This window comes from Ignatzschineria larvae DSM 13226 (assembly GCF_038500265.1).
Taxonomy (GTDB): Bacteria; Pseudomonadota; Gammaproteobacteria; order Cardiobacteriales; family Wohlfahrtiimonadaceae; genus Ignatzschineria; species Ignatzschineria larvae.
This window is the reverse complement of sequence record NZ_CP150637.1, coordinates 397,501-1,320,246: the sequence shown is the minus strand read 5'-3', so window position 1 is coordinate 1,320,246 and position 922,746 is coordinate 397,501. Positions and strand designations below refer to the sequence as shown.

721 protein-coding genes, 16 tRNA genes, 2 rRNA genes, 1 other RNA gene, 9 pseudogenes, 1 CRISPR repeat array and 2 riboswitches (2 of these 752 cut by a window edge) are annotated in these 922,746 nt (G+C 40.2%); of the genes and pseudogenes, 311 read left to right on the top strand and 438 right to left on the bottom strand.

Annotation, left to right across the window (positions count from 1 at the left end; translation table 11 throughout):
- From WMO13_RS05475 to WMO13_RS05460, 4 genes are all read left to right on the top strand, one after another.
- Positions 1–63, top strand: the 3' end of a protein-coding gene (locus tag WMO13_RS05475) for an MtnX-like HAD-IB family phosphatase (RefSeq protein WP_051396322.1). Its footprint begins 579 nt before the window's first position; the window shows 63 of its 642 coding nt (coding positions 580–642); the start codon falls outside the window, past its left edge; it ends in the stop codon at positions 61–63.
- Between the two features lie 167 nt (positions 64–230).
- Entirely contained in the window at positions 231–1,094 is an 864-nt protein-coding gene (locus WMO13_RS05470; RefSeq protein ID WP_026879483.1) for an alpha/beta hydrolase, read from the top strand.
- Entirely contained in the window at positions 1,091–1,450 is a 360-nt protein-coding gene (locus tag WMO13_RS05465) for an EamA family transporter (protein ID WP_026879484.1), read from the top strand. Before WMO13_RS05470 ends, WMO13_RS05465 begins: the two co-directional genes overlap by 4 nt.
- Positions 1,450–1,866 (top strand): EamA family transporter, encoded by a 417-nt coding sequence (locus WMO13_RS05460; protein WP_026879485.1) that lies wholly within the window; start codon positions 1,450–1,452, stop codon positions 1,864–1,866. Before WMO13_RS05465 ends, WMO13_RS05460 begins: the two co-directional genes overlap by 1 nt.
- Positions 1,867–1,990: 124 nt before the next feature.
- Here the strand turns inward: WMO13_RS05460 and WMO13_RS05455 are convergent, their stop codons facing one another.
- The 6 genes from WMO13_RS05455 to WMO13_RS05430 all read right to left on the bottom strand — a co-directional run bounded on the left by WMO13_RS05455 (position 1,991) and on the right by WMO13_RS05430 (position 7,665).
- Complete coding sequence (locus WMO13_RS05455) at positions 1,991–2,398, bottom strand: type II toxin-antitoxin system HicB family antitoxin (RefSeq protein ID WP_026879486.1); 408 nt, start codon at positions 2,396–2,398, stop codon at positions 1,991–1,993.
- A gap of 42 nt (positions 2,399–2,440) precedes the next feature.
- The gene (locus WMO13_RS05450) at positions 2,441–2,632 is read right to left on the bottom strand and encodes a type II toxin-antitoxin system HicA family toxin (RefSeq protein WP_026879487.1); all 192 of its coding nucleotides are present in this window, start codon (positions 2,630–2,632) and stop codon (positions 2,441–2,443) included.
- Between the two features lie 179 nt (positions 2,633–2,811).
- A complete protein-coding gene (locus tag WMO13_RS05445; RefSeq protein WP_026879488.1) occupies positions 2,812–3,717 on the bottom strand; it encodes an arginase family protein in 906 nt (301 codons plus the stop codon).
- Positions 3,718–3,768: 51 nt separating this feature from the next.
- Positions 3,769–4,845, bottom strand: a complete 1,077-nt coding sequence (locus WMO13_RS05440) for a GNAT family N-acetyltransferase (RefSeq protein WP_026879489.1) — start codon at positions 4,843–4,845, stop codon at positions 3,769–3,771.
- Positions 4,846–5,205: 360 nt separating this feature from the next.
- Positions 5,206–6,591, bottom strand: coding sequence for an aspartate aminotransferase family protein (locus WMO13_RS05435; protein WP_026879490.1), 1,386 nt, complete (start codon positions 6,589–6,591; stop codon positions 5,206–5,208).
- 330 nt (positions 6,592–6,921) lie between these two features.
- Positions 6,922–7,665, bottom strand: a complete 744-nt coding sequence (locus tag WMO13_RS05430) for a MipA/OmpV family protein (protein WP_051396323.1) — start codon at positions 7,663–7,665, stop codon at positions 6,922–6,924.
- A 674-nt stretch (positions 7,666–8,339) separates the two neighbouring features.
- Between WMO13_RS05430 and WMO13_RS05425 the strand changes: the two genes are divergently transcribed.
- Positions 8,340–9,872 carry an AbgT family transporter gene (locus tag WMO13_RS05425; RefSeq protein WP_026879492.1) on the top strand — a complete coding sequence of 511 codons (1,533 nt, stop codon included), beginning with the start codon at positions 8,340–8,342 and terminating at the stop codon, positions 9,870–9,872.
- Positions 9,873–10,101: 229 nt separating this feature from the next.
- A complete protein-coding gene (locus WMO13_RS05420; RefSeq protein ID WP_026879493.1) occupies positions 10,102–11,289 on the top strand; it encodes a M20 metallopeptidase family protein in 1,188 nt (395 codons plus the stop codon).
- Positions 11,290–11,394: 105 nt separating this feature from the next.
- On the opposite strand, the gene WMO13_RS05415 is transcribed toward WMO13_RS05420, so the two are convergent.
- From WMO13_RS05415 to WMO13_RS05405, 3 genes are all read right to left on the bottom strand, one after another.
- Positions 11,395–12,009, bottom strand: a complete 615-nt coding sequence (locus WMO13_RS05415) for a DUF805 domain-containing protein (RefSeq protein WP_026879494.1) — start codon at positions 12,007–12,009, stop codon at positions 11,395–11,397.
- A 198-nt stretch (positions 12,010–12,207) separates the two neighbouring features.
- The gene (locus WMO13_RS05410; protein ID WP_026879495.1) at positions 12,208–12,585 is read right to left on the bottom strand and encodes a hypothetical protein; all 378 of its coding nucleotides are present in this window, start codon (positions 12,583–12,585) and stop codon (positions 12,208–12,210) included.
- A gap of 31 nt (positions 12,586–12,616) precedes the next feature.
- Positions 12,617–13,303 carry a DsbA family oxidoreductase gene (locus tag WMO13_RS05405; RefSeq protein ID WP_051396324.1) on the bottom strand — a complete coding sequence of 229 codons (687 nt, stop codon included), beginning with the start codon at positions 13,301–13,303 and terminating at the stop codon, positions 12,617–12,619.
- A 269-nt stretch (positions 13,304–13,572) separates the two neighbouring features.
- Here WMO13_RS05405 and WMO13_RS05400 point away from each other — a divergent pair, with 269 nt between their 5' ends.
- Positions 13,573–14,004, top strand: a complete 432-nt coding sequence (locus tag WMO13_RS05400; RefSeq protein ID WP_245601179.1) for a PaaI family thioesterase — start codon at positions 13,573–13,575, stop codon at positions 14,002–14,004.
- Positions 14,005–14,616: 612 nt separating this feature from the next.
- Here WMO13_RS05400 and rpsU read toward each other — a convergent pair.
- The 4 genes from rpsU to WMO13_RS05380 all read right to left on the bottom strand — a co-directional run bounded on the left by rpsU (position 14,617) and on the right by WMO13_RS05380 (position 17,545).
- Positions 14,617–14,832 carry a 30S ribosomal protein S21 gene (rpsU, locus tag WMO13_RS05395; RefSeq protein WP_084331539.1) on the bottom strand — a complete coding sequence of 72 codons (216 nt, stop codon included), beginning with the start codon at positions 14,830–14,832 and terminating at the stop codon, positions 14,617–14,619.
- 158 nt (positions 14,833–14,990) lie between these two features.
- Complete coding sequence (tig, locus tag WMO13_RS05390) at positions 14,991–16,289, bottom strand: trigger factor (RefSeq protein ID WP_026879497.1); 1,299 nt, start codon at positions 16,287–16,289, stop codon at positions 14,991–14,993.
- A 243-nt stretch (positions 16,290–16,532) separates the two neighbouring features.
- Positions 16,533–16,616 (bottom strand) — tRNA-Leu (locus WMO13_RS05385).
- Between the two features lie 209 nt (positions 16,617–16,825).
- The gene (locus WMO13_RS05380) at positions 16,826–17,545 is read right to left on the bottom strand and encodes an SDR family NAD(P)-dependent oxidoreductase (RefSeq protein WP_026879498.1); all 720 of its coding nucleotides are present in this window, start codon (positions 17,543–17,545) and stop codon (positions 16,826–16,828) included.
- A gap of 253 nt (positions 17,546–17,798) precedes the next feature.
- On the opposite strand from WMO13_RS05380, the gene WMO13_RS05375 reads away from it, so the two are divergent.
- The 3 genes from WMO13_RS05375 to WMO13_RS05365 all read left to right on the top strand — a co-directional run bounded on the left by WMO13_RS05375 (position 17,799) and on the right by WMO13_RS05365 (position 20,643).
- The gene (locus tag WMO13_RS05375) at positions 17,799–18,503 is read left to right on the top strand and encodes a TIGR04211 family SH3 domain-containing protein (protein ID WP_026879499.1); all 705 of its coding nucleotides are present in this window, start codon (positions 17,799–17,801) and stop codon (positions 18,501–18,503) included.
- A 316-nt stretch (positions 18,504–18,819) separates the two neighbouring features.
- Positions 18,820–19,689: a MetQ/NlpA family ABC transporter substrate-binding protein gene (locus WMO13_RS05370; protein ID WP_026879500.1), complete on the top strand. Its 870-nt coding sequence runs from the start codon at positions 18,820–18,822 to the stop codon at positions 19,687–19,689.
- A gap of 123 nt (positions 19,690–19,812) precedes the next feature.
- Positions 19,813–20,643 carry a MetQ/NlpA family ABC transporter substrate-binding protein gene (locus tag WMO13_RS05365; RefSeq protein ID WP_026879501.1) on the top strand — a complete coding sequence of 277 codons (831 nt, stop codon included), beginning with the start codon at positions 19,813–19,815 and terminating at the stop codon, positions 20,641–20,643.
- Between the two features lie 198 nt (positions 20,644–20,841).
- On the opposite strand, the gene WMO13_RS05360 is transcribed toward WMO13_RS05365, so the two are convergent.
- The gene (locus WMO13_RS05360) at positions 20,842–21,501 is read right to left on the bottom strand and encodes a DUF421 domain-containing protein (protein ID WP_026879502.1); all 660 of its coding nucleotides are present in this window, start codon (positions 21,499–21,501) and stop codon (positions 20,842–20,844) included.
- A gap of 346 nt (positions 21,502–21,847) precedes the next feature.
- Between WMO13_RS05360 and WMO13_RS05355 the strand changes: the two genes are divergently transcribed.
- The 11 genes from WMO13_RS05355 to WMO13_RS05305 all read left to right on the top strand — a co-directional run bounded on the left by WMO13_RS05355 (position 21,848) and on the right by WMO13_RS05305 (position 41,433).
- Complete coding sequence (locus WMO13_RS05355) at positions 21,848–22,666, top strand: MetQ/NlpA family ABC transporter substrate-binding protein (RefSeq protein WP_051396325.1); 819 nt, start codon at positions 21,848–21,850, stop codon at positions 22,664–22,666.
- Positions 22,667–23,033: 367 nt separating this feature from the next.
- Complete coding sequence (locus tag WMO13_RS05350) at positions 23,034–24,452, top strand: NAD(P)/FAD-dependent oxidoreductase (protein ID WP_026879504.1); 1,419 nt, start codon at positions 23,034–23,036, stop codon at positions 24,450–24,452.
- 129 nt (positions 24,453–24,581) lie between these two features.
- A complete protein-coding gene (locus WMO13_RS05345; RefSeq protein WP_026879505.1) occupies positions 24,582–25,067 on the top strand; it encodes a RidA family protein in 486 nt (161 codons plus the stop codon).
- A gap of 430 nt (positions 25,068–25,497) precedes the next feature.
- On the top strand, positions 25,498–25,965 hold the full coding sequence (locus tag WMO13_RS05340; RefSeq protein WP_342386813.1) for a DIP1984 family protein: 468 nt from the start codon (positions 25,498–25,500) through the stop codon (positions 25,963–25,965).
- Between the two features lie 309 nt (positions 25,966–26,274).
- Complete coding sequence (gene cas1f / locus WMO13_RS05335; RefSeq protein WP_026879507.1) at positions 26,275–27,261, top strand: type I-F CRISPR-associated endonuclease Cas1f; 987 nt, start codon at positions 26,275–26,277, stop codon at positions 27,259–27,261.
- A gap of 2 nt (positions 27,262–27,263) precedes the next feature.
- Positions 27,264–30,575 carry a type I-F CRISPR-associated helicase Cas3f gene (gene cas3f, locus WMO13_RS05330; RefSeq protein WP_026879508.1) on the top strand — a complete coding sequence of 1,104 codons (3,312 nt, stop codon included), beginning with the start codon at positions 27,264–27,266 and terminating at the stop codon, positions 30,573–30,575.
- A gap of 106 nt (positions 30,576–30,681) precedes the next feature.
- Complete coding sequence (gene csy1 / locus WMO13_RS05325; protein ID WP_026879509.1) at positions 30,682–32,064, top strand: type I-F CRISPR-associated protein Csy1; 1,383 nt, start codon at positions 30,682–30,684, stop codon at positions 32,062–32,064.
- Between the two features lie 2 nt (positions 32,065–32,066).
- Positions 32,067–33,335 carry a type I-F CRISPR-associated protein Csy2 gene (gene csy2 / locus WMO13_RS05320; protein ID WP_026879510.1) on the top strand — a complete coding sequence of 423 codons (1,269 nt, stop codon included), beginning with the start codon at positions 32,067–32,069 and terminating at the stop codon, positions 33,333–33,335.
- A gap of 24 nt (positions 33,336–33,359) precedes the next feature.
- The gene (gene csy3, locus WMO13_RS05315; protein ID WP_026879511.1) at positions 33,360–34,364 is read left to right on the top strand and encodes a type I-F CRISPR-associated protein Csy3; all 1,005 of its coding nucleotides are present in this window, start codon (positions 33,360–33,362) and stop codon (positions 34,362–34,364) included.
- A gap of 9 nt (positions 34,365–34,373) precedes the next feature.
- On the top strand, positions 34,374–34,988 hold the full coding sequence (gene cas6f, locus WMO13_RS05310; protein WP_026879512.1) for a type I-F CRISPR-associated endoribonuclease Cas6/Csy4: 615 nt from the start codon (positions 34,374–34,376) through the stop codon (positions 34,986–34,988).
- 130 nt (positions 34,989–35,118) lie between these two features.
- A CRISPR array of direct repeats spans positions 35,119–41,206; the repeat unit is 28 nt; unit sequence GTTCACTGCCACATAGGCAGCTTAGAAA.
- A 62-nt stretch (positions 41,207–41,268) separates the two neighbouring features.
- Complete coding sequence (locus tag WMO13_RS05305; protein WP_156923304.1) at positions 41,269–41,433, top strand: hypothetical protein; 165 nt, start codon at positions 41,269–41,271, stop codon at positions 41,431–41,433.
- A 295-nt stretch (positions 41,434–41,728) separates the two neighbouring features.
- Here the strand turns inward: WMO13_RS05305 and WMO13_RS05300 are convergent, their stop codons facing one another.
- On the bottom strand, positions 41,729–43,009 hold the full coding sequence (locus WMO13_RS05300; protein WP_026879442.1) for an NAD(P)/FAD-dependent oxidoreductase: 1,281 nt from the start codon (positions 43,007–43,009) through the stop codon (positions 41,729–41,731).
- A gap of 522 nt (positions 43,010–43,531) precedes the next feature.
- Here WMO13_RS05300 and WMO13_RS05295 point away from each other — a divergent pair.
- Together WMO13_RS05295 and WMO13_RS05290 are read left to right on the top strand one after the other, a co-directional pair.
- Complete coding sequence (locus WMO13_RS05295) at positions 43,532–44,215, top strand: response regulator transcription factor (RefSeq protein WP_026879443.1); 684 nt, start codon at positions 43,532–43,534, stop codon at positions 44,213–44,215.
- A 136-nt stretch (positions 44,216–44,351) separates the two neighbouring features.
- Positions 44,352–45,557, top strand: a complete 1,206-nt coding sequence (locus WMO13_RS05290) for a sensor histidine kinase (protein ID WP_169727779.1) — start codon at positions 44,352–44,354, stop codon at positions 45,555–45,557.
- Between the two features lie 72 nt (positions 45,558–45,629).
- Here WMO13_RS05290 and WMO13_RS05285 read toward each other — a convergent pair whose 3' ends face one another.
- The 5 genes from WMO13_RS05285 to WMO13_RS05265 all read right to left on the bottom strand — a co-directional run bounded on the left by WMO13_RS05285 (position 45,630) and on the right by WMO13_RS05265 (position 52,582).
- Positions 45,630–47,567: a MacB family efflux pump subunit gene (locus WMO13_RS05285; RefSeq protein WP_026879445.1), complete on the bottom strand. Its 1,938-nt coding sequence runs from the start codon at positions 47,565–47,567 to the stop codon at positions 45,630–45,632.
- Between the two features lie 73 nt (positions 47,568–47,640).
- Positions 47,641–48,801 (bottom strand): efflux RND transporter periplasmic adaptor subunit, encoded by a 1,161-nt coding sequence (locus WMO13_RS05280; protein WP_026879446.1) that lies wholly within the window; start codon positions 48,799–48,801, stop codon positions 47,641–47,643.
- A 331-nt stretch (positions 48,802–49,132) separates the two neighbouring features.
- On the bottom strand, positions 49,133–50,314 hold the full coding sequence (locus tag WMO13_RS05275; protein WP_026879447.1) for a M20 family metallopeptidase: 1,182 nt from the start codon (positions 50,312–50,314) through the stop codon (positions 49,133–49,135).
- 111 nt (positions 50,315–50,425) lie between these two features.
- On the bottom strand, positions 50,426–51,721 hold the full coding sequence (locus WMO13_RS05270; RefSeq protein WP_270049132.1) for a hypothetical protein: 1,296 nt from the start codon (positions 51,719–51,721) through the stop codon (positions 50,426–50,428).
- A 657-nt stretch (positions 51,722–52,378) separates the two neighbouring features.
- Positions 52,379–52,582 (bottom strand): YqaE/Pmp3 family membrane protein, encoded by a 204-nt coding sequence (locus WMO13_RS05265; protein ID WP_026879449.1) that lies wholly within the window; start codon positions 52,580–52,582, stop codon positions 52,379–52,381.
- A 481-nt stretch (positions 52,583–53,063) separates the two neighbouring features.
- On the opposite strand from WMO13_RS05265, the gene purD reads away from it, so the two are divergent.
- Positions 53,064–54,338 (top strand): phosphoribosylamine--glycine ligase, encoded by a 1,275-nt coding sequence (purD, locus tag WMO13_RS05260; protein WP_026879450.1) that lies wholly within the window; start codon positions 53,064–53,066, stop codon positions 54,336–54,338.
- A gap of 521 nt (positions 54,339–54,859) precedes the next feature.
- Positions 54,860–57,001: a BCCT family transporter gene (locus WMO13_RS05255; RefSeq protein ID WP_156923306.1), complete on the top strand. Its 2,142-nt coding sequence runs from the start codon at positions 54,860–54,862 to the stop codon at positions 56,999–57,001.
- A 349-nt stretch (positions 57,002–57,350) separates the two neighbouring features.
- On the opposite strand, the gene WMO13_RS05250 is transcribed toward WMO13_RS05255, so the two are convergent.
- Positions 57,351–58,352, bottom strand: coding sequence for an FUSC family protein (locus tag WMO13_RS05250; protein ID WP_051396313.1), 1,002 nt, complete (start codon positions 58,350–58,352; stop codon positions 57,351–57,353).
- A gap of 255 nt (positions 58,353–58,607) precedes the next feature.
- Positions 58,608–59,522, bottom strand: coding sequence for an NAD-dependent epimerase/dehydratase family protein (locus WMO13_RS05245; RefSeq protein WP_169727780.1), 915 nt, complete (start codon positions 59,520–59,522; stop codon positions 58,608–58,610).
- Positions 59,523–59,784: 262 nt separating this feature from the next.
- On the opposite strand from WMO13_RS05245, the gene WMO13_RS05240 reads away from it, so the two are divergent.
- Positions 59,785–60,003 (top strand): heavy-metal-associated domain-containing protein, encoded by a 219-nt coding sequence (locus WMO13_RS05240; protein ID WP_026879452.1) that lies wholly within the window; start codon positions 59,785–59,787, stop codon positions 60,001–60,003.
- A gap of 308 nt (positions 60,004–60,311) precedes the next feature.
- Here WMO13_RS05240 and WMO13_RS05235 read toward each other — a convergent pair whose 3' ends face one another.
- On the bottom strand, positions 60,312–61,160 hold the full coding sequence (locus tag WMO13_RS05235; protein ID WP_026879453.1) for an endonuclease: 849 nt from the start codon (positions 61,158–61,160) through the stop codon (positions 60,312–60,314).
- Positions 61,161–61,719: 559 nt separating this feature from the next.
- Here WMO13_RS05235 and WMO13_RS05230 point away from each other — a divergent pair.
- Both WMO13_RS05230 and WMO13_RS05225 read left to right on the top strand, forming a co-directional pair.
- Positions 61,720–62,430, top strand: a complete 711-nt coding sequence (locus WMO13_RS05230) for an NYN domain-containing protein (RefSeq protein ID WP_245601177.1) — start codon at positions 61,720–61,722, stop codon at positions 62,428–62,430.
- 77 nt (positions 62,431–62,507) lie between these two features.
- Entirely contained in the window at positions 62,508–63,557 is a 1,050-nt protein-coding gene (locus tag WMO13_RS05225) for an NAD(P)-dependent alcohol dehydrogenase (protein ID WP_026879454.1), read from the top strand.
- Between the two features lie 87 nt (positions 63,558–63,644).
- On the opposite strand, the gene WMO13_RS05220 is transcribed toward WMO13_RS05225, so the two are convergent.
- Together WMO13_RS05220 and WMO13_RS05215 are read right to left on the bottom strand one after the other, a co-directional pair.
- Complete coding sequence (locus WMO13_RS05220; RefSeq protein ID WP_026879455.1) at positions 63,645–64,016, bottom strand: hypothetical protein; 372 nt, start codon at positions 64,014–64,016, stop codon at positions 63,645–63,647.
- Between the two features lie 36 nt (positions 64,017–64,052).
- On the bottom strand, positions 64,053–65,333 hold the full coding sequence (locus WMO13_RS05215; protein ID WP_051396315.1) for a hypothetical protein: 1,281 nt from the start codon (positions 65,331–65,333) through the stop codon (positions 64,053–64,055).
- A gap of 318 nt (positions 65,334–65,651) precedes the next feature.
- Between WMO13_RS05215 and WMO13_RS05210 the strand changes: the two genes are divergently transcribed.
- Positions 65,652–66,098, top strand: coding sequence for a GNAT family N-acetyltransferase (locus WMO13_RS05210; protein ID WP_026879456.1), 447 nt, complete (start codon positions 65,652–65,654; stop codon positions 66,096–66,098).
- A 328-nt stretch (positions 66,099–66,426) separates the two neighbouring features.
- Here WMO13_RS05210 and WMO13_RS05205 read toward each other — a convergent pair whose 3' ends face one another.
- On the bottom strand, positions 66,427–67,029 hold the full coding sequence (locus tag WMO13_RS05205; RefSeq protein ID WP_026879457.1) for a hypothetical protein: 603 nt from the start codon (positions 67,027–67,029) through the stop codon (positions 66,427–66,429).
- Positions 67,030–67,186: 157 nt separating this feature from the next.
- On the opposite strand from WMO13_RS05205, the gene WMO13_RS05200 reads away from it, so the two are divergent.
- The 3 genes from WMO13_RS05200 to WMO13_RS05190 all read left to right on the top strand — a co-directional run bounded on the left by WMO13_RS05200 (position 67,187) and on the right by WMO13_RS05190 (position 75,780).
- Positions 67,187–68,221, top strand: coding sequence for a lipoate--protein ligase (locus WMO13_RS05200; protein WP_026879458.1), 1,035 nt, complete (start codon positions 67,187–67,189; stop codon positions 68,219–68,221).
- Between the two features lie 241 nt (positions 68,222–68,462).
- Positions 68,463–70,373 (top strand): molecular chaperone HtpG, encoded by a 1,911-nt coding sequence (gene htpG, locus WMO13_RS05195; protein ID WP_026879459.1) that lies wholly within the window; start codon positions 68,463–68,465, stop codon positions 70,371–70,373.
- Between the two features lie 682 nt (positions 70,374–71,055).
- Entirely contained in the window at positions 71,056–75,780 is a 4,725-nt protein-coding gene (locus tag WMO13_RS05190; RefSeq protein WP_342386920.1) for an autotransporter outer membrane beta-barrel domain-containing protein, read from the top strand.
- 191 nt (positions 75,781–75,971) lie between these two features.
- Here WMO13_RS05190 and WMO13_RS05185 read toward each other — a convergent pair whose 3' ends face one another.
- From WMO13_RS05185 to WMO13_RS05145, 9 genes are all read right to left on the bottom strand, one after another.
- Positions 75,972–77,495: a SulP family inorganic anion transporter gene (locus WMO13_RS05185; RefSeq protein WP_051396316.1), complete on the bottom strand. Its 1,524-nt coding sequence runs from the start codon at positions 77,493–77,495 to the stop codon at positions 75,972–75,974.
- 235 nt (positions 77,496–77,730) lie between these two features.
- Positions 77,731–78,108, bottom strand: a complete 378-nt coding sequence (locus tag WMO13_RS05180) for a glutathione S-transferase N-terminal domain-containing protein (protein ID WP_026879460.1) — start codon at positions 78,106–78,108, stop codon at positions 77,731–77,733.
- 211 nt (positions 78,109–78,319) lie between these two features.
- Positions 78,320–78,775, bottom strand: coding sequence for a YaiI/YqxD family protein (locus WMO13_RS05175; RefSeq protein ID WP_026879461.1), 456 nt, complete (start codon positions 78,773–78,775; stop codon positions 78,320–78,322).
- 142 nt (positions 78,776–78,917) lie between these two features.
- Positions 78,918–79,352, bottom strand: a complete 435-nt coding sequence (locus tag WMO13_RS05170; RefSeq protein ID WP_026879462.1) for a universal stress protein — start codon at positions 79,350–79,352, stop codon at positions 78,918–78,920.
- A gap of 301 nt (positions 79,353–79,653) precedes the next feature.
- On the bottom strand, positions 79,654–80,649 hold the full coding sequence (gene gap, locus WMO13_RS05165) for a type I glyceraldehyde-3-phosphate dehydrogenase (protein WP_026879463.1): 996 nt from the start codon (positions 80,647–80,649) through the stop codon (positions 79,654–79,656).
- 132 nt (positions 80,650–80,781) lie between these two features.
- Positions 80,782–82,275 (bottom strand): leucyl aminopeptidase, encoded by a 1,494-nt coding sequence (locus tag WMO13_RS05160; RefSeq protein ID WP_051396317.1) that lies wholly within the window; start codon positions 82,273–82,275, stop codon positions 80,782–80,784.
- A 399-nt stretch (positions 82,276–82,674) separates the two neighbouring features.
- Entirely contained in the window at positions 82,675–84,018 is a 1,344-nt protein-coding gene (gene miaB, locus WMO13_RS05155; protein ID WP_034856162.1) for a tRNA (N6-isopentenyl adenosine(37)-C2)-methylthiotransferase MiaB, read from the bottom strand.
- Positions 84,019–84,158: 140 nt separating this feature from the next.
- Positions 84,159–85,070, bottom strand: a complete 912-nt coding sequence (pgeF, locus tag WMO13_RS05150) for a peptidoglycan editing factor PgeF (RefSeq protein WP_051396318.1) — start codon at positions 85,068–85,070, stop codon at positions 84,159–84,161.
- The gene (locus tag WMO13_RS05145; protein WP_034856164.1) at positions 85,054–86,046 is read right to left on the bottom strand and encodes an RluA family pseudouridine synthase; all 993 of its coding nucleotides are present in this window, start codon (positions 86,044–86,046) and stop codon (positions 85,054–85,056) included. Before WMO13_RS05145 ends, pgeF begins: the two co-directional genes overlap by 17 nt.
- 57 nt (positions 86,047–86,103) lie before the next feature.
- Between WMO13_RS05145 and WMO13_RS05140 the strand changes: the two genes are divergently transcribed.
- The 3 genes from WMO13_RS05140 (at position 86,104) to WMO13_RS05130 (ending at position 91,017) form a co-directional block, all read left to right on the top strand.
- Positions 86,104–86,940 carry an outer membrane protein assembly factor BamD gene (locus WMO13_RS05140; protein WP_245601178.1) on the top strand — a complete coding sequence of 279 codons (837 nt, stop codon included), beginning with the start codon at positions 86,104–86,106 and terminating at the stop codon, positions 86,938–86,940.
- A gap of 255 nt (positions 86,941–87,195) precedes the next feature.
- Positions 87,196–88,497, top strand: a complete 1,302-nt coding sequence (locus WMO13_RS05135; RefSeq protein WP_051396319.1) for a 3-deoxy-D-manno-octulosonic acid transferase — start codon at positions 87,196–87,198, stop codon at positions 88,495–88,497.
- Positions 88,498–88,794: 297 nt separating this feature from the next.
- Positions 88,795–91,017, top strand: a complete 2,223-nt coding sequence (locus tag WMO13_RS05130; protein WP_156923310.1) for an NADP-dependent isocitrate dehydrogenase — start codon at positions 88,795–88,797, stop codon at positions 91,015–91,017.
- A gap of 157 nt (positions 91,018–91,174) precedes the next feature.
- Here WMO13_RS05130 and WMO13_RS05125 read toward each other — a convergent pair whose 3' ends face one another.
- From WMO13_RS05125 to WMO13_RS05115, 3 genes are all read right to left on the bottom strand, one after another.
- Positions 91,175–92,275, bottom strand: coding sequence for a DUF481 domain-containing protein (locus WMO13_RS05125; RefSeq protein WP_342386919.1), 1,101 nt, complete (start codon positions 92,273–92,275; stop codon positions 91,175–91,177).
- Between the two features lie 201 nt (positions 92,276–92,476).
- Entirely contained in the window at positions 92,477–93,298 is an 822-nt protein-coding gene (locus WMO13_RS05120; protein WP_084331537.1) for a methyltransferase domain-containing protein, read from the bottom strand.
- A gap of 39 nt (positions 93,299–93,337) precedes the next feature.
- The gene (locus WMO13_RS05115) at positions 93,338–93,859 is read right to left on the bottom strand and encodes a LemA family protein (RefSeq protein WP_026879471.1); all 522 of its coding nucleotides are present in this window, start codon (positions 93,857–93,859) and stop codon (positions 93,338–93,340) included.
- A 591-nt stretch (positions 93,860–94,450) separates the two neighbouring features.
- Here WMO13_RS05115 and purE point away from each other — a divergent pair.
- The 8 genes from purE to purH all read left to right on the top strand — a co-directional run bounded on the left by purE (position 94,451) and on the right by purH (position 105,480).
- Positions 94,451–94,945, top strand: coding sequence for a 5-(carboxyamino)imidazole ribonucleotide mutase (gene purE / locus WMO13_RS05110; RefSeq protein WP_026878002.1), 495 nt, complete (start codon positions 94,451–94,453; stop codon positions 94,943–94,945).
- A 5-nt stretch (positions 94,946–94,950) separates the two neighbouring features.
- Entirely contained in the window at positions 94,951–96,063 is a 1,113-nt protein-coding gene (purK, locus tag WMO13_RS05105) for a 5-(carboxyamino)imidazole ribonucleotide synthase (protein ID WP_034855031.1), read from the top strand.
- Between the two features lie 108 nt (positions 96,064–96,171).
- Complete coding sequence (locus tag WMO13_RS05100; protein ID WP_026878003.1) at positions 96,172–99,930, top strand: phosphoribosylformylglycinamidine synthase; 3,759 nt, start codon at positions 96,172–96,174, stop codon at positions 99,928–99,930.
- Positions 99,931–99,957: 27 nt separating this feature from the next.
- Positions 99,958–100,665, top strand: coding sequence for a phosphoribosylaminoimidazolesuccinocarboxamide synthase (gene purC, locus WMO13_RS05095; RefSeq protein WP_034855033.1), 708 nt, complete (start codon positions 99,958–99,960; stop codon positions 100,663–100,665).
- A complete protein-coding gene (gene purF / locus WMO13_RS05090) occupies positions 100,665–102,065 on the top strand; it encodes an amidophosphoribosyltransferase (protein WP_026878005.1) in 1,401 nt (466 codons plus the stop codon). The genes purC and purF overlap by 1 nt, the downstream gene beginning before the upstream one ends.
- Complete coding sequence (purM, locus tag WMO13_RS05085; RefSeq protein WP_026878006.1) at positions 102,066–103,076, top strand: phosphoribosylformylglycinamidine cyclo-ligase; 1,011 nt, start codon at positions 102,066–102,068, stop codon at positions 103,074–103,076.
- Entirely contained in the window at positions 103,076–103,642 is a 567-nt protein-coding gene (gene purN / locus WMO13_RS05080) for a phosphoribosylglycinamide formyltransferase (protein ID WP_026878007.1), read from the top strand. Before purM ends, purN begins: the two co-directional genes overlap by 1 nt.
- 296 nt (positions 103,643–103,938) lie before the next feature.
- Positions 103,939–105,480, top strand: a complete 1,542-nt coding sequence (purH, locus tag WMO13_RS05075; protein ID WP_026878008.1) for a bifunctional phosphoribosylaminoimidazolecarboxamide formyltransferase/IMP cyclohydrolase — start codon at positions 103,939–103,941, stop codon at positions 105,478–105,480.
- Positions 105,481–105,886: 406 nt separating this feature from the next.
- Here the strand turns inward: purH and WMO13_RS05070 are convergent, their stop codons facing one another.
- Together WMO13_RS05070 and bioA are read right to left on the bottom strand one after the other, a co-directional pair.
- Positions 105,887–106,798: an alpha/beta fold hydrolase gene (locus WMO13_RS05070; RefSeq protein ID WP_026878009.1), complete on the bottom strand. Its 912-nt coding sequence runs from the start codon at positions 106,796–106,798 to the stop codon at positions 105,887–105,889.
- A gap of 115 nt (positions 106,799–106,913) precedes the next feature.
- The gene (gene bioA, locus WMO13_RS05065; protein WP_026878010.1) at positions 106,914–108,215 is read right to left on the bottom strand and encodes an adenosylmethionine--8-amino-7-oxononanoate transaminase; all 1,302 of its coding nucleotides are present in this window, start codon (positions 108,213–108,215) and stop codon (positions 106,914–106,916) included.
- A 262-nt stretch (positions 108,216–108,477) separates the two neighbouring features.
- Here bioA and WMO13_RS05060 point away from each other — a divergent pair, with 262 nt between their 5' ends.
- From WMO13_RS05060 to bioD, 3 genes are all read left to right on the top strand, one after another.
- Positions 108,478–109,695 (top strand): aminotransferase class I/II-fold pyridoxal phosphate-dependent enzyme, encoded by a 1,218-nt coding sequence (locus tag WMO13_RS05060; protein WP_026878011.1) that lies wholly within the window; start codon positions 108,478–108,480, stop codon positions 109,693–109,695.
- An 18-nt stretch (positions 109,696–109,713) separates the two neighbouring features.
- Positions 109,714–110,688: a methyltransferase domain-containing protein gene (locus WMO13_RS05055; RefSeq protein ID WP_051395992.1), complete on the top strand. Its 975-nt coding sequence runs from the start codon at positions 109,714–109,716 to the stop codon at positions 110,686–110,688.
- 63 nt (positions 110,689–110,751) lie between these two features.
- On the top strand, positions 110,752–111,435 hold the full coding sequence (gene bioD / locus WMO13_RS05050; protein ID WP_026878012.1) for a dethiobiotin synthase: 684 nt from the start codon (positions 110,752–110,754) through the stop codon (positions 111,433–111,435).
- 34 nt (positions 111,436–111,469) lie between these two features.
- Here bioD and WMO13_RS05045 read toward each other — a convergent pair whose 3' ends face one another.
- Positions 111,470–113,056, bottom strand: coding sequence for a hypothetical protein (locus WMO13_RS05045; RefSeq protein WP_026878013.1), 1,587 nt, complete (start codon positions 113,054–113,056; stop codon positions 111,470–111,472).
- 427 nt (positions 113,057–113,483) lie between these two features.
- Between WMO13_RS05045 and WMO13_RS05040 the strand changes: the two genes are divergently transcribed.
- On the top strand, positions 113,484–114,740 hold the full coding sequence (locus WMO13_RS05040) for a PLP-dependent transferase (protein ID WP_026878014.1): 1,257 nt from the start codon (positions 113,484–113,486) through the stop codon (positions 114,738–114,740).
- Between the two features lie 326 nt (positions 114,741–115,066).
- On the opposite strand, the gene WMO13_RS05035 is transcribed toward WMO13_RS05040, so the two are convergent.
- Entirely contained in the window at positions 115,067–115,705 is a 639-nt protein-coding gene (locus tag WMO13_RS05035; RefSeq protein ID WP_051395993.1) for a response regulator transcription factor, read from the bottom strand.
- Between the two features lie 372 nt (positions 115,706–116,077).
- On the opposite strand from WMO13_RS05035, the gene WMO13_RS05030 reads away from it, so the two are divergent.
- The 10 genes from WMO13_RS05030 to WMO13_RS04985 all read left to right on the top strand — a co-directional run bounded on the left by WMO13_RS05030 (position 116,078) and on the right by WMO13_RS04985 (position 126,403).
- On the top strand, positions 116,078–116,515 hold the full coding sequence (locus WMO13_RS05030; RefSeq protein ID WP_026878015.1) for a TOBE domain-containing protein: 438 nt from the start codon (positions 116,078–116,080) through the stop codon (positions 116,513–116,515).
- Positions 116,516–116,649: 134 nt separating this feature from the next.
- Positions 116,650–117,108 carry an META domain-containing protein gene (locus WMO13_RS05025; RefSeq protein WP_026878016.1) on the top strand — a complete coding sequence of 153 codons (459 nt, stop codon included), beginning with the start codon at positions 116,650–116,652 and terminating at the stop codon, positions 117,106–117,108.
- 138 nt (positions 117,109–117,246) lie between these two features.
- The gene (locus tag WMO13_RS05020; RefSeq protein WP_026878017.1) at positions 117,247–117,861 is read left to right on the top strand and encodes a class I SAM-dependent methyltransferase; all 615 of its coding nucleotides are present in this window, start codon (positions 117,247–117,249) and stop codon (positions 117,859–117,861) included.
- A gap of 287 nt (positions 117,862–118,148) precedes the next feature.
- Positions 118,149–118,688, top strand: coding sequence for an HdeD family acid-resistance protein (locus tag WMO13_RS05015; RefSeq protein WP_026878018.1), 540 nt, complete (start codon positions 118,149–118,151; stop codon positions 118,686–118,688).
- 220 nt (positions 118,689–118,908) lie between these two features.
- Positions 118,909–119,054, top strand: a riboswitch (FMN riboswitch).
- A 233-nt stretch (positions 119,055–119,287) separates the two neighbouring features.
- Positions 119,288–120,442, top strand: coding sequence for a bifunctional diaminohydroxyphosphoribosylaminopyrimidine deaminase/5-amino-6-(5-phosphoribosylamino)uracil reductase RibD (gene ribD / locus WMO13_RS05010; protein WP_245601122.1), 1,155 nt, complete (start codon positions 119,288–119,290; stop codon positions 120,440–120,442).
- A gap of 2 nt (positions 120,443–120,444) precedes the next feature.
- Positions 120,445–121,077, top strand: coding sequence for a riboflavin synthase (locus WMO13_RS05005; RefSeq protein ID WP_026878019.1), 633 nt, complete (start codon positions 120,445–120,447; stop codon positions 121,075–121,077).
- 154 nt (positions 121,078–121,231) lie between these two features.
- The gene (ribB, locus tag WMO13_RS05000; protein WP_270049077.1) at positions 121,232–122,452 is read left to right on the top strand and encodes a 3,4-dihydroxy-2-butanone-4-phosphate synthase; all 1,221 of its coding nucleotides are present in this window, start codon (positions 121,232–121,234) and stop codon (positions 122,450–122,452) included.
- Positions 122,453–122,650: 198 nt separating this feature from the next.
- On the top strand, positions 122,651–123,115 hold the full coding sequence (gene ribH / locus WMO13_RS04995) for a 6,7-dimethyl-8-ribityllumazine synthase (protein WP_026878021.1): 465 nt from the start codon (positions 122,651–122,653) through the stop codon (positions 123,113–123,115).
- A 173-nt stretch (positions 123,116–123,288) separates the two neighbouring features.
- Positions 123,289–125,964 (top strand): aconitate hydratase AcnA, encoded by a 2,676-nt coding sequence (acnA, locus tag WMO13_RS04990; protein WP_026878022.1) that lies wholly within the window; start codon positions 123,289–123,291, stop codon positions 125,962–125,964.
- Positions 125,965–126,184: 220 nt separating this feature from the next.
- On the top strand, positions 126,185–126,403 hold the full coding sequence (locus tag WMO13_RS04985) for a glycine zipper domain-containing protein (RefSeq protein ID WP_026878023.1): 219 nt from the start codon (positions 126,185–126,187) through the stop codon (positions 126,401–126,403).
- Positions 126,404–126,792: 389 nt separating this feature from the next.
- Here the strand turns inward: WMO13_RS04985 and nhaA are convergent, their stop codons facing one another.
- Positions 126,793–127,944: a Na+/H+ antiporter NhaA gene (gene nhaA / locus WMO13_RS04980; RefSeq protein ID WP_026878024.1), complete on the bottom strand. Its 1,152-nt coding sequence runs from the start codon at positions 127,942–127,944 to the stop codon at positions 126,793–126,795.
- 527 nt (positions 127,945–128,471) lie between these two features.
- On the opposite strand from nhaA, the gene WMO13_RS04975 reads away from it, so the two are divergent.
- On the top strand, positions 128,472–129,818 hold the full coding sequence (locus WMO13_RS04975) for a YjiH family protein (protein ID WP_084331391.1): 1,347 nt from the start codon (positions 128,472–128,474) through the stop codon (positions 129,816–129,818).
- Positions 129,819–130,125: 307 nt separating this feature from the next.
- Here the strand turns inward: WMO13_RS04975 and WMO13_RS04970 are convergent, their stop codons facing one another.
- Positions 130,126–130,704 (bottom strand): lipocalin family protein, encoded by a 579-nt coding sequence (locus WMO13_RS04970; RefSeq protein WP_084331376.1) that lies wholly within the window; start codon positions 130,702–130,704, stop codon positions 130,126–130,128.
- Between the two features lie 451 nt (positions 130,705–131,155).
- On the opposite strand from WMO13_RS04970, the gene hydA reads away from it, so the two are divergent.
- Together hydA and WMO13_RS04960 are read left to right on the top strand one after the other, a co-directional pair.
- Positions 131,156–132,562 carry a dihydropyrimidinase gene (gene hydA, locus WMO13_RS04965; RefSeq protein WP_026878026.1) on the top strand — a complete coding sequence of 469 codons (1,407 nt, stop codon included), beginning with the start codon at positions 131,156–131,158 and terminating at the stop codon, positions 132,560–132,562.
- Positions 132,563–132,564: 2 nt separating this feature from the next.
- Positions 132,565–133,449: an Abi family protein gene (locus WMO13_RS04960; protein WP_026878027.1), complete on the top strand. Its 885-nt coding sequence runs from the start codon at positions 132,565–132,567 to the stop codon at positions 133,447–133,449.
- A 133-nt stretch (positions 133,450–133,582) separates the two neighbouring features.
- On the opposite strand, the gene narI is transcribed toward WMO13_RS04960, so the two are convergent.
- From narI to WMO13_RS04915, 9 genes and pseudogenes are all read right to left on the bottom strand, one after another.
- Complete coding sequence (narI, locus tag WMO13_RS04955; RefSeq protein WP_026878028.1) at positions 133,583–134,275, bottom strand: respiratory nitrate reductase subunit gamma; 693 nt, start codon at positions 134,273–134,275, stop codon at positions 133,583–133,585.
- A 10-nt stretch (positions 134,276–134,285) separates the two neighbouring features.
- The gene (gene narJ, locus WMO13_RS04950; RefSeq protein WP_051395994.1) at positions 134,286–134,963 is read right to left on the bottom strand and encodes a nitrate reductase molybdenum cofactor assembly chaperone; all 678 of its coding nucleotides are present in this window, start codon (positions 134,961–134,963) and stop codon (positions 134,286–134,288) included.
- A 9-nt stretch (positions 134,964–134,972) separates the two neighbouring features.
- The gene (narH, locus tag WMO13_RS04945) at positions 134,973–136,523 is read right to left on the bottom strand and encodes a nitrate reductase subunit beta (RefSeq protein ID WP_026878029.1); all 1,551 of its coding nucleotides are present in this window, start codon (positions 136,521–136,523) and stop codon (positions 134,973–134,975) included.
- A 178-nt stretch (positions 136,524–136,701) separates the two neighbouring features.
- Positions 136,702–137,127: a molybdopterin dinucleotide binding domain-containing protein gene (locus WMO13_RS04940; protein ID WP_084331377.1), complete on the bottom strand. Its 426-nt coding sequence runs from the start codon at positions 137,125–137,127 to the stop codon at positions 136,702–136,704.
- Positions 137,078–138,589: pseudogene (locus WMO13_RS04935) on the bottom strand (molybdopterin-dependent oxidoreductase); the annotation flags it as partial. The gene WMO13_RS04940 and the pseudogene WMO13_RS04935, both read right to left, overlap by 50 nt.
- Positions 138,590–138,887: 298 nt before the next feature.
- Entirely contained in the window at positions 138,888–140,258 is a 1,371-nt protein-coding gene (locus WMO13_RS04930; RefSeq protein WP_211240381.1) for an MFS transporter, read from the bottom strand.
- A 73-nt stretch (positions 140,259–140,331) separates the two neighbouring features.
- The gene (locus WMO13_RS04925; RefSeq protein WP_026878031.1) at positions 140,332–141,552 is read right to left on the bottom strand and encodes an MFS transporter; all 1,221 of its coding nucleotides are present in this window, start codon (positions 141,550–141,552) and stop codon (positions 140,332–140,334) included.
- A gap of 247 nt (positions 141,553–141,799) precedes the next feature.
- On the bottom strand, positions 141,800–142,477 hold the full coding sequence (locus tag WMO13_RS04920) for a response regulator (protein WP_026878032.1): 678 nt from the start codon (positions 142,475–142,477) through the stop codon (positions 141,800–141,802).
- A 106-nt stretch (positions 142,478–142,583) separates the two neighbouring features.
- Entirely contained in the window at positions 142,584–144,500 is a 1,917-nt protein-coding gene (locus tag WMO13_RS04915; protein ID WP_084331379.1) for a histidine kinase, read from the bottom strand.
- Between the two features lie 365 nt (positions 144,501–144,865).
- Here WMO13_RS04915 and WMO13_RS04910 point away from each other — a divergent pair, with 365 nt between their 5' ends.
- The 5 genes from WMO13_RS04910 (at position 144,866) to hrpA (ending at position 153,430) form a co-directional block, all read left to right on the top strand.
- Positions 144,866–145,579 (top strand): DUF542 domain-containing protein, encoded by a 714-nt coding sequence (locus WMO13_RS04910; RefSeq protein WP_026878034.1) that lies wholly within the window; start codon positions 144,866–144,868, stop codon positions 145,577–145,579.
- 361 nt (positions 145,580–145,940) lie between these two features.
- Positions 145,941–146,348 carry a hypothetical protein gene (locus WMO13_RS04905; RefSeq protein ID WP_026878035.1) on the top strand — a complete coding sequence of 136 codons (408 nt, stop codon included), beginning with the start codon at positions 145,941–145,943 and terminating at the stop codon, positions 146,346–146,348.
- A gap of 109 nt (positions 146,349–146,457) precedes the next feature.
- Positions 146,458–146,895, top strand: a complete 438-nt coding sequence (locus WMO13_RS04900; RefSeq protein ID WP_156923227.1) for a hypothetical protein — start codon at positions 146,458–146,460, stop codon at positions 146,893–146,895.
- 275 nt (positions 146,896–147,170) lie between these two features.
- Entirely contained in the window at positions 147,171–148,898 is a 1,728-nt protein-coding gene (locus tag WMO13_RS04895; protein ID WP_245601123.1) for a multicopper oxidase family protein, read from the top strand.
- Between the two features lie 431 nt (positions 148,899–149,329).
- The gene (gene hrpA, locus WMO13_RS04890; protein ID WP_034855040.1) at positions 149,330–153,430 is read left to right on the top strand and encodes an ATP-dependent RNA helicase HrpA; all 4,101 of its coding nucleotides are present in this window, start codon (positions 149,330–149,332) and stop codon (positions 153,428–153,430) included.
- 102 nt (positions 153,431–153,532) lie between these two features.
- Here the strand turns inward: hrpA and gltP are convergent, their stop codons facing one another.
- Positions 153,533–154,861: a glutamate/aspartate:proton symporter GltP gene (gltP, locus tag WMO13_RS04885; RefSeq protein WP_051395996.1), complete on the bottom strand. Its 1,329-nt coding sequence runs from the start codon at positions 154,859–154,861 to the stop codon at positions 153,533–153,535.
- Between the two features lie 297 nt (positions 154,862–155,158).
- On the opposite strand from gltP, the gene WMO13_RS04880 reads away from it, so the two are divergent.
- A tRNA-Gly gene (locus WMO13_RS04880) sits at positions 155,159–155,234 on the top strand.
- A gap of 290 nt (positions 155,235–155,524) precedes the next feature.
- Here WMO13_RS04880 and WMO13_RS04875 read toward each other — a convergent pair.
- Together WMO13_RS04875 and WMO13_RS04870 are read right to left on the bottom strand one after the other, a co-directional pair.
- Positions 155,525–156,397, bottom strand: coding sequence for a class II glutamine amidotransferase (locus tag WMO13_RS04875; protein ID WP_026878039.1), 873 nt, complete (start codon positions 156,395–156,397; stop codon positions 155,525–155,527).
- A 163-nt stretch (positions 156,398–156,560) separates the two neighbouring features.
- Positions 156,561–158,255 carry a formate--tetrahydrofolate ligase gene (locus WMO13_RS04870; protein ID WP_416224367.1) on the bottom strand — a complete coding sequence of 565 codons (1,695 nt, stop codon included), beginning with the start codon at positions 158,253–158,255 and terminating at the stop codon, positions 156,561–156,563.
- Positions 158,256–158,580: 325 nt separating this feature from the next.
- Here WMO13_RS04870 and WMO13_RS04865 point away from each other — a divergent pair.
- From WMO13_RS04865 to WMO13_RS04820, 10 genes are all read left to right on the top strand, one after another.
- Positions 158,581–158,656: transfer RNA gene (locus WMO13_RS04865), tRNA-Gly, on the top strand.
- Between the two features lie 78 nt (positions 158,657–158,734).
- Entirely contained in the window at positions 158,735–158,977 is a 243-nt protein-coding gene (locus WMO13_RS04860) for a SlyX family protein (protein ID WP_051395998.1), read from the top strand.
- Positions 158,978–159,222: 245 nt separating this feature from the next.
- The gene (locus tag WMO13_RS04855) at positions 159,223–164,304 is read left to right on the top strand and encodes a DUF4011 domain-containing protein (protein WP_026878042.1); all 5,082 of its coding nucleotides are present in this window, start codon (positions 159,223–159,225) and stop codon (positions 164,302–164,304) included.
- A 140-nt stretch (positions 164,305–164,444) separates the two neighbouring features.
- A complete protein-coding gene (locus tag WMO13_RS04850; RefSeq protein ID WP_026878043.1) occupies positions 164,445–165,410 on the top strand; it encodes an Abi family protein in 966 nt (321 codons plus the stop codon).
- 382 nt (positions 165,411–165,792) lie between these two features.
- Positions 165,793–167,481 carry a type I restriction-modification system subunit M gene (locus WMO13_RS04845; RefSeq protein WP_034855044.1) on the top strand — a complete coding sequence of 563 codons (1,689 nt, stop codon included), beginning with the start codon at positions 165,793–165,795 and terminating at the stop codon, positions 167,479–167,481.
- Positions 167,471–168,835: a restriction endonuclease subunit S gene (locus WMO13_RS04840; RefSeq protein WP_026878045.1), complete on the top strand. Its 1,365-nt coding sequence runs from the start codon at positions 167,471–167,473 to the stop codon at positions 168,833–168,835. The genes WMO13_RS04845 and WMO13_RS04840 overlap by 11 nt, the downstream gene beginning before the upstream one ends.
- A 238-nt stretch (positions 168,836–169,073) precedes the next feature.
- Positions 169,074–172,238: a type I restriction endonuclease subunit R gene (locus tag WMO13_RS04835; RefSeq protein ID WP_416224368.1), complete on the top strand. Its 3,165-nt coding sequence runs from the start codon at positions 169,074–169,076 to the stop codon at positions 172,236–172,238.
- A gap of 100 nt (positions 172,239–172,338) precedes the next feature.
- Positions 172,339–172,689, top strand: coding sequence for a hypothetical protein (locus WMO13_RS04830; protein WP_026878047.1), 351 nt, complete (start codon positions 172,339–172,341; stop codon positions 172,687–172,689).
- A 556-nt stretch (positions 172,690–173,245) separates the two neighbouring features.
- Positions 173,246–175,675 carry a dynamin family protein gene (locus tag WMO13_RS04825; protein ID WP_026878048.1) on the top strand — a complete coding sequence of 810 codons (2,430 nt, stop codon included), beginning with the start codon at positions 173,246–173,248 and terminating at the stop codon, positions 175,673–175,675.
- A 32-nt stretch (positions 175,676–175,707) separates the two neighbouring features.
- Entirely contained in the window at positions 175,708–176,025 is a 318-nt protein-coding gene (locus WMO13_RS04820; protein ID WP_026878049.1) for a YkgJ family cysteine cluster protein, read from the top strand.
- 230 nt (positions 176,026–176,255) lie between these two features.
- Here the strand turns inward: WMO13_RS04820 and WMO13_RS04815 are convergent, their stop codons facing one another.
- The 15 genes from WMO13_RS04815 to serC all read right to left on the bottom strand — a co-directional run bounded on the left by WMO13_RS04815 (position 176,256) and on the right by serC (position 195,362).
- Complete coding sequence (locus WMO13_RS04815; RefSeq protein ID WP_026878050.1) at positions 176,256–177,260, bottom strand: MsnO8 family LLM class oxidoreductase; 1,005 nt, start codon at positions 177,258–177,260, stop codon at positions 176,256–176,258.
- Between the two features lie 52 nt (positions 177,261–177,312).
- The gene (locus tag WMO13_RS04810) at positions 177,313–177,795 is read right to left on the bottom strand and encodes a GNAT family N-acetyltransferase (RefSeq protein ID WP_084331380.1); all 483 of its coding nucleotides are present in this window, start codon (positions 177,793–177,795) and stop codon (positions 177,313–177,315) included.
- Positions 177,795–178,430, bottom strand: coding sequence for an NAD(P)H-dependent oxidoreductase (locus tag WMO13_RS04805; RefSeq protein ID WP_084331381.1), 636 nt, complete (start codon positions 178,428–178,430; stop codon positions 177,795–177,797). The genes WMO13_RS04810 and WMO13_RS04805 overlap by 1 nt, the downstream gene beginning before the upstream one ends.
- Positions 178,423–179,790 (bottom strand): LLM class flavin-dependent oxidoreductase, encoded by a 1,368-nt coding sequence (locus WMO13_RS04800; protein ID WP_051396000.1) that lies wholly within the window; start codon positions 179,788–179,790, stop codon positions 178,423–178,425. The genes WMO13_RS04805 and WMO13_RS04800 overlap by 8 nt, the downstream gene beginning before the upstream one ends.
- 39 nt (positions 179,791–179,829) lie before the next feature.
- Positions 179,830–180,768: an ABC transporter substrate-binding protein gene (locus tag WMO13_RS04795; RefSeq protein WP_156923228.1), complete on the bottom strand. Its 939-nt coding sequence runs from the start codon at positions 180,766–180,768 to the stop codon at positions 179,830–179,832.
- 118 nt (positions 180,769–180,886) lie between these two features.
- On the bottom strand, positions 180,887–181,822 hold the full coding sequence (locus WMO13_RS04790; protein WP_416224369.1) for an ABC transporter substrate-binding protein: 936 nt from the start codon (positions 181,820–181,822) through the stop codon (positions 180,887–180,889).
- A gap of 155 nt (positions 181,823–181,977) precedes the next feature.
- Positions 181,978–183,795: an amino acid ABC transporter permease/ATP-binding protein gene (locus WMO13_RS04785; protein ID WP_084331382.1), complete on the bottom strand. Its 1,818-nt coding sequence runs from the start codon at positions 183,793–183,795 to the stop codon at positions 181,978–181,980.
- A 510-nt stretch (positions 183,796–184,305) separates the two neighbouring features.
- Entirely contained in the window at positions 184,306–185,253 is a 948-nt protein-coding gene (locus WMO13_RS04780) for a magnesium transporter CorA family protein (protein ID WP_051396001.1), read from the bottom strand.
- 12 nt (positions 185,254–185,265) lie between these two features.
- Positions 185,266–186,222: a magnesium transporter CorA family protein gene (locus tag WMO13_RS04775; RefSeq protein WP_026878054.1), complete on the bottom strand. Its 957-nt coding sequence runs from the start codon at positions 186,220–186,222 to the stop codon at positions 185,266–185,268.
- 177 nt (positions 186,223–186,399) lie between these two features.
- Positions 186,400–187,332 (bottom strand): magnesium transporter CorA family protein, encoded by a 933-nt coding sequence (locus WMO13_RS04770; RefSeq protein WP_026878055.1) that lies wholly within the window; start codon positions 187,330–187,332, stop codon positions 186,400–186,402.
- Positions 187,333–187,684: 352 nt separating this feature from the next.
- Positions 187,685–187,900, bottom strand: a riboswitch (M-box (ykoK) riboswitch).
- 133 nt (positions 187,901–188,033) lie between these two features.
- Positions 188,034–189,890: an ABC transporter ATP-binding protein gene (locus WMO13_RS04765; protein ID WP_051396002.1), complete on the bottom strand. Its 1,857-nt coding sequence runs from the start codon at positions 189,888–189,890 to the stop codon at positions 188,034–188,036.
- A gap of 116 nt (positions 189,891–190,006) precedes the next feature.
- Positions 190,007–190,270 (bottom strand): hypothetical protein, encoded by a 264-nt coding sequence (locus tag WMO13_RS04760; RefSeq protein ID WP_026878057.1) that lies wholly within the window; start codon positions 190,268–190,270, stop codon positions 190,007–190,009.
- 154 nt (positions 190,271–190,424) lie between these two features.
- Complete coding sequence (mnmA, locus tag WMO13_RS04755; protein WP_026878058.1) at positions 190,425–191,537, bottom strand: tRNA 2-thiouridine(34) synthase MnmA; 1,113 nt, start codon at positions 191,535–191,537, stop codon at positions 190,425–190,427.
- Between the two features lie 236 nt (positions 191,538–191,773).
- A complete protein-coding gene (locus WMO13_RS04750; protein ID WP_084331383.1) occupies positions 191,774–193,963 on the bottom strand; it encodes a carboxy terminal-processing peptidase in 2,190 nt (729 codons plus the stop codon).
- 298 nt (positions 193,964–194,261) lie between these two features.
- Complete coding sequence (gene serC, locus WMO13_RS04745; protein ID WP_026878059.1) at positions 194,262–195,362, bottom strand: 3-phosphoserine/phosphohydroxythreonine transaminase; 1,101 nt, start codon at positions 195,360–195,362, stop codon at positions 194,262–194,264.
- A 340-nt stretch (positions 195,363–195,702) separates the two neighbouring features.
- Between serC and clpP the strand changes: the two genes are divergently transcribed.
- The 14 genes from clpP to sstT all read left to right on the top strand — a co-directional run bounded on the left by clpP (position 195,703) and on the right by sstT (position 213,063).
- Positions 195,703–196,323, top strand: a complete 621-nt coding sequence (clpP, locus tag WMO13_RS04740) for an ATP-dependent Clp endopeptidase proteolytic subunit ClpP (RefSeq protein WP_026878060.1) — start codon at positions 195,703–195,705, stop codon at positions 196,321–196,323.
- 204 nt (positions 196,324–196,527) lie between these two features.
- A complete protein-coding gene (clpX, locus tag WMO13_RS04735) occupies positions 196,528–197,769 on the top strand; it encodes an ATP-dependent Clp protease ATP-binding subunit ClpX (RefSeq protein WP_051396003.1) in 1,242 nt (413 codons plus the stop codon).
- A 258-nt stretch (positions 197,770–198,027) separates the two neighbouring features.
- On the top strand, positions 198,028–198,699 hold the full coding sequence (gene rnt / locus WMO13_RS04730) for a ribonuclease T (RefSeq protein ID WP_051396004.1): 672 nt from the start codon (positions 198,028–198,030) through the stop codon (positions 198,697–198,699).
- Positions 198,700–198,880: 181 nt separating this feature from the next.
- A complete protein-coding gene (gshA, locus tag WMO13_RS04725) occupies positions 198,881–200,443 on the top strand; it encodes a glutamate--cysteine ligase (RefSeq protein ID WP_051396005.1) in 1,563 nt (520 codons plus the stop codon).
- Positions 200,444–200,480: 37 nt separating this feature from the next.
- Positions 200,481–201,482, top strand: coding sequence for a TerC family protein (locus WMO13_RS04720; protein ID WP_026878061.1), 1,002 nt, complete (start codon positions 200,481–200,483; stop codon positions 201,480–201,482).
- 72 nt (positions 201,483–201,554) lie between these two features.
- Complete coding sequence (locus WMO13_RS04715; protein ID WP_026878062.1) at positions 201,555–202,871, top strand: NCS2 family permease; 1,317 nt, start codon at positions 201,555–201,557, stop codon at positions 202,869–202,871.
- Positions 202,872–203,368: 497 nt separating this feature from the next.
- On the top strand, positions 203,369–205,432 hold the full coding sequence (locus WMO13_RS04710) for an FUSC family protein (RefSeq protein WP_026878063.1): 2,064 nt from the start codon (positions 203,369–203,371) through the stop codon (positions 205,430–205,432).
- 211 nt (positions 205,433–205,643) lie between these two features.
- Positions 205,644–206,147: a division/cell wall cluster transcriptional repressor MraZ gene (mraZ, locus tag WMO13_RS04705; RefSeq protein WP_026878064.1), complete on the top strand. Its 504-nt coding sequence runs from the start codon at positions 205,644–205,646 to the stop codon at positions 206,145–206,147.
- Positions 206,148–206,177: 30 nt separating this feature from the next.
- Positions 206,178–207,059, top strand: coding sequence for a glutamate racemase (gene murI, locus WMO13_RS04700; protein WP_051396006.1), 882 nt, complete (start codon positions 206,178–206,180; stop codon positions 207,057–207,059).
- Positions 207,060–207,254: 195 nt separating this feature from the next.
- Entirely contained in the window at positions 207,255–207,797 is a 543-nt protein-coding gene (locus tag WMO13_RS04695; RefSeq protein WP_026878065.1) for a hypothetical protein, read from the top strand.
- Positions 207,798–208,134: 337 nt separating this feature from the next.
- Positions 208,135–210,696: an aminopeptidase N gene (gene pepN / locus WMO13_RS04690; RefSeq protein ID WP_026878066.1), complete on the top strand. Its 2,562-nt coding sequence runs from the start codon at positions 208,135–208,137 to the stop codon at positions 210,694–210,696.
- On the top strand, positions 210,693–211,244 hold the full coding sequence (locus WMO13_RS04685) for a nitroreductase family protein (RefSeq protein WP_051396007.1): 552 nt from the start codon (positions 210,693–210,695) through the stop codon (positions 211,242–211,244). Before pepN ends, WMO13_RS04685 begins: the two co-directional genes overlap by 4 nt.
- The gene (ruvX, locus tag WMO13_RS04680) at positions 211,241–211,762 is read left to right on the top strand and encodes a Holliday junction resolvase RuvX (RefSeq protein ID WP_084331384.1); all 522 of its coding nucleotides are present in this window, start codon (positions 211,241–211,243) and stop codon (positions 211,760–211,762) included. The genes WMO13_RS04685 and ruvX overlap by 4 nt, the downstream gene beginning before the upstream one ends.
- A 71-nt stretch (positions 211,763–211,833) precedes the next feature.
- Positions 211,834–213,063 carry a serine/threonine transporter SstT gene (gene sstT / locus WMO13_RS04675; RefSeq protein WP_026878069.1) on the top strand — a complete coding sequence of 410 codons (1,230 nt, stop codon included), beginning with the start codon at positions 211,834–211,836 and terminating at the stop codon, positions 213,061–213,063.
- A gap of 160 nt (positions 213,064–213,223) precedes the next feature.
- Here sstT and WMO13_RS04670 read toward each other — a convergent pair whose 3' ends face one another.
- The 3 genes from WMO13_RS04670 to WMO13_RS04660 all read right to left on the bottom strand — a co-directional run bounded on the left by WMO13_RS04670 (position 213,224) and on the right by WMO13_RS04660 (position 216,724).
- Positions 213,224–214,120 carry a LysR family transcriptional regulator gene (locus tag WMO13_RS04670; protein WP_026878070.1) on the bottom strand — a complete coding sequence of 299 codons (897 nt, stop codon included), beginning with the start codon at positions 214,118–214,120 and terminating at the stop codon, positions 213,224–213,226.
- A 540-nt stretch (positions 214,121–214,660) separates the two neighbouring features.
- Positions 214,661–216,223, bottom strand: coding sequence for a DEAD/DEAH box helicase (locus WMO13_RS04665; protein WP_084331385.1), 1,563 nt, complete (start codon positions 216,221–216,223; stop codon positions 214,661–214,663).
- 425 nt (positions 216,224–216,648) lie between these two features.
- Positions 216,649–216,724, bottom strand: a tRNA-Gly gene (locus WMO13_RS04660).
- 348 nt (positions 216,725–217,072) lie between these two features.
- On the opposite strand from WMO13_RS04660, the gene dsbD reads away from it, so the two are divergent.
- Both dsbD and WMO13_RS04650 read left to right on the top strand, forming a co-directional pair.
- Entirely contained in the window at positions 217,073–218,902 is a 1,830-nt protein-coding gene (dsbD, locus tag WMO13_RS04655) for a protein-disulfide reductase DsbD (protein ID WP_051396008.1), read from the top strand.
- A gap of 285 nt (positions 218,903–219,187) precedes the next feature.
- Entirely contained in the window at positions 219,188–220,510 is a 1,323-nt protein-coding gene (locus WMO13_RS04650; protein ID WP_026878071.1) for an anaerobic C4-dicarboxylate transporter, read from the top strand.
- Positions 220,511–220,784: 274 nt separating this feature from the next.
- Here the strand turns inward: WMO13_RS04650 and murA are convergent, their stop codons facing one another.
- Together murA and WMO13_RS04640 are read right to left on the bottom strand one after the other, a co-directional pair.
- Positions 220,785–222,062: a UDP-N-acetylglucosamine 1-carboxyvinyltransferase gene (murA, locus tag WMO13_RS04645; RefSeq protein ID WP_034855049.1), complete on the bottom strand. Its 1,278-nt coding sequence runs from the start codon at positions 222,060–222,062 to the stop codon at positions 220,785–220,787.
- Entirely contained in the window at positions 222,062–222,301 is a 240-nt protein-coding gene (locus WMO13_RS04640) for a BolA family protein (protein WP_026878073.1), read from the bottom strand. The genes murA and WMO13_RS04640 overlap by 1 nt, the downstream gene beginning before the upstream one ends.
- 527 nt (positions 222,302–222,828) lie before the next feature.
- Here WMO13_RS04640 and WMO13_RS04635 point away from each other — a divergent pair.
- Positions 222,829–224,538: a hypothetical protein gene (locus tag WMO13_RS04635; protein WP_026878074.1), complete on the top strand. Its 1,710-nt coding sequence runs from the start codon at positions 222,829–222,831 to the stop codon at positions 224,536–224,538.
- A 551-nt stretch (positions 224,539–225,089) separates the two neighbouring features.
- Here WMO13_RS04635 and WMO13_RS04630 read toward each other — a convergent pair.
- The 6 genes from WMO13_RS04630 to WMO13_RS04605 all read right to left on the bottom strand — a co-directional run bounded on the left by WMO13_RS04630 (position 225,090) and on the right by WMO13_RS04605 (position 232,057).
- Entirely contained in the window at positions 225,090–225,866 is a 777-nt protein-coding gene (locus WMO13_RS04630) for a succinate dehydrogenase iron-sulfur subunit (protein ID WP_026878075.1), read from the bottom strand.
- A 79-nt stretch (positions 225,867–225,945) separates the two neighbouring features.
- Positions 225,946–227,748: a succinate dehydrogenase flavoprotein subunit gene (gene sdhA, locus WMO13_RS04625; RefSeq protein WP_026878076.1), complete on the bottom strand. Its 1,803-nt coding sequence runs from the start codon at positions 227,746–227,748 to the stop codon at positions 225,946–225,948.
- Positions 227,749–227,910: 162 nt separating this feature from the next.
- On the bottom strand, positions 227,911–228,312 hold the full coding sequence (gene sdhD, locus WMO13_RS04620; RefSeq protein WP_026878077.1) for a succinate dehydrogenase, hydrophobic membrane anchor protein: 402 nt from the start codon (positions 228,310–228,312) through the stop codon (positions 227,911–227,913).
- A 12-nt stretch (positions 228,313–228,324) separates the two neighbouring features.
- Positions 228,325–228,714 carry a succinate dehydrogenase, cytochrome b556 subunit gene (sdhC, locus tag WMO13_RS04615; protein ID WP_026878078.1) on the bottom strand — a complete coding sequence of 130 codons (390 nt, stop codon included), beginning with the start codon at positions 228,712–228,714 and terminating at the stop codon, positions 228,325–228,327.
- Positions 228,715–228,861: 147 nt separating this feature from the next.
- Positions 228,862–230,820, bottom strand: coding sequence for a MacB family efflux pump subunit (locus tag WMO13_RS04610; RefSeq protein WP_245601124.1), 1,959 nt, complete (start codon positions 230,818–230,820; stop codon positions 228,862–228,864).
- A 31-nt stretch (positions 230,821–230,851) separates the two neighbouring features.
- Positions 230,852–232,057: an efflux RND transporter periplasmic adaptor subunit gene (locus WMO13_RS04605; protein ID WP_026878080.1), complete on the bottom strand. Its 1,206-nt coding sequence runs from the start codon at positions 232,055–232,057 to the stop codon at positions 230,852–230,854.
- A gap of 618 nt (positions 232,058–232,675) precedes the next feature.
- Here WMO13_RS04605 and WMO13_RS04600 point away from each other — a divergent pair.
- On the top strand, positions 232,676–233,578 hold the full coding sequence (locus tag WMO13_RS04600; protein ID WP_026878081.1) for a hypothetical protein: 903 nt from the start codon (positions 232,676–232,678) through the stop codon (positions 233,576–233,578).
- 152 nt (positions 233,579–233,730) lie between these two features.
- Here the strand turns inward: WMO13_RS04600 and secA are convergent, their stop codons facing one another.
- Together secA and proB are read right to left on the bottom strand one after the other, a co-directional pair.
- Entirely contained in the window at positions 233,731–236,601 is a 2,871-nt protein-coding gene (gene secA, locus WMO13_RS04595; RefSeq protein ID WP_026878082.1) for a preprotein translocase subunit SecA, read from the bottom strand.
- A 150-nt stretch (positions 236,602–236,751) separates the two neighbouring features.
- On the bottom strand, positions 236,752–237,867 hold the full coding sequence (proB, locus tag WMO13_RS04590) for a glutamate 5-kinase (protein WP_026878083.1): 1,116 nt from the start codon (positions 237,865–237,867) through the stop codon (positions 236,752–236,754).
- Between the two features lie 543 nt (positions 237,868–238,410).
- On the opposite strand from proB, the gene leuC reads away from it, so the two are divergent.
- Complete coding sequence (gene leuC / locus WMO13_RS04585) at positions 238,411–239,823, top strand: 3-isopropylmalate dehydratase large subunit (protein ID WP_026878084.1); 1,413 nt, start codon at positions 238,411–238,413, stop codon at positions 239,821–239,823.
- 18 nt (positions 239,824–239,841) lie between these two features.
- Positions 239,842–240,498 (top strand): 3-isopropylmalate dehydratase small subunit, encoded by a 657-nt coding sequence (leuD, locus tag WMO13_RS04580; protein WP_026878085.1) that lies wholly within the window; start codon positions 239,842–239,844, stop codon positions 240,496–240,498.
- Positions 240,499–240,639: 141 nt separating this feature from the next.
- Here leuD and WMO13_RS04575 read toward each other — a convergent pair whose 3' ends face one another.
- Positions 240,640–241,281 (bottom strand): carbonic anhydrase family protein, encoded by a 642-nt coding sequence (locus WMO13_RS04575; protein ID WP_026878086.1) that lies wholly within the window; start codon positions 241,279–241,281, stop codon positions 240,640–240,642.
- 328 nt (positions 241,282–241,609) lie between these two features.
- Here WMO13_RS04575 and alaS point away from each other — a divergent pair, with 328 nt between their 5' ends.
- The 4 genes from alaS (at position 241,610) to WMO13_RS04555 (ending at position 250,187) form a co-directional block, all read left to right on the top strand.
- Positions 241,610–244,216, top strand: coding sequence for an alanine--tRNA ligase (gene alaS / locus WMO13_RS04570; protein ID WP_026878087.1), 2,607 nt, complete (start codon positions 241,610–241,612; stop codon positions 244,214–244,216).
- Positions 244,217–245,070: 854 nt separating this feature from the next.
- Positions 245,071–246,186 (top strand): HlyD family secretion protein, encoded by a 1,116-nt coding sequence (locus WMO13_RS04565; RefSeq protein WP_026878088.1) that lies wholly within the window; start codon positions 245,071–245,073, stop codon positions 246,184–246,186.
- A gap of 115 nt (positions 246,187–246,301) precedes the next feature.
- On the top strand, positions 246,302–249,055 hold the full coding sequence (gene rbbA / locus WMO13_RS04560; RefSeq protein ID WP_026878089.1) for a ribosome-associated ATPase/putative transporter RbbA: 2,754 nt from the start codon (positions 246,302–246,304) through the stop codon (positions 249,053–249,055).
- 1 nt (position 249,056) lies between these two features.
- Positions 249,057–250,187 carry an ABC transporter permease gene (locus WMO13_RS04555; RefSeq protein ID WP_026878090.1) on the top strand — a complete coding sequence of 377 codons (1,131 nt, stop codon included), beginning with the start codon at positions 249,057–249,059 and terminating at the stop codon, positions 250,185–250,187.
- A gap of 168 nt (positions 250,188–250,355) precedes the next feature.
- On the opposite strand, the pseudogene WMO13_RS04550 reads toward WMO13_RS04555, so the two are convergent.
- Positions 250,356–251,105: pseudogene (locus WMO13_RS04550) on the bottom strand (SDR family NAD(P)-dependent oxidoreductase).
- Positions 251,106–251,224: 119 nt separating this feature from the next.
- Entirely contained in the window at positions 251,225–251,779 is a 555-nt protein-coding gene (locus WMO13_RS04545) for a class I SAM-dependent methyltransferase (RefSeq protein WP_026878091.1), read from the bottom strand.
- A gap of 543 nt (positions 251,780–252,322) precedes the next feature.
- Here WMO13_RS04545 and fumC point away from each other — a divergent pair.
- The 4 genes from fumC to WMO13_RS04525 all read left to right on the top strand — a co-directional run bounded on the left by fumC (position 252,323) and on the right by WMO13_RS04525 (position 261,659).
- Complete coding sequence (gene fumC, locus WMO13_RS04540) at positions 252,323–253,732, top strand: class II fumarate hydratase (protein WP_026878092.1); 1,410 nt, start codon at positions 252,323–252,325, stop codon at positions 253,730–253,732.
- A 497-nt stretch (positions 253,733–254,229) separates the two neighbouring features.
- A complete protein-coding gene (gene putA, locus WMO13_RS04535) occupies positions 254,230–257,394 on the top strand; it encodes a bifunctional proline dehydrogenase/L-glutamate gamma-semialdehyde dehydrogenase PutA (RefSeq protein ID WP_026878093.1) in 3,165 nt (1,054 codons plus the stop codon).
- 300 nt (positions 257,395–257,694) lie between these two features.
- A complete protein-coding gene (gene putP, locus WMO13_RS04530) occupies positions 257,695–259,296 on the top strand; it encodes a sodium/proline symporter PutP (RefSeq protein WP_026878094.1) in 1,602 nt (533 codons plus the stop codon).
- 269 nt (positions 259,297–259,565) lie between these two features.
- The gene (locus WMO13_RS04525; protein ID WP_026878095.1) at positions 259,566–261,659 is read left to right on the top strand and encodes a pentapeptide repeat-containing protein; all 2,094 of its coding nucleotides are present in this window, start codon (positions 259,566–259,568) and stop codon (positions 261,657–261,659) included.
- A gap of 192 nt (positions 261,660–261,851) precedes the next feature.
- On the opposite strand, the gene WMO13_RS04520 is transcribed toward WMO13_RS04525, so the two are convergent.
- Positions 261,852–262,727 (bottom strand): TrmH family RNA methyltransferase, encoded by an 876-nt coding sequence (locus WMO13_RS04520; RefSeq protein ID WP_051396009.1) that lies wholly within the window; start codon positions 262,725–262,727, stop codon positions 261,852–261,854.
- 88 nt (positions 262,728–262,815) lie between these two features.
- Positions 262,816–266,262, bottom strand: a complete 3,447-nt coding sequence (locus WMO13_RS04515; RefSeq protein ID WP_051396010.1) for an AAA family ATPase — start codon at positions 266,260–266,262, stop codon at positions 262,816–262,818.
- Between the two features lie 401 nt (positions 266,263–266,663).
- On the opposite strand from WMO13_RS04515, the gene WMO13_RS04510 reads away from it, so the two are divergent.
- Both WMO13_RS04510 and WMO13_RS04505 read left to right on the top strand, forming a co-directional pair.
- Complete coding sequence (locus tag WMO13_RS04510; protein ID WP_051396011.1) at positions 266,664–268,130, top strand: cation:dicarboxylate symporter family transporter; 1,467 nt, start codon at positions 266,664–266,666, stop codon at positions 268,128–268,130.
- Between the two features lie 958 nt (positions 268,131–269,088).
- Entirely contained in the window at positions 269,089–269,799 is a 711-nt protein-coding gene (locus tag WMO13_RS04505) for a hypothetical protein (protein ID WP_026878098.1), read from the top strand.
- Positions 269,800–269,898: 99 nt separating this feature from the next.
- On the opposite strand, the gene WMO13_RS04500 is transcribed toward WMO13_RS04505, so the two are convergent.
- Positions 269,899–270,411, bottom strand: a complete 513-nt coding sequence (locus WMO13_RS04500; protein WP_026878099.1) for a hypothetical protein — start codon at positions 270,409–270,411, stop codon at positions 269,899–269,901.
- 161 nt (positions 270,412–270,572) lie between these two features.
- Between WMO13_RS04500 and serS the strand changes: the two genes are divergently transcribed.
- The 6 genes from serS (at position 270,573) to rsgA (ending at position 276,603) form a co-directional block, all read left to right on the top strand.
- Complete coding sequence (gene serS, locus WMO13_RS04495; protein ID WP_026878100.1) at positions 270,573–271,841, top strand: serine--tRNA ligase; 1,269 nt, start codon at positions 270,573–270,575, stop codon at positions 271,839–271,841.
- A 117-nt stretch (positions 271,842–271,958) separates the two neighbouring features.
- Positions 271,959–272,210 carry a YfhL family 4Fe-4S dicluster ferredoxin gene (locus WMO13_RS04490; protein WP_026878101.1) on the top strand — a complete coding sequence of 84 codons (252 nt, stop codon included), beginning with the start codon at positions 271,959–271,961 and terminating at the stop codon, positions 272,208–272,210.
- Between the two features lie 269 nt (positions 272,211–272,479).
- A complete protein-coding gene (locus tag WMO13_RS04485; protein ID WP_051396012.1) occupies positions 272,480–273,811 on the top strand; it encodes a L,D-transpeptidase family protein in 1,332 nt (443 codons plus the stop codon).
- 144 nt (positions 273,812–273,955) lie between these two features.
- On the top strand, positions 273,956–275,158 hold the full coding sequence (gene tyrS, locus WMO13_RS04480; RefSeq protein ID WP_026878102.1) for a tyrosine--tRNA ligase: 1,203 nt from the start codon (positions 273,956–273,958) through the stop codon (positions 275,156–275,158).
- A 128-nt stretch (positions 275,159–275,286) separates the two neighbouring features.
- Positions 275,287–275,610: a ferredoxin FdxA gene (fdxA, locus tag WMO13_RS04475; protein ID WP_026878103.1), complete on the top strand. Its 324-nt coding sequence runs from the start codon at positions 275,287–275,289 to the stop codon at positions 275,608–275,610.
- A gap of 3 nt (positions 275,611–275,613) precedes the next feature.
- Complete coding sequence (rsgA, locus tag WMO13_RS04470; RefSeq protein WP_026878104.1) at positions 275,614–276,603, top strand: ribosome small subunit-dependent GTPase A; 990 nt, start codon at positions 275,614–275,616, stop codon at positions 276,601–276,603.
- Positions 276,604–276,613: 10 nt separating this feature from the next.
- On the opposite strand, the gene WMO13_RS04465 is transcribed toward rsgA, so the two are convergent.
- The 5 genes from WMO13_RS04465 to WMO13_RS04445 all read right to left on the bottom strand — a co-directional run bounded on the left by WMO13_RS04465 (position 276,614) and on the right by WMO13_RS04445 (position 281,747).
- Positions 276,614–278,035 (bottom strand): MFS transporter, encoded by a 1,422-nt coding sequence (locus WMO13_RS04465; RefSeq protein WP_026878105.1) that lies wholly within the window; start codon positions 278,033–278,035, stop codon positions 276,614–276,616.
- A 132-nt stretch (positions 278,036–278,167) separates the two neighbouring features.
- Positions 278,168–278,959 carry a bifunctional hydroxymethylpyrimidine kinase/phosphomethylpyrimidine kinase gene (gene thiD, locus WMO13_RS04460; protein WP_026878106.1) on the bottom strand — a complete coding sequence of 264 codons (792 nt, stop codon included), beginning with the start codon at positions 278,957–278,959 and terminating at the stop codon, positions 278,168–278,170.
- 62 nt (positions 278,960–279,021) lie between these two features.
- The gene (gene thiE, locus WMO13_RS04455; protein WP_051396013.1) at positions 279,022–279,693 is read right to left on the bottom strand and encodes a thiamine phosphate synthase; all 672 of its coding nucleotides are present in this window, start codon (positions 279,691–279,693) and stop codon (positions 279,022–279,024) included.
- A gap of 245 nt (positions 279,694–279,938) precedes the next feature.
- Positions 279,939–280,766: a hydroxyethylthiazole kinase gene (gene thiM, locus WMO13_RS04450; protein WP_051396014.1), complete on the bottom strand. Its 828-nt coding sequence runs from the start codon at positions 280,764–280,766 to the stop codon at positions 279,939–279,941.
- A gap of 138 nt (positions 280,767–280,904) precedes the next feature.
- Entirely contained in the window at positions 280,905–281,747 is an 843-nt protein-coding gene (locus WMO13_RS04445; RefSeq protein WP_026878108.1) for a 23S rRNA (adenine(2030)-N(6))-methyltransferase RlmJ, read from the bottom strand.
- A gap of 320 nt (positions 281,748–282,067) precedes the next feature.
- On the opposite strand from WMO13_RS04445, the gene WMO13_RS04440 reads away from it, so the two are divergent.
- Positions 282,068–282,973, top strand: coding sequence for a ribonuclease D (locus tag WMO13_RS04440; protein WP_051396015.1), 906 nt, complete (start codon positions 282,068–282,070; stop codon positions 282,971–282,973).
- 174 nt (positions 282,974–283,147) lie between these two features.
- Here the strand turns inward: WMO13_RS04440 and WMO13_RS04435 are convergent, their stop codons facing one another.
- The 7 genes from WMO13_RS04435 to WMO13_RS04405 form a co-directional block, all read right to left on the bottom strand.
- Positions 283,148–284,497, bottom strand: coding sequence for a dicarboxylate/amino acid:cation symporter (locus WMO13_RS04435; protein WP_034855053.1), 1,350 nt, complete (start codon positions 284,495–284,497; stop codon positions 283,148–283,150).
- 584 nt (positions 284,498–285,081) lie between these two features.
- A complete protein-coding gene (locus WMO13_RS04430; RefSeq protein WP_051396016.1) occupies positions 285,082–285,591 on the bottom strand; it encodes a YgiW/YdeI family stress tolerance OB fold protein in 510 nt (169 codons plus the stop codon).
- A 143-nt stretch (positions 285,592–285,734) separates the two neighbouring features.
- Entirely contained in the window at positions 285,735–287,210 is a 1,476-nt protein-coding gene (locus tag WMO13_RS04425) for an N-6 DNA methylase (RefSeq protein WP_026878110.1), read from the bottom strand.
- The gene (locus WMO13_RS04420) at positions 287,200–287,814 is read right to left on the bottom strand and encodes a restriction endonuclease subunit S (RefSeq protein ID WP_026878111.1); all 615 of its coding nucleotides are present in this window, start codon (positions 287,812–287,814) and stop codon (positions 287,200–287,202) included. The genes WMO13_RS04425 and WMO13_RS04420 overlap by 11 nt, the downstream gene beginning before the upstream one ends.
- A gap of 89 nt (positions 287,815–287,903) precedes the next feature.
- Positions 287,904–288,167, bottom strand: a complete 264-nt coding sequence (locus tag WMO13_RS04415) for a DUF4258 domain-containing protein (RefSeq protein WP_245601126.1) — start codon at positions 288,165–288,167, stop codon at positions 287,904–287,906.
- Between the two features lie 866 nt (positions 288,168–289,033).
- Complete coding sequence (locus WMO13_RS04410; protein ID WP_026878113.1) at positions 289,034–289,777, bottom strand: phosphoribosyltransferase; 744 nt, start codon at positions 289,775–289,777, stop codon at positions 289,034–289,036.
- A gap of 718 nt (positions 289,778–290,495) precedes the next feature.
- The gene (locus WMO13_RS04405) at positions 290,496–292,871 is read right to left on the bottom strand and encodes a UvrD-helicase domain-containing protein (RefSeq protein ID WP_026878114.1); all 2,376 of its coding nucleotides are present in this window, start codon (positions 292,869–292,871) and stop codon (positions 290,496–290,498) included.
- 213 nt (positions 292,872–293,084) lie between these two features.
- Between WMO13_RS04405 and WMO13_RS04400 the strand changes: the two genes are divergently transcribed.
- The 4 genes from WMO13_RS04400 (at position 293,085) to WMO13_RS04385 (ending at position 297,928) form a co-directional block, all read left to right on the top strand.
- Complete coding sequence (locus tag WMO13_RS04400) at positions 293,085–293,576, top strand: acyl-CoA thioesterase (protein WP_051396017.1); 492 nt, start codon at positions 293,085–293,087, stop codon at positions 293,574–293,576.
- Positions 293,577–294,828: 1,252 nt separating this feature from the next.
- On the top strand, positions 294,829–296,052 hold the full coding sequence (locus WMO13_RS04395; protein ID WP_026878115.1) for a quaternary amine ABC transporter ATP-binding protein: 1,224 nt from the start codon (positions 294,829–294,831) through the stop codon (positions 296,050–296,052).
- Positions 296,052–296,933, top strand: a complete 882-nt coding sequence (locus tag WMO13_RS04390) for an ABC transporter permease (RefSeq protein WP_026878116.1) — start codon at positions 296,052–296,054, stop codon at positions 296,931–296,933. The genes WMO13_RS04395 and WMO13_RS04390 overlap by 1 nt, the downstream gene beginning before the upstream one ends.
- A 149-nt stretch (positions 296,934–297,082) precedes the next feature.
- Positions 297,083–297,928, top strand: a complete 846-nt coding sequence (locus WMO13_RS04385; RefSeq protein ID WP_026878117.1) for a glycine betaine ABC transporter substrate-binding protein — start codon at positions 297,083–297,085, stop codon at positions 297,926–297,928.
- Between the two features lie 107 nt (positions 297,929–298,035).
- On the opposite strand, the gene WMO13_RS04380 is transcribed toward WMO13_RS04385, so the two are convergent.
- Positions 298,036–298,467, bottom strand: coding sequence for a DUF4411 family protein (locus tag WMO13_RS04380; RefSeq protein ID WP_084331389.1), 432 nt, complete (start codon positions 298,465–298,467; stop codon positions 298,036–298,038).
- An 81-nt stretch (positions 298,468–298,548) separates the two neighbouring features.
- Positions 298,549–299,700, bottom strand: coding sequence for an ImmA/IrrE family metallo-endopeptidase (locus WMO13_RS04375; protein ID WP_026878118.1), 1,152 nt, complete (start codon positions 299,698–299,700; stop codon positions 298,549–298,551).
- A 231-nt stretch (positions 299,701–299,931) separates the two neighbouring features.
- Between WMO13_RS04375 and WMO13_RS04370 the strand changes: the two genes are divergently transcribed.
- From WMO13_RS04370 to WMO13_RS04360, 3 genes are read left to right on the top strand one after another with little or no spacing between them, the layout of a single operon-like run.
- On the top strand, positions 299,932–300,528 hold the full coding sequence (locus tag WMO13_RS04370; protein WP_051396019.1) for a restriction endonuclease subunit S: 597 nt from the start codon (positions 299,932–299,934) through the stop codon (positions 300,526–300,528).
- Positions 300,528–302,060 carry a type I restriction-modification system subunit M gene (locus WMO13_RS04365; RefSeq protein WP_026878120.1) on the top strand — a complete coding sequence of 511 codons (1,533 nt, stop codon included), beginning with the start codon at positions 300,528–300,530 and terminating at the stop codon, positions 302,058–302,060. The genes WMO13_RS04370 and WMO13_RS04365 overlap by 1 nt, the downstream gene beginning before the upstream one ends.
- 10 nt (positions 302,061–302,070) lie before the next feature.
- Entirely contained in the window at positions 302,071–303,327 is a 1,257-nt protein-coding gene (locus tag WMO13_RS04360) for a restriction endonuclease subunit S (RefSeq protein ID WP_051396020.1), read from the top strand.
- A 155-nt stretch (positions 303,328–303,482) separates the two neighbouring features.
- Here WMO13_RS04360 and WMO13_RS04355 read toward each other — a convergent pair whose 3' ends face one another.
- A complete protein-coding gene (locus tag WMO13_RS04355; protein ID WP_026878122.1) occupies positions 303,483–303,890 on the bottom strand; it encodes a hypothetical protein in 408 nt (135 codons plus the stop codon).
- A 5-nt stretch (positions 303,891–303,895) separates the two neighbouring features.
- Positions 303,896–304,087: a hypothetical protein gene (locus WMO13_RS04350; RefSeq protein WP_026878123.1), complete on the bottom strand. Its 192-nt coding sequence runs from the start codon at positions 304,085–304,087 to the stop codon at positions 303,896–303,898.
- A gap of 295 nt (positions 304,088–304,382) precedes the next feature.
- Here WMO13_RS04350 and WMO13_RS04345 point away from each other — a divergent pair, with 295 nt between their 5' ends.
- The 10 genes from WMO13_RS04345 to WMO13_RS04300 all read left to right on the top strand — a co-directional run bounded on the left by WMO13_RS04345 (position 304,383) and on the right by WMO13_RS04300 (position 319,359).
- Positions 304,383–307,670, top strand: a complete 3,288-nt coding sequence (locus tag WMO13_RS04345; protein ID WP_026878124.1) for a type I restriction endonuclease subunit R — start codon at positions 304,383–304,385, stop codon at positions 307,668–307,670.
- 322 nt (positions 307,671–307,992) lie between these two features.
- Positions 307,993–308,967 (top strand): M48 family metallopeptidase, encoded by a 975-nt coding sequence (locus WMO13_RS04340; protein ID WP_051396021.1) that lies wholly within the window; start codon positions 307,993–307,995, stop codon positions 308,965–308,967.
- Positions 308,968–309,203: 236 nt separating this feature from the next.
- The gene (locus tag WMO13_RS04335; RefSeq protein ID WP_342386815.1) at positions 309,204–309,959 is read left to right on the top strand and encodes an IS5 family transposase; all 756 of its coding nucleotides are present in this window, start codon (positions 309,204–309,206) and stop codon (positions 309,957–309,959) included.
- 282 nt (positions 309,960–310,241) lie between these two features.
- The gene (locus WMO13_RS04330; protein WP_084331529.1) at positions 310,242–310,415 is read left to right on the top strand and encodes a hypothetical protein; all 174 of its coding nucleotides are present in this window, start codon (positions 310,242–310,244) and stop codon (positions 310,413–310,415) included.
- A 228-nt stretch (positions 310,416–310,643) separates the two neighbouring features.
- Positions 310,644–311,834, top strand: a complete 1,191-nt coding sequence (torC, locus tag WMO13_RS04325) for a pentaheme c-type cytochrome TorC (RefSeq protein WP_026879389.1) — start codon at positions 310,644–310,646, stop codon at positions 311,832–311,834.
- 46 nt (positions 311,835–311,880) lie between these two features.
- A complete protein-coding gene (gene torA / locus WMO13_RS04320) occupies positions 311,881–314,400 on the top strand; it encodes a trimethylamine-N-oxide reductase TorA (protein WP_026879390.1) in 2,520 nt (839 codons plus the stop codon).
- Between the two features lie 88 nt (positions 314,401–314,488).
- Entirely contained in the window at positions 314,489–314,656 is a 168-nt protein-coding gene (locus WMO13_RS04315) for a hypothetical protein (RefSeq protein ID WP_156923293.1), read from the top strand.
- Positions 314,657–314,744: 88 nt separating this feature from the next.
- Positions 314,745–315,428 carry a molecular chaperone TorD gene (torD, locus tag WMO13_RS04310; RefSeq protein ID WP_051396302.1) on the top strand — a complete coding sequence of 228 codons (684 nt, stop codon included), beginning with the start codon at positions 314,745–314,747 and terminating at the stop codon, positions 315,426–315,428.
- Positions 315,429–315,675: 247 nt separating this feature from the next.
- Positions 315,676–317,400 (top strand): amidohydrolase, encoded by a 1,725-nt coding sequence (locus WMO13_RS04305; protein WP_026879392.1) that lies wholly within the window; start codon positions 315,676–315,678, stop codon positions 317,398–317,400.
- A 573-nt stretch (positions 317,401–317,973) separates the two neighbouring features.
- Positions 317,974–319,359 (top strand): APC family permease, encoded by a 1,386-nt coding sequence (locus WMO13_RS04300; protein WP_026879393.1) that lies wholly within the window; start codon positions 317,974–317,976, stop codon positions 319,357–319,359.
- A 70-nt stretch (positions 319,360–319,429) separates the two neighbouring features.
- Here WMO13_RS04300 and WMO13_RS04295 read toward each other — a convergent pair whose 3' ends face one another.
- Entirely contained in the window at positions 319,430–319,726 is a 297-nt protein-coding gene (locus tag WMO13_RS04295; RefSeq protein WP_026879394.1) for a hypothetical protein, read from the bottom strand.
- Positions 319,727–319,796: 70 nt separating this feature from the next.
- Complete coding sequence (locus WMO13_RS04290; protein ID WP_026879395.1) at positions 319,797–320,684, bottom strand: LysR family transcriptional regulator; 888 nt, start codon at positions 320,682–320,684, stop codon at positions 319,797–319,799.
- A 498-nt stretch (positions 320,685–321,182) separates the two neighbouring features.
- Between WMO13_RS04290 and WMO13_RS04285 the strand changes: the two genes are divergently transcribed.
- The 3 genes from WMO13_RS04285 to WMO13_RS04275 all read left to right on the top strand — a co-directional run bounded on the left by WMO13_RS04285 (position 321,183) and on the right by WMO13_RS04275 (position 324,332).
- Positions 321,183–322,217 (top strand): DMT family transporter, encoded by a 1,035-nt coding sequence (locus tag WMO13_RS04285; protein WP_051396303.1) that lies wholly within the window; start codon positions 321,183–321,185, stop codon positions 322,215–322,217.
- A gap of 460 nt (positions 322,218–322,677) precedes the next feature.
- A complete protein-coding gene (locus WMO13_RS04280) occupies positions 322,678–323,430 on the top strand; it encodes an ankyrin repeat domain-containing protein (RefSeq protein WP_034856045.1) in 753 nt (250 codons plus the stop codon).
- Between the two features lie 389 nt (positions 323,431–323,819).
- Positions 323,820–324,332, top strand: coding sequence for a class I SAM-dependent methyltransferase (locus tag WMO13_RS04275; RefSeq protein ID WP_051396304.1), 513 nt, complete (start codon positions 323,820–323,822; stop codon positions 324,330–324,332).
- Here WMO13_RS04275 and WMO13_RS04270 read toward each other — a convergent pair.
- Together WMO13_RS04270 and WMO13_RS04265 are read right to left on the bottom strand one after the other, a co-directional pair.
- A protein-coding gene (locus WMO13_RS04270) for an IS3 family transposase (RefSeq protein ID WP_342386822.1) occupies positions 324,329–325,401 on the bottom strand; the annotation gives its coding sequence in 2 pieces (ribosomal slippage) (positions 324,329–325,140 and positions 325,140–325,401; 1,074 coding nt in all). The two genes, WMO13_RS04275 and WMO13_RS04270, sit on opposite strands and share 4 nt — an antisense overlap.
- 238 nt (positions 325,402–325,639) lie before the next feature.
- Positions 325,640–325,984, bottom strand: a complete 345-nt coding sequence (locus WMO13_RS04265; protein WP_051396310.1) for a Spx/MgsR family RNA polymerase-binding regulatory protein — start codon at positions 325,982–325,984, stop codon at positions 325,640–325,642.
- 612 nt (positions 325,985–326,596) lie between these two features.
- Here WMO13_RS04265 and WMO13_RS04260 point away from each other — a divergent pair.
- Positions 326,597–327,481: a sulfurtransferase gene (locus tag WMO13_RS04260; protein WP_026879437.1), complete on the top strand. Its 885-nt coding sequence runs from the start codon at positions 326,597–326,599 to the stop codon at positions 327,479–327,481.
- Positions 327,482–327,627: 146 nt separating this feature from the next.
- Here the strand turns inward: WMO13_RS04260 and WMO13_RS04255 are convergent, their stop codons facing one another.
- From WMO13_RS04255 to WMO13_RS04055, 42 genes and pseudogenes are all read right to left on the bottom strand, one after another.
- Positions 327,628–327,996, bottom strand: a complete 369-nt coding sequence (locus tag WMO13_RS04255; RefSeq protein WP_342386918.1) for a type VI secretion system Vgr family protein — start codon at positions 327,994–327,996, stop codon at positions 327,628–327,630.
- 19 nt (positions 327,997–328,015) lie between these two features.
- Positions 328,016–329,227, bottom strand: a complete 1,212-nt coding sequence (locus tag WMO13_RS04250) for a hypothetical protein (RefSeq protein WP_342386917.1) — start codon at positions 329,225–329,227, stop codon at positions 328,016–328,018.
- 60 nt (positions 329,228–329,287) lie between these two features.
- Entirely contained in the window at positions 329,288–330,394 is a 1,107-nt protein-coding gene (locus tag WMO13_RS04245) for a DUF2931 family protein (protein ID WP_342386913.1), read from the bottom strand.
- 81 nt (positions 330,395–330,475) lie between these two features.
- Complete coding sequence (locus WMO13_RS04240) at positions 330,476–330,841, bottom strand: hypothetical protein (protein ID WP_026879441.1); 366 nt, start codon at positions 330,839–330,841, stop codon at positions 330,476–330,478.
- A 176-nt stretch (positions 330,842–331,017) separates the two neighbouring features.
- Positions 331,018–331,536, bottom strand: a complete 519-nt coding sequence (locus WMO13_RS04235) for a DUF2345 domain-containing protein (protein WP_342386916.1) — start codon at positions 331,534–331,536, stop codon at positions 331,018–331,020.
- A 39-nt stretch (positions 331,537–331,575) separates the two neighbouring features.
- Positions 331,576–331,716: pseudogene (locus WMO13_RS10665) on the bottom strand (type VI secretion system Vgr family protein); the annotation flags it as partial.
- A gap of 27 nt (positions 331,717–331,743) precedes the next feature.
- Positions 331,744–332,526 (bottom strand): hypothetical protein, encoded by a 783-nt coding sequence (locus tag WMO13_RS04230; protein WP_026879440.1) that lies wholly within the window; start codon positions 332,524–332,526, stop codon positions 331,744–331,746.
- 110 nt (positions 332,527–332,636) lie between these two features.
- The gene (locus tag WMO13_RS10660; protein ID WP_416224373.1) at positions 332,637–333,158 is read right to left on the bottom strand and encodes a DUF2515 family protein; all 522 of its coding nucleotides are present in this window, start codon (positions 333,156–333,158) and stop codon (positions 332,637–332,639) included.
- A 14-nt stretch (positions 333,159–333,172) separates the two neighbouring features.
- A complete protein-coding gene (locus WMO13_RS04220; RefSeq protein ID WP_342386846.1) occupies positions 333,173–334,180 on the bottom strand; it encodes an IS30 family transposase in 1,008 nt (335 codons plus the stop codon).
- Between the two features lie 16 nt (positions 334,181–334,196).
- Positions 334,197–334,874 (bottom strand): DUF2515 family protein, encoded by a 678-nt coding sequence (locus WMO13_RS04215; protein WP_051396312.1) that lies wholly within the window; start codon positions 334,872–334,874, stop codon positions 334,197–334,199.
- Positions 334,871–336,196: a DUF2345 domain-containing protein gene (locus WMO13_RS04210; RefSeq protein ID WP_342386915.1), complete on the bottom strand. Its 1,326-nt coding sequence runs from the start codon at positions 336,194–336,196 to the stop codon at positions 334,871–334,873. Before WMO13_RS04210 ends, WMO13_RS04215 begins: the two co-directional genes overlap by 4 nt.
- Positions 336,197–336,215: 19 nt before the next feature.
- Positions 336,216–337,427, bottom strand: a complete 1,212-nt coding sequence (locus tag WMO13_RS04205; protein ID WP_342386914.1) for a hypothetical protein — start codon at positions 337,425–337,427, stop codon at positions 336,216–336,218.
- 60 nt (positions 337,428–337,487) lie between these two features.
- On the bottom strand, positions 337,488–338,594 hold the full coding sequence (locus WMO13_RS04200) for a DUF2931 family protein (RefSeq protein WP_342386913.1): 1,107 nt from the start codon (positions 338,592–338,594) through the stop codon (positions 337,488–337,490).
- Positions 338,595–338,675: 81 nt separating this feature from the next.
- Positions 338,676–339,041 carry a hypothetical protein gene (locus WMO13_RS04195; protein WP_026879441.1) on the bottom strand — a complete coding sequence of 122 codons (366 nt, stop codon included), beginning with the start codon at positions 339,039–339,041 and terminating at the stop codon, positions 338,676–338,678.
- Positions 339,042–339,217: 176 nt separating this feature from the next.
- A complete protein-coding gene (vgrG, locus tag WMO13_RS04190; protein ID WP_342386912.1) occupies positions 339,218–340,423 on the bottom strand; it encodes a type VI secretion system tip protein VgrG in 1,206 nt (401 codons plus the stop codon).
- A gap of 19 nt (positions 340,424–340,442) precedes the next feature.
- Positions 340,443–341,660 (bottom strand): hypothetical protein, encoded by a 1,218-nt coding sequence (locus WMO13_RS04185; protein ID WP_342386911.1) that lies wholly within the window; start codon positions 341,658–341,660, stop codon positions 340,443–340,445.
- Positions 341,661–341,667: 7 nt separating this feature from the next.
- Positions 341,668–343,647 (bottom strand): phospholipase effector Tle1 domain-containing protein, encoded by a 1,980-nt coding sequence (locus tag WMO13_RS04180; RefSeq protein ID WP_034856128.1) that lies wholly within the window; start codon positions 343,645–343,647, stop codon positions 341,668–341,670.
- Between the two features lie 3 nt (positions 343,648–343,650).
- Positions 343,651–346,161 carry a type VI secretion system Vgr family protein gene (locus WMO13_RS04175; RefSeq protein ID WP_342386910.1) on the bottom strand — a complete coding sequence of 837 codons (2,511 nt, stop codon included), beginning with the start codon at positions 346,159–346,161 and terminating at the stop codon, positions 343,651–343,653.
- Entirely contained in the window at positions 346,148–346,561 is a 414-nt protein-coding gene (locus WMO13_RS04170) for a hypothetical protein (protein ID WP_026878741.1), read from the bottom strand. The genes WMO13_RS04175 and WMO13_RS04170 overlap by 14 nt, the downstream gene beginning before the upstream one ends.
- Positions 346,562–346,586: 25 nt before the next feature.
- The gene (locus tag WMO13_RS04165) at positions 346,587–347,735 is read right to left on the bottom strand and encodes a sel1 repeat family protein (protein ID WP_026878740.1); all 1,149 of its coding nucleotides are present in this window, start codon (positions 347,733–347,735) and stop codon (positions 346,587–346,589) included.
- Between the two features lie 22 nt (positions 347,736–347,757).
- Positions 347,758–351,363 (bottom strand): type VI secretion system membrane subunit TssM, encoded by a 3,606-nt coding sequence (gene tssM, locus WMO13_RS04160; protein WP_051396176.1) that lies wholly within the window; start codon positions 351,361–351,363, stop codon positions 347,758–347,760.
- A 15-nt stretch (positions 351,364–351,378) separates the two neighbouring features.
- Positions 351,379–352,875: a type VI secretion system protein TssA gene (tssA, locus tag WMO13_RS04155; RefSeq protein WP_026878738.1), complete on the bottom strand. Its 1,497-nt coding sequence runs from the start codon at positions 352,873–352,875 to the stop codon at positions 351,379–351,381.
- A 2-nt stretch (positions 352,876–352,877) separates the two neighbouring features.
- The gene (locus tag WMO13_RS04150; protein WP_026878737.1) at positions 352,878–353,540 is read right to left on the bottom strand and encodes a type VI secretion system-associated protein TagO; all 663 of its coding nucleotides are present in this window, start codon (positions 353,538–353,540) and stop codon (positions 352,878–352,880) included.
- A complete protein-coding gene (gene icmH / locus WMO13_RS04145) occupies positions 353,537–354,439 on the bottom strand; it encodes a type IVB secretion system protein IcmH/DotU (RefSeq protein WP_051396175.1) in 903 nt (300 codons plus the stop codon). Before icmH ends, WMO13_RS04150 begins: the two co-directional genes overlap by 4 nt.
- 52 nt (positions 354,440–354,491) lie before the next feature.
- Positions 354,492–355,826 (bottom strand): type VI secretion system baseplate subunit TssK, encoded by a 1,335-nt coding sequence (tssK, locus tag WMO13_RS04140; protein ID WP_026878735.1) that lies wholly within the window; start codon positions 355,824–355,826, stop codon positions 354,492–354,494.
- Between the two features lie 4 nt (positions 355,827–355,830).
- The gene (tssJ, locus tag WMO13_RS04135; protein ID WP_026878734.1) at positions 355,831–356,358 is read right to left on the bottom strand and encodes a type VI secretion system lipoprotein TssJ; all 528 of its coding nucleotides are present in this window, start codon (positions 356,356–356,358) and stop codon (positions 355,831–355,833) included.
- 24 nt (positions 356,359–356,382) lie between these two features.
- On the bottom strand, positions 356,383–357,567 hold the full coding sequence (gene tagH, locus WMO13_RS04130; protein ID WP_169727764.1) for a type VI secretion system-associated FHA domain protein TagH: 1,185 nt from the start codon (positions 357,565–357,567) through the stop codon (positions 356,383–356,385).
- A 97-nt stretch (positions 357,568–357,664) separates the two neighbouring features.
- Complete coding sequence (tssG, locus tag WMO13_RS04125; RefSeq protein WP_034855524.1) at positions 357,665–358,624, bottom strand: type VI secretion system baseplate subunit TssG; 960 nt, start codon at positions 358,622–358,624, stop codon at positions 357,665–357,667.
- The gene (tssF, locus tag WMO13_RS04120) at positions 358,621–360,429 is read right to left on the bottom strand and encodes a type VI secretion system baseplate subunit TssF (RefSeq protein WP_026878731.1); all 1,809 of its coding nucleotides are present in this window, start codon (positions 360,427–360,429) and stop codon (positions 358,621–358,623) included. The genes tssG and tssF overlap by 4 nt, the downstream gene beginning before the upstream one ends.
- A gap of 14 nt (positions 360,430–360,443) precedes the next feature.
- Complete coding sequence (gene tssE, locus WMO13_RS04115) at positions 360,444–360,890, bottom strand: type VI secretion system baseplate subunit TssE (RefSeq protein WP_051396174.1); 447 nt, start codon at positions 360,888–360,890, stop codon at positions 360,444–360,446.
- An 83-nt stretch (positions 360,891–360,973) separates the two neighbouring features.
- Entirely contained in the window at positions 360,974–362,437 is a 1,464-nt protein-coding gene (tssC, locus tag WMO13_RS04110) for a type VI secretion system contractile sheath large subunit (protein WP_416224371.1), read from the bottom strand.
- Between the two features lie 40 nt (positions 362,438–362,477).
- Positions 362,478–362,984, bottom strand: coding sequence for a type VI secretion system contractile sheath small subunit (gene tssB / locus WMO13_RS04105; protein ID WP_026878729.1), 507 nt, complete (start codon positions 362,982–362,984; stop codon positions 362,478–362,480).
- 20 nt (positions 362,985–363,004) lie between these two features.
- Positions 363,005–364,531, bottom strand: coding sequence for a sigma 54-interacting transcriptional regulator (locus WMO13_RS04100; RefSeq protein WP_026878728.1), 1,527 nt, complete (start codon positions 364,529–364,531; stop codon positions 363,005–363,007).
- Positions 364,532–364,535: 4 nt separating this feature from the next.
- On the bottom strand, positions 364,536–367,136 hold the full coding sequence (gene tssH, locus WMO13_RS04095) for a type VI secretion system ATPase TssH (RefSeq protein WP_026878727.1): 2,601 nt from the start codon (positions 367,134–367,136) through the stop codon (positions 364,536–364,538).
- Between the two features lie 333 nt (positions 367,137–367,469).
- The gene (locus WMO13_RS04090) at positions 367,470–368,507 is read right to left on the bottom strand and encodes a hypothetical protein (RefSeq protein WP_026878726.1); all 1,038 of its coding nucleotides are present in this window, start codon (positions 368,505–368,507) and stop codon (positions 367,470–367,472) included.
- 29 nt (positions 368,508–368,536) lie between these two features.
- Positions 368,537–371,206, bottom strand: a complete 2,670-nt coding sequence (locus tag WMO13_RS04085; RefSeq protein WP_026878725.1) for a hypothetical protein — start codon at positions 371,204–371,206, stop codon at positions 368,537–368,539.
- Entirely contained in the window at positions 371,206–372,219 is a 1,014-nt protein-coding gene (locus tag WMO13_RS04080; protein ID WP_026878724.1) for a DUF4123 domain-containing protein, read from the bottom strand. Before WMO13_RS04080 ends, WMO13_RS04085 begins: the two co-directional genes overlap by 1 nt.
- 21 nt (positions 372,220–372,240) lie before the next feature.
- Entirely contained in the window at positions 372,241–374,616 is a 2,376-nt protein-coding gene (locus WMO13_RS04075; protein ID WP_051396173.1) for a type VI secretion system Vgr family protein, read from the bottom strand.
- 233 nt (positions 374,617–374,849) lie between these two features.
- A complete protein-coding gene (locus WMO13_RS04070; protein ID WP_026878723.1) occupies positions 374,850–375,368 on the bottom strand; it encodes an Hcp family type VI secretion system effector in 519 nt (172 codons plus the stop codon).
- Between the two features lie 331 nt (positions 375,369–375,699).
- Entirely contained in the window at positions 375,700–375,969 is a 270-nt protein-coding gene (locus tag WMO13_RS04065) for a PAAR domain-containing protein (RefSeq protein ID WP_026878722.1), read from the bottom strand.
- Between the two features lie 28 nt (positions 375,970–375,997).
- Complete coding sequence (locus tag WMO13_RS04060; RefSeq protein WP_245601151.1) at positions 375,998–376,951, bottom strand: hypothetical protein; 954 nt, start codon at positions 376,949–376,951, stop codon at positions 375,998–376,000.
- A 52-nt stretch (positions 376,952–377,003) separates the two neighbouring features.
- A complete protein-coding gene (locus WMO13_RS04055) occupies positions 377,004–377,579 on the bottom strand; it encodes a hypothetical protein (RefSeq protein WP_156923260.1) in 576 nt (191 codons plus the stop codon).
- A gap of 164 nt (positions 377,580–377,743) precedes the next feature.
- Between WMO13_RS04055 and deoC the strand changes: the two genes are divergently transcribed.
- Positions 377,744–378,526: a deoxyribose-phosphate aldolase gene (gene deoC / locus WMO13_RS04050; RefSeq protein WP_026878720.1), complete on the top strand. Its 783-nt coding sequence runs from the start codon at positions 377,744–377,746 to the stop codon at positions 378,524–378,526.
- A gap of 32 nt (positions 378,527–378,558) precedes the next feature.
- The gene (deoB, locus tag WMO13_RS04045; RefSeq protein WP_026878719.1) at positions 378,559–379,785 is read left to right on the top strand and encodes a phosphopentomutase; all 1,227 of its coding nucleotides are present in this window, start codon (positions 378,559–378,561) and stop codon (positions 379,783–379,785) included.
- Positions 379,786–380,007: 222 nt separating this feature from the next.
- Here the strand turns inward: deoB and WMO13_RS04040 are convergent, their stop codons facing one another.
- The 16 genes from WMO13_RS04040 to panB form a co-directional block, all read right to left on the bottom strand.
- Positions 380,008–380,982: an EamA family transporter gene (locus WMO13_RS04040; RefSeq protein ID WP_026878718.1), complete on the bottom strand. Its 975-nt coding sequence runs from the start codon at positions 380,980–380,982 to the stop codon at positions 380,008–380,010.
- 427 nt (positions 380,983–381,409) lie between these two features.
- The gene (locus WMO13_RS04035) at positions 381,410–382,654 is read right to left on the bottom strand and encodes a nucleoside permease (RefSeq protein ID WP_026878717.1); all 1,245 of its coding nucleotides are present in this window, start codon (positions 382,652–382,654) and stop codon (positions 381,410–381,412) included.
- Between the two features lie 30 nt (positions 382,655–382,684).
- A complete protein-coding gene (locus WMO13_RS04030) occupies positions 382,685–383,503 on the bottom strand; it encodes a purine-nucleoside phosphorylase (protein WP_026878716.1) in 819 nt (272 codons plus the stop codon).
- Positions 383,504–383,759: 256 nt separating this feature from the next.
- On the bottom strand, positions 383,760–384,230 hold the full coding sequence (locus WMO13_RS04025) for a hypothetical protein (RefSeq protein ID WP_026878715.1): 471 nt from the start codon (positions 384,228–384,230) through the stop codon (positions 383,760–383,762).
- Positions 384,231–384,307: 77 nt separating this feature from the next.
- Positions 384,308–384,808 carry a DUF2335 domain-containing protein gene (locus WMO13_RS04020; protein ID WP_026878714.1) on the bottom strand — a complete coding sequence of 167 codons (501 nt, stop codon included), beginning with the start codon at positions 384,806–384,808 and terminating at the stop codon, positions 384,308–384,310.
- 24 nt (positions 384,809–384,832) lie between these two features.
- The gene (locus tag WMO13_RS04015; protein WP_026878713.1) at positions 384,833–385,045 is read right to left on the bottom strand and encodes a hypothetical protein; all 213 of its coding nucleotides are present in this window, start codon (positions 385,043–385,045) and stop codon (positions 384,833–384,835) included.
- Between the two features lie 135 nt (positions 385,046–385,180).
- The gene (locus WMO13_RS04010; protein ID WP_034855523.1) at positions 385,181–385,615 is read right to left on the bottom strand and encodes a hypothetical protein; all 435 of its coding nucleotides are present in this window, start codon (positions 385,613–385,615) and stop codon (positions 385,181–385,183) included.
- Positions 385,616–386,127: 512 nt separating this feature from the next.
- Positions 386,128–386,727, bottom strand: coding sequence for a bifunctional phosphoribosyl-AMP cyclohydrolase/phosphoribosyl-ATP diphosphatase HisIE (gene hisIE, locus WMO13_RS04005; protein ID WP_026878712.1), 600 nt, complete (start codon positions 386,725–386,727; stop codon positions 386,128–386,130).
- 199 nt (positions 386,728–386,926) lie between these two features.
- Positions 386,927–387,703: an imidazole glycerol phosphate synthase subunit HisF gene (gene hisF / locus WMO13_RS04000; RefSeq protein ID WP_026878711.1), complete on the bottom strand. Its 777-nt coding sequence runs from the start codon at positions 387,701–387,703 to the stop codon at positions 386,927–386,929.
- Positions 387,685–388,419 carry a 1-(5-phosphoribosyl)-5-[(5-phosphoribosylamino)methylideneamino]imidazole-4-carboxamide isomerase gene (gene hisA / locus WMO13_RS03995; RefSeq protein ID WP_026878710.1) on the bottom strand — a complete coding sequence of 245 codons (735 nt, stop codon included), beginning with the start codon at positions 388,417–388,419 and terminating at the stop codon, positions 387,685–387,687. The genes hisF and hisA overlap by 19 nt, the downstream gene beginning before the upstream one ends.
- Positions 388,420–389,508 carry a bifunctional histidinol-phosphatase/imidazoleglycerol-phosphate dehydratase HisB gene (gene hisB / locus WMO13_RS03990; RefSeq protein ID WP_026878709.1) on the bottom strand — a complete coding sequence of 363 codons (1,089 nt, stop codon included), beginning with the start codon at positions 389,506–389,508 and terminating at the stop codon, positions 388,420–388,422.
- A 159-nt stretch (positions 389,509–389,667) separates the two neighbouring features.
- On the bottom strand, positions 389,668–390,798 hold the full coding sequence (gene hisC / locus WMO13_RS03985) for a histidinol-phosphate transaminase (RefSeq protein ID WP_084331464.1): 1,131 nt from the start codon (positions 390,796–390,798) through the stop codon (positions 389,668–389,670).
- A 137-nt stretch (positions 390,799–390,935) separates the two neighbouring features.
- Entirely contained in the window at positions 390,936–392,246 is a 1,311-nt protein-coding gene (gene hisD, locus WMO13_RS03980; protein WP_026878707.1) for a histidinol dehydrogenase, read from the bottom strand.
- A gap of 124 nt (positions 392,247–392,370) precedes the next feature.
- Positions 392,371–393,264 (bottom strand): ATP phosphoribosyltransferase, encoded by an 894-nt coding sequence (gene hisG / locus WMO13_RS03975; protein WP_026878706.1) that lies wholly within the window; start codon positions 393,262–393,264, stop codon positions 392,371–392,373.
- Positions 393,265–393,819: 555 nt separating this feature from the next.
- Complete coding sequence (gene panC / locus WMO13_RS03970) at positions 393,820–394,674, bottom strand: pantoate--beta-alanine ligase (protein WP_026878705.1); 855 nt, start codon at positions 394,672–394,674, stop codon at positions 393,820–393,822.
- 149 nt (positions 394,675–394,823) lie between these two features.
- Entirely contained in the window at positions 394,824–395,636 is an 813-nt protein-coding gene (gene panB, locus WMO13_RS03965) for a 3-methyl-2-oxobutanoate hydroxymethyltransferase (protein ID WP_026878704.1), read from the bottom strand.
- 166 nt (positions 395,637–395,802) lie between these two features.
- On the opposite strand from panB, the gene WMO13_RS03960 reads away from it, so the two are divergent.
- A complete protein-coding gene (locus tag WMO13_RS03960; RefSeq protein WP_051396172.1) occupies positions 395,803–396,399 on the top strand; it encodes a class I SAM-dependent methyltransferase in 597 nt (198 codons plus the stop codon).
- 93 nt (positions 396,400–396,492) lie between these two features.
- On the top strand, positions 396,493–397,695 hold the full coding sequence (locus WMO13_RS03955; protein ID WP_051396171.1) for a hypothetical protein: 1,203 nt from the start codon (positions 396,493–396,495) through the stop codon (positions 397,693–397,695).
- A gap of 814 nt (positions 397,696–398,509) precedes the next feature.
- On the opposite strand, the gene lysS is transcribed toward WMO13_RS03955, so the two are convergent.
- Together lysS and guaB are read right to left on the bottom strand one after the other, a co-directional pair.
- Entirely contained in the window at positions 398,510–400,033 is a 1,524-nt protein-coding gene (gene lysS / locus WMO13_RS03950; protein ID WP_026878702.1) for a lysine--tRNA ligase, read from the bottom strand.
- 940 nt (positions 400,034–400,973) lie between these two features.
- Positions 400,974–402,434, bottom strand: coding sequence for an IMP dehydrogenase (gene guaB, locus WMO13_RS03945; protein ID WP_026878701.1), 1,461 nt, complete (start codon positions 402,432–402,434; stop codon positions 400,974–400,976).
- A 151-nt stretch (positions 402,435–402,585) separates the two neighbouring features.
- Between guaB and pgsA the strand changes: the two genes are divergently transcribed.
- Complete coding sequence (gene pgsA / locus WMO13_RS03940) at positions 402,586–403,149, top strand: CDP-diacylglycerol--glycerol-3-phosphate 3-phosphatidyltransferase (protein WP_026878700.1); 564 nt, start codon at positions 402,586–402,588, stop codon at positions 403,147–403,149.
- A gap of 459 nt (positions 403,150–403,608) precedes the next feature.
- Here pgsA and dctM read toward each other — a convergent pair whose 3' ends face one another.
- The 4 genes and pseudogenes from dctM to WMO13_RS03920 form a co-directional block, all read right to left on the bottom strand.
- A complete protein-coding gene (dctM, locus tag WMO13_RS03935) occupies positions 403,609–404,892 on the bottom strand; it encodes a C4-dicarboxylate TRAP transporter large permease protein DctM (RefSeq protein ID WP_026878699.1) in 1,284 nt (427 codons plus the stop codon).
- 159 nt (positions 404,893–405,051) lie between these two features.
- Positions 405,052–405,726, bottom strand: a complete 675-nt coding sequence (locus WMO13_RS03930; RefSeq protein WP_026878698.1) for a TRAP transporter small permease — start codon at positions 405,724–405,726, stop codon at positions 405,052–405,054.
- 174 nt (positions 405,727–405,900) lie between these two features.
- Positions 405,901–406,833, bottom strand: a pseudogene (locus WMO13_RS03925) (TRAP transporter substrate-binding protein); the annotation flags it as partial.
- A gap of 753 nt (positions 406,834–407,586) precedes the next feature.
- Entirely contained in the window at positions 407,587–408,981 is a 1,395-nt protein-coding gene (locus tag WMO13_RS03920) for an amino acid permease (RefSeq protein WP_026878696.1), read from the bottom strand.
- Positions 408,982–409,359: 378 nt separating this feature from the next.
- Here WMO13_RS03920 and WMO13_RS03915 point away from each other — a divergent pair, with 378 nt between their 5' ends.
- Positions 409,360–410,073, top strand: coding sequence for a 5'-methylthioadenosine/adenosylhomocysteine nucleosidase (locus WMO13_RS03915; RefSeq protein ID WP_034855520.1), 714 nt, complete (start codon positions 409,360–409,362; stop codon positions 410,071–410,073).
- Between the two features lie 243 nt (positions 410,074–410,316).
- The gene (locus WMO13_RS03910; protein WP_026878694.1) at positions 410,317–411,708 is read left to right on the top strand and encodes an NAD-dependent succinate-semialdehyde dehydrogenase; all 1,392 of its coding nucleotides are present in this window, start codon (positions 410,317–410,319) and stop codon (positions 411,706–411,708) included.
- A gap of 124 nt (positions 411,709–411,832) precedes the next feature.
- On the opposite strand, the gene WMO13_RS03905 is transcribed toward WMO13_RS03910, so the two are convergent.
- The 4 genes and pseudogenes from WMO13_RS03905 to WMO13_RS03890 form a co-directional block, all read right to left on the bottom strand.
- The gene (locus WMO13_RS03905; RefSeq protein ID WP_084331463.1) at positions 411,833–412,675 is read right to left on the bottom strand and encodes a DUF3037 domain-containing protein; all 843 of its coding nucleotides are present in this window, start codon (positions 412,673–412,675) and stop codon (positions 411,833–411,835) included.
- Complete coding sequence (locus tag WMO13_RS03900) at positions 412,660–413,391, bottom strand: HipA family kinase (RefSeq protein ID WP_051396170.1); 732 nt, start codon at positions 413,389–413,391, stop codon at positions 412,660–412,662. The genes WMO13_RS03905 and WMO13_RS03900 overlap by 16 nt, the downstream gene beginning before the upstream one ends.
- Before the next feature lie 128 nt (positions 413,392–413,519).
- A pseudogene (locus WMO13_RS03895) lies at positions 413,520–414,351 on the bottom strand (undecaprenyl-diphosphate phosphatase).
- 184 nt (positions 414,352–414,535) lie between these two features.
- Positions 414,536–415,021: an aminoacyl-tRNA deacylase gene (locus WMO13_RS03890; RefSeq protein WP_026878691.1), complete on the bottom strand. Its 486-nt coding sequence runs from the start codon at positions 415,019–415,021 to the stop codon at positions 414,536–414,538.
- Positions 415,022–415,227: 206 nt separating this feature from the next.
- Here WMO13_RS03890 and WMO13_RS03885 point away from each other — a divergent pair, with 206 nt between their 5' ends.
- Complete coding sequence (locus WMO13_RS03885; RefSeq protein WP_034855519.1) at positions 415,228–415,413, top strand: hypothetical protein; 186 nt, start codon at positions 415,228–415,230, stop codon at positions 415,411–415,413.
- 116 nt (positions 415,414–415,529) lie between these two features.
- On the opposite strand, the gene pdxS is transcribed toward WMO13_RS03885, so the two are convergent.
- The gene (gene pdxS / locus WMO13_RS03880; protein WP_026878690.1) at positions 415,530–416,396 is read right to left on the bottom strand and encodes a pyridoxal 5'-phosphate synthase lyase subunit PdxS; all 867 of its coding nucleotides are present in this window, start codon (positions 416,394–416,396) and stop codon (positions 415,530–415,532) included.
- A gap of 286 nt (positions 416,397–416,682) precedes the next feature.
- Here pdxS and WMO13_RS03875 point away from each other — a divergent pair, with 286 nt between their 5' ends.
- Positions 416,683–418,050, top strand: coding sequence for a PLP-dependent aminotransferase family protein (locus tag WMO13_RS03875; RefSeq protein ID WP_026878689.1), 1,368 nt, complete (start codon positions 416,683–416,685; stop codon positions 418,048–418,050).
- Here the strand turns inward: WMO13_RS03875 and WMO13_RS03870 are convergent.
- The 3 genes from WMO13_RS03870 to WMO13_RS03860 form a co-directional block, all read right to left on the bottom strand.
- Complete coding sequence (locus WMO13_RS03870) at positions 417,991–419,412, bottom strand: sodium:solute symporter family transporter (protein ID WP_051396169.1); 1,422 nt, start codon at positions 419,410–419,412, stop codon at positions 417,991–417,993. The two genes, WMO13_RS03875 and WMO13_RS03870, sit on opposite strands and share 60 nt — an antisense overlap.
- A gap of 101 nt (positions 419,413–419,513) precedes the next feature.
- Positions 419,514–419,738, bottom strand: coding sequence for a hypothetical protein (locus WMO13_RS03865; protein WP_026878688.1), 225 nt, complete (start codon positions 419,736–419,738; stop codon positions 419,514–419,516).
- An 84-nt stretch (positions 419,739–419,822) separates the two neighbouring features.
- The gene (locus WMO13_RS03860; protein ID WP_026878687.1) at positions 419,823–420,299 is read right to left on the bottom strand and encodes a nucleoside deaminase; all 477 of its coding nucleotides are present in this window, start codon (positions 420,297–420,299) and stop codon (positions 419,823–419,825) included.
- 593 nt (positions 420,300–420,892) lie between these two features.
- On the opposite strand from WMO13_RS03860, the gene WMO13_RS03855 reads away from it, so the two are divergent.
- Both WMO13_RS03855 and WMO13_RS03850 read left to right on the top strand, forming a co-directional pair.
- A complete protein-coding gene (locus WMO13_RS03855) occupies positions 420,893–421,537 on the top strand; it encodes a LexA family protein (protein ID WP_051396167.1) in 645 nt (214 codons plus the stop codon).
- Positions 421,538–421,858: 321 nt separating this feature from the next.
- Complete coding sequence (locus WMO13_RS03850; RefSeq protein ID WP_026878686.1) at positions 421,859–422,122, top strand: hypothetical protein; 264 nt, start codon at positions 421,859–421,861, stop codon at positions 422,120–422,122.
- A gap of 418 nt (positions 422,123–422,540) precedes the next feature.
- On the opposite strand, the gene WMO13_RS03845 is transcribed toward WMO13_RS03850, so the two are convergent.
- From WMO13_RS03845 to WMO13_RS03815, 7 genes are all read right to left on the bottom strand, one after another.
- A complete protein-coding gene (locus WMO13_RS03845; protein ID WP_026878685.1) occupies positions 422,541–424,025 on the bottom strand; it encodes a hypothetical protein in 1,485 nt (494 codons plus the stop codon).
- A gap of 232 nt (positions 424,026–424,257) precedes the next feature.
- Positions 424,258–425,055 (bottom strand): NAD(+) synthase, encoded by a 798-nt coding sequence (gene nadE, locus WMO13_RS03840; protein ID WP_051396166.1) that lies wholly within the window; start codon positions 425,053–425,055, stop codon positions 424,258–424,260.
- A gap of 36 nt (positions 425,056–425,091) precedes the next feature.
- A complete protein-coding gene (locus WMO13_RS03835; protein WP_026878683.1) occupies positions 425,092–426,201 on the bottom strand; it encodes a nicotinate phosphoribosyltransferase in 1,110 nt (369 codons plus the stop codon).
- Positions 426,202–426,622: 421 nt separating this feature from the next.
- Positions 426,623–426,699 (bottom strand) — tRNA-Asn (locus tag WMO13_RS03830).
- A 246-nt stretch (positions 426,700–426,945) separates the two neighbouring features.
- Positions 426,946–427,022 (bottom strand) — tRNA-Asn (locus WMO13_RS03825).
- Positions 427,023–427,285: 263 nt separating this feature from the next.
- A complete protein-coding gene (gene ilvD / locus WMO13_RS03820; RefSeq protein WP_034855517.1) occupies positions 427,286–429,139 on the bottom strand; it encodes a dihydroxy-acid dehydratase in 1,854 nt (617 codons plus the stop codon).
- 244 nt (positions 429,140–429,383) lie between these two features.
- A complete protein-coding gene (locus WMO13_RS03815; RefSeq protein WP_051396165.1) occupies positions 429,384–429,845 on the bottom strand; it encodes a YchJ family protein in 462 nt (153 codons plus the stop codon).
- A 249-nt stretch (positions 429,846–430,094) separates the two neighbouring features.
- Between WMO13_RS03815 and WMO13_RS03810 the strand changes: the two genes are divergently transcribed.
- Positions 430,095–432,665: a ComEC/Rec2 family competence protein gene (locus WMO13_RS03810; RefSeq protein ID WP_342386908.1), complete on the top strand. Its 2,571-nt coding sequence runs from the start codon at positions 430,095–430,097 to the stop codon at positions 432,663–432,665.
- 29 nt (positions 432,666–432,694) lie between these two features.
- Here WMO13_RS03810 and WMO13_RS03805 read toward each other — a convergent pair whose 3' ends face one another.
- The 16 genes from WMO13_RS03805 to WMO13_RS03730 all read right to left on the bottom strand — a co-directional run bounded on the left by WMO13_RS03805 (position 432,695) and on the right by WMO13_RS03730 (position 450,743).
- Entirely contained in the window at positions 432,695–433,456 is a 762-nt protein-coding gene (locus WMO13_RS03805; RefSeq protein ID WP_026878678.1) for a DeoR/GlpR family DNA-binding transcription regulator, read from the bottom strand.
- A 636-nt stretch (positions 433,457–434,092) separates the two neighbouring features.
- Positions 434,093–435,517 carry an Asp-tRNA(Asn)/Glu-tRNA(Gln) amidotransferase subunit GatB gene (gatB, locus tag WMO13_RS03800; RefSeq protein ID WP_026879148.1) on the bottom strand — a complete coding sequence of 475 codons (1,425 nt, stop codon included), beginning with the start codon at positions 435,515–435,517 and terminating at the stop codon, positions 434,093–434,095.
- A 149-nt stretch (positions 435,518–435,666) separates the two neighbouring features.
- Positions 435,667–437,118, bottom strand: coding sequence for an Asp-tRNA(Asn)/Glu-tRNA(Gln) amidotransferase subunit GatA (gene gatA / locus WMO13_RS03795; RefSeq protein WP_026879149.1), 1,452 nt, complete (start codon positions 437,116–437,118; stop codon positions 435,667–435,669).
- Between the two features lie 213 nt (positions 437,119–437,331).
- On the bottom strand, positions 437,332–437,619 hold the full coding sequence (gene gatC, locus WMO13_RS03790) for an Asp-tRNA(Asn)/Glu-tRNA(Gln) amidotransferase subunit GatC (protein WP_026879150.1): 288 nt from the start codon (positions 437,617–437,619) through the stop codon (positions 437,332–437,334).
- 24 nt (positions 437,620–437,643) lie between these two features.
- Positions 437,644–437,937 (bottom strand): cbb3-type cytochrome oxidase assembly protein CcoS, encoded by a 294-nt coding sequence (ccoS, locus tag WMO13_RS03785; RefSeq protein WP_034855890.1) that lies wholly within the window; start codon positions 437,935–437,937, stop codon positions 437,644–437,646.
- Positions 437,934–440,411, bottom strand: a complete 2,478-nt coding sequence (locus tag WMO13_RS03780; RefSeq protein ID WP_026879151.1) for a heavy metal translocating P-type ATPase — start codon at positions 440,409–440,411, stop codon at positions 437,934–437,936. Before WMO13_RS03780 ends, ccoS begins: the two co-directional genes overlap by 4 nt.
- Positions 440,412–440,640: 229 nt before the next feature.
- Positions 440,641–441,474 (bottom strand): FixH family protein, encoded by an 834-nt coding sequence (locus WMO13_RS03775; protein WP_051396263.1) that lies wholly within the window; start codon positions 441,472–441,474, stop codon positions 440,641–440,643.
- A 392-nt stretch (positions 441,475–441,866) separates the two neighbouring features.
- Positions 441,867–443,297 (bottom strand): cytochrome c oxidase accessory protein CcoG, encoded by a 1,431-nt coding sequence (gene ccoG / locus WMO13_RS03770; RefSeq protein WP_051396264.1) that lies wholly within the window; start codon positions 443,295–443,297, stop codon positions 441,867–441,869.
- A gap of 388 nt (positions 443,298–443,685) precedes the next feature.
- On the bottom strand, positions 443,686–444,726 hold the full coding sequence (locus WMO13_RS03765) for a cbb3-type cytochrome c oxidase N-terminal domain-containing protein (protein ID WP_026879153.1): 1,041 nt from the start codon (positions 444,724–444,726) through the stop codon (positions 443,686–443,688).
- Between the two features lie 43 nt (positions 444,727–444,769).
- On the bottom strand, positions 444,770–444,997 hold the full coding sequence (locus WMO13_RS03760) for a cbb3-type cytochrome oxidase subunit 3 (RefSeq protein ID WP_026879154.1): 228 nt from the start codon (positions 444,995–444,997) through the stop codon (positions 444,770–444,772).
- Positions 444,998–445,056: 59 nt separating this feature from the next.
- Complete coding sequence (ccoO, locus tag WMO13_RS03755; protein ID WP_026879155.1) at positions 445,057–445,881, bottom strand: cytochrome-c oxidase, cbb3-type subunit II; 825 nt, start codon at positions 445,879–445,881, stop codon at positions 445,057–445,059.
- 19 nt (positions 445,882–445,900) lie between these two features.
- Positions 445,901–447,358: a cytochrome-c oxidase, cbb3-type subunit I gene (gene ccoN / locus WMO13_RS03750; protein ID WP_026879156.1), complete on the bottom strand. Its 1,458-nt coding sequence runs from the start codon at positions 447,356–447,358 to the stop codon at positions 445,901–445,903.
- Positions 447,359–447,545: 187 nt separating this feature from the next.
- Positions 447,546–448,907 (bottom strand): deoxyguanosinetriphosphate triphosphohydrolase, encoded by a 1,362-nt coding sequence (locus tag WMO13_RS03745; protein ID WP_034855892.1) that lies wholly within the window; start codon positions 448,905–448,907, stop codon positions 447,546–447,548.
- Positions 448,908–448,949: 42 nt separating this feature from the next.
- A complete protein-coding gene (gene tsaD, locus WMO13_RS03740; RefSeq protein WP_026879158.1) occupies positions 448,950–449,963 on the bottom strand; it encodes a tRNA (adenosine(37)-N6)-threonylcarbamoyltransferase complex transferase subunit TsaD in 1,014 nt (337 codons plus the stop codon).
- A 121-nt stretch (positions 449,964–450,084) separates the two neighbouring features.
- Positions 450,085–450,450, bottom strand: a complete 366-nt coding sequence (locus WMO13_RS03735) for a diacylglycerol kinase (RefSeq protein WP_026879159.1) — start codon at positions 450,448–450,450, stop codon at positions 450,085–450,087.
- 146 nt (positions 450,451–450,596) lie between these two features.
- The gene (locus WMO13_RS03730) at positions 450,597–450,743 is read right to left on the bottom strand and encodes a hypothetical protein (protein WP_156923277.1); all 147 of its coding nucleotides are present in this window, start codon (positions 450,741–450,743) and stop codon (positions 450,597–450,599) included.
- Positions 450,744–450,929: 186 nt separating this feature from the next.
- Here WMO13_RS03730 and WMO13_RS03725 point away from each other — a divergent pair, with 186 nt between their 5' ends.
- The 5 genes from WMO13_RS03725 (at position 450,930) to dnaJ (ending at position 459,836) form a co-directional block, all read left to right on the top strand.
- Positions 450,930–453,449 carry a DNA topoisomerase I gene (locus WMO13_RS03725; protein ID WP_034855894.1) on the top strand — a complete coding sequence of 840 codons (2,520 nt, stop codon included), beginning with the start codon at positions 450,930–450,932 and terminating at the stop codon, positions 453,447–453,449.
- 202 nt (positions 453,450–453,651) lie between these two features.
- A complete protein-coding gene (locus WMO13_RS03720) occupies positions 453,652–455,031 on the top strand; it encodes a sigma-54-dependent transcriptional regulator (RefSeq protein ID WP_026879160.1) in 1,380 nt (459 codons plus the stop codon).
- A gap of 75 nt (positions 455,032–455,106) precedes the next feature.
- Positions 455,107–455,874: a YggS family pyridoxal phosphate-dependent enzyme gene (locus tag WMO13_RS03715; RefSeq protein ID WP_026879161.1), complete on the top strand. Its 768-nt coding sequence runs from the start codon at positions 455,107–455,109 to the stop codon at positions 455,872–455,874.
- Between the two features lie 558 nt (positions 455,875–456,432).
- The gene (gene dnaK / locus WMO13_RS03710; protein WP_026879162.1) at positions 456,433–458,349 is read left to right on the top strand and encodes a molecular chaperone DnaK; all 1,917 of its coding nucleotides are present in this window, start codon (positions 456,433–456,435) and stop codon (positions 458,347–458,349) included.
- A gap of 326 nt (positions 458,350–458,675) precedes the next feature.
- Complete coding sequence (dnaJ, locus tag WMO13_RS03705) at positions 458,676–459,836, top strand: molecular chaperone DnaJ (protein ID WP_026879163.1); 1,161 nt, start codon at positions 458,676–458,678, stop codon at positions 459,834–459,836.
- 336 nt (positions 459,837–460,172) lie between these two features.
- On the opposite strand, the gene WMO13_RS03700 is transcribed toward dnaJ, so the two are convergent.
- Positions 460,173–461,429 (bottom strand): multidrug effflux MFS transporter, encoded by a 1,257-nt coding sequence (locus WMO13_RS03700; RefSeq protein WP_026879164.1) that lies wholly within the window; start codon positions 461,427–461,429, stop codon positions 460,173–460,175.
- Between the two features lie 540 nt (positions 461,430–461,969).
- Between WMO13_RS03700 and cysS the strand changes: the two genes are divergently transcribed.
- From cysS to WMO13_RS03665, 7 genes are all read left to right on the top strand, one after another.
- Entirely contained in the window at positions 461,970–463,334 is a 1,365-nt protein-coding gene (gene cysS / locus WMO13_RS03695) for a cysteine--tRNA ligase (RefSeq protein WP_026879165.1), read from the top strand.
- A complete protein-coding gene (locus WMO13_RS03690) occupies positions 463,331–463,606 on the top strand; it encodes an HP0495 family protein (protein WP_026879166.1) in 276 nt (91 codons plus the stop codon). Before cysS ends, WMO13_RS03690 begins: the two co-directional genes overlap by 4 nt.
- 202 nt (positions 463,607–463,808) lie before the next feature.
- Entirely contained in the window at positions 463,809–464,879 is a 1,071-nt protein-coding gene (gene aroC / locus WMO13_RS03685) for a chorismate synthase (RefSeq protein ID WP_026879167.1), read from the top strand.
- Positions 464,880–464,956: 77 nt separating this feature from the next.
- Positions 464,957–466,633: a hypothetical protein gene (locus WMO13_RS03680; RefSeq protein WP_026879168.1), complete on the top strand. Its 1,677-nt coding sequence runs from the start codon at positions 464,957–464,959 to the stop codon at positions 466,631–466,633.
- Positions 466,634–467,132: 499 nt separating this feature from the next.
- Positions 467,133–468,518: a flavin-containing monooxygenase gene (locus tag WMO13_RS03675; RefSeq protein ID WP_026879169.1), complete on the top strand. Its 1,386-nt coding sequence runs from the start codon at positions 467,133–467,135 to the stop codon at positions 468,516–468,518.
- A gap of 184 nt (positions 468,519–468,702) precedes the next feature.
- Positions 468,703–469,203, top strand: coding sequence for an L-2-amino-thiazoline-4-carboxylic acid hydrolase (locus WMO13_RS03670; protein ID WP_026879170.1), 501 nt, complete (start codon positions 468,703–468,705; stop codon positions 469,201–469,203).
- Between the two features lie 421 nt (positions 469,204–469,624).
- Positions 469,625–471,052, top strand: a complete 1,428-nt coding sequence (locus WMO13_RS03665; protein WP_026879171.1) for an APC family permease — start codon at positions 469,625–469,627, stop codon at positions 471,050–471,052.
- A 290-nt stretch (positions 471,053–471,342) separates the two neighbouring features.
- Here WMO13_RS03665 and WMO13_RS03660 read toward each other — a convergent pair whose 3' ends face one another.
- From WMO13_RS03660 to WMO13_RS03650, 3 genes are all read right to left on the bottom strand, one after another.
- Positions 471,343–471,492, bottom strand: coding sequence for a hypothetical protein (locus WMO13_RS03660; RefSeq protein ID WP_156923278.1), 150 nt, complete (start codon positions 471,490–471,492; stop codon positions 471,343–471,345).
- 106 nt (positions 471,493–471,598) lie between these two features.
- Entirely contained in the window at positions 471,599–473,431 is a 1,833-nt protein-coding gene (locus WMO13_RS03655) for an SLC13 family permease (RefSeq protein ID WP_026879172.1), read from the bottom strand.
- Positions 473,432–473,873: 442 nt separating this feature from the next.
- Positions 473,874–474,455, bottom strand: a complete 582-nt coding sequence (locus tag WMO13_RS03650; protein ID WP_051396265.1) for an isochorismatase family protein — start codon at positions 474,453–474,455, stop codon at positions 473,874–473,876.
- Between the two features lie 107 nt (positions 474,456–474,562).
- Here WMO13_RS03650 and WMO13_RS03645 point away from each other — a divergent pair.
- Positions 474,563–475,635 (top strand): IS3 family transposase gene (locus tag WMO13_RS03645; protein WP_342386822.1). Its coding sequence is split into 2 segments (ribosomal slippage): positions 474,563–474,824 and positions 474,824–475,635, totalling 1,074 coding nucleotides; the frame shifts between segments, so codons are not numbered across the junction.
- Positions 475,636–475,787: 152 nt separating this feature from the next.
- On the opposite strand, the gene WMO13_RS03640 is transcribed toward WMO13_RS03645, so the two are convergent.
- The 8 genes from WMO13_RS03640 to WMO13_RS03605 form a co-directional block, all read right to left on the bottom strand.
- Complete coding sequence (locus WMO13_RS03640) at positions 475,788–478,418, bottom strand: DEAD/DEAH box helicase family protein (RefSeq protein ID WP_026879089.1); 2,631 nt, start codon at positions 478,416–478,418, stop codon at positions 475,788–475,790.
- A gap of 2 nt (positions 478,419–478,420) precedes the next feature.
- On the bottom strand, positions 478,421–480,370 hold the full coding sequence (locus WMO13_RS03635) for a DNA methyltransferase (RefSeq protein WP_026879090.1): 1,950 nt from the start codon (positions 480,368–480,370) through the stop codon (positions 478,421–478,423).
- Positions 480,371–480,600: 230 nt separating this feature from the next.
- Positions 480,601–480,837, bottom strand: a complete 237-nt coding sequence (locus WMO13_RS03630) for a hypothetical protein (protein ID WP_026879091.1) — start codon at positions 480,835–480,837, stop codon at positions 480,601–480,603.
- Between the two features lie 236 nt (positions 480,838–481,073).
- Positions 481,074–481,901: a tryptophan synthase subunit alpha gene (trpA, locus tag WMO13_RS03625; RefSeq protein WP_026879092.1), complete on the bottom strand. Its 828-nt coding sequence runs from the start codon at positions 481,899–481,901 to the stop codon at positions 481,074–481,076.
- A gap of 1 nt (position 481,902) precedes the next feature.
- Entirely contained in the window at positions 481,903–483,087 is a 1,185-nt protein-coding gene (gene trpB / locus WMO13_RS03620) for a tryptophan synthase subunit beta (RefSeq protein ID WP_026879093.1), read from the bottom strand.
- A gap of 106 nt (positions 483,088–483,193) precedes the next feature.
- Complete coding sequence (gene trpCF / locus WMO13_RS03615; RefSeq protein WP_026879094.1) at positions 483,194–484,588, bottom strand: bifunctional indole-3-glycerol-phosphate synthase TrpC/phosphoribosylanthranilate isomerase TrpF; 1,395 nt, start codon at positions 484,586–484,588, stop codon at positions 483,194–483,196.
- Positions 484,589–484,676: 88 nt separating this feature from the next.
- On the bottom strand, positions 484,677–485,708 hold the full coding sequence (gene trpD, locus WMO13_RS03610; protein ID WP_156923274.1) for an anthranilate phosphoribosyltransferase: 1,032 nt from the start codon (positions 485,706–485,708) through the stop codon (positions 484,677–484,679).
- Between the two features lie 663 nt (positions 485,709–486,371).
- A complete protein-coding gene (locus tag WMO13_RS03605; protein ID WP_026879095.1) occupies positions 486,372–487,532 on the bottom strand; it encodes a metallophosphoesterase in 1,161 nt (386 codons plus the stop codon).
- A gap of 394 nt (positions 487,533–487,926) precedes the next feature.
- Here WMO13_RS03605 and WMO13_RS03600 point away from each other — a divergent pair, with 394 nt between their 5' ends.
- The 5 genes from WMO13_RS03600 to WMO13_RS03580 all read left to right on the top strand — a co-directional run bounded on the left by WMO13_RS03600 (position 487,927) and on the right by WMO13_RS03580 (position 491,749).
- Positions 487,927–488,991 carry a FecCD family ABC transporter permease gene (locus WMO13_RS03600; protein WP_026879096.1) on the top strand — a complete coding sequence of 355 codons (1,065 nt, stop codon included), beginning with the start codon at positions 487,927–487,929 and terminating at the stop codon, positions 488,989–488,991.
- Positions 488,991–489,593, top strand: coding sequence for an ABC transporter ATP-binding protein (locus WMO13_RS03595; RefSeq protein WP_342386907.1), 603 nt, complete (start codon positions 488,991–488,993; stop codon positions 489,591–489,593). Before WMO13_RS03600 ends, WMO13_RS03595 begins: the two co-directional genes overlap by 1 nt.
- Positions 489,594–489,671: 78 nt before the next feature.
- Positions 489,672–490,427, top strand: coding sequence for an IS5 family transposase (locus WMO13_RS03590; protein ID WP_342386815.1), 756 nt, complete (start codon positions 489,672–489,674; stop codon positions 490,425–490,427).
- Positions 490,428–490,592 carry a hypothetical protein gene (locus tag WMO13_RS03585; RefSeq protein ID WP_342386906.1) on the top strand — a complete coding sequence of 55 codons (165 nt, stop codon included), beginning with the start codon at positions 490,428–490,430 and terminating at the stop codon, positions 490,590–490,592.
- 137 nt (positions 490,593–490,729) lie between these two features.
- Positions 490,730–491,749, top strand: a complete 1,020-nt coding sequence (locus WMO13_RS03580) for an ABC transporter substrate-binding protein (protein WP_084331495.1) — start codon at positions 490,730–490,732, stop codon at positions 491,747–491,749.
- 492 nt (positions 491,750–492,241) lie between these two features.
- Here WMO13_RS03580 and WMO13_RS03575 read toward each other — a convergent pair whose 3' ends face one another.
- The 5 genes and pseudogenes from WMO13_RS03575 to WMO13_RS03555 all read right to left on the bottom strand — a co-directional run bounded on the left by WMO13_RS03575 (position 492,242) and on the right by WMO13_RS03555 (position 496,947).
- Positions 492,242–493,228, bottom strand: a complete 987-nt coding sequence (locus WMO13_RS03575) for a hypothetical protein (RefSeq protein WP_156923272.1) — start codon at positions 493,226–493,228, stop codon at positions 492,242–492,244.
- A 10-nt stretch (positions 493,229–493,238) separates the two neighbouring features.
- Positions 493,239–495,101 (bottom strand): hypothetical protein, encoded by a 1,863-nt coding sequence (locus WMO13_RS03570; RefSeq protein WP_026879098.1) that lies wholly within the window; start codon positions 495,099–495,101, stop codon positions 493,239–493,241.
- 15 nt (positions 495,102–495,116) lie between these two features.
- Positions 495,117–495,869, bottom strand: a complete 753-nt coding sequence (locus tag WMO13_RS03565; protein WP_342386922.1) for a DUF4123 domain-containing protein — start codon at positions 495,867–495,869, stop codon at positions 495,117–495,119.
- A gap of 12 nt (positions 495,870–495,881) precedes the next feature.
- Positions 495,882–496,070: a hypothetical protein gene (locus WMO13_RS03560; RefSeq protein WP_026879100.1), complete on the bottom strand. Its 189-nt coding sequence runs from the start codon at positions 496,068–496,070 to the stop codon at positions 495,882–495,884.
- Between the two features lie 142 nt (positions 496,071–496,212).
- Positions 496,213–496,947 (bottom strand): annotated as a pseudogene (locus tag WMO13_RS03555) (IS5 family transposase).
- A 17-nt stretch (positions 496,948–496,964) separates the two neighbouring features.
- Here WMO13_RS03555 and WMO13_RS03550 point away from each other — a divergent pair.
- Positions 496,965–497,327 carry a transposase gene (locus WMO13_RS03550; protein WP_084331496.1) on the top strand — a complete coding sequence of 121 codons (363 nt, stop codon included), beginning with the start codon at positions 496,965–496,967 and terminating at the stop codon, positions 497,325–497,327.
- Positions 497,328–497,472: 145 nt separating this feature from the next.
- Here the strand turns inward: WMO13_RS03550 and WMO13_RS03545 are convergent, their stop codons facing one another.
- The 11 genes and pseudogenes from WMO13_RS03545 to WMO13_RS03500 form a co-directional block, all read right to left on the bottom strand.
- Positions 497,473–498,726 (bottom strand): SLC13 family permease, encoded by a 1,254-nt coding sequence (locus WMO13_RS03545; protein WP_034855829.1) that lies wholly within the window; start codon positions 498,724–498,726, stop codon positions 497,473–497,475.
- Between the two features lie 137 nt (positions 498,727–498,863).
- On the bottom strand, positions 498,864–500,039 hold the full coding sequence (locus WMO13_RS03540) for an ion channel (RefSeq protein WP_026879103.1): 1,176 nt from the start codon (positions 500,037–500,039) through the stop codon (positions 498,864–498,866).
- A gap of 50 nt (positions 500,040–500,089) precedes the next feature.
- Complete coding sequence (yut, locus tag WMO13_RS03535; RefSeq protein ID WP_026879104.1) at positions 500,090–501,085, bottom strand: urea transporter; 996 nt, start codon at positions 501,083–501,085, stop codon at positions 500,090–500,092.
- A 214-nt stretch (positions 501,086–501,299) separates the two neighbouring features.
- Positions 501,300–501,635, bottom strand: a pseudogene (locus WMO13_RS10655) (urease accessory protein UreD); the annotation flags it as partial.
- A gap of 180 nt (positions 501,636–501,815) precedes the next feature.
- Positions 501,816–502,118: pseudogene (locus WMO13_RS10650) on the bottom strand (urease accessory protein UreD); the annotation flags it as partial.
- A gap of 402 nt (positions 502,119–502,520) precedes the next feature.
- Positions 502,521–503,153 carry an urease accessory protein UreG gene (ureG, locus tag WMO13_RS03525; RefSeq protein WP_026879106.1) on the bottom strand — a complete coding sequence of 211 codons (633 nt, stop codon included), beginning with the start codon at positions 503,151–503,153 and terminating at the stop codon, positions 502,521–502,523.
- Between the two features lie 114 nt (positions 503,154–503,267).
- Positions 503,268–504,014: an urease accessory protein UreF gene (locus tag WMO13_RS03520; protein WP_026879107.1), complete on the bottom strand. Its 747-nt coding sequence runs from the start codon at positions 504,012–504,014 to the stop codon at positions 503,268–503,270.
- A 112-nt stretch (positions 504,015–504,126) separates the two neighbouring features.
- Entirely contained in the window at positions 504,127–504,849 is a 723-nt protein-coding gene (gene ureE / locus WMO13_RS03515) for an urease accessory protein UreE (protein WP_026879108.1), read from the bottom strand.
- Between the two features lie 166 nt (positions 504,850–505,015).
- Positions 505,016–506,734 (bottom strand): urease subunit alpha, encoded by a 1,719-nt coding sequence (locus tag WMO13_RS03510; protein ID WP_026879109.1) that lies wholly within the window; start codon positions 506,732–506,734, stop codon positions 505,016–505,018.
- A gap of 116 nt (positions 506,735–506,850) precedes the next feature.
- Positions 506,851–507,420, bottom strand: a complete 570-nt coding sequence (locus WMO13_RS03505; protein WP_084331497.1) for an urease subunit beta — start codon at positions 507,418–507,420, stop codon at positions 506,851–506,853.
- 97 nt (positions 507,421–507,517) lie between these two features.
- The gene (locus WMO13_RS03500) at positions 507,518–507,820 is read right to left on the bottom strand and encodes an urease subunit gamma (RefSeq protein WP_026879111.1); all 303 of its coding nucleotides are present in this window, start codon (positions 507,818–507,820) and stop codon (positions 507,518–507,520) included.
- 480 nt (positions 507,821–508,300) lie between these two features.
- Here WMO13_RS03500 and WMO13_RS03495 point away from each other — a divergent pair, with 480 nt between their 5' ends.
- From WMO13_RS03495 to WMO13_RS03465, 7 genes and pseudogenes are all read left to right on the top strand, one after another.
- Positions 508,301–509,317: a LacI family DNA-binding transcriptional regulator gene (locus WMO13_RS03495; protein WP_026879112.1), complete on the top strand. Its 1,017-nt coding sequence runs from the start codon at positions 508,301–508,303 to the stop codon at positions 509,315–509,317.
- A 267-nt stretch (positions 509,318–509,584) separates the two neighbouring features.
- Complete coding sequence (locus WMO13_RS03490) at positions 509,585–511,054, top strand: hypothetical protein (protein WP_084331498.1); 1,470 nt, start codon at positions 509,585–509,587, stop codon at positions 511,052–511,054.
- Positions 511,055–511,296: 242 nt separating this feature from the next.
- Entirely contained in the window at positions 511,297–512,457 is a 1,161-nt protein-coding gene (locus WMO13_RS03485; protein ID WP_034855832.1) for an iron-containing alcohol dehydrogenase, read from the top strand.
- Between the two features lie 533 nt (positions 512,458–512,990).
- Positions 512,991–513,863 carry a metal ABC transporter substrate-binding protein gene (locus WMO13_RS03480; protein WP_245601161.1) on the top strand — a complete coding sequence of 291 codons (873 nt, stop codon included), beginning with the start codon at positions 512,991–512,993 and terminating at the stop codon, positions 513,861–513,863.
- A pseudogene (locus WMO13_RS03475) lies at positions 513,860–514,783 on the top strand (manganese/iron ABC transporter ATP-binding protein); the annotation flags it as partial. The gene WMO13_RS03480 and the pseudogene WMO13_RS03475, both read left to right, overlap by 4 nt.
- Positions 514,784–514,848: 65 nt before the next feature.
- A complete protein-coding gene (locus WMO13_RS03470) occupies positions 514,849–515,730 on the top strand; it encodes a metal ABC transporter permease (protein ID WP_026879115.1) in 882 nt (293 codons plus the stop codon).
- Positions 515,724–516,575 carry a metal ABC transporter permease gene (locus WMO13_RS03465; RefSeq protein ID WP_026879116.1) on the top strand — a complete coding sequence of 284 codons (852 nt, stop codon included), beginning with the start codon at positions 515,724–515,726 and terminating at the stop codon, positions 516,573–516,575. Before WMO13_RS03470 ends, WMO13_RS03465 begins: the two co-directional genes overlap by 7 nt.
- Positions 516,576–516,892: 317 nt before the next feature.
- Here the strand turns inward: WMO13_RS03465 and WMO13_RS03460 are convergent, their stop codons facing one another.
- A complete protein-coding gene (locus WMO13_RS03460) occupies positions 516,893–518,506 on the bottom strand; it encodes an N-acetylmuramoyl-L-alanine amidase (RefSeq protein WP_051396251.1) in 1,614 nt (537 codons plus the stop codon).
- 22 nt (positions 518,507–518,528) lie between these two features.
- Positions 518,529–520,412 carry a tetratricopeptide repeat protein gene (locus WMO13_RS03455; protein WP_026879117.1) on the bottom strand — a complete coding sequence of 628 codons (1,884 nt, stop codon included), beginning with the start codon at positions 520,410–520,412 and terminating at the stop codon, positions 518,529–518,531.
- 599 nt (positions 520,413–521,011) lie between these two features.
- On the opposite strand from WMO13_RS03455, the gene elbB reads away from it, so the two are divergent.
- The 11 genes from elbB to WMO13_RS03400 all read left to right on the top strand — a co-directional run bounded on the left by elbB (position 521,012) and on the right by WMO13_RS03400 (position 534,631).
- Positions 521,012–521,695, top strand: a complete 684-nt coding sequence (gene elbB / locus WMO13_RS03450; protein WP_245601159.1) for an isoprenoid biosynthesis glyoxalase ElbB — start codon at positions 521,012–521,014, stop codon at positions 521,693–521,695.
- Between the two features lie 454 nt (positions 521,696–522,149).
- On the top strand, positions 522,150–523,433 hold the full coding sequence (locus tag WMO13_RS03445; RefSeq protein WP_342386905.1) for a homoserine dehydrogenase: 1,284 nt from the start codon (positions 522,150–522,152) through the stop codon (positions 523,431–523,433).
- Positions 523,434–523,663: 230 nt separating this feature from the next.
- On the top strand, positions 523,664–525,406 hold the full coding sequence (ilvB, locus tag WMO13_RS03440) for a biosynthetic-type acetolactate synthase large subunit (RefSeq protein ID WP_026878327.1): 1,743 nt from the start codon (positions 523,664–523,666) through the stop codon (positions 525,404–525,406).
- 11 nt (positions 525,407–525,417) lie between these two features.
- The gene (gene ilvN, locus WMO13_RS03435; RefSeq protein ID WP_026878326.1) at positions 525,418–525,930 is read left to right on the top strand and encodes an acetolactate synthase small subunit; all 513 of its coding nucleotides are present in this window, start codon (positions 525,418–525,420) and stop codon (positions 525,928–525,930) included.
- A gap of 349 nt (positions 525,931–526,279) precedes the next feature.
- Positions 526,280–527,296 carry a ketol-acid reductoisomerase gene (gene ilvC / locus WMO13_RS03430; protein WP_026878325.1) on the top strand — a complete coding sequence of 339 codons (1,017 nt, stop codon included), beginning with the start codon at positions 526,280–526,282 and terminating at the stop codon, positions 527,294–527,296.
- A 338-nt stretch (positions 527,297–527,634) separates the two neighbouring features.
- Complete coding sequence (locus WMO13_RS03425) at positions 527,635–528,999, top strand: class II 3-deoxy-7-phosphoheptulonate synthase (RefSeq protein WP_026878324.1); 1,365 nt, start codon at positions 527,635–527,637, stop codon at positions 528,997–528,999.
- Between the two features lie 80 nt (positions 529,000–529,079).
- Complete coding sequence (accA, locus tag WMO13_RS03420; protein ID WP_026878323.1) at positions 529,080–530,039, top strand: acetyl-CoA carboxylase carboxyl transferase subunit alpha; 960 nt, start codon at positions 529,080–529,082, stop codon at positions 530,037–530,039.
- Positions 530,040–530,224: 185 nt separating this feature from the next.
- Positions 530,225–531,103, top strand: coding sequence for an ATP-binding protein (locus WMO13_RS03415; RefSeq protein WP_026878322.1), 879 nt, complete (start codon positions 530,225–530,227; stop codon positions 531,101–531,103).
- A gap of 144 nt (positions 531,104–531,247) precedes the next feature.
- Positions 531,248–532,267: an SIS domain-containing protein gene (locus tag WMO13_RS03410; protein ID WP_026878321.1), complete on the top strand. Its 1,020-nt coding sequence runs from the start codon at positions 531,248–531,250 to the stop codon at positions 532,265–532,267.
- 279 nt (positions 532,268–532,546) lie between these two features.
- Positions 532,547–533,704: an N-acetylglucosamine-6-phosphate deacetylase gene (gene nagA, locus WMO13_RS03405; RefSeq protein WP_051396078.1), complete on the top strand. Its 1,158-nt coding sequence runs from the start codon at positions 532,547–532,549 to the stop codon at positions 533,702–533,704.
- A gap of 24 nt (positions 533,705–533,728) precedes the next feature.
- Entirely contained in the window at positions 533,729–534,631 is a 903-nt protein-coding gene (locus WMO13_RS03400; RefSeq protein WP_026878319.1) for an AEC family transporter, read from the top strand.
- A gap of 57 nt (positions 534,632–534,688) precedes the next feature.
- Here the strand turns inward: WMO13_RS03400 and ttcA (WMO13_RS03395) are convergent, their stop codons facing one another.
- The 4 genes from ttcA (WMO13_RS03395) to WMO13_RS03380 all read right to left on the bottom strand — a co-directional run bounded on the left by ttcA (WMO13_RS03395) (position 534,689) and on the right by WMO13_RS03380 (position 539,198).
- Positions 534,689–535,618 carry a tRNA 2-thiocytidine(32) synthetase TtcA gene (gene ttcA / locus WMO13_RS03395; protein WP_084331411.1) on the bottom strand — a complete coding sequence of 310 codons (930 nt, stop codon included), beginning with the start codon at positions 535,616–535,618 and terminating at the stop codon, positions 534,689–534,691.
- 155 nt (positions 535,619–535,773) lie between these two features.
- Entirely contained in the window at positions 535,774–537,654 is a 1,881-nt protein-coding gene (gene ftsH / locus WMO13_RS03390) for an ATP-dependent zinc metalloprotease FtsH (RefSeq protein ID WP_034855206.1), read from the bottom strand.
- A gap of 405 nt (positions 537,655–538,059) precedes the next feature.
- Positions 538,060–538,686: a 23S rRNA (uridine(2552)-2'-O)-methyltransferase RlmE gene (rlmE, locus tag WMO13_RS03385; protein ID WP_026878316.1), complete on the bottom strand. Its 627-nt coding sequence runs from the start codon at positions 538,684–538,686 to the stop codon at positions 538,060–538,062.
- A 227-nt stretch (positions 538,687–538,913) separates the two neighbouring features.
- Complete coding sequence (locus WMO13_RS03380) at positions 538,914–539,198, bottom strand: hypothetical protein (RefSeq protein ID WP_156923240.1); 285 nt, start codon at positions 539,196–539,198, stop codon at positions 538,914–538,916.
- Between the two features lie 49 nt (positions 539,199–539,247).
- On the opposite strand from WMO13_RS03380, the gene yhbY reads away from it, so the two are divergent.
- On the top strand, positions 539,248–539,556 hold the full coding sequence (gene yhbY, locus WMO13_RS03375; RefSeq protein WP_026878314.1) for a ribosome assembly RNA-binding protein YhbY: 309 nt from the start codon (positions 539,248–539,250) through the stop codon (positions 539,554–539,556).
- A gap of 245 nt (positions 539,557–539,801) precedes the next feature.
- Here the strand turns inward: yhbY and WMO13_RS03370 are convergent, their stop codons facing one another.
- Together WMO13_RS03370 and xerD are read right to left on the bottom strand one after the other, a co-directional pair.
- Positions 539,802–540,530, bottom strand: a complete 729-nt coding sequence (locus WMO13_RS03370; protein WP_026878313.1) for a thioredoxin fold domain-containing protein — start codon at positions 540,528–540,530, stop codon at positions 539,802–539,804.
- A gap of 229 nt (positions 540,531–540,759) precedes the next feature.
- Positions 540,760–541,668 carry a site-specific tyrosine recombinase XerD gene (gene xerD / locus WMO13_RS03365; protein WP_026878312.1) on the bottom strand — a complete coding sequence of 303 codons (909 nt, stop codon included), beginning with the start codon at positions 541,666–541,668 and terminating at the stop codon, positions 540,760–540,762.
- 479 nt (positions 541,669–542,147) lie between these two features.
- Here xerD and WMO13_RS03360 point away from each other — a divergent pair, with 479 nt between their 5' ends.
- Positions 542,148–544,013, top strand: a complete 1,866-nt coding sequence (locus WMO13_RS03360) for a Na/Pi cotransporter family protein (protein WP_026878311.1) — start codon at positions 542,148–542,150, stop codon at positions 544,011–544,013.
- 88 nt (positions 544,014–544,101) lie between these two features.
- On the opposite strand, the gene WMO13_RS03355 is transcribed toward WMO13_RS03360, so the two are convergent.
- The 3 genes from WMO13_RS03355 to WMO13_RS03345 form a co-directional block, all read right to left on the bottom strand.
- Positions 544,102–544,536, bottom strand: a complete 435-nt coding sequence (locus WMO13_RS03355) for an ExbD/TolR family protein (RefSeq protein WP_026878310.1) — start codon at positions 544,534–544,536, stop codon at positions 544,102–544,104.
- 8 nt (positions 544,537–544,544) lie between these two features.
- On the bottom strand, positions 544,545–545,273 hold the full coding sequence (locus WMO13_RS03350; RefSeq protein ID WP_051396076.1) for a MotA/TolQ/ExbB proton channel family protein: 729 nt from the start codon (positions 545,271–545,273) through the stop codon (positions 544,545–544,547).
- A 177-nt stretch (positions 545,274–545,450) separates the two neighbouring features.
- Positions 545,451–546,329, bottom strand: a complete 879-nt coding sequence (locus WMO13_RS03345) for an energy transducer TonB (protein ID WP_034855204.1) — start codon at positions 546,327–546,329, stop codon at positions 545,451–545,453.
- Between the two features lie 564 nt (positions 546,330–546,893).
- Here WMO13_RS03345 and WMO13_RS03340 point away from each other — a divergent pair.
- On the top strand, positions 546,894–548,318 hold the full coding sequence (locus WMO13_RS03340) for an MFS transporter (RefSeq protein ID WP_051396075.1): 1,425 nt from the start codon (positions 546,894–546,896) through the stop codon (positions 548,316–548,318).
- Positions 548,319–548,416: 98 nt separating this feature from the next.
- Here the strand turns inward: WMO13_RS03340 and WMO13_RS03335 are convergent, their stop codons facing one another.
- From WMO13_RS03335 to WMO13_RS03225, 23 genes are all read right to left on the bottom strand, one after another.
- Entirely contained in the window at positions 548,417–549,310 is an 894-nt protein-coding gene (locus tag WMO13_RS03335) for a prephenate dehydrogenase (RefSeq protein ID WP_034855203.1), read from the bottom strand.
- A 360-nt stretch (positions 549,311–549,670) separates the two neighbouring features.
- Entirely contained in the window at positions 549,671–550,756 is a 1,086-nt protein-coding gene (gene tal / locus WMO13_RS03330) for a transaldolase (RefSeq protein ID WP_026878308.1), read from the bottom strand.
- 232 nt (positions 550,757–550,988) lie between these two features.
- Complete coding sequence (locus WMO13_RS03325) at positions 550,989–552,035, bottom strand: lytic transglycosylase domain-containing protein (protein WP_245601135.1); 1,047 nt, start codon at positions 552,033–552,035, stop codon at positions 550,989–550,991.
- Between the two features lie 421 nt (positions 552,036–552,456).
- Positions 552,457–553,839, bottom strand: coding sequence for an argininosuccinate lyase (argH, locus tag WMO13_RS03320; protein WP_026878307.1), 1,383 nt, complete (start codon positions 553,837–553,839; stop codon positions 552,457–552,459).
- A complete protein-coding gene (locus WMO13_RS03315; protein WP_051396073.1) occupies positions 553,820–556,027 on the bottom strand; it encodes a sensor histidine kinase in 2,208 nt (735 codons plus the stop codon). Before WMO13_RS03315 ends, argH begins: the two co-directional genes overlap by 20 nt.
- A gap of 2 nt (positions 556,028–556,029) precedes the next feature.
- Complete coding sequence (locus WMO13_RS03310; RefSeq protein ID WP_026878306.1) at positions 556,030–556,782, bottom strand: DUF4390 domain-containing protein; 753 nt, start codon at positions 556,780–556,782, stop codon at positions 556,030–556,032.
- A 212-nt stretch (positions 556,783–556,994) separates the two neighbouring features.
- Positions 556,995–558,332 carry a 16S rRNA (cytosine(967)-C(5))-methyltransferase RsmB gene (rsmB, locus tag WMO13_RS03305; RefSeq protein ID WP_051396072.1) on the bottom strand — a complete coding sequence of 446 codons (1,338 nt, stop codon included), beginning with the start codon at positions 558,330–558,332 and terminating at the stop codon, positions 556,995–556,997.
- Positions 558,333–559,259 (bottom strand): methionyl-tRNA formyltransferase, encoded by a 927-nt coding sequence (gene fmt, locus WMO13_RS03300; RefSeq protein WP_026878304.1) that lies wholly within the window; start codon positions 559,257–559,259, stop codon positions 558,333–558,335.
- Positions 559,260–559,328: 69 nt separating this feature from the next.
- Complete coding sequence (gene def, locus WMO13_RS03295; protein WP_026878303.1) at positions 559,329–559,847, bottom strand: peptide deformylase; 519 nt, start codon at positions 559,845–559,847, stop codon at positions 559,329–559,331.
- A gap of 249 nt (positions 559,848–560,096) precedes the next feature.
- Positions 560,097–561,320: an SGNH/GDSL hydrolase family protein gene (locus WMO13_RS03290; protein WP_051396071.1), complete on the bottom strand. Its 1,224-nt coding sequence runs from the start codon at positions 561,318–561,320 to the stop codon at positions 560,097–560,099.
- A gap of 76 nt (positions 561,321–561,396) precedes the next feature.
- Positions 561,397–562,881 carry an SGNH/GDSL hydrolase family protein gene (locus WMO13_RS03285; protein WP_051396070.1) on the bottom strand — a complete coding sequence of 495 codons (1,485 nt, stop codon included), beginning with the start codon at positions 562,879–562,881 and terminating at the stop codon, positions 561,397–561,399.
- Positions 562,882–562,890: 9 nt separating this feature from the next.
- A complete protein-coding gene (locus WMO13_RS03280) occupies positions 562,891–564,351 on the bottom strand; it encodes an MBOAT family O-acyltransferase (RefSeq protein ID WP_026878301.1) in 1,461 nt (486 codons plus the stop codon).
- A gap of 518 nt (positions 564,352–564,869) precedes the next feature.
- Entirely contained in the window at positions 564,870–565,520 is a 651-nt protein-coding gene (locus WMO13_RS03275; protein WP_026878300.1) for a HEPN domain-containing protein, read from the bottom strand.
- Positions 565,521–565,701: 181 nt separating this feature from the next.
- Positions 565,702–566,658, bottom strand: a complete 957-nt coding sequence (gene hemH / locus WMO13_RS03270) for a ferrochelatase (RefSeq protein WP_084331410.1) — start codon at positions 566,656–566,658, stop codon at positions 565,702–565,704.
- Positions 566,659–566,889: 231 nt separating this feature from the next.
- Complete coding sequence (locus tag WMO13_RS03265) at positions 566,890–567,870, bottom strand: malate dehydrogenase (protein ID WP_026878298.1); 981 nt, start codon at positions 567,868–567,870, stop codon at positions 566,890–566,892.
- A 159-nt stretch (positions 567,871–568,029) separates the two neighbouring features.
- Positions 568,030–569,112, bottom strand: coding sequence for a phospho-N-acetylmuramoyl-pentapeptide-transferase (gene mraY, locus WMO13_RS03260; RefSeq protein ID WP_026878297.1), 1,083 nt, complete (start codon positions 569,110–569,112; stop codon positions 568,030–568,032).
- A 100-nt stretch (positions 569,113–569,212) separates the two neighbouring features.
- On the bottom strand, positions 569,213–570,583 hold the full coding sequence (locus WMO13_RS03255; protein WP_034855197.1) for a UDP-N-acetylmuramoyl-tripeptide--D-alanyl-D-alanine ligase: 1,371 nt from the start codon (positions 570,581–570,583) through the stop codon (positions 569,213–569,215).
- 4 nt (positions 570,584–570,587) lie between these two features.
- Positions 570,588–572,135, bottom strand: a complete 1,548-nt coding sequence (locus tag WMO13_RS03250) for a UDP-N-acetylmuramoyl-L-alanyl-D-glutamate--2,6-diaminopimelate ligase (protein WP_084331409.1) — start codon at positions 572,133–572,135, stop codon at positions 570,588–570,590.
- Positions 572,136–572,328: 193 nt separating this feature from the next.
- Positions 572,329–574,062: a peptidoglycan D,D-transpeptidase FtsI family protein gene (locus WMO13_RS03245; RefSeq protein ID WP_051396069.1), complete on the bottom strand. Its 1,734-nt coding sequence runs from the start codon at positions 574,060–574,062 to the stop codon at positions 572,329–572,331.
- A 94-nt stretch (positions 574,063–574,156) separates the two neighbouring features.
- On the bottom strand, positions 574,157–574,474 hold the full coding sequence (ftsL, locus tag WMO13_RS03240) for a cell division protein FtsL (RefSeq protein ID WP_026878294.1): 318 nt from the start codon (positions 574,472–574,474) through the stop codon (positions 574,157–574,159).
- A complete protein-coding gene (rsmH, locus tag WMO13_RS03235; protein WP_026878293.1) occupies positions 574,471–575,406 on the bottom strand; it encodes a 16S rRNA (cytosine(1402)-N(4))-methyltransferase RsmH in 936 nt (311 codons plus the stop codon). The genes ftsL and rsmH overlap by 4 nt, the downstream gene beginning before the upstream one ends.
- A gap of 251 nt (positions 575,407–575,657) precedes the next feature.
- A complete protein-coding gene (locus WMO13_RS03230) occupies positions 575,658–576,077 on the bottom strand; it encodes a hypothetical protein (protein ID WP_026878292.1) in 420 nt (139 codons plus the stop codon).
- A gap of 226 nt (positions 576,078–576,303) precedes the next feature.
- On the bottom strand, positions 576,304–576,900 hold the full coding sequence (locus WMO13_RS03225) for a pilin (protein ID WP_051396068.1): 597 nt from the start codon (positions 576,898–576,900) through the stop codon (positions 576,304–576,306).
- A 272-nt stretch (positions 576,901–577,172) separates the two neighbouring features.
- Here WMO13_RS03225 and WMO13_RS03220 point away from each other — a divergent pair, with 272 nt between their 5' ends.
- Complete coding sequence (locus WMO13_RS03220) at positions 577,173–577,967, top strand: M48 family metallopeptidase (protein WP_026878291.1); 795 nt, start codon at positions 577,173–577,175, stop codon at positions 577,965–577,967.
- 40 nt (positions 577,968–578,007) lie between these two features.
- On the opposite strand, the gene WMO13_RS03215 is transcribed toward WMO13_RS03220, so the two are convergent.
- The 14 genes from WMO13_RS03215 to tpiA form a co-directional block, all read right to left on the bottom strand.
- The gene (locus WMO13_RS03215) at positions 578,008–578,976 is read right to left on the bottom strand and encodes a DNA polymerase III subunit delta' (RefSeq protein ID WP_051396067.1); all 969 of its coding nucleotides are present in this window, start codon (positions 578,974–578,976) and stop codon (positions 578,008–578,010) included.
- Positions 578,973–579,620 (bottom strand): dTMP kinase, encoded by a 648-nt coding sequence (gene tmk, locus WMO13_RS03210; protein WP_034855194.1) that lies wholly within the window; start codon positions 579,618–579,620, stop codon positions 578,973–578,975. Before tmk ends, WMO13_RS03215 begins: the two co-directional genes overlap by 4 nt.
- A gap of 61 nt (positions 579,621–579,681) precedes the next feature.
- Entirely contained in the window at positions 579,682–580,749 is a 1,068-nt protein-coding gene (mltG, locus tag WMO13_RS03205; protein WP_051396066.1) for an endolytic transglycosylase MltG, read from the bottom strand.
- On the bottom strand, positions 580,749–581,993 hold the full coding sequence (fabF, locus tag WMO13_RS03200; protein WP_026878289.1) for a beta-ketoacyl-ACP synthase II: 1,245 nt from the start codon (positions 581,991–581,993) through the stop codon (positions 580,749–580,751). Before fabF ends, mltG begins: the two co-directional genes overlap by 1 nt.
- 150 nt (positions 581,994–582,143) lie before the next feature.
- The gene (gene acpP, locus WMO13_RS03195) at positions 582,144–582,377 is read right to left on the bottom strand and encodes an acyl carrier protein (protein ID WP_026878288.1); all 234 of its coding nucleotides are present in this window, start codon (positions 582,375–582,377) and stop codon (positions 582,144–582,146) included.
- Between the two features lie 122 nt (positions 582,378–582,499).
- Positions 582,500–583,234 (bottom strand): 3-oxoacyl-ACP reductase FabG, encoded by a 735-nt coding sequence (gene fabG, locus WMO13_RS03190; RefSeq protein WP_026878287.1) that lies wholly within the window; start codon positions 583,232–583,234, stop codon positions 582,500–582,502.
- Between the two features lie 276 nt (positions 583,235–583,510).
- The gene (gene zapD / locus WMO13_RS03185) at positions 583,511–584,227 is read right to left on the bottom strand and encodes a cell division protein ZapD (protein ID WP_026878286.1); all 717 of its coding nucleotides are present in this window, start codon (positions 584,225–584,227) and stop codon (positions 583,511–583,513) included.
- Between the two features lie 40 nt (positions 584,228–584,267).
- The gene (coaE, locus tag WMO13_RS03180) at positions 584,268–584,885 is read right to left on the bottom strand and encodes a dephospho-CoA kinase (RefSeq protein ID WP_026878285.1); all 618 of its coding nucleotides are present in this window, start codon (positions 584,883–584,885) and stop codon (positions 584,268–584,270) included.
- Positions 584,886–584,912: 27 nt separating this feature from the next.
- Complete coding sequence (locus WMO13_RS03175; protein ID WP_026878284.1) at positions 584,913–585,689, bottom strand: prepilin peptidase; 777 nt, start codon at positions 585,687–585,689, stop codon at positions 584,913–584,915.
- 5 nt (positions 585,690–585,694) lie between these two features.
- Positions 585,695–586,738, bottom strand: a complete 1,044-nt coding sequence (locus tag WMO13_RS03170) for a type II secretion system F family protein (protein WP_026878283.1) — start codon at positions 586,736–586,738, stop codon at positions 585,695–585,697.
- A 218-nt stretch (positions 586,739–586,956) separates the two neighbouring features.
- Positions 586,957–587,041, bottom strand: a tRNA-Leu gene (locus tag WMO13_RS03165).
- Positions 587,042–587,475: 434 nt separating this feature from the next.
- A tRNA-Leu gene (locus WMO13_RS03160) sits at positions 587,476–587,560 on the bottom strand.
- Positions 587,561–587,576: 16 nt separating this feature from the next.
- Positions 587,577–587,900 (bottom strand): preprotein translocase subunit SecG, encoded by a 324-nt coding sequence (gene secG / locus WMO13_RS03155; RefSeq protein ID WP_026878282.1) that lies wholly within the window; start codon positions 587,898–587,900, stop codon positions 587,577–587,579.
- A gap of 21 nt (positions 587,901–587,921) precedes the next feature.
- On the bottom strand, positions 587,922–588,671 hold the full coding sequence (gene tpiA / locus WMO13_RS03150) for a triose-phosphate isomerase (protein WP_026878281.1): 750 nt from the start codon (positions 588,669–588,671) through the stop codon (positions 587,922–587,924).
- A gap of 194 nt (positions 588,672–588,865) precedes the next feature.
- On the opposite strand from tpiA, the gene WMO13_RS03145 reads away from it, so the two are divergent.
- From WMO13_RS03145 to pckA, 9 genes are all read left to right on the top strand, one after another.
- Positions 588,866–589,915, top strand: a complete 1,050-nt coding sequence (locus WMO13_RS03145; RefSeq protein WP_026878280.1) for a rod shape-determining protein — start codon at positions 588,866–588,868, stop codon at positions 589,913–589,915.
- A 160-nt stretch (positions 589,916–590,075) separates the two neighbouring features.
- Positions 590,076–590,933: a rod shape-determining protein MreC gene (gene mreC, locus WMO13_RS03140; protein ID WP_051396065.1), complete on the top strand. Its 858-nt coding sequence runs from the start codon at positions 590,076–590,078 to the stop codon at positions 590,931–590,933.
- Complete coding sequence (mreD, locus tag WMO13_RS03135; RefSeq protein ID WP_026878278.1) at positions 590,923–591,411, top strand: rod shape-determining protein MreD; 489 nt, start codon at positions 590,923–590,925, stop codon at positions 591,409–591,411. The genes mreC and mreD overlap by 11 nt, the downstream gene beginning before the upstream one ends.
- A 6-nt stretch (positions 591,412–591,417) precedes the next feature.
- Positions 591,418–593,559 carry a penicillin-binding protein 2 gene (mrdA, locus tag WMO13_RS03130; protein WP_051396064.1) on the top strand — a complete coding sequence of 714 codons (2,142 nt, stop codon included), beginning with the start codon at positions 591,418–591,420 and terminating at the stop codon, positions 593,557–593,559.
- A complete protein-coding gene (gene rodA, locus WMO13_RS03125) occupies positions 593,549–594,685 on the top strand; it encodes a rod shape-determining protein RodA (RefSeq protein ID WP_051396063.1) in 1,137 nt (378 codons plus the stop codon). Before mrdA ends, rodA begins: the two co-directional genes overlap by 11 nt.
- A complete protein-coding gene (gene mltB / locus WMO13_RS03120; RefSeq protein WP_026878276.1) occupies positions 594,682–595,779 on the top strand; it encodes a lytic murein transglycosylase B in 1,098 nt (365 codons plus the stop codon). Before rodA ends, mltB begins: the two co-directional genes overlap by 4 nt.
- A gap of 2 nt (positions 595,780–595,781) precedes the next feature.
- On the top strand, positions 595,782–596,930 hold the full coding sequence (locus WMO13_RS03115; protein ID WP_051396061.1) for a septal ring lytic transglycosylase RlpA family protein: 1,149 nt from the start codon (positions 595,782–595,784) through the stop codon (positions 596,928–596,930).
- Positions 596,931–596,944: 14 nt separating this feature from the next.
- A complete protein-coding gene (locus WMO13_RS03110; protein ID WP_034855190.1) occupies positions 596,945–598,117 on the top strand; it encodes a D-alanyl-D-alanine carboxypeptidase family protein in 1,173 nt (390 codons plus the stop codon).
- A 105-nt stretch (positions 598,118–598,222) separates the two neighbouring features.
- Positions 598,223–599,833 (top strand): phosphoenolpyruvate carboxykinase (ATP), encoded by a 1,611-nt coding sequence (pckA, locus tag WMO13_RS03105; RefSeq protein ID WP_026878274.1) that lies wholly within the window; start codon positions 598,223–598,225, stop codon positions 599,831–599,833.
- A 166-nt stretch (positions 599,834–599,999) separates the two neighbouring features.
- Here pckA and WMO13_RS03100 read toward each other — a convergent pair whose 3' ends face one another.
- From WMO13_RS03100 to WMO13_RS03090, 3 genes are read right to left on the bottom strand one after another with little or no spacing between them, the layout of a single operon-like run.
- Positions 600,000–601,037: a methyltransferase gene (locus WMO13_RS03100; RefSeq protein ID WP_026878273.1), complete on the bottom strand. Its 1,038-nt coding sequence runs from the start codon at positions 601,035–601,037 to the stop codon at positions 600,000–600,002.
- On the bottom strand, positions 601,021–601,749 hold the full coding sequence (locus tag WMO13_RS03095; RefSeq protein ID WP_026878272.1) for a pseudouridine synthase: 729 nt from the start codon (positions 601,747–601,749) through the stop codon (positions 601,021–601,023). Before WMO13_RS03095 ends, WMO13_RS03100 begins: the two co-directional genes overlap by 17 nt.
- Positions 601,742–603,970, bottom strand: coding sequence for a GspE/PulE family protein (locus WMO13_RS03090; RefSeq protein ID WP_051396059.1), 2,229 nt, complete (start codon positions 603,968–603,970; stop codon positions 601,742–601,744). The genes WMO13_RS03095 and WMO13_RS03090 overlap by 8 nt, the downstream gene beginning before the upstream one ends.
- 245 nt (positions 603,971–604,215) lie before the next feature.
- On the opposite strand from WMO13_RS03090, the gene WMO13_RS03085 reads away from it, so the two are divergent.
- The 3 genes from WMO13_RS03085 to WMO13_RS03075 all read left to right on the top strand — a co-directional run bounded on the left by WMO13_RS03085 (position 604,216) and on the right by WMO13_RS03075 (position 606,662).
- Complete coding sequence (locus tag WMO13_RS03085) at positions 604,216–605,223, top strand: PhoH family protein (protein WP_034855188.1); 1,008 nt, start codon at positions 604,216–604,218, stop codon at positions 605,221–605,223.
- A 347-nt stretch (positions 605,224–605,570) separates the two neighbouring features.
- The gene (ybeY, locus tag WMO13_RS03080; RefSeq protein WP_084331405.1) at positions 605,571–606,056 is read left to right on the top strand and encodes an rRNA maturation RNase YbeY; all 486 of its coding nucleotides are present in this window, start codon (positions 605,571–605,573) and stop codon (positions 606,054–606,056) included.
- A gap of 96 nt (positions 606,057–606,152) precedes the next feature.
- Positions 606,153–606,662, top strand: coding sequence for a hypothetical protein (locus tag WMO13_RS03075; protein WP_026878270.1), 510 nt, complete (start codon positions 606,153–606,155; stop codon positions 606,660–606,662).
- Between the two features lie 111 nt (positions 606,663–606,773).
- Here the strand turns inward: WMO13_RS03075 and cmoB are convergent, their stop codons facing one another.
- The 4 genes from cmoB to tatA form a co-directional block, all read right to left on the bottom strand.
- Positions 606,774–607,709 (bottom strand): tRNA 5-methoxyuridine(34)/uridine 5-oxyacetic acid(34) synthase CmoB, encoded by a 936-nt coding sequence (gene cmoB, locus WMO13_RS03070; RefSeq protein WP_211240384.1) that lies wholly within the window; start codon positions 607,707–607,709, stop codon positions 606,774–606,776.
- Between the two features lie 154 nt (positions 607,710–607,863).
- Positions 607,864–608,595 carry a carboxy-S-adenosyl-L-methionine synthase CmoA gene (cmoA, locus tag WMO13_RS03065; RefSeq protein ID WP_034855219.1) on the bottom strand — a complete coding sequence of 244 codons (732 nt, stop codon included), beginning with the start codon at positions 608,593–608,595 and terminating at the stop codon, positions 607,864–607,866.
- Positions 608,596–608,912: 317 nt separating this feature from the next.
- The gene (gene tatB, locus WMO13_RS03060) at positions 608,913–609,782 is read right to left on the bottom strand and encodes a Sec-independent protein translocase protein TatB (RefSeq protein ID WP_051396058.1); all 870 of its coding nucleotides are present in this window, start codon (positions 609,780–609,782) and stop codon (positions 608,913–608,915) included.
- Between the two features lie 236 nt (positions 609,783–610,018).
- Positions 610,019–610,276: a Sec-independent protein translocase subunit TatA gene (tatA, locus tag WMO13_RS03055; protein ID WP_026878267.1), complete on the bottom strand. Its 258-nt coding sequence runs from the start codon at positions 610,274–610,276 to the stop codon at positions 610,019–610,021.
- Positions 610,277–610,650: 374 nt separating this feature from the next.
- Here tatA and gpmI point away from each other — a divergent pair, with 374 nt between their 5' ends.
- The 7 genes from gpmI (at position 610,651) to WMO13_RS03020 (ending at position 621,814) form a co-directional block, all read left to right on the top strand.
- Positions 610,651–612,180 carry a 2,3-bisphosphoglycerate-independent phosphoglycerate mutase gene (gene gpmI, locus WMO13_RS03050; RefSeq protein WP_026878266.1) on the top strand — a complete coding sequence of 510 codons (1,530 nt, stop codon included), beginning with the start codon at positions 610,651–610,653 and terminating at the stop codon, positions 612,178–612,180.
- Between the two features lie 389 nt (positions 612,181–612,569).
- Positions 612,570–613,925: a S41 family peptidase gene (locus WMO13_RS03045; protein ID WP_051396057.1), complete on the top strand. Its 1,356-nt coding sequence runs from the start codon at positions 612,570–612,572 to the stop codon at positions 613,923–613,925.
- 193 nt (positions 613,926–614,118) lie between these two features.
- Complete coding sequence (gene uvrA, locus WMO13_RS03040) at positions 614,119–616,950, top strand: excinuclease ABC subunit UvrA (RefSeq protein ID WP_026878265.1); 2,832 nt, start codon at positions 614,119–614,121, stop codon at positions 616,948–616,950.
- A 650-nt stretch (positions 616,951–617,600) separates the two neighbouring features.
- A complete protein-coding gene (locus WMO13_RS03035) occupies positions 617,601–618,791 on the top strand; it encodes an acetate kinase (protein ID WP_026878264.1) in 1,191 nt (396 codons plus the stop codon).
- A gap of 392 nt (positions 618,792–619,183) precedes the next feature.
- Positions 619,184–620,857, top strand: coding sequence for a phosphate acetyltransferase (pta, locus tag WMO13_RS03030; RefSeq protein ID WP_026878263.1), 1,674 nt, complete (start codon positions 619,184–619,186; stop codon positions 620,855–620,857).
- Between the two features lie 194 nt (positions 620,858–621,051).
- Positions 621,052–621,495 carry a type II toxin-antitoxin system RatA family toxin gene (locus WMO13_RS03025; protein WP_026878262.1) on the top strand — a complete coding sequence of 148 codons (444 nt, stop codon included), beginning with the start codon at positions 621,052–621,054 and terminating at the stop codon, positions 621,493–621,495.
- The gene (locus tag WMO13_RS03020; RefSeq protein ID WP_051396056.1) at positions 621,476–621,814 is read left to right on the top strand and encodes an RnfH family protein; all 339 of its coding nucleotides are present in this window, start codon (positions 621,476–621,478) and stop codon (positions 621,812–621,814) included. Before WMO13_RS03025 ends, WMO13_RS03020 begins: the two co-directional genes overlap by 20 nt.
- A gap of 147 nt (positions 621,815–621,961) precedes the next feature.
- On the opposite strand, the gene WMO13_RS03015 is transcribed toward WMO13_RS03020, so the two are convergent.
- Positions 621,962–622,432: a tRNA (cytidine(34)-2'-O)-methyltransferase gene (locus WMO13_RS03015; protein ID WP_034855184.1), complete on the bottom strand. Its 471-nt coding sequence runs from the start codon at positions 622,430–622,432 to the stop codon at positions 621,962–621,964.
- A 115-nt stretch (positions 622,433–622,547) separates the two neighbouring features.
- On the bottom strand, positions 622,548–624,158 hold the full coding sequence (locus tag WMO13_RS03010) for a CTP synthase (protein WP_026878260.1): 1,611 nt from the start codon (positions 624,156–624,158) through the stop codon (positions 622,548–622,550).
- Positions 624,159–624,509: 351 nt separating this feature from the next.
- Between WMO13_RS03010 and tkt the strand changes: the two genes are divergently transcribed.
- The 7 genes from tkt to WMO13_RS02975 all read left to right on the top strand — a co-directional run bounded on the left by tkt (position 624,510) and on the right by WMO13_RS02975 (position 638,863).
- On the top strand, positions 624,510–626,477 hold the full coding sequence (tkt, locus tag WMO13_RS03005) for a transketolase (RefSeq protein ID WP_026878259.1): 1,968 nt from the start codon (positions 624,510–624,512) through the stop codon (positions 626,475–626,477).
- A 453-nt stretch (positions 626,478–626,930) separates the two neighbouring features.
- Positions 626,931–627,311 carry a preprotein translocase subunit YajC gene (yajC, locus tag WMO13_RS03000; protein WP_245601134.1) on the top strand — a complete coding sequence of 127 codons (381 nt, stop codon included), beginning with the start codon at positions 626,931–626,933 and terminating at the stop codon, positions 627,309–627,311.
- Positions 627,312–627,436: 125 nt separating this feature from the next.
- Positions 627,437–630,277, top strand: a complete 2,841-nt coding sequence (locus tag WMO13_RS02995) for a protein translocase subunit SecDF (RefSeq protein ID WP_026878257.1) — start codon at positions 627,437–627,439, stop codon at positions 630,275–630,277.
- Positions 630,278–630,591: 314 nt separating this feature from the next.
- Positions 630,592–633,858, top strand: coding sequence for a DNA translocase FtsK (locus WMO13_RS02990; RefSeq protein WP_051396054.1), 3,267 nt, complete (start codon positions 630,592–630,594; stop codon positions 633,856–633,858).
- Between the two features lie 60 nt (positions 633,859–633,918).
- Positions 633,919–635,304, top strand: coding sequence for a leucyl aminopeptidase family protein (locus WMO13_RS02985; protein WP_034855182.1), 1,386 nt, complete (start codon positions 633,919–633,921; stop codon positions 635,302–635,304).
- 290 nt (positions 635,305–635,594) lie between these two features.
- Positions 635,595–636,905, top strand: a complete 1,311-nt coding sequence (locus WMO13_RS02980; protein ID WP_051396053.1) for a D-alanyl-D-alanine carboxypeptidase — start codon at positions 635,595–635,597, stop codon at positions 636,903–636,905.
- A gap of 488 nt (positions 636,906–637,393) precedes the next feature.
- Entirely contained in the window at positions 637,394–638,863 is a 1,470-nt protein-coding gene (locus WMO13_RS02975) for a DASS family sodium-coupled anion symporter (RefSeq protein WP_026878255.1), read from the top strand.
- 216 nt (positions 638,864–639,079) lie between these two features.
- Here WMO13_RS02975 and ung read toward each other — a convergent pair whose 3' ends face one another.
- Positions 639,080–639,760, bottom strand: coding sequence for a uracil-DNA glycosylase (gene ung / locus WMO13_RS02970; protein ID WP_270049092.1), 681 nt, complete (start codon positions 639,758–639,760; stop codon positions 639,080–639,082).
- 69 nt (positions 639,761–639,829) lie between these two features.
- On the opposite strand from ung, the gene WMO13_RS02965 reads away from it, so the two are divergent.
- Positions 639,830–640,213, top strand: a complete 384-nt coding sequence (locus tag WMO13_RS02965; RefSeq protein ID WP_034855180.1) for a fluoride efflux transporter FluC — start codon at positions 639,830–639,832, stop codon at positions 640,211–640,213.
- A 240-nt stretch (positions 640,214–640,453) separates the two neighbouring features.
- Here WMO13_RS02965 and ychF read toward each other — a convergent pair whose 3' ends face one another.
- From ychF to WMO13_RS02940, 5 genes are all read right to left on the bottom strand, one after another.
- Positions 640,454–641,548, bottom strand: coding sequence for a redox-regulated ATPase YchF (gene ychF / locus WMO13_RS02960; protein WP_026878252.1), 1,095 nt, complete (start codon positions 641,546–641,548; stop codon positions 640,454–640,456).
- 18 nt (positions 641,549–641,566) lie between these two features.
- On the bottom strand, positions 641,567–642,127 hold the full coding sequence (gene pth / locus WMO13_RS02955; protein WP_034855178.1) for an aminoacyl-tRNA hydrolase: 561 nt from the start codon (positions 642,125–642,127) through the stop codon (positions 641,567–641,569).
- Between the two features lie 87 nt (positions 642,128–642,214).
- Positions 642,215–642,874: a 50S ribosomal protein L25/general stress protein Ctc gene (locus tag WMO13_RS02950; protein ID WP_026878250.1), complete on the bottom strand. Its 660-nt coding sequence runs from the start codon at positions 642,872–642,874 to the stop codon at positions 642,215–642,217.
- A gap of 81 nt (positions 642,875–642,955) precedes the next feature.
- Positions 642,956–645,199 (bottom strand): DNA topoisomerase IV subunit A, encoded by a 2,244-nt coding sequence (gene parC / locus WMO13_RS02945; RefSeq protein ID WP_026878249.1) that lies wholly within the window; start codon positions 645,197–645,199, stop codon positions 642,956–642,958.
- A 180-nt stretch (positions 645,200–645,379) separates the two neighbouring features.
- Positions 645,380–646,045, bottom strand: a complete 666-nt coding sequence (locus WMO13_RS02940) for a protein-L-isoaspartate O-methyltransferase family protein (RefSeq protein ID WP_026878248.1) — start codon at positions 646,043–646,045, stop codon at positions 645,380–645,382.
- 224 nt (positions 646,046–646,269) lie between these two features.
- Here WMO13_RS02940 and glyA point away from each other — a divergent pair, with 224 nt between their 5' ends.
- Positions 646,270–647,529, top strand: a complete 1,260-nt coding sequence (gene glyA, locus WMO13_RS02935; RefSeq protein WP_026878247.1) for a serine hydroxymethyltransferase — start codon at positions 646,270–646,272, stop codon at positions 647,527–647,529.
- Between the two features lie 216 nt (positions 647,530–647,745).
- On the top strand, positions 647,746–648,387 hold the full coding sequence (locus WMO13_RS02930; protein WP_026878246.1) for a YdcF family protein: 642 nt from the start codon (positions 647,746–647,748) through the stop codon (positions 648,385–648,387).
- 312 nt (positions 648,388–648,699) lie between these two features.
- Here WMO13_RS02930 and dbpA read toward each other — a convergent pair whose 3' ends face one another.
- The 8 genes from dbpA to WMO13_RS02890 all read right to left on the bottom strand — a co-directional run bounded on the left by dbpA (position 648,700) and on the right by WMO13_RS02890 (position 658,806).
- Entirely contained in the window at positions 648,700–650,079 is a 1,380-nt protein-coding gene (gene dbpA, locus WMO13_RS02925) for an ATP-dependent RNA helicase DbpA (protein WP_026878245.1), read from the bottom strand.
- A gap of 196 nt (positions 650,080–650,275) precedes the next feature.
- Entirely contained in the window at positions 650,276–651,208 is a 933-nt protein-coding gene (locus WMO13_RS02920) for a MetQ/NlpA family ABC transporter substrate-binding protein (protein ID WP_245601133.1), read from the bottom strand.
- 53 nt (positions 651,209–651,261) lie between these two features.
- Positions 651,262–652,422 (bottom strand): acyl-CoA dehydrogenase family protein, encoded by a 1,161-nt coding sequence (locus tag WMO13_RS02915; RefSeq protein WP_026878243.1) that lies wholly within the window; start codon positions 652,420–652,422, stop codon positions 651,262–651,264.
- Positions 652,423–652,724: 302 nt separating this feature from the next.
- Positions 652,725–653,399 carry a methionine ABC transporter permease gene (locus WMO13_RS02910; RefSeq protein WP_026878242.1) on the bottom strand — a complete coding sequence of 225 codons (675 nt, stop codon included), beginning with the start codon at positions 653,397–653,399 and terminating at the stop codon, positions 652,725–652,727.
- 3 nt (positions 653,400–653,402) lie between these two features.
- Positions 653,403–654,485 carry a methionine ABC transporter ATP-binding protein gene (locus WMO13_RS02905; RefSeq protein ID WP_051396052.1) on the bottom strand — a complete coding sequence of 361 codons (1,083 nt, stop codon included), beginning with the start codon at positions 654,483–654,485 and terminating at the stop codon, positions 653,403–653,405.
- A 426-nt stretch (positions 654,486–654,911) separates the two neighbouring features.
- Positions 654,912–655,268 (bottom strand): hypothetical protein, encoded by a 357-nt coding sequence (locus tag WMO13_RS02900; protein ID WP_342386904.1) that lies wholly within the window; start codon positions 655,266–655,268, stop codon positions 654,912–654,914.
- Between the two features lie 434 nt (positions 655,269–655,702).
- Positions 655,703–657,778 carry a bifunctional (p)ppGpp synthetase/guanosine-3',5'-bis(diphosphate) 3'-pyrophosphohydrolase gene (locus WMO13_RS02895; RefSeq protein ID WP_026878241.1) on the bottom strand — a complete coding sequence of 692 codons (2,076 nt, stop codon included), beginning with the start codon at positions 657,776–657,778 and terminating at the stop codon, positions 655,703–655,705.
- A 464-nt stretch (positions 657,779–658,242) separates the two neighbouring features.
- Complete coding sequence (locus WMO13_RS02890; RefSeq protein ID WP_026878240.1) at positions 658,243–658,806, bottom strand: YagU family protein; 564 nt, start codon at positions 658,804–658,806, stop codon at positions 658,243–658,245.
- A gap of 650 nt (positions 658,807–659,456) precedes the next feature.
- Here WMO13_RS02890 and WMO13_RS02885 point away from each other — a divergent pair.
- Positions 659,457–659,804 (top strand): DsrE family protein, encoded by a 348-nt coding sequence (locus WMO13_RS02885; protein ID WP_026878239.1) that lies wholly within the window; start codon positions 659,457–659,459, stop codon positions 659,802–659,804.
- A 4-nt stretch (positions 659,805–659,808) separates the two neighbouring features.
- Here the strand turns inward: WMO13_RS02885 and tsaA are convergent, their stop codons facing one another.
- From tsaA to WMO13_RS02860, 5 genes are all read right to left on the bottom strand, one after another.
- Positions 659,809–660,729 carry a tRNA (N6-threonylcarbamoyladenosine(37)-N6)-methyltransferase TrmO gene (gene tsaA / locus WMO13_RS02880; protein WP_156923236.1) on the bottom strand — a complete coding sequence of 307 codons (921 nt, stop codon included), beginning with the start codon at positions 660,727–660,729 and terminating at the stop codon, positions 659,809–659,811.
- 1 nt (position 660,730) lies between these two features.
- The gene (ligA, locus tag WMO13_RS02875; protein ID WP_026878238.1) at positions 660,731–662,788 is read right to left on the bottom strand and encodes an NAD-dependent DNA ligase LigA; all 2,058 of its coding nucleotides are present in this window, start codon (positions 662,786–662,788) and stop codon (positions 660,731–660,733) included.
- A 207-nt stretch (positions 662,789–662,995) separates the two neighbouring features.
- Positions 662,996–664,048, bottom strand: coding sequence for a cell division protein ZipA C-terminal FtsZ-binding domain-containing protein (locus WMO13_RS02870; RefSeq protein ID WP_026878237.1), 1,053 nt, complete (start codon positions 664,046–664,048; stop codon positions 662,996–662,998).
- Positions 664,049–664,204: 156 nt separating this feature from the next.
- Positions 664,205–665,332 carry an RDD family protein gene (locus tag WMO13_RS02865; protein WP_026878236.1) on the bottom strand — a complete coding sequence of 376 codons (1,128 nt, stop codon included), beginning with the start codon at positions 665,330–665,332 and terminating at the stop codon, positions 664,205–664,207.
- Positions 665,333–665,479: 147 nt separating this feature from the next.
- The gene (locus tag WMO13_RS02860) at positions 665,480–666,136 is read right to left on the bottom strand and encodes a UbiX family flavin prenyltransferase (RefSeq protein ID WP_211240383.1); all 657 of its coding nucleotides are present in this window, start codon (positions 666,134–666,136) and stop codon (positions 665,480–665,482) included.
- A 226-nt stretch (positions 666,137–666,362) separates the two neighbouring features.
- Here WMO13_RS02860 and WMO13_RS02855 point away from each other — a divergent pair, with 226 nt between their 5' ends.
- Positions 666,363–667,118, top strand: coding sequence for an IS5 family transposase (locus WMO13_RS02855; RefSeq protein WP_342386815.1), 756 nt, complete (start codon positions 666,363–666,365; stop codon positions 667,116–667,118).
- Between the two features lie 89 nt (positions 667,119–667,207).
- On the opposite strand, the gene WMO13_RS02850 is transcribed toward WMO13_RS02855, so the two are convergent.
- Both WMO13_RS02850 and WMO13_RS02845 read right to left on the bottom strand, forming a co-directional pair.
- Positions 667,208–668,104: an Hsp33 family molecular chaperone HslO gene (locus WMO13_RS02850; RefSeq protein ID WP_026878540.1), complete on the bottom strand. Its 897-nt coding sequence runs from the start codon at positions 668,102–668,104 to the stop codon at positions 667,208–667,210.
- Positions 668,097–669,686 (bottom strand): TerC family protein, encoded by a 1,590-nt coding sequence (locus WMO13_RS02845; RefSeq protein ID WP_026878541.1) that lies wholly within the window; start codon positions 669,684–669,686, stop codon positions 668,097–668,099. Before WMO13_RS02845 ends, WMO13_RS02850 begins: the two co-directional genes overlap by 8 nt.
- Before the next feature lie 97 nt (positions 669,687–669,783).
- Between WMO13_RS02845 and mutS the strand changes: the two genes are divergently transcribed.
- The 3 genes from mutS (at position 669,784) to WMO13_RS02830 (ending at position 673,508) form a co-directional block, all read left to right on the top strand.
- Positions 669,784–672,435: a DNA mismatch repair protein MutS gene (gene mutS / locus WMO13_RS02840; RefSeq protein WP_026878542.1), complete on the top strand. Its 2,652-nt coding sequence runs from the start codon at positions 669,784–669,786 to the stop codon at positions 672,433–672,435.
- A 108-nt stretch (positions 672,436–672,543) separates the two neighbouring features.
- Positions 672,544–673,335, top strand: coding sequence for an alpha/beta fold hydrolase (locus WMO13_RS02835; RefSeq protein ID WP_026878543.1), 792 nt, complete (start codon positions 672,544–672,546; stop codon positions 673,333–673,335).
- An 88-nt stretch (positions 673,336–673,423) separates the two neighbouring features.
- Positions 673,424–673,508 (top strand) — tRNA-Leu (locus WMO13_RS02830).
- 132 nt (positions 673,509–673,640) lie between these two features.
- Here WMO13_RS02830 and WMO13_RS02825 read toward each other — a convergent pair.
- Together WMO13_RS02825 and WMO13_RS02820 are read right to left on the bottom strand one after the other, a co-directional pair.
- Complete coding sequence (locus tag WMO13_RS02825) at positions 673,641–673,904, bottom strand: Txe/YoeB family addiction module toxin (RefSeq protein ID WP_026878544.1); 264 nt, start codon at positions 673,902–673,904, stop codon at positions 673,641–673,643.
- The gene (locus WMO13_RS02820; RefSeq protein WP_026878545.1) at positions 673,894–674,154 is read right to left on the bottom strand and encodes a type II toxin-antitoxin system Phd/YefM family antitoxin; all 261 of its coding nucleotides are present in this window, start codon (positions 674,152–674,154) and stop codon (positions 673,894–673,896) included. The genes WMO13_RS02825 and WMO13_RS02820 overlap by 11 nt, the downstream gene beginning before the upstream one ends.
- A gap of 219 nt (positions 674,155–674,373) precedes the next feature.
- Between WMO13_RS02820 and WMO13_RS02815 the strand changes: the two genes are divergently transcribed.
- Positions 674,374–675,078 (top strand): YoaK family protein, encoded by a 705-nt coding sequence (locus WMO13_RS02815; protein ID WP_026878546.1) that lies wholly within the window; start codon positions 674,374–674,376, stop codon positions 675,076–675,078.
- A 303-nt stretch (positions 675,079–675,381) separates the two neighbouring features.
- On the opposite strand, the gene WMO13_RS02810 is transcribed toward WMO13_RS02815, so the two are convergent.
- Positions 675,382–675,771 (bottom strand): iron-sulfur cluster assembly protein, encoded by a 390-nt coding sequence (locus WMO13_RS02810; protein WP_026878547.1) that lies wholly within the window; start codon positions 675,769–675,771, stop codon positions 675,382–675,384.
- 59 nt (positions 675,772–675,830) lie between these two features.
- Complete coding sequence (gene sufU / locus WMO13_RS02805) at positions 675,831–676,277, bottom strand: Fe-S cluster assembly sulfur transfer protein SufU (protein WP_026878548.1); 447 nt, start codon at positions 676,275–676,277, stop codon at positions 675,831–675,833.
- Positions 676,278–676,735: 458 nt separating this feature from the next.
- Between sufU and accD the strand changes: the two genes are divergently transcribed.
- The 23 genes from accD (at position 676,736) to WMO13_RS02690 (ending at position 702,652) form a co-directional block, all read left to right on the top strand.
- Positions 676,736–677,605 carry an acetyl-CoA carboxylase, carboxyltransferase subunit beta gene (gene accD / locus WMO13_RS02800; RefSeq protein ID WP_026878549.1) on the top strand — a complete coding sequence of 290 codons (870 nt, stop codon included), beginning with the start codon at positions 676,736–676,738 and terminating at the stop codon, positions 677,603–677,605.
- Positions 677,606–677,867: 262 nt separating this feature from the next.
- Positions 677,868–679,202, top strand: a complete 1,335-nt coding sequence (gene folC / locus WMO13_RS02795) for a bifunctional tetrahydrofolate synthase/dihydrofolate synthase (RefSeq protein WP_034855412.1) — start codon at positions 677,868–677,870, stop codon at positions 679,200–679,202.
- The gene (locus WMO13_RS02790; RefSeq protein WP_026878551.1) at positions 679,195–680,049 is read left to right on the top strand and encodes an SPOR domain-containing protein; all 855 of its coding nucleotides are present in this window, start codon (positions 679,195–679,197) and stop codon (positions 680,047–680,049) included. The genes folC and WMO13_RS02790 overlap by 8 nt, the downstream gene beginning before the upstream one ends.
- A gap of 40 nt (positions 680,050–680,089) precedes the next feature.
- A complete protein-coding gene (locus tag WMO13_RS02785; protein ID WP_051396136.1) occupies positions 680,090–680,692 on the top strand; it encodes a CvpA family protein in 603 nt (200 codons plus the stop codon).
- A gap of 179 nt (positions 680,693–680,871) precedes the next feature.
- The gene (gene ubiG, locus WMO13_RS02780) at positions 680,872–681,561 is read left to right on the top strand and encodes a bifunctional 2-polyprenyl-6-hydroxyphenol methylase/3-demethylubiquinol 3-O-methyltransferase UbiG (protein WP_026878552.1); all 690 of its coding nucleotides are present in this window, start codon (positions 680,872–680,874) and stop codon (positions 681,559–681,561) included.
- A 364-nt stretch (positions 681,562–681,925) separates the two neighbouring features.
- Positions 681,926–682,651 (top strand): SDR family NAD(P)-dependent oxidoreductase, encoded by a 726-nt coding sequence (locus WMO13_RS02775; protein ID WP_026878553.1) that lies wholly within the window; start codon positions 681,926–681,928, stop codon positions 682,649–682,651.
- Positions 682,652–682,705: 54 nt separating this feature from the next.
- The gene (locus WMO13_RS02770; protein ID WP_051396137.1) at positions 682,706–684,400 is read left to right on the top strand and encodes a M16 family metallopeptidase; all 1,695 of its coding nucleotides are present in this window, start codon (positions 682,706–682,708) and stop codon (positions 684,398–684,400) included.
- Positions 684,393–685,817 carry a M16 family metallopeptidase gene (locus tag WMO13_RS02765; protein ID WP_051396138.1) on the top strand — a complete coding sequence of 475 codons (1,425 nt, stop codon included), beginning with the start codon at positions 684,393–684,395 and terminating at the stop codon, positions 685,815–685,817. The genes WMO13_RS02770 and WMO13_RS02765 overlap by 8 nt, the downstream gene beginning before the upstream one ends.
- Positions 685,818–686,528: 711 nt before the next feature.
- Positions 686,529–688,478 (top strand): ATP-dependent DNA helicase, encoded by a 1,950-nt coding sequence (locus WMO13_RS02760; protein ID WP_026878554.1) that lies wholly within the window; start codon positions 686,529–686,531, stop codon positions 688,476–688,478.
- 20 nt (positions 688,479–688,498) lie between these two features.
- Entirely contained in the window at positions 688,499–689,101 is a 603-nt protein-coding gene (gene plsY, locus WMO13_RS02755) for a glycerol-3-phosphate 1-O-acyltransferase PlsY (RefSeq protein ID WP_034855415.1), read from the top strand.
- A gap of 252 nt (positions 689,102–689,353) precedes the next feature.
- Entirely contained in the window at positions 689,354–690,952 is a 1,599-nt protein-coding gene (rluB, locus tag WMO13_RS02750; protein ID WP_342386903.1) for a 23S rRNA pseudouridine(2605) synthase RluB, read from the top strand.
- A gap of 200 nt (positions 690,953–691,152) precedes the next feature.
- Complete coding sequence (locus tag WMO13_RS02745) at positions 691,153–692,112, top strand: ABC transporter ATP-binding protein (protein ID WP_034855417.1); 960 nt, start codon at positions 691,153–691,155, stop codon at positions 692,110–692,112.
- Positions 692,105–692,878, top strand: a complete 774-nt coding sequence (locus WMO13_RS02740) for an ABC transporter permease (RefSeq protein ID WP_026878557.1) — start codon at positions 692,105–692,107, stop codon at positions 692,876–692,878. Before WMO13_RS02745 ends, WMO13_RS02740 begins: the two co-directional genes overlap by 8 nt.
- A 177-nt stretch (positions 692,879–693,055) precedes the next feature.
- Positions 693,056–693,847: an MlaA family lipoprotein gene (locus WMO13_RS02735; protein WP_051396139.1), complete on the top strand. Its 792-nt coding sequence runs from the start codon at positions 693,056–693,058 to the stop codon at positions 693,845–693,847.
- A 120-nt stretch (positions 693,848–693,967) separates the two neighbouring features.
- Positions 693,968–694,774, top strand: coding sequence for a 16S rRNA (uracil(1498)-N(3))-methyltransferase (locus tag WMO13_RS02730; RefSeq protein WP_026878558.1), 807 nt, complete (start codon positions 693,968–693,970; stop codon positions 694,772–694,774).
- A 65-nt stretch (positions 694,775–694,839) separates the two neighbouring features.
- Complete coding sequence (gshB, locus tag WMO13_RS02725) at positions 694,840–695,838, top strand: glutathione synthase (RefSeq protein WP_034855420.1); 999 nt, start codon at positions 694,840–694,842, stop codon at positions 695,836–695,838.
- Positions 695,839–695,911: 73 nt separating this feature from the next.
- Positions 695,912–696,973 (top strand): M42 family metallopeptidase, encoded by a 1,062-nt coding sequence (locus WMO13_RS02720; protein WP_026878560.1) that lies wholly within the window; start codon positions 695,912–695,914, stop codon positions 696,971–696,973.
- 100 nt (positions 696,974–697,073) lie between these two features.
- Positions 697,074–697,940, top strand: a complete 867-nt coding sequence (locus WMO13_RS02715; protein WP_026878561.1) for a YicC/YloC family endoribonuclease — start codon at positions 697,074–697,076, stop codon at positions 697,938–697,940.
- Positions 697,941–698,018: 78 nt separating this feature from the next.
- Positions 698,019–698,095, top strand: a tRNA-Arg gene (locus WMO13_RS02710).
- Positions 698,096–698,225: 130 nt separating this feature from the next.
- Complete coding sequence (locus tag WMO13_RS02705) at positions 698,226–699,383, top strand: metal ABC transporter substrate-binding protein (protein WP_342386902.1); 1,158 nt, start codon at positions 698,226–698,228, stop codon at positions 699,381–699,383.
- Between the two features lie 232 nt (positions 699,384–699,615).
- Positions 699,616–701,262, top strand: a complete 1,647-nt coding sequence (locus tag WMO13_RS02700) for a glutamine--tRNA ligase/YqeY domain fusion protein (protein ID WP_026878563.1) — start codon at positions 699,616–699,618, stop codon at positions 701,260–701,262.
- Between the two features lie 2 nt (positions 701,263–701,264).
- Positions 701,265–701,963, top strand: coding sequence for an ABC transporter permease (locus tag WMO13_RS02695; protein WP_270049103.1), 699 nt, complete (start codon positions 701,265–701,267; stop codon positions 701,961–701,963).
- Positions 701,963–702,652 carry an ABC transporter permease gene (locus WMO13_RS02690; RefSeq protein ID WP_034855441.1) on the top strand — a complete coding sequence of 230 codons (690 nt, stop codon included), beginning with the start codon at positions 701,963–701,965 and terminating at the stop codon, positions 702,650–702,652. The genes WMO13_RS02695 and WMO13_RS02690 overlap by 1 nt, the downstream gene beginning before the upstream one ends.
- Positions 702,653–703,208: 556 nt before the next feature.
- On the opposite strand, the gene dnaG is transcribed toward WMO13_RS02690, so the two are convergent.
- The 11 genes from dnaG to WMO13_RS02635 all read right to left on the bottom strand — a co-directional run bounded on the left by dnaG (position 703,209) and on the right by WMO13_RS02635 (position 717,492).
- The gene (dnaG, locus tag WMO13_RS02685; RefSeq protein WP_026878566.1) at positions 703,209–704,945 is read right to left on the bottom strand and encodes a DNA primase; all 1,737 of its coding nucleotides are present in this window, start codon (positions 704,943–704,945) and stop codon (positions 703,209–703,211) included.
- A 270-nt stretch (positions 704,946–705,215) separates the two neighbouring features.
- Positions 705,216–705,659, bottom strand: coding sequence for a GatB/YqeY domain-containing protein (locus tag WMO13_RS02680; protein WP_026878567.1), 444 nt, complete (start codon positions 705,657–705,659; stop codon positions 705,216–705,218).
- 175 nt (positions 705,660–705,834) lie between these two features.
- The gene (locus WMO13_RS02675; RefSeq protein WP_026878568.1) at positions 705,835–707,313 is read right to left on the bottom strand and encodes a hypothetical protein; all 1,479 of its coding nucleotides are present in this window, start codon (positions 707,311–707,313) and stop codon (positions 705,835–705,837) included.
- Between the two features lie 151 nt (positions 707,314–707,464).
- Complete coding sequence (gene dusA / locus WMO13_RS02670) at positions 707,465–708,454, bottom strand: tRNA dihydrouridine(20/20a) synthase DusA (RefSeq protein ID WP_034855443.1); 990 nt, start codon at positions 708,452–708,454, stop codon at positions 707,465–707,467.
- A 228-nt stretch (positions 708,455–708,682) separates the two neighbouring features.
- Positions 708,683–710,521, bottom strand: coding sequence for an RNA polymerase sigma factor RpoD (gene rpoD, locus WMO13_RS02665; protein WP_026878570.1), 1,839 nt, complete (start codon positions 710,519–710,521; stop codon positions 708,683–708,685).
- 218 nt (positions 710,522–710,739) lie between these two features.
- Positions 710,740–711,819: a sigma-70 family RNA polymerase sigma factor gene (locus WMO13_RS02660; RefSeq protein WP_051396140.1), complete on the bottom strand. Its 1,080-nt coding sequence runs from the start codon at positions 711,817–711,819 to the stop codon at positions 710,740–710,742.
- 411 nt (positions 711,820–712,230) lie between these two features.
- The gene (gene otnI, locus WMO13_RS02655; protein ID WP_026878571.1) at positions 712,231–713,007 is read right to left on the bottom strand and encodes a 2-oxo-tetronate isomerase; all 777 of its coding nucleotides are present in this window, start codon (positions 713,005–713,007) and stop codon (positions 712,231–712,233) included.
- 4 nt (positions 713,008–713,011) lie between these two features.
- Positions 713,012–713,704: an aldolase gene (locus tag WMO13_RS02650; RefSeq protein ID WP_084331439.1), complete on the bottom strand. Its 693-nt coding sequence runs from the start codon at positions 713,702–713,704 to the stop codon at positions 713,012–713,014.
- Complete coding sequence (otnK, locus tag WMO13_RS02645) at positions 713,701–714,969, bottom strand: 3-oxo-tetronate kinase (RefSeq protein ID WP_084331440.1); 1,269 nt, start codon at positions 714,967–714,969, stop codon at positions 713,701–713,703. Before otnK ends, WMO13_RS02650 begins: the two co-directional genes overlap by 4 nt.
- Before the next feature lie 57 nt (positions 714,970–715,026).
- Positions 715,027–715,926 (bottom strand): L-threonate dehydrogenase, encoded by a 900-nt coding sequence (ltnD, locus tag WMO13_RS02640; protein WP_026878574.1) that lies wholly within the window; start codon positions 715,924–715,926, stop codon positions 715,027–715,029.
- A 210-nt stretch (positions 715,927–716,136) separates the two neighbouring features.
- On the bottom strand, positions 716,137–717,492 hold the full coding sequence (locus tag WMO13_RS02635; protein ID WP_026878575.1) for a GntP family transporter: 1,356 nt from the start codon (positions 717,490–717,492) through the stop codon (positions 716,137–716,139).
- Between the two features lie 197 nt (positions 717,493–717,689).
- On the opposite strand from WMO13_RS02635, the gene WMO13_RS02630 reads away from it, so the two are divergent.
- The 3 genes from WMO13_RS02630 (at position 717,690) to WMO13_RS02620 (ending at position 721,513) form a co-directional block, all read left to right on the top strand.
- Positions 717,690–718,448, top strand: coding sequence for a DeoR/GlpR family DNA-binding transcription regulator (locus tag WMO13_RS02630; protein WP_026878576.1), 759 nt, complete (start codon positions 717,690–717,692; stop codon positions 718,446–718,448).
- 470 nt (positions 718,449–718,918) lie between these two features.
- On the top strand, positions 718,919–720,052 hold the full coding sequence (locus tag WMO13_RS02625; protein ID WP_026878577.1) for a toxic anion resistance protein: 1,134 nt from the start codon (positions 718,919–718,921) through the stop codon (positions 720,050–720,052).
- Positions 720,053–720,220: 168 nt separating this feature from the next.
- Positions 720,221–721,513 carry a hypothetical protein gene (locus WMO13_RS02620; RefSeq protein WP_026878578.1) on the top strand — a complete coding sequence of 431 codons (1,293 nt, stop codon included), beginning with the start codon at positions 720,221–720,223 and terminating at the stop codon, positions 721,511–721,513.
- Between the two features lie 288 nt (positions 721,514–721,801).
- On the opposite strand, the gene pflA is transcribed toward WMO13_RS02620, so the two are convergent.
- From pflA to WMO13_RS02570, 10 genes are all read right to left on the bottom strand, one after another.
- Entirely contained in the window at positions 721,802–722,542 is a 741-nt protein-coding gene (gene pflA, locus WMO13_RS02615; protein ID WP_026878579.1) for a pyruvate formate lyase 1-activating protein, read from the bottom strand.
- 251 nt (positions 722,543–722,793) lie between these two features.
- Positions 722,794–725,076, bottom strand: coding sequence for a formate C-acetyltransferase (gene pflB, locus WMO13_RS02610; RefSeq protein WP_026878580.1), 2,283 nt, complete (start codon positions 725,074–725,076; stop codon positions 722,794–722,796).
- Positions 725,077–725,470: 394 nt separating this feature from the next.
- Positions 725,471–726,340: a tRNA 2-thiocytidine(32) synthetase TtcA gene (ttcA, locus tag WMO13_RS02605; RefSeq protein WP_156923254.1), complete on the bottom strand. Its 870-nt coding sequence runs from the start codon at positions 726,338–726,340 to the stop codon at positions 725,471–725,473.
- Positions 726,341–726,571: 231 nt separating this feature from the next.
- Positions 726,572–727,207, bottom strand: a complete 636-nt coding sequence (locus tag WMO13_RS02600) for a SprT family zinc-dependent metalloprotease (RefSeq protein ID WP_245601148.1) — start codon at positions 727,205–727,207, stop codon at positions 726,572–726,574.
- A gap of 213 nt (positions 727,208–727,420) precedes the next feature.
- Positions 727,421–728,176: an ABC transporter ATP-binding protein gene (locus WMO13_RS02595; protein ID WP_034855423.1), complete on the bottom strand. Its 756-nt coding sequence runs from the start codon at positions 728,174–728,176 to the stop codon at positions 727,421–727,423.
- On the bottom strand, positions 728,170–729,015 hold the full coding sequence (locus WMO13_RS02590) for an ABC transporter permease (protein ID WP_026878582.1): 846 nt from the start codon (positions 729,013–729,015) through the stop codon (positions 728,170–728,172). Before WMO13_RS02590 ends, WMO13_RS02595 begins: the two co-directional genes overlap by 7 nt.
- Before the next feature lie 55 nt (positions 729,016–729,070).
- A complete protein-coding gene (locus WMO13_RS02585; protein ID WP_026878583.1) occupies positions 729,071–730,066 on the bottom strand; it encodes an ABC transporter substrate-binding protein in 996 nt (331 codons plus the stop codon).
- Between the two features lie 323 nt (positions 730,067–730,389).
- Complete coding sequence (locus WMO13_RS02580) at positions 730,390–730,722, bottom strand: YerC/YecD family TrpR-related protein (RefSeq protein ID WP_051396141.1); 333 nt, start codon at positions 730,720–730,722, stop codon at positions 730,390–730,392.
- 175 nt (positions 730,723–730,897) lie between these two features.
- A complete protein-coding gene (locus tag WMO13_RS02575; protein WP_051396142.1) occupies positions 730,898–732,763 on the bottom strand; it encodes a glycerol-3-phosphate dehydrogenase/oxidase in 1,866 nt (621 codons plus the stop codon).
- A 158-nt stretch (positions 732,764–732,921) separates the two neighbouring features.
- Complete coding sequence (locus WMO13_RS02570; protein ID WP_051396143.1) at positions 732,922–733,443, bottom strand: YiiD C-terminal domain-containing protein; 522 nt, start codon at positions 733,441–733,443, stop codon at positions 732,922–732,924.
- 470 nt (positions 733,444–733,913) lie between these two features.
- Between WMO13_RS02570 and WMO13_RS02565 the strand changes: the two genes are divergently transcribed.
- Complete coding sequence (locus WMO13_RS02565; protein ID WP_026878585.1) at positions 733,914–734,441, top strand: carboxymuconolactone decarboxylase family protein; 528 nt, start codon at positions 733,914–733,916, stop codon at positions 734,439–734,441.
- Between the two features lie 607 nt (positions 734,442–735,048).
- Here the strand turns inward: WMO13_RS02565 and WMO13_RS02560 are convergent.
- The 5 genes from WMO13_RS02560 to hutU form a co-directional block, all read right to left on the bottom strand.
- On the bottom strand, positions 735,049–736,458 hold the full coding sequence (locus WMO13_RS02560) for an amino acid permease (RefSeq protein WP_051396144.1): 1,410 nt from the start codon (positions 736,456–736,458) through the stop codon (positions 735,049–735,051).
- Between the two features lie 278 nt (positions 736,459–736,736).
- The gene (gene hutH, locus WMO13_RS02555; RefSeq protein ID WP_026878586.1) at positions 736,737–738,275 is read right to left on the bottom strand and encodes a histidine ammonia-lyase; all 1,539 of its coding nucleotides are present in this window, start codon (positions 738,273–738,275) and stop codon (positions 736,737–736,739) included.
- Between the two features lie 344 nt (positions 738,276–738,619).
- On the bottom strand, positions 738,620–739,579 hold the full coding sequence (gene hutG / locus WMO13_RS02550; RefSeq protein WP_026878587.1) for a formimidoylglutamase: 960 nt from the start codon (positions 739,577–739,579) through the stop codon (positions 738,620–738,622).
- A 225-nt stretch (positions 739,580–739,804) separates the two neighbouring features.
- Positions 739,805–741,055, bottom strand: a complete 1,251-nt coding sequence (gene hutI, locus WMO13_RS02545) for an imidazolonepropionase (protein WP_026878588.1) — start codon at positions 741,053–741,055, stop codon at positions 739,805–739,807.
- Positions 741,056–741,403: 348 nt separating this feature from the next.
- Positions 741,404–743,071 carry a urocanate hydratase gene (hutU, locus tag WMO13_RS02540; protein WP_026878589.1) on the bottom strand — a complete coding sequence of 556 codons (1,668 nt, stop codon included), beginning with the start codon at positions 743,069–743,071 and terminating at the stop codon, positions 741,404–741,406.
- Between the two features lie 616 nt (positions 743,072–743,687).
- Here hutU and WMO13_RS02535 point away from each other — a divergent pair.
- Positions 743,688–744,392, top strand: coding sequence for a UTRA domain-containing protein (locus WMO13_RS02535; RefSeq protein WP_026878590.1), 705 nt, complete (start codon positions 743,688–743,690; stop codon positions 744,390–744,392).
- Between the two features lie 185 nt (positions 744,393–744,577).
- Here WMO13_RS02535 and WMO13_RS02530 read toward each other — a convergent pair whose 3' ends face one another.
- The gene (locus WMO13_RS02530) at positions 744,578–745,726 is read right to left on the bottom strand and encodes a mechanosensitive ion channel family protein (RefSeq protein WP_084331443.1); all 1,149 of its coding nucleotides are present in this window, start codon (positions 745,724–745,726) and stop codon (positions 744,578–744,580) included.
- Positions 745,727–745,942: 216 nt separating this feature from the next.
- Between WMO13_RS02530 and WMO13_RS02525 the strand changes: the two genes are divergently transcribed.
- From WMO13_RS02525 to WMO13_RS02505, 5 genes are all read left to right on the top strand, one after another.
- Positions 745,943–748,738: a xanthine dehydrogenase family protein molybdopterin-binding subunit gene (locus tag WMO13_RS02525; protein ID WP_026878591.1), complete on the top strand. Its 2,796-nt coding sequence runs from the start codon at positions 745,943–745,945 to the stop codon at positions 748,736–748,738.
- On the top strand, positions 748,735–749,292 hold the full coding sequence (locus WMO13_RS02520; RefSeq protein ID WP_026878592.1) for a (2Fe-2S)-binding protein: 558 nt from the start codon (positions 748,735–748,737) through the stop codon (positions 749,290–749,292). Before WMO13_RS02525 ends, WMO13_RS02520 begins: the two co-directional genes overlap by 4 nt.
- Before the next feature lie 5 nt (positions 749,293–749,297).
- Positions 749,298–750,545: a c-type cytochrome gene (locus WMO13_RS02515; protein WP_034855426.1), complete on the top strand. Its 1,248-nt coding sequence runs from the start codon at positions 749,298–749,300 to the stop codon at positions 750,543–750,545.
- Positions 750,546–750,754: 209 nt separating this feature from the next.
- The gene (locus tag WMO13_RS02510) at positions 750,755–751,360 is read left to right on the top strand and encodes a nucleotidyltransferase family protein (RefSeq protein WP_051396145.1); all 606 of its coding nucleotides are present in this window, start codon (positions 750,755–750,757) and stop codon (positions 751,358–751,360) included.
- Between the two features lie 71 nt (positions 751,361–751,431).
- The gene (locus WMO13_RS02505) at positions 751,432–752,406 is read left to right on the top strand and encodes an XdhC family protein (RefSeq protein WP_026878594.1); all 975 of its coding nucleotides are present in this window, start codon (positions 751,432–751,434) and stop codon (positions 752,404–752,406) included.
- Positions 752,407–752,738: 332 nt separating this feature from the next.
- Here WMO13_RS02505 and WMO13_RS02500 read toward each other — a convergent pair whose 3' ends face one another.
- Entirely contained in the window at positions 752,739–753,641 is a 903-nt protein-coding gene (locus tag WMO13_RS02500; protein ID WP_051396146.1) for a transglycosylase SLT domain-containing protein, read from the bottom strand.
- A 211-nt stretch (positions 753,642–753,852) separates the two neighbouring features.
- On the opposite strand from WMO13_RS02500, the gene aroQ reads away from it, so the two are divergent.
- The 3 genes from aroQ to accC all read left to right on the top strand — a co-directional run bounded on the left by aroQ (position 753,853) and on the right by accC (position 756,214).
- Positions 753,853–754,311, top strand: a complete 459-nt coding sequence (aroQ, locus tag WMO13_RS02495) for a type II 3-dehydroquinate dehydratase (protein WP_034855461.1) — start codon at positions 753,853–753,855, stop codon at positions 754,309–754,311.
- 63 nt (positions 754,312–754,374) lie between these two features.
- A complete protein-coding gene (accB, locus tag WMO13_RS02490; protein WP_026878596.1) occupies positions 754,375–754,845 on the top strand; it encodes an acetyl-CoA carboxylase biotin carboxyl carrier protein in 471 nt (156 codons plus the stop codon).
- A gap of 13 nt (positions 754,846–754,858) precedes the next feature.
- Positions 754,859–756,214: an acetyl-CoA carboxylase biotin carboxylase subunit gene (gene accC / locus WMO13_RS02485; protein ID WP_026878597.1), complete on the top strand. Its 1,356-nt coding sequence runs from the start codon at positions 754,859–754,861 to the stop codon at positions 756,212–756,214.
- Between the two features lie 179 nt (positions 756,215–756,393).
- Here accC and WMO13_RS02480 read toward each other — a convergent pair whose 3' ends face one another.
- Both WMO13_RS02480 and WMO13_RS02475 read right to left on the bottom strand, forming a co-directional pair.
- Positions 756,394–757,575 (bottom strand): MalY/PatB family protein, encoded by a 1,182-nt coding sequence (locus WMO13_RS02480; RefSeq protein ID WP_026878598.1) that lies wholly within the window; start codon positions 757,573–757,575, stop codon positions 756,394–756,396.
- Between the two features lie 367 nt (positions 757,576–757,942).
- A complete protein-coding gene (locus tag WMO13_RS02475; protein ID WP_026878599.1) occupies positions 757,943–759,382 on the bottom strand; it encodes an aminoacyl-histidine dipeptidase in 1,440 nt (479 codons plus the stop codon).
- Between the two features lie 423 nt (positions 759,383–759,805).
- Here WMO13_RS02475 and modA point away from each other — a divergent pair, with 423 nt between their 5' ends.
- The 4 genes from modA to WMO13_RS02455 all read left to right on the top strand — a co-directional run bounded on the left by modA (position 759,806) and on the right by WMO13_RS02455 (position 763,053).
- Entirely contained in the window at positions 759,806–760,579 is a 774-nt protein-coding gene (gene modA, locus WMO13_RS02470; RefSeq protein ID WP_026878600.1) for a molybdate ABC transporter substrate-binding protein, read from the top strand.
- 431 nt (positions 760,580–761,010) lie between these two features.
- Positions 761,011–761,706, top strand: coding sequence for a molybdate ABC transporter permease subunit (modB, locus tag WMO13_RS02465; protein WP_156923253.1), 696 nt, complete (start codon positions 761,011–761,013; stop codon positions 761,704–761,706).
- An 83-nt stretch (positions 761,707–761,789) separates the two neighbouring features.
- Entirely contained in the window at positions 761,790–762,464 is a 675-nt protein-coding gene (locus tag WMO13_RS02460) for a molybdenum ABC transporter ATP-binding protein (RefSeq protein ID WP_026878602.1), read from the top strand.
- A gap of 112 nt (positions 762,465–762,576) precedes the next feature.
- Positions 762,577–763,053, top strand: a complete 477-nt coding sequence (locus WMO13_RS02455) for a hypothetical protein (protein WP_026878603.1) — start codon at positions 762,577–762,579, stop codon at positions 763,051–763,053.
- Between the two features lie 384 nt (positions 763,054–763,437).
- Here WMO13_RS02455 and WMO13_RS02450 read toward each other — a convergent pair whose 3' ends face one another.
- From WMO13_RS02450 to tehB, 6 genes are all read right to left on the bottom strand, one after another.
- Positions 763,438–763,959, bottom strand: a complete 522-nt coding sequence (locus WMO13_RS02450; protein ID WP_026878604.1) for a hypothetical protein — start codon at positions 763,957–763,959, stop codon at positions 763,438–763,440.
- A 368-nt stretch (positions 763,960–764,327) separates the two neighbouring features.
- Positions 764,328–765,746, bottom strand: a complete 1,419-nt coding sequence (locus WMO13_RS02445) for an MATE family efflux transporter (protein WP_026878605.1) — start codon at positions 765,744–765,746, stop codon at positions 764,328–764,330.
- A gap of 530 nt (positions 765,747–766,276) precedes the next feature.
- Positions 766,277–768,472 (bottom strand): exodeoxyribonuclease V subunit alpha, encoded by a 2,196-nt coding sequence (gene recD, locus WMO13_RS02440; protein ID WP_026878606.1) that lies wholly within the window; start codon positions 768,470–768,472, stop codon positions 766,277–766,279.
- Between the two features lie 120 nt (positions 768,473–768,592).
- Positions 768,593–772,405, bottom strand: coding sequence for an exodeoxyribonuclease V subunit beta (gene recB / locus WMO13_RS02435; protein ID WP_026878607.1), 3,813 nt, complete (start codon positions 772,403–772,405; stop codon positions 768,593–768,595).
- 326 nt (positions 772,406–772,731) lie between these two features.
- On the bottom strand, positions 772,732–773,283 hold the full coding sequence (locus tag WMO13_RS02430; protein WP_026878608.1) for a Smr/MutS family protein: 552 nt from the start codon (positions 773,281–773,283) through the stop codon (positions 772,732–772,734).
- Positions 773,284–773,324: 41 nt separating this feature from the next.
- Positions 773,325–773,951, bottom strand: coding sequence for a tellurite resistance methyltransferase TehB (gene tehB / locus WMO13_RS02425; protein ID WP_026878609.1), 627 nt, complete (start codon positions 773,949–773,951; stop codon positions 773,325–773,327).
- A 460-nt stretch (positions 773,952–774,411) separates the two neighbouring features.
- Between tehB and WMO13_RS02420 the strand changes: the two genes are divergently transcribed.
- Together WMO13_RS02420 and WMO13_RS02415 are read left to right on the top strand one after the other, a co-directional pair.
- Positions 774,412–775,416 (top strand): NAD(P)-dependent oxidoreductase, encoded by a 1,005-nt coding sequence (locus WMO13_RS02420; RefSeq protein WP_051396147.1) that lies wholly within the window; start codon positions 774,412–774,414, stop codon positions 775,414–775,416.
- Between the two features lie 163 nt (positions 775,417–775,579).
- Complete coding sequence (locus WMO13_RS02415; RefSeq protein WP_026878611.1) at positions 775,580–775,837, top strand: hypothetical protein; 258 nt, start codon at positions 775,580–775,582, stop codon at positions 775,835–775,837.
- Between the two features lie 333 nt (positions 775,838–776,170).
- Here WMO13_RS02415 and rlmB read toward each other — a convergent pair whose 3' ends face one another.
- Positions 776,171–776,920, bottom strand: a complete 750-nt coding sequence (gene rlmB / locus WMO13_RS02410; protein ID WP_026878612.1) for a 23S rRNA (guanosine(2251)-2'-O)-methyltransferase RlmB — start codon at positions 776,918–776,920, stop codon at positions 776,171–776,173.
- 388 nt (positions 776,921–777,308) lie between these two features.
- Between rlmB and WMO13_RS02405 the strand changes: the two genes are divergently transcribed.
- Both WMO13_RS02405 and WMO13_RS02400 read left to right on the top strand, forming a co-directional pair.
- Positions 777,309–778,637 (top strand): cytochrome ubiquinol oxidase subunit I, encoded by a 1,329-nt coding sequence (locus tag WMO13_RS02405; protein ID WP_026878613.1) that lies wholly within the window; start codon positions 777,309–777,311, stop codon positions 778,635–778,637.
- A 3-nt stretch (positions 778,638–778,640) separates the two neighbouring features.
- Entirely contained in the window at positions 778,641–779,651 is a 1,011-nt protein-coding gene (locus WMO13_RS02400) for a cytochrome d ubiquinol oxidase subunit II (protein ID WP_026878614.1), read from the top strand.
- Between the two features lie 1,149 nt (positions 779,652–780,800).
- Here the strand turns inward: WMO13_RS02400 and fbaA are convergent.
- Together fbaA and WMO13_RS02390 are read right to left on the bottom strand one after the other, a co-directional pair.
- Positions 780,801–781,886 (bottom strand): class II fructose-bisphosphate aldolase, encoded by a 1,086-nt coding sequence (gene fbaA / locus WMO13_RS02395; RefSeq protein WP_026879425.1) that lies wholly within the window; start codon positions 781,884–781,886, stop codon positions 780,801–780,803.
- Positions 781,887–782,222: 336 nt separating this feature from the next.
- The gene (locus tag WMO13_RS02390; RefSeq protein ID WP_034856103.1) at positions 782,223–783,422 is read right to left on the bottom strand and encodes an aminotransferase class I/II-fold pyridoxal phosphate-dependent enzyme; all 1,200 of its coding nucleotides are present in this window, start codon (positions 783,420–783,422) and stop codon (positions 782,223–782,225) included.
- A 638-nt stretch (positions 783,423–784,060) separates the two neighbouring features.
- Here WMO13_RS02390 and typA point away from each other — a divergent pair.
- Entirely contained in the window at positions 784,061–785,884 is a 1,824-nt protein-coding gene (gene typA, locus WMO13_RS02385) for a translational GTPase TypA (RefSeq protein ID WP_026879424.1), read from the top strand.
- 468 nt (positions 785,885–786,352) lie between these two features.
- Here the strand turns inward: typA and WMO13_RS02380 are convergent, their stop codons facing one another.
- From WMO13_RS02380 to lptE, 6 genes are all read right to left on the bottom strand, one after another.
- On the bottom strand, positions 786,353–786,640 hold the full coding sequence (locus WMO13_RS02380) for a hypothetical protein (protein WP_342386901.1): 288 nt from the start codon (positions 786,638–786,640) through the stop codon (positions 786,353–786,355).
- Between the two features lie 194 nt (positions 786,641–786,834).
- Positions 786,835–787,773, bottom strand: a complete 939-nt coding sequence (gene nagZ / locus WMO13_RS02375; RefSeq protein ID WP_342386900.1) for a beta-N-acetylhexosaminidase — start codon at positions 787,771–787,773, stop codon at positions 786,835–786,837.
- Between the two features lie 42 nt (positions 787,774–787,815).
- Positions 787,816–788,622 (bottom strand): ferritin-like domain-containing protein, encoded by an 807-nt coding sequence (locus WMO13_RS02370; protein ID WP_342386899.1) that lies wholly within the window; start codon positions 788,620–788,622, stop codon positions 787,816–787,818.
- A gap of 55 nt (positions 788,623–788,677) precedes the next feature.
- The gene (ruvB, locus tag WMO13_RS02365; protein WP_342386898.1) at positions 788,678–789,736 is read right to left on the bottom strand and encodes a Holliday junction branch migration DNA helicase RuvB; all 1,059 of its coding nucleotides are present in this window, start codon (positions 789,734–789,736) and stop codon (positions 788,678–788,680) included.
- 225 nt (positions 789,737–789,961) lie between these two features.
- Positions 789,962–790,774, bottom strand: coding sequence for a GTP cyclohydrolase FolE2 (folE2, locus tag WMO13_RS02360; RefSeq protein WP_342386897.1), 813 nt, complete (start codon positions 790,772–790,774; stop codon positions 789,962–789,964).
- Positions 790,775–791,027: 253 nt separating this feature from the next.
- Positions 791,028–791,549, bottom strand: coding sequence for an LPS assembly lipoprotein LptE (gene lptE / locus WMO13_RS02355; protein ID WP_342386896.1), 522 nt, complete (start codon positions 791,547–791,549; stop codon positions 791,028–791,030).
- Between the two features lie 467 nt (positions 791,550–792,016).
- Here lptE and lpxL point away from each other — a divergent pair, with 467 nt between their 5' ends.
- The 3 genes from lpxL to fabB all read left to right on the top strand — a co-directional run bounded on the left by lpxL (position 792,017) and on the right by fabB (position 794,846).
- Positions 792,017–792,928 carry an LpxL/LpxP family Kdo(2)-lipid IV(A) lauroyl/palmitoleoyl acyltransferase gene (gene lpxL, locus WMO13_RS02350; RefSeq protein ID WP_342386895.1) on the top strand — a complete coding sequence of 304 codons (912 nt, stop codon included), beginning with the start codon at positions 792,017–792,019 and terminating at the stop codon, positions 792,926–792,928.
- A gap of 161 nt (positions 792,929–793,089) precedes the next feature.
- Positions 793,090–793,605: a 3-hydroxyacyl-[acyl-carrier-protein] dehydratase FabA gene (gene fabA, locus WMO13_RS02345; RefSeq protein WP_342386921.1), complete on the top strand. Its 516-nt coding sequence runs from the start codon at positions 793,090–793,092 to the stop codon at positions 793,603–793,605.
- Positions 793,606–793,625: 20 nt separating this feature from the next.
- A complete protein-coding gene (gene fabB, locus WMO13_RS02340; protein WP_342386894.1) occupies positions 793,626–794,846 on the top strand; it encodes a beta-ketoacyl-ACP synthase I in 1,221 nt (406 codons plus the stop codon).
- Positions 794,847–795,273: 427 nt separating this feature from the next.
- On the opposite strand, the gene WMO13_RS02335 is transcribed toward fabB, so the two are convergent.
- From WMO13_RS02335 to rsfS, 7 genes are all read right to left on the bottom strand, one after another.
- Positions 795,274–796,971, bottom strand: a complete 1,698-nt coding sequence (locus WMO13_RS02335) for a glycerol-3-phosphate dehydrogenase/oxidase (protein ID WP_342386893.1) — start codon at positions 796,969–796,971, stop codon at positions 795,274–795,276.
- A 112-nt stretch (positions 796,972–797,083) separates the two neighbouring features.
- Complete coding sequence (gene glpK, locus WMO13_RS02330) at positions 797,084–798,592, bottom strand: glycerol kinase GlpK (protein WP_342386892.1); 1,509 nt, start codon at positions 798,590–798,592, stop codon at positions 797,084–797,086.
- Positions 798,593–798,847: 255 nt separating this feature from the next.
- Positions 798,848–799,696: an MIP/aquaporin family protein gene (locus tag WMO13_RS02325; RefSeq protein ID WP_342386891.1), complete on the bottom strand. Its 849-nt coding sequence runs from the start codon at positions 799,694–799,696 to the stop codon at positions 798,848–798,850.
- Between the two features lie 475 nt (positions 799,697–800,171).
- Entirely contained in the window at positions 800,172–801,023 is an 852-nt protein-coding gene (locus WMO13_RS02320; protein ID WP_245601188.1) for a c-type cytochrome, read from the bottom strand.
- 194 nt (positions 801,024–801,217) lie between these two features.
- Positions 801,218–801,871 (bottom strand): c-type cytochrome, encoded by a 654-nt coding sequence (locus WMO13_RS02315; protein ID WP_026879701.1) that lies wholly within the window; start codon positions 801,869–801,871, stop codon positions 801,218–801,220.
- Between the two features lie 346 nt (positions 801,872–802,217).
- Positions 802,218–802,688, bottom strand: coding sequence for a 23S rRNA (pseudouridine(1915)-N(3))-methyltransferase RlmH (gene rlmH / locus WMO13_RS02310; protein WP_026879700.1), 471 nt, complete (start codon positions 802,686–802,688; stop codon positions 802,218–802,220).
- Positions 802,689–802,785: 97 nt separating this feature from the next.
- Complete coding sequence (gene rsfS / locus WMO13_RS02305) at positions 802,786–803,115, bottom strand: ribosome silencing factor (RefSeq protein WP_026879699.1); 330 nt, start codon at positions 803,113–803,115, stop codon at positions 802,786–802,788.
- Between the two features lie 166 nt (positions 803,116–803,281).
- On the opposite strand from rsfS, the gene hemL reads away from it, so the two are divergent.
- From hemL to WMO13_RS02270, 7 genes are all read left to right on the top strand, one after another.
- Positions 803,282–804,562 carry a glutamate-1-semialdehyde 2,1-aminomutase gene (gene hemL / locus WMO13_RS02300; RefSeq protein WP_026879698.1) on the top strand — a complete coding sequence of 427 codons (1,281 nt, stop codon included), beginning with the start codon at positions 803,282–803,284 and terminating at the stop codon, positions 804,560–804,562.
- 12 nt (positions 804,563–804,574) lie between these two features.
- The gene (gene rpe / locus WMO13_RS02295; RefSeq protein WP_026879697.1) at positions 804,575–805,255 is read left to right on the top strand and encodes a ribulose-phosphate 3-epimerase; all 681 of its coding nucleotides are present in this window, start codon (positions 804,575–804,577) and stop codon (positions 805,253–805,255) included.
- Positions 805,256–805,783: 528 nt separating this feature from the next.
- Complete coding sequence (locus WMO13_RS02290) at positions 805,784–806,887, top strand: type IV pilus twitching motility protein PilT (RefSeq protein ID WP_051396360.1); 1,104 nt, start codon at positions 805,784–805,786, stop codon at positions 806,885–806,887.
- A gap of 123 nt (positions 806,888–807,010) precedes the next feature.
- Positions 807,011–807,247: a 50S ribosomal protein L28 gene (gene rpmB, locus WMO13_RS02285; RefSeq protein WP_026879696.1), complete on the top strand. Its 237-nt coding sequence runs from the start codon at positions 807,011–807,013 to the stop codon at positions 807,245–807,247.
- Between the two features lie 10 nt (positions 807,248–807,257).
- Positions 807,258–807,413, top strand: coding sequence for a 50S ribosomal protein L33 (gene rpmG / locus WMO13_RS02280; protein WP_026879695.1), 156 nt, complete (start codon positions 807,258–807,260; stop codon positions 807,411–807,413).
- Between the two features lie 862 nt (positions 807,414–808,275).
- Complete coding sequence (locus tag WMO13_RS02275) at positions 808,276–811,032, top strand: valine--tRNA ligase (protein WP_026879694.1); 2,757 nt, start codon at positions 808,276–808,278, stop codon at positions 811,030–811,032.
- Positions 811,033–811,707: 675 nt separating this feature from the next.
- Complete coding sequence (locus WMO13_RS02270) at positions 811,708–813,141, top strand: alanine/glycine:cation symporter family protein (RefSeq protein WP_051396359.1); 1,434 nt, start codon at positions 811,708–811,710, stop codon at positions 813,139–813,141.
- Positions 813,142–813,188: 47 nt separating this feature from the next.
- On the opposite strand, the gene WMO13_RS02265 is transcribed toward WMO13_RS02270, so the two are convergent.
- From WMO13_RS02265 to WMO13_RS02245, 5 genes are all read right to left on the bottom strand, one after another.
- Positions 813,189–813,353 carry a hypothetical protein gene (locus WMO13_RS02265; protein ID WP_156923331.1) on the bottom strand — a complete coding sequence of 55 codons (165 nt, stop codon included), beginning with the start codon at positions 813,351–813,353 and terminating at the stop codon, positions 813,189–813,191.
- A 98-nt stretch (positions 813,354–813,451) separates the two neighbouring features.
- Positions 813,452–813,643 (bottom strand): hypothetical protein, encoded by a 192-nt coding sequence (locus WMO13_RS02260; RefSeq protein ID WP_026879693.1) that lies wholly within the window; start codon positions 813,641–813,643, stop codon positions 813,452–813,454.
- A 52-nt stretch (positions 813,644–813,695) separates the two neighbouring features.
- Entirely contained in the window at positions 813,696–813,899 is a 204-nt protein-coding gene (locus WMO13_RS02255; RefSeq protein ID WP_026879692.1) for a tautomerase family protein, read from the bottom strand.
- Positions 813,900–814,486: 587 nt separating this feature from the next.
- On the bottom strand, positions 814,487–817,318 hold the full coding sequence (locus tag WMO13_RS02250) for an autotransporter outer membrane beta-barrel domain-containing protein (protein ID WP_342386890.1): 2,832 nt from the start codon (positions 817,316–817,318) through the stop codon (positions 814,487–814,489).
- 377 nt (positions 817,319–817,695) lie between these two features.
- Positions 817,696–818,859: a linear amide C-N hydrolase gene (locus WMO13_RS02245; protein ID WP_425324273.1), complete on the bottom strand. Its 1,164-nt coding sequence runs from the start codon at positions 818,857–818,859 to the stop codon at positions 817,696–817,698.
- A gap of 276 nt (positions 818,860–819,135) precedes the next feature.
- Between WMO13_RS02245 and WMO13_RS02240 the strand changes: the two genes are divergently transcribed.
- From WMO13_RS02240 to WMO13_RS02230, 3 genes are all read left to right on the top strand, one after another.
- Positions 819,136–819,783: a CDP-alcohol phosphatidyltransferase family protein gene (locus tag WMO13_RS02240; RefSeq protein ID WP_342386888.1), complete on the top strand. Its 648-nt coding sequence runs from the start codon at positions 819,136–819,138 to the stop codon at positions 819,781–819,783.
- A 135-nt stretch (positions 819,784–819,918) separates the two neighbouring features.
- Positions 819,919–820,851 (top strand): phosphatidate cytidylyltransferase, encoded by a 933-nt coding sequence (locus tag WMO13_RS02235; protein WP_342386887.1) that lies wholly within the window; start codon positions 819,919–819,921, stop codon positions 820,849–820,851.
- A 39-nt stretch (positions 820,852–820,890) separates the two neighbouring features.
- Positions 820,891–821,556 (top strand): lysophospholipid acyltransferase family protein, encoded by a 666-nt coding sequence (locus tag WMO13_RS02230; RefSeq protein WP_342386886.1) that lies wholly within the window; start codon positions 820,891–820,893, stop codon positions 821,554–821,556.
- 168 nt (positions 821,557–821,724) lie between these two features.
- Here the strand turns inward: WMO13_RS02230 and WMO13_RS02225 are convergent, their stop codons facing one another.
- The 3 genes from WMO13_RS02225 to WMO13_RS02215 all read right to left on the bottom strand — a co-directional run bounded on the left by WMO13_RS02225 (position 821,725) and on the right by WMO13_RS02215 (position 825,431).
- The gene (locus WMO13_RS02225; RefSeq protein ID WP_342386885.1) at positions 821,725–823,683 is read right to left on the bottom strand and encodes a PhoX family phosphatase; all 1,959 of its coding nucleotides are present in this window, start codon (positions 823,681–823,683) and stop codon (positions 821,725–821,727) included.
- A 285-nt stretch (positions 823,684–823,968) separates the two neighbouring features.
- Positions 823,969–824,301, bottom strand: coding sequence for a hypothetical protein (locus WMO13_RS02220; RefSeq protein ID WP_342386884.1), 333 nt, complete (start codon positions 824,299–824,301; stop codon positions 823,969–823,971).
- 344 nt (positions 824,302–824,645) lie between these two features.
- Positions 824,646–825,431: a HesA/MoeB/ThiF family protein gene (locus tag WMO13_RS02215; RefSeq protein ID WP_425324272.1), complete on the bottom strand. Its 786-nt coding sequence runs from the start codon at positions 825,429–825,431 to the stop codon at positions 824,646–824,648.
- 147 nt (positions 825,432–825,578) lie between these two features.
- On the opposite strand from WMO13_RS02215, the gene hslV reads away from it, so the two are divergent.
- Together hslV and hslU are read left to right on the top strand one after the other, a co-directional pair.
- The gene (hslV, locus tag WMO13_RS02210; RefSeq protein ID WP_342386882.1) at positions 825,579–826,118 is read left to right on the top strand and encodes an ATP-dependent protease subunit HslV; all 540 of its coding nucleotides are present in this window, start codon (positions 825,579–825,581) and stop codon (positions 826,116–826,118) included.
- Between the two features lie 170 nt (positions 826,119–826,288).
- Positions 826,289–827,629 (top strand): ATP-dependent protease ATPase subunit HslU, encoded by a 1,341-nt coding sequence (gene hslU, locus WMO13_RS02205; protein ID WP_342386881.1) that lies wholly within the window; start codon positions 826,289–826,291, stop codon positions 827,627–827,629.
- 119 nt (positions 827,630–827,748) lie between these two features.
- Here hslU and WMO13_RS02200 read toward each other — a convergent pair whose 3' ends face one another.
- The 3 genes from WMO13_RS02200 to WMO13_RS02190 form a co-directional block, all read right to left on the bottom strand.
- Positions 827,749–828,888 carry a hypothetical protein gene (locus tag WMO13_RS02200; RefSeq protein ID WP_026879691.1) on the bottom strand — a complete coding sequence of 380 codons (1,140 nt, stop codon included), beginning with the start codon at positions 828,886–828,888 and terminating at the stop codon, positions 827,749–827,751.
- A 146-nt stretch (positions 828,889–829,034) separates the two neighbouring features.
- Positions 829,035–830,693 carry a hypothetical protein gene (locus WMO13_RS02195; protein ID WP_026879690.1) on the bottom strand — a complete coding sequence of 553 codons (1,659 nt, stop codon included), beginning with the start codon at positions 830,691–830,693 and terminating at the stop codon, positions 829,035–829,037.
- A 149-nt stretch (positions 830,694–830,842) separates the two neighbouring features.
- Entirely contained in the window at positions 830,843–831,202 is a 360-nt protein-coding gene (locus WMO13_RS02190; protein WP_026879689.1) for a YajD family HNH nuclease, read from the bottom strand.
- A 265-nt stretch (positions 831,203–831,467) separates the two neighbouring features.
- Between WMO13_RS02190 and WMO13_RS02185 the strand changes: the two genes are divergently transcribed.
- From WMO13_RS02185 to WMO13_RS02160, 6 genes are all read left to right on the top strand, one after another.
- A complete protein-coding gene (locus WMO13_RS02185; RefSeq protein WP_026879688.1) occupies positions 831,468–832,712 on the top strand; it encodes a multifunctional CCA addition/repair protein in 1,245 nt (414 codons plus the stop codon).
- Positions 832,713–832,782: 70 nt separating this feature from the next.
- A tRNA-Pro gene (locus tag WMO13_RS02180) sits at positions 832,783–832,859 on the top strand.
- A gap of 37 nt (positions 832,860–832,896) precedes the next feature.
- A tRNA-Arg gene (locus tag WMO13_RS02175) sits at positions 832,897–832,973 on the top strand.
- 65 nt (positions 832,974–833,038) lie between these two features.
- Positions 833,039–833,114 (top strand) — tRNA-His (locus WMO13_RS02170).
- Positions 833,115–833,184: 70 nt separating this feature from the next.
- Positions 833,185–833,261 (top strand) — tRNA-Pro (locus WMO13_RS02165).
- A gap of 352 nt (positions 833,262–833,613) precedes the next feature.
- Entirely contained in the window at positions 833,614–834,063 is a 450-nt protein-coding gene (locus tag WMO13_RS02160) for a hypothetical protein (RefSeq protein WP_026879687.1), read from the top strand.
- A 108-nt stretch (positions 834,064–834,171) separates the two neighbouring features.
- Here WMO13_RS02160 and WMO13_RS02155 read toward each other — a convergent pair whose 3' ends face one another.
- On the bottom strand, positions 834,172–835,587 hold the full coding sequence (locus tag WMO13_RS02155; RefSeq protein ID WP_034856281.1) for an MFS transporter: 1,416 nt from the start codon (positions 835,585–835,587) through the stop codon (positions 834,172–834,174).
- A gap of 748 nt (positions 835,588–836,335) precedes the next feature.
- Here WMO13_RS02155 and rnpB point away from each other — a divergent pair.
- The 3 genes from rnpB to WMO13_RS02140 all read left to right on the top strand — a co-directional run bounded on the left by rnpB (position 836,336) and on the right by WMO13_RS02140 (position 838,491).
- Positions 836,336–836,688: RNase P RNA component class A (gene rnpB / locus WMO13_RS02150), an RNA gene on the top strand.
- 20 nt (positions 836,689–836,708) lie between these two features.
- Positions 836,709–837,569, top strand: a complete 861-nt coding sequence (prmC, locus tag WMO13_RS02145; protein WP_051396358.1) for a peptide chain release factor N(5)-glutamine methyltransferase — start codon at positions 836,709–836,711, stop codon at positions 837,567–837,569.
- A gap of 115 nt (positions 837,570–837,684) precedes the next feature.
- The gene (locus WMO13_RS02140; protein ID WP_051396357.1) at positions 837,685–838,491 is read left to right on the top strand and encodes an IclR family transcriptional regulator domain-containing protein; all 807 of its coding nucleotides are present in this window, start codon (positions 837,685–837,687) and stop codon (positions 838,489–838,491) included.
- A gap of 348 nt (positions 838,492–838,839) precedes the next feature.
- Here the strand turns inward: WMO13_RS02140 and htpX are convergent, their stop codons facing one another.
- The 6 genes from htpX to WMO13_RS02110 form a co-directional block, all read right to left on the bottom strand.
- Entirely contained in the window at positions 838,840–839,721 is an 882-nt protein-coding gene (gene htpX, locus WMO13_RS02135; RefSeq protein ID WP_026879684.1) for a protease HtpX, read from the bottom strand.
- 493 nt (positions 839,722–840,214) lie between these two features.
- The gene (gene rplS / locus WMO13_RS02130) at positions 840,215–840,586 is read right to left on the bottom strand and encodes a 50S ribosomal protein L19 (RefSeq protein WP_026879683.1); all 372 of its coding nucleotides are present in this window, start codon (positions 840,584–840,586) and stop codon (positions 840,215–840,217) included.
- An 89-nt stretch (positions 840,587–840,675) separates the two neighbouring features.
- Positions 840,676–841,296 (bottom strand): L-threonylcarbamoyladenylate synthase, encoded by a 621-nt coding sequence (locus WMO13_RS02125; protein ID WP_026879682.1) that lies wholly within the window; start codon positions 841,294–841,296, stop codon positions 840,676–840,678.
- A 120-nt stretch (positions 841,297–841,416) separates the two neighbouring features.
- The gene (locus tag WMO13_RS02120; protein WP_051396356.1) at positions 841,417–841,812 is read right to left on the bottom strand and encodes an NUDIX domain-containing protein; all 396 of its coding nucleotides are present in this window, start codon (positions 841,810–841,812) and stop codon (positions 841,417–841,419) included.
- Entirely contained in the window at positions 841,790–842,065 is a 276-nt protein-coding gene (locus WMO13_RS02115) for a hypothetical protein (protein WP_051396355.1), read from the bottom strand. Before WMO13_RS02115 ends, WMO13_RS02120 begins: the two co-directional genes overlap by 23 nt.
- Before the next feature lie 99 nt (positions 842,066–842,164).
- The gene (locus WMO13_RS02110; protein ID WP_051396354.1) at positions 842,165–842,788 is read right to left on the bottom strand and encodes a YcbK family protein; all 624 of its coding nucleotides are present in this window, start codon (positions 842,786–842,788) and stop codon (positions 842,165–842,167) included.
- A 324-nt stretch (positions 842,789–843,112) separates the two neighbouring features.
- On the opposite strand from WMO13_RS02110, the gene dnaB reads away from it, so the two are divergent.
- On the top strand, positions 843,113–844,504 hold the full coding sequence (gene dnaB, locus WMO13_RS02105) for a replicative DNA helicase (protein ID WP_026879680.1): 1,392 nt from the start codon (positions 843,113–843,115) through the stop codon (positions 844,502–844,504).
- A gap of 425 nt (positions 844,505–844,929) precedes the next feature.
- On the opposite strand, the gene recO is transcribed toward dnaB, so the two are convergent.
- The 16 genes from recO to WMO13_RS02025 form a co-directional block, all read right to left on the bottom strand.
- Positions 844,930–845,658 carry a DNA repair protein RecO gene (gene recO, locus WMO13_RS02100; RefSeq protein ID WP_026879679.1) on the bottom strand — a complete coding sequence of 243 codons (729 nt, stop codon included), beginning with the start codon at positions 845,656–845,658 and terminating at the stop codon, positions 844,930–844,932.
- Positions 845,659–845,719: 61 nt separating this feature from the next.
- Complete coding sequence (gene mlaD / locus WMO13_RS02095) at positions 845,720–846,253, bottom strand: outer membrane lipid asymmetry maintenance protein MlaD (protein WP_084331556.1); 534 nt, start codon at positions 846,251–846,253, stop codon at positions 845,720–845,722.
- A 103-nt stretch (positions 846,254–846,356) separates the two neighbouring features.
- Positions 846,357–846,962, bottom strand: coding sequence for a ribonuclease HII (gene rnhB, locus WMO13_RS02090; protein WP_034856308.1), 606 nt, complete (start codon positions 846,960–846,962; stop codon positions 846,357–846,359).
- Positions 846,963–847,252: 290 nt separating this feature from the next.
- Positions 847,253–848,470 carry a lipid-A-disaccharide synthase gene (gene lpxB, locus WMO13_RS02085; RefSeq protein ID WP_084331554.1) on the bottom strand — a complete coding sequence of 406 codons (1,218 nt, stop codon included), beginning with the start codon at positions 848,468–848,470 and terminating at the stop codon, positions 847,253–847,255.
- 444 nt (positions 848,471–848,914) lie between these two features.
- Entirely contained in the window at positions 848,915–849,703 is a 789-nt protein-coding gene (gene lpxA / locus WMO13_RS02080) for an acyl-ACP--UDP-N-acetylglucosamine O-acyltransferase (protein ID WP_026879676.1), read from the bottom strand.
- Positions 849,703–850,164 carry a 3-hydroxyacyl-ACP dehydratase FabZ gene (gene fabZ / locus WMO13_RS02075; protein ID WP_026879675.1) on the bottom strand — a complete coding sequence of 154 codons (462 nt, stop codon included), beginning with the start codon at positions 850,162–850,164 and terminating at the stop codon, positions 849,703–849,705. The genes lpxA and fabZ overlap by 1 nt, the downstream gene beginning before the upstream one ends.
- A gap of 194 nt (positions 850,165–850,358) precedes the next feature.
- A complete protein-coding gene (lpxD, locus tag WMO13_RS02070; RefSeq protein WP_245601186.1) occupies positions 850,359–851,444 on the bottom strand; it encodes a UDP-3-O-(3-hydroxymyristoyl)glucosamine N-acyltransferase in 1,086 nt (361 codons plus the stop codon).
- On the bottom strand, positions 851,431–851,970 hold the full coding sequence (locus WMO13_RS02065; RefSeq protein WP_051396353.1) for an OmpH family outer membrane protein: 540 nt from the start codon (positions 851,968–851,970) through the stop codon (positions 851,431–851,433). Before WMO13_RS02065 ends, lpxD begins: the two co-directional genes overlap by 14 nt.
- A gap of 20 nt (positions 851,971–851,990) precedes the next feature.
- The gene (gene bamA / locus WMO13_RS02060) at positions 851,991–854,525 is read right to left on the bottom strand and encodes an outer membrane protein assembly factor BamA (protein ID WP_026879672.1); all 2,535 of its coding nucleotides are present in this window, start codon (positions 854,523–854,525) and stop codon (positions 851,991–851,993) included.
- A 90-nt stretch (positions 854,526–854,615) separates the two neighbouring features.
- Positions 854,616–855,989 (bottom strand): RIP metalloprotease RseP, encoded by a 1,374-nt coding sequence (gene rseP / locus WMO13_RS02055; protein WP_026879671.1) that lies wholly within the window; start codon positions 855,987–855,989, stop codon positions 854,616–854,618.
- Positions 855,990–856,020: 31 nt separating this feature from the next.
- Positions 856,021–857,208, bottom strand: a complete 1,188-nt coding sequence (gene dxr / locus WMO13_RS02050; RefSeq protein ID WP_026879670.1) for a 1-deoxy-D-xylulose-5-phosphate reductoisomerase — start codon at positions 857,206–857,208, stop codon at positions 856,021–856,023.
- A 64-nt stretch (positions 857,209–857,272) separates the two neighbouring features.
- Positions 857,273–858,148 carry a phosphatidate cytidylyltransferase gene (locus tag WMO13_RS02045; protein ID WP_051396352.1) on the bottom strand — a complete coding sequence of 292 codons (876 nt, stop codon included), beginning with the start codon at positions 858,146–858,148 and terminating at the stop codon, positions 857,273–857,275.
- A gap of 6 nt (positions 858,149–858,154) precedes the next feature.
- On the bottom strand, positions 858,155–858,868 hold the full coding sequence (gene uppS / locus WMO13_RS02040) for a polyprenyl diphosphate synthase (protein WP_026879668.1): 714 nt from the start codon (positions 858,866–858,868) through the stop codon (positions 858,155–858,157).
- 15 nt (positions 858,869–858,883) lie between these two features.
- The gene (frr, locus tag WMO13_RS02035; RefSeq protein ID WP_026879667.1) at positions 858,884–859,441 is read right to left on the bottom strand and encodes a ribosome recycling factor; all 558 of its coding nucleotides are present in this window, start codon (positions 859,439–859,441) and stop codon (positions 858,884–858,886) included.
- A gap of 301 nt (positions 859,442–859,742) precedes the next feature.
- Positions 859,743–860,471 carry a UMP kinase gene (gene pyrH / locus WMO13_RS02030; protein WP_026879666.1) on the bottom strand — a complete coding sequence of 243 codons (729 nt, stop codon included), beginning with the start codon at positions 860,469–860,471 and terminating at the stop codon, positions 859,743–859,745.
- 319 nt (positions 860,472–860,790) lie between these two features.
- Positions 860,791–861,255 (bottom strand): accessory factor UbiK family protein, encoded by a 465-nt coding sequence (locus tag WMO13_RS02025; RefSeq protein ID WP_084331551.1) that lies wholly within the window; start codon positions 861,253–861,255, stop codon positions 860,791–860,793.
- A 276-nt stretch (positions 861,256–861,531) separates the two neighbouring features.
- Between WMO13_RS02025 and WMO13_RS02020 the strand changes: the two genes are divergently transcribed.
- Together WMO13_RS02020 and epsC are read left to right on the top strand one after the other, a co-directional pair.
- Positions 861,532–862,341: an RNA methyltransferase gene (locus WMO13_RS02020; RefSeq protein WP_245601185.1), complete on the top strand. Its 810-nt coding sequence runs from the start codon at positions 861,532–861,534 to the stop codon at positions 862,339–862,341.
- 181 nt (positions 862,342–862,522) lie between these two features.
- Positions 862,523–863,371 carry a serine O-acetyltransferase EpsC gene (epsC, locus tag WMO13_RS02015; RefSeq protein ID WP_084331550.1) on the top strand — a complete coding sequence of 283 codons (849 nt, stop codon included), beginning with the start codon at positions 862,523–862,525 and terminating at the stop codon, positions 863,369–863,371.
- Positions 863,372–863,575: 204 nt separating this feature from the next.
- Here epsC and csrA read toward each other — a convergent pair whose 3' ends face one another.
- From csrA to mutM, 15 genes are all read right to left on the bottom strand, one after another.
- Positions 863,576–863,764 (bottom strand): carbon storage regulator CsrA, encoded by a 189-nt coding sequence (gene csrA, locus WMO13_RS02010; protein WP_026879664.1) that lies wholly within the window; start codon positions 863,762–863,764, stop codon positions 863,576–863,578.
- 142 nt (positions 863,765–863,906) lie between these two features.
- Positions 863,907–864,596 (bottom strand): tRNA (guanosine(37)-N1)-methyltransferase TrmD, encoded by a 690-nt coding sequence (trmD, locus tag WMO13_RS02005; RefSeq protein WP_245601187.1) that lies wholly within the window; start codon positions 864,594–864,596, stop codon positions 863,907–863,909.
- A gap of 9 nt (positions 864,597–864,605) precedes the next feature.
- A complete protein-coding gene (gene rimM / locus WMO13_RS02000) occupies positions 864,606–865,109 on the bottom strand; it encodes a ribosome maturation factor RimM (RefSeq protein ID WP_034856278.1) in 504 nt (167 codons plus the stop codon).
- Between the two features lie 77 nt (positions 865,110–865,186).
- Positions 865,187–865,456 carry a 30S ribosomal protein S16 gene (gene rpsP, locus WMO13_RS01995; RefSeq protein ID WP_026879662.1) on the bottom strand — a complete coding sequence of 90 codons (270 nt, stop codon included), beginning with the start codon at positions 865,454–865,456 and terminating at the stop codon, positions 865,187–865,189.
- A gap of 133 nt (positions 865,457–865,589) precedes the next feature.
- On the bottom strand, positions 865,590–866,504 hold the full coding sequence (gene lpxC, locus WMO13_RS01990; protein ID WP_026879661.1) for a UDP-3-O-acyl-N-acetylglucosamine deacetylase: 915 nt from the start codon (positions 866,502–866,504) through the stop codon (positions 865,590–865,592).
- A 29-nt stretch (positions 866,505–866,533) separates the two neighbouring features.
- A complete protein-coding gene (ftsZ, locus tag WMO13_RS01985; RefSeq protein WP_026879660.1) occupies positions 866,534–867,646 on the bottom strand; it encodes a cell division protein FtsZ in 1,113 nt (370 codons plus the stop codon).
- 61 nt (positions 867,647–867,707) lie between these two features.
- Complete coding sequence (gene ftsA, locus WMO13_RS01980; RefSeq protein WP_026879659.1) at positions 867,708–868,958, bottom strand: cell division protein FtsA; 1,251 nt, start codon at positions 868,956–868,958, stop codon at positions 867,708–867,710.
- Between the two features lie 71 nt (positions 868,959–869,029).
- Positions 869,030–869,833: a cell division protein FtsQ/DivIB gene (locus WMO13_RS01975; RefSeq protein WP_156923327.1), complete on the bottom strand. Its 804-nt coding sequence runs from the start codon at positions 869,831–869,833 to the stop codon at positions 869,030–869,032.
- A 115-nt stretch (positions 869,834–869,948) separates the two neighbouring features.
- Positions 869,949–870,908 (bottom strand): D-alanine--D-alanine ligase, encoded by a 960-nt coding sequence (locus WMO13_RS01970; RefSeq protein ID WP_051396350.1) that lies wholly within the window; start codon positions 870,906–870,908, stop codon positions 869,949–869,951.
- 11 nt (positions 870,909–870,919) lie between these two features.
- Positions 870,920–872,338, bottom strand: coding sequence for a UDP-N-acetylmuramate--L-alanine ligase (gene murC, locus WMO13_RS01965; RefSeq protein ID WP_026879656.1), 1,419 nt, complete (start codon positions 872,336–872,338; stop codon positions 870,920–870,922).
- Entirely contained in the window at positions 872,335–873,435 is a 1,101-nt protein-coding gene (murG, locus tag WMO13_RS01960; protein WP_051396349.1) for an undecaprenyldiphospho-muramoylpentapeptide beta-N-acetylglucosaminyltransferase, read from the bottom strand. The genes murC and murG overlap by 4 nt, the downstream gene beginning before the upstream one ends.
- Complete coding sequence (ftsW, locus tag WMO13_RS01955; protein WP_026879654.1) at positions 873,432–874,637, bottom strand: putative lipid II flippase FtsW; 1,206 nt, start codon at positions 874,635–874,637, stop codon at positions 873,432–873,434. The genes murG and ftsW overlap by 4 nt, the downstream gene beginning before the upstream one ends.
- A 155-nt stretch (positions 874,638–874,792) precedes the next feature.
- Positions 874,793–876,199 carry a UDP-N-acetylmuramoyl-L-alanine--D-glutamate ligase gene (gene murD, locus WMO13_RS01950; protein ID WP_026879653.1) on the bottom strand — a complete coding sequence of 469 codons (1,407 nt, stop codon included), beginning with the start codon at positions 876,197–876,199 and terminating at the stop codon, positions 874,793–874,795.
- A gap of 156 nt (positions 876,200–876,355) precedes the next feature.
- Positions 876,356–876,691, bottom strand: a complete 336-nt coding sequence (gene hpf / locus WMO13_RS01945) for a ribosome hibernation-promoting factor, HPF/YfiA family (protein ID WP_026879652.1) — start codon at positions 876,689–876,691, stop codon at positions 876,356–876,358.
- Positions 876,692–876,980: 289 nt separating this feature from the next.
- Positions 876,981–877,796: a bifunctional DNA-formamidopyrimidine glycosylase/DNA-(apurinic or apyrimidinic site) lyase gene (gene mutM / locus WMO13_RS01940; RefSeq protein WP_026879651.1), complete on the bottom strand. Its 816-nt coding sequence runs from the start codon at positions 877,794–877,796 to the stop codon at positions 876,981–876,983.
- A 115-nt stretch (positions 877,797–877,911) separates the two neighbouring features.
- Here mutM and WMO13_RS01935 point away from each other — a divergent pair, with 115 nt between their 5' ends.
- Positions 877,912–878,265, top strand: a complete 354-nt coding sequence (locus WMO13_RS01935) for a DUF2069 domain-containing protein (RefSeq protein WP_026879650.1) — start codon at positions 877,912–877,914, stop codon at positions 878,263–878,265.
- Positions 878,266–878,388: 123 nt separating this feature from the next.
- Here WMO13_RS01935 and lnt read toward each other — a convergent pair whose 3' ends face one another.
- Entirely contained in the window at positions 878,389–880,047 is a 1,659-nt protein-coding gene (lnt, locus tag WMO13_RS01930; RefSeq protein ID WP_084331548.1) for an apolipoprotein N-acyltransferase, read from the bottom strand.
- Complete coding sequence (locus WMO13_RS01925; RefSeq protein WP_051396347.1) at positions 880,044–881,231, bottom strand: serine hydrolase; 1,188 nt, start codon at positions 881,229–881,231, stop codon at positions 880,044–880,046. Before WMO13_RS01925 ends, lnt begins: the two co-directional genes overlap by 4 nt.
- Positions 881,232–881,367: 136 nt before the next feature.
- On the opposite strand from WMO13_RS01925, the gene WMO13_RS01920 reads away from it, so the two are divergent.
- The 3 genes from WMO13_RS01920 to WMO13_RS01910 all read left to right on the top strand — a co-directional run bounded on the left by WMO13_RS01920 (position 881,368) and on the right by WMO13_RS01910 (position 882,228).
- Positions 881,368–881,443, top strand: a tRNA-Phe gene (locus tag WMO13_RS01920).
- 258 nt (positions 881,444–881,701) lie between these two features.
- Positions 881,702–881,777: transfer RNA gene (locus tag WMO13_RS01915), tRNA-Phe, on the top strand.
- A gap of 307 nt (positions 881,778–882,084) precedes the next feature.
- Positions 882,085–882,228: a hypothetical protein gene (locus WMO13_RS01910; protein ID WP_156923325.1), complete on the top strand. Its 144-nt coding sequence runs from the start codon at positions 882,085–882,087 to the stop codon at positions 882,226–882,228.
- 327 nt (positions 882,229–882,555) lie between these two features.
- Here WMO13_RS01910 and WMO13_RS01905 read toward each other — a convergent pair whose 3' ends face one another.
- The 3 genes from WMO13_RS01905 to thrC form a co-directional block, all read right to left on the bottom strand.
- The gene (locus tag WMO13_RS01905) at positions 882,556–883,155 is read right to left on the bottom strand and encodes a DUF2058 family protein (RefSeq protein WP_026879648.1); all 600 of its coding nucleotides are present in this window, start codon (positions 883,153–883,155) and stop codon (positions 882,556–882,558) included.
- A 184-nt stretch (positions 883,156–883,339) separates the two neighbouring features.
- Entirely contained in the window at positions 883,340–884,575 is a 1,236-nt protein-coding gene (gene serA, locus WMO13_RS01900; RefSeq protein WP_026879647.1) for a phosphoglycerate dehydrogenase, read from the bottom strand.
- A gap of 15 nt (positions 884,576–884,590) precedes the next feature.
- Positions 884,591–885,994 carry a threonine synthase gene (gene thrC, locus WMO13_RS01895; protein ID WP_026879646.1) on the bottom strand — a complete coding sequence of 468 codons (1,404 nt, stop codon included), beginning with the start codon at positions 885,992–885,994 and terminating at the stop codon, positions 884,591–884,593.
- Between the two features lie 437 nt (positions 885,995–886,431).
- Between thrC and WMO13_RS01890 the strand changes: the two genes are divergently transcribed.
- Positions 886,432–888,243: an aminopeptidase P family protein gene (locus tag WMO13_RS01890; RefSeq protein WP_026879645.1), complete on the top strand. Its 1,812-nt coding sequence runs from the start codon at positions 886,432–886,434 to the stop codon at positions 888,241–888,243.
- Positions 888,244–888,508: 265 nt separating this feature from the next.
- On the opposite strand, the gene WMO13_RS01885 is transcribed toward WMO13_RS01890, so the two are convergent.
- The 3 genes from WMO13_RS01885 to kdsA form a co-directional block, all read right to left on the bottom strand.
- Positions 888,509–889,144 carry a hypothetical protein gene (locus WMO13_RS01885; protein ID WP_026879644.1) on the bottom strand — a complete coding sequence of 212 codons (636 nt, stop codon included), beginning with the start codon at positions 889,142–889,144 and terminating at the stop codon, positions 888,509–888,511.
- A 58-nt stretch (positions 889,145–889,202) separates the two neighbouring features.
- Positions 889,203–889,877, bottom strand: coding sequence for a hypothetical protein (locus tag WMO13_RS01880; protein WP_026879643.1), 675 nt, complete (start codon positions 889,875–889,877; stop codon positions 889,203–889,205).
- A gap of 274 nt (positions 889,878–890,151) precedes the next feature.
- Positions 890,152–891,003 (bottom strand): 3-deoxy-8-phosphooctulonate synthase, encoded by an 852-nt coding sequence (gene kdsA, locus WMO13_RS01875; RefSeq protein WP_034856275.1) that lies wholly within the window; start codon positions 891,001–891,003, stop codon positions 890,152–890,154.
- Between the two features lie 402 nt (positions 891,004–891,405).
- Between kdsA and rarD the strand changes: the two genes are divergently transcribed.
- Positions 891,406–892,329 (top strand): EamA family transporter RarD, encoded by a 924-nt coding sequence (rarD, locus tag WMO13_RS01870; RefSeq protein ID WP_034856293.1) that lies wholly within the window; start codon positions 891,406–891,408, stop codon positions 892,327–892,329.
- 51 nt (positions 892,330–892,380) lie between these two features.
- On the opposite strand, the gene murJ is transcribed toward rarD, so the two are convergent.
- The 9 genes from murJ to purL form a co-directional block, all read right to left on the bottom strand.
- A complete protein-coding gene (gene murJ, locus WMO13_RS01865; protein WP_034856272.1) occupies positions 892,381–893,940 on the bottom strand; it encodes a murein biosynthesis integral membrane protein MurJ in 1,560 nt (519 codons plus the stop codon).
- Between the two features lie 509 nt (positions 893,941–894,449).
- A complete protein-coding gene (locus WMO13_RS01860; protein ID WP_157954911.1) occupies positions 894,450–894,794 on the bottom strand; it encodes an integration host factor subunit alpha in 345 nt (114 codons plus the stop codon).
- A gap of 4 nt (positions 894,795–894,798) precedes the next feature.
- Positions 894,799–897,183, bottom strand: coding sequence for a phenylalanine--tRNA ligase subunit beta (gene pheT / locus WMO13_RS01855; protein ID WP_026879640.1), 2,385 nt, complete (start codon positions 897,181–897,183; stop codon positions 894,799–894,801).
- Between the two features lie 18 nt (positions 897,184–897,201).
- Complete coding sequence (pheS, locus tag WMO13_RS01850) at positions 897,202–898,215, bottom strand: phenylalanine--tRNA ligase subunit alpha (protein WP_026879639.1); 1,014 nt, start codon at positions 898,213–898,215, stop codon at positions 897,202–897,204.
- Between the two features lie 105 nt (positions 898,216–898,320).
- Positions 898,321–898,677: a 50S ribosomal protein L20 gene (gene rplT, locus WMO13_RS01845; RefSeq protein WP_026879638.1), complete on the bottom strand. Its 357-nt coding sequence runs from the start codon at positions 898,675–898,677 to the stop codon at positions 898,321–898,323.
- Between the two features lie 24 nt (positions 898,678–898,701).
- Positions 898,702–898,899 carry a 50S ribosomal protein L35 gene (gene rpmI / locus WMO13_RS01840; RefSeq protein ID WP_026879637.1) on the bottom strand — a complete coding sequence of 66 codons (198 nt, stop codon included), beginning with the start codon at positions 898,897–898,899 and terminating at the stop codon, positions 898,702–898,704.
- Between the two features lie 39 nt (positions 898,900–898,938).
- Positions 898,939–899,472 carry a translation initiation factor IF-3 gene (infC, locus tag WMO13_RS01835; protein ID WP_026879636.1) on the bottom strand — a complete coding sequence of 178 codons (534 nt, stop codon included), beginning with the start codon at positions 899,470–899,472 and terminating at the stop codon, positions 898,939–898,941.
- A gap of 203 nt (positions 899,473–899,675) precedes the next feature.
- Complete coding sequence (gene thrS / locus WMO13_RS01830; RefSeq protein ID WP_026879635.1) at positions 899,676–901,595, bottom strand: threonine--tRNA ligase; 1,920 nt, start codon at positions 901,593–901,595, stop codon at positions 899,676–899,678.
- A 334-nt stretch (positions 901,596–901,929) separates the two neighbouring features.
- Positions 901,930–905,823: a phosphoribosylformylglycinamidine synthase gene (gene purL / locus WMO13_RS01825; RefSeq protein ID WP_026879634.1), complete on the bottom strand. Its 3,894-nt coding sequence runs from the start codon at positions 905,821–905,823 to the stop codon at positions 901,930–901,932.
- A 508-nt stretch (positions 905,824–906,331) separates the two neighbouring features.
- Between purL and WMO13_RS01820 the strand changes: the two genes are divergently transcribed.
- The 7 genes from WMO13_RS01820 to rimO all read left to right on the top strand — a co-directional run bounded on the left by WMO13_RS01820 (position 906,332) and on the right by rimO (position 912,488).
- On the top strand, positions 906,332–906,973 hold the full coding sequence (locus WMO13_RS01820) for a c-type cytochrome (RefSeq protein ID WP_026879633.1): 642 nt from the start codon (positions 906,332–906,334) through the stop codon (positions 906,971–906,973).
- 195 nt (positions 906,974–907,168) lie between these two features.
- Positions 907,169–907,903, top strand: coding sequence for a thiol:disulfide interchange protein DsbA/DsbL (locus WMO13_RS01815; RefSeq protein ID WP_051396346.1), 735 nt, complete (start codon positions 907,169–907,171; stop codon positions 907,901–907,903).
- Positions 907,904–908,063: 160 nt separating this feature from the next.
- Positions 908,064–908,885, top strand: coding sequence for a prolipoprotein diacylglyceryl transferase (gene lgt / locus WMO13_RS01810; RefSeq protein WP_026879632.1), 822 nt, complete (start codon positions 908,064–908,066; stop codon positions 908,883–908,885).
- Positions 908,882–909,676, top strand: coding sequence for a thymidylate synthase (locus WMO13_RS01805; protein WP_026879631.1), 795 nt, complete (start codon positions 908,882–908,884; stop codon positions 909,674–909,676). The genes lgt and WMO13_RS01805 overlap by 4 nt, the downstream gene beginning before the upstream one ends.
- A gap of 68 nt (positions 909,677–909,744) precedes the next feature.
- On the top strand, positions 909,745–910,239 hold the full coding sequence (rnhA, locus tag WMO13_RS01800; RefSeq protein ID WP_051396345.1) for a ribonuclease HI: 495 nt from the start codon (positions 909,745–909,747) through the stop codon (positions 910,237–910,239).
- Positions 910,240–910,272: 33 nt separating this feature from the next.
- On the top strand, positions 910,273–910,962 hold the full coding sequence (dnaQ, locus tag WMO13_RS01795; protein WP_026879630.1) for a DNA polymerase III subunit epsilon: 690 nt from the start codon (positions 910,273–910,275) through the stop codon (positions 910,960–910,962).
- A 206-nt stretch (positions 910,963–911,168) separates the two neighbouring features.
- Positions 911,169–912,488: a 30S ribosomal protein S12 methylthiotransferase RimO gene (rimO, locus tag WMO13_RS01790; RefSeq protein WP_034856268.1), complete on the top strand. Its 1,320-nt coding sequence runs from the start codon at positions 911,169–911,171 to the stop codon at positions 912,486–912,488.
- 295 nt (positions 912,489–912,783) lie between these two features.
- Here rimO and WMO13_RS01785 read toward each other — a convergent pair whose 3' ends face one another.
- Both WMO13_RS01785 and WMO13_RS01780 read right to left on the bottom strand, forming a co-directional pair.
- On the bottom strand, positions 912,784–914,334 hold the full coding sequence (locus WMO13_RS01785) for a phospholipase D family protein (RefSeq protein WP_026879628.1): 1,551 nt from the start codon (positions 914,332–914,334) through the stop codon (positions 912,784–912,786).
- Positions 914,335–914,567: 233 nt separating this feature from the next.
- Positions 914,568–915,158 (bottom strand): glutathione binding-like protein, encoded by a 591-nt coding sequence (locus tag WMO13_RS01780; protein WP_026879627.1) that lies wholly within the window; start codon positions 915,156–915,158, stop codon positions 914,568–914,570.
- 244 nt (positions 915,159–915,402) lie between these two features.
- On the opposite strand from WMO13_RS01780, the gene nfsB reads away from it, so the two are divergent.
- From nfsB to WMO13_RS01760, 4 genes are all read left to right on the top strand, one after another.
- Positions 915,403–916,050, top strand: a complete 648-nt coding sequence (gene nfsB / locus WMO13_RS01775; protein WP_026879626.1) for an oxygen-insensitive NAD(P)H nitroreductase — start codon at positions 915,403–915,405, stop codon at positions 916,048–916,050.
- Positions 916,051–916,450: 400 nt separating this feature from the next.
- On the top strand, positions 916,451–917,590 hold the full coding sequence (locus tag WMO13_RS01770; protein ID WP_026879625.1) for an ABC transporter ATP-binding protein: 1,140 nt from the start codon (positions 916,451–916,453) through the stop codon (positions 917,588–917,590).
- 30 nt (positions 917,591–917,620) lie between these two features.
- Positions 917,621–918,640 (top strand): ABC transporter permease subunit, encoded by a 1,020-nt coding sequence (locus tag WMO13_RS01765; RefSeq protein WP_026879624.1) that lies wholly within the window; start codon positions 917,621–917,623, stop codon positions 918,638–918,640.
- A 9-nt stretch (positions 918,641–918,649) separates the two neighbouring features.
- The gene (locus WMO13_RS01760; RefSeq protein ID WP_026879623.1) at positions 918,650–919,474 is read left to right on the top strand and encodes an ABC transporter permease; all 825 of its coding nucleotides are present in this window, start codon (positions 918,650–918,652) and stop codon (positions 919,472–919,474) included.
- Positions 919,475–919,794: 320 nt separating this feature from the next.
- Here WMO13_RS01760 and WMO13_RS01755 read toward each other — a convergent pair whose 3' ends face one another.
- From WMO13_RS01755 to WMO13_RS01745, 3 genes are all read right to left on the bottom strand, one after another.
- Complete coding sequence (locus tag WMO13_RS01755) at positions 919,795–920,421, bottom strand: cysteine hydrolase family protein (RefSeq protein ID WP_270049137.1); 627 nt, start codon at positions 920,419–920,421, stop codon at positions 919,795–919,797.
- Positions 920,422–920,614: 193 nt separating this feature from the next.
- A 5S ribosomal RNA gene (gene rrf, locus WMO13_RS01750) occupies positions 920,615–920,729 on the bottom strand.
- Between the two features lie 148 nt (positions 920,730–920,877).
- Positions 920,878–922,746 (bottom strand): 23S ribosomal RNA (locus WMO13_RS01745) (it continues 1,043 nt past the right edge of the window).

Here is a 922,746-nt window from a genome sequence, read left to right as displayed (position 1 = left end):
GGCATTCCCCATCAAGCGATTATGAATTTTGCCGATATTGTGACGCATTTAGATGGAAAATGAGTTCAATAGGGATATTGATCATAGCTATTGATAAGGGGCATTGATGAGAGCTGTGGAGAAGAATGAGTAGTTGAGTAAGCTAAAAAATAAGTTAAAAAATAAATTAAAGAATTATTAAAAGAAGTATTAAAAGAATAAGTAAAAAACAGAAAATAGGTAGTGAATGAATGATTAAAGATGTCAGCTTTATGTTGCAAGGGGATCGAAATATTGGTGTATTATTGATCCATGGTTTAACCGGTACCCCTAATGAAATGCGGATCTTAGCAAAAGGGCTGAATAAAGCAGGTTTTACCGTCTATGCGATGCAGATTGCCGGCCATTGCGGAACAGAAGCGGATCTTTGTAAAACAACTTGGCAAGATTGGTATCAGAGTGTTGAAACTGCGGCTGAGAAATTACAGCAGGAAGTAGAGCATCTTTTTGTCGCAGGTCTTTCAATGGGGGCGGTATTAGCTTTGAAACTTGCCGAAGAGCGGCAAGATATTGTGAACGGGGTTATGACCTATGCAACCACTTTTCGATATGATGGGTGGAGCATTCCCTTTTATGCGAAGCATCTCTTTTTTCTACTGAAATGGTTTAAGAAATGGGGGATATTTCAAGATCGAGCTTTTGCTGAAGAGCCTCCTTATGGCCTTAAAGATGAGAAAATTCGTAAAGTTGTCTCTGATAGTATGTTAGGCGGTGATGCTGCATCTGCGGGGCTTGCGAGAAATCCATATCCGTCATTAGCAGAGATGCTCTATCTATCGGAAGAGGTAGAGCGCAACCTTGGTAAAGTGACGGCCCCTTGTTTGATTATGCATTCAAGTCACGATGATATTGCTGATATTGAGACGAATGCGCGTGTGATTGAGCAGAATGTGTCAGGTCCTGCGACCTTAATCCCATTACACGATAGTTATCATCTTATTACGATTGATCGGGAACGCAAAGCGGTGATCGATGCTTCAGTCAATTTTATTGAAGAAGTCGTTCAAGAAATGGCAAAAGACTCTGTTGAGGAAGCCGGCAAAGGAGTTGTATGACAGGGTTAATTTTAATTCTATGGATTGCCAATGTGGCTTTCGATACGCTTGGGCAGATCGCGTTTAAATATGCGGCGAACAATGAAACTGATAACGAGACTATGTGGCGCTATTGGCAGGGGATTCTTCGACAAAAGTGGCTCTGGGTCGGTATTTTTGCCTATATTGCCGAGTTTTTTCTTTGGCTTGCCTTTCTGACCTTAGTGCCCTTGTCAAAAGGGGTGTTACTTGCCGCAATGAATATTATTACTATCATGCTGGCAGGACGCTTCCTTTTTAATGAGAAGCTGATTCCTTTGCGCGTAATCGGGATTGCCTTTATTACTGCCGGTGTGGCGATTGTGGGGATCTTCTAATGAAAAAGTTTTATTTAATTGGTTTTGGTGTATTACTGCTTTTCGATACATTAGGACAGACTAGCTTTAAGTTAGCGGCAATGGAAGCAGAACCTTTAGAGATGAGTCTTGAATGGATCATCCGGGTTTTTACTAATGTTTGGATTTATGTGGCCATTTTTGGTTATATCATCACATTTCTTGCTTGGATGACGCTACTGCGGCATGCGCCTGTAGGGCCGGCATTTGCGGCTGCTCATATGGAAGTTGTGACCGTTATGATCGTATCCGTTTGGCTCTTTAATGATGAAATTACCCTTGGACGACTCACTGGTGCCTTGTTTATTATTATTGGTATTATCTTTTTAGCCTTTGCCGAGAAGAGAGCCATGGCACTTGAAGAGGCGGAGAAAGCTCAAGAAGAGGTCAATCAGTAAAAATAGCGAGTAGGGAAGTGAGAATAGAGATAGTATCTTTAGGTTAGAAAACGAGTGATTCAAGAGAGAGTCACTCGTTTTTTGTATCAGCAATGAGTTGAAACCCATTTATAGATTAGGTTACTTAGGACGAATGATTTTCGATATAACTTTTAGCGGCTTTAGCTAAAAAACTTGAACGGTTATCATGATTTTTAGCAGTATATTCATCAACTTGCTTAATAAGGTATTTAGGCCAGCTCACATTAAATCTTTCGGGTTTTAGTGTATAAGCAGATACATCAATATCAATAGTCACGTAATGTGCATTTTGGTAATCTGGATTACTGAAGATTTCATCTAGTGTAAAAGGAATTACATTTGGCTGGATACCATCTTCTAATAACCCTTCAAGTTGAAAAATAAGGGCATCTTTGGCATTAATCACTGCTTTCTCTAACGATTCCCCTGAACTGAATGTGCCAGGTAATGATGGGATTGTAACACCATAACAACTATTAGAATCTTTATGAATCACTAAATGGAATAACATAATATCGACCTCTATATTACCATTGAAAACCAATCATACTTATTATGCGGAGAATTGTAATCCGGCTTGTTTAAGAATGCTTTTGACTGTACCGATAGGTAAATCTTTTTTAGGATGAGGAATAGTCACTCGTCCTTTTTTGTACGGATGTTTATATTGATAATGTGATCCTTTGCTTGCAACAAAATACCATCCATCATTCTGAAGTAATTGAATTAACGCTTTACTGTTCATAAACACTATATTTGTGTGTATTATTACACACAAATACTCCTTTTACTAGAAAAATGATATATCCTTCTTGAAAAAATGACTAAGATTTCAATTAGCATTTTCGATGAAGTAAGTTTTTATATTTCTATAAAAATAGGACAGATTTATGAAATTAGGGAACAATAAATTAGATCAATTCCTTATTCCTTCAATCGCTCAATAATTCTTGTATTAAAGGCATTTTGTTGTTCTTGCCAAATGGTGAGAGATTCCTGTGGAATTGGGGCTTGTTGATCGAGTTTGCTTAAGAAGCGTTTCCAAGGGGTTTGATAATGATATTCGGATACTTCACCGGTAATATCTGCGGCGATAATACGGGGTTTGAGTTGATCGATCACTTGCCATAAATGATCTTCTTCTAAGATTCCTTGATCCCAATTGGTCTGAATGACATCTGTACTAAAGGCATCTTTATCGATGGAGAGATAGAGATTATGGGTCTCATTTTTCATAGTTTGTAAGAAGCAGTCGATTAATTGATCCGGTGAAGCAAAACTTTTAAAGGCTTTTTTTAAGCCGATATAGTGTGCCCACTGTGTATTGACCTGCATTGACCAATAGGTGAGTTTGTTGCGATAGAGCGGGCGGAAGTGATTTTCAATTGCATGGGCAAAGCCAATATCATTTGAGGTAATTCCTATAACATGAATATGCCGAATGTGTGGCAGTTTCGCGGCATGAAATACCCACGAGCCACAATGAATGCCGAAAGGGAAGCGCATATTATCAGGGTGATTATCAAACACAATAAGATCAATGGGTTGCTGATCTGTAGAAGTGCCTATAAGGCTATTGCTCTGCTTTGCTAGAAGTCGTTCTAATAATAGAAGCGTAATATGATGATAATCACCACTGCCCACAAATACCGGACCATATTGGTCTGGCATTTGGTGATTGAGCGCTTGACGTAAGATATCAAAATTTTTCATACTTGAACCAAACCGAATGCTCTCTTGCCACGCTGTGAGTTCGATGGTTTGAGCTGATGCTAAATGCACACTCTGATCAAAATTGAGGATAAGGGGGGGCGCTGTTATTTCATTCATTGTAATAGTCATTTTCTTATGAGTCTGCTGTTAATCTGTTGGCCGATTTTATCAATCTTTTTGATTCAGTTTTTCTAAGGTGTTTTGATCGCTTTCAAAATGATGGCTCAATCGCTTTAAGATAGCTCTTAAAATAGGGTTACGAATATAGATCGCATGTTCAGTTAGGGTAAAAGAGGCACCTAAATAAGCTTTAATTTCAGGATCAGTCCAACCGGCAATGTAACGCGTTAAGCCATGGGTGGCAGCATAATCTAAATTATAGAACCAACTTAAGTAATAGAGATTATGGGTTCTAGCATCAGGATAGATAAAACCGACATATTTATCAATCAAGCTGTCACCTACGATATAACAGATATTATAGCCGATCAGTTTCCCTTGATAGGAATAGGTAAATACTAGGCCATGACTGCTGCTATCTTGCAAAATAGCGTTGAAAAAGTCTCGGCTTAATTGATCAAAATGAATCTCACTCTGATTAAAAACATTGAGGTATAACTCGTAATAGTCGGTTAATAATTCCGTATCAAAGAAACATTCATCACCGGTTTGAAGAATCTGAATCTCGATATCCGCCATACTTTTGAGTTTACGCCGCATATCTTTACGCCGGGATTTAGAGAGCCTTGCGATATATTCTTCTGAATTAGCAAAATCAATGGGAACCCAAGCGAGGGCTTGCCCAGAGAGAATCAGGAAGTTTTCAGCAGTGAGTGCTTCTTTAAAAGTAGCGGCTGCTTGATTAGCCTCATCTGTTAATAGGGGCGAGTTTTGGGGGATATCTTTCACAATAGTCAGGGCAAAATCGCGAGTATATTGTGAGCGAATCTGTCCGGCAAGATTCGCTAATTCAGACTTATCAGTGACTTGAGGTAATAGGCAATATTCAGACACAGTGGTACCCACAAAGCAGCTATTCCACGTTAAAAGCCGTGTTAAGAAGCGATGTAACGGGATTTTAGAGAACTTTTGAACAAAATCATGATCGGCGGTTGTCAAAAGATTAAAAGGCGCACTAAATGCCGGGAGCTCAGGGATTCGATTTTGAATGATAAAATCATAAGGTGGGTGCGCGTTGAATTGATGGATAAGAGAAGTTGGTTCCAGTTGTGTAAGATATTGCACAATAATTCCCTTAAAAAAATGTTAAATAGCTGAGATGAGAAGCGATTTGAGGAGTATGTAGAGTAAATTTGGTTTAAGAAAAATGGCTTTTAAACAGCTATTATGGGGTAATATAAAACCGTACTAAACAACACTTGCACGATGCCGGATAGAACGGCTTCCTTACCTCGATCAGCTGATGCGCCGGCATTTTAAGAAGCTTATTTTGAACCGATCTCACTATACAAAATGTCATATTTAGAAAAGAATTTTTAAAAAAAGAGGGTCAATTTAGTCCAATCTATGATCTTTCTAAATTAACCCATCTCTCTATTTGATACTTTTAGTGTTATCTTTCAATATCGTGTTTAACACTATGATTTAGCTCTTTTTAGCACGCGTTAAAAGTTGATCTAATAAGGCTAATCCTTGATCAATCTCTTCAGTAGAGATATGAAGTGAAGGGGCAAGGGTAATGACATTTTTGTAGTAACCACCGACATCAAGTACTAAGCCCATTTTTTTGCCATTCCATTCAAGATCACCGGCTAGACCAATATCTACCATCTTATCTAGTAATGGTTTATTAGGAGTAAAGCCGTCTTCAGTACAGATCTCGGCACGAAGTGCTAAGCCTAAGCCATCGACATCGCCGATCTCTTTATGGCGTTTTTGTAGATCACGTAGGCCTTCTAAGAAGTGTTCCCCTTTTTTCATGACCATCGTTTCATAATCCATCTCTTGCGTCATCTTCATCACTTCTAAGCCTAGTGCCGTTCCTAAGGGGTTTGAGGCAAAGGTTGAATGTGTGGATCCCGGTGGGAAGACTTCAGGGTTGATCAGTTCTTCGCGCGCCCATAATCCACCAAGTGGATTAAGACCATTAGTGAGTGCTTTTGCGAATACTAATACATCAGGTGTTACATCAAAGTGCTCAATTGACCAGAGTTTACCAGTACGATAGAAGCCCATTTGGATCTCATCGACCACTAATAAAATGCCATACTGATCTAAAACTTTTTTCAAACCTTTAAAGAAGTTACGGGGTGGAATAACATAACCGCCGGTGCCTTGAATTGCTTCAATATAGAATGCAGCATACTCAGCTTCATTCACTTTAGGATCCCAAACACCGTTATATTCTGTTTCAAAGAGGCGAGCAAACTCATTGACACAATGTTCACCGTACTCTTCAGCAGTCATTCCTTTAGGACGACGGAAAGGGTAAGGGAAAGGAATAAAGTGTGCGCGCTCACCAAAGTGACCATAGCGACGGCGATAACGGTAGCTTGAAGTAATTGAGGAAGCGCCTAAAGTACGGCCATGATATCCACCTTCAAAAGCGAACATCAAGCTTTTACCATTGGTTGCATTACGCACTAATTTTAAGGAGTCTTCGATACATTGTGATCCGCCGACATTGAAGTGAACCCGTCCCTCTTTACCAAACTTACGTTCCATATCGGTGGCGATTGCTTTCGCTAATTCGATTTTAGTAGGGTGAAGATATTGGCTTGCCATTTGTGGCAATGTGTCGATCTGCTGCTTGAGTACATTATCGAGGCGCTCATTTTTATAACCGAAGTTGACTGCTGAATACCACATCTGTAAGTCAAGATATTGAATATCGTTGGCATCATAGAGATAACTACCTTCACAATTTGTGAAAATTTTAGGCGGATCTACATAGTGAACAGTGTCCCCAAAAGAGCAATATTTTGCTTCATCTTTTAATAATTGCTGTTCATCGATAGTGTGATTTTTCATCTGTCAAGCTCCGTGTTGTCAATGAATTAAACGTGATATGTGATATCGCGTTAGATATTCTCAGAAGCGCCAAAAAGCCTTTAAATTCTATTAAGTAAGGATTTAACTTAAAGTTAGAGTTTATCTGACCTGCAAAAATATTTCATCTAACATCAATATCTATCAATAAATATATAATCGTGCGCATTATCTATTACATCACTCTGCTTGTGTATTAGCTTTCTGTGTACTTTTTGTAACAATCAAGCGTTTTAATTCTTAACTTATTGAATATGATGATGTAACGAGGGTTTCATTTAGCACTCAAATGAATATTAGCTCTGATTACTCTTAGAATTGATAAGCAAATCCAAGTTGCAGAGAATAGAGATTATTGCGATTGACCATCGGGCTTCGACGGATCTGCTTATTGAGATGATCATAGCGTGCGGTTCCCATAATTTGCCATTTAGGGGTTGCTTGATAGCTTAAATTAAGCTCGATATAGGGATTGATCCCTTGCTTACTTTTATATTGTGCTAAGCCAGAGCGTTTTGATTCTGCGGCTGTAATACCATAGTAATAGTTATTGTAACGGCGATCTTGCCAAGTTAAGCCGACAGAGGGCATTACGGTGAGCTTATCAAAAGTTTGTGCAATACCATAATTAATGGCAAAGGTCGTCCCTTTACTGCGGCCTAAAATATCGTGATTTAAGGTTGCTCCAAAAGCACCGAATGAAGTAATGACTGTATAATCCAAGGTGGCCATTGCGCTATATTTCCGGCGATCTAGTTGCTTCATCTGCCAATTATGACTGTGTTTAGGTTTAAACCCCGTCTCATCATAGAGGATACCGAGTGTCAATTGTTGCATTACCGATTGATGTAGATAAAATCCCGCTTCTAAGCCATCGATATAGAAGTAAGGGGATTCGTAATTAATATAGGGCTTCACGCTATTATCATGATCAACGCCGACATAAGGCGATTGGTCGATCTCACCTATTAATCCAAGGCTCAGAGAATCTGCTTGAGCTATTGTTGTGAGGCTGGCAAAACTCAGTGCTAATATAAGTTTAGAAGATAATTTCATATATCAATGATCCTATTCTAATGGAGTATTTTTATAGATAACTTTTATAGATATATTGCTGAATAATTTATTCAAAAGGTAAGTTATTGTACGCTAATATTGTCAATTTTTATAAATCAATGTCAATGATTCAAAGGGGTATTATTTATTGGATTGGTATCCATTTGTTTAGAAGTAGCGAAAGAGAAAATGGTATTTGAAAGGTATAAATGTCTACTTTTTATGGTCAGTGCAGAAGATAGCGAATCAGACTTATTAGGATTTTTGGGGTCATGTTTGTTTAATTACTGCGCAATATTGCTTGAAATCGATGGGAATTCATCGAAATGAAGAATTGAAAAGCCTATTATGTCAAGTCATAAAAGTATTAGAAAAGAGCAATTTATATCGATTTTTATCATTTTTGCGCGATTTAAATCGATAAAGTGACCTTATAAATATTGATTTTCAATATTTTAAATCTTTTATGTTTCATTTTGTTAGATGGAATTCTAAATGTATAGACATATAGTTGAGTGTAATAAATCTACAATAAATTTAATTTTTCATAAAAGATCTGCTATACCTAAGACAGAGTACAAAAAAGTAATCAATATAGAAGTGGACTCATACATAAGATAATAATCTTACATGACAATAATAAAGTAAGAAATGACAATACCAAAGGAGCAACTATGACGACAGAAGCGATGAAGCCGAGTCTCTTTATGCGGTTTTTAAACCGAATTGAATATTGGGGGAATAAACTCCCTGATCCGGTGATGATCTTTATCGGATTATCAGTTTTAACGATTATTGCTTCGGCAATTTTGCATATGATGAATGTTTCCGCATTCAATCCCGTAACTAAGCAAACAGTAGAGGTAGTCAATTTATTAACTATCGATGGATTAACACAAATTATCAATAAAGCAACCTCTAACTTCACAGAGTTTCCGGCATTAGGTGTTGTACTTGTGGTGATGTTCGGGATTGGTGTTGCAGAGCATAGCGGGTACTTCAAAGCATTGATGATCTCAACGGTAGAAAAAGCACCGACAAAACTCATTATGCCGGTAATTATTCTAGTGGCGATGATCGGCACCGTTGCCGGCGACGCTTCACAGATTGTAGTTCCACCATTGGCTGCGATGATCTTCTTACGCTTAGGGTATCATCCTATTGCAGGATTAGTGATGGCTTATGCCGCGGCATTAGGCGCATTTGCGGCAAATGTGGTTATCGGCATGGCTGATGCTTTGGCTCTGTCGTTTACAGAGGCCGGGCTTAAAACCATTAATGTGGATGTGCCAGTGAATATTGCAATGAACTGGTATTTTATGACTGCATCGATGTTTCTACTACTTTTTGTGATTCTCTTTATTACGCATAAAGTGATTATTCCTCGGTTGGGAACTTATGAAGCAGTGGGCAGCGTTCATGAGATTGATGATTTGACTGATCTAGAGAAGAGAGGGCTAAAATGGGCCAATTACGCTCTAATGACAATATTGGTGTTGATCACGCTATTAGCTATTCCTGAGTCTAGCTTTTTACGTAGCCCGGAATCTGGCAGTTTAATTGATGGTCCTCTCATCAAAGGGGTTGCGGTTGTGATCGCTGTCATCTTCTTTGTGCCGGGACTGATTTATGCGGTGATTACCAAAAAAGCGAAAAGCTCTAAAGATATCGTGGAGATGATGAATCGCTCAATGGCGGGAATGAGTACATTTATTGTGATTGTGTTCTTCTCGGCGCAGATGATTGCTATTTTTGCCTGGAGTAATTTAGGACTCATTATCGCTATAAAAGGTGCTTCACTCCTTGAACATCAAAGTGGATTTGTGCTGATTATTGGCTTTATTTTTATCACAAGTCTCATCAATATCTTTATCGGGAGTGCTTCTGCTAAATGGGCACTATTAGCGCCGATCTTTGTGCCGATGTTCCTCTTCTTAGGCTATCACCCGGCCTTTACTCAGATTCTCTATCGTATCGGCGATTCTATTACTAATCCCATTACGCCGATGATGGCTTATTTACCGCTACTTCTCACTTTTGCGAAGAAGTATGATAAGAATATGGGATTAGGAACCTTAATCTCAAATCTCTTCCCCTATACATTGGCATTAGGCTTGATTTGGACGATCTTTGTCTTAATTTGGTACTGGACAGGTTTGCCGGTAGGTCCAGGCGGTCCGATTCATCTTGAGCAACAATATTTTTAGATAGATAGGAGATCATCAGAACTTGATTATTTGATGATCCTCAAATAAACCTAATGGGAATGAAGCTAACGATGACTAACAGCAAGCGTTAGCTATATAGCAATAAATTACTGAGTGAATTACTGGGGAAACATTCACCCAATATCTAACCAAATGAATTAAGAATTACGATTAATAAAGATTACGATTAATAAAATAAATCGATTATTGAATTACTAGAAGGAATATTATGAAACTCGTTACACAAGCAGAATTACAGCCTTATGAAGCAAAACTTATTGAAAATCGTCGTCATCTTCATGCTCATCCTGAGCTCTCTTTTCAGGAATATGAAACGGCGAAATACATTATCAGGGAAATGGAGCAATTGAAACATGCTGAGATTATTCGGCCCGTTGGCACGAGTGTATTAGTGAAATTTGTGACCGGAAAGCCAGGACCAAAGATTGGACTTCGTGCAGATATTGATGCCTTAGCGATTAAAGAAGAGCGGACAGAGTTACCATTTTGCTCTCAAAACGATGGTGTAATGCACGCTTGCGGTCACGATATTCATACTTCAATGTTGCTCGCTGCTTGTCGTTATTTTGATGACCATTTTGAAGAGTTGACAGGGGAAGTATGGGCTATTTTCCAACATGCAGAGGAGTTACTGCCTGGCGGTGCGCAAGAGATGGTCAAAACTGGGCTATTTGATGAGTTGGACTTTATCTATGGCCAACATATCTGGTCAGGAATGCCGGTGGGGATTATTGATATTAAAGAGGGGCCGGCGAGCTCAAATTCGGATACCTATGAGATCCATATTCAAGGTAAGGGCGGACATGCGTCACAACCTGATATGGCCATTGATCCTATTATTATTGGTTCAATGATTGTCCAGAAGTTGCAGACAATTGTCTCCCGTATGGTTTCGCCACAAGAGCCGGCAGTCATTAGCAATACGGTATTTCAAGCGGGAAGAACAGAGGCTTTAAACGTGATCCCTGATACTTGTCGTTTAGGTGGAAGTGTTCGTTCTTCGAGTGACGAAGTGCGTGAGATCCTTAAAAGTAATATTATCAAGATGGCAGAATCGACCTGTGAAGAATATGGTGCAACGTGTACGATCGACTATATGGTGGGTTATGGCGTGACCTATAATAATCCTGAAAAAACAGCCTTCATGCGGCAAGTGGCTGAAAATATTGAAGGCGCTACGATTATTACAGAAAAATGTATGCTCGGTGGTGAGGATTTTAGTGCATTCTCAAAAATCGTACCTTCTACCTTTCTTTTTGTGGGGGGCGGCAATGAAGAGATGGCATTTAATTATCCGCATCATCACCCTAAATTTGGGATTGATGAAGATGGAATGCGTTTAGGGTTACAATTACTAGTAAATGCAGTAGTACAGTATCCGCATTATTTTAAATAGGTTCAAATTTGCTAAAACGGGATGGGTGCAATAACACATTCATCCCATTGTTGTATTCATTATCTTATATTTCTCTATATGAAGTTATCAGGCATAAACTAGAGACTATAGGTTATAGAGAAATGCGATAGAGAGGCTCTGTAAGGTAATATAACGATAGAGGAAATAGCAACCTACAACAGATACGATGATTAATATAATGATTCCTAAAGGTGTACCAGTACGAGATGGCGGACCATATTGATTAAGCTGTTTATTGCCGGGCATCATAAAAGGAAAGAGTCTGATTGCAAGGCTTACAGTAAAGAGCATAAAAAAGTAAGTATAAAAAGCCTCCCGAGACAGTGTCATCGGTAACATAATGACCGCTAGATCGAGTAGATAGGGACAGAGAAAGAGCAGACAAGACCACCAACCTGAGAGTGAGATATCATGCAAACGCATAATAATCATTCGTAAATAGAGCACTATGATTGCACCCACATAGCCGCTATAGAAAATAAGACGAATCAGATTTTTTGTCATATCAATGGATTTATCATTTTCACTAAATAATGAAAAGATCCCTTTTTCTGCGACATAGAAGTAGAGCAGATAGATTAGGGTAAAAAGTACCAAGTAGGTGACAAAACGATTGGCAAATTCTAATCGACCAATTCTCCCTGTAAAGCTTAAAGAGAAGTAAGGAGGGGTATTGATTCGCTCGTGTTGTTTGCTCATGAAACTCCTTATGCAGGTGATATTGCATGATGATTAAGGACGTATTATAGATTGTTCTCTAAAACCGCTCAAGATGGGCTATTTCATTTAAATAGGTTCATATAAAAATCCCCATTTTTAAATGGGGATTTTATTAATGAGTTACTGTAGCTCTCTAGTCATTCATTACGAATAAAAAAGTGAAAAGAAGTATACTGCTTATTTACGTTCTTTAGCTTCTGCTTTTTCTTCTCGTTCTTTAAGCTCTTCAGGTGTTTCAAAGTTCAGTGGTTTACCTGTTAAAACACGCCAGATCACTTTTTTGAAAGCCCAAATATTAACAATACCGAGCACGATTAGCGCTACAATGACGAAATAAGCAAAGTAGAATTCAGACATTAATTTTGGATCTGCTAAAAATCCTGAAGTATCAAAACGAATCACAATGAGTGATACGAGCATAATCACAAAAGCAATGAGTAATAAACTCATCCACAATTTTTTGACTCCCTCTTTTGATAAAAAGAAGAGCGAAGCAATATAACCGATGACTGCAATAGCAAAAAAACCTACGACAATCAGTAATTCCATAGACATAGTAAACTCCTATCAATAATAAAAGAAAAAATTATGCATCCTGCGTAGGGGGATTTTCATGACCTTGTTTATTTTGCTCTTTGAGGTATTCCACTAAAAATTGATGAAAGTCTTCCACTTTTTGAGCGCCTTGTATCGCGACTTCATTATCAATGACAAAGAAGGGAACGCTTTGAATATTAATTCGATGTGCAATGGCCTCATCATCACGAACCGCATTGACGTAAACCTCATCATCTAACGCTTTTTTAACATCGGTCAGGTCGAGTTTAAGTTTATCGGCAATTTCAATCAGTGCGACGATATCACTTAAATTAATGCCATCTTGGAAGTAGCCTTTAAAGAGTAGATCGGCACAAGCTTTAATCTTGCCCGGCGCTTTGCTAGCAACATAATGTAATAGTTGGTGGGCTAAGAAAGTATTTGTAGGAATGATTTTATCATTATTAATGGTTAGGCCTACAGTCGCTGCCATACCTGCGGAGTTCACCGTTAGTTCTTTCGCTTTTTCCACCGTGGTTTGGTAACGTTCAGCTAATACTTCTGCTAGTGTTTGATCCGTAAAGCGCGGTGCATCAGGTGCTAATTCAAAACTACGGTATTGAATTTTGATCTGTGCCATTTCATCTTCGGAGAGAAGCATGATTGCTTGTTCTAAATTATGCTTGCCAATATAACAGAAAGGGCAAGAGAAATCAGACCAAATTTGAATATTCATAGTGATTCTTTCCTTTTTTGAGGATAAATGAGATGATTCTTGTCATTGTAGCGTAAAACTGTATCAGAAGGCACTATCATCGTCACTATTTATTAGTTTTTGCCGATATTTTGCAAAATAAAGTCAATCTTCTTAATAAAATAGAGAGTCGATGAAGGTAAATGCTGTATGGTTAATATTATATCTGATTTTATGAGTTGATGAATTTGTGGATTGATTCATAGTCTTACTAGTTTGAATTGATAATTATAATTAATGAAGGGGATTTTATGAAAGGTGAGAGAACGGTTGCGGCAATTAATCGCTATCAAGGGATGAATCTTTTAAAGACCTTAGAGATTGAAATTCTACAATTAGAGGCAGATTATGCGGAAGCTATTATGCCGGTGACAGAAAAACATCAACAGACGATGGGATATTTGCATGGTGGTGCAACAATAGCCTTAGCTGAAACGATCGGAGGTATTGGATCATATGCGATTTTACCGGTTGAGCTTGGTTGTGTAGGCATGCAAATTAGTGCAAGCCATATCTCATCGGCGAGAGTAGGGGATCGAGTAATTGCTAAAGCGACATTGCAACATCGTGGTAAACGAACCCACGTTTGGGATGTGAACGTCTACTCAGGGACAACCGGTAAGTTGATTTCAACCATCAAGGTGACCAATGCAGTGATTACGCTACCCACTGATAGCAGTTAGCATGGGGTTTTAAAAAGCGCATAAAACCTGACTAACCAACGCTTGCAAGATGCCGGATAGAACAGCTCCCTTACTTCTTACAGCCGATGTGCCGGCATTTAAATAAGCTTATTTTGAACCGATCTTACTATAATATCGGTTTAGTGTGTCGATGTAGTGTGTAGTTAGTTACCAAGATTATAGCCAAAACTGAGGCGACCATAGACTTGATTAGAGTAGTCATTGCGATAATGCATACTTGGACTACTAGAAGCGCAGCCGGCGATGACTAAGGCTAGCAAGGTGATTATTGTGGGAGTTAAAATCTTTTTCTTCATGATTAAACCTCTTATATATATGATTAACATTCTATCATATTACTAATGTCGAGTTTATTTTGCCAAAGTGAGATATAGATAATGCTCGGTAAATAGACTAAGTAAACAGTAGTCAGTAAACAGTAGAGAAGTAGGCAGGTAAGACCTTAAATAATGCTTATTTTGAACCGATATTACTATATAAATAGTAAATCCCAAAATGATAAAAAACCCTAGATCGAAATCTAGGGCTTTTAATGTTACTCACATTGAGTAGCTTATTAATGTACTAAATACTTAGTAAACTAAACAACGATTAGTAGTAACGGATTCTACGGTTCGATTCGCGCATTATACGTTTATAATGGCGCTTTTGAGCCGCAGCCTTCTTACGCTTTCTTTCAGTTGTCGGTTTTTCATAGTACTCACGTGCACGCACCTCAGATACGATACCTGCTTTCTCGCAAGACCGTCTAAAACGACGCATAGCAACGTCAAATGGTTCATTCTCACGAATTTTGACGGAAGGCATTGAACATCACCCCAATTTAATAAAGTTTAAATAAAAATTGCTCTTGTTAAAGTATGATAATCAGGCTTTAAGAAGAGCACCAATCACTAGTGTAGCCTAAATCATTTGAAATTTCAATGAAGAATCAAGGATAGAGGCTACTTCATGAATACTTTTGACTATCTTTGCGCTTGGTTCATAAGCTCATCGAAAGTTTTCTTTTCAGTAACAACTGCCGCTTTTTCAGCTAAAAGATCAACTACTTGATCTTCAAGTGCGATGTTGCGGATATTTTGCATACTGTTTTTATCTTTTTTGAAGTGTTCGATCACTTCAGCTGGATCTTCATAAGTTGAAGCGATGAGTTCTAAACGTTTATCAACATATGATTCATCAGGTTTCATTTGGCTATCTTCGATAAATTGGCTTACAAGAAGACTTAAACGTACTTTTTGTTCAGCTTGTTTTGCGAAGATTTGTTGGATTAATTCCATTAATTGATCAGCTTCTTCACGCGTTTTGGGCTGTGGGAAGTTAGATTGTTGCGCCATTGATTGTGCTTCTGCGATCACTAATGCTTCTGGCACTTCTACTTCATGATTCTTTTCGAGAGATTCAAGAATAGATGCTTTAAAGCGATTATGGATTACGTTATTTAATTCACGCTCCATATTTTTGCGAAGCTCTGAACGAAGTTTTTCAACATCGCCATTTTCAATGCCGAAACGTTCTGCAAATGCAGCATCAATTTCAGGTAATTGACCTTCTTCTACTTTATTGACTTCAATATCGAATTCAGCTTCTTTACCGGCTAACTCTTCTGATTGATAGTCCATAGGGAAGGTGACTTTAATCGTTTTGATATCACCTTTTTTCATGCCCACGATTTGATCTTCAAAACCAGGGATCATGGTGTTAGAACCAAGGAGAAGCGGAGTATCATTTGCAGAACCTCCTTCAAATACTTCACCATCGACGCGACCTACAAAGTTAATAGTTACGCGATCTTCAAGTTTAGAAGCTTGATCGGTTTCTTTCCAAGTTTGGCTCTGTTTTTGAAGTGTTTTAAGCATGTTTTCAAGGTCAGCATCCGTAACTTCTGCTTCAAATTTAACGGCTTCTAACTTGTCAAGATGATCAAGTTTCACTTCTGGCATCACTTCAAATTCTGCAGTGAACGAAAATTTGTTCTCTGGATTTGGCATATCTACAACAGGTTGGCCTGCTGGAGAGAGCTTGTTTTCAGCGATGATTGCTTGGTATTTTTTGCCAATAGCTTCGCCAATGACTTCGTTCTCAACTTCTGCACCATGCATGCTGCGAACGACTTTAACTGGTACTTTCCCAGGGCGGAATCCATCAACACGGACGCGGCGAGCAAGATTCTTGAGGCGATTCTCAATATCTTTGTTGATCTCTTGCTCATCAAGTTCAATCACTACACGGCGTTTGAGGCCTTCTAATGTTTCTACTGACATATCTTATACCTGACTGTTAAGTTGAATCTGAAAATTAAATCAATAAATCAAATCTAAACGAAAAATTTGAATTTAACCTGATGTAAACATTGGTTATTTTAACTAAATTTAAACGCTTTGATTAAACTATTTTGCTATATAACTAGAGCTATCTAGAACTACTAAAAATTTAAATATAAAAAAAGGTGCTATGTAAGCACCTTTTAAATCTTATTAAGGTGATCTAATCACCATAACTAAATATGGTGCGAGCGGAGAGACTCGAACTCTCACGGATGAACCACTAGATCCTAAGTCTAGCGCGTATACCAATTTCGCCACGCTCGCATTTGAGATGTAGATTATACAGTGCTATCAAATCTTGTCAAGAAATTATTGAGTGTTACTGCTTTATTTCAGTTTGAAAAGATCGTTGCTGACAGACCGTTGCTACAGGGAAAGATGATAATCTATTTTGGTAAAATTACAACCCTTTTTCTTACTCAAAATTGTAGAAATAATAGGCGATATTAAGAGTTTCCCTTAGAAATAGGGAGTTACATCTCTCTGATATCTGTAATAGGATCATCCGACAGTATATTAGGGCGTTGTATATAGGCAATGATTTTTTCAGCGCATTCGTGCGGTGTGAGTAGAGCGCCACTCTCTTTCATCTCAATAAAACGTGTAACATTTGGAAATGCCGATTGCTCACTTCCTCGGATCTCTTTTTGCATATCGGTATCAATGACGCCGGGCGCTAAAGCCGTGATGGCAATAGGGTATTTCATGGATTGTTGTTCAAGGTAGAGCGCTCGACTGAAATGATCGATAGCTGCTTTCGTTGTGCAATAAATTGACCAACCTTCGTAAACATGGCGACCGGCACCGGAGGAGATATTGATAATACGTTTTGTGATAGGAAGTGATTGTGTCAATGCCACAAAAGCATTGCTCAGTTCAATCGGTGCCGTCACGTTGATGGCAATCGCTCTATGAATGGCATTCGTATTTAATGCCCCGATTTTTTGAATGGGTTCGATAACGCCGGCATTGTTAATGAGCGTCACTTCAGTCGCTAATGGTAAGAGCGGCGTTAGCCATTCCATAATGCGTAATGTGGCTTCCGGTGCTGTAATATCCATTGTCATCAGATTAGAAAAACCTGCAGGATTAGTTCGAGCAACTCGTAAAACTTTATGTCCTTCCGCTTCTAATATTGAAGCTAAACTATTACCAATGCCACGAGATGCGCCTGTGATGATATATACTTTCATGTTTTACTCCTAGATGGAAAATCGTTGTAAATATTCACCTCTAATTCCAAAATCCTAATCAGTATTATGAATACTATTGATAGTGCTCATTCTATCATTATTTATCCACCTTAAGGGTAAAGGTTTATAGAAGTAGCACAAATGAGGCGAGTAATGAAAAGGGCGATTAAATGGTAAAAGGATTCTAAAGTAATCACAATTTTCAGGTATAATGCCTCTTCCTAAAATAGTTATGAAATAGGGTTCGCATTGTATGAAAGCTTCTAAATATCTACTAACCATGGCACTTGTCTCGAGTTTCTCTTTTGCTTTTTCTGAACAGCTCTATATTAGTGATAAGCTGCAAGCGCCTGTGCGAGCGGGTTCAGGGGATAACTATCGGATTACTAAAATGATTAATGCTGGTGAGCCTGTAGAGAAACTAGCAACCCGAAATGGCTATGTGCAAATTCGCTATGACGGCAATCGTACCGGATGGATTCATAGTCAATTTCTGATGGATGAACCCAGTGCCCGTAACTATATTGAAGAAGCGAAAGCCCGTTATGAGCCACTTCTTAAGGAAAATGAGTCATTAGAAGCGGAAATTGAACGCTTAAAGCAGCAAGAAGAGGATAATATACAAAAGCTCAATGACGAAAGACAGGCTATGGCTTCAGAAGTTGAAATTTTGACAGCCGAAAATGAGGCACTGAAATTAGAGATTGTAGAGCTCAAAAAACTCTATTCTCATGAAATGGAATTGGCTCAAAAGAATGATGAGCTTAATAAACAAGATCATGTACAAAAGGTCGAAATCACCCGTTTAAAACAGGAAAATAGCCGACTACAGGATGCAAATCGTAGTAGTGAATGGACAGCAGGTGCATTGATTCTATTGGGGGGGATCATTCTTGGTTCTGCCATTCTACCGCGGCTGTTTGCGAAAACACGACGTAAGCGTAGTTGGGACTTCTAATAAGAGTCTATTCGTGTATTAACATGAGCCTATAAATGAGAATGGAGCGTTATAAATTGTTGGATGCTTGAGAGAAAAATTTGACACTTCTCATAATAAGCGCTTAAATAGATCTTGCCGATTTGATACAGCTTGCGGGCACAACAGCTAAAGCGTGATATAGAGAGTAGAGTTATTAGACTATCTCTTCTATCCGAATAGATGACCCGTAACAGATGTTGCGGGTTTTTTTGTGTCTTTTTGATAATGAATTATTTAGGTCTATCTATGATTTCAGATGGTAAACCAATATTTAAGACAAAGAGGAGTGATTTTAATGAAACAATACTTTCAACGATTTTATCAACAGATATGGGGCAAACTGATCACTGTGATCGCACTTTCAGCTTTAGTACTTGTAGGTTGTAATGAGACACAGAAAAGTACAGAAACAGCTCCAGCAAGCGAGAAAAAAGAGATCGTCATCGGTGTTACAATCGGTGTCAATGGGCAGATAGTGCGAGATGTTGTTGGGCCATTGCTTGAGAAGCAAGGTTATAGTTATAAACTCATTGAGTTTGCCGATTATATCCGTCCTAATCTAGCACTAGCCGATGGCGACTTAGATATCAATATCTTCCAACATAAACCCTATTTAGATGCTTTTAAGGCGCAACATCATTTAGCCATTGAAGAGGTTTTTCAAATTCCAACGGCACCTTACGGGCTGTATGCCGGTAAAACCAAGCGTTTAGAAGATGCGTATCAAGGAATGAAAGTCTCTGCACCGAATGATCCCTCTAACTATGCACGTGTGCTTGTGATTCTCGATTATTTAGGCTGGATTAAGTTGAAAGAGAATACGAATTATCTGACAGCTTCTCGGGAAGATATCGCTGAAAACCCACTTAATATTGAAATTATTACATTAGATGCCGGACAACTGCCACGCTCACTACAAGATGTAGATTTCTCAGCGATCAATGGAAATTTTGCGATTAGTGCCGGCTTAGATCCTAAAAATGCCATCTTTACAGAGCCAACTTTTACCTTTGTTAACTGGTCAGCTGCACGTATCGAAGATCGTGATGCACCTTGGTTAAAGGCAATTACTGATGCATTTAATTCAGAGGAACTCAAAGCCTATACTGCCGAACATTTTGAAGGTTATCAATTGCCGGAAGCTTGGGCGCAAGATAGTCATTGACCGATTCAAGGGTATAAAGTTAAGAATATGAATTCAAGAATATATCCAAATACATATCGATAGTTACATACCAATATTGAATATCGACTTCATAATGAATGAAGATCGTCTTAAGGAGATAATATGAAACAATTTGTGAAAAAGGGGCTTTTAGTTGCATTAATAGGGGCAACTACTATTTTAGCGGCTTGTAATTCTGAGGATAAAACAGCGGATTCTCACGATTTGAAAAAAATCCGTATCGGCACAACGGTTGGGGATTTTGCAGATATGGTGACCGATTCTGTGAAACCGCAATTAGAGAAAAAAGGCTATGAAGTAGAACTTGTTGTTTTTACCGATTACGTTTTACCGAATAGAGCATTAGCGGATGGTTCACTAGAGATCAATACCTTCCAGCATCTTCCATATCTAAATTCTTTCAAAACATTGAATAATTTGGATCTAACCGAGGTGTTTCAAATACCGACAGGGCCATTAGGAATCTATAGTGGTAAGAAAAATAGCTTAGAGAATTTACCAAAGGGTAGTAAATTTGCTGTTGCTAATGATCCTAGTAACTTTTCTCGTACTTTGATGCTACTTCAAGATGCCGGCTTAATTACACTGAAAACCGGCATTGATCCACTGAAAGCAACGAAAGCAGATATTGCCGAGAATCCTTATGCCATTGAGTTAGTACAATTAGAAGCACCCCAATTACCGCGTGTGCGTGAAGATGTGGATTTTGTGGTGATTCCCGGTAATTACGCTGCAAGTTCAAAAATTCCTTTCTCTGAAGCACTCTTTACTGATCCTGGTTTTATCTTTATTAACTGGGCTGCGGTGAAAACTCAAGATGTCGATGCGCCTTGGTTAAAAGATGTCACAGAAGCTTATAATTCGGATGAATTTAAAGCTTATGCCAAAGAGCGCTTTGCTGGTTATAAATATCCTGATGCTTGGGGAAAGTAGCAATCGATGAGTTGTATAGAGTGGTATTAAGTAATATATGCGTAATAAACACAAATAAGCGTATAGAAGCAATAAGACATAAGATAAGGATTAAGCCATTATGCTGACCAATTCTTAAAGAGAATGAATCGGAATAATGGCTTTTCTCATCTCTATCTCATCGCTATCTCATTGCTATCTCATTGCTATCTCATTGTTTTAATGCGCCGGCACCATTGAACCATCTTGTAGGATGGCGTGAATTTTTCCATCCCAAAATTCTACTAAAAAGAGATCCTCTAATTGATGGAGATTCAATTGGGCAAGCTCTCTCTTTAACCAGGTTTCATCTCGGCCAATTTTTTCTAATTCATCCTTATAAACCTCTCCTTCTTTTAGTAACACTATTGAGGGCATTTGCGCACGATCACAGATAATGGTGAGTTGGCCATTCGGTTCAATTTGCGCAAAATAGACCTCTTGAAAAGAGTGAATACCTTGAGCGTGCATTTGGGAGAGAATGTTGAGAATATCTATTTTATTCTGTTTCTCTTTCAATATTTCCATCTGAAATTGACCATCTTTGATAATCGTAATGGGATTACCGATAGTTACATTACGTACCAATCGAATATGCTTGCTAATCCAATGAATGAGGCTAATCATCGATACGCCAATGAGTAGCACGACAACATATTGTGTTAAAGGAATGGCATCGCTATAAATCACGCCACCAATAATGCCCCCGAGTACGAAATTTCCAATAAAATCTACCGGCGTAAGTTGCGATAGTTGTGTTCGACCGGTGAGATTCATATGGGTCAAAATAATGGTAAAGCCAATCATAAATTTGATCATTGCTAATAGATAGTAGGGCATAATGTCGCTCTTTTATGTCGTTGATAATAAATCCGTTAAAAGCGGCTTTGGAAGGTCGTTGGAATAACAAAATGTTATAACAAAAAGGAGATCGCAAGATAAATGTTCTCTTATTCTTCTATTTTAAATAGATTTAAAAATATTGATATTCTATTTAAGCGTTATCGCTTCTATGATGACGTTATTTGTCGATAAAGGATTCTCTTTTGCCAAAATCAATGATTTAATAGGAGGAATATACTATAAAAAAGTTTAACTTATATGTTAAGTATGCTTTAATGATTGCTTGAATCGTATAACAAAATCATATCATGAGAAAGTAGCGAAATTGAGAAGGAGATTGCAGATGAAGGGATATGTGAAGTGGTTAGGCGTTGCGCTAATAGGGTTAGTCATCGCTGCCTGTGGTAATAGCGAACAAGATGATGCTAATAAAAAGGTGTTGCGTGTAGGAATGCCTCCCAGTGCGCATAATATATTAGTGGAAAAAGTAGTCAAACCACAGTTAGAAGCGGATGGGTATAAAGTTGAATTTCTTAATTTTAGTACACTTCGAGATGCCAATACGGCATTAGTCGAGGGCGGAATTGATTTTCATACAGCCCAACATCAAGCCTATTTAGATGTTTACAATCGTGAAACAGGGCAAGATTTAGTCTCGATTGTACATACACCTTCTATTCCTGCTTTTATCTACTCGGTCAAACAGAACTCTTTAGATAATGTTAAACAGAATGATACTGTTTTAATTCCAAATGATCCCTCTAATATGGCGCGTTCTTATGCACTTTTAGCTAAAATTGGTTGGATTAAAGTTAATCCGAATGCTGATATTGCAACTTTAACTCAGAAAGATATTATCGAAAATCCGCTAAATTTACAGTTCAAAGAAGTTGATTCAGCATTGATCCCCCGTCTATTAGATGAGATTGATTATGGGGTTATGCCGGGCGGTGTGGCTCTTCTTGCAGGGATTGGTTCAGAGCATGCATTAGCGCATGAGACGTTTCTTCCTAGCCTTGAATTAATGGTGACGGTAAAAGCAAAAGATGCCAATACACAGTGGGCCAAAGATGTGAAAAAAGCATTCCAATCTGACGAGATGCGTCAATTTATCGAGAATGATCCTGAAAGCAAAGGTTGGTTCATCTGGCCTGAGGGTTAGTAATGATTTGATAATATAGAATATTTTAAATTCAGAATATTTTAAGTTTTAAACAGATAAAAGCAAGTTAAACTCGGTCAAAAACCGTTTCTTTTGAGAGAAAGAAACGGTTTTTTTGTGCAAAAAAAAAGCAATTTAAAATATAAATAAGGAGGTTTTCCCTTACCTAACATGAATCGTTGTTAATGATAACTATTTAATAATAGGGATATATCTTCGATAAAACGATTTTCCATCTCTAATTTTGATATAGATCTTAGCCAAATTTACCAAAAATTGATCGTGATCAATAAAAAAGAGGCGTGATATGATACGCGCTTCGTAAATTTATTTGATTTTTTATAAACAATTGGTAAAGGTAGTTAAGATGAAAATTTCACGACGAAAATTCCTTATCGGAGCTGGTGCAGTGGGTGCATTAGGTGCAGGAGCTGTAGTTACCCCTATGATGCGTAGAGAAGGAACGTTGATTCAAACTCAATCTCGGGCGCAACATGTTGTGGGGACTGAAGGCCCTTTGCCGAAGCAATCTGACGTTGTGATTATCGGTGCTGGTATTCAAGGAATTATGACTGCGATTAATCTTAGAGAGCGCGGTTTAAGCGTCACCATCTGTGAGAAAGGTGAAGTCGGTGGTGAGCAATCAGGTCGTGCTTATAGCCAAATTATCAGCTATAAAACCTCCCCTGAAATTTTCCCTCTACATCATTATGGCAAAAAATTGTGGCGTGAAATGAATGCGCGTGTCAATGATGATACAAGCTATCGTACACAAGGTCGAGTGGAAGCCATTGCAACAGATAAAGAACTTGCAACAGTGAGAGAATGGATTGCGTTGAATAGCGAAGATCCAGGCTTTGATACACCCCTTAAAACACGTATTATTCATGGTGAAGAGCTAGCAGCTCGTCTTCCGGATGCACAAACCAATTGGGAGATTGCTGGGTTTGAAGAAGATGCAGGTTCTGTTGATCCTGAAACCGGTACGCCTGTGTTAGCGCGTTATGCCCAAAGAATCGGTGTAAAAATCTTTACTAATTGTGCAGTGCGAGGCATTGAAACTGAAGGTGGCAAAATTGCTGATGTGGTCACTGAAAGGGGCAATATCAAGACTTCATCAGTGGTGTTAGCCGGCGGTATTTGGTCACGTCTTTTCATGGGGAACTTAGGCGTTGATCTTCCAACACTCAATGTTTACCTTTCACAACAACGTGTTTCAGGCGTTCCTGGCGCACCAAAAGGCAATGTTCATTTGCCAAATGGCATCCATTTCCGCGAACAAGCTGATGGTACTTATGCTGTTGCTCCTCGTATTTTCACAAGCTCAATCGTGAAAGATAGCATTCTCTTAGGGCCTAAATTTATGCATCTTTTAGGGGGCGGTGAATTACCGCTTGAGTTCAAAATTGGCCCCGATTTCTTAAGTTCATTCCAAATTCCAACCTCTTGGAATTTAGATGAAGTCACGCCATTTGAGAAAAATCGTATTGTAACGGCAACACAAAATAATGAACATTTAGATGCGGTATTTAATCGGATGAAACGTGAATTCCCACAATTTGAAGCCTCAGAGGTGGTTGAGCGTTGGGGTGCAATCGTGGCACCGACTTACGATGAATTACCGATTATCTCTAAAGTGCCACAATATCCAGGTTTAGTGATTAATACTGCAACAGTTTGGGGTATGACAGAAAGCCCTGCAGCAGGTGAATTAACGGCTGATTTAGTAATGGACAGAAAACCTGTGATTAATCCAACACCATTTGATGTAACACGTTTTAGCTAATATCGCAGTCATGAGATTGAAGATCTTGAGTATTTTAGACTTAGATCTTCTTTTATCGAGGTAGATTATCTGCCGAAATAGTGAGATCCGGTAATGGGTTTCAAAAATTGTTAAATAGGAGTATATATTATGCGTTTAAAGAGTCTTTTATTAGCCCTTCCATTCGTGGTAGGTGTTGCAAGTGCTGATGATGCAGTGGTTTACCATAAATTGGAAGGTATGCCTATTTCTCAATCAGTTGAGATTCCTGCGGGCAAAAATCTCGTATTTTTAAGCGGTAAAGTCCCTACTGTGAGCAATCCTGATGCACCGGCTAATTCACTCGAAGCATACGGTGATACAGAAGCGCAAACTGTGAATATCTTAAAACAAGTAGAAGCGAATCTTGCAGAGCTTGGTTTGACTATGGAAGATGTTGTTAAAATGCAAGTCTTCTTAGTAGGTGGCGAAGAGACTGATGGTACAATGGACTTTAAAGGTTTTATGAATGGTTATTCACAATTCTTTAACCCAGAAAAAACGAACAAGTTACCAGCGCGTTCAGCATTTCAGGTAGCAAAATTAGCGCATCCCGCGTGGCGCGTTGAGATCGAAGTCACTGCCATTCGTCCATAGTGTTTACTGTTACTTATCGATCTCGGTGATCTCAATAATTACCGTTGTAAGTGATAAAGTGATTAATCAATAATAAGGGCCTTCATATTCTATTGAGAGTATGAAGGTTTTCTTTTGAGATCCTCAATACTCGTAAAAATGGTATAATATTTCTCATATAAAGTAGCATTTATGGAAGATTATCAGCTATTAGAGACACATAAACTTTCATCTTAGACGATTTATCTTAGAATTTAAGTAGCATAGATGCATAGATGCATAGACAGTACAAGTATAGTAATATCGGTTCAAAATAAGCTTGTTTAAATGCCGGCGCATCGGCTGTAATAAGTAAGGAAGCCGTTCTATCCGGCATCTTGCAAGTGGTGTTTAAAACCATTTTTCTTAAACCAAATTTACTATAATGTAGATAACACATAGGTAAGGAGATATGATGACCTTAGGAGAAGCGCTCAACATACGCGCAGATTTACAAAAAAGAATTGCTCAACTCAATGAGCGTTTATTAGAGAATGTCAAAGTTCAAGAAGGCGATACGCCCGCTTTAGATCCTATAGAGGTACGTAAAGAGCTCTTTATTGCCATTGATCAATTAGGGCATTTAGTCGGAAGAATTAATCAGACTAATAATGAAACCCCTTTTTCTGAAACAATGAGTCTTGCGGATGCCCTGATCGAGCGGGAGAATCTGATGAAAAAGCGCGATACTCTGAATCAGATGATCAATCGAGCATCCGAAAATACTAATCGTTACAGTATGTCCGAGATTAAATTCCTAAGCATTGTTGATGTCGCAGAGCTTTCTAAAGAATATGATGCACTTGCCAAAAAGTGGCGGGAATTAGATACCCAAATCCAAGCGACTAATTGGCGTACAGCGCTTGTAGAGCCAAAGTAATGGGTTATAATGTTTAATGGCAAAGTAGAAAAGGCGAGTGCTAAAACCAACTCTTAACTAATGAGCGCTAACAACGCAACCCTTATCATCATTTACGTTAAGAATCATTTACAGGCTCACTGTAAAATAACACTATTTACTACCACAGCACTGATTTTCTACTAGGGTGGGATCGGGGAAAGGCCTCAGTATCGAAAGATGCTGAGGTTTTTTGTTGTTAGGGTAAAATTTATTTTGATTAAATGGTTATATGAATAATTAATCTAATATGATAATCTTATTTAAAATTTAACTTTTGAGATTATCATTATGGAATATCTGCATGGATCTGATCTAAAAGCAATTCTTCACTCAAAACGCGCGAATATCTATTACTTGGAATATTGCCGGGTGATGCAGAAAGATGGACGTGTTCTCTATCTTACAGAGGCGAAGCGGGAGAATCATTACTACAATATTCCGATTGCTAATACGACTGTAATTCTACTTGGTACCGGAACGTCTATCACACAAGCCGCAGTTAGAATGCTTGCGTCAGCCGGTGTCTTAATCGGTTTTTGTGGTGGCGGGGGAACACCTCTTTTTATGGGGACAGAGATTGAATGGATGACACCACAGAGTGAGTATCGACCAACGGAATATCTTCAAGGTTGGTTAGGATTTTGGTTTGATGAACAGAAAAGGTTAGTGATTGCAAAATCCTTTCAAGAGTCACGTATCAATTTTCTTCGCCATGTCTGGGCGAAAGATCGAGATCTACATCAAGAGGGATTGACACTCGATCTTCCTGATTTAGCTGCTGCTTTATCCGTATTTGAATCAAAGATTCCTACAATAAATAGGGTTGGAGATCTTCTTCTTGCAGAAGCTCTCCTAACAAAGCAACTCTATAAAATTGTAGGAAAGCAGACAGGTCTGCATGACTTTAGCCGTAATCATGAAGGAAATGATGATGCAAATGATTTCCTCAATCATGGTAATTATCTTGCTTATGGGCTAGCTGCTTGTACGCTTTGGGTATTAGGAATTCCTCATGGTTTTGCAGTGATGCATGGAAAGACAAGAAGAGGCGCATTAGTCTTTGATGTAGCTGATCTCATTAAGGATTCGATAGTACTCCCATGGGCTTTTATCTGTGCTAAAGAGCGAGCCACAGAGCAAGAATTTAGGCAACAGATATTGCAGAAATTTACACAACATAAGTGCCTCGATTTTATGTTTGAGGAAGTTAAAAAGGGTGCGCTTCGTTCGTGGGAAGACGTTGATCGATCGGAAGAAGCGGAACGAGGTGAGTAGTTATGATGGTAACCTTTATTAGTCAATGTGAAAAGAAGGCATTAAATCGTACTCGACGTGTATTAGATGCCTACGCGAATCGCATTGGTGATAATGTTTGGCAAACGATTATTACAGAAGAAGGCTTACTAATGGTCAAGAAACTTCTGCGTCGCACCGCCTCTAAAAATACAGCTGTCAGTTGTCACTGGATACGCTCTCGTTCAAGAAGTGATCTCTTATGGGTTGTAGGAAATCGTAACCGCTTTAATGAGATGGGATATGTGCCGGTGAATTATACAGAAGCAAATATTGAGCAATTTATGGATCATGAACAGTGGCAAAGCTTGGAGGTCATGAAGAGCGCGGTTGCTATTGCCGGATTATTTCATGATATTGGTAAAGCGAATACGTTATTCCAAGCAAAGCTACGTGGTGAAAGTAAAAATCGTTATGAGCCTGTGAGGCATGAATGGGTCTCTCTCCGGATATTTCAAGCTTTTGTTGGGGATTGCACCGATGAAGAGTGGCTCTTGAAGCTTACAGAAATAGAGAAAAATCACCAAGATCAGTTTTTCAAAGATGGTATTAGTCAAGGTAGGCAACATCCTCTGAAAGATCTCCCTCCTTTTGCACAATTAGTAGGATGGCTCATTGTAAGTCATCATAAATTGCCGGTTGTTCCAAGTTGGAAGAAGACGCTTGTGCAGGAAACTAGACCTAAAAAGCCATATGAAAATAGCGAAGAGAAAAAGAGTCTATTAGAGACTTGGTTTGATATTGAGTTAAGTATCCATTGGAATTCTTACAATTTTAAGGATGAAGATTCTCCTGAATTATATGAGGATAACTGGAAAATTCATGCGAAAGGTTTACCTTATAAAAGTTATAAATGGCGATTAAAAGCAATAAAATTTGCAGATCAAGCGTTACAAGCCCTCAGAAAGGTAAGAGATAAGCAACAAAATCTATTGCATGATGAGTTATTTACAACGCATATCAGTCGAATGGTATTAATGTTAGCGGATCATTTCTATTCGGCCGCTCCTGAAGTTACAAACGAATGGAGAGCGAGTGATTACGAGGTTTATGCTAACACAGACCGAGATACGGGAGAGTTAAAGCAACAGTTAGATGAGCATCTCATTGGTGTTGCCCATAATGCCTTAGAAATAATGAAGGCTTTACCACGTTTAAAAAGAGAATTAAATACCATAGAGGATAATGATTTTTTAAAGAGTCACCGGACTGTTTCCCCTAAATATGCTTGGCAAATTAAAGCACAAAAAGTAGCTCAAACACTCAGTGAAAGTAGTGTAAAACAAGGTTTTTTCGGTATTAATATGGCTTCTACCGGGAAAGGTAAGACTTTGGCAAATGCCAAGATTATGTACGCTTTAGCGGATAAGGAGCAAAATTGTCGTTTCACCGTAGCTTTAGGTCTAAGGACATTAACGCTACAAACAGGTAAAGAGTATCGGAAATTATTAGGCTTAACGGATGCAGAGTTAGCAATTGCTGTGGGTGGTGTAGCTACAAAGGCATTATTTGAAAATAGTGAACGGAAGAAAAAGGCGGAAGAAGAATTTTCTAGTGGTAGTGAGTCAGCTGAAGACTTTCTAGATCCAAATCTCTTTTTAGATTATGAGGTGGCTGAAGTAGAACATTCCCTGCATTTGTGGACGAAGAATAATAAGCGTATTGAAAAGCTAATACAAGCACCCGCTTTAGTTTGTACCATTGATCATTTAATGCCTGCAACAGAAGGGACACAAGGCGGAAAACAGATAGGACCAATGCTCCGGCTTTTAACCTCTGATTTAGTGATTGATGAGCCAGATGATTTTGATTTAAAAGATCTACCCGCACTGTGTCGTTTAGTTTATTGGGCGGGGATGTTGGGCAGTCGAGTTTTACTTTCAACAGCCACTATTTCTCCAGATTTAGCATATGCCACATTTTTAGCTTATCAAAAGGGTTGGACGGAATATGCCAAAACCAATGTAGATAATTGGAATGAGATTGTTAATTGTGCATTTTTTGATGAACGTGATAATGGCGCTGTCTCTTGTGAAGTTAAAGATTTTAATACTTTTCGAACAAATTACGATAGCTATGTCAATAAACGGGTGCAATATCTTCTTGAAAACTTACTTGTTAAACATAAAGGAAAAATATTAGAGAATTTAACAGAAACAGGGAGTATTTATCACGATTTTGCTCAAACAATTTTACAAGGGGTTTTACAGTTACATCAAGATAATCATACAGAGCTCAAAGGAAAAACAATCTCTATTGGATTGGTTCGTATGGCCAATATTGATCCATTAGTTGCAGTAGCAAAATATCTAATACAAGAGCAATTGCCAGCAGATACCCATATTCATCTTGCTGTTTATCATAGTCGCTATTCGCTTGCGGTGCGATCTTATTTAGAAGAAAAGTTAGATAGTGCATTGAATAGAAAAGATGATTGGCCGACCAAAGAGATGATGGAGCTTATTGAGCAGACAGATGCATCTCGGCAAATATTTCTTGTTCTAGCTTCGCCAGTAGCAGAGGTAGGGCGCGACCATGATTATGATTGGGCTGTTATTGAGCCCAGTTCTATGCGTTCTATTATCCAAATAGCAGGACGGATTCTTCGGCATCGAGATATTCTTCCTCAGCGAGAAAATATTCTTTTGATTAATCAAAATATCAAATCATTAAAAGGTAGTGTTCGTTGTTTTAATCGTCCAGGATTTGAGGTTGAACATCTAGAGTTAAAGTTAAATAGTCATCATCTTTTAGATATATTAGAAGAGAGTCAATATCAAAACATTAATGCGATAGAGCGGGTAGAGAAACAAACAAGACCGGATGATAATTTAGGAGAACTTGAACATAAAGCGCTTTTTATGCAGCTCTTTAAGTCTGATTTATCAGCGAGTCTGTGGTGGAAGGAGCAAGCGCATTGGTCAGCTGTTTTACAAAAAAGACAGCCCTTTAGGGAATCTGTAAAAGATGAAGCGCTTTATCTCTTAGCAGATGGTCATAAGCTCTATTGGCAGTGGTTAGATGAATCAGTTTATCCTCCCAAAATGGGGGCTATTTCAGGTGCAGGCATTGAAATAGTCGAAGAGGAAGAGCCACCGTTATCAATAGGATTTAGCTTTTGGTTTGACTTAAATCCGTTCAATATCTATCAGCAGTTAGCGCAGGATTTTAATGTAAGCCTTGAGGAGATATCTCGACGTTTTGGAGAGATTCGCTTAGTAAGTTATAAGAAGAATGATATTAATCAATATCGTTATATGAAGAATTTTGGCATTTATCGAGAGGTAAGAGGATGAGTACAATGGATAGTGAAAATACGTGGCAAGATCTGATCAACGCCTTCTTGCTAGAGAAATTTGAAACAGACTTTGTGAAATATTTAAAGGAAGTATTTTTAAAAGTGTGGAGGTAGCTTATCAAAAAGAAGAATTGACCGCAGACGAGGAGATAGCTTTTATTTTTAATGCAAGGAAAAACAAGCGAGAAGAAGATGAATTAGAATCTCAGTTTATTTTGGCGCAACTAGATAAGTTAGCTGAAATGGACATTAAGCCTCAGTCTTTAAATTTTGAATCTCAAAAAATGGAGATTAATGTTAAGAAACAGGAGCTTAAGCAAAAATATCATCCAGAAATCTGGTTGACGTGGGCGGCGAAAAATGCTCAAAACGTTGTTTTTGCGACACATGTTCCGAAATTAACGCATTCAATTATTGATAGTAGTGCTTTTTTTGATAATACAACTGCGGATAAAGATAGCTACCTGACTACTGCTAAATTAAAATCAATCGCGATAGATGGTGCCGTAAGAGGAAATCAATATGCACCAGTCTATCAATTTTTAGAACTTGAACGAAATGGAAAAAAATTAGCTAGTGTCTTTGAAGATTTAGAGACAAATATTTTAGAAGATTTTGCAAGAGATAAAATGCAGAGTTTAGAGTGGAATAAAGGATTTTCTGCAGCATTAAGCACTGGACGACCAACTGCTCATTCGCTCTTAAAGCAAGTTTACTTTCCTATTGCTAAGGATGGGTATCATCTACTTTGTAATGTTGTTTCTTCATCCCAAGCTCAAGCAATATTTGAGTTTATGCGTCGGAATACAAATATAGACTATAAATTAAAAAGCAATCGAAAATATTCTCCTAATGAATTTTTCAACTTTTTAAATCGCGCAAATATTTCTATTACTGCCAGTAATCATGGCAATGCCTCTCAGCTTAATGGGAAAAGAGGGGGGCGTTTAAATTTAGTTTCAAGTCAGCCACCAATATGGCAAAGCCAATTAAAGCCACCCATTTATAAAAGTAGTTTTTTTTATGAATTATCTCGAAGCTTTGAAGTAAGAGAAATTATTCAATATTTAGCAGATTTTTTGAGTCGATTTGAAAATTTACAGTTGAGTATTAAAAACCCTAAACGAATGAAGTGGTTGGAACATTGGTTGGAAAACCTCAGTGATGAGGTGTTAGTTTATGTTAAAACTATTCAAACATTACCTGCAGGTTGGTCAAAAACAGCAAATATTAAACTTAAACTCGCCCATCAATTATTATTAGATTGTAATCGAGATGATGAATTTTTTATTCATGAGAGAAATAGTTTTGATTGGGGGGAAGTTATTATTCAAGATTTTGCTCATTGGCTTAATTATAGATTACGTAGAGCGAATGAGAAGTTTACGCCACAAGATGCGCATACAAAACTTTGGATGAAATTATTCAAAACCAATTTTAGAGATGTTTTAAATATTAAGTATCTTGCAAGCGAGGAGGGCCAATAAAGATGGGACAGTATCTACTGATTGAGAGAGTTAAAGTACAAAATGCGAATGCAGTATCAGGGTTTACTTGGGGTTTTCCTGCTATAACTCATTTTTTAGGATTTACTCATAATCTTAATCGCAAATTATATAAAGAAACTAATTTTCAAGAAATCTCTCTTCAGGGGTGTGTAGTGATTGCTCATGAGCAACAAGTACACACATATCAAGAAGGGAGATCAATGGCGTTTACTCAGTATAAAACCGCTCAATATTTAGGCCTGAAATTTGAAAAGGGTATTTTAAAGGACCCTGCCATTGTCGAAGAAGCTAAAATGAATATGACGGTTTCCCTCCTTATTCCTCTATCAGGTTATATAGGTGGTGTTTATGAGCAAGAGGAATTCATTGGTTTCCTAAAGAGAATTTGTCTTATTCAACGACTAGCAGGCGGGACTATTTTAGAGATTAAAAATATCGAACTAGTAGAGTTATCAGAACCTGATAACTTGAAGACTATTAGAAATAGACTGTTACCAGGTTTTGTATTACAGGACAGATCTACTTATTTAGAAGAGCATTACTTAAATCTTCAAAAAAATAATCCTAATAGCGACTTGTTAGATGCTTGGTTTGATTTTATTGCATTAAAACAGGTAGCAAGACCGGTTTGCGACTTAATAGATAGTCACTTTTTAGATGAAATAAGAGTATTAGAAAAGTTGCGTGAAAAAAGTCAAGAAGAGAGAGAGAAACTTAAAGTCCTTTTGGCACTCAATGATCTATGGTTGGCTCATAAAGAGAAACCTTACCGGAAGGGAGAGGTACCTCAAGAGTTGATTGAGTATTTCTCGACAGAGGAAAGCATTGCAATGACTGAAAAGGATATTCAAGACCAACTTTCCAAGCAATTTAATAAAAAACTATACGAGCAGTGGCAAAATTACTTAATGCCTACCGAGAAAACAGATGCTCAATGGGAATATGTTAGAAAACCTAATCCAGGATTTTTAGTTCCTATTATGGTGGGCTATAAGGCGATTACTGAGCTTTTCCCCGCAGGTGAAGTTGACGGAGCTAGAGATATAGAAACAGATTTATGTTTTGTTGAATCAGTTCACTCGATTGGAGAGTGGCAAAGTGTCCATCGTTTGAAAGAATTAGCAGATTGGCAGAGAAGCGTATGGACTTATTATCATGACCTAAAGTGGTATTTATGTAGACAATCATCGAGCATTGAGATGACAGCAGAAACAGAAGATCTCTTAGATGATGATGCTTATTACTATTAATATTTAGATATAAAAGGATATAACATGGCTATTAAATTACCTAGCATGCTCTCTTTTGAGCGTAAACTTGAAATTTCAGATGCATTAATGTTTTCAGGCGATTGGAGTACTATTTCTAATCTTCAAGATGAAAAAGAGGCTGAAAGTGCTAAAAATTGGCAAAAAATTCCAATCACTAAACGTCAAAATCGGTCTACACAAAGTGCTGAGGGGACTCCAGATGATAAGAAAAAGCAGCCGAATCCGGCTTCATCTGATAGTGATGATGCTAATTTGCCATTAGAACACGATACACTAAAGGTAAGTTTTAGTATGCGAATTATTGGTAATTTAGGTATACCTTTTGGTTGTAATTCACCAGAATTTAGTGAGGCTATACAAGATAGAGTGACAGAATTTAAAGCCGGAGAAGGAGTTGATATTCTTGGGCATCGTTATGCCTATAATATTGCAAATGGACGGTTCTTATGGCGTAATCGCGTTGGAGCAGAAGAGATTCTTATTAAAGTTAAAGTAGCAGAAGAGCAGTTTGAGTTTATGGCTTATGATTTTTCATTAACTGATTTTGATAAAAATAAAGAAAATCAAGAACTGCAAAAGTTGGGCGCTATTATCTCAGATGCGCTAAAGAGCGATCATCAAAATTTTGCACTGATAGAAGTCGAAGCATTTGTAAAATTAGGGAAATTACAGCATGTTTTCCCCTCTCAAGAGATGAACATGGGAGAAAAAGGGAAGACCCTATTTCAATTAGGAGGCGGTGCAGCAATGCATAATGTTAAAATAGGAAATGCTATACGTACGATAGATACTTGGTATCCTCGTTATGACGATATGAAAATACCTATTGCTATAGAGCCCTTTGGAGCTGTAACACAAATTGGGGATGCTTTCCGTAAAAATAGAAAGGAAGGAGACCTATATTCCTTAATGGTAGATTGGATTAATGGTAAAGATCTAACAATAGAAGAGCAAGCTTATGTTGTTGGTAATCTTATCCGTGGTGGGGTATTTAGTAGTTCAAAATAAGGGGAGTTTATGAAGTATTATCAAGAGATTACTTTAATTGATCATGTAGAGATATCTCCCTATTTCATTTTGTCTCGTGTTTTTGGACAACTGCATTTAGCATTTGTTGAACAAAAAGGAAAAGATAATAGAGTCCGTTATGGACTCTCTTTTCCGGAATATTATCATGAAGATAAAAAGTCTGGGTTAGGGAAAAAAATTCGCATTTTTGCAGAGACCAAAGAGGAACTGTTTCTTCTTGTGCTTCCAAAGTGGTTAGAGCGATTGTCGGATTATGTTCATATTCAATCAATTAAGGAAGTACCTAATAAAATTGAGGGGTATGCGAAATATCAGCGCTATCACTCTAAAGGGGATGTTCGGTTAGAGAAGGAGAGAAGGGGATATGCCGAACATTACGCTCAACAAAACTCTGTCTCTATCGAAGAAGCGTTAAGTAGATATTCGCACTGGGAAAGAAGAGAAGTCAATCTTCCTTATATCCAAATAAAGAGTTTACGATCTGATCAAAATTTTAAGCTTTTTATTAAAAAAGAAATTGTTAGTGTGGATTCAGATAATAGTTTTAATCAACTCTTTACAACCTATGGTTTATCTGCTGGGGGAATTGTCCCCGAGTTTTAACCATTATTTTTCGCTCTTTAAAAAATTGGATATAATTCAATAGGTTATAAAAAGGGAAAAATCATTGGTATTTTAAGGTAAAATAGCCCTTGAGCCAGATTTTTCCTTTCTTTTTGGATTTTAATCTATTGTTCACTGCCACATAGGCAGCTTAGAAAATAAAAAAGTGATTAAAGGAAAAGAATTACCAGTTCACTGCCACATAGGCAGCTTAGAAATACTTAGAAGAAGGTAAAAAGATAGGGCAAGAGTTCACTGCCACATAGGCAGCTTAGAAATTTTTCTTCAGTAAATGTGTCCAAATAAATAAGTTCACTGCCACATAGGCAGCTTAGAAATAGCAAAAAAACCATCATCATTAATGGTACTCGTTCACTGCCACATAGGCAGCTTAGAAAATGAGCAATTTTAAAAAATTTGTTCTTGAGTCGTTCACTGCCACATAGGCAGCTTAGAAATTAATGAGAAGAGGATTGTTTATTTGCCTGAAGTTCACTGCCACATAGGCAGCTTAGAAATAATGCATACTATGCAACGTTATTACATGAAGGTTCACTGCCACATAGGCAGCTTAGAAACTTTGTTTTCATTGAGAGCAAGAGATACTCATGTTCACTGCCACATAGGCAGCTTAGAAAATTAATTTAAAGATAAGCAATAAAAAAGATCTGTTCACTGCCACATAGGCAGCTTAGAAAAGAAACTGGTTAGAGTTTGCAAGTGACGTGAGGTTCACTGCCACATAGGCAGCTTAGAAACCCAAGCAATATAGATCTTAGTAAGGTGAAATGTTCACTGCCACATAGGCAGCTTAGAAACATTTCTCCGCTAGTTTGTTAAGCGTGATACGGTTCACTGCCACATAGGCAGCTTAGAAACTTTTGATTCGCGCATACCCACAAGCGTCATCGTTCACTGCCACATAGGCAGCTTAGAAAACTCTACGCCCTTTGTTGTAAAATATGGAGCGGTTCACTGCCACATAGGCAGCTTAGAAAGACAATCGTGGGAATTATGTTAATGACTCCGAGTTCACTGCCACATAGGCAGCTTAGAAATGCTCGTTTGTGATCAGATAATCTGTTGTTATGTTCACTGCCACATAGGCAGCTTAGAAATGCAATAGTAGTTTTATATCTTTTCATAGTATGTTCACTGCCACATAGGCAGCTTAGAAAGACATTTCCTGATCCATCAGTTCTTTTCTACGGTTCACTGCCACATAGGCAGCTTAGAAATATAAACGCCTTACTTTTAATTGCTTGAGCGAGTTCACTGCCACATAGGCAGCTTAGAAAATTTGCGTTTAAATCTCCGTATAGAGATGATTGTTCACTGCCACATAGGCAGCTTAGAAAATAGTATTTCTGTATGCTTAGGTTTTAGCCTTGTTCACTGCCACATAGGCAGCTTAGAAACAACACATAATTTTAGTGGTGTAGAGATCCAAGTTCACTGCCACATAGGCAGCTTAGAAAAAATACATACATCTCAATAGTTTTTTGTGATGGTTCACTGCCACATAGGCAGCTTAGAAAAGCCATTGCAGCTGTTTCTTCTAATGGTATATGTTCACTGCCACATAGGCAGCTTAGAAATTCTACAATCCAGACTTCCTTACGTTCCTTATGTTCACTGCCACATAGGCAGCTTAGAAAATGTCTAGTGGTGGATTTATATTATTTGCTGAGTTCACTGCCACATAGGCAGCTTAGAAACTGTGGGTTTTGAGAGTTCAATGGAAGTGAAGGTTCACTGCCACATAGGCAGCTTAGAAATGTAGCCATTGCGTATGGTATTTACCGAGAAGGTTCACTGCCACATAGGCAGCTTAGAAAAAAGCATTTTTCATACTCACTGCAATTTTAGAGTTCACTGCCACATAGGCAGCTTAGAAAAAGTATGTTGATAAAACAGGGATTGTAGATCTGTTCACTGCCACATAGGCAGCTTAGAAATATATCAGCAGTTTTTTCAGTAAATACAGATAGTTCACTGCCACATAGGCAGCTTAGAAATTGATTGATGCACTTGTATTATGATTACCAGCGTTCACTGCCACATAGGCAGCTTAGAAATGCTCGTTTGTGATCAGATAATCTGTTGTTATGTTCACTGCCACATAGGCAGCTTAGAAATTGCAATTTCCTGAAATTGCGCTTCTATTACTGTTCACTGCCACATAGGCAGCTTAGAAATTTAGGGCAGGATGTTGCTGTAGGTTGGATTCGTTCACTGCCACATAGGCAGCTTAGAAACTGCTTTATTACTATCGAGAGCAATAACGATGGTTCACTGCCACATAGGCAGCTTAGAAAAATAGCATCTTGCGGATATCAGCCAAAACATGGTTCACTGCCACATAGGCAGCTTAGAAAGGATCTCATCGCGACCAATCAGTGTATAAAGCGTTCACTGCCACATAGGCAGCTTAGAAATTTGTTCTTCATGATAGGTTCAAGGGCATAGCGTTCACTGCCACATAGGCAGCTTAGAAAGTAAGACGTTTTGAGCGCTTCCATTGCATTTTGTTCACTGCCACATAGGCAGCTTAGAAATTAATTAAATTTTCTTTTAACTCATCAGTCATGTTCACTGCCACATAGGCAGCTTAGAAAAGTCAATAAACATAAGCAACCACTCTCATAATGTTCACTGCCACATAGGCAGCTTAGAAAAATCTAATAAAATAATTTCACCAGGAAGCAAGGTTCACTGCCACATAGGCAGCTTAGAAACACAAAAAATAGTTTAATTTTTTAAATAAAACGTTCACTGCCACATAGGCAGCTTAGAAATTTAACATTTATATAAAACATTTTTAAGCAGAGTTCACTGCCACATAGGCAGCTTAGAAAACAAGGCGAAAAGAAGAATTTAGTGAACACGTGTTCACTGCCACATAGGCAGCTTAGAAAGATGTTTAAATCTGAAAAGATGGATGGCGAAAGTTCACTGCCACATAGGCAGCTTAGAAATCAGACATCAGCGGGCAATGTGTTCGGCAGTGGTTCACTGCCACATAGGCAGCTTAGAAAGATCATCTTGAACATACACGATGAGTGGGCAAGTTCACTGCCACATAGGCAGCTTAGAAAAATATTTTCGCATATAGGTTTCATAGCTACATGTTCACTGCCACATAGGCAGCTTAGAAAATCATCTATAACAAAACACCCCTCGAGCGTTTGTTCACTGCCACATAGGCAGCTTAGAAATTATAATATCGCACGAGATAATAATTTTAAGAGTTCACTGCCACATAGGCAGCTTAGAAAAGAGTGATTTACGATTTGGGAGGCTGGGTTAAGTTCACTGCCACATAGGCAGCTTAGAAATAATTAATATTCTGTTGATCCAAAACCACCATGTTCACTGCCACATAGGCAGCTTAGAAAACTAAAAACTCTATGAGCTTCGCCGGTGTTTGGTTCACTGCCACATAGGCAGCTTAGAAAGTATAACGGCTTAGAGGTCCAAGTGAGCTTCGGTTCACTGCCACATAGGCAGCTTAGAAAAGTTATTTTCTATAGCGTGATATCTGCGAACTGTTCACTGCCACATAGGCAGCTTAGAAAAATCTAATAAAATAATTTCACCAGGAAGCAAGGTTCACTGCCACATAGGCAGCTTAGAAACACAAAAAATAGTTTAATTTTTTAAATAAAACGTTCACTGCCACATAGGCAGCTTAGAAATTTAACATTTATATAAAACATTTTTAAGCAGAGTTCACTGCCACATAGGCAGCTTAGAAAACAAGGCGAAAAGAAGAATTTAGTGAACACGTGTTCACTGCCACATAGGCAGCTTAGAAAGATGTTTAAATCTGAAAAGATGGATGGCGAAAGTTCACTGCCACATAGGCAGCTTAGAAATCAGACATCAGCGGGCAATGTGTTCGGCAGTGGTTCACTGCCACATAGGCAGCTTAGAAAGATCATCTTGAACATACACGATGAGTGGGCAAGTTCACTGCCACATAGGCAGCTTAGAAAAATATTTTCGCATATAGGTTTCATAGCTACATGTTCACTGCCACATAGGCAGCTTAGAAAAACCGGCGTAGAACCTAATAATCGAGATGTAGGTTCACTGCCACATAGGCAGCTTAGAAATCAACACTGTAACCGTTCTTTATTCTAGCTAGGTTCACTGCCACATAGGCAGCTTAGAAAAGAACTATTGGAGAAATAAAATGAAAAAATTAGTTCACTGCCACATAGGCAGCTTAGAAAAAACTCTGATGCTCTTGTTGAAGGTTTCTTCTGTTCACTGCCACATAGGCAGCTTAGAAATGATTGATGAGTGTGGCGCAATTCGTGAAATTGTTCACTGCCACATAGGCAGCTTAGAAAATTGTCAATCTTTTAATGCGATTTCGTTATTTGTTCACTGCCACATAGGCAGCTTAGAAAATCTCTTACCGTACTTAATACATTAATAATACGTTCACTGCCACATAGGCAGCTTAGAAATGTCTTAGATGATCGTTATATCGTGTGGGATCGTTCACTGCCACATAGGCAGCTTAGAAAATATCATATTGTAATCTAATATATTCTTTAGCGTTCACTGCCACATAGGCAGCTTAGAAACGATTCTGAACTCTCTAATTACTTTCATCGTTGTTCACTGCCACATAGGCAGCTTAGAAAAAGCTGTTGTCATATGAAAGTAATCCATTTTAGTTCACTGCCACATAGGCAGCTTAGAAAGCCTTATAGCCATTAACATCTAAAATAAATCGGTTCACTGCCACATAGGCAGCTTAGAAAAATTATACTGATTATCGCCGGGATTATAGCGGGTTCACTGCCACATAGGCAGCTTAGAAAAACTTCATCAGGCTTACTGCAAATATTTGATGGTTCACTGCCACATAGGCAGCTTAGAAATAGCAAAATGGGCAACACAACAGATGACACAAGTTCACTGCCACATAGGCAGCTTAGAAAAGTGAAAGCACCGCTAAAGTTAATTAAACTTGGTTCACTGCCACATAGGCAGCTTAGAAATTGAAGAAATTGTTCCTAGACGTTGGTGATGTGTTCACTGCCACATAGGCAGCTTAGAAAATTGATCGTACTCATCTTCCAAGATTGCGTTGGTTCACTGCCACATAGGCAGCTTAGAAAGCTCATTGTCGACAAAATCGCCTGTGCTGTTTGTTCACTGCCACATAGGCAGCTTAGAAAGACCATAGTAATGAATAGCGCTTCTGCAATACGTTCACTGCCACATAGGCAGCTTAGAAATTGTAGGCGCTTCTACTCGATGCGATTCACTCGTTCACTGCCACATAGGCAGCTTAGAAAAAATAAGGCGCAGGGATTCTGATTCCATCTATGTTCACTGCCACATAGGCAGCTTAGAAAATCACGGTTTGCGGGAACTTTAGACTGAGAAAGTTCACTGCCACATAGGCAGCTTAGAAATGTTAAACGAGTTACTGCTTGCGGGAATAATAGTTCACTGCCACATAGGCAGCTTAGAAATCTCGCAAAAGCCGTAAATCTCGCTTTAGAGCTTTCACTGCCACATAGGTAGCTTAGAAACTCAACAAACTCATGATCTAAACTAGGCGGTGGTTCACTGCCACATAGGCAGCTTAGAAAATAATCGACTTTTCAATATTGACGTTCGCTGTGTTCACTGCCACATAGGCAGCTTAGAAATTCAACATATCGACCCATATCTAAGCCGAGTGGTTCACTGCCACATAGGCAGCTTAGAAATCAAGGTCAAATCGTTGCAAGCGTTAGCGCAGGTTCACTGCCACATAGGCAGCTTAGAAAACCATAAATCTTCTGATTCATGATTTGTAGATGTTCACTGCCACATAGGCAGCTTAGAAATTTATTTTTGATTGCTTAGTGATCCGCGCGATGTTCACTGCCACATAGGCAGCTTAGAAAACTGTAATTTAAGATCAATTTCGCTACCGGTAGTTCACTGCCACATAGGCAGCTTAGAAAGAAGACTTCGTTTGTTTTTTTGTTTGTGTAATGTTCACTGCCACATAGGCAGCTTAGAAATAATATTTCAAAGAAGGCTGAATTAGTATCGAGTTCACTGCCACATAGGCAGCTTAGAAAGGAACTAAACGGCGACCAACCGACATTTATGTGTTCACTGCCACATAGGCAGCTTAGAAATCTTTCAGCTTTGCCACCGCCTTCCGGACAACGTTCACCGCCGAACAGGCGGCTTAGAAAAGATTTAATTTTTACTTATGGAATAACATAAAAAATTTTTATGATTATAAAGGAGTTGAAATATGAAACTGAAATACACACTCATTACTAGTACAAATCCAGCAGATCTGGGCATTCCGTTTGTTGCAGTTGAAGCGGATGATCTATCGCTTGTGTTTGTAGAAGATGCGATGAGTCCAGAGGATGCAATTGCAAGTATGATTGATGAGATGGAAGAGCCGGAATAATCTTGTTTTGATCACTATCATTTAATGATAAATCTAGCAATTTTAATAAGTGCAATTTTATTAGAAATTAATTACTATGAAGAGGCTTTAGAAGAAACACGGTTAATCTCCCTGCCGTAGGCTTAAATAGTTAAGTTTCACTATTTATGACCGCGTGTAGATGTGTGGGAGCTCTACCTTCTAAAGCATCACTATTGAGTAATAAAATTCCCAATAAAAAAGATCCCGCCGATTGGCGGGATCTTTTTTATATTCTATTTGGAATATGAGAAATCCTGGTTAACAGTGAAGTGTATTAAACTTTTTCTGCCATAATTTCAGCCACATCATTCCCCCAAACAGGAACTTTACCGTCGGTTTCAAAGAAGAGGGTTTTATATTGCATTTTGAGCATATAAGGAACACGACCCATCTTGAGAACCTGTGTATCGCCACCAAACCAAGAATTTGAGCGAATATAGAAGCCTTTGCCGCTTCCAATATCACCAATACAAAATACCCAAGGTTTGAGGGGCTCATTGGCTTTTTCTGCATCCATTTTGCCAAGATCAAGAGCCACTTGTCGGCCGATGATTTCACATTGTTGATGGCCGATTGCCCCTAGTTTGGGCATTGTAACTGCTGCACAATCACCGGCAGCGAAGATATTTTTGTATTTAGGATTACGCATTAAAAGGTCAGTGATAATAAAGCCTTGATTATCGCTAATCTCTAAACCTTTTAGGAAATCATGTGCTTCCCAGTCAGGGAAAACGATCTTCAATTCTGCAGGTAGTTCTGTACCATTTGCAAACACAATAGAATCCTTCGTTAATTTAACGATGTCTTTGGTGTTATTGACATACTTGAAGCCCATTTTACCGGCAACTTCTAGCAATTGTGGCACAACCTTATCGCCGGCATCTTCGGCGATCATCTCACCGGGTGTTGTGATCGTGATCTTAGACGCATCGCCCATTTTATGACGTACAAGCCAATCCGCTAAACCCAGGCTGATCTCAACAGGTGGGCCTTCACAAGCAGCCATTGCATCTGGAATCTGCCCGCCAGGATACGGCTCAAGTCCTTTCGCACCATCACCTTGGTGGAATCTTGCAGAACCCACAACAATAGGACCACCTTTATAAGTCCCATCGTGTAGTTTTTTGCGTAGTTTATTACCATGATAGAAGTCAGAAACAGTATCACCGTACTCGGCAAAACCTTCTATTTTGTCGTAAGCGAGTTTTGCACCTAATGCAATGACGAGATAATCATAGGCAATCGTATGTGGTTCAGCACCAGGACGCTCATTTGGAATAATGGACACAGTCTGTGCTTTTGGGTCAATCTTCGTCACTTCGGCATGGATAAAATCGATTTTATCTTTTTTCAAAGTAGTAGGAATATCCATTTTGAGTGAGTACTCGGGATTACGATTTTCTAATACCTCAGCTGGAATATTCGGGACATAAAGTAGATATGATTTGCGGTCAATAACCGTAATATCTACCTCATCTTTGGCATATTCACGAATTTTTTGTGCAGCGCCTAAGCCTGCGAAGTTACCCCCTAAAACAATGACTTTTTTCTTCATCATAAATGATCCTTTTATAGTCTTAACACAGAGATAAAAAATAACCACTTATCTTGATTGTTTGTTTTACTCTATCGAGTATTACACAAACAGCACTTCTATAAGAGGCTATCATTACTAACAAAACACTATAAAATCCTTTTAATAGTTAACTAAGATTTAATTAACATATTCATTTTGAATGATAAATCTTAGATAGCTAACATTATACACAAATATATATTTTTGTATAATATTATAAATTATTATTGTATTATTATCATAAATAATATTTCTTGTTTCTGATTTTGTGAATAGCATCAATTTTTACAATAAAAGAATCAATCTCATAAAACTATGAGCATTAAAACTCATTTTGTGATAGGTAGGTGAGGGGTTGTTGTGTATAGAGTCCTGCATTTTACATAGGTGTTGATTCAGTATCAGTTAGATAAATTAGAAATTTTACGGCTCTTGACTTTTTTCCGCTCAATTTTGCGTAAAATTTATGAGATAACATGGTATGGCTATAGAGAGAATTTGATGCGATTACTAATTGTAGAAGATGAGCCTAATATCTTGGATATTTTGGCAAAGAGATTGACAGCTGAAGGTTATAGTATTGATACAGCAAGCAATGGGCAATCAGCGCTAGGATTTATTGGCATGAATATTTATGATTGCATCATATTAGATGTAATGTTGCCCATCAGAGATGGATTTTCTGTTTTGAAAGAGATCCGGGGTCAGGGTAATCAAATACCGGTTTTATTGCTTACTGCTAAAGATAGTGTTCTCGATAAAGTGAATGGGTTAGATGCAGGAGCAGATGATTATTTGGTAAAACCATTTATTTATGATGAGTTGTCTGCTCGAGTTCGGGCATTAGTACGTAGAAATACGGAACAAAAAACAACTTGTTTACATTTTGCAGATCTCTCGTTAGATTTAGTGACTCGGCAGGTCAAAAGAGGTGAAAAACAGCTCGATCTATCAGCTAAAGGGTTTAGAATTTTAGCTTATATGATGCATAATCCGAATCGAGTTTTGACACGAGATCAGATTATTGCGCATGTATGGAACTTTGATTATGACAATGATTCTAATGTAATAGATGTATATATAGGATACCTACGTCGTAAAATAGATGCAGGTTACGATAATAAATTACTTCACACGGTCCGTGGGGTTGGGTATGTGTTGAGAGAATCCAATGAACAAAATTAGTATTCGTACTCGCATCACTTTATGGTATAGCACTATCTTATTATTATTTCTCTATCTTGGGGTTCTCGGTTCTTATAATGCAATGTCAGATATATTGACCCAACAATATCTGATTGAGATGGAGAAAGGTTCTAAGATGTTGATGCAGCATATTGAAGAGTCTACAGCAGAAGAATCTTTAGCTATGTTTGATAAGGAGAATATACCAGAAGATCTAAGTCTCATTTTTTGGGGCGTAAATAATGGAGTTTTGGTAGGAAAGTATCAAAACTGGATGTTAGATCCTCCTAAATTACTTAATAGAATTCAGCAAATTAACCGCGGTGAAGAAACCTGGTTTTTATATGATAATGAAGTCTATAAAGAGGCTGAATTAGTAGGTTGGACTCGTTCAGTGATTAATATGACGCATATCATGAATCTACTTGATTTAATGAAAGAGCGAGGTATTTTGTTTATTTTTCCAAATTTGTTTCTTTCTGCTTTAGGTGGTTTTTTGGTGACACGTTGGGCACTGAAACCTATTAAAAAAATTGCTAAGGCAGCAAGGGAGATTGGTAGTGGAGATCTAAATCAGCGGATTGAGTTAAATACGGCGAATGATGAAATTGGGGAGTTGGTACAAGAATTTAATCAGATGGCCGAGCAACTTTTTAAACTAATTGAAAGAGAGAAACAGTTCAGTGCAGATGTTTCACATGAGATACGTACTCCGATAGCGGTTATTATTACGCAGGCAGAGTATTCATTAGAGAACCATCATCTTTCGAAGGAGAGTGAAAAGGCTTTGACCTTAATTGTGGAAAAGGGGCAGCAGATTCAAAAGATGTTATCGCAGTTGATGTTCTTATCGAGAGAGCGAGAACAGTCAGCGATAATGGAGTTAGAGCGAATTAATCTAACGGATGTCGTAGCAGATATTGCCGATCAATATCTGTTTAAAGAGAATCCTCGACACATCACTCTTGACTTAGAAATGATGCCGGATACTTATGTTCAAGGCGATTTAATGTTGCTTTCTAGGATGATTAATAATCTCATTGATAATGGTTTTCGATATGGTAAGGAATATGGGCATCTATTTATTTCAGTTAAAAGAGATGAGGAAACTAAAGTAGTTACTCTTTTGGTAGTTGATGATGGAATTGGAATTACGCGTAATAATTTACCTCTAATATTTGATCGTTTTTTTAGAGGCGATCAATCGAGAACGGCAGGGGGTTCGGGGTTAGGGCTCTCTTTTGTAAAATTAATTGTAGAGTTACATCATGGAAGAATCTCTGTGGATAGTCATGTCGGAAAGGGGACAGCCTTTAAGATTGAAATTCCTGCGGTTGTTTAAGCTTTATTTTGTGTACGAAATGGGTAGTGCCTTGTCAATGAATTGAATGATAAGACACTACATACTCATATTTTACTCTTGGGTCAAAGCTTCTATGGGTTGGAGTTTAGATGCATTTTTAGCTGGCATAAAACCAAAAATAATACCGATACAACTAGAGAAGAAGAGGGAGAAGAGTAAAACAGTGGTCGAGTAGATTAAAGTCAGATTTCCTAACAATAGTGGTAATATTAAGCCGATTAATCCAGATAATATCAATCCTAATATTCCGCCAATTGTGCAGATTAAAATAGCTTCTATGAGAAATTGTTGCAAAATATTACGATTTTGAGCGCCAATGGCCATTCGTAATCCGATCTCTTTAATTCTTTCCTTAACAGAAACTAGCATGATATTCATGACACCAATTCCGCCTACCAAAAGGGAGATGAAGGCTATTCCTGAGATTAAAAGGGTCATTGTAGAAGTGGTACTTTCAATGGTCTGTTTGATACTATCGCTATTGATCATAAAGAAATCTTGCCGGTTATGGCGGGTAATCAGTATCTGCGTGATATTCTCTTGGGCAATTTGAGAATTGACCTGATCTGCGATTTTTACCGTAATAGAATTAATTGTATTTCCACCCGTGATTTTATACATGACGGTTGTATACGGAGCCCAAAGATTTAAATTTTCTGAATTCATCCCCATGTTATTTGTTTCTTGTGTTATTCCAATGATTTTAAATGGTTTTTTGTTGAAAAATAGTGTCTTTCCGAGAGGATCTTCATTAGCAAATAACCGCTTTTGTGTATTTTGATCGATAATAATTACACTGTTTTGGTCATTAATATCATCTTCATTGAAGAATCTACCAGATACTAGTTTAATTCCTTTTACATCAAAGTATTGCATACCTACGCCATTTAATTGTCCATTGACTGATTGATTACTGAAGGAGATTAAACCTTGTGAGCTGCTATTGGGAGTAGTACTTGCAATATAGCTCTGTTTCTCTAGGAAATTGGCATCTTGTACAGTGAGCGTTTTAATTTTATTAGAATGCATATCCCCAAAATCTTTACCTGGTAATATTTCAATGGTATTAGTCCCCATCGCATTTATATTCGCCATGATATTTTGAGTAGAGCCCTCTCCTAGGGCAATAACTGTGACGACAGAGGCGATACCGATAATAATCCCTAACATTGTCAATAATGAACGCATTTTATGACTTAAAATAGCTTGGATGGCCATTTTGAATGATTCTATTAGCATATATTGGTATTCAATAAAGCGATTTTTACGTGGTGAGGCGCGATATGTTAACCCTGTATTAATGTTACTATTTTGTCTAATATCTTGAATAATTTCACCGTCTTTAATTTCGATGACACGGCTGGCATATTCAGCAATTTTCGGATCATGTGTGACTAAAATAATGGTATGACCTTTTTGATGTAAATCTATTAATATCTCCATGACTTTTTTACCACTTTTAGAATCAAGTGCGCCCGTTGGCTCATCTGCCAAAATAATTTCTCCACCATTCATCAGTGCTCGGGCAATACTAACACGTTGTTGTTGTCCTCCGGATAGGGTATTTGGCATATTGTGTATGCGCTCTTCTAGCCCAAGATCAGTAAGAAGTTGTCGCGCTCTTGATTCTCGCTCTTGTGTTGCTACACCATTATAAATAGCTGGAAGCGCTACATTTTCTAGCGCTGTAAGATTAGCAAGTAGATTGTAGCGCTGAAAGATAAAGCCAAAGGTTTTAGAACGTAAATGTGCTTGCTGATCTACACTCATCTCCTTCACTTCTTGATCGTGAATTTTATAAGATCCTTGAGAGAGTGTATCTAAGCAACCGATAATATTCATTAAAGTTGATTTTCCAGAACCGGATTGTCCGATGATGGCAACAAAATCACCTTTTTGAATATGAAGATTAATATCTTTGAGAATCTCTATCTTCTGGTGTTCAGTACCAAATTGTTTGTAAAGGTGGTTAATTTTAATAATGTCCATGGGGTTATTGTCCATAAAGTCGGTAAAAATGAAAACGGTAAAAGTAATAGATCTATTTTGTAAGTTATTCGCTTTACATCATTCTTGGTGGACCTTGACTGAGAGGAGTAGAGGTGTTACTTAATTCTTCTAAAATTAGCTGTTCTCCTTCCGTCACTCCATTTTTTATCTCGATATTAAGTTCATCTGCTAATCCTGTTTCAACCTCTTTTTCAACAACTTTTTGGGTATCGGTTAATATGCGTATGAATTTTTTATGATCGCGATTTTTGATTGCAGAAATGGGTACGATTAATACATTATCAGCCTCAGCAATTTGTATATTATTTTCAGTAGTCATTCCGATACGTAATTTAGAATCATGATTGGGGACTTCAAGGCGACCATAATAGTAGATGGCCGAATCTGAGCTCGCTCCTTTCTCATAATTTCCATTACTTAAAGTAGTTAATCCGGGATCTATGGATTTTAAAATTGTTGTATATTGTTCGTTGGGCATCGATAAAATAGAGTAGGTAACCGGCATACCTGATTGAAGATTATTAATATCCCCTTCGGAAATTTCCATCAGGATAGTCATTTTAGTTAGATCAGCAATTTGCACAATTGTGGGAGTAGACATAGAAGCATTGACTGTTTGTCCCTCTTCAACAGGAATAGAGACAATGGTTCCTTCAAGGGGAGAGAGTATCTTTGTATAGCTTAGATTAACTTTAGCGGTATTTAGAGAGATTTCTGTTTGTCGAATGAAGGATTTTATTTCGGTAATATTGGCTTTAGCTGCAGAATAAGCCTGCTCAGCATCTTCTAAATTTGATTGAGCTCTTGCCTGAAGTGATGTCAAAGATTGTTCTCGTTCATATTGTGTTTGGCTAATTTTCAAGGCGACTTCTGCAGAAGCTAATTGAGCTAGATAACTCTCAAGCCTTGCTTGCTCTGTATCATAGAGATTCTGTTGCGTTGTTGCATCTATTTGAGCAATCAAGTCCCCTTTTTTGACAGATTGCCCTAATTCAACATAGATTTTTTCTATTTGACCGGAGGCTTGAGCACCAACTGTGACTAATTGGGTGGCTGTAACTTCCCCTGTTGTTGCAACAGATTTTATAATGTTGCCGCGAGTTACAGGCATGGTCAAAAAATTAGATTTTGCTGTATTTTTGATGTGATAGATATAGCCTGCGATAGAAGTAATGATTATCAGTAAAATAATATATTTAAGTAAACGCTTCATAGTTCTTCCTTTGCTTAAAGCGAAAGCGATGGAGAGAACACTATATAAAATGAAAATGAAATTAAGATGAAGGAAAGATGAAGAAAATTTCATCTTGAAAAAATTATATAGTAAATTTGGTTTAAGAAAAATGGTTCTAAACACCACTTGCAAGATGCTAGATAGAACGGCTTCCTTACTTATTACAGCCGATGCGCCGGCATTTAAACAAGCTTATCTTGAACCGATATTACTATAAAATCCAATAATAAGAGATGATCCCCAAGGATATACAATATTGAAGCATAACCTTTGGGGATCCCCTCTTATATGATTTTAATTAATGAGGGAATTAAAACTCATTTTGCGATAGATAGGCGAGGGCATATTGTGCATAGAGTTCTGCACCTTGTTTAAGGGTTGATTCATCTACATTAAAGCGCCCATGATGATGAGCCCATTCGCTATCGGCTTCAGGATTTGCAGTGCCTAAGAAGACAAAACAGCCCGGCGCTTTTTCAGTGTAAAAGCTAAAGTCTTCTCCACCAGTTGTAGGGCGATCTGTGATGAGTGTATCAAAACCAAACTGTTTTGTGACGACTTCTGTTGCAAGGGCTGAGCTCTTCTCATCGTTGATAACAGGCAATGTCCCATAATGATAATCAATTGAGGCTGTTGCGCCATACATGGCCGCTGTATGCTCTGCAAAACGATGAATGGCATCACGAATGCGATCCCGATTTTCAAGTGAGAACGTCCGTACAGTACCTTCTAGGTAAGCATTTTCAGCAATCACATTAAATCGTGTACCGACTTCCATTTTGCCAATGGAGATCACAGCAGCATCTAAGGGGTGTGTTTCTCTTGAAACTGCAGCTTGTACATTCATCACAAAAGAGGATGCAACCATTGCGGCATCTACACATTGATTAGGCAGAGAGCCATGACCACCTTTGCCTTTAAAATGGATCTTCACAATATCGGCAGATGCCATACGAGGGCCAGCCTCACAAGAGATTCTACCTGCCGGCATTACGGTCCAGATATGCATGCCAAAAACATTATCGACATTCTCCATAGCCCCTTGTGCGACCATCTCTTTTGCACCTGCAGCAATCTCCTCGGCGGGTTGGAAAATAAAGCGTACGTTGCCAGGAATTTCATCTTTCACTTCATTTAAGACTCTTGCCGCAGTCAAGAGCATTGCTGTATGTGTATCATGACCACAAGCATGCATTTTCCCTTCATTTTGAGATTTATAAGGAATATCGCTCAACTCTAAAATGGGTAATGCATCGATATCCCCACGCAAGGCGACTGTTTTACCTGGTTTCCCCCCTTTAATCTCGGCAATTACACCGGTTGGGTTAGTAAGGCGATATTCAATCCCGAGTTTATCGAGCTCACGTGCAATTCGTTTTGTCGTTTCAAATTCTTCCCAAGGTAATTCGGGATGCGCGTGCAATTCTCGGCGAAAAGCGATTAAATCGGGTTCTGCATTTTGAACAAGTTCTTTGATTCTATTTTGTAACATTTTTTTATCCTTTAATGTGTGAATATTGATTGATTGAAAGCGGATCTATCAGAGAATATGAGTTATCATCTGATAATAACGTTATAACAATGTTGATTTGTAAATCATGATTTAAGGCGCTATTAATAATCCTTTCATGTAGCCGGCTAAAATCACTGAAACAATGGTAACAGAGATGAAGCCACCTATTAGCATTGGGGGAAGCATATGATCCATCAGCACTTTACGTTCAGCTTCATTCTCGGTGAGATGATCGACCACTTCTTTAGTGATGATGTAATCCGCAGGAAATCCATAAAGTGCGGTAAGTGCCACGGAAAAGGCCATCATAGGTTGGATTTTTAAGCACCAAGCAACAATAAAAGAGGCAATTAGCATCCCTATGACAGCAAGGGCAATGAGTACTATCAATGGGGCAAAAAGGCGCATTAACATCTCAGGACTTGCGCTATTTAAACCATTGAAGACAAAAGCCATTAGACCAAGCATTGCAAGCCCCATTGAGTTAGATTTTTGGAGCGGTTGTCGTTCTAAAAAACCGACAGCAACCGCAACAACCCCTAAAAAGAGCGCTAGAACAAATTGATCAACAACAATTCCCACTTGTTCCCGTAATATTTTAGAGATCGTAAAAGCGATTAAACCCACTAATGCAATGCGGAACAACTTAAAATAATCTGTATTATATTTATCGTGCATGCGTGAAAATAGTTTAGGTTTATCTGATTCGCTCTCTTTTGCCAGTTTTTTGAGATCCTCTAATGCCAGAGTTTCATCAACTTTTTTCCACTCTCCTTGACGATGTAGTGTTAAGACTCGTCGACCTTCCCGTTTAAGCGCAAGAGAGGTGAGGGAATAACCGGCAAATCCTTGCATCACATAGATTAAGAGTGCAAAAACTGCAACATCCTCTAAACCAAGCGCTAAGGCTGCATCATGCATAATAATAGAGGAGACAACCCCGCCAATAAGTGGTGGAATACCGGCAATGATAAGATTTGGGTCAAAAAAGAGGGAGCCAATGGCATAGCTTAAAATAATTACCCCAATAATGCTGACTAATGAAACAACGATAGTTTTCCACTGTGTTGCCATCTCTCGCCAAGAGAGTAGGGTTCCCATATTTACGATTAGGAAAAATATGAGCATGATCGCTGTTACACTTGGAATACCAGCGCGCGCCACGAGATCTCTTGGAAAGAAGCTCCAATAACCTAAAAGAAAAAGAATTGCACAGATAAAGACAGAAGGAATAAAGGCTTTTGTCTTAATCGAGATATAATCACCAAAATAGAGGATACCTGCGATGAGCACTAGTGCTAGCATCTGTGGCATCTCAGGGGATGGAGTTAAAAAAAGTGTACCTAGTTGCGATATAAAGCTATCGCTCTGACTGATCTCTTCCATTGACTGAATCCTCCTTTAGGATCAATACAGGGGTATTAAATATATTTAAAGGATATTTAAAGGTGAGATTGCGCATTTTTGAAGCGTAAAATCTCAAAGATAAATGAGCGCTGATTATTGGTTATAGTAGGTTCTCATTGATCTTATTTGTTGTGTGGGTGACACATTTTTAAGAAAGCTTTTGGCTAAAGAATTTATGTCGACAATATTTTGTGATCTCCTATTGTTACCATTCAATCAATTTAAAATACAAGAGTATGATTAATAATCCTACAAAAAAGAATGAAAATTGTTTATGTCAGCTGATTTATGACATCAGATTGTAAGATATTGATGCAGATTGTATCTAAAATTATGATTTTGAATCAACAGGATATGTTGTGTTAAATCCATCTTAATAAGCGTTGTGCAGGTTATATGGGAATATTCCCAGGCCTTCATTTTTATTCCCGCTCGCCTTGCTTAAAAGTTGCGTGAGGGGATTTAAATATATTGTATAAGAGCAGGTGCAAACGTGGAGAACATAAAAGATGAAAAATAGGTGTAAAAACAGGATCAACTCTATTAAAGTGATCCTGTCTTAAATGATTAAACTCACTATTTTGTGAGTGGATTTTTAAGATCATCTATCAAGATGCCTTAAAGCTAATCTCTCAATTATAGATGTGTGCCATTACGGCGATTGAAATCTTCAAGCTTTTTATCGGTATTGTATTGAGATAATTCATATACAGCCCAGATTGCCGCAGGAACCCAACCGATCAGGGTGATTTGCAAAATAAGGCAAATAAGTCCTGAAATAGGGCGGCCAATAGTGAAGAAGAGTAACCATGGGAGGAAAATAGCAATTATTAAACGCATATTAAAAATCTCTTATGAGTGAATAGGTAAAATTATAAAAGTAGCTCAGTAGCGAATATTCATTCTACATTCTAAATCGATCATTATCAGGTTGGTTGAATTGAATGTATAGTGATACTGAATAAGGTATAGAGTATCATTATGATAAATAATAATAAATTATAAATTACTGAATACGTAATGAATACATAATAGATATACTCATACTCAATGGATAATTTAAGAGCTATTTCTTTATAGTAAGGGCTTCATTCCTTTTTTCAACTATTGTGTTATCAAAATAGACTATTGATCTTATGTTTGTCACTTTTTGGAGATTGAGAATGAAAAGTAGGGAAAGGCTGACAGCCGCATAATAATATTGCTATACTTTCAAAGCGAGAAAAAATGCTTACTATTTTGCACAGTTGAGCGCTATTTTCGTGTAACAAAGCACCACACCTCATTTTTTATAATCAATCAATCGGGATGGAATGATCGGATGAAAGTTTTAATTGTCGGAAAAGGGGGCAGGGAACATGCCCTTGCTTGGAAAAGTGCCCAAAGTTCATTAGTATCAGAGGTCTTTGTTGCGCCGGGAAATGCCGGAATGGTGCAGGATGCAACGCTAGTGGATATTTCTGAAACAGATGCGGTGGCACTCGCCGATTGGGCGGAAGCCAATGATATTGATGTGACGATTATTGGCCCTGAGGCGAGTTTAGTTGCCGGTGTTGCTGATGAGTTTAATCGCCGGAATCTGCTAGTTTGGGGGCCAAGTGCTAAAGCTGCACAGATTGAGAGTAGTAAAGATTTCTCAAAACAGATGATGGTTAAATATGGTGCGCCAACCGCGCATTCTCAAAGTTTTACCAATAGCCAAATGGCTAAAGCCTATGTGGGTGAAATTGGCCTACCGATTGTGATTAAAGCCGATGGCTTAGCCGCTGGGAAAGGCGTTGTGATTCCTGAAACACTCGTAGAAGCTTTTGCGACGATTGAGGATATGCTTGAGGGAAATCGTTTTGGAGAGGCCGGCGCGTGTATCTTAATCGAAGAGATGTTAGTCGGAGAAGAGTTCTCATTGATGTGTTTTGTCCATAATGGTCAAGTGATTCCTATGGTCATGGCTCAAGATCATAAACGGGCTTATGATAATGATGAAGGTCCCAATACTGGTGGCATGGGTGCTTATGCACCGACCTTTAAGGCAGATAGTAATGAAGTTGCAACGGCAGTGAAGACGATTATGCAGCCAATTGTTGATGGTTTAGCACAAGAAGGGATGCCTTACACTGGATTTCTCTATGGTGGTCTATTCTTAACAGCGGAAGGCTTCAAAGTTATTGAGTTTAATGCGCGTTTTGGCGATCCTGAAGCGCAGATTATTTTGCCTCTTCTCAAGACTGACTTTATCGAGATTATTCATGGATTATTAACCGGTAAAGCAGTACCGACAATCGAATGGCATGATCAATATGCTATAGGTGTTGTTTTAGCTGCTGAAGGTTATCCTGATGCGCCACAATTGGGTTATCCGCTTAATACACCGCTGATGAATGGTGTTGATGAATTAGTCTTCTATGCTGGCGTTAAAGCGAAGAAGAGCGGAGATAATGAAGTGCTCTTAAGTAATGGTGGACGAATTTTGTTAAATGTCGCTATTGCCAATGACTTTAAATCCGCTTATGACAAGGTTTATCGTACTATGGTGGCTTTAAAAGTACCCCATACATTCTATCGTAGCGATATTGGTCACAAGCAATTTAAGCGTTAATGAATAACAGGGATATATTGCGATTATTGATAGCGATTATAGTAACGACGATTTTAGCTACAATTGAGTAGACTGTTAGAAGCCCTTATCAATGATAGGGCTTTTTTATATAGAATTGTGTCAAGCAATTGTATAATTTTTGCCTATTTTTTATAGGGAACGTTTATCTGTAAGTAGTAACCGTAAAATATTAGTAAAATTTAGTAATAATCCCTATTTCTTCTTTCTATTGTCACCTCTAACTATAAGATTTTTAGTATTAAAAGATGATAGCGGTAATAAAATGCCCAGTGTTCTCTAGGCGAACATTTTGCCAATGAAGGGTTGATAATGACGATTGAAATTAATAAAAAATAATGAAAATTTACTAATATTGTAAAGGGTAAACATGAGAACTAATTGATATTGTGCTATTATTTTGCAGTATTTTCTGATCTAGTTAGATCGAGAATAGAGGAAGGCATGGGGCCTTCATCTTAAAATTTATCTCACTAACAACAGTTGAGAAAGGATTATTAACTATGGTGGCAACAAATATTAAAGGGAATTTGCCAGAGAATGAGTCGGAGAAAAAAGCTGAAGGTGGCTTATTCTCTTCCTTGCATCTTCCCGTTTTTATTAGTGCAAATGTTATTATTTTTGCAATTATCGCAATTGCAATATTCCATCCTGATGCGCCGGATTTCTTTTCTGGACTTTTAGCTTGGATTACTGAAAATCTTGGTTGGTACTATCTACTAGCAGTGGGGATCATTCTGATCTCTTTTATCTATGTAGCATTAAGCCGATTTGGAACGATTAAACTTGGCCCAGATCATTCGGAACCAGCTTATAGTGATAAGAGTTGGTTTGCGATGCTCTTCTCCACGGGGATGGGGATCGGAATCATGTTCTTCGGCGTGGCAGAACCTTTACTTCATTACTTACTTCCACCGATAGGTCAGGGTGAGACGATTGAAGCTGCGAAATCTGCAATGAATATTACCTTTTTCCATTGGGGATTACATGCTTGGGCGATATACGGTATCGTGGGTTTAATTCTTGCTTACTTTAGCTTCCGTATGAATCTTCCGCTTGCGCTCAGATCAGCACTCTATCCGATGATTGGGGATCGTATCTATGGCCGCTGGGGCGATGCGATCGATACTTTTGCGGTTATTGGTACCGTATTCGGGGTGGCAACGACGCTCGGTTTTGGGGTGATGCAGATTAATACCGGTCTGAATGTTCTTTTCCCTTCGATTCCGGTCGCTTCTACTACGCAGGTGATTCTCATTATTGTCACGACTGCTTGTGCGACGCTTTCGGTCAGTATGGGGCTTGATAAAGGGATTAAATTTCTATCAGAACTCAATTTGATCTTAGCTTTCGCATTAGTGCTTTTTGTCTTCCTTTTTGGCGGAAAAGTACTCTTCTTGCTTGAAGTATTAATGCAAAATATTGGTAACTATTTCTCAAGTATCTTCAATAGTACCTTTAATATGTATAGCTATGAGGCAGCTTCTTCTCCTGAATTAAAGCAGAGTATTGATAGTTGGTTAGGTGGTTGGACGATCTCATATTGGGGTTGGTGGATTGCTTGGTCACCGTTTGTAGGGATGTTTATTGCTAAGATCTCTCGTGGTCGTACCATTCGTAACTTCGTTGGTGGCGTCCTCTTAATTCCTGCCGGCTTTACTTTCTTCTGGATGACTGTCTTTGGAAACTCAGCGATTGATATGATTGAAACAGATAATATCTTGTCGCTTAAAGAGACGCTTCTAGGACCAGATGGTAGTTCTAAGGCTCTTTTCGCATTTATAAGCCATTTCCCAGTAGCGGAAACAGTACAGAACTTTATTCCTGCTGAATGGATTCGCGGTGCAATCTCCTTCATATCAGTGGTGATGGTTGCAGTCTTCTTTGTGACAAGTGCGGACTCTGGTGCGCTTGTGATGGATATGCTTTCAAGTAAGAAAGATGTGGAAGTCACACCACTTTGGCAACGGATCTTCTGGGGTTCGATTACCGGTGTGATTGCGATTGTATTACTGTTAAATGGTGGCCTTGGCTCATTACAGGCAGTCTCTACAACAACGGCATTTCCTTTTAGTATCGTAATCTTAATCTCAATCTACGGGCTTATTAAAGCGCTTAGAATGGATATTGGTAAGATCGATATTCGGAGTAAAGCAAATATGTATGTGCAGCCAAGTACGGTTGATTCTGGCGGTTGGCAGAAACGTCTTCGTAATGTGATGGTTTATCCTCGTCGTGGCAATGTAATCAAATTTATGGAAGCGGTAGTGGTTCCGGCATTTGAGGAAGTAAAAGCGGAATTTGTCAAACAGGGCTTAACCGTCAACATTAATACTGAGCAAGATGATGATATTATCTTTGAAGTAGATCATGGTGAGAATGCAAACTTTATCTATCGTGTTAAAGCGAAGCATTATCTCAAACCAAGCTTCACATTGATGGATGAAGAGACAGATCAGGAAGATCAAAAATACTTCCGTGCAGAGGTCTATCTCGATGATGGTAGTAAAGGTTATGACATTATGGGATATACCAAAGATAATGTGATGAATGATATTGTGGATCAATACACAAGTCACCATTACTTCATCCAAAACTTTGAAATGCGTTCTGATTATGAGGTCGGTTCTAATCCGAATGAGTAATCAATTGACGTAATAGTCATTAAAGTATTGAGATAAAGAAAAGCCAAGGTCTAACAAGGATCTTGGCTTTTTGTTATTCTTAGAGAATCATCTTATCTATGTCAGGCCCTTAAATTATAGTAAAGTTGGTTTAAGAAAAATGGTTTTTAAGCAGCTAGTATTTGATTTTACAAGAAGATAAAACCTTACTCAACAACACTTGCAAGGTGCCGGATAGAACAGCTTCCTTGTTTTGTACAACCGATGCGCCGGCATTTAAATAAGCTTATTTTGAACTGATCTGTTCATTGATTCATGCATGTTGAAGTCGTATGTTCAATCTAAGTTGATTCATTCACACCTTCATTCGTTAATCCTGTTGACGCATAATCTTTAGAATCCAGCTAGTAATAATCGCGATAATCCCGCCAAGAGCCGTTTCTACAATACGATCAGTTAATAGCGCTAAAACAGGGTGATTCCAATACATTCCTAGTTCTACCATCACTAAACTATAACAGGTGACCCAGAACGTTACTGTCGTGAATCCCTTTGTAAAGCTCAAGGGCAAGATAAAAGAGAAAATAAAGAGCAGCCCAATCATATAGTAAGTCTCATTCATCTGCGGTAGATATTGTGGAACTTGGAATAATAGAAAGAGTGCAAGTACTGCCACAATACTTCCTAAGAAACGAAGGAGAGAGTTATGGAAAACGGTTGAGGCTTTCGGTGGCATCACCATGACAAAGGTAATGGTTGCCCAATAATTTTTCTCAATGCCGAGATAATGAGGAATAAGTAGAGTTAGGAACATTCCAAGGCTATAAATAAGGGCGCGTGGAATCAGATGGGTTTGTAGCCGAAAGAGATCTTGACTAAAAACCCCTTGTTTAAAGGCTTCAAGATCCATATTTTTGCGCAATAAAATGTGGCAAACAATGAGCGCCGAGATTGTACCAATTGCCGAGCCTATCGGTAAGCCATCGGTAATTTTAGGTAATGCGGTTCCTATGGTTGATAGAATAATGGCGAAGCGCATCGCACGGTCAAAAACAGGATCTCGTCCAAAGAGATAGTAGTAGAAATAGCTTAAAATAAAGAGATAGAGATAAAACCACCAAGTCAAATGGAGCATCTGCCCAACATAAGCACTTCCAAGCACTAATGCCATCCAGAGAATAAGATAGAGGTAATTCGAGCGATCGGGCTTAGCGTTATAGAGCGAATAAGTACAAAGCACAGAGAAAGAGGTCCAAACAATCGCGCCTCGCAATCCCATAAATTGGGCGGCAATCAACGCACTGAGAATCATACTTCCTAAGAAAACAAAGCTATCTTTAAAGTAGCCGCGTTGAATATGAAATAAGTTCATAATCGTGAGTTAATCCTTTTTGATTATAGGGAATAGTATCGTGAGCTTTCTGTAAATACCTCACAATAGTCAATTAATGATGAGCTCAAATAACTAGCTTCAATAACTAGCTTAAATAATTATAAGGATATTTCAAATACGATATGCCTAATTATTAATAATCATCAATAAATATCGATAATAAACATCTAATAAATAGATAGTTTATATGAAATAACCTATTTAAATTGAACGAGATAAAAATAAGTAGATGCTCTATAAAGGCGCATTGACTAAATCTAATTGCTGATAACTAAAATCACCATTTTCAGTAATACGGCTACCATCAATGATCTTTTTAAGTTCCGGCATCGCATCTGCAAATTGTGGCAATGGAAGTTGCAAGCGCCGTGCGACGGCTTCATAGTAGCAAATACGAGTAGGCTGGCAGGGTGAAACGATGTTGTATATCTCATTTTGTTCAGGAGTGGTTCGAGTAATCAACATCGAGATTGCGGTAATGACATCTGTTTGATGTACTAAATTAATCAGTTGGTAAGGGCTTACGATATTGCTTCTGCCGCTCAGATGATAGACCGGATGGCGATTAGGGCCAATAAGCCCGGCAAGACGAAGAATAGTTGCCGGAATTGGGCTTGCAATAAAGGCAGTTTCTAACAATCGGCAAATCTGTGCAGATTCCGTTTGGGGGATTGCCGGCAATGCTTCATTAATAATACCGCTACTATTGCCATATACAGATGTTGAACTTGTATAGAATAATTTTTTTACGCCAAATTTTAAGGCGATTGAGAGAAATGATTGAATGGTATTTTCTATCTCTTTAAACTGTTCCTGTGTTAATTTCTTTGATGTTAGTCGATTTTCTTGAGGGGCAGATTTTGCTTTTTGTTGCTGAAATGCACTCGGTGGCAGTGTAAAAATCACCGTTCGATCGTTAAACAACTCAGCAAAATAGGCTTTTTGCTCAAGGCTTAAATTCTCTAGATTAAGATTAGCCATATCTTGTATTTGAAATGGGTAATAGCGAATTTGACTATTGGCAATGATCATTTGATGATCGATCATTGGTCGTTTGGTCGCAATTACATCTACACCCGCTTCTGCTAAGCTAAGCGCTAGAGCGGAGCCCAACCAACCAGCACCGATGATGGTGATTTTGCTGTTCATTAGGGAAACTAAGTTTTGCGGAGAATGATTAGATGATTGGGGCATAATTAGCTCACAATAGTAGAGAATCAAGGTGGGTGCAATGAATTAGGGGAGGTACATTGCATTATGTATTGCCGGCAAATGGGGCAAACGTCTTCGGTTAAAGTTTGATAGACTAGATATGGTACCAGGTATAACATCATTGTGCTTTCGATTCGTATAGCGATCTGAAAGCCTCAAGAGAATGATTAATATCATAAACTCAAATAGGAGTATTTCCATGAAAAAAGTCGTATTAAGTATCCCTGAAATTAGTTGTGGTCATTGCACCTCTAGCATTGATGGCGCGTTAAATGAGTTAGATGGCGTGATTAGCGCGACTTCTAGTGTTGATAAGAAAGAGACAGAAGTTGAATTTGAAGAGAAGATCATCTCGATCGGCGCTATTATCGAGGTCATTGATGATATTGGTTTTGCCGCAACGGTTGTTGGAGAATAACCGAATTGACAAGTAGAGGAATGGAATCTATTCCTCATCAAAAGGAAAGGCCATCCTGTCACGACGATGGCCTCTCGATGATCTGCTATTTGCTATTGAATGATTATTCGAGGAAGTGAATTGATGTAGAGTAAGATCAGTTCATAATAAGCATTATTTAAATGCCGGCGCATCGGCTGATCGAGGCAAGGAAACTATTCTATCCGGCATCTTGCAAGCGTTGTTGTGTAAGGTTTTATCTTTTTTTAAAACCACTTATTCTCTGCTCAAAACCATTTTTTACACCAAATTTACCATAACTAATTGAATTAAAGTCCTCGTGCTTGGCATTGCTGAGTAATAAAGGGATTATCATTGCCTTGTACCGATTCAATAATCCGATTACGCTCACATTCCCATCTTTGTACGGGATAACTCTTATTCCAAGCGCTCATTAGACGTTTTTCATTCTTGGAGAGATTTAATCCATAGCGATCAGCCATATAGAGGTAAGTTCTAGCAATCATCCCTTTAATCTCATTACGGGGTTGTACCTGACGATTTTTAAAATCGGTTGCAAATTGACATTGGCCATATTGATTAAAAGTTTTCGTGAACTCATTAAAACCAAAATTAGAACGATCCGCATTGACCTCCCCTACAGCGGGCTGGAGATTATGCATATCGCCTTCCATTGTATTAAATTTTACACTATAGTGAGGTTCCGACTGACAAGCCTTTCGCCCTCCATTTTGCCAGCATTGAAGTTGATTACCAAAAGCATGGGCTGGCATCACATGTTCCCATTCAATTCGGTTGGCGCGTACCTCATTTTTACGAACTTTATAACCACAGCTTTTCAGATCAACAATCCCCTTACGACCTTCCCAAGAGAAATCACAACCACAATAGAACTCTTTCTGTTCAGGATGCGCTTTGTAGATTTTGATAAGTTCAGTTTTAGCCTTATTAAAATTCTGTTCAGAGATAACCCGTTGCCGAGCTTCTTGATCTTTGGGGAATTCAAATTGGCGAATATCAAAGTCGGTAAAATAAGCCCCCACCATGAGCACGATAATGCCTAAAAGCCAATAAATGGGATTCTTCTTCTGAAAGAATTTGTTTGCAATATTAGCAACTTGTTTCTGATTTTTATTGGTACGTCTTTTTTTAGCCATAATATTTTATAATATCGAATAATAATGAAAGGCATCATTGTACTGTAAAAAAGTAGGTTATTATGGGTGAAAAGCGGGCATTTATCAGTAAAGAGAGCCAGTGTCATGAACAACCTTATGGATTTCAGATACTTATGCTTGATAATACACTTTGTTTTGATTTTTAATTAATAATTAAAAAAATTAATATTGCTATAATAATATACTATATTTTTATATAGGGTGTTTTGTATCGAAACCCTATTTTTTTGCTCTTTAAAAATTTGCATAAATTCAATGAGTTGAATCTGACTGAAAAATAAAGGTAAGAGAACACAAAATCTTGAAATTTAAGATGATAGTTAGATTTACAGTAAATTCCTTCTAGGTAACCACGAACGGGCAGCATAAGCTTATAAATATTTTGACAATATTTATGTAGATAAGTAACATATAAATCATTATATGCCCGGTTGCAGTAAGCCTACCACTCTATTTAAGGTAGTGCCGAACCACCGGGCTTTTGTTTTTTTTGAGGTAATATTAAATGCCAACAGCCATATGAATTGATGGTGCTTTTTTGATAAAAAGATCTCGTTATTTAAGCAACAAATATCCTAAAGGATTATCCCAACAAGAAGTAGATGATATTTGTTATGATTCTAAAAAAGTAGCAACTTTTATTTTTGAATATGCTTTGTCTCATTTGAATGCGAAAGGAAATAGCAGAAAGAGAGATCTCTATAGAATTTTCTTTTATGATTGCCCTCCTGCTCAATATAAAGGACATAACCCAATTTCTAAAGTTGCTTATGATTCAACCAAGACTAAAGAATATCTATTTAGAACAGCATTACATATTGAGCTTAAAAAATTGAGAAAAGTAGCTTTACGATTTGGAAAAATTACGAATACTAGTTGGACCTACAAAAATAGAGTTATTCAAGATCTCTTAAAAGGAAGAAAAAAACTAGAAGATATTACTGAAAATGACGTAGAGCCATCTTTTAGACAAAAAGGTGTCGATATGAAAATTGGAATCGATATATCATCATTAACCTTGAAAAAGCTTGTTAAACAAATAATTTTGATTGCAGGCGATGCAGATTTTGTACCTGCTGCAAAATTAGCTAGAAGGGAAGGGATTGACTTTATATTAGATCCGATGGGTATTGATATTAATCCAGAGTTATTTGAACATATCGATGGACTCCAAAGTCCCAAAAAGGATCTTATATGGATTCCTAAAGAAAATAGGCAAAATAAATCTAAGAGTAATGATAGCAAGTAATAACAGGTCAATTTGAAAATGCTACAATAAATACTCCTATTTAGGAATTATTGTCACTATTCACAAGGAGTTTTGTTATGGCTAGAACGGTCAATGGTTTTGCAGCGTATGAGGCGAAAGATGCACTGAGACCTTACACTTTTGAGCGTCGGGATCCTCGGCCGGATGATGTGGTGTTTGATGTACTCTATTGCGGTGTCTGCCATTCTGATCTGCATCAAGTAGAAAACGATTGGGGCGATTCGACTTATCCTATCGTACCGGGACACGAGGTTGTCGGGCGAGTGACGGAAGTGGGTAGTGAGGTTACAAAATTTCAAGTAGGAGATCTTGTCGCTGTCGGCTGTATGGTGGATTCTTGCCGGACTTGTAATCCTTGCCAAGCAGGATTAGAGCAATATTGTGAAGAGGGCAATGTTAGCACCTATAGCGATGTCGATCGGCATGATCATCGACCAACCTATGGTGGTTACTCAAAAGTGATGATCTGTACAGAAGATTTTGTATTAAAAGTGCCGGAGAATCTCGATCTTAAAAGTACGCCACCGATTGTCTGCGCCGGGATTACCACTTGGTCACCGCTTCGTCATTGGAATGTCGGTAAAGGTAGTAAGGTGGCTGTTGTAGGATTAGGTGGGCTTGGGCATATGGCGCTTAAATTAGCGAATGCATTAGGGGCGGATGTGACACTTTTTACGCGTTCTTTAAATAAAGTGGAAGATGCAAAGCGATTAGGTGCGCACCATATTGTCTTGTCAACAGACGAAAAGGCAATGGAAGCTGTTGCTAATCAGTTTGATCTCATTATCGACACTGTACCTAACAACCATGATCTTTCGCCGTATATCCCTACGTTAACATTGAATGGAACATTGGTATTGGTGGGCTATTTAGGGAATCTTGATGAAGTCAATACAGTGCCATTGATTCTCGGAAGACGCACTATTGCCGGCTCTGTGATTGGTGGTATTCAAGAGACCCAAGAACTATTAGATTTCTGCGGTCAGCATAATATCACTGCAGATGTGGAAGTGATTAAAATGGAAGAGATCAATGAAGCTTATGAGAGGATGCAAAAAAGCGATGTGAAATATCGTTTTGTGATTGATGTGGCTGATTTTAAATAATGAATTAGCTCTAACTCGCAATTAAAAATTGTAATGAATCATAGATACCTGAGTGCAGATTAAAATCTACTCAGGTTTTTTTATGCTTTATGGAGTCATTAAGCGTAGGAAATGAGGATTGCTCAATTTAATTTGTAATTGATCATTATATTGTTCAATAACGCCTAGAGCACAAAATCGGCGATTAAGATATTGGTCGAGTTTACCCAATTTCTCTTCAAATTGAGGATAGTGATTATCCCATATTAATAAAGTTAGCGTCTGTTTGGGGAAAGGTGCATCGAGATTAAGATAATGGCGATTCTTGAAATGTTTAATTTCTGCTAACTTTCCGCAAGCCAATACCGATTGATTAAGATAAAACGGCGCTTTGAAAGCCTCAATTTTGGTCTCATTAGCGCTTGCAATGGCGCTTAAGCAGAGCAGACTAAAAACAATACAAATGATTTTTTTACACATAGATAATCGCCTATAAGGAACCTGTTATTAATAGGATTAATGAATTTGTTCTAAAGAGCGTAAGTTAATGCGAGGTTTATTCTTGTAAGATTCTATTTTCCCTTCAATACAAAGCCATCTTTTCTCAGTGGCTTTTGCTTGTAATTGCGCACTATCACTATTTTTATTATCCCAAAGTACAATCGTTAATGGTGTATTAGGATAAGGGCGGTCAAAATTGAGGAATATCCCTTTTGCAAAAGTCTTTTCTTCGACGATATTACCGCAGACTAATTTTGATTGGCCGATATATTGAGATGCTTCTTGCGCCGTAATATAGCTAGGAGAAGTTGTTGCGTCGTTGGATGAAATGGCCACATTTTGTTTATGAGGCGCTATCTCATTATGTGATAAGGCTTGTTTGTTAGAGATAGAATCATTACTAGGCGGATCCGCTTTTTGCAGGTTGCCCTGGTTATTGATCGTTTCAGAAGATTGAAGCATTGCTGAAGGCTCATTGATCGGAGAATTAGCCGCTGCTATCTCTATATTGTTAGCAGCAGAGTTACTCTGATTAGATTTATCAGTGCTAAAAAATAGAAATCCAATGATAAGTAAAATAGCAATGACTGCGATGCCGATATAGAGCGTCTTTTTTATTTCCGTTGTCACAGAACCAAGCTCTGAGTTTTGCCAATTTTTAAGGTTAGAGAGCGCTTGTTGCATGCTTTCAAGCTCATGCAGATGATTCTGTTTAAAGAGAGATAAGCTTTGTTTGACGAGAGCGATCTCTTGTTGCTGTTCTTTAAGATGTTCTGAAGATTCCTGATCGTTGTTATTTACTTCAGCGGTTTGTTGCGATTCATATTGGGCAATTTTAGCTTCATACTCATCAATTAATGCTTGGATTTGAGTCTGTTTAAGTTGCTCGGTAACTTGTCGATTAGCTTGTAATCGAAGGGCATTTCGAATCTCTTTTCTGACTTCGTCTTGATGTCTGAAGGCTTTTTTATTGGTATAGCGTAGCACGATACCAAATTGTTGAATGAGATCATTTTGCCGTTCTAAGAAATCATTGAAGACGCGATACTCTTTATTATTAATCTTCGAGTAGCCGTCAAGCTCAATAGGAAGTTGATAGCCCTTTTCCCGGTTGAAGATCATAAAATCGATATATCGGTTATGACCTCTATGATCTTTAAAGGGAAATTGCGCAAAGAGATCTGATGGAGTGATCTCTGGGATTTTACTTAAAATTTCATCAACAAACTTCTCTTCATATCCAACGATATGTTTGATTTTCTCTCGATTTTTTAATTTCCAATCTTGCCAATCCACAATATTGATCCTTCTGTTTTATCCCTCATTAGTCGAGGTTATTAAATCTATGCCTCTTGTATTGTTTGATCTCTTGATGGAGATGTTCAAACTTTGGGATCTTTTCCCTAAATTGATAATCATAGGCTAATAGTATAAATAAAACCGTAAATATCCGTAAAAATTTGCCTGTATAATAGACAACAGCGGGTACTCAATACAAGACTTTCAGGGGGCGTGTTATGATAATGAGATGGTTCGCTCAAATTATTGCCCCCGATTATGATTGTTCAAGCATTATTGAATAATCTTTATTACAGAGAAGAGAAAGAGATCCCTATGACCCACTCAGCCATTCTTATTCGCCCTTTAAGTCGACCTGAAGATTTTCAGGATATTATTAATATCTGGTTAGAGGCTTCTATTGAGGCGCATGATTTTATTCCTGCTAGCTTTTGGGAATCGAAAGTAGCGGATATGTGTAATATCTATCTGCCTTCATCGGATCTCTATTTAGCGGTGCGAGATCAGAAAGTATGTGGCTTTTATGCTTTAAATGGGGCGCAGTTATCGGCACTTTTTGTAAAGCCGGAAGTGCAAGGAGAGGGGATAGGTTCAGCGCTACTAGAGTATGCAATGAAGCATCAAAATCCATTAACTCTAACTGTATATAGCGAAAATCAGCGGAGTATTCATTTTTATGAGAAACATGGGTTTCAGAAAATTTCTGAGCAAGTGGATTCTGAAACCGGGGCGGATGAATGGGTGATGCGTTGGGAACAATAATGCTCTTCGAGCTCTCTTCTATCTTGTCGGATGGTAAACTGAGTAACACAGAAAGTTAAAACTGATCAATATATAGTAATATCGGTTCGAAATAAGCTTGTTTAAATGCCGGCACATCGGTTGTAATAAGTAAGGAAGCCGTTCTATCCGGCATCTTGCAAGTGTTGTTTAAAACCATTTTTCTTAAACCAAATTGACTATAAAATTGATAGGGCAAATGAGAAACATAAAAAAGCGCAAGTCTTGAGGGCTTGCGCTTCTGTTTTTGATATATAACTGCTAGATATTTCTAGTCGCTGCGTATTATGAGTCGTGATCGATCGTAAGATTATGGCTTACAAGTTAATACGGCTTTATATTCCTCTTTTACTTCAGGCGTTAATACCGTTAACGTGCCTGATTGTAGGGCAACAAAATTATCTTTATAAACCTCATCCACATCGAGCGTCATAATAACTACTTCATCAGGATTACTCCAAATGTGAAGATGATCAGGATCGTAGTGAGTACGTTTGACGACCACTGGTTTATTTTGCAATTTGATCACCATAGAATCTTCTTTTTGACCTACGCCAAGCGCAAGTTCAATTTTTTTCTGCTGAGTTTCAACGGCAAAAGGCTGAGAAAGGGAGATATCACAACGGTAAACAAGATCTTTCTTCTTCACAATAGGACGTGGTTTTTCATTTGATGCGGTACTATTTTTATCATCTGTTTTATTCGCATCAGTTTTAACCTTTGAGTCAGATTCCTTCTTATCCTCTGTTTTAGTATCACTATCAGCTGCGACTTCTGGCTGAAGTTCAAATCCAAGTGCTTGCGCGTACTCTTGATCATTCATATTAGGCGTTGTAATAACGGGGGTTTTAGCGAAAGCATGATTAATGACTAATACGCTACTTAATGCTAAGAAGAGGACAACTTTTTTCATGAAACACTCCATATTCTTATTAGATTTAGAGAGTAATATTACCACGAATAGGTGAATAATAGGCGAATAATAGGGGAAAATCCCATAGAATGATAGTTTGCCGATTGAGGGTAGAATATGATTAGATAGAGTGTAATTGAACTAATAGGAGTGTTTCGTGGCAATAAGATTATTGATTTCAGAGAGTCATAATCCGCATTTTAATCTAGCGGTAGAAGAGGCTATTTTTAAAAGTATGGATCCTGCCCATAAAGTGCTCTTTCTTTGGCGTAACGATAATACGGTGGTTATTGGCCGTGGACAAAATCCTTGGAAAGAGTGCAATACTAAGAAGATGGCGGATGATGGCATCATTTTAGCTCGCAGAAGTAGTGGGGGCGGTGCAGTATTTCATGATTTAGGAAATAGTAATTTTACCTATATGGCCGGTAAACCTGACTATGATAAATCTGTATCTACCGCTATTATTCTCTCGGCATTACAATCCTTAGGCATTGATGCGAAAGCCTCAGGGCGCAATGATCTAATTGTCTTGCAAAACGGCGAGCAACGTAAAATTTCAGGATCGGCATATCGGGAAACTGCAGATCGTGGATTTCATCATGGAACGTTACTAATTGATGTGGACTTTACGAAACTTAGTAATTACCTCAATCCTGATCCCAAAAAATTAGCGGCGAAAGGGATTACTTCTGTGCGCTCTCGCGTAGCAAATCTGAAAGAGTTTGTGCCAAGTTTAACCCATGAAGTGCTGTGTGATGCGATAGAGAAAGCCTTTTTTCAACAGTTTGCAGATGAAGTTGCCGAGGGTGAAACGGTTATTCCGGAGTTTATTTCAGAAGCGAATCCCCCAAAAATCCCTGAATTTGCAGAGCGTTATGAAAAGCAGAAGAGTTGGGAGTGGAATTTTGGACAAGCCTTGCAATTTAGCCATGAGCTCTCAGAGCGCTTTCCTTGGGGGGGCATTGAAATTCATCTAGATGTGGTGCGAGGCGGTATTATTGAAGATGCCAAGATCTTTACGGATAGCTTATTTGTCGAGCCATTTGAACAGCTTACAGAAATGTTGTTAGGTCAACGTTATCATGTAAATGATATTCAAACATCAGTGACCGCTTTAGAAGTTCAATTCCCGCAATATGCATCTGAGCTCTCACAGTTTTCTAAGTGGTTTATTAATGCATTAGCATAGCATTGTGGTCAAGAGCGTGATTAATGTAGTAGTTGTTAAAATTGAGGATGAATGGAGTTGATTATTTTTAATTCAGCGAATCTCTCTGACTTGAAATTTGGAAAATGAGCACTATTAATTAAGACAATTAGAAGAAGTCGATGGAGTTTGTTCCACAGTGAGCGACTTACATCAAAATTCAATATTTATAATTTATTCATAATAGTGCAGAAACAGATTGAAAATTAGGAGTTAGGAGATTATGACAGATCAAACACGTGCAGAGACTATGCAGTTTCAGACAGAAGTAAATCAGCTTTTAAACCTGATGATTCATTCCCTCTATTCGAATAGAGAGATATTTCTTCGGGAGTTGATTTCAAATGCGTCAGATGCATTGGATAAGCGCCGTTTTGCTGGATTGACTGATCCTCTATTAATTGAAGGACAGGGTAATCCTGAAATTGAGATTGCCTTTGATCCGGAAGCGAAAACCTTAACGATCACTGATAATGGGATCGGGATGACTCGGGAAGATGTGATCGAAAATATCGGTACAATCGCAAAATCGGGCACTAAAGCATTCTTAGAGAAATTAGAAGCGGATCAGAAAAATGCTTCTCAATTAATCGGACAATTTGGGGTGGGTTTCTATTCCGCCTTTATCGTTGCCAAAGAGATTGAATTAACCACGCGCCGGGCAGGAGAGCCTGCAGATAGCGCTACTTATTGGCGTTCTGAAGGGCAAGGGGAGTTTACCATTGCGCCAACCAATCGGGAAAAAGCGGGGACAACGGTAACACTTCATATGCGAGATGAGGATGTCGATCTCTTAAATGAATGGTCGATTAAGGATATTGTGAAGAAATATTCCGATCATATCGCTTATCCCATTATGATGGCTGTTGAAAAGCCGATTATGCCTAAAGAGGGTGAAGAGGAGAGCGAACTCAAAACTGAGCGGGTTATTGAGCAGATCAACTCAGCAGAATCTCTCTGGCAACGGGAACGTTCAGAGGTGAGCGATGAGGAGTATATTGCCTTCTATAAGGAATTAACGAATGATTATACTGACCCACTGACGTGGAGCCATAATCGTGTAGAGGGTAATACCTCTTATACCTCATTACTCTATGTGCCGGCGGTCGCGCCGAGAGGATTGTGGGATCAAGAAGTGAAATATGGTATTGATCTCTATGTTCAGCGTGTCTTTATTATGGAAGGCTCTGACAAATTGATTCCTCGCTATTTACGCTTTATGCAAGGGGTTGTGGATACGCAAGATTTACCGCTCAATATCTCGCGGGAAATTTTACAAAGCTCCAAAACCATCGATACAATTCGACAAGGTCTCACTCGCCGTTCATTGACAATGCTTGAGTCATTGACCCAAGATGAAACTAAATATCAGACATTCTGGAAGCAATTTGGTCGAGTGATTAAAGAGGGATTAGGGGAAGATTTCAGTAATCGTGAAAAAATTGCTTCGCTCTTACGTTTCGCCTCTACAGTAACAGATGAAGAAGTCGTATCGCTCAAAGCTTATAAAGAGCGGATGCAGGAGGGGCAAGATAAGATCTACTACATTACTGCTGATTCCCTCAATACGGCGAAGAATAGTCCTCATCTTGAAATCTTCAAATCGAAAGGGATTGAAGTGCTCTTAATGACCGATGTGATTGATGATTGGATGACCGGATTCTTACACGAATTTGACGGCACAGAGATGGTCAATGTTGCCAAAGGGGATGTAAAACTCGACGGTGAAACTGCAGAAGAGAAAGATCAAAAAGAAGATCTCTCGGAAGCAGATCAAAAATTGGTGGATCGGGTGAAAGAGGTGTTAGGTGATCGTGTTGAGAGCGTTAAAATTTCCAAACGTCTAACGGACTCAGCTTCGGTACTTGTACGCAATGAACACGCATTAAGTGGGCACTTTGAGAAGATGTTACGGGAAGCTGGGCACGATGTTCCCACAATGAAACCTTGGCTTGAGATCAATCCCAAACATCCGCTCTTAAAAGCATTAGCAGCTGATAAAAATAGTAGTGAAGCGGAAGATATTGCAATGTTAATCTATGAAGAAGCACTGTTGCTTGAAGGTGCGCAATTAGATAATCCATCAGAATTTGTAGCGCGTCTCAATCGATTAATGAAAGAGAAGATTGCTTAATAGTCATATCTGAGAACGTCGCATCTGAGAAGATGGGATCTTTGTAGGAGAAATTCTTAAAGCATTCATCAACTTGTCAATGATCAAGTTGTAGATTCTTAACATTAGTGACCTAAAGCAGGGAAGCACTCTATGAACAGTTGTTCGTAGAGTGTTTTTTTATGTCTCAAAAAAGTAAAGTGAATCGTTTGTAGGAACTCATTTTAAAAATAACTTTATGAAAAAGTTGAAGAAAAGTAGAGCGGAAAATGGGATTCCCCCCTCAAAATTGATTATAAAATAGGCAAAAATAGTATAAAAAATGATCATTTTATTGAATTCTATATTAAAAATTAAGGAAATAATGTGCTTTTATGTAATTAAAAGCTAAACAATTATTGCTCATCTAAAAAGTCATTCTATCTTATTGATTTAGGGTGAAAGCCTCATTCAATTTGCTTGTAAGCTCGATATAATCAGTAAAATTCACATATTTTGTCAAATGAATTTTATTATCAAATTTACATAAATTTATCAAAATACTTACAATATTTGGATCGTAATCTATTGCTTATGAGCTAAAATTTAATAAAAAACTTTATAAAAGATCTTTTACTATTTTTAATTGTCAATAGTTGTAAATTGATCTAGGTCAATATATACTCGCCGTTGTTATTTTTTGTTAGATAAAAATGGTTAAGAAATGAATAAGATTTATAAGGTTGTGTGGAATGGAATCCTCGGTCATTGGGTCGTAACATCGGAGCTTGCGTGCAGAAGTGGTAAGGTAAAAAATTGCCAGCAAACTGCGAATGCAGTGGATGAGTTGACAGTAGCGCCTAATACCAACGGAGCCAAATATAAATTATTAGCATTAGCGACCTTTTTAGGTTTGAGTGGCAGCAGTATTAATATTGCAATGGCGCAAAATCCTAACTTTGTGATTCGCCATCAAAATGCTGCAATAGGTCAGGATCAAACCCAAGAGAATGATGTTTTTTCAGGTAGTGTTTGGGTAAAAGATGGGATTAATGGGAGTACTTTTGACTCATCGTTGACAGGGCAACAGGATGTGATCTTTGAAGCGCCGAATGCCAAATTGAACAGTACTCGAGTGCGTTCCGCAATTCAGGTTGGATTGTATGATGTGCCTGAAAGCATCAGATATAGCCTCGATAGTTTAGGTTTAAAAATCAATGACTATGGTGATGGAATCTTATTCAATACCGGACAAGATGACCGATATGGCCGGAAAATCTTCCTCAAAGGCCAAGATGCCAATGATTATGTCGGTACGACTTATGTTAAAAACAGCGCCTATCTCTATGTTGGGCAAGATGCCGAGAAAGATCACTCTCTCTTAGGTCATAATAATGATCTGACGATTAGTGATTTCTCTGTTGTTGGTATTTATAGCCAAGAAGTGGTCAATCAATTACGCTTTATCGCCGGCGATAGTGCAAGATTATCCCGTGATAGGCAAGATCCTGACCGCTATTTCTTTGCTGAAATTGAGCAAACAGGTGCAGAAGAGGGAGTTCGTTTTTACCATATTCCCAATACACCACAAGGTGGAGTCGTTCATTTGACGCCTAAATCAAGTTTAGTGGTCAATGGTGAAACAACCTTTGCCGGAAATAATGCGTTCAATGTTGCCATTAGTGCTTATGATGCGAAGCTTGATCTTAAACAAGAGGCAATATTTGATCGCGGTAATATCTATCTGAATAACAATAGCCAAGGTGTTGCCGAGAAAAATGTACAATTCTCAGGGCATAACTCAGGGCTTTCATTAACGAATCATTCTAAATTAGAAGTAAAAGGCACATTAGAGAAGGGCAATAGTCTCGAGAATAATGGTTATGGCTATTTTACAGTGAAAACCGGTTCTGAATTAGAACTGCATCAAGAAGCGATTATTGAACGAGGAGAACTCAACATTAATGATGGTAATGAATTCCGCCATAATAGCGGGTTCCCTGATCATCAACGTCAACCGAATCAACCTGTCGATGGTTTACAATCATACTTTAGCAAAATGTCGGCAATGGTGAGCTCAAAGCACAATATTATCTTCAAAGGTAGTGATAATCGGCTCAATGTAACCGGTAGTCAATTACTGGTTAGTGAAAATCTGCTTGCTAATGATGGTTTAAAAGTCAATGCATTATCCGGTAATATCAATGTCAAAGGCGATCAAGGATTTGTATTAGGGGCGAAAAGTGATGCCGTCTTATTAGCGACTAAAATGGGCTTATCTGAGTGGACTATCGGTGATGAAAGCCTTGTATTCTCTGGAAGCAATCAGATTCTCGTAGATCGCAATATGACGCTAGGCGAAAAGAGTGCCTGGTTAGATGCAACTTATGCGGATGGGGAAACACTGTTACTCCCTAATGGTGATGAGAAAGTGGCTCGGTTACATTTTGCCAACGATTATGCGCATCACGGCTTAACGTATGATGAATATCTTAACGTGATGAAAGGTCGCAATTCTAATGAGTCATCAGATGCAGACTTATCAGAAGAAAGTACACCGCTATTCTACGATATTGTTAAAGCAGGGAGCTTGACTATTTTCGGGGATCTCACGCTCAAAGAAGAAGCGCTTTATGACGCAGTGGGCACTGTTGAAGTAGAGGGTGGGCTTTTTGTTGCACCGATGGCAGAATTTGTGATTAATCGTAAAAATTCTGCAGGACTTGTTGAGGGAGAGATGGCGCTTTTAGGGCATTTAGATCTCTCTAAAGGTGGGAAATTTACAGTTAATGATGGGGATGTCATTATCCAAAAGGGCAGTAATATTGCCGGTGAAATGAGTATTGATGCCGGTCAGAAATTGATCTTTAGAGGCGGTAATACGGTTATTACTCAAGATCAATCTTATATTGCTGGTACGATTTTCTTACAAAATGCCGGTACAACTTTAGCGCTCAATGACAGGGATTTAGGGGTAGCCAATCTGAATGTTGGGCAAGGTACAAGCTTGCTAGCCTCTGGCAATAATCATCTGCAAGATCTGCATAACGCCGGTGATATCTTTATTGGTAGTGCAACCGATCTCAGTCAAAACCGCAATGGAATGTTAGTGGTTAATGGCGATTATACCGGTGAAAAAGGGAGTACGCTGCATTTTGGTAATATTGCTGTGACAGAGGAAGATCCCAAAAATCCACTAGTGGCCGGTCATAAAGATCTGCTCTGGGTTAAAGGTCAGGCAAGTGGTGAGAGTTATGTTGCTATTAATGGCAAGATTAAAGATCTAGGTCAATTGACGAAAAAGGGCATTTTACTTGCGCATATTGAAGGAGAATCTGATCTCATTTTATCCTTTCTACCCGGGCAACGTGTCACAGATGGTGGAACAGAATACCTACTTGTAGGTCGTGCTGAATTCAATGATCCTGATTTAGTGGAAGGTCAAAATAACTGGTATCTCAGCAATGTGAAGGAAGTTCCTACTGAGAACCCAGTTGAAACTCCAGCTGAGCCACCAGTAGAAATCCTTGCTGAAAGTCCAGTTGAAACTCCAGCTGAGCCACCAGTAGAAATCCCTGCTGAAAGTCCAGTTGAAACACCAGCTGAGCCACCAGTAGAAATCCCTGCTGAGAATCCAGCTGAACCTCCAGTAGAAATCCCTGCTGAAAATCCAGTTGAAACACCAGCTGAGCCACCAGCAGAAATCCCTACTGAAAATCCAGTTGAAACTCCAGCTGAGCCACCAGTAGAAATCCTTGCTGAAAGTCCAGTTGAAACTCCAGCTGAGCCACCAGTAGAAATCCCTGCTGAAAGTCCAGTTGAAACACCAGCTGAGCCACCAGTAGAAATCCCTGCTGAGAATCCAGTTGAAACACCAGTAGATGAAGATTTAGATCAAAATGATCAAACAGAGCAACCCATTGTTGAGATCCCTGGGGATCATCAGGATGTTGGATCTGATTTATCCATCAAAGAGCCTGATGTGGATAGTCCTGCCATAGACTCGGAAGATTTGAGTGGAGACAATCAACCGATTGAGCAGATCCCCGGGGATCAGGAAGATGATGATGTGGAATATGACATTCCAGAAGATGATTTTTCTTCAATTGGAGATGTTTTTCTAAAAGAAGATGAGATTGAAGACGAAACGCCAGCAAATGATGAAGTCATTGTTGAAGACGAAATGCCTGCAGAAGATGAGGCTCAAGTAGAAGTTGAAGTTCAAGTAGAAGACGAAGTTCAAGCAGAAGATCAAGTTCAAGCAGAAGATCAAGTTCAAGCAGAAGATCAAGTTCAAGCAGAAGATCAAGTTCAAGCAGAAGATCAAGTTCAAGCAGAAGATCAAGTTCAAGCAGAAGATCAAGTTCAAGCAGAAGATCAAGTTCAAGCAGAAGATCAAGTTCAAGCAGAAGATCAAGTTCAAGCAGAGAACGAAGCTCAAGAAGAAGACGAAGTTCAAGCAGAAGATCAAGAACAAGCAGAGAACGAAGCTCAAGAAGAAGAGGAACAACAGGTATCTGATAATAAGGATCTTGCACCTGAGAATCCTAAATCGATTATCTTAGCTCCTGAATCTGCAAGTTATTTGACAAATCTGATCTTGAGTAATGAGATGTTCTCGTTTAAATATCACGATCGTCAATATGTAGATGGATATGAAGATATTTGGATGAGCGCTAAAGCCACGTTTGGTTCTTATAAAACGGCGGAAGATCGTAGCCTGAAATCTGATTTCAAAAGCTTTACGCTTCATATCGGCAAGGATATTTGGCAACAAGATCAATTTATCGCCGGTGTAATGGCCGCCTACGGTTATAGTAACGGTAGCAGTCAAAATCATTATACAGGTAAAAAAGCAGATCATCGTTCCACAGGTTTTGCCTTAGGTGCTTATGGTCATTATCAATTTGATGGGCATAATCAACGTTATATCGATTTGTGGGCACAATATGTGACGACTCATAATCGTGTGACGGGTCAAGATCAATCAACAGATAGTTATCGTGCTCGGGGTTGGATTGCCTCTATTGAAGCGGGTTATGAGCTCAATCTGAGTGAGAAAGTGACACTGCAACCACAAGGACAATTGACTTGGTTTAATGTCAAAGATCGTAATCACACGATGATGGATGGCACTAAAGTATCGAGTGAAAGTGGCAATTTGCAAACTCGTTTTGGTGCTCGTTTAACTTATCAAGGCATCCGTTTCCAACCATTTGCAGAAGTGAACTATACTCACAACAGCAAGCCTTATCGTATTAAGCTACAAGGAGAGTTGAATCAAACTCGCGTTGAAGCTGCTGGAAGCCGCAATCTCTATCAAGTAGAGTTAGGGATACAGATGAAGCAAAATCGCCATTGGGCAACCTCTGGATCAGTTTCGATGACGAAAGGGAAAGATAGCTATAAAAATGGTCGTATAAAAATGGATTTCCGTTACGATTTCTAATTTTGATTAAAGTTGAAAATTATTAAAAATTTTTAAGCTATTAGTGAGCAAAAAGGCGTTGTGATTATTCACAGCGCCTTTTGTTTATCGATTAGTGGATCAGCCGATGCGCCGGCATTTTAACAAGCTTCTTTTGAACCGATCTTACTATAAATAAGCTTATTTTGAACTGATATTACTATATTAAATCATTATTCGATAGTGAGAGAAGAGGATGCTTTATTCTCTATCGAGGGTGCAAAAATAGTGGTTTTATGGATACTATATTGCTGCATCATTTTCGCTGTTTGTGCATTGAGTCCGCTCACATCTATGTCCATTCCCTCACGAATATATTTAAGAATGATTTTATCAATGGTACTAACGGCTGTGAGATCCCAAATGGTAGCTTTGCTAAGATCTAAGGTAATGCGTTTTACTCGTTCTTTAAAATCGAACGCATTATTGAGTTTATGCGCCGAGCTAAAGAAGAGCTGACCATTAACATAGTAAGTTCGATGATTATTCTCAAGCGTAGAATGGGCTTCAATCTCAAGATATTGCTCTACCTTATAGGCAAAGAAAGCCATTGAAAGCAACACGCCGGTAATAACACCAAAAGCGAGGTTATGGGTGTAAACCACAACGGCAACAGTGACGAGCATTACGATATTGGTATAAATAGGCATCTTATGGAAATGACGAATTGATCCCCAATCAAAGGTTCCTATGGAGACCATAATCATCACTGCTACAAGCGCAGCCATAGGAATAATCCGAATCAGATCCGACATAAAGACTACTAAAATGAGTAGGAAAATCCCTGCACAGAATGTAGAAAGTCGAGTACGTCCTCCTGATTTGACGTTAATGACTGATTGACCAATCATCGCACAGCCCGCCATTCCGCCTAAAAAACCGGTCACAATATTCGCTAATCCTTGGCCTTTACATTCCCGGTTTTTATCACTTGTAGTTTCTGTGAAATCATCCACAATCGCAGCAGTCATCATCGATTCCAAGAGACCTACGATCATAAGCGCAATGGAATAGGGGAAAATAATCGAGAGCGTTTCGAGGTTAAAAGGAATATTAGGGATTAAAAAGGTAGGAAGTGTATCAGGGAGTTCTCCCATATCGCCTACAGTCCGAATATCAATGCCGGTGATAAAGACAAATAAGGTCAAAATAACAATACAGATTAATGGCGAAGGGAGCATCTTACCAATGACCGGAATGTAAGGAAAGAGGTAGATAATCGCAAGTCCGGCAAGCACTAACGGATAAACGGCCCAATGGACATTTGTCAGTTCCGGTAATTGTGCCATAAAGATCAAAATAGCGAGCGCATTAACGAATCCTATCACAACAGAGTTAGGGACAAAGCGCATTAACGCACCGAGTTTGATATATCCCGCAATTACTTGCAAAACCCCGGTGAGAATAGTGGCAGCAAGGAGATATTCAAGCCCGTGATTTTTAACGAGGGAAACCATTAAGAGCGCCATAGCCCCGGTAGCTGCTGAAATCATCGCAGGTCGTCCCCCGGCAAAAGCAATCACAACCGCCATTGAGAAAGAAGCATAGAGCCCGATTTTAGGATCAACGCCGGCAATAATAGAGAAAGCAATAGCTTCAGGAATAAGCGCAAGGGCAACAATCAGCCCTGAAATAAGATCTTTAGGGACGTTAGAGAACCATTCTTGACGAATAGTGGAGATAAACTGTTTAGACATAACTTTACTTTTGAAAATAACCCGGAGAAGTAACATAAAGAGGATAGTTTTATCATAGGTTAAGTATCAAAATGTAAATACGACTAAAAATAGACAAAGCAGTTGAGTATCTTTTATTGAAAGAAACTGACGCTTATAGCGCTAAGTACAAGATAGTACTAGCTAGTCAAGGATGGAAATAATGCGCAATTGATATCGCGCATTAATCAATAGAGACTATTATGAATAGAACTTATTATTCAGCGGTTTGTGCTTCGTGAACTAATTTTTCAAGATATTGATTGATAAGATCAGATTCATACATCCAATTCACAGAGCCATCGCTATTGATGATTTTAAGGCAGGGTACTTGTTTCTTACCCCCCTCTTTCTCTAATTCACTGCCATAGGGTTCTTCTTTTGCATCTCTTAACTCAATGTTGAGGTTTAACCGTTTGATAGTACGGCGTACTTTAACGCAAAAAGGGCACATATGATATTGATAGAGCGCTAATTTTTTAGTCTTTTCATTGATAACGGCTTGTGCTTCCGGCGTACGTTTAGTCGGTGTAGGGGCAAATTTTTCATCAAAAAAGATAATAGCCTTGCCGAGAATATTACGAATGAGTTTCATATAGTAACCTTTAGTTGCAAAATAAATGGACGCTCAGGTGATAGAATCAACTGATTGTCAATTTAATGAAATGAATATTAAATGGATATTAAACGAATTTTAAATAAAATTGTTCATAAAAATATATTGAAGTAATGTCTACCATTGTACCTTAAATGGCAATAAAACGATATGTTCTAGCAATTTCCTACTAATATCAAACTGGTTTCATTTAAAGCCGATGATAATCCCGTAACCAAAGATCGAGGTTATTTGTGAAGAGTTGTCGATCCCGTTGTGTCAATGGTGAAGGGCCTTTAGTTTGAATCCCGCTACCGCGTAGGGCATCATTAAAATCCCGCATCGTCAATTTGGCATCAATGGTGCCTTGATCGTAAAAATATCCACGAGGGTTGAGTGCTTTACCTGCTTTATTGAGGATATCTTTCGCAAGGGGGATATCTGCTGTAATAATCAGATCATTTTTTTCTGTTAAATCGACAATACGCTGATCCGCAACATCAAACCCTGAGAGAACTTGAATCGATTGAATAAAAGGCGAGCGGGGAAGTTGAATACGCTGATTGGCAATAAAAGTCACTTTGATCTTCTCTCGAACCGCAACGCGGCAGAGAATCTCTTTAAGGAGATTGGGAATCGCATCAGCATCGACTAAAATTTTGGGCATAGATTTGATTTCTCTACAAAAGGATAAAAGCCTGCAAAATAACAGGCTTTATTGATATTAACAGTGATTGTTGAGTTGTTTATCAATTACTTACAAACTAAATGAGATAAATTAATTCAAGTTGTAGCTTGTAAGCATTGAATTAACGAACAATCATGATATCACAATGAGAATGACGAACGGTGCTTTCTGATACGGAACCTACGAACATTCTTTCAACCATTCCATAGCCCGTTGCACCCATGACGATCAAATCAGCATTTACTTCAGGAGCAATCTTCTTAGCAATGACAGAACGAGGTGATCCCTCTTTTTTGACGGTTGCTATATCAGTTAAGCCTGCTTCTTTGGCTCTATTTTCTGCATCCGTTAGGATTTTCTTCGCATTATCTTCCGCATATTGCTCAAGCGGTTCACGATAAGCAATCGCTAGTGAGTAAGAACGAACATCGATGACGTGGGCGATAATTAACTTACTACTATAAAATTTAGTTAACTCAATCGCTCTATCAAGTGCTTTAATGGAGGCTTCAGAGCCATCAACAGGTACTAGAATTATTTTATATGGAAGACTCATAGATTTTCTCCTTTGAAAATAGTATCGGGATTATATATTCATCTGTGCAGTGGAATATTTACACTTTTCAACCCTCGCTATCACCTTTCAGGTTTAACTTTTACATTTATTGATATTACTCTATATATTGATAACACAATCAACGGAATTAAACTAGGAGGAAAATATCGAACTTACTTAGCATAAACCCCAATAAGTAGAATTTATTGGGGTCTATTTTTATCATTGACTCTTTTCATTAGAGAATCAATGAGTTATGAGATGTTAAGTTGTACTTTATTTTCTCAAGTTATTTCTCAATTTACTTAGAGATATGCGCCACTAAATCAAGTACTTTGTTAGAGTAGCCGATTTCATTATCATACCAAGCAACAACTTTAACGAATGTATCAGTTAACGCAATGCCTGCTTTCGCATCAAAGACTGAAGTACATACTTCACCGAGGAAGTCTGTAGATACAACGGCATCTTCAGTATAGCCTAAAACGCCTTTCAGTTCGCCTTCGGCCATCTCTTTCATTTTTGCGCAGATTGCATCATAAGTTGCAGGTTTTGAGAGGTTCACTGTTAAGTCAACCACTGATACATTTGGTGTTGGTACACGGAATGACATACCTGTTAATTTGCCATTTAACTCAGGAATCACAACGCCTACTGCTTTTGCAGCACCTGTTGATGATGGAATGATGTTTTGTGATGCACCGCGTCCACCACGCCAATCTTTCGCTGATGGACCATCTACTGTTTTTTGAGTTGCAGTAGTTGCATGAACAGTAGTCATTAAACCTGATTCAATGCCCCAGTTATCATTTAACACTTTCGCAATAGGTGCTAAGCAGTTAGTTGTACATGATGCATTTGAAACGATGTCTTCACCTTTATAAGATTTTTCATTGACACCCATTACAAACATTGGTGTTTTATCTTTTGATGGACCCGTCATAACTACTTTTTTAGCACCTGCTTTAATGTGCTTGCGTGCAGTTTCATCTGTTAAGAATAGACCTGTACCTTCAACAACCACATCAGTATTGATCTCATCCCATTTAAGGTTTTCAGGATCCCGCTCAGAGGTAACACGAATTTTTTTACCATTAACGACTAAATGACCATTTTCAACCTTAACATCACCTTTAAAACGGCCATGTGTTGAATCATATTTAAGCATGTAAGCCATGTAATCTACATCGATGAGGTCATTGATACCAACAATTTCGATATCACTACGTTCACAAGCTGCACGGAATACAAAACGACCGATACGACCAAAACCATTAATACCTACACGAATTGCCATATAAATATATCTCCTTTTTCAGAGTGGGTTCTTACAGAGGCAAAATCTGCTTGTAAGAGATGAAATGTAAAAATGCCATAAGTTACAATTGCGGTTATAAATCGCGTTACAAAATTACATTACGCTGTAACATTATGAATGAAAACTATTAATAAAATCAAGTAGAAGAGGGACAGGGCGAGCTGTCGAGCCTTTCTCTTTACCCGATGTCCAAGCGGTACCTGCGACATCTAAATGCGCCCATGGATACTCCTCTACGAAACGTTCAAGGAAGCAGGCCGCAGTAATCGAACCAGCGCCACGACCGGCGCTAATATTACCCATATCGGCAAAATTAGAATCGAGCATTGGTTGGTAAATATCTTTCCAAATAGGGAACTGCCAAACGTGATCGCGAGTCTTTTCGCTAGATGCTTTGAGTTTTGCGGTTAAATCTTCATTATTACTAAATAATCCTGAAACTTCATGACCTAGCGCAATAATGATGGCGCCTGTTAATGTAGCAATATCTACAATTGCTTTTGGCTTAAAGTGGGTGGCATAAGTCAGTGCATCACAGAGAATAAGGCGACCCTCTGCATCAGTATTGAGCACTTCAATGGTTTGACCGGACATAGATGTAATTACATCTCCAGGTTTTACCGCTTCGCCGGAAGGCATATTTTCAGTGGCAGGAATAAGACCAATAACGTGTGTCTCAAGATTTAATTCTGCCAATGCTCTGAATGTTCCGAGGACAGAAGCAGCGCCGCCCATATCATATTTCATCTCATCCATCGCCGCACCAGGTTTAAGAGAAATACCGCCGGTATCAAAGGTTACACCTTTACCGACTAGTGCAATCGGGGCTTCATCTTTAGCTTTGTCATGACGATATTCTAAAACGATAAAGCGTGGTTTTTCTGCCGAACCTTGTGCAACGGCTAAAAATGCACCCATGCCAAGTTTTTTAATCTCTGTTTTGCCAAGTACTGTCGCTTTGACGTTAGGGAATTTCTTCGCAAGCGCAAGTGCTGCATCTCCTAAATCACTTGGTGTCATTATATTTGCCGGCATATTCGCCAAATCTTTGGTGAAGGCCATACCATTGACCAAGGCTTGGCCATACGCAACAGCTTTAGTCACTTCACTATTGCCTTTTTCATCGACAATACGAATTTGTGTTAACTGCTGCGCTTTAACCGCTTCTTTGCGAGGCGCATTAAATTGATAAAGTACATCAGCGACTGCTTGAATCAATATTGGAATTGATTTCCCTTTATTTTTGCACTGTTCAAGAAGCGCAAACGAGAGTGATTTGGCAGGTGATGATTTGGCAACTCTAGTGGCACTCATAACGGCTTTACGAAGGTGGTCAACGGAGAATTCATCCTCTTTTCCTAAGCCAACGATCAGCAGGCGTTTGCTACCAATCCCTTCAGTTATCACTAATGGTAATACATCACCCACTTTGCCAGTAATATCTCCACTTTTTACTAAATCGGAGAGCAACCCCTTCAGTGCCTGATCAACTTTTTCACTGCTAACGGTTAGTTTTCCCTCGAAAGCACCGATGACAAGACAATCACTTTGATGTTGATGTAATTGCTCTTTTGCAAGATCAAAATGGATTTGATTGAGTTTCATTTTGTTTCCTTTAATTGCGTGATTTATTTAGCGTGTTATTACTTAAATTACTTAAATTACTTAAATTACTTAAATTAATTCATTCTGCAAAGCTTATTCATAAAGTGACCACATTGCCATAGTGATCATTAAAATGAGTAATATGAGTCATAATCCTTTATAACAACTTAGATCCATTTCATTGAAATTCAAGGAATGGGCGCTATTTAAAGTAGGGATTAGATCTAGAACCTGATTTATATCAGTTATCATTACCTTAATCACTCTATTAGCTACTATTGTTATCGGGAGACTTACAGAATTAATGACACTACTACTCTACTACAAAAATCTTTACTTTTGGGAACTGATAGTAAAAAAGATCAACAAATGTCGATCTTTTTTGAGCTATTTTTTGTTTTACTGTTCTACGGCTAAACGGCCTCTTAACGAGTTTGGTAGGGCTTCTGTAATGACGACATCACAGAAGTGACCGATGAGCGAGGAAGGCGCTTCAAAGTTAACTACTCGATTGTTCTCGGTCCGACCGGCAAGCTCTTTAGGATTATGCCGAGAAGGGCGATCCACTAAAATGCGTTGCGTTGTCCCCACCATACTTTGTGAAATTGCATTAGCTTGTTCTGTTAATTTAGCTTGCAATCTTGCAAGACGCTCTTTCTTCTCTTCCATAGGCACATTATCCGGTAAGTTTGCAGCAGGCGTTCCTGGGCGAGCAGAGTAGATGAAGCTAAATGAAAAGTCGTAATGAATATCTTCGACCAGTTTCATCGTCGCCTCAAAGTCCTCAGCACTTTCTCCAGGGAAGCCCACGATAATATCCGTTGAAATGGAAATATCAGGACGAATTTCCCGCAATTTCTTAATCTTCGCTTTATACTCTAGAACGGTATGGTTACGTTTCATCATCATCAGGATGTGGTCAGAACCTGACTGCACCGGTAAATGAAGGTGTGAGACGAGTTTTGGTACACGCGCATAAGCTTCGATTAAGCGATCTGAGAAAGCGATAGGGTGAGATGTGGTATAACGAATCCGTTCAATACCTTCAATCTCTGCGACATACTCAATGAGAAGTGCGAGATCCCCAATTTGACCATCTGGCATTTCGCCTTGGTAATCATTCACATTTTGCCCAAGAAGTGTCACTTCCCGAACCCCTTGTTCAGCGAGTTCGGCAATTTCACCAATCACATCAATAAAAGGGCGAGAAATCTCTTCACCCCGAGTGTAAGGCACGATACAGAATGAACAATACTTATTGCAGCCTTCCATAATTGAGACAAATGCTGTGACGCCTTCTGCTCTCGGTTTTGGTAAGTGGTCAAATTTTTCAATTTCAGGGAAAGAGACATCCACCTGTGTGCCACTTCCTTGCCAAACATCGTGTAACATTTTAGGAAGACGATGAAGCGTTTGTGGGCCAAAGATAATATCGACAAAAGGCGCGCGCTTTTTAATCGCTTCCCCTTCTTGTGAGGCAACACATCCACCGACCGCAATAACGATATGAGGATTTTCTTCTTTAAACTTTCGCCAACGTCCTAATTCTGAGAAGACTTTTTCTTGCGCTTTTTCCCGAATAGAGCAGGTATTCAGGATAAAAACATCCGCCTCTTCAAGGTTTTCAGTTCGCTCTAAGTTACAAAATGCTTTGAGTGAATCTGCCATTTTTTTCGAGTCATACTCGTTCATTTGACAGCCTTGCGTCTGGATATAGAAGTTCTTATATTGTGCTGTTGCCATATTAATTATAGATATCTCACAGGTTAAAATTGACTAAAAAATTGTAGCTATTCTACCGCATTTTTGGATCGCTTTCAGGTTACTTTATGTATCTTTCTAATGCACAGAATCTTAGTTATTAAGTCTAGCTATTCTAATTATTAACTATTAATCCAGATACAACTCGCCATTCTGCCAGATTTAGCGCCATCTCGGCGATAAGAGTAGAAATATTCCGGCATACTATAAGTGCAGAGATCACCCCCATAAATTTGAGTGGTCGGAATCCCGAGGTTATAGAGACGTAATTTAGCGAGTTGATAGATATCCGCATAATATCTTCCCTCATTACTAGATGGGATAAAAAGAGGATTTTCATCATTTGCAACAGTCTTGTCTTTAATCGGATTACCAGAAGTATCGATAAGGATATTCTCGAGTAGCGTATTACGATAGAGAAAGGCTTGTCGCACTTCATTACCGACTTCAAAGGCTTTTTGCGAAATAGCAGGCCCAAGCCAGACAAATAGATCTTCCGGTTTTTCACCAAGCGCAGTGAGATTGCGAATACTATTTTCAATAATATCCATCAAAAGCGAGCGCCAACCTGCATGAATTGCTATAACCCGATTTTCCGCCCTATTTGCAATTAAGATGGGTAAGCAATCCGCCGTTAAAATCATTGCCGGTAGATTCGCTTGATCGGTATAGCAGGCATCAGCCCCAATTCCCGCCCATTTTTCATCAACAGGCACGCAAAGGTTTGAATGAATCTGAGTCAGATGAAAGTCTGAGGCCGGAATAGTCAGTACTTCCTGTAGCAATTGACGGTTTGCCATTACACTACGCGGATCATCGGCAGTACTCAATCCCATATTCAGTCCCCTAAAATCGCCTTCGCTTACGCCCCCTTTACGGGTCGTTGTGAAAGCCGTAATACGCGATGAAATCGGCCAATGAGGTGTGACGATCTCGATCGAATTGTTTGATTGATTTTCTAAGGGGGCGTTTAATGGTTTTTTGAATGGGTCTTTGAATGAATCTTTCGGCGTAATCTTAATGATTCTGCTCATATTGTTGGCTCTCCTCTCGAATAGCATCGATGAGTTGGGTCATATCATTGGGGTAGGCTTGTTCAAAATAGAGTTCTTCGCCTGTTCTTGGATGGTTAAATCGAATAGAGAAAGCGTGAAGCGCTTGGCGTTTAAAGCCCCGAAGAACATTTTCTGCATGTTGACCAAATTTTTTGGGGAGTTTTAGGCGAGCACCATAATCACTATCCCCTACGATCGGGTAATTAATATGTTGCATATGGACACGAATTTGATGAGTACGACCTGTTTCAATATTCGCTTCCACTAACGTATGGGCGCGAAAACGTTCTTTAACACGAATATGGGTAATCGCATCTTTACCATCCACATTGCCATCTTCATCGGGTTCTGGTACCCACATATGCTTCCGGCGATAAGGGTTGCGACCAATGGGTGCATCAATGGTGCGCCCTGAAATGAGTTCTCCAATGACTAAAGCGTGATAAATTTTGGTCGGTGTACGCTCTTTAAACTGATTGATTAGGTTCTCTTCAGCTTCCATTGTTTTCGCAATTAAAAGCAGTCCTGAGGTCTCTTTATCAAGACGATGGACAATACCGGCGCGGGATAACTCTGCAAGCTTCGGCGCATGATGAAGTAGGGCATTAGCTAATGTACCTTGATTATTACCTGCACCGGGATGGACGACCATACCGGCAGGTTTATTAATGACCATTAAGTCATCATCTTCATAAAGGATATCAAGCGCAATTTTTTCAGGAATTAATTTATCTTCTTCTGGCGAATGCTCTATGGTAATAGTAATGGTATCGCCGACAGAAACAGGATCTTTCGGTTTTGGGACTTCACCATTTAACAATACCTGACCACTTTTTATCAGTTTTTGCACTTGGCTACGGGAAAGATTTTCCTGTAGGATAGGGAGAGTTGCATCAATGCGTTGGTTATCTAGATGATTTGGAATGGAAATGGTAAAAGTTTCTGAATATTTCATAATTTGTCTGTATAATCTCGAGGAATTAATTCAATTTGTTGGATCTATAGTAATAAAATGAAAGCGAAAAGACTAAAAATTTTTATGGTGCTAGCAGTTGCAGGGGTGCTCACTGCCTGTGGTTCTTCATCTGCAACAAAAGATGATAAGTACTATGGTATGACAGGGCAGCAACTTCTCGATGAAGGGAATAAAAACCTTGAAGGTGCGAGTTATGAAATTGCGGTTCAACATTATGAAGCGATTGAAGCGCGTTTTCCCCATACAAGGTTAGCACAACAGGCTAAATTAAATAAGATTTATGCTAATTATCATGACCGACAATTTGATCAAGCGCTTAAGGGAATTGATGAGTTTATTCGCCTCTACCCAAACCATGAGAATATAGATTATCTCTACTATATTCAAGGTTTAATTAATTTCGATCGGGCACGATCTATCTTAGATAAAATCCTGCCGCCAGACCGTTCAAAAGTAGATCAAAAGCAGATGCGGGATTCCTTAGCTTCCTTTTTGGTAATCGTGGAAAAATACCCCGATGGTGAATATGCAGAAGATGCAGCGAAGAGAATTATCTATCTACGCAATCTGTTAGCGGAAGCAGAAATCCACAAAGCAAATTTCTATCTTGATCGTCATGCTTATGTCGGTGCCATTAATCGTGCACAATATGTGCTTGATCATTATGATGCAACGACTTCTGTTTCTACCGCGCTCTATATTCAGGGTAAAGCTTACCAAGCTTTAGGCTTACCGGAGCTCGCACAAAAAAGTATTGATGTCTTGCGTTATAACTTCCCATATGATGCACGGTTAAAAGAGTTTGGTTACAAGAATACGCCAGAGATTCCTGCGGATTCTGAAGTTGTAGAAGTTGTAGAATACGAACAATAATTTTTTGTTATAAGAGCGTAAAAGGCATTCTAAGAGAATGCCTTTTTTATTATTACCTTGACCCATTTTAGATATTACTCAATCTAAATAAAATTCAAGCTCGACACCTCAAAGTTCATAAAGGTAAATAGGAAAAGATGGAAGATCAATTATTTGGTTATGAAGATGTGATCTGTCTCTTATGACAAATAAATCTCTTTCGCGTTATAATAAACACCTTACCGACATTGGTGTAACGAAGAGCGATGCGTATAAATGATAATCTTAAGACTCTATCAGCTATTATGGTGGTTACTTCTCCCTATTATTGTGGTACTACGCTTGTGGCGTGATTGGCGTTCACCGTTTGGTCTTCAAAATTTCCAAGATCGTTTTGGTTTTCAATTACTTCCGAAGGTGGATCTTATTATACATGCTGTATCCCTTGGAGAAGTGCGGGCAGTCACGCCTTTGGTAAAACGATTATTAGATGAAAAGCCATCATTACGCATTCTATTTACAGCGACAACTTTAACGGGCAGTGATCAGATTCAAAGAACTTTTAAACGCGCATTAACAGAAGATCGATTATTTCATACTTATCTTCCTTTTGATTTTGGTCCATCAATTGCCTCATTTTTAAAGAGAACATCCCCAAAAGCGATTCTCATTATGGAGACGGAAATTTGGCCTAATCTCTTTTATCAAGCAGAGAAACGCAATATAGAAGTAATTATGATTAGTGCGTGCCTTTCTGACCGCTCTTTCTACCGTTATCAGAAAATCCGGCAAACGATTCGGAACCTACTTAAGCCTGTTACTGTATTGACCCAGACAGATGAAGATTCATTACGATTTGAGTTATTGGGTGCAGAGAAGACAAAGCGGATGGGTAATATCAAATATGATTTGGAAGTCGATCCTTCTGTGTTTGAACAACGGGATCAATTGAGAGCCTTAAAATTACCTGATTCGCTCTATTGGATGGGTGCAAGCACACATGAAGAGGAAGAAGAGATTATTATTGAAGCTTTTATTGAAGCGCGGAAAAAATCTCCTCATTTGAAGTTAATTATTGCGCCACGACATCCTGAGCGCTTTCCGGAAGTAAAGAGTTTACTTGAAGAATATGTAGATGCCCACAATTTTGTGCTCTCTATTCGAAGTAATGGATCACTCGAAGCATTAAATTCTAGAGCTGATATTTGGCTAATTGATACATTAGGAGAATTACTACTTTTCTATGCTTTTGCAGATATCGCCTTAGTCGGTGGCAGTTTTGTTCCTATTGGGGGACATAATATTTTAGAACCTGCTTATTTTGCAAAACCGATTATTGTTGGGCCTTATATGAATGAAAATCGGGAAACTTTAGTGCAGTTTTTAGAAAATAAGGCGATTTTACAGGTTGATAGCGAAGCCTTGGAGTCAACGGTTATCGCTCTATCTCAAGATAAGGCTCTGCGGGAAATTTATGGAAATGCAGCGCATCAAACAATGATCGAGAATCAAGGGGCGATTGATATTGTTATAGAGCAAGTCAATAATCACTTTCCTGACACGGAAAAAGTGGCATAGTTTGTAGTATGTATCCGTTTTTTCTTATTGAGCAATAGGGGATTATCTTACTTCCCTCATTTGCTTCTGTTCGTGTAACTCTTATATACTGCTAGGTAATTGGATATTAAATATTGATGACTGAAACATTTATCGACTTTGAATGCCATACTTCAGTTCATAATTAATAAGTTGCATAGAATTCAATGAACAACTAAAGAACAACTGAAAGATCGATTTACAGAATTATTTTATTATCAATTCCATTATATTCTTTTACTATTCTTTACTATTTATAATTACTATAAGGAGATATTTATCGTGGCAAATTCGAAAATTTTTTATACGAAGACAGATGAAGCACCAGCATTGGCGACTTACTCATTTCTACCGATTGTTGAGGCTTTTACGAAGCCGGCAATGATTGATATTGAAGTGAAAGATATCTCACTAAGTAGCCGTATTTTAGCACTTTTTGCCGATATTTTGCCAAAAGAGCAACAAGTAGAAGATGCGCTTTCTGAACTTGGGCGTTTAACGCAAGATTCAGCAACCAATATTATTAAACTTCCTAATATTTCTGCTTCTATTCCGCAGCTAAAACGCGCTATTGCCGAGTTACAAGCACAAGGTTATGCGATTCCTGATTATCCTGAAGAGCCACAAACAGAAGCCGAAAAGGCATTGCAAAAGCGTTATGCTAAAGTGCTCGGATCAGCGGTAAACCCTGTATTGCGGGAAGGGAACTCTGATCGTCGTGCCCCGATGGCGGTCAAAGAGTTTGCGCGTCATAATCCTCACAAAATGGGTGAATGGAAGCAAGATTCAAAGACAACGGTTGCAACAATGCAAGAAGGCGATTTCTATGGCTCGGAGCAATCGGTCACATTGCCGGAAGCGACAGAGTATCAAATCCTTTTTAAACCCGTTTCTGGTGATGCGGTTGTTCTCAAAGATTATGCACCGCTACAAAAAGGCGAGATTATTGATACTTCTGTCATGAGTTTACAGAAGCTCAAAGCTTTCGTTGCTGATGCGATTGAAGAGGCAAAAGCGCGTGGTGTGCTTCTCTCAGCGCATCTAAAAGCAACGATGATGAAAGTCTCTGATCCTATTATGTTCGGCGCTATCGTAGAGGTCTATTTCAAAGATCTATTTGCACAATATGGCGACCTATTCAAATCCTTAGGTGTTGATACCCGAAATGGCTTAGGGGATATCTATGCCAAAATTAAAGGCCACCCTCAAGAAGCAGAGGTGATTGCGGCGATTGATGCGGCGATTGAAAAGGGCCCTCGTTTGGCAATGGTAGATTCAGATAAGGGGATTACTAATCTTCATGTTCCCTCGGATGTAATTGTCGATGCGTCAATGCCGGCGATGATTCGAGCGGGCGGTAAGATGTGGAACAAAGATAATCAAACAGAAGATACTGTTGCGATGATTCCTGATCGTTGTTATTCCGGTGTTTTTGCGGCGACCATTGAAGATTGTATTGAACATGGCGCACTTGATCCCCGTACGATGGGAAGTGTTCCCAATGTTGGTCTGATGGCACAAAAAGCAGAAGAGTATGGTTCGCACGATAAGACGTTTCAGGCGGTAGATGCGGGTGTGATTGAGGTTGTTACCAAAGAGGGACAGGTATTAATGGCGCAACCCGTTGAGAAAGGGGATATTTTTAGAATGTGCCAGGCTAAAGATGCGCCAATTCAAGATTGGGTGAAATTAGCAGTCACTCGTGCTCGTCTCTCTGAAACGCCCGCGATTTTCTGGTTAGATCCGAATCGTGCTCATGATCGTGAAATGATCAAAAAGGTAGAGCAATATCTCAAAGATCACGATACTAAAGGGTTAGACATTCAAATTATGTCGCCGGTAGAAGCTGCTAAAGTTAGCCTTAAACGCATTCGTGAAGGGAAGGATACGATTTCAGTTACCGGGAATGTGTTACGGGATTATCTGACAGATCTCTTCCCGATTTTAGAATTAGGAACTTCAGCTAAGATGCTCTCGATTGTGCCTTTGATGCAAGGTGGCGGATTATTTGAAACAGGTGCCGGTGGTTCAGCCCCTAAACATGTAGAACAATTCTTAACGGAAGGTTATTTACGTTGGGATTCGTTAGGGGAGTTTTTAGCATTAGCCGAATCTCTTAAGCATCTCGGCCGCACGCAGAATAACCCCAAAGCACTGCTACTTGGAGAGATGCTCGATTTAGCGAATACTAAATTCTTGGCAGAGGACCGATCACCTGCGCGTAAATTAGGTTCGATTGATAATCGTGGCTCTCATTTCTATTTGGCGCTCTATTGGGCAGAAGCATTGGCTAATCAGACGAAAGATCAGGAATTACAAGCGATTTTTGCAAAACTGTACCAAGATCTAAAAGCCTCTGAGGAGAAGATCAATGAGGAGTTAATTGCTGCGCAAGGTAAAACACAAGAGTTAGGTGGATATTATCATCCTAATATTGACAAAGTAGCGGAAGCGATGCGCCCAAGTACGCTCTTTAATACTATTTTACAATCTTTGAATTAGTAATTGAATTAGTAAGATCAGTTGAAAAAATGAAAAGAAGCTGAAAAGGATGATATCCAATAAGGTTATATATAGTATCAATATTATAACCTTATAACCTTTTCATCCTATAGTGCCTATGTTGAGCTTATGAAGCGGATCAACATAGGCATTCTTTTTACCAATCGACACCAATACCAAGGAAGATATTACTATTTTTGGAGTTACCTCTCTTCGCTTTAGTGCGGTCAAAGTGATAGCCTGTATTGATAGAGAGATGGTCTGTCAATTTATATTGAATCGCCGTATCAAAATTGAGATCAAGCGTCACATGATTATTAAAACTACGCCCGACAGAACCTTGAGTCGTAAATTTAATCGGAAGATTAGCAAAGAGATTCTTCTGATAATCCCACTTAAAGGTCATGAGTGGGTGGCGATCTTTGTGATCATCTCGATACTCTAACTGTTGATAGTTTAGAAGGGTCATCAACGCTAGTTGTGAGTTATCATCATTCCAAACCTGCCAACCAGGGCCTGTTCCAAGTAGCCAATTTCCCTTAATATTCTCGACCCAATCGTGTTGGTAATGGCTCGTTGTCTGCCAGAAGAAGTAAGGGTTGAAGAAATGATCGAGCGAATAATTGAGATTGTAACGATAAGTAGATGTTTGGCCATTATCGGTTTTTCGCTCAACATCCCCTTTAATTTGGTGGCGCCAAATATTATGGGTGAGTTCATAACCCCCTTTCAGATGAAAATTACGCGTTTTAGAACTATTATTTTTAAAATTAAGATCTAGTTTCACATTGCCTGAATGCTCATAAGTAACCGGATTATGATTCACTAAGGCTAACTCTGCGGCATTTTCATCAATCGTTAATTGTTCATCAAAGGCAAGGGCATATCGCTCTGCATGATTGATGGCAAAGATTGCATTAGAATTACCATCTGTATCGTAGACAAGCTTCTCTGCCCGCATCGGTGTTGTTTCCCCATTGGCACGTTCCGGGTTTAAGATCATAGCGCGTTCACTATGGAAACTGCGAATAGCCTGTTGAGGAATGGTAATAGTGCCGGAATAATCGGTCGCAATATGAAGCGTATTTTGGGCAATTTTTTCAATGGTACCACTAATACGATCCCCATTTTTCAGATAAACCGTGTCGGCCCATGAGATGCCCTGAATTGTTGCATATAGTATGCCAATAGTCATAAGAGATCTGTAATGAAAAATGGGGAGGGCAATAAACTGTTGAGTAGGTTGATTTAGTGTCACAATAAAAAATCCATTTAAAAGTCTGTTTTGTTTTGTTAAAAGGCTGTGTTAAAAATACAAATAATCACAAATGTGTTTAGCATAGGGGGAATTATTTTCAAAATCAATGATTATAATGACTAATAAATGAAGAGACTTGTTACTGTTCAATCTCTATTTCCAAAATATCTCTTTTCGATATTTTTCTGAATAATTCGCCACTTAGAATTGTAGTAACCAGTGATGGTAGCGAGCATGTGGTAGATAATTAGGATTTTCAGAGTAGAGCAGTTCCATTTTTAAGTGATCTGCCTCAGAGATGCGCTTACGGGCTTCAGGTTGCATAAAATCGTAATATGTACGGATTCCACTCTTTTTGAGAATCTGAATCTTGTGATCATTTAAATACTGTTCAAGTTCATGGTAATCAATCGGGGAGATCGGTGTTAATCCCCCTTGTTCACCAGCAAAATTTCCACGCTCAATATAGCGAAAATTACCACGAATTAAATTATGGTAGATCAAACCCTCTCGATTGTAGAAGAGCAGTGAGAGAATACCCTTCGGTTTAATATGGGATTTGATGAGTTGAAAGAGCTGATAAGGATCTTCTAACCATTCAATCATCGCATGACAGGTGATGAGATTATATTGCGGTAGGGAAAGTAGCGGAAGAGCCTCAACACTTGCTTGAAGAAAAGTCGCCGTCAACTGCGCATCTAGGAAGCGAGATTCTGCAAGCTCTAACATCTCTTTGGACGGTTCTAGTAAAGTGAGTTGATGACCTTGACTTGCAAGCTGTAGTGCAAACTGACCTTGTCCGGCACCGATATCAAGGATATTGAGTGATGATTGATGTAGCCCGAGTGCCGTAAAGTCTCGTTCTAAAATAGCTAAACGCAATCGACCTTTGAATGTGTCATAGATATTACGGGTGAAGCGGGGACTCAATTGATTAAATCGCCTGCCTTGAGATTCAGAAAGTGGAGGATTCTTTGAAGCGGTATCGTGTGTATCTGCCGTATTGATAATCGTATTGGTCATATCAGCCTATTAATTTCTATGAAACCCTATGAGATTCTGTTATATCCTCTGATACTTAGGATATTGCAAAATATCTGCTAACATCGAAACAGGAAATTGACTCGTCAATTCTCGGTAATCATGCACTGCATCATTATAAAAAGAGGCTGATTCATCAATGTTGCGATTGGTAATATCGACTTTTACCCAAAGTTCAGCAAGATCTTCTCGGTTTTTAAGTTCTGCATGCGTTTGGCTTTCATGTTTTAGTGTATTGAGATGATTGCGAAGAAGTAAGACATGATGAATACGTTCAGATTGCGCACGCTTACTTTCGGATTGCTCTTTAATTTCCCGCCATTCTTTGAATAATTTATCATGATTCCGGAGAACTTTTTGGGTAATAACAATGATCGGATCGGTACGTTCAATGAGCTGTGCTTGGAGACGTTGGACATCTACGAGCGCGCTGTCACAGACTCGGCGATATTTCCGCAATTTGCGGTAATGGTGAATGAAGAGATAGAGAATGAACGCCGAGAGCGCAACGGTAAGGATAATAGTAAATAACGTCTTAGTCATGATTGGCAGGCTGTCAAGAGGTTAATATGACGATGTTGATTGGGATATTCGTTAATATAGGGTGCTTACCCTTTAATTGCAATGGAAAATATTAGGAATAATTACACGATCATCTTATTATCGTCAAATCGGTTCAAAATAAGCTTATCTAAATCTAGGCGAATCGATTATAAGTAACAAAGAAGCTGGTTCTATCTGGTATCTTGCAGGCATTGTTTAGTAAGGTTATTATTTTATAATAAAGTTGTAAAATAATGAATAATTGATTACATGGATAATTGATTACATGGATAATTGATTACATGGATAATTGATTACATGGATAATTGATTACATGGATAATTGATTACATGGATAATTGATTAGGTGAATAATTGTTTATATTGAATAAATTATGATAACCGGATAGTTAATGTTTTTTGTATTTCATGCAAAATGGGTTAATCATTATTGATAATAGTTGTGATAAAAAATAAGCGCTATTTCGTATTGACTTGTATCAATTCTGTAGTTAGAATCAATAGCTCAAAAGATCGATAAGTATTCACTTATCGGTTCACAATCATCTAATATATGGATTGAATTTTCTCAATGAAAAAACAGAAAGTCGCCATCATCATGGGAAGCAAAAGCGATCTGCCAACAATGCAGAATGCTGCAGACATTCTCAACCAATTTTCCATTGCTTACGATATTAAAGTTGTCTCTGCTCATCGCACGCCAGAGTATATGGTCTCTTTTGCGCTTAATGCCAAAGATGCCGGATATGATCTGATTATTGCGGGAGCAGGGGGCGCTGCGCATCTTCCCGGCATGGTCGCTTCCTTAACACCTCTTCCTGTCATTGGCGTGCCGATTAAGAGTAGCACGATGAATGGATTAGATTCTCTCTATTCCATTGTGCAGATGCCAGGTGGTATTCCTGTGGCGACAATGGCAATAGGTGATGCAGGTGCCAAAAATGCCGGTCTCTTTGCAGCTCAAATATTAGCGCTGAGCAATGAGACATTATATGAAAAGCTCAAGACATTCCGTAAGTGCCAAACTGAGAATGTTCTAGCAGATAGCACTATAGAGGAGAAGTAGTCATCATGCACATTTTACCTGGCAAAACAATTGGAATTATTGGTGGTGGACAACTAGGTAAAATGTTAGCAGAAGCGGCAAATAGGATGGGCTACTATGTGATTACGCTTGATCCTGCATCAGATGCACCAGCCGTATCCGCCTCGCATGGACACATTGTATCTAGCTTTTCCAATGAAGAGGGCTATGAAACGCTAATCTCTCGCTCTGACGTGGTCACTTACGAATTTGAAAATATCGATGCTTCTCTTGTCAAAAGACTTAATAGTGAGTATCACAATATTCCGCAAGGCGAATTACCGCTCTATTTAGCGCAAAATAGGCGGCGTGAGAAAATTGCGCTTACCGAAGCGGGCTTGCCTGTTGCGCCTTATATGATTTTAGAAGATCCAGAACAGACACTCAATGAAGCGGTTCAAAAGCTAGGATTTCCTTTTGTCGTGAAAACCCAAGAAGGGGGTTACGATGGCAAGGGACAAGTTGTCGTGCGCTCAGATGCGGATCTTGCAAAAGTTGCAACACTCTATGGTATTCCTTGTGTCGCTGAGCAATTTATCCCTTATGATTGGGAGTGTTCGATTATAGGAACCCGTTCAACGACAGGTGAATATCGTCATTTTCCCATTGCTGAGAATTTGCATATTAATAATATTCTCTTTAAAACTACGGCCGGTAGTGAGAAAGTTACGCCAGAATTAGAGGCAAAGCTCAATCAGATGCTACAGACATTTATGGAAACCCATAATATTGTCGGGACATTAGCAATGGAAGCCTTTATTGTGAATGATGATGTATATATTAATGAATTAGCACCAAGACCGCATAACTCCGGGCATTTTACTATAGAGGGTTGCCCAACAAGTCAGTTTGAACAACATATTCGAGCTATTTGTGGTTTACCGCTTGGCAATACAAAATTACTACAAAAGACGGTGATGTTTAATATTTTAGGGCAAGATCGGGAAAAATTATTGAGTTATATTCCCAAAATATCACAAGATGCACATCTTCATCTATATGGGAAAAAAGAATTTAAAAATAACCGTAAAATGGGACATATCACCTTTACGGGATCAGAAGGATTGCGCTCTTTTGAAGAGATGATCTTAGCAGAGTAAAAGGAATTTTTGCAGAATAGACCATCATGATTGATTGGGTCTCTCTGTCGTTGCTATCTTGCTGCTTCTAAAGCGACTCTTTTATAATTACGATAAGTAAGGATTCTAATGAAAAGAAGGTTTTATATTGAAAGTACGCCACTCTATTCCTCTGAGGCAAAAGCCTTATTGAATGAGTTGAAAATAGCATTGACTGTTCCTACACTCACCTCTGTACGATTAATTCAAGTCTATGATTTCTTTTCATTGTCTGAAAAAGATCTTCCTCAAATTCAAAAAATCATTCAACAAGCGGGCAAAGATCAGGAAATTCGTTCTGATATTATGCAAGCGGAATTGAATAAATATCCCCATTTTGCCATTGAGGGCTTGCCAGGACAATATGATCAGCGCGCTTATAGCATCTCATTAGCCCTTAAGACAGCAGGAATCTGGGGGAAAACAGCGGTAACTACTGCACAGCTTTATCTCTTTAATGCAGAATTATCAGCTGAAGATCTCGCTAAAATTGAGCAATATCTCTTTAATCCCATTAATAGTTACCTCAAAGATCTATCCTTAGCACCCAATGAAGAGGTTTTGAATTTACATCATCATCCTAAGCAAGTGGAGAAGGTGAAAGACTTTATTCATATGACCCCCTCAAAGCTCGTAGAGTTAAAGCTCTTAATGGGGCTTGCGATGGAATTTGAAGATCTTGCTTTCATTCAAAAATATTTTAAATCAGAAGAGAAACGCAATCCGACTGAAACAGAGTTACTTGTGTTAGATACTTATTGGTCTGATCATTGCCGGCATACCACATTTGAGACAATGCTTAAAAGTATTGATTTCTCAGCAAGTCAATTTGAAGCGCAGCTACAAGCCGCATATGAATCTTATCTACAATTACGAGAAGTCACTGGAATTACAGATCGGCCTGAAACGTTGATGGATATGGCGACGATTGTGGGGCGCTATCAACGACAAACAGGTGAACTAGCTGATATGGAACTATCAGATGAGGTGAATGCTTGTTCTGTACGAGTTCAAGTAGATGTGGATGGTGAACCGCAATCTTGGCTATTGATGTTTAAGAATGAAACCCATAATCACCCAACGGAAATTGAGCCTTATGGTGGTGCAAATACCTGTGTAGGGGGCGCTATTCGAGATCCATTATCAGGACGTGCCTATGTCTATCAAGCGATGCGAATCACAGGTGCCGGTAATATTTTAGAACCTGTTGAGAAGACGCTTGCGACCAAAATTCCACAACGTCGCATTAGTCGTGTTGCAGCCCAAGGTAATAGTGATTACGCTAATCAAATTGGGGGAACTACGGCATTTGCTCGAGAATATATTCATCCGGGATTTATCGCTAAGCGCATGGAGCTAGGGGCTGTCGTAGGCGTGGTGAAAGAAGATCATGTCGTGCGAGCTATGCCTATGCCGGGGGATTTAGTGCTTTTAGTGGGCGCTAAGACTGGGAGAGATGGAGTGGGAGCGGCTACTGGATCATCGCAAGTACAGACAGAAGAGACGCTTGAGAAGGCTGGCACAGATGTACAGAAAGGCTGTGCAACAGAAGAGCGCAAAATTCTTCGCTTATTTCGCCGAAAAGAGGCATCTACACTCATTAAAAAGTCCAATGATTTTGGGGCTGGAGGTGTCTCGGTTGCTATTGGGGAATTGGCCGATGGTGTTTGGGTCAATTTAGATCAAGTACCCACAAAATATTCAGGTCTAAATGGGACAGATTTAGCGATTTCAGAATCACAAGAGCGAATGGCAGTCGTGGTAAGCGCAAAAGATGCAAAGCGATTTATCGAATTAGCGCAAGAAGAATCTGTAGAGGCAGTGATTGTTGCAGAAATTACCGAAAATCCTCGCTTAGTCATTAGTTGGAGAGGGGAGAAGGTTGTTGATATTGCCCGATCTTTCTTAGACACCAATGGTATTCGTAAAACGGCCGCTGTTAAGGTTATCGATAGCAACTTACCTTCGCCATTATTGCAAGTACCGAATACGGATGATTTAGAATTAGCGTGGCGAACCTTATTGGCTGACAAGAATATTGCAAGTCAAAAAGGACTGAATCAAAAATTTGATGCTACGCTCGGACGCTCAACGGTTTTACTCCCTTTTGGTGGAAAATGTCAGGCAACGCCCGCCGAGGTTTCGCTTCAAAAGATTCAAGTAGAGTCTGGAGAGACAAAAACAGCGACTATCTTAGCCCATGGTTATCATCCTTATTTGGGTGAATGGTCGCCTTTTCATGGAGCAGCTTATGCGGTCATTGAATCGCTTGCACGTATTGTCGCAACCGGAGGCAACCCGCAGAAAGCAAGACTCTCTTTCCAAGAATATTTTGAGCGATTAGATGGTATTCCAGAAAAATTTGGTAAGCCTGTCGCCGCTTTGTTAGGGGCTTTGGCAGCGCAAAAAGCATTTAATGTACCAAGTATTGGCGGAAAAGATAGTATGAGTGGGTCTTTTGATGAAATCAATGTGCCTCCAACTTTAGTCTCTTTTGCCGTAACGACTATTCAAACAGATGCTGTTATCTCGTCAGAATTTAAAGAGAGTGGCGATTATATCTACGTATTGCCGGTTAAAGAAGAGGTTACGGGGCAGGTACCTTTTGCAGCTATAGCCCATAATTTTACACAATTTCAAGCCATTAATGAGCGATATCAGATTAACGCTGCGATGTCAGTACGACAAGGAGGCATTGCTGAAGCGCTAGCTTATATGAGTTTTGGTAATCGGATCGGCGCTAATATTGAGAATATATCCACTCGTGATCTCTTTAGACCACAATATGGTGCCTTTGTATTTACCACTCGTCGAGCATTACCCGCATCAGAGGATTATATTGCTATTGGTACAACCTTAAGTGAGTATCGCTTTGATTATGGACACACCACTATTTTAGGTTCAACCTTACAAGCAGCTGCGGAAGATCGTTATGAGAAGATCTATCCTATTTACGCTAAAAGTGAAGGATTGATTCCTAAAGTGGATAAAATGCCACTTAAAGGTATTATTAATCGCTTAGAAGCTGTAAAGCCTACGGTTGTGATTCCTGTATTTGAAGGCACACATAGTGAGTTTGATATGGCGCGGGCTTTTGAGAAAGCGGGAGCCGCAGTGTTGATGCAGCCCATTCGACTCTTAACGGAAGCAGATTATCTCGGTTCTGTGCGGCAGTTAATAGCGCATTTAGAGAATGCTGAAATTTTAGCGCTTGCATCAGGTTTTGCAAGCACTGAAGAGCCGGCGGGAACCGGTTCGACAATGGCGCTTTTCTTACAACGGGCGGATATTCGTCAAGCCGTTGAATCCTTTATTGCCAAAGGGGGATTAATCCTAGGGATTAATGCCGGTTTTCATGCATTAGTAAAAACAGGGTTATTACCGTACGGAGAGTATCGGGATCAAGAGAGTCAGCAAAGTGAGGAAAAACTCTATCTGATGACCAACCATTGCGGTGAATTTAAATCGCAAATGGTGACTACTGAGATTGTTAATAATGCAGCACCTTGGTTTAGCTCGCTAAATTGTGGTGATCAACATGTTCTGCCATTTGCTGCGCTTGAAGGGCGTGTTATGCTTTCTGAAGAACTTTTCCAGACATTACAAGCCAATGGGCAGATCGCTGCACAATATGTAGATCACAAATCGCGGGCAACATTAGATCAGACTTTTAATCCTGCCGTGTCGCAGTACGCCATTGAAGCGATCACAAGCCCCAATGGGCAAATTCTTGGAAAAATTGCGCATAGTGAGCGTTATGAAGAGGGACTGTTCCTCAATATTCCAGGACGGAAACATCAAACAATTTTTGAAAATGCGGTTTCGCATATTACCAGCAAGCACCTTTAATCTATCTTTAAATTGAGGAGTTACACAATGTCTACACTACTTTATGAAGGCAAAGCAAAACAGATCTATAGTACAGATAATCCGAATGAGGTTCTGATTCACTATAAAGATGATGCAACTGCAGGTAATGGCGCGAAAAAAGCCCAATTTGAAGATAAGGGTGTCTTAAATGCCGCGATTTCTACCATGATTTTTGATTATCTCACCGCCAATGGGATCAAAACACATCTCATTAAACAAGTGAATGAACGTGATGTGTTATGTGAAAAAATCGATATCGTCTTACTTGAAGTGATTATGCGTAATGTGGCAACAGGTTCATTAACAAGCCGTTTAGGCATCAAAGAGGGAACTGAGCTTAATCCCCCGATTTTAGAATTTTGTTACAAAAAAGATGAATTGAATGATCCACTCATTAATGCCGACCATGCCTTAGCATTAGGATTAGCGACAGAAGCTGAAATCGCAACAATCTCAAGCGAAGCACGTAAAATTAACACGTTACTTAAACAATTATTTGACGAGATTGGCATTACGCTTGTGGATTTTAAAGTAGAGTTTGGACGTAATCCACAGGGTGAGATCGTGCTTGCGGATGAGATCAGCCCTGATACTTGTCGTCTCTGGGATAAAGAGACTCATAGTAAATTGGACAAAGATCGTTTCCGTCAAGATTTAGGTAATGTGATTGAAGCGTATCGGGAAATTCATCGTCGTTTGAAGGATCGTGTGTAATGGGGTTTAAACAGTTAAATGAAGAGTGTGGTGTATTTGCCGTTTCCGGTAATAGTGAAGCAGCAACCCTCACTTATTACGGTCTACATGCGCTACAGCATCGAGGCCAAGAGAGCGCCGGGATTGCCACTTTAACAGAGGATGAGCGCATTATCTGTGTAAAAGGAGAAGGCTTATTAACAGAAGTCTTTGCTGATCCCAAAAAATTACAGAGTTTAGAAGGAAGTGTGGCCATTGGCCATGTACGTTATCCGACAAATAGCTCTCGGGGCGTTGTGAATGCCCATCCTATCGTATTAAGTACGACAGATGAAACGATTGCGATCGCTTTTAATGGGGCTTTAACCAATTCAGATGAATTAAAGGTACGTTTAGAGCGAGAAGGAAGTGTATTTCACTCATCGGGTGAAACAGAGTTATTAGGGCATCTTCTACGCCGTTGCCAAGGAAGCTTCCTTGAGCGATTAAAGACGAGTTTATTGCAGATTGAAGGCGCTTATAGCTACACTGTCTTGCACAATAGTGGCCTCTATATTGCCAGAGATCCTCATGGAATTCGCCCACTATCAATGGGTAAAATGCCTAATGGTGGTTATGTCTTTGCCTCAGAAACGTGTGCTTTTGATATTGTGGGTGCTGAATTTGTACGCGATGTGGAACCCGGTGAAGTGATTACGATTCAGAATAATGAAGTGATCTCAAGCTTTTTAGAGACAAAGAGAACTCATGCGCTCTGTATGATGGAATATGTCTACTTCTCCCGCCCTGATAGTGATTTAGAAGGGAAGAATGTTCATGCGGTTCGTAAAAGAAGCGGTGTTGAGCTCTTTAAAGAAGCCCATATTGATGCAGATATTGTTATCGGAGTTCCTGATTCAAGTATTTCGGCAGCAGTGGGTTATTCTGAGGCTTCAGGGTTGCCAAATGAGATGGGTTTGATTAAGAATCGCTATATTGGTCGTACCTTCATTCAACCGACACAAGAACTTCGGGAACGGGGTGTACGAATGAAGATCTCGGCCATTAGTAGTATTGTGAAGAATAAGCGCGTGATTCTCATTGATGACTCGATTGTGCGAGGTACTACGAGTAAGCGTATTGCAGCATTACTTCGTACTGCAGGGGCAAAAGAGATCCATATGCGTGTATCATCGCCTGTTTTTAAATACCCTTGCTACTATGGTGTGGATGCCACTAATCCTCGGGAACTACTGGCACAACATTATCAAACGGTAGAAGAGATGCGACAATTTATCGATGTGGATTCCCTTGCATTTTTAAGTCCAGAAGGACTCATCCGCGCAACCGGTCATTCAGAGAGTCGAGGCGTGAATTGTGGTCTTTGCTTGGGCTGTTTTACCAACCATTACCCAACTAATATTCAGTTTAATGAGGCATAAATGAGTCAATTATATAAAGAAGCCGGCGTGAATTTAGAGGCTGGCTATGAATCAGTAGCACGTATTAAAAAGCATGTTGCGAGCACAATGCGTTTAGGTGCAATGGATATTTTCGGGGACTTTGGGGGGTCTTTTGATCTCTCTGAACTCAACTACCAAAAACCGGTGCTTGTTTCTGGCACTGATGGTGTGGGGACTAAGCTCAAGTTAGCCTTTGATATGGATATCCACGATACGATAGGGATCGATGCCGTTGCGATGTGTGTGAATGATATCTTAACGCAAGGGGCTGAGCCGCTCTTCTTCCTCGACTATATTGCCTGTGGTAAAAATGATCCTGCACAAATCGAAGCGATTGTAAAAGGGGTTGCTGAAGGTTCTAAATTATCAGGTGCTGCACTGTTAGGTGGAGAAACAGCAGAAATGCCGGGCTTCTATCAAGATGGTGAATATGATATTGCGGGATTTGCAGTGGGTGTTGTTGAAAAAGATGCGCGCGTGAATAAAGCTAATGTTAAAGTTGGAGATCAGATTATCGGACTTCCCTCAAGTGGTGTTCATAGTAATGGGTTCTCACTTGTACGGCATATCATCAAGGAGCAAGGTTTAGATCTTCATACACAATATGAAGGTTTTGATAAACCACTTGGTGAAGTGTTATTAACCCCTACAGAGATCTATGTTGCGCCGGTACTTCACTTACTTCAATCAGTGAAAGTCAATGCGATGGCACATATTACCGGCGGTGGTTTCTACGAGAATGTGCCACGAATGTTGCCGGAAGGCATGGGTGCAAAATTTAAGGCATCTACTTGGACACCACCGGCAATCTTCCCATTCCTACAAGAGAAAGCGGGTATTTCTGATAAAGAGATGTTCACTGTTTTTAATATGGGTATTGGTTATATGATTGTCGTTAATCCTGATGATGTAGCTGCGACACTCGCACTATTACCGAATGCTTCACTCGTGGGTGAAATCACTGAAACCGGCCAAATTGAGATTCAATAATGAAGAAAATTGCGATTTTTGCCTCTGGCACCGGTTCTAATTTTGATGCATTAGCACAAGCCATTGATGATGGCCGATTAAAGGCCGAAATTCAATTGCTAGTGTGTGATCAAAAGCACGCGAAAGTCATTGAGAAGGCAGAGAAGAGAGGAATTTCAACCTTCGTTTTTACGGCTAAAGAGTTTGCTTCTAAGGCAGATTATGAATCGATGATTGTATCAAAACTCAAACAAGCGAATGTTGAGTGGGTGATTCTTGCCGGATATATGCGGTTATTGGGTTCAACGCTTTTAGAGGCGTATCCAATGCATATTATTAATATTCATCCCTCATTATTGCCGGCTTATAAAGGGAAAGATGCGGTTGAGCAGGCGATTGAGGCCGGTGAGCGACAAGTGGGTGTCTCTATTCATTATGTGGATGAAGGGATGGATACCGGACAACTCATTGCACAAGAAGCGATTCAATTGACCGGTAGAGAGCAACTAGATGAAGTATTACAGATGGTTCATCATGTAGAACATCGGCTCTACCCGCAGACATTGGCACTCTTATTTGCAGATTAATCCTGAAGAATTCATCGCAAATTAAGAGATTGATCAAAAAGGTATCTCTCGAAGTAGCTTTTAGAGACTAGGAGAGTATAGAGAGATATCTATCATTTAAAAGGGTCTTAAATAGATCTGAGTTAGGTAAAACACTCTTTAAAAGAGTACCTCTTTGAGAGAGTGAAAATAGAGAGTAGCACTTTAGGATATAGTGAGATTGTCTTGATGAGGTATTCACTTCATCGGATCAGTATAACTATGTCGTTGTTATTGCGATTATTGAACATTGTTAATGAAAAAGGACAGAGTAGATCATGACGAAACGACGCGCGCTTTTAAGTGTGAGTGATAAAGCAGGGATTACCGAATTTGCAGCCGAATTAGTAGCAATTGGCTTTGAACTTATCTCAACGGGTGGTACTAAAAAAGCCATTAGTGATGCAGGGATTGCCGTCAAAGATATTTCAGATATCACAGGCTTTCCTGAAATTATGGATGGCCGAGTGAAAACATTGCATCCAATGGTGCATGGTGGATTACTCTCTGTACGAGGGAATGATGTTCATACCAAAGCGATGACTGATAATGGTATTGAATATATCGATATGGTGGTTGTGAATCTCTATCCGTTCAAAGAGACCATCTCAAAACCTGGGGTGCGCTATGATGAAGCCATTGAAAATATCGATATTGGTGGCCCATCAATGTTACGAAGTGCGGCTAAAAATCATGAGTCGGTTACAGTGATCACCGATCCTAATGATTACGCTATTGTGCTTGCTGAGCTTAAAGCGAATGGTGATACTACTTTTGCAACACGTCAGCGTTTAGCCTTGAAAGTGTATCAAACCACTGCGGCTTATGATGCGCTCATTGCGCAATATTTTGCGAATGAAATTGGCGATCAATTTCCTGAGAAATTAACGCTCACTTATGAGAAACAACAAGGTTTGCGTTATGGTGAAAATCCTCATCAGGAAGCGGCCTTTTATAGAACCCCACTTGCGCAAAATAACTCGCTTGCACACGCAACACAAATCCATGGTAAAGAACTCTCATATAATAATATTCAAGATGCTAATGCAGCAATCAATATTATGTTGGAATTCCAAGAACCCGTTGTAGTGGCGGTCAAACATATGAATCCTTGCGGCGTGGGTTTAGGGGCAACTTTATTAGAAGCATGGAATCGCGCGTATGAAGCAGATCCCACTTCTATCTTTGGTGGCATCATTGCAACGAACCAGACGGTTGATGCGGCAACCGCTGAAAAGATGAGTGAGATTTTCCTAGAGATTATTATTGCACCTAGCTTCACAGAAGAAGCGAAAGCGATCCTCATGGCGAAGAAAAATATTCGTCTATTAGAAAATAATCCTCAAGAAGAGCGTATGGCAGAGAAGGTCACGACAACCGCAGTGAATGGTGGTTTATTAGTCCAAACTTTAGATCGCGCTGTGATTGATCCAGAGAGTTTCACTGTAGTAACTGATCGTCAGCCAACAGCTGAAGAGATGGACGCTCTACTCTTTGCTTGGAAAATTGTGAAGCATGTGAAATCAAACGCGATTGTTGTGGCAAAAGAGGGACAAACGCTGGGTGTAGGTGCAGGGCAGATGAATCGCGTGGGCGCTGCACAGATTGCCCTTGATCAAGCAGGTGAGGCGGCTAAAGGTAATGTTTTAGCATCAGATGCATTTTTCCCAATGCCAGATACGTTAGAAAATGCGGCAAAAGCAGGGATTAAAGCAGTGATTCAACCAGGCGGTTCTATTAAAGACCAAGAATCAATAGATGTTGCTAATCAATATGGCATTGCAATGGTCTTCACCGGCGTACGTCATTTCAAACACTAAATAAATACTACATTATTAGTGTAGCCAAATATTCAATAATCGAAAACGATTTTGGAGGAACCCTTAATTCATCATCACGTCATTGAGATGTTGCTTTATAGTGTGGTGCTTTAGTAAGCTCTAATGACAACGAATGAATTAAGGTCAACAAAAACCGGAGAGGAATGGCTCTCCGGTTTTTTATCGGTTCAAAATAAGGATTATTGAAATGCCGGCGCATCAGCTGATCGAGGCAAGGGCGATGTTCTATCCGGCATCCTGCAAGTGTTGTTTAGTACGGTTTTACCTTCTTTTAAACCCCCATAGTAGCTGTTTAAAAAACATCTTTATTAAACCAAATTTACTATAAAATCCCATACTAGCGACTTATAATGATTTCTCTTAGACCAATTTATTATAAAAGTATTTATTCGAGAATAGAGTGTTTAACAACCTCACTAAACCTCACTGCATCTTCTTCCGGTAATAGATGATCGGCATTGGGGATTTCGCCCCCGATTTGTTCGATGGCTTTAGCGGCTGTTTTGGAGCTTAGTTGAAAAATGGCTCGGGAGTTTTCGCCCCAGAGAATGGTGATCGGAACTTGTTGGTGAAGTGTTTTTAAGGATTCTGCACTTATCTCTGGTGGTTCATTCTGATTGAGTAATTTAGCAAGGGTATAATCATTTTCTTGCTTGATGATTTGTAAGGCTTCAGATTGATCCATAAGGCCATAACTCGGTTCTTTAGTATCTGTTTCCGGTAGATTCTTACAAGCGGCAATAAAATAATCAATAGCTAATGCACTCTTTTTCCGGCGAGTCGCGCGAATGATCGGGCTCATCATTTTGGTGAGATCTTGAGTAAATTCAGTGTGTATCGCTTGATCCATTCCATAGCTTGGAATGATGAGCTCATAAAGAATTAATTGTTGAAAAAGTGTCGGAGCTTCCAACGCTGCTAGGAGTGCGACATGACAAGCATAAGACCAGGCTACGATAATAAACGGGCGATGAGGCGTATTTTCTTGTTCATTCAGTGCATGACAAAAGGCGCGTAATGTCTCGGCACTCTCTCGAGTATCGAGGGATTGATCTCGTTCTCCCCCTTTGCCAAATCCCCATTGTGTTAAGGCGATCATTTCATGTTCTGGGAAATATTGCGGATAATCTTGCCAAGTTCTCCGATCGCCTAAGATGCCATGCAGAAAAAGAAGACGCGGACGTTCTCTATCTCTTGGTGATGACGTTGGTAGCGTATGATCATAGGTGAGCGTGACTTCTTCACCTCGATGCAAAATCGATAATTGCTGCGTTTTTGTTGTGCTTTGAGTGGGCATAAGTTGAAATCTTTTTAAATATTCTTAATCAAGGCTGAGTGAACGTTACCAAGATTAATTGGAATGTGGCTGCCTTGATTGAATTTATGAGATTGCTTTAGGTCAGCTGTTGATTTTATTCAGGCTTAATAAAATCGGTAAAATCATCTCGATTGAGCAATTGTACTAAGGAATCAGTTAATTGTGCGAGGGCGTCATCACTGATTACAAAAGGTGGCATGATATAGACTAGTCGATTAAAGGGGCGAATCCATACACCTTTTTCTACAAAATATTGCTGAATTTTAGCCTGGTTTACAGGGTGATGTAGCTCAATCACACCAATTGCACCTAAGACTCGAACATCTCGAATATGAGGATTGTTTTTAAGCGGATAGAGCGCGGTTTTTAGTTCAGATTCGATATGGAAAACTTGGGTCTGCCAATCGTTGTCTGCTAATAATGTTAGGCTGGCATTTGCCGCAGCGCAAGCTAGAGGATTACCCATAAAGGTTGGGCCATGCATAAAACATTTTGCATCCCCATTGCTAATGGTATCGGCGATATGGCGCGTTGTCAGTACAGCTGAAAGTGTTAAATAGCCGCCGGTGAGTGCTTTTCCAAGACAGAGGATATCGGGTACAATTCCGGCATGTTCACAAGCAAAAAATCGCCCTGTTCGGCCAAAGCCTGTTGCGATCTCATCGGCAATAAGGGGAATTTCATATTGATCACAAAGCGCTCGTAGTAGCTTGAGATAATTAGGGTGATAAAAACGCATTCCGCCGGCACCTTGAACAATAGGCTCAATAATAACGGCAAAGAGTTCTTGATGATGCACTTTAAAGAGAGATTTTAAGTGATCACCTGCGGATTCTTGCCATTGATCTTCAAAGCCTACGGTAAAAGGCTCGGCAAAAAGGTGATTGGGCAGATAATCTCCATAAAGCGAATGCATTGAGTTAGTAGGATCACAAACTGCCATCGCACCAAAAGTATCACCATGATAGGCATGAGAGAGGGAGAGCACACGATGGCGCTTTTCACCGCGGGCATGCCAATATTGAAAAGCCATTTTTAAGGCCACTTCTACAGCGACTGAGCCGGAATCTGCTAAAAAAACACACTCGAGCGCTTCCGGCGTTAAATCAACTAATTTTTTAACAAGATCAATTGCCGGCTGATGAGTAATACCGCCAAACATGACATGGGATACTTGGTGTAATTGTGCTTCTATGGCCGCATTAATGACAGGATGATTATAACCATGTAATACCGCCCACCAGGAAGACATTCCATCAACTAAGCTTCTTCCATCTTCCAGGAATAGAGATGTTCCTTCTGCAGAAACAACAGGATAGCAGGGAAGCGGTTCACTCATCGAAGTATAGGGGTGCCAAATATGGCGTTGGTCAAAGTTCAGGTCAATGGATTGCATGGTGATAAAACTCTTGTTTTTTATTGTTGAATGAAGGTTTCAGAATAGTTCAATAATAGCGATATAACCCTCTGTCCTAAGGGGAAAAATATCCATATTGCTATGATACTTCCTAGGATTACAGCACGATAATCTACTCGTTCAATGAGGGATTATGGTACTATAATTTCGGATAAGTGGCCTGCGAAAAGCGCCACTTTTTGTTTTTATCACCGGTTATAACAAGACAATTCATTGCAATATTAGAGGATAGAGTAAAATAATGAATGGGTGGAAAGCGCGTATTGATCAAGCATTACAACAAGCGCTATCGCAGAATCAGAAGCGTCAGCGGGTGGTTTGTGAAATAAAGCCACAGAGTGAAATGATGGTGGCAGGTCGATCGTATCTTAACTTCTCTTCTAACGATTATCTCGGTTTAAGTCAGCATCCTGATTTGCTACAAACAGCGATGGAGGCGATGAGAGAGCATGGCATTGGCAGTGGAGGTTCTGGGCATGTCACTGGCTATAGTGCGCCTTTAGCGGCATTAGAACAAGATTTAGCCACTTGGTTGGGCTATGAGCGTGCAATTGTTTATCCTTCAGGTTTTACTGCTAATCAAGCAATTATCAAGCTTCTTATTGCAAAAGGAGATCGTATTTTAGCAGATAAACTGTCCCATGCTTCTATCATGGAAGCGGCAATGTTATCACCGGGAGAGTTACGCCGTTTTAAACATAATGATCCTACCAGCTTACAGAAGTTATTGTCCCAATCTTTATTATCGGAAGATACCGAACAAATAGTGATTACAGAGGGTGTTTTTAGTATGGATGGAGATATGGCACCGCTCGATGCGCTTGTAGATGTGATACAGGACCAAGCACTTTTTGTGGTAGATGATGCCCATGGTATCGGTATTTTAGGTCATCAAGGTCGGGGGACTTGTGATCAGTTGGGCATTCATCCAGATATATTAGTGGTTACATTTGGTAAAGCAGTGGGTTGCAGCGGTGCGGCGATTCTATTATCGGCGCAATTGGCGGAGTATTTTATTCAATATTCGCGTCCTTTAATTTATAGTACGGCAATTCCTCCTATGCAAGCGGCTATTTTACGAGCTTCTTTTACATTGATTCGTGGTCAAATCGGCGATGCTTTACGACAAAAATTGAGAGAAAATATTCACTATTTTCAAGATAGAATGAAAGATTTACTCTCAGAAATCCCTGAATCTCATCGACTTAAATCCTCTTTACAATTACTACCTTCAGATACGCCCATTCAACCGCTGATTATCGGTGAATCGGATGATACTTTAAAAGTGGCGGATAGTTTGAAGCAGAAAGGGATTTGGCTCTCGGCGATTCGCCCACCTACAGTCCCGCCGAAGAGTGCTCGACTTCGAATTACGATTACCGCAACGCATACGGTAGCGATGATTGATCAATTAGTAGCGGCCTTGTATCAGGTGTTATTCGATGCTGAGTATTTATAAAGGATTATGAATTAACTTATGAAGATCAATGCGATAAAATCATTGGTATCTGAAACTTTGATTTCGGAATCCTTCTCTTCAGAATCACTCACTTCAGAATCCTCCATTTCAAAATTATCTAACTTAAAGATGCTGAACAAAGAGAATGTTGCCACACAATTTGGAAAAAAAGCTGCTCAATATGGGCAATATGCGGTGATACAGCGTCGGATTGCAGATCAACTGATCACGCAATTTTGTTCCGTTTTAGCACAGATTAAACAGATGAATACCTTGATGCAAGCGGAGAATAGTTCGTTGAGCAAGAATTTAAACGAGGTCTTCAAAGATCCAATTCGATTATCCATTTTAGATGCCGGTGCCGGGACGGGATATATCGGAGAACGATTAGCGGAATATGGAACTGCTTTCGGTACAGATTTGAATTTAACGGCGCTCGATATCTCTACGGAGATGCTACAGGTTGCAAAAGATCAAGATTTTTATCATAGTTATGTGCAAGCGGATATTGAATCATTACCATTTGAAAGCCGGCAATATGACTTTGTCATCAGTAGTCTAGCGGTACAATGGTGCCAAGATTTAAAACGCGCATTGACAGAATTACAGCGTGTAGCAACAGTCGCACCTTGGGGCGCACCTTCCATCTTTATTACCACGTTAGCAGCCGGAACCTTACAAGAGTTACGGGAAGCTTTCAAACAGATTGATAATGCTGAGCATATTTTACCGTTTGTATCAGAGGCGATGATTCAAGATGAAGTAAGCGCTTTGAAGGGTAAAGTGAGTGTTGTTGATGAGATTATTGAATTCCCAACATTGAGAGCTTTGCTGGCAAGTATCCGTTATATCGGCGCAAATAGCTTACCTAATCAAATTCGCCCTTGGCTAGGGAAATCAGCTTATCAGCAGTTAGAGGCTTATTTTCAGAGTCTAGGGTCTTATCGATTAACCTATCGCGTTGCCTATATTACCTTACCGGGTAAGGTATAAGATCAAACAGGGAACAAGATTCAGTTAAGAGATATAAGAATGATTAGAAATAAAGGAGAGGGAATGACACAGATAAAAGGAAAAAGCTGGTTTATCACAGGAACGGATACTGAAATCGGTAAAACTTATGTTTCAAGAGCGTTATTACAAGCCTTGAATCAAGCAGGATTGCCGGCAAATGGCTATAAACCGGTCGCTTCTGGTGCCGCAATAACGCCGATAGGTCTTAAAAATCCGGATGCTTATGCCCATTTAACTGCTTCTTTCGATGATTTGAGTTACGAAATGGTGAATCCCTATTTTTTTGAAGAGGAGGAAGCACCTCATATTCTTGCTGAAAAATTAGGGCAACCCATTGATTCAAATAAAATAACATCGGGGTTACATCAATTAGAATCACTGAATCGCATCACTCTTGTAGAGGGCGCAGGCGGTTGGTACACTCCGTTAAGTTTTACCGAAAGCTATAGTGATTGGGTGATTGCGAATCAATTACCAGTGATAGTTGTTGTGGGGCTCAAATTAGGTGTGATTAATCATGCGCGTTTGACTTTTGAGGCCATTGAGCGAGCAGGTCTACAAGTGACAGGCTGGATTGCTAATCACTTGTCAGATTCAGAGAGCTTGAATTACTATATTGCCGGCATTCAAGCATTTACAAAGATCCCTATGATTGGTGAAGTTTTCTACCAAGGCGCAGAAACTGAACAGAAAGAGAGCCGATTTGATTTATGTTATTTTGGGTGAGATCGACAAGCACATTCAATGTTTATGGTAAAGACTAGTTTGCTCTAGGTTTCACCAATTTCCCATATCGATCTGTAATTCCTTCTTTAAACTGATATTGCCCTTTAGGGCTCAGTGGTTGATCGATCTCTGCTTCTTGATCAACGCTGTAACGGCCAATGTTAGGGATCATCTCAACCGAAATCGCCGGCAATTGGGATAGATCTAGCAGTGAAAGTAGTTTACCAAATAGCACTTTTTCGGCAGTGTGTCCTTGATAGGGCGGGGAGAATATCTCAAGAGTAATGCCGGGTTGTAATTCTTTAAAGTAGCTTAATCCGGAGGCAATATTAGGATTACTGTTATAAATATAGATAGGATCAGCCCAAATAGCTGTAGCATTTATAACATTGGAAGGTGTTGATAGGTGATTTATAACGGCATCTAATGATTGGGGATGAATCTTAACCTGTAATTCTGGGAAGTGGTAATCGAGGCGATTATAGGGGAGTTCAAAGTAACCGTTAGTAATATTAGGACCTTCCCCTATAAAGAGAGCCGCACTGGTTAGGTGTGCTTTTATGGCATTTTGGTAGTGATTTAAAATAGGCGTAAGAGCAAACATATCTTCAAGAGTAAGCCCATATCGCGTCTCTAATTCAGCAAGTGGTAAAGTGATATCTTGCAGTGTAATAACTTCGGATAAGAGAGTCGTAGGATCTGTCGAGATATTCTGTAGAGCCTGAAAATGGGATATCACAGGTTCAAGAGTGATTCCTTCAGTTAACGCAATTACAATTTGCCCGATCTCAGGAAAATAGTGGTAATTAATAGCATAAAACCCTCCTTGGTCACTAGCGATATAGCCATTCTCTAAGGAAAAAATGCGAGTATTTTGTGGATCAAATGCCTCTAAATTGAATATTGGAGCATGAAGCGTTGGGACGATAAAAAGATAAGAAATAGTATCAATCCCATTTCTTTCTTGACTTGGGGCAGCATCATCATAAAAAGAGAGCACTTCTATCTCGGGATTAGCAGGATCAATAGGGATATTTCCAAGTGTAAATGGTGGAATTATTGTAGTAGTTGGAGCACTATAGCTTAAGCCATTACTCTGGATTGGAGTTAATTTTAGAAAGAGATGATCACTAATTGCATGAATAATACCGATATAAGGGGAGGTGATCATTTCAGCAATTTCTTGCGCATTCTTAGAAAAATCAATCTTCGCATTTTCATTGCTTGAATTCTCAAGATGCTTTGCTTGTAGCGTTTGTAAAAGTGGATCACTGCTAGGGATATATTTTAAGGTCAATTCAATTGTACAGCCAGAAAGAGGGCAATATTCATGATCTAAACTCTTTAATTGGAGCGTTGTATCACTTTTAGGAACGATCTCAAATGTTGCAATGGTTGTTAGCGCTAGTCGCTCTGGGGTAATAATACCACTGATCTCTTGCTGATCTTTGACATAGTAAATTTGGTTACCATTTATCTGAAAGTAGCTATCTGCGAGTTTATTTTCAATAGATAATCGTAATGGCTCATACTGAGGGGTATCGGGTGTAATATTAAAGTCCGACTGTGGAAATTGAATGGATATTTTTTGTGGTAAATAGTAACCCGAGTGAATATCCATTGGCGCCGTATCCGGCGTGCAAGCGACAAAGATTAGTGAGCTTAGGAGAAGTATTCTTTTTAAGATAGACTCTGTTCGATATATTCTATGCATTAAAGAGAAGCATTGAAAGGGTAATAGAATAGCTGATTGAAAATGATTCATTACGCGTTGATACATAAAAAGACCTCTACTTAAATACTTCACGATAATGAAGAAAACTCTCTATTATAAGTGTAATCGTTACAGATGGTTGCATACTTTTCACTTTAATATTGATCTTATCTCTGTTTTATTTTACTTTAGTTAGATCAAATATTATAACTTTTTCACGATAAAGCGGATATCATGCTAATGCATAGATTTTGTGAGATATTTTGGGAGAGATTTGTTGAGGGGTCTTCAACAATCTATTTTGCAGCTTTATCAAATAGATAGGATAGAAACAATGGCACGCAAGTTAGGAAATGAAGTATTAGGGTTTACGAGTCAAATTTTGAGTACAGAGAAAAATCACCCTGATATCCATGGTGCAATGAATACTCCTATATACCGATCAGCGGCTTTTGAATTTCCTAATTCTGTCGCAATCGCAAAAGCTTTTCAAAATCAAGAGGAGGTTGCTTCTCATACCTATTCACGTATTACTAACCCGACGGTTGAGGCGCTTGAAAATAAGATTAAAGCGATCTCGCAAGGTGAGAGTGTAATGCTCTTTAGTAGTGGAATGGCGGCGATTTCTAATACATTTATGGCAATCTGTTATGCCGGTTGTAATATTGTGACATCACCCCATCTCTTTGGAAATACCTTTGCACTGTTCCAATTTACGCTGGCTTCTTTTGGGGTTGAAGTTCGGTTTGTGAATACAGATCATCTTGATGAAATTGAAGCAGCGATTGATGAGAATACCGTGGCTTTTTTCTGTGAAGTGATGACAAATCCTCATCTTGAAATTGCAGATTTAACGCAAATTAAGCCAATGCTTGCACGTCATAATATCCCGCTCATTGTCGATACGACAGTGATTCCTTGGGGCGCATTTGAGGCATTTCGTTGGGGGATTGATATTGAAGTGGTTTCCACAACGAAATATGTCTCGGGAGGGGCAACCTCATTAGGTGGTGCGATTGTAGATTATGGGACATTTGATTGGTCGCACAATAAGCGCTTAGCACAAGTGGCTAATACAGGCCAATTCTCGCCTTTTATGTTTAAGATTAAACGAGAAATTGCCCGTAACTTTGGTGCTTGTATGGATCCTGATAGTGCTTATGCACAAATTTTAGGATTAGAAACATTACAATTACGTTATGAACGCATGAGTGCGAGTGCTTATGAGTTAGCGCAATTCCTTGAGTCATTACCTGAGGTAGTAAAAGCGACTTATCCAAAGCTCGAGAGTTTCCCTTATAAAACCTTAAGTGATCAATTTTTTAACGGCAATCCCGGTGCGATGTTAACATTCTCACTCAAATCAAGAGAGGCTTGTTTTGCATTCATGGATCGCTTGCAGCTGATCCGTAGAGCAACAAACCTTTTTGACAATCGTACACTGATTATCCATCCTGAATCAACGATCTACGGCACTTTTACCGAAGAGATGAAACAAGTCATGGGGATCGATCCAACATTGATTCGTCTCTCTGTCGGGCTAGAAGAGGTTGCGGATCTGAAAGCAGATATTGCACAAGCCTTAAAGTAGACTTGCAATACTATAGAAATATCAGTTCAAAATAAGCATTATTTAAATGCCGGCGCATCAACTGTAAAAAGCAAGGAAGCTGTTCTATCCGGCATCTTGCAAGTCTTGTTGAGTACGATTTTTTGTTTTTTAAAAATCCCGAAATAGCTGTCTAAAAAACATTTTTCTTAAATCAAATTGACTATAATACCGATATTTTGAAATATTTAAATAAACCATAAACTAAAGCCACTCAACGATGAGTGGCTTTGTGTTTTGATGACGCTGTAGTTATTCTCGATTGTAATAAGACGGTGATTGAGTCGTGATAATCATTGTTGTAAATCTTAAGCAGATAATTGGTGGCGAATGGCATAAACTGCTGCTTCAACCCGACTGGTAACATTAAACTTCTTAAGAATATTTTGCACATGAACTTTAACCGTACTTTCGGAAATATCTAAAATTCGGGCAATTTCTTTGTTACTACTACCTTTCACAAGCCAATTTAAGATCTCTTCTTCTCGGGGCGTGAGTAACTGCATGGGGTTATCGTGTTTACTCTGTTGAACACTTGCTTTAATAATCCGATCGATACGTTGTAAGAATAAGGTCGTCTCAATTTGTTTCTTGATGCTCTCTTTAATCGCTTGGTGATTGAAGTTTGACAATAAATGATCATTCTCATTTTCAGTAAATAACACAATTTTTAATTGGGGATGTTGCTTTAGCCATTGGCGTATTGCGACTTTATGATGATCATTTTCAAATAGACGCGCTTCAATAAGTAGTAGGTTAGGGGCGTGCGAAGAATTCTTTCTCTCTTCTCTCTGTGCTTGTAGTAAACTCTGAATGGAGTCATAACTAGCGGTGATATTGCAAGGATTACGCGTTTCTTGTGAGAGCAGAAAGGCGATTTTTTGACGAAATAGACGATTTTGATCCACGATAATAACGTTAGGTCGGAATGTTTGTATGCCTTTCATAATTGATGGAAATCCTCTATCTTTATTTGATCTGTTGTAACATTTGTTCTCAGGGATAATGGTTGCTCTGAGTCGGCTGATTAATGTATAGAAACTTATAGAATAGACAACTGAATGTTGCTTTCATACTGCATTATAATTCAAGATTTGCATAGTGAATATTGGATAATATGATTAGATCTTGTGATTATGGGGACTTATTATAACGATTTGGCTCACAAAGATACATTGTAAACATATATTTCAAATTAAAAAAAATGTAAATATTCTATAAATTATTATTTTATATTATACTAAATAACTATTTATTTAATTTCATCAATGTGATCTTGTTATGAAGGTCGTATTGACCAGATCCTAAAGGGGTTTTAAATGCAAAAAGTATCAGCACGTAATCAATTAGTCGGTAAAGTGAGTGCTATTTTTGAAGGTAGTGTTAATAATGAAGTAATTGTTACCTTAGATAATGGTGATGAGTTAGTGACCGTTATTACCAAGCAGAGTTGTAGTACCCTTGATATTACTATTGGCACAAAAGTAATGGCTATTGTTAAAGCACCGTGGGTGATATTAGCTTCACCTGATTGTCAATGGCAGTTCTCAGCACGTAACCAATTTGAGGGTAAGATTACTTCTGTGATCGAAGGGGCAGTGAATAGCACGATCCATTTCACAACAAGTAAAGGCTTAACACTCTGTGCAGTCGTGACGAATGAAAGCGTTGAAGGGATGGCGCTTGCAGAAGGAAAGCCTATTTTGGGGTTAGTGAAAGCATCTAGTATTATTCTTGCAACAGAAAAAGTGGGCTAGGCAAGATTGATTCTAGAGTATATCAGCGATTAATAAGGGAAATGGCGCTTAATTTTATTGCTATTTAAGGGGACATAATTATAGAATAGGGCGGATTAATATCTAATTTATTGGAAATAAAAGGAACTTATAAAATGAAGAAAGTATTATTCACGTTGTTATCTGTAGCGGTTCTAGCCGCTTGTGCAAGCAAAGGAAGTCCTATGAGCCAATTAGATACCAAAATCCCGACTGTTCAAGAGTTAGAGCATCACCATTATCAGTTAATCTCTGTCAATGGTAAGGCTTTTAAACCTGAGAAAGATAGTGGCACTCCTACTATTGCATTTGGGCAGGATATGTTTGTCAGTGGTCAAATGTGTAACCGCTATTCAGGAAAAGTTGACTTAACAGATCATGGCATGTTGCGTGCGAAAGCAGGAATTGCAATGACACGTATGCTCTGTACAGATCCTATTTTGAATCGTTTAGATGTCGATATTACAGAGCTTTTAGGAAATGGTGCGGAGATTGTCATTTCTAAAAATGGGCAATATCTGCGCTTAACAAATACTTCAACGGTATTAGAGTTCAAATTAGCGGATAAAATGTAAACAAGTAATTGTAGTACAGTATGTTGTACCTTATGCGTTATATATAGTAGATATGGCTTACAATTCGGGGTCTTCGGATTCATGGTTGTAGGCCTTTCTTTTTGCATTTTCATAAGAACTATCAGAAAAGGAGAGGTCATGAAATCAGATTGGAATGCACGTTTTGCACGGGCGGAATATCTGTATGGGAAAGAAGCGAATACCTTTGTTAAAGAAATTGTACCTGTGATAAAACCTAAAGGACGATTGCTAGCGATTGCTGAAGGTGAAGGGCGTAATGCTCTCTTTGTGGCAGAGGATGCACTACAAGCGGGTCGTAAAATTGAGATTGACCTTTGGGATTATTCTGATGTGGCGCTTCAAAAAGTCAATGCACGTAAAGGATTACTACCCATCTATACCAAAGAAGTTGATCTAACGAATATTAGCTGGCCGACTGATCTATATGATTATGCGATGTGTGTTTATGGGCATTTTGCAAAAGAGATGCAACGACAAGTCTTTCAAGGGATTCGACAAGCCTTGAAGCCGGGTGGCTATTTCTTTGGGGAAGTTTATTCAGAAGCACAATTGCCTTATCGTAGCGGTGGCCCTCGAAATATCGATTATCTCTACGATCCGGCACTTTTTTTAGAGGTTTTCAAGGCAGATCATTTCCAACACCTCTTTATGGGGGAGGTAGAGCGTGCAGAAGGAGATCTACATCAAGGTCGGTGCCATGTGATTCAATTTGCTATCAAAATTGTAAAATAACGTTAACCTTATAGATAAGTGATTATTTAATTGATGGTAGAAGTTACTGAGATGATTAAAGTGGCTTTGATTTTTGAATGATTATTTGATAAGAAGTGAGCAGCAGAGAATATTCCTGCATAACTCACTAATTTATTGATATAATTCAATTAACAAGTAGATAGTTAAAAAAGTTATTATAAGGAATAATAAGTAAGCAAATAGTAACTAAACTATTGTTGTTGATGATATTTTACAAATAAGTCGTAACTGAAAGATGTTTTAACTATAAAGAGGTAATCAGTATTATGGATCGTGCAATTAAAAATTGGTGGATATGGGTCTTAATCGGCGTACTATATGTTGTATTAAGCGGTTTTCTATTTTTTAAACCTTTTGTGAGTTTTGTTGTATTAGCGCAATTCATGGTGGCTTTCTTCTTTGTCACCGGTTTCTTTGAAATCTTCTATGCATTAACGAACCGCAATGTTCATGGTTGGGGCTTTAACCTCGCAATGGGGATTCTACAGGTCTTTATCGGTGGTTATATCATTAAAAATGCTAATGAAGGCTTGCCTGAAATGATGTTAATTTTCCTCATTATGTTCTGGTTAATTTTCTATGGAATTTCAGCGATCTCTTTCTCATTTAGCCTCAAAAAACTTGGCGTACCTTCATGGTGGCTAACGCTGATTATTGGCATTTTAGGCTTAATCGTTGGTTTAGCAATTCCTTACTCACCTATCGGTGGAATTATCTTTATCACAACGCTATTAGGAATTTCTGCGTTGATTGTTGGTCTCTACAGCCTCTACTTTGGCTTTGCAATTCGTCGTTTTAGAGCTTAGTTTTGATATTATTGTGTGAGCGACGATTAGGAAAGATCGTAACAAGATCATAGGAATATGGGGGATAGGAATATCCCCCTTTTTTTTTGTAGCGAGAAAGCGTATAGTAATACCATTGTTTAGAATAGTTTTGATTCAATCTAATAAATTGAAGTTGAAATTATCTCTAAACTAAAAGTTTTTAAGAAAGCTTTTCAGTTTCATTATTTTACAAATTAATGTTTATCTTTGGGGCAGGGTGCGTTGTTGCTGTGAATCCTATTCATAGTAATCATAATTCCCGACCGGCGGTGATAGTCCGCGAGCGCAAGCTGACTTGGTGTAATTCCAAGACCGACAGTATAGTCTGGATGGTAAAAGATAAATCGGCAGTAGTTTTCAATGGATTGATGGGATAAATAGACTGTTTATGCAGACTATAACTCACAGTTCATTCACTGAAAATAGAGAAAAGATTGAGTTTGGTTGCTAATAGTAGCCTCTGTGTTTTGCATACAATTTAGTGAACAGAACCCTGATCTTTACAGCAGACGATTTATAACGAACATCAACCCCCATCGATAAAGTGCGATGGGGGTTTTTCATTGTTGAAAGAAAAATTGTCTAAAGAACAAGATCAAGATTATCTGCAAATGGCTTTTGAGCTTGCTCAACAAGGATACGGTGCTGTATCACCTAATCCGTATGTGGGCGCTATACTTGTAAAAGAGGGCGAAATCATTGGCCGAGGTTATCATCAGCGTGCGGGAGAAGCGCACGCAGAGGTGAATGCCGTTAAGGATGCAAAAGCACAAGGATACGACGTTTCTGGTGCAACGCTCTATGTGACCCTAGAACCTTGCTGTTTTACCGGAAAAACGCCCGCCTGTACTGATCTTATTCTACGAAGTGGTATTGCGCGCGTTGTGACGGCAATGGAAGATCCGAATCCCAAAGTCGCCGGTCAAGGTCATCAGATTTTACGAAATGCCGGGATTGAGGTCGAAACTAATCTTGCAGTGGATCAGGGGCAGGCGCTTCTGAAAATCTTTATCTGTAATCAATTACAAAAACGGACATTTGTCACATTGAAAGCGGCGCTCAGTTTAGATGGTAAATTGGCAACACAAACCGGAGATTCACAATGGATTACCGGTAGTGAAGCCCGTAAAAAAGCGCATTATTATCGAGGATTACACGATGCCATTTTAATAGGAAAAGGGACTTTAATCGCTGATAATCCCTCATTAACCGTACGTTATGGTTTTGAGACAAAAGCGCCGATACGCATTCTGTTATTGAATAATTTTGCAGGGATCACTTCCGAGATGATCCGAACCTATTCATTTTTCGATACTAATCTTGCGCCTAGTTGGATCTGCTTTGATCAACATTATCCGCTAGAAAGCGAATTGCAAACCTTATTGCTGGCGCAAGGCATTAAGCTTATTCCGTTGGCTGATACCCAACCACAAACACTGCTTGCCGCGCTCTATGCTCAAGGTGTGATGAGCCTCTTTATCGAAGGGGGGGCGCAAATTTATGATGCTTTTATTTCAGCTGATCTAGTGGATGAATATCTACTATTTTATGGACCTCGCTTAATTGGGAATCCAAATGCGCTTGAGTTATGGCGAAATAGTCCCGTTACAGTATTAGAGAAAGCACCAAGATTAGAGATTACGGAAACCTGCCATTGTGGTGAGTCCGTTTTAATGATTGCAAAAAATCATGGCACAAATAATTGTGCCAATATAGTTACAAAGGAGTCATAAAGATGTTTACCGGAATTATTGAAGAACGGGGCGAAATTACCCAAATCAATCATCAGCAACATCGCTCTTACCTGACTTTTAAAGCGAGTAAAGTGCTTGAAGATGTCAAACTCGGTGATAGCATTGCGGTAAATGGTGTTTGTTTAACAGTGACACAATTTGATCATCACTCATTTCAAGCGGATTTAATGCCGGAGACCATTAAACGGACAGGGTTTCATCGTTATAAACGAGGCACGAAAGTCAATTTAGAACGAGCACTTCGAGTAGGGGATCGTTTAGGTGGCCATATGGTAAGTGGTCATATTGATGGTGAAGCGAAATTAAGCCGAATCGACGATTTAGGAGATATTCACGAATTAACCTTTGTTCTGCAAAATCCTCATGAAGGCCTACTGATTCCAAAAGGCTCTATTGCTATTGATGGGATTAGCTTAACATTGATTAGTGTTGCCGAGCGAGAATTTAAAGTGGGCATTATCCCTCATACCTTTGCTGAAACTAATCTGGCAGAGTTGAAAATAGGGGGCTATGTCAATATCGAGTTTGATCTTGTGGGGAAATATATTAAAGCGCAGCATCAAGCGGAGCGTAGTCAGCTCAATTATCAGACCCTATCCCATTGGGGCTATTAGCCGTTATTGCTAAGAATTGGAAGATTTAGATTTAGCTAGAATTAAACGATATAGCCGATATAGCTATCCCAAAACATAAACAAACCTATAAAAACATATTAAAAAACATATTAAAAAACATATTAAAAATCACATAGAATATTACAAGGAACAGATGATGGATAAGCAAATCCCAGAATATGGTTCAGTTGAGAAAGTCCGCCGAGCGCTCGCTTTTATGCAACAAGGCGGCATGATTATTGTCACTGATGATGCTTCTCGGGAGAATGAGGGGGATCTCATTATGCCGGCCGAGTTAGCGACACCGCAAGATATTAACTTTATGATTCATAAAGCTGGTGGTTTAGTCTGTGCGCCAATCTCGAAAGCGTATGCCGATCGGTTAGGATTAGCCCCTATGATTGTGGATAATAAAGATCCCTTTAAAACAGCTTTTACAGTCTCTGTCGATTTAGCGACAACGCATACCGGCATTTCCGCTTTTGAACGGGCAGAAACCTTAAATGCTTTAGCCGATGAATCGAAAAAACCAGAAGATTTTAATCGTCCGGGACATATTTTCCCGTTAATCGCTAAAGATGGCGGTGTACTGGTACGTCGAGGCCATACAGAAGCGGCGATCGATTTAGTGACATTAGCAGGGTTTAAGCCTGCCGCTGTGATTTGTGAAATTTTGAAAGAGAATGGAGAGATGGCGCGGGAGAGTGATCTGATTCCTTATGCTAAAGTGCATCAATTACCCCTTATTACCATTCAAGATTTGGTCAACTATCGGCAGATGCAAGAGCAGATGGAGGCTTTATTGCCACTTAGCCAATCAACGTTACCTACAGAATTTGGAGATTTCCTGATTTATGCATTTCCTAATAAAAATGGTGGGGAGCCGCATATTGCCCTCTTGAATAAAGGCAGAGATAGTAAAGCACCGGCAACGGTTCGTATTCATTCAGAATGCTTAACCGGCGATGTTTTTTCTTCTGTGAAATGTGATTGTCACGCGCAATTGCAGTATGGGCTACAAGAAACCGCTAAAGCTAAGAATGGTATTTTGCTCTATCTCCGTCAAGAAGGGCGTGGCATTGGTATTGTTGAGAAGTTAAAAGCTTATCAGTTGCAGGATGAAGGCTATAATACGATTGAAGCGAATAAGATGCTCGGCCATGGGGCCGATGAGCGAACATACGACGAAGCTGCACAAATTTTGAAATTCTTTGATGTGAATAAGGTTGAATTATTAACCAATAATCCTGATAAAATTGCGGCGATGCGCGTTGCCGGGATTGAAGTGATTGAACAAGGAACGCCACGCTTTGAGACTGAGGCTAACCGTGATTATCTCAACATTAAGCGAGATCAAATGGGGCATCAGTTATAGCAACTGTAAGGGGTGATGGGTTAGTGCGATTATTGAATATGTGTACTAATCATGAAAATCTTAGCAAAATTATTTAAATAAGCTTAAAGCTAGGCAAAAGAATCAAGAATCAAGAATCAAAGCTAAAATTATAAGCCTATTTTATAAACATGTTTTATCAACATATCATTCAATTTATTGATAAGTAAGGAGTAGAAAATGAAAGTATTAGAAGGTCAATTATCAGTTAAAGGTAAAAAAATCGCATTAGTAGCAGGTCGTTTTAATAGCTTGATTACCAAGCAATTAATCGATGGTGCTAAAGACGGATTACTACGTAGCGGCATTAAAGAAGAAGATATTATTCTTGCATGGGTACCGGGTGCGTATGAGATTCCGCTTATTGCTAAGAAATTTGCAGAAAAAGCAGATATTGATGCCGTAATCTGTTTAGGTGCTGTGATTCGTGGGGCAACTGCGCACTTTGATTTTGTGGCAGGGGAAGCCGCAAAGGGGATTAGTAAAATTGGTCTTGAAACAGGAAAGCCTGTGATGTTCGGTGTTTTAACGGTAGATACTATTGAGCAAGCGTTAGAGCGGGCCGGCACGAAAGCAGGTAATAATGGCTTTTCTGCGGCGCTTGGTGTCGTTGAGATGTTGAGCTTGATTGATGAGATTAATTAACTGCTCAAGGTAGTGTAATGTTTTTTACAATTTCATTTATAGTGGTTTCTTGCTATTATGAGCAAGATATAATGTTGTAGCTGTCAATATAAGAATAAAAGATAAAAATAAAGCTACATAAACACTATAAAGAATTTACAAGCAGACTATTTTTTAACTTTGGAGGTTTAATTATGAGTAAAGTAAACTCATTAAACACGCTCTCTACCTTAAATGTAGGTGGTAAAGAGTATCATTATCATTCAATCAAAAAGGCAGAAGAGAAGCTCGGCGATCTCTCTAGATTACCTAAATCTATGAAAGTTCTGCTCGAGAACTTACTCCGTTTTGAAGACAATGTGACCGTTAATGCCGATGATATTGCTGCAATCGGTGAGTGGGCTAAAAACCGTTCATCTAAACGGGAAATTCAATATCGCCCAGCGCGTGTATTGATGCAAGATTTCACCGGTGTTCCTGCAGTAGTCGATTTAGCGGCAATGCGTGACGCAATGGTCAAAGCCGGTGGTGATGCTAAGCATATTAATCCATTAGCGCCTGTTGATCTTGTCATTGACCATTCGGTTATGATCGATAAGTTCGGGACAGATTCAGCATTTGAAGAGAATGTGAAATTAGAGATGTCTCGTAATGGCGAGCGTTATGAATTCCTGAAATGGGGTCAGATTGCCTTTGATAATTTCCGCGTAGTTCCGCCAGGAACAGGGATCTGTCATCAGGTAAATCTTGAGTATCTTTCACAAGTGGCTTGGGTGAATGAGAAAGATGGTAAAACTTGGATTATGCCGGATACTTGTGTGGGTACAGACTCACATACACCTATGGTGAATGGCCTTTCAGTATTAGCATGGGGCGTAGGCGGTATCGAAGCGGAAGCTGCGATCTTAGGGCAACCTATTTCAATGGTGATTCCTGAAGTTGTCGGTTTCAAATTAACCGGTAAACTCAAAGAAGGCGTGACCGCAACAGACTTAGTCTTAACAATTGTTGAGATGCTTCGTAAGAAAGGCGTTGTTGGTAAATTCGTAGAATATTACGGTGATGGTTTACAAGAGTTACCACTAGCAGATAGAGCAACAATTTCCAATATGGCACCGGAATATGGGGCAACTGTTGGTTTCTTCCCTGTGGATGAGATCACATTGAACTATATGCGTTTGACGGGTCGTGATGAAGAAGTGATCGCACGTACAGAAGCGTATGCAAAAGAGCAAGGTTTCTGGGGTAATGCTGGTGATGAACCTGTATTTACAGATACATTAGAGCTCGATTTAAGCACAGTAGTACCAAGTATGGCCGGTCCAAAACGTCCTCAAGATCGTGTGACGCTTCCTAACTTGAAAAATGCATTTGAGAAATTTGTAGCTGATAATAATGATGATATTAATAAAGCTGCCGATATCTATATTGATGGTAAAGATGTCACGATCAACCAAGGAGATGTCGTATTTGCTGCAATTACTTCTTGTACGAATACTTCAAATCCAAGCGTGATGATGGCCGCAGGTTTAGTCGCAGAGAAAGCGGCGAAATTAGGACTTACCCGCAAACCTTGGGTTAAAACCTCACTAGCACCTGGATCAAAAGTAGTCAGTGAGTACCTCGATAAAGCAGGGTTAACGAAATATCTTGATGAAGTAGGCTTTAACTTAACAGGTTATGGTTGTACTGCCTGTATCGGTAACTCAGGTCCATTAATTACAGAAGTGGGCGAAGCGATCGATAATAACGATTTTACTATGGCTGCTGTAATCTCTGGTAACCGCAACTTCGAAGGTCGTATTCATCCACAAATCAAAACCAACTGGATTGCGTCTCCTCCATTAGTTGTGGCATTTGCAATCGCAGGTACTACTCGTATCGATATTGCGAAAGATCCTATCGCGAAAGATAAAAATGGTAATGATGTCTTCTTGAAAGATATCTGGCCGAGTAATCACGAAATTGCAGAAGCGGTTGCCAAAGTCGATGGTACGATGTTCCGTAAAGGTTATGATGGCGTATTTGATGGTGATGCACATTGGCAGGCACTTGATGTCACGAAGAGCGAAACATTCAAATGGAATAGCGATTCTACCTATGTGCAACATCCGCCATATTTCGAGAAGATCGATCAGCCAATTGAATCTGTAAAATCTATCGAGAATGCGAATGTTTTAGCATACTTTGGTGATTCAATCACAACTGACCATATTTCGCCAGCGGGTGTGATTATGGCAGGTTCTCCTGCGGGTCTTTATCTACAAGCAAAAGGGGTTGAGCCAAAAGACTTTAACTCTTATGGTTCTCGTCGTGGTAATCATGAGGTGATGATTCGTGGTACATTTGCGAATATCCGTATCCGTAACAAAATGTTACAAGATGTGGAAGGCGGTTATACGAAACATATCCCGACAGGTGAAACATTACCTATTTATGATGCGGCAATGCGTTATGCGGAAGAGAATACACCGTTAATCGTATTAGCAGGTAAAGAGTATGGTAGTGGTTCAAGCCGTGACTGGGCTGCTAAAGGACCTAATCTCTTAGGTGTGAAAGCCGTAATTGCAGAGAGCTATGAGCGTATTCATCGTTCAAATTTGATCGGCATGGGGATTTTAGCACTTCAATATAAAAATGGTGAGAATGCTGAAAGTTTAGGTTTAACAGGGGAAGAATCATTCTCTATTAAGCTTGATAATAATATTAAGCCTGGACAAGATATTGAGGTTATTGCGAAGAAAGCAGACGGAAGTGAAGTGAAATTCACGGTACTTTGCCGAATCGATACTTTGAATGAAGTCGATTACTACAAATCTGGCGGTATTTTACATTATGTATTACGCCAAATGATCGCGGAACATAAGTAATAGGTGATTGATATTAGTACACTAGCATGCGTAAGGTTTATTAAATACTGACCAAATACTAGGGCAATATTAATTATTAATAATAAGAAGAAGAGGTGCAAAAGCATCTCTTTTTTTGTGCAAAATTTTTGGATAGTGCTATATTGTTAAGTAGATGTTTATGTTATGTAATCTTATAGATTCATGTAACAGATATTAATAAGGTCAGAAGGAGTCAAAAATGAAATCAATGATGAAAGGTTTAATGGTTGTTTCTGTAATTGCAATGTTAGCAGGCTGTTCTACTTGGGATGGCATGAGTAAGAGTCAAAAAGGGATGGTTGTGGGAACTGGCGTAGGTGCTGTAGCAGGTGAAGCCGTTACGGATACTATTTTAGGTACTGCGGGTGGTGCAGCTGTCGGAGCATTTGTCGGTAGTGAAATTGGCAAAAATTTATAATAACAGGAATATGCCATCATATTTATTGTGTAATGAATACTAACCAATAAAGGTGTATATTATTTAAATATTTATAGAAGTGATATTAATCATATAATTATAGTGAGATCGGTTCAAAATAAGCTTATTAAAATGCCGGGCATCGGTTGATCGAGGTAAGGAAACCGTCCTATCCTGCATCATGCAAGCGTTGTTTAAAAGCCATTTTTCTTAAACCAAATTTACTATATAAATCGTTTGATATTCAACAATTTCAAAATTGACCTGTATTCACTACATAAAAAAGCCTGTGATCTATTCACAGGCTTTTGTTTTATTTGAGATAATTTAAGTTTAATTCAATATCAAGCTCATTCTTATGATTTCTATATTGAAGCATTGATCATTCATTATTGAGCATTTTTATGGCCATTCATATAAAGAACGATATAGCCTAAAACACCTGAAAGAATAGAACCAATAAAGACACCGATTTTACTCAAATCTTGTAGTTCTGGGCTTACAAAAGCTAACATACTGATGAAAAGGCTCATGGTAAAACCGATCCCGCAAAGTAGGGCGATCCCATAAACTTGAATCCAAGTAGCACCGCTAGGACGTTTAAATACGCCCAGTTTTTCGCCTAAGTAGACCATACCGAATACCCCAATCTGTTTACCAAAGAAGAGACCGAGTGCAACACCTAATACAATAGGGTGCGTTAGCATAGAGAGTTCAAGTCCAGCAAATGAGACACCAGCATTAGCAAGGCCAAAGAGTGGAATAATTAGGAAACTAACCCAATCACTTAAACCATGTTCCCAAGCGAGTAGAGGTGTTTCCCCTTTTTTATTTGCTTTCACACCATTAAGCGGAATAGTCATAGCGAGTACAACGCCGGCAAGCGTTGCATGAATTCCTGATTTTAAGACAAAGAACCAGAGGATAATGCCGGGAATGATATAGAAGATTGCACGAGTCTCTTTACGGCGATTAAGTACAATCAACAAAATAAGCACCACTAATGCACCGAGTAGATAGATCAGATTTAGATTATTACTATAAAAGAGCGCGATAATTAGGATGGCAGCTAAATCATCGATAATCGCAAGCGCCGTTAAGAAGATTTTAAGAGAAACAGGGACTCGACTACCAAGTAGTGCGACGATTCCAAGCGCAAAGGCAATATCTGTTGCAGTAGGAATTGCCCAACCGCCAATCGCTTCGCTATCGCCTATATTCAATACGAAATAGATAACAGCGGGGACAGCAAGCCCTGCAAAAGCGGCTAGACCTGGCAAAATACGTTGAGCATTAGTTGCAAGTTCTCCGCTAATAAATTCTCGTTTTAACTCTAATCCTACATAGAGAAAGAAGATGGCCATTAAAGCATCATTGATCCAATGTAAGACTGATAGTCCACCGATATAGCTTCCCAATGTTGAGAAATAGATGTTGGAGAGGGGACTATTGGCGATAATTAAACCGAGAACGGCTGAGAGCATCAAAATAATGCCGCCGGCAGTTGGAAGGGTAAAAAAGTATTTAATCTTCTGGTACATCTAGGCTCCTAATAATATGAGTCAGGTGTGAAAAAATAAGGTATTAATGTTAAATGTGGCTTTTTGTTTCGTTTAATAGATAAGTCACAAATCACCACTGTTTATAAAAAAAGCAACGGTGCATTCAATATCTGAATTTCACATTCCAAAAAAGCACCGCTGCTGGTTCTTCTTTTAGTATAAACATAAGCGGCTCTAGGTTATAGTTTTAAAGTACCTTAGTGCTTAAAAAATAATCAATTATGAAATATAAGTATCATATATTCAACTGCTTATATCTATTTATTAAATGAGTTTAGCGATATGTATTCAGAGGAGATTTGTGCTACTGTCACATTATAAAGGCACAATGTATTGACAAAGGAGGGAGCTTGTATATACATTGAAGAGAGTCGAGTCGTCAATAAAGATATAAAAACGTAAAAATAAACGTGTAATACTAAATTAGTAATAAAAAATATAACAAGAACATAAAACTCGACGATATGACCATATAACATAACCATAGGAGGAATGTAATGAAAGAGATGACATTACAAGGGGGAGAACAGGTCAAATCTTTGCCCCCTAAAGTTGCACAATCAGATAATTGGATTTTAATTAAATTATTTCTATATAGTTTGATTGGAATTGTCTTTTTCTTTGTATCTATTGATATTGGCGGAAAAGAAACAATTTTACTCGATCATATTGCCGGATTTGTAACGCAACAACTGAGACCAATAGCGATTACGTCGATTTTATTAATTATGGCATTTGGTGCTTTTTATCCCTATATTACCGGTACTTTTCGTAACTCACTGAGTGCACAGATCTTCTCGGTTTTTAAAGTCATTGGTTTGATTCTTGCAATACTCTATCTTACAGAAACCGCGCCGGCTTGGGCGATGAAACCCGATATGTTACCTTTTCTATTTGAAAAGCTTGCACTATCGGTGGGGTTACTCATTCCTGTTGGGGCAATTGCGCTGACATTTCTAATCGGTTTTGGGTTATTAGAGTTTATCTCGGTATTTATGGAGAAGTTAATGCGGCCTCTCTTTAGAACGCCGGGATCTTCTGCCATTGATGCCGTTGCCTCATTTGTTGGAAGCTACTCTATTGGATTATTGATTACCGATCGGGTATTTCGGCAAGGGCAATATTCTCATCGTGAAGCGGTTGTGATTGCAACAGGTTTTTCTACGGTATCTGCGACCTTTATGATTATTGTGGCGAAGACGCTCGGATTAATGGGCTCTTGGAACTTCTTTTTCTGGAGTACTTTTATTATTACTTTTGTTGTAACGACGATTACCTTCTATTTACCGCCGATTTCACTATTAGATAATACTGCGAAGAATCCACTACCAGAAACACCTAAAAATGAGAAATGGCGACATGCAACAAGATTAGGGGTGAGTCAATATCGTAATAGCCCGAATGTTTTTAAGATGATGTGGTTAAACTTTCGAGATGGTTTAAGAATGTCGTCGATTGTTGCTCCTTCTATTTTGGCCATCGGATTTACAGGTCTGATCCTTTCGAAATATACCCCACTTTTTGATTGGATTGGTGTGGTATTAAAACCTTTTCTTTGGATGACGGGCTTTGATGAAGCGATAACACACAGCGGTGCAATTGCCTCAGGCTTAGCCGAGATGTTCTTGCCGGCTATTTTATTAACGGATGCGGAGTTGCCAATTCGTTATATTGCGGCAGTCACTTCGATTAGTAGTATCCTTTTCTTTTCAGGATCTATCCCTTGTATTTTAGCGACGAAAATCCCGCTTAAGATCTGGCAAATTGTCTTAATCTGGTTTATTCGTACCGTTTTGACGATTCTTTTGGCGAGTATTGCTTTCCGCTTAGGGATTGCAATGGGATGGATATAGTGCTATTGGAAGCGTATTTTTATAGTAAATTTGGTTTAAGAAAAATGGTTTTTAAGTAGTTAGTATGGGATTTTAACAATAAGATAAAATCTGACTAAAAACGCTTGCCAGATGCCGGATAGAACAGATTCCTTGCATCTTGCAATTGATGCGCCGGCATTTAAATAAGCGTATTTTGAATCGATCTTACTATAAAAACCTCTGAAAAATTTGACCTAATATTGAAAAGAGCCCTTTAAGATTTTAATCGATCTTAAAGGGCTTCATATATTGATCTAATCAGCTAGGTAATATAGTAGATCGTAGATTATTGTGAAGATTGAGCCTCTGTCGATGCTTGTGCTTCATTTTTCACAAAGATCACCTGATCAATATTGTCGTAACCGGCATTTTGTGCAGTTTGTAGATAATCCTGAATGACCGCTTCTGGTAAGTTTGGCGTACGGGCTAAAAGCCAGAGATATTCACCACTTGGTTCACCCACTAAAGAGATCTGATAATCATTATCTAGGCGAATAACCCAATAGTCACCATCGGTAAAAGGGAGCCAACGAAGCCAAGCAGGGAGGAAATTGACAGAAAGTTGACTGCCACTTCTATTTTGAAAGGCCGCTACACCTTCTGCTTCATGTTCCGTGCCATCCGCTAGCTCACAACGATTGAGCACCTGGATTTGATTGTCAATCAAAGTATATTCGGCAGAGATATTGCGTTGGCATTTTTCTTCAAAAGGATTCGGAAGGCGCGCGATTTCATACCAAGTCCCAAGATATCGCTCTTTGTCAAAAGGCTCTACTGGTGTCATAGAGAGAGAAGCCGCCGTAGCCGAGGTTAAAATAGTGCCTAGGGTTAAAAAGGCCAAATATTTGAGACGATTTTTGTTCATTGTAATGTCCTTAAATGGATGTTGCTAATGGATGTTTGCTCATTAATAAATAGGTATTAGACGTATCTATTAAGGAGGTTGATGATAGATCTAATGGATGCATTAATAATGTTAATTGAAATATAAATAAACATATTGAATAATATAAAATTAAGTATTTAATTTTTAGTATTAAATGTAGTGTAATATTAAAGTCAATGTAATATTAAGATTAATAAGATATTAAGGTTAATAAGATATTTAATGCTTTATTGATGATGTCTATAGTATCGATAGTTTTTTGAAGGAATGGTAAGTATCCATTATGAATATGAATGATTAAGCCAAGCTTAAGATCCAAAGTCCCTAAGATTTGAAACTCACAAGACTTAAAGTGTAATCATCATAAATCATTGCAGAAGTAAGATTAAGTAAAAAAATTAGTAAAGAAAGAATAAGGAGTAACACAAATATGGCAACGCTTTTAATTAAAAATGGCACTATTGTAGATATTGATCATGAATATCAAGGCAATATTTTGATTGAGGGGGAGAAAATTGTTGCGATTACACAGACAGAATTACCTGCAGATCAAGTCATCGATGCAAAGGGAAAGTATATTCTTCCGGGAGGTATTGATGAGCATACCCACTTAGGCTCTTTTGGGGGATTAGGATTTGAAACAACCCATGCAGCACTTGTTGGCGGGACAACGACAGTCATTGATTTTGCGCCGATGCATGAGGGAGAAACTTTTAGTGAAGCGATTGAAGCCCATGATCAAACAGCTGCCGGGATTGCTAGCTGTGATTATGCTTTTCACTCAATGGTCATGGGAGGCGGCCATCAAGGATTATTTAACGATGTGAAAAATCTGCCCAAGCATGGTGTTTCAACGATTAAGCTCTTAATGGGTTATAAGGGGAGTGAATATTACTCTAATGATGAAACGATTATGCACTGTATGCGAGAGGCGCGTAAATATGGCATTACCACAATGCTTCATTGTGAAAATTCCGATATGATCTCCTATCTCACAGAGATTTTAGAGAAGGAACACCCTGAGCAGACAATTGACCATTACTATTCTCGTCTTCCGATTACTGAAGTGGAAGCTACGCACCGAGGTATCGATATGGCGATTTTAACGCGCGCACCGCTCTTTATTGTGCACGTGACACTTAAAGATTCGATGTTAGCGATACGAGATGCCTATAACCGTGGATATCCTATTTATGGGGAAACCTGTACCCATTATCTTTTACTTGATAAATCCTATTTAGGTTTACCGAATTTCGAAGGGGCAAAATATGTCTGTGCACCACCTATTCGAGATAAAGCTAATCAAGAACCACTTTGGGAAGCGCTTCGTAAAGGGTGGTTAACATCTGCAAGCTCTGATCACTGTGCATTAATTGGAGGATTTGAGAAGAAAAAGACCGGCTATGGTGATTTTGCTAAAATTCCTAACGGTGTTCCGGGTATGCAAGAGCGAATGATGATGCTTTGGACTTATGGTGTTGAAACGGGGCGTATTAGCCGACAAAAGTTTGTTGAGATTACTGCAACTAATCCTGCAAAATTGATCAATCTACCGCATAAAGGACGCATTGCCGTTGGTTGTGATGCGGATATTGTGATTTGGGATGATCAATATGAAGGGGAGATCTCTAATAGAGAGAGTTATCAAGGGATTGATTACTCAGCCTTTGAAGGCTTTAAAGTCAAAGGACGACCTGATCAAGTATTCTTGCGGGGTGTTTTAATGGCAGAAAAAGGACAATTTGTCGGAGACAAAGGGCAAGGCAGACGACAATACGCTAAGCCTTATGGCCGCTGTTTCGATTACTTGAAGCATTCGCCTGAGGTATTGGGGTAAAAATGAAATTACTAAAGCAATGGAAAAGTTTTGATGAGCAACTCTCTTTATTAAAAGAGAGAGGGCTTATCATTAGTAATAAAAAAAGAGCTAGAACATATTTAGAGCGTGTGGGGTACTACCGACTAAGTGGATATTGGTATCTATTTAAACAGCTTCATAATAAACAGCCTATTAATCGATTTTTACCAGATAGTCATTTTGATGATGTGATTTCCTTATATATTTTTGATAAAAGATTGAGGCTATTAGCATTAGATGCTTTAGAACGAATTGAAATAGCCATTAGGGTTGATATTTCTTATCTGTTAGGTAAAAAAGAACCTTTAGCCCATTTGACAGTCAAAAATTTCTCAAAAGAGCGTTATAATCAAGCTATTAGGGATTCTAAAGATTCATTTATACAGCATCATATTGAATATTATGGAGGGAATATCCCTATTTGGGTTGCTTGTGAAATTTTTAGCTTTGGTACCTTATCTAAATTATTTAAACATATGGACATCAGAGATAAAGATAAAATTGCTCGAAAATATCGGTTATCTTCAGGAAGTCAATTAGAAACCCATTTACACGCTTTTAATGTGATACGAAATATTTCTGCACATCACGGAAGATTATGGAACAGACATATAATTGGGAGAGCTAAGATAAGAGGTATGAAAGACCCAATGTTTCATAAGCTTCCTAATAACCAAGTGTTTTTTTATTTTTGTTTAATGCAAAGAATGCTAAAGGTTATCTGTCCAAATTCTTCTTGGGGATATCGGTTTTGGGAATTATTAAAGACATTTCCAACATCAAAGAATGGGGTAATTGATATACAGCTACTCGGATTAAAACCTGATTTGGAATTAGAAAATTGGTTCTTATGGAAAAATAAATAGATAAAAATAGCCCCCAATTCTGTAGTTCCTAGATTAACTATTTATAAAAATAGTAACTAGGCAGAAGTTGGGGGGATTGTTGTAATCAATTATATAAAATTATATCTATAGGATCAAGCTTCATAGTGAGTTATTACTCATAACGACGACTTCTCACTAATTGAGGTCTTCTACCTAAATATGCAACGGTACCGATACCGCTCCAGATATGGACTAAGCGTGTAAAGGGGAAGATCACAAAGAGTGTAATGCCCATAAAGATATGTGCTTTGAAGATCGGGCTTACGCCGGCAAGTAGATCAACAGCACCGCCGCGGAAGGTGACAATATATTGCGCCCAATGCATCAGTTTGAGCATCTCTTCGCCATCGGTATGATGCGAGGAGACAATAATAGTACTAAGACCTAATAGTAGCGTTACTAAAATCCAGATTAAGACCAGTTTATCGCGCCATGTTGATGTTGCCATAAGACGCGCCGAGCTAAAACGACGATAGATCAGGATCAGAAGACCAATGAGCGCCATTGTGCCCATAATACCACCGGCAGTCATTGCTAGAATCTGCTTACTACTATGACTCACGCCTAGGAAATCCCATACCTGAACCGGCGTTAAAAGCCCCACAAAGTGTCCGAAAAAGAGACCAATGATCCCTAAGTGAAAGAGAATATTTCCAAGACCGAGATATTGAGGTTGCAGTAACTGACTAGAATCAGATTTCCAGCTATATTGCTCTCTATCAAATCGCACAAGGCTACCTAAAAGGAAGATCGAGAGGGCGATGTAGGGATAGATCCCAAAGAGAAATGTATTAAGATAATTCATAATGCCTCCCTTATTGGCATTTGTGACAAGCGGAGAGTGAAGCTGATTCACATCCTTGTGAATGACTTCCTAGATTGAAAGAATGGGATAAGAGTGGTTCAATACCCTCAGCATTTGGCCCAAATTGTTCCATTGCCTCTTCCATATTACGAATAGGTGCGACTTTTAACGGTTCAGCTTCAACGGGGGAATATCGGTCAATCACCTCAAAGATCGCCGCATAGGGGGAGCCATTTTTAGCTAAGTTTTCCCCAATATAATGAATCACATGAATGGCATCTCCTAAGAGTGGTAGCGCTTCTTCCTTGGGAATAGACGCTAAGAACTCTAAGAAAAGAGGCAAGTAATCTGGTAATTCATTAGCAGTAGGTTCAAAACCTTTCGCACGATAGGTTTCTAAAAGATCCACCATCGCTTGACCACGTAACCGATCTTCACCATGAAGATGCTCAAAAAGGTGCAGCGAATGAGTCGGTGTGCGGTCAAAAGTCGCCACATACTCTGTTTGTAATGTGATCTCATCATCCTGCAGTTGCTCAAAGAGTGATTGTAAGGTTTGATACGATTGCGGGTCTGTTTCTGTGCTATAGCTCTCTATTTCAGGTAATTCCGTTAGCCAAGTCCGTGTTGGATATTGCAGTAAGATTGAAAGCACTTTAAAAATAGATAGATGGGTAGATGTTGACATAATCTTCTCCTATAGCTGTTTGATTTTCGCGCGATTGCGAAGATCATTGAGGTTAATCGGTACAGCTTTACTATTACCAAAGAGGCTCTCTTTACTGACGCCGCCTGAGCATCCGTTTCCAAAGGAGAAGCCACAACTACCTTTTTCTGCAAAGGTGTCTTCCACGAGCTCTTTATGTGTCGTTGGAATCACGAAACGATCTTCATAATTGGCAATTGCCATAATTTGATACATCTCTTCGATCTGTTTGGCACTTAAATGCGCATTCAATAGCGTTTCATCTGCGCGTTCTTGCGAATAGAGTGTCTTATTACGCATATATTTACGCATTGTAATCATGGTCGAGAGCGCTTTAAGAATAGGATTGGTATCGCCGGCAGTTAAGAGATTTGCTAAATATTGCAATGGGATACGGAGTTCATTGACATCAGGAATGAGGCCATTTTCACCAATCACACCAGATTCTATAGCTGATTGAATTGGGGAAAGTGGTGGAATGTACCAGACCATTGGAAGCGTACGATATTCAGGATGTAATGGGAATGCCACTTTCCACTCAACAGCCATTTTATAGACCGGAGATGTTTTTGCAGCATCAATCCACTCTTGGGGGATTCCTTGTTTAAGCGCTTCCGCCGCAACAGCAGGATCATTGGGATCTAAGAAGAGATCTAATTGTGATTCATAGAGATCTTCAGGATTCTCGGTACTTGCCGCATCACTAATCTTGTCGGCATCATAGAGTAATACGCCAAGATAGCGAATACGACCGACACAGGTTTCTGAACAGATTGTTGGTTGACCTGACTCGATACGAGGGAAACAGAAGATACATTTTTCCGATTTACCTGTTTTCCAGTTGTAGTAGATTTTTTTGTATGGGCACCCGGAAACACACATTCTCCAACCACGACATTTGTCTTGGTCAATAAGAACGATCCCATCTTCTTCACGTTTATAGATTGATCCTGCAGGACAGCTTGCCACACAAGCAGGATTCAAACAGTGCTCGCAAAGACGGGGAAGATACATCATAAAGGTGTTTTCAAAGGCACCATAAATATCTTTCTGAATTCCTTCAAATAATTGATCTTTGGCGCGTTTTTTAAATTCGCCACCTAAGTCATCTTCCCAGTTTGGCCCCCACTCAATCTTCTCCATTTTCTCGCCGGTAATCGCAGAGATCGGACGCGCAGTAGGAGGGGTACTCATTCTCGGCGCTTTTTGTAGATGTTCATAATCGTAAGTGAAAGGCTCATAGTAATCATCAATACTAAGCATATTCGGGTTAGCAAAGATATTACCGAGCACTTTAAACTTTGTGCCTTGCTTGAGTTGTAATTTCCCTTTCTTATTACGAACCCAGCCCCCTTTATGGATCTCCTGATCTTCCCAATTTTTAGGATAACCAATGCCAGGTTTAGTTTCGACGTTATTGAACCAAGCATATTCAACACCATCTCGGCTGGTCCAGACATTTTTACAAGTAACTGAACAGGTATGGCAACCGATACATTTATCAAGGTTTAGAACCATTCCAATTTGTGCTCTAATTTTCATAATTTATTCCTTATTGCGAAATCTGTGGGATGTCGATAGTTGTTTGATGAAGTAGGGGTGAGCTATTGACCGACAGGCCTATTTAATGGATTGTTGATTGTCACTGACCGGCTACTTCATCGCACTAGATTGACTCTTGTTGAAGCTTGTTGACTATTGCGCTCATTAGTGAGCGGTATCAAGCATTATCATCGAGTAATAGACTTTCAGTGGATTGCACTTCTTTATCTAACCAGTCAACTTTCGACATTTTTCTCACAACCACTAATTCATCTCGATTGGTACCCACTGTTCCGTAGTAGTTAAAGCCCCAAGAGAGTTGCGCATATCCCCCAATCATATGGGTAGGTTTCATTACAATTTTGGTCACAGAGTTATGAATACCACCCCGTTTTCCAGAAATCTCCGCGCCGGGAACATTAATGATTTTTTCCTGTGCGTGGTACATCAAGATCATTCCCTCAGGAATCCGTTGGCTAACGATTGTGCGTGCAGCGAGCGTTCCATTGACATTGAAGACTTCGACCCAATCATTATCGGCAATACCGATCTTCGCCGGTATGTTTTTCTTGCCAAGCCGGCGTATTAGGGCAATCTTCATCATAAGTTTTGGCAACACCCTCGCCACCAAATCCACGATCAATACCGTAGTTGGCACAGAGCAGATCAAAAACAGTAGCAACATAGAGTGTTTCTCCTCCGTCAGTGGTCAATTTCTTCACTGGTACATTTTTGACCAGCGTGGATTTAGCATCCTTGCCACCGAAGTAATCGAAGGTTACTCCCACAATCTCATCGGCATTCTCTTTTAAGGTGAGTTGCGCTTTAATTTCCGTATTATCACGCGTTTCTTGTTGTAGATTCCAACGACCTTTTTCGCCCCATCTAAAACCGATAGAGCCTTTAGGTGCGCGAATCTCTCCTGATAATTCATCTAATACTAATGTTTTCCATTCAGGATTATTCTCTTCTTGTAATTGGCGATTAATGTGGCTTGCTCTGAGGTAATAACTTGGAAGTAGTGCGCCATTTTCCTCTTTGAGTGTCACTAATACCGGCATATCGGTTAATCGGCGGCAATAATCAGTAAAATATTCTGAAGGATTCTCTAAATGGAACTCTTTTAAGATCACGTGCCCCATGGCCATTGCAAGTGCGGCATCGGTTCCCTGTTTAGGGGCTAACCAGATATCCCCGAATTTAACCATTTCACCATAGTCAGAAGAGACGGCAACGGTTTTAGTACCTTTATAACGTACTTCTGTATAGAAGTGGGCATCCGGTGTACGGGTCATCGGGACATTTGAACCCCATACCATTAAATAAGTGGAGTTATACCAATCGGCAGATTCCGCCACATCGGTCTGTTCTCCCCAAATTTGTGGGCTTGAAGGGGGAAGGTCACAATACCAATCGTAGAATGAGAGCGGTACACCCCCTAAAAGACTTAGGTAACGGGTCCCTGCTGCATAGCTGACCATAGACATTGCAGGAATGGGAGAGAAGCCAAAGATGCGATCAGGTCCATACTCCTTGATCGTGTGGGTATTAGCCGCTGCAATAATCTCATAAACTTCATCCCAAGAAGCACGAACGAATCCCCCTAAGCCACGAACGGCTTTATACTGTTTGCTTAATTTAGGATCGCTCGTAATATTGCGCCATGCTTCTACGGCATTATTATTAGTGCGTTCTTTTCTCCACAGACGCATTAACTCTGCACGTACCATTGGGTATTTTACCCGTTGTGCTGAATAGACATACCAACTATAAGAAGCCCCACGAGGACAGCCGCGAGGTTCATGATTAGGAAGATCAGGGCGTGTACGAGGGTAATCGGTCTGCTGCATCTCCCAAGTGATTAGACCACTTTTGACGAAGATTCTCCAACTACAAGAACCGGTACAGTTAACGCCGTGTGTGGAACGTACCACTTTATCATGTTGCCAGCGTTGACGATAACCATCTTCCCAACCACGATCTTCGGCAACGACTGCACCATGATTGTGGGAAAAGGTCTCTTTGGTTTGTCTGAAAAAATTTAAACGATCAAGAAAGTGACTCATAACAACTCCAAGGGCTAGGTGAAAGAAAGCCTGTTTAGCTGACTTTATAGTACCGTTTTGCCCTTGAAATCCTATTGTCATGAAGTAGCAACTTATTGCAGAAGAAGGATTACTCGCATCTAATACTTTTGGCTAGTATGATTAATCCTTTTTACAGTTTGGGCTAAGCAATAAAAAAGAGGATCATTCTCTTTCTTGCCTTATTGCTATTGGGGGATAGCGGTAAAACTCGATAGAGTAATGATCCTTAAAGAGGGACTTGAAGAATAATTCTAAAAATTCTAAAAACTGAAGTCTATTAGCAACTAACAGGTGAACTTTTACGTATATAGAAGTAATAATTAATCAGGATACAGCTGAAATAGAAGATAATGAATCCGATAAGTGCCGCTTCAACGCTACCGGTGATCTCAATAGAGCTCCCGAAGCTTTTGGGAATTAAAAATCCACCGTAAGCCCCAATTGCGCCCATAAAACCGACGACCGTTGCAGACTCTTTCGTGGCCTGAATAGTCGCTTGATCTCCGCTCTCTTTCAGTACTTTTTGATGAAAGAGGGCAAATACACGAGGTGCTTGGGCAAATGTAGAACCATTACCAATGCCACTAAAGAAGAAGATCAACATAAAGCTCCAGAAGAAGAGAGGGAAGCTACCGGCACCGCTCTCATTCGGTAAGGCTAAAATAATACCAGCGCTACCAACGATCATCAAAAGGAAGCTTATACCGGTAATAAGAGCCGGTGAGATCTTATCAGATAGCCAACCACCGATTACACGAGTAATAGCGCCTACGAGTGGGCCTAAGAAAGCATATTTCATAGGGTCAATAGTGGGAAAAGCATGGCTAGTGAGAAGCGGGAAAGCGGCAGAAAAGCCAATAAAAGAGCCAAATACACCAATGTAGAGCCAGCAGAGTAACCAATTATGGGTGCGTTTAAAAATAATAGATTGTTCTTTGAAAGAAGCATTGATATTCCCAATATCATTCATTCCAAAGTAAGCTAATAAGGTTGAGAGGAGAATAAAAGGTACCCAAATAAATCCGGCATTTTGTAGCCACAAGTAGCTAGTTCCATTCTCTGATTGAACAACCTGTGGATCTCCTGTGATGAAAGCAAACATTCCGGTTGTGATCACAAGCGGTACGACAAATTGCACGACCGAAACCCCTAAGTTACCCAGGCCGGCATTCAAACCCATTGCGCCCCCTTTCTCTGATTTAGGAAAGAAGAAGCTGATATTAGACATCGAAGAGCTAAAGTTTGCGCCCCCAAAACCACAAAGTAGGGCTAGGATAAACATCCAACTATAGGAGGTATTGGGATCTTGTACGGCAAAGCCTAGCCCAATAGCCGGAATAAGTAGACTTGCTGTTGAGAGCGCTGTCCAACGTCTTCCTCCAAAGATAGGGACGACAAATGAGTAGAAGATACGAAGTGTTGCCCCAGAAAGTGCCGGCAGTGAAGCAAGCCAGAAGAGCTCATTAGCACTATAGGTAAAGCCTACGCTAGGTAATTTGATCACAGTAACACTCCATACTTGCCAAATAGCAAAGGCGAGTAAGAGAGCGGGAATAGAGATCCAGAGATTTCGTTTGGCAATTTTTCGCCCCTCTTTCTCCCAAAATTGGGGATCTTCCGGTTGCCAGTTCGTTAATAGTTTACTCATTATTATTACTCCTATGAGAGATTAAAAGAGATCAGATGAATCGAAGTCAAAAAGTGAATTGATTATTACGAGTTTATTTTTGGTCTTTTTTGAAACTAAAATGCATCCAGATCAGGCTGATAGAGACTGTGCCATACATCAACATAAAAGAGCTTGAACGAATGCCGGTAATATCGACTAATGCGCCAAAGAGGATAGGAAGCAAGAACCCACCCAAACCACCTGCTAAGCCAACAATACCGGACACAGTACCAATCTCATCGGGGAAATCATCGGCGATGAATTTAAAGACAGAGGCTTTACCAATAGCTAGCGCAATTCCGACAATAAAAATTAAGATCGTGAAGAAAAAGGCATTGATACCGATATTAAGCGATAAAGGACCGTTGACTGTTTCGATGATCATGGCTGTTTGAGGATAGGACATAATAAAGAATGCGACCCAGCAGACCCACATAACAGCCCAAGTCACTTGATGAGCGCCATATTTATCCGAGAGCCAGCCACCAAATGCACGTAATACACCCCCGGGAAGCGAGAAGCAAGCTGCTAGCAGTGCAGCGCTTGTTAAGGAAAAGTGATACTCCGTAACATAGTAATTGACCATCCAGAGCGAGAGCCCTACGTATCCACCGAAAACTACAGAGTAGTATTGACTATACTTCAATACATCGCGATTCTTCATCAACTGTAATTGTGCTTTGAGAGAGATCACACGTTTCTGTGAGGTCTCTGGTGTCGGATAACTAAAGATCCAAAAGAGAATGGCTGTAATAAGCAGAATAATAGCATAGCTATTAGGAACAAATGCCCAACCAAAGAGACCAATTAAAGTGGGAGCAATGAGTTTATTGAGCGCAGCACCGGCGTTTCCAGCACCGAAAATCCCCATTGCCAAACCTTGTCGCTCTTTTGGAAACCACCGAGCTACATAAGGCGTGCCTACAGAGAAAGATCCCCCAATTAAACCTAACCATAAACTGATGAGTAAAAATTGGTAATACTGGGTGGCATAGGGCATTAACAGAAGTGGCGGAATACAGATCAGCATTAAGATAGCAAATACTGCACGAGCACTATAACGATCCGTCATCATTCCAAGCGGAATACGGCAGAGCGAACCTGATAAGACCGGCATTGCAGTGAGTAGACCAAATTGGGTTGCATTAAGCCCCAAACTCTCTTTAATCGGTAATCCTAATACCGAGAAGATCATCCAGATCATAAAGCAGACGGTAAATGCAGCGGTACTACTAGTTAAGACCACGTAAGATTTTACTTTGTGAGTTGCCATAACAGAAATCCTTCTTTTAGATATACCAACTAGATATGACGAGCACCTCTAGCATAAGATTTCTGCATAAAAAAACTATTCACATAAATGGGAATAGTTCTTGCGCATAAGAGTAAGTACATTTAGTACTAAAGTAGTAGGATCGTATTTAAAAAGTCGTCGATGAGTGATGAAATTTGTATATAACTATTGCGTTCCTACGGAATGAATCATTAAATCTACTCTTTATTACTACTCTTTATTCAATCTATTCTTCAACTTCAAGCTGATTTTCAACCGCAAAGAGCGCCGCTTGTACTCGGCTTTGAAGATTGAGCTTTCTTAAGACATTTTGTACGTGGACTTTGATAGTGCTTTCAGTGACATCCATTTTGCGAGCAATCTCTTTATTGCTGATGCCTTTTGTCAGCCATTTAAGCACTTCAAGCTCCCTTGATGTGAGAGAATCCAGCGCTGAAGATTGTAGCTGTGTTTCTGAATTTCCACGCAGTTGAGCGATCAATTTATTGGTCATTTCAGGGGAGAGGACATTATCCCCCTCAACTGCTTTCTCAATGGCATTTAAGAGAAAGTCGCTATCGATACTTTTAAGGAGATAGCCTTTAGCACCATATTTCATCGCCATTGCGAGATCATTACTATCATCGGAAACAGTTAACATAATAACCGCTAATTGCGGATGATCATTGAGCATTAAAGAGAGCGCTTCAACACCATTCATAGAGGGCATATCTACATCGAGTAAAACTACATCCGGCATGAGAGTATCTACTAACTTAACGCCCTCAAGGCCATCGGTTGCTTCGCCAATCACAAGATAGCGTGGATCAGATTCAATAATAAAACGTAACCCCTTACGAAATAGCGGATGATCATCCACAAGAATGATTTTAATTTTATCGTGAGTCTCTTTATTCTGAGTCATAGAATGCATATCCAGCCTTTTGATTGCTTATCATTTTAAATTATTGTTTGAATAGTGTTTGATTCTGCGATTAATCAAGTAATAGCGTATTAAATATAGTAGGGTATCAAATAGATTGTTGAATTGTCACATCTACGATCGTTCCTTGCGGATCATTTCGCTTAAAGTGTAATTCGCCACCTACTTTTTGAATACGCTCTCGCATAATCTTCGTGCCAAGATGGCCTTGCTTCTCAAACTCATTCAATTGGCCGAGATCAAAGCCTACGCCATTATCTTTGATGACCATCTGAAACGAGTTATCATTTTGGGTGATAGTGATAGAAACCTCCGTGGCCTGTGCATGTTTTCGTATATTTGAGAGTGCTTCCTGCAGAATAAAGATCACTTGTAATTGTGCTTCAGGGGAGAGATCAATCATGGGGGAAATATGTTGTTTGACTGTAAGATGATATTGATGCTCAAAACGTGCAACTACCGATTGAATGGTGTTGCCGAATGATCCTTGCGCAATACGAACCCTGAAATTAGAGAGGAGTTCGCGAATATCTAAATAGCACTCTTCAATGCCTTCTTTAATAAAAGAGAGGGTCTGTTGTTGTAATGTATGATTCTCTTCTTTTAAGGCGCGTTCTAAAAGGGGAATTTGCATTTTGATAAAGGCTAATGATTGGGCAATACTATCGTGTAAACCTTGCGCTAAATGATTACGTTCTTCTAAAATAGCGAGCTGTTTATCTAAAGCAGCTAAACGTATTTTAACTAATGCCATTGCAAATTGGGCTGTGACTGTTTCAAGAATAAATGCCTCATTATCAGAGAGTGTCGTAGCTTGAGTAAAGTAGAGTGTAATGACCCCTAATTTCTCATCAATATGATGAATTGGAATTGTGACAAGATAATCGGAGATATAATATTGACACAGTAAGCGTGTCTCTTGAGATTGATCTTCTTGATTTTGCGCTCGATTATGAATGACAAAATGATCAGCATATACACCTTTGCCACAGTAACAGTGATTAAGAATATTACAGTAACTCGATTCTTTAACAATCTCAGGAAGATTCTCTTCAGCTAAGATCTCTAAGCGATGACGGTTTTTATTAATTAAGCGAATAGAACCAGATTCAGCATGACTATAAGCAACCACTTTTTGTAGAAATTGTGTCATTAACACCTGATTATCGGTCGCTTCTTGAATTAAAGTAGAAGTCTCATAAAGGAAGAGTAATTCATGATTCCGTTGACTCAAAGCTTGGGTCTTATCCGCAACTTTCTCTTCAAGATTTTCATAGAGTTCTCTAAGACGATTCTGCATCTCGTTGAATCCATCAGCGACAGTTGCAAACTCATTGTTGATCTGTACTGACACGGGGGCATTAAATTTTCTTGTAGTGAGACGCTGAATACCTAGGTAGAGTTCATTTAAAGGCTGAATCACTAATTTACGCAGTAAATAAGAAGAGGCAAATGCTGAAAGCACCGCCATTAGAATCAACAATATTTGTAAAATCCTCAGTCGTTCAATACTCTCAGTGTTATCTTTTTCAATAATACTCACAACACCACTAATCCGATTAGTGAGATGCTCCGCCACCTGACGATATTCAGTCGTTGAAATGACCAGATTTGACCGTTGTTTTTGTAAAAACGCCTCAAGTTCATGCTCAATTTGTAATATCTCTTGTTGCAATATTTGATGTCGCTCTCCATCAAAAAAGTTCTGTGCGGGGATATTTCGAAGTTGATCTGCCACTGTCTTAAAATTATCTACTTCATATGCGATATCTGCCGAAGGTTCCCCATTGCTTGTGAGCATCATAATGTGAAACACGCGTTTGCGTAGGCTTCCAGAATTATTAATCGCAACTCCCATCTCTTCTAAACGCCAAGAGATATTGAGAGAGAAACCAACGATCACAATCGCACCAATTAACCAAAGGCCAATGAGTGCCATTAGTACAGTAGAGAGTTTATGGGGTCTTTTCAGTAAGCCGCTAGGTTGTATCTGGGAGTATGCCATAGTGATTATTTAAAGACCTTCAAGAGATAAAATGTATTTGAATTATTCTTCACCGCTACTATTTGCCACTATTATTTACCACTACTATTCGATCTAGCATTTAATTTATAGATCTATCAGCCGGTAGCTCATGCGTGGTAATTTATTATAACGTTTTTGATTAAGACCTTTCGATGAATTAAATAGTTGATTAGACAATAGTATAAGCATAGCAATTTATCACATTGATATCACTAAATAGAAAGAGTTACCCTCTCTACTCCTTACGTACAACCTAGTAGGCAAGAGATTCAATCTATGTTTCAATATTATTGTTACGTTATTAGTATCTATAATTTCAATATATTAGCTTACAGGAGAGACAGATGGATTGGATAAAACAGAAAGTAGGGCAGATTGTCGTCAACTATCCGTCGGCAGTAGAATTATTTCGTAGGAGCAATATAGATTTTTATTGTCAGGGAGGAGAGACTTTAGCAGGAGCGCTCACTGCACAAAGCATTGATCGAGATTCTTTTATATTAGCTTTAGAAGCGGAGATCTTACGCCCTGCAGCAATGCCTGACTTTCAGAAGTGGAGCTTAGAATTGCAGGTGGATTATGTCATAAAATACCATCATCATAATATCCGGCACAAAGGCCCCCAATTGCTGGCATTAGTTGAGAGTGTTACGCAAAAAGAAGCTGCAAAAAACCCCTCATTACGTGCGGTATATGAGTTATTCCGAGAGTCCTTAGACGATTTGTTGCAACATTTACACAAAGAGGATCAGATACTCTATCCGGCAATCTACCGTCTCGCGCGTCGAGAGCAGACTGAAATGGAGAGTTGCTTTCCATCAATTGCAATGCCCATTAAAGTGATGATGCAAGAGCATGAGATAGAAGCGGAAATTTTTAAGCAGATTACTCAATTGACCGACCATTACCAAGCACCTCAAGAGGCCGATAGCGATTATCAGATGATGCTGCAATCACTTGCATCTTTTGAACGTGATTTACAAGAACATATTCATCTCGAGAATAATCTTATCTTTCCAAAAGCTATCGAAGTTGAAAAGTCATTTCCTCTTTTGTAAGCGTAATCTTTATCAAAGATAATCAAGACGCTACTGTGATCTCACTTTTACGCGCAACTTTAGATTTAGTTTATAGTAAATTTGGTTTAAGAAAAATAGTCTTTCAACAGCTATTGTGGGGTTTTAAAAGAAGATAAAACCGTACTAAACAACACTTGCAAGATGCCGGATAGAACAGCTTCCTTACTTCTTACAACTGATGCGCCGGCATTTGAATAAGCTTATTTTGAACGGACGTTATTATAAATCTAATTTAGATCTAATTTAAAAATGACTACAAACGTGGGTTTGATATTGAGAAGCCCCATCACCCAGAACAGCTGAATATATTCTCAACAATAGACATTTAACAGGAAATTCTATGAAACGTGATTCCCGCTTAATTCCTTTTTCTAAAGAACATCACCAAACTTTAAAGTTAGGAAATGATTTACGCCGATTAACAGAGATTGAAGCGAATCCTGCGATTACTTTAAAACAGATTCAAGCACTATTAGAGTCTGCAAGTAAGGCAGTGCATGCAGAAAAAGCGCTACTGCTGGGGCATTTTGCAGAAGAAGAGCGGGAGTTACAATCCATTATTGATCAATTACCCAATCAAGATTTAAAGTGGCAATTTCAAGCAGAACATCGGCAATTACGACAAATCCTTTCACAAAATGAATGGTCACTCAATGAGTTAATTGCCTTGGGAACATTACTGATAGCGCATACCCGTTTTGAAGAACGATCTCTCTTCCCGGCGATAGAAGATTATTGGAATCAATAATTTCGTTACGTATCATCTTGAACCAAAATTACGCACCAATTTACCATTGGATTATATTGAATCCCACAATGAATTACCATAATTTCTCATGTTTTGGTAAAATAGTGTGATGAAACCTCAAAACTCAAGAATATTATTGGCAACACTCTATATGCTTATCGGGATCTATCTTTTTACCCCGATAGTGGCTATTGCCCATGAATATTCTAAATTAATGAATCCCATTTCAGCGCTACAAATCACGCAATTAATGGAATTACCTGAGCCTGCCGACCATATTGTACTCAATAATGAAGGTCATCATTTTTTAGATTCAAATCTGAGAGATAAAGATAAAAACCATCATCAGGCTCATCAGGACAATAGCATGACAGATGATTGTTGTGCCTCTATGAATCATGGTATGCATAATTGCTGTGCTATATTTCAACATCTTACATTGTTGACCTCTTCTCCTTATGAAATCCCACCTTTTAAATTACTTACGCCGTGGGATTCCTATATCATGTTACTAGATAATCCACCCCCTCAATTAACGCACTCTTGAGTTACTCTTACATTGTGAAAACCGAGGCAATTCAGATAATTGCTCAAATGGAGTCCAGTGAAGGGTAATGATCAATATCAGTTAACGATTAGAGCTTCTGATATTTAACGTCAGGATTCACTGCGTATGCGATAAGCATCTATTTGCTGAATCAGATGATATCTCTATCAAAGAAGTTTTTCGTTAATGTGACAAAAAATTCATGAATGATGTGTTAAATAATAGCTAGTAGCAGGATTACTAGTTAAAGAATTACTAGTTAAAGGATTATAAATATGATAAACAAAATGGATGACAATAGCGCCTTACACACGACTGAAGCGACATCGATATCTCAAGAGCGTCATGTGATAGAGGGGTTTCATCAAAATAAAACACAAGTAACTCCTCGGAGAAAATTCTTGTGCCAAAGTTTAGGCTCTGTGACGGCTTTAGCATTACCGATTCTATTTGCAAAAACCGCTATGGGTGACGGAATGAGTCATGAAAAAGCGATGAATACGCACGAAGATACAACGATACATAATGGCCATAATATGAATATGAATATGATGGATCATAATGCACATAATATGATGATAAAACCAGGATATGAGCTAGGGCACTTTCGGTTGACGGCAGAAGATATTGCAAGGATGGAAAAAGCTGATCAACGACTCTTATCCTCAACGAAGATGCCTAAAGGACAGACTTTACGTGCGCTCCCTTTATTAGAAAATGAGGCGAAAGAAGCGAATAAGTTCCGGGGAACACTACGCGTAAAGCAAAATCGCGTAGAATTGATTCCAGGCGTAGAGACAGAGTTTTATGGGTACAACGGTATGCTCCCAGGACCCCAGATTGTCGTTTATGAAGGCGATAAAGTAGAGATAGAGGTCATTAACGAGTTAAATGAGGCAACGACGGTGCATTGGCATGGCCTATTAGTTCCGGCTGATCAGGATGGTAATCCTCAAGATCCTATTTTGCCTGGGGAGCATCATCTCTATCAATTCACTATTCCTGAGGGCTCTGCCGGCACTTATTGGTATCACCCTCATGGACATAATACCGTTGCTGAGCAGGTTTATCGTGGACTTGCCGGAACATTTGTTGTCAAAACTCGAAATGACCCTTTTAAGGCCTTACCTGAGCAACATCTACTTATTTCAGATCTGAAACTTCATGAAGATGGAACGATTGCTGAAAATAGTTTTAATGATTGGATGAATGGTAGAGAAGGGCAATTTACCTTAATTAATGGTCAGTATCAGCCAGAAATTAAGCTTGATGGAGCCACTCGTTTACGACTCTGGAATGCCTGTTCTGCACGTTATTTGAATCTTGATCTGCAATTTGCTGAGTGTTACCTCATTGCTACAGATGGCGGGTTTATAGAAAAACCATTATCTTTGACCGAGATTCTGTTATCTCCCGGGGAACGTATTGAGATCATTGCAATTCCTCGCAGAAATGGCCGTACACCATTGACGAATCTGAGTTATAACCGCCATAAAATGGGAGATACGTCAGTAACGCCAAGCCAAACTATTGCGACTTTTGAATTAATAAAAGAATCGAAAGAGTTCAAATTACCGGCGACAATTCGTAAGATTATACCTCTATCTAGCTCCACGCCTGTTCGAGTTATTGAATATAGTGAAGAGATGTCAAAAGACGGCCTCTATTTTTTAATCAATGGCAAAATGCATTCTATGGATCGTGTCGATTTTTCTATGATCGCAGGGGAAGTGGAGACATGGGAAATCTTTAATAATTCACATATGGATCACAATTTCCATATTCATGGTACACAATTTCAAGTGGTAGCTAGAGAGTTTGATGGCCAACGACATTTAGCAGATTATCGAGTATTGAAGGATACGATCAATTTAAAACCGTATGAACGCATCACGATCGTTATGCAACAACAATATACCGGTTTAAGAATGTATCATTGCCATATTTTAGAGCATGAAACGCTTGGAATGATGGGGCAATTAAAAGTGATTTCGGCTACATAATTGTCCGCATAACTTCCCAATAGTGTTTTTAGCTATTTTTAGTGATCTAAGCTAATCATTTTTATTATCGTAGGGAAGTCCTTTGGGGCTTCCTTGCTTCTTACAATCAACGCATCGGCATTTAAATAACGCTTATTTTGAATCAATCTTACTATATTAACCGATAGTAAACGCTAGGATGTAATCTCTATTTAATAATGACTACAAATGTGGGTTTAAAGTCTCTATTTTAACAACCCCATAATCTCTCTAAATCTGAAAAATATAATTATAAAAAGAGAGGGAACACAAACGGAAAAGTAGATATTTTTAAGTAGATATTCTTAAAATCTTTGAATTTTATCTCTTATAGGAATACTGATAGAATGAGAGGTTTGTAACAGATTGCCTAACCTTGAAAATAGCATTTTTGCGTATTAATAAGAGATAGAATGGATATTAGAAAAGAGATTGCCCAATTAGAAGCTTTACTACCTTTTGCCCAAACGCGAGATAGTTATTCATTGCGTCGAGCATTGCGGGATTTAAAGCGTCAAGATCAGATTGAAGGGCAGGATATTACGGCATTAAAAGCGCGGATTGTTGACTCTGTGAGTAAAACAGATCAGATTAAGGCTTCATTTCCGGCGCTTAATTATCAGACAGAATTGCCAATCTATCAAGCACGGCCGCAGATTATCGCGGCGCTTCAATCTCATCAAGTGGTCATTGTTTGCGGGGAAACAGGTTCGGGTAAAACGACCCAATTAGCCAAATTCTGCTTAGAGATGGGACTTGGTGCACGAGGACTCATTGGCCATACTCAGCCCCGCCGTCTAGCTGCGCACTCGGTAGCAGAGAGAATTGCCGAGGAGTTGCAGCGTCCTTTGGGGGATTTTGTCGGTTATAAAATGCGATTTAATGATAAGACCGATGATAAAACCGTCTTAAAGTTAATGACAGACGGAATTTTACTCACAGAGCTGACGCACGATCGTTTTCTAAATCAGTATGAAGTGATCATTATCGATGAAGCGCACGAGCGAAGCCTTAATATCGATTTTCTCTTAGGTATTTTAAAAAATATTTTGCCGCGCCGACCTGATCTCAAGCTCATTATCACTTCGGCAACTATCGATCCTGAACGATTTTCTCACTATTTTGGTGGGGCTGAAAAAGCGCCTATTATCGAAGTCTCAGGGAGAACATTCCCGGTGGAGATTCGTTATCGAGATCTTCATTTTGGCGAAGAAGATGATAATGATCCCATTGAGATAGAAGAGGGGATTGTTCAAGCGGTTCAAGAATTACAAGCTGAAAAGCCCGGCGATATTTTAGTCTTTCTACCAGGAGAGCGGGAGATTTTAGAAACCGCAGATCTGCTACGTAAAGCCTTTCACGATTATGATGTTTTACCGCTCTTTTCCCGTTTAAGTCAGGCAGAGCAACAGAAGATTTTCTCGCCAAGTGGACGAAAACGCATTGTTTTAGCCACTAATGTGGCTGAAACTTCGATTACTGTGCCGCGTATCCGCTATGTTATTGATAGTGGCGTTGCAAGGGTCAGCCGCTATAATCCTCGTACTCGATTACAGAGTTTATTGGTAGAGCCCATTTCACAAGCCTCGGCCAATCAACGTTCAGGTCGTTGTGGTCGTGTTGCCGAGGGGATTGCGATTCGCCTCTATAGTGAGGAGGATTTTGCGAGTCGGCCAGAATTCTTAGATCCTGAAATTTTGCGGACACATCTAGCCTCGGTGATTTTGCAGATGGGGCATCTTCGTTTGGGAAATCCGGAAGCGTTTCCCTTTATTGAGATGCCTGATTCCCGACAAATTAAAGAAGGGTTTCAGACGCTTAAAGAGTTGAAAGCGGTTCGAGATAATGGCTCACTCACACCGCTTGGAAAAACATTAGCAAAAATTCCAATTGATCCTAAATTTGGCGCGATGCTGATTCAAGGGGGAAATGAAGGTGTAGGGCACGAATTATTAGTATTAGTTGCCGGCCTTTCGATTCAAGATCCTAGGGAGCGCCCGCTTGAGTTCCAGCAACAATCAGATGAGAAACATCGTCTCTTTAAAGCGCCTCATTCTGATTATATTTCGCTGCTCAATTTATGGGCTTGGTATCAGACAAAGGCGAAAAAAGAGAGTCAAAATCAGATGCGCAAAGTGTGCCGAGCACATTTTCTTAATTTTATGCGGATGCGGGAATGGTACGATCTCTATCAGCAACTCAAGAGCGTGATGAAAAAGATCCAATTTCATCTCAATCCATTCCCAGAAAATGATCCGAATAATCAACCAAGTGGCGTAAAAGAGGGAGAATATTGTTTTCCGAAATTTAATGAAGAGAAGATTCATCAAGCCATATTAGTTGGGATTTTAGATCAAATTGGGGAGCTTGGGGAAGATAAACTATATAGCGGGGCTAATGGTCGGAAATATCGTATTTTCCCGGGATCTGCACTCTTTAAAAAGCCACCAAAATGGTTGATGTCCCTTGAAATTGTCGAAACAAGTCAAATTTATGCTCGTGTTAATGCATTGATTCAGCCAGAATGGATTGAGCGATTAGGCGCACATCTACTTAAAAAAGAGTATACCGAGCCTCATTGGAGCAAACAACAAGGGCAAGCAGCGGCACACGAAACGGTTCGCCTCTTTAATCTTGCGATTATCAAAAATCGTGTGGTCTCATTCGGTAAGATTAAACCGGAAATTTCCCGAGAGCTTCTTATTCGAGAAGGATTAGTGGAGGGTGAGATCAATACTCGAGCGCACTTCTATCGAATGAATCAAAAGACGATTGAAAAAGTCGCTGAAATGGAGGAGAAGACACGTCGCCGGGATATTTTGATCGAAGAGTGGAAGCTCTTTGAGTGGTATAACAATCGGATTCCTCAAGATATCTACTCTGTGGCGTCCCTCGAAAAATGGTGTAAAAATCGGAAGAATAACGATTCCTTAATCTTTACGGAAGCCGATATTTTAGAAAATGATGAGCGGCTCAATCTAGAAGATTTCCCGGCAGTGATTCATTTTGGTCAATTGAAATTAAATGCAATCTATCTCTTTGATCCTGCTTCTGAACACGACGGAATGACATTACTTGTGCCTTTAGCAGCGCTCAATCTACTCAATAAAACACGATTAGATTGGCTTGTGCCGGGATTATTAAAAGAGAAAGTGACAGAGATTATCCGTACTTTACCAAGATCACTTCGTAAACATTTTGTGCCATTGCCGGATGTTGTGGCGGCGATGTTACAGACATTTGAATTTGGAGAAGGGAATCTCTATTTTCAAATTGCCGAATATCTGACTCGTCGTTCCGGCATTCAAATTGAACCCCATTTTTTTGATGAAACGGCGCTTGATCGCCATCTTCGAATGAATATTCGGGTGATTGATACCGGTGGAAAAACCATTGCCGAAGGGCGTGATCTCCCGCTTTTAACTGAAAAATTACGAGGAAAAGCGGAAAATGCCTTTAAAAAATTGGCAGATGCTTGGGAGAAAGGGGAAGCACAAGGCAAGCGGAAGAGAGGGGGAAATAGCCGTCAAGGTGAGATTGACAACATTCAAAACCCTAATCGTGCTGCGGCTCTACACGGCGAGCAAGATAGAGGCGCGAAAAAGAATTCAACTCAGTCGGTACAGACAACATTAACACTAGAAAATTGGCAGTTACCGAGAGAGGAACGTTTTGTCCGAAATGGCATTGAATTAACCGGATATCCTGCGCTTCGAGTGATTGATGGGCAACCGATCCGATTAGAGAAACAGCTTTTTGATCGCCCATTTGTTGCAGAAACGAAGCATTTGGAAGCATTAACACAATTGGTGCTCAAAGCGCTTCACGAACAGGTGAAATATCTACGAAAGCAGTGGCCACAATTTGGAAAATTAGTGTTGATGTTCCGACAAGTAGGGAATGAGACGTTGCTACAAGAAGATCTCATGCGAGCGATTATTCGAGATTCCCTCTCATCGCAAACATTACCGAGAGATGCCGCACACTTTGAAGCCATTGTGACCACAATGCGCAAAGAGATTGTGGCGGATGCCACTCAATTGAGTGCACTCATTGTCACTATTTTTGAAAAAGTAAAAGCAGTACGAGATCAACTCAATCAGCTACATCCCATGAATCGAGCGCTCATTGAAAAAGAGGTACAAAAAGCGCTTGATCGCCTTATTTATGCCAATTTCATTAGTGAAACCCCGAAAGTATGGCGTAACGAGATTCCTCGTTTCTTAGAGGCTTTAGTATTACGTATTGAGCGATTTCCACAAAATATGACAAGGGATCAAGCACAATCGAAGATCATCCAGCGCCATTTAGCGCAATATGAAGCAGCAAAAGCCTTTTTTGCGAAGCGAGAAGAGCTCCCTGCAATATTAGAAGAGTATCGTTGGATGATTGAAGAGCAAGCCGTTTCTTTCTTTGCTCAGCCTATGAAGACGATTATAACAGTCTCAGAAAAACGCTTGGATAAAACGTGGGAAGAGATCGATCTGATGATGAAAAATAGTAGTTATCACTAAACTAAAAAGCGTCAATACCGTTATATGTATTGACGCTTTATCGACTTTCTTAATGATGAATTTAGAAGCTTTTTAGAACTTTTTAAAGCTTGTGAATGATCATTAGATATTTTTGTAATTATCGAAGTAGCTTTGCGCTTTCATCTGATCGAAACAGCCTTCCCATTTTGCAATCACAAGTGCCGCAAGGGCATTGCCGACCACATTGAGGGCTGTTCTTGCCATATCTAAAATACGGTCAATTCCGATAATATAAGCCACACTCTCAAGTGGAATACCTACTGTACCAATAGTTGCAAGCAGTACCACAATGGAAACACCCGGTACGCCGGCAATCCCTTTTGAAGTAAGCATCAAGGTTACGACTAAGATAATCTGATCCATAATCGAGAGATCAACGCCGGTAATTTGGGCGAGGAAGATCGCTGCGATACTCTGATAGAGTGTTGAACCATCTAAGTTAAATGAGTAACCGATAGGAATCACAAATCCGGTGACCTTAGCCGGTGCGCCATAAAGCTCCATCTTTTCCATGATTCTAGGAAGCACCGTTTCAGAGCTTGCAGTTGTATAGGCAAGGATCAACTCATCTTTCAATATACGTAGTAACGTGAAGATATTAATGCCACAAATGTAAGCCACAAACCCGAGTACTACAATTGCAAAGAAGATAATCGTGCCGTAGACCAGTAATACTAATTTAAGAAGCGGGTAAAGCGATTCAAAACCAAAGTTGGCAACGGTGGTTGCAATTAAGGCAAATACACCGATGGGCGCATAACGCATAATCATATTGGTCACTTTAAACATCGCGCCTGAAACACCTTTCAAAACTTGAATCACGGGTGTTTTCTGCTCTGTTGGTAATGATCCTAATCCTAAACCAAAAAGAACCGAGAAGAAGATAATCGAAAGCATACTATGATTATCTGCCATCGCGGCAAAGATATTACTTGGGAAAATCGAGAGTAGGGTAGTTACAAATGGGCTACTGCTACTATGGGTAATCTCATTGATTGTCTCATTATAACTACTGATATCCGTATGCGCTAAACTACTGATATTAACACCTACACCAGGCTGGAAAATATTAGCGGCTAAAATTCCCACAAGAATCGCGATTGTGGTAATAATTTCGAAATAGACAATTGTCTTAAGTCCCATCTTACCAAGTTCTTTACTACTCTCTCCCCCTGCGATACCGACAGTTAAAGTCGATACCACAATCGGAACCACAATCATTTTGATCATGATAATGAGAATCTGCCCGGCGGGATTGAAGATATTGGCAATCACCCATTCCTTAGATTCATGATCATGAAGAATTGCTCCAGCAATAATGCCTAAAGCTAAAGCAATTAAGATTTGAATCCCAAGATTAGGGAATCTCCATTTACGGCGCTGCGTCGGTGCTGCTTCGCTATGTGACACAATAAACCTCCTTTTATTAATTGTAGGATTATTTTTCAAACAATGGATAATACTTCCAACAGATTGATTCTGTTAGAATCTATGATGCCCATCAATGAATTGAAAAGAGAAAATTATAGCGACTGAGTTGTAAATCCGCATAAAAACTGTCTATTTTTTATACTGAAGATGGAGATAATAAATTTAAATCCTAATCTTATCAAGAGATTATGATTTATTGTTTGATGATTATTCTAAAGTTGGTGAATAGGTATTGACAGATACATAAATATCTTTATAATAGCTCATCTGAATTAAGCGGGAATAGCTCAGTTGGTAGAGCACGACCTTGCCAAGGTCGGGGTCGCGAGTTCGAGTCTCGTTTCCCGCTCCAAGTTTGAAGGGCTGATCACAGGATGTGATCGGCTCTTTTTATATTTGAATATATGAAAACGAAACGTATTACAGTAAATTTGGTTTAAGAAAATGATTTTTAAACAGTTGTTTTTAAGCAGTTTTTTTTAAGCAGCTAATATAGGATTTTAAAAAGAATATAAAACCTTACTAAATAGCACTTGCAAGATGCCGGATAGAACAGCTTTCTTGCCTCGATCAACTGATGTGCCGGTATTTAAATAGGGCTTATTTTGAACTGAAATGACGATATGGACCATTACGTCATTATTATACAACGCTCTCCGGCGCAGCGCCGACAGCCGCAGCTAGGGCTAAAGCATCTTTAATACTCATAACATCGGTTTCATCAGGGCAATTACGGGCGACAATCATCCCCTCTTCAAACATCAATAACTCATTTCGAGCGAGCTGCTTCCAACATTCATTGGCGGTGAGTGGTAGTGTTGCAATGACTGCCACACGATCTTTCGGTGTGGTGACTGCCGCAAAGTCAATCGTTATATCATCATCAATTAAACGCGCCTCACCAAAGGGTGCTTGCCGGATAATATAGTGAAGTAGGGTTGTTGCATGGGCAATCATCCATTCCCCATTACTTAAAATATAATTAAAGATGCCATATTCACTAATGTGAGCAGTTAGTTTCTGAATTGTGGCAAATAGACACTCTTTACTTGGCTTTTCGGGGAATTGTTGTCGAAGCTGTTCGAGAATATAGCAAAATACCTGCTCTGAATCGGTATTGCCTACCGGACGATAATAACTATAAGTGAATGTAGGTTTAGTCAATAGCTGATCTAAATGAGTAAGGTGGCCATTATGCGCAAAGAGCCAATATTCTCCCCATAATTCCCGCATAAAAGGGTGAGTATTGGCTAAACTAATTTGGCCACTAGAGGCTTTACGAATATGAGCGATCACATTTTTTGATTTAATGCCGTAAGACTGAATCATCTCAGCTACAGGAGAAGAGGCACAAGGTGTATCATCTTGATAAATTCGCACCCCTTTCCCTTCAAAAAAAGCAATGCCAAAACCGTCAATATGGTGATCGGTCACACCGCCACGCCGGCGAAACCCTTCAAATGAGAAGGTAATATCCGTTGGCGTATTACAATTCATTCCTAGTAATTGGCACATACTTCTCCTTGTAGCTTATCGGTTGTTATCAATTGGTCATATTCTCGTAGCCGATTATCGCTCATCCATTGAATAATCGGCCATATACCGATACTCTACCTTAAAACATATAACTTGTATATGTTTAGTTTTAATAGAGTGCATTTATCTATGAGATGGAGCGCTATAATCCGATAATATTCCCCGCTGCATCAATATCAATATTTCGATAAGCAGGGCGCAGACCTAATCCCGGCATTGTCATAATATCGCCGAGTAATACTTTGATAAATCCCGCACCTTTCACCAGTTGTACCCCTTCAACAGGTAGCGTAAAAGGGGCTGGTACATTCTTGACTTTAGGATCATGGCTAATAGATTGCGGTGTTTTAGCGATGCAGATCGGGAAGCGATGATAACCATCTTTGGTCAACTGTCGAAGTGTTGCTTCCGCTTCGGGGGAGTAGGTAATCTCGATCGCACCATAAGTGGCGGCAACTTTGGCAATCTTCTCTTTGAGCGATAACCCATCATCATAAAGTAATTGCGCTTTCTCCTGTTTTTCACAGGCTTTAACAACTTTTTCGGCAAGTAAACTCGCACCTTTTCCGCCTTCAGCAAACGCGCGGCTTACTTCGCAATCATCAGCCCCTTGAGCGAGTGCATATTCACGAATCACTGCCATTTCTGCTTCGCTATCATCAGGAAATTGATTAATCGCGACGACTACCGGTAATTGATAGCGCTTTGCATTTTGAATATGCCAACCTAAATTGGCTAAACCCGATTGTAATTTCTCAAGTTCAGGTGCATCTGGCGCTGTTAAAGCATTGGCTTTAATGCTCTTCACTGTACTCACAACCACAATACATTTCGGTAAAATACCGCTGGTTCTTGCTTTGATATTGAAGAATTTCTCCATTCCCATATCAGAGGCAAAGCCCGCTTCAGTCACGACATAATTGGCATGGGTGAGGGCGATTCGGTCGGCAATAATAGAAGAATTACCATGGGCAATATTGGCAAATGGGCCTGCGTGGATCAAAACCGGTGTATTTTCTACCGTTTGCATTAAGGTCGGTTCAATCGCTTTTTGTAAAATCGCTGTCATTGCGCCGGCAACTTCTAAATCTTCTGCGGTAATCTCTTTCCCATTTGTATCATACGCTAATACGACTTTACCGATTCTCAGGCGTAGATCGTGAAGATCGTGGCTTAATGCCAAAATCGCCATCAATTCAGAAGCCGCTGTGATTTCAAAGTGATTTTCGTGAATATAAGCGGTCTGTTTCCCCATTTTACCAACCGTAATTTCTCGGAGCGCACGATCGTTATGATCGACTACTCGTGTCCAGACAATGCGCTCAGGGTCAATATTCAAGCGTGGTAAGCCACTCTTTTCGGTATAGAGATCTCCTAAACGTGTTTCATGATAGAGCCTTGCATCAAGCGCGGCAGCAGCAAGGTTATGTGCCGCACTTAAGGCATGAATATCGCCGGTAAGATGGAGATTAAGCTGCTCCATCGGCACCACTTCCGCCTGACCACCGCCGGCCGCCCCTCCTTTCTGCCCAAAGATCGGGCCGAGGCTCGGTTGACGAATACAAGCAATCGCAAGATGTCCATTGTAGTTCAGCGCTTCACTCAGTCCAATCGTCGTCACTGTTTTACCCTCGCCTTGGGGGGTCGGTGTTGTACTGGTGACAAGGATTAAATCACCTTGTTGCAATTGATCAGAGGATTCTAGGCATTGAAGGCTCACTTTTGCTGCATATTGGCCATAGTGAGTGAGGAATTTGGGGGAGATATTGATTCTCTGTGCGATGGTGTCGATAGCTTGCAATGTCATAATATTAGAGTACTCTACTGATTTGATTATGAGGCGGCTCAAACCGCTAAGATAAAGAAACAGCTGAATAGGGAAGTGAACAGATAATATTCTTAATCAATATTCTTATTCCACTATTCATCTCTACTATCATAACGAGCCGACTGTAAAAATAAATCTAAAATATCAAAAAGTGATGAATTTTAAAGAAATTCAATTATCTATTCAGAGAATCATTCAATGAATCAGGAGTAAGTGATCTTTTATTAGAGAGTCGCGCTGATGGTGATGGGAATGACTATAAAATATACAATATAATTTAATAGAAATAATTGACACTTTGGAAAACTTTTATATAATAACACTCCTTACTTAAGCGGGAATAGCTCAGTTGGTAGAGCACGACCTTGCCAAGGTCGGGGTCGCGAGTTCGAGTCTCGTTTCCCGCTCCAAATTTTAAAGCCGGACTTTCAAAGTTCGGCTTTTTTATTATCTTGATTTTCCCTCTTAACAGAGAATAGGAGAACACTATGAATCATGATGAATTAATCGCAAGCCTCAAGCAGCTCACCGATCGAGTGACAGAGCTAGAGAGCCGAGAAGCCTTTCATGAATATACCGTTGAAGTTTTAAATGAAACCGTTATCGCCCAACAAGAGACCATCGACCGATTAGTGCGCATCTCTCAACAACTCATTAATAAGATGAAAGAGCTCCCAAGCAATGACGAAAAACCTTGGAGCATCGAAGAGGAAGTCCCGCCGCATTATTAAGGCGAATTTTTATTTTCATCACAAAGATGAGTTTATTCTATTATTTATATTTTTGGTATTATTATAATAATTGGTAGTAGATTTAATTGATAGTAGATTAACCTTGAGATTTTAAAGTGCTACATAACTAAATACCAATCTTGTGATAGCATGCTATATCATCGTAAAGATAGAAATAAGATAATCAAATAATAAAATAAGTGTTACCGGTAGCAGCATAAGGATAAATCGTAGGTAAAGGCAAGATGATTAATATGGACACGGATAAACAGATGACAGATTCCCATAATTCCACATTCTCTTATAACTCTTTAGAATCTATCAGGACTAAGTTATTAGATCTTTCTAAAATCAATAGCCTTATCAATTTTAAGTTTCGAAAAACAAGCTCGTTACGATTTATTGAAGCCGATTTTAACCGAGTTTTTTCTGAGTTCTTAGCAAATAGTCAATTTATAATTTCAGGTATTAAAATACCTACAGACAAGGAGTTGATTCAAGCGGGATATCCTGCTGAAGACGTTGCTGAAAATAGAATTAAATTGAGTGCAGAAGAGTGGGCAAGTAAGTTAGGCTATAGCACTGACTACGATCTTGCAAGCATTCATATAGATTCTGAAGGTCGCTTTTCTAAAAGTTTACAAACACTCTTATTTCAAGATGATCTAGCCACCATTATTAAAAAATTTCGCCAATCAAATCAAACATCTTTAGAAGAGAGTGGGATTCATATCCTCTACCTGGTGTTTGGATTTGTCGAATGGTATGAAAGTCGAGATTCTAGTAATTGCTGCTTATCACCGTTGATTACACTCCCCGTAGAATTAGATACATCAGGTAATCAAGCCCGCCTTTCCCTCAAAGATGATGGTTCAGACCTTCTCAATCAGACGTTTAGAGAAAAATTACAACATGACTTTGGATTTGATCTCCCCGAATTTGATGATCAAACACAATCCATTGATCAATATATTGAGACGGTCGAAGCCTGCTTTCTTGAACAAGATTACCCTAAATGGCGAGTACGTAAAAATCTTACCCTAACAACGGGGATTAACTTTTCTAAGCAGGTGATGTATCAAGATTTAGATCCTTCTGTTTGGCCATCAGAGATGCAAATCGAAAATCATCCCATTATTCAGCAAATTTTTGCAAAAACAGGGCAGAGAAATGATGATCATGTTATCAATATGCCCAAAGAGTATCACCTTGATGAGATTGAAGATATAGAAGAATTATTTCCGATTATCTATGATGCGGATAGTTCTCAACATAGTGCTTTAATTGATGCGATTAAGGGAAAGAACTTGGTGATTGAAGGCCCGCCTGGAACCGGGAAATCACAGACAATCACGAATTTGATTGCAGCCTGTATTCAACAAGGACTAACGGTACTTTTTGTCGCCGAGAAAATGGCCGCTCTTAATGTTGTTAAGAGTCGTTTAGATCAAGCAGGGTTAGGCCAATTCTGTTTAGAGCTTCATAGTCATAAGGCGAACAAAACAGCGGTATTAGAAGACTTAAATGCAGCTTTAAATCGAAGCACTACCAATTCAGTTAGCCAAATAGATCAAGAGATCGCAGTATTACATCGATATCGGGAAGCGCTCAATCATTATGTTATGACAATGAACGAGCCATGGCAGAATACGGATTTAACACCATCGCAAATTTTAGCTAAGGCAACCGCATTAAAATTTTCCCTCAGTAGCGAGCGTGCACCACTGACCATAGAAGGTGTTGCAGGTCAAAATTATACGCCCATGAAAGATCGAGAGCTGAATGACAGAGTCAAAACCCTCTCTGAAATTATGCAAAAAATTGCCGATCAATCAGGTAGCAATATTGCGGATCATCCTTGGTGGGGATTAGTTGATCAAAATGGCGATAGTCATAGTATTGATCGAATTAAATCAGAAATAAGTGATTATCAAGCCTTAATCAATGAGTTATTAAAAGAAGGGCAAGAATTAAGCGCAATTTTAAAATGTGATCTAAGTGCATTAGATACACCCTTTGAAGAGATGGAAGCTCTTTATAAAAGATTAGAGAATCTACCTGTTATTGAAAAAAATGTTGATTTCTCATTACTTAAAACATTATTAGAGTCAGAAGAAGCGACTGAATTAACCCAAAAATATGTTCAGACAACGCAAATAGTGGTAGCGTTAACAGAGAAGATAACCCCGAATGCATTATTCGACCATGATTTGATAGATAAGAACCGACAGTTATTACAGACGGTTGTTGATTTAGGTTATGATCCACAGAAAACAGTAGCCGAACTGAAGCAAGAATCTGAAGAGATTCAAGCTATATTCAATGTGAGTGGGACTATTGCAAACAAATTAGAGTCATTGAAAGCATTACTGCCCGGGAATATGCACTGTTTAACCAATGGGGGTCTTCAAAATTTGGCTAGCTTAGCACAATTTATTACAAAAATTGATCTATTACCTGCCAAATTATGGGCTTTAAGAGATAAGAATTTTCTTCGAAATAGTTTGACAACTAAGTTGAATGAATTAATCCCCTCACTCAGAGGCCTCCAAGAGAAAGGCTCGATCTTAAATGTGCATTTTGACTTGAATCATTTGCCGGCGAAGAATGCTTTAGAAGCCCATTTCCAGATCATTAATGAAGGGGGATTTTTTAGCTTCCTCTCTTCAGAATGGAGAGGTTCAAAAGCCTTTTTTAATCAATTCTCTTATAGTAAAAAATTAAATGCTAAGAGAATTAAGACATTAGCACCTCATCTCCTTGATTTTCATGATTTTAATGCAGCTATTGATGCTGCTTCGGAGAATAATCTTTTAGTTCAAAAATTATATAGAGGCTTAGAGACCGATGTTGATGGCATTGAACAGCTCATCGCTTGGTATGCAGATATTCAGGAGAGTTACGGGAATATCACGAATAAACCGGTTGAATTTGATGAAATTCTCTATGAAGCAGAGTATGAAACTTTATCTGCGATAAGTGAATTTTGGCACGATAAGATTGAATTAAACTATGAAGAATTTTTAAGATTACATCTTATTTTTCAAGAAAAATTTCCTAACAGTGATTTATTATCAAGCGTTTCTCTGAACATTAATGATGATTCTCAAGGATATTTTGCGCTACAACAATGTTTAGAAAAGGTGATTACGAGTTTTACAGCTCACCTTGCAACATTAAATATCTCTTTGAGTGATTTTGAAGTAGCCTTAAATGAAAGCGCCCAATTACAATCCCACTTAATAACATTAGAAGCGGCACAAAAAATTCCGGCACTGCAATCATATTTCAATAACCCGATTGTCATTACAGATTTTCAGCCGGAAATTTCAGCGAGATTCCACGAACTGCTCTCCAAAGTGGTAGAGCTAAAGATGTTACCAGAGCCGATTCTCACTGCTTTAATCAATCATTGCCATTATGATTATTATCAAGCCTGGCAATCTCAAAAAGTTTATCTCCCTTTGATAAAATTACATCAATTAGTGGCAGATAAGTTAGTGCAATTAGAAGAGGATGGCATCATTGACATTCAACAGTGGAGTGATCCTTCTCGGGCGAGCTATCGTGCGATGGTTGATAAAAATAGTGCAGCTCTTAATCATCCACAATCAATTTATACTATCCAAGAGTTTTTACATATCTATGAAAAAGAACGTTCAGGGGCGTTGAAAGACTTATTAGAAGTGATACTGCATAATAATATTGCCCCATCTGAGCTTCTCCCATTTTGGCAATATTCAATTTACCACCAACTAGGTCAAGAGATTTTGACTCAATCTGAAGTTGCGAAAGATTTTAGTCGTTTTGAACATGAAGGTCTACGCCAGCGCTTTATTGATGCAGATAAACGACTTTTAGAATTGCAGCGGGAGAGAATTATTGCAAAAGAGAGTCAGAAGCAGACTCCCGCAGGTATTAGTACGGGTGCGGTGCGACAATTGACAGAAACAGCGCTTATTAGACATGAGGCAAGCAAAAAAACACGTCATATCCCGATTCGTAGTCTTTTGAATCGTGCGCAAGAATCTATTCAAATTCTCAAACCCTGTTTTATGATGAGTCCAATGTCTGTCTCGCAATATTTAGAGCCTGGTAAATATCATTTCGATATTATGATTATGGATGAAGCTTCCCAGATTCGTCCTGAAGATGCAATTGCGGCAATAGCACGGGCAGATAGTGCCGTCATCGTTGGAGATCCTAAACAGTTACCCCCTACTAGCTTCTTCCAAAAGAGTAGTGATGTAGATGAATATGATGAAGATACAGTCATAGCTGAAACGACCGAAAGTATTCTCGATACGGTAATTCCTATCTTTACCAATCGCCGGCTACGTTGGCATTATCGCTCACGTCATGAAAAATTGATCGAATTCTCCAATTACCATTTCTATGATAATGATCTTGTGGTATTTCCATCGCCGGATAATAGTGATCAACTTGGTATTGATTATCGCCGCATTGATGGGACATTTGTCGGTAGCCAAAATCGGGAAGAGGCACAAGCGATTATTGAAGAAGTCGTGACACTCTTAAAAAGCGGGACAGAAATGAGTATTGGACTTGTCGCTATGAATGCCAAACAGAGTCAATTGCTTGAAGATCTTCTGGAAGCTAAGACACAAGAAGATCCTATTTTCCGGGAGATTTACCAACAAGATCAGAAAAAAGATGAACCGATCTTTATTAAAAATCTCGAGAATGTCCAAGGGGATGAGCGAGATATTATTATTATCTCTATGACCTATGGCCCACAAACTATGGGCGGGAAAGTACCACAACGCTTTGGTCCTATTAATCGTGATGCGGGTTGGCGCCGGTTAAACGTACTTTTTACCCGGGCAAAATATCGTATGATTATCTTCTCCTCGATGAGTTCCTCGGATGTCGTTGCTACCGAAGGGAAACGTAAAGGGGTGGTTGCCCTCAAAAACTTCTTACGCTACTGTGAAAGCAAACAGATTGCTGGTCATATCACAGTTCATGAAGGAAAAGGTTATGATAGTGATTTTGAGGAAGCGGTGGCAAAAGCACTCCGGGCTAGAGGATTTGAATCAGAGCCACAACTTGGTATAGCCGGTTACTATCTTGATCTAGCGGTTGTTAATCCACAAAATCCCGGTGAATATCTACTAGGGATTGAGTGCGATGGAGCAACCTACCATTCAGCTAAATCAGCTCGAGATCGGGATCGATTGCGGCAGCAAGTGCTCGAAGGCTTAGGTTGGCAGATCGAACGAATCTGGTCAACCGATTGGTTTAAACACCCTGAAAGAGAGATTGACCGAATTGTCGGAATTTTAAAGCAGAAAATCGGCCAATAACCGCTCTTCCATTTATAGAGTAAAAAAGAGTGAAACCCAGGATTCAATTGAATTCTGGGTTTATTAATTTCTTTAACAATAAAACCGATAACAATTTATAATATTTAACTTCAAAAATTAATTATAAAAATATAAATATTATGAACAATCAAAAACCATGGAAATCTTTTGATGATCAATTATCGTTATTAGAAGAGAGAGGATTAGTATTTGATAATCGATCAACGGCTCGCAATTACCTATCGAGAATTGGTTATTATCGCTTAAGTGGATATTGGTACCCATTTCGTCAACCAAATCCCAATAATCATCGACAAAAACTCAATCAATTTATCGCCGGTAGTCGCTTTGAAGATGCTGTTCAATTATATGTTTTTGATAAGAAATTACGGTTGTTAGCATTTGATGCTATTGAACGAATTGAACTTGCCTTACGTGTAGATATCAGTCATCTATTGGGGAAACGAGAAGTGTGTGCGCAATATAATCCGACACTATTTCATGGTAAATTCTCTAAACATCGTGATCCTAGAACTGGGAAAACAGGGCTTGAAAGATGGTTGGAAGATTTAAATAAGCAGATCAAACGTGCTCACCGAGAACCTTTTATTATCCATTATCAACAGAAGTATCAAGGGAAATTACCTATTTGGGTCTCTTGTGAATTATGGGACTTTGGAATGTTATCCCATCTATTTTCTGGTTTGAAATTAGAAGATCAACAAATTATTGCAGAGAAATATGGCGCAATCGCCACTCGAAAAGTAAGCAATCATCGAGTACAGCTCGCCCAATGGCTACGAAGTCTAAACTTCATCCGTAATGTTTCAGCGCATCATAGTCGCTTATGGAATATTAATATCATAGATCGTTCTAACTTTATTGATGCAGATATAGGTTGGAAAGATTTGAATAATGCTAAGGTTTTTCTCTACTTTTGTATTTTGCAGCAGATGTTAAAAGTTATCTGTCCTAATTCCTCTTGGGGTAAGAGATTTAAAGAGTTAGTAAATACTTTCCCTTATCCCGAAAATAGTGCGATCAGTTTTCACGATATGGGGCTAAACAGCATTAACCTTTTAAAGGATTGGGATTTATGGCAATAAAATTTGGGCAAAAGAAAGCCGGGACGTACATTTAGAAATGCAGAGGTACCCGGGCGTATTGCCTATTATACTACTAATAAGTAATTCTTTTGTCAATAAGCGATGACAAGGGAAAGATTATTAACAAACGTAAAATAGGAGACCCGGGACGTACATTCGGAAATGCAGAGGTGCCCGAGCATATTGCCTATTATAATAACCATATCCATTTTCTTTATCAATATTATTGAGACATGTTGTAAGAAACTCCTTAGCAATCAATAGGCATTAGCTTCATAAATAAGCAGTTTATAATTGCTATTCGTTTGCCAATACCGTTATCATATCTAGATATATAAATAATATCTTAATAAGTAATAATTCTAGTAAATGGATATCGATAATGGGAAAACAGAATTTAGAGCAAGCGTTTTTAGCGGATCTTGATAAGCGTCTTTGGTCATCGGCAGATAAATTGCGTAGTAGCTTAGATGCGGCGAATTATAAGCATATTGTATTGGGGTTGATCTTTTTGAAATATATCTCTGATAGCTTTAATCATCGCCGGGAGATCTTACTTGAGGAGTTTAAAAATCCTGATTCTGTCTATTATCTTGAAGATGCCACCGAAGCTGAATTGCTCGATGAATTAGAAGAGCGTGATTATTACACCGAGAAAAATATCTTCTGGGTGCCTCGTCATGCTCGTTGGGATTTCTTGCAAAAGCAATCTGCTTTGCCATTTCCACAAAAATTGGTAAATGATGCCGGTAAAGAGCGCACCATTACCTCGGTAAATCGCTTGGTGGATAATGCGTTTGATGAGATCGAAGAGGCGAATCAGAAGCTCAAAGGGATCTTAAATCGTATCTCGGGTTATCAATTAAGTGATGACAAACTAGCGGAATTAATTACAGCTTTCTCTCTCACCGATTTTAATCATCCCGAATATAAAGGGGAGAAGCTCAATCTCTCTAGCCACGATATTCTTGGCCATGTGTATGAATATTTCCTCGGTGAATTCGCTTTAGCGGAGGGTAAACAGGGCGGGCAATATTATACGCCTAAATCCATCGTGACATTAATCATTGAAATGCTCGAACCATTCGAAGGTCGTGTGTACGATCCGGCGATGGGTTCTGGCGGGTTCTTTGTGAGTAATATGCGTTTTATTCAAGAGCACGCCGATAAGATGGCGAATGGGCAGAAGATTCGTAAAGAGAATATCTCTATCTATGGACAGGAGAGCAATCCAACGACTTGGAAATTAGCCGCGATGAACCTTGCGATTCGCGGGATTGATTTTAACTTTGGTAAGCAAAATGCCGATACCTTCACTAATGATCAGCATCCTGATCTAAAAGCCGATTATATTATGGCAAATCCCCCTTTTAATCTTAAAGAGTGGCGGCACGAATCGTTACAAAATGATCGCCGCTGGCAATTTGGCACACCGCCGGAGGGCAATGCGAACTTTGCTTGGTTGCAACACATGATCTATCATCTTGCGCCGAAAGGTTCGATGGCGCTCTTATTAGCCAATGGCTCAATGAGTTCGATGACCGGTGGCGAGGGCGATATTCGACAAAAATTGGTAGAAGCGGATCTCGTAGAATGTATGGTGGCATTGCCGGGGCAACTCTTTACCAATACGCAAATTCCGGCGTGTATCTGGTTCTTAACCCGAGATAAAGGGGAGCAGCTCACGCGCAATCGCAAAGATCGCCGAGGAAAAACGCTCTTTATTGATGCTCGCAATATCGGTTATATGAAAGATCGTGTTCAGCGGGATTTTAGCGCCGAAGATATCACCCACATCGCCGATACTTTCCACGCTTGGCAAGCGCAGAGCGAAACGTATGAAGATATTCCCGGCTTCTGTTATTCCGCCGATCTTACCGAGATTGCGAAGAATGATTTCGTCCTTACACCAGGGCGCTATGTGGGAGCGGAAGCAATAGAAGACGATGGTGAACCCTTCGCCGAGAAAATGGCTCGCTTAACTGAAACCCTCAAAACACAATTTGCTGAAAGTTCCGAATTAGAAGCCGCAATTCGTAAGAATTTAAAGGGGATTGGGTATGAGTTTTGATATTAATGAAATAATTGAGTTTAATCCGACAAGAAAATTAGAAAAAAATTCAGTAGCCCCCTTTATTAGCATGGCTGCAATACAAGAAAACAATAAATTTGTAAAAGAGGTTGAGCTAAAAACATTTTCTGGTGGTGCTAAATTTAAAAATGGGGATACTTTATTTGCACGTATAACTCCATGCTTAGAAAATGGTAAAACTGCAATGGTTACTATATTAGAAGAGTCACAAATAGGGCATGGATCAACTGAATTTATTGTCTTGTCACCAATCAATGAATCGGATGCAGAATACGTATATTATTTGTCTAGACTTCCTGAGTTTAGACAATATGCAAAATCTAGAATGGAAGGGACATCAGGTCGGCAAAGAGTATCTTGGCAGTCGCTATCAGAGTTTAATTACACTTTCCCAGCTCAAAAAATTAGGGAAAGAGTAGGGAGTTTTCTAAGTCTATTTGATTCTAAAATAGAACTCAACAACCAAATCAATGAAACCCTAGAAGCGATGGCTCAGGCGATTTTCAAGAGTTGGTTTATTGATTTTGAGCCGGTGAAAGCGAAGATTGAGGCGAAAGAAGCCGGCCAAGATGCCGAGGGGATTCTCCTTGCGGCAATGAGTGCAATCTCCGGCAAAGATTCTGAAGCCCTGCAAGCCTTACAAACCACCGCGCCGGAAGAATACGCCGAGCTAAAAGCCATCGCAGAACAATTCCCCGATAGCTTAGAAGAATCAGAGCTAGGATTGATCCCGAAAGGGTGGGAGGTTAAGCCTTTAGATGAAATAGCGGAATATCATAATGGTTTAGCATTACAAAAATTCCGGCCAGATGATCCTAATGATTATTTGCCTATTGTCAAAATTGCTGAATTGCGATCCGGGAAAGCAAATCACGAAGAAAAGGCTTCGCCTGATATTAGAGAAAATAGCATTATTAATGATGGTGACGTTATTTTTTCTTGGTCTGGAACTCTATTAGTTGATATTTGGTGTGGTGGTAAAGCAGCTCTTAATCAACATTTGTTCAAAGTAGTTTCTGAAAATTATCCTAAATGGTTTTTTTATTTTTATACAAAATACCATTTAAGTAATTTTCAAAAAATAGCTAATGATAAGGCTGTAACAATGGGGCATATTAAAAGATCCCATTTAAAAGAAACTCTTTGTCTTATTCCGACAAGTAAGTTTTTGATGATAGATATTATCGATAATTTGTTAAAACATAAAGTGGATAATACATTATCTAACAAAACCCTCACCGAACTCCGAGACACACTCCTTCCGAAACTCCTCTCCGGCAAGATTGATGTGAGTAATGTGGAGATTGATGAATTGTTGGAGAATGAGGATTGAGAAATTATCTCAACAATTCCTTATTAACAATCTAACCTAGAGATAGTGCAGGATTGATTGAAGTGGGAATAATCGGGAAATATTTTGCTACTTTTTAGCAAGAATAATGCTAATAGATTGTTTAATCAGTAACTTTAGTACAAAAAATTTTAAAAAAGGAAGCCGTAACGATCAAGGATGATTATCTTTAATTTAGATCATGACCGCTAGGGATTGAATAGAGAGAGAAACCGACATGATGGATGAGAAACAATTAGAAATTACTGCATTAGAATGGTTCAAAGAGATAGGCTGGGAATATCAATTTGGCCCAGATATTGCGGTGAGTGGCGACAATCCACTGCGGGAATCCGATAGTGATCCATTCTTAATGCCCCATATTGAAGAGGCTTTCTATCGCATTAATGATTGGCTTCCGCCGGCACAACAGGCGGGGGTTTTTGAGGAACTGCGCTCTCTGCTTCGTAATCGATTACCGGATCTCATTGCTAATAACCGGCAGATGACGGAATATCTACAAAATGGCTTTCCTATCTCCTATCAAGATGAAGAGGGCAACCGGCAACATGAGCGAGTCTTTCTGATCGACTTTCAAACGCCGGGGAATAATCACTTTCTTGTTACAAATCAAGTAGCGATTGCCGGCAGTAAAGGCGTGCGCCGACCTGATATCATCGCTTATATTAATGGTTTACCCATTGTGGTCATTGAGCTTAAAAATCCGGGTAAAGGTAAAGATTCCTTAGCGGTGAATCGAGAAGCGTATCATCAATTACAAACGTATAAAGAGGAGATTACAGATCTCTTTATCATGAATGGTGCCTTGATTATTAGCGATGGCTTGATGGCTCGCATTGGCTCATTATCGGCAGGATTTGATCGCTTTATGCCTTGGAGAACGGTAGAAAAAGAGAGCGATACACCCAAATTAAGTTTTGAGTTACAGACATTGATCTATGGCTTTTTCGAGCCAAAACGGCTACTTGATTATCTGCAAAATTTCGTACTGTTCAAAGAGGATGGAAAATCAGTCTTTAAAATCATTGCCGGCTATCATCAATATCACGCAGTACAAAATGCCATTGAAGCGACTATTGTGGCTAGTCATCCGAAACTGGGAGATGGGAAAATTGGCGTTGTTTGGCATACACAAGGATCCGGTAAATCGCTCTCTATGTGCTTCTATGCCGGCAAGCTTCTCAAAACACCCGCGATGCATAACCCTACAATTGTGGTGGTGACAGATCGTAATGATTTAGATGATCAACTCTTTGCGACCTTTGCGGGCGCAGAATCTCTATTTCCAAATTCAAAACCAGTGCAAGCGGAAAATCGTGGGCAATTAAGACAACTCCTTGCAGAGCGAGAAGCGGGCGGGATTATTTTCACAACGGTACAGAAATTTGCACCGGAAGAGACGGGCGGAGAGCATCCCATTCTCAATGATCGCAGTAATATTGTGGTGATCTCTGATGAGGCGCACCGTACACAATATGGCCTAAATGCCACTTTAAATGAGCAAGGGCTTTATACTTATGGTTACGCTAAGCATATGCGAGATGCATTGCCAAAAGCCTCTTTTATTGGTTTTACCGGCACTCCGATTGCTGTTGATGATCGAGATACGCGCCAAGTCTTCGGACCGGATATCTCCGTTTATGATATTGAAGCGGCAGTGAAAGATGGGGCGACTGTGCCGATCTATTATGAGCCCCGTTTAGCACGCCTTAATATTGATGATGCGGAACTTGAGCGCCAAGAGGAAGAACTTGAGGACATTTTAGAGGGCGCAGAATTAGAAGAGAAAGAGAAACAGAAAGCCACATGGAGCCGGCTAGAGAAGATTGTCGGCGCACCAAGTCGCGTGGCGATGGTAGCTGAAGATATCGTAACGCATTTTGAGAAACGTAATCAGGAGAGCGACATTCCCGGTAAAGCGATGATTGTTGGGATGAGTCGAGCGATTTGCGTGGAGCTGTATGCGGCGATTATTCAACTCCGCCCCGATTGGCATCATGATGATCCTGCACAAGGTGAGATCAAAATTATGATGACCGGCAGTGCCTCTGATCCGCAATCATTCCAAGAACATCTCTATAATAAAAAGGAGCGTAAAGATCTCGAATCCCGCTTTAGAGATCCGGAAGATCCCTTTAAATTAGTGATCGTCTGCGATATGTGGCTCACTGGTTTTGATGCGCCATCTTGTCATACACTCTACATTGATAAACCGATGCGTGGACACAACTTAATGCAAGCAATTGCAAGAGTCAATCGAGTCTTTAAGAGTAAATCCGGCGGATTAGTGGTGGATTATATTGGAATCGGCAAAGAGCTTGAAGCTGCTTTAAAAGTCTATACGAACGCCAAAGGGAAGGGGAAACCGACCATTGATGTCGAAGAAGCACTCCAACAATTTGAACGCTATTTGGAGATTATCCATGGTCTATTTGCCAAAACACCGGATCAGCCGGGATTTGACTTAAAAGGATTTGATAGTGACCAAGCACCGTTCTTACTCATGAATGCGGCAAACTATATTTTAGGATTGCCCAAACATGAGAATGCCGGCGATGGTAAGGAACGATTTTTAAATGCTTTATTGGGCGCAAACAAAGCTTTTTCACTCTGTTCGACAATGGCTGAAGCAGAACCTTATCAGAAAGAGATCGCTTTTTATAATCGCTTAGGGAAACTGATTCGCAAAGCCACTTCCGACGCGGCCAATCAGCGTCAACAACATAGTGATCCTATCTTTGAACGGATTATTCGCAATGCCATTAGTGCAGATGGCATTATTGACCTCTATGACTATTGTGGGGAAGAGAATCCGAGAATTGATATTTTAGATGATCATTTTTTCGATACAATGCGGGAGAGCAAGAATCAAAATCTCTCTTTAGCAATGCTCAAGCAATTGATTAACAATCAAGTGAAAGCGAATTTTAAAAATAATGTTGTACAGGAATCTAAATTCCTAGATCGCTTACAAAAGACGATGGCTCGCTATAATAATCGCACCATAGAATCAGCCGAAGCAATGGAAGAACTCATTGCTATGGCAAAAGATCTTGCCAAAGCAGTAGAAGATGGGGAAAAGCTAGGGTTATCTAGCGATGAATTAGCATTCTATCAAGCGCTTGCAAACAATCATTCCGCTGTAGAAGAGATGGGCGATGATCTACTTAAAGAGATCGCCATTGAAATCACCAACCTCCTACGCAAATCAGTCACTGTCGATTGGCAGAAACGAGAAAGTATCCGCGCCCGCCTCAGAATCCTAGTCCGTAGAACCCTACAACGCTACGGCTACCCACCCGATGGCCAAAAAGAAGCGATTAATCTCATCCTAGAAAACACTGAAAAGATCTCCGACCAATGGACGCAGGAGAAGTTGTTTTAGGGGATAAATATAAAATAACTCAGATTCATCCTTGTATGACATTATCCTAGCAACCTACAATAACCTTTAAAGAATCATTTAAAGTTAAAAGAGGAAACAGATGAAAAGTTTTGTTGAGATGAAGCTTCTCAGAGAGCGGGAATGGCGAGCGTGGAAGCAGGAATATTTGCGGGAGAAGATCCACTTTCTAGAGTTTACCTGGGCTTTAGATGAAGATTCCATTGCGCAATTACAGATGCGCCTAGCGCTTGCCAAAGATCAAGAGATCTACCGAACACCCATAGTCGATTCCGCCGGCAAGGTACACAATGATGTGCGCACACGAGAATTAGAAGCGCTCTACAATTTCTTAATTTCAGAACGAAACCTACGAGAGAGAAGAGCACAAGGCAAATGGATGCTCATCCAATCGGCGAGAAATATCGCGGAATTGCCGGTGATTCGGGAGTGAGTTAGCGGTTATTATTAGATTAGAAGTGCGATTAAAAGGGAGGCAATGGTTGTCTCTCTTTTTTATGCATACATAATAAAATAAGTCTATGAATAACAGAATAAATTTTAATATATGACATAACCTGTCATATTTCTATGTTAAGATATCACTTAATACTAAATTTAAGTGTAAATATCAATTTACAATTATTTTAAATTTTAATGTCTGTTTTCATAGATTGTTAATATAATAACAGTTATTATTTAATAGAGTTCAATAAAATTCGGTATTAAATGCTGTGTTAATGAGATCAGTGAGGAAATTCATTCTCCTCTTATCTATAGGCATATCAAATTTTATAATAGGAATGTTCAGATTGACAAAGCGATATAGGAAAAAGTGGAAATATGAGATAAGTATTAAGATTTTAATGCAGGTATAAAATCTCATCACCAGATAAATAATTATTGGTGAAATTTACCAAAACAGTTAGTAAGGATACTTAAAAATAAACTAATTTTAGTTCAATTAAATATCCAATAATTAATAATTTTTATATGAAGGCATTTAATAGATGACAGTAATAAATAAATTTGATGTTGAAAAAAACGCTATAATCAAAAACATTGACTATAATAATAGTGTATTACGTAAATTAATCAATAGCAATGATCGTATTAATTTATTAAATCAAGATCAATTAAAAGAACTTCAACATATTGAAAAAAACAATGAAAAATTTAAATATAAATTAGAGAGTAATGAATTCGAAATTGCAATAGTAGGTTTAGAAAAAGCGGGTAAGTCGACTTTTGCAAATGCATTAATAAAAAATAATATTCTACCATCTGCTCCAGAAAGATGTACATTTACTTCAACTAGACTTGTTAGCGGAACTGATAGAGCAAGCGTCAAATTTTATACTGAACAAGAATTTAATAATATTTTTGTCACCTTAGTGGATGAAATCGGATATCAGCCTCATGGAGGTAGTCCAATATCATTTAGAGATATCAATCTTGAAGATTTTGAAAATTACTTTAGTAAGCTAGAGGATAGTGACCCTGCTTTATATAAAAGTCATATAGGCAAAACAGACGAAGAAATAAAAGATATTATTAAATGTCGTGATAAGTTAATTTTAACAGGTGAAGTAAAAGAGTTTTCAGGTGATCAATTAAAAGAGAATGATTTTCAAGAGTATATCAAAGGACAGGATAAAGGGAGAGATACATCAAAGCCTCGTAGTGTGAGTCATATTGAGATAGAATCATCGGAATTAAAACAACTAGAAAATGCCATTATTTATGATGTTCCAGGTTTTGACTCTCCTACCAAGATTCATCTTCGTCAAACGGAGGAGCGCTTAAAGGCTGCTGATGCAATTATTTTAGTAACAAATGTTGGGGTTAATCCAAGTTTACAGGGGACAACTCTGAGCATTATTACTAAAAATACAGATGAGGATGGAATAGCACTTAAGGATAAGTTATTTGTTTTTGGAAATCAGTTGGATCGTGTAAATAACGAAGAAGACTTAATTAGTAATCCCAAGATCCTAATACAAGATGTTCAGAAGTATAATATTGGCGAGGAACATAGAGTATTTGTGGGCTCTGCATATAAGTATCTTGCAAATGAAAATATTATTGGTGATGTCAAATTAAATTATGATATTCACAACACAGGTATAGATGATATTAGGATTGCATTAATACAGTACTATGAAACTGAACGATTTGAAATTTTAAAACGTAAAATAGACACCAATAATAAATTAATGGAGTCAATATTTGATGGAATTTTAAAAGATTCAGATTTTGATGAAAATTTTTCGGAACAATCTGAACAGGCAAAAATTACCAAAGAATCATATCGCCTTATAGAGGAGAATTTAAAATCCAATTTGAATAAATTAAGAGATGAATTAAAAAAAGAAATTATAGGGAACTCTTATTTCAGCAATAAGTTTAAATATGAACTTTCTAATGATCGATATTTTAATGAAATTACAGAAGATCAGTTTGAAACCTATAGAATTAATAATTCAGATAGCATTAGGTTAGATACACCTATTAATAAAATTAATCAAAAAATTCGTGAGGATTTGCATAAGAAATATCTAGAGGACTTTTCTTATTTGATTAAATCTATGACAGATAACAAAGCAAAAGAGATAGAAATTAACTTTATCAGAGAATTCACTGAGTCTATTTGCTTGGGAAGTAGTGAAAAAATAACAGAAGTTGAACCGTTATGCAAAAATTATATTAATAAACTAACTCGAGATATATCTCATAAAGAGAGTAGTTTTATATATTTAATTGAACGTTTTTCACGAGATATATTTGATGCATTATTATCGGCTCCTATTCTTAGCCATGATAGAGTCAATCGTTATTTATCGAGTAAAAATGAATTTATATATTTGGATAGTTATTATTCCAATGGAAAAGGAAAATTAGTAAATTTAATTTTAATTCAAAAAGATGGTACCCTGTTCGATTTAGAAAAATTAGATCAGATACCTACTCTTACGACCCGATTAATATCTTTAAGTAGTGGAATTAGTGGAGGAGCTGACATCATCAATAAATTGACTACTCTGCTAGGTTTGCTTAAATATGCGAAAACAAATTATTCTATAGATGACATAATTGGTGTACAAAATATTTTAAGAGATGGGCATTCTAGCGAAAATAAAGAAGAGGTTTTAAAAGAAATTAATAATGATATTCTAAATTTAAAGAAAATATTAGAAAAAGCAATTATCCCTGCTAGTAACTTAGAGTTGGCATTTCTAAACAGTATAGATAAACAAATAAAACGAACTATTTCAGCATTTCGGGATCATGATAGTCAATTTTCTAATCATTGGGATGATTTTATTTCTAAAATAGTTCCTATTGTGAAAAGTGATGAATTTCAAAATATTGAAGAGAAAATCGAAAATCATAAATTACATAAGCAATTGTTAGATGATATTAGAAGTATTCTTCATTAAAATACCATTAAAATTATTTAAAAGGGTTTTTAATGATATTCCCATGCACAGGTTGTGGTCTCTGTTGTCAGCGTATCAGTGGTGTTGAAGCATTACGAGATTACGACCTTGGCAATGGCACCTGCAAATATTTCTCTCAAGCAGAAAATAACTGCACCATCTACGATAGTCGTCCCCTTGAATGCCGAGTGGATGAAATGTATGAAAAAGTTTATTCCGCACAATATAGTCGTATTGAATTTTATAAAATGAATGCACAGATTTGTAATGCAATGCAGGAAGAAGCAAAAGTAGATGAAGAATATCGAGTTTTAATTACGGCTACAAATAGGGATAATGATTTTAAGTAAAGCTTTCATCAAAGGTAATATCTTCTTAGAATCTTCTTAGAGTTCAGTTCTTAAAGTTTACAATGAGCATGCTTGAAATTTAATTCCATTATATGTTGTATGGCAGATTCGAGCATATATAAAACAGATATCTTATTTAACATAATATATAGAATTAGACATAATATATAAATCGATAGGAGGTGTGACCCTCCACGGAGGGCCCATATCGTAATTAATGATAGTAAATCTTATCCTGCATATTTCTGTTGATAATAAGCTAATGATTCAATTGCAGTGATTCTTTCGTTTAAGGTTGTTTCCGGAAATTCGAGCATAAATTCTTGAATGCCATATTTATGTTGTAGTTCAAAGAGTGTTTGACTGACAGTTTTGGCTGTTCCAGAAATAATCTGAAGTGGCTCCTTCTTAATTTGATAATCTGTCCGGCCTAATTCGGCGGCGAAGTCTTCTGCAATGGTATAAGAAGGCAAAGAGAATACTTTACCATCTGAAAAATGAATTTTATAGATTGCGATATTAGCAGCACGGGCATTAGCCTCTTCGATGCTAGGCGCTACTATTGCAGCTAATGCTGCTTGAGGAACATCTCCTTTGGTAACAGATTTATATGCCGCAAAAGTTTCATATAATTTTTGTTCACTACCATTGAGGTGCCCGGCATAACTCATTTTCCAGCCCAATTTTGCGGCTAGTTTAGCACTTTCAATACTCGCGCCTAATAGAAATCCTTGCACTTTCTGAACAGGAACGGGCGTCGCTGTAACCCGTTTAATACGACTATTTTCCAGAGCATAACCTTCTAAGAATTGACTTAAATATAAAGCTTTATCTTCAAATGATAACCGTGTATCTGCAGACATCTCTAATTGCAATGCTTGAGTTGAAGAGGGTAATCCTCCTGGCGCTTTACCAATACCGATATCTACCCTTCCCGGTGCTAATGATGCCAGTACATTGAAAACTTCAGCAATTTTGTAAGGACTGTAATGCTGTAACATCACTCCACCAGTTCCAATTCGAATACTTTGAGTTGCAGCAAGTAGATAAGATACTAATATTTCCGGAGCACTTGAGGCATGCGTGAGTGAATTATGATGTTCTGCTACCCAAAATCGAGTGAATCCGGCTACCTCGGCTGCTTGTACCGTTTCTACGGCATTTAAAAGCGCTTGATGTGCCGTAATCCCTCCATGGAGTGGGCACTTGTCTAACATACTTAGTTGATAAACCATTAAAAACTCCTTGTATATGTTCCTTGCACATTATCTATTTTCATCCGCAATACTAAATTAACTTCTCAAAAGGAAGTTTTTTCAATGCTTCTAAATTCTCTTTTAAATCAAAAAGGTTAAGATATCCATTCTTTAAATAGAGCCCAACCGCTTCAGGTTGCCGACATCCTGTCGTTAAATAGATGCGTTTATACCCTTGCCTTGCCGCTTGTACTTCTAGTTCTTGTAAGATCTTTTCAGCTAATCCCTGTCGACGGTAATCTTCATCTACCCAGACTCTTTTAATTTCAGCCGTTTTAGAATCATAAAATTTAAACCCGCCACCGCCAATTACTGTTTGATTGCGCATTAACAGTATGAAATTTCCCAGAGGAGGCGCAAAATCCGTGGTAGGATATCGCTCCATTTCAGCAATAGCACCTCGGGGATCAAAAAAAGTACCATATCGGCTATCATATTCATTGAGCAATGCCTTAGTAAGCACCTCCGCTCTAGGATCATCTGCTGATATGTAGAGGAAATAATCAGTATCCATTATCTCTCCCCTGATAAATCATTCGTCCATGGCAATATTAATTTAAATTGTAATAATCGCTCATAAAATAGATGATTCTTACTCGATGATTTTTCATCCATTTTATCTACTTGGATAAAAGGCTGAAACTCTCTTACACCCTGTTCTATTCTCGATATAATGCTCTGATTTATAAGTTTATTTTCTTTGGAATAATCTTGCGAGGAGGCATATATTGCAGTAGGCAAACTATGTGCCATAAAGAAGCCAAATAGTGGTCTTAGTTGATGTTCAACCATTAAAGCATGCCTCGTTCCCCCACCTGTAGCCGCTAAAATAATAGGTTTTCCATAAAGTAGATTCACATCTAATAAGTCTATAAAATGTTTGAATAATCCGGGATAACTTCCTTTATAAACGGGTGTGACAATAATCAAAGCATCCGCCTCAGCAATTGCTGTAATAACCGATTTTGCTTCTATATCTAAGTCATCAATACTTTTAGCTAATCCCAAGGATGGCCCTAAATCCGTCATATCATACTGCTGTAATCTAAATCTATATTGATCCACAGCTTTTTGTGCAATCATATCTCGTAAAACGGATGTTTTTGAAGACGTCCCTTCACTGCCTGAAAAAGCTACTAATTTAATCATTATGAGCCTCCTTTAAAAAAGGATTTGATACCCTATAACAATTCTGGCGTATTGGAAGCCCTAGATTAGCTCGTAGAGTGCTATGAGCCAAAGTTGAATTAAAATATCCTCGTTGCTCAAGCCTAGGTAAGACTTCCGATTTAAAATCACTAAACCCCTGAGAACTAACTAAGAATGTGAGAATAAAACCATCTGCTGCCCCAGCTTCAACCCACTCAATCATTTTTTCGGTAATTTGATCTGCAGTGCCAATAAAATCACTCCGTTGAGTCGTTTCATTTAATGCAACTTCTCGAAGTGTTAACCCCCCGATAGCCGCTTCACGTTTAATACGATCTGTAGTTGATCGAAAACTATTTTGACCAATATCTCCAAGCTCCGGGAATGGCGCATCTAATGGGTATTGACTAAAATCATGGTGATCAAAATAACGACCTAAATAAGCAAGTGCATCATCAATCTTTACAAGATTGCGAATTGCCTGATACTTCTCTTCTGCCTCTGCTTCTGTTTTACCGATGATAGGCCCAATTCCGGGAAATATTTTAATTTCATCCTCAGATCTTCCTTTTGCGACAGCTTGCGCTTTTACTTTTTGATAATAGTGCTTAGCATCATCGAGACGTTGAATATGGGTAAATACAGCTTCTGCATATTGTGCAGCAAAATCAATTCCTGACTCAGAGGCACCTGCTTGAAATATCACAGGTTCACCTTGAGGAGATCTTTGGATATTAAGAGGACCTTCAACAGAAAAAAATTGACCACTATAATTAACTCGATGCATTTTATCAGTATTGACAAAATGGCCACTATCCCTATCACGAATGAATGCATCTTCTTCCCAAGATGACCAGAGTCCTTGTACAACATCAATATATTCTTTCGCTATTTCATAACGAAGCTTATGCTCAGGATGTGGTCGACCATAATTTTTAGCCGTTCCTTCTAATGGTGTTGTAACTAGATTCCAAGCAGCTCGACCATTACTAATCAGATCTAAAGAGGCAAACTGTCTAGCGATTGTATAAGGATCACTATATGAAGTAGAAACCGTCCCGCCTAAACCAATCTTCGATGTATGAGCTGCAATCGCAGATAATAGAGTCAAAGGTTCAAAACGATTTAAAAAATGGGGGATAGACTTCTCATTAATATATAATCCATCGGCTACAAAAATAAAAGAGAGGCCTGAGTCTTCTGCTTCTTTTGCTAAGTCGATATTGTAACTGAGATTAACGCTTGCATCTAATGTAGAAGAAGGATGTCTCCATGAATGCATATGCCCTCCTGCGCCATGAAGCATTAAGCCTATCTCTATTTTTTGGCCTTTTTGTCTATCTTTTTTTTGATTATTCATATCTTCCTCCTAAAGTATTATTTATAAATTGCTGATCAATTATTGTAATGGCAAGCCTTGAGGGTTCGTTTCAGAGACCTCTAATGCTTCATCCCCTAAATACCACTTATCTAATATTTTTTGATAATGGCCATTTTCAATTAGACTATTAAGGGCGATTGTAATCGGTTCTGCAAGGCCTCTATCTTTGCGTGTTACAACAGCCACATCCGAACGATCAGGCCATCCTGCGCTTAAAGTTCCGACCCCTCTGATATTGCCATCTCTTTCAGCAATATAAACTAACTGAGCATTAGGTTGAACAATCACATCGGCTCGTTCCGATTGGATTGCTAATAAGCTCACGGCACCATCATCATAGTATTGCAGTTGTAGTGGAGGATCATTTTCAGCTAATAGAGTCTCATTCCATCGCAATAAAATTCTCTCTTGATTGGTTCCGGCACCCACAATAATACGTAAACCTGAAAGATCTTTGGGCTCTGTCACTTCAGTAATTTCACTCTCTTTCTTCACATAGAATCCATGTAATCCTAAGCGATAAGTAGAAAAATCAAATTTCTTCTTACGATCTTCTGTCACACCAACATTTGCCAATACAGCATCATATTTTCCGCTTGATAATCCCAATGACCAATCGATCCAGGTAATAGGAATAAGGGATAATTCTAACCCTAAACTCTCAGCAAGCGCTGAAGCAAAATCAGGATCAACTCCAATAGGTGTCTTCGCATCTGTTGCATAGAATGCAGTTGGAGGGTCGCTTGGCGCAACGGCAATCGTTAATTTACCAGGCGATACAAATTTAAAATCACCGGGAATTGCATCTATCGCTTGCGTGCTTTTTTCTACATGTACTCTTCCTAATTGAGCGGCTGTAATATCAAAGGACGACTGTGCTTTGATAACTAACCCTATATTAAATAGGACAAATAGAAGTAATAATTGAGATAGAATCTCTTTTTTTGAGATTGTCATAGTGTAATCCTTTTAAATCTAGGTAATTAAATTACAATTTAGGTTGCTATTTGAAATCTCTCTATCTTCTCTATATTTATCTAAACAGATCTCTTTAACACATTGTAATGATGAAAATTCAAGGAAGACCTTGAGGATTGACTAGCGACTGTTCAATAGCCTCACTCTCTAGAGCCCATCTTGTTAAAATTTGATGATAGATACCATTGTTAATTAGCTCATTGATAATATCTGCTGTCGGCTCAACTAAATCAGAACCTTTAGGAAAGGCTACTGCAATTTCTGCTGTTAAAGGCCAACCGCCATTCACGGTGCCTACATGTTTCGTTTTTCCGCTAATAGCAGCCGCATAAGCTTGCATTGGATTGACACTAAAAATCGCATCTGCCCTACCACTCTCTACGGCAAGTGTTTGTAAAGCACGATCATCATAATAAGAGATCTTCACAGGAGCTAATCCTGCCCTAATATTATGTTGATCCCATTCAAGTAATATCTTTTCTTGGTTGGTTCCTGAATCTGTAATAATTCTTAATCCTGCAATATCGGAAGGTTTATTAATACTTTCAATCGAACTATCATGTTTAACATAGATGCCAACATTATCTTTTCGATAAGTTGCAAAATCATATTTTTTCTTTCGTTCTTCTGTCACTGTGATATTAGAAATGATTGCGTCAAATTTACCACTTGAAAGACCTAGAGGCCAATCAGCCCAGGCGACACTCACAATATTTAACTCTTTCCCCATAGAATCTGCTATGGCTAGTGCTAAATCTACATCAAAACCGATAATTGTCATGGCGTCAGAAGCATAGTCATGTAATGGTAAGGAGGAGGATGTGCTCAATCCAACAGTAAAATAATCCGGCTTTACAAAGGATGCGCTACTGACATGCCTTATATAAGTGCTATTTTCTGCGACTCTTGGTCGATCTAATTGTTCAATACTTAAATCAATCTCACCCCTACCAGCTAATGCAAGCATTGATATAAGTACTATAAGGCTTAGAAAACCCTGAAACAAAAGAGGATAACATTTCATAAATGTCAGTTGTTTTCTTAATTTAATTCGTTTGATTATTTTCATAAAAAAGACCTCGAGCCATTCAATACTGAAATGACTGGTAATGCTATAATGCACAGTTTCCTACAATTTTCTGATATTAGTTCAAATCTAAATTTCAATTGTGAGGTACTATGAAGTAGTTAAATGATTTTATTGAGAAATGCTTTAGTCCTTGGGTGTTGGGTATGATTGAATACGTTATCAACACTACCTTGTTCGATAACATTACCCTCTTCCATAAAGATGATTGTATCGGCAACCTCATAAGCAAAATTCATTTCATGGGTCACAACCACTAATGTTGTACCTGAATGAGCAAGATTTTTAATAATATCAAGCACTTCACCTACGAGCTCAGGATCAAGAGCGGATGTGGGCTCATCAAATAAGATCACTTTAGGGTTGAGAGCGAGCGCTCTTGCAATTGCAATTCTTTGTTGTTGTCCCCCTGATAATTGTCGAGGGTAACTGTCAGCTTTATCTAACAAGCCTACTCGTAAAAGTAGATCAAAAGCAATATCCACAGCTTCTTCATATTTCATATCTTTAACCTGAATAGGTGCCTCAATAATATTTTCTAGTACTGTCATGTGGGGAAAAAGATTGAAGTTTTGAAAAACCATTGCAATATCTGCACGTTGTTTTAATATATCTTTCTCTTTTAATTCGTAGAGCTTATTATCTTTCTGTAAATATCCTATTAATTCACCGTCGACGGTGATAAATCCTTCATCTACGCTTTCCAGGTGATTAATTGTTCGAAGAAGCGTGGATTTGCCAGAGCCTGATGGACCTAAAATTGCCGTTACACTACCCGCTGGAAAAAATAGACTGATATCGTTTAGCACTCTATTTTTACCAAAGCTTTTAGAAACATTATCAATTTGTATCGCTGCACCTTCAGTTTGTTTAGACTCTAATATAATAGGATCGACAGAAGTGGAAGTCTGTATTGCTATTTTACGACTGAACTTTAAATCTAATGAAACTCTAGAGGGCTGGCCTAATAAGAAAGATTTAATATTACCGATCTGTTTTTGAAAAGGGATCATAACGGGATTCCGAACGGCTCCTCGTGCATAATATCGTTCTACATAATGTTGAATAATAGATAAGACCGTCATAATGACTAGATACCACATTGTTGCAACCATCAGCAATGGAATTACTTCAAGATTTCGGCGATAGATGACCTGTACAGTATAAAAAAGTTCCGGTAATGCTAAAACGTAAAGCATTGAAGTGCCTTTAGCAAGCCCGATAATTTCGTTGAATCCTGTCGGTAAAATTGTTCTCATCGCTTGAGGCAAAACTATACGTAAAGATTGTCTTTTTTTGGAAATACCTAATGCCGAGGCTGCTTCATGCTGACCATTATCAACTGATAAAATCCCTCCTCGAATGATTTCAGCAAAGAAAGCCGATTGGTTTAATGTCAAGCCAATAACAGCAGCAGTAAAGGGAGTAATAAGTGTAACAATAGGATATTCAAGCAAGGCCTCTCCTGTGAATGGATTAGAAACCTTGATACTCTCATATAAATATCCAATATTATTTAATAACAGCAAAATAACAATTAAAGGAATAGATCTTAAAAACCAAATATAGGTCCATGAAGCACCCGATAATAATGGCGATTTAGAAACTCGCGCCAGTGCTAATAACATTCCGAGCAAAGAGCCTAGTATTGTTCCAATTATTGTTAACAAAATAGTACGACTTAAACCTACCATTACAGGTTCAGAAAAAAGCCATTCTCCAAATATATCCCATCCCCAACGTGGATTAGTCAATATCGAATACAGCACTAGGGTAATGATAAATGCGGCAATAATACTTCCTACATTTCTCATAGGATAACGTGCAGGAATCACCTTATAATTTTTATAATTGTGGTCTACCTTATACTGTTCCTTTACTAAAGGGATTCTTTCATCTATTTCTTTTACCGCAGCCATTATATCTCCCTATCCTTCATTATTACATACATAACATATATGTTATGTAAATTTATTATAGGTTTAATTTATAGCCATTTATTTGAAAAGTAAAGACTTATATCTCATTAGAATGAAAATAAAAATACTTGACAGTAAGTAAGCTACCGAAAAAATGAAAGAGGTCTTCTGTTGCTATGTTTTAAAATTAATGAGTTTGAACTTAATGATTTGATAGATTGAATTTATTCCTTCGCAGATTCAAATAGAAGCGCATTTCCACGACCGCTTCTTACTTTTTTAAGAAGTATCAAAAATAAAACTCTTGATCCTTTTTGGATCAAGAGTTTTAACATATAGTAGAATCGGTTTTAAATTATTGATTGAAAATTTGTGCAAGGTTGTATAGATCTTTATCTTGCAATGATTGTTAATTTTCTTAAATCGAACTAACTATAAATAGCGCTTACTGTTAGTCTGTTAGGAATCAGAGTAGTCGTGAATAATCAGTTATCTTTCCTCATTAAAGCTTTAGAAATACTTCTTCTTATAGAAGATTCCTGCAACGACACCTGTAAGAATAACCATGATAACGATTAGAATCGCAAATGCGTGTTCGCTCTCCTGAAATGGTAATGGTACATTCATACCGTAGATTGTGGCGATCACTGTTGGAATTGACAATACAATGGTGAGCGCTGTTAATAGCTTAACGACATGGCTCACATTATTTTGAATAATATTACCGTAAGCATCCATGACGTTATTGGCATTTAATTGGTTGATTTCAGCAACAGAATAGGCTTGTTCTAATTCAATAATGGTGTCTTCAAAGCGCTCTTCTGCATTTGGAAAGAGATCTAAAAGGCGCTCTTTATTGATTTTACGCATAAGATGTAACATCTGTTTCAAAGAGATTGTCATATCTAGCAAACCATCATTGATATAAAGTAATGTATAAAGCTCAGAGTTCCGATAAGAGCGGGATAATTCATCTTCTGCTTCGGCAATCTCATATTCAATGGTATGCATTAATTTAAGATAACGCTCTGAAGTGATATGGAACAGATCCAAAAGATTTTGTATCTGTTTTTCTCGACCTAAGCCATTGCAGCATTTCATAAATGCTTCGAAAAAGCTCGTCATATCAACATTGCAGATCGTCACAATATGCGTTCCGACTAGTGCAATCCCTAAGGGAATTGTTTGATAACGAATCCCCTCAGAATTAGCCTTAAATTCAGGGTTTACATAAGGTAGATGAATGATAAAAAGCATCATATCACCTTCGCTCATAATCGTTGGGCGAGTATTGATATCAATGGCCTCTTTCATGAAATCCATGGGGATATTGAGCGTGCGATGCAACGTATTGAGATCCATCTGATCGGGGTTTATCACACGAATCCAGTTGTTATCGGTGATTTGCGTTTCATGCTCATAGGTGTTTTTAACTAAGTTTTTGTAGATTGTGATCATGATAAGCTCCCATTAATCAAAACGAATATATTTTTTGCAGTAGAAGAAAAAGAGTAAAATAACGCTCACTAACACCATAATACTGGCGACAACGACGGTAGATATTGGATCTTCTTCGCTTGGCAGTGCCACATTCATGGAGAAAATAGAACCAATCATCGAGGGAATAATCAGAATGATCGCTAAGGCTGTTAATGTTTTGAGAACCGTATTAAGATTATTATGAACAATCGCCGCATAAGCATCCATCAAGTTACTCAAGCTTTCACGGCTCATCTCTGCGACTTCTGCAGATTGTTCGATATCGACTAAAATATCTGATAGCAAGCCCTTCTCTTCAGGATAAATTTTAACGGCATAACCATTAATCACTTGCCGATATAAGATCGTGAGAGCTGATAGTGCAACAGAAAATTGTAGTAAACTTTTATTCTGATTGATTAAGCTAAAGAGCTCGCGATTTTGGTAAGATTGGCGTAGTTTCTGTTGTAATACTCGCGTCTCATCTTTCACAAAACCTAAATGATCATCGTAAGATTTAGCCACTGCTTTAAAGAGCAAAATTGTCATTCGGGTTTTCATATGGGTTTCAAAGAGCCCGAATTGGCCATTTAAAAATTGATCAATAAGTGGTTGATGTGCCTTTTTAGTGACTAAAAAGAGGTTATTTTCCGCATGAATAATGCCAAATGGAAGCGTAATATAAGGTGCCTCATTCTCTTTACCTGCATTAGGATTGGTAACGGGAATATTGAGAACAATCAATAAACCATTACTATCCCGCTCTAAACGAGGATGCTCCTGGGGATCGAGGGAATCAGTAAAGAATTTCTCTGGCAACTTGAATTGCGAGGCAACTTGCTTGATTTTCTCTGAATCTGGGTCAGTTAAGACAATTAATGTATTGCTTTTAAAACGTGCTTCTTCTTGAAGTTCCCCTAATGCGAGGCTTTTATATACTTTTAACATAGGACAATCCTTTCTAACTTAACTGAATTTTGCTCTTTATCATGCGCAAACAAGGTCTTTACAGTGCTATGTGTTATCACTGCAACATAGACAAAATTCATTATGAAATTTATAAAATTTATGGAATATTTTATGGATAGCGTTTTATTGGTATGGCTCTGATTACACTGAATCCCTTTAAATCATCTTCTTCGATCTGAAGAATGCTAAAGCCCCCACGATAATAATGCCGGCAATCACCGCTAATCCTGTTAACGCATACGGTGATTCTTGCCAAGGCAATGGAATATTCATTCCATAAATGCCACCAATAGCCATCGGTACCGTTGCAACCGTTACCAAGATTGTTAAATATTGCACTGAGAGACTGAGATTATTCTCGATCAATGCAGAATAAGCATCCATTAAGTTCCGTAAGTTTGCTTGATGAATCGTTGCAACACTCTCAGCTTGTTCTGTTTTAGTGATCAAATCTTGAAGCGCTAAATCCTGTTCATAGTCCGCTTTTAATATACTCTTCTGAGCTAGAGATTTGAGAAGCTTAATGTTTCTATTCAGTGCTTTTGCAAAGTAGAGTAGACTTTTATTGTTATCAATTAGTTTATAGACCGATTTATTATTAAATTCCCGTTTGAGATTAGTCTCTAATACGTTAATTTCCTGAATTAAATTTTCAGTTAAATTGATAAACATTGTTGTTGTCATATCTAAGATTCGATAGACAAAATCAGTCGGATCTTTCTCTGCCCAAGTCACTAAATGCTCGTGTTCTAAGTAGGTAAAGAGAAATGAGTCTTGGTCTGCGATCGTAATAACCGTATCCTCTTTCACTAAAAGCGTTAGATGTGATATTTGATATGGCACTTTAGAGCGAGGTAAATTTTTCCGAGGAATATCAATTTTTAATAAAATAGTATCATCTTCTAATTGATTCAAATGACCTCGAGCCCGCTGCAGTGTATCTTCCGGCAAATGGTATTTTTTAAGAACACGACTCAATTCAGCCACAGAGGGAGAAATAAGATTAATCCATTCTGTAGCCGATGTTTGGGGGCCCGCTTTTATGGCAGATTCTTTTGAGAGAATGATTTTATCTTGTACGATGCTCATATTGCTCTCCTTGGCAAAGTGAATTGAAAAATTGAAACAAACAAAAAGCGCACCCTTCTTATGAAAAAGGTGCGCTCTTGAAATCCAATCAATTCACTAGAGTGCATAACAAATCAATATCACACTTAATAATCCTGTGGTAGCGTATAGACTATACGCCAGAAGTAGGCTCATAGATTAATGACTATGTGCCCTGCTCGCTTCTTAAAATCATTCCCCATTCTAATCTATTACGCTCAAAATCTGCTTTTACAGTTTCTATTAATACCATTTGAATGGATAATCATTTTGAAACTACCACAAGAACATCTTGGCTATTTGCCAAAATATCGATGATTATCAGTGAAATTACTGATTTCCTCTTTCATTGAGCTTTAGCACTGTACGGCATAAGGAAATAGTTACATGAATATTCCATTATGGATAATATATTCAATGATTTCTCTAGTCGCTAGCTACGTTATAGATCACCTTAATTCGATGATCTCTGTTAAACCCGTTGGCGTCTTTGGACGTTTCTGGGCAGTAGCCTATCTCCGTACAGGAGCCTCACCTAACGAGGTACCTGCAATTTGTGCATGGATAATACACCTAAAGGATTTTAGAAGTCAAATAATTATTTTCTTTTAGCGATAATTGATATTCCTTTTATCTCTTTATTAGACTCTATTATTCGAGAAATTTTCAAAGAGACATAAATGCTATTTATCCAATTTTTTATCTTTATCACTCATCGGATTAGAAGCTTGTTGTCGCCAAAATTGTGCATACAGGCCATCAGCACTAATTAATGCTTCGTGTGTTCCCATTTCGACAATTTCCCCTTGATCCATCACGATTAATCGATCCATTTTGGCAATGGTAGAAAGACGATGTGCGATCGCTATCACCGTTTTCCCGGCCATTAAAAGCTCAAGATTCTCTTGAATGACCGCTTCTGATTCTGAATCGAGGGCTGAGGTAGCTTCATCTAAAATTAAGATTGGTGCATTTTTGAGTAAAACTCGGGCAATGGCAATGCGTTGACGTTGTCCGCCGGAGAGTTTCACCCCGCTTTCCCCCACTAAAGCATCTAATCCTCGATGACCATATTGATCCACCAATTCTCTCACAAATTGATCGGCTTTTGTCTGCTTTAAGGCCTCAAAGAGCATCTCATCTGTCGCATCAACATTTCCATAAAGTAGATTATCGCGGATTGAACGATGAAAAAGCGTGGGTTCTTGAGTAACCACTCCGATTTGCGCTCGTAAACTATCTTGCGTCAGGGTACGAATATTCACGCCATCAATCAGAATTTCCCCCTGTTGAATATCATACAAGCGAAGCAAAATCTGCGTTAAAGTCGTCTTTCCGGCTCCTGAAGGTCCTACTAAACCGATCTTTTCCCCGGCACGAATATGAAGATTGAAATCTGTATAAATGGGTTTCGCAGGATGATAACTGAAATTCACTGACTTAAATTCAATCTCCCCCTCTACCGTATCAATAGTGCCGGCATTCGGTTGATCCATCACTTCTCTTGATTGTGCAATCACTCTGATTCCATCTTGAACACTCCCAATATCTTCAAAGATGTGGCTTACGACTCGCATTACCCAAGTGGACATCGTATTGATTCTCACCACCAAACTTATGGTAAATGCAATGGCACCGGCTGAAATTAAGGAAGCACCCCAAAGATAGAGTGATAGAACTACGGTTGCTACAATTAAGAGGGTATTAATCATCGTGAGCGAGAAATCCATTCCCGTTGATAATTTTGTAGAATAGAGCGCCGCATCCGTCTGTTCACGCATCATTTTCCGAGCATCTTCTTCATTTTTATCACTATGGGAAAAGAGCTTTAGCGTGACAATATTGCTATAACTATCAACAATATGACCCATTAATTTTGAACGAGTTTTGGCGGATTGATGTGAGCGATAGCGAGTTCTCGGCAAGAAGTAGATCATCAATAGAATATACGCCACAATCCAAAGTAGAATCGGCACTGTAAGCCAGATATTAACTTCAAAAAAGAGTACCACAGTCGTGACTGCATAGATAATCACTCGCCACATCGAATCTGTGGTCATAATGACTGAATTTCGAATCGCCTGCCCCGTATTCATAATACGATTGGCAATACCGCCAGATAGACTATTATGGAAAAAGCCGACACTCTGTTTTAACACATAGCGATGCTGTTGCCAGCGAATCATTGAGGTAAAGTTGGTCGTGAGCGCTTGATTCAGAAAGAGATTATGAATCAGAGAGGCAATTGGCCTAAGAAGCATAATCACAATCAGCATCCAAATGAATTTGTCGCTATAAGTCTCCCAAAGCGCACCTAGAGAATCTACTGATTCCACCATATCTACAACTTGCCCAATATAACTAAAGAGCGCAATCTCTAAGATTGATACAAAAAAACCAACGAATAATAATCCGGCAAAAACCCACTTTACTTGTTTGACATAGTGCCAATAAAAAGCGAATAAGGTTTTAGGGGGCGCTTCATCAGGATGTTTTTTAAAAGGATTAATAAACGATTCAAAAAGCGCGAGTAATTTCATGCTCATTTTCTATTATGTTGAGGTATAGTTAGTTTACTTTAATTGAGAGTTATTATCAATTTAGGAGCTTCTATAAACTATTACTTAAATGAATAATTATCTTATTTGATAATTTTTTAAGATTTTATCAGCATTTTATACCCAAAAATAATCGCTGAAATCAGCGCTGAAGGCAATATAATGAGAGGGCTTACTTGTAAAATCGCAATAGCCAGATAGCCATTTTGGATCAGAGACTCTGACGTTACTATAAGAAATAGTAATACCCCATCAATAGTTGCAGCAATTAAGAAATAGAATACCCCAAATATTGTTGCCATTAATTTTGAATCTGTTTGTTGCTGTTCTTTAATTTTTAAAGCAATTAAAAGTCCTATCATAGTTTTCCTCTAGCAAACAGTTCATCGCTATTGATAATAAAAGGCATTTCTTTATATTCTACTAACATCATTATAAGGCATTGATTGTAAATATTTTACGAATAAACATTTTAAGAAGGTAAAAGTCATCAAACTAGTGCGAATGAAGGGTTAATTATAGCTTTTTTGATTCAATAAAAGCGCCCCCTAAGCAGATCTCACCATCGTAGAATACGATTGATTGCCCCGGCGTAATGGCTCGCTGCGGCTCATCAAAATTCACTTGAATTCGATCAACTTGACCAGGAATGCTCTCTAATAGAGTAACTTGGCACTTAACATCTTGTTGGCGATAACGAATCTTAGCAGTTAAACGAGGGTTCACTTCTGCCCAATCAATAGGATTAATTTGATGTAGATCCCTAGCAATCAACCCTTTTCCATAAAGCTCTTTCTGATCGCCCTGCACTACAATTAAACGATTATTCGCAAGATCTTTATCTGCCACAAACCAAGGCTCACCATTAGAATCCTTACGACCCCCAATCCCTAAACCTTGCCGCTGACCAATGGTATAAAATGCTAAGCCTTTATGCTCTGCAACCACTTCACCATTGGGTAATACCATATCGCCGGGGGCTGTAGGCAGATATTGCATAATAAAATCCGTGAAATCTCGCTCACCAATAAAACAGATCCCTGTGGAATCTTTCTTATCAAAGGTAATAAGTTTATTGTCTAGAGCGATTTGACGTACTTCGGTCTTCTCATAATCGCCGATCGGAAATAGAGTATTGATCAATTGCTGCTGATTGAGCAGATAGAGAAAATAACTCTGATCTTTGTTATTATCAATCCCTTTGAGTAGGTAGGCTTTACCCTCTTTACGCTCTACCCGAGCATAATGACCGGTTGCTAAATAATCAGCGCCAAGCTCTTCGGCATATTGTAGAAAAGCTTTAAATTTAATCTCTTTATTACAGAGCACATCAGGATTCGGTGTTAAACCATCTTTTAAGGTTTCTAGGAAATAATCAAAAACACGCTCTTTGTAGTTTTTAGCGAAATTAACCTTATGAAGCGGGATTCCTAACGTTTCGCAGACAGATTCTGCATCCCGCAGATCATCTTCGGCGGTACAATATCCTTGGTCGAACTCCTCTTCCCAATTCTTCATAAAAACGCCGTGAACATCGGCTCCGCGTTCTTTTAATAAATAAGCGGCAACGGATGAATCAACGCCACCACTCATCCCGACAACTACGCGTTTCCCTCTGATATCTTCCATTCAATCTCTGACCCTTAATTATGAAATTCTTACTTTTTTAAGATAATTTTGAATACGCTATTATACCACTTTCTAAAAGTGGATCTTACTGAACTTTATGCGCTGAATATCTCCCATCTGAATATCATCAATATTCGGACAATAAAAAAGCCACTTGAGAACAAGTAGCTTCGATATAGACCCTAATATATGATTTTAATATGAGAGTATAATTAGAGTATCAGTCAATCTTGATGCTACGGCATTACGATCTCTTCAGCCTTATTTTCATCGGTCATATCTAATGTTTTTTCAACATCAATAAGATCAATGTAATCTCGAAGAATCAGTAATCCCTCTTCAAGTAGAAGATCAGTTTGCGTATCTTTTAAGAGTTTTGTGTAGGTACCATCTTCATTACGGAATTGCTCTAACGTTAATGGCTCATATCCATAAAGCACTCGCATTCTATTTTGTAGTTCAAGATTCTCAGCTTCTTCTGTTTTGAGTTTCTCTTTGCGAGTATCAAGATTGAGGCTTAACTCATTCACTTTCCAGAGCTCAAGTGTTTTATCTGCTTGACGTTTATAGATTTGATGTTTCTCATCCTCTTTAAAACGTTGCGCACTTTTTTGTTGTAGCTTTGTCGCTACATCATCTGAAATGACTACTGATGGATCATAATCTGGTGCGGCATCGATTGTATCCCAAGACATCACATACATCTCTTTAGACTCACCAATTTCAGTAGGATCATAAGTGCTTGGCAAGTGCACATCAGGCTCAACCCCTTTCTCCTGTGTTGATTCCCCATTTGCACGGTAGAATTTTGCAATGGTGACTTTCGATTGACCTGGTTTAGTGGATTTTGCCAAGATTCGACTCAAGTCGATCATCGTTTGTACAGTCCCCTTCCCAAAACTCGTAGATCCGGCGATGATTGCACGTCCTTGATCTTGCATACTGCCGGCAAAGATCTCACTAGCTGAAGCGCTAAGGCGATCAATTAAGACGACCATAGGACCCGTATAGATCAAATCTTCATTCGGGCTTGATTGTGCATCTGTATTACCATCAAAGCCACGAGTCTGTACGATTGATTTATCACTTCCTACAAAGAGCGCAGATAGATCAATCACTTCGGTTAATGAGCCGCCGCCATTACCGCGAAGATCGATCACTAGACCATTGATATGTTCTTTATTGACCAACTCTAAAAGTAATTTTTTGACATCTCGTGTAGTACTCTTGAAGTCTTGAACACCCTGTTTATTCCCTTCAAAATCACTATAGAATGCCGGTAAGGTGATGACGCCTAATTTATATTCTGCTTCCTCTACATCAGAAGGCATTGTATAAACTTTTGATTTTGCTTCCTGCTCTTCAAGCTTGACGGTATCACGAACGATTTTGACAATCTTCTCACCGCCTTTACCTTTATTACCGATCATTTGCAAGCGAACGACGGTTCCTTTTTCACCCCGAACCATCTCAACCACTTTATCAAGGCGCATTCCCACAATATCCACAAATTCGCCATCTTCGCCCTGTGCAACACCGATAATCTCATCACCGATCTGTACTTGACCAGTTAAATCCGCAGGGCCTCCGGGGACAATTTCAACAATTGAGACAGAATCATCATTTTGGCGTAATACCGTACCGATCCCTTGCAGTGAAAGGCTCATACTGATATTAAATTGCTCCATCTGTTTCGCTGAATAGTAACCAGAATGGGGGTCAAAACTAAGCGACACAACATTCATTACGAGGCTAAATAATTCACCCTCTTCCATATCATGAATACGTTTTTGACGTGTATTATATCGCTTTTGCAACTTCGCTTTTGCTTCATCAAGGGTTAATTTATCATCCGTAATCATGAGATTGATTAACTCATTTTGTAGACGATCTTTCCAAAGCGCACGCATCTCTTTTTTCGTTTTAGGGAAATCCGCATCTTTACGTTGAATCACGATAGAACGATCGATATTAAAGTCATAGTCTTCTTTTAAAAGCTCTTCGACTAGATCATATTGTTCATCCATTCTCTGAATCAGAAGATCGTACATTTGATAGGGTACTTCTAACCGCGATTGACGTACAAAGTCATCAAATTGATATTTGTAACGTTCAAAATTATCGATATCAGATTGTAAAAAGAAGACCTTTTGAGGGTCTAATGCTTTAAGATAGAGGGTATAGATACGCTCTGAAAGCTGATCATCAATGGGTAAACGCTCGTAATGATATTGCGCTAAAATAGCTGAATGCGCAGCATTAATCAGTTGTTCATTATAAGTTGGAGCAGCGATAACTGTTTTAAGAGGCTCTTTTTTGATCTCACTCGCAACAAGATGATTGCCAATAAGCAGAGAAGATGCTAGGAATAGTGCAGAAGCAACTCTCCAAAACTCTTTTTTTATTAATTTTTTCTGATTAAACATCACTTTTTATCCATTCATTGGGGGGTTAATTTAAAACGAAACTTAACCCATTATTGATTGACCTTTTTCAAAATTCATAATCATTCTACGTCATTAACTACTTGATTAAACAGAGCATTACAAGCCTAATATAACTCAATATTATTACATTTTTAATTACGAACCCTTAAGATTTGATTAAATCTGTTTATTTTTTGGCTTTTCATTGAATCAATTGAATTACTCTTTTAGACATCAGACCATAATGATGATTCATATAAAAAATATCAAGCTCTTAACGTTGAATGTTCTTGAAATTTTACCCATAGTGTCTAGCCTCAAAATCTTTCATAAAATTAGTAAGCGCAATGACACCTTCAATGGGCATTGCATTATAGATACTTGCACGCATACCGCCAACACTTCGATGTCCTTTAAGATTGATCAAGTGATGTTGCTCCGCCTCTTTTAAGAAGAGCGCATCAAGCGTTGGATCGGCTAAGGTAAAAGGAATAGTCATATTAGAACGAGCATCAATATGCACAGGATTACGATAGAGGCGACTATTATCAATCGTGCTATAGAGTAAAAATGCTTTTTTATGATTGAGTTTCTCCATCTCTTCAAGTCCACCCTTCTCTTTTAACTCTTTGAGCACTAAACTCATCAGATAGATCGCAAAAGTTGGCGGTGTATTGAGCATAGAATCATGTTCAGCTTGCAACGTATAATTCAGCGCATCGGGTACATAAGGCGAGGCTTTACCTAATAGATCTTCCCGAACAATCACTAAAGTTAATCCTGCAGGGCCAATGTTTTTCTGAGCGCCAGCGTAGATGACGCCGTACTGATTGACATCAATGCGCTTTGACAGAATATTAGAACTCATATCCGCAACAACAGGTATTGGGCAATTTTTAATATCGTAATGAAATTCAACGCCGTTAATCGTCTCGTTAGAACAAAGATGTAGATAGGCACTATCAGGATTCACATTAATCTTATTTTGATGCGGTACATCTACGTAACCATCTGCTTTGCCGCTATATAATGTACTTACGCCGGCATAGCGAGCACCTTCGAGCATTGCTTTTTTGGACCAAATTCCGGTTTCTAAGTAATCAACTGTCGTTTTACCATCGCCAATTTGTGTACCTAAGAGATTCAGTGGCACTAAACCAAATTGTGCAAGGCCACCGCCTTGTAAGAAAAGAACTTTGTAATTCGCCGGAATATCAAGAAGCTCCCGTAGATCCGATTCGCACTCTTTCGCAAGCGCCACAAATGCTTTACCTCGATGGGAAACTTCCATTACCGAAGCCCCCTCTTTATGCCAATCTAGCAACTCCTCTTGTGCTTTCTTTAACACGTTATAGGGCATTGTCGCAGGTCCCGCACAAAAATTGAAAGTCTCTCTCACAACTTTATCCTTTACTCAAAAATAGATTGAAATAACTAAAAATGACAAGTCTAACTATCTTACTACGATGAATGATAGATTTCATTATTTCCTCGCCTATCTCTCGAATATTGTTAAAAACAAGGACAAATCCCATTCTGCATATCCGATTTAAATTTCAATCAAAGTTGCAGTATATTCAGAATTGCATTGAGAATAATTTTTCTAATCGTACTTATAATTGTATTTAAACTGCTCGACTTTCCCATTTCTTGAATTAATTCATTCTGAAAATGGTTATTTCTGCTAAAATAATGCGTTTGAAATGAATCATTATTGGATATCAAAGGAATCATCAATTATGTCTTCTATTTTTAATACAGAGATGTTTAATGCCGAATCACGTTTAGTACCTATGGTTGTTGAGCAAACCGGTCGTGGTGAACGTTCATACGATATTTACTCTCGCTTACTCAAAGAACGTATTATCTTTATGGTAGGACAAGTAGAAGATCATATGGCGAATTTAATTGTCGCCCAGTTACTCTTTTTAGAAGCGGAAGATCCCAATAAAGATATTCATCTCTATATCAATTCTCCAGGTGGATCAGTAACTGCTGGAATGTCAATCTACGACACAATGCAATTTGTAAAGCCAGATGTATCAACAATGTGCTTGGGTCAAGCATGTAGTATGGGGGCATTTTTATTAGCAGCGGGCGCTCCGGGTAAACGTTTTGCCCTACCAAATGCGCGTGTAATGATCCATCAACCTTTAGGCGGCTATCAAGGCCAAGCATCAGATATTGAGATCCATACAAGAGAGATGCTCAAAATTAAGAAACAATTAAATACCCTACTTGCGCACCATACGGGTAAGACATTAAAGCAGATCGAAAAAGATACCGATCGTGATAACTTTATGGGTGCTGAAGAAGCGGCGAAGTATGGCTTAATCGACAAGGTTGTCACTAAGCGTTAATACTAAATACTAATAATTGCATCTAATCTAAAATAATGTGCAATAAACACGAACAAAAGAATATTTTAAGTATTCAAATCTACAAGTTAAAAAATTACAAGAAATGTGCTGATTGATATTGCCTCAGTTATGTAATGGTTTTTCCTCATTACCTATTCGCAATTAATGATAATAGTATCAATCAACACAAGTTTCGGGAGCAATATGAGTAATACAACTGATAAGACAAATAGTGGCGTAAAGTGCTCTTTCTGTGGCAAGGATCAAGAAGAGGTGGAACGCCTAATTTCGGGCGATGGCGTATATATCTGTAAAGACTGTATCGAGCTATGTAATGATCTCGTTACTAAAGACCTTAAAGAAGAGATCGCAGCAGAAGCCGCAACACTGCCTACACCTAAAGAGATCTATGAAGATCTCGATCAATATGTCATTGGTCAATCACAAGCAAAGCGTACATTAAGTGTTGCCGTCTATAATCACTATAAACGCCTAGAAAATGAGCGCTTAAATGATAATAAAGAGATCGAATTGAGTAAGAGTAATATTCTACTGATCGGTCCTACAGGTTCTGGTAAAACACTACTTGCCGAAACATTGGCGCGTAGCCTAAATGTGCCTTTTGCCATTGCCGATGCCACCACCCTAACGGAAGCTGGTTACGTAGGTGAAGATGTAGAAAATATCGTGCTTCGCCTACTTCAAAATTGTGACTTTGATGTTGAAGCGGCAGAATCAGGGATTATCTATGTAGATGAAATTGATAAGATTTCTCGTCGTAGCGAAAATCCATCGATTACTCGTGATGTCTCTGGTGAGGGAGTGCAGCAGGCGCTTCTTAAAATCATCGAGGGAACAACCGCTTCAATCTCTCCGACAGGTGGGCGAAAACACCCTAATGCCGAATTAATTGACGTCAATACTCGCAATATTCTCTTTATTTGTGGGGGCGCATTCTCTGGTTTAGAGAAGATCGTGCAACAGCGTCAATCGAAAGGCGGAATTGGTTTTGGTGCTGAAGTCAAAGGGGACGATGAGAAGAAAGATCTCTCAACGCTATTTGCAGAAGTAGAAGCGGAAGATTTAACAAAATATGGGTTAATTCCTGAATTTATTGGTCGTTTGCCGGTTATCACCACACTTGAAGAGTTAGATGAAGCGGCATTAGTGAATATTCTTACCGAGCCGAAAAATGCGATCGTGAAACAATTCTCCTATCTTTTTGAAATGGAAGGAGTTGAACTGAAATTTACAGACGAGGCGCTCAAAGCCATTGCCCAACAAGCGCTTAAACGTAAAACCGGTGCAAGAGGATTACGGAGTATTATTGAACATCTCCTATTAGATACGATGTTCGATCTTCCCTCTCTAGATAATGTTAAAGAGGTGATTGTCCACGAAAACTGTGTAACAGAAAAAGTTGCACCTGAACTGGTTTATCACTAAATTGTAATGATTTCTAAGATGATTCATACAGTATTAATGACCCAATAAAGGTATTTACCCAATAAAGGCATTTAATTACTGTATGAATCAGATAGAATAGCAATGGTTCCGATGTATCAAATACTACACTCCAATAGCGACCCTCTTCTTTTCAAAATAACTTATAGTAATTTCTTTGGTGAATAGATGCTATCGGTTGTTTTATAGATTACTTATTTAAATCATCACTCAAAAAGGCGAGATAAATCTCTCATAATTATGGCTGATCACTTACAATCCCCTCCCCCTATTTCGATGCGTTTTCGCGGTTTTCTTCCTGTTGTTGTGGATGTGGAAACGGGGGGCGTCAATCCAAGAACAGATGCCCTCCTTGAGATTGCCGCAGTCATTGTCGATATGAATGAACAAGGTATCTTAACACCGGTGAAATCTGCAGTTGCCCATATTGAGCCAGAGAAAGGATTACTACTCAATCCTGAATCAATGAAGATTAATGGTATTAAACTCGACAACCCCTTTCGTTTTGCAGTTTCTGAAAAAGAGGGATTAAAAAAAATCTTTCAACTCGTACGAGAAACGTTGAAAGAGAAAGGTTGTACAAGAGCTATTTTGGTTGGGCACAATGCACATTTTGATCTAGGATTTCTCAATGCAGCAATTGAAAGGACAGGCATCAAAAACTCCCCGTTCCATCCATTTTCAGTGATCGATACAGTGAGCCTTGCGGGACTAGCCTATGGCCAAACAGTATTAGCAAGAGCGATTGCCGCTGCCGGCATTGATTGGGATCATAGTCAAGCTCATTCAGCGCTTTATGATACCGAAAAAACAGCAGAGCTCTTCTGTAATATTGTGAATATATGGCAAGAAAAAGTAGGATTTAATTTAGCCCTTTTTCAACCTCAGAATGATAATCTAGATGAGCGTTAATGACGTCAATCACGTTAGTTCACTGATAGATTATCTAAAACCACTCATTGACTGCAATGTTATGATTGTTGCTCAATCAATGATCATTACTGATTAATGGAAGTTATTGATAATTATTAATAATGACATATTATTGATGGCATATTATTGAATATGGTAGATCACCGTTAAAGGATATATTATGAGTTCTCTACATCATCGTTTACAAAATCGTTTAAGTGCGCAATTAGACCTTCTTGCTGAAGATAAGACCTTGTTAAAAGAGGTAAATATTGGGCTTGAACGGGAAACTTTACGTGTAGATGCAAAGCAAGGACGCATTAGTGATCAATCTCATCCCAAAGCATTAGGATCAGCACTGACCAATAGTCATATTACTACTGACTTTGCCGAGCCGCTTTTAGAGTTTGTGACAAACCCAGGCTCAACACCTGAAAAAGCCTTAGCTGAATTAAGTGAAATCCAACGTTTTACCTTATCTCAACTCGATAATGAGCTTTTTTGGCCAAACTCAATGCCGCCCATTATTGAATCAGAAGATGAGATTACGATTGCGCACTACGGAACTTCTAACGATGCGAAGATGAAGTCACTTTATCGTAAAGGATTGAGTCTACGCTATGGCAAGATGATGCAGGTGATCTCCGGTATTCACTATAATTTCTCGTTTAAAGATACAGTATTTGAAGCGTGGAAAGAGGCGGCACAATTTAATGGCTCGCTTCAAGACTTTAAAACAGCGCGTTATCTACATGCTTGTCGTAATGTGTCCCGTTATGGCTACATTATTCCCTTCTTCCTAGGCGCTTCTCCGGTGATGGATAAGAGCTTTTTAGCGGATAAAGAGAATCCTTTTGAATCGCTTAATGAAACCGATAGTTATCTATCTAAAGGAGAATCATTACGACTCTCTGATATCGGCTATGGCAACAATAAATGCCATTTTGATGTCTCTTTTAATAGTATTGATACTTTTGTCGAAAATATTCATTACGCTGTCACAACACCTTGTAGTATTTTCTCGCAAATTCCGGTCATTGAGAATGGAGAATATAATCAGATCAATAATCATATTCTTCAAATTGAGAATGAATATTATGCGAGCATCCGCCCTAAACAGATTGTTAAAAAAGGGGAAAACTTCCTGACTGCTCTCAAAAAACGGGGGATTGAGTATATTGAGCTTCGCTCTATTGATATTAATCCCTTGATCGCCGAGGGAATTGATCTAGAATCAATGCGTTTTATTCAGCTCTTTTTAACAGCTTCAGTATTGACAGATGCGCCAGAGCTCTCACAAAAAGAGTATGAACATAATCAGAAAAATCTTAAACAAGTGGCAAAACAAGGCCTTTCTTTAACCGATGTAATCGTTATCGAATATGAAAGTATGCCCCTTCAGGTGGCTTTAGAGGCCACTTTAGATTGGCTCTCTCCAATTGCCACAGTACTCGGTACTGAGTATCAAGAAGCGCTTGAACGTATGCGAGCTAAATTACAAAATCCAGCGCTGCTTCCCTCTCAAATTGTCTTAAATAGATTGCAAAAGAGTGGTGAGCGTTATCAGGATTTCTTTTTAAATCAATCGCAAATGCTATATCAACAAAATAATACTTCATTAGATCCGAAGACAACGGAAAGATATCAGCAGATCGCTCAAGAATCTTTAGAGAAACTTGCCCAATTAGAAGCTGAGCCTCAAATATCTTTTGCTGAATATCTAGCGAATTACTTTAAATTTTGATACTTTACCTTTTTAATAGCTCAAGGAATAGCGCGCTGTGACACATCATGTCTCTATTGGTTCTCCTCTACTCTACACAATATTTGGAGTAGTTGTTACGATCATGATTTTGATAGATATGTTCGCCCTTAAAACAAGTGGCGACCATAAAGTTAGCATAAAGGAAGCCCTGATCTGGACGATTATCTGGATTACGGTAGCGCTTCTCTTTGATTTGGGGCTCTGGTGGTATTTAGCCAATATCTTACCGGCAGATACTATACCAGAAGTCGTAGGCTCACAGAGTGATTTTGCACTCAGTAAAGCCCTTGAATTCTTAACCGGCTATGTGGTTGAGAAATCGCTCTCGATTGATAATATCTTTATCTTCTTATTAATTTTTGGGTATTTCAAGGTTCCCAATATCTATCAACGGCGGGTACTTGTCTATGGTGTATTAGGCGCTGTTTTCCTCCGCATAGTCATGGTTTTAATTGGCAGTTACTTAATTTCCAAATTTGAATGGATTCTCTATCTATTTGGCGCATTCCTGCTCTTTACTGGAATTAAGATGTGTTTTGGGCACGATGAAGAAGCCGATTTAAGTCAGAATAAAATTATTAAGGTTACAAAACGTATCTTTAGAACAACCGATCAATACCATCATGAGCACTTTTTCGTAGTGGAACAAGGGATTCGTTATGCAACACCGCTTTTCCTTGTACTGGTCATGATTACTATTTCAGATGTTATTTTTGCAGTGGATTCAGTGCCGGCTGTATTCTCTGTCACCACTGACCCCTTTATTGTGATGACATCGAATGTTTTTGCAATTCTAGGTTTACGTGCAATGTACTTTTTATTAGCGGATATGGCTGAACGCTTCCACCTATTACAATATGGTTTAGCGATTATTCTTATCTTTATCGGTATTAAGATGTTGGTACTCTATTTCGATTATCACCTGCCTATTGCACTCTCTTTAAGTGTTATTTTGGTGACACTGATCGGCTCAATTGTACTATCACTGCTCATTCCCCCTAAAGGTAAAAGCCAGTAACATACCTTAATTTATTAATAAGTCTCGAATACCACGAGGCTTTTTTTTATTCTTCTTGTCAAAGGACAGACCATGTTAGAGAAACTCTTTAAACTCAAGGCCCACGGAACCACTTTCCGTACAGAGATATTTGCTGGGCTTACCACCTTTTTAACGATGTCATATATTATTTTCGTCAATCCTAAAATCCTCAGCGCAAGTGGTATGGATATGGATGCAATCTTTATGGCAACCTGTTTAGCAGCAGCGATTGGTACCGTTGTAATGGCATTAGTTGCAAACTATCCTGTCGGCCTTGCACCTGGAATGGGCTTAAACGCATTCTTCGCTTTCACGATTACCGCACCTATCGCAACAGGTGGATTTGGTTATACTTGGCAAGAAGCACTTGGCGCGGTATTTGTCTCCGGGGTGATCTTCTTTATTCTAACCGCAACAGGACTTCGTTCTTGGATCATTAAAGGGATTCCTCGCTCACTACGAGCTTCTATCGGTGCTGGTATTGGGCTTTTTCTTGCTTTTATTGGCCTATCAAATCCTGAAGTTGGTATTATCAAAGCGAATTCTGTAACTATTGTCAGTCTCGGTGATCTCTCAACACCTGGCGCACTTTATGCAATCTTAGGATTCTTTCTCATCGTTGTTCTCGATAACTTTAAAGTGAAAGGGGCTATCTTAATCAGTATCTTAATAGTCTCTGTTTTAAGTGCTTTCACCGGTCACAACCAATTTGTCGGCGTTATTTCAACGCCTCCGTCATTGGCTCCCACATTCTTTGAACTCAGTTTTGCAAAAGTATTGAGTGGCAGCTTCGTTCAGATCTTAATTGCCCTTGTACTTGTTGAGCTCTTCGATGCAACCGGTGTTTTAATGAGTGTTGCTAAGCGTAGTGGTCTACTCAATGAGAATGTTCCTGATTCTGAAAAACGCTTTAATCGTGCACTTTTTGCCGATAGTACGGCAATTTTATCCGGAAGTCTTTTAGGAACAAGTTCAGTAACAGCATATGTTGAGAGTACTTCCGGCGTTCAAGCAGGGGGGCGCACTGGTCTAACTGCGATCACTATTGCGCTCTGTTTCGTACTTGCAATCTTCTTCTCGCCACTAGCTGCTTCTATCCCTGCTTATGCAACAGCGCCGGCGCTTGTCTATATTGCAGGCTTAATGCTTCGTGAGCTCACTGAAGTCGATTGGGATTCACCGACAGACTCTATTCCTGCGGCACTTTTAGTATTAGGGATTCCTTTTACCTATTCGATCGCCGAAGGCTTTGCCTTTGGATTCATTAGCTTTGTGGCATTAAAATTAGGAACAGGGAAATATCGCGATATTCACCCTGCGACCTATATTATTGCTCTCCTCTTTTTGCTAAAATTTGCTTTCTTTTAATTGAATATTTGGATTCATTAAAAGAGCAAATACAATAGATGATAGATTGACGTTTTTAATCTTTAGTTTGTAATTCTAATTTGTATAGTAATATCGGTTCAAAATAAGCTTATTGAAATGCCGGCGCATCGGCTGATCGAGGCAAGGAAGCCGTTCTATCCGGCATCTTGCAAGTGTTGGTGAATCAGGTTTTATCTTCTTTTAAAATCCCGCAATAGCTGTTTAAAAACCATTTTTCTTAAACCAAATTTACTATAATATAAAACGTCTCTATCATCGAAAAATCTTGGTGTTATAAAATTTTGGAGATTCATTGCACATCATTTTTATAACACCTTCTTTATATCTACAGACTTTTCTTGACCTATCAATCGCAGATTGATGAGGAATACTGTTTATCTCCATAATATGCTCTAACAGATTTAGAAAGCACAAAAATGATACAATTCATCGAATATAAATAGTCATTACACAATTAACTAGGGATTAATTTCATTATGCAGCACTTCATCACAGCAACCCATCGTTTCTTTTTTAGTAGCGATTTTGCTATGGGTGTCAAAATGGCACTGGGGATCTTTATTCCTGTAATTTTTCTCTATCTCTTTGATATTCCCCTACAGATTCTGATGATTGCTGGTTATGGCAGTTTGACCATGTCGATTGCCGATCAGATGGGCACTTTGAAGCATAAACGTAATGAAATGCTTGTGACCTTTATTGCGATCGTCGTAATTACACTAGCATTCATCTTTCAACCAGAGGGGCTGCACCTTCTGAAGATTACCTCCCTTGCCGGCGTCTCCTTTGTCGTCGCTTTTATCTATGCATTTCGGGTTAAATTTATTGCACTCGGCTTTATTGTAAGCTTTACTGCGCTCCTTGCTGCTTCAAACTACGCTGCCCCGCCTCTTGTCTATATTGCCTACTTCTGTTTCGGTGCGCTCTTCTACTTTGCTTTTAGTATGATTATTAGCAAAGTTTTTCAAGTCTATATTATTCGTCAACATCTATCAGGCATCTATTTTCAACTCTCTCGTTATCTGCAAGCGCTCTCAAAGTGCTATCGGCAAAATGTCGATATTGAGAAAGAGTTTAAAAACTTCATTAACTCACAAACCGAGTTATTAGAAGAGTTACAAGTAATGCGTGATGTCCTCTTTCGCTTAGATTATGAGAAAGATCATCGCCTCAATCAGATGGTGAATGAATTACTGCTATTGATTGAAACAAGAGAAATTGCCACAATTCCACTGCAAGATTTTGTCATTATCCGTGATCGCTATCCCAATAGTGATCTTCAGATCTTCTTCCGGGATAGCTTTGCAAAAGCGGGGCGTAACCTCGAAGAGATGGGGATGTACTCTCTTCGTGCCGGCGATATGCTCAAGCGTCTAGGCTTTAAAGCTGAATTGCGTGCCTTAGAGTATGAGTTAGAATTATTACGCCGTAAAGAGCTAGCCGGCGACGATCTCGACGCTTATCAAATCGTGGCGAACCATTTTCGTAAAGTCTGGTCACTCTCTCGTAATCTTGAACGCATTCGTACATTTCTTGTGGATGATGAAGAGTTCGATACGGTTATCCCCCGTCATAAGTTAAAGAAATTTCTTTCTCATTCATATTGGTCGAATGACTATATTATTCAAAATCTGACGCTTCGTTCGCCGGTACTTCGTTTTGCCATTCGCTCATCGCTCGCGATGTTCTTTGCACTGTTATTAGTCAGTCTGACGAATTTCTTAACCCATGGTTTCTGGATTGCCTTTACCCTATTGAGCTTAATGCGTCCTGGATTTAGTCTCACAAAAGAGCGCAGTCGAAACCGAATTATCGGGACTATTATTGGCTGTCTTATCGGTGGGGTGTTAATTTCTATCGAGCTTTCAACAATGACGCTCTTAAGCATTCTCTTCATCTCCGTTATACTCAACAATGGACTGATACGCATTCATAATCCATTAAGTGTTACATTTACAACGGTCTATGTCTTAATTCTACTCAATATCAGCAAAGACTTAACAATGATGCAAGGTGTCAGCCTTTCAATCGAAAGAATTATAGATACGCTTATAGGTGCAGCTATCGCCCTTAGTTTCAGTCATGTTTTACCAAGCTGGGAGAAGATCAATCTGCCTAAACTGCTCTCTACAGCGAGAGAGAGTCTTTATAATGTGATGGTCGAAATTGAGAAATGGAAGCTGCTTAAAGAGAATGACGATGATGCAGATCTCAAACTTGCCCTACGAACTGCTCAAGCCTCTATTGTTGCTCTCTCAAACTCTTTAGAGCGAATGAAAGATGAGCCTGTCAAAAAACGAGAACATGATATTACCGCCATTAATGATGAGCTGATTGAGATGCAATCCATTCTCTCCCAACTCTCTTATCTTACAGGATTATTAGAACGCGTGGATACGCTGCAAGTTCAAGAGTTTAAAGAGATTTTCCAGCTCCTCAAACGACGAATGGATCCTAATCTTCACAAGAACTTTCCAAAGGCACCTAAGTTCACAATGCGAGAATTAAAACCACTCATTTGGCTTGTTGAGCCGGAATAAATCAATAAGATGATAAAAAATATTGGCTATTGAATCATAACTTATCGTATCATAGTCGGTAAATGTGACTATTTACATGGGTTCCACTATATCTGTAGGTAATATAATATACCAATGTATATCGGTGGGGCTGAAGGGTTTCAATCATCTTTGAATGAATTTAGCAAGCAGTAGTGCGATAGTAAATGTGAATGGGTATAGCAGATAAATAATGGTAAACTATCAATTTCTTGGGGAATATGAGGTCAAGGTCGATACGAAAAATCGTATTGCGTTGCCCGCTGCCCTAAGAAAACAGCTCGATGGTATTGAGCAATTTGTGATTAGCCGCGCTTTAGATCACTGTCTCAATTTCTATCCCATAGATGCTTGGCGCGATGTGGAAGCTGAACTCAATAAACTCAATCCCTTTATCAAAAAAGAGCGCGATTTTGCCCGCTTTGTTCGTGGGGGAGCTACGGAAGTAAGCCTTGATGGTCAAGGCCGTATTCTCTTACCTAAACGCCTTATGAATTATGCCGAGATTAGTGGGGAAATGATTATTCTTGGGAATGGTACCCTCTTTGAGATGTGGGATTTAGCGATCTATGAAGAATCTCTCTCTATTGATCCTGAAGATTTCTCAGCACTTGCTGAAGAGGTGATGCGGAGCGAACCTGAGAAAGAGGTTGTACCCATTGATCCTGCAATCGTTGTGCCGATGGTGCGCCGTTAAAATTGATGATATAAGAGAACAGATAGATAAATGCAGCAAAATTCTTCCCATAGCCTAAAGATCGGCTTAATTGACTCTGGTGTCGGCGGCTTCTCTATCCTCAATAGTTTTCTCTGTCGCTCATTATCAATGGATGTTGATTATTACTATATAGCAGATTCTGGTCACCTTCCTTATGGACTTAAATCTGAACGATATATTCATCAACGGATGTTGGCGCTCACAGAATATCTACTATCCCTTAAAATTGATGCTTTGGTCATTGCTTGCAATACTGCGACAGCAGTCAGTGCTGACCTGCTGCGTGTGCAATACCCTGAACTCCCTATTATTGGTGTAGAACCAGCTATTAAACCTGCGACAGAATTAACGCAAACAATGCATATTGCCGTAGCCGCTACAGAATCAACATTGAAAAGCCAGCGCTTATCAAATCTGGTAAAGCGCTATGCGAATCATTGCACATTACATCCCATTATCGGCACAAAATGGGTTGAATTAGTTGAATCTGGTAATTATTTAAATTCCACTCTTGCAGATTCAATCCTTGCAGAGAGCTTGCAAGTGACTTGGACTTATCCAGTCGATCAGCTGATTTTAGGATGTACCCATTTTCCTTTTTTGACAGAAGCTATTATTCGCCATATTCCTAAGCGAGTTTCACTCCTTAATCCAGCTCGCTCTATTGTAGCGCAATGCGACCAACGTCTTTTTGAGATTGGTAAGCTACCTCCAACTACTACCCACACCATACTAATGGACACTTCAACAAATAAAACAGTAATTATCGGGCAGCCACAGATAAATCTTATTTTAATAACGACTGGTAATATCGATAATTTCACACAACAAGTGGATACATTGGTATCATCTCGTTATCATCAGTTGCGACTACAAAGAATAGATTGTTAACGAAAATAGGGATTTGTGGTAATATCAATCATTCATTTTATTCAATATTAAGTTCGATATTCAGTCTAGTATCTAATTCAATACCTAGCAGCAAAATGGCTTGTTATAGAATAATTTTGCTATAAATATAAACTAGGGTCGGTTCGTTAATTGTATTATTACGCTACATATTGTAGAAATCAGGAATATTATAGTATGAAAAAAATATTGCCCATTACCATTACAGCATTGAGTGCAATGTTCATTTTGGCATCTTGTGGTGAATCTGTGAAAACAGTTTCTCCTACAGACGGAAATTTTACAATTGAATTAAATACCGATTACCAAGATGTGAGCGATCAAAAAGAGTTCGTTATTAATGAACGACTTCCTGGAACAGATCCTAACAATCTCATTTTGCTACAAGCAAGAAAAGGTAATATTGCCGATGATCTACTTTATTCTGTCAGGTTACAGCTGCCTGAGGGAATTGTGGTCACTAAAGATGAGTATGAAGATGTAATGAATGAGCAGATGGAAAATATCCCTGAAATTAAAAGTTTTAAAGCATTGCCGGTTAAAAATACAGCCAGTGAAGTGGCCTATGCGGCAGAAACGACGACTCGAGATGGAAGACCATATTATGAATATTGCCTAATCTCTCTAGAAGATGCGATTACCTCTGTCTGCTTAGGTACCAGCCGGGATCCTAAAGCCGCAGAAAAAGCTATTAGTAGCGTGCAATTTTTTCATCGATAATGTTTCATTATTCATTCAAATGCTGATCGAAAAATAATAGCTTCACGCAGTCATTCAATATTTGAATATTATAAAAAGATAGAAGATCGAAAGGTCGAAAATGAAAAGAGCGTTTTGAATGCTCTTTTTCGCCATTTCATATATCTAATCCCTTCTGATAATATTCTATGCTTTATATTCCTCACCATTGCATTTTTCATTGTGAGCGACTTGTCAATCATTCTTAAATAGTTAAGATAATAAAATAATAAAAGTATTTTAAATAATTAATGAGATTATTTTTTGGATATCGCTATAATTGTCAGAACTTATAATTTAGGGAAGCTCAAGGAAACCTATGCCTTTTACTTATACTAATGATCATCAAATTTATCGTTTAGATTATACTGCCCCCAATTTCACTGTTGAACAGCTTGCGCTTGAGATTGATCTAGATCCAGTGTCAACAAAAGTGACCACCCGATTTGTGATCGATGCGATAGATCAGAATATAGATGAGTATGAGGTTCGCTTACACGGTTCTAATGAACTGCTGTTAGCAACCATTGCCATTGATGGTCAGCAACTTGATTCTTCTGAATTTATATTTGATGAGAATGATCTGCTCATCATTTTTACTCAAGGACAACATACTGTTGAGATCATTAATACCATTAATCCGAGTACTAACACAGAATTAAGTGGGATTTATATCTCTAATGGAATGTTTTGTAGCGATTGTGAGCCACAAGGCTTTCGTAATATCACCTATTTTCCTGATCGGCCTGATGTGATGACGCGATACCGCGTAACACTCCGAGCTGATCAAGCTTACCCTGTTCTCCTCTCTAATGGTAACTTAATTGAAGAAGGGCTTTTAGAGAATAATCGTCATTATGCCATTTGGGAAGATCCTTTCCCGAAACCCACGTATCTATTTGCCATTGTGGCCGGCAATTTAGCCTATATTGAAGATCAACATATTCGTCCTAATGGATCTCCTGTACAGCTTCGTGTCTATGCCGATCAGAAAGATATTGATCGTTGTGATTTTGCGATGAAATCACTTAAAAAAGCGATGAAATGGGATGAGGAGCGCTTTGGGCTTATCTGTGACCTTGATTTCTACAATATCGTGGCAGTAGATGACTTTAATGGCGGGGCAATGGAAAATAAAGGGTTAAATCTTTTTAATACTAGTTGTATTTTAGCCTCTCCTGAAACGGCAAATGATGATGATTTTACTTTTGTGGAAGCTGTTGTGGGTCATGAATATTTCCACAATTGGACCGGTAATCGTATTACTCTCCGGGATTGGTTCAATCTCTCCTTAAAAGAGAGTCTTACGGTATTCCGGGAACAGGAATTTATCGGCACCGAAGAACACCCCGGCGTTCGTAGAGTACAAGATGTTAACTATCTTCGCACACATCAATTCCCTGATGATCAAGGACCTCTTTCTCACGCCGTTCGCCCTGATACACTCGGTTCTATCGAAAATATCTATACAACGACCACCTATGAAAAGGGGGCGGAAATTATTCGCCTTTATCAGACGATTTTAGGAAAAGAGGGTTTTGATCGTGGTTTTGCACGCTATATTAAGGAATTTGATGGGCAAGCAGTAACTGTTGATGATTTCTATCAAGCGATGAAAGCGGAAAATCCCCGTCTTTTTGATAACTTTATGCTTTGGTATAGTCAACGGGGTACGCCGATTGTAAAAGCCTCAACAGAATATCATCCCGATAAAAAAGAGTTACGTCTCTCACTAAAACAATATCTATTTGACCCTGTGACAAAAGAATCAAAACAACCGATGCCCATTCCAGTGAGTTATGCTCTCTTTTCACAAGATGGTGAATTGTTACTTGAAGAGACATTTACGCTCACAACACATCAGCAGTGCTTAGTCTTTCATAATATTGATGCAGAGCCTATTATCTCGCTTTTACGGGGATTCTCAGCACCTGTTATGCTCGATTATGATTACTCATTTAGAGAGCTACAAACATTAATTGCTTATGAAACAGATTATTTCTCAAAATGGGAAGCATTACAAAATCTCATTTTGAAAGTCATCTTTGCCCGGGATATGACGCTAGATCAGATGTCGGAAATTATCGGCAATGCCGTTGAGCCACTCTTTGATTATGCCTATGAAGACCCTGCATTTTGCGCTCAACTGCTCACGATCCCCGATGAAGGTTACTATCTAGGATTAATGGAAGTAGAAGATATTTTCTATCTACGCAATATTCGCCAAACAATTGTGCGCTATGTCGCTTCCCGATTCCAAGATCGTTGGCTTAAACTCTACCAGGACTTCCAAAAGGATGATGCAGAGTCACGTGCAATCAAAAATATTGCCCTGAAATTTATTACCTCTTTAGAAGAGTATCAATATCTTCTACCAGAACAATATTATCAATCTAGCAATATGACTGATATTGGTTCTGCACTGAAGTGTGCTGTATGGCAAGATATTCCTGAGAAGCAGGCAATGTTAGATGATTTTTATGAACGCTACCAACATTATTCAACGCTTATCGATCGTTGGTTTAGCGTACAAGAGAGCGATCCTAATTTAACACTTGATATGCTCGATAAAATCGTAGAGCACCCTGCCTTTACCCGCAATAATCCTAATCGTGTAAGAGCAATTGTGGGAGCAGTTGGTAAAAATCGCTATGCCTTAGCTAAAGTCGGTAGCCCACTTTATCAATGGATTGCGAATGAAATTTTAGAAATTGACCGAATTAACTCTATTACGGCAGCAAAACTCGTGACACCCTTTACAAAAGTTGCTAGATTACAAGAACCATTACAGAGTGAAGTCATCGAGATTATTCATACAATGCTCAAAGCACCGAATATCTCCAATAACCTATTTGATCAGTTAAAAAGGATAGTACAATGACCATTTCATTGACTGATATTATTAAAGACCGCCGTACGATTCATCATTTTGAATCAACGCCGGTCCCTCAAGCGATTGTGCAAGAAGCCCTTTCACTTGCAGTTTATGCACCTAATCATCATCATACTCATCCTTGCCACTTCTATTGGTTCGGTGAGGAAACAAAACAAGAATTCTTGCGTTATGCAGAGAAGGCTTTCTCTCATCGCGATCTTGAAAGTGCTCAGAAAAAACTGGCTAAATGGAAAACTATCCCTGGTTGGATTTTAATGACTCGTAAATTGAGTGATGATGCAAAGAGTGCGCATGAAGATTATGCTACACTAAGCATTTCGCTCTATATTATGATGCAATACCTGACTTCTCATGGCATTGGCACAAAATGGTCTACAGGTTCTCTTCTCTTTGAAGAGGAAGTCTACCGTATTTGCAATATTGACCCTAAGAAAGAAGTCATTGAAGGGATGTTTTGGTACGGATATCCTGAGAAAGTCCCTCATCCATTTCCAAAACCTGAATATTCTCAATTTGTTACTGATCTTCCATGAGTGATTTAAAGGCATTAGAACACCATCTACTAGATATAGAGCCTGATTTGCAGTCAGATTCAACATCTCAAGAACCCTATATTGGCAATTTAAAACCAAGCCAATCCATTGAAATAATACTCGGATTTGATTATGGTACTAAGAATCTTGGGGTTGCTGTGGGTAATACAACAACGAATACGGCTCAGCCTGTCACGATTTTACCAGTGAAAAATAATCAGCCTCAATGGGAAATGATTGAACAATTAATCGCAAATTGGCAGCCAGATATCTTTGTCGTCGGAATACCGTACACACAAGATGGAACAGAAACGGAACACTTAAAAATCATTCGCAAATTTATCCAAAGATTGCATGGACGCTTTGGTTTACCAGTATTTGTCGTTGATGAATCGAATAGTTCTCTTGAGAGTTTACAATATGTGAAACCCTCTAAAAAGAGAGAAAAAGGTCAATTAGATGCTATTGCGGCAGCAATCATTATTGAGCGTTGGCTAAATAAAACTATTTACAGTTGATATAAAATTGCTATTCTTAAGCTCTGACGTTTAAAAATATCTTTACATATCAATATAGGATTGCTTTATTTATGAAGCCAGTATTTCACTTTATTAATCGCTTTAGTCTCGTTCAACAAATTATCGTCGGTCTTATCCTCGGCGTGATTGTTGGCTTTTTCTTTCCGCTTCATGTTGTGCAATCAATTGGCATTATCGGAGAATTTTTTATTGGTGCATTAAAAGCCATTGCTCCTCTTTTGATTTTTGTGCTTATTATTGCGGCAATCTCTAACTATCAAAAACAAGAGAGTGGCGGTGCTATGCAAAAAGTTGTGCTTCTCTATGTATTGGGCACTTTCTTAGCAGCGCTGGTAGCAGTGACCGTGAGCTTCCTCTTCCCTATTATTGTGCCTCTTGAAGTGACCTCTATGGAAGCCCGAGGACCTGCCGATATTACCGAAGTGCTTCGTACTCTCTTTATGAATATGGTTGATAATCCTGTGAATGCGCTTGTAAGTGCGAACTATATTGGTCTCATCTCTTGGGGAATGCTCTTTGGCTTTGCACTTCGCTCAACCAATCAATCAACTCGCAATCTTTTCCAAGACTTAGCACAACTAGTCACTAGTGTCATTAAAAAAGTTATCTTAATTGCGCCATTAGGTGTTTTTGGGCTTGTGGCTGTAACAATAGCCGAAACCGGATTTGAGGGAATTAAATCTTATATTCAATTAGTATTAGTGCTTCTATTGGCAATGGGATTAGTGGCTTTTGTGGTTAATCCATTATTAGTCTATCTATTAATGCGTAAAAATCCCTATCCCTTAGTCTTTAGATGTATCAGAGAAAGTGGCATGACCGCATTCTTTACTAGAAGCTCGGCAGCCAATATTCCTGTTAATATTGAGCTAAGTCGTAAACTCGGTGTGCGGGAAGAAACCTACTCTGTTTCTATACCTCTTGGCGCAACCATCAATATGGCTGGCGCAGCAGTGACTATTACCATCTTTACACTTGCGGCAGTGCATACTTTAGGCATTGAAGTAGACTTTTTATCGGCACTACTTTTAAGTATCTTTGCAACAGTGGGGGCTTGTGGTGCTTCAGGGGTTGCCGGTGGATCTCTCTTACTAATTCCACTTGCTTGTGCATTGTTCCAAATTGACAATAGTATCGCAATGCAACTCGTTGTCATCGGTTATGTAGTGGGTGTCATTCAAGATTCTACAGAAACAGCACTGAACTCTTCGACAGATGTGCTCTTTACCGCTGCCGCAGATTTTGCTGCAACGGGAGAAGAACCTAATTTGAAAGATTAAGTTGAAGGAATTAAGTTAGACAATAAAAGAAAATGAACTTAACATCCTTCTTCTATCAAACTCAGTGAGAGTATAAGTCAGTGAGAGTATAAGTGATATATAACAAAAATGCCCGGTGTTATGACTGTAACCGGGCATTTTATTGAGATAAAAGCTGATTTTATAAATCTTGCTCAATTGCAGATTTAATTAACCATTCATAGAAAAGCTTTAATTTTGGATTATCTAACTTATTCGGAAGATAGAGTAAATTTAAAGGTTGCTGCGCAATAGGATATTGCTCAAGAATTGTCTCTAATCGCCCTTCTTGGATATAAGGCTCAGCAAGATAACGAGCTAAAACCGCTATCCCTTTTCCGGCAACAGTATATGCTAAACAGGTATCTACGTCATTGACTGCAATATCATGTTTCATATGCACTTGTTTAATCTCTTTTTGATCAATGAAGGGCCATGAGAATGTACGCCCTGTGGATGTTGAGAAATAATTAACTGCTTTATGAAAATCTAGATCTGCTAAACTTTGAGGTCTTCCATAAGACTCTAGATAGCTAGGTGCAGCACAACAGACAAACTTAATCTCTGCTAAAGGTTGTACGATAATGCTTTGATCATTGGTTGATCCTAATTGAATCGCAAAATCAATCGCTGATTCTTCAAAGTTGATATTGGATTCATTTGTTCCCAACAAAATTTCGATACTAGGATAATGTTGTTGAAATGAGAGAATATGCGGTAGTAGAAAATATTTAGCAATAGCGGCAGAGGCTTCAATTCTAATTCTCCCGGCAGGCCCTTTAAAAGGCATTTTTAACTGCTCTTCCATAACCTCCATTCGTTCTAGAATATCAACAACATGATGATAATAAAGTTCCCCTTCTGTCGTAAGCGTTACTTTTCTTGTTGTTCTATTAAATAACTTAACTTGAAGTTGTTCTTCTAATTGGGTAATAGCCTGACTCACTGCGGGTCTTGTGATATCAAGTTCTTCAGAAGCCCGACTAAAACTTTTGTGTTCAGCGACCGATCTAAAAATTTTCATTAATCGTAAAGTCATATGATTCTCCTTAAATACTACAAATTTTGTCTTACTCTATTATAACAAGATTTAATAGAATTAAGAGGATATATAAACTATTTTTAGTTTAATTAAATAATCAAACTAGTAAATACATAAATAACAATTACAAATACTATAAATTATATAAAGTTATCTATGCTAAATACATCTATGCTAAATAGATATTAATATTAATTACGAATTTTATATATTATTCCGCACGTTATGTTTAATATTGAATATTTTTATTTTATTATCACAAATAATATTACATAAATAACATTACATATCACGACTTATTACTACTTGAGTTCCAATTTCTAACGCAACATCAGATTCTATAGCCAAAAATAGACTTTAAAATTATGAAAATGTTATGAACCTACAAGTTACCCGTTGCACATTAAAATACCTCAATAGAAAAAATCTCAACCTACCCATGGTAGGTTGAGATCTCTATTCTAACTCAAATATTGTTATTTTTTAATAATTTATTCAATTATTTACTACCTATCAGAGATAGATAGGAGTTTATTTCTATCGATATGCTGTTCTACGTGATGGACGCTTTTCACCGACATTACTAGGAGCCGCATTACGATTTCTTGCAGGACGAGGACTACCTTGTGAAGCTCCCCCTTCTCTACGTTCGTTGCGATTTTCACGACGGCCTTCTGAAGAATGCGAACGACCTTCAGATGATTGTGAACGGCCACCACCTGTGCGAGCCGCATAACCTTCCGTATTACGGCCACGACGCTCAGATGAACCGCCCTCGCGGCGTCCTTCAGAACGACGAGTACCTTGTCTTGAACCGCCACCACTATTGCCACGTCCACGACCATTGCCACCTCGTCCACGACCTTTTGGTGCACTTCGTACCGGCTCTCTCTTCGGCTCAAGTCCATCGATTACACTAGGTTTAATTTCTAATTGAATAAAATCTTCAACCGCATCTAATAGACGTTTATCTTTAAAGTGAACAAATGTTACAGCAATACCTTCACGACCTGCACGACCTGTACGACCAATGCGATGTACGTAATCCTCTGCTTGTCGAGGAACACCAAAGTTAAAAACATGAGTAATTGTTTCAACATCAATACCACGAGCAGCAACATCAGTTGCCACTAATATTTTAATTTTACCTTTTCGCAAACTATCCAAACAACGATTACGAACTCGCTGTTGCATTCCCCCATGAAGATAATCTACTGATAAACCTAACTCTCGTAACTCTCCTGCAATCTCTTCAGTATCAATTTGTGTTGGTACGAATACAACTGTCTGATCTATATCGGCATTCTCCAACCAATGAAATAGCATTTTTTTCTGATGTTCACGTCCATCAGCCCAATGTAAAATTTGCGTAATATTTTTATTAATCGTATCTTTAGGTGAAATTTCAATACGCATAGGATGATGCATCATACTCTCTGCTAATTTCATCACTTTAGGTGGAAATGTGGCTGAGAACATTAATGTTTGCATATTGTTGATACAACTTCTATGGAGGATCTCAAGATCTTCAGAGAATCCCATATCGAGCATACGATCCGCTTCATCGGCAATAAAGTAATGAACTTTATCGAAACTGATCTCTTTTTGCTTATAGAGATCAATTAAACGACCGGGTGTTGCCACTAATAATGTCACATTTTGCAATTCACGAATTTGGCGACCATAAGGCATGCCGCCTACAACAGTTGCCACACGGAAATCACGATGGGAACCTTTTAGATGAATTGCTTCTTGTGCAACTTGCTGTGCTAACTCACGAGTTGGGCACATAATAATTGCTTGAGGCTCAGGCATTTGATAACGTTGATTGCGACCGCCACGACGCCCCTTTTTACCCTCTTCTCCACTGTTATTACTATTAACACTCTCAAGTGCTTTCTCAGCCATGATCTGATGAAGAATAGGTAATAAGAATGCGGCTGTTTTACCACTACCTGTTTGACTTGATACCATTACATCTTGGCAGCCCATTGCTACAGGGATTACACGCATTTGAACATCTGTTGGTGTATCATAACCCATTTTTTCAACTGCGGCTAAAAGAATAGGATTTAAATTTAAATCAGAAAATTGAGACATAGACATATATTACTTCACTGAAAAGTGAAATTTCCTTTATAATTAAATGTAGGGAATGCGCTTGAACATTCAGCCAAAAAAGACATCGACCGAATCTCAGATAAGTGTCAAGTACACTTATGTCATAATCTCAATTATGAACCAACAGGGCGATGGGAAGCGATAATGATACTCTTTTTTTGATAAAAATCAACTATTTTAAACTGTTTGCAATTGCATAATATTAACTCAACTGCTCTGTTCACAAAAAATCCAAGAAATGTCAATATAATTACATATATTTAGAATAAGGTAATACTAATATTTGCCTGATGTAGCTAGGTCTAATCATGATTATTTCATCATGAATTTATAAGAGATTACCTGTAATCGAGAAGGATACCTTAAGTAAAAAGCCGACCACTTATGTGATCGGCTTTAAAATTTGGAGCGGGAAACGAGACTCGAACTCGCGACCCCGACCTTGGCAAGGTCGTGCTCTACCAACTGAGCTATTCCCGCTTGAGAATGGATGTATTATAGATTTTTTCTGAAATCTGTCAATTGATTGTAAGCATAAAAAATAGACACTATTTATTTCTCACACAATCTCGAAACATAATCTGCTTGAATCACTCTATTTACCACCTCCCGGCACATGAAAATCTATTTCAAATTCTAATCGATCACTATTATTTTATGAGTTATTGACAAATTTCTAAGGTGTTTTTCGTTATACTTACTGCTTTAATGATATTCTGCAAAATCATATAATAATGAATCATTAACAAATAATAAGATGAATTCAATGTTCATAGCCCTTCGAATCTTCAATCCAAATTAGTGAACATCATGGGAATGGAATTTACTATGCAAAAAAATAGCGCAATCTCTCGGTGGTTTACCTTTCTACTTCTAGGAATTGTATTACTCGTAACTTCACAGGTTGAAGCACAATCTCTTTTTAATCGCTCGCAAGGAATCAGTGCAAGTGCAAATACTGTATCGCCACCTAAAATAGGTTTAGATACCAATAGTTTACTTCGTCCCACAGAAGCCTTTGCACCGGCTATTCATCGCAAAGGGGATCAAGAATTTGTATTACTCTGGGATATTCATCCTGATTATTATCTCTATAAAGACAAGATCGAGATTGAGCTTAAAAATAGTAATGGTGAACTCATTCCCGTTACGCTTCCCTCAGGCAAAGCCCATGAGGATGAATTTTTTGGCAAGCAAGAGATCTATGATAGCTCGATTATTATCCCTTTAACACTGGCTAAGAATGCCGGCATGAATACAGCTTACTTTGAACTTGAAGCGCAAGGGTGTGCAAAAAGTGGTTACTGCTTTGCCCCGCAGCAATATTCACTAGAAGTAGAAATGGATCCTACACAAGATCCCGCGCTCGATCTCGTTACAACAGTAACAGAGAATCCTGATGTACTTCCTCCTGAATTAGAAGCAGAACATGATCGCCTATCGCAATATCTCAAAGATAATCAATATCTTGCTCTACCGCTATTCTTCCTACTAGGATTATTGCTCACTTTTACGCCTTGCGTACTGCCGATGTTACCGATCCTCTCTGGAATCTTAACAAGAAGTGGGAATTTATCGCCGAAGAAAGGTTTTACCATTTCGCTGGTCTATGTACTAGCGATGGCCTTTGTCTATATACTATTAGGATTATTAGCCGCTTATTTCGGAAAAGGATTAGCCGCTTACCTACAAAATAGTTATGTACTTATTGGATTTGGACTCATCTTCGTCTTTCTCTCTTTTTCTATGTTTGGGCTTTATCAAATTCAGATGCCCGCTTCTATTCAATCGGCATTAAGTCGTGTGAGCAATCAGCAATCCTCGAAAAATAGCTATATCGGTACCGCCATTATGGGAATGCTCTCGGCACTGATTGTGGGGCCTTGTGTGACTGCCCCGCTCATTGGCATTATTGGGCTTGTTGTGGAATCACAAAATTATCTACTCGGTGGATCGGCGCTCTTTGCAATGAGTATGGGGATGGGCATCCCACTTCTAATCCTCGGCGCCTCTTCTGGCCACCTCTTGCCGAAAGCAGGGGCTTGGATGGATAGAGTCAAAGTGCTCTTTGGCTTTATGCTCTTAGGATTAGCGGCTTACTTTATTGGTAGAACATTGCCGCACTATTGGGAGCAGATGCTCTACGCCATTCTTTCACTCACCACTTTTATCTGGTTGATGGTAACGGTCATTGAAAGCCAATTCAAAGGTCGCCTCTTCTTTGGTCTATTAGCAGTCGGAACCCTCACATTCGGTATTATGTCGATTCAAGAATCTAATCGCACCATTGAAACGGCACAATTTACTCAAATTAAAGGAATTAGTGGTCTGAACCAAGCACTAGCAGAAAATGATCATCGGATTACGATGTTAGAATTTAATGCCGATTGGTGTGTTGCTTGTAAAGAGATGGAGAAATATGTCTTTAGTGATCCCGAAGTGAAAGCGAAAATGGCAGAGTTACAACTATTGGCCGCAGATGTCACTAAAAATGATGCTCAAGATCAAAAATTAGAGATGCATTTTGATATCTTCGGGCCGCCAGCTATGCTCTTTTTTGATAGAAATGGGAAAGAGATTCCACAGTTACGCGTTATGGGAAGTGTTCCTAAAGAAGATTTTTTACGGCATCTTGATTATATTTTAGAACACTATTGATCTCGATTAGGGTAATGATCCTTATTTAGCGCTATCCTAAGGGCTAAAGGTCATAGCTATTGAGTGTAAAAATTGTTCTATTATGTGAGAGATCTATATATAATTGTAGCGTTGTGCATCTCTTATAAAGACATTAGGTATGCGCCTTAACAGGTTTGCATACCTTTTTTATTGGATGTTTTAATTGCTTATTCATTGTGTATTGCTGAGCCTATCATCTGTTATTAATTTGGGATTCTATTCTGTTATTTATAATCTATTCACCATAATCAAGGAGTTGATAATATGATTGCCGTAGAATTTATTATTGTTCTGCTGGCCATTTTTCTAGGCGCACGCTTAGGGGGGCTTGGAATTGGGTTTGCCGGCGGACTCGGTGTCTTAGTACTCGCGGCTATTGATGTTAAGCCTGGTACGATTCCTTTCGATGTGATCTCGATTATTATGGCTGTTATAGCGGCGATCTCAGCAATGCAAATTGCCGGCGGGCTCGATTATCTTGTCGATCAAACCGAAAAACTACTTCGTAAAAATCCCAAATATATTACAATCTTAGCCCCGATTGTGACCTATTTCCTTACACTTTTTGCCGGTACGGGTAATATCTCATTAGCAACATTGCCGGTCATTGCCGAAGTGGCTAAAGAGCAAGGTATTAAGCCTTGTCGTCCGCTCTCAACGGCGGTCGTTGCTGCGCAAATCGGAATTACGGCATCGCCTATCTCCGCAGCGGTTGTCTATATGGCTTCAGTAATGGAGAATGCCTCAATGGTCGGTGCGGGTCATACAGTAAGCTATTTGACTCTCTTAGTGATTCTATTGCCGGCAACTTTCCTAGCGATTGTTATTATGTCTTTGATTATTGCATGGCTCTTTAATTCAAAGCTTTCAGATGATCCTGTTTATCAAGCGAGATTAGCGGAAGGATTAATTGAATTACGAGGCAGTCAAGTTAAAACAATTAAGTCGGGTGCTAAATTATCAGTATTTCTATTCTTACTAGGCGTGATAAGTGTAGTTATTTACGCCATTATCAATAGTCAAAGTTTAGGACTTGTTGAAACGCCGCTTATGAATACCACCAGTGCTATTTTAATCATCATGCTCAGTGTGGCGACCTTTATTACCTTATTCTGCCGAGTACAGACAGATGCTATTTTAAACTCAAGCACTTTTAAGGCAGGGATGAGCGCTTGTATCTGTATCTTAGGGGTTGCTTGGCTTGGGGATACTTTTGTACAACATAATCTTGAATGGATTAAAGCCACTGCCGGCGATCTAATTCATGAACATTCTTGGATGCTTGCAGTAATTTTCTTCTTCTGCTCAGCACTCCTCTATTCGCAAGCCGCCACCGCAAAAGCCTTAATGCCAATGGCTCTCGCCCTTCATGTAACCCCTTTAACTGCGATTGCCTCTTTTTCGGCTGTCAGCGGGCTTTTTATCCTCCCGACCTATCCAACATTAGTGGCAGCTGTACAGATGGATGATACCGGTACCACTCGTATTGGGCGCTTTGTTTTTAATCATCCCTTCTTTATTCCGGGAACGATTGCCGTTATCTTAGCGGTACTCTTTGGTTTCCTCTTTGGAGGAATGATTCTCTAATCATTGCATATCTATTATTATAGTAATATCGACTCAAAATAAGCTTATCCAAATGCCGGCGCATCGGCTGATCGAGGCAAGGAAGACGTTCTATCCGGCATCTTGCAAGTGATGTTTAAACCATTTTTCTTAAACCAAATTGACTATAAATACGATATCAATAAAAATCCCACTGCTTTTAAACAGTGGGATTTTTGTATAGTCATTATCCGTTATACTCGTCAGACACTAACTTTCATTGAGCACTTATCAGCCTATTTTCATCTGCTAACAATTAAGAGGCTAATGTAATGCGCTCAATCTTCGCACCAAGATTCGTCAATTTTGCTTCGATAGAATCATAACCACGATCAAGATGATGTAATGCTCCAATTGTCGTAGTACCTTCAGCCACTAAACCTGCCAAAATCAGAGCTGCTGACGCACGAAGATCCGTTGCCGTAACAGTCGCACCAGACAGCTTCTCTACCCCTTCAATCAATGCTAAACGATTATCAATCTTGATATTAGCCCCCATACGTACCAATTCATTGGCATGCATGAAACGGTTTTCAAAGATTGTTTCAATAATCGATGAAGTCCCTTCCGATACTGCCGCCATTGCCATAAATTGTGCTTGCATATCGGTGGCAAAGAGTGGGTAAGGTGCTGTTTTAATACGAATTGCTTTCAAACGAGAGATGAGAGGATAAATTCGGATACTAGAATCCGTTGTCTCCACACCGCAACCTGCTTGACGTAGTGCAAAAGTAACAGCTTCTACATGCTCAGGAATGCAAGATTCAATGGTAATATCGCCAAACGTCATTGCACCAGCCACCATATAAGTACCAATTTCAATACGATCAGGCATGACGGTATATTCACCGCCGGAGAGCTTTTCAACGCCGGTAATGGTCAAACGATCTGTACCGATACCTTCAATTTTGGCACCGAGCTGTACTAACATATTTGCAAGATCGCTCACTTCTGGTTCTTTCGCACAGTTTTCTAAAACCGTAACACCATTGGCTAATACTGCTGCCATTAAGACATTCTCAACACCGGTTACAGTCACAACATCAAAAGCATGATGATTCGCTTTTAATCGTCCACCATTGACCGAAGCATGAACATAACCATTCTCTATCTTAATCTTCGCACCTAATGCTTCCATGCCTAATAGATGCTGATCAACCGGCCGACTGCCGATTGCACAACCACCCGGTAATGATACTTCCGCTTCCCCAAATTTTGCTAAAATCGGGCCTAAAACAAGAATCGATGCGCGCATTTGGCTCACAAGATCATGATTAGCGCGAGTCTTATTGATATCACGAGGATCAACGATTAATTGATTATTGCTAAAGCTAACTTTTGCGCCAAGATCTTCTAAAATCTTGCTCAGTACAAATACATCTTGTAGAGCCGGCACATTATTTAATGTAACAGGTTCGCTGGCTAAAATTGTTGCTGCTAGAATTGGGAGAACTGCATTTTTAGCGCCACTTGCTTCTACTACCCCTCGAAGAGGCCCATTACTATTTACTAATAATCGCTCTTGATCTTTCATTATTGATTCCACTGAGAGGGTTTGTAGGTTTTAAGTGCTAATGCATGAATCTCTTCCGTTTGTAGACGGTCGCCTAAGGCCGCATAGATTAATTTATGTTGCTTTAACATTGAAAGATTCTCAAATTCAGGACTGACAATAATAGCTTCAAAATGGACGCCATCATCTCCTTTTACTTCAATATAATCACACTGTACGCTTGCTTCGATGAGCGCTTTCAATTTATCTTTAGTCATCATTCTTCTGTTCCTTCTTGTTAACACAATATCAATCATATCTCATATTGTGGCTACGATAAATTGTATTATCCTAGCATATTTTTACTGAATCTGATCGTTTGTCATCCTATTATTCATCTCTATGAGCGATCTCATTTCAGAATAAGATAGGAAGATGAGGTATTCATCTACTTTACGATATATCAAAGCTAGCAAAAGGATCTATATCTAGAAAAATCACCAAAACATGAAAAATTTCGTAATTTTTTGTAACGAGCGAATCGAAGTAGTTATCTTAATTAGCAAAATATCCAATGAGATTTTTCATAGGCTATATAATTCAAATAGCCGATAAAAACTTATATCTCCGAGAGTAACTCCTATGAGATGTTGCTGAAAAAAGTCATTTGATAGCTATTTGAATATGAGAATTTTTATAGTGATTTGATTGATTATCTAACGGTTAGAATGAATTTATAATTTTGATTTGTTACCATAACGCTTCGTAAATACGAACAATTCAATGCAAACAGAACGAATGTGAGATTATGATCAAAACAAAATATTTTTCAAAACCGCTACTCGCGCTCCTGTTATTACTCTCCTTTGGAATGAGTTCATTTGTGCTTGCGAATAATAAGCCTGAACCCGTTACAAAAGTTGAGTGTTGTGAGATCTTAGAATCCACCGAACAGAGCATTCTTGATCTACAAAACAATATCAACGATCTTCGTGCACAATTACCTGAGGCTGAAAGTGAAGAAGCCAAAGCTGCATTAGAGAGCAGAATTACCCAACTACAAACACGTTTAGATCAATCCCGTAATGACTTTGTCAAGTATGCGCTCGGTGGAGTAGATGTTAATTTCTTGACTAAAAGCGATGATGAAGCAGATCTTAATTACGATTGGCAAGCAGAATTATTGCAAATCGTACAACCTGTCTTCTCTGAGATTCAAAAATTGACGCAAGCCACTCGGGAACGAGAAGACCTCAATAGAGAGCTGACTTTAACAAATGAGAAGATTGCAAAATTAGAACAAGGTCTTGCTTATCTAAAGGCGATTCCTAAAGATAATTTAGATGAAAAGCTTGTGACTAGACTTGCGACAATTGATGATAATTGGACTAATTTCCTCGATAATCTCAAACGAGATCAAGCGCATTATCAAACAGTGCTTGAGAGCTTAACCACCGATAAAACATTTCTTCAATCGTTGAAAGATGGGGTTATTGATTTTGTTAAAGGTCGAGGATTGGTTCTTTTTGTCTCTATCTTAACGTTTGCTATTACGCTTTATGTCTTAACGAAAATCATGGATTTCTTTGTTCAACGCCGTAATAAAAATCTACGGGGTCAGCAAAAAGTGAATATGCGTGGTAGACTACTGCTTCTACTCTATCGTGCATTTTCAGGAATCCTCGCCCTATTCGCTTCATTAGTCGTCTTACATGCTATGGGTGATATGGTACTCTTTGGCTTAGCAATATTAATCCTCATTGCATTAATTTTCGCATTCCGAAATTATGTCCCTAAGTACTTCTCTGAAATTCGTCAGTTCTTAAATCTAGGATCTGCTCGCCAAGGAGAACGTGTTATTTATCGAGGTATTCCTTGGATTATTGAGCGCATTACACTCTACTCAGCAACACTTTATAATCCTGCGCTTGATAATGGTCGTATTCGTCTTATGCTACCAGAATTAAAAACCTTAACTTCTCGCCCATTTGAAACAGACGAAATTTGGTTCCCTTCAAAAGTTGGTGAATCTTTCCTTCTTCCAAATGGCACCTATGTAGAAGTCAAACGTCAAACACCGGAATCGCTCTACTTAGATTCATTCAATAGCATGATTATCTATCCCACAGCGGATTTTATTGCCAATGCACCGACCAATCTTTCTCGCGGATACTATACAGTCGTAGACTTTGGCCTCTCTTACGACCATTTTGCAACCCCCGTTGATGAAGTATTTACCAAACTTCGCGAATATGTCATTGATTTTCTTTCAAAAACAGATCTTCATGACCAATATAATTCATTGAGCGTTGAGTTCCGTAAAATTAATGAGGGATTATCGCTCGTTTATACGATTATCGTGGCAATGAAAGGCTCCTCTGCCCCTTACTATTATCAATCAGGTCGTAAGATTCAAGAAGCCTGCTTACGCTGTGCACAGAAAGAGGGATGGAATATGCCATTTACAACGATTGAGATGCGCGATCATCAAAATCGAGCGATTAACAGCGGTCAATAAAATAATCACCAATCATAGTTGATCGAATCTCGCTATTCGATGAACTAGAAAATCAGAAAGAGTTAGCACAATAGCTAACTCTTTTTTTATGTAACGATCTCACCCTATTCTTACCTCATTCAGTAACGGTGACTAGGTTTTATCGAGGGTGGATAAGACTTCTATTAATAATATAGATCTTTCAGATTAGGATATTCTTGGTTATTAAATTTCCCATAGTAAACCCACGCTTGTAGTCATTTTAAGATAAACCCTCAACGACTTCAGTTAATGAAAATAATAGGATCTAGATAAATAATGGGAATAGAGTAAGGTCGGTTCAAAATAAGCTTATTCAAATGCCGGCGCATCGGTTGTAAAAAGAAAGGTAGCCATTCTATCCGGCATCGTGCAAGTGTTCGTGCAAGTGTTGTTTAGTACGGTTTTATCTTCTTTTAAAACCCCACAATAGCTGTTTAAAAGCCACTTTTCTTAAACCATAAAAAAAGAGCGCTGTGAACTACACAACGCTCTTCTCTAATGCAATTATTATCTATTTCAGATACTTTTTATTAGTGTCTTGCAACCATCAACTTCTTAATTTCTGCAATTGCTTTTGCAGGATTCAAGCCTTTCGGACAGGTGTTGGTACAGTTCATGATTGTATGACAACGATAGAGTTTAAATGGATCTTCTAGTTCATCTAAACGCTCACCAGTATGTTCATCACGGCTATCAGAGATAAAACGATAAGCCTGTAATAATACCGCAGGACCTAAGTATTTATCAGAGTTCCACCAGTAACTTGGGCAAGATGTTGAACATGAAGCACATAAAATACACTCATAGTAACCATCTAATTTCCGGCGCTCTTCAATAGATTGCAAACGCTCACGCGGTGGCGTTGCTGTATCGGTTTGTAACCACGGTTTGATTGATGCATATTGTGCATAGAAGTGCGTTAAATCTGGCACTAGATCTTTGACAACATGCATATGTGGTAATGGATTGATCTTGATTTCACCTTCAGGTACAGAGCTAATCGCTTTAGTACATGCCAATGTATTAGTTCCATCAATATTCATCGCACATGAACCGCACACTCCTTCACGGCACGAGCGGCGAAGTGTTAATGTTGGGTCGATGGTATTTTTGATAAGAAGTAATGCATCGAGGATCATAGGACCACAAGCATCAAGATCTACTTCATAGCGGTCATAACGTGGATTTTCCCCGGTATCTGGATTCCAACGATAGATTTTAAAGACTCTTTTATTTTTTGCTTCTTCGTTCTTAAAGAATTTACCTTCTTTAACAACCGAATTTGCAGGTAATTTAAATTCAGCCATAATACTTTTCCTTTTATTTAACCTGTCTTATTCATTGTGTCGTAATATTTAGTGCCGATTGAGATCTGACATTACAACATTAATAAGTACGCTCTTTTGGCTCAATATATTGAACTTCATCTGTTAAGGTATAAGCATGAACAGGACGATAATCAATGGTAACATTACCATTTTCATCTACCCACGCTAGTGTGTGTTTCATCCAATTCACATCATCACGCGTTGGATAATCTTCACGAGCATGCGCACCACGAGACTCTGTACGATTAACGGCTGATTTCACAGTAATTAAGGCACAGGTTAAAAGGTTCGATAATTCTAAAGTCTCAACGAGATCTGAGTTCCAGATTAAGCTACGATCGTGAACTTTAATATCATTAAATTGTTGATAGGCTTCTTCTACACGTTTTGCACCATCTTCAAGCGTCTCTTGCATACGGAATACAGATACATCTTCCTGCATCGCCCGTTGCATCTTGTCACGAAGTGCTGCAGTTGAGATTGAACCATCTGCATAACGGATCTTGTCAAAACGATCTAAAATATCGATGATTTTTTGGTTATCAAGAGGCTTATGTGGACCATTTGGCGTTAAGATCTCAGCTGCACGATTTGCGGCAGCACGACCAAAGACAACAAGATCCAGTAATGAGTTAGAACCTAAACGGTTTGCACCATGTACAGATACACAAGCAGCTTCACCAATCGCCATCAATCCTGGGACGATTGTATCTGGATTACCATCTTTCAATGTGACAACTTCAGCATGGTAATTCGTTGGGATACCACCCATGTTGTAGTGAACTGTTGGGATTACAGGGATCGGCTCTTTACGAACATCAACGTCAGCAAAGATACGAGCACTTTCTGCAATACTTGGAAGACGCTCTTCAATCACTTCAGGTCCTAAATGCTCAAGATGAAGATAGATATGATCTTTCTTAGGCCCCACACCGCGACCTTCACGGATTTCAATAAGCATTGAACGTGAAACAACATCACGAGAAGCAAGGTCTTTCGCATTTGGTGCATAACGCTCCATGAAGCGCTCGCCATTTGAGTTGGTTAAATACCCCCCCTCACCACGAACACCTTCAGTAATTAAGCAACCAGCGCCATAGATACCTGTAGGATGGAACTGAACAAATTCCATGTCTTGAAGTGGTAAACCCGCGCGAGCTACCATACCGTTACCATCACCCGTACAAGTATGCGCAGAGGTTGCTGAAAAGTAAGCACGACCGTAACCACCTGTTGCGAGCACAACCATTTGTGAACGGAATACATGCATTGTACCTTCTGCTAAATCCCAAGCGACAACACCACGGCATTCACCTTCATCCATCAAAAGATCGATAGCAAAATATTCGATATAGAATTCAGCATTGTGTTTGAGTGATTGTTGATAGAGCGTATGAAGCATCGCGTGCCCTGTTCTATCCGCTGCCGCACAAGTTCTTTGCGCTTGCCCTTCACCAAAGTTAGTAGTCATACCACCGAAAGGACGTTGGTAGATTTTACCCTCTTCTGTACGAGAGAATGGTAAGCCATAATGCTCTAATTCTAAGATCGCAGGGATTGCTTCACGACACATATATTCGATTGCATCTTGATCACCTAACCAGTCAGAACCTTTTACTGTGTCATACATATGCCAGCGCCAGTCATCTTCACCCATATTACCAAGGGCTGCAGACACACCACCTTGCGCCGCTACAGTATGAGAACGTGTCGGGAATACTTTAGTTACACAAGCTGTTTTAAGGCCCTTTTCTGCCATACCAAGCGTTGCACGAAGACCCGCGCCCCCGGCACCGACAACAACAACGTCATAGACGTGTTCTTGAATTTTATAATCTTTATACTCTTTTAAGTTACTCATCGATTAAAACCTCGAGATTTTTATTCTATTAAAATGAAACTATTGTATCTCTGAATATTCTCAGGCGTAATTTGCAGAATTACAAACCTTATGAAGAAGCATCATCCTGTTACTTCTTAGCCAATATCAATTAAGATATTAGGGAATATTAAGAGATAGTAATTAGTGGATCATCATTGTGCTGACAACTAATCCTACACGAATAATTGCCCATACAATTGCAAGGCCAATAATCGATAAGATCACACGCATTGCGTTGATCAGGATAGTACGTTGGCATGCTTTATGCACATAATCTTCAATCACAACTTGAAGGCCTAAAATCGCATGATAGATCGCTGTTACAATCAAGGTGACGAGTAATACCGTATTAAATGGCGTGCCAACCCAAACCATGACTTCGAGATACTCTTTCCCGTAGAGGCTTGCGAATGAAAAAGCAAACCATAAAAAAAGAACCGCTAAAACAGCAGCTGTAACGCGTTGTGCTAACCAATGACTAGAGCCTGCGTGTGCAGAACCAAGGCCTTTTACTCGACCTAGTGGAGTTTGATAACGTTTCATATTCAATAGCTCCTACGCAACTAAACCAACAAGAATAAGAAGAACTGCTAATACAGGCGCTGCAATTTTTACAATCTTAGCGCTCTTTTTCGCAGATTCAATATCAACCCCTTTCCCCGCATCCCAGAAAAGATGACGAATACCATTACAGAAATGGTAACAGGCTGCAAATGTACCAACCATCACGAGTAATGCCATTAAAGGATTTGTGATCACCGCGGTCATAGTTGCAAAGGCTTTAGGCCCTGCTGCAAGAGAGATAAACCACGCACCGAGTACTAGTAAAACTAATACTAATGCGGCACCGGATGCACGATGTAAAAAACTCATCACCGAAGTGACTTGCAATTTATAGTCGCTACCGAGCATAAAAGGCGACAAAGGCCGCTTATTTTGACTCATAGATAAACTCCAATAATAAAAAATAGATATTACAAATTAAACCTAAGTTAGATCAGTTTGCCAATTTATGATAGCTTTTTCAATCAGAACGTCATAAATAGTCTATATATTTTGCATATTATTATATAAATTATTGAATTATTAAATCTACGAACGCTCAAGCGCCTCAATCGGTGCAAGTTCCGCTGCTTTTTTCGCAGGAAAATAACCAAATAAAATGCCTATTAAAAATGCAGCTAAAAAAGAGAAGATAATTGAAGGGACAGAGAAGCTTAATGGAATCACGCTTCCTGCCTGTTGTACTAAAAAGCCCACCATCAATGCTAACGATAGTCCAATAATACCGCCTAATAAGCAGACAAGTACCGATTCAATCAGAAATTGCTGAGAAATATCACTCTTGCGAGCTCCCACAGCCATTCTCATCCCAATCTCTTTGGTGCGTTCGGCAACAGATACCAACATAATATTCATCACTCCGATACCGCCCACTAATAGTGAAATTAAGGCAATGGAAGTAATGAGTACCCGCATAATAAGCGTCGTTGATTCCACCATCTCTTTAATGGCATCGGCGTTGTAGATAAAGAAATCCTTTTTACCATGTAGATCCATTAATACATCGGTAATACTCTTATCCGCTAGGCTCATATCAACACCATCATCTACTCGTACAGTGATATTACGCAGCGAGGTTCCTCCGGTCATTCTATGCATTGCACTCGAATAAGGAATCCAGATTGTCATATTTTCACTACTAAACATCCCTTGAGATTTAGAAGTCGCTACGCCAATAATCTGAACCGGTAATGATCCAAGAATAATCACCTTTCCAAGCGGACTCTCACCATTGGGGAACAATGTCTTAACGGTATTTTTATCGACCACAGCTTCAAGTGCTAAGTTCTTCTCACTCTCTTCATCAAAGGCAATACCCTCTGTAATCTCATAACCTTGCACATCAAAAAACTGTGAACCAACGCCTTGAACTTGTGTATTAACGGCTGAAATATTGCCATATCGTGCTTCCACAGAATTCGCCACTAGGGGTGTTACACTATGCACAAAAGGAAGCTGTTTTAATGCTTCTACATCGCGCGGCTGCAGAGAATCAATACTTTGAGAGCGCCGATCACCAAATCCTGTACCAGGGTAAACGGTCAGCGTATTCGTCCCCATCTGCCGAATATCTGCAATAATTTGATCAGTAGAACCTCTTCCTAAAGCGATCACTAACACTACCGCAGCAATACCGATAATAATGCCGAGCATCGTTAAAAAAGTCCGCAATCGTTGCATCATCATTGACACAATAGCCATCTTAAAGGCATTCGATAAGCGAAGCCACATATGGGAAACTCCTGAGGCTCTTTTCCAAGCAAGAGGCTCTATATCAACAGCTTCACTTCTCTGTTCAGATTGAAGTTGATCAGAGATAATTTCCCCATCTTTAATTTCAATAATTCGTTTTGCATGCGCCGCGACTTCAGGATCATGTGTAACCATTATAATGGTATGACCTGCTTCATTGAGTTCTTTCAAAATCTCAAGCACTGCTTTTCCACTCTCACTATCAAGTGCGCCTGTGGGTTCATCTGCAAGGATAATCTCACCGCCGTTCATTAATGCACGAGCGATACTAACCCGCTGTTGCTGTCCACCGGATAATTGGGTGGGATAGTAATGAACACGCTCCTCTAATCCTAATCGGCTTAAAAGCGCCACTGCCCGTTTATGCCGTAATTGTCCCGGCATTCCCGAATAGATTGCTGGCATCTCTACATTACCTTCGGCTGTTAGGCTATTAAGAAGATGGTAACGTTGAAAGATAAAACCAAAATGCTCGCGGCGAAGTTCTGCTAATTCATCTTCATCATAGTGGGTAATCTCTTTACCATTAAAGCGATAGCTACCCTCTAAAAGATAATCAAGCCCGCCGATAATGTTCATAAGGGTTGATTTACCTGAACCTGAAGCGCCCATAATCGCGATAAATTCGCCTTTCTCTACCGAAAGGTTAATCCCTTTCAAAACTTCCACTTCAGTATCACCAGAGCGAAAACGACGGCGCAGATCTGTGAGCTCAATCATAGGAATGTTGTTCATTATATTGCCTCTATTTTTTATCACAGATGATCTATCGTCTTCGACCCATTGGGCCACCGCTTGTAACGGGGATAGTTCCTGTTGATTCCGCGGTAATCACCGCCTCCCCTTCTTTTAAGCCCTCAATTACTTCTACAGCAATATTATTGGAAATCCCGGTTTTAATCGCTCTAGGTACAATTTTCCCTTGAGTTTGATCTTCTAACACCCAAACCCAGCGCATTCCTTCTGGTGCTTTTCCCGTCATAGCACCTTGAGTGGGATTAAAGCGAAGTGCGGATACAGGAATCTTCAAGACATTCTCTGCATCTTCTAACACTATGTAGACTTGCGTTGACATACCGATATAAAACTTATGATCAGGATTCTCTACATCAAAAAGACCGTTGTAATAGACCGCTTCTGTGAAGTTTGTCACCGCATTACCTGTTGTCGTTTGAAACGTTTCCGTTGCCGGCTCAATTTGCCGTAATACAGCTTCATAGCGTTGATCTGGCTCCCCCAAAATCGTAAAGTAAGCCTTCATGCCGGGATAGAGTTTGGTGACATCCGCTTCAGATATTTGCGCTTTAATCGTCATAACCGAAAGATCCGCCACTTTAACAATTGTCGGTGCTGTTTGGGTTGAGTTCACCGTCTGTCCCTCTTTCACAACCGTTGCAACGACAACGCCATCCATCGGCGATGTAATTTTAGTATAACCAAGATCAATTTCAGCGGTATCGAGTGCAATCTGTGCTTGGGCAATTTGCGCCACAAGAGCCTCGACTTCTGCTTCATAAACCTTTAAATTCGCCTCCGCTAGATCATATTCAGATTGCGTTGTCGCCCCATTTTTAATGAGATTTTTCTGACGCTCGAGATTAATACGAGCATTGATCAGTTGTGCTTCTTTAGCTACTTTTGAAGCAATCATATTCTTCAACCGTGCTTCACTATCTCGAAGCGCATTTTGTTGAGGAAGATCATCGATCTCGACAAGCAGCTCCCCCTTCTTCACAGATTCGCCAAGGGTAACATACATCTTTTGGATCTGCCCTGAAACCTGCGCCCCCACATCCACCTGTTGCGATGCTTCCATCTTACCGTAAGCTAAGATACTTACCTCAAGATCCCCTTTTTCTACCGGTGCGGTTAAATAATTAATACGATCTTCAGGTTTCAAATAGACATAACCTATAACCCCCACAATAGCAATAATAACCAAGCTTACAATCCATTTACGATATTTTTTCATAGTTTTAATCTGTTAATTAAGTTAGCAATTGATGATTTTTTGTTCTTGTTTTTACGTCTCTTCTTGTTTCACTATTTTTTACTATTGAAGGATAGCGTCCATTTAATTTATTATTCTCATCTTAAATGTGCTTAAGCCCTATTTTTTCACTCTATTATTATGCTTCTCTATTCCTATTTTATAGTCAATGAAACTTAAGCTGATCTTAATATGATGAATTATTTGAGAAAATTTCTCACTCAATAAATAACACAATATACTATTTAATATACTATTGTTAATATACTATAAATAAGAAATATCGATGACGGACAAATAACAACTAATCCATATTTAATCCTTCAAAAGTATAGCGGAACTTCCTTAAAATTTAAACGATAAAAAAATACATTTGATACCAATTCTTATTTAATTAATTGATTGATAATTTCAACTACTTAAAATAACGACTTTGACTGACATAGAAAGCATTAAAAGCAATTTGCTGTTCTCTAGCAGAAAGACGTACAATGCTACATTCAACATTTTTACAGACAATGGATATAGGCCTAAACAGATACCTATATCTATTTTATCTACTATTTTTGTCGGCAATATTCCGATTTAATAAGGATACTCATGGAGAACAGACTTCGAACGATCGACCTAGCTGTCGTTATCGAACATCAGCCCAAACCTGATGAAAAAGCACATTACCTTGATAAAGAACAAGCAACCGAATTACTGCATACAATTGGCCAGAATATCGCACAATATTTCCCCCAAATTAGAGAGTATGGATTAATTGGTATCGGCTCTATCTATCATCTTCACCAAATTATTCGCCCCAATTTTCCGATCTATACCCAGCTTTTTGAAATCTCTAAAATTCGATTTCGCGCCAATAACTTTAAACCATTAGTCATTGGAATTGGAACGAGTTCTGATCAATTTGAGATTCCGATTTTTAATAAAGAACTCAACCAATTTGCTGATCCGTTAGAGGTGCTTCCCTTCACTGTTGTAATGCCTGACGATGCTGAAGCAGAAGCTTTTATTGCACAGTTAGAGAATGAGCTTATTACTAAAGCCCATCTTAACCAAGAGTCTGTGGATCAATTTGAAACAGCTTTCAATCAGAATATTAATAATATTTCAATAGTGACCCTGGCAGATCTCAATGGCCTATTTGCATCACAACTGATTCAAATCGGCCTAGAAGAGCTTTGGGAAGTGATTCAAGCGGTCATTTTCGATCAAACTGAAACGCTTCGCACATTAGGCAGTGGCCACACACTCTATTGGAAACTCGATGAAGTTGCGCTTTATGTGGCCCATCCTTCCATCTATGATGTTGCGATGAAAGATTATCTGCAAGATTACCAAACCTATGCGCTTACAACGCAGCGCTTAGAACATCTCTTTAAAATGCATCAAATTCCGTATGCCAAAATTGAAGTCATGGATCCAAAATTCTTTGAAGGAAACATTGATATTGAACGGGCTCGAGGACAATTAAATCAACATATTAAAGCGTTATAAAATTCAGCCAAATCAAATAAAACCGCTAATAATCTGACGACTATTAGCGGTTTCTTTTATCTCTTCTTTGTCTCTCTGTAACTATTCGGTTCAATCACTTTCATCGAACAGGCTACAGATTATAAGATCTAATCACTCTAAATTTGAGCCTATTAACGAATCTTACCATGACAGTTTTTATACTTAGCACCTGAACCACAAGGACATGGATCATTACGACCGATATGGAAGAGATCATGTTCCTTTTCATTTAGCTCAATCGCACCATGACATTGGGAATAAGGCTTACCTGAACCACAAGGACAAGGCTCATTACCCCCCTTTTTCTCATCTAGTGCGCCAGATTGAATATCTGCTAAAATTGCTTTTTCAGTATCGGCAATCCCTTCCTCCTGAATATTACCAATTTCATCTGCTAAACGATCAATATCTTCAGCATTGGTGATAGAGCCTTGAATCACTTTACTTTCAGCTTCTACCGGTGCTTGCAATGTCTCTTGCACCTCTTCAGGTTTCTCTACCCGAATCACGATATTGCTTAAGAAGCGAATTGTTTTGTAGTGAATTTGATGCAGCATCTCTTCAAAGAGAATAAAGGATTCTCGTTTATATTCTTGCTCAGGACGACGTTGGCCATAGGCGCGAAGTTGAATCCCTTGACGCAAATAATCCATCGCTGCAAGATGCTCTTTCCATTGTGAATCTTGTACTTCAAGTAGAACAGATTTTTCAAAACGACGGAATTGCGTTGGATCAACATCCGCATTCGCCTGTTTTTTCTTCTCTTCGTAAATACGCTCACTTTCCGCAATAATCGTATTATAGATCTCTTCTTCCGTTAAATTAGGGTTATCGGCAAGCATCTTAGTGAAATTAAGATCAATACGGAATTCTTTATTGAGAATATCTGTAAGACCTTCTAAATCCCACTGCTCGGCATAACTTTGTGCAGGGACATATTTCTCTACAATCTCCGCAAATACTTGCTCCCGCATCATCTTAATGGCATTGCTAATATCTTCTGCTTTTAAGATATCATCACGTTGTTGATAGATAATTTTACGTTGATCATTAGCAATATCATCATATTGAAGAAGATTTTTACGGATATCGAAGTTATGGCCTTCCACTTTACGCTGGGCATTTTCAATAGAGCGAGTAATCATACGATGCTCAAGCGCTTCGCCATTACCCATTCCTAAACTTGCCATCAAGCTGCGCATCTTAGGATTCATAAAGATTCGCATTAAATGATCATCAAGTGATAGATAGAAACGTGAAGAACCCACATCCCCTTGACGGCCGGCACGACCACGAAGCTGGTTATCGATACGACGAGATTCATGGCGCTCTGTCCCGATAATATGTAAACCGCCAAGCTCGAGCACCTCTTTCTGGCGCTCTTTCGCTTTTTCGCGAAGTGCTTTCAACTCTTCTTCTGTAGCGTTAGGGTTTTCAGCGAGATAGAGCTCTTCCTCAAGCTTCACATTACCACCTAACACGATATCGGTACCACGACCCGCCATATTAGTAGCAATTGTCACAGCTCCCGGAATACCAGCACGCCCAACAATGTACGCTTCCCGTTCATGTTGTTTAGCATTTAAGACTTCATGGGGGATATTTTCAGCTTTTAGAAGATCAGAGATTAATTCTGAAACTTCAACAGAAGCGGTTCCCACTAATACAGGTTGTTTGCGCTCATAACAATCTTGAATATCTTTGATGATCGCTTCATATTTCTCTTGTTGAGTGAGATAGATGAGATCTCCATAATCTTTACGCTGAATGGGGCGGTTTGTCGGAATGACCACCACTTCTAGTCCATAAATTTCTAAAAATTCCGGTGCTTCTGTGTCTGCTGTACCGGTCATACCCGCTAATTTTTCATAGATACGGAAGTAGTTTTGGAATGTAATAGAAGCCAATGTTTGATTCTCAGGTTTAACTTCTACCCCTTCTTTCACTTCAATGGCTTGATGTAAACCATCAGACCAACGACGGCCGGCGAGTGTTCGACCAGTATGCTCATCAACGATAACAATTTCGCCTTTTTCGACGATATAATCGACATCTTTGTGGAAAATATAGTGTGCACGTAAGCAGTTATCGACGTGATGATAGAGTTTTAAGTTTTGACTATCATAAAGACTCTCACCCTCTTTCAATAACTCTGCTTCCATTAGAAGTGATTCGAGATGTTGATGTCCCTCTTCTGTGAGATTGACCTGTTTATCTTTCTCATTGATCTCAAAATCGATAGGCCCATCAGCCGTTGGCTTTTTAAGATGTGGAATGAGTTTATTAACAGCATGATAGAGTTCTGCACTACCTTCAACAGGCCCTGAAATGATTAACGGCGTTCTCGCTTCATCGATTAAGATTGAGTCTACCTCATCGATGACGGCAAAATAGAGCGGACGTTGTACCTTTTGGCTCATATCAAAAACCATGTTATCCCGTAGATAATCAAAGCCTAACTCGTTATTAGTCGCATAGGATATATCCGCTTGATAAGCCGCTTTTTTCTCTTCTAATGATTGATTCGAAACAATCACACCGACGGTTAAATCTAAGAAGTTATATACTTGCCCCATCCACTCAGCATCACGGCGAGCAAGATAGTCATTCACCGTCACAACATGAACCCCTTTGCCGGCGATCGCATTCAGATAAACCGCAAGCGTTGCGACCAGTGTTTTACCTTCACCGGTACGCATCTCAGCGATACGCCCTTTATGTAGCATATAACCACCGATCAACTGCACATCATAGTGACGCATTCCTAATACTCGGAATGACGCTTCCCGCATGACCGCAAAGGCTTCAGGAAGTAGATCATCTAAGGTCTCACCTTTGGTTAGGCGCTCTTTAAAGAGATTGGTCTGCCCTTTAAGCTCCTCGTCCGACATAGCGCGCATTTTCTCTTCTAGCGCATTCACTTGCATCACGTAACGCTTTGCTTCTTTAATCATACGATCATTACGTGTACCAAAGATTTTTCGGATTAATTTATTAATCATTTGAGACCTTTTACCAATTCAATGTTTGTTGTTATTTTAATAGCTAGTTATCTAACTTCTAATTTTTATGACATAGCTAACAAATTTAGCCCCTTATCATACCTGATTTTACAGTTAAATTTAATTGCTAATTATCAATATGGGGTGAAATTATTGTGTTTCAACCCAATTGTTCCGATGAATCAACTCATCAGTAATGATATACCCGAGTTTATCAACGATTTCAGAGGATGGCGTTTGCAAAATATTCTCAATTTCCAATGCATGATAATTACTCAAACCTCGACCGATTTCCCGACCTTTTTGATCAATACAGACAACAACATCACCCCGATCAAAATTACCATCTACGGCAATCACTCCGATAGGTAACAAGCTCTTACCATCTTCTAACATCGCTTTTACCGCACCATCATCAATGACCAAATGCCCTTTAATCTGCTTTTGTGCCAGCATCCAACGCTTTTTCGCCGCAATCACAGAGCCATCAGCCTTCAACTTTGTGCCCACTTTGGCAGAATTTGCAATATCTAATAAGGCATTTGGACGATCCCCTTTCACAATATAGGTATTCGTACCAGATGTTGCCGCAATATGCGAGGCGGTGATCTTAGTGTACATACCACCTGTTCCAAATTTTCCACCTTCACTCGTTACCATGCCTAATAATCGTTCATCATGGGCGTCAGCTTCATGAATCATCTTTGCCTCAGGATTTTTACGTGGATCCGCTTCATAAACGCCCTCTTGATCCGTCAGGATAATATAGTTATCCGCTTCAATGAGATTCGCAACAAGCGCCCCTAAGGTATCATTATCGCCAAACTTAATCTCTGAAAAAGAGATTGTGTCGTTCTCATTAATAACGGGTACAGCATCGTATTGTAATAGCGTATTAATTGTATTTTTAATATTGAGATAGCGTTGACGATCTGCGGCATCTTCATGGGTCAATAGAATCTGCCCTACATTCAGATTAAATGGCATAAATCCTCGACTCCAAGCACGAATAAGGGAAGATTGCCCAACAGAAGCCGCCGCTTGTAACTCGCTTAAGAATTGCGGACGTTCATGCCAGTTCAAAAGCTTCATTCCTTCTGCAACAGCCCCTGATGAAACCAGCACCACTTGAATCCCTTTTTCATGCAATTTAGCTACTTGCTCACACCAATGATGAATTCGTGCTTCATCAACGCCACGACCATCATTGGTAATCATAGCGCTTCCAATTTTCACAACCCAAACTTGTTTCTCAACGCCTTTCATTAGCGATCTCCCTACTATATATAGTGCAGTTATTAGCCTAAATATTCTGAATAATCTAAATAAATTGTACCGTAAGTTGTTTGTATCTTTTTCTCTGTTTTACAGCTTTTCATTCATCTACTTGTTTTTGTTAAAAGATGAGTGCTATCCTAATCATTACGCCTGACAACTTATTACCCGATTTATAGTGTTCTATTTTACAAAAAATCAAAAACAGGGTATTAGAATATAAGAGCCCTCAAAAAAATCATAGCGTGGTCAGATAAACTTCCATCGCTATTACATAATCAAATGAGAATCACAAGGGCGAATGAGCAGCGATCAACTTTATAGCACAGATCAGGACAAAATCTTATGATCATGTGAACAACGGTAATCTTTATCACATTAAAGATCTACCCAAGCCTTCCCTATCCGACATTAGGCTTATCAATAAGTTGCTTATGATTTTCTTATTAGTAATAGTTTTTATCCCTAATAGGAAAATAGATCTATAGGAATCAACGCATCAACGCATTCATAAAAAAGATAGTGGATATAAAAATGACAGCAAAAACACTTTACGAAAAGATTTGGGATGATCATGTTGTTCGCACTGAAGCAGATGGTACAGCCCTTCTCTATATCGATCGACATATTATTCATGAAGTTACAAGCGCTCAGGCTTTTGAAGGCCTCGAGAAAGCAGGACGTTCGCTCTGGCGTAAAAATGCAATTGTCGCAATGGCAGATCACAATACGCCGACAACAAGTGATATCGCGAATATCACAGATCCTATTGCTAAACTGCAAGTCGATACGCTGCATCAAAATGCCACAAAACATGCCCTCAATTACTTCCCTATCGGTGATCAACGCCGAGGCATTGTACACGTTGCAGGTCCTGAACAAGGAGCGACACTTCCGGGGATGACAATTGTTTGCGGCGATTCACATACGGCAACACATGGTGCTTTCGGTGCGATTGCTTTTGGAATTGGTACTAGTGAAGTTGAACATGTTATGGCAACAAGTTGCCTAGTGCAAAAACCGTCTAAAACGATGAAGATCGAAGTCATGGGTCAATTACAACCTAATGTGACTGCTAAAGATCTGATTCTTGCCATTATCGGCCATATTGGTACTGCTGGCGGTACCGGCTATGCCATTGAGTTTGCTGGCGATGCTGTCGCTAATCTGTCAATGGAAGGTCGAATGACCATGTGTAATATGGCGATAGAAGCTGGTGCTCGCGTCGGATTAGTGGCCGTTGATAATACCACGATAGAGTATGTTAAAAATCGTCCATTTGCTCCTAAGGGTGAAGATTGGGATAAAGCGGTGAGCTATTGGCAAACATTGCATTCTGATCCAAATGCGCATTTTGATAAAGTGATCACGCTCGATGCAGCAATGATCGCGCCACAGGTAAGTTATGGTACCAGTCCTGAAATGGTGATTGGTATCGATCAAGTTGTCCCCGATCCTGAAAAAGCGGCTAATGCTGTACAGCGAGACAGCATCGCTAAAGCACTTAAATATATGGGATTGAAAGCGGGTGAATCCCCAGAAGAGATGATGATTGATAAGGTCTTTATCGGCTCTTGCACCAACTCTCGATTAGAAGATATTCGCGATGCAGCGCGATTCGTGAAAGGGAAAAAAATTGCTCCTAATATCAAATTAGCGATGGTTGTTCCCGGCTCAGGGATTGTCAAAGCGGCTGCAGAAGCAGAAGGATTAGATCAAATCTTTATTGATGCTGGCTTTGAATGGCGTGAGCCAGGTTGCTCAATGTGTCTTGCGATGAATCCTGATAGACTTGAGCCTTATGAACGTTGCGCTTCCACTTCTAATCGGAACTTTGAGGGCCGTCAAGGTGCTGCAGGCCGTACTCACTTAGTGAGCCCTGCGATGGCGGCCGCTGCTGCAATTGCTGGGCATTTTGTGGATATTCGTACTATTAATGAAGCTTAATCAAGAAGGAGATTATCTATGCAACCATTTGTAACTCATACCGGCATCGTTGTTCCTCTCGATCGAGCCAATATTGATACCGATGCCATTATTCCTAAACAATTTTTAACGAGTATTTATAAAACAGGATTTGGTCCTAATCTCTTTGATGAGTGGCGTTATTTAGATCTCGGTGCTCCAGGAATGGATAACAGCAAGCGTCCTCTTAATATGGAATTTTCACTCAATCAGCCACAATATAAAGAAGCCACCATTCTACTCGCCCGAGAAAATTTTGGCTGTGGCTCTTCCCGGGAACATGCTGTTTGGGCATTAACCGATTATGGATTTCGGGCAGTGATTAGCTCTAGCTATTCAGATATTTTCTATAATAACTGCTTCAAAAATGGTTTTCTTCCCATTCGTTTAACACCAGAACAGATCGAAACTTTATTCCAACTGACTGCACAATATGATGATCTTGAGATTGCAATTGATCTACCTAATCAAAGTGTGACCGCAGTACGCAAGGGTGAAGTATTAACAGATTCATTTATCTTCGAAATTGATGAATTCCGTAAACATTGCCTTATTCAAGGATTTGACGATATCAGCTTAACCTTAGAACACGCTGATGAAATCCGTGCTTATGAAGCCAAACGAGCAGAAAGAGCACCTTGGATATTTAAGGATTAAAATAATTCAATCATAACAGTGAAGAATTACAACAGAATCTGTCTAGTACTCTGTTTAGGAATCAATTTAACACTCTATTGAATTGGAATAATCGATACAATCAATACAGTAATGCCGGCAAGAATCATCTGCTGGCATTTTCTATTTCTCCACAAATAGCTCTTGAATAAAATCGACTTCTCCGGTTTCAACTTTGTAGAAAGCCCCGACAATTCCGATATCTCCCGCTTCATACATCTCTTTGAGAACAGCACTTTTCTCTAATGTATGAGAAATGGTATGTTCAACATTATGAAAGGCCACTTGATCGACAGCTTCTTTCGAACGAATATCGAGATGTTGATGATGTTTCTGTACATATTCAATAGACGGTTTAACCTTAGCTAGAAGATTCGTTAAATGTCCAAGCTCCGTACCATGACAAGCGCCGGTAATCGCACCGCAATGGCTATGCCCTAATACCACGATTAATTTTGAACCTGCGAGCTTACAAGCAAATTCCATTGAGCCGATAATATCTTCATTCAACACATTGCCGGCAATTCGAGCACTAAAGATATCCCCTAAACCTTGATCGAAGATCAATTCAGCAGAAGTACGACTATCGATGCAACTTAAAATAATCGCAAATGGAAATTGCCCTGCTTTTGTCTCATTCACTTGCTCAAGTAGATTACTATGCGCTTTGAGGTTAGCGACAAAGCGTTGATTTCCCTCTTTAAGAAAAGTAAGCGCTAATTTCGGGGTTAAGGATTTCTGATCTTCTATATTATGGAGTCTCATAAGGGGATTTTGTACTTCCTTCTATCTTCTATTCATAAATTATCAATAACAACTAAAAATATCACACGGTAGAACGAAATAAAACGAAATAAAATAAATGTGCCGATAAAATATATCAGAAACAGATTGTATCTCCTCCCATCAATATCGATGATTGCTAAAATTGTGGTTTTAAATTTCAAAATTATGCGGCAAACAATTAAAATTGGTAGAATTGAACAGTAAAATTTTTTATAACAGAATCTTTTAACCATTAGAGAGTAGTTGCTCTCCCCATTGTGATGACAATGATTTGCACTATTCTCCTGATCATAAAGTATAAAATTCCATGAAGACTAACGAAATACGCCGTAAATTTATCGACTTCTTTGTCAGTAAAGGACATCGAGAAGTTGCTTCTAGTTCTCTACTCCCTGCGAATGATCCGACGCTCCTCTTTACCAATGCCGGTATGAATCAATTTAAAGATTGTTTCCTCGGTTTAGAGAAACGGGATTATAAGACCGCAACCACTGCACAAAAATGTGTCCGTGCAGGCGGTAAGCATAATGACCTCGAAAATGTAGGTTTTACCGCACGTCATCATACTTTTTTTGAGATGCTTGGAAACTTCAGCTTTGGGGATTACTTCAAAGAGAAAGCGATCACTTATGCTTGGGAATTGTTAACAACGGTTTACAATCTACCCGCAGAAAAGCTCCTCGTAACGGTTTATCATACCGATGATGAAGCTTTTGATATTTGGAATAAAGTGATTGGCGTTCCGGCAGAGAAGATTATCCGCATTGGCGATAAAGCCGATGGCGGATCTGATAACTTCTGGCAAATGGGCGATACAGGGCCTTGTGGACCTTGCTCTGAAATTTTCTACGATCATGGCGATCATATCTGGGGCGGCCCTCCGGGATCTGCAGAAGAAGATGGCGATCGCTTTATTGAGATCTGGAATCTTGTCTTCATGCAATTTAATCGAGATGAAGAAGGTACCTTGCATCCATTACCGAATCCATCAATCGATACAGGAATGGGATTAGAGCGTATTTCAGCGATTCTTCAAAAAGTGCATAGTAATTATGAGATCGATCTCTTTGTGAACTTAATTCAAGCCTCTGCTGATGCAGTAGGTATCAAAGATTTAAATAATAATTCACTAAAGGTTTTGAGCGATCATATTCGTTCGGTCTCTTTCTTAATTGCCGATGGCATTTTACCCTCTAATGAGGGTCGAGGCTATGTGCTCCGCCGTATTATTCGCCGAGCGATTCGTCATGGTTATAAGTTAGGCCAAAAAGATCTTTTCTTCTACAAAATTGTACCGGCACTTGTGAAAGAGATGGGGGAAGCCTATCCACAATTAGTCGAGAAACAAGATTTCATTATCGAAACCATCAAAGAAGAAGAGAAACGCTTCTCTACTACACTTGAAAATGGTCTTAAATTATTAGAAGCAGATATTGCGAACCTCAAATCTAAAGAGATTCAAGGCGAAACCATTTTCAAACTCTATGATACTTACGGTTTCCCTGTCGATTTGACCAATGATATTGCACGAGAGCAAGATTTAACGCTCGACATGGCAGGCTTTGAACGCTGTATGGAAGAACAGAGAGAGCGTGCTCGTGCGGCAAGTAACTTTGGTGCAGAAAAACTCCTTAAAATCGATCATCTTACCCAAACAGCATTTAAAGGCTATGAACAAGCAGATAGCGATGCTGAGATTCATGCCATTTTAGTGGGTGGTGAAGAAGTGGATCAGATTCATAATGGTGATGAAGCGATGATTGTCTTAACTGAAACCCCATTTTATGGTGAATCTGGGGGACAAGTGGGCGATACCGGGACTATTAAAGGCGATGGCTTCACGTTCTTAGTGAAAGATACAAAAAAACAGCAAGATATCTTCCTTCATATCGGTGTTGTTACCGAAGGATCAATCTCAAAATCTGCCAAAGTAACGGCAGAAATTGATAATAGTCGCCGTAATTTGATTCGTAAAAATCACTCGGCAACGCATTTATTACATAAAGCATTACAAACATTGCTCGGTAGCCATATTGAACAGAAAGGTTCGTTAGTGACGGATGAGCGTCTACGTTTTGACTTCTCTCACAATAAACCTGTAAGCTTTGCTGAACTGCAAAATGTTGAGCGGATGGTGAATGAAGCAATTCGTCAAAATGACCCTATTCTGATTGAAGAGATGGCGATTGATGATGCAAAAGCGAAAGGCGCGATGGCACTTTTCGGTGAAAAATATGGCGCTCAAGTTCGTGTGGTTGAAATGGGTGGATCGATTGAGCTTTGTGGCGGGACTCATGTGGCAGCAACCGGTGACATCGGCCTCTTCAAAATTACCCAAGAAACCGGGATCGCGGCAGGTGTTCGCCGTATTGAAGCAGTGACTGGCGGGCAAGCAGTGGAAATTATGCTTGAAGAGAGCGCAACACTTCATCATTTAGGTGCGACACTTAAAACAGATAGTGCCCATATTACAAGCCGCGTTGAACAAGCACTTGATGAGAGTAAATCACTTCGTAAAGAGCTTGCACAATTGCAATCGAAACTCGTATTTGCAAATCGTGGGCCGATTTTAGGAAAAGCGGAGGTGATTAATGATGTCAAAGTGATCCTTGCAAAAGTCGATGGCGCTGATAGTCGTTCACTGCGTGAGCTTTGTGACAATCTTCAAGCAGAAACACAAGGCATTACTCTACTCATGAGTGAAGTCGATGGACGTGTTGCGATTGTTGCCGGCGTTGATAAAGCTTTAACCGGTACAATCAAAGCAGGCGAATTACTCAATATTGCAGCGACTATTGTTGGCGGTAAAGGCGGCGGTCGCCCAGATTCAGCGACAGGTGCCGGCAGTAATCCACAAGAAATTCCGCAAGCCTTTAAAGCTGCGGATAGCTGGATTAAAGAGAAACTCGCTTAATCCCCTGATCTGCTAATAATAAGAAGAATAGAAATAAAAACTCAACTACTTATTTCTAGAAGATATAACGAAAGACCCATATTGGACCCATATTACAATATGGGTTCTTTTTTATTGAGTGCCTCCTCTTATTTATAAATAAATATCAGTATCATTAGTAATCTGTATTGCACAAATACTCTTGAAGATTAGCTATCATACTGAGGTTATCTAACCAAATAATCAACCTTACGTTCACTATAGTAATATCGGTTCAAAATAAGCTTATTTAAATGCCTGTGCATCGGTTGTAAGAAGTGAGGAAACTGTTCTATCCGGTATCTTGCAACTGTTGTTTAGTGCGCAGTTTTATGTTCTTTTAAAATCCCACACTGGTTGCTTAAAACTATTTTTCTTAAACCCAATTTACTATACTTCCCCCCGCTTCATTCAAATAAACTTTCCAGATATTCTGTAACTTTTCATACCTTTTGTCTCAATTGAAGTACTTATCATGACTCTCAACACTTCAGTACTTTCAATTCATCAATCGGGAAAATCAATAGATATCGCAACATGAAATAATTAATATTTACTAACCAATTATTTTCATTATCTCTACATGGTAAATAAACTATTTTTTTCGTCATTTTTTGTTATTGCTTTACTGTTATTCTTAATTATTTAATATAGAATGAGGTTAAGAACAAGGTACTACTTCAATAAGACATTAATCCACGCTTGTAGTCGTTTTTATTTTCAATATCCCACAATATAAATCATAACAACACGATTACATTACTAGTGCCATCTATTGGTCTCGTCTAGTGCTAGTGGGTTTACTATATTGATTAACACATTTAGAAGGGGTTCATATGCAAAAGAGTAAACGTAACAAGTACATTATTATTGGCATTATCATTGTTGCATTAATTATTATCGCTAACTTTCTTCTTAATCGCGATCCTGTAGAAGGATTTATCAAAGCCAATGGCCGTATTGAAGTTACACCGCTTGATATTGCCACAAAACTTCCTGGTCGTGTAGATCAGATTCTTGTAGATGAAGGAGATTACGTTGAAGAGGGCCAACTATTAGCAATCATGCAACTTGATTCCTTAGAAGCCCAACTTGCAGAAGCAGAAGCTTATTATGAACAAGCACAACATCAAGCGAATTCTGCTAAAGCGGTCGTTACCGCTCGTGAAAGTGATAAAGTTGCTGCTGAATCAGCTGTTTCTGCTGCAGAAAGTAAACTCTATGCTGCTGAACGTAAACTTAAAAGAATTCAAACGCTCGTGAAAAAAGGGGCCTCTACCGAACAAGAGTTTGATGATCAAGAAGCACTCACCCGAGTTTCCCGTTCTGATGTTGCCACAGCTGAATCTCAAGTTGCCGCCGCCCAAGCTGCGATCGATGCAGCTAAGGCACAATATGTCGCAGCACAGTCACAAGTATCCGCAGCACAGGCGACGATTAATCGTGTAAAAGCGGATATCAAAGATAGCGCCCTCACAGCGCCCGTTACAGGTCGCATTCAATATCGCATCTCCGAACCTTCAGAAGTATTAGGGGCCGGCGGTAAAGTGCTCAATCTTCTTGATCTCTCTAAAGTCTACATGACCTTCTTCGTGCCCACAGAATACACCGGGATGTTAGTAGAAGGTGAAAAAGATGGCACCGAAGTTCGTATCGTGTTAGATGTTGCGCCTGACATGCCGATTCCTGCACGTGTTACCTTTGTATCTCCTGAAGCACAATTTACGCCTAAAACAGTGGAGACTCAAAATGAACGTCAAAAATTGATGTATCGAGTGAAAGCCAAAATTCCACATGAATTACTCGATCGTTATCAAAAATATATTAAGACAGGTGTCACGGGAGAGGCGTATATTCAAACGAACCCAGATAAAAAATGGCCAGCTTTCTTAGAAGGCCCACTTATTGAAGAAGCAGCAGAGCTTACTGCGCCAACGACATCAAATAAATAATAGATCCCTTGTATCTATAATAGGTCTTTAAGTATATGAAAAATTTTGGATTCCAAAATAGGCGCAACTTACCCTACGTTTGTAGTCATTTAAAAAAGGATATTCAACGATGCAGATGAATCAATCCGTAGTTTCTGTACAAGATCTCTCTTTCTATTATGGAGAAAATCAGGCATTAGATAACCTCTCTATTGAGATTCCCCACGGCATTATTACCGGTATGATCGGTCCTGATGGTGTTGGAAAATCTACCCTACTCTCACTCATTGCTGGTGCGCGTAAAATTCAGACGGGCGAAGTGATTGTCCTCGGGGGCGATATGCGTGAAAAATCAGTACGCGATCGTATCTGTCCACGTATCGCCTATATGCCTCAAGGACTTGGGAAAAACCTCTACCCTACACTGTCGGTGGAGGAAAATCTCCAATTCTTCGGACGACTCTTTGGTCATAATGATCAAGAACGCCGACGCAGAATTGATGATCTCACGAAAAGCACTGGTCTCTATAAATTCTTAGATCGCCCTGCAGGGAAACTCTCCGGCGGTATGAAACAGAAACTCGGTCTCTGCTGTGCGCTCATTCATGATCCTGATCTACTGATTCTCGATGAACCGACAACCGGCGTTGACCCCTTAGCCCGTTCACAATTTTGGGATCTGATTAATCGTATTCGTAAAGAGCGCCCTTCAATGAGCGTGATGGTCGCGACAGCCTATATGGATGAAGCCGAGCGTTTCAATTGGTTAGTAGCGATGGATGATGGCAAGATACTCGCTACCGGAACGCCTAAAGAGTTATTAGAGCAAACTAATACAGATAATTTGGAAGCAGCCTTTATTGATCTTCTCCCTGATGAGAAAAAAGAAGGTTACGAGCCCATTATCGTTCCACCGCTTGAACTGACAGAAGATACACCTACCGCAATTAAAGCTGAAGGATTGACCAAGAAATTTGGGGATTTTACCGCTGTTAATCATGTGAGTTTTGAGATTAAAAAAGGGGAAATCTTCGGTTTCTTGGGCTCCAATGGTTGTGGTAAATCCACTACAATGAAGATGTTGACAGGTCTCCTCCCGGTGAGCGAGGGGCAAGCTTGGCTCTTTGGGCAAGAGATCGATTCTGAAGATATTAATACGCGCAAACGTGTTGGCTATATGTCGCAAGCGTTCTCACTCTATAGTGAATTAACGGTGCTTCAAAATTTAGTGCTCCATGCCAAACTCTTTCATGTACCTGCAGATCAAATCGATCATCGTGTTGCAGAAATGGTGCAGCGCTTTGACCTTCAATCGGTATTAGAGAAACTTCCGGATGATATTCCACTTGGAATGCGTCAAAGACTTTCGCTTGCCGTTGCGATGGTACATAAACCTGAATTACTGATTCTAGATGAGCCTACATCGGGCGTTGACCCTATTGCGCGGGATAATTTCTGGCGTTTACTCATCGAGCTTTCTCGTAAAGATGGCGTAACAATCTTCATCTCAACCCACTTTATGAATGAAGCATTGCGCTGTGATCGTATGTCAATGATGCATGCCGGTGAAGTGCTCGATAGTGATACACCTGAAAATCTGATCATTAAACAAGGCACCGATACTTTAGAAGAAGCTTTTATTAAATATCTATTAGATGCTGGTGCCGGTGATGATATCCCTTCTGATGAAGAAGCGAAAGAGACGCGCATTACAGGGGAAATTGATCCTGAAAAAGCCGATCAGGAAGCCGAAGCGAAGCCAAAGCGTTTTAGTATTCAACGGTTACTCAGCTACACTTGGCGAGAAGCGTTAGAGTTACGCCGAGATCCGGTTCGTGCCACATTAGCCCTATTAGGTTCCTTGATCCTGATGGCCACCATTGGCTACGGAATTACCATGGACGTAGAGGATCTACCCTACGCGATTTTAGACCGAGATCAAACTACACTGAGTACAAGCTATGTGAATAATATTGCAGGCTCCCGTTACTTTGTTGAGCAAGATCCTATTTACGATTATGACCAACTTGATGAAAGGATGCGTAGCGCAGAGATCGCATTAGCTATTGAAATTCCTCCTAACTTTGCCCGTGATGTGGCACGAGGCGCACCCGTTGAAATTGGCGTTTGGATTGATGGTGCGATGCCGCAACGCGCCGAGACCATTCGTGGTTATGTACAAGGTATGCATTTAGATTGGCTCAAGAAAGAAGCTAAATATAGTTATGGCATTGAGCTTCCTGAAAATTTCAATATTGAAGTACGTTACCGTTATAATCCTGATGTGAAAAGTTTAGTGGCCATTGTCCCGGCGGTTATTCCGATTATGTTACTTCTTATTCCCGCGATGTTAGCAGCGCTTTCAGTCGTTCGAGAAAAAGAGCTTGGTTCTATTCTTAACCTCTATGTAACGCCGGTCACAAAGCTTGAGTTCTTACTAGGAAAACAGATCCCCTATATCATTGTGGCGATGTTTAACTTTGTTTTGATGATCTTCTTAGCCTTGACGCTTTTTGGCGTGCCGGTTAAAGGGGGATTATTAACGTTAACGCTTGCAGTACTCTTCTTTACAATCTTCTCTACCGGTTTTGGTCTCTTCGCTTCGAGCTTTACAAAGAGTCAAATTGGCGCTATGTTCTTCACGATTATTGGCACTTTGATTCCTTCCATTCAATTTGCCGGGATGCTCAATCCTGTAAGTTCGCTTGAAGGGATGGGACGCATTATTGGAGAACTCTATCCCGCATCACATATGTTAACGATTTCTCGGGGAATCTTTAATAAAGCGCTCTACTTCCAAGATCTACATAGCGAGATCTTTATTCTAATGATAGGTGGACCGCTGATTATTCTCTTCAGTGTTCTTTTACTCAAAAAACAGGATTCTTAAGATGAATAAAACTTATGCACAAAACATCTACAATCTTGGCATTAAAGAGCTATGGAGCTTAATTCGGGATCCTTTCCTCTTAGTGCTCATCGCCTTTACCTTTACGGTATCTGTATATACTGCGGCAACGGCAGTGCCTGATGGTTTACAAAATGCGAGTATCGCTGTGGTTGATGAGGATCGATCAACGCTATCAGAACGAATACAGAGCGCTTTCTATCCGCCTCAATTTACGTTACCTGATAATATTACGCTTGATGAGATGGATATCGGTATGGATAAGGGACAATATACTTTCGTGCTCAATATTCCCCCTTCATTTCAGCAAGATCTCTTAGGAGATCGTACGCCGACGATGCAACTCAATATTGATGCGACCCGTATGACACAAGGCTTTACCGGTAATGTGATTATCACTCAGATTATCAATGGAGAGGTCGGTGAATATATAGCAAGAGAACGGCAAAAACAGAGTCTTCCTGTTAACATCACTGAACGGATGCGTTTTAATCCCAATCTAACTGCGGCTTGGTTTGGTGCGCTTAATGAAGTCATAAACCTGATTACAATGCTCTCAATTATTCTCACAGGGGCAGCAGTCATCCGAGAGCGAGAACGAGGAACCATTGAGCATCTCTTAGTAATGCCTTTAACGCCTTTTGAGATTATGCTCTCAAAAGTTTGGTCTATGGGCCTTGTGGTACTGATTGCAGCCTCCTTATCATTAGTCTTTGTTGTACAAGGTTGGCTTAAGGTTCCGGTGGAAGGCTCAGTAGGACTCTTCGTCTTTGGTGCAGCACTTAATCTCTTTGCCACCACATCTATCGGGATCTATCTAGCAACCCTAGCACGTAATATGCCACAATTTGGGATGTTGCTACTCTTGGTACTCGTCCCGCTTCAAATGTTATCGGGGGGTATGACGGCAAGAGAGAGTATGCCGGAACTTATTCAAAATATTATGCTCATAGCGCCAACGACACACTTTATCGAACTTGGTAAAGCGATTCTCTTTAGAGGTGCGGGAATTTCGATTGTTTGGCCACAGATGCTCTATCTGCTCATTATCGGAAGCGCCTTCTTCTATTTTGCACATCGTCGATTTAGAGCGACCATTGGGCAGATGGCATAGGCAATATGAACAACTATATTTAAAAAGAGGAAGACTCATATGAATTGAGCTTCCTCTTTATTCTTTTTTGGTAGCCATATAAAATCAATTCATAAACAGTGAATTACTATACAACTACACCTTATAAAAGTATTGACAAATTCTATATCTTATTTTAGCGCTGAGCTTTTAGCGCGCTACATATCCACCATCTACCAACAAAGAAATGCCATTAATAAAACTAGCTCTATTACTTGCTAAAAATAGCACCGCATCTGCCACCTCTTCGGCACGCCCTAATCGACCAATAGGATGTAGTTTTACTAATTCTTCTTTTGCTTCAATAGGAAGATCTTTTAAAAGCGGTGTATCGATATATCCAGGAGAAACTGCATTCACACGAATTCCCTTACTTGCATAATCAATAGCTAATTATTGTGTCAGTAATTTAACAGCTCCTTTTGTAGTCGCATACCCAGTAATTCGTTCCTTCCCGACCCAACTATGAATTGAACCACAATTCACAATAATTCCAGATTGATCTTGTTGAATCCAATATTCGATCGCGAGTTTATCTAGCGTAAAGACAGCATTAAGATTAATATCAATACAACGATCCCAATCGGCAAAGGGTAATTCACCAGCGGGACGATTATGATCTGTTGCAATACCAGCATTAGCAAAGATAATATCCAGACCTCCAAATTTTTTCACTGTAAAATCAATCAACGTTTGATTTTGTAGACGATCCGTCACATCAATTTTAAAAAATAGAGATTGATACCCTTGCTGATTCAACGTATTACTCAATGTTTGCCCTGTATCACTCAAGTCGGCAATGATAACCTTCGCACCTTCTTGACAAAATGCCTTAACAGTTGCCTCTCCAATACCACTTGCACCACCTGTAACGATAACAATTTTATCTTTAAATTCCATATAAGCTCCCTCAAATATCAATAGTTGATATCTTCATAGTAACAGCTTTATATTAAGTTATTGATTTTATTTATATAATAAAAACATAAAAACAACTTTAACAATAAAATTTTTTAGGACTATATGCTTTTAACTCGGCAATGATAGACATAAGCAGGAGGAAAATTTTTCAAGACATATGCCCGTTCCCAATTAAAGTAACGAGAGAGTACTTTCTCCATCTTCTGTGTATATTGAAATAGAATAAAACTTCCACCCGTTTCCTCTAGTACGCGCATGACAGATCGTAAGATGCGTAACGAAAGGCGCAGGGGAAGAGAGAGAAAAGGCAGACAAGAGAAGATCACATTAAAAGGTTGATTGAGATTTTCCGCTGAAACCTTACAAATTTCTAGCCGAGTATCCTTTAAATTATCAAGACATGAAAAAAAATGAGGGTTGATCTCATAGGCAAAAAGCTTTGAATCGATCGGCATTGCTCTGAGAATATGTTTAGTTAGCACCCCATCGCCAGCACCGAGTTCTGCTATTTTCAGATCTTGTTGATGCCAATTGATTTGCGCAACCATTGCCTTACAGAGCGCGGGAGATGAGGGGATAAGGGTTCCTACACTACGAGGAGAGCTGATAAAGCTATTGAGATATGTTAAATGTTTTTTATAATCAAGTGCCATTGCACATTTCCTTCCATGATTAGTGTGCAGATTATAACAAATTTCTACATCTTTCTCTTAGTAATTCAGAAGTAATTCAAAAATTTAAATTTTATTGCAATTGCAACTTCCAATCTACAAGCCTCCTGTTCAGACCATCAATAGATCATTGATGATATTTCAACAATATGACCAAAGAATCTAGAATATCTCAGAGCTTCCACTATAAATAGTTCTTTTTATGCAATAAAGAGAAATGATAAAAAAACAATAATAAACTGTATTTTCAATAGATTAGGTGGAAATTAGATAGAAATACTCACAAAGCGCTAAAACAAGCGCACTTATATCCCTTGATTATGGTAGATAAAGCCTTATGTAGTTAAGACGTAGTTTCTATTTTGAATTTATGGCATGATAGTGCCATCATACCAATTCAAGATTCAAATTAGATTTAAGACTAAAATTAATACTAACTAATTAACTAATTAACTAATTAACTAATTTAGTGATACATATACATAATTAATATTCCACAATGATTCATACAAAGGAGTTTATTCCATGACAGAAGCATTTCGTATTGAAAAAGACACTATGGGCGAGATGAAGGTTCCGAGCAATCAACTATGGGGCGCACAAACCCAACGTTCATTGCAAAATTTCCGTATCTCTAATGAGAAGATGCCTAAAGCCTTAATTGAAGCCCTTGCCATCGTCAAGCGTTCAGCGGCAAAAGTGAATATGGATCTTGGTAATCTTGATCCTAAAAAAGCAGAAGCGATTATTGCAGCTGCAGATGAAGTATTAGCCGGCAGACATGATACCGAATTCCCGCTCTCTCTTTGGCAGACGGGCTCTGGCACTCAGACCAATATGAATATGAATGAAGTATTAGCTAATCGTGCTAGTGAGATCTTAGGGGGCGTTCGTGGTGAAGAGCGTTTGGTGCATCCTAATGATGATGTTAATAAAGCACAAAGCTCTAATGATACCTTCCCAACAGCGATGCATATCGCTGCAGTATTAGAAATTAAACGTCTTCTTATCCCTATGTTAACGCGCCTACAAACAACCCTCGGCGAAAAAGCGATTGCATTTAGAGAAATTGTCAAAATTGGTCGTACCCATTTGCAAGATGCAACACCGCTCACACTCGGTCAAGAGATCTCTGGTTGGGAATCAATGCTTGCCCATAGCTTAAAACATATCGATCGTTCACTCTTCCATCTCTATGAATTAGCACTCGGCGGTACTGCGGTAGGTACAGGTCTCAATACGCATCCTGAATATGCTGTACGCGTTGCTAAAGAGATTGCCGATTATACCAAAGAGCCTTTCGTGACCGCACCAAACAAATTTGAAGCATTAGCCACCACTGATGCGATTGTTCAAGCGCATGGCGCACTGAAAGGTTTAGCTGCTTCTCTGAACAAAATCGCCAATGATGTTCGTTGGTTAGCGTCAGGCCCTCGTTCAGGCATTGGTGAAATCACGATCCCTGAAAATGAGCCAGGAAGCTCTATTATGCCAGGAAAAGTCAACCCTACTCAATCAGAAGCATTAACAATGGCATGTGCGCAAGTTTTTGGTAATGATGTCGCTATTAATATCGGCGGCGCTTCCGGTAACTTTGAGCTCAATGTCTTCCGCCCAATGATTATCAATAATTTCCTACAATCTGTCCGTATTTTAGGCGGCGGTATGGAGAGCTTTAACGATCATTGTGCTGTGGGTATTGAGCCTAATCAAGCGCGTATCACTGAGCTTGTGAATAATTCGCTGATGCTTGTCACTGCTTTAAATACTCATATCGGCTACGATAAAGCCGCAAAAATCGCCAAAAATGCCCATGCAAAAGGTATTACGCTCAAAGAATCAGCACTTGAGTTAGGTTTCTTGACTGCTGAAGAATTTGACCAATGGGTTGTTCCTTCTGAAATGGTTGGATCATTACATATTGCGACAAAATAGAACTCGATTAAAACTCACTTTAAATCGAGTCTCATCATAAGCGCTTAATCATTAAAGCTATCCATTAAAGCTATCGAATTTGCTATTCGGTAGCTTTTTTATAGCTAGACCTTCCTATAATGAACATTGACGATTCATCACATAACTTAAAGGCTTGTCATTGTTCTACCGAAGTGATATATCTCTCTAAAGTTATCTTTATTTTCTCGATAACGATTAAAATTGCGGATTCAAATTACGACAATATCGTCATCGTTGAATAAAAACTGAATAGAGACTAAATAAAAATCCTAACAATAATTAAAAGTGTAACCATAACCACCGATTTATCCGAGCAATTGATTATTATCTAAATATTGTAAATATTGAAAACCATCAAAACTCAATTCCCATAGACAAGGCTCTGTGCGGTTTCTTTCTGTTTCCAATTTTTTAGATATTGATAATCGCTCAATAGGCTTCTAGCCTGTTAAATAATAGTTATAAAGGAGTAATTCATGCTTGACCCCATTTTAACAACACAACAACTACCGAATGTTTCATCTTCTACATTTTTTCCAATCATCGGACAAACCTATTTAGAAGATGAAGCTGTTGTGTTACAGCGTTTACAATCATCACTTTCTTTAAGTGCTGATGAGACACAGAAGATTTATGATCGCACCTTTAAAACCATTGAAAAAATTCGTAATCAGCCAGATATTGAGAGCTCTCTCGATGCCTTATTGCGAGAATATAATCTCTCTACGCAAGAGGGACTAGTGCTGATGTGTTTAGCTGAAGCCTATCTCCGTATTCCCGATAAGGCCTCAGCAGATGCCTTTATCAAAGATAAAATCGCCGGGATTAATTGGGAAAAGCATCGCGGAAAAAGTGATAAATCTTTAGTGAACTTTGCTACTTGGGGCTTAATTCTGACGGGTAATATTATCGATACCGATGAAAGTAGCGGTATTTTAAAGAAGATGACAAATAAGTTTAGCGAACCCTTTATTCGTAAAGCTGTTTATCAGGCAATGAAAGTCATGGGGAAACAGTTCGTGCTTGGTGAAACGATTGAATCAGCCCTTAAAAATGGCCGTAAACTACGGGAATCAGGTTATACCTACACCTTTGATATGCTCGGTGAAGCGGCGTTAACTGAAGCCGATGCAGCACGTTACTTTGAAGATTATCGGGCCGCCCTTCTTGCGGTAGGTGGTGAAAAAGCACTTCCGAATAGCCCTAAACCCTCGCTCTCCATTAAACTCTCCGCCCTACATTCTCGCTACAATGTGGCCAATCAAGATCTCGTGATGACAGAGCTCTATGAGCGCGTAAAATCATTAGCCCTCTTAGGCGTTGAAAAAGAGGTACAGATCAGTATTGATGCGGAAGAAGCAGATCGTTTAGAACTCTCACTGCAACTCTTTGCTAAATTATTAGAAGTGGACGCAATCCGCAATTGGGGCGGATTAGGATTAGTGATTCAAGGTTATGCTAAACATGCACTCCCTACGCTGATTTGGATTACCCTATTCGCTAAAGAGATAAATGCAACAATTCCGGTTCGACTGGTAAAAGGCGCTTATTGGGATACGGAGATCAAAGATTCTCAAGTGCGTGGGCTCAATAACTTCCCTGTCTTTACGCGCAAAGAGAATACCGATATCTCCTATTTAGCCTGTGCACAATATCTCCTATCTCCGCTTGCTCAAGGTGCAATCAAGCCACAATTTGCCACGCACAATGCCCAAACGGTCAATGCAATTTTAACGCTCTCTGAACATTTTCAAAATAAAGATTTCGAATTCCAACGACTTCATGGCATGGGGGAAGCTCTCTACAATGAAATTATTGCCCAATCAGGACAAGTCGTGAGAATCTATGCCCCCGTCGGTAAACATCATGACCTTCTCCCTTATCTTGTTAGACGCTTATTAGAGAATGGTGCTAACTCCTCATTTGTGAATCAACTTGTTGACCCAGAAGTGCCCATTGAACTGCTTGCTACCAATCCGATTACGCAAGTAGCACAATATGAGAGTATTAAAAACCCGGTAGTGATCTACTCCGACAATCTCTATGGCCAGAGAAAGAATTCTCGAGGACTCAATAGTAATATCTCCTCTACGTGGGAGCCTTTTGCCAAAGATTATGATCATTGGCTTGAAAAGAGTTGGACTGCAGCACCCATTATTAATGGTATTACCCTCAAAAATGAAACGGGAAAAAATGATACAACCACGCATTCAACAATCATTTCTCAACTCTCTCCTACGGACCTTAAACGTATTGTCGGTGAAGTGCGATTTGCCAATGAAACGGAAGTGAAAAATGCCATTGAGCAGCTTGATGAAGCCTGGTTTGAGTGGAATCAACAGGGCTTCGATAAGCGCGCCACCATTTTAGAGAAAATGGCAGATCTCTTAGAGGAGAATCGTGCAGAACTGATTGCCCTTTGTAGCTTAGAAGCTGGAAAAACGATCCAAGATGGAGTTGATGAAGTGCGAGAGGCAGCCGATTTTTGCCGATACTATGCAATGGAGGCCCGTAAATATGCCGATGAAGTGATCTTTAAAAGTGCCACAGGTGAACGCAATAGCTTCCTCTATAGCGGTAAAGGTGTTATCGCCTGTATTAGTCCTTGGAACTTCCCACTCGCAATCTTTTTAGGGCAAATTAGTGCAGCGCTTGTGACCGGTAATACCGTATTAGCAAAGCCAGCAGAGACGACTTCACTGATTGCTTATCGTGCCATTGAACTATTCTTTGAAGCAGGATTACCGAAAAATGTAATCGCACTAATCCCCGGTGAGGGCAAAGTATTAGGAGATCTTATTACCCAAGATCCACGGGTTGTGGGCGTCTGTTTTACGGGTTCCACGGCAACAGCAAAACGAATTAATCTCAATCTTGCAGAAAGAGAGGGGGCGATTCCTATGCTCATTGCCGAAACAGGCGGACAAAATGTGATGCTTGTGGACTCAACCGCACTTCCTGAACAAGTGGTCAAGGATACCTTACAATCTGCTTTTGTCAGTGCAGGTCAACGATGCTCTGCGCTTCGAGTCCTCTATTTACAAGAAGAGATTGCGGATCGAATTATTGAGCTACTCAAAGGTGCTCTTGCCGATTATGTAGTAGGTCTACCCTTTGATCGTAAAACAGATGTAAGCTGTGTCATTGATCAGGCGGCACAAAAACGACTCTTGAATCATATTGAGACATTAAAATCAGCGGGGAAATTGATTACTCAAGCTCCCCTTAATCCAGAATTAACCGGCTATTTTGTACCCCCTACGGTATTTGAAATCGAAGCAATTAGTGACCTTACCCAAGAACATTTTGGCCCTATTCTTCACATTATCCGCTATAATCGTGCGGATTTGCCACAAATCATCACAGAAGTGAATCGAAGTGGCTATGGTTTAACGATGGGGATCCATACCCGTAACGATACTTTAGTGGAAGAGATTATTACTTATGCAAGGGTGGGCAACTTTTATGTCAATCGTAATCAGGTAGGAGCTGTTGTCGGCGTACAACCGTTTGGAGGTTTAGGCTTATCAGGAACAGGTCCGAATTATCTGCACCGTTTTATGAATGAGCATTCAATCTCAGTCAATACTGCTGCCATTGGGGGCGATGCCACATTGATGAGCCAATCTAGTCAACAATAATAATTGATCGCAAGTTGCTTGACTCATCAATTGATAATAAAGCATCACGTAATCAATCAAATTCCTCTAAGTGCATAAGAGAACGCTATCAATCTTTGCACTTAGAGGATTCAATTATCTTTTACTCAAGCATCACTACTACAAAACTGTTACTCAATGATCAATGAGATTCTGAATGCAGACTCTAAATATAGACCTTGAATACAAGTATGGGAATATTCTGTAATCTACGAATTTCGATGATCTATTGTCAAAAGCAGTCATAAGAATGGAATAACCATCTCTCAAAAAGGAGTCTTTATGGGTTTTTTACAACCAATACATATTACATTTTTTATCTATATTCTCGCGATGCTCGGCATCGGTTTCTACGCTTACCATTCCACTAAAAACCTCTCAGACTATATTCTCGGAGGGCGAAGTTTAGGCAGTGTTGTTACTGCCCTTTCAGCCGGCGCATCGGATATGAGTGGTTGGTTACTAATGGGATTACCGGGTGCCATCTTTATCGCCGGTATTTCAGAATCGTGGATTGCGATCGGCTTACTCTTAGGGGCTTATCTTAACTGGTTATTTGTTGCCGGCAGATTGCGTCTCTTTACAGAAAAGGCGAATGATGCTCTAACACTCCCCGATTATTTCCATGGCCGATTTGAAGATAAGCAGAAGCTTCTGAAAATCTTCTCTGCCCTAATTATCCTTTTCTTCTTCATCATCTACTGTGCTTCAGGGGTTGTTGCTAGTGCGCGTCTTTTTGAATCGACTTTTAATATGGATTACGATATCGCACTCTGGGTCGGTGCCTTTGCAACAATTGCCTATGTTTTTATTGGTGGATTCTTAGCAGTGAGCTGGACTGATACTGTACAAGCGACTTTGATGATTTTTGCACTGCTGTTAGTCCCTACGATCGTGATTCTTAAAATGGGCGATTATGGTTCATTAGATGTCATGAACACCATTGAAGTGATTCATAATGCCAGCCCTGATCACTTAAACTTCACCCATGGTTTAACCTGGATTGCCATTGTTTCGCTACTTGCTTGGGGATTAGGTTACTGTGGTCAACCCCATATTCTGGTCCGTTTTATGGCCGCTGATTCCATCAAAACGATTCCAAGTGCGCGGCGTATCTCTATTACGTGGATGGCGCTTTGCCTCTTAGGGGCGGTATTAGTGGGCTTCTTTGGATATGGCTATTTCCTTGAACATCCTGAGCAAGGCATCAATGTAATTGGTGGTATGACTAGCACTGGTGAAGTCATCAAAGGCAATCCTGAATCTGTCTTTATGGAGCTTGCAAAAGTGTTACTCAATCCTTGGATTGCAGGAATCGTATTATCTGGTGTCTTAGCGGCTGTTATGAGTACTTTAAGCTGTCAATTACTTGTCTCCTCGAGCGCATTAACTGAAGACCTCTATAAAGGCTTTTTCCGTCCTAAAGCTTCTGATAAAGAGCTTGTATGGATTGGTCGTTTGATGGTTTTCATCGTAGCAATTATCTCAATTTGGATTGCGTATGATCCGGATAGTAAAGTCTTAAGCCTTGTTTCTTACGCTTGGGCGGGCTTTGGTGCGGCATTTGGGCCTGTGGTTGTCTTCTCAATCTTCTGGAAGCGCACCTCTCGCAATGGCGCACTATTAGGCATGATTACCGGCGCACTCACCGTCATTATCTTCCCGAAAATTAAAGTCTGGTTAGCCGCTTCTCAAGGTGTAGATGTTTCAGTGATTGCAGAGCAATATCCGCTCTTAACTCTCTATGAAATTTTACCAGGCTTCTTATTAGCCTCTATGGTGCTTGTGATTGTGAGCCTTTTCAGTAAAGCATCCTCTTCAATGGAGAAGAACTTTACAGATGCGCATTCTGAATACAAGTCATTGATGAAAGCAAAGTCATAAAATAAATCTAATATGAATCTAATATGAATCTAATGATATTCTGAACCTAATCATAAAGATAGATTCTCAAAACGATACAATGCGCTTTTGCGAACTATGGCAGAAGCGCATTTTTGTTGCTGTCATCTCTATTTCTATTCCAACTTTTTACATGATCCCATTGATTTTATGAAAATAGTGCCTATTCTTTAAGGTTATATTTGATTCGTTATATTCGATTCATTAAATCTATTCATTAAATCTTTACTATCATCTTTTATAGGAGAACTATGCCTCGTATTCCCTTAATGAGCCAAATAAAAACCAAATTACAAAACCTAGGTATGAAAATGCTTAGAAACCGTTCATCACGCCGGAAAAGTGGGCAATTGCTTGCGCTGATTCCGGTAACACTTTGGTTGACTATTCACTCGCCCATTATCGGACAGGTCTCTTTCCTTAGCCTACTCCTCACGATTCCTATCGCTTTTATCTTACTGAGTATGCTCTTTAATGCCTTTTTAATGTCACTTAAACGAACATTAATACAGGTACAGAAAGATGAAGCCTCCCCAATTCTCAAAAAGCTCGTTACGCGCCCAAGCCTCTTCATATTAGTGATTATCACGAGCCCAATGGTATTGATCTTATCGTTACTTTTTATCGATCTGATCTCTTTTATCGCCCAAGTACCGCCGGCAAAACTCTATGCAGGGGAATATACCTTCCTAACCTCGCTCTACTTTGGTACTTTCGCAGTGTTAGGATTTAGTGTCTCTGCTTATGTCGCTTCTGTCCGTCATCGCTCTCTACGTCAATCAGAAAAGCATCTTGAATATACACAGCAAAAAGATCGTGAAAGCGAAGTTGACCGCCGGATGTTAGAGGGGATTAAACTATTAGGCGATAAAAATGAGTCAGTACGATTAGGCGGAATCTATATTCTTTGGGAGATTGTCAAAGATGCGGCAAAAGCGCTGCCTTATCTCAATCCTCGTAACCATTATGTCTATTACTATCGCTATAAAGATTACCCGATTATCCCTTATCGCACCGATAAACCACTGCCGGCTTCAGAGCTCAAAGGACAACGCCGGTTAAAGGAACACTATCTACGCCGAAATCCTGCAGATCAATCGCAGATTAAAGCCTATCTCAAAGCTTTTTCCCTCTATGAACAGGTACTTAGTATTCTCTGTGGTCATATTCGTACGCTCACTAATAGCGAAGAGTATCTCTTAACCTACTATCCTTCGATTGCGAAATTGCGTTTTCCCCGGGCGTATGCCGAGCGCTATGATGATGATTCTCGGATTATTCGCAAAAAAGAAGAAGAGCCCGGCAATGAGATTGCGATTCTCTTTCGCCTCTTGAGTAAAAAAGAGTATTCTCACGATAAACCCCTTGTACGCGCCTTGAACTTTAAGATGAATTTAGCAAGTTCCATTCTCAAAGGGATTTATAGTGATCATGCAGATCTCTCTTATGCGAATCTTCGTAATGTCAATTTTACCCACGCGCGCTTAAACTATGTCACCTTTGATTATAGTAGTTGTATTCATGCGAATTTTAATTCTGCCATTCTTAACATCTCCAGTTTTACCATGGCGGATTGTAACTCTGCATCCTTTATCAATGCCCAAATTACCAATACGACCTTTAAATATGCTAACTGTATTCGGGCAAACTTTACCCATATTTTCCATAAAGCCTATTTCTACGGCACGACCATGCTTCATACTCGCTTTAGCTATGATGATTTTATTAAAGGTCGTATTGAATTTCTCGGCATTAATGGGCTTCCCGGCTTTGCTAATTGCACAAGCCTTGAGCGAGAAGCGGTGATTGAGCTGATTAAAGAGGATCGAAAAACTCAAGAGATTCAGAAACGGATCTACCTTAATCCCAATAATACCGAGAGTTTGCAATCCATTCCGGAGCTTTATGAGCAATATCAAACTCAACTTCTCCAGCCTGCGTGGCGGATTCCGATTGCAGAGGCCAAACAAGCCCATGAGACCTTGATGCGAAGTGGATCGAGTCAACAACCCGGCGAAACCTATAGCGGTCATCGAAGCTTAGAGCAGATCAAAACGCGGGATAATCTCGCTGTCTTCTATCGGATGTTTAAAGAGAAAAATCGGAACTATCAAGCCTTTTACGAATCCTTAAACCCTAAAGAGAAATGTTTAGTCGTGCGAATGTTCTCAGACTTTGATCAATCGAAAAAACGAGATGATCAAATGCAAAAGAGTCAACAGATTGTGAAAACTGCCTGCGGTGAAGAGACATTGGAAATGGTACAAAATTCCTATCGCAACTGTATCAGCAATAATGTTACCAACAACAATAAACCCGTAAATAGTGAGAACGACAAAGAATAATACAGAATCACTAAGAATAGTTATCGCATCGCCGGAACGAATGATCCCGTTCTTACCACTATCGTGCGCCGGCAAATAAGGCATTTTCAACCTAGAAATTAATGATTACTCAACTGCGGGCGCGGGATTGCTCTGGACTTGCAAACATTCCCTCCCGCCGGGAATCAGCTTTTCTGTAGAATCCTCAATCAACTATCTTACAAATTGATAAGTCAAAATTGCGGCGGCAATGGCGACATTGAGAGATTCTGCTTCGCCAAGCATTGGGATTTTAACGCGCTCTGAGGCCATTGCTTGTAACTGGAGATCAACCCCATTCCCCTCATTTCCCATCACTATGGCGACTTTTGAGGGTTGAGTGAGCTCCGAGTAAAAACTTGCTTCCTCTAACGTGGTCACCCAAGAACAATATCCAATTTGATGCAGCTTTGGTAATAACTCAGGTAAAGAAGCCGTTAAAATCGGCAATTGAAAGAGCGCCCCTTGTGTGGCTCGAATCGTCTTGTCATTGTAGAGATCAGCGGTGCCTTCCCCAAGAATCACGCCGGCAAAACCCGCAGCTTCAGCCGTACGAATCATTGTTCCCACATTGCCGGGATCTTGTACTTGATCAAGCAGTAAGAGATGCGGCAATGCGCGCGTTTTAGCAGATGATGCTGAAGATGAGAGCTGATGTAGAAAATCCGCCATCAATAACGGTGCCTTTGCTATCACCGCCATAATTCCTTGAGGCGTCATCGTTTGTGAGAGCGATTGCAAAATACTCGGTGTTACCTCTAAAAGCTCCAAAGTGGATTCCAGCTCATCTGTTTCTGCACTGACCTCGATTGCTGTGACCATCGCCTCTAAGCTTGCTCGGTTCTCCGTGGAAAGATCGGTGGCGTAGATAATGGTTGTAATCATCGCACGATGTTTAATCGCCTCTTCCACAAGATGAAAACCTTCAATCAGGAATAACCCACTTTGATCCCGATAACGTTTCTGTCCTAATTTTTTCAGGTGCTTCATTCGGTCATTCGTTACCGAGGAAATCTCTCGCTTAATGATCTTTTGTCCCATTTTTTTCATCTCTTCTCTTTTAATCTGATCTATCACGATTCAATATCGTCTCAGTAAAGTTTCCCAATCAAAATGCAAAACCCAAAATTCCTCAGCGTTACTCATCCACCATCTCCATCGCATCTTTAAGGCTCACCGAGACTAATCGAGAAACACCTGGTTCAGCCATCGTCACACCGATCAGAGAATCTGAGATCGTCATTGTCGCTTTATTATGGGTAATAAAGATAAATTGCACCTTCTCACTCATTTCATCAATGAGCTCCCCTAGCCTGCGAACATTCGCCTCATCAAGGGGTGCATCGACTTCATCAAGCATACAGAAAGGCGCAGGATTTAAGTTAAAGATCGCAAAAACTAATGCCATTGCCGTCAGTGCTTTTTCACCGCCTGAAAGTAAGTGAATCGTCCCGGGCTTTTTCCCCGGCGGATGAGCGATAATATTCACGCCACTTGTCAGCGCATCCTCTTCCGTTAAGGCAAGATACGCTTTACCGCCACCAAACAGACGAGGAAATAGCCTTGAGAAATCATCATTGACCGCATTAAAGGTCTCCATAAAGCGATTACGGGTTTCATCGTCAATCTCTTTAATGGCTTTCTCTAACATCGCTAATGCCGCTTCGAGATCCTCATTTTGCGTATCAAGATAGGATTTACGCTCCCGCAACTCTTCACATTCGGTAATCGCCACTAGATTGACAGCTCCAATTTTCTGAATCGCATTTTGTGTTCGCTCTAACGCCGCTTTCAATTCAGCCGTTGCAAGCTCCCCATATTGCTCGGTAGCTTCTGTCATCTCTTCTGCACTCATCTCAAGCTGCAACTGCTGCCACTGCTCCATAATGATACTAAGTTTGGTATTGAGCTCTGCTTCTCGAATGGAGAATTGATTCAGCGCCTCTTTTTGCGCACTTAACCGCTCCTCTTCAATGACTTTCTTCGCTTCTAACGCACGAATTGCTTCTTTTGCTGCTTCAAAATTGTGATGTAGATCCGTTAAAGTGGCCTCAAATTGCAATAGATGATCTTCGGCAATCATCAAAGATTCCTCAATCTCGGCCACTTGCGCACTATAATCATTCTGTGATTGTTGAGATTCTAATCGTGCTCTTAGATGATTTAACTCATTTTCTGCCCGGGTTTTCCGCTCTTGATGTAGCGTTATTTGTAGCTGTAATTGTTCACCTTGTCGTTTCTGCTCTAAATGCTGCGATTTACGTTGTTCAAAGGCTTTACGACGCGCCTCATAGTGCCGTTTCTCTTCATCATATTTTGTTGAAAGCGCTTGCCAACGCTGCTCTAATTCTGCATAAGCCTTTTCACCGGCTTCAATTTCTGTCTCTAAAGCACTTAAAGATTCCTGATTCAATGCCTGCTCTTTAGTCAATACCGCTAAACGGCTCTCAATACGATGACGCTCTTTTGCTTGATGATCTTTGGCCTGTAGTACAAGGCTGAGCTTCTTCTCAAGATCAAAAATATCTCGAGAGAGTTTCTGTAACTGTTTTTGCTTTTCTGTTAAATCCTGCTGCAAAGCTTCCCGGCGCTCCTCTTTCTCATAGAGCGCTTCATCGGATACCTCAAGCTGTGCATCGACTTCTTCGATTTCAACCTTCGCCTTATCTAACGACCGTTGACGGGCTAAAATCCCAAAATTCGCCTCTTCCGTACTATAAATCGCCCAATCCGGCCCAAAGAGTAAGCCTGATTTAGTGGCAATCATTTCGTGTAACGCTAAACGCTCACGCAAGGCAATAAAATGAGGATCTTTCTCCAATGAGAGTAGATCAAGTGTTGTATCATCAAATGCATAGATATGAGAAAGCAGTGAACCAAGCGCCAAATCACTCTCGACATAATAGCCTAAGTGTTGTTCACTATATTGATAAGGCGTTTCCCCGGCAACATAGCTTTCCCCTCGTTGTCGGCGCGTACTGAGTAATAATTGATGACGAAGTGCTGTATCTACGGCGCCATTCCAACCATCTGAGACTTTCAAATGTTCAAAAAGAGGGGATTGCGCTTCTTTATCATCAGAGAGATTCATCTTCTCTAACATACTCACTTCGCCGGCAAGCTGATTACGACTTGCTAAAAGCGTGCGCTGCTCCTTTTCTAGATGGGTAATCCCTTGGCTTAGAGTATTGATCTCCGTCTGTATCGCTTCAATACCTGCCTCTAATTGCGCTTGATTCTCCTGTTGAATAATCAGCGTCTCTTCCATAATGAATGCTTCATCAGAAGCGGGATCTTCTGCCGGCAACTCACTCTTGGCTAAAGTGTTGCGCTCCTCTTCTATCGCTTTGGCGCGTTCTAATTGATACTGCTTCGTATGGCGATTGAGCTCTAATTTCTGCTTAATCTCACTAATTTGATCTCGAATCGCAATATATTCTGCCTGTAGCGCTTCTACCGATTGTTCTAGCGCTGAGAGCGCTTCCTCTTCTCCCCAAAGTTGCTCGCTTTCACTCTCGGCAATAAATTGTGCTTCTTCTAACTTCTGCTGTAGATCTGCTAAAAGTTCACGACTACTTGCCACTTCCGTTTCAAGTCGAACACCATTTTCTTGCCATTCGGCTTGCGATTCTAATTCCTGCGCCTCTAACGCGCGAATCCGCACAATTTCGTGCTTTAGATGATCGACTTTCTGCTTATAAGGATAGAGTTCGCTATTTTTCTGTGCAACCTCTTTTTCAAGGGCTTCAAACTGCTGCTTTTGGCTAGATAGCTCTGTTGTCACCTGATTAAATTGCGCAACCGTGAGTTGAAAAGTTTCATATTCAGAGGCTGAGCTCTCTAAGAGATGCGCTATTTCTGTTTCAATATCACTTTTTTGTGACGAGACCTCTACATACCCTAACGCGCGCTCTTCCTGCTTTAGCGCTTGATACTTCATCGCCGTAGCGGCTTGCCGCTCTAATTTAGCTAACTGCTTACCAAGCTCACCTCGAATATCGGTTAAGCGCTCAAGGTTATCTCGAGTATGTTCAATGCGTAATTCTGTCTCGTGCCGGCGCTCTTTATATTTAGAGATATTCGCGGCTTCTTCAAAAAAGCTACGTAGATCATCCGCTTTCGATTCTACGATACGAGAGATCATTCCTTGCTCAATAATGGCATAAGAGCGAGGGCCAAGGCCGGTTCCTAAGAAGATATCGGTAATATCTCTACGCCGGCAACGAGTCCCATTTAAGAAATATTGACTCTTCCCCTCCCGATCTAAAGTCCGGCGAACACTAATCTCCCGATACTCCGCCCACTTCCCGCCAAGTCGACCATCTTCATTTTCAAAAATCAATTCAATAGAGGCAAGCCCTGCCGGTTTACGGCGTTCTGAGCCATTAAAAATCACATCACTCATCGACTCACCACGAAGCTGTTTCGCCGATGATTCCCCCATTACCCAACGCACCGCATCGATAATATTCGATTTACCGCAACCATTTGGCCCCACAATACCATTGAGTTTCCCCGTCAATACAAAAGTTGTGGGATCTACAAAAGATTTAAAGCCCGATAGTTTTACTTTACTTAATCGCATATTCTCTGCCGCTTGCTGTAAATAGAAAAATAGAAGAAATTTTACTCAAAATGAGTCGAAAACAAACGTTATAAAATACCATAATTTGCGTTTCGCTTCCTGCTAATCATTTGCCTTAGCGCAATGAATTATCATTTTGTCACATCTATTTATCCTATATTGATTACGGCACATCTATCCATTGATCCATCGTCCATTATGATCATTAATCGTTGATCCTTGATAGACAGCTCCAAAGATATAACGGACACTCAATAAACTAAAAGCACTCAGCAGATCATTGAAAAAATAGTTGCAATTTTGTTACTTTAGCGGATAATTCAAAAATACATACTTAACCTGTAAATCAGGTATGAATTGAAATTGATAATCAGATTGATAACCCCATAAGGATTAACATTATGCCAACGACTATTCCAGAGCCAGTCAATGATTCGCTCTTGAGCGGGCCATTTTTCCAACAATTTCTAGCGATTACCCAATATCAAACGATTATTGCGATTGTTGTGTTATTGGTCTCTTTTTATCTTGTCTATCAGATGCAAAAGCGTAAGATCAGCTTCTTTATGCGAATGTTAGTTGGCTTGATTTTGGGGGCTGTTATCGGACTTGGTGCACAATTCTTAGCGGGATTCCCCGATCAAACGACAACTGCACTCAAAGAGAGTAGTATTTGGTACGGGCTCTTTGGGAAAACTTTCATTGCCTTCATTCGGATGATTGTAATTCCGCTTGTCTTCGTCTCTATTGTCAAGGTAGTCTTAGACTTTGGGGCTGATAAAGCGCTTCCTAAAATTACCCGCCGAGGGATCTTTTGGCTACTCTTTACCACAGGGATTGCGGCGATATTAGGTATGGTGATTGCTGCAGTAATGGGGTTAGGAAAAGGCGATGAGATTATTGTCACTGCCGCAAAACAGCGTGAAGTCTCGAACCTCGTAGATACCTTTGTCAATCTTGTTCCAAGTAATATCATCTCGGCGATGAATAGTAACAATATTATCGGCCTTGTGATCTTCTCTGCACTCTTAGGGATTGCCGCAAATCGTATGGCCCCGAAAGCACCCCAAGTGATCGGTGTCTTTAAACAGCTCATCGATGCGCTTCATAAAATTGTGATGAGTATGACAATGACCATCATCAAATATATGCCTTATGCAGTCATTGCGCTCCTTGCTGGCACTATTATGAATCACGGCTTACCGGCGGTTCAAAAAGTATTGGGCTTTGTCGTTGCGATCTATGTTGCCTCATTTATTATGGTAGTGATTCATCTGATGATTATCGGGGCTCACGGACTCTCGCCAATGATGTTCCTTAAGAAATCTCGGGATACATTAGTAATGGCATTCTCAAGCCGCTCATCAGTGGGCACATTACCAATGACCATCTCTACACTGACAGAGCGCTTAGGGGTTTCCGGCGGCACCGCCAATCTGGTTCCCTCATTAGGCACGACAATGGGGATGAATGGTTGCGCCGGCTTCTTCCCCGCGCTACTGGTGATGATGGTAGCGAATATGGTGGGCATTGAGATGAATCTACAATTCTACATTATGCTTCTCATTGTCATTGTTATCGGTTCTATCGGTATCGCCGGCGTTCCGGGAACTGCAACGATTGCGGCAACTGTGGCGCTCTCGGGTATGGGAATGGGCGAATACTTCCCCTTAATCGGAATGGTGTTAGCCATTGATCCACTTATTGATATGGCACGCACGATGACTAATATTTCAGGGGCAATGACTTCCGCTGTTGCCACTGATAAAGAGCTTGGATTACTCAATGTAGATCGTTATAAAGATCCTGAAGCAGTATTAAGCGCCGATGGTAGCGATAATGTGGATGGCAATGCAAATAGCATTTAATAACCATCGATAGTAATCCATTAATAGTCAGCCATCGTTAAACAACACATTCTCTTTCGACGTGAATCCCTTATTCTATTATTACAAATGGAAGCTGATTCCCGGCGGGAGGGAATGTTTGCATATCTAGAACAATCCCGCGCCCGCAAGTGAGCAATCATTAATTTCTCGGTATTAAAATGCCACAGCTGCCGGCGCACGATTGCGATAAGAACGGGGTATTTCTCCCGGCGATAAGACGGGTATTCTTAATTAATCTAAACAAAAGCTGATTCACGGCGGGAGGGAATGTTTGCATATCTAGAACAATCCCGCGCCCGCAAGTGAGTAATCATTAATTTCTCGGTATTAAAATGCCACAGCTGCCGGCACTCGATTGCGATAAGAACGGGATATTTCTCCCCGGCGCTGTGACTGATCTTCTTAATTACTCCAAACAAAAGCTGATTCCCGGCGGGAGGGAATGTTTGCATATCTAGAACAATCCCGCGCCCGCAAGTGAGTAATCATTAATTTCTCGGTATTAAAATGCCACAGCTGCCGGCACTCGATTGCGATAAGAACGGGGTATTTCTCCCCGGCGATATGACTGATCTTCTTAATTACTCCAAACAAAAGCTGATTCCCGGCGGGAGGGAATGTTTGCATATCTAGAACAATCCCGCGCCCGCAAGTGGGCAATCATTAATTTCTCGGTACTAAAAATGCCACAGCTGCCGGCGCACGATTAGGATAAAAACTGGATCGTTCTCTCCGGCTTAGATATTGAACATCTGCCACATTTCCAGCATATCAGCTCAAGCAGTGAAATTGCTTAATTTGCCGGCGCACGATTGTGAGAAGAACGAGCTATTTCTCCCCGGCGATGCGATAAATTTTGCTATAATCATTTGCCATTATTAATGATAAAAATAATTAAATATTGACTACATAATCATCAGTAGAGGATTCTCATACAATGCGCAATTCGCCTAAGAAACAACGTCGTGAATTTAGTTGGATGTTTGCCGTTACTATTGCTTTTATTATGATGACGTGGCTCATTGCGATCTATCTTACGCTGCAGAGCCCTGATAATGAGAGTATCTTCTTCGATGCTATCGTAGCGCTCTTTACCGGCGTGGCATTTACCGGTGTAATGTATTCCCTGCATCTACAGCGGGAGGATCTACAACTCAATCGTGAAGAGCTTAAAATTAATCGAGAGGAGATGGTTCGTACACGTACAGAGCTTGAGCGGCAACTCTTTATGCAACATTTCCAATTTATGTTAGAGATTTTTGCCGAAAAGATTAATGCACTGTCCCAAGATTATGGCACAGAAGAATATTTGCAAGATTTAAAGCTCAGCGCCCACGCAAAACCGATTTATCTGACGGAACAAGAGTTTATTGCCAAATTCACCCCCGAAAGATTAAATGTCATTAAGACTTTTCATGACCTCATTCTCTACTACGATACCCATTATCCCTTTACAGATAAGCAAGAATCCTCGGCACTCTATCTACTACAGCTCGAAATCTCAGCACAGCTTGCATCTCTACTTCGAGTCATTCATCATCTTGATCTTGAGCACGAGCACTTTGATTATCTTCAACCACTTCTTAAAACTGCAATGCAAAATGCAATTACACTCGCCCAAAAATACCGATTGATTGAAACAGCCTAATAACTTGTAATACAACTATGAGTAACGATAATTATTGATATTTCGATCATTTTCAAGGCTTTCAATGATTTTCAAGCATTTTCAAATCATCTTCTGCAATCAATCACGGTAATTCCGTACTAAATCCTGTGAGAAGTAACAGACCGGCAATACATCGTAATAATCACTTTCACAAATCAAAGCACGACTCTTATTAATCGGTTGATAACCTTTACTGACCATACAGAGCTCAACGGTGGCACGTGCGTGAATAATTTGAATCGGATCTTTACCGCCGACATTGCTACTAATGCCCTCTTCTACGGATTTAGCACCCGTCAAACATCCCAAAAATGCTTTCTCAATTTCCCCTTCTGTGGCCGTTTTCCCATCCGCTCTCTGCCATAATGCCGGGTTATACCAGATTTGATCTAAAAAGATCTCTTCTCGGGTCACTTCATCCCAACCTTGCTCTTGTGCTATAACCGCACGATATTGATCCATCGCTTGATATTGTGCATTCTCAATATGACTACAAGCTGTAAGCAACATTGCTGTAAGAATGATCATCTGCTTCGATAATAGGTTTCGCAGTTGAGGGCCTTTTTTAAAATATTCCTTAGGATGTTTCATAGCACTTTCCACTAGATAAAATATTTGATGAGAGGATATAGATTATACAGACCCACCTCAAGAGTACACCTTTTTTCAGATATGCCATTTACTTTGGAAGAAAGATGCTTTTTCGTATATAATACAAGGTCAATTTTCAGACTTCATGAAGGACATTAACTGTGATTGATCCACGCTTATTAAGACAGAATTTAGAAGATGTTGTTGCCGCGCTCACAAAACGTGGCTATCAATTTGATGTTGCGCGTTTTAACGAACTAGAAGAACAACGTCGCCATCTCCAAACATCACTCCAAGAACTCCAGAACGAGCGCAATACTACTTCTAAACAGATTGGTATTGCTAAATCGAAAGGTGAAGATGTCTCTGAAATTATGGCCTCTGTTGCACAGTTAGGGGACAAATTAGCGGAAGTGGAACAATCACTGACTCAAGTGACAACTGCACTTGATGCGATGCTACTTGATATGCCGAATATGCCGCATGATGATGTTCCTTTAGGTAAAAATGAAGATGATAACGTTGAAGTCAAACGTTGGGGAACGCCTAAAGAGTTTGATTTTGAACCGAAAGATCATGTCTCAATTGGCGAAAAACTCGGCATGGATTTTGAAGCAGCTGCTAAAATCAGTGGTTCTCGTTTTGTGATCCTCAAATCAAGTATGGCGCGCTTACACCGAGCGCTTGCGCAATTTATGTTGGATACTCATACGCAAGAACATGGCTACATGGAAGTCAATGTCCCTGTGATTGTCAATCAAAAGAGTCTCTATGGGACAGCGCAACTTCCGAAGTTTTCTGAAGACCTCTTTAAATTAGAAGATGAACGTAATTTCTATCTCATTCCAACGGCAGAAGTATCTCTCACTAATCTTGCCCAAGATGAGATTTTAGAAGAAGCAAGTCTGCCGCTACAAGTCACCGCACATAGTAACTGTTTCCGCTCAGAAGCGGGAAGCTACGGACGGGATACACGTGGTATGATTCGCCAGCATCAATTTGAAAAAGTGGAGCTTGTGCATTTCACTAAGCCTGAAGATTCTTATAATGCCCTTGAGCGCTTAGTGGGACATGCTGAAACCATCCTTGAGAAACTCGAACTGCCTTACCGCCGCGTTGTACTCTGTACCGGCGATATGGGCTTCTCGGCAGCGAAGACTTACGATTTAGAAGTTTGGTTACCAGGACAACAAAAGTATCGTGAAATCTCTTCTTGCTCTAACTGTGAAGATTTCCAAGCACGTCGCCTTAAAGCCCGTTTTAGAAATAGTGAAACTGGTAAACCAGAATTAGTACATACGCTTAACGGCTCAGGACTCGCAGTCGGCCGGACACTCGTTGCAGTGTTAGAGAACTACCAAGAAGCCGATGGCCGCGTTAGAATCCCTGAAGTATTAAAACCATATATGGGCGGTGCAGAATACCTCTAAGTATAAATAGCGCATATAACTAATTTATTCTTAGTGAGATGTGATCATTCAAAGTATCACTAGCATCAAGTTAACAACAAGATTCAATGAGTTAAATTTCATAGTAGGAGAATAAAAATGGCATTAATGATTACTGATGAGTGCATCAACTGCGATGTATGTGAACCTGAGTGCCCTAATGAGGCGATCTCAATGGGCCCTGAAATCTATATGATTGACCCTGACAAATGCACAGAATGTGTAGGTCACTTTGATACGCCACAATGCGTTGAAGTCTGCCCTGTTGAGTGTATTCCTAAAAACCCTGATCGTGTCGAAACTCAAGAAGAACTGCTAGAAAAGTTTCATCACTTGCAAGAACAAAGTTAATATCCTATTGAGGTAAGTTGTAAATGAATTGATTAAATCTTAATAGATTGATTTAATGATTAACTAACTACTTAATCATCCAATTAAATTCACTAAATATAACGGCTAAACCTTGAATATTGATAATAGACATTGGGATCAACGCATCGTTTAGCAGAATCGTGTTCAAAACTTTTACAATATTTGCGAATATTTGTATTTACGAATATTTAAAAGTGACAATTTATTTATGGCTTATAGCCTTCAATTGACCTATTAGAGACATTGTTATGAAGATAAAACAAATTTTGCTCTCAGCAAGCTTACTCATTTCAGCAGTTTATGCACAAAAAAATATTGAGTATAAAATGCCCGCTCCCGGCAATGATGTCATTGGTGAGATTCGTTATGTTACCCCTAACAAACATGAATCTCTCGCAGACTTGACTATTCGTTATGAGATGGGTTATGAGGAACTTAAATGGGCTAATCCCGGGATTAATCCTTGGCTTCTCAATGAGCAGCGCCCTATTTTATTGCCTCTACAATTTATTCTTCCTGAGGGAAAACGCTCTGGCATTGTCTCTAATATTCCTGAAATGCGGACTTATTACTTCCTAAAAGATTCAGATACTGTATATGTCTATCCCGTCGGCGTTGGGCGTATGGATTGGAAAACGCCTTTAGGCTCTTGGTCGATTACTCGTAAGCAAGAGAATCCTGCATGGTATCCCCCTGCTAGTATTCGTCGTGAACATGAAGAGATGGGGCGTGGCACCCTACCCGGTGTTGTACCTGCAGGCCCTGATAATCCACTTGGAACACGTGTATTACGTCTCTCACTTCCAAGTTATCTCCTTCACGGCACTAATGAGCAAACCGGTATCGGTATGCGTGTAACCCATGGCTGTATGCGCTTCTACCCACAACATATCGAGCAACTTTACGATATCGTACCCACTAATACCCTTGTAACTTTCCTCAATGAGCCGGTGAAATTCGGTTTCTTAGACAACGATCTACTCATCGAGGTTCACCCGCCACTTGATGAAGATAATCTTTCTGTTGCAGATCTGAAAGCTAAGGCTCTATCACAACTTGAACGCTACCTCAATGATCACCCAAATACATCAGTCAATTATGATTTGGTAAACCTTGCAGTAGAACAACAGAGTGGTGTTCCTATTATTATTGGGCAAAAAATCTCTAAAAACACCTCTACACAAACCAATAAACCCCTTCCACAATCAGCGCCTACAACACCGGCGCTTGAGCTCTTCTCTACACCTGAATCTATTGATGTCATGGCCTCTGAATCAAGCAGAAAAGCCCCTTTTGCAAGACAAGTAGCTCCAGAAACATCTCTAAATGAGTCACAACCTCTCAAACAATCCTCAAAGGCAACTACTCGTAATAACAACAATAGTCGAATAGAACCCTATAATTTAGACCATACTCCTAAGCCACTAAAAATGCCGCCAGGATACCAGAGAGCCCCAGCTGATATTCAAATCATCAAAAAAGAGTATCGCTTAACCCCCGATCCTACCTATATCTCGGTACCCGAAAGTGTTCCCGATCAAGAGGTTGTGTTTCCTGAGCCCTCTTATCCTGACCGCTAAATTACTTTACTATTGAGTGCTAAGTATCAGAGATTTTACGATATTAGATTTTATTCTAACCTCTCCTTCAATCAACACTCTTGAGTGAGAGGTCCCCCTTTTATGAGTGTTCTTTATTTAAAATAAGTTAGGACAATACAAGACATGGCAACCATTGAAGAGAGTCTAGAGATTATCAAACGTGGTACCGATGAGATTATCTCAATCGAAGATTTAACAGCAAAATTGAAAGAAAATCGTCAATTACAAATTAAGGTAGGCTTTGATCCTACAGCACCCGATCTTCATCTTGGGCATACCGTTGTAATTAATAAAATGCGTCACTTCCAAGATCTTGGTCACCAAGTAAACTTCCTGATCGGTGATTTTACTGGTATGATCGGCGATCCTTCAGGTAAAGATGCAACGCGTAAGCCGCTCACTCGTGAACAAGTTCTAGCGAATGCCAAAACCTATGAAGAGCAGATCTTTAAAGTACTTGATCCGGCACTTACAAAGGTCGTATTTAACTCACATTGGCTCAATGAGTTAGGGACGAGTGGTATGATTCAATTGGCATCAAAACATACCGTCGCAAGAATGCTTGAGCGGGATGATTTTGAGAAACGTTATAAATCACAGCAGCCAATTGCGATCCATGAATTTATCTATCCCCTACTTCAAGGTTATGACTCAGTTCATCTTAAAACAGATGTAGAACTCGGTGGTACAGATCAGAAATTTAACCTCTTAATGGGGCGTGATCTACAGCGGGCTTATGGTATTACTAAGCCACAGTGTGCGATCACTATGCCACTGCTTGTAGGTTTAGATGGCGTAAACAAGATGTCAAAATCACTCGGTAACTATATCGGTGTTGATGATACACCGGATGATATGTTTGGTAAGTTGATGTCGATCTCTGATGATTTAATGTGGCGTTATTTTGAATTACTGAGCTTCCGTTCTAATGCGGATATCGCACAATTACAGAAAGAAGCGAAAGAGGGTCGCAATCCTCGTGATATCAAATTTGAACTCTGTGCAGAGCTGATTACTCGTTATCACAATGCGCTAGCCGCAGAAGAAGCGCAACGTAACTTTATTGAGCGCTTCCAAAAAGGCAATCTTCCTGAGAATATCGAAGAGAAAACCGTTCAATCAGAAAATGGGGAAATCGGGATTGCTCAAGCGATGAAAGAAGCCGGCTTAGTAGGTTCTAACTCTGAAGGCTTCCGCATGATCAATGAAGGCGCTGTTCGCATTAACCAAGAGCGTGTTGAAGATCGATCTGTCACCTTAAAAACAGGTGATGAGGTGATTATTCAAGTGGGTAAACGCCGTATTGCTAAGGTTATTGTGCAATAACTTACCCAATAAGTGCTTGCGTAATAAGCTTTTAAATGTGTAAATAGACAGAGGCTATTAAACGCTCTGCTATTTACACATTGCCTCTCTTCCTATCTCTCACAAATAGCTATTTCAAGGATTCGATTATGACTTTTGTAGTAACTGATAACTGTATTTTATGTAAATATACAGACTGTGTTGAAGTCTGCCCAGTAGATTGCTTCCATGAAGGGCCTAATTTCTTAGTGATTGACCCCGATGAGTGTATCGACTGCACTCTCTGTGAGCCTGAATGCCCTGCGGGTGCAATTCTTTCAGATGCGGACTTAAGTGATGAACAGATGATTTTTCTTGATCTCAATGCTGAGCTCTCTCGTCAATGGCCAGTGATTACCGAGCAGAAAGCGCCATTACCTGAAGCGGAAAAGTGGGATGGTGTGTCTAATAAACTTCCCCATTTAGAGCGATAATGTATGGCCCGTAGACTCACGAACCAACAAAAAAGATTACTCGAAACTAGACGAGAACAGCTTCTCTCTGCCGATGAGCTCGATCATGCATTTTCAGGGCGGGTCATCGCTCAGCATGGTCAACATGTGACGCTTGAAGATGAAGCGCTGAATCTTTATAAAGCCTCTGTCCGTCAAAGTTTAGGAACTATTGTTTGTGGTGACTTTGTCTACTATATGCTTGAACAGAATGAACCTGTAGTGATTGCAAGGCTACCTCGAGAAAACCACTTTTCTCGCCTTGCATTTGGCGGTGCTGAGAAAATTTTAGCAGCCAATATTGATCAGCTCTTTATTGTCATTGCTCCACAACCCGAACCAAGTCCTTCTCTGATGGATCGGTATATTATTGCGGCTCACTATTTTGATATTGATGTCGCTTTTATTCTCAATAAATGCGATACCATCGATGATGCAGAGAGCTTGAAGTTCTTAGAAGATTATCAAAAAATTGGAATTCCTATTTATCAAACCTCAATCTATCAACCTGAAACGATCGCCGAACTACAAACTGTTCTGAATGAGCGCACCTCGATTTTTGTCGGTCAATCGGGTGTCGGGAAATCCTCCCTCACGAATCAATTGATTCCATCACTGGCACTGCAAACACAGAAGATCAATGCCTCAACCGGTCTTGGTAATCATACAACTTCAAGCACGACACTTTATCATCTCCCTATGAATGAGAGTTATCTAATTGACTCTCCTGGCGTACGTAGCTTTAATATTGAGCATCTGCCGCTAAGCGCTATTGATCAAGGTTTCCCTGAACTCACGGCTCTTCCTCCTTGTAAATTCAGTAATTGTCATCATCAAAATGATCCTGGTTGTGCGTATCGGGAAGCAGTTAGCACAGGCAAAATATCTGAAAGACGGCTAGAGAGCTACCTGCAAATTCGTCAAAGTATCGAAGCGAGCCAAGCCCGGCAAGTGAAAGGGGGACGGAAGCGGTAAATCACCGTTACTATCGATACCACCAAGCTTTGATAAGAAGTGCGATGACCGCAATCAATGCCGGTATCGCAAGAAAATAGAAGATTCCGACAATCGTCAATCCTTTTGCGACTAATAACGCCACTAAGAATGACCCGACTATTCCGCCAAAACGGCCTAACCCCAACATCATAGAAACACCTGTGGTTCGCCCTGCTGTGGGATAAAATTGTGCTGCTAATGCCGGCAGTGAAGATTGCGCACTATTCATCACAATGCCGGCAAAGAGTGTCACGATAATCAGTAATACAATCGGTAGATCAATCATCAACCCCATCAGCGCTACTGAAATGGCGGTTAAGAAATAGAGGCCTGCGATGAGCTTAGTCCCATTGAATCGATCCATTAAGTAACCATTCATAATCGCACCTAACCCACCTAGTGCAAAGAGCCCTGTCACGGTTGATGCCGTTCCACCTGCAACACCGCTCTCTTGAAAGAGTGTCGGCATCCAATTCATCACGCCATAAAAAATCACAAGCCCCATAAAATAGGCGATCCATAGCATCAATGATCCTAAAAGATAAGGCGGCGTTAATACCAGCAATAAACCTTTACGCGCAGAATGCTGAGATTTTAATTCTAACCCCGACTCTGATTCTGATCCCAATTCTGATTCTGATCCCAATTCTGATTCTGATTCTGATTCTTGATTATTCTGGGGATCATCAGTAGATACGGTAGATTTCACCTCCGATAAGATCAAGCGATCAACCTTTAAAACTTCAGGGTTAATACGCGCCAAGATCGCTCTCACCTTAGGACTATCGCCCTCTTTTTGATAGAGAAAACGGATCGACTCCGGCAAACTAAAGAGCATCATAAATGTTAATAGTAGTGGAATTAAGCCCCCTACAATCAGCATCGAATGCCAACCTAATTGGGGAATTAAGAAACTAGCAATAAAGCCCCCACTAGCAGCACCTAAAGGAAAACCACAAAACATCGTATTGACAATAAAAGCGCGGCGTTCTTTCGGGCAATACTCTGATAACAGAGTCACCGCATTTGGCATCGCAGCACCGAGACCAATCCCCGTAATAAAACGTAAAATCTCTAATGTTCGAAGATCATTTGCCCAGCCTGAACTCAATGTCCCGACAGAGAAAAGTAATACTGAGAGTAACAGTACCCATTTTCGACCAATCTTATCCGCCACCGGCCCAAAGGCAATCGCCCCAAAGGCAAGCCCAAAGAGTGCAGCACTAAGTACCGGTGCAAGATCGGCTTTTGCAATCCCCCATTCCCCCATTAAACTCGGCGCAATATAACCAATCACCGCCGTATCATAACCGTCAAAGAATGCGATCGCAAAAGTAAAAAGAAAGATCCGCCACTGAAATCGTGAAAAACCGGCACGATCTAATAGATCTTGGATATTCATTGTCTGCATTAATATCAATTCCTAACTCTAATTCTATTGAAATGGCTCAAATGGCGACTATAGCTAAAATAGCGATGATAGATCTTTTTATAGATAACGCTTTTAGATAACGCTTTTAGAGAACGCTTTTAAATAACTCTTTTACCACCAACGATAAAAATGGTGTGTAGGCCCAATACCTTGACCTACTTGTAAGCTATCGGCTTTAGCAATGGCCCCATCAATATACGCTTTCGCCAATCGAACCCCATTCACTAAGCCATGACTAGGATAGAGCGCGGCAATTGCGGCTGACAATGTACAACCCGTTCCATGGGTATTTTGAGTGGCAATACGAGGACTGACCAAGCGCTCTATTCCTGATTGAGTCACCAGAAGATCGGGGCTAATCTCGGCTTCTAAATGCCCACCCTTAATCAACACAGCTTTAGGCCCTAAAGCTAATAAGGCTTCCCCTTGTGCCTGCATCTGTGCTTCTGTAGTGGCTTCATCAGTGTCGAGTAATGCTGCGGCTTCGGGAATATTAGGGGTAATAATATCCGCTAATGGTAACAGATGCGTGCGAATAGCGCTCACTGCATCATTGGCTAATAATGGGTGTCCGCCTTTTGCGATCATCACCGTATCTAATACCACAAATGGAATCGGATAACGGGTTAAGAGGCCTGCCACACATTCAATAATATCACTATTCACCAAAGCGCCCATCTTGACTGCATCTGCAATGATATCGTCATAGAGCACACAATATTGTTTCTCGATAAATTCGGTAGGAACCGGTAAAACGCCATCTACCCCTTGCGTTGACTGTGCAGTTAAGGCTGATAAAATTGCCATTCCATAAGTGCCTAAAGCAGAAAATGCTTTTAAATCTGCTTGAATCCCCGCCCCTCCGCTTGGATCTGAACCGGCAATGGTTAAAATCTTATTCATTCTACCTTCTCCTACCTATCAACTCTTTTCTATTGTTTTCAGTTGTCTTCAGTGACTTTCTACTATTCTTGTTCTGTCGTCACGATTGTCGCGAGCAGAGTCGTTGCATCAGCCACATCCTCTTGCCCACAAATAGCCGAAACCACTGCAATCCCATCAACACCGGTACTCATCACCGATTCTGCATTAGAGGCATTAATACCACCAATCGCCACCTTCTTACAAGCGTGTGCTTTGACAATCGCGCTCAAACCATCAAGCCCAAGTGCCGGACGGGCATCTTTCTTCGTTGTTGTGGCAAAAACGGGGCCAACGCCCACATAATCCACCACAGTAAAATTCACCGCCTTTAATTCTTCAACCGATCCGACAGAGAGGCCAATAATCTTCTCTTCCCCTAATAATTTACGGACAACGGTCGCCGGTAGATCTTTCTGCCCAATATGAACACCATCGGCATCCACCGCTAAAGCGACGTCGACATGATCATTAATGACAAAAGGAATATTATGGGCTTTTAAGATCGGCTTGAGTGCCACCGCCGCTTTATACCATAAGCCTTTATCAATCTCCGCTTCTGAACGTAATTGCACAAATGTGACACCATTCGTCACAGCCTCTTTGACGGTTTCAACCATCTTATCGAGACCTCCACACATTTGAGGATCTAATACTAAATAGAGCGATAGATCAAATATCGCCCGGCGATCTAACCATTGATGAAATCCTGCCATAATGAAACTCCTTTGAGATATTGATTTGAGATATTGATTTGAGATATTGATTTATTATTTATTATGAATTTTTGAGGACTGCTTATGAATGCCATTATTTTTAACGGCATACTAGTGTTAAAACAGAGTTACCCTAAAAGGTCAACTTATTTGAAGTTATTTCAGATTTAAAAATAGGTTATTCTGATTATCTTCAATAGAATCAAATCACTCCACAATCACCAACAGATCCTATCTCTTCAGACTTATAGCGCTTCTGCTTTCTCCTCTTCCGCTTGCGCTAATGCAAAAAGCGAATCAGCGTTGATTAAAGAGAGTTCATCCAAATAGCTAACAGCAAAAGAACCCATTCCCTCGCTTTTTTCTGCGGCACGCACTCCTGCTAACGAGACCACATAACAAGCCGTTGCCGCAGCTTCCACCACATCTTGTGACGCACCAATTAATCCTGCCACTAAGGCAGATAGTGAACAGCCCGTGCCTGTTACTTTCGTTAACTGTTCTGTACCAATACTCACTTCATACGTTTTCTGACCATCGGTAATAATATCGTGACGGCCTGTCATCGCCACGACAGTATTCAATTCTCGTGCCACCTGCTCGGCATAGATTACAGCCTCACTAAAATCCTCTTGAGAATCAACCCCTTTCGATTGTGCCGCTTCTCCGGCAAGGGTTTTGATCTCAGCAACGTTACCGCGAATAACGGTCGGCTTATATTGCAATAATTGCGCAACAATCTCCGTACGATAATAGAGTGCCGGTCCAATAGCCACAGGATCGAGCACCCAAGGAGTACCGGTTTCATACGCCACTTTTGCAGATGCTAACATCGCTTCGGCTGTGGCCGCTGTAATCGTCCCAACATTAATTAGTAATGCACTTGCAATCGTAGTAAAATCCCCACACTCCTCAATACTCGGCACCATCGCAGGACTACCGCCGGTGGCTAGTAATACGTTCGCTGTAAAATTTTGCACCACGTGATTGGTCATACAATGCACAAGTGGCGATTTCTCCTGATACATTAACCAATAAGGAACGGCATTCATCGCTGAAAACGGGATTAACATTCAAACTCCTTTGATTCTTTCATTCGGCTTTCAATCGGCTTTTATTTCAACCTTCCGTTCAATTTGTCGTTCGGTCTTTCATCCAAGCCTTAAAATTTTACTTCCAATCTGTGCTAACGCTTCACCAAAGAGATCACACTACTCCGGGGTAATCCATTCGATCAATGTATGTCCTTGATTATCGGGGACGAGCGTTTGATAGAGCCAAGGCATAATAGCTTGTATTTGCGCTTCTAACTTCCAAGGCGGATTGATCACTATCATCCCTGAAGCAGTCATTCCCCGCTCTTCACTATCGGGTTGGACCCCTAATTCAATCTGTAGAATTTTACGAATCCCCGTTTCTCGCAGCGCTTCTACCATATTATTGATCTGCGTACGAGAGACAACAGGATACCAAATCGCATAAATCCCTGTTGCAAAGCGTTTATAACCTTCAACAATGCCCGATACCACCGCTTCATAATCTGTTTTTAACTCATAAGGGGGATCGATTAATACAAATCCTCGGCGACTTGTCGGCGGTAATTTAGATTTGAGTTGTTGAAATCCGTCTTCTTTCAAGACTTCTGCTCGGCGATCTCGGGCGAACTCTTCAACTAATCGAGGATAATCACTCGGATGAAGCTCTGTCATAATCAATTGATCTTGGGATCTCAATAACGCTTTTGCCAATAATGGTGAACCTGGATAATATCGCAATTCACCATCAGAATTTAGCTTCTTCACGACATCTAGATACGGTGCTAAAATTTCTGGGCGTTCTGAAGTAGCCCATATTCTGGCAATCCCTTCGAGGTACTCCCCGGTTTTCTCCGATTCAGCACTCGTTAATTGATAGCGCCCTGCACCAGAATGAGTATCTAAATAGAGAAATGCTTTCTCTTTCTCTGTTAATGATTCAATAATCAAACTCTGAACGGTATGTTTTAAAACATCCGCATGATTGCCGGCGTGAAAGCTGTGACGATAACTTAACATGTAATATCAATTTCCTGGTCAGTGGTGAAAACCACATAACAATGATTATTTATAATAACTCTGCAAATAGATCTTAAAATAGATCACAAAATATTGAGTCATTATATCGAAATTAGAGCGGGATTGTTGTCAGATTCTTAATGGTGCATTTTAAAAGTTTCTAAAAGTGAATGTTTCCCTCATATCTTAACGACCCTTTTTCGACCCTTTTTCGACCCTCTATTCTCTTTTGCCTAATTTCTCTTCGATTTCCCCGTTATGATTTGAGAAAAAACGTATAATAAAACATTGTTAAAATGACGCAGGATAGTAGAAGATTTATGAAAGATCATTATATAGATACACAAGAAGTGCTCGATCAGTGGTGTAATACTCAATTAGAAGAGATTACACTCTTAGCGCTCGATACAGAATTTCTACGTGTGAAAACCTACTTCCCTAAACTCTGTCTGATTCAGCTTGCCACCGATCAGGAAGCCGTTTGTATTGATCCTTTAGCTATCAAGGATTTTACGGCGCTCAATGCACTCTTAACTGCCCCTCACATTACTAAAATTATCCATTCTGCAAGCCAAGATCTCGAAGCGATCATTCATGCCCTCGGCATTTTAGTAACGCCCGTCTTTGATACTCAAACAGCGGCGCAAATTACATTTAATAAAAAGGTCGGCATCAGCTATCACGATCTTGTGCTGCACTATTGCGATGTCGATCTCACTCGAGATCAGACGCGCACACAGTGGGATCTGCGACCTCTCTCGAGTGAACAGCTTAAATATGCCTATGATGACGTGCATTACCTTATTCCCGCTTATCATAAATTAGTGGCAGAAATTGAGGCAACAGGACAACAAGAGACGCTTAAAAATCATCTTCTTCCACTTACTGACCAAGCTCGTTATGAGCCAAATCCAGAGATGGCTTGGAAAAAGGTCAAAGGTTCACAGCGATTACGTGGTTCTAAAAAGCAGCTTCTTAAATCGCTGGCCAAAATGCGGGAATTAGTGGCGATTCAGCAAGATATTCCAAAACGTTGGGTGATTAAAGATGAGATCTTGATCCATCTTGCCGAAAGCTACTCACAGAAAAACTATAAGCTCTATGATGATTATGCGGTGACTTCCTACTCTGAAGTTATACAGAATCAAATCATTCGCACCATTGAAAATTTCTGGAAACAGCAACCTTCATTACTCGATGATGAAGAGAGTGAGGATGAGGAATAGAGCGCTTATTCATTATTAATCGATCAACGTAAAGATCCTCTACAACCAAAAACCGTATTAGTGCCGATTTAATTCGATCCTAATACGGTTTTCTTTTCCCTCAGTATCTCTAGCCTAAATTTCAGTACTTATAGATGAGGGTTAAATCTATCTATTATTACTTACACGATCCGACTAAAGCACGGTTTTCAATGCTTCCTCTTCAGTTACTTTACCATCTAAAGCTCTTTGTAACTGCTCTGCATCTAAGGCATTATCCCAGCGCGCAACCACGATTGTAGCACAAGCATTACCGGCAAGGTTAGTCAAGGCACGACACTCAGACATAAAGCGGTCGATTCCTAAAATAAGCGCCATCCCTTCAATCGGTACTGACGGTACTACGGAGAGCGTTGCGGCTAAGGTAATAAAGCCTGCACCTGTTACACCCGCTGCCCCTTTTGAACTTAACATCGCCACAAGAAGTAGCAATATCTGCTCGCCAAAGCTCAAATGAATACCACAAGCCTGGGCAATAAAGAGTGCTGCCATCGTCATATAGATATTGGTGCCATCAAGGTTAAAAGAGTAACCCGTTGGAATCACAAGCCCGACAACAGATTTATCACAACCTGCTTTCTCCATCTTCTGCATTAATGTGGGGAGCGCAGCTTCTGAAGAGCTTGTACCTAATACTAATAGTAATTCTTCTTTGATATAACGCATTAATTTCAGAATTGAGAATTTGTTATAACGTGCCACTAATCCTAATACCACTACGACAAATAGGATCGATGTCACATAGAAAGTAATCACTAACATCGCAAGATTCGATATTGATTCAATCCCGTAACGACCAATGGTAAATGCCATTGCCCCAAATGCGCCAATCGGTGCAAATTTCATCAACATCGACACGATTTTGAAGATAGGCTCAGCGAGTTGATTGAGGAATGTCACAATCGGCTCACCCTTCTCACCGATACTTGCAAGCGCAATCCCGAATAAAACGGCGACAAAGAGCACTTGTAGAATATTTCCTCCTACTAATGGGCTCACCAACGTTGTCGGTAAAATATTCATCAAGAAGCCGACTAACGAGCTATCATGGGCTTTCTCAACATAACCGGCGACAGCATCAGCATTACTAGACAATGTCGCGGGATCAATATTCATCCCGGCACCAGGTTGTACGACATTAGCAATCAGCATTCCCACAAAAAGCGCAATGGTTGAGAAAGTAAGGAAATAGATCATCGCCTTACCCGTTACACGCCCAACGGTTTTCATATTATTCATGCCGCCAATACCTGTAGCGACAGTAATAAAGATTACCGGTGCAATAATCATCTTCACGAGCTTAATAAAAGCATCGCCCAATGGCTGCATCTTTTGACCAATATCCGGCGCAAAATGACCTAGCAAAATCCCGATAATAATCGCAAAAATAACCTGTACATAGAGAATTTGATAGAACTTAGGCTTTTTTGCCTTCGGCATATCCTTATTCATATTATTTGATGTTTCTACCGATATAGCACTCATAAAACTTAAACTCCTCAATAAGCAATCGATATCTCTCTCTCACAACTCCTCTATAAGGAGAGATTCTTAATCATTATTTACTTCAAAAAAGGGGAATATTATCCAAGAAAAAGGCGAAATATCTACTAAAATATTTCGTCTTATAAAGAGCGGATCTATTTCCCTCTAAAGCTTTTATTTTTTATCTTGCCGTTTTTTATGTAAATAAATTTAAAGCATGAAGAGAATTACAATTACACTACAATTTTTTATTGTTGATCATTAGAGCAAAGATCAATAGGTTATATCAGTAGTTATCCTTATAAAATAGTTGATTTTGCTTATCATCCATCACTAACTTCGATTCTCTGATCTTCGATTACAACCCGTTACTTTACCTATTAATTGCCCAAAAAAAATGCGCTAAAAGCGCATTTAATCATCATTTAAATACATTTAGAAATCACTATCATAAAGCGTTTCTTTCCCCTTTCTCCACAATACCTATAACTTTTGATTATACCCTATTATCAAAAAAGAATAGCTAATGTAGCCTAAACTACAAAAAAACGACAATCAGATCATGATAAATCAGACACCTGAAACTATTCTAATTTGAGTAGAAAATCTACATCTAAGACCACAGGTTGAAAATGGGATCGTTCAATCTCTCCCTGTAGCAATATGGTATCTTCAGGCGTCACTTCAATGCCATACCACTCATCGTGTTCAATCTCTATCTCCATCTCGCCGGAAGGATCTTGAAACAGATAACGTTCTTTTGAAAGCTGTTTCACGATAGATCCCTGTAACGTTACACGCATATCATCATCAAGCAAACGCGCCTCTTTTACTAATGTGGCCCCATTATTGCGCCGAATATCGATATCAACATTGATCGCAAGCTCCTCTTCGGGATTACTATCCGTAGGAAGATCATGCCCTTCTATTGCCCAGACAGGCTCTGAAATCACATTCAGCACTAAGCTTAAGATCACGCCGGCAATCACTGTAAAAAAGGTTTTAAGCCCCATTTTTAACCGTTGATTCCCTAGGGTAATTTCCATTGTGCTATCAGCATTCCCTTGCATTTGCCAATCTCTCTGCCGCTCCATTTGCATATCCTCCTGACAACCTCGATACCTATTTGATAATCCTATTAGAGCAATTGAATCTTAAGATGTGCTTAATAAAGCGAAATTATCAAATAGTTGATCTATAAGCTCATTAAGATACCCCCACTCAAAATCTCCAAAACCTACCCAATCTCCTCTACGAGCGCCTGAAACTCCGCCTGCAATTTTTGACACTGCTCGCTTAATTGCAAGAGTTTCCGCTGCTCCTCGGCAATGCTCGTAAGCTCAAGTCGCTCTATTTTTGAGAAATAGAGTGTGGCACTGAGATCATAATTCTTTTTCCGAATTTCACTTAGAGGGATATCGAGCGCGAAATCGCTATTCGTATCGGATGCTTGCACCTCGGATAAATCCGATGCTTGAAGTCGCGTTGTAATCTGCTTAATATCCGCTTCTGAGAAGATTCGATAGCGTTTTTTCGAGCTTATAAACCCAAGGGATCGTCCATCAATTAAACGGATCGTATTGACCTTTTTAGCGCGATTAAGAATTAGAATATTACTCTCAATGCCAGTATAACTCATCATACTCCCCGGCAGATAGATCAGCGCTTCAACCCAATTGCGTTCCAATAACTCTTTACGAAGTGCCAAATCATAACCTGCCCGATAGCTCCAGCCCGGCGCAATATGCAAAATCACCCGTCCGCGCGCGTGAGTTTGATAGAGCGCTTCTTGAATCCAAAGGCTATCACTCGCCCGCGAAGAGATCGGATCATCCATTAAGAGATAAGGCGATTTTGCTAATGTCGTCAATAGTTTTGAATCAATCTGAATCCCTAAAGGCGGTTGAGAAATCACCATATCTACGCCAAGCGGTTCTGTGATCGCTTCCCTTGCCGGCGCTGATGTTTGTATCGATTCCGGTGCTGATTCCTCCGGTACTTCTTGTTCTGCTTCTTGTTCTACTTCTTGTTGTGAGGCCTTCTCTATCGATTGATCAATTGCTTGATTTGCACTATCTGCACCCATCAAGGTATCACCCACAAGGAAGCATCCTTTACGGGTCAACATCTCAAAGAGTAATTGCGTTAACGCCACATTAATCGGCACGATATCCCGCGCAATAAAAGTGGGGGGATTGAGCAGATAGAGCAAGCGCCCAAAGCCACAAGCGCCATCATAGACCTTTTGATAAGGATAGAGGCGCGCGATATTGCGCATCAAATAGGGAATAGAGCTACTATCTAAATCACCAGAATGCCGGCGATTCTCAATCGTCACGCCGGTATAGATCCCTTCCGCCACAAAGTGAGCGAAGTTCAAACGATTAGCATCACATTGCTGATAGATCTGCCGATAGCTTTCGATCAATCCACTGCAAGAAATTTGCCGGTAATACTCGGATTTGAGTGGTAATTGACGCGCTTCACACAATGCTTGGCACGCTTCAAAGAGATAATGTTGTAACCTCTTCTCCCCTGACTCAAGCGCTTCAATGGCTTGATCGGGATCTTGCCAGAAGAGATAAGCGGAACTCATAATAATCTCTGTCGCATCTTCGATCGGCACAGTGCCTCGAAATTCTGAAATTAGCCCGAAGAGGATCGCCTCTGATTTGAGCGCATCCGATTGCGCAGTTTCCATCTTACGACTCATCGACCTTCTCCCCCATCATATTATTCACCACCGATTGAAAAGTAGCATTTTGCTGACGATAAAGCGCCGACATCGCCTCAAGCACTTCAATATTTTTATAGAACAGGCGCTGTAACTGCTTCTGCTCCTCAAGGCTTGGAAGCGTCAACTCTAAAGAGCGCAATTTCCCTACCGGTACATTCCGAATCGCCGTCCCCACCGCAAGCCCTTCTAACTTCGCTTGTCCCACAGGGCTATTGAGGAACGATACCACCACTTCCGGTAAAATCTTCATATTATTCGCCTTAATCACAGTAAAATTAGGGGACGGAATCAAATTCAATTCCGCATCGTGCGCCTGTACAATCGTCGCCCGAAAGCTTGCACCTCGGGACATAAAGATCACATCACCCGCCTCTAAACGCTTCGCCTCAAAAATCGCCGGCTCCACATACACCTTACGCAAATTGGCATTCTCCCCATCTTTAATCAATGAGAGATACCCAAGCTCAAGCAAATTCGATCCACTTAGCAAAATCGCCTCCTGCGTCAAAGGCGCTACCTGAATCTCCTCATACTTAATCACCCCTGCGGATGATACCTCTGCAACCTCTTTTAGTTTCATTACTACCTCAAAATCGTTATTTGATAATGATTGAATTCAATCATCATAACATCATTGATACGCGATTATGAATAATCGATGAGTATGAATTAATACCGATCTCTACTATCATAATCGTATGTTGTGACCAGTGTGTTATCTTCTGCAACTACCACAATTCCGCCTTTATCTCGCAATTTACGAGCGGTGCGCAGCTGTTTCTCAAGTGATTCGATCATCGTCTCAACGCCTTTACGATTGAGTACCCAGCGATCGTTATCGATCTCACCATATTCTAAGGTGAGCTCAACCATCTCTTTCGTAATGCCCCGCTGGTTCATTCGCTGATCAATATGTCGTGATAATTGCATCATCTCTTCCCCCTTATCATTTAAAATGTTTTCTTCTATTCAAAAATAGTTATCAGATAACTATTAAATACTTTCGACAAAAAGGATATTAAACCATTCACAAGTAAATTGCAAATGGTTATTCAATAACTATTTGCAATTTACTTTGAAATGATATTTAAGGAAAAGAGAGGATAGAAGATCGCCACCCACATCGGCAAAAGATGAATGAACAATCTATTTTTATTCAACAACCGATTCTCTGTAGTAGCCAAAAGGCACATTTTTATAGCTCAAAAGGATTGAAGAGCAGCTTATGATGATTATTTATGTAGTAAATATGTAGAATCTTGTTCTATATCAAGATGAAGAGATAGAAGCCTGCTAGACTAAGCTCATTCCCTAGCAACAAGCTTTTAAACATTATAGTAATTCCATTCCCTCTGTAATTTTATAAAAGCTTGTAGTTTTCACTGATTTCAGCACTTGTTGAAATCAGTTTTTTTATGGAAGAAAGAAAAGTTTGGGATTTCTAATATAAGTTATCCCATCGCCGGGGTGAATGATTTTGTTCTTATTGCAATCGTGCGCCGGCAATTGTGGCGTTTCTCAATGCCAAAAGCCCTTATTCTTTCTCTTTTAGCGACTTAATTTTTTAATTAAATTAGCGATTACAACTCATAAAAATAAAGCCCAGCGAAGATATCACCGGGCTTTTAATATAAATGTTAGCTGATGCCTAACAGGATAATACTTAGCACTTACTGCTTGACCTTATCCAGGTGCCGCTCAGTTCCCTCATATTTAAAGACCAAGAGAAATATAATGGTCTTTATGCGTCATAAGCTTAACATACAAATAATCTTTATCGCAACTTGATTTTATCTCGATTACAATGCACTAAAAAGACAAAGAAACTGTACTGACAGAATATTTTTTCTTTCTAATAAATTCTTTGCTGCCCATAATGATGTACCTGTAGATAACAAATCATCTATTAATAGAGCTTTCTTACCCTTTAATGTTTGAGTGTCAAAACAAGAAGAGAATTTATATACAAGCAGTCCTTTTCGATATTTGGGTCTAATATTCTTCATTGAAAATGATACATCGGAATACTTTGTTAATTCGTGTAATAAACTTGTATAAAATCTCCGGTCACTACTATCTTTAACTTTAGGTAGAATATTCGTTTCTATTTGTTGAAGAATATCTGCATTTTTAACTTTTTGAAAAACCCCCTTATATATAGAAATATTGGGTTTAACACGAAGAATTCTACTTGCAAGAAAATTAGTTATACCATAATAAGAGGGCGATAGTACAATGCAGTCAAAATCTAAAGCATTTAGGCAAACAGATAAATTATGCTCAAAAAATGGTTTAATTTTTACTATTTCTGAACACTTCATTTGATAACCTTTTTGCTGCTTAAGAGCATAGATAAATGGATTACCATCCCCTCTAGAATTACCACGCTTAGATCTACGCCTTTTAAATATGCTGTATATGATCATTTTTTCTGATTGATATCTTATTTCATCCACCCAAGGTTTTTCGATCTCAGATGTATCCAATAATTTCTGATGATTTTCTGCGAAAAAAATTCTTTTATTAACAACATCTATCCCCATTTTTAACCTATCGAGCTAATTCTTTAATTTTATCCAGATACAATAATAGATTCCTTAAACAATAAATATAGTAGAAAAAGGGGAAGTTGTTTCTTATAAGGATATTAATCCCATCGCCGGGGTGAATGATCACGTTCTTGCCTCAATCGAGCGCCGGCAGTTGTGGTGATTTCATTGTTGAAAAATAAGAATTAACGATCTTGAGAATCAATTGATACTTGATCGAAAGACTTGAAGCCTCTCAACTGCGGGTGCGGGATCTGTCTGCCTTTGCAGGCATTCTCTCCCGCCGGGAATCAGCTTTGATTAGAATGACAAATTTTAGACAACTTTCCCATATAAGAAAAGCAATCCCATCGCCGGGGTGAATGATCCCGTTCTTGCTCCAATCGTGCGCCGGCAGTTGTGGTAATTTCATTGTTGAGAAATAAGAATTAACGATCTTGAGAATCAATTGATACTTGGTCGAAAGGCTTGAAGCCTCTCAACTGCGGGCGCGGGATCTGTCTGGCTTTGCAGACATTCCCTCCCGCCGGGAATCAGCTTTGATTAGAGTGACAAATTTTAGGCAGCATTCCCATATATGAAAAATAGACACTATCTTTGATGATATAAGAAAAGCAATCTCATCGCCGGGGCGAATGATCCCGTTCTTGCCTCAATCGTGCGCCTGCAGATTGGGCGTTTCTCAATGCCGGCGCGGTAATGCTAAAAACTATTAAATCACGGTCAGACGCGCATAGCCTAAAACGAGTACCTTTCGGCCGGCCTCGGCGAATTGGACGATCACTCTTGTACTTGCGCCCACGCCTTCAAAGCCCATAATGACACCTTCTCCAAATTTAGGGTGCGTAACCGATTGCCCTACTTGATAATCCCCCATCTCTGAATCTACAGCAGTGCCGGAACCTGAATTCAATGAATTGGATTGCATTCCAAATGGCTTCATTGAAACCGCAGGACCAATCACATTCAGCAGATTTTCCGGGATATCCCGTAAGAAACGAGAGGTAGACATCTTCATCGTTTTACCATAGAGCATCCGCTGTTCAACACCTAAGAGATAGAGATGCTTCTCTGCACGAGTAATGCCTACATAGGCTAGTCGGCGCTCTTCCTCTAGGCGGGTACTATCCATAATCGCCGGATCACTTGGGAATAATCCATCTTCCATTCCCACCAAAAAGACAATCGGGAACTCTAATCCCTTAGAGGCGTGAAGCGTCATTAATTGCACACTATCCTCATCGGCGCTCGCTTGGGTATCACTCGAATCAAGTGCTGTTTGCCCCATAAAAGCTTCTAACATCTCTTTTGTAGAACGGCTATTCACTTGAGCTTCATCATCTACGACGGTCATCGTGATTGTTTCTTCTTCCGGTGCATTTTCCGTTAATAGATCTAAAGTACCTAACTCTAATGCTTCGGCAACCGCTTCATTCTCTTCAATATCTAAAGGCGCAAGACCTGCACCCTCCATCAATTCGGCATCAAATTGTCGCTCTAAACGCTCCTCAAATGCCAATGCTTGCTGATCTTCCGTCATATAATAACTTGCGGCAGATACCAACTCATTTAAGTTATCAATGCGATCCTCACCTCGATTGAGTGGCTCTTTTTTGTAATGCGCTTTCAGATTGCTGCGCTCAATCACATAATTGAAGAATTGATCTAAAGCCATTACCTCCACTTGCCGCATCAAATCGGTAATCTGCTCATAATAAGCTAGCAGAACATTATGAACGCGCGTGGTAAGTGTTTGACTCTCTAACAGATATTGCAATGAATCCCAAAGCGATAGACGGTGCGCCGTAGCATATTCCCGCAATTGCTCCATTGTCGCCGGCCCAATGCCTTTCGGCGGTGTTGTCATACTCCGCTCAAGTGATACATCATCGTGAGGATTATTCACCATACGAAGATAGGCCATCACATCTTTAATCTCAGCCCGATCAAAGAAGCGTAAGCCACCATAGACACGATAAGGAATCTGCGCTCTTAATAAAAACTCTTCAAATAGGCGAGATTGCGCATTTGAACGATAGAGAATCGCCATATCCGATTTGCGATAGCCCTCTTTAATGCGCTCTTTGATCGTTTCAATGACATAGCGTGCTTCATCGTGCCCATCTAAACCGCGATAAACCGTAATTAATTCGGCAGAATCATTCTCTGTCCAGAGCGCTTTATCAAGGCGTTGGGTATTTTTGGCAATGACTGCATTAGCCGCCGAAAGGATCGCTTTAGTGGAACGATAATTCTGCTCTAGCCGTACCGTTGTCACATCGGGGAAATCGCGATCAAAATGAAGAATATTCTCGATTTTCGCGCCACGCCAACCGTAAATGGACTGATCATCATCCCCCACCACAAAGAGATTGCGATATTGCCCTGATAAGAGCTGAAGCCACGCATATTGCACGCTATTAGTATCTTGAAACTCATCCACAAGAATAAATTTAAAGCGAGATTGATAATGTTTCAGAAGGGGCGCATTAGTCCGCAATAACTCCACAGTACGCAGTAGAATCTCCGCAAAATCCACTAATCCCGATTGATTACAGATATTTTGATACTCTTGATAGAGCATAATGAGGTTTTGCGTCATATAATCGCCATAAGCTTCTAGATGCTCGGCTCGGCGACCTTCCTCTTTATTACCATTAATAAAAGAAGCGAGTAATTTCGGGGGATAGAGCTTCTCATCCATCTCTTTCGCGCGCACAATCCGCCGGCAGAGGCGAAGCTGATCATCGCTATCCATAATTTGGAAATTCTCAATAAGCCCTGCTTCCCGGTAATGGGCACGCAACATTCGATGACAGAGCGAGTGAAAAGTCCCGATCCACATGCCTCGAATCGAGAGTTTTAACGTACTCTCAAGACGAGAGCGCATCTCAAAAGCAGCCTTATTGGTAAAGGTTACCGCTAAAATACCGTGGGGTTCCGCTTGCCCTGTTTCAATCAGCCAAGTAATCCGCGAGATCAATACCCGCGTTTTTCCAGAACCTGCACCGGCTAATACTCGAACAGGACCTAACGGTGCTGTCACCGCTTCATATTGATTTTCATTTAATTGCTCTAAATAACTCATTACGCGCCAGAAATTTTAACCATTTGGGATTAATTGTTTACTACAAAATTACTACTTATTCTCACAATTTTATCAATTATTTTTACTGCTAATTCATAAAGTAAATGGCATTGATAAAAAAAGTATTCGGCTTTACGGTACCATTCTCTATGAAGCCACTATATAATAAGTGTCCGATTATACCTTTTATTGTTGTCAGATGAGATAGAAAAAATGATTGATACCAAAAAACCCACTCGTGAATTAAGTATGACTGTACTGATGACCCCTGATATGGTCAACTTTTCAGGAAATATCCACGGGGGAAATATCCTCAAATTGCTCGATCAAGTGGCTTATGCTTGCGCAAGTCAATATGCAGGAACTTATGTTGTAACGCTCTCAGTGGATAAAGTGGTTTTTAAGCAACCGATTTATGTACAAGAACTTGTGACCTTCCACGCGAATGTAAACTATGTCGGCCGTACCTCTATGGAAATCGGTGTACGCGTAGAAGCGAAAAACATTAAGACTCGTGAAGTCCGTCATACCAATAGCTGTTACTTCACAATGGTCGCAATCAATGACAACGGTAAACCCACGCCGGTGCCAAAACTCGAAATTCGTAATCGAACCGATCAACGTCGTTTCGACAATGCAGTGCTTCGCCTCAACTCGCGCCTAGCTTTTGATAAAGCGCAGATCAAAGAAGACGATGAGGAATAATTCCTCCGTTAGCTATATAAGCTATTTTCAATAGAATCGAATCAGAGAGTAACCGTACGTTACTCTCTTTTTATTTCTGTATTCATCATTGCTAATAAAAATATGGCATAAGAAGATCTACCGCATCGCCGGGGGGAATGATCCTGCTCTTCTCACAATCTCGTGCCGGCAAGTTCAGCATTGCTCATTACCGAGAGATTGCAAATCCCTCAACTGCGGACGTATGATTGCTCTGGTTTCTCGATCTTTCTATCCCGCACTGAATCAGCTCTTATTTATTCATAAGAAGACCTACCGCATCGCCGGGGGGAATGATCCCGTTCTTATCACAATCCTGTGCCGGCAAGTTCAGCATTGCTCATTACCGAGAGATTTCAAATCCCTCAACTGCGGGCGCTTGCTCTCTATAACTTCTCGATTTTTCTATCCCGCACTGAATCAGCTCTTATTTATTCATAAGAAGACCTACCGCATCGCCGGGGGGAATGATCCCGTTCTTATCACAATCCTGTGCCGGCAAGTTCAGCATTGCTCATTACCGAGAGATTGCAAATCACTCAACTGCGGGCGTATGATTGCTCTGGTTTCTCGATCTTTCTATCCCGCACTGAATCAGCTCTTATTGATAATAAGAAGACCTACCGCATCGCCGGGGGGAATGATCTCGCTCTTCTCACGATCCTGCGCCGGCTATTTTGGCGGCTTTTAATGTCGACATCTTTAATTTTTCTCTCAAAATTCCCCTTAAAATTTCAACTTTCTTCAAGGATCAAGTACCCAATATCAGAAATTTTGCATAAATTTTATTCAATTTTTAGCGTTAAAAAACAACAATATTTCACTTTAAATAACCAATTTTAATCTTTGCGTTATCATAGAAATAATAATCGATCTCAAAGAAAATCCATTTTCCAAAAATGCTTGTCAAGTGACAATATTGTGACAATTCAAGCAATTGCAATCAACCCCCCTTTCCGTATAATCAAAATTGTCTAGGGAAAACTCTATTTTCAAACCCTCTTCTTCAAGATCTCTTGAAATATAATGTTCCACACTTGCCTAGACCGCCAAATGGTAGTGATCAATTTGAAAAGATTTAGGTTTTTTAAGTTAATGATTCGTTCATTTTTTCCTAACTTTTCCCCTCGTTAAAACCCTTGAGGTTATCTGCCCGAAAAAAATTTATTACGTAACAACTCTCTTAAAGAGGTCGGGATCTACTCGTCCTTAAGAAAAGGAAAACGAATAATTTATGGCTGTAATTAGTGTCAAAAATCTGTCTCTCATCTATGGGACTAATAAGAAACAAGCGGCTGCATTGCTCAATCAGGGTGCCTCTAAAGAGGAGATCCATGATAAAACAAAAGCTGTAATTGCTGTTAATCGAGCTAATTTTGAGATCCAACAAGGGGAAATCTTTGTTGTCATCGGTCTCTCTGGTAGCGGAAAATCTTCCCTACTTCGTTGTTTGAATATGTTAAATGTGCCAACTGAAGGTTCGGTTAATATTCTCGGCACAGATATTACTAAAATCTCTAAAAAAGAGCTGATTGAAGTACGCCGAGATAAGATCGGAATGGTCTTTCAACATTTTGCGCTCTTACCGCATAAAACCATTATCGATAATGTGGCTTTTGGACTCGAAATCAAAAAGATGCCCGTTGAAGCTCGCCGACAAAAAGCGGCTGAAGTTTTAGAGATGGTCGGTTTAAAAGGCTATGAAGAATCGTACCCTCATCAATTAAGTGGCGGTATGCAACAAAGGGTTGGGATTGCAAGAGCTTTAGCTAATGACTCTGAAATTCTATTAATGGATGAATCATTCAGTGCGCTCGACCCTATTATCCGCTCACAGATGCAAGATGAGCTCATTGAGATTCAAGAGAAGCTCAAAAAGACCATCGTCTTTATTACCCATGATCTTGATGAAGCGCTTAAACTCGGCGATACCATTGCGATTATGAAAGATGGTGTGATCGTGCAGCAAGATAGCGCCGAGAATATCCTCTTAAATCCAGCTGATGATTATGTCCGCTCATTTGTTAATGATGTGGATTCAACCAAAGTGATTACCGCATCGAGCCTCATGAAAGCCTTTACTGAGCGAATTCATATTGAAAAAGATGGGCCTGCTACCGCTGTACGACGGATGGAACGTCATAATCATGATTTCTTGCCTGTCGTGACGCGTAGTAATGTTTTCTTAGGCTATCTACGCCTTAATATGGCGCGGCGCTTAGTTAGAGAAAAGATTGAACTAATCGATCCAAGCCATCTCATTGAGATTCCAACGATTAATCAAGATACACCTGTGCTTGAATCATTACCTTTCTTTGCCGGTCATACTTATCCATTAGCAGTTGTAGATGGGCAAAATCGCCCCTTAGGCTACCTACGTTATACCAAAGTCGTTGAGATGATGGCGGTCGATGAACAGAGCGATCCTCAAACAACAACGGCAATGGAGGCACAATAATGAATAACAACTTAGAAATCGGAAAATATGTCGAACAATTTGTCGATTGGCTCTCAACAGTCGGTCGCCCATTCTTTGCGCAAGTGACGCTGATTATCGGCAATTCAGTCAAAGCGCTCCAATTATTTCTCAATGCCATTCCTCCTTTTGTAATGATCATCCTCATTACCCTCATTGCCTTTATCGCGATGACCGGCATTCGTAACTTCAAAAGTAATATCAAAAATTATAAAAGAAGCTTTGGACTTCCCATTTTTGTCATTATTGGACTACTCTTAATCTATGCAATGGGATTTTGGGATCAGCTCATTGATACCCTTGTCTTAGTATTAGTCTCGACCATTATTATTCTCATTATCGGTATTCCCCTTGGAATTATCTGCGCCAAAAGCCCGAAAACAGATGCGGTTGTGCGCCCTATTCTTGACTTTATGCAGACAATGCCAGCATTCGTCTACTTAATTCCGGCGATTCTCTTCTTCTCCGTGGGGGATGTTCCTGGCGTATTAGCTACCGTGATCTTCTCATTGCCACCCGCGGTTCGTATGACAACCCTCGGAATTCAGAAAGTCCCGGAAGATATTATCGAAGCCTCTTTGGCCTTTGGTTGTACTAATTCACAGATGCTCTACAAAGTGCAGATTCCACTAGCAATGCCCACGATTCTTGCCGGCGTGAATCAGACCATTATGTTAGCGCTCTCAATGGTGGTGATCTGTTCAATGGTCGGTGCCGGCGGTTTAGGGGAAAGTGTCTATGCAAGTATCCAACAGGCAGATATGGCACTTGGTTTTGAAGCAGGCCTTTCGATCGTCATTTTAACGATTATCCTTGACCGTATTACCCAAGCGATTGGTAACACTGATAAAGCATCACAGTAATATCACTATTTACCACGATTCTTCACTTCATCTTTAAGATGAATCCCTATTGACTATCCCGCCGATCTTTTAGATCCATACACTTTACTGAATAAAAAAGGTCGGCGATTTCAAATAAGCAATGCTTAGAGGAACTTATAGGATTTAATATGAATAAATTATTTAAAACAATTGCCATTACCGCATTTTCTATCTTTACGCTCGCGGCGTGTTCACCTGACACGAGTGAGAAGCCTGTCAAAATCCTCTACCCAAGCTGGGCTGAGGGCGTAGCAATGACCAATCTTGCAGAGTATGTCTTAACCGATAAGGGCATTGCAGTAGAAACAACCCTGATCGAACCAGGCCCGCTCTATGCAACATTAGCGAAAGGCGATGCGGATCTCTATCTTGATGCTTGGCTTCCTAATACTCACGCTGATTACTGGAAACGCTTTGGCGATAAATTAGAGACAATTGGCGTGGTCTTCGATGATGCAAGCTCAGGTTTAGCCGTTCCCGCTTATGTCGATATCAACTCTATTGAGGAACTTAATGCGAATCGTGCAATGTTTGATGGCAAAATCTACGGTATCGGCGCAGGCGCAGGTCTGCACGGTAATACCATTAAAGCGATTGAACAATATCCGCTTGATTATACTCAAATCACCTCATCAGAAAGCTCAATGATGGCAGAACTTCGCCGAGCAGTTGTGGCAAATGAACCGATTATTATCACCGCTTGGAAGCCTCACTATATGTGGGATATCTATGATCTTAAACTATTAGAAGATCCTAAAAACCTCTTCCCTAAAGAAGAGATCCGTATTCTTTCACGCCAAAATTTTAAAGCTGATCGTCCTGAAGTTGCAGCCTTTTTCGAGAAGTTCCAACTCAATTCAGATCAGCTCCACGAATTAATGCGCTTAGTGGGCGAAGATGACCGCAACCCACAAGCAGGCGCGAAAAAATTCTATGAGCTCCACAAAGCTGAAATCGATGGTTGGTTTAAATAAATCATCATAAATATAATGGCTAATATCAATATGCAGTAAACGTATCAAAAACCGTTAAACAAAACGCAAAGGTTATGATGGCCTTTGCGTTTTTTGTGGGGTGAATTTCAAAGTGTAAAATTATTCTTAGCATATTTCCTCAAAAAATCGAATAATGTCAATGTGGGAATATTAAATTCAAGTGCAACATCTGGCATTTTAATTTTATTTTTTGCATTACTTGGCTTTTCTGCCGTAATGATTCCATAATCATTTTCTAAGGCATGCGCTAAAATAAAGGCATCTGCAACAGTCCTTGAGGCAAACTCTTTTTTAGCCACTGTGGTATATCTCGCACTTACTGATGCCCATTGCATAATAGTGGCATAAGACTGCAATGAAGCACTGCAATCTTCAAAAAATAGAGGATAGTTAGGCAATAACTCATCATTAATCCAATCAGATAACTCATCCTGGTTAGGGGAAATTTCTTGATAGACCGATTTAGTACTACAAACAATCCCCCGTTTAGCGCACTCTAGCAGCATATCCCAAAACATTTTGCAGTACTAAAATGAGTATTCAAAGTTTTTAGATTGAATGAATATGTTCGCATCAATAATATATTTCATATGTAAGTTTTATTGCTGTCTCAAATATAACTGCATAATCGTATTGGGTTTTACATTTAACATAGATGCCGCATCTCGTAGTAACATCTGCTGTGATAGCGCTTGATTAACTAGGACATTAGTAAAAGTTTTGCTATTTCTATAAGGAAGCGTGGCATAAAAATTACCGCCATTTGAAAGGCGCTTCATTTGATATTTGGCAATAGCCTCAGCCTTAATCTGATTCACTCCATGATCTGTTATTAAATGAAGTTGTTTGGCTTTTACCGCTACAGCAAAGACACTCACCTTAAAATACTCTGCTATACGAGATAAGGAATCATAGGTTAATGCTTCATATTGATCAAACGTCCACTTTTCTAAAAAAAGCTTTGTGGGCATTAAAAACTCTGCTGAAACTTTATTACAAAATCGCTCTACCTCGCTTCCCTCATTCGCATCCGAAACACCACTTTTTCCGAGCCAAATATGGGCAATCTCATGCATTAGAGTAAATAATTGTGCCGACAACGTATCAGAATTATTGATAAATACGGCAGGCACATATTTATCCGCTATCGCAAAGCCTCTAAATTCTGCAATATTCAATTTTCGTCTAGGATTATTCTTAACAACCCCATTGGTAAATACTAAGATGCCTATATTTTCTATTTTAGAAGTTAAGGCCTGATAATAATGACTCTTACTATCCGTTTCAAAAAACTTAGAATCTACGTTTATTGTATGACGGATATCTTCAACTACCCTCTCGACAGATAAATTTTTGTTAAAAGAGAATCTCCCGACGAAAGAATGTGGTTCTAATTCTCCCTCTGTTTCCAGATAGGTTCTATACCACTCCACTTTTTTATAAATATCTTCTAAAGTATCATAAAAATCATTCGATAATGGGTTGCTTTGAGTGATCGTGCGCAAATCCGGAATCGTTAACTTTTCTAACTTAGGTGGCTCTTGTAAAAATAAAAAACCAAAAGGCGTATTCGTCTTTTGAGATATTTTTTCTGCCTGTTTTAAAGTCAGCTTCCCATCATAGGCTGCTTGTAATTTCTCTTCTCGTTTTGTTTTGGCTGTCACAATTTCTTCAGCCAAGCTCTCCCAACTAATATTAATATTATTAGCGGCCCACTCTAAAACTGTTGGAGAAAAATTAAATGTACTCATTGTTGTTAGCCTGAATGAGGGATTTAAAAAATGACATGCAGATATAAAAATTATAAATATTATCCTCTCCATATTAAAGAATTATCCCACTTTCCTCAATTTAAAAAGCAGAAAAACAGCAGTTCAAAATACATTATAATCAATACTGCAAAAAAATAGTTGCAATTCTCCTGATCACCTCTTACAATAATCGCACTAACCAAATACATTATCATGGATACTGTGAAAAATATGAAGAGAAAAATACAATTATCAACTATCGCCGAGATTAATCTTGGCGTTGCGTTGCGTGGGAGAATGGAGGAGGATCTATCGGGTGTGCCGATGATCCAGCCGAAAGATATCTCTGCAACGGAGGGGATTCTTTATCAGCAGGTGGTATCGACCGATATTGGCAACAAGGTAGACCACTATCTGCTCCAAGATCAGGATATCCTCTTCTCCCTACGGGGGAATTACTCAGCCACTCTTTTCGATGCAAAAGCGGCGGCTCCTTATGGGGAACGCTTTGTAGCTTCTTCGAACTTTTTTGTAATTCGCTTACATACACTAGATGCGATTCCGGCATTTGTAGCTTGGCAGCTTAATCAAGGCCCTTGTCAGCAATATTTTGAACGACAAGCAGAAGGCTCACTCGTCAAAACGCTACGCCGAGGATTACTAGAAGCCACGCCAATTACCCTACCCGATCTCTCTTATCAAGAGAAGATCATTGCCCTTGATCAGATTCATCGTCAAGAACAGCACATTCTCACAGAACTGATCGAGAAAAACCGACAAATCATGTATAGTCTTGCTCAACAACTGACCGTAAAGGATTCATTATAATGGATAATAACAAAGAAAAAGTACAACAAACTGAAATCAACAATGCGCTCTTCTCCGCTTGCGATACGTTTCGCGGCACGATCAGCGCCGATACTTATAAAGATTATATTCTCACGATGCTCTTCTTAAAGTACATCTCCGATGTTTGGCAAGATCACTATGATCGTTACCAAAAGGAATATGGCGATGAGCCGGAACTGATTGAAGAGATGATGAAAAATGAGCGTTTTGTTCTCCCTAAATCAGCAAGTTTTTACACGCTTTATGAGCAACGTAATGAGCCCGGCAATGGGCAACGAATCGACCAAGCACTTCACGCCATTGAAGAAGCGAATGGTACCAAACTTCGCGATGCCGGCAAAAGTGTCTTCCAAGATATCTCTTTCAATAGCGATAAACTCGGTGAAGAGGCTCAAAAAAATACGATTTTGCGCCTACTATTAGAAGATTTCCATGTAGATGCGCTCAATCTCAAACCAAGTCGCGTGGGTAATCTCGATGTCATCGGGAATGCGTTTGAGTTTATGATTAAACATTTCGCCGCAAGTGGCGGTCAGAAAGCCGGTGAATTCTATACGCCGCCGGAAGTTTCTGAGCTGATGGCACAACTGATGGCCCCCGTTCCCGGCGATATGATCTGTGACCCAACCTGCGGTTCTGGCTCGCTCTTAATGAAATGTGGTCAAGAAATTCAGAAAAATTATCAGAGCAAGAATTACGCGCTCTTTGGGCAAGAAGCCATCGGTTCTACTTGGTCTCTTGCCAAAATGAATATGTTCCTCCATGGTGAAGATAATCACAAAATTGAATGGGGCGATACAATTCGTAATCCAAAGCTCCTTGATCAAAATGGCAACCTACTCCACTTTGATGTTATCGTGGCTAATCCTCCATTTTCACTCGACAAATGGGGGGAAGAAGTCGCGGAAAATGATCCCTTTAATCGTTTCAAACGAGGCGTTCCGCCGAAATCTCGTGGCGATTTTGCCTTTGTGATTCACATGATTGAAACGCTCAAAAAAGATAGCGGTAGAATGGCAGTTGTGGTTCCTCATGGCGTACTCTTCCGCGCATCATCCGAGGGGAAAATTCGACAACAGTTAATCGAAGAAAACCTGCTCGATGCGGTGATTGGGCTACCTGAAAAACTTTTCTACGGCACCGGCATTCCGGCGGCGTTATTGATTTTCAAAACCAATAAACAGGATAATAATATTCTCTTTATCGATGCCAGCCGAGAGTTTAAAGCCGGCAAGAATCAGAATAATCTCTCAAAAGCGAATATCGAGAAGATCCTCACGACATACCAAGCGCGGGAAAGTGTCGATAAATATGCCTACTTAGCTAGCTTTGAAGAAGTCGCCGAGAACGATTTCAACCTCAACATCCCCCGCTACGTGGATACCTTTGAAGAAGAGGAAGTAATCGACCTTGAAGCCGTTCGCCAAGAACGACTAGCCCTTAAAAAAGAGTTCGCCGAACTAGAAGCGAAAATGGATCAGTATTTAGAAGAATTGGGATATAACGAATAAAAGGAAAACAATGAGTAAAATAACTCAAAATCAATGGAGAAACGGCTCCTGCTCAGATCTAGTTTCTCTATTTAATGGATTTGCTTTTAAAAGTAAAGATCAACAAGAGAATGGAATACGATGGTTAAAAATTGCAAATGTTGGTATAGGAAAAATAAAATGGAATGAAGAAAGCTTTCTCCCAATAAATTATAGACAGGAATACGAACGCTATCTTTTAAAAGAAAATGACATAGTCGTGGCAATGACTCGTCCAACGTTAAATAATAAACTAAAAATCGCAAAAATTAACTCAAATGATACCTCTTTATTAAATCAGCGAGTTGCAAGAATAGATATCAAAAATGACAATGTTAAAGAATTCATCTACCAGTTATTTAGATCTGATTATATCGCAAGAAAAATTAATGAGGCTCTAAAGGGAACAGATCCACCTAATTTAAGCGTTACCGTTTTAGATGATATTTATATTAATATTCCTCCCCTTGCCGAGCAGGAGAAAATCGCCGAGATTCTCTCCACTTGGGATCAAGCGATTGACTCCACTGAAAAGCTCATTGCCAATGCGGAATTGCAGAAAAAAGCCTTAATGCAACAACTCCTCACCGGCAAAAAACGCCTCCTCGATGAGAATGGCGAGCGATTTAGTGGGAAGTGGGAGAAGGTGAAGTTAGGGGATGTGGCACAAACTATCAATGGGCTATCAGGAAAAACTAAAGCAGATTTTGGATCAGGATCTCCCTTTATTACTTACATGAATGTTTATTCTCAGTCCGGAATAAAGCAATTAGATAGATGTGATTACGTTAATATTGATACAAATGAAAAGCAAACTACTTTAAAAAAAGGAGATGTATTTTTTACAACATCATCAGAAACCCCTGATGAAGTAGGCTTATCTTCTGTTTTGCTTATTGAACCAAAAATAAATACATATTTAAATTCTTTTTGTTTCGGTATACGTTTTAAAAATAAAAACCAAATAGTTCCTGAATTTGCTCAATATTTATTTAGAGGAGCTATGGCACGTAAAAAAATATCTATATTAGCCCAGGGATCAACCAGGTTTAATCTATCAAAAAATAATTTTATGCAATTAATATTTCAGATACCAAATTTATCAGAACAACAAAAAATCGCCGAAGTGCTTTCCACTGCCGATCGGGAGATCGAACTTCTCACCGAGAAACTCGAATATCTCAAAGCAGAAAAGAAAGCCCTAATGCAACAACTCCTCACCGGCAAACGCCGAGTGAAAGTGGCGTAAAATACACAATCCCCAATGCTGCTGAAAACTGGTGGCTTGGGGATTGTAGTAATTATCATAAATTCAAATAACTAAAAACCCTCCTATAAAATATTGGAGGGTTTCAATTCCACTAATGGCAAAAATAGATCTATTTGGTTAAATTTTTAAAATTATTATTGAGAATCTTGATCTTGGTTTGCTTTATATCTTGTGAATCCCGCTCCTGATAAAGCCCCCACAATAAATGTTAATACCATTTTAATAATTTCATCCTTCCCAAAATAAGCAAGAACCAATAGGAATATCATAAAAATAATTCCAAAAAAAATCCCTTGCCACAATAGTTTAGACTTATATTTCCTCTGATCTTTTAAATCATCCGCTAATAAGTCTAAATTCTTATGCGCTAACTGCTTTTGGTTTTCCAAATCACAACTTTTCAAATCAAGCTCTTGCTTTTTAAGATCAAATTCTCTTTGTTGATTTAAAAGTGATTGTTCTTGTAAACTCAAGAACTTGTGTAATAACTCTTTATCTACACGTGGATTCTTGGAGGAGTTGTCATTATTGTGCTGATTCATTCTATTTAATAAGCATCACTTAATTTAGAAAATTTATACTCTACTTCAAATTTGCCTGACAAATTAGAACTACCTAATTTAGGCATCACAAATCGACTACGTTTAATATTTTCTTTATCTTCTTTAAGAATAGTAAGAAATTCTTTAGAACTTACAATTTCCTTATTGATTGGTCTTAGCACTTTTTTATTAGCCATATTGAACCTCTCTTCTTATAATAAAAAAGCTTAGGGGTAAATGCTTCAATAATTTTTATGAACAAGCCCTAAACTTCTAAACAAATGATATACCAACCCAATACACCAGTCAAAACTTTCAAAAGGTCTTATATCTTTGTATTGCAGGTATCACTAATTTAAACTAATTTAATATTTTGAATATACCTAAGAAATAACTACGCATAATATTATTTTTGATAACGTTGTAAAATCCTAATAATAACTTAATCCATAAATTGATCTTTAATTAAGAGAAGAACAACACGAGGAAACCATGACCTACCCTATTCCTAAATTTCAAGAAGAGTATAGTGCGAAGATTCCGGCGTTAGCTTTATTGTGTCACTTGGGCTGGGAGTTGATCTCGCCGAAAGAGGCGCTTGAGCTGCGGGATAATCGGTTAGATCAGGCGATCTTGAATCATACTTTGCGAGCGGTATTGCAGACGCGCACCTTTCAATATGCCGGCAAATGCTACCCTCTTTCGGAAAATTCCATCGATTATCTGATTGCACAAATGAGCCAGCCGGCGTTGAATGAGGGGCTGTTGACGGCTAATGAAAAGATCTATAATCACCTGCTCTATGGGATCTCGGTGACGGAATTTGTGGATGGAAAGAAGATTAACCCCACGATTGCCATTATCGATTGGGAAGAGATCAACAATAATTGCTTTCAGGTAACAGAAGAATTCTCTGTGACACGTATAGGAGCCGATTCTCGCCGGCCGGACATTGTCTGCTTTGTCAATGGTATTCCGCTCAGTGTAATTGAAGCAAAGCGCCCCGATGCGCAAGGCAATAAAGGGCCGACCATTGATGAGGGGATCTCTCAAATGATTCGCAATCAGCGTCATGGAGAGATTCCTCAGCTCTTTGCTTATAGTCAATTGCTGCTCTCTATTAATGGCCATGATGGTCGCTATGCCACTTGTGGCACGCCGAAGAAATTTTGGGCAAGCTGGCGTGAAGAGGATATCTCACAAACAACAATACGAGAGATCAAAAATCGTAAGCTCTCAGAAGCAGCATTCACAACACTCTTTCAAGATCGAAAACACGCAGATAAAACTTGGTTTCAGAGCTGGACGAGTGAAATGCTCGATGTGACAGCACAAGATATCTTATTGATAAGCCTTCTCTCCCCGGAGCGATTATTGGAATTGACCCGCTTCTTTATGATCTTTGATGATCGTTCGGGTAAAATTGCGGCCCGTTACCAGCAGTTTTTTAGTATTCGCCGCTTATTAGAGCGGATTAGTACTAAACGGGCTGATGGCAGCCGCGAAGGCGGTGTGGTTTGGCATACCACAGGTTCTGGCAAATCCTTTACCATGGTGTTCTTGAGCAAAGCATTAATTTTAAATGATGCATTGAAACAGTGTCGCATTGTGGTGGTGACAGATCGGGTAGATCTGGAGAAACAGCTCAGTAAAACGTTCCGCGCAAGTGGTGCATTGGCGCATAAGAAAGATGCAATAGCCGCAATGGCAACTTCCGGCCGGCGTTTAGCGGAACAGATCGGCAAAGGTAATGAGCGTATTATCTTCTCTCTTATTCAAAAATTTAATACGGCAACTAAATACCCAGAGTGCTTCAATGATAGCTCGGATATTATTGTATTAATTGATGAAGGACATCGAAGCCAAGGAGGAGAGAATCATATTCGGATGCGTCAAGCATTACCGAAAGCAGCTTTTATCGCCTTTACCGGCACGCCACTTTTGAAGAAAGATAAAACAGCGAATAAATTTGGTCCGATTATTCATGCTTATACCATGCAACGGGCGGTAGAGGATCAGACGGTTACACCATTACTCTATGAGGAGCGTATTCCTGAATTAGAGGTAAATGAACGTGCCATTGATAGCTGGTTTGATCGGATTACAGCAACTTTAACCGAAGCGCAGAAAGCGGATCTCAAGCGGAAATACTCCCGCAAAGGAGCGATCTATAGCGCCGAAGATCGTATTCAATTGATTGCTCTCGATATTGCCAATCACTTTGATCAAAATATTGATGAGGGATTGAAGGGACAGTTAGCTTGTGATAGTAAAATCTCCGCTATTAAGTATAAAGAGTTTCTCGATGAAGTGGGGCTTTTTGAATCGGCGATTGTGATGAGTCCACCGGATACGCGCGAGGGGAATGAGAGCTTAAACGAAGAGGATATTCCGCTGGTCACAAAATGGTGGCAAGAGAATGTGGGCTCACAGGATGAGAGCCAATATACTGAAGAGATTATTCAGCGCTTTGCTGATCCTTATGATCCGCTTAAGTTACTCATTGTCGTGGATAAGCTTTTGACGGGCTTCGATGAACCGAAAAATGCAGTACTCTATATTGATAAACCCCTTAAAGAGCATAATTTAATGCAGGCTATTGCGCGGGTCAATCGTTTACATGATCAAAAAGAATTTGGACTATTGATCGATTATCGTGGCATTTTAAAAGAGCTTGATATTACGATTGCTCAATATCAAGACCTAGCAGCAAAAACGCAAAGTGGCTATGATATCAAGGATCTACAAGGGCTATATCATCAAATGGGCTATGAATATAAGAAGCTCCCTGCCCTTTATCAAAAACTCTGGTCGATCTTTGATGGCGTAAAAAATAAGCAAGATATTGAGCAGCTGAAAAATGTTCTGATTCCTAAAATGGAATTAATAGATGGCATGATGGTTGATCTTAATGAGAAGCGCCGGGAGGACTTCTATGAAGCGCTCTCAGAATTTGCTAGCTGTCTGAAGATTGCACTGCAATCGATGGCCTTTTTCAAGGATACCAGTTTTACAGAAGCAGAACGCCGGCACTATAAAGAGACGGTCAAGCAACTCTCTAGTTTACGGCAATTAGTGCAGCAGAGTACCGGCGAGAAGATTGATTATGACGAGTACTCTGGCAAGATCAAAAAGCTGCTTGATAAACATGTCGTGGGGCTTGATATCACCACTCATAATGGTAATTATGAGGTTGTGAATTTAGGGAAATCGGATTCGCCGGAAGATTGGGATGAGACGAAGCGAAAAAATGAGATCGGTATTCTTAAAAATCGGATTGTTCGGATGATTGAACAAGATCTAGCGGATGATCCTTACGCGCAAGCGGCTTTTTCAGAGCTGCTCAAAGAGACGATCGAAAAGACAAAAGAGTTATTCGATCACTCTTTGAAACAATATTTGATCTTTCAAGAATTAGAAGAGAAGATTTCCACACGAGAGTTAGAAGAGATCCCCACCGAGATATTTGCCGGCAATCGGCAGGCTCAGGCTTATTTTGGTATTTTTAAGCAACAACTACCCACGATTTTTGAAGTGAATGATTCCCAAGTCATCGAATATTGGGCTAAGCTTGCTTTGACAGTAGATGAAGTGGTCGATCAAGCGATTGCAGAGCACTCTATCAATCCTGAGAATATCGAAGCCGATATTCAGAAAAAGCTCTTACCAATTCTCTATAAAGAGTGTAAGAATAGTGGCTTTGGAATGGTACAGACAAAAGAGATTCTAAAACAGATTATTCAAATTGTTCGTGTAGGCTTACATTCTCATGGAAGATAGTAGTCGCGTATAATTCGCGGTCTATACGTAGCCTATATTCGGTGACATATCCGTTAGTGGTCTATCAATTAGTGATATATCATTAAGCTCATCTGTTATCAAAATCACCAATACCAAAGGATCATGAAATGGATTTCATCATAAAAGAGATAGAGCGCATCAGCTATTTGCAGAGTGGCTCTCAGCTATTGTCATGATTACAATGAATAGGATAACGATAAAATTAAGAATGCTCGAGGTTCAGTACTTAACAAAACTGCGAGATATTCTTTTCGTTATGATAGATAGCTTACAGCTGAACCACTTTGATAGGTAGAATCTTATGAACTTGTTAGATCCACTGCAAGAAGTGGAACTCTCTTTCTATTATGGTGAAGAGAAGATCTCTTTTCTCCGGCAGGATCAATCTCAATCAGAACGGATTACCATCGAGATCGATCGGAATCATCAGGTAATTGCTCGCGCACCCCGCAATGCAAGTGATGCTACCGTTATTCACGCGGTTAAAAAACGAGCCCGTTGGATTTCTGAACAGTTAAAAGACTTAAAACAGCAAGATGCCCATATTATCCCTAGACGCTATATTAGTGGTGAGAGCCATTTCTATCTCGGCCGGCGCTATCAATTGAAGATCTTCCCGCTTGAAACGGACGATAATCAGCATACAGAGCCATCTCTGCTACTCAAAAAACAAGCGGTGAATAGAGAGAGCGATCAAAATAGCATGAGAGATCTCTTTGAGGCTACCCATGAGCCTGTAACCGACCTTTTCGATCCGACACATATTGCCATGGTGGATCATCTAAAGACAATAAAAGCGGCAATGCAAACGATCCATCCTCAACAAAATCATCCATCCCAAAATAGTAGCGCGCAGGAATATGTACGACATCATCACGACCTTTTAGAAATCTATACTCTCAATAAAGCCCAATCTCATATTGCAGCATTATTAAATGACTGGTATCGCACTCAGGCAGAAGCCTATTTTCAAGCGCGCCTCCTTGCACTTGCCCCCAAAATTCTGAGTCATCATCATTGCCCCCGATTAGCATTATCCTGGATGACGCAGCAATGGAGCGAATATCACGCTGAACGTAATACGCTTGTATTTAATATCCATCTTATTAAAGCAGATCAAGAGATTATTGATTACGTGATACTCTGTGAATTACTGCAACTACCGATGCGAAATACCGATAGAGATCACTATTCACAATTATTGGCACAGCACTGCCCTAAATGGCGCACAATAAGTACCCGATTAGAGAGAATGGCAGGATATTATTTGCAGTAAATTCTACAAATAATCTCTTTTCTTGCGTTGATATTGTGTCGATAAATCAAGAGTAACTCACTTCGTAAGCTTATAGCTCTCTTGCACAAATTGAGATATTGTCACTTGTTTTCTCTGAATTTTTTACAATTAGTAATAAAATTAAACATTATAACTAGGGGCTGTTGAACATTGCAGTTCAAAATAAAAAAAGCGAGCGGTAGAATATTATCGTCAAAAAAAACCTACCTCTCGCTATGTCTCGAACCATGCTTACAGATAAACTATGGCTGAAACTGAAGCCTATTCTCCTAGATTTGAATATCTATGACAAACCAAATTTAAGAAATATCGTTGAGGGTATTCTATTTAGAATGAGAACAGGTGTTCCTTGGAGGGATATTCCTGAGCAATTTGGGCGACCTAATACTATTTTTAAAACTTTTAGTCGTTGGTCTAAAAATAACAAGCTCTTGAAATTATTTAAAAAACTATCACAAGATGTTGACTATGAATGGCTGTTTATAGATGCAACTCACATTAGAGCTCACCAGCATAGCACAGGAGCAACCGCAGATAATCCTCAAGCAATATCTAAAAGTGTTGGTGGAAATAGTTCAAAAATTCATATGATCGTAGATGCTTGCGGTAATCCCTGTGAATTTATCGTAACAGATGGAACGACCCACGATATCAAGGTCGCTCCAGAGCTACTTAGCAGGGTTCATTTAAATACGACAGATTACGTTAGTGCAGATAAAGGTTATGATTCTGAGAGTTTTAGAGAAGATATTATAAATCAAGGAGCTAAAGCTATTATTCCTAAAAAGAGGAATACTCTTACGAATAATAATCATATGGACTGGCATATTTATAAAACTCGGCATTTAGTGGAGAATGCATTTGCAAGGCTGAAACATTTTAGAAGTATAGCAACAAGATATGACAAGCTAAAACAACATTATGAAAACAACGTTGCTTTAGCTTGTGCCTATATTTGGCTGAAGTTATGAATGTTCAACAGCCCCTAATAGTAATTATTAATTATTTACCAAAAAATACTTTCAAAGTTGTATTTTTCCCAATATCGCTTCTAAGGAATCTCCATAGCTTATTGATATTAAAAATATTTCAAATAAATGAGAAATATTCTTATATAAAATCATACAAAAATTGGCATATATCAATTTTTATAATTAAATAGTATTATCTATAACTATCTTTTTTAGCTATGATTATCGTAGTCATTTAGACTGATATTTAAATATCATAACCATCTTTTCTAGGGACATACAATGAAAAAAAGTTATACAGAAGATAGTAAAAAGATCTCTCCAAAACTTGAAGAATGGCGCAGCTTTCTACTATTGGCAATTATTATCCTGCCTATTTTGGCAGTCTGTGCAATTGGTGCTTATGGCTTCTTTATCTGGTTTATGCAGCTTCTCTTCTGGGGACCACCTGCTTAATCATCAATAATTAATTGATTATTCATAATCGGAAAATATTTAACAATCAACAGTTAAATTTATTATTTTGCCTATTTCTATTTGCTTTTTATCTTTCAGATTTCTTTTCAGATTTATTCAGAATTAGCGTTCTCTTCGTCATTAAATGATTAATCAACGATGAATATTCAAGCTATTTTCCATAAGATCTTTTTAAAGTTATATCACTGTTTTTAAAGGAGTCGTTAAATGGAAACATTTAAACGCATTAAACAAGCGCTCTATAATCTCTTCCTTCGCCCTAGTATGCGAATTGGATTAGGCGTGTTAGTTACTGGTGGTTTTATTGCCGGTATTCTATTCTGGAATGCTTTTGATACGGGGCTTAAATATACTAACTCCGAAGCATTCTGTATCAGCTGTCACACTATGGGGGACAATGTCTACCCAGAATTACAAGAGACTGTCCACTTCAAAAATAGAACGGGTGTGAGAGCTTACTGCGCGGACTGCCACGTTCCTCACAACTTTACCGATAAAATTGCGCGTAAAATGCAAGCAAGCCGTGAAGTTTGGTCACATATTACCGGCGATATCGGCACACGAGAAAAATTCCTCGATAAACGCTTAGTATTAGCACAAAGAGAGTGGGATCGTATGAATGCCAACGGCTCTAAAGAGTGCCGCTCTTGTCATGATTACAAACATATGGATTTCGACAAGATGGATATCATGGCACAGATGGAAATGAAGAGCGCAGCTGAACGGAATATTAGCTGTATCGAATGCCATAAAGGGATTGCCCATCAATTACCAAAAGTTGAACGCCTTCGTGACCCAGCGCTAGATGACATTATGGCAACGGCTCATAAGACCAAAACAAGTGCAAATCATGAATACTACAATGTATTACCACAACCACTCTATCTTGATGAGAAATTACAAGAGCCGATTGGTTCGATTGAAACAGCAACTGCGGTTAAAGTCCTCGACAAAAAAGGGGATGCTGAGTTAATCGAGTTTGAGTTATGGCGCAAAAATAAAGGTTATGGCCGCGTTTGGTATGAGGATTTCGGTCTTAATATCATGAGTGTCATTCTTGATAAAACGATTGCTCAAAATAATGAGTATGTCGAAGTTTTAGAGAGTAAAGAGGATCCACTTACCGGTCTTGAGTGGCAGAAAGTGAAAGCATCCGCATGGATCAAAAATGGCGGTTTAATTGAAGATGCAACCCCGCTCTGGACTTTTGCTGATACAAGCTATAATGCAAGCTGTAGTGTTTGCCATCAACAACCATTAGTGGATCAATTTGATACCAACACATGGCCTGGTATTTTCAATGGAATGGTCGGATTTACTAACTTAGATAATGATAGTGCTTCACTTATCTTGAAATATCTACAGCTACATTCAACAAGAAGTAATCAAGCTGAGTAACCGATCTGCAAGATCTTATTGATCTATCCATTTTAAGGAGTCAAAAATGAAAAATCATTCACGCCGAGGTTTTCTAAAAGCAATCTCTGCAATCTCTGCCGGTACTTTAGTTGCACCTATAGTTCTGGCTAATACAAATAGCGTTGTCACCCAAAATGCTGAGAATATTGAACATTCTATTCTCGATAATTGGAAATTCTCCGGCTCACACTGGGGGGCATTCCGGGCTAAAGTAGTCGGTAATAAAGTCACGGAAGTGGTACCTTTTGAGTTCGACAAATTCCCATCTGATCTGATCTACAATATCCCCGGCATTATCTATAACTCATCTCGGGTTCGTTACCCAATGGTGCGCTTAGATTGGTTCAAAAATGGCCATTATAGTGATCGCCGTCAACGTGGCGATAACCGTTTCGTACGGGTAAGCTGGGATCAGGCGTTAGATTTAATGTATAACGAGATGGAGCGTATCCAGCAAACTTATGGACCAAGCGGTTTGATGCGTGGTCATGTGGGCTGGCGCTCTGTCGGTCAAGTCCATAGCTGTGGTAACCATATGCATCGCGGTATCAAAATGCATGGGAATAGTGTGGGCACGATGCAGGATTACTCCACAGGTGCGGGTCAAACCATTATGCCTTATGTGATGGGAACCACTGAAGTGTATATCCAAGGAACTTCTTGGGAATATATTGTTGATAATACAGAGCTTCTCGTGATGTGGGCGATGGATCCGATCAAAAACTTGCAGATTGGTTGGAATACTGAGACTCATGAATCCTTTATCTACCTTGAGCAGATCAAAGATAAAGTGGCCAAAGGTGAAATGCAAGTCATCTCAATTGACCCAATTGTTACCAAAACGCAAAAATACCTTAAATCAGAGCATCAGTATCTCAATCCATTAACGGATGTGGCATTCCAGTTAGCGATTGCCCATACTTTATGGAAAGAAGATCTTTACGATAAAGACTTTATTGATACTTATACGGTGGGTTTTGAACTCTTCCTCCCTTACCTTAAAGGCGAGACGGAAGATATGGTTGAGAAAACCCCTGAGTGGGCGGAACCTATTTGTGGTGTACCGGCTGATCGTATTCGTGAGCTTGCCCGCTTAATGGCCTCAAAACGCACACAAATTATGGTGGGCTGGGGTATTCAGCGTAATCAACATGGGGAACAGCCTTTCTGGATGGCGGCGATTATCGCTTCTATGTTGGGTCAAATTGGTCTTCCTGGTGGTGGTATTAGCTACTCGCACAACTATAGTGGCGCAGGTGTGACAGCAACAGGTGCATCAATGCCAGGTTCATTCCCTCTCAATCTCGACTTCGGTCGTAAACCAAAATATGAGAGCGAAGATTATAAGGGTGCGGTTTCAGTGATCCCATTAACACGGGCAATTGATGCGATTGATGGCCGAGAAATTGATTTTAATGGTCAACGTATTAAATTGCCGGCGTATAAAATGGCAGTATTCTCAGGCTCAAACCATTGGGCCCGTCATCAAGATAAGAATCGTATGAAACGTAAATATCTTGAGCTAGAAACCATTGTATCCATCGATTATAACTGGACAGCCACCTGCCGATTTGCAGATATCGTTTTACCTGCATGTACCACTTATGAGCGCAATGACCTTGATATGTATGGTACTTACTGTAATCGCGGTATTATTGCAATGCATAAACTTGTAGATCCCCTCTATCAATCTCGTTCTGATTTTGATATTTGGTATGACTTTGCGAAGCGCTTAGGTCGTGAAGAGGAGTATTGCCAAGGCATGAATGAGATGCAATGGATTGAGAAACTCTATAATGATTGCTATGCCGAGAATCTTCAAAAAGGCTTCTATATGCCATCCTTTGAAGAGTTCTGGGAAAAAGGCTATGTGCTCTTCCCTGATGGTAAACCATTTGTTCAACACGCGGCCTTTAGAGAAGATCCTGAGGTTAATGCTCTGGGGACACCTTCTGGCTTTATCGAGATTTATAGCCGTAAGATCGCCTCATTTGGTTACGATGACTGTAAAGGTCATCCGATCTGGATGGAAAAATCTGAGCGTTCACATGGCGGCCCTAAATCTGATAAGTTCCCATTCTGGTTACAGTCAATTCACCCCGATAAACGTCTACACTCACAGATGTGTGAAGTCGATAGTGCCCGTGATCGCTATACCGTTCAAGATCGTGAACCGATCTACATCAACCCGATTGATGCAATGCGTAAAGGGATTGAGGAAGGAGATCTCGTTCGGGTCTTTAACGATCGTGGTCAATTATTGGCCGGTGCGCGTTTATCAAATGATTACCCACAAGGAATTGTACGTATCCACGAAGGGGGCTGGTATGGACCTGTTGATGAGCGTATCGGTTCACTTGATACTTACGGTGATGCGAATGTTTTAACACAAGATATCGGTAGCTCAAAACTCGCGCAAGCGGTGAGCGCAAATACTTGTGTGGTAGACTTTGAGAAATTTGAAGGTATTCCACCAAGAGTTACTGCCTTTGGTGGTCCTACAATGGTGGATCCTGATGGCAATATCGTCAAAGAATTATCATAATTCCGAGATGTCACAATAACTTTAAAAGACAATGCTACCCGGCATTGTCTTTCTAGTTATTTAGGGATCCCATTATCTTTGATGATCAATGTCTCTACAGGAACACCTCAAAAATACTCACTATAGTAATATCGGTTCAAAAGAAGCTCATTTAAATGCCGGCGCATCGGTTGTAAGAGACAAGGATGCTGTTCTATCCGGCATCTTGCAAGTGTTGGTAAGTCAGATTTTATCTTCTTTTAAACCCCCACAATAGCTGTTTAAAAGCCATTTTTCTTAAACCAAATTTACTATATAAAATGCACAATCAGCCCTCAACTCATTCACCTCAATAAAGGATCGATATGACAGATATAAACACGCTTTGGCCAACCTTAACCGCAAGACGCGCAGAGATTTATCAATGGTTTGCTTCCCTCTTTGCATTAGAACTCACTGAAGCACAAATCGAAGCTTATCAAAATGAAGCCATTACCCCGCTCTTAGCCTTTTTCAATGAAAGTGGTTTTGAGACTGAAACCATCGCACTGCAAGCAGCGATTGAAGATTGGAAAAATCTTGGTACTGAGCAGAAAGAGATTCAATTAGAATTAGCCGCCGATTTTGCGGCACTCTTCCTGTTAGATGCTAAACGTGCGGCACTTCCTTATGCTTCTCACTATTTAGAGAAAGATGGTAACCTTTTTGGGCATATTGAAACAGCCATGCAAAAATTACTGGCCGATAATCAATTAGCAGTGGATCAACAATTCAATGAGCCTGCCGATCATCTTGCCGTCATTCTCACAGTGCTTGCCAAGTGGAATAGTAAACCGCAATCGCAAGATCCGGCAATGATGCAGGAGATCGCCACTACTCAGATTCAATTTATCGATGATGCCCTTTTAAGTTGGTTACCGCAATTTGTGGCAAAAGGGAAAAATGTCCCCGTAAAAAGCCGATTCTATCCTGCCATAATGGCGCTATTACTTGCCTATGTTAAAGAAGATCGGCAATTACTAGTAATGTGTCAGAATGAAGAAGCATAGATTATCTAGCCCTAAAAGGGTATGATAGCCCATACCTAAATGCATATCCTGCATATCTTGCAGATTTGTCGTAGGTAATTAAATGTATCTAGGACGCTCCCATTGGAGCGTTTTTACTTTGTCTATGAGTAGATCTACTCATAAATCTACTCATAGACGCGTAAATCAATGATTATCAGCATTTTAGCAATCAACTTATAATCAGAAAATAATTACTCTGTTTCATTACTTTAAAGGAGTTTTGGCGATGCAATCGACTGCAGCACGAATTTATTACAACGGCCCCATCTTTACGGCAGATATAAAACAGCCACTTGCAGAGGCAATAGCTATTATAGAGGGTAAAATCGCCGCAGTAGGAACACTTGAAGCCGTCAAATCAGCAATGTCAAAAACATTAGAATTTCAAAATGTAGAGATGATCGACCTTGCTGGTAAAATGTTGATGCCGGGCATTATTGATGCCCATCTCCATCCATTTTGGGGCGGATTACAACTATCAGGGTGTAACCTCGATTATGCGAGTCTTACCGTTGCGGATACGCTGAAATTTGTCCAAGATTATCTCGATCAAGATCCTAAAAAAGGGGAAAATGATTGGTTACAAGTACGCGCATTTTTACGCCAAGCCGTTCTCCCGCTCGGCACTGATATCACACGCAGAGATTTAGATAGCCTCGATACCAAGCGCCCGGTGATTCTCTTTGCCAATGATTGTCATACCTTAGTGGCCAATAGCCGCGCGCTTGAGCTCTTCAATATTGATGAGAATACGCCAACACCTGTTGATGGTACAATCCGTCGTTATCCTGATGGTACGCTCAATGGTATTATGGAAGATGCGCCGGCAATGCGCGCTTTTGATAGTATTCCTGTATTAGATCCAGAGAGTGCTGTCATTGTCGCCGAAGAAGTACAGCAGCTACTCAATAGTCAAGGTGTGACTACAGTAATGGATGCCCGCGCGCTTCCCTTACAATTTGATGCTTTTACCACATTAAAAGATGAGAAAAAGCTCACTATTCGCCTCTTTGGTGCAAGAGAAATCACCCCCGATAAAGCACCAACTATCAATGATATTCCGCAAGCAGTGGCAGAGATGAAACGCTTTGCTGCACGTTATACCGATCCACAATGGCAAGTAGAACCTGGCATCTTTATACATCACGCCAAGTTCTTCGTTGACGGCGTAATGCAATCACCGATCAATACCGCCTCCGTTCTTGCCCCTTATCGCAAAAATGTGGGCACGAAAGACGCGCCGAATTGGCAACCATCTGATAACAAAGGTTATCTCTACTACCCTAATGAGATTCTGACCGGTCTTATTACCGAAGTGAGCCGAGAAGGCTTCCATCCTCATATGCATACGGTTGCCGATGGTGCGATTGAAGTCACACTCGATGCGATTGAATCAATGCGTAATGCATTACCTGGCAAAGATATTCGCCCTGCATTAGCGCATAATGAGCTCACAGCACCCCATCAATATGATCGCTTTAAAACCTTAGAAGCGATCCCTTGCCTCTCATATCAATGGGCAGGTTATACGCAGGAATTTGCCGATGAGATGCGGGATATTCTCGGCGAAGAGCGATTTGAACATTTAGAAACCGCCGGTAAATTTATCGATGCCGGCGTGAGAGTCGCCTTTGGTAGTGACTGGCCTATCGATCCGTTAGATGAGTGGCACGACTTCAAAGTGGCCGTCACTCGTAAAGGTGCAGCACCGAATAATCCTCGCTTAGATACCGATCGTGATCTTACCATTACCGAAGTATTACGCACTGCAACGATTGAAGCGGCCTATATGTTAGGGGCAGAACAATATGTGGGTTCTCTAGAAGCAGGAAAACTCGCAGATTACATCATTCTTGATCGCAATCCTCTCGATAATGCACCGGAAGATATTGAGAATGTCAAAATTCTCAAAACCGTCATTGGCGGAAAAACGGTCTATCAAGCCTCATAGAACCTACAGTTAGGTCAATAGAATAGAATAGAAACCACTAAAGATATTCAAAATAGGTAGGCGAATAGATCATCTCATTTTGTGATTGTTAGTGGTTCTTTTTGATAACCCTTTGACCTATTTTTGAATCCCTCTTTTATCGTAAGATCCATTCAAAATCAGCTTAGGGAAATGCTGGACATCAGTTATAAGAAGCAAATGAACTGTTCTACTCGGCATCTTGCAAGTATTGTTTAATATGGTTTTATGTTTTTTAAAATTTAATACTCACTGCTTAAAACAATTTCTCTTAAACCCAATTGCCCATACAAAATTGACCATAATTATTCTTTTAACGATCTTCTTAGCAAAAGCAGATCGATAAGCAGCTAAAATGGGATTTTCCGGTTATCTGTTCATAAAAAATTATCTATTCACTCAATTGCATAAAAAAATTAAATCTTATTTTGGCATAAATAGGTCGCCCTAGAATGAGAGTTGCTCTACTATTGAGGCGACTTTTTCACCCCTCAAAATATTGAGGTTTTAATTAATAGAGGTCTCTTGAGAGACTTCTGGAAGGAGATGATAGCGATGTCCCAGCCGGCAATGAACCGAGTCTTAACAACCCCCATTTTAATCCTCTTTGGCCTAGCCTATATGGTTCCATTAGGAATATTTACCACTTACGGGCAAGTCACTTACCTCAGTAGTGGCCACCTACCGATTGCCTATATTGTTACGCTGGTAATGATCTTTTTTACCGCACTCAGTTATTGTCGTATGTCAACGCTCCTCCCTCTTTCTGGCTCAGCCTACTCTTACAGTCAACGGACCTTTGGCTCTTTCGTCGGTTTTTCTGTAGGTTGGGTACAAGTACTCGATTATCTCTTTCTTCCCATTGTGAATTATGTCGTACTTGGTCTCTACCTCCACGAAGCATTCCCGGCAATTCCCGCTTGGGGCTTTATTCTTGGATGCTTAATTTCGGTCACGATTTTAAACTATATCGGCGTTAAACTCGTCACGCCAGTGAATCTCTTTCTGATTACACTACAAGTACTCTTTATCGGCCTCTTTATCGTTCTAAGCTTACGAAGTGCTGAGCTTTCACCGACTAATCTATTGGCACCATTAACCCCTCAAGGCGATGAATTAGGGGGATTACTCTCGGGTGCTGCAGTGCTCTGCTTAGCATTCTTAGGGTTTGATGCCATTGCCACGATGGCAGAAGAGACTAAAAATGCCTCTAAAACCTTACCTCGGGCGATTATGCTGACAGTTGTCATTGCCGGCGCGATTTTCTTAGTGATCTCTTATACGGCAAATCTCTCTTACCCTGAATGGCAAGACTTTGCCCTCGAGAGTAAACAAGAGACTGCGAGCCTTGATATTATGAATCGTGTTGGCGAGATGAGTAATTTCAGCGGTAAACTACTCTCAGATCTCTTCTTAGCCACTTATTTAACCGGTGTGTATGCCTCTGCAATGACCTCTCAAACGAGTGTCTCCCGCATTCTCTTTGCAATGGGTCGGGAAGGCGTGTTACCCAGAAAAGTGTTTTACCATCTTCATCCTAAATTCCATACACCCCATTTAGCGCTGATCTGCGTTGCCACATTTTCACTCATTTCCCTCATTATTCCGCTTAATTTAGTGGTTTCAATGATTAGCTTCGGTGCTTTAGTGGCCTTTACCTCGGTCAATGCATGCGTCATCAAAAGCCATCTCTTGACTCAAAATAGAGAGAATCTCCATCTCAAAGGCATCTTCTCCTACGGAATTTTGCCCGCTTGCGGAATGGCGCTTACCATCTGGCTCTGGATCAATCTCGATGGGCATGCAATGACCATTGGTCTTCTTTGGCTTGGCTTAGGCATTGTTTATCTCACGATTTTAACGCGATTCTTCAAAAAACCGATTCCAGAAATTGGCCACGATGAAATTGATGCGATTATTGAAAAACGATTAGAGCAGTAATATCAGCAAGCAGAGACAAATAGCTAAGAAGCGGTGTCAATGGTTCTCGTTTCTTAGCTGTTTTTTAATACTATTTCTTAATAATTTGAATCGCTTGATCTATTACTGTTGATGCTTGAGGGTCTCTGTTTCCTGCCGAGTTAGATGAGTCCATTGATTGGGTGCTCTCGGCATCAATACGTACTCTATTTTGATAGACTTTATAGTAATCATAAACCCAAATTGCGCCGACAATAAAAATAAGAATAAAGACCAATCGAATAAATGTTCGGACAAAGAATGAGACAATTCGGCTTGCAAAGCCAAAGACAAAACGCACTGAGCTCAATGCCACTAACAAGATACAGCCTATAACGACAAGTTCCATAAAATAATGTTGATTCCTCTGCTAACTAAATGATTTCTATAACTTCAGTGATTCTCCAATGACTTGGTCACTAAAAGCGGTAAAAGGGGGAGATTGCATCATCTTTAGTCTCTTTAATCGTCTCCACAAAAGCACTCAACACAGGGCTAATCTCTTCATCTTTACGATAGATAAAGGTCGTTGTAATCGCACTATACGCAGAAGGGAGCTCGTGGCAATAGATTAAGCCTCGTTTCTCATAATGGGCGACCGCAGAATATGGAACAAAAGCAATTCCTAAGCCTGAAATAACACTTCCAAGTGTGGTCTCTAAGGTCCCTAATTCCATATTTTTAGTGGCTTCTAATCCGCTTGCTTTGAGCCATTCATGGAATTTGGCCCGGTAGCCACAACCATCGCTAAAGCTCAATAGCGGTCTTTCAAGTAGCTCGGAGAGATTCTCTACTTTCTCATCAGCAATGAGCACCAACTTCTCTTCAAATACATCTAATTCTTGTAGTTCAGGATGGCTCGTTAATCGGCTTTTCGTAACAAATGCGCCATCAAGCTGATAATTGAGTACTTTATCCCGAAGCTCAGTAGTTACACCGGTCGCCAGCCGCAGATCAACTCCGGCATGATTTTTATTAAATTTAGAGAGGATTAATGGCAGTTTAATCACCGTTTCTACCGAGGCGATCTCTAACTTTCCGACCGGCATTCCCCCTGATTTGGCCACTTGCATCATCTTATCAGAGAGTTCAATAATCTTGTACGCAATGTCTACGAGCACTTTGCCCTCAGGCGTGAGTTGCATTCCTTGCTTACTACGGAAAAAGAGCGTGACATTGAGGTCTTCTTCAAGCTTTTGAATTCTTGAGCTGATATTAGACTGCACATAATTAAGCTCTTTCGCCACATGACTAATCGACCCCAACTCGGCAACCTTGGTAAATATTCTCAAATCTCGATCGTTCATAATGGCACTCTACCTCTTTTCACTGATGGTTATTATCAAAAAACATCCTTCTGATCAGGCAATTATATCTATCACTAAAACTGATATCAACTAATATAATTAATCGTTTTACAAGATATGAAAGAAGCATTAAAGTAGCAGTTTCAAGGACTCGATTTCGTATTATGAGATGGATGAAATCCATGACTTATTGTGGGCTAAAAGGTAATCACCACCCCTCACAATCCTGAACGGAATCATCCTACAACAACAATTAGTTAGTCAACTGATGTTTATTAAAAAATATATTAAATAATAATTTATAACATAAAACCTTTAAAACTTAATCAAGTAACAACTACCCACAATACAACTATTTTCCTAGCCTTTATCGAATAGATTATCCAATAGTGATGAATAAATGATACAAATCAGTGATAAAGGACAGTTATACAATAGCAGTGAGTAGTACAGTATTATTGTATTGAAGGTTTTAATGATAAAGGGGGAATTTTTCAAATGGCAGGTCGTCCAAACGTTTTATATGGCGCATTATTACTCATCATCGCAAGTGCATCTTGGGGCGCAATGTTCCCTGTTGCAGGGGCTATCTTTCAAGTTGTAAATCCTTTTTATTTTACGCTATTACGTTATATTCCCGTTGCGATTATTCTTGCCATTATTCTCTACTTCAAAGAGGGGCCTCGGGCTTTTCGTTCAGAAGGCCATCTATTGATGATTTGGTTCTTTGGTACAATGGGCTTTACTGTCTATAACCTCTTAATGTTTATTGGCCAAGAGCAACTCGGAGATCCCGGCGTATTGATCGCCTCGATTATGGAGGCCTCTGTGCCGATTCTCTCGGCTATTGTGATGTGGGCTTATTATCGGGTACATCCTGGAAATTTTACGCTGGGAACTATTATCATCGCTTTCATTGGTGTCTCTCTTGTTGTGACTAATGGTGATTTTAGTACAATCTTCTCCGGGGGGCGTCTATTACCATTTCTTTTTCTACTCATCGCAGCCTTAGGTTGGGCGCTCTACACAATTGGCGGTTCTCGTCTGCCACAATGGTCAGTATTACGCTACTCAACATTGAGCTTAATATACGGAATGCTCACCACTTTAGTTGTCGTAGGAATGGGCACTGCAATGGGTAAAATTACTGTTCCGACATTGCCTGAAATCTTTTCTGTCAAATATCATTTTCTCTTTATGATTCTCTTCCCGGGATTATTTGCACTTTTAGGGTGGAACAAAGGTGTTCAAAGCTTAGGGCCGCTTAATGCTGTACTTTTCATCAATATTGCCCCTATTACCACCGTTGTGATCCGTCTTGTGCAAGGACACTCCGTTGAACCGCTTGAGCTTCTTGGTGTCGCGATTGTTTGTAGTATGATTATTGCTAATAATATCTATAGTCGTTATCAATATCGCCGGAAGCTCCGAGAGAGCATCCACGACTCAATGCCTCATTATAAAGATGAATCAGAAGAGGCTGAGACGCCTACTGAAACAGTGGAAGAGATTACGCCTATTGATCGGGCTTAATGCGCAATATAATGTATAGGCTAACATCTCCCCGCTGAGAGATTAAATTTTATAATGCAGCCTAAGAAAACAGAGCAGAACGCGGATAATATTGGTTACTCATCTCAACCGCGCTCTGCTCTATCTACTTCTCATGACCTTGTTTTCAACTTTTCCTTTTCATCAATAATTCAAAAGTTTTATTTATGTCTCTATCAAAATTATCTCTATCAAAATTCACCCAATTAAATCAAATTAATCAAATAGCACACCTATAATTACCCTCGCAAATTTTTACAACTTTTTTCAATATATTCATATTTTTATGGGGTTAACATGCTACCCTGCCCCCTCTAGGCAACAAAAACCTACATAGGATTAAAGAACTAGATTAGGATTAAAGAACTAGATGGTTCTGTTTAAATCTACATCGCTTTAATCACCCTTCCCATCGTTTTTAATAAAAATAAGGTGAAAATTTATGATAAAAATTCCATTTAAAACAACGATTATAGCCTCTCTATTTCTATTAACGACTCCCTTTGCTTATAGTGCGATCTTCAATACAGATAATCCCGAAGGCTATCAACAATTTCGCTTAGATTATTCTGAAATGGTGGAAATTGCTAATCCTGATCGTTTAGCATGGCGGATGTTCTATGATAAACCCTCTGAAGGCCCTGATGCCGCTTGGTTTGATGCGGTGAAACAAGGCGATCTTGCTACGGTAAAAATTATGGTTGAGAATGGCCAAGATATTGAAGTAAAAGATGAAGCAAGCCTCGGGCAAACAGCGCTTGGTTGGGCGGCATTTATCGGTTATGAGGATATGGTCGATTATCTACTCTCTCAAAATGCGGATCTCTGGGCAACGGATCGTGGCGATGTCAGTCACGTATTGAAATCTGCGACTCTTGGTAAAAATGTCAAAGTCTTTGAAAAGCTCTATGAGCTACTGAAAGATAAGGTCGATATTAATGATCAAGCGCATGATATGCAAGGTGAAACGATGCTTATTGTTGCGGCAAGTAATGATCGCTATGAAATAGTCGATTATCTCTTAAAACAGGGTGCTGAACCTAATCGCGTAACAACGGAAACAGATGTGAATAGCCCAGCCTTCGATCAAGATGCCCTCACCTTTGCTTGTGAACGAGGCAATAACCAAGTGGTGCAATTACTCATTGAAAATGGGGCGATCAATCATCGTACCGGAAAACCGGCTTGTGATTAAACTTGTATAGTAATATCGGTTCAAAGTAAGCGTATTTAAATGCCGGCACATCGGTTGTAAGAGGTAAGGAAGCTGTTCTATCCGGCATCTTGCAAGTGTTGTTTAATACGGTTTTATCTTCTTTTAAAATCCCGTACTAGCAGCTTAAAAACTATTTGTCTTAAACCCATTTACTATACCTAAATTTACTATAACTAAGCTCGTCATTGATCTTACTCCTATCGAATCAAACGGCAGTGAAATGAGCACAAATAGTTAACAATTAAAGGGATGACGATCGTTGTCCCTTTAATTTTTAGATTTTCCCAATCTGCACTCAGCTATACGAATAGAGGGAATTAGCGTAGAATATGGCGATCTACAGCAGTTAATCATTGAATAAGGTACTTATGCCACATCCATCAGCCGATCTTATCCCTATTCTCTACAAGCGCTATGCGAAAGCGTGGCAAAAGCTTCGCCTTGAGAGCGAATTTGTGGAGCAGACTTGGCTAGATCGTTTTCTTAAACTGATTCCTGAAAATGGTACGATTCTCGATTTAGGCTGTGGCACCGGACAACCGATTGCAGAGTATTGCATTGCACAAGGATTCTCGATCTATGGTATTGATCAGGTTAAGCCCTTCATTAAACGCGCACAAAAGCAATTCCCCAATCAGACTTGGCAACTCGCTGATATCTGTGAGGTTGAGCTATCCACACAATTTGACGCGATTATTGCGTGGGATAGTCTCTTTCATCTACCTCAAGCAAAACAGTTAGTGCTATTTGCTAAACTCTCACAATGGGCGAAACCCAACGCGCCTCTACTCTTCACCAGTGGCCACGAAAATGGCGAGGCCATTGTAATCCTCCCCTTTTTAGGGCTATTTAAAAGTAGAAGGTTTCTCTTGGTTTATTAAAGTTGACACGGTGGCACAGATCCAATGGCTGAATGGGGTCTTTCATTATTATAACTCCATAGCCATTTAGTGGAGTAAATTTGTGCTTCATTGATTGTTCCAAACAGATAATTCGATAGTAACTCCTCTCTTACGGTGCGGTTAAATCGCTCAATATAAGCATTTTGTGTGGGTTTCCCCGGTTGAGTATAGATCAGAGTGATCTTCTTTGAATTAGCCCAATCAATTAATTTCTGGCTAATATATTCAGGGCCATTATCACATCGAATCGCTGCAGGCTTTCCTCTCCATTCAATAATTCTCTCTAAGGAGCGAATCACTTTTTCTGTCGGTAAACTAAAATCAATATCCACGCAAAGACCTTCTCGATTATAATCATCAATCACATTAAAAGTTCGGAAATAACGTCCATTTTGCAAGCTGTCAGACATAAAATCCATCGACCATATTTGATTAATATCTGTCGCTAATCCCAATGCTTCGGGGCAATTTCTGATGATTCGTTTTTTAGGTTTAATTCTGAGATTAAGCTCTAATTCCCGATAAACTCTTAAAACTCGTTTATGATTCCATCGGAACTTTTGAATATTTCTCAAATAATCAAAACATAAACCAAAACCCCAACGCTTATGAGCTTTAGTTAACTTCAGTAACCAAGTTTCAATGAGTCTGTTTTCGGAAGAGGCTTTGGCCTGATAGTGAAAAGCCGTTTTGCTAATCCCAAATATCTCACAAACCAAACGAATGGAGATATCTTGAGTCTTTAAAACAGCTTTAGCCATCTCTTTTCGTTGAGATGGCTTTACCACTTTCCCTCTAAAGCTTCTTGGCGGATACGGGACTTTAAACATTCTTCAGCATACATTTTTTTGAGCCTTGCATTCTCAGCTTCTAGCTCTTTTAAGCGAGTAATCATCGAGGCATCCATACCACCATATTTTGAACGCCACTTATAAAATGTCGCCGAACTAATCCCATGCTCTCGACATAAATCGGTCACTTTCACGCCTGATTCATTCTGCTTTAAGATTGACATGATTTGTGTGTCTGTGAATTTTGATTTTTTCATAGTTAATTTCTCCTAAGTAAATAATACGAGAAAATTCTACTTATAGTCGGTATTATTTTTAGGGAGGATTACACATCGGCGATTTCAATGGTCATCCGCTCTATCACGCGAGCTTATCAGAGAGTGAATATCGGCAAACCTTAATTCAGCAACAATTTGGTCTATTGCAATATCAACTACAAGATCCTAATTGTGGTTACCGTTCAGTATGGTTAGCTAAGCGCCTATAGAGAAACCTCTATAAAAATTGTTGACTAAATGCCTCTTCAGAAAACCCTACATAGGCTTTAGAACCTTCCACAATTAAAGGCCGTTTGATTAAGGTTGGATGCGCTTGTAGTACTGCAATCGCCATCGCCGGATTAAGCACCGCTTCTTTACCACTATCGCTTAATGCGCGCCAACTAGTACTCCGTTTATTCACAAGATCATCAAGATCAATCAGCTTTAAGATCCCCTGAAGCGTTTCAGTACTTAAGCCCGGATTACGATAATCAACAAACTCGTAGGTAATATGATGTTTATCTAACCAAGTAAAGGCCTTTTTCATCGTATTACAATTTTTAATTCCGTAAACAATCATTATGCAATCTCTTCTATTTATGGGTTATATTGGTTTGTATTCATTTATATGGGTTTCTAATTGCTTATTCTAGCATAATGCCGACTCACTCAAGATAAGCCTTTCGAACTTCATTCATTTAAAATAGGCAACATTGTTATATTTATCTAACTTATTGTTAACATTTGAATTACTTTTAGTAATCAATGGCAGTATTCTCCCTTATTTTGATTAAAAAATAACATCAAGAACCGATCTAGCTATTGTGAGAAATCGCTAAATCCACTATTCTATTACAAGAATTCATAAGAAAAAGTTATAAAAGATGTTACAGAAGTGGTAACACAAGATGATTTTTAATAAAAATAGATCTCACGATACCTCAAGAAGCTATTGTGCAACCTCGTAAGATGACATGCCTATTGATCGTTATAACGCCTCGTTATCTCACAAGCGATGAACATTCTCGCTATAGATCTATTTTACAATCCTGCTTTTTTAGCACATCACGTGCCTGTCGAATACCTAAATTCAGGACTTAACGGTAATCTCTGTTAAGATTTTAAGGGTGCGTATAGTTCAAGAAAGGCAATATTTTAACGACTTGCTTACATACATAATAAGGAGTTTACAATGCAAGTGTCACCCCTCATTCAAGTTGAGGAACTATCGAGTCACCTTTCAGATGCAAATTGGAAAGTGATCGATGTAAGATATGATTTAGCTGATCCTCAATATGGACAAAATAGTTACCAAACAGCCCGGATTCCCGGCGCACTTTGGCTTGATTTAGAAGAGGATCTCTGCGCAGAGCGCACAGGCTACAATGGCCGTCATCCATTAGCCTCACAAGATGTTCTCATCGAAAAATTACAAAATCTCGGGATTAATAACGATGATCATATCGTTTTCTACGATGATCAAAATAGTATGCTCGCCTGCCACGCGTGGTGGATTTTACGTTATTTAGGCCACGAGTCTGTGCAAGTACTCGATGGTGGCTATAAAGCGTGGGTTGATGCGGGCTTAGCGCTTGAAACAGATAATCCGCAAGCGATTAATGAACAAGGCGATATCGAGCTCAAAGAGAGCGATTTTGAAGTGGTCTTCTTAGCGGAAATCCTTGATCACATTCTAGGCAATCGTCAGGAAGGATTGCAACTTGTCGATGCAAGAAGCGCAGCACGATTTGAAGGGAAAGAGGAACCCCTTGACCCTGTTGCCGGCCATATTCCCACTGCAATCAATTATCCCTTTGCCCAAAACCTCACAGAAAAAGGGACTTTCAAAGATCCTGCAACACTCAAATCAGAGTGGCTTGCTTTCTTAGACGGTATTGAGCCTGCAACAGTCGTGCATCAATGTGGTTCAGGTGTATCTGCTTGCCACAATCTCTTTGCGCTCTATTATGCCGGTTTAGGTATTTCACGCCTCTATCACGGCTCTTGGAGCGAATGGTGTTCAGACCATAATCGTCCGATTGTAACAGGCCCTGAAGGCAATGAAGTGCCTTACTAAGCAATAATAAAGAGTAGTAAAGGTATAAAATGGTTGATTGATCATAGAGATCAACCATTCAATAATAGATATAAAATAATCCCGCTTATTGAGTATAGATGATCAATCTTTCATCTTATTTAAGAGCGGGATCAAAAAAGGGAGGATTACACATCGCCGCGATGATCAGGATGTTTATCAACTCGGTGTTCTGATTTAATATAGCCGAGTGAGAGCTGGGATACGCCGTGTGTAGAATGGAGCATCGCTTTTATCTTCGTATAGGTATCATCTAAGATTAATTCGTTATAACCACTACCTTTAACCTCTTGCCCGACTCGTGGCAATTGCATCGAACCCCATCCTGCACCGGCCCAATCTTGGGAGACTCGAATCCAGCAACTTAAACCAGAATCATTACTCGGCTCAGGTGTGGTATAGCGCTCACCGCTGATATCTTCTTTATAGCACCCGGGATAATCGCAATGAAAATAGATAGAATTTTGATAAATGAAATTACATCCAGTATCCCTCATTAGAGCATTATCCTATCTCTTAATCCACGCTAGGCATCTTATAGTTAGGATCTTCAATAACAGGTTTATATAGTTCGGGAATATCTTCGATATAGAACATCGTACTTTCTATACGGCGGATTTTATCACCATTTTTTAAAAATAAACGATGTCCGGTAAAATCGGCAGATAAATCTAATTGTAGTTGTAATTTCACATCAGGATCTAACGCTGACATTATTTCAAATGACTTCATAATTTCATCGTCATCAAACTTAAAACGAACTCTTTTTACAACTCCCGGGTTTGGCGATAGTTCTGTGCCTTCTAAATAAACCGTCAAATGATTAGGCGGCGCATGACGATCTCGAAAAGTGTTTTTACCATCTTGATAGATGTTATACATCTCCGCATTAGTGTAAACAGAATTAAAAGGACCTTTTATCTTGTAAAAAGAATTGCCGACAAGCTCCCAATCATATCGTTTCATCCGGCGTTCCCACTTCTCGGTACTAAATGAGAGAGTCCCGTCGTGATATGCTTTTTGAAATTCCTCTGTTTGATAAGAGAGTCGGCGATTAAATACCTCATCTCCTGTCTCATTGAGACGTGAGCCTAAAGTTATTTTGTAGCTCTCAAAATTAATATCTGTGGGTTCTGCTTGAAGCTCTCCAAGAAGATAAGTTTCTCCACCCCCTGACATATAAACGTAGGCTAGCCCACTGGGCATGGCATAAATATTGAACGAAAAATTTCCTAAAATATAATCTTGTCCAAAATTACGACGATCAACAATGCAATCATCCGCTCCATCATTAACATTTTTGAAACAATGATACTTGAGTTTTTCCATAAAGATGGGATCGAAGTCAAAACGTATTTTCCAGCCTTGTTTTTCAAACAATGAGTACCATTGCAGATAGATCCCCGTTGGGAATTCAGCCCGATTAGAAACAGACGTTTCAATACCGCCATTTCGCCAAAATCCTCCTTGGAAATCTCCTAAAGTCGGAAAAGAGGTCACTATTCTATCAATTTTCTCCCCAGTTTCTTGATTTTCCTCTGTCAAGTAGAGGTAACTATTATGCCCACCGAACAAGAGATTAAATTCTTGAGGAGCACCCAATGTTACCGTATATCCAAAAATATCTACTTCTTGCTCTTTTTCATCAGGCTCTGGGAAAAATTGGATCGTTATTGTAATGATTACCGCAGCTAGTCCGATTAATAAATACTTTAAGCTTCTTTTCATAAAAAAATATTACCATTACTCATTTTTAAGGATTTAATTAGTGATAAACAGAAATTCACTTTAATCTACGCTAGGCATCTTATAGTTAGGATCTTCAATAACGGGTTTATATAGTTCGGGTATATCTTCAATATAGAACATTGTAGGTTTTAAACGTACAGCTCTATTACCATTAGCTAATATTAATCGATGAGATTTAAAATCAGCTGACATATCAATTTCTAATGTGATTTTATTATTTGGATCAATAGCTTCCATAACCTCAAAGGCTTCCATAATCTCATCATCATCAAACTTAAACCTCACTCGTTCTACTCTACCGGGATTAGGCGATAATTCTGTGCCTTCTAAATAAACCGTCAAATGATTAGGCGGCGCATGACGATCTCGAAAAGTGTTTTTACCATCTTGATAGATGTTATACATCTCCGCATTAGTATAAACAGCATTAAAAGGACCTTTGACTTTATAGAAAGAATTGCCGACAAGCTCCCAATCATATCGTTTCATCCGGCGTTCCCACTTCTCGGTACTAAATGAGAGAGTCCCGTCGTGATATGCTTTTTGAAATTCCTCTGTTTGATAAGAGAGTCGGCGATTAAATACCTCATCTCCTGTCTCATTGAGACGCGAGCCTAAAGTTTTTTTATAGATTTCAAAGTTTATATCTATTGGTTCTGCTTGAATTTCTCCTAAAAAATAGGTCTCACCTGCACCACTAATATAAACATAGGCTAAGCCGCTGGGCATTGCATAAATATCAAATGAAAAAATATTCTTTTTAGCTGTAAGACAATCTTCGTACCCTCTAACCACATTCATAAAGCAATGTTGTTTTATTTGTGACATAAATTCCGGATTAAAATCATAACGACCCGCCCAACCTTGCTTTTCAAATAAGGAATACCATCTTAAAAAAATTCCTGATGGGAATTCAGCTTCATTACCGCCCGATGTTACTTTACTACCTAGACGCCAAAATCCACCTTTAAAATCCCCTAAAGTGGGAAATGTAGTTACTTTACGATCTACCAGGTTTCCAGATTTCTCATTTAATTCTGATAAATATAAATAGCTATTATGTCCTCCAAATAATAAATTATATTCTTTAGGGGCGCTTAATCGCACAACATAACTGTATTCATCTAGTTTTGAGTTGCTATCCATATTTGTATTACATCCTAATAATAAAATTGAGCTGATGCCATAAAATAAAAAGTGATTAAGATAACTAACTATGCTCTTCATTCAGCCACCTTTTACAGTCGGGCGCTTTACTTCTTTGTCCCACCAATGTCTATTTTTACTACTACTCCCTTCATTTTCAATTCCCGTTACTCCAAGATTGATACCGTATTCAACTCCAACCTCTTTTTTAGGATGTATATCATATTCATTTCTAGTTTGTGTCATACTTTCCTTTATTTCGAGTACTTCTTTCGTAGATAAATTTATATTAGATAATCGCCAAATAGGATTTAAGCTATTACAGATATAAGTGGCATATAAATCTTTTTTATCTTGTTCATCATTAAATACACTCGATATATCAAATGCATACTCTCCATGTTCGTGAAGATGTTTCTGTAAAAATTCTTGAACTGCGTCATCCATTTTTTTTAAAATCTCAGCCCTTTTGAGGGTAATTTCCTTTTGGTATTTTCTTGCTTCAGTAGCTTTTACATCCTCACCTGATTTTGCCTTATCAAAAATTGTTTTCCGTTCCGAAATTCGTTCTTGTTCATTATTAAAAATAATTTGTAATCCTCGATTACAAACATCTCATCATTTTACATCGGGTTTTCTGAATCATAATTGGTAAAGTTATAAGGCATGTTATTACTACCGACTACATTAAAACCTGCCGTTTTAATGTCTAAAGGTTGAGGCCCTCCAATTTCTACTTTTCCATCCTTAATCCGAATAAAAGCGCCACCTGAAGTGAGGAATATTTCTTTGTCTGCAGCTATAATTACTCGGTCATCATTCGAGATCACTCTCAGCTCTTGTTTTGATGATAATTCCAACTCATTATTCTGAGCCTGAATCTTCATGCGTCCTTGGTTCGCTATCAAGTTGAGATCTTTTTCTACCGCGAGGATTGAGACATTTGTTTTTGCTGCCACTCTGAAATCCTTAAAGCTACTCATATCAATACTTTGATAGCTGGTCAGCGCAATATTTTGACTGCTCGAAGCTTGAATGCTTTTGGGACTAGTTAGCGCAATGCCTTCCGGAGAGCTTAAGAGCATTCCCGGCGATTTGAGTTCTTGATAGACACCTTTAAACTGAGATTCTTGATTATCCACATCTGTGCGATAGGTTTGAGATGTATCGGCTGCTCTTGCTAGCTCTCTCGCAAGCGCAAGCGCTTGTTCAAGTTGAACAATGGATTCCTCGAGATCAAGTTGCTTTTTCTCCGCCTTCTCTCTGATATCTGTGGAGATATATAAACCTTTGCCGGCACGAATAGCGCCCCACTCATCGATGCGAAGTTCAAAATAATTATTAGCGTGTTATTGTGCATATTGCCAAATATCAGGATAAATATAGTCTTCATTTATACGATAGCCATCATTCTTAGCTTTTATCTCTCTTAGCTCACGACTAGTGTCATACCTTGTTTTCTCGCTATTCAGTACTTCTTTAAATTCACCCTCACTCATTCCTTCCTTTTTATTGCCGTTGTGAGCAAGATATCTAAAAGTAGTAAACTCATAACGAGTCGAATATTGCTCTTTTTCATCATCTTGATAACGTCTTTGAATAGATAGTGATAACGTTATTTCATTATTATATAGCTCAAATCCTACTCCAAAATTTTTATCTAATACATCTCGCCATACTTCATAGCTTAGTATATAAGTAGGATCTATAATTTCTCCCTTCTCCAAAGCATATTTCAAATTATCTTCAGAATGGATTCTAGGAAAAGTAGGCTTAAAATATTGTTGCCAGCCCTTTTCATTAATTTGTTTTACCAATGCAACATATGCTTCATAAGCTTGTTCGGGCGTTGTGTATTCATCATAATGTAAACTACCGCTTACAGTAATATCTTGAATGCCTCTTTTCATGCGCGCATAATCAACTCCACCGGCCCATAAAACATTGGGAATAATAAAATCACTAAACTCTGTAATAATTTTAACAGCGCCTAGTTGTGGTGCCTTCCAATGTATATCTATAAAGTTAAGCCCTACTGGATGTGTCTCGATATTACCATATGCATACTTTAAAAAATCCTCTCGCCCTTCTTCCCAAAAATGTAATTCCAAAGGTTGATAAATTTGTCCCATCTTATTCTCCTTAGTGAGGTTTCTATCTTGAAATAGATAATAAATTATAAAAAATAAAAAAAGGGTGCTTATCAAAAATAGTCCTCGTTTTTTACTCATATTTTTCCATCCTATATTTTCCCATCATTTGATGCTCGATCGATATATTTTAAATCTGTTTGATCAAACTCCCATCCAGCAATAATCTTCAACTCATCGTAAAGAAATGGTTGGCCTTTTTCATCACTCATTAATTTATGGTATCTAGCAGCAGCTACATTAATCCAAGCCATTCGACTATCCTCCTCTTCAGCAATTGTTTCTGGTAAAGGCGGAATATAAACATCGTCTTCGATTTGAGATAATGTATCCTGATGCCTTTCTGAACCCACTTTTGTATACTCCATGGATTCCTTTGTTTCTGGATTTACAATGATATATTTTACTTTTTTTACAGCCTCCACATCATAATCACTAGATAGTACTAAAGTTGTACTCGGTAAAGCTCCTGTCCATCCAAACCATCTTGTTGCCCAAGAACCAAACTTGACGGAGCCATTTTTCCAAACGAGATCTTGTAAAATATTACGTTGTTCTTGATCTCCTATCGCTGATAATTGCTCCCTTAGCTTTTTAGATGCTTGAGTTCCAATTTCTAACGCAACAGTTAATGTTTCGTCATCTGAGTAGCTTCATATTCCTTGTGAAATAGTTCTGTAATAACTTCGATAGGCGATCTAAAATTAAAGCGTTTTCGAGGTCGACTATTGAGTGATAGCGCTATTTCATCAAGCTCTTCCTGACTATGAATAGAAAGATCTGTCCCTTTGGGCAAGTATTGTCGTATCAAACCATTGATATTCTCATTACTCCCTCTTTGCCAGGGGCTATGGGGATCACAAAAGTAGATAGCAACTCCCGTATTTTGCGTGATTTGAGCATGATAAGCCATTTCTTTCCCTCGATCATAGGTCATTGTTCGTGCAAATGTTAAAGGTACTCGATTGAGTGCTGCGCTAAACCCTATAACGGCAGAGGTTGCGGTTGCATCTTCCATTTTGATTAACATAACATAACCACTAGTGCGCTCAACTAATGTGCCGACAGCTGAAGCGTTGCCTTTTCCTTTGATCAAATCACCTTCCCAATGTCCAGGTGTTAAACGATCTTTAACTTCTGGAGGACGTAAGTGAATACTTACTAAATCAGGAATTTGCCCTCTTCTATCCACAGTTCCTTTTCGGGGTTTTCGTGTGGTACGTCCTTGCCTTAAACATTGGAGTAATTCTTTTTTTAATTGGCCAACGGGTAAAGCATACAAGGCATTGTAGATTGTTTCTTGGCAAACATAGTAACTAGAATTAGCCATCTTTTTAAGTACCCCGGATATTTGTTCAGGAGATAATTTAGCACGTAAACACTGTTCCACAAAACCAAATAAGACCGTTCCTGGCGTTAGTTTTTCATCAGGGGCGCATCTCTTTCTAGCTTGTAAATAGGCGTACTGTGCCTTTGTTGCAGCATAGTGATCTTTATCCTCAACTCTTTTTAACTCTCTGGAAATTGTCGAAGGCGATCGGTTTAGCTCTTTAGCAATGGTTCGAATACTTTTATTAAGTTGTATACCAACTTCAATATTGATCCGTTCATTAAGTGATAATCTTGAATAGTTCATGGCAACATTTTACTCCTTAAGTAAGTGTTGCGCTAGGAATTGGATTCCGCCATGCTAATTTATATTTTTCAAAATCATCTGGCTTATTTAAAAAAATGGATTCTATTTCTTTAACTTTTATAAAAGCATTTTCAATTTCTTTTGTTTTATTCATCTTCCTGATGTCTATAGGGACATCGTTAAACCAAGGTAAATTCGTCATAACTTCTTTAAGATGTTCAAAACTCTCGGTATCACGACTTTCAAAACAACTTTCAAATGATTTGGGACAGGCACTCCAGGCATAATGCCAAGGTGCTAAATCCATGAATAACCAAAAATTACCTTTTGCAAATACATTTGCAGCTTCTCGTATTCCCACTTTAAACCCTGTAGCTGTTCCAAAATGACTAAAAACCATTCCCATAGTTTTTGATGCAAAAGCGCCAAACCCCATCCAGTAGTATCGTCCTCTTACTTTTTCATTACCATAAGCTTCAGTTTCTAAAAATATTTTGGCATAAATTGCGGCAATCCTTCTAGCTCTAGCCTCATAACCTAGTTCTATTTTATAAATATTTTTTTCTTCATCCTGTAAATTAGACATTCTCTTAATAGCTTCTTGCTGCCAATATTCCCAAAATGGTGAGCATTCTAACTTAACTGGCTTACAACTTTGCTCTTCTAGATTTGTAAAACTCCAATCAAGACTCATATTTTTTCCTCCCTATTTTGGTTATTTTCGTTTACTTCTTGGAAATTAGGATCTTCCTCCACCTCTTCTAAACTCATCCAAGCAATATTTAATTCCAATTTTTCTTCAGATTCTGTATAAACTTCTCTTGTTTCCCCTTCGGCATTAGATCGTGCTCTGAAAGAGTCCCCTTGAGATTTAACCTCATAATCAATGAAAGGTATTGGTTTGCCCGATGGAAATGCCATCGAAAACCTCTCTTTATAAAGTTGAGGCTTATAAGCTGGAAATCCTTTTGTATCGACCCCTAGAGATTCTGCTCCAACGACATTAAAGCCAGCCGTTTTAATGTCTAAAGGTTGAGGTCCACCAATTTCTACTTTTCCATCTTTAATGAGAATATAAGCTCCACCCGATACAAGTTTGATACCGTTTTGAGCCGCGATCACAATACTATTATCATTCGAGATCACTCTCAGCTCTTGTTTTGATGATAATTCCAACTCATTATTCTGAGCCTGAATCTTCATGCGTCCTTGGTTCGCTATCAAGTTGAGATCTTTTTCTACCGCGAGGATTGAAACGTTTGTTTTTGCTGCCACTCTGAAATCCTTAAAGCTACTCATATCAATACTTTGATAGCTGGTCAGCGCAATATTTTGACTGCTCGAAGCTTGAATGCTTTTGGGACTAGTTAGCGCAATGCCTTCCGGAGAGCTTAAGAGCATTCCCGGCAATTTGAGTTCTTGATAGACTCCTTTAAACTGAGATTCTTGATTATCTACATCTGTGCGATAGGTTTGAGACGTATCTGCTGCTCTTGCTAGCTCTCTCGCAAGCGCAAGCGCTTGTTCAAGTTGAACAATGGATTCCTCGAGATCAAGCTGTTTTTTCTCCGCCTTCTCTCTGATATCTGTGGAGATATATAAACCTTTGCCGGCACGAATAGCGCCCCACTCATCCGTTCTAAGTTCAAAGCCATCGCCACGGTGATCAGGATGTTTATTAACTCGGTGTTCTGATTTAATATAGCCGAGTGAAAGCTGGGATGCGCCGTGTGTCGAATGGAGCATCGCTTTTATCTTCGTATAGGTATCATCTAAGATTAATTCGTTATAACCACTGCCTTTAACCTCTTGCCCGACTCGTGGCAATTGCATCGAACCCCAACCTGCACCGGCCCAATCTTGGGAGACCCGAATCCAGCAACTTAAACCAGAATCATTACTCGGCTCAGGTGTGGTATAGCACTCACCGCTGATATCTTCTTTATAGCACCCGAGACAATCGCAATGAAAATAGATAGAATTTTGATAAATGAAATTACATCCAGTATCCCTCATTAGAGTATTACCCTATCTCTTAATCCACGCTAGGCATCTTATAGTTAGGATCTTCAATAACAGGTTTATATAGTTCGGGAATATCTTCGATATAGAACATCGTACTTTCTATACGGCGGATTTTATCACCATTTTTTAAAAATAAACGATGTCCGGTAAAATCGGCAGATAAATCTAATTGTAGTTGTAATTTCACATCAGGATCTAACGCTGACATTATTTCAAATGACTTCATAATTTCATCGTCATCAAACTTAAAACGAACTCTTTTTACAACTCCCGGGTTTGGCGATAGTTCTGTACCTTCTAAATAAACCGTCAAATGATTAGGCGGCGCATGACGATCTCGAAAAGTGTTTTTACCATCTTGATAGATGTTATACATCTCCGCATTAGTATAAACAGCATTAAAAGGACCTTTGACTTTATAGAAAGAATTGCCGACAAGCTCCCAATCATATCGTTTCATCCGGCGTTCCCACTTCTCGGTACTAAATGAGAGAGTCCCGTCGTGATATGCTTTTTGAAATTCCTCTGTTTGATAAGAGAGTCGGCGATTAAATACCTCATCTCCTGTCTCATTGAGACGTGAGCCTAAAGTTATTTTGTAGCTCTCAAAATTAATATCTGTGGGTTCTGCTTGAAGCTCTCCAAGAAGATAAGTTTCTCCACCCCCTGACATATAAACGTAGGCTAGCCCACTGGGCATGGCGTAGATAGAAAAATTAAAACTTCCTAAAATATAATTCTGACCAAAATTACGCCGATCTATCATACATACTTGAGCACCTCGATTAACATTTCTAAAACAGTGATGTTTGAGCTTCTCCATAAAGATGGGATCGAAGTCAAAACGTATTTTCCAGCCTTGTTTTTCAAACAATGAGTACCATTGCAGATAGATCCCCGTTGGGAATTCAGCTCTATTACTATTAGATGTCTTAGTACCGCCATTTCGCCAAAATCCTCCTTGGAAATCTCCTAAAGTCGGAAAAGAGGTCACTATTCTATCAATTTTCTCCCCAGTTTCTTGATTTTTCTCTGTCAAGTAGAGGTAACTATTATGCCCGCCGAACAAAAGATTAAATTCTTGAGGAGCACCCAATGTTACCGTATATCCAAAAATATCTACTTCTTGCTCTTTTTCATCAGGCTCTGGGAAAAATTGGATCGTTATTGTAATGATTACCGCAGCTAGTCCGATTAATAAATACTTTAAGCTTCTTTTCATAAAAAAATATTACCATTACTCATTTTTAAGGATTTAATTAGTGATAAACAGAAATTCACTTTAATCTACGCTAGGCATCTTATAGTTAGGATCTTCAATAACGGGTTTATATAGTTCGGGTATATCTTCAATATAGAACATTGTAGGTTTTAAACGTACAGCTCTATTACCATTAGCTAATATTAATCGATGAGATTTAAAATCAGCTGACATATCAATTTCTAATGTGATTTTATTATTTGGATCAATAGCTTCCATAACCTCAAAGGCTTCCATAATCTCATCATCATCAAACTTAAACCTCACTCGTTCTACTCTACCGGGATTAGGCGATAATTCTGTGCCTTCTAAATAAACCGTCAAATGATTAGGCGGCGCATGACGATCTCGAAAAGTGTTTTTACCATCTTGATAGATGTTATACATCTCCGCATTAGTATAAACAGCATTAAAAGGACCTTTGACTTTATAGAAAGAATTGCCGACAAGCTCCCAATCATATCGTTTCATCCGGCGTTCCCACTTCTCGGTACTAAATGAGAGAGTCCCGTCGTGATATGCTTTTTGAAATTCCTCTGTTTGATAAGAGAGTCGGCGATTAAATACCTCATCTCCTGTCTCATTGAGACGCGAGCCTAAAGTTTTTTTATAGATTTCAAAGTTTATATCTATTGGTTCTGCTTGAATTTCTCCTAAAAAATAGGTCTCACCTGCACCACTAATATAAACATAGGCTAAGCCGCTGGGCATTGCATAAATATCAAATGAAAAAATATTCTTTTTAGCTGTAAGACAATCTTCGTACCCTCTAACCACATTCATAAAGCAATGTTGTTTTATTTGTGACATAAATTCCGGATTAAAATCATAACGACCCGCCCAACCTTGCTTTTCAAATAAGGAATACCATCTTAAAAAAATTCCTGATGGGAATTCAGCTTCATTACCGCCCGATGTTACTTTACTACCTAGACGCCAAAATCCACCTTTAAAATCCCCTAAAGTGGGAAATGTAGTTACTTTACGATCTACCAGGTTTCCAGATTTCTCATTTAATTCTGATAAATATAAATAGCTATTATGTCCTCCAAATAATAAATTATATTCTTTAGGGGCGCTTAATCGCACAACATAACTGTATTCATCTAGTTTTGAGTTGCTATCCATATTTGTATTACATCCTAATAATAAAATTGAGCTGATGCCATAAAATAAAAAGTGATTAAGATAACTAACTATGCTCTTCATTCAGCCACCTTTTACAGTCGGGCGCTTTACTTCTTTGTCCCACCAATGTCTATTTTTACTACTACTCCCTTCATTTTCAATTCCCGTTACTCCAAGATTGATACCGTATTCAACTCCAACCTCTTTTTTAGGATGTATATCATATTCATTTCTAGTTTGTGTCATACTTTCCTTTATTTCGAGTACTTCTTTCGTAGATAAATTTATATTAGATAATCGCCAAATAGGATTTAAGCTATTACAGATATAAGTGGCATATAAATCTTTTTTATCTTGTTCATCATTAAATACACTCGATATATCAAATGCATACTCTCCATGTTCGTGAAGATGTTTCTGTAAAAATTCTTGAACTGCGTCATCCATTTTTTTTAAAATCTCAGCCCTTTTGAGGGTAATTTCCTTTTGGTATTTTCTTGCTTCAGTAGCTTTTACATCCTCACCTGATTTTGCCTTATCAAAAATTGTTTTCCGTTCCGAAATTCGTTCTTGTTCATTATTAAAAATAATTTGTAATCCTCGATTACAAACATCTCATCATTTTACATCGGGTTTTCTGAATCATAATTGGTAAAGTTATAAGGCATGTTATTACTACCGACTACATTAAAACCTGCCGTTTTAATGTCTAAAGGTTGAGGTCCACCAATTTCTACTTTTCCATCTTTGATGAGAATATAAGCACCGCCCGATACAAGCTTGATACCGTTTTGAGCCGCGATCACAATACTATTATCATTCGAGATCACTCTCAGCTCTTGTTTTGATGATAATTCCAACTCATTATTCTGAGCCTGAATCTTCATGCGTCCTTGGTTCGCTATCAAGTTGAGATCTTTTTCTACCGCGAGGATTGAGACATTTGTTTTTGCTGCCACTCTGAAATCCTTAAAGCTACTCATATCAATACTTTGATAACTGGTCAGCGCAATATTTTGACTGCTCGAAGCTTGAATGCTTTTGGGACTAGTTAGCGCAATGCCTTCCGGAGAGCTTAAGAGCATTCCCGGCAATTTGAGTTCTTGATAGACTCCTTTAAACTGAGATTCTTGATTATCTACATCTGTGCGATAGGTTTGAGACGTATCTGCTGCTCTTGCTAGCTCTCTCGCAAGCGCAAGCGCTTGTTCAAGTTGAACAATGGATTCCTCGAGATCAAGTTGCTTTTTCTCCGCCTTCTCTCTGATATCTGTGGAAATATATAAACCTTTGCCGGCACGAATAGCGCCCCACTCATCCGTTCTAAGTTCAAAGCCATCGCCACGGTGATCAGGATGTTTATCAACTCGGTGTTCTGATTTAATATAGCCGAGTGAAAGCTGGGATGCGCCGTGTGTAGAATGGAGCATCGCTTTTATCTTCGTATAGGTATCATCTAAGATTAATTCGTTATAACCACTACCTTTAACCTCTTTACTCTTAATGGTTGTCACTGTTTTATAACGCGGCATTTTATACGGAGTAGTTTGGAGATTATTATAAACTCGCCCTGTGATGATCGGTTGGTCTGGATCGCCATTTAAAAAAGTGACAATAACCTCTTGCCCGACTCGTGGCAATTGCATCGAACCCCATCCTGCACCGGCCCAATCTTGAGAGACTCGAATCCAGCAACTTAAACCAGAATCATTACTCGGCTCAGGTGTGGTATAGCGCTCACCGCTGATATCTTCTTTATAGCACCCGGGATAATCGCAATGAAAATAGATAGAATTTTGATAAATGAAATTACATCCAGTATCCCTCATTAGAGCATTATCCTATCTCTTAATCCACGCTAGGCATCTTATAGTTAGGATCTTCAATAACAGGTTTATATAGTTCGGGAATATCTTCGATATAGAACATCGTACTTTCTATACGGCGGATTTTATCACCATTTTTTAAAAATAAACGATGTCCGGTAAAATCGGCAGATAAATCTAATTGTAGTTGTAATTTCACATCAGGATCTAACGCTGACATTATTTCAAATGACTTCATAATTTCATCGTCATCAAACTTAAAACGAACTCTTTTTACAACTCCCGGGTTTGGCGATAGTTCTGTACCTTCAAGATAAACAGTCAAATGATTCGGCGGGGCATGACGATCTCGAAAAGTGTTTTTACCGTCTTGATAGATGTTATACATCTCCGCATTAGTGTAAACAGAATTAAAAGGACCTTTTATCTTGTAAAAAGAATTGCCGACAAGCTCCCAATCATATCGTTTCATCCGGCGTTCCCACTTCTCGGTACTAAATGAGAGAGTCCCGTCGTGATATGCTTTTTGAAATTCTTCTGTTTGATAAGAGAGTCGGCGATTAAATACCTCATCTCCTGTCTCATTGAGGCGTGAGCCTAAAGTTATTTTGTAGCTCTCAAAATTAATATCTGTGGGTTCTGCTTGAAGCTCTCCAAGAAGATAAGTTTCTCCACCCCCTGACATATAAACGTAGGCTAGCCCACTGGGCATGGCATAAATATTGAACGAAAAATTTCCTAAAATATAATCTTGTCCAAAATTACGACGATCAACAATGCAATCATCCGCTCCATCATTAACATTTTTGAAACAATGATACTTGAGTTTTTCCATAAAGATGGGATCGAAGTCAAAACGTATTTTCCAGCCTTGTTTTTCAAACAATGAGTACCATTGCAGATAGATCCCCGTTGGGAATTCAGCTCTATTACTATTAGATGTCTTAGTACCGCCATTTCGCCAAAATCCTCCTTGGAAATCTCCTAAAGTCGGAAAAGAGGTCACTATTCTATCAATTTTCTCCCCAGTTTCTTGATTTTCCTCTGTCAAGTAGAGGTAACTATTATGCCCGCCGAACAAAAGATTAAATTCTTGAGGAGCACCCAATGTTACCGTATATCCAAAAATATCTACTTCTTGCTCTCTCTCTCTTTTATTATTCATATTACAACCCATTAAAAAATATACAAAAGCTATACAAAAAATAAATAGCCAATAATTAATTCTTAATTTTTTCATTTTTTTATTACCCACCCTTCACCGTAGGACGTGAAGGTATACCTGTCGCAGATTGATTCCTTCTTGTGGTTCCCTCATTCTCAACACCATGGATTGTCACTGACGGTGTCCTTAGACGTTCAACATATTTTTTTTCTGGTTGAATATCGTACTTTTCATAAGATAATTGCTGTTCGACATTTTCAAATTCGCCTTCAAAAAAGACAGGACTTACCTCATCTTTGTAAGTGGCTGATATTGGTTGAAGACTATTACAAATAAATGTGCCATATAAACATTTTTGGTCTTTGAGATCTGGAAGTTCCTTAGATAACTCAAATTCAAACTTACCATGGTCATTCATATGTTTAATCATTTTTGCTCGAATAGCTGCATCTACATTAGATAAAACCTTGGCTCTTTGATTAGAAATCTCTTTTTGATATTGAATAGCTTCTTGTTTATTCACATCCTGACCTCTTTTAGCCTGCTCAAAAATATACAGTCGTTCTTGCAATCTTTCTTGTTTCTCATTAAATTTCATCGTCCCAAATTTTTCTGCAGCCATTCGCATGGCTCCAAACGTGATATATTGATAATGATTACGAACACCGCGGTTTGCGACAAAATATGCAGAGACCAAACTTGGTACGAGATTAATACTAATACTCTTGTAGAGTTTTTTAGATAACTCTGATTTTAAATAATACCCCTTATTTACCCACCATTTCCAATGAATCGCCCCATCTTTTTCTCCAAAAAATGGGTGTGATACCAAAGATCCTGTTTTACTAATATAGTGATTTTCTTCTTTCCATACATCAGTATAGGCACCACCGAGATTAGAGTGTGCTCCGGGGAAACTTATTTCAAGGGCACTTCCACCTTTTGTAGGTTGGCTTTTTAAGGCTGCAGTAATAGGCGTTAATGGAAAATGATCTCGATATTCGTTTTGGGCAGTAAGGTGGACTATCTTATAAATATCTTGATCATCATTAGTAATCGCTAAAGGGAATTGATCACTATCGAATAGTGCTAGTGGGGACATTGATCTTGTACCTTCAGGATCACTGTAATGCTCTTTTCCATGAGATGAAACAGTATCATAGATACCTAACAATGATATGTTAAAAAGATCGGGAGGTGCATTTAAGTGTTGGTACCGTAGATTATGAGTATGCTCTTCACCTTCATTAGCTGACTCAGCTGCTTTCAACCATGCACAAAAAACACGGGCATAAAATGAACCGCGACTAAAACCAAAGACATTAACGGAATATCTTTGAGCTTTTATTATTTTTGTAATTTCCTGAATTTTTTTAAATGCTTCATTGATACGTACATAAACACCACTTTTTTCACCTGAGGCAAAACCTAAACCCTCAGTATCATCAACTTCATCCTTGGTTGTACCAGCACCCTCAATATAAATATTTTTACTGTTTTTTGAGAACTCATCTGATCCTAGATGAAGTAATGCAACGTTACTAAACTCATTACGATAACTGACGTTAGGCTCCTTTTGATAAGTACGATCTTTATACTTTTTCTTATCAATAAGATGATCCATTTCATTCTCAATATCAGAAATTCTTTTTTTCAGCTGCGCTTGCTCTTTAGCTAATCGCTGCTCCTCTTGGATACGTTCACGAAGATTTGGGCTTCTTTGTGTAATATAAGTTTTACCATTTCGTTCTGTGAGAACATTTATCTTAATATCTTGAGCCATGCTTTCTGCAAGCTCTTTTTTATAAAATTGTCTCTTCTTTTGAAGTGCATCATATTCTTCATCTAATAGTCTAAACTCTGTATTATGAACGTTGTTTCCCGTGCCATCAAAAAAGACATTAATAGTATAATTTTCTAAAACAATCTTTACCGATGAGCCTTCACGTCCATTAGTGCTACCAGGTCCCATTGGCATTTTTGAGCCTTGTCGGACATCTTGGTTTTTACTATAATCACCTTCATATGCCTCATAATTTTGATATCCTTGTTCATTAGACATTACCTACTCCTCCCAATCTCGGAATACTTCTATTTTCAAATTTTGATTGCCCGAACCTATCCTCATCGTTTCACCCTTATGATTTGTTCGACCACGAAAAACTTCGCCATCTTCTCTTTCGATCTTATATTTGAAGCCTGGAATCGGATTTCCTTCATCATCCTCGATTACAAACATCTCATCATTTAACATCGGGTTTTCTGAACCATAACTAGTAAAGTTATAAGGCATGTTATTACTACCGACTACATTAAAACCTGCCGTTTTAATGTCTAAAGGTTGAGGCCCACCAATTTCTACTTTTCCATCTTTGATGAGAATATAAGCTCCACCCGATACAAGTTTGATACCGTTTTGAGCCGCAATCACAATACTATTATCATTCGAGATCACTCTCAGCTCTTGTTTTGATGATAATTCCAACTCATTATTCTGAGCCTGAATCTTCATGCGTCCTTGGTTCGCTATCAAGTTGAGATCTTTTTCTACCGCGAGGATTGAGACATTTGTTTTTGCTGCCACTCTGAAATCCTTAAAGCTACTCATATCAATACTTTGATAACTGGTCAGCGTAATATTTTGACTGCTCGAAGTTTGAATGCTTTTGGGACTAGTTAGCGCAATGCCTTCCGGAGAGCTTAAGAGCATTCCCGGCAATTTGAGTTCTTGATAGACTCCTTTAAACTGAGATTCTTGATTATCTACATCTGTGCGATAGGTTTGAGACGTATCGGCAGCTCTTGCTAGCTCTCTCGCAAGCGCAAGCGCTTGTTCAAGTTGAACAATGGATTCCTCGAGATCAAGCTGTTTTTTCTCCGCCTTCTCTCTGATATCTGTGGAGATATATAAACCTTTGCCGGCACGAATAGCGCCCCACTCATCCGTTCTAAGTTCAAAGCCATCGCCACGGTGATCAGGATGTTTATCAACTCGGTGTTCTGATTTAATATAGCCGAGTGAAAGCTGGGATGCGCCGTGTGTCGAATGGAGCATCGCTTTTATCTTCGTATAGGTATCATCTAAGATTAATTCGTTATAACCACTGCCTTTAACCTCTTTACTCTTAATGGTTGTCACTGTCTTATAACGTGGCATTTTATAGGGAGTCGTTTGGAGATTATTATAAACTCGCCCTGTGATGATCGGTTGGTCTGGATCGCCATTTAAAAAAGTAACAATAACCTCTTGCCCGACTCGTGGCAATTGCATCGAACCCCATCCTGCACCGGCCCAATCTTGGGAGACTCGAATCCAACAACTTAAACCAGAATCATTACTCGGCTCAGGTGTTCTATAAATATCCCAAGGAAACTTTACCCGTACTCGCGCATATTCATCACAATAGATCTCTTCATTATCAGGACCAACAACGACTGCGATTTGCGAGCCATCAATCTGTGGTTTTGAGTTTCCCTCTGAGATCCATTCACTTTTTGCATCTATTAAAGTAGCTTGGTTATGATAGAGAGCAGTACCTTCAATTCCTTCCTCTTCTAAAACTTGATGCTGCGTTCCTTCATGAGTGATTTTAGCAACTAGCCAATCTCGATTTAAAGAATCATCAATATGATCATCTAAAGTTAAACGATACCCTGCTATTAATGACAATACATTACTACTAACTTCTGCTGTATTGAGGGATTTTCTCAGTTTTGCTAATCGTTTACGGGTATAGCGTTCACCGCTGATATCCTCTTTATAACGCCCGGGATAATCGTAGTAGAAATATTGTCTATTCTGACCGTGGCTACTAAGATCTGCTTGCGCATCATTACTGAGCGTGTAAGCTGATTTTTTGAAACAATAATCTGTGAGTTTTACATGTGAAAAACCAATCTCTTCTCGATAATAGAGGCTATAGATCGACTCGGCAGGTGCAGCACCCCCTTGCGGCAAGTGATAGGGAATCTTACGGTCTAACGAGCCTGTCCCCGTATATCGATCATAAACTACGAAAATATGTCGATCTTCTAAATGCTCAAAATAGTAACTCATACCTTCTTCAGCTAGGAGTCTATCGATAAAAGCTAGATCAGTTTCGCGGTATTGCACACAATATTCACGATAATCATATTTAGCTGTTAAACTCCAATTAAAGAAGAAAACACCGGATTCTTTGAGTAAAGTAGTGACGATTTTTTCTACACTTTGTTGCTGAAAGATCCGCACATTTTGACGCAAACCAAGTTTAAAAATACGTGGTTCAAGTGTCAGAGTGTAAAGATAGTAACGATTCTTTCGATCACCTTTGGCGATAGAGGTAATCACACCATGCAGATATCGCTGCACTTCACCATTACGATAGAATGTAAACAATCCGGTATGATCTAGAAATTGACTAAAATCTAAATGGTATGAGGTTGAAGCGACCACTATTGTCGCTTTAAAAGGCTGAGAGATCTCCTCGGAGAGTGAAAAGCTAACTACTCGCAAGTCATGATCATTATTAACTTGCAGAGTATAGAAATATTTTTGCTGGGAATCAAATAGATGAGTGATATTATGAGCTAACATTGAATCCACCCCCGGAAATCATTTCAACGAAAGCATTAGCCTCTGATGAAATCGTTGTAATCTTATTCATCTGTTGAGAATGAATAAGCGCATGTGAGCCAGACTTAAGATATAAAGCGCCTTCAGACAAACTCCCTTTTAAGGTTAATTTTCCATAATTATAGAGTGTCCCCACAATTGAGGCCGAGGCCTCTACATTAAGATAGCCATAATTAGTAATATCTCCTACCACTTTCCCTTTAATAACAAGGCTTCCCGTTTTATCCACCTGAATATCTCCTGTAATAGCAGTTTCGACAATAAGTTTTTTCAGTACGGTTGTATTTCCTGAATGACCACCTTGTTCTGTTGTATCTATAGATATAGTGCCCGGCAATGGTATTTCCTTAGTTAATAACATGGCATTTCCCCTAATTAGATTGAGCTTATAGCTTGCTTTTTACTACCTGTAATGATCTTAATAATTTATTATTTGACATTTGTTTTTGTTCTTCTTTTTTCACCATCTCTGTGAGAGGAGTAATCATGTGTTGATTACGTTGAACAGGTGTTGGATTAAATTCCTGCTCTACCTTCTGAATTGATAATTTTCGTTCATCATCATAAGGAAGATCTCCTTTGCCAAGCTCAGGATGCTCAGGAAGTGGACATGACCAGCGTATACCGGCTAAGGATTGATTGGATTGTAATAAGAATGCTTCGTTAAACCAGTGGAAACACATGGCAAGATCAGGATCTTTATCGTAACCATTTAATCCATCTCTAAATGTTGCACGCAAATATAAGAGGCTTTGAGGCGCGCCTTTCTCTGCAGCTTTTATATGGTTTTGTAATGATTTAGGATAATTTTCCTCAAATATTTCATACGCCTTCGCTAATGCTAGATCTGCACGAATGTTGTTTTGCTTTGCGGCGCATTCATAGACTTCTTTTCCCTTGAAATAATCACCCTCTACATACATATAATGATCGCCAAGCATTAACAGGCCATCGAGATCTCCAAGCATTGCGGCATGATAAGTATAATTGAGCGCTTTTATATCATCTTTATAGAGCAGCTTACCGTCCTTCTTTAGTTTTGCATAAGCACTAAATCCCTCTGGAAGGTTATACTCAATCAACATCTTATGATGAATATTGATAATTTCAGCCATATAGTCTTCATATTCAGAGCCTTCGGCCGCCTCCTTATTACTTGCAGCATATACTTCATACAGTACTAACATTCTACTTAAAGCCTTTGTCTCTCCCGATTCTAAGGCTTTCTCATATAACGCTACCTTTTCTTCGAGAGGGATATTTTGGCTAAAAGATTTTTCTGCTTTTTGAAATGCTTGTCTTGCTTGCCAAGAGACTTTTTTCTGCGTGACTACTTGACAGACAAAAGACTGGGTGATGTCATACCGCTTAATATCATAATCATGAAATAGATATTTCTCATTATCCCCCTTATAAATAGCACACGCTTGGATGACCATAAGCGTACCTATGACCCATAAGTATCGTAGAGAATGTTTAAAGATAATTAACAACATAGCCAAGCTATGCTCCACTTTTCTAAATATCATATGCATTGATGAATAGATCCTTTTTCGCTTATTTATACAAAGAAGGCGATAGATAAAAATTTCGTAATAAAGAGACAGTAAAGGGATTAATATCTCCAAAAGCTGTCAATTCATAACGCATAGGTATGCCGCTTAGATTATAAGTAATCGATAAAGTGTGACTATCAAGACTTGTAATCTGTCCATTATCTAACATTCTAAAAATTGCCCAAGGTCCTTGATAGGTAAGCGTTCTCTGACTCTGTCTGCCGCCGGTCATAGTTAACCTTACGACTGTCTCGTGAGAAGGTGTTGAGATTGTATTTGGCCAAACTAAAGAGTATCCATGTTTAGGCCCATGTGTATAAACAACATATTGTCCCTCGATATTTAAAACGCTTCGTTGCACCTGATGACCCATTGACACAGGGGCAATCATAAATTCAATACCTAATACTCCTTGCTGATTGAAAAAAGCTTGACGGATCTGCTCAGCCATTTCGAGCTGATTGCGTACGCTATCCTTAATCAAAGATTCATTACCATTATCAACCATTAATTGTTCATTTAAGAAAGGTGCTAAATCATTTTGATAAAACTGGGTAATAGTCCCCTCTTTACCAAAGAAATGAATAAATTCATCCAGAGAAACATCTATTTTTGCATCTTTGTTAAATGGATATTTATCAGCAAGTACCGTACTAAACTCATAATAAACCTTCTCATTCCATTTTTTATCTACTTCTGCCAAAGCTGCTTCTAAAATAACATTCCAAGATTCAGTCGCTAATCGACTGACAATATTATTCATTGGCGCCGGCAATTTTGATGCTACTCGACTTAAAGCATAAATAGGATCACTATCGTTTAAATTAATACGATTTTTTGCTGTAATTAATGCAAGCTGTCCGGAATTAGGGGCATCTTGAATTGCTTTTAGCTGTGAGTGAACATTTTGAATATGATCCATCACTTCCGTATTGAAAATGGGCGCGATACCATCTTCCTCGGTACTTGCGACGCTTTTAGTTAACATATTGAGCTTACTAAAATCTCGATTAACTTTTGAAGCAAGGGCATAAGAGTGCGACTTTTCTAACTCAGCACGCGCCTCATTATCTTCCGGCAAGTTTGCAAATAGATGTGTGTTTTCATTGATTGTAGACAACAAGCGCTGAAAAGGCTGACTTCCACCTAAAACGCTATCTAAAACAAGTACGCCATCACTAATATTTTCAAACTTCTTCACATGTAGAGCATTCAATGCTTGACGCCAATTGGCAACATAGTCAGCACCATAGTATTCTCTAATCTTTGTTTTAAACCATTCAAGATCCTCATTAGTATAAGAGACATCATCACGCTGCCCTATAATCCAATCATCCACTAATGCTAGTTCATATACCCTATCTGTTTGTACTGTGTAATATTGATCTAGCCCTTTTTTCGTGAAAATCATTGGTATTTCAGTAGTTCTATTATCTAGGTTAGTATCAAAAATAATATCAAATGCAGGTCCAATCTCTGTACGCAGATCTAGTGGAGTCTCATATCGTGCTAATCCATAATATTTAAAACTGCGATAAATACGCTGTTCCATAGGTATTTTTCTTAAATCAGCTTGTGTACTTTTGATTAAACTATCGTACGGCACCAATACATTTTCTGCCTCTTGTACATTTCGTGCTCTCTCTCCGCCAAGATCTGTATGTTGCAAGGAGTAATCTAAATGGTTCATTAAGCTTATTTGTGTCGTTGCATCTCCGGCATAAAAGCGCTGCCAATAATCAGCAAAGTAATTTTTGACAATGCCCGGCTGCCTCGCTTTTTTTTGCGTTAGCATATGAAAAACACGTAATAATTTTAGTTGCTCATCACTTTCTGGCTCTGCCAGTGTTAAAGCTTGGGCAATACCCGCCATTAAATGACGTAGATAACGATAATTTAATAGACGTAAATACGTTTCTTCAACCGCTTTTCCCACTTTTTTACTCTGATTAAGTCCTAGATCAGAATAAAATGTTTGCGTGTGATAATCCCCAAGCTCTAACGTGGCATCTCTGAGAATATTTAATTCAGGCAGCATCACTTTTCCTGTTGGATCTATCGCATCTGATGCATTTGCAATTTGACTATACTCTTCTACTTTTTTTGTCACTTTGGCTAGCGAACTTTTATTACTAAAATAGAAATAATTCACAAATAATAAGAAAATAGCAGCTATGGAGACGCCGGTCATTAAGCTTCTCTTTAAGATCCGCTGTTTTCTTGCTTGCTCTAAATGATTATCAGTTGCTAATCCCGATTCTTTTAAAATGACACTATGGAATAAATCCTTTATAAAATGGGGTTTAGAATAACGATTATCCTGCGCTCTAATTGCAAAATGATCAAGATTATAACGCTTAACAATTTCCTTAATAAAAATGTTACTTGGCGCGCCTTGTTGGTAGACACTTGTGAAATATACGCCCCGGATTAATGGCTGCATTGTATATTTATCACTGATCAATACTTCTTTCAAAAACTGATGCAGAATCTGCTCAATGCCTGCTAATTGCTGATAAAAGCTATATAGGGAAGCCCTCTCATTTTCATTGAAATTATCAATCATCGCCTTAGGGAGGCTCGCTTTTATACGTGTCATAAATAATTGATATTGAATCTCAAAATCTACTAACCATTGCTTAGAATCCTTTGAGGCTTCTATTGAAAATGTAAAGCCTAAAAGCTTTTCGCGATCCTCTTTTTTGAGATGTTTAAAAAACTCTTTAAAACCTTGTAGCTGATCCATTTTAGAGAACACAATATAGACCGGTAATTGGCTTGAGATCATCGCAATGACTTCTTGTATTCGCGCCCTCAAAGTTCCCGCCTGTGCTCGTCTATTAATAACTGTTGTATTAATAAGATCAGGCAAATCGACAACCATTACAATTCCATTAAGCGGTCTTTGCGGACGAGTATCACCAAGCCACTCAAGAAAATGTAGCCATAGGTGTCGTGCTAGTTGTGGGTCGCTATCAGTCTCTGCTAATTTTTTTAAAGCTCGTTGAGATAATAGTTCGCTATCTGGGTCAATAAATAATGCTTCATCCGTAAACCACCAATTGTAGCTATAAGGATTCTCACTCTTAAAATTAGAGGCATCTAACATTGATGTAAATAGAAACTCTTGCCCAGATGCTTGCAACAAACTTGTTTTTCCAGATTCGCCATAGCCTAAGACAAGATACCAAGGAAGATCATAAAGATGGTTTTCTCTTTGGTAATTTTCCTTAAAATGTACCATTAAGTCATCGAGCTCTTCTTTCTGCTTTCTGAGATATTTAGCTTTAATATCCGTATTTAAGAGCTCTTCTTTCTGTCTATCACGATAATATTGTCTCACTTCTTTTCGTTGTAAAAAGCCGACTACTATTGATACTAATAGTGTAAAAGCAATGGAAAAAAGGACTCGACTTGTAATCGTCGATAATGGCTTTTCCTCTGCTATCACAAAACTCGGCCCTTTCCACCAAACAAAGAGATGTACCGCAATAAAAAGCAGTAATAACAGCGCTGGTACCGCCGATTTTAAATAAGGGGCTATTAATCGCCAAAATTTTAAGATGGGATTTAAAAATTGTAATTCTCGAGAAAAAAATCTCCTCATTTCTACACTTCCTTTCTATTCTAAAATAATTTCTTTAGATGATGTGCCATGTTGCAAGAGCTCAAATATTTGAGGTTCCCATTCTTGTAAATCTATATGAGTAATTTGATATATTACGGCTTGACTATTGCGCTGAGCGAGCTCAGATAATCCTTCTCGATTATAGAGCTGAGAAAGCGCTAACTGCCATAAAACTTCTTCGCGTAAGTTTTCTGCCTTTTGGATTTTTTGTTGCACCCAATGCAGTGTTTGCGTAAAACCTTCCGCCTTATAATATTGATCTGTTTCTTGTAAGTAATTATTCCATAATTTAAGATCATAAAATCCCTGATCATTCACGATATTTTCACTCTCTACAGAGTGATTACTATTAGATAACAGAGTGTTATCTTCTTGAAGCCATTCAAGGGTCTCTTCACTGATATACTTCATACCATTACTAAAGGTGAGTTTTTTTAATGATGGCAAACGATCTAATAGCGTGTTTACACGTTGTTTAATCTCAATTTCATAGACTTTTGAAAATAAACTGCCCGCAACAAATGCGCTAATACGATGAGCATCTAACCAAAACGGGGCTTTCATTAATGAGTTCTCAAGTTGCAGCCACGAATCTAAAGAGAAGGTCTCGCTTGATAAGAGCTGTTGAGAGCGCCCTATCACTTCTTGAGAAGGCGCAGCAAGGGTTGTTTCGCCATTACTCTCATGCAGTGGGACTTCATGAATATCATCCCATAACGCAATTCTCCGCATAATCAATGCCAATAAGAACTCTTCATTCTTTTCAAGCTGACCTATAAGCTTATGAATAAATTTAATATCATTCTCAGCTTTAAAGAACGCAAAAATAGAATCATATATACCCGCGGAATTATGGCTACTGCCATGACTACTACCATGCCTTCCTGCTCTATCATTAACAGTGGATAGATTATTATCATGAGGATGATTGCCCGCTACTTCTAAGCTATCTGTTGCTTCTACTTGCTCGCTAATACGTATGAAATATTCAAGATCATCAATCTCAATCCCTTGTTTTTCAAAAATCAGCGCGATCTTATTCAATGTATTTAGTAATTCGCGCTTTTGTACTGTTGAAACAGTTGTTCGATATTCATCAAATCGCTGAATTGAGCGTTTAAGTAATGGGACTAGAAAACGTGTCCGATTAAGATCGACCCGTTTTCCTTCCTTTTCATAAGGAAAAGCTTGCCAATATCTCTCTAGAAATAGATGTAAAACTGTTATTGATTGTAGATAATACTTAAATTCTGGCTTCTGCTGCAAGGATTGAACCAAGAAAGAGAGGAGCCTATAATCTTTACTCTTCTCGGTTAATAACTTCCAAGATAGCTCCTTAATCTTATCCCACTCGATTGATTCATGCGCAAGTGATCCCACCTTCATTAGCTCTGTATCAAGCCATTCAAATTCGGCTGAATCACTAATATCTTCACCCATTAAGAGCGTCTCGGTAATGGGAAGCTGGATCTTTATTAAATCAATACTCATCCCTACCTCCAATGACACAAAGTTTGTAACGCTTTAATTTGCTGATCGAAACCTTTTAGCGAAAGCGTATATAATCGATCGTTGATAGCAAGACTAAATTGCGACTCCCCCATCAAGTTTCTTATCGTAGCAATCGCTGGAAGACCGTAACCTTCTCTTAAAATATACCCCGTGTTATCTAATAACCATTGATGCTCCTCTCTGTTCTTACCGATAATAGTAATAGGGATGGCACCTCCTTGAAGAGGTTTTTCTAGCATTATTTCCACTTGGCTTATATTATTCACACAACTTAAAACAATGATACCCAAGCCATCGACTGTTTGTGTTAAATGTAGCGTGTCATAAAGTTTCAGGTTTTTCTCTGTACTCCAAAAACCCTCACTCCCTGATGCTCTTTGCTTCTCCATGGTTTGTATTTCTAACCATTTTTGAGGATAGTTAGTTTGAATAGGAATTGAAGAAGTTTGAGGTGAAGAGAGTAGCGGGGTTTCAAAAAGTTCATCAAAACAAAATAAGCGATCTCGATCGCTCGTGATCTCTTTACAAGCTTCTAAAGCTTGATTATGGGGTATTGCGTCTGTCGAAAAGAGAGGCGTTAATAAAACGGCTAGTAATATCAAGAAGACTACTGTTACCATCCGGTTTTTTTTAAGATCGATCATAGCTGCTCCTCATGCGAGAGAATATCACGAAGATCATTGACAACCGCGCTGCTTGAATGACTTAATGCAAATGCGTAAATAAGGTAGATGACAAGTGTAACCCCTAAAATATAAAGCATCACTTTTTTGGGAGAAACGCTACTATCTAGGCTATATTTTTTAGATACAATATTCTCATAAGGGGAAACATAAGCATCTGTATCTACTTTGCGGTGTAATCTCAATTTCTCATATAGATTATGAACTATCTCCTCATGCTTCTTTTGCTCATGGTAAGCCATCACTTTAAATCGACCTTGAAAACCAAGACAAAGACAGAGAAAGACAAACTCTAATAAATTAAAGTATTTCTCAAAATCTTGCTCTAATCTAGTGATAATGAGATAAATTTTCTCTCCACCCCAAGACTCATTATGAAAATGGACTAAAAGAGATTTTGACATCCATGATGAGCTAGCTCCCCACTCTGTGCTCATAATTGCTTCATCTATAAACGTGCATAAGATATATCTGTAGGCAATCACCGTTGCATTCTCATGTCCGGCTTCTAAGAGTTCAAATTCAATATTTTTAATCTCATCAATACATTGTTGATAAAGGTGGCCTAAATCAGTAGGAGAATTTTTTTGCTTCTTCGCTCTAAGAATTAATCCGATTAACGGTGTTGCACAATCGATGAACAGATTATCTTTATTCGAACCTCTTAATTGAAACCAATAATCAGGATCTAAATTGAGTGGATGATCATCTTCTAATAAAACATGCTCGATGAATACGTCCCCATAAGGATCTAATTTAGAAGTATAACTATCCTCAGGATCGATACTCTGCGGTTGATTCGATGGTTGTCCAATAATAGTATTGTCTAATGATTTAGATTTTTCTTGTTGTTTACTCATCACTTAAGACCTCTAACGGAGATATAACTTGCCTTCAATACCATATAATGATCTACCCCCTAATTGCCCAAAATTGCATTTTAAGTTCAGGGAAGTTTTCAGGCGGAACATGGAAAGCAAATCCACTCGACCCTTTAAGCATCTGCCAAGAAGGATGGCCTTTATCAAGTTTGAAATAGAGATAATCCGCATGATAAGGAAGCTGCCTAGGTGTGACTAGTAGTGGAATCAATGGAATTGCTGATAATTGAACAGAAATGATCTCGCGTATATTTTCAATCGTTGCCACTTTAGCTTGCTGTAAGAAATATCGTTTTAGATCTTCCTGACTCATCTGAGCTTTAAGCGCAAGGATAAACTCAGCATCATCAATTAATGTCATATCATCAATCGGAGCAATACTAATGCCATGCTCTCGAGGTTTAATTTGAATCGGAATCGCTCGTAGATCAAACTCATAACTTAATGATTGACGTAATAGATACATTGACTCTTTAATAGCTTGCTCAGGATAAGCATGCTCATAAATTAAAAAGTTAGGTGGAAGACGATTTTCAGAGACAAAGGTTGAGAGCTCAGAACAATATCTCACCATAAACTGATAGAGATTTTCAGGATGTAAGTGATTGGTATTCAAGATACCTTTTAATTTTCCTTGCATTGCATTTAACAGTTGTAACATCATAAAATCAGAAACATCTGCAACACCACTTTGATTAGGGCTACCGACTCTTCTTGCGATATTTTCAGCGCGTGTACGAACTAATCCTTCTAATTCACTTAAATATGTACTGATTACTTGTATTTTTTTTGCATTGAGATGACATGGTATATAATCAGGGTAGAGTTTTATCTCACCAGAATCTGTTTTATTTTGAATCCGAGCTATTGCAATTGCACTGTGTGAGCTTTTATCTTCACTGCCTAGCATCAAATCGAGCTTAACGCGCGAAACATCAATCTCCTCTACCTTGCCTAATTCACTGTGGGTATCTCTAATTAGACTAGTTTCCTTCATGTATCGACCATTAGCATAAATACTCTTACTGATCTCATACTGACTATCATTTCTTTCAGAAACCACTAAATAGACAATCTCATTACCAGCTTGAGTCGATGATACTTCAAGAGAATGCGGTAGTAGATCTTCTACTGGATAATCAAAATAAGTGCCATCAGGCATAATTCCTGAAACGTAATCAAGAGTGATTTTGCCAAACTTTAAATGCTCTTCATTAATTTTCATATCTAATATGCCATAACGATTTGTGATTAAACTCTTCGTTCTAGCTTCGATTAAATATTCAATATTATTTTGCGCTTGTTGAAAGTGCTGGGGCTTTATAAATAGTCCTTCTGACCATATAACACGACTGTTCTTAGACATTTTGTTAATCCTTCATTCTTTCAAATCTAATTTCTCTCTCTTTTGCGAGAATTAATATTTTTGTATCATCACCCTCAGCTTTTATAGGTAATATTTTTTTCCATAACACATTATCTATATCGGAATAATGCGCAATTACGCCTAAAAAACGAGTTCTATCAGGCACTTCAATCTCTGATATATACTCATTTGTTGATGGCTCTATTAAATACTCTTCATGATCAAGATAGGCTTTACCCATCGCATCTTTAATGTCACCCATGGAAATACTGTCGTAATCTATCGCTAAGAATCTGGATTTATCACGTAAGTAGTAGAGATCAATAACAATCGGCGTAGGATCGCCATAGAAATTGCTATTAATAAAATCTTCCCCGACTAGGACAAAATCCACTACTGTTGGCTGCTTATCATTTTCCCCAACTTGTATATCTGGATTAGCAATAACCTTTGCAACTTTCCCAACCGCTGTACACCCATTCAACGAGACTGAAACAAGTAAGAATAGTCCTATGCGGATATAACTCATCATATTCACCACCACCTAACTCAATTGTTATTTCTGAAGCGTTCTAATTTCTTTATCGTAACTTTGCTCAAATATCTCCCAAAAGAGTCTATTAAACCCCGTTTGGCGGCTTGATGTTAGTTCTTGATAATAAGCTTGATACATCTGCCAAGCCCATGATTCTTTATCTTCTGCAGGTAGATTCCGTGCTGAACGGTAATAATTAAAACGCTCAGTCAACCTCTCTGGAGATAGAGCCTCCAGAATTTTTTCAAGTGCTATATTAACTGCTTTCTCAGTTGCTTTTTGATGATTAATAATTAAATCAAGACTCTCTTTTATAGCTGCAGGCGCGGCAAGATGAACAAGACTCGCTTTAGAGTCAAACATCAAATTAACCGTCTCTTCATAAGAAAGCCCCATTTTAAGGGGGTTATCGATTATTGGCTGAAATATGCGCTCTGTAGAGTTGTAGCTAATATTGCTCGCATTTTTATGAAGCTCTAAAATTCCTAAAATAACCTCTCTCAAAGATGCTCCAACTTCTTCTGCGATGTACTGTATCTCATTCGCATCTAAATCCGTATCTAACTTTACGCCTAATCCGTTAATGATAGGCGATAATATGAAATGAGAGTTTGTCTGACCATTAGTATTATTTCGTCCTTCAGAGTGGTAGAAATACTCCCCATTATTAAAATCAGTCGCTTTTGAGCCTATAACAGAATCTAAATGATGAGCTGAATTAGAAGGAGTACTTCTGCTTTGGCGTTGTTGAATATCTAGTGCTGATATGGGATCAACTTCATCACTGGAACCCTCTGGAATAATCTCATCCCCAAGTTCAGCTGCAAATATGCTATTCAGGCTCTGTTTGTGAAATAGGAGCGGATCATTTTCTCGGTTAGAACAGGTTTGGAATTTAATATGATATCCACCAATGGTGACCATATCCTCTTCCCCCAACGCTATTGGTTGATCTATTGTTATAGGCGCGTGGGAATAGTTAACGAAAACTTTACCTGAATGATCAATTAAACAAAATTGTTGGTCAATCATATCGATGGAACAATGTTTCTCTAAAATCTTATCTTTGTCAGAAACTAATTGCCAATCTGCATGCGAACCTGAACCAATAACCCCTCCCTTACTGCTAAAAATATGTTCAGGATTAATTCCAATCTTTAATCCCTGGCTATTAGTAATAATACAATGTAGTTTTTTATCATTCATATTTGTTCCTATCATTTTTTTCCCCTATCTCATATTTAGTTTCATCTCGTTAAGTTATTCCATTAAATCCAATTAGATAAATCTTTTTTTTAGCATGTTAAGACTCCATTTGTATACCTACATTTCTAGGAATATCTGTTTTACCTAAAAAAGTTGTCCACCCTAAAAAACTGCCAGAAGTACGATTTAAATTTAAAGCGTCTATTTCATTCGCTCTTATTTCGAGATTAATGTCATAGGCCATTTGCGTTCGTAGCATGAGTTGAACAACCTTTTTCAAAACTAAATGTTCTTTGCCAAATGGTAAGAAATCCATGAATCTGGCCACATCTAAATCATAGATTGTAATTATAAATTTACTGGAGCGATCTTGAATTTGAGCACCTAATAGCGTTGTTTCTCCCAGCTTACAATTTTGAATCCCTAAACCTGTTTGTTGCTCTTTAGCAATATCTACATATCGTAAGGCCCACTCTTCGATACTTGTATTCACAGAGAAATAATGAGAAACAACTGCGTTCAATACCTCTTGTGAGCGGCTTCTGCCTGTAATTAAACCAATATAGGCAAGCATCTTGCACCAATTGAGCTCACTCTCTTGCCTTAAGGTGTCCGAACCTAATCCAATAAGTGAGAAAAAACAGTGTGAGATCTTATCCTTAGCGCCGGGTAGATAAGCTTCGTGATACCGATATTTTTTCCAACCATCGTAGAGAATCGATAGTGCACGATGATTAAACAATCCTAAAAAATCCTTACTAACTGACCGATCATCATTAATAACAAGTTCATCTAAAAAAAAGTTAGGGAGTGGCGATTGAGAACCTATGAGTCCTAAAAAGGTAGATTCTAATTCTAGATGGTCTTCGTGCACGGTAAAGCCACTAACATCCGTCGCAGCAAATCCCATGCTGGGCGAAGAGGTAAATAATAATTTTTGAGCAGAGATATTGGCTAAATCAGATTGTTCTTTTTGTACTAACTCCACTATCTTAGTAATCTGATAAAAGCTATATGACTGGGCTTTAGCTGCTAAAAATTCAAGTTTTTCACTCATATTAGTGGTTGCTCCCCAATTCTTGCAGGAAATTCATATCGCTCATTATTTGTCACATTTATCACCGTTAAATCATGGAACGAATTTATACTGGCATATAATCCAAAGAAATAACTTAAGACTTTACTAAATAAAAATAAATCGCCCTCACAAGAAAAGGCATCTTGATCTAATTTCATAACAGAATGAATGCCTCTTACCGGCAAGCCTCTATAAACACGATCAATCGTTGCTGTCTCAATAGATAAAACACCTTTATTAATCTTTTTTTGAGTGATTTTTTCAGATTGTCTATCATGAAATGATTTAAAATCATATGCCTTAACAATAGTCTGCAAGCTCTCTTTTGAGAGCAAAGACGTATAGTTAAGAGATAGATTTGATATCAGCATCCACAATAGCTTCTCATCAATAATCGGATGTAATGGCACACTTGGCTCTGTTATGTTTCTGATCTTCACAAATGAAGGATCGGTATCCTTCATCTCTTTTAGATCCCCTTTTCCTAATTCAAGGGGAATAAATCGATTAGTGCAGATCATATCGATGGATACCGTTTCCCCTTTAGATATTTGATTTACCTCATCACTGCGAGAGAAAGAGATATAATGGTCTAATCCCCCATGGTAAATATTCTCTTTAATTCGAGTACGATAATAATAAGCTTTTCCTTTTCGATCTCGCTCTTCCTCATGTTGAAAGGTTTCAAAAGGATAGTAGATGCGATCATAATCTCGTGCTATTTCCACTTTTTTAGCCGCCTGTTGTGTTGCTCCTTTATCATTTTCATTCTCTTTCCAGCCAACGACATTGATAAAACTAAATGCTTCATAATAATCCGGCGTTAATCTTGAGGGGATTGCCAGATATTCCTCTTCAAACCCCGTCAATAAAATAGGCTCTGCAGAGTGACGAAAGAGATTAACCGCCGGTACACAAAAAATTTGTAAGTGCCGATCATTAATACGAATATCTGAGGGAAAAGAGCGTAAGAAATGAAATTTAATCTCAAAACTATCTTCAGGATTATTCACAAAATACTCCTGAAGACCTGATAGTTTCATAGATAATAAGCTTTCAGGATAAACAAGGTATTCGTGTAAAATACGGTATCCTTGGTACACATTTTTGGGATAAGGTAAGATACCCTCCCCTTTAGAAAATCCTTCTGCATTTAACAATTCTTTAGGTAATCGAAAACGCTGCTCACCAACCACAATCTCAATGTAATCTAAGAAATGGTGAAACCATAAATAGAGGGTATTGGATTCATATGAAGATTCCCCTAAAAAAAAGGAGAGTTCACTTAAATCAATTCCCCCTAAGGTATAATTATTTTGTGTTTCAAACTGCAAGTTAACAACTGTTTTATCTCTTGATTGTTCAACATTAATTCCTGTTCTTACAATTGGATAAACCGTTAAACCTCGGCATGTTCTAAACTCACATTCGATCTCTCTTTGAGGCGGGGTCCCGGCAATTTTAACGCCAGACTCTATTATTTGTTGGCTAGAGAGCGCATCACTAATAGGGTAAAACTGGGCGATTGTGGCACTCGGAAATGGCCTGAGATAATTTGGCCACAACATGTTAATCATCGAGTGTGATAATTCTGGAAAGTCATCATCAAGCTTCTCTCGAAGACGACTTGTTAAAAAAGCAAATCCTTCGAGTAATCTCTCGACATCGGGATCTGTATTTTTACCATCTAAAAAGGCAGCTAAATGAGGCTTTATTTCAGAGTATAATCGACCCTCTTCTCTTAAAAAGGTTAGCTCTTCTCTAAAATATCTATCAAAACTCATATTCTTTCCTCTTATTACTCAATGCAATAACGCTTATCACGATCGTAAGTAATATTAATAACAACACCCTTTAGGCTCTCTTGATTTGGATGTAAATTCACTTCAGCAATCACACTAATTTTAAGACTCGCGGGGTCATTTAAATCTGATAAAAGCTTAATGCTTACCCCTACAATCCGAGGCTCATAGGCTAAAATGGTTTTTTGAATCTCTTTCTCTATCTCAGAAAAAACATCTCCATCCGTATTACTGGCATCATTTAAATCCAATAATCCAAGATCTTTCGCACTGAGTGCATGCCCTTGCCGAGCATTTAAAACCCTGTGTAAATTGTTCTTAATGGAGATAATAGCGTGTTTCGGGTTAATTTCCCGATACCTCGTTCTTGTGCTCGGTTCGCCATTAGAAAGTCTATCGAAAAAAGAATACCCTTCAGCGCCAATGTTACGAATGCTCTTCATAAATAACTTTTTCCTTTCATCAATAATAAGAAGTGTTAATTTGCTTAACTAACACTTCTTAAATCATCTTAATATTCGATAAACTATAGATCTTCTTTATCGAGTCGACCTACTAGAGATAACTCAAAGCTTGCTCCCATATATTTAAAATGCGGTCTGACTGCCATCGATACTCTGTACCAACCCGGCTCGCCTTCCACGTCATGCACTGTAATTTTTGCAGCTCTAAGAGGTCTACTACTACGAACGCCTGCAGGTGGATTTTCTTGGTCAGCAATGTATTGTCTAATCCACTCATTTAATTCGCGTTCTAAATCCTGTCTCTCTTTCCACGCGCCAATCTGTTCGCGTTGTAGCACTTTAATATAATGCGCAAGTCTATTGATAATCATCATATAAGGAAGTTGAGTGCCTAACTTGTAGTTAGTTTCAGCTTCTTTACCCTCTTTTGTATTAGGGTAGCGCTTTGGTTTTTGCACAGAGTTTGCAGAAAAGAATGCCGCATTATCACTACCTTTACGCATCGTAAGGCTAATAAAGCCCTCTTCTGCCAATTCATATTCTCTTCGATCTGTAATAAGAATTTCAGTAGGTATCTTCGCTTCTATTTGTCCCAATGACTCATAGAGATGAACCGGTAAATTATCTACTGCTCCGCCACTTTGCGGCCCTATAATATTGGGGCACCAGCGATAATTAGCAAAACTTTCTGTAAAACGCGTCGCTAAAGCAAAGGCCGTATTTCCCCATAGATACTCTTCATGAGATTTCCTAACATTCTCTTTATAAGCAAAGCTTCTTACGGGATTTTCTAACGGATCATAAGGGGTTCTTAACAAGAAACGTGCTGTTGTTAATCCAAGATATCTAGAATCTTCCGACTCTCTTAATGAGCGCCATCTTGTATATCGAGCTCCTTCAAAAATAGATTTAATATCTTTTAAATTAGGAAGATCCTGATAACTTCCGATACCAAAAAACTCAGGACTAACCGATGATAAAAATGGAGCATGAGCCATTGCACCTACAGATGAAACAAATTGTAGAAGCTTTATATCTGGTGCTGCAGGCGTAAAACTATAGTTCCCTACAACAAGACCGATTGGCTCTCCACCAAATTGTGCATATTCACTAGAGTAAACGTGCTTATAGAGTCCTGACTGCGTAATTTCAGGTGCGAATTCAAAATCTTCTAACAATTCTTCTTTTTTAACATTTAAGATCTCAATCTTAATATTTTCTCTAAAGTCTGTATTGTCAACTAAGAATTTAAGATTTCGCCATGAGGATTCCATTTCTTTAAACTCTTGAGAATGAAGAACTTCATCCATTTGAGCCCCAATCTTTCTATCAAGTTCAACAAGCATTCTATCTACGAATGTTTTATTAATTGGATTTTCTGCGCTATCACTGACCAAAATATTTTCTATAAGAGCTGTGATACCTTTTTTTGCAACATCATACCCCTCATCAGTCGGCTTCATTCGAGTCTGTGCCAAGATTTCATCTAGTAAACCTTCTCTTTTCTCTCCTTGAGAGGAAACCATTTTTTGTAATTCTGTCTTCATTACGTCCCCTTTGTCTATTCTAATTATGATCTTTATCAGTGATGATATTGAGCTCCTCCAATAATTTTTCCCGAGCCTCCTCATTAGCTAATAACTCTTGAAGTTTATTTCTAAATGCGGGGATATTACCAAGAGGACCTTTAAGTGCTACTAAAGCTTCTCTGAGTTCTACTAATTTTTTTAATTCTGGAATCTGACGTGCTACAGCATCAGGGGAAAAATCTTGTATTGAGCTAATGCTTAAATTCACTGGAATATTGAGATTATCATCTTCAACCAGATAGTTTTTGACAGATGTTTCAATCCTTAAGTTGCTCTCTTTCAAAACAGATTCAAAATTATTTTTGTTAACAGAGATCCTCTGGCGTTCTTCAATTGACTCTTCTTCATTCAGACCTTTAAAATCTCCTACCACAAGTAATTTTAAAGGTAATTCGACTTCTTCAGAAACATCACTATTTGAAGGTACAAATTTAATATTTATCCTTTCTTTTGGCGCAACTGAGCCTGTTTTATTACTACTCATTTTTCTCTCCTATTTAAGAATTAAAGACCATATTTCTGACATTTATAAGCTAATGTTCTTAAAGGTAACTTTAATTTACCAGCTACTAATTGCCGTTTACCTTCATTTTGTTCAAGTTTCTTTTTTAAAATAGAACTTTCAATTTGAGTTAAAGTATCTTTTAATATTAATTGTTCATCTTCTAAAAGCTCTTGAACAAAACTTTCTATCAATATTTCTCTTTTAAACTGTGGATCATTTCCATAGATGTATTCACAAGTCTTCAGTATTCCGTCATCAGATTGATTAAATTTAGTTTCTAAATGTGTTTGCAATTCATGCAAATTTTCCTCCCAATCAAAACTGAGCGCTTCTTTTAGAAACTGATCGGTATAACCAATAATTTTTTTATGAGAGAGGTTTTTAGCATTAAATTGTTCAATAAATTTATCAACGAAAAATTTAAGATCGTTCTTTCGTTCTTTCAGACTCGGCAATAAAAATGTCATTTGGCTGATCTGAGCAAAAAAATCAGGCCGTAAAAATTTTCTTTTTAAAAGATCAAAATAATGTACTTTGGTTGTGGTTATTACTCGTCCACAGTATTCGTGTCGAATATCTGATTCAAACTCTATATAAAACCCATTCAAAAAAACAGGTACTAACAAGACTTGGATTGTTTCAGGTAAAAAGGAAATATTTTCTAATAACAATGTCCCATTTTTAGATTGCGCCAAGAAACCGTTAGATTTAAAAAAATCCTTTTCGCTATATTCTGATAGTTTTTCACAATCCACAATAACAAAAGCTTCTTTTTTACGAAACGAATGCTCATTTAACATCTGGGCTAAATAAGTTTTTCCGGTACCAGTTCCCCCAGAAAATAAAATAGAAACCTTACTATTAATAATCTGTGCCATCTTACTTACAAGAGATTCCATTACCGGAGTATATGCAATAATAGATTTCTGGAGTTCAAGTTTTTTAATATAATCTAAATAGGTTTTCTCGGATCTAGCAATTGATCTTGTGAGATAAACTCCCTCATTCTCTTTTAAACGAAAATCCTCTATATTTTTTAAATGCTGCGCAGCAATTTTTAAAAAAAAATCCAATAATTTTTTATTAAAATCATTTTTTCGGTAATCTATTAAACTCATTACAATACACCCTCTCACATATTCATTTTCATAAAAAAGAGGTATAATGATAAGCCCATTCCCTAAATTTTCTGTCGTAATGAGTTGTTCAAATTCTTGTGATTGCTTCTGCCACGACCATAAATCTTGCACTTCTATCTCTTTTTCTTTTCTTTCATAAATTACCTGAGAAAAAGGGTGTTTAAAGTTGTCTAAAGCAAACATTATTTTATTAAAAGAAACAGAACCTTGATCAAGGGTAATGTAGCTCAAATACCGATTGTCCGAAGTTGTTGGCAAATAAAATACTGATGGAAAACCAAATGTCTCAGCGATGCAATGCACCATTGACCTAATTACGTTATTTTTGTCTTTGATACTTAAAAAGACTAAGATCTTTTGATAAACCTGTTTTTCAATGGTATCCATTAGACTAGGAAACCTCGCTCGTGAAAGATCCATCGCCTTTCACATTTAATGTAATATTAGAAATCTGTTCCGATCTAGAAAGTTTTTGCAAAATTTTTAACGACAATGATGGTAATAACTTCCCTTCTATAATAGCCTCTATCATTCTCGCACCATTTTTAACACATGTAATTTTCTCTAAAATGGAGGGTACTAACAGATCAGATAACACAACTTGTGCGTTATATCTTTCTCTAAGGGATTCTTTTAACTGGTTTAACTTATAAACGACAATTTCTTTCATTGTAGTATTTGAAAGAGGTAAATATGGCACAATTTCTACGCGAGCTAGTAATGCAGGTTGAAAAAACATCTCAAGCTCTTGGTATAAATAATTATGGAGTTTTTTAGAATCTTTATGATGCTCTACAATAGTTTTGTATCCTAGATTTGAGGTCATAAAAAAGAGAATGTTCTGACAATCAATCAGCCTTCCTTCACCATCAAGAATTTCTCCTTTATCAAATACTTGATAAAAGATATTGAGTATTTCGGGGTGACCTTTTTCAACTTCATCAAGTAAAACAATTGAATAAGGTTTTTGTCGTATTGCTTCAGTTAATACACCACCTTCACCATAGCCAACATAACCAGGAGGAGAACCAATTAAACGAGAAATTGTATGCTTCTCTTGATATTCAGACATATTAATTGTTGTTAAAAACTGTCGCCCACCATAGAGAAGGTTCGCAATTTGTAATGCTGTTTCCGTTTTACCAACTCCACTTGGCCCGACTAGAAGAAATGCCCCTTGCGGACGGCCTTGCTTGTGCAAATCAGCTCTTGCTGTTAATAATCTTTGATGGATTTTGTGAATCCCCGCTGACTGCCCTTTAATACTCTCCTCTAAATAAGAAGGTAGTTCCGTTAGTCTTACTAAATCATTTGCCTTCATTTTACTAATGGGAATACCCGTCCAATCTGAAATAACTGCTGAGATTTGAGTTTCATCAACAACGGAATGCACTAAAATATCCTCAGTATCTAAAGAATTAATCTGTGTATTTTTCGATTCTAAAAGAGCTGCGATCTTGGCTTTCTCAGTATCGTTCTTAGAAAGAATGACTTTTTCTCGCAAGTCCATCAATTCTTTAGCTAATATCTTTTGATCCCTCCAAGAGTTCTTTAAAGTCTCGATTTCGGCAGTGAGCAGATTCTCTTCTTGTAATAATTCCTCATAGCGTTCTTGTTGTTTATTTCCAAAAAGTATTTCTCGTGAAATTAATATTTTTTCCAGATTTAACTGACTTAATTTATTCTTTAATTTCGTCAAAACTAAAGGTGGGACATTAAAATTAATCGCGACTCTTGCACAAGCTGTATCCAAAATATCAATAGCTTTGTCGGGCAATTGTCTACCCGTAAGATATCGATCCGATAAGATGGCAGCTGTCCTCAAAGCCTTGTCAGAAATGATGACATTATGGGACTTCTCATAAGTTGTACGTAATCCTCTTAGGATATTTATTGTATTGTCAACTGAAGGTTCATTTACCATCACCATCTGAAATCGTCTAGAAAGAGCGGGATCTTTTTCAAAATATTTCTTATACTCTCGCCAAGTAGTTGCCCCAATAGTCCTCAATTCTCCTCGTGCTAAGGCTGGTTTTAATAGATTTGCAGCATCCGCTCCTCCCTCATTATTTCCAGCACCTATCAGAGTATGAACCTCATCGACAAATAAAATAATTGGTTTTTCAGAAGTCTGAACTTCATCAATTATTCCTTTTAGTCTCTTCTCAAACTCTCCTTTGATAGAAGCACCTGCTTGTAGTAAGCCCAAATCAAGCATTAATAAACGCACGTCTCGCAGGGTGTCAGGGACATTGCCACAGGCAATTTTTTGAGCAAGTCCCTCTATTAAGGCGCTTTTACCAACACCAGCATCCCCCACGACAATTGGGTTATTTTTTCTTCTTCGCGATAAAATATCGATCATTAAATAGATCTCTTCATCTCTTGCAAAAACTGGATCTAACTTTCCATCTATAGCTTGTTGGGTAAGGTCTATAGTGTACTTATATAGGTTGGATTCAGAGGTAAGGAGTGGAGATTTATTATTTTTATTGGATGAAATAATATTTTTGTCATTTTCCGCACTATTCGCTAATAAAGACGTAAAGTTTTGCCTAAAATTTTCTCTGTTAATATTTGAAAAAATTACTTTAAATTCAATAGGCAGATATCGGTCGATTTGTAGTAAAATTGCTAAAAAAAATGCACCTGATCTCAATTGTGTTTGAGCCAATTCTGTTGTTGATAGTAGCCATGCATCCTGCAGTGCATCAATCAAAAGCGGAGAGAATGTAGGATAAACGTCTCTCTCATCGTCTGTTGTTGGAATATGTCGCGCAATTTTTAATCGAATATTTTCAATATCAAAACCAAGATCTTCCATTAGAACTCGGCAGTCGTTTAAAGGGGACTCTAAAAGAGAATACAGTAGATGTAAAACACCTACTTCACTATTTTGTCTTTCAATACACAAAGTTGATGCGTTTTCTAAAGAAACTTTATGTATATCTCCCAATTTACTAAGAATAATCGATAAATCTACGCGTATCAAAAGTGTATTCCTATTTAATAGTTTTAGCTCATGTGAACTCAGAATAAAAACGTATATTCTACATAAAATACAAAATTATCCATTATAAATCAACTATATTTAATTTAAATCAACTACAAAGATATGGGTAATGAGTAACCCCCAAAGTTGAACACAACTTTGGGGGTTTTTATAGGTCTAAGTATTTTTAAATTACAAGTAATGATATTTATCTAGATAGGATTTTATCTAGATAGGAATGATCACAAATCAAGCTACAAATCATTTTAATATTATGTAATCCTTACAAAAAAACGCCCGAAGGCGGCTTTTTCAACTCAAATAACTACTCAACTAGAACCAAGCCATCCCAATCTCACCATCGATAAAGGTGAATATAGGATTGTAAACTCTCGTAGTCCCTCTCACACTATTTTCCCAACGTAACGGTGAAATCAATGTATATCCTTTTCTATTCAATCTGAACAACTTACCTCCAGCATAAATTTCTAAATCATAATCATCTATTGTTAATGGATTTGCTTCATAAACATCTGGATTCAGATTAAAGTAGTGTGCAAAAGTATCTGCAAAAGAAAACTCAAACTGCCCTTCTGCATTACTATCCCCATAATACTTCGCCATATCAGTGACACCTGGCTCTACCAATTGACGAACTGCTTTCTTATCCTTCTCTGCAACGGCCTTTAAGATCTCTTGGTATTTATCCCAAAGCATTTTTTTATTTTCGGGAGTATTCTCAAAAGGTGTGGAGTCATTGACCCAGCTAAAAGGTTGGTAATTATTCACAACAAATGATCGTGATGCCAAAGTTTTTTGAGCTGGCTCTTTATTCCCATCGTAAATATACGGTAATTGTTTTAACTCTATCTCATTCGAAGATAAACGTTCATCTAAATTAATATTCGACTCGCTCACAGAAAGTAAGTAAGGAAAAATAAGCTTAGAATCCTTCGGTTTATCTTCATATGAATACCGAATATTACTCACTATTTTACTCTCCATATCACCTGTAGTAGGATTTTTTACAGTTGCTAAAATATCAACCTCACAATAACTTTGTTCAATTCTCTTAGAGTTGATGTATTCTGCCAAATTAGTAGCTTCGATTGAAAGCATATTCTGACCTTGATCTAAATATTGGGTAATATCTTGACCAAAACTAATTTGTCCGGGGATCGCATTTCCAGTATCTCGTGTATTATAAACGAATACATCATTGATACGTACAAGACAGGGGATATTGTTTACTCTAAAACGCAGTTGATATTTTACTTGAGGGTTGTTTTTTTCCATTGCTATACTCATTCCTGTCATCATTAATACTAAAAATAGTGAATAGTGTAATGTTTTTATTAAGCCTGCTTTCATACCTTTTATTCCTTATCTATCGTTTCTGGCTAATCTTTTTTGAGCTCATTTTTTAATTCCTTTCTCTCTGCTATCGTTAAACTTCTTGCACCAAAGAGATGAGAAGAAAACAGAGACTCACGATTAATATCATTAATATCTTGAACAGCCTTGATCTCATTCTCTAAACGTTTTGATTCTTGCTGTGCAAATTTGGCACGATCTGACTTTGATTTTAAAAACTCCTCTTTTTTAGCTCGTGTCTCTGGATCATTATCGTTACGAAATAACGCATATTCATTATTGATTCCTTTTAACTTATCATCCCAATTTTGTTTTTGTCGTTGCAAATGCCCAATATATTCTTGCCTTGCGTCATATTCATCAGAAGTACTCCACAAATAATAGTTCCCCGGGGGAAGCTTAATGTCATAATCCACCATTCCTGTTTGTACCTGCATTGTTAAGCGATATTTTTTCTCTAGAATCCTAATTCTCTCATTAGCATCCATTGTGCAAGATAACTCAAAATTAAGACGTTGAATCTCTTCTATAATATGCCGATTTTGATTATAAAAGTTTAATTGCTTATCCAACTGCTCATACTGAGCGTTGCCTGGATATTTTTGATTTGCGGCATATCTAGCTCCCGAACCATCTCCTCTAGCTAATAATGGTCCTTGATCCCATTTCTGTTTTTTCCTCTCATTTTCGATATAGTCTAAATAAGCTTCACGATCCTTTTGAAAAGAATCTCGCTCTTGAGCCGCTTTTTTAGGATCAAAATACTTTTCTTCTTCTCTATTATTGAATTCATTTCTATCTTTATTTTTTATTAGTTCATCGATATCATCTTTATGCTCTGTTTCTACCATGTCATAATCTGTACCTCCATAGACTTCCACCTTCCATGTTGCCGTTAAGCCATTAAAGTATAGAAAATCAATATACTTCTGATATTCTTCACCATTCGCCTTTTTACGTGAGTACCCTTTTAAGCCATAACTCAGTGCCGTACTAATCTCAAATCCCGCATCTAGCCCTCCATAAAAACGGTGAATACGTCCTCTAACTGCAACACCAGCAGAAAACTCAAGACCGATCTCAACCATTTTTATCATATCAGGTGTGTATTTGGTTTCATTTAACTCACTATTCTCAATCTTAATCGCAAGATTAATCGCTGGTTTTATTAAAAACTCGGCATATACAACCAAACTCCCTTCTACTAACGCATTTACTCGTTCTGCTTTATCTGCCGCACTAAACTCATCTCTAAAATTCTTATCGGTCGTAACATCTAACCGGACTTTATCTGTAAATCTATTAACACCATCAGCTAATGCCTTTAATCCAGCATAAGCACCACTCAATATCCCTGTCTTTTGAATAATTAAAGAAGCAAGATTAAATTTCAAAGTCCCTTGTGCAAAAGGATTCGCTGCTAATTTAACGTCTTCCCGTTCAATCTTAGGTTTTCCTTCTTCTAGTTTTAGTGTTGATTTTCCACTCAAACTAATTTTTGGCAATTCTATTTCAAAAGTAACAATGTCATCAAATAACGCTTTATTACTAGCCTCTACCTTATCTGTATCAAGTTTAGGGAAATTCTCTTCAAAAAATGTTGGAGCCCCATCTAGAATATCAACCAAAATTGAAATCATTGCATAGTCTTGGATGAAAACTTGTTTAAATATTTCTATAGGATCTTTAATAACCAAGTTAGCTTTAGCACCATCAACGCCATTAAACCTCTCCTCCATATTTAATGTGAAGTCTATATTTTTTAAGGCTTTTAATAGTTTTTCAACAGTAAAAGATCCCGATATGTCCCCAAAATTAATAGAAAAACTATGTGCCAGTTCATAATTAGGAGCTACATAAGTAGTTGCAACTGCATTATCAAAAAAATTATATGACTGAGGTTTCTCCTTATCTAAAACAGACATATCTCCACATTCACAATTCATCACTGCAACATGAAATGCACTTGCCGGCATGTAATCTAATTTACTTAAGATTCCAAAGCTTAAAGCTCGTCTTAAAAATTTAGTTAAAGCATTCCCTTCTAGAGTATTAATGATTTGGCTTGAAAGTATTATGGGTGTAGCAACAGTTTCCATTGGCAGTGTCGCCTCACCTTTTTGCACAGTAAAAGTAAACTCTTTTAAATAAAGTGGCTCCCCTTTCGTATCAATCTCAAATAGTACCCCTTCATTAGTATCCGAACCTTCATCTTCATCAATTTGTTTAGCCACTAAATAGTGAGGAATCAATTCCTTATCTTTATCTAAATAATCGGCATTAAACTTTAATTGAAGAAGCTCTGTTTGTGATTTTTGCTCAAGCTTCCCCATAACTTGAGGCTCTTCACTAGTATCTTTTTCATAAAAATAGATATTAGTACATCGATCAGGGAAAGGGCCTTTTTTACCAACACACTTAGAATCTTCAACAAGACAATTTAATTCAAAAGGATCATACGAATCACCTTCGCCTTGAAATCCGATAATCTGTAGCTTAGAGTCCTTGGCAAGATCACCACTACCAGCTTTCCATTCATATTTTTTTGAATCCTGTTTATTTTCAAATTCAACATGAACGAGGCACTTCAATGCTTTTTCACATGGCTCACATGTACTTGTTGTATCTTGAGAATCACAATTACTAAAATCAGGCTCCTGACCACGTTTACTCCCCGGTAAATTATTATTGCTCATTACACCAACTCCTCTTCATTTTCTTTTAAAGCTTTTTTCAACATACCTGATAAACGCCTAGCTCGATACTTTCCTATCTCGTCATCCTTCTTATCCCGTAATCTATCTCTCCATTCTTGAGGAATATCTTCAAATTCAAAAATATCGTGTTCCGTAATCAACCAAGCCAGTTCTTTTAAAGAGCGATCATCCTTAATCCCTTCACCTACACAAAACTGATGAAAGTCTTTGGCTAGCTGATAAACCGCCTCTCGCATCTCTTCAATGGTTCTTGGCAGATACTTTCCTGTTTCTGGGTCTCGTTTCTTCTCTGAAAAGACCTTTTCAAGGAGCTTTAGATCTTCAGGATGCGTAATCTCAACGCCTTTCACATCTCGCTGATGTCTTAACATGGCCGCATGCGCTTCTTCGGGATCTTCCCAAACTCTCATTAAGTGATTAGGGTCTACGTAATCCCACATATGATCTGCGAGCTCTTGAATGTACTTATCTTGCTTTTTACCATTAAGCGCAGCTTCTTGTGCAGCTGTTAACGTTAAAAACATTCCCCGCATTTTGGCATTTTTAGGATAATTTCTACGTCTCTCTTCAAAATGATCTTGCTTTAACTCACCATAATGACTTGCTACTATTTCAATAGGCCCGAGCATGGCGTGGAGATTCCAATCATCAATCACTTCCGCAAAATCCCAAAATACTCTCGGATCATAAAACCGAAACAGTACCGGCACTTCTTCACTCGGGATTTTGGCGTAAGTATAACGTCGTAAGTGCTGACGAAGCGCATTAAAAGTTACCTCTTTTTGTGTCAACAGATACAGACCCCACGGCGTTGTTTGTTCTGCAAGCCACGGTTTAAAACTTTCTGTTACTTCCACTAAAAATGGGGCATTGCGAAAAGTGTTAGGGTCTATCGGCTCGTTATAGAGGCAAGATGCCGGCGGATCAAAGGTTGCTAAAGCATCCTGCAATCCTTCGGCAGATCCATTACAGATTACGGCATAAATCTTCATAATATGGTTATCCTTCTCTGATTAAGATCTTGCATGAGGATTAAATTCCGGTGTTGCTAATGATGAAGCTCCGACATTGTTGGATAGCCTCGTATGACTTCCATCGCTATTTTCTCCCAAAATCCCTAAGAGCCCTGCTAAATTTTCAGGATTATCCTTAAGTGTTTTTGCTAAATCGATCATACCTAGAGAATCAGTTAAAACTCGATTAGCTAGGTTTGCGGTATTTGCTAAAGATTTTAATTCGGTAGCACCGGTTAATTGCCCCGCAAGTCCTAATACACTACTCGGATTCTTCGCTAAATTCGCTAAAGAACTAGCCGTATTTGTCGCTCCTCTCAAATTAGCATTGGCTCCGCCCTCCCCATTTTCTATACCCATAGATTCTAAAAGTGCTGCAAAATCAGCACTCTTATTTGCGGTATCTTGTAAAGGACAACTTGCCACAAAAGCACTTCCTTCCCCAACTGCTGTATCCAAGATTGTCGGTACTTGTGGCACTACCGTATCTCCCGGTGTTCCGCCAGAATTTACCGTGACAATTGGACCCTTAATATAAACACCGCTCGAATCAATCACCACAAAGTTTCCGCCAACTTTTAAAGTAAGGCGGCTCTTGGATTCTAATGTAAGATCCCCATCAACTCGCAGACCATGTGTGCCGGCAACTTTCTCAATCAGATCACCTTTAATCTCTAAGCTAGAATCCGCTTCTCTCAGTTCAATATGCGCACCTTTTGTTGTGTAATGCTGCTCACCTTCAACGGTGATCGTACGATCATTAGCGATATCTATTCGTTCATCATTCCCAATACTCACTTGATGATCGAAGTCGATTCGCTCATTTTTGACGTTCTTCACTTTAAGATCGTAATCTTTCTCGGCATGAATGCGTACCAGCTGTTTTTCATTCTCATCATCAAAATAGAGTTCGTTATACCCCTCTCCCCGATGAGTTTTCGTGCGAATGCCGGTGATCGTTTTATGTTTTGGCATCGAATAGGGATGGCGATTATGCGAGTGATACGTTCGTCCTGTAATAATCGGCTGATCAGGATCTCCTTCTAAAAAGCTCACTAATACCTCATCTCCAACCCGTGGAAGTGCAATCATTCCTCTACCGGCACCAGCCCAACCATCTGATACACGGAGCCAGCAAGTACGCTCACTATCATTACTCGGCTCTGGCGTTTGCTTGCGATCCCATTTAAAACGTACCTTTACACGTCCATATTCATCCACATAGATCTCTTCTCCCGGCGGGCCTGTTACTACGGCAACGTGCGGGCCGCCTACTTGAGGTTTAGGATCAGGGGTTGAGCTCCAAGGAATATCTTTTGGCATCACCGAGAAATCATTATAATAAGTAGCCGCTCCCTCAGAGCTACGCTCTTCTAAGGATTGCGGCTGCGTTCCTCTATGGCGAACATGGGTTAAGATCCAAGTTCTGTTATAAGCCTCTAAATATTGCTCTTTTAACTCAAAGTAGAATCCTGGTATAAATTCTGCAATATTGCCCTTACCAAGTGCTGTTATTGCATCTCGGCGTAGATAGTTAATCCGCGCTTTTGTAAACAGACGCCCGATATTATTATCCCCAAAACTATAGCGGCTCGGATAATCATAATGCTCATAATCCCCATTTTGGCTCTCCATCTCATAACCAATCTCTTGGTTTGACAGTGTAAAACGGGGCGATCTAAAGTGATAATCTTGTAAAACGGCCTTTGTTGGTTTAATCTCGTTTTGCAGGAGAAATTGACGAATATAAGGGTGCTCCGGCATCGCGCTAGCACTCGGGTCATAGAGAATCTCTACGCCCACATTATTCGCTCTTGGCGTATAATCATTAAATATAATCGTATGTTTATCTTCGCTATATTCGAAGAAGTAAGAGATCCCTTCCTCTGCTAAAATTCGATGCAAAAAAGCTAAATCCGACTCCCGATATTGGACACAATAATCACGAGGGGCATGTGTATTCATCATTCTTAAGGAGTAGTGGCTAATTCGCATCTCTTTCAACATGACTTCTAAAATATTAACCACAGATTTATGCTGAAAAATACGAGACTCATGCCGCAGAGAAAAGCGAGCAAATGCCGGCACAATCGTTAAGTTATAACGTGTTTCATGCCCTGTATCATCACCTTTTTCAAAGCGTTGAATAATGCCGCTAAAGAGACGTGTTAAGGTTTTATTTTGATAGATTTTTAATGTGCAAGTCTTATTGAGCATATCTTCGGCATGAATAAACCGCTGCTTATTAGATAACTTAAACTCGCCACAAAAAGGGGTTGAGAATCCTTCGTCAATCGTGAAATCAATCACATTAAATTGATGGCCGCCAGCCGTCAATTCAAAACGAACTTCATTAAAAATCTTTGGGCTTCTCATAAATCACCTCTAACTATCACCATTGCGGCATGAGTATTTTTCTGAATAACTTCATGGCTCACCGCAATCGGGAAGGCATCTTTTGCTGTAATAATCTCTGCCATAACACGCTCACTCTTTAAAATTTAGCTAATACTAACTTCATTAATACCCATAGAGGAAAGCCTAAACTAGGCTTTCCAACAAAGGTTTTAATAAGTTAATAACGGTGTAAATATCGTCTATATCTGAGCTTATGCTTGACGTGGATTTCTCCAGTCATCATAACCCTTCGTACCCGCTGATTCGTGATCCCACTCGATTTTACGATAGGCAAATGAGATATCAATTAATTGACGATAAGGCTTATTTTCTGGATTGATCGCATTTGGAAGCACTTGGTTGATCTCAGTCACAATCGCATCGGTTAATGTCGTTGTGAAGAAATGCTCTTGCTGCCCCGTACTAGAAGTACGGTACCATTTCACTTCTATTTTCGGTAATTGCTCTCCTGAGACTAATGCGTTATAAAGTAGTGGAATGGCTTTGTTTAAATCCACCGTAATAATAAATGGACGGTGAACACGTTGACCTGATGGCTGACCTGACTGAGGATCTGTTGGCACTGTTACAACGTGCTTAACTTCTTGCACAAGCATCTGATCTTCGTGACCCTCTACATAGATATCTCCCACTGATTCAGCGGTGAATGCACCAGCGGTAATATTTCCTTGGGTTAAACCTTCGATCGACACATAACATGGTGTGGACATATTTAATTTCCTTTCATTGATTGACAGATAAAATGGAACATTCATAAATAAATTATCAATGTAACCTCTTGTAATATAACCATTTAAAAAATGAAAGAGAAACCTTAATATCACTATTGATCACTTTATTGAAAAATGTCAAAAAGGGGCTGAAATCGCTAGCAATAAGTTGCCAATTAGCAGTTTCTTGCCAGAAATAAATTATTGGAATGACTGAAAATCTCTTTTTCAAAAGAATGGGAACCATTGAACTTTAGAGCTCAAAATAAAAAAGAAAGCATTGATTGCATAATCGCTTGCCTAAGAATGAATTGAGGATATGCACTAGTCGTTACCCCTTAGTTTTTAAGGTATTTTGAGTAGCTATTAAAGTTGCCCCGCACGTGGTTTTCATTCCTTCAAGAGCAGGTTTTCTACCACCTAAAGAGTAATTACTAATACCCTCAGCAATTACATATACTCCCAAGCAGAGAGGGCATGATACTTGATGCCCCTTACAAGCGATCGGCTGTCCTTCAATAACACATTCTTCCAGACCTTCTAACACCACTCCCCCATGAGATGTCTTATCGCCCTTCCTAATAACTGATCTGCTATTCATAGTATTCCTTAATAACTTAATGCTTAAATTAGATCTGAAACTTGTCCCAAGCCTCAATCAGCTCTGGATTATATTTTCTTAAGGCGCCGAGGTAATCATCAAGTAATGGATCTTCTATAGACATATGATCAATTGCGGGACTAGTGATTTGCGCATAGGGGGTTAAGAGTAGAGGATGTGTGAGTTCTGGATTCTGCAACCCTAATCGCTCCCTTAAACGTAAAACGCCTAAAATTTCTGCAGGATATACGGCCTCAAATGGAGAGGCAAACTCATATTCTCCAGAATCATACTCTTTCTGTGTCAGACCGATACGCTCGATATGAACATCGCAAGCTTCATTTAATATCTCAGCAAACAGTTCAACATTCTCTTCACGCCAATGATTAGCATATTTCATCCAGACAGGATCTTTGGGTAATGCTAATTTCTTTAAATCGGGCGGAGGAAGATTTAACCAATCATTAAAAATTGTCATTGCCATAGCTGAATAGCGGAGTGATTCTGTCATAAAATTAGTATGTCCATTAGTAATAATATCCCCTGTACCTAGCTCTTTCATCATAAATCGATAGAATTTTTGGGCTAAATTTGGTAGCCCTGAGGCTAACGCTAAAAATACAACATTATTTACTTCATCTAGATCAATAGCAGCTGATCGTTGATACTTTCTTGCTAATATTAAATCTAAAATTAAATAATTAACATAACGTTTGCTGTTGATTTGCATAAAAATAATAGCTTCTGAAGGATTTCCTTCTTTAGCTAGCAATAAGGACTCACCTACCCCAACAAAAATCACATGGCCTAAGGCAGCTAATGCCGCTGTCGACTTTTCACCAGTATCAATATAATCTCTTAATCCATAACCATCTTCACAATAATCATTTCCCAAAGATATTGAATCTTCCGCCCATTTTTTAACTTGTAACAAAGACTTATCTAACTTATCTAGCTTATCTAATTTTATATTTTTTTTCATATAACATATTTCCTTTTATACAACTGACTGCTAGAAACAATTAAATTTAATACTAAAACCACAAATTCAACTGGAAGCCAGAACCATTACCTACTGAGGTTCTCAGTGCTCCGGATTGCTCTAAAAATATTTGTGAATGAAGATATATTAAACTCCTTCCCGCATTATGGATCATTAGCATTAGACTTTTTTGAGCATCAGACGTCTGAAACTGTCCATTTGCTCTCGCCCCATCTATTTCAAAGCGATGATACCACGTATTTTTATCTAAAGAGGGCCGAGTAATTGCTTTATAAGGCCCTCTAGTAAACTCTATTTGAGGAGAGTAAGTTAATCCTTTTTGGGCAACTTTATTAGCGTTAGCTGCATCTTTGCTAATTTCGTACATCTGCCCAACATCTTTTGACGAAGGAATTACAGACGCCCTTCCCTCAACTCTGGCAAAACGCTTGATCTGCTTCCAACGCCGAGGATTTAAAGAGGCAGGAGAGGCTAAGAGTAGTAGATTCATTGCCATAAAGGCTTGTTGGCCCCGCTCCTCCCCATTACTTGGTTTAGCGTACTTTCCGATTGCTTTAAATAGCATTAAGAAGGGGAGGATTACAATGGCAATACAGCCATTAAACACTGTTTTTTGACCATAACCGATGACTTTAGGCTGTTATTTCGGTAGCATTACCCTTAAGTAAAAATATTATTAAATAGTTCAAGAAGCGTACATCCTCTTTAGGTTATTTTACGATGTCGTAGAAATTACGCTCTATTCTTGAGCTTTAGCATTTGGAGATCAATATGACTAATGTAACGGATGATGCACGTTTAGCACTCTCATTAATGGATTTAACAACGCTTAACCACGATGATACCGATGAGAAAATCATCGCACTCTGCCAACAGGCAAAAAGCCCTGCCGGCAATACCGCGGCGATCTGTATCTATCCTCGCTTTATTCCCCTTGCCCGCAAAACCTTACGAGCGCAAGGAACCCCGGAAATTCGCATTGCTACGGTCACCAACTTCCCTCACGGTAATGATGATCTTGAAATTGCCCTTGCTGAAACCAATGCAGCGCTCGCTTATGGCGCAGATGAAGTGGATGTTGTCTTCCCTTATAGAGCGCTTATGGCCGGCAATGAAACCATTGGATTTGAAATGGTCAAGGCGTGCAAAGAAGCCTGTGCCTCAAAAGGTGCACTATTAAAAGTGATTATCGAAACAGGGGAATTGAAAGAACCTGCGTTAATTCGTAAAGCCTCTGAAATTGCCATCAAAGCTGGTGCTGATTTTATCAAAACCTCAACCGGAAAAGTCCCGGTCAATGCCACACTTGAGAGTGCGAAATTGATGCTTGAAGTGATTCGTGATCTAAATGTCGGTGACAGTGTCGGCTTTAAACCTGCGGGCGGTGTTCGTACTGCGGAAGAGGCCTCTGAATATCTCACTCTAGCGCGTACAATTATGGGCGATCAATGGCTTGATGCCCGTCATTTCCGCTTTGGTGCTTCTAGCCTACTTGGCAATTTATTAGCCACATTAAATGGCCAAAGCGTGACCGCAGATCCGACTGTTTATTAATCGCATCAGCCGATTTTATAGGAGTTTTAATAGTGAAACGAATTTATATTATGGTACTTGATTCCCTTGGGATTGGTGCCGCGCACGATGCGCACAAATTTGGGGATGAAGGCGCGAATACTTTAGGTCATATCGCTAAAGCATTCGCCGAGGGGAAAGCAGATAATGAAACACGCAAAGGCCCCTTAAATATTCCGAATTTATCTAGCCTTGGATTAGGTAAAGCCGCGGAAGAATCTTGTGGTGAATTTCCGGCGGGTTTAGATCCCAATACGCCGATTATTGGTGCTTATGCTTACGCAAGTGAGCTCTCATCCGGTAAAGATACCCCGTCAGGTCATTGGGAAATTGCCGGTGTGCCGGTGCTATTTGATTGGGGCTATTTTAGTGATCTTGAGAATACCTTTCCGCAAGCACTATTAGATAAATTAGTAGAACGCGCGAATCTTCCGGGATACCTCGGCAATTACCACGCTTCAGGAACTGCGATTCTAGAAGAACTCGGCGAAGAGCATATGAAAACAGGCAAACCGATTTTTTATACTTCTGCTGATTCTGTTTTCCAGATTGCTTGCCACGAAGAGACTTTTGGTTTAGATCGCCTCTATGAGCTCTGTGAAATCGCTCGAGATGAGCTCAACAAAGGGGATTACAATATCGGTCGAGTCATTGCCCGCCCTTTTATCGGAACAGATGCAAGTAACTTTACCCGTACCGGTAATCGCCACGATCTTGCAGTGGAACCCCCCGCACCCACCGTATTACAGAAGCTCGTGGAAGAGAAACAAGGGGAAGTGGTGTCGATCGGTAAAATTGCCGATATCTATGCCCACGTAGGCATCACTCAAAAAGTGAAAGCGACCGGCATTAATGAATTATTTGATGCCACCATTGCCGAGATGAAAAAGGCCGGCGATCAGACGATTGTCTTCACCAACTTTGTCGATTTCGATTCTGCCTATGGGCATCGCCGGGATGTGGTGGGTTATGGCGAAGCACTTGAACTGTTTGATCGCCGTCTACCTGAATTAATGGAACTCGTCACAGGTGATGATATCCTTATTATTACAGCGGATCACGGTTGTGATCCAACGTGGGAGGGCACTGATCATACTCGGGAACATATCCCGGTATTGCTCTATGGACCAACAGTGAAACCCGGCTCTCTAGGCCATCGCAAAACCTTTGCCGATATTGGTCAAACGATTGCACGCTACTTCTCACTCACGCCCGGTGAATATGGCGAACCGATGCTATAATCACGGCTATAATCACGCATTCACCGATTAATCATTCGATCGCGTTATGAGACTTCTATAGAGGCTTTCTATAAAGACTTCACAATAAACCCGATAGACCTTCATCTATCGGGTTTCTGCTATTTTATTTTTCAAATTTTGTCTTCAATCTTTTGTTTCAATTTTTGTTTTGATACGTTGCTGATCGTAATCTGATCGCCTTTGCACATCAATCAAAACTGACTAGATCGCCTTTTTCCGCCATCTTAAATTTGCTAACACAATGGCAAAGAGAATCACCAGAACGCCCATCCATTGTAGGAAGCTAATCTGTTCTTCAAGGTAGAAATAAGATGAGAGCATTGCCACCGGTAATTCTACCGCTGATAAAATAGCACTAATAGAGATTCCCACTTTCGGAATGCCCACTGCAAAGAGAAAAGGTGGAATCACTGTCCCCAATAGCGCAAGAATCAAGCCATAGCGATAAAGTGGCTCTTGTAGAACATTAAAGTACTTCGTAAAACTAGGGTTCTGTAGATCAAAATATTGAATGAAACTCGGCAAGAAAATCAATGCCGTAACAATAAAGGCACCGGTAATCATCAACGCACTCTTCTCTAAAGTAGGAAGTGATAACCCTACCCGATTGCTCGTAATAATAAAGAAGCAATAAGAGAACGCGGCCGCTAGCCCGTAGAGATAACCTTTAAGATTAAACGAGATCGATTCATTCAGTACACCTGCTGCCACAATACTACCGGCAATAATGAGAATCACCGCCACAACTTGAATCAAGCTCGGGCGATGTTTAAAGAAAATAAAGTCAATCAATACACTGATCCAGAGATATTGCATTAATAAAATAATCGCAATGGAGGCCGGAATTAATTGCACGCTCTGATAGTAGAGAATCCCCACCAATCCCGGGAAGATCCCTGAAGCAATGACTGTTAGATAATGATCACGTTTTGAACGCTCTGCCTTATTATGTGCCCCTTTATCATTGTGATACGCGTTATGATGAACAGTGCTCATAATAACTTTGGTAATGAGATAGAGAATCCATAAAATCGCCATCCCCAAAAAACTCTGTACCGATGTAATCTGCCCTAAGGTATAACCGGCATCATAAGCTGTCTTTACAATGGAAGAGAGAATCCCAAAGCTCGCTGCGCCAATAAAGACGAGTAAGCCACCTATAAACTTGTCTTTCATTTTTGATAAAATCCTTTTTGATTATTCATTAATGGTCATTTTAGAACTTTCATTGAAAATGATAAGCCGTTAATGATATCGAATAATTAAAAATAATGATAAATATATTCCCTAAAAGAGAGCGATATAATAACCAACTTTGATCTATATCGATCTATGCAGTGACTTCGCTCTTCAGTCATATATAGTAAATTTGGTTTAAGAAAAATGGTTTTTAAACCGCTACTGCGGGATTTTAAAAGAACATAAAACCGCACTAAACAACACTTGCAAGATGCCGGATAGAACAGCTTCCTTGTTTTTCACAGTCGATGCGCCGGCATTTGAATCAATTTATTTTGAACCGATCTGACTATAAAATAACCGCCATCCTCTACAAGATGACGGTTCATAGCGCAACTGATGATTAAGCGACATTGCGATTACTCTATGCGGTCGCCTCTGCGCTTCTATCTTGCTTATAATTAAAGGTAAAATAGAATACAATTGCGAGAATCAACGCATAGCCGGCGAAGACGAGCCAGATTGAATGCCAATCCCGTAGCCCATCGATCGTATAGTAATCGACCACATAGCCACTCAGTTTTGAGCCTAAATATGAGCCAACCCCATTAACCATCATCATAAAGAGCCCTTGCGCACTTGCTCGAATATCGGCATTCACCTCTTTTTCAATAAAGATTGAACCTGAGATATTGAAGAAATCAAAGGCACAACCATAGACAATCATCGAAAGAAGTAGGAACCAGAAGCCAATCGGAGACGGATCACCATAAGCAAAGAGTCCAAAGCGTAATACCCAAGCGAACATACTGATCAGCATTACATTTTTAATCCCAAAGCGTTTCAGTGCAAAAGGAATCGCCAAGATAAAGACCACTTCAGCAATCTGAGAAATTGAGAGTAAGATCGACGGATATTGCACCACAAAGCTATCGGCAAATTCAGGATAGTGGGCAAAGTCCCGTAAGAATGGATTACCGAAGATATTGGTAATTTGTAGCACTGCCCCTAATAGCATCGCAAAAAGGAAAAAGACCGCCATAATTGGTTTTTTAAAGAGCACAAATGCATCTAAGCCCAATATTGCACTTAAAGAGCGATTCATTTTCTGTTTTGCCTTAGGAATGTAGGGTAAGGTCAATGAATAAACAACTAAGATTACGGAAGCAATGCCGGCAATCATTAATTGCCAATGACTCACTTCAAAGCCTGAAAGGCTGATCATCCACATTGCCACAATAAAACCGATTGTCCCAAAGATCCGAAGTTTTGGGAATGTCACCGCCGCATCGAGATTATGCTGTGAAAGACAGTAATAACTGATCGCATTAGAGAGCGACAACGTTGGCATATAAGCAAATAAGCTGATAAACATCATCCAATAGAGTGGATTAAAATCGGTCACAATGGATGCATAAAAGAGTGCGCCAGCACTGACTAAATGACAGAGCATATAGACATATTTTGAGGAGAGATATTTATCAGCAATAATTCCGACAATAACCGGCATAATGAGGGAAGCTAATCCTTTTGAACTGAAGATATCTCCCACTTGTGCGCCATTCATATCAAGCGTATTGATAAGATAGCTTCCCAAAGTAGTCAGCCAACAGCCCCAAATAAAATATTGCAAAAAGAGCATTACCCGCAGGCGATTTTGAATACTCATTACATTCATTGTCTCTATTCCTTTAGATGATTAGAATTGGGCAATCGATTCTGTTACGAGTTTTAAGAAGGTCTCTTTAACCAGCTCCGCAGTTTCGATCACTTCTTCGTGACCTAGCGGTTGATCTAAAATGCCACACGCCATATTGGTTAAACAAGAGATACCGACTGTCTCAATCCCTGAATGACGAGCAATAATCGCCTCCGGCACCGTTGACATCCCCACCGCATCTGCCCCTAATGTGCGAATCATCCGCACTTCTGCCGGCGTTTCATAAGTCGGGCCGGACCACCAAGCGTAAACGCCATTTTGTAATGTAATACCCATCTTCTCGGCAACGCCGGCCACAACGCCCCGCAGTTTTTTACTGTACACTTCGCTGACATCTAAAAAGCGAACACCTAATTCAGCATTATTCGGCCCCATTAATGGATTATTACCAGTTAAATTAATATGATCGGTAATGAGCATTAAATCACCAGGCTTAAAGTTAGTATTTACAGCACCACAAGCATTGGTAATAATCAATTTTTCAATGCCGAGCATCTTCATCACACGCACAGGAAATGTCACTTGATCTAAGGAATAACCCTCATAATAGTGAAACCGCCCCTTCATCGCTACAACGACTTTACCGGCAATCTCCCCTATCACTAATTCATTTGCGTGCCCTACCGCTTCTGATCTTGCAAAATGCGGAATCTCATTATAAGAGATTCGTGTAGCGTTCTCTAATGTATCAGCAAAAGGGCCTAAACCTGAGCCTAAAATAATGCCGATTGTGGGTTTTTGATCACATTTGCTTTGAATAAATGTAACAGCTTCTTGAATCTCAGCAGTAATATGCATAAATTTTTCCTCTATTGAATAAATTGATAGATAGCAATCAACTCATTGAAATGAATGATCAATACAACAGTAAAACAATAAATTGACCTACCAGTTACCACAAATAATAACAAGTAAATGTGATCATTTTTAGCGATTATAGGGGAGATCAAATTTGATGTAAATTGCAATAAACAGCCATTATCCTGATATCCAACAAGATTTGAAACAATATTTGAAATAATATTCGTATATTTCGTTGAGAGATATGAGCCTGTCATTGTTTGAGTTTTAAACGCCCAGCTAATCGTGGAATCTGCGTCAGATCGACCGCATAATGTTTCGGATTTTGAGGATCAATCCATACAGGAATAGAATCCCCCTTGGGAATATAAGGGCTTGGATCGAAAGGAACGGCTTCACTTTTAAAGCGATATACAAGATTGGCAACCGGATCATACCATTGGCTCAAGATAATATAAGGCCGATAATTATTGATCGAATACTCCGCCATTCTCACCTTTAAAAATCGCGCTTTGATAAGCGTCCCTCTCGCTTTTACCCGCTTTTTAATCGCATATTGACGTAGAGGAATCCCGATCATTAAAACCGGTATCACGAGTATACTTAAGCCTATTAAAGTCAGATAAAGCGCCTGATCTCGAATGCCAAAAATCGTGAGTGGCAATCCAAAAATTGCGAATATCACTGCAAAGAAAATTAAGGTAAACCACGCTTGTTTCGGCATTTGAGAACTCTATTTTGTAGATATTTAAATAGTATATTGATATACCTATTAGGAGCATTTTAAATTGGAGAAGAATGCTATTCCGATCTTTTTCTTTTAGAAATCTTACCAAAATAACTACTCACAATCGGAGCAACACCAAATCCCAATATTCCGTATGAAAGTACATCCCATCCCATATACATTCCAAATAATGCTGCACCCACTAATATGATTGATGTATAAAAACCATATTTTTGCGCATTTGAATCAAATTTTGTCCCTCGATCAACAATAATCGATTCCATCTCTCTTCTATGAGCTCCTTGTTTTTCAAACTCCTTAAAAACCGTCTCAGCTGCATTGGGATATAATTTATTGAATCGTTCTAAATGGTCTGGATGAGGAAAAGGGCTATCATAATTCTCTTGTCGATGTTGAATGGCAACTTGAATAGCTCTAATAGCATCGGGATTTTCATTAAGCACTTTGAGCATTTCATCATCTAAAGCACCCTGCTTTTTAAGCTCTTGCATCAAGGATTCTGAAATTTCACTATTTTCACTTGATTGAGAATATTTTTTATTATCTGATTTCATAATAACTATCACACAGTAATATTGTTATTTTTGATATTTATTCATCTCTACATCAATATCATTTTCTGCTATAAAATTTTGTATAGCCCGCTTAAAATCAGAAGAAACTGTCTTCATATCTTCAAAAGAGGCTTCTTTAAATCCTTTTTGCGCAATTTTTTGATAATCATAAGTATTAGATTTTTGGATAAATATACTCGCAACAGCTTGCATAAAGCCTTTTCGTTCATATAGCATCGTCATTTCCTCCGTTAATTCTAAATGGCATTTTTACAATCATTCATCTTTTACTTAGATACCAGTAGTATAGTATATGAATATTGAAAAGTCTGTTTTCAATCTTACTTATCACCTAAAAACCATTCCTTATCTCTATGCCAACTTGGGTAAAAATGAGAGATCAACAAGATAGAGTTTATAATTGCGCCGGCTAATTTTCACCGGGATCGCCCTTTTAAGCAGAAATTCCGTAGGATCATATTCCACATAATCGCTTTTAAAATAGTATTTCACATCTGTTTCAGGATCGGTCCAAACAGTATGCACCACAAAATAGCGACCATCATTACTCTCGACCCGATCTAATCGGCTCTCAATTAAGACAAAATCCCGTAATATCAAACGCTTTTTACGATGCTGTAAAACCTGATAAACAATCAGAGCAATGAGAAGAAGCGCAAAAACCGCACCCATTCCAAAGGCAACCCCAAAGCCCCCTATCTCTCCTTTCTGCCCCAATATGAAAGCTACACTCCATAGCCCAAATATAATGGCTAATAAAATAAGATATCCTACCGCTTGTCTCATCGCTTCTCTTCTTAGATTGTGATCCTTAGAATCTGTTTCTTAGGGTGTTATAGTTCATTGGGTTGAAGAAAAATGGTTTTAACAGCTATTGTTGTGAGGCTTTAACAGAAGATAAAACCTGACTCACCAACAGTTGCAAGATGCCGGATAGAACAGTTTTCTTACCTCGATCAGCTGATGCGCCGGCATTTGAAACAACTTATTTTGAACCGATCTGACTATAATCTTCAATCACGATTATTCAATGAGGCTATCATAAAGGATTATTTGCAAATGAATACAAATAGAGTAGATCTAGTTAAAAAAAGAGTTTGAAGCAGTGAGTATGGAATTTTAAAAAGAGATGCACCGGCATTTCAATAATGCTTATTTTGAGCCACGCTTACGATCACTCTCTGGCAGATTATCGCTTTCAACGGTCAAAAGCGTTAAATGCTAATTACACAAAAAGCACTCGTAATGAGTGCTTTTGATCTGAAATAATGAAGCAATAATCAGAGGATAGCTGTCAATTACTGCTGATGACGCGCTTGTAAAACCTGTAACACATCAGCCCAACTAAGAGATTGATCGCGAAGGAGCACTGTTGCGTGATAGAGGAGATCTGCCATCTCATTTGTCAATTCTTCTCGATCATTAACTGTGCCGGCTAATGCCACTTCAACACCCTCTTCCCCAACTTTTTGCGCAATGCGTTTAGTACCAGAAGCGTAGAGAGAAGCGGTATAAGAGCTTTCCGGATCATCTTGTTTACGAGCTTCAATCAACTGCTCTAAACGGGCGAAAAAGGGCCAAAGCGCTTGTTGTGAAACCGATTCAAAACAGCTGACCGTTCCTAAATGGCAAGTTTCACCCACAGGATTGACCAACAGTAATAAAGTATCCTGATCACAATCCATCGCATAATCCACCAACATTAAGAAATTCCCCGAGCTCTCCCCTTTTGTCCAAAGACGAGATTTGGTTCTAGAGAAAAAAGTCACTTTGCCACTTTTGAATGTTTGCGCCAAAGCTTCTTCATTCATATAGCCGAGCATCAATACTTCAGCACTCTGATAATCCTGAATAATCACCGGCAATAAGTGATCCACTTTATCCCAGTCGATCTTCATTGCTTCAATCATTGTGGTAGGATCAGCTACAGGTTGATATCCATTATTACTTTTCAATTGCACGCCCATTTTATGCTTCCTCTTTATCTCTCATCATTATTTCGTTATTAAATTCTTCTTACAGCTCATCCACAGCGGGATAGAATGGTTGCTAATCCAGACAGATCACGCACCCGCAGTAGGAAAATTCATTGATCGATTAATAACCGGCTACTTCTAATCCTGCTTTGGCAAGATATTCTTTCAGCTCGGCAATATCGACAATGCCTTTGTGGAAAGCTGAGGCGCTCAAAGTACCATCTACTTGGGCTTCTTGATAGGCTTCTAAAAAGTGTGGTAATGCCCCAGCGCCCCCGGAAGCGACTAAAGCACCATCGTAGATCGCTCGGATTTTCTGTAATTGGGGAATATCATAACCATCACGCACTCCATCTTGGTTCATCATATTCACAACAATCTCTTTAACTCCTTTCTCCTTAAGGGCTTTGACCCAATCTAAAGTGCGCCATTTTGTCTCTTGAGTTGTCGCTTCATCACCAGTTAAGGTATAGACGAAATAATCATTCCGCACATCATCAAAGTAAGAATCGATACCTACCACAATTTTATCAGCGCCAAAACGGGCAATTAATTGATCCACTAAATCAGGACTTGCAAGCGCCGGCGAATTGAGGGAAATTTTATCTGCACCACTTGCAAAAAGCTTCTCCGCCGATTCAATCGAAGCAATACCACCGGCGACACAAAGCGGTACATCAATCACCGCTTTAATAGATTGAATCCATTCAGGATCAACAGTCTCTCCTTTAGAAGAGGCGGTAATATCATAAATGACTAACTCATCTGTGCCTGCTTCTGAATAACGTTTCGCTAAAGCAAGCGCATCTCCCATAATTTCGTGCTCCCGAAATTTCGTGCCTTTAACAACGATTTTATCTTTTACATCTAAACAAGCGATTATTTTCGCGCGCATAATATTGCCTCCTTGGCGGTAAATTTTTCTTCTAATAGTGCCCTACCCACAATAATGCCGGCAACGCCTGTTGTTTTGAGCGCTTTAATATCCATCAAAGTACCAATCCCGCCAGAAGCTTGAAATGCAATATTGGGATATTGCTGACAAATCTCCTGATAAAGCGCTACATTTGAACCGGTTAACATCCCATCTCGAGTGATATCTGTCGATAAGACGTGGCACAATCCATACGGTTGGTACTGTTCAATCACAGCTTCTAAAGTTAAATCACTTAACGATTGCCAGCCGTGAATCGCAATTCGTTTTGCACCATTCTCCACTACAAGATCGAGCGCCAATACGATTTTATCTGCGCCAAATCGCTCAAACCAAGCCACCACAATATCGGGATCGGTAACCGCTTTTGACCCCACCACGACACGCTGAATGCCGATATTGAGTAGATTTTCGATATCCGCTTCTGTTCGAATACCACCGCCCACTTGAATCGGTGTACTGACCGATCGAACAATGTCGGCAATAACGGATAATTGCCGGCGTGCCGGATCTTTTGCCCCATCTAAATCCACAAGATGTAGATAAGAAGCCCCCTCACTCTCATAATGTTGTAACTGCGCAATGGGGGAATAATCAAAGGTAGTCTGCCTTGCATAATCTCCTTGAGCAAGGCGCACAACTTGGCCATCAATCAGGTCAATTGCCGGTATAATCTCCATTTATAATACTCCCTTTGAACTCGGTAATTGATCGCCCTCAATCCGGATGGCTTGGCGCAATGTCCGGCCGAAGACTTTAAAGAGCGACTCCACCTTATGGTGAGTATTCTCTCCCTCTGCACTCAAATGAAGCGTACAACCGAGCGCATAGCTGAGTGAGCGGAAGAAGTGGCCGGTCATCTCTGTGCTAAAGGTACCAATCATCTCTCGATTAAAAGTGGCCGAAAAATCTAAATATGGTCTGCCCGAAAGATCAAGCGTACAAAAAGCTCGACACTCATCCATCGGCAGAACAAAGCCAAATCGAGCAATCCCACGCTTATCGCCTAACGCCATTTTAAGCGCTTCTCCCAATGCAAGCCCCGTATCCTCCACGGTATGATGATCATCAATCTCAAGATCTCCTTGGACATCAACCACCATTTTAAATCCCCCGTGGGTAGCGATTTGATCTAACATATGATCAAAAAAGGGAATGCCGGTACTGATCGTACTTGCCCCTGTTTCATCGAGAAAGAGCTCAATAGTAATCTCTGTCTCTTTCGTATTACGAGTCACTAATGCGCTACGCGCCACACGATTATCTGGAATGATCACTTGATTGCTTAACCGTTCAACGATGAGAGGCCAATTGAGCTTCTCCGGATTATAACGAATGCCGGTAATGCCCATATTGTCCGCTAGTTGTAGATCTGTTTCTCGATCGCCAATCACAAAGCTTTGCGCCCGATCGATCCGCCCCGGCGTTAAATATTCATTCACGAGCCCCGTTTGAGGCTTACGGCATTCACACTGATCAGTTGGTAGATGAGGACAGATCAATACATCATCAAATATAATTCCTTGTGAGGCAAATAGTGCCAGCATTTGCTGATGTGGTTTCTCAAAATCAGCCTTAGGGAAACTATCCGTTCCAAGCCCATCCTGATTCGAGACCATAACCAAACGATAACCCGCTTTCTGTAGCTGTAATAGCGCAGGAATCACATTGGGTTCGAACATCAATTTCTCCAAACTATCCACTTGGAAATCTTCCGGCGGTTCGGTAATCAATGTGCCATCTCGGTCAATAAAGAGTATTTTTTGCATTGTCTATTCCATTTCTATCATTCTATTTTTTAATCTGATTCTGATTAATCGATTTTGAGCAATCCGATTCTGATTGAATCAATTCTAGGTCAATCGACTCTAGTAGCCATTCTAATAACCATCCTCGTTAAACTGATTCTAGCGATTGCCGATCAGGCTCTATGACAAGCCGGCTAATACCGCTACTAACGCCTCATTCTCTTCAGGTAACCCCACCGAAATTCGAACACACTGATTCAATTGCGCTGAGGATTGTTGCCGTACAAAGATTCCCTGATCAGTTAAAGCATTGATCGCTTTCGTTACATCTCGTAATTGCACTAAGATAAAGTTAGTATCACTTGGGTAGACTCTGATCACTTCATTACAGGCGGATAATGCTTCGATGAGCACTTTTTTATTCGCTAAAATAGTAGCTCGATCTTGTTGCATTTGCGCAATACCCTCATCGCTGAGAGCCATCTCCGCCATCGCAATGACCGGCACCGGAATCGGATAAGGACTCATTACCCGGCGAAGTAGTGCAATTACAGGCTGATTTGCCACCACAAAACCACAACGAATCCCCGCTAAACCAAAGGCTTTAGAGAGCGTTCTAATGATCGCTAAGTGCGGATAATCTTTCAATTTTGGGGTAAACGATTCTGCTTCACTCAATTCAATATAAGCTTCATCCACCACTACAATCGCGCGATCTCGTGCCTTTTCTAAAATTTGTATCATCTCCTGCGCATTCATCTTATTAGCCGTAGGATTATTAGGGCTACAGAGGAAGAGCATTTTGATTTTCTGATCTGAAAGCGCCGTTAAAATTGCCGGTAAATCCAAAGAAAAATCATCTTGCAAAGGAACAGCTACCGTCTCAACGCCGTAGAGATCACAGGTCACCTGATACATTCCAAAAGTGGGGGGACAGTAGAGCAATCGATCTTGCCCCGGCTCACAAAAAGCTTTAATCAAAAGATCAATCCCGGTATCTCCCCCTAATGTGACCAATATCTCACTCGGATCAACTTGTAAGAATTTTGCATAACGATTGATGAGTGTTGTAGGTTGCGGTTCCGGATAGCGATTAGCCTCTAAGGTTAGAGAGTAACGCCGACCATAAGGATTCTCATTGGCATCTAGATAGATTGCGCCCGACACTCTCGGTGCTGTGATATAAGGTTCACTGTTCAAGATACTGCGCCGAGCAAGTGTGTCAATGTTCGCCTGATTTTGAGCATCTTTGTTATTATCCCTTTTATCAGCTTCTTTCTTCTCATTTTGGTTCTCACTTACCCGCTCCATTACTCCCCCTTCTTAAGACTTTTCAATCTCATATTATTTCTATAATGATTGTTATTCTATAATTCTTGATCTTGCTGATGTGATTGATTTGTTTGGTATGATTTGTTTGGTATGGTTTATCCCATTAGATTAACTATCTAATTGGACGGATTATTCCCGGCATCTGCTAACGCTTGTAGTCGAACTGCCACTGCTAATTTATGGGCATCGAGTTGTTCTCTCTCCGCTAACAGTGCCACCGTAGGTCCGAGCGCTTCAAAACCTTTTTGAGTTAAGGTCTGCACTGTCATTCGCTTGCTAAAATCGGCCAATCCCAAACTTGAGTAGGTCTTAGCATACCCATAAGTGGGTAATACGTGATTCGTGCCCGAGGCATAATCGCCCATCGATTCAGGGGAATACGCGCCTAAAAATACGGAACCTGCGTGACGAATAGCCGGTAATAAGGCTCGTGGATTTGCTGTCTGAATAATCAGATGTTCGGGCGCATAAGCATTACTCACCGTAACCGCTTCGCTTAAATCGGACACAATAATCGCGCGACTTTGCGACAGGGATTTCTGCGCCGTTTCAGCTCTCGAGAGCTGTTGTAATTGGACTTTGATCGCTTCCATTACGCGCGGAATCAAGGCCTCATCCGGCGTAACTAAAATCACTTGTGAATCCGCGCCGTGCTCTGCTTGGGATAGAAGATCTGAGGCGACAAAATCGGGATTAGCTTCTTGATCGGCAATCACTAACACCTCTGACGGACCTGCCGGCATATCAATAGACGCGCCACCGGCCATCATACTCACCTGCTTCTTCGCTTCTGTAACAAAGCTATTTCCCGGCCCAAATATCTTATCGACTTTAGGGATAGACTCCGTACCTAATCCCAAGGCAAAAATTGCCTGCGCACCACCCATCTGATAAATTTTTGTCACGCCACAGCGCTTTGCAGTATAGAGAATCTCATCGGCAATCGGCGGGGGCGATGCAAGTACAATCTCCCGGCAACCGGCAATCTGCGCCGGAATCGCTAACATCATCACGGTTGAGAAAAGCGGTGCTGAACCACCCGGAATATAGAGCCCCACAGAATCGATCGCCCTTGTGGTGACTTCACAGGTAATTCCCGGCATTGTCTCCACCACAATATCATTCACTTGTTGTGCTAGATGAAAGCGCTCAATATTTTGATACGCTTGCTCAATGGCCTCTTTAAAATCGGGACCGAGCCTTGCTTCAGCCTCTGAAATTTGAGCCTCGCTGACTAAGAGTTGGGATAATCGTACACCATCAAATCGCTCAGTGAGCGCCAAAATCGCTTGATCCCCTTTCCCGGCAATCTCCTTGCCAATTTCGGCCACAATTTGTTGAATATTCTCACCGGCTTTCTGTGCCGGACGCTCTAACGCTTCCCGCCGTTCCTCTTCACTTAAATCTTGCCAAATCAGACAATCCATCTCACCTTTCACGATCCTTACCTCATTCTTTGCCGAACTGTTTTATACTTCTATTCCATCACTCTACAAGCGTGTTCCCTATTCCCTGTTCCCTCTTCCCTATACTCTATTCCGGCACTGAATCTCAAGCCATCATCTTCTCAATTGGTAATACGAGAATAGAGCTTGCCCCTTTCCCTTTGAGCGCCTCCATCGTCTCCCAAAAGAGCGTTTCACTACTCACAACGTGAATCGCCACACGAGAGGCATCGGTCGCAAGCGGTAAAATAGTAGGATTTTCAGCGCCCGGTAGTAGTGCGGTAATCTCATCTAACCGATCTTTCGGCGCGTGCAGCATAATATATTTCGACTCTTCGGCTTGAATAACACTCTGAATACGAGGCATTATCTTATTAATGAGAGCTTGTTTCTCTGAGTCTAAAGGTGTAGTTGTTTGAATTAAACACGCTTTTGATTGAAAGATCACTTCCACCTCTTTAAGACCATTGGCCTCTAAAGTTGCGCCCGAAGAGACTAAATCACAGATCGCATCGGCTAATCCTGCCCGAGGTGCTACTTCCACAGAACCGGTCAAAAGTGAGCTTTTAAAACGAATCCCCTGTTCTTTCAAATAGCGGGCTAAAAGATTCGGAAATGAAGTGGCAATCCGCATATCAGTAAAATCGGCAACACCTTGATATTGCCAATTTTGAGGGACTGCTAATGAAAGCCGGCAACCACCAAAGGGTAGAATCTGTAAGACTTTATAGAGCGAATCAATAGAAGTCTTTCGCCCGAGTGCTGTCTCTTCTAGAACATTTTGTCCGACAACGCCTAAATCCACCACACCATCAAAGACTAATCCCGGAATATCGTCATCCCGCACTCGTAGAATATCAATCGGCATATTTTCAACGTGAGCGATTAATTTATCTTTAGTCACATTGATTTTTAACCCACTCTGCGCGAGTAGTGCTAATGATGCATCACTTAAACGCCCTGATTTCTGAATGGCTATTTTCAAGCGCTGATTTTTCATATTCCTCGATCCTTTCCTTGGTCATTATTCTTTTTTGTACTACTGAGATAGTACAGTATTACAAATTAACGATGAACGCAAACAAAAAATCAATTATTTACCCAAAAAATGAAAATCCATAGCAAGAATCAGGGACTGATAATCTATTATTAATTCATTAGGTTACCTTGCTGTAGAAAACTCTATATCGAATATTTCAGAGATATAGTAATGTCGGTTCAAAATAAGCTTATTTAAATGCCGGCGCATCAGTTGTAACAAGTAAGGAAGCTATTCTATCCGGCATCTTGCAAGTGTTGTTTAGTACACTTTTATGTTCTTTTAAAACCCCATAATAGCTGCTTAAAAGCCATTTTTCTTAAACCAAATTTACTATAGTTCATTAGGTTATCTTGCTATAGAAAACTCTATAGCGAATATTTCAGAGATCCATTTTGCAAAGATCGAATCAAAAAGCCACAAAAAACGCCTTATCGATTTTGCTATAAAAATCAATAAGGCACGGATATTATAATCTCCTTGCAGAGTGATATTTCAATTACTGAGAATCATCAATTAAGGCAATGAAACCTCTAGGTTATCCAATAATCTTGGTTTACCCAATTTAGCAGCGGCTAAGATCACTAATTCTCGGTCATTCTCTTGTGCTTCCTCAAGTCGATCTTGAGTGCGAATCGTTAGATAATCCACCTCAAAGCCTGCGCCATTGAGTTTTGCAGACATTCTCTTCTCTAAATCTCGATAGTAGATTCCGCTAATACGATCTGCTTGAGCTGTCTCTTTGATCTCTTGTGCCATCGTTTGTAATGTCTGCGAGAGCTTTACCGCTTCGCGCTTCTCTGCTTCGGTTAGATAGCCATTGCGACTTGATAATGCTAAGCCTGAAGCTTCCCGCTCAATCGCAACGGGAATAATCTGAATATTAAAATTGAGCGCTTTCACCATCGCTTCAATCACTTTTAATTGCTGATAATCCTTGCGACCAAAGCAAGCATAAGTGGGTTCGACAATATTGAAAAACTTACTCACCACTGTCGCTACGCCCTCAAAATGACCCGGACGGCTTTTACCACAAAGATCTTGAATCAATGATTTAGGCGGTACCACTAAGAAAGGCTCATCATCATAGAGCATCGATTCTGTCGGTAAGAAAAGTGCAGAAACCCCCTCTGCTTCCAATTTTGCTTGATCTTCTGCTAATGTACGAGGATAACTCTCTAAATCTTCCCCCGGACCAAATTGTAAGGGATTCACAAAAATCGAAACGATCACATTCTCTGAATGCTTCTTCGCTTCTTGCACAAGTGAAATATGGCCTGCGTGCAGATTCCCCATTGTCGGAACAAAAGCCACTGTGGCTTGCTTTTGTCGCCATTCCCGTACCGCTTCAATACTCCGTAAAATTTCCATAGTGCTTTACTCTCTTTAGATCTTTTTGAGTCTTTTTATTTTTTAATTTTTGAATCTTTTCTGTTCTTTCCTACGCTTCATACAATCGTTAACGAGGTAATATCGTTTGAAGTCGTTGAAAGCAATTTAAAATCGTTTAAACCTATTATTTATGAAAAACTGTGAACTTCATCTGGGAAAGCCCCTGATTTTACTTCACGAATATATTGGCTAAAAGCCCCGTGAATAGAGCCATTACCGGCTTCAATAGCCACGGCTAAGAAGTTTTTGACAAACTTCGGTGTCACTTCGCTACTCAATCCAAGCATATCGTGCATCACTAATACTTGCCCATCGGTCATATTACCGGCACCAATGCCTATCACCGGAATACAGAGCGCTGTTGCTAATGCCTCACCCACTTCAGCCGGCACACATTCTACAACCAATAGTTGCGCTCCCGCATTTTGATGCGCTCTTGCTTCTTCGATAAGCTGTGCGGCCATCTGCAACTCCCGGCCTTGAACCTTATAACCGCCCATAATATTCACCGCTTGCGGTCTTAAACCAATATGCGCACAAACCGGAATCCCTCGCTCTGTCAGAAATGCGGTAATCACTGCAACCTCTACACCGCCCTCGATTTTAACCATTTCCGCACCGGCTTTCATCAATTCAGAGGCAGCGTGAAATGCTTCTCGTTTAGAAGCTTCATAGGTACCAAATGGAAGATCTGCCACGATAAACGCGCGCTCATTAGCACGAACCACATTTTCAGTATGATAAACCATCTCATCTAATGTGACCGGCAATGTCGAAGCGTGTCCCTGTACCACCATTCCTAGCGAATCACCGATTAAAATTGTATCAATCCCTGCTCGATTCATCTCTTTAGTAAAAGTCGCATCGTAACAAGTTAACATCGTAATTTTCTCACCTTGATCTTTCATTTTTTGTAGATCAGTGATTCTTAATTTACGCATCGTTTTTCTCTCCATTTTTAATTTGGAATTTAACAAAATGTGGTTATCATATAAGATCTTCCTAACAAAATCATAGAATGATCTTCATTCAACTCAGGTATTATACTCCCTCAATAAGATTAATTTGATTATTATACCCTTTCTCTCGTTTATTAAAAGGATTTTTATGGCTCGTTATCGCTATCTCAATGCCATTCACCCGATTATTGAGCGTCATTTACACGCATTAATTACGCCTACTTCTCGAGTCATTGATGCAACACTCGGCAATGGTTTTGATACTGAAAAAATTATCGAACGACTAGGCCCTAAAGGTGCTATTTATGCTTTTGATATTCAACAAGAAGCGGTCGAGCGTAGTCGGGATCGTCTGCAACCGATTTTTAACCGCCCACAAGAAGATCGCCCCGAAATAACCCTGATCTGCGATAGCCATACACAATTTGCACGCTATATTACCGAGCCCATTAATTTTATTATCTATAATCTCGGCTATCTGCCCAAAGGGGATAAAACGATTACCACACAAGCTCATACAACCTTAGAGAGCATTAAAGTGGGATTACAATTATTAGCCCCGAATGGCACAATGCTGATTGCTCTCTATCCCGGTCATCCTGCGGGAAAGGTTGAAAAATATCATTTAGAGAAATATCTCTCGCAATTAGATCAACGGCAATTTCACGTCTTACAAGAGCAATTTATCAATCAACAGAATCATCCCCCGCTGATATATCTTATCGAAAAGGCAAAAGTATCGTAAAATAATCACTTTATTGAAATAAAACATTTAGTTACTTTTCACTACATTGCGCTCGACACTTATTCTTCTACATTTCGGTCATCCATCACAACTATGTTTAAAAGCTATCGCCCTTACCTTATTGCACTGCTGCTCGTGTTGCTACTACACGGCGGTATCGGCTATCTGCTCTTAAAAGATGAGAAAACACGTGTCGATACTTATCTCACTGAAGCTGAAACCATTCAAGTGAGCTTTCTCCCGGCACAGTTTGAGGAAACACAAGCAGTGGAAGAGTCGATAGAAGAGCCTATCGATAAGACTTTAGAAATGGACAGTACTCTTCCGGAAGAAGCGAGTGAAGATCAGCCTAGTGATGAAACCGACGAAGAAATGACAGAAGCATCACCTGAGGCAATAGAAGAGGAAGATTCTGAAGAGATAGCAGAAAATGAAGATTCTGATGATCAAGAGGAAGCGGAAGAAACCTCTGAAGAGAGTGGCGAAGAGCCTGCTGAAACAGAAGAAGAATCAGAACCTCAAGCACCGAGTTATCGACAAAATCTGACCGAAAGCGCCAATATGATTCGTGATAATATTCTCCCACCTCGCAAAGAGGGGGAATATCGCCGAACCATTACGACAGAGGAAGATCCTTACCAAAAAATGGTCGAGAATGCCGTAGCGCTGTTAGCCGATACGCCGTTTTTAGATAAAGAGTGGAAAGATGCGCCGGCTGATGAAGAAACGCCCACCTACTACTCTCCTGAGTTTTTTGAGTATTTGCAAAAATATAACCCTGCCGAACCTGAGCAACCAGAAGTTGTCGAAGAAGAGATTGCCGAAGCAGAAGCCTCTCCTGAAGAAGCAATCATCGATAAAGAGGCTCAATTTACCAATGATCAACCTGTCACATTGATCGCAACCTTTATCGATCCTCCTATTGATGAGGCAATCTTAGAGCAAGAAGCGAAACAGAAAGAGGAGACAAAAGCCCGAGCAATGAGCACTAATATTCTCAATGCGGCTACGAATCAACTTCGCCGGCAGGAATATAATATCTCACTTGCTTCTAATGAGTGTTATGAGCGCTATATTAAAGGAAAGAACTTCCCTATTACAGTGGCTGTAATGATCTTTGAATCCCCATTACGAGTGGGCGTTTACCGCAGTAGTGGCAATGATGCACTCGATCAATGTGTCGTCAATATGGTGCAACAAGTCGTTCAAGTCCCCTCTGAAATGGAACGTATCAGAGAATACGCGCCCCGCTTAGGAAAAAGCTATCTCCTCAATGCCTCATTTAATGGCAGATAATGCGCTTGATTACTCTTAATCAAAGCTAATTCCCCGCGGGGGAGAATGCTTGCAAATCCAGATCAATCTCGCGCCCGCGGTTGAGGCTCTCAAAGTGCTTCACAGTTGATAAAACCATATTAATCCCTCGCAATAACAGATGTGTAATAGTAATCTTCCGTCATAGGGAAATGCCACAACTGCCGGCGCACGATTGTGATTAAAGCGGGATCATTCGCCCCGGCGATGCGATACATTGTCTTATTATTCCTAATCAAAGCTGATTCCCGGCGGGAGAGAACGCTTGCAAATCCAGATCAATCTCGCGCCCGCAGTTAAGTTGCTCAAAGTGCTTCCCAGTTGATAAAACTCTATTAATTCCTCGCAATAACAGATGTGTAATAGTAATCTTCTGGTATTGAAGAAACGCTTTAATAGCCGGCGCACGATTATGATTAAAGCGGGATCATTCTCCCCGTCGATGCGATACATTGTCTTATTATTCCTAATCAAAGCTGATTCCCGGCGGGAGAGAACGCTTGCAAATCCAGATCAATCTCGCGCCCGCGGTTGAGGCTCTCAAAGTGCTTCACAGTTGATAAAACTCTATTAATTCCTCGCAATAACAGATATGCAATATTAATCTTCCGTCATAGGGAAATGCCACAACTGCCAGCGCACGATTATGATTAAAACGGGATCATTCCCCCGACGATGCGATACATTGTCTTAGTCACTCACAATAAAAAACTCGAAATACTGTTCCTAGTACTTCGAGTTTATAGTCTATTGTCTCTATAATCTTACTAGCTCTACAAAAAGAGATTATGAGCGCTTAACTATTGCGTACACGCATATGTGGGAATAAGAGTACATCCCGAATTGACGGCGCATTAGTGAAGATCATCACAAGACGATCTATCCCGATACCTTCACCCGCTGTTGGTGGCATACCGAATTCAAGAGCGGTCACGAAGTCTTTATCATAATGCATTGCTTCATCATCGCCGGCATCTTTATCTTCAACTTGTGTCATAAAGCGTTGATGCTGATCTTCAGCATCGTTTAACTCCGAATAACCATTCCCGACTTCTCGACCACCGATGAAGTATTCAAAGCGATCGGTAATTAATGGATTCTCATCATTTTGACGCGCTAATGGCGATACCGCTAAGGGATAACCTGTAATAAAGGTGGGTTGTAAGAGCTTTTCTTCGACTTGATCATCAAAGATCTCCATTAAGATTTTGCCCCAACAATCATTCTCTTTATCATATTTGATATGTAGATGATCTGCGAGCGCAGCAACACCCTCACGAGTATTGAGGTCGTAATCTTTTGCCACATCACAATATTTAAGAATCGATTCTTGTACCGTCATACGCGCCGCAGGAATTGCGAAATCGATCTCATAATCTTGATATTGAACTTTGGTTGAACCCTCATTCACGCGAAGAGCGATCTCTTTCATCATCGCATCGGTCATATCCATCATATCTTGATAATCGGCAAAGGCCCAATACCATTCCATCATCGTAAATTCTGGGTTATGGCGGGTTGAAACCCCTTCATTACGGAAGTTACGGTTAATCTCATATACCCGCTCCATTCCACCTACGATCAGACGTTTGAGGTAGAGCTCTGGCGCAATACGTAAGTAGAACTCCATATCAAGCGCATTATGATGTGTAATAAAAGGTTTTGCATTCGCACCGCCGGGAATTGAATGCATCATCGGTGTTTCCACCTCTTCAAAACCGCGGGCATCCATAAAACTTCGAATTGTACGAACGATGAGATTCCGTTTACGGAAAGTCTCTCTTGATTCCATATTGGTAATCAGATCGAGATAACGTTGACGATAACGCGCTTCTACATCTGTTAAACCGTGGAATTTATCCGGCAACGGGCGAAGTGATTTGGTTAACAGAATCAGTTGGTTCGCGCGAACGGTTAATTCCCCTTTATCAGAGCGAGAAACTTCACCTTCCACACCGATAATATCACCCACATCCCAAGTCGTGAAATCTGCAAAGGCATCTGCGCCAATAAGACCAGTATTCACAAATACTTGGATATCACCGGTTTGATCCCGTAGACTAATAAATCCACCTTTACCAAAAAGACGTTTAGCAACGATACGACCGGCCATCTTGACGATCTTACCCTTCTCTTTCAACGCATCACGATCAAGGCCTTCCATCTCTTTATGAAGCGCTTTAGCGTGTGTATCTTTACGGAAATGATTAGGGAAAGCCACCGACCGCTCTTCACGAATCTTCGCAAGTTTCTCACGGCGCTCTGTAATAAGATGATTTTCAGTTTGATCGTGATCGTTCACTACAGTCTCTTTTGTCATTATAAATTTCTACTTTCAATAATGGTTAAACATTGATTTAGAGTTTAGTGGTGTACCACCCCTCTAACCTTATTTATTCTTACTTTAAAAGCCTATACGAATGCTATTCGTATGTCTTAAATGTTGGTAATGTCTATCTATCTTGGATTTTGACCGATTAATAGCGCAATCTCTCTATAATAATCTGAATCAAACACCATTGCATAAAAAAATATTACCTACGTCATTACAATGTTCGTCAATATATCATAAAAGCCTAACTTAGGCAGGTACATACTCTATCCACTTCAAAGAATAAGTATCTTTTACAATATCTGAGAAACTGCGAGCATATCTCATGCGGGCGCAAGATTGATCTGGACTTGCAAGCGTTCTCTCCCGCCAGGAATTAGCCTTGATTAAAAATCACTAAGACAATTATCCGCATCGCCGGGGCGAATGATCCCGCTTTGATAATAATCCCGCGCCGGCAGTTGGGGCATTTATCAATGCCGGAAGATGAATATTGTTTTACTCAATTAAAGAAACTTTAAGCCTCTCATGCGGGCGCAAGATTAATCTGGACTTGCAAGCGTTCTCTCCCGCCGGGAATTAGCCTTGATTAAAAATCACTAAGACAATTATCCGCATCGCCGGGGCGAATGATCCCGCTTTGATAATAATCCCGCGCCGGCAGTTGGGGCATTTATCAATGCCGGAAGATTAATATTACACCTTTGTTATTCCGAGACATTAATATTGTTTTACTCAATTGAAGAAACTTTGAGCCTCTCACGCGGGCGCGAGATTGATCTGGACTTGCAAGCGTTCTCTCCCGCCGAGAATTAGCTTTTATTTAAAACAGATTTATCTCAAATCAAAAAACAAAAATCTCGAGAGTAGAACTCCCGAGATGTTTAAATGGATTTTTATTACGAAACCTTATATTCAGCTAATGCGATTAACGTGAATAGTTAGGTGCTTCTTTAGTAATAGTCACATCGTGTACGTGTGATTCACTCATACCGGCACTTGTGATCTCTACAAAGCGTGGTTTAGTGTTCATTTCAGCAATTGTGCCACAACCCACATACCCCATTCCTGCGCGGATACCGCCCATTAATTGATGTACGATAGGGGCTACTGAACCTTTATAAGCAACGCGTCCTTCGATTCCTTCTGGTACCAGCTTATCCGCACTTGAACCTTCTTGGAAATAACGATCTGAAGAACCGGCATTCATCGCACCGATAGACCCCATACCGCGGTATGATTTGTAAGCACGACCTTGATAGAATTCAATTTCACCGGGTGATTCATCAGTACCTGCTAAAATTGAACCGACCATAATCGAGTTTGCGCCTGCGGCTAATGCTTTCGCCATATCACCTGAATAACGAATACCCCCATCGGCAATCACAGGAACACCTGTACCACGAAGCGCTTCAGCTACGTTAGCAATAGCACTAATTTGTGGGAAACCAATACCGGCCACAATACGAGTTGTACAGATAGAACCAGGACCAATCCCGACTTTCACACCATCTGTTCCCGCTGCTAATAATGCTTTCGCTGCTTCGCCTGTTGCAATGTTACCGCTGATTACTTGTAGATCAGGATAAGTCTGCTTCACCCAACGAACACGATCAATCACACCTTTTGAATGACCGTGTGCAGTATCCACAATAATCAAATCAACACCTACATCCACTAATTGTTCAATACGTTCTTCTGTTCCGGCACCTGCACCCACAGCCGCTCCACAGATTAGACGATCTTGATCATCAGTCACCGCATTAGGATGCGTATCCGTTAATGAGAGATCTTTAACTGTAATTAAGCCACGTAGTTCATTATTGTCATTCACAACCACTAGACGCTCAAGACGATTAGCACGGAGTTTTTCGATAATCTCTTCTTTGGTCGCGCCCTCGTGGATAGTAATAAGGCGATCACGGTTCGTCATCGCCTCTGTAATATTTAAAGATAGATCCGTTTGGAATCGTAAGTCGCGGGTCGTGATAATGCCGGCAACCTTTTTATCAAGTGTTAAAACCGGCACACTTGAAATATTGCGGTGACGCATAATATTGCGCACCTCTTCTAAAGTGCAATCAGTGGTAACGGTAATCGGATCTGTTAATACACCGCTTTCAAAGTTTTTTACTTTACGTACTTGACGCGCTTGCTCTGCCGGCGTTAAGTTCTTATGGATAATACCAATGCCGCCTAATTGTGCTAAAGCAATCGCCATTTTACTCTCAGTTACAGTATCCATCGCAGCTGAAAGAAGAGGAATGTTTAACGATATTTTCTGAGTCAATTGCGTCTTGAGTGACACATCTCGCGGAAGCACTTCAGAGTAATCAGGGACTAATAATACATCATCAAAAGTTAAACCTTTCTCCATTATTCTAAGCATATATCTCTCTCCAAGAACGCAATTTAAAAGAGCTGTATTTTATCACAATTATTTTCTGAAAGTAGGGATTTTATCAGCCCTTTCAGAGTGTGGAAAATTTTGCTACAATAATCGACGGCGCTTACAAAAACCTTGAGGAGTTGACAAAAGTATGAATCTTCCAAGCCTTATCACTTGGGCACGCGTAGTTGCGATCCCGGTGTTTATTCTCTGTTACTTTTTCCCTACACCTCATAAGCATCTGGTGCTAGCTATTCTCTTTATGGCTGCCGCCGCAACCGATTGGTTAGATGGCTATCTTGCTCGAAAGTGGAATCAAACTTCGAGTTTTGGGGCATTTTTAGACCCCGTTGCCGATAAGCTCCTTGTGGCTGTGGCACTTATCGCCATTGTCGATAATGATCCTCACAAATGGTATTTGACCTTATCGGTAATGATTATTATCAGCCGAGAAATCACCATTTCTGCCCTACGGGAATGGATGGCAAGTATGGGTGAGCGCGGTGTTGTCGCCGTCTCTTGGATTGGTAAATGGAAAACGACCTTTCAAATGGCGGCTATTACCCTTCTACTCTATGGTGAGAAGTTATTGGGTATCCCGCTTTATGAAGTGGGGCTAATCTTTATGCTGATAGCTACCGTTTTAACCCTTTGGTCAATGGTGCAGTATCTCTACTCCACATGGAAAGTATTGAGTGTAAAAGAGAATTTGTAAAACAAGGTAATAAGATATAGTAATATCGGTTCAAAATAAGCTTATTGAAATGCCGGCGCATCGGTTGATCGAAGCAAGACAACTGCTCTATCCGACATATTGCAAGCGTTGTTTAGTAAAATTGATCATCTTTTATAGTAATGTCGGTTCAAAATAAGCTTGTGTAAATGCCGGCGCATCGGTTGTAATAAGTAAGGAAGCCGTTCTATCCGGCATCTTGCAAGTGTTGTTTAAAATCATTTTTCTTAAACCAAATTGACTATATAATAATCGCAATACTTAATCCCCTAATCTAATAAGCCCTTAGACTAAGCTTCAGTCTAAGGACTTTCTCTTGTCACTACATAATCAGGAAAGTCACTCAATCACGATTGCAATTACATTTTGGCTTTTATAGTGACTTTGATAATAGCTTCTATAGTGACTTTCACCATAATAACTCACTTCTCGAGTGCCTGCCTACATCATTCCTAACCAAGTAGGTAATCCTAATGAGATCGCCGGGATATAGGTGATAAGCAATAAGAAGAAGAGCAAAATCATCAACCAAGGTAGCGCCGCTTTAATCGTCTTCGTAATCGGCATTCCTGTTACCGCTGAAGCTACGAAGAGATTAAGCCCTACAGGCGGTGTAATTAAACCAATTTCCATGTTCACCACCATAATAATCCCTAGATGAATCGGATCAATTCCAAGCTCCATCGCAATGGGGAAAAAGATCGGTGCTAAGATCAGAATCACCGCCGATGGCTCCATAAAGCTGCCGGCAATCAGTAAGACAATATTCACTACAATGAGGAACATCCAAGGGGAAAAGCCCATCTCGGTTACCCAACTAGCAATTGTTTGCGGAATCTGCTCCGTCGTTAACACATGGGCAAAAAGCATCGCATTGGCAATGATGAACATCAGCATCACCGTCATCTTTCCTGATTCTAACATTACTTTTGGGTAATCTTTTAAAGGCATATCTCGATAGACAAAGAGGGCTACAAACATTGAATAGACTGCTGCAACTGCGGCAGCCTCTGTAGGCGTATACATTCCTGAATAGATTCCACCCAGGATAATCACCATCAGTAATAATCCCCATAAAGCTTTACGGAAAGTAGTAAACCACTCTTTCACTGTTGCCCTTGGCTGTGCGGGTAACTTTTTAACGCGCGCGACAATGTAAATTGCCACCATTAAAGCAACGCCTAAAAGTGCGCCAGGAACTACGCCCGCCATAAACATCTTTCCCACCGATTGTTCGGTCGCAGCGGCATAGACAACCATAACAATTGATGGGGGAATCAAAATCCCTAAGGTTCCGGCATTACAGATAATTCCTGTACCAAAGGATTGGCTATAACCTGAGCGCACCATGCCGGCAATCGCAATCGAACCAACTGCTGCGACTGTTGCCGGGCTTGAACCTGAGAGCGCAGCAAAGAGCATACAAGCAAGTACTGAGCCAATCGCTAAACCGCCGCGAATATGACCTACACAGACATTAGCAAAATCAATCAAACGGCGCGCAACTCCGCCTGTTGTCATAAATGCCCCGGCAATGAGGAAAAATGGAATAGCCAGTAATGTTGTATGTTCTGATGTTTCAAACATCTTAATCGCCAAACTCCGAGGAGAATCTGGACTAAATAGAATGATGGTTAAAGCACTCGACAAGCCGAGTGAGATCGCAACCGGAATCCCGATCAACATTAAAATAAAGAGTAATAGAAATAAAAATAGTATGGTCATGATCAATCCTTTAGGCTGACTTTATACTGATTATGGGAATCAATATCTGATCTCTCTCCATAATCATTGATGACATTTTCAATAGATATTCAGTAGGTTTAACATTTGAGCAATCTGCCCTAAATAAGTAGTCAATGAGTTAGTCATCACCCCTTTCACTTATTTATCGGCGACTTTAATGTGCTCTGCGGTTGCAATCTCATCGATTGCATCTTTCGCCTCATCGGCAAGCCCGAGTGTATCCTGCTGATGCGTCCAAATGCGGTAACCTACTTCTAAATAACGGATAATGACGAGTAGAAAGCCTAAAGGAACAATCATCGTAATATGCCAACGACGAATGCCAAAGCGATCTAAATCTTCAGCATAAGTCCCTAGTTTATAAAAGTTGAGTACCCAATCTAAGCTGGCAAACAGCATAATGCCACCATAGAGCAGACAAGCACCTAAGCCAATGTAAGCTAAAGTTCGTTGCATCTTTTGATTGAATAACTTCACTAATGCATCCACACCGATATGACCGCTGATACGAACGCCATAGGACATACAGAAAAAGATTAGCCAAGCAAAACATGCAGCCGTAAAACGATTAGACCAATTCATTGAAGTGGCTAAATCCATCATCCAATCACCAATATTAAGGAAGAGATCCTCCCAAAATCCCGGTTCCTCGCCGGCAACCCAATCGGCTAAATGATAAAATGGCGTATAGAGATTATTGAGCATCGTATAGATAAAAGTGACAAAGGTCATCGCTGATAGAATCACAACTGTCACAACAATCTCGGTTTTTTGCCAAGCATTATCGAACCATTGATATGTGCGTAAAAACATAGTTTCCTCTCAATTGCACAATCTCAAGCCCTGCCTCTCATCGAGGCAAAGCTGAGTGAATTATAAAAATCGTCTAATTATTACTAAGCGATTGAAAGCATTTTGATTACTACTTAATCAGCTTTAATCTGCTTTAATTCATCTTAAGCCTAGCAAGCTTTACTCAGTATTACTTTACTCAGTATCAGGGTTATTCGCTTGAAGAGCTGCTTCAATGAGATCCGCCCCGACTTGACCTTGGAATTTCTCCCAAACCGGTTGTACCGCTTTTCGCCACGCATCGCGTTCTTCCGGCGTTAAATAGATAATCTCAGTAGTGCCTGCATCGAGGATACTCTGCTTATCTCGCTCATTCAGTGCATTGGCCTGATTATTCACTTCAACCGTCACCTCAGCGATGATATCGGTCAAAGTATCTCGCACATGCTCAGGTAAACCATTCCAGAAATCAGTATTCGTAATCAACATATAATCAAGAACACCATGGTTCGATTCAGTAATATAATCTTGCACCTCATGAATTTTTTGCGAATAGATATTGGTGTAAGGATTTTCTGCACCATTCACGACGCCGGTCTGTAAACCTTGATACATCTCTGAGAATGCCATTTTACGAGGATTCGCTCTAAGCGCTTTAAATTGCTCATCTAATACCGCTGAGTTTTGCACTCGGAATTTAAGGCCTCGAGCATCTCTTGGGGTTTTAAGCGCTTTATTGGCAGAGAGCTGTTTTAAACCATTGTGCCAATAACCTAAGCCGGTAATCCCTTTATCTTCCATACTGGTTAATAACGATTTGCCGGCATCACTCTGTTGGAAGCGATCCACCGCCGCCATATCATCAAAAAGGAATGGTAGGTCAAATAATTGAATTTTCTTTTGGAAATGCTCAAATTTAGCAAGCGATGGCGCAAGAATATGCACATCTCCTACTAATAGAGCATCCATCTCTTGTCCATCCCCATAAAGAGATGAGTTAGGATAGACTTCCACTTGTACTTCACCAGGAAGACGCTCTTCTGCTAATTGTTTAAAGAGTAGCGCCCCTTGTCCTTTCGGTGTTGTATCAGCGACCACATGGGAAAACTTAATCACAATAGGATCTGCCCATGCATGAACAAAGATAGAACTTCCCACAATCAGTGCTGACATACAGACACGTTGCCATAATTTACGCATTACTTTTCTCCTTTGATTTTAATATGTTGATAACGTTTCATCACCGTTATCGACTCCTCATATCGCTAGTTGTTTGAAATTTCTTGAGGTTTTTGTCCCTTACTTCATTACAACCCGCAATTTTGCTACCATAGATCATCACTATGTGATCCGTTGTTATTCTGTAGTTTTATTACGTTTACTATTACATCCGACTTATTACATCTGTTCTTGTTCAATTTAGATATCACGATTTTGATTCTCATAATTAATCACTAAAATTATGATCTTAAAATCAGCACTACTCCGTTTAAATCAAACATCATGAACTGTACTACCTGAACATATCACGAAATAGATATTTTTTCTTAAAATATAAAGTATTTTGATTTTATTTTGTATAAATTTACAATTTAACAAAAACAAACATATTATGGATAAATATTGTTATACCTTTCAAAATCGGCTTCAACACAATTTCAAGCAATGTTCTCTGTTATACCCATTAATGCCCATTAATGCTCATTCCAATTTATTCCCCGGCAACACCATCATCTGAAGAAATATACACACATAAAAAGAGCATCTGATCTCTCAAATGCTCTCTCTATTTATTTGATTTTTAAAAATATTCTCGACTTAACAATCCGATTATTTTAATTTTCAGTCAGTTATATAGAAATCTAACTAACTCAACGGATTTTATCGCCCCGAGGATTTGGGTTTTGTCACCCGTTTTTTAATCCGAAAACCGATATAGAGTACTAAAATCCAGATCGGCATCACCATCACTGCATATTTCATATTGCCAGATTGAGTCATCATGATTAACAGTAGAATTAAAAAACCAAGGGCAAAAAAGTTACTAAAAGGATAGAAAGGAACTTTAAAACTTAAGCTTTTCGCATCTACTTGTTTTCTAAAACGATACTGCACAATCACAATCAAGCCCCAGGTAATGGTTGCAGCGGCAACGGCTAAGGACATAATGCGCATAAATGCCCCCTCCGGTACTAAGAAATTAATGACAACTGCCACTAAAGTACAGAGTGATGAGAAGAGAATTGCCATAAAGGGCGCGGCATTACGATTGAGCTTCAAGAAGACTTTAGGCGCATTTCCCTGCTCAGCTAAACCATAGAGCATCCGACCATTGCTATAAATTCCGCTGTTATAGACAGAGATCGCTGCCGATAAAACCACTACATTGAAAAATGTTGCCGGAATATTGAGCGGTCCACAAGGAGTATTGACGATACCAAATCCCATCTCTTGGAAGATAATTACAAATGGGCTACCCTCTACTCCGATCTCATTCCAAGGATGCAGAATCATCAAAATCGCAATGGAGAGAATATAGAAAAGTAGAATCCGCCAGATAACTTGTTTAATCGCTTTTGGAATCGATTTTTGAGGATCATCTGCTTCTGCCGCAGTGATTCCAATCAATTCTGTGCCTCCGAAAGAGAACATCACTACAACTAACGAGAGCAGAAATTCTTTAATCCCAAAAGGAAAGAAGCCATCGTATTGCCAGAGATTACTAATCGTTGCGCCATCAACTCCCCAAATAATAAGATAGAGACCTAATGCAATGAGCAGAATAATGGCCATCACTTTGACAAAGGCAAACCAAAATTCAAATTCTCCGTAAATCCGGATTGAAAAGAGATTGAGAATGGTAATCACAATCAATACAAACAGGGATGAAACCCACATCGGGATCTCAGGGAACCAAAATTGGACATAAATTCCGATCGCCGATAGCTCGGCCATACTCACTAAAACGTAGAGAAACCAGTAATTCCAGCCCGCTAAAAATCCCGGAAATTCACCCCAATATTTATACGAGAAGTGACTAAAAGCGCCGGCAACAGGTTCATGGGTAGACATCTCCCCCATCATCGTCATAATTAAATAGATGACAAAGCCCCCTAAAAGATAGGAGAGCAAAATCGCAGGCCCGACTAATGCAATGGATTCTGCCGAGCCATAAAAGAGCCCTGTTCCAATGGCACCGCCGAGTGCAATCATCTGTATATGGCGATTTTTTAATCCCCGTTTGAGTTTTAATACTTTTCCCTTTTCCACCGACATCGCCCTTTCCTACGAATATTTTTCTATTGCCTAAACCTTGCTCAAAATGCAGTAGCACAGTATAACAAGTTTCCCTAATTCTGTGGGAATAAGATGATAGTCGTCAAGTAAAATTCCAGCCTAATAACGCCTAATATAGTAAATTTGGTTTAAGAAAACTGATTTTAAACAACACTTGCAAAATGCCGGATAGAATGGCTTCCTTACTTATTACAGCCGATTCGCCGGCATTTAAATAAGCTTATTTTTAACCGACATTACTATACTTAAGATGCTGGATAAAAATTGCTTGAATCAAGAACCGATCAATCTGATAAAGTAACAATCAAAGTAATAAATCATTAACGATGATTGGCAATATAAAATAGAGGAAATAAGATGGTAGGGATTATCGGGATTATTGGTGCAATGAAGCAAGAAGTCGCTTTAATGGCTTCACTGATTAAAAATCGAAAAGAACAGACTATTGCCGGTGTTCATTTTATTAGCGGTGAGCTGCAAGGTCATTCGGTTGTGCTGCTTCGCTCCGGCGTTGGTAAAGTACAAGCGGCGATGGCGACCACGCTACTTCACGAATATTATCATCCAACCGCTATTATCAATATCGGTTCTGCCGGCGGGCTCGTAAACGGCATGGACATTGGCGATATTATTATCTCCAATGAAACAGCTCACCACGATGTGGATCTCTCTCCTATTGGGCTTGAAGCAGGAAAATTACCCGATCTTCCCCGCACATTCCCCTCTGATCCAGCGCTTGTGACCTTAGTCGCCACTGTTTTAACAGAGCTAGAGATGAATCATAAAATCGGTTTAATTGGTACAGGGGATGCTTTTATTGCCGATCAAAATCGAGTAGAGATCATCAAAAATTGCTTTCCTGATATTTTAGCTGTGGAGATGGAAGCTGCTGCTATTGCCCAGGTTGCCTATCTCTACCAAACTCCTTTTATCGTCATCCGTGCCCTTTCCGATCTTCCTGATAAAGAGATGCCGATGAGTTTTGTGGAATATTTAGATTTAGCGGCTAAAAATTCTGCTGAAATCGTGTTACAAGTTTTGGCCAAAATCGATCAAGTTACACTTACCTAATCACTACATGTTCTCTACTTGCAAGAAGCATTATTGGGGGCAGATGTTGAAAGTAGACTTGAATTCTAAGGGTTTATCCCCATCCATTATATTACGACCTCATATTACGACCCCCATACATAATGGGGGTTATTGTGAAATCAATGAATTTAATTTAACAGCTCAATTAGCAATCAAAATTGTACAACAATAAACAGAGCTGTCTATAATGAAAATTCATTCAACATTTAGGAGTATATAATTATGGCTTTTGTTACTACAAATCCTTATACCAATGAAGTTCTCAAAACTTTTGATAATGCCACTGAAGCAGAGATCTTAGCAGCGATTGATAAAGCAGATAAAGCATTCCATAGCTGGAAAGAACTCCCTGTTAAAGAACGCGTTGGCTATCTACAGAAAGCGGCTGACTTAATGCGTAAAAATAGCGATGAATATGCAAAACTCATCACGCTTGAAATGGGTAAAATCTTTGCCGAAGCCAAAGGTGAAGTAGAACTTTCAGCACAAATTCTTGAATACTATGTTAAAAATGCCGAAGCGCAACTTCAACCACGTAAATTACCCGTAATGGATCCTGCGGAAGGAGATGCGGAATTAGTCTATGAACCGCTTGGTGTTTTACTTGCAATTGAACCTTGGAACTTCCCTTTCTATCAAGTAGCGCGTATCTTAGCCCCACAACTTTCAGCGGGTAACACGCTAATCCTCAAACATGCATCAAATCTGCCACAATGTGCGATGGCATTTGAAAAATTGATGCACGATGCGGGGCTCCCTGATGGTGTATTTATTAATCTTTTCGTCGGTCATAGCGATGTCGAAACCATTCTTAAAGACCCACGCGTTTGTGGGGTTGCATTAACCGGCTCTGAAGTTGCTGGTTCTGCGGTTGCGCAAACTGCCGGTAAGCACCTTAAAAAATCAATCATGGAACTAGGTGGCGCGGATGCATTTGTTGTTCTTGATGATGCAGATATTGAGAAAACTGCAAAATGGGGCGTATTCGGTCGTCATTGGAATGCGGGCCAAGTCTGTGTCTCTTCAAAACGTATGATCGTTGATGCAAAAGTCTATGATGAATATTTAGAGAAATATACAGCAGGCGTTGCCGCACTTAAAGCAGGCGATCCGATGGATCCTGCAACACAACTAGCCCCACTCTCTTCACAAAGAGCGAAAGAAGGTCTTCTTAAACAGATCGAAGAAGCAGTTAAACACGGTGCAACAGCAACAGAAGTTGGCCCAAAAGTACCAGAACAAGGTTGCTTTGTTCAGCCAACAATTTTGACTAACGTTACACCAGATAACCCAGCATACTATCAAGAGTTCTTCGGTCCTGTATCGATGATCTTCAAAGCAAAAGATGAAGCAGATGCAATCCGTATTGCAAACGATTCACCGTTTGGTCTTGGTGGTTCTGTATTTACCAGCGATAATGAGCGCGGTCGTCGTGTAGCGTCTAAAATCTCAACCGGTATGATCTTCGTAAATCACCCAACAATGGTCAAAGCAGATCTTCCATTCGGTGGTATCCGTCGCTCTGGTTTCGGCCGTGAATTAATCGATTTAGGCTTAAAAGAGTTCGTTAATATCAAGCTTGTTGACGTTGTCGATATCGATGCACCTTTCTAAGAGTTGATGATTAGAATCGATTCATGATAGGTACTATTAGATAGTATCAAGCAGCGCCCATCTTCGGATGGGCGTTTTTGTTGTTCATGGAAAACTACTTAAACAGGATTTAGATTATGCTAAATTAATAAATACATTGAGTTGAAAATGCATAAATTTGTTCTTGATTTTGATAATCAGCGACTTGGATATTATTATCTTTCATATCCTGTAATACACATTTCAAAGCTCGTTCTTGGCTTTTATTAAGTTCCTGAGGTTTTTCAAATGCAAAGAGAATATTAGTTGTATTTTTTAAAAAATTTAACCGTTTCAATCGAACAATTTTACCCATCCAACTATCAGATTTCTCATATATTTGTTTACTCTCCGGCCCAAGATAAAGCGGTTTAATAATTTTATGAGGCTCCCGATTATCATCTCTTTGTATTAAAGGAAAAGAAATTTTAAAATCTTCATTACCAATTTCCCCTCTATGAAAAGGGTGATCTAATTCAAAAGATTTAACGAGGGCTGTAACACGATCCGTCAAACGTTGTTCATTATTTTCTTCAACAAAATTATGGTTTACATAATAATCAAATAATTGATTAAGCGCTTGTGCCTCATTCGCTACCATTCGAACACTAATATTGCTTGTCCGGACAATCGCCTCACGATCTCGGGTCAATGTATCAAAAATACTCCTTGCCACTTCTGCGGGCATTCTTTCATTAGCAAATAAATTTTTGATATTTAATAATTCTTGTTCAAAAAATTTTAGACTAGCCTTGCATTGCTGTGCTTTTAGCTCTCTAAAAAACTTCGTCAAACGCTGATATTTTGTGATTAGCTTATAATCAAAATATCCTGTATTAGGACAAACTGCCACTACCCCAACATTAGCGAATTCCCTAGTTTCAATATAAGGCATAAATTGAATAACAGCATAACGTAATGCGACTTTCTGATTCATTTCATCCCCCATAATTCTCCAGTAATATTGAGTCGTTCAAGCGTATTTCGTACAAATTGAAAATCATAATTGACAGGTATATCTTCTTCTTGATTACCCCAATGCCAAGCTTTTGGCAGATTATTATATATCTCCTCAAAATGCATCAAAGCTTCATTAAAACTTTCTTCCATCTTAGCTCTATTTACCATATCGTCGAACAGTGAGAAAGCATCTCTAAAGATGTGGCTTTCTAAGAATAGATCAATATCAAATGACTGATCAAATGCATTGTTATGATCAATAATTATAAGTTTTTGTTGCTCTGCTTGATATAACAAATTAGGATTCGCTACACAACGATCCATATTTTTGATCCATAAATCAAATGCAATGACCTTGCACTGCAAGCTTTCAGGTATAGAGCCCGCATTAAACTTTTCAACCCAATTGACTCCAGATACTTTTTTAGAGCCAAAAGCAATTCCATAACCAATTTCATTTAAAGGAAATGGTAACTCCTCCCATAGTTCATAAGGAATTTCTACTAAACTAAAGTCGGCAATTGGTAATCCTATTAGCTTAGCTAAGTGACCACATATCCACTCAGATATTTGACTTTTTCTAGTAGATACCATTCCCTTAACTATATATTCATCACCATTATCCGACCTACATAAAAATGGTTTAGAAAAACCTTGTTTCATCTCTTGAATAACTTCTTCGATTTGAATAATAGTTGTATTCAAAAAAACATCCTAAATGCTCAATCTTAAAGACAATATAAAAATATAAAAGTTCATTAAGTTTGTTGTTTTTTTTGAATGATGTCAAATAATGATTCTATAATATCCATAATATTTTATAGTAAATCCCTTTACCCCCAAACAACCCAAGCTAATACCGCTGCGAGTAATAGGCGATAGATCGCAAATGGCATTAATTTGATACGAGAGATAAGGCTTAAGAAGAATTTGATAGCTAACAATGCAAAGATAAAGGCGCTTATAAAACCAACGATATAGAAATTAAGATGTGAAAGAGAGAGCTCGTGCCAATTACTCATAACCGATACTAAGCTTGCGCCGAGCATAATGGGAACTGCCATAATAAAAGTAAAATCAGCTGCTGTACGATAATTTAGCCCTAATAATACTCCGCCGGAGATTGTAGCGCCGGAACGAGAGAAACCTGGCCATAAGGAGAAACATTGAATTAGGCAACTGAAAATGCTTGTTTATAGGTGATCTCATCTAATGAAGTGGCTTTTGGAATCTTCGGCGCAAAACGATCAGTCACCATCATCAATATCGCTCCGGCAATCAATGCAAAGATAACGGTTTTCGTCCCGAAGAGATAGATATCAATCAGATTTTTGAGCGCAAAACCAATCACAACTGCGGGTAACATTCCGACAATAACGTGAAGCAGATTAAAGCGTTTAAGTACTTTCTCACCATCTTGTCGGTAGAATCCCAAAAGACTCCAAATGCGTTTCCAAAAAATAACCACCACCGCAAGAATAGAGCCAAGTTGAATCACGATTTTGAAGGTATTTGCCGAGCTTTGCCCAAGAAATGCTGTGGATTTGAGCCATAAATCATCCACGATAATCAAATGCCCCGTTGATGAAACAGGTGCAAACTCTGTAAGTCCCTCTGTAATCCTAGAATAAAAGCTTTCAATAATTCTATCGTTTCAATGCTCATTACTCATTGTCCTATCATCAATTGTCAGTTATCGGTCGTCTGACTATCTTAAACTTATAAATCTAAATTTAACAAAAATTATCGAAATATTTGTAAAATAATACAGAATAACATTTGTATCATAATCCTACTTTATGATAAGACTGTAACAATAGTTTTTAATAAAAATTTGAATCTATTATTGCTACTTACTCACTTCCACTGGAATAACTCCAATCTGTCGTAAAATATCTGGTGTAATTTTGACATTCACGCCACGCTTCCCGCCATTAATAAAGAGCGATTCCATCTCAAAAATAGTGCGTTCAGCGTAAATAGGAATATTCGCCTTAATGCCGAAGGGGGAAGTTCCGCCAAATTCATAGCCGGTCCATTTGTGGGCATAATCATAAGGCGCCGCTCGAACACTCTTCACCCCTAAAATTTTGCGTAGCACTTTGGTATCAATCGTTTGATCACCGTGTTGAAGCACCATATAACCGTGATATTTCTCATCCATAAAGACAATACTTTTAATCACCTCATAACAAGGTACCCCTAAAAAATTTGCCATAAACTCTGCAGTACCCTCTATTTCTCCGGTGCATTCATAAATCTCATAAGGAAAATGATGTTGATCGAGAAATCGAGTGGCCGGTGTTTTGATACTATTTTTCTTTGATGGTCGCATAGGTTATAAATCATGATGAATGATAAAATTAAAGTGAATTTAAGAATTATAACGCTAATCGTAGATTACTACTCAAATAGATTTTCTATGCGCTTTCTAAAATTATTTCCAAAACGTGCACTATGTAAGCACAATATTCGCTACAATAAGGTAATCTGCACCGAAAATGATATCTCGTCAATATTCACTACAAGAGGAATGATATAATGAAAAAACTATGTATTTTAGTGCTTGCCTCAACGATGCTAACGGCTTGTGCTTCCGGCGTTGATGCAGTGGAACGCTTAGGAAGATGTGTGATTAAAGGCAACGTCAATGATAACTGTACTTTCTCTACTTTAGAGGGCGATCCTGAGATCAAAACAGAAGCGACAATTCGCGCGAATCAATAAATACAAAATTATCCCTACAATCAATAAGGCCACAAGTTAAGTATCATAACCTGTGGCCTCTTTTATCCCGTTTATGACTCAATCTCTATAGATCGTCAATGATAACCCGAAATATCTTAACGACCTTGCATAATTTGGTTCTCTGCTAAAGTTCCCATCTCAATACCGGCCATTGGTGCGCCGAGATTTTTAGAGAGTTTCGCAAGCAGTGAGAAATCATCATAATGTTGAGTTGCTTGAACAATCGCACTTGCAAATTTTTCAGGATTTTCTGATTTAAAGATCCCTGATCCGACAAAAATCCCATCCGCGCCTAGAAGCATCATCAATACGGCATCTGCAGGCGTTGCAACACCGCCGGCAGCAAAGTTCATCACCGGTAAACGTCCTAACTGTTTAACCTCTTTCACGAGTTCATACGGCGCTTGAATATCGCGGGCGAATACCATTAATTCATCATCCGATTTATTCTGTAGCATCCGAATATCATCGTTGACTTGACGCATATGACGTACCGCTTCCACGATATTACCGGTGCCGGGCTCCCCTTTTGTACGAAGCATTTTTGCCCCTTCTCCTAAGCGCCGTAGTGCCTCCCCTAAGTTCCGGCAACCACAAACAAACGGTACACTGTAATCGCTCTTTAAGAGATGAAATACCTCATCTGCCGGCGTTAATACTTCGCTCTCATCGATATAATCGATCTTCATTGCTTCCAAAATACGGGCTTCGGCGATATGGCCAATACGAGATTTTGCCATTACAGGAATCGACACTGTATTTTGGATCTCTTCGATTAAGGCAGGATCTGTCATACGCGCAACGCCACCGGCTTTACGAATATCAGAGGGAACTCGCTCAAGCGCCATTACTGCACAAGCGCCGGCATTCTCGGCAATCTTAGCTTCTTTGGCATTCACAACATCCATAATGACGCCACGTTTTGGCATCTCTAAAAATTGACTCATCTGTAATTTCCTCATTGTATTACTGTTATTGGTACTAATGTTATTTGTACTAATGTTATTTGTATTAATGTGATCTGTACTAATAACGATATTGATTGTGGAATAGATCGATTATTAGACTGTCATAGCTCCAATAGATCATCGATTGACCACTTCAAATGGGTTGGATCTTCACAATACACTCTGTTATGATTTGTCAAAAGAGCCATTTGGATGATTAAAGACCCATCCATTTAAAACGCTTTGATCAGACAGAGGATTTTGTCCTATTCAATCACTCTTGAATTTCTCCGGGAAACAGATGCGTACTATTTTAGATAAAATGAGTCCTAAGCCGCTCTATCAGCAGATCGTAGAATGGGTGGAAAATGCATTAATGACAGGAACGATGAAACCCGGCGAGAAATTACCCTCGGAGCGGGATCTCAGTCGCTATTTTGCCGTCAATCGCTCTACCATTGTACGCGCAATGGAGATTCTGCACGATCGTAATATTATTATTCGCCGAGTGGGTTCAGGTACTTATATCAACCCGCAAAAATGGGGACGTTATTTAGCCCCCCAGATCAGTTGGAATCAAGAATCAAAGCAATCCCACTTCCATCAAGATTATCGCTTAGACTTAGGCAATGGGGATCTGCCGGCAATGCTCTATCCTGATCTTCATCTCCCTGAAGTCGATTGGCAATTATTGATTCGGGAAGAACAAGCAGATTCTGCCCATAAACTCGGGACGATAACACTTCGCCGAGCTGTACAATCTTATCTAAGAACACGTTTTGACTGGCAAGTCGATTTAAATCATATCCTCATTACCGCAGGGACTCAGCAGGCGATCTCCCTAATTACCTTAGGATTACTCAAAACCGGCGATGCAATTGCCATTGAGAATCCCTCCTATTTCTATTCGCTCTCCATTTTTCAAGCCTTGGGAATTCGTATCTATGGCATTCCTATGGATTCAAATGGGATTGTGATCGAAAAACTAGATGAACTCGTAGATCGTTATGCGATTAAAATGATGTTTATCAATCCTATTTTTCACAACCCCACCGGCATTGTAATGTCGCAGCAGCGAAAAGATGCACTACTTGCCTATGCAACACGCAAGCAACTCTTAATTATTGAAGATGATGCCTATTCACAGCTCGCATTTTCACCTCAAATAGAGACTTCCCCCCTTAAAAAACAGGCAAAAATAGAGCAGATTCTCTATCTAGGCTCCCTTTCTAAATATCTCGGAAAGTCGATCCGTATAGGTTGGATGATTGCGCCCCCCGCCATCGTGGAACATCTTGCTACCATTCGGCAACATCTCGACTCAGGGCTCAGCTCCCTACCTCAATTTATGGCAGAGATCTATCTTGAACAATACGCGCTTCATCACGAGATGCATCTACAGACAAAACTGCAACAGAAATGTAACGCTTTTATTCATTGGCTAGAATCGAATTTCCCGGGTACATTTCAGTATCAAATTCCTACCGGGGGATTTCATCTCTATGCCAACCTTCGGCAACCGCTGCAGCTAAAAATCATTGAAAAAGAGCTACAATCGCTCAATATTAGCTATCGCCGAAGTGATTTCTTTGGTGCAGATCTCCCGGGATTACGCTTCTCTTTTGCCCACTTTCCGCTCTCTAAAGAGCAGAATCACGATAAAGCTTAACGGTAAAATAAAGAGCGTGGGACTGCTATAAGGATGTAGTGATGTTAATCCTAAAATTTTGACCCAAACGGTATTACTAGAAATAATAAAAAGAAGGCTTCCGATAGCGCCCACTAAAAGTCCATAAAAAGCGCCCTTTTCACTAAATCCCGGTAGGTAAAATCGACAAAACATTACTGGAAAATGGGCGCTAGCAACCCACGCAAAAGCGATTCCAAAGAGAAATGCAAGGTTCATTCCCTGAAAGAGATAGGCAAGGATCATTCCCATTAAGAAAATAACCACAACAGAGAGGCGAGCCACTAACAGGCTATCTTGCTTTTGTGGCCAAATAATGGGAATAATATCGCGGGTTAAGCTTGCACTCGCCGCCATGACTAACCCGGCAATCACCGCTAAAACCGTAATAAATACTAGAATTGCTAAAATCCATTTAAAACCTGATCCACCAAGCTGCGACGCTAAATGCAGTAATGCCATATTACTACCGCCAGCAAGCGTTTCGCCATTGAGTAACACATACGCTGAAAAACCGATAATCAGATTGAGAATAAAGAAGAGCGCGATCAATAAGGTCGTGCCGGCAGCGGAATAGAGGGCTGTTCGACTATCTTTCACTGTGAAAAAACGCATTAAAACGTGCGGCAAACCTAATAATCCCAGCACTAATCCCATAATAAGTGAGATTTGCTCAATACCGGAACTAATAGCGCTACTTGGCATTAACGCTTCAAAACTAGAGAGACTTGCCACCCGCAAGAAGAGATGAGTAGGAGAGAAATGAAATTCTTTAAGGGCTAAAAAAGCCATTGTGCCGGCAAAAATAAAGAGCAAAAGCGCCTTAATACTCTGCACTAATGTGGTGGCTTTCATGCCGCCCAATAAAACTAAACCGCCTGTAAGTAATCCGATACAGACAAGTGAGATTGTGTAATTAAGATCGAAGAGAAGTGATAGCAGTGCACCTGCTCCCATCAGTTGTACTAATAGATAGAAGAGCGAGATCAAAATACTCGTCATTGCACTCAATACACGAAGCCGAGCGCTATTAAATGATTGATTAATGACATCTGAAAAGGTGTAAGCAGCTGTTGCCCGAAGCTTCTCTGAGAAGAGAATCAGCAAAAGAGTCCAACCTATTAAGGTCGCAACTGCATAGAAGAGTGAATCCATCCCTTGGCTAAAATACATTGCAATAGAACCGAGAAATGCTGCTGCAGAGAGATAATCACCGGCTAATGCAAAAGCATTTTGTAAGCTCCCAACCGATCTTCCTGCTAAAAAGTAATCAGAACTGCCTTGCTCAATTTTTGCCATCTTTACGCTTTTCTGATTAAAGTCACCACTGCTATCATTCTTCATCTTACTGCTTCTTTCCCTGGTATTATTGTTATTATTGCTGTTCTCATTCATCTATCAATAGCGCTTATTAATATTCGCTATACTCTACCATTTCCATCGTGTTATTTGCGCTCATTCAGCTCTGAGTGAGGCTGACGCACTGCATATAGCACATACACGAAAGCCATCAAGACGCCCCAAAGCATCACGATAATGCCCCAAAAGATCGATTCCGGCATTCCCATCATAAAATGGGTTGCCATTGATTGCGGCGTAAAACTCAATTTAAGGTAGTAGATGATCATCGGCAATAAGGTTACCAAAATCATCAATCCACGAATGTACATAACCTCTCCTTTTCTCTTCTTCATTGCTTCACTGTAGGCGAAAACATCCGATTATACCCAATGATCAATCACTATGCCTATCTACTAATGCGCCCGTTGTATCTGATCCCATAATGCATATAAATCAGGGTAATTTTTACGCGTAGCTTCATCAACCTTTTGGAACGTAAAATGGGTACGTTGTTGTGGCAATTTACGCATTTCAAGGGCAATATGTGCTGTTGAGAGATTATAAGGCGCACCTTCATCATTTCCTAATAGGTAGTAAACCTCTCGAATACCAGACATATAGATCGCAGCTTGGCACATCGGACAAGGTTCGCCGGTTGCATATACAATAGCCCCTGTGAGATCAATACTCTTCAGGGCTTTTGCTGCTTTTCTAATAGCGGACATCTCTGCGTGTGCAGTGGGATCACAATCATCAAGCATACTATTCACAGCTCGCGCAACCACCTTCCCCTCTTTCACAATGACAGCACCGAAAGGCCTTCCCCCATTGTGAATATTTTCAAGTGTGATATCGACAGCTTCTGTAAAAAATTGTTCTGAATTATTCATATCCATAATCTCCTTTCAAAATCCCTTGTAAAAAAATAGTCGATTAATGATTTTGGTTTTAAATACTGAGTTTTTAGATACTGAGTTTTTAAATACTAAACTTTCAAATTAATCCCTATTCTAATCATCTACTATATTACGTTACCCCTGCCTATCATAATCATAAGCAGAAAAACGTAAAGTTATCATATAGCATTAAGATATCTTGATCATCTCCTTGCAGATTTAGATAATCTTCGCGGATTATTCGCCTCAATTATTGCCTGAACAATCATCAATAATTCGCAGCGCTAGCCTCTTCATAGCCCTATTTAAAAAGCAGGTTTTAAAAGTAAATTTTAAAGAATATTTAGATCGCTATCCTGCGGAAGTCTATTTTAAGTCAATCAATGCTTGGATAAATCTAAAAATACACTACAATTATTACAATAATGCAATTCAATTTAATGCTATTATATAATTTATCCAATCATCACAAATCACAAAGTTATGGATCTCTCGATTTTAAAGATCACGATTCATTACGACTGTGTATCTATTGATTGCTTCAAAATTGCCATAATCAATTCACCTTATCGAATAAAGAGGGGATAATGAAAGACTTAACACAAGTACGATCTGCGAATCTTAAACGTTGGATCGACGATTATTTTCAAGGTAAACAAGCACTTTTTATCGAAAAAACAGGGATTAACCAAGGCGAACTCTCGGCACTCTTAAATCTAAAACGCCCATTTGGTGAACGTAAAGCCCGTAGTATCGAATCCTCTGCCGATATGCCTTTTATGTACTTAGATCAATATCATGAAGCTGGCATTATACAGGAATCTATGTCAGTTCAAGGAATGATTCCTGTGATCTCTTGGGTCGCAGCCGGCGCTTGGGTTTCTGTTGCCGATCCTACGGAAGCTGAGAAATGGCTTCCTTGCCCTGTTAAACATAGTGATAGCACCTTTGCCCTCTCAGTACGAGGTATCAGCATGTTCAATCCCGGCGGCAAGCCCTCATTTGAAGACGGTGATATTATCTTCGTGGATCCACAAGTAAAGCCTGAAAATAAAGACTGTGTCGTTGTCCATATTAGTGGCAGTGAAGAAGCGACTTTCAAGCAGATCATCTATGAAAATAGTGAAACTTACCTCCGGCCTTTGAATCCTGATTGGCCTGAAAAAATCATCCGAGCTACGGATGCGGCGATTATTTGCGGTACCGTCATTGGTAAATGGGTTTCATTATGATGATTTGTCATAATAGACGAGTCATTTGAGATCGAATCTCCCACAAAAGGATCTATAACAATCAAATAGTTTGGAAAAACTCTCCCAAAATCCCAAAAATCCTACTATGTAATATAAAATTTTTACAATTAGAAAAACGATCTCTTTAGGTAGTTAATTCAATATATTCAATAAGATAACAATTTTTCATCAAAGCCACCTTCGGGTGGTTTTTTGTTAAAAAGACCTAGGAAATTACATTTTTGTATTGCTTTTATTTTGCATTGTTGTAATATCTACCTATCGAGATTATTACATTTTAGCAATATTAAGGAGTTCCTTATGTTACCTACTCAACTCGTTAGATCGCTACTTACAAAATATCAGATACACAAAGAGCGTCGTCTCTACAACCATTGGTTACGTCAACAAGAAGATGAAACTCATGCCAGAATGTTAGAACAAGCGACAATCATGCAAAATCGTGTACCAGCAAAACGTCCCCACGATCACGCTACAACTTCCTTTCGATCATTAGAATCTATGGCTTCCTTGCAAAAGTATAATGCCTCACCTGAGGCAAAATATTACCGGCAAGCGGCTTAGTACCAAGTATCCTTTCATGCCTCAACCTTGGACTAACCTTCCTGTTTGAAATGATTAAGATGGGAAGTGTGTCGTGCTAGGGATCTATCGTGATAAGCAATAGAGAACTGCAAAAGATGATAGGAAAATAGAGGAGCGGCACATTTCTCTTCAATGTCACCTGAGCGCATGAGATACAATAACACCTATTCTCACAATCGTGGGAATAGGTGTTTCTTTGTGATCCAAGTTTTATAGTAACATCGGTTCAAAATAAGCTTACTTAAATGCCGGCGCATCGGCTGGTCGAGGCAAGGACGCTCTTCTATCCGACATCTTGCAACTGTTATTGAGTACGGTTTTATGTTCTTTTAAAATCCCACACTAGCTACTTAAAAGCTACTTTTCTTAAACCAAATTCACTATATATGTTTATAAGCTATTTGCTAATCTCAACAGAATGCATAAAAGCACGGTCACCTAAATGACGGTTACGATAAGCTTCGGCGGCTTGCATACAAGGTGTCGATGTTCGAATCGCTTTCTCTTTTTCGATCTTTTCACGACGTAAGCTTGAAGAATCATCAATCTCGACAATCTCTTGATAGCAACGATTATAGGTTGTACTAAAAGCTGCATCATTATTACTGAGGTAAGCGGTTAACTCTGCGCTTTTATCTTGCCATACATTATTCCAAATTTGGCAAAGTGTACTTGTCTTATTCTGACAAAATGTAGTGTATTGTGCTTCAACACCAAAGACATCTAAATCAAGTAGTGTTAATTTTCCTTTCTCATCGCGCATATCTTGCCATAATTCACAGCTTGAACCTTTCACCGGTTTAGAAGAAGCACTTTCTTGACAATATTGTGCGGCATCGCCCAATAACTCTGAAAAACTCTGTTCCCAAAGTTGTTCTCGACCTTGCGCCATTGCTTCATGATAATGGTCTTTTAATGCTACACATTCAGCTGTTGGGTATCCGGTTGCATGCGCACAATCAGACTCAATATAACGATTCATAACCGCTTGCCAATCGTTACCATGTTCGGCATAGAGTCGCTCTTTATGTTCCGTCACAGCTCGTAAGTGCTCAGCCTCACGATCTTCTTGCGCTTCATTTATCGATGAAGATGGATGAACGCCTGCTACTTGTGGCATAGAGTTCTCTGTAATGGCAATTTCCGGCGCAACCATTTCAGCCATCTCTTCTCTCATCTCAGATTGAGGTTTAACCTCTTGAGGCTTAACTGCTTCTACATTACCGACATCTTGATCAACAACATTTTCCTCTAATTTTTCTTCATCACGATTATGCACTTTAGGCGAAGATTGATCAGAATGATGTGCTAAGGCAGCAAGGCGCTCCCCTTCACTATGCGCTTGGAAAATTTGATCTTGTTGCATCAATCGCTCTGAAATTTGTGGCGCTTCTTCTACTAATTTTTGCGCTTCTAGCATCACTTCCTGCTCAGCTTTGCTCATAAGAGATGGCGTATCGGCTAATTGCGCTGCCTGTTTTGCTTTTTCTGAGGATTTCGCAACTACAGTTTGATCACCATTATCATGATCATCGATTACAGGCTCCGTTGTAGACGCAGGTTTAGAAGGGGCATTCGTGAGAGATGTTGCCGGAGTCGCCACCTTTTGGCTTGATTTTGTCTCAGTCATTGCCTCACGCTCCATCTGACGTAGTTCATGTAGAACTTTTCCGGCGGCACGGCATTTCGCATCTTTTTCAATAGCGATAATGGCTTTACTATCTTGCTTATCCATCGCTTTAGCAAAACGGGCTTCACACTGCTCTAAGATCTCCCGTGCACGATCAGGATGTTTAAGATAGCTCATCTCATCACGTGTTTCTTGATCATAACAACCGACTAAAATAACCCCAACAATACCTGCTAGAAGAATTTTTTTCATACGACTCTCTTTTATGATAGTTTAACGAATAATAAATAATTTATTGAATGATCTATTAAAATTTATCAGTCATCCATCTTCATTATAATAACAATATTAATATTATTAATATAATAACAGATTTACTAAAATTTAACCATTGCACTATTTATCAAAAGAAGGTCAACTTAATGATTTATAATCATATTTCCTTATTAGAGTACTTGCCTTAAATCTTCTATTAAAATGAGGGTTACGATTTTACAATCACCGGCTTATGGGGCATTCTAGGTAATGCCCGTTTATGATGTGATCGCTCGTGCCAAAATTGAATCCGTTCCAATTCAGCATCACTCACTGATTCCCCACGAAGATGTCGATTGAGTGCATCATAGGTAACACCCATCTCACCTTCATCTGTTTGAGAATCCCATAATCCTGCTGAGGGCTTCTTATCAATAATGCCCTGAGGAACATCTACCAGCTTCGCTAATATGAAAACTTCAGCTTTATCGAGATGAATGAGTGGTACGATATCAACACCTCCATCGCCAAACTTAGTAAAATAGCCGGTATACCATTCAACCGCATTATCCGTTCCCACGACAATTCCATTCGTCACTTGCGCCACCGTATAGAGGGCGGTCATTCGTAATCTTGCACTATTGTTCCCTCGGATCACCCGATCTTTTGATTCATCATCGGTACGATTATATTTCTCACCTACGGCTAACATTAACTGATCAAAAGTCGCACTCAAATCGACAATATGATAGGGCAAATTAAAATGTGTCATCACTAACTCTGCATCCACTAAATCTTGCGGATTACTGTGTGATGGCATCAAAACACCTATCGATTTATCTGGAAAATAACGCGCCATGATTCCCGCAACCACAGCAGAATCCACCCCGCCGCTGACACCAAAAATAAAATTTTTGGCATTGCGATAGCGAAGCTCCTCCTCTAACCAAGAAACAAGATAAGTAAGATATTGAGATAATTCTGTTGCAGAAAGCGGTTGACGAATCTGTTGCCTATTCTGTTGCATATTCATTGAGCCTTATTGGGGAGTTTATTTCACAGGTTATTTCACTTCATTCTCGTTATAAAAAACTTGTTCTAAGCGAGGATTAGGCCGATATTTACGACCCGCCTTAGCCTGCATTTTGCCATCTAACAAAACATTATCCCCGGTAAAACTAATATTCACCTTCAGAAGACTAGAGCCCACACCATAGAGATCTACAGGTGTATTTTGCTTTTCAAAATGGGCAATTTTCTCGGCATTAAAGCCACCACTCACAACGATTTTCACATTATGGAATCCTTCTCTATCGAGCGCCTCCCGCAATGCAAAAATAAGGGTAGGATTCGTCCCTCGAGGATCAAAGGTGCCTAATTGATCTTGATGACGCATAAAATATTGATCAACCATCGTATTAGAAGTATCAATACGCACTGCCGAGAGCTTCTCTCCAAAGTGACGCGCAACTCTCAATGACTCTTCAATCGCATCATTATTGTAATCCACTAATACCATTAACTTGTCATTAGGAAAGGTTTTATGGTAGGCCTTAGCGGCTTCTAAGGTATCGCCATTGAAGAGCTGAATCAAGGCATGAGGCATTGTACCTAATCCTTCAATCCCCCACCATTCATTCATCGCATGGGTAGCTTGAGCGCTAGATCCACCAATAAATGCCGCATAACCATCACCGGCTTGTTGGCTAAAATGATCATCCCGGTCGCCCATGAAAATCACCTCTTTGTCACCGGCAGCTTCGACGACTTCTAGCACATGAGTGGCCACAGAAGTCCGGCGAGCAAGTGTGCCATCGATAATGCCTTCTAAGAAACCAAAATCCTGATAATTACCGGTAATAGTGAGTACGGTTTCATAGGCATCAATACGATCACCATCATTGAGCGCCCAAATTTCAAGCTTTTCTGGATTTTGAGCAAAGGTATGCAGTAGAGAGATCGCTTCGTCAATCCCGCAAAGTACAGCCCCATTTTTACGCTGAAAGAATTGCATAGTTACAATACGCTCTGGAGCCCACTGCTTTGCAATTTCTGCAGTTTTCAAAAAGTAGACGGCCGAAAACCAACCTTGGCCAATTCGTTCATCAAATTTAAAAGTCTTATTGGTTAAACGCTTAATTTGCCCGCGATGCTTTAATTCATACTCTTTAATTTCGTGTGTGCTTGCACTCATGCTCTCTCTATTCCCTAAAGGCACGCTTCCGAGCGTATCATTAATATTTACGGATGATGGATGATTATACTAATCTTACGGATCTCTGTTTATTGAGTAATGTGAGTAATGTAAGTCAAATTATTCATTCAACAGAGTTCGCTGATCACTCTGAATCAATCACACTTATCAATAATGAATGATGAAATGAATAACAGATATTTTATCACTATTCTGATCTATTATGCGCTTACAGAACTACTGATCGATTACTATAGCAAGTAATTGTCCTCTCTTTCAATCATTCAATGAAAAGCATCCATTAACATCTTCAAACTTAATAGGTCCACGCAATCAGCATTTCCATAAAACTATTAGATAATAAAAAACCGAAGTAACTTTCGCTACTTCGGTTTCTATCTGGCTCCTCGACCTGGGCTCGAACCAGGGACCCCTTGATTAACAGTCAAGTGCTACTACCAACTGAGCTATCGAGGAATAGGAGATTAATTATACCGATTTTAAAATGATATACAAGCCCCAAGCCTAAAAAATATCAAACTATATTAAACAACACTTGCAAGATGCCGGATAGAATAGCTTCCTCACCTCGATCAGCTGATGCGCCGGCATTGAAATGTCGCTTATTTTGAGCTGATCTTATTATATCAATCTAAACTGAATGGCTCTCAATAGTCAGCTAACAAAAAACCGAAGTAACTTTCGCTACTTCGGTTTCAATTCTGGCTCCTCGACCTGGGCTCGAACCAGGGACCCCTTGATTAACAGTCAAGTGCTACTACCAACTGAGCTATCGAGGAATTGAGAGACTATTTTATCGGATATTTTAATTTTCGCAAGCTCTATTATGAATAAAATTTATTCACCAATTATAAAACCAAATATCTGAATAGAGATATAATCCAATATATCAATAACTTCAATCTTATTTAAATCTTATTTAAAGGTTATTTAAAGACTATTTAATATCTCATTCTATTACTGCTATTTGAGATAACATATTGAGTTAAAAACCTTCTTTTATAAAAGAGAGGATTAAATAGATTTTTTTTAAGGCTCAATTTTACTTCAATTGCTCTAACCGCGAAACATCACGTACTGCTCCAAAAGCAGCTGAAGTAGCTAATGCGCCATAAACTTTAAGTGCATTTGATACCTTACGAGCCCGTACTTCCGCAGGTTTAAATCCTTTTGCTCGTTGTGCTTCTAGTCTTACCTTTAATGTTTGTTCATCAACATTTAAATGAATTGAGCGATTAGGAATATCGATAATAATCTCATCTCCATTCTCAACAACCGCAATTAATCCACCATCCGCAGCTTCTGGCGAAACATGTCCAATAGAGAGCCCTGAAGTACCGCCTGAGAATCGACCATCTGTTAAAAGTGCACACTCTGCATCGATCTTTTTACTCTTCAGATAAGAAGTGGGATAGAGCATCTCTTGCATACCTGGTCCCCCTTTCGGGCCTTCATACCGGATAATAACCACTTCCCAAGGTTTTACTTCATCACCTAAAATTCCGGCAACAGCACTATCTTGACTCTCATATACACGTGCTTTACCGGTAAATTTAAGGATTGAGGCATCAACTCCAGCTGTCTTGACAATACAACCATCTGTCGCCAAGTTACCATAGAGAATAGCAATCCCACCATCTTGACTATAAGCATGAGCGATATCCCGAATACAACCACTTTCCCGATTGAGATCGAGCGAATCAAAATAACGATCTTGTGAAAAAGCTTCTGTAGTACGAACACCGCCTGGTGCTGCACGATAGAAATCATGATGTTTTTCAGAGCGAACAATATCCCACTCATTTAAGGCTTCTTTTAATGAGGGTGCAGCAACTGTCGGCTGTTCTGTATGCAATAATCCTGCTCGATCTAATTCACCTAAAATACCGTAGATACCGCCGGCACGATGGACATCTTCCATATGGTAGAGATGCGTTGATGGCGAGACTTTAGAAAGATGTGGCACTTTACGAGAAAGACGATCGATATCTTGCATTGAAAATGGGACATTGGCTTCGTGGGCTGCGGCTAATAAATGAAGTACAGTATTACTAGATCCGCCCATTGCGATATCGAGCATCATCGCATTTTCAAATGCTTTAAAATTAACAATAGAGCGAGGCAATACTTGATCATTGCCATTCTCATAATAATCTTTTGTGATCTTCACAATCGTTCTTGCCGCTTCTAAAAAGAGCTCCTTCCGACGCGCATGCGTTGCTAATAATGAACCATTTCCCGGCAATGAAAGCCCTAAGGCTTCTGTTAAACAGTTCATTGAGTTTGCTGTAAACATCCCTGAACATGAACCACAGGTTGGGCAAGCCGCGCTCTCAATGGCAGAGACTTTATCATCTGGCGCATCATCACTTGCCGCCATTACCATCGCATCTACGAGATCGAGTTTTAAATTCTCACCCTCCCACAAGACTTTCCCCGCTTCCATCGGGCCACCTGAAACAAAAATAGTCGGGATATTGAGTCTTAATGATGCCATTAACATCCCTGGCGTAATCTTATCGCAGTTTGAAATACAGATTAAGGCATCGGCACAATGGGCATTGACCATATATTCCACAGAATCGGCAATCAAATCACGACTCGGCAATGAATAGAGCATTCCGTCGTGCCCCATTGCGATTCCATCATCAACGGCAATGGTATTAAATTCTTTTGCAACACCGCCTGCCGCCTCAATCTCTCTTGCAACCATCTGCCCTAGATCTTTTAAATGAACGTGACCTGGTACAAATTGTGTAAATGAGTTCGCGATCGCAATAATAGGCTTTTTAAAGTCCTCATCTTTCATCCCTGTAGCACGCCATAGTGAACGCGCACCTGCCATATTTCGACCTTGAGTGGATGTATGTGACCGATATTTAGGGTTGTGAACCATTTTCTTTCCTCTGTGTATTATTCTATAGTGTTAAAAAGTTAGTTATTACTGTCTCAACTTGGTCATCTTTTCACGTATCTTATTAAAATTACCACTATCAAACTTGAATTGAAATAGATGACTCGAGTAATTTAGTGCAAATAGCTATCAAAAAATAGCACTCAAATTTAATAAGCAATACTGAATAAGTAATACGCATCAGAAGTGATCCCTAGTAGTTACCGCAAAAATGATCAGTGGGTAGTCACTGATCAAGGAAAACTCCATCAATATACCGTAGTTGATTCTCTTCCTGAATAAATCGACTCTTCTCCCGAAATTTCCCAACCTTTCCATCAAAGCGGTAACGGGCTTCAAATGTCACATAATCTACCTTTTGTTCTGTTATGGGATCTATATTCGATTCAGTTGCCAATATCTTGAGATAAAACCATTGAATATCTTGTTGATCTTCAATGACTGCCGGCCTTGTACTGCTATGCCAACTTGCCAAAAGATAATCCGTTAAATTCAGCGCAAAGGCGGAGAAACGGGAACGCATCAATGCTTCCGCTGTTAGCACACTCTTTGCCCCTTTATGGTAAGGCTCACAACACTCACAATATTGAGGCAATGAATCTTGCCCGGTTGTAGCCTCGCTCACACGGCAAGGACAGATTAGACCGGAACCCTGCTTTTTCTGTTTTTTATTTATTTTCTGACCCATCTTCTATCTCCATCTTCTGCCCCATATTCTGTTCTACGCCTCTAATTTTGATTCTTGAGTTAAGCGATATGCTTCCCCCATTTATGCAATTATAACTATGCTTTAAAGAAACATAGATAACTACGCATTTCTCATTCCCCAATATTTTTAACCTATCGTATGATTCTAATCGCACTCTCTTTGACGCTTACCGCTCTCTGGCTAATCTTATCCCCTTGGAATTCGACCACTACGGAATTTACTCTCTTTTTGAGTATAGCATTACTCCTCTTCGGGCTGATTATTGCTCTCATAAAACGCCATACAATAGCGATCGCAAATAGCTTATTTCTCCTCATAGGAATGTTAATAGCACTCTTTATCTATCCACAATATTTATCTGAATATCGGCAAATTCAACATCACTTACCCTTACAGATCGAGAGTGAATTTACCGTTTTACGAAATCATTCCCCAACGAGTACCACTATTGAGATCACGCAAGTTAAAATGATACAAGCACCTGAAGATACTGATCTTTCATCCCCGTTATCAGAAATGCTACGGGGTGCAGAAGTGACGCTTTACAATATTGCTCCAGAAATTAAAGCAACACTGCAAGAGGGAGCTCACTATAACGCAATCATCGACATTAAACCCCGCATTATTCGCAATATTCCCGGTAATCGAGAACGGATTTTATCGTATCTCGCTAGAAAAACAATAGGTTACGGTAGACTTAAAACAGATCCTATCCTCATCTCTCCCCCAAGTACAATCTCGCAGCTAAGAAGCAACATTGCCTCTTATCTCTCCTTAAATTACAACAATAGTGCCTATTTAAGTGCGCTATCAGTGGGTAAAACAGCTGAATTAACGCAATACGATTGGCAAGCGCTTCGGAAAACAGGTACGATTCATCTCGTTTCAATCTCCGGGCTCCATCTCTCTTTAACGGCCTTTTATGCTTTTATTCTGTTTAGAATCCTCTTTGGGCTTTTACAAGTGCGATGCATAGAGCCTTTTCGGCTGGCGGCGATTCTTGCGATTATTGTCGCGTGGAATTATGCCCTTTTAGCAGGAACGAGTCTACCCACCATTCGAGCTGCCATTATGTTCTCTATTGCAATGCTCACACTGATTATCAATCGACCTATTTTTAGCCTTCATAGCGTGGCATTAGCGCTTCTCATCATTCTGTTATGTATGCCTCTTGCAATCTTAACGGCTGGATTTTGGCTCTCTTTTGTGGCTGTTATAACTTTAACACTCTCCACGAGGATATTTCAATCTCCGATAAAAGCACTATTACTCACGCAATTAGCCTTATCCTTACTACTCATTCCTCTCACTGCTAGCTTCTTTGGGGAAATTTCTCTAATTAGCCCCGTTATCAATCTGATCGCCATTCCGTGGACCTCGATTATGGTAATGCCAGCGTTGTTAGTGGGTATTATCCTCTACTTGGTCTCGCCCATATTCGCGCACCCATTTCTCCTTGTGGCTGATCAAGGGATTACGGTTCTAAAATATTTAATAATGCAGAGCGCGCGCCTACCTTATGCCTCCATTGAAGTTGGGCCAATTCCGCTTTTTATCGCAGTATTAATCACTTTAAGCTTATTAATATTGCTCTATCTATTCCCTTTTATTCGGCACGCAATCTCACGATTATCAGGCTTTCAATACCGCTTTCACTTAAAAGGGAACCGTTCTAGTAGACACTCCACTATTCAATTAAGGGGCAAGGTTGTAACAATCTGGATTGCAGTAATGATTACAATGGTGATTACAATAATCATCTCCTTTCATCTCTTCTTTTCTGATGTTGATAAAACCATTCTATCGAGCGTTTTATTTCAGAAAGAAAGTATCCAACGATCTCAGTTAGTAGCTAATCATTCCCGTTCTGATGAAAAGCAGATGATCGGAACAGATGAGTCGGATCACGATAGTTCAACGACCTCTACAACAACTGATTTCCAACTCTCTATGTACCAATTGCCGGTAGGTGAAGGCCTCTCGTTCTTATTAGTAATGCCAGATTTCACACTGCTATTTGATACCGGCAATCGCTTTCGCCAATTTGATGCGGGGAAAAATATTATTCATCCAACGCTCAAAAATCTCAATATTACCCATATTGACACGCTTATTCTCTCTAAACGTAATCAACAGCATATTGGCGGTACGCAAAGTATTTTGACCGCTTACCCTGATACGCCTATTTGGACGTTACCTGCTTTACAGAGCTATATCAATCAGGCCGGCAATTGTCGGCAACTACAGGCTGTAAATCCCCACTATACGATCAAGCCTTTATCAATGATCAAAAGCAGTTGTGCTTTTCATATCACCCTCTATAGGATGATCGATCTCTATCTAATTGCCGATATTGAAGATCGAGAATGGCCGGCGACACGGAAATATATCGAATCAATCCAGCAGCAATCGCCCGAAAGACAGATTGTACTGCTCTACCCTAATCAGGGCCGGCGTTACTTCCCTATTCACTCTCTCTTTGAGATGCCCGGCGATACGACATCACATAGTCCATCTTCTAATCAATTTACTCACAATATACCTACCCTCAATAAATCTATCGTAGAATCCACTGTAGAATCCGCTCATCAACCCATTATTCTTTTTTCCACGAGAGCACTTAACTCCAAAATTGATACCGTGATGCAACGTTATCAGCAACCCATCTACAATAGTTATCAGAGTACGATTTCACTCCACTTTAATTACAATAATAAAAAGGCGAAGTCCCTATTAGAACTTCGCCTTGAAGATTATCGTGATCAATATCGTTACTATTGGTTACAAGTAGCAGAGTAACATTCTAATCAGATACAGATATCTCATCGCTACTCAGCAGTAATGAGTGTGATGTTGCGATTATGTAGCATCATCGTAATATCAGTAGGAAGTGATTTATCCGTAATAATTGTATCAAATACACTAATAGGTAATGCTAAATATGTGGCAACCGCACCATATTTACTATTGTCTGCCACTAAAATTAAGCGTTTAGATACATCAGGTAAAATCCGTTTAATAGGAACTCGATCTTCTGTTGGTGTTGAAATTCCTTTGATTCCCCAAGAAGCTGTAGAGACAAAAGCGATATCAATGAGATAATTTTCAATTCCTCTCGCTGCGCTCTCACCAATACTACAATTAGTTTTGTTACAAACTGTACCACCTGTGTGAATCAACTTACCTCGACCATTTTCGATCAAATAGTACATAATGATAAAATCATTGGTAATGATCGTCAGATCTTCCCGATCCTTAATTTGACGCGCAATAGCTAATGTGGTGGCACCAGAATCTAAAAAAATACAACTATTTTCAGGAATTTCTTGTGCGGCTAATGCACCAATGAGACGTTTTCCATCCTCATTAATCGTCTCTTTTACTTTATGTGATAACTCCGATGAGAGACGCTCAGCTGCTTTTACACCTCCAGAGACAGTAATCACCTTCCCCTGCTTTTCAAGCTTCTGCAAATCTCGACGAATAGTCATGTGAGATACATCTAGTAACTCAATTAACTCATTAATGGTAGCAATACCTTTTTCTGCCACTACCGATAATATTGCTTCATGTCTTTCTATGGGGATCATAGCGTGCCTCGCTTCTGTTCTGCTAACCTTTAATTAAAGCCTTGTGATAAAATAAGTGAGATCCTAATAGGATCTTTAATAAATTTAGACTTAATTAAAGCTGAATATTATAGTTAATAACTTTATTATATAAATAGCCTAAAATTATCAATAAAATTAATAACAGTGATGCTATTTATTAAAATTCACTAAATTTTCTATCTTTTTAATAAATTTAATAAACTTTACATACAAATAATAACAAAATTATTTATATATTCAAATAAAATTGTCTACAATTTTTTTATTGTATAGCAAATATTAACAAAACTCTCTATTTTTAATTTTACAAAAACAGTTGCCATTCCTGTTTTTACAGGTCTAATCCACCTTAATACTTGATTTATAATAAAATTATTTTTTATAAAACTATTTACAATATGCATGGAAGCATTAAAATTAAGCATCATTAGATCGATAAATGATCTATTAAAATAGATGATCCAAAAGAAAGCCCTCAAAAGATAGTGATCTTTTAAGGGCTATTTGTTATTTTTTTTAAATTTACAACTTATTACACCAATTTCTTTGCATAAATATATTTTTATAACGAATTTATACAAAAATTAGAGGTACAGAGTAAAATTTATTCACTGATTAGCTCAGCTTTTCAGAAATAAGCGCATTTATTGCCGCAGGATCTGCCTTACCTTGACTCAATTTCATCACCTGACCCACAAAGAATCCTAAGATTTTTGTTTGTCCTGATTTGAATTGCTCCACTTGTTTTGGATTTTTCGCAATCACTTCATCGACCCAAGCTTCAATCGCACCTGTATCGGTCACCTGTTTCAGGCCTTCCGCTTCAATAATCGCATCCGCTGTTGCTTGACGCTCAATCATTAAAGTAAAAACTTTTTTCGCAATACTATTAGAGATTGTTTTATCTGCAATTCTCGTCAAAAGTCCAGCTAACTGTTCAGCAGTCACAGGTAGAGCATCAATCGTAATATCTTGCTCATTTAAGTAAGCAGACACATCCCCTAACAACCAGTTCGCTGCACTCTTCGCATCGACATCAAAAGCAAGTAAAGCCAAGAAATAATTAGACATTGCGCGTGATTGAACGATCACGCCGGCATCATAATCTGATAGATCATATTTCTCCATCAATACTGATTTCAATGCTTCCGGCATTAAGGGGAAGTTAGCCTTAACCGCTTCAATACGCTCTTCCGGGATAATGATCGGTAGAAGATCCGGATCGTGGAAGTAGCGGTAATCATTCGCTTCCTCTTTGGCACGCATTGAGCGTGTCTCGTTCTTGTCAGGATCGTAGAGCCGCGTCTCTTGGACAATTGAACCACCTGATTCTAAGATCTTAATTTGACGCGCCACTTCATAATTAATCGCCTGCTCAATAAAGCGGAACGAGTTGATATTTTTAAGCTCTGTCCGCGTTCCTAAAGGTTCACCGGGGCGACGTACAGAAACGTTTGCATCACATCGGAATGAACCTTCCTGCATATTACCATCACTAATATCAAGCCAAGTCACAATCTGATGTAATTGCCGTAAATAGCTAATCGCTTCTTCCGCAGAACTAATATCAGGCTCGGTTACGATCTCAAGTAGTGGTGTTCCTGCACGATTCAGATCAATTCCGGTCATTCCCGGCACTTCTCCGTGACGAGAACTCCCTGCATCTTCTTCTAAATGTGCGCGATTAATACGAATCTTTTTAGGGCCATTTTCAGTCTCAATCATTAAATGACCATCATAGACGATTGGTGCATCCAACTGACTTGTTTGATAACCTTTCGGTAAATCAGGGTAAAAATAATGTTTCCGTTCAAAGATTGTCCGGCGTTCAACATTTGCATTGGTCGCAATCGCAAGACGAATCGCCTTATCAATCACAGCATCATTTAAAAGCGGTAACACACCGGGTAAAGCAATATCAAAAATCCCCGCTTGTGTATTCGGCGGTTGCCCATACAGCGTACTTGTACCCGAAAATAATTTCGTTTTTGTCGTTAACTGAGTATGGACTTCTAGCCCAATTACAATTTCCCAACTCATTTATCATCCTTTTTGCGCTCTCTTATTGAGCGCGATCATTTGTAGTAATACAAATATTGTGTATATATTATGTATATATTATGTATATATATGCTTTACTACTTAGTTCACTCTATTTTAATAGTTCGATTAACACTCTCAGCTTCGTCTTAAGCGAAGTCTGCTGGGCGTTTCTTATGCCAATCACTATTTAATTGATATTGGTGTGCAGCGGCTAATAACCGCGCCTCATCAAATGCTCTACCAATTAATTGGAATCCAACCGGCATATTATCACTCATTCCCATAGGATGACTTAATGCAGGTAAACCCGCTAAGTTCGCACCAATGAGGTTTGCATCAAACAGTGAATTTTGAATACTAGAAGCTTTGTGATCTTTACTAAAAGCCCCGCCGGCAACGGTAGGCCCTGCGATGAAGTCCACCTCTTTTAAAATTTCCTGATATTCATTGGCGATTAAGCGGCGAACTTTCTGCCCTTTAATAAAGAAATCTTGATAGAGAACTTCGGTCTTCGCATAAGTCCCCATTAAAATACGGCTCTTCACCTCTTGACCAAAGCCTTCTGTACGTGTGCGATCATAGAGCTCTTCTAGATTTTGCACATTCTCCGCCCGATAGCCATAACGAATGCCATCAAATCGAGAAAGGTTACTCGCCGCTTCTGCCGGCGCAACCACATAGTAGACAGGCGTGACAAGATCGTGATACTTAAGATCTACTTCCACAAACTCAGCACCTAATTGACGATAAATTGCAAGCGTCTCATCAATCGCTTTTGCCGTCGCCGCATCTAAACCACAATCGAAGAAAGCTTTCGGTAATGCAATTTTGATCCCTTTTAGAGAGAGGTCAAGCATTTTAGAAAATGCTGGCAATTCCCGATTTGCAGATGTTGGATCTTTCGGATCATAACCCGACATTCCCTCGAGGACAATCGCACAATCTTCCGCACTTTTCGCTAAAACACCGCCTTGGTCAAGGGATGATGCAAAGGCGATCATTCCAAAACGAGAAACGCGGCCATAGGTGGGTTTAATGCCAGTAACACCGCAGAAACTTGCAGGTTGACGAATTGAGCCCCCCGTATCTGATCCCGTTGCCGCTAATACTAACCCTGCCGCTACCGCTGCTGCCGATCCACTTGATGAACCGCCGGCCACGTGATCTGTGTTCCAAGGATTATTGGTAACACCGTAAAAACTTGTTTTACCGGTTGAGCCCATCGCGAACTCATCCATATTCACTTTACCAAATGAGACTGCCCCTTGTGCTCGTAAATTCTCTACAATCGTAGCATCAAAAGGGGGCGCATAATTACTCAACATTTTAGACGCTGCCGTTGTTAAAACGCCTTTTGTAGAAATCAAATCTTTATGGGCAATAGGAATGCCTGTTAAAAGGCCGGTCTCTTTTTTAGCAATCGCTTCATCAGCGGCTTTTGCTTCTGCTTGTGCATTATCAAATGTCGTTGTAATAAAGCTATTGAGCTTCGGCTCTAAGGTTTCAATTCGTTGTTGAAAATAAGAAGCTACCTCAGTAGCAGATACCTCGCCACGATCTAACTGTTGACGAAGTTCAGAAATTGTCTGTGTATGCATAATATACTCTTTTTTAATCTAAATGTTTTAACCTCATTATTGCACGCTTTGATTACTATCTATCACAATCTATTACGATGTTGATAATATGCGTATGAGGTTATTGCTCGATAGATTTCCTTTTAAATCCCATTCATAATCAATCATTAAGGATAATTGAATAATGAGTGGTTGAAGCTTATCTACCCTTGCAAACAGTATTCACTGAAAATCTTAATCAAGAACTTGTGGTACGAGATAAAGGCCATTTTCAACACTTTGAGAAAGCTTTTGTAACTCATCGCGCTCATTTTTGACAGTGACAACATCCGCGCGAAGCGTTAATGTCGCATCAAAAGGATTCGTCATCGGCGCAACACCCTCTGTATCAACCGTTCTAATATCACGGATCACTTCGGCCATATTTTCAAGGCGGATCTGTTGAGACATTACTTTATCTTCATCAATGTGTAAGTGGGCTAAATAAGCTAACCACTCAACTGTCTTATGATCTATCTTCATCTTTTTCCCTTTTTGCTGAAGTTTTTAGTGTTTCTCTTGTTCACTACTATTCTGATTCTCTGAATTTATAACATCTGTAGTGGACATTGAAGCGGCATCATCTGCGAGATCTTTTGTGACATCTTTTGTGACATCTGCAGCCTTATTCTTTGAGTCATCTTGTTTTAGAGGACGAATATCTTCATCGAATAGAATTTGATGTGCCGGCCCTTCCATATCGTCAAATTGATCAGATCGAACTGCCCAAATGAAAGCATATCCTGCTGCAACCATTCCTGCTAATGTCAATGGCAGTAAGATAAATAGTGTGCTCATCATTCTTTACGTCCCTCCCTTATTCTTAGGGTGTTCCCTACTACAATCAGTGAACTCATACTCATTCCAAGTGCCGCCATCCACGGTAGAACAATACCGCTCATCGCACAAGGAATCGCTACAATGTTATATAATAACGCCCAAAAGAGATTTTGCGTAATAATTTTATCAGTACGCTTCGCGATCTTAAGCCCTTCTGTCAAAGGCGTTAAATACTGATCGCTCATCAAAATCATATCCGCTGTAGATTGCGCTAATAAAGCACCTTGCCCAATTGCAATCGAGACATCAGCTTTCGCTAATACCGGCCCATCATTAATCCCATCTCCAAGCATTGAAACCACTGCACCCTTAGCTTGTAAATCCTCTACATAAGCGAGCTTATCCTCCGGCAGTAGATCACCTTTCGCCACTTCAATCCCTAATGTCTCATTAAAGAGATTTACCGTTGCTTGGCGATCACCACTTAGTATATGTAAACGATAACCTTGATTACGCAATACCTGTACCACTTCAACAGTATCAGATTTGAGATGATCTAAAAGTGAAAAGGCCATCAATAATTGATCCCCAACGCCTAAACCTATCCAAACACCATCATTGAATTGTCGTTGCTTCTCTGTAAACGGCGGAAGATTAAACCAATCTAATCGACCAATTTTATAGGTAACCCCATTAATCTCCCCACTAATGCCGCGCCCCACAGTGTGATGTAAATGAGTCAAGGGTAGAAGCTGTACTTCATTTTCATAAGCCCATTGGCTAAACCCTGAAGCAATTGGGTGATTAGAAGATGCTTCTAAAGTTGCCGCAATTTGATGCAGTTCAAATTCACTATATTGATCGGTAAAAGAGATCACTTCATTAATTGTCAAACGGCCTTCTGTCAAAGTCCCTGTCTTATCAAAAACAATGTCGGTCACTTTCCCTAATGTCTCGAGTGCGCCGGCACGAGTCGCAATTAAGCCCTTCTCAATAATTGCCTGATTTCCGGCACTTAATGCCGAGGGCGTTGCTAAGGCTAAGGCGCAAGGACAAGAGACTACTAATACCGCCAAAGTGACGGCAAAAGCTTGAGAAGCACCATCAAGATAGTACCAAATTGCAAAGGTGACCACACAGCAGATAAGTAGTCCTAGGACAAAGTAAGTTGAGATAATATCAGCCAGTTTAGCGATCTTTGGCTTTTCACTCATAGAGCGATCAATTAAGCGAGTCATCTGTGACAATACTGTCTCGGCACCAACCGTAGTGACTTCCATTTTAAGCGGTTGTTCATAGTTTACCGAACCGCCGATCAGCGCATCTCCCCGATGTTTTTCCACCGGCAGACTCTCCCCTGACAACAGAGACTCATCCACCATCGCAATCTGATCGAGTAAAATACCATCAACGGGAATACTATCGCCGGGCTTAATCATCAATTGATCCCCCACAGCAAGCCGATTAGTCGCCACTAACTCCAGAGAGCCATCCGCCATAATGCGTTCAGCAAAATGCGGTTTTAATTTTAAGATATCATCAGAGATTAGTAATGATTTATGGCGTGCACTTGTCTCTAATACTCTAGCTCCGAGCAGTAAAAAGACAAACATAGTCACACCCTCATAGTAGGTTTCACCAATCCCCATTATTGTGTTATATGCACTCCAGAGCGTCCCTGCAATCACAGCAATGGACACATTCACATTCATCGTTAAGCGTTTATTTTTCAGATCATAATAAGCGGCTTTATAAAAACTTCGACTTGAATAGGTTGCACAAGGAATTGTCGCAAAGAGACTAAACCACCGTAGTAATGAGTAGGAACTCTCCGACATATCTCCCGAATAATAGCCAAAATAGAGCGCTACAGAAATTGTCATGACCTGCATAGAAAAAAGCGCTGCAATTCCAAATTCCATCAACAGTGAACGCCACTCTTTTTTGAGTCTTCTCTGCTCTAATTGCTCATCATAAGGCGTTCCTTGATAACCGAGTGCTAAGATCTCTAGCAAAATCTCTGAAATTTTGATCTTCGCCGGATCAAAAGTTAAATGAGCACGATGAGTGGTCAGGTTAATATCAAAACGCTCAACGCCATCCAATCGTTTTACACTATTTTCAATCAACCAAGCGCAAGCAGCACAGGTCATTTTATCAATAATCAGATAGGCATTTGCAACCGTTTTCCCCTCTTTATCAGTGGATTTTGCAATAAATTGAGTTGCGATATCAGGATGATCATAAAAATGCATCTCTTGCTTTAATGATTCAGGAATCAAATTCATCGCAGTTTCAGGGCGTACAGCGGCTTCGGAACGAAAATCATAATAACGGGTCAATCCCGATTGATCGATCATCTCTGCAACTGCTTTACAGCCGGCACAACACATAGGCTGCGCAACTCCCTGTATTTCTGCTGTAAATGGCGCCTTACCGGTAATCGGTAACTCACAATGGTAACAAGAAATTCGTTCTTTTGTTGTTCCTGTCATACCCTTTTGCCCTTTTGCCCTTTTGCCCTTTTCATTCATTTCATCTCATCGACTTTATGAATTCAAAATCAATATTCTTCTGATATCAAGCCAATCACTTTAAGCTACAACTTGCTTATTACATTATTGTTTGATTATTTATAACTTTATTATTACTTTATTTTTATACTTTATTGCTTTATAAACAGAAAAAGAGCATTACTGCCCCTTTTGCTATTTTACAATGCCATTAATGTACACGTAGTTTTGATTCTAGCTCACACTCAGTGCCCGGCGGGCAGTTGACAAGCGTTCGCCCAACCACTTCGTGTGTATCATCACCACGAATAATATCAAGATCTAAACCCCAAGGTCCGACGCGCTCTAAAAGAATTGGAATTGAGTAGAGACCTGGCTCTACCATCTCTAAATTATAAGTTCTATTAAGCTCTTGCTCTGCCGAACGGAAAAACTCTGCAGAGATTTCAGCACCATCAATCGGGTTTCCCTCTTTATCCAATAATTGTACTACAAAGAAGTTCTCTTCATTCGCATAGGGTGTATTTGCAAAACCAAATTTAACCTGCCATCCACGCGCTTGTTGCTCTGCTAAACGCTTCTGATAAGCATTGTAATAGGCCTCTTTTTTCTGATAAGCATTCGGAACCTCTCCAGGAAACCGAGTGCTGACGAATGAATCCTCTTCGTTACTCTTAAAAATAAGCCCCTTTTCCGCCATAACAACGAAAGCACCATTTTGAATAGTCAGTACCAGAAAGAATCCAAAAATAGTAATCGGTGCCCAATGCATCCGTTTACCATCTTTGCCTTTCAGACTCTTCATTCCACCCGAACTAATCAAATAGTAGGCAAACGACGTCATTAAATTACAAGTCACATAAAGGGTAAATACATCGCCCCCTCTCCAACGTAAAATAGAGAAAGGAACAATGACCGCAATTCCCATTAACGCTGTAATACTCGCAGCCTGAAGTGGCGTAAACCTTAAAAGCTTATGCAAAATTAAGCTCACAATGAGCACTGTCACAATGCCTAAAAGCATAATGGCAACTGTTTCATTCATAGAGAAGTTCCTTCGTTTCTATTCGTTTTATCGTATCTTTTTTGATTGGTCACTATTATAGAGCGATTGCGCAATAATTACCTTTATAAATTGTATTCATTCAGCCATTTTTCAGACATTTATTAAAAATAAAATTTAAGGTGATGAATCTATCTCCTATTACATCAATACACAAATTCAGGTTCATAGTAACATTTATAAGATGATTTATAGAGGGATTTTGAGATCTCTCAATGATTCAATCACGCTTTTTAAGACTCATTTAGTAAAGGCTCTGATTTCATTTAATGAAATATTTTCACTAAAAGCCATCAGAGCCCCATTTTTGATGATTAACGTCTTATATCATCCATCAATTTCTTAATTCGATAACTAAATCAAGATATTAACTTCTACTTTTTCAAGAAAATTGCTTTTAATTTTTGAACATCAATCACTTCCCCTGTCTCAGGGTTAGTAATTGTGAGTACAAATGTCACATCAGGAACAAAAGCAACATCTTTGTTTTTACGTACAGCAGCATTTAATGCTACACGCTCATTAGGCTTAAGCACAATATTGTTAAAACTCATTGACAAATCATAACCCGAGTCTTCAAGCGCAATATGCATCTGCTGCGGCTCTAATGTTAAGTTATTAAACTTAAGCTCATAGGTATTTTGTACTCTACCATCACTTAATAATGTGGGTGGTTTACGAGTAGATTCCACAATATAGTGAGCGACATCTCGATGCACAACACTCCACGACAAAATTGATATCACAATTAATAACACAATCGCATAACCAATATTTCGTGGGCGGAAATAGTTTGTTTTCTTCCCCTCTAAACCTGTTTCTGAGTCATAACGAATAAGACCTGTTGGATATTTAAGACTTGTCATCATATTATGACAAGCATCAATACAGAGCCCACAAGTGATACACTTATAGTTGATTCCATCGCGGATATCAATCCCTGCCGGACAGACTTGAACACAGAGATCACAATCAATACAATCCCCATATCCCTCTTTGATACGCTCATCACGATCACGTAGGTTCTTAGTGGGTTTGGTACGACCTTTTTCACGCTCACCACGATTATAATCATAGGTGACGATTAAAGTATCTTTATCGAACATTACCCCTTGGAAGCGAGCATAAGGGCACATATAGGTACATACTTGTTCCCGAGAAAATCCTGCCATAATAAAGGTTGCCGCAGTAATAAAAGCAATCGCTCCATATGCCGCAACAGGTGCTCCGCCCGTAAAGACTACTTTAATTAATTCAGGTGCCGGCATCCAATATGAAGTAAATGTAAAACCTGTCCAGAAAGCGACCAAAAGCCATACCAACCAAGTTAAACCAATTTTCGTGATCTTTTCACCATTCCAAGGGCCTTCATGTAAGCGTTTACGTGCATTACGGTTCCCTTGGATTAAACTTTCAATCATAATGAAAGCGTCAGTCCAGAGTGTCTGAAAGCAGAAGTAGCCACAAAATACCCGACCTAAAATGGCGGTTACAAAAAAGAGCAAGAAAGCAAAGATCGCTAATACACCGGCAAGCCAGAAGATATTTTGAATATCAACCGGAAGACTAAAAATGTAGAATGTTTTCGCCGTCAAATCAAAGAAAACAGCTTGGCCAGGTAACCCCGCCCCACGATTCCAAGGAACCCAAGGAAGAAGGTAAAAGACTAAAAATGCTAATGCTAGCACTGAACTCTTGAATGTCCGAAACTTCCCTTTCACACTACGAGGATAAATAGGAATTCGTTTCGCATAGAGATCACCGGCATTAGGTGTTTGATTCTGCTCTGTTACATTGTTTGCCACGATATATACCCTTATGAGCTAATTATTAATTATTATTTGAATCATTATACCAACTTTCTAATAAACATTAAGGTCTCGAGTCAACTAAATGGTACCAAGATCATGTTTCACAGCAAGAATGTAGATACGAATATAGATATTATAGTAATATCGGTTCAAAATAAGCCTGTCCAAATGCAGGGGCATCAACTGATCGAGGTGAGAAAACTGTTCTATCCGGCATCTTGCAAGTGTTGTTTAGCACGGTTTGATGTTCTTTTAAAATCCCACTAGCTACTTAAAACTATTGTGAGTATATAAAAAACGCCCTTTTACTCCAAAGGGCGTCTATTTATTTAATTATCATCGATACCTACGATGTTTATGATATTTTTATCAACTAGATCTATTACTTACTAGCTTCAGCAGGAACAACCCCACCCCCTAACTGATGAACATAAACAGCTAATGCACGAATTTGTTCAGGTGTTAAACGAGATTCCCAAGCGGGCATCACACGATGTGTTGTTGCAGGATCTACCCCATCACGAATTTGTGGAATAATCGCTGCTACTTTCTCTTCAGGTGTATTTTTAGAGTTGATATCCACAATTTCCCAAATTTGATCTGTTAAGTTAGGTGCCCCTAAAAGTGGGTTACCTTGTGCTTTACGTGGATCTTTGGTGAAGTCTACGTGACAAGTAAAACATGCCCCTTTACCAAAGAATAACTCCTCACCTCTTGAAGTCGCTTCATCAGGGGTATAGTTATTTGATAAAGTTAAAACATATTTGGCAACATCTTCGATCTCATTCGGTGTCATCGTTAACTTACCAGCAGGCATGTTACCCCGACGACCTTTTGTGATAGTCTCTTCGATACGCGCTAATGTTCCACCCCATAACCAGTTATCATCGTTAAGGTTTGGATACATACCAATAACCCCTTCTGCTTGTGGGCCATGACACGTTGCACAGTTATCAGCAAATAGCGTTTTACCTGCATTTTGTGCAAACTTAATCATATTAGGATCATTAATAATTTCAGCTTCTGTTTTCTCCATTAACTCAGAGAAATGTTCATGGCGTTTTAAAGCTTCTGGTGAAGATTGTAATTCATGAACAAGACGTGAACGTGTTGTCCAGTGAACCTTAACTTTCTCCATTGGCGCATTATCAGCATCTTCAGCATTCACTAAAGCATCACCAGATTGTTGTACTACAGGACGTTCAATTTCAACTTTATAAACCCCTTTAGTATAACCATCCCCGATTGGCCAAGTAGGAAAAAGAATCCAATACCCTATTGCAAAGATAATGGTGCCATAGAAGGCATAGAGCCACCATCTTGGGAGAGGATTATTATATTCTTGAAGATCACCATCCCACACGTGACCAGTGGTTTCGGTCTCTAAGTTCTCTAAATCTTTCTTATTTGTGTTATCACTCATTATTTGTATTCCTCAATCATTTTGATCATGAAGAGTGGTTCTATTATTTCTCTTGAGATTCTTGATCTTTCTGCTCTTTAGATTCTTTGCGATCAAAAATAAACTCTTCATCATCCATAAATGGAATATATCGATATTCATCAAACCGTTCTTTCCGCGCTTTTCCGGTAAAAGTGTAGATGATGATCCCAATAAATGTCACAAAAAAGATAACTGCGGCTAATGTCTTACTGTTACCTAAATCAGTAAACCAATTTAAAATGTCCATCATCGTACACTCTCCTTAAAACTTTATAATGCTTTATAAGTTAACTACAAATTAACTATAAATTAACGGAATTCACTAAATTCGATACCTTGATCTTCTTTGAACTCAACCATCGTACCTAATACTTGTAGGTAAGCAATGAGTGCATCCATCTTAGTCAAGCGTGAAGGATTCATGTCGTAGTTACCTGCTGCTGCTTGTGCTTCAAGATTTTGTGCAGCTAAGTCAATAACGAGCATATTTGCTACATCGACACCGAAACGCTCAATATTCGCTTGATACTCTTCCTCTGTTTTAGAGTAAGGAATACCCGCAATACGCGCCGCATTCATTTGTGCTTTGATATCTGCATAGTAGAGATCTTCCTCTAATAACCATGGATATTTAGGCATGATTGAAGCAGGCACTCGGCTTTTAGGATTTACTAAGTGGTCAACATGCCACTGATTATCCATTTTACCACCTACACGGGCTAAATCAGGCCCGATACGACGTGAACCCCATTGGAATGGTTTATCAAATTGCGACTCAGCCGCAAGTGAGTAGTGCCCATAACGCTCATACTCATCTTGCATAGGACGAATTTGTTGTGAGTGACAGTTATAACAACCTTCTGCAACGTAAATGTTACGACCTAAGAACTCAAGTGGCGTGTAAGGGCGAATCGCATCAACTTCACGAGTCACCATTACTGCATTACCATTTTCATCTAAGACAGGTTGACGTTTCTCATCGAGTTTTACTTCTGTGATATTTTTCTTGACTTCCTCAACAGAGCCATCGATATAGAAAAGTGGAACAATCTCAATGAGACCACCGATACTAATAACTACTAATGTAAAAAGGAGTAGAAGACCGGTATTTTTTTCTAAACGTTCATGTTTAATCATTTAATGTTTTCTCCTATTAAGCATGAGCTCTTGCATCAGGAATCATCGCATTGCTATCTGCTTGTGCGCGTGATCCGATGATCATAGTCATAATGAAGTTGAAGATCATAATAACCGCGCCCAATAAGAATAGACCACCACCAATTGCTCGGAAAATATATGGTGTATGCATGAATTTCACTGTTTCGATAAATTCGTAAGCTAATGTACCGTATTCAGGGTTAAATGCACGAAGCATCATACCTTGACCAATACCTGCAACCCAAAGAGAAACAATGTAAATAACAATACCAATAGTTGCTAACCAGAAGTGTGCAAAGATTAGTTTTTCGCTATAAATTTTACCACCAAAGATACGTGGAACCATGTGATAGAGCGATCCGAAAGTAATCATTGCAACCCAACCTAAAGCGCCCGCATGAACGTGACCAATGGTCCAGTCAGTATAGTGTGATAAGGCATTTACAGAACGCAAACTCATTAATGGACCTTCAAAAGTACTCATACCATAGAATGAGAGAGAAACCACCATGAAGCGAATAATTGGATTTGTACGAATACTATCCCATGCACCAGAAAGGGTCATAATACCATTGATCATACCCCCCCACGATGGAAGCAATAGAATGATCGAGAATGTCGCTGAAAGCGATGACACCCAGTCAGGAAGTGATGTCCAATGAAGATGGTGTGCACCCGCCCACATATAGAGGAACGTTAGTGCCCAGAAGTGAACAATTGAAAGGCGATATGAATAGATCGGGCGCCCCGCTTCTTTAGGTACGAAGTAGTACATCATACCAAGAAACGCAACTGTTAAGATAAATCCTACCGCATTATGACCATACCACCATTGAACCATTGCATCCTGCATACCGCTGAATACGTTATATGATTTAAGGCCTTCTGCACCAAATACCGGAATTGAGATGTTATTAAATACATGAAGAAGTGTGGTTGCAAGGATAAATGCAAGGTAGAACCAGTTGGCAACATAGATATGCTTCTGTTTACGACGAAGAACCGTAGTGACATAAACGAAGAAATAAATCAACCAAATGACCGCAACAGCCCAGTCAAAAATCCATTCAAACTCAGCATACTCTTTACCTTGAGTATAGCCCATCATGTAGCTAATAGGCACAAGAATAAAGATGACCGTCCAACCAATCCACACAATATAAGCTAACACTGGATATGCTAAACGAACCTGACATGTTCTCTGTACAACATAGAATGATGTTGCGATCAATGCTGAGCCACCCATACCAAAGATAACAAGCGTTGTATGAACAGGTCTTAATCGACCAAAAGTTAATCCTGGCAAATCAAAGTTAAAAACAGGCCAAGTCAACTCAAGCGCTGCCCATAGCCCTGCAGATAATCCGAATGCTCCGAAAAGCAGAGTACTCATTACGAGCCCTCGGATTACCCCATACTCATAATGATCATGAAGACTATTGCTTTGTCCCATAGTTCCCCCAAAAGTTAATAAACATCATATATAAATGCATCCCATTCTAATATTACTTAAACTCTCATATTACAAGAATCAAGTAGTTATGTCTTGATATCTGTCAAGAATTAAACCCCAACTACAGCCAAACTCTCGATACTATTAATAACAATACCTTTCAGTAATAGCGCATATTAAACAAGAGTTATACAGGCAAATCAACCCCCGTAATCATTTTAAATACTTTTACCGCATATCGATCTGTCATTCCAGAAACAAAATCAGTAACTCTCTGTACACGCAAGTAAGGATTTTCACTAATACTACGATTTTTTTCAAAAAATTGATCTGGCAAAAATTTCAACAACATTTTTGATCTAGATCCACTTTCTACACCCTGCTCTACCGCATCCACAAAAGCCTCTAGCAATGTATCTATAACTTTGAACCCGGCAATCCCTACTTTCAACACAGAATCTGAATGGTAAATATACTCCTGTGAATAAGTTTTGATCTCTTGTAATACTGCAGCCTCAGGAATCAAATCTAACAGTGGTTGGGTTAACTTTCCTTCAATAATTTTTGTTTCATTAGCAATAAAGGCTTCCATCACCCGATCAATCAGTAGACCAATGGTAAAAGCACGCAAATATTCCACGCGATCTTTTGTCCGGCCAATACTATTTAATTTGCTCTCTGGTAAAGGCCTTGTGACCGTAATTAAGCGCTCTAGAAAATGGGTAATTTCTTCACTTGAAATTAATTTCAAACGATACGCATCTTCTAAATCCACTAGGTGATAACAGATATCATCAGCAGCTTCCAATAAATAGGTCAAAGGGTGCCGATACCATACCCCCTCTAACCCCGAATACTGTTTCATACCACATTGATCAGCAACTGTCGCAAATAACGTTTTTTCTGACTGAAAATAATTATATTTTTTAAAGGCAATATGCTTCTCTTGTGGCTTATGACTACTGGCGCAAGGATACTTCATAATAGATGCCAATACTGGCAGTGATAACTGCAAACCACCAATATTATCGATATTTTGCAATTTCGTCAGTACTCTAAAAGCTTGTGCATTACCTTCAAATGACAATAAGTCAGCTTGCTCTTCTGATGCCATAGATTTGATAACTTCGATACCGACCGGGTTTCTTTTAAAAAAACGGCTAATTGCCTCTTCACCGGCGTGTCCAAAGGGGGGATTGCCGATATCATGCGCTAATGCACCCGCAGCTAGAATAGCCCCTAAATCCGCCGGCGTAAGATTGTTGATCCTTTCAGACTTAATAAGATGCTCACCAAGTAGAGTCCCTAAACTTCTACATACACTACTTACCTCTAAGCTGTGTGTTAACCGAGTACGAACATAATCTGTTTGAGCGAGCGGAAATACTTGTGTTTTATCTTGTAGACGACGAAATGAAGCCGAAAAAATTAACCGGTCAAAATCTTTCTGAAAGTTAGTTCGATAATCTTGGGGTTTAGCCTGTTGAACACCTAAACGTGTTTGTGGCAAAAGCATTTGCCATCTTTGAGCCAAATAAGCATTTGCCATAATTTCATTACTCCTTAAACTATCAATATCCAGATATCAATATCAGGCAACCACTTGATTGGTCACCTGATCGATGGGCCAACGTGCTACCAGCTGAATTTGCTCACTCTTTTCTCCACGAGACAGGCGCTCATGTCCTAGATAAGCCACCATCGCACCATTATCAGTACAAAACTCAGATCTTGGAAAATAGACTTTAAAGCGCCCTAACTCAGATAACCGGCGCAATTCAGAACGCAAATATTGATTCGCACCTACCCCACCAGATACCACTAAAGCCGCAGCACCGGTCTGCTTTAAGGCTCTTAAAGATTTCTGAATCAAAGTATCAATCAAGGCTGCTTGAAAGCTTGCGGCAATATCAGGATAGTCTGCTTCTGTGGCTGACTCAATTGTCAATAATGCTTTTGTCTTAATACCACTAAAGCTAAATTCAAGTCCTGGGCGATTCAACATCGGTCTTGGAAATGCATATCGCTCCGGATCCCCATTTTCTGCAAGTTTCGCCAATTCAGGCCCACCAGGATAAGGTAATCCCATAATTTTTGCGGTCTTATCAAAAGCCTCACCAACGGCATCATCTAAGCTTTCACCTAATAGTTCGTAATCTCCAAATGCTTTTACTAATACTAATTGTGTATGTCCACCAGAGACTAAAAGCGTCACAAAAGGATAAGAAGGTTTGTCCACCTCTAACATTACCGCCATTAAGTGAGCTTCCATGTGATTCACACCTAATATCGGGATATCAAGCGCTAGACCAAGCCCTTCAGAATAAGTAGCGCCTACCATCAGCGCACCAATCAATCCAGGTCCTCTTGTAAAAGCGATCCCCTCGAGATCCGAAAAATCAACTCCTGCTTCTTTTAATGCGGCATTCACTAGCAAAGGCAGCTTACGAATATGATCCCGAGAAGCAAGCTCAGGCACAACCCCACCATACTGCGCATGTAACTTTATTTGTGAATATAATTGATGTGCCAACAGCCCTTTTTCACCGCTATAAATTGCCACACCAGTCTCATCGCACGAGCTCTCTATTCCCAATACAATCACAATCTGCCTCTTTATCTTTTTTAATTAATGAATCTTATTACACCAAATCTTATTTCGGCGACTTTATATCTGTAAATTGATATTTGTAAATTGATATCTGTAAATTATCGTCGATAATTAATTACGGATAAAAAATAATCGCACCCCAAACAATAACCACCAATACTATCGCTATCATCACAAGTGCGGAACCAATATCCTTAGCCTGCCCTGATAACGGGTGATGTTCAAAACTAATACGATCAACAATCGCCTCAATTGCAGAATTGATCAGCTCCATTAAAAATACAAGTATTAAGCTTCCTAATAAAAGCGCAAGCTCGATGCCATTATCTGCCAAATAAAACGCCAAAGGAACTAGAAATATGGCAGCAAAAAGCTCTTGCCGAATGGCCGCCTCGCTCTGAAAAGCAGCTTTAAGCCCTCGTAAAGAGTATCCTCCTGCGGCAATAATTCGCCCTAAACCGGTTCGATTAGGTTTATTCATCTGATTGTTCATGATTCTTTTGCGACCTTAGTCATTGCCGATCAAGACCTCGACATTATGTTAAGCAGTAAAAAGTAGACAAACAGATAATCTGTCTATAAATATGCAATAAATCTTGGCATCTTTTCCCATAGATCTATGTTATTTTATCGTGGTAATTGCACTTCAATAATTTGATTTGTTTCATTCTCTTTGTCTGTATCATCGAGAATCACCCATACAATAAAAGCGATGACAATTAAGAGAATAAGCCACTTAAGTGGACTTTTACGTTTTTTTTCTTGGTAATACATAGTGATATAAATTCTGCTTTTGTTGTTAATTTAAAGAGATTGCTTGAAATATTATTACAAATTACTCAAACTACTACTTCGTTTTAAGAGTATTTTAATATATTGAATCGCTTATTGTAGCAAATCCGAACCTTTTTGAACTATAAAATTCGCATCAATTAATCGTAGGAAGAGTTGAAAATATAGATGAGTAAATCATTAGTTATTGTTGAATCGCCCGCCAAAGCGAAAACCATCGAGAAATATCTCGGCAAAGACTACAAAGTTCTTGCCTCTTTTGGGCATGTGCGTGCCTTAGTCCGTAAGCAAGGATCTGTAGATCCTGATAATCAGTTTGCAATGAAATATGAGGTGATCCCACAAAATAAAAAACACCTTGCTGCAATTGAGAAAGCACTCAAAGATGCCGACAACCTTATGCTCGCAACTGACCCGGATAGAGAAGGTGAAGCAATCTCTTGGCATATTTTAGAATACCTCAAGAGCAAAAGAGCTCTTACCGGTAAAAGCGTTTGTCGCGTTGTCTTTAATGAGATTACTAAAAGCGCCGTGCAATATGCAGTTGCCCATCCACGACAAATTGATATGGATTTAGTTGAGGCACAACAAGCACGAACAGCACTCGATTACTTAGTGGGTTTCAATCTCTCTCCGCTACTCTGGAAAAAGATCAATCCTGGTCTTTCAGCTGGACGTGTTCAGTCGCCTGCACTTCGTCTCATTGTAGAGCGCGAAGATGAAATCAATGCTTTTGTCAGCCAAGAATATTGGTCAATTTTTGCAGATATGGCTAAAGAAAAAGCTCAATTCTCTGGTAAATTGACAGAATACCAAGGTGTAAAAGTTGAGCAATTCTCTTTTACCGATGAGAAAAGCGCCCTCGAAGTACAAAACACATTAGAAGCACGTTTTGGAAAGACGATTCCCGTTTATAACGTTGAGAAGAAACAACGTAAGCGTAACCCTGCTGCGCCTTTTACTACCTCAACACTACAACAAGAAGCTTCTCGTAAATTGCGATTCAGCACTTCTCGCACCATGCGTACAGCACAAGATCTCTATGAAGGAATTAACCTTGGCCATGATACCGTTGGTCTGATTACCTATATGCGTACGGACTCGGTTGTGCTCTCAAATGAAGCGCTAGAAGATATTCGCAAATATATTCTCACCAAACATGGAAAAGAGTATCTTCCTCAAGAAGTTCGTGAGTACAAAACTAAAGCGAAAAATGCGCAAGAAGCCCACGAGGCGATTCGCCCTACCTCTGTCTTTAGAACACCTGAATCCGTTAAAGAGTATTTAACATCTGATCAATATCGTCTATATGAACTCATTTGGAAGCGGGCAATCGCTTCACAGATGGAATCTGCCATTATGGATACAACCGCCGTTGATCTTGGGGAAAAAGGGCTTCATACTTTTAGAGTCACAGGCTCAACCATTGCATTTCCCGGCTTTATGAGCCTCTATCTTGAAGATGTGGATGATGAGAAAGAGGATCAAAAAGAGGAAGATCGTATTCTTCCTGAAATGAAAGCTGGCGATATTATCGATCTAGAAGCGATTAATCCTAATCAACACTTTACAGAACCACCGCCTCGTTATACTGAAGCTTCCTTAGTTAAATCATTGGAAGAGTTTGGCATTGGTCGCCCTTCAACCTATGCCTCAATTATTGCAACTTTACAGAAACGAGAATATGTCATTTTAGATAATCGTCGCTTTATCCCCACAGATACCGGTAAGATTGTCTCTCGATTCTTAAGTTCGGAATTTAAACGTATTGTCGATTATGAATTTACCGCTTTGATGGAAGATGGCTTAGATGAAATTTCCCGCGGTGAAAAAGAGTGGATTCCATTACTTCAAGAGTTTTGGAAACCTTTTATCGCACAATGTGATTTTGTTGAAGAGAATGTCACACGCGCAGAGGTCGCTCAAGCTAAAGTATTAGGTGAAGATCCTAAAACCGGCAAACCTGTCTCTGTAAGAGTGGGACGCTACGGGCCTTTTGCACAGATCGGCGATAAAGATGATGAGGAGAAACCTCGCTTTGCCTCCCTATTACCGGGACAGAGCATTGATACCATTACCTTTGATGAAGCGATGGCTCTCTTTAGATTACCTCGCGTATTAGGTCAAGGGGAAGATGGATACGATATTCGCGCTAATATCGGTCGCTTTGGTCCTTATATTCAATATGGCCCACGTAAATTTGTATCACTCAAAGAGGATGATCCTTATAGTGTCACTTTCGAAAGAGCACTAGAAGTTGTTGAAGCGCATAAAGCAGCAGAAGCAGCGAAATTTATCAATTCTTTCCAAGATGGGGATGTTACCATTGAGATTATCAACGGTCGTTTTGGGCCATATGTTACCGATGGTAGTAAAAATGCTAAAGTACCCAAAGATCAAGATCCTGCACAACTGACGCTTGAAGAGTGTAAAGAGATGCTTGAAAAAGCACCTGCAAAAGGAAAACGTAAAGCCACTACGAAAAAGAGTGCAAAAGCAGACGAAGACAAGAAAGAAGCGAAGTCGACAGCTGCTAAAAAAACAACCGCTAAAAAGACGACCGCAAAGAAAGCTACTGCTAAAAAAGCAACGACAAAGAAGGCAACAACAGCATCGGCTACAAAAACACCTTCAAAGGCGACAGCTACGACTAAAAGTCGTACAAAGAAAACCACCTCTGAAAATTAGTCGCTTTTTTAGGTATACTAAGGGGGAGTTTCGACTCCCCTTTTTCTATGCCCACCTCAACCACTATAATAAGGTATTGATCACGAAGAGTCGCTACTACATATAAAATCGGCACAAAATTGAAATGAAAATAAATTTTATATGTCATATTGCGCTAATCAGGGATTAACCTTATCTGAATATAAAGAGAGATGTAACTGCTATGCTATCGGAAAAACCTTACATATTAATCGTAGATGATGAGAAAGATATCTGTAACCTTGTCAGCGATATCCTGCAAGATGAAGGATATGAAGTAGCGATGGCCTATAATGGCAATGAAGCGAAGGCTCTCAAAGCAAAGCGTGAGCCGGATCTTATTTTGCTCGATATTTGGATGCCTGATATCGACGGGATCTCTCTTTTACAATCATGGAAAGAGAATAATAACTTACACTGCCCTGTCATTATGATGAGTGGGCATGGAACTTTAGAACATGCAATCGAAGCGACTAAACTCGGCGCTTCTGATTTTCTAGAAAAGCCATTAACACTAGCAAAACTCCTACTTGTGGTAGAAAAGACATTGCAAGAAGTCAAAGAAATGCCGGTATCTACCCCCCTAGAAGGGATTAAACCTTTAGATATCCCGCCTTTTGAGCCTATCGGTAGAAGCCCGATGATGAATCATCTACGGCAAAAGCTTAAAGAAGCAGCTAGATCTGAAACGAGTATCCTCTTAATTCATACTTTCGGTTCAGAGGTTGCCGGTATTGCCAGTTATATTCATCACCAATCACATCGTAAAACAGCGCCATTCTTTGAACTCAGTTTTAATTCTCTTACCCTTGCTGATATGAAAGAGCTTATCGAGAATGCGGATAAACGCTCAAAACTATTGCAGTCTATCGATGGCGGCACGCTATATGTGAGCAATATTGAACAAGCGGATGATCGTGCACAGAGACTGCTCTACGATTTACTAGAGACAAAATCCTATACTCACCCACAAACAGGTGCCATTGTTCCTACTAATATTCGCTACCTTTTCTCAGCACAACCGTCGCTCTTTAATCTCGTGGAAAATGACGAATTTGATGAGCGTTTATGGCACCTTATCAATGTTGTGGTGATTGAAATACCATCGCTGGCTGATCATCCTGAAGATGTACCGGAATTGATCAACTACTATGTTCATCACTTTGTAGAAGATAAACATCTCACTTATCGGCATTTCTCAATTGCGGCGCAAAATCGCTTACGTAATCATTATTGGAAAGGCAATCATTTAACCCTTAAAAATATTATTCAACGCTTATTGATCCTTGGTAAAAGCGATGAAGTGACTTTAGATGAAGTTAATCAAGCTTTAGAGCAAGATAATAAATTAGAAGAGAGTAGCGCTTTTACCTCGACCGACCACCTACTTCTACACCTACCCTTACGAGAAGCACGCGAACAGTTTGAACGCGCTTATCTTATTGCGCAATATGAACGATCAGAAGGCAATATTGCCAATCTTGCGGAGCTTGTCGGCATGGAACGGACTAATCTCTATCGAAAACTCAAGTCGTTAGATATCGATCCTAAAAAAGGCTACTAATCAGAGATTGACTAAGCACTAGATATTGATTGAGCAATATTCATTGTCCATTCGGAAATTGAGGATATTTTACCTGTGATAACCCGAGAACAATTATATAAGAATTTAGAGAAAATTAATGCGCGCATTGTAGAAGCAGCCCATAAAGCATCACGATCGCCGGCCGATATCACCCTATTATTAGCCACTAAAACTCAAACACCAGAAGTGATTAACGAAGTCCTTCGTTTGGGGTATGGTTTGATTGGTGAAAACCGCGCACAAGAGTTGGTTGAAAAAGCACCCTTTTTAATATCGGCATCTAATAAAGAGACAGGTGACATCACTCAGCAGTCAATCTCTGCTGAGGCGATTTCTTATATTACACCTCGAGAAACACATTTTATTGGCGCTTTACAAGGCAACAAAGTCAATGAAGTCACTAAACTTGCCGATTGCATCCAAAGTGTCGATCGCTTGCGGATTGCACGAAGAATCCATCAATATGCATCTGAACATCATCTACAACAAAGGATTCTTATCCAGGTCAATAGCAGTCTTGATCCTAATAAACAAGGGGTTTTACCTGATGAATTACCGCAATTTTTAGAGGATATTGCTTCTTTCTCAACCCTGAAAATAGAAGGATTAATGACCATAGGTCTACAGACCGAAGATGAAAAACTGATTCGACAAGGATTTGCTGACTTACGAATACTCAGTGAAAAAATGCGCGCTCAAGGGTTACTTCCGACCAATGCAACAACCTTATCAATGGGGATGAGTGGTGACTTAGAGCTTGCAATATTAGAAGGCTCAACACTGCTTCGCGTGGGTAGCGATATATTTGGCGCTCGAGAATAGCAAGTATCAATTCTCAAAATATCATCTGATAAGCATAACAGTCTTGTTGTGCTTTCTTTATTGCATTTTCTTTATTGCATTTTCTTTAAGCAATATAGTGACTTGAATTTCTATTTTCTAGCTACATATTACCAATCGTTCAATATAGGCTGACTTACAGTGTGAGTGATTATCAGATAATCATTACCACGTTCATTACTTTGTTCATTATCTGATTTCGTTTAGAGGAAATAAGGTGAATTCAAGAAGATTTACCTCAATGTGTACAGTAAGACTACGGTTTTTCAATTTTTTTGCATTTTTTTGAATAAATCCCTTGAAGTCTCAAAAATCGTTCCCATATTGTATTCAGAAACGGGAAGACAAACTTATAAGCAGATAATAAATAATGATTATCCTATTCATTCAAAACTGCAGTTCGGCCCAACAAGTTTTAATATTAAACATATTCATTCAAAAGTATATTTAAACATCAATTTGAAGCAGATTATTACTCGATTTACTCTGATTATTGATCGTGTAATTCAAGTATAAACTTAATAAAAAGGAAATAGAATAATGGCTAAAATTATTGGTATTGACTTAGGTACAACTAACTCATGTGTTGCGGTAATGGAAGGCGACAAAGTTCGCGTTATTGAAAACGCCGAAGGCGATCGCACAACCCCTTCAATCGTTGCTTACACACCTGATGAAGTATTAACCGGTGAACCTGCGAAACGTCAGGCAATCACCAACCCTAAAAATACACTTTATGCAATCAAACGACTCATTGGTCGCCGTTTTGATGATGCTGAAGTACAAAAAGATCGAGAGATCGTTCCTTTCTCTATCATCAAAGCAGACAATGGGGATGCTTGGGTTGAAGTATTAGATAACCAAAAAATGGCACCGCCAGAAGTGTCAGCACGTGTCCTTATGAAAATGAAAGAGACTGCTGAAAAATATCTTGGCGAAAAAGTGACTGAAGCAGTTATCACAGTACCGGCGTACTTCAATGATGCACAGCGTCAAGCGACTAAAGATGCAGGTCGTATCGCAGGTCTTGATGTAAAACGTATCATCAACGAACCTACAGCAGCAGCTCTTGCATATGGTCTTGATAAAGATACTAAAGGCGAGAAAAAAGTTGCAGTATTCGACTTAGGTGGTGGTACATTCGATATCTCTATTATTGAGATTGCAGACTTTGATGGTGACAAACAATTTGAAGTACTTTCTACTAATGGAGATACATTCCTAGGTGGTGAGGACTTCGATAATGCAGTTATTAACTACCTTGTTGAAGAATTCAAAAAAGAGTCAGGCATTGACTTACAAAATGATCCATTAGCATTACAACGTCTTAAAGATGCCGGTGAAAAAGCGAAAATTGAACTCTCTTCCGCACAGCAAACAGAGATCAACTTACCTTACATCACAGCAGACAACACAGGCCCTAAACATCTTAATATCAAGATGACACGTGCTAAATTAGAAGCATTAACTGAAGATTTAGTTGAGCGTACTTTAGAGCCTTGCCGTATCGCACTTAAAGATGCAGGTTTATCAGCGGGACAAATCGATGAAGTCATCTTAGTCGGTGGTCAAACTCGTATGCCTAAAGTACAAGAGAAAGTAAAAGAGTTCTTTGGTAAAGAGCCACGTCACGATGTTAACCCTGATGAAGCAGTAGCATCTGGTGCGGCTGTTCAAGGTGGTGTATTAGGCGGAGATGTTAAAGATGTTCTTCTTCTTGATGTCACACCGCTATCACTTGGTATTGAAACCATGGGTGGCGTGATGACAAAACTCATTGAGAAAAATACAACGATTCCTACTAAAGCAAGCCAAGTCTTCTCTACAGCACAAGACAATCAGCCTGCGGTAACAATCCATGTATTACAAGGTGAGCGTCCTCAAGCATCAGAAAACCACTCTTTAGGTCAGTTTGATCTTTCTGATATTCCACCAGCACCACGTGGCACACCACAAATCGAAGTGACATTCGATATCGACTCTGACGGTATTATGAATGTTTCGGCAAAAGATAAAGCAACCGGCAAAGAGCAATCTATCCAAATCCGCTCTAACTCAGGCTTATCAGAAGCTGATATCGAAAAAATGGTGAAAGATGCTGAGAAACATGCGGAAGAAGATAAGAAATTCCAAGAGCTTGTTTCAGCACGTAATATGGCAGAACAGATGATCCATGCTTCTGAAAAATCAATTAAAGATTTAGCAGATAAAGTGGATGAATCAGAAAAAACAGCCATTGAAGCTGCAATAGAAGAACTTAAAGTGGCAGTCAAAGGTAGTGACCTTGATGATATCAAAGGCAAAACTGAAAAACTCACTGAACTTGCTGGCGCATTAGCACAAAAAGCGTATGCAGAACAAGGTGATGCAGCTAGCGCAGAAGCAGGCGATGCAAAAGATGAAAATGTTGTCGATGCTGAGTTTGAAGAAGTTAAAGATGACAAGAAAAACCAATAAGGTTTAACACTTGTAATAGCTAATAGTAGGATACCTCTTAACGGGGTATCCTATTTTACAGATCACAATACAATAATCTTGAAACCCTTTATCAATAGAACGTTTATAAAATTTGAACCTCATAAAAGGTTACAACCCTAAATTTCTATCGATAAATAGTTTTGATATTGAACGCTATTTATAACGCTATAGCGCTATCATTGCAGATAAGTATTACATAGGTAATACATAAGTAATAAATTCACAATATTTCAACGATATTCTGATAACATTCAAACAAAATTTAAAAACATTTAGATAATATCAAAAAGTAAGGACAAGCATTTATGGCAGAACGGGATTATTACGAAGTATTAGGTGTTTCTAAAACAGCAACACAAGATGAAATTCGTAAAGCTTACAGACGGTTAGCGGGAAAATATCACCCAGATCGTAATGCCGATGATAAAGAAGCGGCAGAAGAGAAATTCAAAGAAGTACAAAAAGCGTACGAAGTACTCTCAGATGAAGAGAAAAAGGCTGCTTATGACCGTTTTGGTCATGCCGGTGTTAATGGCCAAGCCGGCGGATTTGGCGGTGGCGGACAAGGTGGATTTGGTGGCTTCGAAGATATCTTTGGCGGTAATGGTGGCTTTAGTGATATCTTTGGTGACTTCTTCGGCGGTGGTCGTGGTGGCGGCGCAAGTAGTGGCCCTCGGGCTTACCGTGGAGATGATATTGGCTATCAACTCGACATCACTCTTGAAGAGGCGGTATTTGGTACCACTACTCGTATTACAGTTCCTACAACAGTTCACTGTCACTACTGTAATGGTACAGGCGCTGCGGAAGGCTCAGAACCTGTTACCTGCCCAACTTGTCATGGCGCTGGTCAAGTGAGAGTATCTCAAGGGTTCTTCTCTGTACAGCAGACCTGCCCCGACTGTCATGGTCGTGGTAAGAAAATCACCAATCCATGTAAACATTGTCATGGTACCGGTAATGTGAAGAAAAATAAAACTCTCGAAGTCAAAGTACCTGCGGGTGTGGATACCGGTGATCGTATTCGTCTATCGGGTGAGGGGGAAGCCGGTGAAAACGGCGGACCTAACGGGGATTTATATGTGCAAATTCGCGTGAAAAAACATGCGATCTTCACCCGTGAAAATGAGAACCTATACTGTGAAGTGCCTGTGAGTTTTACAACAGCAGCTCTCGGTGGTGAGATTGAAGTACCCACCTTAGATGGTCGAGTGAATCTCAAAATCCCTGCGGAAACACAAACTGATAGAACTTTCAGATTACGTGGCAAAGGCGTGAAACCTGTCCGTGGAGGGATACAGGGCGATCTTTACTGTACTATCAAAGTTGAAACACCCGTTAAACTCAGTAGTGATCAGAAGGAGATGCTACGCAAATTTGGAGAGACGCTTGGGGAGAATCACGCCCCTAAGCAAAATAGCTGGCTCGACAAGGCTAAGCGATTTTTCGAAGACTTGGGTAAATAGCGCCAGCGAAAAGATACAAAAGTGGATACGCCACCTTAAAGATTGGTGGCATTCTCACACACAATGATAACGATATTAAAAACGCATTTCAGCTGTGAAATGCGTTTTTTAATACCCATTTTTTAATGCTCTCGCTTTTATCGTACGATCGATTCAAAATAAGCGTATTTAAATGCCGGCGCATCGGTTGTAATAAATAAGGAAAATGTTCTATCCGGCATCTTGCAAGTGTTGTTTAGTACGCTTTTATGTCTTTTGAAATCCCACAATAGCTGCTGAAAAACCATTTTTCTTAAACCAAATTTACTATAGTACCCTTGAGTTCTCATTACGAATCTAATCAGCAACCTCAGATTTTTGCGTGATCTTATCCTCCTGTGCAATATCCACACTACTCGCACTGGGTAACTCTTTCCAGGGTTGAAATAGGAAGAAATAAGCAATTGCACCCAATAATCCTGAAACACCCATAACGGTTGTGAGCATCGATTGATCTTTCATTACAATAGAACTTGCGACAGCACCGACAAAGAATTGCGTCGCAGAATTAAGTGCCATTGCAGCGCCCGCACGATTGTAATTAAGCTCAATAATTTGCGAGATAATGTTATTCCCAATAAACCCTGACACACACATGAGCATAAAGGTGGAGAAGAAGAATCCCCACAATGAGCGGTCACCAATTAAGAGCATTAAAATACCGGCAAGACTAATCCAAATGAGCCCAAAGATTGCCAATGCGGCAATATTAAATCGGCGAAGTAAAACGATATTCATAAATGCGCTAATGATCACACCGACAATATTGAGGCCAAAGAGCAAGCTAAATTGAAATTCTGATAAACCGTAAGTCCCTTGATAGAGATAAGAGGATCCGGTGACATAAGCAAATACCATTCCTGCCGGCAATGCACAGCCAAGCATCGCACCTAATGAGCGGCGATCTTTGAGAATCAAATAATAGTTATAAAATGTCCCTTTCAACGTGATGTAAGGACGATCTTCTTTTTTATAAGTTTCAGGTAAAAAGAAAAAAGTTAAGAAGAATGCCAAAGAACCAAAAAGCGTCAATACCCAAAAGAGTGCACGCCAGTTATTAAAAAATTTCAGAACCATAACGCCAACTAAAGGCGCTAAAAGTGGTGCAATCATCATAATGACCTGCACTACTGACATCATGACCGCAACCTGTTTACCTTTAAAAACATCCCGTATTACCGCACGCCCTACAACCATACAAGCTCCAGCCCCTATCGCCTGTAATAGGCGTAATACTTGTAGACTCTCTACATAAGAGATCAAGGTACTCCCAATACTCGTCAAAGAGTAGACAACCGCACCAAAGAGGATAATATTCCGCCGGCCATATTTATCCGACAGTGGCCCATAAAACATCATGCCGATACATAGACCGATCAAGAAAAAGGTCAACGTCTTTTTGACTTCCGCATCTGTTGTCGCTAACCCCTCTTGAATTTGTAGAAATGCCGGTAAATAGAGATCAATCGACATCGGCCCAAATGCGCCCATTAATGTAATAATAATGACAAGCAATGGAACTTTAGGAAGCTTAGTAGGTGTATATATCGCCATAGAATCAGTGTATTCCCTGTGAGTACTATATTAGTAATTTGTAATAGATATTTATGGTTATCTATTGTAGTAGGCATTTGCAATCAGTATTTGTAATAGGTATTTATAGAGGCTATTTGTATCAATTCTGATAATATTAAGTAAGATCGGTTCAAAATAAACATTATTTAAATGCCGGCGCATCGGTTGATCGAGGCAAGGAAACTCTTCTATCCGGCATCTTGCAAGTGTTGCTTAGTAAGATTTTATATTCTTTTAAAATGCCATGCTAGCTGCTTAAAAACCATTTGCCTTAAACCCAATTTACTACAATTATAAATATCTCAAAACTAGCAGCGCTTAACGTACTGACTATTAAACCCACTTTGATCAAGCAACTAGCCTGTAGAATTGTAACATAGCTCCGAATCAAAACTAAATAATCGCTAAATGGAAGAATTTCTACCCTTTACATACCATTACCCTATGAGATGCGCTAGAATAACTGCTTTAGATATCCTTGCTTCATATTGATCGAAATTTAGCGATAGAGAGTAACCTATGATTCAACTATATAATAGCCTTACACGACAAAAAGAGACTTTTGTTCCCCTCGAAGAGAATCACATTAAAATGTATGTCTGTGGAATGACTGTCTACGATTATTGTCATATTGGTCATGCGAGGTCATTAGTGGCATTTGATATGATTAATCGTTATTTTCGCCACAAGGGCTATCAAGTGAAATTTGTCCGGAATATCACCGATATTGATGACAAAATTATCGCCCGAGCACAAGAGCGCGGTATTACTATTCAAGACTTGACGAGCGAATTTATCGATAAGATGCACGAGGATTGTGAAGCGCTCAATATTCTATCACCTGATAGTGAGCCTCGAGCAACAGCGCATGTTGAAGGTATGATCACTATGATCAGCAAATTGATGGATAAAGGGCTAGCCTATCGTGCTGATAATGGCGATGTTTACTATCGTGTCCGCGCTTTCAAAGAGTATGGGAAATTATCGAATCAATCCATTGATGAGCTGCGCGCCGGCGAGCGTGTCGCCGTAGATCAATTTAAAGAAGATCCCGTTGACTTTGTACTTTGGAAGCATGCGAAAGAAGGCGAACCTGCTTGGGATTCACCATTTGGCCCTGGCCGCCCCGGTTGGCATATTGAATGCTCTGTCATGAGTGAAGAAGAACTCGGCATTCATTTTGATATTCATGGCGGTGGTATGGATCTCAAATTCCCTCATCATGAGTGTGAAATTGCCCAATCAGAAGGCTGCCACGATGAGAAGATGGCTAATTATTGGATGCATAATGGCTTTATCAATATTGATAATGAGAAGATGAGTAAATCGCTCGGCAACTTCTTTACCATTCGTGAGATTTTAGAAGTCTATCCGGCAGAAGTCCTGCGTTTCTTTATTTTAAGCACCCATTATCGTAGTCATATCAACTACTCGAATGAAACGATTACCCAAGCAGGTAATGGTTTACGTCGACTTTACACTGCACTCAGCCATGCTCCTGAGGAAGTCCCTATGCTACCAGAATCCCATCCTTTACTGGATAAATTCTATGCAGCAATGGATGATGACTTTAATTCCGCGCTTGCCATCTCCATATTATATGAAGCGGCAACAGCCTATAATAAAACTCAAGATGCCATTTATTATACAATCCTTAAAGAACTCGGTGCAGTATTAGGGTTACTACAACAAGATCCAAAACAATTTTTACAAGGCGATACGGAAAATCTTACCATCGATATCGATGCCATGATTGCCGCACGTAATCAAGCAAGAGCCGAGAAGAATTGGGCTGAATCAGATCGTATTCGGGATGAACTCGCAGCGCTCGGAATTGCCCTTGAGGATAAAAATGGCCAAACAACATGGAGAAAAATATCATGATTAATCCAGAAACTGGTGAAGCACTCGTTGAATTTCCCTGCCACTTTGCTTTCAAAGTGACCGGTGAAAATACCCCTGAATTTGAAGAGACCATTATTGCGTTGATGACTGAGGTTGATCCTAATCTCGATCATGATCGAATCAAACGCAATTTGAGTAAAACGGGAAAATATCTCTCTTTAACGATTGATGTTTATGTCACTGAGCAAGGACACATCGATAAAGTCTATGAATTACTCAAAGATGAGAAACGTGTTCTCTTTGCAATTTAGTTTCATAAGAGAAGGTTCATAAGGTTAAAGTATCTGAAAATCCTCGGCTGTTACCCGGGGATTTTTTATGCTATAAGAAATGCTATAAACGGAATCGAAAACGGTCAACAGCAATAGTTAACTACTGATAACCATTGGAATATTGGATCATTTATCATACTATAACAACATTCAGAAAATTATCACAAGCGAGGGAAAATCTATGTCCGGCAATAGTATCGGTCAATTATTTACAGTTTCTACGGCAGGCGAAAGTCACGGTCAAGCGCTCGTCGCCATTGTCGATGGTTGCCCTGCCGGCATTGAAATTGACGAGGCAATGTTACAAGTGGATCTTGATCGTCGAAAACCTGGTCAATCACGCCATACGACACAGCGCCGAGAAGCCGATCGTGTCTCTATTCTTTCAGGGGTTTTTGAAGGCAAAACGACCGGAACTTCCATTGCGCTTTTAATCGAAAATGAAGATCAACGCTCGAAAGATTATAGTAATATTCAAAATCTCTTCCGCCCAGGACATGCTGACTTTACCTATCACCATAAATATGGCTTTCGCGATTATCGTGGCGGAGGACGCTCTAGCGCTCGAGAAACGGCGATTCGTGTGGCCGCTGGTGCTATTGCTAAAGCGGCACTCAAAAAGCTCTTTAATACGGAAATTTATGGCTACCTCTCCCAATTAGGTCCCATTAAGCCGAGCACTTTTGATAAATCAGCGATTGAGAATACCCAAAATCCATTCTTTTGGCCTAATTTGCAAGATATCCCTGAACTTGAAACCTATATGGATCAACTGCGTAAATCAGGCAATTCTATCGGCGCGAAAGTGACGGTGATCGCTGACAATGTACCTGTCGGCTTAGGTGAACCTGTATTTGATCGTTTAGATGCTGATATTGCCCATGCATTGATGGGCATTAATGCCGTAAAAGGGGTTGAAATTGGCGATGGTTTTGATTGTATTGAAGCACTTGGCACCGAATTTCGCGATGAAATTACGGCTGATGGTTTTCTCTCTAACCATGCTGGCGGTATTTTAGGCGGAATCTCTTCAGGACAGCCTATTATTGCCCATATAGCGCTCAAACCTACTTCTAGCCTGCGGTTAGAAGGACGAACGATTGATACTGATGGTGCTGAAACTACCGTTGTCACACATGGCCGACATGACCCTTGCGTGGGTATTCGAGCAACGCCGATTGCTGAAGCAATGTTAGCGATTGTACTACTTGATCATGCCTTAAGAAATCGTGGGCAAAATGGCGTACAATAAGCAACTATTACAAGCAACAGGGGCATTTATGTCCCTATTGATTTATCAATCTTGATTAACTTATAAAAGGAATTAATATGCGAATATATCAACGGAAGCCATTGATAATTCTCTTATTGCTATTTTCATTTTGCCTCTCTAGTTTTGTACCTCTGACCTTTGCGAATGATCTCGCAAGTGATCAACGTGCTGAAAAACTAAATAATATTGAGTTAAAACTAGAAGATATTAGTGAGCGAAAAAAAGCACTACAAACTCAACTGAAAGATAGCAATCTTTCCGAAGATGAAAAGACGGATTTAACACAACGCTTACAGACACTCAATAATCAAAGTAAAGATTTCAATGCACTCTTTGAACAGACCGTACTAGGCGGCATAGATCTCACCCTCTTTCAAGAACCCGCTGCCGAAGAACCCACAACAAACCTCAATTACAATTGGCAACAAGAGGTTTTACAAATCCTACAACCATTCTTTGCACAAATGCAGAGAATGACAGAAAAAGCACGAACACGTGATCAATTAATTGAAGAGCGCAGAGAGCTCAATAAGAAAATTGAACTTGCCAATAATGGTATTGCGACGCTCAAAAGTATCGATCAAGCACAACTCAGCCCTCAATCAGTAAAATTAATCACTAAACTTGATGATGAATGGTTAGATAGACTCAAATCAATCGAACATCAAAAAAATATCGTTGATCTTAAATTACAAGATTTAACCGATAACCGTAGTTTCTTTCAGAAATTTACCGATAATCTTTGGAGCTTCATCAAAAATGAAGGGCTCGCCATTCTTATTGCGATCGTCGTTTCTGTAGGATTTTACTATATTCTCAGTCGCTTAATTTTAATATTTACCCGTTATCAGCAACAAGATAAAAGTCGTGTCACTAATTTTAAATGGCGCTTGATGTTGCTTATTTTCCAAGCTTTCAATCTTATTTTCTCGGTCTCTATTTTCCTTGTCATTTTACACACAAGTGGCAATATTATGCTCTTTGGGATTGTCGGATTAATCCTCTTAATGCTAGCGATTAGTTTTCGTACAAAAATTCCAAGCTATCTTAATAAATTGCGCGTATTCCTCAATCTCGGACAAGCCCGTGAAGGTGAGAGAATTATCTATAATGATATTCCTTGGGAAATTACTAAGATCAATCTCAATAACGTTTATCTTACCAATCCACTCCTTGATAATGGTAAATTACGGGTCACGATCGATCTCATTGATAAGCTCTATTCCCGGGAAACAGTGAATGATGAACTTTGGTTCCCAAGCCGTAAAGGCGATATTCTCTTATTGCCGGATAAACGTATTGTCCAAGTTCTGCGCCAAACGCCGGAGTCTGTCTACCTTGATCATGATGGCTCTACCATTGTGATGGGTACTGGGGAATTTTATAAACTTAAATTCAGCAATCTTTCGCGCGGCTATAGCTTAACCCTCAACTTTACTCTCGAAGATACGCCAGAAGCACGCTTAGATTTTGAGGATGTCAAAGCAAAAATGCAAGACGGGATCTATGCTGAGATGAAATTAGTTGATGAAGCATTGCCGGCGATGATTAAGCGAATAAACTTCAATATTCGCCAGCTCATCAGTAGCAATAGTACTAGTTATCAAGTTGTTGCTGAGATGACGCAACATTCAGCGAAACATTACCTCAAAGCCAAAGGTGCGCTCAATCGCGCAATTATCCACACAGCAAGAGATAATGGTTGGTCTATTCTACTCACAGAGAATATTTGATCATAATAATTAAGCGAATACTCTAAATGCCATTAGAGATCTGATAAAAATGTAATGATTGCGGCTTTACCCTCAATTATTGCTCAGATCTCTAAGCGGACCATCATTATTAACCTAATAAAATGAATCCTAATGAATGGTGTTATTTTATTAGGTTTTTTGTTAGCTAAAGCTTTTTTGTAGATTTATTGTAGTTTTGTCTATCTTGCCCATTTTATTGATGAATTATTGATGAATATTACCAAAAAATATCTGAATGAATGATTTTATAAAAAACATCATTCTCTGGAACCTGCCTAATAGAGCGCTCTCTCAGACTACTTTGAATCGAAAAATAGAATTATCTTTTTTATAAATAAATTAAATAAATAATAAAAAATATAATAAAATAGCTTTTTTATTGTTTTTTCATAACATAATTAAAAATAAAAATCAATATTGTATTTATAAATTATTTTCGTTAGGGTTATAAAGGTGTTTGACAACTGAAAGGAACCCTATGAATCAAAAGAAAAAGATTGCAATTCTAGGTGCAGGTCCAAGTGGACTAGCACAACTTCGAGCTTTTCAAGCGCTTAAAAATCAAGGCCAGGAAATCCCCGAAATTGTCTGTTACGAAAAGCAAGATGATTGGGGCGGTGTATGGCGATATAACTGGGAAACGAGCGTGGATCATAATGGTGAACCAATTCATGGCTGCATGTATCGTTTCCTTTGGATTAATGCACCAAAAGAAGCCTTAGAATTTGGGGATTATACCTTTGATGAGCACTTCAAAGAGCCGATTCCCTCTTACGTACCCCGAGCGGTACTTAAAGATTACATTGTCAGCCGAGTCGAGCGCGATAATATTCGCGACTATATTCGCTTTAATCATGCCGTTCGTTGGATTGAATATCTTCCGGATAATGAAAAATTCCGCGTCACGGTCATGGATCATACACAGGATCGACTCATCACTGAGGAATTTGATTATGTTGTCTGTGCCACAGGCCATTTCTCAACCCCTTATCTACCACGAGTGGAGGGGCTAGAAGATTTTTCAGGTCGCGTGATTCACTCTCATGAATTTAGAGATGCCCGAGAATTTAAAGATCAAGATATCCTCATCGTCGGTAGTAGCTATTCTGCTGAAGATATCGGTACTCAATGTTACAAATATGGCGCAAAATCGATCACTTTTAGCTATCGCACTAATCCGATTGGGCATGATTGGCCCCCTCATTTTGAGGAACGTCCGCTATTAATCAAAGCTAAAGGTCGTACCGCTTACTTCAAAGATGGGAGCCATAAAGATTTTGATGCTATTATCTTCTGTACCGGTTATCGTTTTAACTTCAATTTTTTAAGCGAAGAGATTCGTCTTAAAGCCAAAAATAGTATCTACCCTGCCGATCTCTATAAAGGTATTTTCTTGATTGATCACCCGAAGATGATCTACCTCGGCATGCAAGATCAATACTACACATTTAATATGTTTGATACCCAAGCATGGTATGCACGGGATGTCATCATGGGGCACATTCAGCTTCCAAGTCGTGAAGCGATGCTCAAAGATAGTCAAGCTTGGATTGAAAAACTTCAGCATTGCCAGACATCTGAAGATAATATTGATTTCCAAGCATCCTATATTCAAGACCTTCTAGAGGCGACTGACTATCCTGATTTCCACGTCTTTGAACAAGGACTCATTCTTAAATCTTGGCAACAAGATAAGAAAGAAGACATCATGGGCTTTCGTAATAAGAGCTATAGTTCAACCATTACCGGCACGCTAGCGGCTTGCTTGCCGAAGCCTTGGATTGAGATTATGGATGATTCCTATAAATCATTTATGAAACAAGAATTTATTCCCGCAGAAGAAGATGCATTAGAGTCGTCTTAAAAAATGAATTCCTAAGTAATACGACAAAAGAGTGTAGCTATCCCCTACGCTCTTTTTACTAAATCGAGAAAATAAAGCTTGCTATCCCGAAGAGTTTAAATACATACTAAACATACCTTTCAACAATATTTAGCTCAATGCTTTTTTAAAAGTATTGATATATCATAACGATAGGATATTAATAATGAGCAAGCAGAATAACGATAATATGGGAATTCTAGAGAAACGTCGCATTGAAGCGGCGATCATTAAACCCATTTATGAAGTGATGAAACGAGAACTCGGCCAAGAGAAAGCACAGTCGATCATTGCCGAAGCGATCAAGCAAGATGCTATCAATCAAGGCAAGACAATGGCGGCTAATACCCGCTCTTCTTCCTCCGGCGAACTGCTACCTACCTCTATCGCAACGTTAGTTGCCATTCAACCGCTCTGGACCAAAGAAGATGCACTAACCATCGAACCGGTAAGCCAAAGTGAAGAACACTTAACCTATCGAGTAACCCGTTGTCGTTATGCAGAAATGTATCGTGAAATGGGATTAGAAGAGATTGGCTATCTGCTCTCTTGTAATCGAGATCTCTCTTTTATCGAGGGATATGCCCCGGATATTACACTTGAAAGGCCACATACCTTAATGCAGGGCGATCACTATTGTGATTTCCATTACCAGGTCAAGTCATAAGCGCTTTAGAATGAAACTTTTCGAATTAAAATTTTTGAATGAGCATATTTTGCCAAATAGGCAATTTTTATTGCGCTTTTTATGATCTATATTCCCCTTTTGCGCAGGCGATATGAGCAGTCAACAACGCATTCTATTAGGATCAATATAATTATCTTGCTGATAGCTTTCACATTTTTTCAATCAGTTAACACGCTTTTTTAACTTATTTTGCCTAAAAAATATTCAAAAAAAGAGAAAAAGGTGGCCATCTCAAAAAAAAAGTGTAAAATTCCCCGAACCTCAGAAAAGAAATGAGGTTTTTTTATGGGGCTTTATACTTAAGTACCTGTATTAACACAAGGGGGCAATAATTCATCTGAATTAACGCGGCTAATTTATCTCTCTTAACATGCCATTTGAGGCTGGGGGAAATAAACTTATGTTTCATCAAAAAAAAGCGTTATCTCCTAACGCATCTTTCACACCTTCTTCACCTGCAAGATTACAAAAGACACTTGTGCTATGGCAACTGATTATGATCGGTCTTGCTTATATGCAGCCAATGACTGTCTTCGATACCTTTGGTATCGTCAGTGATGATACAGGTGGCCATGTACCAACGGCTTATATTATTACCTTGATTGCAATGATGTTCACTGCACTCAGTTACGGTAAAATGGTACGTTACTATCCTTCCGCAGGTTCTGCTTATACCTACGCGCAACGTTCGCTGAATCCAAACCTTGGATTTGTGATCGGTTGGTGTACGATGCTTGATTATCTATTTAATCCGATGATCAATATCTTATTAGCAACCATCTATCTTAAAACCTTAATTAGCAGTGATATTAGTATCTGGTTCTACGTTGTGCCTTTAGCCATCGTAATGACCTATATTAACTATCGTGGCGTTGAGCTCGTTGCGAATGTGAATACATTAATCGTCTTCTGCCAGTTGCTTCTTATGGGAATCTTCTTAGCCTTAGTGATTAAGGGTCTAATGTTTGATGGTGTCGGTGCTGGAACTATTACTAGTGTTGAACCATTCTTTACACCGGATATGCAAATTGGGGCGGTTGCTGCCGGTTCGGCGATTCTCTGCTTCTCATTCCTAGGTTTTGATGGTTTAAGTTCATTATCAGAAGAGACCAAGAATGCGGCAAGAACGGTTCCACGGGCGATCTTCTTAACAACCTTTATCGGTGGTTTGATCTTTATCGGTATGACCTACTTTATGCAGCTCTACTTCAAAGGCTACGTATTCCAAGTACCTGATGAGAGTCAGCCGGAAATCCTCCTCTATGTAGGCGAGCAATCTATTACACGCTTTGTTGCCAAAACATTCTTACAATCTGTAGGTCTTTGGTTAGCGGTATTAGCAGTGTGTGCGTCAGGTATTGCGGCGCATACAGGGGTTTCTCGGATGATGTATGTAATGGGTCGTGATGGTGTATTACCAACTAAGATCTTCGGTTATATCAACCCTAAATACAAAACACCTTCTATCAACATCATTATCGTTGGTGTGATCTGTTTAACAGCAGGGTTCTTTGACCTTAACTTTGCCCTTCACTTAGTGAACTTCGGTGCATTAACCGCTTTCTTCTTTGTGAATCTCTGTGTGGTTGTTCAATACTATATTCGTGATAAGCAACGTTATAGTGTTAATAACAATATTCAGTACCTCATCTTCCCATTCTTAGGAATGGCATTCATCAGCTACCTGTGGTATAGCCTTGAATATCAAGCGCTTGTCATCGGTTTAGTCTGGGCAACCATCGGTATTATCTACCTTGCATTTGTAACACGTGGCTTTACTCAATATCCAAAAGAGTTCTTAAGCCGTTCACGTGAACCTGATGCATAATCGATGGATTCTGTTTAAATAACAGATGCAGTAACATCAAAAGGCCTCTTAATAGGGGCCTTTTTTCATTTCCACGTGAAAGTAATGGGATCACAAAAATACTATCTCAACACGAAGCACCAACTGCCGGCGCGCGATTGTGACAAGAGCGAGATCATTCGCCCCGGCGATGCGCCTACCTTCTTACCCTGAATCATTCCCAATCAAAGCTGATTCCCGGCGGGATCGAATGCTTACCATTCCAGATCAATCCAACGTCCGCAAGTGAGCGATTGACTCATCTCTCAACATTAACGATCTCTGAACTGATTGCCTGTCAGTACGAAGTAGTAGCATTCCCTATTATCGTAACTTGAAATGCCACAACTGCCGGCGCGCGATTGTGACAAGAGCGAGATCATTCGCCCCGGCGATACGCCTACCTTCTTACCCTGAATCATTCCCAATCAAAGCTGATTCCCGGCGGGATAGAATGCTTACCATTCCAGATCAACCCTGCGCCCGCAAGTGAGTGATTGACTCATCTCTTAACATTGTAACAATCAACTATAGCGGGAATAAAATAGGAATAAAGAAGACCGCAATTGCCATTACAATGAAAACAAATGGCACCCCAATTTTGATAAAGTCCCCAAAGCTATAACGTCCTGGCGCTACGACTAAAGTATTTACAGGGGAAGAAACAGGGGTCATAAAGGCTGCTGAAGCCGCGATCGCAACTGCCATTGCAAAGGGATAAGGGGAAACGCCTAATGCCGAAGCAGTTTGAATTGCAATCGGTGCTAAAAGAACTGCCGTTGCCGTATTTGAGACAAAAAGCCCAATAACCGCCGTAATGCCAAAAAGCATCGCTAATAGGACGCGTGGACTTGCATCCCCACTCATATCCAGTAAAAATTGAACAGCTAAGTCAACACCGCCGGTATTTTGTAGCGCAACGGCAAAGGGGAACATCCCGACAATCAAAATAACGCTCTGCCAATGAATTGACTTATAAGCACTATCCATCGTAATACAACCAAAAGCACCCATTAAGAGTGCGCCGAAGATCGCTACTAATACTGTCGGGAAAACCCCTGAAATCATTAAGGCTACCGTAATCAAGAGCGCAATAATTGCATACGGTGCTTTCTCCATTGCCGGCGCAACTTCATCAATCTCTGCCGGAATAGTTAATACAACGAAGTCATTTTTCATCGTCTGTAATTGCCGAATCGCACGCCACATCCCGACTACTAATAGGGTATCTCCCCGTTTGAGCTTCTCATTCACAAGCTCATTCTCTAGCACTTCCCCTTGCCGCTTAATTCCCATCACATTAAGACCATATTGGGAACGGAAAGCACTCTCTAAAACGGTTTTATCAATCAATTTAGAATCCGGATGAATAGTCACCTCAACCATACCGATCTCTCGGGAATGCTCATTAAAGTAGCTACTCATCAATGGTAGAGAAACCAAATTGAATTTCTGCAAGAAAAGGTTCACCTGCTCAGGATAGAAGAAATCAAATAAGAGCACATCATTCTCTTGAATAACCCGGTCAGGAACGGCATCGAGCACTACATTGCGAAGACGATTTAAACGACGTTCTACGGCGATAATATTCGCGCCGTGCTCTTCCCGCAGATGCATCTCTGATAGCCGTTTACCAATCATGGGCGAGCCTTTCCCCACTTGCGCCCGATAATTGCGTCCTTTGAGCCCATATTCTGTCGCTAAATCATCGAAATTAATGCGAGTATGCCCTGTTGTTGCCGTATCACTGCTCTTTTTCCCCAATAATCGACGAGCAAAGAGCATATAGATAATGCCCACTACTAATACAATCAGTCCGATCGGTGTAAATGAGAAGAATTGAAAAGGTGCGTGCCCCGCTAATTGTAACTGCCCTGAAACCACAAGATTCGGCGGTGTCGCCACGAGCGTTAACATCCCACTAATCAGACCGGCAAAGCTCAAAGGCATCATCAAACGCCGGGTATCTGCTTTCATCTTCGTAGCAACACTTAATAGAATCGGAATGAAAATCGCCACAATGCCCGTTGAACTCATCACAGAGCCCAAAAATGCGACAGAGAGCATTAGGAGTAAAATGAGCCTTGTCTCACTATTTTTAGATTGTTTAACCAACCAATCGCCAACCCGAAATGCAATGCCGGTCCGCACCAAACCATCACCAATCACGAAAAAGACGGCTACCACAATCACACTGCTGTCACTAAAGCCGGCAAGTGCCTGATCTAATGTCACACTGCCGGTCAATGGCAAAGCTAATAACGCACAAACTGCAACCACATCCATTCGTGGCTTATTGAGCATAAAAGCCACAACTGCCATAAATAGCAATGCTAATACAATCATCAATTCATAATTCATCTCAATAGCCCTCGACTGAGAAGAGTGGTAATCAATAGTTTAGTTTCTGATAAGAATTTTATTAGAAAAATCATCAATAATATTGCACATATTATTGTTTAAATCATTTGTGATTCTACCTTATCTCGGATTTTTATTAAGTTTATTTTCAAGAGTCAATTAGAAATTTTATCTGGAAATTTCATCTGAATATTTTTCAAAAACTCAATGCTCAATCCTCACTGATAAATGCCAAGCAATGACTGAAATTATCTCTTATCTATAGGCAACGATATAAGAAAAAATCCCGATTAGATCCCTAAGCCTATACTCTGCACTTATGGATCTTATCAGGATCTATTTTTACAATAAATTTTGTAAATTATGATCAATACGCACGTTATTTCAAGCCATTATCGATCACTACTTAATTCATTGATGAATCGATTCGTTGATGAATTAGCTACTTAATCAATTTACTAATTGTCTTAAATTGTGGATGTTCAGCACTCCCCAAAAGCTCAAATAGACACATCTCAACACTCGTTAAATCAGCGCCTAATTGCATCATCTTATTCAGCGCAATTTCTACGCTCTCTTCCACGCGCGAACCTACCGCATCTGCAACCACTTCAACAGCAAGATCCTCCGCTAAAAGATCCTGTACCGTCTGATAGACACAGATATGCGCTTCAATACCCGCCACAATAAAATGGCAATGTTCTGCGGTATATGGCGCTAATGCTTGTTGCATCGCTTCTGTTTTACAGCCACTAAAGCTCATTTTATCAATGGGTTCAATACCTTTCTCTTCTAATAGCGCTTTAAGCTCCGGCACTGTTCGACCCAGTCCACGAGGATATTGCTCAAGCCAAATAATCGGTATCTCAAGTGCAATGGCCCCTTCCACTAGAATCGTTAAATTCCGTAGTAGTTGTTCTTGCTTATTCATCACTCTCAAAAGTTTCTCTTGTACATCCACTAAAACCAACACTCTTGGATGATCTTCGTGGCTGTGGTGATCGTGTTCGTGATGTTCGTGCATAGCTCACTCCTCTATTCATTAAATGAATTGCAACTGTAATCCTCCCTAAAAATAATACCGACTATAAGTAGAATTTTCTCGTATTATTTACTTAGGAGAAATTAACTATGAAAAAATCAAAATTCACAGACACACAAATCATGTCAATCTTAAAGCAGAATGAATCAGGCGTGAAAGTGACCGATTTATGTCGAGAGCATGGGATTAGTTCGGCGACATTTTATAAGTGGCGTTCAAAATATGGTGGTATGGATGCCTCGATGATTACTCGCTTAAAAGAGCTAGAAGCTGAGAATGCAAGGCTCAAAAAAATGTATGCTGAAGAATGTTTAAAGTCCCGTATCCGCCAAGAAGCTTTAGAGGGAAAGTGGTAAAGCCATCTCAACGAAAAGAGATGGCTAAAGCTGTTTTAAAGACTCAAGATATCTCCATTCGTTTGGTTTGTGAGATATTTGGGATTAGCAAAACGGCTTTTCACTATCAGGCCAAAGCCTCTTCCGAAAACAGACTCATTGAAACTTGGTTACTGAAGTTAACTAAAGCTCATAAGCGTTGGGGTTTTGGTTTATGTTTTGATTATTTGAGAAATATTCAAAAGTTCCGATGGAATCATAAACGAGTTTTAAGAGTTTATCGGGAATTAGAGCTTAATCTCAGAATTAAACCTAAAAAACGAATCATCAGAAATTGCCCCGAAGCATTGGGATTAGCGACAGATATTAATCAAATATGGTCGATGGATTTTATGTCTGACAGCTTGCAAAATGGACGTTATTTCCGAACTTTTAATGTGATTGATGATTATAATCGAGAAGGTCTTTGCGTGGATATTGATTTTAGTTTACCGACAGAAAAAGTGATTCGCTCCTTAGAGAGAATTATTGAATGGAGAGGAAAGCCTGCAGCGATTCGATGTGATAATGGCCCTGAATATATTAGCCAGAAATTAATTGATTGGGCTAATTCAAAGAAGATCACTCTGATCTATACTCAACCGGGGAAACCCACACAAAATGCTTATATTGAGCGATTTAACCGCACCGTAAGAGAGGAGTTACTATCGAATTATCTGTTTGGAACAATCAATGAAGCACAAATTTACTCCACTAAATGGCTATGGAGTTATAATAATGAAAGACCCCATTCAGCCATTGGATCTGTGCCACCGTGTCAACTTTAATAAACCAAGAGAAACCTTCTACTTTTAAATAGCCCTAAAAAGGGGAGGATTACACAACATAGTAAGGTTAAAGATCCATTCTAACGAATCCCTGCCTACAATTGGGAAATATTGGCAGGATTTTTGATTTTGATGATGAGTATAACTTAACCTTAAATCAGCGATATATCTTCTAATGGTTTCCCATCGTAGAGTTTAGCTTCAAAATCCTTAATAAACTCATCACGCTTGCTCTCTGCAAAGAATCGAATACCGACTAATCTTACATCCTCATTTTCATCTAAGATGATGAGATCTTTACGATTAATCGTTTCTAGCATTCTCTCTTTCCAAGCATCATCTAGTAAGCGGTCATCCCCTTTAGGCTCTAAAAATACTTGATAATAAGCATTATCCTCAATACCCGTCATAATTAAGATGAAATCAGGCATAAAACCTCTCACGCCGTTAAATTCTCTCAATTTAAAATCAGATGATTGCTCATCATTACGGATAAGATAAATATCACCATATTTATCTTTCAGCTTGCGAATAAACTGATCTATCAAGGCGACTAGTTTATGTTCTAACTGGTTTAAAATAGCCTGATCAAATACATACCATTTTTTGCCTATCGTGGATTTTGCTTCAATCTTCTGATTAGCATAGGTTGCAGGATTCATATCAATAAATGTACTGTAATCCTTCACAAAGTCTTTTAATGGCTTACTGGTAAAGCGATAAGTCCCGATGACTTTATTAAAGTTACGGCGAATATTATCCGCGATTCTTACTAAGACCGTCTCTAATAGTTGCAGCTTCTCTCTTGCCGGTAAATCTGCAAGGGAAACCTTAAGAGGCAATTTTACATTGATCGTTAAATTACCTAAATAATCGGTACTCGTAATAAATTCCCGCATACTCTCAAGCATCGGGAAGTATGTTTGTAAGTTTTCAAAGGTGAAGAAATTAATCTTCTGTAGTGCTTTATAAAAATATCGCTGATCCAATTGCAGTGCTTCAGTATGAGTCAACTTATCTTCATTTTCTGCTTCATCTTCAATGTGATCTAATGAAATCTCTTGAGCCGTCTTATAACTCACTTCAAAATGTTTTTCTAAAGAGTAGGAATCCCAATTTCTAGCACTGTTATCTATATCGATGACTTCATTATAAAAAAGTTCACCTGTTTGATAGATTTTTGATTTTTTAAACTCTTCTTTCAATTTCGCATGTTCAACTTTCCCCAAGCCATCGAGATGCGCTACGATATCCGCATTATCTAGCGAATTATGCAATGTTTTAATATATGACGGCTCATTGATCGTATGGTAATGAAGCTGTTCTAAAATCGCTAAATCACTCACACTCGTATCAAAACGGCGGGTGTAGCTCTGCTCACCTTGATAAGTAAATGGATAATATCGCGCACCTCGTCCAATCAATTGCGCTTCGCTATCTGTTCCATTTTTCGTATTAGAGGCTTTTTCACTGATTCTGACAATATCATAAAGGTTCAAGACATCCCAACCTTCGTTCACTTTCGCAACCGCAAAAATAGCGCGAATAGGATTATCAATCTCTTCTAACGTATTTAATAAAACAGGGTATTCTTCTAGCAGATCACTCTTATTGACATTTAACAGATTCATCTCATTAAAATCATCGATAATTCCCCCAACAACAGGGATCAAATCACTTTGTAGATAACGATCTATTACTTTATGCCAAATACTAGTAGAAGAGCTTAGTTGCATTCTCTTCTGTGTTAAATGCTCTTTAACTTTATCCGGCGTTAAAGATTCAATCATTTGAATAAAGTCATCTTGTTTTGCCTTAGAGACAGCAATCTGATTAGATTTAAACAAAATAATCGGTTTAAATTCTCTAATACCATGATCGAATGCAACCATCTTACGGTATTGGCTCAACAACACCGCATCTAACATTTTCTCGTTATCTTCTTGGTTTGCTTCTAATAGCATTACCTTTTTAGAATAACCATCCATCATAAATTGTTTAAGATCATACTGATAAACGATCTTATCTTTATATTTCTGATAGATCTCTCTATTCTCTAAATTAATGGTAGCTGTAAATTCCAATAATCGGTTTTTAGGCTGTAAAGCAAGAATAGAATCAATAGTTCTTTCCCATGTCAGCTCCTCATACTCTTTGCTATTTTTGGCTTTTCCTTTGGCTTTCGTTTCAGCATTGAAGTGGTGCGCCTCATCCCCTAATAACACTAATCGCTGTTCTTTTAATTCATCAAAGGTAATACTGTTCTCTTTGGGATTATTCAATTCATCATGAATTTTATGAATCGTGGAGAGCTTTAAATAAATCGTATTGTCATTGGGAACTGCCGGAAATGTTTCTACCGGCTCAATCGTGATTTTTTCACCTTCAATCTCGATATCTTGGCTGAATAAATATTTAGAAGATAACGGATTTAAGAGATTCTCTTTAGTCTTTTGAATAATCGCATCGGTATGAACAAAGAAGATAAAGTTTTGATAGCCATATTCTTTAAACATATAAAGAATAGCGCCCGCCATTACCATTGTTTTACCCGCACCTGTTGCCATATTAAAAAGAAGATGCTTATAACGAACATCCGCTTCTGGATTATTTTGGGCATAATGCAAATAACGCAATGCTTCATCCTGATAAGGGCGTAATTGGTCTTTTAAATTATCCTTAACATAATTAGGGACTTCGTAGTTTTCAGAAAATAACCCTAAACGGTCAAACTCTTTAAACTGGTTAAATAGTAGATCCTTATTGATTGGTTTCTTTGCCATGATTAATCCTTCTCATAAAAACTACGATTAAAGGCTTTATCTGTTTCTGAAATATACAATGTTTTATCATTGATTTCAGAAAGGCTTACATATAACTGATTCTTATCGAGTAATTCAATCAATAGCTTTTTCTGTTCATGAAGCTCTAATTCATCAAAGCTTACTTTTCTTGGCATTCCATCCATTTCATAAGCAGTTTTTAATACCTTATTGAGATCAGCATGATAGTTAAGATGTGCATTGACTTTCATTTCTTCAAGAATTGACGTTAATGCTTCATAATCCTGCGCCTTTTCAATTTCATGGATAAAGCGATAATTAAGCTCCATCAATTCCACATAGACAAAACTTCCACCACCTTGCCACTCAACATCTTTAGAAATTCCACCTTGTTCACCTTCAATCACTTTTTGTAATCTTGGTACGGTAATCTCATTGATATAATCCATCTGCTCAATACCAATATATCTACGCCCCATTTTATGCGCGACTGCCGCTGTTGTTCCACTGCCTAAGTGGAAGTCTAAAATAAGGTCTGTTTTTACAGTGCAGTATTCTAATATTTTTTCAATTAATGCTTCCGGTTTCGGATAAGAAAAGTCTTTATTATTAAATAATCCTACTAATTCATCATTGCCTTTTCTATTGGTAAGATTATTTAAAAAGTCATCCATTGTCTTATTCAAAAACTCGCTAGATACATATGCCTTATTAAAATCCTCTCCTTTCAGTTCTATTTCTTCAGATAAGAAAGTTCTCATTGCTGGAATCTTAATATTCAGAAAATCATAATCTCCTGGAAATACAATTTTATTTTTTTCTAAATACGATTGAACAGTATCAATTGTAATAGCCCAAGATCTATTAGGATTAACAGGATATTCCTCCTGATTCTTAGGATTTACTAATGTAAAATCAGATTTTGGTCGCTCTACTATTGTTCTCTGCGTTGTTAAATCAGATAAGCGCCATTTATCGTTTGGAAAATCAGGCGATTCATAATATTTTCGTTCAATCGTTCTTTTGAATAGCGATTTTTTCGTATCCGAAGATTTGGTATATGTTAATAGCCAATCATAATCTTGTGATAATTTATAAGGTACATCAGATTTTCCATTTCTTGTTTTTCTTGGAATTGTAGCTATAAATTTTTCTTCATCAAAAATAGAATCCATCAAAATCTTCAAATAATGAACTTCATCATCACCAATATGAACAAAAATCACCCCATCATCACTTAACAAATCTCTCGCAACTTCAAGGCGATTTTTCATGAAAGTCAGCCACGTAGAACGATTAAAACGATCATTATATTTAAAGCTATCATTCCCAGTATTATAAGGTGGATCAATATAGATAAGTTTGACTTTGCCGGCATAGCGCTCTTTTAAAGAGTGAAGTGCAATGAGATTATTGCCTTTAATGATCAGGTTATCTTCATCGCTAAAATCAGTAATATTCTCTTCAATGCCCTCTTTGGTATAGCGCTTTGTCTTGGTAAGCACTTTGGGAGCAAAAAGACGATCAATTTCATCGCGGGCAATCACTTCATTGTAATAGATCTCATCTTTACCTTGATCCTCTTTGGTCATGCCACCTTCAAGTACGCAATCTTTAAAAGGAAAATCTAAAACGACATCGCTATTGTAGTTAAGATATTTCCCTTCACTCGTTAAACCAATGGTATTGCGGTATTTAGTAAAACTGTCGTACCAAAACTCTTTATATTTCAAGAGGTTTATAAGCTTCTCAAAATCAAAGAGTAAAACTCCCTCGATCTCACTGCTGTAATTCTCTTTGATCTTGTCATTATTAATGAGTGCTTTGATCAGAGCTGGTTCCTTTTGATTAATCGCATCAATCACTAAAGAACGGTGTAACTTCTCCCCATCCCAAAATTGAGGAAATGCTTTTAAAACGCCATTGAGTGCTTTGATTAATTCAGTTTCCATGTAATACCTTTATTTAATTTCTGCTTTATTATAGGTAGAAATAGTACTAGATAAGTAAGGTTTTATCTATAATGTTTAGAAAGTGTTCCCAATAATTAACCTAAAACCTTCTAACAAATAATCTCCTATGACAAACAACAAAAAAGTACCACTCTCTCGAATGGTACTTCTTACTCAATGCTTGTTGTTCTAGCTTGGTAGTAATAGCGATCAGTCTGAGATCAGTTTAATTACTCTTGGCTGTTCGCTTCTGCGGCTTTTGCTTCTCGCTCACGGACTCTTTTGCCCTTTGCCATCTCTACTTCTTTGTGATAGTGGGATTGTAAGCCACCTTCTGGAATGAAGTAAGTGACCTCTTCTTCCACAATCGCTTGTTGATCTTCATAGAGCATAATAAAGGGCATTGTGATCATATAGATTAAGCCCGCAACTAATACGATAAAGAGTAGATAGACTAATTTATGCATTGAAAATACCTTTGTTTTGCTGAAGTCTCAAAATGAATCTAGCAATACTAGATTGAAAAGGATCTAAAAATAAGCACGCTATTTAAGAATCGTAGATTATACGATAAATTCCTTCTTAAAGGGAATATCTCTTAATCCATTACTCAATTTCTGATTCTTTCAGTTTGTAAACCTCTCCTTTTTTAGATCCTTTTGTGATCACTCTTATCATCTCTATAATCGAACAAATCGCATTCTTAAGCAGGTTTCGTAGCCGATTTTAAGCTGGTGACAAATTCTGCTAATGTCGGCAATAATGTTGCTAGATCCGCACAATGCGCCTCTTCTTGATAGTGAGTTCGAATCAATTTCACGATCGCTGAACCACTAATCACGCCCTCAATGCCGAGCGCAAGATAATGCTCCGCTTGTGCTTTTGTGGCAATACCAAAGCCTTGAATAATCGGGGGTGCGCCGGCTTTTTTAAGTCTTGCAATATTATCTGTGGCATCACTGAGTAATGCTTGATCAACGCCTGTCACGCCGGCACGAGAGACAAGATAGGTGTAACCTTCCCCTTGCGCTGCAATGCCTTCGATCGTTTCATCAGTGGCATCGGGCGGGCAGATAAAGATCGGTGCGATATTGTATTTCCGAGCCTCTGTTACAAAAGGCTTAGCCTCCCGTAGCGGGACATCGGCGACTAATACGGAATCTACGCCCGCCTCTTGGCACGCTTGATAAAAAGCCGATAATCCTTTGGCATTTATCAAATTGGCATACATCAAAAGCCCGATAGGAATATGCGGATGACGTTCGCGAATGATCTTGAGTAACTCAAAACTTCGTGCCACACTCATTCCATTATCCATCGCCCGGAGCACAGCGGTTTGAATCTCCGGCCCATCGGCAAGCGGATCAGAAAATGGAATGCTTAACTCTAACGCATCTGCGCCGGAAGCTACTAATTGATCAATAATCGCTAACGAATCCTCAAAGGTAGGATCGCCCAATACGACAAAGGGGATAAAAGCTTGTTCCTGTTTTTCGGCTAACTGCTGAAAGCATTGTTGATAGCGATTCATATTATGCGCGCTCCTCTAAAATTTTATGTACCGTAAAGATATCCTTATCTCCTCGACCTGAGAGATTGACCACTAATAATTGCGCCTTTTCTGGCTCTGCGTGAATCATCTTCAGCGCATAAGCTAAAGCGTGAGATGATTCTAACGCCGGCAAAATTCCTTCGTGTCTAGCGAGTTGCTGGAATGCATCGAGCGCCTCTTCATCTGTGACCGACACATATTCTGCTCTGCCGATCTCATTTAAATGAACGTGTTGTGGCCCTACGGACGGGAAATCAAGTCCTGCTGAAATTGAGTAAGACTCTTTGATCTGCCCTTCCTCTGTCTGCATCAAGTGGGATTTCATTCCAAAATAGATTCCCGGCGTACCATATTTGAGGGAAGCACCGTGTTCGCCGGTATGAATCCCTTTACCTGCTGGTTCAACACCGATTAAACGAACATCACTCTCCGGGATAAAATCCGTAAACATCCCAATGGCATTAGAACCACCGCCAATACAGGCAATCACCGCATCAGGTAAGCGCCCTTCGCGCTTGAGAATCTCCACTTTTGTCTCTTCACCGATCATCTTCTGAAATTCCCGTACAATCGTTGGAAATGGATGCGGACCCGCAGCAGTTCCTAAGAGATAATGGGTCGTTTTATAACTTGCAGACCAATCTCTCAGCGCCTCATTACAGGCATCTTTTAGCGTACCTGAACCACTGGTAACCGGAATCACTGTTGCACCCATTAGCTCCATCCGAAAAACATTCGGTTTTTGTCGCTCAATATCTTTTGCGCCCATATAGATTCGGCATTTCATATTTAAAAGCGCACAAGCAAGGGCTGTGGCAACGCCGTGTTGACCGGCACCTGTTTCGGCAATAATCTCAGTTTTCCCCATTCGTTTCGCTAATAGCGCTTGCCCTAATACTTGGTTCGTCTTATGCGCGCCACCGTGCAGTAGATCTTCTCGTTTGAGATATAATTTACTCGCTGTCCCTGCCGTTAAATTACGGCAAAGGGTCAAAGCCGTTGGACGACCGGCGTAGTTTTTCAGCAGATCCATCAATTCTGCCTGAAATTCCGGATCTTGCTGGGCTTCAATAAAGGCATTTTCTAATTGATCAAGAGCGGGAATTAATAATTCCGGGACATATTGCCCACCAAATTCACCAAAGTAAGGATAGAGTTGTCTCATTGTTATACTCTCTTTAATAATCGTTTTTAGGAATATCGTTTCGTAATATCGTCTAGTAATTTTTTAGTTGTTGTTTGATTGTCTTTTAAGCATTTCAATCTACTGTTTAAACGTTTGCCATTGCTCTTAATGTCTGAAAAATCGCTTGTAACTTGACCGGATCTTTTTTGCCGGGGGATTTTTCTACTTTTGAGTTGATATCTAATCCAAAGGCGGGATATTGCAAGACTTCCGAGATGTTATCGCAGGAAATACCGCCGGCAATAAAGCAATTAGAAAGATCGCGATTCGCTAACAATTGCCAATTAAAAGGTTCTCCACTTCCCCCTTTAACGCCGTCTAATAGATAGTAATCGACATCTTGGTAATCCATTAGCGGCAGTGTATTTTCCCGCACCGGCAAGGCCTTAATAATTTGAATATGGTGCGGTAATAATTGACGAAGCTTTGAAATATAACTTTGGGGTTCTTCGCCGTGCAGTTGTACCGCTGATAATCCCACCTCTTGTGCAATAAAAGCAATGGTATCGATATCATCATTTTGAAAAACGCCCACCCATTTTAGGGGCGCAGATTCTCGAATCACTTTGGCTTGATGATAAGTGACACCCCGAGGACTTGAGAGAATGAAGATCAATCCACCATACGTTGCACCGGCTTCGTAGGCTAATTTGGCATCTTCTGCCGAGGTTAAGCCACAGACTTTATAGCCCCCTTGCAATAGCTGTTGTAAGGCTTGGGACAGATGATCGCTAGCCATTAGATGACTGCCAATCAAAAAACCATCGGCCGTCCGGCGTAGACGTTGAATATCGGCATATTGATGAATCCCGGATTCACTGATAACACACTGATCTTGTGGCATTAAAGCGCGAAGTCGTTCAGTTTTACTCAAATCAATGGAAAGATCGTGCAAATTACGATTATTAATGCCGATAATACGCGCTTGTAATTTGAGTGCCCTTGCCGCTTCCGCTTCATTATTCACTTCCGTTAAGATCCCTAAACCAAGCGTATGAGCAGTCTCTGCAAAATAGCGATACTCATCATCTCGTAATACCGAAAGCATTAAGAGCACCGCATCAGCGCCGGCCTCTTTAGCTAAGTAGAGCTGATAGACATCCACTATAAAATCTTTGCAGAGTAACGGGCGGGTTGTCAATTGCCGAGCTTGCTTCAGATCCTCATAACTTCCGCCGAAGTGACGATTTTCTGTTAAAACTGAAATCGCAGTGGCATAAGGTTCATAAGCGCTAATAATGGTGGATAAATTAAAATCGGTGCGGATCAATCCTTTTGAAGGGGATGCGCGTTTGCATTCTAAGATATAGGCCGGCTTGTGTGCCTTTTTTGGGGCTTCAATCGCTTGATAGAATCGTGGCTCACTGACAGTTTCCCCCATAATATTATCCTGCACTAATTGCAAAGAGCGCTCGCTCCGTAATTGGGCAATATCTATCCGGCGTTGGGCGACAATCGATTCTAATACAGTCATACTCATCTCTACGGTTCCTTCTCTATCCTATTGTGCAATGTTTTGAATAAGGGTTGTGGTTATCGTTATGGATCTTTCGGTTCTTCTCTTTTCCTTAGGCTCGAATAAGCTCTTCGGCAAAGGATGCAGAATCTTTTTCGGTTAAAATGGCTAATTTCTCTAAGGCGCGCCCTGAACGAATGGCCTCTAACGCCTGCTCGGCATTCTCTTGTAAATTCTCTTTGCCAAATAGCGTCAAGAAGAGCGCCACATTGATCGCCACCGCTTCTTGATGTGCAAGTGGTGCGTTGCCTGATAAGAGTTGTAATAATGTTCGGCGATTCTCAAGCGCATCCCCACCACGTAACGCTTCAAGGGGATGATAATGTAGACCAAAATCAGCAGGATTCACCTCATACGTGGTAATATTTCCTGCTTTTAATTCTGTCACTTTCGTGGCGCTATGAAGGGCTACCTCATCCATTCCACCGCCGTGAATCACTAAGAGATGTTCATAGCCGAGAAGCGCGCCGGTCTGTGCGATCAGTTCTGTTAATTGCGGATCATACACACCGATCATCGCTCGCTTAGGACGCGCCGGATTGGTTAATGGTCCTAGGATATTAAAAATAGTGCGCGTTTTGAGTTCTGCTCGTGTTTTGGCCGCATATTTAAAGCCTGTATGATAATGCGGTGCAAAGAGAAAGGTAATCTCATTGTCCATTACCGATTCTTTCGCAGCTTCCGGCGTTTTGAAAAGATCAATCCCAAGCGCTTGTAATAGATCAGATGAGCCCGTTAAACTTGAAACACTGCGATTACCGTGTTTAATCACCGTTGCACCACAGCAAGAAGCCACTAAAGCGCTAGCCGTTGAGATATTGACGGTATTGAGTCCATCGCCACCTGTGCCAACGATATCGGCAAAGGGTTGTTCAATCGCCGGGAATGGTTTGGCTAATGCGATAAAGGCACTCGCTGCACCGGCAAGCTCTGCAGGCGTTTCGCCCCGTAATTTCATTGAGATCAGCGCCGCACTTAATCGAGATTCACTGATTTTCCCCTCGGCGATAGCGGTAAAGAGTTGATAACTCTCCGCTTGGGTCATCGATTCCCCACTATAGAGCTTTTGGAAAATCGCCATTATCTCTACAGATAACTCTGCTCTATTCATCGCCGGATTATTGCTCATTTCTTGCATCTCTTTCATCTTGCTACTCCAATCTTTAATAGTGTCTTATCATCATTTCATCATCTATCTGCGGATTGTTTTAGCGATTCTAGAGACATAAAAAAACCCGCATTGTTGTTTGCGGGTTCTTCATCGATCTGCCTAGATAAAACTTTTAGCTATGCACAGTGACCTCTCCCGCTGTTGCGAGCTTGCCACCAATAGCTATAAAAGTTGATCGTTTGCATTTCTGAATTCCTTTGAATTATGTTCTTTTTGAAAAACTGATGAGATTGATTTGATCATTTGATTGATTAGTGAACTCATTCTCAAAAGTTCTCATTGCGTGTTAATAGTTATAGTGAGCTTTTAATTCTTTGTCAACAATGATTCTGATAAAAATCCATATTTTTCACTCTACTTCTCATTACTACACAGTGAAACTGCCCCATTTTACTGACAAGTTCACTGGTATAGTAAATTTGGTATTGTGAGATAACATAAAACCGTACTCAACAACCCTTGCATGATGCCGGATAGAACGGCTTCCTTGCCTCGATCAACCGATGCGCCGGCATTTTAATAAGCTTATTTTGAACCGATCTCACTATAAAATCAGTAATAAAATTAATGACAAAGTTACTGACAAACGTCTAACACGATATAATTCGAGCGTGTACCAATTCTAAACTGCCCGCCCCAAAGACCAATGCCGGAACTGATGAGGTAATGGTGAGTGCCCTCTTGTAATAACCCCGGCGCAACACCATTAACCCATCTGGCAACATAGTTATATGGCCATACTTGCCCATCGTGGGTATGCCCTGAAAATTGCAATAGATCACCCTCTGCACGTTGGTTTAGTGTTGGTTGATGATCTAATACAAAGAGTGGATATTGAGGGTCAAGCTCTGCGGTGAGCGCTTCAAAAGATTGCCGTAGCTTATTCATTTTGTCATCTCGCCCTACGAGATAGAATCCTTCCGGCAATAGCACCACTTCATCACGTAATAATTGAATATCGGTCTGTGCAAAAAAGTCGATACTCTCCTGCACGCCTGCAACATATTCATGATTGCCTAATACGGCATAGATCCCTTTTTTCGGTGCCAATCGGCCTAAAGCTTGCTCAATGCCTTGATGATAGAGCGGACGAACATCGTTATCAATCAGATCGCCACTAATAAAGATATAATCAGGATTCTCACGATTGATAAGATCAATCCATCGCTCTAACTGATCTCGCCCAATAATATGCCCTAAATGCAAATCACTGATCATCACCATCCGAAGCGGTTCAGCGCCATTTTGGCATTGTAATGGGGCTTCTCTTAATTGATGATGCTCTGCTTGCGTGACCGTCAATGGCGACAGCGTGACCGCATAATGTTCCCGCACTTTTTGCTGATACGTATAATTTGCCCAACCAAAAAAGCCGGCATAACCGATCAGTAAAATAGAGAGTAACAGGCCATTTTTCGTGCGAAAACGGTTCAATTTCGCCGATGAGATCCACTGAAAAGGCCAATTGATGAGACGAAACAGATCCATCAAGAACACAGGTAGGAAGAAGTAGATCAAACCAATCAGCCAAGCTGAGCCAAGTGTATAGAAAAAGGCCATCAATGGCAGAGGCATCGTCCGCGCAAAATAGAGTGACAGCGGTAAGCTGACCGTTAAAATCAGCGCAATAATCAATGCAATCCAGCGCAAGCCCCATTTTGCCGGCACCAATTGATAATAGCGCCACAACACATAACTCTGAATCAGGAAATAGAGTCCCATAATGACGATAAACATCTAGCCCTCCTTTTAAATTGAATCAAAAGGTTATCACACTCATTACCCGGCTTTCTACTCTTTTTAGTCGCCAAATCCATTGGACAGCAATCCGGAAACTCTCTATCATAGGGAACTATTTATGTATTTATTTACACATCTAATACAAAGATTTAAAATAAATACAACAACTAACCGAGTCCCCTTTACAAAAACACTTAGCAACTAACTATTACGACTAATAATTGATGCTAATACATGTTAATAGATAGAGAATTAAGAAACATAGAAAACATAGAAATATTCCTATTGATTACGTTTCAATATTGACACATGTTGTAATACGGTTTAATAACATCCTTCAAACTAATTCCACGATCATAAAGGGATTACCACTTAAAGAGATCACTATTCAATGAAGCAATCTGTTCCAACATCACTTTGCCATAAGATGAGATATCTCCAACATTTCAATCTCTATCAATTCCTCTTTTTTGTGGCCATATTGCTGATTGTCATCTTCTTCTCCCTCTTTTATGGCAGTGTTCATATCAGTTTTGAAGAACGTATCAGTACCGTTTTAAAAATCATCACCGGCACGCTCGACACCGACAATCTCAAGCCCTACGAAACGATCATCTACCATATTCGCCTGCCCCGAGTATTATTAGTGGCGATTACCGGCGCATCGCTCTCGCTCGTGGGGATTTTGATGCAAACCATTACCCGTAATGAATTAGCCGATCCCTATATTCTCGGCGTTTCATCCGGCGCAAGTGCCGGCGCTGTCTCGGCGATTGTGCTTGGGCTCTTTGCCTTTATCTCCCCTTATAATATCTACTTCGGCGCTTTTGTCGGCGGATTGGTTGCCACAAGTGTAGTCGTGGTTTTTAACCTCAATCGGCGTAATATGAGTAATCTCGTGCTGATTGGTATCGGAATCTCCAGCCTCTTCTCGGCGATGACGACGGCAATTATCTACCTCTCGAAAAATGAGAGTCAGGTCAAAAGTGCGATGTTCTGGATGCTCGGTAGCTTCTCCGGTGTGAAATGGTCCTTTCTTCCGCTTCCCTTTCTGGCGCTGATTGCCATTCTCATTTTCTGCCTACTCTGTAGCAATATTCTCGATACACTACTATTAGGCGCTGAGGCTTCACAGCAATTGGGCGTGAATGTTGGGATGATTAAATTAGCCATTATTCTGCTCTCTTCGCTTGTGGTCTCTATTATTGTGGCAAATGTGGGTGTGATCGCTTTTATCGGCCTGATTATCCCCCATATTGTCCGGCAAATTATCTCGGTCAAGCACTTTAAACTCTCGCTCTATTCGGCCCTGATTGGTGCTACATTCCTCATTATTATCGATACTATCTCTCGCAGTTGGTTTAAGCCGGAAGAGATTCCCTACGGGATTCTCACCTCCCTTATCGGCGCGCCGCTCTTTGTCTATATCATCATTCAAGGTAGCCGGAGACGTTAATGGCACAAGTTTATCCTATTCATATTCGCAATCTGAGTTACAACGGGATCTTAAAAGAGATCAATATTACGCTCGAATCCCCCAAACTCATCGGTATTATCGGCCCCAATGGTTCCGGTAAGACCACTTTACTGCGCCATATCTACCGAGATATCAAAACCAAAGCACAGGTTTTTCTCAATCGAGAGGATATCGCGCATTTCTCAATTAAAGCATTAGCCCGTGAGCTCTCTGTGTTGACCCAATTTAATGATCAAGTAGAGGGTAAATTAACGGTCGAAGAGATTGTCGTAATGGGACGAATGCCTTATAAGCGCTATTATGCGAATTATCAGGCTTCAGATTTTGCCATTGCCGAGCGCTATATGGCACGCTTTGGTTTAGAGAATATGCGTCATAAGACCTATGAAACACTCTCCGGTGGAGAAAAACAGCGGGTAATGTTAGCAAAATGCTTTACGCAAGAGACGGATCTATTCATTCTCGATGAGCCCACGAACCATCTCGATGTTCGCTATCAAGTGGAAGCGATGAAAGCGCTCGCAGAATCGCCAGCAACAGCCGTTGTGACCATCCACGATATCAATTTAGCTTCCAAATAGGGGCTGTTGAACATTGCAGTTCAAAATAAAAAAAGCGAGCGGTAGAATATTATCGTCAAAAAAAACCTACCTCTCGCTATGTCTCGAACCATGCTTACAGATAAACTATGGCTGAAACTGAAGCCTATTCTCCTAGATTTGAATATCTATGACAAACCAAATTTAAGAAATATCGTTGAGGGTATTCTATTTAGAATGAGAACAGGTGTTCCTTGGAGGGATATTCCTGAGCAATTTGGGCGACCTAATACTATTTTTAAAACTTTTAGTCGTTGGTCTAAAAATAACAAGCTCTTGAAATTATTTAAAAAACTATCACAAGATGTTGACTATGAATGGCTGTTTATAGATGCAACTCACATTAGAGCTCACCAGCATAGCACAGGAGCAACCGCAGATAATCCTCAAGCAATATCTAAAAGTGTTGGTGGAAATAGTTCAAAAATTCATATGATCGTAGATGCTTGCGGTAATCCCTGTGAATTTATCGTAACAGATGGAACGACCCACGATATCAAGGTCGCTCCAGAGCTACTTAGCAGGGTTCATTTAAATACGACAGATTACGTTAGTGCAGATAAAGGTTATGATTCTGAGAGTTTTAGAGAAGATATTATAAATCAAGGAGCTAAAGCTATTATTCCTAAAAAGAGGAATACTCTTACGAATAATAATCATATGGACTGGCATATTTATAAAACTCGGCATTTAGTGGAGAATGCATTTGCAAGGCTGAAACATTTTAGAAGTATAGCAACAAGATATGACAAGCTAAAACAACATTATGAAAACAACGTTGCTTTAGCTTGTGCCTATATTTGGCTGAAGTTATGAATGTTCAACAGCCCCTATTGCGATTATCTTATTTTGATGAAAGAGGGTGAAATCTATCAACAAGGGGCTCCCGAAACTGTACTCACAAAGGAACATCTCTATGCTGTTTTTGGCGTTCATTTTAATGTAGTGCCCATGGAAGAGCATATTGCGATCTTCCTCTAAATAATTATTTAACTGTTTATTTTTGAGGACTTGTTATTTGAACATCTATTTTAAATAATTCTTCTTTTAATTCTTTTCTTTTAATCCTTTTTTAATCCATCTCTCACCATCTTCTAACACTGATCAAGAGGTATCGTATGAATAAAATTGCACTAACACTATCGACCCTACTCTTCCCGGCACTGCTTTTGGCGCAATCGGTAGAAAGTACAGGTACAACGGCAGAAAGCCAATCGGCGTTGAATCAGCGTACCCCTAGTCAACCCATTGAGTTTACCGCTGATTTAGACGGACAACTCTACCAATTTAAATTAACAGAATATCCCCATCGAATTGTCTCCCTTAATCAGATCACCACAGAGATGCTCCTTGCCTTAGGTCTTGCCGATCGTATGGTGGGTACGGCTTTCTTAGAAGAACCGATCTATCCGCCGGTTGCTGAAGATTATGACAGGGTACCAGTGCTTGCGGAACGTTGGCCCTCTTATGAAGTCTTTATGGCCTCGAATCCTGATTTTACGACCGGCTGGGGTAATTCATTCTCTAAATTAGCGCTTGAAGCCAATAAGATTGTCCCTGAGGGCATCTCTATTTATGTACCTGAATCAATGACCTCCTCTAAGGCCGATGTCAATACTTACTTCAATGATATGCTCAAATTTGGGGAAATTTTTGGTATTGAAGCCGAAGCAGAAACCTATGTTGCCCAAGAGAAAGAGAAACTGAATGAAGTCATGGCCAAGATCGAAGCTTATCCGGTTAAAACCGCTTTTATCTTTGATGCACAAGACGGTAAACCTTATACCTTTTTCGATGGCTATACCACAGAGATGCTCAAATTGATCTCGGTGGATAATATCCTCGCCGGCAAAGGGGCGAATAAAACTTGGGCTGTGGGCAATTGGGAAGATATTGTAATGGCAAACCCGGAAGTGATCATTATCCCGATCTATAAAGGTTTTCGTAATGATGATGATTATGAACAGAAGATTGCGATTCTAGAATCAATGCCAGAACTTCAAGGCGTTTCCGCAGTGAAAAATAAAAACTATATCAAAGTGAATTTATCAGAATTAGTACCAGGTCCACGCTCGATCGATATTCTCCCTGAGCTTGCGAAGAAGATTCATAAATCGAAAGCAGAGAGCCATCAATAATGAGTTTGCCTTAGTTGGCGGATCCCCCTTAAAAGTCCCTGATCTTTTAACGATTAAGCCTTTCTTCTCGATTTTTTCTTCATCTAAACTTGAAGGCAATAAGGCATGCTGACAATCTGAGTATAAGAAGAAGCACCATATCTATCTTCTTGGTTATCTAAGTTGCCCTCATATACGAAAAACTTTTCAGTTGAGCGAACAATATTCGGATAACTTATCGAACTTCTAAAACGCCCCCTATTACGGCGTTATCATTTATTTCAGGCACAAAAAACCGCTTATGCGACTCGTCAGATCTCGGTTCTCTCATCCCTATTCCTTGATTAATATCGTTATAATGATATTATTTCGGTTAGAGCTTGCTTTAATCGCCTTGCTTGGGCTGTTAAAGTAGTTTGAGAGAGGGTCGGATCTCTGTCAAACCGATAGAGCTAATCTATAAGAGAGCCGTAAATGACGCAAGTTATTTACGGTTTTTCTTATTAAAAAAAATTAATATGCAACAACAATTTCCCCATCGACAAGGGTAAATGTTTTATTAATTGAATACTCTTCTCCTAAAGATGTGGTTATTGTAAGAGGAGAACTTATAGCGCTAACATCCCCTTTCATTCTGAATCTGAATAATTCACCACCAGGACTAATAATCAACTCCACATGATCTTTATCTTTTAAATAAACATCATAACCATCCGCCCCCCACAAATCGACGTAATTACCTAAAACACTTTTTTCCCAGCTCCGCTCAATGAGATTTCCTTGATAATTCTCTGTTTCTACTATTCCTGGCATCATCGAATTAACCAAATTTTGGTAATTCTTCTTTTTAAAGACATAGGCAAGCTCTTCGTATTTCCGCCACAGTTTTTCTCTATTATCTAGAGTATCAATAAAAGGCTCAGATTTATATTTCCATGTGTGAGTTCTAAAAGGATGTTTTATTTCAAGCAAGCGAGTAGCCAGAACATTATTCTGTAAGTCTTTATTGCTCTTATAATAAAAAGCATAATCCATGTTTTTAAGCCTTGGTTTAGAAGTCAAATGAGGCTCATTATAATCTTTACTCTCCGCAATGGAAAATATGCCATCTTTATCATAAGTTAAGCGTAAAGAAGTAACCTCTCTACTCTCTACTGTTTCATCTTTAGGGTTATAGACATACGCACTAACACTCATCTCACAAAATGAACTACTATCAGCGTTTGTTAAATCTACTCCTTCAATGCCTATCGTGTTGTGCCCTTCTTTTAAGAGCATTCCTATACGATCCATAAAGCTCCATTGAATCGTTAGATCTTTACCAACTGATGTATGGACAGGAATATTGTTAACTAAAAAATTGCAGTACATTCTCTCATAACGATAACTAACCACATAAACTACATCAGTTTCATCATTCTTTCTCATAAAAACATATCCACCTATAATTCCTAAAAACAAAACAAGACCCACTATTAGTAAAATGATTCTTTTTTTCATTCTTATCCCTTTAAAATTCATAAATTAAACAGGGGCTGCTTTTACTTTCCCCAGGAATAAACACTTTCGTGTCAATATGCCCGCTAATAGAGGTTAATTTCATCTCAACCCCACCAGATATTGACGCCGTATACCCTTCGCCACCCAAACTTATTCCTCCAACCTCCAACTTTAATGAAGGATCTGCACTATTAGCATTCCCTGTCCCCCTGTCTATATCACCAACAGCAGCTTCACCTTTTATAGTTAGCTCAAACCCTTCATACCATCCCGTTATTTGCTGTGCTTCTAATTTATAAAGCAATTTCCAAATAACCACAGCCTTCATAGCCGCACCAGCGCCCGCTCCAAACCCCAATATACGACCTTCAGCCCAAGCTCCACCATAAATTCCAAACTGAGCCTTTCCACCTAACTCAAAGCCTGTCGCAAAATCGATATCTTTATCTTTTTGTTCTTTTTTCTGCGTAAAATCTTCAGGTGAATCTAATAACCCACTATCTTTAAATTCCAACTCTCCCTCAATATCTACCGATCCTTGAAGGAAAATTGTCGCAGCAGCTCTAAGCCTCCAAAATCTCCACCAAGATTCCTTAGGCCCTTTCAAAACAGTCATTACATCATCAACGTCTCTTATTCCAGCCGTTTCATTAAAAACATTAATTGCATTTAATGCTAATGAAATCGCCTGCGTCTGCGGAGTTGGGGCTTTAGAAAGCAACTTCGAGACTGTCCCTAAAATATCAAAAGCTATCTCGGCACCTAATATCGGATCTCCTTTAAAGGTTCCTGAGCGTTTGATGATTAAGCCTTTTTGCACATTTTCTTCCTCACTTTGATTTGAAGAAAAATAACCATCAGCTAATTCAGCTTTTGCTGAAATAGTGATCTTGGGAAGCTTAAGCCCGCCCCTAACACCAAACTTATTAAACCCTGTTTTTTGGGATAGATTCTTTAACATCTTCCCAATATAAGGAATTTTTAGCCCTATTTCTGGTGAGGTAATGGTAGTTTCGCTCTTATCTAAAGCAATGACATAGCTAAATTCCAGCCCTGCATCATCTTTATCTCCTGAAAACTCAAGACTTACATTTAAGGACTGGGAATAATAAGGCATGCTGACAATCTGAGTGTAAGCAGCAGCACCATACCTATCTTCTTGATTGCCTAAGTTGCACTCATAAACAAGTAAACTCTGTAAAGAAAAAGGATAATCATCTAGCTTATTCAAAAATAAAAAATTTAGATGCCAATCAACAATATTTAAATCCAATAAATTACTACCGGTATGTTCTTCAGCATCTTTAACCTCTTTTAACAACATTTTATGCTGAGGACTTCCTGACGGATTATAAGCATTAAATTGCTGATTACCTTTAGGCCGAATATTCCCTTTCTCATCTATTGATCCCAAAATATAGGCGTGTTCAGGATCAAATTTAAGCTCTGTAAAAGAACCTTTTTTATACTGCAACTGATGATCTAATTCCATAGGAAAGGTGTGATGTATCTGGGTAATCGCACAACACTCTTCAATCTCTTCATCAGCAGTACACTCACCAATAATTTCAAAATCAATGGTATGATTTTTCTCTTTATCATCCTCATCTGCCGACTTCCCCGAATCAATAAGAAAAATTTGATCAGGAATAGGAGTCTCTTCTTTAGACTCCCAATAAAATGCTTTTTCTTCACCTGTACCATCTTTCAACGTCAATATGACTTCACACAAGCACTGCATGCGCTCACAAATTTCACAAGCACCATTAGCGTTGCTGCTCTCTTTTTTCTGCGTTTTTTCCGATGAAGAAGAATTCTCATTTATCACCTTATCATCTGGACCAAAACCTTCTACTGACGGCTTATAATGCATAACTCTCCCTCTATTTTAAATATTCTTCAACGTCCCAAACTCATTAAGTAGTAACATCCTAGCTCTATACGTACCGCTATTTTTATTACGAACTAACTTTTGAATCCACATATCGGGAGCTTTTTCAAAAAATAGAATTTTCTCTCGTATAAAAAGCAACGCTATTCCTTTTATTAATGTCCCGTCGTAGATTTCATTATCTAAACAAAATTGATTAATAGATTTTGATAACGTTAGAACATCCTCTTCAAACTCTTTCAAAAAATCACGCGTTTCTCCTTTATACCCTTCAAGCATCTTCCGATCTAAAGGATGGGTAATTTCCTTCCCCCTAACAAACTCGTGATAAAGCATATCTAAATGCAGCTGAAAACTATTATCTTTAGAGAGATAATCATTAACATCCATTCTCTCAATCATGTATCGATATAAGCAATCTTCAAATTTATTCTGATAATAACGATTAAAGGCGCTCTCTTGTTCTTCTGATAACGTCAAATAACTATCTTTCATCCGAGAATGTCGATATTTACTACGTCTTTCGTCAAAGTGATCCTGTCGATACTCTTGATAATTACTAGCAACTATCCCTATCGGCCCTAACAACCAACTCAATTGCAAATCATCGATAACTTCTGAGAAGTTCCAAAACACTCTAGGATCATAAAAACGAAACATCACAGGAACTTGCTGACTCGGTATTTTTACATATGTGAATTTCCGCAAGTGCTTACGCATCTCATTAAATGAGACCTCTTTTTCCGTAATAAGATAAATCCCCTAAGGATCTGCTAAAGAGGCAAACCACGGTTTGATACCATCATTAATCTCCACTAAAAAAGGGGCATTTCGAAAAGTGTTTGAATCAACGGGATCATTGTATAAACATGAACATTTAGCCCCGAACTCCTTCGTAACATCTAAAAGTCCTTTAGCATTACCATGACAAACAACTGCAAATATATTCACGAAAAACCTTTAATTTTTTAAAACGTAGACTCAACATCACGCTCTATTTTTCCCAATAATTCAATTAATTAACCAAATATTATCTAATTTTATAACTTAAATCAATATTACAGTAGGGGCTGTTGAACATTCATAATTTCAACTAAATATAGGTACAATCTAAAGCAACGTTGTTTTCATAATATTGTTTTAGTTTGTCATATCTTGTAGCTATACCTCTAAAATATTTCAGTCTTGCAAATGCATTTTCCACTCAATGTCGAACTTTATAAATGTGCCAGTCCCTTCGAGTATTGCTGGATAGACTATTTTTCTTATTTGGAATATTAGGAAGAACTCCTTGTTGAATTAGAGATTCACTTATTTTTTCAGATATATATCCTCAATCTACATTCAGCAATTGAGTTTCATTTAAATCAACTTGTCGAAAAGATCCGGCGCTACTTTTGCATCATGAGCAACCCCAACATTAATTATATAATCGAGAGAATTGCCGTGAGCCTACATGATAAGATGGATTTTAGTGCTATTCTTGCCAGTACTTTGCCAATGGCTTGAAATTCTGAGTTAGAAGATCGGGCACTGCTTTAATGTGCTCTGATGTGTGTTCCATCGATGGAATAATCATTTCATATCAGGATCTTGAATTGACATTTTAAATATTTTAGAAAATTTATCCCTCTTAAACCATCACCTAAAGGCTTTAAAAACGCTATTAGGTTTTCCAAAATACACGAGAAGACAGCGCGACCTGTTTTAAGGCGAAATAAAATACCTGTAAAATATTTCTTAAATTTGGTTTGTCATAGATATTTAAATCTAGGAGAATAGGTATTATCTTCAACCAGAGTTGGTCATTCAATAATGTTTGCGGCATAGAATAGAGATTCTATAATGTTTTTTAGCAATTACATTTTACAACTCTCTATTTTTTTATTTCGACATGAAGGAACAATGGATAGCCATTTTTCTGAGTTTTGGCTTGCAAATCAGTTACTACCTGAACTTCCTAAAAATAGCGTTATCGTTATGGATAACGCTAGATTTCACTGCAAATCTCAATTAAAAGTGATTTTATCAGGAACAGGCCATCGGCTATTATTCCTCCCACCTTATTCTCCTGATCTGAATCCCATTGAAAAATATTGGGCAACGCTCAAGAAAAAATGCGAAAAATATTACGTTATTTCTCAGCTTTTGAAGAGGCTTTTTTTAGTCTTTTTTAAACCTATTTCAATGCCGGCGCATCAGCTGTAAAAAGCCAGGAAGCTGTTCTATTCGGCATCTTGCAAGTGTTGGTGAGTCAGGTTTATGTTCTTTTAAATCCCGCAATAGCTGTTTAAAAACTAGTTTTCTTAAACCCAATTGACTATATTGGATAGGGGTACAGAAAATCAACACATTATCCTACAATCAGATCATTCACCCATAAGGCAATCACTGCCATTGCCATACAGATAATTGAGATAATGCCACCTGGCTTCGTGAAATCAAAGAAAGAGATTTTCACATTATGGGTTGCCGATTGCTCCACTGCTGTGATGCCGGCGATACTGCCAAAGATAAAGATATTACTCGTAAAACACGCACCTAAAATGAGCGCAGCCCCTAGGGCATTAGCATTTCCCTCAGGATGAACATATTGAATCAAGAGCATAATCGCCGGCGTTGTCCCGACAAAGATACTCATCACTGCCGTTACTAAGAAGAGTACGATCGGTTGATTGAGATTAATGCCGGCTTTTAAGAGATAATCTAAGATATCTTGCGGTGCACCGGTATGAGAGAGTGCAGCATTAACAATAAAGAGCCCCATAATCAGTAATAGTAAGTTACCATCCACCTGCTTTAACATATCGCTTGAAGCGATCTGCCGATTGAGTAAGAGGAAACTCGCCGCCGCAAGCGCCACCACTTCTCGCGGAATGTGGGTTAAGAGAAAACACGCCACCACAATTACAATCACAATGCCGGCCTTAATTGTCTCCCAACGATCAAAAGCCACAAAACCGGCGGTCTGTTCCGGCGCTTCCCCTTTTTTACTCGTCATCAAGTACCAACGATTTCGATAGAGAAATGCCACAACCGCCCAAGTAACCCCTAATGAGAGCAATACAGGAATACCGGTAACTTGCAAAATCCCCGAGAAAGAGAGATCGAGGGTCTGCGCTGTGATCATATTTTTCGGGCTCCCAATTAATGAACCTGCGGCACCATTATTCGCAGCAAAACAGAAACCTAAGAGGAAAGGAATCGGATTTAAACCGCGCGCTAAGGTAATCGACACTAAAAGCGGTGTCATTGCCACAACCACCACATCATTGGTTAAGATCGAAGCAAGCCCTGCGCCGACCACGATAAAGATCGCCAATAGCTTATTGGGCGATAAAGGCAGTGTTGCAATTTTATGCGCCACTTTATGATAAAAGCCGGCAACGGTAAAGGAAGCAGAGACCACCATTAAGCCAAAGAGTAATCCCACCGCACTATAATCGATAGAATCCCAAGCCACTTGTGGTGTTAATGCCCCAATACCAATCATCGCTAATGCCCCGGCAACAGCGGCACCGGTGCGGTCGATTTTGATCCAAGGAATACGGCCAAAAGCCATGGCAATATAGACTAAGACAAAGATGATAATGGTAAAATCTTTCATATATAGAGGTTTCTCAATCGTTGAGCGATGCGGATAAATGGTTGATGAATGAACTAATCAATGAATGGATCAAGGTTGAAGCATTCAAAAAATCATTAACATTATTAATGTGATCAAATTTATTAATAATTAAAGAATTAAGACTCTAAAATATTATTTGAGAAGAGAAGATTTTCCATAATCTGATTATCAATGCTCTCTCCAAAGAGCATCTTGAGTAGGACTTCACTGCCTAAGGTACTGAGTGAAATCAGAAGATCGGGATGTAACAATTTCATATTGTCATAATTTTGGTCATCATTCACGAGCAGAATGCTTTTGATATTTGCGCCCACTAACTCTTTCGCTGCTAATACCGTTAAGATATTTTCAGCATCCGAGTTTCCGAGCACAAAAACCGCTTTAGCACTACTGAGATTGACTTCATTTAAACTCTCTTTATTCACCTGCTCTGCGGTCACGATATTAATGCCGGCAGGATAGCGATCCTTCTCCGATTCTCGACAGAGCACCATCACATTTAGATCCCGTTTTCTAAGACCGTAATAAGTATGGAGAGAGAGCGGACTTGCGCCCACGATAACGTAATGATCCTTCATTCTAAATAACCTTTTTCCCACGATTGCGCGGGTATCTTTTGCAAATACACCTAATACATACACGATCGACGTTGTAAACATCGTGATCCCTAAAATAACGATGGAGACCGTAAAGAGTCTCGCTTCCACGCTAATCGGCACAATATCGCCAAACCCTACCGTCGTCATACAGACTAATGCGAAATAAAAGGCAGAAGAGATATCGGTCACGTGGGGCTGAAAGTGTGTGCCTAAATAGAGTGTCCCAAACACAGAAAACCCTAAGAGTGCCGCCAAGCTGACAATAGCCACAAATCCTGCCCCTGAGATACTATGCCGATGAAAGAGCTTCCAATTCACTAGCGCATAGATGAGTAAAATCAGGGAAAAGCTCCCAATCATGACATTCTCTCGAGCGAGCAGTAGATTCATCAAAACTACAATAAAGAGCATAAAACTACTAAAGAGCCAACCAATTCGAAGCCCCCGATAGACCGGAAATGCTAAGATGATAAAGAGGATGCCAATGGCAAATTGGGGGATATCTAATAATCGCAATGCATCAAATGATTGTATCCACTTTGCAAAGTCAAGATGATGTTCTAATGCCCTGACATCCTGCTTAAAGAGCAGCGGCACCACCATCCATAAGCCATCCATCAGAATCAATACCGCTAATAGCGCTCTTGCTAATTCCACACTGCGAATATATTTATAAATCGCATCTCTCTTCATTATCAATCCATTCACTTGCATCAATCTAATCCATTATCTAGGTTGTCTATTTACTGGCGGTGTTTCGGCATAATGTCATTATTCGGCACTAAGAAGAGCCAAGAAGCCAGGACAAAAGGCATCGTTAAAGCAGGGATTCCTAGCGGATCAAGGGCAATATCGAGTGCTCCTTGCACAAAAACGGTAAAAATAACCCCGACAATGGCATAGATAGCCACTCGGAAACTATTAGGCTTATTAAAAGTTGATCCTAATGCAATCGCCGTTAATACCGCGCTAAATGAGTAGAGGCCGGTTTGTACACTCACCGCATCTGCTTTTAGAAAAATCGCCACTGAATAGGCTAAGAGTGAGCCCACAACTGCAAAGATCGCCGCCCAAATAGAGCTCACAGCTAATCCTAATGTGAAGATTAATCCTACAGTGACGCTACTAAAGAGAAAAACTTCAGAGATTCCCCGAAAAACATCCGCAATAATATCGCTATGCGGAATATGTTTAAGAATTTCATAATGATGCGGAAATTCAGGGGCCGGTAGCGATACGCCCTCAATGCCTAAAAAGTTATAACTTGCTAATAAAATAGTCCAAGAAACGAGCACAAAAGGGGCCGTTAATGCTGCCACTTTCCACTTTTTCAGAAAATCCATTAAGGCAATCGTCGAGATCACAGAGACAATACTGCCTAGAATAATCGACATCCAAACATAGATCGTATTATCCAAAAATGCCGGCAGTGCAACGCCTAAAAGACAGCCATTGTAGCCAAAGAGCCCAACGCGCCAAGATTCTTTATCCAATTTACTCACATAAGCGGTAATTGTGGCGACAATGGTCCCTAATAGACAACCAATCGCTACTTGCGGCATTCCTTCAAAATAGGAACCGAAGCCGATTGCAATAAAGAAGAGTAACCCAGTCAGTGCATTATTTTGGAACATCACCTGCGAGTAACCTCGTAGCACGACATCGACAAATTCTACTAAGGGGTTTTGATTGGCGAGCTGTTTCCACGCCGAATTTGTGACAAAAGATGAGTTAGCCATACGATTCTTTCCTCAAAGAAGATAAAAAAGATCAGCCTTATTTATCTAATCCTTATTTATCTAATATTTACCGCAATTGACCACTCTCCTTACGTGATCAACTGCCATCTCAATTTGCCCCACTCCTGCAGAACACTCCTAATATCTCTACCCATTTCACAACTTTCAATAGCGATCTTCCAATGGCGATCTTCCAATGGCCATCTTCCAATATCTACCGCCATAAAAAGGGCTCCGGTACGGAGATTCCTAAGATCTCTTCCCGAGCAATTTTCCAGAAATCTCGAATCACCATTTTGACATCAGTACTATCATTTCCTAATACTTTAAAGATAATCCCGGCATCATTAGGGAGTAAAGTTGCCCCATAAGCAAGCTTCTCATCGGCATCATAATGTGCTTCAATGCGCGCTAAAATATCCGCGTGCTGCTCTTTCGGCGTTAAGAGAATGACATTGCCAAAGATCTCAAATCCCCCCATTACCGCGACTTCTGTGAGAGAGGATTTATGGGGCTCTAAAATATATTTCTCCACAAAAAGCTCATCCGCACTGCCTGTGAGATGAGTCTGTTCTTGCATTTGATATGAATCCTTATCGTGATCTACGCCTCCATTGTCGGCCTCTTCAGTGCCCCTTGCATTCATTCGAGCGGCATTCATTCGAGCGGTATCCATTCGAGTAGCGCGAATGGTTGAAGAGAAGATATCAAAGCCAAACTGCTCATCAGGATGATGATGCTTCCGCCCTGACATTAAGATTTCTGAATAGATCATCGTCGCCGTAGGATCGATCAAAATCTCGGTATCTGTGATAAAGCGCGCGTGGCGATGCGGAATAATCGGATCCGGTAGATACTCTAAATACCCTCCTGCTTTCACAACAATTCGCTGATATTGCGTGGCATAGTTGGTATCCATCATATGAATCTTAGTGGCTGATTGAGTGGTCACGTGACCACAGGCATCCTCCTCGACAATGATATCGAGCGCTTGCCGATCCCCTTGCAGTAATCCGCCGGAAGTAGAGATCATCGTGACACAAGGAAGCTGTGGCATGAGCTCATCCCAATAGAGCGCTTTTTGTGCTAGTGACGGAACACGCCGCTCCATCTCCACTAACTCGCTGCGATAAGCGCCTTCGGCAAACCGCAACTTCAGATAACCACTCTTCCCCACAGAACCACTCGGCATTTGGGGTGGCTCACTTTGATAGGGTGCCATCTCTCGCGCTTGTAGCCCTAAACGATGTGCTTTTAATCGTGATGGAATTTGGGCAATCTCTGCTCTGATTTGACTCATCTCTCTTATTCCTACCTCAATGACACAATGGGTTATTGGGGATGATCTACACTCTCAATCTATCCCCTTAGCCATTCATAAATGATCTCTAACGATATTCCACAATATCTAATAACATCTAACAATCGTCCTCAATTAACCTTGACTTGCCGGATGGGTGAAGAGGAATTTTTCCATAATCATATCCACCAATTCCGTAACACCTTCTCCGGTTTTACAATTAGTTAAGATATAAGGACGATCCCCTCGCACCACTTTCGTATCGTGCTCCATCACCTCTAAACTTGCGCCGACATAAGGGGCAAGATCAATCTTATTGATCACGAGGATATCTGCTTGCACTAAGCCAGGGCCATTTTTCCGAGGAATCTTCTCCCCTTCAGCCACATCAATCACATAGATATAGAAATCCGCTAATGCCGGACTAAAGGTTAATGTTAGATTGTCACCACCGCTTTCGATCATAATGACATCGCTATCCGGGAAACGTTCTTCCATCTCCTCAACTGCGGCAATATTCATACTCGGATCTTCTCTGACTGCTGTATGAGGGCACGCACCTGTTTCAACGCCGAGGATCTTCTCTTCATCTAAAATCCCTTTCAACGTCCGTTTTACCTGCTTAGCATCTTCGGTAGTGACGATATCATTGGTAATGATAAGCGGTTTAACCCCACGTTCAATCAAAATTGGCGTAATCACTTCAATAATCGCGGTTTTACCAGATCCGACAGGGCCGCCGATTCCAATTCTTGTCATCTTTTTCATTTTTTCTATTTCCTTGTAATGATCTTATTGATACTGCTATTAGTACTCATATTTATGCTGAACATATTGCTCTCTAACCAAAATTCCATTCTTTCATCGTCCCTAATTTCATCCCTAATTCATAAATAGGCGAACAAATGACTGCGTATGAATCGCAGCTAAAAGATCAATCACCGGCACATAGGATGCCATCTCGGTAATATCCCCTGAGCTTGCCACATCGCAAAACTGATCGATCTCCTCATTGAGCTCAAAGAGAATGTGTTGCGTTTCATAGTGAGTTACCCGCATTAAGCGCATCGCCGCGCTTAGAATCGTCATCGCAATGCCATATTGATGCATAACCATTACTTCTCGTTCAGGGATATGCTGCACCGCCATCACTAATGCTTGAGTAATAGGTTGCGTTCCCGGCGTATGACCAGCTTTAATCTCCGCTAACCAAGCAGCTACCAGAGGATGCTCAAAAGTATGCACCGAAATCTCGGCGAGCTTCTTCCCCATTCGAGTGGTCATTAATCGAGCCTCTTCATTGAGCTTACGATTTAAAACGGCCCGATCAATCCGAATCAATTGTGCCATTAACGCTTTAACCTGATCACTCTCAAATTCACACTGATCCATCGACAATAGTTCTGTGGGAAATGTTTGAATCACCGCGCGATGCGCTGCCGTTAAAGCGATACCATCAGTATGAGCCGCCACTTCTAAAGAGGTTCGGACAAAAGATTTTAAGCTCTCTTTATCGTGAACAACACCTTTCTGAATCGCCGCTTCCACACCATTCGAAAAGGTAAACCCTCCAATCGGAAGCGCCGAATCGGAAAATTGTAGAACTCGAATTAACTCTGATGCTTTCATCTTCCTGCCTCAATGTTAAGGATAAAGATCGTAACGCTCTTTGCATGACGATAGATTGACGGTTAATGTATTGATTAGTAAATCAAAAATCGGCAAATGTCAGTCAATATGATTAATGTTTATGATCGTGTGAGTGCGGATGTGTATGGGAATGTGTATGGGTCTGATCGCCATGATGATGTTCATGACTATGCTCATGATGCGCTTCGTGGCTATGGTTATGATCATGATCGTGATGATGATCGTCATGAGAATGACTATATGGATGCCCTTGCGGTGAAACGTGAACATGGGTATGAGTCTCTTCTGATCCCCCAAAGAGTAGACGGGCTTCTGAGCGGCTCATTTTAGGAAGAATCTCTCCTCCAGGCACAAATTTAAACGCCGTTTCATCAAAACCATGGGTACGCATGACAGAGGCCATCACCTCTTTGCTCACCGAAAGGGGGACATAGACATGATTCTCTTTTAACACCGCTTTCCAATGTTGATTCCCTAACGCATGCCCTAATTCAAAACTCACACGAATTTGCGCATCCACCGGCATCGTTGCAAGATGGGAGAGATCCACGACTAAGACATCCCGCAATGAAATCTCCACAATAATCATTGTATTAGTCGCCTCATCATAAAAGAGTACATCCCCATCTGCGAGAAGCACATTACGATCTAATGCGATACCGAGATCCTGCCCTTTTTCAGTATGTTTACGGCAACGACTCTTTTGTGCTTCATGTTGATCGAGCCTTAAGATATCCACTTGACTCTCTTTTTTGCGGGCTTGCCAAGTGCTATCTTCTTTAATATTTCCTAAAACCTTCTCAATAATAATCATTTAACGCTTCCTCTATGGTGAACTTCATCTTCTCAGCTATCCTTAAAATAGCTTTTGAGTATCTCTTTATTAAAGCTCTACCTGCAGTAGAGCAAGCAGAGCCTCTATCTAGTTCGATTGTTTTATCGACTTAATCGACTTAAAAGATTTACTACAACAAACTGATTTAACTAAAGAAATAACGTTGATTCATCGCAGCATCCTGTACTGGTGGGCACGTCGCATGCTCCCCGTTTACTTTCACTGCAAAGGTTTCAGGATCAACATCAATATGCGGTGTTTCATCGTTGCGAACGAGATCTTTTTTGCTAATCGCTCGACAATTTTTCACTGCCATCACTTGCTTCTCAAGTCCTGCTTTCTCTTTAATACCATCATCCATCGCCGCCTGTGAAACAAAGGTCACGCAGGTATCTTGCAATGTTTTACCCATTGCGCCAAACATAGGCCGATAGAAAACAGGTTGAGGGGTTGGAAGCGAAGCATTTGGATCTCCCATCGCCGCCCAATTGATCATGCCGCCCTTGATGACTAATTTTGGTTTCGCCCCAAAGAAACGAGGATCCCAAAGGACTAAATCTGCCATTTTCCCAACGGTTACTGAACCGAGAACATGGCTGACACCCTGTGCAATCGCCGGATTAATGGTGATTTTAGAGACGTAACGTAATACTCGGAAATTATCATTCCCCGGTGCATCCTGCGGCAGCTTTCCACGCGCGGCTTTCATCGCATGTGCCGTTTGAATAACCCGCAACCAGTTTTCCCCCACTCGCCCCATCGCTTGTGAGTCACTTGAGAACATTGAGATCACACCCATATCGTGAAGTACATTCTCTGCAGCAATGGTTTCAGGACGTACTCGGCTCTCAGCAAATGCCACATCTGATGGAATATTAGGATTAAGATTATGACAGACCATAATCATATCAAAGAGCTCAGCCTGACTATTCACACCAAAGGGTAACGTTGGATTCGTTGAGCTAGGTAATACATTCGATTGACTCACCACTTTCAGAATATCAGGCGCATGACCACCGCCGGCACCTTCTGTATGGAACGTATGGATCGTCCGTCCTTCAAAAGCTTCGATCGTATCTTCTACATAGCCACCTTCGTTAAGACTATCGGTATGCACCGCTACTTGAATATCATACTCATCAGCGACTCGAAGTGCATGACGTATCGCACTCCCGGTTGCGCCCCAATCTTCATGGACTTTGAGTCCCGCAACACCTGCCACAATCTGTTCAATGAGCGGATCCCGTGCAAATGAATGCCCTTTACCTAATAGACCCACATTAATGGGCAATCCTTCTACCGCTCTCAGCATCGAGCGAATATGCCAAGAACCTGCAGTAACCGTCGTGCCATTTGAACCATCTGTCGGGCCGACTCCGCCACCAAAGAAAGTCGTGACACCATTAGAGAGCGCTTCATAAGCTTGTTGCGGCGCAATAAAATGGATATGAGTATCGATCCCTGCTGCCGTGAGGATCAGATGTTCACCTGAAATAGCATCCGTTGAGACACCGACGACCATTCCCGGCGTAATATGATCTTGCACATGTGGGTTACCACTTTTACCAATGCCGGCAATCTTACCATCTTTAATGCCCACATCCGCTTTAATAACGCCAAGATAAGGGTCGATAATCGTGACATTAGTGATCACGAGATCTAACACGCCATTATCACGGGTAAATGTATTATTCGCGCCCATTCCATCCCGTAGAGATTTCCCTCCGCCATAAACGGACTCTTCACCATAACCCCGAAGATCCTTCTCAATCTCGATATAGAGATTGGTATCTCCTAATCGAATTTTATCGCCAACCGTTGGTCCAAATAAACCGCTATATTCTTGTCTTGAAATTTGAGGCATCTTTTTGTTCCTTCTTATCTATTCAATATTGACTCAATATCGTCATAAAATCGTCATCACTCATGAGAAATGCTACTAACAGGCTATTTACGCCCTATTATTTTGTGCTGCGCAATTTACTCTGTGCTATTTTTAAACCCATGCGCAATCGCATTATCAAGTGCAATCTTCTTAGCAGGACGCTCACTATTAGCGACATTCTCGCCCGCCCAGCCATCTACAATATTATTAAAGCCATACACTGCTTGTGTACCGCCAAAAGGAATGAGGGACACTTCAATCTCATCACCGGGTTCAAAGCGAATTGCAGTAGTGGAAGCAATATTCAGCCGCTTCCCATAAGCCGCTTCCCGATCAAACTCAAGTGCACGATTTACCTCAAAAAAGTGAAAATGAGAACCAATTTGAATAGGTCGATCCCCCGTATTACGTACTTTCAAAGTCGTAACAGGTCTATCTTCATTAAAAGTAATGGGGGTATCTGCAAGAATTAAGCCACCTAAAGGCGTTGGAATTTCAACTTGGGCCGCAACTGATTGTTTGGTGACTTTCTTCGCGGTTGGCGTTTTAGTTTTACTACCGCTGATTGATTTGGATGTTGAGGCTGATTTAGATACTCCGGTCTTTTTAGACTTTGCGGATGTCACTGCAGCGGCTGTTGTTTGATCTTGTTTATTATCACTCATTGTTCTATCTCCTTCTGAGCGCTGATAAAATAGCGCATCTAGTAACGGGGTCCTTAAATTTGAGATCAATTGAAGGCTGACTAACCTATGATTCAGCCTACTTGATCGGGTTATGAACGGTTACCAAGCGTGTACCATCGGTAAAAATCGCTTCCACTTGTACTTGAGGAATGAGATCGCCTACGCCTTCCATCACATCCTCTTTCGTCAAGACCATGGCCGCTTCTTTCATAACATCTTCTACACTCTTACCATCTCTCGCGCCTTCTAAGGCAGTGACAGTGATAATAGCGACCGCTTCTGGATAATTGAGTTTCAAACCACGCGCACGTCGCTTCTCTGCAACATCGGCAAGGGTATAAATCATTAATTTTTCCATTTCCCGAGGGGTTAATTGCATAACATCTCCTTCATTGATTTAAATAAAGACACCTGCCAAGCGACATAGTGTGCTAAACGTGAGGTATCGTTATTAGTGCTTATCTATGCTGCATATCCATCAGGTGAGATCTCAGGCTTACAGCCAATAAACTGTAAAATGAAAGATGAAAATACAAGATGAATAAACACAAGATGCAAAACATAAATAAACCAACAATTGTTTAATAAACAATACATTTATTGCCATTATATAGAAGATTATTGCGATATCCAAAAAGATCTGTGAGGATGTAAAGACCCTAGACCTTCGAAATAAACAAAATATTCTTCGAAAGATTCTTCATTTAGCCTTGCTAAAAAAGATAAAATGTAAAGATTAGCCATCTGCTTAATCCGTTTTAATGTCATAATCCTCATTAACCTTCAGAACTGTAATAGATTTCATTGTTAACAGCCTTCTTTTTAATGATCCGATTATGAAATAGGTCCTATTGTGAATATGCCCAAGAATACACGCTCTCAAAAACGCCCCTCTTCTGTCGATGTCGCTCGCCTTGCAAAAGTCTCACAAGCAACGGTCTCGCGCGTCCTGAACCATCCCGAGAAAGTCGAGGCAACAACAAGAGAGAGAGTCTATGCCGCTATTACCCAATTAGGTTATGTCCCGAATCAAAATGCGCGGCAATTAGTTTCCGGTCGCTCTAATGTCATAACCCTTATTTCAGGCCCCTTAGAGAATCCTTTTTTTGTCGATTCCACTGCGGCCATCGTTGAACATGCCACAGAACGAGGTTATAAAGTCAATATTCTCTTTGCCAATGATGTTGATATTCACGAAATCTATAAACTTGCACTCACACAGCGGCCTGATGGCTTGATTATGTCTTGTATTCTCTACGATGATCCGATATTTGAACAACTCAAAGAGCTTAATATTCCATTTATTAGCTTTAATCGTCGGCATCAAGAAAAGCTTAATTATGTGGAATTTGATAATTTTTTAGCCGGCAGAATGGTATGTCAATGGCTTAAAATGAAAGGTTATCAATCGCTTTTTTGGGTGGGTGGTAATCTTAAGGCAAGTACTTTTCTCTATCGATTCAATGGATTTATCGAAACTTATCGGCAACTCTACCTAGCAGATCTCACCTCTGACATCATCTATCAAGCTGAGCATTTAGATGAAGAAATTCTTCTCTCTCAAATAATGCAGTGGTATACACAAACACCCGGGAAAAAAGCCATCGCAGCGGCCACAGATTCCATCGCTCTGCAGCTCCTTAATCTTCTTAAAAATAAGGGGATTCATTGCCCTGAAGAGATCGGCATTATGGGCATTGATAATGTAGAATTAGCCCAACACGCCTATATAGAACTCACCACCGTAGGCACATCTCATAATCTGGGGGAAGTGGCGATTAAATTATTAATCGATCAAATCGAAATGCATGACACTCAAAATATCGCTATTACCCTCCAACCAGAAGTATTTGATCGCGGCACATTACTATCATAATCAGTAAAAATTTTAATGACGTCATTAGGATTTATTTGACCATTGAATTTATTTCATGATATAGATTTGAATACGTATACATTTCTTGGAATTTTGCATAAATAAAATAACACTCTTACTGTTTTTCCTAAACAACAGCATATCAACACTTATAAAACAGAATGTTACGCTTGAAGATGAATACGTATACAAAAACCTAAGAAACATAGAACCTATAAACAGACTGATAACAATAAAAATAGTAGACCACTCAATAAGGAGATCCCAATGTCATTCGCCAAATGGAAAACCCGCACGCCGGGTGAAGAGAGCCCCTATATTCCACTCGGGCCTTTTCAATTACGTTTACCTTTTATTCATTACCGCTTTGAGTGGCCTGATTATATTCAAGGTTTACTCATGTGCGCGGTGGATCTTGCTGCTATTCCGCTATTAGTCACCCTACTTGGAATGCCCTTTGAGGTTGCCTTAGCCATTGTGATGTTGAATGGTCTTTTCTATTTAACCCATCACCTTTTAGGGGATCCCTGTGTACCGGGCTGGATTACACCGGCAATCCCGTTGATTATCCTCTACTGCTCCCAATTCCCTGAAGGACCTGAACGGGTTTATTCACTCATTGCGCTACAAATGATGCTTGGGCTCTTCTCTATCTTCTTAGGGGTGACAAAGCTCTCTAATAAAATGGTTCGCTATATTCCCCATGCCATCAAATGCGGCATTGTAATGGGTGCTGGAATTGCGGCGATTATCTCTATCTTTGCGGTCGGTGGTCGCTTTGAGAATTTTCCGATTACAATTACCATTGCCGTTGGTATTGCTTTCTATCTGCTCTTTTCTCAACAATTTCAGAAAATTCAGAAGAAAAATAGAGCACTCAAACTGCTTGCCCAGCTCGGGATTTTTCCAATTATTATTCTCGCAGTCATCATTGCCCCTCTTACCGGTGAAGCCTCTTGGCCTACCATTGAATGGGGATTTTCAGCACCTGACTTTACCCGTTTATGGAAAGAATATACCGTATTCGGCCTCGGATTCCCTCCGATTATGATGTTTATTACAGCGATTCCAACCGTATTAGCCACTTATATTGTGCTATTTGGTGATATTTTGCAGAATCAAGCGCTAATCAAAGAGGGCCAACGTCATCGTCCTGATGAAAAGATCGATTATCGCAGCGATCGTGCGCATCTTATCTTTGGTGGACGCAATTCAGCAATGAGTATTATTGGCCCTGATGTCACAATGTGTGGTCCAATCTGGTCAGCAATGCAAGTTGTGATGATCGAACGTTGGAAAAAGGGGCGTAAAGCAATGGATTCGCTCTTTGGTGGCGTGGGTTCATTCCGCTGGGGCACCAATACTGGGTTACTTCTTTTACCCATCGTGACGCTTGTACAACCCATTTTAGGGGTTGCATTAGCGCTCACGCTCTTAATTCAAGGATATGTGAATGTTAAAGTCGGTGTGCTTGAAGCCCGCAGTCAAACAGACTTAGGCATTGCCGGTGTTGTCGCAGCGATTCTCTGTATTAAGGGTGCAAGCTGGGCATTTGGTGCTGGTGTACTGCTCTGCCTTTTGATCTATGGTCGCAATTTCTTTAAAGGCTCTGTTGATCATACTTTCACCAAGGATCAACCTACAGACCAAGCTACAGACCCAACTATAGATCAGCCTAATGCTACGATCAATGGACTTGATACCGCAACCTCGACAACAATAAATGAGACAAAATAGTAAAACAATCCCAAAAGATCATCACTGAACTTCGGTGCGGGTGAGATCGCTCACCTGGCGCAAATGTTACATGGATGTAACACTCACCGGCACCGAACCTATTTCAAAAATCTATTTCAACAAACCAAAAATAAATAGAGTAAAAAGACGTAAATCGTTTTGTGATTTTTATAAAATAACAATTTTATCTTAAAATAAATTTTAACTATCCTATTTAACTACCTTAGCTAAAGGAAATACCTATGATTGCGAAAACAACGCTCGTGCCCCAAACCTATCATGGTTGGAATGCTTGCCAAAAACTCCCGGAAATCATCGACAAACTAGCGGTACGTAATATTATGCTTATTGCCGATCCTTTTCTCATTAAAAGTGGTCAGATCGAACAATTCACAACCCTGCTTGCCCAATATCAAATAGCCATTTTCTCAGAGATAGAACCCGAGCCCAGTCTTACTCTAGGCGAACGTATTGTGGAATTTGCTCGGCAAAATGAAGCAGACCTTATTATCGGCATCGGTGGTGGCAGCGCTTTAGATTTAGCAAAACTGGTGGCGGTACTCGCCACTCATGAGGGGAAAGTCGCCGATTATCTTAATTTAAGTGGTCATTTAACCTTAACCCATAAAGGCCTCCCCTCTATTATGATTCCGACCACGTCAGGTACCGGTTCAGAAGTCACCAATATTTCTGTGCTCTCGTTAGAATCAAGTAAAGATGTCATTGCCCACGATTATCTCTTAGCCGATATCGCCATTTTAGATCCGGCATTAACACAAAGCGTGCCCCCAAGAGTCACAGCGGCAACCGGCATTGATGCCCTCACGCATGCTGTTGAAGCCTATCTCTCAATCAATGCCGATCCTATTAGCGATCAGTTTTCCCTTAAAGCGATTTCTCTAATCTATCATTCATTGCCCAAAGCGTATGCAGATGGTCATGATGTCGAAGCCCGTACAGATATGAGTTATGGCAGTTACCTCGCCGGCCTTGCGTTCTTTAATGCAGGCGTTGCGGGCGTTCATGCACTGGCCTATCCTCTCGGCGGACAATTCCATATTAGTCATGGCGAATCAAATGCGCTTCTGCTCCCTTATGTGCTTGAGTATATTAGCGATGCTTGTGAAGCAAGATTATGTGATATTGGTAAAGTCATCGGCCTTGATCTTGGAAGATTAACAATCCCTGAAGGGGCAAAATTGACTATTATTGCCCTACAGCAATTAGTTAAAACAGTGAATATCCCTAATTCCCTACAAGAATTTGCCATTGAAGAGCGCCATTTAGAAGGTTTAACAGTTGATGCATTAAAACAAACACGTCTTTTAGTAAGAAGTCCCCTGAAGTTAGAGAAAGAGGATATCTTCACTATCTATAACGCGGCTTATAATGGGGGGTTCTAATCTCATTATTTGGGGTAAACACTGAATAAAAACTGATTTTAATCGTGTAACACTAAAGCCAATCTTACGAGATTGGCTTTTTATTAAAAAAATCTATTAGAAGAATTTATTAAAGAAAATTCACCTACGATGGATCGATAAGTTATCGTTAACTTCTCAAAAAAGTATTTCTACTACACTTATTCAATTAATCCCATATATTATTTTTAAATCATTTAAATTTAAAAACTAATGACAAACTACAAAATATCCCAAAATCTATTTAGTGATTCCTTTTACTGTCTGATTTATATGGTTTATTATGAATGATCTACTTTCCGTAGTTACCTAGCCAAAGTGATTATTGATCTTAATATATTCAGTTTAAAGGCAATTTTCCAAATGGTTTTTAATAAATAATCTTTGACCTTTTAACCTAAATAATATAAATTTACAAATGAGAATGATTATCAAATAAAAGTCTTAGGAGGGCTTGCAATATGGGAAATAGAAAATTTAGAAAAGGGAAATGGTCACGCAAATGGATGAAAGTAATGCTATTGAGTAGCTTGTTTGCGCTGGCAAGTGGAATATCTTTTGCCAAGGAACCTTTTAAAGTTATCACAACCTTTACCATCATTCAAGATATTGCCCAAAATATAGCGGGTGATGCGGCGATTGTGGAATCCATTACCAAGCCCGGCGCGGAAATTCATGATTATCAACCGACCCCGAAAGACTTAGTAAAGGCGCAAGATGCGCAACTTATTCTCTGGAATGGTCTGAATCTAGAGCGTTGGTTTGAACGCTTCTTCCAAAGTATTCGCAATGTTCCCTCTGTGGTCGTCACTGAAGGGATTACGCCGCTCTCTATCTATGAAGGTGACTATGAAGGTATGCCTAACCCTCACGCCTGGATGAGCCCCAATAATGCCCTTGTCTATATTGAGAATATTCGTAAAGCACTCGTTGAATATGATCCTGATAATGCCGAAACTTATAATGCTAATGCGGCACGTTATGCCGAAGAGATTAAAGCACTCGATGCCCCTCTTCGTGCTAAGCTTGATCAAATCCCTGAAGAGAAACGCTGGTTAGTCACTAGTGAAGGAGCCTTTGGTTATTTAGCACAAGATTATAATCTTAAGGAAGCTTATCTCTGGCCGATCAATGCCGATGAAGAAGGCTCACCACAGCAAGTTAAAAGATTAATTGATACCATCCGCGCCAATCAAATCCCGGTACTTTTTAGTGAAAGTACCATCTCCGATAAACCAGCGAAACAAGTCGCTAAAGAGACAGGCGCACAATATGGTGGCGTACTCTATGTCGACTCTCTCTCTGAAGAGAATGGTCCTGTTCCCACCTATATCGATCTATTACAAACCACTGTTGAAACTATTGTGAAAGGATTTAACTTAGAATGAGTATCGTTGTTGATAATGTTTCCGTAACTTATAATAATGGCCATCGAGCCATTTTCGATGTCAATTTCCGCCTAGACTCAGGGACGATCTGTGGCTTAGTGGGCGTCAATGGAAGTGGTAAATCAACGCTCTTTAAATCCATTATGGGGCTTGTTACCCCGACTGAAGGGTCAATTACCATTGGTGGCATGCCGATTAAAGCGGCGCTCAAAGCGAATCAAATTGCCTATGTACCCCAAACAGAAGAGGTAGATTGGAATTTCCCTGTCTTAGTGGAAGATGTGGTGATGATGGGACGCTATGGAAAGATGGGGTTTTTACGAATCCCCTCTAAACAAGATCACAAAATGGTAGAGGAAGCGCTTGTTCGAGTAGATCTACTTCCCTTTCGTAAAAGACAGATCGGTGAACTCTCCGGTGGCCAAAAAAAACGAGTATTCCTCGCAAGAGCTCTTGCCCAAGAGAGCCGCATACTTCTCCTTGATGAACCTTTCACCGGCGTTGACCTAAAAACAGAAGATAGCATTATCGAACTATTGATCTCACTTCGAGAAGAGGGTTATCTGATGCTTGTTTCTACTCATAATCTTGGCTCAATTCCCGAATTTTGTGACCAGGTTATTCTGCTCAATCAAACAGTATTAGCACAAGGACCGACCGAAACCACCTATACACAAGAGAATTTAACACAGACTTTCGGCGGCGTATTACGGGAAATCTCACTACAAGGCGATCATCTACACGATGATGATGATCCGCGTAGTGTAACGGTCTTAACCGATGATGAACGTCCTGCGGTCTTTTATGGCTGTGAAAATGCGCAAAACCTCAAAAAGTCTCGGGCTATCCCCTGTGTGAATTCATTAAGGATGCCCAAACAGTTCCAAAACCCTGAAAATAGTTGCCAAGCAAGTAGTGCCACCACGATGAAAAATTCGGCTGATCAATCTTCCGATCATCCTTCTACAGGTAAGGAGGTGTCGTAATGTCCTTAGCAATATTACTCGAACCCTTTGAATACCAATATATGGTTAAAGCGATTATTATGTGCCTTTTAGTCGGCGCAGCCTGTGCTTTTCTCTCCACTTATTTAGTACTCAAAGGCTGGTCATTAATGGGGGATGCGCTCTCTCACTCCGTTGTACCAGGGGTTGCCGGCGCTTATGCGCTTAATCTCCCTTATGCAATTGGGGCATTTTTTACCGGAATCTTAGCGGCGCTGGCAATGGGGCTTGTAAAGCATTTTACCAAACTCCGAGAAGATGCCATTATTGGTCTTGTCTTTAGTAGCTTTTTTGCAGCAGGGTTACTGATCATTTCGCTCAATCCTACCCATATTAATGTCAATTCTATTATCTTTGGTAATGTACTTGGTATTTCTGATGGTGATGCCTGGCAAGCAACCATTATTACTATTATTGCTATCGGCGTACTCTTCTTCTACTGGAAAGATCTTATGCTTCTCTTCTTCGATGAAGTACAAGCCTCTACAATTGGCTTACCAGTTCATCGCCTGAAAATCCTCTTCTTTGTATTATTAAGCGCTTGTACTGTCGCAGCGCTACAAACAGTGGGCGCTATTCTGGTCATTGCAATGGTTATTACACCGGGTGCTACAGCTTATCTATTAACCGATCGCTTTGGCGTAATGTTGAGCTTGTCAATTCTTATAGGCGCACTCACTAGCTTCATCGGCGCTTATGTCAGTTTCTTTCTTCCCGGCGGTTCAACAGGAAGTCTCATTGTTGTTTTACAATCGAGTGTATTCCTCTTTGCCTTTCTCTTTGCGCCTAAACATGGACAACTTGCAAAAAGACGCGCCATTCGGATTGCACAAGATAATAACACTCAGGAGGTATCATCATGATTGAATCAATCATTTTAGTGCCACTTCACTATCCCTTTATGCAACAAGCCTTACTCGGTGCGATGATCGCCGGCATTGTTTGTGCTGTACTCTCTTGTTACCTCATTCTTAAAGGTTGGGCACTGATGGGAGATGCTATTTCTCATGCGGTATTACCCGGAATTGTCATTGCATTTACCCTCGGGATTCCGATTGTGATCGGCGCCTTTATCTCTGGGCTTTTTTGCGCTGTTGCAACGGGTTATATTAGGGCGAATAGCCGAGTTAAAGAAGATGCGGTATTAGGAATAGTCTTCTCCGGACTCTTTGCACTGGGGCTCTTTCTCTTTACTTTCGTTAAAACCGATCAGCACCTCAATCATGTGCTTTTTGGTAATATCCTTGGGATTCTACCGTCAGAATTATGGCAAATTATTATTATCGCCATTATTACGCTAGTAATTATTGCTGTAAAACGGAAAGATTTTATGCTCTACAGCTTCGATCCTGTTCAAGCACAGGTAATTGGCCTACCGGTGAAACTGCTTCACTATACGCTTCTGATTCTTTTAGCGCTCAGCATTGTGGCATCTCTACAAGCAGTCGGCGTTATTCTCGTCATTGCGATGTTAGTCGCCCCCGGCATTATCGGTTTTTTGATGACTAAACGCTTTCCGATTATGATGCTCATTGCCATTATCTCGGCGATTCTCTCCTCTTTTATCGGGGTATTAGTCAGTTTTCATATCGATGCAGAAACCGGCCCTTGTATTGTCTTAACACAAGCGGCGCTCTTCTTAATTGCCTTTTGCTATAATCGTACTCGAGGCTATATCATTACTGCACGAAAAAGAGCGGCGGCTTAATCCCTATCACATTCCGAGATGAATCTTGTAACTGAAAATGATAGTCAATTTGGTGTCATAAAAATGGCTTTTAAACAGCTAGCGCAGGGGTTTAAAAAAGATAAAACCTGACTCACCAACACTTGTAAAATGCCGGATAGAACAGCTTCTTTGCCTCTATCAGCTGATGCGCCGGCATTTAAATAAGCTTATTTTGAACCGATCTTACTATATAACTGAAAAGCAAAGCCGAAAAGTGAAATCGAAAAGTAAAAGGCGATCTAGCATTAATCTCTAGATCGCCTTTATTAATGATACCCAATCAGCGAAGCATTATCCTATTGAGGAATAACTAATCTAGTACCAACAGGAACACGTAATTGATTATCCGGCAAGTTATTCGCCCGCTTTAAAGTGCTTTCACTAATGCCATATTTCCTTGCAATATCCGCTAAACTCTCACCACGCTGTGTCAAATACTCTTTCGTTGTGCTATTTGAGATCAACTCTATTGGTGCCGAAGGTTCTGGGAATTGTACACCAATACTCATAGGTGGTGGTTCTGCAACTGAAGCTGTCACAGAGCGCTCAGTGATATTGGTGACCGCTCCTTGGCTACTCGATTCTAAACGCAACTCTGGCATTTTAATCTCAGCTTGTGGCGTCACTTTCGGCGCCACTAACTTCGGCGTAGGTACTTGCGGTTGTAAACGGGAATTATCCTGTTTTTGAACCACTGTTTTATAGACAAGCTCCGTTGCAGGTCGCTCTTTATAGTAATCTTTAATCCCCTGTAAAATATCCTCTGCTAAGCGGGTTTGATGTTTTTTACTGCGTAGATTCTGCTCTTCTTTTGGGTTAGAGATAAAGCCTGTTTCCACTAATACCGAAGGGATATCCGGCGCTTTTAATACCGCAAACCCCGCCCGTTCTACTTGTCGCTTATGAAGGTTCGCGTGTCTACTTAGATTTTTAAGAATATGTTTCCCTAATGCATTAGAAGATTCAATCGTCGCTTCTTGCGATAAGTCTAACAACATCGAGGCAATGGCATTATCTTTATCAGAGATTTTAACGCCCCCAATGAGATCCGACTGATTCTCGGCTTGCGCTAAAAGACGCGCAGCTTCACTCGAAGCGCCACTTGTTGAAAGAATATAAACGGAAGCGCCATCGGCTTTAGAGGAACCTGCATCTGCGTGAATTGAGATAAACATATCCGCCTTATTGCGACGCGCAATCAAAACTCGCTCCCGAAGTGGAATAAAAGTATCATTATTACGCGTCAAAATCGCCTTCATATTCGGCTGTTGATTAATCTTGGTTTGCAGAATCTTAGCAATTTGCAAGACCACATCTTTCTCTCTTGTACCAGCCTTACCATGAGCACCCGGATCTTTCCCGCCATGACCGGGATCGATGACGATCAAAATATTCTTCTTCGGTACGCTTTTCGCTACTTGAATCTCTTGAGGTTTTGTCACCACTGTTTGCCCAGCGGCTGCTAAATCTTGCTGCACACTACCCGCACTTAAACCCACAGCTATCACAAGTTCATAACCTGCATGACCTCTAACAACAGCGGCACTTGCAGGTACGGAGGCATTATTCAAATCAACGACAATCCGTAAATCAGTCCCCTGTTGTGTTCCAAGTCGCACGCCGGCAACAACACCTGATGAGATGGGTAATGCGGTCACTTTCCGTTGCAATTGTGCATTCGGAATATCAATCACTAAGCGATGCGGATTTTGTAGCCGGAAGCTATTGAATTTAATCTGTTGACTCAAGGGAAATGTAATTAACATCTCGCCATTACGCTGCTCTGCCTTTCCCGTCCCGACGACTGTTGCGGCAAAAGCACTCTGCCCTAACACAAATAAATTCAATAGCAATAAACAGAAAAACTTCCTCCAAAAAGAATAAGCGCGTCCTCGAAATTGTTGTCCCATCTCTCTAACCTCTATTATCTGACTACTTTAAATTTTTTTGATAGCCATTATCTCGATATTGAATTGTCACACTATTACTGGGTGTAATATCTTTAATCCAATTTACATTATCCAATAAAATTGCCCGCTTATCAGAATTTCGAAAAAAGAGATTAAATTTGCGATAAAGCTCTTCTGCCTGTGCTTTTTTACCCAAGGCATCTAAAATGACAATATAGTGGCTAATAATTTCAGGATCTTTATTTTTATGATAGGCCTTTTTGATATATTTCTCAGCACGGGCTAAATCCCCTAGTTGATAGTAAGTCCACGCAAGGCTATCCTCAATAAAATCTTGCCCTGGCATCATTAAGTTCGCTTTGGTAATGAGCGGTAATGCTTCCACAGCGTTTTTGGGATCGATCTCCACAAGCGAAAAACCTAACGCATTATAAGCAATTGGATCTTGGGGATTTTGACGGATCTCTTCCCGGAAGATCTCTACCATCTTGTCATAATCTTGATGTCCAAAAGCACTCATTGCCCGCAAGAAAGCTAAATTTGCAGAGTTTTCTTCAGCCAATAACTCCCCATCTTCTGCTAATGCTTCATCGAGAAGATCATACTCTTCTGTACCTTGTAGCATTAACATCTTTTTCAAGGCTAACTCGGCTTCGCTACTATTGCCTAATGCTTCCATCTCATCAAAATATTGATTAAAGAGTGTATAATCTTTGGCTAATAAGGCGACTTTCGCTTTAATCGTAGCAATCGCTTCGGCATATTCCGGCGTTGGGTCATCGATCTCCGGCAATACTTGCAGTAAGTTTTCACTATTACCTAAAATTTCGGAAAAATAGAAAAGATTCAACACTGCCCGCGTCAAGACTTCTGGCTGATCTAAGCGCATATTGAGCATATTTTGAATATTATCATAATTGCCCATCACATAAGCCATCCCGATAAATTTCTCAAAAACCACCGGTGCTTCATTAGTCAAAATCATTAAGCTTACTAACTGTTTATAAGCACGTTCATACTCGAAATTGGCTATCAAGGCATTGGCAAGCTCTAATCCGATCTCAGGATTTTGATACTTATTGTAAGCTTCCTCTAAAAGTGCAACCGCTTTTTCCGGCGTGCCTTCATTCCAATAGATAAATGAGTAGAGTGTATAGATTTTAGGATTTGAAGGATCAATCTGTAAGGCGCGCTCAAGATAGCTCTCTGCCTCATAAAATTTAGAGTTATCAATCAAGAATCCTGCTAAAAGAATCATCGGGAAAGTATCATACTCTTCCATTGCCGCTAGATCTTTAAAGATCATCAATTGCTCATCGAGCGGTAAACCAAACTCGTGGAATTTTTTGAGAATAGCAAAATAAGGCGATTGCATTAAGACACTCTCATCTGTGAGATAGAGCATCTCTACTAGATGATGATAAGTTCTCGCGGCATCATCATAAGCGCCCGTCAACACATAGGCTTCTGCTAATAAATTATAATTAGCAAGATTCGCTGGATCTTGAATGACTAATTTTTGAATAAGCGGTAATGCTTCAACGATATTCCCCTCTGCTAGATCAAGCTGAATTCGACGATTAAGCACTTGTGAATCTTGACCATTTTCTACGATAGATTCTGGGTTAGTTCCCGCTTCATTCTGATTAGCAATGAGCTCTGAAGCGATAAAATCATACTTATCAATATTGCCCTCTTCAGTATAAAAACGCAGAGGCTCTTCTTCGGCCTCATCACTGACCCCAATAGTGCTATTCGGTGCTCCCTCTACTTCTAACTGTAATGTGGAAGGTTTCTCAGATTGGGCATTTTTAGGGTTGATCTCCAGCATAGACTCGCTTTGAGCGAAAGCACTATAGTGAGAGATAGACACTAAAAAAAGAGATAAATTCAAAAATTTTTTCATACAACAATGACTCCTACGCCCATTTCACGGTCAAAATTATTCATTATAATGCGCTGACTGCTAACAGCATTGATACTATTGGTATCATCTCACATTCTAAATCATCTTTTACAAATCATAATTATCCTGACAAAACCACTCTTTTAAAAAGACTCATTTTCATATAGCCATTCTACGACTTAATCATTTTACAGTTAGATAGCCATATTTATTAGCAAAATAATCCAAAGAGAGCTAAAAATAATATCTTGATTACAACAAGACCACTATCGGCAAGACCACTATCAAGATACAAATGATGATTAACTCTATAAGAGCGTTTCATTGTACAACGTCTCATGCTATTACTGAACCCTAAAACCATAAATCATTACAACCAGAAATGTCACTAAAATCACTCTACAAACACTTCATCTCAATAGTATCGGTCGATAATTCTCTCATAAATCGTTATTATGGTGACAACTGCTAGGAAATACCTACTATAAGTATAATCAACAATTGATTAAGCTTGAGATAAAAGGATTTACCCGAATCGATCAGGAATCGCTAATGGACTTAGCTAACCTATGACTAATAACTATATTTAGGAGATGAATATGATGAAATCGAATAAAACTTTCGCCTTAATTCTCGCCGGCTGTGGCCATCTTGATGGCGCTGAAATTACAGAAGCGACAGCACTCAATATCGCCCTTACTAAAGCGGGTTACCAGGTCCAATTTTATGCGCCCGATCGCTTACAACAAGATACACTTAATCATATTACCGGCGAGCCGATGGAACCGAACCGCAATATTCTAGTGGAAGCTGCGCGTATTGCCCGCGGTCAAATCAAACCGATCCATGAACTGAATCTTAATGAAGTTTCAGGCATTGCCATGGCAGGTGGTTTTGGCGTCATTAAAAACTTCACTAACTTTCTAGAGAAAGGCGTTGATGCCACTTTAAAAAGCGATATTGAAGCGCAATTAATCGAAGCGTTAACACTCAAAAAACCTATTATTGCCATTTGTGCCGCGCCTATGGCGCTTGCGATTGCCCTTAAAACGAAAGGGATTCAAGATGCCTCTATTTCATTTGGTAAAGCGACTAATGCCGGGGATTTTCTACCCGCATTAAAAGCGTGGAATATCACCCATGTAGAAACAGCCTTAAATGAAGCGCATATCGATCAGAAGAATCATTTGATTACAAGTGGTGCCTATATGGAGGGTAATGCCACGCCTTATGAGATTTTCTTAGGTGCAAGTGCTTGTGTGGAAGGATTAGAGAAATTGTAATTCGATAAAATATTAGCTCGGATAAAATAGTAGCCTGGTCGCTGTAGCACAATAACTGTAGCATAATAACAATTATCATTTATTGAGCTATCACGGTTAATTCAACAAGTGCTATATCGTCGACAATTATCAAACTTTATTCTATTATCCAATTTAAACCTGTATAAGATTTATACAGGTTTTCTTATTACTTAAAAATCAGGTAAACTGCCAAGAGTGTTGCAGATTAGAACCCACAAGGTCACGCGGCAGAGATGGTCTACCCACCTACAATCCTATAACCGCACTGCTGACTCATACATTATGATCCTCGTTGAACAGATAGCAATCTACTTGCAATGCAAGATCATTAGCGTTTACAGTATCTAAACAATAGGTAACGCATTTTCATATATTTGATAGCCACTTATTTTAATTATCATCGTTAATCATCATCGGAGAAATTTTATCTATTATGGAGCCTCTTAAATTAGGATTAATTGGTCTTGGCACAGTTGCTACTGGTGTTGCTGCAGTTCTTCATAAAAATCAACAAACGATTGCACGCCGAATAAGACAAACGCCCATTATAGAACGGGTCTATGTTCGTTCTTTAGAACGTGAAAACCCCTACAACCTTAATCTCACGACTAATATTAATGAGATTATTAATCACTCTGATATTGATATTGTCATCGAATTAATCGGCGGTATTGAACCGGCACTCAGTTATATCAAAACAGCGCTTACCAATGGTAAATCCGTCATTACTGCCAATAAAGAACTGATCGCAAAACATGGTACTGAACTGTTAACGCTTGCCGAAGAAAATGGCGTTTTCTTGCGCTTTGAAGCGGCTGTTGCCGGGGGAATTCCAATTCTAAAGAGTCTACGGGAAGGTTTAGCTGCAAATGAAATTAATACCGTAATGGGGATTATCAATGGCACTACTAACTACATCCTCACCGAAATGAGCAGTAAAGGGAGTGACTTTGCACTTTGTCTTAAAGAGGCTCAAGCACACGGTTACGCTGAAGCTGATCCAACCTTTGATATTGAAGGTATTGATGCCGCACATAAATTAACGATTCTTGCCTCAATAGCTTTCGGAATCCCGCTTCAATTTGATGCCGTATATACCGAAGGGATCACACAAATTAGTGCGGAAGATATTGCTATTGCCCATAGTGAGGGATTTGCTATTAAACACTTAGGGATTGCCAAAAAGAGTGAACAAGGTGTTGAACTCCGTGTCCACCCTACTTTAGTGCCTTTAACACACCCTTTTGCCCAAGTTCAAGGAGTACTCAATGGTATTTTCATTCAAGGGAATGCGGTAGGCGAGCAATTTATGAGTGGTCGAGGTGCTGGCAGTGAAGCCACTGCCTCTGCCGTTGTCGCTGATTTGATAGAAATCGCTCATAATCAAACAGTGAAGCATAGTGCGCCGGCATTAGGATTTGATTCCCATCAATTAATAGAAGCACCGATTATTACAACAAGCCAATTTGAATCTCGTTACTATATCAACTGTCAGTGCGATGCCAAGACGGATCTAAAAACACTGTCTGAGAAGCTTGCAGAAGTGGCTTCAGAAATATTAAGAAGTGCTTTTAAAATTAAAATTTATGATGAAAATCATACAATTATCATATTAACTGCAAAAACTATTGAAGAAAATGTAGAAAAACTACTGAATAGTGCTATGTTAAATGAAGGCGTTGTTAACACAAAATCGATTCGGATAGAGATGTTTTAATCTCATTATCGCGTCTTAAACGAGCGAAATGATGACCCTGACCTTGAGGAGTCTTTTTACAAGTATACACACGATACTAAAAAAGCTAACAATTAGACTGCACAACTTTACCCACGATCATCCATAATGGAACGTAATATTTTTCTGGAGGATCAAGGCCTTGTGCAGTTTGAGTCCGCCTAGAATAATAATTTAAAATAATAACTCGATATTAAAAATGAGGAGATCCTGTGAAATTAAGCGGTGCAGAAATCGTCATTCACTCCTTAATTAAGGAGAACGTGGAATGTATTTTTGGGTACCCCGGTGGGGCCGTACTTCCTTTGTATGATGAAATTTATAAACAAGACAAAATTGAACATGTCCTAGTGCGCCACGAACAAGCTGCAACTCATGCGGCTGATGGCTATGCACGAACAACTGGCAAACCCGGCGTTGTCCTGGTCACATCAGGTCCAGGTCTTACCAATGCTGTCACCGGAATTGCAACTGCTTATATGGATTCTATCCCAATGATTGTCTTCTCAGGACAAGTCGCCACAAGCTTAATTGGGAATGATGCTTTCCAAGAAGTAGACACCGTCGGAATTACCCTTCCTTGTGTCAAACACAACTTCCTTGTCAAAGATGCTAAAGATCTAGCTGAGACAATCAAGAAAGCATTCTATATTGCAACTACAGGTCGCCCTGGCCCTGTTGTTATTGATCTGCCAAAAGATGTTACAGTTCAAGAAGCAGAATTTGATTATCCTGACACGATTACAATGCGCTCTTATAATCCCACGATTAAAGGCCATTCTAAACAGATCGCTAGAGCTTATGATCTGATCCTTCAGGCTAAGCGCCCTATGGTTTATACCGGCGGTGGCGTGATTATTGGTGAAGCTCATGAGGAACTTCGTCAATTTGTCAAAGCGCTCAATCTACCAATTACCAGTACCTTAATGGGCTTAGGGGCTTATGAAGGAACCGATCAGCAATTCCTTGGTATGCTCGGCATGCATGGAACTTATGAATCGAATATGGCAATGCATGAGTGCGATGTATTAGTCGCTTTAGGTGCTCGCTTTGATGACCGAATTACCGGCACATTAGAGCAATTTTGCCCAGATGCGAAGATTATTCATGTGGATGTTGATCCCGCCTCTATCGCCAAAAATGTCCCTGTAACACTACCCATCGTAGGTCAATTAAAGCCTGTACTCCGAGAGCTCAATGCGATCCATGCTGAAAAACAAGGAAAATTGGATCAAGAAGCGCTCGAGAAATGGTGGAAACAGATTGATGAATGGCGCGCGATGAAATCACTCGCTTATGAAAATAGCGACATTATCATTAAACCCCAATTTGTCGTTGAAAAACTGTTTGAAGTCACCGAAGGGCGCGCTATTGTAACGTCGGATGTAGGTCAACACCAGATGTGGGCGGCACAATACTACCCTTTCGATGAACCACGTCAATGGCTCAATTCAGGGGGGCTTGGCACAATGGGCTTTGGTTTACCTGCTGCCATGGGGGCTAAAATTGCTCGCCCTGATCGCGATGTTGCCTGCATTACCGGCGATGGTAGTATTCAGATGATGTTGCAAGAGCTTTCAACGATGCTGCAGTATTGTGCACCGGTTAAAATTATCAACCTCAATAATGGTTACCTCGGCATGGTACGTCAATGGCAAGAATTCTTCTTCCAAAAACGTTACTGTATGAGCTATTTTGACTCATTACCCGATTTCATTAAATTAGCGGAAGCTTATGGTCATAGCGGTGTTCAAATTCGTAAACCCAGTGATGTTGAACCCGCTTTAAGAGAAGCTTTCAAACAGAAAGATAAAACCATCTTCCTCGATTTCATCACCGACCCAAGCGAGAACGTTTACCCAATGATTCCCGCAGGAAAAGGCCATCACGAAATGATCCTTGCCGGTCGCGATAAGATGGAAAACACTGTAAAAGACGGCTTAAGCCAAGTTTAAGGGAGAAAAACATGACATTTAATACTGAAACATCGCGTCATATTATTTCGATCTTAATGGAGAACGAAGCCGGCGCACTCTCAAAAGTAGTGAATCTCTTCTCAGCAAGAGGATACAACATTGAAAGTCTCTGTGTTGCCCCTACTGAAGACCCTTCACTCTCTCGATTAACACTGGTCACTATTGCCAATAATCATATGGTTGAACAGATCGTCAAACAGCTTAATAAGCTCATTGATGTTGTGAAACTCACTGATCTTTGCGATAGCGCACATGTTGAGCGAGAAATGATGCTCATTAAAGTTCAAGCCGAAGGGCAGAATCGCTCTGAACTCTTTCGGATCAATGAGATGTTTAGAGGACGGATTATTGACGTAACTCCGCACTCTTACACTATTGAAGTGACAGGCACTCAAGATAAACTCGATGCGTTTATTGTCGCGGTCACTGAACTTGGCATCATTGAGATTGTGCGTTCAGGAGCACTCGGTTTAGTGAGAGGTGCCAAGGGGCTTGTACTCTAATTTTCCCTAAAAGCATCACTCAATAATCCTGCAACTGACGAAAAAAACTACAGTGCATAGATTTACATATCAAATTGTTGTATACCAATAGAGGTACGCTTCAATTTTGATAACCTAATGAATAAGTGGGCTAGCTCTTTGATTTTCAACTATCATCATCTGATCCAGATAGACTTAGGCTTGATGAGTACAAAAGAAAGTTATTACAAATAATTAATGTTACGAGTATTAATTTCGGTAATTAGCTTTGGGAATAGATAATCATCAAAGAGTTATTATTCACTGATACAAACAAATATACTGATAGATAACATCAGATACATAACATATTAAGTATAAGGACAAAGAAATGAACGTTTTTTATGATAAAGATACCGATATCTCCTTAATCAAAAATACCACTGTTGCCATCATTGGTTACGGTTCACAAGGTCATGCACATGCACAAAACCTTAAAGATTCAGGTGTCAATGTCATCGTTGGCCTACGTAAGGGTGGCGCTTCTTGGAATAAAGCAGTCAATGCTGGCCACAATGTCAAAGAGATTGCTGAAGCCACTAAAGAAGCAGATTTAGTCATGGTATTACTTCCTGATGAAAATCAACCTGCGATCTATCGTGATGCGATTGAGCCAAATCTTAAACAAGGTGCAACACTTGCTTTTGCTCATGGTTTTAACATTCACTATAACCAAATCGTGCCTCGTAAAGACCTTGATGTCATTATGGTTGCTCCAAAAGGCCCAGGCCACACTGTTCGCTCTGAATATGTGAAAGGTGGCGGTGTTCCATCATTAATCGCTGTTTACCAAGATCAATCAGGTAAAGCGCGTGATATCGCGCTCTCTTATGCCTCTGCAAATGGTGGCGGTAAAGCAGGTATTATCGAAACTTCATTTAGAGAAGAGACTGAAACAGATCTTTTCGGTGAACAAGCAGTACTTTGTGGTGGCGCCGTTGAACTTGTGAAAGCCGGTTTTGAAGTCTTGACAGAAGCAGGCTATGCACCTGAAATGGCTTATTTTGAGTGCTTACATGAGTTAAAGCTTATTGTTGACCTCATGTACGAAGGCGGTATTGCGAACATGAACTACTCTATCTCTAATAATGCTGAGTATGGCGAGTATGTTACCGGCCCTGAAGTGATCAATGCTTCAAGCAAAGAAGCGATGCGTAAAGCGCTTTATCGTATCCAATCAGGTGAATATGCCAAGATGTTTATTCAAGAAGGTGCGATTAACTATCCTTCAATGACAGCTCGTCGACGCTTAACAGCAGAACATCCAATTGAGAAAACAGGTGCTAAACTCCGTGCAATGATGCCATGGATCACTGAAAATAGCCTTGTTGATCAAACTAAAAACTAATGAATAAGGGAGTGCTATTTTAGCACTCTCTCAATAATCCCTTCACTACGAGAGGATGAATTAAAATCATTAGACTGATAAAACAGTAAATGGATGCCTTAAGCGTAATCTCTTAAGGCATTTTTTTCGACTAATTTATTCAAAATGAATAGATCAAAATCTGTAACAGTCAAATAGAGCGTATATTCATCAACACTCTATTCCCTTGTTACCTTGGTATTTCGTAATGGTCAAACATTATTTAAACAATAACAAATAGACAAAACTAGATACAAAAAAGTAAATTGTTTATTATCAATTTATTCATCAAGCTCAATGAGATAAAAATAGGAAAAATTATGACACAAATTTGGACCCCTTCTAGTTGGAGAGACTTCCCTGCTTTACAACTCCCAACCTACAAAGATCAAGCTGCCCTGAAAGCCGTAGAAGCGCGTCTGCGTAAAGCCCCCCCTCTCGTATTTGCCGGTGAAGCCCGCTCACTGAAGTCACAACTTGCAGATGCAGTGAATGGACAAGCCTTCTTACTTCAAGGTGGTGATTGCGCTGAGAGCTTTGCAGATTTTAGTTCAGATAACATTCGTGATACCTTCCGAGTACTACTACAAATGGCCGTCACACTCACATTTGCAGCGAGTAGCCCCGTCATTAAAGTCGGTCGAATTGCCGGACAATTTGCCAAACCACGTTCTTCTGATGAAGAGACTATCGATGGCGTCACGCTTCCAAGCTATCGTGGTGATGTAATTAATGATATTGCCTTTACTGCAGAATCAAGAGAACCAGATCCTGAACGCCTTTGGAGAGCTTATGCGCAATCTGGATTAACGCTCAACTTACTTCGTGCTTTCGCTAAAGGGGGTTATGCTGATCTTCATCGGGTTCAACGCTGGACAATGAGTTTTGTTGCTAACTCACCACAAGCTGAGCGCTATATTGACCTTGCAACTCGTATTCAAGATGCGCTTAAATTCATGCAAGCTTGCGGTGTTGATCCAAACAATGCGATTATCCGAGAAACAGAATACTTCACCTCTCATGAGATGCTACTTCTTCCTTATGAAGAAGCAATGACGCGTACAGACTCCACCACAGGCGATTGGTACAATACTTCTGCCCACATGCTTTGGATCGGAGAAAGAACGCGTCAATTAGATGGCGCACACGTTCACTTTGCAAAAGGCATCTCTAATCCTATCGGCGTAAAAGTGAGCCAAAAAATGGATGAAGATGAACTCATTCGCTTAATTGATGCGCTCAATCCACATAATGAGCCGGGTCGTCTAACATTGATTACGCGTATGGGTGCGGATAATATTCTTGATCACTTGCCTCGCCTTTTACGCGCGGTTAAACGAGAAGGTAAAAATGTAGTTTGGAGCTGTGACCCAATGCATGGTAATACAATCACAGAAAACCGTTATAAAACAAGACCTTTTGATCGTATTCTAGCTGAAGTCATTAACTTCTTTGATGCCCATAATGCAGAAGGAACTTATGCGGGTGGTGTTCACTTTGAAATGACCGGTACCGATGTTACGGAATGCTTAGGTGGCGGACAAAATATCACTTCTAAAGATCTAGAAGATCGCTACCATACTCACTGTGATCCTAGATTAAATGCACAACAAAGCTTAGAATTAGCATTCCAAATCTCTTCAAAATTGAAAGAACATCGCGAAAAGATTCCTGCACGCGTATAATGGCGTATAATTCTTTAGCTTACTATTGCGTGTAGATATGGTATTTTATAGAACATATCGATTTACTTAGGAGTATTGTGTTGAATACGAATTACCTCGATTTTGAGGCGCCCATTAATGAATTACAGACGAAAATTAACGAACTGAAAAACTGGGCGCAAGATACAGATATTGATGTTTCAGATAAAATTGAAGCATTAGAGAAGCAACAAAATAGCAAACTTGAGCAAATTTTTTCCAAGCTTTCATCTTGGGAAGTGACGCAATTAGCACGCCATCCGCTTCGCCCTTACACTTTAGATTACATCAATCTTATTTGTGATGATTTCCAAGAGTTACATGGGGATCGGGCTTATGCCGATGATGCTGCAATTGTGGGTGGATTAGGTCGTATTGATGGTCGTTCTGTGATGATTATTGGCCATCAAAAAGGTCGTGATACTAAAGAGAAGATCAAACGTAACTTTGGTATGCCCCGCCCTGAAGGATATCGTAAAGCACTTCGTCTAATGAAATTAGCAGAGCGCTTTAATATTCCGGTCGTCACTTTTATCGATACACCAGGCGCCTATCCTGGTATCGGTGCTGAGGAGCGTGGTCAAAGTGAAGCCATTGCCCGTAATCTGCTTGAAATGAGTAAATTACGCGTTCCAATCGTTTGCACGGTTACAGGGGAAGGTGGCTCTGGTGGCGCATTAGCCATTGCCGTAGGTGACCGCGTGATGATGTTGCAATATGCCATCTACTCAGTTATTTCTCCTGAAGGCTGTGCTTCTATTCTCTGGAAAAGTGCTGAGAAAAACAAGGAAGCAGCTGAAGCGATGGGCGTGACAGCACCTAAGAATCAAGATGCTAAATTGATTGATGGTATTATCGAAGAGCCAAAAGGTGGTGCACATCGTAACTACAAAGAGATGAGCGATAATATTAAGAAAGAGATTAATGCAGCACTCGATGAGCTCTCTGCCCTTTCAGTGGATGAGCTTCTTGAGAAGCGTTATGAAAAAATTATGGCTTATGGTCAATTTAAAACCAAGTAAATAGTCCTATCTGAGCGGTGGTTCTTCACAAAAGACCATCGCTCATTTTTTATCTAAAATTTTTCAATAATCTTCTGCATATTGACATTTTTTACCTTAAGCTGATAATTATCGGTATATAGTATATTTATATACTATCGCCCACTTACATTACCCATTTATATGGAATATGAGGTTTCTTACTTATGGATCAGTTGCTTCCCTATCTGCAAAAAATAGCCAAGATGCTTGATCGCTTAGATCCTCTCTTACCCCCAGAACAACATGATTTTGATTTCGAGCAAGCGATTGCTTTCCGCTGGCAAAAAGGACGACACTCCCGATTTGGTAGGCTTGTGCCGATAATACGCCCTGCTACTATTGAATTCGGTCAACTTCAAGGAATTGACCAACAAGTTGCCCAGATCAGAGAAAATACAGAGCAATTTTTAGCAGGATTACCGGCCAATCATGTCCTTCTCACAGGTGCTCGGGGTACTGGAAAATCCTCTATCGTCAAAGCGATTTTAGCCACCTACCATTCTCAAAACCTCAAAATGGTCGAGATTGAGAGTCAGGATCTAGCAGATCTACCAGAGCTTTTATTATTACTTGAAAATGCCCCCTACTCTTTCATCATTTTCTGTGACGATCTCTCATTTGAGGCGAATGATCCGAGTTACAAACCGCTTAAAGCATTACTTGATGGGTCATTATCAAGCCCTGCCCCTAATATTCTCCTCTATGCAACCTCTAATCGCCGGCATCTACTCCCTGAATCGATGCAAGATAACCTTGCACAATACAATGCACAAGAAGTTCACCCTCAAGAAGCAGTGGAAGAAAAGATCTCTCTCTCTGAAAGATTTGGTATTTGGATCAATTTCTACCCTCACTCTCAAGTAGAATATTTAGCTATTGTAGAGAGTTGGTTACAAGAATTTGCCCCAGATATCAATTTTGATGATGAGGTAAAACGCGCGGCTCTACAATTCTCCCAAGCCCGTAGTGCCCGAAGCGGGCGAGTTGCATATCAATTTGTAAAGCAATTTGTTGGACAACGACAATTACAACAAGCACAATAATCCCCAAAATCTCAATCTAAATAATAGATCGAGTATTAAAATTAAACCAATCATAGAATTATCGTAGTCATACATCGTCTTATGATCTCAAGATCGATCATCCTGACATAATCCGAATTTTTCTACAGACAAAAGGAAGTGAACATGTCCACTTATATGGTCAAGGAAATCCTAGATATCCCAAATGTCATCGAGCGACAACAAGATGCAAATGCCTCAACCTTAATTGCATTAGCCGAGTACCTCAAAAAAGCAAAACCAACGCAGATCATCACCTTAGGTCGCGGTAGCTCATACAATGCCTCAATTTACGGCAAATACCTCTTTGAAATTGGCTTAGGGATTCCTGTTTCCGTGGCGGCTCCATCCCTTGCGTCTATTTACGAACAAGCCTTAAATAGCGATAATGCCATTTTGATTGTAACGTCTCAATCGGGTAAAAGCCCTGATCTCATCAGTTATACAAAAATGATGAAACAGCAAGGCACTAAAATCATTGGCATCATTAATGATGAGAAATCACCGCTTGCACAAGAATGCGATTTTCTCTTTGGTATTAAAGCGGGTGAGGAGAAGAGTGTCGCGGCAACCAAAAGTTTTGTGGGTAGTCTCTCTGTCTATGCTTCGATCTTTGCTGCTTGGAGTGAGGATAGTGCCCTCGCTGATGGGCTGATGAATCTCCCCTTTGTATTAGATCAAGTGACAGTTACGGAATGGCCTGAGCTTATTGAAAGCTTATCTCATACCAAAGACTTATTTGTAATTGGTAGAGGTATTGGCTTAAGCGTTGCCGCAGAAGCAGCTCTTAAATTGAAAGAGACTTGTCAAATTCATGCTGAAGGTATTTCGGCTTCAGAGATTTTCCATGGTTCAGCTTCACTGATTACGCCACAATATCCGATTATTAGCTTTATCGGTTCAGATGCTTCTCGGGAATCAACGATTGAAATTAATAAAAAATTAGAGAGCTTTGGCGCAAGAATTTTTGCGATTGATAGTAAACAAAGTAGTGAAGATACGCTTATTATTCCTGAAGTGCATCCTTTACTACAACCGCTGGTACAAATTAGTGGTTACTATCGAGTGATCGAAAAACTATCACAACATCGTGGACTCAACCCTGATGTACCCCCTAATTTAAAGAAAGTCACTGAAACCATTTAACTATTATCATTGCACTACCCATTGAGCCATTATTAAGTCGTGATTACACGATCATTTAATGGGTCTTCAATGACATACTCGAGATAAAATCAAAGGGGCTTATTTTATCGCAAGATCGGTTTAAAATAAGCTCATTGAAATGCCGGCGCATCAGTTGATCGAGGCAAGAAAGCTGTTCTATCCGGCATCTTGCAAGTGTTGTTTAGTAAAATTGGTGATCTTTTAAAATCTTACTCGTTGCTTAAAAACCATTTTTCTCAAACCAAATTGACTCATATTATGAACCCTATAATCTCCTCCTTTTCGGCAATCGATACTCAATCATCTTGCGCTTTACTTGCTCCTCAAATTTATGATGGGAGTACGCTCTATCAAGATCACGCATTATTGATTGAAAAAGGGGTTATCATAGAAATCGTTCCTCAAACAACCATTCCTGCTACTTATGAACAATATGATTGTGGTGATCTATTAATGCCGGGATTCATTGATCTACAAGTCAATGGGGGCGGCGGTGTGCTGTTCAATGATGAACCCAATTTAAAAGGCATTAAAACGATTCTTCAAGCACATCAAGCTCGTGGAACGGCTGCCCTCTTACCAACACTCATTAGTGCTGATGATAATACTATTGAACAAGGTATAAAGGCAGTGTCTCAAGGGATGAAAGCCTCATTACCTGGGCTACTTGGTATCCATATTGAAGGGCCGATGATCAATCTTAAACGCAAAGGGATCCATGCTGCGGCTAATTTACGTATTTTAAGTGATCATTTAATAGATACCATCTGCGGGCATCATGAAATGGTACGACTGGTTACTCTCGCACCTGAAATAGTCCCACTTAAGCTCATTGAAAAACTAACAAAAGCAGGCGTAATCGTCTTTGCTGGTCATACAGAAGCAAGTCCAGAAAGATTAAAGGAGGCTATTGCTGCAGGCTTACAAGGTTTTACACATCTCTACAATGCAATGCCGGCAATGGAATCTCGTAAACCTGGGACCACAGGATTTGCAATTCAAGCAGAGAAAAGCTACGCCTCGATCATTCACGATGGCTTACACGTCGATCCACTGATGGTTCAACTCGCCTATCGTAGCAAACCCAAAGGTAAACTCTTCTTAGTAAGCGATGCAATGAGCTCTATTGGCGCAATACAGAATCAATTTCAACTGGATGATCAGATGATCTATCTTCGGGATGGGCGATTAGTGAATGCTGACGGTACTCTTGCCGGCGCGCATTTAGATATGGCACAAGCCTTGCTCAATACCCTCCATTCGATTGATATTCCACTTATAGATGCCCTTGCAATGGCAACCTCAATACCGGCACAAATTATTCAATCAATTCAGTATGGTTATCTCAAGAAAGGGAATAAAGCAATGATCAACGTACTAAAAGATGATAAAATATCCCCGGTTTTTTTCAAATAACATCTTTTTTTAAAGGCCTCTTCAATGAATGGCATTATTTTGATCATCGCTTGTCTTATTGCAGGTAAAGCGGTGACAGCGGCAATTACCTGCAAAAAAGAATTTATCTACTCTCTCAACCGCGTCGCTATCACCATTGCCCTGCCAGCACTGATCCTAGATAAAGTTCACTCTCAAGCCTTCTCTCTCGAAGCAATCTTCCCGCTCCTCTCCCCTTGGATTCTCTTCTTTATTACAATCGGACTTGTCTATATTCTACGAATCTTCATTCCGATGTCCCGTATTACTATGGGAACCCTTATTCTCCTTGCCGGTACTTCTAACACCTCTTTTGTTGGTATTCCCTTAATACAAGCAATGATGGGCACGGAACAATATCTTGGTATCGCTCTCTGGATTGACCAATCAAACTTCATTTTACTCTTCACTCTTGGGGCATTCATTGCTGATTTTTATAGCGGTGAGCAAGTCTCTATTATTAAAAACCTCAAAGTACTACTCAAATATCCACCGATTATTGCGCTGATACTGGCCTTTTTACTCAAACCGTTTACTTACCCTGAATTTGTCACCTATACTTTAGAAGCTTTTGGCTCTCTCATTACACCTTTAACAATGATCTCCGTCGGGGCTAGTTTAGCGTTACCTAGCAATAAAAAACTGGTTGGTTATCTCAGTATTGGGCTCATCATTAAACTCATTCTGCTCCCACTCATTGTGTTGGGTATTCTATTATTTATTTACGCTTCTCCGAACGTCTATATTAACCAGATTGTCTTAATGCAGGCAGGAATGGCACCGATGGTGATTGCCGTCATTATTGCCCTTGAAAAAGGCTTAGATGGTGAGCTCGCTTCGATCATGACAGCCATTGGTATCCCGCTCTCTTTTATTACGGTCCCTCTCTTCTACTACCTTATTATCTAATAAGGATTGATCAAAAAGAGGTCCATCGAAAGATCAGGCGATCTAACTCTTGTGCAATTAAGAAGATTTTACATATTCTCTATTCGTTGTAAATGAGTCAAAATCAAATAGTTCCGTATCACACATTTGTGATAAACGGATATTTTTGGTCGCTCTAAAAATGTTGTCAATTCGCCCAGGATAACGGCGCTCCCAATCTTGAAGCAGCGACTTTACCTCTTGACGCTGCAACCCTTCTTGAGATCCACAGAGGTTACAAGGAATAATTGGAAAGGCTTTGAGAGCTGCATATTCTTCAATATCGACTTCTCGGCAATAACTAAGCGGACGAATCACAATATTATCAAAGTCATCACTCTGTAACTTAGGTGGCATTGCCTTCATTGTGCCGCCAAAGAACATATTCATAAATAGCGTTTCCACAATATCATCTCGATGATGGCCAAGCGCAATTTTATTGAAGTTATTCTCTTTTGCATAAGTATAGAGAGAGCCACGACGAAGCCTTGAGCAGAGACTACACATCGTCTTTCCTTCCGGGATCTTCTCAGTGACAATCGAATAGGTATCTTGTTCAATAATATGAAAGGGTACCCCTAAATCCGTAAGGTATGCCGGTAAAATATGCTCGGGAAACCCAGGCTGCTTCTGATCTAAATTGACTGCCATTAATTCAAAATCAATCGGCGCATGCTTCTGTAGTAGAAGTAGTAATTCCAACATCGTATAGGAATCTTTCCCACCAGAAAGACAGACCATAATCCGATCACCGGGGGCAATCATTTGATAATCCATGACGGCTTTACCGACTTGATGACGAAGCTGTTTCTCGAGTTTCGCTAAACGAGTAGCCTTAATGTGAGTTTGATACACAGTATCAACATCGGTATCCGTTAATAATCCCTCGCTCTCGGTAGAATTAGGCGATTGTGTTCGGGTCGTTTGTAGTAGATCTGTAATAGATTGCTGATGAATAGTTTGACTCATAATAAACTCTAATAAAAAATCCGGTCGCAATGAGATATCTCAAAACAACCTATTAACTGAAAAGTGAAAAGCCACTTTCATTGACGAAAGCGGCTTTTCATTATTGATTGGAAAATGAAGAATCTCTCTCAATCTTTTCCTCATGCTTTTTAAGCTTATGAAACAATATCAACTTTCGGTGGATTGCTCATATCTAGCGAAGCAGGATCATCATGCTTTTGGTCTAATCCCCGGATAGGACGACCTTCCATAATATCTTCGACTTGATTCGCATCAATCGTTTCAATATCTAGCAGAACTTCTGCCATCTTATGCAACTTATCGATGTCGTCTTTGAGCACTTTTTCAGCACGCTCATAGTTACGATCAATAATTGCGCGAATTTCAAGATCAATTTGACGTGCCGTCTCATCAGAAATTCCGGCAGGATTGCCACTTTGGTTACCTAAATAGGAGTTATTACTATCAGCATAGGTTCTAAAACCCATCGTCTCAGATAAACCCCATTCTGTGACCATTTTCTTTGCCATCGATGTCGCATGTTGAATATCGCTTGCAGCCCCAGTTGTGACTGCATCATAACCGAAAATTAGCTCTTCGGCGATACGACCACCAAAGATCATTGCCATCTTATTCTCAAGCCATTTACGCGGTACGCTCACATGATCACGCTCAGGTAATGTCATTGTCACTCCTAGCGCACGACCTCGCGGAATAATCGTGACCTTATAGACAGGATCTGACTTCAAGCGATAGCCAATAATAGCGTGTCCAGCCTCATGATAAGCCGTTAATTTCTTATCATCATCGGTCATCTGCATTGAGTTACGGGCGGCTCCCATCATGATTTTATCTTTTGCTTCTTCAAGATCATAAAGAAAAACTTCATTTTGATTCTTACGTGCTGCAAATAGCGCTGCTTCATTCACAAGATTTGCTAAATCAGCACCTGAAAAGCCCGGCGTTCCACGTGCAATTTGTTCAATATCCACATCCGCATTCGTTGGCACTTTACGAAGATGCACTTTAAGGATCTCAATACGACCTTTTACATCAGGCAATGGCACAACTACTTGACGATCAAAACGACCTGGGCGCAGTAATGCAGGATCTAGGACATCAGGGCGGTTTGTCGCTGCAATAATAATGATTCCTTGGTTATCACTAAAGCCATCCATTTCCACAAGTAATTGATTCAATGTCTGTTCACGCTCATCATGACCACCACCCATACCGGAACCACGATGACGACCAACCGCATCAATCTCATCAATAAAGATGATACAAGGTGCGTGCTTTTTCGCCTGCTCAAACATATCCCGTACACGAGAAGCACCCACCCCAACAAACATCTCCATAAAATCAGAACCGGAGATTGTAAAGAATGGGACTTTCGCCTCACCGGCAATTGCCTTTGCTAATAATGTTTTACCCGTTCCTGGTGATCCTACCATTAGAATACCACGAGGGATTTTACCGCCTAATTTTTGGAAGCGACCTGGATTACGTAAGAAATCTACGATCTCGCCTACCTCTTGCTTCGCTTCTTCTGCACCAGCAACATCTGCAAAGGTCGTTTTGATCTGATCTTGGGTTAGCATCTTCGCTTTTGATTTCCCAAAACTCATCGGTCCACCTTTACCACCGCCACCAGATTGACGCATCATAAAGAGGAAGAAACCTAAAAGCAATAAAATTGGTAATAGATTCAAGAATACCGACAGGAAAAGTCCTTGTGTACGCAAAGACTTACCTGTAAAACGCACATTCTGATCCATTAAACTTTTGACGAGTGGGCCATTATTTGTTTCAGGATTATAAGTAGAAAAACGCACACCATCAGAGGTAACACCTTCAATATTTGCACTATTAGGGCCACTCATCTGTACTTCACGCACTTGCCCGCTATCTACTTGCTTTAAAAATTCCGAATAGGGAATTTCTCTCCCTCCACTACCGCCAAAGCCCTGAAATAGCATAAATACTAAAATACCTATGCCGAGCCATAAAGCTATATCTCTTCCTTTATACTTCAAAAGATTAACCCCTATTTATAGTTAAAATAAATTAGCATCGTTGTTGCATCAATTACTCGACTAACTTTGTGCTAATTAGATGTAAGTAAGTTAAGATATCCTGATCGTTAAAACATGTATCTTACTAATAAAAATATTTATATTTTTGCAATTGCAAACTCTAGCAAAACATATTAGCAAATATTGTCCCTATCATCATCTTTCATTCTCTATTATGCCTTAATTACAAGAAGTCTACCCTGCTTTAGGGAGCATTCATCATAATGTAGGGATCTTTTCTATAGTTTCAAGTTAAAATTATAGAAAGACATAAACTATTTCCGCTAACATCAGCACTCTATTTTACCATTATTTTAGATCGCTGAAATCTTATTATAAGACTTAATCTCGAAAAGCAACTTTTACTTAACCCTTAAATCCTTTTGCTAAGAGATAAATTTCCGCGCTACGCGCCCGAGAAGCTTTAGGTTTACGAGTGACCACTTTTGTGAAGTTGTGCTGTAAAGCTTTATAATATTCTTGAAATCCTTCCCCTTGGAACACTTTCAGCAGATAGTCTCCTCCCGGTTTCAAATTCCCTTGAATAAAATCTAATGCTAATTCTAGAAGGTACATCGTTTTAGGCTGATCAACCCCTTTAATACCACTCATATTCGGTGCCATATCGGAAAGCACGACATCCACTTTTCGCCCATCTAAAATAGTGAGGAGCTCCTCAAGCACTTCATCTTCCCGGAAATCCCCTTGAATGAAGTCAACACCTGCTAACGGATCGATGGGCAATAGATCAAGACCCACCACCTTGCCATTATGCCCGACTTTATGCATCGCATATTGTGACCAGCTGCCTGGTGCGGCCCCTAAATCGACAACCGTCATGCCAGGTTTGAATAAACGATCTTTCTCATCAATTTCTTGTAATTTATAGATTGCTCGTGAACGCCACCCCTCTTTCTTAGAGCGAATGACAAACTCATCATCCATATGTTCTTTTAGCCATCTTGTACTACTTGCACTTCTCTTTTTTGCCATAATTTTTATCTTTATGTTCTATCTACTATTCTCACCATTGCTACTCAAATGATTTATTCAAATGATTCATTAAAATCACTTAATTTTAATTTAACTAGCAACCTATTTTATTCAGCTTTATCGATCGATACCTGTAAGCTCAGACTTTATTAGATCAAACTCTTTCTCTTCAAGCTCTTTATTTTCAACCGTTATTTTCAATCATTATTTTAAACCTGTGCTTTTCTCTACTCAGTTTGATCAACAGATTCGGTCTCATCTGCTGCCTGACTATGCTTCTCCTCATTGACTCTTTTCTGATGTCGCTCTTCTGCTAATTGATGCTGTAGAAGAATCGATTTCCCTCTTGCCACTAAATATAAACCGCCAGCAAATCCAAAAAAGAGTAGAATAGCAAATTCAATACCGGGGGTTAAATCCATGTACCCTACGATAATTACTAAGATAATTCCCGCCACAATCATACCAAATGCAAGTGCCTTCAAACTTTTAAAAAGATGACGTAACTGCATATTGTGTGATAGGCTTACCTTTTTATTCTGAGAACTATTTTCACTATTCATGACACAAATTAAACTCACAACTGAACATATTAAATTCCTTAAAGCTAAAGCACATCATTTAGATCCTGTGTTAATTTTAGGGGACAAAGGCGTTACAGAAAACTTCATCAAAGAAGCGAAAAATGCAATTGCCCACCATGAACTTATCAAAATTAAGCTCGCCGGACGTGATCGCGATGAGAGAGAGTCTATCACAGATGAGATCGTTACGGCACTTAATGCTTCATTGATTCAAAAAATTGGCGCAACCATTATCCTGTTTAAACGTAATCACGAAGATCCTAAAATCATCTTCAACTTTAAATAGTTAAATAGATCAAAATTTAAAAGATCTATTTAAAGGACCTAAGGAATCTCAAAAATCTATTTCAAAAGGCCACCAATCGGTGGCCTTTGCTTATTGTAGTACTCTTTTATTGTAGTGCTCTTTTATTGTAGTGCTCTTTTATTGTAGTACCCTTATCCTCTATTTTGCTTTAACAACATCTATCGTTATTAACCACTTCCAATACTGATAAGAATAGATTTTCGACTTTAAGCTGACTTGACCTATTAAAGACCTTTCATCTCAATGCGTTTTTTAAGCTCTTTAGCAGGAACATATCCAGGAATCATAGAGCCATCTTCAAGAATAATTGCCGGCGTTCCTTGTACACCTAGCTCAAGTGCCAATTGATATTGATCAGAGATAGGATTATTACAGGATTTCACCGGAATTTGTTCTCCTTTTTTAGCTTCTGCAAATGCCACTGCTTGGTTCAATGCCTCGTTACGGTTATCAGAGCACCAGACCGATACCATGTCTTGATAACCTTGAGAATTCAAGCCCCGATAAGGGAATGCCAAGTAACGAACTGTAATCCCTTCGGCTAAATAATCGTCTAATTGAGAATGCAACATCCGGCAAAATGGGCAATCAGTCGTGGTAAATACGGTAATAACCTGTTCTTCTTTAGGTGCTTTATAAATCACCATATCTTTCTCATTCACTTGATTGATCTTCTCTTTGATATGAGAATTAATATAGCTTTCACTGAGATTAATACCTCGCACTAAATCAACAGCATTTCCCTCTAACATATAACGACCATCTTTAGAGATAAAGATTGGGTAAGGTGTCTCTTTGACAAAGACTTCATACAGACCTTCGATTTCAGAAGGTTGTGTTTTCTCAATCGTGACGCCTTGAATGAGATCATTAAAATGCTTCAAATTCACATCCGCCATAGCCGTTGAACCCAATCCTGCAGCGGTCATTGCAACCCATAATAATTTTTTCATAACTACCCTTTATTCAATATTAAATCTCTATCAATGTGTCTGAATCTCTATCGCTGAATATTTTATCTGTTATCTCAACATAACACATCAATTTAATTGCTTTGAGTGTACCCTATTCACTAATCACTTACAAAGTAAATAGAATGTTACTCTTCTGGTTATTTGACTAAGATTACTCGCACTCTCCCTCAGTTAGCCTACTTTATATTCATTGATGAGCCACACATTATTACCCTCTTGGATGATTAAGTGCATGTAGTTTTTTCAAACGCTCTTTAGCCACATGTGTATAAATTTGTGTTGTAGATAAGCTACTATGCCCTAATAGTAACTGTACTACGCGAAGATCAGCTCCATTATTGACGAGATGTGTCGCAAACGCATGGCGCAGAGTATGCGGTGAAATTTCGCCTTGAATGCCGATCTGTTCAGCATATTTTTTGATGATATACCAGAAAGCTTGCCGGGACATTGCCGAGCCCCGATTACTGACAAACAAGGTATCACTTGTTCGCCCCTTCAATAATAGCGGCCTTGCTTCCCGAATATAATCACTGACAGCCTCTAAAGCCATCTCACCGATAGGCACTAACCGCTCTTTATCGCCTTTTCCGATTACGCGCACATAACCCACTTCAAAATTAATCTGACTATAGGCAAGAGAGATTAATTCTGACACTCGAAATCCACAAGAATAGAGTAATTCGAGCATCGCATAATCTCGTAATCCTAGAGGAGTTGATCTATCCGGCGCACTTAATAAGGCTTCTACATCCTCAGAAGAGAGTGCCACCGGTAATGGTTTATGGAATTTAGGCAAGCTAATCCCTTCGGTAGGATTCTCTTCGCGTATTTTTTCAATAATCAAAAAATTATAGAAGTGTTTATAGCAAGATAAGTAACGCGCCAGACTCCGCGGATTCGCTTCATTCTCTAAAGAGTGTGCAAAAAATTGCGATAACTGTTCACTCGTTGCATCTTGTAACAAGGTCTCTTCTAGCATCAAAAACTTTGCTAATTTTTGCAGATCTTGCATATAAGAGAGATCCGTCAAATCACTCGCGCCCTTCTCAAAGAGAAGAGACTCTCCAAATCGAGCTACAATCTCCCGATCTAATGGATTTTCAAATTTCTGCATTCTATTGATTCCTTATGACTATTCGCTTATAACAACGATTGACGAGACTTTATATGAGCTCAACAATATTTCAATACGAACCTATTTCCGCAATGCTTACCTAACCTTTTATTTATAAACATTTTATTTATAAAAATAGTTTATGATATATCACTTATAATAACGAATCATTAATTTAGTGATTTAGTGGTTTAGTGCATTTATCTATTGACCTTATCCACTGATCTGATATTTTCATAAACTCACCTCACGAATTATAAAAGCCATAAACTTGGTACCTAGACATTCAATAGATCAATGAATCGCTTCAAAACCTCAACTCAAGGCTTCAAAAAAAATAATCTCAAATACAATAATAAATTTTTAGAACTCTAAATTTTAACATTAATGACTCAGCTCTTTATACATTTAATCCTAGCAATTACTACAATATATAGATTAATCAATAGCTCAAGCTGATGACACATTCGGTGATACCTGTGACTAAACAATTTTTCCGAAATGGAATCATTTTACTTATTTTACTGATCTTACTCTATACCTTCTACCGTAGCAGTAGCTGGTTAGAGCTCTGTGCCGGTCTTGCCTTCTTTCTCTTTGGTATGCAATGTATGCAAGATGGTCTACAACAATTAGCTGGCGGTAAATTAGAACGAATATTAGCCAAAAGCACAGAAACACCACTCAAAAGCTTACTATTTGGGATCTCCTCAACACTCATTTTACAATCAACGACCGTTGTTTCTCTCCTTATTATTGCTTTTATCAGCACAAACCTCATCACTCTCGCAGCAGGAATTGGGATCATTATTGGTGCTAATGTTGGCTCAAGTGGGGGGATATGGCTTCTCGCTTTAGCCGGTCAAAATGTGAGTTTAAGTCCTTTTGCCTACCCACTTATCGTCATTGGTATTCTCGCCTCTTTCGCCGGAAAACGTGCAAAATCTGTTGGCAGAGTACTCATTGGCGTTGCCTTTATTCTCCTTGCGATTGATCTTATTAAAGGGGGATTCTCTGCCTTTACCGAAGATTTTGATATTCTCTCCTATACACTTTCTGGTTGGATTGGAATATTACTGCTTGTGCTCGTAGGATTAGTATTAACCATTATTCTGCAATCAAGCCACGCAACATTAATGTTAATTCTCACGATGCTCTCCCTTGAACAGATCGATACAACACAAGGGTTTGCCCTCACGATCGGTGCGATTGTCGGTAGTGCAATGGCCACAGGAATACTTGGATTTTTAGGGGGGAATCGTGCCGGCATGAGAGTCGCGGCTTCGCACGTGATCTATAACGCCGGAACGGGAATCATCGTTCTACTATTACTCAAACCGCTATTACTATTGATTAACCTGATTAGTACGCACTTAGGATTTAATGCACTCATTCAAATCGCCCTCTTCTATACACTCTTCAATGTCATTGGGCTGCTAATTTTCTGGCCTTTAAAGGGATCTCTGGCCACTTTTTTAGAGAAAGTCATTCCCAATATTCCCACACCCGAGCAACTGATTGAAACACAAACGACTCACCCTCAAACAACCAATATTGAAGAGAGTGCTCCATCACCATTCCTTATTGAAAGCGCTCTCTCCTCAACGCAAACAGCAACACAGGCAGTACTACAAGATCTACAGCTTCTCTCCCGAGTCACATTAGAGGTGATCTGTCATATTTTGTTACTGAAAACAACGATTTTGACGGTTGAGAATACAGAAGAGAGCACAATCATCGAATATCAAGACCTCAATCCTTTTGATGCCGATGAACTTTATCGGCAACAGATTAAAAGTCGATATAGTGAGCTCCTCACATTCATTAGTAAAATTGATTACAATGAAGCCGATAAAGCTTATCAAACAGTCATTATGACGTCTCAGGTTATTGCTTTTAAATTAGTTTCAGCCGTGAAAAATAGTCATCATTTACAAAAAAACCTGCGTTACTATCTCACAAGAGAGGGAAACCCTGCACAACCTCTCTATATTGAGTTACGTAACTATATCGTCAAAAACCTACAAATAGCCTACCAAATTCAAGCAGAAATCATACAATTGAAAGAGAATAGTGATCTCAAATCAGAGTTTGATCATCTCTCATTAACCCCTCTAATCGAAGATTCTCGTAATTTTGAGAGTCAATTTCGCAACAAAGTTTATCAAGCACTTAAAGAGAATATCCTTGATGGGTTTAACACCAGCTCTCTTCTTAATGACTTAGAATATACAACTCAAATAGTGGAGAGTCTCTTTAATATTCTAAAACTCGTTGCTATTCAGGATAATAATCTTCTACAAAACATTGATAATATTATGGAGATGAATAATGGAGATTTATAAATTGCTTATCACCATCTCCAAGTACTCAAATACAGGCTACACTTCTATTGTCTAATGAATAAAACGATATTATGTAGGCAGTCGATGCTTACTGCTCTTCCGGTAAGCTCACAAAACCGATATTTGCCAAGCCTACTTTACTGAGAATGGTCACAATTTTATTCACCTCTTCATAAGGCACAGAGGCATCGATATGCAGTTGTACCATCGGTAATTTCTCACCGGCTTCTAATTTAATGAGGGCAAGCTTATCAAGTGCTTCCTCTTGGGAAACTAATTCATCATTCACAAAGAGTTCTGAATCAGCATTAATCGCAATTAATACAGGCTTATCTACTTCTTGTGCCGCTACAGTCTCTTTAAGATCCACCGCTTCGGGTAATTTCAATTTGACAGACTGTGTGACTAAAGGCGCTGTCAGGATAAAGATTACTAAAAGTACCAACATAATATCAATGAGTGGCACCATATTAATCTCAGCCCGAGATTGCTCTCCACCTTCCCGTAAACGACCAAATGACATATTGCCTCCTATTGCTGTGCCGGCGCTGTTTTGGGCGATGTTGCTTGTGCTTCTGCTTTTTGTGGCGCACCATCTAATACTGCTAAAAGTTCAAAAGCAAAGGAATCTAAACGTCCCATCTGTAAACGATTACGACGCACTAACCAGCTATGAGCCATAACAGCAGGAATCGCAACGGCTAAACCTAAACCGGTCATAATTAAAGCTTCCCCCACAGGGCCTGCGACTTTATCAATCGTGCCCGCACCCGTTGAACCAATCTCAATGAGTGCATGGTAAATACCCCATACGGTACCAAATAAGCCAACAAAAGGCGCTGTGGCTGCCACAGTTGCTAGAATTGCTACCCCATTTTCAATGGTTAATTGAATCTTATCGAGCGTCACGCGCAAGACAGACGTGAGATACTCCGCTCTCGTGCCATTACTCTGAATATTAGTCAAACCTGACTGATATTTTTGTAATGCGACAAATCCCTCTTTAGCTAATAACTCTGGTGGAGTTGTTGGCTTTTGAGCCACTAATTTCGCTGCTTCTGGTAAAGTTTTTGCCTGCCAAAAAGCTTCTAAAAAGCGTTTTCCTTGAATACGATCAACAATACCTTGAAAGAATTTCAAGAAGATCACAAGCCAAGACAAAATCGACATCATAATCAGAATCACAAATAAGGTTTTTGTGACCATATCACCTTGGCTAATAAAGCTGACAAATCCTAAATTTTCTGCAACAGGTTCCATTTTATTCCTTTCTCTTGTTTAGATGATTCTATTTGACCTTGATAACGCTTATATTACTCAAGCGTTTTTAAAATATTCAACAAACTTTCTGACCCTATTGGCACTTACAATATTCTGCTGTTGTAATAGGCACTACCTATGTATAGCCCATTATGTAATAGATAATGATAGATGCCATTACAACTTAAATTGATAGCTGATAGTGACATTAATCGGTGTCGCAACCCCATTGATTTTAACAGGTTTTAATCGAACCTTCATTGCCGCTTTTTCTGCAGCATTATCAAGTAATTGATGACCCGATGAACGAGCAATTTTCACAGATTGTGGTACACCTTGCGCACTCACTTGAATCAATACTTGTACCGTTCCCTGCATTCTGCGTTGTAAGGCTGACCGAGGATATCCCGGCATAGGCTTACTTAATACGCTTACATCCGTTTCGCTATACACCGCTTTGGCTTGTTGTACTGCCCGGTTACTCTCTGCGCCAGCTTTAGGCTTTGGCTTCGGTTTTGATTCTGCCTTAGGCTTAGGTTTCGGCTGAGGCTTTGGTTTTTCGACTAGGGCTTTAGGTTGAACAACTTTCTGCTCCGATGGTGCTTCCGTTGCAACCACTTTTTCAGCAGGCGCGTCGACAACAGGTTCAGGTTCAATAATCGGTTCTGGTTCTTTCAGAGGCTCTGGCTCAACAATCGATTCCTCTACTACTGTTTCCTCTACTACTGTTTCCTCTACTACTGTTTCCTCCACTACGGGCTCTTCGATGACCGGTTCTTCGATTACAGGTTCTTCGATCGGTTCAATCGTCTCTTCTGGCTCAGCTGTTTCCGGCACCTCTCCCCCTACTTCCGCTGAATCTTCGGCATTCCCCTCTACCGCCTCAGCAACACCATTTAATTGAAATTGGTGCATCGTTAACATCGAAGCATCACCCTCTTGCATCAATGAAACAGGCGTTTGTCCCACCGCTGTTAAGCCGACATAAGCCCCTGCGTGCACTAAACTCACACAGAGTACTGCCACTATAATGGTAAATCCATTGCCTCGTTTCATACTATCCTATTGATATTTAACTGTCTGACTGCTTGTAAAATTAATGAATGATTTAATATTTTTTGACACTATACAATTGACTAAAAGAACAATGTCTATAGCCTATATTCAATTTATGAAACATATTCACTGTGTCTTATTCTAGCCACTAGAGCGCCCAATTTATTTGAGACAAAGGAGTTGATTATCCTTTATCACTTACAAAAATTTCAACATCATATTAGGCAAAAGTTCCTCTGATTCTTCTCCCTAATCATTGTCATTAAAAGCAAATCCATCACATTACCATGAACTTTAAGCAATAGTATTAATGAGATTAACTCTTCCGACGCTAAGTGTTAACTTCTATCTAATAGGAATTATTCCTATTAATAAAGACAAAGTCAATGCCAATGATAACTATTTTCAATTAAGAGACACTTTTAAGGAATTTGTAAAATAACTTGGCTTTATTTTTTATCTTTACGAAACTTTGCGATATCATAGCGTTACAAAATAGATCTACTAGAATAGGTCTATAACTTTTATTGCGTTTAGCACGCCCGGACTTAACATAACTCTCTTATGCTACGAACAATTACCACTTTCTCTTCGCTCTATCTCGCAACGCTTTTTATGCTCTTTGCGAATGGACTTTTAACGACCTATCTAGCACTCGATCTTGAAAGTAAAGGTGTCGGCGATGTCATTATCAGTAGTCTAACCTCTGCCTATTATGCAGGCTTAGTCATTGGTGCAAAATTTGGACATCGTCTCATTGCTAGAGTCGGTCATATTCGTAGTTATGCTGCTTGTGCCGGCATTACCGCAGCGACCGTCATCCTGATGGCATTAATTGACTATACGGAATTTTGGTTAGCTGCTCGCTTTTTGATGGGGCTAATGATGATGTGCCAATATATGGTCATCGAAAGTTGGCTTAATGATCAGGCGGAACCTAAGCAGCGCGGGATTGTCTTTGGGATCTATATGGCGGCAAGTTCGCTTGGAATCTTATTAGGGCAATTGGCAATCTCACTCATCGATCCAATCGATGTCAGAATGATGATGATCGTCTCGATGTTCTTCTCGCTCTGCCTTGTGCCTCTCTCTGTTACACGGGCGATTCACCCCATACCACTGAAAGCGGCTCCTTTAAATCTTCTCTACTTCCTCAAAACGCTACCGCAAATTCTCTTAATTGCCTTATTTGGTGGAATGATGGTCGGTTCATTTTATGGTCTTGGCCCTATTTTCGCCACACGATTAGGCTTAGATACGCAAGATGCCGGAATCTATATGACTATCGCCGTCGGTGCTTCGCTTGTCATTCAATGGCCGCTTGGATTACTCTCTGACCGTATGAATCGTCTCTTATTAGTCACGATTGTCGCGCTTATTTTATCCCTATTAGCGATCTTTATTAATCTACCGGCAATCAGTAATCTTTACATTATTATTGCTAGTTTCTTAGCTATTGCGCTGCAATTTACCTTCTATCCGCTTGCCGTAGCGATTGCTAACGATAATATCGATGAAGATAAGCGGGTTTCTCTTAGTGCCATTTTACTGATGCTCTTTGGTATTGGTGCAGCAACAGGGCCGCTCATCTCTGGTTATCTGATGGAATACTTTGGGGCAAAAGGACTCTACATTTTCACACTTGGTGTTGCAGGGGCCACTATTTGGCTTAATCTACTTCGTGCAAGTCGCAAACTACACACGCCGGTGGAAGAATCCCTTCCCCACGTTATTATGGCGGACGGGAATATCTCCCCTATTGCTGCGGCAACTTTAGATCCTCGTATTGATGAGGAAGCTGTGAAAGAAGTGATGAAAAATGAAGAGGCGGAAGAGATTAAAGCGGCTCTTCGAGAAGAGATTGAAGCGGATGAGATTGAGAAGAGCAAATCAAAAATTGAGCGCTATACGTTAATCCCTTATGGGGAATATAGTTATCAACGCTTCTTGCAGCAATATGGTAAACCTGATGAAGAACAGGAATCTTAATGCCTCCTATCTGCGGGCGCGGGATTTGTCTGGAACTGCAAACATTCCCTCCCGCCACAAATCAGCTTTGATTCAATATCAATAGCATCAATAATTATCTACTGCGGCTCTTTGTAGAAATTATCCCGAGCGTGTTTTGCTCTAGCAAAGATGGTTCGTAACACTTCACGATCTTCATCTTCAAGTGCATGACGTAACATATCGATTTTTTTCTGATATGCCACTAAGACTTCTAAAATTGATTCTCGATTTTGCAAACAGATATCTGCCCAAAGTTCAGGATCTGAAGCTGAGATACGGGTAAAATCTCGAAATCCCCCGGCGGCAAAGCGGAATATCTCCGCGCGATCATCTAAGTTTGCCAAGGTATCAACGGTAGCATAGGCTAAAAGATGAGGAATATGGGATGTTGCGGCTAACACCTGATCATGATGCTTTACGCCCATCTCTTCTGTTTCAGAGCCGGCAGCTACCCACATTTCATGAATAGTCCGCACGGCATCATGACTATTTTCTAAATGAGGAATCACCAAGGTTCGGCGTTTTTCAAAAAGCGTTGCAAAGGCATTCTCAACCCCATGCTTTTCAGTACCGGCAATGGGATGAGCGGGCACAAAACGCTCTGGAAGATAGCCTAATTCTGATCGAATACTGTCAATTACAGAACCTTTTGTTGATCCTACATCAGTCAATACCGCATCAGGCTTTAAGTGGGGCATAATCTCCCGAACAATGGCCCCCATTGCTGTAATGGGCGTTGCAAGAACAATAATATCGGCATTTTCTGCAGCTCTAATTGGATCATTATAGACTTCATCAGCAACCCCAAGTGCTAGAGCGCGCTCAAGCGCTTCTTCATTACGATCATACGCAATAATCTTGCCAACCGATTGATTCTGCTTAAGCGCTAAGGCTAAAGAACCGCCAATAAGGCCAATTCCCATAATTGCAATGCGTTCTTTAAAAAAAGGTTGTGATAATTCTATCTTCATGCCACTCGTTCCTAATTTCCTACTTGATCAGTTTTACTTTTATCAATAACACTAGTTATTAACTAGAGTTTCTAACTTTAATTATTATGTAATCCAAATGCCCAATACGATTTTGGTATCTTTCCATTATGTCATTGAGTATCCGATTCAATCCTATTTACAGTATAGCGCTCCCATAAAAAAGGCAACATATTCCCTTGAATATATTGCCCTAAGTTTAAACACTCTTAAAAAAGCTTGTTAATGACAGATTGATGACATAATACAAAAAGCACACTTTCCTCTCTCATTACCCATCGACTCTAATCTACAAAACTCTAATATAAAAGATCTATAGTCTACTAGCCTTAGATCTATGCTTCACTTGCGCGCATGTTCAATTGTCGAGAGTAGAGAATCAAAAGCGGATACAAATTGCTCAATACCCGCGGTTTCTAAGTCTTCACAAATGGCATTGAGATCGATTTCTAGCGCTTTCAATTCGGCTAAACGAGCCTCTGATAAAGCAATCTCTTCGGCAATCTCGGCTTTGACCTCAGCTTGCGCCTCTAAAAAAGCCTGATAGGTTTTCGGCGGCACTGTATTGACGCTCTCTGCCCCCATCAATTGTTGTAGATAGAGTAACTCAGGATACTCAGGATTCTTCACACCGGTCGAAGCCCATAATAGACGTTGTGGCTGCATTCCTGCTTTTTTGAGTAATTTTGCACGCTCTAAGCCCATCTCAAAGAGATAATGTTGGTACGCCATTTTGGCATTATCAACGGCTATTTTCCCCATCAAATGAGGGGCTTTCTCTGCCACTAGACTATCAACAACGCTATCAATCCGAGAGATAAAAAAGCTTGCCACAGAAGCGATACGGTCAATAGGTAATCCCGCCTTCACACGCGCCTCTAATCCTTTGAGGTACGCCTCTAGTACTGCCTTATAGCGATTAAGCGAAAAGATTAAAGTGACATTCACATTAATCCCTTCAGCAGTTAATGTCTCAATAGCCACTAATCCTGCTTTTGTTGCGGGTACTTTGATCATTAAATTAGGGCGATTCACCTCTTCCCATAAAACACGCGCTTCCATAATCGTGCCATTCGCATCATGGGCTAAGTCAGGGGACACTTCCAAGCTCACATAACCATCACGATATTGTGTTGCTTCATACGTTTTAGCAAATAGATCGCATGCTTGACGAATATCTTGAATGGCGAGATGAAAAAAGAGTTCTCTTGCAGTTAAAGCTTCATAAGCTTCATCTCGGATATCGGCAATATAAGCATCACTGCCGGCAATTGCTTTCTCGAAAATAGCAGGATTTGAGGTAATTCCCAGCAATCCTTCCTCTTCGATCATTTTCGCTAAAATGCCCGATTCTCCGAGCATTTGACGTTCAATATTATCAAACCAAATACTTTGACCAAGGCTTGCTGCTTTACGAATGTTTCCCATAATAGTGTTTCTATCCTTTTACAGAATCTGTGTTCTCAAATAGAAGATGAGCCTATTAGACTATTACCACTATCATCGCCCACCTTCTCTAACCATCATTACTTTAGGCTCTTAATAACCCTTTTTCTACTACTTTTTATGACTATTTTATAGCTTCTCAATTACTATCCCCTCATTTTCCTAAAAATATAGGCATAGAATTTAGCCATTATGACTCAAAAATATTATTCCATTACGGCTGAATTTTACTCAAACGGTAGAAGCCTCTATTTTGAATCTGTTTAGTCGTACCTTTCGGAAGCCAGATATCGTAATTAGCAGGAATTTCCGCTTGATTATTCAAAATATTACGTAGCCATGCAGGATTGAGATCCACTAATACTGAAGCGGGCACATTCACCGCTCGAGAGAGATCTTCTAACTTCATCGGCACGACTAACTCAATCCCTTCAATACGACTTGGATAGACACGATAACGAAATCCTGGAAAATACCGACTCGGGTTCTCTGCAATTCGTTTAGCAGCTAAGAATTCTGCATAGAAATTTCGAGATGCAAATTTAAAGGCACCTTCATTATATTCAAAGACAATTTTGCCGATATTCTTACCATAACGCTCTTTTGCACGAATACCATGACCGGCCCCCGAATTATAAGCAGTAATCGTTAAAGGCCAATAACCTAACTCTTTATGATTTGCTCGCATTAAGTTCGCCGCTCCCTGCACCGCATGATAAGGATCATAGCGAGAGTCGATGACATTTGCTCGCATTGGCATAAAGCCTCTTGCTGTAGATGGCATAAATTGCCACATGCCTGCAGCCCCCACTTTTGAACGAGCGCCTTTATTAAAGGAGGATTCAACATGAGGTAGATAAGCAATCGCTTCCGGCAATCCTGCATCGCGCATAACTGCTCTAAAGTAAGGAATATAAATCTGGCTGCGCTCTAATCCCGCGAGGAATTCAGATTTAAGGCCACGCTGCCCACGTAGTCGATCCGCAGCTCCAACAATTGCATTAGTGCCACCTGCCTTGATCAGCATATTTTTAATACGGGCTTGTGATCTTGTTAAGAGGCGCTTATCGATAAGAGATGCTTCGACAATCAATAAATCATCTTGAATAAGTCGTGAAGTTGTATCCCACGCAAGTCGATCCCCATGCGGAATGACAGCGACATCATAGATGACATCCATATAGCGATCATCATGGAAAGCCACTTCATTTGTATTCCAAACACTATAGACTTTTACCCAAAAATCAATCATAGGCGCCATAGCCTTCGGCTCTTCAAATCCAACCTTTGAACGCGGCGAAGAAGCACAAGCTGCAATGATTAACACTGACATCATGACAATCAGTAACCGATGCCATATTACCCTTTTTTTTCTTAATACCATTAATGAAACAATTCCTGTTTTATTCTCTTTTATTCATAAACGATCAACTAATCAATCATGGGATTGCTAGATCTATCCGATCAATGATCGACACTATAAGCGATGAAACTATACGCTTCTCTTTCGTATCCTCATAATTATACCCGATATATTCCTCTAAAATTTCGCATATTCCCTGTAAATAATCGCAAGGAAATGAAAAAGATCTATCAATCTTGGCAGATCACGCCATTTTTGATAGATCATTTGGGCTCATTAATTAAATAATAAACTAAATCTTGGCCTAGATGAGCCTTTTTTAAATAATCTCTTTCGCACGCTCAATTGCTGCTAGTACTTGTTTTGGTGCAGTACCACCGTAATGATTACGGGCAGCTACAGAGCCTTCTAACGTGAGATAATCAAAGACATCATCCGTAATTAGATCAGAGAATTGTTGTAACTCTGCCAATTCCATCTCCGAGAGATCACGTCTTGTCTCAACCCCTAAACGCACAGCATTCCCCACCACTTCATGGGCATTTCTGAAAGGCATCCCTTTACGCACAAGGTAATCTGCCAAATCCGTTGCTGTTGCAAAACCTAATTTAGTTCGAGCATACATATTCTCTTTCTTACTTGAAATCGCCGGAATCATATCCGCAAATGCTCGCACTGATCCAAGGATTGTATCCACTGTATCAAATAGTGGCTCTTTATCTTCTTGATTATCCTTATTATAAGCTAAAGGTTGGCTCTTCATTAACGTTAAGAGTGAGAAGAGATGACCATAAACACGCCCTGTTTTACCCCGCACCAATTCTGGCACATCAGGATTTTTCTTCTGTGGCATAATCGATGAGCCGGTACAGAAACGATCTGGCAGATTAATAAAATCAAATGCCGGCGTTGCCCAAAGCACTAATTCTTCAGAAAAACGAGAAAGATGCATCGCTAAAATCGCAGCATCTGCAGTAAATTCAATGGCAAAATCACGATCAGACACTGAATCAAGCGAGTTTTCTGAAGGTGCGCTGAACCCTAAAAGTGAAGCTGTTAAGTGACGATCAATCGGATAAGTTGTCCCCGCAAGAGCGGCAGCACCTAATGGCGAGATATTAAGGCGTTTACGACAATCTTGGAAACGTTCCCGATCACGCTTAATCATCTCAAACCACGCCATCAGATGGTGACCAAAAGTAATCGGCTGCGCCACTTGTAAATGGGTAAAGCCCGGCATAATGGTATCATGCTCTTTCTCAGCAACTGATAAAATGCCTTGTTGTAGACGCTTCAATTCAGCATCAATATGATCTAATTGATTGCGTAGCCAAAGACGAATATCAGTAGCCACCTGATCATTACGAGAACGTCCTGTATGTAGGCGTTTTCCGGCGATACCAATCTTCTCTGTTAAACTTGATTCGATATTCATATGAACATCTTCAAGCTCAATAGACCATGGGAAATGACCCGCTTCAATCTCGGCTTTCACCGCCGCTAAGCCCTCTTTAATCAAGGTGAAATCTTCCTCTGTTAAGATTCCTTGCGTAAAGAGCATCTCTGCATGCGCCAATGATCCGGCAATATCTTCAGCATACATTCTCTGATCGAAATCTACCGATCCTGTAAATGCTTGTACAAAAGCATCTGTGCTCTCTGAGAAACGTCCACCCCACTGTTTATTGACTTTGTTCGTCATGATTTTTCCTATCCTCTAACTGTTCTTGACCTATGGGTAACACAACTTCCACCTGCGTCCCTACTCGCTCTTTACCCGAATAGATGGCAATCTGGCCACTATGTTCTTCCACTATTTTTTTAACAACTGATAAACCTAAGCCTGTTCCCTTCTCTTTGGTAGAAACATATGGCTCAAACATGCGATTGATAAGTGACTCATCAATACCATTACCATTATCTGTCACTGTTAAGATAACATGATTTTGTGCCTCATCCATCTTCAAATCCACTGCAACACGACCATGTAGAATCTCATGATTCTCTTGGCAAGCCTCTACCGCATTCTTAATTAAATTATGTAATAACTGCCGTAACCGAATCTCGTCACCATTAATGAGTATCGCTTGCTTTGGCCGACCTAAAGTCACTTCAATACCTCGCGCATAATCGCTGTAGAGGAATGTGACCTCTTCTGCAAGCGTTGAAAGATCAATCTGTTTGAGATGTAATTTCGGCGCTCTTGCATATTGACTAAAGGCATTGACCATCTTCTTCATCGCATTGACTTGCGTGATAATGGTTTGTGTTGATTTCTCGAGTAATTGCTGATCTTCAACTGCTAACTTCGATTGTAATTTAAAGGCTAAGCGTTCAGCGGAGAGCTGAATCGGCGTTAAGGGGTTTTTAATTTCATGGGCAAGACGGCGAGCCACTTCTCCCCAAGCCGCTTCCCGCTCTGAATTAATGAGCTGAGTGATATCATCAAAGACGATGGCATAACCACTTGGCAAACTACGATTCTCTAAAGGTTCTGAAGTACGAATAGAGATAATTTGCGCAATAGCCTTCTCTACGCGCATCACCTCAAACCGATCCCCTTCACTGCCTTTTGATTTTTTCTCTAGATAATCATGAAGAGGCGAGAAGAAGAAGTGCAATGATTCATCAATCGTCGATGAATCTTCTAATGTGATTTTTTGTAACACTTCTCTTTTAGTACGTAAAATCGAGAGCGCCGCTTCATTATAGGTTCTAATTCGCCCATGATTATCAAGTACCAGAACACCCGATGAGAGATTCGCAAGTACCGCTTCTAAATAAGATCTTTGTGCAAAAAGTAAACGCTGCGAGGCTTTTTCGGCTTCATTCGCTTGCCGTAATTTGATCATCATCTCATTAAAAGATTCTGTCAAAAAGCCAATCTCATCATTTGATTTAACTGTCAATTCTCGATCAAAGTCCCCTTCTGAAACCGCTTTTGAAGCAATCGAGAGTTTACGAATAGGATTGACTAAACGCCTTGTTGCAAAATATGATCCCCCTAACGCAAGCAAAATCGCTAAGAGCGAAACAAGCGTTAAGATCGCCATTAATTGACCTTTAAGCGATTGCTGTAAGGTTTTATACTGCTTATAGCTCTCCACTGAGCGTTGAGTTGATAAGCCTAGCTCCGTATAACGCGGTGGAATTTCATAGATCGCTTGTACAACGCGCGGCGCTTCTGAATCAATTCGAATAATCACTCGAACCTGCAATTCATCATCCCCCACAGGTTCAAGCCAGACATAATCCATATCATTGAAGACACTCATCAAGACAATATCATTGGGCAATTCGGGGAGATTGACAGTCGTATTACTTGAACTCGTCGCTAAAATTCGACCCCGATGATCAAAAACCGTCAAATCGAGCGCATTCGCATCAAAACGAAGATTCTCTAATTCATACGCAAGGTCTAAGGAATTCAGATCTGCAATTCGGCTCCCAATAGCTTGAGTAATCTCAAGCGCATCGATTCTTCGTGTTTCAAGTGCCGATTGTGCCAAAGTTAGGGCATCATCAAAGCCTTGGTCAAGCGACTCATCAAACCAACTATCAATCCCTCGTTGAATCATAATGCCGGCAAAAAGAAAGAGTATCACAATGGGCACGATTGAAAGCCCTGAGAAGAACATCATCATCCTTGCATTCAATCGAGCACCAAGACGCTTCTTTCTCACACCTTGCAGTAACTGCACCAAAAAATAGAGCACGAGACACATTAAAGAGAGAAAACAGACTGCACCGGCGATAATAATCCACGTGTAGTAACGCGAATAGAGCACGGCCGACTCAATCGAACGAAGCATTACACCGAGAATAATGGTTAATAACAGGGAAAGCAGCAGAAAGATTGTAAAACCTTGTTTACGGATAAAATTCATCATGATCAAAATTCCCACTTAAACCATTGTGAATTGAGCCACCAATTAGGCGATAGGTAGGCCGGAATGCGAAGCGGTGTTGGCAAGGCTTCAATATCTAACCACAGCTTAGCTCGACCTTGATACTCCTTGAGCACAAGGCCCGCCGAATCCTCTAAATGAAACTCAATATCTGTCGGTGTTGAGATCGACAAAATCGCAAGGCTTAAGGTTGGATAACTATGCTGCTTGCCATTTTCAAGATTTCGCACTACAAATTGCTTTGAAAGCCCATGATAGTAGAGCCGATAGTGAATCTCCTGCATATAACTTGAGCTTGCCCAAAAAAGACCGGGCTTCTCAATTCGCACTTCATAAACAAATGTGAGCGGTATCCCATTTAAGAGCATCTGCTCTTGTGCATCACTCATCACAATTTTACTGCGAAATGAGAGCTCAATATTGAGCGCTGTCAGATCCCCTTGATAGAGTTTTTCCATATCCTGTAGGCGCTGATTAGGATGTTTAGGTAGATAAAACTCCATCTCTACTTGCTCAATGGCAAGCGAAGATTGCTTGGTAGATCTAGCACGTAACTGTCCATTCTCTATGCCTGCTGTCGCCATAGATGTCATCAAAATGGCAATTATGAAACTCCATAAGAAAAAACGCATTAAGTAATTTTTAGATCTAAAAATCTCTCTTAATAATCGATCTTGCGGGTTAAGTAAATAACTTAAATCTGCAAATATAGGCTGTTTCTGCGTTTTTCTTTGCATCGTTTTTCTATCTATTCCTACTAAAAATAGCCCTTCACTCTCAAAAAAATGATCTCTTGCGTCTCTATTTCAGTACTACTTCATCAAGCATACTTGACCTAATGAAGTATAGTGTCTAATCATCTGTTTTACTAATACTTTTCTGCTGTCAAACTGATAAAACCATTTTATAAAACCGATGCTTCCTCTTGTGCCTTCTCTTATTCTTTCTTTTATACTTTCTTCTCTAAAAGCGCATAATAGAAACCATCAACGCTCTGATCCATATCGAAATAGAGTGGCAAAATCTGATGCCCTACATCGCGACTTTCACCAAAGGGAAGCGATAATTTAAGCTCCATAGCACCAGGTTCGGCTTTTAAGAATCGACGAATCTGCTGCTCATTTTCATCTTTTAAGATAGAGCAAGTGGCATAAAGTAAACGTCCACCCGGCGCAAGCAGTGTCCAAGCATGCTCTAATATGGCATATTGAATGCCTCTTAACTTTTCAATGTCTTGAGCTTGACGCAAACGCTTAATATCAGGATGTCGATGCATAATGCCGGTTGCAGAACAAGGAACATCTAATAAGATCCGATCAAAAAGAACTGGCGCTTCATAGGTTTCCGCCGGTGTTGCCACGACTTCTACTGAGGCAGGTACTTCACCACAAATGCGGGCAATATTCTCAAAAACCCTCGATAATCGCTCTTCAGAGCTATCAAGCGCTACTAATTTCGCTATCTCTGGCGCATATTCTAAAATCGCAGTACTCTTCCCTCCGGGAGCCGCACAAGCATCAAGAACCTGCATTCCCGCTTCGGGAGCAAGTAGTATTGCTGCTAATTGCGCGGAAGCATCTTGTACACTGACAAAACCTTCCTCAAATTTTGGCAATTTTTCCACATTCACCGCTTGTTCAAGCACAATCGCACTCTCTACCCATTGGTGAGCTTCGGCACTAATGCCGGCGGCTGCAAGCAGAGTAAGATAACTCGCTCGATCTGTCTTTTGTCGATTAACGCGCAGAATCATTTCAGGATGTAACTGATAGAAAATACCAATCTTCTCGAGGCTCTCTTTACCCCATTGTGTTTCAAGCCGCTTTGCTAACCATGCCGGTAGATTACATTTTCCGGCTAAACTCTTCGCCGGTGGTAACTGCCCACGTTGAATATTACGCAGTACGGCATTCGTTAAACCGCTCGCCCAAAGCTTATCCATCTCTTTAATGAGATTGACCCAATTATTTAAAATGGCATACTCCGCTGTTGCCATCTCAAGAAGTTCGTAAGCCGCTAAAATTAATACTAATTTCACCTCAATTTCTGAGGGCTTAATGGGTTTTGAGAGCATTTGCGCAACACGATCTTCTAACGCATCATATTGCCGCAAAGACCCATAGAGTAAATGTTGGACAAAGCGGCGATCTTGGTCGGAAAGTTTCTCCGTATAGTGTGGCAGTGCATCACTGAGTGAGCTACCATTTAAAACTTGTCTGATAATCTCTACCGCTACAAAGCGTGGATTTTTCATTAATTTGGGATAGAGCGCTTCTTGAATTGCCATCTATTGACATACCTTTTGATTAAGTTCATGGCCTTTGATAAAGAGTGCACTCTCCATCTTCCGTTTACCGGCCGCTTGTAATTCTAATATTTCTAAGGCTAATCCATCGCCGGCGATTACAAAGAGTCGATCATCGATCACATGTAAACTTCCGGGGACACCTGAGATTGCCTTATCGCTCTCAATCACTCTAAAAATTTTCAAAAGAGCCCCATCCAGTGAGGTATAAGCCCCTGGAAATGGATTGAAAGCATGGATTTTACGCTTCAGAGTGAGTCGATTCTCTTGCCAATTGATCATAGCCTCTGCTTTTGAGATCTTCTCGGCATAGGTAATCCCCACCTCTGATTGAGCAGTAGGATGTTGATCGCCGGCAACAATCATTGGAATGGTATCCACTAAAAGCTTAGCGCCTACTTTCTTCAATTCATCGTGTAATTCACCGGTAGTCATATTCTCATCAATTTTGACTACCGCTTCACGCCATACAGCACCGGTATCTAAACCTTGATCCATCTGCATAATCGCAACGCCGCTCTCTTGATCACCCGCTTCAATAGCACGATGAATTGGGGCAGCTCCTCGCCATCTTGGTAGTAATGAGGCGTGAATATTCACACAACCATATCGAGGAATCTCTAAGACCGCTTGCGGTAAAATGAGCCCATAAGCCACCACCACCATTAGATCGGCATTCAATGCTTTAAGTTCTTCTTGTGCCTCCATATTTCTAAGCGAAACAGGTTGCATCACCGGGATATTATGAGAAACCGCCACCTCTTTTACGGGGGTAAACTGTAACTTTTTTCCACGCCCTCGAGGCCGATCAGGCTGCGTATACACCGCCACCACCTGATGTTCACTTGCGATCAACGCTTCTAATACTTCTACCGAAAATTCTGGTGTTCCGGCAAATACAATACGCAAACTCATGATTCTCTCCCTCTATGAAATGATCTTTTGCTACCGTAGCAATAGATACCTCAGTAGACAATATTACTGTTCTTGATCACGCTCTTTGAGCACTTTCTCTAATTTTTTTAAAATTCGATCTTGTTTCATTCGTGAGAGATAATCGATAAAGAGCACACCATTAAGATGATCTAATTCATGTTGAATACAGCGAGCTAGAAGACCTTCTGCTTCTAATTCAAACCATTCACCTTCAATATTTTGCGCTTTAACGGTCACTTTAGTAGGACGAATCACAGGACCACCATACATCGTCGGCAGTGATAAGCATCCCTCTTCCGCCGCATCTGTCTCTTCTGATGCTGCAATAATTTCAGGATTAATAAAGACCATCGGCGCATCACGCTCTTCTGAACAATCTGCGATAAATAACCGCTGCAATATATTCACCTGATTAGCGGCAAGTCCAACGCCCTTTTCCTCATACATCGTATCAAACATATTCTCGACTAATGTTTTTAACTCATCGTCAAATGTTGTCACCGGTAAAGCCTTCTCCCGTAACGTAGGATGTGGAACAGTAATCACCTCTAAAATGGCCATAGAACTCTCTCTACCTCTTTTTAATCAAACAGTCACATAAACGAGCTATTTTACACCAAAACCCCTTCTCTCGATAGCATCAAAAATGAGATTTTCATTTTTATAATCGATAGAAAAAAGCGCCTATCATCCCGATAGACGCTCCGTATAAACAATCATTTTTATCAATGAACTATCTCAATTGAAAGGAAATAACATCTTACAAAGATTACCTTACAAATCAAACATTACCAGCCCCTCTAATACCAACTAATGACGTAATCCGGCAAATTGCATTAGATCTTTATAGAACATCTTCGCACTTAAACGGTAACCTGCAGCACTTAAATGGACTTTATCACGTCCGGCAAGTGTCTCTTTCTGCCATTTTTCAATACTGCAACGACCGCCCATCGCTTTTTGCCAATCCCAATAGAGTAAGCGTTCTGATTTCGCGACCGCTAACTGCACCGATTTCACCATCTCGTATGACGGCGGATATTTATCAGAACAAGCGCCCTGCTTATTCTGCATTAATGCATCCGGCGGGCTCATTAATAGAATTGCCGCATTCGGTAATTGTTGGCGAATGGTGCGAATACTCGTCACCAATTGCCGTTTATAATCCTCTCGATCTAATGTATCGTTGAATGCTTCATTCGTCCCATACTCCAAAATCACTAAATCGCTCTGTGTCGCCACTAACTCAGTAATCCACTCGGGCGACCAGCGATCCCAAATGGAGAGTTGTGCGCCATTAGTAGCGATAGAAGAGACAATCGCTCCCGGCTGGCCACTTCTTTGTAACCATAATCCTCCAAGCGCCACATTGCGATCAAGGGCTTCAATACGAAAAGGCATTGCAGTACGAATGCGTAGCTGTTTCCAACTACCATTCCCCAGCAATGCATTCTCTAAATTTAAGCGCCCTCGCTCATTACTAATCGCAAACGCTTCACTATTAGGCGCTTGAACCACTAATCGTGCATCCCACAACCCTTGATATTGCTCCGGCTTTTCAAGTAACACATCAATCGTTGCACCGACTCTATTCGGCGTTGCTCGATACCCTCCCATCGCAAAAGGTTGATTCGACACTGTCCGGCTACTTGTTAAATCCCAACGTTGACTCTTCCAAGCAACCTCAGCACTACGCTGGCCACGTACAGACATCGGCGTTACCCAACCAATCCCGGCATTCCCTAATCGAGATTGCAAATGATCTCGAAGCCCGCCGGTAAAGAAGTCCGCAGCAGAGTGAGAATCACCAAATTGAGTCACTGCTAAAACTTGATTCCCCCCTTGGGCAAGTTGTGTCATCTTCTGTTTTAAAAGATCCGCATTACGCTCACCATAATTGGTAATACCAGGGCCAATTTCCCGGCGGTAATCCCCTAAATCATCGGCACTACATGCTGTTATTAGCAGCGCTCCTACACATAATAAGAGGCTGTGCTTGATATATGAGCCTAATTTTATCTGTTCTTTTCTCATCTGATTATCCTTTATTCACGCTATTCATCCTTGAATATTACATTTCTATCTCATTTTATCGTCTAAAATCATTTATTTAGTCTATTAAAAGCAATTTAGTAATCGGTACTTGATTAACTTTTAGTGGATTTTCTTTTAGTGGAACCTCTTTAGATGGATTTCCTTTTAATGGAACCTCATTAGATGGATTCTCTACCATTATCGGCGTTTCCTCCAAAGATTGCGCATCTGTCTGTCCGCTTTGTAAAGTAGATATTTGTAGCTCTGTTTGCAAAGTTGAATGCATCTTTTGAGAAGCTATCTCATCTTCAATATCTTCTTGAACTGATAATATTTCATCTTCACTTTCTATCTGTAAAAGTTCAGGCAATACTTCAGGTAAAATAATTAACTCTGCAATAATACGATCCGCTAATAGCCGTTGTCCTGTTACTGTAAAATGAATTCCATCATTCGTTCGTACTTTCTGATTCCCTTTTTCCGTCTGTGCATAGGCCTCATAACCAGCATCACTACATCCTAAAATGCCACTAGTCGGGATGTAATGACCATTAAAGCGGGTGACTTCTGATTGATAGAGAGTGTTGAGATAAACCATATCTTTGTGAAGCTTATCTTTGCGCATACAAGGCGCCCCTAGCCAAATCACTGGAAGATTATATTGCTGTGCCGAGAGTAAGATATTACGTATCCGCCCACGATAAGCGCGCTCCCATTCAGGACTCTTAAATTTCAGATACTTTTTACGCCCAGGAATTGGGAAATCCCAAGGATCATTAGGCCCAAGGTAGACCACAATAGCTTTAATACCACCATCTTGTTGTAAGGTTTCAGCAACCACTTTAGGCCAGTTATAAAAGTTCGGATAAGCAAGGCCTGTACTCTGTTTACTCAAGTCCACGCCATCGATATTATCCCGTTTATAGAGAATTTGACGCACACGCGGTGCAACCCCTTGCATCAGAGAATCGCCTACAAAAAAGATCTTATCACCCGATTCTAAAATCACATCCCAAGGCAATTGCGGCACAGTGGGCCCCACAAATTGCTCCGTTTCAGCATTGAGTCCGGCAATACTACCTAACTCTAATGCCGGGATCTCAACCTTATCAACAAGTTGTTCTTCGCCATCAACACTCTCATTTATTGTTAAATCGCTATCATTCGCAACCTCTGATGATTGAGGAGTGCTTTCAGTCATATCGATAACAGATTGCGTAGCGGATTGTGGTGCAGGTTGTCTAGCTGTACCTTCCCTAGCCTCTACATCTGTCACTGCGACTGTTTCAGTATCCCTATCGATCACAGCTTCAGCAAGATCATGATGCTCTTCTATATCTTGAGTGCCTTGAGTGTCGTCCTGAATGCCGACTTGATCAGATTGAGTGGCAATAATCGTTTCATCAGGATTTAGCCAATGCTGAATCTGCCGTTCCACTGCCACGATTGGGGAATCTGTATGATAGGTTTGTATCCAATAAACATTGATCGAATCTTTATAGAGAAAGAGCATCCCTAGAAGCGTAATGATCAGAATATAAGCTACTTTAAACTTTGCCATTGTCGCCTCCTAGAAACTTGCGTAGATAAATTGTGGAATACCGGACGGCGCCATATAGATCGCCCCCCACAAAATCGCGATAAAGAGAAATGGCAACAGCAACCAAGGAATCTTCTGGCTCCAAGTGACAAACCATCCTGGTACTTTTACTAATCTAGGATATACTACAAAAATGAGTAATATTAATCCTAAGAGTAGCCCTAACGAGTGCGCTGGGAAGAGTTCAAATTGTAAGTTATGCCAAAGTGACTCAATATAAACAATTGAATCATCAAAACTCTCACTACGGAAGAAGATCCAACCTAAGCAAATATAGTTAAAAGTTACAAAGCGATAGAGATAGACCCTAAAGCCCACCACTTCCGTTTTAAAGTAGGATTTCACCTCATCCGCAGACAGCCCTTGTGCCACTAAGCGCCCTTTTACAATGTGATCTTTAAGATTTAAAAAGACAACACCAATCCCATGAATGGCGCCCCAAATTAAGAAGTTGAGCGTCTCACCATGCCAAAGCCCTGAGAGAATCATGGCAATCATCACATTAATCTGCGCTCTTGTGAGCCCTCGCCGACTTCCGCCTAAAGGGAAATAGATATAATCCCGAATCCAGGTTGAGAGCGAGATATGCCATTTATCCCAAAATTGTTTGAGACTAGTCGCAAGATAAGGTGCATTGAAGTTAATCGGTAATTTAAAGCCTAAGAGCAATGCAATGCCCGTTACTAAATCGGTATAGCCTGAAAAGTTGAGATAAATCTCAACCGCATAAGCGTAGATTGCCAAGATTAATTCAATCGTATGAAATTCACTGGGGTTATCAAATACAGGTCGCACTAAGGCTTCAGAGAAGAGTGCGCTGACCCAATAGACTTTGATAATCGCAAGAATAATCAACATAAACGCGCGATGCGGTTCTAACACATCTCGACATTCTCTAGTTTGAATCTGTGGTAAAAAATCTTTGGCCCGATTAATCGGGCCTGCGATGACGCTCGGGAAAAATGAGAGAAAGAGCGCAAAATCAAAAAAGTTCACCGGTTCAATCTCTTTCCGAGAGAGTGATACAAGATAACTAATCGAGTGGAATGTATAGAATGAAATCCCGATCGGTAGAATAATCTCGGCAATCGGAAAACTAAAATCAAAACCAAAACTCGATAATTGCTCCGATAAGGTGGGCGCAAAGAAATTATAATATTTAAAGACTGCTAAATTCCCAATGCCGGCAATAACTGCAATGGTTAACCATAATTTTGGCTTTCGGCTACTGTGAATAGCGGTCGATAAGAGATAGATCACGATAGTGTAACTTGCCAAAATAATCGCAAATTGTAGGCTAAATAGCCCGACAACCAGATAACTACTCACGAGTAGTAACCCATTTTGTAAACCAATAAAAGGACGAAGACTCCAATATAGTAGAAAAAAGAGGACAAAAATTGTCGCAAATTCTATGGATAGATAACTCACACGTAAACCTTGCTTATGCTATTTTGACAGGATCTCATCTCTGGAAAATCTTAGTATTTACAAAGTTTCCTCAATGAACTCAACAATCATTCACAATATGTATAACATTAGCTTAATGTTATTTCCCTGATGTCAATGAATGAGCAATTCTATCACTTGTTATCCATAAATAGTAATGCCTTCTCATTGTTTTACGATGAAAATTCTAATTGATATCAAGAAACCCAATAAGATTGATCAATCACACAGATCTCTCTTGTTGGGTTCTCTTAGTTTTCAGCTCAAGCTTGATGACTTTTAAGTAATTATAGTAAATTTGGTTTAAGAAAAATGGTTTTTAAACAGCTCTTGTGGGGTTTTAAAAGAAGATAAAACCGCACTAAACAACACTTGCAAGATGCCGGATAGAACAGCTTCCTCGCCTCGATCAGCTGATGCACCGGCATTTGAATAAGATTATTTTGAATCGATATTGCTATACTTTTGATGATGACTTTTGAATCATTACACTTGAAGCGTTACTCTTGAATATACGGATAATAGGGTTTTCCCCATTCGCTCTCATCCGGATTTTCTAAAATCACTTGTAAAAAGAGTTCGGTATAAACTTCTAAGAGATCACAGGCATTGATTAATGCCCGGCGGTTTGCGTTACTCCCATAGGTTGCACCGCCATGAAAGACTTGATTACGTAGCGTATAAATTCGATTAAAAAGAATTAGTAGTAAACCCGCTGAATCTTGTGTTTCAAGCGAGCGTTTTGTCCGCTCTTTCTCTTTGTCAAAATCCTCAAGCCAAGCACTTTCAGTAATCTTGCCATTATGGAAATCCCAAAAACCTTGAAATACAAATTTATTCTCTAAGAAAATCCGTATTTCACTAGAGTACTTTCGCCAAGTAATTTGATAGAGCTCTTCGCCGGCGCGATTATTGATAAGATGGATAAATTGATTAAAAGCTGATTTGTCACTCACCGCAAATTCAACATCTTTGGCATAAATCGCATTAAAAGCAATCCAGAGCGAAATAAAACGCATATCGAGATCCCCCTGCGCCTCCCTAGCCTTTTTTAACCAACTCAAACAACGATAGGTTCGTAAATTCACTGCTTTGGGAATATCGAGCTTAATCTCTTCAAATAATTGTTTTAAATTCTCTAAATTACTCATCTCTCGTCCTTATCATTGGTCATTATCTAATATTCAATGGATATCATCAGTCATCAATCTCGCACTTTTCTGCTATCCATTAAGCCTTATAGTCATTTTGTTATAGTCATTAATTAATAATGACGTTTAGTATACTGAATATGAGGTTATTTACCAAAAATCTTAGGGATAATCTTTTCGCTTACTCAGTCACGATCTCTTGCATCATCTCTATGTGTAAATCGTTGTTATTAATACAAGGGATGAAATGGTAACTCTCGCCATTTGCCCCTAAGAAAAGATCCCGATTTTCCATCGCCATCTCTTCAAGCGTTTCTAAACAATCAGCACTAAATCCAGGACAAAAAACAGCGATATTTTTAATGCCTTTTGCGGGTGCGGTTTCAAAAAATTCAGCGGCATAGGGTTGCAGCCATTCAGCTTTCCCAAAACGAGATTGAAAGACGGTTTCAAAGCGCTCTAGTGGCTCACCCATCTTTTCTGCGATCAATTTGGTCGTTTCCATACAATGATCATAGTAAGGATCCCCATCTTTGTAGGTCTGTAGCGGCATTCCATGATATGAGAAGACATAACGATCAAGGGATTTTCCTTCTGTTTCTTTACGAATCTGATCGACACACGCTTCAATATAACGAGGATGTTGATAATAAGCACCTAACACTCGAAGCGCCGGGAAATAACGTAAGTCTTTTAAGACTTCCCCGACTTTATCCATTACAGAAGCCGTTGTTGCAGCAGAATATTGTGGATAAAGCGGAAAAATGACAATCTCATCCACTTTCTCAGCAATCATCTCTTTAATCGCGGACTCAATCGAGGGATTTCCATAACGCATCGCAATGTTGACTCGATAATTTTCCGGCAATAATGCTTGTAGCTGCTCAGCCTGTCTTTTCGTAATATTGAGCAACGGTGAGCCATCATCCCAGACGATCTGATACTTTTCTGCCGATTTTTGGGGACGGACATTGAGAATAATTCCATAAAGAATCGGATACCATTGCCATTTAGGCAGTTCTATCACTCTAGGATCTTTGAGAAACTCTTCTAAATAGACTTTTAATGCAGCTTTAGTCGGAGCATCAGGGGTTCCTAGATTGGTTAATACAACGCCTATTTTTTTCATATTAATCATCTTCTCTTTCGTTCTGACAGAAATAATTTTAAAACCACGTGCAATCTCTTAACAACTAGAGAATACAGTAGCACTAGCTAATGATATAAAAAAGCCATATTCACTTAGGAATATGGCTCATTCTATCAGTTATTTCAAAGTTATTGCTAATGAATCTCATTTATCAGACTAATTATCTTATATTAAATAGTATCTGATATTCACAGATCTTCATAGACTCACTGATGGCAATTAACCTAACAAACTTTTAACTGCATCTGCCTCTTCACGGAGCTCTTTCTCTGTTGCATCAATTTTCGCTTGTGAGTAATCAGAGATTTCAAGCCCTTGAACGATTTCAAAATCACCATTTTTGCAGACACATGGATAAGAGAAGATAATCCCTTCTTGAATACCATAAGAACCATCAGCGGGGACTGCCATTGAAACCCAATCTCCCTCTTTAGTGCCAAGTGCCCAGGAACGCATATGATCAATAGCAGAAGAAGCCGCAGAGGCCGCTGAAGAAGCACCACGCGCTTTGATGATTGCCGCACCACGTTGTTGAACTTGTGGGATATAATCATTCTCATACCAGGCACGATCTACTACTTCTAATGCAGGTTTACCGTTGATTGTTGTGAAAGTTAAATCAGGATATTGTGTTGATGAGTGGTTGCCCCAAATCGTCATCTTCGTAATATCATTGATGTGTGCGCCTGTTTTCTCTGCAAGAAGGCTTAAACCACGATTATGATCTAAACGAGTCATTGCATGGAAATGTCTTGGATTAAGATCTGGTGCATTTTTCATAGCAATTAATGCGTTTGTATTTGCAGGGTTACCTACCACTAATACTTTGACATCACGGCTTGCATGATCGTTTAAAGCTTTACCTTGTGGGCCAAAGATTGCGCCATTTGCTTCCAATAGGTCTTTACGCTCCATACCAGGTCCACGAGGACGCGCACCGACTAACATGGCATAATCTGTATCTTTAAATGCAACATTTAAATCATCGGTAGCGACAATGCCTTGTACTAATGGAAAAGCACAATCATTAAGCTCCATTACAACGCCTTTAAGAGCTTCTAATGCCGGTGTGATTTCGAGCAATTGCAGGATGACAGGCTGATCGGGGCCCAACATATCGCCAGCAGCGATACGAAATGCCATAGCATAACCAATATTACCAGCCGCGCCAGTGATTGTTACTCGTACAGGTTTTTTCATAATGAACTACTCCTATTAAATAAAATATTAGATATATAAAAATATAAGATCTATAAATTTGTAGTGAAAATGTAATAAAAATTTGTATTCGTCATTATACGCCAATCACGATGAATGTCTTCTATTTTAGCGATTTTTACTATACAGCCTATACTACTATTAACGTAATTTAAGAGAGGCAAGCCCGATTAATACAAGGATAAAGGTCAAAATCCAGAAGCGAACAATGACTCTTGGCTCCGGCCAGCCTTTTAATTCAAAATGATGATGAATAGGCGCCATACGAAATAGACGTTTCTTGCGAAGTTTGTAAGACCCTACTTGTAAAATAACTGACAACGTTTCTACTACAAAAAGCCCGCTCATGATAAAGAAAACAAGCTCTTGACGAACAATTACGGCGATCACTCCTAATACACCGCCTAAGGCTAAAGCACCCACATCGCCCATAAAAACTTGGGCAGGATACGTATTGAACCACAGGAACCCGAGACCGGCACCAACGATCGCTGCACAAATAATCAACACTTCCCCGGCACCATCAACAAATGGTAATGCAAGATAATCACTATAGATTACATTCCCGGCAATATAGGCAAAAATTCCTAATGCACCACCGACCATAATCGTCGGCATTATCGCAAGCCCATCAAGACCATCCGTCATATTCACTGCATTACTCGCCCCTACAATCACAAGATAAGTAAAAGGAATAAAGAGAATCCCCAAAGGAATCGTTAGATCTTTAAAATAAGGGATTAAAAGTGCAGTATCTGCTTCTGTTTTTGCTGTAAAGTAGAGTGCACAAGAAGCAATAAGGCCTGCAATCGTGAGATAGAGATACTTCTCTTTAGCCCGAAGCCCTAAAGATTGCTTTTTAATGACTTTTTTATAATCATCTAAGAAGCCAACAGCTCCAAAAGAGACAAGCACAAAAAGAACAATCCAGATATCAAGATTGCGTAAATCTGCCCATAAGAGTGTTGCAAGCAGGATACCGAAGATAATGAGCAAGCCCCCCATAGTCGGTGTTCCCTGCTTTGAAAGATGACTTTCAGGCCCATCATTACGCACAAATTGACCAATCTGTTGTTTTTGTAATAAACGAATAAAAGCAGGACCGAAGCCAATACTAAAGATGAGTGCGGTCAATGCGGCCATAATACCGCGCATCGTAATATATTGAAAAACACGTAATGGCGACCAGTAATCGGCTAAGTGGGAGAGTAACGCGTACAACATAATGTTAAATTAATTCCTTTCCTTATAAAGTAGTTATCGGTACTATCCCTAAGATCAGTGCCGTTCTATGACTATGATGATTGAAGCTTATAATTGAAATCTATTGAATTTCACTAGGGGCTAATGTTTCATAGAAATATTGCATATTCATGCTATTAGATCCTTTCAGTAGAATCGTTAAAAGTGCATCCTCTTGATATTCAGAAATTGCTGATTGCAATGCGGTTAATAGCGCCTCATGGTTTTCATAGCTACTACCACCATCACCAAAAGCGTTCGCAGAATGAGCAGCTAATTCACCCAGCGCAAAGAGCTTCGTAAACCCTGCCTCTTTTGCATAACGCCCTGCATCCTGATGGATCGCAACCTCTTCACTTCCTAATTCCCGCATATTCCCTAGTACTAACCAGCGAATACCGGCATGACAAGCATCAATTCCAGCTTTTAATGAGTTAGGATTTGCATTATATGCATCGTTGATTAACTGCACTTTATCTTGAATCTTGACAACCTGTAACCGCCCTTTTACCGGCGTTAAAGCCTCAAGACCTTTAACAATCGTATCGATTTTTTCACCGGCACTGTAGGTTGCTGCCGTTGCCGCAAGCGCATTTAAAATATTATGTCGCCCTAAAAGCTGTAACGTAACATCCGCCTCAAGCGCTGAATCTTGAGATGAATGCTCTGCTAATTGAATTGAGAGATGAAAGTGCTGACCATCAAAATCACTAGCCATCACATTTGCCGGGTGATCGATCCCGAAAGTCATGACTTTCTGTCCTTCTAAATTGCCCTGCCAAAATTCGGCAAAAGCATCATCGGCATTAATGATGGCGGTACCACTTTCACTTAATCCCATAAAGATTTCCGATTTTGCTTTCGCAACGCCCTCAAGAGAGCCAAATCCCTCTAGATGACAAGCGCCGGCATTATTTAAAATCGCAATATCAGGTTGTACGATCTTCGTCAAAAACTCAATCTCCTTCGGGTGATTTGCTCCCATCTCGATGACTGCGTGTGTATGATGGGTATTTAAACGCAGTAGCATCAATGGACAACCCACATGATTGTTATAATTTCCTTCCGTTGCGAGCACTTCATGTTTCACTGAAAGAATTGAGGTAATCATCTCTTTCAGTGTTGTTTTGCCATTAGAACCGGTCAGCGCAATCATCGTCCCTTTCCAGGCTTTGCGCCAAGCTTTTGCAATTTTTGCAAGCGCCTTTTGACTATCTTTTACCACAATTTGGGCAATTTGCGCTGAGGGAATAAAACGTTCAACGACTGCACAAATAGCGCCTTTCATCTCCGCACTTTCAAGATAATCGTGCGCATCAAATCGTTCACCTTTCCAAGCAAAAAAGAGCTCCCCGGGTTTTAACTTTCGTGTATCGCTCGCTGCCCCAAAAAAATAAGCATCTTGCCCAATAAGCTCACCATTCATGATTTTTGCGGCTTCAGATAACTTCATAGATTTATAGTTCCTCATTGTTTTTCTTAACTTCAGCAAGATCAGAAAAATAGATCTCTCTATCACCTAAGATTTGATAATCTTCATGCCCTTTGCCGGCAATTAAAATAATATCGCCGGGCTGACTACGCATAATCGCCGTTTTAATCGCTAAAGCCCGATCTGGCTCCACCACAATATGCGAACCTGTGGGATTTTGTAATCCTGCTTTTATATCTTCAATGATCATTAAGGGATCTTCAAAACGGGGATTATCACTCGTAATCACCACTTCATCGGCATATTTTTCAGAGATTTCCGCCATTAATGGACGCTTTCCTTTATCGCGATTTCCTCCACACCCAAAGAGCGAGATTAATTTCCCTTTCTCTAAATGGGCACGCAATGAAATAAGGGCTTGCTGCAATGCATTGGGTTTATGTGCATAATCAACGACTGCCACCGCTCCATTTTTGAGATGTACCATCTCCATTCGTCCCTGCACATAGGCAATCTCTGGAATAACCGCCATAATACGATTAATCTCCAATCCAAGAGAGAGTAGTACGCCGATCGCGGCCACTAAATTATAAGCATTAAACGCGCCATAGAGATGGCTTTCAACGGGGTAATCATGACCTTGATAACGAAGCGTGAAATTTAATCCTTTCTCGTGTAGTTTCAACTCAGTAATCTGTAAATAATGCTCTGCTTGGTATGACTCACTGCCAAAAGGATAGTAACGAACCCCTGTATGAGTTTGACTTAATGATTCATATAACTTTTTACCAAATGGATCATCAATATTAATCACACTACTTTGCTGCGGATATTCCCAAAAAAGTCGGGCTTTAGCTGCACCATAGGCTTCGACCGTACCATGATAATCAAGGTGATCGCGATTTAAATTGGTAAAAACAGTGGTTTGAAAATGTAAACCCTCAACTCGTTTCTGATCAAGTGCATGAGACGTGACTTCAAGTGCCACCGGTAAGCGACCATCCTCTAAAGTGTGTAAGCCTTCGATCGCAGCGATATCCTCGAGCGATTGATAAAGCGCTAATAGATCCGGCGTTGTGTGGGTATTCTCTTTGAGGCTCCCCAAAATACCGATACCATTCGTACCAATCACACCACAATCAACTTGAAAGAGTTGAAAAGCTTTTGCTATAAATTGTGTCACAGAAGTCTTCCCTTCTGTTCCCGTTACACCGATCAATGCTAAATGATCTTGTACCGATTGATAGTATCGTTGTGTCACTACTCGCATTAATGCATCGATCGAAGAGACCTCTAAGGCATAGATATCATTAGGTTTAGTTATTGCCTCATCTTTCTCATAGATAATGGCGGCAACACCGATCTCTAATAATTGTGGTAGATAGTCTAATCCATGAGACTTCTCCCCTTTTTTCGCAAAAAAGAGATCTCCTTTACGGGCATAACGACTATCAGAAGAGAGCCCCGTAATTTCAATCTCCGGGATCTCTGGCAAGTTCGCAAGGATATTAGAAACTTCTGGTGGAACTGCACCATTCCCTTGTTCTATTTGAAGCAATTCTTGTAAAGTCATTCCATACTCCTTCTCTTTTTACTCGCGACTAATTCCACTTTGCTACTTTTATTGCTGATACTTATAAAGGAATCTGCTGCGACTGTCGTCCTATTTGAGCCATTACCCTTGGTTTATAAGATCTGTTAACGATTCATAATAAAATAGGGATTATCGAACCCCTATTCATCTCTATAATTAATTTATCCTCATTTTATCTTGCGATTAACTTAATATTCACATCATCTAATAAGGCATCGGGCTTAGTTCCCATAATACGCAACGTACTACGCATTACTTCACTAAAGATAGGCGCAGCCACTAAGCCTCCATAGTAACCCTCTTTTTTTGGATCATCTAACATTACAGCCACTACATATTGTGGATCTGAAATCGGGGCAATCCCCACAAAGAAACTGCGATGATGATCGCTACTATATTTACCATTGATAATTTTACGAACCGTCCCTGATTTTCCACCAATTCGAAAATTAGGAACATTAGCACGCCATCCACCGGCACCTTTCGCTTTATTAGTTGCAGCCTCTAACATTAAGACCACCTGTTCTGTTACTTTAGGGCTAAATATCGCGGTCGTTTCAGGATAATAATCATCTTTCACAAGACGTAGTGGTCTAAAAGAACCTTGATTTCCAAAAACGGTATACATCTGCGCTAATTTAAGGGTATTAACACTAATACCATAACCATAAGCTTTCGTCGCATATTCAAAGGGATCGACTTGCCAACGGCGAAGTGGTCCCAATCTTCCCGGCTCTTCCCCTGTTAGACGGATCTCGCTCTTCTTACCAATACCGATATGATCATAAATGGTATAGAGGAGTGCGGGATCTAATGTTTCGGCAATTCTTGTAACACCGATATTACTGGACTTCATCAAAACGGTTGTCACATCCATAGAATCTGAAGGCGATACATCGCGCACCACATTTTTGCCAATACGATAACCATTACGCCCTGTTTTAACAATAGAATTCGGTTTCCATTTACCTGACTCTAATCCTGCGGCAACCACAAAAGGTTTAATCGTAGAACCCGGTTCGAAGGTATCTGCAATCGCACGGTTTTTAAGCAAAGAGGCGCGACGATCAGATAAACGATTCGGGTTGCCTGCAGGCTGATTCACCATCGCTAAAATATCGCCAGTACGCATATCGGCAACAACCACAGAACCGGCTGTTGCATTATGTTTAATCATCGCTGCTTTCAGCGCGCGATAAGCAGAAATTTGTATACGTCGATCGATAGTCAACGTCAAGTCTTGGCTTGCATGGTAATTCTCAAGATCGATAACTTCAGTTCTCTCAATCACACGTCCTTTCGCATCTTTACGAATACGTGTGACGGTATCATCGCCTTTAAGCCAATCTTGATAGGTAAGTTCAATCCCTTCAATCCCATTGTCATCAATATCCGTAAATCCTAAGATATGAGAAGTAATCTCGGCATCAGGATAGTAACGTTTATACTCTACTTGCTCATAAACGCCAGGAATTCTAAGATCCATGAGTACTTTCGCTTCATGCGGGGGCAATTGCCGCTTAAGCCAATAAAAACGGGATTCTTGTCGGGAAAGTATAAGTTGCTTAAGGTCCTCTTCAGGACGATCTAAGAAGTAAGCTAACTTGGGTAATTCATGCAAATTTTGGCTTAAAATACTTGGGTCAATCCAAATAGAACGAACCTCTGTCGAGATCGCAATAGGTTCACCATTACGATCAAAAATAGTGCCTCGCACTGCTTGGTTCTTAATATGCCGTACAAAACGATTATCACCCTGCTCTAACAGGAAATCTGTATGGTAATATTGTAGGTAGAGTCCACGACTAACCACCGCAATAGCGATGATTACAAAAAAACTGAGCACAAAATATTTTCGCCAGCGAATATCTTTAGTCTTTTTAGACTTTTTAGATTTATTTTTCATCAGTTATTTTTCAATCTCTCTACAAACTTTTGTAGGAATAAAATCTAAATATCAACTTAGATTTCACGATGTCCAACAAGCCATTACCGCCTATTTATTGAGCATTAATTATAGGCTCTAACCCTACATATTTCACATCAGTATCTGTTTCAATAATATAAACAACGGCTGTTTCATCAGGAACCACCATATGTAGCTGCTCTCTCGTCTCTTGATCAAGAAGCGCTTCGGTCACTAACATACTCTCTTCTAAGCGTAAACGACCATATTCTTCTTGTAGGCTACGATTCGCACGCTCTAGATGATCGATCTCATTCCAAAGTTTATAACCTTCTTGAATGGTCATTGCACGGTTAACACCAAGGCTAACCACTGCAAACATGACAACAATGATCAATTTTTCTACTCTCATATTACCCTCTCTGCAACTCGTAAAATAGCACTACGAGAACGCATATTATCTCGACATTCGGTATCACTGGCCTTGATTGGTTTGCCAATAATTTTTAAAGGGGCTTTCCCTGCACTAATTAAGATCGGTAGATCAGGATAGAGATCCTTCTCGGTTGCTTGCGCTTTCATAAAATGTTTCACTATTCGATCTTCTAAAGAGTGAAAACTAATAACCGCTAATCGACCTTTAAGTGCTAACAAGTCGGAAGCTTGTGATAACGCACTCTCTAACTGGTCAAGTTCCCCATTCACTACAATACGAATTGCCTGAAACACACGTGTTGCAGGATGAATTCGCCCCTCTTTAAAAGGCATAGCATCACTAATAATATTCGCTAACTGTACAGTTGAAGTGATGGGCGTTTCTTGTCGGTAACTATCAATTGCTCTTGCAATCCGACTAGAAAAGCGCTCTTCTCCATAAGTTTTAAATACCCTAATCATCTCGTCTACATCGGTGTCTGAAATCCATTTTTCAGCACTCAATGGGGCATTTTGATCCATCCGCATATCAAGAGGTCCTTCCTTCATGAAGCTAAACCCCCGTTCAGCAACATCAAGTTGTGGAGAAGAGACCCCGATATCCATCAAAATTCCATCGACCTTATCAATTCCTAAATTTTGAATTAAAGTCGCCATATTGCCCATCTCTCCCCGTACAAAACGGAAATTTTCAAACTGAGAAAAATGCTCTAAAGCATAAGCTTGCGCTGTTAAATCTCGATCAATACCGATCAATAACCCATCTTGATTCAGATGTTTTAAGATCTCTCTCGAGTGCCCGCCTCGTCCAAAAGTCGCATCAACATAGATCCCATCGGGACGAATATTGAGCATTTCAATCGACTCCTGTAAGAGCACAGAGATATGTTTATTTGATGTGGCCTTCACAGCAACCCTCTAATCCTATTTAGTAATTAGGAATATTACACTTTATTGTTTAATTTTGCCACTTCTCCCCACAATTCTCCACAAAATTTATTTTTTACTCCAAAAAAACGCGACAAATTGTCGCGCTTTTAGTAATTTCTAATCCAACAGAATACTCTTTAATCATTGCCGCTTAGACTTAATAATAATCAAGCTAAAAATAAGAAGCAAAACACCTCTATTTTCCATAACATATCGGTTTTTATAGCTTATTATCGGCACTGAGCAGGCGTTTTGCGATTAGGTAAAGAACTTTCGATACACTTTACTTTCCCTGAATGCAACTCTGAAAATGAGTTAAATGCGAACAGTAAAGAAGCTCCCTCTTCCTTTGAATCCCCATGGTATTGCACATAAATCTGCTGATTAGGATAGAAAGTAATTTCTGCTATTTGAGGCATTTTTTCAAAAAGATAATCCTGCGGAACAGTCATCGGCATCGGTAAACCATCTTGCGGTAAATTCGGCGCAATTACTGTAAAAATGGTCTTTAATGACTTAATGTCCTCATCAATTTGCCATTTTTTCCAGTAATCCCACACAATTACTCCACTTAGCCCCACTACAATAAAAAATAAGACTAACATGATAGTCGATTCTGGTTTAATTCGATCTAATAACTTTTCATTCACGGCTTTATCCTGCTTTATCCTCTATAGATACTCAAAAACTATTAAACGGTAATATTCAACAACATTAAATCGAGTTTTATAACATAAGCTTCTAGAATATCACGAAATATCCCTTTTATTTGCAGGAAAATTCTCAATTTTTAGAGCCATGACAACAATCAGTCATAATCTTTGAATCATCCTTGAACTCTCTTACCTACATAGGCCGATTTTTGATATCAATCACTTAAGATTTACAGCTACTTGGAAGATCTGATTCTTTGATATTTTTCCCCTCACATTTCCAACGAATTAAACCACTATCCACCACATTTCCGGTTAAAATCAGCTGCACAGCCCCCTCTTTCTCACCATTGATGTCATCATTAAATGTTACCGTAATCATCTGCCCCTCTAATTTAACAGAATCGACACTATTTCCTCGATAACTCTCAGCATCAGGAAGCCCTAAGACTTTATTATTATCAGGCCATTGTCCATTTAAAGTGTAGTAGACTTCAGCATCTAACTGCATTGCACTGGCAAGCGTCATACCTTCAGTGATCTTCGCACTCTGTACATAGTTACGATAAATAGGTACAGCAATCATACTCATAACAGCCACTAAGGCTAAAACAATCAAGAGCTCCATGAGCGTAAAACCTGCCTCTTGATTCGCCTTATCTTTTAAATGAGCTGTATAGAAAGCTGATGAAATTTGATGATTCTGCTTTGATTGATCATTCGATGGATAATGCGATGGATAACCCAATAATATTTTCGGCATTATTTGCGAGGATACTTGATTTTTCCAATGATTTATTGCTCTCCATAGATTTTTCATTTGCTTTTACCTCTTTAAAATAATCCAAATGGTGATATAACCATTTTAAAGTTAGTACAGCATTGCGAAATATGGAAAAAAACATAATAATTAACAATAAATGGATCAGTTAATATAGCGTAATGATTAGCTGTCACAGATTCAAGGTCATCAATTTGTGTAATGGAATGATGACTTGAACTGACATAGATACAATCTACAGAAAGCCCCTTTATCAATAAAATCCGAATTTCATTATACTATTCAATATTTCAACTCATAGGAATGATCACATGACACTACTATTTCGTTCTTTTGCGCTCTTGCTTATTGGATTATTCTTAACAGCTTGTGCCAACACTACACAAATGGGGTTAACCGGCGTAAAACGTTCACAGCTTCAATTAATTCCAGCTGAAACCCTTAATAATCAATCTAAAGAGCAATATATGGGCCTCATTTCAGAAGCGAAGCAACAAGGCGCAATTGATAACAGTTCAAAAACAGCACGCCGAGTGAACACAGTTTTTAAAAAACTAGTTCCTCAAACTCGCCAATTTAGACAAGATAGCAATCAATTTGATTGGGAAATTAACGTTATTCGCAGCAATGAACTCAATGCTTTTGCGATGCCCGGTGGGAAAATGGTGGTTTATAGTGGTATTGTTGAACGATTAAACCTCTCTGATGATGAAATTGCCGCGATCGTCGGTCATGAAATGGCCCATGTATTACGGGAACATAGTCGAGAAAAAGTATCGCAAGAGGTCTTAAAATCATCAGGAATCTCAATTGTCTCACAAGTATTTGGGTTAGGGGATGCCGGCGACTCACTACTACAACAAGCTGGGAACCTAGCCTTTTCTCTCCCCTTCTCTCGCACAATGGAAAGTGAAGCAGATGTCATCGGGCTTGAACTGATGGCTTTAGCGGGATACGATCCCAATGCAGCGGTCACACTATGGCAAAAAATGGGGCAAGCCGGTGGCAATAGCGGGAGTTCTCTTCTTTCAACACACCCATCAGGTCCTGAAAGAATTACCCATTTACAAGCACAAATTCCCAAAGTCAGTCATTTGAAAAAATAACATTCAAACAACTTAAAAGAGATTGAGAAATATTAAAAAATTAAGAGTAATTAATGAACCACGCTTCAAGTGCCCATGCGGTGCGTGTTTGCGTGGTTCTTGCACGATTGATCTCTACTAACTGCTCATATTGTGTTAATCGCTTTTGTGCCGGAAATTGCTTAACTGATTGAACTATCGCTTGCAACTCCACAGGAATCTCTCCGCGATAAAGATCAAGCGAAGCAATCATCACAAAAAAGAGTAAAGCAAAGGTGAGTGATTCGGCAGTCACAAGCTCATTGACCTGACTAATTTCTCGAAAATCTCCGGCAAAGAGACATTCTAAAATCGCAATAATATCGCGCCCTTTCTCTTGATAACTCGGGAGCAATGTTAAAGCCGATAAAGGTGCATTTAAGCTGATTGCGAGCAATAATGTTAGATCTTGCGGCAGTACTGTTCCATGCGTTATAAGCTCTAGACAACGAAGCGCTTCGATCGAATCCGGTGAAGCAATATAATCACTCTGACAGCGGCTTCTCACGGTAATCGGCAATCGCTCCATAGCACTACTCTCTAGAATAAAGTAGAGCTCTGCCGGCGGTTCCTCTAAGACCTTTAAAAGACTATTAGCCGCATTAATATTGAGGCGATCTGCTTCTTTGATCACAACAATCTTACACCCTGTTTCCGGCGTTAATTGCGCAAAATGATGAATTTTTCGAACTTCATCGACTTTGATCTCTTGCTCCCCACCTATAGTATAAAGATCAGGATGAAACCCAGAAGCAAGCCAACGGCAGCTCTGACATTGCCCACAAGGCTCCAAAGTTTCACTGATCGATTGACATAAAATTCCGGCAACAAGATGATCTACTAAAATCGATTTGCCAATGCCTCGCTCACCATACAGCAGTAAAGATTGAGGCGGAGTCATATCTGATTGCCGATAACGAGTCATTAACCGCAGATAATCCTGTAACAACCAAGGAAGCTGACTAAAGTCTAAGGTTTGAGAGGTTGTCATGTTTCTTTAATCCCCTTTGAAGCTTGCACAGCGATGAGTTGATCTAATTTTTTCTCGATCACCGCTGTCACTTTCTCGATCGATTGAGTCGCATCGATACGATGAAATTGTAAGGGACGCTGTTCAGATAATGCTTGAAAACCCCTTGCGATTGACTCAAAAAAAGTAATATTTTCGACTTCAAATCGATCTTGATCTCCTCGACGATTAACCCGTTTCATTCCCTCTAATACAGGGATATCAAACCAAAAAGTACAATCAGGGCGCAGATCTTTTTGCACAAGTTGCTCAAGAATTGCAATATTCTCTAAGGGCATCCCGCGACCATAGCCTTGATAGGCGTAACTCGATTCTGTAAAACGATCACAGAGCACCCATTTCCCAGCCTGAAGCGCCGGTAGAATCACTTGCGATAAATGCTCAGCACGCGCAGCAAACATGAGCAGAAGCTCCGTCATTTGGTTCATCGTTTGTGATTTATCGAGTAGTAAAACCCGGATCTGTTCACTAAGTGCTGTTCCACCGGGCTCACGAGTTGTAATCACCTCTAAACCCTGGCTCTGCAAAAATGTTGCAGCTTCGGCAATTTGTGTACTTTTCCCAGCACCTTCTGTTCCTTCAAAAGTGATAAAACAACCTTTCATGCATTCCTCTGCAATTACTAAAAACACTAGAGTTCGAAAATTCTTACTCAAGATATCCAACTTATTGCGATGATTTCTTCTGTGTCGCTTCCCACTGCCGGTAAGCGCGTACGGCTCTATTATGTTCCTCTAAAGTATTGGAAAATTGATGCCCTTCCGATACATATCCTTTTGCCACAAAATAGAGGCTTTTACCTGGTTTAGGGTGGCTTGCTGCCCAAATTGCTTCACGACTCGGCATCGCAATCGGTGTCGGTGGTAAACCATCTCTCGTATAGGTATTGTAAGGCGTATCTCGCTGCAGATCACTCCGGTAAATTCTCCCATTACCTGCATAGCGCTCCCCTAACCCATAGATCACCGTGGGATCTGTTTGTAGGCGCATTCCTTTTTGCAATCGCCGTACAAAGACACCGGCAATTTCAGGTCGCTCTTCGGCGATTGCACTCTCTTTTTCTACAATTGAGGCAAGAGTTAACAACTCATGAGGAGTTTTCACTGGTAAATTCTCATCCCGTTTTTCCCAAGCTTGAGATAAGACCTTATCCATCGCTTCGTAACTTCTCTTGAGAAGATCTGCATCACTATAATTTTTGGGAAAGAAATAGGTATCAGGCAGAAAATAGCCTTCATATGGTTTTCCTTCAAGCCCTAATGCGACCATGACCTCATCAGGTTTAAGCCCTTTCAGTGTCTGCTTGAGATAAGGGGATTTTTCTAATGCTTGTCGAACTTGGGCAAAATTCCAACCTTCAATAATCGTAAAACTATATTGAATACCACGCCCACTCGTCAAAATAGAGAGCAGTTCAACAGGAGTTAAGATCGGTTCAAGGGCATATTCTCCCACTTTAAGCCTGCTCGCATCTCCTGTTAAACGAGCATACCACTTAAGGTAATTTCCATTTTGCAGCACATTTTCGCGTTCTAGCACTAAAACAACGCTCTCAATAGTCATACCTGGACGAATATCTAATACCATTCCCGCTTCAGGCAAATTAAGTGGCGTACGTAAATTCGCCCCGATTGTCTTTACCGAAACGATTAAACCGCAAAGCACAATGACCAAACAGAGGATAACGGTAACTTTAGAAAATAAACAACACAATAAAAATCTTAGAAAACGCATTATTCATCTATCTTCTTAAAGATTAAACTACCATTAGTACCACCAAAGCCAAAGGAGTTTGAAAGTACGATATTGAGAGGGGCGGGCTGTGGTTCTTGACCAATAATATTAAATTCCGCAGCAACAGGCTCTGGAGCTTCAAGATTAATAGTCGGCGGGATAATCTGGTCTCTTAACGCTAAAATTGAAAATACTGCTTCAATACCACCAGCAGCACCTAAGAGATGACCCGTCATAGACTTAGTAGAGCTAATCGCAACTTTACTAGATGACTCACCAAAAGTACGCTTCACAGCTTCAAGCTCCATCAAATCACCTACCGGTGTAGAAGTACCATGCGCATTAATATAATCAATCTCTGAAGCCTCAATACCGGCATCCTTAATCGCAGCATCCATACATTGTGCGGCACCGGCACCATCGGGCGATGGACTTGTAATATGATACGCATCCGAGCTCATACCAAAACCAACTAGTTCTGCATAGATATGCACTCCACGCGCTTTAGCATGTTCATACTCTTCAAGCACTAATACACCTGCACCATCCCCTAAAAGAAAACCATCACGATCAACATCCCAAGGACGAGAGGCCTTTTCAGGGTTATCATTACGGCGAGAAAGCGCCCTAGCAGCTGCAAATCCCGCAATACCTAATGGTGTTGTTGCCATTTCCGCCCCGCCTGCGAGCATAACATCGGCATCACCATAAGCAATAAGTCTTGCTGCAAGACCAATTGAATGTGTTGCTGAAGCACAAGCCGTTACCGCAGAAATATTGGGCCCTTTAAGTCCTTTTAAAATTGATAGCTGTCCTGATACCATATTCACAATTGAACCAGGCACAAAGAAAGGGCTAACTTTCCCCGGCCCCTTTTCTAATAGAACCGAGTGACTCTCCTCAATACCAGGTAAACCACCAATACCTGAACCAACCATTGCCCCGATACGGGTTGCATTTTCAGATGTAACCGCAATACCAGAATCTGCAAACGCATCGAGTCCCGCAGCAATGCCATATTGAATAAATAGATTTAGACGTCGAGCATCTCTTGGCGAAATATATGGAGAGATATCAAAATCTTTAACAGGAGCAGAAAAGGTTACAGGAAAGCCGGTGGCATCGAAGTGCGTGATAGGTGCTGCACCACTTTTTCCTGCTAAAATATTTCCCCATGATTCTTCAAACGTATTCCCTACAGGAGTTACAGCTCCTAAACCTGTCACGACCACTCGGCGTTTCATTAAAAGTTCCCCTTTTACATTTTCTGATCTGCGATCCTAAATATGATCTTCAATAAAAAAACGACTGTGTAGAGCTTAAAAAGATCTAAACAGTCGCTTCTATTTTAACTCGATTTAACCTAAAAATAGGATAAATGCTTAGTTCAACTATTATAAGTTAGCATTCACGTAGTCGATAGCTTGCTGAACTGTAGTAATTTTTTCTGCTTCTTCGTCTGGAATATCGCAGTCAAACTCTTCTTCAAGAGCCATTACTAACTCAACAGTATCAAGTGAATCCGCACCTAAATCATCAACGAAAGATGCTGAATTTACAACTTGTTCTTCTTTCGCATCAAGTTGTTCCATGATTACTTTTTTGACTCGTGTTTCGATGTCGCTCATAACTTTAAATCCTTAAATATTATAACAAAATGGTCTTTGCCAATTCTGTACTAAAAAAACGACTGTTGAATTAACAGTTCACCAAAATTAATACATTGGCAATTATAACGAATAAAAAAAAATTAGTCCATTAGCATTCCACCATTCACATGGATGGTTTCGCCTGTAATATAACCTGAGTCAAGAGAAGAAAGGAAACGAACAGCTGATGCCACCTCTTTTGGCGTACCTAATCGACCTATAGGAATATTAGCTAATAATGTCTCTTTCACCGATTCTGGTAGATCTTTAGTCATATCTGTATCAATAAATCCTGGCGCTACACAGTTTACGGTAATCCCGCGAGAACCCACTTCTTTAGCCATTGATTTAGTAAAACCAATCACACCTGCTTTTGCAGCTGCATAATTTGTTTGACCCGCATTACCGGTAATACCAACAACAGATGTAATATTGATAATTCGACCAAAACGCGCTTTCATCATCGGACGCAAGACTGCTTTAGAGAGTGCATAAACACTTGTTAAATTGGTTAAAATAACATCATTCCATTCATCATCTTTCATGCGCATTAAAAGCTGATCTTTAGTTATACCGGCATTATTGATCAATATTTCGACAGCACCTTTTTCTGCACCGATTGTTTCTAAGACAGACTCAATACTAGCAGAATCAGTCACATTTAAGACTAATCCTCTACCTGAATTACCCAAATATTCACTAATAGCATTCGCCCCGCTTTCTGAAGTCGCTGTACCAAAAACATAAGCCCCAGCAGCTACAAGTTCTTCTGCAATTGCTCTGCCAATGCCTCGCGTTGCGCCTGTTACTAATGCGATTTTCCCTTCTAAATTCATTAATGCTCCTCTTTAAATAAATTCCCATAAGCAAAACATTCAATACATTTCACTACATCATTAAATCCTGTATTGCGTTATTTATACTCACTTACTTCAATGTATTAAATATTTTATATTTTAACTGTTCTCATACTAAAGGTTCTCATACTAAAGTTTTTAGTATGAATTTGCAGTATAAAGTTTTAATCTCAAACTAGGTTCGACTCACAATCTATCAACAACTAGATTGTAGAAATAATTGTAAAATTGTAACAGTAGATACTGTTTCTCTACTTACACCCCACAAATTTCTACTTTCAAGGTAATATCTGTATCAACTTGTTTCGGTGGCGCCCACGGAGACTCTTGCTCTACTAGACGAATACTTAATTGGTGACGATTTCCGCTAAATTCAGGAAAAAAGTGATAACCCGTCATATCAATACGCAATAGTGCTGCACGCCACTTGACAGAACGATAGTAAAAACCATGTTTAAAAACACACTCTTCTTCTATAATATTTTTGCGAATATGCGCTAATACGAATTTAACGGCATCCAGAATATTATCAATAACCTTCATCCATTGATAAAAATGCTGTTTACGAACCTCGAAAGGCATATTGAGCCAATTATGTAATACAGGCAGATCAAAAGCACAAATCCCACCGACAATCACAAATCGTTGACGGAGCGTGTTCAAAAAAATATTTTCCTTAATATCATCATAAGCCCGAAAAGATTGTCGCCCTAAGATATCTTTTAACTCAGCTGCTTTTTGCCGATCTTCAAGAGAATTTGCGGTCGCAATCATCATTGTATCAAGCTGTTTAATCAACTCGATTTTAGTATCGTTTTTAGATACTAAAGTAACAAGATCTAAAAGTGCTCGCACGGCTGCAATCGTACTATATTCAGAATCATGTTCTATATAGACTAAGGATTGCTCAACAAGCATCTCTATACGTAAGAATCGTCGGATGCTTTCTGTTAATGGAAACTCGTAAATCATTATTTTCCTTAATAAGTTCAATATTTAATTCGCTTATCGCCTACATATCAGCATAATACTGATGAAGTCGATCAAGAATGCGCTCAACAAAAGATCTATTCTGATTCACTATAATATAATGCCCTAGTAAACGTCTATCTAGCCTTGAAATTTGTGAATCAATCATTTTTTGCGCTAATGATAAATCAATATTATCACGCGCAATCAATCTCTGTAATTGTAATTCATAAGGCACCTCAACTACTAATACTTCATCACATAATGACAAGTAAGGAGATTGTGAAGATATTAACGGCACAACGACTACATAATAAGAAGCGGAAGTAGGCGTGGATAATCGACATTTGACAATCTCAAGAATTCGTCGATGCAATAATGATTCTAATGTAACTTTAGCCTTCTGATCTACAAAAATCAGCGCACGCATTTTCCGGCGATCAAGTGTGCCTTCTTTTGTCAGAATCTCACCGCCAAAATTTGCCACAATCTCTTGTAATACCATTTGGCTCTCAGCACTTTTCCCCTCAGTTAATGAACGAGAAATTAGATCTGTATCAATAATTTCAGCACCTTTATGCGCCAAGTAATTAGAAATAGCAGTTTTTCCACTTGCAATACCACCGGTTAATAAAACGCTATATTTCTTTGATTGATCCATTTTTTATACCCTGAATGGCTAATAACCTTACCCATGCAAAAATAATATGAGGTAATGAATTATACCTGAAATCCCAAGAAAAGGACCAAAAGGAATTACTCGCACCCTTACCCTTTGCCTAATCTGTTTCAATGCTATGTATAATAACGCTAATAAGGTGGCAAATAGTAGTACTGAAAAAATGCCCTCTAACCCACACCAAGCAGCTAAAGCTGCCGATAACTTCAAATCCCCAAGGCCTAACGCATCTTTTTTCCCTGCCCATTGATAACTCAACCGAATCCCAAAGAGCAAAAGATAAACCACAATTACTGCAATAATCGATTCTTCAAGCGAGATCACACTTATACCTAAAAGCGCCCCAGCAACCCCACTCCATAAAAGTAGATAATTCAAAGGATCAGGCAACAGATAATAACGCGCATCGAATAATATGAGGCTAGCAACTAAAGTATAAAAATAGAACATTAAACTCAAAGCGCCTAATACAGTATCAAAATTGTAGTCATTAAGTTTACTTACAGTAAAAATCGGGGAAATAAATAATAAAAGCATGAGCAACAATATAGCTATTGCTAATAATCCATAGGTGGCTTTTTGCGACTTAATACGCCAATAAAAGAATGTGTTCCGCCACCTTATAGACAATACATTAGAACTTATAAGATCAACATCAGGCAAATCTGTGGTCATCACTCCTCGCTTTATTTCAAAGAAAGTTACAATCCCCAAAACAATGATTGGCGCAATGAGTGATATTATAATTAATAGCACTATCCACAAAATAGTACCAATTGAGCACATTAACATCACCCTACTGCCATTCCCATACTAAATAACGGAAGATAGAGCGCTATCAGAATAATGCCGACAATGATGCCTACAAATAATAAGGCAATAGGGTCTAATAAGGCGATAAATCGAGTTATACGAGTTTCAACAATGATTTGATGATATTCACCTGCTTTGGTAAGCGATTGTGCAAGTTGACCACTCATTTCCCCCACAGCAATCAATGTCAACATCACATCGGTAAATATGTGGGAATTCTCACCCGAAAAAGAGAGCGACTTCCCTGTGCTTATTTGCTGTGACAATAATGCCACTTGCTTCTGTAAATAGCGGTTATCAATACCAGCATTCAATAACGTTAGCCCCTTTATCATCGGGACACCTGATGCGATCATAATCGCCATCACCATACCAAATCTTGCATTAAAACTCGCTATAAGAATATCTCGCAAAAAGGGGACTTTTAAACTCAAACGATCTATTTGATAGCGAAAAATAGTTGATTTCTGATAAGCCCTCAATAACAGTCCCATCAGAATAAAAATTATCAATAGCCCTCGAAAACCGGCATCTGATAAGACCCATTGAGAAAGCGACATAATATTTTGCGTCAACAAAGGAAGTTCGGCACCACTAGAAGCATAGAGTGATTCAAATGTGGGCACCACAGCAATTAATATAAATAACAGCACCAGTATTGCTACCACAAAGATCATGAGAGGATATAACAGAGCTTTTTTAATAGATCGAACCGTCGCTTGTCGTTCTTTTTCAATTGTCACGACATGAGATAGTAACATCGGCAATTTCCCTGCACTCTCCCCTACCTGCATTAATGCGATATAGAGTTTAGGAACTCCTTTGATATTCGCAAAAGCCTCTGATAAAGGTGATCCAGATTTAATTTGAACTTCTGATTTCTCAAGAAACCTCCGAAACCCTCGACGAGATGCCATTCTTTGAAGTAGCTGCACAGCAGAAATAATGGCCACACCTGCACCTAACAATAATGCGAGTTGTTCCATTAAAAATAGTTGTTCTTCCCGTTTTAATCGCACCATCCTAATATCCTCACGAAAATCACAAGAGACAGATTATCTAATAAGTAAAGGAAATATAGTGAGCAATAACTAAATGTGGGAAGTTCAATCTCTATAAACTTAAAACATCTATACACTTAACAAACCATAGTTTTTGCTTTAAGCTTTATTCTTATACGACATAATGAAATATTAGAAATGCAAAAAACCTAGTAGATTTCTCTACTAGGTTTTATATTTGGTACCGACGCCCAGATTTGAACTGGGACGCAGTTACGCACTACCACCTCAAGGTAGCGTGTCTACCAATTCCACCACGCCGGCATTTTAACTCAATTCAAAATATAAACTACTTCTTGAATTAAGAAAAAGATTATATCTTCTCCCTAGAAAAAAGCAATTGTATGGGCAAAAAATAAACAGCATTTTTCTTCTACAATATCCCTATAAATACGTATCTCTTTCATCTCATTACATATCTCTATATCAGTTATATTACCAAGTACTATAGTAATATCGGTTCAAAATAAGCTTATTTAAAGGCCGGCGCATCAGTTGTAAGAAGTCAGGAAGCCGTTCTATCCGGCATCTTGTAAGTGTTGGTAAGTCAGGTTTTATGTTCTTTTAAAACCCCACAATAGCTGTTAAAAAACATTTTTCTTAAACCAAATTGACCATAATTTCATTATCCAAATTGAAGCTTCACCAAATTTCTCAATAGAAAAAGCTCTAGTACTTAACATACTAGAGCTTTTATATGGTACCGACGCCCAGATTTGAACTGGGACGCAGTTACGCACTACCACCTCAAGGTAGCGTGTCTACCAATTCCACCACGCCGGCAATAAACTGTTGCAGATTATTGTGGTTGAGAAGTTGTTGAAGTCTGTCCACCAATCATAGGGACTTGCTGAACAGGTAACGAATCAATCACACTTTTGCTAGCGGTAATCTTACCAGAGTTAAACATCATTACAAGACTCGTGATAAAAAATAGTACAACCATCCATTTGGTCATTCTCGCAAGGAAATTAGCTTTACCTGCGGCACCAAATACTGTACCTGATGCGCCTTGCCCAAATGATGCCCCAATATTAGCACCTTTTCCTTGTTGTACAAGCACAAGACCAATAATAATAAGACATACCACTACATGAAAAACATAAATTAGATTCTGAAACATCTTCTCTACCTTAATTTGCAATTATGCTAAAGCGATTTTTGTAAATCCTTCAGCCTCTAACGATGCACCACCTACTAGCGCGCCATCAATATTTTCTTTAACAAAGAGAGATTCGACATTTGAAGCATTCACACTTCCACCGTACACAACTCTCACTAGATCGCAAATTTTATCACTGTATTTCATTAATGTACAGTGAATAAAATCATGAACTGCATTCGCTTCTTCTGGCGTTGCGGTCTTACCTGTGCCAATTGCCCATACTGGCTCATAAGCAATAATGGCGTTAGTAAACGCTTCAATACCAATAGCATCAATTACAGTGATAAGCTGAGAGGCAATGACGGCTTCGGTCTGACCATTCTCTCTTTCTGAAAGTGTTTCACCCACACAGATAACAGGGGTCAATCCAGCCTCAACTGTCGCTTTCATTTTACACGCCACATCGGCATCCGTTTCTCCAAAAAGAGTACGGCGTTCAGAGTGACCAATTAACACATATTCACAACCAAACTCTTTGACCATTGCAAGTGAAATCTCACCTGTAAAAGCACCTTTAGGTTCAGGTGAGATATTTTGTACGCCTACTTTAATATTACTATCTTCTAAAATTGTACTTACTTGTTGTAAATAGATTGACGGTGGAAACACAACCACATCAGCAGTCGCATCTTTTAGCGAATCACTTAAATCATTAAGCAACGCGCGATTAGTAGCCAAACTACCATTCATCTTCCAGTTTCCTGCGACAAAGCGTCTTTTTTGACTCATCTTCTACTCCTTCAAATTACATGAATACAACATCGTAAAATACAGCATAAAAAATAAAAATTTACCAAATATTTAATCATTGAATGCCATTAATTGCTATAATCGTACCTTATTTTCCTAGGTCTGCCTACTTTTGCAATTTTATTTGGTAGTGATAACACGATAACTGATTTTTCATTGAGTACATAAATATGATCCCAAAACGTTTGAAATCTTTTTTTTCCCGCGATCTTTCAATTGATCTTGGTACAGCAAATACATTGATCTATATGCGTGGCCAAGGAATCGTTCTCAATCAACCATCTGTAGTGGCCATTGAGCGCGATCCTAAAACAGGTAGACCTCGCCTCTCAGCCGTTGGGCAAGAAGCGAAATTGATGTTAGGTAGAGCGCCCGATACTATTGAGACTACGCGCCCACTGAAGGATGGCGTTATCGCAGACCTACCTAAAACAGAAATTATGTTAGAAAACTTCATTAACCAAGTTTTAAAACGTAACTTCTTCTTAGGTCGGCCTAATCCGCGCGTCATCGTTTGTGTACCTTCAGGCGCTACACATGTTGAACGTCGCGCAATTAAAGAAGCAGCTGAAAGTGCTGGCGCATTGGCAGCACGTCTTATCCCTGAACCCATGGCTGCGGCCTTAGGTGCCGGTATTCCTGTACATGAAGCAACAGGATCTATGGTACTTGATATTGGTGGGGGAACGTCTGAGGTAGCGGTTATCTCACTTACAGGGATTGTTTACGCTAATTCTGTCAGAATTGGTGGAGATACATTTGATGAGGCGATTATTAATTATGTTCGCCGAAATTACGGTATGTTGATTGGTGAACCTACTGCTGAGCGCATTAAACATGATATAGGCACAGCATTCCCAACAGCTGAAGTTTTAGAAACACAGGTACGTGGCCGTAACTTGAGTGAGGGCTTACCACGAACATTCTCACTCACTTCAAATGAGATTTTAGAAGCCTTAATGGAGCCTCTACAAGGAATTGTCAGCGCAGTTCAATTAGCGCTTGAGTCGACACCGCCAGAGCTTGCAGCTGATATTTCAGAACGCGGCATTGTCATTACGGGGGGCGGCGCTCTACTTCGTAACATTGATCAACTTATTTCTGAAGAAACAGGCCTTGATGCTATTATCGCAGATGATCCGCTTACCTGTGTTGTTCGCGGAGGCGGTAAAGCATTAGAGCTCCAAGGAATGTATGGTAGCAATGCTTTCGGACTTGAATAACTTGCAATTATGACAAGGTGAGTTTGACTGAATACTCAAACTCACACTGTTATAGTGCTTATACACTAACATTTCGGCAAAATAATCTTCGTTAATATTGATATTACAGTGATAAACGTTTATTGCTGATCCTCTTAATCCTTCAATCAATCGTAAATCCATGGATAAAAAAGAAAAAGGTCAAACACAATTTGATTTTCATGCCTTTGGATTGAAAGGAAAGGCCGTACTCTTCTGCCTTTTTTCGATTGTGCTGATGTTCTTCGATCATAGAACCGATTATCTACGTTTACCGAAATATTATCTTGAAGAGATTATTCACCCCCTCTCACTGATTGCGGAATCACCCGCTAAAGCACTCAATACTTTTCGCGATTGGTACACTGAAAAAGAGAAACTGCTTCAACGTATTGAAACTTTGGAAGAGAAAGAACTCTATCTTGCATATGAAACTCAACAAATGGCCGCATTAACCGCTGAAAATCGTCGATTACGGCTATTATTGCAATCCTCTTCTAAATTAGAACATACCACTATCATTGCCGAGCTTATCAATATTAGCTCCGACCCTTATCGTCACATAGTACTTTTGAATCAAGGTGCAAACCAAGGTGTTAAAGAGAATTTCCCAGTTCTTAATAATCTTGGCATCGTAGGTCAAACGGTGTCTGTCTCGCCCTCTTCTAGCAAAGTCATTCTCTTAACAGACCCTCATCACTCTTTACCTATTGAGATTAACCGTAATGGCATTCGGGGAATCGCAAATGGTAATGGGAAACTCAATGAGATCGAAATTACCAATATTGCTTTCGATGATGATGTAAAAGTGGGAGATTTATTGGTTACCTCTGGACTTGACGAACGCTTTCCACAGGGCTATCCAGTTGCCATTGTCAAATCAATTACTCTTGATTCAAGTGGTTACTTTGCCAAAATTATCGCAACACCTACAGCAAAACTTGATCGTATTCGTGAAGTATTAATTCTAACTAATGGGGATAATCAAGATGTCGATTAAACGTAGCCTCATTATTCTCATTACCTTTGGGATCGCGATTGTTTTAGATACTATCTCAATGCCCCCCTTCTTTGAAGCAATCCGCCCCCACTGGACAACGATGACGATGCTCTTCTGGTCTATTAAACTCCGCTACCACTTCAGTATTGGCTGGGCTTGGTTTAGTGGACTTTTATTAGATATTTCTAAATCCTATGTATGGGGTTTACATGGTTTTATCTTTACACTACTCTGCTATCTCATTAAACGCTACCTTCCCAGAATAAGGTCGCTCACGCTACCTGAGCAGACGATCTTAATTCCCCTCGTCTTTATTGCCCAATCATTAATTGCAATTTGGGTAAATGGTGTTCTAGGTAACACAACTCCAAGTTTTACTCACTGGATCATGCCTATTATCGTTTCAAGTCTTTTCTGGCCTATTCTCAACATTATTTTGAATGAAATATGTGAGATTTTTGGCATTACGGATCAATAGTTTGTTATGAAAAGAGATAAAAACCCTAAAAAGCAGAATAACAGTAACCCGCATTTTTTAGGGCGGGCTATCATTAGCTCTTTTTTAATTTTAATAGGGCTGATCTTCCTTATTGCGCGTCTATTTCATCTGCAAGTCATTGAACATGAGCTCTATACAACGCGTTCAAATGATAATCGTATTAAACTACTGCCTCTTCCTCCCACTCGTGGGCAGATCTTTGATCGTAATGGTAAAGTCTTAGCAACCAATGTGCCTACTTACAATCTTGAAGTGATTCGGCAAAATCTTACGATTCCACTTGATGAGTTAGTAGAAAAGGTAAAGGCGCTTATTCCTTTAAGTGAGAATGAACTTAAACAGTTTGAGAAAGCACTTCGTCGTGCTAATAGGCAAGAGAGTGTAGTACTCAAAAAAGGTTTAACCGAAGAGGAATCTGCCCTCATTGCAATCAATCTTCATAAACTAGGCGGTGTTCATCTACAAGCAGACCTAGTGCGAACTTACCCCTACAAAAGTCGAGCAGTACATGCGATCGGTTATGTAGGACGTATCGACCCTCGGGATATTCGCGAAATTGAGGCGCAAAGCTTAGAGCATGAATACAATGGTATTACACATATGGGGAAACGAGGCGCCGAAAAGAGCTTTGAGAATATTCTCAGAGGTTCAATGGGTTTTGAGACGGTTGAGGCGAGCTCATCTGGCAGAACAGTACGGAAAATTAGTGAAGTATCGCCGGTTCCTGGGCAAAATATCTATCTCACCATTGACCTACGATTACAAGTCATTGCCGAAGAAGTATTGGAAGATTATGATGGTGCAATTGTCGCGATTGATCCACAAACAGGGGATATTTTAGCCTTCGTATCTAAGCCTACTTATGATCCTAATCTCTTTGTTGATGGCATCAGTCACGATGATTTCAATGCACTCAATACAGATCCTTCGACTCCATTTCTGAATCGAGTTATGCAAGGACTCTATCCACCAGGTTCGGTCATCAAACCACAAATTGGACTTGCCGGCCTTGAGAATGACTTTATCACTGATAAAACCATTATTAATTGCAAAGGCTACTTCTCTGTTCCTGGAAATAACCACAAATTCCGGGATATGGGTTACTATGGTCCTTCTGATCTTCGTAAAGCACTTGAGCGTTCTTGTGATGTCTATTTCTATGAACTTGCCTACAACATGGGTATTAATACCCTAACAGACTTCCTCGCTCCTTTTGCATTAGGAACTAAAACTAATATCGATCTTTTAGGCGAATCGAGCGGCGTCGCACCAACACCCGAATATAAACGCCAACGCTTTAAACAACCTTGGTACACCGGCGATACAATTACCGCTGGAATCGGTCAAAGTTACTGGCTTACAACACCTCTTCAAATAGCACAAGCTACAACGATTGTTAGCATGCATGGTAGAGCATTTGAACCTCATATTTTAGGCGCTATTGCTTCACCGACTGAAACAGAGAAAAACTTCATTGAACCTACACCTATCAAGCCCATTATACTTAAAGATGAACGATATTGGGATACAGTTATCGATGGAATGATCTCCGTTGTCCATGGTGCACGAGGTACAGCACGCGCAACTAAATCCAACGATTATTTAACTGCCGGAAAAACAGGAACCGCACAGGTTAAAACGATCGCACAAGGCGCAAAATATGATGCTAAAAACCTCGATCGCCGGCATCATGATCACGCTTGGTATGTTGCCTTTGCTCCGGCAAAAGATCCTAAAATTGCAGTTGCGGTGATTGTTGAAAATGGTGGGTCGGGGTCACGCGTTGCGGCACCGATGGCACAGAAAGTCATCGATGCTTGGATTAAAGATTTTAATACACCTTATGCCATTGAAGTTTTAGATAAATTTCAAGCTGAAGAGAATGCTATTTTGCAAAGTAATAATAGTGAACTCTTCTTGCCTGTTTTACAATTAGAATCCACCCCTTACCAAGAGCTAGATCTCTATAATCCGCCATCACAAATAGATCAAACACCAGAATCAGATAAAGAGAAAAGTGTTAAGTCATTGATGAATATTCGCCTTGGAAAAGATGATCGTCCAAGATCAACAGAATTAAATGGCTTAATTCGGATCGAAACCGAGAGGAGAGAACATGAAATATGAAGAGTTGTATCATACTGAAGAGGTGAAGCCAAAAGGGCTGCTCACCTTCTTCCATCTTGATACAGTTTTAACCTTCCTGATCTCGATGTTGACACTTTTTAGCATTCTTGTGCTCTATAGCGCCTCGAACCATAATATGGCCTATGTCACTTCACAAGCCCTAAAAATCGGTGGAGGCTTTGTGTTGATGATTATCATTGCCTTTATTCCGCCTGAACGTATTAAACAGCTCACGCCACTCTTCTATATCTTTGCGCTACTCTTACTGACCGCTGTTATTTTTATCGGCGTAGAAGCCAATGGCGCACATCGCTGGATTGATCTTAAAGTGATTCGATTTCAACCCTCAGAGATCGCCAAATTAGCGGTCCCGATGATGGTTGCCTACTATCTTCATAAAACGAATTTACCCCCTAAGCTTATTAATATTGTAGGATCTCTCATTCTTATCGGTATTCCATTTGCACTGATCTTTATGCAACCAGACTTAGGAACTGCACTCATTATTCTCTTTTCAGGATTAGCGGCGCTCTTTCTTGCCGGCATTCAATGGCGCTATATCTTTATTGCGATTGTTTCTGTGGCTATTGCTATTCCTTCGATGTGGTTTTTTGGTATGAAAGAGTATCAAAAAGATCGGGTGATTACCTTCTTAAACCCAGAAAGCGACCCGCTTGGTAAAGGGTATCAGATTATTCAGTCTAAAATTGCAATCGGCTCAGGGGGTATTTATGGCAAAGGCTGGCAAAATAGTACCCAAGTCTCATTGCAATTTTTACCTGAAGCGACGACAGACTTTATTTATGCCATCATAGGTGAAGAATTTGGCTTAATCGGTACTTCATTTCTAATTATCGTCTATCTTTTGATTATCTGGCGTGGACTCTATATTGCGCTTCATGCGCGAGATAGTTATTTTCAATTAGTCGGCGGTGCTATTTGCCTAGTATTCTTCTTCTATGTCTTTGTTAATACAGGGATGGTGAGTGGCATTTTACCTGTTGTCGGTGTACCCTTACCTTTTGTAAGTTATGGGGGTACCGCAATCATGACACTCTTTGTTTCATTTGGTATCTTAATGAACATCTATTCTCACCCGGCTTCAATTACGAAAAGGATTCAATGATGAGATTATCACTATTAACGTTCACCTTAGTCAGCGCACTCTCTCTGACCGCTTGTGCAAGTGATTCAAAAGGAAACTTGACACAATCAAATAAGAGTAACAATGCTTATACGTCCGTAACGCAACCTGCTCCGCCGAAAAGCTTAGAGAGCTATCCTAAAACGAATTTAGCTGCACGCGCTGATGTTAAAGCATTTATTGCTAAAACAAGCCGTGAAAATAATCTTGATGCAAAATGGATGACTGATATTCTCAACCATACAACACTACAGCCTAAAATTGTAGAAGCGATGAATCGCCCTGCAGAAGGTGTAATGAATTGGGGACGTTATCGCCCGATCTTTATGACTGAAAAACGCATTAATGATGGTATTAAATTCTATAATCAATATGAAGATGCCTTTGCCCGAGCAGAAGCAGTGTACGGTGTTGATCGTTTTGTCATTGCAGCCATTATTGGCGTTGAAACAGGCTATGGTCAAAATAAAGGCTCATGGAAAGTCGTCGATGCGCTCTCTACGCTTGCCTTTGATTATCCACGCCGAGCCGATTATTTCTCTAAAGAATTAGCAAACTTCTTTAACATTCTTGCAGAAAATGGGGGCGATCCTATGAGCTATAAAGGCTCATATGCCGGCGCTATGGGTTATCCACAATTTATGCCTTCAAGTTATCTTGCTTATGCCGTAGATTTTGATGGCGATGGCCATCGGGATCTTTGGAATAATCCAGTGGATGCCATTGGTTCAGTTGGCAATTACCTCATGAAAAGTGGTTGGGTAAGAGGTGGCAAGATCGCTGAGCAAGTTTCAGTCAGCCCAACTAACAACGCTTATCAAGCACTTAAACAGACAGGTCGCTTAACACCGCCGAAAGAGACGGTAGCACAGCTCAAACAAGCAGGTGTCATCACCAATGCAGATCCTTCGGCAAAAGTGACCCTTTTTGAATTTGAAGTCACGAGCAATCCAAAGGTAGATGAATGGTGGTTAGGCTATCAGAACTTCTATGCAATCACGCGCTATAATCATTCAAAACTCTATGCTTTAGCCGTTTATCAAGTCTCTGAGGCGATTAAACGAGGAGTCCGCTAACAATGTTAGAGCTCAAAAACCATTTGAAAGGATATAAAGGGTTACTACTGATCGCTCTCTCTTGCCTCATTATTGCAAGTTGCGCCTCAAAGAATAGCTCTGAAGCCAAACATAGTGGCATTGGCGCTACTCCGAAAGCATTACCACTGAGTAAAAGTGGTAACCCTGCGAGCTATGTTGTCTTCGGTAAGACTTATCATCTATTACCCACCACCAAAGGCTATAAAGAGAAAGGCATTGCCTCTTGGTATGGTGATAAGTTTCATGGAAAACGGACTTCTAGTGGCGATACCTATGATATGCATGCCTATACAGCAGCCCATAAGACGCTCCCTATCCCAAGTTTTGTGACGGTCAAAAACCTAGAAAATAACAAAAGTATCACGGTCATGGTCAATGATCGTGGGCCTTTTGTGAAGGGACGGATTATCGATCTCTCTTATGCCGCGGCAAAAGTATTAGGCGTTGATCAAAAAGGAACCGCGCCAGTAATTGTTGAAGCACTTTCACCACACCAATATTTAGATCCAAGTAAGAAACCTGCTGCTGATAAGAAAGGTCCTCCGGCAAAGCGTGCGCAATCAGGAAACACTACGAATACTGCCAATAAAGATGCTGTCAATAAAGTGGTTGTCGTCTCTACGCCTGAAGCGCAAAATGATAAAGCGATTGAAGCCTCGCTCAAAGAACCATTCTCAGATCTTGAAACGTGGGCTGATCTTGCACAAAATCAATCGCCTACTCCCATGAATACGACCGCTTATGGTAATACCACTTATGAGAATAACAGCCCCGTCTCATTCCCTACTCCATCAAACAGCGCATCAAGTTCCACATTAAATCAACCTAATAATGTTGTAGTAATCGAGCAACAATTCTTTGACTCGCCACCTACGAGCGAAAATACCGCAATTGATCGGGTATTGCCAAGTAGTTCACTGCCACAATATCATATTCAATTAGGTTCCTTTAGTAGCGAGAGTAATGCGCGCAACTTTCAACAGAACATGACAAATCAACTGCCATATCCTGTGAAATTGCAGTATCATGGTGGACTTTATAAGGTCTATGTCGGTCAATATAGCCATGCAAGCGAAGCGGAAAATATCGCTGCAACTTTACCTGTTAAATCAACTATTAGCTATTTTTAGAGATGAAAAGAAATATGTTTAAAAAAATTCTGACATTTTGCGCTATCGCCGTATCGTCAATGACGATCAGCATGGCACAATCCCCTAGTAATACATTACAGTTACCGCAATATGCGGTGAAATCCTGGGTTATTATGGATTACGATACAGGAGCAATCCTGGCGGAAGCCAATAGCCAGACACAATTTGAACCTGCCAGTATTACTAAAGTGATGACAGATTATGTTGTCGCCGATGCGATTAAAAAAGGCAAAATCCACAAAACAGACAATGTCTTAATCTCTCCAAAATCTCGTCGTATGCCGGGTTCGAGAATGTTTGTTGAAGAGGGGTCATTAGTATCGGTTGAGAACTTACTCCAAGGTCTAATCGTACAATCAGGTAACGATGCTGCGGTCGCGCTTGCAGAGCATACCTATATGACAGAAGAGGCTTTTGCCGAAGTCATGAATGAGAAAGCCGCCGAAATTGGTATGAAAAATAGCCACTTTAAAAATGCCAGTGGTTTACCTGATCCTGAGCACTTAACGACAGCATATGACCTTGCTCTACTTTCTCGTGCACTCATTAAAAACTTCCCGGATCATTACAAATATTATTCTCAAAAGAGTTTTACTTGGAACAATATTTCTCAGAAAAACCGCAATACATTACTCTACGAAGATCCAACCGTCGATGGCATCAAAACGGGTCATACTGAGAGCGCGGGCTATGGGTTAGCTTCGAGCGCTGAACGTAATGGATTTAGGATTATTGTTGTTGTAATGGGGGCAGATAGCGAAGCTTACCGTCAACGTGTTTCTCGGGAACTGATCAACTTTGCATTCCAAAATTTTGATCGGAAAAAAATCTATGATGCCGGCCAAATTATTGCACGTGCCAACGTTCTTCATGGTATCGATAAAACAGTCCCTGTAGGCGTTGCAGATAGTATTACTGCGACTCTTCCTAAGATCCAATACAATAACCTAAAAGCGCAAATCCAAGTAAATCCTGGTCTTGAAGCGCCTATTTCACAAGGTGAGCAAGTAGGAAATCTTGAGTTTTACATCGACAATCACATGCTCTATAGCTTTCCTGTAGTAGCCCTTGAGAATGTAGAAAAAGTAGGGATTTTTCATCGTTTATGGTCCAGCTTTTTAATGAAACTTAACAATAGAATCAACAACTTCAAAGAAGCGCTCTAAATTTAGACAATTTTTTGTAGTAATTTTGTAGTTTATTAGATATGATACTTCTCACGCCAAATGGTGCGCGTTTATTTTTTGACTTAAATTTTTAGGAAACGAGACATGTCACAACAGATTATTGACGATCTAAAAGCTCAAGGTATTACCGCAGCTGAAGTATTATATAACCCAAGTTATGAAGTACTCTTTCAAGAAGAGACTGATCCAAGCCTTACAGGCTATGATAAAGGTACTGTCACTAATCTTGGCGCTGTAGGAGTAGATACAGGTATCTATACAGGCCGTTCTCCTAAGGACAAATATATTGTTCGCGATGCCACTACAGAAAATACGGTATGGTGGGCAGATTCAGGTAAAGGTAAAAATGACAATAAGCCCATTACTCAAGAGATCTGGAATGAGCTTAAAACACTCGTACTCAAAGAGTTAGATGGTAAACGTCTTTTTGTTGTGGATGGTTTCTGTGGTGCAAATGCTGAAACACGTTTAAGTGTTCGCTTCGTAACAGAAGTAGCATGGCAAGCACACTTTGTGAAAAACATGTTTATTCGCCCAACAGAAGAAGAACTCAAAAACTTTAAACCTGATTTCACCGTATTAAATGGTGCCAAAACATCCAATAAAAACTATAAAGAGATGGGTTTAAACTCAGAGACTTTTGTGGCCTTTAACCTGACCGAAAATATGCAATTAATTGGCGGTACTTGGTACGGCGGCGAGATGAAAAAAGGTCTCTTCTCTGTGATGAATTACCTCTTACCATTGAAAGGCATTGCTTCAATGCACTGCTCTGCAAACGTCGGTAAAGATGGTGAAACGGCTATCTTCTTTGGCCTTTCAGGTACAGGTAAAACAACGCTTTCAACTGACCCAAATCGTCAATTAATTGGGGATGATGAACATGGTTGGGATGATGACGGTGTATTTAACTTTGAAGGCGGTTGCTATGCCAAAACAATCAACCTTTCACAAGAACATGAGCCTGAAATCTATGGTGCAATCCGTCGTGATGCGCTTCTTGAAAATGTCGTGATTAAAGAAGATGGTTCTGTAGACTTCGCAGATGGATCAAAAACTGAGAATACTCGTGTCTCTTACCCAATTTACCATATCGATAACATCGTAGAACCTATCTCTAAAGCGGGTCCTGCGAAGAAAGTAATCTTCTTAACTGCAGATGCATTCGGTGTGATTCCACCTGTATCTAAATTAACGCCTGAGCAGATGCAATACTACTTCCTTTCAGGCTTTACCTCTAAATTAGCAGGTACTGAACGTGGTATTACTGAGCCAACGCCAACATTCTCAGCTTGTTTTGGCGCAGCATTTCTTCTACTTCACCCAACAAAATATGCGGAAGTATTAGTCAAACGTATGGAAGAATCTGGCGCAACAGCTTACCTCGTCAATACTGGTTGGAATGGTACTGGCAAACGTATCTCACTGAAAGATACTCGTAATATCATCAACGCAATTTTAAGCGGCGAAATCGATCAAACTGAAACAGAAACAATCCCTGTTTTCAATCTTGATGTGCCTAAAGCAGTAACTGGCGTTGATAGCACATTATTAGATCCTCGCAATACTTATGCTGATAAAGCACAATGGCAGGCTAAAGCAGAAAACCTTGCTGGTCTCTTTGAGAAAAACTTTGACCAATACACAGATACCGAACTCGGTGCTGAATTAGCAAAAGTTGGCCCTAAAAAATAGGCCACTCAAGACCAAGAGGAAAGCGAATCCATCAAACCTAAGTGATGATTTTAGTGATTAAACTGAAATCATTAGATGGAAATAGAAAATCCCAACAATCATTGTTGGGATTTTTTATATTCTTTATTTCCTGCAGTGCGATCTGCAATAGATCAATAAACACTGATTATTTAAATCGTTCTAACTGCATAATTTTAAATTGATTATTACTAGCTATTTGCTGACAGCGAACCGATTGTTCTGAACAGATCTTTTCGATCGCAATAAATTTATTCACGACAAGATAAGCAATACCTTTACGGCGTAATAATCGCTTACAATTTTGTACAAATTTTTCTGTTAAAGGTTGAGAAGTACCAAATCCCTGATGAAAGGGCGGATTACAGATAATACGATCAAAAGTACGATCTTCTAACATTGAACCACAATCATCGAGCGTTACCGTCGCCGCAATATCTAATTGCTTCAAATTATATTCACACAATACAACGGCTGGCACATTACAATCGGTTGCCACTAATTCAGTGACATCAGGATGATCCCCGAGTGAACCCGCAAGGTAACCATACCCACAGCCTAAATCGAGTACTTTTCCTTTAATACTCTCATCTATTTCGGAAAGTGTTTCTACTAAAAAACGACTACCCTCATCGATTTTTTTATAACCATAGATTCCCGGTTTACTCACAAAATCGAGAGATTGCTCAAAATCCTCAAGTACTAATAGCTCTCGATACTCAAATCCCCCTAATTCCAAGGTTGCACCGGCACATTTCGTAATATCGGCATAACGCACTCCTTTGCCGACAAGCGTCAGTTCCATCTCCCCCATTGCAGAAGCATGCTTAATAACACTCTTAATCCCTTCTTGATTGTGCCCTGTTAAGATCAGATGTCCACCTGCTTTTAAAATACGCGCGATCTGTTCTAATAGATAGAAAGTTAAAACCTTAGATTTATTCAATCGAAATAGAACAAAATCAAGACTCTCATCTGCCACTTCTTCCAAAATAAAATCACTTAAATTGCCGGCAAAACCCATTGCATCTAATTGATTAGCAATATCTTTGCGATTGGTCATATATTGGATATTATCCCGCACAACAGCACTCTCAATTACAAAGCTCTCATCGGCAATCAATAACCCCTTTCCTTCACTCATTAGGGATTGATTCTGAAATAATGCACTACTTGCTTCTGCCATTTATTAATCCTTCTCTCTCTTCTATCGTTAACGCTCGATACTCTCCGACCGCTAAACCTTCTAATGTAATATTACCAATGGCTGCCCGATGTAACTTCTCTACACGATTCCCTACCGCCGCCAACATTCTTTTGACTTGATGATAGCGCCCTTCTATTAAAATCAATTGGATATGTAGAGTATCGATCATGATCACTTCCGCTGGCTTCGTGATTGTTGTTTCACCATTGAGCATCACGCCTGTCTCTAAAGCTTGGATCATCTCTGCGGTAATGGGTGCAGCTAATTCCACATCATAAACCTTTTTCACCTTGTCGAGTGCTTGATTCCCCTTAGGATGTGTGACTGCATGCGACCAAGCACCATCATTCGTAATCAGTACTAATCCTGTAGTGTCTGCATCTAATCGCCCGGCGATATGAAGGTCTTCAATCGGCTCATCTAATAATGTAAAGAGCGAAAGATGACCATCGTGACGATGACTTGAAACGTACCCCGCCGGCTTATAAAGGACAAAATAGCGATACTCATTATTATGAATTAATAATTCATCATCAAGATAGATTTTATCTGTTACGGATACTTTATAATCTCGTGCAGTAACCGTCTCACCATTGACCGTCACCCAACGGCCCCGGATAATTTTTCCTGCTTCTTTGCGAGAGACGCCTGCTGTTTTTTGTAAAAATTGATCTAGTCGATAATCAGTCATGTGTGACCCGTAAAACCTCTTCTAAGGAAGTAACGCCTTCTAAAACCATCTCAATACCAGCTTGTCGTAATGTTTTAATACCTTCCCGTTCTGCTTGTCTTTGAATCTCAATAGTACCGGCATCTTCTAAAATCAAAGCTTCCATTCGTTTTGAAATGGGCATCACTTCAAAAATAGCCCGGCGTCCTTTATAACCATCTCGACATTCAGAACACCCTTTCGCTCTAAAGAAACGACTTGCCGCTTGCTTTGGAGTAAAGCCTAATGATTCCAAATAATGAGAATCTACAATATCCTCCTCTTTGCAATGACAAAGGGTTCGCACCAAACGCTGAGCGATAATGAGCTTTACCGTCGATGCAATATTGTAAAGCTCAATCCTCATATTTTTAAGGCGATTGAGTGTTTCAATGGCAGAGTTAGTATGAAGTGTAGAGAGAACTAAATGCCCTGTTTGTGCTGCTTTCACCACAATATCTGCAGTCTTATAGTCTCGAATCTCTCCTACCATGACAACATCGGGATCTTGTCGTAAAAAAGCCCGTAATGCTTCGGCAAAATCTAAACCGATTTCTGGATGAATCTGCAATTGATTAATGCCTTCAAGATTAATTTCTACCGGATCTTCTATCGTTGCAATATTCCGACTCGCCTGATTGAGTGCATTCAGCGCCGCATAGAGTGTCACCGTTTTACCAGAGCCCGTAGGCCCTGTCACCAAAATCAAGCCTTGTGATCGTTCAATCGCAGCTTGAACGACTTGTCGATCGTGATTTGATAACCCTAATTGATTCAAAGTTAACGCGACTTCATTACTATCGAGCAGACGTAGTACAACCTTCTCCCCCCAAATTGTCGGGATCACCGAAATACGCGCATCAACTGATTCACCAGTCGCATCATCTTCATCTAATTGAATGGTTAAATGACCATCTTGTGGTAGACGCTTTTCTGCAATATCAAGCTCAGCCATGACTTTTAATCGAGAGGCAATGCGCTCACGATACTTCTCCGGCACTTGATAGGCTTCTTGTAATAATCCATCAATACGAAAACGAATGCGATAATGAGATTCATAAGGTTCAAAATGGATATCAGAGGCTTTTTGTGTAACTGCATCTAATAACACAAAATTGAGATAGCCCACCAGATCATCGCTAGCAAGCTCCGCCGATTCTTCTGGACTTAGATCCATCGGCTTCGTATTTATGACGCTAACATTAGGATTAAAGCTGCTAGATCCAAGGCTGTCATCTTTCACTGTTGAATCAATGTTTGATTCTATGAGGCCGGCATTTTCTACTGCGTATTCTTCAGTAGTTGGTGCTATCTTCGTTGATGTTACTGTTATCCCCGATATTAGATCTTCATCGGCACACTGATCGCTAAAATCTCTAGCCTCTTTTCCTGGATCTTCTTCATCACCTATTGGGTAGTCATCCGCCAATGCATCAATCTCAACCGAGTAGCCATCATCAATTGGTAATGCTATTTTCTCGGTAATTTCCTCGATCTCTTGCCGGTCATATTCATTACGATAGTCATCTACTATAAGATTCGTTTCAACATGGTTGTTTTCTTCGACAAGATATTCTTCCAGGGAATCTACGACAGTAATATCATCTTCAGTAGCATTTTCCTTAGTATCCTCAATAAGATTGTTATCGACATTATCCTGATCAATAAAATTATTCTTATTTTCCACCGATGATTGAATTTCGCGCTCTTTCGCTTCTTTTGCTTTAACCTCTGTCTCTGCTTTTTCGGCTAGTTCACGCATACCGGCAATTTGAGCAATTAAAATTTGAATTTGCTGACTGTCAGCGAGCCAATAATCTACCGGTGCCGGAAAATGTATTCTCTTTAACAGGGTCACTGTTTCGATATCTGCGACCGCAATTTTCAATCGCCCTTCGATCATGCCGATCGGCGCTAGAAAATAATCATTCATCTGCGAAACGGTAAGAGGCGTACCAATCGTAATCACTTGTGCTAAATTAAGACAAGCTAAATCTACCACTAATAACGGATATTCGGCATTAATGTTTGCAAACATCGCACCTTCCAAAATAGCGCCACTCGATAGACCGTGAGCCCGTAATTTGCCTACAACCGATTTTTCATTTTCGTACATTTTAGCCGACAACAATGGAATCGCCTCTTTCGAGATCCATTTTAAGGCAATCAATGCTTGAATGAGTTGATTTTCTTCGAGTTTCACAGTGACCCCTTCATTTTATTTCGTTATAAACCTTGTTTTTAATACTTTTATCCCAAAATTGTAGCTATTATAACACTACTTCTTGAGTCTCTTCTGTTCATAATGTAGAGTTATAACACTATTTTTATGTTATTTTTACATTATTCTTACATTGTCTCCCTGTTCTCTTTTGTGAAAATTTCATAGATAAATTAGAACTATCGTTCTCTATATAAACTATCTATATAAGGATTATAAAAAACCGAATGAGTAAAATCACACTCTCTTTTGATGATGACAACGAACGCCTCTCTAATCTTTGCGGTAATTTAGATGAGCATTTGCGACTTATCGAAAAGCGAACCATGGTCGATATCAATAATCGTGGTGCATTATTTCAAATTGTGGGAAACCATACGGATATTACAAACGCCCGCGCAATTTTAGAAGAGCTCTATCGGCAAACAGATGAAAAATGGCTTGAACCCAATGATGTTCATCTTGTCATTCAAGAGCTTGGTCCTGAGTTTCAAGAGGTAGAGCAAACGGTTCAAGATCAAGTGATTAAAACTAAAGCCGGCCTTATTCGTGGACGCACACCAGCACAGAAAGCGTATCTCTACAATATGGGACAAAATGATATCAACTTCGGTATTGGCCCTGCGGGTACCGGTAAAACGTTTCTAGCCGTTGCAGCGGCAGTAGAAGCGCTACAAAAAGATGAGGCACGCCGAATCATCCTTGTACGTCCGGCGGTTGAAGCAGGTGAAAAACTCGGCTTTCTCCCTGGCGATTTGACGGAAAAGATCGATCCGTATCTTCGACCGCTCTATGATGCACTCTATGAGATGCTTGGCTTTGAAACAGTCAATAAGCTGATCGAACGCCATACAATTGAGATCGCACCACTTGCTTTTATGCGGGGTCGAACACTCAATGATGCCTATATCATTCTTGATGAAGCGCAAAATACAACTATTGAACAGATGAAAATGTTCTTAACCCGTATCGGTTTTGGTTCCACAGCGGTCATTACCGGCGATGCTTCGCAAGTGGATCTACCACGTCACGTTAAGTCAGGTTTAAAACACGCACTTGAGATCTTAAACAATGTTGAGGGAATCTCTATTAGCCACTTCTCTTCTGCCGATGTCGTGCGTCATCCGATGGTTGCGAAGATTATTGATGCTTATGAGAAAGCAGATGAAGCAGAACGCATTGCTAAAGAGAAACGAGAAGAAGCGCGGCGTATTGAGCGAGAGTCTGTTCAATAAAAGACTACAAATAGCAAACGCATTGATCATATGAAGCGATAAGATGATTGCCAAACGATCATCTTATCGCTTCAAAATAAACTATTTAAATGCCGGCACATCGGCTGATCGAGGCGAGAAATCGGTTCTATCCGGCATCTTGCAAGCGTTGGTTAGTTAGGTTTTATGCTTTTTTAAATTCCCTGATAGATGCCTAAAAACCCTTTTTCTTAAACCAAAATTACTATATTTTATTTTAAGATATTCTAAGTAGCTTAAATATCGGCTATCAGATATCTATTTAATCGTAATTAACCCTATTACGCTATCATCCTATTACATTACAATCCAATATGAGTATTATTACTATGCGTGATCTTTCACTTTTAACTATCGATTGTCAAAGAAATATTGAAACCTCCCTTCCCTCCGATGAAAAAATCGCAACCTGGGTCAACCTAGCCCTCTCTATTGCCGGCTTTGAAAAGGAAGCGGAAGTGACTATTCGCTTTACGGATAATGAAGAGATACAGGCGCTTAATCGAGAATATCGAGGCAAAGATAGACCTACTAATGTGCTCTCTTTCCCTTTCGAAGTCCCTGATTTTCTTGCGGATGAAATTCCCACATTAGGCGATATCATCATTGCAATGCCGGTCATCGAAGCGGAAGCTGCTGAACAAGGTAAATCAATTGAGTCACATCTTACCCATATGACCATTCATGGAACATTACACTTATTGGGCTTTGATCATATAACCGATGAGGAAGCGCAAGAGATGGAAGCCCTTGAGATAGAGATTTTGGCACAATTAGGGATTGCTAATCCTTATCAAATAGATGAATCACTCTAGACACTCTCCTTAAAATAACCTGTGTTATAGTAATACTCTACTCGATTTATCTACTATTTAGATTTCATTCATCCTATTCATTTTAAAGGTTGTTTTATGAGTTCCGATATCCAAAATAAGCAAGCGCCCAAACCACGAACTATCTTCATTATCGCTTGGATTGGTCTATTGATTTTTAACCTACTTTTTGCACGCTTAACTACAACGGTGCCTGTTTCGCTGATCTCAATCTTTATGCTTTTTACTGCCGGCGCACTCTATAAAGAACGTCCACATTTACGTCCAATGGCCATTGTTGCACTGATTATTGCGCTCATTTTTCTCGCTATCACCTATTTCGGCACTATTTGGCTCCGTTATGAAGTCGTCAGCCTACTCGATATTCGAGGACCGAAGCTTTTCCAAGTGGGATTCTACCTCTTTAGCTTCCTCAATGCAGCAGCGTTCACGACTGTAGGTATTGGTCTTTTTAAAGGCTACAGTCACAATAAAACAGGATTTATAACACTCATTGTGACTGCCTGGATCTATTTCGGTATCGCCTTTCTACTCAAAGATTTTATTCAAACGCTTCTTGAGATTACAGCACAAATGCCACAAGGTTAGGGGATATTAAAGTCCTCAAATAACAATCTTAAATAACAATGCCAACCGGTAGTCGATTGGCATTTTTTATGACGTTGTTTTCTGAAAAAATGATTGAATAAATAGTGATATCTATTTCGGTTTTCTGGCTACCATGACCGCTCGTTGAGGTGCGGGATAACCTTCTATCGTTTTATTCTGATCCCGGGGATCTAAGAAGTCAGGCAATGAAAGGTAATCCATCCATTCTGTAGTTCTCTGCTCCTCGATAGTTGTTTTTGAGAGATCCACACACTCGATATCGATAAAACCTGCTCGCTCAAGCCAAAGTTTTAAGGCTGCAACCGAGGGCAGATACCAAACATTACGCATCTGAGCATAGCGATCTTTCGGCATTAATACCGCCCTCTCATCACCATCAATCACTATGGTTTCTAATACCAATTCACCACCAGAACGAATCACATCTTTGAGTTGATAGAGATGATCAATCGGCGAACGACGATGATAGAATACCCCCATTGAGAAAACCATATCAAAGGCTTCCAATGAAGTCGGCATCTCTTCTAAAGTCATCGGCAACTGCCAAATAGGCACTTGCGGCATATAATTTCGAATAGATAGAAATTGATAGAGAAAGAGCCAATTCGGATCGATCCCAACCACGCTTTTGGCACCTGCACCTAACATTCGATAACCATAATAACCATTCCCACAACCGACATCGAGAATGTTTTTGTTTGTCACATCAATATGCTGACTCACACGATTCCACTTAAAATCAGAACGCCACTCAGTATCAATCAAGATATCATTGAGTTGAAAAGGGCCTTTCCGCCAAGGCATGAGTCGCTTCAGTGCATCTTTCAGCTGTAGTGAATCCGCTTTACCCGTTAAAATTACCCCATTTTTAAGATCCGCTGTAAGATCTTTAATCTCCGGCATATCTAATAATGCATGTTCCCAACGTGGGCTATCACCATGTTTTTTACGAAGTCGATCTGCTAAAAAATCAGGCAATTGATTTGTCCATTCCTTAAATGCTCGCTGATCCTTAAAATAATCCATTAATGCAGGTAGATAGATCATCTCTTCCATCTTCGTTATGCCGTTATCCCATTGTGTCATATTCAATTGATACCTTACTCTTTTTCAATTATCTCTATTCTATTTCGCTATTCTATTTCGGAATTCTTCTATTTCACTGTTGTTGTGATAAGTGCTATTTTGCTGATTTAATCGCAATCATTGAGGCAAAATTGAGTGACTGAAACCAAAGATAGACTTGATCAAATCCCGCTTCTAATAAACGGGCTCTATGCTCTTCAAAAGTATCAATCTTCATCACATCCTCTAGGGACTCCCGTTTTTGGGCAATCTCTAACTCAGAATAACCTTGTGCCCGCTTAAATTGCATATGCAAATGATTCAAAAACTCGTGTTGTTCATCATCCGCAAAGCGCAATTTTTCAGAAAGGAAGAGTACGCCCCCCGGTAATAGATGATTATACAACTTTTGCAGCAGATCAAGGCGCGATTCCCGAGGGATAAATTGCAACGTAAAATTCAGCGTAAAAATAGAAGCCATCTCATAGGGAAACGCTGTAATATCTGCTTGCACCACTTCAATCGGTAATAATGATTCAATCATCATCTCTTGCGCTTTCAAGTATTCCCGAGATTTAGCGACCATCGCTTCTGATTGATCAATAGCAACAATAGAGACATTCGGAACTTGAATACTGCTACGAAGCACCATCGAGACAGCACCGAGTGAACTTCCGAGATCATAAATTTTGCTATTCTCTTGAGCAAATAGTGGCGCTAAATGACCGATATTCTCCACAATAGAGGTATATCCCGGGGCTGATCGGCGAATCATATCAGGAAAGACCTTCACAACCTCTTCATTGAAACTAAACTTACCGGGATCTCGCTTCTCTGCGAAAATCATATCCGGTTCTGATTGCGCAAATAGATACTCTATTGACCGATCTTTCACAATATATCCTCTTTCACAACGTATCCTTACTGAATATTTATTGAATGCCTAGTTAACTCGTATTTATCTCTGATTTATCTCTGATTGATTTCTTTGCTTGCTTTGATCTATCGAATAGATCATTTTGCAATTTATCAATTGCAAGCCGGCATTATAAACCTTCTCCCAATATTTCTCATAAAAAAGCTCGACAAGGGGATCTCCTATATCGAGCATTCAATGACAATTTATTTAGAATCTATTTACAATCTGATTGCTGATTCTACCAATTAACGATTTAATTCCATTTGCCGCAAGGTTAATCGGCGCTTTAGCTCATCATCACTCAGAAGTTGCCGACTATTTTTAGCAGACAACAGGGCAAATTGTTGTGCCACTTGCGCATCTTGCATTGCCGCAATTTCTGCTTGCCGGCGCTGTAATAACTGCCGAAATGAATCAGGTGCGCTATATACAGTGGAAGCACTTCCGTTTTGCAGAGCAGCTTGATCTACTTCAACGCGGTCCACTTCAACGCGCGCTGCGTAATTCTGAGGCGGTGCTGTTAAAAGATGTTCATCTTCCTCATGATCTGTAATAAACTCAGCTTCGCCTTTCAGAAAAGCGTCATCAAAGGCAATATCAAAAGCCGCTTCATCATCGTGATGTGTCCCTGAAGCTGTATTAGAAGCGCTCGCATGACTAGAAGAATTCAATTTTGCATTGGCTGACGTTGAACTTGCAATTTGTGCGGGTTCATTTTGTCCGGGTTCATTTGTAGAAGCGGGATGTCCTGGAATTTCCCCCTCAACTTGCAGATAAGCTTCGAGCTTTTTCTGCTCCTCTTTCACCTTCTCTTCTGTTTCATTCATAGATGATTCAAATGAGCGAAGTGATTGCGTAACCCCTTTCTTGGTACTCTCAAGCTCCTCTTTGAGTTTTTGTAACTCCGAACTCTGCTTTAGCTCTTCAATCGATTTTTTGATCTCATTTAACTCAAATTCATTGGTTAATTCATTTTTGACACTATTAGTAAAGTGTTGAATTTTACCGACCCATTTTCCGACTGTTCGAATCATTTCCGGTAATTTTTGTGGGCCAATGACAATTAAGGCAATGACAAGGATAATCAGAAACTCGCTACTACTAATCCCAAACATAAGTATCTACCCTACCCACCTTATCCAATTTCCACTGTATAGAAATAAAATTATTGACGTAAAATGAGAATTACCTCGATTAACCCTTCAAAGCTAATAGAGGTAATATCTATATTCATCTTATTTAAGCATACTAAGCCTATGCAACGCCATTGCAACTAACTTTGATCCTATTAAGTCATTAAAAATGACGTGATGAGATCAGCGTGATCGCAAAGCATCTTCAAGCGCTCAATTTAATCTACGCGACTATTTTTTTGCTCATCAACTACAGTGCTATCTTTAGGCGCTGCGGTTGTCTCTTGTTGTTTGTTCTCAAGATTTTGAGGCTCCGCGTTCTCTTTCGCTTCTTTCTCGCCATCTTTTACGGCATCTTTGAAGCCTTTCACCGCAGAACCTAAATCTTTCCCTGCATTTTTTAATTTTGCAGTACCGAATACTAAAAGCACGACTACTAAAAGAATCGCCCAATGCCAAATACTAAATGAACCCATAATTTACATCTCCTCTTAGAGTGAATGCTCATTGAAATAATTGTCCTAATGATACTCTAAAACATTGGATTTATGTAGCCCTAATTTCAATATGCGCTGTTTTTTCTTGTCTAATGCGCGATAGATCAATTTCAGTACCCTCATGATGCCTATCTATCCCTTAAAATTGAGGTATAGCAATAATCAGAGCATTAGAAGAGTGCCCTTTCCTCGACTTTTTCGGTATAATGAGAAAGATTCACAAATAGATATTTTTAAAAGATACTCTTAAATAACATCTATAACATCTTGAATAGCAGTAATCATATCAAACATCCTATAAATATGAATCATCTCTGAATATGAGAAAACACCCTAAACAGAAGGAGTTTAAGATGGCTATACCAAAACCAATTGTCCTATGTATTTTAGATGGCTGGGGCTTTCGCCAAGAATTAGAAAATAATGCTGTTGCATCTGCAAAAACACCTAACTGGGATCATTTGCGGGAAATCGGTGCGGTAACACTGATCAAAACTTCTGGAGAAGCGGTCGGTCTTCCTGATGGACAGATGGGGAACTCTGAAGTAGGTCATATGAATATCGGTGCAGGTCGTGTTGTTAATCAAGACTTTACCCGGATTACCAAAGATGTTCGTTCAGGCGCTTTCAACGATAATCCGATTTTTAATCAAACGATGGATGATCTTCTTGCGAATGATAAGGCACTCCATATCTTTGGCCTACTCTCTCCCGGCGGTGTTCACTCTGATGAAAAGCATATCTTTGCATTGATGGAACTCGCCGCGAAAAAAGGCTTAAATAAAATCTATCTCCACGCATTCTTAGATGGCCGAGATATGCCACCACAATCGGCCGCACCTTCTCTTGAGAAAGCGGATGCGCTTTTTGCCAAATTAGGCAAAGGTCGTATTGCCACGATGATTGGTCGTTACTATGCAATGGATCGGGATAATCGTTGGGAACGTGTTGAAAAAGCTTACAATCTTGTATCACAAGGAATTGGTGAATTCCAAGCAGATAACGCGCAAGCAGGCTTAAAAGCGGCTTATGAACGTGGTGAAAATGATGAGTTTGTGAAAGCTACAGTGATTGGCGAGCCTGTCGAAATGGAAGATGGGGATGCGGTCATCTTTATGAACTTCAGAGCTGACCGGGCTCGTGAGATCAGCTATCCGTTTGTTGAAGATGATTTTGATGGCTTTAAACTACAATATCGTCCTAAACTCTCTCACTTTGTCTCATTAACCGAATATAAAGCAGAGTTACCCACTGAGATTGCATATCCACCTATTGAGCTTAAAAATGGCTTAGGTGAAGTACTCTCAAATAGAGGCTATACCCAACTTCGTATTGCTGAAACGGAGAAATATCCTCACGTTACATTCTTCTTCAATGGCGGTGAAGAACATGTATTCAAAGGCGAAGAACGGATTCTAGTGAACTCTCCGAAAGTAGCGACTTATGATCTACAGCCTGAGATGAGTGCACCGGAAGTGACTGCAAAATTAGTGGAAGCGATCGAGTCTGAAAAATTTGATGTGATCATCTGTAACTACGCAAACCCTGATATGGTAGGTCATACTGGCGTATTTGAAGCGATTGTAAAAGCCATTGAAACGGTTGATGATGGCTTAGGTAAAGTGTATGAAGCGGTGAAAAAAGTGGGCGGTGAGATGCTCGTCACAGCCGATCACGGTAATGCCGAGAAAAACTGGGATGATAAAAATAATCAACCCCATACAGCGCATACCACAACGCCGGTACCACTGATTTATGTCGGTCGCCGGGCAACGCTTGAGCCAGATGGTGCACTCTGTGATCTTGCACCAACCATTCTTTATCTATTAGATGAGAAACAACCTGCAGAGATGACCGGTAAAAACTTGATCCATTTTCAGTAATGATCATCTAACGACTATTTTAATAGCATAATTACATATCTTTAAAGATATCGTTAACTGTATCGAAAGGCCCCATTTAAATTATTGGTGGCCTTTTTTCTGTTTCAAGATAAAAGAAGAGAGTCTTCACTATGATCATATCAATTCACTCATCTCAATCACCATTCATGTTAGTTTTCCCTACCTTACCAGATATCCTTGCTTTTCTTTGTAAATATTTTGAACTAAATAGATAAAAAAATATAGAATATCAATATCAATATTAACATTAATATCAATAATAAATATTGATATAAATGATAAATCCTATATAACAGTAACTATTATTGATATCACTCATAATTAAACTGTGAACATGCAACGAATCTTCAAGGAATCTACCATTAATTATGCAAAAAAAATTATTGCACACGCTTATTCTTCTCACCCTTTCCGTATCTTCTCTTAGCGTAGCAGAGATAACATCTGATCAAATCAATGCAGCCAATCTCACAGCAGATGGCCAAGAGAAAGTCCCCCCCAAAGATCTCTATCTCTTTACTGAAATCTTTGACCATCTCAAACATAATTATGTAGAGCCAGTCACAGATGAGAAACTCATTACGAATGCGATTAATGGGCTAATGGCGCTTGATCCTCACTCAAAATATTACACCCAAGAGGAGTATCAAGCGATCAAAAATCGGACTTCCGGTGCTTTTGCCGGCATTGGCGTAGAACTCTCTTATAATGCTGATAACAAAGTATTGACCATTAATAAGATCTTTGATCAAAGCCCCGCCCAAAAATCAGGACTTAAAGTGGGCGATCAAATTGTCGCCATTGATCAAACACCTATTTCAGAGATTGACCCCAACCAATATAGCGCTAAAATTCAAGGCCCGATTGGCACAGAAGTCATTCTCGATATTATTCGAGCGAAAGAGCCACTTAACATCAAATTAATACGCGCCAATGTCCCAACACCAAGCCTCTCCATTGCAAAACTATATAATAAAGAATTTGCCTATCTGCGCTTAGATCACTTTCAAAATGGGAGCGATCAAGAGATTATCAAGGCACTTGATCAATTAGAAGCAGAAGCAAAATCAGAGCACTCAACCATTAAAGGCATTGTGCTTGATCTTCGTAACAATCCTGGTGGATTACTTTCCGCGGCTATTGAGACAGCAGACCTCTTTCTTGATGAGGGATTGATTACTTATACCGATGGTCAATCCGATGATTTTAAGAATCGTTACAGTGCTAAAAACACTCAAATATTCCCTAATATTCCGTTAATTGTCTTAATTAATGCGCAATCGGCCTCTAGTGCTGAAATTGTTGCCGGAGCACTACAAGATCATAAACGCGCGCTAATTGTAGGGGAAAATAGCTTCGGTAAAGGTTCAATTCAGATTATCAAACCATTAGTCAGTGGCGGCGCAATTCGTTACACTTCGGCTCGTTACTATACGCCAACCGGTCGCTCAATCCAAAACAATGGAATTACACCTGATATTCTGATCCCTGTGATTAAAGGTAATATTGAACCTGCGAAAGCCTCTCGAGAGGTCAATCAGAAAGGTCATCTTCAAAATACAAGCCCTGAAAGGATCACTCCCTCTGTTGATTTCTCGCCACTCATTCAACAAGGTGACTACTATCTCTATGAAGCGCTCAATATGCTTCGAGCGATGAATGCCCTACCAGCTCAAACAGAAAAGGCTTTCACAACAAAAGAGGAAGTATCCGCACCGAAGTAGCCGCAACTAAATAGCGAGGAGCGCGCCATTAGCGCATATCTTTAGGGGGATTTGATCATCGTTGCGTACTGTAGAAAACCACGATATCTTAAAGGAATACCTTGATTTTTTACCAATTATCTCCATATTGTGCTATAGGAAAATAATCTCTTACTAGAGGAACAGCCGTTCCTCTTCTTTTGTTGAAGGCATTATGGAAGATATTACAATTCAAGGTGCGCGCACGCACAATCTTAAAGCAATCGACTTAACGCTCCCTCGTAATAAACTGGTGGTTATTACCGGTTTATCAGGCTCGGGGAAATCCTCTCTCGCATTCGATACGCTCTATGCCGAGGGACAAAGGCGCTATGTGGAATCGCTCTCCTCCTATGCTCGACAATTCTTGTCAGTTATGGGAAAACCCGATGTCGATCATATCTCAGGGTTATCGCCGGCGATTTCGATCGAACAGAAATCGACTTCTCACAATCCTCGCTCAACGGTTGGAACGGTGACGGAGATTTACGATTATCTGCGCCTACTTTTTGCTCGAATCGGAACACCACATTGCCCTACACATCATCTCCCTTTAAATGCGCAGACCATTCCACAAATGGTGGATATGACAATGGGCTTATCCGATGAGCTTCGTCTAATGCTTGTCTCGCCGATCGTTCGCAACCGTAAAGGGGAGCATCTCAAACTCTTTGAAGAACTGAAAGCAAAAGGCTTCTTACGCGTGCGTGTCGATGGTACCACTTATGAAATTGATGCATTGCCAGACATTAATCCGAAACAACATCACGATATTGATGTTGTGGTAGACCGTTTTAAAGTACGGGATGATATTCGGGTTCGTCTCTCTGAATCTCTTGAAACGGCGCTCGATCTCTCTGGGGGACTGGCGATGATTATCGATATGAAGAGCGAGGAAGCACTGCTTCACTTCTCGGCCAATTATGCTTGTCCGGAATGTGGCTTCGCCATTGCCGAGTTAGAACCTCGTCTCTTCTCTTTCAATAATCCTGAAGGCGCTTGCCCAACGTGCGATGGTCTAGGCGTAAATCAATATTTTGATCCTGATCGTGTGGTAGCAGAGCCCTCTCTTCCCCTCTCAAATGGCGCTATTCGAGGTTGGGATAAAAATTCAAGTTACTACTTCTCGATGATCGAGTCATTGGGGCGTCATTATAAATTTGATCCGGATACTCCGTTTGAAAAGCTCCCCAAAAAAATTCAGCAAATTCTCCTTTATGGTTCAGGGGAGGAAGAGATCGAATTTCATTACATCAGTAATCGCGGACAAAAATCGATCCGTATTCATCCCTTTGAAGGAATTTTAAATAACCTTGAGCGTCGTTATCACGAAACAGATTCGCAAATTGTCCGAGAGAGCTTAACGCGCTTTTTAGCAATGCGTGTCTGCCCTGATTGTGAAGGTAGCCGCTTAGGGCCTGCTGCGAAAAATGTCTTAATTGAAGATAAAGCGATTCATCAAATTACTGCTCTTCCTATCGAAGAGGCGCTCGATTGGTCAAAAAATGTCTCTCTTAAAGGTGCTAAAAAAGAGATTGCTGATAAGATTTTCAAAGAGATTCAAGAGCGCTTAGGCTTCCTGGTGAATGTGGGCTTAGATTATCTCAATCTCTCTCGTTCTGCCGAAACGCTCTCCGGCGGTGAAGCGCAACGAATTCGCTTGGCCTCCCAAATTGGGGCCGGCTTAATGGGTGTGCTCTATGTTCTCGATGAACCCTCAATTGGGCTCCATCAACGGGATAATGATCGCTTATTGCAAACGTTGTTTCATCTTCGTGATTTGGGGAATACCGTTATTGTCGTTGAACACGATGAGGATGCGATTCTCTCAGCAGATTATATTGTAGATATTGGTCCCGGTGCAGGAGTTCACGGTGGACAAGTCGTTGCTGCAGGTACACCGAAAGAGATTCTGAAAAATAAGGATTCCCTCACAGCCGATTATCTCTCGGGGCGCAAAACGATTGATGTTCCTGAAAAACGAACCAAAAATGATCCGAAAAAACAGATCAAATTAGTAGGTGCAACCGGCAATAATCTCAAAAATATTACCGCATCATTCCCATTAGGACTTCTAACCTGCGTAACAGGAGTATCGGGTTCAGGGAAATCAACGCTCGTCAATGATACGCTCTATAGCGCAATGGCACGGATTTTGAATCAAAATAATAGCGTAGAAGTGGCACCTTATAAGAAAATTGAAGGGCTTGATCTCATTGATAAAATTGTCAATATTGATCAGAGTCCGATTGGCCGAACTCCTCGCTCAAATCCCGCCACTTATACAGGTTTATTCACGCCAATTCGGGAAATTTTTGCCAACACGCCGGAAGCACGAGCACGTGGTTATCAACCGGGGCGTTTTAGCTTTAATGTGAAAGGCGGTCGTTGTGAAAATTGTCAAGGCGACGGCGTGATCAAGGTGGAGATGCACTTCTTACCCGATGTCTATGTGGTGTGTGATGAGTGTAAAGGAAAACGCTATAATCGGGAAACCCTCGATATCCTCTACAAAGGGAAATCGATCAATGATGTTCTCAATATGACGGTAGAAGAAGCGTATCATTTCTTTGATGCAATTCCCGTTGTTCATCGCCGCTTAGAGACCTTAATGGAAGTAGGCTTGAGTTATATCACCCTTGGGCAAAATGCCACTACGCTCTCTGGCGGGGAAGCGCAGCGGGTTAAACTCTCAAGAGAACTCTCTAAACGCGATACCGGCAAAACAGTCTATATTCTCGATGAACCCACAACGGGGCTTCACTTCCACGATATTGCTCAACTTCTTAAGGTTATTCATACGCTTCGCGATAAAGGCAATACTATTATCATTATCGAACACAATCTCGATGTCATTAAAACGGCCGATTGGATTATTGATATTGGACCTGAAGGTGGCGCAAAAGGCGGAGAGATTCTTATTGCCGATACGCCGGAGAAAGTGGCCGAATGCAAAGCGAGCTATACCGGTCGTTACCTCAAGCTTCTACTTGAGAAAAACCGTTAAAAACAATATTAATCATCATTATCATAATGAGATATTTAAGGGGAGGCTTACAGGCTTCCCTTTTCTATTTACCAATTACCGATTTTGAGTCCTCACCATCACCTTGCAAACGCCATAAAAAATAGGTCTAAAGCTTCATTAATGATCTCTATTTATAAGTCCTTTGCCCAATTCTAAAAACAATATTAATCTCAAGGGAAAAATTTCAGCGTTCATTCTCACTAAATAAAATTTTAATTAAAGAAAATTCAATATAAGTCAAACTCTCATCCAATTTCATCCATTTATTCGCAAAATAGTGTTATAAATAGAGATGGCATATTAAATCCGTATTTTAATTTTTGTGACATGATTTTTCGCGCCATTTTTTGATATCGAAAATGAATTAATACTGATAAAATCAATCCGATTTAATATCGCAATAGGTAATCAATAAAGCTTTTTATATAAAACATTTGTATTAATTGAATATGTATTAAAGATCATATACGGTTAGGTTATAAAGAGAAAAATCTCTACAACGATAATGGTATCAGTCAATAGTGTAATATCGCTTTTCACTGAAATTAAATCATTTTTCAATTCATAACTCTAACTTAAATTGTAAAGTAATTGTCCATTAAGACAAACCTATAAGGAGTTAAACAGCTATGTATGCATTAGTCATTAATTGCGGAAGTTCCTCTCTTAAATTTGCCCTCATTGAAACCAAAAATCATCAAACAATTATTAGTGGTACTGCCGAGCAACTTAATACGCCAGAAGCCACTATTACCTTCAAACACGAAGGAAAAAACACAGAAACATTACAAGATGGTACTCATGCAGGCGCCTTCCGAGCTGTATTTGATTATTTACAATCTCGTGACCTTGCGGATGAAGTGATTGCTGTTGGCCATCGTGTTGTCCATGGCGGGGAATATTTCCAAAAATCCGTCGAAATCACGCCTGAAGTTATAGAAATTATCAAACGCTGCGCTCCTCTTGCCCCAATTCACAACCCAGCAAACTTAACTGGTATTTTAGCGGCACAAGAAGTATTCCCAACACTTCCTCATGTTGCTGTATTTGATACCGCATTTCACCAAACAATGCCGGAAGAGGCATATCTCTATGCGCTTCCTTATGAACTCTATGATGAGTGTAATATTCGTCGTTATGGATTCCATGGCAGTAGCCACCGCTATATCACAGAAAGAACCGCAGAGATTCTCGATATTCCGCTTAATAAAATTAATCTTATCAGCTGTCACTTAGGAAATGGTGCTTCTGTAACAGCGGTTAAAGCGGGGAAATCTGTCGATACAAGCATGGGATTAACGCCACTTGAAGGATTGATGATGGGAACTCGCTCAGGTTCAATCGATCCTGGTTTAGTACCTTACCTCGTTGAGCGTCTCAACTATGACATCTACGAGCTTGATCACCTTCTTAACTTCAAAAGTGGTCTTCTAGGAATTTCGGGCGTATCTAATGATTGCCGAACACTAGAATTAAAAGCGAATGAGGGAGATAAGCGTTGTCAATTAGCACTCGATATGTTTGCTTACCGGGTTGCTAAAACAGTAGCATCTTACTTACCGGCATTACAAAAATTAGATGCAATCGTCTTTACCGGCGGTATTGGTGAGAACTCCTCTTATATTCGCGAGTTAATCATGGATCAGCTAGCATTCTTAGGCTACTCTTTTAGCCGTCCTTCTAATGAACATTGTGTACGGGGTACAGAAGGTGTTATTGCGACTAGTTCATCATTTGGGAAGGCTTTGGTTGTTTGTACTGATGAAGAGGGTATGATTGTCAAGGACACTCTAGAGATTGTTGCTAAAAAAGCGCAATAATGTAGATTTATTTATCTACAAAGATCTACAAAGTACTCTCTCAGAATATCGTAAAATAATATAATAAGTTAGGTGATGTATAGATGTATAGATGTATAGAATTTATAAGTATCTTATTATATCACCTATATATCACCTATTTTCCACTTAACTTATTACTTAAAGATATCGTAAATTTGGTTTAAGAAAAACGGTTTTTAAACAGCTGGCATAGGATTTTAAAAAAATACAAAACCTTAATAAACAAGCTTGCAAAATGCCGGATAGAATAGCTTTCCTGCTTCTTGCAATCGATGTGCCGGCATTTAAATAAGCTTGTTGTAAACCGATCTTACTATAGATATGCATATGCAATATAACAACACAACCCTTACAAGGAGTCGTGCATTATCATGAAAACATTATTTATCGCCCCTGTTGGCAAAATTCAGAGTTTAGCTTCCACTTCTCTCGCGCTTGTTAAAGCCCTCAAAGACTCAGGCATGAATGTGGGATTTATCAAACCTATCGGTAGCGATCATAATCATTCATCTGAACTCTATCGAACCCTATTTCAAGATGAAACCCCTTCCCCTATTTTAGAAGCCGATGTCAACGATGCAATTCGTCATAATCAATACGATGAACTACTTGAAAATGTTGTTGCGAAAGTGGCAGAAGTGAGCAAAATTCACGATATCGTTGTAGTAGAAGGTTTGACCTATCAAAGTGATCGTCCATATACCCATGATCTTAACGCCGATATCGCAAGAACCCTCTGTGCGGGTGTTATCTTTGCCGGCAATGCAAAAGAGGATAGTGCCGAAGAAGTCGCCGCACAATTTGATTTGAATGCTTATATCTACAGTCAAGCGCATGTGTGGTTTGCAGGCTACATCATCAATCATGTCACTAATCCCGATGCGATGACCCAAATCACCCATCTTTGCCAAACAGATTTCTGCCGTAGCCTTGATCTGATGGGGATTATCACGGAAGCAGAATCTGCTAAAGATGATCAAGCTGCAGTTGCCCATATCGCACAATCACTTAATGTGACCAAACTCATTGAAGCACTTAAACAGCCATCACCAAATAGAATGCCACCTTCCGCATTTCGTTATAAACTCATTCAAAGCGCACAACAAGCGAATCGCCGCATAGTCCTTCCTGAAGGTGATGAGCCTCGGACACTACGTGCAGCAGCGATCTGTGCTGAACGTGGTATTGCACGCTGTGTACTGCTTGCAAATCCTGAGACGGTTGCGGAAGTTGCTAAAGCGAATAATATCGTTATTCCAACGCAAGGTATTGAAATTATCGACCCTGCAACCATTGCTGAACAATATGTTGCCGGCTTTGTCGAACGCAGAAAACATAAAGGTGCAACTGAAGAAACTGCGCGCGAAGCCCTGAAAGATAGCGTTGTAGTTGGTACCATGATGCTTGCTGAAGGTCATGTTGATGGGCTTGTTTCGGGTGCTGTACATACAACAGCTGATACCATTCGTCCGGCCTTCCAATTAATCGGTACTGCTCCCGATTCCAAAATGGTATCAAGTATCTTCTTCATGTTGATGAAAGATCAAGTGCATGTTTACGGGGATTGTGCTGTTAATCCTGAACCAACGGCGGAACAATTAGCGGACATTGCCGTACAATCTGCTCGTTCAGCGGCTATTTTTGATATCGAACCTCGTGTTGCAATGCTCTCTTACTCAACAGGTACATCTGGTGCTGGCCCACAAGTAGAAAAAGTGGCAGAAGCGACTAAGATTGCACAAGAGAAAGCACCTGATCTCATGATCGACGGCCCTCTACAATTTGATGCGGCAAGCGTCTTAAGCGTTGGAAAACAGAAAGCACCGAATAGCAAAGTCGCGGGACGTGCAACGGTCTTTATCTTCCCTGATTTAAATACCGGTAATATTACCTATAAAGCGGTACAGAGAAGTGCGAATGTCGTCTGTATTGGTCCGATGCTGCAAGGTTTAGCAAAACCGGTAAATGATCTTTCTCGTGGCGCTTTAGTGGATGATATTGTTTACACAATTGCTATTACAGCACTACAAGGAAATCAACAATAGGAATCATAAGAATTGATACAATATCGATTTCTAATGGATAATTCCTAGACAAAATAGAGCTCAATCAAAGAATTCATCATGAATCATACTCATTGAGCGCACTTTTTTTGTTATAATAAGAAGCTACTCAAAATTTGAGTAGCTTTTTTATCACTCTACTGATTTCTGATTTATTTAATTAATCGAGGATTGCTGTGCCCATTATTCGTCGATCACAAAAAGAACCGTTCTCCGCCAAACAGATGTATGAATTGGTGAATGATGTGAATGCCTACCCCACCTTTTTACCATGGTGTAAAGGCGCGCGTATTATTAGCGCAACACCTACAATGATGGAGGCATCCATTTTGACCGCTAAAGGTCCTCTCAATAAATGGTTTACGACACGTAATACCCTCGTTGAGAATGAAAAAATTACACTAAACTTAGTGGATGGTCCTTTTAAGCACCTTCGAGGTGAATGGAAATTTCAAGATCTTCCAGAAGGAGGGTCTGAAATCCATCTTATGATCGATTTTGATTTCTCTTTTGGCCCGGCACGCCTTATTCTCACCCCTATTTTTGAAAATATTGCCGGTAGTATGGTGTCTGCTTTTAGCGCTCAAGCAAAGGTTCGTTATGGTCGAGAACTTACCTAATCCCCTCTTTATTACGATTGAGTTCGTGCTTGCTTTACCAAATGAGCAACCTCGTGAACAACAGAAGTTTCAACAAGGTATCACACTCACAGAAGCGCTCCCTTTCTTCTCGCTCTACCATCGCGCACTGAAAGAGATCGAAAACCCACAATGGGGAATCTTTAACCTTAAAGTAGAGGACGATTACCTATTAAAAGATGGGGATCGTATCGAAGTCTACAGACCGCTCATTATCGATCCCAAACAAGCCCGGCAAATTCGTGCCTCTCGGGATGCCCGTTTTCAGCGAAAAGGTACCCGCCCTAAAGCAGAACCTTAGCAATAAAAAGGTGCGGGTATTTATCAGCCTCTATCCCTATATTGCCATATTGTCAATTCATACATTCTAATAAGATCAATTCAAAATAAGCTTACTCAAATGCCGGCATATCAATTGCAAGAATTAAGAATGCTGTTCTTCATATAATCACTCAGAAAACTCGAACTGTCTCCATGCTTCATATACCGCAATCGCCACACTATTAGAGAGATTAAGGCTACGACCTGCATTGTCTGCCATCGGTAGGCGCAAGCGGTATTGGGGATCTAAATTAAAGATAAAATCTTCTGGCAATCCACGCGTTTCAGGACCAAAAATAAGTGCATCATTCTCTGCAAACTTCGCCTCAAAAAAATTACGACTGCCTTTAGTGGTCATTGCATAGATGGCATTCGGTTTAATTGCCGTAAGACAGCTCTCTAAATTAGTCCACACTTTCATATCCGCCCATTCCGCATAATCAAGCCCCGCTCTTCGAAGTGCTTTCTCCTCTAAACTAAATCCTAAGGGTTCGATAAGATGTAATTGCGCCCCACTATTAGCACATAATCGGATAATATTCCCGGTATTTGGGGGAATTTCTGGCTCATAGAGAATTACTGATAGTTTTTTGTTCATACTGACAATATCCTTAATAAAAAAGATCTTACGATTCCCGTAAGATCTTTTCGAAATACACTGAAATAATTTAAAATAATTTGAAAAATAATCAAACTAAACTATTCAATTCCGTTTATTTTTGTTGTGCTTTCGCTGCTTCCACAAAAGCAATAAAGAGTGGGTGACCATCGCGAGGGGTTGATTTGAACTCAGGATGCGATTGAGTTCCCACAAACCAAGGATGTTCTTTAAGCTCAATAAAATCGATTAAACCACGATCTTTAGTGCGACCTGAAACAACAAAGTTTCCATCTTGTAATTGATCGATATACTCAAGGTTCACACCATAACGATGACGGTGGCGCTCACTCACATCTGCTTGGCCATAAGCGGCAAATGCTTTTGTACCTTCTTGCAACGTCGCAGGCTGTGCACCAATGGTCATATAGCCTTTAAACTCGTCTGTTTCGCTATCTCTTTGTGGATCAAGCATCTGAATCACAGGATACGCAACCGTTGGATCAACCTCACTCGTATTCGCGCCCTCCAATCCTAAAACATTACGCGCATATTCTACAACTGCTAATTGCATACCTAAGCAGAGGCCTAAGTAAGGGATACCATGCTCACGCACATATTGAATTGCACGAATTTTACCCTCTATACCACGTTCACCAAAACCGCCAGGGATAAGCACGGCATCAACATTTGCGAACACTTGATCAAGCTCTGTATCATCCATTGTCTCTAAGGATGATGCTTCAACATAATGTAGTTTTATGGCTGTTTTTGTTTGAATACCTGCGTGAGAAAGTGCTTCATTAATCGATTTATAGGTATCGTTTAGCTCAGTATATTTCCCAACAATCAGAATATTCGCGATAGAATCCGCCGCTGCAATATTCTCAAGCACTTGATCCCATTCAGAAAGATCCGCTTCAGGTGCTGTCATATTAAATTGTTCTAATACAATACGATCTAATGATTGATCATGGAGCATTCTAGGGATTTTATAGATTGAATCGGCATCAACACAAGAGATCACTGCCTCTTCAGAAACTGAGGTAAAGAGTGCAATTTTACGGCGCTCATCTTGTGGAATCGCTGCTTCTGTGCGACAAATTAAGATGTCAGGTTGAATACCAATTGAACGAAGCTCTTTGACAGAATGCTGTGTAGGCTTAGTTTTCACCTCACCCGATGCTTTCAAATAAGGCACCAATGTTAAGTGTAAAAAGAGTGAATTACGAGGCCCCACTTCTGTACGAATTTGGCGAATCGCTTCTAAAAATGGCAATGACTCAATATCACCGACCGTTCCACCAATTTCGATAATCGCAATATCTGATTCACCAGCAACACGGTAAATACGATCTTTAATTTCATTGGTAATATGAGGAATGACTTGAACAGTATTGCCATGATATTCGCCGGCACGCTCACGTTCAATAACGGTTTTATATACACGTCCCGCACTGACACTGTTCCGACGAGTTGCAGTCATACGCACGAAGCGCTCATAATGTCCTAAGTCTAGATCCGTCTCAGCGCCATCATCGGTCACGAAGACTTCACCATGTTGAAACGGGCTCATTGTCCCGGGGTCCACGTTGATGTAAGGATCAAGCTTCATCATTGTAACCTTAAGGCCTCTCGCCTCTAAAATCGCACCTAAAGAAGCTGCTGCAATACCCTTGCCTAAAGATGAAACTACGCCACCTGTGACAAATATAAAATGTGTCATGAACCCACCCTGAAATTTATGTGAATAAAAAGTCTATCAGGGATCATATTGTAGTATATTTTCCGCTAGATTTCGATAACTATTACACGTTAATTTTCAGTCAAAAATTTTTTCTTTTCGAATCAACCCTCATTGCAAACGATTCAAACACTGAACATCCCATTCAGTTCATTCCTGCGAAATAACTTAAAATAAAATAGCTTAAAATATTACAGTCAATTTTGTATAGAAAGAGATCCAATCTCTCACAATACTAAGGGAGCAATTTATGTAGAGATTGAGTATAATTGAATTTCACGCATTTTCTATTATCTCTATTTTCTTAGTGCTAGAAAGGTTTAAACAAATATTATGTCAAAGATCAATACACAATGTGCTAATGCAATTCGTGCTTTAAGCATGGACGCGGTTCAAAAAGCAAACTCTGGCCACCCAGGTGCCCCTATGGGCATGGCAGAAATGGCAACAGCGCTTTGGGGGCTTAATCTCTCTCATAACCCCAATAATCCCCATTGGATCAACCGCGATCGTTTTGTTCTCTCAAATGGTCATGCTTCAATGTTACTCTATTCTCTTCTTCATTTAACGGGTTATGCGCTCTCGATCGAAGATATTAAGAACTTCCGTCAACTCGATGCCAAAACCGCAGGTCATCCGGAATATGGTTTTGCAGATGGTATTGAGACAACAACCGGCCCATTAGGTCAAGGAATTGCGAATGCCGTTGGTTTTGCGCTTGCAGAAAAGATGCTTGCCGGCACTTATAATACCGATGATTTAACGATTATTGATCACTATACTTATGCCTTTCTAGGCGATGGTTGCATGATGGAAGGAATCTCGCATGAAGCTTGTTCTCTTGCCGGTACGCTAAAACTCAATAAACTGATCGCACTTTATGATGACAATAGTATCTCTATTGATGGAGATACTAAAGGCTGGTTTACAGATAATACAAAAGAACGTTTCTTAAGCTACGGCTGGAATGTCATTGGCCAAATCGATGGCAATAGTATCGAAGCAGTTGATCAAGCAATCAAAGAAGCAAAAAAATCAGATAAACCTACGCTCATTATCTGTAAGACATTGATTGGTAAAGGATCTCCCAACAAAGAAGGTTCTGAATCGACCCATGGTTCGCCATTAGGTGCAGATGAAATTGCCGCTACAAAAGCAAACATTGACTGGAATTATGGCCCATTTGAAATACCTGAAGAGATCTACAATGCTTGGGATGCAAGAGAAGCGGGTGATGCACGCGAAGAGACGTGGAATGCACTCTTTGATCAATATGTTGCAAAATATCCTGAGAAAGCAGATGAACTATTACGCCGTATTAGTGGTGAATTACCCGAAGATTTCGCGAGCACTTTAGAGACAGCGTTACAAAATCTTCAAGTAAAAGGCGATAACATTGCAACACGTGTTGCGAGTAAAAATGCACTTGATCTGCTCGCGACGAATCTTGCTGAAATTGTCGGCGGATCTGCAGATTTAACACCTTCTAATAACACTTTCTTTAAAGGTAGCAAAGATCTTAATATCGCAACTGGCGAAGGTAACTATATCCGTTTTGGTGTTCGTGAATTTGGTATGGCTGCGATTATGAATGGTTTAGCACTTTATGGTGGCTTTATTCCTTACGGTGCAACCTTCCTTGTCTTCTCTGATTATGCACGTAATGCAATCCGTATGAGTGCCTTAATGGAGCAACGTGTCATCTATATCATGACCCATGATTCTATTGGTCTGGGTGAAGATGGCCCAACGCATCAGCCCGTTGAGCATGTTGAATCACTTCGCCTAATTCCGAACTTAAATGTATGGCGTCCATGCGATGCTGTTGAAACATTAGTGGCTTGGGGCAATGCTCTACAATCAGAAGGAACGCCTTCACTCCTTGCCCTTTCACGTCAAAACTTGCCACATCAAGCACGTGATAGTAAAGCATTACAAAATATTGCTAAAGGTGGGTATGTACTGCTTGAGAATCAAGATGCCGATATTACGCTATTAGCAACCGGTTCTGAGATTGCGCTTGCAATAGATGCTGCTAAAGAACTCAATGCTCGCGTTGTGTCTATGCCATGTGTTGAACTCTTTAGAGCCCAATCAAAAGCATATAAAAATGAAGTATTAGGCACGCATAAAATTCTTGCCATTGAAGCGGGTGTTACACGGGGTTGGTATGAATTTGCTGATGCAGTATTAGGCATCGATCATTTTGGCGCCTCAGCCCCTGCCTCTGATCTCTTTAAGCATTTTGGCTTTACTGTAGATCATGTGATTGAGATGGCTCAATCCCTACTCGCCGAATAGTCGATATACAAATAGGTAAAAGCTAGTCGCTAAAAAATTGCTAGCTTTTACGCTTAATATCTTCTAGCCTTTTAGGGTCGTTCTTAGGCACTAAAGATAGCCACCATAAATGCTATATAGACAATTAAAATCTGACACTTATTAAGACAAATAAGCCATTAATATATTGATTTTTATTTTCATAATATTTTTGAATGTTAACGTTCAATGCAATAAGGCAATCTACTCAAAATCATATTAATGATCTCTCTTCTTGACAAATTCAAATAAAATTTGCGCTATGCTTCTAACCTTCAACTTAAAGATGAGAATTATAGAGAAGATTGAGATAATATCAGTGCAGTAGTGATGCTAGGTCAATCAACTGTATGATCTTTTGAGCGTCTAAAAAAATATAGTGCTAGAATGATCGGCTATAATTCTATTTTTAACTCAATTTTTATGGGAGCATTTATGAAGCGTTTAATATTAGCGTTTACTGCCATGGCATTTTCACCTGTTTTTGCACAGGCACCTGAACAACAAAGCATCGTTCCAACCTTGATTCTATTTGGTGGTATGTTTGTTGTGATGTATTTTCTTATGATTCGTCCACAACAAAAACGTGCGAAACAACATCGTGAACTTATCAATTCACTTAAAGTGGGTGATGAGATCCTTTTAAGCTCAGGATTTGTTGCGCGCATTCGTGCAATCGATGAAAACTATGTGAGTGCTGAAATTGCACCAAACGTTGTGATCAAAGCACAACGTCAAGCAATCAGCTCTCTTCTTCCAAAAGGAACCTATAAAGAGAAAATCGATTCTAATAACACGGCGGAGAAAGCTGAGTAATCGTTATACTCTTGGTTTCTGTTCGTAAGCTTAATTTTGTAATGTTATCAATATGATAAACATTTGAAGCAGAATTAGGCTTGCGACTTATTTGATTTCAATATAGATAAAAAGTAACCCATATTATGCTTAATCGATATCCACTTTGGAAAAACATCCTGATTTTCGGGATCATTATCCTCTGTACTATTTTGGCACTGCCCAACTTTTTTGGTGAAGATCCTTCTATTCAGATCTCTCCCACAAGAGATACTCAGATCAATCAAACATTAGTCGATCGCATTGATTCAGCCCTTAAAGAGAAAAACTTTGATGTGAAAGCGATTGAAGAATCGCAAGATCAAATTTTGATTCGCTTTAGAGATACTGAAGAGCAATTGAGAGCGAAAGATCTTCTTGATGGTATGCTTCAAGATCAATATCTCACCGCCCTCAACCTTGCGCCTGATATGCCCGATTGGCTCTCTAAGTTTGGCTTGCAACCGATGTATCTAGGGCTTGACCTTCGTGGTGGGGTTCACTTTTTACTTGAAATCGACATGGAAGGGCTTATTACGCAGCTCACCAACAGCTATGCCGAAAGTATTCGTGCAACGTTAGTCGACAAGGGGATTACGCCACTGATTGAAGTGACCGATCCTCAAACAATCAAAATCTCCTTTGGGAGCGCCAATGATGCGAACCGCGCACGTACGCTACTCTCTACGAATCAAGCATTTATGGAGTTGAGCTTTGATCCTAGTGGCAATGACCTTATTGCTCGTATTAGTAATAAAGAGATCAATGAGCGCAAAGCAAGCGCCGTTACCCAAAACATCACAACGCTACGTAAACGTGTTAATGAACTCGGTGTCGCAGAACCTGTTATTCAACAGCAAGGTCTTGAGCGTATTGTTGTGCAATTACCAGGAATTCAAGATACTACACGCGCAAAAGAGATCTTAGGAACGACAGCAACACTTGAGTTTCGTATTGTTGATGATCGCTCTGCTACAGAAGCCTATAAGGCTTTAGAAACAGGGCGCGCACCTTTAGGCACTAAACTCTATCTCACAAGAGATGGCGTTCCATACCTTCTCAAAAGACAAATTATCTTAACAGGCGACTCCATTGTGAAAGCAACTGCTGGAGTTAACCCTGAAACTAAATTACCTGAAGTATACATTACCCTAGACTCAAAAGGTGCTGATCGTTTTGCCGAAGGGACTAAAGCTAATATCAAAAAACCGATGGCAACAGTCTTTATCGAAAATAAACTACAAACCACATTTGATGAGAATGGGAATGAAGTTCGTAAGAGTATTACCACTGAAGAAATTGCCAACGTTGCCACAATTCAGAGCCAACTCTTCTCTAACTTCTCCATTTCAGGGATTAACTCACTCCAAGAAGCCAATAACCTTGCGATTACCCTGAGTTCAGGAGCATTAGCTGCACCTATTCATATCATTGAAGAGCGAACCATTGGACCAAGTGCTGGTAAAGAAAATATTCAACGCGGAGTTGATGCTGCTGTTTACGGCCTTTTAATGGTGATGGTCTTCATGGTCATTCGTTACCATGGATTCGGTATGGTCGCCAATGTTGCTCTTGTTGCGAACTTAATCTTAGTACTCGCTGTCCTTTCGTTACTTCAAGCAACCTTAACGCTTCCAGGAATTGCCGGTATCGTGCTGTCACTTGGGATGAGTGTCGATGCCAACGTTCTGATTAATGAACGGATTCGAGAGGATCTGAAGAAAGGAAGCTCACCGCAACAAGCGATTAATAATGGTTTCGGTAAGGCATTCGGAACGATTATGGATGCGAACCTTACAAGTCTCTTCTCTGCAATTGCCCTCTTCTTTATCGGTTCAGGCCCCATTAAAGGCTTTGCAGTAACACTCTCTGTAGGGATTATTACTTCTGTTTTCACCGCTGTTTACTTTAACCGTGCGATTATCAACCTTATTTACGGTGGCCGTCGCCAAATTAAGAAGCTTTCAGTGGGCAGCAAAGAACGCCTTAAAATCTTCTCAGGCGAAACCACTTATGACTTCATGAAATATGCGAAGTTCTGGGTAGTGACCTGTATCGTAATCTGTGTTTTTGCGGTAGGTATCTCGATCACTAAAGGCTTTAAACTCGGCCTAGACTTTACAGGAGGCACAGAAATTGAAGCAGTCTATAGTGCGCCAGTTGAGATCGATACCGTACGGGATCGATTAGAAGCAGCAGGCTTTGAATCTGTGGTTGCACAACATTTTGGCTCTGCTCGAAATGTTTTAATCAATATTCCAACCACTGACGACATAGAGCGATCGACAGTCATTACTGAAACATTAACCGCAGCTTTAACACTCCCTGATAACCCAATGTCAATTCAAAAAATTGACTATATTGGCGCAAAAGTCGGTAGTGAATTAGTCTCTGATGGTGTCATGGCTTCTGCTTTAGCAATCTTCTTGATTCTCGTCTATATTTGGTTCCGTTTTGAATGGAAACTGGCATTAGGTACAATTCTTTCTACAGTCCATGATGGCCTATTTGTGGTTGCGGCATTCTCGGTACTTGGGCTTGAGTTTGACCTGACATCACTGGCAGCTATTCTCGCTGTCATCGGTTATTCGGTGAATGATACTGTGGTTATTCTAGACCGTATTCGAGAAAACTTTAAATCAGATCGTGTGAGCACACCAAGAGAGATTATTAACGCCTCTATTAACCAGACGCTTTCAAGAACCGTGATGACATCGATCACAACATTCTTAGCGGTATTGGCACTCTATATCTTTGGTGGTCAAGTGATTCATTCCTTCTCACTCATCATGTTGATCGGTATTGCCGTAGCAACTTACTCTTCGATTTTTATCGCTGCAGCAGGTGCTTATGTCTTTGGACTTAAACGGGATGACTTAATTCCCGCACCTGTTTCTAAAGAGGGGGCCGTGATTGAGGAAGGTGATCAAAATAGCATCGCACCTTAGTCGAGAGCGATAATTCCATCTCATTCTAGATATAGAAATATCTTGAAATATCATCTCAAAAACCTTTACCGCGGGAATGCAGTAAAGGTTTTTCTTCATCTAGCGATTTTGCTAGAATAGAGGGCATTCATTTTATATTCATATTTATTTTTATTACTATCGTATTGATATATGTGCATTGATCATCTTTTATTTTTATTGAGATTTTTATTGAGATTTTGATCATGCTCTAACGATTATTGAGCTATCATAGAGCATCACATTTTCTAACTCGACCGATAACTTATTACTAAAGATTATTAAAGGATCATATCTTGCGGCAGGATTCTCCCTCACAAAATAAACCTTCACTTCTTGCGCTCTTTGCTAAAACAGCAAACGTAACGCTTTTTGTTGCCACCATTTTAATCGCTGTGCTAATGCTCATTAGCTTCTACAGCTATCATCCCCATGACCCGGCATGGAGTAGTGCAACGGCATCTTCAGAAGTGATCCATAATTATGCCGGCGAACAAGGCGCCTATTTTGCCGATATTATGTTTTCAGCAATTGGCAAAACCGCCTGGTTAATCCCCTTTTTATTGATCGGATTTGGCTATCAACTCTTTCTCAAAAGACATATTCTGACCGTTTCTCTGCATGTGGTTACAATCCGAATGATCGGCTCTCTTCTTGCCATTTTTGCACTCTCCGCCCTACTCGATCTTCATAGCGGTAATGGTGGCATGATGGGAGGATTTATTGGAACCGAGCTCACTAATTTCTTAAGCGTTGTCCTATCGATAGATAATCTCTTATTAGTCTATATCGCTAAAATATTCTTCGCCATTTTAACTTTGGTTGGTTTCTATCTTATTACTGGCAGAGGTCCCATTGGCTGGGCTGATTATTGTGGTTTTATTACACTATGGCTCATTGGTCAAATTTTCCCCCCAAAAAACAGTGACACAATCAATGAAACGATAATACCATTACCGAAAGCACATATCTCAACAGATGGTTCTAGAGATGGCCCTTTTGAGCAGGAAGCCATTGATCGTATGTTAGATCAAGATGAACGAAAAGCCCCGACCTTCTTCAATAAACTCTTCCCCCAAAAAGAGGATGCATCAACGGCTGCCTATATCGAGCTTGATGAAAAGTTACTGCAAGAAGATGATTACGAAACGAATACACCCATTCTACATCAGGAAAACAGTAGTTATCGCTACAATCCTATTGAACGTGAAGCCCAAAAGGATTCAGAAATAAGTACTGATCATAATGATAAATCTACCATTCCACCTATTTTCCGCAATCTACAACGCTCGAATGAATCTGCCAATACTCAAGAGTCAAAGGCAGCATCAACAGAATCTAAAACTTTAGATCCCTTCAACCGTGAACTTGAGGATTGGGATCAATTTATCCGCACACCGCATATGGAAGCTAAAGATAATCAAGCAGAATCAGAGGAGAAACCCGCTAAGAAAAAGGGGATTCCATCCATCTTTAAAAATCTTTTTAAAGCAAGAAAGCGTCCTATGCCGGCACAAGATCGTCTGACAGATTCTATTGAGCCTACGCTTCATTTAGATGAAAATCATCACGACACTTCAAGCTTATCAATAACAGCCCACAAAGCAAAAGATACGAGCTTAGATATCACCAATAGAGTATCTCATCTAGATACCACTACATCTTCTGCTGCTGCCGAATCGCTAGAAGAAGAGAGATTAATCCTTGAACCTTCAGGCTTACAATTTGCCATTCAAGATCCCAATGAACTTAAAACTCCGGAAGCAGCGCCAGAATTATCACAGCCTGATCCTCTTAATATCTCATTTGCCGAAAGCAGTCACGATGATAATGAGGTTATCAACCATTTTATAGAAGACGTGATATCCCCTGACACCTCCTATAGTCAAAATACCGTATCACACGATATAGCCGTCGATCAAACGGTACCGCAATCGATAGTAGTGCCAACAGCAACATCCGCTACAACCACCTCATCTCAAACAGCAAATGCAACAACGGGAATGGCTTTCAATCCCCAAACAGGCATGATGGAAGCCAAACAGGTGCTCTACCCAATGGCAGGGAAACTACCGGGGTTAGAGCTACTTGGTAATCCGCCGGCAACAGGCGAAAGCTACGATCCGGAGGAATTACAAGAACTTGCGGATCTGATCGAAAGCCAATTTAAACACTTCAATATCGAGGTGAAAGTTGTCAATATAGAGCCGGGGCCCGTTATTACTCGTTTTGAACTTGATCTTGCACCCGGCGTTAAAATTGCGCAAATTAACAACCTCAATAAAGATATCGCAAGAGCGTTATCGGTTGCAAGTGTTCGAATTGTCGAAATCATCCCCGGCAAACCCTATATTGGCCTTGAAATCCCGAATAAAAATCGACAAACCGTCTACTTTAAAGAGGGACTTTATGCCGATGAATATCGAAATAGCCATCATCCTTTGACCATTTTGTTAGGGAAAGATGTCTCAGGAAAACAAGAAGTGGCTAATCTTAAAGATATGCCACATCTTCTGATTGCCGGAACAACCGGTTCAGGGAAATCTGTCGGTATCAATACCATTCTCTTGAGCCTCCTTTATAAAGCATTGCCGGAAGATCTACGCCTCATCCTCATTGATCCAAAAATGTTGGAGCTATCAGTTTATGATGGCATTCCTCACCTTTTAGCGCCCGTTGTAACAGATATGAAAGAATCTGCTAATGCGCTACGCTGGGCCGTTGTGGAGATGGAGCGTCGTTATCTTTTAATGAGTAAATTACGAGTCCGTAATATCAATGGCTTTAATAATGAAGTCAAAGCTGCGATTGCCGCCGGTGAACCGCTGGATGATCCGCTTTGGAATCCTGCCCATGAAGTCTCTGATTATGCGAAAGCACCGAAGCTTGAACCCCTTCCCTATATTGTAATCGTGATCGATGAGCTTGCCGATATGATGATGAGCGTTGGGAAAGCAGTTGAAGAACTGATTGCTCGCTTAACGCAAAAAGCGCGTGCTGCCGGTATTCACTTAGTGGTGGCAACACAGCGCCCTTCTGTGGATGTCATTACAGGGTTAATTAAAGCGAATATTCCAAGCCGAATTGCATTCCAAGTCTCGAGTAAAATCGATTCTAGAACCATTCTCGATCAACAAGGGGCTGAAAACCTACTAGGTCAAGGAGATATGCTCTTCTTCCCAACACGCGCACAGTTCCCTATTCGTGTACATGGTGCATTTGTCACAGATGATGAGGTCAACCGCGTCACAGACTTCCTCCGCTTAACCGGTGCTCCTAACTATGTAGATGATATTCTAAAAGAACCGACAGAAGAGATTCCTGGATTATCAGAGAATGCTGCTGGCTTTACACCATCGCCGGAAGATATCGAAGATGTCTTATACGATGAAGCGGTGAAGATTGTGCTTGAAGATCAAAGACCCACAATCTCCTATGTTCAACGTAAACTGCGCATCGGTTATCAACGCGCCGCACGCTTAATCGAAACGATGGAAGAGCAAGGCATTGTGTCTGCCCCTGCAAATAATGGTAACCGAGAAATTTTAGTGAAATATGACTAGTGAACATTCAATCAATGTACGCTTCAAGAATAAAACAGGATATATCTTAGGAGAGATCTCATGTTACAAACTGAATTAGACCATCTTTATACAGATTCCCCAGAACATGCTATTCCCGTGGAGATCATCGAATCTCTAGAGGATGCCGATCTCTCTCTAGAACAACAGCAACAGCTTCACTCCTTACATCCAGATTCATCACTTAAAGCTAATGAATTTATCCCTCTTTTTGATGAAAAGGGGATTTTAGTACGAGTATTAGTCGGTGCGAATACTCTTGAGCCATTTTTCACTTTAGGTGAGGCCTATCAGAAGTTACCTGAAGGACACTATCAATTATCAGCTGATTTATCCGATCAAACCCTGTTTGAGCATTTACTCGCCTTTGGTTTAGGGGCTTATCAATTTGATCAGTATAAAGCTAGAAAAAATCGAAAAGTCAGTTTCTATCTCCCTTATATCATTCAATCATCGGTTAAAAATGCGCTCAGTGCACACTATTTAACCCGCGATCTTATTAACGAACCGGCCAATGCCTTAACGCCTGATAATTTTTCCACCCAAATTCGGGCTGAATTAGCCGGTTTACCCGTTGAAATCAAAGAAATTGCCGGTACTGATCTATTAAAACAGAATTTTCCATTGATCTATACCGTAGGGGCCGCTAGCCGTTATCAACCGAGATTGATCGAAATTACCGCAGGCGATGCCACTTTCCCCAAATTAACCTTAGTAGGTAAAGGTGTCACCTTCGATTCTGGCGGGCTCGATATTAAACCTTCCAATGCAATGCGTTATATGCAAAAAGATATGGGCGGTGCGGCACATATGCTTGCACTAGGTAAATGGATTTTACAAGAAAAGTGGCCCATTTCTCTACGAATCCTATTGCCAATTGTCGAGAATAGTATCTCTGAACGATCTATGCGCCCAGGGGATATTGTCAAAAGTCGTAGCGGGATTAGTGTTGAAATTGATAATACCGATGCTGAAGGTCGATTAATTTTAGCAGATACCCTTACCTATGCGCTTGAGCAATCAACTGATCTACTGCTCGATTTTGCAACCTTAACCGGTGCGGCGCGGGTAGCATTAGGCCCTGAAATCCCGGCATTGTTTAGTAACAATGAAGAATTTGCCAACCTGATGATTCAATCGGGAAATAATACTTGTGATACCGTTTGGCGCCTACCATTACACCAACCTTATCAAGATTGGATTGAGAGCGATCAAGCAGATATTAGTAATTCAGGTTCTGTACCTTATGCAGGTGCGATTACCGCAGCTTTATTTCTTGCACGTTTTGCTAAACTACAAGTACCTTATGCACATATTGATGTTATGGCATGGAATATTCGCCATCGCCCCGGCCGTCCTAAAGGCGGAGAAGCGATGGGATTACGGGCAGCCTTTCTAGCGCTTAAAGCCTATTTTAAATTGCCATAGTGGTATAGATAAATACAAAATGCTGATCTATAAAGCGTTTATAAGACTCTATAAAAGTATTATTGACTAAAAACGCCCTCAAGCGAGCGAATGAAATTTAGGAATAATAGAGGCTTGTAATAGCACTTCTGATGATTTTCATTTACAATAATTTTGCGTATCTTTCATACTACATACTATATACGCTAAAATCTATGAACATGACGATGACTTATCATAATCATTAGAGATTAAAATGACCTGATACTATTTTAAGTTCTCCCCTTTGACTTGTAATTCTATTGAAGACGATGAAACAGACTCTCCGAACGTTATTTTTATTACCGATCATCCTTTTCAGCTTATTGACGATTGTCTTAGCTGAAACAGGCTTTTCTGCGTATATTGTCGATCATAAGAGCGGCAAATCAATTTATGAGCATGATGTAGATGCTAGGCGCTACCCTGCATCATTAACGAAAGTAATGACGCTTTATATTATTTTTGAGGATCTCTCAAAAGGGAAAATCTCACTAGATACAAGAATCCCTTTCTCTACCAAAGCAGCAGCACAACCGCCTTCGAAAATTGGTGTACCGGCAGGTGAATCAATTTCGCTTGACCTTGCGATTAAAGCCTTGATTGTCAAATCAGCCAATGATGTTGCGCTTGCTGTTGCCGAGAAGATTGGTGGATCACAAGAGGGATTTGCGAAACGGATGAATGCTACCGCAAAAAGGTTAGGTATGCATAGCTCTCATTTTGTCAATCCTCACGGATTATTTGATGAGCAACAATATACAACCGCTCGGGATATGGTCAAACTAGGAATAGCGATTCACAATCATTTCCCTAAATATTACCCACTCTTTCAAACTGAAACCTTTGTTTATAACGATGTTGTATTCAAATCTCATAATCGCGTCAATAAAGATTTCCCCGGCGCGGATGGCATCAAAACAGGCTATATCCGCAAGTCAGGGTTTAATCTCTTAACGAGCGCTAAACGCAATAATAATCGTGTTTTTGCGGTTGTCTTAGGGGGTAGAACCACACAATTACGAGATGATCTAATGATCTCGATGTTAGAAGAGAGCTTTAATAATGGCTATAGAGGACGGTCTGTTCGAGAAATTTCACCCGCAATTACGCGTGATATGACAGTGCTCTTTACCCCGACTAAAACGAAGCCTTCAGATAAAACACTATTAACAGATTCTAAACGAAAATTATCACAGCCTAATACTGCCGTGGTAACAGCACCTGTTAAACCTAAAACTGCACCTAATCTTAACTTAGCCATAACCCCTGAGTTAGTACTACAATCCACTCCAGAATATAGTGCCGGCGATTATTCCTTTGGGAACGAACCCATTAAGGGGCCGATTATTAGTGCCTCTAACGCTAGTCATGCTGTTCAAGTGGGTGCCTTTAAAGATTATAATGCGGCACGAGATAGCGCTCGTAAAGCCTATGAAAAAGTTCGTAGAGGTACAGTTCAAATCTTCAATACCGGAGAATATTACCGCGCCCTCTTATCAGGACTAGATGAACAAGAAGCCGAAAAAACTTGTAATAATCTGCGCCAAAAAAGTGTGGAATGTTTTGTTATCATCCTATAGAAGATAATGATATACCATAAGATATATCATAAGATATATTATAAATTGTAATAATATTATTTAGATTATATTATTTTGATGATATTATTTTGATGATATTATTACGGTAATATTTTACCAGGCCAGTAGATCTATTTCTATTCGCTCATAAGAAACCTCTAACTTCGCTTTTGCAAGCTAGAGGTTTTTTTATCTCTTCACAATTGAATTATTTTTAATTAAAAAATGGAAACTAGATCAAGATATTTTTAAAAAAACAGGTTCCAGCGCGCAACAAAATACCAATTAGAGTAGTAGTATGATACCCTTATAACCAGTTAAATAGTAGCAAAAAAGAGGCTTTTACGGCATTTGCTCAGTGCAGAATATTTGAAGTGAAAATATTATATATATTTACAGGAGTTAATCTATTTTTGTATTATTTTAACTCTTCGATTTGTGTTTGAAACTTTCTAAGATTTTAGATGATGACCTATAAAGGAGATCTCATGGAATCGTTAAAACCGGTTAAACCTATTCCTGGACTTATTGCCCTCGGAATAACCCTCGTTATTTGGTTTATTATCCCTCCACCTGAAGGTGTACAAGAAAATGCCTGGCATCTATTAGCTCTCTTCATCGGTACCATTGCTGCGATTATCGGCAAAGCCCTTCCTATTGGTGCAATTTCAATTATTGCCATTGCAACCGTTGCTGTCACACAAGTCACTAATCCCGGAAATGCAAAAGCTGCATTAGATGATGCACTGAGTGGCTTTTCAAATAACCTGATCTGGTTAATCGGGATCTCCATGATCATCTCTATCAGTATTACCAAAACAGGTTTAGGGGCTCGTATTGGTTACTGGCTCATATCACTCTTTGGCAAGAGAACGCTCGGAATTGCTTATTCCCTCACCTTCTCGGAGCTCATTTTAGCGCCGGTCACACCCAGTAATACCGCTCGGGGCGGTGGAATTATTCATCCCATTATGCGCTCTATTGCCACAAGCTTTGATTCTATGCCTGATGATCATGCATCATCGAAAAAAATGGGACGCTTCCTGGCATTAGTGAACTACAATACCAACCCAATCACCTCAGCAATGTTCATAACTGCAACCGCACCGAACCCTATGATCGTTAACTTGATTGCGGAAGGTTTAGGTTCAGAGTTCCGTTTAAGCTGGAGTGCCTGGGCTATTGCCGCAGCAGTTCCCGGTATTCTATCTCTCATCATTATGCCATTAGTGATCTATTTTATCTGTCCACCTGAAATCAAGAAAACACCTAATGCACCTGAACTTGCCCGTGCAGAGCTCAAAAAATTAGGCAAATTCTCACTAGCAGAAAAAATCACCACAGGTGTATTTATTCTCTTGCTCTTAATGTGGGCGGAAGTGCCTGATCTTCTCTTTGGCTTCCCTATCAATGCAACCACTGCCGCTTTTATCGGGCTTGCAATTCTCCTTCTCACCGGTGTTCTGACTTGGGATGAAGCACTAAAACATAAAAGTGCATGGGATACCGTTGTCTGGTTCTCCGCGCTCATCATGATGGCCACCTTCCTTGGCAAACTTGGATTAATCAAATGGCTTGCCGGCGCGGTAAGTAGTAGTATTGATGTTCTCGGCTTTGGTTGGGTTATTTCAATGCTCATCCTTGTACTTGTATATGTCTATACCCATTACTTCTTCGCAAGTACAACAGCACATATCACTGCTATGTTTGCCGCTTTCTTAGCCGCAGGTGTCGCACTCGGAGCACCACCAATGCTATTAGCACTTACCCTAGCATTCTCATCATCACTGATGATGTCGTTAACCCACTATGCAACAGGGACTGCACCCATTATCTTCGGTTCAAATTACGCAACCTTAGGCGAATGGTGGCGTGTTGGATTCGTGATGAGTGTCGTCAACCTTGCCATCTGGTTCTACATCGGCGGTATGTGGTGGAAAATGCTTGGTTATTGGTAGACAGAAGAGAAACACCCTTTATACTCAAAAAATAACTAGATAGCATATTTAATGTGATGCCATATATAGTGATATATAGTGATATATAGCAAAGATACAAAAACCGGCGATCTTTAAAGAAGAACCTTTTAAGATGGCCGGTTTTCTTATGTCAGAACTTAATCAATAACCCAAGCTATGTCGATTGCAATAACGATTATTCATAAATTAAAAACGTTATAACTGCCATTCAATCGGATCTTTACCTTGTGCTACTAAATAGGCATTCGTTTGAGAGAAAGGGCGTGAACCCAAGAAACCACGATAAGCCGATAGTGGCGAGGGATGTGCACTTTCTAATATCAGATGTTTAGATCGATCAATTTTAGCCCCTTTCTTCTGCGCATGACTACCCCAAAGAATAAAGACAAGATTTTCATAATTCATCGCTAAATAATCAATCACTGCCGAAGTAAATTGCTCCCAACCAATCAATGCATGAGAGTGAGCCTTCCCCTCTTCCACCGTCAATACTGTATTGAGTAAAAATACACCTTGCTCACTCCAAGCGGTCAAATCCCCTTCTTGAGGAATTTTAAGCCCCGGGATATCAGTTGCTAATTCTTGATAAATATTTCGAAGCGAAGGCGGGATTTTAACGCCTTGATGGACTGAAAAGGCTAAACCATGCGCTTGTCCAAAGCCGTGATAGGGATCTTGACCTAAAATCACTACTTTGATCTTATCCGGTGCACATTGAAAGGCACTGAAAATATTCTCTAAGGGTGGAAAAACGTTCACCCCCTCCTCTAATGAATGAGCAATTCCTGATTTTATCTTGTTAAAATAAGGCTTTGTCATCTCATTTTTGATAAAATCAACCCAATTCGGATCAATATTCGTTAAATCAAATTCCACAAGAACTCCTTATCGCTATTATTTATCACTTTAAACACAATGACCTCATTGTAATCAAGGAAGATTAATATGCCAAACATCATTCAAAATCTCCTCATTGTTATGCTCGGCGCTTCCCTCGGGGGTGGCTGTCGCTATCTTTTCACGCTTATTGAAACAAAACTCACAACCCCTATTCAGATCTCAACATTACTAGTTAATATTATCGGTGGATTATTAGCAGGCGCTATTGCCGGCTACTTACTACAAAAACCGGATCAAACAATCCGTCTATTTCTCATTGTCGGATTTTGTGGGGGCTTGACAACCTTCTCTAGCTTCTCACTTGAGGCAATGAATCTACTGCAAAATCGCGCTTATCTCTATGCATTTTTGCTGATATTACTTCACTTTCTGGGAGCCATTAGCGCGACTTTTGCGGGCTTTACCTTAATGCAACGTGTTGTATCGTAAGATCGGTTCAAAATAAGCTTATTTAAGGGCCGGCGTATCGGCTGTAATAAGTAAGGAAGCCATTCTATCCGGCATCTTGCAAGTGTTGTTTAAAATCATTTTTCTTAAACCAAATTTACTACACTATACTTCATTGATCTCATTATTCCCTACAAACAATATAAAAAATCACTGTCCACTTCAGTGAACAGTGATTGGTTTAAATATTACTATCATGACTGAAAGATCAGTCAATCCAACTTATACATTGAAACGGAAATGGATAATATCGCCATCCTGTACAATGTACTCTTTTCCTTCTAAGCGCATTTTACCTTTTTCTTTAGCGCCATTTTCACCGCCAAACTCAACAAAGTCATTATAAGCAATCACTTCTGCTCGGATAAAGCCGCGTTCAAAATCGGTATGGATAACGCCGGCGGCTTGCGGTGCAGTAGAGCCTTTTTTGATTGTCCAAGCACGAACTTCTTTAACACCCGCCGTGAAATAAGTTTCCAAATTTAAAAGCTGATAGCCCCCACGAATAACGCGGTTTAATCCTGGTTCTTCAAATCCCATATCCGCTAAGAACATCTCTTTATCTTCTTCATCTAATTGAGAAATCTCTGCTTCAATTGCCGCACAGATCGGCACCACAAATGAGTTCTCTTCTGCTGCATACGCTTCTACAGCATCAAGTAACGGATTATTCTCAAACCCATCTTCATTCACATTGGCAATATACATCACCGGTTTTAATGTCAAGAAATGGAAATCCCGGAGCAACAATTTCTCTTCTGCATCTAAGCCTAATGAACGAAGACTTTTCGCTTCATTCAGAACAGGTAATGCCTTATTTTTTAACAGCTCAACTTGTGCAATCGCAGTTTTATCGCCACCTTTCGCAATACGCTCAAGGCGCTGAACACCTTTCTCAGCACTTGCTAAATCCGCAAGCGCTAATTCTGTATTGATCACTTCAATATCATCAATGGGATTAATTTGCCCTGAAACATGCACAATATCATCATTCTCAAAACAACGAACCACATGAGCAATGGCATCCGTTTCACGAATATTCGCTAAGAATTGATTCCCTAAACCTTCCCCTTTTGAAGCACCTGCAACTAAACCTGCGATATCTACAAAGTCGATATAGGTTTGTTGAACACGCTCAGGATTCACGATTTTAACAAGGGGCGCTAACCGCTCATCAGGCACATTAACACGACCAACATTCGGCTCAATAGTACAAAATGGGTAGTTTGCCGCATCAATGCCGGCATTGGTTAATGCGTTAAAAAGTGTTGATTTACCAACATTCGGAAGACCTACAATTCCACACTGAATAGCCATACAAGATTCCTTTAAAATTTATTGTCGATGAAGCTCATTCATCGCTTTTTCATATTCACCTGCCACGAATTGAGGCAAGACACTTCGGGCTGCATCAATCGATCTAAAAATAGCATTCTCATCCGCTTCAGGCGTCTTTGCTAATACGTATCCCGATACTTGAGAAGCATGCCCAGGATGACCAATACCGATCCGAAGCCGCATAAAATCTTTTGATCCTAAGAGCGCCATAATGCTCTTAAGACCATTATGCCCACCATGCCCCCCCCCTTTTTTGAAGCGTGCAGTTCCTGGTTCTAGATCTAACTCATCATGAACCACTAGGATCTCTTCTGGTAAGATTTTATAAAAAAGGGCAAGTGCCACTACTGATTCACCACTTTTATTCATAAACGTTTCAGGCATCAAGAGATGAACCTTTTGTACTCCAAAAAGTTGCTCACCTACTAATCCCTTAAAGCGATTATTGAGCGCTAGGGGGCTATTTCTAATACTATCAATAAACCAAAAACCCGCATTATGGCGGGTTCTTGCATATTGAAGCCCAGGATTCCCTAAGCCTACAATCATTTTTATCATACTGAAATACTCAAGTTATGAGAGAAAGGGTGGCAATATACTGATCTAATTAGGCTGATCTCAGCGCATATTACCACTTTTTCAAAATTACTCTTTATCTTCAGCTTCTTCTTCAGCTGCAGCTTCTTCAGTTGCTTCACCCTCTTCCGCTTCTGTCTCTTCAGCTGCAGTACGAGGTTCAACGATAGCAACAACAGGTTGGTCATTCATTTCCTCTTCATTCATGATGTTAACAAATTCAACACCTGGAATTGCAGGAATATCAGAAATCATGATGTGCTCGCCGATATCAAGATCAGCAATATCCACTTGAATTACATGTGGAAGATCTTTTGGTAAACATGATACTGCAAGTGTTGCTTCATGAAGAAGAACGATACCGCCGTGAACAACGCCTTTTGCTTTCTCATCATTGATTAATTCAACAGGAATATCAACCACGATTGCTTCATTTGCACGAACGCGTAAGAAGTCTAAATGGGTAATGATAGGCTTGTATGGATGACGTTGAACATCACGTAAAATTACAGCTTCATCTTTGCCATCTACTTTCAATGTCAAAATTGAGGTGTAGATATCTGCATGACGGAAATTTTTTAATACCGCGTTGTGGTTTAAAACTAAGCTTACTGCATCTTTGCCTGCACCATAAACGATTGCAGGGATATTTCCTTCGCGACGTAGGCGGCGGCTCGCACCTTTACCCATATCTGAACGAACGGTAGCTTCAAAAATAAAATCTGACATTAGTCACTCCAATAATATATTGTTTAAAATGCGTTACAACCGCGACCAGTTGTAACAGTCAAGCTCGTGATTATACGGCGATTACGCTTCGTTTGCAATGCTTATCGCTTTTAACCGCAAATTAAGGCGTAACTCTTTCCCACGTTTACCCCGCTCATCAATCAGTAGTGCCCACTCTTCCGGCAGTAACTTGAAGCGACGTTTGCCATATTCAACCTCAAGCGTATCCTCTTTCGAGATCACCAAAATTCCCACAAGAGAATCCTGTTTGGCTTTAAACTGCGCTCCTGGAATGGCGATGAGTTGATTACCCTTTCCTTTTGCTAATACAGGTAACTCTGATAGTGGTACCACCAAGAAACGCCCTTGCTCACTCACCACAATCGCCCATTGATCGGCAATACTCTCAATTTTACGGGGTGGTAAAAGGATTGCATCCCCAAGATTGACCGTCACTTTTCCAGCTTTCTGCCTAGTTATAAATTCACTATATTGTGCGATAAAACCATAACCATTTGATGCAGCTAATAAATAATGGCTATCCTCTTTATCCAAAATGATATGCTCAATTTTGGCATCATCTGTAAGATTAATTCTTGTCGTAATCGGCTCTCCGGCCGTTCTTGCAGTCGGCAATGTATGTGCCGGCGTGCTGAACGTTCTTCCTGTACTATCAAAGAGAACTAATTGCTGATTATTACGGCCAATACAAGAGGTGAGATAACCATCCCCCGTTTTGTAATTGAGCGCTTCAGGATCGATATCAAGACTCTTCGCCGCACGCACCCACCCCATTTTAGAGATGACCACCATTACGGGTTCATTCGACACTAATACTGACTCATCAATCGCTTCAGCGGCTTCTCGCTCCACTACTTTCGAGCGACGATCATCACCATATTTTTCAGAATCGTCCATCACTTCTCGCTTGATCAGATCATTGATCATCTCAGGACTTGCAAGGTGCGCAAGAATATCATTGAGCTTCTCACGAAGATCGGACTCTTCCCCTTTCAATTTCATCTCTTCAAGTTTAGCAAGCTGACGTAATTTTGTCTCTAAAATATAATCCGCTTGCATCTCACTTAAATTGAAACGTGCTATGAGCTCAGCTTTTGGCTCATCTTCAAAGCGAATAATCCGAATCACTTCATCAAGATTTAAAAAGGCGATTAGCAAACCTTCTAAGAGATGTAATCGTTTTTCGATCTTGTTTTTATGGAATGTCAAACGCTTAATCACCGTATCTCTACGGAACTCAATCCACTCCAACAGAATCTGATTGAGGGATTTCACTTTTGGTTTAAGATCAAGCCCGATCATATTCAGATTCACGCGGAATGATTTCTCAAGCTCTGTAGTGGCAAAAAGATGATTCATCACCATCTCCACGTCAACACGATTCGATTTTGGCATCAAGACGATCCGTACTGGTTCATTATGATCCGATTCATCTCGAATATCTTCGATCATTGGCAATTTTTTGGCCTGCATCTGTGCGGCGATATCTTGCTGAATCTTTTCACCTGAAACTTGATACGGCAATTCATAGATCACAATCGCATCATTCTCTTGCCGATAGCGCGCGCGCACTTTTACAGAACCACGCCCTTTCTCATAAATGGAAAGAAGCTCGGCTTTAGGCGTAATAATCTCGCCTCCTGTAGGATAATCCGGTGCTGGAATGATCTTCGTTAATTGGGCAAGCGATAATGTCGGTTCATCAATGAGTGCGCAGACACCTTGGGCGACTTCACGAAGATTGTGAGGTGGAATATCGGTTGCCATCCCCACAGCAATCCCTGTTCCTCCATTTAAGAGGATATTGGGTAAACGTGCCGGCAGGAGTTTTGGCTCTTCAAGCGAACCATCGAAGTTTGGTATCCATTCAACCGTTCCCTCTCCTAATTCACGCAATAATGTTTCAGCATATTTAGAGAGTTTTGATTCGGTATAACGCATCGCAGCAAAGGATTTCGGGTTATCAAGCGAACCAAAGTTTCCTTGTCCATCCACTAAAGGATAACGATATGAGAAAGGCTGCGCCATTAAGACCATCGCTTCATAACATGCACTATCGCCATGAGGATGATATTTCCCGAGTACATCCCCAACCGTACGTGCCGATTTTTTAGGCTTTGAACTTGCATTTAAACCAAGCTCACTCATTGCATAAATAATCCGACGTTGCACCGGCTTCAAGCCATCACCAATATAGGGCAACGCTCGATCCATAATCACATACATGGAATAATTTAAATAAGCCTCTTCGGCAAATTCAGCCATAGGCCGTACTTCAAAATTGTTATTCGATAACTGACTCATATCTCTCTCATCAATAATCTTTAAAAATACGCAAATAATGCGTGCTATGTTGCCTATATATTGTCAAATTGCGCCATCAGCTATAAACAATACGTTATAAAACAAAAACCCATCTAAATAATTGATTATATAGATGGGTATCTATGATGCGCAATTTTATGCGCGCGCAATAGAAAATGCCTAGAAGACAAACTGTGGTTGGTCTTCAAATCCGACTAAGCGCTCTAAATTACGCTCTAATACTCTCTCTGTGCGAATTTCATTGGCAACTTTAGTAAAAATCGTAATGCTCATCGCATTTTCAGGCCCGACCACTGCAAGAATACGACCCTTTTCATTCAATAAAGCGTAGTACTCTTCAGACATTTCTGGCATAGAACCTGTAAAAATAATTGCATCAAAAGTGCCTAACTTATTATAGAGCGCTTTGATATCGCCTGTTTGATACTCGATATTGGTAAAACCTAATTCACGAGTAATACTTTCAGCAGTGGTGTTAAAGCGTTCAACCAAATCCACTGCAACCACTTCTTTACCTAAACGTGAAGCACAAGCGGCTAAAAAACCACTGCCTGAACCAACGATCAATACACGCTCATGATCTTGAATCGCAATCTCTTGCAAAAACCGTCCTTCAAATACAGGGGACAACATCAGATGATTTTCATCAAGCGGAATACGCGTCTCAGAAAACGCAACTGCTTCATACTCTTTCGGTACAAATTGATTACGGGATACCGTATCAAAAACATCTAATACTCGTTGATTCAAAATATTCCAAGGTCTTAACATCTGTTGAATCATATTGGTCCGAGCTTGTTGGATTTTCAGTTCGTTATCTAACATTTTTCCACCTTTTAAAAGCGTTTTCAAAGCAATTGGATACTATTGGATATATCTATTGGGTATTAATGAAGGTACTACATCTTAAATTCGAATAATTATAACATAATACCACTATTCAAAAATGGGTTGAAATTATTAAACAAGAACTCTTGCAAGGAAATTACAGAAAAACTACACTAACAGTGCACCACTCTCTTATTCTTCAATTTCTAAGGAATAGATACATGTTTACAAACATCTCTTTAAAAGCCTTTGACCCTGCACTTTTTGAAGCTGTGGAGTTAGAAAATCGTCGACAACAAGATCATATTGAGTTGATCGCCTCTGAAAACTACTGCTCCCCTTTAGTCATGCAATTACAAGGTTCACAATTAACCAATAAATACGCTGAAGGATATCCTAATAAGCGCTATTACGGGGGTTGTGAATATGTTGATATCGCCGAATCTTTAGCCATCGAAAGAGCCAAAGAATTATTTGGTGCCGATTATGCCAATGTTCAGCCTCATTCAGGTTCTCAAGCCAATGGTGCAGTCTATCTTGCGCTCTTAAATCCTGGCGACACGGTACTTGGAATGAGCCTTGATCATGGCGGTCACTTAACTCATGGTGCAAAAGTCAACTTCTCTGGCCGTACTTATAACGCCGTACATTATGGTGTCGATAGTAATGGTTTAATTGATTATGATGAGGTAGAACGTTTAGCGCTCGAACATAAACCAAAAATGATTGTCGCAGGTTTCTCTGCTTACTCAAAAACCTTAGACTTCCCACGCTTTAGAGAGATTGCCGATAAAGTCGGCGCTTACCTCTTTACGGATATCGCCCACGTTGCAGGTTTAGTTGCCGCCGGCCTCTACCCTAATCCCATGGATTATGCAGATGTTGTCACAACCACAACCCACAAAACATTACGTGGCCCACGTGGCGGTTTAATCCTCACCAAAAATCGCCCCGAACTTGAGAAAAAACTCAATTCCGCGATCTTCCCTGGTATTCAAGGTGGTCCATTAATGCACGTCATTGCAGCGAAAGCAGTTGCATTCTTAGAAGCGCTCCAACCGGAATTTAAAGAGTACCAACAACAAGTGATTACTAATGCCAAAACAATGGCGCGTGTATTCCAATCTCGTGGCTACAAAATCGTGTCAAATGGCACGGATAACCACTTAATGCTTGTAGATCTAATTGATCGTGGTTTGACCGGTAAACAAGCCGATGAAGCATTAGGTCGTGCAAATATTACTGTGAATAAAAACTCGGTGCCTAATGACCCTCAATCACCGTTTGTGACTTCAGGTATTCGTATTGGTACACCGGCAATTACAACTCGTGGCTTCAAAGAAGCACAATGCGATCTGCTCACCAATTGGATCTGTGATGTACTCGATAATATCGATGATGATTCGGTCATTGAGCGTGTGGCTAAAAATGTTGTCTCACTTTGTGAAAAGTTCCCGGTCTATCCTGACTCAGTACTCTAAGTTTACAAAATATATAATATTTTACGTTCAAAATTAGTATAATAAAAAAACCGCGCAACCCTTTGGATTATGCGGTTTTTTTCTACTCTATAGATCTAAAAATTCATTGCATATACCATCCATCTCTGTTTTCCTATTAGGCAAAAGCTACATAACAAAATATAATCAAGCTCTTCCACTCCTATCACATTAGCAATAACAATAAAAACAACCTCTATGGCTCAACAATCTCATGCATTTCTTCATTTCTTAGGTTTTGTCAGCCGTTCTGTCATTGCGCTTAGCATACTGCTTGTGATCCTTATCTCAATCGGTAATGCGGTAATCTATATTCAAAGTCAATATCTTCACCCTGCACGTGATGCCGATACGATTTTGATCTTAGGGACAGGTGTTGAGAGCTCATCCACTCAACCGAATCAACGGTTACAATCCCGTTTAGATGCCGCACTCGATTACTGGAAAGTACATCCTAACGCGCAGATTATCTCCACCGGTGTACAGAATCAGCAGACGAATAAGAGTGAAGCTAAAGTCATGCAAGAGTATCTCATTGCTAATGGTGTTCCCGCAGCACAAATTACGCTCGAAGAAGATTCAACCCGTATTGCCCATCAATTCATCAACTCTAGCGCTTTACAGCCATTTGGTAAAAAGGTAGTGGTGGTCACCAATGATTACCAGCTTCCAAGAGCGATGATGCTTGCGAAACGTTCGGGATTAGACAATATCTCCGGCATTGGCGCACCGACACCGCAAGATTGGAACTCTCGCTTTCGCGCTTATATTAGAGAGCCCTTAGCGCTGATTAATGCTTGGTTTTTTGAAAATCCTGCGCCAAGAAGAGGCCGCTCCTGATCCACTGATAATTCACTACTAATTATAGTAATTTTGGTTTAAGAAAAATGTTTTTTTAAGCAGCTAATATATGATTTAAAAAAACCATAGAACCTTACTCAATAACACTGGCAAGATGCCGGATAGAATGGCTACCTTGCCTCGATCAGCCGATGCGCCGGCATTTTAATAATGCTTATTTTGAACCGACCTTACTATAATTTATGATTCAAGCAGCAGTAATCTGATTAGAAACATTTAGAAACATAATGAGAAACGGCGCTTGGTCTGTTATTGAGGTATCGATCTTTCACAAACCTCACTTAACACTCCTTACTTCACAATCCTTGCCTTACAACGTAAACCTTTGAGTGGACGCGCTTCGATCTGCTTGACGGCCACAGAAGCGAGTTCTTTTGCAATAGCGACATAAGATTGAAAGGTAAAACGGGTAATCTGACCGATATCCGCTCCGGCAATACGCTGATTCGCTGTCAAAGCGCCGACAATATCGCCGGCACTCACTTTCGCTTTTTTCCCTTCATTAATCTCGATCGTCACCATCGGAGCCACGAGTGGTTCAATCGTCGATGACAGATCATCACTCGACATCACAGGAATTGATCGTTCTAGATATTTCTCGATCTCAGTGACTCTAAACCCTTTGCCGGCAAGACTCAACATAAAGGCTAAACCACTTCTCCCCGCTCTTCCGGTACGGCCAATACGATGAATATAGACTTCAGGGTCAAAAGGAATATCGTAGTTAATCACCATTGCCAAATCATCAATATCTAAACCGCGCGCCGCCACATCGGTTGCCACTAAGACCCGGCGACTCTGATTGGTAAACTGTAGCAATACCCGATCCCGTTCACGCTGATCGAGATCTCCGTGCAGTGCAATCGCTGAAATATTTTGCTCAATCAGGTATTCCACTAACTCAATAGTCGTGGCAATGGTATTACAGAAAACAACGGTAGATTGTGGTTGATATTGAGACAGAAGGCGCGCAGTGATATTCATCTTATCGCGCCCATCGGTCAATTCAATCACCTTCTCCTCAATATCAGGCTTCTCTTCAGTGGTCACAGCAATAGTCACACGCTTAGGATGATGTTGAATACGTTGACTCATTCGATCGATATCATCCGGAAAAGTGGCCGAAAAGAGTAACGTCTGCCGTTGAGCTGGGGTATAGCGGATAATCTCTTGCATATCCTCCATAAAGCCCATATCGAGCATTCGGTCAGCTTCATCAAGTACCAAGACTTTCACTGCCGAAAGATCAAGCGTCCGACGCTCAAGATGATCTAATAGTCGTCCCGGTGTTCCCACCACAATATGGGGTGCGTGTTGCCCCATTGAATGAATTTGCTGGCGAATCGGTGTACCGCCACAGATAGCCGAAATTTTTAAGTTCGGTAGATAACGCCCTAACCGCCGAAGTTCTTGACTCACCTGATCTGCTAATTCGCGTGTTGGGCAAATTACCAGCGCCTGTGTCTCTAGTCGTTCCACATTGATTTTAGCTAATAAACCAATACCAAAAGCCGCCGTTTTACCGCTCCCGGTCTGTGCTTGTGCGATCAGATCTTTACCCTGCAAGACGATCGGTAATGCCGCCGCTTGAACCGGTGTCATTGCATCATAATGTAATGATGCCAAATTTTGTAATTGCGCTTTTGAGATCGGCAGTTGGCTAAAAGCCATAGATGAAGCTGACTGTGACAAAGTAAATCCTTCCTAAAATAAAACACCACAAAAAAAGTGGTAACTTCCATTAGTATACCACTCTTCTATCTAGATCCTGATGAACGATTGCAAGGAATCTAAGTTGTCGATACTTAATCGATACTTAGTCGATACCTAACCGATCCTTCCGAAATTGCCTTACAATTGAACAATCTTAAGGCCGGTTTTCCCAAGCTTGCGGTAGAATAAAACCATCATAAAGCGGATTATTCTTAATATAAGCTTCATATTCAGGGGATTCATAAGCGGCTTTCACAGCTTTCGCCCAAGGTTTATCTTGATCTTCACTACGAATAGAGACCATCACAACGTGCTGTATCGGCGTTTTTTCGACAACTAAGGCATCATTCATTTTAAGGCCGGCATTAGCCACATAATTCCCATTAATCACCGCAAAATCCACATCCTCTAATACGCGAAGCCCTTGTGCCGGATCGATTTCAATCACTTTAATACCATTCCGCGATTCAATATCTCGCACACTAAAGCGGGACACATCCTCATTATGCACCGCCACCCAACCTACCGATTCTAAAATACGGGCCGCACGCTCGGCATTCACCGGATCATTAGGAATCGCAACGGTCATTCCCGGACGGACATCTGCTAACGTTTGATGTTTCACAGAGCGAAGTGTCTGCGGGGCACTGGCCGTATCTGCAAGCTTTATCATCTCCATATTGAGCTCCCGATTCATCTCTTCCATATAGGCAATACTCTGATGACCGGCAAGGTTGATCGCCCCCTCTTTCAAAGCGGGATTAATCTGTAAATTTTGCGATAGCACTTTGACCTCAACTTCAAATCCTTCTCGCTCAAGAATCGGACGAATACCCTCTTCAAATTGCACCACATACGTTGAGGGTCCAAAGCCGGCAATGACCTTTTTATCATTCTCCTCTTTTGCGCCACAGGCGACTAATAGCCCTGATAGCGCAACAATCGATAAAGTCTTCACTGATAATAATGAATACCAAGATTGCCCTTTTTTACGTTCCCCCCTATTCTCGCACGACCCACGTTTTTCCCTTTTCACGCCTGTGATACCCGCAACTTTCGTGATCTTTGCTATTTTCCTAATCATCATTCTCTCTCCATTCCCTCGATTTTAGAGCGTTTCATTTTTAGAATATTGTACTTTTAAAGCGTTAATACCGATTTTGCCAATTGGGTATACACCATATCTTCCATCGGCGGATTATGTAGTCCTGCTCGCACATCTCGATAAGCTCGAGAGAGCGGATGTTTTTGCGATAAGCTGCGCGCACCCACGATTCTCATCGCTAAATCGACTACCGAAAGCGCTTGATTCACAATAGCAACTTTCACCACACCTAATTCATCCCCCATTTCGAGGCGTTCAGCTTCCGAGGCTTGATCCCATTTACGAGCAACGCCAAAGAGTAGATATTCCATCTCTAATAGTTTGACGCGAATCTGACCAATTTTTTGCTGAACTGTGGGGAATTGCCCAACTGTACCGCCTTTCATTGCATTCGATGAGTAACTATTAGCAAAATTAACAGCTTCCTCAAAAGCACCTTTTGAAATTCCAAAATAGACCGCCGGAATATGCAATAACCAACCTTGTGGCGCTTTTTTCCCCGGCGTTAAATATTGTGCAAGATCTTCAGGACGCAGTTTTACATTATCTAATACCAGGTCGTGACTGCCGGTTGCACTCATTGCAATGGAATCCCAAGTCTCTTCGATAGAAACACCGGGAAGATCCCGTTTTACGAGAAAGCTCCCAACTTGCTCTGAACCCTCAATACCGGCACTGACTGCGATATAATCGAGTACAGGGGATAGTGTCGTAAACGTTTTACGACCGTTTAATACCCAACCATCAGCCACTTTTACCGCCGCTGTTTCAGGGCGCCCACCTCGTGTTGGGCTTCCGGTTGCCGGTTCTGAAGCGGCATTATTGATCAAAGCGCCTTTAGCGATTACATCCGCTGCAAACTCTTGATAGAGCGCGGCATCCCAAGCATCCGTTTCCCCTAAGTTCTTGCTAATGCCCATATGCCAACCAATCGCTAATCCTGTAGAACCATCATTTTTGGCAATTTCAGCTTGTAAACGTAGCATCTCTTCTAACGAAATACCGGCACCACCTAGCGCTATAGGAATTGTTAATGCCGGGAAATTAACCGCCCGTAAATCTGCATAATTCTCTAAAGGAAAAGTCCCTGCAACATCGTGTTGATAAGCGCGCTCTTTAAACTTTGTCGCTAACGCTTGAATAGTGGCAAGGCGGGTTTCTGGACTCTCTTTGACTAGATCGATCACAAAAGACATACATTTCTCCAAGGTAAAAAAGGCTACTACACGCTAAAAAGCGCATATTGAATAGAAGTAAAAGGGTAGGAAGAAAAGATAAAGAAGAGAGGAAAATTAATGTTGTCCGCGACTAAACACCTTACGAAGTAAAATCCGTTTCGCTCTGGTTTCCTATACTTCCTTATATAGGTTAGTCATCATTAATTTTCCTCTAATAATCATATAAAGGGGAAGATCGAAGAGGCTCTACAATGGGCGATAAAGCTTACTTCTCTCATTCATTGTTAAATTTGTATTTGAACCTCGTTCTAACATACTCATTAGTGATAACGTTTCGCGAGAAAATTCCCTAATGATTGAATTGCTTGAACAATCACAATCAAGAGCACAACAGTATAGAACATCGCTACGCTATCAAATCTTTGATAACCATAATTAAGTGCTAAATCCCCGATACCGCCACCGCCGACAGCACCTGCCATCGCCGTTGCCCCGACTAAACCAATCGTTGCCGTTGTAAAGTTGAGAATGAGAGAACCTCGCGCTTCCGGCAATAAGAACTTCCAAATTAATTGGAAAGTAGATGCGCCCATTGAATCTGCGGCTTCCACAATTCCGTGATCGACTTCTAAGAGAGAACTCTCTACTAAACGACCGATAAACGGAGAAATATAGATAATCAGTGGCACGATCGCCGCTGCGGTTCCAATTGAAGTCCCCACGACCATTCGAGTAAAAGGAATAATCGCCACCATCAGAATAATAAAGGGTAATGAACGAACGATATTCACAACTGTATTGAGGATTTTATAAAATGCCGGCGAAGCGTGGATGCCGCCTGGTCTTGTTAAAACCAAAGTGATCCCAATAATCGAACCTAGAATGGTTCCGATCACAAGGGAAACACCTACCATCACAAAGGTTTCCCAACCGGCTTGTAAAAATTGTTCTAATGTTACCTGTGTTTTAAAGGTTTCTGTATACCATTGCCACATAATCTATGCATCCTTTCTCAAACTATCAAAATTTAACGCTTTTTCCGTTACATTAATACAATGTTTTGTTCCTTCAGGTGTCACTCGTACACCGTGAGAACGAAGAAATGCAATTGCTTTTGTTACTTTATCGGGCGCCCCTTTCATCTGAACGAAAGTACTGCCTAAAATCTGCCCATCAATCTCGATCATATTGGCAAAGAGGATATTAATCACCACTTCCCCTTGCAAAATAAGCGCATTGATCACCGGCTCTTGCGCTGAACGCTCTAAGAACTCAAAGCGGTAGATATCTGTTAATGTGGGATCATCGAGTTTCGCAAGCACGCGCTCCGGAATAGAATCTCCAATGACTGTGCGCACAAAGCTCTTCGTCGTCGGATGTTGCGGATTCCCAAAGACTTCTACAGTAGGACCGGTTTCAATCACTTGCCCTTGCTCCATCACCGCCACTTTATTACAGAGATATTCCACTACTTCCATCTGATGTGTCACCATCATAATAGTAATTCCCTGCTCTTCATTGATCTTTTTCAGAAGATCCAAGATCGAGATCGTCGTTTGTGGATCAAGCGCAGATGTTGCTTCGTCACAAAGTAGAATTTGCGGGCTATTGGCCAATGCACGGGCAATTCCAATTCGCTGTTTCTGTCCACCAGATAACTCTCTTGGGTAGGAATCTTTTTTATCGGGTAATTCTACAAATTGTAGTAATTCATCGACTCGTTTATTGATCGCTGATTTTGAAAGCTCGCCACTTAACACTAGAGGCATTGCAATATTCTCTGCCACTGTTTTGGTTTCTAGCAGATTAAAATGTTGGAAAATCATACCGATATTGCGTTTTGCCATACGCAGCTCTTTCTTGCTATAGGTTGCAAGATCTTGCCCATTGACAATCACGCGCCCGCTCGTAGGGCTTTCAATATCATTGACTAAGCGAATCAAGGTACTTTTACCTGCACCACTGTAGCCTATAACACCAAAAATATCGCCCTCAGCAATCTGTAGCGATACATCTTTAAGTGCTTCTGTTTCTACGCCATTACGTAGATAGGTTTTATAAATATGTTCAAACTGAATCACGGGATTACTCCATCTATTCCATTACTTCATTATTACTAACTGATACAAAAATCATCATTTGACTGTTTACTATCTCACATTTTATGGAATTCTGCCCTGCACATATTTAATACGCTATCTCGTTGATGATTCATCACTATTTTTCCCTATAACAATAACACTTAGATAATTTCAACAATTCCAATCAACCATTTACTCAAACAATGATCGGTTTCTGCCTACTAATAAAACATACTTAACATATAAAAACAATATACTTTTAAAATTTTTTCAATGAAAAAGACCAATCATCTCCCGACGATGCGATTAATCTTCTTAGTCGTTTCAGATAAAAGCTGATTAATAGCGGGATAGAATATTTGCAAATCCATGAAAATACCGCGCCCGCCATTGAGTGATTTTTCAATCTCTCAAACTTTACAGTAATTAATGGACGAATAAGCCTTGAGAGGTTGCCATAATGCCGGCACACGATTGCGATAAGAACGAGGTCATTCTCCCCGGCGATGCGATTAATCTTCTTAGTCGTTTCAGATAAAAGCTGATTAATAGCGGGATAGAATGTTTGCAAATCCATGAAAATCCCGCGCCCGCCATTGAGCGACCTTCTGATTTCTCGAACTCAATAGTAGAGATTGAACAAATAGGCCTTGAGAGATTGCCATAATGCCGGCACACGATTGCGATAAGAACGAGGTCATTCTCCCCGGCGATGCGATTAATCTTCTTAGTCGTTTCAGATAAAAGCTGATTAATAGCGGGATAGAATGTTTGCAAATCCATAAAAATCCCGCGCCCGCCATTGAGTGATCTTTCAATCTCTCAAACTTTACAGTAATTAATGGACGAATAAGCCTTGAGAGGTTGCCATAATGCCGGCACACGATTGCGATAAGAACTAGGTCATTCTCCCCGGCGATGCGATTTTTCCTCTTAGTCGGTTCAAATAAAAGCTGATTAATAGCGGGATAGAATGTTTGCAAATCCATGAAAATCCCGCGCCCGCCATTGAGTGATTTTTCAATCTCTCAAACTCAATAGCAGAGATTGAACGAATAGGCCTTGAGAGATTGCCATAATGCCGGCACACGATTGCGATAAGAACGAGGTCATTCTCCCCGGCGATGCGATTAATTTTCTTAGTCGTTTCAGATAAACAGCCAACAAAAAAGCTCTAAAACAATCTTTAGAGCTTCTATGATTGATGAGGATATTGACTATCGCCGGTAGGCTTTGAGTACCGCCGGAATTTGATTGATTCGATCAAGTAATCGACTCAACTGATCTACGTGTTTAATCTCCAACGTGAAACTAATGGAACGAGTATCATCGCTCTCTTGCTTCATATCCATATTGGTGATCTTCAGATGTTCCGCAGATACCAATTGGCTGATCTCTTGCAGTAAGTCCACATTCGCATAAGCAGTAACGTGAATATCGGCCTCTACTAAGCGTTCATCGCTAGTGCCCCAATCCACATCAATACCCCGCTCCGGATTCTGCTCCAGCATATTTTGATAGTTAACACAGTTGAGCCGATGAATCGTCACGCCTCGATTAATGGTAATGTATCCCCCAATCAAATCTGGCGGTGCGGGCTTACAGCAAGTGGCAATGGTCGTTAATAATTTCCCCATTCCTTTTACTTGAATCCCGCTTGGCGCTTTTTTACTCTGAGGACGCACCATCAATTCAGGATCGAAGTTATTTTTAGGCTTCTCTCCCGGCAAGCGTGAAATAAGCTGCGCCATCGTGATATCGCCGGCACCTACTTGCGCATAGAGATCATTAATACCGGTACAATGAAGCTTACCGGCGAGGCGTTTGAGCTCCTCATCTGAAAGCCGGATATTCAGGCGAGCGAACTCTTTCTCTACCATCTGCTTACCCGCTTGCAGATTGCTTTCCATCTCTTGCGCTCTAAACCACGCCCGAATCTTAGAACGAGTGCGACTTGAACCGGTATAGCCTAGATGAGGCGACATCCAATCTCGACTAGGGTTCGGCACTTTTCCGGTTAAAATCTCAACCACATCTCGATTTTGTAAGACGTAAGTGAGTGGTACAATCGCGCCATTAACTTTCGCCCCGCGGCAACGATTCCCTAAACCTGTGTGAATTTTATAGGCAAAATCAAGGGGCGTAGAGCCGGCAATGAGTTCAATCGGCTCACCCGCCGGTGTCATTACATAGACATTTTCATTGAAAATCGATTCTTCGGTAATGAGCTCTTCGCCCTCTTCTAGCACGCGATTAAGATGATCCCGCAACCAGTTCAAGTCCGCTTGATCAATAGAAGTACCGCGACCCTCTTTATATTTCCAATGGGCAGCAACCCCCATCTCTGCATCTTGGTGCATTTTATGAGTCCGAATTTGCACCTCTAAAGTTCGATCTTCCGGTGCAAGCACAACGGTATGCAATGATTGATAACCGTTAGGCTTAGGGTTGGCAATATAATCATCAAATTCCCGCGGAATCGGCACCCATAATTCGTGAATCATCCCTAAAACGGCATAGCAATCCGCCGTACTATCCACTAAAATCCGCACCGCACGAATATCATAGAGCTGTTCAAAAGCGAGATTTTTCTGACGCATTTTACGGGCGATACTATAAATATGTTTTACCCGACCCGTGACTTGCGCTTCAATCTTATGATCTTGAAGCAATGCTTCTAATCGACCGATCACACTTTGAATATACGCTTCTCGAACACTACGTTTTCCATCTAGCTTAGAAGCAATTTCTCGATACAATTCTGGCTCTAAGAAACGAAAAGCATAATCCTCAAGTTCCCATTTGATACCGGATAACCCTAAACGGTTCGCAATTGGTGCGAAAATAGTATTGGTATTTTGCGCAATCGCCCGTTGTTTCTCCTCTTGAGAATCCCGCGCATTACGCATAATGATGACTTGATAAGCAAGCATTACCACAATCACGCGCACATCTTCCGCAAAGGCTAAGAACATTTTACGCAAGGTTTCTGGAGATTTTTCGTGAGAGATCGTGCCCGACGTTAGTTGATTGACGACGGCTAAATATTGGATAAATTTGCGAGTTGATTCAGGCTGTGCTTCAACCGGTGCGCCGACAATAAAGAGAATCGTCGCCACTTGGGGTAATGCTTCAATATCTAATTTCTCTAGATAGTAAGCTGTTTCTAGAGCAATTTTAAAGAGCGGATGATCTTGAAATGCGATACACGCTTCAAAATATTCCGGTTTCCAAGAAGATTTTTTGCTCTCTAGCCACTCAAGGAGAGCGGTCAATGTAATTGATTTTGACACCTCTACTTCTCCATATTACTCATTGCATTAGGTCTATCGAAAAGAGTAAAGAATAAAACAACTCAATGCAATAATTACATTGAACACCTCAGACTATTTACCTGTATAAATGCTATTAAATATACGTTTTCCATCGCAACGAATGTTCAATTCGCTGAAAGTTTATCTACCAAAGTACCGGGATCAATAATGAGATTTTCTATAGATTCACCCTCTGGTAATCGTGCTAAACTACTTATCTACTTAAGTATAATAGTACACTATTATAGCTAGAAAGCTTATGTTCTTTACCAAAAAACCATATCCCAAGTACCCCTTAGAGCGCTTAAGATATGGTTTTATTGTAGCGATTTTGTAGTTTTTATCAATCTCTCATTCAAAAGATGGACTGCTTGATTTGTTCGAATAATAGACAAAGCACTCAATTTCACCTAATTGAAATAATACAGAGAATTAATACCCCATTACTTTGTCCAAATACCTCGAATAGGTTTCGCAAAATAAGCTAATACAGCGATCATACAAATCTCAATAGAAACAGACCAATAGATATGACCTAAAAACTCACTCCACAATTCAAAGCCATTTAAATTCCATAGCCAACCAGTGGCACCATCTGCATAGACAGGATTTCTGAAGCCTAACAAAGGAATTAGGAAACCATGCATCACAACAGTAATGATGATACCGTAAAGTGCCCCAAACCAGAGACGCACTTTTGGCCAATAAACAGATGCCACAACATATATAAAGGCAAAAGCAAAACTAAATAACCAATGGTAAAGTGTCACAGCACCCGGTACCGTTACCCCTTGATAAATATAATCTAAGGAATGAGAATCAATACCTAACCAACCTAGCCAAGCATCAATATGCGCACCCGGCGGTGAGACTTCCCCCGGTACTCTCGGTGGCATATTCACCTCCGACCCCCACTTTACGAGCGAGCTCATAAAACCACCGACAATCGTTGTCCAAATAATTACCTTACGATTTACTTTATCAGACCAAGCATTCGCTTTACTCATAAAAATCCTCCATTGAAAAATAAATGTCCATAATAACAAAAACTCACTACTACTAAAGCACTAACTAATTGTGATTATTGCATATTTATCTGAAATAAAAATCAACTATTTGTTAGAAATTGGTAAATTTCAGACAAAAACAAGAACTTAAGTCATATAAACATCAAAACGTGATGAAAATTTCACACACCACATTGATTAAATCAGTTTAAGAAATCAAAATGAGGGGTTAACACTTCTCCTCAAGATTAAGAATTTCTAAATTTCAAAGGATAGATTTCATAACATTAGACTAAATATTGGACATCCATAGCAGATCAATATATGATTAATATTTAATTAATGGTATTTAAATCATTAATTAAATTAATTAATTAATTAACATATTAATTAACACATTACTAAATTAATTAAATAAGTTTTATTTTACAAATAATATTTAAAATCACATAAACTCATGTAAAGTGATACAGAACTAAAAATATAGTGAAACCGGTCTTATAATGACATTGATGTTAAACTATTGATTCAAAATGTTTGCAAGGCGTATGAATCTTTATATAGCAACTATTGTTAATTTTCTTAAACCGGAATGGCTATAAACTTTAACTGTACTTTTAAAGTATGAAATTTCTAAAAATGGAGTCCTAATGTTTAAACTTGTTATTCATATCAGCGACAAAAATCTATGGCAAAATGCCATTAATAATGCCCATAATACAATCAAAGCCTTACATGGTCCTTTCGATATTCGTGTGATTGCCAATGGTAATGCGGTACAAGGTTATCTAGATCCTGAAATTCGGCAAAAAATCACCGAAATTAGCCATCCTAACTTACAATTTATTGCGTGTAATAACTCACTTGTCGGCCAAAATATCACGAAAGAGGTGCTAAATCCAGCTGATGAAAAAGTGACCAATATTCACATTGTACCGGTTGCCATTATTGCTATCGTAGAAGCACAGCACGAGGGTTTCGGTTATATCAAACCGTAATACTCTAACTAGATGTTCGGGGTGTAATCTCAAGAATGACAATACAACTTACCGGCATTTTGTCGCTCTCATTATGTTCTATCTTGCGACCCATTAGAGAAGCTCGCTGTTGCATCTCACTCAGTGTTGTGGCATCCACTACTCCATTGAGGGAATCGAGATTTTCCCAAGGAATATGGCGAAAACGGATATTAAAGCCGGCGATGCTGACCCCGTACATACGCGCATAATCTTGATGAAATTGTGGAATCGGATTTTGCCCGACCACCTCTTCAATCAGAGAGTATAACTGCCCTTGCGTCATTGATGTTGTTGCTGATTTTGATGTCGTGGATTCTGGTATCGTGGGTTCTGATATCGTAGGTGCTTCTGAGCTTGAACCCTCTTTGATAACTGCCGCTTTTGCATCACGACTCCATAGCAACGGCCACTTTTGTGGCGGCTCGGTAGCAAAGGTACTCGTGGCGTTCATAATGGCATCGGCAAAGGGAATATACGGCTTAATGCAATAGATCGGCGTACCATCAATCAGATCAAGCCCTGATACCGTCAATGTCATCGCCTGATAATCTACTGATTCCAATTTAACGGCCGATAACCCTAAGCCATTTGGACGAAAAGAACTTCTTGTGGCAAATACCCCCATACGTTCATTCCCCCCTAACCGCTGCGGCCTGACTTTTGCTTTGCCATTCCACTGATTTTGATGAAAACCAAATGTGAGCCACAGATGAGAATAGTGTTCTACCCCTTCAATATAATGAGGATGATTATACGGCGGTAAAAATCGAATAATCCCCTCTGCAGAGGGTGCAATTCCCGCTTGCCGAGGTACCCCAAACTTCTCTGGGAAACAGCTCTCTACAAGCGCAATAGCTTCAATCTCCCGGCGATAATGAGGATTCTCACGCAATGAATCTTCCATCTTATGCATCCGCTAAACCATAATCCGCTAACAGGGCTAAAAATGTGGCTTCATCGACAACGGTTACGCCCAATTTCTCCGCTTGTGTGAGCTTGCTCCCGGCCTTTTCACCGGCAAGTAGTTTAGTCGTAGATTTTGACACACTGCCGGTGACTTTCGCCCCAAGGCTTAAGAGTTTCTCTTTTGCCTCACTGCGATCATAATGACTTAACGTCCCGGTAATCACCCACGTTTCACCTAAGAGTGGTAACTCACTACTACTATTTTCTGTTTCTTGGATCGGTGCAGGATATTGAATCTCAATGCCGGCATCTAATAGTGCCTGCACCAACTCACGGTGATGTGGTAGCGCAAAGAATTCGACAATACGCTTAGCAACCACAGGCCCAATATCAGCTAACTGCATCAATGTGATCTCATCTGTCGCCATTAACTCAGATAATGATGAAAAGTGCTGCGCTAAGGTTCGAGCAGTTGCTTCACCCACTTCCCGAATACCGAGCGCATAGATAAAGCGGGCAAAAGGGGGATTTTTACTGCCTTCAATACTCTCGAGCATCTTTTCAGCCGAACGCTCCCCCATTCGAGGAAGTTCCAGCAGACGATCTTTGCGCAAATGATAGAGATCGGCAATAGAATCAATCACTTTCTCTTTGAGCAAAATCTCAAGCCACTTCCCACCGACACCATCTATATCCATCGCCCCGCGAGAAACAAAGTGTTTTAATCCCTCTAGCTTCTGCGCATCACAGGTTAGCCCACCACTACAGCGGGCAATCGCTTCCCCTTCTAACCGAATAATCGGAGAGCCACATATCGGGCATTCTGTGGGGAAGATAATCTCTCTTACACACTCAGGATTACGATCTTCAATCACAACGCGTGTCACTTTAGGAATCACATCGCCGGCTCGATGAATCATCACTTCATCATTAATCATCACGCCTAAACGGGCGATCTCATCTTGATTATGAAGCGTGGCATTCGATACTACAACACCGCCCACTTCCACCGGCTCTAGACGTGCCACCGGCGTAATAGCCCCGGTTCTTCCCACTTGAAAATCCACATCTAGCAATCGCGTTCTCGCTTCCATTGCCGGGAATTTTACGGCAATCGCAAAACGAGGGGAACGAGAGACAAATCCTAAGCGTTCTTGTAACTGTAATGAATCAACTTTAATCACAACGCCATCAATTTCAAAAGGTAGCGAATCCCGCTCTGCTTCAATTTTTTGATAGTAGGCAACGAGATCTTGGAAATGGTCGATCTTCTCATTGAGTTGAGAAGTGGGAATTCCTAAGGTATGAACATATTCTAACCAAGCAGAATGTTGTTCAATGGGTGTCACAGATTCAGGAACCCCTTCAAATAATCCAATCCCATAACAGTAGAAACTCAATTCGCGACTTGCTGTAATTTTTGAGTCAAGTTGACGTAGCGACCCTGCGGCAGCATTACGCGGATTAGCAAAGGGTTTTAAGCCTTTTTTCAGCTGTTGAGTATTGATCTTTTCAAAGACAGATTTACGCATAAAGACTTCGCCGCGAATTTCAAGCCTTGCCGGAAAAGGTGCTGTTAATTGATGTGGCAGTGCTCGAATAGTACGAATATTCTCGGTAATATCTTCCCCTACAACGCCATCTCCGCGGGTAGCCGCTTGCACTAAACGACCATTTTCATACAAAATACTCACCGCTAAACCATCTAATTTAGGCTCCGCATAGTAATCAACTTGCGTAATATTCCCCAACCGCTCTAACACTCGTTGATGAAAGCTTAACAAATCCTCAGCATTAAACGCATTATCGAGAGAGAGCATCGGTTTTTCGTGACGAACTTCTGTAAAGCCCGTTAAAATTTTTCCGCCCACTTTTTCTGTTGGGCTGTTGGGATCTTTATATTGCGGATACTCCGCTTCAAGCTTCTTCAATTCTTGAAAAAGCGCATCAAATTCGTGATCTGGAATAAGTGTCTCATCAAGCACGTGATAGTTATAATTGAGCCGATTAATCGTTTCTACTAAAGTATCCATCTGCTCTTTGATTGCTTCACTCATACGTTTTACTCCATCTTTCATTACAATGCTTATCATACCGACACTTTTTTGCTATCAAGCTTGATCAAAACACCACAAAAAAAGTGCTATCAAATAATAGCACTTTTTCTTACGCTTCTCTTTGCTTCTTCTTGGCTTTTATGACTTTTTACACATCAATCAACAATCAATCTATAAACCGAAGAATAGCAATAAAATGTTAATCCATTAACTCTTACGCGCCTCATAGGCCTCATAAGCACGCTCCCACTCTTCACTATCAATCTTGTTGATTTTATGAAAGAGCGCAATGAGATCATCATTACTCATTGGGCGTTGCTGTGCATCTAAGATCGTTCCACCCAATGTTGAATGGAAATGGTGAATGCCGGCGAGTAACTGTTCAATGGTACTGATATCGGGATCAGGCCCTGGGATTTTTGAGAAGAAGATCAAGCCCGGCGTTGTATCATCTAGATGATGACGCACTAAATTCTCATCAAAGGTACCATCGCCTAATAGATGAGCAATGCTATACATCGGCTCATCACCATAATGCGTCGTTGTTAAGAGCTGAATAAATCCACCATTTTCTACTCGAAGATCTAATTCGTGCGCGACAGAGAGCACCTCTTTAAAAGTAAAAGGTTGTTCAGGCGCGGCGCTTAAAATCAATGCCACCGTATCCACAGAAGCGGGACGCATCAAATTACCATCATCACTAAAGACTTCGATTTCAGGTCGTTTATTACGGAAGAAACCGCCAATCTTTTGCCAAAAACCTTTCTCTTCTTGCTCATTGTCATCGAGTAAAATATCCTCGATTGTCTCTTCATCAAGTGCATTATCAGCCGTTAAAGTCGGTTCTTTGATGCTACTGTCTGTGGTTCTAGGCTCTGTCATAGGGGACGTTGCTATCGTTGGTTCCGCAGTTTTAGAGGGTCTTTTGAGAAGATCTGCCGAATTCAATTTTTTCGGCGGTTCATTATCATTTTTGATTGATCGTTCTTCCGTCACTTTCTCTTCTTTAGGATAATAGGCAAGATCCTCGTGCTGAATTTCGCCTAATCCAGAAAATGTTGATTGATCTACCGCCTCTTTCTGCTGATCCGCATTGCCCGATTGAACGTTTGCTTCAACACCGTCAGCAAACATACTATTCAGATCAGGTTCAACCTTATCAGCAACTTCTTCTTGAGTGTTATTTCGGCGCTCTAGACGCATCCAGAGAATGACGCCCACGATCAAAAAAAGTATGATTAATATATATAGCATCGTCATAATAATTCTGTATTCCTATACACCTATCTGTAATAGTCAACAATAAAGGGTAATCGATCAGGATCAATCAATAGCGGCAAAATCTACCTAATATCTATAAATAGGCAGATTATCTTCCTAATATTACCCTATTTTTCATTTTTTTACCGCTTACGATCATTTTATTTCTCTATTTTCAATGGAACCCACCACCGTTTTCGTCACGCGATCATAGAGTGAACGCCGATAGAGAGGATCACGAAGCGCAACAAACATCGTCATTGCAAAGAGAAAAATACCAATCACAGGAATATAAGAGAGCACTTGTAATCCCAAAAAGAAAAAGATAGTTCTCAGCACCACTGTATTCCAACGAAGTACCGAACCCGTTACTAAGCTATAAATACGAATACGAAAGAGTTTCTTTCCAAGCGTTGCGCCATAAAAACGCTCTTGCAATACAAAGTAAGCTAAATAAGTAATCACATACCAAGGTGCAAGCGACATCACAATCTGATTCAATGCATCGATCATATCCGGATTATTGAGCATCGTTTCTAATGAACCATTGCTCTCATTCAAAAGCCCTAAATAGCGTTCAAAAATATTGCCATCCACAAGACCAAGCATAATAAGCAGATTTAAAACAACAATCTGAAACACAAAGGATAGAATCACAAAATCGATAATAAATGCGCCTAAACGCTTTAAGAGGCTCGCCGGACGAAAATCTTTTAATTCTTGAGGAATAAGGGCTAGATTCAGTTGTGATAACGTCTGCTGTAGCTTTTCTAACGTCATCTCTCCCGATTGATTATGCTTGAGCATCTCTTCTAACTCGCGGCGTGCTTTCTCATTAGGATCTATATTTTCATCCTGATTGTGAGAATTTGCTGAAGCTTCTTGAGTGGTTGATTGTTCTGATGATTGTTCCGGCGATTGTTTTGATATCGATGTCGCTGTATCAGAACTCGCTTGATCATTCGCAGAAGCGTTAACGCTTGTCGCTCTATTCTCAGCATTGAGCGAGGCATCTTCTACTTGAGAAACATCAGCATCTAAAAGCGATTCAATATGAACCACCATTCCTTGTTGCCGGAAATAACCTTCTAATTGCAAGGCTTCTTGATAAGTGGCCTCTTCTCGTAGATTCACGCCGCCTGGCACAAACCAACGAGCGATATCATCCGGCGCTTGATTATAAGCTTTCGCAACGGCAAGAATAACACTCTCTTTGCTATAGCCTGGTAATAATTCGCCCTTAAAACGGACGCGATATACTCTCTCTTCTCTTTGATTCTGCATTATTTTCTATCCATCTTTTTGCTGATGATATTTGATCAATTGTGCATTACAACCAATCTTGTTAATCTCTATATATATTTTTCTCGTCTATTTATTCTATTCTGTTTCTTCTATTCTGTTTGATACTTCTGAATACCAAAACACCATCTAAGCGTCATTGCCCCAACGAGTCATTAATTGATGCTCAATCGCTAGCTGATCCAAAATCCGCGCTACCATAAAATCAATCATATCATCTACAGTTTGAGGTTTATGATAAAACCCCGGATTAGCCGGAATAATCTGCACGCCTAATTGACTTAACTTTAACATATTTTCTAAATGAATTTGATTGAATGGCGTTTCTCGTACCACCAATAATAGGGGGCGGCGCTCTTTAATCATCACATCCGCACTGCGCTCCATAAGATTATTAGATTGCCCGGTCGCTACCGCCGCTAACATTCCCATTGAGCAAGGACAGATCACCATCGCCCCCGAGCAATTAGAGCCTGATGCCATCGGCGCACACCAATCTTTCTCGCTATAAACGGTCAATAGCTCTGAATTTGTCAACGAAAACATCTCCATCAAACGACGCTGTTGCTCCTTCACTTGATTACCTAGATGAATATCCATCTCAAGTGCAAGTACCATTAATGCCGCTTGCGTCAACAGCACATTCACAGGGAAACCTTGCTGTGTTAGAACCTCTATCAATCGTAAGCCATATTGAGCACCTGATGCTCCTGACAATGCTACCGTAATACGATCTCGCTCCCGATAGGGTGCTGTCGGTATCGCTCTGATATTTACACTAGCCATATCATTTCCTTATTCTGACACTATTATCTTAAATATCTATCGATATCCTATAAAAAAGCGCCCTATGAAACAATCCATAGAACGCTCCTGCTGATTCTAGTATTAATCAATGAATGCTACTCAAAGAATACTACTCAAAAAATACTAGGGGCTGTTGAACATTGCAGTTCAAAATAAAAAAAGCGAGCGGTAGAATATTATCGTCAAAAAAAACCTACCTCTCGCTATGTCTCGAACCATGCTTACAGATAAACTATGGCTGAAACTGAAGCCTATTCTCCTAGATTTGAATATCTATGACAAACCAAATTTAAGAAATATCGTTGAGGGTATTCTATTTAGAATGAGAACAGGTGTTCCTTGGAGGGATATTCCTGAGCAATTTGGGCGACCTAATACTATTTTTAAAACTTTTAGTCGTTGGTCTAAAAATAACAAGCTCTTGAAATTATTTAAAAAACTATCACAAGATGTTGACTATGAATGGCTGTTTATAGATGCAACTCACATTAGAGCTCACCAGCATAGCACAGGAGCAACCGCAGATAATCCTCAAGCAATATCTAAAAGTGTTGGTGGAAATAGTTCAAAAATTCATATGATCGTAGATGCTTGCGGTAATCCCTGTGAATTTATCGTAACAGATGGAACGACCCACGATATCAAGGTCGCTCCAGAGCTACTTAGCAGGGTTCATTTAAATACGACAGATTACGTTAGTGCAGATAAAGGTTATGATTCTGAGAGTTTTAGAGAAGATATTATAAATCAAGGAGCTAAAGCTATTATTCCTAAAAAGAGGAATACTCTTACGAATAATAATCATATGGACTGGCATATTTATAAAACTCGGCATTTAGTGGAGAATGCATTTGCAAGGCTGAAACATTTTAGAAGTATAGCAACAAGATATGACAAGCTAAAACAACATTATGAAAACAACGTTGCTTTAGCTTGTGCCTATATTTGGCTGAAGTTATGAATGTTCAACAGCCCCTACTTAACGCTCATATTCCGACTTAACATAACCTATCATAAACAGGGCTTGTTATGAGTGTGATACGTTATCAATTAAGCATCTAAGGGTTTCTCTTCTTCCGGCGCACAGAGATCAAAATCGATATCCGGTTCACTGAAGAGATAACGCTTACCACAGAATTCACAATCCACGTAAACCGTACCATCCTGCTCATCAAGTAGTTCATGTAATTCTGTAGCACCCAAATGATAGAGCATTGAGAGTGATCGCTCCTTAGAACAGTTACACTCAAAGTGGAAACTCTCTGGCTCAAATACCCGCGCTCTTAACGTTTCATCAGTCTCATAAAGACGATATAGTAGTTCATTCGTCGAAAGCGTTAATAATTCTTCCGGCGTTGCGGTTTCTGCTAATAAAATTGCCCGATTAAAGAGATCTTCATCGTGAATTTCTCCCGGCAAGCGTTGAATCAATAAACCGGCCACTGCCTGATCTGATGTCGCTAAGAATAACCGCGTGGGTAACTGTTCCGAACTTTCGAAATAATGCTCAATCACTTTAGCAATTGAGCCTTCTGAGAGCGAAATAATGCCTTGATAAGGTTGTTTGAAGTGATTCGCATCAATCGTAATCACCACATGACCCTCACCACAGAGATCTTTAAGTCCCTCTAATCCTGTTACATCACCATCTATTTTCGCAGTTGCCCGTAATCCATGGAGATGATTGACCTGAACCACCAACAAACTCACAGGGCCATTACCTTGAATTTGAACCGTTAAGCGCCCTTCGATCTTGATCGTTGCCCCTAAAAGTGCTGTTGTGGCGATGAGTTCCCCTAATAATTTAGCCACATTTTCAGGGTAATTCCGGCGCAACAAATGCTCACGCCAAGTATGCTCTAAGAGCACGCGCTCGCCACGAATCGGTAGCTGATCGAAAATAAATCGATCTAAATGATCTACCGTTTTATCTTTACTATTAATCATGATGTTCCTCTCTTATTTCATCTGTGTCTGCTTCAATACGTTTTACATTCACCATTAAGATGCGTTTATCATCCACATCGATCACTGTAAAACGGAAGCCTTCGATATCTAAGGAATCACCTTTTTCCGGTAGACTATCAAACATATCTACCATCATGCCACCGAGCGAACTATAATCCCCATCTTCATCCACTAGCCCGCGAATATTCAGAGTATGTTCCACGAGTAACAGATCGCATCCTGCATCGATATTCCATTCATCATCCGAGACCTTCTCTACGGAAAGTCTCTCATCTTCATCGGGGAATTCGCCGGCAATTGCCTCAAAGACATCTAGTAATGTAATCACCCCTTGAACACCGCCAAAGTCATCGGTTACCACCACTAAATGTGCTTTACTATCACGAAAGATATCCATCATTTTCAGTACGCTTGTAGAGCGATGAGAGAATATGACAGGTTTAATACTCTTCTCTTGAATCGCCCCAAACGCGATGAGATCCATGACGATATCTTTTGATCGGGCAACGCCTTTGACATTATCGAGTGTTCCATCACATATCGGAAATTGATTATGGGGATTCTGCTCCATGCTTTCAAGCAGCTTCTCTTTAGAATCTTGAATGTTGATCCAAGAGATATCATTTCTTGGTGTCATAATTGAACGAATGGTGCGTTCTCCAAGTGTTAAAACACCGCTGACCATATTGCGCTCATCTTCACCAAAGAGCACAGGTTGCTCCTCTTTCTTATCTTCCCCTTCTTCATCATCAGATGCCTCATCAGGCTGATTGCCAAGCATTCTTAATACCATATTCGCCGTCCGCTCTCTTCGCGAATATTGATTATAAACTGTCTGCTGTTTTTGTGAAATCAACTGATTAATAACCTCAATAAATATTGAGAAACCAATCGCTGCATAGATATAGCCTTTTGGAATTTCAAAGCCAAAGCCTTCGACAACTAGCGTTAAACCGATCATCAAAAGGAAGCTTAAACAGAGTACTACAACCGTTGGATGGCGATGAACGAAGATCGTAAGCGCTCGCGCTGCAAACATCATCATTCCCATCGAAAGTGTCACCGCAAGAACCATGACCCATAAGTGCTTTGCAATACTCGTTGCGGTAATGACTGCATCAAATGAGAAGACCGCATCAAGTACGATAATTTGTGCCACAATCGGCCAGAATTTCGCATAAGATTTTGATTTACTGGTAAGCTCTACTTCTCCCTCAATCCGTTCGTGAAGTTCTCTTGTTGCTTTTTGAATCAAGAAAAATCCACCGAGAATCATTATAATGTCTCGGAAGGAGAATGGATGCCCGAAGATAGGATCAGTAAAGAGAGGTTCTTTAAGCGTAATGAGCCATGACATTAACGATAGCAGGCCAATCCGCATGATGAGCGCAAGAGAGAGACCTGTAACTCGGGCTCTATTTCGTTGATGAGGTGGAAGTTTATTGGCTAAAATAGCAATGAAGATGAGGTTATCAATCCCCAAAACCACTTCAAGCAGTAAAAGTATAACCAATGATACCCAAACTGATGGATCCATTAAAGATCCCAAAAATACTTCCATGATTCTCCTTCTAAGAATGTATGGTATATGAAGTAAAATAGACTTCCTCATTTTACACGATATTTTCAAGAAATATAACAGATAAAGAAGTAAGGCAATGACAAATAAAGTAAAAGATCAAAAAGAACATACGCCGATGATGAAGCAATATTGGGAAATTAAGTCTCAATATCCGCATATGCTCCTCTTTTATCGAATGGGTGACTTTTATGAACTTTTTTATGAAGATGCCCGGAAAGCCGCTAAACTTCTCGATATTACGCTAACACAACGGGGAAACTCTGCCGGCGAACCGATTCCTATGGCCGGCATCCCTCATCATTCTTCTGAAAGTTATCTTGCTCGTTTATTAAAGCAAGGGGAATCGGTTGCCATTTGTGAGCAGATTGGTGAAGTGACCGGCAAAGGTCCTGTGAAACGAGATGTGGTACGTATCTTAACGCCGGGAACATTAACGGATGATTATCTCTTAGATGCTAAAAGTGAAAGCATTACCGCTGCGCTCTACTGCCATGAAATCAATGATAAAAAGCAATGGTTTATTGCTTGGATTAATCTTGCAAGCGCGCAATTTGCACTCTTACCGCCACTCAATCAAGAAGCGATGGCCACTGAGCTACTGCGCATTAAACCCTCGGAAATTATCTATAATGAATCACGCACCTTGCCGGGAAATATCCGCTCACTTTGCCATTTTACCGCTTACCCTGATTGGCATTTCGATCAAACGCGCAACTATACGCTACTCTGTGAGCACTTTAAAACGCAAAGTTTACAAGGATTCTCCTTAGAATCGGATAATCCCGGCATTCAAGCAGCCGGTGCGCTTCTCACTTATGTTAAAGAGACGCAGAAAGACCCGGTGAGTTATATCGATCATATTACCCTTGAATCCATCGATGATGCCATTATCCTCGATGTGACAACGCGCCGGAATTTAGAGATTGAGCGCACCCTTTATGGCGAAACCAACCATACGGTGAGGGCACTATTAGATGAATGTCAAACACCGATGGGCTCACGCCTTCTCTCTCGCTGGCTTAATCGTCCGCTTCGAGATCATAAACTTCTCAATCAACGACTCGATCTAATTGAAGCCTTAGAGAGTGACCACACGAATCTTCGGGAAGCCTTACAAAATATCGGGGATTTAGAGCGCCTCGTAACCCGTATTGTGCTTAAAACAGCCCGTCCTCGAGACTTAACACAACTGCGCAAAATCCTGCAAAACACACCTATTATTGAAACAATTATCCGAGACAATAGTACCCTACTTGCCATCGATCCTATTTGGCTTGATTGGTTAAAACCCCAAGCAGAGCTTTGCACCTTACTTGAAACAGCTATTGTCGATGAACCGCCGCTGTTAATTCGTGATGGTGGCGTATTGAAACAAGGATATCACCAAGATCTTGATGAACTCATCGAGCTCAGTACAAAAGGGGATCAATATCTGCTTAACCTTGAAGTGACCGAACGGGAGCGACTCAATATCCCTACTCTAAAAGTAGGTTACAATCGGGTTCACGGCTACTATGTGGAGGTTTCGAAACTCCATAGTGATAAAGTCCCGACCGAATATGTTCGCCGGCAGACACTCAAAGATGTTGAGCGTTATATTTACCCAGCGCTCAAAGAATTTGAAAATAAAATTCTCTCCGCAAAAGAGCGCGCCCTTGCCCTTGAGAAAGCGTTATGGGATGAATTATTAGATATTATCGAACCTCATCAAACAGAGTTACGATTACTCAGTGAAGCGCTGGCCAATATTGATATCTTCATCACTTTAGGCCGTCTTAAAAATCGCTATCGTTGGTGCCGCCCACAATTTCAAGCACACATTGGTATTGAGATCACCAAAGGTCGTCATCCCATCGTAGAACGGTCGCTCTCTCGTCCCTTTATTCCTAATGATTTAACCATTGGGCCTAGTCGTAATATGCTTATTGTGACCGGTCCTAATATGGGCGGTAAATCCACTTATATGCGACAAACAGCGCTGATTGTGTTATTGGCACATATCGGCTCATTTGTACCGGCAGATGAAGCAAAATTAGGTCCGATTGACCGGATCTTTACCCGAATTGGAGCACAAGATGATCTCAACTCTGAACAATCCACCTTTATGGTCGAGATGACTGAAACTGCAACAATCCTCAACTATGCAACGCATCAAAGCTTAGTGTTAATGGATGAAGTCGGACGTGGAACCTCAACCCTTGATGGATTATCATTGGCTTGGAGTGCTGCGGTCTATCTGACAGAAAAAGCCAAAGCGATGACCATTTTTGCAACTCATTACTTTGAAATGACTGAATTAGAAGAGCTCTATCCTACAGTCAAAAACCTCCATCTCGATGCAGTTGAGTATCAAGATGAGATTATATTTATGCATGAAGTAAAACCCGGCGCAGCTTCAAAAAGCTACGGATTACAAGTGGCAGCGCTTGCCGGCGTCCCTAAAGCCGTCATCGAATCTGCAAAGCAGAAACTTTCGGAACTTGAAGCGAGTTTCTCTCAGGTATCGGTGAATCAATCTCACAACACAATTCAGACAGAGATACCGCAGTCAGAAATTATCACCAAACAGCGTCAAAAACCGCAAGCATCGCCTCAAAGTGAATTACCACTTTTTATGGATCTTCCCCCTTCAGAGATCGAGAATGAAATTAAAGCACTCGATCCTAATGATCTCACGCCAAGAGCTGCGCTTGATCTGATCTATCAATGGCAGAAAAAATTGCGGTAATCGAGAGGCAGATATCAATCATCGCAAGAATAACTGCTTCATCTTACGATTCAAATCACGATTAAACTTACGATTCAAATTATTTTTTACATTTCAGTAGGAGCTATTATGCAACCGCTACTCAATTATAAAATTACCGAACCTACGGTACCCAAACATCCCATCCCGATTCTTCTAATGCATGGTCTCTTTGGCGATATGAATAATCTCGGTATGATTGCCCGCGGTTTAGAGGAATATCGCGTGATTCAAATTGATGCCCGCAATCATGGAGATTCTTTTCATAGTGACACCATGACTTATGAAGCGATGGCACAAGATATTATCGCCCTACTCGATGCTCTTGATATTGAAAAAGTGATTCTCATCGGTCACTCAATGGGCGGTAAAGCAGTCATGAAAGTCACTCAATTTGCCCCCGAGAGAGTTGCTGAACTCATTATGATTGATGTGGCGCCCGTTGCCTACGAAGAACGCCGACACGATGAGATTTTAGCCGCTCTCAAAACGGTGACTGCTTCTACTGCCGCAGATCGTAAAGAAGCTGCTGAAATTATGCGTCACTATATTGATGCAGAATTTGTGATTCAATTTCTCTTAAAATCATTCCGAGAGGGTGCTTGGCGTTTTAATGTCCCTATTTTAGATCGAGATTATGATGAAGTTGCCGGTTGGAGAACAATACCGACCTGGCATGGCCCGGCACTCTTTATTATTGGTGGCGATTCCCCTTATGTTCTCAAAGAGTATCAAGCGGAAATCCAAGCCCAACTCCCTGATGCTACTGCAACAGTCATTGCCGGCGCGGGTCATTGGGTTCACGCACAAAAGACGGATTTAGTACTCAAAGCAATACACCGTTTCTTGAGTGACAATGAGGCTACAATCGAATCCCCTTAAAATCCGACTCTAAGGCAATAATTTCTATTGACAGAGTAGGAGCTTAAGCAGTAGAATAACTCCCCTACCAACAAGTAGCAAACACAATGCCGGAGTGGTGGAATGGTAGACACGGAGGATTCAAAATCCTCTGCTTAATAGGCGTGAGAGTTCGAGTCTCTCCTTCGGTACCAAATGCAAATAGCGATCTCTCAAGGATCGCTATTTTTTTGTTTGTTGGATAATGGGCGGTTTGCACCTTTATCTGTGCCCTTGTTTTTAACGATAAGTTTACAATTAAAAATTGGGACTAAGATTCAACCTGTTCAATAATGAAATCTACATTGAATAATTGAGATTTTTTCATCACTTACTTCATATACTAGACGATGCTTCTCATCTATTCGCCGACTCCAAAATCCTGAAAGATTTGCTTTTAGTGGCTCTGGTTTTCCTACACCTTCAAAAGGTGTTCTTTGACACTCCTTAATCAACACATTAATTCTTTTAAGAATTTTTTTATCTTGTGTTTGCCAATAAACATATTCATCCCAGGCATGACTAGTCCATTCTATGCTTCTATTTCTCATCTTCAATCAATTCACGCTCAATAGTTTGACTTGCTCGTAATTGTGCAATAGATTCATTCAAACGATTAGCATTATTAGGGGAAGATAGAAGATATAATGTTTCCATTAAACTATCATAATGATCTTGCCCCATAATTACTGCATGACCCCCATCTTTTCTAGTAATGAATGCTACCTCAGCATCTTCAACGACCTTATCTAAAACTAATTTTAAATTATTACGTGCATCAGAATATGTGTATACATGCATATTTTTTCTCCTCTAAATGTAGTGCTACGCCACTACTCCCTTAATTGTACAATATATTGTACATGCAATCAAACATGTATCGAAATTCTCAGATAAACGACTATAACTAAATCCGACAAAACCGCTTTAATATTTTTTATTACCTGATATAAATATTATCATCTAATATATTGCCAATAAGATATTAAATTCTCCTTTAACTAAAGTAATTCATTCATCATGTCTCAAACCAATTCATCCCAAATTCCTGCTGTTGAGTCGCCTTCGATGGCGTTTCTTTTAGCGCTTATTGCCGGCTGCCTTAATGGGTTTACTTACCATAAGATTAAAGCTTTTAGCACACTGCAATCGGGCAATTTAATCCTGCTTGGAGATAGTATCGCGATGACTGATTGGGATCATCTAACTAAAATTATTGCGGTCACGATTGCCTTTGGGCTGGGTTCTATGACAACCGCCTTTATTGCTTATAAGGAGCTAGAACATAAACGGATTTGGTCCTACTCTATTTTAATCACTGAAGCGATGATTCTTGCCATCATTGCAACCGGCATTTTAAATGAGATCCTCTCTATTACCCATATCTGCTTGATTATCTCGTTCATTGCCGGTATGCAGGGAAATGCGTTTCATAAAGTCAAAGGGATGACCTATGGTAATGTGGCCATGACACCTGTGGTACAAGCGGCGTTTAACTATCTCATGATTGCGCTCTTTGGACGATTACAGGCTTGGCTTAAAAGCATGGTCTTTTTCTATGTAGTGATCGGCTTTGCGCTTGGTGGTTTAGTCGGCACCATTATGACAGCTTATACCGGGGAGAAATCTCTATTGTCGCCGGCATTTATTTTAATTTTGATCTTTATTCGGCTACTTTATGAACAAAAGCGATATTCCAAGCCGATTGATTCTACTTATAATTGATCTTCTTTATAGTAAATTTAGTTTAAGAAAAATGGTTTTTAAACAGCGATTGCGGGATTTTAAAAAAACATAAAACCTGATTCACAACAGTTGTAAGATGCAAGAAAGAACGACTTTCTTACTGATTACAACCGATGCACCGGCATTTCGATAAGCTTATTTTGAACCGATATTCTATAAAGTAAATTGAGAGAGAATTGAAAGCACAATAAAAGGGAAGCAAACTCACTTCCCTTTCCTTACTGCTGTTATTGAACAATTAATTGAAAATCAATTGAATATCAAGTGATATCAGCAATTCACTTAGAGCATATTAAGCTCTAATTTAGCGCGCAATGACATTCGTTGAGGTGTCCAGAAGGGCTCCCAAACAAGGTCAACCATACACTCTTTAATTTCTGGAATTGAGTAGACTGCATTAGAAACCCATCCCGGCATTTCACCAGCAACAGGACAACCCGGCGCTGTGAGCGTCATATCGACTCTTACTCGAATATTATTCTCAGTCAGATCTAAAAACTCAATCACATAAATTAATCCTAACTCAAAAATATCCACTGGGATTTCAGGATCATAGACCTTTTTAAGTGCATCGATAATCGCTTCGATTAACTCATTCGGTGCTTCTGCAGGATTAACCCCTTCTGCAAAGAGAATTTGAGGGTAATTCGGTTCATCTTGATTTACATCCATCGTACTATCCTTCACTTCTGTTTTTGATTCAAATTATCACAACCTGAATCCATTCAATATTATTCTGTTTTGGCGACTTCATCTTTTTCATGAATCGCAGAATGCAGCGCATGCCAAGCTAATGTGGCACATTTTACTCGTGAAGGATATTCACGAACGCCGGTTAAAACCCGTAATTTACCGAGGCCTTCACTATCTTCCCCATCAAGCATCACGGCATCGTGGAATAGGTTGAAAAGCTGGTCTGCTTCCTCTACCGTTTTCCCTTTAATCGCTTCGGTCATCATCGAACTTGATGCCGTTGAAATCGCACAACCATCCCCTTGGAAAGAGACATCCGTAATGGTGCCATCTTCAATGGTTGCGTAGACTTCAATCTGATCACCACAAAGCGGATTATAGCCCTCTGCGTGATGGGTACAAGGATCAATCACTCGGCAATTACGTGGATGACGATTATGATCTAAGATCATCTCTTGATAGAGCTCTTTAATATCAAAACTCATGATAAATATTACCACCTTAGAAATAGAACTAAATTTGTACTGATTATAACGGATCAAGTCAACCTTGACGAGTATTGATTGTGAGAATCGATCAAAACGCCTCTTGAATACTCAATGATACTGTTATGCTAAATAGATCATTTAGCATAATTAATTATGATTTTCTCGGCGACTTATGCTACATAGTATTCTTTTAGAAAAAGAAAAACTTTTGCATATTTCTAATAAACGTTCACTGAAGATCAAATAAAAGAACGTTAAAATAGATCACTGCAATCAGGCTAACACTTTTAATTTAAGATCTTCTCATCTATCGAATAAAAATCCTCGTTGGCTATTTTGCCTATTTGTGAGAAAATCAAAAGTCAATTTGAAATTACCTCGTGTTATTTCACAAACAAATTCATATATAATTGGTACAAATTCATTAATGAATAATAGAAAAGGATGGTTACTGAATGAACTGGTTTGAACGCATAATTCCCATGATTCGTACCCAGAAAAAAGGAAGTACGGTTCCCGAAGGCGTATGGGCGAAATGTCGTTCTTGTGACGCCGTTCTCTATCAACAAGAACTGAGCGCAAACTTACAAGTTTGTCCAAAATGTGATGCGCATATGCGAATTGATCCACGTACGCGTTTGCTCGCATTTTTAGATGAAAACTCAGCAACGGAACTAGGGACTGAGATTGAATCTGTCGACTTCTTGAACTTTAAAGATAGTAAGCGCTATCGTGATCGTTTAGCTGATGCACAAAAATCCACCGGCGAAACAGAAGCCTTAATTGCAATGCATGGTACGCTTAAAGGTATGCCGATCTCTGTTGCGGCATTTAACTTCAACTTCATGGGCGGTTCGATGGGGTCAGTAGTCGGTGAGCGTTTTATTCGTGCCGTCAATTATAGCCTTGAAAACAACGCACCTTTAGTCACCTTTATGACCAGTGGCGGCGCTCGAATGCAAGAAGGATTAACATCACTCATGCAGATGGCCAAAACCTCTGCGGGAATTGCTCGCCTCAATGAGAAGCATATTCCTTTTATCTCTGTTTTGACTGATCCTACCTTTGGTGGTGTATCAGCAAGTTTAGCCATGTTAGGCGATCTTAATATTGCAGAACCTCAAGCGCTGATCGGTTTTGCAGGCCCTCGCGTCATTGAGCAAACGGTTCGAGAAAAATTACCAGAAGGTTTCCAACGTTCTGAGTTTTTACTTGAAAAAGGGGCGATTGATATGATCATTGACCGCCGACAATTGCGCAATGAGATTGCCAGCATCTTGGCAAAATTGACTCATCAAGGGCAACCTTTAGATGAGGTCAATTAATCAACAGTTGATCATTTTGGGTTATAAGTAGTTTGAGTTGAAATCATTTTGATCAAAATCTTTTAATCAAAAATCTCAATCCCCAACAACTATTTGATTTATTAGGCAATATTTAATTCAAAAAAGATACAAACACAAGCTATCTTCTTCGATCCTCTCAATAGGAGGCAACCGAAATAGAAGATAGCTTTTTTCTTGATTAGATAAGTTCTATAATTAACGCTGTTTTATCTTATCCCTATCTACCCTACACGAGATCATCATGGCGCCAACAAACTCCCTGCAATCTTGGTTAACTTATTTAGAAGCGGTTCATCCACTTTCGATGGACTTCAAACTTGCGCGTATTCAAACAGTATATGCGCGGTTAAATCTTGCCCCTATTGCCCCTTTAATTATTACCGTTGCCGGCACAAATGGTAAAGGATCAACGTCTACCACCATTGCCAACCTCTATCGCGCAGCAGGCTATGAAGTCGGACTATTCACATCCCCCCATATCCATCGTTTTAATGAACGTATTCGCCTCAATCTTGAAGAAGTAGAAGATTCTGAATTAATCAAGGCTTTTGAACAGATTGAAGCGGCAAGAGGCGAGATTACTCTAACCTATTTTGAATTTGCAACATTAGCAGCCTTTATCATCTTTAAAGAAGCAAAAGTCGATGTTGCCGTTCTTGAAGTGGGGTTAGGTGGACGATTAGATTCTACTAATATTGTAGATGCGGATATTGCCGTCATTACCCCTATTGGACTTGATCATACAGCCCAATTAGGCAATACTCTCCACGAAATTGCCGGCGAAAAGGCGGGGGTTATTAAGCCTAATGCTTTCGTTGTCACTGCGGAAACAATGCCTGATAGTGCAATCATCGATAAAGTGCAGCAAGAGCAAGCAACGCTCTACATCAACGGCAAAGATTATCATTACCGTATATTAGACAATGAGCAATTTGAGTATCAGTGGCAGGAAAACTCGGTCATCCAATTATCAGCACCGAAATTACAAGGGTTACATCAATATCAAAATGCGGCGGCTGCGATTTCAGCGCTCTACCTCTCTCAGTTAATCCAAAACCCAGCATTTAGCGTTAAACCTTTCGACCAAGCCACTATTCAGGCGGGTTTGCAATCTGTAAAACTAGAGGGACGATTCCAAGCGCTTACCCGGCAAAATTCCCCTCGGGTTTTTCTTGATGTCACCCATAATCCACAAGGTGCAATGGCTTTACGTGAACTATTAGAATCAATTAAACAGAAGAGCAATCAAGCATCACCCAACCAATCGATTAAAATCGTTGCGCTTCTTGGCATGCTACAAGATAAAGATGCCGCAGGATTAGTCTCTCATCTTACTTCTGTAATCGATGAATGGATTACCGTTTCACTCGAGGGAGATCGCGGGCAATCAGCAGCGCAACTTGCTAAGAAAATAACCCCCCTATTACCCCAAAAACCACACCAAACATCTTCAATTCCTAAAGGCTGTATTTTTGCTTTAAGTCATTGTGAAGATTATGATATTATCCTATTATTTGGTTCTTTCCATATGATTGCGGAGAGTCTTACTTGGCTCCAAGAGAATAACTATGTCTAACAATACAACAAACTCTATTATTCAACGTGTAATCGGCGCACTGGTCTTATTAGCACTCATTGCACTCATTGCTATTTTGTTACTACAACCTTCAGATAAACTCCCTAATACGGTTCAAACAAACCAACGGCCTAATATCTCAACCCCAGATAATTCATTCCGACCGGAAGGTGCACAGCCTCCCATTATTATTCTTGAAAGTACTCCTAATGGCAGGGATACTGCTATAATTCCTTCTGTAACAACACCTGGAGGAATAACACCAGGAGTGACAATACCACAAACAAATACTCCCAATGCAAATACTTCACCGGTACCTCCCCCTTCCATCGAGGTAATCGATGAGGCTTTATGGCAGCAAGTAGAGCAATCTGCAACAAGTAATAATACACCTCCAGCACCCTCTACGAATCGACCTATTGCGCAAGGACAGAATCCAACGTCATTCCAGTCTCCTAAGCAACCGGCAAACCAAACTAATAATAAGCAAACGACATCAGCGCAAAAGCCTGTAATAACACCTCCTAAACTTGAGCTCATCGCAAGTAGTCAAGCTAATCAAGTAGCAAAGCCACCTGTAGCCAAAACAAATCAACAATCCATAAAAAAAGCCAATGTGACGACTCAAGGAACTTGGTATGTACAACTTGGGGCATTTGGAAAAGTAGAAAACGCTCAAAAAGTATATAACCAATATAAACAGCTAGGTTACAATGTCCGCATTCAAAAAATAAACAATATCAATAGGGTTCAAATCGGCCCTTATGCCACCAAAAACGAAGCTGAGCAGATCAAAACTAGAACGAAAAGCAAAGATATAGAACCAAGAGTCATTCATAACCCGTAGTATTTAAATTAATAATAAAACCGCTTAGGAGCTTTTCATCGTGGATATTTCAACAATTATTGATGCTATCATCATAGCTATTATTACTATCTCTGTCATCGTTGCCTTTTTCAGAGGCTTTATCTCTGAGGCACTTTCACTTATTGTCTGGATTTTAGCCTTTGTCGGCGCTGTTAAATATTATGAATCTGTCGGTGAGTTGCTCCCTAAACTCTTTGGAAATAGCATGAGCATGCTAAGCGGGGAGGATTCAATCTTCGGCGCGCTCATCAGTTTTGCTATTACCTTCATTGGTTTATTGATCATTTTAGGGTTATTGAACTTGCTCATCACATTCTTACTGCGTAAATTCAATATCTCTTGGCCTGACCGCCTACTTGGCGCTTTCTTTGGCCTACTTCGTGGCATGTTTATTGTTGCGATTATTTCGCTCTTTATTATCGAATCACCGCTCAAAGATAATGAATATTGGACACAAGCGAAATTAAGCCCGATTGCCTCATCTTGGGCGAATACACTTGCCAGCTTTATCCCTGAGAACTTCCTTGAAAGTATCAATACCTCAGTGATTGCACCGGCTAAAGCCTCAATTGAACAAAATTCTGATACACTCAGATCTGAAGCTTTAAAATCTGTACTCTAACACTATACAGATAGCGTTCATACGGCCATAATAGAGCACTTTCAATAAAACGAAATAAAGGGGCATTAAAGGGGGATTAGGATGTGATATGTCAGTCGCATCATCATTTACCAATGCCCATTTACAATTATATCTTCACGAATATAGTTCACGGATATAGCGTGACAGGAGAATCAACTATGCAAAATGTCGCACAGGATGAGATCGAAAAATTCAACGATCAAGATTGGTGGAACACGGATGGACCGCTTAAAACCCTACATGATATCAATCCTACTCGCTTTGAATTTATCAGTACTTATGTGGATTTGCATAATCAGAAAGCGCTCGATATTGGTTGCGGTGGCGGCATTATTGCCGAAGGGTTAGCCCAGCGTCATGCTTATGTTACAGCAATTGATATGGCGCCCAATGCCATTGCGATTGCAAAAGCACATGCAGTCCAAACAGCTCTTCAAATTGACTATCAAGTAGTGACTGCCGAAGAGTTTGCAGAGTCGCATAGGGAGGCTTTTGACGTTATTACCTGTCTTGAGATGCTTGAGCATGTCCCCTCACCCCATTCTATTATCAATGCTGCCAGTCAAATGCTAAAACCCGGTGGTGCGATCTTCTTCTCAACCATTAATCGAACCTTTAAGGCTAAAAGTTTAGCCGTATTTGCAGCCGAAAATGTATTACGAATCGTCCCCAAAGGAACACACGATTATAATAAATTTATTACGCCTCTCGAGCTCTATGAGATGTGTGATGCGGCCGGTCTTGAAGTGAAGAAAATTCAAGGGATGAGCTATAATCCTTTTAATCGGGTAGCAGCACTGACTGATGATGTCAGCATGAATTATCTTCTCTATGCCAAAAAACGATAATTATTCTTATTTTCATTATTAATGATAATAACTATATCGATATAGAGTATCAATATAGAGTATTCATACAAGAGGTTGCCGTCGGCAGCCTTTTTTATGGTCATTGATTAATGAACACCTCATAGCGTTACGACAGATTCGCATAAACTGCTACTAAAAAGTCTCTTCAGCCTACAAAGAATCTAATCATACACTTGATAGATCCGTATATCATCCCCATTACTCTAAATTAGAAATAATTGATACAACATCGAAGTCATACTGAAGAGTTTTAAAAGTAGCGCGATGTAATTTGATATCATAGTGACTTTATACGATTTACGATATCTGTCACATTTAGTTTAATCATGAGGATTTTTAAAGTATGAGCAAACCATTAACGGGTCGCGTTATTTTAGTTACCGGTGCTTCAGGTGCTATTGGCAAAGAGTCTGCCCTACGTCTTGCAGAGCAAGGTGCAACCATCATTTTAATGGGCCGCAAAGAAGCTAAGCTAAATCCTATTTACGATATTATCGTCAATCGTGGTGGCGCAACGCCGGCAATTATTGAGATGGACTTTCTCAAAGTGACCGATCTTGATTACTACAATCTTGCACAAAATATTGCTCTAGAATTTGGCAAATTAGATGGAATTATCCATAGCGCCATTAATCTAGGTTATCTCACGCCGCTTGCTCATAACTCCCCTGAAAAGTGGCACCATAGTCTACAAATTGGACTTCATGCACCCTACTTTTTGACTCATGCAATGTTACCGCTACTCGATCAATCAGAACGTGCATCTGTAATCTTCTTCGATCATGCGGAAGTCGCTTCTGGTGATAAAGCTTACTGGGGAAGTTATGCGGTTGCAAAAGCAGGATTACACACGTTGATGAAGCTTTTTGCCCTTGAGAACGAATCTACCGGCAAAATTGCTTTTAATGCTATTGATCCCATTTGTATCAATTCATCACTTCGCATGAGCGTGATGCCTGAGGGTGCGCCTGATGCGAAGGAGCTCCGTAAAGTGATCGATTTAGTATGGAAATTGAATGATCCTTCCGAACCTTTTATTACCGGTACAACGCTCACTGTGGATGCCTAACATCCCCATAATATCGGCTTTGTACACCCCTTATTCTGATCTAGGAGGAGAATTATGATCAAATCTCACTCATTGAAGAAACTATCAGCAATGCTGTTAGCCTCTTTAACACTTTCAACTGCGGCACTTGCGCAGCAATATCCTGAGATTGCAACCGTCGATCAAACCCACGAAACTGTTTTAGATAATGGACTCAAAGTATTGGTACGGGAAGATCACCGATCGCCTGTTGTGACCACGATGATCTGGTATAAAGTCGGTTCAGTAGATGAACCACGCGGCTTAGGCGGTATCTCCCATATGCTTGAACATATGATGTTTAAAGGCACCGATACTTTAGGTCCGAATGAACACTCTACCATTGTCGCGAACCTCGGCGGTCGAGATAATGCTTTTACTTCCACCGACTATACCGCTTATTTTGAGAGTTTACCGGCTTGGGAATTAGAGACAGCACTCAAACTAGAAGCCGATAGAATGGAGAATCTTGAGTTACGCGCTGAAGATTTTACACCGGAACGTCTTGTTGTCGCTGAGGAACGCCGACAACGAACTGATAGTAATCCACAAGCGAAACTCTATGAAGCATTTAACGCCACAATGTTTACTACAAGCGCTTACCGTAATCCGGTGATTGGCTGGATGCCCGAGATTGAAGGTTGGTCGCTCGAAGACTTACAAAATTGGTATCAACAATTTTATGCTCCCAATAATGCCACCGTTGTCATTGTCGGCGATGTTGATCCGAACAAAACCATCGAGATGGTGAATCAATATTTTGGTCAAATCCCAAGCAGCAATAATATTGTCCGACCTGCGAATTTTGAAGTTGCACAAACAGGTGAAAAACGGATTGACCTTGCCTTGCCGGCGAATCTTCCTGTGCTCTTTATGGGTTATAAAACACCAAGTATCAATGAAACAGAGGATGAGATGGAAGCGGCGACGTTACTGCTCACCTCATTAACCCTCGATGGTACTCGTTCTTCCCGTCTTGAAAAAGCGTTAGTGCGTGATCAACAAATCGCACTACAAGCAGGTAATTACTATAATTATGGGGCTCGTTATACAACGCCCTTTACTTTCATCGGTGTCCCGGCAGAAGGCGTTTCCCTTGAAACATTAGAGAACGCATTTAAGCAAGAACTGCACAAGCTACAAACTGAACCTGTCACTCAAGCAGAAGTTGATCGTATTATCGGCCTTTATGAAGCGAGTAATATCTACGCACAAGATTCCGTCTACGCGCAAGCGATGTTACTCGGTCAAGCTGAAACAACAGGTGAAGGTTGGCAAAATGCCGAGAAAAGAGTGGAACTCTTAAAACAAGTGACGCCGGAAATGATTCAAGCCGTTGCACAAAAATATTTCCAAGATGACCTTGCAACCGTTGCCACACTGCATCCTAGCAATAGAGCCGATGGTAATAACCCCCATAATGATGAGGCTATCGATAACACGCTACTCATCGAAGGCGAAGCGGTGACCACCGAAGAAGCCCCGCTATTAGAGGGCAATAATGAGCCTGCATTGATTGAATTTACCGCAACAGAATCTGCTATATCTCCGACTGAGTCTAGCGATAAGAGCAGCGATGAGCGCGATAGTAATCAGAGCAAAATCAGAAAAGAAACAGCGACTTCTAAATCAGATTTATCTAATGTAGAGGCATCTAATACAGAAAAATCTAATGCGAAAAAATTGAATACAGAAGTCATACTAGACACAAAAGGAGCGGATCATGAATAAATTATTCCCACTCACCGAATACGCCCAATCAAAACGCCTTAATCTTAAGAAAATCGCCGTCACATTGATGACAACCACTGCGTTATTACTAGGGATAGCACATGCTAATACCGCACCTGTCAAAAGTCCAAGCGAAACAAAAACTCGTACGGTGGAGACTTGGAAAACAGCGGAAGGTGCCGATGTTTATTATCGTTATGCACCCGAAATTCCTATTGTTGATCTGATTGTTGCGGTCGATGCGGGTAGCTTTCGCGATGGTGAGCAATATGGTCTTGCCTCTATGACCGCAAATATGATGACAAAAGGCAGCGGGGATCTCGATGAAGAAGCCTTTTTAATTCAGCTCGATCAACTACAGAGCAGCATTGGTGTCAGTAGCAACTTACAACAAACACGCTTTAGTTTACGTTCTTTAGCTGATGAGATACATCTTCAGCCGTCCTTAACGCTCTTTTATGATGTATTAGCACATCCACAATTTGATGAAGCGATCTTTGAGCGTGAAATTACGCAAGCCATTGATGGTGAGAAAGCCTTACTCGATGATCCGGCATCTATTGCTTCAGAGCTCTACTATCAAACCCTCTACCCTAATGGTTATCTCGGAGTGACCTCAGAGATGCTTCAAGCCTCTTTGAAAAAGCTAAAAGTAGAAGATCTGAAACAATTTAGAGATCAGTTCTATCATGCGAATCAGGCAAAAATTGTTTTTGTTGGCGATATTTCCCAAGATGAAGCGAAAAATATTGCAGCACAAGTTAGTCAACTTCTTGGGAAAGGTGAAGCGCACACTGCACTTGCAGAAAAAAATAAAAAAGTAGCGCCCACCCGTGTTGAACGCTATTTCGATAGTCCTCAGACACAAGTAATTTTAGGACAAGCGGGAATTGATCGTTTTGATCCTGATTATCTTCCGCTTATTGTCGGCAACCATCTTTTAGGTGGCAGCGGTTTAACTTCAATGTTAATGACGACTATTCGAGAGAAAGATGGCTTAACTTACGGCATCTATAGTAGCTTTATGCCACTTTCAATTGCTGGCCCTTACTCTATTCGTTTCTCCACTAAAAATGAGAGCGTAGATGAGGCGATTGATAAGACAAAAGCGGTTATTCGTGATTTTATTGCCAATGGCCCTGAAGCCGATGCGCTACAACGCGCGAAGAATAATTTCGTAGGTTCATTGGTGCTTGATCTAGATAGTAATGCAAAACAGGCAAACTCTATCTTGAACTTAGCAACGTATGGCTTACCGCTAGATTATTACGAGACTTTGCCAGAAAAAGTAGCGGCAATCACACCGGAAGAGATACAAGCGGCTTTTAAAGCGCATGTCAACCCCGATGAGATGGTCACTATTATTGTCGGCGGTGATGTTGCACAAAAAACAGACGACGCTATAGAGACAAAATAGCGCTATATCAATTGATTGCTGATAAAAGCAAACCTTAAAGCGCTATCCCCACCTTTCCACAGAAGTTGTGGATAAGTGTTGGGATAGCGTTTTTATATTGCTCTTGCGCTCGATAAAATCGACACTCTCAGTTGATGCGTGAAAATAATACAGTATAAATTTTATCTTTTTACCCATTTCCTCTATATTGATAGATCCCACCTCTAAAAACTTTCTGTTTGATCGAGGTTAAGCCGCTCTTATCTAGCGCTATATGCTCCATACACTTTTGACTCAATCTATAGTAAGATCGGTTCAAAATAAGCTTATTGAAATGTCGGCGCATCGATTGTAAGGAATAAAGTAGCCGTTCTATCCGGCATCTTGCAACTGTTGGTGAGTCAAGTTTTATGTTTTTTTAAATCCCGCAATAGCTGTTTAAAAACCATTTTTCTTAAACCAAATTTACTATATCTCAGAATTCTGAATTCTAATCACCTAAATGATGATATATGCAGCGTTATATTGCGAGATTTCCCATAATCCTATTCCATTATCTACCTTTTCTGAATAGACCATTTTGTAAATAAAAATGAGTTGTTTAGAATCAAGCGGTAAATCGTTCTATAATGGCACACAGATTTATCAATTTAATTCCATTGGCAGATCACATAGATCCTTTCCCATATTTCAAATTTCAAATTTCAATAGTAAATAATATAGATAATTGGCATGAATAGAGAGAATATAGTGCAGTTTTTCGCGGAAGATGGCCCTTTAAGCCGAGCAATCAAAGGTTATCAGCCCCGAGAAGAGCAGACCTTGATGGCCATTGCCATTGCCGAGGCGATCGATGAGAAAGAGACCCTCATAGTGGAAGCCGGCACCGGAACAGGTAAGACCTTTGCATATCTTGTCCCTGCACTACTCTCTAAACAGAAGACGATTATTTCAACGGGCACTAAACATCTTCAAGATCAGCTTTTTGAAAAAGATATTCCGCTACTTATTAAAACGCTTAAATTTCCTATCTCAACGGCTCTTTTGAAAGGCCGTAGCAATTATCTCTGTCTCTACCGCACAAAAACATTGCGAGCTCGAGGTCGTTTTGAAAATAAACGGCAAGTAGAACAATTTTTCCGAATTGAACGCTTTGCTCAACAAGATAGTATCGGCGATATTACTCAACTCTCCGGCATTACAGAATCCGATTTATGGTCACAAGTAACCTCAACGACTGAAAATTGTCTGCATAACGAATGCCCCGATTTTGAAGAGTGTTTTGTGTTTAAAGCGCGGAAAAAAGCGATGGACGCAGATCTCGTTGTGATTAATCATCATATTCTCTGCGCGGATTTAGCCCTCAAACAAGAAGGCTTTGGGGAATTGCTGCCGGAAGCTGAGATCATCATTATCGATGAAGCGCACCAATTAGCCGAAACAGCAGGGCTCTTCTTTAGCACCCATCTCTCTACTAAACAACTTCATGATTGGGTTGATGATCTAAATAAAAGTGTCGCCGTTGAAGCCTCTGATTTTAGTGAACACGATGTGACTGCTGATACACTCTTTAAAGCATTAGTAGAGCTGCGTAAAGCGCTCCCAGCCTATAATCAACGTTATGCCTTAGCGGACTTTGCCGAAAACAGCGCCATTACCGATCTCTACAAAGAAGTGTACGATATCCTAAAGCATCTTCACGATATCTGTGAACCACTCAAAGTCCGAGCGCAATCTTTTGCCAAATTATTAGAAAGATTAGAAGAGTACATCAGCACTTGGAAAATCCTGTTATTAGCCGAGAAAACCGAACATTCTGTCAATGCCATTAATTGGCTTGAAACCTTTACCCATACCATCACTTTTCACTCAACACCACTCGATATTTCAGAACAATTTCGCAAAAATAGCGGGCTTCTACAAGCGAGTTGGATTTTCACATCTGCAACATTAGCCGTCAAAGATGATTTTAACTATTTTGCCCGGCCATTAGGATTAAGTAGCAAAAAGAGCCTCAAATTAGATAGTCCTTTTGATTATCCGCGCACTTCTCTCCTCTACCATCCAGATCATCTACCGCTTCCAAATGATCCTCGTTTCTTACCGGAGATGATCGAGACGATTATCCCTATTTTAGAAACCACTAAAGGCCGCGCTTTTATTCTCTTTACGAGCTATCGGGCACTGAATGAAGCGAAAATGTTACTACAATCACGGGTTGATTATCCGCTCTTTGTACAAGGGGATCTGCCGAAAATGGCACTTATTGAGAAGTTTAAAGAGTCGGGGAATGGCATTTTACTCGGCACAATGAGCTTCTGGGAAGGCGTTGATGTGAAGGGCGATGCACTCTCTTGTGTAATCATTGAGAAATTCCCCTTTGCTTCACCGGCTGACCCCATCGAACAAGCTAAAATGGCACTGATCAAAGAGCAAGGTTATGATCCATTTAATACCTATCAACTACCGAAAGCCATTATCGCCCTAAAACAAGGCGTTGGTCGACTAATTCGCGATCATAATGATTATGGTGTGTTGGTCATTGCTGATACAAGACTTTCAAAAAGTCGTTATGGTAAACGCTTCTTAGAGAGTCTACCGCCGATGACCAAGACTTTAAAACAGGAACGAGTTCAACGTTTTTTTGACTATATCGAAAATAAACGCGACACTAAGCAATAATTTTACCCTTGAGATCAATTATGGATATTTCAATTTTTGGCATTATCTTTATCATTCTTGGCTATCTAATCGGATCGCTCTCCTCTGCCATTATTCTCTGCCGTTTAGCAGGGCTTCCTGATCCTCGTACCGAAGGTTCTGGCAATCCTGGTGCCACGAATGTGATGCGTATCGGCGGTAAAAAACTGGCAGCACTCACGCTACTTGGAGATCTATTAAAAGGATTGATTCCGGTGTTGATCGTTCGGCTTCTTGGGGAATCGGCACTCACCATTTCTCTCGTGGCCGTTGCCGCATTTTTGGGGCATCTCTACCCTGTTTTCTTCGCCTTTAAAGGCGGGAAAGGGGTGGCAACAGCATTGGGTGCAATTCTTGGATTAAGCCCGCTTGTAGCACTCTGTGCTTTTGGTGTTTGGCTTGTTGTATTTGCGATTAGCAAAATCTCCTCACTATCAGCACTTATTGCCGCTATTTCTGCGCCTATTTTCCTCTACCTTTTTGATGCTTCGGGCGCAACGGTTTGGGCGGTGATCATTATGGATCTCTTCTTAATCTATCGTCATAAAGCCAATATCAAAAGATTACTCAAAGGCGAAGAAGGTAAATTGAAGGCGAAAAAATAAGAAAAGCCTATGCTCAAGATCTCGAAGATACTTTTAAGAAATCGCAATGGATAAAGTTGCTTTCAAATTCTCTTAAAATTTTCTTTTAATTCACTCAGTAAAGATCATTGAGAAAGATATTATTTCTATGAAAAGAGCGTTTTATCAAGGCGCTCTCTTCTACTAACAAAGCTTTTCTATCGCCGATTCTACTATTCATCTAGAGAATCGGCTATAATAAGCTCTATTTAAAATTCCTATTTTAAGGACATCATGAAAGAACGTTTACAAAAAGTTTTAGCAAACCTGGGATTAGGTTCGCGCCGAGAAGTTGAAAACTGGATTAGCGAAGGTCGCATCAAAGTAGATGGCGAAACCGCAATCCTTGGCTGCCAAGTGGATGGTACAGAGAATATCACGCTTGATGGTCGCAAAGTCGAGATCAGCAATGAGCAACAAGAACGCCGAGTTTTAATCTATTATAAGCCTGAAGGTGAAATCACTTCACGTCACGATCCTGAAGGTCGCCCAACGATCTTCGATAGCCTGCCACGTATTAGTCAAGGACGTTGGATTACTGTCGGTCGCTTGGATATTAATACCCAAGGTTTACTACTTGTGACGAACGATGGTGAGCTTGCCCATCGACTTATGCACCCTTCTCATGAACTTGAACGTGAATATGCAGTTCGCGTTATCGGCGATTTTACCGATGAAATGGCTGATAATATGCGTAATGGTATCGAATTTGAAGATGGTGTTTCTAAATTTGAAGAGATCCTTTGGTCTGGCGGTACAGGTGCGAACTTTTGGTACCATGTTACCGTAAAAGGCGGTAAAAACCGCGAAGTTCGCCGTCTTTGGGAATCACAAGGCTTGATGGTATCACGCCTCATCCGTATTCGTTATGGCAATGTGGAGCTTCCAAAAGGCCTTAGAGAAGGTCAATTTATCGATATCGATCCTGAAACACTCAAAGAATTAGTGGAATCTGTCGGTCTTGAGCATCAACGTGTCGTCCTCGATGAGAAAACCGAACGTCAACGCTCTAAAGCTCGCCGAGTGAGCGGTAGCCAAAGAGAACGCCGTGCAGAATTGAGTCGTGACCATCGTAGCAGTGATCGTCGCAGCAACGATCGCAACCGATCTGAAGGCAGAAGCTTCAATAGAGATGGTGAACGCCGTAGCTTTGGTGATCGCGATAATCGTAACAATGATCGCCGTAGCAACGACCGCAGCAACGATCGCAACCGATCTGAAGGCAGAAGCTTCAATAGAGATGGTGAACGCCGTAGCTTTGGTGATCGCGATAATCGTAGCAATGACCGCAGTAATGATCGCAATCGCCCTGAAGGTAGAAGCTTCAATAGAGATGGTGAACGTCGCAGTTTCGGTGATCGCGATAATCGTAACAATGATCGCCGCAGCAACGACCGCAATCGCTCTGAAGGCAGAAGCTTCAATAGAGATGGTGAACGCCGTAGTTTCGGTGACAGCGATAATCGTAGTAACGATCGTAACAACGACCGTAATCGTTCTGAAGGCAGAAGCTTCAATAGAGATGGTGAACGCCGTAGCTTTGGTGATCGCGATAATCGTAGCAATGACCGCAGTAATGATCGCAATCGCCCTGAAGGCAGAAGCTTCAATAGAGATGGCGAACGCCGTAGTTTCGGTGATCGTGATAATCGTAGTAACGATCGCAATCGCTCTGAAGGCAGAAGCTTTAATAGAGATGGTGAGCGCCGTAGCTTTGGTGATCGTGATAATCGTAACAATGATCGCCGTAATAATGATCGCAGCCAAGATCGCAGAGGAAACAATAATGGGGAGCGTTTCGAACGTTCAGCACCAAAGCGCACACGCGATTAAGTTATTTAAAATAGAGAAAAGATAGAATAACTCATAAGCGCTTTTACGGCGAAAGCTCTGCTGTAAAAGCGTTTTTATTTTGCAATAATGATTTCCATTTTAAATTGCACTAGCCATTTCTATCATCTACTTCAATATCTTATAATAGAGATTCAATATTGATCTCAAAGATCAATGATCACTTAGCGAGAGGAATAATAATGAGTACAACGCCATTAGCACTTAAAATTACCAATCTAAAAAAACAGTACAAAAATGGAAAAATCGCGCTTAAAGGGATTGATCTTGAAGTGAAAGAAGGTGACTTCTTTGCCCTACTCGGTCCCAATGGTGCCGGGAAATCCACGACTATCGGAATTATCACAGATTTGGTAGAATCCTCTTCCGGAAATGTGGAAATTTTTGGCGTTGATGCGCAAAAAAACAAAAATCTTGCCAAATCGATGATCGGCTTAGTACCGCAAGAATTTAACTTCAACCCTTTTGAGCCCGTCGAAGAGATTGTCATTAATCAAGCGGGATACTTAGGGATCCCCCGATCAGAAGCGAAAAAGCGAACAGCCGAATTATTAGCTCTACTCGATCTCTCGGATAAAGCCAAAGTCATGGCAAGAGAGCTCTCCGGTGGAATGAAACGGCGCTTAATGATTGCACGTGCGCTTGTGCATAAGCCTCGTCTACTCATTCTTGATGAGCCCACCGCCGGCGTAGATATCGAAATTCGCCGACAAACATGGGAGTTAATGCAAAAGGTCAATCAATCAGGGACGACTATTATTCTCACGACGCATTACCTTGAGGAAGCAGAGCAGATGTGTAAAAACATTGCCATCATTAATCACGGTGAAATCGTGCAAAGAAGCTCGATGAGTTCACTTCTTAGAGAGTTACAATCAGAATCCTTTATCCTAGATTTGAGCGAAGAGATTAAGGAACTCCCCGAAATTGAGGGGATTCGTTTAAAAGTAATTGATCCTATGACTTTAGAGGTTGAGATCACCAAACCTTATACAATTAACGATCTCTTTATGGGGCTCAATACTAAAAATATCAAAATTGATACGATGCGTAATAAGTCTAATCGCCTAGAAGAGCTTTTCTTGCGTATCACACAAAAAAGCAGTAATCACAGCACATTAGAAGGAGACCAACATGAGTAATCGCACCTATTGGATCGCGTTCTACACTATTTTAACCAAAGAGATCTATCGATTTATTCGTATCTGGCCACAAACATTACTGCCCCCGCTTATTACCACTATTCTCTACTTCTTAATCTTCGGAAAAGTGATCGGGGATCGAGTGGGCGCAATGGATGGCGTGACCTATGCACAATTTATTGCCCCGGGCCTTATTATGATGACCGTCATCAGTAATAGCTATTCCAATGTCGTCTCCTCATTTTTTAGTGCCAAATACTCTCATCATATCGAAGAGATGCTTGTTGCACCCGTCCCGAATATTGTCATTATTGCCGGCTATGTGATGGGAGGCGTTGCTCGTGGTCTTGCTGTAGGGGGGATTGTAACGATTGTCGCTCTCTTCTTTATTGATATGCCGATTGACAATATTCTATTGATGATCTTAATATTCCTCTTAACCTCTCTAGTCTTCTCACTAGCAGGCCTTATCAATGCTATTTTCGCACGAAGTTTTGATGATATTTCGATTATCCCGACCTTTATTTTAACGCCATTAACCTATCTTGGTGGGGTCTTCTATTCAGTATCACTACTGCCATCATTTTGGCAAAATCTCTCTTACTTCAACCCGGTACTCTATATGGTGAGTGCTTTCCGTTATAGTATTTTAGGGGTTTCAGATATCAATATTTGGACAGCAATTATTTTACTATTGGGCTTCTTTGCAATCCTCTTTAGTGTGGCTTATTACCTATTGAATAAAGGAATTGGTCTTAAATCTTAAGAAAATGGTATCGCTTCAATACAACCTATTGATATGATTATTATCAACATCCACAAATAGAAGATAGTGACCCATCGAAATGAATCCACTACCAAAAGTAAGCCTTTTTATGCAACAATAGTAGATTGAAGTTGCCTAATTAATCTATCTATTATTACAACTGAGAATAGTCACTTTATGAAATATTTAAAATACTTAGCGCTCTTTTTCACAGCATCCCTCCTTGGTGCCTGTGCGGGGAATCCTCCTAACCCTTACGATCCTTATGAAGGATTTAATCGCCCCACTTATCGCTTTAATACTGCTTTTGATAAAGCTATCACAAAACCTGTTGCTGAAGGATATGTCAAAGTCATTCCTAAACCTGTGCGAAAAGGGGTGGGGAATGCTCTTAGCAATCTTGGCGATACTCGCAATACCGTCGTGAATTTAACACAAGGTGAATTGACTGCGGCTGCTGAAAGCTTACACCGCTTCGTCTTTAATTCCACTTTTGGTTTACTAGGATTAGTAGATGTTACAGAATTATTTAACCTTCCACCTAAGCGTGTGAATGATATGGGGACGACTTATGCAAAAATGGGTTGGGCGAATAGTAACTATCTCGTAGTGCCCTTTATGGGACCATCTACTTCACGTGATACCGTCGGTGTAATTTCTGATGCTTTTGCAACACCTTATACCTACGCCTTTAATGAGTGGGTCGATCTTGGGGTTCTTGTGATGGGTGTTGTCAACCTGCGTAGTGAGCTCCTCGATGTTGGTTCTGTCACTCAATCAGCAGCACTTGATCCATATGTTTTCCAACGTGAAGCATATTTGCAATATCGTAATCAGCAACTTAAAGATCGTGGCGTAAAATATATTAAGTCTGCGCATGAGCGTGAAGCGCTCTTTGATGACGGTGATTATGATGAGGAAGATGATAGCTTATCGATTGCCGATCTTGCTCGCCAACGCAATCAGTAGTCACTCATAAAATATATTTGGCTAAAAAAGGCGTTTAGTCGAATAGATTAAACGCCTTTACTCTATCAATATTTATTGAGCAAAATTTATCTAGTAATATTCATAAAGGATTGATGATCTATGATACGTCGTTTTTTAAATCTCCCGCTTGCGATAGGTGAAGAATTGAGCCTCAAAGATGATGATTACAACTATATTGCTCGCGTTCTTCGTAGTCGCGAGGGTGATCCGATTGTGCTCTTTAATGGCAAAGGTGGAGAATATCACGGCACTATTACCGAAATCGCCAAACGTTACCTCACCGTCAAAATTAAAAAATATAATCCGGTAAACCGTTCAAGTTCAGTAAAAATCCACCTGCTTCAATCGCTTGCTAAAGGCGAGAAGATGGACTTTATCCTACAAAAAAGCACCGAACTGGGCGTAAGTGAAATCACACCACTCACTACAGAACGAAGTGTGATTCACTTGAAGGCTGATCAAGTAGATAAGCGTATAGAGCGATGGCGACATATCATTACTGCTGCTTGCGAACAATGTGGATTAAATATCCCGCCTAAACTTAATCCGCCTGTATCATTAGATGGCTGGCTTGCGAATATCCATCCGAGTGAACATAATTTAGTCCTGACGTTAGCACCCACAGCCCTCTCTTCACTGGGGCAATTTCTACATGATGTAGTGGCAGAGGATCCAGAATTTTTCTCGGAAGATCATGAAAAATCCGATCGAACACTGACCATTATTATTGGCCCAGAAGGCGGGTTAAGTGAACGTGAAATTGAGCTACTTGATCGGCATGGAGCAAAAAATGTCACTTTAGGGGAACGAATTTTACGCACAGAAACAGCGGCATTAGCGGTTATCGCCTCGATTCATAGCTCCATTGGCGATTGGTCAGTGGATCGCTTGCGTTCCCCTTTTTAAGCCAATTGCAAGACTTCGATTATCAACTTACTGCTAATATCCATGCTAAAACTAAAGGAATCACTATGACAACCAAGAATATATCGAACCTACGCATTATTTTTATTACCGATCCAATCCATACATTACCTGCTAAAAAAGATACCACTATTGGCATGATGATGGGCGCACACAGCTTAGGCTTACCGATCTATTACACCGAACAACCACAAATCTACCTCAAAGAAGGTACGGTTCACACAACAGCGAAGCGAGTTCATCTAAAACTTGCCGGCGAGAACAAACTCGCATCTGAGCAGGATTGGTATGATGTGGAAGCGCCGGAGAACTTCACCTTTGGTCCGAATGATATTGTGCTACAACGTAAAGATCCACCTTTCAACATGCACTATATCCATACCACTTACCTACTTGAACTCATAGAAAAGCAAGGCTCATTAGTATGTAACAATCCCCGCTCACTTCGAGATTGCAATGAAAAGATGTTTACTACATGGTTCCCTGAACTCTGCCCGACAACATTAGTCAGCAGTCAAAGTCATCATATCAAAGCCTTTATTGCGGAATATCAAGATACCATTGTTAAACCACTAGATGGCATGGGGGGTAGCTCAATTTTCCGAGTGAAAGCAGATGATCCAAACCTCAATGTCATTCTTGAAACCATGACAGAACATGGGCAGACATCGGTGATGGTACAACGTTATATTCCTGAGATTACGAAAGGTGATAAACGTATTATTCTGATTAATGGCATCCCTGCACCTTATCTCCTAGCGCGTGTACCGGCGAAAAATGAGACTCGCGGCAATCTTGCGGCAGGTGCAACCGGTGTTGTCCAAGCGCTCTCTGAACATGATCTTAAAATTTGCCAAACGTTGGGCCCTGAACTCGTTAAACGGGGACTCTACTTTGTCGGACTTGATGTGATTGGTAATTATCTTACCGAAATCAATGTGACAAGCCCTACGGGTATTCGTCAAATTGATGCTGAGAAAGGGACTTTCTTAGGGAAAGATCTGATTGAAGCATTGATCAATGTTTGGCAGAGTCGTCACGCTTAATAACCGCGCTTAATCACAATGCTTAATAATGATATATTTATAGATCAAGCACATATCAAGGATCGCTACAATAATGGTGAATAGAGCTACAACCCTACAATTCCCTTCAGCTGAAGTTTTAGCCTTACTTGAAACGATGGTAAAGATTCCTTCACCTTCGGGCTTTACTGAATCGATTTTAAAGGCTATTACCGAGCGTCTCTCTGAACTCAAAGTTGAGATCCGGAAAACGAATAAAGGGGCGATTATTGCTCATATTCCCGGTGAAAATCGAACACAGGCGCGCCTCTTAACTGCACACGTCGATACATTGGGAGCGATGGTCAAATCGATTAAGGCAGATGGGCGATTACAACTCACTAAAATTGGTGGCTTTAATTGGAATTCAGTGGAAGGAGAATATTGCACTATTCATACCCGTAAAGGTGACACATTTACCGGCACTATTTTACTCCATGAAACTTCGGTGCATGTCTATTCTAAATCAGGTGAAATTCCTCGAGATGATCAACATATTGAAGTGCGCCTTGATGTTGAAAGTCACACAAAAGCTGAAACTCAAGCGTTAGGAATCGGTCCCGGGGATTTTGTCTCTTTTGATCCTCGGTTTCACTATACGCCTAATGGTTTTATTAAATCACGGCATTTAGATGATAAAGCAAGTGTTGCCCTGCTTTTAGCACTGATTAAACAACTACAAGATGCGCCACGATTGCCCTACTCTCTCTACTTCTACTTTTCGAATAATGAAGAGATTGGCTTTGGTGGCAATTCTTCAGTGCCGAGTGAGGTGGTTGAATATTTAGCTGTTGATATGGGCGCGATAGGCGATGGACAGACAACTGATGAGTATTCGGTCTCAATCTGTGCAAAAGATTCTTCCGGTCCTTACCATTATCAATTGACGAATCAACTTATCCAATTAGCAGATGAAGCAGAAATCCCTTATCAAGTGGATATTTATCCCTTTTATGGTTCAGATGCCTCTGCCGCAATGCGTGCAGGATTAGATCTACGCCATGCCTTAATTGGCCCCGGCATTGAGTCATCTCATGCCCTTGAACGCACACACCAAAAATCACTAGAAGCGACCTATCAACTGCTTTACCGTTACTGTTATGCGCCGATGATTTGAGCTATTTTGCCCGATAAGCCTTTAGAGAGATGCTATAATATCGGGCGATTTAATATTATGCGTAATCGTTTCACATTATAAAATATTCATAAAGGATACTATGTTACGTTCTATGACGGGATTTGCCCGTGAAACTGCGCCCACTGAGATCGGGCAATTAAGTCTTGAAATTCGTAGCGTCAATCATCGCTACCTTGATCCAACCTTCAAAATGCCGGATCTTCTGCGTGCATTAGAGCCAGAATTGCGGGAAAAATTACAAAACGCCATTTCACGCGGTAAAGTAGAAGTAGGAATTCGAATCGACTTTGATGATGCTGAACATAGCAACCTCCACTTCAATCCGGCAATTGCGCAATCTCTATTAGCAATTCATGCAGAAGCGAATGCGCTCCTCGGTGCTGATAGCAAACTGACCGCATTACAGCTCATGCAACTTCCCGGCGTGATGAAAGCCTCTAGCGTTGATGCAGAATCGATTAAAACACCGCTCTTCTTCGCATTTGATCAGGCTTTAGTTGCATTTATTGCTCATCGTGAACGGGAAGGCGCGCGCCTGCAGCAGATGATTGAAGAGCGCCTTGCGCAAATGGAAGCCTTGGTGGAGAAAGCAAAAGCACAACGCCCCGTTGCGGTTGAGAAGATCGAGCAACGTCTTCGTACCCGCCTTGAAAATCTCAATATTGAGCATGACCCTCAACGCCTTGAGCAAGAACTCGTCTATATCATTCAAAAACTCGATATTGATGAGGAGATTGATCGTCTAACAGCCCATATTGCCGAGATGAAGAGTGTTTTCAAACGGAAAGAGCCTATTGGTCGTCGCCTTGACTTCTTAACGCAAGAGCTCAATCGAGAAGCGAATACCCTAGGCTCTAAATCCCAAGATGTGGCACTCACGCAAATTGGTGTCGATCTCAAAGTCTTAATCGAGCAGATTCGTGAGCAGATTCAAAATATCGAGTAGAAGTTCGGCAATAGCTCAGATTTGCTAAAATTTTGCTTTGCGGAAAAAATATTGATGGTATAATGACAAACTTCTTAAGCGCCCATAGCTCAGTTGGATAGAGTGTTGGTCTCCGAAGCCAAAGGTCAGAGGTTCAATTCCTCTTGGGCGCGCCAGACAAAACAATCCCGTATAATGAATCGACATCAATGCCGGTCACTGTACGGGTTTTTTATAACTTATAATAAAAGTTGATCACTTACTGATCAGATAAAAAACTTACCTCTATTTACCAAAGGATAACCTATGAAACGTCTACTACTTGCTACTGCTAGCACCCTGCTACTCTCTTCTTCCCTTGCATTGAGTGCCCCTCTAAGAGTGGTCACTAGCTTCTCCATTCTAGAAGATTTGACCCACAATATTGGGCAAAAAGAGGTGGAAATTACCTCTATCATTGGTCGCAACCAAGAAGCACATGGTTTTGAACCGACCCCCAAAGATATCTTAACGATTCAACAAGCGGATGTCATCGTCCTCAATGGTGCAGGTTTTGATGGGTGGCTTAATCGTATTTTAGAAGTTAATAATTATGAAGGAATTGTCATCGATGCAAGTCGCAATGTTCCGCTGCTCTCTTGGGAAGGCGAAGCCGATGCTCATCACGATCACGATCACGATCATGATCATGATCATGATCACGAGGATCATCATACAGCTAAAGAAACACATGCAACTGTAGAACATCAGGAGCATAACCACGACCACGACCACGGCCACGACCACGACCACGACCACGACCACGACCACGACCACGACCACGACCACGACCACGACCACGACCACGACCACGACCACGACCACGACCACGACCACGACCACGACCACGACCACGACCACGACCACGACCACGACCACGACCACGACCACGACCACGGTGATTTTGATCCACATATCTGGCAAAATCCACTCAATGTTGTCATTATGACGGATAATATTCGTGAAGGGTTGAGCCTTGCGCTTCCGGAAGAAGCTCCCTATTTTGCCAATAACTTCCAAACTTATAAAACAGCATTAGAAGCGCTCAATCAATATGCTGATGACACTTTACCAGCAAATCGTAAGGCTCATTTAATGGTGCTTCACAATAGTTTTGGTTATTTAGCGAAGCAATATGACCTGCATTTTATCGCCGTTTCTAACCTTAATCCGCTCGCTGAACCCTCTGCGAAAAAGATGGCTGAGCTCTATACACTAGTGAAAGCTGAAGATATCCGCGCTATCTTTAGTGAAAATATCGCACCCTCTCGCTTTATTAAAACATTAGCGCAAGATCTCACACTTGAAGATGGCGGTGTGCTCTACTCAGATGCGCTAACGGATTCCCCTGAAGCAGATACCTATTTACATCTCTTCAAGCACAATATCGACCGCATTGCCGAAGTATTACAGCATCAAGAATAAGTAATCGTTGCTTCAAAAATAGCGATATTAACGAAAATGCCTATCCATGCAAAGAGACTGTCTTTACCAATCGTTTTCAGAGATAGTCTCTTTATTATTTCTTCCCTTATGGCTCACTGCCGACTACATGATTTTAAAATCGAAAAATATTAGGAAACGTGCTAATATTCTAGCTATTTGAATCACACTTATTAAAATTTAAAATAATTACAAGATAAAGGTCGTTCGGTTTATGTCTGATAATATTGTACGTACAAACTTCATTCGCCAAATCATTGATCAAGATCTCGAAAGCGGTAAATATGAGAAACCCTCAGATATTCATACTCGTTTTCCGCCTGAACCTAATGGCTATCTACATATCGGACATGCAAAGGCAATCTGTCTAAACTTCGGTATCGCCCAAGATTATGGTGGCCGCTGCAATCTTCGTTTTGATGATACGAATCCCACAAAAGAAGAAGTTGAATATGTGGATGGAATCAAGAAAGATGTTGAATGGCTCGGATTCAAATGGGATTCTCTGCATTATGCTTCAGATTACTTTGAGCAATACTACGAAATTGCTATTAAGTTAATCAAAAAAGGCCTTGCCTATGTTGATGATAGTAGCGCCGAAGAGATCCGTGAGATGCGCGGTACATTAACTGAACCCGGAATCGAATCACCTTATCGTAATCGCTCTATTGAGGAGAATCTCGATCTTTTTGAGAGAATGCGTCAAGGGGAATTTAAAGATGGAGAAAAAATTCTCCGTGCTAAAATTGATATGGCTTCTCCTAATATTAATTTACGTGATCCTGCGCTCTATCGTATCCGTCATGAGGCACATCATCAAACAGGCAATCAGTGGTGCATCTATCCTATGTATGATTTAGCACACTCTATTGGAGATGCGATCGAAGGAATTACTCATTCTCTCTGCTCTCTTGAATTTGCAGATCATCGCCCCCTTTATGATTGGTGCGTTGAACATGCAGAGATGCAACATACCCCCCATCAATATGAGTTTTCACGCCTTAATATTGAATATAATGTCATGTCTAAGCGCCTATTAACGCTTCTCGTGACCTCAAAAGTTGTAGATGGCTGGGATGATCCTCGCATGCCCACAATCGCCGGTCTCCGTCGTCGTGGCTGCCCTCCGGAAGCGATCCGTCTATTCTGTGATCGTATAGGTGTGACCAAATCAGAAAACCTCATTGAGCTACAACAATTTAGCCAAGCTATGAGGGATGTACTGAACGAGAAAGCGAATCGTAGAATGGCTGTGCTTGATCCACTGAAAGTGACGTTAACAAATCTTGAAGCGGATCAGCTTTTAGATATTGCCAATCATCCACAAGATGAAACCCGTGGTACACGTCAAATTAACTTCAGTAATGCGCTCTATATTGATCGTGCGGACTTCCAAGAGAGTGCTAATAAAAAATATAAACGTTTAGTCTTAGGCGATTTTGTTCGTCTCAGAGGTGCTTATATCATCAAAGCCACCGATATCGTCAAGGATGAAGCGGATAATATTATCGAGATCATTGCCGAGATTGTCCCTGGATCATTGGGCAAAAATGTCGAAGGGGCTAAAGCACGAGGCGTTATCCAATGGGTTTCTGCAAAAGATGCGGTGGATATCACAATTCATAACTATGACGTACTCTTTACCGAGAAAAATCCTAATGCGATGCCAGGTGAACTCACCGACTATATCAATCATGACTCCTTAGAAGTCATCCACGGTAAGGGGGAGCCATCCCTCGTTGATGCGCCGGTTGAAGAAGCTTATCAGTTTGAACGTATTGGTTACTATGCCCGTGATTCAAAATATGAAGGGCTTATCTTTAACCGAGTCGTTGAGTTAAAAGATAGTTTCGGAGAATAACTTTGAGTGAGATAATTCAATACGGCCCCTCACTCCTTGAGGGGTTTTTCATCACTATTACCTTAGGGATATTGTCGTTTATTATCGCAGTAGCCTTAGGATTAGGCTCCGCCCTACTATCCTTTAGCCCACTTCGATCATTACGCTTTATCTCAAAGGCCTATACGACTATTATTCGCGGTATTCCGGATATCGTTCTGATATTTCTGCTCTTCTTTGGGTTACAGACACTTCTTAATGAGTTAACGGACTTAATGGGATTAAGCCCTATTTTCCTTAATCCTTTTGTCTCAGGCATTATCACAATCGGTTTGATCTTTGGCGCCTTTATTTCAGAAACATTCCGCGGTGCCTTAATGGCCGTTCCGAAAGGGCAATTTGAGTCTTGTATTGCTTTAGGAATGTCAAAAACCCATTTTTATCGCCGAGTAATCTTCCCGCAAGCAATGCGTTTTGCCCTTCCGGGTTTGAGTAATAACTGGCTAGTGATGCTCAAAACAACAGCACTAGTCTCATTAATCGGATTACATGATCTTGTCTTTATCGCTAATAATGCAGGTAAAGCAACACGCATGACATTTGATTTCTATATGGTAACGGCGGTTGGCTTCTTAGTCCTGACGACCCTTTCGATTCTGCTCATTAAGTTTCTAGAGAGACACTACAGTACCGGTTTTACAAATGAGGTATCATCGCTATGATGGAAGATATTATTGCAGAATTACCGGATCTTCTGCCGGCTATTTGGCTAACAATAAAACTTACCGTAATTGCCTCTGTTATTGGTTTGCTTTTTGCCATTCCCTTATCAATCTTTTCACTGTCTAAGAATAAAATGATTCGCTTACCCATTGAAGCATTTAGTTACTTCTTTCGGGGAACACCGCTTTTGGTGCAAATTTACCTTATCTACTTTGGGCTCGGACAATTTGAAGCTGTGCGCAATAGTGGTTGGTTATGGGACAATATCTTAACAGATGCTTACAAATGCGCCTTAATTGCATTTACTCTCAATACTTGCGCTTATACTATTGAGATTTTTAAAGGGGCGCTTAAACATACGCCTAAAGGGGAAATTGAAGCAGGCATTGCCTTTGGGATGAATAAATTCACGCTCTTTAGACGTATTATTTTCCCTTCAGGTTTTAGACGCGCATTACCGGCTTATAGCAATGAGGTGATCTTTATGCTCCATGGCACCGCGCAGGCATCAGTCCTCACTCTAGTGGATATTCTTGGTTGGGCTCGTAAGGTTTATAGCATTACCTATTCACCTTTTATCCCATTCTTAATTGCCGCAATCGTCTATCTTATTTTGACTTTTGCATTAGTTGCGATCTTCCGCTATTGCGAACGCCGTTGGCTCTCTTATCTAAAACCCACATTTTAAGATTTTGATATTTTAAAAATAGAATGGAAATAAAGTATAGTAAATTTGGTTTAAAAAAATGGTTTGAAAACAGCTATTGTGGGGTTTTAAAAGAACATAAAACTCTTACTAACCAATGTTTGCAAGATGCCGGATAGAACAGCTTCCTTGCCTCGATCAACTGATGTGCCGGCATTTGAATAAGCTTCTTTTGAACTGATCTTACTATAAAACCGTACTAAACAACACTTGCAAGATGCCGGATAGAACAGCTTCCTTGCCTCGATCAACTGATGCGCCGGCATTTGGATAAGCTTCTTTTGAATCGATATTACTATAATAACAATGCGTATCCCTCAAATGAGATACGCATTTTTTTATCTCTCCAACTTCGCTGACCTGTATCGCCAGATATTGAAAGATGCTCAATTTGCCGGCGCAGGATTATGAAAAGAACAAGATCATTCTCCCCGGCAATGCAATCAATCTTCTTAGCTTTGACCTCTTTACCTATTAATATCTGTTAATGCCTATTAACGCATACTGATAGAAAGAGAAAAGGGAGAATAAAATCGATCTAACGAGAACTTCTGAGAAGTTGTAGCTCATCTGCGGTCAAAGGCTCATTATTTTGTAATTTCGCCAATACTTTCTTTAATGGAGATTCCCCTTTAGTGAGTTGTAAAAAGAGATCTTGCAGCTCACTCTCTTGTAAGGATTCATCAATTAAACTCTCCTGCATCGTCAATTGCCGCAACCAACCATTCCAAGGCTCTTCATCAAAGAAATGGAGAATCTGTGCAGCATTTTCAAGCGTTGGATACTCCTGAATCGCCATAATCACCTCATAGAGCCGATTTTGTTGCAGATCATCGCTCTCTAATAGAAAATGTAGCCCTTGAAGCGAGCGTGCTAGAGCTGGTTGATTTAGAATGATCACCAAAATACGTTCGACTAATGTCTGACCATTATTATAAGCTTGCCGAGTACGACTATCCCCTTGTCGACCAGCACTCACATAGCGATTTAGAAGATTCTCCGCAAGACTAGCCCTTCTGCCTAATTCTGCCCGCAAAAAATCTCGAAGCGGAATATCTCGCATGGCATTGATTTTTTCGGCGGTCATCTCTAAAAATTGTGATCGACCCTCAAAGGTATTCATATTCACCTCCCCTTCCATTGATTCAAAGAGGAATTGTGACAACGGTTCTGCGCTTTTTACGAATGACAAAAAGCCCTCTGCTCCAGCTTTTTGCACATAACTATCAGGATCTTCACCATCCGGTAGAAATAGGAAAGAGACCTCTTTACCGGCAGTCAATGCGGGGAATGATTCATTCATCGCTTTATGGGCAGCAGCTCTCCCTGCCCGATCTCCATCAAAACAGAAGACAATCCGAGAAGTATAACGAAACAGTAACTCAATCTGACGCTGGGCAATCGCTGTTCCTAAAGTTGCTACGCTATTATTGACACCATGATGGGAAAGCATAACGACATCCATATAGCCTTCAACGACAATAATCTCCTCATAGTCCCGCGCTGATTGCCGTAACTCATAGAGCCCGTACACTTCTTCGCCTTTTTTGAAGAGCACTGTTTCAGGAGAGTTAAGATACTTCGGCTCACCTTGATCGAGAATTCGTCCACCAAAACCGATTGTATCCCCTTTGCGGTTACGAATCGGGAACATAATACGATCTCGAAAACGATCATAACGACGATGTTGTTCTGACTCACTGAGTAAGCCGCCTTCAAGCATTAATTGCTCAGAGATATGATGTTTACTCAATTCAGCAAGCAGTGCATTCCAACTATCAGGGGCATAACCAATGCCATATTTTTTGGCATCATCCCCGTTTAAACCTCGTTTTTGTAGATACTCAATGGCTCGCACGCTATTCTCTTTACGCAATTGTTGCCGATAGAATGCTTCAGTCATCCTCATCACTTCTAACAAGTTTTTCTGCGCTTCTACTTTCGCCTCAGAATAACCTTCCCCTCGCTCATAAGGAATCTCAACGCCTTCAATTTGCGCTAGAACCTCCACTGCTTCCAAAAACTCAAGGCGCTCATAGCTCATTAAGAAAGTTAGAACGCTACCGCTAGCATTACAACCAAAACAGTAGTAAAACTGCTTAGTCTCACTGACGGTAAATGAGGGTGTTTTCTCATCGTGAAATGGGCAACACGCTTTGTAGTTACTCCCGGCCTTCTTTAAAGGCACACGCTGATTAATTACCGACACAATGTCCGCTCTTGCGATCAATGAATCGATAAAATCTCGTGGAATAAATCCTTTGCCTTTACTCATTTTCCCCTCATTTTCGTCCAAAACTATTCGATCTGAATACTATCAATACGATGATAGATTCTACAGATTATTCAATATTATCACACTATAAAGCGGTGAGAGATTGTCTGCAGAGCTTTCATGCTCCATCGACACTCATCACCGCTTCTATTATACCGTTATCCATCCATTATTAATGATTGGCAACTTTGTCATATTGCGCAGCTTACCGACAAATCTAATGACTATCTACTATTGATTGACAGCTTAGCTACTACAATACTCGAGATGTTAACCCGCTAAACGCGCTTTAACGATACCACTGACAGCAGACATATCTGCTCTACCTAATAATTGTGGCCGAATAGCATTCATCAATTTACCCATACCGCTCATACCCTCAACGCCTAACTCTGCAATAGCTGTATCGATAATAGCAATCACTTCCTCTTCCGTTAACTGCGCAGGAAGATACGGTAAGATATATTGTAACTGCTCTTCTTCCTTTTCAACAAGATCAGCACGCTCTGCTTTTTTGAACTGATCAATTGATTCCCGACGTTGATTTACCATACGATTTAAAATCGTCAAATACTCTTCATCTGTCAACTCATCGCCACGTTTTTGTAACTGTGCTTCTTGAATCTCCGCTAAAATAGCGCGTAATGTCGTCACTTTTTCCCGCTCTTTTGCTTTCATTGCTTCTTTAACATCACTTTGAAGACGTGTTTTCATGCTTTTCTATCCTTTTGATATGTTGTGATATTCGCGTATTAAATAATTTTATATCCATCCTATATTCATCATTGAATATAAATTTACAGATTTATAGGTATTGACTTAATACTCTCAATAAAAGAAGGGAGACCAATAGCCTCCCTCACTTGATTATTCTATTTTACACTACTTATTAACCAAATAATGCGGCAATGGCTTCTAAATCTACAACTTGATCATTCACTAGCCAAGTACCATCCTGATATTGTACATGAATATGCGCCTTCCCACCAACAAACTCAACAAGCGGGGTTTCAGCATTAATCAAGGTTGCCATCAATTGGAACTGTTGATATAACTCTTTCATCTCTTTACGCGCACTATCCATACTCACATGTTTTCCTGATGCGATTAGGATATTGCTTCCTAATTCAATTGCATAGTTTTGATCAACAGAGAGCTCAAGATCAATAGCATCGATATATTGATTCACAAATTCAAAGAATGTTAAGCCCGCAAATATCTCATCGACTTCATCAGGATTATTCATAAAATCAACTTTCGCTAATTGATCAATCAATTCACTACTTGGAGTAATATTCAAGGCATTTTGAGAACCAAAATCCGCTAACTTGCCATCTAAAGTCATTTTGATGCTACTACCATCTACAAAAACTTTCTGCAGGTAGGCATACGGATTCATTTGCTCAGCATTGAGCATATATTCATTACTGAGAGCAAGAAAATCTTGAGATAGAATCTCATTCGTAACGGGTGCAATATTAAATCCTAATTTAAAATCTCCGAACGTAACCTCTGCCTCAGAAATCGCAGGCTGAAGCGTCAAATCTTTAACAACAAAATGGTTAAAGACACCGGCTTGATCTGTTACTTTCTCAACACCCGAATCATAAGTAAATTGTGCGATATTCAACTGATTAAAACCAGCGCGAGTTACTGCTTCCGGCATTACTTCAAGCGCAATACCATTAAAAATAATTTCAGTCTTCTGATAGAGATCGCTAGGGATAATCACAGAGCTAATAGCACTATCATCTACCACTAATGACCGTAATCCTTGTGCTTCATTTTTTAAGGTGATCTTGCCAATCTGATAAGCCGCATCAAAATTATCAATCACTTTAAAATTATCAGTGAATGTAAATAATCCTTTCCCTTCTGCACCGGCAACATGTAAAGAACCACCATTTAAGGAGTCAGAGTCTAGTACAATTTCAGGATATTGTTGGGTAAATTTATATTGAAGATTTTCCCGATCGATTTGCGTTTGTTGTGCAATATCTTTAAGCACAAAAAGCGCTTCATTACTATTTGCAATCACCAAATCCGCTTTAGAGATGATTGTTGCAGCGCCCTTGCCTTCTGCATAGTTGGTAAAGACGACTTCTCCATTCTCGGTTGATGTGATATTTGTCTCTTCATCTTGTAATAAGATCGAGGTTGTTGCTTGGAAATTGCCAATATTCTCGCTCATTGCATCGGCTTCTATGCTTGTATCTATCTCTTTAACAATAAAACCATAAGATTTATCTAATAACGCTTCCGTTATTGTTTCATAATCTTGGGTAAACAATTCAATCGGTGCCGCTATGCTCATCGAGCTAGTAGCTAACAATAATGGCACCGCATACGCAAGTAATTTTTTCTTCATTAGATATCCTTAATAGTTAATAAGTTAAGTGAGACTCTTTGATTATAGGAGATATTCTAAATAGTAATCAATATAGTTGAGCATATTATCTCAGAAAAATACTATATTATTGATTCTATAACATATTTAACCTATCTTCTCTTATATTCTTCTACCTTCCATCTTGCATTCGTTGATAAGCAGTCAATACTGTATCAAAATCTGCCCCTTCTTTATGCATATTTTCACTTAAATAGCGGCGCCACAAACGACCTTTAGGTACTCCGTGAAACAAACCTAACATATGTCTCACAATATGATTTAACCGACCGCCTCTATCAATATGCGCCTCAATATACGGTTTCATGGCCATAATTACTTCATAACGACTTTTAGTTGTCTTCTCTTTTTCAGATTCTTCAGGATCTCCGTTAAAAAGAGAATCCACCTGTGATAGTTGATAAGGATCATGATAGATCGCTCGCCCAAGCATCACACTATCGACTTGTCCGATATACTGCCTCGCCTCTAAAACTGAGGGTAAACCACCATTTAAACCAATATTAAGCATCGGATAATCTCTCTTGATCTGAAAAACACGTCCGTAGTCTAGCGGAGGAATATCTCGATTTTCTCGAGGTGAAAGCCCTGAAAGCCAAGCTTTTCGAGCATGAAGAATAAATTGATCACATCCTCTTGCCGCCACTGTTTCAATGAAATGAGTTAAAAACTCATAGCTCTCTTCATCATCAATCCCGATGCGGGTTTTAATGGTTACAGGAATAGAAACCGCTTCTTGCATCGCTTGATAGCAATCAGCGACTAAACTCGGCTCTTTCATCAAGCAAGCACCAAATCGTCCTTTCTGTACTCGATCTGAAGGACAACCACAGTTAAGATTAATCTCACTATAACCATATGACTCCCCAATTTTCGCTGCAATTGCGAGATCTTTAGGATCAGATCCCCCAAGTTGTAGCGCAACAGGCCCATCTTCTTCAAAATAGAGATGACGATCTCTATCACCATAAATAATCGCCCCTGTTGTCACCATCTCACTATATAGAAGTGCAGTTTTACTCATCGTTCTATAGAAATAACGACAATGTCGATCCGTCCAATCTAACATCGGTGCGACAGAAAATGGAGGCATTTTAACCATATCTTTCATTCTTTTTAATTTTTACATTGAATCCTTACTCTAAAGTATAGGATAGTGAAGTTTACTTGAGATGGGTAAAGCAATAATAAATATTATTAATATTATAAGAATAGAGATATAAATAAACCCCTAGATTTTACAAGATCTTCGGGGTTTATCATTGAATCCTTAAAATCACTACCTGCTATCCATCAAAGACTAGCAAAGGCAAAACCTATTTATTGAGTCTTAATCCACATCTAAGAAGCTTTTTAAGCTCTCTGAACGATTAGGATGACGTAATTTACGAAGCGCTTTTGCTTCAATCTGACGAATACGCTCACGAGTCACATCAAATTGCTTACCCACTTCTTCAAGCGTGTGATCTGTATTCATATCAATACCAAATCGCATCCGTAGCACTTTCGCTTCACGAGCGGTTAATGTATCTAATACTTCGCGAGTCGCTTCATTTAAACCTTCATCTGTGGCTGACTCAATCGGAGAGATAGCATAAACATCTTCAATGAAATCACCTAAGCTTGAATCTTCATCATCCCCAACAGGTGTTTCCATAGAGACAGGCTCACGAGCGATTTTGAGCACTCGACGTACACGCTCTTCTGTTTCACCCATTGCTTCAGCGATCTCTTCAGGGGTTGCCTCACGACCAAGCTCTTGAAGAAGCTGTCTTGAAATACGGTTCAACTTATTAATTGTCTCAATCATATGCACAGGGATACGAATGGTTCGTGCCTGATCAGCAATGGAGCGAGTAATCGCTTGGCGAATCCACCAAGTCGCATAAGTTGAGAACTTATAGCCCCGGCGATATTCAAATTTATCCACTGCTTTCATCAACCCAATATTACCTTCCTGAATCAAATCGAGAAATTGTAGACCTCGGTTGGTATATTTCTTCGCGATAGAGATTACAAGACGTAAGTTTGCTTCAATCATCTCCCGTTTTGCTCGGCGTGCTTGCGCTTCCCCGATTGAGATTTGTCGATTAATCTCTTTAATCTCATAGATGGTAAGATCTGTCTCTTGCTCGATCTTCGCTAAGCGATCTTGACATTCAAAAATGTGCTTCTCATAAGTTTTAAGTTCTTCTACATACTTCGCTTTACGATTAAAGATATCCTCCGTAAAAACAGCTCTATTTGCTTCATTACGAGGGAAAACTTTTAAAAACTCTGTACGTGGCATTTTTGCTTTCGCCACACAGATATGCATAATTTTACGTTCTAACGGACGGATGCGATCAATCGTTTCACGAAGTTTATCATACATCTCTGTTTGGAATTTCGGTGCTAACTGAAACTCCATAAATTTCTCACGAAGGCTTGCTCTAACTTCTTTGATCTTATCAGATTTACTTGCAGCCCCTTCTTTCTCTTTAATCGAATTTAATTGATCTACAATTGATTGTAATTCTGCAATCTTGGTTGCTAAGATCTCAGGATCAGGACCATTGGTGTTATCTTCAACTTCAACAACCGCAACCTCTTCATCCTCATCCTCACTTTTCTCTTCATTTTCAAGATAGAAGTTAGGATCTATAAACCCTAAAACAAGATCGGTAATACGTCCTTCTTCTTTTATCGCCGCATGATAAGAGTCAATAAGGTGATAAGTTGCCGGAACATAAAGTGCAAGGGAATTAAGTGAAGAATGCAACCCCTCTTCAATGCGAATCGCAATCTGTTTCTCTTCCTCGCGAGTCAAGAGATCAACCGTTCCCATCTCACGCATATACATGCGCACAGGATCTGTCGTTCTACCAATCTCTTCATCATCAATATGAGCAAGTACTTCTGCTGCTTCTTCTACTGCATCATCACTGTCAAGAGATTCGCTCAACATTAAAGTATCTTCGTCAGGCGCTTCTTCATGCACCGAGATCCCCATGTCCTCAATCATCGCGATGATACTTTCAATCTGTTCTGGATCGACCATTCCTTTAGGTAGATGATCGTTAACCTCCGTAAAGGTAAGATATCCTTGCTCTTTACCATAAGCGATCAGCTTTTTGATTTGCTCTTTTTTAAGTTGATCTTGTTTTTTTTGATCTGAATGATTGCTCATAATTTAGAATGACATCCTTAATCTAATAAGTTCACGACTATCGTATTATTTTAATCTAAAGCAGACTATTATAACAGCTTTCCCCTATTTCTGATATAGCAAAGAAAAGAGAAACCCTGTGGTGTAATCTATCGACTACACCATTAATGGGGACAACTTTAAATTAAAACAACCTATAATTTGAATGAATTCCAATCCAAATCAAAATATCACAGGTATCACTCTAAAATATCACTTAAACTAACATCATGCTTCTCTAACATTAAACGTATCTTCTCCAGGGTCTTAGTTTGTAAATACCGCACTTGGTCTCGTGTTAATCCTAATATTTTTCCCGTTGTATCCAATGTTTTAGGGGTTCGGCCATTAATACCAAAACGATATTCAATCACCGCCCGCTCTTGAGGTTCAAGATCAAATAAAATACTCTCTAAAAGATTAACTGATTCATTCTCAATAAAAAAATCGATTATTTGTTTTCGATCAATTTGAATTGTACTAGAACTGAACGATGCAACAATCGATAATTCTGTGTTATCAAAGGAAAGAAATGCTTTTTGATAAGCAAGAAGTTCCATAATTTCATACAGACTTTGACCTGTTATTTCAGATAACTCCTTTACAGTTGGTCTTCTTTGTAACTCTTGAGATAATTGTTGCAACTCACTCATGAGTCTTTTCAACGCTTTATTAATATGAATGGGTAAACGTACGGTTCTCCCCTGATTCATTATTGCTTTTTCCATGTAGTGCCGGATCCACCACACCGCATAGGTTGAAAATCGACATCCTCTTTCGGGATCAAATTTTCGGGTTGCATGTATGAGTCCAAGATTTCCCTCAGAAATGAGATCAGATTTGTCTAGCCCTCGTTCTTCATAACGCTGAGCAATCATAATCACTAATCTTAAATTTCCTAAAATAATCTGTTTAAATGCTTCATTGTTTCCCTCTTTCGCCGCTTTTCCAAGCAACTTCTCCTCTGCTGCACTCAAGAGTTGATACTGCCCGACTTCGGAAAAATAGAGATAAAGATCATTTTCATAATCTACATATTTATTCTCTCTATTTTTCAGAATATCTTCTAGTTCATCATTCTTAATCAAAGAAGGTTCTAATGTGTCTGATATTAATGATTCATGCGGCCAGCAGTTAGGTAATGTAATATCTTCAGCACTAGCTGCTATTTGATTAGTAACTTGATCTCCTTCTGTTAGTGTAGAGTGTAATTGTCCTGTCTTTTCGTATTGAAGCGATTCAATATTGTAAAATGCTTTCGAGGGTTGCTTGCGATTCATGACGCCTCCCTAATTCTTCAGAACATCCTTGTTGGTTAGATCCTTATTAAAATTTCACCTTATAGCATAAATGCTATAAGGTTATTTTTTAATTATAAAAAAACCTCTCTAATGTATTATCAATAGAAAGGGACGAATAAGTTACTTAATAGTAACTATTATTAAAATTAATTATAGTATCAATTTAAAATATTGGTAAAATTATTTATAGAATTTTAAATAACACTAGGATTACATACCCAAATAATATCCCCCATCATCAACAGCCATTGCTCATCATGCTTTTAATACAAGACGAATAAAACCGTAAATCTAGCACCTACTAAAAAGCACTAAACTTACGGTCTATTTGAATTTTGACCCAAATCATAATTAGGTAAACAGCTTTAATCCCTATTAATCACAAACGCTTTAACGATAAGGTTTAAACCAGCTTAACCCGGCTTCAGTATTACCTTCAGGATTATATTCACAACCGACCCATCCTTTATAACCCAATTCATCTAATAGATTAAAGAGCCAAGGATAATCAATCTCTCCTTGATTCGGTTCATGACGATCCGGTACAGAGGCGATCTGGATATGCTTAATTTGATCAATATGATCTTTGAGGAAATTTGTGATATTGCCATCCACTAATTGTGCGTGGAAAAAATCATATTGCACCCCTACATTCTCTCGATCAATATCTTTCACTAATGCGAGCGATTGATATTGACTTTTAAAGAGATAATTCGGTTTCACCGGCGGGCTTAATGCTTCAATCACGACATCAATATTGTGTGGCTTGAATAGATCAGCTGCATAACGGACATTTTCAATAAAGGTTTGTCGATACGCGCCACGATCTTCCCCTTCCGGTACAACGCCTGCCATTACATGTACACGTGGACATTTGAGCACTAAGGCATATTCAAAAGCTTGATTAATCATCTCCCTTGCTTCTTTCTCTCTTCCCGGAACTGCGGTTAAACCCCACTCCCCTTTTGTAACATCACCAGAGGCTGTATTGAAAAGTGCTTGCTCTAAGCCATACTTCTCTAGAAGTTCTGCCAATTTCGCCTTATCATACTCATAAGGAAAGAGAAATTCTACCGCTTTAAAACCGGCATTCGCCGCCCGTTCAAAGCGATCAAGAAAATCAACTTCTTTAAACATCATTGATAGATTTGCTGCAAATTTAGGCATTCTATTATCCTTTGAGTTCTTCGATCTCAGCTTGGGTTAAATAACGAATGGGACTATTTTGTAAGATAAAAGAGAGCTTCGCTGCATCCTCCATCTCCTCAAGATTATCCGCTGCGATTTGTAAAGTGGAACCGGTTACTACAGGTCCATGATTAGCCAATAAAAAAGCCTTATAATCTGGCGCTAAATGCCCAAGATCCGTAGCAAGCATCTCAGCACCCGGCCGGTAATAAGGAATCACCGGCACTTCGCCAACACGCATTACTACATAAGGAGTAAAAGGCTTAATAGCATTCTTTGGATCTAAATTCTCCAAACAAGAGAGTGCCGTCAAGTAGGTACAATGTAGATGCACAATCGCTCTATGCGCAGGATTATGAATATAGATTGCCCGATGAAATACCACCTCTTTAGAGGGTTTATCACCCGATACCCACTCACCATCAATCGTCACTTTCGAGAGTTTATCGACCTCAAGTTCCCCTAAACAGGAACCTGTCGGCGTTGCAATAACCGTTTCATTATCCGAAAGTAGAATCGACAGATTCCCCGCCGATCCTGTGGCATAACCTCGATCAAAAAAGGATTTGCCAATACGCACAATCTCACTACGGGCAAATTGTTCTTCCTTTGCTAACACTGCGGGATCCACTACTTTCGGGGCTATTTTTTGCTGCTGTAGATCATTTGAGGTCATACCACAAACTCCTCTTGTGCTCGTGCAAAGAAATTTTCATCACCAAAATTCCCTGATTTAAGCGCCAATGAAATGGGTTGTTTCACCCCTTTTACCCAAGGTACACCAGGTGAAATCACAGGGCCAATATAGAAATTTTCCACCCCTAAAGTTTGCGCCACTACTCCAGACGTTTCACCGCCGGCCACAATAAACCGAGTGATAGAGCTCTCTTTTAAGGCTTCTGTCAATAATCGAAAAGTCTCTTCGACCGCGTGACTAGCCTTCTCAGCGCCATATTGTTGCTGAATTTGCTCTAACATCTTCGCATCACTCGTGGCATAGATTAAGGGCGCTAACGTCTTCCCTTTCTGCTCGTGAATCCATTGCAAAATTTCTTGAATATACTGTTTTCGATCTGTTTCATCGATTACTTTTGCAACATCAATGGCAAAATTCGGCGCTTTAGCGCTATAGCAACGCACCTGTTTATTGGTCATTGCCGAGCAAGAACCTGAGAGTACTATTGCATCGCCTTTCACAGGATACCCCGCGCTATTCGCTTGCCCCCCTGATCTTCCCGCTGTATGAGCTCTAGCTAAACCGATTGAAAGCCCTGATCCGCCAGTCACTAATTTCATCGTTTTAGTGGCTTCTCCTTGAATCACTAAATGATCCTCAGTCAAAGCGTCTAACACAATATAATTAATCCCTTCGTGAGATAATGCTTCAATACGGGCTTTCACAAAATCAACACCTTTATCTAACTCATCGCTCGTAATCAACCCTGCTTTTCCGTCGCTTTGCATCTCCATTAAGCGCTGTAAGCTACTATCTCGCATCGGATTGAGCGGATGATTTTTCATTGGGGATTCAGACAATAACTGATCTAATACAAAGAGATACCCTTTATAGACAGTCCGACCATTAACGGGTAATGCCGGCGAAATAATCGTTGTTTTTTCCCCTAACGCATCTAACAATGCATCGGTTACAGGACCAATATTTCCCTCTGCAGTACTATCAAAGGTTGAGCAATACTTAAAATAGACCTGCTCACAGCCTTTTGATTGTAACCATTTCAGCGCTTCTAAAGAGATTTGCACCGCCTCCGCTTTCGGGATAGAACGGCTCTTAAGACTGATCACAACCGCATCTGTATCGACTATTTCATCGGCTTTAGGAATCCCGTTAAACTGCATTGTGGAAAGACCATTCTCCACAAGAAAGCTCGCGATATCAGTTGCACCGGTAAAATCATCGGCAATGACACCAATTTTCATCATTGACTCCTTCTTTATTTTCAATTTATTGGATTATTGACAATATATCGTCATCACAATTTATTTCGCCTTAGGTAACTCAATACCTGAGAAGATCTTAATTACTGCACTATCATCTTCCCGGCCATAGCCTTTATTAGAGGCCTCGACAAACATATTGAGCGCTGTAGAGGCAAGCGGTAAGGGGAATTTCAACTCTTTTGCTGTATCCCGAACAAGATTTAGATCTTTTACAAAGATATCCACTGCTGATTTAGGCGAGTAATCACCATCGACCACGTGTTTCATCCGATTTTCAAACATCCAAGAATTACCAGCGGCATTGATAACAACATCATACATCACATCTAAAGGGATATTCGCTTTAGCCGCTAATGCCATTGCTTCAGCTCCGGCAGCGATATGCACACCTGCTAATAATTGATGAACAATTTTCACCGTTGAACCAAGACCAATCTCCTCGCCGATGTTATAGACTTTCGCCGCAATCGCCTCTAGCACAGGTTGTAATTGCGCAAATGTTGCCGGCTTACCTGCCGCCATTATCGTAATTTCACCACTATTAGCTTTAATTGAACCACCTGAAACGGGTGCATCTAACATTGGCAATTGAAATTCCGCTAATCCTTTCTCAATAGCTTTTGCATCTTCTGCTGAAATAGTGGCTGAAACCATCACAGGTGTATTTGCTTTAAGATATTGCGCTCCCCCATTCTCACCAAAGAGTACAGCTTTTGCTTGAGCTGCATTGACCACATAGACCAATACCGCATCTAATTCTGATGCAAACTCGCGGCAATCCTTACCCACCGCTTTAGCACCTGCCGCTTTAAGATCGGCAAGTGCAGCCTCATTAAGATCAATCCCATAAGTAGTAATGCCGGCACGAATAGCTGATTTAGCCGCACCCATTCCCATTGATCCTAATCCAATAACTGCTAATGAAAATTGTTGACTCATAATATTGATCCTTCTATTTATGATAATTGTGCTCTCCTCTGTGATCGAGGACTCTACTCGAAAAATACTCTAGAAAGCACTTTATAAAATTATGTTGTTCTGATCATCTTGCGATTTTCAATTAACCGCTCTCTAATTTTATGTTTGTTCCAATCGTTATGATCGCTATGATCATTTATGATTTTTCTATCAATGGGTACGACTCATTATTTAAATCAATGACCACACTAACCACGTCATTAAGAAACCTGAGACACCTAAGATAGTCGTTAAAACAGTCCACGTTTTAAGTCCATCTTCCACTGAAAGCCCTAAATATTTGGTCACAATCCAGAATCCTGAATCATTCACGTGTGAGAGACCTAATCCGCCAAAACACATCGCTAATGTGACTAAAACGATCTCTGTTCCACTCATTCCAATCAATGACTCTGACAGTAAGCCTGCTGTTGTTAAGATCGCAACGGTTGCCGATCCTTGAGAAGCTCGTAGTGCCAATGAGATTAAAAAGGCGGCTAACATAATGGGTAAGCCAATCGAGGTGAGAAGATCCGAGAGCGCTTTACCCACACCAGATTCCACCAAAACATTCCCAAAAACACCGCCGGCGCCCGTAACCATAATCACCACTGCGGCGGCAGGTAATGCCTCACCCATTACATCACTAATCTGCGTTAAGGTATAACTCCGGCGAATCCCTAAGAAGTAAAAGGCTAAAATCAGACCAATCATCAATGCAATTACCGGTGCGCCTAAGAAATTAAAGAATGATTTAATACTTGATTCCCCATCAATCACTGCCGAAGAAACGGTACCTAACATAATTAGAAAGATCGGTGCGATGATTAAAAAGGCGATTAGATAAGGATTAGGTGCATTTTTAGCTTTCTCTTCTAAGACTATTTCCGTCACAACTTCGCTATCATTATTCATTTGTGGTAATAGATTTTTATACTCTTTACGAGTAATCCATTTAGAAACATAGTAGCCAATAATCCCTACAAAAATACAGATGCCTAGACCGATAATGGTTAATAAGCCGATATCAGCACCGGTTAATTCAGCTGCTGAAATGGGACCTGGATGAGGTGGTACAGAAACATGCACCGTTAACATAATCCCGGCCACAGGAAGTCCAAATTTAAGAGGCGACACTTTCGCAACCCGCGCAAAACCGTAAATAATAGGCGCTAAGATAATAAATCCCACATCAAAGAATACCGGGATACCCAGGATAAATGCCGAAGCTGTAAGCGCGGGAATAGCTCGTTTAGCGCCTAAAAGACGGCTAAAATAGTTAGCTATGGATTCCGCACCCCCTGTTTTTTCGATAATTTGGCCTAGCATTGCACCTAAACCCACAATCATCGTCACAGAACCGAGTACTTTCCCCATCCCTGAAGTCATCACATTTACAACATTGTTCATGGGAATACCACTGGCTAATGCCACAATGATGCTCACCAATAAAAGCGCAACAAAAGGCTGTATTTTAAACCGAATCACCATTAGTAGAAGCCCTAAAACTCCTAAAATAGCTACCAATAATAGATATCCTTGACTCATCTCAGTTACTCCTTAACAAAATTATCGTCACCAATATCCATCAAATTTCATCATTTTTCAACATAAATAAGATAAAAAGCTGTCCTAGGTCTAACTTAATACGTTAGAATAAAGAAACTATCTCTCTTTCTTCCTTGATAAATACTAGGTTAGAATGATGCTCTTGATCTCAAAACATACAAAGGAAATAATGCCCTATGATCCCTTTAGAACGACAAAAAGCGATCTTTAATCTCATTCAGCAACATGATGTGATGAGTATTCAGGAACTTTGTAAAATTTTTGATGTCTCTTATATGACCATTTGGCGAGATATCAATCTGCTTGAAAAAGAGGGGAAAGCGATCTCTGTTTCTGGTGGAGTGAAAGCCGCAGAAAGGCTACCCTTTGAGCCATCACATGAAGTTAAAGAGGGGCTAATGTCAGATGAAAAAGAAGCCATTGCAGCGATTGCTTGTGAACATATTCCGCAAAATGCCTGTATCTATTTAGATGCCGGAACAACGGTACTTGCGCTTGCAAAACAGTTAGCTCCAAGAAATGACTTAACAATTATCACCAATGATCTTGTGATTACCAATTATCTTGTCAAACATAGTGACGCAGAATTGATCATCGCCGGCGGACGTGTACGCAAAGAGAATAATTCCACCATTGGAACGATTACCGCTAAAGCACTCAATAATTTTATTGTCGATATCGCCTTTATCTCCGCCTCTTCCTGGAACCTCCGCGGAATCTCTACCCCCGATGAAAATAAAGTCCCCGTTAAAGAGGCTGTCGCAAATATTAGTCGCCGGCGTTATCTCATCACAGATTCTTCTAAATATGGCAAAGTCGGTACTTATATCGCCCTGCCTATCGAGACTTTTGACGCTATTTTCACTGATCAAAAGCTTCCCAAAACAGCGATACAAGCGTTAAAAAAATTAGGGATTACGCTATATCAAGGGTAACTATTTTATCGGAGAATATTAGCATCTCCCAAAAAAAGGATGGGAGAATATTAATGTCTAATTATACGACTTAAAACTCCTTTTAAACTTCTCTTCTAAATATTTCCTATGCAACTACGTAAAACCTTTAAGATCTTTTGAAACGAGAAGAGTCCGCATCCATAGCATTTATATAGTGAACCATGCAATTAGGTAATCATCAATAACTCAACGTCTCGTCCAAACGAATCTAAATAGAGTTAACTGATAAAAAAATGATACACAATCAAAGAATAATTAAAATTATGGGAAGTAAAATAGAATAAAACGTTCTATAATATTAGGTTATATACGCAAAAAAATAGCAACTGGTAGATTACAAGAAGATTTCAGCGAGAACAAATAGGCATAAAGGCATAATTTTGGATCTGATACCCTCTACAATCTACTGCGATTCTACCTCATAACCCTATAGCAAGAGATGAAGCGACATGAATACTACAAGCAACAATAACACAGCATTACAAACGATTAACCCCACTGATCTTACTGCTTTTAGCAAAGGGGAAGACCCTAAAGAGAATAGTCAAGATCTCGTTCGTATTGATGAAATAAGTCAAAATATCGATATTAATCAAGCAAGTGAAGTTCTGGGCTACGGTGTTAAGCCCATGTCAGAGATCGCAAAATTTGCCGATACCCTGCTACAAGGTGTCAAAGGCAAGGATTCTGGCGTAATTGGGGATCAATTAGGTTCATTAATCTCCAAAGTTCGGGAATATGATCCATTAACAAAAGAGGATCAAAACAATAGCTTCCTTGCGAAATTACCGATTATTGGCAGCTTCTTTAGAAAAAATGCCGCTGAAAAGATCGATCATATGACACTCACTTCACAAGTAGATACGATCGCAGCGCATCTTGATCAATCTATGGTGGGATTACTTCGTGATAATGAGCGTCTTGAACAGCTCTATCTGAAAAACTTTGAGTACTATAAAGAGATTAGTCTCTTTGTCACTGCCGGCAAAAAGAAGATTGAAGAGATCAAAATGACGGAGTTACCTCGTTTACAAACACAAGCTGATGAGAGTAAAGATCTCCTTGATACCCAAAAAGTGAAAGATTTGATGGAAAATCTCAATCGCTTTGAGCGTCGTCTGCACGATCTTGAGATTTCTAAAGCGATTGCTATGCAAACAGCGCCGCAAATTCGTATTATGCAAAACAATAACCAGCAGTTAGCAGAAAAGATCCAAGGCAGTATCTTAACGACGCTTCCTGTTTGGAAAAATCAGATGGTTTTGGCACTTTCACTAGATCAACAAGGAAAAGCTGCAAAATTACAGAAAGATGTCTCTGATACCACCAATGAACTACTTCGCCGTAATGCTGAAGCGTTACAACAAAATAGTATCGCAACAGCGACCGAGATTGAACGTTCAGTCGTTGATATCGAAACCATTCGGGAAGTACAAGATCGCTTAGTCAATACCATTGAAGAGACTATGCGTATTGCGACAGAAGCTCGTCATCGCCGTGCAGAAGTGGAAGTTGAACTTGGTCAAATGGAAGATAATCTTCGTCAACGTATTGGGGCTGTTGTTGATAAATATCAGAGCTAATATATTTTAAAAGAGGCGCAAGTGATCATTGAGTTTGCGCCCTATTTTAACATCAGATCTCTCATCGTTATCAGCGATGTAGGCCAAGATCGCTCTTCATATCCCTTAGTTTCGATCCTGTTCATCGAAATCTAAGGGATCGCTTTATAAGCTTATAAGGAAGTTTCTATGCCGTTTATTGCATTTCTCATTGTTGTCTATATCGGATATCGCATTATTAGACCTTTTTTAAACAGAGCTGAAACCCCACTGACTAAAGGATTTAGTCGGGTTAAATCAACTATATTGCGTCTTATCGATCACGGCAAAGGATTTGCGTGCGGGGTTTTAGCGGAAATTTTTACGAATATTATTCCGCCAAAACTTTTAGTGGGTTCGGGGTTTACCCTTTTTAGTACTTATCTCGGCTTTGTAATGATGTTCCCGGCACGTCCTAATCGTTTTGCAACCGGTGTGGGGATTATTGCAACGATTATCACGGCCTTAAGCGGTGCTTGGCCAGTGTCTCTTTTAGTGGGTGGGTTATTTACCGCTGTCGTCGGCATTCGCGATCGGCATATTGGTAATCGCATCTTCTGGCTGACGATTCCCTTAGCGATTCTATTCCTCTATGGTGCGTTACAAGATAACCATCTGCCATTACTCTCCCTATTCCCGCTTTGGGCACTCATTGCCTTCGCCATCTTGTTGGCTTTTGGCATATTAGCACCGGAAGATATTCGCCGGAAATTTGGTTCTTACTTTATGAATAAAGAAGAGCGAGAAGCCTATTTAGAGGAAGAACAGCGTATTGCCGAAGAAGCTAAAATATTGCAACAACAAGCTGAACAACGAGCTATGGAAGAACAGATTCTACGTCAACAAAATGCCAAATATGAGTTAGTGCGCCGTCATATTGAAGTACTGACTGTGATTGAACAAGAAAATCTCGATATGCCAGGAAGCATTAAACAACACGTGGATCAAATTATTATTTATACACGGCAGATGGTTGATGCTATTGAAAAAGATGAACGTAACGTATTAAGTGCAGGTCGCTTCCTCAATACTTTTCTTCCTTCTGTACAGATGCAATTACAGATGTATCTCAAAATTTATCGCCAAGATATGAATGCGGTACGTGACATGCATGTTCAAGTCATGGATTCGATGCGTAATTTCCGTAAAGCTTTCAAAGAAGAAGCAGGACGATTGGTAGAAACAGATCTATCAGTGCTACAGACAGAGCTTAATCTCGGTAATACCCTGATGCGCAGCAAAGGATATGCAACCGATTCTGATTATTCACTCACAAGAGAAAGACCTTCAAATCAAAATCATACGGCAAATACGAGACAAATTAGCGTGAATAGCAGTGATATTGAAGCTCAAGAGCAGTTACTTCAAGAGAGCGATGCCCTTGAACATCAAATCAGAGTGGCGAACCAACTGTTAAAATCGCAAGGATTTAAGGGTAAATAAATCACGAGAAAACTAATCCACGAATATCATTTCTCACCCAATAAAAACCGATCATGCCATTCAGAGTGCAGGATCGGCTTTTTGTTAGACTATTTTTCGGAAATCTCGCTTTCTATAGTAAGATCGGTTCAAAATAAGCTCATTTAAATGCCGGCGCATCGGTTGTAATAAGTAAGGAAGCGGTTCTATCCCGCATCTTGCAAGTGTTGTTTAAAACCATTTTTCTTAAACCAAATTTACTATAAAATTTTTCCTGCAAAATCTCGCTTGCAAAATCTCCCAATCTCTTTAATAAGTCACAGTATGCCCATAGGATGTGAGAATAGTTTTAATCCGCTCTAATGTCTCCGGCGGTGGGGAGTGAACGCCCTCAAGCTTATAGGGCTCATTATAGGCTTCCCATTTATGCTTTCCAAGCTCATGATAGGGTAGTAACTCGATTTTCTCGATATTTGTCATATTCTCTGTAAACTGCCCTAGGCGATGCGCTGAATCATCATCATCTGTATAACCCGGTACAACCACATATCGAATCCAGGTACGCTGCCCTCTTTTGGCAAGATAGCGAGCAAACTCTAAAGGCCGGCGATTAGGAACCTCAACTAATTTCCGATGAACCTCATCATTGATCTGTTTTAAATCGAGCATTACAAGATCTGTAGCATCGATTAACTCATCAATAATATTATTATATTGCCGAACAAAACCATTCGTATCTAAACAGGTATTAAGACCATCAGCTTGTGCGGCTCGAAACCAATCCCGGACAAATTCTGCCTGCAATACCGCCTCACCGCCGGAAGCGGTAACACCACCGCCAGAAGCCTTCATAAAATGACGATAAGCGTGGGCTTCTTGCATCAGTTCATCTACGGTGACTAATCGTCCACCCCGTAAATTCCACGTATCACGATTATGGCAATAGAGGCAGCGTAATAGACATCCTTGAAAAAAAGCAATAAAACGAATGCCGGGACCATCGACAGTTCCGCAAGATTCAATAGAATGAATACGACCAAGTACAGACATAAAAAACTCCTTACCGCCGAAAATGAATATCTCTCATAGATCTCTCATACAGATCTCGCATCAAAATCTATCATAACAATCTACCAATATTACTTTCTCTACTGCGGATCAAAAAGAAGAGAGTCCCCAATATTTCACTATCGGGGACTCGACGATAACAAAGGTCTTTCAAATACGGGAGATATCTTAACGATTTGATTGAGAATTTTGTTTACACAATAGACTCATCTCCCTGATTGATCTCTTACCCACTACATCGTCTGTGTAAAGGTCCGAGTCACCACATCTTGCTGCTGTTCTCTGGTCAATGCATTAAACCGAACCGCATAACCCGATACCCGAATAGTAAGTTGTGGGTATTTCTCAGGGTGATCCATCGCATCGAGTAACATCTCACGATTCATCACATTTACATTCAGATGTTGTCCACCTTCAAACTCACTATCATGATGGAAATATCCATCCATCATCCCCGCAAGGTTCGCTTTACGCGCTTGATCATCTTTCCCTAAAGCATTCGGTACGATTGAGAAAGTATAAGAGATCCCATCTTTCGCATAAGCATAAGGAATCTTCGCCACAGACGTTAATGAAGCAATCGCCCCTTTCTGATCTCGACCATGCATTGGGTTTGCACCAGGGCCAAAAGGCTCACCTGCGCGGCGACCATCCGGGGTATTTCCTGTTTTCTTACCATATACCACATTGGAGGTAATGGTTAAGACAGATTGGGTAGGTACTGCATTACGATAGGTTGGCAATTTCTGAATTTTCTTCATAAAGCGCTCAACAAGATCACACGCAATATCATCCACTCGGGCATCATTGTTACCAAATTGTGGATACTCCCCTTCGATCTCAAAATCTACGGCAATGCCATCTTCATCCCGAATCGGTCTAACTTTGGCATATTTAATCGCTGAAAGTGAATCCGCCGCCACTGAAAGACCGGCAATACCACAAGCCATTGTCCGATAAACATCACGATCATGTAACGCCATCAAGGCCGCTTCATAGCTATACTTATCATGCATATAGTGAATGACATTAAGGGCTGTGACATATTGTGTCGCTAACCAATCCATAAATTGATCCATACTTGCCATTACTTTATCGTAATCCAAGATCTCATCAGTCATCGGCGCATGTTTAGGTCCTACTTGCATCTTCATCTTCTCATCCATACCACCATTGATACTGTAGAGCAGTGTTTTCGCAAGGTTGGCACGAGCACCAAAGAACTGCATCTGTTTACCCACAATCATCGGGCTCACACAGCAGGCAATCGCATAATCATCGCTACCAAAGTCCGGGCGCATTAAGTCATCATTCTCATATTGAATCGATGAAGTATCGATCGAAACTTTCGCCGCATACTCTTTAAAGCCTTGTGGGAGCTGTTCTGACCATAACACCGTTAAGTTAGGCTCAGGCGATGGCCCCATTGTGTAGAGTGTATTGAGGAAGCGGAAGGTATTTTTAGTCACTAATGTCCGTCCATCTAAGCCCATACCTGCAAGGGATTCTGTGGCCCAAATAGGATCGCCTGAGAAGAGTTCATCATATTCAGGGGTTCGTAAGAAACGCACCATCCGTAATTTCATCACTAAATGGTCAATCAGCTCCTGCGCTTCGACTTCTGTTAAGCGCCCTGCTTCAATATCCCGTTGAATGTAGATATCTAAGAATGTTGATACTCGACCAAAGGACATCGCCGCCCCATTTTGCGATTTGACTGCCGCAAGGTAAGCAAAGTAAGTCCATTGCACCGCTTCTTGTGCTGTGGTTGCAGGACCTGAGATATCAAAGCCATATTTCGCCGCCATCTCTTTCATTTGGCCAAGTGCGCGATGTTGCTCAGCGATCTCTTCCCGAAGCTGAATCGTCATCTCTAAATCTTCACCCGCTTCTAACCGAGATTGTAGTGAGGCAAATTGCTTGAATTTATCTTCCATCAAGAAATCAATGCCGTAGAGCGCAACGCGGCGATAATCCCCGATAATACGGCCTCGACCATAGGCATCAGGCAAACCTGTTAAAACCCCTGATTTACGACATTTTAGAATATCAGGAGTATAGACATCAAAAACCCCTTGATTATGGGTTTTACGGTATTCAGTGAAGATTTTTTTCAAATCAGGGTCAAGCTCACGATCATACGCTTTACAAGAGCCTTCCACCATTTTGATACCACCAAAGGGGATAATGGCACGTTTCAAAGGCGCATCAGTTTGTAAACCTACGATTTTCTCCAAATCTTCTTCGATATAACCGGCATCATGCGCAGTGATCGTAGAGGCTTTATCGGTATCAAAATCTACAGGTGCGTGGGTTTGGTTCTCGATCTTAATACCTTCGAGTACTTTCTCCCATAATTGAGTAGTTGCTGGCGTTGCTCCAGCTAAGAAAGACTCATCGCCTTCATAAGGGGTATAGTTCTTTTGAATGAAGTCACGTACATTAACGCCTTCTTGCCATTCACCTTGTTTAAAACCATCCCAAGCTTTCGCAAATTTTTCTTTTAAATCCAACATGATTTGTGTCCTTTTGATAATGGAACCAAAAATTTGTCGTGATCTTTGAGGAAAGTATCTTGCCTTAAACTCCTGTAGGTCGATATCCCTTAGCATTCCCTGTACAAGTTTCTTTACTTAGTGCCTCGTACAGTCTTGACCGCGACACCCGTCAAGAATCTCTCTTAAGTGCGTTGGTATAATTTGTTAAACTCCGCATATTACTGATACCAAAACGCTTATTTGATGCTCTCGATAGTACTGCCGATAATATAACACGAGAATACATTATCAAACTTGACCTACATTATGTTTACTTATTATAAAATAATTTTTAATATGTTATATAACCAATGTTTAATGTTTTTTATTGATAAATAGAGGGTAATAAATTTCAACAATCAATAGTTAAGGGCTACCCTAACCAATTTAAGGCTTCTCTCACGCTATCTTCCCTACCATTTGCAATAGATTGATTCTGCTCATCGTCTGCCTTAACTTTAAATTCTTTAAAATCAAATAATTGATAATCAGCTAGTTGTGAGGGTTTGATATTACACATCGCTCGAAAGATAGAATCCATCCGCCCTGGATATTTCGCCTCCCATTCTGCAAGCATTGATTTGGTACTTTGCCGTTGCAGCCCATCTTGTGATCCACAAAGATTACAAGGGATAATCGGAAATTGGCGCATCTGTGCGTATTTGATCAGATCTTTCTCTTCACAGTATGCAAGCGGTCGAATGAGGATATTTTCTCCATCATCACTTCTCAACTTCGGTGGCATCGATTTCATCGTACCGCCAAAGAACAGGTTCATAAAGAGTGTTTCCACCATATCATCCCGATGATGACCTAATGCAATCTTATTAAACCCATGATCTTTAGCATATTGATAGAGTACTCCTCGGCGTAACCTCGAACAGAGGCTACAAGTGGTTTTCCCTTCTGGAATAACCCGCTTCACGACAGAATAAGTATCTCGTTCAATAATCTCAAAAGGTACATTGATAGAGCGTAAGTAATTCGGCAAAACTTCTTCGGGAAATCCGGGCTGTTTCTGATCAAGATTAACCGCAAAGAGTTCAAATTTCACAGGCGCTTTCTCCTGTAATTTGCGCAGTAGATCTAAAAGCGCATAAGAATCCTTCCCACCAGAAAGGCAGACCATCACTCGATCGCCCTCTTCGATCATCTCATAATCCATAATCGCTCTACCCACTTGCCGGCGTAGACGTTTCTCAAGCTTTTTCTCTGACACAGAGTAGTGAGATTGTTCACGCATACATACTTCCGAGATCACCGGCTCCATCGATTCAGATACCTCCGATATTACGGATGCTTGGGAAGTTATAGTGCTATCTGTTCCGCTCGTTGATTCTGTTAAATTTGTGATGAGTGCCGAAGAGTTGTGTTCTGCCATAGTTCCTCTACTATATTCTAAATAGCACGCTATTTGAGTTGCTATCAATATCCATTTATTGGCGGCTATTGTAGCACTCTCTATCGGCTCGACTCAAAATTGTGATGATTCGGTTGAGTCCACTATCGGCCTTAAAATCTGTCCACATTGCCGGCAATGGTATCGCGCTTTTCCTTGCTGAAAACGATTGTGACGAATCGCCGTTAATTCGTGCGTTTTGCACTCACATTGATAAGTAAAGCGGCGATATTGTTTGGTGCTACTGCGGGCAGTATCAAATTGATGCGTTCGCTTAGCCGGCAGATTCATCACATATTCCATCATTTGTTGCCACTCTTTGCCATGGGGTTGAACTCGCCCATAGAGCGCATAAACTAAAAGATGCGCATATTCATGGGGCAGAACCTCATCGATAAAAGAGGTGCTATTCTCTGCTAATAAAATAGGATTTAGCCGAATCTCCCACTTTTGCAAATGGGCAGTACCGGCAGTTTGGCCTCGTTGTTTAAAGCTCAATATAGGCAATAAGGATCGATTATCAGGATAATAGCGTTGTTTTAACGTTAGAATCTGTTCTGTAGCCTTCTTATATTGCTTACGTGGCAATATCGCGGCTAATTTTCCCATTGCTTGGGTTTCTGTTGCCAACAATTTTGTTTTGACTTGATCTAAAAGAACCTCTCCATCAAGAGAGGCTTGTAACAATAGATCTTCAGCGATAATAATCATAAGTGCGTACAATAATGGATATATATAGTTGTCATATAAAAATGTTATATCAATATTGTAGCATCTCTCCTAACAAGGTGGGAAAGATAGCGATATATGAGCTCCCTCAGAGCAATCACGCGAAGAGGTTCCATTTGAGAAACTAATCTAACATGCTATTTCGTATAATTATGAATCCATTATGAATCCACTACATCTCTCATGATATCCCTATTACGCATCGGTAAATTCTCGCGTCAAATCAAAAACCGTTAATTTCGATTTCTCTTCTCGACTATAAGATTTACAGAATCGCCCTTCTTTTAACAATACAGTGCGATCACCATAACGAATAGCATGCTCCATATTGTGGGTAATCATTATGCAGGTAAGATTCTGCTCCCGCACGAGTTTATCTGCCAATGCCATCACATGTTCTGCAATTTTAGGATCAAGTGCTGCCGTAATCTCATCGAGTAAGAGCACCTTAGATTCTGCCATAATCGACATTACCAAACTCAATGCTTGACGTTGCCCGCCGGATAAATTGCTCACCATCTCGTGCAATCTATTTTCAAGATTCATCTCTAACAGGGATAATTTCTCTTGAAAAAATTGCCGGCGTTTATCGCTATTAAATAATTTAAACCCTCGATTCTGCCCCCGTTTATAAGAAAATGCCATATTTTCTAAAATGGACATATTCTCCATAGTTCCCATTCTTGGGTCCTGCATGACAATCGAGACTAGCTTCGCCCGCGCTTTTTGCGAGCTTTTCGTGACATCTACGCCATCGATGAGGATTCGTCCTTTCTCGGGTTTCATAAACCCGGAAATAGTATTAAAAACTGTTGATTTACCGGCACCATTACCACCGATCACAACGAGAAACTCCCCCTTTTTTACCTCTAAAGAGAGATCCTCTAAGATCACTCGTTCAAGTTGCGTGCCTTTGCCAACTTTGAGGGTAATATCTTCGAGCTTTAGCATCGTTTTTTCCCTCCTGGCATCGCCATAATAATGATAATCAATAATCCTGCCACTAAGTTAAAATCATAACTCTTCAGATGTAAGAATTCTGCGTGCAGCGCTAAGCTAGTCACAATACGGTAGACAATCGAACCCACAATACAGCTCAAAAGCTTAATCCAGATAGAACGAAAGGGTAAGATTCTCTCCCCAATAATGACCGCGGCAAATCCTGAAATAATAGTGCCCACGCCAGCTGAAATATCGGTAAAACCTTGCTGTTGACTAAAGAGTGCGCCCCCCATTGCGATTAGCGCATTTCCCATCGCAACTCCGAGGATAATCATCCATTTGACACTCACGCCACCATTCATACAAAGACGCTTATTCTGCCCGACAGCCCGTAGTGAAAGGCCAATATCTGTATTGAGTAAGAATGTAAAGAGTGCGATCAGAACCACCGCAATACCGCCTAATACCACCAAATTATTAGTAATAAAAATAGTCGGCGACATTAATAGCGAGATATTGGGGGTTCCGTTCATTACGTGTAAATTAATCGAATAGAGCATAAAGGCCACGAGAATCCCGGCAAGTAGATCGGTCACTTTAAAAAAACTATTTAAAATGCCGGTTAATGCGCCCGCTAATGCCCCGCCTATAAGAGCGAATATTAACGAGATAAAGGGATCAACACCTGCTTTAATTAAAATGGATGAAATAGCCGCACCTAAAACGAAACTTCCATCACAGGTTAGATCGGGGAAATCGATAATCCGAAAGGTCAGATAAATTCCCATCCCGACTATTCCATAAATGAGCCCAAGTTCCAGACTCATCACTAATTCACTTATGCTCATTACGCATCCTTTACGCTTGAGAATTCACGAGAATTCACTATACTCATTCACGTTATTATTTGACAGTGCGAGCTTGACCATCTTCAATAATCACAGCCGCAGAATCGATAATTGTAGCAGGTAATTCAATGCCGAGCTTTTTCGCGCTATCTAAATTAATCACTAATTCAGTTTTACCCGGGAAACCCACAGGAATAGCATTGATATCCGTTCCTTCTAAAATGTCGGCAATCATCGCGGCTGTATCGATCCCTAATTGATACTGATTAGGACCAAGCGCCGCAAGAGGACCCGATGGCACTGCATCTGTATCCGCAACAAAGACCGGTTTACCCTGTTTAATACCGGCAATCACAATACTCTCTAAAGCGGCAAGGGCCGTATTATCCCCATAGATAAAGATCGCATCTGCTTGACTTGCTAAACGAGTGGCCGCTTGTGGCACATCGGCTGTACGGTTCACCGCTTGTGTGATAACTTCAATGCCAAATTGAGGTGCTGCTTTTTGTAGATCTTCTAATTGTGAAATGGAGTTTGCTTCCCCTGGATTGTAGATAAAGCCTAGCTTTTTCATCTCCGGCAATACCGTTTTAAACATCTCTAATTGCGGGGCCACTTCTACAAAGTTCGACATACCAGTTACGTTAGTATTAGAATTTTCCAATGATTTCACTAAACTTGCTGCCAATGGATCAGTAATTGAACTGAAGACCATTTTAGTCTTACCATCCATCGCGGCTTTTACAAGACTTTGTGCAGAGGGCGTACCAATTCCCACCGTTACATCGGCATTTTGTGCTACAAATTTGGTAGAAATTTGAGAAGCTAATGCCACATTCGCTTGCGCTGATTCAATGACAAAATCTAAATTCTCCCCCTCCACATAACCCCGCTCTTTAAGACCATCGCGGATACCTTTGGCAGTCATATCAAGTGCAGGATGCTCTACGATCTGATTAACATAAACTTTTTTCATATCTGCAGCAAATGCAGCCCCTGTTAATCCTGTCGCTAAAGCGGTACTCAATACTACGGCTAATAACTTCTTCATAATCTCTCCTTGATGGTCATATCATCTTTAATGGCTTTGAACTAGTTTTGATACTGTTATATGAGTAGTTAAGACTCCAACGTCTCTCTTTGTTCTACTGTAGTAGTACAGTAATAGTTTCAAGAATGAATGTCAATTTTTTTCTGATCCCTTTTTAATCCTTTTTCTATCCTTCTGTTTTTCTCCGCTCACCCATCACATATCGCCTCTCAAATCTTATTGATAGTCAATTGAGTTTAAGAAAAATGGCAGGCAATAAAAAAACCGCCTCTTTAGGCGGTTCTGCGATCAATTTATCTAACTATTGGTGCGAAGACTGAATATTAGATCTTCTCTTCCTCATCCATTCGACTGAGTACTAAGCGATAACCATCATTATCTTCCTCATTAATAAAACGAGAAACTCGACCAATGGTTGTTAAGCTTGCCGATGTGAGCGCATGAATCTCACGATAAGAGAGATCCCCACGCACTAAAAGCTGACAGACTTTCCAACGTTCAATCACAGAATTGAGCTCTTTCGGTGTTAAGAGATCCCGTAGGAACCGTAATAACTCCTCTTCGTTCTCAATTTTTAAAAATGCTCGGCAGAGTGATTCCTCAAAATCGATCTCTGCTAAGCGGGTCGCTAATGCCCCTAGATCTTTTTGGCTCATCCTTCATTCCCCTTTTATTAATATCAATGATTTATATCATCACATACTTCACCCGAAGTGAATAGCAAATGTGTATTAAAACGTGAATTAAAATGTATATTTAAAATTCACTTTTAAAATATATACTTAAAATATGTACTTAAAATATGTACTTAAAATATACTTTCAAAACACCCTACACATCGACTTCATTTTTCTGAGTGCCGACTTCCTCTGCATCCTTGCTTATTCTATTTTGCGATTGATTATCGTCAGTTTGATGAGTAATCTTCACAATACGGTCATCTTCTACTGCATGCGTTGCCTGATAGAGCGCTTGTTCAAGCTCTGCATTATAGCGCTTAACCTCAGCAATTGACCAACCAAAATAACGCGCCATCCACTCAACGACTGCAACTCGATGATTTTTAACTAAATCAATATCAAAATAGAGCGCGCCTAAGCGGCGAATAAAGAAATCGCAAGGGGTCATCACCCCTTCCTCTGTCACGCTGTAATAGAGCTGGGTATAGAGCAGCAGCGGTAAACCTTGTAATACGTCCGGTGTCGCTTTCTCGGCAATCGTCAATAATTGATCTACATTGCTACCATAACGCATTGCTAAAGCTCGGCTCTCCTCCGCAGTCAACTGCACTGCCTCTCCGCGCTTAATCGCTTCCTGCAAGAAATGATCTAGTCCTGCACTACCGCCAACATCTCCGCCCGAAACAGGCAATTGAGCTGTTTGACAAGGTTTAAATTGTCGCTGCTTAACTGTCATAATTTTACTGGCTAACTCATCAACAACAGCTTGTGCAAGCGAGCGATAACCTGTTAATTTACCACTCATAAGCGTTAATAAACCATTCTCGGCTTCATCGAGTAATGCGCTCACCGGCTGATCTTTTTTAGAAGATGGCTCCTTATGAGCAGTGATCGGCATTACACCCGCCCAGCCCGACTCAATCATTTCACTCGTCAAATTAAGGCTAGGGAAAAATCGTTGCACAGCCGATAACAGATATCCTTGATCGCTCACTGAAATCGTTGGCATATCCACATTGCCTTCATATTCACTTTGACTTACCCCCACATAGGTTTTGCCGGCATACGGGATCGCCATCACCATCTCTTTTTTACGCTTAGGTTCACTCCCCTCTTCTTGAGGATCTATCTCGATACAAACCGCTTCTTTCAAAGGGAAATATGTCTGATCAAAGACAATATGCGCACCTTTAATCCATTTAATCGCGCTATCAGGTAATCTATTATTAGCTGAGCGATCAGTGCTTGACTGATCTTTTACCGTAGCTGTAGAAGAATCTATCGAATGATCATCTTGAGAGGTTAATAACGATTGTCGCCAAGCGCCGGCAGCATTCAGGCAGAAATCACCTTCAATAAGATAACGATTCCCCGTCAACTGATCTCGCGCAACAACGCCTTCAATATAGCCTTTATCATCATAATTAAAATCGATAGCCGCTAGGTAATTGAAGCAGTGAGCGCCTTTCTCCATCGCTTTTTTGATGATCTCTAATGTTAAACGCGCATCATCCACCACATATTCAACATACTCACCTGCCCCTTTTAAGCCTTGATCTGTTAATGCCGGCACTAATGATAGCAGTGCTGATTTTGAATGAATCTGCTGCCGTTCATCGGCTTTCACTTTCGCCAAATAATCATATAATCGAAGCCCAATGGCTGTCCGAATTTTGCCAAACGAACCGCCTTTATAGAAAGGAATCAACATCTTCCGGCGAGTCACCAAATGGGGTGCATTTTCATAGAGAAGCGCCCGCTCTTCACCACTGTGCATGACCTGTTTTAACTGAAAGGATTGTAGATAACGCAAGCCACCATGAATCAGTTTTGTCGAGCGACTACTTGCACCAAAGCCAAAATCTTGCTTCTCAAGTAGTGCAACTTTCATCCCTCGAGTCACTGCATCTAAAGCAATCGCTGCGCCACTAATGCCACCGCCAATAATAATCAGATCATAGTGATTTTCCCGTAACTGTTGGTAATGTTTCCGGCGTGATTTTGAAGCAAGTTTCATAAAGTAATCCTTTGTTAGGCTGATCTCATTTGGATATCTAATATATCCCCTATCTATCCATGATATTTTGAACTTGAATGTGAATGTGAATGTGAATAGGCAATATCATAATCTAAAACGACTATAGTATCTTCAGTCTGTGTCAATATTCTGTGTGATTACGTTCTATAGACTACAAAATCTCCGATAAATCGTGTTGTTATTGGTGCATCAGTTATGGGTAGATCAGTTCGTGAATCCGTTAGTGGATCAATTGCGTCCATAGGCTTAATCTCACTCGATAAAGTTATTCTACCCTTTTGATGACGTTGCCAAGATTTTAAAAATTTAGCCCAAGCAGCTGCATCCACCCCTCGACAAATGGCAATACCATCTGTCAATAGTGGCTTGGGGTACTGCACATCGGCTTTTTGAATGACAATATGTACACCATCATTGATCCCCAATGCACGCAATTGCAGATGTAACCAGCTCCAACAAACGAGTAATGATGCGGTATATAAGCTTCCCCCAAATCCAGAGTGCATATGATTGCGATTTGCCTCTAACGGTACTTTAAATTGCAATGTGTCATGTTCCCAAGATAAGGGTTCTAAGGCTAAAGAAGCACTAATCGGTATCTCTCGAGGAAGCCATTCCCGTAGATAAGCACACGAATCAGACTGCCAAAGTTCATCCATTGTTATTATCCTTCTCATTATCTATTTTCATTCGCAATTTCTTACCTTTTTACCACTATTTCTCTGATATCCCATAGCTATTTGTCTTCTAGATCTATTTTTCCTATACTGATAAATAGAGATAAAAAGAGATAAGTACAATTTATAATGCCCTTTTTAGCATTACTTATCATTCTCATTAATAAATACCATAAGATTTTATCGTGGTTCTATGTTTAAATAAATCCATAGCAAGAGATGGGCAAAATAGAATCTTGAAAATAAAGCCTTGAATCTTAGATAAGAGATAGAGGTAACAGATTAAATCTATTTTGATGACAATCTCGCAAAATGTAGCATTCTGTAATTTAAAACCTGACCTTATACAACTAAATTAAGGAATGCTTAAACGGATCTTCTGTGATCATCGTTATCACACACACAATTTTTAAATTCGATTTTTAATATTCATATATTAAGGAGAATATATTATGGCAATTGATACAATCAAAGATATGTTACCCGCGTATGCAAAAGATATGCGTTTAAACTTTTCAACAGTATTAACAGAAGCCGGCGCACCTGGCTTAACGGAAAAGCAGATTGCAGCCATTGCTGTCTCTGTAGCTCTTAGCACCAAATGTAAAGTGCTCGTTGAAAATATCGAGCAATTTGCACAAGACTTCTTAACAGAAGAAGAATACCAAGGTGCGCAGATCGCAACTAGCATTATGAGCATGAACAATATTTACTATCGTTTTACACATCTTGTATCTGACAGTGAATATGGCAAATTACCAGCGCGACTTCGTATGAACCAAATGGCAAATCCAGGCCTTGATAAAGCGACGTTTGAATTAGCGTCAATTGCTGTATCAGCAGTCAATGGTTGTGGTATGTGCCTTGATTCACATGAGAAAAATCTTCGTGAATTAGGTGTTACTACCCAAGGCATCCAATCAGCGGTCCGCATTGCAGCAGTGCTATTCTCTGTCAGCGTTTCTCTTTCTGCGCTTTAATCTCACTAGAGGTATCAAATAAGTCACTTAAAGTGATTGACTAGATTTACATTTATATAGATAAGCAAATGACTTTAACGATATAACTCTTGTCCTCAAAGACCCCTCTTTCCCTAATCTGATTATAAGTGGGGTCTTTTTTAACGCTTTGGGTCATTACCTCCCAAGGCGTTTTTTCTGTCCTTAGGTTAATATAGGTGTTCAGATTCTATTTTATAGTAAGATCGGTTAAAAATAAGCTTATTTAAATGCCGGCGCATCAGATGATCGAGGCAAGGAAGCTGTTCTATCCGGCATCTTGTAAGTGTTGTTTAGTCAAGTTTTATGCGCTTTTAAAATCTCATACCAGCTGCTTAAAACCATTTTCCTTAGACCAAATTTACTATATCTATAGTGCAGTCTATAGTGCAGATATTTTCTTGATTTTATTCAATCATAAAAAAGCCCTAATAATTATCGCTAACTATTAGGGTAAAAGATTCTCTGTACAAACCATCAAAAGAGAACCTCTATTGAGTGATGGTATATAGGAGTCACACTCAATATGTTAAAAGTGTATATTTGATGCGAAATTTAAAACCTCAGATATCTATCTTCTATACAGTTCTTAATCTGTAAAGACTTCCCCGGCAGCCGCACGCTTCACCATCTGTGGTTTTGTCCAGAAATAGTAAGCTAATACTAACCACACTAACCAGATAATGCCTGCGTAAAATGCACCTCTTGCCGGTGGATAGTAAGCAAGAATACCGATGACAAAGACCATGAAAGCAATCGCAATCAAGGGGCCTACAGGCCAAAATGGAATCGGGAATTTAAGCGCTTTCTGCTCTTCAGGTGATAAGGTACGGCGCATCATCACTTGTGAAATCAATACCGTCATCCAAACCCAAACTGTTGCAAAAGTAGCCATTGAAGCGATGATAAAAAAGAGCTGATCATGGATAAAGTAGTTTAAAATAACGCCTAAGATTAAGACTAAGAACATGATGCCTACCGCATAGATCGGAACGCCACTTTTTGAGAGCTTACTGTAAATTTTCGGTGCTTGACCTTGTTTCGAGAGACCATACATCATTCTACCAGCACCAAAGATATCGCTATTAATTGCTGATACAGCTGCGGTAATTACCACTAAATTGAGAATATTCGCCGCTGACTCAATGCCTAGTTTATGGAAAATAGTCACAAATGGACTTCCTTCTAACCCAATCTCATTCCAAGGAAAGAGTGAAAGGACCACTAACATCGCTAAGAAGTAGAATAGCAGAATCTGAACAGGTACCACGTTAATCGCCATAGGAATTACTTTATTTGGATTCTTCGCTTCAAGCGCGGTTAAACCTAAAGTCTCAACACCACCAAAGGCGAATACGACAACGCTCAAGGAGATAATAATGCCATGAATACCATAAGGGGCAAAACCACCAATTTCCCATAAGTTAGAGATAGAACTTTTGCTACTGCTACCTGCAACATCGCCACCCGTAATCCCCATTCCTGAGAAGAGGATATAAGCACCCGCGACAATCATCACGACAATTGCCACAACTTTCAGTAGAGAGAGCCAGAAACTCAATTCCCCAAAGAGGCGAACTGTACAGAGATTGATACCGCATAGTACCAGTGTAATACCAAGTGCCCAAACCCAATGGTCGACATCGGGATACCAAACCCCCATATAGACGGCAAAAGCGGTAACATCGGCAATACAGACAAGTGCCATCTCAATCACATAAGTCCAACCGGTAATATAACCCGGCAAAGGTCCTAAATATTTAGAGGCATACGCACCAAATGCACCCGGCAGAGGATTGTGCATAATCATCTCCCCCAATGCGCGCATCACCATAAACACAGCTAATCCTGCTAATAAATAGGCGACAAGCACCGCGGGACCTGCTAACTCAATTGCGCCTGCCGAGCCATAGAAAAGCCCTGTTCCAACCGCCGAACCTAAACCGATAAAAAGAACATGACGTGCAGTAAGGCCCTTTTTTAATTGTTGTGTGGCCATAATAAAATCCTCCTGCGTGAAAAAAGGCGTCTGTTGCGAAAGATCGCATTATGCCAAATTGCTTAAAACATGATCGCACAAATGACGCAACAACGCTGATCAGATAGAAAATCAGGAGGATATCTTTAATGAATAGAACTTATCGCAATAGCAGTGCAAAAGGTAAACCCTTACTCGCTGATGATTACAAATCCTTTTGTAATATTTGATAAGTAGCGGGTGATTAATACCCGCTATAAAATCCTCCTAACAAACTACCTTCTATTACTTACAATCGCTTATTTAAGTGATGTTCCAAGTGCTGTTTCAACATTGTGCACGAGTTTATCATCTACAAGATTAATCACTTTATGCATATCAACATAAGCAACACGATCTTCTGTAAGTGCTGGCACCACTTCACGAACTGTATCGTACGCTGCTTTTGTACCCTTACCTAATGCTTTACCGGCATCTTCTTTATTAAGATCAATCGCCTGACAAGCTAACATTAATTCCATACCCACAACAGCTTTTGCATTCGCATAGATATCACGCGCTTTACGTGCAGCAATCGTTCCCATACTGACATGGTCTTCTTGGTTAGCAGAAGAGGGAATTGAATCTACGCTGGCAGGATGAGCTAATACTTTATTTTCAGAGACTAATGAAGCGGCAGCATATTGCACAATCATATAACCTGAATGTAATCCACCCTGTTCTGTTAAGAATGCTGGTAAGTTATTATTGAGTGCAGGATTGACAAGACGCTCAATACGACGCTCACTCACATTGGCAATTTCGGCTAAGGCAATACCGAGGAAATCAAATGCAAGCGCCATTGGTTGACCGTGGAAATGACCACCGGAAATGCCCATTTTCTTATCAATTAAGATAATCGGGTTATCGGTTACAGAGTTAATCTCAATCTCAACACGTTCACGTACATAATTTAAAGCATCATGACTTGCACCTTGAATTTGGGGTGCACAACGAAGTGAATAAGCATCTTGTACTCTTAAATCGCCTTGATGTGTCGTTCTTTCACTATTTTCAAGTAGGGTTAAAAGATTAGCTGCGACGTGACCTTGACCTGGATGTGGACGAAGTGCATGTAACTCCGGAATAAACGGGTCTGTAATACCATTTAAAGCTTCAATCGTTAAACCGGTCGCGATATCACTTGCTTTTAAAAGTGCAATTGAATCATATACCGTTAAAGCGCCTACTGCGGTCATCACTTGCGTACCATTAATAAGCGCAAGCCCTTCTTTAGAAGTCAATTCAATAGGGGTAATACCAGCGCGCTTCATCGCCTCTTCACCAGCAAGCATCTCACCTTCAAATTCTGCTTCCCCTTCACCAATCATCGGTAAAACCATATGTGCTAAAGGTACTAAATCGCCACTTGCCCCTAATGAACCTTTTTCATAGATTTTAGGATGCACTTTTTTATTGAGCATCTCAATGAGTGTATTTAAAGTGCTTAAACGAATCCCAGAGAAACCTTTCGCTAAGTTATTGATACGAAGTAGCATAATTGCGCGGACAATCTCCGTACTAAAGCAAGGACCAATACCGCAAGAATGGCTGATAATGAGATTTTTTTGTAAGGCTTTTGCTTCATCTTTAGAGATATGAACATTACTAAAGTTACCAAAACCGGTGGTAATCCCATAAACGACCGCACCTGATTCTACTAACTCATCGACATACTGCCGAGACTTTTCTACTTCAACAATTGCTTCAGGGCTCAATTCAATGGAATAGCCGTGACGTGCAACATTGACGACATCTTCTAAGGTTAAATGATTACCATCGATTTTAATTGTTTTCATCGTAACTCCTTCAAGTTTCTCTTGGTTATGACTTACGGCGCTTTTATTATGAATCTTATGTGCCGTTTGTCGTTGTAAACGTTATATACTGATTTTAAACTCTAATCTCTTGTTTTTTATTCAAGAGTGGTATTCCTTTTCACTCTTATTTAATTCACTCTGATCTATCACCTATCTCTTGGCTCTGCCATTTTTTAGGTTGAAGAGTACCGCTAGCATGAATCTGCTAGAAGTTGACCTTTAGATATAGCTATTCAATATTGCGTTCAATATCTTGGCTGTTATCGATATCTCTGATTAAGAGCAATCTTCACTACTCTTAAAATGATTTTTGTGCTAAACCATTACCCACGCCATTGATGATAAAAATGCCAAATCATTCTTGCAGCTGTTTTAGCTGAGAGCTGATCTCGATCTAAACTCGGATTATATTCCACGAAATCTACTGCTTTTAACTTATTCGAGGCCATAATCTGATCGGCAAAATGAAGATAATCTTTCATCGATACGCCATAAGCGCTTGGTGCAGATACCGCAAACATCTCTGAAAATGGCAGAGCATCTAAATCAATCGTTAAATAGATAATATCGACTTTTGCCATAAAGGCTTCGATTTGAGTGGCAATCTCAGAGTAATTTCCAGGATGGCACTCATTATCCCAAATAATCTCTACGCCCATATCGGTAGCCGTTGCTAATAGTGCTTTGGTATTCCCGGGAAGACTTGCGCCAATACAGAGATAATGGAACTCCTGATCTTGTGATTTTGCATTTTGATAAAGCTGTTTAAATGGGGTACCTGATGTTCCCTTCTCCGCCGTTCGAATATCTAAATGGGCATCAAAATTAATGACCCCAATTTTCTGATTAGGATAAGCATCGAAAATGCCTTTACCATGAGCATATGCGGTTTCGTGCCCACCGCCTAAGACTAAAGTGGGTAAACCTAATTGGTGACACTTAGTCACGCAAGAAGCAAAAACATTCTGCACCGCATCGAGTGATTCACCGGCAAATTGAATATTACCTAAATCAACGATGGGTTTATGGCAGCCATGATCAGCCATATTTGCAAGTGCTTTACGAAGTGCGTTAGGCCCCTCTTTAGCCCCGACTCGTCCTTTATTAAGGCGCACGCCTTCATCACACTCAAAACCTAATAACGCAATATGTTCAGGATAATCTTGAGGCGCAAAGCTTGGTGCTTGAACAACCGTCTGAAAAAGACGTTTCGCAATAGGGCTCTCTGCGGAATCATCCCGTCCTTGCCAAACTGTTTTATCAATATTTTGCCATAAATGCATTGCTACCTCCTCAATGAAACATCTGTTTCATATATTAAAATTACCGAGTTTATTCATTTTTTGAATTGACTGAATTTGTTGATCTGATGATGACTCATCTAATCCACACCAATCGGTAATTTTAATCGATTTTATTATTATGAGTAATATTATTGCGATTATTGCGATTATTGCGATCAATCTATTGTGATCAACCATTATCAATAATATGATTTTGTTCTATCCCTACAATGTTGCTAATGTCATTTTCGATAACATTTCGCCTTTAAATACACGATAAGCCAATGGGTTATAACCTACCTCATAGAAGATCTCCACAGGATCTTTCACATTCCAAATCGCTAAATTTGCCACAAAACCAGGTTTTAACTGACCATGAGTCTTTTCTCTTCCCAATGCTTGAGCAGCATTACGCGTCACGCCCGCCATAACTTCTTGCGGCGTTAAACCAAAAAAGACACAAGCCGCATTCATCGCTAAACGAAGAGAAGTAAATGGACTGGTACCTGGGTTATAATCTGTTGATACAGCCATGGGTACATTGTATTGCCGTAGTAGATCAATAGGTGGCTTCTGCGTTTCTCTTAAAAAGTAGAATGCTAAAGGTAAAAGTGTTGCGACTGTACCTGATTGTGAAATCGCTTTAATCGCGGCTTCATCTAAAAACTCAATATGATCTACAGATAATCCATTATATTGGGCAATTAACTCGCTCCCCCCCAAGTTCGACATCTGCTCCATATGACCTTTTACGGGAATCCCCAATGCTTTCGCACTATCAAAAACTTTACGTGTTTGCTCTAGTGTAAATCCTACAGACTCACAAAAGACATCTACTGCTTCAAACTGTTTCTCTTTCCAAAGTGTCGGCAGAATCTCTGAGCAGACTAATTCAATATAATCATCTGCACGATCTTTATACTCAAGTGGCACTGCATGCGCAGAGAGAAGCGTTGTTGCAATTTCAATCGGATAATCCCGCCCTAAACGCTCTGAAACGGCTAACTGTTTGCGCTCATTAGCAAGATCAAGGCCATAACCTGTTTTAGATTCAAGCGTTGTAACACCATCTTCTGCAAGGGCTTGCATTCGGCGACGGGCTTTTTGGTAAAGCCCTTCTTCTGTTGCCTCACGCGTTGCTTCTACTGTGGAATTAATACCACCACCTTGAGCTGCAATCTCTGCATAAGGAATACCATTTTGACGCATCTCCCACTCTTTTGCACGGTTACCACCAAATACAATATGAGTATGGCAATCAATAAATCCCGGGGTAATGAGTTGGTTATCGAGTCGATGAATCATTGCACCTTCTGGGGTTTCATAACTATCTGTAGGTAAAATTGCGACAATCTTATCCCCTTCTGTAATCAGATCATGATTTTCAAGTAATCCATAATCTGCGGTATGCGCACTATCCATTGTGGCAATGCGCGCACCTCGCCAAATAGTCATATTTCCAGTCAATACTACCATTTTCTACTTCCTCCCGGTTTGTGACGCTTACTGTGATTACATAAAGTCCATTCATGAATAGAGTAATTCTGGTTCGTGGAACTTATGTGATAACAGTATGGTAATAACTGTGTGCAATAATGGTCTGGACACATTTATTTTATAATAATCAGATCATTACGATATAAAGTCAGAGAGTATCTACACTTTCTTTCTAGCCTATCAAACCCTTGCTACTGTAGATACACCCTTCCTTTTTAATCTTGAAGAGTCAGAAGTCATTACACAATCTATCGGTTAATACATTGATGAGCTTCTGAATAAAGCCTATAACAACCTCTGCTCTTCATTGATTTATCGAATGATGAGTTACTTCACCATTGGTAAATCTAAGCCCTGCTCTTTTGCGCAGTTAATCGCAATCTCATAACCAGCATCCGCATGACGCATAACACCTGTACCTGGGTCATTACGAAGAACACGTGCGACACGTTTATCTGCATCTTCAGAGCCATCACAAAGAATCACAACACCTGAATGTTGTGAGAAACCGATACCCACACCACCGCCATGATGCAATGATACCCATGTTGCTCCCCCTGCAGTATTGAGAAGTGCATTCAATAATGGCCAATCTGATACAGCATCAGAACCATCACGCATTGCCTCAGTTTCACGGTTAGGACTTGCCACTGAACCTGAATCAAGGTGGTCACGACCAATAACGATAGGCGCTTTTAACTCACCATTGCGAACCATTTCATTGAAAGCAAGACCAAGACGTTGACGATCTTTTAAGCCCACCCAGCAGATACGTGCAGGCAAGCCTTGGAATTCAATACGCTCACGCGCCATATCTAACCAGTTGTGAAGATGAGGATTATCAGGGATTAACTCTTTGACTTTCTGATCTGTCTTATAGATATCTTCAGGATCACCAGAGAGCGCTACCCAACGGAAAGGACCTGTACCTTCACAGAAAAGCGGACGGATATAAGCAGGTACGAAACCTGGGAAATCAAAGGCATTCTCAACACCCTCTTCTAAAGCCATTTGACGGATATTATTACCATAGTCAAAGGTTGCGGCGCCACGCTCTTGCAGTTTGAGCATTGCCCGAACATGTTTTGCCATACTCTTACGGGCTTCACGCTCAACTTCTGCAGGATTTGTCACGCGTTTTTCAAGCCACTCTTCCATTGTCCAACCAGATGGTAAATAACCATTGATAGGATCATGAGCAGATGTTTGGTCTGTTACCACATCAGGAGTGATATTACGATCAACAAGATCAGTAAAGATATCGGCAGCATTACCTAAAAGACCGATTGAAACAGGTTTACCCTCTTTCTTCGCTTCTTCAAGCATTAAAAGTGCTTCATCTAGAGACGTTGCTTTCTTATCCACATAACGTGTTTTGAGACGAAAGTCGATACGGGTTTCATCACAATCAACTGCAATCACGCTAAATCCAGCCATTGTCGCTGCAAGAGGCTGAGCCCCACCCATTCCACCAAGACCACCGGTTAATACCCAACGATCTGTTGCATCACCTTCAAAATGTTGCTTCGCTGCCGCCACAAATGTTTCGTAAGTTCCTTGAACAATACCTTGTGAACCGATATAGATCCATGAACCTGCTGTCATTTGACCATACATCATTAAACCTTTCTTATCGAGCTCATGGAATTTCTCCCAAGTTGCCCAATGAGGGACGATGTTAGAGTTTGCGATCAATACACGGGGTGCATCTTTATGCGTTTCAAAAACACCGACAGGCTTCCCTGATTGCACGAGTAATGTTTGATGATCTTCAAGGTTTTTAAGAACTTCTAAAATCTTGTCATAACATTCCCAGTCACGTGCCGCACGACCAATTCCGCCATAAACCACAAGGCTCTTAGGATGTTCAGCAACTTCAGGATCAAGGTTATTCTGAATCATGCGGTAAACCGCTTCAGTTTGCCAGCTTTTACAAGTTAATTCACTACCTCTAGGTGCTCTGATAACACGACTATTATCTGTACGATGTGGCATGATGAAATGCTCCTCTAGTTCTAATTATTGTTAATTTTGTCAAATGATCTAAGTGGATCTCTTTGGTGTGATCCCTTTGGTAAAAGTAAGCCTGCGAGTTATCACTCAAAAACCTGATGATTCACGAGCCACTCGCTCACTATCAATCTGTTTTTAACGCTATGCTTCATCTTACTTTCAGTAAAAATTTGAATGGTTCTAAAAGGATTTATAATGATTGTTTCACTTTTAAAATTGAACCTTTAATTCCATTCCTCCTGTTTCTATATCAGTAAATGTATAGACATTTCTGTATCGACGATATTTAATTAATCACGGTTTCAAAATTCCCGCAAGATTTTTTTTACTTTTTCTTTAAAAAACACTGCAAACCATTGAAAATACTAGTGCTACTCAAGTGGAACACATATTAAAAATGTCTGATTGAATACTTTTAAATACTTTATTTTCAGTCTACTGTATTACTATGATAGAATAATTATTTCGTGAAAATAGGATAAAAAAGTTAGACAAAGTTATATAAAATTATCTACATTGAACAGACATTTCACATAACTGTTTCTACTGATATTCATTTTTAATTCATCAATTCTTAGCGCAGATAGATATTAAAACGATGGCGATTCCTAAATTTAAAAGTATCAAAAACTATATACTCAACAATATTACGGCAGGTGAATTTCCAACTGGTTCACAAATTCCTACAGAATTGGAACTTGCAGAGAAGTTCAGTGTTAGCCGGATGACAGTCAATCGTGCCATCCAAGATTTGACTGCGCAAAATGTGCTCACAAGAACCCCCGGTAAAGGCACCTTTGTCACGGGGCAAAAATCAGCGACATCCCCTACCAATATCGGCGATATTCAAAAAGAAGTGATCGCTCGAGGTAATCGCTATAGCGCAAAGGTTTTAGCACTTCGCTCATTACCCGCCGATGAAAAAATTGCATTAGGATTAGGGATTCACACAGGTGCAAATGTCTATTATTGCCAGTTAATCCACTATGAGAATGAACGCTCTTTAATGTTAGAAAATCGTTATATTAATCCCGTTTTTGTCCCTGATTTTATTCAACAAGACTTTACCACAATAACACCAACAGGCTATCTCTTGGAAAAACATGGCTTAAGTCGTATGGAACAGACGATTGAAGCGGTTGCTTGCACAGAAAAAAATGCCAGTCTCCTAGATATTGCCGAAGGGGAACCTTGCCTCTACATCACTCGCCGCACTTGGGATAAGCATAATATTATTAGTCTTTCGAGTTTTATCGCGCCAGGGATTCGTTATAAATACTTCTTTAGTCGTGATTATGAGTAGATTTTTCTCTGATCAGTATCCTGCAAAGACAGGCATAAAAAGGAGGCTTCAAAGAGCCTCTTTTTTATCATTCGTAGCACTAAAATTGCACTCACAAATGCATTACAACAAACATATTACATTCGCATATATTTAGAATAACGGCATTATTTATATGCATTGTTTATATATTGTTGTGCATTAAATTATGATGATTGACTCTGATCTACACGGTCTTTTACCACTGTTTCACTTTCAGCTTTCCCTGCGGCTGCCGCTAACTGAGAAGCCATATCTGCACCTTTATCACTATTTACAAGAGAGATATCGAGTTTTACGGGCGCCTCATCATTATCAAGATAAACCGTCTGTGACGGGAAGGCAAAATCAGCGCCATGTTGATGAACGATCTCAATCATCTTTAAGTAGACATCTTGTTGATATTCAAGCCACTCAGCCCACTTCACGGTTTTGGTAAAACAGTAAATCATGATGTTTAAAGAGGAATCTGCGAACTCATTGAAATAGACTAAGAGGGTCTGTTTGGTATCAATCTTTGGATGGTTTTGCAGCATTGTTCTGATCTCACTAGTAATAATGCCAATTTTATCGGCATCTTGATAACGTAAACCGAGCTCTGTTTTGATTCTACGATTCGTCATTCTCCCTGGATTTTCTACGCTAATCGTCGAAAATACTGCATTAGGAATATAGAGCGGACGATGATCAAAAGTCATAATCTTCGTAATCCTCCAACCAATTTCAACGACCGTTCCCTCTATTTGCCGATCTGGAGAACTGACCCAATCACCAATGTTAAAAGGACGATCAAAATAGAGCATTACGCCAGAAAAGAAATTGCTTAAAATATCTTTACTCGCCATCCCGATCGCAATACCGCCAATACCTCCGAAAGTCAACAACCCCGAAAGACTCATTCCAAAACGCTCCCCAAAGAGCAGAAGAATGACAAAGAAGATGAGGATCTTAAAGACGCGTGTAATAATTCTTGCCGAAGTTCGATCAGCTCCTTTTGCTACCTGCCTTGCTTCCAACCTATTAAGTAAGAAGAAGATCGTGCGCATAATGATGAGCGTAATCAATAAAATCTGTACAAAATAGATTGTTTGTGCCGAGATAAACTTCACCTTAAAGTCTTTAATTGCCATCTGCAAATATTCCGCTGTAAGGCTCACAATCGCACAGAGAATTCCGGTGAGTACAAGATGAATAATAATCGCCCGTATACCGAGCTTCTGTTTTCTAGCAAAAAATTCAAAGAGTATTAATATAGCAAAGCAGACCGCTATTAAACCTAGGCCATATTCATACTTTGTAAATAAGAGATTAGACATCGGACAATCCTTTAAAGAAGCATTTCAATTGTATATAGTAAAAATGGGGATAAAAGTAAATATAACATCTAGTATCCCGCAATAGCAGACCGCTTATAAGAAGCATATCAAAGCCATGGAATAATATTACATTCTGTCAACATTTTGAAAAAAAATGTTTATTACAGGTATAATTGTAAAATAATATCAATTTTTTAACAAAGAGGTTAACTTACTTTGAAAGCTGAAATCTCCCGAAGACATTTCTTAAAAACTGTAGTAATAGGCGGAGTCTCTGTATATGTTGCTCAACCTTTTAGCCCCGCATTTGCTGCTCTTTTTGAAGAAAACATTCTCCAAATACCAGAATGGAATCCTAAGACTCATCGCGTAGAGTGCCGCACGGACGCGCTCGCTAAAGTCCAAGGGGAAAAAGTCTTTTCAATGGATATCCGTGCCAAAGATATGCCTCATTGGCCACAAAATCAGTCGCACGCCATGCTGCTTCGAGTCACAGAAGCCGATAAGATCTATCAAGGTTTTGATCTCTCGCTACTTGAGAATGGTTTAATGCCTGATAAAATCGTCACTGCCGCTGATCTGGAGCGTGATGGCATCTCGTTCCCTGCTTTCTTCGGCGATGATATGTTATTGCCGGAAGGTAAAACCCCGCAATATTTAGGGCAAGCAGTCGCTCTCTTGATTTATCATGATTTTAATCGTTTCCGTTTTGCCAAAAATGCCCTTAAATTTAAGAATAATATTATCAAATGGGGCGAATATACCGGATATGTAGAGCGCAATCCTTGGGGAACCTATCGCGGTGTCCGCGTGGGGGCGGATAATCCCTTTGAACCTGATACCTATTCTAGCCTTAAAGATATTTCAATCTCCCCTACTTCATTCAAAAAACACCTTCCTGTTTGGCCGGAAGGTCGAGAAGGTGGGAAGCTCGATGAGGAAGGTATGTATTATGCCGACCAAATAGCGAAAGAATTAGAAAATCCGCCAGAAGATTGGTTAGTGTTAGATCGTATGTTCTACTCTCAGTCTATCGATACTTGTGCAATGGAGCCGAATAACTCGAATGGTTGGTATGATGCAGATAATGAAGCGTTACATCTTGTGATGGCTGCGCAATCGCCTTTTGAAGTGATGAATTCACTCCTAGAGATGATTAATCGCTCTCAATTTAAGATGAAAAAGCTCTTCTTACACCCTTGCTTTACAGTGGGATATGGCTCAAAAGACCATGCACCTGAACCTATTTATGGCGCAATGGCGACTCTTTATGGCGATGGTCGCCCTGTAAGACTTGCGAATGACCGTTATGAGCAGTTCCAATCAGCGCTTAAGCGTCATGCCTTTGATATGCATTTCAAAATGGCTGTGAACAAAAAGACCCACAAAATTGAAGCTTTTACCGGAAAGTTTATCGGTAATGGTGGTGGGCGTTGTAATTTTACGCCCGGTGTTATGGCCGTAGGCGCAACGGGAGTCCAAGGAATCTACTATATTCCTAAGAGTGACCTTGCAGCCGTAGGTATCGCCTCTCGCGCGGTCGATGCAGGTTCTGCACGTGGCTATGGAACATTGCAAGCAATGCCGGCGATGGATACATTGATGGATGAAGCGGCAAAACTATTAAATATCGACCCTGTTGAATTTCGTCTCAATAATCTTATGAAATCCGGTATGAAAAATACTCAAGGTGCTATTCCTGGCGGGATGATGCGGGGTGAAGAGGTATTAACAGCTTGCGCTGAACAAGCGATCTGGAAGGATCGAGAAAAACGAAAAGCAGAATATGAGAAAGCACATCCCGGAAAAATTTTCGCAACGGGGATCTCTTGTGTTCAGAAAGATTACGGCACCGGACAAGAAGCCTCTTTTGCCAGAATTGAACTTGGTCGCAATGGCGATCTTCGCCTATGGCATAGTGGTATTGAGATCGGCACCGGCATGTCCACTTCACAATCAGTACTATTGGCAAAATATCTTGGAAAGCCTGCCGACCAATCGACTTATGGCACTACAGAATGGCCACTCTTGCCGCTCTATATGACCATTAGTCCTGAAACCATTACTCAAGAAGAACAGGATCAATTAGAGAAAGATCCACTCTGGACACCTTTCCTCTCTTCCCCTTCAAGTGCGAGTAACTCTGCTTACTTCTTCTCTCACGTCACTTCAGAATCGGCACGAGTACTCTTTGATTATGGTATTTGGCCGGCGGCAATGTCGATTTGGTCTGAAGGGATCGGTGGTGGGCAAGCGGCACCTTTAACGATTCGTAAAGAAGATGCAAGATGGACGGCTAAAGGTTTAACAGCAGATGGTTTAGAACCGCTACCTTTAGAACGTATTGCAAAACGAATCTATGAACAAAATGGCTTAACAGCAGTTGTAGGCCATGGCTTTAACCGTTGGCAATGGGCACATGCTGATTTTGCCATTGATGATCAAGTCGCTCCAACTCGCTATGCGCTCGATGGCCTTTCCCTTCGTTGGGGAAATCAAGAGGAGTATAAAGTGGCCCCCCGCGTCTCTGTTTTCTATCCGAAAACACGTCGCAATAATGCCGGCGTTACCTACTACACTGCGGTGGCAACATCTGTAGAAGTAGCCATTGATCGAGCGAGTGGCGTTGTTGATCTACTTGATCATCATACCGTCGTTGAATGTGGCAATATGATTGTTCCTCAACTGGTTTCCGGACAGATTGAAGGCGGTGTTGCTATGGGTATTGGTCATGCGTTGCACGAGTATCTCCCACTTTACGAAGATGGCCCCGGCAATGGCACCTGGAACTTTAACCGCTATCGCCTACCGCTTGCGAGTGATGTGGCCGTTTGGAAACAGACGCGCGCAGTTTTACCACCGCTCTCTGAGACTGATCCCCCCAAAGGCATGGCTGAAGTACCAATGATACCGGTTGTATCCGCAATTACCAATGCAATCGCTGCCGGCACCGGTCACTACTTCAATAAACACCCCATATTACCGCAAGATATTTTGGAGATTCTCAAATGACAGATACACAAAGCACAATGGTTTTTAAACCAATAACATTAACCATTAATGGCGAAAAAGTCGGCCCAATCGAGGTTCCGGAAGGCATTGTAATGCTCGATTTCCTGCATGAATATCTCAATTTAACGGGATCAAGAATGGGATGCGGCCAAGGCATTTGCCACGCTTGTGTCATTATTGTCGATCACCCTGATGGTACTAGTGAAGAGATGCGTACCTGTATTACCGGCGCTCACTTCTTTAACGGTAAAACAGTTCGCACCATTGAAGGAATTGCCCATAAAGATAAGTCAGGTGAAGTGATTCCTTCGCCTGTTCAGAAAGCCTTTATGGATCATTTTAGCTTTCAATGCGGCTATTGCACTCCCGGATTTGTCAATGCTACGACGATATTTATGGAACAGTTAGCCAAAAACCTGATTCCAAGAGCCGATTTAGAAGGGGCTATTGAAACAGCCCTTAATGATCATATCTGTCGCTGTACCGGTTATGTTCGCTACTATGAAGCAGTCAGAGATTTAGTACTCGCTACCCCGGGATTAATTAAAGGATAGGCCTTATGAAAATAAAATTTCGTTACATTATCTATGTGGTCATTATCATTATGGTGGCCGTTATTGCCTTTTTCTCCTGGGAAGAGCGCAGAACACCCGATACACCGCTTCAAACAAACCAAGCCTCTAAAGAGCAGATCCAACGTGGTGAGTATTTAGCAAAACTGGGGGATTGTGCTTCTTGTCATACTGCTGAAAATGGCGCTATGCTTGCCGGCGGTTATGCGATGGATACCCCTTTTGGTCTATTATATAGTAGCAACTTAACCCCCTCTGCTGATTATGGTATTGGTCGTTGGACAAGTGATGATTTCTACCGGGCAATGACCGATGGAGTTGCACCGCCCAATCGTAATCTCTATCCGGCGATGCCCTATACTTATTTTACTAATATCACTAGAGAAGATTCTGATGCACTCTACGCTTATCTCATGTCGATTCCGGCGATTGATGTTGCGATTCCTGAGAATGAACTCGGATTTCCCTTTAATCAGCGCATGATGCTAATGGGTTGGAATCTACTATTCCTCGATAAAACCCCTTTACCAGCGATCTCTGAAGGGGATTCAGAGGCATGGAAGCGAGGTAAATATATTGTAGATACCTTAGGGCACTGCGCTATGTGTCATTCTCCAATGGGAGAGTTAGGGGAATTAGAGCGCGATAAACTACTCCAAGGCGGTATTCTTGGCAGTTTCCAAGCGCCTAATATTACCCCTAAAGGTCTTGCTGAACGGGGTTGGACCAAAGCGGATCTAAAAACCTATTTCAAAGAAGGTATTGCGCCACAAGGCTCTGCTTTTAGTGATATGTATTTAGTCATTAAAAATAGCACGCAATATCTCTCTGAAAGTGATATCGATGCTATTGCCACCTATCTTATGGGCGACAAACCGCTTGCGCCTAGAGAGATCGCTACCAAAGAGGTCGCAGCAGGAGCACCCGGTCGAGATCTCTATCTCAACATGTGTGCCGGTTGCCATAATGATGATGGCTTAGGAAAACCTAATGTCGCAGTTTCAATGATCGGCAACAGCACGATCAACAATCCTGATAGTCATAATCTGATTACCGCTATTTTAGAAGGACTTCCTTGGCAAACATTTCCGAACTATGAGCGTTTCCAATCTATGCCCGCTTTTAAAAATGAGCTAACAGACGAAGAGATTGCCACATTAGTCAATTATCTACGAACCACTTATGCGGATCTTCCCGGCGATGTCACAAGTCATGAGGTGAAAGCGTTACGTTAATTCACCTGAAAAGCGCTCTCTTTCTCTTTGCTCTCTTTATCTTTCATATCAAGAGCAGAAGAGCAAGAAGATAAGGATGGTAAGGAAGATTTAATACACAAGGAAAGAATCCAAATTGAAATGATAGATTATTCGATCATTGATTGATCCTTAATCGTCCATAAATGAAGATTCTTTCCTTTTTGCTTATCAAAAAGATGGAGATATTCATGATAGCCTTACTACTAATGGCCGCCGGTTCCAGTGAGCGCTTCAAAGCAAGCAGTCCTCATCCCCCAAGACATAAATTAACAATGACTTACCGTAATTCTCGAACGCTATTAGAAGAGAGCTATCAACATGCGCATCAAGTCATCGCTTCTGAAAATATCTTGATTGTTACCAATCAACTTGAACCCAATATTGCCGAAATTGCCCATACTCTGCCAAGTCCACATATCAGCATTCAAAGTAAGGGGTTAGGAGAAAGTATTGCAAAAGGTTTAGCCTTTGCCTTAAAACATAATCCACACTATGAAGCAGTACTCATTCTACCAGCAGATCTTCCCTTTATTCAGGCAAATAGCTTTAAACAAGTGATCGCCGCGTTAACACAATATCCTAAGCACAATATTCGCCCCTATTACCAAGATATTGCCGGTCATCCTGTTGCCTTTCAGCGATGTTATTTTTCTGAATTACTGCAATTAAGTGGAGATCAAGGAGCGCAGAAAATTGTTCAAAAACAGCCCCTCAAAAAGATATATCTAGAAGATCCTGGAATTATCCAAGATATTGATACCTACGAAGATTTTTGTCAGTATCACCCGATTTAAAATTGTTATAGCTTGCCCCAACTATCATTAGCCAAAATCTTTGAGATTTTACGAATATTAGGAGATGCTTTATGAAAATGCTCGATCTACAAGTTCTAGAAACCGCTCTGCAATGGTTACAACAAGATCGCCCAATTTGGTTAGCGACCGTCCTGCATACTTATGGTTCTGCACCCCGTTCACCCGGCGCGCTATTTGTAGCTGATGCTAATGGACAATATTATGGCTCACTCTCTGGCGGTTGTATTGAAGAAGATTTCCTAGAAAAAATTCAGACCGGATTTTTCACTGAAAAGAGTGAAGAGGTGGTGTATGGCGAACAGAGTGAGCAATTTAAGCCCACTACAACCCTTCCTTGTGGCGGCACTATTGATCTCTTGGTGGAATATATTGTGCCCTCCGATGAGAGAATGATCTATTTAAAAACAATGATTTCGGCACTCAAAGACCATGATATTTTGAAAAAGAGTGTTACATTAGGAGAATACCCTACGCTAGCAACAGCAGTAGAAGCGAATAATCTCCCCTTTATTCAGCATCATGGGACGCATATGGAATTAACTATTCGTAGCTACACAACGCTCTTTATCGCCGGGATCTCGGCAGTAGGTCTCTATTGCATGGAATTTGCCGATCAATTAGGATTTGCCGTCATTGTTGCCGATGATCGAGAAGAGGAGATCCGGCAACTCAAAAGTTTACCAATCTATGAGAGAATTACCTTCTTAAAGACATTCCCGGCACAATATATAGAAAATAATAGTATCTCTGCACAAACTGCGATTATTTCATTAACGCATGACCCTAGAATTGATGATTTAACGATGTTAGCAGCCTTAGAAACGCCAGCTTTCTATATCGGCGCAATGGGCTCTAAACGCAATAGCGCTAACCGTCTTGAGCGATTAAAAGCGTGTAGTAATTTCACCGATCAGGAACTCTCACGCATCCATGCACCCATTGGGCTCTCCATTGGTAGTAAAACGCCGGCAGAGATTGCACTTGCAATTATGGCGGATATTGTGAAAGCGAAGAATGGTAAGTAGCAAAATAACACTTTTCTAATCGCAATAAAAAACGCTAGTCAATTACCAAATCGACTAGCGTTTTACATTATTAATACTTCCAATGCCAGATTATATACTCATAAGCACTGAAGTTATATATTGATGTAGTAATATCGGTTCAAAAGAAGCTTATTCAAATGCCGGCGCATCAGCTGATCGAGGAAAGGAAGCTCTTCTATCCGGCATCTTGCAAGTGTTGTTTAGTACGGTTTTATCTTCTTTTAAAACCCCATAATAGCTACTTAAAAGCCATTTTTCTTAAACCAAATTTACTATAAAAATATGCATGCAATGATCCGTTTTCGATCATATTACAGTGCATAAGAGGATAATCCATCTAAATCTAAGAGCTCTTTCATCAAAATCACAATAGATGAGCCATCTTTAGCATAGACATCTGATGGATTAAAATATTTAATCGTTTGATCATCAATACCATGTTTTTTGACGGTATTGAGTAATTTAGCTTTATTTTGAGCTTTTACTTCCACTAATTGCGGAATTTTAGCCATCAAAATATCAAAGCGTTCTTCTTTCAAAGATAATGATGACAATGCCAATACTTTAGGAATATATGCTTTAGTAATCGCAGGAAGATCTAAGTGCCAATAATCGGTGGGTTTCCCCGCAGCACGATTCTTCTTCATACTGCGAAGTACGCGCCCTTCTCCAGCATTATAAGCGGCAATCGTCAAAAGCCAATCACCATCAAAACGACGGTTGAGATACTCAAGATAATCCAAAGCACCATTAGTCGCTTTAATCAAATTCAAACGACCATCTGATTTAGGTGAAACATGAATACCAAACGTTTTAGCGGCAACAGGACTTAATTGCCAAAGACCAATATGCTGACCATTACGAGCACTAGGCCTATAACCACTCTCTACTAAAGGAATAAAAGCAATCTCAAGCGGCATTCCTCGGCGTTCAACTTCTTGTACCACAAAGTTAAATACTACTAAGCCCTCCCCATCTAAATGGGTAAATACGCTTTGACTATGGGATTCAAACTCTTTAATCATCGATTTAACTCGAGTATGGTTTTTATCCTTAATCTGCATTCCTTGTGCTAGTTTTGTAGTTAGAAGCTCACTACCTGCCCCCCTAGCTTCCACCTCTTTTGCACTGCCAAATGAGATAAACGAAGAGAGAAAAAGACAAAGGGTAAGTCCGAGTTTGGTTTTAAAACTTTGCGTCTGTTGTATAATCATCCTGTTATTTCAATATTATTAAACACGCAAAAAGTATAACCAATAAAGATTAAAAATACTGCTTTATTTTTTAAATGAACAACATCGATCAATATTTCCTGATCGTAAAATGCAAAAAATAATAAGAGAAAAGATACAAATTTACCGGTCTAAATGGTATAAGTGAAATTCTAGGCACTATTGTCTGTTATACGGTAAAATAATCAGCATGATGAATCGAAATAGAGATAAAAACATACTTTTAATCAATGGAGCGAATCTAAACCTCCTAGGAATGCGTGAACCTGAAATTTATGGTTCTACGACCTTAGCGATGCTAGAAGAGATGATGATTAATAAAGCGCATCAACTTAAAGCGACGCTTAAAACGATGCAGAGTAATCGAGAGTATGAGATTATCGAAGCGATTCATGCCGCAAAAACAACAGATATTGACGGTATCATTATTAATCCCGGTGCATTTACCCATACAAGTGTTGCTATTCGGGATGCTTTTTTGGGTGTCGATATCCCTTTTGTAGAGATTCATATCTCAAATGTTTACCAACGAGAGACCTTCCGACATCACTCCTATCTCTCAGATATTGCGAGTGGCGTTGTAGTCGGTTGTGGGCTTTATGGTTATGAGCTTGCACTACTACAGATATTGAATATAATCTCTCATAAATAGATCAAATAAGGAGATCCTCTTTCGCAGGGTCTCCTTATCATTTTTACATAGGAGTTAACCTTAATGGATATTAAAGAAATAGAAAAATTAGTCGAACTCATTGATAAATCATCTATCGATGAAATCGAAATTACCGATGGTGAAGAATCGCTTCGCATTAGCCGTTTCCCTAAAGAAGCGCCCGGCATGCAGATGATGCAACCGATGATGCAGCCTATGCAAATGCCACAAGTTCAGATGCAAGCGCAAAGCCCTGCTGTTGCAACAACTGCAGCTGAAGCACCTAAAGCTGAACTTTCAGGTAAAGTGATTCGCTCTCCGATGGTAGGAACTTTCTATCGCGCAGCTTCCCCTACATCTGACCCATTCACAGAAGTCGATGCACAGGTTAATGTCGGGGACGTTGTATGCATTATCGAAGCAATGAAAATGTTCAATCAGATTGAGTCTGAAGAATCAGGTAAAGTTGTAAAATTCCTTGTTGAAAATGGTGAACCTGTCGAGTTTGATCAGCCTCTGATGATCCTTGCATAAGGAGCAATTTGAGATGTTAAAAAAAGTATTAATTGCCAATCGTGGAGAGATCGCACTTCGAATTTTAAGAGCTTGTAAAGAACTTGGAATTCAAACTGTCGCCGTTCACTCCACTGCAGATAAAGACTTAAAGCATGTTCGTCTTGCAGATGAGTCTGTCTGTATCGGACCGGCAGCTCCCGGCGCTAGCTACCTGAATGTACCCAGTATTATTGCAGCGGCCGAGCTTACCAATGCTGATGCAATCCATCCTGGTTATGGCTTCCTCGCTGAGAATGCGGATTTTGCAGAGCAAGTAGAGAGCTCAGGCTTTATCTTCATTGGCCCTAAAGCTGATACTATTCGGATTATGGGCGATAAAGTCTCTGCAAAAAAAGCGATGATCGAAGCGGGTGTTCCTTGTGTACCGGGTTCAGGTGATGCACTCTCTGATGATAAAGAAGAGAATCTTCGCCTTGCTCGTGAAGTCGGTTATCCTATTATCGTCAAAGCTTCCGGCGGTGGCGGTGGTCGCGGTATGCGCGTTGTGGAATCTGAAAAAGATCTCCTTCGCTCAATCGAGCTTACTAAATCAGAAGCGCTCGCGGCCTTTGGTAACCCTGAAGTCTATATGGAACGTTATCTTGAAAAACCACGCCATATCGAGATTCAAGTATTAGCTGATGGTCAAGGTCATGCCATTCACTTAGGTGAACGCGATTGTTCATTACAACGTCGCCATCAAAAAGTGGTTGAAGAAGCCCCTGCGCCTGGCATTACTGCCGAAGAGCGTGCGCAAATCGGTGAAGCGTGTGTTGCTGCGTGTAAGCGTATTAATTATCGTGGTGCCGGTACATTTGAGTTTCTTTATGAAAATGGTGAATTCTTCTTTATCGAGATGAATACCCGTATTCAGGTTGAACATCCTGTGACAGAACTTATTACAGGTGTTGATCTTGTGAGAGAACAGCTCAAAATTGCAAGTGGCGAGCCATTAAGTTTAACGCAAGATGATATCCAAATCGAAGGACATGCTATTGAATGCCGGATTAATGCCGAGCATCCTGAAACATTTGTGCCGTCACCAGGTACGATCACGACTTATCACCCACCAGGTGGTCCTGGAATTCGAATCGATACCCATATCTACACCGGCTATCGTGTCCCGCCATACTATGACTCAATGATTGCGAAAATTATTGCTTATGGACCGACTCGTGAAATGGCTATTGCACGCCTTAAAAATGCACTGCAAGAGCTTGTGATTGAGGGGATCAATACCAATGCGGAATTACACCTACGGATTTTAAATGATCCAGGATTCCTCAAAGGTGGCATGGATATTCACTATCTTGAGAAAATGCTGAAAGAAGCGAAAATTGGGGCTTAAATGCTACCAATGATCTGATGAGATTTCATCTCAATTATCGTAAAATCAGTCACAACAAAAGCGCACTAACTGTATAGTTAATGCGCTTTTCATTTTTGATAACGACTTTAAATATTCATCATAAGACTTTATATTTTTAGATCAATATTTCATAATCCAACTAAATGGAATTAGATACTTTATGAAGTAGCTTTTCCTAAAGTCCCTCGTATAATCTCTACCGCCTTCTCAATATTGCAGCGAGATGTGCCAAAATTGATGCGGGCATAGTTGTCATCTGCACCAAAAGTATTGCCATCATTTAAGGCTAAGCCATGATCTAATAGAGATTGATAAGCATTACCGGCAATTGAAGTATCAGAGAAATCGAGCCACATTAAAAAGGTTGCTTCTGGTACGGTAAATTTAAGGCCTTCAATCTTCGAAAGCTCAGCCACTAAATAATCACGATTAGCGATCAGATAGGTTTTAAGCTGCGAAAGCCACTCATCACCATAATCAAAAGCCAGCTCTGTACCTTTCATGGCAAATACATTCATACGAGGGATAAAGCCCATCATTGCTTTCTCATATGCTTCCCGAAGTTCAGGATTCTCAATAATCGCAAAGCCGCCACTTAACCCTGGTAAGTTAAAAGTCTTACTTGCAGAAATAAGCGTAATCGTCTGTGCTTTTGCCCGCTCATTCAATGTTGCGTAAGGAATATGTTCCCCTTCCCATAAAAGCTCCGCATGAATCTCATCCGAAAGCACGATTAAATCATGCTTCTCAGCAAAAGCTTCTAAAGCTAATAGCTCCTCTTTTGTGAAGACACGACCCGATGGGTTTTGTGGGTTACAGAGCATAAAAATCTTAGTATTGTCCGTAACAGTGGCTTCCATTTTGTCAAAGTCGATCTCATAACGCAGTGTGTTGCCCTCGACTTTCTCGATGAGCGGCACCGCAATCCCTTTGCTCCCCACATTTTTCTCAATGGCAAAAAAGGGCGGATAAGCCGGCGTGTGAAAGAGATATTCTGCATTAGGATTCTCCCGCAGTGCCAAATTAGCGGCGATATTAAAACCACTCACAAGGCTTGGCAACATAACAATGCTCTCTTTCGCAATTGTCCAATTATATAGGCGCTGTAGGCGATAGACGATTGCTTCTAATAGGCGATCAGGACGCGCTTTCCCGTAACCATATACGCCGGTTTGTGCCATCGCTGTCAAACCATCTACAATCTCATCGGCCGCTTTAAAATCCATATCCGCAATCCACATAGGAAGCACTTCTTTTGAATAAGCACACCATTTATCTGAGTTATTATTACGGCGATTGATAATCTCATCAAAATCATAAATTTTGGTTGAAGTTGTCATACTATCCTCTTCTCTTTTGTTAATGATTCTTTGCAATAGAACTCTTTGTAAGACCATCAAAGCTTAGAAATCACACGACTTAGAACATTCTTTTCAGAAGATCTTCTCACATCATTCCTTTCAATCGATCACCTTATATGATCATTTTCGATCTATTGATTCAATGAATCCTTTCATCATTAGCCCATTTATTAAGCAACTATTGATTAAACAAGTATTGAACGAATATTGCGATAATAATTCCGACAATAGTTACGACAGCAATCTCTGCACTGACCATCTCAATAAATAGGCTTTACCTCTCTTACAATAGCATATTCTCCTCATGAGAGGGTATGTTCATCATAGAGTTAAGCCGATCTTCTTCCTACTTCAAATTTTTCAACAGTAACTTTAAAAGATGATAGAAACGATCAACACTTGGAATATTCACTCGCTCATCCGGTGAATGAGCCCCTTTAATCGTAGGCCCAAAGCTTACCATCTCTAAATGAGGATATTTCTGACCTAAAAGCCCTGTTTCAAGTCCGGCGTGCAATACAGAAATTTTCATCTCTTCCCCTGTTTCTGCACGATAGACCTCTAATAAGCGCTGTAATGGCACTGAGTCAAGATTAGGCTGCCACGCAGGATAATCATTGCTCTCTTCAGAGAATGCACCACTTAGCAGTGCTGCAGCCTTAATACGTGTCCGCACCACATCTAAGCCTCGATCTGTGATTGATCTTGCTAAAAGATCGATCTGCAATTGATGTTCAGGATCAATGCGGACAACGCCAACATTACAGCTTGTTTCAACAACAGGGATTTCCACCGATTTACGAATCACCCCACAAGGCAATAACAGCAACAAGTTGAGCACTTTTGCACTCTCTTCAGCGTCAATCGTCGGTTGCGGTTCAGAAGCGACAAATCGAATATTCACACCCTCATCCGCCCCTTTTAAACGCGCTTTAAAGGATTGATTCATCTCTTCAAGATAGGCTTCAAAATCTGCTTTATGCGCTTCGTGTACAGAAACAACCGCCACCGCTGAACGCGGAATCGCATTGCGTAATGTCCCGCCGGTAAAAGAAGCTAAACGTAACGCCGAGCGATGCGCAAATCCGGCCAGTAGTTCCGCTAAAAGCATATTGGCATTCCCAAGCTCTTTATGCACATCAATCCCGGAATGTCCGCCCCGTAACCCTTCAACAGTGACACGATAGAAAACACCTCGTGCTTCTTGATCGAAATTCAGTGATTTCGTCACCGCAAAATCAGAGCCACCGGCACAACCGACCGTACATTCTCCCTCTTCTTCACTATCGAGATTGAGAAGATATTGCCCCTCTAACCAATTCTCCCGAATATTCTGCACGCCGCCCATACCTTGCTCTTCATCCACAGTTAAGAGCACTTCTAATGGACCGTGTTCTGCTGTCTCATCTTCTAAGATCGCAACCGCTGCGGCAACACCAATCCCATTATCCGCCCCTAAAGTCGTATCGGTTGCATAGAGCCAATCCTCTTTGATCTGTAGCGCAATCGGGTCATTATCAAAATCGTGATCACTCTCATCCCGCTTTTGACAAACCATATCGATATGACCTTGTAAAATCACCTTCGGGGCATTTTCATAACCCGGTGTTGCCGGCTTTTTAATCACGATATTACCGATCTCATCTTCATCAAAAGCGAAGCCTTTCTCTGCCGCATACGCTTTATAGAATGCGCGGACTCTCTCCTCTTTTTTAGAGGGGCGAGGAATAGCGCTTAATTGTGCAAAATGTTGCCATAAAAGTTGGGGGGATTTTTGTTCAATCATTGTTTCTCTCTTTTTATAAGTCGATCTATCTTCTCAAGCTTCTAAAGGGTTCAGATTTTCAGATAAAAACCGCACTCATCCAAACCTCACTCACCCATTTCTTCAGTCGATAGATTGTTTATTATTCATAACGAATCACATTATACGCCTCTTTTACAAGTTCTACTTGAAAAGCCTGATCCGCCTCCTCTTAATCTTATAGCGTACCCGACAAGATTTCTAAAGCTTTTTCCCTGCATTCTTCCCCCATATTGTAACAACAAACGCTCTCCATCCTGACTCATCTAGTTATATTGGGTAGTTACATATTAGCGATAAATGACTTATGTTAAATACGTTTATGGGATTTTTAAGGGAATGTACTCCCTCTATTTTTGAATCTTCACCCACACTGTTCACAGTTACAATATTGAGGAATAAAATATGAAACTCTTTAAAAGAAGTGCGCTTGCGCTCCTTATTCTCCCTGCAAGTTTAATGGCTCAAGCAGAAAACATCACTGTTTTCGCAGCAGCATCACTCCAAAATGCAGTGGATGAGATCACTGAAGCATACGGTAAAATCGACAGTCAAGATCATATCGAATCGCTCTATGACTCTTCATCAAATCTTGCACGCCAAATCGAACAAGGCGCACCGGCAGATATCTTTATCTCAGCAAACCAAAGCTGGATGAACTATCTTGAAGAGAAAAATCTCATCGATAATCCAACGCGCACTAATATCGTTAAAAATGAGTTAGCGCTTATCACTTACAAAGAGAATCCTACAAAATATAAAGTCGAATTTGCCTCTAATGAATTTTGGAAAGATGCGCTAGCGAAAACACATATTGCCTTAGGTGATCCTGATCACGTTCCGGCAGGTCTCTATGCCAAAGAATCTTTTGAAAAATTAGGCGTTTGGAAGACTGTTGAACCTCGCGTTGCCGCAGCACAAAACGTGCGCGCAGCCCTTCTCTTAGTAGAAGTGAAAGAAGCAGATTTAGGGGTTGTTTACTCCTCTGATGCAAGTGTCAGTGAGAAAGTGAAAACGGTGACCACATTCCCTGCGGATCTTCACGAGCCGATTGAGTACCCTATTGCTATTATGAAAGATCGCGCTTCAGAACCTGTTGAGGGATTCTACAAATATCTTTTAAGTGATGATGCGGCGGCTATTTTTAAAAAATATGGCTTTGCAGCACCGACTAAATAGATTGACTCGAAAACCTTGTCATCAACACAATTAAGATATTCATCTAGTAGTATTCATCTATTAGCGGCTGAATATTTTAAGATTGTTTCAAGGTCATTTTCGGATCATTTTCGAAGAGTTTTCGAATAGTTTTAAGATAGATATTCATATCTAATGGCTCGACATCTTCATTTGCCATTGATATGAATATTCTTTTTTAGAGGGATCATCGAATCACAAACGCCCTAATAAGCTATAATCATCTCTCTTTTCACGATATCTAACAGTACTATAGTAAATTTGGTTTAAGAAAACTGATTTTAAACAACACTTGCAATATGCCGGATAGAATGGCTTCCTTACTTATTACAGCCGATTCGCCGGCATTTAAATAAGCTTATTTTGAACCGACATTACTATATTTAACATCAGAAACAAGGACGCGATACCTAATGATTCTCACTGAATATGAATGGTCAATCATTGTTTTAAGCTTAAAGATCGGCGCAGTTGCCATTATCTTTAGCCTCCCTTTCGGTATTCTATGCGCTTGGGTTCTTGCTCGGAAAAACTTCCGAGGTAAAACAATCCTCGATAGCATCATTAATCTTCCCCTTGTTTTACCGCCGGTTGTCATTGGTTATCTACTATTGATTACAATGGGGCGAAATGGCTATCTTGGAAAATGGATTGATCAGATCTTCGGCATCTCTTTTAGCTTTAATTGGAAAGGAGCGGCCCTTGCATCTGCCGTTGTCTCGTTCCCACTCTTAGTGCGCGCTATCCGCATTAGTTTTGAATCCATTGATCAAAATCTCGAATTTGCCGCCCGTAGCTTAGGCGCTTCTCGGCTCAAGATGTTCTTTACCGTGACACTACCCTTAGCAATGCCCGGTATCATTGCCGGCGTAGTGCTAGCCTTTGCGCGCTCACTGGGGGAATTTGGCGCCACAATTACCTTCGTATCGAATATCCCCGGTGAAACCCGAACCTTGCCATTAGCAATGTATACCCTTATTCAAATTCCCAATCAAGAATCCGCGACAATGCGTCTCTGTATTATTGCTATTGCCATCTCTTTTATTGCACTTTTCCTCTCCGAAGTGTTACAGAGAGCTCATAAAAAACGGTTGGGTTTGCAATCTTAGTCGATTTTTATCGAGAAATACCCGGCAGAATCAATCTGATAATTCACTATTTGACCCATTCTATTAAGCGACAAGTCCCTATTATGATTACGATCGACATTACCCATCCTTTTCAAGATTTCACCTTTGAGGCACACCTTGAGCTTCCTGCAACCGGTATTATCTCTATCTTTGGACCATCAGGTTCCGGTAAAACGACGTTACTCAATTTCATCTCCGGCAAAATGACACCGCAAAAAGGCTATATTGCCATTAATGGAACGGTCATTCTCGATACGGATCAACATATTTCGCTGCCCATTCATAAACGGGGGATTGGCTATGTCTTTCAAGATCCGACCCTTTTCCCTCACTATTCTGTTGAGAAAAATCTCCGCTACGGGGAAAAAGAGAAAAACCCTGAATTATTCGCCAAAATTGTGGCACTCCTTGGCATCGAACCGCTCCTCAAAAAACGCATCGCTTATCTTTCCGGCGGGGAAAAACAACGGATTGCCATCGGTCGTGCGCTCTTAAGCTCTCCACAAATCCTCTTAATGGATGAACCGCTCTCGGCATTAGATCAGGCGCGCAAAGAAGAGATCTTAAAATATCTCATTGAAATCCCCGATCAATTCCAAATCCCGATTCTCTATGTAACCCATAATGTCAAAGAGGCGGAACAATTGTCGCAACAATTTATCGCTGTCAATAAAGGCCATATCTCATTAGAACCGATTAGCGCCATCGAATCCTTTTATGAAGCAGAAAAATCATAGTACTCAAAATTATTGTCAGAAATAACTCGATGATCCTTTGCACCTTTTATCAGAATCTTCTACACTAAGTGGCATCCATCATAACAAGAGCAACTATCAGATAGGGGATTTTATGGCATTACATCTGCTCTCTCGCGTTACAATAACAACATTGATTGCCGGCACAGGTCTATTGAATCTAGCACTTGCCGATAGTGCGCAAGCAAAGCGTATTGCTAAAGCGAATTACCAGTATTGTATTCAAGAATCATTGGCAAACCCTTACTACTGCGATTGTATCTCTAAAGTCTATGAAGAGAATCTTGGGGATGCTAATCTCTCAAAGACTGAAGAGAACTTTATGATTAAAGTACTCAGCGGCAAGCTTGCACTAGATTCTTTAGGACCTAAAGAGTTAGCCTTATCAGAGCTTGTCACACAAAAAATTGATGCTTCTAAATTTGAAAATAGCTTTACCCAATGCTTTGGCTATTTAGAAGAGAGCTTTAAGCCAGCAACAACGCAACCTGATACCATTTCACAAGATCAGCAAAAAGCCATTGAAGAAGCCGATGCGATCGAAGAGATTGAGGGCGAAGAGGGAATTTAATAGCCCGCTCCCAATTGCGCAAATGTTCAAAAATAGAGAGATCTATTTCGACAATATTCTATTCAGACAATATAGTAAATTTGGTTTAAGAAAAATGGTTTTTAAACCGCTACTGCGGGATTTTAAAAGAACCTAAAACCTGATTCACCAACACTTGCAAGATGCCGGATAGAACAGCTTCCTTGTTTTTCACAGTCGATGCGCCGGCATTTGAATCAATTTATTTTGAACCGATAGTACTATAAAACAACATTCTCTTCAGACAATACAACAAAGGTAACGAGTCAGAATCGTTACCTTTATGCTATAAGGTGAAATAGGTTCAAAATCAGTGTATTACAAGACCGGTACATCGGTTGTTTGTGACTGACTATCTGTTATTGACTATCGGCTATCAATCTCACGTTTGGTTGATTGATCGTTTTTTGATTGATCGGCTTTTAATTGTCCCTGCTTTACTTGACTCTGCATTGATTGACTCCGCTTTGAATCTGCCTCTGTACCCTGCCACGCATCCCAATCATCCCAGGATTTCCATTGATCATCTTGTTCATTATTCTGATCATCCTCCGGAAATAGTGGCGAATCATCAAAATCTTTACTTGAGGGCAGCACAGGCGGATGCTCTGCTTCATATTTCCGTAGGCGGCGCATATCTAAATAAGGCATCACAAAGAGCCAGAAGACTGCAAAAGCAAGCCCTAAGCCCCAATGAATCCAGAAACAGATAAGAAGAATCACTAAATTTCCAAGTCCACTCATCACCATCCGAGAGTAGTTCATTTTCCGTACATCGCGTAAACCGCTGGCAATCTTCTCTTGCCGATCTTGCCCTTTTTCTGTGGTTGACTTTGGATTTGACGTTGAAGTTGAGGTAGATGTTTGACGGTTATTCTGCTCAGCCATTATGATCTCCTTTAACGATGAGATATGATTCCTTTCATCTTACTATATTTCCAAAAAAAATAGCTGATCTCTCGCGGATAATGAGGAGTGATCATAGAGAGGAGATCCTGTTATAGTAAATTTGGTTTAAGAAAAAGGGTTTTAAACACCATTTGCAAGATGCCGGATAGAACGGCTTCCTTGCCTCGATCAGCCGATGCCCGGCATTTAAACAAGCTTATTTAAATAATGCTTATTTTGAACCGATATTACTATATTCACCATACCGCCTCTTCTAGTTACATAAAAAAAGCGACCATCAGATCGCTTTCTGTACATCTACCGATGAGATACCGATAAGATACCTCACAAGATAGATGCGTTAATGATTAAGCTTCTTTTTGTGTTTTCGCCATTAACTCTGCCTCATGCGCTAAACGCAATTTCTTAAATTCCCGCAACTGTAACCAGAGGAAAAGCGCCGCTGTAAAGGCGGAAATAAAGTCAGCCGTTGGAATCGAGAACCAAACGCCGAAAATGGGTTTATAACCCCACTCTGTAAAGAGTCTTGGCAAAATAAAGAGCGCCGGGATTAAGAAGATAATTTGTCGGCTGAGGCTTAAGAAGATCGAATGCCCTACTTTACCAATGCTTTGGAAGAAAATAGTGACGACCATCTGAAAGCCCACTAAGGGAAATAACATCGTTACAATACGAATAGCACCCATCGTTTCAACCGCCAATGTTTCAGAGGGGTTAAAAGGACGCACTAAGATCGCCGGGAAGAAGATACCGATAGAAGAAGCAATAATCCCAATCATTACCCCTACTTTAATGGTATAGAGTAAGGCTTCCCGTAACCGATGATAAGCACCGGCACCGTAACTATAACCCACGATCGGTTGCATTCCTTGTGTAAGACCTAAGAGCACCAATACAACTAACATCAAGGTCACATTCGCGATAGTATAAGCTGCAACGCCGATCGAGCCCCCGAAAATTTTCACCTGATGAATGATAATAAAGATAATGACTGCTGACACAATATTCATCAAAAATGGGGACATTCCGATACTTAAAACGGCTTTAGTAATCTGCCAATTCAAGCGAATTTTAGAGAGTCTAAACCGCAATAGCGTATTCTTGCCAACAAAATGCCCCATTACAAAGATCGTCCCGATCACCATCGAAGAGACAATCGAAATTGCCGCTCCTTGAATACCCCACTTCAAGAAATTAATAAAAAAGGGCGCTAGGATCGTATTCACCACGAGCGTTAATAGCATCGTATACATCGCTTTACGAGGATAGCCCGAGGCGCGCATCATATTATTAAAACTAAAGCAGAGATTTGAGAAGATTGCCCCCGGCAAGAAGATCCGTAAGAAATCATAAGTATATTGATAAGTCTCTTCATCTGCCCCGAGTTTATAGACAAGCGGCTCTAAAAAGAGAAATAACCCATAAGAGACGGTGAGCGTAATAATCAGCGTCAAAAGTAGCGATGTCCCGACAACACTTTCAGCTTTATCGTAATCTTGATTGCCTAGAAAAATAGAAATCCGACTCCCCGCGCCGGCCCCTACTAACATCCCAAATGCCGCAATTAATGTCATTACCGGCAATGCAATGCCCATCGCACTTAATGCGTGATCATCTAAGTAACTCGCATTCCCGACGAAGTAACGGGTAATAATATTATAAAGTGCCGCAACAGAGCTCCCGATAATCGCCGGCAAAGAGTATTTCCATAAAAGTTTCTTAATCGGCGCTTCTTTGAGCTCCTGCAATTGATCTACTTTTGCCATAGATATCCTTTCTATTGATCTATTTGTTATTAAATTGTTGAATGTTCCCGCTATTGTCTTTCTATATTACTTTGCTTACCTTTTGATAGCCTTTTGATAGCCTTTTAATAGCCTTTCACAGCCCCTATTATCCGTACCCTGTACGCGTTACCATCATCTCTATAATCATTTCTATCATCATCACACTATTATTTATTATTCATTTTAATAAATAGTGTTTATAGAGTTATTCATAACTAATATCTTAAAATGATATCTTAAAGCCTATTTTCAGGATCGGATTTTCAGACCTGCAGACAAGTATCTAGATAGCTTACTTTATAGAGCCTATTTTTCAGACGCTATTACAATCAACAATAGCATTGACCTACTTTGAAAGAGAATGTGTGACCACATTTCCAAAGTAGGTGAAATGAGAATTTATGTCATTTGAATGATTGTTAATTATCACCCCTAAAAGTGAAATTCACAAGCCATAAACCACAATTTTTTCACTTTTTTCATCGCTTTTTCAAGTTCCAAATCCTTGTTTATTGCATTGCTTTCAAGCGTTGATGAATAAAGCTAAAGCGATCAACGCGCCCCGAAAGCGCCGAGAGAATCGCCGGCGTTCCGGCAAAGAGATCCACCGCTTCTTTCGCGCGCGTAATGCCCGTATAGAAGAGCTCTTTGGTCAAAAATGGCGAACCTTCCGCCCCTAAAAAGAGCAAGACTTTGGTAAACTCACTGCCTTGTGATTTATGAATCGTCATCGCAAAGGCGGGTTCAAATTTCGGCAAGGCGTGAATCGAAAAAGCACGCGCTTCTCCCACGCCTTCAAAATAGGCTCGAAGCTCTCCTTTCTCATCTCTTAAAATAAGCCCCACATCGCCATTGAAGAGCTGATTTTCTGCACTATTTTGTGTCACCATAATGGGTAATCCGTGAAAGAAATTATAGTGCGCTAATTGTGGAAAGAGAATCTCCCGAATCTGCTGATTAAGCCGAACAGCCCCATATTCCCCCGTTCGTCTTGCCGAAAGTACACCAATTTGCGTAAAGACTTTAAATGTTTCGCTCGCAAAACTCGCACCTTTCCCGGTTTGAAGCTGTGCGAGATAGGGTGCGAAAGCCTCTTGAATTTTCGATTCAAAGAGGCGATTCTCCATCGGCAAATCGGTTAGGGTTAATAGCGCCTTGCCCCCATTCAATGCCGATTTTTCTGCCTTTTTAAGTAATCCCTGAATCGTATGCCATTGCCAATCTCGATCGGTATTTGCCTGATTATTAATAATCTTCGCTAATTGCCCAAGGGCTGAATTTGCATCAAAACGGTAACTCTGCTTTAAGAAGCTCAGATAATTAAAGCTCGGCATTCTTGCATTCACAAGCGTCTCTTTAGGCAGTCGCTCACTCATTAAGGTTGAGAGTGCATTAAAGTGGGATTCAGAATAATTTTCAGAGACACATAACTCGTGCATAATCGCTCCGGCTTCCACTGAAGCAAGCTGATCTTTATCGCCTAAAAAGATAATCTGACCATTCTCCGGCAATGCACGGATGAGTTGTACTAACATCTTCTGATCAATCATCGAGGCTTCATCGACAATCAAGAGATCAAAATTGAGCGGATTATTTTGATGAAATTGCGCTTGCTGAGTAAAAGGATGAATCATTAAAAGACGATGAAGTGTCTGCCCTTTGGTGGGAATGAGCGCTAATTGCCGTTCAAAAGCGATGCGTTGATCGCCCTCACTCTCGGCATAGCGCTCTTGAAGTTTCCGCATCTGTCCTAAGATCGATTCAGATAGACGCGCCGCCGCCTTACCGGTAGGGGCTGCTAATAAAATAGAGAAAGGCGTGTCCGCTTCTGACTGCCAATAATGTTGATCAATTAAGGTTTGTAAGATTTTAAAGACGGTGGTTGTTTTTCCAGTTCCAGGTCCGCCTGAGATCACCGAGACACGATTAAGAAGCGCATTCGCCGCCGCTACTTTTTGCCAATTAACTTCATCACTGATGCCAAAATATTGATCTAATCGAGCGCGTAAGAAAGCCTCTTGCTCATTACTCAACTGAACTGCGTGCGGGCTTCCAAAAAATTCAACAATTTCACTCTCTTGGGCATAATTGCGATCAAGATAGAGTCCATTGTGAGTAACAATAATCGGCGCTTGGATGACTGCGAAAATCGGTTGCCAACAATCCTTTAATGAAGAGTGGATCTTTATTGATTCATTATCCGAATCTCGATGATCTTGATCATCTCGATCGAGGTCATCTTGCAGTGACACCTGAAACAAGAACTGCAAGAAATCTTCAATCACAGAGATTCGATCAAGATCATCATTTTCATTAAACCATTTATGTGGCTGATAGAGATAGTGAAAAGGCAACGCCGTATGCCCATAGCCATAAGCACGGCTTAATAACAGAAGCAGAAAGCGATATTGTAACCGTTCAATCAACGGTAAATCTTGCTTTTGTGAGATGAAATCAGAGAAGTAGAGATCGATATGAGAAAAGTAACGGCGCTCCGTCAATAGTTGCAGATAGGCATTAAAATGTTGCTCAATTGTCCGCTCTTTTTGTGACTTCTCTTTTTGTGACTTCTCTTTTTGTGACTTCCCTTTTTGCAACTTCTCCGCTGCTGTTTCCGCCATCTCACGCCGATAGGATTGCAATGCCGCCCCTAAAGCGGATCTTGCACTCTCTAGCGCCAACGCTATTCCACTCATATCCCCCATTTTACTTCCCTCTCTTCAATTCTGATTTTAAGATCTTCTCAACATTTGATCCGATCTTTAATTCAATAACCGGCTTCACCACCAATGCAATATCGATGCTTCTCAATATCGACTTAATATCTACGCCACTTCCTCTGACGCCGCTTCACCAAATAGTGCTAAAAGCTCTGCAATCACACTATAATCGGGTTTTACATAGTAGATCCCGGTTGTGTCACCGGCTTCCATTCCCCGTAGATAAAAGTAGAATACGCCACCAAAATCACGCTCATAATCAAAATCAGGCTGTTGATTTTGCAGAAATTTCACCATTGCCACCGTATAGATCAGATATTGCAGATCATAATGGGCGTGTTTAATGGAATGTAACATCGCCGTTTCATCATATCCTGCCTTTGTCGGCGCTAAGGTATTACTCTTATAATCCGCCACATAGTAACGGCCATCTACCTCAAAAAAGAGATCGATAAACCCACGCAAGAAGCCCCGCATCTCCTCAAAAGAGAGGGATTCGGCCTCTGTTCTTGGGATATAACGATTTAAAATAGCATTGAGTTTTTGGGCGGTTAATAAGGTGCGAATAGGAAACATAAATTCAAGCTCTTTCACATTACGAGAACCTGATAAGATCTGCCGTAGATTGCTCTCGATTGGCAAACTTGCATCAAAAATATGTTGTAGCCAATGTTGTAATTCAACTACCAATCCCGGCAAACGCTCTTCCGGCACCAAATGGGCAAAATGACGCGTCACTTGTCGCTCTAATAGCTTTGGATTCTCTAACTCTTCCGGCGTAAATCGCTCTAAAAGAAGATGAATAAAGTTCCCTGTCACTGCTCCTTTAGGAAACAGGCTTTCAGCCATAGGTGTTTCGGCAATGGGACTTTCAGCAATAGCGGATAAATCTGTTAATGCTCCGTCACTCGTACCCCATTCTTCCTCTAACAACGTTAGCTCATCCGTTTCCGATTCAATCTCTTTCTCATCGGCTAACATCGGCGTAAAATGGTTCCACTTCAGTTGATAAGAGAGATTTGAGAAGCTCGTAAAGCGCCACAAGGGCCCCAATTTCCGGGTAAATTGTGCAGGGATTTGCGATTCAGGTTGTTCTTCAAGAGCACTATAATGAAGCGGCGCTTTAAGATCTTCGTAAGTGACCGGTAAATAGCTCAATGCCTCATTGAAATTGGCATAAAAATCTTGTGCATCGCCGGTAATATTCATCAGATAGGCTAATGGACTATTCTCTAGCGCTTTATCGGCTAATTGTTGGCTAAAGCCAATAAAGGTATGGAATTTTGCCCTTGTTAATGCCACGTAGAGTAGCCGTAGATCTTCTGCTAAGGCTTCTTGTTGGAAATATTGTAGCTCTTCCTCTTCTGCCGTTCCTTCAAAGATATAGCGCCGTTTTTGCGTTGGATCTTGAGCCTCTGAATTAACAATCACCCCTGATTTCTGCTCTCGAGATTTAAAACTGCCAAACGGTAAAAATACGATTGGAAACTCTAACCCTTTAGATTTATGAATCGTCATAATCTGAATCGTTTTAAAATCACTCTCTAAACGAAGCTCCGCCTCACTATTCGGGCTAATGCCATACATCTTTTCATAGAGCCACAATAATAGTGCCTCTTTACTGTTAAAGGACTCTTTCTGCAGTAATTCCCCAAGATGAAAGAGGTCGCTCGCTAAGCGCTCACCATTTTCCAAAGCTAATAAGCGCCCTAAACGATTATCCTTCACAATGAAACTACGCATCATCGCCAATACACCACTTCGACCCCATATCTCATTTAAGCGATTACGCTCCACAAGTAGCGCTTCAAATTGCGCTGAATCTCGCTTAATCTCCTCATATTCAGTCACTGAGAAACCATAGAGCACCGAGCCCAAGGATTGCAGTAATGCTCCTCGCTCGTGGCGGAAGACTAAGCTTCGTAAAAAGAGATAGAGATCGCCGACAATACTCTCTTCAGGATCAAAAACAGAGTTTCGCTCAGAGAGATAAACACTATTTAAGCCCGCTTTACGAAAAGCCCGCTGAATATAATCCGCCTCACGATTACTGCGCACTAGGATTGTAATATCTTCCGGCGCAACTGCTTTCTCTCCTTCGTTTGTGACTAATCGCCCCTCATTAAGCAGTTGTACTACCATTTTGGCGCACACTTCAGCAATACGGGTTTGGAATGTTCCTTGAGAGAGCTTCTCCTTTTTAGTCTTCTTATCTATTTTTAACTCAAATGCCGGCGCTTGATAATCAAGCAGTGTCATACCGGCAGGATCAAGCGTCACGCCAGTCAACATTGTCTGCTTCGCCTTTTCCGGCGTACCAATGGTAATAAAAGGAATCTGCTCATAGATAAAAGGCGGATTGATCTTCGCACGCCGGCCAAAGAGCTGATTCACCGCATCAACCTGCAAGGTTCCCGAGCGATAATTGGTGTTAAGCGTATAGATCTGATCCACATCCCCTTTAATGCTCAAATACGCATTAATATCCGCGCCCCGAAAGCCATAAATCGACTGTTTCGGATCACCAATCATTACAAAAGGGATCTCAGGATAATCGAAAAAGAGCCGACGAAAGGTATCGAGTTGCAGATGATCGGTATCCTGAAATTCATCAATTAAGACCACCCGATATCGCAGATGTAGTGATTCGATAAATTGTGTTGAGAGCGACTTCGTCTGCTCGTTAAGCTCCGTTAAGAGATCGCTAAAACCGAGCACCGATTCTGACCTTTTAAGCTGTTGAATAATACGAACAACCTTATAAGCGGCATAATGTAGTAACTTAGGTCGATCTTGATCAAGCTTAGCAAGATCCTCAAAGAGATCCCAATGCGCTGGCTTCATCCGCCGAAGATCGCCCTCCGGCTGCAGGCGACTCTCCATATATTTAAGGGTAAATTTCTCAAGACTACTAAATCCCCCTTGCGCATCGCTACGCGCCCAAGTCTGCATCTCCTCGTGATACTTAGTCACAAGATTCGTCTTGTAAGAGGCCTTTTTTAAGCCCACTTCATCAATCAGATTCCGAAAATCTGTTTCTGTAAAGGTTAAACAACGCGCCTTAATATCATCAATCAGCCCCAATTTTTCACTTAAAAGTTTTTTGAGTGATGTTGTTTCAAAATGATCATTCTCAATTAATGAGGGATCTTCAATTAAGGGCCGAATTAAGCCTAATAAATTGGTAGAACCGTAGATCGAACTATCAATCGGTACACCATAAAGATGTTGCACAACTTGTGATAATCGTAGATCAAGGGGATAACACTCTTCTCGCCAAAAATGGTAAACCGCTTCCCGATAGAGCGCAGAGAGATCTTGCGATAGCTCAAAATGGAATGATTGCCCAAGGTCAAGCGCATTCTCTTTCAGTAGGCGTTGTGAGAAAGCGTGGATTGTGAAGATAGAAGCCTGATCAATCGCCCCTTCAGCATCCGTTAAGAGCGCAATGGCCTCTCCAATGGCCTCGACTGGTGTCACCCCCATCTCTTCACGCATCGCAATAAATACTTCGATGAGAGGCTGTAACGCCGGATCAGGCAAAATATCGATAGGCTCTTTTTGCATTAAGATATCGGTATAGAGGAAAAAGCTCTCTTTTAACTCCACAATTTTGCTATAGATCCGCTCTTTCAACTCCGCCGTCGCCGCATTTGTAAAGGTAACGATCAATATCTCCGGCAACTTGCGTGCACTATTGAGCGCTTTTTCATTCTCATCTGTGGTAAAAAAATCGTTATCAGACGATATGCAAGCGGTTTGAGCACCTTGATTTAACCCCAATAATAGACGTAACACTAAGAGCGTAATCGTATACGTTTTCCCTGTTCCTGCAGACGCTTCAATCATCATATTGCCGGTAATCGGCACTGTTTGCGGATCTAAAACCTGATAAGCGTGCGTAGTATCGAACGACATAGATGAACGACCTCTTTTCTTGAAAGGCGCTTATTGAAGTAGCGCATTGATTGGGAAACGATATTTTATTATAGCAATAATCCGTATATTATTTATATTGATATTCAGATTGATATTATATGGACAATTTAGTTTAAGAAAAATGGTTTTTAAACAGCTATTGTGGGATTAAAAAAACATAAAACAAAACATAAAACCTGACTCACCAACACTTGCAAAATACCGGATAGAACAGCTTATTTACCTCGATCAACTGATGCGTCGGCATTTAAATTAGCCTTATTTAAGCTGCTTTTGAACCGATCTTACTCTAAATTAGTTACTCATTAATCAAATTTTCCAAAAGGATCTTGTGATTTAAGAACACAGAGCGTGACACCTCTTCCACCATATCGCTGCGGTGGATTGGCAAAAGCTAAAATATCCGCCTGTAACGGTAACCAACGTGCAATTAACCCGCGGATAATCGGGTCTCCCTGCGAAGAGTGCCCTTGTCCGTGGACAATCTTGATACAGAAAAGATTCTGTTTGAGCGCAAAATAGAGAAACTCCTGCAACGCATCTCGCGCTTGGCTTGCCGTTAATCCGTGTAGATCAATACTCGCTTCCGGCGAAAAATCCCCTTGCACCAATTTACGTAAAATCCTAGGCGATACTCCATCTCGGCGAAAACGCATCTCGGTCTCAATATCGGTCTCAATCCAAGTGGGGTCATCGCTCATCAGATCCTGCAGTATCATCTCTTCTCGCAAGGGTTTATGGATAATAATCGGGCGCTTAGGTCTTGGGTGTTGCACTTTTTCCCTAGGATTTGTTACCCGCTTTACCCGCCCAATTGTTGCCCGGAACAGGGCTTTATCCTCATCGCTAATCGCCATTCATATTCCCTTTTGAATTATTGCGCTATCCAATAGATCCTTTACGCTACTTTTTGTGCCAAAATAGTCGCAAATTGTAGTTTCATTCGGTTGCCATCAGCATCTAACCGATGAAGTTCTCCGACATTTTCATCATAATGCAACATCTTCCAATCTTGATAGAGCCCTGATAATTGTCCTTCAGCAAAGGTGCAAGGAAATCCATCAAAAGGGTACGCCGCTGTCGACATTGCCGACACAATGAGGTTATAACCGCCCACATTCGTCTGCGCTTGCATATTCTCAATAATCGCTTCAATACGATCTTGCTGCACAAACATTAAAACGACTGTAGAGATAATCAGATCATACCGCTCGCTAATGGCCGCTTGATTAATATCGTATGCCTGCGCTTGAATATTACGAAGCCCCTCTTTCGCGGCGATCTCAATTAAACCATCGATCGACATCTGATTAAGATCGACCGAAGTGAGCTCAAACCCACGCTCTGCAAGATAGAGGCTATTTCGCCCTTGTCCACAGCCTAGATCTAAGGTTTTACAAGGCGCAATCTGGTACTGCTCCACTAAACTCACAACATCGCTATGAGGCAGCGTTAAACCATATTGCTCGTGGTAATATTCTTTGGGCTTAGCGGTTGATTCTGTTGCTAATTTGTCGTTCGTCATTATGAGTGATCCTTCTGATCTACAATGCAATTTATAGTAAATTGGGTTTAAAAAAATAGTTTTAAGCAGCTAGTGTGGGATTTTAAAAGAATATAAAACCTGACTCACCCATACTTGCAAGATGCCGGATAGAACAGCTTCCTTGCCTCGATCAGCCGATGCGCCGGCATTGAAATAATGCCTATTTTGAGCCGATCTTACTTATAAGGCAATCTATCATTAATATTTATTGCGCAATATTGTAACACAATTCACTAAAGCTCAAGGCTCGCCCTTAAGCAAGCTTGATCGCTCTTCCTATCATAGAATCTCTAAACTCGCTCGCTGCTTATTCTGTTCTACTACTGATCCTCTACGACTCGTTCCCTAGGACTCTTCTTTATCATTGCAGCTTTAGATACACTAAAGGCATAATGACTACAAAGAACCCCAAAATTGAAGATCAGGCAAGGAACTACTGATGAAACAAGCCACTCACAATGCGTTAAATATTCTCTATCTTACCGAAAATGGCCGGGGATTTGATCGCTGGCAGGCGATGTTTGCGAAGCGCCATCTCAATAATAATCTCAATACCAATACCGAGATAACACTGAATTTAATTAATTATCAAGATATTACCGATATCGAGCAATTTGATTTTGCCGGCATTGATGTGGTGCTTGCTTGGAAACCGCCTCGGGGAATCTTTCCACGTCTAACCCATCTTAAACTCATTCAATCCTTAGGAATGGGCGTTGACCATCTCTTTGCGTGCCCTGATTTGCCGTCAGAAGTTCCTATTGCGCGCATTATCGATCAAGATATGATCACCCAAATGGAAGAGTATTGCTTATATGGCACACTCACTGCTTTCCGGCAATTTCAACGTTATCAAAAACAGCAACAAGAATCCTTTTGGCAACCGCTTCCCCGTCATCGTCATTCAGAGTTTCAAATTGGAATTTTAGGCTTAGGGGAACTGGGATTATCGGTCGCTAAAAGACTCTATCAAAATGGTTTCACAGCGCTAAGAGGCTGGGCGAGAAGTGAAAAATCGATCGATTTTCTCAAGAGCTTCGCCGGCGAATCCACACTAGATCAGTTCGCCTCCGAACTTGACCTTCTGATCTGCCTATTGCCCTTAACGCCGGAAACGCGAGGGATTTTAAATGGATCACTCTTTGCCCAACTCAAACAAGGGGCTTATCTCATTAATCCTGCGCGCGGGGATCATCTTATTGAAACCGATCTCCTCTCAGCCATCGATCAGGGGCAACTCTCCGGCGCGCTTCTTGATGTCTTCTCTACAGAACCCTTGCCGGAAAATCATCCTTTTTGGCATTCTTCCGAGCTGATTATTACGCCCCACGTTGCTGCCTCAACTAACCCTGATACCGCGACAACGCAAGTATTAGAGAATATTACCAGAGTGATCGCCGGCGAATTACCTCACAATATTATCAATCCACAACGAGGTTATTAACTGCCTCTTAACTACCGGTTGACCATTTTCGGGAATAGATGCACTACGGATTCGCTATATTAGCTCTTGATAATTTATGATATATTTAGACAATCAATGTGTGAAACACTTCTTTTTGAAGTCTTTCCACTAAAATAATTCACTCGCTAAAAGGTTCTGTACGATGTTAGCCCTCAATAAATTTATGTTTTACGCTGGAATGATTATCTCACTGATCGGAACATTGATCGGGATTCCGGTATTAATCTTTGGTTCACAAAAAATCGGCATCTATCTTGTGACGATCTGTGTTCCTTTCGGCTTTCTGCTCTGGTTTACCGGTTTTGTGGCTTATACCTTTTTACGCCCTAACGATATGCGTCGCAAAGATGATCAAGCCCACAGCGAAGCAGAACAGTATCAACGTCGCGTGCCGGATTAATGACGAAAGTTGTCTCAAGATAATTATAGTAAATTGGGTTTAAGAAAAATGGTTTTTTAACCGCTACTGCGGGATTTTAAAAGAACATAAAACTTGACTTACCAACACTTGCAAGATGCCGGATAGCACAGCTTCCTTGTTTTTTACAGTCGATGCGCCGGCATTTGAATTAACTTATATTGAACCGATCTGACTATATCTCGAGAATTAGCCTCAAAAGATATATCTCAAAAAAAGCAAAAGGATAGATTCATTAAAAATTTATCCTTTTTTAGCGCTGCTTATGGTGACACGATGAGTCGCTTGATTCCTTGAGCGAATAGCAGATTTGGGCTATTTCCCAAAATGACGTTGACGATAAGCTTCGGCTAATGTGACGCCCGTTGCCACTGAAACATTAAGACTTTCGATCTCTCCTTCCATCGGGATCTTCACGATAAAATCACAATTCTTCTCAGTTAAACGACGCATTCCTGATCCTTCTGAGCCCATTACAATCGCTAATGGTCCTCGAAAATCTGCAGTGAAAATGGTCGTATCCCCTCCGCCGGCAAGCCCTGAAACCCAAATACCACGCGCTTTGATCTTCTCTAACATTCGAGAAAGATTCGTCACTTCAATAAAAGGGACTCGCTCAGAGCTACCACTCGATACTTTACGCACAATCGGCGTTAAAGAACAGGCATTATCTTTCGGCACAATCACCGCATCTACACCAAAGGCTTCGGCACTGCGTAGACAAGCCCCCACATTATGGGGATCTTGGACTTCATCTAAGATCAAGAGAAAAGGATGCTCCCCTGCTTGATCAATCTCATCGAGCAGTTTATAGAGGAATTCTTCTCCCTCCGGCGCACGGACTTCAATCAGCGCAAGCACGCCTTGATGGCGGCTATCAGGCATCTGTTGGTCAAGTGTCGCACTATCAACACGTTCTACTTTAATATGGAATTGTTCTGCTAAAAGATAAAATTCCTGCATTCGCTTATCTTTACGGCTTGGATCAAGCATCACTCGAATCACTCGATCTTCTCTAATTGCCGCTTCTACTGCGTGAAATCCATAAATCCACTCTTGTGCCATAATAACTGCTCATCCCTTTTTCGCCCGCCGGCGATGATCTACTGATAATGATGAATAAATAATGAAAAATAAAGAAGCGTTAATCATACACCGATTGTCAGATTATTTCTAACTCATACAATGAAACCCTTTGAACGCTAATTCTAACACTCAAATGATCCGATTTTTCACCCTATTTTCATCTTATTTTCATATTGTTCTCAATCAATTTTGATCTTCCAAAATATTGGAAATGTCTCTTTAAAATACTCATAAAATCGAATTGTAGAACAGCCATTTACCTTTTTGTAAATTTAAAACAATTTATATTTTTCTATATTTAGATTTATCAATAAAATGCTCTATAATAGCTCTACTTATTATTTTGTAATTTCCAAGAGGGCTTTATATGGAACTCGATCCTATAGTACTCGCGCGAATACAGTTCGCCATTAACATTACGTTTCACATTATCTTTCCTAGTATCAACATTGCACTTGCCTGGATATTGCTCTTCTTTAAACTGCGTTATGAGAAGACCAATAATCAGCAATGGCTCAATGCTTACAACTTCTGGGTTAAAATCTTTGCTCTAAGCTTTGCCATCGGCGTTGTTACCGGGGTCACTATGAGCTTCCAATTTGGTACTAACTGGCCTGGATTTATGGAACACGTGGGCAATATCGCAGGTCCATTATTAGGCTATGAAGTACTCACTGCATTCTTCCTAGAAGCAACATTCCTTGGGGTGATGCTCTTTGGGCAGAAACGTGTATCTCCTTTTATTCACAATCTTGCGACTTTCTTAGTGGCGGTGGGGACTACGCTTTCTGCTTTCTGGATTATTGCACTCAACTCTTGGATGCAAACTCCCGCAGGCTATGAGATGATCGATGGTGTTGCACACGTGACGAGCTGGTGGGATGCGATCTTTACCCCTTCTCTCTTAACTCGCCTTGCCCATATGTTACTCGCTTCAGGCTTAACCGCTGCATTCTTAGTGGCAGGGATTTCTGCCTATAAGATTATGAAAGGCGACCCTTCAGAAGCAAGTCGTAAAGCGCTGAATGTGGGTGTGATTGTGGCCGCTATCTTAATCCCTATTCAAATCTTTATTGGCGACCAATCAGGGCTTTTAGTCTTAAAACATCAGCCCGATAAATTAGCCGCGATTGAAGCCATTTGGGATACCGAAGCGCCTGTTGCCTTTAATGTGATCGCCTTCCCGAATGAAGAGACTCGCAGTAATGACTTTGCCCTGTCTATCCCCCATTTAGGAAGCTTAATTCTCACCCATAGTTGGGATGGGGAAGTTCGTGGATTGAATGAGTTTAAAGAGCATCCGCCGGTTGCGATTGTCTTCTGGAGCTTTAGAATCATGGTGGGTATTGGTTTATTAATGCTCCTCACCTCTTGGATCGGTGCTGTGCAGCTCATGCGCCGGAAAGAGATTGGTCGGAAGATGATTCGTGTCTTCTTTATGATGACCTTCTCAGGTTGGGTTGCGGTTATCTTTGGCTGGTACACTACTGAAATTGGGCGTCAACCTTGGATCGTTTACGACCTCATTAAGACAGCAGATGCGGTTGCACCCCATGGCGTTTCAGTCATGATTCCCTCGTTACTGATCTATTCTTTAATTTATCTATTTGTCCTCGTCAGCTACTTATCAGTCCTCTTCTACATGATTAATAAGACTGTTAAGCGCAATATTGCTGCAGAACAACAAGGAGCGTAAATCATGGATGCTGCTACAATTTTACCCGTAATATTTGCCGGCCTGATGGCGGCAGCTGTTTTCTTCTATATTATCTTCGATGGTTACGATCTCGGCGTTGGGATTCTCTTCCCGTTTATGAGTAAGCGAGAAGATCGAGATCAAATGGTCGCAACGGTTGATCCTTTCTGGGATGCTAATGAGACTTGGATTGTGTTAGGAATTGGTGTCATCTTCATCGCTTTCCCAAAAGCGTATGGTGATATTCTTGTGACCCTCTATATCCCTACAGTCTTAATGCTTGGTGGACTGATTATTCGAGGCGCGGCTTTTGACTTCCGTAATACCGCGCAAGAGCATCGTAAAATCCTTTGGGATCGTCTCTTCTGCTTCGGTTCTTACCTTGCCACAATGTCTCAAGGAGTCATGATTGGGATTTATGCTACTGGCCTTGAACATACTGTTGCTAACTGGATCTTCGCACTCTGCGTGGGCGTTGCTGTCTGCTTTGGTTATGCGTTATTAGGCTCAGCATGGCTTATTTTTAAGGCAGAAGGGCATATTCGTCTTTTTGCGGCAAAAGCTATTCGTCACTCCATCTTCCTCGCATTCTTGGCAATTATCCTCGTTTCTGTCGGTATGCCGTATACAAGCCCGATTGTTTATGAGAAATGGTTCTCTTATCCGCACCTACTCTATCTCATGCCCATCCCTGCGGCTTGTGTGATCTTTGCTTTCATCATCTTTATGGTGACGAAGTTTATCGAATCAGATACGACTTACAAGTATGACTGGGTTCCTTACCTCTTCTCAGTCTTGATTGTCCTCTGTACCTTCATCGGCTTTGGTTATAGTATTTTCCCTGATATTATTCTTGGAAAACTCACTATTTGGGAGGCAAGTTCAGCCCCTAAATCGTTAGAATTTACCCTTTGGGGAGTTGCGATTGTGTTACCGCTAATTTTGATCTATACATTCTATGTTCATAAGATCTTTAGTGGTAAAATCAGACCACATGATCATGATGGTTATTAATCACTTAGTAGATCATTAGTATCAATAAATTATTCACTAGAGAGAGGGTTACCATCGGTAGCCCTTTTTTGTGAATCTCTATTTATTAAAAATAAGAATAGTCATCGCATCGCCGGGGCGAATAATCCTGTTCTTCCAATAATCTCTCGCCGGCAGTTGAGGCATCTATCAATCCTCCGATATTCCAGTCGATCGAAAAGCTTTAGGCTTCTCTTCTGCGGGCGCTCGCTCTGTCTGGATTTGCAACCATTCCCTCCCGCCGTGAGTAAGCCTCTATTTAAATAACTTCGAAGATTGATCCCATCGCCGGGGAGAATGATCCCGTTCTTCCAATAATCTCTCGCCGGCAGTTGAGGCATCTATCAATCCTCCGATATTCCAGTCGATCGAAAAGCTTTAGGCTTCTCTTCTGCGGGCGCTCAATTGATCTGGTATCACATTCTTTCTATCCCGCACTACATCAGCTTCTATTTAAATCAATTAGAAGATTAATCCCATCGCCGGGGCGAATGACCCCGTTCTTCCAATAATCCCGCGCCGGCAGTTGAGGTATCTATCAATCCTCCGATATTCCAGTCGATCGAAAAGCTTTAGGCTTCTCTTCTGCGGGCGCTCAATTGATCTGGTATCACATTTTTTCTATCCCGCACTACATCAGCTTCTATTTAAATCAATTAGAAGATTAATCCCGTCGCCGGGGCGAATGACCCCGTTCTTCCAATAATCCCGCGCCGGCAGTTGAGGTATCTATCAATCCTCCGATATTCCAGTCGATCGAAAAGCTTTAGGCTTCTCTTCTGCGGGCGCTCGCTCTGTCTGGATTTGCAATCATTCCCTCCCGCCGTGAGTAAGCTTCTATTTATAGTAAATTTGGTTTAAGAAAAATGATTTTAAACAACACTTGCAAGATGCCGGATAGAACAGCTTTCGCACTTCTTACAACTGATGCGCCGGCATTTTAATAAGCTTATTTTGAACCGATTTCACTATAAATAACTCAGAAGATTGATCCCATCATCGGCAGTTGGAGCTTTTTTACACTTAAATCTAAGGCATTAAAAATGCCCAAGCATTTAAAATACTTGGGCTTTCTCATTGATCATTGACCGCTAACAATGGTTATATCATCCATTAATATGAACTAATGAATTAGTTACGGTTCATACCGTTCAAATCTTCATACGCTACTAACACGCGTTTAACAAGGCTCTCTTGACCTTTACGAAGCCAAGCACGAGGATCGTAGTAAGCTTTGTTTGGACCAAACGGATCTTTTGGATTACCCAGTTGAGATTGAAGATAACCTTCATTCTCTTTATAGTAGTTCAATACACCTTCCCAAGTTGCCCATTGTGTATCCGTATCGATATTCATTTTGATCACGCCGTAGCTAATTGCTTCACGAATATCTTTAAGGTCTGAACCTGAACCGCCATGGAATACGAAGTTCAATGGTTTTTCACCTAAATTGAATTTCTCCGCTACATATTTTTGTGAATTATCAAGAATGATAGGTTTTAATTCCACATTCCCTGGTTTATAAACACCATGCACGTTACCGAACGAAGCCGCAATAGTGAATCGTGGGCTCACTTTGCTCAATTCTTCATAAGCATAAGCAACATCTTCAGGTTGAGTGTAGAGAAGCGCATTATCTACTGATGAATTATCAACGCCATCTTCTTCACCCCCGGTGATGCCTAACTCGATTTCAAGTGTCATCCCCATTTTCGCAAGGCGCTCAAGATATTTTGCACAAGTTGCGATATTATCTTCTAAAGTATCTTCGGAAAGATCAATCATATGAGATGAAAAGAGCGGTTTACCAGTTTCTGCGTAGAATTTTTCACCCGCATCTAATAAACCATCAATCCAAGGAAGTAATTTACGTGCAGCATGGTCTGTATGTAAAATCACAGGAACACCATAAGCTTCCGCCATAGCATGTACATGCTTAGCACCGGCAACAGCCCCTAGTACTGCCGCACCTTGGCCATTGTAGTCTGCTAACTTTAAACCTTTACCGGCATAGAACTGCGCACCACCGTTTGAAAACTGGATAATCACAGGTGATTTTGCTTTTGCAGCGGCTTCTAATACCCCGTTAATTGATTCAGTATTGACAACATTAATCGCTGGGATCGCAAAGTTATTCTCTTTTGCAATCGCGAACACTTTTTGTACATCATCTCCAGAGAGAACACCTGGTTTTACTACATCAAGTACTTTAGTCATACTACAACACTCCTACATAAATTGAAAAACAGTTCTATTTTAACCGATATAAACGCCGATATCTACCGTCTTTTTGCCCCATTTCTCGACGATTCGCCAGATCTTGTAACAAAAAAACTACAAGCCATTGTCTATATGGAAAAGTTTCTCTATTCGTCAGGTTTTAAATAAATTAAAGCAAATTAAAAGCCATCTATCATCTTGATTAAATGGCTTTTAATTATAACATACTACAGCTTTAACCTATTGATTTACCGCAATTTCAATCAACCTAATGCCGTTATTTCTGCTATTTTCTTACGCTTAATTTGATAAGCCTTAGGGTAAAAATCACCGCTAGAGTAATCCATCTTTCACAAATAATGCTCTTAGGTTCTCAATCGCTTTCTCCGTCCGCTTTGAATCCACAATCAATCCAAAACGCACATAACCTTCACCGCCCTCACCAAAGCCGATACCAGGCGATACAGCGACAGAAGCCTCTTTAATAAGTTTCTCAGCAAATTTCATCGAACCTAATGATTGATATGCTTCGGGAATTTTTGCCCATAAGAACATCGATGCTTTTGGCTTTTTCACATCCCACCCAATCGATGCTAAGCCTTCACAGAGCTGATCACGACGGGTTTGATAACGTAGGCGAATCTCTTCAACACAATCTTGTGGCCCTGTCAAAGCAACGGAAGCGGCATATTGAATTGGTGCAAATGAGCCATAATCCAGATAGGATTTCATCTTCGTAAGCGCCGCAATTAATGTTGCATTTCCCACCATAAAACCAACGCGCCAGCCGGCCATATTGTAGCTTTTAGAGAGTGTATAAGCTTCAACAGCAATCTCTTTAGCCCCTTTCACTTCTAAAATGGAGGGTGCGCGATAACCATCAAAAGAGAGATCAGCATACGCTAAATCATGCACAATCCAAATATTATGCTTTTTCGCAAGTGCAACAATACGCTCAAAAAAGGCGATATCCACACATTCAGAAGTAGGGTTTGAAGGATAATTGAGAATCATCATCTTCGGTTTAACCGGCGAGTTTTCAATCGCGGCTTGTAGATTTGCTTCAAAATCATCTTCAGGACCTGCTGGCACCTGAATCACTGTCGCACCGGCAATAATCGGTCCGTAAGTATGAATGGGGTACGCAGGATCTGGTACAAGTACAACATCCCCTTTATCAAGCACTGCTAACGTTAAATCCGCTAATCCCTCTTTAGAACCAATGGTATAAATCGCTTCTGTCTCAGGGTCAAGTGTCACAGCAAATTTCCGCTGATACCAATCACAGATCGCTTTGCGCACTGGTACAATCCCTTTTGAGGCTGAATAACGGTGATTCTCTCCGGCTTGGGCGGCATCCACTAAGGCTTTGACAATATGTTGCGGTGTTGGCTGGTCTGGGTTACCCATACCAAAATCAATGACATCTTGACCATTGGCGGCGGCCTCTGCTTTTAACTGATCAATCACGCTAAAAACATAAGGGGGCAGCAAATCAAGACGTTTGAAGTCTGTGGATGGTTGTTGTGACATGAAGTTCCTCTTTGTGAATACTTTCTTGTAAATTATCTATTAATAAATCTATTCAATAATAAAAAAATAGGACAGCTGTTTAGTATCTCTACATTTAGTATATCTCTATATCTAAAGTTTCTACCGAATCTGGTGTCTCTATCAAATACCATTAATATAACAGCCTTTATAGGATAAGCTAGCGATCACTCATTGATATTTCTAGTTAACCGCTGACTGACGTTTCATAACCTAATATTCATTCATGACCTCTGTTATTTTTTACTCACCAGGCGTCATGCTTTTTAGTAAGACGTTTTATTAATGAGGAATCCAAATACGCTTTAGAGAGCTAAAACCTTGAGATTTTTAATCTGTCGACCTTCTCGCAAATTACGCATAATTTCAAATATTGTCAATCATCGAAAGAAGTCTATTTATTTTACAAATGAAGATTTATCGCTACTTTTTTGTAATTCATTGTATTTACTATCCTTTTAAGCCTACCCATTCCCAATATCTTAAAGTAAATTAACTCAAAAAAAACGAAAAAAATAAGCTATAATATCTGCCTAGAAAACAGACAACCTTAATGCAACACGCCTGATGCAGCCCTTCTAGATTGCCATTAGGCACTGAAAATGACTAAAGAAGAGAAAATGATAGAAAAATTAAGAAACATCGCCATTATTGCCCACGTTGACCATGGTAAAACAACGCTCGTTGACCAATTGCTCAAAAGTTCAGGCACATTTGATGCACGAGAAGAAGTGGCAGAACGAGTCATGGACTCGAATCAGCTCGAAAAAGAGCGTGGTATTACCATCCTTTCTAAAAACACTGCGATTAATTGGAAAGATTACCGTATCAATATCGTAGATACTCCGGGACATGCGGACTTTGGTGGTGAGGTTGAACGTGTTCTCTCTATGGTTGACTCTGTATTATTACTCGTTGACTCTGTTGAAGGGCCTATGCCTCAAACGCGGTTCGTAACACAAAAAGCGTTTGCAATGGGCTTTAAACCGATCGTAGTGATCAATAAAATTGACCGCCCAGGCGCACGTCCTGACTGGGTTTTAGATCAAACATTTGAACTTTTTGATAAACTCGGCGCAACAGATGAGCAACTTGATTTCCCTGTAGTTTATGCTTCAGGTCTCAATGGCTTTGCCGGTTTAACGGATGATATCCGTAGTGGTGACTTTGAACCGCTATTCCAAGCGATCGTAGATCACGTTCCCGCACCTAATGTTGAAGTCGATGCCCCATTCCAACTACAAGTCTCCTCATTAGACTACAACTCTTATGTCGGCGTGATCGGTATTGGTCGTATCAAGCGCGGAAAAGTACATAAAAACATGAACGTGGTTGCGATCGATCGTGAAGGCAATAAACGCTCTGGTAAAATTCAACAAATTCTTGGCTTCCATGGCCTTAACAAAATTGAATTTGAATCAGCACAAGCCGGCGATATCATCAGCTTTACAGGTTTAGATCCACTCTTTATTTCAGATACGATCTGTGATCCACAAAACGTAGAGGCTTTACCGCCATTAACAGTGGATGAGCCCACCGTTTCTATGATGTTACAAGTGAATACTTCTCCATTTGCAGGTAAAGAGGGGAAATTTGTCACTTCACGTCAAATCAAAGAACGTCTTGAAGAAGAACTACTTCACAATGTAGCCCTTCGTGTTGAGCCGACAGATAGTGCCGATGTCTTTAAAGTGTCAGGTCGTGGTGAGCTTCACCTTTCAGTCTTAATTGAAAATATGCGTCGTGAAGGCTATGAGATGGCGGTCGGTCGTCCTCAAGTGATTATTCGTGAAGAGAATGGTGAGAAACTTGAACCTTACGAAACACTAACGTTCGATATCGAAGAGCGTCACCAAGGTGATATTATGGCGCAAATGGGAACCCGTTTTGCAGAATTGCAAGATATGGTGCCAGATGGTAAAGGTCGTATTCGTATCGACTATATTATCCCTTCACGCGGTTTGATCGGCTTCCAAACAGAGTTTATGACTCTCACCAATGGTACAGGTTTAATGTTCCATAACTTTGATCATTATGGTCCTATCAAAAAAGGCACTGTAGGCCAACGTCAAAATGGCGTATTGATCTCAAATGGTCAAGGTAAAGCGCTAGCCTATGCGCTCTTTAACCTTCAAGAACGTGGTCGCCTCTTTACAAGCCATGGTGATGAGATCTATGAAGGTCAAATTATCGGTATTCATAGTCGTGACAATGACTTAGTGGTGAATGCGCTTCGGGCAAAACAGCTGACTAATATTCGTGCTGCGGGTACCGATGAAGCATTAACACTTTCAACGCCAATTAAGTTAACACTTGAGCGTGCCATTGAGTTTATTGATGACGATGAGTTAGTAGAAGTCACACCAAAATCTATCCGTCTTCGTAAGCGTTATTTAACTGAAGCAGATCGCCGTAAATTACAACGTTCTGCTAAAGATCAATAGGTTCGTTAATCAATAAATCCTTATCGATAGATCTATTATAATAAATTTGGTTTAAGAAAAATGGCTTTTAAACAAGACTTGCAAGATGCCGGATAGAACAGATTCCTTGCTTTTTACAGCTGATGCGCCGGCATTTGAATAAGCTTATTTTGAACCGATATTATTATATTAAACGCTTAACGATCATTTAAGCTCAAACGATGTAGACAAAAACAGAAAACCGCTCAATTAATGAGCGGTTTTTTATGAGCATTATATTCCTTAAAAACAATTAAAAATCAACTACCTACAAATATACTCACATTATCCACGAACTATGATCATCTTATCCTGAAACTTATCCACAGAAATTGTGGGTAACTTTAATCGGTTTGAGAATAACATAGTAAAATCACCATGAGAGAATAATAACAGTCCCCTAGACTTCTCTCTTAAATCTTATGATTTGTGATTAGCCTTTATGCCCTCTTATGCTTTAGGCTCTTCTACCAAAGTTTTACTTTTCTCCTGTGTGCCTTCGGTAGATTTTTCCGTTGCTGTAGCGCCATCCTCAGCTTTCTTTTCTGAGGTATCCTCTTGAGCTGTTTCTACCGTTGCTTCTTCTGATTCTGATTTTACCTCAGTTTTCTCTTCTGCCTTAACGTCTGTTTGTGTGCCGGCTTTGGATTCTGCCTTATGATCATGAGCTTGATGCTCCGCTTTTGCTTTGCCCATGAATTCTGCAATTTTCTCTTTAATCATTTCAATAAAACTCATTTTAACCTCCATACATTATTACAAATATCAATCAAGCGTATAGTTAAAATAACATATTATTATAATAATTTTAAGTAATATTATATTTTTATAAAATAAAAATATTTAAATAGAAATTACGCCTTCATTCACTGGCCGAAATACAAGACTTATACATCTCCTATTAGCTTCAATGACAAAAGATTCTACTCTTACTAAAACCGCTGTAACAATGATCGAATCGCCGTCATATCATTACAGAGTAGCACAATATTAATGCCGGCATCGAAACAGGCTTTCACCTTCTCGTCAACGCTTCCTAAGTGATTCGCACCGCCCATATCAAGATCATCGCTAATAATCGCACCACTGAATTTCAATTGATGACGAAGATAGTTGAGCCATTGATGAGAAGTAATCACCGTATGCTCAGCATCTAAGCAAGAGAAGATAATATGCGCTGGCATTAAAGCTTCAATGCTGGCATTAATGAGCGTTTTAAAAGGTAATAAATCGCTATCTTCTAATTCTGCTAACGATCGATCATCGCGGGCTATTGCTAAATGAGTATCCACATTGACAAATCCATGTCCCGGGAAATGCTTCGCAACACCAATAGAGCCTCCCGCTTTTAGCCCCTCATAAAGTGCTAAAACAAGCTTTGCAACGACTTTCCCATCTCGATGAAAAGCACGATCTCCAATGGCAGGATTGACGCCATAATCAAGATCACATACCGGTGCATAACTAAAATCAACCCCCACCGATTGTAACTCTCTTGCAATGGTATAACCGGTATTAAATGCAAGCGTTAATGCCTCTTCTGGTGTGTTGTCATAATGATCCCCTAGCGCTCGCATCGGCGCTAAAGCCGTAAAGCCTTCTCGAAAACGCTGAACGCGCCCGCCTTCATGATCGACAGAAATCAGCAATTGGGGATTGATCGCCTTAATACTTGCTGTCAACGCCTTTAGTTGCTCAATATCCCGATAATTACGACTAAAAAGAATCACGCCACCGACTAATGGATGCTGTAACCATTTTTGCTCTTCCTCTGTCAGAACAATACCGGAAATACCGATAAAAACTGCCGAATGAAGTTTTAATAACGCTGTTTTGATCGCTTGATGCCGTATCTCATTCGTTTCTGTCATATATTTTTCTCCTTAAGCGCACGGCTTTAGCCTTGATAACGCTTATTTCAAATCAATAGAATCTACTAAGAAATCAATCTCTTCTTGGGTAAAGCCTGAACGTAATCTTGCCTCGATATTAAAGGGCGGCTTCAACGTTTGCCCATACTCATCAAGTAGTGCAAAAAAAGTCTCTTTCGGGGGTAAATTGCGAGCATTGCAGAGATAACGATACCAATGATTCCCTACTAATACATGCCCCTCCTCTTCTTCTAGAATAATATGAAGCATCGCCACGACATCTTCTTCTTTCGCCTGTTTAAGCTTATTGATAATGCCCGGCGTAACATCAAGACCACGCGCTTCTAATACTCTTGGTACAAGCGCCATACGAATTAAAGGATCATGAGCTGTTCTCTCTGCAGAATCCCATAGACCGCTATGGGCTTCAAAAGCGCCATAATAGCTCCCTTCCCGTTCTAGATATCCCGCTAGTAACCCAAAATGTTTCGCTTCATCATTCGCCACCGAAATCCAATCTTTATAAAATTGCCGCGGCATATTTCGAAAGCGATAAGCGGCATCTAGTCCTAAATTAATCGCATTAAATTCAATATGGCAAATCGCGTGTACTAATGCCAAAATCCCCTCTTTACTCCCCAATCCTCGACGCGGTACATCGTTCGGGTGAACTAAACGAGGGGCTTCCGGTCGTCCTGCAGGTAAAATCTCGGCAATATCATGATCCGCATAAGGCACAACCCTACCTATTTGCAAAGACTCATGTAAATTCCGCACTTTACTGCATTTTAATGCGGGATCTGTTTCATAGAGCGCATCGGCTACTTGTTGATAAAAATCGTTGGTCATCTCATTCTCACAATACGGGTACAAACTTACTCATGTAAAATCTATTAATACAACTCTACTCTTTCGGTACTAAAGTATCCGATAACACCGCTATTTCTGTTTCAATGTCACTATCAATAGTCAAACCAAAATAACGCCGACAATGATTAGTCGCCACTCGCCCTCTTGGCGTACGCATAATAAATCCTTCTTGTATTAGGAAAGGCTCAATCATATCTTCAAGCGTCCCTTTCTCCTCACCTATTGCTGCCGCTAAAGTATCAATACCGACCGGTCCGCCATCAAATTTATCCACGATTAAACGTAGAAAATTACGATCATGCTCATCTAAACCGGCATTATCGATATCAAGCATCGCTAGTGCACGCTTTGCAATCTCAATGGTAATATCCCCATCGGCTTCTACCTGTGCCACATCTCGCACTCGGCGCAGTAATCGGTTCGCAATTCGCGGTGTACCTCGAGAACGCCGACCAATTTCAAAAGCCCCTTCTTCGGTAATCGGGGCATTGAGAAGATTAGCAGAGCGCTTCACAATAGTTGTCAGCTCTTCGTGGGTATAGAACATCAAACGCGAGACAATTCCAAAACGATCTCGAAGTGGGGAGGATAATAATCCGGCTCTTGTAGTAGCACCTATCAATGTAAAAGGGGGAAGATCAATTTTCACAGAGCGCGCGGCAGGCCCTTCTCCGATCATAATATCAAGTTGATAATCCTCCATCGCAGGATAGAGGACCTCTTCTACCGCAGGGTTGAGCCGATGAATCTCATCGATAAAGAGAATATCATTCTCTTCAAGACTCGTCAGAATCGCGGCTAAATCACCGGCCTTTTCCAAGATCGGCCCTGAAGTCTGCTTCAACCCCACGCCCATTTCATAAGCAATAATATGCGCTAACGTTGTTTTACCTAATCCTGGTGGACCAAAGAGTAAAACATGGTCGAGCGCTTCTTGTCGCTGTCTTGCCGCTTGAATATAGATATTAAGTTGCCGGCGAATCGGTAATTGCCCGGTATAATCGGCGAGTTGCCGAGGACGAATCGCACGATCGATCACCTTCTCTTCTTCAAAAGGTTGATCACTCACAATTAGGCGATCGGATTCTATCATCTATATCTCCTCAATAGATCGGTGCCCTAAATGACACACGTGAAACATTGCTAATATGTAATATTGTACTATCTTAACAAAAAGTAAGCCTCAATGATCATTTCTCTCTGGAAATTCATTGAGGCTTTTTGTTAAACCGCGCTATTACCGAGTGAATGGTATTAATGACTCGATCTAAATGACTCGATCTAAATGACTCTATTTGAACGACTCTATCTGATTATCCTAAAAGATATAATTCACTTTCGCATAAGCTTGATGATTATGAATCGATTCAAAATTTTCAGACTGAACCGAAAATGCTAATAAGTCGGTTCGTTCACGCAGTAGAACCACTAAATCTCGCACTAAATCCTCTACAAATTGGGGATTTTTATAAGCGTGTTCCGTGACATATTTCTCATCAGGACGCTTTAAAAGCGGATAGAGTTTGGAGGAACCGACTGATTCCATCGTTTTCAATAATTGGTCGATCTCTAAAGCGGCAAAGCTGGCAAAATCTTTAAACTCTAAAGAGATTGTTAAGTGAGAGCGCTGTGAATGGGCACTAAATTCAGAAATCTCTTTTGAACAAGGGCAAAGGCTTGTGACCGGTGCCATCAGGTGAAGCGTATAGCTTGAATCCGCCTCATCCTTGCTAAGCTCTACATCAATGCCACATTCAAAATCCATTAAGCTCTTCGCTTTAGAAACGGGCGCTTCTCTTTCAAAAAAGAGCGGAAACTGTAGTGACGCCTGAGCTTGTGGTGCATCGAGCTTGGTTTTAAGATCTTGCAATAGAATGCCGACACCTTCAAGTGAGAACGGTTTAGGCTGCATATCCCACACTTCGATAAAACGTGACATGTGCGTTCCTTTACGTTCTTTTTGTAGCGTCACCGTAAAAGCCGCTTCCATCACCGTATGTTGACTCTTTCCACCGTTGGCAAACTCAAGTGGAAGACGTAACCCGCTAATGCCTACTTGAGAAATCTCTACATTTCGTTCATCTTCATACGCCTGTACATCTTTAATAGTGGTTAACGCTCCGTTACTCACAATAATTCCCTCTTTCTTTGTTGTTCTTTATTATTGATTAAACAATCTCAGTTAAACAATTTTTGTTAAATAAACTCTATTGAATGATATCTATTAGATCTTGCAGAATATTGTATGCATCTCTAACGGATATCGAAACAGCCATCGGATCTGACATCACATCGGATCTGACATCATAAGTTATAACTTCATATTTCCATTCCCATAGCAGTATGATGATCGTTATAACTGACCTGATCCCATCAATTTCAGATTAACGGCTGCGCATCTGAACACCAAGACGACGGACAAAATCTTGGCTCAACTCAATCGCAAGCTCCCGTTTGATCGCTTCCTCTGCGGTTGTTTTCGCTAAAGGTTCCCGCTCATCAAGGGTAAAGCTCTCTGATTTTGAAAACTGCTCTGGTCTAAAAATCAATTGACCACTACGATCACTAATATATATGGTCGCAAATAATTCATTGGTATAAGTCCGATTAATCCCTGTGGTATTACTCGATACAATCCGAGAATCATAGGTTTCTTGGACATTGATAATCATATCCGCCGCTTCAATGTTGTCAACAAACGTGATTTGTGAACGAAGCGCCCTTTGAATATAAAAGGCCACACTGTCGAGTGAATAAGCAGGCTCATTACTCTCAATAAAGGCTTTCTGATATACCTCTGGAAATTGAACATTGCCCCGTAGATGAAAGCCACATCCTACAAGTGCCAATACCGTAGCACAAAGCAGTAACCATTGCGCCCATAAGGATCGTTTCTGTAATCGCATAACAAGACCTTTCATAGCGTAAAACCGCGTAAGTAAAATCGCTGAAATAGCAATAGCAAAATAGAGTCCTATTAAATAGGGTTATCAATATTCTGATGTTGCTCTTCAAGCTGCTAACTCATTAAAACTCATCGAATCTATTATTATCCTCGAAATTAGCCCATCAATCCTATCATTGAGGCTATTTCCCCGCATTGATGCGCGCGACTTAACTTCTATCATTTTCACGATGAGTTGAGAGGCTGATTTTAGCGCATATTGGTAATAAAATCCCATTAAATATCAATTGATCTTTGAAAGTCATTCTCGCCTTTTGTGACGATCCCCATCGGTGACTCTTTCAACAGACATTAAATAAACCACGGGATTTAAATATACAGCTGAAAATTCATACAATTATGATGGATCCCTTCTTCCGTAAAAAAATGATATAATCGGTGCAATTTATATAGAGTCAATGAACGAGTATGCAGACAAGAACCGCACCAAAAGCCTCTGACCATAAGTTGCTCGCTTTTGGAATATTTCTCGCCAAAATCGTAGCGCATCTTCCCTTGCCTTTCCTCTTATTTTTAGGAAAGGTTGTCGGATTTTGCTCCTACTATGTGGCAGGAAGTCGCCGAAAAATTATCAAGCGCAATATTGAGCTCTGCTTCCCAGAATTCGATCAGAAAGCGCAAAAAAAACTGATTAAAGCGAACTTTCTCTCAATGGGAATGGCGATTTTTGAAGTCATTATTGCGTGGTATATGCCCCGTAAACAACTTGAAAAATATCTTGTTTACGAAGGATTAGAGAATCTTAAAGCCTTTGAAGAAAGTGGTAAAGGAGCCCTTCTCTTAACACTTCATATGACATCGCTTGAATTAGGAGGGCGCGCCATCTCCTTTAAAACAAAGGTACGCGGTATGTATCGGCCTCATGAAAATGAATATTATGAATATGTGCAATATCAAGGTCGCTTTGAACAATCCGGACTTGAACCCATAACTCGTGATGAAACTAGGCGCATGATTCGGCTTTTACGAGAGGGGGATCTCATTTGGTATGCTCCTGATCAAAACTATGGCAGTACCGATCATGTCTTCATCCCTTTTTTTGGCGTAAATACCCTAACTATTACGGCAACCTCCACACTCTGTCGACTCGGAAAGGCTGCCGCTCTCCCTTATTATGTTGTTCGTAAAGGTAATCGTTACCATATCCATATTTTACCGATGTTAGAGCATTTCCCGACCGAAGATTTAGAGGCTGATACATTACGTATTAACCAGCTTTTTGAGTCGTGGATTTTAGAAGCACCTGAGCAATATCTCTGGGCACATCGTCGATTTAAAACAAGACCTAAGGGAGAGCCGAGCCTTTATCAAGACTTATAGTCCTTTTCCTTTTTTTTCGGTATAATAACAGATTAAAAATTATTTTCTTTTTCGTTTTATGCATATAATTAAATATCGTGCCAATTTACGAAAGACTAATCAAAAACAGATAGAAAATAAATACTTATCTCATTTCATAGGATCAATTAAACGTGTCAAGAATTACAACGCAATCAAGTTTTACATATGATGAACTCATCGAGTGTGCAAAAGGCAATCTTTTTGGTGAAGGAAATGCACAGCTTCCCATGCCACCGATGCTCATGATCGATCGCATCGTCTCTATCACCGAAAGCGGGGGTAAATACGGTAAAGGATCAATCACAGCCGAGCTCGATCTGAACCCTGATCTTTGGTTCTTCCCATGTCACTTTATTGGTGATAGCGTAATGCCTGGTTGCTTAGGACTTGATGCCATGTGGCAGCTTGTTGGCTTCTATCTTGGTTGGATGGGCGGCAAAGGGCGTGGTCGCGCTTTAGGCGCAGGCCAAGTAAAATTTACCGGTCAAGTATTGCCAACCGCTAAAAAAATCACCTATAACATTCATATGAAGCGTGTTATTTTAAGATCTCTTACGATGGGAATTGCCGACGCCACAATGGAAGTCGATGGCAAAGAGATCTATGTAGGTGAAGATCTAAAAGTTGGCCTCTTCACACAAACAGACAATTTTTAATTTCAGGAGGAATTTTTTTAATGAAACGTGTTGTTATTACAGGCCTTGGTATTGTGTCGAGCATCGGCAACAATAAAGATGAGGTCTTACAATCACTCCTCAATACGCAATCTGGAATCAAATTCTCTCAAGAGATGGCAGACTTAGGCTTTCGCTCTCAAGTTCATGGCGCTCTTAATATTGATCTTGCGGCGCATATTGACCGTAAACATTTCCGCTTTATGGCAGATGCTGCGGCGTATGCTTATATTGCAATGAAACAAGCGATTGAAGATGCAGGTCTCTCTGAAGAAGAAGTCTCAAATCCTCGCACCGGCTTAATCGTCGGTTCTGGTGGTGCTTCTACTAAGAATCAGATCGATAGTATCGATATTCTTCGCAAAAATGGCGCGACTAAACGTATCGGCCCTTATATGGTCACGCGTACGATGGGTTCAACTGTTTCTGCCTGTTTAGCGACCCCTTTTAAAATCAAAGGAGTAAACTACTCAATCAGCTCTGCTTGTGCAACCTCTATTCACTGTATTGGTAATGCTTATGAGCAGATCCAACTCGGTAAACAAGATATGGTCTTTGCCGGCGGTGGTGAAGAGCTTCATCCTTATATGAGTGCAATGTTCGATGCGATGGGCGCACTCTCTTCAAAATATAATGACCGCCCTGAAGTCGCTTCACGCGCTTATGATAAAGATCGTGATGGTTTTGTCATCTCTGGCGGCGGCGGTATCGTTGTGGTCGAAGAGCTAGAACATGCGCTTAAACGGGGTGCTAAAATCTATGCAGAGATCACCGGCTACGGCGCAACATCTGATGGTTATGATATGGTTGCACCCAGTGGTGAAGGTGCTGAACGTTGTATGCGTATGGCACTTGAAAATGTCAAGGGTGAAATCGATTATATCAACACGCATGGTACCTCAACACCTGCAGGTGATACGCCTGAATTATTAGCGATTGGCCGTGTATTTGGCGATAAAGTGCCACATATCAGTTCAACGAAATCACTCACAGGTCATGCACTTGGTGCTGCCGGTGTGAATGAAACCATTTACAGCTTACTAATGATGCAAAATAACTTCATCACAGAGAGCGCTCACATTGATGAAGTAGATCCTGCCTTAGTGGACTTCCCAATCGTGCGTAAACGTATTGATGATGCAAAACTCGATCATATCCTCAACAATGGCTTTGGCTTTGGTGGTACAAATGCTGCCTTAGTATTAAGTCGTTATAAAGGGTAATCGTTATAAGCGATAATCGGATAAACGCATCAAGAGATGGATTATTGGCGACTCTTTAGCCAATATCCTCAATAAAGGTTCTCTATCAGTATCTATATATACAAGACCTGTACATACGATATTGAATCATATGCAAAGAGATAAAAAACCGACCCTAAGGGTCGGTTTTCTTTTATACGACTTTGTAACAACTTTATATAGCAATATTGGTTCAAAATAAGCTTATTTAAATGCCGGCGCATCGCTTATGAGAAGCAAGAAAGCTGTTCTATCCGGCATCTTGCAAGCGTTGTTTAGTAAGAGGCCTTATGTTCTTTTAAAATCCCATACTAGCTGCTCAAAAATCATTCTTCTTAAACCCAATTTACGATACTTAAATCATCACTACTCACATAGCTCTTATTGAATACGCTGACCTACATTTACTTTATTGACGACTATTCAATTCAGCATTAAGGCTCGCTTTCTCCGGAAAATTCGCAGCATCTGCAATCGCTAAAGCGACACGCTCTGCCATTTTGACTAACATCGCATCATCCCAATGGAAGAATTTAGCCATCTCCGCAAGTACCGCATCTTTCTCTGCTAATAAACCTTCTATGTTGAAGAAGAGCATTCCAGTACGGCGAATTAAGAAATCATCAGGATAGAGTACATTCTCATAATTAAGCGCATACCAGAGGCGAAGTGCTGTTAAACGAGATAATTCAGGCTGATCTTCTATCGGATTCTCACTGAAATGGGTAAAGAGAATATCAGAGTTTGTACCATAGTAACGCGCTAAGAAATGGCTCTCTGCTTCCGTCAATCCGGCCGCTTTCCCCTTCTCTACCTGAGCTGCAATAAAGCTGGGGAATGCACTTGAGCCGCCCATATCTCCCCCCGAGATCGGTTGATGTTTTGTAGCACAAGGATCAAATGAGAGATTATAATCCCGCTTTAACACTTCTGCTAACCGATCCACAATCTCTTCCGCCATATGACGATAGCCGGTTAATTTACCCCCTGCGATCGTCAAAAGACCTGTTTCAGATTCCCAGATCTCATCTTTACGAGAGATCTCTGAAGGATCTTTCCCCTCTTCCCAAATCAGCGGACGAATACCGGCCCACGAGGATTCAATATGCTCTTTAGTGAGGTGAACCGTTGGGAACATATAGTTCACCGCATCGATAAGATAATCCCGATCCTCAGCTGTTGCGACAGGATGTGCTTTATCCGCTTCATACACCGTATCGGTCGTACCAATGTAGGTCTTTCCATCTCTTGGAACCGCAAAGATCATGCGTTTATCTTTTTCGGTATCAAAATAGACAGCTTGCTCTAAAGGAAAATGGGATTGATCTACCACAAGATGAATCCCTTTTGTGAGGCGTAGATGTTTATTATTGAGCTTCGCCTTATCTTTTTGGCGCATCTCATCCACCCAAGGACCCGTTGCGTTAATCACTTTCTTCGCTTGAATCTCAAAGGTTTTGCCTGTGGTCAGATCTTCTACAGCAATCCCATTCGCCTGATTATTCTCATCATAAAGAAAGGCTGTCGCTTTCGCATAATTGAGTACCGTTGCCCCAAATCCCACTGCGCGCTTCATCACTTCAATGGTTAAACGCGCATCATCTGTACGATACTCCACATAGTAACCGCCGCCCAGTAACCCGTCTTGCTTCACAAGCGGTACTTTCGCAATAGTTTGCTCACGATTAAGCATTGTACGGCGTTCTGATTTCTTCACTCCCGCTAAAAAGTCATACACCATTAAGCCAATCGAAGTTGAAAAAGGCCCAAAAGTCCCGCCTTTATGCATCGGCAATAACATCCACTCCGGCGTTGTCACATGGGGTCCATTTTCATATACCACTGCCCGTTCCCGCCCTGAATGCATGACCACTGAAATTTGTAACTGCTTTAAGTAGCGCAGCCCACCATGAATAAGCTTTGTTGAACGACTACTCGTACCGGCCGCAAAGTCCTGCATCTCAACCAAGGCAACCTTCATTCCCCGTTTTGCTGCATCTAAGGCGATCCCCGCACCAGTAATCCCACCGCCCACAACGACAACATCATAGGCCGTTTCGGCAAGTGTCTGAATCATCTCTTGTCGATGTAAAGCTGAAAAGTTCATATTTTGACTCCTTTAAGAGTACTCCTTCTCCCCAAAGTACTCCCTTTTTAAATAAAACTAAGGTTAGAAAAAAGCTTCATGTAAGCACCATGTAAGCTTTATACAAGCTATATTAAGCTTCATTCGCCTCAGGCTTGAAAAGTTGTGTGGCTTTAATCGCACATTGCCAACCATGATAGAGCTTATTGCGTGTCTGCTCATCCATCTCTGGTTGATATTGTTGATCTAGTCTCCAAATTTGATCAATCTCTTCAATAGAAGACCAATAGCCAACGGCAAGTCCAGCAAGATAGGCTGCCCCTAATGCCGTTGTTTCACTAATCTTCGGACGATCCACTTCAACCCCCAAGATATCACTCTGAAATTGCATTAGGAAATTATTCAAAGAAGCCCCACCATCGACTCTCAAAGAACTCAACTCAAGCCCAGAATCTTTCTGCATTGCATGAAGCACATCAGTTGCTTGATAAGCGATCGATTCTAATGTAGCCCGAATAAAGTGCTCTTTTTCAGTTCCCCGAGTAATTCCAAAGATCGCACCCCGCGCATCAGGATCCCAATAAGGTGTTCCTAGACCAACAAAGGCCGGAACGACATACACGCCATTAGTCGATTCTACTCGTTTCGCATAATCTTCCGACATTTTGGCATGTTGGAACATCCGCAGGCCATCACGTAACCACTGTACTGCCGATCCTGCCACAAAAATGGAGCCCTCTAAAGCGTATTGCACCTTACCATCAATTCCCCAAGCTAAGGTTGTTAATAAACCGCTATTTGAACGCACTTGCTTTTCACCGGTATTCATCAACATAAAGCAACCGGTTCCGTAGGTATTCTTCGCCATTCCCTCTTTAAAACAAGCTTGCCCAAAGAGTGCTGCTTGCTGATCCCCGGCAGCGCCTGAAATAGTAATCTCTTCACCGAAGAAATGTTGTGGTGATGTAATTCCATAAACCTCGGATGAAGAGCAGACTTTCGGTAACATTTTCGCGGGAATATTTAAGATAGAGAGTAATTCCTCATCCCACTTTAAATCATAAATGTTGTACATCAATGTTCGGCTAGCATTGGAATAATCGGTCACATGCACCGCTCCACCTGTCAATTTCCAAATCAACCAGCTATCGATTGTACCAAAGAGTAATTCACCCTTTTCCGCCCGACTTCTCGCCCCTTCAACGCGATCTAAAATCCAAGCAACTTTTGTGCCTGAGAAGTAGGGATCAATGAGTAGACCTGTTTTATTTTTAAAGGTTGCTTCATGCCCTGCTTGACGGAGTTGATCACAGATTTTTTCTGTCTGTCTTGATTGCCATACAAGCGCATTGTAGATTGGTAACCCTGTGGTTTTATCCCAAACAACTGTTGTTTCTCGCTGATTGGTAATCCCGATTGTAGCAATCTCTTTAGGGCTAATACTATTCTCTGCCAATACTTCTGTCATGACCGATAAAACGGAAGCCCAAATTTCAGTAGGATCATGTTCCACCCAACCCGGCTGCGGGAAAATTTGGCGAAACTCTCGCTGTGAACTACCTTTAATATTCCCCGCTTTATCAAAAATAATCGCTCGAGTACTTGTCGTCCCCTGATCGATGGCCATTACATATTGCTGCATATTGACTCCTTATGAATCTTATAAACCCTATAAACTAATAACTATATAAACGAATAATTACAAATGAATATACAAACTAACACAGTTCACTAATCACAATAGTAACGGTATGACTACTTTAAAACTATTTCATGACCATTGAAATGAATCTCTAATATGGATTCTTCTAATGTTGATTCTTCTAATGTTGATTCTTCAAATCTATTTCCCGCAAAGAAAATGCGAAAAACTGAGTAAAACTAGGATGCCAAACCTTTAATATTGATCTGGACTCTCTTCAATTTTGTGCTTTATTGCCTGCTTCTTACCTGCGTAACGAATACCATAATAAGTACCGCCAATGCCAATTAAAAGCCATACAAGCGCTTCAAAAATTCCCATGCTATTATCGGCTCCCTCTCGGTAGAGTAAACCATATAATGAAGCCCCTAAAATAGTTCCCACAATAGGCCCTAATACCGGCACAAAAGCGTAAGACCAATTAGAGTCCATTTTTCCTGGAATCGGTAATAATGCATGCATAATACGCGGGCCTAAATCACGTACAGGATTAATGGCATAACCCGTTGTACCGCCAAGGCTTAAACCGATTGCCATAATAAGAAACCCTACCACAACAGGTTGTAGCCCTCCCGTAAATTCATTGATTCCGATAAAAAGAATGGCAAACATGAGAATTGCTGTTCCGATAATTTCTGATACGAGATTATGAGGATAACTCTCAATCGCCGGTGTCGTACAGAAAATATCTCGCTTTGCTATGGCATTCTCTGTGACGGCAAAATGGGGTTTAAAATGAAGCCAAACGAGGTATGATCCCAACATTGCCCCTAACAACTGAAAGAGAAAATAGCCAGGCACATGCGCCCAAGGAAATTTTCCCGTAATCGCCAAGCCTAGTGTCACCGCCGGATTAAAGTGACCACCACTATATTTTCCAACAGCAAACACCGCTAACATCACCGCAAATCCCCAACCCATAATAATCACAATCCAACCACCGCCAGATGCTTTTGAGCGATTGAGTACCACGTTTGCCACCACTCCGCCACCAAAGAGAATCATGACAGCTGTTCCGATTAATTCTGCAATATAACTTGGCATAATGCCCCCTACCTTACTGAGATTTATACTATCTACTTTTGTCCACAGAGATCTATTTCAATCAGCATTTAACCAACTGTTAACGATCGTTATCTTTATTATCAGGCAATTATAACAAAATAATGATCATAATATGAGGACTTACTACAAAAAATATACAAGTAACAAACAAAAACAGATTAATGTTGAATGATAGTGAATGTAATTTAAGAAAAATGATTTTTAAATAGTGGCTATCTAGCTTTAAAAAAACATAACACTAGACTAATCAACACTTGCAAGATGCCGGATAAAACAGCTTCCTTGTCTCGATCACCTGATGCGCCGCTATTTAAATGAAGCTTATTTTCAACGAATCTTTCTACCCTTTGATATTTCTATTCACCGAATAATTAGCAATAAAAAAGCCCGATTCATCATCGGGCTTCTCGACTATTATCGGCTGATTCGGTTCAATATGATTCTCTGTTAAACATTAATTCGTTCCTTGACCGAGAATCACACCATTGACCTCAACACCGTAAAGATTCACACCATCATTGGCATGATATTTTTCCCGCGTTTTCTCAACAGAACCCTCGATTAAACGAGGATCTTGTGGGCGCTCATGGCTATTCATAAAAGCAGCAACATCCCAAGCTTCTTGATCAGTTAAGGTATTCCCTTTTCCTAATGGCATATTCGCTTTAATAAAATCGGCAGCCGTATTGATTCGATGCATACCTGCACCCCAGTTATAAGAATCTTGCCCCCATAAAGGTGGAAATACATAGTTATCGCCTACTTTCTGGCCTAAACCATCGGCTCCATGACAAAGTGCACAATTCTCTTTATAGACAATTTCACCGCGCTCAATGCTATAGCCATCTGCAGGTTTAGGAACTTCAGGATAACCTCGTCCTGGCAATGATACGCCTGTAGGGGCATTTTTCGCCAACCAATAAGAGTAAGTAATGAGCGCTGTCATAGCCTCACTATCTGCGGCTGGTGCAGTACCATTCATACTAAATTGGAAACATCCTTGAATCCGCTCCGCATAAGTATTGACCTTATTATTCTTACTACGATAAGCAGGATACATCACATAAGCAGCCCAAAGCGGTGCGGCATTAGGCATCTTTCCTTGATCCATGTGACAATTAGCGCACGTCATACCATTACCGACATATTCCGGCACTTCACGCTTGGTATCCACAAAGATCGCTTGCCCTTTACGAATCATCTCACCAAAGGCATTATCCGGGATTTCGCTTTCACTTGGTGGCTGGTGATATTCAGCACCTGCTTTAATTTTCGGGGCTTGTGGCAATTGTGATTGATCATCCATCGCTACCCCATTATCAGCACTCTTCTCTGCTATCTTTTCCGCTGCGATCTCCGGTGTCGCATTCTCTTGTGCCATCGCCACTGAAGTCATCAAGCTCGAGACCATTAAACCCGATGCGAAAAGCGAAGTCGCCATGATTGAAGTCGTTACTTTGGCAATCTTTTTCATTCCGTTTGTCATCTCATCTCTCATAACTATTTCCCCGCTTGCCCTACTGTCGGCATATTGGCAAAATACGCCGCGACTGCTTGAATCTCTTCATCTGTCAAATTACGAGCAATATGCCCCATCAAATCCGCTTGATCGTTGTGACGTGTACCATTTTTCCAAGCATTCATCTGATTAATGATATAGAGCTCACTTTGCCCTGCCAGTTTTGGGAATGCTTCCCCAACCCCTACACCGCTTGGACCATGACAGGTAATACACTCAGGAATATGACGACTCCAATCACCTCGAAGTGCCAATTGACTTCCCAAATCTGTAGGCACCGATGCACGCGTAATTTCAACAATCTCCGACGTTGGCAAATTTTGCATATAGAGAGATACCGATTCAATCTCTTCTGGCTTTAAGTTTTTGGCAATGCTATCCATCACAGGATGACTACGTTCACCTGTTTGGAAATCTTGTAATTGCTTAGCAAGATATCCCGCTGACTTACCTGCAATATTCGGATAACCGGCAACTGCCATTCCCTCACCTTGCATGCCATGACAGGTCATACAGGCGATTGCCATAGGGTTTTCACCCCCTTTTGTATAAACTTTCTCCCCTTCATCCGCACTCGCTATCATCGGCAATAACGTTAGAAGCGAGAGACAAGTCATTCGATAGATCTTTTTCATAAGTCCTCTTTCTACTCTTGTAATTTTTAGTTTAAGTTTTAATTCTAGTGATAACTGATCTATATCATAGTGATTATAAATTATTACGCTCAACATATACAAAAATTTACATTTTTAAACAACAGAGCATTAGACATGCTTGATTATAAAAATCGAAAGATAAAAAAATCGTGCTGTACGATACAACACGATCTTCTTAATTAACTTTTTACTGTTATTTTTACGTTTACTTCTACTGTTTACTTTTAGCAACGATGTTGTCAAGATCTTTAATTCGCTATACACACTAAACAGACGTTAAATGTAAATAACATGACTCTTTTATAACTCATTGCATCAATCAGATCTATTCACGATGATAAGGATGATTATTCAAAATACTCCAAGCGCGGAAGAGCTGTTCTGCCACTAACACCCTTACCATCGGATGAGGAAGCGTTAATTTAGAGAGCGACAATGATTGTTCAAAGAGTGATTTGATCTCCGGCGAAAACCCTTCAGGCCCACCGATTAAGAGCGCAATATCTCGCCCCGATAACATCCAACTAGCCATCTTTTCACTCAATTGTGGCGTGGTAACCGCTTGCCCAATCACATCAAGCCCGACAATCATTGCGCCTTTTGGAATCGCTTTTTGTAACTTTTCCCCCTCTTCTTTGAGGATACGTTTTACATCCGCATTTTTCTTACGGGGCAATGCCGGAATCTCAATAAGCTTAAGCGTTACATCCGCACGCAAACGCCCGGCATACTCTTCATAGCCCATTTTGACCCATTGGGGCATATTGCTACCTACAGCAATTAGATAGATCACCATAATTTAACGCACGAACCTCTTATCTCTTTTTACGCCTATCATCGCTTTGACTTAATAAACATTTAATAATTTAATTATTTAATGCGGCATCAGAGGCTTAGTCTGCGCGCACAAAGAGTTTTTCAAGGTTATAAAAATCACGTTTCTCTTCTGTGAAGAGATGCAAAACGATATCGCCAAAGTCGATCAAAATCCATTCAGATGAACCATTATTTCCTTCAATACCGATCGGCTTAATGCCGGCTTTGAGCATTGCTTCTTCAGATTTACGCACCATCGCTTTCAGATGTGGGTTTGAAGTGGCCGAAGCGATCACAACCCAATCAGCGTAACTTACGAGTCCTTCTACATCAAATGCTACAGGATTAATGGCTTTCACTTCATCGAGTGCTTCCATCAATTTATCTTTTACTTCATTGATCATCATTTATGAACTTTCCTTCAATTAATTGTTAGACGCTATTGTAGTGAATTTCTCTCGGTTGAACAAATAGAGATTTAGTTCCATAATAAGAGATATCACTATTTATCGTTGTTTATTTCAATTTTATTGCAATGTTTATTCAAACTAAAACAGAATAAAGGATCCATTTATGAGTCAATTTGACGCATTATATCAAGAAGCACAGAAATATATTCCCGGCGGTGTTAACTCCCCTGTTCGTGCTTTTAAACAGGTCGGCGGTGCGCCTGTATTCTTCAAAAAAGGGGAAGGTGCCTATGTTTATGATGAAGCCGGCAAGCGATATATCGACTATGTGGGTTCTTGGGGACCGATGATTGTCGGTCATGCTCATCCTGAAGTGATTGAAACCGTTGTAGAAACAGCTAAAAATGGGCTCTCATTTGGCGCTCCTACTGTTTCAGAAACTGAGCTCGCCAAACGAGTTCTAGAACTTGTACCCTCAATGGATCAAGTTCGCATGGTCAGCTCCGGGACAGAAGCGACAATGAGCGCTATTCGCCTTGCTCGTGGTTATACCGGGCGCGATAAAATCGTTAAATTTGAAGGGTGCTACCATGGCCACTCTGATTCTCTGCTCGTAAAAGCAGGATCAGGACTTCTCACTTTTGGCGAGCCCTCTTCTCCTGGCGTGCCTGCAGATTTAACACAACATACCATTGTGATTGAATATAATAATCCTGAAGCTGTTAAGGTGGTATTTGCCGAGTATGGCGATGAGATTGCTTGCGTGATCGTAGAACCTATTGCCGGCAATATGAATTGTATTCCTCCTCAACCTGGTTTCCTTGAGACAATTCGTGAATGCTGTGATCAACATGGCGCTGTCTTTATCATCGATGAAGTGATGACGGGTTTTCGAGTCGGTAAATACTCTGCCCAAGGGCTATATGGCGTCACACCTGACCTCTCAACCTTTGGAAAAGTGATCGGCGGCGGAATGCCTGTGGGCGCTTTTGGCGGTAAAAAAGCGATTATGGATCATCTCTCCCCAAATGGTGCGGTCTATCAAGCGGGAACGTTATCCGGTAATCCTGTAGCGATGGCTGCCGGCATTAAAACGCTAGAACTGATCTCTAAAGAGGGTTTCTATGAAGATCTGAGCGCTAAAACAGATTACCTGATCAAAGGCATTACAGCCATTTTTGCCAAACACAATCGTCCACTCTCGACTAATCATGTTTGCGGAATGTTTGGGCTCTTCTTTACTGAGGGCGAAGTGAAGACATTTAGCGATGCTACTCGCTCTGATATCGACTTCTTCCAAAAGTTCTATCATGGTTTACTCGATGAGGGAATCTACCTTGCACCTAGTGCTTTTGAAGCGGGATTCCTTTCAAGCGCTCATACTTATGAAGATCTAGATGAGACCATTGCCGCTATGGATCGTGTTTTAACTAAACTTGATTAAGGATCAATAACCATGAAACAACCTTATGCAATAGCACCTTCTATTCTCTCTGCGAACTTTGCCAAATTAGGTGAAGAAGTGGATGCAGTCATCGCAGGTGGTGCTGATATTATCCATTTTGATGTCATGGATAATCACTATGTGGAAAATCTCACTTTTGGTCCTATGATCTGTAAAGCGCTCAGAGACTATGGCATTACAGCACCCATTGATGTTCATCTAATGGTTTCCCCTGTTGATCGAATGATTGAAGCCTTTGCCAAAGCAGGTGCAACTTACATTACCTTTCATCCAGAAGCATCTCTGCACGTTGACCGTTCATTACAGCTCATTAAATCATTAGGTTGCAAAGCGGGTTTAGTGCTCAATCCTGCAACGCCGATCTCAGTATTAGATCATGCGTGGGAATATCTCGATATGGTATTAGTCATGAGTGTCAACCCAGGATTTGGTGGACAGAAATTCATTCTTTCAAGCCTTGATAAACTCAGAGCATTAAGAACAATCATCGATGAGAAGAGTGAAGCACTCGGTCGCCCTATTCGCCTTGAAATTGATGGCGGTGTCAACGAGCACAACATCAAAGAGATTGCTGCCGCAGGAGCCGATACATTTGTCGCCGGCAGCGCGATCTTTAACAGCCATTTAAGCTATCAAGATATCATTCAAAAAATGAAAGCAGAATTGAAATAGTACTGATCTCTCGATAGTTATTACTCAGAAAGAGCGTTATGACAGTAACGCTCTTTTTTTTACGATTCATCGCATCGCCGGGGCGAATGATCCCGTTCTTTTTACAATCTCGCGCCGGCAGTTGTGGCATCTGTCAATGCCGAGAATAACCGTTTAAGAAGTTGATAAATTGTTCAATTGTGGATTTGTTCATGTCGAGTGATTAGATCGCTCATTTGCGGGCGCTCAATTTCTCTGGTTACACAATTGTTCTATCCCGCACTGGATTAGCTTTTATTTGGAATCAATAAGACGATTCATCATATCGCCGGGTCGAATGATCCCGCTCTTCCAACAATCGTGCGCCGGCAGGTTTAGCGCTCTTTTGCGCTGAAATAAGAGGATTTATCGCATCGCCGGGTCGAATGACCCCGTTCTTCTAACGATCGTGCGCCGGCAGGTTTAGCCTCTTTCCCCATATTATCATCGGCTAACTATACTTAGATCATAAAACCTTTCTATCCATTATTAATCGTAGGAGATAAGAAAATGGATTATTGTCAAGTCACTGCCGATCATCATTATTCGCCGCTTGAGCAACTGCTGATTGCAGCTGATATGGCCGGCGCTTCTGATCTGCATCTTACACCTCGAAGAGCGCCCTATATTCGTCATTTAGGGGAACTTAAACCGCTAATAGGTGATGATATCCCTGAAATATTACCTTCGCAAACGACACTCTTTCAATGGTTATTAGCAAAGCGTACAGAGCAAGAGAAACAGCAGCTCAAAAAGCAAGGTTCTCTAGACTTTGGAGATTCTCTCCTACTTGCCAATGGTGAGCAACTTCGCATTCGAGGCCACTATTTCTATAATCTTGCGGGATTAACCGCTATTTTCAGACTGATTAAAGCGAATATTCCCTCGTTAGAAGCCATTCATGCGCCGCCTATCTTCCAATCGCTTCTTCATAAAAAACAGGGATTAATTCTGATTACCGGCGCGACAGGCTCCGGAAAATCAACCACTTTAGCCTCGATGATCGAAACCATTAATCAGCAGCAAGCGAAGCATATTATTACCCTTGAAGATCCCATTGAATTTATCTACCCGCAAGGGCAATCCTTAATCGAACAACGAGAGCTTCATCGTCATACCGGTGCATTTCACAAAGCGCTCAAAGATGCGCTGCGAGCGGATCCCGATATTCTTCTCATTGGTGAGCTTCGTGATCGAGAATCGGTTCAGTTAGCGTTGCAGGCAGCGGAAACGGGTCATCTTGTTTTTGCGACACTTCATACCAATAGTGCCGCTAAAAGTATCGATCGTATTTTGAGCTACTACCCGCTGGATCAATCACTAGAAATCCGTCAACAACTCTCAGAAAGTTTGGTCGCAGTGATCTCTCAACAACTATTGACCATTGAGAAGCAACGCTTTGCACTTTTTGAAGTTTTAATTCGAACAACCGCTGTTGCCAACCTTATTCGAGAAAATCAGATTGCGCAAATCCCCAATATAATTCAAACAGGAAGCATGGATGGCATGCAAACAATGCAACAACAACTAGAATTTTTACAAAAAAGTGGTATACTTTCCGACTTGTTCGTCGAAAAGGCGCAAAATTTGCTTAATCCCGATATCTATTCGTAAAAAGAGCTTCAAATTATTGCAATAGGGAGAACTTTCCACTATAATTCGTGGGTTCAGTCCGCACATGAAATTTTTAGCTGGCGGCCGGGGTTAATATTACAATTAAGATCAGGGTTATTAATCATGAGTAAAGTATGTCAAGTAACTGGGAAAGGACCAATGACTGGTAACAACGTTTCCCACGCAAACAATAGAACACGTCGTCGTTTCCTCCCAAACCTTCAGGTTCACCGTCTTTGGGTTGAGAGCGAAAACCGTTTCGTATCACTTCGTATCTCTCCTGCTGGTCTTCGTACCATTGACAAAAAGGGAATCGATGCCGTTTTAGCAGATCTTCGCGCTAAGGGCGAAAAAATCTAAGGAGTAGGTCATGAGAGAAAAAGTAAAATTAGTATCTTCAGCAGGTACAGGTCATTTCTATACGACCACTAAGAACAAACGTACAACAACTGAAAAGTTAGAGTTCAAAAAATACGATCCAGTTGTTCGTAAACACGTTCTTTACACTGAAGCCCGCTTAAAATAATCTTTTAAGATTAACCGGTCTCAGCAAAAACTAGCTTTCGGGCTAGTTTTTTTTCGTCTTGAATTTCAAATAAGACCTGATTCCCGGTGGGAGAGAATGTTTAATCATTCCAAATAGAATCTAATCCAGTGCGGGATAGAATAATTGCGTAACCAGAGAAATTGAGCGCCCGCAGAGGAGCGATCTCTCGACTTCTCAAACGGTTATTCTCGGCATTGAAAGATGGCACAGTTGCCGACGCGCGATTGTGAAAAGAACGGGATCATTCGTTCCGGCGATGCGGTAAATCGTCTTATTCATTCCAAATAGAATCTAATCCAGTGCGGGATAGAACAATTGCGTAACCAGAGAAATTGAGCGCCCGCAGAGGAGCGATCTCTCGACTTCTCAAACGGTTATTCTCGGCATTGAAAGATGCCACAGTTGCCGGCGCGCGATTATGAAAAGAACGGGATCATTCCCCCGGCAATGCGGTAAATCGTCTTATTCATTCCAAATAAAAGCTAATCCAGTGCGGGATAGAACAATTGCGTAACCAGAGAAATTGAGCGCCCGCAGAGGAGCGATCTAATCACTCTGCTTTAGAAAACACCTAATCTGCCGGCGCGAGATTCTTAAAACTTCCCAATCAATAGGCAAGCGATTGTGCTTGGAAATATGCTATACTTTTAGCAATTTTATAGGGTTTATTGGCGAGTATTTGCCAATAAGCTCCTAACACCGATTGAGCATTCTCTCTATTGTTTTCCTGGCCGGGCTTTCTGACTTAATGTGGATTGCCCTGCTTTACGGTCATCTTTTATATTGCCATTCGCATATTGATGACTTCATAATAGAGATCACACTAACCTTGGATAAATAGATGAAACAGAGTTATCAACCAGATCAGATAGAAAAAAAATGGTACCAATTTTGGGAAGAGAATAACCTTTTTAAACCCAGTGGCGATACAAGTAAACCTGCTTACTGTATTGTCATTCCTCCGCCGAATATCACCGGTAGCCTACACATGGGACATGCGTTCCAAGATACGATTATGGATCTTTTGATTCGTTATAATCGTATGCTTGGGAAAAATACCCTCTGGCAACCGGGCACAGATCACGCCGGTATTGCTACACAAATGGTTGTAGAGCGTCAACTCAATGCCAACGGTCAAACACGTCATGACTTAGGTCGTGAGGCTTTCGTTGAGCGTATCTGGGAATGGAAAGCAGAATCTGGCGGTAATATCACGCAACAGCTTCGCCGAATGGGCGCAAGTGCCGATTGGTCGCGTGAGCGCTTTACGATGGATGAAGGGCTCTCAAAAGCAGTACAAAAAGTCTTCGTCACGCTCTATAAAGAGGGCTTAATCTATCGTGGCAAACGCCTTGTCAACTGGGACCCGATTCTCAAAACCGCCGTTTCTGATATCGAAGTAGAATCGAAAGAAGAATCAAGCTCAATGTGGCACCTTCGTTATCCGATTGCCGGTACAGATGAGTATCTGGTCGTTGCAACAACGCGCCCTGAAACCATGCTAGGAGATACAGCGGTTGCCGTTCACCCTGAAGATGAGCGCTATGCCCAATACATTGGCAAAATGATTGATCTGCCATTCTGTGATCGTCAAATTCCTATTATCGCCGATGATTATGTCGATCCTGAATTTGGAACAGGTTGTGTGAAAATTACCCCTGCGCACGATTTTAATGACTATGAGATGGGTAAACGTCATAACTTACCAATGATCAACGTCTTCACCGATGAAGCGAAAATCAATGATGAGATGCCGGAAGCCTATCGTGGTCTTGATCGTTTTGATGCCCGTAAGCAGATCGTCGCAGACTTTGAGAAAGCGGGTCTTTTAGAGAAGATCGAACCGCATACTTTAATGATTCCGCGTTGTGATCGTACTAATCAGATCGTCGAGCCTTATCTCACAGATCAATGGTTTGTGGATGCGAAAACATTGGCAAAACCGGCAATTGAAGCAGTTAAGAACAAAGATATTAAATTTATTCCTCAAAACTGGGAAAATACCTACTTTGAATGGATGAACAACATTCAAGATTGGTGTATCTCCCGTCAACTCTGGTGGGGACATCGCATTCCGGCTTGGTATGATGAAGACGGAAATTTCTATGTAGCTGAAAATGAAGAGGCAGTACGCCGGGAATATAATCTAGGTGCCGATGTTACGCTTCGTCAAGATGAAGATGTATTAGATACTTGGTTCTCCTCTGCCCTTTGGCCATTCTCAACACTTGGCTGGCCTGATCAGACAGATGAGTTGAAAACCTTCTATCCTACCTCTGTCCTTGTGACCGGCTTTGATATTATCTTCTTCTGGGTAGCACGAATGATTATGTTCGGCCTGCACTTTATGAAAGAGATCCCCTTTAAAGAGGTCTACTTCCATGGCTTGGTGCGTGACCAAGATGGTCAGAAGATGAGTAAATCCAAAGGCAATGTACTCGATCCTATCGACTTAATTGATGGTATTGACCTTGAATCACTCGTTGCAAAACGCACCACAGGTTTGATGCAACCGCAAATGGCACCGCGCATTGAAGCAGATACACGTCGCCACTTCCCTGAAGGGATTCGGGCCTTTGGTACTGATGCGCTACGCTTTACCTTTACTGCGCTGGCCACCAATGGTCGGGATATTATCTTCGATGTCGGTCGAATTGAAGGCTATTCTAACTTCTGTAACAAGATCTGGAATGCATCGAAGTTTGTTTTTATGAATGCTGAAGGAAAAGAAGTTCAAGAGAATCCAGCGAAGCTCTCTCATATTGATCGTTGGATCAATTCTCGTTTGAGCTATATGCTAACTGAAGTGAATCGTCATATTGAAAGTTATCGTTTTGACCTTGCAACGCAGGCGCTCTACGATTTCACATGGCATGAGTTCTGTGACTGGTATTTAGAGCTCACGAAGCCGATTCTCAATGGTGAATATTCAGAAGAAGAGAAAGCGGCAACACGCTACAATCTGCTCTTTGTCTTAGACGCGATTCTCAAAGCACTTCATCCATTTATGCCTTATATCACGGAAGAGATTTGGCAGAAATTGATCGAAATCGCGCCGAGCTTCAAGACCGCTGTGAGTATCTCTGTCACACAATTCCCTGCGGTTGATGCGCGAGATACCGCTCTTGAAGCGGAAGTTGAGTGGTTACAAGAGGTTTTATTAGCTGTTCGCCGAATTCGTGGTGAGATGAATATCTCTCCGGGTAAACCGCTTGCTGTTCTCTATGAGAATGCTTCGAGTGAGGATCTTGCCCGTATTGAACAAAATATGCCATTCTTACAACGAATGGGGCGCCTTGAAAACTTTACCAAAGTAGCAGGTACAGCGCCGGAATCTGCGGTCATGGTGATCGGCAAAATGCGTCTCTTAATTCCGCTTGCTGGCCTGATTGATAAAGAACAAGAGCTTGCACGCCTCAATCGTGAGATTGGTAAAATCGAACCGATTATTAAAGCCTTAACCGCAAAATTGGCAAATCCTGGATTTACCGATAAAGCACCGGCAAAAGTGGTTGAAGGTGAGCGAGTGAAATTGAGTGATGCAGAAAATCAATTGGCAGAATTAAAGCAACAACTCGTGAAGATTGAAGCACTCTAATCATTCTTATAAATCATTATTCATAATAACAATATAGATAAGCCTAAAGGGTTCGATCAAAATCGAGCCCTTTTTTATTGCTAAGATTGAGAGGCTAAGAAGATTCATCGCATCGCCGGGGGAATGACATCGTTCTTCTCACAATCGCGCGCCGGCAGGTTTGGCATCTTTCAATGCCGGAAGTTTGTAAAACATTATCTATGTCGAAAGTTGTCGCCTTTTGTGCCGGTCAATAACTGTTTGAGAAGTCGAGAGATTGCTCACTTGCGGACTTGTTAATGCCGAATGATTAGATCGCTCATTTGCGGGCGCACAATTTCTCTGGTTACGCACTTGTTCTATCCCGCACTGGATTAGCTTTTATTTGGAATGAATAAGACGATTCATCGCATCGCCGGAGGGAATGATCGTGTTCTTCTCACAATCGCGCGCCGGCAATTGTGGCATCTTTCAATGCCGATAGATTGAGAAATCGCTCTTCTGCGGGCGCGGGATCGGTCTGGAGTTGCAAGCACTCCCTCCCGCCTTGAATCAGATTTTATTTAAAATAAGCCCCAAATTTTCCGATTTAACAAACATTTATTGATTTATCTTGATTTTTTTGTAGATTTATTCAAGTAATCCCTTTATTCTATAGAGTCTTTTGCCTTTATTTTGTACTACATTGGAGTAATTATGAGTCTGATTAACTGGTTAGTAGGCCCGTTGAATGATTTTATTTGGACCTATATTCTGGTCGCATTTCTCATCATTTTAGGGATTTACTTTACAATTCGTACCCGCTTTATCCAAATTCGTCTCTTTAAAGAGATGTTTCGCTTAACTGTCGAAAAGAATCCTAGTGATGATGGGGTTTCTGCCTTCCAAGCCTTTACTATTAGTGCCGCTAGCCGTGTTGGAACAGGGAATATTGCCGGCGTTGCCCTTGCGATTGCTATCGGCGGACCAGGTGCGGTCTTCTGGATGTGGGTGATTGCGATTATCGGTATGGCAACAGCCTTTATCGAAAGCACCCTTGCGCAAGTCTATAAAGTCAAAGATGGCGATACTTTTCGCGGTGGCCCCGCTTACTATATGCAAAAAGCCCTCGGTTGGAAAAATTTAGGCATTATTTTTGCTATTCTCTTAACGATTACCTTTGGCTTTATCTTCAATTCTGTACAATCAAATACCATCGCGCAATCGTTCCATTCTGTATTCGGCATTGATACGATTGTAATCGGCGCACTATTAGTGATTGCCACCGGTTTAATTATCTTTGGCGGCGTTCGCCGTGTAGTGCACTTTACCCAGATTTGTGTACCTGTGATGGCGGTATTCTATATCGGCATTGCACTCTATGTGGTTGCGGTGAATATCACTGAAGTCCCCAGAATGTTTATGCTCATTGTTGAAAATGCCTTCGGGATTCAAGAGTTTGCCGGCGGTGGTCTAGGAATGGCCATTCTTCAAGGAACTCGTCGTGGGCTCTTCTCTAATGAAGCGGGAATGGGATCTGTGCCTAATGCGGCAGCAACTGCCAATGTCAGTCATCCTGCAAAGCAAGGTTTAGTGCAGAGTTTAGGCGTATTCTTCGATACAATTGTGATCTGTTCGGCAACAGCATTTATTATTCTACTGTCAGGCATTTATGCAGATGGAACAAGCGCCGGCGGTGTTGTCTTAACGCAAAATTCTCTAGCGCAACAAGTGGGCGATTGGGCGCAATATTTTGTCGCCATTGCGATCTTCTTCTTTGCTTTTAGTTCGATTATCGGGAACTACTATTATGGAGAAACGAATATCGAATTTATTAAGAGCAATACCACTGCTCTACTCTTCTATCGTCTAATTGTGTTGATGATGGTGATGTTTGGAGCGGTAATGAGTATGGGAATTGTTTGGAGTTTAGCGGATCTCTTTATGGGATTAATGACCATTATTAACTTAGTCGTCATCGCGATCTTAGGCAAAATCGCCTTTAAAGTAGCGGATGATTTCTACCGTCAGCTCAAAGAGAAGAAAAATCCTGTATTCAAAGCAGATTCAATCCCTGGTTTAAAAGGGGCTGAATGTTGGGAAGATTCTGATCAATCTATTGATATCAATAGATTGATATCAATAGATTGATATCAAAAGATTCACTCAAAGGGTGCAGCTTTAAATTGCGCCCTTTTTTATTGTTTACCATTTAAGATAGATGATCGCCGGCAGTTGTAGTGCTCTTTGGCGTTGGGAATAAGAGAATTTACAGCATCGCCGGGGGGAATGATCGTGTTCTTCTCACAATCGTGCGCCGGCAATTGTGGCATCTTTCTAGTGCCGGAATTGTCACCTTTCATTCCTATCAATAATTGTTTGAGAAGTCGGGAAATTGCTCTTTTGCGGACGCTCGATTTCTCTGGTTGCGCAATTGTTCTATCCCGCACTGAATTAGTTTTTATTGGGAATCAATAAGAAGATTTACCGCATCGCCGGGGGGAATGATCCTGTTCTTTTTACAATCGTGTGCCGGCAATTGTGGCATCTTTCTAGTGCCGGAATTGTCACCTTTCATTCCTATCAATAATTGTTTGAAAAGTCGAAAGATTGCTCTTTTACGGGCACGAGATTCGCCTTGATTTGCAAGCATTCCCTCCCGCCTTGAATCAGATTTTATTTGAAACAAAATCCCGATAATCGATCTATTTTGATTTATTGCGATATTCAACAACAGGTATTCCCGCTATTCCCCAGTTATCTAAAGGGACTTCATCAATTACGACAACGGTTGTTGCTGGGTTCTTTCCTAATACATCTACAAGTACCTGCGTCATGCCATCAATGATGGCGGCTTTCTGTTCTGTGGTTACAGCTTTATCTGTAATTTTGACATTAATATAAGGCATTTGATTTTCTCCTTTTAGGTTCGTTTATTGAGCATAACATAGGGGGCAATAATTTGAGAACAGTAAGAAAATTCATTGCATCGCCGGGGGGAATGATCCCGTTCTTCCACAAATCGCGCGCCGGCAGATTTGGCATCTTTAATGCCGGAAGTTATCCCCTTTCGTGCCGGTCAATAACCGTTTGAGAAGTCGAGAGATTGCTCACTTGCGGGCGCTCACTTTATCTGGTTACGCAATTGTTCTATCCCGCACTGAATTAGCTTTTATTTGGAATCAATAAGAAAATTCATCGCATCGCCGGGGGGAATGATCTTGTTCTTTTTGCAATTGCGCGCCGGCAGTTATAGCGCCTTTTGCGCTGGGAATAAGAAAAACTATCGCATCGCCGGGGAGAATGATCCTGTTCTTCCGCATATCGCGTACCGGCATTTGAATAAGCTTATTTTGAATCGATATTACTATATAAAAACTAATCTTCAGAGTAACAAAAAACCTTGAGATATTGCTATCTCAAGGCTTAACTACTATACATTCAAATTATTTTCTAACTTACATGTATTTTATCGGGTTCGATATTATAAGAGGAATTAATAGATATAACGCATATTCACTTTCACTTTAGTATCTCGGTATTTATCTTGCCCCATAGTGTGAGAAAGCTCACCACTTAAATGCAGATCTTTACTGAACTTCACATCTGTCCCCATAATGAGTTGATAAATACTCTTTGAACCCGCTAATGCGACATCATTTTCCATACCGGCATATTCAACTTTGACTTCAGGGGCATTACTATTCAGGATATAATTTGCGCCGACATAAGGCGTTATCATACCATCCATAAAGCTCTCTTTTGCTTTAATGAGCGCCCCTAAACGCCATTCGAGATTACCACGATTGCTACTATAATTTGTTCCATCTTCAGCGCGATGCTTTTTGGCTTTTACATCTGACCAGGTGACCTGGGTTGAAGGAACAAAGGACCAATCACGCGCAAATTCGATGTCAGTTCCCAATTCAAGAGAGGCCACAAAACCATCCGCTTTATAGTTTTCAGTAGGCTTATCATCTCCTTCCACTTTATTACTCGTTCTCACATATTGCAGTGAAGCATCAAGGTAAGTATTCTTGTCTTGATCAAAGAAGTAAGTACCATACCCCCCTACAGAGAAACCATGCACTTTACTATCTGCTGTACGATTTTCATAGCGATTTTTACTATCGCCTGATGCAGCACCATAACTCGCTAACCAACCGGCGCTATAATCATCTTCATCAACTAGATCATTCCCTACTCGTAAAACAAAATAGTTAATTTTGGACTCAATGCGATCTGTATGATTTCCCTTAAACTTATTGTAAGAGTTTTTGATATTTAACCACATTCCCTCACCATCTTCGATATATTCCCGATCTTGATAGCTTAAGGTAAACATCTTATTCGATACTGCTAAGTTCGCAAGATAAGCATTTGCTTGAGGTGCAATTTCATTTTTATCATAGGTTAAATACCACTGCGCACCTGCCCCATTTGCACCCTCAACATTCTCTCGCTTGACTAACTCATATTCATAAAGACCTATCGCTACACGATTAGCAAGTTGTAAATCAAGGGTATTCGCTGGTTTTTTATCCTCATTTAATTCAGGTATCGTTGATGCATCAACTAAGAGCAGACCTTCAGAGGTTGCCAATTCTTTTACCTGTCCTTGAGGATAGATATAGACAGCTCCGTAACCATGGGCTGAATTTAGAATCGTCAAGCGATCTGCCTGATGAGCACTGAAACCGAAATGTAGATTTGCAAAACCATAATCATTTTCAATTTTGAGATCTTTAACCGCTAAATGTCCTGTTCCTGCATTATTAGTCCCGGCATTTCCGACATATAGATCACCGCCTGATAATGTTAACAGATTATCTATAAATCCATTACCTGATAATTTCCCTTTTTCTTTTACACTCACTTTCGTTAAAATAGTTAAGACAGAATCTACCTCTCCTTCTTTCTTTAAATTTGACTCAGAGAGCACTAATTCAGGATTCCCATCGACTAATTCAAACTCAAAGTCTTGATTGCCTTTAAAATCTAAAGCTCCTTTATTATTAATGGAAATAGATTGATCTTTGTTTCCATAACTAGATTTAATGATTTCTGGCATTGTTTTAGTCGCAATATTCCCTTCAGTTATTGAAAGTTTATCTGCAACAAAAACACCTTTAGAATTAGTACCTAAATCCAAATACTTAATATCTAAAATCGATAGTTTTTCTGGAGTTCCGGTTTTTTTCATAAAATTATCTTTACCTGAAACAGGATCCAAACCAACTTCAAAAAGCAGATTACCTGATACCCTAATGTCATTAGCTTTTAGATGACTACCTGCAATATTTTTAAAGGTCAGATCTTTCACCTTTATTTTTGCACTTGTATCATCAAGGCCTTTAACTTTCCCACCACTAATTTCAATTAATTCAATACTTGTCATATCAAGAATTGAACTTCCCGATCGACTAATTGCACCGGTCAAATCTAATACAGTTTCAACAGACTCTTTAGGTTTCTCCGTTGAGGAACCTTCTATCGTTTTCTCGATAAATGAAGCGGGCCCAACTACTAATTTATCTGTTTCAATACGCAATTTTGCCTCATAATCTTGCATATCAACGGCAGAACGACCTACAGCTAATATTGCCCCATTATCAATATTGATCTCTTTAGCTTTTAATGAAGTAGAGTATTCATATATATTCACTGGCGTCGTAATATTAGGATTAGGATCAGGTTTTTTATCAACCCCAATCTGCATATGGGAATCTTTCCCTGTAACATGAATATTATCGGCTTCAATTTTACTATAGCGTTCTGCCGTAAATTTTCCCCCATCACGAATAGTAATATCCCCTGTTCTAATATTACTATAGCGATCTTTACTATATTTATCAGGAGCCTGAGTTCCTTTTACTTCAAAATGCCCCCCTGATTCTAAGGTAATATTTCCTAAGGTTCCTTTATCAACATTGATTAAATCTACTTTCCCTTTATCCGTTGCAACAATATCGCCTGTTGTGAGTTTTTTAATATTACTGATCTCGGCAGTTGATGGCTTTTCAATCTTTTTAGGTTCATCAGAAGAACCTTCTGCAGGCGGAACTTCCTCAATTTTAAAGCCATCGACTGTAATATTACCCATAGTCCATTCAGCCTTATCTTTGATAGAGTATATATCCCCCCCTTTGACCGCTATATTCTCATTTGCAAAGGCTACACTTCCTAAAATAAGCGCACTAGAGAGTACACTGGCCATTCTTGTGCGGATCCTATTTTGTTTAGACTTTTTATATGCAACGCTCACCTCAGACGTCACATCCCAACGCTGTAAAGTATGATTCCAAATGACCTTAAAAACGCTATTCATAAATATTCCTCTGCTATTGACAATAAGCCATAATCTTCACGAGGGATTTAGCTTATCTATTAAATGTGAATGCTCTAAATATTGTCCAATACAATCTATGCTATTTTTACTGGTGAATGTTATGCCCCGCAATAAGGCGAAAAACAACCCATTCTTAATAGAAAATTTTGACGATTATTATAACATAATTCATATAAATATATATTTGTTTACATAGCTGCAATTGAAGATCATGCACTATTTAATCCAATCAACCAATATTGCTAAATATCTATATTCGATATTAAAAAAGGGCGCTTTCGCACCCATTCTCCCATTCGGCGTTATTTCCGAATGCCTTTTATCACTGTACAGTCGAACGCTATCAATTACAGCGCTTATGATTGCGGCGCACTTACAGCGGGTTCTTCAAAAACCGCTTCTTCTTCGGCATCGAGTACCGTTTTGAGTGCTTCCTCTTGCTTTATTGCAGCTTGCAATTGTTCTTCAGTAATGCCGAGGAATTTAAAGGGCGCCGTGGTGACAAATTCGCCGGAGACTTCGCCGGAGAAGATATTCGATTGATCTTTCCCTAGATCAAGCTTCTTCACATCAGCACCGGGTTTGAAATCTACTTTATTCAGATCAACCCAGAAGATAGAAGGAGAGATCGCCGATTCAAAGAAATAGCGCCCTGCTTGATGATCGATCACAGTACGCCAACGCGTTGAGGAGATATTCGGCTCCTCTTCGGTATTAAGACCATAAGGGACAGAGACATTGCGAATCACGCTGAAAACGCCGGCAAAGGTGTCCCGCTCATTGCCATCTTTTGGGATTGCATTGATATAGAATGCTGCACGTGCAAAGCGATCTGCCGCACGATTGGTGCCGGGAAGCATCGTGGTGCCGCCGATCTCTTGCCAATATTCATTAAGCGCTAATTGCTTATCGAAAGTGGGGGAATTGGTCATCACTTGGTAACTGCGATCGTGGTGAATCACTTGCTTTCCATCGATATACTCGACAATAGCGCTATCTCCAAAGCGATCAGAGAGCGACAGATGCAGCGTAGCAAGTCGATTCTCACCGGGAACGTGCGCCGTCACCACGACAAAAGGTTCAGTTTCAAGAAATTCCACCGCCTCAGCCACGGTCGCGAAGTTATCGAGCATATATTGCGCCCAGAGTGAGAGCGCAAGCGTTGGCTTATCGCTATTCATCGGGGGCGGATAATCTGATTCTACCAGCCAGAGGAGATTGGCATTGAGCCCTGCCTCATTCATACCATCGGTTGTAGCGATATCGTAACCGGTTGCGACAACGCTACCATATTTCGCTGTCCAGGCAATCGAGCGATCCCCGGCTTCCCCATTACGCTCAATGCCTTGTGGTAAAATCCAAAGATTCGTCCCGACATCCCGCTTCCAATCCATAGAACGCGCGGTAATATTACGCTCATTATCCCCATGAAATAGTACCCGGGTACAAGCATCCGCAGTAACCGTCAACGATAGTAAGGCGGTCACTGTGAGTGCTAGTTTCTTGAGGGGGGATTTCATCGCTAGAGCGGCAGATTGTTGATTCATTTTTCGAGTCGATATCATTTTAAAACTCCTTATTCCTGCACCTTATCTGATTGATAATCAATAAGCGTTAATAGTAACCATTAATAGTAAGGATTAATAGAGATAATTACGATAAATAAGGTTATTTGTTGCACACAACACTGGAGATGATTTAAAGTTAACATTTGTTATCTTTTTAATTGACTTTTATAAATTAAGTAGTTACGATACCAGTTAACTACCGTTAACCATATTTAAAAGGAAATAATCATGGATAAGCGCCGTCCTATTAAGAGTCGTTCTAACCCCCTTATGATTCAATTAGCACAATGGCTCTCACAAAAAGCAATTACCCCTAATCAAATCTCACTTTTTAGTATTCTCCCTGCTTTTCTAACCCTTTTCACTTTAGGTTTTTGGACATCTGATCTCAGTAGAGCGACACAACTGCTACTTCTGTTTTTGACGTTAATACTCATTCAACTGCGCTTACTATGTAATTTGATTGATGGCATGGTAGCCATTGAAGGGGGGAAAGTAACGCCGGCAGGGGAGCTCTTTAATGAAGTTCCAGACCGAGTGAGCGATACCTTCTTCTTTATAGCCTTAGGTATGAGCCTAGGGAGTTCTACAGGGTTTTCACTAGGATTATTAGCCGCTTTAATGGCCGCGCTGACAGCCTATGTTCGAGTGCTTGGTGTATCAATGGGGGCTCCCCCTTTCTTCTCTGGCCCTATGGCAAAACAGCAACGTATGGCACTCATGACATTTGCAATAATAGCGACTATGATCGGACTCTTTTTCGATCTCTCTACCTTATTTCTCGAGATTGCTTTATGGTTGATTATCATTGGAAGTTTTATTACGGTACTACACCGACTAGGGCAAATATATCGTTATAAAAACAACAGATTGTAGTGGTATACCGGTATTTTATTTTAACTTTGAAAATTGAATAATGCACTGTAGCCTAGCGACTTTATCTACGCTATTGCTAATTGTTACCTTTTTCTTCCTTCCTTTACTCTCTATCTCAGCTCAATAGGTATTACTATGTTACTACCCTCGCACAGTGTAACGATGATTTTAACGTTATTTTCAGGACTGATCATCGCAAGTCTTATCGTCTTTATTAAAAAACAGCGTTACCCTGAAAAAGATTATCAAGAATTACTGCTCCGTACCCGCTCTTGGTGGTGGATGATTATACTCATTATTGGAGTACTTCTACTTGGGGCAAAAGCGACTACTATCTTCTTTGCTTTTGTGAGCTTTTTAGCACTGAAGGAATTCTACTCTATCACACCGCTACGAGCAGTTGATCGCCGATTAGCATTCTGGGCCTATCTTGCGATCCCCTTACAGTATTACTTTGCTTATATTCAATGGTATGGCATGTTTATCATCTTTATTCCTGTCTATATGTTTCTGTTCTTACCACTACGTTCTGTGATTATTGGTGAAACAACAGGATTTATTCGCGCTAATGCCATTATTCAGTGGAGCTTAATGCTCTGTGTTTTTGGCTTTAGTCACATTGCTTATCTTGCAAATATGGATCGTATAATACCGGAGGCAGGTTTTGCTGGCCTTATTCTCTATCTTCTCTTTACTACCCAATTTAATGATGTCAGCCAATATATCTGTGGGAAATGTTTCGGGAAGCATAAAATTATTCCAAAGGTCAGCCCCAATAAAACATGGGAAGGATTTGTGGGAGGATTGCTCGTCACAACCATTCTATCGAGTTTTCTTGCTCCTTATTTAACGATTCTCACATGGAAAACCGGTTTTTTAGCAGGCATAATCATAGCTTTTTCTGGGTTTATCGGTGATGTAGTGCTCTCCTCTGTCAAGCGAGATTTGCGGATTAAAGATAGTGGGACTCTTATTCCCGGACATGGGGGGATTTTAGATCGTGTTGATAGCCTAATCTATGCTACGCCGATTTTTTTCCATTACTTTTATTATGTAACGGGCCATTAAAGCTTTTGATTATTAGTCGACAAAGTAGGAAAAATACAAATGAAAATAAAAGCTAACAAACGAATTAAATGGCTCAAACTAGGGTTCTTTCTTCTTATTGTGAAACCTTTAGTCTTAATTGGATTAGGTCTGAATATTGTTAACCGTCAAAAACTTCCCACAACAGGACCATTAGTAATTGTGGCAAATCATACAAGTCATTTAGATACCCTTGTTTTGATGAGTCTATTACCACTTAAAACGCTTAATAAGGTTCGCCCGATAGCAGCAGCAGATTATTTTATGCGTAATCCATTATTACGTTGGTTTTCAATCTATTGTATTGATATTATCCCTTTTGAACGCAAAGCATTTAAAGATACTGACCAGCTGTTTTCCTTATGCCATCAATGTTTAGATCAAGGCGACATTTTGATACTCTTTCCTGAGGGGACTCGTTCATCAACCGAGGTGCGTACTTTTAAACTCAAACGGGGAATCCATCTTCTGATGCAAAAGCATCCTAATATTCCGGTAATCCCCATTATTCTAAGAGGTTTAGGTCGTGCTCTTCCTAAAGGAGAAGCTCTCTTTGTCCCCTTTAATTGTGATGTAATTATTGGAGATCCTATTCCATTTCAATCAGATAGCGAAATCTATCTCACTACATTAGAACAAACCTATCAAGAACTACTCAAAATGGCCTTTACCCAGCCCAATGCCTAAAAACGAAAAAAAACCCCGAGAATGTCGCGAGATTCTCAGGGCTTAGCTGTCGGTAGCTTCGTCAATGTTGTCACTACCGGTTACTCAAATTGTTGGCATCAATGACGATGCGACCGATCTTGAATCGATGTTAGGAATCGATTCAGGGATCAGATTCATTAGCAGTGATTAACTACCAATCACGCCGCCATCACGTTTTTGGATCACAACGGTTGCTGCACGAGGACGCCCTGCCGCAGGGCCATCTGGCCAAGTGGAGATCGCAAGTTCAGCGCCGGTTACGGTCACGCCGCTATCAGGCTCACCAGGATGTTGGATATTGATAAACATCGTTTTATTATCCGGTGTGAAGGCGATACCGGTTACTTCACTGCCATTAGGCGCCGTTAAGAAGCGTTTAAAGAAGCCATCGGCAGGATCAACTGCAAGCATCTGGTTATTCCCCATTCCTTGATAGGCTTTCTTATTGATTGTAGAAGAGGAAACATCTGTTTGCACCCAGAGAATACCATTATGGTCAAATTCCAAACCATCAGGTGAACCAAAGGTATCGCCGCTATTTTGGGCTTGATGATTTGAAGCTGTCGCACTATCAGAACCCGCAAGCGCAAGAATATCCCAATCGAAAGTCAATGCGCCCACATCGCCATCTTTCTCATGCCAATGAATGATATGACCAAAAAGATTGTTTTCACGGGGATTAGCGGCATCTGTACCTGGATATCCTGCTTTACCACGATGGCTATTATTCGTTAAAGTACAGTAGATATTACCGGCATTGATCGGATCAGCTGCGATCCACTCAGGACGATCCATCTTCGTTGCACCGACCACGTCCGCCGCCCCACGCGCATTGATCACAATATCCCCTTGATCATTAAAACCATTAGCCGCCGTTAAACCATTTTGACCATGCACAAGGGGTAACCATACACCGGTACCATTCTCATCAAAACGCGCAACATAGAGCGTACCATCAGTTAATAATGCGCTATTCGCTTTTCCTTTTGCAGGATCATATTTACCATTACTGACAAATTTGTAGATATATTCAAAGCGCTGATCATCGCCCATATAGACCGTTAAACGTTGATCAGGACCGACGACTGCTTTTGCGCCTTCATGTTTGAAGCGCCCCAGTGCTGTGTGTTTAATCGGTGTTGAAGTGGGATCTTCAGGATCGATTTCGACCACCCAACCAAAGCGATTAGGCTCATTCGGGGTTTTATTCACATCAAAACGCTCATCAAACTCTACCCAGCGATACATATTATCAGCAGGTGAAATACCGTAACGTTTCTCAAGGGGATTGAGCTCGGCATCGGCTTTTACAAAGATATCTGCCCAGTTCTCTTCACAAGTGAGGTAAGTGCCCCAAGGTGTTTGGCCGTTCGCACAGTTTTGCATGGTACCAAGGATTTTGCTACCGCTTGGATCTGCTACTGTTTGCATCAATTTATGGCCTTTTGCAGGACCAGAGACAGTCATCTCAGTTAATGGTGTTACGCGGCGCGCATATTTAGAAGGACGAACAACCTCCCACTCACCGTTGCCATTTTTAGCCACTTCAACTACTGAAACGCCCATGGCATTTTGTGATTTGCGCACTTTATCGAGTGACCAATTTTCAACACCATCTTTGAAGAGAAGGCCGTTATCCACATATTCATGATTCATCGCAAGAAGACCATGACTTGAGGCTTTGTCGCCGGCTTCTAAGGGGAAATACGCGATCCCATCATGGTGCATCCCTGCTTGTGCGGCTTGCTCATCTGTGGTGTTAGAGCCATCTTTTTTAAATTCTGGAATATTGCCCGGAATCCCGATAGGATCGCCCCATTTATAAAAAGCAACCGCTTTATAGCCTTCCGGCACAATAACGGTATCTAAAGTTGAGTAAGGAATCGCTTCAAAAGTCACACGGCCACCATTCACGGCTTTTGTGATCTTGTCTGCTTGTGCTTGCGCAAATACCTTCGCTGGGAATAGCGAAAAGATACCTAAGCTCACGCCTAAGCCCCCCATTTTAAAGAGCGATCTACGAGAAAGACGCGCATCCATTACTTCAGAAAAGGGTGCCGTTGTTGTTTGATTGTTGACTTCTAACTCATCACGTTTCAGTGTCATGCGAATTCTCCAAATAATTCAAATCTCAAATTTCCCACATCCAATGTAGGAATAAGGATATGCTAAAGAATGAATATGACACTTGCGTGACAAGGTGATGATTTTATGGGGTTTCTATGCATCAATTTCCAAAGTTCACTCAAGGAATTGACGATAAAAAACGGTAGCCCCGAAACAAACTGCTTCGATGACGACCGCTTTAATATTATTGATATCATTAATATCAGGATATTGTTCCCGCTAACACAAAGACTTTAAAACTGTCCCTTTAGTTTTAAACAGTGACTACTTACAACGCTCCACTAATGCAATGATACGAGGATCTTGACTGTCGGCACGCGCATAAGTGCTATCGATCGCGCGGTAAACTTCTACCGTAAAATCCCCGGCTTTTGTGAAGCGAATATCATTATTGGTAATCTTCTCTTCTTTGGCATTATAAGGCGCGAGCGCGCTACGAATACAGCTACTAAACGCATTGATATTTTTATCGGATACTAACTCTAAATCGTGTTTATCCTGCTTGTAGTTAGCGTAACTCACATTTTTGTTACTATTACCGGCACAACCTGCGATCACCAATACGCCGGCGATGATCATTAAAAGATGTTTTTTCATTGAAACCCTCTTTTCGTCTTATCTGATAGGACTCTATTTGCTTAGATTAATATTGCGTAGATTACGATTATCTTCTACTACACTGTGACTCTGCTGTCATAGATTTGTAATCTACTATACAACAACTTGATCAGCAATAATCTGATCATGATTATTTTATTACCATTTTAAAACAATTTATTACACATTGATTTACCCTGTTATATAGTCAGCTTAGTTGAAGAAAAATGGTTTTTAACCAGCTATTGTAGGATTTTAAAAGAACATAAAACCTGACTTACCAACACTCGGATAGAATAGCTTCCTCGCTTTTGACCGCTGATGCGCCAGCATTTCAATACCGCTTATTTTGAACCGATCTTACGATCACAATCCGCATCCTCTAAATGAACTGCACAGTGCGGATTACGCCGATACTTAAAGGATTGCCAGCTAAAATCGAGTGCATTATAGATATGGAGTTTATGGGTTGCTAATGTGCCGATACCGAGGAGGAGCTTCAGTGCCTCTTGCGCTTGTGTGATGCCGATAATATGAACAACCGGTGAGAAGACACCGAAGAGCGCACAATTACCATCATCGGCATGATCGCCGGTAAAGAGACATTCGTAACAAGCAGAATCAGGATCACGAAAATCAAAGAGAGTGAGCTGCCCCTCATACCGTACCGCAGAGCCGGAGACTAAGGGCGCTTTGGCCATAAAACAAGCGCGGTTGAGATCTTTGCGTAGCTGAAAATTATCACTGCAATCTAGGACAACATCGGCATCTTGGACAATCGATTGTAGCGCTGTGAAATCCACTTTCTGCTCAATGGGCTGAATGTTGATATCGGGATTGAGCTCGGTCAGATGCTGCGCGGCTTGCGCTACTTTTGAGAGCCCTACATCTGCCATCTTGTAACCTGTTTGCCGATGCAGATTCGAGAGATCCACCATATCAAAATCAATGAGCGTAATCCGGCCGATCCCTGCGCCGACGAAGAGCGGAAGTGCCGCCATCCCTAATCCACCGCAACCAACAACAACTACATGCGCCTGAGCAAGCTTCTCTTGTCCGTCGATATCAAATTGCTCAAGCATAATATGGCGTGAATAGCGTAATAAGGCATGATCGGTCAGCATTGTCATCGTAATAGTAAAACCTTCTAGTGGAATATAGATGGAAAAGTTATGGGTAAAATTGACACGATTTAAATCATTCGCTTGAAATATCATCGGCGAACCTCATTATAATACCATGCTAAAATGCAATTTAAATATGATAAGGAGTCAATTGTGGAACAGTTTCGTGGTACAACCATCTGTGCAGTACGTCGTGGAAATGAAGTCGTCATTGGTGGCGATGGCCAAGTCTCTATGGGCAATACGGTCATGAAAGGCAACGCGCGCAAAGTACGCCGGCTATTTAATGGCAAAGTAATAGCAGGGTTCGCCGGCGGTACGGCTGATGCCTTTACCCTCTTTGAACGCTTTGAAGAAAAATTGGCGCAACATAGCGGTAACCTTACCCGCGCGGCAGTTGAACTCGCTAAAGATTGGCGTACTGAACGCTCACTACGTAAACTTGAAGCGCTCCTGATTGTCGCAGATGAAACCGCAACCTTTATCATCTCAGGCTTAGGCGATGTCATTGAACCTGAACATGATATCGCAACAATTGGGTCAGGTGGCATGTTTGCCCATAGTGCAGCGCTTGCCCTTATTCAAAATACGGAGCTGTCCGCGGAAGAGATTGTCCGTAAAAGCCTTGAGATCGCAGGAAATGTCTGTATCTATACCAATACTAATCTGACCGTTGAAAAACTCTCTTTCTAATGACGCATTCTTTAATGCCATATTATCTAATTTAATATTAGATATTAGATATTAGCAATATCGGATATTAGAGAACGGCGATGCTAGAAAAGATCTATATAAACATACATATCTCTCTATATACGCATATAGAAAGATAAAAGAACAAATACATAGAAGGAATCTATTTTATGAGCTCAATGACCCCTAGAGAGATCGTACAAGAACTCGATCGTTATATTATTGGCCAAGATGAGGCGAAACGCTCTGTTGCGATTGCGCTACGTAATCGTTGGAGAAGACAGCAAGTCAACGAAGAGATCCGTAAAGAGATCACTCCGAAAAATATCCTCATGATTGGGCCTACCGGTGTGGGTAAAACCGAGATCGCGCGCCGCCTTGCGACCCTTGCAAATGCCCCTTTTATTAAGGTTGAAGCGACTAAATTCACAGAAGTGGGTTATGTGGGCCGTGAAGTGGACTCTATCATTCGTGATCTAGTGGAAGCGTCTGTCAAGAAAGTACGTGAACAGATGATCAAAGAAGCCTACCCCAAAGCGGAAGAAGCGGCGATTGAGCGTGTTTTAGATGCAATTTTACCACCGCCAAAAGGCATTGGCTTTGCCGATGAGCCAAATGCACCTAAGGCCGAGAGCAGTACTCGTCAAAAATTCCGCGAAAAAATTATTCGTGGCGAAATGGATGATAAAGAGATCGATATCGAAATCTCAAGCACCGGCATGGGGGGTGTGAATATTATGACGCCTCCCGGTATGGAAGAGATGGCAGATCAACTGCAATCACTCTTCCAACAGTCAGGTATGGAGAAGAAGAAATCGAAAAAGATGAAGATCAAAGATGCGCTTAAAGTGGTGCAAAATGAAGAAGCGGCGCGCTTGATTAATGATGAAGAGGCGAAACAGAAAGCGATTGAAGTGGCTGAAAATCAAGGGATTGTCTTTATTGATGAGATCGATAAAGTCTGCCGTAAAGGAGAGACTTCAGGGGCGGATGTCTCTCGTGAAGGGGTTCAGCGGGATCTCCTCCCACTGATTGAAGGTTGTACCGTTTCCACGAAATATGGCGCAATCAAGACTGATCATATTCTCTTTATTACATCAGGGGCTTTCCACTTAGCAAAACCATCTGATCTGATTCCAGAATTACAAGGTCGTCTACCTATTCGTGTTGAGCTTAAATCCCTCAATGCCGATGATTTCTTCCGTATTTTGACTGAGCCCTCTTCAGCACTAATCAAGCAATATCGTGCCCTACTCTCAACGGAAGGCGTTGAGCTTGAGTTTGAAGAAGACGCGCTTCGTAAGATTGCGCAAATGGCATTTGATGTGAATGAGAAAACCGAAAATATCGGTGCTCGCCGACTACATACTATTTTAGAGCGCTTATTAGAAGAGATCTCTTTCAACGCATCAGATCGGGAAGGTGAAAAATTCATCGTCACTGAAGAGTACGTGAAAAACGAGCTTGATGATTTAGTGGAAGATGAAGATTTAAGTCGCTTTATCCTCTAATAAATCGAGATCAGCATCAAAATAGCTAAAAGCCACAGATCATGATGAACTGTGGCTTTTGGTTTATTCTCTTTTTTATCGTATCCACTTATCTGTTGATTCGTTGATAGCGATAATATTTATACACCAAACTTCATATCATCGACGACAAATTGCCAATAGTGTTCAGTGCTTAAGACTAAGCGGGTGATATTACGATAATCTGCATCAAGCCAGAAAGGGCCTAAAGCCGAGAGCTTGAAGGAGTCTTCCGCGATCAGTTCACCACCGCGCCAAGCTTCTACTTTTAAAGTCTCCCCTTGTGCATTATTGAGCCAAGCAGCTGTAAAGTAAGCACCGTAAAAATCAAAGCCCTCATCCTTTTCGATAAAGACAGGATAACCTGAAGTATTGTAAGCAACATATTCACCGGAGACCGTCCCGTTACTATATCCTTCCCCCTCAAAGGCATAATGAATCACATTCAGATTACGCCATTTGAGCGAACCCACACCATTTGGCATCTTCTGCACATTACGATCTGTGATATTTTCAAAATCTACAGTTACAATCTGCTCTTTATGTGGAATCGTTGCACCATTAAGTCCTAAAATCACTTTACTCACTTTAATAGGCGCACTCTTAAGTTCAAATATTCGTTCATATACTTCTGTTTCCGAACGATATTCGACTTTCCAAGTACCAGGAGATCCTTCAAAAGAGTATTGCCCGCGGTCATTCACCTTAACTTTTATCTTTTCACTCATCGGTGAGATCGCTGTAATAGAGAGATCTTTACCTGTTGCCTGGCGCACAAAGCCATTCTCTTCTCGTAAAAATACACTCCCAGAGATCGTTAAAATCTGCGCAAGCCCGATCGGCTCTGGTACCTTATCACACACAATTCCAGGGCGAGTATTAGGCTTTTCCACATAAGTGATTTTTTGAAGTGCATTTTTAGTCGTAACAAACCAACCTTCCGGGACAATCACTTCAAAGGTATAAACACCCGGCGCACGCACTTCGACTTTCTTCGCCACTTCAGAATTAGGATCGACAATCGCATTATTAAAATTCACAAAACCATTCAAATTTGAGCGACGGACTACCCAAGAACCGTCTTCTCGGGTCATTCGTACAGCTATTTGAATCAAAGGCCGATCCCCTAGGTCATAAACGCCATTTCGATTCAAATCATGGAATGTATAATGGGAAACGTTAGCATAACCAGGAGCCATAGCAGGCCAGTTCTGGCGATCTTCATAATATTTAAAACTCATTTTTCTTCCTATATTGGTTGTACTAAAATTTTATTTTACCTATCATATTAACATTTAAAAACAACATTAATAATCAAAATCATTAATTAAATTTCATTAATTAAATTTCATTAAATAGAGATTAATTAAATAAAAAATAAAGAGTATCAAAGATGCTCACAATAATTATTCTTAATATATTCAATAATTGGCATTAATTCTTCACGTTGCTCATCTGTTAAATTCTCAATATCTGATTCAATTGCTTCTCGCAATCCAGGTAGCGGAATCTTAGGATTGACCTCAATAAAACCAGGAATATATTGATTATTTAACTGGAAATTTGACTCATATACCCAGGCCGCAAGTAATGCATGACAATCATATTTAGGATAATCTTTATAAGGACTGAGCTCTTGAAACTCCATCATCTCATCTACTAAGCGGCTAAAGGCATACATGACGCTATCTGTTCCATAAAATATAGCATCAGCAATTCCTGTAGTTGGCCAAACTCGACTATAAAAAACATTGTTTTTAATACCTGCAAAAAAATCAGGGGTAATTCTTTCCACCATTTTTATATCTGGTCGAATACGAATAACAACATCATATTTCCCATTGGCTAAAGCAAGATCAAATGATTGCTTAATTCCCCAAAACATCTTAATTTGATTCAATGTCCCACGATGCCGGGAAAATCCATCAGGATTAATAAGAGAATCAGTAAAGGCTTTCTCGCTCTCTACAATCATTTTTTTGGGCCTAAAAATCGCTTCAAAAAGTGCAGAATCAAAGGATTTCGTTAAAGGAGCCCGTAAAATAGTATTTACTTGAGGTAGAAAAGGTGTTAATCGTTCTAGATTAATTTGATATTTTTCTGGTAATACTTGTTGTGCATCACGACCAAATGTTCTCCATACACTAGGGGCTCCACCATATCCGGTCCAATAGGACATCTGATCCCAAGTATGAATGTAGACATCTGCATCTAATGGATCTATTAAATTCTCTTTAATACTCTCTAAACAGTCCTGGTGGTTACGATAACTCCCTGAGATACATATCGCAAACTTAAGTTTCTTAGAGTAACGAGATAATGTATTGTATTGTTTGATTCTATTTTTAAAAATTTCAAATAATATATCTCGTAACTCCCCACCGATATATGGTGTATCTACAATAGCGTGCTGTAAATAAGTCAAATGATTAAAATTACAATCAGGTAATCTAAAAAAACCATAAAAATTAAATTTCAAAACATAATCAAATAATAATAGATAACAGGTATTACGCCTAATTTGCTCTGTCTTATGCGAATTTTTAAAATAAGCAATAATATCAATCACTTGATTTCGATCAAAGATCATTTTCGATGATTCTAATAGCAATGCTATATAGAAACTCACAATCATATTGCCATAAAAACTATCTTCTTTTTGATCACCTATTAAATCTAATAAGGTCTGTTTTAAACGGCATATAATACCATCTGTTAAATCATGCAATGATAGGGTTTGTAGTTCACCAAGATGTTCATCATCTGTAAAGTTATAAATACGCTTAATATTGGGGGTCTCAATCATATACTCTTGAAATAAGGGACTCATATGATCAACATAGCGCGTGAAATAAAATACTATGTCTAAGCGACCAATATCACAACAGAAAACAAGAAAATCATTATACGCTTTCGCATTTTCAAAACGTTTTTCTGACATCTGTTTGATATAATTGTATAACGCAGCCGAAATACTTATAGGTTCATAATGTGCTTCTAAAGGATTTGAAGTAAAGCTTAAAAGTATTTTTTTAAAGGGTTGCATGATTTAAAACTCAATTATTAGTTACAAAATAAAATATTAAGACAAGTAAATTGACATTTACACCTCTATAGTACATTAATATTTACAATATAATCTAACTAAATAATAACCTCTTCTTCCCGCCCTCTTTAATAGTAGAAACCATACTGCTATTTCTTCAACATCTTCGCTAAATCAGCAAAAGGATTATGTGTTGCAACTGCTGTTTTCCCATCGGTATTCGCTGTTGCATTCGTGCGTGCTTCTTCTAACCGTTGGTGTTCATTGTCATGACAATAGAGACAAAGTAGTTCCCAATTACTGCCATCTGCAGGATTATTATCATGATTATGATCCCGATGATGGACTGTAAGTTCACGAACATTACGATGATCAAATTCTCGCTGACAGCGGCCGCAAATCCAAGGATACATTTTAAGCGCTTGCTCTCGGTAACCTTGCTCGCGAATGCGTCGGTTTTGATGGGTTTCCGCGATAATTTGATCTAAACGTGAAGATGATTGCGTCATAAAAAATCCTTTAATCGAAGGTCAATAAGTTTTAATCGATCATAATTTAATCGATTATCTCAGCATCACAGCCTATATTGGCTCACTTTCAATAACTCATCATAAAAAGATTCTCAACTTTAATCAATCTCGCATCATAAAAGGATATTCAATGCATCGTACAATACTCTATACAAAATGAGGTACAATAAGGGCTTATTAAAATACTGACTAAAAATTTATTAAAAAACTTATACAACATATTATGGCCCATCACATACAACAGATGAAACAAACCTATCTCGTCGGCGGTGCTGTCCGCGATAAACTGCTTGGACACCCCTATCATGAACGAGATTGGGTAGTCGTCGGCACGACACCGGCAGAGATGGAAGCGAAAGGCTTTATTTTAGTGGGTAAAGATTTCCCCGTTTTCCTCCATCCTGAGACTAAAGAGGAGTATGCCCTTGCCCGTGCAGAGCGTAAAGTAGCAAAAGGTTATCGCGGGTTTGAGATCTCTGCTGATCCCTCGATTACCCTTGAGGAAGATCTTCGCCGGCGGGATTTAACGATTAATGCGATTGCGGAAGATGAGAATGGCACGCTGTTTGATCCTTATGGTGGAGTTGCCGATCTTGAGCAACGTATTTTACGCCATGTAAGCGATGCTTTTATTGAAGATCCGGTGCGAGTATTGCGGTTAGCACGATTTTATGCCCGCTATGCACCTTATGGTTTTACCATTGCCGAAGAGACTAAGGCCCTTGTAGAAACCATGATCGCAAATGGTGAATTAGAAGCACTCACGCCTGAGCGCGTCTTTCAAGAGCTCAATAAAGCCTTGAGCGAGGCTGAACCGCAACAATTCTTCTATGCCTTGCAAGAAGTGGGTGCCTTAAAAATCCTCTTCCCGGAAGTCGATGCGCTTTTCGGCGTGCCACAAACCGCTAAATATCATCCTGAGATTGATTCAGGGATTCATACGATGATGGCCCTTGAAATTATTGCCAAGATGACCGAGGATCTGCCAACTCGTTTTGCGGTACTCTGCCACGATTTTGGGAAGGCGATTACCCCGCAATCAGAATGGCCAAGCCATAAAATGCACGAAATTCGTGGCGTTCCGCTTGTGGAAGAATTTTGCCGGCGCTTAAAAGTTCCCAATCATTATCGAGATATTGCTTTAAAAGTGACGGAACATCATCTTTTGATGCACCAAGCTTTTGAGCTTCGCCCGAAAACGCTGCTGAAGTTGCTTAAAAATCTCGATGCCATTCGTAAGCCTGATAATTTACGCCGCTTTGTCGATGCTTGTAAAGCCGATGCAAGAGGCCGACTTCATTTTACAGATCGCCCTTATCCGCAACGTGAATATCTATTAGCGATTCGAGAAGCAGTTGCACATATTGATGTGCAGTCTGTCATCAAAGATATTGATAAAAAAGCCATTCCTGAAGCAATTGAAAAAGCACAATTACAAGCGATTCAAAGTTATATTCGAGAATACCGAGAAAATACGCTTAAAGATTAAACAAAAATTTGACGGTTTAGCTTTAATGCCCTATCATACAGTTCTTCTTGGAAAGCAAGAATAAAATTTTCGGGGCATAGCGCAGTCTGGTAGCGCATCTGGTTTGGGACCAGAGGGTCGGGGGTTCGAATCCCTCTGCCCCGACCAATTTTACAATTCCTATGCGGCCCTAAAGTGCTTTAAAGCGCTCGTAGCTCATCTGGATAGAGCATCGGCCTTCTAAGCCGAGGGTAGCAGGTTCGAGTCCTGCCGAGCGCGCCATTAAGCATTACATTGTAATCGGGCGCACAATTCTAAGAAGAAACCAAAGACAGTAAATCATTATGGTGGGCGTAGCTCAGTTGGTAGAGCCCCGGATTGTGATTCCGGTTGTCGCGGGTTCAAGTCCCGTCGTTCACCCCAATTTACTCTCTTCACTCTTATTGTAAGAATAGCAACTATTCATCACACAATTTGAGTCACATTTTAAGTGCGGGGCATAGCGCAGTCTGGTAGCGCATCTGGTTTGGGACCAGAGGGTCGGGGGTTCGAATCCCTCTGCCCCGACCATCTTAAAATTCTCTCTATAGAAAATCTCCTCTCTATACCCCCCTATAAAGCCTCATCTCAATAAACTTTCTCTACAATATTTAAGTCTTAGCATTAGTCTTAGATACGATGTTTGTCTATGCGCTCTCTATGTGCATTCTCAATATCCGCCATTTCAGCACCTATTGCCTCATTCTATTATCTCCCTCCTCCTTTTCTATTCCCTCTAAAAACGCACGAGGATTTGCCCTCATTCCCGCATTCAGATAAGATCTGACAATATTATTGTTCCCTTCGTGATGATTTTTTCTTGATGATTTTTTCTTGATGATTTTTCTTGATTATTGTCTTCTTACCCACTCAATGAGGTCTTATGAAACGTCTTCTACTTCTAACAGCTTTCGCCTTTGCACTCTCCGCTTGCGCCACGCATCTCCCCACACAACCGGCAGCGAATGCGCCTTACATTGAAGCGCTACAAGAGATTAAAGCCCTTTCACCTGGTCAATATCTCAAATTACCGAATGAATCGATCTATATCGGTGAGATTATCGAAGGTCAAGCGAATGGCTTCGGCAAAATTATTACGCCCGATGGCTCTATCTATCAAGGTGCCATTAAAAATGGACAACCCAATGGATTTGGCAAAAGCACAATGAGTAGCGGTGAAATCTATGAAGGGGAACACCGTAATGGTGTCTTTGATGGACGCGGACGACTCACCTTAAGCGATGGCTCCACATTTATCGGCACTTTCAAAAATCACAAAGTCGATCGTGGCGAGATGATCTTCCCTGACGGACAACGTGCAATCAAGCGATAACGATAGATTGATTGATTAATTGATCAGCAGCAGATCAATCATCAGAAAACAGACAAGCTATGCAGTAGCCGGCATCGAATTACGCCGGCTATTGATCAGTAATACCCACTACTTCACACTACGGCCTGCAAGAAAATCACCATCCTCTTTTTTCAATTTGGCAAAGATATAAGTCGCAATCAAAGTCAAAACCCCCATTGTAATAAAGGTCAGTTGGAAAGCTTTTTCGGTATTTTCAGTCGGAAACCAATGCTGCGCAATATAGAAGTTCAGGAACAGCGCTGCAAAGGCAACCCCCAAAGTGAGCGCTAGTTGCTGGTTCACCACCATTAAACTATTACCACTGCTCATCTGTTCTTTCCCTAAATCCCCCACCGTTAAGGTATTCATTGCCGTAAATTGCGTTGAGTTACAGAGCCCTAAAATATAGAGCTGAATCACAAGCGCCCACATCGGCATATCACGCCCGAAAATCCCAATGGTAATGATAAAAAGACTAATCAATACCGTATTCCAAATGAGAATCCGGCGATAACCTAAGACGTATAGAATCTTCGTCACAAGCGGTTTCACCGTCAATCCACCCACCGCAATCGGCACTAAAAGCCAACCCGCATCACTTGGCGAATATCCTAAAGCCACTTGGAAAAAGAGCGGCAATAGAAATGGCATTGCGCTAATCCCCAAACGCGCGACAAGGTTTCCATTTAAGCCAATTCGGAATGTCCGCACATCTAGTAGCGTTAATGAGAAGAGCGGTTTATCTTTATGTTTTGCATAGAACCAATACCAAACAAGAAAGAAGAAGCCACCGAGAATCATCGGTATGGCTAACCACTTAATCTCTCCTCGAATAGAGTATTCAAGCCCAAAGGTAATGAGGAATATCGCCAATGCGAAGATAATGTATCCTCGAAGATCAAAATGAAATGGTGCGCCTCTGAAATCAGGCATAAAGAATGCCGCTAGAATCAAGACAATCAACCCAATCGGTAGATTAATCAAGAAGATCCAATGCCAACTCGCATATTGCACCAGATAGCCTCCTAATAGAGGCCCTAGAATCGGTCCGATCAATGCCGGCGTAATTGCATAATTAATCACGCGCAGATAATCTTTACGATCATAAGCTTTCATCAAAGCAAGACGCGCAACTGGCGTCAACATCGCGCCACCAACTCCTTGCAAAATCCGAGAGAGCGTTAATTGCGTTAAGCTCATCGAAAGCGCAGCCAATAATGATCCTAGCGTAAAAAAGATCACTGCGAGTAAAAAGGTGTATCGTGTTCCAATCTTATCGGCAACAACTCCACTAATCGGTGCGCAGATGGCTAATACTAAAGTATAACTGATGAGAATCGACTGAATCTTTAATTCTGGCTCATTTAGACTCAATGCAATACTCGGCAATGCTGTATTAAGAATTGTGGTATCGAGCATCTGCATAAAAATCGCTATCGCCAAAATCACCGGCAGCAATCGCTTCGACCGATTCTCCTTCTCTGAGAGTATTTCTGTACTCATTATTATCTCTCCCTTCCCTATTCTTATCTTATATTCTCTATTTCATTCTACCTTATAATCATAGGCTGATTGGTCAAGAAGATACAGAGATATAAACTTTTTAAATCAATGCAACCTCTATTACTTTCCGATTCAAATAAGAGCTGACACAAGGCGGGATAGAATGATCACGCCACAGATCAAGAGAGCGCCCGCAAGTGAGCGATTTTCTAATCTCTCAACACTCACAATTGTTTAAACTACCGACATAGAATGAATTTAACATCCTCAGCAATAGGAATTGCTCAAACTGCCGGCGCGAGATTGTTAGAAGAACGGGGATCATTCCCTCCGGCGATGCGATTCATTATCTTAGTCATTATAAATAGAAGCAGTCACAAGGCGGGATAGAACGATCCCGCAACCAGATCAAGAGCGCGCCCGCAGGTGAGCGATTTTATAATCCCTCAACACTCACAATTGTTTAAACTACCAACACAGGATAGATTTAACACCCTCAACAATAAGAATTGCTCAAACTGTCGGCATAAGATGAATTTAACATCTTCAGCAACAGGAATTGCTCAAACTGCCGGCACGAGATTGTTAGAAGAACGAGATCATTCTCCCCGGCGATGAATCAGTTTTATTGCTTTCAACAACTTCTTCCTCTAATACTTTTCAATAACAGAATCTCCTTAAAGTCATTTATTCACAAATAAGATTTAAACATTGCGTTAAGGCGCAAAATTAGGCACAATGTGCGACTTGAGTTAGCCAGATAATCGCTCGTCTCATTAGAGGCTAGAGGAAAGTCCGGGCTCCTCGGATCAAGGTGCTAGATAACGTCTAGAGGGCGTGAGCTCATGGAAAGTGCTGAAGAAATTAAACCGCCTAAAGATCGTTAGATCTCGGCAAGGGTGAGAAGGTGCGGTAAGAGCGCACCGTACGAGAGGTGACTCTTCGTAGCTGAGGTAAACCCCACCTGGAGCAAGACCAAATAGGAGTACATTAGACGTGATCCGCGTTGTACTCGGGTAGGTCGCTTGAGACTAGGAGCAATCCTAGTCCTAGATGAATGATTATCCACGACAGAACCCGGCTTATCGGCTAACTCATCCCCTTTCTTATCAAAGCGTACTATGATGATTACGATTGCAGAAGCACTCACTCTCGGAACAGAGAAACTTCAACATCTCCCCAATCCTCCATTTGAAACCGCCCTTCTTCTCGCTTTCTCACTGAAAGTGAATCGAAGCTACCTCATTGCCTTCCCAGAAAAAGAGATCACGCTAGAAACCTATCAACAATATCTCAATATGCTTGAACAGCGGGCTAATGGTGAGCCTTTTGCCTATATTACCGGTGAACGAGAATTTTATGGCTTATCTTTTCAAGTGAATCAAGAGACATTAATTCCAAGAGATGATACCGAGATTATTGTCGATCAAGCGCTCTCACTGATGCCGCAAGCAACACAAACTGATTATCGCTTACTCGATTTAGGGACCGGTAGTGGCGCTATTGCCTTAGCGCTCAAAAAATGCCGGCCAGATATTGCTGTCACAGCAGTGGATTATTATGAAACAACGCTCAAGATCGCAAAAATAAATGGTGAGCGAAATCAGTTAGAGATTAACTGGTTTCAGAGCGATTGGTTTTCCGCATTACCGCAGCATCACTTTGATATGATCGTCTCTAACCCCCCCTATATTGATCCGCTCGATCAACATCTTGATGGGGACGGCGTCAAGTTTGAACCTAAGCGGGCACTTATCGCACATGAGCGAGGATTAGCAGATCTCTATCATCTCATTGATACCGCACCAAACTACTTCCGCAAAGGCGGATACCTGCTTCTTGAGCATGGATATGATCAGCGAAAAGCATTGCAACTGAGAATGCAAGAACGTGGCTATACCGAGATTCGAACGGTGAAAGATTATGGTGATCAAGATCGAGTGACGATCGGTTTCTTTCCAATGATTACCGTAGAACAATAGCGATTATTACAAAAATCCCTTATTATAGAGCGCACTAACAGATGTTTGTAGCCTCATTATATATAGATCTCTACAAACAGAACCCTATTAGATTGACCAGCAATAGAGAGATTCTATGTACCAAGCCATTATTGATGAAATGAATCCCATTCTTAAACAACACGCAGAGGATTCCGATTTTATCACTGCATTTGCAAGGGGCATGATGATCTTTCAAATTCTCTCTATCAGTCAACGTCCGATGACGATCTCTGATATTGCAAAAGTCACAAACTTCCCGCGCGCAACCGTCCGCCGAGGACTCTACACGTTACTACAGCTCGGCTATGTGATACAGGAAGATCGCTATTATGAGCTCTCCTCTAAAATTCTCACCCTTGCTCATAGCTACTTAGCATCACAGAGCCTACCCAATATCGCTCAACCGATCTTAGAAAACATGGCTCGAGAAGCGAATGCACCAGCATCAATGGCGATTTTAGTACACAATGAGATTATCTATATCGCCCGCGCTTCTGTGAATAATGGTCGTATTATCGCAGATACCTTGACGATTGGTAGCCACCTTCCTGCTTATTGCTCTTCTATGGGACGGGTACTCCTTGCCGCAGAGCCTGTCGAGAAGCAACTTGAGATCCTTAATAGATCACAGCTTCGCCCTTATACCGAACATACGATCTATGAGATTGAAGCACTTCTTAAAAAACTTGATGAAGTGAAAACACAAGGTTATGCACTGATTAATCAAGAACTTGAAATTGGCCTTTACTCTATTGCCGTACCCGTATTTGATAAAAGCGGCCATATAGTTGCCGCACTCAATATCAATATTCACTCACTCCAACAACAAGCCGATGAAGTGATTGCTAATAATCTCCCTATTCTCCAACGTGCAGCAAGCCTCTTAACAAGTTTTATTTAAGATTCAGCACGATTTAAACTCCCATCGATCATAGTAATATCGGTTTAAAAGAAGCTTATTCAAATGCCGGCGCATCAGCTGATCAAGGCAAGGAAGCTCTTCTATCCGGCATCTTGCAAGTGTTGTTCAGCACAGTTTTATCTTCTTTTAAAACCCCATAATAGCTACTTAAAAGCCATTTTTCTTAAATCAAATTTACTATATTTTCTCATTTTCATAATTTTCTCGTTCCCATAGAAAAAGCCTCAAGAAATCTATTTCCTTGAGGCTTTGATTGGTTTGGATAAGCTTTAATAAACCTTGATCACTTCCATCATCGTCATACTCAGAGATGATGAAAAGCCCTAACTAACCACGCTGATCTGCTGCTAATAGCGCTTCAATACGCTTCTCTAATGGTGGATGCGTACTAAAGAGGTTACGAATTGACCCCGTAAAACCAAACGCCGCAAACTCTCCTGGTAGATCTTGATTCATCTCAGGGCGACGACGTAGTGCATCTAAGGCATTGGCCATTTGCTGATTAGATGTGAGTTTTGCACCGCCGGCATCCGCTCTAAATTCCCGATGACGACTGAACCAACTTGCGATAATTTGCGCTAAGAAGCCAAAGACCACCTGTAATACTAAGGTGGTAATAAAGTAGACACCTGAACTCGTTGCATTGCCCTCTGAATTACCGCGAGAAGCGACGACTTCGGCAATAATTCGCGAGAAGAATACGACAAAGGTATTGAGAACGCCTTGCAATAGCGCCATAGTCACCATATCACCATTTGCCACGTGTGCCATCTCATGTCCAACGACTGCTTCGATCTCATCTTTATTCATAACACTCATCAAGCCAGTACTAATCGCCACAAGTGAATTATTTTTACTAGCACCCGTTGCGAAAGCATTCGGCTCAGGAGAGTCAAAAATACCGATTTCTGGAGTATTAATGCCAAGCATCTCCGCTTGACGCTTCACAGTATTCACATACCAAGCTTCAAATTCGCTTTGAGGGGATTCGATAATATGAACCCCCATTGTCCGCTTCACTAAACTCTTTGACATCAAGAGCGAGATCATAGAACCGGCAAAACCGACAACAGCACAAGCTAGTAACATAGGCCCATAACCTCGACCGCCCGAGATAGCTGTATCTAACCCCGTAATTTTAAGGATAATCGTAATGACAGCGATGACGGCAATATTCATACCCGCCCATAATAAAATTCGTTTAAACATAGCACTCCTTTAATTTTGCAAGAAGGGAATCATTCTAAAACTCCTTTAGAAAGTTTTATCAAATCATACCAATATTTCTAGATATATGGGGATTTTTCCGCAAAATACCAGCAACTCATTGATTACATTTTATATTACAAATTCAGGTTAACTCAGTGCGGGATAGGACAACCGAGCCACCAGACAAATCGAGCGCCCGCAGGTTAGCAATCTCTCAACTGCTCAAATGGGTATCCACCGGTATCAAGAAATGCAAAACCTGACAGTACACGATTGCTGAAAGAACCCGATTTTTTCAAGATACATCATCTGTATTCTCAGCGCTAAAAGCGCTACAACTGCCGGAGCTCGATTGCAAAAAGAACGGGATCATTCTCCCCGGCGATGCGATGAATACTCTTATGAATTCTAAATAAATAAGTAAAAAATTAAGACAGAAAAAAACCTTGATGATAAATCACCAAGGCTCTTCTCGAAAGAATAATTGAGTAAATTATGCAGTCGCTGCAGTTTTGCGCGCTGGTAATTTCTCTTTGATTCTTGCTGCACGACCTGAAAGCTCGCGAAGATAGTAGAGTTTCGAACGACGAACGCTACCACGACGTTTAACGCTGATGCTTGCGATCAATGGGCTGTAAGTTTGGAAAGTACGTTCCATGCCTACACCATGAGAAATACGTCTAACGATGAATGAAGAGCCTAATCCACGGCTCTTAATTGCGATTACAACGCCTTCAAATGCCTGAATACGCTCGCGATCACCCTCTTTAACCCGAACATTTACGATGATAGTATCGCCAGGGTTGAAAGCAGGAAGCTCTTTGCCTTGCATTGCTTCTTGCTCTAATTGTTTAATAATATTCATTTGTAAAACCTTCTAATGTAATAACCATCTTACCCAGATTTATTCTAAGCAAAGCATTATACACCAATAATTAGATATTGGTACCACTTTTATTCAAATAAAGTCGTAGAACCTTGCCCTTGACGTAATACTTCTGGAGCACCATTGCTCAAATCTACTACGGTTGTCGGCTCCATGCTACAAGCGCCTCCATCAATAATCCCATCGACATGTTGGCCGATAATCTCATCGATCATTGAAGCATTATTGAGCTCATATGCTTCATAACCAGGCACTTTTAGCGTCGTTGAGAGGATAGGAGCCTTGAGCGCCGCTAAAACAGCTTGGATTATAACATGATTTGGTACACGAAGTCCTACTGTATTTCTTTTAGGCATTAAAAGTTTTTTCGGAACTTCTCTTGTCCCTTTCAAAATCAAGGTATAAGGCCCCGGCAATATCGCTTTTAATAGACGATATTGCGGATTATCCACTAATGCATAATGCGATAATGAAGAGAGATCTTGACACATTAAGGAGAAATAGTGTGATTTACTACTCTCTTGGCGAATTTTCAAAATTCGATCCATTCCTTTTTGATTCCCAATCATACAACCAATAGCGTAACTTGAATCAGTGGGATAGACCAATATCCCTTCATTTTGCAAAATATCAACCGCTTGCTCAATCAATCTTGCTTGAGGTGTCTCTGGATGGATATGTAATAACATCGATTCCTCCTTATTATTCTAAATGAACTTCAGTATAGCTCAATTTTCGATAAAGCCTCATCTAATATTATTGTGATTCTGTTTATGATTTTTTTATGATGAGAGACTGATCAGATTGAATTATGATGATTGCAAATAATCTTGATAATGCAATTGCAACCAGAGCATCGCAATCATGGTAAAGCCATTATCTAAGACCCCTTCATCTAGCATTTCAAAGGCTCGCGCTCTTGAAACCACAAAAGCTTCAATATCTTCCCCTTCCTCCTCAAGCCCATAATAACCGCCGGCATTCGAGAGATCACATAACCCAAGATAGAGATGCATTTTACCGGCATCGCTACCGGTTGAGGGGAAGTAACTATAGATCGGAATCAACGATTCAAGCTCAACCCCCGCTTCCTCTTTCGCTTCCGCTCTCGCTACTTGCTCTGGCGTTGCTTGCCAATCGATAGTACCAGCAATGATCTCTACCGTCCAAGGGCTTTGTCGATCAGCTCGATCTAGTAAAGGCACTCGTATCTGACGATACAAAGAGAATAAGATCATGCTGGGAATCATAGAGCAAGACACTGACCGTATCTGCACGTTGAATCACTTCTCGGCGGACATTATGAAAACGCCCACCATTAAAACAATCATGCTCCACAGTCACAGCATCGACTTTAAAAAAGCTATCTAAAATGCGTTCCCGTTTTGTGATCTTCACGTTATTTCGACCTAATGGGGTTTCCAACTCTTGTGTCGGCTGTTTGATCTCTTTAGCCATATTTAGTCCATCCCTCTTAAACTTTCATCCTATTCCTAAAATTCATTCCCACAAAAAAAGCCATTCCGAAGAATGGCCTTTATAGATTCTAAACTTGATTTAGCTACCCCAAGTTCTCACTTGTCCGCTATCGATATGAACAAATGCCGAACGACTATAGTAGCCGACACCGCCTGCTTTAAGCGAAAGCGCTGCATTTCTTAAATTCCGTGTAGAGATACCAGGCATACGAATATCGATCGCTTTTGCCTTAGTATGGAAACTGCTCTTCGCAACTCCACGCATTGTGTGACGGAGCATTTCATTGGTTTTGTTTGAACGGTAACCACTTAAACCGTGAACAGGTTTGCCGTAACCTAATTGTAAGGTCAATGCATAAAGTTGATCTAATACATGCGGGTCATATAATTTTGCAGTTTTAGTTCTTCTATCACGAAGCGCCCAAGAGATCTCATCGAGTGATTCGCGAATATAACCTTCACCTGGAACCCAATATACAGTGCGCGTTGTTTCGCCTAATGCCGGTGTATAAATCACCAACTCGCGCTCATTTGAAAGCGCCTGTTTTGCAAGTGCTGGATTTAAACCAAAAACGCCAAATACTGCTGACCCTGCTAAAACACCTGATGCTAACTTGAGAAGATTACGACGATTATCACAAATAATCTCATTATGCTTTTCTATATATGTTTCTGTATCTGTGATGATTAATTTATTATCCATGTCACCTGACCTCTTGATGTCCGTAAATTACAGACTGTACAACTAAACCTGTTTGAATTGAAATAGTCTAATAGCCGTTATATAAAATTGCAACCCAATATTTGTAAATCACTAAAATATATGTCAATTTCTATTATTGACACAATATTGATAATATTTATTTAACCGCAATATTAGAATATTATGCTTTTTAGATCAATCCTTTTAAGTCAAGTATATTTTAGCATGTAGGCTCCCTATCTATGATAAAATAGGCCACTTTTACAGCTCAACATGTAGCTGATATCTGGTTTTTTATAGTATTTATCTCTATCAGTAGGACCTATGCAAAATAGACAATCATATGATTCCGATCTTTCCCAAATAAAAACCCCGCCCCACTCTATCGAAGCAGAGCAGGCTGTCCTAGGAGGATTATTGATCGATCGAGATGCGTGGGATCGCATCGATGGCATTTTGGGACCTGGTGATTTTTATAGTAAAAACCACCGCATTATCTTTGAAACGATTCAGTCGCTCTATCATGAAAATCAGTCTGTCGACATTCTAACCGTCAGCGATGATCTTAAACAGCGTGAGTTGCTCGAGGAGATAGGTGGCATTCCCTATCTTGCAACCCTGGCTCAAGATATGCCCTCAGTTAGCAATATTAAGGCTTATGCCAATATTGTCTATGACCGCTCTGTTATCCGCCAGTTAATCGGTGTCGGAACGGAAATTGCTGATTCAGGCTTTAACCCACAAGGTCGCACAAGCAATGAGCTGATTCAATTTGCAGAACAAGCCGTCTTTGCGATTGCAGAACAGGGCACCAAACAAAATGCCGGATTAATCGATATCCGAGAAGTTTTAAAAAGTACTATCGCTCGTATTGATGAACTCGCGCAATCCAAAGGTGGCGTTACCGGCGCCCCAACGGGCTGGGATCAATTCGATCAGATGACTTCCGGATTACAAAGTGGTGATATGATCATCGTTGCTGGTCGACCATCTATGGGAAAAACAACCCTTGCGATGAATATGGTAGAACGCGTAGCAATGTATACCAATAAACCCGTTGCTATTTTCAGCTTAGAGATGCCAGCCGAACAATTAGTGATGCGGATGTTCGCCTCCATTGGGGGCATTGAACAGGGGAAAATTCGCACCGGCGAACTCAATGACCTTGAAGCCAAAAAATTGAGTGATGCCACACAAACCCTTGCGCGCACTAAGATATTTATTGATGATACGAGTGGATTAAGCCCCTCGGAAGTACGTTCAAGAGCAAGGAGATTACAACGTGATCATGGTCAGCTAGGACTTATCATGGTGGATTACCTACAATTAATGAGTGTTCCCGGCATGTCCGATCAGCGGGTTGCGGAGGTTTCCGAGATCTCCCGCTCCCTTAAATTAATGGCAAGGGAACTCAATGTACCGGTTATTGTTCTCTCGCAGCTAAACCGAAGCTTAGAGCAACGTCAGAACAAGCGACCGGTAATGAGTGACCTTCGCGACTCAGGGGCAATCGAGCAGGATGCTGACCTTATCTGCTTTATCTACCGAGACGAAGTCTATAATGATGAATCCCCTGAAAAAGGGGTTGCCGAAGTGATTATCGCAAAACAACGTAATGGTCCTATTGGTACTGTTAAACTCAGCTTCCAAGGCAAATTCTCTCGCTTTATGAATCTCTCAACCCGAGACTTCGCCGATCAATTTATGGAAGAGTAATCCGGATTTCACATTTGCTGATATCTCATCGACACAGAGCCTCTCACTAACGAATAAAGTGAGAGGCGCTATTTTTATTCATCGGTAACTATCAATGCCGAGCGATTAAAGAATTACTCAACTGCGGGTATAAGATTGATCTGGTGACTCGCTATTTCTATCCCGCACTGAATTAGATTATATTGAGAAAAATGAGATAAGAATAAGACAACTTACCGCATCGCCGGGGTGAATGATCGTGTTCTTCTAACAATCCCGCGCCGGCAAGTTTGGCATCTTCAATGCCTTGCTGATCGACATCATTAGCGCCGATCAATAATCGTTTGAGCTGTTGAGAGATTGCTCACTTGCGGGCGCACGATAGATCTGGTGACTCGCTCTTTCTATCCCGCACTGAATTAACTTCTATTTAGAATCACGCAGTTCTACCGGCCTTTGCCGTAGAGTTTTTGCATCCAAATACGGGATTGTAGTGGCTTTCCTTCCAATAATGGTTCAAAAAGATAGCGCATCATATTACGATACTCGACACTCTCCCCTCTACTCAAAGGCGCTTGCGCCAATATTTTGAGAATCAATTCACCGACAATTGGAAAGGTTCCCGGTAATGAGATCGGCAATAGCCCCTCTTCAAAAGAGAGATAATAACGGCGCTCGGCGATCACTTTCCGCCCTTCATAATCTTCAGTTAAATTGGGTAGAACACCTAATTCTCGCAATAACTGAAACTCAAATTGTCGTAAAAATGGGGTAATATCTAAATCCGATTGCTCTGATTCTAATAGAGCTTCTAAAGCTAATTGATAATATTCAAAGAGTGCCGGTGCTTCTTGATGTTGTGGCAATAATTTTAAGAGTAATTCATTGAGATAATATGCAGTCCAGATCGCTTTACCACTTAATAGCCGTTGTGTTACAAGATCCACTGACTCAATGAAATGAAAGCTCTGCCCTGCTTTTAAATGCCAATCACTCGTGGTAAATAGTTCCAGAAAATTGAGCGGTTTTTTCGGGTTTGATCGTCCACGTGCTAAAAGCGGAATCCGGCCATAATCCCGGGTAAATAGCTCCACTAAAAAACCGGACTCTTTAAAGGGCCGCTTATTGAGCACAATCCCTAAAGTCCGGTCTAATGAATGAGATATTGCCGTCATCTCGTCAACTTCATTATAGGATTGAAGCTATCACAATACATAACCTCAATCACCTAATCAATTAATCAAGCAGAGATGCAGGTTTAAAAGGCGCATCTTTGCCCTTTTCTTCTACGTCTGCGGTATCACCCTTTCCACCGCTTCCAAATGATGCCATCAATTGACCAATAAGGCGCTCCATCACAAATGCATCTTGCGTCATGCGGATTTTGTCGCCATTTTGTAACTCTTTCTCTGAACCACCGGGATCTAGGGCTATATATTGCTCTCCCACTAACCCCGAGGTATTAATTGCGGCAATGGTATCTTGAGGAATAGGAACACTACTATCTAATGAGAGTGATACCACAGCCTCATAGTTGTTGTGATCTAAGTTAATACCTGCCACTTGCCCTACGCGCACGCCAGCAATCATAACCGGCGCTTTCACTTTAAGCGAACCGATGTTGGTAAAAGAAGCCGTTACTTGAATAGGCTTACCGCCCCCCAAACCAGAAGTTGCATTGCTTGCATTAAACGCAAGCCAAGTAAATGCCACAATACCACTTAGAACAAAGATACCGACTACAAAATCAAGCCATTTAGAATTTTTCATTGTTCACCTTTCCCTCAATAATTTGCCATATTCTACTATGTTTTCCCCTAATTGTCTTCAGAGTAACAAAATCCCAATAATATTTTCTATTAATTTATTGCCATTACGCTTGTGAAAACTTCTCTAGCGCTTTTCTCACCGGCGCAAAAGAGGTGCGATGTAGCGGTGTTGCCCCATACTCATTCAGCGCTTCTAAATGCGCTTTTGTGCCATAACCTTTGTGCTTAGCAAAACCATATTGAGGATAATCTTGATCTGCTTCATACATCGATTGATCCCTCGCATCTTTTGCTAAAATAGACGCTGCGCTAATCTCTGCAAAGAGTGCATCCCCTTTGATAATACAAGTTGCCGGAATAATACTTTTAGGATCTTGATTACCATCGACCCGAAGAAGATCAGGCTCAATCGCTAATCCTTCAACGGCTCGGCGCATAGCCAGTAAAGTCGCTTGCAAAATATTGAGTGAATCGATCTCCTCAACAGAACTTGAGGCAATCGCCCATGCTTTAGCCTTCGATTTAATTTCAAGTGCTAAAGCAGTTCTACGTTTTTCTGTCAGTTTTTTTGAGTCAGCCAGACCACTGATCTCAACCTCCGGATCTAAAATCACAGCGGCAGCAAATACCTCACCACATAAAGGTCCACGCCCCGCTTCATCAACACCGGCAATCCATAATGGCTCACCACTATCTTTAGTCGATTCCATCGTAAAAAGGGCTAAATCTTCCTGTTGCATATACTCTCTTCTTATATTGAATTAAATGGGATTCACGGCAGTGATATTATGGTAAATTGGGTTTAAGAATTTGGTTTAAAAATTTGGTTTAAGAAAAATGGTTTTTCAACAGCTATTGTGGGGTTTTAAAAGAAGATAAAACCGTACGCAACAACACTTGCAAGATGCCGGATAGAACGGCTTTCTCACTTTTTACAACTGATGCGCCGGCATTTGAATAAACTTATTTTAAACCGATATTACTATACTATTTGATCAACCTATTCAGGACTCGGCAAAATCTTTCTCTGCTTGAGTAGAGAGATCACCGCATCTGCCGCCGCATTATCAGCATTCCGGCGCAATGCATAATGAAGCTCAGTAAATTTGGCAATGGTCACCCGGTTTTCATCATTATCCGCAAGCGCTTTCACCATCTCATTGGCGATATTCTCCGGCGTGACCGCTTGTTGAAAGAGCTCAGTCACAAGGGAACTTCCCGCTAAAATATTGGGCAATGAGAAATGACTAATCTTCACAATCTTCGGCGCAAGCCAAGCGGTAAAGGCATTGAAACGATAACAGACTACCATTGTTTTCTTCAATAGCATCGCCTCAAGTGCCGCTGTGCCTGACGCTAAGAGCACAGTTTCAGAGGCGGCCATGACATTGCGCGATTCCCCATGAAATACACAAATGCGCTTTTGTAGTGGTGCCGGCATAGAGTGAACCATTGCCATAATCATCTCATAGATCGCAGGTGTTGCTGCCGGAATCAGAAATCGAAGAGAAGAATCTCGTTGGCTCATCGACTCTATTGCTTGTAAAAAGACCGGCAATAACCGGCTAATCTCACCTCGACGACTTCCTGGTAAAACAGCCACATAACGTGTTTTCAGATCGGAATTTTCCGGCATCAATCCTAAAGCTTGCTGCGCTTGAGTAGAATCAACAGCTAAAGGAATCTCATCCCCTAATCGATGACCAACGCAAACTGCATCCACTTGGTGTTTTCGATAAAAATCCACCTCAAAAGGAAAAAGACAGAGCACTCGATCAATCACTTTACGGATTCCCTTTACTCGGCCTTCACGCCAGACCCAAACAGAGGGAGAAACGTATTGAAATGTGGTGATATCTAATGATTTTAAATCCTTCGCCAAACGTAGATTAAAATCAGGGGCATCAATACCGATGAAACAGCAAGGTTTTTGCGATTTTGCGGCTTCAACTAGTCGCTTTTTCACGCGAAACAGTTTCGGAAGCTCTTTTAACACTTCCACTAATCCCATAATCGACAAGGTTTCTAGCGGCTCTAAAGATTCAAGCCCTTCTTTCATCATCTCAGGGCCACCAATGCCAAAGAAAGAAGCCTTAGGGTAAGCCTGCTTCAATGCTCGGATCAAACCGCCACCGAGTAGATCGCCAGATAGCTCACCTGCCACCAACATAAAGACAGGCGCACGCTGTGTCACTTGATCATCTACTACTTGTTGCATCGCTATACCTTTATCTAATGAATATCGAAATGTTTTACAATGAAACTCTAATAAGATCGGTTCAAAATAAGCTCATTTAAATGCCGGCGCATCAACTGATCGAGGCGAGAAAACTGTTCTATCCGGCATCTTGCAAGTGTTATTTAATACGGTTTAATGTTCTTTTAAAGCTCCATACTCACTACATAAAAAACATTTTTCTTAAACCCAATTTACTATACATCCTATTACGATGATCAGAATAATATCAATCACAGTCATCTCATAATAGAAAAGAGAAAATAGCCCTTTGATAAAGCGCCGGACTCTCTATCCAAAACGCTATCTATCATCTATTTTCTCTTCCTATTTTCTTTTGACATCGCTTCACAGCACGATCTTTTTGATTTTCTGATCTTTTTCAAGATCCCTGTTTTGTTGCAATCACCGCTTTACTGACAATCTCTAGCGAATAATCCCGCGATCTTCTGTCTCTTCTAAGAATTTCACCATTTTCGCTAAATGCGGTGCTTCAGGCACTAATCCCTTAATCTCAGTGATCGCATTTTGTAAGGTAAGATCTTTGCGATAAAGAAAACGATACGCCTCCTTGGTAGCTCTGATCGCCTCTGCCGAGAAATTCCGGCGACGAAGGCCTTCAGCATTAATCCCTGAAGGAACCGCGCGATAACCCGCAGCTGTAATAAATGGGGGAACATTACGATGAATACCTGATGAGAAGCCTGTAATTGCCCCCTCACCCACACGACAACGCTGATAGATCATAGAGTAACCACCCAAAATCACATCATCTTCGATCACAGCATGACCTGCAAGTGAAGCCCCATTGGCAAAAATCGTTCGATTACCGACAATACAATCATGGGCAATATGGCAAGTAGCCATAATCCAGTTGTCATCCCCAATTTTGGTAATACCCTGATCTTGAATCGTACCGCGACTTACGCTGACATATTCGCGAATCGTATTTCGATCACCAATCTCAAGAAAAACACGATCGCCTTCTTTAAATTTCTTATCTTGCGGCACTTCGCCAATAGAACAAAACTGGTAAAAAGTATTATCTTCACCAATGGTTGTCGGCCCTTGAATCACCACATGAGAAGTGAGTACTGTTCCACGACCTATTTTAACTTCTGGCCCTATCACACAGAAAGGCCCAACTTTTACGCTAGGATCAAGCTCTGCCGTAGGATCGATCACCGCAGTTGGATGAATGAGAGAATTTGTCATTATTCAAATGCCTCGCGACGGGTACACATCAATTCCGCTTGGCAGACAAGTTGCCCATCAACATATGCTTTGCCTTCAAAAGCCCAAATGCCACGCTTAGCACGCAAAAACTGTACTTTAAGATCAAGTGTATCACCTGGCTCTACAGGGCGACGAAAACGCGCTTTATCAATCCCCACAAAATAGTAGATCGATTGATCTGTTGAATCATAATCTTCTACAGATTTAAAGCTTAAGATTCCTGTTGCTTGCGCAAGCGCTTCTAAAATCATCACACCAGGCATAATGGGCTTAACAGGGAAATGGCCTTGGAAATAAGGCTCATTGAATGTCACATTTTTACGAGCGTGTAACATTTCATTTGCCGTGTAATCAAGCACACGATCAATCATTAAAAAAGGATACCTATGAGGTAGGTACTGCATAATTTCGTTGATATCAATGACTTTATTATCGCTCATAATTATTATTCTCTTTATTTCTTCTTTATTGTTTATTGAATAGCCTAATTAAAACTATGGTGTAAAATTGTAGCGAGTCTTTCACTCTTTTTTCACATTCTTATTATTACATTTATAGCTATTGCCTTCTTTGCAATTTTCACTACAAAACAGATTGCTGTTGATGGGGCATATGCAACCTATTCAACCACTGATTAATCTTCTTTTGAACCCTCTTCCTTCGAACCTTCTTCTTTTAACTCCTTAAACGCTGTTTCAAGGTGTTTTACCCGATCAAAAAGATCGCCTAATCGTTTAATTCTTGCACTATTATAGCGCCATTCCTTATTCTCTAATACAGGTGGAATTGATGAATAGACCTTTCCTGCTTTCAAGGGCTGGCTTACTTGTGTACCGCCCGTCACAACAACATTGTCTTCAATTTTCATGTGACCATTCATGCCAACTCCGCCACCAATGACCACATTATTGCCAATATCGGTAGAACCAGCAATACCGGTATAACCTGCTATCACAGTATTTTCACCCACAATACAGTTGTGCCCTAATTGAACATGATTATCAATTTTAGTACCCCGTCCAACAATCGTATCTTCGATAGCACCTCGGTCAATACAGCTTCCAGCGCCAATATCCACATCGTCTGCTAGAATCACGCGACCTAATTGCGCCACCTTAATATAACCCGATTTACCCCGTGCAAAACCGAAGCCTTCTGCACCAATCACTGCATTGGGATGCAGTACAACACGATTCCCTAACTGACAGGCATAACGTACCGTCACATTGGAAAAGAGATAACATTCTTCCCCCATTCTGACATTACGTTCAATGGTGCAGTGCGCATCAATATAACTCCCTTTGCCAATGACGACATGTTCACCTATCACGCTATAAGCACCAATAGTTACATCAGATTCGATCACAGCACTCTCGGCAATAATGGCGGTTGGATGAATGCCTGAAAAACTCCGGTAATCCTCTTGAAACAATTGTGTCACATAAGCCCAAGCCACATGGGTATTCGCACACACAATCGCTGCTTGTGTCACATGCTCCGCATTACGAGCATCCACTAAAATTGCGGCTGCTTTTGTCGTTTCTAAATATTGTCGGTAACGAGGATTATGAAAAAATGAGAGCGTATGATCTCCGCCGTGTTGAATCGTTGAGAGCCCCTCAATTAGGATATTACCATCGCCTTGCAATGTAACCGCTTCACCTTTCTCCCGTAAATAATCAAAGATCTCCTGTAATCTCATCTGCTTACTCTGCTTCATTGGCGGACTCCTGTCGCTCTTTGACTAATGTTTGAAAAATAGGTTCGGTTAAGTAGAGACTCTCTTTGGCAAAGAGCAGACCTGATTCTAAAATCAGATCATAATCATTATCTTTCGCATATTGTAAAATCGCTTGGTTAATCTCTCTTTGCAGTTTATAGAGCTCTTCATTTTTACGAAGATTAAACTCTTGTCTTGTATCGTTACTAAGGCGCACAAATTCCCGCTCTAAGTTGACAATCGTTCGCTCTAACTCTCGAGTATTCGCTTGCTCAGCACTACTATTCATGAGCTCACGCCGTAAACTTTCGATCTGATCCCGTTTATTGAGAAGATATTGATCACGGGCGAAAAACTCCTCATTTAAGAGTGAATAGATATCCTTCTCCTCAATATATTTCTCAAGTAAAACATTAATATCAACGACCCCTACTTTTAACTCTTTCGCAAAAGTTGAAGGGGAGAAAAGAAGGAGAGCAGCCATCATACAGACGGCTGCCCCTTTACGAAATAGTCTCATTGCCATCAATTTTTTCATCAATCAAATTAGTAAGGAATACCAATCGAGAATTGGAATTTTTGTTCACGATCGTCATCTTTCACTTTAAATGGTTTTGCATAAGAGAATGCAAGGGGGCCAAGTGGAGAGAGCCAAACAAAACTCATACCCGCTGAATATTTTACATCACCCCATTCAGGTTTACTCGGTTTTGAAGTCACATTACCAGCATCGAAGAAGATACTCCAACGGACATTATTATTATCGACAAATCCCGGTACTTTCATAATCATTTCAGCAGTTGCATTGTAACGGAATGCCCCTCCTTTCGAATCATTAGTGCCTGGATATTTAGGACCTATAGAGCTACCACGAAAACCTCGAACGGTCCCTAAACCGCCGGCATAATAATTTTCATAGAAAGGCAAATTCTTCGTTGAGCCATATCCCCAACCTGCCATCGCATCAGCTCGTAGAGAGAATACATAATCATCCGTATCTGTTAATGGGAAGTAACTCTGATGTTTTAGATGTAATTTATAGAATCGATCCGTTGACCCTGGTAAGGTTCCTGATAAAGTTGCACTATTAAGCGTTCCTTCTGAGGCAAATACCGTTCTATTGCGAGTATCGCGAACAATCCCAAGGTTTGCACGATAGAGGTTACGCTTACTCTTATAAAGCGGGGTACCATCCGGACAGAAGGCTCCGTTACCGCAATATGAACCACTAATCGCTTCTACAACTTCAGCAGGTGATGAATGTGTTGTTTTTAAATTTAAACGCTCATAACCAATACCTGCACGAATTGCTGTATACTCGCTGACCGGATATCCGAAGTTAAACATGAGTGACAGGCCATCGGCGATATAGTTCCCCGTATCATCGTAATCATGTTTTTGCTTATTATAAGCTAATGAAACACCAGCACTTAATCCATCTTTAGTAAAGTATGGATTCATATAGTCGATACCGTAGTAGCTACCACTCTTGTTAGTTTCAGCTTGGAGATTGAGTTCATGACCGGTTCCCATAAAGTTTGGCTGATTAAATCCACCATTGATACCAAACTTACTATCCATACCATAGCTTAAACCGAATGTAATTGAGCCGGCGCTACGCTCTTTAACTTTGTAGGTTAAATCCACAACACCATCAGCCACAGGCTCTGTTGCCACTTGTACATCTTCAACATGACTTAAACGTTGAATTCTCACTCGTGAGCGCTCGATATCACTAGCAACAAAGCGCCCGCCTTCCATCTGACGCAATTCACGACGGAATACTTCATCACGGGTACGGTCATTGCCTTCAATATTAATTCGGTTAACATAAATGCGTTCGCCTTGGTCGATGGCAAAAGAATAAGAAACCGTATCATTCTCTTCATCAATTTTGGGAATAGCATTAATGCGTGCTTGCGCATAACCCTCATCACCTAAGCGGTCTTGCAGCGCCTTAATACTTGCCGTGACATTGCGAAGACGATATAAGCCACCCTCTTTAATGTCAATCAAAGACATCAACTCATCTTTGTCTACTGAAGGGTAATTACCTACGACATCAAAAGTCCCAAAATGATATTTTTTGCCTTCATTAATATCAATATCAAGATAGACTGAATCTTTCTCTGGGCTAATAGTGGCACTTGAATAATTGACTTCTGCTTTTAAATAACCATTATTACGATAGTAGTCTTGAACTTTATCCAGCTCTTCCTGAATGGTATAAGGATCGTAGCGATCTGCCGATGAGAAGAGTGTTTTAAAGCTCGATTCCCGAACGCGCATCTGTCTTAAAAGCGTACTATCTGAGATATTATGGTTACCAGTAAAATTAATTTTTTCAATCTGGCCGGTACGTCCTTCTGAAATATTGAACTGCACTTCGGCACGATTACGTGGTAATTCAATAATCTTAGGTTCAATATTGATCGCATATTTACCCCGTGTTTCATAAGCTTTGAGCATATTATTTTTTGCATTTTCTAATGCTGCTTCACTAAGCGTATCACCTGCTCTTAAATTAGCCGCACTGACCACTTCTGACAACTGCTTATCTTTAAGATCACGATTTCCATTAAAGGTAATTCTTGAGAGCACTGGAAACTCTTGTAACTCAATAATTAAATCTGAACGAACCACTTGCTCTCTTGGCTGACAACGAGGATCTTCAATCGTACAAGGGATCTCTTCATACACATATTCAATTTCAGGTTCACTCGCTTCTGTACGAATATTCCCAAACATACCACCTTGGCGCACTGAGCTCTGCTTCGGTCTTGCTACTTGCACTGTAATCGATTGTGGCATAACACGGCCTAAAATCCGTCCATTCTCCGTTTTCACCACAATATTCTTGAATAGCCCCGTCGCATAAAGTTTTTCAACGATATCTTTGACATTTCCTCTTTGTATTTCCGCATCAGGATTTAATCCTAAAGTCGTAAAAACTAAACCAGGATTAATCTGCTCAAGGCCTTCTAATTGCACATCCCTCACTTCATACTTTTGTGCAAAAGCAGCAGAGCCTAAGAGTAAACTTGTTGCAAATAAAACTTTCTTTATATCGACAATTGCCATTTTAAAATTCTCTATCATTAGGGCATAGAAATGCATCTATAAACTGCGTTAATATACCGAATAACTACAAAAAAACCAATATTTATCCTCTTAAAACCATTTAGTAACATCATATAAAACGATCAATGCCATAAATAGAAAGAGGCATAATGCACCGATTTGCATCACCCATAAGGAGAGCTTTTTAGGGATTTTATCGCGACCTACAACCGCTTCAATCCCAAATCCTACTAACCGTCCACCATCTAATACCGGTAGCGGTAATAAATTTAAAATTCCTAAATTAACACTAAAAATTGCCATTAATTGAATAAAGTAGACCCAACCAGCACTTAAACGATCACCGGCAACCTCTGCGATCGTCACAGGCCCTGCCATCGTATTAATATGTACTTCACCTGTAAACATCCGCTTAATAAACTTAAAAATTAAAAGCGAGTTACGGTAAGTATCTTGCAGCGCATAACCAAGCGCATCTAAAGGAGAGTATTGCTGCAAGGTTCGAATCGTTTCAAATTCAGCTAATGTTTCAGGAGAAAGCTCCCCTGTTCCGACACCTAAGCGAAACCCTGATTCACCACGCGTCAATGGAATCGTAAGCGGTAAGATCTGCTGATCTCTTAATACTGCCACATTTAAGAGGATTTCATTATCAGACTGATTCTGCCCTAATTGATGCATATAGCCTAATAGCTGCTGCCAGCTCTCGATCGGGGTTTCTTCGATTGCGACAATTTGATCCCCCTTTTCAATACCCGCCTTACTCGCAGCACCATCTTCAACCACTAATCCGATCACAGAAGGGATAATCGGAAGATAAGGCTTCACACCTAATTGTGTATCAACATAACTGCCTGCACGCAGATAGAGCGGATCCGCCATATCAATTTGCAATGATTTTAATTGCCCATCACGAACAACATCCACCGCCGCTTTGCCATCATTGAGATGCTCCACAAATCCCATCATCATCTCTTCAAAGGTTTTAACAGATTGTCCTTCAATTGCCACAATCTCATCACCACGCTCAAACCCCGCGATCGCTAAAGTAGATTCGGGAGGCGGTGTATCAATCTTTGCTTTCAGAGCCGGTAACCCGTAGAGATAAAGACCAAATAGCAAAATAACAGCGAAGAGAAGATTCACTCCAGGACCAGCTGCCACCACTAAAGCGCGTTTCCAAAGCGGTTGAGCATTAAAAGTTAATGATTGCTCTTCAGGCTTCACTTCGTGCGTACGCTCATCGAGCATAGCGACATAACCCCCTAATGGAATAAGGCCGATACGATATTCAACGCCATCTTTCCCTGTACGGCTCCAGAGTTTTTTACCAAAACCGATACTAAAAGTGAGCACTTTAAAACCTAACTTCTTGGCCACATAGAAATGCCCAAACTCATGCAGCGTGACCAGTACGCCCATTAAAATTAGAAAACCCCAAATAGCGTTAAAAAATGTCATCATTACCTTACTACCCCATCACTAATACCTTAATTTAACACATATTTTCTGCTTCTGCTCTGATCTTCACATCAAAAGAGAGAAGCGCCTCTTCATCTTGTAAATCAGAATCAGAAATCGTGACTCGTTCTAAGATCCTCGCCACGTTTTGGGCAATCTCTACAAATTCGATCTCCTGCGCTAAAAATTTCGCCACAAAAATCTCATTCGCCGCATTAAGAGCAACTAAATGCGCCGTTCCTGCAACTAAGGCTTCTTGTGCTAGACGAAGTGCCGGGAAAAGTGTCAAATCAGGGGCTTCAAAAGTCAATGGGGGCATCTTCGTTAAATCTAAAAAACTCGCGCCTGAGATGATTCGTTCAGGGTAAGCTAATGCATGGGCAATTGGAATCGCCATATCCGCGCTACCCATCTGAGAAATCAGTGATCCATCTTCATATTCGACTAGCGAATGAATCATACTTTGAGGATGCACAACAACATCAATCTTTGCCGGCGGCATATTAAAGATAAAGTGTGCTTCGATAAACTCAAGTCCTTTATTCATCAGGGTTGCAGAATCAATGGTCACCTTTGCCCCCATCGACCAATTAGGGTGTTTTAGTGCATCTTGTACTGTCACCTTCGCTAATTGTTCAGCACTATAGCCTCGAAACGGTCCACCTGATGCGGTCAAAATCAACCGCCTTACCCCCTCATAAGCTAATGCACCATCTGCTGATTTCGGCAATGATTGAAACAACGCATTATGCTCGCTATCAATGGGTAAAATAGTGGCACCGCAACGATTTGCCTCCCTCATAAAGAGCGCACCACCCACGACAAGCGTCTCTTTATTGGCAAGCAGAATCGTTTTACCCGCTCTTGCGGCCGCTAGGCTAGAGAGAAAACCTTTGGCACCTACTATCGCTGCAACCACAATATCCACTTCCGGCGCTTCTACCATCTCGATTACAGCACCATCACCTGCTAAGACATGCGTTGTAATATTCATTGCCCGCAATTGCATTGCCAATTCTTTAGCGGCTTGATGATCTGCTAATACCGCATATTGTGGTGTAAACTCTCGGCATAACGCGACCATTTTCGTGACATTTTGCTGCGCCACCAATGCAAAGAGTTGATAGCGGTCTCTATTATTGCGCACCACTTTAAGTGTTGAGTCGCCGATAGAACCGGTTGCACCGAGAAGCGTGATACGCTTTATTTTCTTATCTGTCATAATTTTACTGTACTTGAAATGGTGTTTTGAAAAAGCACTCTGAGGGAGAACCTTACAATAATCTTTAAATAAAGGTCAGTCCTACAAAAAAGAGCGGAGCGGCAGCCGTCAATGCATCGATACGATCTAAAATCCCCCCATGTCCCGGGAGAATATTACCGCTATCTTTCACCCCGGCATGTCGCTTCACAACACTCTCAAAGAGATCTCCCGAAATTGAAACAATCACCACAAGTGCACTTAAGGAGACAAAATTAACGATTAATAAGGTCTTATTAGCTGTCATCAAAATGGGATTTTCACCACCTGAGAGCCATAAAACAGCTACAAATGCGTAGAGTATGCCTAATACAATCCCACCTACTGCACCTTCAACGCTCTTCCCGGGGCTGATGGTGGGTGCAAGCTTATGTTTTCCTAATTTACGTCCCACAAAATAGGCGCCGCTATCGGCGATAATGACTAACAAAATAAGATATAGAAGTAGAATTACACTCTGTTGCAACGTCACCAATGTAACCATCAACGCTGCGAGTGTTAAGATACTTGCGACAAATAAGAACTCTCTATTGACTAAAAATGCCACCGGACGGCGCGCATGAATCGAGAGAACAAAAGGCATGAAGAGCCAAAAAATAGCCATTAAAGCCAGCAATCCATAAAAGAGTGGGTGATTTTGAATATAGATAACCAATAGACCATCGACACTCTCTTTTGCGCCTATCAACATCGTGACTGTGACTAAAAGCAGAGTGATGCCTCCAACCACTAGATAGATCGCCTTCACCGGTATCGCTAATTTAAGTAGGCGACTCCACTCAAAAAGACCGATCATCGCAATGGCAAATATGACCCAAGCAAAGACAAAAGTGGGTAAAAATAGGATCGCTAGTAATGCAACAATGCCCGCAATTGTTCCCGTAATGATTCGTTGTTTCATAATAAGTTATCTCCCCCCAAAACGTCGTTCACGCTGATAAAATGCGGTTAATGCTGCTTCGAATTCAGCTTCATCAAAATCAGGCCAATGACATTCAGTAAAATAGAGCTCTGCATAGGCTAATTGCCATAATAAGAAGTTACTTAAACGCTGCTCCCCACTAGTACGAATCAATAGATCTACCGGTGGTAAATGGCTAAGTGCTAGTGATTGATCAAACAGCGACTCAGTAATCTGTTCAGCTTCAATCTCACCTATTTTCACTTCTAATGCTAATTTCTGGCACGCCTGAACAATCTCTTGACGACCGCCATAATTAATGGCCACGACTAAATCTAACGCGCTATTTTGGGCAGTTAAGGCAACCGCTTCTGCGAGCTTTGTTTGTAATTTAGGATCTAAAATTGTCAAATCACCGATAAAAGAGAGCCTCACATTAGCCTTATGCAAGGCTTTAAGTTGCTTTCCGAGCGTTTGATAAAAAAGATCCATTAAAAAAGAGACCTCCTCAGAGGATCTCTTCCAATTTTCAGTAGAAAAGGCATAGACCGTTAACGCTTCTACTTGATGCGCAATGGCGGCTTCTACACTTCGCTTAACGGCCTTCACCCCTGCTCTATGACCTAGTGCACGGGTTAACCGATTTTTCTCTGCCCAGCGGCCATTACCATCCATAATAATGGCCACATGCCGGCATTTAGCGTTGCTTTCGCTCACTATTAATCCTTGACGTGGTTAAATTTCCATTAACTCTTCTTCTTTTTGTGCCAATACTTCTTCGATTTTTTTCGTTGTAGTATCGGTTAATTTTTGAATTTCTTCTTCTGCACGGCGTTGGATATCTTCAGAGATCTCCCCTGCCTTCTCCATCGCCGCAATTTGATTATTGGCATCGCGGCGAATATTACGAACCGCCACTTTAGCTTGCTCCGCTTCACCACCGACTACTTTAACGAGCTCTTTACGACGCTCTTCTGTTAATGGGGGTAATGGCACACGAATTAAGGTTCCTGTTGTTGCAGGATTAAGCCCTAAATCACTATTGATGATCGCCTTTTCAATAGGGCCTACCATCGTTTTTTCCCAGGGAGAAATCCCTAGAGTACGTGAATCTTGCACTGTTAAGTTCGCAACCTGCGATAAAGGCACCATTGAGCCATAATATTCCACTTCAATATGATCTAAAATTGAAACGTGCGCACGACCGGTACGGATTTTACCTAAGGCAACGCTGAGCGCTTCCACAGATTTTTCCATACGATTTTTCGCATCTTTAATAATATTTTGTGTCATTGATTACTCTCCAAGTTCTGTATAAATATAAGGGAATATGCCATAAATGTTGCTATTCTAGCATAATTAAATATGAGTATGCCGTCACATATCCTGATTCGAGACTATTTTAGCGATTAATCAAGAGATAATGAATAGATCATTATAGCCTTTATTGATACTGATGAGTGATAGCTATTGATGGTTGTCATTCACGATCATCCTGAATTGGTGACAAACATTTTAGAAATAAAGACAAATAACCTCTCAAACGAGAGGTTATAGTATTTCGTAGATCAACAGTAGATCAATGATTGCTAATTTATAGCGCTTCTTCAGAAACTAATGTTCCAACATTATCGCCTAAAACCACTTTCAATAGATCCCCTTCATTGAAAATATTGAAAACCTTAATCGGTAGATTATTTTCCCGGCACATCACAAGCGCTGTCGCATCCATCACGCCGAGATTTTGCGTTAAAGCATCGGTAAATGAGATGTGCTCATAACGGGTTGCTGAAGGATCTTTCATCGGATCTGCAGTGTAAACACCATCGACTTTTGTTGCTTTGAGCATAATTTCCGCATTGATCTCAATCGCCCGAAGCGCTGCGGCTGAATCCGTTGTGAAGAATGGATTGCCGGTACCCGCTGCAAAAATAGTAACCCGTTTTTTCTCAAGGTGGCGCACTGCGCGACGACGTAGATAATCCTCACACACCTCATTAATACGAATCGCACTCATCACACGAACATAGACATCCCGAGCTTCTAATGCATCTTGTAATGCTAAAGAGTTCATAACCGTTGCGAGCATTCCCATGTGATCAGCTGCAACTCGATCCATCCCCGCTTCGGCAAGACCCGCTCCGCGGAAAATATTACCACCACCAATCACAACACCGACTTCTACGCCGATTCGGTTTAATCCTTTAATCTCATCTGCAATCCGACCAATTGTTACAGGATCGATCCCGTAATCCCCATCTCCCATTAATGCTTCGCCACTTAATTTTAATAAAATACGTTTATATTTAGGAGCTTGACTCATAATTGCACATCCTTTTCCATGATAATTTTGAGATTCGTTAAATAGCCCCTATCTTACTCTATTTCTAAAATATTGGGTAGGTTCAAACGAGGGCTCTTCAGCATGCACAATAATTAATGCTTGAAGATAATGCAGATTAACAGATGATATTGAGCGGTAATCATTTGATTTACCATTTAACAACGATATTTCAAATTCCCTAAAAATTATGCAATAAAGATAAGATGTAAAACTAAAGCTTAGATCAATACACAAAATTAAGACGATCCATTTTTAATTCTTGATACTTCTCAGTTCAATCTTGACGCTACCGTTATTGTTAACGCTTCCCACTAAGATTTTCACTAGGATTCTCATTAGACGTCTCACTAGACTTCTCATCTAACTTTTGATCTATATTTTCATTCTGCACTAGTGATGCTTCTTCAGCAGTGACAATACTGACTTCAACCGTTTCTGTAACCGCTATAGAGTCATCTTCTGCTTCTATGACCTTAATTGACTCATCAATCATAACCACATCACTGCTTTGAACAGCCGTCGCCGCTAATAACGCTTCAAGCGCTTCCACTCGCTTAGTTAAAGCCTCTAGTTTTTCTCGGGTTTTGAGCAACACTTTCTGTTGAATCTCAAATTCATCATAACGGACTAGTTTGAAGTTTGAGAGTGCAGAATCAACACCTTCTTTCACTAATCGCTCCGCTTCTCCCTGGGCATTTTTAACACCATCAGGTAAAGATGCTTGAAGTTTATCGGCAAGATCTTGAAAAAAGTTTTTCGGCATAGAAGCCTCCCCTGTCTTTAGAAAATTGTTATAATCTTTAACGCTTACAATCCTTGATATAGTAAAATAGCGCTTTCGGCTTCAATACGGCTACCTTAGATTGATCTACGAATGACGTTATGGATTCCGGTTCGATATTCGCCAACATTCTATCATAGAAGCCTGTAATTCCTGATCATAGATCATTACCATAATCATCTGCCCATATTCATCTACCTATATTCATCTATCCATCATCCTTTTAACAATAGATCTTAAACAATACCTTACTTATTTATGCCGACATCCACTCAATCTACAGAAACCACAACCTCAAAAATGAATCGTACACCTTCAGCTTTAGATGCCATTAAGATAGTTATGGTCAATACCTCTCATCCCGGCAATATTGGCTCAGCAGCAAGAGCTATGCGTGTCATGGGACTTTATAATCTCACGTTAGTCTCCCCCAAAAAATTCCCAAGTAAAGAGGCTACCGCACTAGCAAGCGGTGCTTTAGATGTACTAGAGAATGCTCAAGTGACCGAAACGTTAAGTGAAGCGATTCAAGATTGCCACTATGTTTTTGGTACTAGCGCAAGAAGTCGCCACCTCAATAAAGAAGAGAAATCCATTGAAGCCGGCGCACTGCAAATTCACGAGATATTAAGGGAAAAACCAGAGGCTAAAATTGCCATTCTCTTTGGCACCGAACGGACAGGCCTCACCAATGAAGAGGTTGACCTCTGTCAGGCGCTCTTCTATATTCCCACAGAAAATAATTATAATTCGCTCAACATTGCAGCCGCCATTCAGATTATTGCTTATGAATTACGTCGGCAAAATGTGATTGATGATCGACGCGAAAAAGTTAAAAAACCCCATTATGCAGGAGAACTCCCGGCAACTGATGAGGCTTTTGAAGGCTTTATCCAACATTTTGAACAATCCCTCATTGAGACACAATTCTTAGATCCGGCTAATCCTAAACACCTCATGCGTAAAATTCGCCACCTCTATAAAAAGGCCGAATTAACCCAAGAAGAAATCAATATTTTACGGGGTGCACTCACCGCTTCGCAAAAAGCGATTGCTAAAGATCAGTAGTATTAGCAGTAATATTAGAATAGATAATAGTGCTAACAAATATTAGAATCGATAGATACTCGAATAAGTTGTCTACCGATAGGATAACAATCTACAGGCCGAGCAAACGATTCGCAATTCACAATATAATAAATAAAAATCGATAATCGATAACAGACAATCATCAAAAGACCCTTTTACTATGTTTAAAACCATTCGAGAAGATATTCAAAATATTAAAAAGATCGACCCCGCAGCGCGATCCTCTTTTGAAGTATTATTAGCTTATCCTGGGCTCTGGGCGATTTGGCTTCATCGCGTTGCTCACTGTTTGTGGCATAAGAAACTCAAAACACTCGCCCGTTGGCTCTCTACTTGGAATCGATTCTTAACCGGTATTGAGATCCACCCCGGCGCACAGATTGGCCGACGCTTCTTTATTGATCATGGAATGGGGGTTGTCATTGGGGAAACGGCGATTATTGGCGATGATTGCACGCTTTATCATGGTGTTACTCTTGGTGGTACCAGCCTGAATAAAGGTAAACGCCATCCTACGCTTGGTCATCATGTGGTTGTCGGTGCCGGTGCAAAAGTGTTAGGACCTATTACTATCGGTAATGGTGCAAGTATTGGGGCAAATTCCGTTGTTGTAAAATCGGTACCTGATAATACAACAGCAGTCGGAATTCCGGCCCGTATTTCCAAACCCGATACGCCCAATCTTAAAAAAGCAATCGCAAATCGTCTCTTTAATGCCTATGGAATGAGTCATGCGGTAGAAGATCCAGAAGCGAATGCGATTAATCTGCTTCTCGATCATATTGAGAAGCTTGACCAAGCGCTTGCGCAGATGGATAGCACACTTAAAGCACGAGACATTGATCTTGGAATTGATTGGCCTACGATCCAAAATTGTTCATTTGATGAAGAGGGATTACATATTCATCCTGAATCAGATTCTGTAGGTCTTCAAAAACGAAATTATCCCCATGAAATTAGTGAAAATAGCGATTTTAAAAATCAGGACTTTGGAAAAGACTCATCATAAAATAGAAATGTAATAAATAGAGACATCTATCTTCTCAGAAATAATGTAGGGGCGTTTAACATGAAATAGTTTTGAAGTGAATTCATCACTATAGTCCCACATTACCGGTACCTCATATACCCCCTAAAGGACGGTGTTTTACGGTACTAAACTAATAAAAAAGTCCCGAAATCAACTTTCAGGACTTTTACATATATTTTGCAATTACGACTTCTTTTCATTTTCTGCAGATGCCGCTGCAATACGCTCATAAACCTCTTCTCTGAATATTTTTACATCACTAGGCGCATCAATACCAATACGAATTTGGTTTCCCTTAAACTCTAGTACAGTAACTGTGATATCATCGTTAATAACGAAACGCTCACCTGGTTTTCTAGTTAAAATTAACAAGACATTCCTCCTTGTGTCATATCTATCGGCAGACTCTATAAACAGCTCCTGCTCGAGCCTTGAAAATAATAAACATTAATTTATAAATAGTCAATATAATTGACAATATTATCATTAATATAAATAAAATTTTATTAATGGATTAATGGTTATTAATACCAGCTTTATTATGACGTAATGCGGTTCTCCGAAGGGATTCTTCTCGACGCCAAACTTCAATCTTTGCATGATCACCAGAAAATAGGATATCTGGTACCTTCAGACCATTAATTTCTCGTGGTCTTGTGTAATGAGGATGATCTAAAAGATCCCCTTGGCTGAAGGAGTCATTTTGGTGAGATGCCTCATTCGACATTGCGTCAGGAAGCAAACGGACGATACTATCTATTACTACGGCAGCAGCTAATTCTCCGCCTGAAAGCACGTAATCGCCTATTGAAAGCTCAAAATCAATCTCCGTATCAATGATACGCTGATCAACCCCTTCATAACGACCACAGAGCAACACTAAATGTGGCACTTCCGACAATTCTCTTGCTTTTGATTGTTTAAAAACATCCCCTTGAGGCGACATATAGATACGTAATCCTCGACTTTGCCGATGTGATTCAATTGCATCGAATGTCTTTTTCAAAGGTTCATACATCATTACCATCCCAGGACCACCGCCAAATGGCCTTGCATCTACCGTATGATGACGATCTTCTGTATAGTCTCTAGGATTCCAAAAACGGAGCTCAAAGAGTGATTTCTGATGCGCACGACTAATGATCCCATCTTCAATAATCGGCTGTATGATCTCTGGAATAAGCGCTATAACATCAATAATCATCTTCACTTTCTACTCTTCATCCCAATCGACCACAATATAGCCTTCTTCCAAATTCACTTCCATGACGATATATTCCATTGAATAAGGAATCAAAATCTCCCCCTTCTCACCTTTCACCGCCAATACATCATTTGCGCCAGTTTCAAAGATATCTTCTATAACGCCTAATTCAACATCTTCATGATTAAATACTTTGAGCCCATAAAGATCCACCCAATAAATCTCATCTTCAGCCAATTCAGGCAGATCTTCCCGCGCAACATGGAGTACAGATCCTAACAAAGGCTCAACAGAATCTCTTGAATCTAACCCTTTAAATTTAAAAAGAATGTGTTTACTGTGCTTCTGTCCTACTTCGACTTCTAGAGTTTCCCAAGCACCATTTCGCTGAATTAAGAAATGCTGATAATGCAAAATACCTTCTCTTGGCCTAGTTTCAGAAAATACTTTAATAAACCCTTTGACCCCATGAAAACCATTGATCTTACCTACAACAATCTTCTCTGCTTGCATTATTCTGACTCCTCAAAAGCGAACAAAAAAGCCACCTTATACTAGATAAGATGGCTCTATATTAAATTATTGAACGATTAAGCTTCAACTGCTGCTTTAGCTGCCGCTCTTTTTGCTTCTTTAAGTAATGAAGCAACACGTTCAGAAGGCTGTGCACCTACACCTACCCAATAATCAACGCGGTCTTGAGCAAGCTGTAAACGTTTCTCCCCACCTTTTGCGATGGGATTAAAAAAGCCAAGACGCTCAATGTATTTACCTGTTACTGAATTTCTTTGATCCGCAACAACGATTTGGTAGAAAGGACGCTTTTTTGAGCCCCCACGAGCTAGACGAATTGTAACCATAAAAATTTATATCCTATATTCAACTAATATCCAAAACTTTTTTATATTATATAGAGACACGTTATTCAATATAAAATCGTAAACTAAAGACTATACTCCAATTTCTCTCAAAATTAAAGTATTTCCCATAAAATTAATTCCAAGCAGGTACTGTGAAAGTCACTGGCGAATGTTCAGCTTCTTCATAAGTGACAACCTCATAAGCTGAAGTATCTTTCATCAACTCACGAATAAGCATATTATTCATCATATGACCTGCTTTATATCCGACAAACTCTCCGATAATCGGATGCCCTAATACATAAAGATCCCCTACCGCATCTAAGACTTTGTGACGAACAAATTCGTCCTCATAGCGGAGACCATCTGCATTTAAAATACGATAATCATCCACAACAATGGCGTTATCCATACTGCCGCCTAATGCTAGATTAAGCTCACGCATAATCTCAAGATCCTTCATAAAACCGAAGGTTCTTGCTCGTGCCACTTCTTCTATATAGTATTGGCTTGAAAACTCACAACGATGCTGCGGATTTGTTTTATCGAGTACCGCATGGTCAAATTTAATTGTAAAATCTAATCTAAAGCCGTTATAAGGCAATAATTTGGCAATCTTATCCTCATGCTGATACATCACGGGCTTTTTGATCTTGATAAATTTTTTCGCAGCATTCTGCTCCTGAATACCTGCAGATTGAATCAGGTAAACAAATGGTGCGGAACTACCATCCATAATAGGGATTTCCGGCGCACTCACTTCAACAATAACATTATCAATCCCTAAGCCACATAATGCGGACATAAGATGTTCGATAGTAGAAATTGTCACATCAGGAGCCTCAGGGGAAGCGATCATCGTTGCAAGCTGTGTGCTGACAACTGCATCAGCTGCAATTTTGATATCTGGTGAAGGCAGATCCGTTCTACGAAAAATAATACCTTGATCAATGCCTGCCGGTCGTAGAGTCAAATAGACCTTTTTCCCGGAATGCAACCCAATCCCTGTGGTTTGTACCAGACTTTTTATTGTTCTCTGTTTTAACATAACTTCTCTTTCTTAGAGTTCTATGAATTTTAAGAGTTTTTTCTTAAAAATGCAGGAATATCTAAATAACCTGTTGAATGTGAGCCACTAGACTTCGAGCTCTCTTTTGTAGTTTCTTGAGTTGTTGGTTTTGCTCGACCTAATAACTGATCAGCAATACTCACCTTCTCGATAGAAGATTGATATTCTCCTAGTCCAGTTGCCACAAGCGTTACTCGAATATCATCACCCATCTCTTCATCCACAACAGCGCCAAATACGACTGTTGTATCTTCATCGGCATATTCACTGATGATAGCCCCAATTTCATGTAGATCGCCAATACTTAGGCCTAAACCACCAGAAATATTCACCAAAAGGCCTTTTGCGCCTTTAAGACTTACTTCTTCTAGGAGCGGGGAAGAGATCGCTTGTTGAATAGCCTCACGTGCAGCATTATCACCAGATGATAAACCGACCCCCATCATCGCTAGTCCTTGTTGACGCATGACTGTCTTGACATCATTAAAATCAAGATTGATCATACCTGGCTTGGTAATACTATCTGTAATACCTTGGACCGCATTAAACAGCACATTATTGGCCGCACTAAATGCATCATAAAGACTCACACCTTTCCCAAGCACACTCATTAAACGATCATTGGGAATCGTGATTAGTGAATCGACATTTTGAGCAAGTTGTTTTAAACCTTGAGTCGCAGCTTGATCACGTTTACGGCCTTCCATAGAGAAAGGACGAGATACAACAGCTACGGTTAGAATACCTAACTCCTTCGCAACCTCCGCCACAATAGGAGCAGCTCCAGTGCCGGTACCACCTCCCATTCCTGCTGCAATAAAGACCATATCAGCGCCATTCAATTCAGCCTTAATATGCTCTTTCGTTTCTTCAGCCGCTTGACGACCTATTTCAGGATTAGCTCCAGCACCTAATCCACGGGTCAACTGTTCTCCAAGTTGAATACGAACATCAGCCTTAGCTTGGTGTAGATCTTGTGAATCTGTATTCGCGGCGATAAAGGTTACACCGGTAAGACCAGAATTCACCATATGCGTGATAGCATTACCACCCGCACCACCGACACCTATTACTTTGATAATAGGACCATGTTCGTTATGATCTTGCTGCAGTTCAAAAATGGACATTATTAATCCTCAATTCTATTCGTATTCTTTAATGTAATGTTTTGCTAGAAATACCTTATAAATAACTACGACATATTCCAGCGATTTTCCTATATATATTACTAAAGATGTTACCACTTGGCATCGTTTTTTGTAACTCTTTTTGCCAAATATTCTCATATTTGTAAGATGCAAGAAGTCCTACAACAGCCGCATGTTCTGGCGTTAAAGGTTCTGAGCTTTTGTAACTCACATTAATTGGCAGACCGATTCTACAAGGTTTATCCAAGACATCCCTTGCTAACTCAACACACCCCTCCATCTGACTAGCACCGCCCGTTAAGACTACACCTGCGTCGTGCAGCTGATAATACCCTGCTTCTTCTATCTTCTCTCGTACAAATTCCAAAATTTCACGATAACGAGCATCAATAATAAATGAGAGTTCACGCGTAGACATTTTGCGATTTTCATTCTGATTTGTAATAACAGGAAGCGTGAACATTTCATCGTAGCTTGCATACCCCATACAAGAACCATGTTCAATTTTAATACTCTCAGCCACTTGCGTTGAAAAACGCTTCACTTTAGCGATATCAGCAGTTACATCATCTCCTCCTAGAGGAATAGATTCATGAAATACGACAACACCATTTTGATAAACCACTACATCTGTCACTCCAGCGCCCATATCTATCAGCGTCACTCCCCTTTGACATTCATCCTCTGTCAAAACACTCACCGCAGAAGAGAGTCCTTCATAAATCATATTATCAATATTCACATTACTTGCAGCAATGCAATTACGGATATTCGTAATCTCGTTAGTTGCGGCAGTGACAAGATGCGCAATAAGGGTAAAACGCACGCCAGATAGACCTATTGCATTCTCAACAGGCTCCCCTCCATCAACGACATACATTTGTGGCAAAACATGTAATACACTCTCACCAGGATCAAGTTTTAACTGACCTGCTTCAATTAAAATACGCTCATAATCTCTCTCAGTAAACCGCTCTCGATCTTTTGAAAGCGTGATCACTCCAGTATTTTTCCGACTTCTAATATGAGAACCACTAATAGAGGTAGAGACCGATAGAACATTCACAGTCAAATCACGTTCAAACTCTGCAATAATATCTTTAACAATTCGTGTAATAGGATCAATGTTGTTGATAATACCCCTTTTAATGCCACGAGAGGGGCGAGAAATTATCTTCACAATCTCGATAATTCCATCTTCTCGCACTTTCGCCATCATACCAACGACTTTGTGCGTTCCGATATCGATACATACACCTACGGATTGTACTGAAAGTTCTGTCATACTCTGCACCTATTGATCGTTTTTATTATTTATTGCTATTAGTGGTAATACACTGCTCATGATAGCTTAACTTATTGCTTCCATTTTACCGAAAATCCATTTTTATAACGAAAATCAATGTGCGATATTGCATCTAAAACATTTTGATCTGGTAATTGGCGTAAAAAACGAGCTAATCGTTCATCTAATGCTTCCGTTCCCATAATAAGCAACAAATTGCCATCTAGCAAGATGCTCCAAGATTCTTGTTCATCTAAAATAATCTCTTTCACCTTAAAACCATGAGCAGCTAATTGCGGTACAATCTTCTGATAAACCTGCAAGATCTCTTTAGCATTCTCATCAGATCCCGTTAGATAGACCCAGTCATATTCGGGAATATCACTTGGCGAAAAAATCTCCCCTTCGCTATTGAGCATCTCACTATTATTCCAGATAGCCACAGGTTTCTGTTCTGTTAGATAGACCTCTAATTCATGAAACCATTGTCGTTTTAAATCTACTGATTTTACCCAAGGTTCACTCAAGATCTGGTTTTGATATTCATTAATATTTAAGCCCACTAAATTTTGTCCAACCGCATCTTTGACCAGTTCATTCACTCGATCATGAGACAAATAATGAATATCGCCATAAACCATAACTTTATCAATGGTGAACAATACGGTACTTCTCTTCAAATATTGCCATCCATAGTAAGGACCCGTTACGATCAAAATCAGTAGCGCTACTAAAATAAATCCTCGAATAATTCGGAAAAACACTTCCCAAAACCGCTTCCAGCTAAACTCTTTCCGTGGTACCACGCCTTGTTGATAGCGTCGTGATTTTCCTTTTACTCGTTGATTTGATGAATATAACAATAACTGTTTCAAAGTAAATAATAACCCATCAATATACCCATATTTATAGTACGAAAAACTTATGATATTACCGGTCCTACTACCCGTCCCTACTAAAATAAGTTTCTCATGTTTTTATACCGCTCTTCTATACCGGAAATGTCTCTTCTAAAATAAGCCAACAGAGCTTTTCAAAGGAGATGCCGGCCTCTTTTGCTGCCATAGGCACTAAAGAATGACTTGTCATACCAGGTACTGTATTGATCTCTAATAACCAAGGATTATTCTCCTGATCAACCACGAGATCAATTCTCCCCCACCCACGCGCACCTAATGCTTTAAATGCAGCTTCGCACAGGGATCTAAAACGTGTTTCATCTTCATCAGGCAATCCCGCAGGACAGTAATAACGTGTATCATCGCGCAGATATTTCGCCTCATAATCGTAGAAAGCGAGATCCGTCTCCATACGAATCAAGGGAAGCGCTGTTCCATTTAATAGACCGCAAGTATACTCTCCCTTACCTACAATCCAGTTTTCAGCAAATACCGCTGAATTAAACCCCCCGGCTGCCTGCCAAGCACTCACTAAATCCTCAACACGATCAACTCGACTCACACCAATACTTGAGCCCTCTTCAGCGGGTTTAACGGCTAACGGATAAGTCAACTCGTCTTTTAATCGCTCAACAGTCTCAAGATCTTCCAACAGATAAGACTCTAAAACAGGAAGGTTTAACGCTTTCCAAATTTGCTTCGTTTTTAGCTTATCCATACCAACGCTAGAGGCTAAAACACCACTACCGGTATAAGGAATCTGTAGATACTCAAGCGCACCTTGTAACACCCCATCTTCTCCACCTCGCCCATGAAGCACGATAAAAACGCGATCAAATTGTGCTTCTTTTAAATAACTCAAAAGCTCAACAGATTGCGTATCGACACCATATGCATCAATACCTTGAGCTTGAAGCGCCTTTAATACAGCTTCTCCCGACCAGAGAGAGACTTCTCGCTCTGAAGAATTCCCACCATAGATCACCGCTACTTTACCAAAAAGCGCTGGATCTTCAATACGTTTTACTAAACTATGATATTTATTATTCATATAGTTCCACTCTAAAGAGCGCCCCCTTTATAAAAGTTTGCAGCAATGCCGCCAATATTGCCAGCGCCCATCATCACAATCAGATCCCCTTCTTGTGCGATAGTGGCATATTGATCTCGAATATTATCAATGCTGCCCACAAACAATGTTTGATTCCCACCTTTAGTCGCCACATCTTTTGCTAATTGTTCGCCACTAATACCTGCTATCGGTGTTTCCCGTACGCCATAGATATCTGTAACTAAAACCGTATTAATCGTTGATAAGACCTCTACAAATTCATCATAGAGTTCTGCTGTACGAGAATGGCGATGTGGCTGGAACGCAACAACAATCCGCTTCTCCGGATAAGCCGTAGTCAACGCTTCATATACTGCTCGAATTTCGGTTGGATGATGACCATAATCTTCCATCACCTCCACATTGCCACCTGCTTTAAGTGGAACTGAAGGGTGGAACTGAAAACGCCGACCAATCCCTTTAAAACGGCGAAGTGCGCGGCGAATAGCGGGATGTGGCACCCCTAAATCATTGGCAATAGCAATCGCAGCAATACTATTTAACACACTATATTTACCAGGAAGCGCCACCGTAAATTCACTTGTACCATTAGGCATCTTAAGCTCAAAGCAGGTTTGCATGCCTTTCGATTCATAGCGCAATAGTTGATAATCAGCGCCTTCTGCTTCACCATAAGTAATGATCGGGCGATGAATCCGCGGCACTAAATTCGCCACTTCTTCATTATCGATACAGAGTACTGCTAAACCATAAAATGGCAGTAAGTGTAAGAATTCAATAAAAGTCTTTCGCAAATTCTCAATATCACCACCATAGGTACTCATATGATCTTGATCGATATTGGTAATAATCGCTGACATCGGATGAAGATGCAAGAATGAAGCATCTGACTCATCTGCTTCAGCTACAAGATATTGCCCTAACCCTAAACGTGCGTTTACATTTGAGCTATTTAAACGACCACCAATTACATAAGTAGGATCAAGCCCTGCTTCATCTAAGATCGAGGCAAGAAGGCTTGTTGTCGTTGTTTTACCATGTGTTCCGGCAACAGCGATCCCATAGCGAAAACGCATTAACTCTCCGAGCATTTGAGCGCGTTGAATAATAGGAATACGTGCTTCTTTCGCACTAATGACTTCAGGATTATCCTCTTTAACTGCTGTGGATACCACAACAACATCGGCACCTAAAGCGTGCGCCTTATCATGCCCTATCCAAACGAGTGCACCCAAATCGATAAGATGTTCAACAACCGGTGAACCGGCGATATCTGAACCGGTTACTTCATACCCAAGATTGAGGAGTACTTCTGCAATCCCACACATTCCTGATCCACCGATTCCCACAAAATGGATTCGCTCAACGCGGCGCATATCGGTAGGACAAATATAACTTTTATGATTCATGACGCTATAACCTTTTGAATTTCTGAAACAATCTTCTTAGTTGCTTCAGGTTTTGCTAAAATTTCTGTTTTACTCGCCATCTCTGAGGCTTTTTCACGAGTAAATGATGTTAAAAGTTGCTCTAATACTGACACATTCATCTCTGATTCGGAATAGAGAAAAGCGCCTCCAATATCCGCAACGGCCTGTGCATTTTTAGTTTGATGATCATCTACAGCCTTTGCAAAAGGGATAAAACAGCTAGCGACATGCACTGCTAAAATTTCAGAGACAGTCAATGCGCCCGCTCGACAAATCACGAGATCAGCCCAACTATAAGCTTCATCCATATTTTCAATAAAGGGGGTTAAACGATAATTCTCGCGATTGAAACAATCATCTTCTTTATGCGCTTCATAGAATGCTGAGCCTGTTTGATGCCAAATTTCAAACTGATCTGAAAGTTCTTCTTCTGCAAACTGTTGCATCAATTGATTTAAAATACGTGCCCCTTGTGACCCACCAAAAACTAAAATGCGTAAAGGCTCGTTTCCCCTTGATTCATAACGCTCACGATAATCCGGCAATGCTAAAAGAGAGGCTCTGATAGGGTTACCCACCACTAATGCATTCGGCAATTTTTGATTAAAGGCAGCAAGATTACGCTGACTTAATCGAGAGAGTAGACGATTCACTAATCCCGGCTCGGCATTTTGCTCATGAATTACTAACGGAATCCTCAATAATCTTGCAGCGATACCGCCTGGTGCTGCTGCAAAACCGCCGAATCCGACAACACAAACAGGATTAATCTCTTTAAGGAAACCTTTTGCTTCACGCACCGCTTTTAAAAGAATAAAAGGCGCTTTTAACCATCCGGCAATACCATTCCCTCGTAGCCCTTTAATGCTGAGTGAGTGTAAGGGTAATCCATGTTGAGGGACAAGACGCGTTTCTAAACCATTTGCCCCTAGCCAATAGATATTGTATCCCGCTTGCTTCAAATCTTCAGCAACAGCTAAACCAGGGAAGATATGCCCCCCTGTTCCACCGGCCATAATGACAATATTACCTTTCGTCGCATCTAGTTGTAGTGGATCTCGCTCTATTACATTCATTTCAGACCTACTTTAATATTCGATTCAGTAAGCGCTTGCTCTGCTTTTCTCGCTTGTTTTTTCTGGTAGTCTACTAATTCTTCAGTTTGCACAAAGCGATCGACCTTAAACAATACACTCAACGCGATCAACATCATGACAATACTGGATCCTCCGTAACTAATAAGTGGGAGAGTTAATCCTTTAGTCGGCAATAAGCCTGAAGCTACACACATATGAATCAACGCTTGCGTACCAAACCAGAAACCAATGCCATAAGAGATATAAGCCGCAAAATATCGTTTAAGTTCTTCTGCCCTGCGTCCTATATCAAAAGTCCGATAGACAAAAGCAAGATAGAGGAACACAAGGATCACAACGCCAAAAAAACCAAATTCTTCAGCATAAATGGAAAATATAAAATCCGTGTGGGCCTCAGGGAGATAACCTAGTTTTGACATACTCTCTCCAATACCGACACCAGAGAGCTTGCCTCGACCAATGGCAATAAGTGAATTAGCCAACTGATAACCTTGATTATAAGGATCATCCCAGGGATTCATAAAACCTGATAAGCGCGCTCGGCGATAAGGGGATGTCAAAACAACAAATGCCATCACACCTAAAGTTGGCACTAAAACACATAAGAATTGCCAGATACTCACGCCCGCAATAAAGAGTAGTCCTAAACCAATCACAAAGATGATCACAGTTGAACCAAAATCAGGTTCTAATAGCAGCAAAATACCGAGAAACCCCATCACCACAAGCGGAATAATCAGTGCAGTAGCCCTCACATCAATCGTCTCCTTATGCCGATGAAGATAGGAGGCAATATACATCACAATAGAGAACTTAGCGACCTCGGCAGGCTGAAAGTTAAAAACCGAAATAGGAATCCAACGCAATGCGCCATTCACCTCTCGTCCAATTCCGGGAATCAGCACCAATATTAAACAAATAATAGTAATGATCATTAAAATGGGTGTTAATCGATACCAAAGAACCAAATCTACCTTAATATAGATAAAGCCCCCCACAATAATCCCTATCGCAATATACATTAATTGGCGTATACCATAATGATATGGCGATAAACCGTAATACTCAGCAATATAACCTGATGCGGTTGTCACCATCATCAGTCCAATCAGCAAGAAGATAACCGTCGTTACTAATAACCACGGATCGGTATGAATTTTTGAAGGTAATGCGTTTTTCAAAGTACACCTAAATTTTAGTCAATATGGTTGAAATTGTAACATACTCTTACTAGTGAGATCATAATGCCACCTCTATTTTTGAGCTAGTTGTTAAAAAAGGTATTTTACACAAATCATCTCAAAATCCCCTATCAGTACCTTTATTTCAAGGCTATCTATAATGTCTGAATTAATGTCTCAAACACTTCACCGCGATGTTCAAATCCTCTGAATTGATCGAAGCTAGCACAGGCCGGTGAGAATAAGACAATATCACCTACAGCCGCCTCTTGCCGAATATCCTTGACTGCTTGCGTTAATGTATCGCTCTTAAAACAGAGAATACTCTTTGGAATATGGGGCAAAATCGTAGAATAATCCGCACCAATCAATGCAACACCTGCCACATTATGCGTTAATAATGTTTCTAAGATCGAGAAATCTTGACCTTTCGTGACGCCTCCTAAAATAACCCACTTACGCTCCGGAAATCCTAAAATCGCAGCTTCCGTAGAAGAGATATTCGTCGCCTTTGAATCATTGTAATAAGTCACACCATCAAGGGTACGCACTTTAACAGTTCTATGAGCAAGCGGTTGATAGTTTGTAATTCCTGTCTCAATGGCTTTGAGAGACGCACCAAAAATCTCAGCCGCTCCGGTCGCCGCAATCATATTGAGGACATTATGTAAACCGCCTAAATGGCTCCCCCGGAAACTCACTCGCTCCCCTTCTCTGCTAATAATCATTTTCGATTCTAAATCTGCCCAATAATCGACTTGCTCATTATCATTATCGCTTGCCGATCTATCTGTCAGCGCAAAGCGATAGATTGAATCTTTGCCTAATTCAAACTGATAACGATGATCTGCCATTCCTGCCATAAGATCCGCTTCGATAGCGGTACTTCCGGCAGGGATCATAATATTATTTGACTGGGCAAAGAGTCTAAACTTAGAGGTAATATAGTGCTCATAATCACGATAGCGGTCGAGATGATCCGGCGATAGATTGAGCAATACGCCCACATCGGCTTTAAGACTCGTTGTGGTTTCCAACTGAAAACTCGATAACTCTAAGATAAAGAGGGGTTCCCGTAGATCTGTTTGATCTCGAGATTGATACTTAAGCCAAAGCTCTAGTGCCGGAAGCCCGAGATTCCCACCCACATAGAGATCATAACCCGTTTCAGCAAAGATAGCGCCTAACAGCGTGGTCACCGTACTCTTTCCATTCGTGCCGGTAATGGCAATGATATTCTCTTCTACTAAGCGGGCGAATAACTCTATATCGCCCCCAATATGCGATTGTGGCAAACGCACTAAGGTTGATTGTAGCTCAGGAGTTGCTAGTGCAACGCCGGGGCTTAACCAGAGATAATCACATTGATCTAATAATGCCGTTGAAAAACCACCGACAGCAGTCTCCTCACACAATGGTGCAATTTCAGCATAATTAGGCGGGTTCTCCCGAGAATCAAGTGCCCAAATATGTTTTACATTTAAGACTTTTAGGGCTTTAACGATAGAGAGGCCGGTGATACCAAATCCGACCACAAGATGTTTCGCATCTGCAGGGAACATAATGCATCCTTTGTTGATTAATCGAGAGAAAGATAGCCGTATGATACGCTGAAATAGTTCAAGACAAAAGAGAAACCCCGCATAAAAATACGGGGCTTCCTGCACTATTCTATTTAGGTATATTTTCTAAACTATGTAATCACGACTGAGATCGTCTTATACTTCTTCCTCTTCTTGACGAATCTCTTGTCCTTGCTTACGCTCAGCGGTCATTGCTTTCTCTTTCTGTTTGAGCAGTTGACGCTCAATTTTACCGGCTAGTTCATCAATTGATTGATACATATCTTCACTAATTGCCTCGGCATGTAAATCTTTACCCTTCGCAATATTCAGTGTAATTTCGGCAGCTTGTTGTTTATCTTTAATGCTCAAAACGACGTGTGCGCCGGTAATATGATCACTAAAACGTTCAAGTTTTGAAAACTTCTCATCTACTCGTGCACGAAGTCCATCCGTTAACTCTAAACCATGACCTGTTAAATTAACATTCATACAAACTCTCCTTCATTTCATTATCAATTGTTATATCAAGAGCTTCAAAGCGATCAACGATTATTCATTCTTAATGATTAATTAATGCTTTCAAAGGCTTTTAGGCCTATTCATCAATTGAACAATCTTGATCTACCTTTACTTCACCCTATCACTTTTTCTCGGGAAGTGATAGCCCTATTCAGCGCTAAATCGTTTTTCCTTTTGATCTTATGCCAAAAATTGTCTATAAAAATAACAAGCATTCCTTCGATGTTATAACCCCTCTATCTTTAAATAGCGAGGTAGATTATTTCTGACATTGAGGGCAGAAATAGGTGGCTCGATTGCCAAGCACGATTCGCTCAATAGGCGTTTGGCAAAGTGCACAAGGTTGCCCTTTTTGCCCATATACTAATAACTCTTGGGCAAAATAGCCCGGATGACCATCCGGCGTTGTGAAATCTTTCAGGGTCGTTCCTCCTTGAGTAATCGCCCGAGTTAATACCGCTTTAATCGCCGACACTAAACGTTTAACTTCCTCTCTATTCAAATTATTCGCCGGACGCTCAGGATGAATACCCGCCATAAAGAGAGATTCATTCGCATAAATATTCCCGGCACCCACGACAAAAGCTTGATCCATTACTACAGATTTAATCGGCCTTGTTCGACCGTTTAATTTAGCAAAGAGATAATCTGCAGAAAAAGTATCACTCAATGGTTCGGGGGCTAACTTTTCTAAGAAAGGGATCGTTGCCTCTCGATCGTAGAGCAGAATAAAACCAAACCGCCGAGGATCGTGATACACCATCAACCGATCGTTATCCATCTGCATAATAAAATGATCGTGCTTTTGCCACTCAAGATCACTCTCATTCTCAACAATGCGAATCGCGCCAGACATTCCAAGATGAATCAAAATTTTATGCTTCTCGGTATAGAGAATGAGATATTTCGCCCGCCGTTCAATTGCCATAATCTCCGCGCCATAGAGGGATTCTATCGCTTTAGGAATAGGATACCGCAAACGATCATTGCGAATCTCTATCGCGCCAATTTTTGCCCCTACTAGATGCGGGGAAATACCGGCTCGGACGGTTTCAACTTCAGGTAATTCTGGCATACTTTGCTCTCTCTTCGTTCAATGATAAGATAGCGCCTTATCACTCCATATTTCTATTAGACATACAAAAGCGAATATCACACGTTGTTAAACGCTTAAGGATTAGATGACTATAATGCGCCCAATTGTTCCTATTTCAAGAATTTCCACCTTAGTGGCTTACTTCGGCCTCTTCTTTTTTACGATTTACTGCATTGTGAGTAACCGAATCTATCCAGATCAGCCTCGGATTTTCTTGATTATTGGACTACTGATGCCTCTTGTATTCCCGGCAAGAGGGTTATTACGCGCTCGTCGCTTTACCCACGCTTGGACAAGCTTCCTCTCGCTCTTCTACCTTGTCGCTGCAACTGATATTTGGGTTTCAGGTCATCCGGCCATTGGTAGCATCTACTTTCTCTTAACGGTTATTCTCTTTATCAGCTGCATTCTCTATGCGAGATATTCACCCCTTCCTTTTCGAGAGTAGGTTCGCACGATATCCACTACCGACGCGCCGGCATTTGAGTAATACTTATTTTAAACTGATCTTACTAACCATAGTTTCCGTTATTGATCTTATAGTTAACTACCATCAGTGAGTTGCCGGCGATTAGTTTCTAGCGATTAATTTCCGGCAATAAGAGCGCCCTATCAACATCGTAAGACTTAAGAGCAGTAGAAAACTGACACTCCAAAATAGATCCCCAAAACATGCATAAGCAGTCATTCCGCGTATCGGCGTTACGGCGACTTCTAATGTACCCTCTTGAAATTGCGGTAACATCGCTTTCACTTGCCCATTAGAGCTAATCCAAGCGGTAATCCCATTATTAGTAGAACGCACCATCTCTTTCTGTAACTCAATCGCCCGAGCGCGAGTAATTTGAAAATGTTGCCAAGGACCAATGGAATCCCCAAACCAAGCATCGTTACTGACATTGATTAAGAAATCCGACTCTCGCCCCATTAAACGCGCCTCATCTCCAAAAACTGCTTCATAACAGATCGAACTCCCTCCTTGGAAGCGGCCTTGTGCCGTCATAAACGAGAGCGGTTTTTGCATCATCGTTCCTTCCGACAGATCCGCGAAAGGAATTTCAATCATATTGCCAAAGAGACTTAATAGTGAACGAAAAGGAATATATTCGCCAAAAGGGACTAAATGCACTTTATGATAGAGCTGATCACTACTGCTATCTGCACCATAAGCCACTATAGAGTTGCGAATTTGAGCCCCTTCCGTTGAGAAAACCCCTGTGACAATCGTACTCCCTGACTCTGCAGAGAGATCTCGCAATACCGTCGATAACGAAAAATCATCTTCATAAATTCCCGGGATCGCCGTTTCTGGCCAAATGATTAAATCAACTTTCGGTGCGACTTTTTCTGTTAGTTGGTAATAACGCCGAATAATCGCTTGATATTGCGCTTGGCTAAATTTCATCTCTTGCGGAATATTACCCTGCACCAAGGCAACCTGAATCTTTTCATTCCCTCGTTCAATCGGCGTTGAAATAGTAGAGAGGATCACCATCAATAAGGCAACGATCACGCCACCCATAATACTTGGGAAAAGATAGAGCAGAAACTGTTTCCCCCATAAAGCCCGCAATAATAAGAAGAGCAATCCGGCAATCCAGTAAACCCAAAAGCTTGCCATCAGCGCCCCCATTTGTGGGAAGAGCCACGTTGCAACGGGAAGATCAGTAAAACTATAGCCTAAGGCTAACCAAGGAAATCCGGAAAAGAGGTTACTACGTAGATACTCTAATAACACACCGACAAGCGGGAAAATAAGACCATATTGTATGGCAAATGCGATTAACGAGCTTCTTGAATATTTCTCTGGTTTTGAAGTGCTCAGCGTCGATTCTTGAGTTTTAGAAACAACTTGTAACCACTTGCCTAATCGCTTTGTGATATAGAGTAACAAACTATAATAGAGCGCGAGATAGAGTGCCAGCAGTAGTGCCACAAACGATCCAAGCGCTAAGGGTGCTCCTCCAAATTGCACTAGACTAATTCGCACCCAGAAAATTCCCCAAGCAAAAAAGCCAAAGCCAAATAAGAGCCCCAATAGTGCGCTAAAACGGGGGGGTTGAGACACTGTTAATTGTAAAAGTGCCACTAATGCTAGAGGCACAATAAGCGACAACGAAAAAGGTGCAAATCCCAATGGCATTAAAGCGCCCAACAGAAGCGCAATCATTATTATAAATCCCTTTTTGACACTCATCCTGTTACCCTCTTTCAAAGCGTTATCCTTCATTTTCCCATCCCTGCTAAGTCTTGGTAGATTGCTTGAATCATATTCAAATATCGTCCTGCCGGCAATCGATCTCCATAAAAGAGATGTTGATTTTCAGCCGGGTTAATCACCGGTGTATTTTTACGATTGGTTAAATAGATCATCGTTAATGCAATTTTCGGATCTCGCATCACAAGGCATCCTGTCCAACCAGTGTGCCCAAAGGATTGTAAAGACGCTTCATCTCCAAACATATAACACATATCCGGCCCATTTAAACGCCAACCTAAGCCAAAGGTCGGATCAGAAAATGGCGGCGTTAAAAATCGATTAATTGTCACTTCATTAAAATAGTCATTGGGCTGATACATCAAACGAAATAGTGACAAAAGTGTTCTCGCATTAGCAAATAACCCAGCGTGTCCTGAAATGCCATCCATACAGTGATAAGCTTTCTCATCCTGCACTTCCCCTTGAATCATCTCTGTTCTGATATTCGGGAAACTAATCAAACCATCGCGCGTATTGCCATATCTTTCGGTAGCAGCTAGGGTATTGAACGATCGCCCAGAGTCTAATGGCTTGTAGAGAATATCGCAAAGCTCTAGAGGCTCCCAAAAAATCTCTGATAATTGATGTTCAATAGATTTCTCGGCATAGCGCTCTAAAATAAAGGTTAAGAGCATAAAATCCACATCAGAATAGAGCCCTTGAGCGCCAGGCGGATGAATTAACGGTGCTTGTAACAATGAGGTTAAAAAACTCGTCCTATTTTGGCAATAGAGCTTTAGATCATACTTAGGATCATAAAAGAGCGGATTTGGCTCAAAGCCGGCGTGATGCGATAAGAACATTTCAATCGTGATATTGGCAATAGACTTATTTGATGAAATACTAAGCATATCCGGCCAAAAATCGACAATTCGTTGTGTGAGAAGTTTGGGATCTCGCTTCGCATAATATTGAAAAAGATAGGTTGTGGCGAAAATTTTAGTAAGAGAAGCAATATCAAAGAGTGTCTTTTCTGTTACCGGCGCACCTCGCGCTACCTGTAATTGATCATCAACCACTTGGCATTGAGTTAAGGCTTGACTACCAAAATTGCGCTCATAGATTACCTCACCCGATAATTCGAGCAGTAATTGCCCGCCGGGAAAACCACGAGATAGAGATTCTTCAATATTTTCAGTGATATGCCGCCACATTACCGTCTCACTTTTATAATCACAAACCTTTATTTTACCCTGTTATATCAATAGCCCTTTGCTATTGCGCAATAATACAGCAACATTACATCTTGACGAAGTCGGGATAATACTGTTTAATAGCTTTCATCAGCACGGCTTGATAGCTCAGTCGGTAGAGCAGCGGATTGAAAATCCGCGTGTCGGCAGTTCGATTCTGCCTCGAGCCACCATATTAAGAAACCTAATAACAAAACGTTATTAGGTTTTTTTGTTTTCCCCCTTCGTCTGACTTTCTTCCTGATTTGTTCAACTACTCTAAACGCTATTTTTTTGCACCAAAGCGCGCTATATAAAAGCGAATTTAGGAGATATCAATCAATAAAATCCATGCACTCATTTCGATCAAAATTTTCTCATTCTGATGAAAAGATCAATTTCTCCTTGACGAAGTGCTCATTATCCTGTTTAATACCTATCTTACTTCTTACGGCTCGATAGCTCAGTCGGTAGAGCAGCGGATTGAAAATCCGCGTGTCGGCAGTTCGATTCTGCCTCGAGCCACCATATCAAAAGACCTAATAACCCAATGTTGTTAGGTCTTTTTTTGTCTCTTTATAACCGATTCACTATCAAAATTTGATACGTGTCAAACTCCCCGCAGAGTTCTGCCATTTCGCTAGATTCCCCTTTGATTTTATGGAATAGTAAGGCTATCTAAATTCTGTAAAATATTTGTTTATCAATTCAACTATTTTCAATGTTAAGCAATAACAGAACAAATAATAAAATGAATCATAAAAATAATATTCAATGAGTGATTTCAACCTAAGTAACATCTATTTAACATAGCGATATTATGAGGTAGTAATTTATGACAGCACTTTTTGGGGCAGATCCCTATTTCATCTTCATCATCGGTTTTGGTATCGTCTTTATGATTGCAATGCTCTCTTTTCTCGGTTACTTCTTTGCAAAGAAGATCAAAGAGGAACAGAAGCAGCAATCTAAAAAATAGTAGGCTCTCACTACCTGTTTACATATAGTGAAATCGGTTCAAAATAAGCTTATTTAAATGCCGGCGCCTCAGTTGTAATAAGCAAGGAAGCTGTTCTATCCGGCATCTTGCAAGTGTTGGTGAGTCAGGTTTTATCTTCTTTTAAAATCCCACATTAGCGGCTTAAAAACTACTTTTTTAAACCCAATTTACTATAAAAAACACTCTTAAAACAACAAAAAGCGCCAAAATGGCGCTTTTTGTCATTAGAAAGAATAGACTGTAGAAATTTATCCTTTTTTAAATGATCGGTTCTATCCTACAGACTTGACTTCATAAGCGTTATCACTACTCACCACTATGTTTCGGGTCTTTCTTCAATGATTCCTCATAAGCATCCCAAGCGGCCCACTCGGCCTCTTCATCTCCTTGCGTCATCGCTTCAGAGAGATAGTAGAAGATCTTCTCTCCAAGCTTCTCTTCTAGATGATGAATACGATCTTTAAAGCTAACTGGCAAGATAGGATAATCAAAACCATCTCGGTCATTACGACAGATCATCAACTTTCCATCACTCAAATCTTTATGCTGTTTATCAGTCACAAATACCGAGCGAATCTTCTTCCCATCGTGGGTAAAGTTAAAGCGCACATCCCCTTTCTCTTTATTGACTCGTTCCCGGTCGATCAGATCGCGCATTTCACTGCGAGCACGATTCTTCTCCTGTGCCGCTTGAATTGCTTGACTTTTTTCACGATCCATTGCTTTTTTCGCTTCATCAAAGGCTTTAAGTTCCGCCGCCTTTTGTGCTTTTTCAGCCTCAAGCTCTGCCTTTAGCTTCTTATCACGATGTGCTTGAAACTTCCGTTTAGATCCCTCATTCTCCACTGCCTTAGCTTTCTCTTTAGAAACTATTCCAGCTTTCACTAATTGATCTCTTAATGACATGGTAATCTCTCTCTCTGAGTTTGAATCGGTAAAATATCCCTTACAAAGGATTATCGTTATGATGTGTACAATCAATATTAGATATAAATATAAATATAAAAAATGGACTTATGCCATCGCTATAAGCCCATTATATTTATATATTCGTAATAACCAATAAAAATTTACAAATTTAATGATGATCCTAATATAAAATCCGGCATTTTAAGGTACCTTTGATCTCTTTCATACCTGTTTGTAATTTCTGCGCATTTGCAGCATCTCCCGATACATCTAATACGACATACCCCACTTCCCCGAGTGTTTGTAGATACTGCGCATTGATATTAAGATCTAAACTCGCCACAAGATCATTCACCGCGCGTAAAATACCCGGTGTATTTTCGTGAATATGTAAAATACGATGACTACCCGGTTGTTTGGGCAACATTACTTCAGGGAAATTCACCGCTGAAACAGTTGATCCATTATCAGAATAAAGCACTAATTTAGAAGCCACTTCAATCCCAATATTTTGTTGTGCTTCTAGCGTTGAGCCACCAATATGAGGGGTTAAAATCACATTTTGCAAATCCCGTAGGGGCGTTTGAAACTCTTCACTATTAGATTTTGGCTCTACAGGGAATACATCAATTGCTGCCCCTAAAATATGTTCAGCCTTGATACTATCCGCCAACGCGTCAAGATCTACAATCGTACCACGCGCCGCATTAATGAGCACAGAACCTTGCTTCATCTTTTCGATACGTGCACGATTCATCATATTTTTAGTCGTATCATCTTCCGGAACGTGAAGTGTTATCACGTCAGCCACCGATAATAATTCTTCAAGTGTCTCTACTTGTTGAGCATTGCCTAAAGAGAGTTTTGACTCGATATCATAAAATAGCACTTGCATACCAAGGCTCTCGGCAATAATCCCAACCTGCGTCCCAATATGACCATAGCCCACGATGCCTAAAGTCTTCCCACGCACTTCATAAGAACCTTTAGCCGACTTATCCCATCCACCTTGGTGGCAAATATAATTTTTATAAGGAATACCGCGCTTAAGCATAATCATCTCCGCAATGACAAGCTCAGCAACAGAACGCGTATTAGAGTAAGGCGCATTAAAAACAGGGATTGCCAAATGTTTCGCAGCTTCTAAATCCACCTGATTCGTACCAATGCAGAAGCAACCAATTGACATTAAACGGGGCGCTTTTTGTAATACTTCCGCGGTCAATTGTGTACGAGAACGAATACCGATAATATGCGCATCTTCGATCGCTTCAATGAGTGCATCTCCCTCTAGTGCCGTAGAGTGAATCTCAAGATTGCTATATCCTGCACGTTTGAAATAGTCAATCGCATCTTGATGAATTCCCTCTAAGAGTAGCACTTTCATCTCATCTTTCGGAAATGATGTTTTTTTCATGATATTTTATATTCCTTAGTCTAAAACGGCTTCAATAAATTGACGTAGAAGCGTGACATTATTAGCCATCACCTCTTTTTTCTGTGGCAACGCTTCAATTCTCGTCACCTCAGTCAAATCAAACGGCGCGTCCTTCACCGCTTGCTTAATCGTTTCATAGAATTTAATCGGTTTTGCAGTCTCAAGACAGAGCTGAATATGTTGATCTAAATAATGACTTCCCACAAAAACGCCATCGGCAGTGTGAGGATCGATTAATTCACCTGAGTTTTCAAATACTGCTTGAATCGTCTTAATACGATCTGCGTGAGAACTTGAACCCGATTCAATATTCCACATGGCTCGCTCTGCCCATAGCGGATCTTTCGATAGATCAAAGAATCCTTTCTCCTCAATCTCTTGCCATAGCGCTTTAGTCTTGTCGCTTCCGGCTAAGAGATAGATGAAACGCTCAAAATTACTCGCTTTAGCAATATCCATTGAGGGACTTGAGGTTAAATGCACCTCTTTCGAAGCTCGCGGTTGATAGATACCTGTTTTAAAGAACTGATCTAAAACATTATTCTCATTCGTTGCCAAAATTAATTTATGAATTGGCAAGCCCATTTTACGTGCCATTATGCCGGCAAAGATATTACCAAAGTTTCCGGACGGAACAACCACATCGATTTTTTCATCATTACTTTTCGTGGCCATAAAATAACCTCTAAAGTAATAGATAATCTGCGCTAAGATCCGCGCAAAGTTGATTGAGTTCACCGCACCTAAATGATGTTTCTCTTTGAACGCAATATCATTATTGAGTGCTTTTACAAGATCTTGGCAATCATCAAAAACGCCTTCTATAGCGATATTATGAATATTCTCATCTTGTACTGAATACATCTGCGCCGTTTGGAAAGCACTCATTCGATTATAAGGACTTAACATCACCACATTAATGCGAGGCTTGCCTTTCATTGCGTGAATCGCACTCGAGCCTGTATCCCCTGATGTAGCACCCACAATATTTAAAGTTTTATTCTGTTTTTCTAAAATATAGGGGAATAATTGCCCTAAAAACTGCATTGCCATATCTTTAAAGGCAAAAGTAGGACCTTCTGATAACCCTAAAATTGTCACATTGTTAGCAATGTTACGGGTAGTAATAATCGACTCTACTGCGAAATTCTCGCCATTATAAGCTCGATCCATCATTTTTTTGAGATCTTCCCTAGGAATATCGGTCGCATAGAGTGAAGCGATTTCTACCGCTAAATCACTATAGCGCTCTATTTTTCGCCATTGATCTAATGTTTCACGTGGAATCTGTGGAATCGACTCCGGCATAGCCAAACCGCCATCTCGGCATAGACCTTCTAATACAACATCACAAAAAGATTTGGGCGCATCGCCCCCGCGTGTACTGATATATTTCATTCGTTCGCCTGTTTTAATATCATCAATAAGGAATCAATATCGTTTTACTTATGATCTCGTTTATTACATCTTGTGTATTACATCTCATTCATTACATCTTATTCATTAGCTTAGCTATTATCATTTTTGATATCCGCTTTTTAAGCTCGCTTTTCATCATACCGAAAGCAGAAATTTTTTGCTGTGAGATTTCCATTTCTCACCCTCTCTATTTGTAAACTATTTCAGACCCTTTTAAAACCTTCTCCCCCCCCCTTTTCTTTTCATTTATGTCATCAGAATCCCTCCATTTGCCATTACAGTGAGTCACTTAACATTCCCTATCTCCCGATAACTCCTTCTGCCGAGCTTGCTAGAAAGTGATACACTAAATAACAATTTACAGCGTGATTGCAATGAATGATTGCAATAAACAGAATCAGAAAAGGAATATCGCTATGAGCAATAAAACCATCCAAACGCGCCTCAGCGCTCTTCAAAAACAGATGCAAAAAGAGAGAGTCGATGCGTGGCTTATTTTAAGTGCCGATCCTCATCTTTCTGAATATCTCCCTGATCATTGGAAACTGCGGGAATATTTCTCAGGATTTACTGGTTCAGCGGGTTCTCTTCTTGTATTGCGCGATAAAGCTTATCTCTGGGCAGATAGTCGTTATTGGGTACAAGCAGAGAAAGAGCTTGTCGGCACCGGTATTACACTGATGAAATTAGGCGAAGCGAATACGCCCTCTTATACGGCCCTGCTACAAGAGATTTTGCCTGAAGAGAGCCGGGTTGCCGTTTTAGGCGATACAATCTCCATTGAGAAGTTTGTAGATCTATTTGAATCGCTTGCAGAAAGTGGCATTGAACTCACTACGGAATTTGACCCCTTTTCTAAAATTATGCCGGATCGTGCAGAATTACCTTGCGAACCGCTCTACCTCCACGATCCACAATTTGTTTCGGAATCGGCCAGCGCTAAAATTCAAAAAATTCGCGCCGTAATGAGTCACTATGGCACCGATGTTCACCTTGTTTCAACCCTTGATGATATTGCGTGGATTACGAATCTACGAGGACAGGATGTCACTTATAATCCTGTTTTCTTAGCATTTCTAATGATCACCCAATCTTCGGTAACGCTCTTTATTGATGAGCGCAAAATCACCTCTGAAGTGAAAAAATATCTCGGTGAACATAAAATCACCGTCTTCCCATACGATGTCTATTATGAAGAAGTAATGAATATCCCTACGGATAAAGTCATCATGCTCGATGAAAAACGCAATACTTATGCAACCCTCGAAGCGCTCGATGAAGAGATTGAGATTCACTATCTCACTAATCCAAGTACACTGCTCAAAGCACAGAAAAGCGATGCCAATATTGCCAATATTGAAAAGGCAATGCGAGAAGACGGCATTGCAATGGCACACTTCTACAGCGCCTTTGAAGCACGCTTAGCCCAAGGGGAAACGCTCACAGAATTAGATGTGGCTGATCTTCTTGCCGAAGAGCGCGCTAAACGTCCGCACTTTGTCGATTTAAGCTTTGATACCATTGCCGGATTTAATGCCAATGGTGCACTTCCCCACTATCGAGCCACAGAAGAGAATCACGCAACCTTAGAGGGGAATGGCTTACTTCTCATCGATTCTGGTGCCCAATATCAAAATGGTACAACCGATATCACTCGAGTCATCCCCATTGGTACAGCTACAGATGCCCAAAAACGGGACTTTACTCGGGTCTTAAAATCACTGATTGTAATGAGTGAAACGGTCTTCCCTGAAAATATCCCAATGCCCTATCTCGATGCCATTGCCCGCCGGCCATTGTGGGAAAATCATCTCGACTATGGTCACGGCACAGGCCACGGGGTCGGATACTTTATGAATGTTCACGAAGGCCCACAGGTACTCTCTTTTAGAGCGCCCGTAACAGCTGAAATGAGTGTTAAAAAAGGAATGATTACCTCCATTGAACCCGGCCTCTATCGAGAAAATGAGTGGGGGATTCGTATCGAAAACTTAGTCGTCGCTTTACCGGTTGAAAAGCAACAAGAGACAAACTTCGGACGTTACTTCTACTTTAAAACCCTAACATTCTTCCCAATTGATACACGCTTAATTGACCGTTCATTATTAGAGGCAAAAGAGATCGAGTGGCTCAATCGTTATCACAAGGAAGTCTATCAAAAACTCAGCACCGGCATTAAAGATGACTCTGTACTTGCTTGGTTAAAAGAGAGAACAGCAGAGATCTGATAGATTCAGCAGATAATCGTATTACTACTTGAACTTATTAGATAAGTTTTAGATCTAGTATCCATAAACAACCCCAAAGTATCATTATGATATTTTGGGGTTTTTAATAGATTTTTATTGTAAATTTGGTTTAAGAAAAATGGTTTTTAAACAGCTATTGTGGGGTTTTAAAAGAACATAAAAGCGTACTAAACAACACTTGCAAGATGCCGGATAGAACAGCTTCCTTGCCTCGATCAATCGATGCGCCGGCATTTCAATAAGCTTATTTTTTAAGTTCTTCTTGCGCTTTATTCTCTATTTCTTCGGAACTATCCTCCGATACCTTATTCGATGAATGAGCTACTTTAGGGGATTGCTCATAAAAACTTTCATTTTCAATATAGCCCGCCTGAAGTGCAATTTCCTCTAATTCTCGATAATCAATCTCTTCTTGCGTTTCTTCGACATCTTCAGGTTTTGGCAACGTAATTTCCTCAATCCCTAATGCTTTTTGTCTCTCTATCACATTCTGGTAGATCTGCTCTAATACTTCTCGCCCATACATATTACTGACAGCAACAACCGGTTTTCCCTCTTTAGGATGATAAATTAAACTATCCTCTTCGCCTTTTGAGAGGGTTACGGTTGATGCAAACTTTTTCTGTTCATCTAATACAAAAATACCCTCCCGGTAGGGAAAGACTTTGGTTTTATTTAAAAATCGTTTCAATAAAAGACGATCCGCTTGTACAACAACAGTTGAATTTGCAATGAAATAAAAGAAAATCCCTAACCCTATAAATAGAACTAGTGATGCATGCCCCATAAAAATACGTTGCAAAACCATCCCTGCAATGACAAGCATCAAAATCAACTTCATTTTTGCCCGACCTGAAGTTTTATAAATCTTATCTTCCATTTGATCTCCAGCCAAAAGCGATCCTGTTTAAGATCGGCCTATATTTTTTACTGTATTATTATGAACGACGCGACTGATCCGATGCATCCTGTGTCGCATTATTGTCGATAGGATGGGAATGATCGGCCTCTTTCTCTTCCGTAGAATCTGCTACCTGCGCCGTTTCTTTCTCGCTAGCATCACCAACCGCATCTTCTTCAATATCACTATTTTCAATATGGCCCTTTTCAGTACTATTGGGTAACGCTGTTTCATTATCCGGTACGGATTTTGACTCTGAATCAGCTTCTGCTTCGATCTCTCGTCCTATTTCATCTTGACGAGCTTTAATATCATTGTAGATCGATTCAATAACGGCAATATCATATAACCCATTCATTGCCATTACCGGATCTTGACCAATCGGGCTATAGGTAAGGCATTCTGCTTCTTTCTTAAAGAGCATCACCATTGCCGAAATACCCTGCTGTTTATCAATCGCAAAAGTGCCATCGTGAAAGGTAAATTCCCGAGCCCGGCCGAGTATTGGTTTCACTACTAAGCGATCACGCTTTAAAGTGGCCGTTGATACTGAAGTGATATAGAAAAAGATACCAAGTAGAATAAAGAGCAGTACCGGCACACGCCCTACTAATAATTGCTCAATCACAACAATGGCCACGACTGCAAACACAATCATTAGGATCAAATTCGTTTTGGCTTTACTAGAAATAGTATAGACTTTCTCTTCCATTTTTACGCCTCTTTTTAGACAATCAAAAAAAACGACCCTGATGACAGGATCGTTTCCTATTCGGATTTGGAATACTCATTCGTATCTCAAAAGCTTAAAGATACGTTATTCTGATTTCCAAGTCATCATTGATAGTATAGCATTAAAATATTAGTTATAAATAATTATAAACAGATATAAATATACATAAATATATTTTCTTGCATTTATATAATAATATCTCCTATATATCCCCTATACCTCTAGCCTCTTCCCTTATCTACTATAGTTAAACCTAGCGAATCTCTAAAGGTGCAAAAGATTTCACCACTTCATCAACGGCTTTGACTCGCTCTAAAAAGGGTTTTAATAGCGAAAGGGGTAATGCGCTAGGACCGTCACATTTTGCATGATCAGGATCAACGTGGGCTTCTAAGAAAAGGCCGGCTAATCCTGTTGCCATCCCTGATAGGGCTAATTCTAATACCTGCTCCCGACGACCGCCTGATGCCTTCTCTAGGGGATTGCGCTGTTGTAGAGAATGAGTCACATCGAAAATGACTGGTAAATTGTGGCAAACTTTCTTCATTACGCCAAAACCAAGCATATCTACCACTAAATTATCATAACCAAAACAGCTACCACGTTCACAGAGAATCACCTGTTCATTACCAGCTTCTGCAAACTTTTCAACAATATTCCCCATTTGCGACGGGCTTAAAAATTGTGGTTTTTTCACATTAATCACACGCCCGGTTTTAGCTAATGCCTCGACCAAATCCGTTTGCCGAGCTAAAAATGCCGGCAATTGCAGAACATCCGCTACTTGAGCCACAATCGGTGCTTGATGTGGTTCATGTACATCGGTAATGACCGGCACGCCAAATTCTTTTTTAACCGCTTCAAAAATTCGCATCCCTTCTTCTAAACCGACACCACGATAAGAGTGGATAGAGGAACGATTAGCTTTATCAAAGGAACCTTTAAACACAAGGGGGATTCCCAAACTTGTAGTGGCTTTGACATACTCGCCACAAGCGTGCAATGTACTATCAAGATCCTCTAATACATTAATGCCACCAAATAGAACAAAAGGTTGCTCATTACTAACCGAGATTTTCCCAACTTGAATACTCTTTCCTTGCATTGCAATAACTCCTTGCTTATACATTCATTGATCATTATGCAGATGTAGCTCATTAACTACATCATTCTATTACCATTATCTCTAGTGAAATTGATTTAATCATCTCGATTTCATTCGTACTCTATTTTACCCGAATCAGAAAAAATTCGCTGATCCTTACGTTAATCCTGACGACAATAATCATTGTAGTGATGATCTATCGCTCATCTTAATCAGAAATTTAATAAGAATTCATGACTCTAATCTGAATACATATCCGAATCACAATCTGATGATATCAGCTCACCATTGAAGCAAAAGAGAAATCATGCGCCCTTATTAAATCCTGCTACACTAACAAATATCTCAAGATCTCTATCCAATTTCCTTTATATCTCTAATCATCTCTATCGTGAGCTCGCTATGAACGCTAACCTATCGCCACAAGACTACAAAAAAGGAATTCTCCTTACCCTTACTTGCTACATTATTTGGGGATTTTTTCCGATCTATTGGTTCCCCTTAGCAGGGCTTGACCCGCTTCAATTAATGGCACAGCGTATTGGGTGGGCACTGCTCTTCATCGTCATTTTACTGCTTTTTCGTAAAGAAGATCGCTTACTGCTTGCGGATGCTTTTCGCAATCGTAAAATTCTACTTACCTTTATCGGATCCTCATTTTTCCTCTTTCTCAATTGGTCTATCTATCTCTATGCCATTAGTAGTAAACAGGTGCTTGAAGCAAGTTTAGGCTACTATATCAATCCATTAGTCAGTATCTTCTTAGGACGATTACTCTTTAAAGAGACGTTCACCTCAATGCAATATATCGCCATTGCTATCGCCGGACTTGGTGTTTTATGGCTGGCCATTTTAGGCGGAACATTCCCCTTTATCGCCCTTTTACTTGCGTTCTCTTTTGCCTTTTATGGTGCAATTAAAAAGATCGCCTCACTTCCACCCTTGCCGGGGCTTTTCCTTGAAACACTCTTTATGAGTCCTTTCACAATCATCTATCTGACAATGATGTATCAGCAAAACGCGCTTGTATTTTTAGAGTTAGAGAATCTACCGCTCTTTATCTTAATCTTCTCCGGTGCGGCGACGACAATCCCACTACTCCTCTTTGCTAAAGGCGCAAAATATATTCCCCTCTCCATTGTTGGAATTTTGCAATATGCCTCTCCGACCCTACAATTTATCTCCGGCATTTGGATCTTTGAAGAAGCGTTCTCACTCTCAAGATTTATCGGTTTTGCTATTGTTTGGGGCGCAGTATCACTCTATATCGGTAGTGAGATCTACCGCTTTCAGCGCCATAAAAGAGAGGTCAAAATCGTAAAATGATTTTAAAATAATTTGCAAGCTTCTTATCAAGCACCTTACGCTCACGACACTCTATTCTTGCACTGATTGAATATTGCCTAATGGCCCTTTTAATCGGGCAAGTTTAAAGCCTGCAAAATGTAATACGGCAAAATAGAGTGCAATAATCAGAAGAATAATGCCGATAATCAGCGGTAATTTGAGCCAAATAGAGGCACTAAACCAGAATGATTGATAATGATTAACGCCCATTAGCGCCACAATGAGAAGCCCATTTGCCGGAAGTAATGCCAGCATTTTACGAGTTAAGAGATCTTTAAAGTAGTGCACTTTCATCACAACCAATCCGCCGGCAAGTAGTAACGCATTCACCCAAGCGGCAATCGAGGATGAGAGCGCTAGCCCTGCGTGCTGATAATAGCGCACTAAGATAAGTTGCAGTAAGATATTGGTGCCAATGGCGATCAGACTAAAATACATCGGGGTTTTCGTATTTTGCCGAGAGAAATAGACCGGCGCTAAAATGCGAATAATAAAGAAAGCCGGGATACTCAAGGCATAAGTCATTAGACTTCTACTTGCCATTACGACATCTGTCGCCGTAAATTCCCCCCGCATAAAGAGGATCGCTAATAAAGGCTCTGCCAAGAATACCAATCCTAACATTGCCGGGATGCCGATAATGAGCGATAGCTCTACTCCCCAGTCAATCGTTTTGCCCAAATTAACCCAATCTTTTTGGGTATGTAACTCCGAGAGTTTCGGCAAAATAACCGTCCCTAAAGCTACTGCAAAAGTACCAATGGCAAATTCGACTAAACGATCTGAGTAATAGAGCCAGGTAATGCTTCCTGTTTCTAAACGTGAGGCTAATTGAGTATTAATCAAAATATTAATCTGACTACTTGAAGAGCCAATCAAGGCCGGAACCATCAGCCACATCACTTTTTTAACGCCCGGCGATGAGAATCGAATCGTCGGCTTACTGAGAAGCCCCGCCTTTTTAACGGCAAAAAGTAAGGTCAATAACTGCACAATACCCGCAATAAATACCGCATAGCCTAGGGCCATAATCGGTTCAGCCCAAAGACTGCTGATCATCGCGCCGGAAATCAGGAAGAGATTAAGCAGAATCGGCGTTGCGGCGGGAATAGCAAATTGATGTATAGCATTGAGTACACTGCTATACATTGCGGTCATACAGATAAAAAAGAGATAAGGAAGCATCAAATGTAAGAGCGATTCTGTAAGATAGAATTTCTCGGGATTATCTCGAAACCCTGAGGCAAAGAGAAGAACCATTTCGGATGAGAAAAATAATCCTAATGCGGTAATGGCGAGTAAAATAATGCCAAGCGTACCACTGACTTCCGCTAAAAAACGCCGTAGTTCATCAAAACTTCTCTCTAAACGATATTCACTAAATACTGGTACAAAGGCTTGATTAAAAGCGCCTTCTCCAAAAAATCGACGAAAGAGATTCGGGATTCTAAAGGCAACACTAAACGCATCCATTGCGGCGGTTGCCCCGAAGAAGCTCGCAAATACGATATCACGCAATAGACCCATTACCCGCGAGAGAAAGGTAAAACCACTCACAGTAAAGAGCGAACGAAAGAGCGATGATTTCATAAAATTCCCCGATAATGACCCGTATGAAAGTGACCTTTGTGAAATATGGTCTTTGTACAGTAAATTTGGTTTAAGAAAAATGGCTTTTAAACAGCTATTGCATTTAAAAGAAGATAAAACCTGACTCACCAACACTTGCAAGATGCCGGATAGAACAGCTTCCTTGCCTCGATCAGCCGATGCGCCGGCATTTTAACAAGCTTCTTTTGAACCGATCTTACTATAAAATAGATCTTCGTAAAATAGACATTCATACGATAGATGTTAAGAAAACTGTGCTTGATTATACGCCGATCTCTATCGAAGATACAAAAAGCCCTGCATTTTATTCTGCAGGGCTTTTGATTGATCTCAGAGATGAGAAACTTTAGAAGATCTCATCTCTGAGTAGACCGGACTTTCGTCTATTGTGAAAGAATTATATTTTCAATCCTCAAACAGTGAGCCATTTAATTATCATCTTAGATCATCAACTTAGAATCATAATCTCAAGGCCCTAAGCGCAATAATTAGCGCTCTGCTTTTTGGCTTAATTCATTCATACTTAAACGTAAATTCTGACCAATACGGAATGTTACAACACGACGTGCGCTGATTGGAATCTCTTCCCCTGTTTTAGGGTTTCTGCCTGGACGCTCTGATTTATCACGTAACTCAAAACTACCAAAACCAGAGAGCTTAACGGCACGGCCTGAAGCTAACGCATCACTAATTTCACCGAAGAAATCTTCTACAAATTGCTTGGTATCTTCCCGAGAGATATTAGTGCTGTGATAGAGGTTTTCCGTAATCGCAGCTTTCGTTAAAGTAGACATATATAACTCCTTTACATATAACTTATTTGTATCAAACATCGAATTATTGTCGTAGCGTGACACCTAATTGCGTAAGATCGCTCAATATCTCCGCTACTACCTGATCAATTTCCACATCTTTGAGGTTCTCCTCGCGATTTTGGAAAGTAAGACTAAATGCCATATTTTTTGAGGCCTTTTCATCTTGATGGTTCTTCGGTGCATAGATATCAAATAAGTTAACGGAAACAAGATATTTACGAGGCGTTGTTTTGCCTTGCATTACATCTACGATCTGCTGCGTCGTCACTGACGCTGGTACAACGAGCGCTAGATCTCGTTTTGACACAGGGAATCGAGAGAGCGCTTGGAACTTAGGTGTTTCAGATTGACTGAGAAGATCGTAATTGAGTTCAAATACGAAGATATCTCGATTCAGATCTAAAGCTTTCACCACAGATGGATGTAATTTTCCTAAATAGCCGACTGTTTCACCACTTTCTAACTTGATATCTGCCCTCTGTCCTGGATGTAAAATCTCACGCTCTGATGGCACAAAACAGAAATCTTTTCTGCCTGTCCGTTTTAAGAGTGCTTCTACATCCCCCTTCAAATCAAAAAAGTCAGCCACTCGAGCATCAACACCCCACTGTAAAGGTGCTGCGGTACCACAAATAGCACCGGCAATATGCAATACCTGTACAGGATTCTCTAATGTCCCATTATAAGTACGGCCTGACTCAAAAAATCTTAATCGTGTCTGTTGCCGTTTCAAGTTATGATCCATCGCCCCTAAAACACCCGGTAATAGCGTTGTTCTCATCACAGAAAGATCATTAGAGATCGGGTTTTTGAGTGCAATCGTGTCTCTACCCGGATCTAAAATCGCTTGCCAAGTAGGACTTGTAAAGCTCATCTCAATCACTTCATAAAAACCACGATCCACTAAAATCTGTTTGAAATCCGCTAATTTGACCTTTGATTCAGGCACAGGATTCATCACAACTTGTGATAGCATCTCAAACGAGACAGGAACTTCATCATACCCATTTAACCGCGCGACTTCTTCAATAAAATCTTCTTCTATTTGTAAATCAAAACGGTAACTAGGTGGCTCAATGATAAGGTAATCATTGTGAACTTCTGTCACATTTCCAACACGACTTAGTAGTGTATTTATATCACAGTTTGTAAATTTTTGTCCAATTATTTGATTTATTTTACAAAATCTTACCTTTATAGGTAGTCGCTTGGGTAGCTGCTCTTCACTTACAATACGGGTCACAGGTCCTGCTTTTCCACCCGCATATTCCCGAATTAAACTTACCGCATAAGCTAAAGCTTTTTCTGCTAAAGCAAAATCAACACCCCGCTCAAAACGGTGTGAAGAATCGGTATGTAAACCATAATTACGCGCGCGCCCTGCAATGGTAATCGGGTTAAACCAAGCCGCTTCTAAGAAAATAGTCGTTGTTGTATCATCACAACCACTCTCTACCCCCCCCATAATCCCTGCCATAGCAAGCACTTTCTTCTCATCGGCGATCACAAGGGTATCTTCTCGAAGCGTCACTTTATCCTCATTAATGAGTGTTAAAGCCTCGCCTTGACGGGCTCGACGCACATGAAGATCTCCTTCAATTTTCGCAATATCAAATGCATGTAACGGTTGACCCACTTCTAATAGTACATAATTGGTGACATCCACTAAAATACCATGAGGACGGATACCACAACGGCGTAAGCGCTCTTGCATCCATAAAGGTGAGGGGGCTTTAGGGTTGACATTCTCAATCACACAACCTAAATATTTAGGACAATCTGCAGGATCATCCACCACAACATGCTTACTAAAAGTGCTCTCTACCGTTAAAGGTGCTTCGTCAAAGCTGCGAACAGATTGTCCGGTCATTGCCGCTAAATCTCTTGCTACACCTAAAATACTTAAACAATCCCCACGGTTCGGCGTTAAATCGATCTCAACGATCTCATCATCTAAACTTAAGGCTTCGCGGAAATCAGCACCTACAGTTAATGATGAATCTAAAATCATTAACCCTGAAGCATCTTCATTTAATCCCAGCTCTTTTGCTGAACAGAGCATTCCTGAAGAAGCAACACCCCGTAATTTAGCATCTTTAATCTTAAAATCACCCGGCAAAACAGCCCCCACTAATGCAGTGGGCACTTTAATACCTACAGCAACGTTCGGTGCACCACAAACGATCTGTACCGGTGTATCTTGCCCCACATTAACCTGTGCCACCCGAAGGCGATCTGCATCAGGATGTTGCTCTAAAGCGACGACTTCACCAATCACAACCCCACTAAATGCCGGTGCTGCTAATTCTACACCTTCTACTTCTAATCCCGCCATCGTTAAACGATTAGCAAGATCTGCAGGAATCTCTTGAATCCACTCTTTTAACCAAGAAACTGAAATTTTCATATCTTTGTACCAATCCTATTATCTAAATTGCGTTAAGAAGTTCATATCATTTTCATAGAAAAGGCGCAGATCATTGACACTATAACGAAGCATCGCTAAGCGCTCAACGCCCATTCCAAAGGCATAACCTTGATAAACCTCAGGATCGATATTGACCGCTTTTAAAACATTAGGATGCACCATGCCGCACCCTAACACTTCAAGCCAGCCTGTATTTTTACAAACACGACAACCATCGCCATTACAGATCACACACTCAATATCCACTTCTGCTGATGGTTCTGTGAATGGGAAGAAAGATGGGCGAAAACGAAGTTTTAAATCTTTTTCAAAGAACTTTTGCATAAACTCTGTCAAAATGCCTTTCAGATCCGCAAAAGTGACTTCTTTATTCACCACTAAACCTTCCACTTGATGGAACATCGGACTATGAGTCACATCTGAGTCACTACGATATACACGACCATAACCGATCATCTGAATAGGCGGTTTCTCTTCTTGCATCACATGAATCTGAGTATTCGAAGTATGTGTCCGAAGCAACATATGTTCATCAAAATAGAAGGTATCAAACATCGCTCTTGCAGGATGATGTTCAGGGATATTGAGCGCTTCAAAGTTATAGAAATCGCTCTCAATTTCAGGTCCTTCCACCACATCAAATCCGACAGATGAAAAGAATTGATGGATACGCATCATTGTACGAGTAATAGGATGTAAGGCTCCCATATCACTATTGCGACCTGGCTGAGTAACATCGACAGTTTCTGTCATGAGTTTGCGATACAATTCTGCTTCTTCAAGCACTGTTTTTTTCGCTTCAAGCGCTTCGGTGACCGCTCTACGCACCTCATTAATTTCAGCGCCTCGCGCCTTTCTCGCTTCAGGATCTAATTTCCCAAGTTCTGCCATTAGGCCACTGATCTGCCCTTTTTTACCAAAATAGGTGACACGCACCTCTTCGATAGCTTGCAAATTATCCGCTTTAGCGATGGCTTCTAAAGCAGTTTGAAGAATTGTCTCTAGACTCATTAGTTCATCTACCTACATATCTGTAATTACAATAAAAAAAGGAAAAGAGCAATCAAAGTGCTGCTTTTCCTTTTTGTTCAAACTCTTATATTAACTAAGAGAGATTTATGCTAATGCTGATTTAGCCCGTTCTGCTAATGCGCCAAATGCATTAATATCATGAACAGCCATATCTGCTAGCACTTTACGGTCAATTTGAATTTCTGCTTTCTTAAGACCATTGATGAAACGGCTGTATGAAAGACCAAACTCACGCGCTGCAGCATTGATACGAACGATCCATAGTGAACGGAAATCTCTTTTGCGTTGACGACGGTCACGATAAGCGTATTGACCCGCTTTATAAACCGCTTGGGTTGCTGTACGGATTGAACGTGAACGTGCACCGTAATAACCTTTTGCTTTTTTTAAGATTTTTTTGTGACGCGCTTTAGTCGTCGTCCCGCGTTTAACTCTTGCCATTTTGTAATTCTCCTAATTAATAACTTATGCGTGTGGTAACAATTGTGCGATTTGCTTATGATCTGCTTTCGAGATCACAGCCTCCCCACGAAGATGTCTTTTACGCTTAGTTGATTTTTTAGTCAGGATATGGCTACGGAACGCACATTGGCGTTTGAAACTACCACTTGCTGATTTGCGGAAACGCTTTTTTGCGCCGCTATGTGTTTTTAATTTTGGCATTTTAATCCACTCGCATTTCTATCATTTTAATAAATCGGACTACTCTTTCGGCGCAGTTTTGATCGGTGCTAGTACCATGACCATTTGTCGTCCTTCCATTTTTGGACGTTGTTCAACAGTACCGTACTCTTTCAAATCTTGCTCAACCCGAAGTAATAGATCCATACCTAGATCTTGGTGCGCCATTTCACGCCCTCTAAATCTGAGCGTCACTTTGGCTTTATCACCATCTGTAAGGAAACGTATCAGGTTGCGTAGTTTTACCTGATAATCACCCTGATCCGTCGAAGGACGGAACTTGATCTCTTTTACTTGAATCTGCTTCTGTTTCTTCTTCGCTTCATCTGCCTTTTTCTGTTGCTCATAACGGAATTTACCGTAATTCATGATGCGACATACAGGCGGACGGGCAGTCGGAGAAATTTCCACTAAATCAAGCCCATCATTGTATGCTAAATCTAACGCTTCATCAAGTGGAACAATTCCTTTTTGTTCCCCATCAGCTGTAATCAAGCGTACTTCTTTCACCGAAATTTTATCGTTAATTCGATGTTCATATTGATTGCTAATAATACTATCTCCTATGCTAATGAATCTTTAAAATATCTTTTGAATATAGGTTAAATAGTCATTTCTGAATAAAATTCGATAGAAATGTTTTTATAAAAAATCTATAAATATCCCATAAATTATATCAGTTACCTACTATTTAAGTGATTAATTACGGGCATTTTCCTAAGAATAATCCCCGTTTAATGTTTTATATGTCCAATATTCTACAATGATTTTTGCAGAAGTTCGAGAAATTCCTCAAGCGTCATTGCACCAAGGTCTTCCCCTTCGCGAGTTCTTACCGCAACTTTACCCTCTCCCATCTCGCGATTTCCAAGCACTAAAATATACGGAATCCGTGCAATCGTTGCCTCACGAATCTTATAACCGATCTTCTCATTACGAATATCAAGCTTTGTTCTTATATTAAGGGCTTTCAAACTTTTTTCAAGTTGTTCAGCATACTCAATTTGCTGACTCGTAATCGTTAAAATTGTGACTTGTTCTGGTGCTAGCCATAACGGCATTGATCCTGCATGATGCTCAATTAAGATTCCGATGAAACGTTCAAATGAACCTAAAATAGCACGATGTAACATTACAGGACGTTTACGCGTATTATCTTCATCCACAAACTCAGCATCCAAACGTTCAGGCAATACGAAATCAAGCTGAATAGTACCCACCTGCCAAGAACGACCGATTGCATCTTTGATGTGATATTCCACTTTAGGGCCATAAAAAGCACCCTCACCAGGTAACTCTTCCCACTCAATGCCGGCACTACTTAATGCCGAACGAAGTCCTGATTCCGCCTGATCCCAAATAAGGTCATCTCCCGCTCTCTGGTCAGGGCGAAGTGATAATTTAACACTGACATTATTAAAACCAAAGTGATCATACACACTCATTGCAAAACGATGAAAACGCTCTACCTCAGAAACCACTTGATCTTCGCGACAAAAGATGTGTGCATCATCTTGCACAAAGCCTCGAACGCGCATTAAACCATGAAGCGCTCCTGATGGCTCGTTACGATGACATGAACCAAACTCTGCCAAACGCATTGGAAGATCACGGTAAGAGTGAAGTCCGTTATTAAATACTTCAATATGACATGGGCAGTTCATCGGTTTAATCGCATAATCCCGATTCTCCGATGAGGTGGTAAACATATTCTCTTTATAGTTTTCCCAGTGCCCTGAACGCTCCCAAAGCGTACGATCCATGACAAGCGGCGTGCGAATCTCTTGGTAACCTTCCTCTTTCTGCCGGCGACGCATATATTGCTCTACCGCTTGCCAAATCGCCCAACCTTTAGGATGCCAAAACACCATGCCTGGCGCCTCTTCTTGTAGATGGAATAGATTTTGCGCACGGCCAATACGACGATGATCCCGTTTTTCCGCCTCTTTAACACGTTCAAGATGTTCTTTAAGCTCTTTTTCTGTTGCAAAAGCCACTGCATAAATACGGGTTAACATCTTATTATTGGAATCACCGCGCCAATAAGCACCCGCAACATTCGTTAGCGCAAAGGCTAGTTTGGCTTTATTGGTGGTTGGAAGATGCGGTCCACGGCAAAGATCCATAAAGACATCTTCCCCATTATTCCCTTGACGATAGAGAGAGATCTCTGTCTGCTCTTCCGGTGCTCGTTCGATAATATCCGCTTTATAAACTTCCCCTTTATTGAGGAAATACTCGATCGCTTTCGCCCGAGGCCACATCTCACGAGTAACCTCTAAATTCTCTTTGAGGATTTCCCGCATTTTGGCATCAATCGCCGGTAATGCTTCTGGCGTAATCGGTTCTACAAAATCCACATCATAGTAAAATCCATTTTCGATGGTCGGACCTATGGCCAATTTCGCATCAGGATAGAGCTCTTTCACTGCACGCGCTAGAACTTGGGCTGCAAGCGTATGTCTTGCGATATCTAATCCTGCCGTATCCTTTACCGTTAATACTTTAAAGTCTACATCTTCTGTAATCGTATAGCTAAGATCCTTATCTTCTCCATCGACAACAATTCCTACAGCAGCCTTTGCAAGACCGGGTCCAATATCATTGACAATATCAAATCCTGTAACGGCGCCTTGGTACTCTCTTTTACTACCATCAGGCAAAGTAATAACGGGCATTGATTTCCTCACTCTAATTAAAACAATGTAAATGTCTATAAACAGTCTATTATAGACTATTCTCTATTCGGTGTACCATAATTTCTTATCGTAACGCAAGTTAAGTGACAATTGAACAATCTTTATAACACTTTTCAAGCTCTCTCTTCTAACAGCCATTAATTACGGACAAATAAAAAACAAGAAATAAAAAGTGATAAATAAAAAAGCGAGCTGATGCCCGCTTCTCTGATAGTGCGTAACTATCGAAAAATAGTTACGACTTATTATCAGACCTCTTAGATCCATTCAATCCCTAATCTATTAGATCCTCAGTCCATTCATTCACACCGCATTAACCTAAGGCTTTTCGGGCATTACGGAAGAGACGCATCCAAGGGCCATCTTCTTGCCATTCAGCCGGATGCCAAGAGTTACTCACTGTTCTAAAAACACGTTCAGGATGCGGCATCATAATGGTTGCGCGACCATCTTGAGATGACACGGCAGTAATACCGGCAGGCGAGCCATTAGGATTAGCAGGATATTGCTCTGTTGCTGCGCCATAAGCATCCACATAACGTAATCCGACCAAACCTTGAGTGATCAATGCCTCTTGATGCGCTTGCTCTCTAAACTCTGCAAACCCTTCACCATGAGAAACTGCAATGGCTAAACGAGAGCCTTCCATGCCTTTTAAGAATAGGGAAGGACTCTCTAATACTTCCACCATACTAAAACGGGCTTCAAAACGCTCTGAACGGTTACGCGTAAAGCGGGGCCAGAGTTCCGCACCTGGTATGAGATCTCTGAGATTTGACATCATCTGACAGCCATTACACACGCCGAGTGATAATGTATCTTCCCGCTCGAAGAATGTTGCAAATTCGGTACGAACACGGTCATTAAAGAGGATTGATTTAGCCCAACCTTCCCCAGCACCCAATACATCACCGTAAGAGAACCCACCACAAGCCACTAACGCTTGGAACTCCTCTAAAGTTCGAGCGCCACTCAATAGATCACTCATATGTACATCAATCGCTTCAAATCCAGCACGATCAAAGGCTGCCGCCATCTCTACATGTGAGTTGACACCTTGCTCCCGAAGTACAGCAATGCGAGGTTTGGCTTTACCTATAATATAAGGAGAAGCAATATCTTCATTCTGATCAAAAGTGAGATAAGGATGAATACCAGGATTATCCCAATCAGCCTTAGCCTCATGCTCCTCATCAGCACAGAGAGGATTATCCCGCTCTCTTTGCATCTGCCAAGTGGTTTCTGCCCACCAGAGACGAAGCTGCGCTGTACTATTGTGATAAAGCACCGTGCCATTTTGCATCATCACAAAATCATTGCCTGTTTTTGCTTCTCCTAATAAATACATGACTGAATCTAACCCCGCTTTCGCAAAACGTGCCATCACAGCATCTAGATCTTCAGTGCGTACTTGAATCACCGCCCCTAACTCTTCAGTAAAGAGCACTTCTAATGGATTATCACCTAAATCTGCAATATCCACTTCCACTCCACAATGACCGGCAAATGCCATTTCCGCTAATGTTACGAACAAGCCCCCATCAGAGCGGTCGTGATAAGCCAATAGCTTCTGATCCCGCACTAACTCTTGCATCACCTCAAAAAATGCCCGAAGCTTATCAATATCTCGCACATCTGCGGCTGATTGACCTAATTGGCGATAGACTTGTGCTAAAGCGGTTGCCCCCAACGTATTACGCCCTTCCCCTAGATCAATGAGCAATAGCTTATTCTCAATAGCAGGCTGTAATTGCGGCGTAACCGTCCGGCGAACATCTTCTACTCGTGCAAATGCTGTAATCACTAATGATAACGGGGACGTTACTGAACGCTCAGATCCGCCTTCGCTCCAAGCGGTTTTCATCGACATCGAATCCTTACCGACAGGAATAGTTAATCCTAATGCTGGGCAAAGCTCTTCACCAACTGCTTTAACAGCGGCATAGAGACCTGCATCTTCACCAGGATGACCAGCAGCGGCCATCCAGTTTGCCGATAACTTAATCCGCTTCAAATCACCAATATCGGTTCCAGCAATATTCAGCAATGCTTCCCCTACTGCCATACGCGCAGAGGCTGCATGATCTAACAACGCAACAGGCGTTCGTTCACCCATCGACATCGCTTCACCATGATAACTATCAAGGCTTGCAGTGGTAACAGCACAATCAGCCACAGGCACCTGCCAAGGCCCTACCATCTGATCTCGCGCCACCATTCCGGTCACAGAACGATCGCCAATTGTAATTAAGAAGGTTTTTTCTGCAACCGCCGGCAAGTGCAATACTCGTTCAACGGCTTCCGACAACGAAATATCCTGCAAATTAAGCGTTTCACCTAACGACTGACGAGAAGTCACATCTCGTGTCATCTTCGGCGTTTTACCCAACAGGATATCAAGAGGCATATCAATAGGTTGATTCTCAAAATATTGATCATTTAATACTAATTCATGCGCTTCTGTCGCTTCACCAATAACAGCATAAGGCGCCCGCTCCCGTTGACAGATCGCATCAAATTGCGCCAAATCTTCTGGCGCAACGGCTAATACATAGCGCTCTTGTGATTCATTACACCAAATTTCAAGCGGTGTCATTCCGGGTTCATCACTAGGAATATCACGAAGCTCAAATCGACCACCACGCCCCCCATCACTCACTAGCTCCGGCATTGCATTTGACAAACCACCGGCACCAACATCGTGAATAAAGAGAATAGGATTCTCATCCCCTAACTGCCAACAACGATCGATCACCTCTTGGCAACGTCGCTCCATTTCAGGATTATCACGCTGTACCGAAGCAAAATCCAGATCGGCATCTGATTCACCCGATGCCATCGAGGAAGCGGCCCCTCCACCGAGTCCGATATTCATCGAAGGCCCACCAAGGACGATTAATTTTGCCCCCACAGGAATCTCGCCTTTTTGCACATGCTCTGCCCGAATATTCCCAAGACCACCAGCTAACATAATCGGTTTATGGTAACCACGAACCTCTTCGCCATTATAACTATTGACCGATTCTTCATAAGTTCGAAAGTAGCCCAAAAGCGCTGGGCGACCAAATTCATTATTATAAGCTGCCCCACCGAGTGGACCTTCCATCATAATGTCGTATGCCGATACGATTCTCTCAGGCTTACCAAAATCCACTTCCCAAGGTTGAATAAATCCTGGAATCCGAAGATTAGACACTGAAAATCCTGTTAAACCTGCTTTAGGTTTTGCCCCACGCCCCGTTGCACCTTCATCACGGATCTCTCCTCCAGAACCGGTAGCCGCACCGGGCCAAGGTGAAATTGCCGTAGGATGGTTATGAGTTTCTACTTTCATCAGGATATGATTGGGTTCTTGATGATATTGGTAATGTCCCGATTTCTCAGGGAAGAAACGTCCTACCGTTGAGCCTTCCATCACAGCTGCATTATCTTTATAAGCAGAGAGCACATAATCTGGCGTTTTTTCAAAGGTATTTTTAATCATCTTGAAGAGCGATTTAGGCTCAACTTTTCCATCGATAATCCAATCGGCATTAAAGATCTTATGCCGGCAATGCTCAGAGTTTGCTTGTGCAAACATATAGAGCTCAACATCAGTAGGATTACGTTTTAAGCGGGTAAAAGCAGCTAAGAGATAATCAATCTCATCAGGTGCTAAAGCTAACCCCAAACGGCTATTTGCTTCTTCCAGTGCAACACGCCCCTCTTCTAAGACATTAATACGTGTTAAAGGCGCCGGCGTTTGTAGTGTAAAGAGTGCCTTAGCCTCCGCCATTTCCCGGAAGACCGTTTCCATCATACGATCATGAAGTAGTGCCGTTAAAACTGTCGTCTGATCAGCAGTCAAGGTAGTGCCTTCGGCAATAGTAATATAATAGGCAATACCTCGCTCAAGGCGCTTCACTTTATCGAGTCCACAATTATGCGCGATATCTGTTGCTTTAGATGACCAAGGTGAGAGTGTGCCAGGACGCGGTGTAACGATAAAGAGCATACCTTGTGGGGTATGCTCTTTAAGGGTAGGACCATAATGAAGAAGTTGCGTTAACCGTGTCATCTCATCAGTTGTTAAGGGTTCTGATAGATCTGCAAAGTGAAGATACTCTGCATAGATTCCGGTAATAGGGAGATTCTGTTCGGTAAATAAATTGATAAATTTCGTAACACGAAATGGAGATAACACAGGTGAGCCACGCAAAATTTCCATAGTTTTTTAGTTCTCTCTCTTATTAACAATCGAGCTCAATGCTCAGGGATAAGGAGAATCATTATAGAGGAATCAAACTCTTGACGAAACTACCGAAACAATGTTTTTTATTAAGCCACTGTCCTATTTTCTAACTCTATTAGGTAGCGCAACCAATTTTTTGACCAATGATCATTTCCAGAATAAAGCGTCATCAAAAATAATTAAAGAATCGATATAACGGTATTATACAAGTGTTTCATACTGCTTTAATCAAAGTATTATCTTATGCCTTTATATTCCCTATTCTTCCCCCTTTCATGAGAAAATTCTTGATATAAACAAACTTCTTTTAACCTTCTACTACATATTTTTTTTAAAATAGAATAGAATAGTGCAATATTTAAGAATTATTTTGCTCAACTTAGCTGATCAAATCCCGTAACTTAGCGATTTAAGCGTTAAAATTACAAGATTTAATGAGTCCGCTATATGAAAAGAACAACCCAAATTTAGGAGAGAAACGGCTGTGCGTTTTAATTATAAAGCTCTAATTGGAATGAGTGTCACATTGATGTTAACTCAAGTGAACGCCAACGAAATAACACCAAATTATGAAGCAGGTAAGAAGATCGCGGAAACTTGCGTCTCTTGTCATGGTAAAGATGGCGTAAGTACAAATGATCTATATCCTAAGCTTGCAGGACAGCATCAAAAATATATCCGTACTCAGCTCTATGAGATGAAGCGTTCTTATACCGATCCTGATAATGGTCTTCGTTTTGATAAAGATATGAGTGTCGAAGCGAATAAATTAACCGATCAAGATATTGCCGATGTCGCGCTTTACCTCTCTAAACAGAAACGGAACTACGGTACAGCTGATGAAAAGCTCGCAATTCGCGGCGAACAGATCTACCGTGGCGGTGACATCGCTCGTGGTATTCCTGCATGTTCTGCCTGCCATAGCCCAACGGGCCAAGGTAACGCTGCTGCAAACTACCCTGCACTTGCAGGTCAACATGCGTTCTATACAGAAAAACAATTAAATCGTTTTAAAACAGAAGAGCGTAAAAATGACCCCGCACGTATTATGCGCGATATTGCTCAACGTATGAGTGAAGCTGAGATCAAAGAAGTCTCATCTTATATTCAAGGTTTACAGCCTTAGGATTTAATACTTAAGAGTCTTGACCCTTAAAGAATATTAGAAAGTGGGCTTTTGCTCACTTTTTTCTTTTCTAAAATCAATATGTATGATCCATCAATAAAATCTGGATCTTATCAAATTCATAAAATTAATGACTTAGCAGCATTAACGGTAATATACTGTTATAAGTCGTATTTATATTAAGGAGTTTCAAAAATGTTTAAAAAAATCCTAGCCACAAGTATCATTCTTCTCGGTTCAATGGTAGGAGCTGCTAGCGCACAAAACTACTATCAAGATATTACTCCGCCGGTGGCTCCAATCTATGATCCCAATAAAATCGAGGTTGTAGAAATATTTTCATATGCATGCCCTGCATGTTATATGTTTGAAAACTACTTTGCGCCTTGGCGTGATTCACAAAAAGATGTTGATGATGTCGAAGTCATCACGCTTGCCTCACCTGGCCAAGCAATTTGGTCGCTCTATGCCCAAGCATTCTATACTTTAGAGGCCATAAATGAATTAGATAAAGGGCATGAAGCATTTTTCAAAGCGATCCATCAAGATAAAAAACGTTTTATCAATGAAAATCAAATTGCAGACTTTATGGCAACTCAGGGCATCGATAAAGAGAAATTCTTAAAAGCTTGGAATGGTTTCTCAGCGAAAAGCTCGTTTAATAGAGCTGAAGATCTTATTGGTAATCAATATAAAGTCAATTTTACACCAGCTATCGTTGTGGATGGTCGTTATCTCATCAGCGCAGAACAAGCCAATAAACGACCAGGCAATGGCAATGCATATGAAAAATTAATCCTCACCATAAATGATGTAGTAGAAAAAGTGCGTCAAGAACGCAAAGCGCAGGAGGCTCCAACCACATCGACTAATATGGAATCACCTCAGGAAATTGAAACTGTGACTGAAACTATTACTGTTACAGAATAAACTCATCTATTTCTCAAGTTTGCGGGTATGCTTTATAGCTAAAATCCGCTACAATCTACAAGGGCTATTTTAGCCCTTTTTTATATGAGCTTAATCATTAAATGGCTTAACATGATTAGCCTATTGTTGTTCCCCCTATTCTTATCTGTAAGAGGATTGAATGTCATCACTCTACTTTGCCCCTCACATTGACCCTATTATCTTTTCCATTGGACCTGTTGCGCTCCGTTGGTATGCTTTAATGTATATCGTTGCGCTTGGCCTAGCGGTATTACTCGGCTCCTATCGCGCTAAAAAGCCCAATTCAGGATGGACTGTTGCACAAGTCAGCGATATGGCCTTTTATCTCTTCTTGGGGGCTATTTTAGGCGGTAGAATTGGTTATACCCTCTTCTATGATTTCCCTCATTTTATAGAAAATCCGGCTTCGATTATTGGTTGGACAGGATCAAGCATTGAATGGGCCGGCATGAGTTTTCATGGTGGCTTAATCGGTGTTTTAATCGCTAGCTTCTTAGTGGCAAAGCGTTATAAAAAAGGATTCTGGGAATTTACCGACTTTATTGCCCCACTGATTCCACTTGGTCTCTTCTTCGGTCGCCTTGGTAACTTTATCAATGGCGAATTGTGGGGGAGATTTACCGATCAAACTTGGGGCTTTTACTTTCAAAATGCCCCTGCAACGGTAGATTATATTTATCGTCATCCTTCGCAGCTCTATGAAGCATTCACTGAAGGATTACTACTCTTTATTATTCTTTGGATCTATACCGCAAAACCTCGTCCACGCGCAGCCGCTTCTGGTCTATTCCTCCTCGGCTATGGCGCATTTCGTTTCTTTGTGGAATTCTTCAGAGAACCCGATGCCCATCTAGGCTATATTGCCGGCGGTTGGTTAACCCAAGGAATGTTACTCTGTATCCCAATGATCATCATTGGTCTTATTATTCTCGTTATCGCCTATCGCAAGGATAAAGCATGAAACAGTATCTTGATCTAATGCAAAAAGTACGCACGGAAGGGGCTTTTAAAGAAGATAGAACAGGTACCGGTACTTTCTCTATCTTTGGTCATCAAATGCGTTTTGATCTCTCACAAGGTTTTCCGCTAGTGACCACTAAGAAACTCCACATTCGTTCAATCATTTATGAATTGTTGTGGTTCCTCAAAGGCGATACCAACATCGCTTACTTGCAAGAAAATGGCGTTCGTATTTGGAATGAGTGGGCAGATAAAAATGGCAATTTAGGCCCTGTTTATGGGGCTCAGTGGAGATCATGGCCCAAAGCAGATGGTACCGTTGTTGACCAAATCTCCGAGCTCATTGAGCAGATCAAGACAAACCCTGATTCTCGCAGACTTATCGTGAGCGCTTGGAATGTGGGCGAACTTGATCAAATGGCTCTTCCGCCTTGTCATCTACTTTTCCAATTTTATGTGAGTAACGGCAAATTATCCTGCCAACTCTATCAACGATCAGCCGATATATTCTTAGGTGTTCCTTTCAATATCGCTAGTTATTCGTTATTAACGCACATGATTGCACAGGTTTGCGACCTTGAAGTGGGCGATTTTATCTGGACAGGCGGTGATTGCCATCTTTATGCGAATCATATCGAACAGGCAGATCTACAACTCTCAAGGGAGCCTTTAGCGCTTCCAACACTGAAAATTCACAATGATCCACAATCGATCTTTGATTTCCAATTTGAAGATTTTGAGATTTGTGATTATCAGTCTCATCCCGGTATTAAAGCTGTTGTTGCGGTATAAGCCCAACCTTAACCTATTATTTCACTCAATACACTCGACTTCAGCATCTACAAGAAACAAGAATTTCTATGACGACTCATCAACAAACCTCTCAGGATTCATCCAAGCCTTCTCCGGAGGAATTTGTATATGCTTATACCGATGGTGCTTGCCGAGGAAATCCCGGTCCCGGCGGTTGGGGGGTATTGTTAATCTACAAAGGTCATGAAAAGACCCTTTCGGGATTTGAACCGGAAACGACCAATAACCGTATGGAATTAACGGCGGCAATTAAAGCTCTGCAAGCGCTTACTCGCCCTTGTCATATTGTGCTTACTACGGATTCTCGGTATGTGCAGCAAGGGGTATTAAACTGGATTGATGGTTGGATCCGCCGGGATTGGAAAACTGCCAATAATAAACCGGTACTTAATCAAGATTTATGGCGCTTACTGCTACTAGAGCGGGAACGCCATCTTTCAATTGATTGGTGTTGGGTAAAAGGACATGCTGGGCATCGGGAAAATGAGATCGTGGATCAACTCGCTACCGGGGCGATTACCGAGCATTTAGGAAAAGGATAAGGAATCTTCTCTCATACTTCTTTAGGATAAATCATGAGTAGACAAATTGTATTAGATACCGAGACAACCGGTTTTGATTTTAATAAAGGCGATCGTATTGTTGAGATCGGCTGTATTGAGATGATTGACCGCAAAATTACAAATAATGATTTTCATGTCTATATTAACCCTGAACGATCAATGCCGATTGAAGCTTTTAATGTTCATGGGTTAGGCGATGAGTTTCTAGCAGATCAACCTCTTTTTGCGGAAATTGGTCAAAGTTTTCTAGATTATGTCGATGGTGCTGAGCTCATCATTCATAATGCTGGCTTTGATATCCCCTTTCTTAACTTCGAACTTCAAAGAATGGGATTACCGAAAGTCACGGAACGTTCCGAGGTGATTGATACCCTCAAACTCGCACGAGAGCTCTACCCTTCTCAGAGAAATACGCTCGATGCGCTCTGCCGGCGTTTAGGGGTTGATAACTCTGGTCGAGAGCTTCATGGTGCGCTATTAGACTCCGAACTACTCGCACAAGTCTACCTACTGATGACCGGTGGACAAGAATCTCTCTTTGATGATTTTGCCCCTCCTGTAATTTCTGAAGAGATAGAAGAAGCAACGGAACAAGCCTCGATTCAGGCCGCTGCAAAAGCCACTCAACGTAAGATTCTCTACGCATCTGATAGCGAAATTGCGGCACACGAGGCGTTTATCGCTAAGATTATGCCAAAATAATTCCCTGATCGATAGTAACGTAGATCAACCGGATCGCTTATTTTATCCTGAAGCATTAAAGCAGTAATCTGTAGAACTATTTTTATAACGACTCTTATAACTATTTTTATAATTTTTAAGGCTATTGTAAAATAGCCTCTCTATTTTATGGCTGACGATGATTTCTTCTCATCACAGTTATTTTCACTCTATTGAAGGTTAAATTTGTGACAGCAAAAATTGGATTTGTATCATTAGGTTGCCCTAAGGCGCTCGTTGACTCTGAATATATTTTGACGCAACTTCGCACTGAAGGGTATGAAATTGTTCCGCAATATGATGAAGCGGATCTCGTTGTCGTCAACACTTGTGGTTTTATTGATTCTGCGGTACAAGAGAGTTTAGATGCCATTGGTGAAGCGCTCGATGAGAATGGTAAAGTGATTGTCACCGGTTGCTTAGGCGCTAATGCTGATAAGATTCTTGACCTTTACCCCAATGTTTTAAGTGTAACAGGCCCACATGCTTTCCAAGAAGTGATGGCTGCAGTACACCAGCATCTTCCTCGGCCGCATGATCCTTTCCTTGATCTTGTACCACAAACCGGAATTAAGCTCACGCCTCGTCATTATGCTTATCTCAAGATCTCTGAAGGTTGTAACCACCATTGTACTTTCTGTATTATTCCGTCAATGCGAGGAAAACATCAATCTTATCCTGTGGGCGATGTGCTTTCACAAGCTAAAAAATTAGCCGCCGCCGGCGTTAAAGAGCTGCTCGTTGTAGCACAAGATACAAGTGCTTATGGCGTAGATGTGAAATATCAAACAGGGTTCTGGGATGGCAAGCCGGTTCGTAGCCATATTCAAAATCTGTGTGAAGAATTAGGTAAACTCGGCATTTGGGTGCGTTTACACTATATCTACCCTTATCCCCACGTGGATCATCTCATTCCGCTAATGGCAGAGGGGAAAATTCTCCCTTATCTTGATGTACCGATGCAACATGCCTCGCCACGCATTCTAAAAGCAATGAAACGCCCGGCGAATAGCGAGAATATGTTAAAACGTATTCAAAAATGGCGGGAGATCTGTCCTGAAATCACGATTCGTTCAACCTTCATTGTCGGATTCCCCGGCGAGACAGAAGAAGAATTCCAAGAATTACTCGACTTCATCAAAGAAGCGCGCTTAGATCGCGTGGGCGCATTTATCTATTCACCCGTCGAAGGCGCTGTAGCCAATGACCTTGCTGAAGCGATTCCATTAGAGATCCAAGAAGAACGATTAAATCGTTTCATGACACTGCAAGCAGAAATCTCTGCTGAAAAATTACAAGCCAAAGTCGGTCAAACATTAGAGGTACTGATCGATGATTTCGATTATGAGGAAGGTATTGCCATTGGGCGAACTAAAGCCGATGCCCCTGAAATTGATGGTCTTGTCTATATTGATGATGCAACGCCTGAAATGATCGGGCAGATCATCTCTGTTGAAATTGATGATGCAGATACCTACGATCTCTACGGCGTTGTTGTCAACGCCTAAATAAGCACTGAATAAAAGGGTGAAAGCTTAAAAACTTATAGTAAATTTTGCTTAAGAAAAATGGTTTTTAAACAACCATTGTGGGATTTTAAAAAGAACATAAAATTGAGTATTAAACAACACTTGCAAGATGCCGGATAGAACAGCTTCCTTACTTCTTACAACAGATGTGCCGGCATTTAAATAAGCTTATTATGAACCGATATTACTATATAACATAGAAAAAGTAGCCACTTGAATTGCAACTCAAGTGGCTTTTATCCTTTTGGTTATTAGGGTTATGGTCGATTCCTCATTAAAGAAGCCATTCAATGGGCAACCACGTTAAAAATTTCACAAAGCCTCGTTGCCAAATATTTGTATTAGGCTCGACACCATATGTCTTTACTAATTCCTCATTCTCAAAGACTTGCCAACGTAACTTGCCCTCTTCACTGATGACTTTATAAGAACGCTCTAACAAATTACGCTTAATAATCCCCTCTACATCTTGCGTTAATTGTTCATTTAAAATCACAACCCCCATTTCAGTATTAATCTTTGCAGAGCGTGGATCAAGATTTAAAGAGCCCACAAAAAGGCGCTCACTATCTACTACGAATGTTTTAGCATGTAAACTTGATGCCGAGCTCCCCACAAGACCACGATCCGAAGGTTCAGGGACATTATCGGCAAAGGACTTTTTAAGCTCATAAATATTAACGCCTGATTCAATCAATCCTTGACGATAATTGGTATAACCCGCATGAACAAAAGGTACATCGGTTGCTTCATAAGCATTCGTTAATACAGATACCTCAATACCATCCTTAACCAACCCCTCTAAGAACTCCGCGCCAGCCCCTGTAGGTACAAAATAGGGAGAGACAAAAAAGAGCTCCCGCTCAGCCTTGCCTAATGCTTGCACTAAAGGTTTATAAAAATCATCTTCACTCCAAACACCAAGCGCTTTACTGGGTGGATCTGAGATCAAAATAGCCTCAGACCATTGCCATTCGATATTATTATTCATAATTTTATCGAGTAATTTTGAGCCTTGCAGCGCTTGCTGATAAGTCTCTACATCCGCACGATATTTGACTCGACGAAGTTTATCGAGCGTAGCCGTATAATCACTGCCATACTCTTTGGTAATAATTTGATTCGCAGGATACGCTAATACACTATTCCAATAGTGATCAAAATCTTGTGCTAATCTGGGTACTAAATTCCCTATCGCAATCACATCCAAATCAGAAAAAACCATGCCATCACCTGCCGCAAAGTACTCATCACCAATATTACGCCCCCCGGTAATTGCAGCTTTTCCATCGACAATGATGGATTTATTATGCATTCGATGATTCAATCTTTTCAGATCAATGAGATAACCAAGAAAACGTAATTTACGGTTAGTAAAAGGATTAAAAAGCCGGACTTCAATATTCGGATGACTATCTAATACCGAAATGAGATCATCCATTCCTTGCGTATTATTATCATCTAGTAATAATCGTACCCGCACACCACGCTCTGCAGCACCTAAAATATCGTAAAAGAGCATAATGCCAGAAGTATCAGGCCGCCAAATATAGTATTGAAGATCAATCGATTCTTCGGCAATATTTAAAAGCGCAGAACGTGCTACAAAAGCATCAAGTGGATCACCTAGAGGGATAATTCCGGTTAAACTGCGATCTTCAGGTAGGTCTTTTTCAATGACTTTAGCTAATCTCGTATTTTTATTGGGCGGTGAAAAAGCATGGCTTTCTACCTGCTGTAATTTCGGCAATGGTTTTACTGCGCAAGCTGTCACAATTGCTAATACAAGTAATATTATTCCCCCCATTATAAAAAACATTTTCATATGGCGCCTCATCGCTGATTTTTCCCTAATAACGAATTCCGGATAATAGGCTGTCTAGTAATGATCTTTTCTTCCCAAACATTTATTTAATTGAAATTCATGTCGATCATTACTATCAATTAGCACAGAAATCCCAATATACTAACGGTTAATGATATCGAGAAAAAGCACAATAAAAAAGAGACTTTAAGTCTCTTTACAATGATACATTTCATCTCTCAAATAAGCATCCATCAGGATAGGGAATCTACGGCTAATTTTACTCTCTGGCGATAGGCCTTAAAATCATGATCTGCATCTAAACCCACTTTTGTGGTCACAGCCCATTGTAAAGTTGTATAGAGATAGAGATCAGCACAAGTCAATGTTTCCCCCATTAGAAAGGCTTGTTTTTCTAAAAGCGGGCATATACTCTGATAACTTTTCAAAATATTACTCCGCCCTGTTTCAAACCAATCTTCACTGACCGTTTGCCCAAATACCCGTCGAAAAATAGGTTGATAAGATTTATGAATTTCTGTAGCAATAAAATTCAGCCAACTCAACTGGTCAATAAACGCCTCACCATTAAGTGGAAACAATGTTTGATTTGGGACTAATTGACAGAGATAAGCAGCAATCGCCGGTACTTCACTAATGACCTTGCCGTTATCTAGTTGCAATGCCGGCACATAGCTTTTCCCCACCTCTTCAGTAAGCAACACTCCATTTTCAGTTTTCCCAGTAGCAAGATCAACAGCAATAGAATCAAGGGTGATATTCAAGATTCTTGCGATCATTTGAGGGACTTCTGAACAAGAACCTTTCGAGTAGTAGAGTTTCATTCTATCTCCTTACAAATTTTAGTAGTTACCAACAATTTGGTATCGTTTATGAAATAGATCATTTGCACAACCATATATTCACTATTCACTCCCAAAATTTATCATAAAATCAAAGTGAAGCGGGAATTTTCTCTGATATAGATCAAGAAAACTGATACCATATAATCCGATATAGTTGGAAGTTTAAAACTCAATAAACGCCAACTCAGATATTAGTTAATCGAAGTAAAAGGAGTGATGAACGATGACATCTATCAGTGATATTGCAACAAAACGTTACACTTGCAAAGAGTATGATCCTAACAAAAAGATTCCTCAAGCAGACCTTGAGCAACTTTATAAAGTCCTCCAAAATAGTCCATCATCAGTGAACTCACAACCTTGGCACTTTGTCATTGTGGAATCAGATGAAGCAAAAGCCAAAATTCTCCCGGCTATCTTTGAATTTAATCAGCCTCGTGTGACGAACGCTTCTCATGTAGTGCTTTTCCTTGCACGTAATGAGTTTACAGATGCCTACCTCAAAGAGATTGTAGACCAAGAAGATAAAGATCAGCGCTTCCCTGAAAAAGAGATGAAAGCTGCGAATGACCAAGGCCGTCGCTACTTCGTAGATCTCAATAGTCAAACAGAAGCACAATTACATGATTGGCAAAATCGTCAAGTTTACATTGCGCTTGGCAATCTGCTACTAACGTCAGCAGCCCTCCAGATCGATTCGACACCCATCGAGGGATTTGACCCTCAAAAACTCGATGAAATCCTCAATCTCAAAGAGAAAGGTTTTAGAAGCGTTGTGATTGCTTCATTAGGTTATCGGTCAGAAGAGGACTTCAATGCAAAATTGCCAAAATCACGTTTGCCTTTTGATGAGCTCTTTACAATTCTCTAATCTATAAGAGATTCTCTAATAGCAAACAATTAATTTACTCTAAGTTATGAAGATTACGATCTCTAATGATTCACTTTTTGATTATATAACCTTATGAAATTATTGAGTAAATAAGATTGCCTTTTCTAGGGTACCGGCACCTGAGAAAAGGCTTTTTACCTTTTAATCAAAAAATAATGGCATTTTGAAATCAGACATTCTGATTCGCTAAAATAAATTAGAAATTATTTATTAGCGATATAGATTGCAATAGTGCTTGAACCCTTAGAGTAAACACTCTAAAATTCAGCCTCTGCATACTATATTGCACTATCTCAATAAGAGGCCTTTTTGCCCCTTCCTATTCACCCTTATTAAAGGTATGTTCAGAACGCCTTTAATAAAAATGTGGAGGCGTTCAATGCAACAGAGCCGTTTACACAAAAATGAACCTTGGCGTGATCCTAATTCCGTCCCTCATGTTGAAATTATCGATATTGTGAAGCGTTATGATGAGCATCTCGCAGTAGATAATATTTCACTCGATATCTATAAAGGTGAATTTTTCTCTCTCTTAGGTCCCTCAGGTTGTGGTAAAACCACGCTATTAAGGATGCTTGCCGGTTTTGAAACACCTACATCCGGCAAGATTCTTCTGGAAGGGGAAGATATGTCGAAAATTCCCCCTTATGAACGTCCTGTCAATATGATGTTCCAAAGCTATGCACTCTTCCCCCATATGACGGTAGAAGATAATATTGCCTTTGGTCTTAAACAGGATAAGGTTAAAAAACCGGAGATTCGTAAACGCGTACAACAAATGCTCGAGTTAGTTCAGTTAGAGCGCTTTGCTAAACGTAAACCGCATCAACTATCAGGGGGTCAACGTCAACGGGTTGCCCTCGCTCGGAGCATCGCTAAAAAACCTAAACTACTGTTACTCGATGAACCTTTAGGGGCGCTAGATAAACGCTTACGAGAACAGACACAGTTTGAACTGATGACCATTCAAGAAGAACTCGGCATGACCTTTATTATCGTCACGCATGATCAGGAAGAAGCGATGACCGTTTCAAGCCGTATTGCTGTGATGGATTCAGGAAGCTTAGCGCAGGTTGCAACGCCGGCGGAGATCTATGAATTCCCAAACTCCCGTTATGTCGCCGAATTTATCGGAGATGTGAATATCTTTGAAGGCGTTATTTCTGAAATCGCTTCCAACCGAACAACAGTAGAGAGTTATGAATCTCTGACACCGCTTGTCTGTGCTCAAGGTGTGGGAGCTACAGTCGGTTCACAAGCTTGGGTCGCTGTTCGCCCTGAAAAACTCGACATCTCTTTAACCCCTCCAGACAATCCTATGATTAACTGTGTGGAAGGAGAGGTTTGGGATATTGGTTATATGGGCAATGTCTCTATCTATCACGTCAAACTGGATAATGAGAAGATGATTACCGTCTCACAGATGAATGATACGAGGATTATCGAACAACGAATTACCCACGAAGATCGTGTTTATGTGAGTTTTACTGAAGATTCAGGAATTGTACTCATCTCTTAGCGTTTATCGTTTATATCTGGAGGTTTGACAATGCCCCACCGTCAACAAGAGATCGGCACATTTACGGGTAAAATGGCAGAGATTGTCTCACGCATTAGCTTTACCCACCGTAGATTACTCCGATTTGCACCTTATCGTTTTATTGTAAGCCTTGGTAACAGCCATCGCTTTATCATCGGCGTACCCTATATTTGGCTAACGCTCTTTTTCCTTATTCCTTTTCTGATTATTCTGCGTATCAGTTTTACTGAGGCAGAAATTGCCTCGCCTCCATTTTCAAATCTTTTAGAATGGGTCGATGATGGGCTATTACAGATCACTGTCAACTTTCAAAATTACATGGAGATTTGGAGTGATGGGATCTATATTCACGCCTATCTCAATAGTATTAAAATCGCTTTTTTCTCGACATTACTGACGCTTATTATCGGTTACCCTATCGCACTTGCAATGTCGAGAGCCTCTAAAAAATGGCAGCTATTTCTCGTCATGCTTGTGATACTCCCCTTTTGGACCTCTTTCTTAATCCGTATCTATGCATGGGTGACGATTCTCTCTCCTACCGGCGTACTCAATAACTTTATTAACTGGGTTGGAATGGGTATTGGCTTGATTGATCCTGACTCGCCAGTAACACTGCATATTCTACATACAGATTTTGCAGTCTATATCGGAATTGTGTATGGATATCTTCCCTTTATGATCCTGCCGCTTTTTGCAACATTAATGAAGATTGATGATACATTGATTGAAGCTGCCTTAGACTTAGGTTGCCGGCCACTTAAAACATTCTGGACAGTGACCTTTAGGCTTTCACTCCCTGGAGTCTTGGCAGGCTGTTTCTTGGTCTTTATCCCGGCAACAGGGGAATTTGTTATTCCTGATTTATTAGGTGGCTCTAATGTGACGATGATTGGGAAAGTCCTTTATGATACTTATCTGCAAGGTATGAACTTACCACTTGTATCTGCGATCTCTGTTATTCTCCTTTTAATTGTGATTATTCCGATCTATATCTTTAATCGCATTCAAGAAAGACAGTTCAACTAGGAGACAATAATGAAAAAGAAAATGACAGCGCTCAACTGGATGGCACTCATTGTTGGACTATTTTTTCTCTATATTCCGATTATTTTGGTCATTATCTATAGCTTCAATGAATCAAAATTAGTGACTGTTTGGAGTGGATTTTCGACAAAATGGTATGGTGATCTCTTTGAACAAGAGGGAATCTGGTCAGCGGCTAAAACAAGTCTCCTACTCGCGATAGGAACCTCCACCTTTGCCGTTATTCTTGGAACAATGGCCGCATTCTCGTTAGTGAAATTCCGTCGTTTTAAAGGTCGTACTCTCTTCTCAGGTATTACCTATGCGCCGATGGTCATGCCCGAAATTATTATGGGAAGCTCGTTAGGCTTAACCTTTGTCGCTTTAAAATTTAGTACTGGATTTTGGACCATGATGATTGCTCATATCACCTTTACAATGTGCTATGTAGTCGTTGTGGTACAATCTCGCCTCACAGGTTTTGATCGACATATCGAAGAAGCCGCAATGGATTTAGGGGCAGATGGTATTCGTACGTTTTTCTATATTACACTACCGATGATTCTACCGGCGATTATCTCCGGCTGGCTACTCTCATTCACCTTATCATTAGATGATTTGGTCATTGCCACCTTTACAACTGGCCCTGGCGGAACGACACTTCCAATATGGATCTATTCTAAAGCCCGTTTAGGTGTAAGCCCTAATATCAATGCCCTATCTACCATCATGATCGGCATCGTAGCAACGGCCGTATTCTTGGTGACATTACTGAATCTCTATCTTGCTAAACGGCGAGAGCAAGATGAAAAAAATGCAATCCGTGAAGGCATCTAAGCTTTAGTAGGATTTAATAAGATTTAATGAATAAAGATTCACGACTGAGACACTTGCAACAATACAATTAAAACTCTACAAACAGCAATCAGCCATTATCGTTGATTGCTGTTTTTTATCCGGCCTATCAGTTTCCATTTCCATTATATAGTGAGATCGGTTCAAAATAAGCTTATTAAAATGCCGGCGCATCGATTGATAGAGCTAAGCCAACCGTTCTATCCGGCATCCTGCAAGTGTTGTTTAAAAGCCATTTTTCTTAAACCAAATTTACTATAAATAGTCGCAAGCTCCATTTTTACTGAGATATTGATTAATTCTCAAGACCAAGCTTTTTTAAGATCAGTTAATTGTATGATTTTTGCTAATCCAGTTAATGCTTCCATACTCTCTTCATGCTGCTTAAATGTTCCTGCAGCACACAGATCCTCAATAACATATACTGTAAATCCTAAATCATGTGCTAAACGAACACTACTTTGAATGGCTAATAAAGAGCTCACGCCAGCGAAATAGAGAGTCTCTATTCCTTCATCTTTTAAATAATCAGCCAAATCATTACCGGCAAAAGCACTCACACCCTTTTTAACCCAAATAGAATCACTATCGGTAAGCGCTAATTCCGCAACCCAATCACAACCTCGCCCGCTTAGCTTAAAAGCACCAATCTCTTTAGCATGATGAAACATCGGTGAGCCCGACGGAATATCATGATAATCATCAGCAAATCCTACTTTGACAGCAATCACAGGAATACTCTTTTGATCGGCTAATTCGAGTGTTTGATTGGTTTTAGTAATAATATCCCTATGGATAATTTCTGAATAACTACTATTCGATAACCCATCTTCACTCGCTATATCATTAATGAGATCTATGATAATAAGTGCTTTATTAATAATGGCTTTATTAATGACACTATTTTCTTTAGAAATTGTCGTGATCATACATAATCCCTCCTCTAACAAAACTTGCAAGATGCCGGATAGAATAGCTCCCTTGCTTCTTACAACCGATGCGCCGGCATTTAAATAATGCTTGTTTTAAGTCGATCTTACTATAAAACAAACTTTCTTAAATAAAATTTTTCCCACAAAAGAAAAACCCCCAGTTCACTGAACTAGGGGTTTCTGTATTAAGCCCTGGAAATGACCTACTCTCACATGGGAACTCCCACACTACCATCGGCGCTGCTACGTTTCACTTCTGAGTTCGGGACGGGATCAGGTGGTTCCATAGCGCTATTGTCTCCAGGAAAACTGGTTTGTGTTTGAAGTATTAAATACTCCACTCACGAATAAATTTGATTAGTTGGTTAGTAACAGCAAGTAGACTGTATTCTCCGTTTTAACTTTGGAAACGTTCATGTCTCATTGTAAGACAAATTGTCTAAGACCTATTATATGGTCAAGCCTCACGGTCAATTAGTATTGGTAAGCTCAATGCATTACTGCACTTACACACCCAACCTATCAACGTCGTAGTCTTCGACGGACCTTCAGAGGGGTTAAACCCCTAGGGAAATCTTATCTTGAGGAAGGTTTCCCGCTTAGATGCTTTCAGCGGTTATCCCGTCCGTATGTAGCTACCCGGCTATGCCATTGGCATGACAACCGGAACACCAGAGATACGTCCACTTCGGTCCTCTCGTACTAGAAGCAGCTCCTCTCAAATTTCCAACGCCCACGGCAGATAGGGACCGAACTGTCTCACGACGTTCTGAACCCAACTCGCGTACCACTTTAAATGGCGAACAGCCATACCCTTGGGACCGACTACAGCCCCAGGATGTGATGAGTCGACATCGAGGTGCCAAACTCCGCCGTCGATATGAACTCTTGGGCGGAATCAGCCTGTTATCCCCGGAGTACCTTTTATCCGTTGAGCGATGGCCTTTCCATACAGAACCACCGGATCACTAAAACCTACTTTCGTACCTGCTCGACGTGTCTGTCTCGCAGTCAAGCACCCTTTTGCTTTTGCACTCATAAGCCCGATTTCCGACCGGGCTGAGGGTACCTTCGTACTCCTCCGTTACTCTTTCGGAGGAGACCGCCCCAGTCAAACTACCCACCATACAATGTCCTTAGCCCAGATCATGGGCCTAAGTTAGAAGTCCAAATCTTTCAGGGTGGTATTTCAAGGATGGCTCCACAACAACTAGCGTCGCTGCTTCAAAGCCTCCCACCTATCCTGCACAAAAAGATTCAAAATCCACTGTAAAGCTATAGTAAAGGTTCACGGGGTCTTTCCGTCTTGCCGCGGGTACACCGCATCTTCACGGCGATTTCAATTTCACTGAGTCTCGGGTGGAGACAGCCTGGCCGTCATTGCGCCATTCGTGCAGGTCGGAACTTACCCGACAAGGAATTTCGCTACCTTAGGACCGTTATAGTTACGGCCGCCGTTTACTGGGGCTTCGATCAAGAGCTTCGCTTACGCTAACCCCATCAATTAACCTTCCAGCACCGGGCAGGCGTCAGACCCTATACGTCCACTTTCGTGTTTGCAGAGTCCTGTGTTTTTGATAAACAGTTGCAGCCAGCTTTTCACTGCGACCTTCCAGAGCTTACTGCGTAAAGCATTCACCTAGGAAGGTGTACCTTCTCCCGAAGTTACGGTACGATTTTGCCGAGTTCCTTCACCCGAGTTCTCTCAAGCGCCTTAGAATTCTCATCCCAACCACCAGTGTCGGTTTGGGGTACGGTTCTCATATCACTATTGCTTAGAAGCTTTTCTTGGAAGCATAGCATCAACCACTCCGGAGCTCGTAAGCTCCTCGCATTCACGTCTCAGTATTAAGATCCCGGATTTGCCTAAGATCTCTACCTACCTGCTTACACTGGCATACCAATCACCAGCTGGTCTAGCTTTCTCCGTCCCTCCATCGCATGATACGAGAGTTCAGGAATATTAACCTGATTCCCATCGACTACGCATCTCTGCCTCGTCTTAGGGGCCGACTCACCCTGCTCCGATTAACGTTGAACAGGAAACCTTGGTCTTTCGGCGTGCGAGTCTTTCACTCGCATTAACGTTACTTATGTCAACATTCGCACTTCTGATACCTCCAACGGCTCTTACGAGTCCATCTTCACAGGCTTACAGAACGCTCCCCTACCACATATATTTTAAAATACACATCCGCAGCTTCGGTATATCGCTTGAGCCCCGCTAAATCTTCCGCGCAGGCCGACTCGACTAGTGAGCTATTACGCTTTCTTTAAATGATGGCTGCTTCTAAGCCAACATCCTAGCTGTCTATGCCTTCC

What these genes read in the sequence shown, in the direction of transcription:
- dnaK (WP_026879162.1), top strand. Translation starts at nt 456,433, where the DNA reads ATGGCTAAAATTATTGGTATTGACTTAGGTACAACTAACTCATGTGTT.
- WMO13_RS02810 (WP_026878547.1), bottom strand. Translation starts at nt 675,771, where the DNA reads ATGGATGTAAATCAAGATGAACCGAATTACCCTCAAATTCTCTTTGCA.
- WMO13_RS03085 (WP_034855188.1), top strand. Translation starts at nt 604,216, where the DNA reads ATGAGTAAAATCACACTCTCTTTTGATGATGACAACGAACGCCTCTCT.
- WMO13_RS02510 (WP_051396145.1), top strand. Translation starts at nt 750,755, where the DNA reads ATGATAGCCTTACTACTAATGGCCGCCGGTTCCAGTGAGCGCTTCAAA.
- WMO13_RS04170 (WP_026878741.1), bottom strand. Translation starts at nt 346,561, where the DNA reads ATGTTATTAACTAAGGAAATACCATTGCCGGGCACTATATCTATAGAT.
- ybeY (WP_084331405.1), top strand. Translation starts at nt 605,571, where the DNA reads ATGCGTGATCTTTCACTTTTAACTATCGATTGTCAAAGAAATATTGAA.
- ilvD (WP_034855517.1), bottom strand. Translation starts at nt 429,139, where the DNA reads ATGGTTCACAACCCTAAATATCGGTCACATACATCCACTCAAGGTCGA.
- WMO13_RS02565 (WP_026878585.1), top strand. Translation starts at nt 733,914, where the DNA reads ATGGCAATTGATACAATCAAAGATATGTTACCCGCGTATGCAAAAGAT.
- WMO13_RS05140 (WP_245601178.1), top strand. Translation starts at nt 86,104, where the DNA reads ATGAAAGCGAAAAGACTAAAAATTTTTATGGTGCTAGCAGTTGCAGGG.
- murD (WP_026879653.1), bottom strand. Translation starts at nt 876,199, where the DNA reads ATGTTCCCTGCAGATGCGAAACATCTTGTGGTCGGATTTGGTATCACC.
- dusA (WP_034855443.1), bottom strand. Translation starts at nt 708,454, where the DNA reads ATGGTTAAAATGCCTCCATTTTCTGTCGCACCGATGTTAGATTGGACG.
- WMO13_RS05445 (WP_026879488.1), bottom strand. Translation starts at nt 3,717, where the DNA reads ATGAATGAAATAACAGCGCCCCCCCTTATCCTCAATTTTGATCAGAGT.
- WMO13_RS04260 (WP_026879437.1), top strand. Translation starts at nt 326,597, where the DNA reads ATGCAAGTGTCACCCCTCATTCAAGTTGAGGAACTATCGAGTCACCTT.
- WMO13_RS04445 (WP_026878108.1), bottom strand. Translation starts at nt 281,747, where the DNA reads ATGTTAAGTTATCGTCACAGCTTTCACGCCGGCAATCATGCGGATGTT.
- WMO13_RS03870 (WP_051396169.1), bottom strand. Translation starts at nt 419,412, where the DNA reads ATGAAGAATGATAGCAGTGGTGACTTTAATCAGAAAAGCGTAAAGATG.
- WMO13_RS04515 (WP_051396010.1), bottom strand. Translation starts at nt 266,262, where the DNA reads ATGCGATTAAGTAAAGTAAAACTATCGGGCTTTAAATCTTTTGTAGAT.
- otnK (WP_084331440.1), bottom strand. Translation starts at nt 714,969, where the DNA reads ATGATGAAAATTGGTGTCATTGCCGATGATTTTACCGGTGCAACTGAT.
- WMO13_RS04555 (WP_026878090.1), top strand. Translation starts at nt 249,057, where the DNA reads ATGAATAAAACTTATGCACAAAACATCTACAATCTTGGCATTAAAGAG.
- WMO13_RS03635 (WP_026879090.1), bottom strand. Translation starts at nt 480,370, where the DNA reads ATGGAAACTGAATTAATCAAAGCACTCAATGGCGTTTTAAAAGCATTT.
- WMO13_RS01910 (WP_156923325.1), top strand. Translation starts at nt 882,085, where the DNA reads ATGACAGCACTTTTTGGGGCAGATCCCTATTTCATCTTCATCATCGGT.
- WMO13_RS01925 (WP_051396347.1), bottom strand. Translation starts at nt 881,231, where the DNA reads ATGTGGCGGCATATCACTGAAAATATTGAAGAATCTCTATCTCGTGGT.
- WMO13_RS02185 (WP_026879688.1), top strand. Translation starts at nt 831,468, where the DNA reads ATGAAACAAACCTATCTCGTCGGCGGTGCTGTCCGCGATAAACTGCTT.
- trmD (WP_245601187.1), bottom strand. Translation starts at nt 864,596, where the DNA reads ATGATTATTGATGTTATAGCGCTTATTCCAGAGATCATACAGCCGATT.
- WMO13_RS05305 (WP_156923304.1), top strand. Translation starts at nt 41,269, where the DNA reads ATGAAACTGAAATACACACTCATTACTAGTACAAATCCAGCAGATCTG.
- glyA (WP_026878247.1), top strand. Translation starts at nt 646,270, where the DNA reads ATGTTTACAAACATCTCTTTAAAAGCCTTTGACCCTGCACTTTTTGAA.
- WMO13_RS03775 (WP_051396263.1), bottom strand. Translation starts at nt 441,474, where the DNA reads ATGAATGAAACAGTTGCCATTATGCTTTTAGGCATTGTGACAGTGCTC.
- WMO13_RS02315 (WP_026879701.1), bottom strand. Translation starts at nt 801,871, where the DNA reads ATGAAAAAGATCTATCGAATGACTTGTCTCTCGCTTCTAACGTTATTG.
- ribH (WP_026878021.1), top strand. Translation starts at nt 122,651, where the DNA reads ATGAAAGTATTAGAAGGTCAATTATCAGTTAAAGGTAAAAAAATCGCA.
- murG (WP_051396349.1), bottom strand. Translation starts at nt 873,435, where the DNA reads ATGAATGTAATAGAGCGAGATCCACTACAACTAGATGCGACGAAAGGT.
- WMO13_RS03215 (WP_051396067.1), bottom strand. Translation starts at nt 578,976, where the DNA reads ATGACAACCTCTCAAACCTTAGACTTTAGTCAGCTTCCTTGGTTGTTA.
- WMO13_RS04350 (WP_026878123.1), bottom strand. Translation starts at nt 304,087, where the DNA reads ATGGCTAATAAAAAAGTGCTAAGACCAATCAATAAGGAAATTGTAAGT.
- epsC (WP_084331550.1), top strand. Translation starts at nt 862,523, where the DNA reads ATGTTTAAAACCATTCGAGAAGATATTCAAAATATTAAAAAGATCGAC.
- WMO13_RS03115 (WP_051396061.1), top strand. Translation starts at nt 595,782, where the DNA reads ATGTTAGAGCTCAAAAACCATTTGAAAGGATATAAAGGGTTACTACTG.
- WMO13_RS05365 (WP_026879501.1), top strand. Translation starts at nt 19,813, where the DNA reads ATGAAACAATTTGTGAAAAAGGGGCTTTTAGTTGCATTAATAGGGGCA.
- fabB (WP_342386894.1), top strand. Translation starts at nt 793,626, where the DNA reads ATGAAACGTGTTGTTATTACAGGCCTTGGTATTGTGTCGAGCATCGGC.
- WMO13_RS05350 (WP_026879504.1), top strand. Translation starts at nt 23,034, where the DNA reads ATGAAAATTTCACGACGAAAATTCCTTATCGGAGCTGGTGCAGTGGGT.
- mlaD (WP_084331556.1), bottom strand. Translation starts at nt 846,253, where the DNA reads ATGAAAAATTCTAAATGGCTTGATTTTGTAGTCGGTATCTTTGTTCTA.
- WMO13_RS04610 (WP_245601124.1), bottom strand. Translation starts at nt 230,820, where the DNA reads ATGAACAACATTCCTATGATTGAGCTCACAGATCTGCGCCGTCGTTTT.
- WMO13_RS01890 (WP_026879645.1), top strand. Translation starts at nt 886,432, where the DNA reads ATGAGCAATAAAACCATCCAAACGCGCCTCAGCGCTCTTCAAAAACAG.
- WMO13_RS02260 (WP_026879693.1), bottom strand. Translation starts at nt 813,643, where the DNA reads ATGCTTGCAAATCAAGGCGAATCTCGTGCCCGTAAAAGAGCAATCTTT.
- rluB (WP_342386903.1), top strand. Translation starts at nt 689,354, where the DNA reads ATGAAAGAACGTTTACAAAAAGTTTTAGCAAACCTGGGATTAGGTTCG.
- WMO13_RS03655 (WP_026879172.1), bottom strand. Translation starts at nt 473,431, where the DNA reads ATGAATTATGAATTGATGATTGTATTAGCATTGCTATTTATGGCAGTT.
- WMO13_RS03250 (WP_084331409.1), bottom strand. Translation starts at nt 572,135, where the DNA reads ATGACTTTACAAGAATTGCTTCAAATAGAACAAGGGAATGGTGCAGTT.
- WMO13_RS02320 (WP_245601188.1), bottom strand. Translation starts at nt 801,023, where the DNA reads ATGGATGATCAATCACAATTGCCACAAGCCCCGAAAATTAAAGCAGGT.
- rsgA (WP_026878104.1), top strand. Translation starts at nt 275,614, where the DNA reads ATGGCCCGTAGACTCACGAACCAACAAAAAAGATTACTCGAAACTAGA.
- WMO13_RS03325 (WP_245601135.1), bottom strand. Translation starts at nt 552,035, where the DNA reads ATGGCGCCTATGATTGATTTTTGGGTAAAAGTCTATAGTGTTTGGAAT.
- WMO13_RS03510 (WP_026879109.1), bottom strand. Translation starts at nt 506,734, where the DNA reads ATGCCTCAAATTTCAAGACAAGAATATAGCGGTTTATTTGGACCAACG.
- WMO13_RS04695 (WP_026878065.1), top strand. Translation starts at nt 207,255, where the DNA reads ATGAAAAAAATATTGCCCATTACCATTACAGCATTGAGTGCAATGTTC.
- rpoD (WP_026878570.1), bottom strand. Translation starts at nt 710,521, where the DNA reads ATGAGCAATCATTCAGATCAAAAAAAACAAGATCAACTTAAAAAAGAG.
- rimM (WP_034856278.1), bottom strand. Translation starts at nt 865,109, where the DNA reads ATGCAAGCAGAGAAGATTGTTGTAGGTAAGATCAATGGTTTTCATGGG.
- WMO13_RS02250 (WP_342386890.1), bottom strand. Translation starts at nt 817,318, where the DNA reads ATGAATAGCGTTTTTAAGGTCATTTGGAATCATACTTTACAGCGTTGG.
- WMO13_RS03335 (WP_034855203.1), bottom strand. Translation starts at nt 549,310, where the DNA reads ATGAAGATAGAATTATCACAACCTTTTTTTAAAGAACGCATTGCAATT.
- WMO13_RS04295 (WP_026879394.1), bottom strand. Translation starts at nt 319,726, where the DNA reads ATGGAACTTGTCGTTATAGGCTGTATCTTGTTAGTGGCATTGAGCTCA.
- hutG (WP_026878587.1), bottom strand. Translation starts at nt 739,579, where the DNA reads ATGCATTTATGGCAAAATATTGATAAAACAGTTTGGCAAGGACGGGAT.
- hydA (WP_026878026.1), top strand. Translation starts at nt 131,156, where the DNA reads ATGGCAACGCTTTTAATTAAAAATGGCACTATTGTAGATATTGATCAT.
- rseP (WP_026879671.1), bottom strand. Translation starts at nt 855,989, where the DNA reads ATGATGACATTTTTTAACGCTATTTGGGGTTTTCTAATTTTAATGGGC.
- tssF (WP_026878731.1), bottom strand. Translation starts at nt 360,429, where the DNA reads ATGAGTTTTGATAGATATTTTAGAGAAGAGCTAACCTTTTTAAGAGAA.
- yhbY (WP_026878314.1), top strand. Translation starts at nt 539,248, where the DNA reads ATGACACAAATTAAACTCACAACTGAACATATTAAATTCCTTAAAGCT.
- dctM (WP_026878699.1), bottom strand. Translation starts at nt 404,892, where the DNA reads ATGACCATACTATTTTTATTTCTATTACTCTTTATTTTAATGTTGATC.
- thiM (WP_051396014.1), bottom strand. Translation starts at nt 280,766, where the DNA reads ATGTTAATCCCGTTTTCAGCGATGAATGCCGTTCCTTATTGGTTAATG.
- coaE (WP_026878285.1), bottom strand. Translation starts at nt 584,885, where the DNA reads ATGGATCAATCAAAGAAATATAGCGTTTTATTAACCGGTGGTATTGCA.
- ftsL (WP_026878294.1), bottom strand. Translation starts at nt 574,474, where the DNA reads ATGAGAGTAGAAAAATTGATCATTGTTGTCATGTTTGCAGTGGTTAGC.
- WMO13_RS01970 (WP_051396350.1), bottom strand. Translation starts at nt 870,908, where the DNA reads ATGAATAATAAATATCATAGTTTAGTAAAACGTATTGAAGATCCAGCG.
- WMO13_RS03220 (WP_026878291.1), top strand. Translation starts at nt 577,173, where the DNA reads ATGACACTACTATTTCGTTCTTTTGCGCTCTTGCTTATTGGATTATTC.
- WMO13_RS04845 (WP_034855044.1), top strand. Translation starts at nt 165,793, where the DNA reads ATGGGAAAACAGAATTTAGAGCAAGCGTTTTTAGCGGATCTTGATAAG.
- trpB (WP_026879093.1), bottom strand. Translation starts at nt 483,087, where the DNA reads ATGAGACAACTCTATCCTTACTTTGGTGAATTTGGTGGGCAATATGTC.
- WMO13_RS02590 (WP_026878582.1), bottom strand. Translation starts at nt 729,015, where the DNA reads ATGAGCATAAGTGAATTAGTGATGAGTCTGGAACTTGGGCTCATTTAT.
- murA (WP_034855049.1), bottom strand. Translation starts at nt 222,062, where the DNA reads ATGAAAGATCAAGAGCGATTATTAGTAAATAGTAATGGGCCTCTTCGA.
- WMO13_RS05245 (WP_169727780.1), bottom strand. Translation starts at nt 59,522, where the DNA reads ATGAACAGCAAAATCACCATCATCGGTGCTGGTTGGTTGGGCTCCGCT.
- serA (WP_026879647.1), bottom strand. Translation starts at nt 884,575, where the DNA reads ATGAAAAAAACATCATTTCCGAAAGATGAGATGAAAGTGCTACTCTTA.
- WMO13_RS03780 (WP_026879151.1), bottom strand. Translation starts at nt 440,411, where the DNA reads ATGACAGGAACAACAAAAGAACGAATTTCTTGTTACCATTGTGAGTTA.
- trpCF (WP_026879094.1), bottom strand. Translation starts at nt 484,588, where the DNA reads ATGAGTATGACTGTATTAGAATCGATTGTCGCCCAACGCCGGATAGAT.
- clpP (WP_026878060.1), top strand. Translation starts at nt 195,703, where the DNA reads ATGTCTTCTATTTTTAATACAGAGATGTTTAATGCCGAATCACGTTTA.
- WMO13_RS04035 (WP_026878717.1), bottom strand. Translation starts at nt 382,654, where the DNA reads ATGAGTATTCAAAATCGCCTGCGGGTAATGCTCTTTTTGCAATATTTT.
- WMO13_RS03540 (WP_026879103.1), bottom strand. Translation starts at nt 500,039, where the DNA reads ATGAAGAGAGATGCGATTTATAAATATATTCGCAGTGTGGAATTAGCA.
- glpK (WP_342386892.1), bottom strand. Translation starts at nt 798,592, where the DNA reads ATGCAGCAATATGTAATGGCCATCGATCAGGGGACGACAAGTACTCGA.
- WMO13_RS04800 (WP_051396000.1), bottom strand. Translation starts at nt 179,790, where the DNA reads ATGAATAATCAAAAAAAAGATAGACAAAAAGGCCAAAAAATAGAGATA.
- aroQ (WP_034855461.1), top strand. Translation starts at nt 753,853, where the DNA reads ATGAATCGAAATAGAGATAAAAACATACTTTTAATCAATGGAGCGAAT.
- WMO13_RS02870 (WP_026878237.1), bottom strand. Translation starts at nt 664,048, where the DNA reads ATGACGATGCTATATATATTAATCATACTTTTTTTGATCGTGGGCGTC.
- WMO13_RS05460 (WP_026879485.1), top strand. Translation starts at nt 1,450, where the DNA reads ATGAAAAAGTTTTATTTAATTGGTTTTGGTGTATTACTGCTTTTCGAT.
- WMO13_RS02660 (WP_051396140.1), bottom strand. Translation starts at nt 711,819, where the DNA reads ATGAATCGCAAGCAACCCTCGAAAGCATTTTACAATATTGAATCGCTT.
- WMO13_RS02700 (WP_026878563.1), top strand. Translation starts at nt 699,616, where the DNA reads ATGTCTGATAATATTGTACGTACAAACTTCATTCGCCAAATCATTGAT.
- WMO13_RS03575 (WP_156923272.1), bottom strand. Translation starts at nt 493,228, where the DNA reads ATGAAAAAAAGAATCATTTTACTAATAGTGGGTCTTGTTTTGTTTTTA.
- hemL (WP_026879698.1), top strand. Translation starts at nt 803,282, where the DNA reads ATGAGTCAATTTGACGCATTATATCAAGAAGCACAGAAATATATTCCC.
- WMO13_RS04390 (WP_026878116.1), top strand. Translation starts at nt 296,052, where the DNA reads ATGAATAACAACTTAGAAATCGGAAAATATGTCGAACAATTTGTCGAT.
- WMO13_RS04405 (WP_026878114.1), bottom strand. Translation starts at nt 292,871, where the DNA reads ATGAGTTATTTAGAGCAATTAAATGAAAATCAATATGAAGCGGTGACA.
- def (WP_026878303.1), bottom strand. Translation starts at nt 559,847, where the DNA reads ATGGCCATTTTAGAGGTGATTACTGTTCCACATCCTACGTTACGGGAG.
- WMO13_RS02235 (WP_342386887.1), top strand. Translation starts at nt 819,919, where the DNA reads ATGTTACTACCCTCGCACAGTGTAACGATGATTTTAACGTTATTTTCA.
- WMO13_RS05005 (WP_026878019.1), top strand. Translation starts at nt 120,445, where the DNA reads ATGTTTACCGGAATTATTGAAGAACGGGGCGAAATTACCCAAATCAAT.
- WMO13_RS04440 (WP_051396015.1), top strand. Translation starts at nt 282,068, where the DNA reads ATGAAAGATCATTATATAGATACACAAGAAGTGCTCGATCAGTGGTGT.
- WMO13_RS02580 (WP_051396141.1), bottom strand. Translation starts at nt 730,722, where the DNA reads ATGAGCCAAAAAGATCTAGGGGCATTAGCGACCCGCTTAGCAGAGATC.
- purD (WP_026879450.1), top strand. Translation starts at nt 53,064, where the DNA reads ATGAAAGTTTTAATTGTCGGAAAAGGGGGCAGGGAACATGCCCTTGCT.
- WMO13_RS02290 (WP_051396360.1), top strand. Translation starts at nt 805,784, where the DNA reads ATGGATTATTGTCAAGTCACTGCCGATCATCATTATTCGCCGCTTGAG.
- WMO13_RS03345 (WP_034855204.1), bottom strand. Translation starts at nt 546,329, where the DNA reads ATGAAACGAGGCAATGGATTTACCATTATAGTGGCAGTACTCTGTGTG.
- lgt (WP_026879632.1), top strand. Translation starts at nt 908,064, where the DNA reads ATGTCATCACTCTACTTTGCCCCTCACATTGACCCTATTATCTTTTCC.
- WMO13_RS04215 (WP_051396312.1), bottom strand. Translation starts at nt 334,874, where the DNA reads ATGAGTCTTGATTGGAGTTTTACAAATCTAGAAGAGCAAAGTTGTAAG.
- WMO13_RS05070 (WP_026878009.1), bottom strand. Translation starts at nt 106,798, where the DNA reads ATGCCCACTCAAAGCACAACAAAAACGCAGCAATTATCGATTTTGCAT.
- WMO13_RS02815 (WP_026878546.1), top strand. Translation starts at nt 674,374, where the DNA reads ATGTCTCAAACCAATTCATCCCAAATTCCTGCTGTTGAGTCGCCTTCG.
- WMO13_RS04650 (WP_026878071.1), top strand. Translation starts at nt 219,188, where the DNA reads ATGATTGCCGTAGAATTTATTATTGTTCTGCTGGCCATTTTTCTAGGC.
- WMO13_RS03735 (WP_026879159.1), bottom strand. Translation starts at nt 450,450, where the DNA reads ATGAATAAACCTAATCGAACCGGTTTAGGGCGAATTATTGCCGCAGGA.
- WMO13_RS05240 (WP_026879452.1), top strand. Translation starts at nt 59,785, where the DNA reads ATGAAAAAAGTCGTATTAAGTATCCCTGAAATTAGTTGTGGTCATTGC.
- WMO13_RS04370 (WP_051396019.1), top strand. Translation starts at nt 299,932, where the DNA reads ATGAAGAGAAAAATACAATTATCAACTATCGCCGAGATTAATCTTGGC.
- purH (WP_026878008.1), top strand. Translation starts at nt 103,939, where the DNA reads ATGACGAAACGACGCGCGCTTTTAAGTGTGAGTGATAAAGCAGGGATT.
- WMO13_RS04420 (WP_026878111.1), bottom strand. Translation starts at nt 287,814, where the DNA reads ATGAAACTAAAAGAGGTTGCAGAGGTATCATCCGCAGGGGTGATTAAG.
- WMO13_RS02585 (WP_026878583.1), bottom strand. Translation starts at nt 730,066, where the DNA reads ATGAAGAAGTTATTAGCCGTAGTATTGAGTACCGCTTTAGCGACAGGA.
- WMO13_RS03850 (WP_026878686.1), top strand. Translation starts at nt 421,859, where the DNA reads ATGTTACCTACTCAACTCGTTAGATCGCTACTTACAAAATATCAGATA.
- hisG (WP_026878706.1), bottom strand. Translation starts at nt 393,264, where the DNA reads ATGAAAAATCAGCGCTTGAAAATAGCCATTCAGAAATCAGGGCGTTTA.
- WMO13_RS02740 (WP_026878557.1), top strand. Translation starts at nt 692,105, where the DNA reads ATGAGTAATCGCACCTATTGGATCGCGTTCTACACTATTTTAACCAAA.
- WMO13_RS03415 (WP_026878322.1), top strand. Translation starts at nt 530,225, where the DNA reads ATGGATCAGTTGCTTCCCTATCTGCAAAAAATAGCCAAGATGCTTGAT.
- WMO13_RS04930 (WP_211240381.1), bottom strand. Translation starts at nt 140,258, where the DNA reads ATGAGTAAACTATTAACGAACTGGCAACCGGAAGATCCCCAATTTTGG.
- dnaG (WP_026878566.1), bottom strand. Translation starts at nt 704,945, where the DNA reads ATGAGTAAAGGCAAAGGATTTATTCCACGAGATTTTATCGATTCATTG.
- WMO13_RS02325 (WP_342386891.1), bottom strand. Translation starts at nt 799,696, where the DNA reads ATGCCAAGTTATATTGCAGAATTAATCGGAACAGCTGTCATGATTCTC.
- recO (WP_026879679.1), bottom strand. Translation starts at nt 845,658, where the DNA reads ATGACGGCAATATCTCATTCATTAGACCGGACTTTAGGGATTGTGCTC.
- WMO13_RS04025 (WP_026878715.1), bottom strand. Translation starts at nt 384,230, where the DNA reads ATGCCGAAACAAGCGTGGTTTACCTTAATTTTCTTTGCAGTGATATTC.
- WMO13_RS02065 (WP_051396353.1), bottom strand. Translation starts at nt 851,970, where the DNA reads ATGGCAATGAGACTATTTCGTAAAGGGGCAGCCGTCTGTATGATGGCT.
- gshB (WP_034855420.1), top strand. Translation starts at nt 694,840, where the DNA reads ATGACAACCAAGAATATATCGAACCTACGCATTATTTTTATTACCGAT.
- torD (WP_051396302.1), top strand. Translation starts at nt 314,745, where the DNA reads ATGACAGATATAAACACGCTTTGGCCAACCTTAACCGCAAGACGCGCA.
- WMO13_RS04830 (WP_026878047.1), top strand. Translation starts at nt 172,339, where the DNA reads ATGAAAAGTTTTGTTGAGATGAAGCTTCTCAGAGAGCGGGAATGGCGA.
- purC (WP_034855033.1), top strand. Translation starts at nt 99,958, where the DNA reads ATGTCTACACTACTTTATGAAGGCAAAGCAAAACAGATCTATAGTACA.
- WMO13_RS04565 (WP_026878088.1), top strand. Translation starts at nt 245,071, where the DNA reads ATGCAAAAGAGTAAACGTAACAAGTACATTATTATTGGCATTATCATT.
- WMO13_RS04385 (WP_026878117.1), top strand. Translation starts at nt 297,083, where the DNA reads ATGAATAAATTATTTAAAACAATTGCCATTACCGCATTTTCTATCTTT.
- mreC (WP_051396065.1), top strand. Translation starts at nt 590,076, where the DNA reads ATGGATAAAAAAGAAAAAGGTCAAACACAATTTGATTTTCATGCCTTT.
- WMO13_RS04070 (WP_026878723.1), bottom strand. Translation starts at nt 375,368, where the DNA reads ATGTCCACACCATGTTATGTGTCGATCGAAGGTTTAACCCAAGGAAAT.
- putA (WP_026878093.1), top strand. Translation starts at nt 254,230, where the DNA reads ATGCTTGACCCCATTTTAACAACACAACAACTACCGAATGTTTCATCT.
- WMO13_RS05120 (WP_084331537.1), bottom strand. Translation starts at nt 93,298, where the DNA reads ATGACCAATACGATTATCAATACGGCAGATACACACGATACCGCTTCA.
- WMO13_RS04290 (WP_026879395.1), bottom strand. Translation starts at nt 320,684, where the DNA reads ATGAACGATCGAGATTTGAGAATATTTACCAAGGTTGCCGAGTTGGGG.
- ftsA (WP_026879659.1), bottom strand. Translation starts at nt 868,958, where the DNA reads ATGACAGAACTTTCAGTACAATCCGTAGGTGTATGTATCGATATCGGA.
- ligA (WP_026878238.1), bottom strand. Translation starts at nt 662,788, where the DNA reads ATGAGTGAAGCAATCAAAGAGCAGATGGATACTTTAGTAGAAACGATT.
- WMO13_RS05370 (WP_026879500.1), top strand. Translation starts at nt 18,820, where the DNA reads ATGAAACAATACTTTCAACGATTTTATCAACAGATATGGGGCAAACTG.
- pgeF (WP_051396318.1), bottom strand. Translation starts at nt 85,070, where the DNA reads ATGAGCAGAATCATTAAGATTACGCCGAAAGATTCATTCAAAGACCCA.
- WMO13_RS03370 (WP_026878313.1), bottom strand. Translation starts at nt 540,530, where the DNA reads ATGAAAAAATTATTATGGGTTGCAATGACCGCTGCAGGATTGGGTTCA.
- putP (WP_026878094.1), top strand. Translation starts at nt 257,695, where the DNA reads ATGGGTTTTTTACAACCAATACATATTACATTTTTTATCTATATTCTC.
- WMO13_RS02735 (WP_051396139.1), top strand. Translation starts at nt 693,056, where the DNA reads ATGAAATATTTAAAATACTTAGCGCTCTTTTTCACAGCATCCCTCCTT.
- WMO13_RS05340 (WP_342386813.1), top strand. Translation starts at nt 25,498, where the DNA reads ATGATGACCTTAGGAGAAGCGCTCAACATACGCGCAGATTTACAAAAA.
- WMO13_RS02865 (WP_026878236.1), bottom strand. Translation starts at nt 665,332, where the DNA reads ATGCAGAATCAAAGAGAAGAGAGAGTATATCGCGTCCGTTTTAAGGGC.
- WMO13_RS02460 (WP_026878602.1), top strand. Translation starts at nt 761,790, where the DNA reads ATGATTACGATCGACATTACCCATCCTTTTCAAGATTTCACCTTTGAG.
- WMO13_RS03745 (WP_034855892.1), bottom strand. Translation starts at nt 448,907, where the DNA reads ATGGCAAATGCTTATTTGGCTCAAAGATGGCAAATGCTTTTGCCACAA.
- WMO13_RS04020 (WP_026878714.1), bottom strand. Translation starts at nt 384,808, where the DNA reads ATGAAATCAGATAATAAAAAATATTCTCAATCAAGTGAAAATAGTGAA.
- WMO13_RS02720 (WP_026878560.1), top strand. Translation starts at nt 695,912, where the DNA reads ATGGTGAATAGAGCTACAACCCTACAATTCCCTTCAGCTGAAGTTTTA.
- WMO13_RS03500 (WP_026879111.1), bottom strand. Translation starts at nt 507,820, where the DNA reads ATGCAATTAACCCCTCGGGAAATGGAAAAATTAATGATTTATACCCTT.
- WMO13_RS04985 (WP_026878023.1), top strand. Translation starts at nt 126,185, where the DNA reads ATGAAATCAATGATGAAAGGTTTAATGGTTGTTTCTGTAATTGCAATG.
- purN (WP_026878007.1), top strand. Translation starts at nt 103,076, where the DNA reads ATGAAGAAAATTGCGATTTTTGCCTCTGGCACCGGTTCTAATTTTGAT.
- WMO13_RS05345 (WP_026879505.1), top strand. Translation starts at nt 24,582, where the DNA reads ATGCGTTTAAAGAGTCTTTTATTAGCCCTTCCATTCGTGGTAGGTGTT.
- WMO13_RS05465 (WP_026879484.1), top strand. Translation starts at nt 1,091, where the DNA reads ATGACAGGGTTAATTTTAATTCTATGGATTGCCAATGTGGCTTTCGAT.
- elbB (WP_245601159.1), top strand. Translation starts at nt 521,012, where the DNA reads ATGATGAAATCGAATAAAACTTTCGCCTTAATTCTCGCCGGCTGTGGC.
- htpG (WP_026879459.1), top strand. Translation starts at nt 68,463, where the DNA reads ATGACAGATCAAACACGTGCAGAGACTATGCAGTTTCAGACAGAAGTA.
- cas6f (WP_026879512.1), top strand. Translation starts at nt 34,374, where the DNA reads ATGAAGTATTATCAAGAGATTACTTTAATTGATCATGTAGAGATATCT.
- WMO13_RS05375 (WP_026879499.1), top strand. Translation starts at nt 17,799, where the DNA reads ATGAAAGCTTCTAAATATCTACTAACCATGGCACTTGTCTCGAGTTTC.
- WMO13_RS04895 (WP_245601123.1), top strand. Translation starts at nt 147,171, where the DNA reads ATGATAAACAAAATGGATGACAATAGCGCCTTACACACGACTGAAGCG.
- tpiA (WP_026878281.1), bottom strand. Translation starts at nt 588,671, where the DNA reads ATGAGTCAAAAAAGACGCTTTGTCGCAGGAAACTGGAAGATGAATGGT.
- WMO13_RS03590 (WP_342386815.1), top strand. Translation starts at nt 489,672, where the DNA reads ATGTCTCGAACCATGCTTACAGATAAACTATGGCTGAAACTGAAGCCT.
- WMO13_RS04925 (WP_026878031.1), bottom strand. Translation starts at nt 141,552, where the DNA reads ATGGCAACTCACAAAGTAAAATCTTACGTGGTCTTAACTAGTAGTACC.
- torC (WP_026879389.1), top strand. Translation starts at nt 310,644, where the DNA reads ATGGAAACATTTAAACGCATTAAACAAGCGCTCTATAATCTCTTCCTT.
- lpxB (WP_084331554.1), bottom strand. Translation starts at nt 848,470, where the DNA reads ATGCAACAAGTAGTAGATGATCAAGTGACACAGCGTGCGCCTGTCTTT.
- WMO13_RS04200 (WP_342386913.1), bottom strand. Translation starts at nt 338,594, where the DNA reads ATGGATAGCAACTCAAAACTAGATGAATACAGTTATGTTGTGCGATTA.
- WMO13_RS03100 (WP_026878273.1), bottom strand. Translation starts at nt 601,037, where the DNA reads ATGGCAGAAGCAAGTAGTGCATTATTTCAGAATCAATCCCTAATGAGT.
- WMO13_RS05180 (WP_026879460.1), bottom strand. Translation starts at nt 78,108, where the DNA reads ATGAAACTCATTCGTAATATTCTCGGCAAGGCTATTATCTTTTTTGAT.
- WMO13_RS04075 (WP_051396173.1), bottom strand. Translation starts at nt 374,616, where the DNA reads ATGAGAAGCCCAAAGATTTTTAATGAAGTTCGTTTTGAATTGACGGCT.
- WMO13_RS02475 (WP_026878599.1), bottom strand. Translation starts at nt 759,382, where the DNA reads ATGATTGAACAAAAATCCCCCCAACTTTTATGGCAACATTTTGCACAA.
- WMO13_RS03580 (WP_084331495.1), top strand. Translation starts at nt 490,730, where the DNA reads ATGAATAAAATTGCACTAACACTATCGACCCTACTCTTCCCGGCACTG.
- WMO13_RS03175 (WP_026878284.1), bottom strand. Translation starts at nt 585,689, where the DNA reads ATGTGCTCAATTGGTACTATTTTGTGGATAGTGCTATTAATTATAATA.
- WMO13_RS02535 (WP_026878590.1), top strand. Translation starts at nt 743,688, where the DNA reads ATGGCGATTCCTAAATTTAAAAGTATCAAAAACTATATACTCAACAAT.
- WMO13_RS02125 (WP_026879682.1), bottom strand. Translation starts at nt 841,296, where the DNA reads ATGTTATTACATATCCATCCAGAGACACCTCAAGCAAGATTGATTGAG.
- fabG (WP_026878287.1), bottom strand. Translation starts at nt 583,234, where the DNA reads ATGAATTTAGAAGGGAAAATCGCATTAGTAACAGGCGCAACGCGAGGC.
- WMO13_RS04400 (WP_051396017.1), top strand. Translation starts at nt 293,085, where the DNA reads ATGATTGATACCAAAAAACCCACTCGTGAATTAAGTATGACTGTACTG.
- WMO13_RS02980 (WP_051396053.1), top strand. Translation starts at nt 635,595, where the DNA reads ATGAAACAGACTCTCCGAACGTTATTTTTATTACCGATCATCCTTTTC.
- dnaB (WP_026879680.1), top strand. Translation starts at nt 843,113, where the DNA reads ATGCAAAATAGACAATCATATGATTCCGATCTTTCCCAAATAAAAACC.
- WMO13_RS02240 (WP_342386888.1), top strand. Translation starts at nt 819,136, where the DNA reads ATGGATAAGCGCCGTCCTATTAAGAGTCGTTCTAACCCCCTTATGATT.
- WMO13_RS04210 (WP_342386915.1), bottom strand. Translation starts at nt 336,196, where the DNA reads ATGAGGGATACTGGATGTAATTTCATTTATCAAAATTCTATCTATTTT.
- WMO13_RS05175 (WP_026879461.1), bottom strand. Translation starts at nt 78,775, where the DNA reads ATGCCCAAAATTTTAGTCGATGCTGATGCGATTCCCAATCTCCTTAAA.
- WMO13_RS02765 (WP_051396138.1), top strand. Translation starts at nt 684,393, where the DNA reads ATGAATAAATTATTCCCACTCACCGAATACGCCCAATCAAAACGCCTT.
- cmoA (WP_034855219.1), bottom strand. Translation starts at nt 608,595, where the DNA reads ATGATTTTCGCAGAGAAGCGAGATCCCGGTAAGTTTAGTTTCAATGAA.
- WMO13_RS04850 (WP_026878043.1), top strand. Translation starts at nt 164,445, where the DNA reads ATGAACAATCAAAAACCATGGAAATCTTTTGATGATCAATTATCGTTA.
- WMO13_RS04940 (WP_084331377.1), bottom strand. Translation starts at nt 137,127, where the DNA reads ATGATGAAGATTGCCCTAATACGCCGGCTTGGCAAGAAAAACATACCG.
- ilvC (WP_026878325.1), top strand. Translation starts at nt 526,280, where the DNA reads ATGAACGTTTTTTATGATAAAGATACCGATATCTCCTTAATCAAAAAT.
- hemH (WP_084331410.1), bottom strand. Translation starts at nt 566,658, where the DNA reads ATGATTAATATGAAAAAAATAGGCGTTGTATTAACCAATCTAGGAACC.
- pheS (WP_026879639.1), bottom strand. Translation starts at nt 898,215, where the DNA reads ATGAGTCTAGAGACAATTCTTCAAACTGCTTTAGAAGCCATCGCTAAA.
- icmH (WP_051396175.1), bottom strand. Translation starts at nt 354,439, where the DNA reads ATGAGTAAACAACAAGAAAAATCTAAATCATTAGACAATACTATTATT.
- lpxD (WP_245601186.1), bottom strand. Translation starts at nt 851,444, where the DNA reads ATGAAGCAGAGTAAGCAGATGAGATTACAGGAGATCTTTGATTATTTA.
- accC (WP_026878597.1), top strand. Translation starts at nt 754,859, where the DNA reads ATGTTAAAAAAAGTATTAATTGCCAATCGTGGAGAGATCGCACTTCGA.
- thrC (WP_026879646.1), bottom strand. Translation starts at nt 885,994, where the DNA reads ATGAAATATATCAGTACACGCGGGGGCGATGCGCCCAAATCTTTTTGT.
- pdxS (WP_026878690.1), bottom strand. Translation starts at nt 416,396, where the DNA reads ATGAGGAAATTACAGATGAGTCAATTTTTAGAGATGCCAAAACGTGGC.
- accD (WP_026878549.1), top strand. Translation starts at nt 676,736, where the DNA reads ATGAACTGGTTTGAACGCATAATTCCCATGATTCGTACCCAGAAAAAA.
- tssC (WP_416224371.1), bottom strand. Translation starts at nt 362,437, where the DNA reads ATGGTTTCCTCTCAAGGAGAGAAAAGAGAAGGTTTACTAGATGAAATC.
- tehB (WP_026878609.1), bottom strand. Translation starts at nt 773,951, where the DNA reads ATGACGAACGACAAATTAGCAACAGAATCAACCGCTAAGCCCAAAGAA.
- rpe (WP_026879697.1), top strand. Translation starts at nt 804,575, where the DNA reads ATGAAACAACCTTATGCAATAGCACCTTCTATTCTCTCTGCGAACTTT.
- WMO13_RS04710 (WP_026878063.1), top strand. Translation starts at nt 203,369, where the DNA reads ATGCAGCACTTCATCACAGCAACCCATCGTTTCTTTTTTAGTAGCGAT.
- WMO13_RS02190 (WP_026879689.1), bottom strand. Translation starts at nt 831,202, where the DNA reads ATGACGCAATCATCTTCACGTTTAGATCAAATTATCGCGGAAACCCAT.
- WMO13_RS04425 (WP_026878110.1), bottom strand. Translation starts at nt 287,210, where the DNA reads ATGAGTCGTAAGATGGAAACTGCGCAATCGGATGCGCTCAAATCAGAG.
- gatA (WP_026879149.1), bottom strand. Translation starts at nt 437,118, where the DNA reads ATGCATACACAGACAATTTCTGAACTTCGTCAACAGTTAGATCGTGGC.
- WMO13_RS04820 (WP_026878049.1), top strand. Translation starts at nt 175,708, where the DNA reads ATGATATTCCCATGCACAGGTTGTGGTCTCTGTTGTCAGCGTATCAGT.
- WMO13_RS04670 (WP_026878070.1), bottom strand. Translation starts at nt 214,120, where the DNA reads ATGACTTTACGATTAATGAAAATTTTTAGATCGGTCGCTGAACACAAA.
- WMO13_RS05185 (WP_051396316.1), bottom strand. Translation starts at nt 77,495, where the DNA reads ATGTCTAAACAGTTTATCTCCACTATTCGTCAAGAATGGTTCTCTAAC.
- WMO13_RS04960 (WP_026878027.1), top strand. Translation starts at nt 132,565, where the DNA reads ATGAAATTACTAAAGCAATGGAAAAGTTTTGATGAGCAACTCTCTTTA.
- WMO13_RS01760 (WP_026879623.1), top strand. Translation starts at nt 918,650, where the DNA reads ATGAAAAAGAAAATGACAGCGCTCAACTGGATGGCACTCATTGTTGGA.
- WMO13_RS04195 (WP_026879441.1), bottom strand. Translation starts at nt 339,041, where the DNA reads ATGGATGACGCAGTTCAAGAATTTTTACAGAAACATCTTCACGAACAT.
- cmoB (WP_211240384.1), bottom strand. Translation starts at nt 607,709, where the DNA reads ATGGATTATTTTAAGGATCAGCGAGCATTTAAGGAATGGACAAATCAA.
- WMO13_RS04505 (WP_026878098.1), top strand. Translation starts at nt 269,089, where the DNA reads ATGCGCAATTCGCCTAAGAAACAACGTCGTGAATTTAGTTGGATGTTT.
- hisB (WP_026878709.1), bottom strand. Translation starts at nt 389,508, where the DNA reads ATGCAAAAAATACTCTTTATTGACCGAGATGGCACATTGATTACCGAA.
- rsfS (WP_026879699.1), bottom strand. Translation starts at nt 803,115, where the DNA reads ATGATGATCAATGAAGTAAAAGATAAATTGATGGAAGCACTCGATGAA.
- WMO13_RS05225 (WP_026879454.1), top strand. Translation starts at nt 62,508, where the DNA reads ATGGCTAGAACGGTCAATGGTTTTGCAGCGTATGAGGCGAAAGATGCA.
- WMO13_RS02215 (WP_425324272.1), bottom strand. Translation starts at nt 825,431, where the DNA reads ATGACAATGCTGACCGATCATGCCTTATTACGCTATTCACGCCATATT.
- fumC (WP_026878092.1), top strand. Translation starts at nt 252,323, where the DNA reads ATGACAGAAGCATTTCGTATTGAAAAAGACACTATGGGCGAGATGAAG.
- WMO13_RS03855 (WP_051396167.1), top strand. Translation starts at nt 420,893, where the DNA reads ATGAAAGACTTAACACAAGTACGATCTGCGAATCTTAAACGTTGGATC.
- WMO13_RS04520 (WP_051396009.1), bottom strand. Translation starts at nt 262,727, where the DNA reads ATGAAAAAAATGGGACAAAAGATCATTAAGCGAGAGATTTCCTCGGTA.
- pepN (WP_026878066.1), top strand. Translation starts at nt 208,135, where the DNA reads ATGCCTTTTACTTATACTAATGATCATCAAATTTATCGTTTAGATTAT.
- WMO13_RS03075 (WP_026878270.1), top strand. Translation starts at nt 606,153, where the DNA reads ATGAGTTCCGATATCCAAAATAAGCAAGCGCCCAAACCACGAACTATC.
- WMO13_RS03110 (WP_034855190.1), top strand. Translation starts at nt 596,945, where the DNA reads ATGTTTAAAAAAATTCTGACATTTTGCGCTATCGCCGTATCGTCAATG.
- WMO13_RS02855 (WP_342386815.1), top strand. Translation starts at nt 666,363, where the DNA reads ATGTCTCGAACCATGCTTACAGATAAACTATGGCTGAAACTGAAGCCT.
- WMO13_RS03020 (WP_051396056.1), top strand. Translation starts at nt 621,476, where the DNA reads ATGGTCGAGAACTTACCTAATCCCCTCTTTATTACGATTGAGTTCGTG.
- WMO13_RS02790 (WP_026878551.1), top strand. Translation starts at nt 679,195, where the DNA reads ATGTCTAACAATACAACAAACTCTATTATTCAACGTGTAATCGGCGCA.
- WMO13_RS04205 (WP_342386914.1), bottom strand. Translation starts at nt 337,427, where the DNA reads ATGAAAAGAAGCTTAAAGTATTTATTAATCGGACTAGCTGCGGTAATC.
- WMO13_RS04015 (WP_026878713.1), bottom strand. Translation starts at nt 385,045, where the DNA reads ATGCTATATGAACGAAAAGGCTTTATGCAAGCTGTTGCGAGTATATTT.
- WMO13_RS04240 (WP_026879441.1), bottom strand. Translation starts at nt 330,841, where the DNA reads ATGGATGACGCAGTTCAAGAATTTTTACAGAAACATCTTCACGAACAT.
- WMO13_RS04810 (WP_084331380.1), bottom strand. Translation starts at nt 177,795, where the DNA reads ATGGATACTGATTATTTCCTCTACATATCAGCAGATGATCCTAGAGCG.
- WMO13_RS03725 (WP_034855894.1), top strand. Translation starts at nt 450,930, where the DNA reads ATGAGTAAATCATTAGTTATTGTTGAATCGCCCGCCAAAGCGAAAACC.
- WMO13_RS02020 (WP_245601185.1), top strand. Translation starts at nt 861,532, where the DNA reads ATGCCGACATCCACTCAATCTACAGAAACCACAACCTCAAAAATGAAT.
- WMO13_RS02430 (WP_026878608.1), bottom strand. Translation starts at nt 773,283, where the DNA reads ATGGCGATTAGCGATGAGGATAAAGCCCTGTTCCGGGCAACAATTGGG.
- purL (WP_026879634.1), bottom strand. Translation starts at nt 905,823, where the DNA reads ATGGAAATTTTGCGTGGCTCACCTGTGTTATCTCCATTTCGTGTTACG.
- tal (WP_026878308.1), bottom strand. Translation starts at nt 550,756, where the DNA reads ATGGGAAACATTCGTAAAGCAGCAAGCCTTGGTCAAAGTATTTGGTTT.
- WMO13_RS02885 (WP_026878239.1), top strand. Translation starts at nt 659,457, where the DNA reads ATGTTTAAACTTGTTATTCATATCAGCGACAAAAATCTATGGCAAAAT.
- WMO13_RS04080 (WP_026878724.1), bottom strand. Translation starts at nt 372,219, where the DNA reads ATGAAGATTTATGCCGTAATCTGTAATGGATCTGCCGAAGGATTGCAG.
- WMO13_RS04090 (WP_026878726.1), bottom strand. Translation starts at nt 368,507, where the DNA reads ATGAAAGCAGGCTTAATAAAAACATTACACTATTCACTATTTTTAGTA.
- WMO13_RS04275 (WP_051396304.1), top strand. Translation starts at nt 323,820, where the DNA reads ATGCCACATCCATCAGCCGATCTTATCCCTATTCTCTACAAGCGCTAT.
- WMO13_RS02920 (WP_245601133.1), bottom strand. Translation starts at nt 651,208, where the DNA reads ATGATGATTAGGAAAATAGCAAAGATCACGAAAGTTGCGGGTATCACA.
- WMO13_RS04220 (WP_342386846.1), bottom strand. Translation starts at nt 334,180, where the DNA reads ATGAACTATTCAAGATTATCACTTAATGAACGGATCAATATTGAAGTT.
- WMO13_RS05435 (WP_026879490.1), bottom strand. Translation starts at nt 6,591, where the DNA reads ATGAAAAATCACACTATCGATGAACAGCAATTATTAAAAGATGAAGCA.
- hisD (WP_026878707.1), bottom strand. Translation starts at nt 392,246, where the DNA reads ATGGATTGTCTGATTTGGCAAGATTTAAGTGAAGAGGAACGGCGGGAA.
- WMO13_RS02390 (WP_034856103.1), bottom strand. Translation starts at nt 783,422, where the DNA reads ATGTCACAACAACCATCCACAGACTTCAAACGTCTTGATTTGCTGCCC.
- rlmH (WP_026879700.1), bottom strand. Translation starts at nt 802,688, where the DNA reads ATGGTGATCTATCTAATTGCTGTAGGTAGCAATATGCCCCAATGGGTC.
- WMO13_RS02195 (WP_026879690.1), bottom strand. Translation starts at nt 830,693, where the DNA reads ATGCAACCCTTTAAAAAAATACTTTTAAGCTTTACTTCAAATCCTTTA.
- WMO13_RS02635 (WP_026878575.1), bottom strand. Translation starts at nt 717,492, where the DNA reads ATGAGTCAAGGATATCTATTATTGGTAGCTATTTTAGGAGTTTTAGGG.
- WMO13_RS05290 (WP_169727779.1), top strand. Translation starts at nt 44,352, where the DNA reads ATGTTGATGCAGCATATTGAAGAGTCTACAGCAGAAGAATCTTTAGCT.
- WMO13_RS05380 (WP_026879498.1), bottom strand. Translation starts at nt 17,545, where the DNA reads ATGAAAGTATATATCATCACAGGCGCATCTCGTGGCATTGGTAATAGT.
- dbpA (WP_026878245.1), bottom strand. Translation starts at nt 650,079, where the DNA reads ATGGCTTTTAGCCAACTGCCGATCTCAAAAGCGCAATTACAAAATTTG.
- WMO13_RS05205 (WP_026879457.1), bottom strand. Translation starts at nt 67,029, where the DNA reads ATGAAAAAAGTTGTCCTCTTCTTAGCATTAAGTAGCGTATTAGTCATT.
- sstT (WP_026878069.1), top strand. Translation starts at nt 211,834, where the DNA reads ATGAAGCCAGTATTTCACTTTATTAATCGCTTTAGTCTCGTTCAACAA.
- WMO13_RS04305 (WP_026879392.1), top strand. Translation starts at nt 315,676, where the DNA reads ATGCAATCGACTGCAGCACGAATTTATTACAACGGCCCCATCTTTACG.
- WMO13_RS02965 (WP_034855180.1), top strand. Translation starts at nt 639,830, where the DNA reads ATGCCAAACATCATTCAAAATCTCCTCATTGTTATGCTCGGCGCTTCC.
- yajC (WP_245601134.1), top strand. Translation starts at nt 626,931, where the DNA reads ATGAAGCGTTTAATATTAGCGTTTACTGCCATGGCATTTTCACCTGTT.
- WMO13_RS03860 (WP_026878687.1), bottom strand. Translation starts at nt 420,299, where the DNA reads ATGAATAATTCAGAACAATTTTTTACAGAAGCTGTCGATATCACACTT.
- WMO13_RS02675 (WP_026878568.1), bottom strand. Translation starts at nt 707,313, where the DNA reads ATGAAGAAAAAATTACTTGCGTATGCGGTGCCATTATTGTTAGCTACT.
- WMO13_RS02160 (WP_026879687.1), top strand. Translation starts at nt 833,614, where the DNA reads ATGAAACGTCTTCTACTTCTAACAGCTTTCGCCTTTGCACTCTCCGCT.
- WMO13_RS04430 (WP_051396016.1), bottom strand. Translation starts at nt 285,591, where the DNA reads ATGGAGCGGCAGAGAGATTGGCAAATGCAAGGGAATGCTGATAGCACA.
- lptE (WP_342386896.1), bottom strand. Translation starts at nt 791,549, where the DNA reads ATGCGATTACAGAAACGATCCTTATGGGCGCAATGGTTACTGCTTTGT.
- fabF (WP_026878289.1), bottom strand. Translation starts at nt 581,993, where the DNA reads ATGAAACGCCGAGTGGTCGTGACAGGTTTAGGAGCTGTAACTCCTGTA.
- fdxA (WP_026878103.1), top strand. Translation starts at nt 275,287, where the DNA reads ATGACTTTTGTAGTAACTGATAACTGTATTTTATGTAAATATACAGAC.
- WMO13_RS02115 (WP_051396355.1), bottom strand. Translation starts at nt 842,065, where the DNA reads ATGGCTAAAGAGATCAAACAGCCGACACAAGAGTTGGAAACCCCATTA.
- WMO13_RS02835 (WP_026878543.1), top strand. Translation starts at nt 672,544, where the DNA reads ATGCAACCGCTACTCAATTATAAAATTACCGAACCTACGGTACCCAAA.
- WMO13_RS02995 (WP_026878257.1), top strand. Translation starts at nt 627,437, where the DNA reads ATGCTTAATCGATATCCACTTTGGAAAAACATCCTGATTTTCGGGATC.
- WMO13_RS04510 (WP_051396011.1), top strand. Translation starts at nt 266,664, where the DNA reads ATGCCAACGACTATTCCAGAGCCAGTCAATGATTCGCTCTTGAGCGGG.
- hutH (WP_026878586.1), bottom strand. Translation starts at nt 738,275, where the DNA reads ATGAAAACAATTAAAATCGATGGTAATCATTTAACCTTAGAAGATGTC.
- WMO13_RS05455 (WP_026879486.1), bottom strand. Translation starts at nt 2,398, where the DNA reads ATGTTATTCCATTTAGTGATTCATAAAGATTCTAATAGTTGTTATGGT.
- WMO13_RS02335 (WP_342386893.1), bottom strand. Translation starts at nt 796,971, where the DNA reads ATGAACTTTTCAGCTTTACATCGACAAGAGATGATTCAGACACTTGCC.
- argH (WP_026878307.1), bottom strand. Translation starts at nt 553,839, where the DNA reads ATGACGAACAAAGTCAATAAACAGTGGGGTGGACGTTTCTCAGAGAGC.
- dnaJ (WP_026879163.1), top strand. Translation starts at nt 458,676, where the DNA reads ATGGCAGAACGGGATTATTACGAAGTATTAGGTGTTTCTAAAACAGCA.
- WMO13_RS02825 (WP_026878544.1), bottom strand. Translation starts at nt 673,904, where the DNA reads ATGAGAAATAGAAGCATAGAATGGACTAGTCATGCCTGGGATGAATAT.
- WMO13_RS03505 (WP_084331497.1), bottom strand. Translation starts at nt 507,420, where the DNA reads ATGAGTGATAATAAACAAGATCAAACAACAGCCGCTGCAGTGACATCC.
- rnt (WP_051396004.1), top strand. Translation starts at nt 198,028, where the DNA reads ATGGCTGATCACTTACAATCCCCTCCCCCTATTTCGATGCGTTTTCGC.
- WMO13_RS02520 (WP_026878592.1), top strand. Translation starts at nt 748,735, where the DNA reads ATGACAGATACACAAAGCACAATGGTTTTTAAACCAATAACATTAACC.
- WMO13_RS04065 (WP_026878722.1), bottom strand. Translation starts at nt 375,969, where the DNA reads ATGAATAGCAGATCAGTTATTAGGAAGGGCGATAAGACATCTCATGGG.
- WMO13_RS04915 (WP_084331379.1), bottom strand. Translation starts at nt 144,500, where the DNA reads ATGGCATACTCCCAGATACAACCTAGCGGCTTACTGAAAAGACCCCAT.
- WMO13_RS03875 (WP_026878689.1), top strand. Translation starts at nt 416,683, where the DNA reads ATGCGTACTATTTTAGATAAAATGAGTCCTAAGCCGCTCTATCAGCAG.
- pckA (WP_026878274.1), top strand. Translation starts at nt 598,223, where the DNA reads ATGTCACAACAGATTATTGACGATCTAAAAGCTCAAGGTATTACCGCA.
- WMO13_RS04500 (WP_026878099.1), bottom strand. Translation starts at nt 270,411, where the DNA reads ATGAAACATCCTAAGGAATATTTTAAAAAAGGCCCTCAACTGCGAAAC.
- WMO13_RS03865 (WP_026878688.1), bottom strand. Translation starts at nt 419,738, where the DNA reads ATGTACATTCGTGGATTGATGATTTTGGTAACCTTATTGCCGATGATC.
- WMO13_RS03700 (WP_026879164.1), bottom strand. Translation starts at nt 461,429, where the DNA reads ATGGCGATATATACACCTACTAAGCTTCCTAAAGTTCCATTGCTTGTC.
- WMO13_RS03315 (WP_051396073.1), bottom strand. Translation starts at nt 556,027, where the DNA reads ATGATGAATTTTATCCGTAAACAAGGTTTTACAATCTTTCTGCTGCTT.
- panB (WP_026878704.1), bottom strand. Translation starts at nt 395,636, where the DNA reads ATGCGTAAATTAAGAATCACTGATCTACAAAAAATGAAAGATCAAGGT.
- WMO13_RS04255 (WP_342386918.1), bottom strand. Translation starts at nt 327,996, where the DNA reads ATGAGGGATACTGGATGTAATTTCATTTATCAAAATTCTATCTATTTT.
- rpsU (WP_084331539.1), bottom strand. Translation starts at nt 14,832, where the DNA reads ATGCCTTCCGTCAAAATTCGTGAGAATGAACCATTTGACGTTGCTATG.
- WMO13_RS05270 (WP_270049132.1), bottom strand. Translation starts at nt 51,721, where the DNA reads ATGGAAGAGATCAGTCAGAGCGATAGCTTTATATCGCAACTAGGTACA.
- WMO13_RS04765 (WP_051396002.1), bottom strand. Translation starts at nt 189,890, where the DNA reads ATGAAATTACTCGCGCTTTTTGAATCGTTTATTAATCCTTTTAAAAAA.
- yut (WP_026879104.1), bottom strand. Translation starts at nt 501,085, where the DNA reads ATGGCTAACTCATCTTTTGTCACAAATTCGGCGTGGAAACAGCTCGCC.
- WMO13_RS04835 (WP_416224368.1), top strand. Translation starts at nt 169,074, where the DNA reads ATGGATGAGAAACAATTAGAAATTACTGCATTAGAATGGTTCAAAGAG.
- WMO13_RS01770 (WP_026879625.1), top strand. Translation starts at nt 916,451, where the DNA reads ATGCAACAGAGCCGTTTACACAAAAATGAACCTTGGCGTGATCCTAAT.
- modB (WP_156923253.1), top strand. Translation starts at nt 761,011, where the DNA reads ATGATTCTCACTGAATATGAATGGTCAATCATTGTTTTAAGCTTAAAG.
- WMO13_RS03600 (WP_026879096.1), top strand. Translation starts at nt 487,927, where the DNA reads ATGAAGCAATCTGTTCCAACATCACTTTGCCATAAGATGAGATATCTC.
- WMO13_RS02900 (WP_342386904.1), bottom strand. Translation starts at nt 655,268, where the DNA reads ATGGATTTGCAAACATTCTATCCCGCTATTAATCAGCTTTTATCTGAA.
- WMO13_RS04180 (WP_034856128.1), bottom strand. Translation starts at nt 343,647, where the DNA reads ATGTCTAATGAACAAGGATATCAAAATTATGAGGCATATGAAGGTGAT.
- WMO13_RS02370 (WP_342386899.1), bottom strand. Translation starts at nt 788,622, where the DNA reads ATGACCAACGATTTTTATCAACAAGTAGCCGATGCGCTCTATGAAACA.
- WMO13_RS04280 (WP_034856045.1), top strand. Translation starts at nt 322,678, where the DNA reads ATGATAAAAATTCCATTTAAAACAACGATTATAGCCTCTCTATTTCTA.
- bamA (WP_026879672.1), bottom strand. Translation starts at nt 854,525, where the DNA reads ATGGCAATTGTCGATATAAAGAAAGTTTTATTTGCAACAAGTTTACTC.
- WMO13_RS04525 (WP_026878095.1), top strand. Translation starts at nt 259,566, where the DNA reads ATGCCTCGTATTCCCTTAATGAGCCAAATAAAAACCAAATTACAAAAC.
- sdhD (WP_026878077.1), bottom strand. Translation starts at nt 228,312, where the DNA reads ATGAAACGTTATCAAACTCCACTAGGTCGAGTAAAAGGCCTTGGTTCT.
- recD (WP_026878606.1), bottom strand. Translation starts at nt 768,472, where the DNA reads ATGGGGGATATGAGTGGAATAGCGTTGGCGCTAGAGAGTGCAAGATCC.
- lysS (WP_026878702.1), bottom strand. Translation starts at nt 400,033, where the DNA reads ATGACAAAAGAGACTGTAGTGAACGATCACGATCAAACTGAAAATCAT.
- WMO13_RS04485 (WP_051396012.1), top strand. Translation starts at nt 272,480, where the DNA reads ATGAAGATAAAACAAATTTTGCTCTCAGCAAGCTTACTCATTTCAGCA.
- WMO13_RS04750 (WP_084331383.1), bottom strand. Translation starts at nt 193,963, where the DNA reads ATGTTTAATCAGAAAAAATTAATAAAAAAAGAGTTTTGGAGAGTTGCT.
- WMO13_RS05020 (WP_026878017.1), top strand. Translation starts at nt 117,247, where the DNA reads ATGAAATCAGATTGGAATGCACGTTTTGCACGGGCGGAATATCTGTAT.
- WMO13_RS03910 (WP_026878694.1), top strand. Translation starts at nt 410,317, where the DNA reads ATGGCTTTTGTTACTACAAATCCTTATACCAATGAAGTTCTCAAAACT.
- WMO13_RS05135 (WP_051396319.1), top strand. Translation starts at nt 87,196, where the DNA reads ATGATAATCTTAAGACTCTATCAGCTATTATGGTGGTTACTTCTCCCT.
- WMO13_RS05255 (WP_156923306.1), top strand. Translation starts at nt 54,860, where the DNA reads ATGGTGGCAACAAATATTAAAGGGAATTTGCCAGAGAATGAGTCGGAG.
- WMO13_RS04465 (WP_026878105.1), bottom strand. Translation starts at nt 278,035, where the DNA reads ATGCAGACAATGAATATCCAAGATCTATTAGATCGTGCCGGTTTTTCA.
- torA (WP_026879390.1), top strand. Translation starts at nt 311,881, where the DNA reads ATGAAAAATCATTCACGCCGAGGTTTTCTAAAAGCAATCTCTGCAATC.
- typA (WP_026879424.1), top strand. Translation starts at nt 784,061, where the DNA reads ATGATAGAAAAATTAAGAAACATCGCCATTATTGCCCACGTTGACCAT.
- WMO13_RS02220 (WP_342386884.1), bottom strand. Translation starts at nt 824,301, where the DNA reads ATGAAAAAACATCTTTTAATGATCATCGCCGGCGTATTGGTGATCGCA.
- WMO13_RS03490 (WP_084331498.1), top strand. Translation starts at nt 509,585, where the DNA reads ATGTCATTCGCCAAATGGAAAACCCGCACGCCGGGTGAAGAGAGCCCC.
- WMO13_RS02140 (WP_051396357.1), top strand. Translation starts at nt 837,685, where the DNA reads ATGTACCAAGCCATTATTGATGAAATGAATCCCATTCTTAAACAACAC.
- WMO13_RS02415 (WP_026878611.1), top strand. Translation starts at nt 775,580, where the DNA reads ATGTTAGCCCTCAATAAATTTATGTTTTACGCTGGAATGATTATCTCA.
- WMO13_RS05045 (WP_026878013.1), bottom strand. Translation starts at nt 113,056, where the DNA reads ATGGATATTCACTCGGGTTACTATTTACCACAAAAAATATCCATTCAA.
- WMO13_RS05355 (WP_051396325.1), top strand. Translation starts at nt 21,848, where the DNA reads ATGAAGGGATATGTGAAGTGGTTAGGCGTTGCGCTAATAGGGTTAGTC.
- WMO13_RS03445 (WP_342386905.1), top strand. Translation starts at nt 522,150, where the DNA reads ATGGAGCCTCTTAAATTAGGATTAATTGGTCTTGGCACAGTTGCTACT.
- purK (WP_034855031.1), top strand. Translation starts at nt 94,951, where the DNA reads ATGCACATTTTACCTGGCAAAACAATTGGAATTATTGGTGGTGGACAA.
- WMO13_RS04635 (WP_026878074.1), top strand. Translation starts at nt 222,829, where the DNA reads ATGATCAAAACAAAATATTTTTCAAAACCGCTACTCGCGCTCCTGTTA.
- WMO13_RS03730 (WP_156923277.1), bottom strand. Translation starts at nt 450,743, where the DNA reads ATGTATTACCAAGAAAAAAAACGTAAAAGTCCACTTAAGTGGCTTATT.
- ychF (WP_026878252.1), bottom strand. Translation starts at nt 641,548, where the DNA reads ATGGCTATTCAGTGTGGAATTGTAGGTCTTCCGAATGTTGGTAAATCA.
- WMO13_RS04630 (WP_026878075.1), bottom strand. Translation starts at nt 225,866, where the DNA reads ATGGCTGAATTTAAATTACCTGCAAATTCGGTTGTTAAAGAAGGTAAA.
- gatB (WP_026879148.1), bottom strand. Translation starts at nt 435,517, where the DNA reads ATGAGTTGGGAAATTGTAATTGGGCTAGAAGTCCATACTCAGTTAACG.
- hrpA (WP_034855040.1), top strand. Translation starts at nt 149,330, where the DNA reads ATGGATATTAGAAAAGAGATTGCCCAATTAGAAGCTTTACTACCTTTT.
- WMO13_RS03350 (WP_051396076.1), bottom strand. Translation starts at nt 545,273, where the DNA reads ATGGAACCTGTTGCAGAAAATTTAGGATTTGTCAGCTTTATTAGCCAA.
- WMO13_RS03905 (WP_084331463.1), bottom strand. Translation starts at nt 412,675, where the DNA reads ATGGGGGATGAAATGAATCAGAAAGTCGCATTACGTTATGCTGTTATT.
- WMO13_RS05115 (WP_026879471.1), bottom strand. Translation starts at nt 93,859, where the DNA reads ATGACTAAGACGTTATTTACTATTATCCTTACCGTTGCGCTCTCGGCG.
- narI (WP_026878028.1), bottom strand. Translation starts at nt 134,275, where the DNA reads ATGAATTATCTTAATACATTTCTCTTTGGGATCTATCCCTACATCGCC.
- hisIE (WP_026878712.1), bottom strand. Translation starts at nt 386,727, where the DNA reads ATGAAGATCGACTGGGATAAAGTGGATCACTTATTGCCGGTGATTATT.
- mltG (WP_051396066.1), bottom strand. Translation starts at nt 580,749, where the DNA reads ATGCGTTTTCTAAGATTTTTATTGTGTTGTTTATTTTCTAAAGTTACC.
- WMO13_RS02820 (WP_026878545.1), bottom strand. Translation starts at nt 674,154, where the DNA reads ATGCATGTATACACATATTCTGATGCACGTAATAATTTAAAATTAGTT.
- WMO13_RS01885 (WP_026879644.1), bottom strand. Translation starts at nt 889,144, where the DNA reads ATGGAAGATAAGATTTATAAAACTTCAGGTCGGGCAAAAATGAAGTTG.
- WMO13_RS03550 (WP_084331496.1), top strand. Translation starts at nt 496,965, where the DNA reads ATGTTTTTTAGCAATTACATTTTACAACTCTCTATTTTTTTATTTCGA.
- WMO13_RS03915 (WP_034855520.1), top strand. Translation starts at nt 409,360, where the DNA reads ATGGTAGGGATTATCGGGATTATTGGTGCAATGAAGCAAGAAGTCGCT.
- WMO13_RS03460 (WP_051396251.1), bottom strand. Translation starts at nt 518,506, where the DNA reads ATGGGACAACAATTTCGAGGACGCGCTTATTCTTTTTGGAGGAAGTTT.
- WMO13_RS04165 (WP_026878740.1), bottom strand. Translation starts at nt 347,735, where the DNA reads ATGCATATGATATTTAGAAAAGTGGAGCATAGCTTGGCTATGTTGTTA.
- otnI (WP_026878571.1), bottom strand. Translation starts at nt 713,007, where the DNA reads ATGCCTAAATTTGCAGCAAATCTATCAATGATGTTTAAAGAAGTTGAT.
- WMO13_RS05300 (WP_026879442.1), bottom strand. Translation starts at nt 43,009, where the DNA reads ATGAAGAAAAAAGTCATTGTTTTAGGGGGTAACTTCGCAGGCTTAGGC.
- WMO13_RS04360 (WP_051396020.1), top strand. Translation starts at nt 302,071, where the DNA reads ATGAGTAAAATAACTCAAAATCAATGGAGAAACGGCTCCTGCTCAGAT.
- ltnD (WP_026878574.1), bottom strand. Translation starts at nt 715,926, where the DNA reads ATGAGTCAACAATTTTCATTAGCAGTTATTGGATTAGGATCAATGGGA.
- WMO13_RS02265 (WP_156923331.1), bottom strand. Translation starts at nt 813,353, where the DNA reads ATGAAAGGTGACAATTCCGGCACTAGAAAGATGCCACAATTGCCGGCG.
- WMO13_RS05015 (WP_026878018.1), top strand. Translation starts at nt 118,149, where the DNA reads ATGGATCGTGCAATTAAAAATTGGTGGATATGGGTCTTAATCGGCGTA.
- WMO13_RS05220 (WP_026879455.1), bottom strand. Translation starts at nt 64,016, where the DNA reads ATGTGTAAAAAAATCATTTGTATTGTTTTTAGTCTGCTCTGCTTAAGC.
- proB (WP_026878083.1), bottom strand. Translation starts at nt 237,867, where the DNA reads ATGAAAGGCGTTGAGAAACAAGTTTGGGTTGTGAAAATTGGAAGCGCT.
- WMO13_RS03665 (WP_026879171.1), top strand. Translation starts at nt 469,625, where the DNA reads ATGTTTCATCAAAAAAAAGCGTTATCTCCTAACGCATCTTTCACACCT.
- WMO13_RS04825 (WP_026878048.1), top strand. Translation starts at nt 173,246, where the DNA reads ATGACAGTAATAAATAAATTTGATGTTGAAAAAAACGCTATAATCAAA.
- tssM (WP_051396176.1), bottom strand. Translation starts at nt 351,363, where the DNA reads ATGAGGAGATTTTTTTCTCGAGAATTACAATTTTTAAATCCCATCTTA.
- WMO13_RS05265 (WP_026879449.1), bottom strand. Translation starts at nt 52,582, where the DNA reads ATGCGTTTAATAATTGCTATTTTCCTCCCATGGTTACTCTTCTTCACT.
- WMO13_RS03045 (WP_051396057.1), top strand. Translation starts at nt 612,570, where the DNA reads ATGCAAAAAAAATTATTGCACACGCTTATTCTTCTCACCCTTTCCGTA.
- WMO13_RS04010 (WP_034855523.1), bottom strand. Translation starts at nt 385,615, where the DNA reads ATGAGACAAGCGGTAGGATATCTTATTTTATTAGCCATTATATTTGGG.
- WMO13_RS04875 (WP_026878039.1), bottom strand. Translation starts at nt 156,397, where the DNA reads ATGTGCCAATTACTAGGAATGAATTGTAATACGCCAACGGATATTACC.
- WMO13_RS04900 (WP_156923227.1), top strand. Translation starts at nt 146,458, where the DNA reads ATGAAACCTCAAAACTCAAGAATATTATTGGCAACACTCTATATGCTT.
- modA (WP_026878600.1), top strand. Translation starts at nt 759,806, where the DNA reads ATGAAACTCTTTAAAAGAAGTGCGCTTGCGCTCCTTATTCTCCCTGCA.
- tig (WP_026879497.1), bottom strand. Translation starts at nt 16,289, where the DNA reads ATGTCAGTAGAAACATTAGAAGGCCTCAAACGCCGTGTAGTGATTGAA.
- leuC (WP_026878084.1), top strand. Translation starts at nt 238,411, where the DNA reads ATGACAGCAAAAACACTTTACGAAAAGATTTGGGATGATCATGTTGTT.
- WMO13_RS05170 (WP_026879462.1), bottom strand. Translation starts at nt 79,352, where the DNA reads ATGAGTCTTCCATATAAAATAATTCTAGTACCTGTTGATGGCTCTGAA.
- WMO13_RS04150 (WP_026878737.1), bottom strand. Translation starts at nt 353,540, where the DNA reads ATGATCGATCTTAAAAAAAACCGGATGGTAACAGTAGTCTTCTTGATA.
- WMO13_RS04785 (WP_084331382.1), bottom strand. Translation starts at nt 183,795, where the DNA reads ATGGCTGCGGTAAAAGAAATAGATGAAAGAATCCCTTTAGTAAAGGAA.
- WMO13_RS02570 (WP_051396143.1), bottom strand. Translation starts at nt 733,443, where the DNA reads ATGGATGAACTTTGGCAGTCTGATTCGTGTGCTTATCTACGGGAATGG.
- gpmI (WP_026878266.1), top strand. Translation starts at nt 610,651, where the DNA reads ATGGCTATACCAAAACCAATTGTCCTATGTATTTTAGATGGCTGGGGC.
- WMO13_RS02620 (WP_026878578.1), top strand. Translation starts at nt 720,221, where the DNA reads ATGCCGTTTATTGCATTTCTCATTGTTGTCTATATCGGATATCGCATT.
- mreD (WP_026878278.1), top strand. Translation starts at nt 590,923, where the DNA reads ATGTCGATTAAACGTAGCCTCATTATTCTCATTACCTTTGGGATCGCG.
- dxr (WP_026879670.1), bottom strand. Translation starts at nt 857,208, where the DNA reads ATGACAGATAAGAAAATAAAGCGTATCACGCTTCTCGGTGCAACCGGT.
- WMO13_RS03650 (WP_051396265.1), bottom strand. Translation starts at nt 474,455, where the DNA reads ATGCACGAACATCACGAACACGATCACCACAGCCACGAAGATCATCCA.
- WMO13_RS03355 (WP_026878310.1), bottom strand. Translation starts at nt 544,536, where the DNA reads ATGTCATTTGGTCGTTTACGGGAAGGTGGAGAGCAATCTCGGGCTGAG.
- sufU (WP_026878548.1), bottom strand. Translation starts at nt 676,277, where the DNA reads ATGAGTTTTGATATTAAAGAGCTCTATCAAGAGATGATCTTAGATCAT.
- deoC (WP_026878720.1), top strand. Translation starts at nt 377,744, where the DNA reads ATGACTAATGTAACGGATGATGCACGTTTAGCACTCTCATTAATGGAT.
- cas3f (WP_026879508.1), top strand. Translation starts at nt 27,264, where the DNA reads ATGATGGTAACCTTTATTAGTCAATGTGAAAAGAAGGCATTAAATCGT.
- tssK (WP_026878735.1), bottom strand. Translation starts at nt 355,826, where the DNA reads ATGTCTAAGAACAGTCGTGTTATATGGTCAGAAGGACTATTTATAAAG.
- WMO13_RS03720 (WP_026879160.1), top strand. Translation starts at nt 453,652, where the DNA reads ATGCTATCGGAAAAACCTTACATATTAATCGTAGATGATGAGAAAGAT.
- WMO13_RS05190 (WP_342386920.1), top strand. Translation starts at nt 71,056, where the DNA reads ATGAATAAGATTTATAAGGTTGTGTGGAATGGAATCCTCGGTCATTGG.
- WMO13_RS02625 (WP_026878577.1), top strand. Translation starts at nt 718,919, where the DNA reads ATGAATACTACAAGCAACAATAACACAGCATTACAAACGATTAACCCC.
- WMO13_RS01815 (WP_051396346.1), top strand. Translation starts at nt 907,169, where the DNA reads ATGTTTAAAAAAATCCTAGCCACAAGTATCATTCTTCTCGGTTCAATG.
- hutI (WP_026878588.1), bottom strand. Translation starts at nt 741,055, where the DNA reads ATGGTAGTATTGACTGGAAATATGACTATTTGGCGAGGTGCGCGCATT.
- WMO13_RS05210 (WP_026879456.1), top strand. Translation starts at nt 65,652, where the DNA reads ATGACCCACTCAGCCATTCTTATTCGCCCTTTAAGTCGACCTGAAGAT.
- WMO13_RS02745 (WP_034855417.1), top strand. Translation starts at nt 691,153, where the DNA reads ATGAGTACAACGCCATTAGCACTTAAAATTACCAATCTAAAAAAACAG.
- WMO13_RS03340 (WP_051396075.1), top strand. Translation starts at nt 546,894, where the DNA reads ATGCTACGAACAATTACCACTTTCTCTTCGCTCTATCTCGCAACGCTT.
- WMO13_RS05360 (WP_026879502.1), bottom strand. Translation starts at nt 21,501, where the DNA reads ATGCCCTACTATCTATTAGCAATGATCAAATTTATGATTGGCTTTACC.
- tssE (WP_051396174.1), bottom strand. Translation starts at nt 360,890, where the DNA reads ATGAAGAGCATTCGTAACATTGGCGCTGAAGGGTATTCTTTTTTCGAT.
- WMO13_RS05030 (WP_026878015.1), top strand. Translation starts at nt 116,078, where the DNA reads ATGCAAAAAGTATCAGCACGTAATCAATTAGTCGGTAAAGTGAGTGCT.
- WMO13_RS02890 (WP_026878240.1), bottom strand. Translation starts at nt 658,806, where the DNA reads ATGAGTAAAGCGAATGCTTGGTCTGATAAAGTAAATCGTAAGGTAATT.
- WMO13_RS04185 (WP_342386911.1), bottom strand. Translation starts at nt 341,660, where the DNA reads ATGAAAAAATTAAGAATTAATTATTGGCTATTTATTTTTTGTATAGCT.
- tatA (WP_026878267.1), bottom strand. Translation starts at nt 610,276, where the DNA reads ATGGGTTCATTTAGTATTTGGCATTGGGCGATTCTTTTAGTAGTCGTG.
- tssJ (WP_026878734.1), bottom strand. Translation starts at nt 356,358, where the DNA reads ATGATGAGTTATATCCGCATAGGACTATTCTTACTTGTTTCAGTCTCG.
- tyrS (WP_026878102.1), top strand. Translation starts at nt 273,956, where the DNA reads ATGGCAACCATTGAAGAGAGTCTAGAGATTATCAAACGTGGTACCGAT.
- WMO13_RS05250 (WP_051396313.1), bottom strand. Translation starts at nt 58,352, where the DNA reads ATGAACTTATTTCATATTCAACGCGGCTACTTTAAAGATAGCTTTGTT.
- rodA (WP_051396063.1), top strand. Translation starts at nt 593,549, where the DNA reads ATGAAATATGAAGAGTTGTATCATACTGAAGAGGTGAAGCCAAAAGGG.
- fabZ (WP_026879675.1), bottom strand. Translation starts at nt 850,164, where the DNA reads ATGAGCGATAATAAAGTCATTGATATCAACGAAATTATGCAGTACCTA.
- murC (WP_026879656.1), bottom strand. Translation starts at nt 872,338, where the DNA reads ATGAATCATAAAAGTTATATTTGTCCTACCGATATGCGCCGCGTTGAG.
- kdsA (WP_034856275.1), bottom strand. Translation starts at nt 891,003, where the DNA reads ATGCAAGGAAAGAGTATTCAAGTTGGGAAAATCTCGGTTAGTAATGAG.
- WMO13_RS02595 (WP_034855423.1), bottom strand. Translation starts at nt 728,176, where the DNA reads ATGCTAAAGCTCGAAGATATTACCCTCAAAGTTGGCAAAGGCACGCAA.
- rnhA (WP_051396345.1), top strand. Translation starts at nt 909,745, where the DNA reads ATGACGACTCATCAACAAACCTCTCAGGATTCATCCAAGCCTTCTCCG.
- rpmG (WP_026879695.1), top strand. Translation starts at nt 807,258, where the DNA reads ATGAGAGAAAAAGTAAAATTAGTATCTTCAGCAGGTACAGGTCATTTC.
- WMO13_RS01785 (WP_026879628.1), bottom strand. Translation starts at nt 914,334, where the DNA reads ATGAAAATGTTTTTTATAATGGGGGGAATAATATTACTTGTATTAGCA.
- tssB (WP_026878729.1), bottom strand. Translation starts at nt 362,984, where the DNA reads ATGAGTAGTAATAAAACAGGCTCAGTTGCGCCAAAAGAAAGGATAAAT.
- WMO13_RS02270 (WP_051396359.1), top strand. Translation starts at nt 811,708, where the DNA reads ATGAGTCTGATTAACTGGTTAGTAGGCCCGTTGAATGATTTTATTTGG.
- WMO13_RS03845 (WP_026878685.1), bottom strand. Translation starts at nt 424,025, where the DNA reads ATGAAAAAAATTCTTCTAGCAGGTATTGTTGGGGTTATTTTAGTCGGT.
- WMO13_RS04760 (WP_026878057.1), bottom strand. Translation starts at nt 190,270, where the DNA reads ATGATAGGACTTTTAATTGCTTTAAAAATTAAAGAACAGCAACAAACA.
- WMO13_RS02985 (WP_034855182.1), top strand. Translation starts at nt 633,919, where the DNA reads ATGTTACAAACTGAATTAGACCATCTTTATACAGATTCCCCAGAACAT.
- rarD (WP_034856293.1), top strand. Translation starts at nt 891,406, where the DNA reads ATGAACGCTAACCTATCGCCACAAGACTACAAAAAAGGAATTCTCCTT.
- bioD (WP_026878012.1), top strand. Translation starts at nt 110,752, where the DNA reads ATGACACAGATAAAAGGAAAAAGCTGGTTTATCACAGGAACGGATACT.
- bioA (WP_026878010.1), bottom strand. Translation starts at nt 108,215, where the DNA reads ATGCAATCCATTGACCTGAACTTTGACCAACGCCATATTTGGCACCCC.
- nagZ (WP_342386900.1), bottom strand. Translation starts at nt 787,773, where the DNA reads ATGACAGAAACGAATGAGATACGGCATCAAGCGATCAAAACAGCGTTA.
- WMO13_RS04175 (WP_342386910.1), bottom strand. Translation starts at nt 346,161, where the DNA reads ATGTTAGCTCATAATATCACTCATCTATTTGATTCCCAGCAAAAATAT.
- ttcA (WP_084331411.1), bottom strand. Translation starts at nt 535,618, where the DNA reads ATGAGTCAAACTATTCATCAGCAATCTATTACAGATCTACTACAAACG.
- WMO13_RS03595 (WP_342386907.1), top strand. Translation starts at nt 488,991, where the DNA reads ATGGCACAAGTTTATCCTATTCATATTCGCAATCTGAGTTACAACGGG.
- WMO13_RS05425 (WP_026879492.1), top strand. Translation starts at nt 8,340, where the DNA reads ATGACGACAGAAGCGATGAAGCCGAGTCTCTTTATGCGGTTTTTAAAC.
- lpxL (WP_342386895.1), top strand. Translation starts at nt 792,017, where the DNA reads ATGCAGACAAGAACCGCACCAAAAGCCTCTGACCATAAGTTGCTCGCT.
- WMO13_RS02975 (WP_026878255.1), top strand. Translation starts at nt 637,394, where the DNA reads ATGGAATCGTTAAAACCGGTTAAACCTATTCCTGGACTTATTGCCCTC.
- WMO13_RS02940 (WP_026878248.1), bottom strand. Translation starts at nt 646,045, where the DNA reads ATGTTAGATAACGAACTGAAAATCCAACAAGCTCGGACCAATATGATT.
- WMO13_RS04860 (WP_051395998.1), top strand. Translation starts at nt 158,735, where the DNA reads ATGAATCATGATGAATTAATCGCAAGCCTCAAGCAGCTCACCGATCGA.
- WMO13_RS05410 (WP_026879495.1), bottom strand. Translation starts at nt 12,585, where the DNA reads ATGTCTATGGAATTACTGATTGTCGTAGGTTTTTTTGCTATTGCAGTC.
- WMO13_RS04040 (WP_026878718.1), bottom strand. Translation starts at nt 380,982, where the DNA reads ATGAAAGACAAGTTTATAGGTGGCTTACTCGTCTTTATTGGCGCAGCG.
- WMO13_RS04245 (WP_342386913.1), bottom strand. Translation starts at nt 330,394, where the DNA reads ATGGATAGCAACTCAAAACTAGATGAATACAGTTATGTTGTGCGATTA.
- rplS (WP_026879683.1), bottom strand. Translation starts at nt 840,586, where the DNA reads ATGAATATTATTAAACAATTAGAGCAAGAAGCAATGCAAGGCAAAGAG.
- WMO13_RS03380 (WP_156923240.1), bottom strand. Translation starts at nt 539,198, where the DNA reads ATGCAGTTACGTCATCTTTTTAAAAGTTTGAAGGCACTTGCATTTGGT.
- WMO13_RS03425 (WP_026878324.1), top strand. Translation starts at nt 527,635, where the DNA reads ATGACACAAATTTGGACCCCTTCTAGTTGGAGAGACTTCCCTGCTTTA.
- rnhB (WP_034856308.1), bottom strand. Translation starts at nt 846,962, where the DNA reads ATGGAATCGACTAAAGATAGTGGTGAGCCATTATGGATTGCCGGTGTT.
- WMO13_RS04345 (WP_026878124.1), top strand. Translation starts at nt 304,383, where the DNA reads ATGACCTACCCTATTCCTAAATTTCAAGAAGAGTATAGTGCGAAGATT.
- lnt (WP_084331548.1), bottom strand. Translation starts at nt 880,047, where the DNA reads ATGAAGGATAACGCTTTGAAAGAGGGTAACAGGATGAGTGTCAAAAAG.
- WMO13_RS03960 (WP_051396172.1), top strand. Translation starts at nt 395,803, where the DNA reads ATGGCTCGTTATCGCTATCTCAATGCCATTCACCCGATTATTGAGCGT.
- WMO13_RS02575 (WP_051396142.1), bottom strand. Translation starts at nt 732,763, where the DNA reads ATGAAACTTGCTTCAAAATCACGCCGGAAACATTACCAACAGTTACGG.
- WMO13_RS05415 (WP_026879494.1), bottom strand. Translation starts at nt 12,009, where the DNA reads ATGAGCAAACAACACGAGCGAATCAATACCCCTCCTTACTTCTCTTTA.
- WMO13_RS05100 (WP_026878003.1), top strand. Translation starts at nt 96,172, where the DNA reads ATGAAAAGAAGGTTTTATATTGAAAGTACGCCACTCTATTCCTCTGAG.
- WMO13_RS02480 (WP_026878598.1), bottom strand. Translation starts at nt 757,575, where the DNA reads ATGACAACTTCAACCAAAATTTATGATTTTGATGAGATTATCAATCGC.
- WMO13_RS02930 (WP_026878246.1), top strand. Translation starts at nt 647,746, where the DNA reads ATGGCTCAACAATCTCATGCATTTCTTCATTTCTTAGGTTTTGTCAGC.
- WMO13_RS04100 (WP_026878728.1), bottom strand. Translation starts at nt 364,531, where the DNA reads ATGGATACCATTGAAAAACAGGTTTATCAAAAGATCTTAGTCTTTTTA.
- hutU (WP_026878589.1), bottom strand. Translation starts at nt 743,071, where the DNA reads ATGCCACATCGTACAGATAATAGTCGTGTTATCAGAGCACCTAGAGGT.
- WMO13_RS03805 (WP_026878678.1), bottom strand. Translation starts at nt 433,456, where the DNA reads ATGATCCCCATAGAAAGACATGAAGCAATATTATCGGTAGTGGCAGAA.
- WMO13_RS03920 (WP_026878696.1), bottom strand. Translation starts at nt 408,981, where the DNA reads ATGTCGGTGGAAAAGGGAAAAGTATTAAAACTCAAACGGGGATTAAAA.
- WMO13_RS05040 (WP_026878014.1), top strand. Translation starts at nt 113,484, where the DNA reads ATGGCACGCAAGTTAGGAAATGAAGTATTAGGGTTTACGAGTCAAATT.
- WMO13_RS03690 (WP_026879166.1), top strand. Translation starts at nt 463,331, where the DNA reads ATGATTAATCCAGAAACTGGTGAAGCACTCGTTGAATTTCCCTGCCAC.
- ubiG (WP_026878552.1), top strand. Translation starts at nt 680,872, where the DNA reads ATGCAAAATGTCGCACAGGATGAGATCGAAAAATTCAACGATCAAGAT.
- WMO13_RS05285 (WP_026879445.1), bottom strand. Translation starts at nt 47,567, where the DNA reads ATGGACATTATTAAAATTAACCACCTTTACAAACAATTTGGTACTGAA.
- WMO13_RS03225 (WP_051396068.1), bottom strand. Translation starts at nt 576,900, where the DNA reads ATGAAAAATCTATGGAGAGCAATAAATCATTGGAAAAATCAAGTATCC.
- WMO13_RS05430 (WP_051396323.1), bottom strand. Translation starts at nt 7,665, where the DNA reads ATGAAATTATCTTCTAAACTTATATTAGCACTGAGTTTTGCCAGCCTC.
- WMO13_RS05275 (WP_026879447.1), bottom strand. Translation starts at nt 50,314, where the DNA reads ATGTTACAAAATAGAATCAAAGAACTTGTTCAAAATGCAGAACCCGAT.
- tssG (WP_034855524.1), bottom strand. Translation starts at nt 358,624, where the DNA reads ATGAGTGAAAAACTTGAATTTTTAGCAGCTAAAGCCCAGTCATATAGC.
- csy3 (WP_026879511.1), top strand. Translation starts at nt 33,360, where the DNA reads ATGGCTATTAAATTACCTAGCATGCTCTCTTTTGAGCGTAAACTTGAA.
- uvrA (WP_026878265.1), top strand. Translation starts at nt 614,119, where the DNA reads ATGGAAGATATTACAATTCAAGGTGCGCGCACGCACAATCTTAAAGCA.
- WMO13_RS04600 (WP_026878081.1), top strand. Translation starts at nt 232,676, where the DNA reads ATGGAGAACAGACTTCGAACGATCGACCTAGCTGTCGTTATCGAACAT.
- WMO13_RS04795 (WP_156923228.1), bottom strand. Translation starts at nt 180,768, where the DNA reads ATGACAATCTCAAAAAAAGAGATTCTATCTCAATTATTACTTCTATTT.
- WMO13_RS03640 (WP_026879089.1), bottom strand. Translation starts at nt 478,418, where the DNA reads ATGGCAAAGAAACCAATCAATAAGGATCTACTATTTAACCAGTTTAAA.
- thiE (WP_051396013.1), bottom strand. Translation starts at nt 279,693, where the DNA reads ATGGCAGGATTTCATCAATGGTTAGATCGCCGGGCGATATTTGATCTA.
- WMO13_RS03265 (WP_026878298.1), bottom strand. Translation starts at nt 567,870, where the DNA reads ATGAAAAAACCTGTACGAGTAACAATCACTGGCGCGGCTGGTAATATT.
- rbbA (WP_026878089.1), top strand. Translation starts at nt 246,302, where the DNA reads ATGAATCAATCCGTAGTTTCTGTACAAGATCTCTCTTTCTATTATGGA.
- WMO13_RS04365 (WP_026878120.1), top strand. Translation starts at nt 300,528, where the DNA reads ATGGATAATAACAAAGAAAAAGTACAACAAACTGAAATCAACAATGCG.
- ruvB (WP_342386898.1), bottom strand. Translation starts at nt 789,736, where the DNA reads ATGATAGAATCCGATCGCCTAATTGTGAGTGATCAACCTTTTGAAGAA.
- WMO13_RS02450 (WP_026878604.1), bottom strand. Translation starts at nt 763,959, where the DNA reads ATGGCTGAGCAGAATAACCGTCAAACATCTACCTCAACTTCAACGTCA.
- WMO13_RS05235 (WP_026879453.1), bottom strand. Translation starts at nt 61,160, where the DNA reads ATGGCTAAAAAAAGACGTACCAATAAAAATCAGAAACAAGTTGCTAAT.
- WMO13_RS04265 (WP_051396310.1), bottom strand. Translation starts at nt 325,984, where the DNA reads ATGATTGTTTACGGAATTAAAAATTGTAATACGATGAAAAAGGCCTTT.
- WMO13_RS02400 (WP_026878614.1), top strand. Translation starts at nt 778,641, where the DNA reads ATGGATGCTGCTACAATTTTACCCGTAATATTTGCCGGCCTGATGGCG.
- ribB (WP_270049077.1), top strand. Translation starts at nt 121,232, where the DNA reads ATGATGGATAAGCAAATCCCAGAATATGGTTCAGTTGAGAAAGTCCGC.
- WMO13_RS05055 (WP_051395992.1), top strand. Translation starts at nt 109,714, where the DNA reads ATGAAGATCAATGCGATAAAATCATTGGTATCTGAAACTTTGATTTCG.
- narJ (WP_051395994.1), bottom strand. Translation starts at nt 134,963, where the DNA reads ATGTCAACATCTACCCATCTATCTATTTTTAAAGTGCTTTCAATCTTA.
- WMO13_RS01755 (WP_270049137.1), bottom strand. Translation starts at nt 920,421, where the DNA reads ATGATCACGACAATTTCTAAAGAAAATAGTGTCATTAATAAAGCCATT.
- WMO13_RS03495 (WP_026879112.1), top strand. Translation starts at nt 508,301, where the DNA reads ATGCCCAAGAATACACGCTCTCAAAAACGCCCCTCTTCTGTCGATGTC.
- cas1f (WP_026879507.1), top strand. Translation starts at nt 26,275, where the DNA reads ATGGAATATCTGCATGGATCTGATCTAAAAGCAATTCTTCACTCAAAA.
- mutM (WP_026879651.1), bottom strand. Translation starts at nt 877,796, where the DNA reads ATGCCAGAATTACCTGAAGTTGAAACCGTCCGAGCCGGTATTTCCCCG.
- WMO13_RS01805 (WP_026879631.1), top strand. Translation starts at nt 908,882, where the DNA reads ATGAAACAGTATCTTGATCTAATGCAAAAAGTACGCACGGAAGGGGCT.
- WMO13_RS04415 (WP_245601126.1), bottom strand. Translation starts at nt 288,167, where the DNA reads ATGATGCAATTATCACGACATATTGATCAGCGAATGAACCAGCGGGGC.
- narH (WP_026878029.1), bottom strand. Translation starts at nt 136,523, where the DNA reads ATGAAAATTAGAGCACAAATTGGAATGGTTCTAAACCTTGATAAATGT.
- WMO13_RS02530 (WP_084331443.1), bottom strand. Translation starts at nt 745,726, where the DNA reads ATGTCTAATCTCTTATTTACAAAGTATGAATATGGCCTAGGTTTAATA.
- rpmB (WP_026879696.1), top strand. Translation starts at nt 807,011, where the DNA reads ATGAGTAAAGTATGTCAAGTAACTGGGAAAGGACCAATGACTGGTAAC.
- WMO13_RS05470 (WP_026879483.1), top strand. Translation starts at nt 231, where the DNA reads ATGATTAAAGATGTCAGCTTTATGTTGCAAGGGGATCGAAATATTGGT.
- nfsB (WP_026879626.1), top strand. Translation starts at nt 915,403, where the DNA reads ATGACATCTATCAGTGATATTGCAACAAAACGTTACACTTGCAAAGAG.
- WMO13_RS02860 (WP_211240383.1), bottom strand. Translation starts at nt 666,136, where the DNA reads ATGGCTAGTGTAAATATCAGAGCGATACCGACAGCACCCTATCGGGAG.
- WMO13_RS01880 (WP_026879643.1), bottom strand. Translation starts at nt 889,877, where the DNA reads ATGGAAGAGAAAGTCTATACTATTTCTAGTAAAGCCAAAACGAATTTG.
- WMO13_RS04340 (WP_051396021.1), top strand. Translation starts at nt 307,993, where the DNA reads ATGAACTTGTTAGATCCACTGCAAGAAGTGGAACTCTCTTTCTATTAT.
- WMO13_RS05060 (WP_026878011.1), top strand. Translation starts at nt 108,478, where the DNA reads ATGAATGGGTGGAAAGCGCGTATTGATCAAGCATTACAACAAGCGCTA.
- WMO13_RS02950 (WP_026878250.1), bottom strand. Translation starts at nt 642,874, where the DNA reads ATGTCAGATTTTATTTTTGAAGCTACCGTTCGTTCAGATATGGGTAAA.
- WMO13_RS03255 (WP_034855197.1), bottom strand. Translation starts at nt 570,583, where the DNA reads ATGAAGTTATCTGAAGCCGCAAAAATCATGAATGGTGAGCTTATTGGG.
- ureE (WP_026879108.1), bottom strand. Translation starts at nt 504,849, where the DNA reads ATGATTATTATTGAGAAGGTTTTAGGAAATATTAAAGAAGATAGCACT.
- WMO13_RS05160 (WP_051396317.1), bottom strand. Translation starts at nt 82,275, where the DNA reads ATGAAACTCAATCAAATCCATTTTGATCTTGCAAAAGAGCAATTACAT.
- WMO13_RS04285 (WP_051396303.1), top strand. Translation starts at nt 321,183, where the DNA reads ATGGCAGGTCGTCCAAACGTTTTATATGGCGCATTATTACTCATCATC.
- WMO13_RS02245 (WP_425324273.1), bottom strand. Translation starts at nt 818,859, where the DNA reads ATGAAATCCCCCCTCAAGAAACTAGCACTCACAGTGACCGCCTTACTA.
- WMO13_RS03470 (WP_026879115.1), top strand. Translation starts at nt 514,849, where the DNA reads ATGTCCTTAGCAATATTACTCGAACCCTTTGAATACCAATATATGGTT.
- WMO13_RS04920 (WP_026878032.1), bottom strand. Translation starts at nt 142,477, where the DNA reads ATGACTCAGAATAAAGAGACTCACGATAAAATTAAAATCATTCTTGTG.
- WMO13_RS01905 (WP_026879648.1), bottom strand. Translation starts at nt 883,155, where the DNA reads ATGTCATTAAGAGATCAATTAGTGAAAGCTGGAATAGTTTCTAAAGAG.
- WMO13_RS03410 (WP_026878321.1), top strand. Translation starts at nt 531,248, where the DNA reads ATGTCCACTTATATGGTCAAGGAAATCCTAGATATCCCAAATGTCATC.
- WMO13_RS02110 (WP_051396354.1), bottom strand. Translation starts at nt 842,788, where the DNA reads ATGGATAATAAATTAATCATCACAGATACAGAAACATATATAGAAAAG.
- WMO13_RS03585 (WP_342386906.1), top strand. Translation starts at nt 490,428, where the DNA reads ATGTTCAACAGCCCCTATTGCGATTATCTTATTTTGATGAAAGAGGGT.
- WMO13_RS03680 (WP_026879168.1), top strand. Translation starts at nt 464,957, where the DNA reads ATGCGAATATATCAACGGAAGCCATTGATAATTCTCTTATTGCTATTT.
- WMO13_RS03245 (WP_051396069.1), bottom strand. Translation starts at nt 574,062, where the DNA reads ATGAAAAATAAATCTAAAAAGTCTAAAAAGACTAAAGATATTCGCTGG.
- WMO13_RS03760 (WP_026879154.1), bottom strand. Translation starts at nt 444,997, where the DNA reads ATGATGGACATTTTAAATTGGTTTACTGATTTAGGTAACAGTAAGACA.
- rlmE (WP_026878316.1), bottom strand. Translation starts at nt 538,686, where the DNA reads ATGGCAAAAAAGAGAAGTGCAAGTAGTACAAGATGGCTAAAAGAACAT.
- folC (WP_034855412.1), top strand. Translation starts at nt 677,868, where the DNA reads ATGGCGCCAACAAACTCCCTGCAATCTTGGTTAACTTATTTAGAAGCG.
- WMO13_RS03485 (WP_034855832.1), top strand. Translation starts at nt 511,297, where the DNA reads ATGATTGCGAAAACAACGCTCGTGCCCCAAACCTATCATGGTTGGAAT.
- WMO13_RS03670 (WP_026879170.1), top strand. Translation starts at nt 468,703, where the DNA reads ATGAGCAAGCAGAATAACGATAATATGGGAATTCTAGAGAAACGTCGC.
- WMO13_RS01860 (WP_157954911.1), bottom strand. Translation starts at nt 894,794, where the DNA reads ATGTTTGATACAAATAAGTTATATGTAAAGGAGTTATATATGTCTACT.
- WMO13_RS02255 (WP_026879692.1), bottom strand. Translation starts at nt 813,899, where the DNA reads ATGCCTTATATTAATGTCAAAATTACAGATAAAGCTGTAACCACAGAA.
- rplT (WP_026879638.1), bottom strand. Translation starts at nt 898,677, where the DNA reads ATGGCAAGAGTTAAACGCGGGACGACGACTAAAGCGCGTCACAAAAAA.
- WMO13_RS03885 (WP_034855519.1), top strand. Translation starts at nt 415,228, where the DNA reads ATGAAAAAACTATGTATTTTAGTGCTTGCCTCAACGATGCTAACGGCT.
- WMO13_RS02650 (WP_084331439.1), bottom strand. Translation starts at nt 713,704, where the DNA reads ATGACCTCAAATGATCTACAGCAGCAAAAAATAGCCCCGAAAGTAGTG.
- WMO13_RS02025 (WP_084331551.1), bottom strand. Translation starts at nt 861,255, where the DNA reads ATGCCGAAAAACTTTTTTCAAGATCTTGCCGATAAACTTCAAGCATCT.
- vgrG (WP_342386912.1), bottom strand. Translation starts at nt 340,423, where the DNA reads ATGAGGGATACTGGATGTAATTTCATTTATCAAAATTCTATCTATTTT.
- ureG (WP_026879106.1), bottom strand. Translation starts at nt 503,153, where the DNA reads ATGAAAAAGATGACAAGAATTGGAATCGGCGGCCCTGTCGGATCTGGT.
- WMO13_RS04715 (WP_026878062.1), top strand. Translation starts at nt 201,555, where the DNA reads ATGTTAGAGAAACTCTTTAAACTCAAGGCCCACGGAACCACTTTCCGT.
- recB (WP_026878607.1), bottom strand. Translation starts at nt 772,405, where the DNA reads ATGTCGTTCGATACTACGCACGCTTATCAGGTTTTAGATCCGCAAACA.
- WMO13_RS03015 (WP_034855184.1), bottom strand. Translation starts at nt 622,432, where the DNA reads ATGAACAAAAAACTATCAGTAATTCTCTATGAGCCAGAAATTCCCCCA.
- tmk (WP_034855194.1), bottom strand. Translation starts at nt 579,620, where the DNA reads ATGAAAGGTTGTTTTATCACTTTTGAAGGAACAGAAGGTGCTGGGAAA.
- dnaQ (WP_026879630.1), top strand. Translation starts at nt 910,273, where the DNA reads ATGAGTAGACAAATTGTATTAGATACCGAGACAACCGGTTTTGATTTT.
- plsY (WP_034855415.1), top strand. Translation starts at nt 688,499, where the DNA reads ATGGATATTTCAATTTTTGGCATTATCTTTATCATTCTTGGCTATCTA.
- mraZ (WP_026878064.1), top strand. Translation starts at nt 205,644, where the DNA reads ATGGTAAACTATCAATTTCTTGGGGAATATGAGGTCAAGGTCGATACG.
- WMO13_RS02915 (WP_026878243.1), bottom strand. Translation starts at nt 652,422, where the DNA reads ATGTCTTTTGTGATCGATCTAGTCAAAGAGAGTCCAGAAACCCGCCTT.
- rpmI (WP_026879637.1), bottom strand. Translation starts at nt 898,899, where the DNA reads ATGCCAAAATTAAAAACACATAGCGGCGCAAAAAAGCGTTTCCGCAAA.
- WMO13_RS04230 (WP_026879440.1), bottom strand. Translation starts at nt 332,526, where the DNA reads ATGGGACAAATTTATCAACCTTTGGAATTACATTTTTGGGAAGAAGGG.
- WMO13_RS04665 (WP_084331385.1), bottom strand. Translation starts at nt 216,223, where the DNA reads ATGTCTCAATTTTCTGATTTAAATTTAAATCCTATTCTTTTAGCCGCA.
- WMO13_RS02690 (WP_034855441.1), top strand. Translation starts at nt 701,963, where the DNA reads ATGGAAGATATTATTGCAGAATTACCGGATCTTCTGCCGGCTATTTGG.
- rlmB (WP_026878612.1), bottom strand. Translation starts at nt 776,920, where the DNA reads ATGGCACAAGAGTGGATTTATGGATTTCACGCAGTAGAAGCGGCAATT.
- WMO13_RS05405 (WP_051396324.1), bottom strand. Translation starts at nt 13,303, where the DNA reads ATGAATATTCAAATTTGGTCTGATTTCTCTTGCCCTTTCTGTTATATT.
- ccoN (WP_026879156.1), bottom strand. Translation starts at nt 447,358, where the DNA reads ATGGGACAAAGCAATAGTCTTCATGATCATTATGAGTATGGGGTAATC.
- WMO13_RS02600 (WP_245601148.1), bottom strand. Translation starts at nt 727,207, where the DNA reads ATGATTATTATCGCTGAAGATCTATTGTTACAAGCCTCTCTTGATGGA.
- WMO13_RS05145 (WP_034856164.1), bottom strand. Translation starts at nt 86,046, where the DNA reads ATGAAATATTCAGAAACTTTTACCATTTCCATTCCAAATCATCTAGAT.
- hpf (WP_026879652.1), bottom strand. Translation starts at nt 876,691, where the DNA reads ATGAATGTTAATTTAACAGGTCATGGTTTAGAGTTAACGGATGGACTT.
- WMO13_RS02505 (WP_026878594.1), top strand. Translation starts at nt 751,432, where the DNA reads ATGAAAATGCTCGATCTACAAGTTCTAGAAACCGCTCTGCAATGGTTA.
- WMO13_RS05420 (WP_026879493.1), top strand. Translation starts at nt 10,102, where the DNA reads ATGAAACTCGTTACACAAGCAGAATTACAGCCTTATGAAGCAAAACTT.
- WMO13_RS04490 (WP_026878101.1), top strand. Translation starts at nt 271,959, where the DNA reads ATGGCATTAATGATTACTGATGAGTGCATCAACTGCGATGTATGTGAA.
- WMO13_RS04905 (WP_026878035.1), top strand. Translation starts at nt 145,941, where the DNA reads ATGAAACGTGATTCCCGCTTAATTCCTTTTTCTAAAGAACATCACCAA.
- WMO13_RS03605 (WP_026879095.1), bottom strand. Translation starts at nt 487,532, where the DNA reads ATGTTTATCGTCATTATGGGACTCTATTTCCTGATTCAGAGTTATGTG.
- WMO13_RS03570 (WP_026879098.1), bottom strand. Translation starts at nt 495,101, where the DNA reads ATGCATTATAAGCCGTCAGTAGAAGGTTTTGGTCCAGATGATAAGGTG.
- alaS (WP_026878087.1), top strand. Translation starts at nt 241,610, where the DNA reads ATGAAGACTAACGAAATACGCCGTAAATTTATCGACTTCTTTGTCAGT.
- WMO13_RS02200 (WP_026879691.1), bottom strand. Translation starts at nt 828,888, where the DNA reads ATGAGTTTTAAATATTATGAAGATCGCCAGAACTGGCCTGCTATGGCT.
- WMO13_RS02515 (WP_034855426.1), top strand. Translation starts at nt 749,298, where the DNA reads ATGAAAATAAAATTTCGTTACATTATCTATGTGGTCATTATCATTATG.
- WMO13_RS02850 (WP_026878540.1), bottom strand. Translation starts at nt 668,104, where the DNA reads ATGATTAATAGTAAAGATAAAACGGTAGATCATTTAGATCGATTTATT.
- WMO13_RS02560 (WP_051396144.1), bottom strand. Translation starts at nt 736,458, where the DNA reads ATGGCCACACAACAATTAAAAAAGGGCCTTACTGCACGTCATGTTCTT.
- WMO13_RS02910 (WP_026878242.1), bottom strand. Translation starts at nt 653,399, where the DNA reads ATGTGGCAATGGTATACAGAAACCTTTAAAACACAGGTAACATTAGAA.
- WMO13_RS01765 (WP_026879624.1), top strand. Translation starts at nt 917,621, where the DNA reads ATGCCCCACCGTCAACAAGAGATCGGCACATTTACGGGTAAAATGGCA.
- WMO13_RS04770 (WP_026878055.1), bottom strand. Translation starts at nt 187,332, where the DNA reads ATGAGCATCGTACAAGATAAAATCATTCTCTCAAAAGAATCTGCCATA.
- thiD (WP_026878106.1), bottom strand. Translation starts at nt 278,959, where the DNA reads ATGAATAAGATTTTAACCATTGCCGGTTCAGATCCAAGCGGAGGGGCG.
- parC (WP_026878249.1), bottom strand. Translation starts at nt 645,199, where the DNA reads ATGAGTCAGTTATCGAATAACAATTTTGAAGTACGGCCTATGGCTGAA.
- WMO13_RS02045 (WP_051396352.1), bottom strand. Translation starts at nt 858,148, where the DNA reads ATGAAACAACGAATCATTACGGGAACAATTGCGGGCATTGTTGCATTA.
- ruvX (WP_084331384.1), top strand. Translation starts at nt 211,241, where the DNA reads ATGAGTGATTTAAAGGCATTAGAACACCATCTACTAGATATAGAGCCT.
- clpX (WP_051396003.1), top strand. Translation starts at nt 196,528, where the DNA reads ATGAGTAATACAACTGATAAGACAAATAGTGGCGTAAAGTGCTCTTTC.
- WMO13_RS03545 (WP_034855829.1), bottom strand. Translation starts at nt 498,726, where the DNA reads ATGAAAGATTTTACCATTATCATCTTTGTCTTAGTCTATATTGCCATG.
- WMO13_RS03275 (WP_026878300.1), bottom strand. Translation starts at nt 565,520, where the DNA reads ATGAGTAATTTAGAGAATTTAAAACAATTATTTGAAGAGATTAAGCTC.
- WMO13_RS03285 (WP_051396070.1), bottom strand. Translation starts at nt 562,881, where the DNA reads ATGGCAAAGTTTAAAGTAGCTTATATTCTGATCATTACGCTTCTAGGG.
- pheT (WP_026879640.1), bottom strand. Translation starts at nt 897,183, where the DNA reads ATGAAAATTTCAGTTTCTTGGTTAAAAGAGTGGATTCAAGAGATTCCT.
- panC (WP_026878705.1), bottom strand. Translation starts at nt 394,674, where the DNA reads ATGGAAATTTTACGGAGTATTGAAGCGGTACGGGAATGGCGACAAAAG.
- WMO13_RS05280 (WP_026879446.1), bottom strand. Translation starts at nt 48,801, where the DNA reads ATGAAGCGTTTACTTAAATATATTATTTTACTGATAATCATTACTTCT.
- rpsP (WP_026879662.1), bottom strand. Translation starts at nt 865,456, where the DNA reads ATGGTTACAATTCGTCTAGCTCGTGGGGGCTCAAAAAAGCGTCCTTTC.
- thrS (WP_026879635.1), bottom strand. Translation starts at nt 901,595, where the DNA reads ATGCCCGTTATTACTTTGCCTGATGGTAGTAAAAGAGAGTACCAAGGC.
- WMO13_RS04640 (WP_026878073.1), bottom strand. Translation starts at nt 222,301, where the DNA reads ATGATGACTAAAGATAAATTGAAAGCGCTCATCGAAGCAAGCGTACAG.
- accB (WP_026878596.1), top strand. Translation starts at nt 754,375, where the DNA reads ATGGATATTAAAGAAATAGAAAAATTAGTCGAACTCATTGATAAATCA.
- WMO13_RS04060 (WP_245601151.1), bottom strand. Translation starts at nt 376,951, where the DNA reads ATGAAAAAAAATATAAAATTAGATAAGCTAGATAAGTTAGATAAGTCT.
- WMO13_RS02455 (WP_026878603.1), top strand. Translation starts at nt 762,577, where the DNA reads ATGGCATTACATCTGCTCTCTCGCGTTACAATAACAACATTGATTGCC.
- WMO13_RS04815 (WP_026878050.1), bottom strand. Translation starts at nt 177,260, where the DNA reads ATGGTTTATCAACTAAGTATGTTAGACAAGTGCCCACTCCATGGAGGG.
- WMO13_RS04975 (WP_084331391.1), top strand. Translation starts at nt 128,472, where the DNA reads ATGACATTACAAGGGGGAGAACAGGTCAAATCTTTGCCCCCTAAAGTT.
- WMO13_RS02760 (WP_026878554.1), top strand. Translation starts at nt 686,529, where the DNA reads ATGAATAGAGAGAATATAGTGCAGTTTTTCGCGGAAGATGGCCCTTTA.
- pflB (WP_026878580.1), bottom strand. Translation starts at nt 725,076, where the DNA reads ATGTTGGATTTAAAAGAAAAATTTGCGAAAGCTTGGGATGGTTTTAAA.
- WMO13_RS02230 (WP_342386886.1), top strand. Translation starts at nt 820,891, where the DNA reads ATGAAAATAAAAGCTAACAAACGAATTAAATGGCTCAAACTAGGGTTC.
- WMO13_RS03765 (WP_026879153.1), bottom strand. Translation starts at nt 444,726, where the DNA reads ATGAGTGATAACACAAATAAGAAAGATTTAGAGAACTTAGAGACCGAA.
- WMO13_RS03955 (WP_051396171.1), top strand. Translation starts at nt 396,493, where the DNA reads ATGTTTAAAAGCTATCGCCCTTACCTTATTGCACTGCTGCTCGTGTTG.
- pflA (WP_026878579.1), bottom strand. Translation starts at nt 722,542, where the DNA reads ATGTCTGTACTTGGTCGTATTCATTCTATTGAATCTTGCGGAACTGTC.
- WMO13_RS04970 (WP_084331376.1), bottom strand. Translation starts at nt 130,704, where the DNA reads ATGAACAAAAATCGTCTCAAATATTTGGCCTTTTTAACCCTAGGCACT.
- murI (WP_051396006.1), top strand. Translation starts at nt 206,178, where the DNA reads ATGCAGCAAAATTCTTCCCATAGCCTAAAGATCGGCTTAATTGACTCT.
- WMO13_RS04910 (WP_026878034.1), top strand. Translation starts at nt 144,866, where the DNA reads ATGGATTGGATAAAACAGAAAGTAGGGCAGATTGTCGTCAACTATCCG.
- mrdA (WP_051396064.1), top strand. Translation starts at nt 591,418, where the DNA reads ATGAAAAGAGATAAAAACCCTAAAAAGCAGAATAACAGTAACCCGCAT.
- WMO13_RS02715 (WP_026878561.1), top strand. Translation starts at nt 697,074, where the DNA reads ATGTTACGTTCTATGACGGGATTTGCCCGTGAAACTGCGCCCACTGAG.
- WMO13_RS04335 (WP_342386815.1), top strand. Translation starts at nt 309,204, where the DNA reads ATGTCTCGAACCATGCTTACAGATAAACTATGGCTGAAACTGAAGCCT.
- zapD (WP_026878286.1), bottom strand. Translation starts at nt 584,227, where the DNA reads ATGATTTACGAGTTTCCATTAACAGAAAGCATCCGACGATTCTTACGT.
- mraY (WP_026878297.1), bottom strand. Translation starts at nt 569,112, where the DNA reads ATGTTGTACGCGTTACTCTCCCACTTAGCCGATTACTGGTCGCCATTA.
- purE (WP_026878002.1), top strand. Translation starts at nt 94,451, where the DNA reads ATGAAAAAACAGAAAGTCGCCATCATCATGGGAAGCAAAAGCGATCTG.
- WMO13_RS04355 (WP_026878122.1), bottom strand. Translation starts at nt 303,890, where the DNA reads ATGAATCAGCACAATAATGACAACTCCTCCAAGAATCCACGTGTAGAT.
- WMO13_RS02420 (WP_051396147.1), top strand. Translation starts at nt 774,412, where the DNA reads ATGAAACAAGCCACTCACAATGCGTTAAATATTCTCTATCTTACCGAA.
- tsaA (WP_156923236.1), bottom strand. Translation starts at nt 660,729, where the DNA reads ATGGAAGATTCATTGCGTGAGAATCCTCATTATCGCCGGGAGATTGAA.
- secG (WP_026878282.1), bottom strand. Translation starts at nt 587,900, where the DNA reads ATGTTTCAGAATCTAATTTATGTTTTTCATGTAGTGGTATGTCTTATT.
- nhaA (WP_026878024.1), bottom strand. Translation starts at nt 127,944, where the DNA reads ATGTACCAGAAGATTAAATACTTTTTTACCCTTCCAACTGCCGGCGGC.
- WMO13_RS02225 (WP_342386885.1), bottom strand. Translation starts at nt 823,683, where the DNA reads ATGACACTGAAACGTGATGAGTTAGAAGTCAACAATCAAACAACAACG.
- WMO13_RS02630 (WP_026878576.1), top strand. Translation starts at nt 717,690, where the DNA reads ATGATCCCTTTAGAACGACAAAAAGCGATCTTTAATCTCATTCAGCAA.
- ilvN (WP_026878326.1), top strand. Translation starts at nt 525,418, where the DNA reads ATGACATTTAATACTGAAACATCGCGTCATATTATTTCGATCTTAATG.
- guaB (WP_026878701.1), bottom strand. Translation starts at nt 402,434, where the DNA reads ATGCTTAGAATAATGGAGAAAGGTTTAACTTTTGATGATGTATTATTA.
- WMO13_RS03455 (WP_026879117.1), bottom strand. Translation starts at nt 520,412, where the DNA reads ATGAAAAAATTTTTGAATTTATCTCTTTTTTTAGTGTCTATCTCTCAC.
- WMO13_RS02500 (WP_051396146.1), bottom strand. Translation starts at nt 753,641, where the DNA reads ATGATTATACAACAGACGCAAAGTTTTAAAACCAAACTCGGACTTACC.
- nadE (WP_051396166.1), bottom strand. Translation starts at nt 425,055, where the DNA reads ATGCAACAGAATAGGCAACAGATTCGTCAACCGCTTTCTGCAACAGAA.
- WMO13_RS03400 (WP_026878319.1), top strand. Translation starts at nt 533,729, where the DNA reads ATGAATGGCATTATTTTGATCATCGCTTGTCTTATTGCAGGTAAAGCG.
- dsbD (WP_051396008.1), top strand. Translation starts at nt 217,073, where the DNA reads ATGCAAAAAAATAGCGCAATCTCTCGGTGGTTTACCTTTCTACTTCTA.
- WMO13_RS04435 (WP_034855053.1), bottom strand. Translation starts at nt 284,497, where the DNA reads ATGAGTGCTATATCGGTAGAAACATCAAATAATATGAATAAGGATATG.
- pyrH (WP_026879666.1), bottom strand. Translation starts at nt 860,471, where the DNA reads ATGAGTCAAGCTCCTAAATATAAACGTATTTTATTAAAATTAAGTGGC.
- WMO13_RS02705 (WP_342386902.1), top strand. Translation starts at nt 698,226, where the DNA reads ATGAAACGTCTACTACTTGCTACTGCTAGCACCCTGCTACTCTCTTCT.
- xerD (WP_026878312.1), bottom strand. Translation starts at nt 541,668, where the DNA reads ATGCAGAAATTTGAAAATCCATTAGATCGGGAGATTGTAGCTCGATTT.
- WMO13_RS02845 (WP_026878541.1), bottom strand. Translation starts at nt 669,686, where the DNA reads ATGGAAGTATTTTTGGGATCTTTAATGGATCCATCAGTTTGGGTATCA.
- WMO13_RS04085 (WP_026878725.1), bottom strand. Translation starts at nt 371,206, where the DNA reads ATGAGCAATAATAATTTACCGGGGAGTAAACGTGGTCAGGAGCCTGAT.
- tssA (WP_026878738.1), bottom strand. Translation starts at nt 352,875, where the DNA reads ATGAGTATTGATTTAATAAAGATCCAGCTTCCCATTACCGAGACGCTC.
- WMO13_RS04605 (WP_026878080.1), bottom strand. Translation starts at nt 232,057, where the DNA reads ATGAAAAAATATCGTAAATGGATTGTAAGCTTGGTTATTATTGCTATT.
- WMO13_RS03480 (WP_245601161.1), top strand. Translation starts at nt 512,991, where the DNA reads ATGCTATTGAGTAGCTTGTTTGCGCTGGCAAGTGGAATATCTTTTGCC.
- tagH (WP_169727764.1), bottom strand. Translation starts at nt 357,567, where the DNA reads ATGAATGATAAAAAACTACATTGTATTATTACTAATAGCCAGGGATTA.
- hslU (WP_342386881.1), top strand. Translation starts at nt 826,289, where the DNA reads ATGAGCTCAATGACCCCTAGAGAGATCGTACAAGAACTCGATCGTTAT.
- WMO13_RS02770 (WP_051396137.1), top strand. Translation starts at nt 682,706, where the DNA reads ATGATCAAATCTCACTCATTGAAGAAACTATCAGCAATGCTGTTAGCC.
- acpP (WP_026878288.1), bottom strand. Translation starts at nt 582,377, where the DNA reads ATGAGCGACATCGAAACACGAGTCAAAAAAGTAATCATGGAACAACTT.
- WMO13_RS04375 (WP_026878118.1), bottom strand. Translation starts at nt 299,700, where the DNA reads ATGAGTACATTTAATTTTTCTCCAACAGTTTTAGAGTGGGCCGCTAAT.
- WMO13_RS03660 (WP_156923278.1), bottom strand. Translation starts at nt 471,492, where the DNA reads ATGATTCAGGGTAAGAAGGTAGGCGTATCGCCGGGGCGAATGATCTCG.
- WMO13_RS02680 (WP_026878567.1), bottom strand. Translation starts at nt 705,659, where the DNA reads ATGAAAACACGTCTTCAAAGTGATGTTAAAGAAGCAATGAAAGCAAAA.
- rsmB (WP_051396072.1), bottom strand. Translation starts at nt 558,332, where the DNA reads ATGGCAATTCAAGAAGCGCTCTATCCCAAATTAATGAAAAATCCACGC.
- pgsA (WP_026878700.1), top strand. Translation starts at nt 402,586, where the DNA reads ATGAATCTTCCAAGCCTTATCACTTGGGCACGCGTAGTTGCGATCCCG.
- WMO13_RS04685 (WP_051396007.1), top strand. Translation starts at nt 210,693, where the DNA reads ATGACCATTTCATTGACTGATATTATTAAAGACCGCCGTACGATTCAT.
- gatC (WP_026879150.1), bottom strand. Translation starts at nt 437,619, where the DNA reads ATGAAGATAGATCATAAGACAGTTGAGTGGTTAGCTTATTTAGCCCAC.
- tkt (WP_026878259.1), top strand. Translation starts at nt 624,510, where the DNA reads ATGTCAAAGATCAATACACAATGTGCTAATGCAATTCGTGCTTTAAGC.
- acnA (WP_026878022.1), top strand. Translation starts at nt 123,289, where the DNA reads ATGAGTAAAGTAAACTCATTAAACACGCTCTCTACCTTAAATGTAGGT.
- WMO13_RS02380 (WP_342386901.1), bottom strand. Translation starts at nt 786,640, where the DNA reads ATGAGTTTTATTGAAATGATTAAAGAGAAAATTGCAGAATTCATGGGC.
- WMO13_RS04840 (WP_026878045.1), top strand. Translation starts at nt 167,471, where the DNA reads ATGAGTTTTGATATTAATGAAATAATTGAGTTTAATCCGACAAGAAAA.
- sdhA (WP_026878076.1), bottom strand. Translation starts at nt 227,748, where the DNA reads ATGAGTAACTTAAAAGAGTATAAAGATTATAAAATTCAAGAACACGTC.
- WMO13_RS04395 (WP_026878115.1), top strand. Translation starts at nt 294,829, where the DNA reads ATGGCTGTAATTAGTGTCAAAAATCTGTCTCTCATCTATGGGACTAAT.
- WMO13_RS04315 (WP_156923293.1), top strand. Translation starts at nt 314,489, where the DNA reads ATGTCTCTACAGGAACACCTCAAAAATACTCACTATAGTAATATCGGT.
- WMO13_RS03035 (WP_026878264.1), top strand. Translation starts at nt 617,601, where the DNA reads ATGTATGCATTAGTCATTAATTGCGGAAGTTCCTCTCTTAAATTTGCC.
- WMO13_RS03675 (WP_026879169.1), top strand. Translation starts at nt 467,133, where the DNA reads ATGAATCAAAAGAAAAAGATTGCAATTCTAGGTGCAGGTCCAAGTGGA.
- WMO13_RS04410 (WP_026878113.1), bottom strand. Translation starts at nt 289,777, where the DNA reads ATGGGGATAGATGTTGTTAATAAAAGAATTTTTTTCGCAGAAAATCAT.
- hisC (WP_084331464.1), bottom strand. Translation starts at nt 390,798, where the DNA reads ATGGAGCGGGTAAGTGAGAACCAAAATGAGAAGAAAGAAGCTGATAAA.
- WMO13_RS04575 (WP_026878086.1), bottom strand. Translation starts at nt 241,281, where the DNA reads ATGAGACTCCATAATATAGAAGATCAGAAATCCTTAACCCCGAAATTA.
- purF (WP_026878005.1), top strand. Translation starts at nt 100,665, where the DNA reads ATGGGGTTTAAACAGTTAAATGAAGAGTGTGGTGTATTTGCCGTTTCC.
- WMO13_RS05035 (WP_051395993.1), bottom strand. Translation starts at nt 115,705, where the DNA reads ATGAAAGGCATACAAACATTCCGACCTAACGTTATTATCGTGGATCAA.
- purM (WP_026878006.1), top strand. Translation starts at nt 102,066, where the DNA reads ATGAGTCAATTATATAAAGAAGCCGGCGTGAATTTAGAGGCTGGCTAT.
- murJ (WP_034856272.1), bottom strand. Translation starts at nt 893,940, where the DNA reads ATGAAATCATCGCTCTTTCGTTCGCTCTTTACTGTGAGTGGTTTTACC.
- WMO13_RS03170 (WP_026878283.1), bottom strand. Translation starts at nt 586,738, where the DNA reads ATGGTGCGATTAAAACGGGAAGAACAACTATTTTTAATGGAACAACTC.
- pth (WP_034855178.1), bottom strand. Translation starts at nt 642,127, where the DNA reads ATGATAAAAATGATTGTAGGCTTAGGGAATCCTGGGCTTCAATATGCA.
- miaB (WP_034856162.1), bottom strand. Translation starts at nt 84,018, where the DNA reads ATGGCAACAGCACAATATAAGAACTTCTATATCCAGACGCAAGGCTGT.
- WMO13_RS04380 (WP_084331389.1), bottom strand. Translation starts at nt 298,467, where the DNA reads ATGTTTTGGGATATGCTGCTAGAGTGCGCTAAACGGGGGATTGTTTGT.
- WMO13_RS05025 (WP_026878016.1), top strand. Translation starts at nt 116,650, where the DNA reads ATGAAGAAAGTATTATTCACGTTGTTATCTGTAGCGGTTCTAGCCGCT.
- csy2 (WP_026879510.1), top strand. Translation starts at nt 32,067, where the DNA reads ATGGGACAGTATCTACTGATTGAGAGAGTTAAAGTACAAAATGCGAAT.
- WMO13_RS04030 (WP_026878716.1), bottom strand. Translation starts at nt 383,503, where the DNA reads ATGCATATTACTGCTGAGATTCAAGAAGCTGTTACATTTATTCAAAGC.
- WMO13_RS02405 (WP_026878613.1), top strand. Translation starts at nt 777,309, where the DNA reads ATGGAACTCGATCCTATAGTACTCGCGCGAATACAGTTCGCCATTAAC.
- WMO13_RS02445 (WP_026878605.1), bottom strand. Translation starts at nt 765,746, where the DNA reads ATGGCAAAAGTAGATCAATTGCAGGAGCTCAAAGAAGCGCCGATTAAG.
- prmC (WP_051396358.1), top strand. Translation starts at nt 836,709, where the DNA reads ATGATGATTACGATTGCAGAAGCACTCACTCTCGGAACAGAGAAACTT.
- gshA (WP_051396005.1), top strand. Translation starts at nt 198,881, where the DNA reads ATGAGTTCTCTACATCATCGTTTACAAAATCGTTTAAGTGCGCAATTA.
- WMO13_RS01935 (WP_026879650.1), top strand. Translation starts at nt 877,912, where the DNA reads ATGCGCCCAATTGTTCCTATTTCAAGAATTTCCACCTTAGTGGCTTAC.
- WMO13_RS03930 (WP_026878698.1), bottom strand. Translation starts at nt 405,726, where the DNA reads ATGTTTTTACGCACATATCAATGGTTCGATAATGCTTGGCAAAAAACC.
- WMO13_RS03290 (WP_051396071.1), bottom strand. Translation starts at nt 561,320, where the DNA reads ATGAGAAAAGAACAGATAAAATTAGGCTCATATATCAAGCACAGCCTC.
- aroC (WP_026879167.1), top strand. Translation starts at nt 463,809, where the DNA reads ATGTCCGGCAATAGTATCGGTCAATTATTTACAGTTTCTACGGCAGGC.
- WMO13_RS02730 (WP_026878558.1), top strand. Translation starts at nt 693,968, where the DNA reads ATGATACGTCGTTTTTTAAATCTCCCGCTTGCGATAGGTGAAGAATTG.
- trpA (WP_026879092.1), bottom strand. Translation starts at nt 481,901, where the DNA reads ATGAATCGCTATCAACAATGCTTTCAGCAGTTAGCCGAAAAACAGGAA.
- WMO13_RS04855 (WP_026878042.1), top strand. Translation starts at nt 159,223, where the DNA reads ATGATTAATATGGACACGGATAAACAGATGACAGATTCCCATAATTCC.
- WMO13_RS04545 (WP_026878091.1), bottom strand. Translation starts at nt 251,779, where the DNA reads ATGGCACTTGATTATAAAAAACATTTAACATATCTCAATAGCTTTATC.
- leuD (WP_026878085.1), top strand. Translation starts at nt 239,842, where the DNA reads ATGCAACCATTTGTAACTCATACCGGCATCGTTGTTCCTCTCGATCGA.
- ccoS (WP_034855890.1), bottom strand. Translation starts at nt 437,937, where the DNA reads ATGATGAGCACACTATTTATCTTACTGCCATTGACATTAGCAGGAATG.
- WMO13_RS01780 (WP_026879627.1), bottom strand. Translation starts at nt 915,158, where the DNA reads ATGAAACTCTACTACTCGAAAGGTTCTTGTTCAGAAGTCCCTCAAATG.
- WMO13_RS04330 (WP_084331529.1), top strand. Translation starts at nt 310,242, where the DNA reads ATGAAAAAAAGTTATACAGAAGATAGTAAAAAGATCTCTCCAAAACTT.
- WMO13_RS02155 (WP_034856281.1), bottom strand. Translation starts at nt 835,587, where the DNA reads ATGAGTACAGAAATACTCTCAGAGAAGGAGAATCGGTCGAAGCGATTG.
- WMO13_RS02775 (WP_026878553.1), top strand. Translation starts at nt 681,926, where the DNA reads ATGAGCAAACCATTAACGGGTCGCGTTATTTTAGTTACCGGTGCTTCA.
- cysS (WP_026879165.1), top strand. Translation starts at nt 461,970, where the DNA reads ATGATTCAACTATATAATAGCCTTACACGACAAAAAGAGACTTTTGTT.
- WMO13_RS03520 (WP_026879107.1), bottom strand. Translation starts at nt 504,014, where the DNA reads ATGAAAGCATCAGAGTTAATTCGAGTTCTACAATTTTCCGATTCGGCG.
- WMO13_RS03815 (WP_051396165.1), bottom strand. Translation starts at nt 429,845, where the DNA reads ATGGGTCAGAAAATAAATAAAAAACAGAAAAAGCAGGGTTCCGGTCTA.
- WMO13_RS04300 (WP_026879393.1), top strand. Translation starts at nt 317,974, where the DNA reads ATGTCCCAGCCGGCAATGAACCGAGTCTTAACAACCCCCATTTTAATC.
- pta (WP_026878263.1), top strand. Translation starts at nt 619,184, where the DNA reads ATGAAAACATTATTTATCGCCCCTGTTGGCAAAATTCAGAGTTTAGCT.
- fbaA (WP_026879425.1), bottom strand. Translation starts at nt 781,886, where the DNA reads ATGACTAAAGTACTTGATGTAGTAAAACCAGGTGTTCTCTCTGGAGAT.
- lpxC (WP_026879661.1), bottom strand. Translation starts at nt 866,504, where the DNA reads ATGTTAAAACAGAGAACAATAAAAAGTCTGGTACAAACCACAGGGATT.
- lpxA (WP_026879676.1), bottom strand. Translation starts at nt 849,703, where the DNA reads ATGACAAATTCTCTCATTCATCCAACTGCGGTGATCGATCCTACGGCA.
- secA (WP_026878082.1), bottom strand. Translation starts at nt 236,601, where the DNA reads ATGATTAATAAATTAATCCGAAAAATCTTTGGTACACGTAATGATCGT.
- ttcA (WP_156923254.1), bottom strand. Translation starts at nt 726,340, where the DNA reads ATGCGTGAACAATCTCACTACTCTGTGTCAGAGAAAAAGCTTGAGAAA.
- WMO13_RS04775 (WP_026878054.1), bottom strand. Translation starts at nt 186,222, where the DNA reads ATGTTAAAAGTATATAAAAGCCTCGCATTAGGGGAACTTCAAGAAGAA.
- frr (WP_026879667.1), bottom strand. Translation starts at nt 859,441, where the DNA reads ATGACACAAAATATTATTAAAGATGCGAAAAATCGTATGGAAAAATCT.
- WMO13_RS03630 (WP_026879091.1), bottom strand. Translation starts at nt 480,837, where the DNA reads ATGCATAAATTAGTCTATCTACTCTTTATCGTATTAGTTGCGGGCTTA.
- WMO13_RS04250 (WP_342386917.1), bottom strand. Translation starts at nt 329,227, where the DNA reads ATGAAAAGAAGCTTAAAGTATTTATTAATCGGACTAGCTGCGGTAATC.
- WMO13_RS05400 (WP_245601179.1), top strand. Translation starts at nt 13,573, where the DNA reads ATGAAAGGTGAGAGAACGGTTGCGGCAATTAATCGCTATCAAGGGATG.
- htpX (WP_026879684.1), bottom strand. Translation starts at nt 839,721, where the DNA reads ATGTTTAAACGAATTTTATTATGGGCGGGTATGAATATTGCCGTCATC.
- WMO13_RS03890 (WP_026878691.1), bottom strand. Translation starts at nt 415,021, where the DNA reads ATGCGACCATCAAAGAAAAATAGTATCAAAACACCGGCCACTCGATTT.
- hisA (WP_026878710.1), bottom strand. Translation starts at nt 388,419, where the DNA reads ATGGAGATTATACCGGCAATTGACCTGATTGATGGCCAAGTTGTGCGC.
- sdhC (WP_026878078.1), bottom strand. Translation starts at nt 228,714, where the DNA reads ATGAGTCAAAATAAGCGGCCTTTGTCGCCTTTTATGCTCGGTAGCGAC.
- mltB (WP_026878276.1), top strand. Translation starts at nt 594,682, where the DNA reads ATGATGAGATTATCACTATTAACGTTCACCTTAGTCAGCGCACTCTCT.
- mutS (WP_026878542.1), top strand. Translation starts at nt 669,784, where the DNA reads ATGACAAATAAAGTAAAAGATCAAAAAGAACATACGCCGATGATGAAG.
- WMO13_RS05450 (WP_026879487.1), bottom strand. Translation starts at nt 2,632, where the DNA reads ATGAACAGTAAAGCGTTAATTCAATTACTTCAGAATGATGGATGGTAT.
- WMO13_RS04780 (WP_051396001.1), bottom strand. Translation starts at nt 185,253, where the DNA reads ATGATCACAATCTACAAAAACTTAGTTAAAAACACCTATGAGCATGAA.
- tatB (WP_051396058.1), bottom strand. Translation starts at nt 609,782, where the DNA reads ATGTTTGGGATTAGTAGTAGCGAGTTTCTGATTATCCTTGTCATTGCC.
- WMO13_RS03095 (WP_026878272.1), bottom strand. Translation starts at nt 601,749, where the DNA reads ATGACTGATTATCGACTAGATCAATTTTTACAAAAAACAGCAGGCGTC.
- WMO13_RS02275 (WP_026879694.1), top strand. Translation starts at nt 808,276, where the DNA reads ATGAAACAGAGTTATCAACCAGATCAGATAGAAAAAAAATGGTACCAA.
- WMO13_RS04805 (WP_084331381.1), bottom strand. Translation starts at nt 178,430, where the DNA reads ATGATTAAATTAGTAGCTTTTTCAGGCAGTGAAGGGACGTCTTCAAAA.
- nagA (WP_051396078.1), top strand. Translation starts at nt 532,547, where the DNA reads ATGAACCCTATAATCTCCTCCTTTTCGGCAATCGATACTCAATCATCT.
- gap (WP_026879463.1), bottom strand. Translation starts at nt 80,649, where the DNA reads ATGGCAATTCGTGTAGGTATTAATGGTTTTGGTCGTATCGGTCGTTTT.
- mnmA (WP_026878058.1), bottom strand. Translation starts at nt 191,537, where the DNA reads ATGGAAGATATCAGAGGGAAACGCGTAGTTGTCGGGATGAGTGGTGGC.
- WMO13_RS03310 (WP_026878306.1), bottom strand. Translation starts at nt 556,782, where the DNA reads ATGCAAAGAAAAACGCAGAAACAGCCTATATTTGCAGATTTAAGTTAT.
- WMO13_RS05295 (WP_026879443.1), top strand. Translation starts at nt 43,532, where the DNA reads ATGCGATTACTAATTGTAGAAGATGAGCCTAATATCTTGGATATTTTG.
- WMO13_RS03010 (WP_026878260.1), bottom strand. Translation starts at nt 624,158, where the DNA reads ATGACACATTTTATATTTGTCACAGGTGGCGTAGTTTCATCTTTAGGC.